Annotated in this window: 862 protein-coding genes, 10 tRNA genes and 14 pseudogenes (2 of these 886 only partly in view); 464 read left to right on the forward strand and 422 right to left on the reverse strand. The window is 63.0% G+C overall.

Features of this window, described 5'->3' with window-relative positions; translation table 11 throughout:
• The 5 genes from AC3WLM_RS11380 to AC3WLM_RS11400 form a co-directional block, all read left to right on the forward strand.
• On the forward strand, positions 1–147 hold the 3' end of the coding sequence (locus AC3WLM_RS11380) for a CmcJ/NvfI family oxidoreductase (RefSeq protein WP_492477407.1). 642 nt of this gene lie to the left of the window's left edge; 147 of the gene's 789 nt are visible here — the last part of the coding sequence; the start codon falls outside the window, past its left edge; it ends in the stop codon at positions 145–147.
• A 56-nt stretch (positions 148–203) separates the two neighbouring features.
• Entirely contained in the window at positions 204–1,685 is a 1,482-nt protein-coding gene (gene nov2, locus AC3WLM_RS11385) for a lignostilbene-alpha,beta-dioxygenase NOV2 (RefSeq protein ID WP_492477408.1), read from the forward strand.
• Positions 1,682–2,599, forward strand: coding sequence for an SDR family oxidoreductase (locus tag AC3WLM_RS11390; RefSeq protein WP_492477409.1), 918 nt, complete (start codon positions 1,682–1,684; stop codon positions 2,597–2,599). Before nov2 ends, AC3WLM_RS11390 begins: the two co-directional genes overlap by 4 nt.
• A gap of 193 nt (positions 2,600–2,792) precedes the next feature.
• Positions 2,793–3,536, forward strand: coding sequence for a hypothetical protein (locus AC3WLM_RS11395; RefSeq protein ID WP_492477410.1), 744 nt, complete (start codon positions 2,793–2,795; stop codon positions 3,534–3,536).
• Between the two features lie 82 nt (positions 3,537–3,618).
• Complete coding sequence (locus tag AC3WLM_RS11400) at positions 3,619–4,266, forward strand: Crp/Fnr family transcriptional regulator (protein ID WP_492477411.1); 648 nt, start codon at positions 3,619–3,621, stop codon at positions 4,264–4,266.
• Positions 4,267–4,288: 22 nt separating this feature from the next.
• Here the strand turns inward: AC3WLM_RS11400 and AC3WLM_RS11405 are convergent, their stop codons facing one another.
• Positions 4,289–4,906, reverse strand: coding sequence for a DUF4142 domain-containing protein (locus tag AC3WLM_RS11405; protein ID WP_492477412.1), 618 nt, complete (start codon positions 4,904–4,906; stop codon positions 4,289–4,291).
• A gap of 104 nt (positions 4,907–5,010) precedes the next feature.
• Positions 5,011–6,597, reverse strand: a complete 1,587-nt coding sequence (locus tag AC3WLM_RS11410) for a hemerythrin domain-containing protein (protein WP_492477413.1) — start codon at positions 6,595–6,597, stop codon at positions 5,011–5,013.
• A 258-nt stretch (positions 6,598–6,855) separates the two neighbouring features.
• Between AC3WLM_RS11410 and AC3WLM_RS11415 the strand changes: the two genes are divergently transcribed.
• The 3 genes and pseudogenes from AC3WLM_RS11415 to AC3WLM_RS11425 form a co-directional block, all read left to right on the forward strand.
• Complete coding sequence (locus AC3WLM_RS11415; RefSeq protein WP_082734331.1) at positions 6,856–7,485, forward strand: Crp/Fnr family transcriptional regulator; 630 nt, start codon at positions 6,856–6,858, stop codon at positions 7,483–7,485.
• The gene (locus tag AC3WLM_RS11420; RefSeq protein WP_052242721.1) at positions 7,482–8,180 is read left to right on the forward strand and encodes an SRPBCC family protein; all 699 of its coding nucleotides are present in this window, start codon (positions 7,482–7,484) and stop codon (positions 8,178–8,180) included. Before AC3WLM_RS11415 ends, AC3WLM_RS11420 begins: the two co-directional genes overlap by 4 nt.
• A pseudogene (locus AC3WLM_RS11425) lies at positions 8,180–8,878 on the forward strand (alcohol dehydrogenase catalytic domain-containing protein); the annotation flags it as partial. The gene AC3WLM_RS11420 and the pseudogene AC3WLM_RS11425, both read left to right, overlap by 1 nt.
• Positions 8,879–9,084: 206 nt before the next feature.
• Here the strand turns inward: AC3WLM_RS11425 and istB (AC3WLM_RS11430) are convergent.
• From istB (AC3WLM_RS11430) to AC3WLM_RS11440, 3 genes are all read right to left on the reverse strand, one after another.
• Complete coding sequence (gene istB, locus AC3WLM_RS11430) at positions 9,085–9,813, reverse strand: IS21-like element helper ATPase IstB (protein WP_492478075.1); 729 nt, start codon at positions 9,811–9,813, stop codon at positions 9,085–9,087.
• A complete protein-coding gene (gene istA / locus AC3WLM_RS11435) occupies positions 9,800–11,314 on the reverse strand; it encodes an IS21 family transposase (protein ID WP_492478074.1) in 1,515 nt (504 codons plus the stop codon). The genes istB (AC3WLM_RS11430) and istA (AC3WLM_RS11435) overlap by 14 nt, the downstream gene beginning before the upstream one ends.
• A gap of 1,315 nt (positions 11,315–12,629) precedes the next feature.
• A tRNA-Pro gene (locus AC3WLM_RS11440) sits at positions 12,630–12,706 on the reverse strand.
• Positions 12,707–12,815: 109 nt separating this feature from the next.
• Here AC3WLM_RS11440 and AC3WLM_RS11445 point away from each other — a divergent pair.
• On the forward strand, positions 12,816–13,094 hold the full coding sequence (locus tag AC3WLM_RS11445) for a hypothetical protein (protein ID WP_492477414.1): 279 nt from the start codon (positions 12,816–12,818) through the stop codon (positions 13,092–13,094).
• Here AC3WLM_RS11445 and AC3WLM_RS11450 read toward each other — a convergent pair.
• A complete protein-coding gene (locus AC3WLM_RS11450; protein ID WP_492477415.1) occupies positions 13,091–13,876 on the reverse strand; it encodes a sulfite exporter TauE/SafE family protein in 786 nt (261 codons plus the stop codon). The two genes, AC3WLM_RS11445 and AC3WLM_RS11450, sit on opposite strands and share 4 nt — an antisense overlap.
• A gap of 10 nt (positions 13,877–13,886) precedes the next feature.
• Positions 13,887–14,810 carry an MBL fold metallo-hydrolase gene (locus AC3WLM_RS11455; RefSeq protein WP_492477416.1) on the reverse strand — a complete coding sequence of 308 codons (924 nt, stop codon included), beginning with the start codon at positions 14,808–14,810 and terminating at the stop codon, positions 13,887–13,889.
• A 110-nt stretch (positions 14,811–14,920) separates the two neighbouring features.
• Here AC3WLM_RS11455 and AC3WLM_RS11460 point away from each other — a divergent pair, with 110 nt between their 5' ends.
• The 6 genes from AC3WLM_RS11460 (at position 14,921) to AC3WLM_RS11485 (ending at position 21,460) form a co-directional block, all read left to right on the forward strand.
• Entirely contained in the window at positions 14,921–15,226 is a 306-nt protein-coding gene (locus AC3WLM_RS11460; protein WP_062341928.1) for an ArsR/SmtB family transcription factor, read from the forward strand.
• 124 nt (positions 15,227–15,350) lie between these two features.
• Positions 15,351–15,977 carry a gluconate 2-dehydrogenase subunit 3 family protein gene (locus tag AC3WLM_RS11465; RefSeq protein WP_193827694.1) on the forward strand — a complete coding sequence of 209 codons (627 nt, stop codon included), beginning with the start codon at positions 15,351–15,353 and terminating at the stop codon, positions 15,975–15,977.
• Between the two features lie 12 nt (positions 15,978–15,989).
• Positions 15,990–17,669: a GMC oxidoreductase gene (locus AC3WLM_RS11470; RefSeq protein ID WP_062341924.1), complete on the forward strand. Its 1,680-nt coding sequence runs from the start codon at positions 15,990–15,992 to the stop codon at positions 17,667–17,669.
• A gap of 4 nt (positions 17,670–17,673) precedes the next feature.
• Complete coding sequence (locus AC3WLM_RS11475; protein ID WP_492477417.1) at positions 17,674–19,125, forward strand: MFS transporter; 1,452 nt, start codon at positions 17,674–17,676, stop codon at positions 19,123–19,125.
• 62 nt (positions 19,126–19,187) lie between these two features.
• On the forward strand, positions 19,188–19,775 hold the full coding sequence (locus AC3WLM_RS11480) for an HD domain-containing protein (RefSeq protein WP_492477418.1): 588 nt from the start codon (positions 19,188–19,190) through the stop codon (positions 19,773–19,775).
• A 101-nt stretch (positions 19,776–19,876) separates the two neighbouring features.
• Complete coding sequence (locus AC3WLM_RS11485; protein ID WP_492477419.1) at positions 19,877–21,460, forward strand: fatty acid--CoA ligase; 1,584 nt, start codon at positions 19,877–19,879, stop codon at positions 21,458–21,460.
• Between the two features lie 61 nt (positions 21,461–21,521).
• Here the strand turns inward: AC3WLM_RS11485 and AC3WLM_RS11490 are convergent, their stop codons facing one another.
• A complete protein-coding gene (locus AC3WLM_RS11490) occupies positions 21,522–22,178 on the reverse strand; it encodes an alpha/beta hydrolase (protein ID WP_039337923.1) in 657 nt (218 codons plus the stop codon).
• 126 nt (positions 22,179–22,304) lie between these two features.
• Between AC3WLM_RS11490 and AC3WLM_RS11495 the strand changes: the two genes are divergently transcribed.
• The 6 genes from AC3WLM_RS11495 (at position 22,305) to AC3WLM_RS11520 (ending at position 29,506) form a co-directional block, all read left to right on the forward strand.
• On the forward strand, positions 22,305–23,360 hold the full coding sequence (locus tag AC3WLM_RS11495) for a cysteine desulfurase family protein (RefSeq protein ID WP_492477420.1): 1,056 nt from the start codon (positions 22,305–22,307) through the stop codon (positions 23,358–23,360).
• A complete protein-coding gene (locus AC3WLM_RS11500; RefSeq protein ID WP_492477421.1) occupies positions 23,357–24,439 on the forward strand; it encodes a cysteine desulfurase family protein in 1,083 nt (360 codons plus the stop codon). The genes AC3WLM_RS11495 and AC3WLM_RS11500 overlap by 4 nt, the downstream gene beginning before the upstream one ends.
• A gap of 2 nt (positions 24,440–24,441) precedes the next feature.
• Positions 24,442–24,774: a 2Fe-2S iron-sulfur cluster-binding protein gene (locus AC3WLM_RS11505; RefSeq protein WP_193827700.1), complete on the forward strand. Its 333-nt coding sequence runs from the start codon at positions 24,442–24,444 to the stop codon at positions 24,772–24,774.
• Positions 24,775–24,827: 53 nt separating this feature from the next.
• Positions 24,828–25,994 (forward strand): mechanosensitive ion channel family protein, encoded by a 1,167-nt coding sequence (locus AC3WLM_RS11510; RefSeq protein ID WP_492477422.1) that lies wholly within the window; start codon positions 24,828–24,830, stop codon positions 25,992–25,994.
• A gap of 88 nt (positions 25,995–26,082) precedes the next feature.
• On the forward strand, positions 26,083–27,240 hold the full coding sequence (locus AC3WLM_RS11515) for an iron-containing alcohol dehydrogenase (protein ID WP_492477423.1): 1,158 nt from the start codon (positions 26,083–26,085) through the stop codon (positions 27,238–27,240).
• Between the two features lie 136 nt (positions 27,241–27,376).
• Positions 27,377–29,506: a malate synthase G gene (locus tag AC3WLM_RS11520; RefSeq protein WP_492477424.1), complete on the forward strand. Its 2,130-nt coding sequence runs from the start codon at positions 27,377–27,379 to the stop codon at positions 29,504–29,506.
• 31 nt (positions 29,507–29,537) lie between these two features.
• On the opposite strand, the gene rsmA is transcribed toward AC3WLM_RS11520, so the two are convergent.
• The 3 genes from rsmA to AC3WLM_RS11535 are packed head-to-tail and all read right to left on the reverse strand — an operon-like array spanning position 29,538 to position 32,057.
• On the reverse strand, positions 29,538–30,359 hold the full coding sequence (gene rsmA, locus AC3WLM_RS11525; RefSeq protein WP_039337953.1) for a 16S rRNA (adenine(1518)-N(6)/adenine(1519)-N(6))-dimethyltransferase RsmA: 822 nt from the start codon (positions 30,357–30,359) through the stop codon (positions 29,538–29,540).
• Positions 30,356–31,357 carry a 4-hydroxythreonine-4-phosphate dehydrogenase PdxA gene (gene pdxA, locus AC3WLM_RS11530; RefSeq protein ID WP_492477425.1) on the reverse strand — a complete coding sequence of 334 codons (1,002 nt, stop codon included), beginning with the start codon at positions 31,355–31,357 and terminating at the stop codon, positions 30,356–30,358. The genes rsmA and pdxA overlap by 4 nt, the downstream gene beginning before the upstream one ends.
• Before the next feature lie 10 nt (positions 31,358–31,367).
• Positions 31,368–32,057: an HAD-IA family hydrolase gene (locus AC3WLM_RS11535; protein WP_193827705.1), complete on the reverse strand. Its 690-nt coding sequence runs from the start codon at positions 32,055–32,057 to the stop codon at positions 31,368–31,370.
• 61 nt (positions 32,058–32,118) lie between these two features.
• On the opposite strand from AC3WLM_RS11535, the gene glmU reads away from it, so the two are divergent.
• Complete coding sequence (gene glmU / locus AC3WLM_RS11540; RefSeq protein ID WP_193827706.1) at positions 32,119–33,480, forward strand: bifunctional UDP-N-acetylglucosamine diphosphorylase/glucosamine-1-phosphate N-acetyltransferase GlmU; 1,362 nt, start codon at positions 32,119–32,121, stop codon at positions 33,478–33,480.
• A gap of 27 nt (positions 33,481–33,507) precedes the next feature.
• On the opposite strand, the gene AC3WLM_RS11545 is transcribed toward glmU, so the two are convergent.
• Positions 33,508–33,924 carry a DUF3597 domain-containing protein gene (locus AC3WLM_RS11545; RefSeq protein ID WP_039337930.1) on the reverse strand — a complete coding sequence of 139 codons (417 nt, stop codon included), beginning with the start codon at positions 33,922–33,924 and terminating at the stop codon, positions 33,508–33,510.
• A gap of 98 nt (positions 33,925–34,022) precedes the next feature.
• Between AC3WLM_RS11545 and AC3WLM_RS11550 the strand changes: the two genes are divergently transcribed.
• Genes AC3WLM_RS11550 through glmS form a run of 3 tightly spaced genes read left to right on the forward strand, consistent with a single transcriptional unit; the run spans position 34,023 to position 36,498 of the window.
• Positions 34,023–34,271 (forward strand): ribbon-helix-helix protein, CopG family, encoded by a 249-nt coding sequence (locus tag AC3WLM_RS11550; RefSeq protein WP_039337931.1) that lies wholly within the window; start codon positions 34,023–34,025, stop codon positions 34,269–34,271.
• 2 nt (positions 34,272–34,273) lie between these two features.
• A complete protein-coding gene (locus tag AC3WLM_RS11555) occupies positions 34,274–34,639 on the forward strand; it encodes a type II toxin-antitoxin system VapC family toxin (protein ID WP_039337932.1) in 366 nt (121 codons plus the stop codon).
• 35 nt (positions 34,640–34,674) lie between these two features.
• Positions 34,675–36,498 carry a glutamine--fructose-6-phosphate transaminase (isomerizing) gene (glmS, locus tag AC3WLM_RS11560; protein ID WP_492477426.1) on the forward strand — a complete coding sequence of 608 codons (1,824 nt, stop codon included), beginning with the start codon at positions 34,675–34,677 and terminating at the stop codon, positions 36,496–36,498.
• A 5-nt stretch (positions 36,499–36,503) separates the two neighbouring features.
• Here the strand turns inward: glmS and AC3WLM_RS11565 are convergent, their stop codons facing one another.
• Together AC3WLM_RS11565 and AC3WLM_RS11570 are read right to left on the reverse strand one after the other, a co-directional pair.
• On the reverse strand, positions 36,504–37,043 hold the full coding sequence (locus AC3WLM_RS11565) for a pseudouridine synthase (RefSeq protein ID WP_492477427.1): 540 nt from the start codon (positions 37,041–37,043) through the stop codon (positions 36,504–36,506).
• A gap of 9 nt (positions 37,044–37,052) precedes the next feature.
• Positions 37,053–37,727 carry a glutathione S-transferase family protein gene (locus AC3WLM_RS11570; protein WP_492477428.1) on the reverse strand — a complete coding sequence of 225 codons (675 nt, stop codon included), beginning with the start codon at positions 37,725–37,727 and terminating at the stop codon, positions 37,053–37,055.
• Positions 37,728–37,800: 73 nt separating this feature from the next.
• On the opposite strand from AC3WLM_RS11570, the gene AC3WLM_RS11575 reads away from it, so the two are divergent.
• A complete protein-coding gene (locus AC3WLM_RS11575; protein ID WP_492477429.1) occupies positions 37,801–38,673 on the forward strand; it encodes a MipA/OmpV family protein in 873 nt (290 codons plus the stop codon).
• Between the two features lie 72 nt (positions 38,674–38,745).
• Here the strand turns inward: AC3WLM_RS11575 and AC3WLM_RS11580 are convergent, their stop codons facing one another.
• On the reverse strand, positions 38,746–39,039 hold the full coding sequence (locus AC3WLM_RS11580) for an usg protein (protein WP_052242786.1): 294 nt from the start codon (positions 39,037–39,039) through the stop codon (positions 38,746–38,748).
• Between the two features lie 151 nt (positions 39,040–39,190).
• Positions 39,191–39,832: a YqaA family protein gene (locus AC3WLM_RS11585; protein ID WP_039338587.1), complete on the reverse strand. Its 642-nt coding sequence runs from the start codon at positions 39,830–39,832 to the stop codon at positions 39,191–39,193.
• Positions 39,833–40,065: 233 nt separating this feature from the next.
• Here AC3WLM_RS11585 and AC3WLM_RS11590 point away from each other — a divergent pair, with 233 nt between their 5' ends.
• The 20 genes from AC3WLM_RS11590 to AC3WLM_RS11685 all read left to right on the forward strand — a co-directional run bounded on the left by AC3WLM_RS11590 (position 40,066) and on the right by AC3WLM_RS11685 (position 56,030).
• Positions 40,066–40,593 (forward strand): hypothetical protein, encoded by a 528-nt coding sequence (locus AC3WLM_RS11590; RefSeq protein WP_492477430.1) that lies wholly within the window; start codon positions 40,066–40,068, stop codon positions 40,591–40,593.
• Positions 40,586–41,923: a DNA-packaging protein gene (locus AC3WLM_RS11595; RefSeq protein WP_492477431.1), complete on the forward strand. Its 1,338-nt coding sequence runs from the start codon at positions 40,586–40,588 to the stop codon at positions 41,921–41,923. The genes AC3WLM_RS11590 and AC3WLM_RS11595 overlap by 8 nt, the downstream gene beginning before the upstream one ends.
• A 108-nt stretch (positions 41,924–42,031) precedes the next feature.
• On the forward strand, positions 42,032–43,207 hold the full coding sequence (locus AC3WLM_RS11600) for a phage portal protein (protein ID WP_492477432.1): 1,176 nt from the start codon (positions 42,032–42,034) through the stop codon (positions 43,205–43,207).
• A complete protein-coding gene (locus AC3WLM_RS11605; protein WP_039338591.1) occupies positions 43,204–43,512 on the forward strand; it encodes a DUF6127 family protein in 309 nt (102 codons plus the stop codon). Before AC3WLM_RS11600 ends, AC3WLM_RS11605 begins: the two co-directional genes overlap by 4 nt.
• Positions 43,513–43,520: 8 nt before the next feature.
• Positions 43,521–43,931: an HK97 family phage prohead protease gene (locus AC3WLM_RS11610; protein WP_427466085.1), complete on the forward strand. Its 411-nt coding sequence runs from the start codon at positions 43,521–43,523 to the stop codon at positions 43,929–43,931.
• 77 nt (positions 43,932–44,008) lie between these two features.
• Positions 44,009–45,154 carry a phage major capsid protein gene (locus AC3WLM_RS11615; RefSeq protein WP_492477433.1) on the forward strand — a complete coding sequence of 382 codons (1,146 nt, stop codon included), beginning with the start codon at positions 44,009–44,011 and terminating at the stop codon, positions 45,152–45,154.
• 110 nt (positions 45,155–45,264) lie between these two features.
• Entirely contained in the window at positions 45,265–45,816 is a 552-nt protein-coding gene (locus tag AC3WLM_RS11620; RefSeq protein WP_193827714.1) for a head-tail connector protein, read from the forward strand.
• A complete protein-coding gene (locus AC3WLM_RS11625) occupies positions 45,813–45,971 on the forward strand; it encodes a hypothetical protein (protein ID WP_156135949.1) in 159 nt (52 codons plus the stop codon). Before AC3WLM_RS11620 ends, AC3WLM_RS11625 begins: the two co-directional genes overlap by 4 nt.
• Before the next feature lie 3 nt (positions 45,972–45,974).
• A complete protein-coding gene (locus tag AC3WLM_RS11630; protein WP_193827715.1) occupies positions 45,975–46,370 on the forward strand; it encodes a DUF3168 domain-containing protein in 396 nt (131 codons plus the stop codon).
• Between the two features lie 29 nt (positions 46,371–46,399).
• The gene (locus AC3WLM_RS11635; RefSeq protein WP_062346116.1) at positions 46,400–46,807 is read left to right on the forward strand and encodes a phage major tail protein, TP901-1 family; all 408 of its coding nucleotides are present in this window, start codon (positions 46,400–46,402) and stop codon (positions 46,805–46,807) included.
• Complete coding sequence (locus AC3WLM_RS11640; RefSeq protein WP_039338601.1) at positions 46,807–47,121, forward strand: gene transfer agent family protein; 315 nt, start codon at positions 46,807–46,809, stop codon at positions 47,119–47,121. Before AC3WLM_RS11635 ends, AC3WLM_RS11640 begins: the two co-directional genes overlap by 1 nt.
• Complete coding sequence (locus tag AC3WLM_RS11645; protein ID WP_193827716.1) at positions 47,118–47,315, forward strand: phage tail assembly chaperone; 198 nt, start codon at positions 47,118–47,120, stop codon at positions 47,313–47,315. Before AC3WLM_RS11640 ends, AC3WLM_RS11645 begins: the two co-directional genes overlap by 4 nt.
• A complete protein-coding gene (locus AC3WLM_RS11650) occupies positions 47,305–47,883 on the forward strand; it encodes a phage tail tape measure protein (protein WP_193827717.1) in 579 nt (192 codons plus the stop codon). The genes AC3WLM_RS11645 and AC3WLM_RS11650 overlap by 11 nt, the downstream gene beginning before the upstream one ends.
• Before the next feature lie 18 nt (positions 47,884–47,901).
• Complete coding sequence (locus tag AC3WLM_RS11655) at positions 47,902–50,241, forward strand: DUF2460 domain-containing protein (RefSeq protein WP_492477434.1); 2,340 nt, start codon at positions 47,902–47,904, stop codon at positions 50,239–50,241.
• Positions 50,238–51,056 (forward strand): phage/gene transfer agent baseplate hub protein, encoded by an 819-nt coding sequence (locus tag AC3WLM_RS11660; protein ID WP_492477435.1) that lies wholly within the window; start codon positions 50,238–50,240, stop codon positions 51,054–51,056. The genes AC3WLM_RS11655 and AC3WLM_RS11660 overlap by 4 nt, the downstream gene beginning before the upstream one ends.
• Positions 51,053–51,448 (forward strand): NlpC/P60 family protein, encoded by a 396-nt coding sequence (locus AC3WLM_RS11665; RefSeq protein ID WP_492477436.1) that lies wholly within the window; start codon positions 51,053–51,055, stop codon positions 51,446–51,448. Before AC3WLM_RS11660 ends, AC3WLM_RS11665 begins: the two co-directional genes overlap by 4 nt.
• Before the next feature lie 5 nt (positions 51,449–51,453).
• Positions 51,454–53,646: a phage tail protein gene (locus tag AC3WLM_RS11670; RefSeq protein WP_492477437.1), complete on the forward strand. Its 2,193-nt coding sequence runs from the start codon at positions 51,454–51,456 to the stop codon at positions 53,644–53,646.
• Positions 53,647–53,671: 25 nt separating this feature from the next.
• The gene (locus AC3WLM_RS11675) at positions 53,672–54,130 is read left to right on the forward strand and encodes a DUF2793 domain-containing protein (protein WP_492477438.1); all 459 of its coding nucleotides are present in this window, start codon (positions 53,672–53,674) and stop codon (positions 54,128–54,130) included.
• 192 nt (positions 54,131–54,322) lie between these two features.
• Positions 54,323–55,399, forward strand: coding sequence for an OmpA family protein (locus AC3WLM_RS11680; protein WP_492477439.1), 1,077 nt, complete (start codon positions 54,323–54,325; stop codon positions 55,397–55,399).
• A 94-nt stretch (positions 55,400–55,493) separates the two neighbouring features.
• Positions 55,494–56,030, forward strand: a complete 537-nt coding sequence (locus AC3WLM_RS11685) for a superoxide dismutase family protein (RefSeq protein ID WP_492477440.1) — start codon at positions 55,494–55,496, stop codon at positions 56,028–56,030.
• On the opposite strand, the gene AC3WLM_RS11690 is transcribed toward AC3WLM_RS11685, so the two are convergent.
• The 7 genes from AC3WLM_RS11690 to AC3WLM_RS11720 all read right to left on the reverse strand — a co-directional run bounded on the left by AC3WLM_RS11690 (position 56,031) and on the right by AC3WLM_RS11720 (position 62,951).
• Positions 56,031–57,623: an MFS transporter gene (locus AC3WLM_RS11690; protein WP_492477441.1), complete on the reverse strand. Its 1,593-nt coding sequence runs from the start codon at positions 57,621–57,623 to the stop codon at positions 56,031–56,033. It abuts the gene before it with no gap.
• The gene (gene queC / locus AC3WLM_RS11695) at positions 57,598–58,296 is read right to left on the reverse strand and encodes a 7-cyano-7-deazaguanine synthase QueC (RefSeq protein WP_062347250.1); all 699 of its coding nucleotides are present in this window, start codon (positions 58,294–58,296) and stop codon (positions 57,598–57,600) included. The genes AC3WLM_RS11690 and queC overlap by 26 nt, the downstream gene beginning before the upstream one ends.
• Before the next feature lie 67 nt (positions 58,297–58,363).
• Positions 58,364–58,840 carry a DUF3617 domain-containing protein gene (locus tag AC3WLM_RS11700; RefSeq protein ID WP_492477442.1) on the reverse strand — a complete coding sequence of 159 codons (477 nt, stop codon included), beginning with the start codon at positions 58,838–58,840 and terminating at the stop codon, positions 58,364–58,366.
• Between the two features lie 100 nt (positions 58,841–58,940).
• A complete protein-coding gene (gene hslO, locus AC3WLM_RS11705; RefSeq protein WP_492478119.1) occupies positions 58,941–59,801 on the reverse strand; it encodes an Hsp33 family molecular chaperone HslO in 861 nt (286 codons plus the stop codon).
• Positions 59,802–59,858: 57 nt separating this feature from the next.
• On the reverse strand, positions 59,859–60,785 hold the full coding sequence (gene argF / locus AC3WLM_RS11710; RefSeq protein ID WP_193827726.1) for an ornithine carbamoyltransferase: 927 nt from the start codon (positions 60,783–60,785) through the stop codon (positions 59,859–59,861).
• The gene (locus tag AC3WLM_RS11715; protein ID WP_039332477.1) at positions 60,782–61,975 is read right to left on the reverse strand and encodes an aspartate aminotransferase family protein; all 1,194 of its coding nucleotides are present in this window, start codon (positions 61,973–61,975) and stop codon (positions 60,782–60,784) included. The genes argF and AC3WLM_RS11715 overlap by 4 nt, the downstream gene beginning before the upstream one ends.
• 172 nt (positions 61,976–62,147) lie before the next feature.
• Positions 62,148–62,951, reverse strand: coding sequence for a cold-shock protein (locus tag AC3WLM_RS11720; RefSeq protein WP_039332478.1), 804 nt, complete (start codon positions 62,949–62,951; stop codon positions 62,148–62,150).
• 303 nt (positions 62,952–63,254) lie between these two features.
• Here AC3WLM_RS11720 and AC3WLM_RS11725 point away from each other — a divergent pair, with 303 nt between their 5' ends.
• From AC3WLM_RS11725 to AC3WLM_RS11735, 3 genes are read left to right on the forward strand one after another with little or no spacing between them, the layout of a single operon-like run.
• Positions 63,255–63,689 carry a protein tyrosine phosphatase family protein gene (locus AC3WLM_RS11725; protein ID WP_062347231.1) on the forward strand — a complete coding sequence of 145 codons (435 nt, stop codon included), beginning with the start codon at positions 63,255–63,257 and terminating at the stop codon, positions 63,687–63,689.
• Between the two features lie 18 nt (positions 63,690–63,707).
• Positions 63,708–64,151 (forward strand): hypothetical protein, encoded by a 444-nt coding sequence (locus AC3WLM_RS11730; RefSeq protein WP_231735653.1) that lies wholly within the window; start codon positions 63,708–63,710, stop codon positions 64,149–64,151.
• Complete coding sequence (locus AC3WLM_RS11735; RefSeq protein WP_492477443.1) at positions 64,148–65,035, forward strand: sterol desaturase family protein; 888 nt, start codon at positions 64,148–64,150, stop codon at positions 65,033–65,035. The genes AC3WLM_RS11730 and AC3WLM_RS11735 overlap by 4 nt, the downstream gene beginning before the upstream one ends.
• Here AC3WLM_RS11735 and AC3WLM_RS11740 read toward each other — a convergent pair.
• Genes AC3WLM_RS11740 through AC3WLM_RS11750 form a run of 3 tightly spaced genes read right to left on the reverse strand, consistent with a single transcriptional unit; the run spans position 65,032 to position 67,263 of the window.
• Positions 65,032–65,820, reverse strand: a complete 789-nt coding sequence (locus AC3WLM_RS11740) for an SGNH/GDSL hydrolase family protein (RefSeq protein ID WP_193827729.1) — start codon at positions 65,818–65,820, stop codon at positions 65,032–65,034. The two genes, AC3WLM_RS11735 and AC3WLM_RS11740, sit on opposite strands and share 4 nt — an antisense overlap.
• Entirely contained in the window at positions 65,820–67,019 is a 1,200-nt protein-coding gene (gene spt / locus AC3WLM_RS11745; RefSeq protein WP_062347092.1) for a serine palmitoyltransferase, read from the reverse strand. The genes AC3WLM_RS11740 and spt overlap by 1 nt, the downstream gene beginning before the upstream one ends.
• Before the next feature lie 4 nt (positions 67,020–67,023).
• The gene (locus AC3WLM_RS11750) at positions 67,024–67,263 is read right to left on the reverse strand and encodes an acyl carrier protein (RefSeq protein WP_039332481.1); all 240 of its coding nucleotides are present in this window, start codon (positions 67,261–67,263) and stop codon (positions 67,024–67,026) included.
• Between the two features lie 168 nt (positions 67,264–67,431).
• Here AC3WLM_RS11750 and AC3WLM_RS11755 point away from each other — a divergent pair, with 168 nt between their 5' ends.
• The gene (locus AC3WLM_RS11755) at positions 67,432–68,016 is read left to right on the forward strand and encodes a Pycsar system effector family protein (RefSeq protein WP_492477444.1); all 585 of its coding nucleotides are present in this window, start codon (positions 67,432–67,434) and stop codon (positions 68,014–68,016) included.
• A gap of 3 nt (positions 68,017–68,019) precedes the next feature.
• On the opposite strand, the gene AC3WLM_RS11760 is transcribed toward AC3WLM_RS11755, so the two are convergent.
• Complete coding sequence (locus AC3WLM_RS11760; RefSeq protein WP_039332483.1) at positions 68,020–68,382, reverse strand: response regulator; 363 nt, start codon at positions 68,380–68,382, stop codon at positions 68,020–68,022.
• A 127-nt stretch (positions 68,383–68,509) separates the two neighbouring features.
• On the opposite strand from AC3WLM_RS11760, the gene AC3WLM_RS11765 reads away from it, so the two are divergent.
• From AC3WLM_RS11765 to AC3WLM_RS11785, 5 genes are read left to right on the forward strand one after another with little or no spacing between them, the layout of a single operon-like run.
• Entirely contained in the window at positions 68,510–68,713 is a 204-nt protein-coding gene (locus AC3WLM_RS11765) for a DUF3572 family protein (RefSeq protein ID WP_322788216.1), read from the forward strand.
• On the forward strand, positions 68,710–69,342 hold the full coding sequence (locus tag AC3WLM_RS11770) for a hypothetical protein (RefSeq protein ID WP_039332486.1): 633 nt from the start codon (positions 68,710–68,712) through the stop codon (positions 69,340–69,342). The genes AC3WLM_RS11765 and AC3WLM_RS11770 overlap by 4 nt, the downstream gene beginning before the upstream one ends.
• Positions 69,339–69,806, forward strand: coding sequence for a RidA family protein (locus tag AC3WLM_RS11775; RefSeq protein WP_062347102.1), 468 nt, complete (start codon positions 69,339–69,341; stop codon positions 69,804–69,806). Before AC3WLM_RS11770 ends, AC3WLM_RS11775 begins: the two co-directional genes overlap by 4 nt.
• Complete coding sequence (locus tag AC3WLM_RS11780) at positions 69,778–70,554, forward strand: glycerophosphodiester phosphodiesterase family protein (protein ID WP_492477445.1); 777 nt, start codon at positions 69,778–69,780, stop codon at positions 70,552–70,554. Before AC3WLM_RS11775 ends, AC3WLM_RS11780 begins: the two co-directional genes overlap by 29 nt.
• A 7-nt stretch (positions 70,555–70,561) precedes the next feature.
• Positions 70,562–71,692, forward strand: a complete 1,131-nt coding sequence (locus AC3WLM_RS11785) for a GNAT family N-acetyltransferase (protein ID WP_492477446.1) — start codon at positions 70,562–70,564, stop codon at positions 71,690–71,692.
• A 9-nt stretch (positions 71,693–71,701) separates the two neighbouring features.
• Here the strand turns inward: AC3WLM_RS11785 and AC3WLM_RS11790 are convergent, their stop codons facing one another.
• Entirely contained in the window at positions 71,702–72,040 is a 339-nt protein-coding gene (locus tag AC3WLM_RS11790) for an SEL1-like repeat protein (RefSeq protein ID WP_492477447.1), read from the reverse strand.
• 294 nt (positions 72,041–72,334) lie between these two features.
• Between AC3WLM_RS11790 and dksA the strand changes: the two genes are divergently transcribed.
• From dksA to AC3WLM_RS11815, 5 genes are all read left to right on the forward strand, one after another.
• Positions 72,335–72,793, forward strand: coding sequence for an RNA polymerase-binding protein DksA (gene dksA / locus AC3WLM_RS11795; RefSeq protein ID WP_039332497.1), 459 nt, complete (start codon positions 72,335–72,337; stop codon positions 72,791–72,793).
• A 180-nt stretch (positions 72,794–72,973) separates the two neighbouring features.
• Positions 72,974–73,330 carry a PilZ domain-containing protein gene (locus tag AC3WLM_RS11800; RefSeq protein ID WP_174544592.1) on the forward strand — a complete coding sequence of 119 codons (357 nt, stop codon included), beginning with the start codon at positions 72,974–72,976 and terminating at the stop codon, positions 73,328–73,330.
• Positions 73,331–73,370: 40 nt separating this feature from the next.
• Positions 73,371–74,837, forward strand: a complete 1,467-nt coding sequence (locus tag AC3WLM_RS11805) for an ABC transporter substrate-binding protein (protein WP_492477448.1) — start codon at positions 73,371–73,373, stop codon at positions 74,835–74,837.
• 5 nt (positions 74,838–74,842) lie between these two features.
• Complete coding sequence (locus tag AC3WLM_RS11810; RefSeq protein ID WP_052242106.1) at positions 74,843–75,271, forward strand: DUF4112 domain-containing protein; 429 nt, start codon at positions 74,843–74,845, stop codon at positions 75,269–75,271.
• A gap of 97 nt (positions 75,272–75,368) precedes the next feature.
• Positions 75,369–76,163, forward strand: a complete 795-nt coding sequence (locus AC3WLM_RS11815; protein ID WP_492478120.1) for an esterase/lipase family protein — start codon at positions 75,369–75,371, stop codon at positions 76,161–76,163.
• A 297-nt stretch (positions 76,164–76,460) separates the two neighbouring features.
• Here the strand turns inward: AC3WLM_RS11815 and AC3WLM_RS11820 are convergent, their stop codons facing one another.
• Entirely contained in the window at positions 76,461–78,518 is a 2,058-nt protein-coding gene (locus AC3WLM_RS11820) for a molybdopterin oxidoreductase family protein (RefSeq protein ID WP_492477449.1), read from the reverse strand.
• A gap of 195 nt (positions 78,519–78,713) precedes the next feature.
• On the opposite strand from AC3WLM_RS11820, the gene AC3WLM_RS11825 reads away from it, so the two are divergent.
• From AC3WLM_RS11825 to AC3WLM_RS11845, 5 genes are all read left to right on the forward strand, one after another.
• Positions 78,714–80,147 carry a circularly permuted type 2 ATP-grasp protein gene (locus tag AC3WLM_RS11825; protein WP_492477450.1) on the forward strand — a complete coding sequence of 478 codons (1,434 nt, stop codon included), beginning with the start codon at positions 78,714–78,716 and terminating at the stop codon, positions 80,145–80,147.
• 16 nt (positions 80,148–80,163) lie between these two features.
• Complete coding sequence (locus AC3WLM_RS11830; protein WP_062347116.1) at positions 80,164–81,111, forward strand: alpha-E domain-containing protein; 948 nt, start codon at positions 80,164–80,166, stop codon at positions 81,109–81,111.
• Entirely contained in the window at positions 81,108–81,935 is an 828-nt protein-coding gene (locus AC3WLM_RS11835; protein WP_492477451.1) for a transglutaminase family protein, read from the forward strand. Before AC3WLM_RS11830 ends, AC3WLM_RS11835 begins: the two co-directional genes overlap by 4 nt.
• 46 nt (positions 81,936–81,981) lie before the next feature.
• Positions 81,982–82,731: a proteasome-type protease gene (locus AC3WLM_RS11840; protein ID WP_039332573.1), complete on the forward strand. Its 750-nt coding sequence runs from the start codon at positions 81,982–81,984 to the stop codon at positions 82,729–82,731.
• Between the two features lie 268 nt (positions 82,732–82,999).
• A complete protein-coding gene (locus AC3WLM_RS11845; RefSeq protein ID WP_492477452.1) occupies positions 83,000–83,629 on the forward strand; it encodes a response regulator transcription factor in 630 nt (209 codons plus the stop codon).
• A gap of 71 nt (positions 83,630–83,700) precedes the next feature.
• On the opposite strand, the gene AC3WLM_RS11850 is transcribed toward AC3WLM_RS11845, so the two are convergent.
• From AC3WLM_RS11850 to AC3WLM_RS11875, 6 genes are all read right to left on the reverse strand, one after another.
• Entirely contained in the window at positions 83,701–84,369 is a 669-nt protein-coding gene (locus tag AC3WLM_RS11850) for an extensin family protein (protein WP_492477453.1), read from the reverse strand.
• A gap of 82 nt (positions 84,370–84,451) precedes the next feature.
• Positions 84,452–84,527, reverse strand: a tRNA-Val gene (locus AC3WLM_RS11855).
• A 154-nt stretch (positions 84,528–84,681) separates the two neighbouring features.
• Entirely contained in the window at positions 84,682–86,664 is a 1,983-nt protein-coding gene (locus AC3WLM_RS11860; RefSeq protein ID WP_492477454.1) for a TonB-dependent receptor family protein, read from the reverse strand.
• A 58-nt stretch (positions 86,665–86,722) separates the two neighbouring features.
• The gene (locus tag AC3WLM_RS11865) at positions 86,723–87,133 is read right to left on the reverse strand and encodes a hypothetical protein (RefSeq protein WP_039332576.1); all 411 of its coding nucleotides are present in this window, start codon (positions 87,131–87,133) and stop codon (positions 86,723–86,725) included.
• A gap of 82 nt (positions 87,134–87,215) precedes the next feature.
• Positions 87,216–89,768: a DUF2309 domain-containing protein gene (locus AC3WLM_RS11870; RefSeq protein ID WP_492477455.1), complete on the reverse strand. Its 2,553-nt coding sequence runs from the start codon at positions 89,766–89,768 to the stop codon at positions 87,216–87,218.
• Between the two features lie 4 nt (positions 89,769–89,772).
• Positions 89,773–91,176 (reverse strand): proton-conducting transporter transmembrane domain-containing protein, encoded by a 1,404-nt coding sequence (locus AC3WLM_RS11875; RefSeq protein WP_492477456.1) that lies wholly within the window; start codon positions 91,174–91,176, stop codon positions 89,773–89,775.
• A gap of 100 nt (positions 91,177–91,276) precedes the next feature.
• Between AC3WLM_RS11875 and AC3WLM_RS11880 the strand changes: the two genes are divergently transcribed.
• Positions 91,277–92,143 carry a LysR substrate-binding domain-containing protein gene (locus AC3WLM_RS11880; RefSeq protein WP_492477457.1) on the forward strand — a complete coding sequence of 289 codons (867 nt, stop codon included), beginning with the start codon at positions 91,277–91,279 and terminating at the stop codon, positions 92,141–92,143.
• A gap of 2 nt (positions 92,144–92,145) precedes the next feature.
• On the opposite strand, the gene AC3WLM_RS11885 is transcribed toward AC3WLM_RS11880, so the two are convergent.
• The gene (locus tag AC3WLM_RS11885; protein WP_492477458.1) at positions 92,146–92,628 is read right to left on the reverse strand and encodes a hypothetical protein; all 483 of its coding nucleotides are present in this window, start codon (positions 92,626–92,628) and stop codon (positions 92,146–92,148) included.
• A 230-nt stretch (positions 92,629–92,858) separates the two neighbouring features.
• Here AC3WLM_RS11885 and AC3WLM_RS11890 point away from each other — a divergent pair, with 230 nt between their 5' ends.
• Positions 92,859–93,761, forward strand: a complete 903-nt coding sequence (locus AC3WLM_RS11890; protein WP_039332584.1) for a LysR substrate-binding domain-containing protein — start codon at positions 92,859–92,861, stop codon at positions 93,759–93,761.
• Between the two features lie 4 nt (positions 93,762–93,765).
• On the opposite strand, the gene AC3WLM_RS11895 is transcribed toward AC3WLM_RS11890, so the two are convergent.
• Positions 93,766–95,520: a cation:proton antiporter domain-containing protein gene (locus AC3WLM_RS11895; protein WP_492477459.1), complete on the reverse strand. Its 1,755-nt coding sequence runs from the start codon at positions 95,518–95,520 to the stop codon at positions 93,766–93,768.
• Between the two features lie 102 nt (positions 95,521–95,622).
• Here AC3WLM_RS11895 and AC3WLM_RS11900 point away from each other — a divergent pair, with 102 nt between their 5' ends.
• The 3 genes from AC3WLM_RS11900 to AC3WLM_RS11910 are packed head-to-tail and all read left to right on the forward strand — an operon-like array spanning position 95,623 to position 99,343.
• Entirely contained in the window at positions 95,623–97,086 is a 1,464-nt protein-coding gene (locus AC3WLM_RS11900) for a DUF4139 domain-containing protein (RefSeq protein WP_492477460.1), read from the forward strand.
• Complete coding sequence (locus tag AC3WLM_RS11905; protein WP_492477461.1) at positions 97,083–98,627, forward strand: DUF4139 domain-containing protein; 1,545 nt, start codon at positions 97,083–97,085, stop codon at positions 98,625–98,627. Before AC3WLM_RS11900 ends, AC3WLM_RS11905 begins: the two co-directional genes overlap by 4 nt.
• Positions 98,628–98,677: 50 nt before the next feature.
• Positions 98,678–99,343 carry an SCO family protein gene (locus tag AC3WLM_RS11910; protein ID WP_492477462.1) on the forward strand — a complete coding sequence of 222 codons (666 nt, stop codon included), beginning with the start codon at positions 98,678–98,680 and terminating at the stop codon, positions 99,341–99,343.
• A 75-nt stretch (positions 99,344–99,418) separates the two neighbouring features.
• Here the strand turns inward: AC3WLM_RS11910 and AC3WLM_RS11915 are convergent, their stop codons facing one another.
• Entirely contained in the window at positions 99,419–100,309 is an 891-nt protein-coding gene (locus AC3WLM_RS11915) for a MarR family transcriptional regulator (protein ID WP_492477463.1), read from the reverse strand.
• Between the two features lie 476 nt (positions 100,310–100,785).
• On the opposite strand from AC3WLM_RS11915, the gene AC3WLM_RS11920 reads away from it, so the two are divergent.
• Both AC3WLM_RS11920 and AC3WLM_RS11925 read left to right on the forward strand, forming a co-directional pair.
• On the forward strand, positions 100,786–101,997 hold the full coding sequence (locus AC3WLM_RS11920) for a surface lipoprotein assembly modifier (RefSeq protein ID WP_492477464.1): 1,212 nt from the start codon (positions 100,786–100,788) through the stop codon (positions 101,995–101,997).
• A 25-nt stretch (positions 101,998–102,022) separates the two neighbouring features.
• Positions 102,023–104,602 carry a beta strand repeat-containing protein gene (locus AC3WLM_RS11925; RefSeq protein ID WP_492477465.1) on the forward strand — a complete coding sequence of 860 codons (2,580 nt, stop codon included), beginning with the start codon at positions 102,023–102,025 and terminating at the stop codon, positions 104,600–104,602.
• Positions 104,603–104,648: 46 nt separating this feature from the next.
• Here the strand turns inward: AC3WLM_RS11925 and AC3WLM_RS11930 are convergent, their stop codons facing one another.
• From AC3WLM_RS11930 to AC3WLM_RS11940, 3 genes are all read right to left on the reverse strand, one after another.
• The gene (locus AC3WLM_RS11930) at positions 104,649–105,938 is read right to left on the reverse strand and encodes an adenylosuccinate synthase (protein WP_039332593.1); all 1,290 of its coding nucleotides are present in this window, start codon (positions 105,936–105,938) and stop codon (positions 104,649–104,651) included.
• Positions 105,939–106,194: 256 nt separating this feature from the next.
• On the reverse strand, positions 106,195–107,181 hold the full coding sequence (locus tag AC3WLM_RS11935) for an alpha/beta hydrolase (protein ID WP_492477466.1): 987 nt from the start codon (positions 107,179–107,181) through the stop codon (positions 106,195–106,197).
• Positions 107,182–107,248: 67 nt separating this feature from the next.
• On the reverse strand, positions 107,249–109,540 hold the full coding sequence (locus AC3WLM_RS11940; RefSeq protein ID WP_492477467.1) for a TonB-dependent receptor: 2,292 nt from the start codon (positions 109,538–109,540) through the stop codon (positions 107,249–107,251).
• 422 nt (positions 109,541–109,962) lie between these two features.
• Between AC3WLM_RS11940 and AC3WLM_RS11945 the strand changes: the two genes are divergently transcribed.
• Positions 109,963–111,081 carry a glycoside hydrolase family 68 protein gene (locus AC3WLM_RS11945; protein WP_492478121.1) on the forward strand — a complete coding sequence of 373 codons (1,119 nt, stop codon included), beginning with the start codon at positions 109,963–109,965 and terminating at the stop codon, positions 111,079–111,081.
• On the opposite strand, the gene AC3WLM_RS11950 is transcribed toward AC3WLM_RS11945, so the two are convergent.
• Both AC3WLM_RS11950 and AC3WLM_RS11955 read right to left on the reverse strand, forming a co-directional pair.
• Positions 111,078–112,079 carry a LacI family DNA-binding transcriptional regulator gene (locus AC3WLM_RS11950; protein ID WP_039332601.1) on the reverse strand — a complete coding sequence of 334 codons (1,002 nt, stop codon included), beginning with the start codon at positions 112,077–112,079 and terminating at the stop codon, positions 111,078–111,080. The two genes, AC3WLM_RS11945 and AC3WLM_RS11950, sit on opposite strands and share 4 nt — an antisense overlap.
• Before the next feature lie 100 nt (positions 112,080–112,179).
• Positions 112,180–112,446 carry a hypothetical protein gene (locus AC3WLM_RS11955; RefSeq protein WP_492477468.1) on the reverse strand — a complete coding sequence of 89 codons (267 nt, stop codon included), beginning with the start codon at positions 112,444–112,446 and terminating at the stop codon, positions 112,180–112,182.
• A gap of 126 nt (positions 112,447–112,572) precedes the next feature.
• Between AC3WLM_RS11955 and AC3WLM_RS11960 the strand changes: the two genes are divergently transcribed.
• On the forward strand, positions 112,573–113,769 hold the full coding sequence (locus AC3WLM_RS11960; protein ID WP_004207098.1) for an IS256 family transposase: 1,197 nt from the start codon (positions 112,573–112,575) through the stop codon (positions 113,767–113,769).
• A 33-nt stretch (positions 113,770–113,802) separates the two neighbouring features.
• On the opposite strand, the gene AC3WLM_RS11965 is transcribed toward AC3WLM_RS11960, so the two are convergent.
• The 3 genes from AC3WLM_RS11965 to AC3WLM_RS11975 all read right to left on the reverse strand — a co-directional run bounded on the left by AC3WLM_RS11965 (position 113,803) and on the right by AC3WLM_RS11975 (position 118,484).
• Positions 113,803–115,215 carry a carboxylesterase/lipase family protein gene (locus tag AC3WLM_RS11965; protein WP_492477469.1) on the reverse strand — a complete coding sequence of 471 codons (1,413 nt, stop codon included), beginning with the start codon at positions 115,213–115,215 and terminating at the stop codon, positions 113,803–113,805.
• 67 nt (positions 115,216–115,282) lie between these two features.
• Complete coding sequence (locus AC3WLM_RS11970; protein ID WP_492477470.1) at positions 115,283–117,625, reverse strand: TonB-dependent receptor; 2,343 nt, start codon at positions 117,623–117,625, stop codon at positions 115,283–115,285.
• Positions 117,513–118,484 carry an alpha/beta hydrolase gene (locus AC3WLM_RS11975; RefSeq protein WP_492478122.1) on the reverse strand — a complete coding sequence of 324 codons (972 nt, stop codon included), beginning with the start codon at positions 118,482–118,484 and terminating at the stop codon, positions 117,513–117,515. Before AC3WLM_RS11975 ends, AC3WLM_RS11970 begins: the two co-directional genes overlap by 113 nt.
• Positions 118,485–118,747: 263 nt before the next feature.
• Here AC3WLM_RS11975 and AC3WLM_RS11980 point away from each other — a divergent pair, with 263 nt between their 5' ends.
• The gene (locus AC3WLM_RS11980) at positions 118,748–119,845 is read left to right on the forward strand and encodes an alpha/beta hydrolase fold domain-containing protein (RefSeq protein ID WP_492477471.1); all 1,098 of its coding nucleotides are present in this window, start codon (positions 118,748–118,750) and stop codon (positions 119,843–119,845) included.
• 176 nt (positions 119,846–120,021) lie between these two features.
• Here the strand turns inward: AC3WLM_RS11980 and AC3WLM_RS11985 are convergent, their stop codons facing one another.
• From AC3WLM_RS11985 to AC3WLM_RS12000, 4 genes are all read right to left on the reverse strand, one after another.
• Positions 120,022–121,227, reverse strand: a complete 1,206-nt coding sequence (locus AC3WLM_RS11985; protein ID WP_492477472.1) for an aromatic ring-hydroxylating oxygenase subunit alpha — start codon at positions 121,225–121,227, stop codon at positions 120,022–120,024.
• A 127-nt stretch (positions 121,228–121,354) separates the two neighbouring features.
• Complete coding sequence (locus AC3WLM_RS11990) at positions 121,355–122,941, reverse strand: FAD-binding oxidoreductase (RefSeq protein WP_492477473.1); 1,587 nt, start codon at positions 122,939–122,941, stop codon at positions 121,355–121,357.
• Between the two features lie 17 nt (positions 122,942–122,958).
• Entirely contained in the window at positions 122,959–123,309 is a 351-nt protein-coding gene (locus tag AC3WLM_RS11995) for a c-type cytochrome (RefSeq protein WP_427464061.1), read from the reverse strand.
• Positions 123,306–123,656: a hypothetical protein gene (locus AC3WLM_RS12000; protein WP_492477474.1), complete on the reverse strand. Its 351-nt coding sequence runs from the start codon at positions 123,654–123,656 to the stop codon at positions 123,306–123,308. The genes AC3WLM_RS11995 and AC3WLM_RS12000 overlap by 4 nt, the downstream gene beginning before the upstream one ends.
• Positions 123,657–123,901: 245 nt before the next feature.
• Between AC3WLM_RS12000 and AC3WLM_RS12005 the strand changes: the two genes are divergently transcribed.
• Positions 123,902–125,539: a sigma 54-interacting transcriptional regulator gene (locus AC3WLM_RS12005; protein WP_492477475.1), complete on the forward strand. Its 1,638-nt coding sequence runs from the start codon at positions 123,902–123,904 to the stop codon at positions 125,537–125,539.
• 97 nt (positions 125,540–125,636) lie between these two features.
• On the opposite strand, the gene AC3WLM_RS12010 is transcribed toward AC3WLM_RS12005, so the two are convergent.
• Genes AC3WLM_RS12010 through AC3WLM_RS12020 form a run of 3 tightly spaced genes read right to left on the reverse strand, consistent with a single transcriptional unit; the run spans position 125,637 to position 129,511 of the window.
• Positions 125,637–126,506 (reverse strand): tyrosine-protein phosphatase, encoded by an 870-nt coding sequence (locus AC3WLM_RS12010; protein WP_492477476.1) that lies wholly within the window; start codon positions 126,504–126,506, stop codon positions 125,637–125,639.
• An 11-nt stretch (positions 126,507–126,517) separates the two neighbouring features.
• Entirely contained in the window at positions 126,518–127,297 is a 780-nt protein-coding gene (locus AC3WLM_RS12015) for an SDR family NAD(P)-dependent oxidoreductase (protein WP_370584344.1), read from the reverse strand.
• Between the two features lie 12 nt (positions 127,298–127,309).
• A complete protein-coding gene (locus tag AC3WLM_RS12020) occupies positions 127,310–129,511 on the reverse strand; it encodes a TonB-dependent receptor (protein ID WP_492477477.1) in 2,202 nt (733 codons plus the stop codon).
• Between the two features lie 165 nt (positions 129,512–129,676).
• On the opposite strand from AC3WLM_RS12020, the gene AC3WLM_RS12025 reads away from it, so the two are divergent.
• The 3 genes and pseudogenes from AC3WLM_RS12025 to AC3WLM_RS12035 all read left to right on the forward strand — a co-directional run bounded on the left by AC3WLM_RS12025 (position 129,677) and on the right by AC3WLM_RS12035 (position 132,497).
• Complete coding sequence (locus AC3WLM_RS12025) at positions 129,677–130,306, forward strand: TetR/AcrR family transcriptional regulator (protein WP_039332613.1); 630 nt, start codon at positions 129,677–129,679, stop codon at positions 130,304–130,306.
• 73 nt (positions 130,307–130,379) lie between these two features.
• Positions 130,380–130,550, forward strand: a pseudogene (locus AC3WLM_RS12030) (transposase); the annotation flags it as partial.
• Between the two features lie 309 nt (positions 130,551–130,859).
• Positions 130,860–132,497 carry a DUF6538 domain-containing protein gene (locus AC3WLM_RS12035; RefSeq protein WP_492477478.1) on the forward strand — a complete coding sequence of 546 codons (1,638 nt, stop codon included), beginning with the start codon at positions 130,860–130,862 and terminating at the stop codon, positions 132,495–132,497.
• A gap of 61 nt (positions 132,498–132,558) precedes the next feature.
• Here AC3WLM_RS12035 and AC3WLM_RS12040 read toward each other — a convergent pair whose 3' ends face one another.
• The 5 genes from AC3WLM_RS12040 to AC3WLM_RS12060 form a co-directional block, all read right to left on the reverse strand.
• Entirely contained in the window at positions 132,559–135,252 is a 2,694-nt protein-coding gene (locus AC3WLM_RS12040; protein ID WP_492477479.1) for a DEAD/DEAH box helicase family protein, read from the reverse strand.
• Positions 135,245–136,906: a site-specific DNA-methyltransferase gene (locus AC3WLM_RS12045; RefSeq protein ID WP_118074504.1), complete on the reverse strand. Its 1,662-nt coding sequence runs from the start codon at positions 136,904–136,906 to the stop codon at positions 135,245–135,247. The genes AC3WLM_RS12040 and AC3WLM_RS12045 overlap by 8 nt, the downstream gene beginning before the upstream one ends.
• Before the next feature lie 10 nt (positions 136,907–136,916).
• Positions 136,917–139,631 (reverse strand): GcrA family cell cycle regulator, encoded by a 2,715-nt coding sequence (locus tag AC3WLM_RS12050; RefSeq protein WP_492477480.1) that lies wholly within the window; start codon positions 139,629–139,631, stop codon positions 136,917–136,919.
• Between the two features lie 112 nt (positions 139,632–139,743).
• On the reverse strand, positions 139,744–142,620 hold the full coding sequence (locus AC3WLM_RS12055) for an SNF2-related protein (protein WP_492477481.1): 2,877 nt from the start codon (positions 142,618–142,620) through the stop codon (positions 139,744–139,746).
• Between the two features lie 356 nt (positions 142,621–142,976).
• Complete coding sequence (locus AC3WLM_RS12060) at positions 142,977–143,372, reverse strand: hypothetical protein (protein ID WP_162895860.1); 396 nt, start codon at positions 143,370–143,372, stop codon at positions 142,977–142,979.
• 289 nt (positions 143,373–143,661) lie between these two features.
• On the opposite strand from AC3WLM_RS12060, the gene AC3WLM_RS12065 reads away from it, so the two are divergent.
• On the forward strand, positions 143,662–144,165 hold the full coding sequence (locus tag AC3WLM_RS12065; RefSeq protein WP_492477482.1) for a transposase: 504 nt from the start codon (positions 143,662–143,664) through the stop codon (positions 144,163–144,165).
• Positions 144,166–144,240: 75 nt separating this feature from the next.
• Here AC3WLM_RS12065 and AC3WLM_RS12070 read toward each other — a convergent pair whose 3' ends face one another.
• The gene (locus tag AC3WLM_RS12070) at positions 144,241–145,884 is read right to left on the reverse strand and encodes an IS1634 family transposase (protein ID WP_492476953.1); all 1,644 of its coding nucleotides are present in this window, start codon (positions 145,882–145,884) and stop codon (positions 144,241–144,243) included.
• Between the two features lie 166 nt (positions 145,885–146,050).
• On the opposite strand from AC3WLM_RS12070, the pseudogene AC3WLM_RS12075 reads away from it, so the two are divergent.
• Positions 146,051–146,146, forward strand: a pseudogene (locus AC3WLM_RS12075) (IS5/IS1182 family transposase); the annotation flags it as partial.
• 247 nt (positions 146,147–146,393) lie between these two features.
• Here the strand turns inward: AC3WLM_RS12075 and AC3WLM_RS12080 are convergent.
• Together AC3WLM_RS12080 and AC3WLM_RS12085 are read right to left on the reverse strand one after the other, a co-directional pair.
• The gene (locus tag AC3WLM_RS12080; RefSeq protein WP_492477483.1) at positions 146,394–146,840 is read right to left on the reverse strand and encodes a hypothetical protein; all 447 of its coding nucleotides are present in this window, start codon (positions 146,838–146,840) and stop codon (positions 146,394–146,396) included.
• Between the two features lie 515 nt (positions 146,841–147,355).
• Positions 147,356–147,664, reverse strand: a complete 309-nt coding sequence (locus AC3WLM_RS12085) for a hypothetical protein (RefSeq protein ID WP_492477484.1) — start codon at positions 147,662–147,664, stop codon at positions 147,356–147,358.
• Between the two features lie 60 nt (positions 147,665–147,724).
• Between AC3WLM_RS12085 and AC3WLM_RS12090 the strand changes: the two genes are divergently transcribed.
• Positions 147,725–148,777 carry an IS110 family RNA-guided transposase gene (locus AC3WLM_RS12090; protein WP_039338337.1) on the forward strand — a complete coding sequence of 351 codons (1,053 nt, stop codon included), beginning with the start codon at positions 147,725–147,727 and terminating at the stop codon, positions 148,775–148,777.
• A 388-nt stretch (positions 148,778–149,165) separates the two neighbouring features.
• Here AC3WLM_RS12090 and AC3WLM_RS12095 read toward each other — a convergent pair.
• Positions 149,166–149,753, reverse strand: a pseudogene (locus tag AC3WLM_RS12095) (IS5 family transposase); the annotation flags it as partial.
• A 171-nt stretch (positions 149,754–149,924) separates the two neighbouring features.
• Between AC3WLM_RS12095 and AC3WLM_RS12100 the strand changes: the two are divergent.
• Entirely contained in the window at positions 149,925–150,977 is a 1,053-nt protein-coding gene (locus AC3WLM_RS12100) for an IS110 family RNA-guided transposase (protein WP_039338337.1), read from the forward strand.
• A 387-nt stretch (positions 150,978–151,364) separates the two neighbouring features.
• Here the strand turns inward: AC3WLM_RS12100 and AC3WLM_RS12105 are convergent.
• A pseudogene (locus AC3WLM_RS12105) lies at positions 151,365–151,952 on the reverse strand (IS5 family transposase); the annotation flags it as partial.
• 171 nt (positions 151,953–152,123) lie between these two features.
• Here AC3WLM_RS12105 and AC3WLM_RS12110 point away from each other — a divergent pair.
• Positions 152,124–153,176, forward strand: coding sequence for an IS110 family RNA-guided transposase (locus tag AC3WLM_RS12110; RefSeq protein ID WP_039338337.1), 1,053 nt, complete (start codon positions 152,124–152,126; stop codon positions 153,174–153,176).
• Between the two features lie 235 nt (positions 153,177–153,411).
• Here AC3WLM_RS12110 and AC3WLM_RS12115 read toward each other — a convergent pair.
• Together AC3WLM_RS12115 and AC3WLM_RS12120 are read right to left on the reverse strand one after the other, a co-directional pair.
• Positions 153,412–153,675: pseudogene (locus AC3WLM_RS12115) on the reverse strand (transposase); the annotation flags it as partial.
• A gap of 342 nt (positions 153,676–154,017) precedes the next feature.
• Positions 154,018–154,746, reverse strand: a complete 729-nt coding sequence (locus AC3WLM_RS12120) for a hypothetical protein (protein ID WP_118072281.1) — start codon at positions 154,744–154,746, stop codon at positions 154,018–154,020.
• 133 nt (positions 154,747–154,879) lie between these two features.
• On the opposite strand from AC3WLM_RS12120, the gene AC3WLM_RS12125 reads away from it, so the two are divergent.
• Complete coding sequence (locus AC3WLM_RS12125; RefSeq protein ID WP_118072280.1) at positions 154,880–155,584, forward strand: hypothetical protein; 705 nt, start codon at positions 154,880–154,882, stop codon at positions 155,582–155,584.
• Positions 155,581–156,753: a hypothetical protein gene (locus tag AC3WLM_RS12130; protein ID WP_118072279.1), complete on the forward strand. Its 1,173-nt coding sequence runs from the start codon at positions 155,581–155,583 to the stop codon at positions 156,751–156,753. Before AC3WLM_RS12125 ends, AC3WLM_RS12130 begins: the two co-directional genes overlap by 4 nt.
• 208 nt (positions 156,754–156,961) lie before the next feature.
• Here AC3WLM_RS12130 and AC3WLM_RS12135 read toward each other — a convergent pair whose 3' ends face one another.
• Together AC3WLM_RS12135 and AC3WLM_RS12140 are read right to left on the reverse strand one after the other, a co-directional pair.
• Complete coding sequence (locus tag AC3WLM_RS12135) at positions 156,962–157,366, reverse strand: hypothetical protein (protein ID WP_492477485.1); 405 nt, start codon at positions 157,364–157,366, stop codon at positions 156,962–156,964.
• On the reverse strand, positions 157,363–157,872 hold the full coding sequence (locus AC3WLM_RS12140) for a hypothetical protein (protein ID WP_492477486.1): 510 nt from the start codon (positions 157,870–157,872) through the stop codon (positions 157,363–157,365). Before AC3WLM_RS12140 ends, AC3WLM_RS12135 begins: the two co-directional genes overlap by 4 nt.
• Before the next feature lie 73 nt (positions 157,873–157,945).
• On the opposite strand from AC3WLM_RS12140, the gene AC3WLM_RS12145 reads away from it, so the two are divergent.
• The 3 genes from AC3WLM_RS12145 to AC3WLM_RS12155 all read left to right on the forward strand — a co-directional run bounded on the left by AC3WLM_RS12145 (position 157,946) and on the right by AC3WLM_RS12155 (position 161,791).
• Entirely contained in the window at positions 157,946–158,575 is a 630-nt protein-coding gene (locus AC3WLM_RS12145; RefSeq protein WP_162895855.1) for a hypothetical protein, read from the forward strand.
• A gap of 449 nt (positions 158,576–159,024) precedes the next feature.
• On the forward strand, positions 159,025–159,306 hold the full coding sequence (locus tag AC3WLM_RS12150; protein WP_118072276.1) for a hypothetical protein: 282 nt from the start codon (positions 159,025–159,027) through the stop codon (positions 159,304–159,306).
• Positions 159,299–161,791 (forward strand): AAA family ATPase, encoded by a 2,493-nt coding sequence (locus tag AC3WLM_RS12155; RefSeq protein WP_492477487.1) that lies wholly within the window; start codon positions 159,299–159,301, stop codon positions 161,789–161,791. Before AC3WLM_RS12150 ends, AC3WLM_RS12155 begins: the two co-directional genes overlap by 8 nt.
• A 356-nt stretch (positions 161,792–162,147) precedes the next feature.
• Here the strand turns inward: AC3WLM_RS12155 and AC3WLM_RS12160 are convergent, their stop codons facing one another.
• The 3 genes from AC3WLM_RS12160 to yghU form a co-directional block, all read right to left on the reverse strand.
• Complete coding sequence (locus AC3WLM_RS12160) at positions 162,148–163,065, reverse strand: hypothetical protein (protein WP_162895854.1); 918 nt, start codon at positions 163,063–163,065, stop codon at positions 162,148–162,150.
• A 268-nt stretch (positions 163,066–163,333) separates the two neighbouring features.
• Positions 163,334–163,408 (reverse strand) — tRNA-Gln (locus AC3WLM_RS12165).
• A gap of 89 nt (positions 163,409–163,497) precedes the next feature.
• Entirely contained in the window at positions 163,498–164,364 is an 867-nt protein-coding gene (yghU, locus tag AC3WLM_RS12170) for a glutathione-dependent disulfide-bond oxidoreductase (protein ID WP_492477488.1), read from the reverse strand.
• 90 nt (positions 164,365–164,454) lie between these two features.
• Between yghU and AC3WLM_RS12175 the strand changes: the two genes are divergently transcribed.
• Entirely contained in the window at positions 164,455–165,474 is a 1,020-nt protein-coding gene (locus tag AC3WLM_RS12175; protein WP_039332617.1) for a DNA topoisomerase IB, read from the forward strand.
• Between the two features lie 3 nt (positions 165,475–165,477).
• Here AC3WLM_RS12175 and AC3WLM_RS12180 read toward each other — a convergent pair whose 3' ends face one another.
• Together AC3WLM_RS12180 and AC3WLM_RS12185 are read right to left on the reverse strand one after the other, a co-directional pair.
• The gene (locus AC3WLM_RS12180) at positions 165,478–166,836 is read right to left on the reverse strand and encodes a peptidylprolyl isomerase (protein ID WP_039332619.1); all 1,359 of its coding nucleotides are present in this window, start codon (positions 166,834–166,836) and stop codon (positions 165,478–165,480) included.
• Between the two features lie 126 nt (positions 166,837–166,962).
• Positions 166,963–169,242, reverse strand: a complete 2,280-nt coding sequence (locus AC3WLM_RS12185; RefSeq protein WP_492477489.1) for an LPS-assembly protein LptD — start codon at positions 169,240–169,242, stop codon at positions 166,963–166,965.
• Positions 169,243–169,346: 104 nt separating this feature from the next.
• On the opposite strand from AC3WLM_RS12185, the gene AC3WLM_RS12190 reads away from it, so the two are divergent.
• The 7 genes and pseudogenes from AC3WLM_RS12190 (at position 169,347) to AC3WLM_RS12220 (ending at position 174,783) form a co-directional block, all read left to right on the forward strand.
• Positions 169,347–170,819 carry a leucyl aminopeptidase gene (locus tag AC3WLM_RS12190; protein ID WP_039332623.1) on the forward strand — a complete coding sequence of 491 codons (1,473 nt, stop codon included), beginning with the start codon at positions 169,347–169,349 and terminating at the stop codon, positions 170,817–170,819.
• A 9-nt stretch (positions 170,820–170,828) separates the two neighbouring features.
• On the forward strand, positions 170,829–170,984 hold the full coding sequence (locus AC3WLM_RS12195; RefSeq protein WP_193827757.1) for a DUF2256 domain-containing protein: 156 nt from the start codon (positions 170,829–170,831) through the stop codon (positions 170,982–170,984).
• On the forward strand, positions 170,984–171,415 hold the full coding sequence (locus AC3WLM_RS12200) for a DNA polymerase III subunit chi (RefSeq protein WP_492477490.1): 432 nt from the start codon (positions 170,984–170,986) through the stop codon (positions 171,413–171,415). The genes AC3WLM_RS12195 and AC3WLM_RS12200 overlap by 1 nt, the downstream gene beginning before the upstream one ends.
• A 78-nt stretch (positions 171,416–171,493) precedes the next feature.
• On the forward strand, positions 171,494–171,916 hold the full coding sequence (ndk, locus tag AC3WLM_RS12205) for a nucleoside-diphosphate kinase (protein ID WP_039332627.1): 423 nt from the start codon (positions 171,494–171,496) through the stop codon (positions 171,914–171,916).
• Between the two features lie 227 nt (positions 171,917–172,143).
• Positions 172,144–172,620: pseudogene (locus AC3WLM_RS12210) on the forward strand (TonB-dependent receptor plug domain-containing protein); the annotation flags it as partial.
• A 441-nt stretch (positions 172,621–173,061) separates the two neighbouring features.
• Positions 173,062–174,453: pseudogene (locus tag AC3WLM_RS12215) on the forward strand (TonB-dependent receptor); the annotation flags it as partial.
• A gap of 198 nt (positions 174,454–174,651) precedes the next feature.
• Positions 174,652–174,783, forward strand: coding sequence for a hypothetical protein (locus tag AC3WLM_RS12220; RefSeq protein ID WP_369821004.1), 132 nt, complete (start codon positions 174,652–174,654; stop codon positions 174,781–174,783).
• Here the strand turns inward: AC3WLM_RS12220 and AC3WLM_RS12225 are convergent.
• The 3 genes from AC3WLM_RS12225 to purM form a co-directional block, all read right to left on the reverse strand.
• Complete coding sequence (locus AC3WLM_RS12225) at positions 174,780–175,844, reverse strand: MFS transporter (protein ID WP_231735465.1); 1,065 nt, start codon at positions 175,842–175,844, stop codon at positions 174,780–174,782. The genes AC3WLM_RS12220 and AC3WLM_RS12225 overlap by 4 nt on opposite strands.
• Positions 175,845–175,930: 86 nt before the next feature.
• The gene (gene purN / locus AC3WLM_RS12230; protein ID WP_492477491.1) at positions 175,931–176,872 is read right to left on the reverse strand and encodes a phosphoribosylglycinamide formyltransferase; all 942 of its coding nucleotides are present in this window, start codon (positions 176,870–176,872) and stop codon (positions 175,931–175,933) included.
• Positions 176,865–177,971: a phosphoribosylformylglycinamidine cyclo-ligase gene (purM, locus tag AC3WLM_RS12235; protein ID WP_492477492.1), complete on the reverse strand. Its 1,107-nt coding sequence runs from the start codon at positions 177,969–177,971 to the stop codon at positions 176,865–176,867. The genes purN and purM overlap by 8 nt, the downstream gene beginning before the upstream one ends.
• Before the next feature lie 112 nt (positions 177,972–178,083).
• Here purM and AC3WLM_RS12240 point away from each other — a divergent pair, with 112 nt between their 5' ends.
• From AC3WLM_RS12240 to AC3WLM_RS12255, 4 genes are read left to right on the forward strand one after another with little or no spacing between them, the layout of a single operon-like run.
• Positions 178,084–179,373 carry a heavy-metal-associated domain-containing protein gene (locus AC3WLM_RS12240; protein ID WP_492477493.1) on the forward strand — a complete coding sequence of 430 codons (1,290 nt, stop codon included), beginning with the start codon at positions 178,084–178,086 and terminating at the stop codon, positions 179,371–179,373.
• 32 nt (positions 179,374–179,405) lie between these two features.
• Entirely contained in the window at positions 179,406–180,020 is a 615-nt protein-coding gene (locus AC3WLM_RS12245; RefSeq protein ID WP_492477494.1) for an HdaA/DnaA family protein, read from the forward strand.
• Between the two features lie 26 nt (positions 180,021–180,046).
• Complete coding sequence (gene epsC, locus AC3WLM_RS12250) at positions 180,047–180,772, forward strand: serine O-acetyltransferase EpsC (protein ID WP_492477495.1); 726 nt, start codon at positions 180,047–180,049, stop codon at positions 180,770–180,772.
• Positions 180,773–180,774: 2 nt separating this feature from the next.
• The gene (locus AC3WLM_RS12255) at positions 180,775–181,140 is read left to right on the forward strand and encodes a DUF2794 domain-containing protein (protein ID WP_230487778.1); all 366 of its coding nucleotides are present in this window, start codon (positions 180,775–180,777) and stop codon (positions 181,138–181,140) included.
• On the opposite strand, the gene AC3WLM_RS12260 is transcribed toward AC3WLM_RS12255, so the two are convergent.
• From AC3WLM_RS12260 to pyrE, 9 genes are all read right to left on the reverse strand, one after another.
• Positions 181,137–181,499, reverse strand: coding sequence for a PaaI family thioesterase (locus tag AC3WLM_RS12260; protein WP_052242158.1), 363 nt, complete (start codon positions 181,497–181,499; stop codon positions 181,137–181,139). The two genes, AC3WLM_RS12255 and AC3WLM_RS12260, sit on opposite strands and share 4 nt — an antisense overlap.
• A 50-nt stretch (positions 181,500–181,549) precedes the next feature.
• Positions 181,550–182,002 carry a PaaI family thioesterase gene (locus AC3WLM_RS12265; protein ID WP_039332642.1) on the reverse strand — a complete coding sequence of 151 codons (453 nt, stop codon included), beginning with the start codon at positions 182,000–182,002 and terminating at the stop codon, positions 181,550–181,552.
• 104 nt (positions 182,003–182,106) lie between these two features.
• Entirely contained in the window at positions 182,107–182,550 is a 444-nt protein-coding gene (gene ruvX, locus AC3WLM_RS12270; RefSeq protein WP_492477496.1) for a Holliday junction resolvase RuvX, read from the reverse strand.
• 20 nt (positions 182,551–182,570) lie between these two features.
• Positions 182,571–183,701 carry a DUF3089 domain-containing protein gene (locus AC3WLM_RS12275; protein WP_492477497.1) on the reverse strand — a complete coding sequence of 377 codons (1,131 nt, stop codon included), beginning with the start codon at positions 183,699–183,701 and terminating at the stop codon, positions 182,571–182,573.
• A 29-nt stretch (positions 183,702–183,730) separates the two neighbouring features.
• Entirely contained in the window at positions 183,731–184,687 is a 957-nt protein-coding gene (locus tag AC3WLM_RS12280) for an AI-2E family transporter (protein WP_370584347.1), read from the reverse strand.
• A gap of 110 nt (positions 184,688–184,797) precedes the next feature.
• Entirely contained in the window at positions 184,798–185,709 is a 912-nt protein-coding gene (lepB, locus tag AC3WLM_RS12285; protein ID WP_492477498.1) for a signal peptidase I, read from the reverse strand.
• Positions 185,706–186,125: a holo-ACP synthase gene (gene acpS, locus AC3WLM_RS12290; protein WP_492477499.1), complete on the reverse strand. Its 420-nt coding sequence runs from the start codon at positions 186,123–186,125 to the stop codon at positions 185,706–185,708. The genes lepB (AC3WLM_RS12285) and acpS overlap by 4 nt, the downstream gene beginning before the upstream one ends.
• A gap of 10 nt (positions 186,126–186,135) precedes the next feature.
• Positions 186,136–186,879: a pyridoxine 5'-phosphate synthase gene (locus AC3WLM_RS12295; RefSeq protein ID WP_039332650.1), complete on the reverse strand. Its 744-nt coding sequence runs from the start codon at positions 186,877–186,879 to the stop codon at positions 186,136–186,138.
• On the reverse strand, positions 186,876–187,460 hold the full coding sequence (gene pyrE / locus AC3WLM_RS12300; protein WP_193827767.1) for an orotate phosphoribosyltransferase: 585 nt from the start codon (positions 187,458–187,460) through the stop codon (positions 186,876–186,878). Before pyrE ends, AC3WLM_RS12295 begins: the two co-directional genes overlap by 4 nt.
• Before the next feature lie 269 nt (positions 187,461–187,729).
• Between pyrE and coxB the strand changes: the two genes are divergently transcribed.
• The 16 genes from coxB to AC3WLM_RS12380 all read left to right on the forward strand — a co-directional run bounded on the left by coxB (position 187,730) and on the right by AC3WLM_RS12380 (position 199,902).
• On the forward strand, positions 187,730–188,728 hold the full coding sequence (gene coxB / locus AC3WLM_RS12305) for a cytochrome c oxidase subunit II (protein ID WP_492477500.1): 999 nt from the start codon (positions 187,730–187,732) through the stop codon (positions 188,726–188,728).
• Between the two features lie 30 nt (positions 188,729–188,758).
• Complete coding sequence (gene ctaD / locus AC3WLM_RS12310; protein ID WP_039332652.1) at positions 188,759–190,450, forward strand: cytochrome c oxidase subunit I; 1,692 nt, start codon at positions 188,759–188,761, stop codon at positions 190,448–190,450.
• Positions 190,451–190,604: 154 nt separating this feature from the next.
• On the forward strand, positions 190,605–191,531 hold the full coding sequence (locus AC3WLM_RS12315; RefSeq protein WP_039332654.1) for a heme o synthase: 927 nt from the start codon (positions 190,605–190,607) through the stop codon (positions 191,529–191,531).
• Positions 191,531–191,695 (forward strand): cytochrome c oxidase system small membrane protein, encoded by a 165-nt coding sequence (locus tag AC3WLM_RS12320; protein WP_492477501.1) that lies wholly within the window; start codon positions 191,531–191,533, stop codon positions 191,693–191,695. The genes AC3WLM_RS12315 and AC3WLM_RS12320 overlap by 1 nt, the downstream gene beginning before the upstream one ends.
• 1 nt (position 191,696) lies before the next feature.
• Positions 191,697–192,338, forward strand: coding sequence for a cytochrome c oxidase assembly protein (locus AC3WLM_RS12325; RefSeq protein WP_427464113.1), 642 nt, complete (start codon positions 191,697–191,699; stop codon positions 192,336–192,338).
• 82 nt (positions 192,339–192,420) lie between these two features.
• Positions 192,421–193,242 carry a cytochrome c oxidase subunit 3 gene (locus tag AC3WLM_RS12330; RefSeq protein ID WP_427464115.1) on the forward strand — a complete coding sequence of 274 codons (822 nt, stop codon included), beginning with the start codon at positions 192,421–192,423 and terminating at the stop codon, positions 193,240–193,242.
• Positions 193,242–193,613 carry a DUF983 domain-containing protein gene (locus tag AC3WLM_RS12335; RefSeq protein ID WP_492477502.1) on the forward strand — a complete coding sequence of 124 codons (372 nt, stop codon included), beginning with the start codon at positions 193,242–193,244 and terminating at the stop codon, positions 193,611–193,613. The genes AC3WLM_RS12330 and AC3WLM_RS12335 overlap by 1 nt, the downstream gene beginning before the upstream one ends.
• Positions 193,613–194,206, forward strand: coding sequence for an SURF1 family protein (locus AC3WLM_RS12340; RefSeq protein ID WP_492477503.1), 594 nt, complete (start codon positions 193,613–193,615; stop codon positions 194,204–194,206). The genes AC3WLM_RS12335 and AC3WLM_RS12340 overlap by 1 nt, the downstream gene beginning before the upstream one ends.
• Positions 194,207–194,265: 59 nt before the next feature.
• Positions 194,266–195,672: a threonine synthase gene (gene thrC, locus AC3WLM_RS12345; RefSeq protein ID WP_492477504.1), complete on the forward strand. Its 1,407-nt coding sequence runs from the start codon at positions 194,266–194,268 to the stop codon at positions 195,670–195,672.
• Positions 195,665–196,549 carry a class I SAM-dependent methyltransferase gene (locus AC3WLM_RS12350; protein WP_039332903.1) on the forward strand — a complete coding sequence of 295 codons (885 nt, stop codon included), beginning with the start codon at positions 195,665–195,667 and terminating at the stop codon, positions 196,547–196,549. The genes thrC and AC3WLM_RS12350 overlap by 8 nt, the downstream gene beginning before the upstream one ends.
• Positions 196,550–196,603: 54 nt before the next feature.
• On the forward strand, positions 196,604–196,978 hold the full coding sequence (locus AC3WLM_RS12355; protein WP_039332665.1) for a dihydroneopterin aldolase: 375 nt from the start codon (positions 196,604–196,606) through the stop codon (positions 196,976–196,978).
• A complete protein-coding gene (locus AC3WLM_RS12360) occupies positions 196,975–197,736 on the forward strand; it encodes an SDR family oxidoreductase (RefSeq protein ID WP_039332667.1) in 762 nt (253 codons plus the stop codon). Before AC3WLM_RS12355 ends, AC3WLM_RS12360 begins: the two co-directional genes overlap by 4 nt.
• A complete protein-coding gene (gene moaA / locus AC3WLM_RS12365; protein WP_492477505.1) occupies positions 197,733–198,737 on the forward strand; it encodes a GTP 3',8-cyclase MoaA in 1,005 nt (334 codons plus the stop codon). The genes AC3WLM_RS12360 and moaA overlap by 4 nt, the downstream gene beginning before the upstream one ends.
• A 3-nt stretch (positions 198,738–198,740) precedes the next feature.
• Entirely contained in the window at positions 198,741–198,977 is a 237-nt protein-coding gene (locus AC3WLM_RS12370) for a MoaD/ThiS family protein (RefSeq protein ID WP_492477506.1), read from the forward strand.
• On the forward strand, positions 198,970–199,416 hold the full coding sequence (locus AC3WLM_RS12375) for a molybdenum cofactor biosynthesis protein MoaE (protein WP_193827778.1): 447 nt from the start codon (positions 198,970–198,972) through the stop codon (positions 199,414–199,416). Before AC3WLM_RS12370 ends, AC3WLM_RS12375 begins: the two co-directional genes overlap by 8 nt.
• A gap of 63 nt (positions 199,417–199,479) precedes the next feature.
• A complete protein-coding gene (locus AC3WLM_RS12380) occupies positions 199,480–199,902 on the forward strand; it encodes a hypothetical protein (RefSeq protein ID WP_039332672.1) in 423 nt (140 codons plus the stop codon).
• Positions 199,903–199,953: 51 nt separating this feature from the next.
• Here the strand turns inward: AC3WLM_RS12380 and AC3WLM_RS12385 are convergent, their stop codons facing one another.
• Positions 199,954–200,526, reverse strand: a complete 573-nt coding sequence (locus AC3WLM_RS12385; protein WP_492477507.1) for a hypothetical protein — start codon at positions 200,524–200,526, stop codon at positions 199,954–199,956.
• 269 nt (positions 200,527–200,795) lie between these two features.
• On the opposite strand from AC3WLM_RS12385, the gene rplU reads away from it, so the two are divergent.
• The 3 genes from rplU to AC3WLM_RS12400 all read left to right on the forward strand — a co-directional run bounded on the left by rplU (position 200,796) and on the right by AC3WLM_RS12400 (position 202,192).
• Complete coding sequence (rplU, locus tag AC3WLM_RS12390) at positions 200,796–201,092, forward strand: 50S ribosomal protein L21 (RefSeq protein WP_193827780.1); 297 nt, start codon at positions 200,796–200,798, stop codon at positions 201,090–201,092.
• Between the two features lie 28 nt (positions 201,093–201,120).
• Positions 201,121–201,390 (forward strand): 50S ribosomal protein L27, encoded by a 270-nt coding sequence (rpmA, locus tag AC3WLM_RS12395; RefSeq protein WP_039332678.1) that lies wholly within the window; start codon positions 201,121–201,123, stop codon positions 201,388–201,390.
• Between the two features lie 232 nt (positions 201,391–201,622).
• Positions 201,623–202,192, forward strand: coding sequence for a GNAT family N-acetyltransferase (locus tag AC3WLM_RS12400; RefSeq protein ID WP_492477508.1), 570 nt, complete (start codon positions 201,623–201,625; stop codon positions 202,190–202,192).
• Between the two features lie 37 nt (positions 202,193–202,229).
• Here the strand turns inward: AC3WLM_RS12400 and AC3WLM_RS12405 are convergent, their stop codons facing one another.
• Positions 202,230–203,114 (reverse strand): metal-dependent hydrolase, encoded by an 885-nt coding sequence (locus tag AC3WLM_RS12405; protein ID WP_492478123.1) that lies wholly within the window; start codon positions 203,112–203,114, stop codon positions 202,230–202,232.
• A 37-nt stretch (positions 203,115–203,151) separates the two neighbouring features.
• On the opposite strand from AC3WLM_RS12405, the gene AC3WLM_RS12410 reads away from it, so the two are divergent.
• Positions 203,152–203,739 (forward strand): TetR/AcrR family transcriptional regulator, encoded by a 588-nt coding sequence (locus AC3WLM_RS12410; protein WP_039332680.1) that lies wholly within the window; start codon positions 203,152–203,154, stop codon positions 203,737–203,739.
• On the opposite strand, the gene ygfZ is transcribed toward AC3WLM_RS12410, so the two are convergent.
• The gene (gene ygfZ / locus AC3WLM_RS12415) at positions 203,723–204,457 is read right to left on the reverse strand and encodes a CAF17-like 4Fe-4S cluster assembly/insertion protein YgfZ (RefSeq protein ID WP_492477509.1); all 735 of its coding nucleotides are present in this window, start codon (positions 204,455–204,457) and stop codon (positions 203,723–203,725) included. The two genes, AC3WLM_RS12410 and ygfZ, sit on opposite strands and share 17 nt — an antisense overlap.
• A gap of 39 nt (positions 204,458–204,496) precedes the next feature.
• Here ygfZ and pyrC point away from each other — a divergent pair, with 39 nt between their 5' ends.
• Entirely contained in the window at positions 204,497–205,537 is a 1,041-nt protein-coding gene (pyrC, locus tag AC3WLM_RS12420; protein WP_492477510.1) for a dihydroorotase, read from the forward strand.
• 4 nt (positions 205,538–205,541) lie between these two features.
• Here pyrC and rarD read toward each other — a convergent pair whose 3' ends face one another.
• A complete protein-coding gene (rarD, locus tag AC3WLM_RS12425; RefSeq protein WP_492477511.1) occupies positions 205,542–206,429 on the reverse strand; it encodes an EamA family transporter RarD in 888 nt (295 codons plus the stop codon).
• A gap of 205 nt (positions 206,430–206,634) precedes the next feature.
• On the opposite strand from rarD, the gene AC3WLM_RS12430 reads away from it, so the two are divergent.
• Positions 206,635–207,111, forward strand: coding sequence for a glycine zipper 2TM domain-containing protein (locus AC3WLM_RS12430; RefSeq protein ID WP_193827784.1), 477 nt, complete (start codon positions 206,635–206,637; stop codon positions 207,109–207,111).
• Between the two features lie 117 nt (positions 207,112–207,228).
• Entirely contained in the window at positions 207,229–207,447 is a 219-nt protein-coding gene (locus AC3WLM_RS12435) for a hypothetical protein (protein ID WP_039332688.1), read from the forward strand.
• A 4-nt stretch (positions 207,448–207,451) separates the two neighbouring features.
• Here the strand turns inward: AC3WLM_RS12435 and astD are convergent, their stop codons facing one another.
• On the reverse strand, positions 207,452–208,867 hold the full coding sequence (gene astD, locus AC3WLM_RS12440) for a succinylglutamate-semialdehyde dehydrogenase (protein WP_039332690.1): 1,416 nt from the start codon (positions 208,865–208,867) through the stop codon (positions 207,452–207,454).
• Between the two features lie 143 nt (positions 208,868–209,010).
• Positions 209,011–210,417, reverse strand: coding sequence for a protein adenylyltransferase SelO (locus tag AC3WLM_RS12445; RefSeq protein ID WP_492477512.1), 1,407 nt, complete (start codon positions 210,415–210,417; stop codon positions 209,011–209,013).
• 72 nt (positions 210,418–210,489) lie between these two features.
• Between AC3WLM_RS12445 and AC3WLM_RS12450 the strand changes: the two genes are divergently transcribed.
• From AC3WLM_RS12450 to AC3WLM_RS12470, 5 genes are all read left to right on the forward strand, one after another.
• Positions 210,490–211,344 (forward strand): alpha/beta fold hydrolase, encoded by an 855-nt coding sequence (locus tag AC3WLM_RS12450; RefSeq protein ID WP_492477513.1) that lies wholly within the window; start codon positions 210,490–210,492, stop codon positions 211,342–211,344.
• Positions 211,341–212,510 carry a glycosyltransferase family 4 protein gene (locus AC3WLM_RS12455; RefSeq protein ID WP_492477514.1) on the forward strand — a complete coding sequence of 390 codons (1,170 nt, stop codon included), beginning with the start codon at positions 211,341–211,343 and terminating at the stop codon, positions 212,508–212,510. The genes AC3WLM_RS12450 and AC3WLM_RS12455 overlap by 4 nt, the downstream gene beginning before the upstream one ends.
• 139 nt (positions 212,511–212,649) lie before the next feature.
• Positions 212,650–213,408, forward strand: coding sequence for a tetratricopeptide repeat protein (locus AC3WLM_RS12460; RefSeq protein WP_492477515.1), 759 nt, complete (start codon positions 212,650–212,652; stop codon positions 213,406–213,408).
• Positions 213,409–213,426: 18 nt separating this feature from the next.
• The gene (locus AC3WLM_RS12465; protein WP_039332699.1) at positions 213,427–214,767 is read left to right on the forward strand and encodes an outer membrane protein assembly factor BamB family protein; all 1,341 of its coding nucleotides are present in this window, start codon (positions 213,427–213,429) and stop codon (positions 214,765–214,767) included.
• Between the two features lie 151 nt (positions 214,768–214,918).
• Positions 214,919–216,253 (forward strand): methyltransferase family protein, encoded by a 1,335-nt coding sequence (locus AC3WLM_RS12470; RefSeq protein WP_492477516.1) that lies wholly within the window; start codon positions 214,919–214,921, stop codon positions 216,251–216,253.
• Positions 216,254–216,256: 3 nt separating this feature from the next.
• Here the strand turns inward: AC3WLM_RS12470 and AC3WLM_RS12475 are convergent, their stop codons facing one another.
• The 3 genes from AC3WLM_RS12475 to AC3WLM_RS12485 form a co-directional block, all read right to left on the reverse strand.
• Entirely contained in the window at positions 216,257–216,556 is a 300-nt protein-coding gene (locus AC3WLM_RS12475) for a putative quinol monooxygenase (protein ID WP_039332704.1), read from the reverse strand.
• Positions 216,556–217,929 carry a glutamate--cysteine ligase gene (locus AC3WLM_RS12480; RefSeq protein WP_492477517.1) on the reverse strand — a complete coding sequence of 458 codons (1,374 nt, stop codon included), beginning with the start codon at positions 217,927–217,929 and terminating at the stop codon, positions 216,556–216,558. Before AC3WLM_RS12480 ends, AC3WLM_RS12475 begins: the two co-directional genes overlap by 1 nt.
• 111 nt (positions 217,930–218,040) lie before the next feature.
• Positions 218,041–218,790 carry a 16S rRNA (uracil(1498)-N(3))-methyltransferase gene (locus AC3WLM_RS12485; protein WP_062343675.1) on the reverse strand — a complete coding sequence of 250 codons (750 nt, stop codon included), beginning with the start codon at positions 218,788–218,790 and terminating at the stop codon, positions 218,041–218,043.
• Between the two features lie 46 nt (positions 218,791–218,836).
• Between AC3WLM_RS12485 and ubiA the strand changes: the two genes are divergently transcribed.
• On the forward strand, positions 218,837–219,751 hold the full coding sequence (gene ubiA, locus AC3WLM_RS12490) for a 4-hydroxybenzoate octaprenyltransferase (RefSeq protein WP_492477518.1): 915 nt from the start codon (positions 218,837–218,839) through the stop codon (positions 219,749–219,751).
• On the opposite strand, the gene AC3WLM_RS12495 is transcribed toward ubiA, so the two are convergent.
• Positions 219,730–220,575, reverse strand: coding sequence for an arylamine N-acetyltransferase family protein (locus AC3WLM_RS12495; RefSeq protein ID WP_492477519.1), 846 nt, complete (start codon positions 220,573–220,575; stop codon positions 219,730–219,732). The two genes, ubiA and AC3WLM_RS12495, sit on opposite strands and share 22 nt — an antisense overlap.
• The gene (locus AC3WLM_RS12500; protein WP_492477520.1) at positions 220,565–220,942 is read right to left on the reverse strand and encodes a VOC family protein; all 378 of its coding nucleotides are present in this window, start codon (positions 220,940–220,942) and stop codon (positions 220,565–220,567) included. Before AC3WLM_RS12500 ends, AC3WLM_RS12495 begins: the two co-directional genes overlap by 11 nt.
• Positions 220,943–221,047: 105 nt before the next feature.
• Here AC3WLM_RS12500 and soxR point away from each other — a divergent pair, with 105 nt between their 5' ends.
• Positions 221,048–221,488, forward strand: coding sequence for a redox-sensitive transcriptional activator SoxR (gene soxR, locus AC3WLM_RS12505; RefSeq protein ID WP_039332918.1), 441 nt, complete (start codon positions 221,048–221,050; stop codon positions 221,486–221,488).
• Here soxR and smc read toward each other — a convergent pair.
• The 4 genes from smc to AC3WLM_RS12525 form a co-directional block, all read right to left on the reverse strand.
• Positions 221,485–224,925 carry a chromosome segregation protein SMC gene (gene smc, locus AC3WLM_RS12510; protein ID WP_492477521.1) on the reverse strand — a complete coding sequence of 1,147 codons (3,441 nt, stop codon included), beginning with the start codon at positions 224,923–224,925 and terminating at the stop codon, positions 221,485–221,487. The genes soxR and smc overlap by 4 nt on opposite strands.
• A gap of 31 nt (positions 224,926–224,956) precedes the next feature.
• On the reverse strand, positions 224,957–225,706 hold the full coding sequence (locus AC3WLM_RS12515) for a thioredoxin domain-containing protein (RefSeq protein WP_492477522.1): 750 nt from the start codon (positions 225,704–225,706) through the stop codon (positions 224,957–224,959).
• A gap of 211 nt (positions 225,707–225,917) precedes the next feature.
• On the reverse strand, positions 225,918–226,637 hold the full coding sequence (locus tag AC3WLM_RS12520) for a DsbA family protein (RefSeq protein ID WP_492477523.1): 720 nt from the start codon (positions 226,635–226,637) through the stop codon (positions 225,918–225,920).
• A complete protein-coding gene (locus tag AC3WLM_RS12525) occupies positions 226,634–227,203 on the reverse strand; it encodes a DUF721 domain-containing protein (protein WP_039332920.1) in 570 nt (189 codons plus the stop codon). Before AC3WLM_RS12525 ends, AC3WLM_RS12520 begins: the two co-directional genes overlap by 4 nt.
• 29 nt (positions 227,204–227,232) lie before the next feature.
• Here AC3WLM_RS12525 and AC3WLM_RS12530 point away from each other — a divergent pair, with 29 nt between their 5' ends.
• The 4 genes from AC3WLM_RS12530 to AC3WLM_RS12545 are packed head-to-tail and all read left to right on the forward strand — an operon-like array spanning position 227,233 to position 231,166.
• Positions 227,233–228,297: an A/G-specific adenine glycosylase gene (locus tag AC3WLM_RS12530; RefSeq protein WP_492477524.1), complete on the forward strand. Its 1,065-nt coding sequence runs from the start codon at positions 227,233–227,235 to the stop codon at positions 228,295–228,297.
• A 3-nt stretch (positions 228,298–228,300) separates the two neighbouring features.
• Complete coding sequence (locus AC3WLM_RS12535; protein WP_492477525.1) at positions 228,301–229,596, forward strand: serine hydrolase domain-containing protein; 1,296 nt, start codon at positions 228,301–228,303, stop codon at positions 229,594–229,596.
• A complete protein-coding gene (nudC, locus tag AC3WLM_RS12540) occupies positions 229,596–230,477 on the forward strand; it encodes an NAD(+) diphosphatase (protein WP_174544594.1) in 882 nt (293 codons plus the stop codon). Before AC3WLM_RS12535 ends, nudC begins: the two co-directional genes overlap by 1 nt.
• A complete protein-coding gene (locus AC3WLM_RS12545; protein WP_039332723.1) occupies positions 230,474–231,166 on the forward strand; it encodes a DsbA family oxidoreductase in 693 nt (230 codons plus the stop codon). Before nudC ends, AC3WLM_RS12545 begins: the two co-directional genes overlap by 4 nt.
• Here AC3WLM_RS12545 and AC3WLM_RS12550 read toward each other — a convergent pair.
• Both AC3WLM_RS12550 and mgtE read right to left on the reverse strand, forming a co-directional pair.
• Positions 231,163–231,570: a DUF1489 domain-containing protein gene (locus AC3WLM_RS12550; RefSeq protein WP_039332725.1), complete on the reverse strand. Its 408-nt coding sequence runs from the start codon at positions 231,568–231,570 to the stop codon at positions 231,163–231,165. The genes AC3WLM_RS12545 and AC3WLM_RS12550 overlap by 4 nt on opposite strands.
• A gap of 15 nt (positions 231,571–231,585) precedes the next feature.
• Complete coding sequence (gene mgtE, locus AC3WLM_RS12555) at positions 231,586–233,031, reverse strand: magnesium transporter (protein ID WP_039332727.1); 1,446 nt, start codon at positions 233,029–233,031, stop codon at positions 231,586–231,588.
• Positions 233,032–233,141: 110 nt separating this feature from the next.
• On the opposite strand from mgtE, the gene AC3WLM_RS12560 reads away from it, so the two are divergent.
• Positions 233,142–233,597: a peptidylprolyl isomerase gene (locus AC3WLM_RS12560; protein WP_039332729.1), complete on the forward strand. Its 456-nt coding sequence runs from the start codon at positions 233,142–233,144 to the stop codon at positions 233,595–233,597.
• A 168-nt stretch (positions 233,598–233,765) separates the two neighbouring features.
• Here AC3WLM_RS12560 and gltX read toward each other — a convergent pair whose 3' ends face one another.
• From gltX to AC3WLM_RS12580, 4 genes are all read right to left on the reverse strand, one after another.
• Positions 233,766–235,094: a glutamate--tRNA ligase gene (gltX, locus tag AC3WLM_RS12565; protein WP_492477526.1), complete on the reverse strand. Its 1,329-nt coding sequence runs from the start codon at positions 235,092–235,094 to the stop codon at positions 233,766–233,768.
• Between the two features lie 47 nt (positions 235,095–235,141).
• The gene (locus tag AC3WLM_RS12570; protein WP_492477527.1) at positions 235,142–235,570 is read right to left on the reverse strand and encodes a hypothetical protein; all 429 of its coding nucleotides are present in this window, start codon (positions 235,568–235,570) and stop codon (positions 235,142–235,144) included.
• 72 nt (positions 235,571–235,642) lie between these two features.
• Positions 235,643–235,840 (reverse strand): hypothetical protein, encoded by a 198-nt coding sequence (locus tag AC3WLM_RS12575; protein WP_039332734.1) that lies wholly within the window; start codon positions 235,838–235,840, stop codon positions 235,643–235,645.
• 53 nt (positions 235,841–235,893) lie between these two features.
• Positions 235,894–237,564: an NAD+ synthase gene (locus AC3WLM_RS12580; RefSeq protein ID WP_492477528.1), complete on the reverse strand. Its 1,671-nt coding sequence runs from the start codon at positions 237,562–237,564 to the stop codon at positions 235,894–235,896.
• 118 nt (positions 237,565–237,682) lie between these two features.
• Here AC3WLM_RS12580 and AC3WLM_RS12585 point away from each other — a divergent pair, with 118 nt between their 5' ends.
• Positions 237,683–238,618 (forward strand): ribose-phosphate pyrophosphokinase, encoded by a 936-nt coding sequence (locus tag AC3WLM_RS12585; protein ID WP_039332738.1) that lies wholly within the window; start codon positions 237,683–237,685, stop codon positions 238,616–238,618.
• A gap of 12 nt (positions 238,619–238,630) precedes the next feature.
• On the opposite strand, the gene AC3WLM_RS12590 is transcribed toward AC3WLM_RS12585, so the two are convergent.
• Both AC3WLM_RS12590 and AC3WLM_RS12595 read right to left on the reverse strand, forming a co-directional pair.
• The gene (locus tag AC3WLM_RS12590) at positions 238,631–238,969 is read right to left on the reverse strand and encodes a hypothetical protein (protein WP_427464193.1); all 339 of its coding nucleotides are present in this window, start codon (positions 238,967–238,969) and stop codon (positions 238,631–238,633) included.
• 40 nt (positions 238,970–239,009) lie between these two features.
• On the reverse strand, positions 239,010–239,951 hold the full coding sequence (locus AC3WLM_RS12595) for a helix-turn-helix transcriptional regulator (protein WP_492477529.1): 942 nt from the start codon (positions 239,949–239,951) through the stop codon (positions 239,010–239,012).
• 166 nt (positions 239,952–240,117) lie between these two features.
• Here AC3WLM_RS12595 and AC3WLM_RS12600 point away from each other — a divergent pair, with 166 nt between their 5' ends.
• Entirely contained in the window at positions 240,118–240,897 is a 780-nt protein-coding gene (locus AC3WLM_RS12600; protein ID WP_039332744.1) for an inositol monophosphatase family protein, read from the forward strand.
• A gap of 216 nt (positions 240,898–241,113) precedes the next feature.
• On the opposite strand, the gene AC3WLM_RS12605 is transcribed toward AC3WLM_RS12600, so the two are convergent.
• From AC3WLM_RS12605 to AC3WLM_RS12660, 12 genes are all read right to left on the reverse strand, one after another.
• Positions 241,114–241,515 (reverse strand): hypothetical protein, encoded by a 402-nt coding sequence (locus tag AC3WLM_RS12605; RefSeq protein WP_492477530.1) that lies wholly within the window; start codon positions 241,513–241,515, stop codon positions 241,114–241,116.
• Positions 241,512–242,393, reverse strand: a complete 882-nt coding sequence (locus AC3WLM_RS12610; RefSeq protein WP_052242137.1) for a LysR substrate-binding domain-containing protein — start codon at positions 242,391–242,393, stop codon at positions 241,512–241,514. The genes AC3WLM_RS12605 and AC3WLM_RS12610 overlap by 4 nt, the downstream gene beginning before the upstream one ends.
• A 9-nt stretch (positions 242,394–242,402) precedes the next feature.
• Positions 242,403–243,353: a CBS domain-containing protein gene (locus AC3WLM_RS12615; protein ID WP_492477531.1), complete on the reverse strand. Its 951-nt coding sequence runs from the start codon at positions 243,351–243,353 to the stop codon at positions 242,403–242,405.
• A 20-nt stretch (positions 243,354–243,373) separates the two neighbouring features.
• The gene (gene ybeY, locus AC3WLM_RS12620) at positions 243,374–243,877 is read right to left on the reverse strand and encodes an rRNA maturation RNase YbeY (RefSeq protein WP_039332751.1); all 504 of its coding nucleotides are present in this window, start codon (positions 243,875–243,877) and stop codon (positions 243,374–243,376) included.
• A complete protein-coding gene (locus AC3WLM_RS12625; RefSeq protein WP_039332754.1) occupies positions 243,874–244,896 on the reverse strand; it encodes a PhoH family protein in 1,023 nt (340 codons plus the stop codon). The genes ybeY and AC3WLM_RS12625 overlap by 4 nt, the downstream gene beginning before the upstream one ends.
• An 87-nt stretch (positions 244,897–244,983) precedes the next feature.
• Entirely contained in the window at positions 244,984–246,309 is a 1,326-nt protein-coding gene (miaB, locus tag AC3WLM_RS12630) for a tRNA (N6-isopentenyl adenosine(37)-C2)-methylthiotransferase MiaB (protein ID WP_492477532.1), read from the reverse strand.
• Positions 246,310–246,343: 34 nt separating this feature from the next.
• Positions 246,344–247,117 (reverse strand): lysophospholipid acyltransferase family protein, encoded by a 774-nt coding sequence (locus tag AC3WLM_RS12635; protein ID WP_492477533.1) that lies wholly within the window; start codon positions 247,115–247,117, stop codon positions 246,344–246,346.
• A complete protein-coding gene (locus AC3WLM_RS12640; protein ID WP_039332758.1) occupies positions 247,101–247,523 on the reverse strand; it encodes a Fur family transcriptional regulator in 423 nt (140 codons plus the stop codon). The genes AC3WLM_RS12635 and AC3WLM_RS12640 overlap by 17 nt, the downstream gene beginning before the upstream one ends.
• Positions 247,524–247,634: 111 nt before the next feature.
• Positions 247,635–248,072, reverse strand: coding sequence for a Ros/MucR family transcriptional regulator (locus tag AC3WLM_RS12645; protein WP_039332761.1), 438 nt, complete (start codon positions 248,070–248,072; stop codon positions 247,635–247,637).
• Positions 248,073–248,237: 165 nt separating this feature from the next.
• Positions 248,238–248,711: a GNAT family N-acetyltransferase gene (locus AC3WLM_RS12650; RefSeq protein WP_492477534.1), complete on the reverse strand. Its 474-nt coding sequence runs from the start codon at positions 248,709–248,711 to the stop codon at positions 248,238–248,240.
• 20 nt (positions 248,712–248,731) lie between these two features.
• Positions 248,732–249,349: a tRNA (adenosine(37)-N6)-threonylcarbamoyltransferase complex dimerization subunit type 1 TsaB gene (gene tsaB / locus AC3WLM_RS12655; protein ID WP_492477535.1), complete on the reverse strand. Its 618-nt coding sequence runs from the start codon at positions 249,347–249,349 to the stop codon at positions 248,732–248,734.
• A 10-nt stretch (positions 249,350–249,359) separates the two neighbouring features.
• The gene (locus AC3WLM_RS12660) at positions 249,360–249,938 is read right to left on the reverse strand and encodes a NifU family protein (RefSeq protein WP_039332925.1); all 579 of its coding nucleotides are present in this window, start codon (positions 249,936–249,938) and stop codon (positions 249,360–249,362) included.
• A gap of 114 nt (positions 249,939–250,052) precedes the next feature.
• Between AC3WLM_RS12660 and AC3WLM_RS12665 the strand changes: the two genes are divergently transcribed.
• Both AC3WLM_RS12665 and AC3WLM_RS12670 read left to right on the forward strand, forming a co-directional pair.
• On the forward strand, positions 250,053–250,619 hold the full coding sequence (locus tag AC3WLM_RS12665) for an FKBP-type peptidyl-prolyl cis-trans isomerase (protein WP_492477536.1): 567 nt from the start codon (positions 250,053–250,055) through the stop codon (positions 250,617–250,619).
• Between the two features lie 54 nt (positions 250,620–250,673).
• Entirely contained in the window at positions 250,674–253,565 is a 2,892-nt protein-coding gene (locus AC3WLM_RS12670) for a M16 family metallopeptidase (protein ID WP_039332765.1), read from the forward strand.
• A gap of 22 nt (positions 253,566–253,587) precedes the next feature.
• Here the strand turns inward: AC3WLM_RS12670 and AC3WLM_RS12675 are convergent, their stop codons facing one another.
• Genes AC3WLM_RS12675 through AC3WLM_RS12685 form a run of 3 tightly spaced genes read right to left on the reverse strand, consistent with a single transcriptional unit; the run spans position 253,588 to position 256,798 of the window.
• Complete coding sequence (locus tag AC3WLM_RS12675) at positions 253,588–254,226, reverse strand: TadE/TadG family type IV pilus assembly protein (RefSeq protein WP_427464217.1); 639 nt, start codon at positions 254,224–254,226, stop codon at positions 253,588–253,590.
• Complete coding sequence (locus AC3WLM_RS12680; RefSeq protein ID WP_039332766.1) at positions 254,223–254,807, reverse strand: TadE/TadG family type IV pilus assembly protein; 585 nt, start codon at positions 254,805–254,807, stop codon at positions 254,223–254,225. Before AC3WLM_RS12680 ends, AC3WLM_RS12675 begins: the two co-directional genes overlap by 4 nt.
• Complete coding sequence (locus tag AC3WLM_RS12685) at positions 254,804–256,798, reverse strand: TadE/TadG family type IV pilus assembly protein (RefSeq protein WP_492477537.1); 1,995 nt, start codon at positions 256,796–256,798, stop codon at positions 254,804–254,806. Before AC3WLM_RS12685 ends, AC3WLM_RS12680 begins: the two co-directional genes overlap by 4 nt.
• A gap of 146 nt (positions 256,799–256,944) precedes the next feature.
• Here AC3WLM_RS12685 and AC3WLM_RS12690 point away from each other — a divergent pair, with 146 nt between their 5' ends.
• Positions 256,945–258,318 carry a class II 3-deoxy-7-phosphoheptulonate synthase gene (locus AC3WLM_RS12690; RefSeq protein ID WP_492477538.1) on the forward strand — a complete coding sequence of 458 codons (1,374 nt, stop codon included), beginning with the start codon at positions 256,945–256,947 and terminating at the stop codon, positions 258,316–258,318.
• A gap of 62 nt (positions 258,319–258,380) precedes the next feature.
• Here the strand turns inward: AC3WLM_RS12690 and AC3WLM_RS12695 are convergent, their stop codons facing one another.
• The 6 genes from AC3WLM_RS12695 to AC3WLM_RS12720 all read right to left on the reverse strand — a co-directional run bounded on the left by AC3WLM_RS12695 (position 258,381) and on the right by AC3WLM_RS12720 (position 264,627).
• Positions 258,381–258,770 carry a reverse transcriptase-like protein gene (locus AC3WLM_RS12695; protein ID WP_492477539.1) on the reverse strand — a complete coding sequence of 130 codons (390 nt, stop codon included), beginning with the start codon at positions 258,768–258,770 and terminating at the stop codon, positions 258,381–258,383.
• A 13-nt stretch (positions 258,771–258,783) separates the two neighbouring features.
• Complete coding sequence (locus AC3WLM_RS12700; RefSeq protein WP_492477540.1) at positions 258,784–259,860, reverse strand: phosphotransferase family protein; 1,077 nt, start codon at positions 259,858–259,860, stop codon at positions 258,784–258,786.
• A complete protein-coding gene (locus AC3WLM_RS12705) occupies positions 259,857–260,945 on the reverse strand; it encodes a Zn-dependent alcohol dehydrogenase (protein WP_039332772.1) in 1,089 nt (362 codons plus the stop codon). Before AC3WLM_RS12705 ends, AC3WLM_RS12700 begins: the two co-directional genes overlap by 4 nt.
• Before the next feature lie 11 nt (positions 260,946–260,956).
• Positions 260,957–262,249: an acyl-CoA dehydrogenase family protein gene (locus AC3WLM_RS12710; RefSeq protein WP_039332774.1), complete on the reverse strand. Its 1,293-nt coding sequence runs from the start codon at positions 262,247–262,249 to the stop codon at positions 260,957–260,959.
• Positions 262,250–262,354: 105 nt separating this feature from the next.
• Positions 262,355–263,782: an MFS transporter gene (locus tag AC3WLM_RS12715; RefSeq protein ID WP_492477541.1), complete on the reverse strand. Its 1,428-nt coding sequence runs from the start codon at positions 263,780–263,782 to the stop codon at positions 262,355–262,357.
• The gene (locus AC3WLM_RS12720) at positions 263,779–264,627 is read right to left on the reverse strand and encodes an SDR family NAD(P)-dependent oxidoreductase (protein ID WP_039332778.1); all 849 of its coding nucleotides are present in this window, start codon (positions 264,625–264,627) and stop codon (positions 263,779–263,781) included. The genes AC3WLM_RS12715 and AC3WLM_RS12720 overlap by 4 nt, the downstream gene beginning before the upstream one ends.
• A gap of 193 nt (positions 264,628–264,820) precedes the next feature.
• Between AC3WLM_RS12720 and AC3WLM_RS12725 the strand changes: the two genes are divergently transcribed.
• The 3 genes from AC3WLM_RS12725 (at position 264,821) to AC3WLM_RS12735 (ending at position 267,998) form a co-directional block, all read left to right on the forward strand.
• Positions 264,821–265,981: an acyl-CoA dehydrogenase family protein gene (locus AC3WLM_RS12725; protein WP_039332780.1), complete on the forward strand. Its 1,161-nt coding sequence runs from the start codon at positions 264,821–264,823 to the stop codon at positions 265,979–265,981.
• Between the two features lie 3 nt (positions 265,982–265,984).
• Entirely contained in the window at positions 265,985–267,124 is a 1,140-nt protein-coding gene (locus AC3WLM_RS12730) for an acyl-CoA dehydrogenase family protein (protein WP_062342275.1), read from the forward strand.
• 70 nt (positions 267,125–267,194) lie between these two features.
• Complete coding sequence (locus tag AC3WLM_RS12735) at positions 267,195–267,998, forward strand: SDR family oxidoreductase (RefSeq protein WP_492477542.1); 804 nt, start codon at positions 267,195–267,197, stop codon at positions 267,996–267,998.
• Positions 267,999–268,114: 116 nt separating this feature from the next.
• On the opposite strand, the gene gmk is transcribed toward AC3WLM_RS12735, so the two are convergent.
• Genes gmk through AC3WLM_RS12750 form a run of 3 tightly spaced genes read right to left on the reverse strand, consistent with a single transcriptional unit; the run spans position 268,115 to position 269,741 of the window.
• Positions 268,115–268,765 (reverse strand): guanylate kinase, encoded by a 651-nt coding sequence (gene gmk, locus AC3WLM_RS12740; RefSeq protein WP_427464237.1) that lies wholly within the window; start codon positions 268,763–268,765, stop codon positions 268,115–268,117.
• A 51-nt stretch (positions 268,766–268,816) separates the two neighbouring features.
• Positions 268,817–269,209 carry a hypothetical protein gene (locus tag AC3WLM_RS12745; protein ID WP_492477543.1) on the reverse strand — a complete coding sequence of 131 codons (393 nt, stop codon included), beginning with the start codon at positions 269,207–269,209 and terminating at the stop codon, positions 268,817–268,819.
• Between the two features lie 34 nt (positions 269,210–269,243).
• Complete coding sequence (locus tag AC3WLM_RS12750) at positions 269,244–269,741, reverse strand: SspB family protein (RefSeq protein WP_062342268.1); 498 nt, start codon at positions 269,739–269,741, stop codon at positions 269,244–269,246.
• Between the two features lie 86 nt (positions 269,742–269,827).
• Here AC3WLM_RS12750 and hisB point away from each other — a divergent pair, with 86 nt between their 5' ends.
• The 16 genes from hisB (at position 269,828) to AC3WLM_RS12830 (ending at position 280,943) form a co-directional block, all read left to right on the forward strand.
• Positions 269,828–270,421, forward strand: a complete 594-nt coding sequence (hisB, locus tag AC3WLM_RS12755) for an imidazoleglycerol-phosphate dehydratase HisB (RefSeq protein ID WP_039332791.1) — start codon at positions 269,828–269,830, stop codon at positions 270,419–270,421.
• Positions 270,414–271,043: an imidazole glycerol phosphate synthase subunit HisH gene (hisH, locus tag AC3WLM_RS12760; RefSeq protein ID WP_039332793.1), complete on the forward strand. Its 630-nt coding sequence runs from the start codon at positions 270,414–270,416 to the stop codon at positions 271,041–271,043. The genes hisB and hisH overlap by 8 nt, the downstream gene beginning before the upstream one ends.
• A 67-nt stretch (positions 271,044–271,110) precedes the next feature.
• Positions 271,111–272,250 (forward strand): glycoside hydrolase family 130 protein, encoded by a 1,140-nt coding sequence (locus AC3WLM_RS12765; protein ID WP_492477544.1) that lies wholly within the window; start codon positions 271,111–271,113, stop codon positions 272,248–272,250.
• A 22-nt stretch (positions 272,251–272,272) separates the two neighbouring features.
• Complete coding sequence (hisA, locus tag AC3WLM_RS12770; RefSeq protein WP_039332797.1) at positions 272,273–272,998, forward strand: 1-(5-phosphoribosyl)-5-[(5-phosphoribosylamino)methylideneamino]imidazole-4-carboxamide isomerase; 726 nt, start codon at positions 272,273–272,275, stop codon at positions 272,996–272,998.
• A 1-nt stretch (position 272,999) separates the two neighbouring features.
• The gene (gene hisF / locus AC3WLM_RS12775; RefSeq protein WP_039332799.1) at positions 273,000–273,761 is read left to right on the forward strand and encodes an imidazole glycerol phosphate synthase subunit HisF; all 762 of its coding nucleotides are present in this window, start codon (positions 273,000–273,002) and stop codon (positions 273,759–273,761) included.
• Between the two features lie 98 nt (positions 273,762–273,859).
• Positions 273,860–274,024 carry a hypothetical protein gene (locus AC3WLM_RS12780; RefSeq protein ID WP_156135729.1) on the forward strand — a complete coding sequence of 55 codons (165 nt, stop codon included), beginning with the start codon at positions 273,860–273,862 and terminating at the stop codon, positions 274,022–274,024.
• A gap of 33 nt (positions 274,025–274,057) precedes the next feature.
• Positions 274,058–274,381: a phosphoribosyl-ATP diphosphatase gene (locus tag AC3WLM_RS12785; protein ID WP_039332801.1), complete on the forward strand. Its 324-nt coding sequence runs from the start codon at positions 274,058–274,060 to the stop codon at positions 274,379–274,381.
• 1 nt (position 274,382) lies between these two features.
• Entirely contained in the window at positions 274,383–274,760 is a 378-nt protein-coding gene (locus tag AC3WLM_RS12790; protein WP_118072178.1) for a histidine triad nucleotide-binding protein, read from the forward strand.
• A gap of 75 nt (positions 274,761–274,835) precedes the next feature.
• Positions 274,836–275,300, forward strand: a complete 465-nt coding sequence (locus AC3WLM_RS12795; RefSeq protein WP_039332805.1) for a YbgC/FadM family acyl-CoA thioesterase — start codon at positions 274,836–274,838, stop codon at positions 275,298–275,300.
• Entirely contained in the window at positions 275,297–275,998 is a 702-nt protein-coding gene (tolQ, locus tag AC3WLM_RS12800; protein ID WP_039332807.1) for a protein TolQ, read from the forward strand. The genes AC3WLM_RS12795 and tolQ overlap by 4 nt, the downstream gene beginning before the upstream one ends.
• A 3-nt stretch (positions 275,999–276,001) precedes the next feature.
• Positions 276,002–276,454: an ExbD/TolR family protein gene (locus tag AC3WLM_RS12805; RefSeq protein WP_174544596.1), complete on the forward strand. Its 453-nt coding sequence runs from the start codon at positions 276,002–276,004 to the stop codon at positions 276,452–276,454.
• Positions 276,455–276,464: 10 nt separating this feature from the next.
• Positions 276,465–277,424, forward strand: coding sequence for a hypothetical protein (locus tag AC3WLM_RS12810; protein WP_193827824.1), 960 nt, complete (start codon positions 276,465–276,467; stop codon positions 277,422–277,424).
• Positions 277,421–278,800, forward strand: coding sequence for a Tol-Pal system beta propeller repeat protein TolB (tolB, locus tag AC3WLM_RS12815; RefSeq protein ID WP_062342247.1), 1,380 nt, complete (start codon positions 277,421–277,423; stop codon positions 278,798–278,800). The genes AC3WLM_RS12810 and tolB overlap by 4 nt, the downstream gene beginning before the upstream one ends.
• A 92-nt stretch (positions 278,801–278,892) precedes the next feature.
• Complete coding sequence (pal, locus tag AC3WLM_RS12820; RefSeq protein ID WP_039332812.1) at positions 278,893–279,411, forward strand: peptidoglycan-associated lipoprotein Pal; 519 nt, start codon at positions 278,893–278,895, stop codon at positions 279,409–279,411.
• A gap of 109 nt (positions 279,412–279,520) precedes the next feature.
• Positions 279,521–280,054, forward strand: a complete 534-nt coding sequence (locus AC3WLM_RS12825) for a J domain-containing protein (protein ID WP_039332814.1) — start codon at positions 279,521–279,523, stop codon at positions 280,052–280,054.
• 1 nt (position 280,055) lies between these two features.
• Positions 280,056–280,943: a phytanoyl-CoA dioxygenase family protein gene (locus AC3WLM_RS12830; protein WP_492477545.1), complete on the forward strand. Its 888-nt coding sequence runs from the start codon at positions 280,056–280,058 to the stop codon at positions 280,941–280,943.
• On the opposite strand, the gene AC3WLM_RS12835 is transcribed toward AC3WLM_RS12830, so the two are convergent.
• The 4 genes from AC3WLM_RS12835 to AC3WLM_RS12850 are packed head-to-tail and all read right to left on the reverse strand — an operon-like array spanning position 280,861 to position 283,756.
• On the reverse strand, positions 280,861–282,063 hold the full coding sequence (locus AC3WLM_RS12835) for a CCA tRNA nucleotidyltransferase (RefSeq protein WP_492477546.1): 1,203 nt from the start codon (positions 282,061–282,063) through the stop codon (positions 280,861–280,863). The genes AC3WLM_RS12830 and AC3WLM_RS12835 overlap by 83 nt on opposite strands.
• Positions 282,056–282,658: a CoA pyrophosphatase gene (locus AC3WLM_RS12840; protein ID WP_492477547.1), complete on the reverse strand. Its 603-nt coding sequence runs from the start codon at positions 282,656–282,658 to the stop codon at positions 282,056–282,058. The genes AC3WLM_RS12835 and AC3WLM_RS12840 overlap by 8 nt, the downstream gene beginning before the upstream one ends.
• Positions 282,655–283,224, reverse strand: a complete 570-nt coding sequence (locus AC3WLM_RS12845) for a DUF1285 domain-containing protein (RefSeq protein WP_492477548.1) — start codon at positions 283,222–283,224, stop codon at positions 282,655–282,657. The genes AC3WLM_RS12840 and AC3WLM_RS12845 overlap by 4 nt, the downstream gene beginning before the upstream one ends.
• Positions 283,225–283,246: 22 nt before the next feature.
• On the reverse strand, positions 283,247–283,756 hold the full coding sequence (locus tag AC3WLM_RS12850) for a GNAT family N-acetyltransferase (RefSeq protein ID WP_062342330.1): 510 nt from the start codon (positions 283,754–283,756) through the stop codon (positions 283,247–283,249).
• A 239-nt stretch (positions 283,757–283,995) separates the two neighbouring features.
• Here AC3WLM_RS12850 and AC3WLM_RS12855 point away from each other — a divergent pair, with 239 nt between their 5' ends.
• Genes AC3WLM_RS12855 through AC3WLM_RS12865 form a run of 3 tightly spaced genes read left to right on the forward strand, consistent with a single transcriptional unit; the run spans position 283,996 to position 286,548 of the window.
• Positions 283,996–285,405 carry a cytochrome ubiquinol oxidase subunit I gene (locus AC3WLM_RS12855; protein WP_492478124.1) on the forward strand — a complete coding sequence of 470 codons (1,410 nt, stop codon included), beginning with the start codon at positions 283,996–283,998 and terminating at the stop codon, positions 285,403–285,405.
• Positions 285,402–286,400, forward strand: coding sequence for a cytochrome d ubiquinol oxidase subunit II (gene cydB / locus AC3WLM_RS12860; RefSeq protein WP_492477549.1), 999 nt, complete (start codon positions 285,402–285,404; stop codon positions 286,398–286,400). The genes AC3WLM_RS12855 and cydB overlap by 4 nt, the downstream gene beginning before the upstream one ends.
• Positions 286,387–286,548, forward strand: a complete 162-nt coding sequence (locus AC3WLM_RS12865) for a DUF2474 domain-containing protein (RefSeq protein ID WP_492477550.1) — start codon at positions 286,387–286,389, stop codon at positions 286,546–286,548. The genes cydB and AC3WLM_RS12865 overlap by 14 nt, the downstream gene beginning before the upstream one ends.
• On the opposite strand, the gene AC3WLM_RS12870 is transcribed toward AC3WLM_RS12865, so the two are convergent.
• Complete coding sequence (locus AC3WLM_RS12870; RefSeq protein WP_492477551.1) at positions 286,529–287,923, reverse strand: helix-turn-helix domain-containing protein; 1,395 nt, start codon at positions 287,921–287,923, stop codon at positions 286,529–286,531. The genes AC3WLM_RS12865 and AC3WLM_RS12870 overlap by 20 nt on opposite strands.
• 146 nt (positions 287,924–288,069) lie before the next feature.
• On the opposite strand from AC3WLM_RS12870, the gene AC3WLM_RS12875 reads away from it, so the two are divergent.
• From AC3WLM_RS12875 to AC3WLM_RS12885, 3 genes are all read left to right on the forward strand, one after another.
• Positions 288,070–289,665, forward strand: a complete 1,596-nt coding sequence (locus AC3WLM_RS12875; RefSeq protein WP_492477552.1) for an isocitrate lyase — start codon at positions 288,070–288,072, stop codon at positions 289,663–289,665.
• Between the two features lie 119 nt (positions 289,666–289,784).
• Entirely contained in the window at positions 289,785–289,943 is a 159-nt protein-coding gene (locus AC3WLM_RS12880) for a hypothetical protein (protein ID WP_011444689.1), read from the forward strand.
• Between the two features lie 172 nt (positions 289,944–290,115).
• Complete coding sequence (locus tag AC3WLM_RS12885) at positions 290,116–292,479, forward strand: putative bifunctional diguanylate cyclase/phosphodiesterase (RefSeq protein WP_492477553.1); 2,364 nt, start codon at positions 290,116–290,118, stop codon at positions 292,477–292,479.
• Here the strand turns inward: AC3WLM_RS12885 and purQ are convergent.
• Complete coding sequence (gene purQ, locus AC3WLM_RS12890; protein WP_039332831.1) at positions 292,476–293,153, reverse strand: phosphoribosylformylglycinamidine synthase subunit PurQ; 678 nt, start codon at positions 293,151–293,153, stop codon at positions 292,476–292,478. The genes AC3WLM_RS12885 and purQ overlap by 4 nt on opposite strands.
• A gap of 17 nt (positions 293,154–293,170) precedes the next feature.
• Positions 293,171–293,404 (reverse strand): phosphoribosylformylglycinamidine synthase subunit PurS, encoded by a 234-nt coding sequence (gene purS / locus AC3WLM_RS12895; protein ID WP_039332834.1) that lies wholly within the window; start codon positions 293,402–293,404, stop codon positions 293,171–293,173.
• 383 nt (positions 293,405–293,787) lie between these two features.
• Here purS and AC3WLM_RS12900 point away from each other — a divergent pair, with 383 nt between their 5' ends.
• On the forward strand, positions 293,788–294,393 hold the full coding sequence (locus tag AC3WLM_RS12900; protein WP_062342225.1) for a TetR/AcrR family transcriptional regulator: 606 nt from the start codon (positions 293,788–293,790) through the stop codon (positions 294,391–294,393).
• A gap of 110 nt (positions 294,394–294,503) precedes the next feature.
• Here AC3WLM_RS12900 and AC3WLM_RS12905 read toward each other — a convergent pair whose 3' ends face one another.
• The 4 genes from AC3WLM_RS12905 to purC all read right to left on the reverse strand — a co-directional run bounded on the left by AC3WLM_RS12905 (position 294,504) and on the right by purC (position 301,730).
• Positions 294,504–295,484 (reverse strand): MBL fold metallo-hydrolase, encoded by a 981-nt coding sequence (locus tag AC3WLM_RS12905; RefSeq protein ID WP_427464276.1) that lies wholly within the window; start codon positions 295,482–295,484, stop codon positions 294,504–294,506.
• Positions 295,484–297,793 (reverse strand): TonB-dependent receptor, encoded by a 2,310-nt coding sequence (locus tag AC3WLM_RS12910; protein ID WP_492477554.1) that lies wholly within the window; start codon positions 297,791–297,793, stop codon positions 295,484–295,486. The genes AC3WLM_RS12905 and AC3WLM_RS12910 overlap by 1 nt, the downstream gene beginning before the upstream one ends.
• Before the next feature lie 139 nt (positions 297,794–297,932).
• Positions 297,933–300,773: a M16 family metallopeptidase gene (locus tag AC3WLM_RS12915; protein WP_492477555.1), complete on the reverse strand. Its 2,841-nt coding sequence runs from the start codon at positions 300,771–300,773 to the stop codon at positions 297,933–297,935.
• A 171-nt stretch (positions 300,774–300,944) separates the two neighbouring features.
• Complete coding sequence (gene purC, locus AC3WLM_RS12920; protein ID WP_039332937.1) at positions 300,945–301,730, reverse strand: phosphoribosylaminoimidazolesuccinocarboxamide synthase; 786 nt, start codon at positions 301,728–301,730, stop codon at positions 300,945–300,947.
• A 227-nt stretch (positions 301,731–301,957) separates the two neighbouring features.
• Here purC and AC3WLM_RS12925 point away from each other — a divergent pair, with 227 nt between their 5' ends.
• From AC3WLM_RS12925 to AC3WLM_RS12950, 6 genes are read left to right on the forward strand one after another with little or no spacing between them, the layout of a single operon-like run.
• Complete coding sequence (locus tag AC3WLM_RS12925; protein WP_052242162.1) at positions 301,958–302,380, forward strand: ketosteroid isomerase-related protein; 423 nt, start codon at positions 301,958–301,960, stop codon at positions 302,378–302,380.
• Complete coding sequence (locus AC3WLM_RS12930; RefSeq protein WP_039332840.1) at positions 302,380–302,967, forward strand: GNAT family N-acetyltransferase; 588 nt, start codon at positions 302,380–302,382, stop codon at positions 302,965–302,967. The genes AC3WLM_RS12925 and AC3WLM_RS12930 overlap by 1 nt, the downstream gene beginning before the upstream one ends.
• The gene (locus tag AC3WLM_RS12935) at positions 302,961–303,857 is read left to right on the forward strand and encodes a carbon-nitrogen hydrolase family protein (protein WP_039332842.1); all 897 of its coding nucleotides are present in this window, start codon (positions 302,961–302,963) and stop codon (positions 303,855–303,857) included. The genes AC3WLM_RS12930 and AC3WLM_RS12935 overlap by 7 nt, the downstream gene beginning before the upstream one ends.
• A 45-nt stretch (positions 303,858–303,902) precedes the next feature.
• Positions 303,903–306,107 carry a dehydrogenase E1 component subunit alpha/beta gene (locus AC3WLM_RS12940; RefSeq protein ID WP_492477556.1) on the forward strand — a complete coding sequence of 735 codons (2,205 nt, stop codon included), beginning with the start codon at positions 303,903–303,905 and terminating at the stop codon, positions 306,105–306,107.
• Positions 306,100–307,113 (forward strand): ACP S-malonyltransferase, encoded by a 1,014-nt coding sequence (locus AC3WLM_RS12945; RefSeq protein WP_492477557.1) that lies wholly within the window; start codon positions 306,100–306,102, stop codon positions 307,111–307,113. Before AC3WLM_RS12940 ends, AC3WLM_RS12945 begins: the two co-directional genes overlap by 8 nt.
• Positions 307,110–307,574: a low molecular weight protein-tyrosine-phosphatase gene (locus tag AC3WLM_RS12950; RefSeq protein ID WP_492477558.1), complete on the forward strand. Its 465-nt coding sequence runs from the start codon at positions 307,110–307,112 to the stop codon at positions 307,572–307,574. The genes AC3WLM_RS12945 and AC3WLM_RS12950 overlap by 4 nt, the downstream gene beginning before the upstream one ends.
• Before the next feature lie 3 nt (positions 307,575–307,577).
• Here the strand turns inward: AC3WLM_RS12950 and AC3WLM_RS12955 are convergent, their stop codons facing one another.
• Positions 307,578–307,820 (reverse strand): helix-turn-helix domain-containing protein, encoded by a 243-nt coding sequence (locus tag AC3WLM_RS12955; RefSeq protein ID WP_492477559.1) that lies wholly within the window; start codon positions 307,818–307,820, stop codon positions 307,578–307,580.
• A gap of 60 nt (positions 307,821–307,880) precedes the next feature.
• Here AC3WLM_RS12955 and AC3WLM_RS12960 point away from each other — a divergent pair, with 60 nt between their 5' ends.
• Positions 307,881–308,141, forward strand: a complete 261-nt coding sequence (locus AC3WLM_RS12960; protein ID WP_492477560.1) for a hypothetical protein — start codon at positions 307,881–307,883, stop codon at positions 308,139–308,141.
• A 3-nt stretch (positions 308,142–308,144) separates the two neighbouring features.
• On the opposite strand, the gene AC3WLM_RS12965 is transcribed toward AC3WLM_RS12960, so the two are convergent.
• From AC3WLM_RS12965 to infA, 10 genes are all read right to left on the reverse strand, one after another.
• Complete coding sequence (locus AC3WLM_RS12965; protein WP_492477561.1) at positions 308,145–308,918, reverse strand: DeoR/GlpR family DNA-binding transcription regulator; 774 nt, start codon at positions 308,916–308,918, stop codon at positions 308,145–308,147.
• 27 nt (positions 308,919–308,945) lie between these two features.
• Positions 308,946–310,019 carry an L-rhamnose/proton symporter RhaT gene (rhaT, locus tag AC3WLM_RS12970; protein ID WP_492477562.1) on the reverse strand — a complete coding sequence of 358 codons (1,074 nt, stop codon included), beginning with the start codon at positions 310,017–310,019 and terminating at the stop codon, positions 308,946–308,948.
• 19 nt (positions 310,020–310,038) lie between these two features.
• On the reverse strand, positions 310,039–311,184 hold the full coding sequence (gene lldD, locus AC3WLM_RS12975) for an FMN-dependent L-lactate dehydrogenase LldD (RefSeq protein WP_492477563.1): 1,146 nt from the start codon (positions 311,182–311,184) through the stop codon (positions 310,039–310,041).
• Positions 311,181–312,596 (reverse strand): FGGY-family carbohydrate kinase, encoded by a 1,416-nt coding sequence (locus AC3WLM_RS12980; RefSeq protein WP_492477564.1) that lies wholly within the window; start codon positions 312,594–312,596, stop codon positions 311,181–311,183. The genes lldD and AC3WLM_RS12980 overlap by 4 nt, the downstream gene beginning before the upstream one ends.
• 68 nt (positions 312,597–312,664) lie before the next feature.
• Positions 312,665–313,612: an NAD(P)H-binding protein gene (locus tag AC3WLM_RS12985; protein ID WP_492477565.1), complete on the reverse strand. Its 948-nt coding sequence runs from the start codon at positions 313,610–313,612 to the stop codon at positions 312,665–312,667.
• A 95-nt stretch (positions 313,613–313,707) separates the two neighbouring features.
• A tRNA-Phe gene (locus AC3WLM_RS12990) sits at positions 313,708–313,783 on the reverse strand.
• 107 nt (positions 313,784–313,890) lie between these two features.
• A complete protein-coding gene (yacG, locus tag AC3WLM_RS12995; protein WP_062343545.1) occupies positions 313,891–314,067 on the reverse strand; it encodes a DNA gyrase inhibitor YacG in 177 nt (58 codons plus the stop codon).
• The gene (locus tag AC3WLM_RS13000; RefSeq protein WP_492477566.1) at positions 314,064–315,056 is read right to left on the reverse strand and encodes a ribonuclease E/G; all 993 of its coding nucleotides are present in this window, start codon (positions 315,054–315,056) and stop codon (positions 314,064–314,066) included. Before AC3WLM_RS13000 ends, yacG begins: the two co-directional genes overlap by 4 nt.
• Positions 315,046–315,651, reverse strand: a complete 606-nt coding sequence (locus tag AC3WLM_RS13005; protein ID WP_492477567.1) for a Maf family protein — start codon at positions 315,649–315,651, stop codon at positions 315,046–315,048. The genes AC3WLM_RS13000 and AC3WLM_RS13005 overlap by 11 nt, the downstream gene beginning before the upstream one ends.
• Complete coding sequence (infA, locus tag AC3WLM_RS13010) at positions 315,651–315,896, reverse strand: translation initiation factor IF-1 (protein WP_039338683.1); 246 nt, start codon at positions 315,894–315,896, stop codon at positions 315,651–315,653. The genes AC3WLM_RS13005 and infA overlap by 1 nt, the downstream gene beginning before the upstream one ends.
• A gap of 293 nt (positions 315,897–316,189) precedes the next feature.
• Between infA and AC3WLM_RS13015 the strand changes: the two genes are divergently transcribed.
• Positions 316,190–318,733 carry a TonB-dependent receptor gene (locus AC3WLM_RS13015; RefSeq protein WP_492477568.1) on the forward strand — a complete coding sequence of 848 codons (2,544 nt, stop codon included), beginning with the start codon at positions 316,190–316,192 and terminating at the stop codon, positions 318,731–318,733.
• Between the two features lie 4 nt (positions 318,734–318,737).
• Here AC3WLM_RS13015 and AC3WLM_RS13020 read toward each other — a convergent pair whose 3' ends face one another.
• A complete protein-coding gene (locus tag AC3WLM_RS13020; RefSeq protein ID WP_052242589.1) occupies positions 318,738–319,145 on the reverse strand; it encodes a PilZ domain-containing protein in 408 nt (135 codons plus the stop codon).
• Between the two features lie 130 nt (positions 319,146–319,275).
• Between AC3WLM_RS13020 and uvrC the strand changes: the two genes are divergently transcribed.
• The 4 genes from uvrC (at position 319,276) to AC3WLM_RS13040 (ending at position 323,794) form a co-directional block, all read left to right on the forward strand.
• A complete protein-coding gene (gene uvrC / locus AC3WLM_RS13025) occupies positions 319,276–321,213 on the forward strand; it encodes an excinuclease ABC subunit UvrC (RefSeq protein WP_492477569.1) in 1,938 nt (645 codons plus the stop codon).
• Positions 321,214–321,228: 15 nt separating this feature from the next.
• Positions 321,229–322,287 (forward strand): PLP-dependent cysteine synthase family protein, encoded by a 1,059-nt coding sequence (locus AC3WLM_RS13030; RefSeq protein ID WP_039336530.1) that lies wholly within the window; start codon positions 321,229–321,231, stop codon positions 322,285–322,287.
• Between the two features lie 131 nt (positions 322,288–322,418).
• Entirely contained in the window at positions 322,419–323,345 is a 927-nt protein-coding gene (locus AC3WLM_RS13035) for a hypothetical protein (RefSeq protein ID WP_492477570.1), read from the forward strand.
• Positions 323,342–323,794 carry a hypothetical protein gene (locus tag AC3WLM_RS13040; protein ID WP_492477571.1) on the forward strand — a complete coding sequence of 151 codons (453 nt, stop codon included), beginning with the start codon at positions 323,342–323,344 and terminating at the stop codon, positions 323,792–323,794. The genes AC3WLM_RS13035 and AC3WLM_RS13040 overlap by 4 nt, the downstream gene beginning before the upstream one ends.
• Here AC3WLM_RS13040 and AC3WLM_RS13045 read toward each other — a convergent pair whose 3' ends face one another.
• From AC3WLM_RS13045 to thiL, 5 genes are all read right to left on the reverse strand, one after another.
• Positions 323,795–324,697: an acyl-CoA thioesterase gene (locus AC3WLM_RS13045; RefSeq protein WP_492477572.1), complete on the reverse strand. Its 903-nt coding sequence runs from the start codon at positions 324,695–324,697 to the stop codon at positions 323,795–323,797.
• Positions 324,698–324,742: 45 nt separating this feature from the next.
• Entirely contained in the window at positions 324,743–325,624 is an 882-nt protein-coding gene (locus AC3WLM_RS13050) for a cupin domain-containing protein (RefSeq protein ID WP_039336534.1), read from the reverse strand.
• Complete coding sequence (locus AC3WLM_RS13055) at positions 325,621–326,769, reverse strand: GNAT family N-acetyltransferase (protein WP_492477573.1); 1,149 nt, start codon at positions 326,767–326,769, stop codon at positions 325,621–325,623. Before AC3WLM_RS13055 ends, AC3WLM_RS13050 begins: the two co-directional genes overlap by 4 nt.
• A gap of 148 nt (positions 326,770–326,917) precedes the next feature.
• Positions 326,918–329,041, reverse strand: a complete 2,124-nt coding sequence (locus AC3WLM_RS13060) for a sodium-translocating pyrophosphatase (protein WP_062343186.1) — start codon at positions 329,039–329,041, stop codon at positions 326,918–326,920.
• Between the two features lie 120 nt (positions 329,042–329,161).
• The gene (thiL, locus tag AC3WLM_RS13065; protein WP_492477574.1) at positions 329,162–330,037 is read right to left on the reverse strand and encodes a thiamine-phosphate kinase; all 876 of its coding nucleotides are present in this window, start codon (positions 330,035–330,037) and stop codon (positions 329,162–329,164) included.
• A 105-nt stretch (positions 330,038–330,142) separates the two neighbouring features.
• Between thiL and AC3WLM_RS13070 the strand changes: the two genes are divergently transcribed.
• From AC3WLM_RS13070 to AC3WLM_RS13095, 6 genes are all read left to right on the forward strand, one after another.
• Positions 330,143–331,315, forward strand: coding sequence for an acetyl-CoA C-acetyltransferase (locus AC3WLM_RS13070; protein WP_062343188.1), 1,173 nt, complete (start codon positions 330,143–330,145; stop codon positions 331,313–331,315).
• Positions 331,316–331,346: 31 nt separating this feature from the next.
• Entirely contained in the window at positions 331,347–332,132 is a 786-nt protein-coding gene (locus tag AC3WLM_RS13075; RefSeq protein ID WP_039336538.1) for an SDR family NAD(P)-dependent oxidoreductase, read from the forward strand.
• 119 nt (positions 332,133–332,251) lie between these two features.
• Complete coding sequence (locus AC3WLM_RS13080) at positions 332,252–333,124, forward strand: crotonase/enoyl-CoA hydratase family protein (protein ID WP_062343132.1); 873 nt, start codon at positions 332,252–332,254, stop codon at positions 333,122–333,124.
• Entirely contained in the window at positions 333,121–333,759 is a 639-nt protein-coding gene (locus AC3WLM_RS13085) for a TetR family transcriptional regulator (RefSeq protein ID WP_039336544.1), read from the forward strand. The genes AC3WLM_RS13080 and AC3WLM_RS13085 overlap by 4 nt, the downstream gene beginning before the upstream one ends.
• A gap of 203 nt (positions 333,760–333,962) precedes the next feature.
• A complete protein-coding gene (locus AC3WLM_RS13090) occupies positions 333,963–334,421 on the forward strand; it encodes a MarR family winged helix-turn-helix transcriptional regulator (protein ID WP_492477575.1) in 459 nt (152 codons plus the stop codon).
• Complete coding sequence (locus AC3WLM_RS13095) at positions 334,418–335,425, forward strand: fumarylacetoacetate hydrolase family protein (RefSeq protein ID WP_039336548.1); 1,008 nt, start codon at positions 334,418–334,420, stop codon at positions 335,423–335,425. The genes AC3WLM_RS13090 and AC3WLM_RS13095 overlap by 4 nt, the downstream gene beginning before the upstream one ends.
• Positions 335,426–335,499: 74 nt before the next feature.
• On the opposite strand, the gene AC3WLM_RS13100 is transcribed toward AC3WLM_RS13095, so the two are convergent.
• The 7 genes from AC3WLM_RS13100 to AC3WLM_RS13130 all read right to left on the reverse strand — a co-directional run bounded on the left by AC3WLM_RS13100 (position 335,500) and on the right by AC3WLM_RS13130 (position 342,756).
• Entirely contained in the window at positions 335,500–336,510 is a 1,011-nt protein-coding gene (locus AC3WLM_RS13100; RefSeq protein ID WP_039336550.1) for a type II secretion system F family protein, read from the reverse strand.
• A 16-nt stretch (positions 336,511–336,526) separates the two neighbouring features.
• Positions 336,527–337,501, reverse strand: coding sequence for a type II secretion system F family protein (locus AC3WLM_RS13105; protein WP_492477576.1), 975 nt, complete (start codon positions 337,499–337,501; stop codon positions 336,527–336,529).
• 39 nt (positions 337,502–337,540) lie between these two features.
• Positions 337,541–338,806, reverse strand: coding sequence for a P-loop NTPase family protein (locus AC3WLM_RS13110; protein WP_039336555.1), 1,266 nt, complete (start codon positions 338,804–338,806; stop codon positions 337,541–337,543).
• A 1-nt stretch (position 338,807) separates the two neighbouring features.
• Positions 338,808–339,479, reverse strand: coding sequence for a CpaD family pilus assembly protein (locus AC3WLM_RS13115; RefSeq protein WP_039336662.1), 672 nt, complete (start codon positions 339,477–339,479; stop codon positions 338,808–338,810).
• A gap of 14 nt (positions 339,480–339,493) precedes the next feature.
• Positions 339,494–341,152 carry a type II and III secretion system protein family protein gene (locus tag AC3WLM_RS13120; RefSeq protein ID WP_407668289.1) on the reverse strand — a complete coding sequence of 553 codons (1,659 nt, stop codon included), beginning with the start codon at positions 341,150–341,152 and terminating at the stop codon, positions 339,494–339,496.
• Positions 341,152–342,183, reverse strand: coding sequence for a Flp pilus assembly protein CpaB (gene cpaB, locus AC3WLM_RS13125; protein WP_492477577.1), 1,032 nt, complete (start codon positions 342,181–342,183; stop codon positions 341,152–341,154). The genes AC3WLM_RS13120 and cpaB overlap by 1 nt, the downstream gene beginning before the upstream one ends.
• A 72-nt stretch (positions 342,184–342,255) precedes the next feature.
• Positions 342,256–342,756, reverse strand: coding sequence for an A24 family peptidase (locus tag AC3WLM_RS13130; protein ID WP_193828333.1), 501 nt, complete (start codon positions 342,754–342,756; stop codon positions 342,256–342,258).
• 70 nt (positions 342,757–342,826) lie between these two features.
• On the opposite strand from AC3WLM_RS13130, the gene AC3WLM_RS13135 reads away from it, so the two are divergent.
• Positions 342,827–343,816: an alpha/beta hydrolase gene (locus AC3WLM_RS13135; RefSeq protein WP_492477578.1), complete on the forward strand. Its 990-nt coding sequence runs from the start codon at positions 342,827–342,829 to the stop codon at positions 343,814–343,816.
• 32 nt (positions 343,817–343,848) lie between these two features.
• Complete coding sequence (locus AC3WLM_RS13140) at positions 343,849–344,928, forward strand: NAD(P)/FAD-dependent oxidoreductase (protein ID WP_492478125.1); 1,080 nt, start codon at positions 343,849–343,851, stop codon at positions 344,926–344,928.
• On the opposite strand, the gene AC3WLM_RS13145 is transcribed toward AC3WLM_RS13140, so the two are convergent.
• Positions 344,919–345,842 carry a sugar phosphate isomerase/epimerase family protein gene (locus tag AC3WLM_RS13145; RefSeq protein WP_062343144.1) on the reverse strand — a complete coding sequence of 308 codons (924 nt, stop codon included), beginning with the start codon at positions 345,840–345,842 and terminating at the stop codon, positions 344,919–344,921. The two genes, AC3WLM_RS13140 and AC3WLM_RS13145, sit on opposite strands and share 10 nt — an antisense overlap.
• Positions 345,843–345,860: 18 nt before the next feature.
• Positions 345,861–346,811 carry a sugar phosphate isomerase/epimerase family protein gene (locus AC3WLM_RS13150; RefSeq protein ID WP_492477579.1) on the reverse strand — a complete coding sequence of 317 codons (951 nt, stop codon included), beginning with the start codon at positions 346,809–346,811 and terminating at the stop codon, positions 345,861–345,863.
• 349 nt (positions 346,812–347,160) lie between these two features.
• Between AC3WLM_RS13150 and AC3WLM_RS13155 the strand changes: the two genes are divergently transcribed.
• Positions 347,161–347,343: a YegP family protein gene (locus AC3WLM_RS13155; RefSeq protein WP_039336565.1), complete on the forward strand. Its 183-nt coding sequence runs from the start codon at positions 347,161–347,163 to the stop codon at positions 347,341–347,343.
• A gap of 23 nt (positions 347,344–347,366) precedes the next feature.
• On the opposite strand, the gene AC3WLM_RS13160 is transcribed toward AC3WLM_RS13155, so the two are convergent.
• Genes AC3WLM_RS13160 through AC3WLM_RS13170 form a run of 3 tightly spaced genes read right to left on the reverse strand, consistent with a single transcriptional unit; the run spans position 347,367 to position 351,028 of the window.
• On the reverse strand, positions 347,367–349,076 hold the full coding sequence (locus AC3WLM_RS13160; RefSeq protein WP_492477580.1) for a hypothetical protein: 1,710 nt from the start codon (positions 349,074–349,076) through the stop codon (positions 347,367–347,369).
• A gap of 3 nt (positions 349,077–349,079) precedes the next feature.
• Complete coding sequence (locus tag AC3WLM_RS13165; protein ID WP_062343153.1) at positions 349,080–350,165, reverse strand: protein-glutamate methylesterase/protein-glutamine glutaminase; 1,086 nt, start codon at positions 350,163–350,165, stop codon at positions 349,080–349,082.
• Complete coding sequence (locus tag AC3WLM_RS13170; RefSeq protein ID WP_156451922.1) at positions 350,162–351,028, reverse strand: CheR family methyltransferase; 867 nt, start codon at positions 351,026–351,028, stop codon at positions 350,162–350,164. The genes AC3WLM_RS13165 and AC3WLM_RS13170 overlap by 4 nt, the downstream gene beginning before the upstream one ends.
• 71 nt (positions 351,029–351,099) lie before the next feature.
• On the opposite strand from AC3WLM_RS13170, the gene AC3WLM_RS13175 reads away from it, so the two are divergent.
• Positions 351,100–352,152: an IS110 family RNA-guided transposase gene (locus AC3WLM_RS13175; protein WP_039338337.1), complete on the forward strand. Its 1,053-nt coding sequence runs from the start codon at positions 351,100–351,102 to the stop codon at positions 352,150–352,152.
• A 269-nt stretch (positions 352,153–352,421) separates the two neighbouring features.
• Here AC3WLM_RS13175 and AC3WLM_RS13180 read toward each other — a convergent pair whose 3' ends face one another.
• The 7 genes from AC3WLM_RS13180 to AC3WLM_RS13210 all read right to left on the reverse strand — a co-directional run bounded on the left by AC3WLM_RS13180 (position 352,422) and on the right by AC3WLM_RS13210 (position 360,682).
• On the reverse strand, positions 352,422–354,347 hold the full coding sequence (locus AC3WLM_RS13180) for a methyl-accepting chemotaxis protein (protein ID WP_492477581.1): 1,926 nt from the start codon (positions 354,345–354,347) through the stop codon (positions 352,422–352,424).
• 71 nt (positions 354,348–354,418) lie between these two features.
• A complete protein-coding gene (locus tag AC3WLM_RS13185; RefSeq protein ID WP_492477582.1) occupies positions 354,419–354,907 on the reverse strand; it encodes a chemotaxis protein CheW in 489 nt (162 codons plus the stop codon).
• Positions 354,904–357,216: a methyl-accepting chemotaxis protein gene (locus AC3WLM_RS13190; RefSeq protein ID WP_492477583.1), complete on the reverse strand. Its 2,313-nt coding sequence runs from the start codon at positions 357,214–357,216 to the stop codon at positions 354,904–354,906. Before AC3WLM_RS13190 ends, AC3WLM_RS13185 begins: the two co-directional genes overlap by 4 nt.
• On the reverse strand, positions 357,213–357,704 hold the full coding sequence (locus AC3WLM_RS13195) for a chemotaxis protein CheW (RefSeq protein ID WP_039336674.1): 492 nt from the start codon (positions 357,702–357,704) through the stop codon (positions 357,213–357,215). Before AC3WLM_RS13195 ends, AC3WLM_RS13190 begins: the two co-directional genes overlap by 4 nt.
• Before the next feature lie 4 nt (positions 357,705–357,708).
• Entirely contained in the window at positions 357,709–359,775 is a 2,067-nt protein-coding gene (locus tag AC3WLM_RS13200) for a chemotaxis protein CheA (RefSeq protein ID WP_492477584.1), read from the reverse strand.
• Positions 359,772–360,137: a response regulator gene (locus AC3WLM_RS13205; protein ID WP_039336573.1), complete on the reverse strand. Its 366-nt coding sequence runs from the start codon at positions 360,135–360,137 to the stop codon at positions 359,772–359,774. The genes AC3WLM_RS13200 and AC3WLM_RS13205 overlap by 4 nt, the downstream gene beginning before the upstream one ends.
• On the reverse strand, positions 360,134–360,682 hold the full coding sequence (locus AC3WLM_RS13210; RefSeq protein WP_492477585.1) for an STAS domain-containing protein: 549 nt from the start codon (positions 360,680–360,682) through the stop codon (positions 360,134–360,136). The genes AC3WLM_RS13205 and AC3WLM_RS13210 overlap by 4 nt, the downstream gene beginning before the upstream one ends.
• Before the next feature lie 165 nt (positions 360,683–360,847).
• On the opposite strand from AC3WLM_RS13210, the gene AC3WLM_RS13215 reads away from it, so the two are divergent.
• Positions 360,848–361,366, forward strand: coding sequence for a c-type cytochrome (locus AC3WLM_RS13215; RefSeq protein WP_039336577.1), 519 nt, complete (start codon positions 360,848–360,850; stop codon positions 361,364–361,366).
• Positions 361,367–361,438: 72 nt separating this feature from the next.
• Here AC3WLM_RS13215 and hemA (AC3WLM_RS13220) read toward each other — a convergent pair whose 3' ends face one another.
• From hemA (AC3WLM_RS13220) to bchF, 14 genes are read right to left on the reverse strand one after another with little or no spacing between them, the layout of a single operon-like run.
• Complete coding sequence (gene hemA, locus AC3WLM_RS13220) at positions 361,439–362,659, reverse strand: 5-aminolevulinate synthase (RefSeq protein ID WP_492477586.1); 1,221 nt, start codon at positions 362,657–362,659, stop codon at positions 361,439–361,441.
• A gap of 35 nt (positions 362,660–362,694) precedes the next feature.
• Positions 362,695–363,474 carry a putative photosynthetic complex assembly protein PuhE gene (gene puhE, locus AC3WLM_RS13225; RefSeq protein WP_492477587.1) on the reverse strand — a complete coding sequence of 260 codons (780 nt, stop codon included), beginning with the start codon at positions 363,472–363,474 and terminating at the stop codon, positions 362,695–362,697.
• Positions 363,468–364,556, reverse strand: coding sequence for a magnesium-protoporphyrin IX monomethyl ester (oxidative) cyclase (gene acsF / locus AC3WLM_RS13230; protein WP_492477588.1), 1,089 nt, complete (start codon positions 364,554–364,556; stop codon positions 363,468–363,470). The genes puhE and acsF overlap by 7 nt, the downstream gene beginning before the upstream one ends.
• Positions 364,553–364,843: a hypothetical protein gene (locus AC3WLM_RS13235; RefSeq protein ID WP_062343170.1), complete on the reverse strand. Its 291-nt coding sequence runs from the start codon at positions 364,841–364,843 to the stop codon at positions 364,553–364,555. Before AC3WLM_RS13235 ends, acsF begins: the two co-directional genes overlap by 4 nt.
• A complete protein-coding gene (puhC, locus tag AC3WLM_RS13240) occupies positions 364,840–365,352 on the reverse strand; it encodes a photosynthetic complex assembly protein PuhC (RefSeq protein ID WP_492477589.1) in 513 nt (170 codons plus the stop codon). Before puhC ends, AC3WLM_RS13235 begins: the two co-directional genes overlap by 4 nt.
• Positions 365,349–365,972, reverse strand: a complete 624-nt coding sequence (gene puhB / locus AC3WLM_RS13245) for a photosynthetic complex putative assembly protein PuhB (protein WP_062343174.1) — start codon at positions 365,970–365,972, stop codon at positions 365,349–365,351. Before puhB ends, puhC begins: the two co-directional genes overlap by 4 nt.
• Complete coding sequence (puhA, locus tag AC3WLM_RS13250; protein ID WP_492477590.1) at positions 365,969–366,733, reverse strand: photosynthetic reaction center subunit H; 765 nt, start codon at positions 366,731–366,733, stop codon at positions 365,969–365,971. The genes puhB and puhA overlap by 4 nt, the downstream gene beginning before the upstream one ends.
• 37 nt (positions 366,734–366,770) lie before the next feature.
• The gene (locus tag AC3WLM_RS13255; protein WP_492477591.1) at positions 366,771–368,195 is read right to left on the reverse strand and encodes a BCD family MFS transporter; all 1,425 of its coding nucleotides are present in this window, start codon (positions 368,193–368,195) and stop codon (positions 366,771–366,773) included.
• Positions 368,195–368,899: a magnesium protoporphyrin IX methyltransferase gene (gene bchM / locus AC3WLM_RS13260; protein WP_492477592.1), complete on the reverse strand. Its 705-nt coding sequence runs from the start codon at positions 368,897–368,899 to the stop codon at positions 368,195–368,197. The genes AC3WLM_RS13255 and bchM overlap by 1 nt, the downstream gene beginning before the upstream one ends.
• Positions 368,899–369,795 carry a ferredoxin:protochlorophyllide reductase (ATP-dependent) iron-sulfur ATP-binding protein gene (bchL, locus tag AC3WLM_RS13265; RefSeq protein ID WP_039336591.1) on the reverse strand — a complete coding sequence of 299 codons (897 nt, stop codon included), beginning with the start codon at positions 369,793–369,795 and terminating at the stop codon, positions 368,899–368,901. Before bchL ends, bchM begins: the two co-directional genes overlap by 1 nt.
• Before the next feature lie 9 nt (positions 369,796–369,804).
• Positions 369,805–373,425, reverse strand: coding sequence for a magnesium chelatase subunit H (locus AC3WLM_RS13270; RefSeq protein WP_492477593.1), 3,621 nt, complete (start codon positions 373,423–373,425; stop codon positions 369,805–369,807).
• The gene (bchB, locus tag AC3WLM_RS13275) at positions 373,415–374,983 is read right to left on the reverse strand and encodes a ferredoxin:protochlorophyllide reductase (ATP-dependent) subunit B (RefSeq protein WP_492477594.1); all 1,569 of its coding nucleotides are present in this window, start codon (positions 374,981–374,983) and stop codon (positions 373,415–373,417) included. The genes AC3WLM_RS13270 and bchB overlap by 11 nt, the downstream gene beginning before the upstream one ends.
• A 3-nt stretch (positions 374,984–374,986) precedes the next feature.
• The gene (locus tag AC3WLM_RS13280) at positions 374,987–376,267 is read right to left on the reverse strand and encodes a ferredoxin:protochlorophyllide reductase (ATP-dependent) subunit N (RefSeq protein ID WP_492477595.1); all 1,281 of its coding nucleotides are present in this window, start codon (positions 376,265–376,267) and stop codon (positions 374,987–374,989) included.
• Complete coding sequence (bchF, locus tag AC3WLM_RS13285; protein ID WP_492477596.1) at positions 376,264–376,791, reverse strand: 2-vinyl bacteriochlorophyllide hydratase; 528 nt, start codon at positions 376,789–376,791, stop codon at positions 376,264–376,266. Before bchF ends, AC3WLM_RS13280 begins: the two co-directional genes overlap by 4 nt.
• A 429-nt stretch (positions 376,792–377,220) precedes the next feature.
• On the opposite strand from bchF, the gene AC3WLM_RS13290 reads away from it, so the two are divergent.
• Genes AC3WLM_RS13290 through AC3WLM_RS13320 form a run of 7 tightly spaced genes read left to right on the forward strand, consistent with a single transcriptional unit; the run spans position 377,221 to position 383,588 of the window.
• Complete coding sequence (locus AC3WLM_RS13290; protein ID WP_169745738.1) at positions 377,221–377,928, forward strand: cobalamin B12-binding domain-containing protein; 708 nt, start codon at positions 377,221–377,223, stop codon at positions 377,926–377,928.
• A 12-nt stretch (positions 377,929–377,940) separates the two neighbouring features.
• Positions 377,941–379,362 (forward strand): transcriptional regulator PpsR, encoded by a 1,422-nt coding sequence (gene ppsR, locus AC3WLM_RS13295; protein WP_492477597.1) that lies wholly within the window; start codon positions 377,941–377,943, stop codon positions 379,360–379,362.
• Between the two features lie 49 nt (positions 379,363–379,411).
• Positions 379,412–380,314, forward strand: coding sequence for a chlorophyll synthase ChlG (gene chlG, locus AC3WLM_RS13300; RefSeq protein ID WP_492477598.1), 903 nt, complete (start codon positions 379,412–379,414; stop codon positions 380,312–380,314).
• Entirely contained in the window at positions 380,314–381,627 is a 1,314-nt protein-coding gene (locus AC3WLM_RS13305; RefSeq protein WP_492477599.1) for a BCD family MFS transporter, read from the forward strand. Before chlG ends, AC3WLM_RS13305 begins: the two co-directional genes overlap by 1 nt.
• Complete coding sequence (locus AC3WLM_RS13310) at positions 381,624–382,823, forward strand: geranylgeranyl diphosphate reductase (RefSeq protein WP_492477600.1); 1,200 nt, start codon at positions 381,624–381,626, stop codon at positions 382,821–382,823. The genes AC3WLM_RS13305 and AC3WLM_RS13310 overlap by 4 nt, the downstream gene beginning before the upstream one ends.
• Positions 382,820–383,314, forward strand: coding sequence for a TspO/MBR family protein (locus tag AC3WLM_RS13315; protein WP_082734774.1), 495 nt, complete (start codon positions 382,820–382,822; stop codon positions 383,312–383,314). The genes AC3WLM_RS13310 and AC3WLM_RS13315 overlap by 4 nt, the downstream gene beginning before the upstream one ends.
• Positions 383,315–383,324: 10 nt before the next feature.
• Entirely contained in the window at positions 383,325–383,588 is a 264-nt protein-coding gene (locus AC3WLM_RS13320; RefSeq protein ID WP_492477601.1) for a hypothetical protein, read from the forward strand.
• A gap of 137 nt (positions 383,589–383,725) precedes the next feature.
• Here AC3WLM_RS13320 and pufC read toward each other — a convergent pair whose 3' ends face one another.
• The 10 genes from pufC to AC3WLM_RS13370 all read right to left on the reverse strand — a co-directional run bounded on the left by pufC (position 383,726) and on the right by AC3WLM_RS13370 (position 393,488).
• Positions 383,726–384,811 carry a photosynthetic reaction center cytochrome PufC gene (pufC, locus tag AC3WLM_RS13325; protein WP_492477602.1) on the reverse strand — a complete coding sequence of 362 codons (1,086 nt, stop codon included), beginning with the start codon at positions 384,809–384,811 and terminating at the stop codon, positions 383,726–383,728.
• Positions 384,808–385,782: a photosynthetic reaction center subunit M gene (pufM, locus tag AC3WLM_RS13330; RefSeq protein WP_039336609.1), complete on the reverse strand. Its 975-nt coding sequence runs from the start codon at positions 385,780–385,782 to the stop codon at positions 384,808–384,810. The genes pufC and pufM overlap by 4 nt, the downstream gene beginning before the upstream one ends.
• Positions 385,783–385,796: 14 nt before the next feature.
• Positions 385,797–386,621, reverse strand: coding sequence for a photosynthetic reaction center subunit L (gene pufL / locus AC3WLM_RS13335; RefSeq protein WP_039336611.1), 825 nt, complete (start codon positions 386,619–386,621; stop codon positions 385,797–385,799).
• 102 nt (positions 386,622–386,723) lie between these two features.
• Positions 386,724–386,909, reverse strand: a complete 186-nt coding sequence (pufA, locus tag AC3WLM_RS13340) for a light-harvesting antenna LH1, alpha subunit (RefSeq protein WP_039336613.1) — start codon at positions 386,907–386,909, stop codon at positions 386,724–386,726.
• A 66-nt stretch (positions 386,910–386,975) separates the two neighbouring features.
• Positions 386,976–387,131 carry a light-harvesting antenna LH1, beta subunit gene (gene pufB, locus AC3WLM_RS13345; RefSeq protein WP_082013438.1) on the reverse strand — a complete coding sequence of 52 codons (156 nt, stop codon included), beginning with the start codon at positions 387,129–387,131 and terminating at the stop codon, positions 386,976–386,978.
• 160 nt (positions 387,132–387,291) lie between these two features.
• A complete protein-coding gene (gene bchZ, locus AC3WLM_RS13350) occupies positions 387,292–388,737 on the reverse strand; it encodes a chlorophyllide a reductase subunit Z (RefSeq protein ID WP_492477603.1) in 1,446 nt (481 codons plus the stop codon).
• The gene (gene bchY / locus AC3WLM_RS13355) at positions 388,734–390,272 is read right to left on the reverse strand and encodes a chlorophyllide a reductase subunit Y (protein WP_492477604.1); all 1,539 of its coding nucleotides are present in this window, start codon (positions 390,270–390,272) and stop codon (positions 388,734–388,736) included. Before bchY ends, bchZ begins: the two co-directional genes overlap by 4 nt.
• A 3-nt stretch (positions 390,273–390,275) precedes the next feature.
• On the reverse strand, positions 390,276–391,265 hold the full coding sequence (locus AC3WLM_RS13360; RefSeq protein WP_492477605.1) for a chlorophyllide a reductase iron protein subunit X: 990 nt from the start codon (positions 391,263–391,265) through the stop codon (positions 390,276–390,278).
• A complete protein-coding gene (gene bchC / locus AC3WLM_RS13365) occupies positions 391,262–392,227 on the reverse strand; it encodes a chlorophyll synthesis pathway protein BchC (RefSeq protein ID WP_492477606.1) in 966 nt (321 codons plus the stop codon). Before bchC ends, AC3WLM_RS13360 begins: the two co-directional genes overlap by 4 nt.
• Positions 392,228–392,348: 121 nt before the next feature.
• Positions 392,349–393,488, reverse strand: a complete 1,140-nt coding sequence (locus AC3WLM_RS13370) for a methyltransferase (protein WP_492477607.1) — start codon at positions 393,486–393,488, stop codon at positions 392,349–392,351.
• A 92-nt stretch (positions 393,489–393,580) separates the two neighbouring features.
• On the opposite strand from AC3WLM_RS13370, the gene crtD reads away from it, so the two are divergent.
• Both crtD and AC3WLM_RS13380 read left to right on the forward strand, forming a co-directional pair.
• Complete coding sequence (gene crtD, locus AC3WLM_RS13375; RefSeq protein WP_492477608.1) at positions 393,581–395,128, forward strand: 1-hydroxycarotenoid 3,4-desaturase CrtD; 1,548 nt, start codon at positions 393,581–393,583, stop codon at positions 395,126–395,128.
• A gap of 14 nt (positions 395,129–395,142) precedes the next feature.
• A complete protein-coding gene (locus AC3WLM_RS13380) occupies positions 395,143–395,964 on the forward strand; it encodes a hydroxyneurosporene dehydrogenase (protein ID WP_492478126.1) in 822 nt (273 codons plus the stop codon).
• On the opposite strand, the gene AC3WLM_RS13385 is transcribed toward AC3WLM_RS13380, so the two are convergent.
• The 5 genes from AC3WLM_RS13385 to AC3WLM_RS13405 are packed head-to-tail and all read right to left on the reverse strand — an operon-like array spanning position 395,961 to position 401,002.
• Positions 395,961–396,095 carry a hypothetical protein gene (locus AC3WLM_RS13385; protein ID WP_255355113.1) on the reverse strand — a complete coding sequence of 45 codons (135 nt, stop codon included), beginning with the start codon at positions 396,093–396,095 and terminating at the stop codon, positions 395,961–395,963. The genes AC3WLM_RS13380 and AC3WLM_RS13385 overlap by 4 nt on opposite strands.
• A gap of 5 nt (positions 396,096–396,100) precedes the next feature.
• Positions 396,101–397,000 carry an alpha/beta fold hydrolase BchO gene (bchO, locus tag AC3WLM_RS13390; RefSeq protein WP_492477609.1) on the reverse strand — a complete coding sequence of 300 codons (900 nt, stop codon included), beginning with the start codon at positions 396,998–397,000 and terminating at the stop codon, positions 396,101–396,103.
• Entirely contained in the window at positions 396,997–398,685 is a 1,689-nt protein-coding gene (locus tag AC3WLM_RS13395; protein ID WP_492477610.1) for a magnesium chelatase subunit D, read from the reverse strand. Before AC3WLM_RS13395 ends, bchO begins: the two co-directional genes overlap by 4 nt.
• Positions 398,682–399,683 (reverse strand): magnesium chelatase ATPase subunit I, encoded by a 1,002-nt coding sequence (bchI, locus tag AC3WLM_RS13400; protein ID WP_039336629.1) that lies wholly within the window; start codon positions 399,681–399,683, stop codon positions 398,682–398,684. The genes AC3WLM_RS13395 and bchI overlap by 4 nt, the downstream gene beginning before the upstream one ends.
• Positions 399,684–399,727: 44 nt before the next feature.
• Positions 399,728–401,002, reverse strand: coding sequence for a DUF3422 domain-containing protein (locus AC3WLM_RS13405; protein ID WP_492477611.1), 1,275 nt, complete (start codon positions 401,000–401,002; stop codon positions 399,728–399,730).
• 273 nt (positions 401,003–401,275) lie between these two features.
• Here AC3WLM_RS13405 and AC3WLM_RS13410 point away from each other — a divergent pair, with 273 nt between their 5' ends.
• From AC3WLM_RS13410 to AC3WLM_RS13450, 9 genes are all read left to right on the forward strand, one after another.
• A complete protein-coding gene (locus tag AC3WLM_RS13410) occupies positions 401,276–404,251 on the forward strand; it encodes a TonB-dependent receptor (RefSeq protein ID WP_492477612.1) in 2,976 nt (991 codons plus the stop codon).
• A 126-nt stretch (positions 404,252–404,377) separates the two neighbouring features.
• Complete coding sequence (locus AC3WLM_RS13415) at positions 404,378–405,925, forward strand: tryptophan halogenase family protein (protein WP_492477613.1); 1,548 nt, start codon at positions 404,378–404,380, stop codon at positions 405,923–405,925.
• Positions 405,922–406,641 carry a SapC family protein gene (locus AC3WLM_RS13420; RefSeq protein WP_492477614.1) on the forward strand — a complete coding sequence of 240 codons (720 nt, stop codon included), beginning with the start codon at positions 405,922–405,924 and terminating at the stop codon, positions 406,639–406,641. The genes AC3WLM_RS13415 and AC3WLM_RS13420 overlap by 4 nt, the downstream gene beginning before the upstream one ends.
• The gene (locus AC3WLM_RS13425) at positions 406,634–407,656 is read left to right on the forward strand and encodes a cupin-like domain-containing protein (RefSeq protein WP_492477615.1); all 1,023 of its coding nucleotides are present in this window, start codon (positions 406,634–406,636) and stop codon (positions 407,654–407,656) included. Before AC3WLM_RS13420 ends, AC3WLM_RS13425 begins: the two co-directional genes overlap by 8 nt.
• Positions 407,653–409,155: a tryptophan halogenase family protein gene (locus tag AC3WLM_RS13430; protein ID WP_492477616.1), complete on the forward strand. Its 1,503-nt coding sequence runs from the start codon at positions 407,653–407,655 to the stop codon at positions 409,153–409,155. Before AC3WLM_RS13425 ends, AC3WLM_RS13430 begins: the two co-directional genes overlap by 4 nt.
• The gene (locus AC3WLM_RS13435; protein ID WP_193827864.1) at positions 409,152–410,057 is read left to right on the forward strand and encodes a glycoside hydrolase family 16 protein; all 906 of its coding nucleotides are present in this window, start codon (positions 409,152–409,154) and stop codon (positions 410,055–410,057) included. Before AC3WLM_RS13430 ends, AC3WLM_RS13435 begins: the two co-directional genes overlap by 4 nt.
• A 6-nt stretch (positions 410,058–410,063) precedes the next feature.
• Entirely contained in the window at positions 410,064–411,134 is a 1,071-nt protein-coding gene (locus AC3WLM_RS13440) for a LacI family DNA-binding transcriptional regulator (protein ID WP_492477617.1), read from the forward strand.
• Positions 411,131–412,312 carry an MFS transporter gene (locus tag AC3WLM_RS13445; RefSeq protein WP_492477618.1) on the forward strand — a complete coding sequence of 394 codons (1,182 nt, stop codon included), beginning with the start codon at positions 411,131–411,133 and terminating at the stop codon, positions 412,310–412,312. The genes AC3WLM_RS13440 and AC3WLM_RS13445 overlap by 4 nt, the downstream gene beginning before the upstream one ends.
• An 83-nt stretch (positions 412,313–412,395) precedes the next feature.
• Positions 412,396–414,810 (forward strand): glycoside hydrolase family 3 protein, encoded by a 2,415-nt coding sequence (locus AC3WLM_RS13450; RefSeq protein ID WP_492477619.1) that lies wholly within the window; start codon positions 412,396–412,398, stop codon positions 414,808–414,810.
• Between the two features lie 161 nt (positions 414,811–414,971).
• Here AC3WLM_RS13450 and AC3WLM_RS13455 read toward each other — a convergent pair whose 3' ends face one another.
• The 3 genes from AC3WLM_RS13455 to AC3WLM_RS13465 form a co-directional block, all read right to left on the reverse strand.
• Positions 414,972–415,685 (reverse strand): SDR family NAD(P)-dependent oxidoreductase, encoded by a 714-nt coding sequence (locus AC3WLM_RS13455; RefSeq protein ID WP_039336696.1) that lies wholly within the window; start codon positions 415,683–415,685, stop codon positions 414,972–414,974.
• Complete coding sequence (locus AC3WLM_RS13460) at positions 415,685–416,878, reverse strand: MFS transporter (RefSeq protein ID WP_082013440.1); 1,194 nt, start codon at positions 416,876–416,878, stop codon at positions 415,685–415,687. Before AC3WLM_RS13460 ends, AC3WLM_RS13455 begins: the two co-directional genes overlap by 1 nt.
• Positions 416,879–417,145: 267 nt before the next feature.
• Positions 417,146–417,222 (reverse strand) — tRNA-Arg (locus AC3WLM_RS13465).
• A gap of 60 nt (positions 417,223–417,282) precedes the next feature.
• Here AC3WLM_RS13465 and AC3WLM_RS13470 point away from each other — a divergent pair.
• Positions 417,283–418,008 (forward strand): queuosine precursor transporter, encoded by a 726-nt coding sequence (locus AC3WLM_RS13470; protein ID WP_492477620.1) that lies wholly within the window; start codon positions 417,283–417,285, stop codon positions 418,006–418,008.
• Positions 418,009–418,210: 202 nt separating this feature from the next.
• On the opposite strand, the gene AC3WLM_RS13475 is transcribed toward AC3WLM_RS13470, so the two are convergent.
• Both AC3WLM_RS13475 and AC3WLM_RS13480 read right to left on the reverse strand, forming a co-directional pair.
• Positions 418,211–418,435 carry a PspC domain-containing protein gene (locus AC3WLM_RS13475; RefSeq protein ID WP_039338738.1) on the reverse strand — a complete coding sequence of 75 codons (225 nt, stop codon included), beginning with the start codon at positions 418,433–418,435 and terminating at the stop codon, positions 418,211–418,213.
• On the reverse strand, positions 418,435–418,566 hold the full coding sequence (locus tag AC3WLM_RS13480; protein WP_269078644.1) for a hypothetical protein: 132 nt from the start codon (positions 418,564–418,566) through the stop codon (positions 418,435–418,437). The genes AC3WLM_RS13475 and AC3WLM_RS13480 overlap by 1 nt, the downstream gene beginning before the upstream one ends.
• Positions 418,567–418,907: 341 nt before the next feature.
• Here AC3WLM_RS13480 and rimP point away from each other — a divergent pair, with 341 nt between their 5' ends.
• From rimP to rbfA, 6 genes are all read left to right on the forward strand, one after another.
• Complete coding sequence (gene rimP, locus AC3WLM_RS13485) at positions 418,908–419,468, forward strand: ribosome maturation protein RimP (RefSeq protein ID WP_062341715.1); 561 nt, start codon at positions 418,908–418,910, stop codon at positions 419,466–419,468.
• A 3-nt stretch (positions 419,469–419,471) separates the two neighbouring features.
• Positions 419,472–421,106 (forward strand): transcription termination factor NusA, encoded by a 1,635-nt coding sequence (gene nusA / locus AC3WLM_RS13490; RefSeq protein WP_039338736.1) that lies wholly within the window; start codon positions 419,472–419,474, stop codon positions 421,104–421,106.
• Entirely contained in the window at positions 421,087–421,821 is a 735-nt protein-coding gene (locus AC3WLM_RS13495) for a DUF448 domain-containing protein (RefSeq protein WP_492477621.1), read from the forward strand. Before nusA ends, AC3WLM_RS13495 begins: the two co-directional genes overlap by 20 nt.
• Positions 421,822–421,826: 5 nt before the next feature.
• Entirely contained in the window at positions 421,827–424,415 is a 2,589-nt protein-coding gene (infB, locus tag AC3WLM_RS13500) for a translation initiation factor IF-2 (protein ID WP_193827870.1), read from the forward strand.
• 430 nt (positions 424,416–424,845) lie between these two features.
• Positions 424,846–425,382, forward strand: coding sequence for a DUF1697 domain-containing protein (locus tag AC3WLM_RS13505; protein ID WP_039337759.1), 537 nt, complete (start codon positions 424,846–424,848; stop codon positions 425,380–425,382).
• A 2-nt stretch (positions 425,383–425,384) separates the two neighbouring features.
• Positions 425,385–425,783 carry a 30S ribosome-binding factor RbfA gene (gene rbfA / locus AC3WLM_RS13510; protein ID WP_039337760.1) on the forward strand — a complete coding sequence of 133 codons (399 nt, stop codon included), beginning with the start codon at positions 425,385–425,387 and terminating at the stop codon, positions 425,781–425,783.
• Positions 425,784–425,786: 3 nt separating this feature from the next.
• On the opposite strand, the gene AC3WLM_RS13515 is transcribed toward rbfA, so the two are convergent.
• Complete coding sequence (locus AC3WLM_RS13515) at positions 425,787–426,377, reverse strand: YceI family protein (protein ID WP_492477622.1); 591 nt, start codon at positions 426,375–426,377, stop codon at positions 425,787–425,789.
• 52 nt (positions 426,378–426,429) lie between these two features.
• Between AC3WLM_RS13515 and AC3WLM_RS13520 the strand changes: the two genes are divergently transcribed.
• The 7 genes from AC3WLM_RS13520 (at position 426,430) to AC3WLM_RS13550 (ending at position 432,526) form a co-directional block, all read left to right on the forward strand.
• Complete coding sequence (locus AC3WLM_RS13520) at positions 426,430–427,008, forward strand: thymidine kinase (protein WP_427464448.1); 579 nt, start codon at positions 426,430–426,432, stop codon at positions 427,006–427,008.
• Positions 427,005–427,556 carry a GNAT family N-acetyltransferase gene (locus tag AC3WLM_RS13525; RefSeq protein ID WP_427464450.1) on the forward strand — a complete coding sequence of 184 codons (552 nt, stop codon included), beginning with the start codon at positions 427,005–427,007 and terminating at the stop codon, positions 427,554–427,556. Before AC3WLM_RS13520 ends, AC3WLM_RS13525 begins: the two co-directional genes overlap by 4 nt.
• Positions 427,553–428,260 (forward strand): site-2 protease family protein, encoded by a 708-nt coding sequence (locus AC3WLM_RS13530; RefSeq protein ID WP_492477623.1) that lies wholly within the window; start codon positions 427,553–427,555, stop codon positions 428,258–428,260. Before AC3WLM_RS13525 ends, AC3WLM_RS13530 begins: the two co-directional genes overlap by 4 nt.
• 2 nt (positions 428,261–428,262) lie before the next feature.
• Entirely contained in the window at positions 428,263–429,174 is a 912-nt protein-coding gene (gene truB, locus AC3WLM_RS13535) for a tRNA pseudouridine(55) synthase TruB (protein WP_492477624.1), read from the forward strand.
• 5 nt (positions 429,175–429,179) lie between these two features.
• Positions 429,180–429,449 (forward strand): 30S ribosomal protein S15, encoded by a 270-nt coding sequence (rpsO, locus tag AC3WLM_RS13540; RefSeq protein ID WP_039337765.1) that lies wholly within the window; start codon positions 429,180–429,182, stop codon positions 429,447–429,449.
• A gap of 162 nt (positions 429,450–429,611) precedes the next feature.
• A complete protein-coding gene (pnp, locus tag AC3WLM_RS13545) occupies positions 429,612–431,915 on the forward strand; it encodes a polyribonucleotide nucleotidyltransferase (RefSeq protein ID WP_492477625.1) in 2,304 nt (767 codons plus the stop codon).
• A 380-nt stretch (positions 431,916–432,295) separates the two neighbouring features.
• Positions 432,296–432,526: a hypothetical protein gene (locus AC3WLM_RS13550; RefSeq protein WP_039337769.1), complete on the forward strand. Its 231-nt coding sequence runs from the start codon at positions 432,296–432,298 to the stop codon at positions 432,524–432,526.
• A 28-nt stretch (positions 432,527–432,554) separates the two neighbouring features.
• On the opposite strand, the gene AC3WLM_RS13555 is transcribed toward AC3WLM_RS13550, so the two are convergent.
• Positions 432,555–433,016 (reverse strand): GGDEF domain-containing protein, encoded by a 462-nt coding sequence (locus tag AC3WLM_RS13555; protein WP_492478127.1) that lies wholly within the window; start codon positions 433,014–433,016, stop codon positions 432,555–432,557.
• A gap of 786 nt (positions 433,017–433,802) precedes the next feature.
• Positions 433,803–434,501 (reverse strand): GcrA family cell cycle regulator, encoded by a 699-nt coding sequence (locus tag AC3WLM_RS13560; RefSeq protein ID WP_492477626.1) that lies wholly within the window; start codon positions 434,499–434,501, stop codon positions 433,803–433,805.
• A 110-nt stretch (positions 434,502–434,611) separates the two neighbouring features.
• Between AC3WLM_RS13560 and AC3WLM_RS13565 the strand changes: the two genes are divergently transcribed.
• On the forward strand, positions 434,612–435,490 hold the full coding sequence (locus AC3WLM_RS13565) for an ABC transporter permease (protein ID WP_039337772.1): 879 nt from the start codon (positions 434,612–434,614) through the stop codon (positions 435,488–435,490).
• 46 nt (positions 435,491–435,536) lie between these two features.
• Here AC3WLM_RS13565 and hspQ read toward each other — a convergent pair whose 3' ends face one another.
• Positions 435,537–435,917, reverse strand: a complete 381-nt coding sequence (gene hspQ / locus AC3WLM_RS13570) for a heat shock protein HspQ (protein ID WP_062345547.1) — start codon at positions 435,915–435,917, stop codon at positions 435,537–435,539.
• Between the two features lie 177 nt (positions 435,918–436,094).
• Between hspQ and AC3WLM_RS13575 the strand changes: the two genes are divergently transcribed.
• A tRNA-Ser gene (locus AC3WLM_RS13575) sits at positions 436,095–436,184 on the forward strand.
• 156 nt (positions 436,185–436,340) lie between these two features.
• The gene (locus AC3WLM_RS13580; protein WP_492477627.1) at positions 436,341–437,156 is read left to right on the forward strand and encodes a tyrosine-type recombinase/integrase; all 816 of its coding nucleotides are present in this window, start codon (positions 436,341–436,343) and stop codon (positions 437,154–437,156) included.
• 183 nt (positions 437,157–437,339) lie between these two features.
• Here AC3WLM_RS13580 and istB (AC3WLM_RS13585) read toward each other — a convergent pair whose 3' ends face one another.
• The 3 genes and pseudogenes from istB (AC3WLM_RS13585) to AC3WLM_RS13595 form a co-directional block, all read right to left on the reverse strand.
• Complete coding sequence (istB, locus tag AC3WLM_RS13585) at positions 437,340–438,068, reverse strand: IS21-like element helper ATPase IstB (RefSeq protein WP_492478075.1); 729 nt, start codon at positions 438,066–438,068, stop codon at positions 437,340–437,342.
• The gene (istA, locus tag AC3WLM_RS13590) at positions 438,055–439,569 is read right to left on the reverse strand and encodes an IS21 family transposase (protein ID WP_492478074.1); all 1,515 of its coding nucleotides are present in this window, start codon (positions 439,567–439,569) and stop codon (positions 438,055–438,057) included. Before istA (AC3WLM_RS13590) ends, istB (AC3WLM_RS13585) begins: the two co-directional genes overlap by 14 nt.
• 67 nt (positions 439,570–439,636) lie before the next feature.
• Positions 439,637–440,047, reverse strand: a pseudogene (locus tag AC3WLM_RS13595) (lytic transglycosylase domain-containing protein); the annotation flags it as partial.
• Between the two features lie 564 nt (positions 440,048–440,611).
• Between AC3WLM_RS13595 and AC3WLM_RS13600 the strand changes: the two are divergent.
• Together AC3WLM_RS13600 and AC3WLM_RS13605 are read left to right on the forward strand one after the other, a co-directional pair.
• A complete protein-coding gene (locus AC3WLM_RS13600) occupies positions 440,612–441,073 on the forward strand; it encodes a transcriptional regulator (RefSeq protein ID WP_492477628.1) in 462 nt (153 codons plus the stop codon).
• A gap of 46 nt (positions 441,074–441,119) precedes the next feature.
• Positions 441,120–441,350, forward strand: a complete 231-nt coding sequence (locus AC3WLM_RS13605; RefSeq protein WP_492477629.1) for an AlpA family phage regulatory protein — start codon at positions 441,120–441,122, stop codon at positions 441,348–441,350.
• Between the two features lie 192 nt (positions 441,351–441,542).
• On the opposite strand, the gene AC3WLM_RS13610 is transcribed toward AC3WLM_RS13605, so the two are convergent.
• The 5 genes from AC3WLM_RS13610 to AC3WLM_RS13630 are packed head-to-tail and all read right to left on the reverse strand — an operon-like array spanning position 441,543 to position 449,043.
• Positions 441,543–442,871, reverse strand: coding sequence for a sensor histidine kinase (locus AC3WLM_RS13610; protein WP_492477630.1), 1,329 nt, complete (start codon positions 442,869–442,871; stop codon positions 441,543–441,545).
• Positions 442,868–443,545: a response regulator transcription factor gene (locus AC3WLM_RS13615; protein ID WP_492477631.1), complete on the reverse strand. Its 678-nt coding sequence runs from the start codon at positions 443,543–443,545 to the stop codon at positions 442,868–442,870. Before AC3WLM_RS13615 ends, AC3WLM_RS13610 begins: the two co-directional genes overlap by 4 nt.
• A 4-nt stretch (positions 443,546–443,549) precedes the next feature.
• Positions 443,550–444,929, reverse strand: coding sequence for an efflux transporter outer membrane subunit (locus tag AC3WLM_RS13620; protein ID WP_492477632.1), 1,380 nt, complete (start codon positions 444,927–444,929; stop codon positions 443,550–443,552).
• Entirely contained in the window at positions 444,926–448,030 is a 3,105-nt protein-coding gene (locus AC3WLM_RS13625; RefSeq protein WP_492477633.1) for an efflux RND transporter permease subunit, read from the reverse strand. The genes AC3WLM_RS13620 and AC3WLM_RS13625 overlap by 4 nt, the downstream gene beginning before the upstream one ends.
• Positions 448,030–449,043: an efflux RND transporter periplasmic adaptor subunit gene (locus AC3WLM_RS13630; protein WP_492477634.1), complete on the reverse strand. Its 1,014-nt coding sequence runs from the start codon at positions 449,041–449,043 to the stop codon at positions 448,030–448,032. Before AC3WLM_RS13630 ends, AC3WLM_RS13625 begins: the two co-directional genes overlap by 1 nt.
• 609 nt (positions 449,044–449,652) lie before the next feature.
• Between AC3WLM_RS13630 and AC3WLM_RS13635 the strand changes: the two genes are divergently transcribed.
• From AC3WLM_RS13635 to AC3WLM_RS13645, 3 genes are read left to right on the forward strand one after another with little or no spacing between them, the layout of a single operon-like run.
• On the forward strand, positions 449,653–450,516 hold the full coding sequence (locus AC3WLM_RS13635) for an alpha/beta fold hydrolase (RefSeq protein ID WP_039337507.1): 864 nt from the start codon (positions 449,653–449,655) through the stop codon (positions 450,514–450,516).
• Between the two features lie 39 nt (positions 450,517–450,555).
• Complete coding sequence (locus AC3WLM_RS13640; protein WP_039337508.1) at positions 450,556–451,305, forward strand: phosphatidylserine decarboxylase; 750 nt, start codon at positions 450,556–450,558, stop codon at positions 451,303–451,305.
• Positions 451,302–452,144: a CDP-alcohol phosphatidyltransferase family protein gene (locus AC3WLM_RS13645; RefSeq protein WP_062343406.1), complete on the forward strand. Its 843-nt coding sequence runs from the start codon at positions 451,302–451,304 to the stop codon at positions 452,142–452,144. Before AC3WLM_RS13640 ends, AC3WLM_RS13645 begins: the two co-directional genes overlap by 4 nt.
• On the opposite strand, the gene AC3WLM_RS13650 is transcribed toward AC3WLM_RS13645, so the two are convergent.
• Positions 452,092–452,370 (reverse strand): hypothetical protein, encoded by a 279-nt coding sequence (locus AC3WLM_RS13650; RefSeq protein WP_193826923.1) that lies wholly within the window; start codon positions 452,368–452,370, stop codon positions 452,092–452,094. The two genes, AC3WLM_RS13645 and AC3WLM_RS13650, sit on opposite strands and share 53 nt — an antisense overlap.
• Before the next feature lie 467 nt (positions 452,371–452,837).
• Here AC3WLM_RS13650 and rpsB point away from each other — a divergent pair, with 467 nt between their 5' ends.
• The 13 genes from rpsB to AC3WLM_RS13715 all read left to right on the forward strand — a co-directional run bounded on the left by rpsB (position 452,838) and on the right by AC3WLM_RS13715 (position 464,705).
• Positions 452,838–453,596 carry a 30S ribosomal protein S2 gene (gene rpsB / locus AC3WLM_RS13655; protein ID WP_039337510.1) on the forward strand — a complete coding sequence of 253 codons (759 nt, stop codon included), beginning with the start codon at positions 452,838–452,840 and terminating at the stop codon, positions 453,594–453,596.
• A 124-nt stretch (positions 453,597–453,720) separates the two neighbouring features.
• Entirely contained in the window at positions 453,721–454,647 is a 927-nt protein-coding gene (gene tsf, locus AC3WLM_RS13660) for a translation elongation factor Ts (protein WP_039337443.1), read from the forward strand.
• Positions 454,648–454,789: 142 nt separating this feature from the next.
• Positions 454,790–455,512: a UMP kinase gene (pyrH, locus tag AC3WLM_RS13665; protein ID WP_039337444.1), complete on the forward strand. Its 723-nt coding sequence runs from the start codon at positions 454,790–454,792 to the stop codon at positions 455,510–455,512.
• 3 nt (positions 455,513–455,515) lie between these two features.
• Positions 455,516–456,073, forward strand: coding sequence for a ribosome recycling factor (frr, locus tag AC3WLM_RS13670; RefSeq protein WP_039337446.1), 558 nt, complete (start codon positions 455,516–455,518; stop codon positions 456,071–456,073).
• A 62-nt stretch (positions 456,074–456,135) separates the two neighbouring features.
• Positions 456,136–456,780, forward strand: a complete 645-nt coding sequence (gene uppS, locus AC3WLM_RS13675; RefSeq protein ID WP_492478128.1) for a polyprenyl diphosphate synthase — start codon at positions 456,136–456,138, stop codon at positions 456,778–456,780.
• Positions 456,770–457,516 (forward strand): phosphatidate cytidylyltransferase, encoded by a 747-nt coding sequence (locus AC3WLM_RS13680; RefSeq protein WP_492477635.1) that lies wholly within the window; start codon positions 456,770–456,772, stop codon positions 457,514–457,516. Before uppS ends, AC3WLM_RS13680 begins: the two co-directional genes overlap by 11 nt.
• A gap of 6 nt (positions 457,517–457,522) precedes the next feature.
• A complete protein-coding gene (locus AC3WLM_RS13685; protein ID WP_492477636.1) occupies positions 457,523–458,680 on the forward strand; it encodes a 1-deoxy-D-xylulose-5-phosphate reductoisomerase in 1,158 nt (385 codons plus the stop codon).
• Positions 458,680–459,801: an RIP metalloprotease RseP gene (gene rseP, locus AC3WLM_RS13690; protein WP_082013475.1), complete on the forward strand. Its 1,122-nt coding sequence runs from the start codon at positions 458,680–458,682 to the stop codon at positions 459,799–459,801. The genes AC3WLM_RS13685 and rseP overlap by 1 nt, the downstream gene beginning before the upstream one ends.
• 211 nt (positions 459,802–460,012) lie before the next feature.
• Positions 460,013–462,646 carry an outer membrane protein assembly factor BamA gene (gene bamA / locus AC3WLM_RS13695; protein ID WP_052242655.1) on the forward strand — a complete coding sequence of 878 codons (2,634 nt, stop codon included), beginning with the start codon at positions 460,013–460,015 and terminating at the stop codon, positions 462,644–462,646.
• Positions 462,646–463,329 (forward strand): OmpH family outer membrane protein, encoded by a 684-nt coding sequence (locus tag AC3WLM_RS13700; protein WP_039337455.1) that lies wholly within the window; start codon positions 462,646–462,648, stop codon positions 463,327–463,329. Before bamA ends, AC3WLM_RS13700 begins: the two co-directional genes overlap by 1 nt.
• Positions 463,330–463,353: 24 nt before the next feature.
• Positions 463,354–463,827 carry a 3-hydroxyacyl-ACP dehydratase FabZ gene (gene fabZ / locus AC3WLM_RS13705; protein ID WP_492477637.1) on the forward strand — a complete coding sequence of 158 codons (474 nt, stop codon included), beginning with the start codon at positions 463,354–463,356 and terminating at the stop codon, positions 463,825–463,827.
• A gap of 99 nt (positions 463,828–463,926) precedes the next feature.
• A complete protein-coding gene (rpmE, locus tag AC3WLM_RS13710) occupies positions 463,927–464,151 on the forward strand; it encodes a 50S ribosomal protein L31 (protein ID WP_039337458.1) in 225 nt (74 codons plus the stop codon).
• A 113-nt stretch (positions 464,152–464,264) separates the two neighbouring features.
• On the forward strand, positions 464,265–464,705 hold the full coding sequence (locus AC3WLM_RS13715) for a MarR family winged helix-turn-helix transcriptional regulator (RefSeq protein ID WP_492477638.1): 441 nt from the start codon (positions 464,265–464,267) through the stop codon (positions 464,703–464,705).
• Positions 464,706–464,708: 3 nt separating this feature from the next.
• On the opposite strand, the gene AC3WLM_RS13720 is transcribed toward AC3WLM_RS13715, so the two are convergent.
• On the reverse strand, positions 464,709–465,341 hold the full coding sequence (locus AC3WLM_RS13720) for a prolyl hydroxylase family protein (RefSeq protein ID WP_492477639.1): 633 nt from the start codon (positions 465,339–465,341) through the stop codon (positions 464,709–464,711).
• Between the two features lie 97 nt (positions 465,342–465,438).
• Here AC3WLM_RS13720 and AC3WLM_RS13725 point away from each other — a divergent pair, with 97 nt between their 5' ends.
• The 15 genes from AC3WLM_RS13725 (at position 465,439) to AC3WLM_RS13795 (ending at position 476,636) form a co-directional block, all read left to right on the forward strand.
• Positions 465,439–465,897 (forward strand): GspH/FimT family pseudopilin, encoded by a 459-nt coding sequence (locus AC3WLM_RS13725; RefSeq protein WP_492477640.1) that lies wholly within the window; start codon positions 465,439–465,441, stop codon positions 465,895–465,897.
• Positions 465,887–466,261, forward strand: a complete 375-nt coding sequence (gspI, locus tag AC3WLM_RS13730) for a type II secretion system minor pseudopilin GspI (protein WP_193826915.1) — start codon at positions 465,887–465,889, stop codon at positions 466,259–466,261. Before AC3WLM_RS13725 ends, gspI begins: the two co-directional genes overlap by 11 nt.
• Positions 466,258–466,854 (forward strand): type II secretion system minor pseudopilin GspJ, encoded by a 597-nt coding sequence (gene gspJ, locus AC3WLM_RS13735; protein ID WP_492477641.1) that lies wholly within the window; start codon positions 466,258–466,260, stop codon positions 466,852–466,854. Before gspI ends, gspJ begins: the two co-directional genes overlap by 4 nt.
• Complete coding sequence (gene gspK / locus AC3WLM_RS13740; RefSeq protein WP_492477642.1) at positions 466,851–467,834, forward strand: type II secretion system minor pseudopilin GspK; 984 nt, start codon at positions 466,851–466,853, stop codon at positions 467,832–467,834. The genes gspJ and gspK overlap by 4 nt, the downstream gene beginning before the upstream one ends.
• A gap of 90 nt (positions 467,835–467,924) precedes the next feature.
• A tRNA-His gene (locus tag AC3WLM_RS13745) sits at positions 467,925–468,001 on the forward strand.
• Between the two features lie 153 nt (positions 468,002–468,154).
• A complete protein-coding gene (gene ccmC, locus AC3WLM_RS13750; RefSeq protein WP_492478129.1) occupies positions 468,155–468,883 on the forward strand; it encodes a heme ABC transporter permease CcmC in 729 nt (242 codons plus the stop codon).
• 7 nt (positions 468,884–468,890) lie between these two features.
• The gene (locus tag AC3WLM_RS13755; RefSeq protein ID WP_169745750.1) at positions 468,891–469,031 is read left to right on the forward strand and encodes a hypothetical protein; all 141 of its coding nucleotides are present in this window, start codon (positions 468,891–468,893) and stop codon (positions 469,029–469,031) included.
• Positions 469,028–469,507, forward strand: a complete 480-nt coding sequence (gene ccmE, locus AC3WLM_RS13760; protein WP_492477643.1) for a cytochrome c maturation protein CcmE — start codon at positions 469,028–469,030, stop codon at positions 469,505–469,507. Before AC3WLM_RS13755 ends, ccmE begins: the two co-directional genes overlap by 4 nt.
• Positions 469,504–471,459 (forward strand): heme lyase CcmF/NrfE family subunit, encoded by a 1,956-nt coding sequence (locus AC3WLM_RS13765; RefSeq protein ID WP_193826913.1) that lies wholly within the window; start codon positions 469,504–469,506, stop codon positions 471,457–471,459. Before ccmE ends, AC3WLM_RS13765 begins: the two co-directional genes overlap by 4 nt.
• The gene (locus tag AC3WLM_RS13770; RefSeq protein ID WP_039337470.1) at positions 471,456–472,004 is read left to right on the forward strand and encodes a DsbE family thiol:disulfide interchange protein; all 549 of its coding nucleotides are present in this window, start codon (positions 471,456–471,458) and stop codon (positions 472,002–472,004) included. The genes AC3WLM_RS13765 and AC3WLM_RS13770 overlap by 4 nt, the downstream gene beginning before the upstream one ends.
• Positions 472,005–472,018: 14 nt before the next feature.
• Positions 472,019–472,426, forward strand: a complete 408-nt coding sequence (locus AC3WLM_RS13775) for a cytochrome c-type biogenesis protein (RefSeq protein WP_492478130.1) — start codon at positions 472,019–472,021, stop codon at positions 472,424–472,426.
• On the forward strand, positions 472,423–473,121 hold the full coding sequence (locus AC3WLM_RS13780; protein WP_193826912.1) for a tetratricopeptide repeat protein: 699 nt from the start codon (positions 472,423–472,425) through the stop codon (positions 473,119–473,121). Before AC3WLM_RS13775 ends, AC3WLM_RS13780 begins: the two co-directional genes overlap by 4 nt.
• A 166-nt stretch (positions 473,122–473,287) precedes the next feature.
• On the forward strand, positions 473,288–475,222 hold the full coding sequence (locus AC3WLM_RS13785) for a potassium transporter Kup (RefSeq protein ID WP_193826911.1): 1,935 nt from the start codon (positions 473,288–473,290) through the stop codon (positions 475,220–475,222).
• A 96-nt stretch (positions 475,223–475,318) separates the two neighbouring features.
• Positions 475,319–476,293 carry a sensor histidine kinase gene (locus AC3WLM_RS13790; RefSeq protein WP_492477644.1) on the forward strand — a complete coding sequence of 325 codons (975 nt, stop codon included), beginning with the start codon at positions 475,319–475,321 and terminating at the stop codon, positions 476,291–476,293.
• Positions 476,286–476,636 (forward strand): response regulator, encoded by a 351-nt coding sequence (locus AC3WLM_RS13795; RefSeq protein ID WP_039337474.1) that lies wholly within the window; start codon positions 476,286–476,288, stop codon positions 476,634–476,636. Before AC3WLM_RS13790 ends, AC3WLM_RS13795 begins: the two co-directional genes overlap by 8 nt.
• A 51-nt stretch (positions 476,637–476,687) precedes the next feature.
• Here AC3WLM_RS13795 and AC3WLM_RS13800 read toward each other — a convergent pair whose 3' ends face one another.
• The 7 genes from AC3WLM_RS13800 to AC3WLM_RS13830 form a co-directional block, all read right to left on the reverse strand.
• Positions 476,688–476,993 (reverse strand): hypothetical protein, encoded by a 306-nt coding sequence (locus AC3WLM_RS13800; protein ID WP_062343423.1) that lies wholly within the window; start codon positions 476,991–476,993, stop codon positions 476,688–476,690.
• A 147-nt stretch (positions 476,994–477,140) separates the two neighbouring features.
• The gene (locus AC3WLM_RS13805) at positions 477,141–477,713 is read right to left on the reverse strand and encodes a urate hydroxylase PuuD (protein ID WP_039337478.1); all 573 of its coding nucleotides are present in this window, start codon (positions 477,711–477,713) and stop codon (positions 477,141–477,143) included.
• Between the two features lie 143 nt (positions 477,714–477,856).
• Positions 477,857–478,516: an inner membrane-spanning protein YciB gene (locus AC3WLM_RS13810; protein WP_039337479.1), complete on the reverse strand. Its 660-nt coding sequence runs from the start codon at positions 478,514–478,516 to the stop codon at positions 477,857–477,859.
• Positions 478,513–479,451 (reverse strand): signal recognition particle-docking protein FtsY, encoded by a 939-nt coding sequence (gene ftsY / locus AC3WLM_RS13815; protein ID WP_039337482.1) that lies wholly within the window; start codon positions 479,449–479,451, stop codon positions 478,513–478,515. Before ftsY ends, AC3WLM_RS13810 begins: the two co-directional genes overlap by 4 nt.
• A complete protein-coding gene (locus AC3WLM_RS13820; protein WP_492477645.1) occupies positions 479,448–480,668 on the reverse strand; it encodes a MiaB/RimO family radical SAM methylthiotransferase in 1,221 nt (406 codons plus the stop codon). The genes ftsY and AC3WLM_RS13820 overlap by 4 nt, the downstream gene beginning before the upstream one ends.
• A complete protein-coding gene (gene dapF, locus AC3WLM_RS13825; protein WP_492477646.1) occupies positions 480,665–481,474 on the reverse strand; it encodes a diaminopimelate epimerase in 810 nt (269 codons plus the stop codon). Before dapF ends, AC3WLM_RS13820 begins: the two co-directional genes overlap by 4 nt.
• Positions 481,475–481,525: 51 nt before the next feature.
• Positions 481,526–483,190 (reverse strand): putative bifunctional diguanylate cyclase/phosphodiesterase, encoded by a 1,665-nt coding sequence (locus tag AC3WLM_RS13830; RefSeq protein WP_492477647.1) that lies wholly within the window; start codon positions 483,188–483,190, stop codon positions 481,526–481,528.
• A gap of 334 nt (positions 483,191–483,524) precedes the next feature.
• On the opposite strand from AC3WLM_RS13830, the gene ffh reads away from it, so the two are divergent.
• From ffh to AC3WLM_RS13890, 12 genes are all read left to right on the forward strand, one after another.
• A complete protein-coding gene (ffh, locus tag AC3WLM_RS13835) occupies positions 483,525–485,012 on the forward strand; it encodes a signal recognition particle protein (protein ID WP_062780479.1) in 1,488 nt (495 codons plus the stop codon).
• A 45-nt stretch (positions 485,013–485,057) separates the two neighbouring features.
• The gene (gene rpsP / locus AC3WLM_RS13840; RefSeq protein WP_039334735.1) at positions 485,058–485,486 is read left to right on the forward strand and encodes a 30S ribosomal protein S16; all 429 of its coding nucleotides are present in this window, start codon (positions 485,058–485,060) and stop codon (positions 485,484–485,486) included.
• A 2-nt stretch (positions 485,487–485,488) separates the two neighbouring features.
• Positions 485,489–485,986 (forward strand): ribosome maturation factor RimM, encoded by a 498-nt coding sequence (gene rimM, locus AC3WLM_RS13845; protein ID WP_039334736.1) that lies wholly within the window; start codon positions 485,489–485,491, stop codon positions 485,984–485,986.
• Between the two features lie 30 nt (positions 485,987–486,016).
• Complete coding sequence (locus AC3WLM_RS13850) at positions 486,017–486,376, forward strand: AbrB/MazE/SpoVT family DNA-binding domain-containing protein (protein ID WP_492477648.1); 360 nt, start codon at positions 486,017–486,019, stop codon at positions 486,374–486,376.
• The gene (locus AC3WLM_RS13855; protein WP_427466511.1) at positions 486,373–486,747 is read left to right on the forward strand and encodes a type II toxin-antitoxin system VapC family toxin; all 375 of its coding nucleotides are present in this window, start codon (positions 486,373–486,375) and stop codon (positions 486,745–486,747) included. Before AC3WLM_RS13850 ends, AC3WLM_RS13855 begins: the two co-directional genes overlap by 4 nt.
• On the forward strand, positions 486,747–487,097 hold the full coding sequence (locus AC3WLM_RS13860; protein WP_427466510.1) for a hypothetical protein: 351 nt from the start codon (positions 486,747–486,749) through the stop codon (positions 487,095–487,097). The genes AC3WLM_RS13855 and AC3WLM_RS13860 overlap by 1 nt, the downstream gene beginning before the upstream one ends.
• Positions 487,094–487,834, forward strand: a complete 741-nt coding sequence (trmD, locus tag AC3WLM_RS13865) for a tRNA (guanosine(37)-N1)-methyltransferase TrmD (RefSeq protein WP_492477649.1) — start codon at positions 487,094–487,096, stop codon at positions 487,832–487,834. The genes AC3WLM_RS13860 and trmD overlap by 4 nt, the downstream gene beginning before the upstream one ends.
• A gap of 2 nt (positions 487,835–487,836) precedes the next feature.
• Positions 487,837–488,205 (forward strand): 50S ribosomal protein L19, encoded by a 369-nt coding sequence (gene rplS / locus AC3WLM_RS13870; protein WP_011445066.1) that lies wholly within the window; start codon positions 487,837–487,839, stop codon positions 488,203–488,205.
• 153 nt (positions 488,206–488,358) lie between these two features.
• Entirely contained in the window at positions 488,359–490,629 is a 2,271-nt protein-coding gene (locus AC3WLM_RS13875) for a S9 family peptidase (protein ID WP_492477650.1), read from the forward strand.
• 105 nt (positions 490,630–490,734) lie between these two features.
• Positions 490,735–491,760, forward strand: coding sequence for an aspartate-semialdehyde dehydrogenase (locus AC3WLM_RS13880; protein WP_039334753.1), 1,026 nt, complete (start codon positions 490,735–490,737; stop codon positions 491,758–491,760).
• A gap of 7 nt (positions 491,761–491,767) precedes the next feature.
• The gene (locus AC3WLM_RS13885; RefSeq protein ID WP_039334756.1) at positions 491,768–492,520 is read left to right on the forward strand and encodes an alpha/beta fold hydrolase; all 753 of its coding nucleotides are present in this window, start codon (positions 491,768–491,770) and stop codon (positions 492,518–492,520) included.
• A gap of 114 nt (positions 492,521–492,634) precedes the next feature.
• Entirely contained in the window at positions 492,635–493,114 is a 480-nt protein-coding gene (locus AC3WLM_RS13890) for a YbjN domain-containing protein (protein ID WP_231735422.1), read from the forward strand.
• Positions 493,115–493,210: 96 nt separating this feature from the next.
• On the opposite strand, the gene AC3WLM_RS13895 is transcribed toward AC3WLM_RS13890, so the two are convergent.
• A complete protein-coding gene (locus AC3WLM_RS13895) occupies positions 493,211–494,653 on the reverse strand; it encodes an AMP nucleosidase (protein ID WP_492477651.1) in 1,443 nt (480 codons plus the stop codon).
• A gap of 166 nt (positions 494,654–494,819) precedes the next feature.
• Here AC3WLM_RS13895 and AC3WLM_RS13900 point away from each other — a divergent pair, with 166 nt between their 5' ends.
• Positions 494,820–495,776, forward strand: a complete 957-nt coding sequence (locus AC3WLM_RS13900) for an amidohydrolase family protein (RefSeq protein ID WP_492477652.1) — start codon at positions 494,820–494,822, stop codon at positions 495,774–495,776.
• Between the two features lie 64 nt (positions 495,777–495,840).
• Here AC3WLM_RS13900 and rplI read toward each other — a convergent pair whose 3' ends face one another.
• Genes rplI through rpsF form a run of 3 tightly spaced genes read right to left on the reverse strand, consistent with a single transcriptional unit; the run spans position 495,841 to position 497,043 of the window.
• Positions 495,841–496,440, reverse strand: a complete 600-nt coding sequence (rplI, locus tag AC3WLM_RS13905; RefSeq protein ID WP_039334765.1) for a 50S ribosomal protein L9 — start codon at positions 496,438–496,440, stop codon at positions 495,841–495,843.
• Between the two features lie 12 nt (positions 496,441–496,452).
• Positions 496,453–496,677 carry a 30S ribosomal protein S18 gene (gene rpsR / locus AC3WLM_RS13910; protein WP_011445073.1) on the reverse strand — a complete coding sequence of 75 codons (225 nt, stop codon included), beginning with the start codon at positions 496,675–496,677 and terminating at the stop codon, positions 496,453–496,455.
• A 3-nt stretch (positions 496,678–496,680) separates the two neighbouring features.
• Complete coding sequence (gene rpsF / locus AC3WLM_RS13915) at positions 496,681–497,043, reverse strand: 30S ribosomal protein S6 (RefSeq protein ID WP_039334770.1); 363 nt, start codon at positions 497,041–497,043, stop codon at positions 496,681–496,683.
• A 208-nt stretch (positions 497,044–497,251) separates the two neighbouring features.
• On the opposite strand from rpsF, the gene AC3WLM_RS13920 reads away from it, so the two are divergent.
• Positions 497,252–498,028: an enoyl-CoA hydratase gene (locus tag AC3WLM_RS13920; protein WP_492477653.1), complete on the forward strand. Its 777-nt coding sequence runs from the start codon at positions 497,252–497,254 to the stop codon at positions 498,026–498,028.
• Between the two features lie 21 nt (positions 498,029–498,049).
• On the opposite strand, the gene AC3WLM_RS13925 is transcribed toward AC3WLM_RS13920, so the two are convergent.
• Entirely contained in the window at positions 498,050–499,207 is a 1,158-nt protein-coding gene (locus AC3WLM_RS13925) for an acyltransferase family protein (RefSeq protein WP_492477654.1), read from the reverse strand.
• Between the two features lie 248 nt (positions 499,208–499,455).
• On the opposite strand from AC3WLM_RS13925, the gene AC3WLM_RS13930 reads away from it, so the two are divergent.
• Positions 499,456–501,534: an EAL domain-containing protein gene (locus tag AC3WLM_RS13930; RefSeq protein WP_492477655.1), complete on the forward strand. Its 2,079-nt coding sequence runs from the start codon at positions 499,456–499,458 to the stop codon at positions 501,532–501,534.
• Positions 501,535–501,626: 92 nt separating this feature from the next.
• Positions 501,627–502,568, forward strand: coding sequence for a DUF808 domain-containing protein (locus AC3WLM_RS13935; protein ID WP_492477656.1), 942 nt, complete (start codon positions 501,627–501,629; stop codon positions 502,566–502,568).
• A gap of 4 nt (positions 502,569–502,572) precedes the next feature.
• Here the strand turns inward: AC3WLM_RS13935 and AC3WLM_RS13940 are convergent, their stop codons facing one another.
• The gene (locus AC3WLM_RS13940) at positions 502,573–502,941 is read right to left on the reverse strand and encodes a hypothetical protein (RefSeq protein ID WP_492477657.1); all 369 of its coding nucleotides are present in this window, start codon (positions 502,939–502,941) and stop codon (positions 502,573–502,575) included.
• A 217-nt stretch (positions 502,942–503,158) separates the two neighbouring features.
• Between AC3WLM_RS13940 and AC3WLM_RS13945 the strand changes: the two genes are divergently transcribed.
• Positions 503,159–503,692, forward strand: coding sequence for a GNAT family N-acetyltransferase (locus AC3WLM_RS13945; protein ID WP_492477658.1), 534 nt, complete (start codon positions 503,159–503,161; stop codon positions 503,690–503,692).
• Positions 503,693–503,759: 67 nt separating this feature from the next.
• Here the strand turns inward: AC3WLM_RS13945 and AC3WLM_RS13950 are convergent, their stop codons facing one another.
• A complete protein-coding gene (locus tag AC3WLM_RS13950; protein WP_492477659.1) occupies positions 503,760–505,190 on the reverse strand; it encodes a glutamate ligase domain-containing protein in 1,431 nt (476 codons plus the stop codon).
• Between the two features lie 80 nt (positions 505,191–505,270).
• Between AC3WLM_RS13950 and AC3WLM_RS13955 the strand changes: the two genes are divergently transcribed.
• The 5 genes from AC3WLM_RS13955 (at position 505,271) to AC3WLM_RS13975 (ending at position 510,832) form a co-directional block, all read left to right on the forward strand.
• On the forward strand, positions 505,271–506,098 hold the full coding sequence (locus AC3WLM_RS13955; protein WP_492477660.1) for an LD-carboxypeptidase: 828 nt from the start codon (positions 505,271–505,273) through the stop codon (positions 506,096–506,098).
• A 74-nt stretch (positions 506,099–506,172) separates the two neighbouring features.
• Complete coding sequence (fabD, locus tag AC3WLM_RS13960) at positions 506,173–507,108, forward strand: ACP S-malonyltransferase (RefSeq protein WP_492477661.1); 936 nt, start codon at positions 506,173–506,175, stop codon at positions 507,106–507,108.
• Between the two features lie 4 nt (positions 507,109–507,112).
• Entirely contained in the window at positions 507,113–507,877 is a 765-nt protein-coding gene (gene fabG / locus AC3WLM_RS13965) for a 3-oxoacyl-[acyl-carrier-protein] reductase (RefSeq protein ID WP_465123237.1), read from the forward strand.
• Between the two features lie 202 nt (positions 507,878–508,079).
• Positions 508,080–509,207 (forward strand): DNA polymerase III subunit beta, encoded by a 1,128-nt coding sequence (dnaN, locus tag AC3WLM_RS13970; RefSeq protein ID WP_062343443.1) that lies wholly within the window; start codon positions 508,080–508,082, stop codon positions 509,205–509,207.
• Between the two features lie 179 nt (positions 509,208–509,386).
• Positions 509,387–510,832, forward strand: coding sequence for a methyl-accepting chemotaxis protein (locus AC3WLM_RS13975; protein ID WP_492477662.1), 1,446 nt, complete (start codon positions 509,387–509,389; stop codon positions 510,830–510,832).
• Between the two features lie 55 nt (positions 510,833–510,887).
• Here the strand turns inward: AC3WLM_RS13975 and AC3WLM_RS13980 are convergent, their stop codons facing one another.
• From AC3WLM_RS13980 to AC3WLM_RS13990, 3 genes are all read right to left on the reverse strand, one after another.
• On the reverse strand, positions 510,888–512,636 hold the full coding sequence (locus AC3WLM_RS13980; RefSeq protein ID WP_492477663.1) for an N-acyl-D-amino-acid deacylase family protein: 1,749 nt from the start codon (positions 512,634–512,636) through the stop codon (positions 510,888–510,890).
• A gap of 113 nt (positions 512,637–512,749) precedes the next feature.
• Complete coding sequence (locus AC3WLM_RS13985; protein ID WP_492477664.1) at positions 512,750–514,060, reverse strand: FAD-dependent oxidoreductase; 1,311 nt, start codon at positions 514,058–514,060, stop codon at positions 512,750–512,752.
• 81 nt (positions 514,061–514,141) lie between these two features.
• On the reverse strand, positions 514,142–514,960 hold the full coding sequence (locus tag AC3WLM_RS13990) for an alpha/beta fold hydrolase (RefSeq protein WP_039334795.1): 819 nt from the start codon (positions 514,958–514,960) through the stop codon (positions 514,142–514,144).
• A 277-nt stretch (positions 514,961–515,237) separates the two neighbouring features.
• Between AC3WLM_RS13990 and AC3WLM_RS13995 the strand changes: the two genes are divergently transcribed.
• Entirely contained in the window at positions 515,238–517,748 is a 2,511-nt protein-coding gene (locus tag AC3WLM_RS13995) for an EAL domain-containing protein (protein WP_492477665.1), read from the forward strand.
• A gap of 4 nt (positions 517,749–517,752) precedes the next feature.
• Here the strand turns inward: AC3WLM_RS13995 and rlmN are convergent, their stop codons facing one another.
• Positions 517,753–519,042 carry a dual-specificity RNA methyltransferase RlmN gene (gene rlmN / locus AC3WLM_RS14000; protein WP_427466471.1) on the reverse strand — a complete coding sequence of 430 codons (1,290 nt, stop codon included), beginning with the start codon at positions 519,040–519,042 and terminating at the stop codon, positions 517,753–517,755.
• Between the two features lie 246 nt (positions 519,043–519,288).
• Between rlmN and AC3WLM_RS14005 the strand changes: the two genes are divergently transcribed.
• Positions 519,289–519,960 (forward strand): outer membrane protein, encoded by a 672-nt coding sequence (locus AC3WLM_RS14005; RefSeq protein WP_492477666.1) that lies wholly within the window; start codon positions 519,289–519,291, stop codon positions 519,958–519,960.
• Between the two features lie 52 nt (positions 519,961–520,012).
• Here AC3WLM_RS14005 and AC3WLM_RS14010 read toward each other — a convergent pair whose 3' ends face one another.
• The 5 genes from AC3WLM_RS14010 to AC3WLM_RS14030 form a co-directional block, all read right to left on the reverse strand.
• Positions 520,013–520,495 (reverse strand): hypothetical protein, encoded by a 483-nt coding sequence (locus tag AC3WLM_RS14010; RefSeq protein ID WP_039334801.1) that lies wholly within the window; start codon positions 520,493–520,495, stop codon positions 520,013–520,015.
• Positions 520,492–520,671 (reverse strand): DUF4169 family protein, encoded by a 180-nt coding sequence (locus AC3WLM_RS14015; RefSeq protein WP_492477667.1) that lies wholly within the window; start codon positions 520,669–520,671, stop codon positions 520,492–520,494. The genes AC3WLM_RS14010 and AC3WLM_RS14015 overlap by 4 nt, the downstream gene beginning before the upstream one ends.
• The gene (locus AC3WLM_RS14020) at positions 520,671–521,300 is read right to left on the reverse strand and encodes a phosphoglycerate mutase family protein (RefSeq protein ID WP_039334971.1); all 630 of its coding nucleotides are present in this window, start codon (positions 521,298–521,300) and stop codon (positions 520,671–520,673) included. Before AC3WLM_RS14020 ends, AC3WLM_RS14015 begins: the two co-directional genes overlap by 1 nt.
• Before the next feature lie 16 nt (positions 521,301–521,316).
• The gene (gene greB / locus AC3WLM_RS14025; RefSeq protein WP_039334807.1) at positions 521,317–521,802 is read right to left on the reverse strand and encodes a transcription elongation factor GreB; all 486 of its coding nucleotides are present in this window, start codon (positions 521,800–521,802) and stop codon (positions 521,317–521,319) included.
• 640 nt (positions 521,803–522,442) lie between these two features.
• Positions 522,443–524,461 (reverse strand): lytic transglycosylase domain-containing protein, encoded by a 2,019-nt coding sequence (locus tag AC3WLM_RS14030; RefSeq protein WP_492477668.1) that lies wholly within the window; start codon positions 524,459–524,461, stop codon positions 522,443–522,445.
• Between the two features lie 100 nt (positions 524,462–524,561).
• On the opposite strand from AC3WLM_RS14030, the gene dapA reads away from it, so the two are divergent.
• The 4 genes from dapA to AC3WLM_RS14050 all read left to right on the forward strand — a co-directional run bounded on the left by dapA (position 524,562) and on the right by AC3WLM_RS14050 (position 529,119).
• On the forward strand, positions 524,562–525,443 hold the full coding sequence (gene dapA, locus AC3WLM_RS14035) for a 4-hydroxy-tetrahydrodipicolinate synthase (RefSeq protein WP_039334815.1): 882 nt from the start codon (positions 524,562–524,564) through the stop codon (positions 525,441–525,443).
• Between the two features lie 86 nt (positions 525,444–525,529).
• On the forward strand, positions 525,530–526,012 hold the full coding sequence (gene smpB, locus AC3WLM_RS14040; protein ID WP_039334817.1) for an SsrA-binding protein SmpB: 483 nt from the start codon (positions 525,530–525,532) through the stop codon (positions 526,010–526,012).
• A 105-nt stretch (positions 526,013–526,117) separates the two neighbouring features.
• The gene (locus AC3WLM_RS14045) at positions 526,118–526,678 is read left to right on the forward strand and encodes a DUF2062 domain-containing protein (protein WP_492477669.1); all 561 of its coding nucleotides are present in this window, start codon (positions 526,118–526,120) and stop codon (positions 526,676–526,678) included.
• A gap of 8 nt (positions 526,679–526,686) precedes the next feature.
• Positions 526,687–529,119: a response regulator gene (locus AC3WLM_RS14050; RefSeq protein WP_492478131.1), complete on the forward strand. Its 2,433-nt coding sequence runs from the start codon at positions 526,687–526,689 to the stop codon at positions 529,117–529,119.
• 378 nt (positions 529,120–529,497) lie between these two features.
• Here the strand turns inward: AC3WLM_RS14050 and AC3WLM_RS14055 are convergent, their stop codons facing one another.
• Complete coding sequence (locus tag AC3WLM_RS14055; RefSeq protein WP_492477670.1) at positions 529,498–530,103, reverse strand: GIY-YIG nuclease family protein; 606 nt, start codon at positions 530,101–530,103, stop codon at positions 529,498–529,500.
• A 52-nt stretch (positions 530,104–530,155) separates the two neighbouring features.
• On the opposite strand from AC3WLM_RS14055, the gene istA (AC3WLM_RS14060) reads away from it, so the two are divergent.
• The 6 genes from istA (AC3WLM_RS14060) (at position 530,156) to AC3WLM_RS14085 (ending at position 536,803) form a co-directional block, all read left to right on the forward strand.
• A complete protein-coding gene (gene istA / locus AC3WLM_RS14060) occupies positions 530,156–531,670 on the forward strand; it encodes an IS21 family transposase (protein WP_492478074.1) in 1,515 nt (504 codons plus the stop codon).
• Positions 531,657–532,385 carry an IS21-like element helper ATPase IstB gene (gene istB / locus AC3WLM_RS14065; protein ID WP_492478075.1) on the forward strand — a complete coding sequence of 243 codons (729 nt, stop codon included), beginning with the start codon at positions 531,657–531,659 and terminating at the stop codon, positions 532,383–532,385. The genes istA (AC3WLM_RS14060) and istB (AC3WLM_RS14065) overlap by 14 nt, the downstream gene beginning before the upstream one ends.
• Before the next feature lie 261 nt (positions 532,386–532,646).
• On the forward strand, positions 532,647–534,059 hold the full coding sequence (locus AC3WLM_RS14070; protein WP_492477671.1) for a flavin monoamine oxidase family protein: 1,413 nt from the start codon (positions 532,647–532,649) through the stop codon (positions 534,057–534,059).
• A gap of 26 nt (positions 534,060–534,085) precedes the next feature.
• Positions 534,086–534,496 (forward strand): RidA family protein, encoded by a 411-nt coding sequence (locus AC3WLM_RS14075; RefSeq protein ID WP_492477672.1) that lies wholly within the window; start codon positions 534,086–534,088, stop codon positions 534,494–534,496.
• A 161-nt stretch (positions 534,497–534,657) separates the two neighbouring features.
• Complete coding sequence (locus AC3WLM_RS14080; RefSeq protein ID WP_492477673.1) at positions 534,658–535,233, forward strand: Lrp/AsnC family transcriptional regulator; 576 nt, start codon at positions 534,658–534,660, stop codon at positions 535,231–535,233.
• A gap of 172 nt (positions 535,234–535,405) precedes the next feature.
• A complete protein-coding gene (locus AC3WLM_RS14085) occupies positions 535,406–536,803 on the forward strand; it encodes an APC family permease (protein ID WP_492477674.1) in 1,398 nt (465 codons plus the stop codon).
• A 107-nt stretch (positions 536,804–536,910) separates the two neighbouring features.
• Here the strand turns inward: AC3WLM_RS14085 and AC3WLM_RS14090 are convergent.
• A pseudogene (locus AC3WLM_RS14090) lies at positions 536,911–537,801 on the reverse strand (IS91-like element ISCR8/ISPps1 family transposase); the annotation flags it as partial.
• A gap of 92 nt (positions 537,802–537,893) precedes the next feature.
• Here AC3WLM_RS14090 and istA (AC3WLM_RS14095) point away from each other — a divergent pair.
• From istA (AC3WLM_RS14095) to AC3WLM_RS14105, 3 genes are all read left to right on the forward strand, one after another.
• Positions 537,894–539,408 (forward strand): IS21 family transposase, encoded by a 1,515-nt coding sequence (gene istA, locus AC3WLM_RS14095; protein ID WP_492478074.1) that lies wholly within the window; start codon positions 537,894–537,896, stop codon positions 539,406–539,408.
• A complete protein-coding gene (istB, locus tag AC3WLM_RS14100) occupies positions 539,395–540,123 on the forward strand; it encodes an IS21-like element helper ATPase IstB (RefSeq protein WP_492478075.1) in 729 nt (242 codons plus the stop codon). Before istA (AC3WLM_RS14095) ends, istB (AC3WLM_RS14100) begins: the two co-directional genes overlap by 14 nt.
• 236 nt (positions 540,124–540,359) lie before the next feature.
• A complete protein-coding gene (locus AC3WLM_RS14105) occupies positions 540,360–541,574 on the forward strand; it encodes an IS256-like element ISSpma2 family transposase (protein ID WP_126015227.1) in 1,215 nt (404 codons plus the stop codon).
• 128 nt (positions 541,575–541,702) lie between these two features.
• Here the strand turns inward: AC3WLM_RS14105 and AC3WLM_RS14110 are convergent, their stop codons facing one another.
• The 5 genes and pseudogenes from AC3WLM_RS14110 to AC3WLM_RS14130 all read right to left on the reverse strand — a co-directional run bounded on the left by AC3WLM_RS14110 (position 541,703) and on the right by AC3WLM_RS14130 (position 546,475).
• On the reverse strand, positions 541,703–541,897 hold the full coding sequence (locus tag AC3WLM_RS14110; protein ID WP_492477675.1) for a hypothetical protein: 195 nt from the start codon (positions 541,895–541,897) through the stop codon (positions 541,703–541,705).
• Positions 541,898–542,055: 158 nt separating this feature from the next.
• Positions 542,056–542,826: an IS21-like element helper ATPase IstB gene (gene istB / locus AC3WLM_RS14115; RefSeq protein ID WP_066043586.1), complete on the reverse strand. Its 771-nt coding sequence runs from the start codon at positions 542,824–542,826 to the stop codon at positions 542,056–542,058.
• Positions 542,823–544,085 (reverse strand): IS21 family transposase, encoded by a 1,263-nt coding sequence (gene istA / locus AC3WLM_RS14120; RefSeq protein ID WP_492477676.1) that lies wholly within the window; start codon positions 544,083–544,085, stop codon positions 542,823–542,825. Before istA (AC3WLM_RS14120) ends, istB (AC3WLM_RS14115) begins: the two co-directional genes overlap by 4 nt.
• An 87-nt stretch (positions 544,086–544,172) precedes the next feature.
• Positions 544,173–544,562 (reverse strand): annotated as a pseudogene (locus AC3WLM_RS14125) (helix-turn-helix domain-containing protein); the annotation flags it as partial.
• 125 nt (positions 544,563–544,687) lie between these two features.
• Entirely contained in the window at positions 544,688–546,475 is a 1,788-nt protein-coding gene (locus AC3WLM_RS14130; protein WP_492477677.1) for a class I SAM-dependent DNA methyltransferase, read from the reverse strand.
• A gap of 124 nt (positions 546,476–546,599) precedes the next feature.
• Between AC3WLM_RS14130 and AC3WLM_RS14135 the strand changes: the two genes are divergently transcribed.
• The 3 genes from AC3WLM_RS14135 (at position 546,600) to AC3WLM_RS14145 (ending at position 547,798) form a co-directional block, all read left to right on the forward strand.
• A complete protein-coding gene (locus AC3WLM_RS14135; protein ID WP_465130309.1) occupies positions 546,600–546,788 on the forward strand; it encodes a helix-turn-helix domain-containing protein in 189 nt (62 codons plus the stop codon).
• Between the two features lie 180 nt (positions 546,789–546,968).
• Complete coding sequence (locus AC3WLM_RS14140) at positions 546,969–547,538, forward strand: hypothetical protein (protein WP_492477678.1); 570 nt, start codon at positions 546,969–546,971, stop codon at positions 547,536–547,538.
• A gap of 2 nt (positions 547,539–547,540) precedes the next feature.
• A complete protein-coding gene (locus AC3WLM_RS14145) occupies positions 547,541–547,798 on the forward strand; it encodes a hypothetical protein (RefSeq protein WP_492477679.1) in 258 nt (85 codons plus the stop codon).
• 140 nt (positions 547,799–547,938) lie between these two features.
• Here the strand turns inward: AC3WLM_RS14145 and AC3WLM_RS14150 are convergent, their stop codons facing one another.
• From AC3WLM_RS14150 to AC3WLM_RS14180, 7 genes are all read right to left on the reverse strand, one after another.
• Complete coding sequence (locus AC3WLM_RS14150; RefSeq protein WP_492477680.1) at positions 547,939–548,874, reverse strand: formylglycine-generating enzyme family protein; 936 nt, start codon at positions 548,872–548,874, stop codon at positions 547,939–547,941.
• 94 nt (positions 548,875–548,968) lie between these two features.
• Entirely contained in the window at positions 548,969–550,768 is a 1,800-nt protein-coding gene (locus tag AC3WLM_RS14155) for a sulfatase family protein (RefSeq protein WP_492477681.1), read from the reverse strand.
• A complete protein-coding gene (gene maiA, locus AC3WLM_RS14160; RefSeq protein ID WP_492478132.1) occupies positions 550,768–551,400 on the reverse strand; it encodes a maleylacetoacetate isomerase in 633 nt (210 codons plus the stop codon). The genes AC3WLM_RS14155 and maiA overlap by 1 nt, the downstream gene beginning before the upstream one ends.
• A 4-nt stretch (positions 551,401–551,404) precedes the next feature.
• A complete protein-coding gene (locus AC3WLM_RS14165; RefSeq protein ID WP_492478133.1) occupies positions 551,405–552,094 on the reverse strand; it encodes a fumarylacetoacetate hydrolase family protein in 690 nt (229 codons plus the stop codon).
• Between the two features lie 5 nt (positions 552,095–552,099).
• Positions 552,100–553,149 (reverse strand): gentisate 1,2-dioxygenase, encoded by a 1,050-nt coding sequence (gtdA, locus tag AC3WLM_RS14170; protein ID WP_492477682.1) that lies wholly within the window; start codon positions 553,147–553,149, stop codon positions 552,100–552,102.
• Between the two features lie 12 nt (positions 553,150–553,161).
• On the reverse strand, positions 553,162–554,766 hold the full coding sequence (locus AC3WLM_RS14175; RefSeq protein ID WP_492477683.1) for a glycoside hydrolase family 3 protein: 1,605 nt from the start codon (positions 554,764–554,766) through the stop codon (positions 553,162–553,164).
• A gap of 253 nt (positions 554,767–555,019) precedes the next feature.
• On the reverse strand, positions 555,020–557,413 hold the full coding sequence (locus tag AC3WLM_RS14180) for a TonB-dependent receptor (RefSeq protein ID WP_492477684.1): 2,394 nt from the start codon (positions 557,411–557,413) through the stop codon (positions 555,020–555,022).
• 230 nt (positions 557,414–557,643) lie between these two features.
• Here AC3WLM_RS14180 and AC3WLM_RS14185 point away from each other — a divergent pair, with 230 nt between their 5' ends.
• From AC3WLM_RS14185 to AC3WLM_RS14210, 6 genes are read left to right on the forward strand one after another with little or no spacing between them, the layout of a single operon-like run.
• The gene (locus tag AC3WLM_RS14185; protein WP_492477685.1) at positions 557,644–558,978 is read left to right on the forward strand and encodes a spinster family MFS transporter; all 1,335 of its coding nucleotides are present in this window, start codon (positions 557,644–557,646) and stop codon (positions 558,976–558,978) included.
• Positions 558,979–558,981: 3 nt separating this feature from the next.
• Positions 558,982–560,043: a LacI family DNA-binding transcriptional regulator gene (locus AC3WLM_RS14190; protein ID WP_492477686.1), complete on the forward strand. Its 1,062-nt coding sequence runs from the start codon at positions 558,982–558,984 to the stop codon at positions 560,041–560,043.
• 22 nt (positions 560,044–560,065) lie between these two features.
• Positions 560,066–561,829 (forward strand): arylsulfatase, encoded by a 1,764-nt coding sequence (locus tag AC3WLM_RS14195; RefSeq protein ID WP_492477687.1) that lies wholly within the window; start codon positions 560,066–560,068, stop codon positions 561,827–561,829.
• Positions 561,826–563,730 carry a sulfatase-like hydrolase/transferase gene (locus AC3WLM_RS14200; RefSeq protein ID WP_492477688.1) on the forward strand — a complete coding sequence of 635 codons (1,905 nt, stop codon included), beginning with the start codon at positions 561,826–561,828 and terminating at the stop codon, positions 563,728–563,730. Before AC3WLM_RS14195 ends, AC3WLM_RS14200 begins: the two co-directional genes overlap by 4 nt.
• 11 nt (positions 563,731–563,741) lie before the next feature.
• Positions 563,742–565,172 (forward strand): sulfatase family protein, encoded by a 1,431-nt coding sequence (locus tag AC3WLM_RS14205; protein ID WP_492477689.1) that lies wholly within the window; start codon positions 563,742–563,744, stop codon positions 565,170–565,172.
• Entirely contained in the window at positions 565,169–566,641 is a 1,473-nt protein-coding gene (locus AC3WLM_RS14210) for a sulfatase family protein (protein ID WP_492477690.1), read from the forward strand. Before AC3WLM_RS14205 ends, AC3WLM_RS14210 begins: the two co-directional genes overlap by 4 nt.
• A 27-nt stretch (positions 566,642–566,668) precedes the next feature.
• Here the strand turns inward: AC3WLM_RS14210 and AC3WLM_RS14215 are convergent, their stop codons facing one another.
• On the reverse strand, positions 566,669–568,243 hold the full coding sequence (locus AC3WLM_RS14215) for a sulfatase (protein WP_492477691.1): 1,575 nt from the start codon (positions 568,241–568,243) through the stop codon (positions 566,669–566,671).
• 153 nt (positions 568,244–568,396) lie between these two features.
• On the opposite strand from AC3WLM_RS14215, the gene AC3WLM_RS14220 reads away from it, so the two are divergent.
• Entirely contained in the window at positions 568,397–569,437 is a 1,041-nt protein-coding gene (locus AC3WLM_RS14220) for a LacI family DNA-binding transcriptional regulator (protein ID WP_492477692.1), read from the forward strand.
• Between the two features lie 310 nt (positions 569,438–569,747).
• Here the strand turns inward: AC3WLM_RS14220 and AC3WLM_RS14225 are convergent, their stop codons facing one another.
• Entirely contained in the window at positions 569,748–571,016 is a 1,269-nt protein-coding gene (locus AC3WLM_RS14225; protein WP_492477693.1) for a tyrosine-type recombinase/integrase, read from the reverse strand.
• A gap of 418 nt (positions 571,017–571,434) precedes the next feature.
• Here AC3WLM_RS14225 and AC3WLM_RS14230 point away from each other — a divergent pair, with 418 nt between their 5' ends.
• The 7 genes from AC3WLM_RS14230 to AC3WLM_RS14260 are packed head-to-tail and all read left to right on the forward strand — an operon-like array spanning position 571,435 to position 586,890.
• Entirely contained in the window at positions 571,435–572,262 is an 828-nt protein-coding gene (locus AC3WLM_RS14230; protein ID WP_492477694.1) for a BrxR family helix-turn-helix transcriptional regulator, read from the forward strand.
• Positions 572,259–577,412: a DEAD/DEAH box helicase gene (locus AC3WLM_RS14235; protein ID WP_492477695.1), complete on the forward strand. Its 5,154-nt coding sequence runs from the start codon at positions 572,259–572,261 to the stop codon at positions 577,410–577,412. Before AC3WLM_RS14230 ends, AC3WLM_RS14235 begins: the two co-directional genes overlap by 4 nt.
• The gene (locus AC3WLM_RS14240; protein WP_492477696.1) at positions 577,412–580,201 is read left to right on the forward strand and encodes a DEAD/DEAH box helicase; all 2,790 of its coding nucleotides are present in this window, start codon (positions 577,412–577,414) and stop codon (positions 580,199–580,201) included. The genes AC3WLM_RS14235 and AC3WLM_RS14240 overlap by 1 nt, the downstream gene beginning before the upstream one ends.
• Entirely contained in the window at positions 580,201–584,139 is a 3,939-nt protein-coding gene (locus AC3WLM_RS14245; RefSeq protein ID WP_492477697.1) for an Eco57I restriction-modification methylase domain-containing protein, read from the forward strand. Before AC3WLM_RS14240 ends, AC3WLM_RS14245 begins: the two co-directional genes overlap by 1 nt.
• Positions 584,139–584,939: a nuclear transport factor 2 family protein gene (locus tag AC3WLM_RS14250; RefSeq protein WP_492477698.1), complete on the forward strand. Its 801-nt coding sequence runs from the start codon at positions 584,139–584,141 to the stop codon at positions 584,937–584,939. The genes AC3WLM_RS14245 and AC3WLM_RS14250 overlap by 1 nt, the downstream gene beginning before the upstream one ends.
• Entirely contained in the window at positions 584,936–585,724 is a 789-nt protein-coding gene (locus AC3WLM_RS14255; RefSeq protein WP_492477699.1) for an HNH endonuclease, read from the forward strand. Before AC3WLM_RS14250 ends, AC3WLM_RS14255 begins: the two co-directional genes overlap by 4 nt.
• Before the next feature lie 23 nt (positions 585,725–585,747).
• Positions 585,748–586,890, forward strand: coding sequence for a DUF4268 domain-containing protein (locus tag AC3WLM_RS14260; protein WP_492477700.1), 1,143 nt, complete (start codon positions 585,748–585,750; stop codon positions 586,888–586,890).
• A 90-nt stretch (positions 586,891–586,980) separates the two neighbouring features.
• Here AC3WLM_RS14260 and AC3WLM_RS14265 read toward each other — a convergent pair whose 3' ends face one another.
• From AC3WLM_RS14265 to AC3WLM_RS14375, 23 genes are all read right to left on the reverse strand, one after another.
• Positions 586,981–587,352 carry a hypothetical protein gene (locus AC3WLM_RS14265; RefSeq protein WP_492477701.1) on the reverse strand — a complete coding sequence of 124 codons (372 nt, stop codon included), beginning with the start codon at positions 587,350–587,352 and terminating at the stop codon, positions 586,981–586,983.
• A 51-nt stretch (positions 587,353–587,403) separates the two neighbouring features.
• A complete protein-coding gene (locus AC3WLM_RS14270; RefSeq protein WP_492477702.1) occupies positions 587,404–587,598 on the reverse strand; it encodes a hypothetical protein in 195 nt (64 codons plus the stop codon).
• A gap of 65 nt (positions 587,599–587,663) precedes the next feature.
• Positions 587,664–588,200, reverse strand: coding sequence for a TIGR02594 family protein (locus AC3WLM_RS14275; RefSeq protein WP_492477703.1), 537 nt, complete (start codon positions 588,198–588,200; stop codon positions 587,664–587,666).
• 17 nt (positions 588,201–588,217) lie between these two features.
• Positions 588,218–588,442: a DUF5320 domain-containing protein gene (locus AC3WLM_RS14280; protein ID WP_129926016.1), complete on the reverse strand. Its 225-nt coding sequence runs from the start codon at positions 588,440–588,442 to the stop codon at positions 588,218–588,220.
• Entirely contained in the window at positions 588,442–589,023 is a 582-nt protein-coding gene (locus AC3WLM_RS14285) for a hypothetical protein (RefSeq protein WP_492477704.1), read from the reverse strand. Before AC3WLM_RS14285 ends, AC3WLM_RS14280 begins: the two co-directional genes overlap by 1 nt.
• A gap of 13 nt (positions 589,024–589,036) precedes the next feature.
• Positions 589,037–589,945 (reverse strand): hypothetical protein, encoded by a 909-nt coding sequence (locus AC3WLM_RS14290; protein WP_492477705.1) that lies wholly within the window; start codon positions 589,943–589,945, stop codon positions 589,037–589,039.
• On the reverse strand, positions 589,945–591,045 hold the full coding sequence (locus tag AC3WLM_RS14295) for a hypothetical protein (RefSeq protein ID WP_492477706.1): 1,101 nt from the start codon (positions 591,043–591,045) through the stop codon (positions 589,945–589,947). The genes AC3WLM_RS14290 and AC3WLM_RS14295 overlap by 1 nt, the downstream gene beginning before the upstream one ends.
• Positions 591,046–591,079: 34 nt before the next feature.
• Positions 591,080–591,973, reverse strand: a complete 894-nt coding sequence (locus tag AC3WLM_RS14300; RefSeq protein WP_492477707.1) for a hypothetical protein — start codon at positions 591,971–591,973, stop codon at positions 591,080–591,082.
• The gene (locus AC3WLM_RS14305; protein ID WP_492477708.1) at positions 591,970–596,112 is read right to left on the reverse strand and encodes a phage tail length tape measure family protein; all 4,143 of its coding nucleotides are present in this window, start codon (positions 596,110–596,112) and stop codon (positions 591,970–591,972) included. Before AC3WLM_RS14305 ends, AC3WLM_RS14300 begins: the two co-directional genes overlap by 4 nt.
• Positions 596,109–596,459 carry a hypothetical protein gene (locus AC3WLM_RS14310; RefSeq protein WP_492477709.1) on the reverse strand — a complete coding sequence of 117 codons (351 nt, stop codon included), beginning with the start codon at positions 596,457–596,459 and terminating at the stop codon, positions 596,109–596,111. Before AC3WLM_RS14310 ends, AC3WLM_RS14305 begins: the two co-directional genes overlap by 4 nt.
• A gap of 104 nt (positions 596,460–596,563) precedes the next feature.
• Positions 596,564–596,980: a hypothetical protein gene (locus AC3WLM_RS14315; protein WP_492477710.1), complete on the reverse strand. Its 417-nt coding sequence runs from the start codon at positions 596,978–596,980 to the stop codon at positions 596,564–596,566.
• Positions 596,981–597,009: 29 nt separating this feature from the next.
• On the reverse strand, positions 597,010–597,471 hold the full coding sequence (locus AC3WLM_RS14320; RefSeq protein ID WP_492477711.1) for a hypothetical protein: 462 nt from the start codon (positions 597,469–597,471) through the stop codon (positions 597,010–597,012).
• Positions 597,472–597,483: 12 nt separating this feature from the next.
• On the reverse strand, positions 597,484–597,903 hold the full coding sequence (gene gp17 / locus AC3WLM_RS14325) for a tail completion protein gp17 (protein WP_492477712.1): 420 nt from the start codon (positions 597,901–597,903) through the stop codon (positions 597,484–597,486).
• Positions 597,900–598,463, reverse strand: a complete 564-nt coding sequence (locus AC3WLM_RS14330) for an HK97-gp10 family putative phage morphogenesis protein (protein WP_492477713.1) — start codon at positions 598,461–598,463, stop codon at positions 597,900–597,902. The genes gp17 and AC3WLM_RS14330 overlap by 4 nt, the downstream gene beginning before the upstream one ends.
• Positions 598,460–598,807, reverse strand: coding sequence for a phage head closure protein (locus AC3WLM_RS14335; protein ID WP_492477714.1), 348 nt, complete (start codon positions 598,805–598,807; stop codon positions 598,460–598,462). Before AC3WLM_RS14335 ends, AC3WLM_RS14330 begins: the two co-directional genes overlap by 4 nt.
• A complete protein-coding gene (locus AC3WLM_RS14340) occupies positions 598,798–599,340 on the reverse strand; it encodes a head-tail connector protein (protein WP_492478134.1) in 543 nt (180 codons plus the stop codon). The genes AC3WLM_RS14335 and AC3WLM_RS14340 overlap by 10 nt, the downstream gene beginning before the upstream one ends.
• Positions 599,340–599,540, reverse strand: coding sequence for a hypothetical protein (locus AC3WLM_RS14345; RefSeq protein WP_492477715.1), 201 nt, complete (start codon positions 599,538–599,540; stop codon positions 599,340–599,342). The genes AC3WLM_RS14340 and AC3WLM_RS14345 overlap by 1 nt, the downstream gene beginning before the upstream one ends.
• A 54-nt stretch (positions 599,541–599,594) precedes the next feature.
• Positions 599,595–600,827, reverse strand: a complete 1,233-nt coding sequence (locus tag AC3WLM_RS14350; protein WP_492477716.1) for a phage major capsid protein — start codon at positions 600,825–600,827, stop codon at positions 599,595–599,597.
• A gap of 24 nt (positions 600,828–600,851) precedes the next feature.
• Positions 600,852–601,511 carry an HK97 family phage prohead protease gene (locus AC3WLM_RS14355; protein WP_021245853.1) on the reverse strand — a complete coding sequence of 220 codons (660 nt, stop codon included), beginning with the start codon at positions 601,509–601,511 and terminating at the stop codon, positions 600,852–600,854.
• On the reverse strand, positions 601,508–602,755 hold the full coding sequence (locus tag AC3WLM_RS14360) for a phage portal protein (protein WP_492477717.1): 1,248 nt from the start codon (positions 602,753–602,755) through the stop codon (positions 601,508–601,510). Before AC3WLM_RS14360 ends, AC3WLM_RS14355 begins: the two co-directional genes overlap by 4 nt.
• Complete coding sequence (locus AC3WLM_RS14365; RefSeq protein ID WP_492477718.1) at positions 602,752–604,575, reverse strand: terminase large subunit; 1,824 nt, start codon at positions 604,573–604,575, stop codon at positions 602,752–602,754. The genes AC3WLM_RS14360 and AC3WLM_RS14365 overlap by 4 nt, the downstream gene beginning before the upstream one ends.
• A complete protein-coding gene (locus tag AC3WLM_RS14370; RefSeq protein WP_492477719.1) occupies positions 604,505–604,987 on the reverse strand; it encodes a phage terminase small subunit P27 family in 483 nt (160 codons plus the stop codon). The genes AC3WLM_RS14365 and AC3WLM_RS14370 overlap by 71 nt, the downstream gene beginning before the upstream one ends.
• Complete coding sequence (locus AC3WLM_RS14375) at positions 604,984–606,237, reverse strand: site-specific DNA-methyltransferase (protein WP_492477720.1); 1,254 nt, start codon at positions 606,235–606,237, stop codon at positions 604,984–604,986. Before AC3WLM_RS14375 ends, AC3WLM_RS14370 begins: the two co-directional genes overlap by 4 nt.
• 93 nt (positions 606,238–606,330) lie before the next feature.
• Here AC3WLM_RS14375 and AC3WLM_RS14380 point away from each other — a divergent pair.
• A tRNA-Ile gene (locus AC3WLM_RS14380) sits at positions 606,331–606,407 on the forward strand.
• Position 606,408: 1 nt separating this feature from the next.
• On the opposite strand, the gene AC3WLM_RS14385 is transcribed toward AC3WLM_RS14380, so the two are convergent.
• The 16 genes from AC3WLM_RS14385 to AC3WLM_RS14460 form a co-directional block, all read right to left on the reverse strand.
• Positions 606,409–606,633, reverse strand: a complete 225-nt coding sequence (locus AC3WLM_RS14385; protein WP_252258636.1) for a hypothetical protein — start codon at positions 606,631–606,633, stop codon at positions 606,409–606,411.
• Positions 606,630–606,992: a hypothetical protein gene (locus tag AC3WLM_RS14390; RefSeq protein WP_492477721.1), complete on the reverse strand. Its 363-nt coding sequence runs from the start codon at positions 606,990–606,992 to the stop codon at positions 606,630–606,632. The genes AC3WLM_RS14385 and AC3WLM_RS14390 overlap by 4 nt, the downstream gene beginning before the upstream one ends.
• Positions 606,993–607,179: 187 nt before the next feature.
• Positions 607,180–607,446, reverse strand: coding sequence for an HNH endonuclease (locus AC3WLM_RS14395; RefSeq protein WP_492477722.1), 267 nt, complete (start codon positions 607,444–607,446; stop codon positions 607,180–607,182).
• A gap of 155 nt (positions 607,447–607,601) precedes the next feature.
• A complete protein-coding gene (locus AC3WLM_RS14400) occupies positions 607,602–608,201 on the reverse strand; it encodes a hypothetical protein (RefSeq protein ID WP_492477723.1) in 600 nt (199 codons plus the stop codon).
• Positions 608,185–608,454 carry a DUF6378 domain-containing protein gene (locus AC3WLM_RS14405; RefSeq protein WP_492477724.1) on the reverse strand — a complete coding sequence of 90 codons (270 nt, stop codon included), beginning with the start codon at positions 608,452–608,454 and terminating at the stop codon, positions 608,185–608,187. The genes AC3WLM_RS14400 and AC3WLM_RS14405 overlap by 17 nt, the downstream gene beginning before the upstream one ends.
• On the reverse strand, positions 608,451–608,990 hold the full coding sequence (locus AC3WLM_RS14410; protein WP_492477725.1) for a crossover junction endodeoxyribonuclease RuvC: 540 nt from the start codon (positions 608,988–608,990) through the stop codon (positions 608,451–608,453). Before AC3WLM_RS14410 ends, AC3WLM_RS14405 begins: the two co-directional genes overlap by 4 nt.
• A gap of 403 nt (positions 608,991–609,393) precedes the next feature.
• Positions 609,394–611,721: a PriCT-2 domain-containing protein gene (locus AC3WLM_RS14415; RefSeq protein WP_492477726.1), complete on the reverse strand. Its 2,328-nt coding sequence runs from the start codon at positions 611,719–611,721 to the stop codon at positions 609,394–609,396.
• Entirely contained in the window at positions 611,721–611,921 is a 201-nt protein-coding gene (locus tag AC3WLM_RS14420; RefSeq protein ID WP_492477727.1) for a DUF6511 domain-containing protein, read from the reverse strand. Before AC3WLM_RS14420 ends, AC3WLM_RS14415 begins: the two co-directional genes overlap by 1 nt.
• Positions 611,918–613,663, reverse strand: a complete 1,746-nt coding sequence (locus AC3WLM_RS14425) for a DEAD/DEAH box helicase (RefSeq protein WP_492477728.1) — start codon at positions 613,661–613,663, stop codon at positions 611,918–611,920. The genes AC3WLM_RS14420 and AC3WLM_RS14425 overlap by 4 nt, the downstream gene beginning before the upstream one ends.
• Positions 613,656–614,600 (reverse strand): PDDEXK family nuclease, encoded by a 945-nt coding sequence (locus AC3WLM_RS14430; RefSeq protein WP_492477729.1) that lies wholly within the window; start codon positions 614,598–614,600, stop codon positions 613,656–613,658. The genes AC3WLM_RS14425 and AC3WLM_RS14430 overlap by 8 nt, the downstream gene beginning before the upstream one ends.
• A complete protein-coding gene (locus AC3WLM_RS14435; RefSeq protein WP_492477730.1) occupies positions 614,600–614,962 on the reverse strand; it encodes a hypothetical protein in 363 nt (120 codons plus the stop codon). Before AC3WLM_RS14435 ends, AC3WLM_RS14430 begins: the two co-directional genes overlap by 1 nt.
• A gap of 55 nt (positions 614,963–615,017) precedes the next feature.
• Entirely contained in the window at positions 615,018–615,500 is a 483-nt protein-coding gene (locus AC3WLM_RS14440; protein ID WP_492477731.1) for a DUF669 domain-containing protein, read from the reverse strand.
• 19 nt (positions 615,501–615,519) lie between these two features.
• On the reverse strand, positions 615,520–616,272 hold the full coding sequence (locus AC3WLM_RS14445) for an ATP-binding protein (protein WP_492477732.1): 753 nt from the start codon (positions 616,270–616,272) through the stop codon (positions 615,520–615,522).
• On the reverse strand, positions 616,272–616,586 hold the full coding sequence (locus tag AC3WLM_RS14450) for a hypothetical protein (RefSeq protein ID WP_492477733.1): 315 nt from the start codon (positions 616,584–616,586) through the stop codon (positions 616,272–616,274). Before AC3WLM_RS14450 ends, AC3WLM_RS14445 begins: the two co-directional genes overlap by 1 nt.
• A complete protein-coding gene (locus tag AC3WLM_RS14455) occupies positions 616,561–617,181 on the reverse strand; it encodes an RNA polymerase sigma factor (RefSeq protein WP_492477734.1) in 621 nt (206 codons plus the stop codon). Before AC3WLM_RS14455 ends, AC3WLM_RS14450 begins: the two co-directional genes overlap by 26 nt.
• Before the next feature lie 625 nt (positions 617,182–617,806).
• On the reverse strand, positions 617,807–618,760 hold the full coding sequence (locus AC3WLM_RS14460; RefSeq protein ID WP_492477735.1) for a hypothetical protein: 954 nt from the start codon (positions 618,758–618,760) through the stop codon (positions 617,807–617,809).
• 400 nt (positions 618,761–619,160) lie between these two features.
• On the opposite strand from AC3WLM_RS14460, the gene AC3WLM_RS14465 reads away from it, so the two are divergent.
• From AC3WLM_RS14465 to AC3WLM_RS14475, 3 genes are read left to right on the forward strand one after another with little or no spacing between them, the layout of a single operon-like run.
• Positions 619,161–619,610, forward strand: coding sequence for a DUF2924 domain-containing protein (locus AC3WLM_RS14465; RefSeq protein ID WP_492477736.1), 450 nt, complete (start codon positions 619,161–619,163; stop codon positions 619,608–619,610).
• Positions 619,607–620,917 (forward strand): recombinase family protein, encoded by a 1,311-nt coding sequence (locus tag AC3WLM_RS14470; RefSeq protein WP_492477737.1) that lies wholly within the window; start codon positions 619,607–619,609, stop codon positions 620,915–620,917. The genes AC3WLM_RS14465 and AC3WLM_RS14470 overlap by 4 nt, the downstream gene beginning before the upstream one ends.
• Complete coding sequence (locus AC3WLM_RS14475) at positions 620,914–621,183, forward strand: hypothetical protein (protein WP_492477738.1); 270 nt, start codon at positions 620,914–620,916, stop codon at positions 621,181–621,183. The genes AC3WLM_RS14470 and AC3WLM_RS14475 overlap by 4 nt, the downstream gene beginning before the upstream one ends.
• A gap of 13 nt (positions 621,184–621,196) precedes the next feature.
• On the opposite strand, the gene AC3WLM_RS14480 is transcribed toward AC3WLM_RS14475, so the two are convergent.
• Entirely contained in the window at positions 621,197–622,393 is a 1,197-nt protein-coding gene (locus tag AC3WLM_RS14480) for an IS256 family transposase (protein ID WP_004207098.1), read from the reverse strand.
• A gap of 91 nt (positions 622,394–622,484) precedes the next feature.
• On the opposite strand from AC3WLM_RS14480, the gene AC3WLM_RS14485 reads away from it, so the two are divergent.
• Positions 622,485–622,676: a hypothetical protein gene (locus AC3WLM_RS14485; RefSeq protein WP_492477739.1), complete on the forward strand. Its 192-nt coding sequence runs from the start codon at positions 622,485–622,487 to the stop codon at positions 622,674–622,676.
• Positions 622,677–622,899: 223 nt separating this feature from the next.
• On the opposite strand, the gene AC3WLM_RS14490 is transcribed toward AC3WLM_RS14485, so the two are convergent.
• A complete protein-coding gene (locus AC3WLM_RS14490; protein WP_492477740.1) occupies positions 622,900–623,484 on the reverse strand; it encodes a hypothetical protein in 585 nt (194 codons plus the stop codon).
• A gap of 122 nt (positions 623,485–623,606) precedes the next feature.
• Between AC3WLM_RS14490 and AC3WLM_RS14495 the strand changes: the two are divergent.
• Positions 623,607–623,798, forward strand: a pseudogene (locus tag AC3WLM_RS14495) (transposase); the annotation flags it as partial.
• 25 nt (positions 623,799–623,823) lie between these two features.
• Positions 623,824–626,469, forward strand: a complete 2,646-nt coding sequence (locus AC3WLM_RS14500) for a UvrD-helicase domain-containing protein (protein WP_492477741.1) — start codon at positions 623,824–623,826, stop codon at positions 626,467–626,469.
• A 585-nt stretch (positions 626,470–627,054) separates the two neighbouring features.
• On the opposite strand, the gene AC3WLM_RS14505 is transcribed toward AC3WLM_RS14500, so the two are convergent.
• Positions 627,055–627,145 (reverse strand) — tRNA-Ser (locus AC3WLM_RS14505).
• Positions 627,146–627,220: 75 nt separating this feature from the next.
• On the opposite strand from AC3WLM_RS14505, the gene AC3WLM_RS14510 reads away from it, so the two are divergent.
• Together AC3WLM_RS14510 and AC3WLM_RS14515 are read left to right on the forward strand one after the other, a co-directional pair.
• Positions 627,221–628,216, forward strand: a complete 996-nt coding sequence (locus AC3WLM_RS14510; protein WP_492477742.1) for a peptidylprolyl isomerase — start codon at positions 627,221–627,223, stop codon at positions 628,214–628,216.
• A complete protein-coding gene (locus AC3WLM_RS14515; protein WP_492477743.1) occupies positions 628,213–628,533 on the forward strand; it encodes a DUF1905 domain-containing protein in 321 nt (106 codons plus the stop codon). Before AC3WLM_RS14510 ends, AC3WLM_RS14515 begins: the two co-directional genes overlap by 4 nt.
• Here the strand turns inward: AC3WLM_RS14515 and AC3WLM_RS14520 are convergent.
• The gene (locus AC3WLM_RS14520) at positions 628,530–628,979 is read right to left on the reverse strand and encodes a tRNA (cytidine(34)-2'-O)-methyltransferase (protein WP_039334991.1); all 450 of its coding nucleotides are present in this window, start codon (positions 628,977–628,979) and stop codon (positions 628,530–628,532) included. The two genes, AC3WLM_RS14515 and AC3WLM_RS14520, sit on opposite strands and share 4 nt — an antisense overlap.
• 125 nt (positions 628,980–629,104) lie before the next feature.
• Here AC3WLM_RS14520 and AC3WLM_RS14525 point away from each other — a divergent pair, with 125 nt between their 5' ends.
• Positions 629,105–630,394 (forward strand): cystathionine gamma-synthase family protein, encoded by a 1,290-nt coding sequence (locus AC3WLM_RS14525; protein ID WP_492477744.1) that lies wholly within the window; start codon positions 629,105–629,107, stop codon positions 630,392–630,394.
• A 42-nt stretch (positions 630,395–630,436) separates the two neighbouring features.
• On the opposite strand, the gene AC3WLM_RS14530 is transcribed toward AC3WLM_RS14525, so the two are convergent.
• Positions 630,437–630,901: an Lrp/AsnC family transcriptional regulator gene (locus AC3WLM_RS14530; RefSeq protein ID WP_492477745.1), complete on the reverse strand. Its 465-nt coding sequence runs from the start codon at positions 630,899–630,901 to the stop codon at positions 630,437–630,439.
• Between the two features lie 90 nt (positions 630,902–630,991).
• On the opposite strand from AC3WLM_RS14530, the gene putA reads away from it, so the two are divergent.
• From putA to AC3WLM_RS14565, 7 genes are all read left to right on the forward strand, one after another.
• Positions 630,992–634,585: a trifunctional transcriptional regulator/proline dehydrogenase/L-glutamate gamma-semialdehyde dehydrogenase gene (gene putA / locus AC3WLM_RS14535; RefSeq protein WP_492477746.1), complete on the forward strand. Its 3,594-nt coding sequence runs from the start codon at positions 630,992–630,994 to the stop codon at positions 634,583–634,585.
• Positions 634,586–634,834: 249 nt separating this feature from the next.
• Positions 634,835–635,887, forward strand: coding sequence for an IS110 family RNA-guided transposase (locus AC3WLM_RS14540; RefSeq protein ID WP_039338337.1), 1,053 nt, complete (start codon positions 634,835–634,837; stop codon positions 635,885–635,887).
• Between the two features lie 280 nt (positions 635,888–636,167).
• On the forward strand, positions 636,168–636,647 hold the full coding sequence (locus AC3WLM_RS14545) for a hypothetical protein (RefSeq protein ID WP_492477747.1): 480 nt from the start codon (positions 636,168–636,170) through the stop codon (positions 636,645–636,647).
• Between the two features lie 302 nt (positions 636,648–636,949).
• On the forward strand, positions 636,950–637,996 hold the full coding sequence (locus AC3WLM_RS14550) for a nuclear transport factor 2 family protein (RefSeq protein ID WP_492478135.1): 1,047 nt from the start codon (positions 636,950–636,952) through the stop codon (positions 637,994–637,996).
• Positions 637,997–638,009: 13 nt separating this feature from the next.
• Positions 638,010–639,359: an aromatic ring-hydroxylating oxygenase subunit alpha gene (locus tag AC3WLM_RS14555; RefSeq protein WP_492477748.1), complete on the forward strand. Its 1,350-nt coding sequence runs from the start codon at positions 638,010–638,012 to the stop codon at positions 639,357–639,359.
• 39 nt (positions 639,360–639,398) lie between these two features.
• Entirely contained in the window at positions 639,399–641,054 is a 1,656-nt protein-coding gene (locus tag AC3WLM_RS14560; RefSeq protein WP_492477749.1) for an FAD-binding protein, read from the forward strand.
• A gap of 125 nt (positions 641,055–641,179) precedes the next feature.
• Positions 641,180–641,692, forward strand: coding sequence for a hypothetical protein (locus AC3WLM_RS14565; RefSeq protein WP_492477750.1), 513 nt, complete (start codon positions 641,180–641,182; stop codon positions 641,690–641,692).
• A gap of 2 nt (positions 641,693–641,694) precedes the next feature.
• Here AC3WLM_RS14565 and AC3WLM_RS14570 read toward each other — a convergent pair whose 3' ends face one another.
• From AC3WLM_RS14570 to AC3WLM_RS14615, 10 genes are all read right to left on the reverse strand, one after another.
• Entirely contained in the window at positions 641,695–643,113 is a 1,419-nt protein-coding gene (locus tag AC3WLM_RS14570) for a sensor histidine kinase (RefSeq protein WP_052242420.1), read from the reverse strand.
• 191 nt (positions 643,114–643,304) lie between these two features.
• Positions 643,305–644,231, reverse strand: a complete 927-nt coding sequence (locus AC3WLM_RS14575) for a Vgb family protein (RefSeq protein ID WP_492477751.1) — start codon at positions 644,229–644,231, stop codon at positions 643,305–643,307.
• A 145-nt stretch (positions 644,232–644,376) separates the two neighbouring features.
• Positions 644,377–646,146 carry an allophanate hydrolase gene (gene atzF, locus AC3WLM_RS14580; protein WP_492477752.1) on the reverse strand — a complete coding sequence of 590 codons (1,770 nt, stop codon included), beginning with the start codon at positions 646,144–646,146 and terminating at the stop codon, positions 644,377–644,379.
• Positions 646,143–649,751: an urea carboxylase gene (gene uca / locus AC3WLM_RS14585; protein WP_492477753.1), complete on the reverse strand. Its 3,609-nt coding sequence runs from the start codon at positions 649,749–649,751 to the stop codon at positions 646,143–646,145. The genes atzF and uca overlap by 4 nt, the downstream gene beginning before the upstream one ends.
• On the reverse strand, positions 649,748–650,380 hold the full coding sequence (locus tag AC3WLM_RS14590) for an urea amidolyase associated protein UAAP2 (RefSeq protein ID WP_492477754.1): 633 nt from the start codon (positions 650,378–650,380) through the stop codon (positions 649,748–649,750). Before AC3WLM_RS14590 ends, uca begins: the two co-directional genes overlap by 4 nt.
• Positions 650,381–650,394: 14 nt before the next feature.
• Entirely contained in the window at positions 650,395–651,231 is an 837-nt protein-coding gene (locus tag AC3WLM_RS14595) for an urea amidolyase associated protein UAAP1 (RefSeq protein WP_193826827.1), read from the reverse strand.
• Positions 651,228–651,701 (reverse strand): CopG family ribbon-helix-helix protein, encoded by a 474-nt coding sequence (locus AC3WLM_RS14600; protein ID WP_492477755.1) that lies wholly within the window; start codon positions 651,699–651,701, stop codon positions 651,228–651,230. Before AC3WLM_RS14600 ends, AC3WLM_RS14595 begins: the two co-directional genes overlap by 4 nt.
• Positions 651,701–652,459 (reverse strand): ABC transporter ATP-binding protein, encoded by a 759-nt coding sequence (locus AC3WLM_RS14605; protein ID WP_492477756.1) that lies wholly within the window; start codon positions 652,457–652,459, stop codon positions 651,701–651,703. The genes AC3WLM_RS14600 and AC3WLM_RS14605 overlap by 1 nt, the downstream gene beginning before the upstream one ends.
• Entirely contained in the window at positions 652,456–653,271 is an 816-nt protein-coding gene (locus AC3WLM_RS14610; RefSeq protein WP_492477757.1) for an ABC transporter permease, read from the reverse strand. The genes AC3WLM_RS14605 and AC3WLM_RS14610 overlap by 4 nt, the downstream gene beginning before the upstream one ends.
• Before the next feature lie 28 nt (positions 653,272–653,299).
• The gene (locus AC3WLM_RS14615) at positions 653,300–654,379 is read right to left on the reverse strand and encodes a putative urea ABC transporter substrate-binding protein (protein ID WP_492478136.1); all 1,080 of its coding nucleotides are present in this window, start codon (positions 654,377–654,379) and stop codon (positions 653,300–653,302) included.
• Between the two features lie 218 nt (positions 654,380–654,597).
• Between AC3WLM_RS14615 and AC3WLM_RS14620 the strand changes: the two genes are divergently transcribed.
• Together AC3WLM_RS14620 and AC3WLM_RS14625 are read left to right on the forward strand one after the other, a co-directional pair.
• Positions 654,598–655,494 carry a sterol desaturase family protein gene (locus AC3WLM_RS14620; protein ID WP_492477758.1) on the forward strand — a complete coding sequence of 299 codons (897 nt, stop codon included), beginning with the start codon at positions 654,598–654,600 and terminating at the stop codon, positions 655,492–655,494.
• Between the two features lie 128 nt (positions 655,495–655,622).
• Positions 655,623–655,699: transfer RNA gene (locus AC3WLM_RS14625), tRNA-Met, on the forward strand.
• Positions 655,700–655,939: 240 nt separating this feature from the next.
• Here AC3WLM_RS14625 and AC3WLM_RS14630 read toward each other — a convergent pair.
• The 18 genes from AC3WLM_RS14630 to AC3WLM_RS14715 form a co-directional block, all read right to left on the reverse strand.
• Positions 655,940–656,950 carry a tyrosine-type recombinase/integrase gene (locus AC3WLM_RS14630; protein WP_492477759.1) on the reverse strand — a complete coding sequence of 337 codons (1,011 nt, stop codon included), beginning with the start codon at positions 656,948–656,950 and terminating at the stop codon, positions 655,940–655,942.
• On the reverse strand, positions 656,916–657,125 hold the full coding sequence (locus AC3WLM_RS14635; RefSeq protein WP_492477760.1) for a hypothetical protein: 210 nt from the start codon (positions 657,123–657,125) through the stop codon (positions 656,916–656,918). The genes AC3WLM_RS14630 and AC3WLM_RS14635 overlap by 35 nt, the downstream gene beginning before the upstream one ends.
• Before the next feature lie 52 nt (positions 657,126–657,177).
• Positions 657,178–657,894 carry a DNA cytosine methyltransferase gene (locus tag AC3WLM_RS14640; protein WP_492477761.1) on the reverse strand — a complete coding sequence of 239 codons (717 nt, stop codon included), beginning with the start codon at positions 657,892–657,894 and terminating at the stop codon, positions 657,178–657,180.
• Entirely contained in the window at positions 657,891–658,106 is a 216-nt protein-coding gene (locus AC3WLM_RS14645; RefSeq protein WP_492477762.1) for a phosphopantetheine-binding protein, read from the reverse strand. Before AC3WLM_RS14645 ends, AC3WLM_RS14640 begins: the two co-directional genes overlap by 4 nt.
• Positions 658,099–658,290 (reverse strand): hypothetical protein, encoded by a 192-nt coding sequence (locus AC3WLM_RS14650; RefSeq protein ID WP_492477763.1) that lies wholly within the window; start codon positions 658,288–658,290, stop codon positions 658,099–658,101. Before AC3WLM_RS14650 ends, AC3WLM_RS14645 begins: the two co-directional genes overlap by 8 nt.
• A complete protein-coding gene (locus AC3WLM_RS14655) occupies positions 658,287–658,721 on the reverse strand; it encodes a hypothetical protein (RefSeq protein ID WP_492477764.1) in 435 nt (144 codons plus the stop codon). Before AC3WLM_RS14655 ends, AC3WLM_RS14650 begins: the two co-directional genes overlap by 4 nt.
• Entirely contained in the window at positions 658,718–659,077 is a 360-nt protein-coding gene (locus AC3WLM_RS14660) for a putative HNHc nuclease (protein ID WP_492477765.1), read from the reverse strand. Before AC3WLM_RS14660 ends, AC3WLM_RS14655 begins: the two co-directional genes overlap by 4 nt.
• Entirely contained in the window at positions 659,064–659,543 is a 480-nt protein-coding gene (locus AC3WLM_RS14665; protein ID WP_492477766.1) for an HNH endonuclease signature motif containing protein, read from the reverse strand. Before AC3WLM_RS14665 ends, AC3WLM_RS14660 begins: the two co-directional genes overlap by 14 nt.
• Positions 659,543–659,947 (reverse strand): single-stranded DNA-binding protein, encoded by a 405-nt coding sequence (locus AC3WLM_RS14670; protein WP_492477767.1) that lies wholly within the window; start codon positions 659,945–659,947, stop codon positions 659,543–659,545. Before AC3WLM_RS14670 ends, AC3WLM_RS14665 begins: the two co-directional genes overlap by 1 nt.
• Before the next feature lie 3 nt (positions 659,948–659,950).
• Positions 659,951–660,571, reverse strand: a complete 621-nt coding sequence (locus AC3WLM_RS14675) for an RAD52 family DNA repair protein (protein WP_492478137.1) — start codon at positions 660,569–660,571, stop codon at positions 659,951–659,953.
• A complete protein-coding gene (locus tag AC3WLM_RS14680) occupies positions 660,571–661,218 on the reverse strand; it encodes a hypothetical protein (protein ID WP_492477768.1) in 648 nt (215 codons plus the stop codon). The genes AC3WLM_RS14675 and AC3WLM_RS14680 overlap by 1 nt, the downstream gene beginning before the upstream one ends.
• The gene (locus tag AC3WLM_RS14685) at positions 661,215–661,415 is read right to left on the reverse strand and encodes a hypothetical protein (protein WP_492477769.1); all 201 of its coding nucleotides are present in this window, start codon (positions 661,413–661,415) and stop codon (positions 661,215–661,217) included. The genes AC3WLM_RS14680 and AC3WLM_RS14685 overlap by 4 nt, the downstream gene beginning before the upstream one ends.
• Before the next feature lie 174 nt (positions 661,416–661,589).
• Positions 661,590–661,832 (reverse strand): hypothetical protein, encoded by a 243-nt coding sequence (locus tag AC3WLM_RS14690; protein WP_492477770.1) that lies wholly within the window; start codon positions 661,830–661,832, stop codon positions 661,590–661,592.
• A complete protein-coding gene (locus AC3WLM_RS14695) occupies positions 661,825–662,118 on the reverse strand; it encodes a hypothetical protein (protein ID WP_492477771.1) in 294 nt (97 codons plus the stop codon). Before AC3WLM_RS14695 ends, AC3WLM_RS14690 begins: the two co-directional genes overlap by 8 nt.
• 93 nt (positions 662,119–662,211) lie before the next feature.
• Positions 662,212–662,514 carry a hypothetical protein gene (locus tag AC3WLM_RS14700; protein ID WP_492477772.1) on the reverse strand — a complete coding sequence of 101 codons (303 nt, stop codon included), beginning with the start codon at positions 662,512–662,514 and terminating at the stop codon, positions 662,212–662,214.
• Positions 662,514–662,780, reverse strand: coding sequence for a hypothetical protein (locus AC3WLM_RS14705; RefSeq protein ID WP_492477773.1), 267 nt, complete (start codon positions 662,778–662,780; stop codon positions 662,514–662,516). Before AC3WLM_RS14705 ends, AC3WLM_RS14700 begins: the two co-directional genes overlap by 1 nt.
• Positions 662,777–663,115: a hypothetical protein gene (locus AC3WLM_RS14710; protein WP_492477774.1), complete on the reverse strand. Its 339-nt coding sequence runs from the start codon at positions 663,113–663,115 to the stop codon at positions 662,777–662,779. The genes AC3WLM_RS14705 and AC3WLM_RS14710 overlap by 4 nt, the downstream gene beginning before the upstream one ends.
• Positions 663,115–663,843: a hypothetical protein gene (locus tag AC3WLM_RS14715; protein WP_492477775.1), complete on the reverse strand. Its 729-nt coding sequence runs from the start codon at positions 663,841–663,843 to the stop codon at positions 663,115–663,117. The genes AC3WLM_RS14710 and AC3WLM_RS14715 overlap by 1 nt, the downstream gene beginning before the upstream one ends.
• Before the next feature lie 168 nt (positions 663,844–664,011).
• Between AC3WLM_RS14715 and AC3WLM_RS14720 the strand changes: the two genes are divergently transcribed.
• A complete protein-coding gene (locus AC3WLM_RS14720) occupies positions 664,012–664,161 on the forward strand; it encodes a hypothetical protein (protein ID WP_492477776.1) in 150 nt (49 codons plus the stop codon).
• On the opposite strand, the gene AC3WLM_RS14725 is transcribed toward AC3WLM_RS14720, so the two are convergent.
• From AC3WLM_RS14725 to AC3WLM_RS14735, 3 genes are read right to left on the reverse strand one after another with little or no spacing between them, the layout of a single operon-like run.
• Positions 664,162–664,356: a KTSC domain-containing protein gene (locus AC3WLM_RS14725; protein WP_492477777.1), complete on the reverse strand. Its 195-nt coding sequence runs from the start codon at positions 664,354–664,356 to the stop codon at positions 664,162–664,164.
• Between the two features lie 27 nt (positions 664,357–664,383).
• On the reverse strand, positions 664,384–664,677 hold the full coding sequence (locus tag AC3WLM_RS14730) for a hypothetical protein (RefSeq protein WP_492477778.1): 294 nt from the start codon (positions 664,675–664,677) through the stop codon (positions 664,384–664,386).
• 41 nt (positions 664,678–664,718) lie between these two features.
• Positions 664,719–665,309: a S24 family peptidase gene (locus tag AC3WLM_RS14735; RefSeq protein WP_492477779.1), complete on the reverse strand. Its 591-nt coding sequence runs from the start codon at positions 665,307–665,309 to the stop codon at positions 664,719–664,721.
• A gap of 93 nt (positions 665,310–665,402) precedes the next feature.
• On the opposite strand from AC3WLM_RS14735, the gene AC3WLM_RS14740 reads away from it, so the two are divergent.
• The 14 genes from AC3WLM_RS14740 (at position 665,403) to AC3WLM_RS14805 (ending at position 673,939) form a co-directional block, all read left to right on the forward strand.
• Positions 665,403–665,594, forward strand: a complete 192-nt coding sequence (locus tag AC3WLM_RS14740) for a Cro/CI family transcriptional regulator (protein ID WP_492477780.1) — start codon at positions 665,403–665,405, stop codon at positions 665,592–665,594.
• A 554-nt stretch (positions 665,595–666,148) separates the two neighbouring features.
• Positions 666,149–666,343: a DNA methyltransferase gene (locus AC3WLM_RS14745; protein WP_492478138.1), complete on the forward strand. Its 195-nt coding sequence runs from the start codon at positions 666,149–666,151 to the stop codon at positions 666,341–666,343.
• A gap of 188 nt (positions 666,344–666,531) precedes the next feature.
• Positions 666,532–666,951, forward strand: coding sequence for a hypothetical protein (locus tag AC3WLM_RS14750; protein ID WP_492476296.1), 420 nt, complete (start codon positions 666,532–666,534; stop codon positions 666,949–666,951).
• A gap of 182 nt (positions 666,952–667,133) precedes the next feature.
• Complete coding sequence (locus AC3WLM_RS14755; protein WP_004207098.1) at positions 667,134–668,330, forward strand: IS256 family transposase; 1,197 nt, start codon at positions 667,134–667,136, stop codon at positions 668,328–668,330.
• Between the two features lie 148 nt (positions 668,331–668,478).
• A complete protein-coding gene (locus AC3WLM_RS14760) occupies positions 668,479–668,988 on the forward strand; it encodes a helix-turn-helix domain-containing protein (RefSeq protein ID WP_492476298.1) in 510 nt (169 codons plus the stop codon).
• Entirely contained in the window at positions 668,985–669,185 is a 201-nt protein-coding gene (locus AC3WLM_RS14765; protein WP_492477781.1) for a hypothetical protein, read from the forward strand. The genes AC3WLM_RS14760 and AC3WLM_RS14765 overlap by 4 nt, the downstream gene beginning before the upstream one ends.
• Entirely contained in the window at positions 669,182–669,532 is a 351-nt protein-coding gene (locus AC3WLM_RS14770; RefSeq protein ID WP_492476300.1) for a DUF1064 domain-containing protein, read from the forward strand. Before AC3WLM_RS14765 ends, AC3WLM_RS14770 begins: the two co-directional genes overlap by 4 nt.
• Positions 669,529–670,332, forward strand: coding sequence for a hypothetical protein (locus tag AC3WLM_RS14775; protein WP_492476301.1), 804 nt, complete (start codon positions 669,529–669,531; stop codon positions 670,330–670,332). Before AC3WLM_RS14770 ends, AC3WLM_RS14775 begins: the two co-directional genes overlap by 4 nt.
• Positions 670,333–670,381: 49 nt before the next feature.
• Positions 670,382–670,675 carry a hypothetical protein gene (locus tag AC3WLM_RS14780; RefSeq protein WP_492476302.1) on the forward strand — a complete coding sequence of 98 codons (294 nt, stop codon included), beginning with the start codon at positions 670,382–670,384 and terminating at the stop codon, positions 670,673–670,675.
• Positions 670,623–671,183 (forward strand): PDDEXK family nuclease, encoded by a 561-nt coding sequence (locus AC3WLM_RS14785; protein WP_492476303.1) that lies wholly within the window; start codon positions 670,623–670,625, stop codon positions 671,181–671,183. The genes AC3WLM_RS14780 and AC3WLM_RS14785 overlap by 53 nt, the downstream gene beginning before the upstream one ends.
• 154 nt (positions 671,184–671,337) lie before the next feature.
• Positions 671,338–671,649 (forward strand): hypothetical protein, encoded by a 312-nt coding sequence (locus tag AC3WLM_RS14790; protein WP_492477782.1) that lies wholly within the window; start codon positions 671,338–671,340, stop codon positions 671,647–671,649.
• A gap of 30 nt (positions 671,650–671,679) precedes the next feature.
• Positions 671,680–672,246: a hypothetical protein gene (locus AC3WLM_RS14795; protein WP_492477783.1), complete on the forward strand. Its 567-nt coding sequence runs from the start codon at positions 671,680–671,682 to the stop codon at positions 672,244–672,246.
• 195 nt (positions 672,247–672,441) lie between these two features.
• A complete protein-coding gene (locus AC3WLM_RS14800; protein WP_492477784.1) occupies positions 672,442–672,843 on the forward strand; it encodes a terminase small subunit in 402 nt (133 codons plus the stop codon).
• On the forward strand, positions 672,806–673,939 hold the full coding sequence (locus AC3WLM_RS14805; RefSeq protein ID WP_492477785.1) for a PBSX family phage terminase large subunit: 1,134 nt from the start codon (positions 672,806–672,808) through the stop codon (positions 673,937–673,939). The genes AC3WLM_RS14800 and AC3WLM_RS14805 overlap by 38 nt, the downstream gene beginning before the upstream one ends.
• Before the next feature lie 115 nt (positions 673,940–674,054).
• Here the strand turns inward: AC3WLM_RS14805 and istB (AC3WLM_RS14810) are convergent, their stop codons facing one another.
• From istB (AC3WLM_RS14810) to istA (AC3WLM_RS14830), 5 genes and pseudogenes are all read right to left on the reverse strand, one after another.
• Positions 674,055–674,783: an IS21-like element helper ATPase IstB gene (gene istB, locus AC3WLM_RS14810; protein ID WP_492478075.1), complete on the reverse strand. Its 729-nt coding sequence runs from the start codon at positions 674,781–674,783 to the stop codon at positions 674,055–674,057.
• Positions 674,770–675,279: pseudogene (locus tag AC3WLM_RS14815) on the reverse strand (Mu transposase domain-containing protein); the annotation flags it as partial. The gene istB (AC3WLM_RS14810) and the pseudogene AC3WLM_RS14815, both read right to left, overlap by 14 nt.
• Positions 675,280–675,410: 131 nt before the next feature.
• The gene (istB, locus tag AC3WLM_RS14820) at positions 675,411–676,181 is read right to left on the reverse strand and encodes an IS21-like element helper ATPase IstB (protein ID WP_066043586.1); all 771 of its coding nucleotides are present in this window, start codon (positions 676,179–676,181) and stop codon (positions 675,411–675,413) included.
• Positions 676,178–677,440, reverse strand: coding sequence for an IS21 family transposase (istA, locus tag AC3WLM_RS14825; RefSeq protein WP_492477676.1), 1,263 nt, complete (start codon positions 677,438–677,440; stop codon positions 676,178–676,180). Before istA (AC3WLM_RS14825) ends, istB (AC3WLM_RS14820) begins: the two co-directional genes overlap by 4 nt.
• A gap of 48 nt (positions 677,441–677,488) precedes the next feature.
• A pseudogene (gene istA, locus AC3WLM_RS14830) lies at positions 677,489–678,556 on the reverse strand (IS21 family transposase); the annotation flags it as partial.
• Positions 678,557–678,737: 181 nt separating this feature from the next.
• On the opposite strand from istA (AC3WLM_RS14830), the gene AC3WLM_RS14835 reads away from it, so the two are divergent.
• Positions 678,738–679,727 carry a lactonase family protein gene (locus AC3WLM_RS14835; protein ID WP_492477786.1) on the forward strand — a complete coding sequence of 330 codons (990 nt, stop codon included), beginning with the start codon at positions 678,738–678,740 and terminating at the stop codon, positions 679,725–679,727.
• A gap of 750 nt (positions 679,728–680,477) precedes the next feature.
• Here AC3WLM_RS14835 and AC3WLM_RS14840 read toward each other — a convergent pair.
• Positions 680,478–681,161 (reverse strand): response regulator transcription factor, encoded by a 684-nt coding sequence (locus tag AC3WLM_RS14840; RefSeq protein WP_039333793.1) that lies wholly within the window; start codon positions 681,159–681,161, stop codon positions 680,478–680,480.
• Positions 681,158–682,702, reverse strand: coding sequence for a sensor histidine kinase (locus tag AC3WLM_RS14845; RefSeq protein WP_492477787.1), 1,545 nt, complete (start codon positions 682,700–682,702; stop codon positions 681,158–681,160). The genes AC3WLM_RS14840 and AC3WLM_RS14845 overlap by 4 nt, the downstream gene beginning before the upstream one ends.
• A 285-nt stretch (positions 682,703–682,987) precedes the next feature.
• On the opposite strand from AC3WLM_RS14845, the gene AC3WLM_RS14850 reads away from it, so the two are divergent.
• Positions 682,988–683,191 (forward strand): hypothetical protein, encoded by a 204-nt coding sequence (locus AC3WLM_RS14850; protein WP_062345115.1) that lies wholly within the window; start codon positions 682,988–682,990, stop codon positions 683,189–683,191.
• Between the two features lie 10 nt (positions 683,192–683,201).
• On the opposite strand, the gene AC3WLM_RS14855 is transcribed toward AC3WLM_RS14850, so the two are convergent.
• The 5 genes from AC3WLM_RS14855 to AC3WLM_RS14875 form a co-directional block, all read right to left on the reverse strand.
• A complete protein-coding gene (locus tag AC3WLM_RS14855) occupies positions 683,202–684,380 on the reverse strand; it encodes a BaiN/RdsA family NAD(P)/FAD-dependent oxidoreductase (RefSeq protein WP_492477788.1) in 1,179 nt (392 codons plus the stop codon).
• Entirely contained in the window at positions 684,377–685,996 is a 1,620-nt protein-coding gene (locus tag AC3WLM_RS14860) for an NAD(P)/FAD-dependent oxidoreductase (protein WP_492477789.1), read from the reverse strand. Before AC3WLM_RS14860 ends, AC3WLM_RS14855 begins: the two co-directional genes overlap by 4 nt.
• Before the next feature lie 42 nt (positions 685,997–686,038).
• Entirely contained in the window at positions 686,039–686,617 is a 579-nt protein-coding gene (locus tag AC3WLM_RS14865; protein ID WP_039333798.1) for a nitroreductase family protein, read from the reverse strand.
• A gap of 83 nt (positions 686,618–686,700) precedes the next feature.
• Positions 686,701–687,117 carry a DoxX family protein gene (locus tag AC3WLM_RS14870; RefSeq protein ID WP_492477790.1) on the reverse strand — a complete coding sequence of 139 codons (417 nt, stop codon included), beginning with the start codon at positions 687,115–687,117 and terminating at the stop codon, positions 686,701–686,703.
• 59 nt (positions 687,118–687,176) lie between these two features.
• Positions 687,177–687,911, reverse strand: a complete 735-nt coding sequence (locus tag AC3WLM_RS14875) for a pirin family protein (protein ID WP_052242272.1) — start codon at positions 687,909–687,911, stop codon at positions 687,177–687,179.
• Between the two features lie 123 nt (positions 687,912–688,034).
• Between AC3WLM_RS14875 and AC3WLM_RS14880 the strand changes: the two genes are divergently transcribed.
• Positions 688,035–688,964: a LysR family transcriptional regulator gene (locus AC3WLM_RS14880; RefSeq protein ID WP_062345091.1), complete on the forward strand. Its 930-nt coding sequence runs from the start codon at positions 688,035–688,037 to the stop codon at positions 688,962–688,964.
• Positions 688,965–688,995: 31 nt separating this feature from the next.
• Here the strand turns inward: AC3WLM_RS14880 and AC3WLM_RS14885 are convergent, their stop codons facing one another.
• From AC3WLM_RS14885 to AC3WLM_RS14910, 6 genes are all read right to left on the reverse strand, one after another.
• Positions 688,996–689,184, reverse strand: coding sequence for a hypothetical protein (locus AC3WLM_RS14885; RefSeq protein ID WP_156452074.1), 189 nt, complete (start codon positions 689,182–689,184; stop codon positions 688,996–688,998).
• A gap of 218 nt (positions 689,185–689,402) precedes the next feature.
• On the reverse strand, positions 689,403–689,852 hold the full coding sequence (locus tag AC3WLM_RS14890; RefSeq protein ID WP_039333806.1) for a MaoC family dehydratase: 450 nt from the start codon (positions 689,850–689,852) through the stop codon (positions 689,403–689,405).
• On the reverse strand, positions 689,852–691,723 hold the full coding sequence (locus tag AC3WLM_RS14895; RefSeq protein ID WP_492477791.1) for an acetyl/propionyl/methylcrotonyl-CoA carboxylase subunit alpha: 1,872 nt from the start codon (positions 691,721–691,723) through the stop codon (positions 689,852–689,854). The genes AC3WLM_RS14890 and AC3WLM_RS14895 overlap by 1 nt, the downstream gene beginning before the upstream one ends.
• A 14-nt stretch (positions 691,724–691,737) precedes the next feature.
• A complete protein-coding gene (locus AC3WLM_RS14900) occupies positions 691,738–693,339 on the reverse strand; it encodes a carboxyl transferase domain-containing protein (protein WP_492477792.1) in 1,602 nt (533 codons plus the stop codon).
• Positions 693,336–694,322 carry an alpha/beta hydrolase gene (locus AC3WLM_RS14905; protein ID WP_062345087.1) on the reverse strand — a complete coding sequence of 329 codons (987 nt, stop codon included), beginning with the start codon at positions 694,320–694,322 and terminating at the stop codon, positions 693,336–693,338. The genes AC3WLM_RS14900 and AC3WLM_RS14905 overlap by 4 nt, the downstream gene beginning before the upstream one ends.
• Before the next feature lie 33 nt (positions 694,323–694,355).
• A complete protein-coding gene (locus AC3WLM_RS14910) occupies positions 694,356–695,519 on the reverse strand; it encodes an isovaleryl-CoA dehydrogenase (RefSeq protein ID WP_492477793.1) in 1,164 nt (387 codons plus the stop codon).
• A gap of 100 nt (positions 695,520–695,619) precedes the next feature.
• On the opposite strand from AC3WLM_RS14910, the gene AC3WLM_RS14915 reads away from it, so the two are divergent.
• Positions 695,620–696,477, forward strand: a complete 858-nt coding sequence (locus AC3WLM_RS14915; RefSeq protein ID WP_492477794.1) for a LysR family transcriptional regulator — start codon at positions 695,620–695,622, stop codon at positions 696,475–696,477.
• Here the strand turns inward: AC3WLM_RS14915 and AC3WLM_RS14920 are convergent.
• Together AC3WLM_RS14920 and AC3WLM_RS14925 are read right to left on the reverse strand one after the other, a co-directional pair.
• Positions 696,470–697,051 (reverse strand): murein L,D-transpeptidase catalytic domain family protein, encoded by a 582-nt coding sequence (locus tag AC3WLM_RS14920; protein ID WP_427463393.1) that lies wholly within the window; start codon positions 697,049–697,051, stop codon positions 696,470–696,472. The genes AC3WLM_RS14915 and AC3WLM_RS14920 overlap by 8 nt on opposite strands.
• A gap of 182 nt (positions 697,052–697,233) precedes the next feature.
• Positions 697,234–698,424, reverse strand: coding sequence for a cytochrome P450 (locus AC3WLM_RS14925; protein WP_492477795.1), 1,191 nt, complete (start codon positions 698,422–698,424; stop codon positions 697,234–697,236).
• Positions 698,425–698,530: 106 nt separating this feature from the next.
• Here AC3WLM_RS14925 and AC3WLM_RS14930 point away from each other — a divergent pair, with 106 nt between their 5' ends.
• Both AC3WLM_RS14930 and AC3WLM_RS14935 read left to right on the forward strand, forming a co-directional pair.
• On the forward strand, positions 698,531–699,415 hold the full coding sequence (locus AC3WLM_RS14930) for a helix-turn-helix domain-containing protein (RefSeq protein ID WP_492477796.1): 885 nt from the start codon (positions 698,531–698,533) through the stop codon (positions 699,413–699,415).
• A 125-nt stretch (positions 699,416–699,540) separates the two neighbouring features.
• Positions 699,541–700,188, forward strand: coding sequence for an RBBP9/YdeN family alpha/beta hydrolase (locus tag AC3WLM_RS14935; RefSeq protein ID WP_492477797.1), 648 nt, complete (start codon positions 699,541–699,543; stop codon positions 700,186–700,188).
• A 3-nt stretch (positions 700,189–700,191) separates the two neighbouring features.
• On the opposite strand, the gene glgX is transcribed toward AC3WLM_RS14935, so the two are convergent.
• The 7 genes from glgX to AC3WLM_RS14970 all read right to left on the reverse strand — a co-directional run bounded on the left by glgX (position 700,192) and on the right by AC3WLM_RS14970 (position 711,754).
• The gene (gene glgX / locus AC3WLM_RS14940) at positions 700,192–701,958 is read right to left on the reverse strand and encodes a glycogen debranching protein GlgX (protein WP_492477798.1); all 1,767 of its coding nucleotides are present in this window, start codon (positions 701,956–701,958) and stop codon (positions 700,192–700,194) included.
• Positions 701,955–703,583, reverse strand: coding sequence for an alpha-D-glucose phosphate-specific phosphoglucomutase (locus AC3WLM_RS14945; protein ID WP_492477799.1), 1,629 nt, complete (start codon positions 703,581–703,583; stop codon positions 701,955–701,957). Before AC3WLM_RS14945 ends, glgX begins: the two co-directional genes overlap by 4 nt.
• Positions 703,580–705,058 (reverse strand): glycogen synthase GlgA, encoded by a 1,479-nt coding sequence (gene glgA / locus AC3WLM_RS14950; protein ID WP_492477800.1) that lies wholly within the window; start codon positions 705,056–705,058, stop codon positions 703,580–703,582. The genes AC3WLM_RS14945 and glgA overlap by 4 nt, the downstream gene beginning before the upstream one ends.
• Positions 705,055–706,314 carry a glucose-1-phosphate adenylyltransferase gene (glgC, locus tag AC3WLM_RS14955; RefSeq protein ID WP_492477801.1) on the reverse strand — a complete coding sequence of 420 codons (1,260 nt, stop codon included), beginning with the start codon at positions 706,312–706,314 and terminating at the stop codon, positions 705,055–705,057. Before glgC ends, glgA begins: the two co-directional genes overlap by 4 nt.
• A 16-nt stretch (positions 706,315–706,330) precedes the next feature.
• Positions 706,331–708,496 (reverse strand): 1,4-alpha-glucan branching protein GlgB, encoded by a 2,166-nt coding sequence (gene glgB / locus AC3WLM_RS14960; RefSeq protein WP_492477802.1) that lies wholly within the window; start codon positions 708,494–708,496, stop codon positions 706,331–706,333.
• Positions 708,493–710,916 carry a glycogen/starch/alpha-glucan phosphorylase gene (locus tag AC3WLM_RS14965; RefSeq protein ID WP_492477803.1) on the reverse strand — a complete coding sequence of 808 codons (2,424 nt, stop codon included), beginning with the start codon at positions 710,914–710,916 and terminating at the stop codon, positions 708,493–708,495. Before AC3WLM_RS14965 ends, glgB begins: the two co-directional genes overlap by 4 nt.
• Before the next feature lie 298 nt (positions 710,917–711,214).
• On the reverse strand, positions 711,215–711,754 hold the full coding sequence (locus AC3WLM_RS14970) for a cytochrome b (RefSeq protein ID WP_039334047.1): 540 nt from the start codon (positions 711,752–711,754) through the stop codon (positions 711,215–711,217).
• 204 nt (positions 711,755–711,958) lie between these two features.
• Here AC3WLM_RS14970 and AC3WLM_RS14975 point away from each other — a divergent pair, with 204 nt between their 5' ends.
• The 3 genes from AC3WLM_RS14975 (at position 711,959) to AC3WLM_RS14985 (ending at position 714,672) form a co-directional block, all read left to right on the forward strand.
• Positions 711,959–712,162: a hypothetical protein gene (locus tag AC3WLM_RS14975; protein ID WP_039333830.1), complete on the forward strand. Its 204-nt coding sequence runs from the start codon at positions 711,959–711,961 to the stop codon at positions 712,160–712,162.
• A 184-nt stretch (positions 712,163–712,346) separates the two neighbouring features.
• Positions 712,347–713,768, forward strand: coding sequence for an ATP-binding response regulator (locus AC3WLM_RS14980; RefSeq protein ID WP_492477804.1), 1,422 nt, complete (start codon positions 712,347–712,349; stop codon positions 713,766–713,768).
• Positions 713,755–714,672 (forward strand): response regulator, encoded by a 918-nt coding sequence (locus tag AC3WLM_RS14985; protein WP_039333832.1) that lies wholly within the window; start codon positions 713,755–713,757, stop codon positions 714,670–714,672. Before AC3WLM_RS14980 ends, AC3WLM_RS14985 begins: the two co-directional genes overlap by 14 nt.
• Before the next feature lie 113 nt (positions 714,673–714,785).
• Here AC3WLM_RS14985 and AC3WLM_RS14990 read toward each other — a convergent pair whose 3' ends face one another.
• Positions 714,786–715,100 carry a UrcA family protein gene (locus AC3WLM_RS14990; protein WP_039333834.1) on the reverse strand — a complete coding sequence of 105 codons (315 nt, stop codon included), beginning with the start codon at positions 715,098–715,100 and terminating at the stop codon, positions 714,786–714,788.
• 455 nt (positions 715,101–715,555) lie between these two features.
• On the opposite strand from AC3WLM_RS14990, the gene AC3WLM_RS14995 reads away from it, so the two are divergent.
• The 4 genes from AC3WLM_RS14995 to AC3WLM_RS15010 all read left to right on the forward strand — a co-directional run bounded on the left by AC3WLM_RS14995 (position 715,556) and on the right by AC3WLM_RS15010 (position 720,749).
• Positions 715,556–716,641, forward strand: coding sequence for an NADPH:quinone oxidoreductase family protein (locus AC3WLM_RS14995; RefSeq protein ID WP_492477805.1), 1,086 nt, complete (start codon positions 715,556–715,558; stop codon positions 716,639–716,641).
• A gap of 296 nt (positions 716,642–716,937) precedes the next feature.
• A complete protein-coding gene (locus tag AC3WLM_RS15000; protein WP_492477806.1) occupies positions 716,938–718,338 on the forward strand; it encodes an aldehyde dehydrogenase in 1,401 nt (466 codons plus the stop codon).
• 29 nt (positions 718,339–718,367) lie between these two features.
• Positions 718,368–719,222, forward strand: a complete 855-nt coding sequence (locus tag AC3WLM_RS15005; RefSeq protein WP_492477807.1) for a p-hydroxycinnamoyl CoA hydratase/lyase — start codon at positions 718,368–718,370, stop codon at positions 719,220–719,222.
• Between the two features lie 177 nt (positions 719,223–719,399).
• Positions 719,400–720,749 (forward strand): M20/M25/M40 family metallo-hydrolase, encoded by a 1,350-nt coding sequence (locus AC3WLM_RS15010; protein ID WP_492477808.1) that lies wholly within the window; start codon positions 719,400–719,402, stop codon positions 720,747–720,749.
• On the opposite strand, the gene AC3WLM_RS15015 is transcribed toward AC3WLM_RS15010, so the two are convergent.
• On the reverse strand, positions 720,730–721,344 hold the full coding sequence (locus AC3WLM_RS15015; RefSeq protein ID WP_039333842.1) for a TetR family transcriptional regulator C-terminal domain-containing protein: 615 nt from the start codon (positions 721,342–721,344) through the stop codon (positions 720,730–720,732). The two genes, AC3WLM_RS15010 and AC3WLM_RS15015, sit on opposite strands and share 20 nt — an antisense overlap.
• 60 nt (positions 721,345–721,404) lie before the next feature.
• Here AC3WLM_RS15015 and AC3WLM_RS15020 point away from each other — a divergent pair, with 60 nt between their 5' ends.
• Positions 721,405–722,586 carry an aromatic ring-hydroxylating oxygenase subunit alpha gene (locus AC3WLM_RS15020; protein ID WP_039333844.1) on the forward strand — a complete coding sequence of 394 codons (1,182 nt, stop codon included), beginning with the start codon at positions 721,405–721,407 and terminating at the stop codon, positions 722,584–722,586.
• Positions 722,587–722,612: 26 nt separating this feature from the next.
• Entirely contained in the window at positions 722,613–724,214 is a 1,602-nt protein-coding gene (locus AC3WLM_RS15025; RefSeq protein WP_492477809.1) for a phytoene desaturase family protein, read from the forward strand.
• On the opposite strand, the gene AC3WLM_RS15030 is transcribed toward AC3WLM_RS15025, so the two are convergent.
• The gene (locus tag AC3WLM_RS15030; RefSeq protein WP_492477810.1) at positions 724,168–725,469 is read right to left on the reverse strand and encodes an amino acid permease; all 1,302 of its coding nucleotides are present in this window, start codon (positions 725,467–725,469) and stop codon (positions 724,168–724,170) included. The two genes, AC3WLM_RS15025 and AC3WLM_RS15030, sit on opposite strands and share 47 nt — an antisense overlap.
• An 80-nt stretch (positions 725,470–725,549) precedes the next feature.
• Here AC3WLM_RS15030 and AC3WLM_RS15035 point away from each other — a divergent pair, with 80 nt between their 5' ends.
• The gene (locus AC3WLM_RS15035) at positions 725,550–727,181 is read left to right on the forward strand and encodes a tetratricopeptide repeat-containing sulfotransferase family protein (RefSeq protein WP_492477811.1); all 1,632 of its coding nucleotides are present in this window, start codon (positions 725,550–725,552) and stop codon (positions 727,179–727,181) included.
• 109 nt (positions 727,182–727,290) lie between these two features.
• Positions 727,291–729,846, forward strand: a complete 2,556-nt coding sequence (locus tag AC3WLM_RS15040) for a TonB-dependent receptor (protein WP_492477812.1) — start codon at positions 727,291–727,293, stop codon at positions 729,844–729,846.
• Positions 729,847–729,867: 21 nt separating this feature from the next.
• On the opposite strand, the gene AC3WLM_RS15045 is transcribed toward AC3WLM_RS15040, so the two are convergent.
• Positions 729,868–730,782 carry a ketopantoate reductase family protein gene (locus AC3WLM_RS15045; RefSeq protein ID WP_492477813.1) on the reverse strand — a complete coding sequence of 305 codons (915 nt, stop codon included), beginning with the start codon at positions 730,780–730,782 and terminating at the stop codon, positions 729,868–729,870.
• Positions 730,783–730,916: 134 nt separating this feature from the next.
• Here AC3WLM_RS15045 and mdlC point away from each other — a divergent pair, with 134 nt between their 5' ends.
• From mdlC to AC3WLM_RS15060, 3 genes are read left to right on the forward strand one after another with little or no spacing between them, the layout of a single operon-like run.
• Positions 730,917–732,473 (forward strand): benzoylformate decarboxylase, encoded by a 1,557-nt coding sequence (mdlC, locus tag AC3WLM_RS15050; RefSeq protein ID WP_492477814.1) that lies wholly within the window; start codon positions 730,917–730,919, stop codon positions 732,471–732,473.
• Positions 732,470–733,813 carry an aromatic ring-hydroxylating oxygenase subunit alpha gene (locus AC3WLM_RS15055; RefSeq protein WP_492477815.1) on the forward strand — a complete coding sequence of 448 codons (1,344 nt, stop codon included), beginning with the start codon at positions 732,470–732,472 and terminating at the stop codon, positions 733,811–733,813. The genes mdlC and AC3WLM_RS15055 overlap by 4 nt, the downstream gene beginning before the upstream one ends.
• Positions 733,810–734,310 carry an aromatic-ring-hydroxylating dioxygenase subunit beta gene (locus AC3WLM_RS15060; protein WP_492477816.1) on the forward strand — a complete coding sequence of 167 codons (501 nt, stop codon included), beginning with the start codon at positions 733,810–733,812 and terminating at the stop codon, positions 734,308–734,310. Before AC3WLM_RS15055 ends, AC3WLM_RS15060 begins: the two co-directional genes overlap by 4 nt.
• Here the strand turns inward: AC3WLM_RS15060 and ald are convergent, their stop codons facing one another.
• A complete protein-coding gene (gene ald, locus AC3WLM_RS15065; protein WP_039333859.1) occupies positions 734,311–735,426 on the reverse strand; it encodes an alanine dehydrogenase in 1,116 nt (371 codons plus the stop codon). It lies immediately after the preceding gene.
• A gap of 141 nt (positions 735,427–735,567) precedes the next feature.
• Here ald and AC3WLM_RS15070 point away from each other — a divergent pair, with 141 nt between their 5' ends.
• Positions 735,568–736,053: an Lrp/AsnC family transcriptional regulator gene (locus tag AC3WLM_RS15070; protein WP_039333860.1), complete on the forward strand. Its 486-nt coding sequence runs from the start codon at positions 735,568–735,570 to the stop codon at positions 736,051–736,053.
• Here the strand turns inward: AC3WLM_RS15070 and AC3WLM_RS15075 are convergent.
• Positions 736,031–736,714, reverse strand: coding sequence for a TetR/AcrR family transcriptional regulator (locus AC3WLM_RS15075; protein WP_427463366.1), 684 nt, complete (start codon positions 736,712–736,714; stop codon positions 736,031–736,033). The two genes, AC3WLM_RS15070 and AC3WLM_RS15075, sit on opposite strands and share 23 nt — an antisense overlap.
• Before the next feature lie 170 nt (positions 736,715–736,884).
• Between AC3WLM_RS15075 and AC3WLM_RS15080 the strand changes: the two genes are divergently transcribed.
• The 20 genes from AC3WLM_RS15080 (at position 736,885) to AC3WLM_RS15175 (ending at position 755,028) form a co-directional block, all read left to right on the forward strand.
• Positions 736,885–738,054: an amine dehydrogenase large subunit gene (locus tag AC3WLM_RS15080; RefSeq protein WP_492477817.1), complete on the forward strand. Its 1,170-nt coding sequence runs from the start codon at positions 736,885–736,887 to the stop codon at positions 738,052–738,054.
• Between the two features lies 1 nt (position 738,055).
• Positions 738,056–738,541, forward strand: coding sequence for a MauE/DoxX family redox-associated membrane protein (locus AC3WLM_RS15085; RefSeq protein ID WP_193826774.1), 486 nt, complete (start codon positions 738,056–738,058; stop codon positions 738,539–738,541).
• Positions 738,541–739,128, forward strand: a complete 588-nt coding sequence (locus AC3WLM_RS15090) for a thioredoxin fold domain-containing protein (protein ID WP_193826773.1) — start codon at positions 738,541–738,543, stop codon at positions 739,126–739,128. Before AC3WLM_RS15085 ends, AC3WLM_RS15090 begins: the two co-directional genes overlap by 1 nt.
• Before the next feature lie 3 nt (positions 739,129–739,131).
• A complete protein-coding gene (locus tag AC3WLM_RS15095; protein ID WP_039333863.1) occupies positions 739,132–739,689 on the forward strand; it encodes a methylamine dehydrogenase light chain in 558 nt (185 codons plus the stop codon).
• Positions 739,686–740,144 carry a c-type cytochrome gene (locus AC3WLM_RS15100; protein ID WP_039333864.1) on the forward strand — a complete coding sequence of 153 codons (459 nt, stop codon included), beginning with the start codon at positions 739,686–739,688 and terminating at the stop codon, positions 740,142–740,144. The genes AC3WLM_RS15095 and AC3WLM_RS15100 overlap by 4 nt, the downstream gene beginning before the upstream one ends.
• Entirely contained in the window at positions 740,141–740,614 is a 474-nt protein-coding gene (locus AC3WLM_RS15105; protein WP_039333865.1) for a hypothetical protein, read from the forward strand. Before AC3WLM_RS15100 ends, AC3WLM_RS15105 begins: the two co-directional genes overlap by 4 nt.
• A 17-nt stretch (positions 740,615–740,631) precedes the next feature.
• On the forward strand, positions 740,632–740,943 hold the full coding sequence (locus AC3WLM_RS15110; RefSeq protein WP_492477819.1) for a hypothetical protein: 312 nt from the start codon (positions 740,632–740,634) through the stop codon (positions 740,941–740,943).
• Complete coding sequence (locus AC3WLM_RS15115) at positions 740,943–742,838, forward strand: TonB-dependent receptor (RefSeq protein WP_492477820.1); 1,896 nt, start codon at positions 740,943–740,945, stop codon at positions 742,836–742,838. The genes AC3WLM_RS15110 and AC3WLM_RS15115 overlap by 1 nt, the downstream gene beginning before the upstream one ends.
• Positions 742,839–742,880: 42 nt before the next feature.
• A complete protein-coding gene (locus AC3WLM_RS15120; RefSeq protein WP_492477822.1) occupies positions 742,881–744,284 on the forward strand; it encodes an aldehyde dehydrogenase family protein in 1,404 nt (467 codons plus the stop codon).
• Complete coding sequence (locus AC3WLM_RS15125; protein WP_492477823.1) at positions 744,281–745,915, forward strand: AMP-binding protein; 1,635 nt, start codon at positions 744,281–744,283, stop codon at positions 745,913–745,915. The genes AC3WLM_RS15120 and AC3WLM_RS15125 overlap by 4 nt, the downstream gene beginning before the upstream one ends.
• Positions 745,916–746,450: 535 nt before the next feature.
• Positions 746,451–747,065, forward strand: coding sequence for a hypothetical protein (locus tag AC3WLM_RS15130; protein WP_039333870.1), 615 nt, complete (start codon positions 746,451–746,453; stop codon positions 747,063–747,065).
• Between the two features lie 75 nt (positions 747,066–747,140).
• A complete protein-coding gene (locus AC3WLM_RS15135; protein WP_492477824.1) occupies positions 747,141–747,740 on the forward strand; it encodes a hypothetical protein in 600 nt (199 codons plus the stop codon).
• 31 nt (positions 747,741–747,771) lie between these two features.
• Positions 747,772–748,293 carry a hypothetical protein gene (locus tag AC3WLM_RS15140; RefSeq protein ID WP_492477825.1) on the forward strand — a complete coding sequence of 174 codons (522 nt, stop codon included), beginning with the start codon at positions 747,772–747,774 and terminating at the stop codon, positions 748,291–748,293.
• Positions 748,294–748,332: 39 nt separating this feature from the next.
• Positions 748,333–748,923 (forward strand): hypothetical protein, encoded by a 591-nt coding sequence (locus AC3WLM_RS15145; protein ID WP_492477826.1) that lies wholly within the window; start codon positions 748,333–748,335, stop codon positions 748,921–748,923.
• Between the two features lie 6 nt (positions 748,924–748,929).
• The gene (locus AC3WLM_RS15150) at positions 748,930–749,484 is read left to right on the forward strand and encodes a hypothetical protein (protein WP_492477827.1); all 555 of its coding nucleotides are present in this window, start codon (positions 748,930–748,932) and stop codon (positions 749,482–749,484) included.
• Positions 749,485–749,487: 3 nt separating this feature from the next.
• Entirely contained in the window at positions 749,488–750,081 is a 594-nt protein-coding gene (locus AC3WLM_RS15155; RefSeq protein ID WP_492477828.1) for a hypothetical protein, read from the forward strand.
• Positions 750,081–750,638 (forward strand): spore coat protein U domain-containing protein, encoded by a 558-nt coding sequence (locus tag AC3WLM_RS15160; RefSeq protein ID WP_492477829.1) that lies wholly within the window; start codon positions 750,081–750,083, stop codon positions 750,636–750,638. Before AC3WLM_RS15155 ends, AC3WLM_RS15160 begins: the two co-directional genes overlap by 1 nt.
• Entirely contained in the window at positions 750,586–751,419 is an 834-nt protein-coding gene (locus AC3WLM_RS15165) for a fimbria/pilus periplasmic chaperone (RefSeq protein ID WP_492477830.1), read from the forward strand. The genes AC3WLM_RS15160 and AC3WLM_RS15165 overlap by 53 nt, the downstream gene beginning before the upstream one ends.
• A 115-nt stretch (positions 751,420–751,534) precedes the next feature.
• Entirely contained in the window at positions 751,535–753,976 is a 2,442-nt protein-coding gene (locus AC3WLM_RS15170) for a fimbria/pilus outer membrane usher protein (RefSeq protein WP_492477831.1), read from the forward strand.
• 41 nt (positions 753,977–754,017) lie between these two features.
• Positions 754,018–755,028, forward strand: coding sequence for a hypothetical protein (locus AC3WLM_RS15175; RefSeq protein ID WP_062346250.1), 1,011 nt, complete (start codon positions 754,018–754,020; stop codon positions 755,026–755,028).
• 3 nt (positions 755,029–755,031) lie between these two features.
• Here the strand turns inward: AC3WLM_RS15175 and AC3WLM_RS15180 are convergent, their stop codons facing one another.
• Entirely contained in the window at positions 755,032–755,289 is a 258-nt protein-coding gene (locus AC3WLM_RS15180) for a hypothetical protein (RefSeq protein WP_492477833.1), read from the reverse strand.
• On the opposite strand from AC3WLM_RS15180, the gene AC3WLM_RS15185 reads away from it, so the two are divergent.
• Genes AC3WLM_RS15185 through ligD form a run of 3 tightly spaced genes read left to right on the forward strand, consistent with a single transcriptional unit; the run spans position 755,276 to position 759,100 of the window.
• Positions 755,276–755,659 (forward strand): hypothetical protein, encoded by a 384-nt coding sequence (locus AC3WLM_RS15185; RefSeq protein ID WP_492477834.1) that lies wholly within the window; start codon positions 755,276–755,278, stop codon positions 755,657–755,659. The genes AC3WLM_RS15180 and AC3WLM_RS15185 overlap by 14 nt on opposite strands.
• 57 nt (positions 755,660–755,716) lie before the next feature.
• The gene (ku, locus tag AC3WLM_RS15190) at positions 755,717–756,571 is read left to right on the forward strand and encodes a non-homologous end joining protein Ku (protein ID WP_492477835.1); all 855 of its coding nucleotides are present in this window, start codon (positions 755,717–755,719) and stop codon (positions 756,569–756,571) included.
• A 3-nt stretch (positions 756,572–756,574) separates the two neighbouring features.
• Positions 756,575–759,100 carry a DNA ligase D gene (ligD, locus tag AC3WLM_RS15195; protein ID WP_492477836.1) on the forward strand — a complete coding sequence of 842 codons (2,526 nt, stop codon included), beginning with the start codon at positions 756,575–756,577 and terminating at the stop codon, positions 759,098–759,100.
• A 27-nt stretch (positions 759,101–759,127) separates the two neighbouring features.
• Here the strand turns inward: ligD and fumC are convergent, their stop codons facing one another.
• From fumC to AC3WLM_RS15210, 3 genes are read right to left on the reverse strand one after another with little or no spacing between them, the layout of a single operon-like run.
• Positions 759,128–760,510 (reverse strand): class II fumarate hydratase, encoded by a 1,383-nt coding sequence (fumC, locus tag AC3WLM_RS15200; protein ID WP_492477837.1) that lies wholly within the window; start codon positions 760,508–760,510, stop codon positions 759,128–759,130.
• Positions 760,511–760,516: 6 nt separating this feature from the next.
• Positions 760,517–760,927 carry a low affinity iron permease family protein gene (locus AC3WLM_RS15205; protein ID WP_039333896.1) on the reverse strand — a complete coding sequence of 137 codons (411 nt, stop codon included), beginning with the start codon at positions 760,925–760,927 and terminating at the stop codon, positions 760,517–760,519.
• Between the two features lie 3 nt (positions 760,928–760,930).
• Positions 760,931–761,119: a DUF3008 family protein gene (locus tag AC3WLM_RS15210; RefSeq protein WP_193826764.1), complete on the reverse strand. Its 189-nt coding sequence runs from the start codon at positions 761,117–761,119 to the stop codon at positions 760,931–760,933.
• A 140-nt stretch (positions 761,120–761,259) separates the two neighbouring features.
• On the opposite strand from AC3WLM_RS15210, the gene AC3WLM_RS15215 reads away from it, so the two are divergent.
• The gene (locus AC3WLM_RS15215; RefSeq protein ID WP_492477838.1) at positions 761,260–762,804 is read left to right on the forward strand and encodes a sulfotransferase family protein; all 1,545 of its coding nucleotides are present in this window, start codon (positions 761,260–761,262) and stop codon (positions 762,802–762,804) included.
• Between the two features lie 125 nt (positions 762,805–762,929).
• On the opposite strand, the gene AC3WLM_RS15220 is transcribed toward AC3WLM_RS15215, so the two are convergent.
• Positions 762,930–765,386 carry a TonB-dependent receptor gene (locus AC3WLM_RS15220; RefSeq protein WP_492477839.1) on the reverse strand — a complete coding sequence of 819 codons (2,457 nt, stop codon included), beginning with the start codon at positions 765,384–765,386 and terminating at the stop codon, positions 762,930–762,932.
• 266 nt (positions 765,387–765,652) lie between these two features.
• Between AC3WLM_RS15220 and AC3WLM_RS15225 the strand changes: the two genes are divergently transcribed.
• The 3 genes from AC3WLM_RS15225 (at position 765,653) to AC3WLM_RS15235 (ending at position 772,190) form a co-directional block, all read left to right on the forward strand.
• Entirely contained in the window at positions 765,653–769,060 is a 3,408-nt protein-coding gene (locus AC3WLM_RS15225; RefSeq protein WP_492477840.1) for a hybrid sensor histidine kinase/response regulator, read from the forward strand.
• Positions 769,050–769,979, forward strand: coding sequence for a response regulator (locus AC3WLM_RS15230; RefSeq protein ID WP_492477841.1), 930 nt, complete (start codon positions 769,050–769,052; stop codon positions 769,977–769,979). Before AC3WLM_RS15225 ends, AC3WLM_RS15230 begins: the two co-directional genes overlap by 11 nt.
• Positions 769,980–770,060: 81 nt before the next feature.
• Positions 770,061–772,190: a penicillin acylase family protein gene (locus AC3WLM_RS15235; protein ID WP_492477842.1), complete on the forward strand. Its 2,130-nt coding sequence runs from the start codon at positions 770,061–770,063 to the stop codon at positions 772,188–772,190.
• On the opposite strand, the gene AC3WLM_RS15240 is transcribed toward AC3WLM_RS15235, so the two are convergent.
• Genes AC3WLM_RS15240 through AC3WLM_RS15255 form a run of 4 tightly spaced genes read right to left on the reverse strand, consistent with a single transcriptional unit; the run spans position 772,178 to position 776,355 of the window.
• Positions 772,178–772,738: a nucleotidyltransferase family protein gene (locus AC3WLM_RS15240; protein WP_062346229.1), complete on the reverse strand. Its 561-nt coding sequence runs from the start codon at positions 772,736–772,738 to the stop codon at positions 772,178–772,180. The two genes, AC3WLM_RS15235 and AC3WLM_RS15240, sit on opposite strands and share 13 nt — an antisense overlap.
• Positions 772,735–773,673 carry an XdhC family protein gene (locus AC3WLM_RS15245; protein ID WP_492477843.1) on the reverse strand — a complete coding sequence of 313 codons (939 nt, stop codon included), beginning with the start codon at positions 773,671–773,673 and terminating at the stop codon, positions 772,735–772,737. The genes AC3WLM_RS15240 and AC3WLM_RS15245 overlap by 4 nt, the downstream gene beginning before the upstream one ends.
• Positions 773,674–773,719: 46 nt before the next feature.
• Positions 773,720–775,882, reverse strand: coding sequence for a xanthine dehydrogenase family protein molybdopterin-binding subunit (locus AC3WLM_RS15250; protein ID WP_492477844.1), 2,163 nt, complete (start codon positions 775,880–775,882; stop codon positions 773,720–773,722).
• Positions 775,879–776,355 (reverse strand): (2Fe-2S)-binding protein, encoded by a 477-nt coding sequence (locus AC3WLM_RS15255; RefSeq protein WP_492477845.1) that lies wholly within the window; start codon positions 776,353–776,355, stop codon positions 775,879–775,881. Before AC3WLM_RS15255 ends, AC3WLM_RS15250 begins: the two co-directional genes overlap by 4 nt.
• Before the next feature lie 188 nt (positions 776,356–776,543).
• On the opposite strand from AC3WLM_RS15255, the gene AC3WLM_RS15260 reads away from it, so the two are divergent.
• From AC3WLM_RS15260 to AC3WLM_RS15285, 6 genes are all read left to right on the forward strand, one after another.
• Positions 776,544–777,224 carry a TetR/AcrR family transcriptional regulator gene (locus tag AC3WLM_RS15260; RefSeq protein WP_492477846.1) on the forward strand — a complete coding sequence of 227 codons (681 nt, stop codon included), beginning with the start codon at positions 776,544–776,546 and terminating at the stop codon, positions 777,222–777,224.
• Positions 777,225–777,312: 88 nt separating this feature from the next.
• A complete protein-coding gene (locus AC3WLM_RS15265; RefSeq protein WP_492477848.1) occupies positions 777,313–778,488 on the forward strand; it encodes an amine dehydrogenase large subunit in 1,176 nt (391 codons plus the stop codon).
• Between the two features lie 20 nt (positions 778,489–778,508).
• Positions 778,509–779,045, forward strand: a complete 537-nt coding sequence (locus AC3WLM_RS15270) for a MauE/DoxX family redox-associated membrane protein (RefSeq protein ID WP_492477849.1) — start codon at positions 778,509–778,511, stop codon at positions 779,043–779,045.
• Positions 779,045–779,647 carry a thioredoxin domain-containing protein gene (locus AC3WLM_RS15275; protein WP_492477850.1) on the forward strand — a complete coding sequence of 201 codons (603 nt, stop codon included), beginning with the start codon at positions 779,045–779,047 and terminating at the stop codon, positions 779,645–779,647. The genes AC3WLM_RS15270 and AC3WLM_RS15275 overlap by 1 nt, the downstream gene beginning before the upstream one ends.
• A gap of 38 nt (positions 779,648–779,685) precedes the next feature.
• Positions 779,686–780,228, forward strand: coding sequence for a methylamine dehydrogenase light chain (locus AC3WLM_RS15280; protein ID WP_492477851.1), 543 nt, complete (start codon positions 779,686–779,688; stop codon positions 780,226–780,228).
• Positions 780,229–780,238: 10 nt separating this feature from the next.
• On the forward strand, positions 780,239–780,757 hold the full coding sequence (locus AC3WLM_RS15285) for a cytochrome C (RefSeq protein WP_492477852.1): 519 nt from the start codon (positions 780,239–780,241) through the stop codon (positions 780,755–780,757).
• Here the strand turns inward: AC3WLM_RS15285 and AC3WLM_RS15290 are convergent, their stop codons facing one another.
• Positions 780,758–781,372, reverse strand: coding sequence for a TetR/AcrR family transcriptional regulator (locus AC3WLM_RS15290; protein WP_427463329.1), 615 nt, complete (start codon positions 781,370–781,372; stop codon positions 780,758–780,760).
• 182 nt (positions 781,373–781,554) lie between these two features.
• On the opposite strand from AC3WLM_RS15290, the gene AC3WLM_RS15295 reads away from it, so the two are divergent.
• From AC3WLM_RS15295 to AC3WLM_RS15320, 6 genes are all read left to right on the forward strand, one after another.
• Positions 781,555–782,316 (forward strand): SDR family NAD(P)-dependent oxidoreductase, encoded by a 762-nt coding sequence (locus AC3WLM_RS15295; RefSeq protein ID WP_492477854.1) that lies wholly within the window; start codon positions 781,555–781,557, stop codon positions 782,314–782,316.
• Positions 782,317–782,356: 40 nt separating this feature from the next.
• Complete coding sequence (locus tag AC3WLM_RS15300; protein ID WP_492477856.1) at positions 782,357–783,550, forward strand: acyl-CoA dehydrogenase family protein; 1,194 nt, start codon at positions 782,357–782,359, stop codon at positions 783,548–783,550.
• Positions 783,550–784,617 (forward strand): phosphotransferase, encoded by a 1,068-nt coding sequence (locus AC3WLM_RS15305; protein ID WP_492477857.1) that lies wholly within the window; start codon positions 783,550–783,552, stop codon positions 784,615–784,617. The genes AC3WLM_RS15300 and AC3WLM_RS15305 overlap by 1 nt, the downstream gene beginning before the upstream one ends.
• 430 nt (positions 784,618–785,047) lie before the next feature.
• A complete protein-coding gene (locus tag AC3WLM_RS15310) occupies positions 785,048–785,248 on the forward strand; it encodes a hypothetical protein (RefSeq protein ID WP_039333932.1) in 201 nt (66 codons plus the stop codon).
• A gap of 321 nt (positions 785,249–785,569) precedes the next feature.
• Positions 785,570–785,755 carry a YezD family protein gene (locus AC3WLM_RS15315; RefSeq protein WP_492477858.1) on the forward strand — a complete coding sequence of 62 codons (186 nt, stop codon included), beginning with the start codon at positions 785,570–785,572 and terminating at the stop codon, positions 785,753–785,755.
• Positions 785,756–785,850: 95 nt separating this feature from the next.
• Complete coding sequence (locus tag AC3WLM_RS15320) at positions 785,851–788,268, forward strand: TonB-dependent receptor (RefSeq protein WP_492477859.1); 2,418 nt, start codon at positions 785,851–785,853, stop codon at positions 788,266–788,268.
• Between the two features lie 72 nt (positions 788,269–788,340).
• On the opposite strand, the gene AC3WLM_RS15325 is transcribed toward AC3WLM_RS15320, so the two are convergent.
• Positions 788,341–789,174: a TIGR00266 family protein gene (locus AC3WLM_RS15325; protein ID WP_039334072.1), complete on the reverse strand. Its 834-nt coding sequence runs from the start codon at positions 789,172–789,174 to the stop codon at positions 788,341–788,343.
• A 120-nt stretch (positions 789,175–789,294) separates the two neighbouring features.
• Here AC3WLM_RS15325 and AC3WLM_RS15330 point away from each other — a divergent pair, with 120 nt between their 5' ends.
• The gene (locus AC3WLM_RS15330; RefSeq protein WP_492477860.1) at positions 789,295–790,563 is read left to right on the forward strand and encodes a YceI family protein; all 1,269 of its coding nucleotides are present in this window, start codon (positions 789,295–789,297) and stop codon (positions 790,561–790,563) included.
• Here AC3WLM_RS15330 and AC3WLM_RS15335 read toward each other — a convergent pair.
• The 5 genes from AC3WLM_RS15335 to AC3WLM_RS15355 all read right to left on the reverse strand — a co-directional run bounded on the left by AC3WLM_RS15335 (position 790,544) and on the right by AC3WLM_RS15355 (position 795,663).
• Positions 790,544–791,254 (reverse strand): TetR/AcrR family transcriptional regulator, encoded by a 711-nt coding sequence (locus AC3WLM_RS15335; protein WP_082013343.1) that lies wholly within the window; start codon positions 791,252–791,254, stop codon positions 790,544–790,546. The genes AC3WLM_RS15330 and AC3WLM_RS15335 overlap by 20 nt on opposite strands.
• Positions 791,202–791,393: a hypothetical protein gene (locus AC3WLM_RS15340; RefSeq protein WP_156451853.1), complete on the reverse strand. Its 192-nt coding sequence runs from the start codon at positions 791,391–791,393 to the stop codon at positions 791,202–791,204. The genes AC3WLM_RS15335 and AC3WLM_RS15340 overlap by 53 nt, the downstream gene beginning before the upstream one ends.
• Before the next feature lie 84 nt (positions 791,394–791,477).
• Positions 791,478–792,935, reverse strand: coding sequence for an efflux transporter outer membrane subunit (locus AC3WLM_RS15345; RefSeq protein WP_039333940.1), 1,458 nt, complete (start codon positions 792,933–792,935; stop codon positions 791,478–791,480).
• Positions 792,935–794,491 carry a DHA2 family efflux MFS transporter permease subunit gene (locus AC3WLM_RS15350; RefSeq protein WP_492478139.1) on the reverse strand — a complete coding sequence of 519 codons (1,557 nt, stop codon included), beginning with the start codon at positions 794,489–794,491 and terminating at the stop codon, positions 792,935–792,937. The genes AC3WLM_RS15345 and AC3WLM_RS15350 overlap by 1 nt, the downstream gene beginning before the upstream one ends.
• Before the next feature lie 29 nt (positions 794,492–794,520).
• Entirely contained in the window at positions 794,521–795,663 is a 1,143-nt protein-coding gene (locus AC3WLM_RS15355) for an HlyD family secretion protein (protein WP_492477861.1), read from the reverse strand.
• A gap of 21 nt (positions 795,664–795,684) precedes the next feature.
• Here AC3WLM_RS15355 and AC3WLM_RS15360 point away from each other — a divergent pair, with 21 nt between their 5' ends.
• The 5 genes from AC3WLM_RS15360 to AC3WLM_RS15380 all read left to right on the forward strand — a co-directional run bounded on the left by AC3WLM_RS15360 (position 795,685) and on the right by AC3WLM_RS15380 (position 801,946).
• Positions 795,685–795,891, forward strand: a complete 207-nt coding sequence (locus AC3WLM_RS15360; protein ID WP_492477862.1) for a hypothetical protein — start codon at positions 795,685–795,687, stop codon at positions 795,889–795,891.
• 114 nt (positions 795,892–796,005) lie between these two features.
• On the forward strand, positions 796,006–796,569 hold the full coding sequence (gene ahpC / locus AC3WLM_RS15365; RefSeq protein WP_039333951.1) for an alkyl hydroperoxide reductase subunit C: 564 nt from the start codon (positions 796,006–796,008) through the stop codon (positions 796,567–796,569).
• A gap of 174 nt (positions 796,570–796,743) precedes the next feature.
• Positions 796,744–798,303: an alkyl hydroperoxide reductase subunit F gene (ahpF, locus tag AC3WLM_RS15370; RefSeq protein WP_492477863.1), complete on the forward strand. Its 1,560-nt coding sequence runs from the start codon at positions 796,744–796,746 to the stop codon at positions 798,301–798,303.
• A gap of 233 nt (positions 798,304–798,536) precedes the next feature.
• A complete protein-coding gene (locus tag AC3WLM_RS15375) occupies positions 798,537–800,405 on the forward strand; it encodes a glycoside hydrolase family 3 protein (protein ID WP_492477864.1) in 1,869 nt (622 codons plus the stop codon).
• Between the two features lie 74 nt (positions 800,406–800,479).
• Positions 800,480–801,946 carry a helicase HerA domain-containing protein gene (locus AC3WLM_RS15380; RefSeq protein WP_039333955.1) on the forward strand — a complete coding sequence of 489 codons (1,467 nt, stop codon included), beginning with the start codon at positions 800,480–800,482 and terminating at the stop codon, positions 801,944–801,946.
• 17 nt (positions 801,947–801,963) lie between these two features.
• Here AC3WLM_RS15380 and AC3WLM_RS15385 read toward each other — a convergent pair whose 3' ends face one another.
• Positions 801,964–802,518, reverse strand: a complete 555-nt coding sequence (locus AC3WLM_RS15385) for a DUF3237 domain-containing protein (protein WP_492477865.1) — start codon at positions 802,516–802,518, stop codon at positions 801,964–801,966.
• Positions 802,519–802,720: 202 nt separating this feature from the next.
• On the opposite strand from AC3WLM_RS15385, the gene AC3WLM_RS15390 reads away from it, so the two are divergent.
• The 5 genes from AC3WLM_RS15390 to AC3WLM_RS15410 all read left to right on the forward strand — a co-directional run bounded on the left by AC3WLM_RS15390 (position 802,721) and on the right by AC3WLM_RS15410 (position 810,667).
• Positions 802,721–803,200, forward strand: coding sequence for a MarR family winged helix-turn-helix transcriptional regulator (locus tag AC3WLM_RS15390; protein WP_062780402.1), 480 nt, complete (start codon positions 802,721–802,723; stop codon positions 803,198–803,200).
• Positions 803,201–803,263: 63 nt separating this feature from the next.
• The gene (locus tag AC3WLM_RS15395) at positions 803,264–803,641 is read left to right on the forward strand and encodes a c-type cytochrome (protein WP_492477866.1); all 378 of its coding nucleotides are present in this window, start codon (positions 803,264–803,266) and stop codon (positions 803,639–803,641) included.
• Between the two features lie 154 nt (positions 803,642–803,795).
• Positions 803,796–805,904, forward strand: coding sequence for a bifunctional rhamnulose-1-phosphate aldolase/short-chain dehydrogenase (locus AC3WLM_RS15400; protein ID WP_492477867.1), 2,109 nt, complete (start codon positions 803,796–803,798; stop codon positions 805,902–805,904).
• A gap of 22 nt (positions 805,905–805,926) precedes the next feature.
• On the forward strand, positions 805,927–807,219 hold the full coding sequence (gene rhaI / locus AC3WLM_RS15405; RefSeq protein ID WP_492477868.1) for an L-rhamnose catabolism isomerase: 1,293 nt from the start codon (positions 805,927–805,929) through the stop codon (positions 807,217–807,219).
• 40 nt (positions 807,220–807,259) lie between these two features.
• Positions 807,260–810,667 (forward strand): glycosyl hydrolase, encoded by a 3,408-nt coding sequence (locus AC3WLM_RS15410; protein ID WP_492477869.1) that lies wholly within the window; start codon positions 807,260–807,262, stop codon positions 810,665–810,667.
• On the opposite strand, the gene AC3WLM_RS15415 is transcribed toward AC3WLM_RS15410, so the two are convergent.
• On the reverse strand, positions 810,627–811,673 hold the full coding sequence (locus tag AC3WLM_RS15415) for a LacI family DNA-binding transcriptional regulator (RefSeq protein WP_193826739.1): 1,047 nt from the start codon (positions 811,671–811,673) through the stop codon (positions 810,627–810,629). The genes AC3WLM_RS15410 and AC3WLM_RS15415 overlap by 41 nt on opposite strands.
• Positions 811,674–811,875: 202 nt before the next feature.
• On the opposite strand from AC3WLM_RS15415, the gene AC3WLM_RS15420 reads away from it, so the two are divergent.
• The 4 genes from AC3WLM_RS15420 (at position 811,876) to AC3WLM_RS15435 (ending at position 817,070) form a co-directional block, all read left to right on the forward strand.
• Positions 811,876–814,089, forward strand: coding sequence for a beta-glucosidase family protein (locus AC3WLM_RS15420; protein WP_492477870.1), 2,214 nt, complete (start codon positions 811,876–811,878; stop codon positions 814,087–814,089).
• Between the two features lie 2 nt (positions 814,090–814,091).
• The gene (locus tag AC3WLM_RS15425; RefSeq protein ID WP_492477871.1) at positions 814,092–815,630 is read left to right on the forward strand and encodes a carboxylesterase/lipase family protein; all 1,539 of its coding nucleotides are present in this window, start codon (positions 814,092–814,094) and stop codon (positions 815,628–815,630) included.
• Positions 815,631–815,777: 147 nt separating this feature from the next.
• Positions 815,778–816,212: an RrF2 family transcriptional regulator gene (locus AC3WLM_RS15430; protein WP_492477872.1), complete on the forward strand. Its 435-nt coding sequence runs from the start codon at positions 815,778–815,780 to the stop codon at positions 816,210–816,212.
• 51 nt (positions 816,213–816,263) lie between these two features.
• On the forward strand, positions 816,264–817,070 hold the full coding sequence (locus AC3WLM_RS15435) for an outer membrane protein assembly factor BamD (protein ID WP_492477873.1): 807 nt from the start codon (positions 816,264–816,266) through the stop codon (positions 817,068–817,070).
• Positions 817,071–817,077: 7 nt separating this feature from the next.
• Here AC3WLM_RS15435 and AC3WLM_RS15440 read toward each other — a convergent pair whose 3' ends face one another.
• The 3 genes from AC3WLM_RS15440 to AC3WLM_RS15450 all read right to left on the reverse strand — a co-directional run bounded on the left by AC3WLM_RS15440 (position 817,078) and on the right by AC3WLM_RS15450 (position 820,068).
• Complete coding sequence (locus AC3WLM_RS15440) at positions 817,078–818,016, reverse strand: DUF481 domain-containing protein (protein ID WP_492477874.1); 939 nt, start codon at positions 818,014–818,016, stop codon at positions 817,078–817,080.
• A 79-nt stretch (positions 818,017–818,095) separates the two neighbouring features.
• Positions 818,096–819,160 (reverse strand): glycosyltransferase family 4 protein, encoded by a 1,065-nt coding sequence (locus AC3WLM_RS15445; protein ID WP_492477875.1) that lies wholly within the window; start codon positions 819,158–819,160, stop codon positions 818,096–818,098.
• Complete coding sequence (locus tag AC3WLM_RS15450; RefSeq protein WP_492477876.1) at positions 819,157–820,068, reverse strand: UDP-2,3-diacylglucosamine diphosphatase; 912 nt, start codon at positions 820,066–820,068, stop codon at positions 819,157–819,159. Before AC3WLM_RS15450 ends, AC3WLM_RS15445 begins: the two co-directional genes overlap by 4 nt.
• 146 nt (positions 820,069–820,214) lie before the next feature.
• On the opposite strand from AC3WLM_RS15450, the gene recN reads away from it, so the two are divergent.
• The 4 genes from recN to AC3WLM_RS15470 are packed head-to-tail and all read left to right on the forward strand — an operon-like array spanning position 820,215 to position 825,137.
• Positions 820,215–821,879: a DNA repair protein RecN gene (recN, locus tag AC3WLM_RS15455; protein ID WP_193826735.1), complete on the forward strand. Its 1,665-nt coding sequence runs from the start codon at positions 820,215–820,217 to the stop codon at positions 821,877–821,879.
• Positions 821,876–822,568 (forward strand): GNAT family N-acetyltransferase, encoded by a 693-nt coding sequence (locus AC3WLM_RS15460; protein ID WP_492477877.1) that lies wholly within the window; start codon positions 821,876–821,878, stop codon positions 822,566–822,568. The genes recN and AC3WLM_RS15460 overlap by 4 nt, the downstream gene beginning before the upstream one ends.
• Positions 822,565–824,634: an NAD-dependent DNA ligase LigA gene (gene ligA / locus AC3WLM_RS15465; protein ID WP_492477878.1), complete on the forward strand. Its 2,070-nt coding sequence runs from the start codon at positions 822,565–822,567 to the stop codon at positions 824,632–824,634. Before AC3WLM_RS15460 ends, ligA begins: the two co-directional genes overlap by 4 nt.
• A complete protein-coding gene (locus AC3WLM_RS15470; RefSeq protein WP_492477879.1) occupies positions 824,634–825,137 on the forward strand; it encodes a CinA family protein in 504 nt (167 codons plus the stop codon). Before ligA ends, AC3WLM_RS15470 begins: the two co-directional genes overlap by 1 nt.
• Here the strand turns inward: AC3WLM_RS15470 and AC3WLM_RS15475 are convergent.
• The 3 genes from AC3WLM_RS15475 to bla all read right to left on the reverse strand — a co-directional run bounded on the left by AC3WLM_RS15475 (position 825,122) and on the right by bla (position 827,798).
• The gene (locus AC3WLM_RS15475) at positions 825,122–825,919 is read right to left on the reverse strand and encodes an enoyl-CoA hydratase/isomerase family protein (RefSeq protein WP_492477880.1); all 798 of its coding nucleotides are present in this window, start codon (positions 825,917–825,919) and stop codon (positions 825,122–825,124) included. The two genes, AC3WLM_RS15470 and AC3WLM_RS15475, sit on opposite strands and share 16 nt — an antisense overlap.
• Before the next feature lie 65 nt (positions 825,920–825,984).
• The gene (locus AC3WLM_RS15480; protein WP_492477881.1) at positions 825,985–826,941 is read right to left on the reverse strand and encodes a 50S ribosomal protein L11 methyltransferase; all 957 of its coding nucleotides are present in this window, start codon (positions 826,939–826,941) and stop codon (positions 825,985–825,987) included.
• Positions 826,938–827,798, reverse strand: a complete 861-nt coding sequence (gene bla / locus AC3WLM_RS15485; RefSeq protein ID WP_492477882.1) for a subclass B3 metallo-beta-lactamase — start codon at positions 827,796–827,798, stop codon at positions 826,938–826,940. The genes AC3WLM_RS15480 and bla overlap by 4 nt, the downstream gene beginning before the upstream one ends.
• A gap of 160 nt (positions 827,799–827,958) precedes the next feature.
• Here bla and sdhC point away from each other — a divergent pair, with 160 nt between their 5' ends.
• The 4 genes from sdhC (at position 827,959) to AC3WLM_RS15505 (ending at position 831,486) form a co-directional block, all read left to right on the forward strand.
• Positions 827,959–828,384, forward strand: coding sequence for a succinate dehydrogenase, cytochrome b556 subunit (gene sdhC, locus AC3WLM_RS15490; protein WP_039334091.1), 426 nt, complete (start codon positions 827,959–827,961; stop codon positions 828,382–828,384).
• 39 nt (positions 828,385–828,423) lie between these two features.
• Positions 828,424–828,807: a succinate dehydrogenase, hydrophobic membrane anchor protein gene (gene sdhD / locus AC3WLM_RS15495; protein ID WP_039333991.1), complete on the forward strand. Its 384-nt coding sequence runs from the start codon at positions 828,424–828,426 to the stop codon at positions 828,805–828,807.
• Positions 828,808–828,810: 3 nt separating this feature from the next.
• On the forward strand, positions 828,811–830,625 hold the full coding sequence (gene sdhA, locus AC3WLM_RS15500) for a succinate dehydrogenase flavoprotein subunit (protein WP_039333993.1): 1,815 nt from the start codon (positions 828,811–828,813) through the stop codon (positions 830,623–830,625).
• A gap of 138 nt (positions 830,626–830,763) precedes the next feature.
• A complete protein-coding gene (locus AC3WLM_RS15505) occupies positions 830,764–831,486 on the forward strand; it encodes a hypothetical protein (protein ID WP_492477883.1) in 723 nt (240 codons plus the stop codon).
• Between the two features lie 24 nt (positions 831,487–831,510).
• Here AC3WLM_RS15505 and AC3WLM_RS15510 read toward each other — a convergent pair whose 3' ends face one another.
• A complete protein-coding gene (locus tag AC3WLM_RS15510; protein WP_492477884.1) occupies positions 831,511–832,185 on the reverse strand; it encodes a hypothetical protein in 675 nt (224 codons plus the stop codon).
• A 74-nt stretch (positions 832,186–832,259) separates the two neighbouring features.
• Positions 832,260–833,117 (reverse strand): KPN_02809 family neutral zinc metallopeptidase, encoded by an 858-nt coding sequence (gene ypfJ, locus AC3WLM_RS15515; protein ID WP_039333996.1) that lies wholly within the window; start codon positions 833,115–833,117, stop codon positions 832,260–832,262.
• A 95-nt stretch (positions 833,118–833,212) separates the two neighbouring features.
• Here ypfJ and AC3WLM_RS15520 point away from each other — a divergent pair, with 95 nt between their 5' ends.
• From AC3WLM_RS15520 to AC3WLM_RS15540, 5 genes are all read left to right on the forward strand, one after another.
• The gene (locus tag AC3WLM_RS15520) at positions 833,213–833,998 is read left to right on the forward strand and encodes a 3-hydroxybutyrate dehydrogenase (RefSeq protein ID WP_039333997.1); all 786 of its coding nucleotides are present in this window, start codon (positions 833,213–833,215) and stop codon (positions 833,996–833,998) included.
• Positions 833,999–834,117: 119 nt separating this feature from the next.
• Complete coding sequence (locus AC3WLM_RS15525; protein WP_492477885.1) at positions 834,118–835,650, forward strand: M28 family metallopeptidase; 1,533 nt, start codon at positions 834,118–834,120, stop codon at positions 835,648–835,650.
• A 91-nt stretch (positions 835,651–835,741) separates the two neighbouring features.
• Complete coding sequence (gene guaB, locus AC3WLM_RS15530) at positions 835,742–837,199, forward strand: IMP dehydrogenase (protein ID WP_492477886.1); 1,458 nt, start codon at positions 835,742–835,744, stop codon at positions 837,197–837,199.
• Between the two features lie 10 nt (positions 837,200–837,209).
• Positions 837,210–838,397: an RsmB/NOP family class I SAM-dependent RNA methyltransferase gene (locus AC3WLM_RS15535; RefSeq protein WP_492477887.1), complete on the forward strand. Its 1,188-nt coding sequence runs from the start codon at positions 837,210–837,212 to the stop codon at positions 838,395–838,397.
• 66 nt (positions 838,398–838,463) lie between these two features.
• Positions 838,464–838,970 (forward strand): tetratricopeptide repeat protein, encoded by a 507-nt coding sequence (locus AC3WLM_RS15540; RefSeq protein WP_230487634.1) that lies wholly within the window; start codon positions 838,464–838,466, stop codon positions 838,968–838,970.
• Between the two features lie 12 nt (positions 838,971–838,982).
• Here AC3WLM_RS15540 and AC3WLM_RS15545 read toward each other — a convergent pair whose 3' ends face one another.
• Positions 838,983–839,468 carry an RNA pyrophosphohydrolase gene (locus AC3WLM_RS15545; RefSeq protein ID WP_039334001.1) on the reverse strand — a complete coding sequence of 162 codons (486 nt, stop codon included), beginning with the start codon at positions 839,466–839,468 and terminating at the stop codon, positions 838,983–838,985.
• On the reverse strand, positions 839,465–840,418 hold the full coding sequence (locus AC3WLM_RS15550) for an alpha/beta hydrolase (RefSeq protein WP_492477888.1): 954 nt from the start codon (positions 840,416–840,418) through the stop codon (positions 839,465–839,467). Before AC3WLM_RS15550 ends, AC3WLM_RS15545 begins: the two co-directional genes overlap by 4 nt.
• A 203-nt stretch (positions 840,419–840,621) precedes the next feature.
• Between AC3WLM_RS15550 and AC3WLM_RS15555 the strand changes: the two genes are divergently transcribed.
• The 3 genes from AC3WLM_RS15555 (at position 840,622) to AC3WLM_RS15565 (ending at position 844,643) form a co-directional block, all read left to right on the forward strand.
• Entirely contained in the window at positions 840,622–842,571 is a 1,950-nt protein-coding gene (locus AC3WLM_RS15555) for a 2-oxoacid:acceptor oxidoreductase subunit alpha (protein ID WP_492477889.1), read from the forward strand.
• Positions 842,568–843,620 (forward strand): 2-oxoacid:ferredoxin oxidoreductase subunit beta, encoded by a 1,053-nt coding sequence (locus tag AC3WLM_RS15560; RefSeq protein ID WP_039334018.1) that lies wholly within the window; start codon positions 842,568–842,570, stop codon positions 843,618–843,620. Before AC3WLM_RS15555 ends, AC3WLM_RS15560 begins: the two co-directional genes overlap by 4 nt.
• Positions 843,621–843,704: 84 nt before the next feature.
• The gene (locus tag AC3WLM_RS15565; protein ID WP_492477890.1) at positions 843,705–844,643 is read left to right on the forward strand and encodes a metal-dependent hydrolase; all 939 of its coding nucleotides are present in this window, start codon (positions 843,705–843,707) and stop codon (positions 844,641–844,643) included.
• Here AC3WLM_RS15565 and AC3WLM_RS15570 read toward each other — a convergent pair.
• Complete coding sequence (locus AC3WLM_RS15570) at positions 844,640–845,380, reverse strand: phosphatase PAP2 family protein (RefSeq protein WP_052242296.1); 741 nt, start codon at positions 845,378–845,380, stop codon at positions 844,640–844,642. The genes AC3WLM_RS15565 and AC3WLM_RS15570 overlap by 4 nt on opposite strands.
• A 53-nt stretch (positions 845,381–845,433) precedes the next feature.
• Between AC3WLM_RS15570 and AC3WLM_RS15575 the strand changes: the two genes are divergently transcribed.
• Together AC3WLM_RS15575 and AC3WLM_RS15580 are read left to right on the forward strand one after the other, a co-directional pair.
• Entirely contained in the window at positions 845,434–846,855 is a 1,422-nt protein-coding gene (locus AC3WLM_RS15575) for a cryptochrome/photolyase family protein (protein ID WP_492477892.1), read from the forward strand.
• A gap of 37 nt (positions 846,856–846,892) precedes the next feature.
• Entirely contained in the window at positions 846,893–848,161 is a 1,269-nt protein-coding gene (locus tag AC3WLM_RS15580; protein ID WP_492477893.1) for a class I SAM-dependent methyltransferase, read from the forward strand.
• A 3-nt stretch (positions 848,162–848,164) separates the two neighbouring features.
• Here AC3WLM_RS15580 and AC3WLM_RS15585 read toward each other — a convergent pair whose 3' ends face one another.
• The 3 genes from AC3WLM_RS15585 to purF all read right to left on the reverse strand — a co-directional run bounded on the left by AC3WLM_RS15585 (position 848,165) and on the right by purF (position 850,824).
• Positions 848,165–848,518 (reverse strand): PilZ domain-containing protein, encoded by a 354-nt coding sequence (locus tag AC3WLM_RS15585; protein ID WP_039334022.1) that lies wholly within the window; start codon positions 848,516–848,518, stop codon positions 848,165–848,167.
• 91 nt (positions 848,519–848,609) lie between these two features.
• Positions 848,610–849,317, reverse strand: a complete 708-nt coding sequence (locus AC3WLM_RS15590; RefSeq protein WP_039334023.1) for an SDR family NAD(P)-dependent oxidoreductase — start codon at positions 849,315–849,317, stop codon at positions 848,610–848,612.
• 1 nt (position 849,318) lies between these two features.
• Positions 849,319–850,824 (reverse strand): amidophosphoribosyltransferase, encoded by a 1,506-nt coding sequence (purF, locus tag AC3WLM_RS15595; protein WP_230487632.1) that lies wholly within the window; start codon positions 850,822–850,824, stop codon positions 849,319–849,321.
• A gap of 348 nt (positions 850,825–851,172) precedes the next feature.
• Between purF and AC3WLM_RS15600 the strand changes: the two genes are divergently transcribed.
• The 9 genes from AC3WLM_RS15600 to AC3WLM_RS15640 all read left to right on the forward strand — a co-directional run bounded on the left by AC3WLM_RS15600 (position 851,173) and on the right by AC3WLM_RS15640 (position 860,952).
• On the forward strand, positions 851,173–852,108 hold the full coding sequence (locus AC3WLM_RS15600) for an MASE1 domain-containing protein (protein ID WP_492477895.1): 936 nt from the start codon (positions 851,173–851,175) through the stop codon (positions 852,106–852,108).
• Positions 852,109–852,208: 100 nt separating this feature from the next.
• Positions 852,209–853,450, forward strand: coding sequence for a lipoprotein-releasing ABC transporter permease subunit (locus AC3WLM_RS15605; RefSeq protein ID WP_062341762.1), 1,242 nt, complete (start codon positions 852,209–852,211; stop codon positions 853,448–853,450).
• Complete coding sequence (locus AC3WLM_RS15610) at positions 853,443–854,132, forward strand: ABC transporter ATP-binding protein (protein WP_039334028.1); 690 nt, start codon at positions 853,443–853,445, stop codon at positions 854,130–854,132. Before AC3WLM_RS15605 ends, AC3WLM_RS15610 begins: the two co-directional genes overlap by 8 nt.
• A gap of 52 nt (positions 854,133–854,184) precedes the next feature.
• Entirely contained in the window at positions 854,185–854,448 is a 264-nt protein-coding gene (locus tag AC3WLM_RS15615; protein WP_052242298.1) for a hypothetical protein, read from the forward strand.
• A 64-nt stretch (positions 854,449–854,512) separates the two neighbouring features.
• The gene (locus AC3WLM_RS15620) at positions 854,513–854,746 is read left to right on the forward strand and encodes a hypothetical protein (RefSeq protein ID WP_039334029.1); all 234 of its coding nucleotides are present in this window, start codon (positions 854,513–854,515) and stop codon (positions 854,744–854,746) included.
• Positions 854,743–855,231, forward strand: coding sequence for a glutathione peroxidase (locus tag AC3WLM_RS15625; RefSeq protein WP_039334031.1), 489 nt, complete (start codon positions 854,743–854,745; stop codon positions 855,229–855,231). The genes AC3WLM_RS15620 and AC3WLM_RS15625 overlap by 4 nt, the downstream gene beginning before the upstream one ends.
• A 75-nt stretch (positions 855,232–855,306) precedes the next feature.
• Positions 855,307–858,897, forward strand: coding sequence for a DNA polymerase III subunit alpha (dnaE, locus tag AC3WLM_RS15630; protein WP_492477896.1), 3,591 nt, complete (start codon positions 855,307–855,309; stop codon positions 858,895–858,897).
• A gap of 19 nt (positions 858,898–858,916) precedes the next feature.
• Complete coding sequence (locus AC3WLM_RS15635; RefSeq protein WP_492477897.1) at positions 858,917–860,536, forward strand: long-chain fatty acid--CoA ligase; 1,620 nt, start codon at positions 858,917–858,919, stop codon at positions 860,534–860,536.
• On the forward strand, positions 860,533–860,952 hold the full coding sequence (locus tag AC3WLM_RS15640; RefSeq protein WP_492477898.1) for a DUF1330 domain-containing protein: 420 nt from the start codon (positions 860,533–860,535) through the stop codon (positions 860,950–860,952). Before AC3WLM_RS15635 ends, AC3WLM_RS15640 begins: the two co-directional genes overlap by 4 nt.
• 899 nt (positions 860,953–861,851) lie before the next feature.
• Here AC3WLM_RS15640 and AC3WLM_RS15645 read toward each other — a convergent pair.
• Genes AC3WLM_RS15645 through AC3WLM_RS15660 form a run of 4 tightly spaced genes read right to left on the reverse strand, consistent with a single transcriptional unit; the run spans position 861,852 to position 866,039 of the window.
• Positions 861,852–862,919 carry a PA0069 family radical SAM protein gene (locus AC3WLM_RS15645; RefSeq protein WP_492477899.1) on the reverse strand — a complete coding sequence of 356 codons (1,068 nt, stop codon included), beginning with the start codon at positions 862,917–862,919 and terminating at the stop codon, positions 861,852–861,854.
• A gap of 51 nt (positions 862,920–862,970) precedes the next feature.
• Positions 862,971–863,498 (reverse strand): molybdenum cofactor biosynthesis protein B, encoded by a 528-nt coding sequence (moaB, locus tag AC3WLM_RS15650; RefSeq protein ID WP_193826716.1) that lies wholly within the window; start codon positions 863,496–863,498, stop codon positions 862,971–862,973.
• Complete coding sequence (locus AC3WLM_RS15655) at positions 863,488–865,284, reverse strand: lytic transglycosylase domain-containing protein (RefSeq protein ID WP_039332005.1); 1,797 nt, start codon at positions 865,282–865,284, stop codon at positions 863,488–863,490. Before AC3WLM_RS15655 ends, moaB begins: the two co-directional genes overlap by 11 nt.
• Positions 865,260–866,039, reverse strand: coding sequence for a uracil-DNA glycosylase family protein (locus AC3WLM_RS15660; protein ID WP_492477900.1), 780 nt, complete (start codon positions 866,037–866,039; stop codon positions 865,260–865,262). Before AC3WLM_RS15660 ends, AC3WLM_RS15655 begins: the two co-directional genes overlap by 25 nt.
• A gap of 110 nt (positions 866,040–866,149) precedes the next feature.
• On the opposite strand from AC3WLM_RS15660, the gene AC3WLM_RS15665 reads away from it, so the two are divergent.
• From AC3WLM_RS15665 to AC3WLM_RS15700, 8 genes are all read left to right on the forward strand, one after another.
• Positions 866,150–867,799, forward strand: a complete 1,650-nt coding sequence (locus AC3WLM_RS15665) for an electron transfer flavoprotein-ubiquinone oxidoreductase (protein ID WP_039332007.1) — start codon at positions 866,150–866,152, stop codon at positions 867,797–867,799.
• A 116-nt stretch (positions 867,800–867,915) separates the two neighbouring features.
• Complete coding sequence (locus AC3WLM_RS15670; protein ID WP_156451868.1) at positions 867,916–868,260, forward strand: hypothetical protein; 345 nt, start codon at positions 867,916–867,918, stop codon at positions 868,258–868,260.
• Positions 868,257–869,054: a 4-(cytidine 5'-diphospho)-2-C-methyl-D-erythritol kinase gene (locus AC3WLM_RS15675; RefSeq protein ID WP_492477901.1), complete on the forward strand. Its 798-nt coding sequence runs from the start codon at positions 868,257–868,259 to the stop codon at positions 869,052–869,054. The genes AC3WLM_RS15670 and AC3WLM_RS15675 overlap by 4 nt, the downstream gene beginning before the upstream one ends.
• On the forward strand, positions 869,051–869,773 hold the full coding sequence (locus AC3WLM_RS15680; RefSeq protein ID WP_492477903.1) for an N-formylglutamate amidohydrolase: 723 nt from the start codon (positions 869,051–869,053) through the stop codon (positions 869,771–869,773). The genes AC3WLM_RS15675 and AC3WLM_RS15680 overlap by 4 nt, the downstream gene beginning before the upstream one ends.
• A gap of 122 nt (positions 869,774–869,895) precedes the next feature.
• Entirely contained in the window at positions 869,896–871,743 is a 1,848-nt protein-coding gene (gene ilvD / locus AC3WLM_RS15685; RefSeq protein ID WP_492477904.1) for a dihydroxy-acid dehydratase, read from the forward strand.
• The gene (locus tag AC3WLM_RS15690; RefSeq protein WP_062342047.1) at positions 871,743–872,099 is read left to right on the forward strand and encodes a hypothetical protein; all 357 of its coding nucleotides are present in this window, start codon (positions 871,743–871,745) and stop codon (positions 872,097–872,099) included. Before ilvD ends, AC3WLM_RS15690 begins: the two co-directional genes overlap by 1 nt.
• Entirely contained in the window at positions 872,083–873,525 is a 1,443-nt protein-coding gene (locus tag AC3WLM_RS15695; RefSeq protein WP_492477905.1) for an NAD(P)H-hydrate dehydratase, read from the forward strand. Before AC3WLM_RS15690 ends, AC3WLM_RS15695 begins: the two co-directional genes overlap by 17 nt.
• The gene (locus AC3WLM_RS15700) at positions 873,526–874,731 is read left to right on the forward strand and encodes a class I SAM-dependent RNA methyltransferase (protein ID WP_492477906.1); all 1,206 of its coding nucleotides are present in this window, start codon (positions 873,526–873,528) and stop codon (positions 874,729–874,731) included.
• 1 nt (position 874,732) lies between these two features.
• Here AC3WLM_RS15700 and AC3WLM_RS15705 read toward each other — a convergent pair whose 3' ends face one another.
• The 3 genes from AC3WLM_RS15705 to AC3WLM_RS15715 all read right to left on the reverse strand — a co-directional run bounded on the left by AC3WLM_RS15705 (position 874,733) and on the right by AC3WLM_RS15715 (position 876,693).
• A complete protein-coding gene (locus AC3WLM_RS15705; protein ID WP_039332019.1) occupies positions 874,733–875,167 on the reverse strand; it encodes an MAPEG family protein in 435 nt (144 codons plus the stop codon).
• 25 nt (positions 875,168–875,192) lie between these two features.
• Entirely contained in the window at positions 875,193–875,624 is a 432-nt protein-coding gene (locus AC3WLM_RS15710; protein WP_039332022.1) for an MAPEG family protein, read from the reverse strand.
• Positions 875,625–875,688: 64 nt separating this feature from the next.
• Entirely contained in the window at positions 875,689–876,693 is a 1,005-nt protein-coding gene (locus AC3WLM_RS15715; RefSeq protein ID WP_492477907.1) for a threonine ammonia-lyase, read from the reverse strand.
• Between the two features lie 91 nt (positions 876,694–876,784).
• On the opposite strand from AC3WLM_RS15715, the gene AC3WLM_RS15720 reads away from it, so the two are divergent.
• From AC3WLM_RS15720 to AC3WLM_RS15735, 4 genes are all read left to right on the forward strand, one after another.
• Entirely contained in the window at positions 876,785–877,990 is a 1,206-nt protein-coding gene (locus AC3WLM_RS15720; RefSeq protein ID WP_492477908.1) for a saccharopine dehydrogenase family protein, read from the forward strand.
• A 108-nt stretch (positions 877,991–878,098) separates the two neighbouring features.
• Positions 878,099–879,298, forward strand: a complete 1,200-nt coding sequence (locus AC3WLM_RS15725) for a carboxynorspermidine decarboxylase (protein ID WP_492477910.1) — start codon at positions 878,099–878,101, stop codon at positions 879,296–879,298.
• A gap of 41 nt (positions 879,299–879,339) precedes the next feature.
• Complete coding sequence (locus AC3WLM_RS15730; RefSeq protein ID WP_492477911.1) at positions 879,340–880,566, forward strand: serine hydrolase domain-containing protein; 1,227 nt, start codon at positions 879,340–879,342, stop codon at positions 880,564–880,566.
• A gap of 172 nt (positions 880,567–880,738) precedes the next feature.
• A complete protein-coding gene (locus tag AC3WLM_RS15735) occupies positions 880,739–881,962 on the forward strand; it encodes a type III PLP-dependent enzyme (protein WP_039332027.1) in 1,224 nt (407 codons plus the stop codon).
• Between the two features lie 57 nt (positions 881,963–882,019).
• Here AC3WLM_RS15735 and AC3WLM_RS15740 read toward each other — a convergent pair whose 3' ends face one another.
• The 5 genes from AC3WLM_RS15740 to murI all read right to left on the reverse strand — a co-directional run bounded on the left by AC3WLM_RS15740 (position 882,020) and on the right by murI (position 886,359).
• A complete protein-coding gene (locus AC3WLM_RS15740) occupies positions 882,020–882,403 on the reverse strand; it encodes a YkvA family protein (protein WP_492477913.1) in 384 nt (127 codons plus the stop codon).
• 37 nt (positions 882,404–882,440) lie between these two features.
• The gene (locus AC3WLM_RS15745; RefSeq protein WP_492477915.1) at positions 882,441–883,124 is read right to left on the reverse strand and encodes a nitroreductase; all 684 of its coding nucleotides are present in this window, start codon (positions 883,122–883,124) and stop codon (positions 882,441–882,443) included.
• Between the two features lie 117 nt (positions 883,125–883,241).
• Positions 883,242–884,462 (reverse strand): 5-aminolevulinate synthase, encoded by a 1,221-nt coding sequence (gene hemA / locus AC3WLM_RS15750; RefSeq protein ID WP_039332033.1) that lies wholly within the window; start codon positions 884,460–884,462, stop codon positions 883,242–883,244.
• A gap of 140 nt (positions 884,463–884,602) precedes the next feature.
• A complete protein-coding gene (locus AC3WLM_RS15755) occupies positions 884,603–885,520 on the reverse strand; it encodes an MBL fold metallo-hydrolase (protein ID WP_492477916.1) in 918 nt (305 codons plus the stop codon).
• A gap of 26 nt (positions 885,521–885,546) precedes the next feature.
• A complete protein-coding gene (gene murI / locus AC3WLM_RS15760; protein WP_492477917.1) occupies positions 885,547–886,359 on the reverse strand; it encodes a glutamate racemase in 813 nt (270 codons plus the stop codon).
• Between the two features lie 94 nt (positions 886,360–886,453).
• On the opposite strand from murI, the gene plsY reads away from it, so the two are divergent.
• From plsY to topA, 3 genes are all read left to right on the forward strand, one after another.
• The gene (gene plsY, locus AC3WLM_RS15765) at positions 886,454–887,023 is read left to right on the forward strand and encodes a glycerol-3-phosphate 1-O-acyltransferase PlsY (protein ID WP_193828395.1); all 570 of its coding nucleotides are present in this window, start codon (positions 886,454–886,456) and stop codon (positions 887,021–887,023) included.
• Positions 887,020–888,135 (forward strand): DNA-processing protein DprA, encoded by a 1,116-nt coding sequence (gene dprA / locus AC3WLM_RS15770; RefSeq protein WP_492477918.1) that lies wholly within the window; start codon positions 887,020–887,022, stop codon positions 888,133–888,135. Before plsY ends, dprA begins: the two co-directional genes overlap by 4 nt.
• A gap of 86 nt (positions 888,136–888,221) precedes the next feature.
• Positions 888,222–890,822 (forward strand): type I DNA topoisomerase, encoded by a 2,601-nt coding sequence (gene topA / locus AC3WLM_RS15775; RefSeq protein ID WP_492477920.1) that lies wholly within the window; start codon positions 888,222–888,224, stop codon positions 890,820–890,822.
• Positions 890,823–890,840: 18 nt separating this feature from the next.
• On the opposite strand, the gene AC3WLM_RS15780 is transcribed toward topA, so the two are convergent.
• The 5 genes from AC3WLM_RS15780 to lepB (AC3WLM_RS15800) form a co-directional block, all read right to left on the reverse strand.
• Positions 890,841–892,391: a glycosyltransferase family protein gene (locus AC3WLM_RS15780; protein ID WP_492477921.1), complete on the reverse strand. Its 1,551-nt coding sequence runs from the start codon at positions 892,389–892,391 to the stop codon at positions 890,841–890,843.
• Between the two features lie 185 nt (positions 892,392–892,576).
• Positions 892,577–893,401, reverse strand: coding sequence for an SGNH/GDSL hydrolase family protein (locus AC3WLM_RS15785; RefSeq protein ID WP_492477922.1), 825 nt, complete (start codon positions 893,399–893,401; stop codon positions 892,577–892,579).
• Positions 893,389–894,294, reverse strand: coding sequence for a GTPase Era (gene era / locus AC3WLM_RS15790; protein WP_193826698.1), 906 nt, complete (start codon positions 894,292–894,294; stop codon positions 893,389–893,391). The genes AC3WLM_RS15785 and era overlap by 13 nt, the downstream gene beginning before the upstream one ends.
• Before the next feature lie 61 nt (positions 894,295–894,355).
• A complete protein-coding gene (gene rnc, locus AC3WLM_RS15795) occupies positions 894,356–895,054 on the reverse strand; it encodes a ribonuclease III (RefSeq protein ID WP_039332361.1) in 699 nt (232 codons plus the stop codon).
• Positions 895,027–895,899, reverse strand: coding sequence for a signal peptidase I (lepB, locus tag AC3WLM_RS15800; RefSeq protein WP_492477923.1), 873 nt, complete (start codon positions 895,897–895,899; stop codon positions 895,027–895,029). The genes rnc and lepB (AC3WLM_RS15800) overlap by 28 nt, the downstream gene beginning before the upstream one ends.
• 155 nt (positions 895,900–896,054) lie before the next feature.
• Here lepB (AC3WLM_RS15800) and pgi point away from each other — a divergent pair, with 155 nt between their 5' ends.
• Positions 896,055–896,807 carry the start of a glucose-6-phosphate isomerase gene (pgi, locus tag AC3WLM_RS15805; RefSeq protein WP_492477924.1) on the forward strand. 771 nt of this gene lie beyond the right edge of the window, so the window shows 753 of its 1,524 coding nt (coding positions 1–753); it begins with the start codon at positions 896,055–896,057; its stop codon lies beyond the right edge, outside the window.

Raw genomic sequence — 896,807 nt, forward strand, 5'->3', positions numbered from 1 at the left:
GAAGCCGTCCTGTTCAAGACCAATGACAGCGATCCTGCGCTCGCACACCACGTTCCGCACGTGGCATTCGACCTGCCCGGCTGCCCTGCCGATGCGCCGCCGCGCGTGAGCATCGAAATGCGTGCGACCGCCTATTGGTGGGCTTGATTGACTTGCGCTTTGCGCTACACATACCGTAACAAATGATAGGGTGAGGTGTGGTGATGGGTGCGTATCCGCAGACGATCTACTTTACCGGCGCAAACGAGCCGGTGGGGCAGGAAGTGGACCTGCGCGGGCTGAAGGTGGAGGGCGACCTGCCAGCGGAAGTGCGTGGCAGCTTTTATCGCGCCGTGCCTGATCCCGCTTTTCCGCCCATGTTCGACAATGACCACACGCTTTCGGGCGATGGCATGGTCAGCCGCCTTTCGTTCAACGCTGATGGCACGGCGGACTTCCTGATGAAGTTCGTGGAAACCGCGCGCTACAAGGCCGAGCAGGCGGCGGGCAAGGCGCTGTTCGGCAAGTACCGCAATCCTTTTACCGATGATCCTTCGGTGCAAGGCGTCGACCGCACCGTGGCCAACACCACTCCGGTGTGGCACGCCGGACGCCTGCTGATGGCCAAGGAGGACGGGCGGCCCTATCGCGTCGATCCCAGGACGCTGGCAACGCTTGGCTCCTACGATTTCGGCGGCGCGCTCAAATCTGAAACGATGACCGCGCACGTGCGGATCGATGCCGAGACGGGCGAGCTGTTCTTCTATGGTTACGAGGCAGACGGGCAGGCCTCGACCAAGGTCGCCTATTGCATCGTTGCGCCCGATGGCACGCTGAAGTCGGAACAGTGGTTCGATGCGCCCTATTGCGCGATGATGCACGATTTCACGATCAGCAAGAACTACGCGCTCTTCCCGATCTACCCGACGACAGCGGACCTTGACCGGTTGAAGGCGGGCGGGGAGCACTGGCACCATCAGCCGGAGCTGGAATCCTGGCTGGGCGTGATGCCGCGTTATGGCGACGTGCGCGAGATCAAGTGGTTCAAGGGGCCGAAGGGTTGCCATTCGTACCACATGATGAACGCGTGGGAGGACGAGGGCGGCATGCTCCACTTCGACGCCTGCCTGAACAATACCAACGCCTTCGCCTTCATCCGTGAGCCTTCGGGTATCCAGATGGGTCCGCAGGACATGCAGGGCGCGCTGACCCGCTGGACGGTCGATCCGCGCAGCGAAGGCGGCGAGGTTACAGAGACGATCATCGGCCCTCCCGGGGATTTCCCGGTGATCCCGGCGAAGTTGCAGGGACGTCCCTACAAGACCGGCTGGATGCTCTCGATGAACCCCGAGTTGCAGGGGCCGCCGTTGTTTGCAGGGCCGGTGGGCGTGAGCTTCAACCTGCTGCTCCGTCTGGACGGGATGGACACAGGCAGCCCCCAGGTGACCAATGCACTCGCCCTGCCGCCGATGGCCGGATTCAACGAGCCGGTGCATGTGCCCGCTGCTGATCAGGCCAAGGATGGTTGGCTGGTGTTCATCATGGACCAGCAGACCGGTGACAACCAGTTCGTGCATGAAGCCTGGGTGGTCGATGCCGGGAACATCGGTGCAGGGCCGGTGGCGAAGGTCCACATCCCGACGCGGCTGCGTCCGCAAGTGCATGGCTGGTGGGTGCCGCAGGCGCAGTTGGACGCTCTGGCATGAGCCGTATCGTCATCACCGGAGCTTCGGGCAATTATGGCCGCGGCGTTACCGACCGGCTGATCGCGCTGGGGCGTGCAAGCGACCTCATCCTGATCACCCGCAAGCCTGAGAAGCTCAGCGACCGCGCCGCGCAAGGCTGCGTCGTGCGCTACGGCGATTTCGACAAGCCGGAAACGCTGGTCGAGGCGGTGCAGGGCGCTGACAGGATGCTGCTGATCTCGGGCACGCGGGTTGGGGCGCGCGTGGTGCAGCACAAGGCGGCGATCGACGCTGCCGCTGCGGCGGGCGTTGGGCATGTGGTTTACACCAGCTTCATCGGCATCGACGATCCCGCCAACCCCGCTGAAGTGCGGCACGATCATATCGAGACCGAACGCCTGATCCGCGCCTCGCGTTGCGGCTGGACGATGCTGCGCGATGCCCACTATGCCGATGCGATGATCCTGATGGCCGGCCCCGGCGTGATGCAGAGCGGCAAGTGGTTTTCCAACGCCGGAGAGGGCCGCGAGGCGATGGTCTGGCGCGACGACTGCATCGAGAGCGCGGTGGCGGTCCTGACCGGTGAAGGCCACGAGGGCCGAATCTACAACATTACCGGGCCGGAATTGCAGACCTTCGGCGAAGTTGCGGCGATCATGGCCGAAGTGACCGGGCGGCCTGTCGAATACGTCTCGCTGGATGACGAAGGCCAGTATGCGATGTTCGACGCCATGGGCATCCCGCGCCGCCCGGTCGATGATCTGGAAATTGCCGGCATCCCGTGGAACAGCGACGACATGGTGTCTTTCGGCCGCGCCATCCGCGAGGGGTTCCTTGAGCTCTGCACCGATGATGTCCAGCAATTGACCGGGCGCAAGGCGCGATCGGTCCGTCAGATGATCAAGGACAACGCGGCCACGTTGCGCGGGGCCTGAAGGGTTGCGGCCGTCCCGGCCAGTGCCAACGATCGTGTGAGGCCTTTGTCCACCCGGATCGCATGGCTTTGCGCAGCCTCCAGCTTCCGTTCGTCGTTTTTCGAAATCGTTCCAGTAACTTGACCTGCCCAAAAGGGAAACATCGCAGTCGTTGCAACGTTCACTCTGCACAACCAGCAAGGGGACGAGCAGCATGGCAAGAGATGACGGCACCTCCCTTTTGACGCCGGAATTGATCGTGGCCGAAAAGGTCATTGCGCACGATGGCGCACGATCGCTGGCCAGGGCCGAGCACGGTGGACTTCTCGGTGTCACGTGCCTGCAGGACGCGCCCTACATGGCCGCCTACGAGTGCTTCGACAGCTATTCGGCGTTCGAACGCTATCTCGATTATGGCGGGCCCGACCTGATACCGTCCGTGCGCCTGCTGCTTTCGGAATACTGCCGCCACGCGCTCGATCGGGCATGGTTCTACTACCCCGATGCATTGCCGGAAGAGGGTGTCGCCAAGGACGACATCCGCAACGGCTATATCCTGCGGCGCCTCAATTTTCCCTTGGAAGACCTTTATCCAGACAGCCAGCCTGCGGGACAGGTTGGCCAGGAGATCTATGGCAGCGGCGCGGCGCTGATCTACACCACCCGCAGCTTCAGGCGGATCGAGGGCGTTCCTTTCCTGATCTGGTGCGACGTCTTTGTCCGCGCCGTTCACAAGATCGACGCAACCACCATCAGCATGCGCATCGATGGCCCGGCCGGGACCGAAGCGCGGCTCGCGCTGGTGATGGAAGATGGCAGCACGACTGACGGCATCGAACCGCGCCTGGCCACATCCGACGGCCGAGCCCTGCCCTTCGAACTGCAAGACGGCCGCCTCGAAGCGCGCCTTCCCGCTGATGCTTCGCTCCTCTTCGCCTGGAAAGAGACCAAGAAATGATGAACGCTGCGCTCAAGACCGACGAAGGCGCTTCCCACGCCGAGCGGCCGCCGATTTCGAAGCCGTGTGGAACCTGAAAGGCATGGCACAGACAAGGCAGCCTTCCGCACCTCGCCTGTTCGACAGGGGCTCTCATCTTGCAAGAGCAGGCGATCGGCGCGCGGAGATCTATCGCATCAAGGAAGGCTGGGCCTGTCGCTATGACATTCTCGCAGATGGACGGCGGCAGATAACCGACCTCTATCTTCCCGGTGACTATTGTGAGCCACAATGGCTGATCACCAGGGATGCCACAGCGCCCATCATGGCCCTGACGCGCCTTGCGGCTGAACCGATCTCGGTCGATCTGCTTTACCGGCAGGATCAGGAAGGGATCAAACAGGTACTCGCGGGGATCGTCCGCAACCTGGAGAGGCAAACCCAATGGCTCGTCCGCCTCGGGCGGAAGAATGCGACGGAACGCATTCTTGAGCTGCTTGCCGATCTTTACGAGCGACTTGGCTCAAGCGATCAACCGACGTTGATCTCGTTAAGCCAGGTCGAAATAGCCGATGTCGTGGGTTTGACCCCGGTTCACGTCAACCGAATCCTTCATCGCCTGGCCGAGAAAGGCCTTGTCGTTCAGCAAGGGCGGAGCCTGTTCGTCACGCCACTCATTGCGACGGGCGCAGAACCGGGACCCGAAAAGTGCCCGGTCAGGAAGCCGGACGCGGTTCATACCGATAGCTGAAGCGCGCGTGCGTTGGCTGTCCTCAGGGCTGCATGTTGCGGACTTCGGCGAGGTGCTTCTGGACGACGGGCGCAGTCTTGGCGGCAAAGTCCATCAACGGCTTCGCGTCCCCGCTGCTCGCATATGTCGTCAGCATGGCATAGGCTTTCTCGTGCGCTTCCACCTGCTGCCGGATGTAAAGATCATGGGCGGATTTGCCATCGGCAGCCTGAAGCTGCTGGAGCTTGCCCTGCTGCGCATCGGTGAGGATGGGGGCTTGGCGCAACTGAACGCCCTCGACCTTGCTCGCCGCAGCCTGAAGCGCGTTCGCAGAAGCAGTGTGATCGCGGATCATCATCTGCGCAAAATCTCGCAAATCGCCTGTGACTCCCTTTGACTGGACGATCCTGGCACTTTCCAGTTCGAACTGGTCGCTGCCGGAAGCCGCATCGACAAAGGCTTGGCCGGTGAGAGGCAGGGCCTCTCCGGCAACAGCGCCGGTTCCGGGAGTTGCAGTGGCCGCAGCGCTATCGTCTGCAGCATCGGTGGCCGGGCCGGTTGCAGCGCCTTCATCGCCCCGGGGTGCGTTGCACGCTCCAAGAGCGGCGGCGAGCGCCACGACGACTGCGGTGCGGCTTGCGCCTTTCGGAAGTAGGTGCATGGAATGGTTCTCCTTTTCCTGCAGATTCCGGGGTTGTGTCTCTCATGATGCAGAGTGAAGGGGCCGGACATTCACGCCCGACCCCGACACTTTCCGCTCAGAGTTCAGTTCCGGTTGTCCCAACCCCTGCGGGCGGCTTCCGAATGCCCACGGGAATCCCCGAACCAGCCACCGTGGCCGCCGCTTCCACCGCGACCGCGACCGCGATCGTCGTCGTCATCGTCTCGCCCGCGATAGGAGCGGGAAGAACCACGGTCATCGTCGTCGCGACCGCGCGACGAGCGCGTTGATCCGCGGTCTTCCCAGCCTCGGCGCGAAGCTTCGGAGTGTCCTTCGGGATCACCGAACCAGCCGCTGCGGCCATGATCGGGGTTGTCCCAGCCGCGACGCGCCGCTTCGGAATGGCCGCGCGAGTCCCCGTACCAGCCGCTGTCGCCATGATCAGGGTTGTCCCAACCCCGGCGTGCGGCCTCGGAGTGCCCGCGGGAATCGCCATACCAGCCGCGCCCGTCGTTGCCGCCGCCATTTCCGCGGCCATTTCCACCTTGGCGGCGCCCGCCGCGATCGTCGTCGTCGTCGCGGCTGCTCCCGCGTGACGAATAGCCACGGTTGTCGTCGTCGTCGTCATCGCGCGACGGACGCGACGAGCCACGGTCCTCCCACCCGCGACGGGCTGCTTCGGAATGGCCACGCGAATCTCCGTACCAGCCGCGTCCATCATCATCACCGCGGCCGCCCCCGCTACGCCCGTTACTGCGCCCGTAGTCGCGGTCGTCGTCGTTGCGGCCCCGACTCGATCCGCCGCCATTGCGAGAGCTGGTGAAGCGCCCATCCTCATCGCGTTCGCGACCGGAGCCGCCGTCGCGGCGGGATCCGCGATCATCGTCCGAACCGTTGCGGCCTCCTGCACCGCCTCTGGCAAATCGACCCTGATCGTCGCGTTCCTGCCCGCGCTGTTGATAACTGGCCATTTCGTATTCCTCTCGTTGGTTGTTCGTGGATCGAATGTGGATCGCCACCGGCTCTCCGCCGGGGAGACGATCGCGCTGTTCAAGCTCGGCACGGCGCTGCTTCAGCCGTTGAGCCAGTTCCGGGGTGTCCACCCCATGCGCCTGGGCTTTGGCAAAGATGCCGTCCTTGCCGCTTTCTTCCTCCCCGACATGGTGCTTGACCTGTTCGGCCAGCACCTTGACCTTGGCATCCCGGAAGGGATCGTCATCGCGCAGGTTCATGAGATCGGCGATGAGCACCTTCGCGCTGTCATGTTCGACCTGCGCCTCGTTCAGCGGGTCGTCTTCCGGGATGCTGTCCCGACACGCCGGGTAGAAGATTTCCTCTTCCAGCATCGTGTGCAGGGTCAGCGCTTTGCAGACCTCCTCGATGAGCGTCTGCTTTTCCTCCTCGCCAGCCTTCTCGAAGCGGGCGAAAAGCTGTTCGGCCTTGCGATGATCGGCCTTCAGGCTCGCAATCGCGCTCCGATCCGGGTCAGTCGTTCTTGCTGCGCCCGTCTTTGCTGCACCTTGCTTGCCAGCGGTCTTGCGAGCCTGCTGCGCCTTGGCCCCGTTTGCGCCGCCGCTGCCGGATGAGCTCTGTGACTTGTTCTCGTCCCCGACAGCGGAACTGCCCGGTTTGGCGTTCGCCGTATTCTCGGCGGCCTCGTCGTTTGGCTTGGCGCCAGCCTGTGATGCCATGGGATTGCCTCCTCTCTCTGTGCCCGGCTGCAAGCGCCGGATCGCATCGGGAAAAGGCCGCACGCAGCGTGTTCGATCCTCTGCGCTAACCTGGTTGAAGCAATGTCCGCCGTGCGGGCCACACCTGCGGCGAACAGATCGGCGCGCTCTGTCCACGGCACGCCTCAAACGCGGAAAACCTTTCTACATTAATGGGTTAGTCCTGCATCAGTCGTTCATGACGCAGTGAGCGGGTGCAGCACGATCGGACGCCAGCCCATGCACAAGCGAATATCGGAAGTCCCCTGGAGACAATTCAGGCGGTACGAACATCTCGCCCGCGCAGGGGACCGCTCTGACTGCATATACTGCATCAAGGATGGCTGGGCGTGCCGCTACGAGTTGCTCCGCGACGGCCGCCGCCAGATCACGGCGCTTTATCTGCCCGGGGAGTACTGCGAACCGCACTGGCTCCTGTCCGGCCAGGCCCGTCTGCCAGTGATGGCCCTGACCCGCCTGACCGCGAGGCCGATTCCGCTTGGCCAGATCGATCACCCTGGCGAGGGCGGGGTCAGGAATGTCCTTCACGCCATGGTCCAAGCCATGGAGCGGCAGGCGCAATGGATTACCCGCCTTGGCCGCAAGAACGCGACCGAACGGATCGTGGAGCTTCTCGCCGATCTGCGCGCCAGGCTGGGCAGTGATGACGACAAGGTCGTGATCCCGCTGACCCAGCGCGAGATTGCCGACATCGTGGGGCTGACGCCTGTCCACGTGAACCGCGTGCTGCACCGGCTGGCTGAACAGAACTGCGTTCACCTGTGCGGCAGAAGCCTGCTCGCATCCACGCAGATGGATCACAGCACCGAGCAGCACCCATGCGCTGAAAAGCAAGGAGAACAAGGATGAGCAGGCACGAACCACCCTCGGGCCGACAGGCATTGGCGGCTGTGGCCATGACGACGGCGATCGCTGCAGGCATCGGGCTGGTGCTCGGAGCAAGGCGTCGGCCCCGTGACGTGAGTGGGGACTCTGCTCCGGGCTATGCCGCGCGACGCTCATTCGGGAGCTATGCGGTAAGCGGCCGCAGCGTGACCATTGCCCGTCCGCGCGAGGAGTTGTTTGCGTTCTGGCGCGACTTTGCAAATCTCGCCCGGTTCATGGAGAACGTCGAGGACGTGCGGCCGGTCGGCGGGGACGGGCACAATGTCTGGACGATCCGCGCGCCCGCGGGACGGACCGTCGCAATCGAAACGGTGATTGCGCGCGAGGAACCGGGCGAGCTGATTGCGTGGCGTTCGGTTGCCGGGTCGGACATCGATACCGAGGGGCGCGTGACGTTCGAGGATGCACCGGGCGAGCGGGGGACCCGGGTCAGCGTGCGCATCGCCTACAAGCCGCCAGCCGGTGAACTGGGGCGACTGTTTGCCAAGCTGCAGGGGCGGGAACCTGAAATCCAGGCACGCCGCGATCTGCGCCGGTTCAAGATGCTGATGGAGGCAGGGGAAATAGCGACATCGGCAAGGCGCAAGGAGCAGACCCGCGCTGCAAGACAGGCGCGCGAGGAACAGGACCAGGCTTCCACTCCAGCGGAGAACGCATGATGCGCGCATTGACCTTTCACGGCACGCAGGACGTCCGTGTCGACACCGTCGACGATCCCGAGATCATCAACCCGCGCGACGCAATCATCCGCGTCACCTCGACGGCGATTTGTGGTTCCGATCTCCATCTGTATGATGGCGTGATCCCCGGGGTGATGCCCGGAGACATTCTTGGCCACGAGTTCATGGGCGAAGTGGTTGAAACCGGGCCGCTCAGCACGCTTGTCAGAGGACAGCGCGTGGTGGTGCCCTTTACCATCAGCTGCGGCCGCTGCTTCCATTGCAATCGTGAGGAGTTTTCCGCCTGCGACAATTCCAACCCGGCCGAAAAGCAGGACCTGGCGGAAAAGGCCTATGGCCACGCGACGTCAGGGATCTTCGGCTATTCGCACATGACCGGGGGCTATTCGGGCGGCCAGGCGGAGTTTGTCCGGGTGCCATTCTCCGACGTCGGCCCCATCGTCGTGCCCGAGCATCTGGATGACGAGCAGGTCCTGTTCCTGTCGGATATCCTGCCGACGGGGTGGATGGCAGCGGAGAACGCACAGATCGAACCCGACGATACCGTAGCCATCTGGGGATGTGGTCCCGTTGGCCTGTTTGCAGTTCAGTCCGCTCTCGCCATGGGGGCGGCCAAAGTCATTGCAATAGATCATTATCCCCACCGGCTCGAGCTGGCGCGTGGTCTCGGTGCAGATTGTCAACCGGCGCGCAAATTTGACCCCCTATCGGCGTCCAAAATTGACCCCAGCTGATTGTTGTTTTGGCGGTTATCCCGGTAGTCCATAGGAGGGCCCCGCGGACGACGACGCGCGCCGTCAGGAGCGCTGGCGGCGGCGTCCGTGGGAGGTACCTGTGGACCCACCGGGTTAACCGCCGGGGATGGGGGTCCGGGGGAAGGGGTTCAGCTGCGGTGTTTGAACCGCCAGCTGTCGTTGCCCGTCTCGATAATATCGCAATGGTGGGTAATGCGATCGAGCAGCGCCGTCGTCATTTTGGCATCGTGGAACACGCTCGGCCATTCGCCGAACGCCAGGTTGGTGGTGATGATCACCGAGGTCTTTTCGTAGAGCTTGCTGATCAGGTGGAACAGCATCTGGCCGCCTGATCGGGCGAACGGCAGATATCCCAGCTCATCAAGCACGACGAGGTCGAGCCGGGCTAGTTGCGCTGCAAGGCTGCCTGCCTTGGCCTGACGGGCCTCTTCCTCGAGCCGATTGACCAGATCGACGGTGTTAAAGAACCGCCCTCGTGCCCCGGCACGGACCACGGCGGCAGCGATGGCAAGGGCCAGGTGCGTCTTGCCGGTGCCGGTGCCGCCGACCAGCACGATATTACGCTGTTCAGGCAGGAACGATCCGGCGTGTAGAGAACGAACCAGCCCTTCATTGATCGGTGTATCGTCGAACACGAAGCCATCCAGATCCTTGATCGCAGGCAGGCGGGCTGCGGTCATGCGGTAACGGATCGACGCTGCTTCGCGGTGTGCAACTTCAGCATGCAGGAGGTCGCCCAACATCTCCATCACGGAGCGGTCGCGGCGGATGCCATGGGTGACCGCATCGTCGAAGGCTGCGACCATGCCCTTCAAGCCCAGCCCCTTCAGGGCGCTGATCATCTCATGCCGCTGCATCAAGGCCTCGCACCGTGTCGTAGCGCGCGCAGTCGGCAATGGGCGGATGCTTGAGCTTGAGGTCCACCACGACGTCGATGGGCTGCGCTACCTGCGGTTCGCGTCGGCGCGACAGGATATTGAGGACCACTTCGTCGTTGACCGCGCCTGCCGCCAAGGCTTCGCGTATCGCGCCCTCAACCGCGGCAAGGCCATCGTCGATCACGGCAGCCAGTACCCGCACAAAGCGCCGGTCGGCATCGTCGCTCCTGCCTAGCTTGCGACGCAGCTGTGCCAGTGCAGGCGGCAGCTCCCAGTCATGGAACGGCGCGCCGTTGCGCCAGGCGCCGGGCTTGCGCGCGAGCACTGGCAGATAATGCCAGGGATCCAGCACGGTCTGGTTGCGTCCGAACATGCGGGCATGCTCAGCGACCACCTTGCCGGCATGGCGGATCACGATCCGGTCGGCATAGGCGCGTACCTGCACCACCTGCCGAGCGGCACTGGCCATGACCGAGTAGCGGTTGCGATCGAAGCTGACGAGGCAGGTCGCGGTGGCAACATGTTCGCTCTCGAAGAACCCGTCGAACGGCACGGGCAGTGGCTGCAACATGGCGCGCTCCCTCTCCAGGGCCGCAGCGATGGTCGTGTCTTCCAGGTCCGGGTGGGCATAGCGCTCGGCCCAGCGCCGGCACTCGGCCTCCAGCCAGGCGTTCAACTCCTCGATAGTGGCAAAGCGCAGGCGAGGCTTGAACAGTCGCTCCCTGCCAGTCTGGACCTGGTTCTCGACCTGGCCCTTCTCCCACCCCGCCGCCGGACTGCAGGCCACAGGCTCCACGCCGTAGTGGTCGGTCATGATCAGGAACCGTCGGTTGAACATGCGCTCCTTGCCGGTGAACACGGTCGTCACCGCGGTCTTCATGTTGTCGTAGATGCCCCGGGTGGGCACACCGCCGAAGAAGGCAAAGCCGCGCACATGGGCATCGAACACCATCTCCTGCGTCTCGCGCGGATAGGCCCGTACGAACGGTGCGCGCGACCAGCACAGCCGCATATGGGCCACCTTCACCCGCATCGGCTTGCCTGCAATCTCGACGTCCTCGTGGCTCCAGTCGAACTGGTAGGCCTCGCCGGGGCGGAACAGCAGCGGGATGAACACCTTACTCATGTCCCCGGCATCCACCCGGCGTTCCCGCTTCCAGCGCGCCGCATACCGCCGGACCGCATCATAGGAACCGGTGAAGCCCTCCCGCTCCAGCAGATCGTGAAGCCGGGTCAACCGTAGCCGATCACGGCGGGGCCGTTCCTCGTTCTGTTCCAGTAACTCATCCAGGCGCTCCCGGAACGGGCCGGTCTGCGGACGTGGCTGCTCTCGCCGCTCATAACTGAACTGCGCCTCGGGTGCCCGGATCGCCTTGCGCACCGTATTGCGCGACAAATGCATATCCCGCGCGATCGCCTTGATCGGTTTACCCTGCCTCGCTTCTCGTCGGATCTTCGCCGTCGTCTCCACAATCAACATCCCCATCCCCCACCGCTTGGAAATCCCAAACGGCGGTGCCTCACACCCAGGAATGAAGGGGTCAATTTTAGACGCCGATCACCCCGCTATGGGGGTCAATTTTGCACGCCGCTCCACACCCCAATCGTCGTTCAATGACCTTCTGAAGCATATCAGCAGCCTGAACCCACTACCGGTTACGCACATTAGGTTCGGCCCGAACGTGGATTGTGCGACAGTCGAGCGACTGCGCCACATGGTGTCGAACAACCTCAATTGCAGCTACGGCATGTGCGCTGAAGGCGCGGGGAAATGGTGGATGCGCGGCGACGTGCTTTTTGGCGGCCAGCCTTCTGAGCCTTACGATCCAGACCAAACTGTGGTTGCACCCAAGCGATAGTGCACGAGAGACGAACGTCGCCTTTGGCGTCGCTCTGAGAAATTCCGCTTCTGGCGAAAAATCCGTTGGAGCTGCCCGGCAGGTTTCAAGATCGCGGTGGGTGCCTGCTCATGGCCGGGAAGGGGTGGGGACCGGCCGTTAGTTCTGCGACGGATTATTGTCGCCTGACGTTCGACGTTTCCAGATCTTCCAAGCGGCTTCCGCCACGTTGATTATCAATAGGATGCCGAGAATGGGAAAAAGCCAGGTATCGGAAACACCTGCAAACAGGTCGTAATGCAATCCCGCCCAAAAAACCCCAAAGAAGGCTAGGCCTCCAATCCATAAGTATATGGAATTTCGTGCATCGTTGCTCACAGCGTATACTCCGGATTTTCACGCACGATGCGCCTTGCAAACACTGTCTGCAATGGCGTCGTGTGCTGAAAGGCAGCTCTTGGCTTGCAACATCGCATAGCCGCCGTCAGGTCGGTGTTCAGATCTTCCTGATTTGACCTCCAATCCGAGGCGCTGTGGAAATCGGTAAAAAGCGTCGGCACTGCGCGGAAGAATGTGTCGGCGCAGTGCCTCAGTTCCTTAACTATCTTCGATATCAGCCTCAATTGCCAAATATATCTCGTCGGCCAATCGATCCCAGCCAGCCCACAGCAGAAGCTCTGCGATCACCTCAAGAGCGGGACGGTTCGTTACTGGCTGCCATGAGTTTTCCATATCGATATCCTCCAGCCGGTCCCCACTCACACAGCGGCGGGTGAATCGGCTGGCGACTCATCTAAGCCAGTTCGTTTGTGTGGTTCTACGTCTCGAAACGTGTGTGGCTTCGCACGAGCGGCGCGGGAGGAATGCGGGCACTGTATATTTCAGCGTGCTTTTTGCTGTATATTTTGGGGTGCGATCTGGTCTATAAATCGTTGAAAAATAAAGATTTTCTTCAAATGGTCGGGGAGATAGGATTCGAACCTACGACCCTCTGGTCCCAAACCAGATGCGCTACCAGGCTGCGCTACTCCCCGACTGGTGACGGCCCCTAGTTTCTCCAGGCCCTGCGCGCAAGCGGAAACGTCCCGCCAGTTCGCTTTGGTGGATTGCTCCATGGACTGCAGCGCGGCACAGAGGGCGGCGATGAGCAAGCGCAAGCGCCGATACCTGACTGCGACGATGCCCGATGGATACGTGAAGACCATCGGGCCGACGACCGACAGTTTCACGCACTACTGGCGGATCGTCGCCGAACTGGAGAACGGCAAGACCGAGGTGTTCTGGGGCCACACCCGGTCGCTCGCCGAGGCCCGCAAGAAGCGGGCTCCGGCCCAGGAGGCGGCGAAGATGCGGGGCTGGAAGAGCTTTGCCTTCGAAATTGCCGAACTGGTCGAGACGGCCGCCCCCGGATCAGAGGCCTAGCCGAACAGTGCAGCGCCGCTGCGCGCAAGCATGTAGAGCGCCACGACGACGATGAGTCCGGCAAAGAGGGTGTTGAGTGTGCCCTTGCTTGCGGCAAGCCGGGTCGAAGCCCTGGTGCCGATGAGCGATCCGGCAATGCCGCCGGCAATGAACGCAATCGCCAGGGGCCAGTCGAGCATTCCCGACGCGGCGTAGTTCAGCGCGGTGGCAAGGCCGAAGGCGCTGACTGCGACAAGCGAGGTGCCGATGGCGCGGCCGATGGGCATCGAGGTGCTGGCGACAAGGGCCGGAACGATCAGGAAGCCACCGCCGATCCCGAAGAAGCCCGAGAGCAGGCCGGTGCCGGCGCCGAAGGCGAGCACGCGCGGCAGGTTGTCGCGGTTGCAGACGACGCCCTCGATCCCTTCGCTGCCGCGGCCTCGCCACATCAGGAAGGCGACGACCAGCATGAGCAAGGCAAAGAGGGCAAGCAGGCTCTGGCCGTCGAAGGCCTTGCCGATCGCCGATCCGCCGAGCGCGCCGAGCACGCCCGCTGCGGCGAACATGCCCCCGCAGCGCCAGTTGACGTTGCGCGCCCGGGCGTGGCTGGCGAGGCCCGACAGCGCGTTTGCCGCCACGGCCAGTGCGCTCGTGCCGATGGCAAGGTGCGGGCTGGCGACGCCGACGACATAGACCATGAGCGGCACGGCAAGGATCGACCCACCACCGCCGACAAGGCCGAGGACGAAACCGACGATTACCCCCGACAGGCTCGCCAGGAGATGTTGCAGATCGAAGATCACCGCCGGCCCCTTACAACAGGTCTACCGGCAGGCGCAGGTAGCGCACGCCGTTGCTGTCTGGTTCGGGCAGATGGCCTGCGCGCATGTTGACCTGGATCGAGGGCAGAATGAGCTTGGGCATGCCGAGCGTGGCATCGCGCGCTTCCCGCATCGCGACGAACTCGTCCTCGCTGACGCCTTCGTGGACGTGGACGTTGGCAATGCGTTCGGCGCCGATGGTCGTCTCCCAGACGAACTGGTCGCGGCCCGTGGCCTTGTAATCGTGGCACAGGAACACGCGCGTCTCGTCGGGCAAGGCCATGAGGCGGCGGATCGAGCGGTAGAGCGTGCGCGCGTCGCCGCCGGGGAAATCGGCGCGGGCAGTGCCGTAGTCAGGCATGAACAGCGTATCGCCGACGAACACGGCATCGCCGATGACGTAGGCGAGACACGCGGGGGTGTGGCCGGGAACGTGCAGCGCCACGGCTTCAATCTCGCCTACGCGGAAGGCGTGGCCGTCGTCCATGAGCAGGTCGAACTGGCTGCCGTCACGGGCGAAAGCCGGGCCTTCGTTGAAGACCTTGCCGAAAACGTCCTGCACGGTGCGGATCGCTGAGCCGATGACGATCTGCCCGCCGAGCCTTTGCTTGAGATAGGGGGCGGCAGACAGGTGATCGGCGTGTGCATGGGTTTCGAGCAGCCAGTCGACCGTGAGGCCGTGCGCTTCGACATGGGCAATGACGCGGTCGGAAGAAGCATGGCTGGTGCGGCCCGAGGCCTGGTCGAAATCGAGCACCGGGTCGATCACAGCCGCGCGCAAGGTGGCGGGATCGTGGACGACATGGGTCGCCGTGAAGGTTGCCTCGTCGAAGAAGGTGGTCACGACGGGCACTACGGCCGAGGCACGAGTGGCGCTGATCTGGGCGGCGGCGGTAGCAATGGCATGGTCCGACATCGGAAGACTCCTTTGCTCCTGTATATAACTTTTACCTAATATACGGCAAGTGTAATTTAACTGGCCTTGCAGTCTTGTGCGTGGCGCAATCGACGTTATCTGCTGAGCTTATGAAGCCCGCCAGCCTTGCCGACCTGAAGCAGAATGCCGCCGCGATGGCCGGGCGGATGCGCACGATGAGCCACCCCGAGCGCCTGCTCATGCTTTGCCGCATGGACGAGGGCGAGGTTTCGGTAACCGAGCTGGTCGAGCTGACCGGCCTGTCGCAGTCGGCGGTATCGCAGCACCTTGCGCGCCTGCGCGACGAAGGCGTGGTCGACAGTCGCGTGGCAGCGCAGGTGCGCTTCTACAGCCTGAAGGACGAGATCGTCCGCGCGATCATTCACGCCCTTTGCGAGATCTGCGAAAAGCGCTAGATTAATCACTGATCAATAAGCTGGATCGGATGCAGGAAGAGTCTTGCGTCATCGATCCAAATTAGAGTATTCATTCTATATTGAATGCGCGCGGTCATCCGTGCGCCGGGAGAGTCTTCGGTTGATGCAGAATGATCCGCAGCGCGGCTGGAATCGCCGCGAATTCGTCAGCGCCTCTGCGCTGATCGCCCTGGCGCTTGGCGTGCCCGCCGCCGCCGTGAGCCTGACCCGACTCGAATCGGAGGAAGCGCCGAGCGATGGGCAGCGCCTCATGATGAAGGAGGTCAGCCAGTTGGTGATCCCGCGTTCCGCAACCCCCGGTGCGGGTGACGTTGGCGCAGGCGATTTTGCGATCCTTGCGCTCGCCCACGGGCTTGATGGCTCGCGTTCGCCGCTCAAGGACCCTACCGCTTATGCCCGGTTTGCGCGCAACGACGGCTCGATACGGCACGTTGCCTGGCTCGAGAAGGAGCTCGACGGACGGACTGGCGGCAGTTTCCTGAAGGCGCCGGCAGCGCAACGCCTTGCCGCAGTGAAGGCGGTGGATGCCGAAGCCTTCGCTAGCCGCGAGAGCGAGAGCCCGTGGAAGGCCATCAAGGGCCTGATCCTGACGGGGTATTACACCAGCGAAGTCGGTGGCGCGCAGGAGCTGCGCTACGAGCCGGTCCCTGGCCGTTTCGATCCCGACCTGCCGCTGACGCCCGATTTCAGGGCGATTTCCAACGACTGGACCGCGGTCGACTTCGGATAAGGACTGACTGACATGCAATTCGACGCGATCGTGGTCGGCTCCGGTATCACCGGCGGCTGGGCGGCCAAGGAACTGACGCAGGCCGGCCTCAAGGTCCTGATGATCGAGCGTGGGCGCGAAATCGTCCACGGCGAGTACGAGACCGAGAACAAGGCCCCTTGGGAAATGCCGTTCCGTGGCCTCGGCGATGCGGCGCTCTATGCCCGCGAATACCAGGTCCAGATGAAGAACCGGCACTTCAACGAGTTCACCCAGGGGCACTTCGTCAACGACAAGGAAAACCCGTACTCGACCGGTTCGGATACCGATTTCACGTGGTTCCGCTCCTATCAGTTGGGCGGTCGCTCGCTCACCTGGGGGCGGCAGTCGTATCGCTGGTCCGATTACGATTTCGGCGCCAACAAGCGCGATGGCCACGGCACCGACTGGCCGATCCGCTATGCCGATCTGGCGCCATGGTATGACAAGGTCGAGGAATTCATCGGCGTTTCGGGCAGCCCGGAAGGCCTGCCTCAGTTGCCCGATGGCAAGTTCCAGCCGGGCATGAAGCTCAACGTGGTCGAGGAGCACGTGCGCAAGGTCGTGGCTGACAAGTTCGGCCGCTGCCTGACTATCGGTCGCACCGCGAACATGACCGTCGCCAAGCCCGAAGAGGGCCGCTCGGAATGTCAGAACCGCTCGATCTGTACGCGCGGTTGCTCGTTCGGGGCCTACTTCTCGACGCAGTCGAGCACGCTTCCGGCAGCGAAGGCCACCGGCAACCTGACCGTGGTGACCGATGCCATCGTTGAAGGCGTGGACTACGATCCGAAGACCAAGCGCGTGACTGGCGTGCGCTATGTCAACACGAAGGACGGGACGCGGGGGGCTGCCACGGCGCGACTGGTGTTCCTCAATGCAGGCGCCTTCAACTCGGTCCACCTCCTGCTCAATTCGCGCAGCGAGGCGATGCCGACTGGCCTTGGCAATTCCAGCGGCGTGCTCGGCACCCAGATCATGGATCACGCCAACACGCTTTCGACGATCGCGCTTTTCCCGCAGTTCAACGATCGCACCACGTTCGGCAACCGGCCGACCGGGGCGATCATCGCGCGCTATCGCAACATGGATGCGATGGATGGCGAGGGCCATACCCGCGGCTTCTCGTTCCAGGGCGGCGCGCTGCAGAGCAACTGGGGTGCGGGCAAGCGCGAGGCCGGAATCGGGGCGGAACTGAAGGACAAGCTGCACCAGCCCGGCATGTGGCGCATGGTGCTGGTCGCTTTTGCCGACTGCGTGCCGCGCGACAGCAACCGCCTTACCCTGGACCGGACCAGGACCGACCGCTTCGGCATTCCGCAGCTTCACGTCGATTTCGCCTTCGGCAAGGAAGAGCAGGCCGCATTGGCGCAGGCCAAGGCCGATGCCGCCGAAATGATGACCGCGGCGGGCGGCACCGTGATCATGGGCCTCGACAAGCCGGGGCCGGGCGGCACGGCGATCCACGAAATGGGCGGGGCGCGCATGGGCCTCGATCCGAAGACCTCGGTGCTCAACAAATGGAGCCAGGCGCACGACATCCCGAACCTGTTCGTGACCGACGGCGCGCAGATGGCATCTTCGGCCTGCCAGAACCCATCGCTGACCTACATGGCGCTGACAGCGCGGGCCTGCGATGCGGCGGTGAAGATGCTCCGCGAAGGCGTGATCTGAGGAGATGGCCCAGACTATCGCCGGCATGACCGAGAGGCAGAAGAGCCTCGCATTCTTCACGCTGATCACCGCGCTGGTGCTCGAGATCGTCGACGTCACGATCATCAACACCGCGCTCCCGGCCATGCAGACTGACTTCGCTGCTCGCGGGCAGGACCTTGGCGGCAGCGCGGCGCAGTGGATCGCGGCGGGCTATTCGCTGGCGTTCGGCTTGCTGCTGATCCTCGGCGGGCGGCTGGGTGACCTGTTCGGCGGGCGGGCGATGTTCCTGACCGGCGTTGCAGGCTTCACGCTGGCCTCGCTGCTGTGTGGCGCGGCGGCCGATCCGCATTTCCTGATTGCTGCGCGTGTCCTGCAGGGCGCGGCGGGCGCGATCATGGCGCCGCAGGTCATGGCGGTGATCCAGATCCTCTACGATCCGGTCGAGCGCATCGGGCGGCTGGCGTGGTTCGGCGTGATCGGCGGGCTTGCCGGGATCGCCGGGCCGATTATCGGCGGGCTGCTGATCTCGGCAGACATCGCAGGTCTCGGCTGGCGCACGGTTTTCCTGATTAACCTGCCCATCGGCATCGCAGCGTTCACGGCCGGGTGGCGCTATCTGCCCCGCGAGATCGCGCACAAGGGCGCCAAGATCGACGTTATCGGCACGCTCGCGTTCGGAGCGGCGCTGGCGGCCATGCTGTTCCCGCTGGTGCGGGGCGAGCATGCCGGGCTGGATGCGGCAAGCCTCGCGCTGCTGGCGGCATCGCCGCTGCTGATGTGGGCGGCGTGGGCCGGGCTCAACCGCCGCGCCAGGGCTGGCAGACCGGTGATCTTCGATCCGGAACTGCTGCACAACGGCCTGTTCCGGACAGGCGCGCTGATCGGCCTGATCTTCTCGGCCGCGAATACCGGCTTCCTGTTCGTGTTCGCCCATGCGTTGCAATCGCGGCTCGGCTATTCGCCCCTGCAGACGGGCCTCGTCCACATCCCGTTCAGTGCTGGCGTCATGCTCGGCATGGGTTTCCTCGGGCGGCGCTACCTCGCGAAGATGGGCAAGTGGGTGCTGGTTTCTGCGGCGCTGGCTCTGGTTGTGGCTGATACAGCCACCCTTTCCTGGATCGCGTGGGGTGGCCCCGGTCTGCCGCTGTTGCTCCCGGCGCTTCTGCTGGCGGGTGTGGGGATGGGTTGCCTTTCGGGCCCGGTCTCGCCGGTGGCGCTGGCTCGGGTCGACCGCCGCCACGCCGGTGCCGCAAGCGGCATTCTCAAGACCGTGCTGCAGATGGGCAGCGCGTTCGGCATCGCGCTGGTCGGCAGCGCCTATTTCGCGCTGGGCGGACCGGAACTGGCGATGGGCAGCAGCGGCATCTACGCAGCGCTTGCCGTCATCCTCGTGCTGTTGGTCGGTTGCCTTGTGCTGGCGCTTTCCCTGCCAGGGCAGATATTTGCGCCTGAGGCCTCTTCCCAAGCAGCATAAACGCGATAATCTCATCCGAAACGAGATGCGCCGCCAAGGCGCGCCGTGAGAGGATGATCGCCATGGACGACCTGCCTACCGCCAAGTTCCACACCATGACCGAAGGCACCCAGGAAGACTGGGACGCGATCATGACCCACATGCGGCCCTTTGCGCAGAGCGGCGGCGCGCGCGTGCTCGATCACTTGCGCCTGCTGGAGGGCGATTGCGGGGGCTTTGCGGTCGATCGGCTGACCCATTGCCTGCAGACCGCGACCCGTGCCCACCGCGACGGGCGGGACGAGGCTTATGTGGTGATGGCCGTGCTGCACGACATTGGCGACACGCTTGGTGCCTTCAACCACCCGGACGTTGCCGCTGCGATCCTCAAGCCGTTCGTTTCGGAAGAGCTGCTGTGGATCGTCCAGCACCACGGCATTTTCCAGGGCTACAACTTCTTCCACTTCATCGGCCTCGATCGCAACATGCGCGACAAGTTCGCCGATCACCCTTATGCTGCGGCGACGGCCGAGTTCATCGAGAAGTACGATTGCCCGGCGTTCGACCCGAGCTATGACACCTTGCCGCTCGAGTTCTTCGAGCCGATGGTCATGCGCCTCTTCGAACGGCCTTTGAACAGCGTGTACAAGAAAGCCATGGCGGAAGCCTGAGGCGGCCAGAAGCAAGGCGATACACTCTGTCACGATTGGTGGGCTTGCACCTTGCCTTAATTGCGTGATTAACTGCGCAAAATTGCTTGGGAGAGCAACACATGGCCGACGCCGCCGTGAAGCCGACGACAGCAGAGCGCACTGCCGACCTGTTCACCTTCGACGAATTCATTCGGTTCTGGGCAGCCGATCGACCTCAAGGCCTCGCGCTCGACGGACCCGATCGGACGCTGACCTATGGCAGCCTTGATTCCACGACGGCACAGGTGGTCGCGGGCCTTGTCGACCTTGGCATCGGCAAGGGAGACCGGATTGCCTGGTTCGGCAAGAACAGCACGCTCTATTTCACGTTGTTCTTCGCTGCTGCCCGCCTCGGCGCGGTCATGGTTCCGATCGGCTGGCGTCTTGCCCCGGCAGAGGCGACGTGGATTGCCAGCGATGCTCAGGCGAAAGCCGTGTTCCTCGGGGCCGGGTTCGAAGGACTGGCTGCGACATTTTCCGCGCTCCCTGCCGTGCGCATGGCGCTGACGCAGGACGAGGCGTGGCGCTGGATCGATGCGCAGCAGCCAATCGCCCATGAGGCCGCCGGGCCAGATGATGCGGTGCTGCAGCTCTATACCTCTGGCACGACCGGCAACCCCAAGGGGGCGGTGCTTTCCAATCGCAACCTGTTCGGCTTGCGCAAGCAATCGCTCGGGCAGGATCAGCCCTATACCCAGATGACGGACGACGAAGCGATCCTGGTTGCCATGCCGTGCGCCCATATCGGCGGCACCGGCCTTGGCGTCATGGCCATGGGGGCAGGGCTGCCGGGCATCATCCTTGCCGAGTTCGAGCCGCGTGCGGTGTTCGATGCGGTGGAGCAAAAGGGCGTGACGCGCTTCTTCATCGTGCCCGCTGCACTGCAGATGTTGCTCAATCACCCCGACTGCGCCAGCGTGGACTTTGCCCGCGTGAAGTACATCATCTATGGCGCATCACCGATCCCGCTGGTCTTGCTGCGCGAATGCATCGCCATGTTCAAGGCCGAGTTCATCCAGGCCTATGGCATGACCGAGACGACCGGCACGATCTGCATGCTCCCGCCCGAGGACCACTGCGTCGAGGGAAATCAGCGCATGCGGTCTGCCGGTAAGCCGCTGCCGGGTGTCGAAGTCCGGGTGGTCGGCGAAAACGGCGAGGCGTTGGGGCCGAACGAGATTGGCGAGATCCAGACGCGATCGTCAAACAACATGCTGGGGTACTGGAACCTGCCAGAGGCCACCGCGAAGACGATGACCCCCGACGGCTGGATTGCCACCGGCGACGCCGGCTACCTTGACGAGGACGGCTACGTCTACATGCACGACCGGATCAAGGACATGATCATTTCGGGCGGCGAGAATGTCTATCCGGCGCAGGTCGAAAGTGCGATCTATGGCCATCCCGATGTGCTGGAAGTGGCGGTGATCGGCGTGCCCGATGCGACATGGGGTGAAGCCGTGAAGGCGGTGTGCGTGCCAAAGCCTGGCCACGTGATCGATCCGCAATCGATCATCGACTGGACGCGGGAGCGCCTGGCCGGGTTCAAGGTGCCCAAGTCGGTCGATGTGATCGAGGCGCTGCCGCGCAATCCTTCAGGCAAGATCCTGTGTCGCACCTTGCGTGAGCCCTACTGGGCCGGCTTCGAACGCCAGGTGAATTGACAGGGTACTGGCCGATCAGGGGGCCGGCTGGGCGGCATTCCTACCAGCCGGCTCCAATGCATCAGCGGATCGGGCAATCCGGCGAGAGGCGCATGTCGAGGTAGTTGTCGACCGCGCGCATCATGTCATCCATCTCGTTCTCGAAGAAGTGATTGGCACGCGGGATTTCGTCGTGATGGATGGTGATGTGCTTCTGCGTGCGCAGCTTGTCGACCAGCTTCTGCACCGCGTTGGGCGTAACGACCGTATCCGCCGTGCCCTGCACGATGATGCCCGAGGCGGGGCATGGGGCAAGGAAGCTGAAATCGTACATGTTGGCGGGCGGCGCCACCGAGATGAAGCCGCGGATCTCCGGCCGGCGCATCAGCAACTGCATGCCGATCAGCGCGCCGAACGAATAGCCTGCGATCCAGGTGGTGCTGGCTTCGGGGTGGATCGACTGGACCCAATCGAGCGCGGCTGCGGCGTCGCTGAGTTCACCGATGCCGTTGTCAAAACTGCCTTGGCTGCGGCCGACGCCACGGAAGTTGAAGCGCAGCGTGGCAAAGCCGCGGGCCACGAAGGTCTTGTAGAGCGCCTGCGTGATGCGATCGTTCATCGTGCCGCCCGCCTGCGGGTGCGGGTGGAGGATCATCGCCACCGGTGCTCGGGGGCGGCTGGCGGGCTGGAAACGGCCTTCGAGGCGGCCTTCGGGGCCGGGGAAAATGACTGCGGGCATTGCCTGTCCGGTAATCCTGTGATCTGGCCCCATGAGGCACGGAATGCCGGGGCTGGGAATTAAGCTGATGGCTATATAGAAACCGAGCCTTCGAAAGCAATCTTTCCACGCATTCCGGGGCGAATCTTGCCGCTAAATCCGATCTATCTCGATCACGCCGCCACAACCCCGCTGCTGCCTGAGGCACTGGCGGCGATGGAGGAGGGCTGGCGCATCTGGGCCAACCCTTCTAGCCCCCATGCAGCGGGACGCGCGGCAAGGGCGGCGCTGGAGGATGCGCGGGCGCGGGTGAAGAAGGCGCTTGCCTGGGACGGCGAGGTGATCTTCACCAGCGGAGCAAGCGAGGCGCTGGAGATTGCCACGAAAAAAGTTTCCCTGGGGAAACATAACAGGAACATCGCGAGCGCGGTAGAGCATGAGGCGGTGTTGCGTCTGACGCCAGACGCTGTTCGCCTGGCCGTCGATGCGAATGGCCTGGTCCGCATTTCCGCCCTTGAGCAGGCGCTAAAGGAGGAAGGACCGGCGCTTCTGGCAGTCCAGCAGGTCAACAGCGAAACTGGAGTGATGCAGGATCTCGCGTCGCTGGCCGCGTTGGCAAAGTCCAGCAATGCGCTGATGCTGGTCGACGCGGCGCAGGGCGCAGGCAAGCTTCCGCTGCCCGAGGCCGACATGATCGCGGTTTCGGCGCACAAGTTTGGCGGACCGGTGGGCATCGGCGCGTTGCTGGTGCGCAGTTACGGCCTGCTGCACCCCGGCGGCGGCCAGGAGCGCGGCTATCGTGCAGGGACCGAGCCGATGCCGCTGGTGCTGGGCATGGCGGCAGCGCTGGAGGCCGGGAATCAATGGTTCAAGCGCGCTTCAGGTTTGCGGGAATCGCTTGAGAATCAACTGCTTGAAATCGGGGCGGAAATTGTCGCGAAAGATTCCCCGCGCAGCCCGACGATTGCCGCCTATCGCATGCCTGGCAAATCCAGCGCGGCGCAATTGATCCGGTTCGATGGCGCAGGGATCGCCGTTTCTGCCGGGAGCGCATGTTCGTCCGGCTCGTTGAAGGCGAGCCACGTGCTGACGGCGATGGGCTATGCCCATCCGGGCGAGGTCATCCGCGTGTCCATCGGACGCGAGACGACCGAGGCCGAGATTGCCCGGTTCGTCGAGGTGTGGAAGGAGATCCGGGGGTGATCTACCTCGATTATCAGGCGACCACGCCGCTGGCCCCCGAAGCGCGCGCGGCGATGATGCCGTGGCTGGCGGGGCCAGAAGGCATGGGATTCGCCAATCCGCATAGTCCTCACCGTGCAGGGCGTGCCGCCGCAGCCGCGGTCGAGGTTGCGCGCGAGCAGGTGGCGGCGCTGCTCCCGCCCGGCGGGCGCGTGGTCTTAACCTCGGGCGCGACCGAGGCGATCAACCTGGCTCTGGCTGGATGCGGACGCCAGCGGCTTGCGGTGAGCGCCATTGAACACGCGGCGGTGCTGGATACGGCGCGGGTTCTGGACCCCGCTGTGGCGGTGCTGCCAGTCGATGGCATGGGTCTGGTCGATCCTGAGGTGGCGATCCCCGAGGACACGGGCCTTGTTGCGGTGATGCAGGTCAACAACGAGATCGGCACGATCCAGCCGATCGAAGCGCTGGCCCGACGGGCACGCGACATGGGGGCGCTGTTCCTGTGCGATGCGGTGCAGGGGGGCGGCAAGATCGCCGCTCCGCAAGGGACTGACCTGATCGCGGTGTCCTCGCACAAGCTCTATGGCCCCAAAGGCATCGGCGCGCTGTGGGTGCGTGACGGGGTGGAGCTTGCGCCCCTGATCCATGGCGGGGGGCAGGAGGGCGGCTTGCGTTCGGGCACGCTCTCGCCAGCGCTCTGCGCGGGATTTGGCGCTGCGGCGGCCCTGTGCACAAGTCTGTCGGAAACCGACCGGCTTCATGTTGAAAAGCTGTGGGCGAAGGCTTTGTCTCTGTTCGAGGGATGGATTCTGAACGGGAGCGCCACCGAGCGCTGGCATGGCAATCTCAACCTGCGATTGCCGGGGCTGGACGTGGCGAGACTGTTGTCGGAATGCCGCACGATCGCAATTTCAGCGGGATCGGCCTGTGCCAGCGGGTCGGGCAGGCCAAGCCATGTCTTGCGCGCGCTCGGACTTTCGGACAGGGATAGCAGAACCGCGATCCGCATCGGTTTCGGACGCTATACGGGGGATGATGAACTGGAAAAGGCTGCCGAGGCGATCAACGCCGCGGCGCGCGCGCAGGGAGTCTTGTAACCATGGTCAGCGTCACCTTCGTCACCGCAAAGGGTGAAAAGATCGCCGCAGAAGGCGAAGCGGGGACGCGACTTCTGGAACTGGGGCAAGCCAAGGGCATGCCGCTTGAGGGCACCTGCGAGGGCCAGATGGCCTGCTCCACCTGCCATGTGGTCATCGATGCCGACTGGTTCGCCAAGCTACCACCCGCGGTGGATGACGAAGAGGACATGCTGGATCTGGCTGCCGGGGTAACGCGGACGAGCCGCCTGTCCTGCCAGATCGAACTTACCGAGGAACTAGATGGGCTGGTCGTGCATATACCGGCCGAAGCGCGGGACATGCAGGGGCGCTGAAAGAAAGACGGGAACGGATAGCGGGACCAGCCTTTGATTAGGGCATGATGTCCATGTCTCAGGCTTTGCCGCTTACTCTGCCCGCCAGTCCACAAGTCCTGTTTGCCGAGACTAGCGGCTGGATCACCGAAAACTGGCTGCGCATTTCCATTGCCATCGGCATTGCCGTGGTCGTGACTATCGTGCTGCTGGCGATCAGGAATCTCGGGCGTAAGTTCTGCCCCGAAGGTGAAGCACTGGTTGGCTGGCAAACCATCATCGGTCGCATGGCAGGCCGCACCCGGTTCTGGTTCATCGTGCTGGTGGCTGCCGAGGCAGTGGCGAGTTACGCGCAACCGCCGGTCTGGCTGGACAAGACGATCAGCTTTCTTTTCACCATCGGACTTACGTTCCAGGGGGCGCTTTGGGTACGCGAGCTGACCATCGGTCTGATCGAGCATCGCGCTGGAGAGGCCCAGCATGCGAACGGTGCCTTGACCTCGGCGCTCAACATCCTGCGGGCGCTGGTGACATTTCTGGTCTTCGCAATCGCCTTTGTCCTGATCCTGGGTAACCTTGGCGTGAATGTCGCAGGGCTGGTTGCGGGCCTTGGCATCGGTGGCATTGCCATCGGCCTGGCGGCCCAGGGCATCTTCTCCGACCTTTTTGCCGGCATTTCGATCCTCTTTGACCGTCCTTTCAAAGTGGGAGAAGTGATCAGCTGGGGCGGCAATATCGGCACTGTCGAGGTCATCGGCATGCGCACGACTCGTGTAAGGCTGGTGAGCGGCGAACTGTTGGTGGTGTCGAACAAGAATCTGCTCGACAAGGAGATCAACAACCTCACGATCCGGAACCACATCCGTTTGAGCTTCACCATCGGTGTCGCCTACGAGACCCCGCCCGAGGTGCTGGCGCGGCTTCCCGCGATGCTGAAGGCGCTGGGCGAGGCTGAAGGTGCGAAGGTTGCGCGGTCGGGCTTCGAGGCGTTCGGGGCCAGCTCGCTTGATTTCACCTTGATCCTCGACGTGCCGGGTGCTGACTGGAGCGTAGCGCATCCTTTGCGGGATCGCTTGCTGGTGGCCATCGTGGAGCGATTTGCCGCCGAGGGTATCAACATACCCTATCCCACGCAGACGACATACACTGCGGCGCCGGACGGGACGTTGATAATGCCCTATCCCGATGGAGCGGTCATCCCCGTAAAGGCACCGATGCCCGAAGCGGTCACTCGGAACTGAGCGTTAACTGCCTGACCGGATGCTTTTGCCAGCTTGCCGTCCGCCGCGATTTGCGGTCGGATAGGCAGGCTTTGGCAAGAGGACAGGCATGGCGGCGATCAATCTTCCACGGATCATCAGGGTAGGCGCAGGCGCACTGGCCGAATTGCCGGAAGCGCTTGCCCAGTGCGGGGTGTCGCGACCGTTCATCGTGACCGACGCATTTCTCGTGAGCAGCGGGATGGTGGCGACGTTGCTTGCCGTGCTCGAAGAAGCCGGAATCGATGCCATTGTCTTCGCCGATACGGTGCCCGATCCGACCGTGGCGGTGGTTGAAGCTGCGCTGGAGTCCCTGCGTGCTGCCGATTGCGATTGCGTTATCGGCTTCGGCGGCGGCAGCCCGATCGATACGGCAAAGGCCATTGCCGCACTGGCGGTGGAGCCGAGGCCGGTCCAGTCGATGAAGACTCCGGCAACGACGGACGTGCCCGGCCTGCCGATCATCGCCGTGCCTACCACGGCTGGGACCGGATCGGAGGCAACGAAGTTCACCATCGTCACCGATGAGGCCAGCAGCGAGAAAATGCTTTGCGCTGGCCTTGCTTTTCTGCCGACCGTGGCGATCGTCGATTTCGAACTGACCATGGGCAAGCCCGCGCGGCTGACAGCCGATACCGGCATCGATTCGCTTACCCATGCGATCGAGGCTTACGTCTCGAAAAAGGCCAATGCCTTCAGCGATGCCATGGCGCTTTCGGCGATGAAGCTGATCGCGCCCGCTATTCGCACTGCCTGTAACGAGCCGGGCAACCGGGCAGCGCGCGAGGCGATGATGGTGGGGGCGCATCATGCGGGGATCGCATTCTCCAACGCCAGCGTGGCGCTGGTTCATGGCATGAGCCGACCGGTGGGCGCGTTCTTTCATGTGCCGCACGGGCTTTCCAACGCCATGCTGCTGCCTGCGGTGACGGCCTTCTCCGCGCCAGCCGCGCTTGCGCGCTATGCCGATTGCGCGCGGGCGATGGGCGTCGCCAGTGCGGACGAGGGCGATCAGGCGGCGGTGGCGCGGCTGCTGGAGGAACTGGCAGCATTGAACGCTGACCTGTCCGTGCCATCCCCGCGTTCTCACGGTATCAGCGAGGCGCGGTGGTTCGAGGTGGTGCCGGAAATGGCGCGGCAGGCGCTGGCTTCGGGATCACCCGGCAACAACCCGCGCGTGCCCGATGCGGCGGAGATCGAGCGGCTCTATGCAGAGGCATTCGGCTGAGGCACGACTTTCGCATGATTGCAATGCAATGTCGGATCATGCATAGGCTTTAGCCGTTCCTCCCCAGGTTCATCGGATTCGGCTTTTCGCAAGATTTGCGGGGCGCCGCTTATGTGAGCGTATGGACATGGGTGAAATGAACGGACGTATCGAACGCAGCGGCCTGAAGGTCGACGCTAACCTCGCCAGCTTCATCGACAATGACGTGCTCGGGCCACTTGGGCTTGACGCGGGCGCATTCTGGCAGGGCTTTGCCGCGCTGGTCGGCCATTTCGCCCCGGTAAATCGCATGCTCCTCGACAAGCGCGATGCGCTGCAGGCGCTGATTGATTCGTGGCACCGCGAGCGCAAGGGCAAGCCGATCGATCCGGCCGAGTATCGCGCGTTCCTGACCGAGATCGGCTATCTTGTGGCAGAGCCTGAGGATTTCGTGATCGGCACGCAGAACGTCGACCGCGAGATTGCCTGCATGGCAGGGCCGCAGCTGGTCGTGCCGGTTCTGAATGACCGGTTCGTGCTCAATGCGGCGAATGCGCGCTGGGGTAGTCTCTACGATGCCTGGTACGGCACCGACGCGCTCGATGCGGCCCCGGCCCGGCCGGGCGGCTATGACAAGGAACGCGGCGCGGCGGTGGTCCGCGCAGGCCGCGCGTTCCTTGACCTGACATTCCCGCTGGACGGCATGAGCTGGACCGAATGGGACGGGGCGAGCAGCCTGCCGTTGTGCGATGAGATGCAGTTTGCCGGCACGAAACCCGGTGGCATTCTACTGTGCAACAACGGTTTGCATGTCGAAATCGTGCTGGACCGGACGCACCCGGTGGGCATGGATGACAAGGCGGGCATTGCCGATATCGTCATGGAAGCGGCGCTGACCAGCATTGTCGACCTCGAGGATTCGGTCGCTGCAGTCGACGCCGAAGACAAGCTGCTGGCCTATCGCAACTGGCTCGGCCTGATGCGCGGCGATCTCGAGGCGAGATTCAGCAAGGGCGGCAAGACCATGACCCGCGCGCTTGAGCCGGACCGCGAGTGGACTTCGGCCAAGGGAGAGGCGATCACGCTGCCGGGGCGCAGCCTGCTGTTCGTGCGCAATGTCGGCCACCTGATGACCAATCCGGCGATCCTGCTCCAGGACGGCAGCGAGATACCGGAAGGCATCATGGACGCTGTGATCACGTCGGCGATTGGCATGCACGACCTCAAGGAGCTGGGCCGCCACCGCAACAGCCGCACCGGCAGCATCTATATCGTCAAGCCCAAGATGCACGGGCCTGAAGAAGTCGCCTTCACCAATGACCTGTTCAACGCGGTCGAGGACCTGCTCGGGCTGGAACGCCACACCGTGAAGGTTGGCGTGATGGACGAGGAGCGGCGCACGTCTGCCAATCTCGCCGCCTGCATCGAGAAGGTTCGCGACCGCATCGTGTTCATCAATACCGGCTTCCTCGACCGCACCGGCGACGAGATCCACACCTCGATGCAGGCGGGGGCGATGATCCGGAAAGGGGCCATCAAGGGATCTGGCTGGATCGCGGCTTACGAAAAGCGCAACGTCTGCATCGGTCTGGCCCACAGGCTTTCGGGCAAGGCGCAGATCGGCAAGGGCATGTGGGCCGCGCCCGACATGATGCACGACATGATGCAACAGAAGATCGCGCATCCCCGCACCGGGGCGAACACAGCCTGGGTGCCTTCGCCCACGGCGGCAACGCTGCACGCGATGCACTATCATCAGGTCGATGTGTTCGGGGTTCAGCGCGACGTTGCGCAGGAAGCGACACCGGGTCTGGACGCGCTTCTCGCCATTCCGCTGGCCGATGGTGCCAACTGGTCGGAAGAGGAAGTGCGCGAGGAACTGGACAACAACGCGCAAGGCCTGCTCGGCTATGTCGTGCGCTGGATCGATCAGGGCGTCGGCTGCTCCAAGGTGCCGGACATCAATGACATCGGGCTGATGGAGGACCGCGCGACCTTGCGGATTTCCAGCCAGCACATGGCCAACTGGCTGCTGCACGGCGTGGCCACCAACGAACAGGTCATGGACAGCCTAAAGCGCATGGCAGCCAAGGTCGATGCGCAGAACGCGGGCGATCCGCTCTACGAGCCGATGGCCGGAAATTGGGAAGAAAGCTTTGCCTTCCGTGCGGCCTGCGATCTGGTGTTCAACGGGGTGGAGCAGCCCAACGGCTATACCGAGCCTTTGTTGCATGCATGGCGCCTGAAGAAGAAGGCCGCTTTGGCGAAGGTCGCCGAGCCGGCCTGAACTTGAAGGGGGCGGGCCTGCGGGTCCGCCCTTACTTCGTCAGCACGCGGGCGATGGAGACGAATTCCTCCACGCTCAACGTCTCGGCCCGGCGCTGTGCGTCGATGCCGAGCGCTTCGAGCGCGTCCAGCGCGCCGGGCAGGCCCTTCAGGGACTGGCGCAACATCTTGCGGCGCTGGCCAAAGGCGGCTTCCGTCACGCGCTCCAGCATGCGGGCGGAGACGCCTTCGGGCATCGTGCCGGGCTCGACATGGACGATCGCCGACATGACCTTGGGCGGCGGAGTGAAGGCACTGCGGTGAACCTTCATCGCTATGCGCGGGGACGCGCGCCACTGTGCCAGCACGGCAAGGCGGCCATAGGCATCCGTGCCGGGCGCGGCGACGATGCGCTCCGCCACTTCCAGCTGGAACATCAGCGTCAACGACTTCCACTGCGGCGGCCAGTCTTGCCCGGATAGCCAGCCGGTGAACAGCTGCGTGCCGACGTTGTAGGGCAGGTTCGCCGCGACGTGCCACGGACCTTCAAACAGCGTTGCCGGATCGATCCTTGTGGCATCGCCCTGAATCACGGTCAGCTGGCCGGGAAAGGCATCGGACAGTTCGGCAAGCGCAGGCATGCAGCGCTTGTCCATTTCGATCGCGGTGACGTTTGCGCCTGCCCGCAGCAGGGCGCGGGTCAGGCCGCCGGGGCCGGGACCGACTTCGAGAACATTCTCGCCCTTGAGCTTGCCCGGGACGCGCGCGATGCGATCGAGCAACTGCTCGTCGAACAGGAAGTTCTGGCCGAGCGCCTTGGTGGCGAAGAGGCCGTGGCGATTGATGACGTCGCGTAGAGGGGGGAGGTCGGTCATGCCGAAGCCCTCCGCGCGGCACATTCGCCCGCCATGCGCAGCGCTGCGATAGTGGGGCCGACGCGCGCCTTGCCCGTGCCGGCGATGGCGAAGGCGGTGCCGTGATCGGGCGAGGTGCGGATGATCGGCAGGCCGAGCGTCACGTTCACGCCAGCATCGAAATCCAGCGCCTTCATCGGGATCAGCGCCTGATCGTGGTACATGCAGATGGCCACGTCATAGCTCTCGCGCGCTTCGGCGTGGAACATGGTATCCGGCGGGAGCGGTCCGAAGGCGTTGATCCCGGCGTCACGAAGCATGGCCACGGCGGGAGCGACGACCTGCGTGTCCTCATGGCCCATGCGCCCGTCCTCGCCCGCGTGGGGGTTTAGCCCGGCGACCGCGAGGCGCGGGGCGGTGAGGCCGTAGTCGCGCGTCAGGGCCGCAGCGGTGATCGCGGCGCGGGTGCGGATCAGTTCGGCGGTGAGCATGTCCGGCACCAGCCGCAGTGCCACGTGGACGGTGATCGGCACGACCTTGAGGCTCGGCCCGGCGAGCATCATCACCGCGTTCTCGGCCGTCACGCCGCAGGCTTGCGCCACGAATTCAGTCTGCCCCGGGTGATCGAAACCGACCCTCGCCAAGCGGCTCTTGGCGATGGGGCCAGTGACCAGCGCCGATGCCGCGCCCGAGCGGACGAGGCCGGTGGCAGTGGCAAGCGCATTCAGGGCAAGGCTGGCGCCCGCGTCGTCAGGCTCGCCCGGAGTGTAGCGCAGATCGGCAAGGTCCAGCACCGGCAGCGCGCCGTCAAAGCATTCCGCCACTTCATCGGGCGCCTTGACCGTGCAGACCGGCACCAAGATGCCACGCCGTCGCGCCGCTTCCTCGATAACTCGGGCCGAGCCGACGACGAAGAACGGGGGCAAGCCTTCGCTATCGCGCAACGCCCACGCGGCGGCGGCAAGTTCCGGGCCGACGCCTGCCGGATCGCCGATGGTAAGGGCTAGGGGAGCGGTCATCCGGGAAAGCCTAGACGCTCTGCGCGACGCTGGCGAGACGCTCCAGCGTCGGCACCAGCTCATCATAATGATCGATTACGGCATCGGCGCCAAGGTCGTCAGCCGGAAGGTCGTTGAAGCCGAAGCGGACGGCGACGACCGGCATTTGCGCGGCCTTGGCGGCGCCCACGTCGAAGGTGGTATCGCCGACGAAAGCTGCAGGGCCTCCGCCACAGCGCGCGACCATTTCGTGCAGCATGTCGGGCTTGGGCTTCGACCGATGGCGACCCAGCGTATCGCCGCCGATCACGCAGGCGAAGCGGTGGAGCAGGCCCAGTTCCTCGAATAGCCTGACCGCCAGGCCTTCAGCCTTGTTGGTGGCGATGGCGATCTTCACGCCGCGCGCGTCGAGTTCGTCCATCATCGCTGCGCCACCGGGAAAAAGTTCGGTGTGATGGGCGATGTTGTGGCCGTAGAATTCAATCAGGCTCGCCTGCAGGCCGGGGAAGGCGTCCTCGTCCACTCCGCCCGATTCCGTCAGCGCCGAACGCAGCATCTGCGCCGCGCCGCCGCCGATGTGGCGCTTCGTTTCTTCCAGCGGCACAGGTGGCCTGCCTGCGAGGGCCAGCGCGTGATTGAGCGCGACGCCGAGATCGCGGCTGGTATCGAGCAGCGTGCCGTCGAGATCGAATCCGACGATTGCATAAGGAAAATCCGCCATGGTGCGCCCAAGTGGCGCGCTGTTCTGGAAAGCGCAAGATTTGTCTGGCAAGGGTGCGGCCATGACTGAACAGACCCCCCTCGCCATTATCGTCCTCGCCGCCGGAAAAGGCACCCGCATGAAGAGCGACCTGCACAAGGTGCTGCATCCGATCGCGGGCAGGCCGATGGTAGGGCACCTGATGGCGAGCGCTGCGGAGCTCTCGCCGCAGCGTCAGGTGGTGGTGGCAGGGCACGGGCGCGAGCAGCTGGAAAAGGCGCTCGGCGGATCTGCGACGATTGCCGTGCAGGACCCGCAGCTGGGCACAGCGCACGCCGTGCAGCAGGCCGAGGGCGCGCTCGCCGGATTTGAGGGCGATGTGCTGATTCTCTATGGCGACGTGCCGTTTGTGCGCGCCGAGACGATGCGGGCGATGATCGCGCGATTGCATGAAAATGATGCGCCAGCCGCGGTCGTGCTGGGCTTCGCGCCCGCCGATACCCTGCAATACGGACGCGTGATTGCTGAAGATGGGCGGATCGTGAAGATGGTCGAGCACAAGGACGCGACCGACGAGGAGCGTGCCTGCCGCGTGTGCAATTCGGGCCTCATGGCGGTGCGCAGCGCGGACCTGTTCGGCCTGCTCGCCCGCGTCGGCAACGACAATGCCCAAGGCGAATACTACCTGCCCGACGTGGTCAACATCGCGATTGCCGATGGCCGGACTTGTGCCGTGGTCGTCACCGACGATGCCGATGAAGTGGCCGGGATCAACAGCCGCGCGGAGCTTGCCGAAGCCGAAGGCCGCTGGCAGCTGCGCCGCCGGGCGCAGGCCATGGCCGATGGCGCAACGCTGATCGCGCCCGAAACCGTGTGGTTTTCGTGGGACACCGTGCTTGGCCGCGATGTGACGGTAGAGCCCAACGTGTTCTTCGGCCCCGGCGTGACCGTGGCCGATGGCGTGACGATCCACGCCTTTTGCCATCTCGAAGGCGCGACGCTCTCGCCCGGCGTCCACATCGGTCCCTATGCCCGCCTGCGGCCTGGTGCGAAGCTGGAGGAGGACGTCAAGGTCGGCAACTTCGTCGAGGTCAAGAACACGGTCATGCACCGCGGCGCCAAGGCCAGCCACCTCACCTACCTCGGCGATGCCGAAGTGGGTGCCGAGGCGAACATCGGCGCAGGCACGATCACCTGCAACTATGACGGCTACTTCAAGTACAAGACCACTATCGGCGAGCGTGCCTTCATCGGCTCGAACTCGGCGCTGATCGCCCCCGTGAAGATCGGCGCGGACGCCATCGTCGCGGCAGGCAGCGCAGTGTCACGTGACGTGGCTGACGGCGAGCTGCGGATGGTGCGGGCCGAACAGCTGGTGAAACCGGGCTGGGCCGACCGCTTCCACGATGCGATGAAGAAGAAGAAGGCCGAAAAGCGGGGGTAAGGGACGCACCCTTACCCTCACGCACATTCAATCCAGCATCGCCGCCGGCACCTTGCCGCCGTTCTGCGCCAGCTTGCGCATGGTTGCCTTGTGCAGCCAGATGTTCATTTCGGCCGAACCGTCGAGGGCGCCGGTGTAGCCCAGTTCCTGGGCGAGTTCCTTGCGGTTGGCAAGGCTGGAATCGATGCCGAGCAGCTTCATCAGGTCGACGATCGAGCTGCGCCAGTTGAGGTCCTTGCCCTGCGCCATTTCGGCAAGATTGGCTTCGACGTCAAACTGCGAAACGGGGGCTGCGGTTGCCGTTGGTGCGGGCGCCGGCGCCGGCGTCGATGGCGAAGGGGCAGCAGGGGTTGCGGTGGGCGCGGGTTTTGGCGTCTGGCCGGTCTGGGTCGGGCGCGTGCCCTTCCACGAGATGGCGTCCATGATCTTGCTGAAAATGCTCATCGGGTGCTCCTGCGATGGGTTTCCACAGGCAACCGGCGAGGGCAGGGATGCGTTCCTCAGGACTTGACGATAGCACGATATCATATCATGATATCACCATGACTCGTATCCTCGCCGATATCCCGGATGAAGACATTGCCGCGCTTGATGCGCGTGCCAGCGAACAGGGCAAGTCGCGGGCCGCGCTCGTGCGCGAGGCGGTGAAGCTTTTTCTCGTGCAGAGCGATACGAGCAACGACTGGATTGACCGCTATGCCGGGTTGTGGGCCCATCGCACCGATATCGGCGACAGCGTCGAATATCAGCGCGCCATGCGCGAGGATCGCCGACCTTACGAAGACATCTGACCGTGTCGGCACCGTTTTTCGACACCAACATCGTGATCGACTGGCTGCGGCGGATGCCCCATGCCACGCAGGAGATCGCGCGATATCGCAGCCACCGCATCAGCAGGATCGTATGGACCGAAGTGATGGCCGGTGAAGCACTGGAAAGGCGCGATCTGGTGCGTGAAGCCTTGAGCCATTTCGATTGCGTGGAAATCGATGCGCGGATCGCCACTGCAGCAGCCGATATCCGCTATCGCAGCCGGATGAAGCTGATGGATGCCTATATCCTGGCTACTGCACAGGTTAACGGGGCCATTCTGATTACACGAAATACCAAGGATTTTCCGGCAACCATGCCCGGCATCCGCGTGCCTTATACGCTCTAAGCGCCACAACACTCTAAACGAAAGCCCATCCCCAAATGTGCGGAATCATCGGAATCGTCGGCAAGGAACAGGTGGCAGACCGGCTGGTCGATGGCCTGCGGCGGATGGAATATCGCGGCTATGACTCGGCGGGCATCTGCACTGTCGAAGGCGGTCAGCTCGTGCGGCGGCGGGCCGAGGGCAAGCTCAATAATCTTGTGGCGGAACTGGCGCGCAATCCGGCCTCGGGCCTGATCGGCATCGCCCACACCCGCTGGGCAACGCATGGCGCGCCGACGACCAGCAATGCGCACCCCCATGCCACGGGTGAAGTCGCGCTGGTCCACAACGGCATCATCGAAAACTTCAAGCCGCTGCGCGAAGCGCTGATCGCGCGCGGCCGCACGTTCGAAAGCGAGACCGATACCGAAGTCGTCGCCCACCTCGTGTCCGAACAGGTCGAGGCGGGGCTTTCGCCGCAGGACGCGGTCAAGGCCGTGCTGCCGACCTTGCGCGGGGCCTTCGCCCTTGCCATCGCCTTCCGGACCCATGACGACATGCTGATCGGTGCGCGTCTCGGTTCGCCGCTGGTGGTGGGCTATGGCGAGGGAGAGACCTATCTTGGATCGGACGCGCTGGCGCTCGCCCCGCTGACGCAGCGGATCACCTATCTCGAGGAGGGCGACTGGGTGGTCATCACCCGCGATGGCGCGCAGATCTTCGATGCCGAAAACAATCCGGTCGAGCGTCCCATCGTCGCCTCGGGCGCAACCGCAGCTGCGATCGAGAAGGGCAACTACCGCCACTTCATGCAGAAGGAGATCTTCGAGCAGCCGGTGGTGGTGGCACAAACGCTGCGCTCCTACCTGCGCCGGGTGGAGCAGACCGTGGCGCTGCCGCAGATCGACTTCGATCTCGCCAGCATCAACCGCGTGACCATCGTCGCCTGCGGAACGAGTTTCTACGCCGGGATGGTCGCAAAGTACTGGTTCGAACAGTTCGCGCGGCTGCCGGTGGACATCGATGTGGCATCGGAATTCCGTTACCGCGATCCCGTGCTCGAGCCGGGCGGCCTTGCCCTGTTCATCTCGCAGAGCGGTGAGACGGCAGACACGCTGGCGGCGCTGCGGCATTGCAAGGCCGCGGGGCAGACCATCGCCGTCGTCGTCAACGTGCCGACGAGTTCGATGGCCCGCGAGGCGGACCTGCTGCTGCCGACCCATGCCGGGCCGGAAATCGGCGTAGCCTCGACCAAGGCCTTCACCTGTCAGCTCGCCGTGCTGGCGGCGCTCGCGGCGCACCTTGCGGTCAAGCGCGGGCGGCTCAGCCGTGAGGAAGAGGCCGAGATCGTCGAGCAGCTGGTCGAGACTCCGGCCTGCCTCAACGCTGCGCTTGCCCACGACGAGGAGATTGCCGGCATGGCGCACCTGATCGCGCCTGCGCGCGACGTGCTCTATCTTGGCCGTGGGCCGGATTATCCGCTGGCGCTGGAAGGAGCGCTGAAGCTCAAGGAAATCAGCTACATCCACGCAGAGGGCTATGCCAGCGGCGAGATGAAGCACGGCCCCATCGCGCTGATCGACGAGGCTGTGCCGGTGATCGTGCTGGCGCCTTCCGGACCGCTCTTCGAAAAGACCGTCAGCAACATGCAGGAAGTGCGTGCCCGCGGCGGCAAGGTCGTGCTGATCTCGGACGCCGAAGGCATTGCCGAAGCGGGCGAGGGGTGCCTGGCCACCATCGAGATGCCCAAGGTCCACCCGCTGATCGCGCCGCTGGTCTATGCGGTGCCGGTGCAGTTGCTCGCCTACCATGTCGCCGTGGCCAAGGGCACTGACGTCGATCAGCCGCGCAACTTGGCGAAGTCGGTCACCGTAGAGTAACCGCTTTAGAGCGCTCGCCATTCTCCGGGCGCAATCCCGTCGAGTGTCCAGTCGCCGATCTGCCAGCGGACGAGGCGCAGTGTCGGGTGGCCGACGGCGGCGGTCATGCGGCGGACCTGGCGGTTGCGACCTTCGCGGATCGTGAGGCGCAACCAGCTGTGGGGGATCGATTTTCTCACGCGGATCGGCGGATCGCGGGGCCAGAGCGCCGGGTCGTCGATCCGCTCCGCCCTGGCGGGTAGGGTGGGGCCGTCCTTGAGCGTGACCCCCTTGCACAGCGCCTGCAGTGCGGCCTCGTCGGGCTCGCCTTCCACCTGAACGAGATAGGTTTTTGGCAGCTTGTGGCGCGGGTCGGCGATGCGGGACTGGAGGTGGCCGTCGTCGGTCAGGAGCAGCAGGCCTTCGCTGTCATGGTCAAGCCGGCCGGCCGGGTAAACGCCCGGGAAGTCTATGAAATCCGCGAGCGTGGGCCGGGGCGGGCCAGTGCGTTCGGGAGAGAACTGGCAGAGCACGCCGAAGGGCTTGTTGAACGCAATGAGGGCCATCCGCCGCGCTTAGGCGCTTGATTCCTGGGCGGCAATCGCGCGTTTCCAACTCTCGCGGGCAGAAAGCGAACTCCAGCGGTCGCGCAGCGAACTCGGCACGAACTCTTCGAGGCCGACCGACAGCGCGAGCATGATCGCATAGCCAACCGAGATGTCGGCCATGGTGAACCGTCCGGCAGCGACGAATTCCTCACCCATCATGCCTTCCGCATTGCGCAATCGCGAGCCGAACCATTCGGCGTAGTCGCGCGCGATTTCGGGGCGGCGCTCTCCGGGCTTGGCGAAGACCTGGTAGCGCAGGTGGATGGTCTGCGGGAAGGTGAGCGTCGCCTCGCCCATGACGAGGAAGTTGAGGTAGGCGGCGTAGCCTTCCTCGTGCGGGGCGACGGCGAGGTCCGTCGGGCCGTACTTCGTGGCGAGGTAGTGCGGGATCGCGACGCTTTCGGTCATTCTCACATCGCCATCGATCAGGACCGGAATCGTGCCCAAGGGGTTGATTTCGTGCATGCCTTCATGCCGGTGGCGCGGCGGGAAGGGGAGGGTGTGGAGCCGGTAGGGCAGGCCCATTTCCTCAAGCGCCCAGAGCGCGCGGAAGGAGCGGGCGTTCTTGCAGTGGTAGAGCGTGAGCATGGCGCGAGGATTGCGGGACAGCGTGCGCAGCACAAGGGCAAGTTTTCGACACATTGCCGCAAAGTGCTGGTCGTGAAGGCAATCCATAGGACACGACGGGTCGTTACTTACACTGAGGAGAATAAGGATGCGTGTCATTCGGGCGATGGTGCCTACTGCCCTCGGGCTTTCCCTGGCGAATCTGGCCCTGCCGCATCCGGCATTGGCGCAGACAGCGCCTTCGGCCACTGCACCTGTGCGCCCGGCGGGGCCGCCGATGGCACCCCAAGGGTGGACGATGACCGTGGGCGTGGCGCCGGTGTTCGGGATGGCCTGGGCCGGATCGAAGGACACCGCACTGTCGATCTTCCCGGACCTGCGGATCAACTACAAGGACACGCTGTTCCTTTCGGTGCAGGATGGCCTCGGCTGGAACGCGGTGAACCGCGATGGCTGGAAGGCAGGGCCGATCGTGCGGACCCGCTTCGGGCGGAACGATGACGATGGCGGATCGCCGTTCCTGATTGCCGGGGGCAGCGATGCCCTGCGCGGGATGGGCGACGTGGACATTGCCGGGGAGGCCGGCGGCTTTGTCGAGAAGCGGCTGGGCGCGAAGAAGCAATGGCGCCTGCGGGCCGAGGTCCGGCAGGGCTTTGGCGGGCACGAGGGCGTGGTGGGCGACGTGCTGGCGCAGTATTCCGGGCGCTGGGGCAAGGTGATCTATGCAGTGGGGCCGCGCGCGACCTTTGCCAGCAGCGATTTCATGCAGACCTATTACGGGGTGGATGGGGCCCAGGCGGCGCGCACGGGCCTGGCGATTTCGCGGCCCGATGGCGGGCTGGTTTCCTACGGGTTGGGCGCCAGCCTGATCCGGCCGCTCAGTCCGAAGCGGGCGGTGGCGGTGTTTGCCGGCGTGGACCGGCTGGGCGGCGAGCCTGCGGCGAGTTCGCTGATCCGGGAGCGCGGGCAGCGCACGCAGTTTTCGGTCGGTCTGGGGTATTCCTACCGGTTTGGGCTTTAATATTCGGGGGTTGCGCCTTTGCCCACCCCCAACCCCTCCCGCAGGCGGGAGGGGAGAATAATGGGCTGACGATCAGTTGATGGAAATGACGCCATCGACGGCGCGCCATTCCTGCGGGCCAATCAGGTGATTGTGGGCGATGCGGACCGAGTGGAGGGCAGCCTCGATTTCGCGCCGCCAGTGATCGAGGAAGCCGTGGAGGCGCGGGAATCGGGGGGCGAGATCGTATTGCTGGAAGGCGAACATCTGCAGCAGGCTGGGGTGGTCCGGCAGGTAATAGTGGATCTGGATGGTGGTGAGGCCGTAGCCTTCCATCTGCAGCCGGATATCCTCCCCAAGGGTGTTGGCGCCTATCACACGTCCCATGCTCTTCCTTCCTTCGATTCGGAAGGAGCACCGGCCTGAAAGGAGCGCGATGCTCCGACCCATGCAAAAGTCGCAAAGACAGTTTCAGTTGTGACGAAAAATCCTGAAGATGCGGTGAACCGTCAAGAGGCGCAAAAAGCGTATTCCACAATCAGGATGCGGTAACGGGCGCGATCTGTTCGCACTTGGCCTTGGTATCCGACGTGCCGCCGCCGCCGAGCATTGTCGCGGCGATGAAGCCACCGACGACAAGCAGGACGAAGCCGACGGTGACAAGGCCGAGGTACTTGTCGATGAAGCGCTTGATCGGCGCACCGAACAGGCGGAACAGCACGCCGACGATCATGAAGCTGATCGAGCGGCTGACGATGCTGGCAAGGATGAACGGCACCAGCGGCATGGCGATGAAGCCGGCGGTGATCGTCAGCAGCTTGAACGGGATGGGCGTGGCGCCCTTGATCATGATGATCTCGACCCCGTATTCGCGCAGGTAGCACGCTGCCTTGGGGAAGCTTTCGGTCAGGTGCAGCGCGGCCAGGAGCTGGGTGCCGACAGTGTCATAGAGGCCATAGCCGATTGCGTAGCCGAGCAGACCGCCGAGAACCGAGGCGATCGTGGCAACAGCGGCGAAGCGCACGGCCTTCCTGGGTTCAGCCAGACACATCAGGCCGAGCAGCGGGTGCGGCGGGATCGGGAAGAAGCTTGCCTCCATGAACGCGAACAGCGCGAGCCACCATTCGGCATGGGGGTGCGCGGCCTTGGCCATGGTCCAATCGTAAAGGCGGCGGAGCATCGGGATCCTGTTCGTTGTTGCGGTTGTGCGGATAGGGGAGGCGGGGACGGAGTGCCAGAGCTTCTTGTGGTTTGGTTATGTCGAAGGGCGAAGATAACCTTATTGGAACTTTTTGATTGACTTTCCCGGCCAATTGAGTACATAACAAGAACATCGCGAGGCCGAATCGTTCTGACAGCGGGAACGGCGGGCGGTGGCGTCAGAAAAGCTCAATTCCGAAAGGGATGGTCCGCATGGCCAAGCCGAAAGTGCAGCCGGGTGCCGATGAGTCATGTGCGGAGACCGCATGCGCAGACGTTCCTGATACGGAACTGGCACCTGCGCAACCGGTGAAGGCGAAGAAGAGCAACAGGCCCTGGCGACCGGTGTTTCTGGCCGTGCTGGCCGAAACGTCGAACGTGACGGCGGCGGCAGCGGCGGCGGACATTCCGGCCTCGCGGGCCTACAAGGACAAGCGCGACGACAGCGAATTTGCCGCCAGATGGCGCGAGGCCCTGTGCGAGGGTTACGACCTGCTGGAGATCGAAGTGCTGCATCGCCTGCGCTTTGGCGAGCCGAAGGATGGTGCGAAGTTCGACAATGCAACTGCTCTGCGCCTGCTTTCGCAGCATCGCGAGACCGTGGCGCGCGAGCGGGCGATCCGCGACAATGCCGACGTCGAAGCCGTGCGCCAATCGCTCCATGCCAAGCTGCTGCAGATCCGCGAGGAAGTGCAGAAGCAGCGCCAGGCTGCGGCCATGGACGTGAGCGCGCATGGCTGAGCGGGCTTTGCTGGACTGGCTGTCCGATGCAAGCCCCGAGCGCATCGCCGCTTTCGTCGAAGGCCTGGACGACAAGGAGATTATCGAGTGGCCGTTCGACTGGCGGACCTGGGCGCGGGAAAACCAGCTTGCGCCGGACGACGACTGGCGGGTGTGGCTGGTCATGGCCGGGCGCGGGTTCGGCAAGACCCGGCTGGGTGCGGAATGGGTGCGCGGCGTGGCCGAGAACGATCCGGAGGCGCGGATCGCGCTGATCGGATCGTCGCTCCACGAAGCGCGCAGCGTGATGGTGGAAGGCGAGAGCGGGTTGCTTTCGATCGGGGCGCCATGGCGGCGGCCGACCTATGAAAGTTCGGTCCGGCGCCTGACCTGGCCGAACGGGGCACAGGCGTTCCTCTATTCGGCGGGCGAACCGGAAACCTTGCGCGGGCCGCAGCACAGCCATGCCTGGTGCGACGAGATTGCCAAGTGGGACAACATGTCGAACCGGGCGCTTTCGACCTGGGACAACCTGCTGATGGGGCTGCGGCTGGGGAGCGATCCCAGACTGGTGGCGACAACCACGCCGCGGCCGGTGCCGCTGGTGGCGCGGGTCATGGGTGGCCAGAACTCGGACAGGCGTGAAGACGTGGTGGTGACGCGGGGCACGACCTTCGACAACGCCGCGAACCTGCCCGAGCGCTTCCTTGAGGCGATGCGCAAGATCTTTGGCGGGACCATGCTGGGCCGGCAGGAGCTGCTGGGCGAGATGATCGAGGATCTGGTGGGCGCGCTGTGGAGCCGCCGCCTGATCGAAGAGAGCCGCGAAGACGCAGCGCCGCCGTGCACGCGGATCGTGATCGGAGTGGACCCTCCGGCGAGCGCGCATGGCGATGCCTGCGGGATCGTGGTGTGCGGCATCGGGGATGACCGGATCGCCCGGGTGCTGGCCGACTGTTCGGTGGAACAGGCCAGTCCCGAGCGCTGGGCCCGCGCCGTCGTCAATGCCGCGCAGGCCTGGTCGGCTGACCGGGTGGTGGCCGAGGCGAACCAGGGTGGCGAGATGGTGAGCGCGGTGCTGCGTGCGGCACAGGCGAGCCTGCCCCTGCGCCTTGTCCATGCAAGCCGGGGCAAGGCGGCGCGGGCCGAGCCGGTGGCGGCGCTCTATGAAGCGGGGCGGGTGCGCCATGCCGGAATGTTCGCAAGGCTGGAGGACGAGTTGTGCGGAATGATGCCGGGCGGCGAATACCAGGGGCCGGGGCGATCTCCAGACCGGGCGGATGCCTGTGTCTGGGCGCTGACCGAGCTGATGCTGGGGCAACAGGCGGAGCCGCGCATCTGGTTTGATTGAAGGTTTTGGTGGTGCTGCTTGCCCACCCCACCCCCTCGCGCTTGCGGGAGGGGAGAAGAGAAGTGCGCCTTGCTGGGCGGTCATTCAGTTCATCATGAAAGGCAGACTATGTCGTTCTTTCAATCGCTTGCTGCTGCCTTCAAGGGCGAGGCGGTGACGCCGCGCGCGCCGCTGGGGCGCAGTTTCGTCTCGCCGTGGATTGCCGCTTCGGACTGGCGCGGGGATAGCGCCCGCGGGCCGATCAACTATCCCGTGGCGATCCGCGAGGCCTACTTGCGCAACCCGGTGGCACAGCGCGCGGTGCGGCTCGTGGCCGAAGGGATCGGCGGGGCGCCGGTCAGGGCTTCGCAGCCCGAGCTGCTGGCGCTGATCAGCGAGACCAGTGCGGGCCAGCCGCTGATCGAGACGCTGGCGGCGCATCTGCTGCTGCACGGCAATGCCTATGTCCAGGTGCTGCGCGATGCCGATGGCGTGCCGGTGGAGCTGTTTGCGCTGCGGCCCGAGCGGGTGACGGTGATCCCCGATGCCGGCGGATGGCCGGCGGCCTTTGCCTACAAGGTCGGCGAGAAGGCGATGCGGATCGAGGCGACGGACGACTTCGGACGTCCGAACCTGATCCATGTGAAGCACTTCCATCCGCTTGACGATCATTATGGCGCGGGGTGCCTGGAGGCAGCCGAGGAGGCTGTGGCCATCCACAATGCAGCGGCGGGCTGGAACCGCGCGTTGCTGGAGAATGCGGCGCGGCCTTCGGGGGCGCTGGTCTATGATCCCGGCGAGCCGGGGGCGGCTCTCTCTGCCGACCAGTTCGAGCGGATCAAGGCGGAGCTGACGGCGGCCTATTCGGGCATGGGCAATGCCGGGAGGCCGATGCTGCTGGAAGGCGGCCTGAAGTGGCAGGCGCTGGCGCTGACCCCGGCGGACATGGACTTTGCCACGCTGAAGGCGGCGGCGGCGCGCGACATCGCTCTGGCCTTCGGCGTGCCGCCGATGCTGCTGGGGATTCCGGGCGATAACACTTACGCCAACTATCGCGAGGCGAACCGGGCGCTGTGGCGGCTGACGCTGCTGCCGCTGGCGGGGAAGGTGCTCTCCGCGCTGGCCGAGGGGCTGTCAGGTTCGTTTGCCGGGGCGGCGCTGAGCGTCGATCTCGATGCGGTGCCGGCGCTGGCCGAGGATCGCGAGCGGTTGTGGGCCCAGGTTTCGGGCGCGGACTTCCTCTCGGCTGAGGAGAAGCGCCAAATGCTCGGCTTTGGGCTCGGGATCGGTGAGGTGCGGGCATGACACGCGAGGACATGCTGGCGCGGCTGGTCGCGCAGGCCGAGGACGAGGGCGGCGATCTCGTCACGTTGCGGGCGATCGTGGAAGAGGCTTCGGACCTCGGCGCGGCACGGGTGCTGAGCCGGATGGGGCTGGCTGACGATCATGCGCCGACCGACATGGCAGAGCTGCGTCAGCTGCTAGGCGCCTGGCGCGATGCCAAGGCGAGCGCGTGGAAGGCCGTGGTGACCTGGGTGGTGCGGGGCCTGCTGGCGCTGCTGCTGCTGGGCATCGCGGTGCGCACGGGCCTGATGGAGCTGGTGCGTTGAGCGCCCCGGTGCGGTTCGCGGGCTACGCCGCGATCTTCCGCAAGCGCGACAGCGGCGGCGATACGATCCTGCCGGGCGCGTTCAAGGGCAGTCTCGAGCGCAGGCTGGCCGAAGGGCTGAAGCTGCCGCTGCTGTGGCAGCACCGCCCCGACCAGCGCATCGGCTGGATCGAGAGCGCAGGCGAGGACGAGCGCGGCCTGCGCGTGGTGGCGCGGATCGATGCCGCGGATTCGGCGGCGGCGCGGGCGCTCAAGAACGGCGCGGTGGACGGGCTTTCGTTCGGATACCGCGTGCTCAAGGGCCGGGCGCTGCCGGGAGGGCGCGAGCTCGAGGACCTCGACCTGTTCGAGGTGAGCCTGGTGACCCGGCCGATGCAGCCGCTGGCGCGGGTCCACTACGTTGAGCCCGAGGCGGGCTGATTTTCCCGAAACCGAAGTCCCCGATGGGCCGCGCGGTCCCGTGCGACCTGTTTCATGCAGAAAGGACGTTGAGCCACATGGATAATCTGGAGATCGAAACCAAGGCCGATGCCATCGCTGAATCGTTCGACATCGTCGAGCGCCAGGATGCGCACGATGCCGCCATCGCCGCGCTGCGCAGCGAGGTGGAGGAAGTGAAAGGCCGGATCGAGCGGGCGGGCCGCATGGCGGTTCGTCCGATGCTGGCTGGCGGTGCGGAAGGCGGTCAGGAGATCAACGGCTTCATCGACGGCTATGTCCGCCATGGCCGCGAGACCGAGTTGAAGGCGCTTTCGGGCACCGTGCCGGCCGATGGCGGCTTTGCCGTGCCGCAGAAGATCGACGAGATGATCGCGCGCCGCATGGTGGAGATCAGCCCGATCCGTTCGGTGGCCAATGTCGTGCAGACCGGCACTTCGGGCTTCCGTCGCCTGGTGTCGATCGGCGGCGCGGCTTCGGGCTGGGTCAGCGAGACCGGGGCGCGTCCCGAAACGGCAAGCCCCAAGCTGGCCGAGATCCTGCCGCCGACCGGAGAACTCTACGCCAATCCTTCGGCGACGCAGGCGATGCTCGATGACGCGGCGTTCGATGTCGAGAGCTGGCTGGCGGGCGAGATCGCGACCGAATTTGCTCGCGCCGAAGGTGCGGCGTTCATCAACGGTACCGGCACCAACCAGCCCAAGGGCTTCCTCACCGCGACGACCAGCGCTGCGGGCGACAATACCCGTGCCTTCGGTGCGCTGCAGTTCATCGGTTCGGGCAATGCATCGGGCTTTGACAGTGCACCGGAGGCCAAGCTGATCGATCTGGTGTTCCAGATGAAGGCGCCGCTGCGCCAGGGCGCAGTGTGGGTGATGAACTCGACCACGCTGGCGACGATCCGCAAGCTCAAGACTTCGGACGGCGCGTTCCTGTGGCAGCCGGGTCTGGTACAGGGCCAGCCCGATCGCCTGCTCGGCTATCCGGTGGTCGAGGCCGAGGACATGCCGGATGTGGCGGCCAACGCCTTCCCGATCGCGTTCGGCAACTTCAAGGCCGGTTACCTCATCGCGGAACGCCGCCAGACCACGATCCTGCGCGATCCCTATACCAACAAGCCCTACGTCCAGTTCTATGCCACCCGCCGCGTGGGCGGGCAGGTCATGGACAGCGATGCGATCAAGCTGCTGAGAATCACGGCCTGATTGGCGATCGGCTGACCCTTCCGGAAGCCTGACGGCCTCCGGATGCCTGCGGCGGTTCCTCCCCCTGCCGCCGCAGGCCCCCTTTCCTTCCAAGATGACCGGAGATTGCCATGATGCGGGCAATTGTCGCGCCGCCAGCCGTGGCCTCGGCGGCGCTTAGCGAACTGAAGGCCTGGCTCGGGATTTCCCGGACCGCCGACGATGGCGAGCTGGCCTCGCTGATGCGCGCCGCGTTTGACGTGTGCGAGGGCTTTACCGGCACGATGCCGCTGCAATCGGGCTGCGAGGACGTGCTGGAAGCCAGTGGCGAGTGGCAGGCGCTCTCGGCGCGACCGGTTACCGCGATCACCGCGATGGCAGGTCTGAGCACGGCGGGTCTGCGCACGGCGCTGGCTTCGACCGATTACGAGCTGGACATTCGTGCCGATGGCACCGGCCTTGTGCGGTTGCGCCGGCCGATCGAGCAGACGCGGGTGGTGGTGACCTATGTTGCCGGTCTTGCCAGCGACTGGACCACTTTGCCCGAGGCGATCCGCCATGGCGTGATCCGGCTTGCGGCGCACCAGCATCGCGCGCGTGACGACGAGAAGAAGGCGGCAACGCTGCCGCCGGCCGTGGTCGCCGCGCTGTGGCGGCCGTGGCGGCGGATGCGCCTCGCATGATCGAGGGGCGGGCCGATGGCGCCGGGCTGGTGCGGCGGCTGACCGAGAAAGCGCAGGCGCTGGCCAAGGCGCGGGCGGCAATGCTGGCGCAGGGCAAGAGCGCGCGGCGGTGGCGCCAGGCAGGTTTGCTCTGGCCCTTGTTCGGAAAGGAATAGGCAATGGAAATTCCCTTTCGCGCCGTGCTGATCGACTGGCTGGCAAATGATCCGGCGCTGGGCGCGGCGCTCAACGCGGTGGTCGAGGAAGCACCTTCGCGCGTGGCCTTGCCGTGGCTGGCGCTGACGGCAAGCGCGAGCACCAACTGGGGCACCAAGACGCTCGCCGGGCGCGAGATCCGCGTGGCGCTGGAGCTGAACTTCCGCAGCGACGATCCGCTGGGCGGCGCGGCGCTGGTCGCGGCGATCGAGGCGCGGGTCGAGAGCCTGCCCTACGACCAGGCAGCGAGTGGTTTCCGCATTGCCAGCCTGGCGATGCTGAAGGCGCGGGCCGAACAGCGTGGCGAAGCGGTGCGGGTGGTCGTGCTGGAATATCGGGCGCGCGTGATGGCGGCCTGACACCTCATTCTGTTTCAAGGAGAACCGACATGGCAGCACAGAAAGGAAGCGCCTTTCTGCTGAAGATCAGCGATGGCGCGGCAACGCCGACCTACAACACCGTGGCGGGCCTGCGGACCACGCAGATGTCCATCAACGGCGAGGCGGTGGTCATAACCTCGAAGGATTCGGGCGGGTGGCGCGAGCTGCTTTCCGGTGCGGGGACGCGCTCGGTGACGGTGAGCGCGGCGGGCATCTTCCTTGGCAGCGCGGCTGAAGGCCAGGTGCGCGGCAATGCCCTTTCCGGGACCATCGCCGACTACGAGCTGTCGTTCGAGGGTGGCGAGAAGATGCGTGGGCGTTTCCTCGTCCAGCGGCTCGACTACTCGGGCGATTTCAACGGCGAGCGCAACTATACGATGACGCTCGAAAGCTCGGGCGTGGTGGCGCAGGTCTGATGGCGGATGCAGCCAACCCGCACCGCGGTGAAGCGGTGCTATCGCTTGGCGGGCAGCCGCTGGTGCTGCGCCCGACCTTCGGCGCCCTGGTGGCAGCGGAGGAGGAACTCGGCTCGCTGTTTGCATTGGTCGAGCGGGCGAGCGCCGGGCAGCTGCGGCTGGGCGAGATGGTCGCGCTGTTCTGGCACGCCTTGCGCGATCGCAACGGGCTTGAGCGCGCCGACTTTGCCGAGGCGGTGGCGCGCGAAGGACTGGCCGCCTGTACGCCGGTGCTGCGTGCACTGATCGTGCAGGTGCTGAAGGGCGGCGGATGAGCGGCACCTTCGGCAAGGTGGCAGCGCGGCTATCGGGACAGGCCGCGCTGCTGCTGGGCTGGTCACCGAACCGGTTCTGGTCGGCGACGCCCGAGGAACTGGCCACCGTCCTTGCCGCGATGCGCACGCCCGATGGCCAGGGCGTGGATCGCGGCACAATCGACAGACTGATGGAGCAAGATCGTGACGGATGAACTCGACACGCTGATGATCGACGTACGCGCCAACACGTCTGGCTTCACCGCGGACCTGGCGCAGATGCGCGGGAGCTTCGATTCGATCCTGGTCGACGGGTTCGGCCGGGCAGGCGACACGCTGGAGCGCGGACTGCTGGGTGCGATCCGGCGCGGCTCGCTGGGGTTCGAAGACTTGCGACGCGTGGCGCTGAACGTGGTCGGCGACATTGCCGCGCAGGCGGTGCAGGCCGGGATCGGCTCGATTGGCGGGGCAACGGGCGCGCAATCGGGCGGGATCGGCGGCCTGCTGACGGGACTGGTCTCATCGATCTTCGGATTGCCGGGGCGCGCCACGGGCGGGCCGGTGGCACCGGGCAGGGGTTACCTCGTGGGCGAGCGTGGTCCGGAGCTGTTCGTGCCGACGTCAGCCGGGCGCGTGGAGCCTTCGGTCGGCGGGGGGCGAGGGCGGGACGTGAACGTTTCGATCCGGATCGTCAGCCCGCAAGGCAGCAACCAGCCCGAAAGCCTGCGCCGTTCGGGCAAGCAGGTGGCGCAGGCGGTGCGCCGTGCTCTCAACGAATTCTGATCAGGCGGGGAACCGGCGATGAGTTACTGGCTGGCCAAGCGCCGCACGGTGCAGCATACCGACACGATCCAGCGCTTCGATCCGCGCTTCTGGACGGTGAATTTCCCAAGGCCCGCAATGGCCTCGGTGGTGACGACCGCGCCCGATGCGCTGCGGGTGGACGCGGTGTTCCGCAAGGCGGACGATCTGGTCGGGCTGATCTGGGAATCCGAAGACAAGTGGGATCACCCGCTGCTGGCCTATGAAACGCGGCGCGATTATTCGCGGCTGACGCTTTCGTTCCGCTGGCGATCGGGCGGGGTCCTGCCCCTTGATGCGGTAAACGGGCCGACGCTGACCATCGAAGGACGCGATGCGGCTGGCAATGCGCGGGCCTGGTACGTGCGGCTGTGGAACTATGCCAGCGGCTCGCCAACCGATGCGCAGATCACGCTGAAGTTTTCAGAACTCGACGGCGGGTTCCTGCTGCCGGCCGAAGCTGACCCTGTGCATCCGGCGGATATCGACCGGCTGTTCATCTCGCTGGTGGCGCCGGGCTATGCGCCGGGCAGTGCGACGCCGTTTGCCACTTCGGCGGCGGGGTGGGCGGAGCTTTCCGATATTTCCTGCCAGGGGCACAAGCCGATGCTGGAACTGGGTGACGTGATGGTCCCGCCGCATGGCCTCGCCATGTGCACCGGCTATGACGACGCCTACAACCTGACGCCGGCACGACTGCTGCGGCAGATCCGGGGCCTGGGCTATCGCGGCAGCATCAACCACTACATCGGCATGAGCCACTTCTATTCGCTGGTACCGGACGGGGCAGGCGGGTTCGTGGTCGATCCCTGGCAGCCAGCGATGAACCCGGCGGCGCAAAAGTGGCATGAGGCGTTCTTCGCCGGGGCCAAGGCAATGGGGCAGACGATCATCGCCTCGCAATCCTATGAGGTGCTGGCGCAGAACTGCCCGGCGGCGTGGCAGCAGAAGGCGTGGGACGGAGCGCCGGCGCGGACGGGATGGGTGCCGCCTTCGGCACTGCTTTCGCCCGCGAACGCACAGGCGATGGCGTGGGTGCGCAAGGTTGGCGTGGCGCTGGTCGGCCTGATGCAGGGCGCCGGGCTGCCGGTGCGGCATCAGGTGGGCGAACCGTGGTGGTGGGTGACGCGGGACCGGCGCATCTGCATCTACGACGACGCGGCCAAGGCGGCGTTTGGCGGCAGTCCCGTAAACATTCCGGACATGGGCGCGAACCTTGACGCGGCGCAGAAGAGCCTGCTCGATCAGGCAGGCGCCTTGCTGGCGCAATCGACGGCGGACCTCGCCGCAGCGGTGAAAGCGGCTGCGGGCAGTGCCGGGGCGGAGACGCTGCTGCTGGCATTCCTGCCGACCGTGCTCGATCCCGTGACGCCCGAGGCTTACCGCGCGAACCTGCCCGTCGGATGGGCCTCGCCTGCTTTCGACATGCTGCAGCTGGAAGACTACGATTGGGTCACGGCGGGCAAGGATGCGCTGCGCGCCGAGGCGCGGGTGATGGCCGAGGCGCGACTGGGCTACCCGCGATCGAAGCAGCACTACCTCTCAGGCTTCGTGCTGTTTGCGGACAATGCGGAAGTGGAATGGGCCCGCATCGATGCGGCGGCGAGCGAGGCGGCTGGCCTTGGGGTGGCGGAAACCTTCATCTGGGCTCTGCCGCAGGTTTCGCGCGACGGCTTTACCCGGCTTCCCGACAAGAGCGGAGACGAGACCATGCAATCCTTTGACGATGTCCTGTTCCCGCTGGCGCTGGGACGGGACGCTTCGGTGACGCCGGAATTCTCGACCAATGTCACGATCACGGCTTCGGGCTTCGAGCGGCGTAACAGCCTGTGGTCGGATGCCAGGCTGCGCTTTGACGTGGGGCCGGGCGTGCGGTCCGAGGCGGAACTGGGCGAGTTGATCGCATTCTTCCGGGCGCGGCGCGGGCAGGCGCGCGGGTTTCGCTTGCGCGATCCTTCGGACTTCAGCTCCAACGGGATGACCGGGGTGCCGACGCCGACGGACCAGATTCTGGGGACCGGCGATGGCGCGACTGCGCGCTTTGCCCTCTTCAAGCACTATGGCGACGGGGCCGATGCGCAGAAGCGGCGGATCACCCGGCCGCGCGGCGAATCGTTGAGGGTGAGTGTCGACGGTGCCGAGACCGGCGATTTTTCACTCGATGCCAAAGGCGTGCTGGTGTTCGCGACGGCACCGGCCGCAGGCTCGGTGGTGCGGGCCGGCTTCCTCTTCGACGTGCCGGTGCGGTTTGCCGAGGGCCGTCTCGACATTTCGGGCGCGGAATTCGCGGCTGGCGAGGCGCCGAGCGTGCCGCTGGTCGAACTGCGAGAAGACGCATGAGCCGGACCTGGTTCAGCCAGCCCCTTGAGACCGTGGCGGTGTGGTGGCGGATCGAGCGGCGCGACGGTGTGGCGCTGGGCTTCACCAGCCATGACCGCGATCTGGTATTCGCCGGGCTTCGCCACCGGACGGCGCCGGGAATGGTGCCATCGGCCGTGCGTCGGACAGCGACGCTGGAGGCGGACTCGGCAGAAGTCTCCGGCGCACTGGCGCACGATGCGATAGGCGAGGCGGAGCTTGCCAGCGGACGGTTCGACGGCGCGCGCGTGGCGATGGGGCTGGTCGATTGGGAAAGCCTGGAGTTCGAGGCGCTGTTCACCGGGATGATCGGATCGGTCGGTCGTGAGGGGGAGCAGTTCTCGGCCGAACTGGAGTCGCTCAAGCAGGTGCTGGCGCGCGATCTGGTGCCGCGCACGTCGCCAACCTGCCGCGCCGAGTTCTGTGGCGAGGGTTGCACGCTTTCTTCGGCCCGCTTCACGCATGAGGCCACGTTGACCGAGGTGGGGGCAGGCCGCCAATGGGTCAGGGCCAGCGGCATTGTTGCGGCCGATTTCGCTTTCGGCTGGCTGAGGCCGGTGGATGGCGGCGATGCCGGGGCGGTGCTGCGCGTGCGCGTGGTGGATAATGGATGGCTCGTGCTCGAACGGCCCCTGGCTGAAGATGCGACGGCGGGGCAGCGGGTTGTGCTGCGTGAGGGATGCGATCACACGATTGCAACCTGTTCAACGCGGTTCGGCAATGCCGTGAATTTCCAGGGCGAGCCGTATCTTCCCGGCAACGACCTGCTCACCCGTTATCCGGCGGCGCAAGGATGAGCCGGGCGCTTGCCGAGGCGGCGCTGGGCCTGGTGGGGGTGCCGTTCCGGTTGCACGGGCGCGATCCGGCTACCGGCCTCGATTGCGTGGGACTGGTGGCCGAAGCGCTGCGCCGCGCCGGGCGGCAGCCTGATCCGCCCGAGGGCTATGCGCTGCGTTCGACCAGTGTGGCGCGGTTCCTGCGCTGCGCCGCGGCAAGCGGGCTGACGGAATGTGCGGACGGTGGCGATGTTGTGTTGTGCCGGGTCGGGTCGGTGCAATCGCATTTGGCGGTGCGCGTGCCTGGCGGCTTCGTTCATGCACACGCTTCATTGGGCCGAGTGACATTTCTGCCCGGGCCGCTTCCATGGTTGGTCAGCCTGCAATGGCGACTGGCAGACGAGAAGGATTGATTGCGATGGCAACCCTGCTTCTTACCGCCGTGGGCACCGCATTCGGCGGGCCGCTGGGCGGTGCGATCGGCGCGCTGCTCGGACAGCAGATCGACGGCGCGGTATTCGGCAAGCGCAAGGTCGAGGGGCCAAGGCTCAAGGAGCTGTCGGTCCAGACTTCCAGCTATGGGTCGGCATTGCCGATGCATTTCGGCCGAATTCGTTCGTCGGGCAGCGTGATCTGGTCGACCGAACTGGTCGAGCACAAGCAGAAGAACGGTGGCGGGAAAGGCCAGCCCTCTGTCACCAGCTATACTTACACCGCGTCGTTTGCAGTCGCCGTATCGAGCAGACCCGTTACGGGGATCGGGCGCATCTGGGCAGACGGAAACCTTCTGCGCGGGGCGGCAGGCGATCTGAAAGTGGGCGGAAGCGTCCGCGTGCATCGAGGTTATGCCGACCAGGCTCCTGATCCGCTGCTCGTGCAGGCCGAAGGCGCAGCGCTGAATCCGGCTTATCGTAGCTTGGCCTATGTCGTGTTCGAGGATCTCGAGCTGGCCGATTTCGGCAATCGTCTTCCTTCCCTGACCTTCGAAATCCTGGCCGACGAAAGCGCGGTCAGTGCGGCCGACGTCGTGCAGTTCCTGCTGCCGACCGCCGACGTCTCGGGTATCGGTTCGCTTACGCTGGCAGGATATTCCGTCGAGCAGGGCGGGGTGGCTGACGCGGTGGCTACGCTGGCCGAGCTATCGCCGATTGCCTGCACCGTGGCCGACGAGAGGTTGCGCTTCCGGCTTGGCGACGACAGCCAGGCAACTACCCTTTCCTTGCCGCAGCCGTGTGCCGGCGGCGAATCCGCCGAGGATGCGCGTGCAAGCGGCTGGTCGCGTCGGCGCGAGGCGCTTCCGGTGTCGCAGCAATGTGCGGTCCGCTACTACGATATCGGGCGGGACTATCAGCCGGGCCTGCAGCGCAGCATTGGCCGCAGTGCCCCCGGAGACGTGGCTACCATTGAACTCCCGGCGGCGATGACGGCAGCTGAAGCTAGCGTCATTGCGGATCGCGCAGCGCGCCGAAGGACGATTGCGCGCGACACCCTCCGTTACCGCATAACCGAGATCGACCAGGCCTATGCCCCCGGTGCCATTGTGACCACTCCCGTCACCGAAGGCCGGTGGCGAGTGGAGCAATGGGAATGGCAGGCGGACGGGGTAATGCTGGACCTGGTCGCAGTGCCGCCATCCGCACCTGTGGATACGACGATCAGCGATCCGGGCCGGGCGAATCAGGCTCTCGATCTGCAACCGGGACCGACGTCGCTGGCAGCGTTTGAATTGCCTTGGGACGGCGTGGGTGATCCGACTGCAGTCAAGCTTCAAGTGGCTGCTTCATCTCAAAGCGCCGGGTGGACCGGTGCCTCCTTGTTCGTCCAAGCCGGCGATGGTCAGCTTGCGGCAATCGGATCGACAGGCCGACGCCGCGCAGTCCTTGGGCGCACCCTTACGCAACTGCCCGCAGGGACGCCGCTGATGTTCGACGCACATGCCACGGTTGATGTGGCACTTGTGCCGCACGATGCAGCGTTAGCTGACGCGACCTGGGCCCAATTGATGCAAGGCAGCAATCTTTCATACCTCGGATCAGAGCTCATCCAGTTTTCGCGCGCAGAAAGGCTTGCGAACGGAACATGGCGCATCAGCGGCCTCCTTCGCGGGCGTGGGGGAACTGAGGCAGCCATCTCCAACCATGCCAGCGATGAGCCTTTCGTGTTGATCGATGATTCCCTGACAATGATCGATCCATCGGACGTGGCCGAAGGACTTCAGATCGCAGCGCTCGGGCTTGGCGACCCGGAAGTCGTCACAACCGAGGTGATCAACCGCGGCATAGGCTTGCGACCATTGGCCCCAGTCCACGGCCAGGCAAAACGCCTCGCCGATGGGGGGCTGCAATTGGACTGGATCCGGCGATCGCGCGGCGGCTGGGCTTGGCTGAACGAGCTCGATGTCCCTCTCAATGAGCCTCAGGAACTCTGGCAGATCGCTTATGGCACTGCGGACGCGGTGAACGTCACCTGGAACACGACCGAGCCACGCCTGCGGCTTACATCCGCGCAGGTTTCAGCCCTGGGCCCGGCGACCGAGGCGCACCGCTTCAGCATCCGGCAGGTGGGAAGGACCTCCCTGTCATTGCCGCTGATCGTCACGGCACCAGAATGACCCGCCAGTATGAAAAGGGAAACCAATGACTGACCCTATCAGCTATTCGACGTCGACCGCACGACTGGGTCTCCCGCTGCTCTTTGCCGGCCAGGCGCAGAAGGAGACCACGGTGAACGAGGCGCTTGCCTTGCTGGATATTTGCGTGGCCGGTTCTGTCCAAGGCGTTCTGAGTGATCCGCCGACTGCCCCTGTGATCGGACAGGCATGGATCGTGGGGGCAAGTCCGACCGGGCCATTCGCCAACCACCAAAACGCGATTGCGGGCTGGACGGAAGGGGGCTGGCGGTTTGTGCAGCCAGTCATCGGCATGCGCTGCTATGATCTCCAGAACGGCGCCAACCGTCTGTTTGACGGTGGCTGGACTCTTGCAACGGCCCCGGCCAGCCCGCGAGGTGGAGCAGTTGTCGATGCCGAGGCACGGGCCGCGATCGCAGCCTTGATCGAACTGCTTAAAGTAACCGGCACAATTTCAGCGAACTAAGTGGAACCAATTCCCTCTAGCGGCATTTCACCGGCACATGAGGGCGCAATCATCGAGAATTTGCACTGCACAATGGAGGCAATCCGTTGTTTTCATGCAACACTCGGTGTGTTTGTCCGCTTGCATGACCACTTTGGAACCGGTAGACAACCTGCACGACGTGGCATGATGTCGCTAAAAGGGGAAACGATAATGCGGAAACTGGTCCTGGGCCTTGCCCTGGCGTCGAGTGCCTTGGCATCTCCTGCGTTTGCACGAGATGATTCTTGGTACGTCGAGGCCGACGCTGGCGCGATGAAGGTTGAAGACTCGGAAGCACTTAACGGTGGGATCGTTCTGAGCAACCACGATGGGTACGACTTCGGTGGTATCGTCGGTTATGACTTCGGCGGTTTCCGCCTTGAAAGCGAAGTCAGCTACCGTCGTGCATACAATGATTCGGTCGACATCGGCGGTGTGGTGCGTGACAACCCGCAGGGGCATGCTGACGCGCTGAGCTTCATGGTCAACGGTCTGCTTGACTTCGGTCCGGACGATGGCATCCAGGGCTTCGTTGGCGGTGGTGTCGGCGTCGCCCGCTCCAAGTACTTCATCAACGCTGGTAACTCCACCGTCGGCGTCCAGGTCAATGACTCCGACACGGGTTTTGCATGGCAGGCTCTGGCCGGTATCCGTGCGCCGATCAGCGATCACGTCGATGTGGGCCTGAAGTATCGCTTCTTCAACCACAACAACGTCGATCTGGTTGCTGCTGACGGCACCGCTGCTCGTACGCGCTTCCGTTCGCACTCGATCCTCGGCACGCTGAGCTACAACTTCGGTGGCGCGGCTCCGGTGGAAGAAGCGGCTCCGCCGCCGCCTCCCCCGCCGCCTCCGCCGCCCCCGCCGCCCCCGCCGCCCCCGCCGCCGGCTCCGGTCTGCAACAAGGGTCCGTACATCGTGTTCTTCGACTGGGATAAGTCGGACATCACGCCTGAGGCGGCTACGATCCTCGACAACGCGGTTACCGCCTACGGCAACTGCGCGAGCGTTCCGATCATGCTGGCCGGTTATGCCGACCGTTCGGGTACCGTGAAGTACAACCAGGCCCTTTCGGAGCGCCGCAACGTGTCGGTCCGTTCGTACCTCACCTCGCATGGCATTCCGGATGGCTCGATCACCAGCCAGGCATTCGGCGAAAGCAACAACCGCGTTCCGACCGCCGACGGCGTTCGCGAACTTCAGAACCGTCGCGTGGAAATCACGTACGGTCCGGGTTCGGGCATGTAAGCTTCGGCTTTGCCGGAAAAAGAACGAGGGGTCGGAGAAATCCGGCCCCTTTTTCGTTATGAGCTAGGGCGCCAACTGATCGGAGACCGTTGTAATGCTATCCAAGGCCGCAATCCTGCCTCTCGCCTGCTCGCTTCTGCTGGGCGCATGTGCAACGATGGACCAGGCGGACCAGACATCGACGCTGGCACGGGCTACGCTTTCAGACCCTGCGGGCGCTTCGGTAGGCACTGTCAGGATCGAGCAGTCGGGGACTGCGCTCTCGCTCGTTGCCGATGTGCGGGGAATGTCGACCGGGCAGCATGGGATCCACATGCATACGACCGGAAAGTGCGACGCTCCGGGCTTCACATCGGCCGGTGGTCATTTGAATCCCACCGCTCACCAACATGGCACGATGAACCCCGCCGGCCCGCACCTGGGGGATCTTCCGAACATCACCGTTGCAGCTGACGGGACCGGGACGTTGAGCGCGCCCCTCAGCGGTACAGCCGCCACGGTGCTGGCCAGCCTGTTCGATACCGATGGCACCGCCATCGTCGTCCACGCCGGGCCGGACGATTACAAGACCGACCCCAGCGGCAACAGCGGGGGCCGCGTTGCCTGTGGTGTACTTACCCAGGGCGCCTGATCAGGCGAGGGTTTCCCCGGCTGCGCGTGCCCGCTGATCGAGGCTGGCCAGCGCTCCGGGGACACTGCGAATTGCCACGATGAGAAGACCGAGCCCGATCGGCGCTGCCGCAAGCGTGGACAGCACGCCGAGCGACAGATCATCGCCGTTGGTCGCCGACACGTAGCCCGCCATGAACGGCCCGAGCGCGAGACCGACCAGTGTCGTGGCGAGGAAGAACGTGGCCGTGGCAGTGCCCCGCATGCGCGGCAAGACCAGGGATTGACTGGTTGCCGCGGCACCGCCCAGCGCGCTGCTCGACATCGTCTGCGCCACAAACAGCATGGCGACGAAAGTTGCGAAGCTGTCGGTCCGGAAGGCAATGACCATTGGGACGATAGGCGCAATCAGCCCGAACAAGGTCACCATGATCCGCCCGGCAGAATGTCGTTTGTACAGATGGTCGGCAATGCGGCCACCAATGATCACGCCGAGGAACCCGGCCAAGGCACCGGGCGCGCCGATGAACCATCCAAGGTCACCTTTGGCAATGGCGAACACGCGCTCGGCGTAAGGAGCGGCCCAGTAGGAGGTGGCGTACGAAGTGAACGCCACCATGCCGTATCCAAGCGTCGTGCACAGGAATGCAGGCGTTCCCCAGATCAGGCGGAAGGTTGGCAGGTCGCGCGCCCGCAAGGCGCTTGCCCAACTGTAGACCGCGTAAAGGCCAACCCCCACGAAGATCCATTGCTGACGCGTCGGTCGTCCCAGCAGCATGGTAAGTGCGTAGACCCCGCCGGCAATGACCACGGCCACCGCGAGATTGGCGATCAGGGCCATGGCGCCGCGCCGCGCAGCGCCGATCAGCGTCAACGGCGGGATCACCGTGACGAGTTCTGCGAAAAATCCCTTGAAAGGGCGCTCCACGCTGGGCGTTGGCAGTCCGTCGATGGCGCCGCGTATGGGTTCGCGCAGGGTGGCAACGAGCAAGGCCAGAAGCACTCCGGGCAGGCCAACGGCCATGAAGGCTGCCTGCCAGCCAACAAGGCCGAAGGGGCCTCCTGCGGGGTACGCCGCGTTCCATTGCTCGACGATAAGGCCCCCCACGAGCAGGGACAGGCCGCCCCCCAGGAACAACCCGGAGGAGTAGATGGACAAGGCGGTCGCGCGCAGCCTTTGCGGGAAGTAGTCCGAAATCAGGGAATAGGCGGCTGGGCTCGCCGTCGCCTCTCCTACACCGACGCCGATGCGCGCGGCGGTGAGTTGTCCCCCGGTCCGCGACAGGCCCGAGACCGCTGTCATCAGTGACCACAACGCGAGTCCGGCACTCATCAGGCGGACTCTATGCCAGCTGTCGGCGAGACGGCCGAGGGGAATGCCGAACAGCGAGTAAAACACTGCAAAGGCGGTTCCGTAAAGGAAGCCGAGGTCCGCGTCGGTAAGCGAAAGGTCCTTCTTGATATCGTTGGCCAAGATCGAAAGGATCTGCCGGTCAACGAAATTTAGGACGTAGACTAGCACCAGAATGCTCAAGACGTACCAGCTGTACGCAGTCGCTTCCTGTTCCTGAGGGTGCGTCGGGTCCGTGCTAGTCGCTGTACCGGGTTCCGTCATTCAGGCCTGCCTCTTCAAACCCTGCGCGTCGCAGGCGACAACTGTCGCACACGCCGCAGGCTCTCCCATCGGTCAGGGGATCGTAGCAGGACCAGCTCTGGCCAGCATCGAGCCCCAGTCGCGCTGCTTCCTGCGCGATCTGTGATTTCTTGAGGTGTTGGAGCGGGGCATGGACAGTTACTGTCCCACCCTCGCTGCCGATCTTGGTGGCGATCCGCGCCAGGCCTTCGAAGCCCTGCACGAACTCCGGCCGGCAATCGGGGTAGCCTGAATAGTCCAGGGCGTTCACCCCGATGAACAGGTCCTTCGAGCCAGCAGCTTCTGCCCAAGCCAGGGCGAGCGACAGAAACACGAGGTTACGGGCCGGGACATATGTCACCGGGATGTCGTCACCCACGCCGTCCTTGGGCACGTCGATATCCGCAGTCAGCGCAGAACCGCCGAACTGGCGCAAGTCCAGCGGCAGGATGACGTGGCGTTCCACGCCGACGCGCTCTGCGATCACGCGCGCCGCGTCGAGCTCAATGCGGTGCCGCTGGTTGTAATCAATCGTCAGCGCAAGAACGCGGAATCCCTGCTCCTTGGCCAGCCCCGCGCAAACCATCGAATCGAGTCCGCCCGAAAGGAGAACGACTGCGAGAGGAGCTTGGGCGACTTCAGGGCTTTGCAACATTGCCAATGGGCTAGCCGTGCCGCCGGCCCGATGCAATGGTCTCGCGCGTAACTTTATGCTTCCTGTCTCAACGCGGGCACGGACCGAGCCGCCGTGCTTCGGCGACGAAGTTGAACGGCAGGCCGTTGTCGATCCCCTGCGTTTCCAGTTGTGCGAGGCGCGGGTTCTCGAAGCGGACCCGGGTGTGGCCATAGCCACCGGCCGGGCAGGTGTACTGCACCGTCACCATATTGGGCGCATCGTCGATGACAAACCGCCGGCAAGCCTCGCCACGGTGGCGCACCTGGATAAGCTTCCGGCCATTGTCGACGCATAGCTGTACGGTATCGGCCTCATCGCGGGCGCGCACTTCCCACAGACCCGGCTCCAACCGGTCAAGCATGGCAAGGGCAGGCCCTTGCGCGACGCCGGACGTCGCGGCGAAGGCTCCAGCCGCAATGGCAGACAGGACTGTGGCGCGACCGAGGCCGCGAAGCGGGACCAGACGTGACGACATGAAGCTCCACTCGCACCCATGAGCGCGGGCGTCTGTGCCGTTGCTCACTCAATGCTTGATCTTATCACGGTGTTTCGCGCGACGGAACGGTCACAGTGCGCGACCAAATGTGAAAAGTGCTGTCACATTTTAGGTCAAGGCCTGATTGTCAGTCCAGTTCGATCGCAAATTCCCGCGAACAGAACGCGCAATCCACCACGATGAGCCCCTCGTCATTCTCCATTTCCGCGCGCTCGGATGGGGCAAAGCGGGACAGGATGTCGCGATAATGTTCGATCGTGCAGCGGCAACCGCGGGTGAGGGCCGTACCGGTCTCGGCCCGGATTTCGGGCTCCTCGTGGAACAGGCGCCACACCACGCTTTCGAGGTCGAGCGCCGGATCGACAAGCTCTGCCTCGCTGATCGAGCCACCGAGAACGGAGACGTGCTCCCACTCGGGATGGTCCAGCTGCACATGCAGACGCTCGCGGCCTTCCTCGCCTTCCGGCAGGTGCTGTAGCAGCAGGCCCCCTGCGACGCATGCGCCGGGGGTGTTGCTGACGCCGATACGAATCAGCGTGGGTATTTGTTCGGACTGAAAGAAATAGCTCTGGCACGCTTCTGCCAGCGAATTGCCCTCAAGCGGCACGACGCCCTGATAACGCTGCCCGGTTGCGGCAAGGTCAAAGGTGATCGCCAGGTATCCTTCGCCGAACAGGGAGAACAGCGACGGCACCGGACCCAACTCGTCCAACCGTGCCCGGTCATGCCGGACGTAGCCACGCAGCTCGCCATTGCGATAGTCGCAGACCAAGAGGTCGACGATGCCGTCTTGCGTCTGCGCCTGCAGCGTCAATTGGCTGTCGTCGCCCTTCAGCAGTGATCCCAGCAGGGCGGTGATCGTCAGCGCTTCGGCCAGCAGGTGGCGGATCGGCGCAGGATAGGCATGGGCAGACAGGATCGTGTCGAGAACCGGGCCCAGCCGCACTGCCCGGCCGCGCGCATTCTTGTGCGGCAGGGTGAAGTGCATCACCGTATCGAAACCGGTGGACGGCTGGACCTGTTCACTCACTTTACGTCACATCCTTCAAATCTGGCCGAACACCCAGCGCAGCACAGACTTCTGCGCATGAATGCGGTTCTCGGCCTCATCCCACACGACCGAGCGGGGGCCGTCGATCACGGAGTCCGTGACCTCCTCGTTGCGATGCGCGGGCAGGCAATGCAGGAACAGGGCGTCGGGCTTGGCGTGGGCCATGAGCGCATCGTTGACCTGATAAGGCTCCATTGCCGCCAGCTTGGCCTCGGCATGGGCCTGGCCCATCGAAATCCATGTGTCGGTGACGACAACGTCGGCTCCGCGAACAGCCTCTACCGGATCGCGGACCACACGGATGCCGCCGCCAGCGAGCTTTGCCGCCTCGATCATCGCAGCGTCGGATTCATACCCCTCCGGCACGCCGATGCGCACATTGAACTTCATCAGTCCGGCCGCTTCGACGATCGAGTTGAGCACGTTGTTGCCATCGCCCAGCCAGGCGACCTCCAGGCCGGGCAGGGCCTTGCCATGCTCGATCACGGTCAGCAGGTCCGCCATGATCTGGCAGGGGTGGGACAGGTCGGTAAGGCCATTGATCACCGGAACGCTGGCATAGCGGGCCAGTTCCTCGACCTTGGCATGGTCGTCGGTGCGCAGCATGATGGCGTCTGCCATGCGGCTGAGCACACGCGCCGTGTCGGCGATCGTCTCGCCGCGGCCGAGCTGGGTGGTACCGGCATCGAGGATCAGCGCCGAACCGCCAAGTTGGCGCATGGCAATGTCGAACGACACGCGGGTGCGCGTGGAATTCTTTTCGAACACCATGGCCAGCACGCGACCGGCCAGTGGCGCGTCTGCGTCTGGCTGGCCCTTGGGAAGAGCGGCGCGCGCAGCCTTCCGGTCTATCGCGTCATTCAGCATGGCAGCGATGGAATCGCCGCCAGCATCGGTGAGGTTCAGGAAGTGCCTGGTCATGTAACCGGCGCCTCCGGCGCGTAGCTTGCCGCAGCGGCTGAAAGACGCTCCATGAATTCGTCGATGTGGCTGTCGTCGATCACAAGCGGCGGGATCACGCGGACGGTGTTGTCGCCCGCCGAAACGGTCAGCAGCTGGTGGTTGTCGCGCATGTGGGCGACGAACGGACGCGGTTCGACCTTCATCATGAGGCCGAGCATCAGGCCACGCCCGCGAACGCCGATGAACAGGTCGGGGTAGTTGCCGATGAACTGTTCGATACGGCCGCGCAGCCGCTCACCCTTGGCACGCACTTCGCTGAGGAATTCCTCGTTGGCGACCACATCGAGCACAGCTTCGCCGGCTGCCATGGCCAGCGGGTTGCCGCCATAGGTGCTGCCGTGCGTGCCGGCGACCATGCCGCGCGCCGCCTTTTCCGTGGCGAGGCAAGCACCCATCGGGAAGCCGCCGCCGATGCCCTTGGCAGTCGCCATCACGTCAGGCGTGATGCCATACTGTTCGTAGGCATAGAGCGTGCCGGTGCGGGCAACACCGCACTGCACTTCATCGAAGATCAGCACGAGGTCATGTTCGTCGCACAGCGTGCGCAGGCCCTTGAGGAACTCGTCCGAGGCATCGCGGATGCCGCCTTCGCCCTGGATGGGCTCGACCAGGAAGCCGGCGGTGTTCGGACCCATTGCTGCCTTGGCGCCTTCGAGGTCGTCGAAGTCGACGTACTTGAAGCCTTCGAGCAGCGGCAGGAAGCCCTTGTGCATCTTTTCCTGATTGGAGGCACTGATCGTGGCCATCGTGCGGCCATGGAAGGCGTTCTTGAAGGTGATCAGCTCGTACTTGTGGTCATTGCCCACGGCCGAGTGATAGGCGCGCGCGGTCTTGATCGCGCACTCGACCGCCTCGGCGCCCGAGTTCGTGAAGAACACGGTGTCGGCAAAGGTCAGGTCGACCAGGCGCTGGGCGAGATGTTCACCCTGCGGGCTGCCGTAGAGATTCGACACATGCATCAGCGTCGCAGCCTGTTTCTGGATCGCGCCGATCAGGTGTTCGTTCGAATGACCGAGCAGGTTCACTGCGATGCCGCTGGCGAAATCAAGGTAGCGTGTGCCATCCTCGGAAATCAGGTGGCAATGCTCGCCTCGCACCGGACGCACGCCGCACCGGGGGTACACGGGCATCAGCGGGGTGATCGACATAGAACTCTCCTGTTCAGTCACGAATGTTTCCAGATGGCGCAACAATACTGCGCGAGCCAGATAGAAAAAGGGGAATCGACAAACGACAAATGGCGGCCCTTCAGGACCGCCATCTGTGCGCGTATGTGGTTGCAGGCCGCCGGTCAGACTACCGGAAGCGATGCAATCGGGATCAACCCTGAATCGGCACCAGGTTGACCGCCGAGTGCTTGCCTCGTCGATCGACCTCGAGGTCGAATTCCAGCTTGTCGCCTTCGTTCAGCTCGCGCAGGCCCGAGCGTTCGACGGCGCTGATGTGCACGAATGCGTCGGGCTGGCCGTCATCGCGAGTGATGAAGCCGAAGCCCTTCATCGCGTTGAAGAACTTGACCGTGCCGGTGGCCTTTTCGCCAGTCAGCTCGCGCTGCGGGGCAGCGGGCTTCGAAGCCACGGGGATGACATCGCCCACGACCTGAAGGTCTGCAGCAGAAATCTTGCCACCACGGTCGACGAGGTTGAATTCCAGCGTCTGGCCTTCAGCCAGGCCTTCAAGGCCGGCACGCTCGACTGCGCTGATGTGGACGAACACGTCCTCACCACCGTCTTCGCGCGAGATGAAGCCGAAGCCCTTCTGGCCGTTGAAGAACTTGACGACACCCTTGCCGGTGCCGACAACCTGGGCAGGCATGCCGCCGCCACGACCGCCGCCGAAGCCGCCACCGCCGCCGCGCGGACCACCGCCGCCAAAGCCGCCGCGATCGCCGCCGCCGAAGCCACCACGATCACCACCGCCGAAGCCGCCGCGATCACCGCCGCCGAAGCCGCCACGTCCGCCGCCGCCGCCAAAGCGATCGCCGCCGCCAAAGCCGCCACGGTCACCATAACCGCCGCCGCCAAAGCCGCCACCGCCGCCGCCGTAGGGATCAAAACCGCCTTCGTCGCCGAATCCGTCGCGCTTGTCTCTGCCGCGACCGCGCCGCCCTCTGTCAAAACCCATAGAAATCAATAGACCTTCAATCCGCCCCAACCTTCACGGCACCGCAGGCCGGACGCGGGAACCGGCGGCGCGACGAGGGAATCAGTGCCGGACTCAAGAGGCCGGACCTTACCTTTGCGGCCAAGACTATAGAGCAAAAATGCAGGACCGCTAACGGAATCGACAAGGCGGCCACAATTCGTCCCGAAAACTGTGGCATTTGTGCCGATCTGCGCAATGCCCATGACCGGGGCAAGCGCCGTACTTGCCCCGGGCACGAGCATTGGGCAGAAGCGTGGCGAACAGATTGTCAGGACCCACCAGATGTTTCGCAAGATCGACGACAAGACTTATGCCAGTCCGCAGATCGGCCTCGCCGAAGTGGCCTATGCCAAGGCGCTGGGCATCGGCATGATCATCAACAACCGTCCTGAAGGTGAATCCGACGATCAGACGCCGGGCGCCGATATCGAGGCGGCCGCACGCGATGCCGGAATCGCCTATGTCGCGATTCCGGTCAGCCACGCCGGCTTCTCGATGCCGCAGGTCGAGGCGATGCAGGCGGCGCTGGCTCAGGCGGGCGACGCCCCCGTGCTCGCCTACTGTCGCTCCGGCACCCGTTCGACCCTGCTCTGGGCGCTCGCGCAGGCTCGCTCTGGCCTCGATCCTGACGAGATTGCAGCTAGGGCGGCCGGTGCCGGGTATGACATTTCGCCGATCCGGGCGACAGTCGACATGCTCGCCGGGCAGGCCGGATAACGCGCACCGGGGGCGGGGGTGAACACTCTGATCGAGACCGCACTGGGCAATCCGGTCGTGGCCAAGGTTCTGCAATTGCTGGGGTCGCTTCTGGCGATACTCATGCTGGCATGGCTGGCGCGCCGCATGCAACTCGGCGGCGACCCCCGCATTCACGGCGCCGACGAAGCGCGCGCTTTGGCCGAGGATGCGATCTGCGGCTTCGAGGCTCAAGACATCGTCGTCGACCGTGCCGGCATCGGTGCGCTTGCCCGCGACGGGCTCGGCCGGGTCCTGCTCATCCGCCAGCATGGCAGCCATTTCGCCACACGCCAGCTGACCAGCCACGCCGGGGTGCGGCTCGATGGGCGCTTTCTTACCATCGCCACCGATGACCGACGCTTCGGCACGGTCACACTGGACCTGGGCGATCAGGCGCAGGTCTGGGCTGCCAGCCTCCGCCGCCTCGGAGCAGCCGCATGAAGTCGATCGATGTGGTCACCTATGCGGTGCCGTTCTTCGTCATCATGGTGCTCGCCGAGATGATCTGGGCCGCCCGCAGCGCCCCCGAAAAGTACGAACCGCGCGATACCCTGACCAGCCTGGCGCTGGGCCTTGGCAGCACCGTAGCCGGGGCACTGACGGCTGGTATCGTCTTTGCGGCGGCGATGTGGCTCTATGATCACCGTGTGGCAACGGTGCCGTCCGCGTGGTGGGCATGGACCGCCTGCTTCGTGCTCGATGACTTCAATTACTACTGGGCTCACCGCACCGGACACCGCGTGCGCTGGTTCTGGGCGAGCCACGTCAATCACCATTCGAGCCAGCACTACAACCTGTCGACCGCGCTGCGGCAGACCTGGACCGGCTTCTTCGCCCTGTCCTTCATCTTCCGCATCTGGCCGGCGTTTCTCGGCTTCCATCCGGCGATGATCGTCACCGTCGGCGGTGCCAACCTGATCTACCAGTTCTGGATCCACACCGAGGCGGTCGGGCGCATGCCGCGCTGGTTCGAGGCAGTGTTCAACACGCCGTCGCACCACCGCGTTCATCACGCCACCAACCCGATTTACCTCGATCGCAACTATGCCGGGGCGTTGATCGTGTGGGATCGCCTGTTCGGAACGTTCCAGCGCGAACGCGACGATCTTGCGATCCGCTACGGCATCGTCAAGCAATTGGGCAGCTTCCACCTGCTGCATGCCGCGTTCCATGAATGGCAGGGAATGCTAGCCGATTTCTGGCACGCGCCGTTCCGGCACAAGCTCTCGTACCTGGTGCGCGAGCCGGGCTGGAGCCACGATGGCAGCCGTGAAGGCTCGGACGCAATCCGCGCACGCTGGCTTGAGCGCAACGGCGCCGATTAACGCTTCTTCGCTGCCTGCTTCTCGGCTTCGGCAATCGCCGCCTTGGCGATGGGCTCCATTACCGCATAGCCTTTGGCGTTCGGATGAATGCCATCGGGTGCCAGCTCCGGATTGATCCCGCCCTCGGCGTTGACCAGCGCTGCGTGGTAATCGGCATAAACCGCACCACGAGCCTTGGCATAGTCCTTGAGCCAGGCATTCAGCGCAACGACCTGCCTTGCGGGCGAAAGCGCCGGTTTCCACGGGAACTTGGCGGCTGGCAGAATGCTGCCGATCACCACGGCGATGCCGTTCGCCTTGGCCAGATCAACCATTGCCGCGATATGGTTGGTGTACATCTCGGGGCTGTTCGGTCCCGTGTTGCCCGCAAGGTCGTTGGTACCGATCATGATGTGCACGACCTTGGGCCGCAGCCTGACCACATCCTGATAGAACCGCACCAGTATCTGCGGGCTGGTCTGTCCGCTGATCCCCCGCCCGACAGCTCCTGCGACGAACAGCGACGGTGCGAGGCCCACCCAGTTCTCGGTGATAGAATCCCCGATGAAGACCACGCGCGGCGTCTGTGCCAACTGCTTGTCAGCCTCGGCATAGCGGCATTGCCACGCCCAGTCGTACTGGCGCACATAGGGATGGCCGAAGAACAGCCCGCGCGTGTCGGTGGGGCAGGGCTTCTCGATCATTCCGTCGCCCGGCGGGGTCACCGTGGGCGCAACGGGAGGACGGTTCTGCGCCCGTGCCGGAAGCGCTGCCAGAGCCAGAACTGCTCCCAGAACCAACCGCATCAGATGATTCCCACGGCCTTTCCGGCGCGTTCGAACATGCCGATGATCTTGCCGACCTGCTCGGCAGAATGCTCGGCGCAAAGCGAACAGCGCAGCAGTGTCATGCCTGCGGGCGTTGCCGGGGGACGGGCAAGGTTCACGTAAAGCCCTTCGTGCAGGAGCGCTTCCCACATTGCCGCGCCCCGCTCGAGATCGGGCATGATCACGGCAATGATCGCGCTCTGCGCTTCGCTGGTGCCCAGCTGGAAGCCCTTGTCGCGCAGGCCCTTGTGCAGCGTCTTCGAGTTCTCCCACAGGTGTGCCCGCTTGTTTCCGGCGTGCATAAGCTTGCGGATAGACGTTGCAGCCGTGTGCACCACGCTCGGCGGAAGTGAGGCGGTGAACACGTAGGGACGGCACACTAGCCGCATGATCTCGAACTTGGGATGGTTGGAAACGCAGAAGCCGCCGACGGTGCCGACCGACTTCGAGAACGTGCCGATCACGAAATCGACGTCCTCGAGACACCCTTGATCCTCGGCCACGCCGCGCCCGTTGGGGCCGATGAAGCCCATCGAGTGCGCCTCGTCCACCAGCACCATCGCGCCATGTTCCTTCGCAACGCGGATCATGTCCTTGAGCGGGGCGATGTCGCCCAGCATCGAGTAGACGCCTTCCAGCACCACCAGCTTGCCCGCACCTTCCGGCACGCGCTTCAGGCGCTTTTCCATGGCCTCGATGTCGTTGTGCTTGAACGGCACCACTTCGGCATCGCCCATCTTGCAGCCGTCCCAGATGGAAGCGTGGCTGTCGATGTCGAGGATGATGTAGTCACCCTTGCCGGCAATCGTGCTGATGATGCCGAGATTGGCCTGGTAGCCGGTGGAGAACACCATGGCATGATCCATGCCATAGAACTCCTTGAGCGCTTCTTCGCAGGCCTTGTGCCCGGCATAGGTTCCGTTCAGCACGCGGCTGCCCGTAGTGCCCGAACCGAAATCATCGAGGGCCTGCTTGCCCGCCGCGATCACGTCGGGGTCGAAGGTCATGCCCATGTAGTTGTAGGTGCCGAGCAGGATCGTCTCGCGCCCGTTGCACACCGCAACGGTCGGGCTGATCACCCGCTCCATCACGAGGTTGAACGGATCTTCCACCCCACCTGCCAGCAGCGCGCGGCGCTGTTCGATCAGTGGGTCGAACTTGCTGAAAAGATCGGTCATTGGCTTATCCCTGCAGCTTCGTCACTGCATCGATCAACTGGCCGTAGGTTTCGATCTCGGCCTGCTGGTTCATGCTGATGATGATGTCGAAGTCATCCTCGATGGCCGCGACGAAATCCATCACGGTCAGGCTATCCCATTCCAGATCGCCAGCAAAAGTGGTCGCTTCGGTGATTGCGATGCCCTTCTTGTTGAAGGGTTCGATCAGTTCGGCGATCTTTTCGGCGGTTGCGGCGCGATCCATCAATTCTTCTCCAAGGAGCAGGAGAGGCCCCCTGCCAGACGATTAAGGCCGAAAAGCGGCCAATGGCACTGCTTGTCAAGCACGCTGCCTCTGTGTCATCCCCGGAATTACGGATAACCGCCCAGAACGGCGGCCAGAAACGGCGCACAGAACGGCAGGGGGGGAATGATGGCACAAGTCGAGGAACAGGCCGAGCAACCGCTGGCCGCACCATCGATGGCGTCGCCCTCGGGATACTCCAATCACGCCATTCACCTGGTGCGCACATCGCAGCAGATCAACCTGACGCTAAGCCAGATGGCCGACGCCAAGGCCTCGATCCTGATGGGCGCGACGTTTCTCGTGTTCACCATCGCGGTGGGGCAGGCGAAGAGCGGCGCAATGCCGTGGTCGCTGGGCGTGCTGGCGCTGTTTGCGTTCATCTCGGCCATGTGCGCGGTGTTCGCGGTCCTGCCATCGGTCAGCAACCCCAGGTCTGCAAAGCTGAACGATGGCAAGCCCAACAAGCTGTTCTTCGGCTACTTCACCCATATGGACGAGGGCGAGTGGACCGATTCAATCCTGTCCGAATTGCGGGCCGACGAAACCGTGTTCCGCACCATGCTCCACGATATCTACCAGAACGGGCAGGTCCTGCAGCGCAAGAAGTACAAATACCTCGCCTACGCCTACAAGAGCTTCATGACCGGCCTGTGCCTGACAGTCGTCACCTTCGTGATCGAACACGCGAGCAGCGTTGCGGCGGCGATGTAACTCTCAAACCAAGGCGTTCACCGCCACCATGAACGGCCCGATCGACACCGGCTTGGCAAGATAGCCCTCGGCGCCTGCCGCGCGGATAGTCTCTTCGTCGCCCTTGCCGGCATAGGCCGTCACGGCAAGTATCGGGATCGCCTTCAGCTCCTCGTCCGCCTTGATCGCCTCGATCAGGTCAATGCCCGAGACGTTCGGCAGCTGGATGTCCATGATCACCAGATGCGGCATGAACAGGCGCGTCTTCTCGATCGCCTCGCGGCCATCGGCCACCGGTTCCACCTCGAAACCCTTGGCGCGCAGCAAGTCGCAGAACAGCTTGCGGTTGAGGTCGTTGTCCTCGACAACCAGAATTCTTTTTGCCACTGACACGCCTGTTTTCGAAAGCTGACGGCGCCACCCTTATTGCCCGCGAAAGGCCCTGACAATCATCCGCGAGCCTTCCTCCCCCATCGATGCCGCTGCCCTTGCGCTGCAGGCTCTCGGCTGGGTCCTGTCCGATGGTGACCGCGCCGAGCGGTTCCTCAGCCTCACTGGCCTGACACCCGACGAGTTGCGCGCGGGCCTTGGCGATCCCTCCATGCTCGCTGCCGTTCTCGATTTTCTTGCCAATCACGAGGCAGACCTTGTCAACGCGGCTTTCGCGCTCGACATCTCGCCCGAAACCCTGATTGCCGCCCGGAAGGAATTGTCATGAGTAGCCGCCCCCTGATCGTCAGCGATTGCGACGAGGTGCTGCTGCACATGGTCGCCCCGTTCCGTGACTGGCTGGGCGAAAGCCAAGGCGTCAGCTTCAAGATGGACAGCGCCGATTTCTCCAAGGCGATGCGTTACGCCAAGGATGGCGAGCTGGTGCCGCCACAGGAAATCTGGAACCTGCTCAACAAGTTCTTCGATACCGAGATGTATCGCCAGCAGGCCATTGCCGGTGCCGTCGCCGGGATCAACGCGGTCGGGCAGGACGCCGACGTGGTGATCCTGACCAATCTCAACGATCACCGCCGTGACATGCGCGCGCGCCAGCTGGCCGATGTCGGCATCAACGCTCGCGTCTTCACCAACCAGGGGCCGAAAGGCCCTGCGCTCAAGGCGATCCTCGACGAGTACAATCCCTCGCGCGCCCTGTTCATTGACGATCTGCCGCAGCACCACGATTCGGTTTCGCAACTGACGCCCGAGGTGATCCGCCTGCACCTGTGCGGCGAACCGCTGCTCAGCCCCCATATCGACTGCGCCCACAAGGCCGGCCACGCCCACGCCCGGATCGATGACTGGGAAGCGGCACTGCCCTGGATACTCGAACAAATACATGGAGAAGACGCGTGACCGATTCCGTTGAAGCAAAGCTGGCAGCCCTCGGGCACACGCTGCCGCAGGCCGCCGCGCCTGTTGCCGCCTATGTGCCGACGGTCGAGGCGAACGGGCTGCTCCACGTCTCGGGCCAGCTTCCCTTCATCGATGGCAAGCTGGTGACTGGCCGCCTCGGCGAGAACGTCAGCCTTGAGGATGGCACCGCCGCCGCCCAGGCTTGCGGGTTGATGATCCTCGCCCAGGTCAAGGCGGCATTGGGCTCGCTCGATCGCGTGGAGCGCGTGGTCAAGCTTGGTGCGTTCATCAGCTCGACCGCGGACTTCACCGATCAGCCGAAGGTCGCCAATGGCGCGTCCGAGCTGATGGCTGCGGCTTTCGGCGACGCTGGCAAGCACGCCCGCAGCGCGGTCGGCGTGCCTGTCCTGCCCTTGGGCGCTGCGGTGGAAGTCGATGCTGTCCTTGCTGTTCGCCCTGCTTGACCGCTTTCTGGTCCCCGCGCCGGATCAGGCGCGGGTCGGCTGGCTGCGAGGCGTGAGCTACGCCCATCGCGGCTTGCACGGGGCCGGCGTTCCCGAAAATTCGCCCGGTGCGTTCGCCCTTGCCGTCGAGCGGGGCATGGGCATCGAATGCGATGTCCAGCGCACCGCTGATGGTCAGGCAGTGGTCTTCCACGATTGGGACCTCGATCGCCTGACCGCCGAAACCGGTCCGGTGATCGAACGGCGCGCCGATGCGCTGGCCAAGATTCAGCTGACCGGCAGCAGCGACTGCATCCCCACCCTGCGCACCTTCCTCGATTCTGTCGCCGGTCGCGCGCCGCTGCTGATCGAACTAAAGTCGAAGCGCGAAATCCGGGTCGCGCCATTGTGCCTGGCTGTGCGCCGTGGGCTTGAAGGCTATCGCGGGCCCGTTGCCGTCATGAGCTTCGACCCGCGCGTCTGCCGCTGGTTCGGTCGCCATTCGCCGCACGTGGTCCACGGCCTTGTCGTGACCGAGGAGGGCAAGCGCACGCTCCTCGCCACGCTCAAACTGCACTTTGCCTTCTGGCAGGCTCGCCCCCAGTTTCTTGCATGGGACGTGCGCGATCTGCCGAGCAAGTTTGCCGCCGCCCATCGCAAGCGCGGCTTCCCGGTCCTGACATGGACCGTCCGCTCCGCCGAGCTCGCCGCACGTGCGGCAGACTGTGCCGATGGACCTATTGCCGAGGGCGCAGGCGTCGGGGCATGACCCTCGCGTGACTTACACCGCGCGCATCCACAAGTCCGTCTCGGAAATCGCCGCCGAGGACTGGGACCGGCTTGCAGGTGACGGCAACCCCTTCGTTTCCCACGCTTTCCTGAAACTGCTTGAGGATTCTGGATCGGTCGGCGGCCGCTCCGGCTGGTCACCACTGCCCATCGTGATCGAGGGCGAAGGTGGCAAGCCCGCCGCAGCACTGCCCGCCTACCTCAAGAGCCACAGCCAGGGCGAGTACGTGTTCGACCATTCGTGGGCGGACGCTTGGGCCAGGGCAGGGGGCAACTATTACCCCAAGCTGCAGATCAGCGCTCCGTTCACTCCCGCCACCGGCCCCCGCCTGCTGCTCGGAGATCGCCCGGAGCTCGCAATCCCGCTCCTGCGCGCCGCTGAACAGCTCTGTAACAGCAACGGCCTGTCCTCAGCCCACGCCACCTTCATCGAGCCGGGTCAGTTGCCGCTGTTCGAACAGGCCGGCTGGTTACCCCGCTCGGACATCCAGTTCCACTGGGAGAACCGTGGCTATGAAAGCTTTGCCGACTTCCTCGGCGCGCTGAGTTCCGAAAAGCGCAAGAACCTGCGCAAGGAGCGGGCCAAGGCGCAGGACGGCGTCGAGATCCGCCAGCTGACTGGTGATGCCATCCGCCCCCAACACTGGGACGCGTTCTGGGTGTTCTATCAGGATACGGGGATGCGCAAATGGGGCCGCCCCTATCTGACCCGTGCCGCCTTCGACCTGATCGGCGAACGCATGGCCGACAAGGTCCTCCTCGTCCTCGCCTTCGATGGCGACGAACCGGTGGCGGGCGCGCTCAACTTCATTGGCAGGGACGCGCTCTACGGCCGCTATTGGGGCGCAGTGGTGGAGAAGCCCTTCCTCCACTTCGAACTCTGCTATTATCAAGCAATCGATGCTGCCATCGCGCTCGGCCTGTCGCGGGTGGAAGCAGGCGCCCAAGGGGGCCACAAGCTTGCAAGGGGTTACGAACCCGTCCGCACCTGGTCAGCCCATTACATCGCCGATCCCAACTTCCGCAGCGCGGTCGCCGATTTTCTCGAACGCGAACGCGCAGGCATCGCGCAAGACCAGATGTATCTTGGAGAGCGGACCCCGTTCAGGAAGGGATGAATTGGCAGTTCAAGCCGCCGCGCGTCCTGCCCGCAGCCATTCACGTGCTCGGCGCTGCGCTTCGGCAATCTCGCGCGCGGTCATCTCGTCGGCCACGTCTGCCCGGCATTGGGCAGCTTCGTCATGACCGCCGACGGCTGCAAGGTTGAACCACTTGTGTGCCTCGATCAGGTCGCAGTCCACGCCGTGACTGCCGGTCGAATAGGCAACGCCCAGATCGAACAGCGCGCTCGTGTCGCCTGCAGCGGCGGCAGCAAGGCAAGTTGCCACCAGCATGTCGGCATCATAGCGCGATTCGCTGATCGGTGTCCCTTCCTTGGTAATCAGCTTTATCCAGGTCTGTCCCATAACCTCTACCCCCTGAAAGGAAGGCCGAACCCCCGGTCTTCCGACAGGACGAAGGTCAACGATCTTGGTCAACAAATGGTTAATGCTGAAACAAATCAGCTTTCGGATGAAACAGATTGGGAAAACCCTGTGCGTCTTCTCACGCTTCAGTCGTCATTAATGCATCATGGCCGCCTAAGTGCTTGTGCGCGTCACGGGCCAATCCTATAGGCGCGCGAAGACAAGAGCTTGCACGCCTGACAAGGGAATGATGCAGGCCGGGAGGGGCGGATAGCTTGTTATGCGGAGGGCCGAATGGCTGGGGTCTTGAGTGACGAGATTGACGTTCTGGCAAAAGCGCGTCGTGCGATGCCGAGCGATTATGTTCCCAATGACGACGAACCCTACATGAATGAAGCCCAGCAGGACTGGTTTCGCCGCCTGCTGATGGAATGGAAGAAGTCGATCCTCTCCGCTGCGGCTGGCACGCTGACCGCGCTGCAGGACGGACCGATCCGCGAACCCGACCTCAACGACCGCGCCTCGAGCGAGACCGACTGGGGCATTGAACTGCGCACCCGTGATCGCCAGCGCAAGCTCATCGCCAAGATTGATTCCGCCATGCGCCGGATTGATGAAGGCGAATATGGTTACTGCGAAGTGACCGGTGAGCCCATCGGCCTCGGTCGCCTCATCGCCCGCCCGATCGCGACGATGACAGTCGAGGCGCAGGAAGCGCATGAACGCAGGGAAAAAATTTCGCGGGACATGTGAGGCTGTGGTCCCGGCCATGACCTGTCCGGGACCATGACATTCAGGTTAACAAAGAGCGGCAGCAACCTCTTGTTTACCCTCGACGTTTAGGAAAGATCTACGAATTATCGGTAGTTCGGTGCGTGCGGGCCCACATGGGTTGGCATGCGTGGGTTTCCTCGAAGGAAGACAGGACCTTTGGTGACAGACATCGACCATCGGCAACTGGGGCGCGACAGCCTTTTCCTGATGGCCGAAGTGCGCCTTTCCGGGAGCGAGGCCGAGCACCGCGTAAAGGTTCGCAACCTTTCCGCAGGCGGCATGATGGCCGAAGGCGAGATGAAGGTGATGCGGGGAACTCCGGTTCAGGTAAACTTGCGAAACATCGGCTGGGTCGAAGGGGTTGTTGCCTGGATTCAGGATAACCGTTTCGGCATTGCCTTCGTCGAGGAGGTCGATCCCAAGCTCGCTCGCGCTCCTGTCGGCAACGGGCCTTCGACACCGCGTTTCGTGAAGGTCCCGATCGCCACGCAGACGGGGCCATTGCGCAAGATCTGACCTTCTGGACGCTGGCGCGCTGCTGGCTTAGGCTGGCGCCATGATCCCGCGCCATGCCGTTATGACTGCCTTGGCCCTTGCGCTCGGCGCTTGCGGCCAATCGCGTGAAGGCACCCTCGAAATTGCCGTGATGGGCAATTCCTCCGCGCTCAAGGAGTCTGGCCAGCGCCTTTCGCCTGCCGCGCAACTCCTGCGCTCCGCCACCCACGAAGGCCTTGTCAGCTTCGATGAGCAAGGCCGCGTTGTGCCCGCGCTGGCCGACCGCTGGATCGTTACCGACAACGGGCAAAGCTACATTTTCCGCCTGCGCGACGGCACCTGGCCCGATGGCAAGCGCATTACCGCCGATGCTGCCGCCGCTGCCCTGCGCAAGACGATTGCCGGGTTGAAGGGCAGGGCCCTGGGGCTCGATCTGGCCGCGATCGACGAAGTGCGCGTGATGGCCGATCGCGTGATCGAGATAGACCTTTCAGCTCCAGTTCCAGAATTGCTGATATTGCTGGCCCAGCCTGAAATGGCGCTGCTGTGGCAGGGCAAGGGCACCGGGCCCATGGCGAAGGGACAGGATGAGGAAGGTGCCAGCATCTTCACGCTCATTCCGCCCGAACAGCGCGGCTTGCCCAAGCAGCCCGATTTCGCGCGGCGCGCGCGCAAGCTTGCACTGACTTTCGCCTCGCCCGACAAGGCTGTGGCTCTTTTCAACGACGGTTACGCCGATGTCCTGCTCGGTGGGCGGATCGATACGCTGCCCCTGGCCGGCTCGATCGGGCTCACGCGGGGCAACGTCCAGCTTGATCCGGTCATCGGCCTGTTTGGCCTGATGATCGATAGCACCCAAGGTTTTCTCGGCGCGTCCGCCAACCGAGAGGCGCTGGCCATGGCGATCGACCGGGAAGCAGTGATCGGCCGCTTCAATATCGGCGGCTGGCAAGGCACCACCCGCGTCGTTTCGCCCGATGTCGAGGATGATCTCGGCACGATTGGCGAACGATGGCAGGGCATGTCGGTCGAGCAACGCCAGAATCAGGCCGCCGGCCGCGTTGCGGCCTGGAAAGGCGCGGGCAAGGCCATCCCGACGCTGAATATAGCCATGCCGGCGGGACCTGGTTCAGGACGGGTCTTCGATCAGCTGCAAAGCGATTTTGCCCGCATCGGCCTGTCGATCCGGCGCGTGGGCGAGCGTGACCGTGCAGACCTGCGCCTCGTCGACATCGCCGCGCGATATGGCCGTGCGACGTGGTTTCTCAATCAGTTGTCATGCACGGTGCAGAAGGCGGTGTGCAGTCCGGTAGGAGACGAGCGCGTGGCCGAAGCCCGCAAATCGATCGATCCGGCAGCCCGTGCCGCATTGCTGGCCGAGGCCGAGGCGGAAATCACTGCGGCCAACGGTTTCATCCCTATCGCCCGGCCCTTGCGCTGGTCGATGGTCCGCAGCGGCACATCGGGCTTCGCGGCGAACCCCTGGGGCTGGCATCCCTTGCCGCCGATGGCATGGCTTCCCAGATAAGGGGCATGGACCACTCCGCTTCCGCCAACCGTCCCCAGCGCATACGCCCGGAATTGCCGGGCATCGGCAACGATCCCGCCTCGGTTCGCCAGCGCGTCGAAATGCTGGAGCGCGTGCTGGAGCGCAGCTTCACCATCCCCGGCATCCGGCGCGAGGTTGGCCTGGACGCGATTGCCGGTCTTGTCCCCGTTCTTGGCGATGTGCTGACCGCCGCGATGGGCGCCTACATTGTGTGGGAAGCGCGCAACCTTGGCCTGCCAAAATGGAAGCTGTGGCGCATGGGCGCGAATGTTGCGTTCGACACTGCACTCGGCGCCGTGCCGCTAGTGGGCGACGCCTTCGACCTGTTCTTCCGCTCGAACTCGCGCAATCTCCGAATTCTGCGCAAGCATCTCGACAAGCACCATCCCCAGAGCCGCGTCATCGAGGGTTGATATCGCGCTCGCTTGTCGATTCTTGACGCGAATTTGAAACAATTGCCAAATGCTGGCGTTCATCGCTGGTTCGGTCGATAGCGGGCAGGCAATGGCAATGATCTTCAATCTTCAGCAAGGGGCGGCGGGACTCGGGCAGGCGACTGCCCGCCTTTCGCTGCTGCGCGAGGAGATCGCGCGGCGCGGAAGTCTTGCCTTGCAGTCGCGCCCTGTGGATGTGCGTGGACCGAAGTGGCAGGCGTTTCTGGGTGAGTTGCGCACGCCGATAGAGCATTGGCAGGCCTCGCGGCAGATGCCTGTGCAAGATGAACCTGCCGGCGAATCGCGCGCTGTGATGCTGCTGCCCGGCTTCGGCACCCATCCGGTGCGGATGAAGCCGCTGCGCCTTGCGCTTGAAGCCGCAGGGCACCGCGTCAGCGACTGGGGCCTGGGCTTCAACTTCGGCCCCACTGAGGACCGCTTCGAACGGCTGTGCGAACGTGTCGTCACCATGGCGCGCAAGGAAGGCGAGCCGCTGGTGCTGGTCGGCTGGAGCCTCGGCGGCCTGTTCGCGCGCGAGGTCGCCAAGGCCCACCCCGAAGCGGTGCGGCTGGTCGTCACCATGGGCACGCCCTTTTCCGGAGACCGCCGCGCCAACAATGCCTGGCGCGCCTACCAGTTGATTGCGGGCCATTCGGTGGACGAACCGCCCATCGGCCGCGACATGGCAACCAAGCCGCCGGTGCCGACTGTCGCCCTGTGGAGCCCCCGCGACGGCATCGTATCCCACCGCTCCGCCTGCGGGCGCAAGGGTGAGCGAGACCTGGCAATTCCAATGCGTTGCACGCACCTGGGCTTCGCCGCGCACCCCGATGTGGCCGCGATGCTGAAGCGGCTGGTGGCTGCCTGCTGACGTTGATTTGGCGGTGATGCGGGATCAACGCCAGTGAGCATTGCTGCAACCATGCGCTTAAACATTGGCCAGTATGGTCTGCGTGGTGAACTAGGCTTTCGTCCAGCCAGAGCTCGTCTGAACGCTAAAGGTTTGAACTGCAGGTAGATTTCACGCTCTTCAGCTGAGACCAGGACGCCGCCAGTCCACGCATTGGCGTACCATAGCCAACCATCTGGATGCCGTTCAAAAGCTGTCGAAAAGATCGCTCGCTGCCGAGGAGTCATTGTCTTGGTGTGAATTACGATTTCTGCGAGATCAAGCCAGTTCCACTTCCACCGCGATGCCGCTCAGTGCGGCGTTGCCGGAGAGCGGGTCGACTTCGTTGAGCGTGATGTCGTTGACGCTGACACCGGGTTTGCCGAGGGCATTGGCCATGGCGACGCCGGGGAGGGCGTGGCCCCAGCCGTGGGGGATGGAGACGGTGCCGGGCATCATGTCTTCGGTGACCTCGGCAGAAAGCCTTATTTCTCCGGCACTTGAGCGGACCTTGACGGTGGCACCATCAGCGATGCCGCGGCGTTCTGCGTCGGCCGGATTGATCATCACCGTGCAGCGATCGGGGCCCTTGATGAGGCGGCGGCTGTTGGCGAGCCAGGAGTTGTTGGTGCGCAAGTGGCGTCTTCCGATAAGTCTCAGAGAACTAACGGAATTATCATTTTCGGGGATTTCCAACTCTCCGAGGCAAACCATGAACTCTGGTATGGCACAGGCCACACTCTTCGAGGCGGAACGCAGGCGGGCGGGTAACTGACCGGTGGGCGGTGGACCCAGATCGATGCCCGAAGGCGAGGCTTCTACCTGTTGGAGAGTGAGGGCGTAGGGCCCGGTTTGGAGAAGTCCGTCAAGCGCCTCGCGCGGGGTGGGCGCTTGCACCGATTCACCGCTGATCGCGCTAGCGAGGCCCCGCAGGATTTCCCAGTCGTGCAAGCTTCCTTCGGCCTGCCGCAGGGTGGGGGGCGAATAGACCGCAATGGTGCGCGCGGCCATCGGCAGGAGGAACAGGCCGTAGTGGTCGCGCTCCAGCGGGCCAGTGGGTGGCAGGATGTAGTGGGCGTGGGCGCTGGTGGCGTTGCGGTAGATGTCGATGGACACCATCAAGTCCAGCGATTCCAGTGCTTTGGCCAGGCGCGAGCCGTTGGGCGTGGACAGGACGGGGTTGCCGGCGACGACGAACAGGGCCTTGATCTGGCCTTCGCCGGGCGTCTCGATCTCCTCGGCCATGGCGGCGGCGGGAAATTCGCCGAGGACCGAGCGGTAACCGGAAACGCGGGAGGTGTGCTTGCCGATCGAGCCGGGCGGCAGGACGCTGACGGTGTCTACCGCAGGCCGTCCGAACACCCAGCCTCCTTCGCGATCAAGTTGGCCGGACGCTATGTTTATCAGCGAGATAAGCCAGGCGTTCAGCGTGCCATGCGCCTGCGTGGCGATCCCCATGCGGCCGTAGAGCGCGGCTGGCCCAGCGGCAAAGCGGTCAGCCAGGCGCTCGATTTCGGGCAGGGCGATGCCGCAGGCCGTGGCGCAGGCCTCGCTGTCAAAACGCTGCAGCAGGGCGCCGACTTCATCGAGGCCGGTGACGAAATCCTGCACGGGGCGGTGGGGTTTGCGCGCCATGACTGCCTTGAGCAGTGCGACGAGGAACCAGACGTCGGTGGCCGGGCGAATGAACAGATGTCTGTCTGCTATCCTGGCGGTTTCGGTGCGGCGCGGGTCGATGACGACGAGTTCGCCACCCCGGTCCCGCAAGTCCTTCATGCGGTTGCGGAAATCCGGGACGGTCCACAGCGAGCCGTTCGACGCCATCGGGTTTCCGCCGAGGATGACCAAAGTCTGCGTGCGGTCCGCATCGGGAATCGGGAACATGCTGGCGTGGCCCCACAGGCGCAGATTGGCGACCTGATGGGGCATCTGGTCGACCGTGCTGGCGGAGAACTTGTTCCGGGTGCGCAGTGCCTTTTCAAGAAAGCCGATGTTGAGCGCGTTGCCATAGGAGTGCGCGTTGGGATTGCCGACGTAGACGGCCGTGCTGCCGGGATCGCGGGCAAGAATGGCGCGGGTCTTCTCGCCGATCTCGGCAAAGGCCTGTTCAAAGCTGATTTCGTGCCAGTCCGAACCGACGCGCTTCAAGGGTTTGCGCAGGCGGTCATGGTCTTCCTGCAGGTCTTGCAGGGCGGTGCCCTTTGGGCAGATATGCCCGCGAGACAACGGGTTGTCAGGATCGCCCTTGATCGAAAGTACCTTGCCTGCTTCGACCTCGATCAGCACGCCGCAGTTGGCTTCGCAGATGTGGCAGGTGCGCTTGTGGACCTGTGGCATCGCCGTTCTCCCGAAACTTTTAGTTGAGCGATTAAGTCTCATTCCAGGCAGGCCGAAGCAAGCGGAATTGCTTGCCAGATTCCATGCCCGATTGCTGCCGGCACGCCGGCTCCAACTTTATTTCGCAGTGCAGCATTGGCGCGCTTGGCAAAGCGGATTCGTTGTGCAAGCTTGGGGTTCAGACGGGATGTGCCTATGAAAACAAGCTCGCCCTCGTCCTATGACGAGATGCTCAACGCCGATGGCTCGGTGCGGCCTGCTTACGCTGGATATTGCCAGTGGTACGACGAGCAGCCACCGGATCTGCTGAGACGCAAGGGCAGCGAGGCCGAGGCCTTCTTCCGTCGCACCGGAATAACCTTCAACGTCTATGGCAACGAGGACGCGGAAGAGCGCCTCATTCCCTTCGACATGGTGCCCCGGATCATCACGGCGCAGCAATGGCGCAAGCTGTCGCGCGGGATCGAACAACGGGTGCGGGCGCTGAACGCGTTTCTGCATGATCTGTATCACCGGCAGGAGATCGTGCGGTCGGGCAGGCTTCCCGCGCGGCTGCTGAAAGGCAACGTGGCGTTCCTGCCGGAGATGGTCGGCTTCACGCCACCGGGCGGGGTCTACACCCACATCGTCGGCATCGACCTTGTCCGCACTGGCGAGGACGATTTCATGGTGCTGGAGGACAATGCCCGCACGCCAAGCGGCGTCTCCTACATGCTGGAGAACCGCGAGACGATGATGGCGATGTTCCCGGAACTGTTCACTCGTGTTCGTGTGCGCGAGGTTTCGGACTATCCACGCCGCCTTGCCCGCAGCCTCGCCGCCTGTGCGCCGCCTGCGTGCGATGGGAAGAAGCCTGTCGTCGCGGTGCTGACGCCGGGGATCTACAATTCGGCCTATTTCGAACATGCCTTTCTGGCCGATCAGATGGGTGCGGAACTTGTCGAAGGCAGCGATTTGCGAATCGAGAACGGGCGCATCGCAATGCGCACGACGCGCGGGTATGAGCCGATCGACGTGCTCTATCGGCGGGTGGACGACGAATACCTCGATCCGCTGACGTTCAATCCCAACTCGGTGCTGGGCGTATCGGGGATCATGGACGTCTATCGCGCGGGCGGGATCACGATTGCCAATGCGCCGGGAACGGGCATCTGCGACGACAAGGCAATCTATTCGTTCATGCCCGAGATCGTCGAGTTCTACACCGGCGAAAAGCCGATCCTGCAGAACGTGCCGACTTGGCGCTGTGCCGAGCCGGAATCGCTGAATTACGTGCTCGACAATCTTGCCGAACTGGTGGTCAAGGAAGTTCACGGATCGGGCGGTTATGGCATGCTGATCGGGCCGACCTCCTCGCGCAAGGAACTGGCGGCGTTCGAGGCCAAGCTGCGCGCCAAGCCCGAGAACTATATCGCGCAGCCCACGCTCTCGCTTTCCACCGTGCCGATCCTGACCAAGGCGGGGCTGGCGCCGCGCCACGTCGATCTGCGCCCGTTCGTGCTGGTCAGCCCCAACGGGATCGACATCACGCCGGGCGGCCTCACGCGCGTGGCTCTGAAGAAGGGATCGCTGGTGGTCAACTCGTCGCAGGGCGGCGGGACCAAGGACAGCTGGGTACTGGACGACTGATGCCTAAGGAAATCCAATGTTAGGCAGATCCGCAAACGGCATTTTCTGGCTGTTCCGCTACCTCGAGCGGGCCGAGAACATCTCGCGCCTGATCGAGGCGGGCTTCCGCATGGCGCTGACCCGCGATGCTTCCGATGCTTCGGACGAATGGCGGTCGCTGATCGTCACGCTGGGGCTGCGGCCGGGCTATGAGGCGCGTTACGGCAGCGAATACACGGGCGGTCACGTGTTCAACTACATTCTGCGCGACAAGGACAATCCCGGCAGCGTGCTGGCGATGACCGAGATGGCGCGCACCAACGCCCGCATGGTGCGTGGCGGCATCACCCGCGAGGTGTGGGAATCGGTCAACGACGGCTGGATGAAGCTGAAGGAAGCGCTGGCGCGGCCGGTGACCGAGACGCGGCTGGGCGACGTGCTCGACCTTGTGCGCCGCCAGTCGACGCAAGTGCGCGGGGCCATGGAAGGCACCATGCTGCGCAACGAGATCTACAACTTCGCGAGGCTGGGCAGCTTCATCGAGCGGGCGGATAACACCGCACGCATCCTCGACGTGAAGTATTACGTGCTGCTGCCGTCGATCTCCTATGTCGGATCAAGCCTCGACAACGTGCAGTGGGAAAACGTGCTGCGCTCGGTTGCGGGCGAGCGCGCCTATCGCTGGCTCAACGCCGGGCGGATGGACCCGAGGGGCATTGCCGAGTTCCTTATCCTTGATGGCCGTTTTCCGCGCAGCCTGGCGTTCTGCTATTCCAAGCTGCGTTCGAATCTTGCCAGCCTTGCGCGGGAATATGGCAGCGAGATGCATTGCCATGAAATCCTGCGCGATGCCGATTGCCAGTTCCATCAAGCGACGATCGATGCGATCTTCGAGCAGGGCCTGCACGAATTCATCGGCACGTTCATCCGCAACAACACCACGCTGGCGATGCAGATCCAGCGCGATTACCGCTTCATCGATTGAGCCACCGTCCTATGCGTCTCGCCATCGATCATACCACGCATTACGTCTTTTCCGGGCCGGTCAGCCGCGGGCTGCAGAGGCTTCGGTTGAAGCCGAAGACTTCGGCTGGCCAGCGCGTGCTGGAATGGCGGATGTCGTTCGAGGGTGCGCAGCTTCAGGTGGAGTACGACGATGCGCACTGCAATCACGTCGCCCTGATTTCGTTCGACCAGGGCGTGCAGGAAGTGACGATCCGGTGTGAGGGGCTGGTGGCCACCAACGACGAAGCCGGTATCATGGGCAAGCATTCCGGCTTTGTGCCGATGTGGCAGTTTCTCGAACCGACCGACCTGACCAAGGTTGGCCCACGCATCCGTTCGCTGGCCTCGGCCGTGCCGCAGGGGGGGAACACGCTTGCCACGCTGCATGCCCTCTCGGCGCTGATCCGTGAGCGGGTGGCATATTCGACCGGGCACACCAATGCGGAAACGACCGCCGAGGGTGCCCTCGCAGCAGGGCGGGGCGTGTGCCAGGATCATGCGCACGTGTTCATCGGCGCTGCGCGGTCCCTGGGCATCCCGGCGCGCTATGTTAGTGGCTACCTGATGATGAATGACCGGATCGAGCAGGACGCCGGCCACGCCTGGGCGGAAGCGCATGTCGAAGGGCTGGGCTGGGTCGGTTTTGACGTGTCCAACGGCATCAGCCCCGATGCCCGCTATGTCCGCGTGGCGACCGGTCGTGACTATCAGGATGCAGCCCCAATCACGGGTATCCGATACGGCGCACTTGACGAAACGATGCATGTGAAGCTTGCCGTGGAACAGCAGCGTGTGGAACAATAGGCCACACCATTTTTAGTTTGAGTCCAGGCGGGATCGGGGCAGGGCGATGACATATTGCGTGGGGATGATCCTCGACAAGGGCCTGGTGATGATGAGCGACACCCGGACCAATTCGGGCGTCGACAACATATCCGTATTCCGGAAGATGCATCATTGGTCCGTTCCCGGAGAACGGCAGATCACGATCATGACTGCCGGCAATCTGGCAACGACGCAGGCCGTCATCTCGCAGCTCGAGGAGCGCAACAAGGCGCCGAGCGACCGGCGACCATCGATCCTCGAGGCGCCGACGATGTTCCAGGTGGCGACGCTTGTCGGCAACCTCCTGCGCAACGTGATAGAAGGGCGGCAGGACAACGGAATGCGGTCGGAAGGGCCGCGCTTCACTGCTTCGATGATTGTGGCCGGGCAGATCCAGGACATGGAGCCGCGGCTGTTCATGATCTACCCGGAGGGGAACTTCATCGAGGCGAGCTTCGATACGCCGTTCTTCCAGATCGGCGAGACAAAGTACGGCCGACCGATCCTGCTTCGCGGCTACGATCGGTCCATGAGTTTCGAGGACGCAGTGAAGCTGCTGATGGTCTCGTTCGATTCAACGGTGGCGGCGAATCTTTCGGTAGGTCTGCCGTTCGATCTGCTCGTCATGGAGCGTGATCGGTTCGAGCCGCTGCACCAGCGTCGCATTCTTGCCAGCGACCCCTATTTCAAATCCATCTCTTCCAGCTGGAGCGAAGCTCTGCGGCAGGCATTCCATTCGCTACCGGATTACAAGTTCGACATCGGCGTGGGGTGATTCTGTAATCTCGATTCGAGAATGGTGATTCGAAAACGTCCAGTCTGGTTAATGATGACCTTTCAAGACGTCCTTAAGTGCTGGATCTCGCTACGAAAAACACGTGAATTTCGTGTGCTGCATCACATTTCTTGGTTAACGTCGCCCTAAATGCTCCGTTCCGGAAGCGTTCATCCTAAGGAAAAACCTTTATAGCGGGCCGATGAACGTCAGTTCTGGTTCATTACGAAGCTAACCCAAGTGGCAAAGTCAAAAAATCAGGCGCTTAATGAGCGTCATGGTTGATCGTGTCACTCTTCACATCCTCGATGGGGATTCCGCCCGCAGGGCTCAATTGGCCCGGCTTGCCTTCGCTGCCGGCCATCACGCCGAGATCTATGCCAATGCCGAGGAACTGCTGGCGCATGCACCTTCCGGCGGCCTTGTCCTGGCCCAGGACGAGCCGGTGGGAGAAGGCATCCCGCGGCTCATTTCGGTGATGATGCAGGCGGGCCACTGGCTGCCGGTCATCGCAATTGCCGAGCCACCCCAGACGGCAGCGGTGGTCCGTGCGATCAAGGCCGGTGCACTCGATTATCTCGCCATGCCGACGCAGATCGGCCCCCTGAATGAAGCCGTTGCCCTCGCCAGCCGCGAAGCCGAAGCCTACCGCGCCCAGCGCGCCCGTGCTGCCGAAGCGCGCCAGCGCATTGCCCGCCTCTCGTTGCGTGAACGTGAAGTCCTCGATCGCCTTGCCGAAGGGCAGAGCAACAAGGCAATTGCGCGTGAGCTCGACATCAGCCCGCGCACGGTGGAGATCCACCGCATGAAGATGATGGGCAAGCTTGGCGCCCGCCATGCCGCCGAAGCGGTCCGCCTGCGGATCGAGGCGACCGGACTGGACGACGTCGCGGCTTGACGCAATTTGGCACGATTGACCGGAACGCGAAGGGCGGGGGACAACCTCCGCCCTTTGCTTTTGCGCCAGCTTTAGCGACAGAACGGCTTGAGGCCGCCGGGTTCGAGATGCAGATGATCGCGGTGGGCAGCGTTGTAATCCGGGGTCAGCACGGTGCCGAAGCGCTTGCAGGCGCTGTCGCGGATCGTGCGCAGAAAGGCCCGAACCTGCGGTGAGGGGGAGTTCCAGTCGTTGATGATGCTGATCCGTCGGCCATCGGCCAGGCGGAAGGCGGCGATGTCGATGGCATTGGCCGTGGCGTGCGCGGATAAGCGGCTGGTGCCCGCAACATTGCGGCAGGAATAACTGCCCATGGTCTCGATCCGCTGGAGCGGGCTGCCAAGGATCTGGCGGGCAGCACGGTCCACCCCGAAACGCGCCCAACCTTGCAGCGCGTTTGCGGCCGGGCAGGACACCGGGCCGAGATTGGTGATGTTCAGCAGGCCATTGTCAGCACGAAGGGACTCAAGCCTGACCGTGCCGAGAGTCGAGCAGCCTGCGCCGTAGTATTGGTCGGCGAGCGGGGTGAAGCGGGCTTGCGCAGCGCCAAGATTGGCGAGACAGGCCCGAGTCTGCGGGGACTGGCTGAGCGAGGCTCCAGTGCTGGAGCGCGAAGGCTTGCGCACCGGCTGCTCGGGAGACCCTACGCACCCGGCAGTCAAGGCGGTCAGCGATAAGGCGATGAGTACGCGCCGGACCATGACCCAAGGATACCGGCAATCACACGGCTTGCACAGCACGCAGACGCACGGACTATCGCATGAGGCATGTGGCTGGGAACGGTGGTGGGCGCTGACGGGCTCGAACCGCCGACCCTCTCGGTGTAAACGAGATGCTCTACCAACTGAGCTAAGCGCCCCTCATGCGAGGTGGGGCGCTATTGCGCGGATTCGCCGACGAGGTCAATGGGGCGCGCGCATGCTCAGGTGATCCCGTTGCTGATCAATGCTGGAGTCTTGGCGCCCGTGTGGTGACGGCAGCATTGTCTGCCGCCACCACGCTTCGTCAAGATGTCAGAACCTGGCGCGCAGGCCGGCATAGACCGCGCGGCGCTCAACCGGGTAGTAGATTGCCGAAGTGCCAGATGCGGCGATGACGGCGGCGATGTCGCCTACGGCCTTCTTCCCAGTGATGTTGCGCAAGTCGGCGAAGAGATCGATATCGCTCGTCAGCGAGGCTCCCGCGCTTAATCCGACAAGCGCATAGCCGGGCGCGCGAACGGTGTTGCGATAGTCCGCAAAGGCGCCCTGCGGGACCCATTCGAGGCTGGGTGCGATGTGCAGGGTATCGCCGCCCAAGCGGACTTCGCTGCGCAGGACATGGCGCGGGACGACAGGCAGGTGGTTGTTGGCAAACTGGACATCGCCGCGGAAGCGGAAGTCCGAATACTGCCAGATCTGGCGAAGGCGGAGCCAGCCGGCCGGCTGCCACGAGAGGCCGGCCTCGACGCCCTGATGGCGCGTGCGACCTGCGTTGAACGTGGCAGCGGGGATGCCGACATTGGCATCGGGTGTGTACTGCAGCATCTCGCCGTACAGGTCGGCACGATAGAGCGATATGTCCCATTCCAGGGTGCCCAGGCGGCCGCGCGTGCCGATTTCCGCCGTCCATGCCCGTTGCGGGCGTACGGGCACGAAGGCGGCTTGCTGGGCAAGCTCGACGAAGGTCGGGAATTCGGCAGAGCGGCTGTAGTTGGCATAGACCTGAACTCCTGCTGCCGGGATCCACAGTGCACCGAAGCGGGGGGAGAAGGCACCGAAGGAGGCATTGCCGGTGACAGTCGAAGGCAGTTCGCGTTCCTGCCAACGAGCACCATTGGCATAGATGCCCCCGGCAATCAGGGTGAGACTCTCCACTGGAGAGACCCGCAGTTCCCCATACGCGGAGGACGTGCGCGCGCGCTGCTGTGCGCGGAAGGTCAGTGCGCCGCGCTTGCCGCCATTGTTGACGAATTGCCGGGCGCGGGTCGTGCCCCAGCGGGATTCGCCGCCGAGGGTGATCGAGACAATCCCCGCCTCCCATTCGGCACGGGCGAAGAGGCCGCGATCGTCTGACTTCTGGTCGATGACCATGAAGATCGGGTGATCAAGTTGCTTGATGTTGTAGAAGCCACCGACAGTGAGTTCGAGCGCGCCGAGATCGAAGGCTGTGCGGTTCTGCAAGCGCAGGGAATCGATGTTGCGAGCCTGATCGCCGGTGAAGTTGCCTTTCTGCGGCGTGGTCAGGGCATCGGCAAGGGAGAGTGCGCCGGGCAACTCCTGCCGGATATGGCTGGCGGTGACGTAGAAGCGCGTGCTGAGGTTCTCGGCCAGAGAGAGACCGACGTTGCCGTTGAAGCGTAGGGATCGGCGACTGGCGTGTTGCCGGTCGCCATCGTGGCGGTCGGCGCTGATCCCGGCCCAGGCGTTGGCTGTGCTATCGCCGAAGCCTGCGGAAACCAGACCTCGCGCGAGGCCGAACGAGCCACCATCGAAGCGGGCGTAAAGACCGCGCGCGCTGTCGCCGCATGGCGTTACGCCATTGATCGCGCCGCCCAGTGTACCTGAGCCGAAGCGAAGGGCATTGGCGCCGCGATAGACCTCGAGATGATCGAGGAAGATCGGCTCAAGCTCCTGGAAATCGCCGTTGTCGTCGGCAAGGTTGATCGGAACGCCATCCTGAAGCAGCGTCAGGCCACGCATGTGGAAGCTGCGCGAGAGGCCCGAGCCGCGGACCGAGATGCGGACCTCCTGTCCGAAGCGCGGCTGGCTGTAGACTCCGGGCGAAAAGGCCAGCGTATCGCGCAAGGAAATCACGGTGCGGTCGGCGAAGTCTTCGTAAGCAACGACATCGGTACCGCCGGGCGTTGCGGCTGCCTCTTGTTCGGCAATGGAGGCATCGCCATGACCGATGACGATGATCGCGGCGCCTTCGGCTGCGGCGTCTTCGGCGTGGGCAGGAGTGGCGAGCGAGAAGGCCATGGCCAGAGGGGCCACGGCGAGTATGCGGGTAGTCATGCGGGAATCGCTTTCGATCGCGTCTGGGTTCAGACGGCGGGCAGGATGACCGGTTCGGTCAGGCTATCGAGGTGGCGATTTCCGAGGGCGGGCCGCACGGAGGCGGCAGGATGCGGCGCGATGGAGCAAGGCGTGGGACCGCGATGGCGAGGAAGCCCAGCGCCAGCACGAAGGCCAGCGCGACGGCGAGCTGGATCGGATCGGCCCCGCCCAGGAGAGCGGCGCCGTGGCCTGCGAAAGTGCAGGGCTTGTGATCCTTGGCGGCGGTTTCCTTAGCGCCTTGCGGGATGGTGACCTGAACCGCCGAGTGTGCACCGGTACTGTCGGCGCAGACCAGAATGGTAATCGCGCGCGAAGTGCCGCCGACCATGTAGCCAGCCGGGACCAAGGCCTTCATGGCGAGCGCCAGCGCGACCAGCAGCACTGCCAGATGGCGGTTATGCAGCAGGAATGCGCGCAGGCCCCTCATGGCGCCCGCCCCTATGATGAGAGGCGGGCGGTGTCATGGGTTTTCATCAAGTTTTCAGCAGCGAGCGATCAACAGGGTCCGATCAGCAGGGCCGGGCGGCCCATTCGCCGCGGACCCAGTGGTGGGCCTTGTGCTTCCACGGATCGATGACGACAAGATTGATCCAGCCGTTTTCAACCAGTCGGCCGACCACATCATGCGCCAGGACGATGTCCTGGACTCGCTGGAGCGGTGCCTCGATGATGACCGCAAGGCGGCGTGGTGTGTGGTAGGGCGTGCCATCATCATGGAACAGCGACTGCCGGGGCAGGCCGACACAGAGATCGCCGCCGCTGCCCTGCACGACGCCAAAGCCCCCGACCACATTCTGCGTCGTCTTGTCGCCCGCGCCGAACACCTCGTTGTCGATGGTCGAGAACAGGTACTGGCAATTGATCCACTGGGCGACGATCATCGGCGCAGTCATGATGCCCGCAAGTGCGCTGCCATCCTTGTCCCTTGTCCAGTCATAGCTGTGAAGGAAGGCGCTGCCGCCAAGGTCGATTTCCGCGGTCAGCGCGCGCGGGCCGACGATGAAGGCGGCGTTGCCGGACAGGCCCCATTCCGGGCGGACTTCTCCCCAGTGCGCGGCCCCGGTCAACAGGTCTTCGGCAGAGCGGCCAAGGCGGGCGGCGCGCTCGTTGCGGCACTGCGCACCGGCCCTTTGCAGGGCATGCTCGAACTTGGCGAGATCGGCCACGTGGCTTCCCGGCAGGAGCTGGCGGTCGAAGATTTCGACCACGTCGCGGGTGGTATCGTGCTGCGCGGCGATGAACCAGCTATCATCCGGAATGGCAATGCCCTGATCGGCCAGGCCTGCGCGGACCTGACCGTCGTTGAGGATGGATGCCATGAGCCGTGCGTTCGGGCCACCCGGATGGCCACCGCAGGCGCCGCAATCGAGGCTTGCCGCGAAGGCATTGTTGGTGGTGCAGCCGCCGTGGCCGACAAGCGCGACGAGGCGCGCGGTATCCGGCGAAAGTCCGGTCAGCGAGAACATGGTGCGCGCATAGGCAATGCGTTGTTCCAGCGGGATCGCGTTGCTGCCGTGGCCATGGCCATGATCGTTGCAGGCGGCGGGCGTGAGAACGTGTCCCCGTTCGCCCACCAATCGTCTGCGGAAGGCGTCTGTCAGGCGTGGGGCAAGCGTGCGCGCGAGCAGGGCGACCGCTGCCAGCGGGCCAGCGGCCTCCGCCGTCGCAAAGCCCGTTGCACCGCCCTTGGTCGTATCGAGAATGGCGCGGGCGTCGGCGAGGGCGGCATGGCGCGCCAGCAGTGCATTGGCCTCGGCCTCCTGCCCTTGCGCGGCGCGTTCGGCCACGACGTGGGAGGGTGAAAGCAGGACCGGCAGCTGGTTGCGCTCCGGTGCATCACAGGCCGGCGAGATGGCGATGGGCAGCCCGAAGAAGCCGGCATAGCCAACCGTTTCGTAGCGGCCCTGTGCTTCCAGCGCGCGGCGCATGGGTTCGGAGCGGACATCGATGCAGAACACTGCCTGGGCTTCCGCAACCGGCACCTTGGTCTTTGCGGTCTGTCTTGCCGATGCGCCTTCGAGCTGGGGGGCGATCGTGCCGAGGAAGCTGGCCTCTGCTGCTTGCTGGAAGATCAGTCCCAGTTCGGCCAGCGACATCGCGGCGATGCGGTTCAGGCTCTCCCGTGCAGCCTGCGACCACGTGGCGGGCGTTTCCGGATCAAGACCGAAATGAGCGAGCAGCGTGCGGCAGACATGGGCGTGTTGGCGCGAAGGTTCTGCCAGTGCCCGGGGACCGCTGCGAACGCTGCCTTCGACGAGCGCGACCAGTGCCATGAGTTCGATCATCGATGCCGGGGCAGATGCACTGGCGGCAGGGCCGCCATGCTCGCTGCGCCAGCGCAGATGCGCGGCCCAACCCGGCAAGGTGGCGACGAGGCCACGCAGCCAGCCAAGGCGCCGGTCACGGGAAACGCCATCGCGGCGCGCGGCAAAGAGTAGCATCTCGAGAGGATCGGCAGGGACGTTCGCGAGCCAGTGTGCGGCGGTATCGTCACCTGCGCGGACAAGGCCCGGATCATGACGAAGCGCCGCGCTCACGCTGTTGTACAGGCCGTGCTGACGACCGGGCAGGGTGAGCGTGGCGTTGCGGTCGAAGAAGGCCGCGAGGTACCGCGCAAGTATGGCGATCGGCGTGGTGAGTTCCCGGCGGACAACCGGAGTGTCGTCCGTTGGAAGCTCGACAAGGCGCGCCACCAGAAGGTTATAGGCGTTGAGATCGGGGCCGAGCGGCGCGAATGCCGGTTCCAGACCGCCAAGCGCGGCGACCACGGCCTTGCGGAAAGCGATATCAGCAATGCGGCCTTCTGCCTTGAGCGCGCGCCACTGGACCAGCGAGAGGGAGGGGCGGGCGCCGAAGAGCTGGGCAGCCTGGGGCAGGGCGTCCTCGAACGGGAGGTCTTCGAAGCCCGACAGCGGGTTGACGGCGATGGCACTGTCCAGCGGCCAGAGCGGGGCAACAGTCTGCCCGGCAATATCGACAAGGGCTTGCAGTTCGCGCCGTTCTTCCTGGAGGCTGGCTGGAACGCCGGTATCGGGTGCGAGTGACGCAGTAGCAATGTTCATGGCTTCAGTCCTTCGCAATGACGGTGGTGGAGACGGGGGTGGAAGTGGTGAGGGCGTTGCCCGCATGAAGCAGGCGAGCGAAGAGGGAGGGAGGCAGAGCCTGTTCGCCGCTCACGATGCGTTGCTGCCAGACCCATCCGGCGAGAAACAGCGAGAGGATGCCAAGCTGCCCGTAAGGCGACAGCAATGGCTGGGCGGCATCGGGCTGGAGTGCGGTCATCAGAACGAGCACCGCAGCGTTGAGGGCAATCAGAGCGCCCGGCATCAGGGCCACGACTGCGCCCAGTGGTCCACGCGGCAGAGATCGTGACGCAACGGCCATGGCGCTGAGCAGCGCAGTGAGTGCGAGGCAGACCGGCAGGAGTGCATCAGCCCGGCGCGCCTCGATCAGGAAGATCGCACCGGCGATCGTTGCGAGCGCGATGAGCGCAGGCCACGGCTGGGCCAGACCCTTGGAACGTGTCGGCCTGGTGGAAATGGTGCCTGCCGAGCCGAGGAACAGCCAGGCCTTGAACAGGCCGTGAGCGACCATGTGCCACAGAGCCGCAGCATAGGCGCCGAGCGCAACCGTGAGCAGCATGAAGCCCATCTGCGCGATGGTCGATGCCGCGAGCGATCCCTTCACGTCGGCACGCACCAGCATGATGGCACTGCCGACCAATGCTGCGACGACGCCGGTAGCAAAGAGCGCGTAACGCGCGTGGGGCGATGCCTCGAGAACGGGGGCAAACTGGATGAGCAGAAACCCACCTGCATTGGCGAAACCGGCATGCATCAGGGCGGACACCGGGGTCGGCGCGGCCAGCGAGCGCATCAACCAGTTCGAGAACGGCGGGATCGCACAGCGGGCCAGTGCGGCGATGACCAGGAGAAAGGCGGCGGTGGTCGTCAGAAGGGAGGAGGACCCAACGACAGACCTTATGGCAACGATATCGCTCGATCCGGCGGCTATCGACAGCAAGGTCACTGCGCCGATCAGCGCCACGTCGCCAATCGTGAAGGCAATTGTGGCGCGGCGTGCGGCGTCGCGGGCTTCGCTCCATTCGCCAACATGGCCGATCAATCCAGCCATGAGGCGGCCCGAGACGATCCAGGCGACAGCGAGCAGCATGGCGTCGGCGGTCAGGCCCAGCAAGACAGTCGCTATGGCAAGGCTGGTCGCGAGGCGTGTGAAGGAATCACTGCGCCGGTCTGCACGCAGTTGTCGACGGGAGAAGGCAAGGACAACGACGGCGATCAGGATGCCAAGTCCTGACAGGGCAACGCTTGGGGTAGTGACCATGGCATGGCCGGTGGCGATAGTTGCGGCAAGCAGGGAGCCAAGGGCGAAAACGGGCCAGTCGGCCGGCTTGAGGCGAAGCGCAAAGCCCCTTTTTGTGGCAGGTGCAGTCATGGTTGTCGGGTTCATCGTGTGCCTCCTTCGTTTCGCAGGTGCAGCACGGTCGATGATTTTAGAAACGAATTTATGAAATATTGAAGATAGCAAACGTCAATGATAAAATCCCGTGATGGCCCTGCGGAACCTCGACATCGACCTTTTGCGCTGCTTCGTGACGATTGCGGATACGGGCAGCTTTACCCGCGCCGGTGAGAGGCTGGGCCGGACGCAGTCGGCGATATCCCTGCAACTGAAGCGCCTTGAAGAGCAGGTCGGGCGCTCGCTGTTCTTGCGGAGCCCGCGACACCTTTCGATCACGCCTGAAGGCGAACGGCTGATCGGCCCGGCCCGGCAAATTCTGCGGCTGAACGATGCAACCTTGGCCGAGATGTTCGAGCCGGACATTGCCGGGTCGGTCCGCGTCGGCGTGCCCGAGGATTTTGCAACGGCCCATCTGCCCTCGGTTCTTGCAGCATTCACCGAGGCGCACCCGCTGGTCGAGCTTGAGGTTACCTGCGACCTGACTCTCAATCTCCTCGAGCGCTTTCACGCAGGAAACTTCGATCTGGTCCTGGTAAAGCGCCAGCCGACACAGGACGTGCAGGACGGCGTTCGGGTGTGGCGCGAGCCACTGGTCTGGGTCGCGCGGGACCGGCAATCAGCGGCAGACTTCGAGCGGGTGCCGCTGGTGGTTTCGCCCGAGCCGTGCGTCTATCGCAAACGCGCCACGGAAGCACTGGACGCGATAGGGCGCGGCTGGCGCGTGGCCTATACATCGACCAGCCTGGCGGGGAGTCTTTCTGCGGTGCGTGCAGGACTTGGGATCACCGTACTGCCGCTGGAAATGGTGCCTGCCGGCTTGGCGACAGCTGGAGAGGAGGCTGGCCTGCCGCCGCTTTACGACACCGAGATCGCCCTGCTCGAAGCGCCCGGCCTTTCGGACACGGCACACTTGTTGGCCCAGCACATCATCGCAGCACTGGAACGCGGAGCGTGACCTCAGTCGTCGAGGTTCAAGCGGGCGAACACTTCGGGCCGGATGCAGCGCAATCCGTTCTCGACCGGGTTGGCACAGCGCGATGGTGCGATCCGCAGCTGCGCCTGGTGAAGCGGTGGCCCGGCCTCTACGCCATCCATGACCAAGCGTAGGCCATCGCCTCGCTTTGCACAGACCGTGACCTCGCGCGTGCTTGAACAGCGCCGATCATGCGTGACCGGGCGAGGAGACGAGGCTTCAGGCAAGCGGTAGGCGTGGTGGGCCTCCAGCGGTTGGGGCGTTCCGGTCGTTACGGCAATCGCGGCCAATATCTTCAGCATGGCAAGTGACCTCTCGGTCTGGGCGGGATAGCCCTGAATTGTCTGGCGGCGCCTCGTGCCAGGGTCGTCACAATGCGCCGCCAGTGCTCCGCTGCCGTCGGCTTGCCGCTTCCGGGGGCGGGCCAGATCGGCAGTGGCGCGCCTTGCGTCGGGTAGATCGCGCAAGGCCCGTTGCGAAACTCTTGGGGCGACGCGGACTGGCGGTGCGTCGCCCCGGCAAGGCATCAAGGGACAGTCGGGCAGTTCAGCGAGGGGGGACAAGCGTGAACTGTGGGGGATCGACCGTCGGCGGGGCATCCTCTTTTGCCTTGCCCCTGCACAATGCCGGGGCCAGGCCATTGCGTCCAATCGAAAGAGCGGCGACGAATTGATAGAATTCTTCTATCGGAGGTCTCATGCCTACAGTCAGACAGCTTGAGTATTTCCTGGCGGTTGCCGAACTGCGTCACTTTGGGCGCGCGGCACAGTCCTGCAACATTTCGCAACCTACCCTCAGCCATCAGTTACGTGCTCTTGAAGATCGGCTCGGCACCGCGTTGATCGATCGCGCAGCGCAAAGCGTGGAATTGACGCCGGTCGGTCGCGAGATATCCGAAAGAGCGCGCCGGGTGTTGCGGGAAATCCGCGACATCCGCGCGGTTGCGGCGCGCGCGCGCAAGCAGCCTTCCGGGATCGTCCGGCTGGGGATCACGCCCACTCTCGGGCCTTACCTCTTGCCTGCCCTGATCGGCGCGCTCAATGCCGAACAGAGCGACTTGCGCTTCTATATCCGTGAAGGGATCCCGGCCGAACAGACCCGTGATCTCGCTTCGGGTCGGATAGATCTGATGGTGGGGCCGGGGCCGGTGATTGGTGAGGACCTGGAGGTCGTCCCCCTGTTCGACGAGCCCATGAGCGTTGTGGCATCGCGCAGCCATCACCTCGCCGGGATTGCCCACATTGACCGGTCGGACCTCAAGGGTGAGCGCTTCTTGACGCTTGATCCACGCCACCACTATCACCAGCAAGTCCAGCGTGTCTGCGCCGAACTCGGTGCCGAGATGCTGCTGGATTACGAGGGGACAAGCCTGGACAGCATTCACCAGATGGTGGGCAGCGGTGTTGGTCTGGCAATTCTGCCAGAGCTTTACCTTCGGTCGGAAGTGGGGGGCGATGCTCTGGTCGTTCGCTTGCCGGTTCAGAATTGGCGCTGCGAACGTGCCATCGTTGCTGCCTGGCGTGCCAAATCGGCAAGTGCGGACGATTACCGCACCTTGGCGCAGCGCATTCGCGACGAAGCCGCCGAGTTGCTTGCCTAGCCCGTCAGGCCGGACGCCCTTGCGGCTCCGTGATGATACGGTCACGCGCGACACGGACGTCGCCCGCTTCGATCTGCAGTTTGAGCCGTTCGCGATCATTGGCGCGGAACATGTCTTCGGCGCGCGCAATATCTTCTGCCGAGAGGCCTGCGTCAGCGAGGGCGACGCGCGCCATCTTGACCGCGGACTCCATCACTTCGCGCACGACGGCGCTGACTGGCGTGCCGCGCAGCCGGATGAGCGCGCGCCGGTCGTAGGCGCGAACGTAGATTGACGCGCGCGGGAAAGCTTCGTGCACGGCTTCGACCAGATCAGTCGTGACCTGATCGCCGTCCATGCAGAAGAAGATCATCTCCGCTTCCGCTGCCCCGGCTTGACGCAGCAGATCGAGCCTTGTCCCGTCGCCGAAATAGACCTTGGCCCCGAACGTGGCTGCCACGTCGATCATCTCGATGTCGGTATCGACCATTGTTACCGGGATGTTGCTGGCCAGAAGCATCTGCGTGACACCCTGCCCGAAGCGGCCAAAACCCACGACCACGGCGTTCGAACCGTCGGGCTGGGGGCCTTCGCGCTCTCCGGGCGAAGCATTCTCCGCTTCGCGTCGGATCCCTGCTGTCGCCATCATCAAAAACGGCGTCGTGGCCATCGACAGGGTGACAACAGCTCCGAAGAGGCTGGCGGCTTCGGGAGCGATGAGCAGTGCTCTTTGCGCCTGCGTGAACATCACGAAGCCGAATTCGCCGCCTTGGCTGAGCAGCAGGCCGAGGGCGAGTGCGCCGCGCCAGGGCATGCCGAAGAGGCGGCCGATGCCGAAGATGATCGCCGCCTTCACCGCGATCAGGCCGAGGGCCATTCCCGCGACGAACAGGGGGCGCTCGGCGATGGCGGCAAGGTTGAGCATCATGCCCACGGCGAGGAAGAAGAGCCCGAGCAGAATCGAGCGGAACGGCTCGACATCGGCTTCGAGTTCGTGACGATAGGGGCTGTCTGCCAGCATGACGCCTGCGACAAATGCGCCCAAAGCTGTCGACAGACCTAGGAGTTCCATGACGGCTGCCGACGCCATGACGGTAAACAAGGCAGCGACCACGAACATCTCGCGCTCGCCCAGATTGCCGATCAGGCGGAAGAGCGGCCGGATCAGATAGCGGCCAGCGGCGATCAGTCCCCCGATGGCGCCGAGAGTGTAGAGCACCATCAGCCACCCGGGAGGGCCCCCGGCATCGGCGGGGTTGCGGCTCATTGCCGTGATGATCGTGATCATCGGGATGATCGAAAGATCCTGGAAGAGCAGGATCGCAAAGGCGCGTTCGCCGAACGGCGTGCGCAATCGGCCCGAGGATTGCAGCATAGGCAGCACCTGCGCCGTGGACGAGAGCGCCAGCGGCAGGCCCAGGGCCAGCGCTGCTTCCCAGCTGAAATCCGTCGTCAACAGGATCATGCCTGCGACGGCGAGCCCACAAGCGGTTACCTGAAGCAGGCCAAGGCCGAGGATGTCGCGCTTCATCTTCCACAGCCGGGATGGGTTCAATTCCAGCCCGACCAGGAACAACAGCAAGGTTATGCCCAGTTCGGCGATGCCGAGCTTCTCTTCCGCATCGCCAACCAGACCCAGCAATTGCGGGCCGACAACAGCTCCGGCCACGAGATAGCCCAAGGTCGCCCCCAGCCCCAAGCGTCGGAAGATCAACACGAAGGCCAGGGCGAAGCCGAGCAGGAGGAATCCATCGCGGAGCATTGATGTGTGTTCGGCCATCTTTCCTCTTTAGGCCGCTCATGTTTCATCGCAACCGTCGTTCAGCCTGCGTTGATCTGGCACCGGAGAGAGGTTAGCCTTGCGAGAACGGTGGAGGGGCAGATGCGCAAGGTTCTTGGTCTTCTGGGATCGGCTGTTCCCATAGTGGCTCTGGCTCAGACCATTCCGACAAGCGCGCAAGGCGACGTCTCGCTCACCATCTACAACAACGATCTCGCGCTGGTGCAGGACGTGCGGCAGATGTCTTTGCCGACGGGGCGGCATCGTCAGGAGTTTCCTGATGTTTCAGCAGCCATCCGACCAGAGACAGTGACGCTGAATGCCGGGGGCACGAGCATTGTCGAACAGAACTTCGACTACGACCTGCTGACGCCCGAAAAGCTGATGGACAAAGCGGTTGGACAGACCGTGACACTCGTGCGCGGGGCAGACGACAAGCGCGAGACGGCGACAATCCTCGCCAATAACGGCGGAACGATCGTCCGCGTGGGAAACCACATCGAAGTCTTGCAGAATTACAGTGCGCGAGTGCTGTTTTCCAGCTTGCCGCCGGGCTTGCGGGCGCGCCCGACGTTGTCGGTAACCCTGGACACGACCGCGCCGGGCGCGCGCCCGGTTTCGCTGAGCTATCTTTCGCGCGGATTCGGCTGGAAGGCCGATTACGTGGCATTGTTCGATGAGGCAGCCGGCAAGATTGATGTGCAGGGCTGGATCACGCTCACCAACAATAGCGGCACGACGTTTGACAAGGCCAAGGTGCTGTTGGTGGCGGGCGCAGTCGGCGATGGCAGCGGCGGCTATAATGGCGGATTTCGGCCCCAGCGTCCGATGATGCCGGGGAACCGACCCGGAACGCAAAGTGCAAATCGCGAGAGCCTGGGCGACTTCTACGTCTATCCGATTGCCGGGCGAACCACGGTCGCCAACGCCCAGCAGAAGCAAGTCAGCTTCCTCGACGTCGGCGGCGCGCCCGCGACCAAGGCTTATCACTTCCGCAACGGCTGGCTTTCCAGCCAGACCGAGCCGCAGAGCGCCGATACGGTGCTGCGCTTTTCGACATCAAGGGAAGCCGGACTGGGCGATGCCCTGCCTGCAGGCACTGTGCGGGTCTACATGCGCGATGCGCGCGGGCAGCCGCAGTTCATCGGCGAGAATGCAATCGGCCACACCCCGATGGGATCCAGCCTTGCCCTCAAGACTGGCGAGGCGTTCGACGTGAAGGTCCAGCCGGTGCTTGAAAAGCGCGATCGGATCGACAGCGGGGAATGGGAGAAGACTGCGCGCTATCGCATCACCACGCCGGGCAAGGCCCCCAGCGAAGTGACGGTGGAGAGCGAGAAGGTGTTCTGGCGCACGACAATGACCTACAAGGTGACCAACGCCCGGGCCACGCCGGTGACGGTTGAAGTGGTACAGGGCGGGCTCGACAATTGGTGGCATGATGCGCGCGTGCCGAGCGAGAGCATCAAGGGCGAGCAGCGCTCGGCCGACGAGCGGGTGTGGCAGGTCCCGGTCTCTGCCAATGGCGAGGCCACGCTGACCGTGCAGTTCGACACGCGATATTGAGCGCGCCGGTGCGCCGCCTTGCCATCGTGGCCCTGATGCTGAGCGCGGCACCAGCGCTGGGACAGGGCCTTGTCACATCGCTCGGGTCCGACAGCGTCTCGGTCAGCATCTATCGCGCGCCCGACCGGGACAGCGACGAGGCGATGGATCTCGATTGGCTCGAAGGCTATGCACTCGTTACCGAGAAGCGCACCGTGGATATACCTGCGGGCAAGGCCACCGTGCGCTTCGAAGGCGTGGCGGCGGGGTTGTTCCCGGAAAGCGCGATCGTCACCGGACTGCCTTCGGGCGTGCGGGAGAAGAACCTTGATGCAGACCTGCTTTCGCCACGCAGCCTCTACGCGCGCATGTTTGGCCGGCCGGTGATCTTGCGGCGAACCGACCTTGCGACCGACACGGTCCGCGAAGAGCGCGCGGTGATCCGCTCTGGCCCTGATGGGGCTGCCATCGTGCAGACGGCAGCGGGCTTCGAGGTTGCCAACTGCGGCGGCCTCGAGGACGAAATACTCTATCCCGAAGCACCAAGGGACCTGTCTGCGAAGCCGACGCTTTCAATCGAAACGGATAGCCAGGTGGCGCACAAGGCAACGCTGTCCTTGTCCTACCTCGCTTGGGGTTTCGATTGGCAATCCAACTACGTCGTGCGAATGAACGCGGATGGCCAGACTGCCGATGTCTCGGCGTGGGTAACCCTGGCCAGCAGCGATTCCATGAGTTTTGCCGATGCGGAGACTGCGGTGATCGCGGGCAAGGTCAACCGCGAGGACAGCTCCCAAGGGGAAAAGCCCTCGGGCGGGGAACTGGAACTGACCTGTTCGCTGTCGCAGCTGGCACCACCGCCCCCGCCTGCACCGCCGCCTCCGCCTATGGTCATGCCCGCGCCGGCGATGGAAATGGCCGACATCGTGGTCACGGCTCAGCGTGTGGGTCCGTTCAATGCGCCCGTCACCGTGCAGCAGGAGGGCCTTGGCGATCTCAAGCTGTACCGGGTGCCAGTGCCGGTTACCGTGGCGGCCAATGCGCAGAAGCAGGTGGAGTTGGCGCAGAAGCATGACGTGAAGATGGAGGCACTCTATCGTGCGGATGTCTCCGAAGACAGGGTCGGAGAGGTGCGCCAGATGTTGCGCACGCGCAACCGCAAGGAAGACGGGTTGGGCCTGCCGTTGCCGGGTGGGCCGGTAACGGTGTTCGAACCGGTTCGCTCTGGCCCGGATCAAGGGGCAATGCTTTTGGCCGGGGAGGGTGAGCTTCCGGACCGCGCGGTGGGGGAGGACGTCGAGATCGTGCTTGGAGAGGCGACGCAGATCGCGGCCAGCGTCCGGCAGATCGCTTCTGACGACGTATCGCGTACGGTAGCATTGGACGTGAGCAATGCTCGGCCGGTTCCTGTGCGCTTCGAGGCCCGGATTTTCTCAGGTGGGACAATGGAGGGTATCTCTCAGCGACGTCTTGTGCGCAGGGACGGACGGACGATCTGGTCGGTCGTGATACCTGCGCGAGGCAAGGCCAGTCTGACGTACAGGATTGTTAATTCTGACTAAAAACCGACACTTATCCTTCCGAAGAGATTTTCACCTGCTATCTCGGCGGCATGACCATGCAGAGCGACTTCCGGCGATCGTTCATGGAGCGTAAGCTGCGGCTGATTGTCGTGCTTCTGCTATTGCTTGGCGCGGCGGGGTATCTGTGGTGGGCTGCGCGGCCGGAGAGGCGATACGAACAGTCAGGTGTTGCTGAAGACGGCAACTATCGGCTCGTCGCGCAGGACGGATCACTATTTCAGCGGTCCAGCCTAAAGGGGCATCCGTACATTACATACTTCGGCTATGCATCCTGTCCGGACAGATGCCCGGCGATGCTTGCTTGGCTTTCGCGCATCCGAGCCCGGATGGGGTGGACGCATGAAGACCTGCCGATCGTGTTCATCACCGTAGATCCCGCGCGGGACACTCCGGAACGCCTTGATGCTTTTGTCAAAAGCCTTGGGGAGAATATCATCGCGCTGACAGGCGAACCGCAAGTCATAAACCGCATTACGGACAATGCTGGTGTCTTCGTGAAGATCATTCCGCAGTCCGGCGACAACTACCGCATCGAACATACGACGAAGGCGTTCCTCTACAACGTGGACGGCGATTTTTGGGATACGGTCAGTCCGCAGGAAGCCGACGCCCGGATCGAAGCCAAATTGCGTGACGCCGCAGTAAGCCCACCGCCGAAAACCGAAATGTCTCACGCCACCTTGGACAGGCGTTGATAACTCCATCTCGTTGTCGGGCGGCGGAGCGACTGGCTTTGTCTCTCGCGGTTGCCGAACTTGAGTTGCTGGTTGTCAGACCGGTGGCACGGCCGCCTCGATTTCCGCAAAGTAGTGCGCCATTGCGTCAGCCGCTTTGTCCGAAAGGGCGATGAACGCGCGGCGGCGATCCGTAGCATCCTCCGCCCGGCAAAGAAGCTCGGCCTCGGTCAACTGGCCGATCCACCGCAGCGCAGTTGTCGGCGGAACGCCCGATGCAATGCACAGAGATGTGACGGAAACCCTTTTGTGTTCGGCCCGCGCCGCCGTGAGATCGAGCAGCATGTCCCATGCAGGGTCAGCGAACAGATCGCCTTCGAAGAAGCGGGCGCGCAACTGGCGCTGGCGTATGATCTTGCGGACAAGGCGAGGGTCGGGCAGCGAGGGGCGAGTACCTCGCGCGATACGCACGCCGGCACAGTCACGCTCTCCGGTCGCATCAAAAGCGAAGGCGGAGGCCTGGACGTGATCAGTCGCCGCCGATGAGCCGGACAGCGTTTCCAGGCGATTGGCGATTTCGCTTACCTGCTGGGTCAAGCGAAGCAAGGACATGCGATCGGTGTCCGACAGCTCACGAACTCGGCCGCCCTTGGCCGAGAGCGTAGGAGAGGCGAGGATGTGGCCGAGCGCGATGACCCGGTCCGACCGAGATGGATTGACGAGGATCTGCGCACCGGACTGATCGAGGCAACCGAATACATCATCCAGTGCCCCCACGCTCGTCGAAACGATCAACTGGCTACCTGTGCGGGCAGCACGTTCATCCAGCGAGACAAGTGCTGCAATGTCGGCACCTTCGAGGAGCGGGCAATCGACCAGTACCAGATCGCCCAAGGTCTGCTCTGCACGCGCATTGAGCAATTGCGCCAGCTCGCCCGTGCCGCAGACGCGCAACCCTGCAGCCGATGCATCTTCGGCCATCTCCATGCGCAGATAACTACGATCGGCGAAGATTGACACGGCAAGAGGCGCGGAAGGGCTGAGCCACGCTGCCTGCTCGTCGGCGAAAGGAGGGACGTCAAAATCTGTTGCAGCAAAGTTTGGTGCGAAGGCTTGGACCAGCGTCATTGCAATGTTCCCTCAGTACTTGCCCTAAGTGCGAACATGAGTGGAACATATGTGGATCAGGTCAAGATCGTTTATCTCGATTCTGGATATAGTTTCGCGGTGACCCGGAGGCAGGTGAATATGGCCTCGGTTGAAACGACGTCTTTTCCGCGCTTGATAACTGCTGATTTGTTCGCAATATCGGGTCGGTGTTCTTACTGCAAACTGCCTCCATTTCGGATGTTCCAGCGCAACTAGTGCAGTCTCAGCGATTTCTCATTGAAACAGCACATGAAAATGCCAAGCAGGACGAATCGGCGCCCAGCTTGCAGCTGACAGCGGCGCAACTTTTCCAATTGGCCGATTCTGCTCGCGATGCTGGCGATTACGTCACGGCAGAGACGGCCTATCGCGCCTTGGCGGGCAACCCAGATATCGAGTTGCGGAGCGAAGCAAGGTTTCGCCTGGCGATGATGCTTGCCGACCAGATGAAGCGAACGCGCGATGCTGCGGTCGAACTGCGTCGCATCCTTGACGAAAAGCCGGATGCCGCGCGGGTGCGACTTGAGCTGGCCCGGATGGACGCGATGATGGGGCGACTTGGCGCCGCCGAGCGTGAAATGCGTGCCGCCCAAGCCAGTGGCCAACTTCCGGCAGACGTCGAGCGTGCCGTGCGTTTCTACGCTGCGGCGCTTGCTGCGGCAAAACCCCTTGGCGGCAGCCTGGAGCTTGCGCTTGCGCCAGACAGCAACATCAATCGCGCAACAAGGGCAGACACGCTAGGCACTGTCATAGGCGACTTTACCCTAAGCGACGACGCCAAAGCCAAGTCCGGCCTGGGGCTTGCGGCGCGCGCGCAGGGGTATCTCCGCGTGCCGCTTAGCGCCGGAGCCCGTCTGCTCGCGCGGGTATCAGGCAGCGCTGACTTCTATCGCTCCGGACAGTTCGACGATTATGCGCTGGCCGTGCAATTCGGACCAGAGTTCCAGTCCGGTGCAGACCGGATCACTTTCTCAGGAGGCCCGTCCTGGCGCTGGTACGGCCAAGCGGCGTTCAGCCAAGGATGGGGGGGCACTGCGGTTTTCCAGCACCCCTTGGGCAAGCGATCGCAGGTGCGTGCCGAAGCGGCTGTCTCGCGCCTCGACAATCGCCGCAACGACTTGCAGGATTCAACCATTTATGCGGGCACGCTCGGGATCGATCATGCCTTCAGCGCGCGCTTTGGCGGCGGGATGCAATTGCGGATGAGCCGCACCTCAGCGCGCGATCCGGGTTGGTCGGATTGGACCGGCGGGACATCGGCGTATGTGTTCAGGGAACTGGGCAGGACGACGGTCGTGATGGACGGAAGCTACTCGCGCCTGGAGGCCGATGAGCGCCTGTTCCTCTATCCGAGAAAGCGTGTGGATGACCGGTTCAGCCTCGGGCTTTCGGCAACGTTCCGCGCCATCCAGTGGAAGGGCATCGCACCTTTCCTGCGCCTCAGGATAGAGCGGAACCGTTCGACGGTGGGCATTTTCGATTTTGATCGGCGCGCGGCGGAATTTGGCCTGACGTCGGCATTCTAGCGTAAGGAAAAAGGGGAGAGGGGCAATGACCAGACATGACCGCAGGGCGGCGACAGCGTCTGCCTTGACCATTGCATTGATGCTGGCAGCGTGCGGCGGTGGCGGCAATGGCGTCAGCAGCACTCCGGTGCCTACGCCTACGCCTACGCCTACGCCTACGCCTACGCCGACACCCACGCCCACGCCCACACCGACAGCAAACACGAGCCTGGTCGCGCCGCTTGTCAGCGAAAGTTTCAAGAACGTGGCATCTGTCGGAACTGTAAGTGTTCCGACCAATGGCGCCGCCGTCAGCACCTCGGCTTCAGCCTTGGCGCTCACGGTCTCCTACAATGCCACTAACCGCTCCTGGACTGTCTCGGACGGCACGCGCAGCCGCACTTTCGGTCCAGGCGACATCGACGCGACGCAATCGAACAGCGCAATCACGACCTACAAGTTCGTTTCGGGCAATACGACCGAGTTCCTCTCGTTGACCACGACAGGCACAGCCGCAGGTCAGACCCGTTTCGTGGGGGCAGGGATCTGGCAGCGCCAGGTCAATGGAAGCACCACGATCGATGGGCGCATTTCCTCCTTCGCCTATGGGGTACAGACGCCGAACGGAACGCTGCCGAGGACGGGCGCGGCCAGCTTCGATGTAAAGCTGCTGGGCGCGCGGACGTTCAGCACGAACATTTATGCGCTGGGAGGGACAGGCAAGCTTTCGGTCGATTTCCTGTCCGGCGGCATTGCCGGAAGCGGCTTCTACGACGAGACCGATGTTCAGACCAATGTCACCGCGCGGGGCTATAACTGGAACGCCTTTGCGCTGCTGTCCAAGAGCGCGAACAGTTTTCTTGGCCAGTTGACCTTGGGCAGCGCCGGAACGGGTGAGTTGCACGGGGCTTTCTTCGGCCCCAACGCCGAGGAAGTTGGGGCGGCCTTCTCGCAAAACCCCAACTCGGACGTCGCCGCAACCGGTGTGATCTACGGCGCTCGCGGCACGACACCGGTCAATACCTCGACCAGCCTTGCCAGCCCTTCCACCGACCAGTTCTATCAACCGTTGAGCGCCTCCGTGAAGGGCACCCTTGATGGAGCAGGCAATCTTTCAGCAGTGGGCGCCGGCAGCGGGCTTGCGTCTGTGCATCAGGGTGAGAATGGATCGCCACTGGTGTTTTACGGTTCTGATGGCCGGATCATGTGGCAGCCGACAAAGGCGGGACAGGTCGGGCTGACGTATGACTTCTACACAAGCAGCGACTACCTGCGCGCAGGCATTCTGACCGACCGGCGATCGAGCATCGGCCAGATAGATGCGTTCGTTTATGGTTTCGCGACGGCCAATTCCTCAACCCCGCGAACCGGGACGGCTGCCTTCAACGTTTCCCTCAATGGCGGGATACTGGCCAGCGGGTCGAAGATCAGTGGCGTGAACGGCAATGGCAGTTTCAACGTCAACTTCCAGACTGGCGCCGTTTCGACGCTTGGAGCCTATACTGTTGGCAATGCCATTCCGGGCACCTCGGCGGGCCTGCCGGGCACCCAATCGGATGCAGGCAACTGGAGCGGAAACGCGACGCTTTCATCAAGCACCAATGCGTTCAATGGTAACATCACCTTCGATGGTACGACCGATTACAACGGCACGCTGACCGGCAAGTTCTTCGGTCCGGCTGCGGAGCAGATCGGGGCGGTGGTTCAGGCCAGCAGTTCCGGCGGTGCCGTCATGGCAGCTACGCTTGCAGGCGGCCGCGGTTCGGACAGCACCGCTTCCCAGAGCGGACTTGCCGGCCTCACGACGACTACTGTGCTGAATGGCAACGATTCCCAGTACTATGTCGTCAACGGTCTCAGCCCGGCGGAGCAGGCGCTTCTCGATACCAATGTCGAGGTTACCTACAACCCGACGAACAAGTCCTATGTTCTCACGTCGAAGACGACTGGCACGAACTTCGGCAACGCCGTGCAGCTGTCGCAGACGCTGGCGGCGGCGGACTATAAGGCGGCGGAAAGCACCAGCACCTTCGATGTGTATCGCGGTGCCGATTACACGGCGCGGGTGTTCAAGTTCGGTAGCGGCAACCCCTCGATTGCCCTGACTTACACCAGTTTTGCCGAAGTGGTGCGAACCGACACGGTAGACGGACGCCAGGTGGCGACACACTACTATGTGCCGTTCGGCGGCCTGACGCCAAGCTTCCAGATCCCGCGAACGGGCTCGGCAAGCTATTCCGGGGTAGTCTACGGTTATGGCCGGAACGGTGCGACGCAGCGCGAGGCTTCGCTTTCGGGGACCAGCACCTTCACGGCAGACTTCGCCGCAGGCACTGGCAGCGCCGTCCTCGCGTTGACGGCGACAGATGTCGGCAATAACGCGACGTCGAGCCTCGGCAACTTTACTTACAGTGGATCGCTTGCGGGCAATTGCCCAGGTTGCGGCGTTGGCAACACGTTCTCCCTCAGGGGAACCGGCACCGACGTGCTCAGCACCAGCTTCCTCAACGGCATGTTCTTTGGAGCCAACGCTGCCGAATGGGGCGGCTCGTTTCTCCTGCAGCTGAATCCGCCGGGCGGACAGCAATCGATCTATTCAGGTGTGACCGTCGGCAAGAAGAACTAAAGCTTTGCAGCCTCACCATCCGCCCGGACGGTGAGGCTGCAGGTGTTCAATCGACGAAGGGATCGCGCACAAGGATCGTGTCCTCGCGCTCCGGGCTGGTGCTGACAAGGGCAACCGGCGTTTCGATCAATTCCTGCACGCGCTGGATGTACTTGATCGCCTGGGCGGGCAAGTCAGCCCACGAACGCGCGCCAGCAGTGGTGCCATCCCAGCCGTCCATCTCTTCGTAGATGGGCTCAACCTCAGCCTGGTCGGCGGCGTGGGCCGGGAAGTAGTCCAGCACCTTTCCGCGCAGGCGGTAGCCGGTGCAGATCTTCACCTTCTCGAAACCGTCCAGCACGTCAAGCTTGGTGAGAGCAATCCCAGTCACGCCAGAGATGGCGCAGGACTGACGCACCAGCACCGCGTCAAACCAGCCGCAGCGGCGCTTGCGCCCCGTAACCGTGCCGAATTCGTGGCCACGCTCGCCAAGGCGCTGGCCGACTTCGTCCTCAAGCTCGGTAGGGAACGGCCCGGAGCCGACTCGGGTGGTGTAGGCCTTGACGATGCCAAGCACGAAACCGGTCTGCGATGGGCCAAGACCCGAACCGGATGCTGCGGTGCCGGAAACCGTGTTGGACGAGGTGACGAACGGATAAGTGCCGTGGTCAACGTCGAGCAGGACGCCCTGCGCGCCCTCGAACAGGATGCGCGCGCCGGCCTTGCGGACGGTGTTGAGGCGCTTCCAGACCGGCTGGGCGAACTGCAGGACGTACGGCGCTATCTCGCGCAGTTCGGCGATCAGTGCGGCGCGATCGACCGGCGGCTGTCCGAAGCCTGCACGCAGCGCATCATGATGCGCGCAGAGGCGATCGAGTTGGACATCGAGCGCATCGAGATGGGCAAGGTCGCACACGCGGATCGCGCGGCGGCCGACTTTGTCTTCATAGGCAGGGCCGATGCCGCGGCCCGTGGTGCCGATCTTGCCTGAGCCGGCTGCCTGTTCGCGCAGACCGTCAAGGTCGCGGTGCAGGGGCAGAATTAGGGGGCAATTGTCGGCAATGGCGAAGTTTTCGGCATTGATCTCGACGCCCTGCGCGGTCAGCTTTTCGATCTCGGCCTTCAGCGCCCACGGATCGAGGACCACACCGTTGCCGATGATCGAGAGCGTGCCAGTGACAATGCCCGAGGGTAGCAGAGAAAGCTTGTAGACCTGTTCGCCGACAACGAGGGTGTGGCCGGCGTTATGCCCCCCCTGGAAGCGGACAACGGCATCGGCACGGCTGGCCAGCCAGTCAACGATCTTGCCTTTGCCTTCGTCGCCCCACTGGGCGCCGATAACGGTTACATTGGCCATGAATACACTCCTCCACCCTGCCCGGGTGGATCCTCAAGACGCCCTTCGACAGGACTCGGCGAAACGGGATGGATGAGCGGGGCAAGACCCCGGTTTTCGGTGCGCGCCCTAGTGGCATAGGCAACCCAAAGTCAAGGGCGCCGCGAACTGGGCTGGTGAGATGGAAGGTCTCCTCGGCTTGCCGACAGCAGCTCTGACCTATCGCGGGGAGACCGGGTTGCCTTGCTGCAACTGTCGGCCAAGCCAAGGCCTGTTGTCAGGACGGTGCCATGTGGCGGGCAATGAAGGCACTCAAAAGTTGGGGCCACTGTCCCGCCGGCGCATTGGATGGGCCGATGCCGAAACCATGCCCCCCTTCTTCGAACAGATGAATTTCAACCGGACGCCTGGCGCGCTGCATCGCATCGAGGAACAGCAGGGAATTCTGGGATGGCACTGGCACGTCATCAAGAGCGTGCACGAGGAAGGTTGGGGGCGTGTTTGCACCGATACGGCGTGCAGGAGAGCGGCGCTCAATTGCCTCAGCAGTCGGATTTGGGCCGAGCAACATTTCAACCGACTGCTGATGCGTGTAGGGCGGTTCGGTGCTTATAACCGGGTAGATCAGAGCGGCGAGGCTGGGCAGCGGATCCAACTGGTCCGCCGCATCGCGCCCATCATAGCAGCCGTCCCTGCCGGCGGTGATCAACGATGCAGCAAGATGACCACCTGCAGAAAATCCGATCACGGAAATCCTGTCGGGATCGATGGAGAATTGTCCTGCCCGACTCTTGATCAAGCGCATCGCCCGCTGTGCGTCCTGCAATGGCACATCGGCGCGATTCGCCCAGCCTTCGCCAGGAAGGCGGTAAACTAGCACGAATACGGTGTAGCCCAGTTCAGTGAAGGTACGCGCAACGTCCGTGCCTTCATTGCGGATCGAGACGAACGTGTAGGCTCCGCCCGGGATCGTCAGTATAGCCTGCCCGTTGCTCCTTTTTGGACGGAACACGCGCATCTCCGGTCGGGCGACCCCTGTAATGAAAGTGGGGTCGAGTGTGATTGATGGCTTGGGCGCTGTACGCGGGCTTCCGGGCGGCAGGCCGTCCCACAAGGTGATCGACGGCGCTCCGATCCATTCGGCCGGAAGCGGTCCGGCTCCTTGCGGAATCTTCAGCGCTTCCCTTGCGGCGCTGACAGGTAAAGTCATCAGAAAAAGCCCACTTCCCAGCAGCATTTGCCTGCGATCGACCGGCATACGCATGACCTTCTCCGGCATGCGTGGCCGGAGATCATCGCTCCGGCCACGGCGCTTCCTGTTGTCAATGCGATCAATACTTGAAGCCGACGCGCAAGCCATAGGTTTGCGGCATGGCATAGCTGGCCGTCGTCGAACTCCAAACGGGAACGACGGTTGTGGGGATGCGACGGTCCTCGACGTTGTTCATGAACACGTTGAGGTAGGCATGCCCCGAAGGTTCGTCGAACTGCAGGTTGAGATCGGTCTTCGTGTAACCTGCAATCCGGCCCTGGATGGCGTTGTCCACGCTGGCGAATGTTGCCGTCTGCGCGAAGAAGTCGACTGCCGGAGTGATCTTCCAGCCAGAAGCGGTTTCGAACTCGTGAGCATAGCTGAAGCGCCCGCTGAAGCGTGGTGCAAAAGGCAGCCGATTGCCCGAGTAATCGGCAACTGCCGGCGCAATCGGCGCAAAGCCCAGGATCGGCGCGAAGATGTTGTAGATCGTATCGGCTGAGCGCAGATTGTCAGGTGCGTTGGCAAATCGCAGGAACTTGGTATCCAGCCAAGAGAAGTAGGCCGTGAACCGATCTGCCGGGGTGGGGCGGAAGCTTGTTTCCAGCTCGATGCCACGAATGCGCGCTCGGGCCGCATTGGTCGTAACCGGTATCGGGCCTTGCACCGGATCGACGATAATCGACGACACCTGCAGGTCCTTGTAGTTCATCTGATAGGCCGTGGCGCCAAGGAACAGGCGGCCACCCATCAGGTTGGCGCGCAGACCCAGCTCGAAATTGTCGACGGTTTCAGGCGCATAGCTTCGGAAGTTCGCCGGATTGGAACTCGGCTGCAGGCCACCCCCGCGATAGCCGGTCGAGACCGTAGCATATGCGAGCAGGTTCTCAGTCACGTCGGCGTCGATGCCGAGCTTCCAACTGACCTTGCTGTATTTCGCGCTCGGACGGTTGCGATCATCGGTATAGGCGATCATGAAGGTCGGGCAGACATCGGGGGCGATTGTATCGCGGTCAAACGACTGGCCCGGGCAGACCAGTTGTTGCTCATGGCTGGTAACCGTATCCCAGGTTGAGCGGATACCCGCGACAAGGCGAAGCGATGGTGCAATCGCGAAGGTTGCCTGTCCGAACAGGGCGCGAGACTTGCTGCCCACACCGGCATAAGTGTTGACCACATCGACGGCGTCAATCGTGGAGATCTGATCGCCTGTCCCGACGACCTTCGCGCCGAAGAGGTTGAAAACCAGATTGAAAGGAGCGGGCGCCGTATTGCCGGCGTGCAGCAGTCGGGTGCCCGAGGGCTGGCGATCCTCATACAGGAATGCGCCGCCAACGAGCTTGAGCGGGCCATTCTCGTAATTCACGTCAACTTCGTGGGACCAGGTGCGGGTGCGATGATCGATGTATTCCTGCGAGAACACGCCGGTCGAGGCCGTGACGCCGTCGTTCTTGAGGAGTGAATAGCCGGCAAGGTATGTGAAGCTGAGGCTATCGGTGGCATCCCACACCAGCTTCGAACGTACGTCATAGCTGGTGATGTTCTGCCGGTTGCTGGTTACGGTATCCAAGCCGGGATTGATCGCATCCGAGGGGACGATCGTGACCGGGCCGAACGTGCCCGCCACCAGATCTGCCTGCGGATAGACGTTGTAGTTGCGCAGGAACACTGATGCGACTGTGCCGGTGTTCCGGGCATAGGAGCCCGACAGGCGCCAACTGAGGTTCGGCGCCGGATCGAATACCGTGGTAACGCGCACCGCCGAAAGGTCAGTCTTGTCAAAGCGGCGCGCCGCAAACTTGGGGCCGTACCCGTCGTTGACCTGATGGAACGCCGCTACGCGGACGCGCAGCATGTCGTTCACTGGCAGATCTACGGCAGCTTGCGCACGGATATCGTTGAAGCGGCCATACTGCAGGCTGGCGCTGCCACCGAAATTACGTCCCGGGTCGGCTGTGTTGATGTTCACGACACCGGCAGTGGCATTGCGCCCATACACTGTGCCTTGCGGGCCGCGCAGCACTTCGATGGCTCCAAGATCGAACAAGGCCAGCGAGAGTGCGACGGGGGACGGATTGTAGATACCGTCGAACTGGGTTGCGACTGTGGAATAGCCGCTAAAGCCGTTGTTCGAGCCAATTCCGCGAATGGCAAATCCGTTCTGCGAAAGCTTGAGCGTTGGCACCGTGGTCGCGATCTGTTCGCTGGTGGTCAGGCCCTGTCGATCAAGCAGTGATTGCGAAACAACGCTGACGGCAACGGGAGCCTTCGAGAGCCGTTCGCTGCTCTTCTGAGCTGTGACGACGATCTCGGTCGGTACGGATGATCCGTCATCCTGAGGTGTTGCCACATCCTGTGCATTGGCAGTCATAGATGACGCTGCAATTGCTACTGAGGCCAGCAGAACGGAACGTGTGTGCATGGGTATTCCCTCCCTTGATCGGCGCAGTTCTGGCCGGTGTGGACGCGACTTTTCCTGTCTTCGTCCGATTCGGGCTCCTTTCATCACAAAAGATGAGATTGCGCAATCGATTGCTCTAACCTAAACAGGGTGGAGCATTCAGGTGCGGTGAGCCAAAAAGTACTGAGAAACTTTGGGCTCTGCCGGAATTTTGCTGGAGTCGTTGAGCCGTGGATATTCCCGCGCACTCTCGCTCCGCCATCTGATTGAGCAAGAAGAGTCAACGATTGCGCAATCTTCGCGCAATCCTCCCGGAGGAAGATCTCACTATGGCAACTACCGTTTCCGAGACTGGCAAACGCGTTGCCTCCGGGGCTTGTGCGAGCCCGACCATGTGGAGTGCTGCAGACCTGGGTGGGTTGGCCCTCTCCGAAACCAACTCCATTCCCACTCTCTCGCCAGCACCCGCTGCCCGCGTGGATGGCTTCGACCTTTGGGACATGTGGCCTATCGAACGGGCCGACGGCACGCTCCCTCGCTTCAATGGTGCGGCGTTCTGGATGATTCTTACTGCGCCTGCGGCCGCCGACCCCGATTCCCGCCACGCAATTGCCCGTATCCGTCTGGCAAGCGAGCACGATGGCCGCTGGACGCTTCACCAACCGGTTTTTCCCGATGGCTTCACCCCCGGAGATCGCGAATGGTCCGGCTCTGCAGTCCTGGATGAGGCAAAAGGCGAGCTTACGGTATACTTTACCGCTGCCGGGCGGCGTGGATCCTCTATGGCAACCCTTGAGCAGCGCCTGTTCGAGGCTCGTTGCCGGTTTTCCGAAGCGGACGGGGCCGTAATCCTGTCTGACTGGTCAAGGCCCGTTGAATCCGTCGAGGCCGACGGAAAAGATTACATGATTGCCAACCAGATCACCGGTGTTGGAGGGGAAATACTTGGTTTCCGCGATCCGGGCTTTTTCCGTGATCCCGCCAGTGGCCGTTCCTTCCTGTTCCTCACAGGATCATGTGCCAAGTCGCCATCGCGATGGACCGGTGTGATAGGAGTAGCTGAAGCCATCGGCGCAGAAGGTTCCGGCTGGCGCCTTCTGCCGCCTGTGCTTAGCGCGGCGGGCTTCAACAACGAACTCGAGCGCCCGCACATGAGGGTCGTTGATGGTCGCTACTATTTGTTCTGGTCAACTCAGCGGAAGGTGTTTGCAGCTAGCGGTTCCTCGGGGCCGACAGGGCTTTACGGTGCCGTATCGGATGGGCCGCTGGGGCCATTCATGTTCCTGAACGGCCACGGACTTATTGCCGCAAACCCCGTTGACGCGCCAGCACAGGAATACAGCTGGTGGGTGATGGATGATCTCCGGGTCATCGGGTTCGCAGATTTTCCAGGGGTCGCCGACCCTGCTACCCTTACCACTGCCCAGCTGCGGCGTGAACGGTTTGCGGGGTACCCGGCGCCGTTCTTCCGCATCGCGCTGGACGGAGAGACATCGCGGGTGGTTGTCTAGGTCGATCCGCGCACGATGACGTGCGGCTCGATCTGGCTGGATCGCGTCGCCTCTCCGGCGATCCTACGAAGGAGCGTCTGTGTGAGCAGTTGCGCTCCGTGCCGCAATTGCTGGTCGATTGTGCTGAGCGGCGGGCTCATGTGCTCGCCGATCGGCAGGCCGTCGTAGCCAATCACGCGGACGTCATCCGGTACGCGCTGACCAAGGTCGCGTAGCGCCCTGATCACGCTGATCGCGGTCACGTCGGATCCGGCGACGATACCGTCGGGGATTTGCGCCATGTTGCCCAGTTGCTCACGCACGTCGGCATAGGCGGCATCCGGTTCGAAATGCGTGCGCAGTTCCACAAGCGGAGTTGCCCCCGCCTCAAGCAGCGCCCGCCGGGCGCCATCAAGACGCTCGCCGAACTCCGAACCTTCCAACGGCCCGGCATAGGCTATGCGTCTGCAGCCTCGGTCAATCAGGTGCATTGCCGCGAGCCTGCCGCCGAGTCGGTTGTCCGATCCGATCGAACAGTGGTGCTGACCGGGCGAGTAGCCGCCCCAAACCACCATTGGCTCGTAACGCCGCGATATGGTTTCGATGACGTGGAACTGGTCCGATTGGCCGACGACCACGATACCGTCGACTCGCCCACTTCCGATGAAGCGGTCCATCCAGCGGTCGTTGCGGGGAAGCACGCGTGACAACAGCATGTCGTAACCGTTTTCGGCAAAAGCATCGGCCAGAAAGCCTGTCATCGTGTTGAAGAATGGGTCTGACAGGTGCTGCAGGGCTTCGTGCCCCAAGGGTACAAGCACGCCGATGGTCATCGTACGCTGCGTGCGCAGGTTACGAGCCGCAATGTTGGGCTGATAGCCGAGTTTTTCTGCCAGAACGGCTATGCGTTTGCGCGTCTCGTCACTTACTCGCCCCGATCCGGTCAATGCGCGAGAAGCGGTGGCGGTCGAAACTCCCGCCAGTTCGGCAAATTCCTTGAGATTCTTGACGCTGACCATGCCTGTTCGACTACCGTTGCCCGCCTTCAAGGATAATAGCTCTCCGCGCTGATGTGACACCTACACGCGGTGTCGCCAGTGGCAAACTGCAAGCGCACATTCATGTGAGAGTGGCGCGTTCTGCTGCGTCGTCTTCTCCGATCATGGTCGGTGAAGACTCCAACTGCAGCGATGCCATATCGTCTGGCGATGCGGCGCGCCACGGCGGAATGCCGCGGGCCGCCGGCGCGCCTTGGGCGGCAAACGCCGACAGAGCCTGAACCATGCTATTGGACAGGGCCACCGCGTCCATTCCACCGCCGGTCATCGATGCACAGGTCTGAGTGTTTCCGAACCAGAACGGAATGTCGAGGCAATGGAAAGCCATCGGTCGACCCTCAAGCACTGGAGGTCGTGTCCCACGGGGTGGTGTAGGAAGGTTTCTCTGAGAGGGTGGCCACCGTCGATCTTCTGGTAGGGTTCGGATGCGAACTCGAACCTGGAGAAGAAGACGATGACCGACGACAGAATGGCCCTTGTTGAGCTGATTGAGCAAGGGGCAGACAGCGATTTGGTGCGCGATATGCTGGCATTTGCCGCCGAGCGCATGATGGATCTGGAGATTGAGGCCAGAACGGGTGCGGCTGCGGGCAGTCGCAGCCCGGCGCGGCTCAACCACCGCAACGGCTATCGCGAACGGGGCTGGGACACTCGGGCCGGCCGGATCGAGCTGGCGATCCCCAAGCTCAGGAAGGGCAGTTACTTCCCGAGCTTCCTTGAGCCACGCCGCACGGCTGAGAAGGCGTTGGCGGCGGTGATCCAGGAAGCCTACGTCCACGGTGTCTCGACTCGCTCGGTCGACGATCTGGTCAAGGCGATGGGCGCCAGCGGCGTCTCGAAGAGCCAGGTGAGCCGTCTGGTGGCCGAGATCGACGAACGGGTGAACGCCTTCCTGCAGCGGCCGATCGAGGGCGAGTGGCCCTACCTGTGGATCGACGCCACCTACCTCAAGGTCCGCGAGGGCGGGCGGATCGTCTCGACGGCGGCGATAATCGCCGTCGGCGTCAACACCGATGGTCGGCGCGAGGTTCTGGGCGTTGCCACCGGCCCTTCAGAAGCGGAACCCTTCTGGAAAGCCTTCCTGCGCTCGCTCGCCGACCGGGGACTTCGCGGGGTAAAGCTGGTCATCGCGGACGACCACAAGGGGTTGCGCGCCGCCGCCAGCAAGGTGTTCGCCGCGAGCCAGCAACGCTGCCGGGTCCACTGGATGCGCAATGCGCTGGCACATGCCGCGCCTAAGCAGCGACCGGCAGTCATCGCCATGATCAAGACGATCTTTGCGCAGGAAACGGCTGAAGCGGCTCACCAGCAATGGGAACAGGTCGCCGATGCCCTGCGCGAGAAGTTCCCGAAGCTGGCCGACATGATGGCCGGATCGCGCGAGGACGTGCTTGCCTACATGACCTTCCCGAAGGAGCACTGGGCGCAGATCGCGTCGACCAACCCGCTGGAAAGGGTGAACAAGGAGATCAAGCGAAGGGCCGATGTCATCGGCATCTTTCCGAATGACGCCGCCGTCGTCCGCCTCGTCGGAGCACTCATGCTGGAACAGAATGATGAGTGGGCGGTGTCACGCCGTTACATGACGCTGGAAACCCTCGGCTCGGTGAGCCATAACCCCATTGTCAGCCTGCCAGCTCTGGCTGCCTGACCCGAACCTGATCCTACTGCGGATCGACGGTTCCTACACCACCCCGTGGGACACGACCAGCACTGGAGTCTGCCAAGTGAACCAGAACAGCCACGTCGGGGAGCATTTGCTTTCGAACCGCCTTCTCGCCTGATTGATCACGGCCTCGCGGATTGGTGCAGTCGCGATGCGAGACCACAATGCGAAGGGCTTTTCGTTCTGCGCATTCGCCCGAAATCCGGCGATAACTGCTTCTGCCCTGCCGGGAGCGAATCGTTCGACCCTGCGCTGAAGTGCTGCTTCGTCCATCTCGAACGCTGCGGGATCGTTGATGCCGGTAACAAATTCGTTGAGCGTGGAGCCGATGATCAGTGGGACTTGCGGATCGTTCGCCGCAAATTCTGGATGCATGGGGTCTGCCAGCAGCGTTTGCCCGTCCAGCGTCGGGGCGAAGTTCAGCATATCCGGAATCCGGCGCACGTCTACAAAGCTGTCGAAAGGCGGATTGACCCGGGCAAGGACCCGCTGGGCTGCCGCCTGCATTTCTGAATAAGGCCGCGTTTGCAGAGAGGCCAGATCGCCCTTGGCAATGTCGAGCTCGTCAAGAATTAGGCGGGAAAGCCGGCGGGTCTTGGTCGGCGTGTTGAACATCGCGAAGGACCCGCTAAGCACCATCGCTCGGTGATACAGCCCCTTGGCCGTGGGCATCGCCATCAGCGCAGTGACCTTGGCCCCTCCGCCCGACTGGCCGAAGATCGTCACGCGCGAGGGATCCCCTCCAAATCGGGCAATATTGTCGCGCACCCAGCGCAGTGCAGCTACGATATCAAGCATGCCGAGATTGGCCGAGGTAACATGCTCCTCGCCCCAGTCGGACAGATCGAAAAACCCCAGCAGGTTCAGTCGGTGATTGAGCGTAACCACCACCGCGTTGCCACTGGTAGCCAGATTCGTGCCATCGAATGCCGGAATGTCATGCCCGGATCCGGCAGCAAAGCCGCCCCCATGCAACCAGACGAGCACTGGATGGCGCGCGGCATCAATAGCTGGAGTCCATATGTTCAGTCGCAGGCAATCTTCATCCTCGACGGCGTCGTTCCAGCGGAAGATGAAGGCTTCCTCATCACGGAAGCGTCCCATGCCCTTGTCCTGCGGTGCAATCGGGCCGTAGTGAAGGCATGAGCGAACACCGTTCCAGGGCTCGGGTGGGCGCGGTTCACGAAAGCGATTGGCACCACCGGTGGGCGCTCCATAGGGCACGCCCTTGAACACGGTAACTGCGCCCTGCCGGTAGCCCCTAATGGGTCCGGCAGTGGTCCTGACCGTAAGTCGTGCTGCATCGGTATAGATTGGCGCCCTCTTGTCAAAGAACGGCATCGCCTGGTCCTGCGCAGACGTTGCTGCAGTTGGTGCCAAGGCAATTGCTCCAACACCGGTCGCAGCAGTGATGATATCGCGCCTCTGCATACCCTCGCATCCTTATGCGACCTCGGCGATACCTTTGGGGGAAGGAGTGGTATCGCCGAGAATTGCATCAGTTGGTGTTGACGCGGAATGTCACCCCGATCGTGCGCGGGCGTGGCCCTGCCAGAAGCGTAGGACCGTTGGCGGAGGTGGGGCCGCGTAAATCGGACAGGTTGTCCCCGAACAGGCGCACTTCGTATCGATCAAACCGCACGCCGATGCTCGCCTGGTAGAGTTCGTAGGGATTGATCTCGTTGACCGTGGCATCTCCAAGACGCGAACGGCCGATAAAGGTCGCTGAACTGGTAGCGAAAAGCGTGGCATTGCCGATCGGCCGTTCGTAGCTCGCATCCAAACGGAAATTGTGTGTTGGCGTGTTGAGCAGGCGCAAGCCGTTGGAAATGCGAGGATCGGCTCCGGCGAACGCTGGGCGGACGCGTGTGAACTTGGAGTCGTTGACGTTACCGATGGCATTGAGCGTCAAGCCCTGAAGCGGCGTCCGCCATGTCATTTCCATGTCGATCCCCTGCGCTTTGCCATCGCCGAGGTTGGCAAAAGCCGCCAGCCCGATCGACGTGTTGAAGGCGCTCTGGATGTTCGTGTATTTTATGTCGTAAAGGCTGACGGCCACCCGCAGCGCCCCGTCCAGCAGTGCCCCCTTCATGCCCACTTCAAGGTTGCGCAGCTTGTCCGGCGTCAGCGAGATGCCGCTCGGCACGCCATCCGCGATCACCGCGTCGGCCTGTGCTTGTGACTGAAGAATTCCACTGCGGAAACCGGTGCCAGCGTTGAAAAACAGCATCCAGTCGGAACTGGGGTTGAACGCGAGGTTGGCCCGCCAGGTCAATGCGTCGGGCCGCGCCTGGCTCTGAACTCGCACTTCGTTCGAGATGGAGTCCGCTTCGCGTCGGTCTTTGAAATAGCGCAAGCCGACCAGCGGTACGAGCTTGCCGCCGAACAGTTCATAGCTCACCTCGGAGAACACTGCTGCATTCTCGGTCTTGGTGATGGTTTGCCCGTTCAGGCCTAAGGCCGGGAACGTCAGGCTGAACGTGTAGAGACTGCGCGCGTTCTGGTAAAAAACGCCGGCCACGCCCTTGAGCGGCCCGGCATCGTTTGTAGCAACCCGCAACTCGTTTACGAAGTTGCGCGCGTCGCCGCCGTTGATCAGCACGCCGGTGCCAAGCGGCGCGCCAAGGTTGAGGCCGACCTGGAAGCCGCCGGGCAAGGACTTCTGGTAGGATGTCGCGTTAGTCAACGTGACGGCGCCGAATTCGCGCTCGAGGGTGTTTGATGCATACCAGGCACGGCGCTTGTCAAAGCCGACAACGTCGCCTTGAAAGGCCGCGAACGGCGGGTCGAGCGAGTTGATCACGTTGAGGTATTTCTGATCCGTGGCGAAGTACCAAAAGCGCGTCCGAACCGAAGTAAGCTCGTCCGGCTTCCAAAGCAGCACGGCCTGCACGTCCTTGGAGGTGACATGGTTTGCGTCCCGCTCGCGCGGGGTACCAGTCGGCGCTCCGGAATAGATGTCGGCCACGCCGGCGCGACGATCGTATCCGCCGCTCACACGCAGGCCTAGCCTGCCGGGGATCAGGGGCAAGGAGATCGCGGCTGCCCCTCGATAGTTCGGATCGCTCGCCTCGGCCGATTTGGACAGTTCAAGTTCTCCGGCGGAGGTCACCTGATCGAGGTCGGGGTTCTTGGTGTGATAGATGATGGTCCCAGCCGAAGAGCCAAGGCCATAGAGGGTCCCCTGCGGACCGCGCAGAACTTCAACGCGGTCGATATCGAAATACTGCACCGGCGGCGCGGCCTGATTGTTGGGCACGCCGAAGGGCGTGTCGTCGAGGTAGTAGCCGATCAGGCCATCGCCAATGGGACCGCCGGCGCCCGAACCACGAAACGAGAAAATGCGATAACCCGCCCCGATTTCCTGTGCCTGTGAGGCGCCAGGGATCAGTTGGATGAGGTCCGCGCCATCGCGCACGTTGCGTTGTTTCAGCACATCGCCGTTGAACGCCTGAATTGCCAGCGGCACCTTGTCGAGTCGAACCGAACCGGACTTGAGCGCTGTCACGACGATCTCGCCCGCATCCGCTGGGTCATTCGCGCTGTCGGCAGAAGCATCCTGCGCTAAGGTCGGTGCAGAAACGACTAGACCACAGGCTGCCGAGGCGATCAGGGGAAGGCGCAGCTTGGCTACATGCTGAGAAACTTTCATCCTAGTCCTCCCATTGTTTGAATAGTTGAGTAATCGATTGCGCACGTGTTGGTGATTGAGGCCTTCAGCGGCGGCATTAAAGACTATGGTTGGCCGCAGGTCTGGCGAACGCCGTGCGCAACGTGCGCTTCCACGCAGCGGTAAAGGCTCGCGATACGTTGGCATCAGGCACCACGAAGTCGAACCCATGAAACGCGCCAGGCGTGACGAGCAGTTCGGTAGGGACGCCCGCCTGCACGAGCCGTTGAGCGTAGATCATGTCCTCTTCGACGAAGAGATCCAGCGATCCCACGCCAATGAACGTACGGGGCAGGCCCTCTAGGTTGGGCATCCTCGCCGGAACTGCGCCAGTCGGGACCTTGATTTGGCCTGCAGGCTGGCCGAGCAAGCTGCTCCAGCCCACGACATTACCTGTTTCATTCCAACCAATCGTGCCGATGAAATTCGGCACGCGTCGGGTTGATCCGGTCCGGTCATCAAGCATGGGATAGATCAGGATTTGGCAGCACAACGGGACGCTTCGTCGGTCGCGGGCAGCCAAGGCAACCATGGCGGCAAGTCCGCCCCCGGCGCTTTCGCCCTTCACGGCGATCTTCGCACGGTCCACGCCCAGATCATCTGCGTTCTCATGGAGCCATGCGAGCGCCGCATGGCAGTCCTCTAGCGGCCCCGGGAAGCGCGTTTCAGGGGAAAGGCGGTAGTCCACTTCGACCACGACGCAATCGAACTCCTGCGCCAGTTGCTGTGATGCGGGTATGGTGTCGGCCATGCGTCCGACGATGAAGCCGCCGCCATGAACGTGCAGGACCGCAGGTCGCAACTCCTTCTTTCGGTCTGCACCAATTACTGCGACCTTGACAGGTGGGTGGCCGTGAGAGCCCGGAATCATGCGGAAGTCGACCGCAGGGGCGGGCGCAGATAAAATTTCCGGTGGTGGTGGCGCGGCTTTGCGCATGGCCACAATCGCAGCATGATCGAGAGGATCGGGCAGGGGCTGGGCGAGGATCAACTTTGCCCCGTCGCGCAGTTCAGGATCGAGCAGTGCCATCGGAGTCACAGCGGCCTTTCCTAGAACCGCCGCACCGCCCCTTTCGCGCGCGCTTAGCAAGGAAGGCATGAATGCCGTTGCCAGGGCTGCTGCGCCAGCCGTCCTTCGGGTGAAGTTCACGTTTGGTCTCTCCAGGCCATGCTCTCTTGCGGAGTCTTGGTGAATGCGTAATCGATTTCTTACGCCTTGCGGAGAATAATGCAATCGATTACGCACATTCGTAGCAAGCGATCGGACCGCTCCAGCTAAGAGAGGGTAAAGCGATGTCGGTGTTGAAGCGAATTGTGGCGTCATTGGTCGCACTTGCACTGCTGCTCGGCCCCGTCGCCAAAGCCTTTGCGCAGGCCAGCATGCCCTCCGGAATCCAAGTGGATGACGATGGTACGGTCCATGCGCCCGCCATGGCGGTGCCGGTCTCTTCGATGCTGAGCGCTGAGGCCAAGGCCTATCTGACCGACCACCTCAAGGCCATGCAGGATCCGGAGCAGCTAAAGCAGGTGGCTGGCGTGCCCGTGTTCATGCAGGGATACTTGGCGAAGGCGAAGGCAACTTTCGCTCCGACCATGGTCGAGCGCCAGATCGGCGGCGTGCACGTTCTGGATTACAGCCCTCGAGAGGGCGTTTTACGCAAAAATCGCAAGCGCGTGTTGATCAATCTTCACGGTGGCGGCTTCATGGGTTGTTTCCCGGGGTGCGCAGAGCTGGAATCCATCCCTGTCACCGCAATCGGCAAAGTCCGTGTCGTATCGGTCGACTACCGCCAAGGACCTGCTCATGTCTTTCCCGCTGCCAGTGAGGACGTGGCTGCCGTATATCGCGAACTGCTCAAAACCTATCCGGCGCGCAATATCGGCATTTATGGGTGCTCTGCGGGCGGAATGCTAACCGGTATGGCTACGGCATGGTTTCAGAAGCACGGCCTGCCACGTCCGGGTGCGATCGGAGTATTCTGTGCTGGGCTAACCACTTCCGCCTTCGGCTTCGGTGGGGATGCGGACTATATGACCGCTGCCATCGGCGACGCGCGTGCTGCCCCGGACTGGCCGGCCGACGCGCAATTGCCTTGGACCGCGCTGCCTTATTTCAAGGGGGCAGATCCGAAAGATCCCACCGTTTCGCCAGGGTCCTCAGATGAAACGCTGCGTCAGTTTCCACCAACGCTGATCATTTCCGGAACAAGGGGCTTTGAGCTAAGCTCTGCCGTGAAGACACATTCTCGCCTGGTTGCGCTTGGCGTCAAAGCCGATCTCCACGTTTGGGAGGGGCTTTTTCACGGGTTCTTCTACAATTCCGATATTCCCGAATCGCTTGAAGCGTACGACGTGATGCTCCGTTTTTTTGATGGCCACCTCGGTCGCTGATCTGCGCACCTGAAGGAGTCATCTTTGGCTGGGAGATCCTGCGATTTGGGCCTCCAAACAGCGTTCACCTGGTGGCTTGATAACCTGGGTGGCTGCCACCGATGGTCGGAGCGGGCGCCAGTTGTTGATGACAGATTTCCGGGAAAGTGAGAGACGTACCGGTGAAACCGGCACCATCACGGACGCTGCATCACTTGTGCCATTGGCAGGTCCTTTGGCGAACCCGCAAATCGATCCACCCATTCATGGAAATGCTCGACACCGCCCTCATTCCGGCCAAAGCGAACCTCGCGGAGCAGGCCCGATGAGAGTACTGACTGCTGCTCGCGTGACATTGGCAGGTCCTCGGTTCCGACGACCTTACCGAGGAAGTCCGACATCGCCGTTGCATCTGCAAAGTGTTCTTCATCCGGCGGGTTCTCGTGCAAGAATATCTGCACGGTTACGGATTCTCCTACCGTCTGGCCAGGCCAGACCTGGGACAGGATCACGCCGCGTCCGCCCTTGTAAAAGCAGTTGATCGAGACGTTCGGGAAGACGATCCATTCGCCGAACAGAAGGGAGGCGAGCGGCCATTCGCTCTCTGGCATGTCGGCGAGGCCGGCGATGTCATCCTGTTCGAGTACATGGTCCGCTTTGGTCAGCAAACCGAGGCGCTGATGCGGGCCATGGTAAAAGTATTCGGCGAGATTGCTCATGCCAGAACCAAAGGTCTCGCGGTGCAATACGGGCAGATGGTAGAACTCGAGGTGGGCATCGAACGCGAGCTTCCAGTTCGCGCCGGGTAGGCTGCGGCTCTTGAAATGATGCCACGTGTCGAACCCGAACTGTGCAAGCAACTGGTCGAACCCGTTGAGGAAGGCGTCAAAATCGGGTTCGGCGGCGGGGTCGATGATGGCCCAGACAAGTCCCGCCCGCTCGGTAGTGGGGAAGGAAACGAGACGGGCGGCATCGCTGTCGATCTCGCCGAAAGACTCCCGCGCCGCAATGCCCAGCAGCGATCCATCGAGCCGGAAGCTCCATGCATGGTAGGGACAGGTCAGCCGAGCTGCGTTCCCGCATTCGCGCATAAGGCGCGCCCCACGGTGGGTACAGGCATTAAGGAACGTGCGCACCACGCCGTCCTTCCCGCGCACGATCAGCAACGGCACGCCAACCACGTCCATCACCTTGCAATCGCCCGGATTGCGCAGCTCACACGACGCTGCCAGCAGCAATGGTACGCGTCGGAACAGGTGCTCCTTCTCACGCTTGAACCGATCCGCATCGGTGTAGATCGACGATGGCCTGCTGGTCACCTTGGGGGCACGAGTGATGCTGCCGCTGGCAAGGCGTTCGAGCATGCGCCGGGCATCTGCGACCAGGACCGATCTGACGTCCATTCCAGTTCCTCTGCGTCTTACTTTGCCGGCGCCATTGCGCTCGGGCGAGCCACGTCCAACCACGTCCCGACGAAGGACGCAGCTGGACTTTCAGTGAGTTCACGCTCTGCAAGCGGCTCGGATCTGCTCAAATCCTGATGCCGGATTTGCCAGGCGCAAGGATTCCGTTAGGATCGAGCGCCCTCTTCAACGTCTGGTCGACCTTGCGCTTGACCGGGCCGAACAGGTCGGCCGCCTGGTCCATGAAGGCTGTGTTGACGCGATAGACCGCATAGCCGCGCTTGCCGAATTCGCTGAGCAGTTTGGCGAAGCATTCATGCGCTCGGGCCATCTCGTCCGGATCCGAGCGGTTGTAGAGGACGTCGATCACATGGTGCATGTCCCGCATCCCGACGATATATTCGGCCACGTAATCAAGCCCGTATTCGCCAAGGATCTGCTTGGCGAGGCGGGTCTGTTCAACAGTTTCACTACCTTTCGCTGCAGTTACGGGGGCAAACCACATCGAGCCGCCGCCGCCGCGCCAACGATACAGGCCGAACTCCTGCAAGGTCATGTCGCCGCGCATCAACTTTGCGCGATAATCGAAGGGCTGGGTGCCGGCGGCCTGCTCTTCCGTGATGATCGTGCCCTTGCCGCTAGCTTTGATTGCGCCAGTGATGATCTGCCAGTTGACCTCGACCTGTTCCTTGGTGCCGTAAAGCGCCGCATAGACGTTCCACGCGCCGAGGCCCTCCTTTGCCTTGATCTCCTCGAGCACGCTGTCGGGCGTCACACCGTCGCCGTCGTAATACTTGCTGCGCGGCATGATCGCGGCGGCTTCCCACATGACATTTGCAAAAACCATCGCATTGGGAATGACGTTGGCGATGCGCAGGGGCCGCAGCGTCTCCACGATATCGTGGATATCCTCGTCCTTGTCGTAGCGGATGCAGAACAGTTTGTAGACCGGAGGCTTTGGCATCAGCCACATGCCCATCTTGGTGACGATACCGTAGTTGGACTGCGTGAAGATGCCGTCGAGGTAGGGGCCGTAACCCCACTTGAAGACCTGCCAGGCGCTTGTGCCCTCGACCCCGCCCATGCCGGTGCGCAGGACGTCGCCGTTGGCCAGAACAACCTCCATTCCGCACTGCATCATGAAGTGTTCGCCATAGGGCGTGTAGCCGACACCGCGGTCAACCGTATTGCCGAGAGGTCCGGCGATCGCGGAGGGAGCCGGGCAAGACAGCCACAAAGGTATGTCGTTTTCCTCGAGGTAATCCTTGAGTTGCTGGTAGGTCACCCCGGGTTCGACCAGCGCAGTGCACAGCACGGGATCCACATCGAGAATGCGGTTCATGTGCTTGAGGTCGAGCACAACCTGGCCGGCGCTTTGGGGCGCGGCCGAACCGTAGCCGAAGTTGCGCCCGGTCGAGATCGTCCAGATCGGCACCTTGAATTCGTTGCAGACCTTAAGGATCTGCTGGATCTCCGAAACTTCGCGGGCATAGAGCACTGCGGACGGACGATGCAGGTCCTCGCTCTCGGCAATCATGACCTTGGTGTAGGGCGCGATGTGGTCGGCATCGGTGATGACATTCTGTGGGCCGAGAATCGCAACGAACTTCGTTATGGCGGCGTGCATGTCGGCGGCACTGACGCCAGCGGGCAGCACGGCGGGATCTGCGGGTGCCGCTGGTTGCGCGACAGGAGCAGGCTTCTTGCTTGGCATCTATCTCTCCTTTGCTCTCAGTGCTTTGCCGCAGGCTTTGGCAGCCTCGAGGTGGAGACAAAGCGCGCGATGTCGCTGAGTGAGGCATCATCTATTGCCGAATGCGGGAATGCCGGCATCGCCAGCATGCCATTGCGCACTACGCTGACGACGTATTCCTGGGGTAGCGCGCGGCCGCGCAGTTCGGGGCCAACCCCCGTTGTGTGGCAGCGGGCGCAGGTTTGCTCCCACAGGACCTGTGGCGATGCCCATTGACCAGACTGTCCGTTGCGGGCGGGCGCTGGAGGAGCGGCATCTGCCGGAAGGGCAAGGGCGACCACGAGTGCCGCGCCGAACGTGGCACATTTGGACAGGATGCTCAGGTTCATGCGACTCCTCCTGCGGGAAGGACGACCGGACGCAGCGTTGCGCGGCGGTCAATTAAGGCGATGTCGAACAGAGCTTCATCCGCACCATCCAGGAAGAGAGCCAACTTGCGCCCTACGCTGGTGGCTAACGCGATGCGGATCTGGCCAAGACGTTGAAAGTAGTCACCAGCTAGTACCGTCGCACTCCCCTGCCTGCCGGCGGGTATGGCAGAACGCTGGGACGCGATAGCTAGGGGGCCGGACCAAGCTATGGTGGAGGCCGCTAACAGTGCTGCTGTTGCGACCCCTGCCAGTGTGCTGACGGAAATAAAGGTTCTGCGGCTTATCGCAGGCAAGGCATCGGACATGCAGTTCTCCTCTCTGTTGCCACGGGGCTGGCATCGCCGTTGAGCGCTTCTATTGCCTATCCATCGCAATGGCCGTGCCAAGTCTGCGCTCGTCATTTCGACGCGGGCGCATCATGCTGAATTCACGAGTATATCGGTTCTTCGGGACGGCTACTGTCGCCGAGACTGGGCGAAAACTTGATGGGCAAAATGTCTGATTTCGAACAGCGCTTGTGAATCATTGTTTGAAATAATACGGTTGCTGCATGTCCGACGACCTCTTCAACCAGCTACACTTCGATCATGCGCAAGGTCATATCTGGCTCGCCGGGCGGCGAATGATGATGATCCATAACCGCGCGTTCGGTCTCCTGCGGCACGAAGTCATCGAGGCTGTAGGTCTCGACAAGGCGCGCGGTGTGTTCACGCGGCAGGGGTACAACAGCGGCGCAATGGATGCCGAGATCGCAGCCAAGGTGAGGCCTGATGCCACGATTGAGCAGATGTTCGCCGTCGGGCCGGAACTGCACATGCTTGAAGGCATGGTCCGCACCGATCCGGTCAGCGTGAAGGTGGACACGGCGACGGGCACTTTCGCAGCGGAATACATCTGGCGCGGCTCGACCGAGTGTGAGGCGCACCTCGAAATGTTCGGGCGCGGAGCCTATCCCGCTGGATGGTCTCAGATCGGCTATGCCAGCGGATATGCCAGCGTTTTTCTCGGTCGCCCCATCCTGTTCCGCGAGGTTGAATGCGTAGCCATGGGGCACGGGTGCTGCCGCATTGTCGGCCGTCCTGCTGATGAGTGGCAGGACGGGGACGACGATGTGCGCTACATGCGGGGGGCGCAATTGGGCGAGGTCTCGCCAGCACACTTGCCGCGCGGCAAACCGATCCTCGGGAGGCAGATCGTTGGCGCCTCCGCGGGATTCAACGTTGCCTTCGACCTGCTGGGCCATGTGGCCGATACCGATGCCGTCGTGCTGTTCTCTGGCGAAAGCGGGGTGGGCAAGGAAATCTTTGCACGTAATCTTCACGCGATGGGACGGCGTGCGGCAGGCCCGTTCATTGCCGTAAACTGCGCAGCTATTCCCGAAAATCTTCTCGAGGCCGAACTGTTCGGGGTTGAGAGGGGTGCATTTACAGGTGCAAACGTATCTAGGCCGGGACGCTTCGAACGGGCTAGTGGCGGCACACTCTTTCTCGACGAGATCGGGACTCTATCGCTCGCAGCCCAAGGCAAGCTGTTGCGAGCCATTCAAGAAGGCGAATTCGAACGCGTTGGGGGCACGAAGCTGCAAGAGTCCGACGTGCGTCTGGTCGCCGCGACCAACTCTGATCTGAGAGCCGCGGTGGAGGCAGGGACCTTTCGCGCGGATCTGTTCTATCGCCTTAACGTGTTTCCGATTAGGATTCCGCCACTGCGGGAGCGGCGCGCGGACCTGCCCCTGCTGATGGAACACTTCCTCGCGCTCTATGCTGAGCGGCATGGACGACGGGTAACTGGCTTCGAGGAGTCGGCGATTGCAGCCATGCTCGGCTATGATTGGCCCGGCAACATTCGCGAGTTGGAGAACGTGATCGAGCGAGGGGTGATCATGGCACGCGACGGCGAGCCCCTGCGCCAGCATCATCTGTTCAGCGGCGGAGAAATCCTTGGTCCACCTGTGTGGAGGCCTCAGGGCGGAAGTTCGCAGGCCCCTGGCTCTGACCCAGGAGCGGCTGCTGCGCTCGTCGATGCCGGGCTTGATCTTGCGACTGTCGAAAAGCAGATGATCGAAAGGGCCTTGGCCAACGCTTCAGGCAACAGGACGCGCGCGGCAAGGCAACTAGGCATTACAAGGTCGCAACTCATATACAGGCTATCTGCGGGTCGTGCGCAGGATGAAAAGAATTCGAACTGAGCGAATGTTGACTACGACATTTCTTCCAATATTGCGCCAGTGGTTTACGGACGGACCGAACAGGCTTTCACTGGGCCGATTGAGCTCCATTTTGTGTTCAGGACAAAAGAAATTTCTCTCTTAGTCCTTGGATTTCTTCTTCCGATAATCCAAGGCCATCACGCGCATATTTGTCAAATGATCCATAGGTTCTGTCGACTTCGAAGAATGCTGCCTCGATGTATTTGGCTTTCACTGTCAGTACAGGCTCGAGGTATGCGGGCGGTATATTGCTTTGTGAAGCTGCGACGGTTGACAGGGTTGATGCATTCTTCGCTGCAAGCCGTTCGTTGCTGAGAAGGTAATCCTGCAAAACAGTTTCGCGTGTTGCGCCTAGCAATGTCAGGATGATGGCAGTCGCCCACCCTGTGCGGTCCTTCCCGGCGGTGCAGTGAAAGATCACAGGCCTTTTCGATGATAGGATGAGCCGTATCAGGCCGGCGTAGGACTGCCGCGCGCTGGGGAGGGTAACGAACTCACGGTTTGCTGCCACAAGGAGCGCCTCTCCTTGTCCTTGCGCGATTTGCGTCATGGCAAGGCGCATGTCTCCGCCCAGTGATTCCGTGCTGTCGGCCGCGACGTCGAGGACAACGTAGTCGACGCCCGGCGGCACTCGATCCGGTTCCCTTTGCCTCTCGGTCGCAGTCCTGAGGTCAACCACCGCAGCGGGATGCAAGGCGTCAAGTGCTGCAAGATCGGCATCACCAAGGAGATTGATCTGATCCGAACGATAGGCAATGCCTGTCCTGACTTTACCGCCGTTCTCCGTTTCGTAGCCTCCTATGTCGCGAAAGTTGGGCGCGCCGGCCAGTCGCAGCGAGGGGGCCGCCTGCTTGGCATGGGCCTGCAATGCCGGCGGCATTGGCGCGGGCGAACAACCAGTAATCAAGAGCCCGAGGGCGAATGCATTTGCCAGTCGCATTGTCATCTCCCTCTCCCTCATCCGCGTTGGGACGAGATATTGCCACCATCCACGACGAGTTCTGTCGCCGTGATGTAACTAGCCTCGGACGAAAGCAGAAAGCGTATGGCTCTTGCAACCTCTTCGGGCTGGCCAAGCCTCTCAAGCAGGACGCGCTTTTCGAAAAACCCTTGAGGCAGCGCGTCGATGACCGGCTTCGTCATTGGTGTCACGATCTGGCCCGGCGAAACCGCGTTGATGCGGATACCGTCGCGCGCGAGACGATCAGCCAGCGACCGTACCAGCGAAAGCATTCCTCCCTTTGCGGCTGTGTAGACCGGGTTGACCGCGTTTCCCAAGGTTGCATTGATCGAGCTGACGGCGACCACTGCCGAACCGGCCTGTCCAGCCATGTCCTCGCGCAGCTCCTTCACCAGAAACGCTAGGGCTCGAAGGTGAATCGCGATACCGCTATCCCAGCTTTGCGGGGTAAGTCCATCGATCGAATCCGTGTCGACGGTTCCTGCGGAATGGACCAGAGCTCCGATTGGTCCGAGTGCCTCGCGTGTGGCCGTGAGAGCAGGACCGAACGCTGCGAGCTCACGCAGGTCGACGGCAAAACCCAGAGTCCTCACTCCGAATACCAAAGCAATTCGTTCGGCTGCGCGGATTGCGGCGTCGCCATTGATGTCCCACAGCGCCACGGGCCGTCCGACAGCAGCCAGCGCCTCGGCAGTCGCAAGACCGATCCCAGATGCGCCGCCGGTAACGATCACCGGTGTGGAAAGGTAAGCGACAGCTGGCTCAAGGTTCTTCATCAGGGTCATCCGTCAGTACTCAAAGCGAAGTTCGAGGCCGTAGCTGCGTGGATCGCCAAAGAAGGCTGCGGGAAGTCCAGCGGAAAAATGGGCGACATAGTACTTGGTGTCAGTGAGATTGCGCCCGAAGGCAGCCAGCTGCCACTTGCCCACCCCGATCGGAATGTCACTGAGGGCAACCCTCGCGCTAAGCAGGCCGTAATCCCCGATGATGTAGCGAGAGTCGGTGGTCGAGGAAAACTTGTCGCTCTGCATGTAGTAGTCGACGCTGGCGCTTGGTACGCCAAGGGGTGTTGATGAAAGCACCCACTCCGCGCCCACTGTGAGGGTGTGGCGCGGGGCCTCCACGAAATTGAAGCGGCCTGCGATATTGGCGCCGGTGATCTGATCCCTGACCTCGCGATAACCTGCATCGAGATATGCATAGTTGGCACTTAAGGTGAATGCGCTCGCGGGTTTCGCCGTAAGGTCCAGCTCCAATCCCTGGATGCGCGCCCGCCCGGCATTGAAGATGTCGGTCACAGCCGGATTGGCCGGGTCCGATTGGATGTTGACCTGGATATCGCGGTAGTTTGCACGGAACAGCGCGATGTTGGCGCGCAGGCGATTGTCGAGCCAGCTCGACTTCACGCCGAACTCGAAGCTGTCCAACCTTTCCGGTCCATATCCCACCGCAAAACGGCTGATCGTGCTCGCGCGCAAGTTGTACCCGCCGGATTTGTATCCGCGAGACCACTTGGCATAAAGATTGAGATCCGTGTTGGCCTGGTAGCCGAGGATGACGCTTGGACTGTAGTCGCTGAAAGTGTTGCTACCCCGGCCTTGAGGACGAGTAACGATAGTGCCGTTCAGTGCTACGCTGCGCTGGTCCAAGGTTGCTTCGCGTTCGTCCTGCGACCAACGCAGCCCTCCCGTAAGATAGAGCCCCTCGATAGCGGCTGGACGCCAGGTCGCCTGGCCGTAGAGCGCCCAGGCGCGGTTGTGAACTGTCGCGGTGCGCAGGGAAGTCGGACGACCGGTCGGCACAGTGCTGTCAAAGCTAAATGCCTTCTCGTCGAAGAAGTATGCGCCAAGCGTGTATTCGAGCTGGCTGTCTAGCGCTGATCCCACCGCCTGCAGTTCCTCGCTCCACTGCCGCTGTTTTTGGTCGAATGCGGTGACGAAGACCGGGAAAGGGCCCAGTGCTCCGGTCAGGTAATTCTGGTTGGTGGAGTTGGCGAGCTTGCGATAACCAGTGATGGACTTCAACGTCAGCGCTTCCGACACCGCCCAGCTTGCCGTGAGGCCATGGCCCTGTGCGGACACGTCGTTTGCCAGCAATCCCCGGACTGCGGATGACCCATAGGTTGGTCTGGTCGCAAGCGCGGGATGAAAGGGTGCCAGGACCATGTAGGCCGGCGTATCGGCGATGTCCGACCGGTCGTAGGCATAGCGCAGCTCGATGTCTGGGCTCGGTTGCCACAGCGCCGTTGCGCGATAGGCCTGGCGCATCTGATCGCCGAAGCGGGAGACTCCCGTGCCGAGGTTCCGCACGAACCCGTCCTTCTCGCTGTACAGGTAGGCAAGCTCAACTGCGATGCTGTCGCCCAGTGGCACATTAACACTCGTGCGCGAACGGAACTGGTCATAGTTCCCGAGCGCAAGCGTCTGGCGCGCATGGAACTCGCCGAGTGCCGGCTTGCGGGTGATGTAGTTGATTGCCCCACCTGTAGCATTGCGCCCGTAAAGTGAGCCCTGCGGCCCGCGCAGCACTTCTATACGCTCGACCTCGGCGATTTCCGCCGCGAGCCCCTGTCCGCGCGCAACATAGATTCCGTCGAGATAAACCGCGACGCTGGGGTCAACCGTGATCTGGTCATCGTTGTTACCCACACCTCTCACGAACACGCGGGCCGTCGTGGCGCTGTTGGGATGGGGCGTGACTTGAAGCGCTGGCACCTGCGAACGTAGATCGGTCAGATCCAGGATACCCTTTCGCTCAAGATCGGCCGACGTGAGCGCAACGATCGACAAAGGCGTCTTTTGCAAGGACTCGGCGCGCTTCTGCGCAGTCACCACTATTTCGGCGATGCCGCCATCTGTGGCGGATCCACTCGCTTGTCCGGCCGCGTCTTGCGCGAGTGACGGCGACGACCCGAGCGTCATCGACAATGCGACGGCACTCGCCAAGTTTTCCAATCCCTTCATGATTCTCTCCCGCACTTCCACGGCCATGCCCGCGGTTATCTACATCACGGTAGATTTTCTACCTACCCGACGGTAGAATAGCAAGGTGCTTTATGCGATGGAGCACTGCGTGGCTTGGGCTTGGCTATGAGAGCGACTATGACAGCTCTCAGGTCGGGCGGTTTGGCCGGCCATTCAATTGAGGGGATACGATTGTCCAACGCCTCCAGACCCGTTGCCCGGCAGGCACGCGGAGACGCAACGCGCAGTGCGATACTGAGCGCTGCCGAGCAGGTGTTTGCGGAGGTTGGATATGCGGCCGCCCGCCTAGAAGATGTCGCGCAAGTCGTCGGCATTCGTCGGCCATCAATCGTCTACTACTTCCCTGGCAAGCAGCAGCTCTATGATGAGGTCGAGGCGGACATCTTCACTGCCATGCACCAATTCGTGACCGAGCGGATGCAGGGTGCGAACACGCCGCTGGATCGCTTGCTTGGGCTGTTCGACGCCTGGCTCGACTTCCTTGTCCACCGCCCGACGGCAGCGCGTATCATCCAACGCGTGGTGGCCGATCCAACGCCACGAGGCGAGGATCCGGTGCAGTTCTCCGACACCGCCCTGCGAGACTTGGAAGGGATCCTCGCATCAGGCGTGGCGGAAGGCAGTTTTCGTGAAGTCCCGGCGGTGCACATCCTAAACAGCGTTGCGGCTGGGGCGCTGTTCTATGTTTGCAATGCCAATCAGTTGGGCACCGGGAGACGCTACGACCCAGCGGACCCTGCAACTCTGGCTTCATTCCGCGCGGTTGTTCACCAGCAAGCCGTTGCGGTCGTCCTCAAGTAGCGGTCGAAACGGACTTGGGATTTCATTGAGCAAGAGATTGTTGCGCAAATCCATGTAATGGAAGCCTTTGGCTGCCCACGAGGGGCGCAAGGCCTCGATCGCCCGCGTGCACGGCACAACCTGACAGCGGTGCCGCACCCACATCACGAAGAACGCGTTGGCTTACGTGCCCAAGGGCCAAAATACTGTCGTTGCTGCCATACCTCAGGTCTTCCTCCAGCCCCATCAAAGCTGCGCTGCAGAAAGAATGCAGCGCTTCCGAAGTGGATCGCTATCGGCAATGCGGATCTGCCGTCAAAAAAGTGGACGGCGCAGCGCGGGGAAAGAGCTGGGACGAGGGTGCACGGGAAAGTTCTCCCCTGAATGGCAACACTTCATGGAAACCCCATGTTTCCAGCGCTTGCCGCACACCAATTTCAAATATTTAGGCACTGCTGGCTGGGGCGGCAGGATTCGAAGCTAGATGTCTCCGAGAGTCCAGAAACACTGTCGATCTAGATAAAATGGGGATGTTGCTACTACAAAGTGCTACAGGAAGTGCTACAGGAACAGCATGATTGACCGCTACATCACTCGCCGATCTCGTTCACGCTTCTGGCAGCTTCGTGTTCCGCTGCCGATTGACATTCAGATTGCGACTCACCGCAAAGAGTTCACCAGATCCCTTGGCACCGAGGATCGAAAGGATGCGAATGAACGGGCGATAGCAATCCTTGCAGAACTTCATGAGGAATGGCGGCGATTGCGAGACACACCTGCGACGAGCAATTCTTGCCGTGTGCCAACTGATTTCGAGCTAAAGAAGATCCTCTCTAGCGTTTACCACGAGGCATATAGCAGTCTCAAACAAACGCGCAGTCAGCATTATCTCAATGACCCTGCGGGCTTCCGCGATTATCTGGAGAAACGTGAAGCCTCGCTTGTCTCAATGGCGATGGCCGTGTCTTCCGGGGAAATTGGCAAGTGGGAGGGGCCGGCCGAGAAGGCGCTGGTGAATGCCGGCTACCAAGTGGATCGATCAAGCTCTTGGTTCAAAGGGTTTGTGAGCGACTTTGCTCAAGTTACCATTGACGTGGTGCACACCTGCACGCGCCGAAATCGAGGTGATCTTGGTGCTGAACCGACCAGTCCGGTCGTGAAGGATGCTCTCGCAGTGTCGCTTAACCCGATCGATAACACCGCCGAACTCTCGTTTCTCGATCTTTCCAAGCTGTATTTGGTCCATTGGAAAACTGACCAAGCGGCAGGCAGGGTGACCAATACCGAGCAGCAAAAGCAGGCAACATTCGGTTTGTTCGCCGGCTTTTGGGGCAACAAGCCGATACGTCTCGTGAAAAAATCTGACGCGGCAGCCTTTCATGATGCGATCAAGCGCATGGATCCGAACTGGGCTCGCAACTCAAAGGCTCGGTCGTTGGATTGGGCCGCTCTGCAAAAGCAATTCGGAAATCGCGATGTTGGTTTAGCCGCGCAAACCATGAACAGGCATATGCGATCCCTCCAAAGTCTTTGGAGTTGGGCAAAGGATCGAGCGCATTGCTCTGGTGATAACCCTTTTGTTGGATTTTCGAAAAAGCTGAGGAAGGGAGTTGTGGCGTCCTATTTGCCTTGGGAATCAAGCGAGCTTAAGACCCTATTCCAACAACCTCCGAAGCGGCAAGATCTGCTGGAGGTAATGGTCGTCGCGCTTTACACTGGCATGCGTCTAGACGAAATTTGTTCCCTAACTTGGGGAGACATCCGCACCGATCCCGATCATAAGGGTCTGCACTACTTCAATGTTGGCAAGGCTAAAACGCCAGCAGGGGTTCGCCAGGTGCCGATTCATACTGCTCTGTCTTGGATAACCGTGCGCGCTCAAACAGCATCGCATGAGCGGATCTGGCCCAATTTCAATGATGAAGGCCCGGGTAAAAAGCCTGGAGCTGATGCTGGAAGAGCCTTCTCAGATTACAAGCTCAAGCTTGGCTTCTCCAGCAGGCGGAAGGTATTCCACTCTTTTCGAAAGAACGTCACGCAGATCATGGAACGCGCTGGCGTTCGCGAGAGCGATTGGGCGCAAGTGATTGGGCATGAGAAAGGGTTCACTTATGGAACCTATAGTCCGCATGGAATTACGATGCGGCAGAAGGCGGACATCATCGCGAAGATCAACTATGGAGATCTCTGCATCCCGGTTATCCGGCCGTAGGTGATGTTCGCTTCCGAATGCCGACCTTAACGCAATCCTGAAACAAAGTGAGGTCATCTCCTCAGAGGCTTGCTAGAGCCTGTAGCGTCAGGCTCTCGGAGATTCGGCTTTCCCCCACGAGGACGTAGTGCCAGGGCTTGCCATCGCCCTCGTTGGCGAAGGTGTTGGCATGCTCCACCCAAGTGTGCGCAGCTCGCGCCTTCTCCTTCACCGCGGCATCGTCCAGCATGTTCTCTGCCTTGATCTCGACGATGAGCTTCATGGTGTCGCACTCCACCACGAAGTCCGGTTCGTAACGGCGGCCCCCTTGGTATTCGATGTCGAACTGGCCGGGAGCGGGCCTGAGCCAGCGCACAACTGCGGGGAAGCGGTCGCTATCGATCATGGACGCGAAGCGGCGTTCGGGATCGCTGTCGAACTTGTGGATGCGATAGGGTGACTTGCGCGAGCCAGTGAAGACGAAGCTGGGGGTGGCGGACAGGGGCACGGCCTGCTCGCCAAGCGGTAGCACGCGCGCCGGGTCGTAGCCGACCTGCTGGGGCTTGAGCACCTTGAACGAACGAACACGGCGTGCGCGGTAATCCACCGGGGTTTCGCGATAGTGCGCCTTCATCTGTTCGCGGATGAACTCCGCCAGCTTGCGGCCATGTTCGAGCGCCACGGCTTCGACGTCATCCTCCTTTTCGAGGTAGGAGCGCAAGTGCGTGATGATCTGGCCCGAGAGCTTGTAGAGCTCGTCTGCCTGGCTGTCGTAGTCGACTTCCGGGAAGACGATGAGGTGGCGGACGATATAGTCCTCCAGACGGTCCTCCGAGGGTCCCTGAGCGCTTCGGGCGAGCTCACGCTGGGTATCCGTGCGCAGGTTACGGATGAGGATCGTATCGCCGCTTGGGCGGAAGCGGATGCTGTCGAGGCCGGTGAGATTGAACGGCTCGAACCAGAAGTTCACCTCGCGACTGGGCAGCACCACGATCTCGGGGATTTCGATCGAATGTTCCGCCACGGAGACGGCGATCTCGGCAACCAGCTTTTCGACATCGGGTTGCGGCAGGATGCCGTCGAGCGTGCCCTGGGGCGCAGCGGCTGCGGTTGCTTTGCGGACGTCCTCTGCGATTGCAGCCTGAACCTCGGGTTTGCGCAAGTCACCGAGGCCGCCGGGCAGGGTGCGCTCATACTTTTCGCGGATGAGTTCGAGCGCGGTTGAGGCAACTGCGGCCTGTTCTGCTGTCGGGGGAGTCCAGCTTGGTGCGTGGCTATCCTTGAACAGGTCTGCACCCACCGGCTCAGGCATCGTGAAACGGCGTTCGAAGTCGCTGGGGACGCGAAGCACTTCGCGGGCTCCGCCGACCTCGCCATTCTCGCCGAGCTGCACCTGCTTGATCGCGACGATCGAGCCGGGCTTCCTTGCTTCTGCAATCACATCATCGAAGCGGTCATGTGCGATGACGGTTAGGGTGTCGACGATCTCGTTGCCGGTGCGCTTGCCATAGGGGAGGCGTAAGCCGCGGCCGAGGGTCTGTTCGGTCAGAATGTCTGAAGCAGAGGCACGCAGGGGCACGATCGTGTAGAGGTTGGTGACGTCCCAGCCTTCTTTCAGCTTATTGACGTGGATTACGATGTCGGTCTGTGCATCATGTTCAAGCCCGACGAGGCGGGCCATGGCCTCGTTGGATTCTTCGGCCGACTGGTTCGAGTGCACTTCCGCCACCTTGCCGCGATAGGCGCCGGAGAAGAACTCGTCGCTTTCGATGCGGGCGCGCAGCTTGGCGGCGTGGGTGGTGTCCTGCGCCACGACGAGCATGAAGGGATGGACGAGCGGAGCGCCGGTCTGGCGGGAATAGAGCTCCAGCTCCACGCGAACGGCTTCGTGGTAGGCCACGCCGTCCTTGAGCATGATGTCTTCAAGCTGGTCGGCGTCGTATGCCTTGCGGTTGAAGTTCGCGCGGGTGGCGACGGCCGGTTCTTTGACGAAGCCATCGGCCATGGCCTGCCCCAGGCCATAGCGGTAGATCACGTTCCTGAACTCGCGGGATGCTGAGCCGACGGTCTTGGGCGTGGCGGTGAGCTCGATGCCGAGGCGAGGCTTGAGTTCGTAGACCGCGTTTGCTGCCGCCTTGGCACGATAACGGTGGGCTTCGTCCATCAGCATGACGAGATCGGGCAGGCTGGCGAGGTGGTCGAAGTAGCTTTCGCCCAAGGTTTCCCGGAAGGAGCGGATGCGGCCCTTCTCCTTGTTGATCTTGTCGACGTTGAAGATGTTGATCACCGCATCGGCAAAGCCGAGGCCGCTGCGGGCGTTTTCCCAGTTCTCGCCGGTCACGATGGTCGGCGGGTTCTGGGCGAATTCGCCGATGCCCTTGAACACATACTTGGCGGACGAGGGCCGCGAGAAGTCTGCGATCAGCTTTTCGTAGATCGTGGTGTTCGGGGCGAGAACGAAGAAGTTGCGGCTGCGGCCGGTGAGGAAGAGGTAGGAGATGAACGCGCCCATCAGCCGGGTCTTGCCGACGCCGGTGGCTAGGGCGAAGCAGAGCGAGGGGAATTCGCGCTCGAAGCTTTCGACCGAGGGATAGCTGGCGCGGATATCCGCCAGCAGGGCCTGAAGATCTGCCTCGTTCTTCCAGTCGATGCGGTCGGCCACGTCGGCGAGGATGGCCAGTGCCTCTTCCTGCGGGCGGCGGAGCGAGAGACGCTGGGTGACCTGGCGGCGGGTGCGCTGGTGCGGGGTGAGGGTGCCGGGGGCAAACTCAGTCATCGGCAGCCTCCTTGGCGGCGAAGAGCGGGCCGAGATCGGGTTCCTCTGGCAAGGCATCCTGCGTCGCAGGAAGGTTGGCGACGTTCAGCGAATAGTCGTCGCGTCCCCATTCGCAGCGGGTGAGTATGGCCGAGGGGATCTTCACCGCCGTAAGGTTGGGGAAGGCATCGGTGCTGCCGGCAAAGGCGCGTGCGCAGACGACAAGGGTGCGTTCCGGCCCCACCGCGTCAGACAGGCGCTTGAGTGCTTCGTGGGTCAGGCTCTGGGTAGTGACATAGAGGAAGTCGGTCTCGCTCGATTGGCCATGCCGCCACCACTCGCCTTCTTCCTGCGAAGGCGCGTAGGCAAAGCCCAGGTGCTTGCACAGGGCTTCTGCCAGCATTTCCGGGTTGTATTGCCGGTCGACCACCCAGTTGCCCCAAGCGTCCTTGGCGAGCAGCGACGGCGCCAGCGTGAAGTAGCGGAAGCCACCGCCGCCCTGCCAGTTCACTGCCTTTGAGATGCCGCCCTGATCGCTCCCGTCGATCACCTTCTTCAGGCGCGGGATGATATGCGTGTCAGCATGATCGCCAATCTCGACCATGATCCAGCGACGGCCCATCTTGTGGGCCACGGCGCCTGTTGTGCCGGAACCAGCGAAGGAGTCGAGGACGAGGTCCCCATCTTCTGTGCTGATTTGCAAAATGCGCTCGATCAGTTTCTCCGGTTTTGGGGTAGGAAATGGATCGTCAGGCAATAGCGCGATCTGCTCACGTCGGCCGTCTTGGGTGTGTCCAACCTCTTCCCAAGTCCAAACAGTTTGAGCCTTGATACCTGAGTTTTTCAGGGAAGAAATGAATCTTTTCAAAGATGGAACGCTATTCTTACCATCTTTACCCCACCATATCAAATTGTCCAATTTATGCTGTTCGTGGGTCTCAGGGCCATAACCCCAAACTCGAGATTTTTTTGGCCAAATCTTTTCTCCTGTATTTGGATTTTCTATCATATAATAAAGATTTGGGCGCTCTTCCGAACTTTTTGCGCAGGTATAGTTATCAGCTCTCCAAGGTCCTCGAGGATCATTGTCCGGATTTTTGTAGACAGAAAGCGATTTTTCATCCCTTGCTAAGTTCCGTGCGCGCCATTTCGATTTATCCTTGGCATATACCAAAAGGTGATCGTGCGAGGCGCTAAGCCATAGAGTATCATTTGCCGGTGCATACTTCTTTTGCCAAACAGCGTTTGAAACGAAGTTCGACCGCCCAAAGACTTCGTCGCACATCACTTTGAAGTAATGCGCTTCATTGTCATCAAGTGTTATCCAAAGTGAACCATTGTCTGCCAACAGCCGGTGAATGCACTCCAGCCGATCGCGCATCAGGGAAAGCCATAATGAGTGCTCTAGTCCGTCATCGTAGTGCGTGAAAGCTGAGCCAGTGTTGTAAGGTGGATCGATGAAAACGCACTTCACCTCGCCAGCGTAGTCCGCCTCCAGCGCCTTGAGCGCGAGAAGGTTGTCACCTTTGATCAGCATGTTGTCGAAGAGGTCGCCCTCAGCCCTGCTGGCCGCGTGATACGACTTGCCCGCATCCTCGATCAGGATGCGCGGTTCGAGGCGCGGACGGTTTTCCTTGCCGGGCCAGGTGAGTTCGAGCTTGGTCTTCTTGGTCATGCTGCTTTCGTTACTGTGCTTGCGGGGCGCTGTCTTGCCCGGCTGAATCTTGTCCACGACGGGGAAGCCCCAGCCGCCACACACGCGCCATAACGACGTTGCGCGTGGTTCCCAATTCCTCTGCGATCCGGTCCGCCGCAAAGCCTGCCTTCCAGTGCCGCTTGAGATAATCCTGCCTCTCGCTGGTCCAATCGAAGGGCGCGGGAGCCGCGGATGGCCTTTGCACGGAGGGGGCACCGTCCACCGCCGCTTTGCGTTCGATCGCAGCGATCTTCATGTTCGCCCGACTGATCTGCTCCATCAGCTTGTCACGCTTGGAACGATAGACATTGAGGCGGTTAGGCCCATCCTCCACGCTCGTCCCGCCGCGCTCATGATCCCGCAACTCCTGTTTCAGCGCATCGCGGCGGGTGATGAGCTGTGCGAGGTCTTCAGGGATTGGCGGTGTGGGGCGCGGTGCCTGAGCTTCTCGGGCGGGCGAAAGGCCGAATTTAGGTGTTGGGAGTTCGCGGACTCTGGCTGGCTCCACTGGCTTCGCCTCAGCGACAGCAGGGAGCTTCGCCAGTTGCTCGTTGGCGACTTCCAGCTCCGTCTCGAGGGGGGCAAGCCGGTCACGCACCGCGTGCCAAGCTTTGCTCCAGGCAGGCAGCTTCGCCTCCTGTTCCTGCAAATCGGCGATCTGCGCCTCGATACTGGCCTTGCGGCGCAGGAGCTTGGCGCGGGGATCGGTCGGCAGGGGCGGCAGCACCACGATTGGTGTAGGCTCTGGTGAAGGGATGACTTGGGGCTCTTGCGCCTCGGGCCTTGCTGCAGGCTTTGCCACCGGAGTGGGAATCGAGGAAACGCCAAGCCGCTGGTTGATCAGGTGCAGCTCGTCCTGCGCCTTCTTCAGCAGGTCCTGCACTTCGAACCATGGCTGTGTCCACGGCGAGTGGCTGGCCTTGAGCGCCTCGAGATCGAGCACCCGCGCATCGAGGTTGGCCTTCTTGCGAAGCCAGATCTTGCGGAGGCTGGGCAGCGCTGTTTGCTGTTTCGGTGACGGTGACGGTGACGGTGACGGTGACGGTGACGGTGACGGTGCCAGTGCCGGTGCCGGTTCAGGTGTTGGCGCTTGGGAAGGCGCAGGCGAAAGGGTTGGTCCCGATGGTGGGCATGCAAGGGGGGCGGCGGCGATCGACGGAGCTGGCACAGTCTGTGGTTGGGCGCGTGGCTCCGGTAGAGCGGGTGTGGGAGTCTGTTGATCTTTATTGTTCGTGGGATCCGCAGTCGGTCGGGCCAACGCCGCTATGCGATGCTCCAAGTCTCTCCGCTCTGCGAGATTCGTGGCAAATTTCGGCGAGCCCGGCCGGAGTTTTTCGCCCTCCTTGACGACGAGGGCCAGTTGCTGGACGAGGTGATCCCGCTCGGAACTTTGGCCCGAAGCAGGGCGCTTTGGCATCGGAACAATCTTGCGAAGGGAAGGCCGTGGCCCCCCAGTGCGAATTGAGTCCATCTCGGCGTCTAACTCGGCAAGCGACGCGTTGTAGTGACTACGCCGCTCTTCTAACGGGCCACGGATTGCCTCGGTCATTTCGCGGGATGCAAGTCGGGCAACGAGGCGGTCTAGACGCCGCTGGACCTTGTCACGTAGCGCTTGCAGGCGAGCAAGCTCATCGAGCGCAGCCGGTGTGAGCTTGGGGAAGGGCGGTTTGGTTGGGGAAGTCGGAGGAATCTCCGGCGCGGTCTTTTCTGGCTGTAGCTCGTTGACAACCGTCACATTGTCCGAGGTCGGCTTGCGCTCCTTCAGCTTGGTCAGGAAATCCTGACCGAATACTGGCGCCGTTGATTTTGGCAGTTGCTTAAGAGCGTCTTGCTCAGCGGCAGCCTTACGTGCGCTTTTCGAAGGCGTCTGAGCCAATCCCGTCATGATCGCTTGGACCTTCACCGGGTCCGCGCGCGCCGGAAGTTTGTCAGCATTGATCGATCTGTCTTTGCCCGCAGCTCGTGCCTTCTTGGGGAGATCGCGGGCTTTTGCTACCACTGGTTCCGCTGGCTTTTCCTCACGGGCACGTTGCGCTTCATGTTCACGCTTGACGCGCTGCTCCGCAAGCTTGCGGATATCGCCTGCGTGCTTTTGTTTGAGACTGATGCCCCCACCATGGATCCACAGATTTTGGATCTGGCTGCTAGCATGGCGCGCGCGCCAATTGATGGTAAACAACGGCTCGACTTCGATCAGGGCGTCAGTGTCCTCCCACAACATTTCCTCGGCAGCATCAGCTCTGCGACGTTGAAGTGCGCGCTCGGCCAGCAAGTTTGCTGTCGCCAACTCATGATCAGTCTCAATGTCGGTCATGAGATTTGAAAGGGCCAGCCGCTCCTCAGGAGATTCACACATCAGACGGCGGCGGCGAAGTTCCGACAATTCGCGATCAAGCCGACGATCCGAGGCTCTCAATCGCGCGTCGATGGCTTCGATCTGCCGCTGCGCCTGCTCCTCCATACCAGCGAGATCACGGTTCATCATGCGCTGAAATCGGGCATAGAGATCGCCTTCCCGCTCGCACATAAGGTCATCGAGAAGTTCGGGTGGCTCGATTGCGCTTTCGGTCAGGTTCTTCCACCCACAACGTGCGAGCGTTTCCGCTTTGAAGGGCAGGATTATGTTCTCGTTCTCGTCACACGCCACGATGAGCTTCGCCGAGAGTAGGTGATGCTCGTTCTGAATGGTGCCGCGCGCTGCCATGAGCCAACCCTCACGGCCGCGGAAACTGGCGACGTGGTAATAGGGACCTTCGTAGGTCCTTAGATCGAATTCGAGGCAGAGAGGGGCCTGTCCGAACTCGGGGAACATAGTGTCAGGCAGCCTCCGCCATGTCGCTTGTGGTTGCGCCGTTGCGCACGGTCCAGCGGACGGTGAAGAGGACATCCATCTCGGGCTCGCAATTCAGCAGCGCGGCCATCTCGTCGAGCCGCTCGTTCACGTCCTTGCGAGCGGCTTTCATGATTTCATGCTGACGCATGAAGAGATCGTCGCGCTCTTCCTGTTTGGCCGATGTTTCGCGCAGGACCTTCATGCGATCCTGCATCGACAGCAGAGGGGAGAGCTTTGCCTTGTTCAGATCGCGTATCTCTTCGTCGAGATCGGCAAGCTTGGCCTGGATCTCGATTTGCTGGTCCTTGGCATAGCGATTGAGGCGATCCTCTTCGGCCAGCAGCCAATTGAAGTTCTCGGTCTTCTGGCGATGCGAGAATTGTCCGAATGCCTCGGCTACTTCTTGGCCAAGCCGTTCCTCGGGAGCCGCATTGGTCGCTTCGCCCTCCTCGACGGCGGGAGCGAAGAAGAGTCCATCTGCGACCCCCGATGGGATGACTGTGCCGTCGTCGGCAATTGCGACGACGATGATCTCTTCCTTCGGTGCCCCCTTAACCGGCATTCGCGCCCGAATGACCCGTAGCCATCCACTCTGCCCGTCAAGATTGAAGACACCGCCCAGACGGCCTGTGTAGGGATAGGCTGCAGGATCGAAGGTCATCGCGATAGGGGTGCCAGCAAATGACTTCGTCCTGGCCTGTTCGATCAGCTCGGCCCCAAGCCCGTCACTGATGCGGAAGAATTGCCAGTCATGTTCGTCGGCCTCCTTCCACTGGGTCGACCAGCGCTTGCCGGCATGCTCGAACACAGTTGCGTCCTCGGTGGCAAAACGTGCGTCAGAAAGCGTCCCTTTGGCGACTATGAGCAGGCGCCGTTCAAGCTCGGGTATGATGTTCGCAATCGCTTCGCCGCGCCGCTGAAGCTTCTGCACGACGACAGCGTCCATGTTCTCGAGCACCTTGGCTCGTGCATCCTGGATTGCCTCGTCGATGCTTCCTTGGATCTTCGCGGTGAGTTCGTCGAACTCCCGGTCCGCTTCTTCCGCGCTGCGACAGCGCTGCACGATGTCGAGAACCTCGCGCTCGAAGTCGATGCCATCGGCGAGAATGCCAAGCACATCGTCAGACGCACCGAAAACCCCCTCGAACAGGTGCAGCTTGTTCTGGAGCAGCTCGAGAATGCGCTCTTCGGTGCGGTTCTTGAGGTTCAGCATGTTGACTACTGTGACGTCGACAAGCTGACCGTAACGGTGACAGCGACCAATGCGCTGTTCAACGCGCTGGGGGTTCCAAGGCAGGTCGAAATTGACCAGCAGGGAGCAGAATTGCAGGTTTATGCCCTCAGCGCCGCTTTCGGTGGCGATGAGGATCGTCTTGTCATCACTGCGGAAGGCATCGACCAAGGCAGCCTTCATATCGGCCGTTCTGGAACCGGATACCCGGTCGGTGCCGGCATGCTCGTCCCGCCATGCCTGGTAGATCGCGCGGCTTTCGGGATCCGCATTGCTTCCGTTCAGGAGCACTATCTGACCATCGTAACCGTTGTCGGACAGGAGCCCATGGAGATACCGTTGCGTGCGAACGCTCTCGGTGAAGATCACTGCTTTCCGCTTGCCGCCTTTGGCTTGGATCTCGTCAAGCACCAGCGGCAGGTTCTGAACGAGTTTCTCCCCCTTGGCATTTGCGCCGATCGACAACGCGAGATCTCGCATCTGTTCGACATATTCGATCTCGTTAGCGAGCTGGACAGGGTCGATCCGTTCCTCATCGTCACCGTCGTCAGGCTCGACGTTTTCGAATTCCTCGGAGAAGGTGTCTTCGAAGTCGTCGGTCATGTCCGCCGAGGCCCGCTCCTTGGCCCGGAGGCGGTCGAGCAATGTCGTCAGATATTGCGCTACTGCGAACGTCGATGAACCAAGCTGTTTACGAGCTTGGAGAACGACCAGATGATTGATGCGTCCACCGTAGGCTATTGTTGTGGCATCCTGCAGATACTCGGACAGCATCTCGTAAAGTTCGGCCTCGGTGTCGAACGGCTCAAATGTGAACGTCGTGGCATGACGCTGCCGGAAATTGATGTGCCCGGCCTCTTGCACCTGTCGGCGCAGCGTTCGGTGACAGATAGACTGCAGGCGCTCACGCAGGATCTGCTGTGCGGCAGGTGTAGCATTGGCTCCCGTGAATTGCGCCTTGAAGGCATTTGTGCCGCCAAAGTGTGTTTCATCAATGATGGAAACCAAACCATAAAGCTCCATCAGGGAGTTCTGCAGGGGTGTGGCCGTCAGTAGAATTTTGAAGCTGTCGGATAGAGCTTCCTTGATTGCTTTTGCGCCTTTGGCCCCCGCCTTGCTCCAGACGTTCCGCATCCGATGGGCCTCGTCACAGATGACGAGGTCCCATCTTGCTCTCCGAAGATCGTCGGCCTTTCGGGCAGCAAATTCGTAAGATACGATCTTCACAAGGCCGTCATCTTCGAACGGTCTTCTGCGACCGCCCTTGACGAGATCGTTGTAGGTTTTGCTTTCGAGAATTTCACTGCGAATGCCGAACTTTTCATAGAGCTCAAGGCTCCACTGTTTGCGCAGTGAAGCTGGCACAATCAAAAGTATCCTGCGCCGATGCTCAGCCCAGCGCTGTGAGATCACCAAGCCAGCTTCAATGGTCTTGCCCAAGCCCACCTCATCGGCAAGCAGAACACCTTTCGAAAATGGTGACTGCAAAGCAAAGAGCGCAGCATCAACTTGGTGTGGGTTCATCTCGACCCGGGCCGAGGACAGCGACCTGGAAAACGCATCTTCGTCGGCTCCCGCAGTAGTCAGCCGGTGAGCCTGATAATGAGCATGTAACGAACTATACGTCATGTGAAGCCATGGTTCTTTTTCGTGAGCTTGCGCATCAAAGATTACCTTCTACCCGCTTAAGACGTGATCGTAATGAGTCGACAACGCGTTGCCTCCCCTGTCGGTGACTTGCCGCACATCTTGCAAGTTTTCTCCGAAAATGGTTTCAACTCTGCAGTCCAGCTTAGCCTAAAATCTGATGCCCATGACTGACTCGTCCACCGCTTGAACTGGCCGTAATGGTGGCAAGGACATTGCATTGGTGGTCTCAATCCTCGGTATACCTCAGAAATTTTGCCCCGGCGTATAGGCAGCACCCGGATGCTAAGCTGAGCGGCCGGCTAGGACTTGTCGGTCCACACCAGCCGAGCTTTGACTCATCTGATGATTTTGCGGACGTCGATACCAAAGGGGTCGTTGAACTCCCATCGACCTTGTCCCTCCCAAGCCCAGCCTTTCTGCTGGTTGTCTAGGATTTCGCACAACCCCTTGTGCTGATCAAAATCCTTCGGGTTCCATCTCGTAACGGCATACTCAATGACTGGCACATGCCCGAAGCCGCGATTGAGGCATGCGATGAAGTAGTCCGCGGCACGGTCTCGCGACTCTGCAACCGCGGTAAATGGCTCGACGAGATTGATGTCGGAAATCGTGAAGAGTTTCATGCTATTACTCGCTTCGTTGTTGATGCGATTGTTATAAAATGAATGATCAATGGAAGCGGGTGGGAAATCGATATTGGCTGATTTCCCAAACGCATGGATTGTAGCCACGGTGGTGTCGGTCTTGTTAAATTCGAGCCCAAGTCGTCATTGCTACAATGGAATGGTAACCAGAACTCTGCATTCGGGTCATTACGAGCTGCTTGCTCCAGGGCTATGATGGTGGCTCGTGCACAATTAACACGGATACGAGCGGTCGTTTCCGTATATCCCGCCAACCAACCTTTCAGAGCCAAATGCCGAGAAATCTGCGTAGGTGTAGCTTTTACAGGAATGACCTGTGCCTTGTGCTCGACTATTACGGCCCTTCGACGACGGTCTACAATCGCTGGAGCCGGTGGTGCCGCCCAAGCATCTGGCTCCGTATCCTGGCGGCGCTGACCGAGGAAGGCTGGATCGCGGAGACCGGCCAGAGCGACAGCAGCTACATCAAAGTCCACCGCAGCGCCGGTGGTGCAAAAAGGGGGGGCGGGCCAATGCCATTGGCATTTCGTGTGGCGGCAGGACAACGAAGATCAACGCGCTCGTCGATGTCCTCGGGCGACCACTCCGCTTCGTCCTGACGCCTGGCAACACGTCGGATGTGAAAGGGGCTGACCTACTGATCGGCAAAACCGTCGGAATGGAACGGGTGATTGCCGACCGGGGCTACGACGCCAACCGCAACTGGGCTGCCTTGCGCGAGCAGGGCACAATCCCCGTGATCCCCGGTCGACGCAACCGTAAGTGCCCGATCCAGTATGACGCACGTCGATCCAAAAACCGTTGGCGGGGCGAGGCCATGTTCTGCCGCCTCAAGCCCAAGTTGAACAGTGCCTTCATAGAACGGATTTTATATCAATAGGATACGCGAGTGTGCGCGGGTGTTACCACTACATTTTGCGGCTGATGTGTGGGACGCGCGAACGCGCGGCGGAGCTTACGTTGCGGTCTGCTCAGCAATGTTGGCTGGGAGTGCGATGCCGACAGCCTTGAAGACGTTGCCCACGTCACCTGTGACGTGCGTGCGTGTGGTAATGGCCTTGCCATCCTTTTCGATGGTGGCCTGCTGGAGACGATCGAGATCGTTGAGAAGCGGCTGCCATTCGGGCTGGAAGCCCTTGTCCTGGCATAGCCGGGTCAGTTCCTTGGCGAGCGTCAGGGCAAGGAACGAGACGAAGACATGGCCGCGGATCGCGGCATCGGACTGATGGAAGATCGGCCGGGTATCGAAGCTGGCCTTGGCCACGCGGAACAGGGCTTCGACCTGTAGCAAGTCTCGATAGCGGATGACGGCCTGAAGCGGGGTGATCCGGGCATTGGTGCGCAGGACACTGATGCCGTCGAAGCGGGCCTCGTCGGCGAGTTTGCCCAGATCGATTTCGAAGCTCTTGCCGCTGGCTTTGAGATAACGCCGATAGGCCGAGTTACCGACCAGCGCCTTGTCGCCCTTCTTGAGCTGGGCCTGGAGCCCGTCGATGATGGCCTGACGGTCCGCCTTGTCCTTCTTGGCTTCGGCCTCGTTCAGCGTGACGATGTAACGCTGGGTGTCCTTGCCGCTGCCGACACGGACCTCCTTGACCCACAGCTGGGTCTCGCCTGCCTGCCGCTCGAGCACGAGCGGAACCATCGGAGCAGTGTCGTTCAACACGACATCGCGGATGACGCTGCTTGATCGCTCGCGGGCGCCGAGGATGTATTCCATGCCCAGCTCTTCGAGTGCGGCAATAGTGTCGGCGCTGATCATGCCGCGATCGGCCACGACGCAGGACCGGGTAATCCCGAAGCGCGTACGCAGGCGCGTGACGATGGGCAGGAGGACTTTCACATCGGCCGTATTGCCCGGCACCATCTCGGTGCAGATCGGCCGCCCCTGGGCATCGATCACCACGGCCAGGATCATCTGCGCAAGCTCGGGCCGGTGATCCTTGGAATGACCACGCCGCCCCAGCGTGTCACCGCCTGCGCCGTAGAACGATAGTGAGGTGGTATCCATGAACACGAGGCTCAGATCCGTGAACAGGTCCCGGCGCCTGTCGAACAGCTTCTCCTCGATCACGTCCTTCACGCATCGGGGTGCCAACGCGCCTTCAGCCTTCTCCTCGATCTCCTCGCCCAGCCAGGCCATGGCACGGTAGAAGTGATGGAGCGCCAGATCCTCAACTCCGTCGATGGCATAGCTCTTCATCCAGTCGGTGCACGCCCGGTCCGAGCCTGACACGAACAGCCGGTGCAACATGGCAACGAAAACCGCGCGTTCGACATCAAAGCCAAATCCACGCCCTGCCGCCACCTCGGCCAGCACGGCATCGACACCAAGCCGCTGCCACAACCGGCCAAACAGCAAGGGGCCGCCGATGCGGTGGGCGGTTATCTTGCCATCATCGATGTCGGAAAGGATGATGCTGCGTTCGGCGTGCCGGGCAATCGAAGCTGCCAGCCTGTCCAGTTCGCCACTGGCGGCAAGAGCATCCTTGCGGCCCAGCGCCTTGATGGTGCGCTGACGAACGACCTTACCCTCGCGCACGCTTTCGACGAGATAGAGGTAGCGGTGGCCCCGGGCGACTCGTTCGACAACAAACATGCATGTGTTGTTATCGCCGACCTGCACAATACTCCACAGAAACACCACGTTCAGCGCAAATGTTGTTACTACACCCAATCTCCGCGCCAAATCCACATCACGCAAATTCAATCACTTACGAAGCAATGTTCGACACCTGTTCCAACGTCACTGTCCAACTTGGGTCAAGGATTCCCGCCGTATCGCAACCCGCTACGACAAGCTCGCCAGAAACTTCCTGTCAGCCGTAAGCCTCGCTGCCGCCGTGGCCTTCTGGGCGTGATTGGGTCTCAACGCTAACCCGGCGTCAGGCAGAGATCTCCATCTTCCAGTCTATTAACAGACTATAAAATACCCGGAGCCGGCACTCAAATCTGGGCAGCATCAGTCCGCTCGCATTCGAAGTCAAGGTGACTTATTGAGATGGGTAACCGGCAAAAAACCTTTAAAAGTCCACTGGATTGGCTTCATCCACATAGTCTCAATCCGACTATCGCCTTGCCCTTTTTTGACGACTTCTAGAGATTTACTTAAAATATCCATTCAGATCGACAATGACCGCAAAGAGCCTTTGTCTTTTTTTCTTTGGCGGAAAGGCCCGTAGCGAGCAAAGAAACACCTCCGGTCAGCAATGCACCTGTGGCTTTTGCCCCGCTGATTCCCTGCTTCTTAGACACAGATTGCGTGTGAACTTTGCCCTTAGTTGCGCAGTGAGGACAGATCAAAGCAGGGTTGATCGGTCCGTGGAAAATTTCGTCTGAGGCGAGCTGACGAGCCGCCTTTCTTGCAGGGGCATTTCTTCTCCGCCTTCTCCTTTCCGATCTCTCCGACGCAATTTGCTTTTGTGCCTGTTTCAATACCTTCAGTCGCTCTTGCTCCGCCAACTGCTCTGGTGTTGGTGGAAAGAAATGACCATAAATGAGCAATAATACAAAAGTGGACAGTATCACGCCCAAAATCCATAAAACGGTGTGCACTCTTTTCTCCTTGTTTTGGATATGAGCTTAGAGCTAGCAAAAATCCCATTTATTGAACAAATCAATGCCATTGATTGGACGAAACATGAATTGGAGGGATAGTTAGACCGCAAAATCAGCAAAGCATATGACTCTGCAGTGACTTATAGCGCCATGATCCGAACTGCCAGTCCGAAGAACTCTATCTGATGCTACCCCCGCATCGTTCGGTCTGAGGTTTTCCCAGAAAACTCACATCTAACTTTCTTGGGCAATCGAAATATCGCCGTCGGAAAATCCTGAACCAAGATAAACTCTAGCGCTGCCCAAGGCTAGTGACGTTGATCGCTATCCTGCATTTTGATCACAATGTTGCAGTGGCAGCGCCGCTCGTTCCGACCATCGTCGCCTCCTGTCATCAAGATTAGGATTGAAGGTGTCCAGAAATCTAGGGGCTACTCAAACAGCCCGCTATCTGAATCGCGTCCGCGTCAAACTGGAAGGGGCCGGCTCACAGCGGCGAGCCGGCCCCTTCATCAATGCTGATCTTGGTTTTGGCGCAATCCCAAGTTGGCGGCGGCAAGCTCGGCGAGCTGCTCGTCGCGATCGATCAGTTGCTCGTGCGCATCGTTCAGAGCGCAAACGAGGTCGCGCTTGGTGTGCCGTAACATCCTGACCAAAGCCCGATCCGCTATGACGATCCTGCTTCTGGGCCTTTCCGTGGCATGAGCATGATAGAGCACTATGGTTTCCGGGTTGCGCAAGATCGTGGACGTTGCAACAGGCTTGGCCGCAGGATCGAGGAGTTGCGTCTCCCGATGGATCGTTGCAAGCGTAACGGGCATTAATGGGATGACCCGCCCTGTCCTTCCATCCACAGTCGAGCGATCAAGAAGGAGGATGCAATGAGCATACGGAACAAGCCAAGAGATGCAGCCGTGTTCGGCATCGACATCGGCAAGACGGTCTTTCACGTCGTCGGCCTCGATGCTTCTCACGCACCGATCCAGAAAGCCACCTTCAGACGGGAGACGTTGCTGCAGTTCTTTGAGCGTGCGTCGCCGGTGTTGGTGGGGATGGAAGCGTGTCCCGGTTCGCAGTGGCTTGCGCGCAAACTTCAAGCGATGGGTCACATTGTGCGGATCGTGCCGGCACAGTTCGTGAAGCCGTTCGTGAAGTCGAACAAGAACGATATCATCGACGCCGAAGCCATCGCAGAAGCGGTAACCAGGCCGACGATGCGCTTCGTGGAGATCCGGTCGCCGGAACAGATTGACCTGCAGGCTCTGCACCGCGTCCGGGACAGGATGATCGCTCATCGCACGCGACTGATCAGTCAGATGCGCGCCTTTTGCCTGGAATACGGCATCGCAATCCACCAAGGTGCCGGCAAGTTCAAAGCCGACATGCCACGGGTGCTCGGGGATATGGACAATGAGCTCACGCCCGCCATGCGCCGAATGCTGACTGAGGTATTCGGGGAACTCGGCGATCTCGAACAGCGCATCGCCGCCATGAACCGCGAGATCGAAGCTATCGCAGCGCGCAGCGATACGGCCCGTCGCTTAATGACTGTACCCGGTGTCGGCCCACTGGGGGCCACCGCCTTGCTTGCATCGGCCGGCACGGGGCGTCAGTTCCGCAAAGCTCGCGATCTGGCGGCATGGCTTGGGCTCGTGCCACGGGAGTACTCTACTGGGGGCAAAACGAGGCTGCTCGGCATCAGCAAACGTGGCAACAAGTACCTCCGGCGCATGATCATCCACGGAGCTAGATCCTGCGTGACGCATCTCGACCGAAGCCGGGACCGCCTGGGGCCATGGCTTGATGGGCTGGAACGCCGAATGCATAAGAACAAGGTCACCGTCGCCTTGGCAGCCAAGATCGCCCGCATCTTGTGGGTCGTGCTGACGAAGCCCGGTGCCAGTTACGAGCGGAGGGATCCAGCCTTCGGCTGATCTGGACCGCTACAGACTGCGAGGTTCGTGAGCGTGATGACGAAACAGTTGACCTGCGTATCGTAAGCTCCGTCAAAAAAACGGGCTACCAGCCCGAAGCATTTATCCGAGAACGATACGCGCGGATCTCATCAAGGCCTGGCCGCAACAGCGGTCCACTCGCGAGAGGCCGGATACATTTGTGCAGACTGGCACCGTCACCACCGATCGACCCTTGCATGGACAGGGCGGGTCATACATTTTTTGTCAAGAAGACTGAAAATGGCACCTCGGACGCGAGCAACGGTCGACGCACTGCGAGTTTCTGCCGAGCGGTCCAATGCGTCCACCGAACGTCGCGACACTTTGACCGTGCGCTTCACCCCTTAGTGCCTGATTCAGAAGTTTCTCAATTCCAGCAATATCTTGCGGTTCGGCGCGTGAGCATTCGGATTGAAGCTATGAGTGCCCATGCGGTTGAAGACGCGATGGACTTTTCCCAGTCCTTGGCAAGGCGTCGGCAGCGGCCAAGCCATGCGAAGGTTCGCTCTACAACCCATCGGCGTGGTAGCACCTCGAAGCCCTTGGCTTTGTCGGAACGCTTGATGATCTGGATTGTCCACCTGCCCATGCCGACGAGAGCGGATCGTAGTTTGTCGCCGGCATAGCCGCCATCAGCGAACACATGGCGCAGCCAGGGGAACCGCGTGCGAACAGCGGCCAGCACATCGACAGCACCGTCGCGATCCTGAATGTCGGCGGTGTGGACGAGAATCAAGATCAGGAAGCCGCAGGTGTCTGTCAGGATGTGCCGCTTGCGGCCTTTGACCTTCTTGCCAGCGTCAAAGCCCGTAATTCCGCCACTTTCAGTGGTCTTCACCGACTGGCTATCGATCACTCCAGCACTCGGCGAGGCTTCGCGTCCTTCGATTCCCCGCAAGTTCATAACCAGCACGGTGTTGATGGCTTCAAACAGACCGGCATCGCGCCAGGCGTAGCGCATGCTCTTCCGGTCAGCGCCTATCACACGACACGCCCGCCGCTCACTCATCCCCAGGAATGCCTGGAGACGTGCGACCGCCTCTCGCTTGGCAGCGGGCGTCACCAATAATGGGATGACCCGCCCTGTCCTTCCATCCACAGTCGAGCGATCAAGAAGGAGGATGCAATGAGCATACGGAACAAGCCAAGAGATGCAGCCGTGTTCGGCATCGACATCGGCAAGACGGTCTTTCACGTCGTCGGCCTCGATGCTTCTCACGCACCGATCCAGAAAGCCACCTTCAGACGGGAGACGTTGCTGCAGTTCTTTGAGCGTGCGTCGCCGGTGTTGGTGGGGATGGAAGCGTGTCCCGGTTCGCAGTGGCTTGCGCGCAAACTTCAAGCGATGGGTCACATTGTGCGGATCGTGCCGGCACAGTTCGTGAAGCCGTTCGTGAAGTCGAACAAGAACGATATCATCGACGCCGAAGCCATCGCAGAAGCGGTAACCAGGCCGACGATGCGCTTCGTGGAGATCCGGTCGCCGGAACAGATTGACCTGCAGGCTCTGCACCGCGTCCGGGACAGGATGATCGCTCATCGCACGCGACTGATCAGTCAGATGCGCGCCTTTTGCCTGGAATACGGCATCGCAATCCACCAAGGTGCCGGCAAGTTCAAAGCCGACATGCCACGGGTGCTCGGGGATATGGACAATGAGCTCACGCCCGCCATGCGCCGAATGCTGACTGAGGTATTCGGGGAACTCGGCGATCTCGAACAGCGCATCGCCGCCATGAACCGCGAGATCGAAGCTATCGCAGCGCGCAGCGATACGGCCCGTCGCTTAATGACTGTACCCGGTGTCGGCCCACTGGGGGCCACCGCCTTGCTTGCATCGGCCGGCACGGGGCGTCAGTTCCGCAAAGCTCGCGATCTGGCGGCATGGCTTGGGCTCGTGCCACGGGAGTACTCTACTGGGGGCAAAACGAGGCTGCTCGGCATCAGCAAACGTGGCAACAAGTACCTCCGGCGCATGATCATCCACGGAGCTAGATCCTGCGTGACGCATCTCGACCGAAGCCGGGACCGCCTGGGGCCATGGCTTGATGGGCTGGAACGCCGAATGCATAAGAACAAGGTCACCGTCGCCTTGGCAGCCAAGATCGCCCGCATCTTGTGGGTCGTGCTGACGAAGCCCGGTGCCAGTTACGAGCGGAGGGATCCAGCCTTCGGCTGATCTGGACCGCTACAGACTGCGAGGTTCGTGAGCGTGATGACGAAACAGTTGACCTGCGTATCGTAAGCTCCGTCAAAAAAACGGGCTACCAGCCCGAAGCATTTATCCGAGAACGATACGCGCGGATCTCATCAAGGCCTGGCCGCAACAGCGGTCCACTCGCGAGAGGCCGGATACATTTGTGCAGACTGGCACCGTCACCACCGATCGACCCTTGCATGGACAGGGCGGGTCATACATTTTTGTCAAGAAGACTGAAAATGGCACCTCGGACGCGAGCAACGGTCGACGCACTGCGAGTTTCTGCCGAGCGGTCCAATGCGTCCACCGAACGTCGCGACACTTTGACCGTGCGCTTCACCCCTTAGTGCCTGATTCAGAAGTTTCTCAATTCCAGCAATATCTTGCGGTTCGGCGCGTGAGCATTCGGATTGAAGCTATGAGTGCCCATGCGGTTGAAGACGCGATGGACTTTTCCCAGTCCTTGGCAAGGCGTCGGCAGCGGCCAAGCCATGCGAAGGTTCGCTCTACAACCCATCGGCGTGGTAGCACCTCGAAGCCCTTGGCTTTGTCGGAACGCTTGATGATCTGGATTGTCCACCTGCCCATGCCGACGAGAGCGGATCGTAGTTTGTCGCCGGCATAGCCGCCATCAGCGAACACATGGCGCAGCCAGGGGAACCGCGTGCGAACAGCGGCCAGCACATCGACAGCACCGTCGCGATCCTGAATGTCGGCGGTGTGGACGAGAATCAAGATCAGGAAGCCGCAGGTGTCTGTCAGGATGTGCCGCTTGCGGCCTTTGACCTTCTTGCCAGCGTCAAAGCCCGTAATTCCGCCACTTTCAGTGGTCTTCACCGACTGGCTATCGATCACTCCAGCACTCGGCGAGGCTTCGCGTCCTTCGATTCCCCGCAAGTTCATAACCAGCACGGTGTTGATGGCTTCAAACAGACCGGCATCGCGCCAGGCGTAGCGCATGCTCTTCCGGTCAGCGCCTATCACACGACACGCCCGCCGCTCACTCATCCCCAGGAATGCCTGGAGACGTGCGACCGCCTCTCGCTTGGCAGCGGGCGTCACCAATAATGGGATGACCCGCCCTGTCCTTCCATCCACAGTCGAGCGATCAAGAAGGAGGATGCAATGAGCATACGGAACAAGCCAAGAGATGCAGCCGTGTTCGGCATCGACATCGGCAAGACGGTCTTTCACGTCGTCGGCCTCGATGCTTCTCACGCACCGATCCAGAAAGCCACCTTCAGACGGGAGACGTTGCTGCAGTTCTTTGAGCGTGCGTCGCCGGTGTTGGTGGGGATGGAAGCGTGTCCCGGTTCGCAGTGGCTTGCGCGCAAACTTCAAGCGATGGGTCACATTGTGCGGATCGTGCCGGCACAGTTCGTGAAGCCGTTCGTGAAGTCGAACAAGAACGATATCATCGACGCCGAAGCCATCGCAGAAGCGGTAACCAGGCCGACGATGCGCTTCGTGGAGATCCGGTCGCCGGAACAGATTGACCTGCAGGCTCTGCACCGCGTCCGGGACAGGATGATCGCTCATCGCACGCGACTGATCAGTCAGATGCGCGCCTTTTGCCTGGAATACGGCATCGCAATCCACCAAGGTGCCGGCAAGTTCAAAGCCGACATGCCACGGGTGCTCGGGGATATGGACAATGAGCTCACGCCCGCCATGCGCCGAATGCTGACTGAGGTATTCGGGGAACTCGGCGATCTCGAACAGCGCATCGCCGCCATGAACCGCGAGATCGAAGCTATCGCAGCGCGCAGCGATACGGCCCGTCGCTTAATGACTGTACCCGGTGTCGGCCCACTGGGGGCCACCGCCTTGCTTGCATCGGCCGGCACGGGGCGTCAGTTCCGCAAAGCTCGCGATCTGGCGGCATGGCTTGGGCTCGTGCCACGGGAGTACTCTACTGGGGGCAAAACGAGGCTGCTCGGCATCAGCAAACGTGGCAACAAGTACCTCCGGCGCATGATCATCCACGGAGCTAGATCCTGCGTGACGCATCTCGACCGAAGCCGGGACCGCCTGGGGCCATGGCTTGATGGGCTGGAACGCCGAATGCATAAGAACAAGGTCACCGTCGCCTTGGCAGCCAAGATCGCCCGCATCTTGTGGGTCGTGCTGACGAAGCCCGGTGCCAGTTACGAGCGGAGGGATCCAGCCTTCGGCTGATCTGGACCGCTACAGACTGCGAGGTTCGTGAGCGTGATGACGAAACAGTTGACCTGCGTATCGTAAGCTCCGTCAAAAAAACGGGCTACCAGCCCGAAGCATTTATCCGAGAACGATACGCGCGGATCTCATCAAGGCCTGGCCGCAACAGCGGTCCACTCGCGAGAGGCCGGATACATTTGTGCAGACTGGCACCGTCACCACCGATCGACCCTTGCATGGACAGGGCGGGTCATACATTTTTTGCGAGAAGATCCTTCAGGCCAGCGTTGTCCAGCATGGCCTCGGCCAGCAGCCGCTTCAGCTTGGCGTTCTCGTCCTCGAGCGCCCTCAGCCGCTTCGCGTCCGACACCTCCAGGCCGCCATACTTGGCCTTCCAGTTGTAGATCGTCGCTTCCGACACACCGTGCCGCCGGGCCAGGTCAGCGGTCTTCGCACCCGCCTCCGCTTCCTTCAGCACGCCAATGATCTGCTCTTCCGTGAACCTCGTTCGCTTCATCTGTCCGTCCTTCCAATGGCCGGACTCTAATCAAGCTTGGAGGAAAATCAGGGGGTCACGTCACAGGCGACGAAACTGCTCCACGCCTACAGTCGCCACCTCAACGGGTGGGACGCCCAGTTTGGGGCAGCCGTCGAAATCTCAGCGTGGCTTTTGCACGGAAATAAGATCACGCTCCGAGATGAAATGTTTGCAGGCAAGTCCGGCATTGCCCACTGTTGCGAAGATGGCATCTGGCGCGTTTTCCCGCCTAGCTTGGTCCCGCGTTCTGAATCTGGCAACACAGCAGGCCGAGGATTTTTGCCGAAGCCGGACTGATGAGACCCAAGGCGGGTCCAGAGCCTAACCACCTTCATTCTCGTCCCCGATCCGAGCTGCGACGTGTGCCCGCAATGCAGTAAGCCTCGATTTTCTTTCAGATCGACGTCGTTCGACCTCTTTTGCCGATGCCTCGCCCAAACTTACCAGATCGTTGGACAATCCTTCGGCAAGGTTTCGCCGCTCCTGCGGAGTTCCATCGATCCAGAGCGCACTGACTTCGGCCACCAAAGCTGGAACATTGCGGGTAACCATTGCGGCCAGATCTATCAGCCGGACGTCGAGTTCATCTTCGTTTGCGAGCCGGAGCAACGCTGCACAGCTTCTGCGGGCCGAGTTAAGCTCTCTGTTTGCGCCGACCAGCTGTTCCGCTTTTGCCCATGCCGCTTGGACGACAGGATCGGATTCCAATGGCCGATCGCCTTCGTCAGCGAGTTCTGGCTGTCGCGGGTCATTAGCGGCGCAACTTGATGTCGTCGGGGAGGGGTGGTCCTTTACCGCACCAGTTTGGTGCAAGAGTGCGTTCGCCACCGTCAGAAACAGCAGCAACCCCGCCGCTGCACCGGCAATCTCCGGCGCTGGATACCCCGCTTGGTTTGCGGCGTAACTCACGGCAAGGGCCGTCCCGACTCCTAATGCGGCGGCGCAGGTCACTTTGATGGCTATAAGCACAAGGGCAGCGATCAACGGAGCCAGAGCTCGGCCCAGAATGATCATCAGAAGTCCGGCAATGATCCAGGCAATGACGGTCATTCGATGCACCTCAGGACTGAACGCTCGCACCAGCTCTACATCGTTTTCGGTCCGTTGGCTTCTTCGTGGTGGACAGCACCCGTTTCTCCGTCCATTCCCCGAGCACGGAAGATTAGTGGGGGATTCCAGCGCGATGCTTGACTGGCAAGCTGCACTAGAGCGGCAAGCACTTGCTGAGTGGCGTGACCGCCAAGTTCTGGCTGCCTACCACCTGCTTAACAACCTTGCCGACGAAGCGCGCAGCAGGTTCGAGTCCAGCCTTGATCAGGCAAGCCTCAAGGACAGCGTATGGGACCCGGCAAATTTTGCGGATCACCGCATCGATGCTTTGATGTGTGAGGCTGTGCCGAGCGCACTGGAGCGCCTGTTGCAATCCGCTGGCCGCGAGCTCGCGGCCATTTCGCCGACCTTCGAGCCCTATGGCAACGCGCTCTCAGCAAGCACGGGATTTGATTTTCCAATTGCTGCCGTAAGCGAGGATCAGGCGCACGTGAACCGCGATCTTGTCGGCGGTTCGGGTTCGTCGGATGGTTCGACGGCCGAAGTCTCCCAATCCGAAGCCTCTACCTCGAGCAGTTGGTCACTAGGGAATCTCACGCTTGTCCGGAAGGTCAGCGAGCTCGGGGAAATGGCGGCAAATGCTGTTTGGGAAGCAGGGGTCGCCGCTGAGCGAACTTTGCAGACGCGTGCCGGCCTGTATGAGCGCCTGCGTTCTGCGGCTGCTGTTCGGATCGGCACGAGATGGATGGGCAGCGCTGGAGACCCTCGACCGGTTCTCGCGCAAGTGACCGATCTGATCGATAGCGTCTGCGGTGAAGCAAGGGCAAGTATTCAATGAGCATTATACAGACGGCCGGGCGATACGCGCTTAAGCACGCGTCCAAGGAAGTGATCACGTTCATTCAGACCGGGAAGGTCGGGCCGTTCGGATCAATGCTCCGAGACATGTCCACGGGGAAGGTTGTCGGCTACATGCAGGAGACGCGCGCCATGGCGGCGCTCGTCGCCTTGGCAAATCCTGCAACGGCGCCCGTCGCCGCCGCCTATCTCGGCGTAACCGCGGTGCAAAAAACATTCGACACCAGCCGGACCGCACACCGGATCGAAGATGCCGTAGCGGCGCTAGGACAGAGCTCCAATCGAGTAGAGGCAAGCTTAGGGCGAGTGGAAGGCGGCATCGCCCGCATTGAAGACAAGCTCGAGCCCATGTCGGGCGGCATTGATCATCTCCGCAGCGGCGTGGACGTGCTGAATGACATGGGTATTGCCAATTTGGCCCTCGGAGCAGCTGGTATCGGTGTGTCGATGGCCGGCTTCGCCATGGTATCAGCCAAGATCGATGGGGTTAGGCGTGCCGTCGATGACGTGGCCAATTTGATTCACGCAGTGAGTGCGCAGATCGAGGAGGTCCGCCGTGACATCATCGAGACTGATTTCTCCGCTCTAAAAACGATCGCCGAGCAGATGGACGAGGCTTGGTTGTTGACCGATGCGGGTCGCGCCGAGCGTCAGTGGCACGACGTGGCTCGCGAGGCGCACCGGCTTCAAAACAGGTTTGCTGGACGCGCCGAATATCTGCTTGCGGGCCCGGATGGATACGCGCCGGCGGATCCGATGCTGGACGCTTTCGCGCTTGCGTCGGGTCTGCGCTTCTCTGCTCTCGCGGCCTGCAATGAAACTGCGGCGAGCAGCGAAGCAGCTCGCGATGCATCGCGCACGCTACAGAATCTTACAGGACGACTCGGCCTCGCCGATCTCGCCCGACAAGAGGTTGAGGCCAAAGCGGTCGAGCCGGGCAGTCAGGCTTGGTCGCTCGAGCTTACCAGTGCCAGCGAAAGAGCCCGACCCGTTGCGCGCAAATTGCGCGACCGAGAAGCGGCACTCGCAACCCGGCCGGCACCGCTTCTCGCGATCGAAGCACAGGGCATCTCGCCCCGTGACTGGTTGCGCAGTGCGCAGGAGGAAACCGAGGCGCCGGTTCTATTCATGCCGGCGTCGGAGGGCTGAGGCTTAGGCGTTTCGGCGTTCTCGCGGAGAAGACTTCCCGGCGCTGATATGTCGTCCGAATGCCTCGCTTCGGCAGCGGCACCTCCTAACGCCTCGGTATAACCGACGGAATCCAGCACCGGCGGATCGGCGGCACCCCGTTCAATGAAAGCTCGGCGCTCTAGGACTTCTCGATCCTGGGGCACCGAGCGTGATATCACCCCACGATTTAGCGGACGTCGATGTCAAAGGGGTTGGCGAACTCCCACCGCTCACGTCCCTCCCAAGTCCACACTGTTCCTGGCTGCCCGAGAACTTCCCGCAACCCTTTATGGTCGTCGATGTTTTTGGGGTTCCACAGGGTCACGGCATATTCGATCACCGGCACGTGCCCGAAGCCGCGATTGAGGCATGCGATGAAGTAGTCCGCGGCGCGGTCTCGTGACTCTGCAACCACGGTAAATGGCTCGACGAGATTGATGTCGGAAATCTTGAAAAGTTTCATGCTGTTACTCGCTTCGTTGTTGATGCGAGTGTTATAAATTGAATGATCAATGGAAACGGGTGGGAAATCGAGGTGGGCTGTCTTGCCAAGCGCATGGGTCATAGCCAAGGTGGTGTTGGTCTCGTTCAACTCGAGCCGGCATCGTCATTGCTAAAATGGAATGGCAGCCAGAACTCTGCATTCGGGTCATTACGAGCTGCTTGCTCCAGAGCTATGATGGTGGCTCGTGCGCGATTGACACGTATCCGAGCGGTGTTTTCCGTATACCCCGCCAACCAACCTTTCATAGCCAAATGCCGAGAAATCCGCGTCGGAGTAGCTTTGCCAGGACCGAGCTGCGCCTCAAGCTCGACTATTGCTGTCCAAATATTGGCCGCGAAAGCATGCCAATGCCCCCCATATTTTCGCAGCCAATGTGGTCCGCCGTTCGAAGTCCAATAATTCAGCTCCGGTCTGTTCCATGCCCAACGGATTGCATCCCAGCTGCCGCGTTTCATACGTTCGACATCTAAAGCATGAAGAAAGTCGGGCGCCAGCTCTGCTGGCTGTCTTTGAGCACGCTGGCGTGCGCGTTGCGCCGCTTTGTTTCGTTGCCACCGGATCTGCTTTTTTGTTCTCTCAGCTGGTTGGCTCAAGATGATGCCTCAAGGAAAACGCGGACGCGATTCTGTAACGAAAGCCAAAGTGTTTTAGAGGAAAACGTGGTTATTGGGTTCGGCTCCTCGCATCATCTTAAAGGAGCCTATTGGAAGGCTAAATGCCAAGACCATCCATTCTACATCTTTTCCGGCTGCACGTGCCGCAGCCAATGCCGTCGCAACACTGCATTTCGGCGTTGTTGTTCAGCAAGTTAGTATTGAAGACGTCCCCGATGACTCCGATGTCTGGCTTCCGTGGGCTGCTATTTGCGCCTGCTCCTCGTGCATGAGAAATCTGTCCGAGGAGGATGTGGACGACTGGTATACCGTCTGCGTCCTTGCTTCTGAGATTGCCGCTCTTCGTGCATCTGGACGGACACGGATGAAGATGTGGCCAGGAATTGCTGCTGAGGGTGAGAAACTGGCGTCCCTGCTGATAACGGAAGTTTTTGACCCTCGCGAACCACTGGCAGAGCTTTCGAGATGGTTGAAGGAGCAACTGTCCAACCCGCCGCAGAGCTCGGAAATCTTCGGTGCGACTGCTGAAGTCAAGAGGCTGTGGAGGGTGGCGTGGGACATCGTATGCACATACGCCAAGGAAATCGAGGAACTGACCAACATATTGGCCACCGAAGGGTTTCTGGATTTTGGTGAACTGCGGCTTTGGTGGAACGGGGTCAATGCTCTCGAGGACGCTTAGATCGCGTCCAGTGTTTGGAAGCCATGAGCAGATTTGTCTATCTGGTCTCCACAGTCTGTCTTCTTATCTGGTCGGTGCGGTAGATTGGATGCCGCACCGATCGGTGCTAGACTTTGTGCCGGTTCGTTGAACCAGCAAAGCAGGGTGCTCTCGTCGAACAGCTTGTAGATGGGTTACGATGAGAGGCGCGATCCGAAGAGGCAGTCGATCACATGATGCGGCGTTCCGCTTCCGGCAGCTACCGACCAGCAGGTATGCGCTTCATCTCGACCATTCAGTATCAAATAGCCGATGCCCAGAAGCTGCCATCCTTTCATGCGCGTTGCCAACAACATTATAGCTGCCGCCCACCGCAGTTACTTAGATACCCTGGCCCCGTCGCATGTTATGCCGGTCCTTGGCTTACAGCGCGGTCCTAAGAAAACTAGCTGATCAATGAAGGGGGGAAGATGCCGGAGGATGACCAACAAGTTGCACTGGCAGAGGCAATCGCCGATGGTGTGGAGCAGGTTACGACGCCAGAGGTTGAGACCCCGGAAACCTTCCTCACCAAGCTCGCGGAAACGCTGAAAGGGTCCCAGGGTGTTGACGCGGATCTCGCCAGCATTCTCACCGATAATCTCCTGACCGTGGGGCTGCACGCCAATGCGGTGGCCAACGCCAAGGCTGCCATCGTCGAGCTTGCCGCCAAACGCGCTGCACTAGAGGAAGAGGCGGTCGCCAATGGCTGATCCCACCCGATTTCATTCGCTGACCCTTGAAGGTTTCCGGGCCTATCTCCAGCCCAAGACGTTCGATTTCAGCAAGAAGCCGTCCCTTGCGATTTTTGCGCCGAACGGAAGTGGCAAATCGAGCGTGATCGATGCGCTTGAATTTCTGTTCTCCGAGCACGGCACGCTAGAGCGTCTCGGCCAGCGCTCGCTTAACAATCAGGCGGGACCAGTTGCCCTCGGACATACCGGTGCGCAGGCGGCAGGCATCGCGCCCACCGTGAAGTTCGCCACCGTCACCAAAAAAGTGGTCGCAGAGGGCCATCGTGCCGCAGCCGGCAATGACCGGCCTATTCATGCGACAGCCGTCGCCATGCAAAGGGCGTTCGTCGTCTCTCCGATTGTGCGCGGCTACACCCTGCGAACATTCGTCGAGACCCATAAACCCGAGACCCGCTACGCCGACATCGCCGGATGGCTGCAACTGACGCCGCTCGTCGAAGTGCAGAAAAATCTGCGCGCGCTCCGCAAGGACGTGAAGGCAGCTTCCGAGAGTCAGGTCGAGCTGACGCGGTTGGATGGCGAAGTCTGTAAACAGACCGCCCAAGCCCTTCAGAAATGGGACGACGCGGCAGTGCTGGAGCATATCAACGCAGCGGTGGTCGCACCGCTTGATGACACGCTGACATTCGCGGTCCTAGCTACATCGGATAACGCCTACGCCGAAGTTGAGAAGCGGGTCGAGGCCGAGGAAAACAGGATCGGGCTTGCTGGCTTGAAACAGGTGCGAGCGACCGCCGCTGCCCTTTGGCTGGAGACGAAGCCCGAAAATGACGGCGATCCGGTTGTATCCGGTGCGATCCCGTCATTCGGCGTGGCGTTGGCGGAACTGGTCGATGCGAAGGCCTTGGAAGTAGATGAGCGGGACAAGGCATCCGGCACGGTGTTCAGGGCAGTTTGGAAGGAAGCTGAAGCGCTATTTGCGGATGATGGCACCGCACTCGAAGCTTGCCCGGTATGTGAGACGCCGATCGATCAAACGCAGGCCGGCAGTGTTACCGGCATTCGGGATCTCCTCGTCGAGCATCTCGACGATTTGAAGACCTACGGTGATGCGAAGACTGCGCTTGATGACGCCACCAAGGCTGCGACGACTGCCCACAACCGATTGCTGGTCCGACTGCCCGCCCTTATTGAGCACCTGGCTGACGATGATGGAACCGGGATCAAGTCCCAGCTGATCGCCTATCAGGCTGGCATAGCCGGATGGCCGGCAGCCGAAGCTCCCGACGCGGCTGAAGTTATCCCAAAGATTGCCGCGCTGATCGCGGACCTGGATCAGCAGATTTTGGATATCGAGGCCAAGCAGGGCGACCACACTTGGGTGAAGGCGAAAGCCAAGATCGACTCCTTGCTCGAGCTACAGGAGGAAATCGGCTTGGCGGTGAGAACCTCCCAAGAGCTTGGGAAGCTCCATGAAGCGTTGACTGCCCAGGCGAAACAAATCTCGGATGCTATTCGCGCAAAGGTGCAGTCGCTGCTCGACCTGCTCCAGGTGCCGATGAACGAGATCTATCAGGAAATTCAAGGCGCAGGAGCGAAACCGATAAGGCTCGAATTGCCGGGCGAAGAGGACACGACCCAGCACAAGATGCAGCTGGTCATCGACTTTTCTGAGAATCGGAACGGCGTCCCACCCGGTGGATATCTTAGTGACTCACAGATTCATTCGGTTGCGCTGGCATTGCGGCTCGCGGCAATCAAGCGCTTCAACATCGGCGCGCCGGTGATTGCGCTCGATGATATCGTCACGTCCTACGATGCAGACCACCGCCGCGCGATCGGTGCGCTGATCGCGAAGATGTTCGCTGACTTCCAGATCATTTTGGTCACCCACGACGAGCGCTTCTTCAACTATCTTAAAGACCAGCTCGCTGCAAAGAATTGGAGCTTCACGCGGATCATCGGTCTCGACCCGGCCTATGGTCCGCGGTTTGCCGACCACCGTGTGACGGACGAAATGATCGAGGCGCGCTGGGACGCAGGCGAGTCTGCAGCAAACGAGATGAGGCAGGCCGAGGAGGAATGGCTTCTCGGTCTTGCGCGCGGCTTTGGTGTGGATGTGCGCATCCGGGCGCTCGAGCGCGCTTTTTCCTACGAGCGGTCGGAATTGGCACTTGCGATCGGTGCATTTCTTAAGAGGATCGGCCTCGCGCCGGCGGACGTGCCCGGCGTCAACAACCGCTTTATTAACAGCCTCGTTAATGGCACGGTCGAGAACTTCGGGAGCCATTTTCAGGAAGGCCCCTATGGTGACGGGTCGATCGGCGACGAGAAGACGCGCTGGGCCGAATTCATGGCGTTCCGTAGCCAATTTGCTTGTAGCGGCTGCGGACGGACAAAATATCAGCGGCCTTTTCCACTAAACAAGCCGGTGTGCGCCCATGGTGGGTGTGAAACGCAATTTGCGTTCTCCGCTGCCGCAACTGCTTCCGAGACTGCGTGATTTTCCTGACCGCCCCTCCCCCGGGGGGGCGATTTGAAAAGACAGCCATTCGATTAAAGGTTGAGAGCTGGACCGATCGGTGGCAGCGTTCGACCGGTCCGCGCCACGAGCCGCCAGTCCGCGACAAGCCAACTATGCTCATCCATGGACTACTCCATTGCAACCGCGAACGTTCGCTTCAACCGAAACCTGCCGCTCCGGCGTGCGATTGCGACTGGCGGGTTTGTCCCAGACCAATTCTTTCCGCCATTTCCAATAGAGTGATGAAGGAACGGTGGGAAGGGGCATGCAAACCCAACGCTGGCATGTCTGGATTCAGATTGTGATCCCTGCCAGCTTCTCGACCACCACGTTCGTCAACTCTCATCACGCATGAACGACCAAAGCTCACGTGCCAATGCCGTCCCTTCTTTCGTGACGAAGATTCGCTTGTCCCGAAGACGCTGATCCAGCCTGAGCACGTTCTTCGTGATGTAAGAGGCCCACCGACCAGCCGTATTATTGGCGGGATCACCTGCGTCGTAGATCGGTTTGAACTGCACAGGGTCACCTGCCTTTGCTGCATATCCTGCAGCGGCACGGCCTTTCGGATGATCAGCGAACTTCCGTGAGAACATGACCTTGAGTCTCGTTGCCACATGTGGATCCTCGGTTTGGACGAAGCCATGGATGTGTAAGCCGACCGAGCCGTATCCGCGTCGCCCTTTTCCTTCGATGACGTATGTCAGTGGAAGCTTGCTCAGCCCTTCTTCTGCCAAACCGTTCGAGATGAGTTTAAAAATTCGTTCGGATGGGTTGCAGCCATTAGCGCTCCATTTGCTTTCAAGGTCTGGCCGGATTTTCGCGGTGAAGGAGTAGCCACCGAAAATGAGAGTCGCGCGAAGTAGGAGATGAAGCTTGAGATACTGACCAACGTTTCTCCAAGGATTGAGATGTTCCTCACCCAGGTTGGTATAATCCCTGTATTGTTCAAAATCAGCCCATACTGACAAAGGGTCAGGAGGGTATCTCCCTGAGCCCATGAGACTCGCGCGAATCTGAGCATCTCTCGCAGTGAGTTGAACAACTTCATGCTCTCGTTCTGCTTGCTCTCTAATTGCCTGATTCAGCTTTCTCACGCCCAATTTTGCTGGATTTTTGGACGATAGGTTTGAGCGCCGATAAGTCTTGAGCTTGTTAGTTGAAGGCATCGAAATGGCGGCCTGACCTGCGGCTGATTTTAGTGCAGAGCAGCTAACGCAGGACGGCACAAAAGGGAAGTTTTTGTCGGCCACAGCCTACGTGAATGACGCTTCGGCAAAACGCATACCCATCTTAAATCTGATCAAGCCACGCGCGCCTGAAGCAATTTTGGACTGGAGCCGTGCATGAGCGATTCGGACGAATGCAGCAAGCTGGTGAGTCGCAGATGGGATATGGTCTTACTGTCTTCAACACCCTATCGCTCACTCACCGGGAGATGCATGAGTGCTACAGAAGGTGCTACAGCGAGGTGCTACAACTCTTGGCTCAAAACCCCTATTTTTCGGGGTTTTTGAACTCTGGCTGGGGCGGCAGGATTCGAACCTGCGAATGCCGGTACCAAAAACCGGTGCCTTACCACTTGGCGACGCCCCATCAGGAGGCGCGCTTATAGCGTGGTGAGGCCATATGCCAAGAGGGCTTGAAAGGGGTGAGCGGGAGGTCGGCTCACCCCTTCTGTTTCGTCAGAAGCCCTTGACGATGCTCTGCAGCTTTTCAGGGGGGAGGGCGTCAAAGTCGCTTGCGTCGTGGCGTTCCGCAAGGCCCTTTTGCGAATTGACCAACCGGCCACGCAGAACGCCAGGGCGCGCGTCGATTTCCGCGACCCAGCGTCCGACGTGCTCATATTCGTGCATCGAAAGGAAAGTTGCAGCTTCGCCATAGGCCTCGCCCCGGTAGATGTTGCCAAACCAGGTGTAAGTCGCAAGGTCGGCGATGGTGTAATCGTCACCTGCGAGATAGCGGGTTTTGGCAAGCTGGCGATTGGCGACGTCGAACAGGCGTTTGGTTTCCATCGCATAGCGGTCGATGGCGTATTCTATCTTGATCGGCGCGTAGTTGTAGAAATGGCCGAAGCCTCCCCCGATGAAGGGTGCCGAACCGACCTGCCAGAACAGCCAGGACAAGCATTCGGCACGCGCCTGACCCGATGTCGGCAAGAGGACGCCAAATTTCTCCGCCAGATGCATGAGGATTGCGCCTGATTCGAAAACCCGAAACGGATCTGGTCCGGACCTGTCGACCATCGCAGGGATCTTGGAGTTCGGGTTGATGTCGACGAAGCCCGTCGTAAACTGATCACCATCGAAGATCTTGATCAGCCAAGCGTCGTATTCCGCTTCGGAGAAGCCCATCTGGAGCAGTTCTTCCAGCATGATCGTCGCCTTCTGACCGTTAGGCGTGCCGAGCGAATAGACCTGGAACGGATGCTTGCCGACGGGCAGCTCGCGCTCGCTTGTGGGGCCGGCGATGGGGCGGTTGACGCTGGCGAAGGCGCCGCCATTGGCCTTGTCCCAAGTCCAGACCTTGGGTGGAACGTACTCTTCTGACATCAAGGGGCTCCTTCTAAATTTGTTAGTGTTACATACTATATCGCGGCTGGTCACGGGAACTGCAAGTGCTCTGCAGCCGTTCGCCAACTCATGGAGAGCAAAGCCGCAAAACTCGTGCATGTCGATGACAACCTTCCCGGCGTGACACGCAGGCGATGCGGCAGAGGCTGGGCCTATTTCGATGCAAAAGGCCGACGCATCGCCGACCGTGCCGAGATTGCCCGTCTGAATGCGATTGCCTTGCCTCCGGCTTATGTGGACACTTGGTACTGTCCCGCTCCTAACGGTCATATTCTGGCGACGGGGACCGATGCGAAGGGACGCAAGCAATATCGTTATCATCCCGACTTCCGAGCCGAACGGGAAAGCGAGAAGTTCGATCGCTGTGCCGCATTCGGGCATCTCCTACCACTGGTCAGAGCGCGCGTGTCGGATGAACTGGAGCGTAGCAAGCTCTCGCGCGACCGCTGCATTGCCAGCGTCGTGCGGTTACTGGACACCGGCGGGATACGCATCGGCAACGAAGCCTATGTGCGAGCCAACAGCAGTTTCGGCGCGACGACGCTGAGAATGCGGCACGCCGAAGTGAAGGGACAGGTGCTCCGTCTGCGCTTCCGGGCCAAATCGGGCAAGGATCGGGAAATGCAGGTAACTGATCGGGGACTCGTCCGCTTCGTGAAAAAGATGCAGGATCTGCCGGGGCAGCACCTCTTTCAGTACCTAGACGAAGATGGCTGCCCCTGCCCGGTGGGCTCGGCGGACGTCAACGACTGGCTGCGCGAGGTGATGGGCGAAGACTTCACTGCCAAGCACTTCAGAACCTGGCGAGCAAGCGTGCTTGGTTTTGCAACATTGGCGCAAGCCCCTGATCAGGTTTCGCTCAAGACGCTGTTGGCGGAAGTCTCGGACCACCTCGGCAACACGCCAGCAATCGCCCGGAAGAGTTATATCCATCCTGCGGTGCTTGGCTTGCTCGATGAGCAAGATCACTGGCGGCAGCAGCTCCGGCTACCTCGCGCGACGCGATGGTTGTCGCGGCACGAGCGAGGGCTGTTGGAGCTGCTAGAAAGTGGCCCGACAGCTGCCGAACTGATCAGAGCCGCCGGTTGATGATCAATTGTATTCGATGACAGCGTCGCGTCGCAAGTCGCGAAGGTAGGTCTGGGCGCGTTTGTTCACGCGATCGTCCTCCATCTGCGCCATCATCTCGTCAAAGTTGGGGCCGCTGGCGACCTGCGGATCATCGCGACCGCAGAGCATCAGTACGCGAACACCCTCGTCGATCGAGCCGAATGGAGGGGTTGTTTGCCCGACCTGAAGGTTCAGCAACGTGTCCTGTAGCTGGGCCGGCAGATCACGGGCCTTGATCTGATCGTTGGCGACAACAGTGGCGCCGATCTTCGTGGCTTGCGCTTCGGCATCGCCACAGCCCTTGATCGCTTTCACGGTCGCAGCAAACTCGGCTGCGCGCTTGGTCGCCTGCTCATTGGTGGTGCCTTTGGCAAACTCGATGGAGATCTGCTTGAGGCTGAGCAAGGCATCACGCGGATCGGCGGTAAGTACCTGGCGCTTGTCGATGAGGTACAGGATGGAGAATCCACCACGGATTTCTACCGGGCCTGCAAGCTGCCCGGGAGCCATCGATCCCGCAGCTGACGCCAGCTCGGTCGGTAGCTGCCCAAGACGGATCCAGCCCAGATCACCGCCTACTGAAGCCGTCGACGCTTCCGAGTACTGCCGGGCATAGGCGACGAAACTTCCTCCCTGCTTCAGCTGCTCGACGATTTTCTCTGCGTTCGCAAAGACCTGAGCCTTGTTCTCATCGGTTGCGGCGAGGAAGATTTCGCCGATGCGGTATTCATCGGTGCCCTTCGAGGCCTGCAGGCGCTGGATGGCTTCCTGCACTTCGCCTTCCGAGATGTTGACGAAGGGCTGTACGTTGCGTCGCAGCAAGTTCTGCCACGCAATTTCACCGCGGATCTGGCGCTTGAGCGAAGCTGCCGAAGAGCCGATGCGTGCGAGATACTTTTCCATCGCCTCGGGCGACTGGCCGAAGTTCTGCGTGGCCACGCGCTCATAGGTCGATTCCACCTGAGCGTCGTCGGCCGGTACGTCAGCTGCCTTGGCTTCCTGGATCTGTAGCGTCTCGTCGATCAGATTGCGCAACACCTGCATGCGCAGGCGTTCGGTTTCTTCTGCGCTGATCTTTCCACCGTTGGCCGACACGATCAGGGCTAGACGCTGTTCCACGTCGGTGCCCGTCACGATCTCGCCATTGATGATGGCGGTCGCGCGACGGACGTTCGGATCGTTCGTCCCGAACATGGTTGGATTGGCTGGAATGTTGAGAGGCGCGTTTGCTCCCTGCGCCAGAACCGGCGAGGCGGCGATCGAAAGCGCGCCGAGCGCCATGGCGGTGGAACCCAGCGTGCGCGAAACCGCCTTGCGGGTGATCTTCAGCTTGGACGTCATGGTCTTGGAATTTGTCCTGTCGAACTGGCGCTCGTAAGGCGGCCTTCTGCTATGATCTCTCTCTGGCCGCGTACGGCTTAACCCAAGCTGAGTGGCGCATCAGACGCAAAAGGGCAATAGAAGAGGCTATTTCACCCCGAGGTTCTTGAGCGAGAGGGATATCTGGAACGAGTTGCCGCGCACCGCGTCACCGATGTTCACATAGTCACGCCGCCAAGTGAACGACAGGTCGAGGCAATCGTCGGTGTAAGCCACGCCGAGGCGGTGCCGCAACATCTGGAACCCATCTGACGTGCGCGTCGGGTCTTCATTCCGGTCCGTCAGGTTTACGATTGCCGAACCAAACACTGAAAACGCACTGGTAATTGGCGTGCGCGCGGCAATGCGCAGCTCTTCACGGTCCTGAAGATCCTCGAACGCGGTCGCAATATTGCGGTTGAGCTTGAGGTAGCCTGCTTCGATGTAGCGCCGATGGTTGCCAATCGTCGCGTCGAACTCGTTGCGGCGCAGCGCAAAGCTGTCCTTGTCGAGCCGGAAGCGATGCGTGAACTTGATGACGTCGCCGAAACGGACGGTCGTGCGACCGACGTAGTCCGAGGCGCGATTGGTCAACCCGGTGCCGTCAGGCAGGATCGTCGCCTGGCTTGATAGACGATAGCTCTGCCCGATGGTTGTCATGACCCGGAGGCCCGGACGCTGGAACGTCCAGTCAAAGCCATATGTGAAACGTACCCCATCTTCGATACGGTCGTGACCCGGAAAGCGGTTCAGCGCGAAGAGGTTGGTGTCCTCCAGATCGACCGAGCGCGAATCCTCGTTCGGGATTTCGAAATTGCGAACGCCCGGAGTCGCGACGACTTGCAGGCGAGGCGTCAGCACTTGCGTGCCGCCGAACGCATCGCCCACAAAAGGCCACTTCACATCGATGGCTGCGGTGGCAATTCCACGAGTCTGCCAACCGGGCAGGCCCCGATAGATGGCCGTTGTAGTAAGGTCGTTGTCCGAACTGTGATAGGCATCGCCGCGCAAAAGGCCGGTCAGGGTTACTTCCTGACCCATCCCAGTTATCGTGCGCAGATCCCATTGCGCCCGCGCGAAGGCGCGCTGGCTGTCCTGCCCCGCAGTGCGGACGATGGCCAGGCTGTTGGCCTCCAGTTCGAACCGTCCTGGAACACCGTCGAACGCCATCCTCTTGCGATAATCGATCGCTGGCAGGGCGAGCGGCACCATGCCCTGTGGATCGTTGACGCGGACCGTCTGCGTGACCCAGCCGGCAATCGAGAGATAGCTGTCGTCGTCGATGCGCTCGAGGTTCAGCGAAGACCGCAGGCGGTCGTCACGGCTGATGTCGTAGCGGCGCAGGAAGGTGCGGTCGGAGGCAAAACGTGCGTTGCCGGTCAGGCTCCAGTGCGGCGAGAACTGGAGCTTCCCGTTGGCGTCGAGATACCCGCGCCATGATTGCTGGCTGGCGTTGGCTGCGCCCGTCGAGGTACTGCCAAGCGGAATGCGCGCGCTTCGCGTCGCATAGCCGGTAACCTGGAACGCACCGAGGTTGGTGAGATGCCGGTACTTGGCCGTCAGCATCGGTAGCGAGCCGGTATAGAACGTGCCGGTCAGCGCAAGGTCGCGGTTGTCGGCGATGCGCCAGTACCAGGTCTCGCTGATTTCTGCGCCGTTGGCTGCACCAAGGCGGAAGTCGGGAATCAGCAGGCCTGTTTCGGCACGGAAGTCCGAGGTGTGTCCCAGGCCGGGCAATGGCAGGATCGGCACGCCGAACATGTGGAGCGTGGCGCCCTTGTACTTCACGCGCTTCTGCTTGGCGTCGAAATAGACGCGGGCTGCCGTCACTTCCCAACTCGGCCTTTTAGGACAGCCCTTGTCATCTTCGACTGCACAGCCCGAATAGGCCGCGTTCTCGAGCGTCATGTTGCCGGATTCGTCGCGCGTGCCGCGTTCGGCGGCAAGGCGGCCCCCGGTACGCAACACCACCAGCAGGTCCTCGATAGCGCCAGCCTTGAATTCGTCCGTCAGCTCGACCTGATCGGTGTAGACGATGTTGCCGTCTTCATCCACGAATCGGATGTTGCCTGTCGCGAGGATCTGCCCTGTGTTGCGGTCCCAGGTGACATTGTCTGCACGCACTGTCTGAACATCGTGGCGCAGCACGACATTGCCCTCGGCAAAAACCTTTTCGGCGTTGCTGTCGTAGCGGACCTTGTCGGCTTCAAAGCGGACCTGATCGTCTACGCTCGATTCGTCGCCGGCGGGCGAGGCCATCGGCGCTTCCTGCGCAAGGGTCTGCGATGCGGCGAGCGGGAACAATGCCGCGGCAGAGGCAGCGGCAATACGCGCAAGGCGCAAGCGACGATCAAGGGCTTGCGGCTGCGGCCGCCGGGCGGGTTGCATGCGCTTGCCTATCGCACCAGTGCACCCTAACTGCAATTCCACAATTTCCGCTTCCCGCCCAGCTTGCGTCGAAGTGTGACGTCCATTCCGTTCAGGAGTTCCCCATGAAGGTCGTTTTCCGCACCAGCGATGCCCCGCTTCCCCGTCTGGTCGCCCGTCTCGTGGCGCAGGATGCGCTGCCGTCCGATCTTGACGCAGTGGTGCGCGAAGGTGCTGCGGCCGCCCGGTTTGCCGGAAAGGTGGGCCAGGTATTCGAAGCTTTCGTTGCGCACGATGCAGGCGTGAAGCGGCTCGCGTTGGCCGGTTTGGGCAAGGCAGACGCCACCGAGCGCAGCGCCAGTCTTGAGAAGGCCGGCGCGGCGCTGACCGCAAAGTACCTGACATCGGGCGAGACTTCTTTGGCGATCGACTTCAGCGGCTCGGGCCTGTCCGGTGCCGAGGCAGCGTCCGTTCTCTTCGGTGCACGGCTGCGCGGCTGGCGCCATGATGTCTATCGCACCAAGCTGAGCGATGAGCAGAAGCCGTCGCTGACTGAAATCGTGGCGGTCAATGCCCCGGAAGGCGCTGCGGCAGCTTGGGAAATAGAATCGGCGCTTGCCGAAGGCATCGAGTTTACCCGTGAACTCGTCGCTGAACCCGCCAACATCATTTACCCCGAAAGCTTCGTCGAGCGCGCCAAGGCGCGGCTCGAGGGCACCGGCGTCGAGATCCTCGTGCTGGGCCTCAAGGAGATGACCGAGCTGGGCATGGGCGCACTGCTTGGCGTGGCCCAAGGTTCGGTTCGTGAGCCGAAGCTGCTCGCCATGCGCTGGAAGGGGGCAGAGGCCGGAGCCTCAAGTTCTTCTGGCCCGACCGCCTTTGTCGGCAAGGGTGTCACCTTCGATACCGGCGGCATCTCGATCAAGCCTGCCGCCGGCATGGAAGACATGAAGTGGGACATGGGCGGCGCTGGCGCTGTTGCCGGGACAATGCTCGCGCTGGCCAAGCGCAAGGCCAAGGCAGACGTCATCGGCGTGTGCGGCCTTGTCGAAAACATGCCCGACGGTAACGCTCAGCGCCCTGGTGACGTGGTGACCTCGATGTCCGGCCAGACGGTCGAGGTGATCAACACCGATGCCGAGGGCCGCCTCGTGCTTTGTGATGCGCTGACCTGGGTGCAGAAGGAGTATTCCCCCAAGACGATCGTCGATCTCGCTACCCTGACAGGCGCCATGATCATTTCGCTCGGCCATGAATACGGCGGCATGTTTGCCAATGACGATGACCTTGCCGCCAAGCTCGATGCAGCCGGCAAGGCTTCGGGCGACAAGCTGTGGCGCTTCCCGCTCGGCCCTTCATACGACAAGCTGATCGACAGTCCGATCGCCGACATGAAGAATGTTGGCCCGCGTTACGGCGGATCGATCACCGCAGCGCAATTCCTCCAACGCTACATCGACAAGGGCGTGGCTTGGGCGCACCTCGACATTGCCGGCATGGTCTGGGCTGACAAGCCCGGCCAGACCTGGGACAAGGGCGCCACCGGCTTCGGTGTGCGCGTGCTCGACCGCTACGTCCGCGACGTGCTGGAGGCTTGAGGCTTTCCCATGCCCAGGATGCGGCGCAAATCTGACCTTCCTACCAAGATTTGCGCCGCTTGCGGGCTGCCGTTCACTTGGCGCAAGAAGTGGGAGCGGGATTGGGATAACGTGAAGTTCTGTTCCGACCGCTGCCGTAGCGGCAAGGGCAAGGTTGCAGGCTGATGCGCGTCGATTTCTACCAGCTTACCAGTGATCCGGCCGAACAGGTCCTGCCGCTGATTGCGCGCAATACGCTTGGCGCAGCAGAACGGCTGTTGGTCGTGTCGGAGGACGAGGCGCAGCTTCGCAGTGTCAGTGAGGCACTTTGGACACGCTTGCCCGAGACATTTCTCGCCAACGGCCGTGCCGGGACCGATCAGGACGAGCGCCAGCCGGTCCTGCTGTCCGATGCGCCAGAGCCCGCCAATGGCGCAAGGTACATGGCGCTCGCCGACGGTATCTGGCGCGAGGGTGAGTTTGAACGGGTGTTCCTGCTGTTCCCGCCCGCGCGGATTGACGATGCACGGGGATGCTGGCGCATGCTCGGCAGCCGCGAAGGCGTCGAGCGCCGCTATTGGCGGCAAGAGGGCGGCAAGTGGAAGGAAGGGCCCTGAGCACCATCCTTGCACCGCAGCACAAACATCGCTAGGGGCGCGCGCAATCAGATTCCCCCTATCGCAAGGAACGCTCCCATGGCGGTTACCCGCACTTTCTCGATCATCAAGCCCGACGCCACGCGTCGCAACCTGACCGGCGCGGTCACCAAGATGCTGGAAGAAGCAGGCCTTCGCGTCGTCGCTTCGAAGCGTATCCACATGACGCGCGAGCAGGCAGAAGGCTTCTACGCCGTTCACAAGGAACGCCCCTTCTTCAACGACCTCGTCGAGTTCATGATCTCGGGTCCGGTCGTCGTGCAGGTTCTCGAAGGCGAGAACGCCATGCAGCGCAACCGCGACATCATGGGTGCAACCAACCCTGCCAACGCCGAGCCCGGCACGATCCGCAAGGAATTGGCTGAATCGATCGAAGCCAACACGGTCCACGGCTCGGACTCGGACGAGAACGCGGCGATCGAAATCGCCTACTTCTTCAAGCCCGAAGAAATCGTCGGCTGATCGGCGAAAGCCGCCGCTGATTGAAGGGCCGGGGCAGAGATGCTCCGGCCTTTTTCGTGGGCGCGAGACGGACCTTCGGTCAATGTTGCGCAGATGCAACGCTTCGTTGCAAATCACATGTTATCCCACATAACCATAATTGTAAGCGGAGCATACAAGGCGTAGGTAGCCTGTTGTTCCAACACGAGAACGCTGAGGCCTTCCAGCCTCTTCAGGGAGGATACCTGATGTTCACAACCCGCGCTTCCGCGCGCCTGCTGGCGCGCACCAGTCTGTTTGCCGCTGCAGCTTTCGCTCTTTCGCAGCCTGTTCTGGCGCAGGACGCCGCTCAGGACGCAGCGTCCTCAGAGGACGGCGGCGAAATCATCGTGACCGCGCAGAAGCGTGCGCAGTCGCTGTCCGACGTCTCGCTTTCGGTTGCTGCTGTCGGCACCGAGCAGCTTGCCGCCAACAACACTGTCAATCTTGAAGGCCTGCAGGCGCTGGTTCCATCGATCAGCTTCGGAAACGACTTCAACTTCGCAAAGCTGTTCATCCGCGGCATCGGCTTGTCGAGCTCGCTCCCGGGCGTTGACCCGTCAGTTGCGCTCCATGTCGATGGCGTCGTCGTCAGCCTCGCGCAGGCCCAGCTTGGCTCGATGTTCGATCTCGAGCGCGTCGAAGTGCTGCGTGGACCACAGGGCACGCTCTACGGCCGCAACGCCACCGGCGGCGCGGTCAACCTGATCACCGCCAAGCCGACCGACAAGCTCGATGGCTACGTCCGCCAGACCCTCGGTGGCGATGCGTTCCTGGTGCAGACCGATGCCGCGATCGGCGGTCCGATCACCGAAGGCGTACGCGCTCGCCTCGCGGTCCAGCGCATCAAGCGCGATGGCTTTGGCATCAACGAATTCACGGGAAACGAGATCGACAACGCCAACCAGTGGTCGGTGCGCGGTCATCTGCAGTTCCTGCCGACCGACAAGCTGTCCATCCTGCTGACGGGTGAACTTCACACCGAGAACGATCGTTCGCTCGCTGTGAAGTTCCGCGAAGTTTCGTTCCCCGGCACGACGGTTCCGAGCCTGACTGCCTTGGGCCAGCGCACCAACGCCGACGGCAGCGCAGCATCGTTCGCCAAGAACGTGCGCAATCTCAACACCAACTATGACCCGATCAACGATCGCAAGCAGTATGCCTTCACCGGCATCATGGACTATGCGGCCTCCGATACGGTCGCGCTCAAGTCTCTGACAAGCTACCGCAACTTCCGCGCGATCTTCTTCCATGACTTCGACATGTCGTCCTACGCCGGTTATCCGCTGGCGCAGACCAACGCCGTGCGTACCAGCGCCAACCACTGGCAGCCGGTATTCGAGAACCAGTTCAGCCAGGAACTGCAGCTCAACGTCGATACAGACAAACTGCATGCCGTTTTCGCCGGCTTCTACCTGAAGGACCACATCCGCGTCGAAAACCACATCGGCTTTGACGTGCTGACCAACACCGACCCCTATCGCGTCCAGTTCGACGGCAAGCTTGATGTCGAGACCTGGGCCGTGTTCGGCAACGTGACCTACGACCTGACCGAGCAGTTCTCGATCAAGGCCGGTGGGCGCTATTCGTGGGAAAAGCGCAAGATCAAGAACAACAGCGGCATCGGCACCGCCGCGACCGGCTTCGTGCTTGATCCCTTGCAGTGGGACACATCGAAGACCTGGGACGACTTCTCGCCCTCGCTCGGCGTCGAGTTCCGTCCGAATGACGATGTGATGGCGTATTTCAACTGGTCGCGCGGGTTCAAGTCCGGCACCGCCGAAATCGGTTCGCGCCGTTCGGCCACTGCGGTCACGCCGTTCGTGAACCCCGAGAAGGTCGAGGCCTTCGAAGGCGGCATCAAGTACAGCGCCGGCTCGCTGCAGACGAACCTTGCCGTGTTCTACCAGAAGCTCAAGAACGGCCAGTTCCAGCGGACCTTCCCGATCCCCAACCCGCCGTTCTTTGCCAGCGCTCTGGAAAACGCAGCGGAGTCGCGGGCCTATGGTGCGGAGTTCGAGCTGCGCTGGCGCCCGATCGATGGTCTCGCCATTGACGCTTCGGCAGCCTACCTGAACTCCAAGTTCACCAAGTTCTTCTCGAAGAACCCGCTGAACGCGGCGCTGTTCGGCCCTGGCGGCGCTTCGCTGCCTGACGAAGACCTGTCCGGGAACGCTACCCGCATGAGCCCGAAGTGGACGCTGAACTTCAACCCGACCTACACGGCTGACCTTTCGAGCGGGGCCAGCGTGTTGTTCGGCACGAACGTGTCCTACCGTTCAAAGCAGTACCACACCGAGTTCAACGACGATCGCATGGCCGCTGACGGCTATGTGATGGTTGATGCGAACGTGAAGTACCGCCATTCGGACGACCGGACTTCGGTAAATCTCTGGGTGCGCAACCTGACCAACGAACTGGTCTGGGCGGGCAGCTACGCGGTTGCCACCAGCCGCACCATCGGTGGCACGCTGATGCCGCCGCGGACCTACGGCGTGACGCTTGGCTACGAATTCTGAGCCATCGCCCAGATCAAATGACAAGAGGCCGCCGGTTCACCCCGGCGGCCTTTCTGTTTAGGTCATTCACAAGAGGAGACCTGAAATGCAGGGCATGGGTGCTGGCGACTGTCCGTTCGAGTTCAACTTCGATGCTTCGACGTTCAAGGTCGGTGACACTGTAGCTATCGTATCGTCGGCAGTCCGATGTTCGAGGACATGCCTTTCGCCGGCGAACTGCTGGAAGTGCACGAAGATCATGTGGTGATTGCAGGCGATCCCAGCGACAGGTCCGTTCGCTATCGTGGGACGCGCGAGAACCGTCCCAATGTGCAGGCCAGCGAGATCTAGGCAGTGAGGGCGCGTTCGCCGCGATACCATTGCGTGAGGCCCCACCCGATCCCGGCTATGGCGAGCAGGCCAAGCAGGATCGGCATAGTGTAGCCGAAATCCGTGGCAAGCAGTGCTGCGGCAACCAGTGCGGCAGAAGAGCAACCGAGGTCCCACCCGCCCTCGGTGGCCATGTTGAAGCGCAGCGTGCATTGCGAGCGCTGGGCCATGGCATAAAGCGGCGAAAGCATGGCAGTTGCAAGCATGGGCGCGGCCAGCGCACCGAGCGCAGTTGCGATCAGCGCGGGCAGGGGTGAGGCCCACGCAAGGGCCTTGAGCACCAGAACCGCAGCGCCAAGACCATAAGCCAGCGCTAGAGAATACGTCCCGCGCCCGCCGTCGATCAGCCGGCCGATGATCAGGCTGCCTGCCGCTGCGCCCAACCCGGCAAGCGCAAGCGCGCCGCCAAAGCTCTCGAAGCTCTGCCCCAGGGTGACGAACAGCGCGAGGTTCCAGACCACGACCGAGCAGCCCGACTGGAGCCCTTCGGCAAAATAGATTCTACGCCCCGCGCTGACGATCGCAGGGTCTGCACGGCTTTCGCGCGGGACCGCCGGATTGGGCGCGCCCGTCAACGGCAGGCCCGCGAGCAGCTGCATCGCCGCAATCACGGCAAAGCCGATGACTGGCCCGGCGCCCGAAAGCAGAAAGCCCCCCGCAACTGGGGCAACGATTCCCACTGCGGCGGTGGTCGCCTGCTGGATCGACACCTGTCGCCCCAACGCAGCGTTATCGCCTGCAGCGGAGACGTAGGCGTGATAGCCGGTCCAATAGAGCACGCTGCCAAGCCCGGAGACCAGGATATACGCCACCAGCAGCAGTCCCATGCCCTCGACGAACGGCAGCATAAGGAACGAAGCTGCGCGCACTCCGCAGCCCAGCAACAGCACGGTGCGCAGTCCGTGCGCATGGGCAATGGGCAGTACCGCCGCTCGCAGGGCGAAGCGCGAAAGCAGCACTAGAGCGAAACTGGCCAGTGCAAGTGCCGGGCTCAGCCCCTGCTTGACCAGAAAACCGACCACGAAAAGCCCGCCGCTTGCCTCAACAAACGATTGCAGACCTGTGTGTGCGTAAATGCGGCGGATGGCCGTGAGCTGCATGGCGTTCTTTAGAACTCCACCATTGCGGCGAGCCGCTTGGGCGCCACGGCGGCCCAGCTGCGGCGAAGCCAGTCGGCTGCGTGCTCCCAGTCGACATCGGGACGGTTGAGAATCAGCCCTGCCCAGCCGCTTGCGCCATAGTAGGCTGGCCGGAACCAGGTGTCCTCGTCCTGCTCGATCAGGGCGGCCAGTTCGTCCTGACCGCTCGTCTTCACCAGCAGTGCTATGTGCGGGGCGCCATGGTGCTGATCGTTGAAATAGGCGAAGTACTTGCCGCCCACGCGCCAGCCGGGGGCACCGTGGCTTTCACGCTCTTCGACATCAGGAAGGGCAGCAGCGAGGCCGCGCACCTTCTCGAGCAACCATCCAGCGCTGTACTCGCGAGCAACATAGCTGGCGAGGGTTCGCGAATAGAGCTGGTGCTCGGCGAACAGGACACGAGCGGCAAGACTGTCGCCGGTATCGCCCGGAATGATTGCTACCGGCGTCTGGCCGAGGATCGGGCCATCGTCGAGTTCTGCGGTCACGAGATGCACTGTGCACCCACCGTGGCTGTCCCCAGCCTCGATCGCGCGATCGTGGGTGTGCAGGCCCTTGTACTTGGGCAGCAGCGAAGGGTGGATGTTGAGCATCCGACCTTCCCAGCGTCCGACAAATTCGGGGCTCAGAATGCGCATGTAGCCGGCAAGGGCGATATAGCGCGCCCCGGCCCGGACCACCTCGGCCTCCATCATCGCGTCGTGCTCTGGCCGGGGAATGCCCTTGTGCGGTAGGCAGAACGTCGCCACCCCCTCAGCCTCGGCGAGTTTCAGACCCGAAGCATCCGGGTTGTTCGAGAGAACGAGTACGATCTCATAAGGACAGTCCGCCGCACGGCTTGCATAGAGCAGCGCGGCCATGTTGGTGCCGCTGCCCGAAATGAAGACGGCGACGGGGACGCGGTCAGCCAATGTGGGTGGCTTCCCATGCCTCGCGGGCGGACCAAGTCTCGGCGCTGCCGGTGACGGTGCAGCCCTTTTCGCCCGCGACGATCGTCCCGACGCGATAGACCGTTTCACCAGCCGCGGCGAGGTCGGCGGCAAGCGATTCGGCCTCGGCCGCTTCCACCGCCAGGATCATGCCGATGCCGCAGTTGAAGGTGCGGGCCATTTCCTCGGGTTCGATATTTCCCTGCGCCTGCAGGAACGCCATCAAGCGGCTCTGCTCCCAGCTGTCGGCATCGATGCGCGCATGAAGGCCTTGCGGCAAGACGCGGGGCACGTTCTCGAGCAGGCCACCGCCGGTGATGTGGGCCAGCGCATTGATCCGGCCCGAGCGGATGAAGGGCAGCAGGCTCTTCACGTAGATGCGGGTCGGTTCGATGAGGTAATCGATCAGCAGGCGTTCGTTGTCGAACAGGGCAGGGCGGTCAAGCTTCCAGCCCTTGTCTGCAGCGAGACGACGCACCAGCGAGTAACCGTTCGAGTGAACGCCAGACGAGGCGAGGCCGAGCAGCACGTTGCCTTCCGCCACGCGGCCGCCGGTCAGTTGCTCACCGCGCTCAACGGCACCAACGCAGAAGCCAGCGAGATCGTAGTCTCCGTCGGCATACATGCCGGGCATTTCCGCGGTTTCGCCACCGATCAGGGCGCATCCGGCCTGCTTGCAGCCCTCCGCAATTCCGGCGACCACGCGCTCGGCTACGCCATTGTCCAGACGGCCAGTGGCGAAATAATCGAGGAAGAAGAGCGGTTCGGCCCCCTGCACAATCAGGTCGTTCACACACATCGCGACAAGATCGATGCCGATCGTGTCATGCCGGTCGTGATCGATCGCCAGCTTGACCTTGGTGCCAACGCCATCGTTGCCAGCGACAAGAAGCGGGTCCTTGTAGCCCGCCGCCTTGAGGTCAAAGAAGCCGCCGAAGCCGCCGAGCTCCGCATCCGCGCCGGGCCGGGCGGTTGACTTCGCCAACGGGCCAATGGCCTTCACCAGCGCATTGCCAGCGGCGATGTTCACGCCAGCCTTGGCGTAGCTATAGCTCTCGGGCTTTTCCTGCTTGTCGCTCATGGTGCGCGCGCCTAGCGCTTTCCTGCTTGGATTTCCACTTTCGTTTCGGCAAAAGCGGGCATCCAGTTGCGGAATTCGAATTCCGTGTGCTTTACCGGCCGGACCTTCGGCCATGACTGGTTTCGGAGTTCCCTTGGTCGCCCTGCATCTGCCAATCGAAAAAGCGAAGAACCGCAAGGCGCTGATGCTGGGCATTGCCCTCGTCGCGGGACTGGGCGGGGCTGCTCTTGTCGCGCAGATCGAGGGTGATCGCGGCATCCCGCCGATCGCCAGCAATGGCGACTACGAAGTGCGTGGGATCGAGGTGAACGTCGGCGGCGACAATGCCGAGGACGCACGCAACAAGGGCTGGCGCGAAGCGCAGCGCAAGGCGTGGACCAAGCTCTGGGAAAGCAACGGTAGTGGCGGGGCCGCTCCAGGGCTCGATGATTCGACGATCGAATCGATGGTTTCGGCTGTGGTTGTCGAGCACGAACAGATCGGTCCGCGCCGTTACATCGCGCGTCTCGGCGTGATCTTCGACCGCGCCCGCACCGGTGAACGACTCGGCATGACCGGCGCGAAGGCCCGCTCGGCGCCGCTGCTGGTCGTGCCGGTCCTCTACCAGGGCGGCGTGGCGACGGTTTACGAAACCCGCACTCCATGGCAAAAGGCGTGGGCGGAGTATCGCACAGGCAGCAGCGCGATCGACTACGTGCGACCAGCTGGCGCAGGCTCCGATTCGCTCCTGTTGACGGCGGGGCAGCTTGATAGGCGCAGTCGCAACTGGTGGCGGCTGATCCTGGACGAATTCGGAGCGTCCGACGTGATCATGCCAATCGCGCGCCTGGACCGGCAATTCCCCGGGGGCCCTGTGAGCGGCACGTTCACCGCGCGCTACGGTCCGGACAATCGCTTCCTCGGCAGCTTCACCCTGACCGCCAAGAGCGAAGCTGATCTGCCCAGGATGCTGGAAGATGCGATCGGCCGGCTGGACGGCATCTACACCCAGGCTCTCGTTGCAGGGGTCCTGAAGCCCGATCCGACGCTCAACATGGTGGCCGAAATCGATCCGAAGCTGATCGAGCAGACGCTGGCAAGCGCAGGGCCGGTCGCCACGCCTGCCTCGGCGACCGCTCCCGAAGCCACGCCAAGCGCCGCTGCCACGCCGACGGCGGCTGCGGCCGGAGCAACCATAACCATCCAGTTCGCCACTGCGGACGGCCCGGCGGTCGACGCCGGCATCGCCGCAGTGCGTGGCATCCCCGGGGTGAAGAGCGCGGTCTCGAGTTCGATCGCGATTGGCGGCACGTCGGTCATGCGCGTCACCTACGCGGGCGAAATAGATACGTTGGCCGCAGCATTGCGGGCGCAGGGCTGGCGGGTGACGGTCGGCGCGGGCGCGCTTTCGATTCGCAAGTAACCCGAACCGCGATTCGAGCGTATATTCGGCAGATGTCTTCGCAGATCGCCCTTCCGCTCGTGACAGCGCGCGGTGCCGAAACCGTGGTCATGGGGCCCTGCCTGGTGCCTGTGATCGAAGCGCTGCAGTCGGCTGCCACCTGGCCCTTCCGCACCGCAATTCTCGTCGGCCCACCACGCTCGGGCAAAAGCCTGCTGGCCCGCTGGTTTGCGGAGAGTGGGGCAGGGGAGGTGTTGGACAGCGCCGATTCGCTGCCTGAGGACGAGATCTTCCATAAATGGAACCGCGCACAAGCTTCGGGACGTCCCCTTTTGCTGGTCAGCGATCGCGCTCCGGGTGACTGGACGATCACTCTGCCCGATCTCGCCTCGCGCCTGGGTTCGGCCTTGCTGATAGAGCTTGGCGCACCAGACGATGAGCTCGTAGCTGGGTTGATCGTGGAACATTCCGCGCGGCGGGGGCTTGTTCTGGGCGAACAGGCAATCGCCTACCTCCTGCCCAGAGTGGAACGCACGCACGCAGAAATCGAGTTGCTGATTGAAACTCTTGACCGTCTGTCTCTTGAGCGTAAATCACCCGTCACCATATCACTGGTCCGCGACGCGCTTGCCGAGCGGACAGGGGAATTCCAGCCGCGCTTGCTTTAAGCGCCTGAAAGAGAGAGAATCAGGGCATGTTCAACGGCCTGATCGCCTATCTGGACTCGATCCGCTCGCGCGATCCCGCGCCCCGCTCTCGTTGGGAGATCCTGCTCTACCCGGGCCTTTGGGCCGTCGGCTTCCACCGAGTCGCGCATTGGCTGTTCGAGGCCAAGCTGTTCTTCCTGGCTCGTCTGGTGAACCATTTTTCCCGTTTTTTGACTGCGATCGACATCCATCCGGGCGCCAGGATCGGCAAGCACCTGTTTATCGACCACGGTTTCACCGTCATTGGCGAGACGGCCGAGATTGGCGACAATGTCACCATCTACCAGTGCGTCACGCTAGGCGGGACGAACCCTGCAAATGGTATCCCCGGAAAGCGTCACCCGACGTTGAACGACAACGCGATCATCGGCTCGGGTGCCCAGATCCTGGGGCCGATCACTGTTGGTCCTCGCGCTCGAGTAGGGGCAAACGCCGTTGTGACCGACGATGTGCCTGAAGGCGCTACGATGGTCGGGCTGAAAGCTCGCTCCACGCTGGTGCCTGCAGAAACGTGGCTCAAGGAATTCATTCCCTACGGCACTCCGTGCAAGGAGCCGTGCGAGCCGAACGGCGGCTCGCGGGTTGATGAGCTTGAGGCCGAAGTCGCAGCGCTGAAGGCACAGGTTGCGGCACTCGTCGCTGCTCAGACGGGTGGCGACGATACCTCGCCTGCGCCAACTCCGACCACGGTCGGCAGAAGGAACCGCAGCTGAGCGTGACCGGCCCTGATGCCGGGACGTCCGGCACCGTCGTCCCATTCCCGAACGCGCGTGCGATCCAGCAGGTCGGCTTCGAACGGCCAGAGCTGCTGAAGATCCTCGATCTCTACGGTCGCATGGTCGCAGCCGGCCTGTGGCGCGATTATGCAATGGACTTTGGCAAGGATGCTGCTGTCTTCGCAGCGTTCAAGCGAACCGCGGAACGCCCCACGGCAAGGATTGAAAAACGGCCCTCGCTGCGCAGCAAGCAGGGCATGTGGGCACTGTTCGGAGAAGCCGGGCAAGTCCTGAAGCGCGGCCATGACTTGGCGGGTGTTCTGTCGCCGCTCGAGCGCCGTTTGATGAAGGTCGTGGAGGATTAGCTCTTCGGCTTGATCAGGAAATTCATCCAGCAGCTTGCCAGCGGTTTGTCGCGATCAGACTGCCAAGCTTCTGCGCGCACGTTGGCAATGCGCCTTCCTGCGCGGATAACCTCGCCGCGCGCGAAGGTTTCCACCGTCACGCCGCCTCGCAGGTACTCGACGGAGATGTTCACTGGCTTGATTCGCATCCTCGCGTCCTCCTCGCCGAGATGGGCGTGAAGGGCCATGATCGCGGCGATTTCCATCATGCCTGCGATAGCGCCGCCGTGAAGGAATCCAGGCCGACCCATGGCTCGATCGGAAAAATCCATTGCCAGAAGCGGGGCGTCGTCCAGCATGCCAGCGATTCGCATGCCCATTGATCGCGCATAGGGCGGCAACTTTTCCGACAAGAGAACGCCAGCTTCGCTCACTTCGCTTCTCCTGGTGAACGCGCCCAACCGTCTGCTTGGACCTGGATGAAGATGCCGGCGGCGTGCGCTACGGGATCAGTGATGTCGCCGTCGTGGGCAATGCCCCGGACGAACGCCATCGACTTCTTCAACTGGTAGCACTCTGCCCAGGCAATAATCGTTTTGCCTGGCGTTGCGGCGCGAACATAGTCGACACGCAGGTCCAACGTCACTTGCGGGCGAAAGCCGCCGCGCAGTGCCCAGACGGACATCGACGTGGCATTGTCCAGCAAACTGATTATCGGGCCGGAAGCGAGTACGCCCGTCTCGCGATCGCCGACCAAGTCCTCGCGCCAAGGCAGGCCAAGCTCGACCCAGTTATCGCCATGAGTGCGATACTGCATGCCTATGAAGCCGGTGTGCCCGTGGCGCATCATGAATTTGCCGAACTGCTTCGGGTTGAAATCCATGCCCGGCGGGATCGCGGGCCTTCCTCCGGCGGGTTCGGGCGTTGTATCCATGACTGTTTCCCTGCCGCAGCTATGGTGCGATTACAAGCGTATTAAGCGGGCGATTAAAATGCGCTTCCGGCCAGTGCGTCGATGGCGCCTTGCAGGATCAGGGCAGCGGCGTGTGAATCGATGCGTTCTGCCCGCTTGGCCCGGCTGAAGTCCTGCTCGATCATCGCCCGTTCGGCGGCCTGCGTAGTCCACCGCTCGTCCCAAAGGAGGATCGGCAGCCCAAGATCCTCGAGGTTGCGAGCGATAGCCCTGGCGCCCTGCGACCTCGGGCTTTCCGATCCGTCCATATTGAGCGGCAGACCAATCACGAGCCCTATGACACCGCGTTCCTCGATCAGCGCCTGCAGCTTTGCCTTGTCAGCGGTGAATTTGCCGCGCTGAAGTGTCTTGCCTGCCGTGGCGAAGCGCCAGTCTCGGTCGCACAGGGCAATGCCGATGGTCTTGGTGCCAGTATCCAGCCCCATCAGCACCCCGCCTTCGGGCAACTCGTCGCGCATGCAAAGGGCCGACTGGGTGATCACTTGGCCGCACGCCCGTGCAGCTTTTCCCATGCCGCCGCCCGCCGAGCTACATCGGCGCGCAGGTTCGCCCAGAACAACGGTATGTCGTAAACGTGATAGTTGTTTCCCGGAAGAACGAAGGGCCCGAGATCGGGCGCATCCCCGATCATCAACAAGCCGGTCTTGGCATCGCAACGCGCAGGCACGGCCTTCGGGATCAGTTCTCCGGAATCGAGATGCTCACTCGGCTTCAACGTGCCCAGATTGGCGGCAGCCGGGGCGGAGCCGCCCACGCTACCGGTCAGCGGGTTCGTGCATAGTACGGGGCGCGCGTCCTTCTGCTTGCCATCCAGGGCAGGCCGCGTGCGGTAGGCTTCCAGTACTAGCTCGGGATCGGCAGGCTCGGCAAAACTGGCCCAGGTCATCACGCATCCTGCCGCCTCGGCCGAAGCGCAGGCCGGAAGTTCCATCTGTGGCAGATCATGCTCAACCGATATCGGCCAGCCGATCGGATAGGCCGCGACTATCCGCGACGCGAGCGTTGTGTCCGCAACCCGATCCTTGAGCAGGTGCAAGAGGTGAAGGGCGCCCTGGCTGTGACCCGCCAGCACGATCGGCTTGTCGGCGGGCACGTTCGCCAGGAACGCATCGAAAGCCTGGCGCACATCGGCGTACGCAGATTCAAGCGCCATCTCCCCTTCGGCCTTGTCGGTGAGAAAAGCGCCGAAAGCGGCCTGACGGTAGCGTGGAACCCAGACTTGTGACTGCTGGTTGAAGGCCGATGCCATGCCTTGCACGAAAAAGGTTGCGCGCCGATTGCTGTCAGCGTCGTCCAGGGGTCCATTCCAGTTCTCGCGAGCAAGATAGCTCGTAGGGTGAATGAAGAAAACCGCAGCAGGCCCCTTTGCTCCGCTATTGTCCACGCCTGTCGGGACCCACTGCGCCGGGTCGTTCTGCATCCCCGGCCGCGCGAACCACATCTTGTTTCCGGAATAGGCATCGGCCGGAAGAGGCTCGAGCCTGCCGTACGATACGCGCGGAACAAATGCGAAGCGGGTCAGCTCGTTCTGCCAGATGCTCAGCGCGAAGACCGCAGCAATCACCATCACGATGAGGAGAGCCATGAGATACAGGAACTTGCGGACCATTCTTCGTCTCAAATCTCGAGGGGCCAGATTCAGCTATCGACCCGGTTTGCAGAGTTGCGTTCAGCCTGGCGTTCGAGCATGATCTTCATCATGGCGACGATTGGATCCGCCAGCATAAGGCCGAGAATTCCGAACAGCAGCCCGAACATCAACTGTGCGCCGAGCACGAGCGCGGGTGCAAGATCGACTGTCCTCCTGGCAACCATTGGCACGATCACATTCCCGTCCACCGTCTGCACCACGATGTAGACCGCGATGCAGAATAGTCCCATTTCGGTGCCGCCGGAAAAGCCGACCATGATCATCAGGGCTCCGGAAATTGGCGCGCCGATGTTGGGCAGAAATGCTAACAGCCCGGTCAGCAGACCAAGCAATGCAGCCATCGGCACACCCCACCACGCGAGCAGGGCCCAGGTGGCCACGCCTTCCACTGTCATTCCGAGGAGGCGGCCGAACAGCAGCATGCGCAGCGATTTGCCCATGCGCAGAGCGGTCGTTTCCCAATGCTCGCGGCTGTCTTCCGGCAGCATCCAAGCAACGCCCCGGCGGTAGAGGTCCGGCTCGAGAACGAAGTAGATCGAAAGAATGAGGATCAGAAAGGCGGTGGTGAATCCGTTCAGTACGCCTCCAAGCGCCCGCGTGACCTGTCCGACGCTGCCTAGAACCTGACCCGCGATGTTCTGGAGATCCAGATTCTGCACGTTCACGCCGTGCCCTTCCGCCCAGGCGCTCAACCTGGTGAGCTGCGTCTGGATGACCTGGGGCAGTTCGGCTGCCTGCGCTGCGATCTGCCCGCCAGCAAAGATCACCACCCACACCAGGAATGCCAGCGTGCCAACCAGGACGATGACGATCCTCAAGCTGCGGGGAATCTGCGGCAGGACCCTCGCGATGAGCCGCTGGCCGCCATCGATCATGGCCGCAAAGACAATGCCGCCGATGATGACCATGATTGGCTGCGCCAGCAGCACCGCCAGCGCGAACAACCCGGCGATTCCCAACCAGACTGCGGCCTTCTTTGCCTCTCTGCGCACCAGATTGTCGGTTATATCGGTCGGACCGGCCGTTGCGGTGGGTTCGCATTCATCCATTTGCTTCACCGCTTGTCTGGACCGTCCGTCACCAAGGATTGCTGGCGGATTTCCGGGCGCAGTCTGGTCCAGGCGCGATCTTTGCGCAAGGCGGTCCACCAGGTCCACGGGTTCCAGCTTTCGCTGCCATCGAGCGAAAAAGTGACGAACTCGGCCCGGCCGCCAACGTTGGCCAGTGGCACCGGTCCACCAAGGCCACGTTCCTCGATCAAAGCCCGACTATCGGCCGAATGGTCGCGGTTGTCCCCCATCAGGAAGACATGTCCCGGCGGAACCAGCGTTTCCTGGTAGTTATCCAGCACCTGGTCCATGTGGTCGATGATCACATAGCTGGCCCCGTTGGGGAGTGTCTCCCTGAAGGCCGGCAGCTCGAAGACTTCTCGGCCATCATCCAGACGCGTCCGGTATCGCTCGAACATGTCGTAACAGGGGGCACCGTCGCACGAAAGCTGGGGGTCGGCAGGGATCTGCACTGGCGGCTCGGCTTGTTGCGGGACGAGTTTTCCGTTCAGGATGATCTGTCCGTGGATGACCGCGATCCGGTCCCCGGGAAGAGCGACGACCCGCTTGATGTAGTCCTCATCCCTGTCCGGCGGCACGGCAATCACGATGTCGCCATATTCCGGGGTCTTGGGCAGCAAGCGCTCCGACCCGCGAGGCAGGATGTGGAAGGATGCCGAAACCCAGGACCAGCCGTAGGGGTATTTGGCAACGATCAACCGGTCGCCCACCAAGAGGTTCGGCATCATCGAGATCGAGGGAATGTAGAAGGGTTTGGCAATCAGGCTGTGAAACGTCACGACCGCCAGCAGCATCAGGAAAAGACCGCGGATCTCTGCCCACCAATCCACGCCACCGGGCGGTGGCGGGGGAGGTGAAAGCTCTTGCTGCGGCTGGGCTGGGGTTTCGGCGGTCAAAGTGCGGACTTTTCTGCCAGGGGGCGGGCCTCGATGACAACGAAGGCCTGAGCCCACGGGTGGTCGTCGGTCAAGGTCAGGTGAACAATCGCCTCGTAACCATCGGGGGTTATCGCGGCAAGGCGAGCTGCAGCCCCCCCTGTCAAGGCAAGCGTCGGCGCTCCCGACTTCGCGTTGACGACTCCGATGTCCTTCATGAACACACCGGCCTTGAATCCGGTCCCGACGGCCTTGGAAAACGCCTCCTTGGCGGCAAAGCGCTTGGCCAGCGTGCCAGCTATGGTGAGGGGGCGGCGTGCGGCCTTGGCCTTCTCGACTTCGGTGAACACGCGATCAATGAAGCGGTCGCCGAAACGATCGATCGAGTTCCGGATCCGCTCGATGTTACAGAGGTCCGAGCCCATGCCGATGATCATGCTTCGGCCGTTACCGTGCTTCGTCCATCAGGTCGCGCATGCGGCGCACCGCTGCCTCGAGCCCGACAAAGATAGCTTCCCCTATGAGGTAGTGGCCGATGTTCAGTTCGGCCAGCTGCGGAATCGCTGCGATCGGCTGGACGTTCTCGTAAGTCAGGCCATGTCCCGCATGCGGCTCGATCCCGTTCCGTGCTGCGAGCGCAGCCATATCGGCAATACGCTTCAATTCGATTGCGCGCGCGTCGCCTTCAGCATGCGCGTATTCACCGGTATGCAGTTCAACCACCGGTGCGCCGAGCTTCATTGCCGCCTCGATCTGGCGGGCCTCGGGTGCGATGAACAGGCTTACCCTGATTCCGGCATCCGAAAGGCGTGCCACGATCGGGGCAAGCCGGTTGTGCTGGCCGGCGGCATCAAGCCCGCCCTCGGTCGTCCGCTCCTCGCGCCGCTCCGGGACGATGCAGGCAGCGTGCGGCTTATGGCGCAGAGCGATCTCGAGCATCTCGTCGGTCGCGGCCATCTCGAGGTTGAGCGGCAGGTTGGTGGCTGCCTGAATGCGGGCGAGGTCCTCGTCGCGGATGTGCCGGCGATCTTCGCGCAAGTGTGCAGTGATCCCATCGCCGCCCACGCTGGCAACGATCTCGGCTGCGCGAACCGGATCCGGATGGTCTCCGCCTCGAGCATTGCGGATCGTTGCGACGTGATCGATGTTCACGCCCAGGCGGAGGCGGCCCGGTGTCAGAACGCTGCTCACGGCTTGGCCCGGCTGCCCGGCTTGACCGCTTCGGTCGCGGCCAGTTCGGGCGGCAGTTCATCGGGCGCATAAGTCGGAAAGTTCAGCGCGACGAGCGGGAAGAACGGAACGCCGAGGTCGACGCTACCGGCCGATCGGTCGACGAGCGCCGCCGCCGCGATGACCTGGCCGCCGGCTTCCTCGATGGCCTTGATGGCCTCGCGGCTGGAAAGGCCGGTCGTCACCACGTCCTCGACCATCAGCACCTTCTCACCCTGATTGAGCGAGAAGCCACGGCGCAACTCGAACGTCCCGGTCGGACGCTCGACGAACATAGCCTCGACACCCAGTGCGCGTCCCATTTCATGCCCGATGATTACGCCGCCCATGGCTGGCGAAACCACCTTCTGGATCTGCTGGCGCAATTCGCGCGGAATCTTCTGAGCGGTTGCTGCAGCTAGACGCGAGGCGCGCATCGGGTCCATCAGGACTCGGGCGCATTGCAGGTAGTGCGCGCTGTGACGCCCTGAGGAGAGCAGGAAGTGCCCCTCGAGCAACGCCTGGCTGGCACGGAATTCGGAAAGGATGTCGTCTTCGAGCATCGGTCTGCCTGGAATATTGCCGCAACGCCCCGCAAATGGCCCCTGCCTGCGCCGGGAGCAACCCTTTTCGAACAGCGTTATGACGCACTGTTTCGGCATTGCCCGAATGGCCATGAGAGCCCCATGAAAAATATGCGTTCTGCCGCTTGAGGCTTGGGACAGCTACGCGTATAGGCCGCTCCAATCGAGGGACTTAGAGGAGGTGCGCAAGTGCCTCCTTGATGCAGCGCAACAAGCGCGCAAACAGGGAAAAAGCGGAAACTTTGACGATGAGTCTTGCCGATACCGCCCGTTCCATGGGCAAAGCTTTCCGGACCTTTGGCGTCGCTGCCGCGCTGACTTTCGGGACCCAGGTCATGGCTGCAGCACCTGCTGCGCCGGTTGCAGCCGAAGCTGCAGCTCCGGTTGCCGCTGCGCCGGCTGCGGCCGCCAGCGACTCGGCTGCACCTGCAGTTGCCGCCGAAGCCGCACCGGTTGACAAGGGCTACTACACTCCCATGAAGCCGACTGCCGGCAAGGGCCAGCCGGTCGACAAGGGATGGACCTTCCAGGACCAGTATTCGCCGATCGGCGAGGAAGGCCTCTGGATGCACGACGTGATCCTCATGCCGATCATCGTTGCTATCTCTATCCTCGTGCTGGTGCTGTTGCTGGTCGTCATGGCCAAGTTCAACAAGCGCGCCAACCCGGTCGCTTCGAAGACCAGCCACAACACGCTGATCGAAGTGATCTGGACGCTGGTTCCGGTTCTCATCCTGGTCGTGATCGCGGTTCCGTCGATCCGCCTTCTTGCTCACCAGTACGATCCCGCCCCTAAGGGCGCGCTGACCGTCAAGGTCACCGGCTATCAGTGGTACTGGGGCTACACTTATCCTGACAACGGAGGTTTCGAAGTCATTTCGAACATGCTGTCGGAAGAAGATGCTCTCAAGGCGGGCGAGCCTGCGCACCTGGCGGTGGATAACCGCATGGTCGTTCCGGCGGGTGAGCCGATCCGCATCCAGACCATCGGTTCGGACGTGATCCACGCCTTTGCCGTACCGTCGCTGTGGTTCAAGCTCGACGCCGTGCCGGGCCGCATCAACGAGAAGGTACTCTTCATCAAGGAGCCGGGCGTTTATTACGGCCAGTGCTCCGAGCTGTGCGGCGCCCGCCACGGCTATATGCCGATCGCGGTGGAAGCCCTGCCGCGCGACAAGTTCGAGGCTTGGGTGAAGACCCAGCCTGGCGGCACCGTTGGTGCGGCTCCAGCCGCTCCTGCCGCCTGACGCGATGTTCATGCACAAGGTTTGACCGAGATGGCCACCATTCCAGCAAACGAAGGTTTCGATGCGCATCACGATGCGCACGACCACGATCATGACCACAAGCCAGGGTTTTTCGCCCGCTGGTTCATGTCTACCAATCACAAGGACATCGGCACGCTCTACCTGATCTTCGCAATCTTCGCGGGGGTTATCGGTGGTGCCGTATCCGGCATCATGCGTGCCGAACTCGCTGCGCCTGGTATTCAGTACCTTGGGTGGTGGACCGAGTTCCTTGGAGGCAACGCGGCTGATTTCAACGCCACGCTCCACATGTGGAACGTGCTGATCACCGCCCACGGTCTGATCATGGTGTTCTTCATGGTCATGCCGGCAATCATCGGCGGCTTTGGCAACTGGTTCGTTCCGATCATGATCGGTGCGCCGGACATGGCCTTCCCGCGCATGAACAACGTGTCGTTCTGGCTGACTTTCGTCGGTTTCTGCTCGCTCATGTTCTCGGCATTCATGCCGGGCGGCACGGGCATCGGTGCCGGCACGGGCTGGACGGTCTATGCACCGCTGTCCACCTCAGGTTCGGTCGGACCGGCCGTCGATTTCGCGATCTTCTCGCTGCACCTTTCAGGCGCGGGTTCGATCCTCGGCGCGATCAACTTCATCACCACGATCTTCAACATGCGTGCGCCGGGCATGACCCTGCACAAGATGCCGCTGTTCGTGTGGTCCGTGCTGGTCACCGCGTTCCTGCTGCTGCTGGCGCTGCCGGTTCTGGCCGCCGCCATCACCATGCTGCTGACCGATCGCAACTTCGGCACGACCTTCTTCGATCCTGCCGGCGGTGGTGATCCGGTTCTCTACCAGCACCTGTTCTGGTTCTTCGGCCACCCCGAAGTGTACATCATGATTCTGCCAGGCTTCGGCATCATCAGCCAGATCATCTCGACCTTCTCGAAGAAGCCGGTGTTCGGCTACCTGGGCATGGCCTACGCCATGGTTGCGATCGGCGTCGTCGGCTTCATCGTGTGGGCGCACCACATGTACACCACCGGCCTCGACGTGAACACGAAGATGTACTTCACCGCCGCGACCATGGTCATTGCAGTGCCGACCGGCATCAAGATCTTCTCGTGGATCGCGACGATGTGGGGCGGCAGCCTCGAGTTCAAGTCCCCGATGGTCTGGGCGCTGGGCTTCATCTTCCTGTTCACCGTGGGTGGTGTCACCGGCGTCGTGCTGGCCAACGGCGGCGTGGACGACAATCTGCACGACACTTACTACGTGGTCGCACACTTCCACTACGTGCTGTCGCTGGGTGCCGTGACCTCGCTCTTCGCCGGGTTCTACTACTGGTTCCCGAAGATGAGCGGCCGCATGCACTCCGAGTTCCTGAGCCACCTTCAGTTCTGGGTGTTCTTCGTCGGCGTGAACCTGATCTTCTTCCCGATGCACTTCCTCGGGGTTCAGGGCATGCCGCGTCGTTATCCGGACTACGCTCTGGCCTACTCATACTGGAACAAGATCGCTTCGATCGGGTACGTCATCATGGCCGTCTCCATCGTGATCTTCTTCATCAACATCCTCTACGCATTCCTTGCCGGCAAGAAGGCTGAAGCCAACTACTGGGGTGAAGGTGCGACGACGCTGGAGTGGACTCTGTCCTCGCCCCCGCCGTTCCACCAGTTCGAAACCCTGCCGGTGATCGACGACGCCGCTCACGCACACTGAGCTTATCGTCGGCCCAAGGGCTGAAACAGAAAGGGCCTCCGGAGCGATCCGGGGGCCCTTTTCCTGTCCGGACCAAGCACAACAAACCTGCCCGAACGCCTCGTCCCGTTTCGCTTTCCATGAACGTCAGGTGCGCGTATAGGCGCGGCCAATCATGGATTCTGCAACACCCCTCGGCTCGACCGTAGCCCTGCCCGCGGAGTGGCGCGATTTCTTCGCGCTGACCAAGCCGCGCGTGATGACGCTGGTCATCTTCAGCGGCCTGTGCGGCCTTCTAGCCGCGCCCGGCCAGATTCACCCGATCCTCGCCTTCACTGCCATCCTGTGCATCGCCGTCGGTGCTGGCGGCGCTGCGGCGCTCAACATGTGGTGGGAAGCCGATATCGACGCAGGCATGAAGCGCACGTCAAAGCGGCCGCTGCCGTCAGGCCGCATGGACCCGACCTCGGCGCGTGACTTCGGTTTTGCGCTGTCGGGAGCGTCCGTGGTGATCATGGGGCTGGGCGTGAACTGGCTTGCGGCAGCCATCCTCGCCTTCTCGATCTTCTACTACGCCTGGATCTACACCGTCTGGCTCAAGCCTCGGACGCCGCAGAACATCGTGATCGGTGGCGGGGCAGGGGCGTTCCCGCCGTTGATCGGCTGGGTAGCGGTGACGGGCAACATCACGCTGATGCCTGTTCTGCTGTTCCTGATCATCTTCATGTGGACGCCGCCTCACTTCTGGGCACTCGCCCTGTTCGTGCAGATCGATTACGCCAAGGTCGGTATTCCGATGATGCCGGTCGTTGCAGGCGAGAAGTCCACGCGCCGTCAGATTCTGATCTACGCATTGCTGCTTCTGCCCGTCACGCTCGCGCCGTGGTGGATCGGCGGAACCGGCTGGGTCTACGGTGTTTCCGCGCTGGTGCTGGGGGTGATCTTCGTGGCGCTCTCGATTCAAGTGGGACTGCGCAGTTCGGAGCCCGATGACAAGATGAAGCCTGAAAAGCGCCTCTTCGCCTATTCGGTACTCTATCTCTTCGTCCTTTTCGGCATGCTGGCGGGGGACCGGCTTGCCACAGTGCAAGGCTGGCAATGATGAACGACCCCAAGCAGAATACGCACCTCGGCAAGGAAGAGACCACGCTCTATCGCGCGCGTCAGCGCAGCCGCAACAACGTCCTCGGCATCGTGCTCGGTTCGCTTGCCGTGCTGTTCTTCGCGATCTCGATCGTGAAGATCGCTGCACAAGTGAACCACTGACATGGCCGGCGCAGTCCTGCCCGACCCGCGCAAGAACCGCAACGTGGGCCTGATGGCTGCGGGTGCAGCCCTTGCCATGCTTGGATTGGGGTATGCTTCGGTTCCGCTTTACCGCTTGTTCTGTCAGGTGACCGGTTACGGTGGCACCACGCAGCGCGCGGATTCGGAGAAACTGGCCGGCGTAAAGGTCGCCGCCAGGATGATCCGCGTCCGCTTCGATGCCAACACCGCGCCGGGCATGCCGTGGATGTTCAAGCCGCAGCAGGTGACGCAAGATCTCCGCATCGGCGAACGCAAGATTGCAACGTTCGAGGCCAAGAACCTCTCGGACCGCCCGATCACCGGGACCGCGATCTTCAACGTCTCACCCGAGCAGGCTGGCAAGTACTTCAACAAGATCCAGTGCTTCTGCTTCACCGAACAGAAGCTGATGCCCGGCCAGGATGTGCGCATGCCGGTGATCTACTATGTCGATCCCGCGATTCTCGACGATCCCGGCGCCAGCAACATCGAGGAGATCACGTTGAGCTACACGTTCAACGAGACTCCCGAAAGTGCGGCGCAGGCGGGCAATTCCGCTGCGAACAAGCCACTTGCCTCATTGACAGAAAAGCCTCTGGACCGCGCGCAAGCACGGCGATAAAGGCCCAGATGAACTGCTCCTGTAGCGTCCTGCTGCGGGCAAGCCATTACGACCAGATTTGACTGGGGGAATTGAGGCGATCATGGCCGGCGCAAAGAACCACGATTATCATATCCTTCCGCCCGACGTGTGGCCCTTCGTCGGTGCCATCTCGGCCCTGACCATGACCAGCGGTGGCGTGCTCTATATGCACAAGATGGCTGGCGGCACTGCCGTCATGCTGCTTGGCCTGCTCGGCGTCATCATCACGTTCTTCTCGTGGTTCGGCAAGATCATCAAGGAAGCGCATGCGGGCGACCATACTCCGGTCGTTCAGCTCCATCAGCGCTACGGCATGATTCTTTTCATCGCTTCCGAAGTGATGTTCTTCGTCGGCTGGTTCTGGGCGTTCTTCGACTTTTCGCTTTTCCCCTCGGAATTGGCCGAAGTGGTTGGTGGCCAGTGGCCACCCAAGGCGATCGAAGCGGTGATGGATCCCTTTGACCTGCCGTTGCTCAACACCCTGATTCTGCTCTGCTCGGGCACCACGCTTACCTGGGCGCACCACGCTCTGATCCATGGTGATCGCGAAGGTCTCAAGAAGGGCCTTTGGGCGACGATCCTGCTCGGTCTGCTTTTCTCGGGCATCCAGGCTTATGAATACGCTGGTGCACCGTTCGCCTTCGGCACCAACACTTTCGGTTCGTCGTTCTACATGGCGACCGGGTTCCACGGCTTCCACGTGATCGTTGGCACGATCTTCCTGATCGTGTGCCTCATTCGTGCGTACAAGGGCCATTTCACCCCGCGCCAGCACTTCGGCTTCGAAGCGGCTGCGTGGTATTGGCACTTCGTTGACGTGGTTTGGCTGTTCTTGTTCGTGGCGATCTACGTCTGGGGCAGCTGGGGTTATCCCACCCACTGATGCCCGAAGGCAAAAGCCAGAACTCGAAGGGGCAGCCGGGGATCACCCAGGCTGCCCTTTTCGGTTTATGCCCACGCTGTGGCGCGAAAGGGCTGTGGGCTGGGCTCGGGGCTCTGGCGGAACGGTGCGCTTCATGCGGGCTGGAATTCGAACGCCATGAGCCGCGAGGGCGGGGAATGTATCTCGTGGTCCTCCCCATCACGATCCTGCTGGTCCTTGCTGCGCTCAAGCTGGACGATATTGTCCAGTTGCCGATCTGGGCGCTGATTGGCCTGTGGGGAACGCTCGTCCCGGCCGTCGTGACCGTCGCCCTGCGCTACGCCAAGGCAACCGTGCTGATGGCGCGACTCGAAAAGGAAGGTCTTCTTTGATGCGGCGCGTGCCGATCGTCTCTACCGTGATCGTGATTGCTGCTATCCTGACCATGATCGGGCTAGGGGTCTGGCAGCTTGAACGGCTGCAGTGGAAGCAGAACCTCATGGCGCATTACGTGGCGGCCATGGCAAATGCGGCGGCAGTGCCGTTCCCTTCGGCCGATCCGCAGCAGACTGAAGCCGTTCTGTTCCGCCGGTCGAGCGTGAATTGCCGCTTCACCTCGGCTTGGAATTCCATCTCCGGCCGCAACGGCAACGGTCAGGCAGGTTACGTCCATGTCGTGCTCTGCGGGATTGATGGGAACAAGACAGCGTATGTCCAGGCGGGCTGGACCCAAGGCCCCCAGCATCCCGAGTGGGAAGGCGGAGAGGTCAGTGGTTTGATTGCGCCCTACATGGATGGAAACGCCCGCCTGATAGCCGACCCCGCGGTTTCCGGCTTCGAGGCCAGTGCGAAGCCCAACCCCAGCGACATTCCCAACAACCACCTTGCCTATGCGGTGCAATGGTTCTTCTTCGCCGGTGTTGCACTGGTCATTTATGCCCTCGCCCTGCGCAAGCGTTGGCGGGAGCGGGGCTCACCGTCTTGAAAGCACGGGGCGCCAGAATCCTTGCCCTTTGCGGCCATGGTCGCTAACCGCGCAAACCCATGAAGTACGTCAGCACCCGGGGGCAGGCACCCTCGCTCGATTTCCAGGGCGTCACGCTCGCAGGCCTCGCCTCGGATGGCGGCCTCTACGTGCCCGAGGCATGGCCGCAGTTCAGCGCGGACGAGATCGCCGCCATGGCCGGTTTGCCCTACGCGAAGCTGGCGCAGACGATCATGCAGCCCTTTGTCGGCGATTGCCTGACGCCTGAGCGCCTGCTCGAACTGTGCGAGCAGGCCTATGGCCGCTTTGCTCACGCTTCCGTCGTGCCGCTCAAGCAACTAGACGAGACGCAGTGGGTGCTCGAACTGTTCCACGGGCCTACGCTGGCGTTCAAGGACGTCGCGCTGCAGCTGCTCGGCCTGCTGTTCGAGGAGTTCCTTGCGCGCGGCGATGATCACATAACCATCGTCGGCGCGACTTCGGGCGATACCGGCTCGGCCGCGATCGACGCTGTTGCCGGCCGTGCCAAGGTGGACATTTTCATGCTCCATCCACATGGCCGCGTGTCCGACGTGCAGCGTCGCCAGATGACCACGGTCATCGCGCCCAACGTCCACAACATCGCCATCGACGGCAGCTTCGACGACGCTCAGGCGATGGTGAAGCGCATGTTCAACGATGCCGCAATGACCAGCCGCTTCGGCATCGCAGCGGTGAACTCGATCAACTGGGCACGGTTGATGGCGCAGGTAGTCTACTACTTCTACGCCGCGCTCCAGCTTGGCGCACCACAGCGCAAGGTTGCGTTCTCGGTTCCGACGGGCAACTTCGGCGATGTCTTTGCAGGATACGTCGCGGCCAAGATGGGCCTGCCGATCGAGCGCCTCATCGTTGCAACCAACGTCAACGACATCCTCCACCGCGCGCTGTCCAGCGGCGACTATTCCGCCAGCACCGTCACGCCAACGGCTGCGCCATCGATGGACATCCAGGTGTCCTCGAACTTCGAACGCCTGCTGTTCGACGGCTGCGGCCGAGACGGCTCTGCGCTTGCCGCGCAGATGAAGCACTTCGAGGCGACCAGGGCGATGCAGCTGACCAACGCGCAGCGCGAATCGGCAGCTGAATTGTTCACCTCCGAGCGCGCCGATGCCGGGCAGATGGCCAATGCCATGCGCTGGGCCTATGAGGCTTGCGGCGAAGTGCTCGATCCCCACACGGCAATCGGCCTCCACGCCGCTCGCGTTGCAGAAGGTATCCCCGCGGGCGTGCCGATCGTCACGCTCGCCACTGCCCATCCCGCCAAGTTCGTCGACGCGGTAGAGCGCGCCACCGGCGTCCGCCCGGGCCTGCCTTCGCGCGTAGGTGACCTGTTCGAGCGCGAGGAGCGCTATGATCGCCTTCCCGGCGAGTATGATGCTGTCGCCGCCTACGTCGCCGAGCGCGCCACGCTCAAGCATGGCTGATCTCGATCTCCAGCCGAAGTTGATGGTCGGCGAGGGCTGGGCGGACTTCGCCCTGCTCGATTCCGGCCACGGTCGGAAGCTGGAGCAATACGGCCCGCACCGGTTCATCCGCCCTGAACCGCAGGCGATGTGGACACCGCGCACTTCGGACTGGAGCGCCGACGCCGAGTTCGTCCCAGGTTCCGACGAGGACGGTGGCGGTCGCTGGCAGTTCGATCGCCCGGTCCCGCGCGAGGGCTGGGAGCTTGGCTGGAACGACGTCCGCTTCACCGCCTCCTGCACCCCGTTCCGGCACCTCGGCTTCTTCCCGGACATGGCTCCGGTGTGGGACTGGATGGGCGAGCGTCTTGCCGGCAAGCCTGACGCGCAGACTTTGAACCTGTTCGGCTACACCGGCGTCGGCACGCTGGCGCTGTCCGATTACGGTCCGGTCACCCACGTCGACGCCTCGAAGAAGTCTGTCGCCCAGGCCCGCGCCAATGCACAATTGTCAGGCATGGCCGAACGCCCGGTCCGCTGGATCATTGATGACGCTGCCAAGTTCACCGCCCGCGAAGTCCGCCGCGGTCGCCGCTACGATGGCATCATCCTCGATCCACCGAAGTTCGGCCGTGGCCCTGATGGCGAAGTCTGGCGTCTTGAGGAGAGCCTTCCCGGCCTGATTGCCGATTGCGCGCAACTGCTTGACGCCGACAGCCGCTTCCTGTTCCTCACCGTCTATGCTGTCCGTATGTCCTCCCTCGCCATTGCCGGGCTTCTGGCAGAGGCCCTGAAGGACCTGCCCGGCACGATCGAGCACGGCGACCTCTGCATCCGCGAACAGGGTGGGGGCGGACGTCACTTGCCCACGGCCATCTTCGCCCGCTGGAAAAGCTGAATCCCACCCGGTGCGATGGACTTGACGTCGCGCCGGTGCCAAAGAGCTCATCCCATGTCAGACAGCCTGATCCTCGAAGTCGCCAATCTCGAAACCGATGTCCTGACCGGGATCTATTCGGAAGAGACCGGCCGTCCGCAGCCCCTGCGCATCACGATGCGAGTCGGGCTCAGGCATCAGGATCGCTACACCGCCGATTGCCCGCTTGCCGCCAGCAAGAACTACATGGACCTCAAGTTTGCGGCCACCGACGGCTTGCCCAAGGGGGTGCATTTCAAGCTGATCGAGGCCGTGGCAGACCACATCATCGAAACGCTGATGTTGCAGGATGATCGGGTCCAGTGGGTGGAAGTGAAGATCGTGAAGCTGGCGATCAGCGAGAACGGCGAGGAAATCGGGATCACCCTAAAGCGCGAGCGCAAGGCTTGAGCCAGCGCCCACTCGCGCTGGTCACCGGCGGTTGGCGCCGGATCGGCGGCGCGATTGCCCGCAAGCTTGCGGGTGAGGGCTGGGACCTGGCCCTCCACGCCCACCGCGCCTCGACATTCGACAATGAATTTAAGGCCCAGCTCGAATGGCTCGGTGCAGCGGTCCATCCCGTATCGGGCGACCTCGAAGATCCCGCCTATCCACCCAACCTGCTCTGCGAAGTGACCGCGCTTGCCGGTCGCTCGCCCGACCTGCTGGTGAACTGCGCCTCGCTGTTCCATGATGATCGCGCCGAGACGATCACCTCCGAAGCGCTCGAACAGCACTTCCGTGTGAACCTGTTCGCCCCGCTGCTGCTGACCCGCGCCTTCGCCGAGGCCTTGGGCGAGCGGGGCGGTTCCGTGGTCAACATCCTCGACCAGCGCGTGCTCAATCCCGTGCCGGACCAGATCAGCTACACGCTTTCGAAGCAGGCGCTTCATGCCTCGGTGCGAACGATGGCCCGCGCCATGGCGCCCAAGGTGCGCGTCAACGGGGTCGCGCCGGGCCTGATCCTGCCGACTGCTGATTACGACGCCGAACAATGGCGGCGGCTCGAGGACATCATGCCGCTCAAGCGCCTCCCTGGCGCCGACGAAATCGCCGACGCCGTGCACTACCTTGCGAGCGCCAAATCGGTCACCGGGCAGACTTTGTTCGTCGATGCCGGCGCGGCTCTTGAATCTTACGCGCGCGACTTCGTATATCTCGAGAAGTGAGCAGCCAAGCGCCTCTGATTGATCGGTTCGCCCGCCGGATCACCTACCTCCGCCTTTCGGTGACCGACCGCTGCGACTTGCGCTGCGCCTACTGCATGCCCGAGCGCATGGAGTTCCTGCCCAAGGCTGAAGTCCTTACTCTCGAAGAGCTGCACCGCCTCTCGCTCCACTTCATTGCCCGCGGCGTTCGCAAGATTCGTCTGACCGGGGGCGAGCCGCTGGTCCGCCGCGACATGATGGATCTGGTCCGCGCGCTGGGCCGCAAACTGGGCGATGGGCTAGACGAACTGACGCTGACGACCAACGGTACGCGGCTGACCGAATTCGCCGATGACCTCGCGGCCGCGGGCGTCAAGCGGATCAACGTCTCGCTCGACACGCTGGACCGTGGGGCATTTGCCAAGCTCTCCCGGCGCGACATGCTGCCGCAGGTGCTTGAAGGCATCGCCGCTGCCAAAGCCGCGGGCCTCAGGGTCAAGATCAACGCCGTCGCGCTCAAGGACATCAATGAGGCCGAAATTCCGGGGCTGATCGAATGGGCGCATGGTGCAGGGCACGACATGACTCTTATCGAGGTCATGCCGCTCGGCGAGATCGAAGGCGACCGCTTCGATCACTACCTCCCGCTCGATGCCGTCCGCCGCGATCTCGAGACGCGCTGGACCCTGACCGACAGCGATGCACGCTCCGGCGGCCCGGCGCGCTACGTCGACATTGCCGAAACCGGCGGTCGCCTCGGCTTCATAACTCCGCTTACCGGCAATTTCTGCGCCGGTTGCAACCGCGTGCGCGTCACGGCCACCGGCCAACTCTACATGTGCCTCGGTGGCGAAGGGCGCGTCGACCTGCGTGCCGCGCTGCGCTCCGATAATCCGGACAGTGCCCTGTCCGAATGTTTCGCCCGCGCCATGGGCGAAAAGCAGGAACGTCACGCCTTCGTGATCGATAGGCCCGGCAGCGCGCCCGCCGTGTCGCGCCATATGTCCACGACGGGCGGCTGAACCATGGCAAAGCTGGTGTTCATGGGGCGGCTGGAAGACGCAGCCGGCCTGTCCGAAATGGCAGTCCAGCCCGGACCGGTCGAACAGGTCCTTGCGACGCTCGATCCTGGACTCGCCGTCCAGTTGCTGGGCGAGAAGGTCCGTATGGCGCTCAATGGCCGCCTCCTCACTGACGTCGGCGGCATTGTCCTTGGCCAAGGTGACGAACTCGCCTTCCTTCCCCCGGTGAGCGGTGGCTGACGTCCGTCTCTCGCTCGAGGCGTTCGATCCTGCCGCCGAGATCGCGTCGTTCAATGCGCGTCACCCCAACGCGGGCGGCATCGTCACCTTTCTCGGCCAGGTTCGCGATTCGGGCGGCGTCGAAGCGCTCGAACTGCAGCACTATGAACCGATGACCCTCCCCGGAATGCAAGAGCTGGCCCGGGTCACCGAGAAGCGGTGGCCCGTCGAAGGCCTGCTCATCCTCCATCGCAGCGGCGTGATGCATCCCGGTGACGCGATCGTCCTCGTCTGTGCCGCCGCCCGCCATCGTCGTGACGCTTTCGCCGCCGCCGATTTCGCCATGGACCACCTCAAGAGCGAATCGTGGTTCTGGAAGCGTGAGAAGACCGCAGCGGGTTGGCGCTGGATCGAACCCAGGCCCGAGGATCACGAAGACATTTCCCGCTGGCGCATTTGATTCGCGTCAAGGAATAGCCTCCGCGACAGGCGCATGAAGGCTCCAGCAAAAGGAGCCCAGTCCATGAGCATGCACATCGCCGCCGACCGGATCGAGCATGTCGCCGAAATCGTCGAGCAGCCGCACCACACCACTGTCGATCGCAACTTTGGCCTGCCCGGCGGGCTCTATGCCGTGTCGGCTGGCGGCTATCTCGCCTTCATTGCCATGATGGCCTCGATCTTCGGCAATGGCGAACTTGCCATCCCGATGACGATATTCGTGCTCTTCGTCGCCTGCGCTTTCGGTATCCCGGCGGTCTGGACCAAGCTCGGCGCGGACCGGCACCCCGATGCGCTCGGCTGGTACGATTTCCGCCGCAAGGGCATCCAGACCCTTTCGGGCAAGCTTGATGCCGGCTCGGCCATGGCGCAGGTGCTGATCCTGCCAGTGCTGATCGCGGTGTGGGGCCTTGCCATCGCCGTGATTGTCGCGACGGTCCGCTGAACTATCGATTACCCCCCGAAGGGCGCTGCGCTTGGGCGCGGCGCCCTTTTCCTATCCGGCAAGTTGCGAAAGCAGCGCATCGATTACCGAAGTCTCACTTGCGACCAGCGCCTCGACCTGCCCGCGCGCCTCGCGCACGGCCTTGAGATCTGCATCGGACCCGTCGACCGCACGATTGCTTGCCTCTGCCTCCAGCCGGTCAAGATCGGCAAGCGGCAGTCCGGCCCGCGCCCGCGCCGCTTCCAGTTGCGCCACCGCCAGCGATGCCACTGACCAGTTCTCCGTGCCCTTCGCTGCGCCGCGTGCGGCGCTGACGGCGCGGGTGGCCGAGGCTCGAGCGCCCTCGAATGCAGAATGTGCGTCGCGCGCTCGCTCGGTCAGGTCAGCCAACCGCTTGGCCATGCCTTCGGACATGACGGCTGGAGCGGGCGGAGCAGGAGGCGCCGCCTGCCCTGTGCGATAGGCGTCTTCTGCGGGCCTCCGGGCGAGGGAGGGGAACCTGTCGCGGTCGGCGCAGCCGCCCAGCAGGGTAGCAGCGGCGAGAGCGGCCACGATGGCAGCACGATGGGCGGCAACACGCGGCACGGCTGTGCGCAGGGCGATCAAAGTCTTGTGGCGAGCCATGAACGTCGCCATAGCATGCGCACGCGCGCTCGCCAGCCTTGCTTGGTGGCCGGGCGTCACGAAGCCGGATTTCGGGCGCGAAGCTGCCAAGTTCCCTTGATTGCGGGCATTGACAGCGGGGCCGTGTTTGACTATCCGCGCCACTCTTTCCGGGACCCTGCAGCAGCGGGGTATCGGTATGTTGCCCTCAGTCAGCGATTCGCAGGCGTTGGGCGCCTCATTTGGAATCGCCCAGGGCAACCGGGCTTTTGGAACGGATACACAGAACGATGTTCGCAATCGTGCGCACGGGCGGCAAGCAGTATCGGGTCGCCGCCGGAGACAAGATCGCGGTCGAGAAGCTGGCAGGCGAAGCCGGCGACAAGATCACGCTGAGTGAAGTCCTCCTCGCCGGTGAAGGCGATTCGCTGGCTGACGCCGCGAAAGTCACTGTTTCGGCAGAGATCATCGCCCAGGCGAAGTCGGAGAAGGTGATCGTGTTCAAGAAGCGCCGTCGCCACAACTATCGTCGCCGCAACGGTCACCGCCAGCAGATGACCCTGCTGCGCATCGTCTCGGTCGCCTGAGCGCAAACGGAATTCGGAGTAATCTGAGATGGCACACAAGAAAGCAGGCGGCTCTTCGCGCAACGGTCGCGACTCAGCCGGTCGTCGCCTCGGCGTGAAGAAGTTCGGCGGCCAGGAAGTGGTCGGCGGCAACATCATCATCCGCCAGCGCGGTACCAAGGTGTACCCGGGCGCCAACGTCGGCATGGGCAAGGATCACACCCTGTTCGCGCTTGGCGAAGGCCGCGTACGCTTCCACGCTGGCAAGCTTGGCCGCAAGTACGTGTCGGTCGACATGATGGCCGAAGCGGCTGAATAACCGGATGGTCATTCAAAGGGCCATCCCGATGGGGTGGCCCCGCCAGCACTTCGTAGCTGGCCGATAGAGGGAGAGGGCCCCGCCCATCTCCCTCTTTTCATGTCTCCCTCGGACGCAAACCGCTCCCCTCGCAATCGGATGCAAAGACTGTCCGATCCGGCGAGGGGCGCAATACCTCTGTCACGTCAGCGTTTTAGGCGCGCTTGCAGAGGGGCCGATGAAGGAGAATCTGATGTTCATTCGCAGCGAACGGCTGTTCCTGCGGCCTGCCTGGCCGGAGGACTGGGCCGAACTCCATGCCCTGATCGACGATGAGGCCGTCGTGCGCAATCTCTCGCGCGCGCCATGGCCCTATGGCCCCGACGACGCCAAGCGTTTCGTCGCGGCTCCCCAGGGTGACAATCACCCGCACTTCCTTGCAACGCTTCCAGGCGCCCATGGATCGCGGCTGATCGGCTGCGTCGGCCTCATCGAGGATGCGGGCGAGACCGAACTTGGCTACTGGGTCGCACAGGCGCACTGGGGCCGCGGCTTTGCTACCGAAGCCGTGCGCAGCCTCCTCTCGTTGGCGCGCACGCTCGGCCATCGCCGCGTCAATGCGCGCCATTTCGCCGACAATCCGGCGTCGGCAAGGGTGCTGGAGAAGGCAGGCTTCCGGCCGACCGGCGAAATCCGCCTCGGCCATAGTCCGGCGCGGACCAGGCCTGCGCCCACTATCCACCACGTCATTGACCTGGTCGCCCCGGTCGATTGCGACGGCCCGGAAGATGGCGGCTTCGAGCCGATGCGACGCGCCGCCTGATGTAAAAAAGGGCTCCCAACCGGGAGCCCTTCGATCTTCAGCGCGGCATCACCGCATCGGGAAACTCGCTGTCCGCCTTGCCGATCAGCGCGCGGTCGTCGTGCTGCCACGGGTGGAACCCCGGCAGGAAGTAGCTGAGCCAGGCCGGGAAGATGCGGCGGATCACGCCGGGCTTCCAGAGCAGATAGGCGGCCAGCTTCCACTTCCACTTCGTGCCCGTCAGCCCGTCCTGCGCCAGCAGGTCCATCGTGTCCTCGACGCGGTGGGTGATGAAGTTCTTCGTCACCACCACCATCATCAGGCTCTTGACCTTCCAGCGTTTCCACCGGCTCCAGTTGCGCGTGGCATGGAGCCAGGTGTCATAGGCAACGCCCTTGTGCTCGATTTCCTCGATCGCGTGCCAGCGCCACATGTCGGCGGCTTCCTGCTCTGCCCCGGCAAAGTGTGCAGGGTTGGCAAGGAATTCGTGCGCCATCATCGCGGTGTAGTGCTCCAGCGCCATGGTGGCCGCCAGGTTGAGAATGACCGGGCGGTCCTTGGTCAGCGCCAGCAGTTCCTCGACGCGCTTGTCGATCCGCGCCATGTCGTAACCGGCGTTTTCGGCCTGACGGTTGAACGCGATGTGCTCGCGCGTGTGGTTGATCTCCTGCTTCACGAAAGCCCGGATCTCGGCCTCGAGCTTTGGCGGCACGCCATCGCGGTGCGCCTTGACCGCTTCGATGAAGAACGCCTCGCCGCGAGGAAACGTGCCCGACAGTGCATTGTGCCACGCTGTTGCCACCGGATCGCCAGCCAGCCACCAGCGGCCCGCAGGCTCATTGCGGCCAAAGCGACGGTCGCGTATCGTGATCGTCAGGTCCGATGGGGTGGGCACGGCCTTGCCGGAGGCGGCGGTGCGCTCTAGGGCGATCGTGGGGGTCATGGCAGTCATGAGCCGTAATCTAGGCGTGCTTACACCAATGTCAATAAGGAAGCGTCTTCCGCCTGAAGAAAGCCGCATGGCTGCGCTCGAAGCCGCGCGCGCGCTGCTGGTGGAAGCGGGCCCTCAAGCTGTCACGCTCAAGGCTGTTGCCGGGCGAATCGGTCGTACGCACGCCAACCTGCTGCATCACTTCGGCTCCGCGTCCGGTCTCCAGAAGGCACTGGCCAAGCATCTTGCCGAGACGATCTGCGCCACTATCCGCGATGCGGTGATAGCCAGCCGCTCGGGCATCGGCAAACCCCGCGATGTCGTGGACCTGACATTTGATGCCTTCGACCGTGAAGGCGCGGGCGCGCTCGCCTCGTGGATGTTGCTTTCCGGCAACGAGGATGCGCTCGACCCCATCGTCGACACCATTCACGATCTCGTCGTCGATCTTGAGGAATACAGCTCCGACGCGCAGCGCAGCACCACCCTTGCGCTCACGCTCATGGCCTTGGGCGATGCGCTGATGGGAGGCCCGCTTGCCAAGGGTCTGGAACTGCCACGCACCGCCGCGCGCGACCGCGCCGAACAGATGCTGATCGAAGGAATCGCCGCCGGGCAGGTTACTCAGGCGGATTGAGGTCCATCCAGTCCGGGGCAAGGTCGGCTGGAATGTCATCCACCCGGCGATGGTCAACCGCAAGGCCAAGGTCCGCATAGGCCACGCGCTGCCGCGCCGGGTCTGACTTGTCCAGCGGCACCACCACCAGCCGACGATTGACCTTCTGTCGCCAGTTCATCCGCGCCGTATTCTCCTGACCCACATAGCAGCCCTTGGTGAAGCTCACGCCATTGAGGTCCACGGCGTTGCACTCAAGCCAGAGCACTTCGCCGTTGCCCAATTCAGCCTGGCCTTCGGCCACGCCCAACTTGAGTCGATGCGCGCGCCATGCATCGTCTCCCGCTTCGTCAGCATCGGACACCGGCGCAATCCACCGCTGCCCCAGCGCGCGCAGACGGGGATCGTCCGCGCCTCCATCGCCGGGGTGATCCTCCCAGAACACGCCGAGCGAATCGGCCCGTTCAATCCCGATCTTGCGCCGCAGCCGGTAGAGCATGAGGCGCTTGGCCAGGGCATCGGCACTGGCCGCCTCGCAATCGATCAGCAGGCCATCCACGCCATCGGGCCAGACGAGGAAGTCAAACAGCACCTTGCCCTGCGGGCTCAGCAGCGCCGTCCACACCGGCAGCACACCTTTGACGTCGTTGGTCACAAGCCCCTGCAGGAAACCGGCAACATCCTCGCCGGGCTCAAGCGGAGAAAGGCGGATCAGGGCGCGTTGGAAGAGGCGGGTCATGACTGGTAGATAGGAAGCGTCGCCGCTAAGGGGAACCCCATGACGACAACGACGACTCTGACGATCCGCCGCCCCGATGACTGGCACACCCACTTGCGCGACAAGGACGTGCTCGTTGGCGTCGCACCTTATACCGCGCGCCAGTTTGCCAGGGCGATCGTCATGCCCAACCTTTCGCCGCCGATGACCGATGTTGCGGGCGTTGCCGCCTATCGCGACCGCATCCTTGCCGCGCTCCCGGCGGGCAGCGATTTCAACCCGCTGATGACGCTTTACCTGACCGATTCGACCGACACTGCCGAAGTCGAGCGCGGTTTTGCCGAAGGTGTGTTCGTCGCGGCCAAGCTTTACCCTGCCCATGCCACCACCGGATCTGCCCACGGTGTCACCGACATCCGCAATATCTATCCGGTGCTGGAGGTCATGCAGCGCATCGGCATGCCGCTGCTGATCCATGGCGAAGTCACCGACAGCCACGTCGACATCTTCGATCGCGAAGCCGTTTTCATCGACCGCACACTGACGCGCCTTGTTGCCGACATGCCCGAGCTCAGGATTGTTTTCGAACATATCACCACCGAGGAAGCCGCGCAGTTCGTGCAAGGGGCGGGGCCGAACGTCGCGGCCACGATCACGCCGCAGCACCTCCACATCAACCGCAACGCCATGCTGGTCGGCGGCATCCGGCCACATGCCTTTTGCCTGCCGGTGGCCAAGCGCGAGAAGCACCGCCTTGCCCTGCGCAAGCTTGCCACCTCCAGCTGCGAGCGCGTGTTCCTCGGCACTGACACCGCGCCGCACGCCAAGCACCTCAAGGAAACTGCCTGCGGCTGCGCCGGCATCTTCAACGCGCCCTTCGCGCTCGAAAGCTACGTCACCGTGTTCGACGAGGAAGGCGCGCTGGACCGCTTCGAGGCGTTCGCCTCGCTCAACGGCCCGGCGTTCTATCGCATGCCGGTGAACGAAAGCACGATCACGCTCGAGAAGGCTCCGGTGGAAGTCCCTGAAGTGCTCGATTGCAACGGCACGCTGATCGTGCCGTTCCATGCGGGCGAAACTCTCGCATGGCGGCTGGCTTGAACCTTCAGGCCTGGCGGGCCCGCTTCACCATGTCCCAACTGTAGAGCGCGATTGCCGCCCAGATCAACGCGAAGCACGCGAGCCTCGTAGTGTCGAGCGCTTCGCCGAACACCGTCAGCCCGAGAATGAAGCTGAGCGTGGGTGACAGGAACTGGACGAAGCCCAGGGTCGAGAGCGGTAGGCTCCGCGCTGCCACGGCGAACAGCAGCAGCGGTATCGCCGTCGCCACGCCCGAAGCGATCAGCAGCGGGGTCTCATGCCCGCCCATCGCGAGGGCCGACCCCGCGGGTGAAACCGCGCCAAGCCAGACGATGACCAGCGCTGGCGCCACCAGCAGCACGGTCTCGATCGTCAGGCCAGGAACCGCACCGACCGGCGCCTTCTTCCGCACGAAGCCATAGAACGCGAACGTGAACGCCAACGATAGCGCGACCGCCAGCGTATCCAGCGCGCCCCCGAGCAGCAGGGCTATTCCCGCACCAGCCAGCGCCACCGCCATCCATTGTACCCGGGTCAGCCGCTCGCCGAGGAAGACCGTGCCGAGAACGACGTTGATCAGCGGGTTGATATAGTAGCCAAGGCTTGTCGCCAGAACGTGCCCGCTGTTGATGGCGATCACGAAGATCAGCCAGTTCGATCCGATCAGCAGCGCGCTCAGCACAAGCAGGCCGAGCACATGGCCGCTGGTCAGCGCCGCCCTGACATCCGGCCATTGCTTGCGGAAGCTGATGATCACGAAGCAGACCGGCACAGTGAACAGAACCCGCCAGCCCACCAGTTCGAGCGGGGGCACCGCGTGAAGCGCGCGGAAATAGAGCGGGAGCAGGCCCCACATCACATAAGCCGCCAGTGCTGATGCGAGTCCCCGGCGTAAGGTGCTGGATTCGTTCATGCGGCGTCCCTGCCAGCAATGTCGGACGGGGCCAACCCCGCTCTGGCCCTCGTTTCATCGGCAACGGCAATCGCTTCGCCGCAAAGTTCAAATCTGACGCCCCGGTTGCGATCTGTTCAGGTTGGCGGGCGTAAATCTTAACCAACGAAGCAACAGGACCAGACTCCGAACGGTGCGGGTCCTCGATCAAATGAGGAGAACGTCAATGTTCAACCTGAAGAATACCGCCCTGGCCCTGGTTGCCGCATCAACCGTCGCTGCTGCCGTTCCGGCAAGCGCTGCAGTCTTTCCGCAGGCTCAGGCGAGCACCGCCGTTGCCGCCCAGTGGAATGAAGGCTGGAATGGCGAGAGCTGGGAACATGGTCGTCGCGACCGCGACTGGCGCGGTGACCGCTATTACGGCCGTGGCTACGACCGCAACTATTACCGCGGAAATGACCGTCGCTATTATGGCGACCCCGTCTATCGCAACACCCGCGTCTGGCGCGGCAATGATGGCCGCTACTACTGCCGCCGCTCGAACGGCACGACCGGTCTCCTGATCGGTGGTGCAGCCGGCGCCCTGCTCGGCCGTGAAGTCGCCGGTGATTATGGCGACCGCACTCTCGGTGCGATCCTCGGCGCCGCCGGTGGCGCCCTGCTCGGCCGCGAGGTTGACCGTGGGGGCTCGCGCTGCCGCTAAGTCAGGCCTCCTGAGTTATTGACCGTCCTTCGGGTCGCACTGAAAGGTCGGCGAGGGAGCGCTCCGCCGATGCGGGACGCTCCCTTTTTCTTAACCATGCCGCGCTAGTCCACCATCATGCGCAGCCTTGGCCTCGTTCTCACACTGACTCTCGCTGCCTGCGGTTCTGCGCCTGTCGAGCAGGACAAGACCCCGCTGGACCCGGTAATGACCGAGGCCCTCGAAGGACAGCTCATGGTCGATCCCGACCTCAGCCAGCAGAACATGCGCAATCTCGCGATCGTTCCCGGCGGTCCGATCGACCCGGCGCTCCCGCTTCCCGATCCGAAAAGCTGAATGCCTATTCGCTGCGCAGGCCCACGCCGATGCTTGCGCGCGGCTGATCCATCTCGCTCGAGGCGACCGGGTAGGCGCAATAGTCCGCCGCGTAATAGGCGCTCGGCCGGTGGTTGCCTGAAAGCCCGACACCGCCAAACGGCGCGGCAGACGACGCACCATTGGTCGGCCGGTTCCAGTTGACCACGCCCGCTCGGATATTGGCCCAGAAGCGGTTGTAGTCCTGCGGGGTGCCGCCGATCAGCGAGGCAGAAAGACCGAACCGTGTGTTGTTCGCCTCGGCAATCGCCTCGTCGAAATCATCGACCTTCACCACCTGCAGGAGCGGGCCGAACAGTTCCACATCAGGCCGCTCGGCAATGCCGGTAACGTCGATGATCGCCGGGCTCAGGAACGGCAGTCCGTCCTGAAGCCGCACCATGTGCTTGATCGGCCGTCCGCCCGACGACAGCAGGTAGACGAAACTTTCGGTCAGCCCGTCAGCCGTGCGGTTGTCGATCACCGGGCCCATGAAGGGCGCCGGCTCGTCGAACGGAGCGCCGACGATGATCCGGTCGGCCAGATGCTTCACCTGGCTCACCACCTCGTCGTACATCGAAGATTTGACGATCAGGCGCCGCCCGGCCGTGCAACGCTGCCCGGCGCTGGTGAACGCCGATTGCACGATCAGCGTGGCGGTATCCTCGATCTTGGGTGTATCCCACACCACGATCGGGTTGTTGCCGCCCATCTCCAGCGCCACGATCTTGCCGGGATTCGAGGCCAGCTTGCGGTTGATCGCGATGCCGGCGTGGGCAGAGCCGGTGAACAGCACGCCGTCGATCCCGTCATGGGCGACCAGCGCCTGACCCTCGGCGGGGCCACCGATCAGCACCTGGACCACGGCCGCCGAGATGCCCGCCCGGTGGAAGCACTGCGCCAGCAGTTCACCTGTCGCCGGGGTCTTTTCCGAAGGCTTGAACACCACGGCATTGCCGGCAATCAGAGCCGGCACGATATGGCCGTTGGGCAGGTGGGCCGGGAAGTTGTATGGCCCGAGCACTGCCAGCACGCCATGCGGCTTGTGGCGCAGCGCCGCCGTGCCTTGCAGCGCGCTGTCCAGCTTGCGCTGCGACGTGCGGTCGGCATAGGCGCGGATCGAGATCTCGACCTTGTTGACGACGCTTTCGACTTCAGTGCGCGCTTCCCACAGCGGCTTGCCTGTCTCGCGCGAGATCATTGTCGCCAGCTTGTCGGCATCCTTGCGCACTTCGTTGGCGAAGCGGCGCACCAGCTCGATGCGCGTGGCAAGGGGCTGCGCTGCCCATGCCGGCCAGGCCCTGCGCGCACGCGCGACGACTTCTTCGACATCGCCGATCTTGCCGCGCCACACTTCGGCGCCGGTTGCGGGTTCAAACGATACGATTTCGGCAGCTGCCACGGATTTGCCTGCTCTTCTTTTCAATTCTTGCGCGAACGATGGGTCCCGATCCCGGACGTACCGTAACGCAGCGTTGGTTACCGATTAAACAAAATTCATGGGCGGGACCACCCCTGCCTTTCGGATTTCAAACGGGGCGGAATTCACGCGGCCGAATGACCCACCGGTTCGGGCCTTGCGCCCATTGCCTCGCCCATGCGCCGCACTGCATCGACTTTGGCGAACAGACCGCTCCAGTCGTCCTGTCCGGCAATCGGAGCCCAGATCGCCTCCACTTCATCGATCAGCATGGACTGCGGTGCTGCATCGGACCAGTACGGATGGCTACTGTCGGTCGCAACGTAAGGCGCCAACGATGCCTTCAGCGCCTGCTCCTCCTCGCTTGCCCCGAACGGTCCGCGCCCGCAGCGATGGGTGAAGAAGAACGCATCCGGTCCCAGTCCCCGGGTTGCCATCACCTTTTCGCAAGCCCCGATCAGCGCCGTATCCTCTTCCAGCCCGCGTTGTTCCACACCCAGCCGCCACAGCCATCGCTTCGTCATGGCCTGCTGGTACAGCTCGGGATAGCGGTTGAGCACCTCGATCAGCGGCGGCGCCTCTACCAGCGTGCGCAAGGCCACGGCCAATTGCCCGCAATTCCAGTGAATTGCCTCGGGCTGGCGGCCATAGGCATAAAGCCCCTGGTGATCGAAGTAGGCCGCGGTGAAGCCAGGTTCCCACTTCGGCAGCCACCGCCACGGCCCATAGTCGAAGCTTTCGCCCGTCACGTTCATGTTGTCGGAATTGAGCACGCCATGGACGAAGCCTGCCACCATGTAGCTCGCCGCCATGTCGGCCATGCGCTCGACAACCTGATTGAAGAACCGCACCGCCGGATGGGGCGCATCTGCGTGGCCCCCCGGAAAGTTCTCGAGGCAGTAGGTCCCCAGTTGCGCCATCTCGTCTTCGAGCTCCAGCGCCGCCAGCCGCTGGAACGTGCCGATGCGGATGTGCCCATGGCTCAAGCGTACCAGCACTGCCGATCGCGTCGGCGAGGGTTCGTCCCCGCGATACAGCGATTCGCCGGTCTCGATCACCGAAAGCGTGCGGCTGGTATTCACCCCCAGCGCCTCGAGCATCTCGGTCGCCAGAATTTCGCGCACTGCGCCTTTCAGCGTCAGCCGCCCATCGCCTGCGCGGCTCCACGGCGTCTGGCCGGAACCCTTAGTGCCCAGATCCATCTGCCGCCCGCCTGCGTCGAGCATCTGTGCAAAGGTAAACCCGCGCCCGTCGCCCAGGTCAGGGTTGTAAACCCGGAACTGATGCCCGTGATACCGTAGCGCCAGCGGTCCAGGCATGTTGTCGGCCAAAGGCTCGAAACGCCCGAAATGTCGCACCCATTCCTGATCGGTCAGACGCGCCAAGCCGATCTCGGCTGCCGCCCGGTCATTGCGCCAGCGCAGTATGGTTTTGGGAAAGTCCGCCGCCTTCACCGGATCGCCGATCCAGTCGGCCAGAGCCATGATACGGGGTGAGGGGCGATAGATCGCGTCTTGCGGGAGCGCCTGCATCCGGCAATAGTGGGCATGACCAGGCCTGCCCGCAAGCAGGCACCCCCGATTTCACGCGGAATACCAGACGAAATGGCCGAATACGAAGATCGCTACTGGACCAGCAGCGACGGATTGCGCCTGCATTTTCGCTACTTCGACGGCGATTCCAGCAAACCCCCGGTAATCTGCCTGCCGGGATTGACCCGTAACGCCCGCGATTTCGAAGATCTTGCTGCCCGCCTTGCCGGCACATGGCGGGTCCTCTGCCCGGAAATGCGCGGCCGCGGTGACAGTGATTACGCCAAGGACCCGATGACCTACACGCCCATGCACTATCTGCAGGACGTCGAGGCGCTGCTGGCGCAGGAAGGGATCGAGCGTTTCGTTTCCATCGGCACCTCGCTCGGTGGCTTGCTCACCATGCTGCTCGCGGCCGCCAACCCGCAGCGCATCGCCGCCGCCGTGCTCAACGACGTCGGCCCCGAGGTCTCAGAGAAAGGCCTCGAACGCATCCGCGGCTATGTCGGTCAGGGGCGAAACTTCGAAACCTGGATGCACGCCGCCCGCGCGCTTCAGGAAAGCAGCGGCGATGTCTACCCCGATTGGGACATCACCCAATGGCTCCGCTATGCCAAGCGCATCATGGTCCTGGGTACCGGCGGACGCATCGCCTTCGACTACGACATGAAGATTGCCGAGCCGTTCGAGGCTCCCGCCGGCGCGACCCCGCAAGTCGACATGTGGCCGCTGTTCGATGCGCTCGCCACTCGCCCGCTTCTGATCCTGCGCGGCGAAACGTCCGACATTCTGGAAGCTGCGACCGCGCAGGAAATGGCCTCACGGCCCGGCGTCGAACTCGTTACTCTCCCGCGCACCGGCCACGCTCCAACACTCGATGAGCCGGAAAGCATCGCCGCGATCGGACGGCTGCTGGCCCGGGCATGAGCCGCCCACCGGTCAAGGGACCCCTGAAGCTGCTCCACCTGCATTCGACGTTCGATGCAGGCGGCAAGGAACGGCGCGCCGTCGCGCTGATGAACCGCTGGGGGAAGGGGCGGAAAGATCAGCCGATCGAGCATCACATCGTCTCGGCTCAACCTGGCGCGATGGGCGCCAAGGCCCTGATCGACAAGAAGGTGTCCGCGTTTTTCCCGTTCGGCTTTCCGCCGCTTGCGGGAAAGCTTGGCGTTGGCCGCCTGCGCCAGCTCGCCCGCGCGATGCGGGGATTCGACCTCGTCCTCACCTACAACTGGGGCGCGATGGACGCGTGCATGGCCCATGCGGTCTTCGCGCCGACCATGGGCCTTCCTCCCCTGATCCACCATGAAGACGGCTTCAATGCCGACGAGGCCGATGGCCTCAAGACCAGCCGCAACTGGTACCGTCGCGTTGCGCTTGCCCGCGCCAGTGCGCTGATGGTCCCCTCGCGTCAGCTTGAGCACATTGCACTCACCGTCTGGCACCAGCCGCGCAGCCGGGTTCAGCGCATCGCCAACGGCATCGACACTGGTCTCTATGCCCGCAAGCCCAAGCCCGACCTGCTGCCTCGCGTGGTCAAGCGCCCCGGCGAGAAGTGGCTCGGCACGCTCGCCGGCCTGCGCGCGGTGAAGAACCTGCCGCGCATGGTCCGCGCGATGAAGGATCTGCCGCCCGAATGGCACCTTGTCATCCTCGGCGAAGGCCCGGAACGCGAGGCGATCACAGCCGAGGCCATCCGCCTGGAGCTCGGCCACCGCGTTCACCTGCCCGGTCACGTCGCCGATCCGTCGCTCGCCGTCGGCCTGTTCGATCTCTTCGCGCTCTCGTCCGACAGCGAACAGGCACCGCTTTCGGTGATCGAGGCCATGGCCGCCGGGCTCGCCGTTGCCAGCCCGGCCGTGGGTGACGTCGCGGAAATGGTGGCGGAGCCAAACCGGCGCTTCATCGTGCCCGCCAACGATGAGGCTGCCTTCGCCGGCGCAATCGCCGCGCTCGCTGGTGATGAACCGCTGCGCCGCGCGATCGGCAAGGCCAACCGTGATCGCGCCCGCGTCGAATTCGATGAGTCCGTGATGGCGAACCTCTACGCGCAAGTCTACGCGCAGGCGCTGGGGACCAACCCGTTCCGCTGAACAGCCTTCAGCAAGCGTTCACGCTCGTCGCGGCAGGTGGGGCACGAGCAATCAATTCCGTTGAAAAGGCGGGCCCATCCGCTAAACACCGCGCCAGACACACGCTAGCAAACGTCAACCAATTCCCGAAAGCGCTGCCTTGGCTCTCCGTCCTGATAGTCCGCAATCCCGTTCCAACCAGCTCGCCGAGCGTTCGGCCGGGCAGGGCGATGCCTTCCTGCGTGAAGTGGACGATGCCCTGCGCGAAGATCAGGTCTACACCGCGATCCAGAAGTACGGTAAGCCCGTCGGTGCGCTGATCGTGGCGGGCCTGCTCGGTCTGGGCGGCTATCTCTGGTATGAAAACCACAGCAACGCCAAGGCTGCCGAACAAGGCGAAGTGCTGACGAAGGCACTCGACAACCTCGAAGTGCGCAATCTCAAGGCTGCCACCGATGCGGTTGCCCCCCTCGCTGCCGAAGGGACTGACGGTTACCGCGCTACTGCGAAGATGCTGGCGGCGGGTGTCCTGTCCGAACAGGGCAAGAACGCCGAAGCGGCCAGGGCTTTTGCCGCGATTGCCGCCGATGCCGACATTCCGCAGGCCTACCGTGATCTCGCCACGATCCGCGAAGTCTCGCTGACTTTCGACCAGCTCGGCCCTGACAAGGTGGTTGAGCGTCTTAAGCCGCTGGCCGTACCCGGCAATGCCTGGTTCGGCAGCGCGGCTGAACTCGTCGGCATGGCCTATGTCAAGCAGGGCAAGAACGACCTTGCCGGGGCGATGTTCGCGCAGATCGCCAAGGACAAGACCGTGCCTGATACCCTGCGCCGCCGCACGCGCCAGATGGCCGGGTTGCTCGGAGTGGATGCCATGGAGGATCCCGGCACCGCCACGATAGTGCAGAGCGCGCAATAAGTTTTGAGGATGCATTCGATGACGCCGAAACCCAATTTCCGCCGCGCTTCGCTGACCAGCGTGGTGGTTCTCGCGCTCGCTCTTGGCGGTTGCGGCGTCTTCAAGAAGGGCGTGAAGACCACGCCGACGGTCGGTTCGCGCCAGCCGATCCTCTCCAAGATCGATGCCGGCACCAAGGTCGATGATTCGATCTCGCTGATGACGGTCGTGCTTCCCGCTGCGGAAGTGAACACCGAGTTTGCGCAAGGCGGCGGCAACGCCTCGAAATCCTACGGCCACGCCGCCCTTGCGGAATCGCCCTCGCGCGCCTTCAGCGTCTCGATCAAGGGCTCGAATGCCCGCCAGCGCCTCGCCGCATCGCCGGTCGTTGGCGGCGGCAAGCTCTTCGCGATGGATACGGACGGCACCGTCCATGCCTTTGACGCAAGCACCGGCGCCCGCGTGTGGGACACCTCGGTCCGCGCTGAAAAGCAGAACGCCGGCTCCACCTTCGGCGGTGGCGCATCCTATGATGACGGCAAGGTCTACGTCACCAACGGCGTCGGGGAAGTCGCCTCGCTTGATGCCAGTTCGGGCGAAATCAAGTGGCGTGTGAAGCCCGCTGGCCCGTTGCGCGGCTCGCCCACGGTCGCTTTCGGGCAGGTCATGGTGATGAGCCAGGATAACCAGCTCTTTGCCCTCAACGAAGCCGATGGCGCCGTGCTGTGGAATGAAAGCGCTTCGGTAGGCCAGACCAACGTGTTCGGCGTTGCCTCGCCAGCAGCAGGGCAGGGCACCATTGTCGCCGGTTTCTCCTCGGGCGAGCTCGTCGCCTATCGCTATGAGAACGGTCGCCAGCTTTGGGCTGACGCTCTGGCTCGCACCTCGATCGCCACCTCGGTTTCGACCCTGACCGACATCGACGCCGATCCGATCATCGAACGCGGCCGCGTCTATGCGCTGGGGCAGGGCGGACGCATGGCCGCCTATGAACTGGTCACCGGCCAGCGCATCTGGGAATTGAACCTCGCAGGCATCTCCACCCCCGCCATCGCCGGAGACTGGATCTTCGCGCTGACCGACGAAGCCAAGCTGCTGTGCATCGCCAAGTCGAGCGGCAAGGTCCGCTGGATGACGCAGCTCCAGCGCTACCGGAACGAAAAGAAGAAGAAGAACCAGATTCTCTGGACCGGCCCCGTTCTTGCCGGCAACCAGCTGTGGATCGCCAACTCGCGCGGTGAAGTCATGCGCGCCTCGGTAAATGACGGCACGGTAAGCGAATTCACCAAGGTCGGCTCCAGCGTCACCCTTGCGCCCATCGTCGCCAACCAGACGCTCTATATCCTCGATGATGGCGGCAAGATCACCGCGTTCCGCTGAGCGCGACCTTGGGTCTGATGCTTCGACAAGCTCAGCATGAGCGGATTTGGTAGCGGCTCATCAAAGGGCCGCTCACCCTGAGCCTGTCGAAGGATGCCCGCGCTTGGTCATCACAACCATATCCTAACCCTTTGATGCGATGGACAGGTGCATGAGCGCCCGTCCGGCCCCGCCTCCGTCAGACGTCTCCGCAGGCACCGGCCTTGCCGGGGTCATCGGCCTTGTGCTGTGGGTCCTCACCTGCCGCTTCTGGCCTCAGATCGTCACCACGCTGGGCCTCTCTGCCCCCGCTGAAGTGATGGACGGCCCCTCCGCTGCGCTCGCCGCCCTGCTGTTCTCGGGTAGCGCGATGATCGGTTACGCGCTGCTGGTGGAGAAGGTCCACCTGCGCCCGTCGACCGGCATAGACTGGTCTCGCCCACGCCCCTTGCGCGAGGTCCTCGACATCTCGATCACCAAGATCGCCGGGCTCTGGACCACGTGGGCCCTCATCGGCTTTGCCTACTGCATCGCCCGCTGGTACTGGCGCGGACAATACGTCTTCGCGATGGAAGTGCTGGAAACGGCCGCGCCATTCCTGTTCCTTGGCGCCATCCCTTATGTCCTCTGGCTGGACCGCGTCCTCGTCAACCCGCGCGATGCATCGTGGCACTTCGGCGCCATGCTCATCGGGCGCGAACCCTGGGACCCGGCGGAAGTGAAGCGCCACGCCCTGGCCTGGCTGGTCAAGGGCTTCTTCTGCGCCTTCATGATCTCGATCGTGCCCGGTGGCTTCGCTGCAGTCATCCACTTCGACTGGGCTTCCGTTCTCGACGACCCCGTCGCGCTCGGCACCCTGTTGATCGAGACGATGTTCATGATCGACGTGCAGATCGCCATGGTCGGCTACCTCGTCACCATGAAGCCCCTGGACGCGCAGATCCGCACCGCCAACCCGCACCTGTCGGCATGGGTGGCAGCGCTGATCTGCTACCCGCCGTTCATCCTCATGGGCGATGGCGACGTGCTGGATTATCGCCACAATGGCGCGGAATGGGCCTACTGGCTCCAGGGTCACACCGGCCTGCTCTGGCTCTGGGCAGGAGCGCTGGTGTTCCTCACCGCCGTGTACGCCTGGGCCACCGTCGCCTTCGGCCTGCGCTTTTCGAACCTCACCTATCGCGGCGTCCTGACCAACGGCCCCTACCGCTACACCCGCCACCCCGCCTACCTGTCCAAGAACGCCTACTGGTGGCTCGCCTCGCTGCCGTTCCTCACCACCAGCGGCTCGATGGTCGATGCGATCCGCAACACCGTGATCCTCGGCCTCGTCAGCGCGGTCTACTACTGGCGCGCCCGCACCGAGGAGCAGCACCTTCTTGCCGAAGACGCCAAGTATCGCGAATACCACGCGTGGATGGCCGAACACGGCCTTATCACGTCGATCCTGCGCAAGCTCGCCCGCGCTGTCACGCCGCGCCGGCCAGTTGTCCAGCCCGCCGAATAGGCGTCAGACCTCCGCGCCCTCGTCGCTCTCGAACACGCGAATCTTGCGCTCGAACAGCCCCAGCGTCGCACGCTCCTGCGCCCACGCCTTCATGTGCTCGGTCTGGAAATGCGCCTTGAGCGCGCCCATGTCGCGCCACTTCTCGGCGATATGGATCAGCTCGGGATCGAGCACGTCCTGCGCATAGGCATACTGGATGCAGCCATCCTCGGCCAAGGTCGCAGCGATGACCTTGGCCATCATCGGGCGGATCGCCTCGATGTTCTCGACCGGAACGCGAACAGTGCCCATCACGATGATCATCAGAAGCTCTTCTCGCCATAGATGCGCGAAAGGTCGCCGCCCCATTCGCCGTGGTAGAGGTCAAGCAGGCGTTCGGCGGGGGTCTTGCCCGAAGAGACAATCTCGTCGAGCGGCTGGAGATAGCCCGTCTCGTTGTCACCCGCCTCGTTCAACTGCGCGCGTGCAGCCAGGCCAGAGCGCGAGATCGCCAGAACTTCGGCAGCAGCATCGCGCAACTTGCCCCCACCCGGCAGCGACGCATCAAGCCCCAGCTTGGGCACTTCGGCGCGCAGGCGTTCGCGCCCTTCCATGTCCCAGCCCTTGACCAGGTCCCACGCCGCATCGAGCGCGCCCTGATCGTAGAGCAAGCCCACCCACAGCGCCGGCAGCGCGCAGATACGGCTCCATGGACCACCATCGGCCCCGCGCATTTCCAGGAACGACTTGAGCCGCACTTCGGGGAAGGCGGTCGAAAGATGGTCGTTCCAGTCCGAAAGCGTCGGCTTCTCGCCGGGCAGCACCGATAGCTTGCCGTCGAGGAAATCGCGGAACGAAAGCCCTGCCGCATCGATGTACTTGCCGTCGCGGAACACGAAATACATCGGCACGTCGAGCATGTACTCGACATAGCGCTCGTACCCGAAGCCTTCGTCGAACACGAACGAGAGCATCCCCGTGCGCGCCGGATCGGTGTCGGTCCAGATATGGCTGCGGTACGACAGGAACCCGTTGGGCTTGCCTTCGAGGAACGGCGAATTGGCGAACAGCGCCGTCGCCAGCGGCTGCAGCGCAAGGCTGACGCGGAACTTCTGCACCATGTCCGCCTCGGATCGATAATCGAGGTTGGTCTGGATCGTGCAGGTCCGCAGCATCATGTCGAGGCCCATCGAGCCCACGCGCGGCATGTGCCGCAGCATGATGTCATAGCGGCCCTTGGGCATGATCGGCAGCTCTTCGCGGGTCTTGTCCGGCCACAACCCCATGCCAAGATAGGCAAGGCCCAGCTTGTCGCCGATCGTCTTGACCTGCGCCAGGTGACGCCCGGTCTCGGCACAGGTCTGGTGCAGGTTCACCAGCGGCGCGCCCGAAAGCTCCAGCTGTCCGGCCGGCTCCAGGCTCACCGCACCATCGGGGCCAGACATCGCGATGACGTTCCCGCCCTCGATGATCGGCTCCCAACCATACTCTGTCAGCGCGTGCAGCAGGTCGCGAATGCCGCCTTGCTCGCCATATGAAGGCGCCGCACGGTCAGCCGTGCGGTAGACGAACTTTTCGTGCTCGGTGCCGATCCGCCAGTTTTCCTTGGGCTTTTCGCCCTTCTGCATCGGCACCACGAGCATGTCGCGGCTCTCGATGACGGGATCGTTGCTATTTGAAACTTGCCGCGTGCTCATGCCCGCTTCCGTTAATGGGCGGGACAGCTTTTAGCCAGCCTAATTGTAGCACGTCACCTGCAAGGCAATGTTGCCAAGAGCGCGCCAATCGCCTGTAACTTCAGGTTGCTCTCATCCGAACCAGTCGCCCTGCATGCCCATCCACAAGGCCGTCCCGGCGATCGCCGCCGTCTCGCCGCGAAGGATGCGCGGTCCCAGCGAAAGCGCCGCTGCCGCCGGATGCGCCCTCACCAAGGCCCGCTCCGCCTCGTCAAACCCGCCCTCCGGCCCGATCAGCAAGGCGGCCGGCCCGTTATGGATCGAAAACGCCACTGCCGCCGGCATCCCGCCGTTCTCGTCGGCAAAGAACAGCGTTCGCCCTTCCGGCCAGTCGCGCAGCAGATGCTCCAGCTTCACCGTCTCGCCAAGGTCCGGCAACGCCGTGCGGGCGCACTGCTCGGCCGCCTCGGTCATGATCGTCAGCGCGCGTTCCGGGTTCAGCTTGTCCGCGACACAGCGCCGCGTCACTACCGGCACGATCTTTGCCGCGCCCAGTTCTGTCGCCTTTTCCAGCACCAGATCGAAGTTCGGCTTCTTCAGCAGTGCCGCGCAGAGCCAGAAATCAGGAACGTCCTCGCGTTCACGCAGACGCCGCTCGACCTCGACGACCACCTCGCGCTTGCCGGCCTCGGTCACGCGCGCCAGCCACTCACCGGTGCGGTTATCGCAGACGATCACCGCATCGCCTGCTCCCACGCGCATGACCTTGCCCAGATAATGCGCCTGCTGCCCCTCGATCGGCAGTCGCATTCCCTCGCTCAACGTCGTATCGACGAACAGCCGCGGCGCGGATTTCGGTGGCCAGGCAGGAGTCGCGGTCATCCCCACCGCCTAGCGCGGATATTGCCTTTCGTTAAGAGTCTGTAATGTGACTTCGACCACTTCCGAAACGATCGTCCCCGACAGCGAACATAAGGGTCTGGTCGCCAGCCTGCCGCAACCTTGGCGCAACCTTGCCTTGCTGGCGCGGTTCGACCGGCCGATCGGCTGGTGGCTGCTGTTCTGGCCCTGCGCCTGGGGCCTGTTCCTGGGCGGCGGATCGGCGCGCTGGGGCATCCTCGCGTGGATGCTTTTGGGAGCCATCGTCATGCGCGGGGCAGGGTGCGTCTACAACGATATTGTCGATGCCGATCTCGACGCCCGCGTCGCCCGCACCGCGGCTCGCCCGATTGCCAGCGGCGCAACCACCAAGCGTACCGCGTGGATCTGGCTGCTCACGCTCTGCGCCGTAGGTCTTGTGGTCCTGCTCCAACTGCGCTGGGAAGCGCAGGTCGTGGCGCTTGGCAGTCTCGCACTCGTGGCCGCCTATCCCTTCATGAAGCGCATTACCGGCTGGCCGCAGGCGTGGCTTGGTCTTGTCTTTACATGGGGCGCGCCGGTCGGCTGGGTCGAGGCGACGGGCTTTGAACGCCTCGCCCCGCTGGCCGCGCTCTACGCCGGGTGCTGGGCCTGGTGCATGGCCTATGACACCATCTACGCACTGCAGGATCGCGAAGACGATGCCATGGTCGGCATCGGGTCCTCCGCGCTTTCGTTCGGGAGCCACGTTCGTGCAGGCGTCGGCGGGCTCTACACGATGGCCTTGCTGTGCTGGGCAGGGGCGATCTGGCTCACGCGCGCCGATCCGCTCGCATTGCTGGCGCTGGCACCGGTCTCGCTCCACCTCTCGTGGCAGGTCGCCACGCTCAAGGAAGATGGTGCCGATCCGCTGGCCAAGTTTCGCTCGAACCGCTTTGCCGGCTTGCTGATGGCCGCGGCCTGCTACGTCGTCGGCGGGGCCTGAGCGCCGAACAGCGCCTCGTGGCGGGCCTCGATCGCGGGCCACAGGTCAGCCGCTTCGGGCACGTCGATCAGGAACAGGTCGTGCAGGATGCTGACCAGCTCCCGAGCGGAGCCCAGTTCGCGCCGCTCTTCGCCATGCGCTCCCACAACCGTGAGCACCTTGCCCCTGAGCATCAGGTAGCTGCCCGAAAGCCGCCTCTGCACGGTCAGGTTCTGTACGAAGACCGAGGCAGGATCACTGGCCTGCCAATGGCATAGCGCCGAAAGCTGATCCTCGTCGGCAGGTTGGTCCACGAAATCGTACGACATCGCTATGGGGCCAAGGCTGACGGAAACCCGCCACATCGCGTCGTCTGTCCGGCCGAGCGACACCGGCAGCGGATCATGCATCCACTGCCCCGGTTCGAGCGGCACCGGCGCGCCGAGCCAGCTTCCGAACCCCGCATCGACCAGCTTCGGCCCATCGCACTGCACCAGCAGGCACAAGTGCGACCCCATGCACTCATCGCCGCGCGCTTGTCGCATGACCCCGGCGCTCATCCGCACGACATCGAACCCGATTGCCGACAATGCCGCGCCCAGTACGCCATTGTGCTCATAGCACCAGCCTCCGCGCCGCGCTTCCACCAGCTTGGCGAAGGCCGCGGCAGGATCGATCGTCAGGCTGCGACCAAGCTGTACATCGATGTTTTCGAACGGGATTGCCTGAACATGCGCCCTCACGATGGCATCCAGCGTCGGCAGGTCGGCGGCCACAGGCGCGGACACGCCGATCCGCGCCAGATAGGCGGCCAGTTGCGCAGGGGAGAGCGGTTCAATCGCCATAGCTGACCACTTCGAATTCGATCCCGTCCCAGTCATAGAAATAGAACCGCCGGCCCGGCTCATAGTCCGCATGATTGAACGGCTCGAGCCCCGCTGCAATCACGATCTGCTCGGCAGCGGCGAGGTCATCCACTTCGATGCCCACGTGCTGCAGCGGCATGCCTTTGGCAAAGCGCGTCGAGACACCACCCGGCGGGGTATAGAACACGATGTAATGGTTCTCGGTGCCGAGATGGATCGAAAATCCATCGTCGATTGCCAGGCCACGCCAGCGTTCGTGCCACCCGCAAAGCTCAGTGAAGAACGCCGCAGAGCGTTCGGCATCGCTGACCGAGATGTTGACGTGTTCAAGGCGGGCAGACGGCATCGTCGGGGTCCTTTCGGGATACGGTGTCGAATCGATGCTTGCGAATCTGCAACCTCAAGTTAACTTGAGGTCAAGCGGAAAGCGTGGAGTCGCAGAACCTTGGCCATTACCCGCAACGATCTCATCCCGATCGGCACGCTCGCGCGCCGCACCGGCCTCGCGGTCAGCGCCATCCGTTATTACGAGGATCGCGGGCTCGTCACCTCGATCCGCACGGGCGGGAATCAGCGCCGCTTCCTTCGCTCCGACATCCGCCGGTTGAGCTTTGTGCAGATCGCGCAGAAGCTCGGGCTTGGGCTGGCAGAGATCGAACGCGAACTCGCCGCCCTGCCGCAGGGCCGCACCCCGAACGTGCTTGATTGGCAGCGCATAAGTCGCTCATTGCGCAAGGAAATCGACAGCCGCATCCAGCTCCTTACCCGCACCCGCAACAAGCTTGACGAATGCATAGGCTGCGGCTGCCTCAGCCTCGAACGCTGCCAGCTCTACAACAAGGATGACCGCGCCGCCGCAGCTGGGCCGGGGCCAAGGTATGTGCTGGATTAGCCCGCGTTCTCAAGCAGTTCCACTGCACCGCCCAAGTCCACGCTGACAAGGCGCGATACGCCGCGCTCCACCATCGTCACACCGAACAGGCGGTGCATGCGGCTCATCGTCACGGCGTTGTGCGTGACGATCAGGTAGCGGGTGCGGGTTTCGGCGACCATCGCATCGAGCAGGTCGCAGAACCGCTCGATGTTGGCATCGTCAAGCGGCGCGTCGACTTCGTCGAGCACACAGATCGGTGCTGGGTTGGTCAGGAATAGCGCGAAGATCAGCGCGACCGCCGTCAGCGCCTGCTCGCCGCCCGAAAGAAGAGTCAACGATTGCAGGCGCTTGCCGGGTGGCTGCGCGAAGATTTCGAGGCCTGCTTCCAGCGGATCGTCGGAATCGACCAGCGCCAGATGCGCCTCGCCACCGCCGAACAGGCGGCTGAAAAGGCGGCGGAAGTGGCCATCGACAGCCTCGAATGCCGCCCGCAGGCGCTCGCGCCCTTCGCGGTTGAGGCTGCCGATGGAGCCTCTAAGTCTATGAACTGCCTCGGTTAGCTCCGCCTGCTCGGCCACCGAGGTACCATGCTTTTCCTCGGCATCCTTCAGCTCGTCAGCCGCCACGAGGTTCACCGGCCCAATGCGCTCCCGCTCCGCCGAGAGACGGTCCATCGTCGCCGACTCCTCAGTCGCGGCGGCAACGTCGGCTGAGGAAAATTCGAACCGCTCGGGCAGGAGGGGGGGAGGGCATTGAAAGCGCTCGCCTGAAATGGCCGCCATCTCCTGTCGGCGGGCGTCTTCGTTCTCGGCACGGGCAGACGCTCCGGCGCGGCCTTCGCGGGCCGTGGCGAGCGCCTCGTTTGCGGCCGAGAGTGTGGCCTCTGCCTGCGAGAGTTGGCCTTCCGCCTCGGAGAGTTGCCGCTCTGCCTCGGAGAGTTGGAGAGTGAGCCTCGCGCGGATTCCCTCGCCCTGTTCTATCTCGGAAATCAGCCCCGCAGGTTTGGCGGCAGAGATCGCGCGCTCGGTTTCCAGCTCCTCGCGCCGCCCGGTCATCTCGGCAAGGCGCTTGGCGGCATCGCCAGAACGGGCCTGCCACGCACGGATATCGCCCTTGAGGCCCGCCAGCCGCTCCTTGCCCGCGGCGATCTGCTGTTCGAGCGCAGCCGACGCGGCGGTGGCGGATTGCAGGGTGACGCGGGCTGCGTCGTTGCGCGCGCGCGCCGCTTCCAGCGCCGCCCGGCCCGCAGCCGGATCGGGCAGGGTGCTGCGCTTGTCCTCAGCCGCCGTCACTTCCGCCTGAGCCGCAAGGCGTTGATCCGAAAGCTCTTCCTGCGCCCGCGTCAGTTCCGCCTTGCGCTGTTCGAGCCGCGCCCGCGCTGCCTCTGCGGCATCCAATGCCCGCAGTGCCATACGCTCGGCATCCGCAGCGGCAGAGAGCGCGCGCTCTACTTGCTTGAGTTCGCCCTGCACCTCGGAGAGCCTGGCGCGAACCTCTTCCTGCGCGGTCTCGGCAGACAAGACCGCTGCGCGCCGCTCGGGCAGGAGCGCCTGCAACTCCGCCAGCCGGTTCTCGGCCTCAAGCGCAGCGGCTTCTGCGGCCCCTTCGCCCCGCGCGATGAATCCGTCCCAGCGGCGCAAGTGCCCGGCCTTTGTGACCAGCCATTCGCCGGGGACGAGCGCCTGACCTTCGTCGGCATCGACGACGCGAACCAGGGCGAGGCGCGCTGACAGTTCGGGCGGGCACTGGGGGACGTGATGGGCCAGCGAATCCGCAAGTGGCTCAGGCACTTGCGCACCTGTCCAGAAGCGCCCCTCCGCAGTGGCCGGGGCCGCGCCCACCGGAGCGGAGGCGTCACGCCCGAGCACGGCGGCCAAGGCGCGCTCGTAGCCTGGAGCAGCGCGGGTTCCGGCAATGGCAGACTGGCCCAAGCCCTTGGCGGAGCGCGCTTTCTCCCGCGCCGCCTTGTCGCGGGCGAGCGCGTCGGCTTCACGCTCGATCCCGGCAAGATCGGCGCGGGCTTGGGCCAACGCATTGCTGGTAGCGTCACGGCGGGCAGACAGGTCTTCGCGCTGGCCGGTGAGGTCCGCGCGGCGTCCCTCGGCAGACGCGATGGCCTCCGCGGCGGCCGCGCGCTTTGCTTCCGCCTCGGCAATCTGCGCAGCCGGATCGGCTTCGCGGGCAAGCGCTTCGGCCTGCTGGGTCAAGCGCGCGGCATCGCCATCGAGCCGGGTCAGCCTTTGGCGCGCAGCGGCGACGGCTGCTTCGGCCACGCGCCATTCGGCATCGATCCCGGCCTGCTCCGCCACACGTTGAGCGAGGGCGACTTCGGCTGCACGGGCGGCACGATCGGCGTCGTCCACGGCTGCGGCCAGCGTGGGGCGACGTTCGCTATCGGCGGCAAGCGAGTCCTCGGCTGCGGTGAGGTCCTGCTCCAGTTTCGCCATTGCGGCGGCGGCATCTTCGGTCAGCCGATCCGCGCTGGCGCGGTCTTCCTCGATCCGAGTCAGCTGGCGATCGATGTCCTTGACCCGCTGCTCAGCCGCTTCGAGCTGCGCCGTGAGCGAGGCCATGCGCTGGCCGTGGGCTGCGGCGTCCTGGCGCCGGTCGAACAGTTCGTCCCGCGCCTCGGCCAAGGCTGCAGCAGCCTTGTGCTGGGCTTTCTGGGCCGCTTGCGCGAGGTCGGTAGCCCGCTTCACTGCTTCCTCGGCCGCGACGGCCTGCTTGCGTGCAGCATCGGCGGCGGCTGCTGCATCGCGCCAGCGGGCGAAGACGAGGCGGGCTTCGGCGAGGCGGATCTTCTCGCTGACGGCGCGATAACGCTCGGCAGCACGGGCCTGCCGCCTGAGCGTGCCGATCTGGCTTTCGAGGCCTGCCAGCATGTCTTCAAGCCGCGCCAGGTTTGCCTCGGTTGCGCGCAACTTCTGTTCGGCATCGCGGCGCCGCACGTGGAGGCCCGCAATCCCGGCCGCTTCTTCGAGCATCATGCGACGTTCGGCAGGCTTGGCGGCGATTACTGCGGCGATCCGGCCCTGGCTGACCAGGGCTGGGCTGTGCGCGCCAGTTGCCGCGTCAGCAAAGACCAGCGCCACGTCCTTGGCGCGAACGTCCTTTCCGTTGACGCGATAGGCGCTGCCTGCGCCGCGCTCGATGCGGCGGATGACTTCAAGCTCTGCCCCGAATGGCCCGTCAGGATCGGTTTCGGCGGTGAGCAGGACTTCGGCAAAGGACCGGGCCGGGCGGGTTGCGGTCCCGGCAAAGATCACGTCTTCCATGCCGCCGCCGCGCATGGATTTGGGCGAGCTTTCGCCCATGACCCAGCGGATGGCTTCGAGAAGGTTCGACTTGCCGCAGCCGTTGGGGCCAACGACGCCGGTGAGGCCAGGTTCGATGCGCAGTTCGGCAGGTTCGACGAAGCTCTTGAAACCGGAGAGTTTCAAGCGCTTGAATTGCACCGATCAGGCCCCCCGACCCGTCTCGGCCTCCTTAGCGGGCGCCAGCCTTCTGCAGCAGCGGTTCGAGTTCCTGCCAACTGGCAACGCCGGTCTTGCTGCCGTTGAGGAAGAAGGTCGGCGTGCCGGTGATGTCGAACTCCTTGCTCCACTGTTCGTTGGTGGTGGCAAGCTTTGTCGCCTTGGCGCTGTCAGCCAGGCATGACGAGCCCTGAGCGGCCGCAATGCCGCGCGAGGCGAAGAATTCGCTCATGCCGCCGAGCTGGGCAATGCCGGCAAAGCGCTTGTCAGCGGGAAGGTTCTGGATCTGCTGGAAGGCGGCTTCGTCCTTCTGCAGGTTGGTGAACATGTTGGGTTGCCATGCCCAGAACTGCTCCGACAGCGGAATCACAGCTCCGGGGGCGCCGCACGTGGCCAGCAGCACCGCCGGCATGTCGAGCGCGTTCAGCAGGAACAGGCGCAGTTCATAGGAAACGCGGCCCGATGCGATGTATTCATCGCGCAGCTTGGGGAAGCCCTTTTCCGAAAATTCCGCGCAGTGCGAGCACGACAGCGCGCCGAATTCGATCAGCTTGATCGGGGCGTTGGGATTGCCCATCAGGTAACCGCCTTCGGGCGTGACCGAGAAAGTTTCGGTCCACGACTGGCCGGCGGGCGCAGGAACCTTGGCAATCGGCTCTGCGCTGGCAATCTCGCCTCCGGCAGCGGCGTCCTTCTTGTCACAGGCGGCAAGGCCAAGCGTCAGCGGAAGGGTGGCAAGCAGGAGCGCGCGGGCGAGTTTCATCGTCTGGATATTCCCGTTTTCTGGCGGTTTGGAAGGACGCTAGCGGATTGTTGCCGGGGTTTGAAGGGGGTGTGCGGTGGGGTTGTGGATGGCGGTTGATCGAGGGGTCATGGGCCCCGGCCTGCGCCGGGGCAACGGAGAAATGAATGGCCTTCTTGCTTGTCGCCCCGGCGCAGGCCGGGGCCCATGAGGCCCGAAATATGAAACTTCCTCAATCCATCCGCGCGAGGATTTGCGGGCGCAGCGAATCCCAGTCATGGGTGCCTGCGAGCAGGATGCCATCGATCATGAAGCTGGGGGTGCCGGTGACGCCGAGCTTCTCGGCAGCGTCATTGGTCCGCTGGGCAAGCTTGTTGGCCAGCGCCTCGTTCGACAGGCAACGGTCCATGGCCTGGCGGTCCATCCCTCGGGCTGCCATGAATTCGTAGAACTTGAAGTCGCTGGCGATGGCGCGGGTGCGGGTGGCGAAGGGGCCGGTTGTCCACCGCTGGCGCTGTGCTGCGGTAGCGTTCGAAAGCGGGCCGATCCACTGCGGCTGCAGGCGCATGAAGGCAGTGTGCAACTGGAAGAAGCGGTTGGCAGGCGCGCAATTGGTGATGAGCGCCACGGTCATGTCCACCGGATCGCGCACGAAATTGCGCACTTCAACCGCGCCCTTGCCGGGGGCGATCATGCCGATCTTGAGCTGGCCTTCGGACTCGGTCTCGAAATGCGAGCAGTGCGGGCAGGTGTAGCTGACGAATTCGATCAGGCGCAACTTGGCAGCGGGGTTGCCGAGCACGTGATGGCCTTCAGCCGTGATGGAGCCGGTGACGGCCCAGTTGAGGCCGCCTGCCGGGCGCGGTGCAGGCTTTTTCGTGGCCTGCCCCGAAGCTCCCGTTGCGACGAGCGCTGCGGCGGCGATTGCTGCTGCTGCAAACTTGCGGATCATCCGATCTTCTTCCCACCGGTTGCACTATCGAGACTGCGCGCCAGCGATTCCAGCACCGTGCGCAGTTCAGGATCGCCGATATCGCGCAGCGAATCCCCCAGTTCCATCGGTATCGGCTTCAGCGAGGGAGGCGCCGCACGCGGAGCTTCCTTGGGCTTTGGTGCCTGAACGGCGCCTTGCCGTATCTTTACCTTGGCCACGGCATTGTAGCCGAAAAAGCGGTTCACCCGATCAATGATCTCGGGCGTGACATGCTGGATCAGCGGCGCATGCGCCGGGCTGACGACCAGTTGCAGGATGCCTTCGGATTTCTCGCCCGGGGGAAAGCGGATCGATTCGGGCATGCAGTGGCGCGCATGCCGCTCGCCCACGATCTCGGGCCAGCGGGTGACCACGCTGGATTGCACGAAGCCGAAGCGGCGGAAGGCGGTGCGGCCGATGGCGGGCATGAGATCGGCGATCTGGCGCGCTTCACCGCCCCTGGGGCGCTCGTAGAGCTTGCCCGCCTCGGTCTTGGTGGACCGGGCGCTCTTGCGTTTCGGCGCGTCCGAAGGGGTGCTTTCCATATCGCTTCGCGCCATGCCATAGGTGCGCGATGCAAGCCAGAGAGGAAGCCGCAAAGTCATTCGATCCGGAGGCAATCGCCCCGCTTCTGCTGGCGTGGTACGATGCCAACGCCCGTCGCCTGCCATGGCGACGGTTGCCGGGCGAGGAGCGGCAGGACCCCTACAGGGTCTGGCTGTCCGAAGTGATGTTGCAGCAGACGACCGTGGCTGCGGTGGGACCATACTATTCCAGATTCACCGAGGTCTGGCCGACGGTGGCGGATCTCGCGGCAGCCGACGACGGCGACGTGATGGCCGCTTGGGCGGGGCTCGGTTATTATGCCCGCGCCCGCAATCTGCTGGCCTGCGCACGGGCCGTGGCGGCGCGCGGCGGGAACTTTCCCGATACCGAGGCGGGCTTGCGCGAATTGCCGGGACTGGGGGAATACACTGCTGCTGCCGTTGCCGCGATCGCGTTCGGGCGCCGCGCAGTGGTGGTCGATGCCAACGTCGAGCGGGTGGTGGCGCGGCTGTTCGCGATCGACGAACCCCTCCCTGCGGGTAAGGCGGCAATCCGTTTTGCGGCGGGGCAGGTGACACCGGAGGAGCGCGCCGGGGACTTTGCGCAAGGGATGATGGATCTGGGCGCGACGATCTGCACGGCAAGGTCTCCGCGCTGCATGCTGTGTCCATTGCGCGAGGGATGCCGTGGTTACGCGCAAGGTTCGCCCGAGCGGCTGCCGGTGAAGGCGGCGAAGAAGGCCAAGCCGGTTCGGACCGGCCGGGTCTATTGGGTGGAGCGCGATGGCAAGGTCCTGCTGGTGCGCCGGCCCGGGCGCGGAATGCTGGGCGGGATGCGCGCTTTGCCCGACGATGGGTGGTCGGCCAAGGGTGATGGCGCAGATGCGCTGGCGGGAGATTGGCGCGCTGGCGGAATGGTGCGCCACGGCTTCACGCATTTCGATCTCGAATTGCAATTGATGCTTTCGGTTCAGCCACAAGCGGTTAGTCTTCCGCAAGGAGAATGGTGGCCGGTCGAGACAATCGAGGCTGCCGGATTGCCGACCGTGTTCGCCAAGGCGGCGCGGCTGGTGGTCGCTGGAAGGACAGACTGAGCAATGCAGCAGATTTCGGTTTCGCGGCGCGGGTTCATCGGGTCGCTCGGGTTGGTCGCCGGAAGCATGGCCTTGCCGCGCATGGCGTGGGCAAGCGCTGCGGCGGAAGCGCGCTTTCCGACGGTTGCGGGAATGCTCGATGGCTATGTCTCGTCGGGCAAGCTGCCCGGCATGATCGCGGCGCTGGGCTGGGGGGCAAGCGAGGCGCCGATGGACATCGCCCGCGGCACTTTGGCCAAGGGGATGGCGCCAGCTATCGAGATGGACAGCCTGTTCCGCATCTATTCGATGACCAAGCCGATTACCGGAATGGCGGCGATGATGCTGGTGGATGAAGGCAAGCTCCGGCTCGACCAACCGATTGCCGATCTGCTGCCTGCCTTCGGCAAGATGCAGGTTCAGGTCACGCCTGACGGTTCGATGACCGATCTGCGCCCGGCAAGGTCACAGATCACGGTTCGGCACCTGCTGACGCACACCGCGGGGCTTGGCTATTCGATCATCCAGAAGGGCCCGATCAAGGACGCATACATCAACGCGGGGCTTGTGCCGGGGCAGGCCAGCCGCATGCGGCTTCCGGGCATGGATGCGCCCAAGCCACTGGGCAGCCTTGCCGAGTTCGCCGATGTCCTGGCAACGATGCCGCTGGTCTACGAGCCGGGTACGGTGTGGAGCTATTCGGTTGCGCTCGACCTGATGGGGCGGGTGATCGAAGTGGCATCGGGCAAGCCGTTCGACGTGTTTCTGGCCGAGCGGCTGTTCGCCCCTTGTGGCATGACCTCGACCTGGTTCCGTGTGCCCGAGAGCGAAGTGGGGCGGCTGACCACGAACTACGCTGCGGTTGGGGGTGCCTTGCTGCCGATCGATCCGGCCAAGGCTTCGATCTATCTCGATCAGCCGCCCTATCCGTTCGGCGGGGCAGGGCTGGTTTCAAGCCCTCGCGACTATGACCGGTTCCTGCGGATGCTGCTGGGCTTCGGGCGGATCGATGGCAGGCAGGTGATGAGCGAGGCTGCCGTGCGCCTCGGCACCAGCAATCTCCTGCCGGCAGGCACAGACCTGTCGCAGGCCTTTATCAAGGGCAACGGCTTTGGCGCCGGCGGTTCGGTGGGGCTGGGCGAGGATGCCGGGACCTATGGCTGGGCCGGGGCGGCAGGCACTGTGGGCTTCGTCAATTACCGGGTCGGGCTGCGGGCGGGAGTCTATACTCAATACATGCCGTCAGATGCCTATCCGGTGCACAGGGAATTCGCGAAGGCCGTGCTGGCCGACGTAACGGGGAAGAAGGCCGCAGCCTGATGGACACGACGATTGCATTTGCTGGCGGCGGACTCGACCGCGCCGATCACATTCGTGGCGATGCGGACAAGCTGGGCAGCCTGATGAACTGGCGCGCGCGGCTGCTGCGGCTGGAAGGGATCGATCCGGTGATCGCGCCCGACGGCGGGCTGGATTGGGGCACGCTGGCCGATGCCGATCCAGAGGCGGAACTGGTGTTCCTTGGTCTGAGCGAAGATGGACGCGGCTGTTTTGCACAGGTGACGCCGGCGATCGTCGGAAGCGTTGCGCCGCCCAATCCACGGTTGTGGGCGGCGATGGGATCACTCTCCACGGGCGACCTTTCGATCTATGGCGGAGCGCGCAGCCTGGTCGACTGGCATGCGCGGCACCGCTTCTGCGCTCGCTGCGGATCGGCGACGAGGCTGGCCAAGGGCGGCTGGCAACGTACCTGCAGCAACGAGGCATGCAAGAGCGAACACTTTCCGCGTGTCGATCCGGTGACAATCATGACGGTCGAGTGCGAGGGCGAACTGCTGCTCGGCCGTCAGCCACGCTTTCCGCCCCGGCGCTATTCGGCGCTGGCGGGTTTCGTCGAGCCGGGGGAGGGCCTTGAGGACGCGGTTCGCCGCGAGGTGCAGGAAGAGGCAGGGGTGAAGGTAGATGAGGTGCGCTATGTGGCGAGCCAGCCCTGGCCATTCCCTTCGTCGTTGATGATTGCTTGCCACGCCTTCACCACGCAGCGGGAAATCACCATCGACGCGACCGAACTCGATGACGCGCGGTGGTTCACCCGCGAGGAAGTCCGTTATGCGATGAGTGGTGCCGAGGACGGCGCTTTCATTGCGCCGCCGCCGTTCGCCGTGGCGCATCACCTGCTAAAGTGGTGGTTGTCGCAATGAGCGCGCCTGCAAATGTCACGCTCGACATCTGGTCGGACGTGATGTGCCCGTGGTGCGTGATCGGGCTGAAGCAGCTCGACAAGGCGCTGGCCAGCATGGACGGCGAAGTGGATGCGACCGTGCGCTTCCATCCGTTCGAGCTCAACCCCGACATGCCCGAGGAAGGCGAGGAGCAAGCCGCGCATATCCAGCGCAAGTATGGCCGCACGGCAGAGCAGTCGGCAGGCGTGCGCGAAACCTTGCGGCAGGCCGCCGAGCGCGCAGGCTATTCGTTCGATTACACCGGCGAAGGTGATGCTCCACCCGCGATGATGTGGAACACGCGGATGGCGCACCGGCTACTGACTTGGGCCCTGCGTGCTTTCGGGCCGGAGCGTCAGCAGGCGCTCAAACGCGCGCTGTTCGACGCGCACTTTCAGGCGCGGCGCAACGTGTCTGACCCGGAAGTGCTGGCCGAGGTTGCAGAGAGCGTCGGCCTGCCACGGCTTAACGCGCTGCAGGCGATGATCGACCCGCAGATCGATGCGATCGTCACCGCCGAGGAGCGGCAGGCTTGGGACTGGAACGTCACAGGCGTGCCGGCGGTGGTAATCAACGGCAAGTTGATTGTGCCCGGCGCGCAGGAGCCTGAAGTCTACAGCGACCTGATCCGCAAGGTCCTGGCTCGCGAAGCGGCCGGGAAAGCCTAGACCAATCCAAGCTTGGCGAGTTCCGAAGCAATCTGGGCGGGCAGGACTTCGCCCGCTTCTCCGTCACCCAGATCGGCCGGGGCATCTGCTTCTTCGAGATAGCGCCAGCCCTGATGCGCGCGGCGGGGCTTGGGGTGGACATCGATCAGGCGGGTGCTGACGACAATGTTGGTGCGGCCGCCTTCGGCTTCCTCGAAACCGACGATCTCCGATCGCGCGACAAGCTGATGCTTGTGGATCCAGTAAAGCGAGCCGCCGATCATTTCCTCGGCGCGCTTCGGGCGGTTGCGCGTGGTGAGATAGGCAACTTTCGCGCCACCGCGACGGCCGGTGTCCGAGAACCATTCGTGGATCTCGGCCAGTGATTGGGCGCCGTAGGCCACCTTGGTCATGTGCAGGGGCATGAAACTTCTTCCGGATCAGGCAAGGCCGCTCAGCACGGCGAGGCCGAGGAACGAGAAGAAGCCCATGACATCGGTCGCCATGGTCACGAATACGGCCGAAGAGACAGCCGGATCCACCTTGAGCCGATCAAGCGTGACCGGAACAAGAATACCGGCAAGGCCGGCCACAAGGTTGTTGATGACCATGGCCGAGCCGATGACGGCACCGAGCAGCGGGTTGGCAAACAGGAGACCCGTGCCCAGCCCGATCAGGATACCCAGCGCCGCGCCGTTGGTGGCCGCGATTCGCAACTCGCGCAGGATCATGCGGATCGTGTTCGAACTGGTCAGCTGATTGGTGGCAATTGCGCGCACGACCACGGCCAGTGTCTGCGTTCCGGCATTGCCGCCCATTCCCGACACGATCGGCATCAGCACTGCGAGCAAGGCAAAGCGGGCGATGGCGCCCTGGAACATGCCGACGACCGAGGCGGCAACCAGCGCCGTGCCAAGGTTGACCACCAGCCAGGTCAGCCGGGTGCGAACGGTGAGCAGGATCGGCTCGTTGATGTCGCCATCGCCGGCACCGGACAGGCGCAGGATGTCCTCGCTCGCCTCTTCCTGAATGATGTGGACGATATCGTCGACGGTGATCTGGCCGACGAGGCGGCCGCTTTCGTCCACCACCGCGGCTGAAATCAGCGCGTATTTCTGGAAGCGCAGCGCGACTTCTTCCTGATCCATCGAGACCGGGATCAGCGTCTGGTCGCGCTTCATCACGTCGGCCAGCGGAACGCTCCGCGGCGCGCGCAGGATCCATGAAAGGCTGCAGGTGCCGACCGGATGATGCTTGTGGTCGACGATGAACACTTCCCAGAATTCGGTGGGCAGTTCGTCGTCGCGGCGCAGGTAGTCGATCAGGTCACCGACGGTCATCGCCTCGGGCACCGCGATAAGATCGCGGCTCATCAGGCGGCCGGCGGTTTCTTCCGGATAGGACAGCGCGGATTCGATCGCGGCGCGATCTTCCGGTTCCATCTCGGCCAGGACGGCCTGCTGGTCTTCCTCGTCGAGGTCCTCGATCAGGGCGACGGCGTCGTCCGTCTCCATCTGCTCGGCTAGGTCGGCGACTTCCTCGGGCTCGAGCTCTTCGACCAGCAGTTCGCGGACGTGATCGTTGAGCTCGGCAAGAACCTCGCCGCCCATGAGGTCGTTGATCGCCCGGGCCAGCTTGACGCGGTCATCCTGGTCGATCAGCTCGAAAAGGTCGGCGATATCGGCCGGGTGGAGCGGTTCGACAAGATTGTAGACGGTCTCGTCGTCACCGGCTTCGAGTGCCTCGGCGACGCGGCGGACGAAGCTGGGACGAAGGGTATTGTCCTCCTCGTCAAGGCTTTCGGAATTGCGCGAGGGTTCGGCCGGCGCGGGCGCATCGTCCACGTCGGGGAGCAGGCTGTCGATGATGTCGTCGTCGCGCTCCATAGGGGCGGGTTACCGGCTGATGCGGCAATTGCAACCAGTCGGCAGACCTATGCGTGACTTTATTTTCGGAAGCCTTATATCGGCGCGCAAACAAGCAAGGATTGCGACTAATGGCTGACGAAAAACTGGTCCTCACGCTCGATTCCGGCGATGTCGTGATCAAGCTGCGTCCCGATCTGGCCCCCGGCCACGTCGAGCGCATCAAGGAACTGGCGAACGAGGGCTTCTACAACGGCGTGAAGTTCCACCGCGTGATTCCGGGCTTCATGGCGCAGGGCGGCTGCCCGCAGGGCACCGGCATGGGCGGTTCGAGCAAGCCAGACCTCAAGGCCGAATTCAACGATGAACCTCACGTCCGCGGCGTGTGCTCGATGGCTCGCACGAGCTATCCGCATTCGGCGAACAGCCAGTTCTTCATCTGCTTTGACGATGCACGCTTCCTCGACAAGCAGTACACCGTGTGGGGCCAGGTCGAGAGCGGCATGGACCTGATCGACGCGCTGCCCAAGGGTGAGCCGCCGGCGAACCCGGGCGTGATCAAGGAAGCGAAGGTCGTCGCTGCCTGATTGGACTGCTGGTCAAGAAAAGAGGGGCGGGGCCTGACGGCTGCCGCCCCTTTTTCATTGGCGCCGAGCTTGTCAATGATTGACTTGAGCCCGCTCATGCTGAGCTTGTCGAAGCATCCGGCGCAATGCCAGCGTCCTTCGACAGGCTCAGGACGAGCGGGTTGGAAATTAAAACTTCAGCCGCCGCACTGCCTCGTCCTGCGCGATCAGCGGCAGGAGGGCGGCCATTTCGGGTCCGTGGTCATGGCCCGTCAGCGCTTGACGCAGCGGCAGGAACAGGGACTTGCCCTTGCGGCCGGTGCTGTCCTTGAGGGCGCTGGTCAATGCGCGCCACGGCTCGGCAGACCAGTCGAGTGTGATGGCAACCTTGGCGGCTTGCGCCAAGTAGGCGCGGGTTTCCTCGTCGAACGCAGGCACGGTCACCGGTCCGGTCACGACCTGCCACCAGTCCTTCGCCTCGTCGATATGGGCGAGATTGGGGCGGATGGCATCCCAAGCAGTTTGGCCCATGCCTTCGGGCAGAAGATGGGCAACGCGGGCGTATGGCAGGCGGTGAACGATCTGGGCGTTCACGCGGTGGAGGTCGGCTTCGTCGAAGCGGGCCGGTGCGCGGCCGAAGCGGGACAGGTCGAAGTTCTCAGCCAGTGCAGCAGCATCGAGTGACGGATCGACCGGATCGGACGTGCCAAGGCGGGCGAGCAAGGCGACAATTGCCTCCGGTTCGATCCCCTGTTCGCGGAAATCGGCCATCCCCAATGCGCCGAGGCGCTTGGACAGCTTGCCCTCGCTTCCGGTCAGCAGCGCTTCATGGGCAAACCGGGGAGGCCGGGCACCAAGAGCGGTAAACATCTGAAGCTGCGTGGCGGTGTTCGAGACGTGATCTTCGCCGCGCAGCACATCGGTAATGCCCATGGCAATGTCGTCGATTGCCGAGGGGAGCATGTAGAGCCAGGAGCCGTCAGCGCGGCGGATCACTGGGTCGGACATCTGGCGCGGATCAAAGTTCTGGGGGCCGCGAATACCGTCTTCCCAGGTAATCGGCTGTTCGTGATCGAGCAGGAAGCGCCAGTGAGGGGTTTCGCCCGCAGCGGCTTTTGCGGCGTGGTCAGCCTCGGTCAGCTTGAGCGCGGCGCGATCGTAAATCGGTGGCAGGCCGCGGCCGAGCAGAATCTTGCGCTTGAGGTCCAGTTCCTGTGCAGTCTCGTAGCAACGGTAGATGCGGCCCGCGTCGACCAGACGCTGGAACTCGCGCTCGTAGAGCTCGGTGCGCAGCGACTGGCGCTCCTCGCCGTCGTAGGTCAGGCCGAGCCAGGCAAGGTCGGCACGGATGGAATCGACATGCTCCTCGCGGCTGCGCTCGGCATCGGTATCGTCGATGCGCAGCAGGAATCGGCCGCCGGTCTTCTTCGCCAGAAGCCAGTTGTGGAGCGCAGTGCGGACGTTGCCGACATGAAGCTTGCCGGTGGGCGAAGGGGCGAAGCGGGTTACCGTGGTCATGCGCGCTGCCCTAGCGCGCCGCTGCTGCAAGGGGAAGGCCGGGGACTCTAGGGTATCAGCGCCACGGCATGGATCGTCGCGTTGTAGAGCGCTTCGTGGCGGTCAGCGCGGACAAAGCCCGCGATGCTTTCCGAGAAGGCTTCGCGCTTGCCCGAGACGGCGGCGCGGGCGAGGGCTGCAAGGGTGGTCTCGTCCGGCGTCATGGCAAGACAACAGGGGCGGTTGACCAGGAACGGTTCGGGCCAGACCTGCTTGATCGTCTGCACGAGCCCGTGGACGGCGCCGGCCGCTTCGATGGAGCGGTAGCGCTGGGCAAGGTCGGGCACGGGATTGCGGCCAGAGGCTTCAAACAGTGCACACAGTCGCATCGCCATGGTCACGTGCAGGCCCTTCAGCGACAGGCCGCGCACGTCCTGTGGGCGGGCCATGCTGTCGATCAGGGCGGAGTAGCGGGTGGAGGACTGGCCTGCAGGCATTGCACATCCTTTCTTGCGAACGATTCGCAAGTTAACATGAGCTTGGCTCAGGTCAATGCGAATCGTTCGCAACTACTCCCTAGTCGCCGCTACGCGGTGGGATCGCCAGCGAAGGGCCATGCCGACGATTGACAGCAGCATGCCGGCAAGCATGAAAGCAAGCATCAGTGGCTCGTCTTGGGCGGACTTGAGCGCGGGCACGCCGAGCAGAACGACGCTGACGCTCGACACCAGATAGCCGCTTCCCTTGAGGCGGGAGCTTTTGCGCATTCGTGAATATTCCCAGATAGTTGAATGACAAAACAACTACGGGATGGAGGATGTCAGGTTCCGGTTCGGAAACCGTGGGTTATCGGATAACGCCGGTCGCGCCCATAGTTGCGCGCGCCCAGCTTCACGCCAGGAGGGGCCTGGCGGCGCTTGTATTCAGCGATGTTGAGCAGCCGTTCGATGCGGCTGACGGTCGCGCGGTCATGCCCTTCGGCCACGATCTGGTCGACGCTCTTCTCGTTCTCCACCAGCCCCTGCAGGATCGCATCGAGCACGTCGTAAGGCGGGAGTGAGTCCGAATCCTTCTGGTCGGGGCGCAACTCGGCGCTTGGCGGCTTGGTGATGATCCGCTGCGGCATGACCGGGCCATCAGGACCCAGGCCAATCTTCGGGCGATGCGCGTTTCGCCATTCGGACACGGCAAAGACCGTGGTCTTGTAGGCGTCCTTCAGCGGGTTGTAGCCGCCGTTCATGTCGCCATAGATCGTGGCGTAGCCGACGCTCATTTCGCTCTTGTTGCCGGTGGTGACCAGCATCGGGCCGAACTTGTTCGACAGTGCCATCAGGGTCACGCCACGAATGCGCGACTGGATGTTCTCTTCGGTAAGGTCGGGCTGCTTGCCGGTGAACACCGGGGCGAGCATGCCGTCAAAGGCATCGACAGCCGGAGCGATCGGCACAGTGTCGAGCCGGACGCCGAGCATTTGCGCGCAACCCGCAGCGTCGTCGAGGCTCTCCTGCGAAGTGTAGCGGCTTGGCAGCATGACGCACCACACGCGATCGGGGCCAAGAGCATCGACGGCAATGGCCGCGCAGATCGCCGAATCGATGCCGCCAGACAGCCCAAGGACAACGCCGGGGAAGCGGTTCTTGTTCACATAGTCGCGCAGGGCCATGACCATGGCGCAGTAGATGTCTTCGGGATGCTCGGCGAGTTCGTGATCGACGCCGGGTTCGCAGCGCCAGCGCGAACCGGAGCCGACAGCGGTCTGGGTCCAGACGGTGGTGACGACGGATTCTTCCCAGTCCGGCATCTGCACCCACAGCGCGCCTTCGGGGCCGACGACGAAGCTCGCCCCATCGAACACGATCTCGTCCTGCCCGCCGACGCGGTTAAGGTAGGCCAGCGGGATGCCGGTATCGATGGCGCGGCGCTTGGCCACGCCGTCGATCCGCAGCACGTCCTTGTCGATCTCGTAAGGGCTGCCGTTGATGCAGATGAACATTTCGGCGCCGAGGTCGGCGAGGTGGCGGCAGACGTCGGGGTGCCAGATATCCTCGCAGATCGGCAAGCCCAGCATCGCGCCCTTGAACAGCACGGGCTCCGGCAAGGGGCCGGGCATGAAATAGCGCTTCTCGTCAAACGTGCCGTAATTGGGCAATTCGTACTTGAAGCGGGTGGCTGCGATGCGACCGCCTTCGAGCAGGGCGACGCCATTGTGGAGGTCACCATCGCGGACGAAAACCGAGCCCACGAGCATGGCGGGGCCGCCATCTGCAGTGACCTTGGCCAGCTTTTCGAGTTCGGTGGCAGCTCGCTCGATCAGGGCCGGCTTCATGATCAGGTCTTCCGGCGGATAGCCGATCAGCATCAGTTCCGGATAGACGATCAGGTCCGAATCCGGGTTGCTCTCCCGCACGGCAAGCATGGCCGCGACATTGGCGGCAAGATCCCCAACCGACTGGTTGAGTTGGGCGAGGGTGATGCGAAGCGTATCGGCCATGGCCCAACTCCTAAGGGACTGTTCGCTGGGCGGCAACGCCCATGGCTGCCAAGAGTTGCAAAGCTGTCATCATGGGCTAAGGGCGCGTTGGGGATCGAATCCGAGGGAATCGCACGCAATGAAGATCATGGCCGGCAACTCCAACCTGCCGCTCGCCCGCGCCATTTCGGCCTATCTCGAAATGCCGCTGACCGACGCCAGCGTGCGCCGCTTCGCTGACGAGGAAGTTTTCGTGGAAATCCACGAGAACGTCCGTGGCGAGGACGTCTTCGTCGTCCAGTCCACCGCCTACCCGGCGAACGACAACCTGATGGAACTGCTGATCTGCATCGACGCGCTTCGCCGTGCTTCGGCAAAGCGCATCACGGCGGTTGTCCCCTACTTCGGCTATGCCCGCCAGGACCGCAAGCCCGGGCCGCGTACGCCGATCTCGGCCAAGCTCGTTGCGAACCTGATCACGCAGGCAGGCGCCGATCGCGTGCTGGCGGTGGACCTCCACGCCGGCCAGATCCAGGGCTTCTTCGACATTCCGACCGACAACCTGTTTGCGGCCCCGGTGATGGCGGCCGACATCCAGACCCGCTACGGTACGCAGGAACTGATGGTCGTGTCGCCCGACGTCGGTGGTGTGGTCCGTGCACGTTCGCTGGCCAAGCGCCTGAACAACGCGCCGCTCGCCATCGTCGACAAGCGCCGCGACCGCCCCGGCCAGTCCGAAGTCATGAACATCATCGGCGACGTCAAGGGCCGCATGTGCATCCTGATTGACGACATCATCGATTCGGGCGGTACGCTCTGCAACGCAGCGCAGGCACTGATGGACGAAGGCGCGGCGGGCGTCTCGGCCTACATTACCCACGGCGTGCTTTCGGGCGGCGCAGTGGCGCGCGTCAGCAATTCCGCGCTCAAGGAACTGGTGATCACCGACACGATCATGCCGACCGAAGCGACCGCCGCTTCCGACCGCATCCGCGTGCTGACGATTGCCCCGCTTATCGGCGAGGCCGTGCGCCGCATTGCCGACGAAAGCTCGGTTTCCAGCCTGTTCGACTGATCCTGCCGCAAGTCAGCCGTTTTTCAGGCGCTCCAGCCATGCGCGAGCCTGCTTCGGCTCACCCACAGCGTTGGCCGGAGGCTTGCCGCGGGAAGCCATGAACTCGTCGTGGAGGGTGAACGGCTCCATGAACAAGGCTTCGCGCGCCTCAGCGATCTCGTCGGCAATCTCGGTGAGGTTGTCGATAATCGGTGCAGTGGCGGCGCGCATTATCTTGTCCGCGTTGTGATCGAACAGGCCCCACTTGCCCGCCGCGGTCACTTCAAGCGCTTGGATCAGCGCAGCGCGATAGTCCGCTTCCATTTCGGAGCGGCGTTTGTCGAGACGTTCGAGACGGTCAGCCCTGGCCATGCCTGAGCCTAGGTGGTGAAGCGGAAGCGCGCAATGCTGGTCACTCCCAGGGCTTGACCTCGCCGGGTTCCAGCCTGCGTATTTCCTCCAACCTGCGGGCCTGCCGTGTTTCAAGGCCCAACGTCATAAGTGGCTGAGGGCGGTCGACGAACTGGCGCGGGCTCATCCCGAACAGAGCGGTGAATTCGCGTATCAGGTGGCTCTGGTCATAATAGCGCAAGGCAATTGCCTCGGCCTCTTCTTGATCTGCCACGCCGCGCAGGTGACTCGCCATGTCGAGCGCGCGGGCACGCCGCAAGACCTGCTTGGGTGGCATGCCGAAGTCGCGGTGAGCTATCCTTTCCAGCCGACGCTGCGTCACGCCCAGCTTTTCGGCAAGCCGTGCAACGCTGATCGTGGGATCGGCAAATGCGGCGGCCTCGAAGTGGGCTGAAATCGGATCCGGCTCGCGCACGGCGCGATCAGCGATCAGGCTGCGCATCTCGCATTCCATGGCCTTGACCCAGTCTTCCGGCGACGCATCGGGATAGAACAGGTCCAACCAGCGCTGTTCCGGCATCCCCAGATCGGCGAAAGTGGCCAGCCTGTCTGTCAGCGTGGCAATGTCCGGACCCCGCAGCGCATGACAGACGCCAGGTCGCAGGAAGATGCCGATGCTGATGAAGCTGCCGGTGACGCTGATCGGCATCCGACGAGAATGTGGACCGAACAGCATTGCCGCTTGCTCGGAAGTGCGCACGCCATCCGCCGTGGTGGCCTCCCACTTGCCGCGCAACTGAATTCGGATGCACGCGAAATCGCTCAACAGTCCACAGTCTAGGCGATGTTCAGGCGGGGTCCCGACGATGGTGACGTAGAGCCTTCCAATCCAGCGATCGAGGTCGGGAGCCGGGGCCCGGCTGTAGGAAATCGGCTGGCCATCGCGCGTTGCGATCGGCGAAACTATCGCGCGATCAACGCCCGGCCTGTTGCTGCGACTCATCTAGCGTGCCCCCAAGACAATCGGTGCATGAAGGTCTAGCGCCCCAAAAACCTTTCATGCGTGCGGTTTGTCACGCCTTCCTTAAAATTGCGCAGGCACATTTGTCCAATGCCGATTCTGGTCTTGCGGGTTGACCGTATTGGTTGAAAGCAGGCAGAGCCGGGGGATGAAGCTTGAAAACGACATCGCCCTTGCCATGCGTCTCGCCGACGCGGCGGCGGAGGCCATTCGCCCGCACTTCCGCACAGTAGCCGCCGAGCGGAAGGGCGACGCTACGCCGGTAACCCTGGCTGACCGTGCGGCTGAAGAGGCCATGCGGCGCATCTTGACGGCAGAGGTGCCGCGCGACACCATCATTGGCGAGGAATTCGGTTCGACCGCCGGTTCGTCGGGTCGGAGCTGGGTGCTTGATCCGATCGACGGAACAGCGGGTTTCCTGGCCGGCCGTCCGATCTTCGGCACATTGATCGCGCTGGTGGTCGAAGGGTTTCCGGTGCTCGGCGTGCTGGACCAGCCCATCACCGGGGAGCGCTGGGTCGGTGCCATGGGCAAGCGGACTACGCTTAACGGCAAACCGGTGCAGACGCGAATCTGTCGTGAACTGTCGGAAGCCACGCTGGCGACGACCGGGCCGCATTATTTCGACGACCACGATGGCGGGCACTTCATGGGCCTTGCTGCGAAAACCGATCACAAGCGCATGGTGATGGGTGGCGATTGCTACAACTACGCCATGCTCGCCACGGGGCAGCTCGACGTTGTCTGTGAGGCGAACCTCAAGCTTCACGACTGGGCCGCGTTGGTGCCAATTGTCGAAGGTGCCGGTGGCACGATGGCCGACTGGAATGGCGATCCCTTGCACGCAGGTTCCGACGGTCACGTCATCGCACTGGGAGATCCGGCACGGCTGGAGGACGTGGTGGAGGCGTTGGCTTGCGCGCACTGAGCTGGCCGATGATCCCGTCCGACCCTCAGCGCGAGTTGCCGGGCGAGCGCGAAAGTTCCATCAACTCGTAGCGCTCTCCTATTGAGGGCAGGACCGGCAGTAGCGGCAGGCAATCGGATGGTTCGATCCAATAGTCTGTCAGATGCGGCACCTGATCGGTCCAGCGGATCGTGTAGCGCAGGGCTCCAGCTATCGGACAAGAGGCAAAGCTGTTCTTCAGCGCACCAGTAGCTGTACCTCGGACAGTTCGATGACCGGTATCTCCCAAGGGTGCGCAGCCATGAGCGCATCGAGTGCGGGCGCGAGGTCTGCGTCCGCATCGGCGTAGGTCGTGATGATCGCCGTCGGCGAGAGGGCGCGCTCGCCCGCACTTCCCATCGTTGGCTTCGCGTCCGGCCCGGGCTGGAAGCTTTCCCATCCCGGCGATATCTCGCAAACGCCAGTGTAGAGCTTGAAGTCACCCAAGGGATTGTCGGCGCGGATCACGGCCAACATGGCAGCTGCGGCGGGGTCGCGTTCGATCGCGTCGCCCTCGCCATTGAGCAATGCAGTGAGTGTCAGGGCAGAAATCGGGCAGTGGATCTTCACCGCAACGGCGCGGCGGCGGCTGGCGCTCAAAGCCCTGCCTTCAGCATCCAGTCGTGGAACAGGCGCACCGGCCGCGATTGCAGCGCCCGCGGGCGGCATACGAACCAGTACGAATAGGGACTGTCGACGTCGATGTCGTAGAGCCGGGCGAGGCGGGAATCATGGCTGCGATGATAATGATCATCGTGCATGATCGCGATGCCGAGACCCTGCGCTGCTGCCTCGAGGATCAGCTGACCGGAATCGAAGTGATCGATCGCGGCCGGTTCGAGTTTTTCGAGGTGTAGCGCTTTCTTCCATGCCTCGAAGCTGGCGGGAAGGTCATTATGTACAAGGAAGGTTTGCTTGGAGAGCTTGGCTATATCGGGACGCTCGCCAAGCTCGGCGGCCAATTCGCGCGAAGTTATCGCGTGGACCCGGTTGTGATCAAGGCGCACCGAATGCAGAGAGGCGTCTGGCCCTTCCGAAAGGACGATGGCGGCATCGATGGTGTCGCCAAGCTTGGTCTCGGCGGCGTGGCCTGAATCGATATCGATGTGCAACTGCGGATGAAGCTTGCGCAGTTCGCCGAGGCGCGGAAACAGGCGCTGGCTGCCGAACAGCGGCAGGACGCCAAGCCGCAGGCGCATGACCTTGCCGGTATCGATCAGGCGATCGACGCGGTCTGCCATCTCGTCGATCAGCGGAGCAACGGCATCGTAAAGCTGCTGGCCTTCTTCAGTGAGCTTCAGCGCCTGATGCTTGCGTTCGAACAGCGGCTTGCCGATGAAATCCTCAAGCGCGCCGAGACGACGCGACAGGGCCGAAGGACTTAGCGCAAGTTCCGCGGCCGCCGTCTTGGCCGAGCCTGCGCGCACGACGCGAATGAACGCCTCGAGCGAACGCAGTGGGGGCAGGCGGCGGATCATCTCTTCGTCCTATTCTTCTTCGGCCAGCACTGCCTGTGGCGCATGCAGCCTGAGGCGGGTGAGGCGCCGTTCATCGCCTCCGGTCACTTCAAGCCGCCAACCACTGGCATGTTCAAGCACGCGACCGACAGGCGGCACTTCGCCTGCCAATACCACGGCCAGACCGCCGAGCGTATCCACGTCTTCCTCCACTTCCGCAAGCCTTGGATCGACGGTTTCCGCGACGTCATCCAGTTCTGCCCGCGCATCGGCATCCCAGGTATCAGGATCGATCCTGCGGAGCAGTTCTTCGGGCGCATCGTCGTGTTCGTCCTCGATCTCGCCGATGATTTCCTCGACCAGGTCTTCGATGGTGATGATGCCATCTGTGCCCGAATACTCGTCGATCACCACTGCAAGATGCGTACGGCGGCTGCGCATGTCGGCCAATACGTCAAGTGCGCCCCTGGCCTGCGGCACGAACAGAGGCTGTCGCATCAGGCTCGTCCAGTCCTTGGGCGGCTGCTTGTTCGACAGCATCATGCCAGCGATGATGACGAAAACGTCCTTCACGTGGATCATGCCGACGATCTCGTCGAGCGATTCGCCATAGACGGGCAGGCGGCTGTGGCCGTGCTCGGCAAAGGCCGCGACCATCTCCTCGAACGTCGCCGAGGCTGGCACGGCGATGATCTCGCCGCGCGGAATGGCTACGTCATCGGCGTCGTGTTCGCTGAAGTGAAGCAGGTTGCGCAGCATCTGGCGCTCGAGCGGAACAAGGTCGCCGTTGCCGTTGCTGCTGTTATCCTGATGGACCTCGCCCTCGTGCTCGTCGATCGCTTCCTCGATCTGTGCGCGCAGCGATTGATCGTGGTCCGGACCTCTGAAGAAGGCCCTGATCGCGCGCCACAGGGCGCGACTACTGCTACTGTCTCCGTCTCCCGACCGGCTGTCGCCGGCGGAGCCATTGCCCTCGGGCACTGTCGTATTCCCTCACTTGTTCAGTCTTCGACCGCATATGGGTCGGCAATGCCCATCAGCGCAAGCGCCTTCCGCTCCAGATTCTCCATTTCCTCGGCTTCGGCCTCACCCAGTTCGTGGTCGTAGCCGGCAAGATGGAGCAGGCCATGAACTACCAGATGGGTGGCATGGACCTCTACCGACACGCCCTTTTCCGCCGCTTCGCGCGTGCACACCCCGTGCGCAAGGATCAGGTCGCCGAGCATTCCAGGCGCGTCGGTATCCCGCGCGGCATGAAGGACTTCCTCGCGACTCAACATCGGGAAGGACAGGACATTGGTCGGCTTGTCCTTGGCGCGCCACTGCTTGTTGAGCGCGTGAACTTCCTCGTCATCGGCCATGACGAGGCTGACCAGCAGGTTCTCGTGCGCCAGTTCGCCGGCGATCTGCGCCGTGGCTTCAGCGGCGCGATTGGCGAGGTCCTCCCAATCGGTTTCCTCGCCCCAGACCGGATCGATGTCGATTTCAAGGATTGGCGCGCTCAAGCGTCCTTCCCTTCATATGCCTCGACAATGCGTCCGACGATTGGATGGCGCACCACGTCAGCGGTATTGAAGCGCACCGTTGCGATGCCTTCGACCCCTTCGAGACGCTGTACCGCGTCGTTCAGGCCGCTGGCGCCGACACCGCCGGGCAAGTCGACCTGCTTGGGGTCACCGCAGATCACCATGCGGCTGTTCTGGCCAAAGCGGGTGAGGAACATCTTCATTTGTGCAGGCGTGGTGTTCTGCGCTTCGTCGAGGATGACGAAGGCATCCGCGAGCGTGCGCCCGCGCATGAAGGCGATGGGCGCGATCTCGATTTCGCCGCTCGCAATGCGGCGCTCGACCTGTTCGGGCGGCATGCAATCGTACAGCGCGTCATAGAGCGGACGAAGGTAGGGGTCGACCTTCTCCTTCATGTCGCCGGGCAGGAAGCCGAGGCGTTCGCCGGCTTCCACAGCCGGGCGTGACAGGATCAGGCGTTGTACTGAACCGGAGATCAGTTGCGCTACGGCCTGCGCTACGGCGAGGTAGGTCTTGCCGGTACCCGCCGGACCGAGCGCGAAGATCACGTCGTGGCTGATCAACGCCTTCATGTAGTCGATCTGCGTCGGACTGCGCGGAATGATGGTTTTCTTGCGCGTGCGGATCATGATCGGCGGCGCACCACCCGGCGCCCCGGTGATGATGCCCTCAAGTGTCGGCTCGACGCTCATCGCGATCAGCGATTCGACCGCGCCGGAATCAAGTTCCTGCCCCGACAGCAGCCGCTGATGCATGCCCTTCAGCACGTCGCGCGCTCGGGCGACAGCGTCGTCGGGCCCTTCGATCAGCACGCGGTTGCCGCGCGCCGAAATGTAAACTCCCAGCCGATTCTCGATCTGCACGAGATTGGTGTCGAATTGGCCGAACAGGGCGCCAAGCACGGTCTGCTCGTCAAACTCGACCTCGACCCGGGCACGGCGATGCTGTGTTTCCGGGCGATGATGCGCCTCGTCGGCGCGATGGGGTTTACGGGCCATGAGCTCCTTTCAGGTTTGGGCCTGATTCAGAGCATAGGAACGGAAGTTGCGCGCACAAGACGCGCGCGCAGACTTTGCACAGGGCAATTAGACGAGCTGACCTGCCAGCGAGTTCGGACCGGCTTCAACAAGCTTCACCGTAACCATCTGGCCGATCTCGGCTTCGCCGACGAAGTGCACGGATTGCAGCCAGGGCGATTTGCCGAGCCACTGGCCGGGATGCTTGCCCTTGCGTTCGACGAGGACTTCGCAGGTCTTGCCGACGCTGCCCTGATTGAAAGCCAATTGATCGCGGTTGAGCGCCGCTTGCAGGCGCTGAAGGCGCTCGTCCATCACTGCTGCCGGAACATGGTCGGGCATCGTCGCAGCCGGGGTGCCGGGGCGGGCGGAATACTTGAAGCTGAACGCCTGCGCATAGCCGACGGCGTCGACGAGACGCAGTGTTTCCTCGAATTCTGCATCAGTCTCCCCCGGGAAACCGACGATGAAATCGCCCGACAGCGCGATGTCGGGCCGGGCGGCGCGGATCCGGTCGAGCACCTTGAGGTAGCTGTCTGCGGTGTGGCTGCGGTTCATCGCCTTGAGCACACGATCGCTGCCCGCCTGCACCGGCAGGTGGAGAAAAGGCATCAGCTTCTCAAGTTCGGCATGCGCGGCGATCAGGCCATCGGTCATGTCGTTGGGATGGCTGGTTGTGTAGCGGATGCGCTTCAGGTCCGGGTCAGCTGCTAGGGCGCGCGCCAGCCCGTCAAGGCCGATGCTGCGGCCATTGTCGTCCTCTCCAGTCCACGCATTCACGTTCTGCCCAAGCAGCGTGATCTCGCGCGCACCGCCGGCAACGAGCAGCTTCGCCTCTTCTATCAGATCGGCAAACGGGCGGCTGATCTCCGCACCGCGCGTATAGGGCACGACGCAGTAGGTGCAGAACTTGTCGCAGCCTTCCTGCACGGTGAGGAAGGCGGTGGGGGCTGACTTGCGGCGCTTGGGCAAGGCCGCAAACTTGGCCTCTGCCGGCATGTCGGTTTCGGTGGCGCGCTTTCCGGAAGCGGCCTCGGCAACCATTTCCGGCAAGCGGTGGTACGATTGCGGGCCGACCACCACCTTCACGCTTGGCGCGCGGGTCATGATTTCCTCGCCTTCAGCCTGGGCCACGCAACCCGCGACTGCGATCATGGGTGCCGAGCCATCTTCCCGGCGCAGCCGGCCGATATCGGAATAGACCTTTTCGGTCGCTTTCTCGCGGATGTGGCAGGTATTGAGCACGACGAGGTCGGCGTCATCCCCGTCGCCAGCGGCAGACATCCCTTCTGCTGCCAAGAGTTCGGCCATGCGCTCGCCATCATAGACGTTCATCTGGCAGCCGAAGCTCTTGACGCGGAACGTCTTGGGGGAAGAAGTTGCGGTTGAAGACATGGGCCGCGCCGATAGTGGATTTGGCAGGGTTTGTCTAACGCGCGCCGTTCATCGCTGCGAGGATGCGTTCGCGTGCCGCTGTAGCCATTACCTTGCGGTTCGCTGTCTCCTCAGGTCCGAGTGGCGCGAGGAAATGCACTGTCACCGGGATCGGCTTACTCCGGGCGAGGATCTTGAGGAAATTGTCCAGCCCATGTTCCTCCCCCACCCATGCTATCGCCGCAACGTCCGGCCCGTAGTCGAGCCACACCGGCTGTATCGCAATGCCGGGCGGGGGCGGATCCAGCGCGGACAATAGTGACGACTTGAATGGCAGCAGGCTGACGCCGTTGCTCGTGGTGCCTTCCGGAAACACGGTGAGCGCACCAGTGTCGGTGAGAGCTGCACGCACCTGTTCGACCTGGGTATGGACCGAGCGCCGGTCATGACGGGCGACGAACACCGTGTCGTTCATTTCGCACAGCCATTTGAGCAGACCGACATCGGCAAGCCCTGAGTGGGCAACGAAGGCGCTACCGCTCGCGCCTGAGATGACCGGGATGTCGAGCCAGTTGACATGATTGGAGAGGAGAAACGCGCCCTTGCGCGAAGGCTCCCCCGAGATCGCGACACGCGTGCCGGCGATGCGGGCGATGCCGCCAAGGAACACCCGTGGCCAGGGATTGTGCAGCCGCAGGATTCGCCAGACGTAATAAAGCGGTACGCATACGAGCAACAGAACCAGCATCGCTGCGAGCCGCACTGCGATGCGCAGGCGTCCGACAAGCGAAATTGCCTGACGAGGGATAGCGTCAGCCGTCGCGTTCAAGCTTCACGCCGTAAAGCTCCATGCGATGATCGACCAGGCGGTAGCCAAGTTTTTCCGCGATCTGGCGCTGGAGTTGTTCTAGTTCGGGATCGACGAATTCGATGACCTTCCCGGTCTCGACGTCGATCAGGTGATCGTGATGCGCCTCGGGCGTCGCTTCGTAACGGGCGCGGCCATCACCGAAGTCATGCCGGTCGAGAATGCCGGCTTCTTCGAACAGGCGCACGGTGCGGTAAACCGTCGCGATCGAAATGCGCGAGTCGATGGCCGAGGCGCGTTCGTGCAGCTTCTCGACGTCCGGATGGTCGTCGCTCTCCGAAAGAACGCGCGCGATTGTCCTGCGCTGGTCGGTAATGCGCAGGCCGCGTTCGGCGCAGAGAGCTTCGATGTCGATCGGCTGATGCACTGGGTACTCGTCATGAAAGGATCGGCCCGCCGATCTATAGACCGGCGGGCCAAATCTTCAACTGTACGCAATCGTATTGCGCACAGTCATTGCCACCAATCTGCCCGCGGATCAGGCAGCGGTCTTGCGGCCGCGCTTGGGCGCCGGCTTGCGGCCGAGGCCGATCTTCTTGGCAAGTTCACGGCGCTTTTCGGCGTAGGCCGGCGCGACCATCGGATAGTCGGCAGGAAGATTCCAGCGGGCGCGATACTGTTCCGGCGTCATGTTGTAGCGCGTTGCGAGGTGGCGCTTGAGCATCTTCAGCTTCTTGCCATCTTCCAGGCAGACGATGTGATCGTTCTTCACCGAAGCGCGGATCGAAACGGCAGGTTCCGGAGCGGGCTCTTCGGCAACTACCGGCTTTTCCAGCCCGGCCAGCGCAGAATACACGTTTGAAATCAATGCCGGGAGATCGTTCACCGAGACGCTGTTGTTGCTCACATGCGCGGCAACGATGTCCGAAGTGAGGGTGATCAGCGTCTCCCGCATGTCGTTCTGAATTTCACTCATGGCAAAACCGGCTTTCTATGTTTGTCCTGCGCGGAGGCATCTGGACTCGCGACTTGGTTTGGTGATCCAGATCACATTTATAGTCGCATCCCACAAGGATACAACCGGTTTCACGACAGATCGACGACGCTGTCAATGCTACTTAGGTTAATCCTAAGTATTGTTTCAATTGCCGAGTGCAAGTTCCTGGCTTATCGCATCAATTCTGGCCCCGCTGGGGGTGCGATAATAAGCCGGTCTTAATCCAATTTGGCGGAATCCGTGCGCGGCATAAAGAAAGCCAGCGGGATTGTTATCGCGCATCTCGAGGAAAACGCGGCGCATCCCGTTCTGCTTTGCGGACAGGATAAAGCGACCTAAAAGTGCGTGCCCCAATCCTTTTCGCCGGTAATTCGGAGAAATTGCGAAAAGGAGAAGTTCTTCCTCGTCGATGATCGCACGACTCAGGAAAAAACCGGCAGTTTCATCGCCGGATTCCAAGTCTTCGCTACCATCTGGTGCAATGAGGCCGTAGCGACAATTGCCGACCAGTAGCGCGTCGCTTACCTGCTTGCGGTTCCAGGCCTCACCGTACTCCGCGGCGAATGACTGGTCCATGACGGCCATGATCCGGTCGATATCATCGGGTGGCGGAGTCATCGGTCAGCCTATCCCTTCGGTCATGCTGCCGAAGGAAGGCGGGCATCGGGCGCGCGACCGTAGCTTGGCCTGGGATCTCTATGGAACGCCCGCTCGTCCAAAAGGCCAGCGCAGCGAGCATCGGGATGCAAGCTGATCGCAACCGCATGAGTGCGGTCGGCGGCGAGTGCTGCAGCCTGGTTGCCTGCCAGCAACAGAGCCGTGCTTCTCGACTTGGCCTGGGCAGGCGTGAGCGATGCAAGGGGAGCGAGCGGTGTTGCGTCAGAGTCGAAGGGTTGGAAAAACCACTCGCCGTGACCGCCAGTCATGCAGACGTCGACAGCCGAGCCTGGCCGTTCCGAAAGGGCCATCGCTGCAACCAGCGCGAGGCTTTCATACCCCTGCAATCGCGCATTCCATGCCAGTGCAAGGGCTCGTGCTGCAGCAAGGCCGACGCGAATGCCTGTGAAGCTTCCGGGGCCGATGTCTATCGCAATCACATCCGCCATGCCCTTGTCGGGAAGGGCAGCAATCATGGGGACCAGACGTTCAGCATGGCCGCGACCAAGCAGCGCGTATTCACCAGCCACAAGTACGCCATCCTCGATCAGCGCGACTGAACAAGCTTCTGTCGCGCAGTCTATCACGAGTTTGCGCATCGCCGTCGGATCAGGCTGCTCGAACTTCAGTAACTTCGGGCACGTAGTGCTTCAGCAGGCTCTCGATCCCGTTCTTCAGCGTAGCTGTCGACGACGGGCAGCCCGAGCAGGCGCCCTGCATCTGGAGGTAGACCACGCCTTCGCGGAAGCCCTTGTAGATGATATCTCCGCCGTCATTGGCCACCGCAGGCCGCACGCGCGTTTCGATCAGATCCTTGATCTGGTCGATGATGTCGGCGTCGGCCGGGTCGTCGGCGAAGCTTTCATCAGCTTCGGCAGGAACCGCGATGCCGGCGGCAGTGCCCCCCAGAAACAGCGGAGCCTGGCTGACGAAATGATCGAGCAGGATCGCCAGAACCTGCGGTTTCAGGCCGGCCCATTCCACGCCGGGTGCGGCGGTGACCGAAACGAAATCGCGCCCGAACAGCACGCCGGTCACGTCACCAAGATCGAACAGCGCCTGCGCGAGGGGCGATGCCTCAGCAGCTTCAGGCGAAGTGAACTCGCGCGTTCCGCTTGCCATGACCTGCTCGCCGGGCAGGAACTTGAGCGTGGCGGGGTTGGGCGTGGTTTCTGTCTCGATGAACATGATTCGCATGTAGGCCAGTCCTTCGCGTGGTCAAGGGCCCGACAGGCCGGGTTTTGCGCAGTTTCAGCGCAAGGTCTCATGGCGGAACCTCGCAAGGCTCGCTAATGCAGCGAGATGATCAAGCTCCCCCTTGCGCTCGTCCGCCTCGCCCCTGCCGTTCTTGCCTGCACCTTCGGTGCTTCGGCCTTGAATGCCGCCGCACCTGCGGCAAAGCCGGTCGCGCCATCGGCTGTCGCCATCCCGATGCCGCTGAATCCGGTGGTCGCGCCCGCACAGCGCCTCTGCTCTGCCAAGACTGCTAGTGGGCTCGGCACGATGCTCCTGAAGCCAGCCGAAGGCGCAAAGCCGACCAAGAGTGATTACGTGCTGGTCAATTACGTCGGCTATCTTGCCGCCAATGGGGAGGTGTTCGACCAGGGCATGCAGGCGGCATTTCCCGTGGATGGCGTCATTCCGGGCTTCTCTGAAGGCCTGCAGCTTCTATCCAAGGGCAGCCTGATGCGTCTCTGCGTGCCCTCGGCGCTTGGTTACGGCGCTGAAGGCTCAGGCCCGATCGGTGCAAATGCGGATCTCGTGTTCCAGGTCGAACTGGTCGACTTCAAGACCGTTGCAGAAGTCGAAGCCATGCGTGCTGCCCAATCTGCAACCCAACCTGCGCAGGCGGCCACGACAACGCCCTGAAAGTAACGGGTCTATTCACTGGTCCTTCATGAGAAGGCTTCCTATAGTCGGGTGATGCGATCCCGTAACACGCGCGCCCGGCGCTTCGGCCTGTTTCTTTCCCTCCTGCTGGTTTCGGCGGCTCCCGTGGTTGCCGAAGCTCCTGCCAAGGCCCCGAGCGCGGCGACGAAGTCCAACGTCCCGTGGCTCTACAAGGGCTCGGACGTTCCGCAGGACAAGGCCTGGACCTTTGGCATCCTGCCGAACGGCATTCGTTATGCGGTACGTCACAGCGGCGTTCCGCCCGAGCAGGTGTCGATCCGCGTTCTGGTGGACGCGGGTTCGATGTACGAGACCGAGCCGCAGCGGGGCTATGCGCACCTCATCGAGCACCTGACCTTCCGCGAATCGAAGTATCTCAAGGAAGGCGAGACGATCCCCACGTGGCAGCGGCTGGGTGCCACCTTTGGCAGCGATACCAACGCCGAGACCAGTCCCACGCAGACGGTTTACAAGCTCGACATTCCCAATGCGACGGCACCCAAGCTGGACGAGACGTTCAAGCTGCTGTCGGGGATGATCACTGCGCCGATCTTCACCGATCGTGGCGTCAAGACCGAGGTTCCGATCGTCCTTGCCGAAATGCGCGAACGCACCAGCGCGCAATCGCGGGTGCTGGACGCAACGCGGGGGCTGTTCTTCAAGGGGCAGCTCCTGGCATCGCGCAGCCCGATCGGCACGGTGGAAACTCTCGAAGCGGCCGACGCTGCTGCGGTAAAGGCTTTCCATGACAAGTGGTATCGCCCCGACAATACCGTGATCGTGGTGGCCGGCGATGCTGACCCGGCAGCACTGGTCGCGCGGATCGAACAATGGTTCGGTGGGTGGCAGGTGGCCGGCAAGAAGCCGTTGCAGCCTGATTTCGGCAAGCCGATTGCGCCCGCCGGCATCGATCCCAAGAACCCGGTCGGCGAAGCGAAAGTGCTGGTCGAGCCGGACCTGCCACGACTGGTAAACTGGGCGATCCTGCGTCCATGGACAAAGGTCAACGATACCATTGTCTACAACCAGGGCCTGATGATTGATCGGCTCGCGCTGGCTTTGATCAATCGCAGGCTTGAGGCCAGGGCGCGGGGCGGCGGGAGCTATCTGGTGGCGTCCGTGGACGAGATGAAGCAGGAGCTTTCGCGATCCGCAGACGCCACGATCGTGACGGTCACGCCATTGAGCGAGGACTGGAAAAGTGCGGTAACAGACGTGCGCTCGGTCATTGCCGATGCTTTGGCCACGCCGCCCTCTCAGGCAGAGATCGACCGCGAAGTTGCCGAATTTGAAGTCGCCTTCAAGGTCTCGGTCGAAACGCAGTCCACCATTGCCGGGTCCAAGGCGGCTGACGATATCGTCAACGCCGTCGATATCCGCGAGACCGTAGCCAACCCCGACACCGTCTACGACATATTCAGGCGTTCCATACCCTTGTTCAAGCCGCAAGCCGTGCTTGAACATACCCGTGCCTTGTTCAGGGGCACCGTGGTACGCCCGATGATGATCACGCCAAAGGCTGGCGAAGCTGACGAAGCCTCCCTGCGCGCGGCATTGACTGCGCCTGTCAAGGCGGCATCGGAAAGCCGCGTGGCGGCAAACGCCCTCAAGTTTTCGGACCTTCCACCCGTTGGCACACCTGGCACTGTCGCCAGCGCGCGACCGATCGGGTTGCTAGGCATCGAGCAGGTCGAACTCTCCAACGGTGTTCGCGTTCTGCTGTGGCCCAATGACGCCGAGCCAGGCCGCATCATCATCAAGGCCAGGTTTGGCGGCGGGTACTCGGCGATCCAGCCCCAAGATGCGGTTTATGGCCCGATCGGCGAGGTGGCGCTGATGGACAGCGGCATCGGCGCACTCGGGCGGGATGATCTGGACCGTCTGGCGACAGGCCGCAAGTTGAGCCTCGATTTCGACATAGACGACACGGCATTCGTGCTTTCGGCCGATACGCGCCCGGCGGACCTTGCCGACCAGCTCTATCTCATGGCTGCCAAGCTGGGCATGCCGCGTTGGGATGCCAATCCGGTGTTGCGTGCCAAGGCCGCGGCAAAGCTCCAGTACGAAAGCTACAATTCGGCTCCCAATGCGGTACTCAATCGCGATCTCAACTGGCTGTTGCGCGATGGAGACCCGCGCTATGCGACGCCAAACCCGGCCGAGCTGGAGAAGGTAACTCCGGAGGGCTTCCGCAAGACATGGGAGCCGCTGCTTTCGGAAGGACCGATCGAGATCGACATGTTTGGCGATTTCACGCGCGAACAGGCATTGGCTGCTCTGGAAAAGACTTTCGGCGCCTTGCCGGTCCGCACTCCGACAGCGGCGCCGACACTTGCCCCGAACATCCCGGCACACAACGCCGAACCGCTGGTTCTGACCCATCGCGGCGATCCCTCGCAGGCCGCAGCCGTGGTGGCATGGCCAACCGGGGGCGGCCAGGCCGGTGTGCGTGAAAGCCGCCAGCTCGAAATCCTGGCGCAGATCTTCAACAATCGCCTGTTCGATGCGATGCGCGAAAAGGTGGGAGCGAGCTACGCGCCGCAAGTCGGTTCAAGCTGGCCCCTGGATCTGCCATCGGGCGGGTACCTCTCAGCGATGGTCCAATTGCGGCCGGGAGATTTCGACACTTTCTTTGCTGCCGTTGACAAGATCGCAGCTGAACTTGCTGCTACGCCGCCTTCAGCAGACGAGATCAGCCGGGTGACTGAACCGCTCAAGCAACTGATCACGCGGGCCAGCACTGGAAATGGCTTCTACATGTACCAGCTGGAAGGAGCTGCATACGATCCGCGCAAGATTGCTGCGATCCGCACGATCCTCAACGATTACAGCCAGACAACGCCCGAGCGCATGCAGGCTCTGGCGCAGAAATACCTGCGAGCGGACAAGAGCTGGCGCCTGGAGGTTGTCCCGGAAAAACGCTGACCGAAATGTCCTCAGGCCTGTGTCAGCATTCGATCTTGTCGTTCGTACCGCTCAGGCCAGGGCCGACATTACGGTCGTCACGGACGATGATGGCTGCCTGTTCGTGTATAGTGATCGGCTTGACGAACATCGTTCCGAACAGGCCTTTGTACTCGTACCAGACTTCGGCGACCATGACCGCGCCCTTGCTGGATGACGTGATCTTTCTACCGCCGAGCGAAATGCCCGAAGCTATCGAGGACAATGCGCTGCCTGTGAGATCTGGCTTGCCATGCGCAGAGGTCTGGCGGCCCTTGCCCATGCACTTCTGCCAATGAACATACTGCTTGCCAGTCAGTGGATGGACTTCAAGGCTGGACAGGATGACCCGGCCATTCTCGGCCAGATCGATATTCGAGCCTTCCTCCAATGCGCCTGTCAGGACCGAGTGTACGTCGTTGCTGGTAATCGTGGGGGTCACGCCGCTATTGTCGGTTTGGCCAAGACGGGAAGCATTGTCAGCAAGCGCCAGAGCAACCTGGCTCGCTTCCATTGAAGCGGCGTTGAGCCATGCGATTTCGGCCCCATACATGCCCAGGATCATGAATACAGGCACAACCAGAGCAAACTCGATGGTCGATACCCCGTCCTGTCGGCTGAACAGACTTTGCAGTAGCTTCATGGGCAGCTCCCGGCCGTGGCGCCATAGCCCGTCTGGTTGCCGAACGGCTGGTTCTTGGTCACTGCGGTAGCCGTGAGCGTTCGTTCCGACCACATTTTGGGCAGGAAGGGCACCTGGAACACGGGTTTGAAGGTTGCTGTCACCTTGTAGACGACGACGTCATTGGCGGTACCGGCGCTGTCCTTTTGCCCAACGTCCTGGTCCCATTGGCCATTTCGGTTTTCGTCGGTAAAGGTCTCGCCGGCATCGCACACGGCATTGGCGTTCTTGTCGTTCCATTTCTCGGCCCTGCCGACGTCGGCAAAGTCGTAATAGCTGGTCCGGCTCGTCTTGATGGTTACGCCAGGAAGCACCGGACGGATGGCGTCGAGTACCGAGGCGTCGGCTTCGCTGGTGTTGCGCGTTTCCAATGAAGAATCGCGCGCTGCGCGGTGTACAGCGCCGGTCAGGACCGATTTGCCATAAACCATCTGCCCGATGTCCATGATGCCGATCAGCAGCAACAGGAACAGGGGCACGACAATCGCGAATTCGACGACTGTTGCACCTTCGTCATCAGTCCTGAGCCGCATTTCGGTCATTGCACCACTCGCAGTTCGCCGACCTGTTTTGCGATCGACTGGAATGCCGCATCCAACTGGTTTGCGTTGGCTGCCGTGAAGGCACTCGCGCTGGAGGCGCATGTCTGGAGTTCGGGCGTCATGGCCTGTGCAAACGCGATGACCCATATGCGGATGCCTTTGGCCTTCACGGCTTCGCACAGGGCAAGGAACCGTGAGTTATGGCGCGCAGCGTCTTCGTTTACACCATCATCGGTGACACGGCGATCATGGTACTCAATGCCCCAGGCTGATTGGATGGAGTAGCTGGGTGCCATTTCGCCATCGGTCATGAAGATCAGATGGCGCGAAACCTCGCCGCCGTTCGTGGGCGCTTGGCGAACAGTGCTCGACCATAAGCCGTCTGGCGATGCCAGCCGCGCTCCCCAGACCATCCCGATGTCATGGTAGGTCGCGCCTTCGGGAACGAGCGAATCCGCGAACGCGTCGAACGCTGTCTTGTTCATCGTGGCCAGCAAGCGCGCGCCAGTCGGGCAGAATGACGCCGCCTGCTGGCCCTCAGCCGAGGGTGTCGCGCTGTTCATGTACACAGTGCCGTTGTAGGTGACCGTCCGTATGTAGGCGACGTTTGGCCACATCGGCGCCCATTTGCTGGATGCGGAGCTGTCAGGGGCGGAATCGATTTCGAGGTCCAAGGCGCCGGCCGGGTTGAAGCCCCCCAGCGATGACCACGTGAAGCTCGGCTCGGATACGGTTGCACGCTCCTCGACGCACCCTTTCCAAGTTGACGAAACAGACGCGCCGTTTTCGCCGGTTGGTGTCGAGACCGCTTCGAAATTCTTGAACCGGCTCGTGTCATAGGTCACCGGGCGATACTCCCAACGATCGAAGACTTGCGAGCTTGTATAGATCGGATCGGCCGTCGTGGTCGTCGTTGTCACGGAGTTGCGCGAGCCGGTTCGCGACTGGATCCTGTAGTTCAGGATCAGCCAGGCGCACTGATAGAAAGTCGCCGTCTGCGGCTGGGTCACGACGGTCGTCACAACCCGTTGACCGGACGAGTTCGTTGTCGTCGTCGAGGTGGAGGTGGCACTCCCCGAATTGGCCCAGGCCGTATCGGCTGGCTTTGCGTTATTACATGATGTCGACGTCAGGTAGATGTTGGAGCCGTAGTTGGCCCAGAGGGAGTAGGTTGGCGTTGTAGTTGTGGTCGTCGGTGTCCCGCTTCTCGGCGTGCCGTAGCCACTCAAGGTCTGAACGGTTCGGTAAACCGCATGACGAGACTGGATTGTCCAACTGTCAACCAGATACGACGGATCAAGGTCGTGTAGAAGCCGGCCAACGTTGACTGACGAACTGTACGGCACGAATCCGTATCGCACACGTGCGTTTGTGCCCGACAAGGCGTTCTCGACAGTGCTGTGGAAGTTCTTCATGGCAGCGCGCAGTGCTTCGATGCGTGTCTGCGTACTTCCCGCCAGCAGTGAGGCCATGGAGCCAGTGGTATCGAGGACCATCATGATGTCGCTGTTGCCCACGCCCATCGAGGCCGTGCATCTGACGCTCAGATCAAAACCCTGGAAGCCGAAGATCTGCATCATCAGGGGCGGAAGCATGGTTGTGGCCACGGCATCGATCGTGCCGCCTTTGTCCGCCGAGGTCGGCTCGAAAGTCGTGTCTCGCGAACCTTGGTGAGTCTCGTCGAAGTTTGCGAAGAAGTAATTGTCCGCCTGCGTCTTTGCCGCGGCATCGAAGCCGTTTGTGGTTACGGCTCGACGGCCTGCCAGAACACCTGCGTCGCATGCCGCCTGCAGCCTCGTCTGGGTGCGCCAGGCGCGGCTTATGTCGATGGCGCCGCCAATCAGCGCGGCCACGGCGAAGATTGCCATGGCCGATAGAGGCAGGATGTTTCCACCGCGGCTTCGGGCCAGTAAAATCAGGAAGCGGCGAAGGGCAAGCATGGGAAAACGAACGACCTTTGGTGGGATCTGCACGGTTAACCGCTCGTCCACCAAGACATCCTGATGAGGTGACTAAGGAAAATTCCCTATCGGTGGCCTTCGGCGTGATCGCGATGATCGATTGCTGTGACAGCAAGCCTTCCTTTGCTTTTCCTGCGCAGGCGGCGTATGGGCGCGCCTCTTGAAAGGAATGGAAAGTGGCACAGAACTGGACTGCGGATTCGTGGCGCGGGTTTGAAGGGCGGCATCTGCCGGTCTATCCCGATGCCGAAAAGCTGAACGAGGTCGAGAAGACCCTGACGAGCTTTCCGCCGCTGGTCTTTGCAGGTGAGGCGCGCGCTCTGAAGGCCGACCTCGCGCAGGTGGCCGCAGGTAAGGGTTTCCTGCTGCAGGGCGGAGACTGTGCCGAGAGCTTTGCCGAATTCCATCCGAACAACATTCGCGACACGTTCCGCGTGCTGCTGCAGATGGCGGTCGTGCTGACCTTTGCCAGCAAGCAACCGGTGGTAAAGGTGGGCCGCATGGCCGGGCAATTTGCCAAGCCGCGCTCATCCCCGGTTGAGAAAATCGGTGACGTTGAACTGCCGAGCTACCTCGGTGACAATATCAATGGCATTGATTTCACTGCGGAATCGCGCATTCCGGACCCTGAGCGCATGCTGCGGGCCTACAGCCAGGCAGCGGCGACACTGAACCTGCTGCGCGCCTTCGCGGGCGGCGGCTACGCCAACTTGCGCCAGGTCCACCAGTGGACGCTGGACCACATCGGCAAGAGCCCGTGGGCCACGAAGTTCCGTGAAACCGCCGACAAGATCGGCGAAGCGCTTGACTTCATGGAAGCCTGCGGCGTCGATCCGCGTACCGTGCCGCAGCTTCAGGGCACCAGCTTCTACACCAGCCACGAAGCGCTGCTGCTGGCTTACGAAGAGGCGATGACCCGGCAGGATTCGCTGACTGGCGAATGGTATGACACCAGTGCCCACATGCTGTGGATCGGCGATCGCACGCGTTTCGAAGGTTCGGCCCACGTCGAGTACCTGCGCGGCGTCAACAATCCGATCGGCATGAAGTGCGGTCCTTCGCTCAGCGCCGATGCGCTCCTGCGCATGCTCGATACGCTCAATCCCTCGCGCGAACCTGGCCGCATGACGCTGATCAGTCGCTTCGGCCACGACAAGGTCGAGGCAGGGCTCGCTCCGCTGGTGCGCGCCGTGAAGCGCGAAGGCCATCCCGTGGTGTGGTCGTGCGATCCGATGCACGGCAATGTCATCAAGGCCGACAACGGCTACAAGACGCGGCCGTTCGACCGTATCCTGACCGAGGTGAAGGGCTTCTTCGCGGTCCACCGCGCCGAAGGCACCCACGCTGGCGGGATTCACATCGAGATGACCGGCCAGGATGTGACCGAGTGCACCGGTGGTGCCGTCGCGATCACCCAGGAAGGGCTGGCCGATCGCTATCACACCCATTGTGATCCGCGTCTCAATGCAGCGCAGTCGATCGAACTGGCATTCCTGCTGGCCGAGGCACTGAATGCCGAGCGGGAAGGGGCAAAGGCCGAAGCTGCCTGACGTCCTTCCCAGACTGCAAAATCATGGCCCCGGGGGTTCTGCCTCCGGGGCTATTTCTTTGCCTAGCGCGGGTGTCTGGCGTTCAAGAATATGCCCGCAAGGTTCTGCTCGCGCTTAACCCATCGAACACGCGTGGGCGGATTCGCTCCAGCCAGCTTCCGGAAGCGCTCCAGATGCACCCGGTCACTTGGCGAAGCCGCTTTCGCGCGGCCATTGGCCTGTGCGATCACCGAACGGCTGTCTCCCAACAGATCGAATGCGGCGGCGCCACTGGCCTGTGCCACTTCAAGCGCATGGATCAGGGCCAGCCATTCGGCATCGCCATTGGTGCCGTTGCCAAGATCGGTGCGCACTTGGGCCATCCCACGCATTACAGCCGCAACCTCGATGGGACCCGGGTTGGGCCGGCAGCCGCCGTCGAAGTAGACCTTGAGAGGCTTGTGCTCTGCCATGGGTGGGGCGGTATCAGGCCCCGGCCTTTACCGCAAAACTCAACGCCAGCTCTGCCAGCGGTCGGACTCTTTCCGACATCGCCTTGGCGTGAGCGCTTGAGGCTGTCCCGTCGATCACGCGCTTCTTGATCCCCTGGATGATGCCTGCCAGCCTGAAGAAGTTGTAGGCAATGTACCAGTCAAGCCCCGGCAATCCGTCACGTCCGGTCTTTTCGCAGTATCGTGCAACCACTTCTTCAAGTTCCGGAATGCCCAGCGCCTTGCGGTCCAGGTCCTGCACGCCCGAACGTCCGCCATTGTCCTGCACCCATGCCGTGCAGAAATAGGTGAAGTCGGCAAGCGGATCGCCCAGCGTGGACAGTTCCCAATCGAGCACCGCAACGACCTTGGCTTGCGTGGGATGGAAGATCATGTTGTCGATGCGATAATCGCCATGCACCACGCTGGTCCGCGTCTGCTCGGGGAGGGTTGCGGGCAGCCATTCGATAAGCCGCTCCATCTCGGGCATCGTCTCGGTTTCCGAAAGGCGATACTGCTTGGTCCAGCGATCGACTTGCCGGCCGAAGTAATTGCCAGGCTTGCCGAAGTCGGAAAGCCCGGCCTGCTCGATATCAACCGAATGCAATGCGGCAAGCGTATCGACCATGGCGTCGTAGGTCGCACGCCGGAATTCCGGTGTGGCGCCCGGCATTGCGCCGTCCCAGATCGTCCGCCCGTCGACACAGCCCATGACATAGAACCACGACCCGATGACGCTGTCGTCCGTGCACAGCCCATACTGGCGAGCAACCGGGAAGCCTGTTCCTGATAGCCCCGCCTGAACCTTGTATTCGCGGTCCACCGCATGGGCCGATGGCAGCAGTTTGCCGAAGGGCTTTCGCCGCAGCACGTAGGGCCCTGAAGGGCTGTCGATCTTGTAGGTCGGGTTCGATTGCCCGCCCTTGAATTTCGAGACCGTAAGCGGGCCCTGAAAGCCCACCACGTTTTCCTCGAACCAGCGGGTCAGGCTTGCCTCATCCAGCTTGTCCGCGCCTTCGGGAACGACCGTTCCCGTAAACGCTGCCTGTGCGTCCATCACCGCCTCGCTCATTGGCCGAACACGATGACCGAGCGGGCAGAATTGCCCTGCTTCATCTTCTCGAACCCTACGTTGATGCCCTCCAACGGAATTCGTTCGGCAATGATGGTGTCGAGATCGAGAAGCCCGCGCATGTAGAAGTCAACCAGACGCGGCAGATCCACGGGGAAGTGATTGCCGCCCATGATGGCGCCTTGCAGCTTCTTGTCCGACAGCAGGTCCATCGCCGACAGGCCGACCTTGTGATTAAGCGGCATCATGCCGAGGATAGTGGCCGTCCCGCCGCGCCGCAGCGAAGCAACTGCCAGGTCGCCGGAAGCCGGCCTGCCCACTGCCTCGATGGCATGGTGGACGCCGCCCTTGGTCATCTCGACGATTTCCCTGGCTGCATCCGGCCCTGCGTCGATCGCATCGGTCGCGCCGAGCTTCAGCGCCAGTTCGCGCTTCTCGGGCATGGGGTCGACAGCGATGATTCGTCCGGCCCCTGCAATCTTTGCGGCATTGACGGTGGCCAGTCCCACGCCGCCGCAGCCGACGACGCAGATCGTTTCGCCCGGCGTCAGCTTGGCGGCGTTGAACACGGCGCCGGCACCGGTCGTCACCGCACATCCGATTACGGCGGCGCGGTCGAGCGGCATGTCCGGCGTGATCGCGACGCAGGCATGTTCATGCACCAGCATCTGCTCGGCAAAGGCCGAAAGGTTCAGCATCTGGTTCACGGTGCTGCCATCGTCGGTCCGGGTGAGGCGCGGGGGCGCGCCAACCCCGCGCCGGGTGTCGGCACCGAGGCACAGCGACATGCGTCCGGTGACGCAGAACTCGCAGTGCCCGCAGAAGGCCGACAGGCAGGTGACGACCGCGTCACCCACCTTCACGGTCCGCACTTCCGAACCCACAGCCTCGACGATCCCGGCTGCTTCATGTCCTGGCACGGCCGGGAGCGGATGCGGATAGGCGCCCTCGATGAAGTGCAGGTCCGAATGACACAGCCCGCAAGCGGCCGTACGGATCAGAACTTCGTGCGGACCCGGCTTCGAAACGGTCAGGTCCTGGATTTCGAGCGGTTTGCCCGGTTCGACGAGTACGGCGGCTTTCATCTTCTCTCTCCTTACCGAGCCACGCCCAGATCGCCCGAACTGAAGCCACGGTCGCCCGAGGGCAATTCCGAATGACGGGCAAATTCGATGCGGGCGATGGCGCGGGCGTGAACTTCGTCTGGTCCATCGGCCAGTCGCAGCGTCCGCTGGTGGGCATAGGCTTCGGCAAGACCGAAGTCTTCCGAAACGCCGCCGCCGCCATGGGCCTGGATCGCATCGTCGATGATCCGCAAGGCCATGTTCGGCGCCTGGACCTTGATCATCGCAATTTCCAGCGCAGCCGACTTGTTGCCGACCTTGTCCATCATGTCCGCCGCCTTGAGACAGAGCAGGCGGGTCATTTCGATGTCGATGCGGGCCTGCGCGATGCGCCATTCCCAGATCGATTGATCAGCCACGCGCTTGCCGAAGGCCACGCGCGATTGCAGGCGCTTGGCCATCTTGGCAATCGCCTCCTCGGCCACGCCGATCGTGCGCATGCAGTGATGGATGCGGCCCGGCCCGAGGCGTCCCTGCGCAATCTCGAAGCCGCGACCTTCGCCGAGCAGGATGTTGGATGCGGGCACGCGCACGTTGTTCATCACCACTTCCATGTGGCCGTGCGGCGCGTCGTCATAGCCGAAGACGGGCAGGTGACGGACGATCTCCACGCCCGGCGCGTCGAGCGGCATCAGGATCATCGACTGCTGCTGGTGACGCTTGGCCTCGAAGTCGGTCTTTCCCATGACGATGGCGATCTTGCAACGCGGATCGCCCACGCCCGACGACCACCACTTGCGCCCGTTTATCACGTACTCGTCGCCCTCGCGGCGGATCGAGGTTTCGATGTTGGTCGCGTCCGACGAGGCGACGGCCGGTTCGGTCATCAGGAAGGCGGAGCGAATCTCGCCGTTCATCAATGGGCGCAGCCACTGCTCCTTCTGCTCGAGAGTGCCGTAGCGATGGAACACTTCCATGTTCCCGGTATCAGGTGCCGAGCAGTTGAACACCTCGCTGGCCCAGCCGATGCGGCCCATTTCCTCGGCGCAAAGTGCATATTCAAGGTTGGTCAGGCCCGGGCCTTCGAATTCGAAGCTTTCCTCGACATGATGGTGACCGCCGTTGCGTGGCGGCATGAACAGGTTCCAGATTCCGGCAGCCTTGGCCTTGGCCTTCTCCTGCTCGACCGTCTGCAAAACCTTCCACCGGTCGCCCGTCGCCTGTTCGGCCTTGTAGTCCTTGTAGCGCGGGCGGACGTTGTCCTCGATGAACTGGCGGACGCGGTCACGCCAATACTTCTGGCGGTCGGTCGGTTCGAAATCCATGAGCCTCTCCTTGGTTGTCCGGCAATGTCCATCGGGCCATGCGCGAATTCAAGCGGAAATTAAGTGACCGATTAAGTTCTGTCGTTGATTGGGATCATTGCGGCGTCAGGGATGCAATCCCGCGGCATCGGGATCGGCCCTTGCCACCTGATTGAGCCGTTCAAGTCGAGCCTGGTGCGTCGCCCGGTCAATCGGAAATCGCCGGACCACGAATGCGGTCATTCCCGCCAGCACGGCAATGCTGGCGCAATAGGCAAGACTGAGGCGATATGTCACTTCTGGCGCGACGGCATCGGGGGCGGTGTTGGGTTCCAGTCCCGCAAAGCTCAGTAGCAGCCCGGTACAGAACACGCCAAGCCCGCCTGCACACTTCGAGGCAAGGAATGCGCCTGCCGACAGTGTCCCTTCCGACCTTCGCCCGGTCTGTTCCTCGGACGCCTCCACAACATCCGCAACCATCGACCACAAGGTCATGGTGCCGGTGACAGTGAAGGTGTTCGAAAGCAGAGTGCATGCAAACATTCCCCCCAGCGACAAGGTAGAACCGTCTGCTGCCCACAGACCCAGCCAGCGCAACAGTAGCGGGCCTGCCCAGAAGACCATGCCCAGCGGCGCCATCCGCATGACTGTCCCCGCCTTGCCCCAGCGCAGTTGAGCGCGTCCGACGAGCAGCGATGCTCCCACGACGCTGGCGAAGAGCAGGAATGGGAAGGCCTGCAAGGCGGTTGGCGTGAATTTCCAGACGTAGAGGTAAAGGTAGTTGGACAAGGCAAACGTGATGCCCTGCGCGGTCAGCGCCGCTGCAATGCCTGCCATCACGATGAGGCAGGCAGGATGTGAGAAGCTCTCGCGAATTTCGCCCAGAGAGGCGAGGGCGCTCTTCCCTGTCGCCCGCCGTTCCGGTGGCCAGCCGGCAACTGCCCGATGTTGCCCGAATGCCGAAACCAGCACGCAGGTCACCATCAGCGCTGCGCCGAACAGGCCGAAGTTGCGATAACCTTCGCGTGCCAGCATCGCGTCGGGCAGGAACACGCCATAGGCGAGCAAAAGCATCAGCAGCCCGCCCCCCCATGAGAACAGGAAGCGGAAGCGTGTCAGGCGCGTCCTCTCGTCGTAGTCACGGCTGATCTCGGCAACCAAGGCTGCAGACGGAACTTCGCACATCGCCACCAATGCGCGCACGATGATGGCTGATGCCAGCAACACGGCAAAGCTCGGCTCCCCGATCGGAGACCACAGGAATATCCAGGCAAGCCCGAGAGGGATTGGCGCGACATACAGGTAGGGCAATCGCCTGCCCCAGGCGGTTCTGGTACGATCGCTGAAATGCCCTACTATCGGGTCGATCAACCCGTCGAAGACCAGCGCGATCAGGAGGGCCAGGCTGACCAGCCGCGCGTCCATGCCAAGGACCTGATTGTAGAACAGCAGCAGGAACGTGGCGAAGCCATTGTCCTTTACGCCATAGGCGACACTGCCCAACCCGTTCGCCAGAGCGAGCCGGGTCGGGACGCGGCCTTCGATCGGGATCATGCAGCCTTTCCGCTGTCGACCATCTGCTGCAGCGCGTCGAACAGACCCGGCATGTTCGGGTCCCAGCTATGACGCGGCCCGATGGTGATCCCGCCATCGACGATGAGCGATGTACCCGTGACAAAGCCCGCCGCCTCGCTGGCGAGGAACAGCACGGCTTGCGCAATGTCGTCAGGCTGTCCGCCGCGCGCCACCGGCTGCGCCTGCTGCGACATTGCGGCAATCGCGCCCTTGGCCTGCGCCTCCAGTTCGGCCGGCATATCCAGCGAAGCGGTGAAGATGTTGGTGTTGATGAAGCCCGGCTGGACCGCGTTGACCCGGATCTGGTGCTTGGCAAGGTCGGCCGCGGCGACTTTGGTCAGGTGCAGGACGCCAGCCTTGGCGACCGCATAGGCAGTGGGCGAATAGCCCGGGCCGACTGCGGCAACGCTTGAAGTATTGACGAACGATGCGCCCTTGCGCCCGATCATGTGGGGGACGGCGTAGCGGATGCCGAAAGCGACCGAACGCAGCAGCAGGTCCATAGTCCGGTCCCAGCCTTCGGGCTCGATCTCGTCGATCGGGGCTCTGTCGCCGCCAGCGCCTGCATTGTTGAAGACCGAGTCGATGCCGCCGGTCTCTGCCGCGGCGCGGTCCATCAGGGCCTTGATGTCCTCGCAACGCGTGACATCGCAGCGGGCAGTGACGACCTTGCCGTTGGATGCGCTCGCCGTCGCCAGAAGGCCGGCCTCGTCGATGTCGGCAGCGTAGACCGTTGCCCCCTCGGCCGCAAAAGCGATCGCGCTCGCCCTCCCGATTCCCGAAGCTGCGCCGGTCACGACGACCGTCTTGCCGTTGAATCGCATCCCTCTCTCCAGCGTTCTTGTATCGTTTTACGTTTACGTCAGCTTAGGCGCGAAAGACCGTCCGTCAATGGCGATGGGGTTTACGCTACGGCAAGCGGCATTTGCCCTAAAGCGCAGGAAAGGTGCCGCAAATCCGCCCTTGCCAGACCATCGCGACTCGCCTTAACCTTCCGATTAAGAGAGGAGCATAACCATGTCAGACCTTGATGCTTTCCGCGCGGAAATCCGCGCATGGCTTGAAGAGAACTGCCCTGCCGAAATGCGCGAGCCCGTCCGCGACGAGGGCGACGTCTGCTGGGGCGGACGCAACTTCAAGTTCAAGAACGAGGCGCAGAAGACCTGGATGGAGCGCTGCGCAGCCAAGGGCTACACCGTGCCCGATTGGCCCAAGCCCTATGGTGGCGCCGGCATGTCTCCGGCCGAGGCGAAGATCTGGCGCGAGGAATGCGCCCGCATCGGCGCCCGTCCGCCGCTGTCCAGCTTCGGCATCTGGATGCTCGGCCCCGCACTGCTGAAGTTCGGCACGGAGGAGCAGAAGGTTCACTACCTCAACCAGATCGCCCGCGGCGAAATCCGCTGGTGCCAGGGCTATTCGGAACCCGGCTCGGGCTCGGACCTCGTCAGCTTGCAGACTTTCGGCGAGGACAAGGGTGATCACTGGGTCGTAAACGGCCAGAAGATCTGGACCTCTTATGCTGACAAGGCTGACTGGATCTTCTGCCTTGTCCGCACCGACAAGGCCAACAAGTACCAAGGCATCAGCTTCCTGCTGTTCGACATGACCACCCCGGGCGTGACGACCAAGCCGATCAAGCTGATCAGCGGCAATTCGCCGTTTTGCGAAACCTTCTTCGACAACGTCGTGGTGCCGAAGAACCAGATCGTCGGAGAACTGAACCGCGGCTGGGACGTCGCCAAGTACTTGCTCGGGCATGAGCGCGAGATGATCTCGGGTGCGGGCGGCGGCGATCGCCTCAACGCTATCGGCGCGATCGTTGCCCGTAACGGTCTCGAAGACCCGATCCTGCGCGCCGACCTCGCCATGTTCGATGTCGATGCCTTGGCCTATGCCTGCATGGGCGAGAAGTTCCTGGATGAGGCCAAGGTCGGCCGTGCCCATCCCGCGCAGCCCAACATGATGAAGTATGCCGGCACTGAACTGAACAAGCGCCGTCACGAACTGCTGATGTCGGCAGGCGGAGCGACGGCACTCGAATGGGAGAGCGAGCGCACCAATGGCGGCTCCCCGTCGCGTTCGTGGCTGCGCACCAAGGCCAACTCGATCGAGGGCGGCACCAGCGAAGTCATGCTCAACGTCGTTGCAAAACGCATCCTCGAACTGCCGGGAGCCTGATCGATGCCCCTTTTCCACACCGAAGATCAGGCCATGCTGGCCGAAAGCGTCACCGGCTTCATGGCCGATGAAGGCGGCATCAAGAAGCAGCTGCGCCACTATCGCGACATGAACTGCCAGGATGGCTTCGGCCATGCCCTGTGGAAGCAGTTCGCCGAGATGGGCCTCACCGGCATGCTTGCTGCCGAGGCTGATGGCGGTCTGGCGATGGGCCACGTCGAGGCAGGCATCGTCCTGCGCGAAATCGGTCGCAACCTTACCCCTTCGCCATTCCTGACCACCTCGGTCATGGGCGTGACGGCGCTTGCGGGCGGATCGGACGAGCTGCGCGGCCGCTGGCTCCCAGGGGTAATCGCCGGCGACAGTGTATTGGCCGTAGCGGTCGACGAAGGTCCGAAACATCGCCCCGAACGCATCGCCTGCAAGGCCGAAAAGGCTGGTAACGGCTTCCGCCTTCAGGGCAGCAAGGCCTTCGTCGTGCATGGAGCCTCGGCTGACGCGATCATCGTCGCTGCGCGCACGTCGGGCAGCGATACCGACAACGACGGCATCACGCTGTTCGCCGTACCCAAGGACGCATCGGGCGTGTCCCACGAGAACCTGCGCCTCGTCGACAGCGCGATGGCCAGCAACGTCACCTTCGACAGTGTCGAACTCGACGGCGATTGCGTTATCGGAGAAGTCGATGGCGGTCGCGAGCTGCTGAACAAGGTTCTCCGTGCAGGCCGCATCGGCGCTGCTGCCGAACTGACCGGTGTCGGGCAGGGGGCATTCGACATCACCACCGCCTACCTCAAGACGCGCAAGCAGTTCGGCCAACTGATCGGAGAATTCCAGGCGCTTCAGCACCGCGCCGCGCACCTCTATTCCGAGCTGGAAATCGCCGAAGCCGCCGTGATCAAGGCGCAGCAACTGCTCGACGGCAATTCGGAGAAGGCCGACCTCATGGTTTCGGTTGCCAAGGCCAAGGCGGCCAAGGCCTGCAACCTCTCGGTTCGCGAAGGCGTTCAGATGCATGGCGGCGTCGGCATGACCGACGAATACGACATCGGCCTCTACATGAAGCGCGACCGTTCGCTCGCCGAGTTCATGGGCGACCAGTATTACCATGCCGAGCGCGTGGCTCAGCTTAGCGGCTATTGATGCAATCGACCCCTCCTCGGCAGGGGAGGGGGACACGACCCGGGAAACGGGCGCGCAGGGGAACGACAACATGGATTTCAGCAAGCTTTTCAGCCTTGAAGGCCGCATTGCGGTCGTGACTGGTGGTTCGCGCGGGATTGGCGAGATGATCGCCGAAGGCTTCCTCGCCGCAGGTTGCGAGCGGGTGTACATCACCGCTCGCAAGGCTGCCGTGGTCGAGGAAACCGCCGCACGCCTCGGCGAGAAGTGCATCGCACTGCCCGGTGACATTTCCAACGTCGCCGGCATTGAAAAGCTCGCCGCAGACCTTGCTGGCCGCGAAAACAAGCTCGACATTCTCGTGAACAACGCGGGCGCTGCCTGGGGCGCAGACTTCGAGGATTTTCCCGAAGTTGGCTGGGACAAGGTCATGGACCTGAACGTCAAGACGCCGTTCTTCCTCACTCAGAAGCTGCACGGACTGCTCAAGGCCGCCGCCAGCAAGGAACAGCCCGCCAAGGTGATCAATATCGCCTCGGTCGATGGCCTGCGTCTCAATGCTTGGGAGACCTACAGCTACCAGGCATCAAAGGCTGCCGTCATCCAGTTGACCAAGCGCATGGCGGCGCGGCTGATCCGGGACCAGATCGTCGCAAGCTGCATCTGTCCAGGAGCTTTCCCATCAGAGATGAACAAGGCTGCGGCGAAGAATCCCGAAGCCTCTGCCAAGGGCATCCCATCCAGGCGGATCGGCACGATTGAAGACATGGCCGGGGGCGCGATCTTCCTCGCCAGCCGCGCGGGCGACTATGTCGTCGGCACGCCGCTGCCGATCGATGGCGGTATCGTCAACGGCTGGATTCCTGAGAATGCCGTGGATCCATCGGGGCATTGATGGCGCTGACATTTGCGCCCCCGCGAAGGCGGGGACGCAAGTGTTGTTACGGAATTTTGGCGTCAAACCGCTGAGGTCCCCGCCTGCGCGGGGACGCAACACTTCCAGATGAGATACTACCCCCGCATCAACCCACGCACGAAGTCGATCAGCCCGGTCTGGCGCGTGCGCTTCATGCGCTCGGCGGCAAGGATCTCGCGCACCTTGTCGAAGCAGCCCTCAACGTCGTCGTTGATCACGACGTAATCGTAACCGTCCCAGTGGCTGATCTCGGCCTGTGCCCGGTCCATGCGCGCCGCGATAACCTCGGCGCTGTCGGTGCCGCGTCCGGTCAGGCGGCGGCGCAGTTCTTCAAGGCTCGGCGGCAGGATGAACACGCGCACCACGTCGGCCTGCGCTTTCTGGTAAAGCTGCTGCGTGCCCTGCCAGTCGATGTCGAACAGGACGTCTCCGCCCGCTTTCAGCCGGTCGCGAATGTGCGCCTTGGGTGTGCCATAGCAATTGCCGAAGACCACTGCCCATTCATAGAACTCGTTCGCCTCGACCATGCGGTCGAACTCGGCCTTGTCGACGAAGTAGTAGTCCTTGCCCTCGACTTCGCCAGGCCGCATCGGCCGCGTCGTCACGGAAACGGATGCCGCGATCTCGTCATCTTCGGCGAGAAGCTTGCGCGCGATCGTCGTCTTGCCGGCGCCGGAGGGCGAGGACAGGATGAGCATCAGGCCCCGGCGGTGCAGGGTGTCGTCGTCTTGGGACTCGTGGACCATGTGCGCTAGTGGCGCATCGGTTCCCGCCCGGTCAAGGGGGGACGGCTCCGATCAGCCCTTCTTGCCGCGCTCGGCCTGTTCCTCGATTGCCGCTTCGCCAGCTGCCTCGGCGGTTCTGCTACGGCGGCGATCGTAAAGCGTCTTGGCGAGAAGACCACCCCCGACAACGATCGCGCCGGGAACGGAGCGGGTTGCAACCCGGGCGATGGCAGTCCCGACCAGAGTCTGCATCATCGTGCGCCCCTGGATCACACGACCCGCCTTCTTTGAACCCATCTTCGTCCCGATCAGGCCTTTTTCAACGCCACGGCGAAGCAACGAGCCCCCGGCGCGGAGGGCAATATCGGCCAGGATCAGGTTGGTCATCGGGTTGGGGCTGGGGGCAGGCACCTTGTCAGCGGCATCCTTGGCCGCATTTGTCAGCTTCTTGCCCTTCTTAGCCATGCCCTTGCCTTCTGTCAGCGGGGCGTTGTGCCCCTTACTTCTTCTTGCCGAAATCGACAGTGACGACGTTCGATCCGTCCTCGGTCCGCTCAACGGCAGGCGTGTCGGCTTGTTCCGGCGAATCGTTTTCGGCAGGCTCGACAGGTTCCGCCTCGTCATCGACAACTGCCTGGAATTGCAGACCGAAATCGACTGCTGGATCGACGAAAGCCGTGATTGCCGAGAACGGAATCACCAGAGTCGAAGGGATCTGATTGAATGAAAGGCCAACGCTGAACTGATCTGCCTCGACCTTGAGGTCCCAGAACTTGTTCTGGAGCACGATCGTCATCTCGTCGGGGAAGCGTTCGCGCAGGCGCTGCGGAATGTCCACGCCCGGAGCGCCGGTCTTGAAGGTGATATAGAAGTGATGGGTGCCCGGCAGCATCCCGCCGCCGGCTGCCACTTCGCCCAGCACGCGTCCGACAACGGCGCGTAGCGCCTCCTGCACGATTTCGTCGTAGGGGATCAGGCTGTCAGGTGCATCGCTCATGCCGCCACAACTGACCGCCCCGGCCCTTCGGGTCAAGTGGGGACGGACATTGATTCTAAACCGGAGCGGCGTATAGGCGCTTTCCCATGCGCACCGGATCGATCACGCGAAAGACCGAGGAAACCGACATTGCCGTGTCGGTGAACCTCGATGGCACCGGCACCTACAAGGTGGAAACGGGCATCGGCTTCCTCGATCACATGATCGAGCAGTTCAGCCGGCACTCGCTGATCGATATCGAATGCCGGGTGAAGGGTGACCTCCATGTCGACCAGCACCACACCACCGAGGACAGCGCCATCGCGCTCGGCCAGGCCATCTCGCAGGCGCTGGGCGACAAGAAGGGCATAACCCGGTACGGCCACACCTATTCGCCGATGGACGAGGCGCTGAGCCGCGTCGCGCTCGATATTTCGGGCCGTCCGGTGCTGATCTGGAAGGCCTCGTTCACGCAGCCTCGCTTGGGCGAGATGGATACCGAGCTGTTCGAGCACTGGTTCCAGTCGATCAGCCAGGCAGCCGGCATCACGCTGCACATCGAAAGCCTCTACGGCTCGAACAACCACCACATCATCGAGGGCATCTACAAGGGCTTTGCCCGCGCGATGCGTGCAGCGATCACCATCGATCCGCGCAAGGCCGATGCAGTCCCTTCGACCAAGGGCATTCTGGGTGGCTGATACCCTCGCGCTGGTCGATTACGGCGCGGGCAATCTGCGCTCCGTCGCCAACGCCCTCAAGGCAGCCGGTGCCGAAGGCGTGGTGGTGACGGCCGATCCCAATGTCGTCCGGGCCGCGGATCGTATCGTCCTGCCCGGCGTCGGTGCCTTCCGCGCCTGCATCTCGGCGCTTTGCGCTGTGCCCGGCCTTGTCGAGGCAATGGAAGAGCGCGTCCTCGTCGGCGGTGCTCCTTTCCTCGGCATCTGCGTCGGCATGCAGCTTCTGGCGGATCGCGGCATCGAGTTCGGCACGACCGACGGGCTTGGCTGGATCGGGGGCGAAGTCCGCGTGATCGAACCCGCCGATCCGTCGATCAAGGTGCCCCACATGGGCTGGAACGATGTCGCGCCGATGCCGCACCAGGGCGGTGCCGAACTGCTCGAGCCCGGCGAAGCCTATTTCCTGCACTCCTACCACTTCGTGCCCGAAGAGGGCACGCACGTGGCGGCGATGAGCGATCACGGCGGCGGGATCGTCGCCGCCGTCGCGCGCGACAATATTCTCGGCGTGCAGTTCCACCCGGAAAAAAGCCAGTCCTACGGCCTGTCGCTGCTCAATCGCTTCCTTGAATGGAAGCCCTGACAGGTTAGCCTGAGGGAACTGTAACACGCGCCCAGACCTTTCCTTCCTTTGAAGGAGGCCCTGCCGCATGACCACGTTTCCGATCGACCGCCTGGTATTCACGCCCTTCATGGTGGACCTCGCGCAGTCCCCGTTGCGCGGCCACTTCGATGCGGAAACTTACGTTCTGGGGGCCTTCAACCCCGGCATGACGGTCCTGCCGAACGGCAACCTGCTCTTCATGGTCCGCGTGGCCGAGGCGCTGCGCCAGCCAATCCGCGAAGGCAAGGTCCATGCGATTCGCTGGCACGACGGGGGCTATGTTCTCGATGGCTGGCCGCTGGAGCTTGCCGATACTTCGGACCCTCGCAAGTTCCTTCTGCATGGTGGCGGCTGGAAGATCATGGCGCTGACCTCCCTGTCATGGCTGTTGCCGGTCGAGATGTCGGCCGACGGGCTTGATGTCATCGCAATCCACTATGACAAGGCCATCGCGCCGCAAGGTTCGTTCCAGTGCTACGGCATCGAGGATGCCCGCATCTCGCGCATGGGCGAGGGCGCCTATCTGATGACCACCTGCTCGGTCAGCCCGGAACGACACTCGACCACGCTCTATTCCTCGGAAGATGGCCTGAACTGGCATTTCGAAGGCATCGCTCTCGATCACCAGAACAAGGACATGTTGATCTTCGAGGGCCTTGTTCACGGCGAATACTGGGCACAGACCCGCCCTTTGGGCGACCTCTACTTCGCCTACCCGCCTGGCAGCGAATGGCGCTCCGGCCCCTCGATCAACCTTGCGACTTCGCCGGATGCCCTTCACTGGCGTCCTCGCCTCGAACCAGGCATTCGTCCGCATGCTGGTACCGCCGCAACGGCGCGCATGGGTGGTGGCACACCCCCGATCCTCACGGAGATTGACGGTCAGCGTGGCTGGCTTACCCTCTGGCACGGCGTCGAACCGAAGGAGATCGTGGGCATCTACCGTACCTACTGGACCCTCCTCGACCCGGAAGAGCCATGGAAGACCATCGGCGGCAGCCACACCCCGCTGCTGGAGCCCAACCCGGAACTCACCCGTCCGCTCGAGGACCTGCTCTACTTGCGCGATGTCGTGTTCACGACCGGCATCGCTGAGCTGGAGGATCGCTACATCGTCGCCTCGGGCGAGGCCGATCTTGCCTGCCGCATCACCCATGTGCCCAAGGAAGCCTTCCGTTCGGCGTAATCCGCTGCTAGGCGCGCGGTCCATGATCGTCTTTCCCGCCATTGACCTGAAAGCTGGCCAGGTCGTTCGCCTCGCCGAAGGAGACATGGACCGCGCCACGGTCTACGGCGATAACCCCGCCCATCAGGCGAGCCTCTTCGCCGAGGCCGGTTCGCAGTACCTCCACGTCGTCGATCTCGACGGTTCGTTCGCCGGTCGCGCCGAGAACCGCGAGGCGGTGGAGGGAATCCTCAAGTCGTTCCCCGGCCACGTCCAGCTTGGCGGCGGCATCCGCACGCGTGAGGCGGTCTCGGGCTGGTTCGACGTCGGTGTCAGCCGCGTCGTCATGGGCACGGCTGCGCTCAAGGACCCGCAGTTCGTCAAGGACATGGCAAAGGAGTTCCCCGGCGGCATCGTCGTCGCGGTTGACGCACGCGACGGCATGGTCGCCACCGAGGGCTGGGCCGACGTGTCCGACGTCTCGGTCGTCGATCTCGCCCGCCGGTTCGAGGATGCGGGCGTTGCCAGCCTGCTCTTCACCGACATCGGACGCGACGGCCTGCTCAAGGGCGTGAATCTTGACGCCACCGTCGAACTCGCGCGCCGCGTCGACATTCCCGTGATCGCCAGCGGCGGCGTCAAGGGCATCGACGACATCCGGATGCTCAAGATTCATGAAGCCGACGGCATCGAAGGTGTCATCACCGGCCGTGCGCTGTTCGAAGGCAAGCTCGATCTTGCGGCTGCCATTGCGATGGCCGAGGCCTGACATGACCGTCCGCGTCCGCGTCATCCCCTGTCTCGATGTCGCCAATGGCCGCGTAGTCAAGGGCGTCAACTTCGTCGACCTGCGCGATGCCGGCGATCCGGTCGAGCAGGCGCGCGCCTATGACAAGGCCGGGGCGGACGAGTTGTGCTTCCTCGACATCTCCGCCAGCCATGAAGGCCGCGGCACCCTGCTTGATGTCGTCGCCCGGACTGCGGAAGTCTGTTTCATGCCGCTGACAGTCGGCGGTGGGGTGAGGGCAGTCGAAGATGCCCGCGCCCTCCTCCTCGCTGGTGCCGACAAGGTCGCAGTCAATTCCGCCGCCGTCGCCCGTCCCGAACTGGTGCGCGACATTGCCGAGAAGTTTGGCGCGCAGTGCGTGGTTGGCTCGGTCGATGCGCGACGCACCGGGTCGGGCAAATGGGAGATATTCACCCACGGCGGGCGCAAGGCAACTGGCATCGACGCGCTGGCCCACGCCGTGAACCTTGCCACGCTGGGCGCGGGCGAACTGCTCGTCACTTCGATGGACGGTGACGGGACGCAAAAGGGCTACGACCTGGAACTGACCCGCGCCATCGCTGATGCCGTGCCGGTCCCGGTGATAGCCAGCGGTGGCGTCGGCAGTCTCGAACACCTTGTCGCAGGTGTAACCGAAGGCCATGCCAGCGCGGTGCTGGCGGCATCGATCTTCCACTTCGGAACCCACTCGATTGCAGAAGCCCACGCCGCGCTGCGGGCTGCAGGTCTGCCAGCACGCTCCTGAGTCCCAAGATGGGTCATTAACCATTTGTTATAAGGGATTTTACCGAATCACGCGGTCTGGCATTGGGTTGGGGTTAACAACTCAAGGTCGCTTGCCCTGTGCTTCGTATCGGTACCATCCTTCTTGCGGTCCTCGCGTCGGTTTCTCCGTCGCTGGCGCAGTCGGCCGGCATCTCGATTCCCGAACCGACTGACGGCGCGCTCTTCGCCTTGGGGCTCGTCGGTCTCATCGTCGGCCGCCAGATCGCCAAGCGCCGGGGTTGACCGCACCGCCCGTTCCGCGCCATTGCGCTGCCCATGGAACACGGTGAAATCCTCGCCCGGCTCGAAGCCACGATAGCCCAGCGCCGCGCGGGCGATCCTTCCGCCAGCTACGTCGCCAAGCTCAATGCCAAGGGTATCGCCAAGATAGCCCAGAAGGTTGGCGAGGAGGGCACGGAAACTGTCATCGCTGCATTGGCTGGAGACCGCAAGGAACTCGTCGGCGAAGCGGCGGACCTCATCTTCCACCTGATGGTGCTGCTCTCCGCCAAGGACGTGCCGCTCGCCGAAGTGCTTGCCGAACTCGAGCGGCGCGAAGGCACCTCGGGCATCGCTGAAAAAGCCAGCCGGAGCAACTGACATGGCCGTTGACGCAACGCTCCCCTACGACGACCAGAACATCTTCGCCAAGATCCTGCGCGGGGAGATCCCCAACCGCACGGTTTATGAAGACGATTATGCGCTGGCATTTCACGACATCAACCCGCAGGCGCCGACCCACGTCCTGGTGATCCCCAAGGGCGCCTACGTGTGCTGGGACGATTTCTCCGAGAAGGCTTCGGAGGCCGAAATCGCCGGCTTCGTCCGCGCAGTCGGCAAGGTAGCGCGTGATCTCGGTCTGGTGGCTCCGGGCTATCGCCTGCTCGCCAACACCGGCACCAACAGCCATCAGGAAGTGCCGCATCTGCACGTCCACCTCTTTGCCGGCCAGCCGCTTGGCCCGATGCTGGTGCGCTGAACGGGGGGAACACGGGGGTAAGGCGTTAACCACCCCTTGCCCTTCGACTCGTCGCAAGGGTAGGGTCACCGCCGAATGTCCGTTCCGCTTGCACCCTCCGGCCTGTTCGATGGCCCTCAGCACCTTTACCCGGTCCGCGTCTACTTCGAGGACACGGACCTTTCGGGCGTGGTCTATCACGCCAATTACCTGCGCTGGTTTGAACGTGCCCGCTCCGACATGCTGCGCCTGCTCGGCATAGACCAGCGCGCTGCGCACGAAGCCGGCGAGGGCGCCTATGCCGTCAGCGAGATGGACCTGCGTTATCTGCGCCCCGCCAAGCTTGATGATGAGGTCATGGTCCACAGCCACGTCGCCGAACTTTCCCCAGCCACCTGCCGAATCGTGCAGCGTGCGTTCAGGGACGGGACGCTTCTGTGCGAGGCGAGGGTGCGCGTCGCCTTCGTCGCGCCGAATGGTCGCCCCCGCCGCCAGCCGCGCGAATGGATGGCCGCTTTCCAGACAATCACAACTGCTCCCGAAGGACAGGATACCGCATGATTCTCCCGATGCTCGCTAATGGCGTTGCCTTCGCGCCGACTTCGCTCAACCCCGTGCAGCTGTTCCTCGATGCAGACTATGTCGTCCAGGGTGTCATGGTCGGGCTCGTGCTCGCCAGCATCTGGACGTGGACGATCATCATCGGTTTTTCGCTGAAGATGGGCAGCGTCCAGAAGGGCTGTGACAAGTACGAGCGCGAATTCTGGGAGGCACGCGACATCGACCAGTTCCAGAAGGACAACAAGGGCCGCGATCTCCCTTCCGCCCGCGTCGTCAATGCAGCGCTCGTCGAATGGCGCCGTTCCACCTCGGGCAAGGCCATCGATCGCGAAGGCACTCGCCAGCGCTTGACCACCGCGCTCGATGGCGCAGTCGTCACTGAGACAGACGCGCTGGCCAGTCGCCTCAATTTCCTCGCGACCGTCGGGTCGGTGGCCCCATTTGTTGGCCTGTTCGGTACTGTCTGGGGCATCATGGATAGCTTCTTCAACATCGGTGCGCAGCAGAACTCCTCGCTTGCCGTCGTCGCACCCGGCATCTCCGAGGCGCTGTTCGCCACGGCCATCGGTCTGTTCGCCGCCATTCCCGCAGTCATCGCCTACAACCGCTTTTCGCACCGCGTGAACCGCTTCGAGACCCGCCTCTATCGCTTCGCCGACCGCTTCCACGCCTCGCTCAGCCGCGAACTGGAGGCCTGAGTCATGGCGATGTCCATGGGTTCCGGCAGCGGAGGCGGCAGAGGTCGCAGGGGGCGTGGCGGTCGTGCCGCGATGAGCGAAATCAACGTCACCCCGCTGGTCGACGTCATGCTCGTGCTGCTGATCATCTTCATGGTCACCGCGCCGATGCTGGCCGCTGGCGTGCCGGTCGACTTGCCCGACAGCAAGGCGGACCCGCTCGACCAGCAGCAGGACCAGATCACCGTCACTATCGATGCTCAGGGCAACGTCTTCCTCGATGATCAGCAGCTCGCCCCCGGCGAGCTGACCGACCGCCTTGCCGGGCTGCAGAAGGGGCCGAAGCCCCCGCTGGTGACCTTGCGCGCAGATCGCGTGCTCGATTGGGGCCGCGTCGCTGCCGTGATGGGAGAATTGAACGCTGCGGGCTTCAAGTCGATCTCGCTGGTCACCAACAGTTCATCCGCACCGCAATAGGTCAGAAGCGATGCGCGATCCTACCGCAGGAGGACTCTCGAAGCAGGAAGGCGCAGGGCTGGCCATTGCCGCGCTGGCTCACGCGGGACTGCTCGGCTTCCTCATGCTTTCCCCACCAGGCAAGACGGTGAAGCCACCGCCGCAGCGCATGGAAGTGACGTTCTCCGAAGAGATTGCCGATCAGTCGACCTCGCCCGACCCCATGGCCGAGGCGGCGCCTGACGTTGCGCCCGAACTGGGCGAGCCCGCGCCTGAGCCGGTTGCGCAACCGCAGCCGCTGCCTGAGCCGCCCAGACCCGTTCCACCGCCGCCGCAACCGCAGCCCAAGCCGGTGCCCGCGCCGCCCAAGCCCGCGCCCAAGCCGCAGCCGCAACCAAAGCCTGCACCGCCCAAACCGGCGCCGCCAAGGCCTGCTCCTCCGAAGCCCGCTCCTGCAAAGCCGGCTCCGGCCAAGCCTGCGCCAGCGAAACCGGCGGCGAAGCCTGCACCGGCGAAGGCCACGACGCCAAAGTCCGGTTCCGGTGATACCAGCCCCCGCCGCAGGCCGGATGCTCCCACGGGCGGTTCGCGAATCGGCTCGGACTTTCTGAAAGGCATTCCCGGCTCGACCAAGCCGGGAACAGCAAAGGCGGCCCCTGCAGCAACGATAGGCCCCGAGGTCAGGTCGTCGCTGGCGGGCGCGATTTCGCGCCAGATCAAGCCGCACTGGGCGGCGCCCCAGGGCGTCGACGCCGACAAGCTGGTGACTATCCTGGCTTGGGACCTCAACCCGGATGGCAGCCTCGCCGGTCGCCCTCGCGTCGTCGATCAGCAGGGCATTACCCCCGCCAACGAGGCGCAAGCCAAACGGCATGCCGAGCAGGCGATTCGCGCTGTGCAATTGGCCGCTCCGTTCGATCTGCCAGATACCTACTATTCCGGCTGGAAGCGCGTTGCCGCCTTCCGCTTTGACAGGAAGTTGTCCCAATGAAGATGCGTTTCCTTGTTGTTGCCGCAGGGCTTGTCTCGGTGCCTGCGCTCGTCGCTGCACAGCAGACTGCGCTTCCTTCCTCCACTGCGGCGCAGGCCTCTGCCGACGAAGGGCTGACCGGCTCTGTCTCCGATGAGAACGAATGGCAGGACCTCGGCATTGCCATCCCGTCCTTTCCCACCAACGCCTCGGTCGCCACCGCAGCCGAAGGCGGCAACACCGAAGCGCTCGGCCGCAATGTCGCGCGCGTCGTCTACAACGACCTGCGCAACAACGGTCTGTTCAAGCCGGTCGGTCCCGATCAGCTTCCCGAAGTCGCCTTCCCGCAAGTCGCTGCGCCGACGTTCGACACCTGGCGCGGGCGTTCGGCTGAAATGCTGGTACAAGGCTTCGTCAAGGCGAACGAAGATGGCCGCCTCACAGTCGGCTGCTATCTCTATGACGTTGCGCTCGGGTCCGAACTCGCGCGGCAGGGCTATGTCGTCAAGCCTGAGGAATGGCGGCGCGCCGCGCACAAGTGCGCCGACATGGTCTATTCGCGCCTCTCCGGCGAAAGCCCGTTCTTCGACAGCAAGATTGCCTACATTGCCGAGACCGGCCCCAAGGACCGTCGCCGCAAGCAACTTGCGATCATGGATTCCGATGGCGCCAACCATCGCTTCATCACCAACGGGCAGGCGACGGCGCTTACCCCGCGCTATTCCCCTGACTACAGCCGGATCGTCTACTTGAGCTACCTGAACGGTGCGCCCCGCATCTACGTCTACAACGTCGGCACCGGCCAGCAGACGCTGGTAACCTCAAGCACCAATCCCACTTTCGCCCCACGCTGGTCGCCCGATGGCAAGTGGATCCTCTATTCGATGGCCATCGCCGGCAACACAGACATCTATCGCGTGCCCGCCACTGGCGGCCAGTCGACACGTCTCACCGACAGCCCCGGCATCGACGTCGGCGGCTCGTACTCGCCCGATGGCAGCAAGATCGTCTTCGAAAGCGACCGTTCGGGCAGCCAGCAGCTTTACGTGATGGACGCGGACGGCTCGAACCAGAAGCGCATCAGTTTCTTCGGAGGTCGCGCCGCCACGCCGGAATGGTCGCCACGTGGAGACCAGATCGCCTTTACCCATATCGGCGGCAACTTCCGTATCGCTGTGACCGACCCGTACGGCAAGGGCATGCGGTTCCTCACGGATTCGTGGCAGGATGAAGCCCCGACGTGGTCGCCCAACGGCCGTATCGTGCAATTCTTCCGCACCGAGCGCGGCAGCGGCAAGACCGGCATCTGGCAAGTCGACCTGACTGGTCGAAATGAACGGAAACTCAACACGCCGGTTGATGGTTCAGACCCTGCATGGGGGCCGGTTCTGCCCTGACCCTGCCTTGGCAAGGGCGATTTGCGCCCTTGTCAATTCATCGCTGAAACTGCACCTTGCGTCGCCATCTCTCCCCCTCTCTCCCAAGGAGAATGCCCATGACCCGTCCGATCCTGATTGCCGGCCTTGCTGCTCTCACGCTTGGCCTCGGTGCCTGCGCATCGAAGCCCAAGCAGCTTCCGCCTGAGCCCGGTGCCACCACGACAACGCAGACGACCCCGCAGACGACGCAGCCGACCGGCCCGGTTCCCGGCAGCCAGGCCGATTTCGTGGCGTCGGTCATCTCCGACACCGTGAACTTCGATACGGACCGCTACAACATCGACGCATCCGACCAGGGCATCCTGCAAAGCCAGGCCTCGTGGCTGGCCCGCTATCCGGCCAAGGCCATCACCATCGAAGGCCACTGCGACGAGCGCGGCACGCGCGACTACAACATTGCGCTGGGTGAACGCCGCGCCAATGCGGCCAAGAACTACCTGGTCAGCCTCGGCGTAGATCCATCGCGGATCACGGTTGTCAGCTATGGCAAGGAACGCCCGCTTGCGCTTGGTTCGGACGAGGATTCGTGGGCGCGCAACCGCCGCGCGGTCACCGTCACGGTCAACTGATCACCCGACAATGCAGGCAAGGCCCGAACCCCGCCAGGTTCGGGCCTTTCGCATTGCCGGCACCACACCCATCTTGACCTTTCCTGCGGGTTTGGCTTGGGATTGAGGCATGGCACGCAATACACGATCGTCTGACTGGGGCTTCCCGCGCTGGCGGGGCTACGGCAGCGCCTTCGAGGCTGCGCCAGTGCGGCTGTGCGACCGTGCGGGATGCGACCAGAAGGGCGATTGCCCGGCGCCCAAGTCCCCCAACAACCCCGAACGCTGGTATTTCTGTCAGCAGCACGCGGCGGAATACAATCAGGGCTGGAACTACTTCGAAGGGCTGGACAAGGAAGAGGCCGAACGTCGCGAGGCCGAAGAGCGTGGCGAAGCCTCTGGTTTTCGCCAGGCTGCATGGGCCGAATGGGGCGGTTCTGGCGATGGCACGCGCAGCCGGGACGAACTGCGCGCCCTCGAAACCCTTGGCCTCGATCCGGATGCCGATTTCGACGCGGTGAAGAAGGCCTGGCGCTCCAGGGCCAAGGAAGTCCACCCCGATGTGCGGCCCGGCGACAAGGCCGCGGCAGAGCAGTTCCAGAAGCTGCAGGTGTCCTACGAGGTGCTTCGTGCTGCCGAAGAACGTCGCGAGTGGAAGGGCTGACATGACCGCAGGCATCTCGCGTTTCGGCGGAGAGGCCGCGGATGACGCCGCCGAGGCGTTGTTAAGAGACGGGGTGGTTGCCCTCGAAGGGCTTTGGCCTGCGCAGCGGATTGACGAACTGGCCCTGGCCCTGCGCCGATCCATTCCCGGCGCGTTCGACACGCGCGCTCCGCTCCCGGAGGACATCTGGGTGGTTGGCACGAAGCGGATCAATGGCCTTGTCCCGATCGCCGGCAGGATGGCGGGCTGCATCGACCTTCTGCAAAACCCGGCGCTGCTTGCCTTGCTGGACAAAGCCCTGGGCAACAATTGGGTCTACGAATCCTTCGGCGTCATCAGCTCCTTTCCGGGTTCCACGGTGCAGAAGCTGCACTCCGACAGTCCGCATCTGTTCGAGGACAAGACGATTGCAGCGATGCTGCCGCCATTTGCGCTGACGATTTCCATCCCGCTCGTCGATGTTGACGAAGTCAACGGCTCGACCGAATTCCTGCCGGGCACGCACCGTATCTTGCAATCACCTGAGACTGCAGATGGCTCGGTGTGGAACGCCGTGCTGCGCGGCAATTGCATGATCTGGGATTTCCGGGTCCGGCATCGCGGACAGCCCAACAACAGCGCCGAGCCACGGCCCATGTTCTACGCAACCGCCTGCCGCGCCTTCTGGCAGGATTCCACCAACTTCGTGCCGGATGCGCGCAAGCTTGTCATCGGGCGGGACGCGCGGGCAAGGATCGCTGCCGATCGCCACAGGCATTTCGCGCGGGCCAGGCCGATGCCTGGCGTTGTCAGCGCGGCTCAGACCTTCAACCGCCTTGTGCGCTGGTATGCGCCACGATTTCATCGAGCATTGCGAAGACTTGCCCGGCGTCCGGAAACTGCGCTTTGATCCACCGCGCTTCCACCTGACGAAGAATGCGCGCAACCTCCGGGCCCGCCTTTATGCCGCGGGCAACAATGTCTCCGCCCTTGATCGGCAGTTGGGGCACGTTCCACCCCTCCAGCGGAGCCGTTGCCTGACTTGCCAGCAGCAGCCGGTCACGCGCTTCCTCGATACCCACGCGGTAGGCAAGGGCACGCGCATCGGTCTCTTCGCCGTCGCGGGCGGCAGCAATGGCAAGCCGCTTGCGCTGGGCAATGGAAAGGCGCAGTCGGGCGGCAACCTGTTCGGCAAGAGCCGGGTCCGCCGGCAGGAGCGCGGCAAGACGACGCAGTGCCACGGCCTGCGCTCCGGCAGCCTGCTCGTTGTCGATAAGGGTATCCAGCAATGCCAGGCCAGCCTCGGTTGCCTCTGGCAGGACATGGGCCAGAACGCCGAGTTCGGCCATGCGACGGACGGTCGGCGCGGGATCTGGCAGGCCCAGCAGGTTCATCAGCTCCCAGCCGACACGTTCGCGAGAAAGCCCTTTCAATCCCGCGGCAAGCTCGGAAACGGCTTCCTCTGAAGCCTTGTCTGCGGGAATGGAGCCAAAGCGGGCCTGAAAGCGGAAGTAACGCAGGATGCGCAGGTAATCTTCGCGGATGCGCTCGCGGGCATCGCCAATGAAACGCACCTGCCGATTGGCCAGATCCGCAAGGCCGCCGTGATAGTCGAACAGTTCCAGGCTGCGCGGATCGGCGTAAAGCGCGTTGATCGTGAAATCCCGGCGGGCTGCATCGTCGCGCCAGTCGGTGGAAAATGCCACCGTCGCATGGCGGCCATCGGTGGAAACGTCGCGACGCAGCGTGGTGATCTCCACTGTGCCACCGTCGAGAACCGCAGTGATCGTGCCATGGGCAATGCCCGTCGGCACGGCCTTGATCCCGGCCTGGCCAAGCCGGGCGGCGGTTTCCTCCGGCAGCAGCGTCGTGGCCATGTCCACGTCTTTCGGGGCATGGCCGAGAATCGTGTCGCGCACCACGCCGCCCACCCACCGGCAGTTGCCCTCGGCATGCGGATCGAGCGCGGTTACAAGGGCGGCGAGGTCCTCGCGTCTTGTCCACGCAGCGGCGGGCAGGCGCTCAGTCATGCCAGCTGATCCGCTTTGCCAGGTTGGAAATGATCGCCGCCGTCACGCCCCATATGCGATGCTCGTTCCAAAGGATCTCGATGAAGCGCCCCTTGCGCCCGTTCCATTCCGCCGATTGCCAGACATGCCGCATCGGGTCGAGAAGGAAGCCCAAAGGGGGCTCGAACCAGCTCGCCACTTCCGCCGGATTGGGTTGAAGCGGCAGATCCGGCGGCACCAGCGCCAGCACGGGCGTGATGTCATAACCCGTGCCCGTGCGGAACCGGTCGGTTTCGCCGATCACGGACACGTCTTCCGGCCGGATGCCCAATTCCTCGTTGGCTTCGCGCAGGGCTGCCTCGACCGGGGTCTCGCCGGGATCGAGCTTGCCGCCCGGAAAAGCGGCTTGTCCCGGATGCGCGCGCATGTGCGAAGGCCGGTGGATCAGGAGAACCCCGGGGCCATCCGGATGGTTCTGTCGCTCGGTCACCGCAATCAGTACAGCGGCAGGGCGCAAACCGTGCCCGGGCAGTGGGCGCCAGTCTTCGTAGAGCTCCTTGGCAGGCTCCCGGTGTCCTTCGGCATACAGGTCCGTAAGCCTTGTCAGCAAATTCATGTGCCGGGCACCAGCACGAAGCGGTGGCCAAGACTTTCCACGGCCAGGTCAGCGCTGCCCAGCGACAGGGCATGATCGATGAGCTGTCCGTAGGTGCTGCGGTTGAGCCGGGCCTCTGTTCCGTTTCGGATGGCGAGGTAAAAGGCCGGGATCTCAGCCGTGCCCGAAACCCGCAGCGGATGGTCCGGCCCGCAGACCACCAGATCGTCGCTATTGAGCCGGAAGGCCAATGCCGTGCGTCCCTCGGGGTCCAGCTTGGCCTGCATGTCAGTCGCCAGGAAGGCGGCGTCCTCCACAGCGATCGCCAGCTTTTGGAACGGCGTTACCAGCCAGTGCTGGCCCCGCTCGTCGCGCGTCAACAGCGAGGAAAACGCGCGCACCATTGCTGGACGCCGGATTTCGCCACCCTGATGGAACCAGCGGCCATCTGCGGCGATGCGCATTTCGCTGTCTCCGATCTCCTGCGGGCTCCACTGGTCGATGGGCGGCAGCTTGCGCGCAGCAACCTGCGCAGCAAGTTCGGCAAGGCTCAAGGATGCTAGTTCGGGCGGGGGAGTGTAAGGCACCGTTTGCCGATGCCAGATCGGATCAGCGCCGCCAAGGCCCCAACATGCCCTCTTGCGGCAGGACGGCAGGATTGGCGGTGCGGCACAGCAGGCGATGCTGCTCGTACGGCCCCGGCAGGCGCCATCCGCCAGTCTGGGCGTTGCTGAAGCCGAAGAAGCGCTCGTAATACTCGGGATCGCCGATCAGCACTTGCGGCAGCGGCGCGCGCGGATCGATCGCGGTAAGCGCCGCCGTCATCAGCGCCTTGCCGAAGCCTTCGCCCTGAAGATGCGGCATGACCGCCACCGGGCCGACCATGATCATCGGATGCATGCGGCCACTGTCATCGGTGAGCGCCACCGGCCAGCACTGGATCGTGCCCGCCAGCATGTCCTCGTCGTCGAGCGCGGCGAACGACAGGTTTGGCAGCCATTCCATGCCCTCGCGCACCTTGTAGGCGGTTCGCTGGTGCCGAGTCGGCTCGAACGCAGCATCGAGCAACTGCTCGACCAGCGCGGGATCGACATCGGCAAGCGGGATGATCTTGGACAACGGCGGTGCTTTCTTCGGCCCTGCGAAGGCGGGCGGGATGCGCGCCGATAGCTCCCAAGGCCACATGCTGCAAGTTTGGAGGAACGGCGCGCTTGCACAGCGGTTTTCAGGATGCAGAAACTGCAAGCGCTGCTTCGGGAATATCACTTTAGCTCATGCTCATATATGGCTAGGAAGTGATTGAGGCGCCACGAGAAGACGCCCGATCCCGTGCAGGGGAGATAAACGTGTTCGCAGGTATGGACAGCCAAACGGCCGCGCTGGTTCTGGCGCGTATGCAGTTCGCCTTCACGGTGAGCTTCCACTTCATCTTCCCGGCTTTTTCGATCGGCCTCGCCAGCTATCTCGCCGTGCTTGAGGCACTCTGGCTGAAGACCGGCAAGCAGCTTTATCTCGACCTGTTCCGCTACTGGCTGAAGATCTTCTCCGTCGCCTTCGCGATGGGCGTGGTCTCGGGTCTGGTCATGTCCTACCAGTTCGGCACCAACTGGTCGGTCTTTTCCGACAAGGTCGGCGGCGTGATCGGGCCCCTCATGGCCTACGAGGTTCTCACCGCCTTCTTCCTCGAGGCTGGCTTCCTTGGCGTGATGCTGTTCGGCATGAACCGGGTCGGCAGGGGACTGCACTTTGCCGCCACGCTGATGGTGGCTATCGGCACCTTCATTTCGGCATTCTGGATCCTCTCGGTCAATTCCTGGATGCAGACCCCCACCGGCTTCGAGATGGGGCCCAACGGCGAGTTCCTGCCCGGTCCAAGCTGGGCGGCGATCATCTTCAACCCCAGCTTCCCCTATCGCCTCGTCCACACCGTGATTGCTGCATACCTGACCACGGCCTTCGTCGTCGGCGCGGTGGGGGCATGGCACCTGCTGCGTGACCGCGCGAACCTTCACGCCCGCAAGATGTTCTCGATGGCGATGTGGATGGCCGCAATCGTCGCGCCGGTGCAGATCTTCGTCGGCGACATGCATGGCCTCAACACGCTCGAGCACCAGCCCGCCAAGGTCATGGCCATGGAAGGGCACTACCAGTCCCACCCTGAAGGCGCACCGCTCTACCTGTTCGGCATTCCAAACGACAAGGACCAGAAGCTCGATTACGCCATCGGCATCCCCAAGGCCTCGAGCCTTGTCCTGAAGCATGATCCCGACGCCCCCCTCGCGGGACTGGACACCATCGCGCCGGACAACCGGCCGCCGGTGTGGATCGTTTTCTGGTCATTCCGCATCATGGTCGGCCTCGGTTTTCTCATGCTCGGCCTCGGCCTGTGGAGCCTGCTCGCCCGCACGCGCAAGAAGTTGTACGACTGGCCGCTGCTCCACCGCCTTGCCGTGCTGATGGGGCCCTCGGGCTTCATCGCGGTGATCGCCGGTTGGGTGACGACCGAGGTCGGCCGCCAGCCCTGGACAGTCTACGGCCTGCTGCGCACCGCAGATTCGGTCAGCCCGATCGCCGCGCCTGCCGTCGCCACCTCGCTCGCCGCCTTCGTCGTCGTCTACTTCGCGGTCTTCGGCATCGGCACGTGGTACATCCTGCATCTCATGAAGGACGCGCCATATCCGCACGAGCCGGGCCCGGAACAGGAAGAGCGCGCCCCGATCCGCTCTGCCGGGATCACGCCCGCTCAGCAGCAGGAGGAAGTGCAATGATCGACCTCACTGTCATCTGGGCCCTGATCATCGCCTTCGCCGTGCTGATGTATGTCGTGATGGACGGTTTCGACCTCGGCATCGGCATCCTCTTCCCCTGGTTTGACGAAGGCGCCGAGCGCGATCAGGCGATGAATGCCATCGCCCCGGTGTGGGACGGCAACGAGACCTGGCTGGTGCTGGGCGGAGGAGGGCTGCTCGCCGCCTTCCCGCTGGCCTATGCGATCATCCTGCCGGCGACCTACCCGTTGATCATCGCCATGCTCCTCGGCCTCGTCTTCCGCGGCGTCGCTTTCGAGTTCCGCTGGCGCGATCCCCGCCACCGCGCGTTCTGGGACCGGGCCTTCTTCGCCGGCTCGCTTGTCGCGGCCCTCGCACAAGGCATCACCCTCGGCGCGCTGCTGCAGGGCATCCACGTTGAGGGGAGGGCCTATGCCGGGGGCTGGCTCGACTGGCTGTCACTCTATTCGCTCCTGACCGGTGCGGGAGTTGTCGCGGGCTATGCGCTGCTCGGCGCCTGCTGGCTGGCGATCAAGGTCGAGGGCCGCGCCGAGGACAAGGCCTTCGCCTTCGCCCGCCGCGCCGCCTGGGCCACGCTGGCGCTCATGGCTGCTGTCAGCCTCGCCACGCCGTTCCTTGCGGGACAGTACTTCCAGCGTTGGTTCACTGAACCGATGGTCTTCTGGCTGACACCGGTTCCGCTGGCGACGGCAGCACTCGCCATCTCGCTCCTGCGCTCGCTCCAACAGCGCCACGCCGTGCGTCCGTTCCTCTACGCGCTCGGCCTGTTCCTGCTCGGCATGATCGGGCTGGGCGTCTCGATGTGGCCATGGGTCGTGCCACAGAGCATTTCGATCTGGGACGCCGCCGCGCCGGAACGCTCACAGGTCTTCATGCTCATCGGCGTCGGCCTGATCATGCCGCTGATCCTCGCCTATACGGGCTGGGCCTACTGGGTCTTCCGGGGCAAGGTGGGCGAACATGGCTATCATTGACCCCCGCCTCGATGGTGCGGAGCGGGCCGAGGCAAAGCCCCTGTGGCAGCGCCTTGGCTGGATGGCGGCAATCTGGCTCGGCAGCGTGCTGACGCTTGGCGCGGTCGCCATGGTCATCCGCTACTGGCTCAACTCTCCGCAAAGCTGAAGGGCTCGGCCCCGCGCCGGTAGTCGTCGGGCAGGATCTCGCGCCCGATCGGCGGCTCGGCCCGCGCCGTGCATTGCGCGCGGTGACACAGGCGGCAGGTCACCCCGATCGGCGTCGCCTCCACCGCCTTGGGATCAGCCCCCGCCGCATAGACCAGTCGCGGCGCATGTTCCGCCGCACAGGCCAGCGCAATCGCCCGCGTCCACCGGGGCCGTCCGAACCCGCCACCGCCAGACGTCACCATCCGCGCCAGCGAGAAGAAGCGCTGTCCGTCCGGCAGTTCCACCCACTGCGTCACGATCTCGCCCGGCGTGCGGAAGCATTCGTGCACGCTCCACAGCGGACATCCGCCGCCATGCGCGGCAAAGGGAAAGCCCGCGCCGTCCAGCCGTTTCGACACATTGCCCGCCGTATCGACGCGGATGAAGAAGAACGGCACGCGCTCCTGCCCAGGCCGGTTGAGCGTGGTCAGCCGGTGCGCCACCTGCTCGAAACTCGCGCCGAACTGCCCGGACAGCGCTTCGATGTCGTACCTGCGGGCATCCACTGCCCTTGCAAACCGGTCATAGGGCATCACCAGCGCCGCCGCCGCGTAGCCCGCCAGCGCCCGCCGCACCAATTGCGCCGCCGTCTCGCTGGCAAAGCTTTCCCCCCGAATCACGCCCGCGATCTCACCCCGCAGCGCGGTGTAGGCAATGTGCTGCATCAGTTGCCAGGCACGGCCAGAAGGCGACAGCGTGTCATCAATCAGCAATTGCTCGTTGTGCCGGTCATATCTGCGCACCGCATCCATCATGACGTCTGGCGGGAGAAAGCGCACCCGCACTCCGCGCAGCCGCAGCCACTCTGCCGCGCCGCCCGCCTTCGCGATTTCGTCCGACAGTTCCTCGGCCTTCACATCGATTGCCGGGAAATAGTTGCGCCGCGCTGCCACAAAGCGGCGTGCCTCGCCCACCGGATCGCTCGCCCCGGTGCCTGGAACAGCACTACGCTGCTCGGCCAAGGCCTGCTGCTCGCGCTGCCAAGCACCGTAAAGCCGCAGCAGGGCCTCGGTCACCCCCGGAAAGCTGGCCGCCACGTCCGACACTTCCAGTGGGGGCAGGTCGATGTCGTTGAAGATCGGATCGCGAAGGGCATCGGACAGCCGCCGCGCGTAATCGTCGCGCTCGTCGCTGGCGAGGTCCGCCATGTCGAGCTTGTAGGCTCGCGCCAGCCGAAGGAGCAGGTCGGCGGTCAGAGGTCGCTGGTTACGCTCGATCAGTGCGATGTAGCTTGGTGATATGCCCAGTTCGTCGGCCATCGCCTGCTGGGTCAGTCCCAGTTCGCGGCGGATGCGCTTGAGCCGAGGCCCGAGGTACAACGGTCTTGTCGACACTTCACAATCCTCTTGTGGTGACTGCACAACTTTACAAGCATATCATGTAAAGTTTGACAACCTCACTCCGCGCAGCGTTCCGCAAAAGCGATTCGCGCGTTACCCGGATCTCACACAGACGCACACCACGTGAGGGAACACGGGAAATGACCTACCACAGCAAGATCGTCGAAGCCGGCAAGGCCATCGCGCCTTTCGCCCAGACCTGGGATGGCATCGAGCCCGAGAGCGTGGCCCGCATGCGCCTCCAGAACCGCTTCCACACCGGCCTCGACATCGCCCGCTACACCGCGAAGATCATGCGCCGCGACATGGAAGCGTATGACGCTGACCCAGCGAACTACACGCAGTCGCTCGGCTGCTGGCACGGTTTCATCGGCCAGCAGAAGATGATCTCCATCAAGAAGCACTTCGGCACCACCAAGGGCCGTTACCTCTACCTCTCGGGCTGGATGGTCGCCGCGCTGCGGAGCGAATTCGGCCCGCTGCCCGACCAGTCGATGCACGAGAAGACCAGCGTTCCGGCGCTGATCGAGGAACTCTACACCTTCCTCAAGCAGGCCGATGCCCGCGAACTCGGCATGCTGTTCCGGGATCTCGATGCGGCCAAGAAGGCGGGCGATGCGGTCAACACCCACCGCCTGCTGCACAAGATCGACGAATTCGAAACCCACGTCGTTCCGATCATCGCCGATATCGATGCCGGCTTCGGCAACGCGGAAGCGACCTACCTGCTCGCCAAGAAGTTCATCGAAGCCGGTGCCTGCTGCATCCAGATCGAGAACCAGGTCTCGGACGAAAAGCAGTGCGGCCACCAGGACGGCAAGGTCACCGTGCCGCACGAGGACTTCCTCGCGAAGATCCGCGCGGTGCGTTACGCCTTCATGGAACTCGGCGTCGATGACGGCGTGATCGTTGCCCGCACCGACTCCCTGGGCGCCGGCCTGACCAAGCAGATCGCCTACGTCAAGGAGCCGGGTGACCTCGGCGACCAGTACAACAGCTTCCTCGATTGCGAGGAAGTCGATGCCACGAACCTCGGCCACGGCGACGTGCTGATCGCCCGCGACGGCAAGCTGATGCGGCCGAAGCGCCTGCCTTCGAACCTCTATCAGTTCCGCCCCGGAACCGGCGAGGACCGCTGCGTGCTCGATTGCATCACCTCGCTCCAGAACGGTGCGGACCTGCTGTGGATCGAAACCGAAAAGCCGCACATCGGCCAGATCGGTGGCATGGTCAGCCGCATCCGCGAAGTGATCCCGAACGCCAAGCTGGTCTACAACAACAGCCCGTCGTTCAACTGGACGCTGAACTTCCGCCAGCAGGTCTATGACGCCATGGTTGAAGCGGGCAAGGATGTCTCGGCCTATGACCGCGCCAAGCTGATGAGCGTGGACTACGACGGCACCGAGCTGGGCATCGAGGCGGACGAACGCATCCGCACCTTCCAGCGCGATGCTGCGGCGCAGGCCGGCATCTTCCACCACCTGATCACGCTGCCGACCTACCACACCGCGGCGCTCAGCACCGACAACCTCGCCAAGCGCTATTTCGGCGAAGAGGGCATGCTCGGCTACGTCAAGCAGGTCCAGCGCGAGGAAATCCGCCAGGGCATCGCCTGCGTGAAGCACCAGAACATGGCCGGCTCCGACATCGGTGACGACCACAAGGAATACTTCGCCGGTGAAGCCGCCCTGAAGGCCGGCGGCGCCCACAACACGATGAACCAGTTCGCAGCGTAACCTGCGAATTGCAGAAAGCCCCTCCCCTGCAAGGGAGGGGTTGTGGAGGGGCTTCCCCCTCCCACCCAAGCAAATCCTCGCGGCAATCAAGCCTCGAAGATCCAAGAAGGAGACCCACCATGGCTGAACCTGCACGTGCCCGCGCGGTCCTCTCGACCGAGGACTTCAAGCTGATCCGCGAAGCCGTACTACACTACCTGAAGGCAATCGAGGACCAGCCCGAATCGGTCAAGTTCTCGAACCTTTATCACCGGCTTGGCAGCGCCCTCGGTCGTTAACACTTCACGGCGTTAACACTCTTCGCTGCCTGACAGGACCTTTCCTGGGGAGGAAAGTCCGGCCCGTCGCGCCTCATGCCAGGCGCGGCGGGCCTTTTTTGCGGGGTTGGTGGTACGCCAAAGTTTACCGCTGCTTACGATTGGATAATGAATTCCTTGTAATTCAACCATCGTGACGAACCCCAACGCGCCCGAACCCGATGCTTTACCGGTGAAGCTGCCGATCCTTGCCGTGATCGGATTGCGTGATCCGGTCGAAGGCGATTGGGGCAGGTTGCGCGGCTTGCAGTACTCCAGCCTCGCGAAGTTGACGTTCGCCCGGCTTGTCGCTCACGCAATGGCGGCCCTACTCGTTCTGCAGACCTATGCTGGCGAAGTCCACGTCGCGTTTCTGGTTGGTTGGATGGCGCTGCTGGTTGGCGTCCTTATCTCCGGCGCAAGGTTCGATCGCACACTTATCGATGCGGACCGGCGGCGGGTAAGCCGTCAGGAGATGCACCGGCAGACTATCAGCTCGTTGTTCGTTGCATTGATCTGGGCCATCCCCATGCTGGCCTTCTCCCCGTTCGGAGATCAGGCGCAGCGCATGACGCTGTGGACAGTCCTTGCCATGCTGATGACCGGCATGGCCGTGACATTTGCCGCCATGCCGATGGCAACAGTGATGTTCGGCGGGATTGTCGGTCTGTCGGGCATAGCTGCATTCCTGTTCTGGGGGGAATACATCGCGGCAGCGGTTGCGGTCGCTTTCGTGCTGATCGTCAGCGTCGGCGGGGTCGAGGCCGCGCGCACTTTCCTTGGCGCGCGGGTCGCCGAAGCAGGCATGGCGGAGAAGGCCGAAGTCGTGTCGCTGCTGCTGCGCGAATTCGAGGAAGGAGACGCCGACTGGCTCTGGCAGGTCGATGCCAACCGCCGGGTCCGCTCGGTCAGCCCGCGTTTTGCCTTTGCGCTGGGCGAGGACCCCGAGGATGTCGACGGCAAGCCGTTGATCCAGCTTGTCGCAGGGCCAGCCTGGGATTCCGGCCACTTCCATTCCAGCCTCCACGATCTGGCCGAGCGCCTCAAGCGCCGCGAAAGCTTCTCCAACCTGCTTGTGCGCGTGTCGCTCCATGGCGGCTATCGCTGGTGGGAGCTGTCGGCTTCGCCCAAGTTCGATGAAAACGGCACTTTCGTCGGCTTCCGCGGAGTCGGGTCGGACGTGACCGAGCAGCGCGAAAGCGCCGAAAAGATCGCCTACCTTGCGCGCTACGATACGCTGACCGGCCTGCCCAACCGCCTGATGCTGACCGAGGCCCTCGGCGAGGCGATGGGCTATGCCGAGAAGTGGCGCACGCGCTGCGCTTTCCTGATGATTGACCTAGACCGCTTCAAGGCGATCAATGATACGCTCGGCCACCTCGTCGGTGACCAGCTTCTTGCCCTCGTCTCGGATCGGCTCAAGCTCATCATGCAGGAAGGCGAGGTCTGCGGACGTCTGGGGGGCGACGAGTTCGCTGTCGTCATCCGCGATGCGGCCGACGAGGCGCGCGTCACCGATCTCAGCGTGGCAATCATCTCCACGCTCTCGCAGCCCTACGAGATCGATCACCACATGCTCTATGTCGGTGCCAGCGTCGGCTCGGCGATCGGGCCGCGTGATGGTTCGACGGTCGAGACCCTGCTGCGTAACGCCGACCTTGCGCTCTACCGCGCCAAAGATGAGGGCGGTGGGCGGCACTGTACTTACGAGCCTTCGCTGCACGCCCACGCCGAGGAACGCCGCAAGCTCGAATTCTCGCTGCGCCACGCGCTTGAGCGCAACGAGTTCTCGCTGATGTACCAGCCTGTCGTCGATGCGACGACCGAGCAGGTGCTGAGCTTCGAGGCGTTGATCCGGTGGAACAGCACCGAGCACGGCTTCGTCAGCCCGGCCAAGTTCATTCCGCTGGCCGAGGACACTCGCCTGATCGTCCCGATCGGTGATTGGGTCCTGCGTACTGCCTGCGCCGAGGCGAGGAACTGGCCCGAGCATGTCAAGATCGCGGTCAATGTGTCCGGCGAACAGTTGCTCGATCCCTATTTTGCCGAAACCGTCGTCGGCGCGCTCGCATCGACCGGCCTTTCGCCGCACCGGCTCGAGATCGAGGTGACCGAGAGCATCTTCGTGCGCGATGGTACTACGGCGCAGATGACGCTCGAGAACCTCATGGGCATCGGCTGCGGCGTCGCGCTCGACGATTTCGGCACCGGCTACTCGTCGCTGGGCTACCTCAGGAAGATGCGCTTCTCGACGATCAAGGTCGATCGCAGCTTCGTGCAGGGCGCTGCCAAGGACAATCCGGAGAGCCTTGCCATTGTCCGCGCCGTCGTGGCCATGGCCGACGCGCTGGAAATGTCGACGACGGCCGAGGGCGTCGAGACCGAGGCCGAACTCGAATGCATCCGCCGTCTCGGTGCCAAGAAGATCCAGGGCTACTACTTCGGCCGACCGATGAACCGGACCGACGCACTGGCCCTGTTTGGCCAGACCCGCTTCAAGGAGCGGGCCGCAGGTTAGGCGGCGACGAGCCCGCGCACGACACTTTCGAACAGCGCGCGGCCGTCCGAACCACCCTGCGCCGCTTCGATCATGCGCTCGGGGTGCGGCATCATGCCCAGCACGTTGCCGCGATCATTGAGGACGCCCGCGATGTTGCGCGCCGAGCCGTTGACGGCCTCTGCATAACGGAACGCGACGCGGCCTTCGCCTTCGAGCCGGTCCAGCGTCGCGTCGTCGGCGAAGAAGTTGCCGTCGTGGTGCGCGACGGGGATCGTGATCTGCTGGCCAGCGTCATAGCCCGCGGTGAACAGCGATTGGTTGTTCTCGACCGTCAGCTTCACGTCGCGGCAGACGAAGCGGATGCCGGCGTTGCGCATCAGCGCGCCGGGCAGGAGACCAGCCTCGGTCAGCACCTGGAAGCCGTTGCATACGCCGAGCACGGTCACGCCGCGCTCAGCCGCGCGCACCACCGCCTGCATCACCGGTGAGCGTGCCGCCATCGCGCCGGAGCGCAAGTAGTCGCCATAGGAGAAGCCACCGGGCAGGGCGATGAAATCGAGATTTTCAGGCAGGTCGGCATCGCCGTGCCAGACGCGATGGACTGTGCCCCCGCAGACCTGCTCGATCGCCACCGCCATGTCGCGATCGCAGTTCGAGCCGGGGAAGGTGATGACGGCGGAGGTGAAAGCCATGGCGCGGGTTCCTAAGCTCAGGCGGCCTTTTCGATGCGGTAGTTCTCGATCACCATGTTGGCGAGGAGCTTGCTGCACATCTCGTCAAGCGCTGCATCCGAAGTGGTGTCTGCCACGTCGAGTTCAATGACCCGCCCGGCGCGCACGTCGTTCACGCCTTCGAAACCAAGGCCTTCAAGCGCGTGGTGGATGGCGCGGCCTTGGGGGTCGAGGACGCCGTTCTTGAGGGTGACAATGACGCGGACCTTCATCGGCGGGGCCTTTCGGAACCTGAATGCTGGAGAATCTTGGGGGCGCCTATGCATCGGGAGAGCCGAAAGAGCAAGGCGAAGGGTTTACGGGGTTTACACTGTCCGGAGAAACTTCGGCAAAGGTACGCGGGCGCACTGAGGGATGGGCCGGGACCCCCGGTAAACCGCCAGTTTTCCGGATATAGCACAAAACGCTTACGTAGGAAAACGCTGAGACGAAGCCGCAGAAAGATGGCATCAAGGCCTTACTCCGCAAGGAGAAATCTCCTTTCGGTGGCAGGGCGGCCTGGACACCATAACTGCACCCCACGCAACGCATCCGGAAACCCTGCCACCGGACTTTTACCGCTTTACATGACTGACGTGTCAGTTATTTTGCGGCCATGCCACGAGTTACGCCAGCAGACAGACGCGAGCGCATTCTGGACGCTGCGCGCGAGGAATTTGCCGAACGGGGCTTTGCCGCCGCACGCATGGAGGACGTGGCCAGGCGCGTCGGCATCAGCCGCGCGGCGCTCTACCTCGCGTTCGACAGCAAGGACGCGCTGTTCCGTGCGCTGGTGTCGGAAGTCATCACCGAAATGATGCCGTCGCTGCTGCCGAGCGACTACGGCAGCCTGCCCGCGCCGGCATTGCTGCGCGCCTTCGTGAAGAACGCGATCAAGCGCATCGCCAGCCCGGAAATGGCCTTCCTGCCGCGCCTGATCGTGGGCGAGGGCCGCAATTTCCCCGAACTTGCCCGATTTTACCACGAAACCGCAATGATATGCATCCTTGGCGCGATCGAGCGGCTGATTGCCCATGGCATTGCCCGGGGCGAGTTTGCCTGCCCCGATCCGAAGACGGCGGCACAATGCGTGGCAGGAGGAATCATCTTTGCCGCACTGTGGCGCAACGTGTTCGAGCCGGTGGGAGCAGAGCCGCTGAACGTGGACTGGATGGCCGAGAACCAGGCGGCGTTGGTGCTTTACGGGCTGACGACCGGGTAGGGCGGGGAGCTGGGTGCTGGGGGCCTACCCCCGCCCCCTCCCGCCTGCGGGAGGGGTGGAAGAAAGGGGCGCGTTCCGCCTGCGGCGATAATGGCCCCCGGACGTGGATCCTAGAAGCTATCGAGATCGTTGGCGATCGTGACAGGGCCCGCGTATTCGGCGCGGACGCCGGCCGTGACGCCTTCGACTTGCGCGGCGCTTGTGCTGCCGCCCGCGAAATGCGTGACGACCACGGCCTTGACCCCGGCATGCCTGGCCATCTTGCCGACGTCTGGCGGGGCGAGATGGTGCGTGGTCAGGTGCCGGACCAGATCCGCCTTCGCCTTTTCCGGCATGTTCGGCGAGTTGCGGGCGACCGTTGCCATCGTCGAATCAATGTCGATCATTTCGCTCACGAGCAGGTCTGCCCCTGCCGCCAGCTTCTCGACGGCGGCGGACGGGCCGGTATCGCCGGTATAGGCAATGGATCGCCCGGGCAAATCGAACCGGAAGGAAAGCGACTTGAAGGATCTGTCTTCCTCGCTGCCGGGGGCGAAATCATAGTGGGTGTTCTGCACTGCGCGGACCACCATGTTGCCCACGCTGGCCCTGAACCCATCGCCCATTTCCACGACGGCGACTGTCCCTGCAGGATCGGGCCAGGGCTTGCCCGGTATTCCGTATCCCGCGCGAGCAGCGGGCCGCATCGAGGATATCATGCCCTCGACCATTTCGCGCGTTCCTGGCGGGCCGTAGATCGTCAGCTTCTGCGCAACCAGAGTCTGGTTGCGCAGCGCCAGAAGCGCGGAGAGGCCGCCCGTATGATCGGCGTGCAGATGGCTGAGGAACACCGCCTTGACGTTCGGCAATGCCAGGCCGGCCTTGGCCATCTGCTGCACGACGCCGTCGCCCGCATCAACGACATAGAGATCCTTCCCGTCGACGAGGGCGTTGGCCGGTTGAGAACGGCGGCCATCACCGACCGGCCCACCCATCGTGCCAAGCGTGATGAAGCGTAAGCCACTTTCAGATGACTCATGTGCTGCGAGCTGGGCGACTTCTCCGGACGTGACCAGAGCAATGGCGATGCCGGCGATGATGGCCAATCGCATCAGAAGGTGTATCCCATGCGGATGCCATAGGTTCTGGGCGGAGCAAGCGTCGCGACGGAGAAGTCGAGAATTGGCCTTGAACCGGACCGCACGATCACTTCTTCATCCTCGATGTTGTTGATGAAGCCGGTGAGCGTCCAGCGGCCACCATCGCCCTCGAGCGTGAGGTAGGCATCGGACATCATGAAGCCGCCTTGCCGTTCTTCCGGGCGATAGTTCGGATTGAGGAAGCGACCGGATTCGATCGAGGTCCGGCCACCGAGCAGCAGGCGCATGGAATTGGACAGGTCGAACCCGCGTTCGTATCCGAGGCCCAGCGACCACTTCGGCGCGTTTACGGCTGGTTTGCCCGAACAGTCGATATCATAGAAGCGCGCATTGTTGCCCGGGACGCCCGGGTTGGCGAGGCGGCTGCCCAGCGTGGTACAGCCAGTGGCCACCGGCGCACCCGTGGGCGAGAAGTTGGCCGTCCTGAGGCTGTTGTACTTGCCATTCAGGTACTGCAGATTGAGATCGAACCGGTCGTTGCGGCTGGGCTGGAAGCGCACTTCGGCTTCGAACCCGTAGATGCGGGATTTGCCCGCGTTCTCGGTGCGCGAACCCTGGGCGAAGATGTTGTTCGCCGTGCGCACACCGCCAACGAAGGTGATCTGCTGGTTGGTGTAGTCCCAGTAGAACGCCTCGACATTCACCTGCAGCTTGTTGTCGAAGAAGCGGTTCTTGCTGCCCAGCGTATAGGCCGTGAGCGTTTCGGGAGCGAAGGTGTTTTCCGGTGGCGCGGCAACGAAGAAACCGCCGGATTTGAAGCCGGTCGAAACATCGGCATAGATAAGCGATGCAGGGCCCGCATCGAACTCGATGCCTGCTTTCCACGTGAACTTCTCGAAATCCAGCGCGCCGGTGAATGGCGCTCCCAGCGGCGGATTGACCGGTCCGGGCCGTCCGCCGGACACCGTGGCGGTCAACTGATCCTTGGTTTCCTTGGTATAGCGCCCGCCGGCAACGAGCCGCAGCGCATCGGTGACCTTGTAGGTGAACTGGCCGAACGCGGCGAGGCTTTCCGTGTTGACGTTTGGCGTGAAGCGCGTGGTGGAAAGATCACCCTGGCGGAAGAAGTTCAGCGCGTTCTGGTCTTCCTTGAAATAGAAGCCACCCAGGACATAGTTGAGCGGGCCATCGTGATCCGACGCGAAGCGCGCTTCGAACGAGAACTGTTCAGCCTTTTCGGTGATTTCCCCGCGGAAGCCCGGGAGATAGGTGACGAAGTTGATGTCCGTCTTGCGCCAGGCCGGCTGGAGCGTGAGCTTGCCGAAGCCGAGGTCGCCCTCGATCGTCGCGCTCAGGCCATAGAACTTGTTGTCGAGGAAGCCGGTATCTGCCGGAAGATCGATGCAGCCGCTGGTCACGAACCCGCCGAAGCCGCCGCAGAACGGTGGTGCAAACACACCAGCGGCGAGGTTGCGGATCGCGGCCAGCGCGGCGGGGCTGGAAATGCCGAAATGATCATTCAGGTCTGGCGCATTCAGCGTAGCACTCGGGAGCAGGACGCTGCCCCAACCCTTGCCATGCTGGTTGAAATAATCGCCGACCAACAGCACCGACCAGTCCGCCGACGGTTCGATCAGGAACGAGGCGCGCACACCTTCGCCCTTCTCGTCGTTGTAGCCGTCGGTAAGGAAACCATCACGGTCCACGACCTGCCCGGCGACGCGCAGGGCCGCGGAATCACCGATCGGAAGGTTGAGCGCGGCCGATGCCTTCTTGCTGTCGTAGTTTCCGTATTCGGCGCGCACTTCCCCGCCGAACTTGCCGAGATCGGGCTTGCGCGGGATGACGTTGATCGCGCCGCCAGTTGCGTTTCGGCCGTAAAGCGTGCCCTGCGGTCCCTTGACCACCTCGACGCGGGCGAGATCGTAGAACGCACCGGCAGGAGCCGATGGGCGCGCCACGTAGACACCATTGAAGTTGAAGGCGACGGCATTTTCCGAGAACGAGTTCTGCGAATTGGTGCCAACGCCGCGCAGGAAGAAGCTGGTGGTGCCGCCGGTCGGCGAAACGGCCAGGGCGGGCACGAGCTTCTGGAGATCGACCAGTTCGGTGATGCCGGCTTCGGCAATGTCTGCCCCGGTTACGGCGGTGACCGCGACGGCAGCTCGCTGCAAGCTTTCCTCACGGCGCTGTGCAGTGACGACGATATCGGTGATGCCCTGTTCTTCGTCTGAAACCTGTGCTTCCTGGGCGAGAAGCGGGCTGGCGGCGCACAGGGCGGCCAGCGACACGGTCCAGCGAATGACTGATTTGTTGCTCATTTTTGTCTCCCGTAGATCGACGGCTTGTGATTTGCGCAAACGAATGCATGAGGAGACTGGATTTGAAAAATAGATTATATTTGCACTTGGACATGCCCAAAATTTATGAATTGAGAGGTGGGCAAACCGGCGCTCGTGCTCAAGGAACGGCTGCTCCGTCCGGCAGAACGAGCACCTGCACCGCTTTCTCCGGGGCGAGATAGCGCCGGGCGATCATTTGCAGATCTGTCGCGGTGAGCTTTTCCAGCCGGGCGCGCGCCGCCTTGGCGCGAATGAGGCGCTCGGGCTGGGACTGGGCACGTTCGGCGAGCGCACTCCAGCCGCCGTTGGTCTTCAACGAATTGTCGATGCGTTCGAGCATGGGGGCCCGGGCGCGCTGCAGCACGTCTGCGTCGACCGGTGCGGCGATGAGGGAGCGCGCCGTTTCTTCAAATGCGGCGCGGGTGGCGGCGACGTCGGCGAGGTCTACCGAAGCGTTCATCGTGAACGTGCCGTAGCCGGTCCAGACGCGGCTGAGGGCCGAGGACGCGCCGGGACTGTATGCCTTGCCGAGGTTCTCGCGCACCGTATCGAGCACTTCGATCCCGGCGACTTCGGCAAGCAGCGAGAGCGCCATCGCTTCATCCGGGTCCCGGTCGTCGCGGGTGGGCCAGGTGTAGCGGACCACGGCCTGATTGGCCTCGCCGGTGTGGCGGATGATCTGGAGACCGCGCCTGGACGTGAAACCCCGCTGGCGTTCGGCGGTGTAGGCGCGGAAATCGGGTTCCCGCTTGGGCAGGGCGCCGAAAGTGCGGGCAACGGCGTCGACCGCCGCTGCTTCGTCGATGTCGCCCACGATCGAGATCTCGATCGCACCGCGGGAGAGCCGGTCGGATATCTCTTGCCTGAGCTTGCCATAGCCGAGCGCGGCGTAGGCCGATTGCGGTTGCAGCGTGAAGCGCGGGTCGTTGTCCGAAAGGATGCCGCCGATGGAGTTGGACAGGGCCGCGCCGGGGCTTGAGCGCAGGCGGGCGAAGAAGTTGGCGATGTTCTGGCGATACAGCACTTCGCCTTCGGGGCGGTAGCCGGGGTCGGTCAGCAGCGCGGCGAAGAGCTGCAGTTGCAGCGTCAGGTCGCGCGGGGTTGTGGTCGCATCGGCCGAGAAGGTATCGCCCGATGCGCTCAGGCCGAATGCGACCGAGCGCCCGGCGAGCAGGGTCTGGAGGTCGTCCTCGCTGTGCTTGCCGAGGCCTCCGCGGGCGAGGACGCCGGTCATTTCGGTGGCGAGGGGATCTTGCGGGGTGTCGAGCATTTCGCCGCCGTCGAGATTGAGGCGGACGTCGATGCGGTCCTTGGCGAGGTCGGTGCGCTTGAGGTTGAGGCGGACGTTGTTGGCAAAGCGGATTTGGCGGATGCCGTAGAGCGGTTCGGTGGTGTCCGCCACGACGGTGCCGGCCGGGCCGAAGTCGGTGTAGGCGAAGGGGATCGGCGCGGGCACTTCGCCGGCCGGGGCCTTGGCGCGGGTGGCCTTGGCCCAGGTTTTGCGCAGTGCCTCCTCGCCACCCTTGGGCGCGGTGCGGCCCTGGAAGCGGAGCAGCGGGTCCTTGAGGGGGACAGCTTCCTCTTTCAGTGCGGCCATGACGGTCTTCGGGGTAATCGTCGGCGCGAACTGGTTGAACCGGGCGAGGCCGGATTGCGGCGTCGTCGGCACCTGTTCGTCGCGGATCAGGGCGAGCGCGGCGGCGACCAGCGTGCCGTGGGAGCGGGTGTCGGCCCCGGCGGCGGCGTTCTCGAGGCCGGTGCGGATGCTGGCCAGTTGCTCGTCGATCTCAGGCTTAGTGAAGCCGGTGGCGAGGGCGCGCGCGTAGACACCGGCTGCGGCGGCAAGGCCTCGCTGCCAGCCGCCGTCAACGGTATCGACGATGACATTGGTGGTGCGGCCAATCCTGAACACCTCGCTCGTGCCGAAGCCCGCCCCTCGGAACGGCGGGTCGATGGCGCGGCTGAGGCGGGCGAGGCGGCGGTTGACGACGCCGTAGCCGATCTGGCGCAGCAGGTTGCGGCGGCGGTTGGCGATGGTGTCGGGCTCGTCGAGCCAGGCCCCGTGCCGCGATGCGGTGACGCGTTCGGACAGTGACGGATCGAGGTGGATGTCGACCCTGGCCTTCTGCTTCGGCTCGACCTTGCCCTGATCGGGGCGCGGGGTCTGCGCCTTGGCTTGCCAGTCGGCGAAGCGGGTGCGGATGGCCTGTTCGACCGCATCGGTATCGAAATCGCCCACCACGATCAGCGTGGTCTTCGACGGGACGTATTCGCGCGCCCAGAAGGCCTTGAGCGCATCGGCGGTGGCAGCGTTCAGTGTTTCGACCGTGCCGATGGGCAGGCGCCTGGGGTAGGTCGCTGCGGGGTAGAAGAACGCGAGCTGGTCTTCGAGGTTGGTGCGGCTCCAGCCTTGCCCGTCACGCAGTTCTGACAGGACGACGCCGCGTTCGCGCACAACGGCTTGCGGATCGAAGGTCAGCTCGCTGGCGATTTCTCGCATCAGCATCAGCGCGGTGTCGAGCAGCTTCGCATCGTTGCGTGGCAGGTCGAGCATATAGAGCGTCTGTTCGAACGAGGTCTGGGCGTTGGTGTCTGCTCCGAAGGACAGGCCGTTGCGCTCGAGCAGCTTGACCATCTCGCCTTCGGGCACGCGGGTCGAGCCGTTGAACGCCATATGCTCAACGAAATGGGCAAACCCGCGCTCGGTCTCGCGCTCGTCGAGCGAGCCGGTGGCAATGTCCATGCGCACCTGCGCGGTGCCGGCGGGCGTGGCGTTGCGGCGGATGATGAAGCGCATGCCGTTGGGCAACTGGCCGTAACGGTAGGCGGGATCGGGCGGCAGGTCGCTCTGCTGGAAGGCCCAGGTCGGTTTTGGCGCGCTATCTACGCTTGCGGGTTGCGCGGCGCAGGCGGCGAGGGTGAGAGCTGCGGCGAGGGGAAGCAGGCGGTGGAGGAACATTGCCTAGCGATGTGCCCGGTTGGGCGCGGTGGCGCAATGGGCTGTTAGGGATAGGGAAGTGCCAGCATCCTTCGACGGGCTCAGGGCGAGCGGGATTGAGGTGGGACTGCACAAATAAAAACCCCCTCCGTTGCCGAAGGGGGTCTTGAATGTCAGCGCAGGGCCTGAAGTTTACTTCTTCCCGCGGAGCTTGCGGTGGGCGCCGAGGTCGAAGACTTCGCTTGGGCCGCCGTCGTTCTCGAGCAGGCCGAGGCGGCGGGCGACTTCCTGGTAGGCTTCCTCTTCGCCGCCGAGGTCGCGGCGGAAGCGGTCCTTGTCGAGCTTTTCGCCGGTGGTCATGTCCCAGAGGCGACAACCGTCGGGGCTGATTTCGTCAGCGAGGATCACGCGGCTGTAGTCGCCGTCCCAGATGCGGCCGAATTCGAGCTTGAAATCGACGAGGCTGATGTTGATCGCCGCGAACATGCCGCAGAGGAAATCGTTCACGCGGATGGCCATCGAGGAGATGTCCTGCATTTCCTCGTTCGATGCCCAGCCGAAGCAGGCGATGTGCTCTTCGGCGATCATCGGATCGCCCAGCGCATCGTCCTTGTAGTAGTATTCGATCAGGGTATGCGGCAGCGGTTCACCCTCTTCGATGCCGAGACGCTTTGAGATCGAGCCCGCGGCGATATTGCGCACGACCACTTCGATCGGGATGATCTCTGCCTGGCGCACGAGCTGTTCGCGCATGTTCAGGCGGCGGATGAAGTGGGTGGGAATGCCGATGTGGGCGAGGCGCGTGAACACGTACTCGCTGATGCGGTTGTTGATCACGCCCTTGCCGTTGATCGTGCCGCGCTTCTGCGCGTTGAAGGCGGTGGCATCATCCTTGAAGTACTGGATGATCGTGCCCGGTTCGGGGCCTTCGTAAAGGATCTTGGCCTTGCCTTCGTAGATCTGGCGGCGACGGGACATGATAACGTCTTCCTGCACGGCGCCGGGCAGCGGCCCGGCCAGAATACAAAACCCCGGCATCGCGTTGGAGGCGAATCCATCGCAAGCGCCGGGGCGTTCTTGCCGCCCATAGGCGAACACGCGCCAAAGTGCAATTCCGCGCACCCGTGCAATGGTGCCTTGCAGGGCGGAGCGCTGGAATGGTGCGACGGGGGGCGCTAGACCGGAGGGTGAAGGAGATTTTGCCGATGACAAGCCCTGCCGCCCGTACTGACGCGATTGCCCTGCTGGCCCGCTATTACGCCGCGTTCAATGCCGGCCACTGGGAGGGGATGCTCGAATGCCTGAGCGATGACGTGGCACACGATATCAACCAGGGCGAGCGAGTTGTCGGGAAAGCGGCGTTTGCCGAATTCCTGAGGCACATGGAGCGCTGCTACAAGGAGCGGCTGGAAGACATCGTGCTGATGGCCAGCGAGGACGGCACGCGGGCGGCTGCGGAGTTCGTGGTGCACGGGCAATATCTGGCGACCGACGAAGGACTGCCTGAGGCCAACGGGCAGACCTATGTGCTGCCGGCCGGGGCGTTCCTCGCGATCGAGGGCGGCAAGATCACGCGGCTGACCATGTACTACAACCTTGGCGACTGGACGAAGCAGGTCGTCGGGTAATGGGGATCGAGGTTCGGCCGCTGACCGGAAACGAGATCGCGGCGGCGCTGGATGATCTGGCCGCCTTGAGGATCACGGTCTTTGCGGCCTATCCCTATCTCTATGATGGCGATGCGGCCTATGAAGCGGACTATCTGACCGAATATGCCGCTGCGCCTGATGCGGTGCTGGTGGCAGCGTTCGATGGGGCGCGGATAGTCGGCGCGGCCACGGCGGCGCCGATGATGCACCAAAAGGCGGAGTTTCGCAGACCCTTCGAGGCACGGGGAATCGAGGTGGCGCGGCTGTTCTATTTCGGCGAAAGCGTGCTGCTGCCGGAGTATCGCGGGCACGGGATCGGGCATGCGTTCTTCGACCAGCGCGAGGCGCAGGCGGTGCGCTGTGGTGCCAATGCCGCGTGCTTTGCTGCCGTGGTGCGGGCTGACGACCATCCGGCCAAGCCGCAAGACTATTCGCCCCTCGATGCCTTCTGGGCGCGGCGCGGCTATGCCGTGGTTCCGGACCTGACCACCGAGCTTGCGTGGAAGGAGCATGGCGACGAGGCCGAGCGGGTCAACCTCATGCAATATTGGATGCGCCAATGGTAAGCTTCACCGTCGCCGCTGCGCAGTATCCGATTGACCGGTTGGACAGCTGGGAGGCGTATGAGGCCAAGCTGACGCGGTGGGTGGAACAGGCCGCAGCGCAGGGTGCCAAGCTCGCCGTGTTTCCCGAATACGGGGCGATGGAACTGGCGAGCCTTGATCCGGCGACGATGGGCGATCTGGCGGGGTCGATCGAGACGGTTTCGGCGCTGCTGCCGCGTGTCGATGCACTGCATGGCCAACTTGCGTCGCGAACCGGCCTACATATTCTGGCAGCCTCGGCACCGCGCAAGGATGCGGACGGGCGCTTTCGCAATGCCGCGCGGCTGTTTGCGCCGAATGGCAAGTCCTCGGTTCAGGACAAGCTGGTGATGACCCGGTTCGAGCGGGAGCAGTGGGACATAGCCGCCGGTGCCACGTTGCGGGTGTTCGATACGGCGCTGGGAAGGCTGGCGGTTTCGATCTGCTATGACAGCGAGTTTCCGTTGTTGGCGCGGGCCTGCGTGGAAGCAGGGGCAGAAGTGCTGCTGGTGCCTTCGTGCACGGATACGCTGCATGGCTACTGGCGCGTGCGGATCGGGGCGCAGGCGCGCGCGCTGGAGGGGCAGTGCTATGCGGTGCACTCGCCGACGGTGGGAGAGGCGGCGTGGTCTCCGGCGGTGGACGAGAACCGGGGGGCGGCGGCGGTCTATGGGCCGCCGGATCGCGGGATGCCTGAGGATGGCGTGCTGGCGGTAGGCGTCGAAGGCGCGGCGCAGTGGGTCTTTGCCGAGGTCGATACCGCGAAGGTTGCAGAGCTGCGCGCCGATGGCGGCGTGCTCAATGCGCGGCATTGGTCGGAGCAGCCGGGGGCGGTGGCCTTGCCGCCGGTGGAGGTCGTGGACTTGCGCTAGGCCTGCGGCTATCACGCGGATTCGTTACGAGGGAAACCATCCGCAATGTCGCTTGATGCCGCCGAGCAGGTCCACCGGCAGTTCCTTGATGCGCTGGAGAACGGCACGGCGCGCAGGCGCTCGAACCTCGGACTGAAGGATGTGGGGCTGGAGCCCGAGAGTGCGGCGGCGCTGTTCCGGTCGCAGGCGCTGTCGCGCCAGCTCGACAGGATGAGCCGCAAGCTGCAGGCGCGGGGCGAGGGGTTCTATACGATCGGCTCCTCGGGCCACGAGGGCAATGCGGTGCTGGCCGAAGTGCTGCGCATCGACGACATGGCGTTCCTTCATTATCGCGACGCTGCGTTCCAGATCCACCGCGCCCACCGCGTGCCGGGCGAGAACCCGGCGTGGGACATGCTGCTGAGCTTTGCCGCGAGTGCCGAGGACCCGATCTCCGGCGGGCGGCACAAGGTGCTGGGATCGAAGCGCCTGTTCATCCCGCCGCAGACTTCGACCATTGCCAGCCATTTGCCCAAGGCGGTGGGAGCCGCGTTCTCCATCGGCATCGCGCGGCGCATGGGCTGGAGCGATACGGTTCTGTCGAAGGACGGCGTGGTGTTGTGCAGCTTTGGCGATGCCAGCGCCAATCATTCGACCGCGCTGGGCGCGATCAATACCGCGTGCTGGGCGGCATTCCAGGGTACGCCCATGCCGATCATCTTCCTGTGCGAAGACAATGGCATCGGCATTTCCACGCGGACGCCGCCGGGGTGGATCGAGGCGAACTTCTCGGGGCGGGCAGGGCTGCACTACATCGGGTGTGATGGCTCGGACCTTGTCGATACGATGCGTGCGGCGCGCGAGGCCGAACAGATGGCGCGGCGGCAGAGGAAGCCGGTGTTCCTGCACATGAAGACGGTGCGGCTTTACGGCCATGCCGGGAACGACGTGCAGCTTTCCTATCGCACGAAGGAAGAAGTGCGGGCCGAGGAAGAGCGCGATCCGCTGCTGGCGAGCGCGGCGCTGCTCATCGAGGAAGGCGTGATGACCGCGCCAGAGGTCCGCGCGGTCTATGACGAGATCGAGGCGACGCTGGAGCGGCAGGTGGAGCTGGCGATCCGGCGGCCCAAGCTGCCGGATGCGGCGGCGGTGATGGCCAGCATCGTGCCGCCGAAGCGCGAAGGTGTGGAGAGGCCGCTGGCCCCGCCGCAGGACCGTGCTGCGCTTTTTGCCGACGATGCCGCCGCGATGGACAAGCCGCAGCATATGGCAAAGCTGATCAGCTGGGCGATGGCGGACCTGCTGTTGCAGTATCCCAACGCCATCGTCTGCGGAGAGGATGTGGGGCCGAAGGGCGGGGTCTATGCCGCCACGCAGAAGCTGCATGCGCGGTTCGGCTCGGCGCGGGTGATCAATACCTTGCTGGATGAGCAGGCGATCCTCGGGCTGGCGATTGGCGCGGCGCATAATGGTCTGCTGCCGATGCCGGAGATCCAGTTCCTCGCTTATGTCCACAATGCCGAGGACCAGATCCGGGGCGAGGCGGCGACGCTGTCGTTCTTCTCGAACGGGCAATACACCAACCCGATGGTCGTGCGCATCGCCGGGCTGCCATACCAGAAGGGCTTTGGCGGGCACTTCCACAACGACAATTCGCTGGCCGTCTTCCGCGACATTCCGGGGGTGGTTCTGGCGGTGCCGTCCAATGGGCGCGATGCGGTGGCAATGCTGCGTGAATGCGTGCGGCTGGCGCACGAGGAAGGTCGCGTCGTCGTCTTCGTGGAACCGATCGCGCTCTACATGACGCGGGACTTGCACGAGCCGGGGGATGGCTTGTGGGCGAGCGTCTATCAGCCGCCGGGTGAGGGCGCGATTGCCTTCGGGCAGATCGGTGTCGCGGGCGAGGGCACCGATGTCGCCATCGTGACTTACGGCAACGGATTCTATCTTTCGCTGCAGGCGCGCAAGTTGCTGGCCGAGCATGGCGTGGACGTGCGCGTGATCGACTTGCGCTGGTTGGGGCCGGTGAACGAAGATGCCGTGATCGAGGTTGTCGCGCCCTGTTCGCGCGTGCTGGTGGTGGACGAATGCCGCATCACCGGTGGGCAGAACGAGGCGCTGATAGCGCTTCTTGCCGAGCGCGCGCCGGGCAAGGCAATTGCACGCATGGCGGCGACGGACAGCTTCATCCCGCTGGCGCGCGCGGCGACGCATACCCTGCCGAGCCGGGACGGGATCGTGGCCAAGGTGCTGGAGATGGTGCGTGGCTAAGGAAACCGTCCTTGTCGTCTGCCCCGGGCGTGGCACCTACAATGCCCCGGAACTGGGCTATCTGGGGCGGCATCATGCCGGGTCGGAGTGGTTGGCGCGGTTCGATGCGATGCGGATCGAGGCGGGCAAGGAGGCCTTGTCGGCACTGGATGGGGCGGCGAAGTTCACGCCTGCGCACTTGCGGGGGGACAATGCGGCGCCGCTGATCCACGCCTGTGCCTGGCTGGATTTTCTCGAGATCGACCGCGAGCGGTTCGAGATTGTCGCGGTGACCGGCAATTCGATGGGCTGGTACACGGCGCTGGCCTGTGCCGGGGCGGTTTCGCCCGAGCATGGCTTTGCCATTGCCGATGGCATGGGGATCAATTCGCAGCGCCATGAGCCGGGTGGACAGTCGGTGCTGGTGCTGGCGGGGGAGGATTGGACGGTCGATCCTGCACTGCAGGCCGAGGTTGAAGCGGCAATGGCGCGGCACGGCGTGCTGCCCTCGATCCGGCTCGGGGGAATGCTGGTTGTCGCGGGGCCGGTTGCGGCGCTCGATGCGTTCGAGAAGGACTTGCCGCCGCTTTCGCGCCCGCCGATGCGGCTCGCTGGGCATGGGCCGTTCCACACGCCGCTAATGCAGCAGAGCAGCGATGCGGCGCGGGCGCAGTTTCCGGCGGACTGGTTCGATCAGCCGCAGGTGCCGCTGATCGACGGGCGAGGGAAGGTGTGGCGGCGGTTCGAAAGTGCCCGCGAGGCGCTGTGGGACTATACTTTCGGGCACCAGATCCTGGCCCCCTACGACTTCACCGCTGCGATGACCGTGGGCATTCGCGAATTCGCGCCCGACCGGGTCGTTCTGCTAGGACCGGGGGAGACGCTGGGCGGGGCTATCGGGCAGGTGCTGATTGCTCGAAAATGGATGGACATCGCGTCAAGAAGCATGTTCACTGCGCGGCAGGGAGAGGATCCGTTCCTGATTGGCCTGGGGAGACCCAGCCAGCGGAGTATCGTGATCCCGTGAGCCAACCGTCAATACTGTTCGTCTGCCTTGGAAACATCTGCCGCTCGCCTCTCGCCGAGGCGGCCTTGCGCGCGCAATCGGTGGCAGCGGGCGTGGCGATGACCATCGATTCCGCGGGGACCGGTGACTGGCATGTCGGCCGACCGCCCGATCCCCGGGCGCAGGAAACCGCGCGGAAGCACGGCCTCGATATCTCAAGCTACCGCGCACGGCAGGTCACGACGGAAGACTTCCACCGCTTCGGCCACATCTTCGCGCTCGACCAGCAGAACCTCAAGGACCTGCGCCGGATCCAGCCTTCGCGCCACATTGCCGAAGTCGGGCTGCTGATGGACCTGGTGCCTGGCCGCAAGGGTGCGGCGGTGATCGATCCCTACTATGGCGACGAGGACGATTTCGAGCAGGCCTGGGCCGACGTCAGCGCAGCGGCGGAGCGGCTGGTGAAGCGCTACTTGCGCTGAGAGTCAGGCGCCCAAGGCTGCCGTGATCCGCGCTTCGGCAGCGGAGGCTTCCTCGATCAGCGCCTGCAGCACGGTTGCCGTGTCCTGCAGCAGCCTTTCGGAAATGGGCTTTTCGCCGGTGACGAAGCGCCTGATCGCGCGCTCGTCGATGCCGAGGCGGCGGCTGGCAGCGGTCGTGCCGCCGAGCACCTGGATGCAGTGGGCGAAATGCTCTGACAGTTCGGTTTCGGTGAATCGGGCGCTCATTCTGTCTCCTCTGCCCGATTGAATTGGCGGGCGTTGATCCTGTGCCCTATAGGCCCTGAGATGAACATTGAAACGGGCCTTGAAACGGAACTTGAAGCCGGATCTGAAACCGATCCTGACCCCGAACCTGGTAGGGCCGACGCATCGCTCACCAGACCGCAACGCCGATTGCTGCGGCGGATCTACAACGGGCGGACCGTGCCGATCGTGGTGGATGGCAAGCCGTTCCTGACGTTCAAGGAGGCCAGCCGCTATCTTCTCACGCTTTCGCCGGAAGCGCGCGAAGCGGCCTATCTGGAAATGCGCGGGCAGGCGAAGTAGCGGTTAAACCACCACCAGTTTCACGCCGGCGTCCTGCAGGGCCTTGGCCATGTCCGGCGTTATGCCGCTGTCGGTGATCACGGTGTCGATCTCGTCCAGACCGCAGACGATGGTGCCTGACTGGCTGCGGAACTTGCTGCTGTCGACGAGGAGGATCACTTCCTCGGCACGGTCGATCAGGCGACGCTCGGCGGCGACCAGCACCGGATCGGCCTGCATCGCGCCCTGCGGGCCGATGGCGGCGGCACCCATGAACAGGCGCGGGGCGTGGAAGCGTGGCATCGATTCCTCGCCAGCAGGGGCAAGGATGATGTTCTGTTCGCGGAACACTGCGCCCGATGGCAGCAGGATGCGCGTGCCTGCCTGCGGGAGCAGTGCGTTGACGATGTGCAGCGAGTTGGTCAGCACCTGCAGTCCGAGACCGTCGAGATGGGGGCACATCTGCAGCGTGGTTGTGCCGCCATCGATCATCACGCCTTCGCTTGGGCTGCACAGCGCCGCTGCGGCCTTGCCGATTGCCTGCTTGGCCCCGAGGTTCTGGGTAATGTTCTGATCGAACGAGGTGCCGAGAAGGCGCGGCCCACCGGCATCTTCGGTTTCGGGAAGCTTGGCTCCACCGTGAACGCGGACGATCTGGCCGGACTCCTCGAGCCGTGTCAGGTCCCGCCGGATCGTCGCGGGCGAGGCATCGAGCAGGACTTCGAGATCGCGATAGCTGACAAAGCCGGTTGGCCGCAGCGCCTCGAAGATGCGTCTTTCCCGTTCTGCCGCGTGCATGGTGCCCCATCGTCCCTAACTTGGCGCTTATGCACTCGCCTGCAGCATGTTGCCAGCGCCGATCACAATGGTCGAGCCGACTAGGAGGCCGATACCGGTCCACACCAGCGCGCGGGTGCGGGGCGATGCGCCCTTCCATTCCTTGAGCGCAAAGCCCCAGAGGGTGGAGAAGAGGATGATCGAGGCCATGTGCAGCGTCCACGAGGAGAAGCCGTATTCGCCCATCTGGCTCTCGCCCATGGTGTAGAAGAAGAATTGGCCGTACCATAGCGTGCCGCCCAAGGCGGCCAGTAGCCAGTTGGCCAGCAGGTTGGGACGTTCGCCCGGCTGTGCCTCGGGCGAGGCTGCGCCGAAGAACTGGCCGAAGCTGCGGTTCTTCGCGATCAGCCAGGCGCACCACAGCGCATTGGTGGTGAGGCCACCGGCGAGGACGACGCAGAGTACCGGGAGACCCTGGGAAAGCGGATCTGTGCCTGCGGCCAGCGTCAGGTCACGGATCGGCTGGCCCGCGGCAAGGCCCCAGGCAAAACAGCCGGACATCACGCCCGAGAAGGTCGCGATAAGCAAGCCCTTGCGAAGGTTGAATTCGGCCACGCCCTCCGATGCTGCGCCACCAAGGTCGGCTTCCTTGGCATTGCCGGCGCGGGCGACCACGACGATGCCCGCCAGCGTGATCAGGATGCCAAGGAGCGTCAGCTTGCCGCTGGTCGTTGCCGCGATGGCACCCAGTGTGCCGTCAAAGATCGGCGGTCCCATCGTGCCGATCACGGTGGTCAGCCCCAAGGCCACGGCCATACCGAGCGAGAGGCCGAGATAGCGCATGGTCAGGCCGAAGGTCAGCCCGCCGAAGCCCCACATTGCCCCCCAGAACCAGCACCACATCAGAGTTTCTCGCGGCGTTGCGGAGAGGACGCCAATGAGGTCTTTCGTCTGGATCGAGGCGAACAGCCACGGCGCGATCGCCCAGGAGAACAGGCCGCCTGCCAGCCAGAACACCTCCCACGACCACAGCCTGATGCGCTTGTACGGCACATAGAAGCTGGCCGAGGAGAAGCCCCCGATCCAGTGAAAGATTACGCCCAGCAGCGGGTTCGCGCCCATCGGTTCCTGTCCCTTGTTCTTATGGCTTCACGAGGATCGAGCTGTCGATCTCGCTGATGGTTTTCACGCCAGTCAGCGTCATGGCGACGCGCATTTCGGCCTCGATCAGGCGGAGCATGTGCTCGACGCCTTGCTGTCCCTGCGCGGCAAGGGCGAAGACCCAGGCGCGGCCGAGCAGCACGCCCTTTGCGCCAAGCGCGAGCAGGCGCACCACGTCGAGCCCCGAACGCACGCCGCCATCGGCCAGCACGGTCAGCCGGTCGCCCACGGCCTCGGCAATGGCAGGCAGGGCGCGTGCTGTGGACGGCACGCCATCCAACTGGCGGCCGCCGTGGTTGGAAACGACGATGCCATCGGCGCCGAGGTTTGCCGCTTCCACCGCGTCCTCGGCATCGAGCAGGCCCTTTATGACCAGCGGCCCCTTCCATTCGGAGCGGATGAAATCGAGGTCCTTCCACGAGATCGAACTGTCGAAGTTCTCGCGCATCCACGCGAAGAAGTCCTCGATCCCGGTCTTGCCCTCAAGCTTGCGGATCACGTTGCCGAGGCCATGCGGGCGGCCCATCACGCCGACATCCCACGCCCAGGCAGGCTTCACTGCGCCCTGCAGGGTGCGGCGGATGGCGCCGGTTAGCCCGGAGGCACCGGCGAGGCCTGAGTGATAGTCGCGATAGCGGCTCCCCGGCACCGGCATGTCGACGGTGAACACCAGCGTCGAGCAATTCAGCTCCACCGCTTCCTGCAGCAATTCGCGCATGAAGCCGCGATCACGGGTCATGTAGAGCTGGAACCAGAAGGGCCTGGCTGCCGCCTTGGCCACCTCGGCGAGCGAGCAGGCCGAGACGGTGGAGAGGGTGAAAGGGATGCCAGCCGTTTCGGCTGCGCGCACTGCCTGGCATTCGCCGCGCCGCGCGTTCATCCCGGCAAGGCCGATGGGGGCGAGGGCGACAGGCAGAACAAGCTTCTGGCCGAACAGTTCGGTCGACAGGTCAAGCCCCGATACGTCGCGAAGCACGCGCTGGCGCAGGGCGATATCGCGCAGGTCCTCGACATTCCGCCTGAGCGTCGTCTCGCTGTAGGAGCCGCCGTCGATGTATTCGAACAGGAAGTGGGGCAGGCGGCGGCGGGCGAGTTCGCGGAAGTCCGATATGGAGGCGGCGATCATGCGGCGGTTCTCTCGGGCGCGGCGTCGATCTCGGCGTGCCAGCGGTTGCGGTAGGTGTCGAGGTCACCATCGAGCGGTGCGACACGCACGAGTTCTCCGCGCGGCTTGAGCGTGGGATCGATCAGGCGCAGCGCGCCGAACGACACGTCGTTGTGGGCGTTGGCGGTATAGACGGCGGTGTCGGGGCGAAGGGCGGCAAGCGCGCGCACGAAGACTTCGGCCTCGGCAAAACGGCCTTCGACCAGCAGGCGTTCTGACGAGCCGATCAGGTCCAGCGAGGTGTCTGCGACCAGCGCGGCATAGAGACAGGCGGCGGCGCGGCGCTCGTACCAGTCCTCCGGGCGGTTGACCCAGCCGAAGGTGCCCTGCGGATAGGGGCCGAAACCGCGCATCAGGGTGGGCAGGACCATGCGGGAGGCGCGCAGAACTTCCGGGACGGCGGCGAGAAGCGCGGGCTGGTCGGGCTTGATATCGACGCGGCGGGTATCGATCTCGATCAGCGTCTCGATCTCGCGACCGCCCATGAAGCGCGCCGAGGGGACGGGGCGGCCATGGACGTCTACGTTGACGAGGCAGTCGCGGGCCTCGGGCAGGCTTGCCGTATCGACCGGCGTTGCGGGCAAACGCATACCGATGAACCAGGTGCCGGTGGACAGCACGGTGGCCTCATGATCGGCCATCTCGGCAAAACCTCGGGCGGCGAGCAGGGCAGCGTTGGAATCGTGCAGGCCGGCGAGCACCCGCACGTTTGGAGAAAGACCGGTTTGCGCGGCAATCTCGGGGCGGAGCGTGCCGACGGTATCCCCGGCGCGGGCGAGCGGGGCAAAGCGCTCCGCCCAGCCGAGGCGTCTGGCCATGGGCGAGAAGTCAGCCTCCTGCGGGCACCACAAGTCTGAATGGCAGCCAAGGCTGGTTACTTCGCTCAACGCATTGCCGGTGAGGAACCACGCCCAGTATTGCGCCCAGGGCAGCAACGTGGCGCGGGCCATCGCCTCGGGCGCCAGGCGCTCCATCCACCACAGCTGGCTGCCGAAGTTCAGGCCATCGGGCAGAGCGGGGGAGCCGGTCATGCCAAAGGCATCGCGCTGGGCGCGGTATTCGGCCATGATCTCGGGCGGCAGGGCCTGCTCGTAATCGAATGGCGGGAATGCCATCGCACCATCGACCAGCGCGACCACGCCCGCGCCGTGGCCGACCGGTACGATCGTCTCCACCGGGGCATGGGCGTAGCGAGCCAGCGTCTCGATCAGCCACTTGCCGGTTGCGGGCGCATCGAGCCGACGGATCCCGCCCATTTCCAGCGGTACGTTGGGGCGCACCTGACGGTCGAGCATCGTCCCGCCCGCGTCCCACAGGCTGACCTTGCTCAGCGTCTTGCCGAGATCGATGACGATGGTTGCGCCTGATGGCACTGCGCTCTCCCGCAGACTTTTCAATAAACGATCAATAGCAATCAAATATGATCGTTTCCAGCAAAAACTCAGAAGACCGCGTGATCGCCGCGATCGACGCTGGCACGGCCATCCAGCACGGCGCGATAATGGTCGAACAGGGTGTCGCTGCCCGTCGATGGGGTGGCATCGGCATCGTAGCGGCCCGTTGCCGGATCGAGCACCAGCATCGATTCGCTGGCATAGTACCGCCCGATCCGCGCCAGTTCCGCTTTGGTCGCCAGGCTCGGAATGACCTTGCCAGCGAGGCCGAGCATCCCGGCAATCGTGTCGAGCAGCCCCAGCGGCACCGAGCGGAAGCGCGGCTCCTTTCCGAGCATCGCAAACAGCGCTTCGCCCTGCTGACGCGGAGTCAGCGCAGGGCCGGGGCCACCGATCGGCAGCACGCGGTTCCAGCGCTCCTCATGCTCGAAGCACTCGGCAATGTAGGCTGCAAGATCGCCATCGCTGATCGGCTTGCACGCGGTCAGTTCGCCATTGCCGAAGACGAGGAATGGCTTTCCGGCCTTGACCCGCTCGATCTGTCCGGAGAGCGATTTGAAGAAGGCGGTCGGGCGGACGATCGAATAGCGGATGCCGGATGCAACAAGCGCAGCCTCGAACGCCAGCTTGGCATGCTGGAACGCCAGCAGCGGCTTCTGCACGCAGATCGCGGAAAGCAGCACGAAGTGCCCAATGCCAGCTTCCTTGGCGGCATCGAGCAGGTTGAGGTTGGCCCGGTGGTCCACCGCCCAGGCATCGCCTGGCACTCCGGTGCGCGAAGCGATGCACGAGATGACCGCATCGAACCGACCTTCACCGAAGGTGCGCCCCAAGACGTTTGTGTCTGACAGGTCGGCGAGGATGACTTGCGCAATCGCTGCCAGACCGTCATCCGGCCGTCGCGAAAGGCAACTGACCACATGCCCGCGCTTCGCCAGATTGCGAACTACCGCACGCCCGATTGTCCCCGTCCCCCCAGCCACGCAGACCCGCATCGCTTCCTCCTGGCCCACCAACGAACAGGCCTCAGGCAGGAACAGTCAAGCAGATCGCAAAGGCGATCAAGCTCAGATGTGAAGATCGATGGAAATGGTGCCCGGGGACGGATTCGAACCGCCGACACGCGGATTTTCAATCCGCTGCTCTACCAACTGAGCTACCCGGGCATCGTCCTTTGCCGCGTCCTGTGAAGGACCTGCAGGCGATGGGAAGCGCGCCTATGGCGAAGCGGCGCGGGCTTGGCAAGCCCCATCGCGCGAAAATTTTGGAGAGGCTAGTCTTCGTGATCCTCGTCGGCCGGTCGTCCCGGGAGCGCGTATCCGCCTTCCAGCCACTGCACCAGATCGCGGTCCTTGCAGCGGGTCGAACAGAACGGGGTGTGGGCTTCGCTGCGGGGCTTGCCGCAGATCGGGCAGCGCTTCTGGGTGGGCCGGGCGGCAGGCGTATTCATAGCGGCACGCCTTGGGCAAATCCGCCGGAAAGGGCAAGGGCCGGGTCTTCCTTGCGGCGGATCGTGCGGCCGGTCCGACTGGCCAGTTCCGTCTCCCATGCGGGGAGAATCGCGGCAAGCACGCGCGGATGGGCGGACAGCAACAGTGCGCCGGGCTCGCTGACGCGCTCGGCGTTGCGCAGAAGTGCACGGGCAGCGGCAGCGACCGGAAAGCGCGTGTATCGCGCCACGAGCGAGGCGCGTTCAAGCCGCGACACCAGATGCACGAAACCGAAGCCGTTCATCGCGGTGCGCTCGCCCTGCCAGTCGATCAGCGCATCGCCGAGCGCCTTGTCGACGTGTTGGCGGTCCTTCTTTTGGTGCAGCGTCGGGAAATCGATGCCGACCGATCCGCCGATATCAAGCCGGTGCAGCGCATCGGCTATGACATCGACCGCGGACAGCGCGAGCTTCAGCGGCGGAAGCGTGCCATCGATATCGATAAGTGTCATTGCCGGGGTCGGGCTGACGATGATCGAGCCGCCCGCGAATGCGATCTCGCCCGTGACGGCCTGTTCAGCGAGTTCGTCCCAGCCATTCTCCGCAAAGGCACGGCCCGTGATGGCGACCGATTTGACCGAAGCGCCGGTCGCTTCGAGTTCTTCGCGCAAGCTTGGTGCTGGGCGAGGATCCTCGCCAGGGGCGGGACGGACGACAGGGAGCTTGGTGCGGCCGCGTTCGGCGATGGCGGCGCGGGTTACACGCACGGTCAGGCTTACGCCTTCGGTAGCCTCGCGCGGGAGCTGGTCGACCATTGCTTCGGCGCCGTCATCGAAGCGCACGACACCGCGCCGGCTGCCGGCGTGGCGGGTGACGAGGCGGGCCTGCGCGACCAGACCGGGACGCACCTTCTCTCCCCAGCAGACGCGGGCAGAGAGTATGCGACCGCCCGAAACCAGAATCGCGCGTTCTTCGCCGATCCCTGCTTCATGGAGCCAGTCAGCAGACATCGATGCCTGCGGCTCGCAAGAGTTTGCGTGTTTCGAACAGGGGGAGGCCAATCACGCCGGAATGGCTGCCCGAAAGCCAGTCGCAGAAGCCTTCGGCGCTGCCCTGGATGGCATAGCCGCCGGCCTTGCCGTGCCATTCTCCGCCAGCGATGTAGCTTTCCATTTCCTCGTCCGAGAGGCGCTTGAAGCGCACGATCGTCTCGGACAGGGCTTCGCGCAAGGCTCCGTCCGGGGTAATCACCGCGATGGCAGAAAATACCCGATGGCGACGGCCCGAGAGCAGGGCGAGGCACTGGCGTGCGGTTACCTCGTCTTCCGCCTTGGGCAGGATGCGCGCTCCGGCACCTACGACGGTATCGCCCGCAAGGATCACGCAATCCGGGGCAAGTGCGGCAGCGGCGCGGGCCTTTTCGGCAGCAAGCCGCGACGCATGGGCGCGGGGACGTTCGCCCCTGCGCGGTGTCTCGTCGATGTCGGTGGCCACGACGCGCGAAGGCGTCACGCCGATGCGCCGCAGCAGTTCAAGCCGGCGCGGGCTGGCCGATGCCAGAACCAGTTGGTGGGGTGATGACGCGGGCGAAAGCTCGCCCGTCATCAAAAGCCGCCGGGACCGCCGCGACCGGGCATGAAGCGGTAGGTGATGCGACCTTTGGTCAGATCATAGGGGGTGAGTTCGACCAGCACTTCATCGCCCACCAGCACGCGGATGCGGTTCTTGCGCATCTTGCCGGCGGTGTGGCCTAGGATTTCGTGGTCGTTTTCGAGGCGGACGCGGAACATCGCGTTGGGCAGGAGTTCCACCACCTGTCCGCGCATTTCGAGGAGTTCTTCTTTCGCCATCGGCGGGCTCGGATGCCTTTGTATAGAGGTATGCAAAAAGGAACGCGCAGGTCATCGGAAATGATCCGCGCGCAGAGGAATTGCGCGGCCCATAGCCTTGCCGGGCGAAAAAGGGAAGAGGCGCGCTGGAAGTGACCAGCTTTGGTTCAGGTTCCGCTGCCGATGTAACCATGCATGCTGCAGTGCGACAAACTGATACGAAATGCGCATAGCCACTTCGGGACCGTCTCGGCAGGTGTGACGTTGAAGAGCCGACGCTTGCCCGGCACCCCCGAGTTCAAGGATTTCCAGACGTGAGATTTTCCGCCGCGCCCTCGCTGGCTGCCATTGCCCTTTGCCTCTTGGCGGCCAATCCGGCCGTGGCGCAAGACGTGATCGCGGGAACCGACGATACGCCGCCGGATGCGCTGCAGGATCTTGAAGGCAACCCGATTACAGCCGAGGACGACGAGATTCTGGTCGTTGCCACCCGCATCAAGGGCCAGGTCGATACGGCTCAGCCGCCGATTGCGGTGCTGGATGAGAACGCGATCGCCTCCTATGGGGCCGGTTCGCTGCAGGAACTCCTTGCCGCGCTTTCGCCGCAGACGTCGTCAGGGCGTGGCCGTGGCGGCGGGATGCCGGTGGTCCTGCTGAATGGCATGCGCATTTCGGGCTTTCGCGAGATGCGCGGACTTCCGCCCGAAGCCATCCGCCGGGTCGAGGTCCTGCCCGAGGAAGTTGCGCTCAAGTATGGCTACCGGCCCGATCAGCGCGTGGTGAACTTCATTCTGAAAGACAACTTCAGCAGCTTCGGCAGCGATAGCGAGCTGCGCCTGCCCAGCGGCGGAGGCTTCACCGAGTGGGAGCAGGAATTCACCCTGACCAAGATTGCCGGCGGCAACCGCATCAACGTTACAGGCAAGCTTGAGGATGCCAGCCCGCTGACCGAGGCGGAGCGCGGGATCATCCAGCCCGGCACTTCGGCGACGCGCGTTGCGGGCGATCCGAATCCTGCCGCTTACCGGACGCTGATTTCGGACTCCAGGTCGGCGCAATTGAACGCCACGCTGGCCCGTGCGCTTGGCAGCGGGGCGGGCCTCAGCGTCAACCTGCTCGCCCAGCGTGATGACCAGCGCTCGCTCAACGGGCTCAATGGGGTGACGTTGACGGATGCCACCGGCAGCTTCTCGCGCTTCACACTTGATCCGCAGCCGCTGACCACGCGCCGCCGCACAACGACCCTGCAGGCGAGCGCGGCGCTGAACAAGCCGCTCGGCGATTGGAACCTGGCGGTTACCGCAGATGGCGGGCACGTCGAGACGAAGAGCACGATCGATCGCCGCGCCGATCTTTCCGGAGTGCAGGCGCTGGTGACTTCAGGTGCGCTTGCCGCTTCGGGCGCTCTGCCGACGACAGCGATTCTCCCCGGCGCGGCTGACCGGGCGCTGTCAAAGACGGATTCGCTCTCAAGCCTGGCTACGCTGTCAGGCCGTCCGCTGCGCCTGCCGGGCGGTGAAGTGGCGCTGACTGTCAAGGCCGGGTTCGACTATTCAGGCATCGAAAGCAGCGACACCCGCACCAATACCGGACAGATCAATCTCAAGCGCGGGGATGCGCAAGCGGGGTTCAGCGTCGATCTGCCGATTACCAGCCGGAGGGAAGGCTTCGGTGCAGGCATTGGCGACATTTCGCTTAACGCCAATGCCGAAGTGCACCGGCTTTCGGACTTCGGCACGCTTTATAACTGGGGCGGCGGGCTGACCTACAGCCTCACCGAAAAGCTGACCCTGCAGGCAAGCTATGTGGCCGCCGACAAGGCGCCGAGCCTGACGGAGCTGGGCGGCCCATCGATCCTGACCGAGAACGTCTCGATCTACGACTTTTCGCGCGGGGAGACGGTCCTGGCGCGGGTGATTTCCGGCGGCAATCCGAACCTTGTGAAGGAACGTCAGCGCGACTGGAAGTTCGGCCTCAACTGGTCGCTGCCGTTTTTGAAGGATTCGACCTTCGTCGCCGAATACTTCCGCAATCGGTCGACCAATACCACCAACAGTTTCCCCCTGCTCACGTCCGAAGTCGAAGCTGCGTTTCCGGGGCGCGTCATTCGCGATGCCTCGGGGCGGATCGTGTCAGTGGACCAGAGCCCGGTCACTTTTGCCGAAGAGAAAGGTTCGCGCCTGCGCTATGGCATCAACCTTTCAGGCAATTTCGGCAAACCTGACCCTAACATGCAGCGTGGCGCATTCGGCGCCGCGAGCGGTGGTGGCGGAGGTGGGGGCGGTCCTCGCGCCGGGGCCGGCGGTCCTCCTCCGGGCGCGGGGCCGCGCATGGGCGGCGGGGGGCGCGGTGGGCCGGGCGGGTTCAACTCCGACGGTCGGGGGCGCTGGAACCTCTCGGTGTTCCACACCGTGCGCTTCCAGCAATCCGTGCAGATCGCGTCCGGTGGCACCGTGCTCAACCTGCTGGATGGCGATGCCATCAGCGGGAGCGTGGCGCGCCATTCGCTCGAGATGGAGGGCGGCGGATTCTATCGCGGGTTCGGCCTGCGGCTCAGTGGCAATTACACTGGCGGTTCCCGCATCGATGCCAGCGGCCTGCCGGGTTCCACAACTCTCAGGTTCGCGCCGATCGCGACATTCAACCTGCGCCTTTTCGCTGATTTGGGCAGAAAGGCGAAACTGGTGGAGCAGGTGCCGTTCCTGAAAGGCTCGCGCGTGTCCCTGTCTGTCGACAACGTGTTCAACGCTCAGCAGCGGGTCACTGACGATAGCGGGGCGGTGCCACTGCGCTATCAGCCGGGGTATCAGGATCCGCGCGGCCGGGTGTTCGAGATCGAGTTCCGCAAGCAGTTCTGACGGTTCAGACGATCCGGCTCTTGCCTTGAACCCAGGCCCGGGCGCGTTCCTTGTGGCGTTCGCGCTCGGTCTGCTCGAAGTTGTCGGAAAAGTGCCTGAGGGCGATGACTTGCGACAGGGGCAGTTTCTCCTCGAACATCACGCCGCAACGGCCATAACGGGCCCAGCGAATCTGGCCGAAGGCTTCAATATGTTCACATTGCAGGATCGCTGAAGCGCCGACCGGGGGCAGGCCTTCCTCAGGGATAAGGGCGGCTCCGGTAGCCGAGAGATCTTCGAGTATGCAGGACTGCACGCTTGTCAGGAGGATCAGGCGTGCGGGCAGATGCAGGCGAACGCGAGCGTCGCTACGCCGCCCCTGAGGAATGGCGCTTGCGCTCGTTCCAGCCCTGCCAAATGGTTGACCGATCATGTGAGGCTTGTCGCGCAACGGCGCTAATACTGCCAAAACGGACCATGCGGGAAAACCCTGATGACTTTGGGGAAACCGGCCACCTTGCCATTGCGCCGCGCGCTTCAGCGACTATTTGCAGGGGGACGCCATGGCCCGCACGCCCGCCCCTCCACCCGACCGCGATACCGAGCGCTTCCACGAAGATCGCGCGTCCACCACCGTGCGCGGAGCGGACAAGCCGGACATTGAGCTGGGCGTGTCGGTCATCCGCGATACGGTGAACACGCTGCGGCCCAAGCCCGGCGTCTACCGCATGCTCGATGCGCGCGGGGACGTGCTCTACGTGGGCAAGGCACGGGCGCTGAAGAACCGCGTTGCGAATTACACACAGGTGGATCGCCTGCCCAACCGCCTGCGCCGCATGGTCAGCCAGACGCGCAGCATGACGATTGTCACAACCAATTCCGAAGCCGAGGCGCTGCTGCTTGAAGCACAGCTGATCAAGCGCTTCCGCCCGCCCTACAACGTGCTGCTGCGCGATGACAAATCGTTCCCGTTCATCCTTTTGCGCGGCGATCACGCGTTCCCGCGCATCCAGAAGCACCGGGGAGCGCGCAAGGCCAAGGGCAATTATTATGGCCCCTTTGCCAGCGCTGGCAGCGTCAACACCACGATCAACGCGTTGCAGAAGCTGTTTCTTCTTCGAAGCTGCAACGACGGCTTCATGGCGCGGCGTGACCGGCCTTGCCTGCTCTACCAGATCCGCCGTTGTTCGGCCCCTTGCGTCGACCGGATCAGCTCGGAGGACTACGGCGAACTGGTCCGGCAGGCGAAGGATTTCCTCGGCGGCAAATCAAGCGCCGTCCAACGCGAGATCGAGGCGCAGATGCAGGAGGCGGCAGAGAACCTTGACTTCGAGCGCGCCGCGATGCTGCGCGATCGCCTGCGCGCCGCCACCTTCATCCAGGGCAGCCAGGCGATCAATGCCGAAGGGGTCGGCAATGCCGATGTCTTCGCCATGGCGGTCAAGAGCGGGCAGGTTGCGGTGCAGGCCTTCTTCATCCGCGGCGGGCAGAATTGGGGGCACCGCGCCTTCTTCCCCAGCCACACCGAGGGCCTGTCGGAGGAAGAGGTAATGACCAGCTTCCTCGCGCAGTTCTACGAGGAAGTGCCACCTGCACGCCTGATCCTGGTGGACCGCGAACTGCCCGAGGCTGCGCTGCTGGCCGAAGCCCTGTGCGAGGGCGCGGGCGGCAAGGTCGAGATCTCGGTTCCGCAGCGCGGCGACCGGCGCCGGTTGATGGAGCAGGCACAGCGCAACGCGGTGGAATCGCTCGACCGCCGCATGGCCGAAAGCGGCACCAAGGCCAAAGTCATGCGCGAGCTGGCCGAGTTCCTCGAGCTGCCGGAAGTGCCGCAGCGCATCGAGGTCTACGACAACAGCCACATTCAGGGCACCAATGCCCTGGGTGCGATGATCGTCGCGGGGCCGGAAGGCTTCGTGAAGGGCCAGTACCGCAAGTGGAACATCAAGACCGCGCAGACCAACGACGACTTCGGCATGATGCGCGAAGTGATGACCCGCCGCTTCGGCAAGGTGCAGGAGGAAGATCCTGATCGCGAAAGCGGCATGTGGCCCGACCTCGTTCTGATCGACGGCGGCAAGGGGCAGATGTCGGCGGTGAAGGAAGCACTGGGCGAGCTTGGTATCGAGGACGTGCCGCTGATCGCGATTGCCAAGGGCCCCCACCACGGGCGCGAAGGGCGCGAGGTGTTCCACTTCCCCGACGGGCGCGAGAAGATGCTTCCCGTGAACTCTCCGGTGCTGTTCCACCTCCAGAACATGCGCGACGAGGTCCACCGCTTCGCCATTGGCGCACACCGCGCCAAGCGGAGCCGGGCGATTACTGCAAGTCCGCTGGACGAAATCCCCGGCATCGGCCCGGCGCGCAAGCGCGCGCTGCTGCTGCACTTCGGCACGGCGAGCAAGGTGCGCGCCGCCAGCCTTGATGATCTGCAGCGGGCACCGGGCGTCAGCGCGGCAGTGGCGCAAACCGTCTATGACTTCTATCATCCCAATGGGTAGAGGATGGAGGCAAGGATGGCAGACCAGCGCAGGGCATGGAGCGACGAGGCCGTGCGCCGGATCGAGGCGGACTTCAACCGCTCTGCCGACACCCACCTGATCCGCGTCGAACTGCCCAAGTTTCCGGGGATCACGCTTTATCTCAAGGACGAGAGCGTCCACCCGACCGGCAGCCTCAAGCACCGCCTGGCGCGCTCGCTGATCCTCTATGGCCTGTGCAACAACCGCATCGGGCCCGGCACGTTGCTGGTCGATGCCACCAGCGGTTCGACCGCCGTTTCCGAGGCTTATTTCGCCAAGCTGATCGGCCTGAAATTCGTGGCTGTCATCCCGCGCAGCACCTCACCTGCGAAGATCGAGGCCATCCGCTTCCATGGCGGCGATGTTCACATGGTTGACAGCGCGAGCGAGATGTACCCTGCGGCAGAGCGACTTGCCGCCGAAGCGGGCGGACTGTTCCTTGATCAGTTCACTTACGCTGAACGGGCAACGGACTGGCGCGGCAACAACAACATCGCGCAGTCGATCTTCCAGCAGATGGCGCGCGAGGACCATCCGGTGCCGGCCTGGATCGTCTGCGGGGCAGGGACGGGCGGCACTTCGGCCACGCTTGGCCGCTTCATCCGCTATGGCCGATATCCGACGCGGCTCTGCGTGGCCGATCCCGAAGGCTCCGTCTTCCATCGTCACCATGCCGATCGTAGCGTGACAGCACCGCCGCAGGGTGCGTGCTGCCTGATCGAAGGCATCGGCCGCCCACGCGTCGAACCTTCCTTCGTGCCGGAGGTGATCGATCGCATGATCGCCGTGCCGGATGCTGCTTCGATCGGTGCAATGCGTGCCATCGCCACGCGGATCGGCAGGCCAGTGGGCGGCTCGACCGGAACGAATATCCACGCCTGCCTGCAGCTGGTCGAAGAGATGGCGGCTGCGGGTGAGGTGGGATCGATCGTAACGATTCTGTGTGATTCGGGCTTGCGCTATGCCCAGACCTATTACGACGATCAGTGGCTGGAAGCGCAGGGCTTACATTGGCGCGAATTTGGCCAAAAGGCGACACACTTGCTTAATTAAAGCAGGATATACGCAAAAACACTATTGACGCATCGGTAACCTATTCTGTTTGGAGCGGTTTCAGGCTGCTGCTGTCTGTTGTCTACAGAAGTTGCATCGAATATGGATGAAGCCGGGGGGCTAGTGGCATGGTGGGGCTGAATTTGCGCAAGGCAGCGCTTCCGCTGGCAGCGGGTCTGCTGCTGAGCGTTTCTGCTCCTGCGCATGCGCAATCCGCCAATGGAGTCGGGTCGCCCTTTGAACTGGCTTTCTGGCAGTCGGTGGCAGGAAGCGATGATCCGGCGGTCTATGATGCCTATCTGCAGCAGTACCCTGCCGGTACCTTTGCCGGATTGGCGAGAGCGAAACTTGCCACCTTGCGTAAGGCTCCGATTTCGCCTGCTGCAGTCGCGCCGGTGGCCGCTCCAGCCGTTGCGCCGGTTGCGGCGCCTGCGGCTCAACTGACGCCGGCCGTGGCGACCGTGGTGTCGCAGCCGGCTCCGCCGTCCGCGCCGCCAACGCCTGTCGCTGCAACTGCGCCAGCGGCCGCGCCTGTGCCGATGCAGAGCCCCGCGGAACCAAAGCCAGCAGTGGTTGCAGCGCCCAAGGCTGCCACTGCCGAAGCCTCGGACGTGACCAGTGATGCGAACCTGCTGCTCGAACTGGCCAGGTCGCAGGAAGTTGGCGGCGGCACGGACCGGGTCGCTGCAGCAAATGGCTTTGCCTTGCCCCCGCGGCCAGTCCTGACCGAAATTGCCGACCTGTCCTTGCCAACCTCGTTCTGCTCGGCCGAACAGCGCAATGCGTTCTACGAGACCCGCTACAAGCCGCACCTCGATCTTGCCCGCGCCAACAATGATGCGGCCATTGCCCATATGCAGAAGCTGCAGCAGGCCTATGACAGTTTTCAGCTGTCCCGCGATCCTTCGCCGATGAATGCCCTGGCGGCGGAAGCCAGCTCCTACCAGCAGCAGGTCGCCGCTGCCGCCTATGCGCGTCAGGCTGCGGTGGTTCGCCAGTTCGACCAGCTCATGGCCTTGCCGATAACGGCCTGCCAGATCGCGACGGCGACGAAGTGAGGCGCGCGGTGGAACTGGGAATGGCTGGCGTGCTGCTTGCAGCAACCCCGGCCCAGGCCGAAGCGTGCCTTGACCGTGAAACCATCACTGCGGCGCGCGTTCACGAATTCGAGACGATGATGATGGCGGTAACCCTGCGCTGCAAGGCGATCGGCACCGATATCGGGCCGGTCATCGAAGCCATGATGGGCACGCACCGCCCGATCTTTGCGGCGGCGGACCGGCGCATGCGCGCGTTCTTCGCGCCGCAGAAGCGGGCGTACGAAAGCTATTCCACGCAACTTGGCAACCGCTATGGCGGGGGCGCGACTGACACTGCCAACTGTCACCGTTTCGAGAAAGTCGCCCGGGAACTTGCCGGCAAACCCGGTGTGACGTCGCTCGGACGGGTGGTCTTCGCAATGATCGACAAGCCCCGCATCGTCGGCGCCGTCTGTGCCAAGCTCTGATCAGTCGGCAGACGTCTTCCGCTCGATCGGTCGAATCAGGCCTTCCTGCGCCACGCTGGCGACAAGACGGCCATCACGCGTGTAGATCCGTCCGCGATTGAAACCGCGCGCGCGCCCTGCCCAGGGACTGTCGCACGCATAGAGCATCCATTCGTCCGCGCGGAACTCGTCGTGGAACCAGATCGCATGATCGAGGCTCGCCCCCATCAGGTAGCCTTTCGACCAGCTGATGTCGTGCGGGAGGGTGGACGTGCCAAGCAAGGTCATGTCGCTGGCATAGGCCAGGACCGCACGGTGGATGCGGGGATCATCGGGCAGGGCGCCAACCGAGCGGAACCAGGTGTGCGCACGCGGTTCTTGCGGTCCATTGTTCATCCAGTGCCGGGCCTCGATGGGGCGCAGCTCTATCGGCCGCGGCTGCAGCATTTGCTGGCGCTGCTTCTCGGGCATCTTTGCGGCATAACGCAGGCGCAACTCGCTCTCGCTGGCAAGGTCGTCCGGCCCCACGACCTGGGGCATCGGCTCTGCATGGTGTCGCCCGTCCTCGCGCCGGTGGAACGAAGCGACCATGTTGAGAATTGGCTTGCCCAGCTGGCTGGCGACCACCCTGCGGTTCGAAAAGCTGCCGCCATCGAGGTCACGCTCGACCTTGAAGTCGATCTCGTGATCCTCGTTTCCGCCGCGCAGAAAATAGGCATGGAGCGAATGGACGGGGCGGTCGGCGGGTACAGTGCGTTCTGCACTTGCCAAGGCCTGCCCGATCACCTGGCCGCCGAACACGCGGCCGACGCCGCCGATCTTGCGACGACCCTCGAAGCGGTCGCCGCCGTGGTCCTTCACGTCGAGAAGGTCGAGCAGTCTTTCGACGAGTTCCTGCGGTGTCGGATTTTCAGAGTCGGTCATGCAAACGCGATGGACGTGGCTGCCGTTTACGTCAACGGGATCAATTCAGCGCAACCCACGCGCCTTGGCATAGACCCGCCAGCACAGCGCCTTGGCGCGATTGCCATTCGGCCAGCGGCCGGGCGGGCGTGGCTTCATGCCAAACTTGCGCAGCAACCCGTTGAAGGCGCGCGCGTCTGCTTCGGCAAAACTCCATTCTGATCGCCAGGTGATCGAGAGGGAAACCGAGGGCTGCGGGCCGTTGCGTACAAAATGGGGCGACATCACCGGCACGTAGAGCGCCTCGCCCGGGGACAGCGACCAGTCCTTGCCGCCGCCGAGCAATTCATCGCGCCAGAACAGGTCTCGCCCGCCGCCGGTGTGATAGGTCTCGTGCGTTTCGTCCGGGGCAAAGCGGGCATCGCCTGCCGGAAACATTGTCATGACCTTCGACCCCATCACCTGAAGGAGGATGTTGTGTTCGGGGTCGAAGTGATAGGGTGTCACGCCGCCCGGGCTGGTCACGAAGATGAAGCCCTGCGGTTTCAGCATTGCGCCCGTGCGCTGTTCGATGACCGGGCGCAATTCGTCGAGCAGGCTGTCGAGAAGCTCCGCATAGGCGGGGATCTGCTCGATATTCTTGAGAGCCGCCCAGCTTCCGGTGGATGCGATGTTGCGGATCGTCTCGCCGATACCAATGCCGTTGGCGGGAGCTTTTTCCCCGTTGAGCCCTAATGGCAAGGCCGCACGATTGTATTCGACCGAGCGGTCCGGCAGCGCCTCGCCAAGGATAGCGAGGGCATCGGGATGCATCAGCGGGTGCATGCCCAGCCGGTGGACCAGCTTGTGCGGCACTTCCGGATAGGAGGCGGCGAAAGCGGCGCGCGAGGTCTCGTCGAAAGCGTCGAGGGGCGCGGCTCCGCCAGCGAAGGCAATCGGTTTGTTCATCGGCTCAGTCCGACAGGGTTGCGCCCCAATTCGAGCGACAGGAGAGTTTCGAAGAACCTGCGCCGGATACTGCCGCCGATGGCAACCGAAATGCGTCCGATCGGCCGGCGTTCGGTCCAGAGGCTGTCGATCATCGGATGATCGGGTGCGGCGCAGCTGTCGCACCAGCTGATGTCCGGTCGCGACAGGAGTGCGAGGTTCTCGCGCTGCAACAGGACGCCGGGAGAAAAGCGCGCGAAATCCTCGTCGAAGGCGGTCTTGTAGGAGAAGCTGCCGGGCGGCGTCAGGAAATTGGCCAGCATTGCGATGTGGCGCCCGTCCAGCGTCAGCGCCAGGCGCTCCAGCCTGCCAATCCCCGCAGCTTCGACAAGCGCCTTGCGAAACAGCGATTCCGTCGTGGACGCACAGGCCATTGCGCTGCCACTGGTGCCTTTCCAGCCGCGCCTTTCAAGCAGGAGAAACTGCTCGATCCAGCTTTCGAGATCCGTGGCATCCAGCTGTCGTTCGAAGGCCAGCGTGCCCTGTTCGGCCAGGCGCGCGTGCTGGCGACGCAACTCCTTGCGTTTCTTGCCGGTCAGCGCGCGCTCGAGGTAAAGATCCGGCGAAAGCGGCGAATGCAGCATGGCCCGTCGTTCGCGCATGACGAGCGCAGACTTGCGGCCCTGCAGTTCGGACAGTTCGAACAACGCCGCGGTCAATGGCTGTTCCAGAGGCATTGCGGGCAGGTGCAGGAACAGAGCCTGTTCGCGTGTCGCCGCTTCGTCGGCCCAATGCAACAGCGCTTGCCAGAACACTCTCTCGCAGCCGGCCCGAACCAAGGGCACGCCCAGAAAGGCGTTGGGATGCAGCCAGCTCGCCAAGTGCGGCAGCGGCCAACGCCCATAGCGGCGCGGCCTGGTCAGCGGCATCAGCGCGGCCAGTTCGCCACCAATCTCGACGGTCAGCAAGCGCTTGGTCCCCTGGGGATCGAAGGCTTCGAGCGAGGGTATGAGATACCAGGGTTCAAAGAAGGGATTGGGGGTCGAGGCACTCTCGGCCAGCGCCTGCCACTGCGCCGGTCGTCCGTCGACCGTCCACTCGCGCCAAGGCCGCACCGTTGCCACCGCCGCGCTCGGCGGACAGAAGGAACTGGGCGTGCTTGCCATGGTGAATGTCGCGACGTTCAAGTTCTCGGGTCTCCGCCACCGGCCTTAGGTGGAATGCCCGAAAACTCGGTTAACAAGCCAGCAAAGAAATACCCCGCCCGGATTGCTCCGGACGGGGCATCCTCTCCCCAACTTGGGCGTTGGCTCCTTAACCCACGGCGTTGCTTGCAAGAGCGGCGAGCAGCAGCAGAGCTACGATGTTGGTTATCTTGATCATCGGGTTCACGGCAGGGCCAGCGGTGTCCTTGTAGGGATCGCCCACGGTATCACCCGTGACAGCGGCCTTGTGGGCGTCCGAGCCCTTGCCGCCGTGGTTGCCGTCCTCGATGTACTTCTTGGCGTTGTCCCATGCGCCGCCGCCCGAGGTCATCGAGATGGCGACGAACAGACCGCCGACGATCACGCCCAGCAGCAGGGCGCCAAGGGCGGCAAAGCCGTTGGCCTGACCGGCCACCGCTGCGATCACGAAGTAGACCGCGATCGGGGCCAGCACCGGCAGCAGCGAAGGCACGATCATTTCCTTGATCGCGGCCTTGGTGACGAGGTCCACCGTGCGGGCATAGTCAGGCTTCGAGGTGCCCGCCATGATCCCCGGATTGTCGCGGAACTGGTCACGCACGTCGATCACCACGTCGCCCGCCGCGCGGCCCACAGCGGTCATGCCCATCGCGCCGAACAGGTACGGCAGGAGCGCGCCGAGCAGCAGCCCGACGATGACATAGGGGTTTTCGAGGCTGAAGCTGACCGCGAGGTTCGGGAAGAACTCCCTGAGGTCGGTGGTGTAGGCCGCGAAAAGGACAAGCGCGGCAAGGCCGGCCGATCCGATTGCATAGCCCTTGGTTACGGCCTTGGTGGTGTTGCCCACCGCGTCCAGTGCGTCGGTCTTGTCACGGACCGAATCGTCGAGGCCCGCCATCTCGGCGATGCCACCGGCGTTGTCAGTCACTGGACCATAGGCGTCCAATGCCACGACCATGCCGGCCAGCGCCAGCATCGCGGTTGCCGCATAGGCAATGCCGATCAGCCCGGCGAGCTGGTAGGCAATGATGATGCCGGCGCAGATCACGATCGTCGGCATTGCGGTCGATTCAAGGCTGATGGCCAGACCCTGGATGACGTTGGTGCCGTGGCCGGTTTCCGACGACTTGGCGATCGAGCGCACCGGGCGATAGTTGGTGCCGGTGTAATACTCGGTGATCCAGATGATCAGGCCGGTGATGACGAGGCCGAGCAGCGAGCAGTAGAACAGCACGCGGCCGGTGAAGGTCACCGTGTTGTCGAGGATGGTGTAGCTCATAGCGGTTTCCATGTCGCCCAGCGCATAGGAAATCGCCCACCAGATCGCACCGATGGAGAGGACGGCGGTGACAAGGAAGCCCTTGTACATCGCGCCCATGATGTTGTTGGAGGAGCCGAGCTTGACGAAGTAGGTGCCGATGATCGAGGTGACGATGCAGACGCCGCCGATCAGCAGCGGCAGGGCCATCATCGCGCCGAGCGCATCGCCCAGGCCCTTGAGCAGCAGTGCGGTCAGCACCATGGTTGCGCCAACGGTCACGACATAGGTTTCGAACAGGTCGGCGGCCATGCCGGCGCAGTCGCCCACATTGTCGCCCACGTTGTCGGCGATCACGGCCGGGTTGCGCGGATCGTCTTCGGGGATGCCTGCTTCGACCTTGCCGACGAGGTCGGCGCCGACGTCGGCCGCCTTGGTGAAGATACCACCGCCAAGACGCGCGAAGATCGAGATCAGCGAAGCACCGAACGCGAGCGCGACGAGGCCGTCGACCACGGTGCGATCATCGCCGCCCACGGTGTAACCGGCGATGTCGGTCAGGTAGTGGTAAAAAACCGCGATGGCGAGCAGGGCGAGGCCTGCCACCAGCATGCCAGTGATTGCGCCCGCACGGAAAGCGAGGGTCAGGCCGGCCTGCAGGCCGTTCTGTGCCGCCGCAGCCGTGCGCACGTTGGAGCGGACCGAGATGTTCATCCCGATGAAGCCCGCAACGCCCGAAAGCACGGCGCCGATCACGAAGCCGGTGGCTGAGATTGCGCCCAGCGTTGCGGCAATGATCACGGCGACGACCACGCCGACGATCGCGATGGTGGTGTACTGGCGCTTGAGGTAGGCCTGCGCGCCTTCCTGAATGGCGGCGGCAATTTCCTGCATCTTGGCGTTGCCCGCCGGTGCGCCGAGCACCTGACGGCTGGTCACGAAGCCATAAACGACGGCAAGCAACCCGAGTATTATCGATAATACGACTAGGTTCACGTTGGCATCCCCCTTTATGTCCGGTGCCACGAGTGGCCCGTCCCCGTCGTTGCGGGTGGGGGGAAGCTATCGTTTTATTTCTGCCCCGCAAGCCCTTCCATGACCTTGGCCAAGGGCTTTTTAATCGTGCATATAACCCAGATTGCCATGCGGCACTGCACCATCGATGATTACAGGTGATAATGTCGCCGCCTGCGCCACCCCGATGCGAAGGGCGGCGACTGGTGCAGGTAACCCCGGGGGGAGCGTGAACAGCAGTTCGTAATCGTCGCCCCAGCGCATTGCATCGTCGCGACGGCTGTCGGGCAGGGCGGCAGGGAAGGGCACACTCTCGCTGGCAATGGCGAAGGTCACGCCGCTGGCCTGTGCCATGCGCGCCGCATCGATCAGCAGGCCGTCGGAAACGTCCATCATCGCGGTTGCCAGTGGGGCAAGTGTCCGGCCTTCGGCAAGGCGAGGCAAGGGCCGCCGGAAAGTGGTGCTATCGCGGCCGGTTCCGTCGCGCAGTGCTTCGAACCCCAGCATCGCCGCACCAACCAGCCCGGTAAGCCAGAGGGTGTCGCCCACCTTTGCCCCGCTGCGCGAAGGTACGGGTGAACAGGTCGCTCGTCCCAGCGCGGTCAGTCCAAGGCTGCGGGGCCCGTTGCCGCTGACAGTATCGCCTCCCAGCAAGGGCACGCCAAACGCCTGCAATGCCTCGCCAAGTCCGGCAACAAAGCGCGTGTCCTCCTCGCCGAGCGTGAAGCCCAGCAGCACACCCACCGGTTCGGCCCCCTTGGCTGCCAGGTCGGACAAGTTGGTTGCGACGAGTTTCCAGGCCACGTCCGCCATGTCCTGTCCCGGCAGCCAGTGTACGCCTTCGACCATCATGTCATGGGTCAGCACCAGCGTCTCGCCGCCGAACGGCAATACCGCGCAGTCATCAGCCAACCCGCGGGCGGCGGGGTGCAGGGCCAGCTTGCGCATGGCCGCAATCAGGTCGGATTCCTTGCTCACGCCCGGTCTATGGGGCGCGCTGGCGAACCGCACAAGTCCGCTTGACCAGCACCATTTCGCCCCTTAATCGTTCGATTAAAGATGTATCGAGAGGAGTCGGAACATATGGCAACAGCCTATATCGTCGATGCAGTACGCACGGCTGGAGGACGTCGCGGCGGACGGCTTGCAGGCGTTCACCCCGTCGATCTCGCCGCGCGCAGTCTGGATGCCATCATCGCTCGGACCGGCATTGACCCGACTGCCGTCGATGATGTGATCATGGGCTGCGTCACCCAGGCCGGACAGCAGGCGATGCAGGTCGGCCGAAATGCCGTGCTCGCCTCGAAGCTGCTGCCGCAATCGACGCCGGCCGTTACCATCGATCGCCAGTGCGGTTCTTCGCAGCAGGCGATCCAGTTCGCCGCGCAGGCGGTGATGTCGGGCGTGCAGGACGTGGTGATCGCTTCGGGCGTGGAAAGCATGAGCCGGGTGCCGATGGGCTCGAACGCCACGTTCCACATGAAGGAGGGCCTTGGCCACTACAAGTCGCCGGGTCTGGACGAGAAGTATCCGGGGATCATGTTCTCGCAGTTCATGGGCGCGGAAATGATCGTCAAGAAGCACGGGTTCTCCAAGGATGACCTCGACCGGTTCTCGCTGAACAGTCACCAGAAGGCCATCGCCGCGACGAACGCGCAGGCTTTCGCTAATGAGATCGTGCCGGTCGAAATCGAGACTCCTGAAGGCCCCGCCATGCACACCGTGGACGAAGGGATCCGCTTCGATGCCACGCTCGAAGGCATTGCCGGAGTCAAGCTGCTCAGCCCGGAAGGTTCGCTGACCGCCGCCAGCTCCAGCCAGATCTGCGACGGATCGAGCGCGGTGCTGGTCGTCTCGGAAGCCGCACTGAAGGCGCACGGGCTCACCCCGTTGGCGCGCATCCACAACCTTACCGTGACTGCGGGCGATCCGGTGATCATGCTCGAAGAGCCGCTCTTCGCGACCGACCGTGCGCTGCAGCGGGCCGGGATGAAGATCTCGGACATCGACCTTTATGAAGTGAACGAAGCCTTCGCGTCGGTGCCGATGGCCTGGCTCAAGCACACCGGGGCAGACCCCGAGAAGCTCAACGTCAATGGCGGCGCCATTGCGCTCGGTCACCCGCTGGGCGCTTCGGGTACGAAGCTCATGGCCACGCTCGTCCACGCGCTGCGCGCCCGCGGCGGCAAGTACGGTCTGCAGACGATGTGCGAAGGTGGCGGCGTTGCCAACGTCACCATTATCGAAGCTCTTTGATTTTTCAGCCCTTTAGAGAGGATAACTCGCAATGAAGCTCGACAATACCGTTGCCGCCGTGGTCACCGGCGGCGCTTCCGGCCTCGGCGCAGCCACCGCCCGGGCGCTTGCCGCCAAGGGCGTGAAGGTCGCCATCTTCGATCTGCAGAAGGAAAAGGGCGAGGCCGTGGCTGCCGAGATCGGCGGCGTGTTCTGCGAAGTGAACGTGACCAGCGACGAGAGTGTCGACGCCGGCTTTGCCAAGGCGCGCGCGGCGCATGGCCAGGAGCGCATCCTCGTCAACTGCGCCGGCACCGGCAATGCCATCAAGACGGCAAGCCGTTCGAAGGAAACAGGCGAGATCAAGCACTTCCCGATGGATGCGTTCAACTGGATCATCCAGATCAACCTCGTCGGCACGTTCCGCTGCATTGCCAAGTCGGCCGCCGGCATGATGACTCTCGATCCCTGCGACGAGTTCGGTGAGCGCGGCGCCATCGTGAATACCGCTTCGGTTGCTGCTGAAGATGGCCAGATGGGCCAGGCCGCCTATTCGGCCTCGAAGGGCGGGGTTGTCGGCATGACCCTGCCGATCGCGCGTGACCTGATGAGCGAGGGCATTCGCGTCAACACCATCCTGCCCGGCATCTTCAACACCCCGCTGCTGCAGGGCGCGCCGCAGAACGTGAAGGACGCGCTCGCGGCGTCAGTCCCGTTCCCCAAGCGCCTCGGCATGCCCGAGGAGTACGCCAACCTTGCCATGTGCATGATCGAGACCGGCTACTTCAACGGCGAGGACGTCCGCCTCGATGGCGCCATCCGCATGGCGCCGCGCTGATCGCCTTAAGGTTGTGTCCCCGCGCAGGCGGGGACCTCGGTGGTCTTGCGGGGCGCTTCCGCTAACCGACTGAGGCTCCCGCCTGCGCGTGAGCGCAACGGCATTCAAGGGAGACTTTCGTGGCCGACTATACGCAGATCAAGCTCGACATCGCCGATGGCATCGCGACGATCACGTTGCACCGCCCCGAAAAGATGAACGCCTATACCGGCACGATGATGAACGAGATGATCGATGCGTTCGATCGCACCGATGCGGATGACAGCGTGCGCGCGGTGATCGTTACCGGGGCGGGAGACCGCGCATTCTGTGCCGGCGCAGACCTCACGCCCAGTGACGGCAAGCACGTCTTCTCCAGCGGCGATGCGGTGGAAGACCTGTCCGATCCTCGCGTGCGCGATGGCGGCGGCATGATCACCTTGCGCATCTATCAGTCCAAGAAGCCGGTGATCGGCGCTATCAACGGTGCGGCGGTCGGTGTCGGCGTCACCATGCAGTTGCCGATGGACATCCGCCTGGCCTCGACCAAGGCGCGCTTCGGCCTTGTCTTTGCGCGCCGGGGGATCGTGCCCGAAGCCGCGTCGAGCTGGTTTCTGCCGCGTATCGTGGGGCTGCCCCAAGCGCTCGAATGGTGCATGACCGGCCGTGTTTTCGATGCCGAGGAAGCCCTGCGCGGCGGCCTTGTTCGCTCGCTGCACGAACCTGAGGACCTCATGCCCGCGGCAATCGCGCTCGCACGCGAAATTGCCGACAACACCAGTGCGGTCTCGGTCGCGATGACCCGCGCCATGCTGTGGCATAACCCGTCGTTTTCGCATCCGATGGAGGCGCACCGCGTCGACAGCCGTGCGATCTACACCCTCTCGCGCGGCGGCGATGCGGCCGAAGGCATCGCGAGTTTTCTGGAAAAACGCGCTCCCCGCTACCCCGGACGCGTTTCTTCGGATATGCCGTCGTTTTATCCGTGGTGGAACGAGCCGGGTTGGGAATGAGTACGGAAGTGTCAAAGGGGGAAAGCCTGGAAACGCCGGGCGCACGCGAGCAGCTTCTGCAGACCGCGTCGAGCATCATGCGCGAGGGAGATGTCGTCGACATCTCCCTATCGGAATTGAGCCTGCGGTCCGGCCTGAACTCCGCGTTGGTGAAGTACTACTTCGGCAACAAGGCGGGCATGCTCAAGGCCTTGCTCGACCGAGACATGGAGAACATCGTCAAGTCGGTCGACGCCCTGCTCGCCAAGGACGACATGAGCCCCGAGGCCAAGCTGCGGCTGCACATTTCGAAGTGCATCGATACCTATTTCGAATATCCCTATCTCAACCGCCTGCTGATGCGTCTTGTTCGTGACAGTGACGAGGCTGAAGCGAAGCGAATCGCCGACCAGTATCTGCTGCCGCTGCATCGCGCCTACAACCGGTTCATCGGCGATGGTGTGAAGGCAGGCGTCTTCCGGCCGATCAACCCGCAGCTGTTCTACTTCACGGTTACCGGCGCGGCCGATCGCTTCTTTTCGGCGCGTCTGGTGCTCAAGCACTGCTTCGATCAAGACACCCTCACCGAGGAACTGCGCGACAGCTACCGCGAGCACACCGTCGATTTCATCATGGCCGGCATCCTCGCACACTGAGCGGGATCGCAGACTCGAGCAGGTGCAGCAAGAAACAATGCTGCGCCCCTTGCGCTGCAATGCGCGCTAAAGCTGGAGGCATGGCGGCATAAAGAAAATGTCGTCTAGCGCCTACGTGCGCATTGATCTATCGCGCATGCCACCGCTTGGTGGCATAATATTTCGCTCTTGCGCATCAGGCTGGTTTCATGTGATACGAAATCATGCCCGGAACACAAACGCGCCTCACCGACTTCATGCCCTACCGGATGGCCATCACCTCGAATGCGGTGAGCGGCCTCATAGCGGGCGAGTATCGCAGCGAATTCGGCCTGAAGATTCCCGAATGGCGGATCATGGCCGTGCTGGGTGACGCTGGGCCTTTGACCCAACGCGATCTTGTTCGAGCCACATTGATGGACAAGGTGGCTGTCAATCGTGCTTGCAAGGTGCTTGAGGAGCGTGGCCTGGTCCAGCGCAGCCCGAACGAGCAGGACGGTCGCTCTCATCATCTGGAACTGACGACATCGGGATGCGAACTGCACGGCAGGATCTGGCCGCAGGCGTTCGAGATGTACCAGAAGATATTCTCGGCAATAACCCCGCGTGAACAGGAAAAGCTGCGCGCCATTCTTGAGAAACTGCTCAAGGCTGCCCGGACGCTCGAAGGCGAAGAGAAGTGAAGCTCGCATCATTACCGCAGGGACGCGACGGTCGGCTGATCGTCGTGTCGAACGACCTTGCCTGGTATGCCGACGCCGATCACATCGTGCCGACCATGCAGGCCTTGCTGGATGACTGGGACCGCTACTTCCCCTTGGTCGAGGCGCTTTCGATCGAGCTTGCCCATGAAGCAATTCCGCGCAAGCGGTTCCACGAACGTGAAGCCTGCGCCCCGCTCCCACGTGCCTACCAGTGGGCCGATGGCAGCGCCTACGTCAATCACGTTGAACTCGTCCGCAAGGCTCGCGGGGCGGAACTGCCGGAAAGCTTCTGGACCGATCCTCTGATGTACCAAGGGGGTAGCGACGATTTGCGCGGAGGGCGCGAACCGCTTGCCCTGAGGGACGAGGCATGGGGTTGCGACTTTGAGGCCGAGATCGTCGTCGTGACCGGTGACGTTCCCCAAGGCGTTGCGCCTGACGAAGCACTCAAGCACATTCGTCTCGTCGGCCTGGTGAACGACGTTTCGCTGCGCAATCTCATTCCGGGCGAACTTGCCAAAGGGTTCGGCTTTGTCCAGTCGAAGCCTGCCAGCCACTTTTCACCGGTGTTCGTGACGCCGGCCAGCCTTGGCGAGGCATGGAGCGGTGGCAAGCTGATGCGGACGCTCTCGGTCGACGTCAACGGCCAGCCTTTCGGTCGGGTCGAGGCGGGCGAGGAATGCACCTTCGATTTTGGAGTGTTGATCGCGCATCTTGCCAGGACCCGCGGTCTGGGGGCGGGGACTATCATCGGCTCCGGTACGGTGTCCAATCGCGATCCTGATGGTTCGCCCGGGCGTCCGGTGTCGCAAGGCGGCAAGGGGTACGCCTGCATTGCCGAACAGCGCATGGTTGAAACGATTACCTCGGGCCAGCCTTCGACTCCGTTCCTGAAGTGGGGCGATACGGTGCGCATCGAAGTGCGCGATGCTAAGGGCAAGAGCATCTTCGGGGCAATCGATCAGACTGTTACCCGCGCCTGATCGCGTTCTGCCGCAAAATGAAAAGCCCCGCCGGCAGGTCCGGCGGGGCTTTTTTCATGCCTTGGCTGGTCCGATCAGCTACCGGGCTTCTTGTTGATCAGCGTGTCGCTGATCGAGCAGGCAGCAGGGCCGAGGATCACGACGAACAGCACCGGCAGGATGAACAGGATCAGCGGGATGGTCATGATCGCGGGCAGGCGTGCAGCCTTTTCCTCGGCACGCATCATGCGCTCGTTGCGGAATTCGGCAGAGAGGACACGCAGCGCCGAGGCGAGGGGCGTACCATAGCGCTCGGTCTGGATCATCGTGGTCACCACGCCTTTGACGGATTCCAGATCGACACGATAGGCGAGGTTTTCGAACGCCTGACGACGATCGGTCAGGAACGACAGCTCGATGGCGGTCAGCGAGAATTCGTCCCCGAGTTCCGGGTAGGCGCGGCCCAGTTCGCGTGCGACGCGGCTGAAGGCCGCATCGACCGTGAGGCCGGCTTCGGCGCAGATGACCAGCAGGTCGAGCGCATCGGGCAGGCCCTTGCGGATCGCGTGGGTCCGCTTGGAAACCATGTTCTGGATGAAGACGTCGGGCCCCTTGTACCCTGCGATGAGCATGAACATGAAGGCGCCCATCCGCTTCATGGGACCCCAATCCCCAAACGTGTTGGTCCAGTAGAAGAGCACCGCGCCCAGAAGCCCCAGAGTGATCGGGCCGACCAGGCGTCCGAGGATGACCGCGACGGCCCATTCCTTCTTGCGGATGCCGGCCTGCGCCAGCTTCTGCTGGATCACCGCCAGCTGGCTGTCCTGCAGGACCTTGAGCGATTCGAGGAAGCCGCGGATCTGGTCGGTGGTCTGGTTGCGGCGGACGATGCTTTGGCGCTTGCGGGCATTCGCCGTGACGATGCCGGCCTTGAGCTGTTCGCGCCGTTCGTTCAGGACCTTCACGCGCTTGGCCATGGGGTCGCGCACGGTGACGGCGGCGTAGACTGCAAGCATCACGGCCGCTGCGGCAATCCCGATCAGGATTGAACCGACAAGGTAAACGTCGAAGCCGAGCAGCGTTGGTCCTGCGGGGTTGTTGATCATGGCCGGTCCCTCCCGCTCAGATTTCGAAGTTGACCATCTTGGCCATGATGAACGAACCGATGCCGAGCCATGTGAGCCCGCCCAGGCCGGCGATGATCAGACGTTCGTCCACGAAGAACTTGCTGAGATAGGCCGGGTTGATCGTATAGATCAGCGCAAACACGATGAAGGGCAGCGAGCCGACGATATAGGCTGATGCTTTCGATTCCGAACTCATCGCCTTGACCTTGAGCTTCATCTGCGCGCGTTTGCGCAGCACGTTCGAAAGGTTCGAAAGCGTCTCGGCCAGGTTGCCGCCGGTCTCGCGCTGGATGGCAAGCGTGATGCAGAAGAAGTTGAACTCGGGCATGTTGAGGCGATCGGCGGTATCCTGCAGTGCCTCTTCCATGGTGCGGCCGACCTTGATGCGATCGGTCACCAGCTTGAACTCTTCACCCACAGGGCCGGGGAGTTCGCTCGCGACCACGCCCAGGGTCTCCGTCACCGGAAGACCGGATCGAAGCCCGCGTACCAGCAGATCGAGAGCATCGGGCAGGCGCGTGGTGAAGTTTTCGACGCGCTTGCCGATGGCCCGGCCGACGATGAAGTGCGGCAAGCCGATGCCGACAAACAGGCCAGCGACCAGCGACAGCAAGGGCGCTCCGGTCTTGAGGAACACCAGAAGCAAGACCGCCAGGGCAAGACCGCCGCTGACATAGAGGTACTGGGACAGCGTCCAGCCCTTGCCGGTGCGGTGGAGGCGCAGTTCGAGCGCTTCCATCCGCGATCCCGAGCCGGCGATCTTTCCTGCACGCGGTTTGCGGGCTGCCACGGTCTTGCGGTATTGCGCTTCGACCTTGTCAACCGCGCTGTCCGAGTGCCGAAAGCGTACCGACTGGAGACGGCGGCCGCTCTCCTTGGACGCGGACGGGCCGGACAGCGCGGCATAGCCAAGCACCATCGCCGCCATCATGCCGCCGGCCATCAGGATCAGCTGGATCGTATTCCCCATTGCAGGTCTCTTCCCGTCACCTCAAGCGAATGCAGGCCGTCAGGCGGGCACACCGGCCTTGGGCTTGTTTAGCATCTTCTTGAGATCGAACTTGCCGAGCAGCGAGGGCTTGCGCGCACTGGCTGTGGTGTCCGCCGCTGCATCTTCCTCACCGGTTCCGATGATCGCGAAGGCGATGTCCCGGATCGTGGCTCCGACCTTCGAGGAGCGATTGGCTGCAACGAACGACTGTCCGAGCTTGGCCGCGTTGGATGCCCCCTTGATGTCGTAGGGCAACATGAAGTTGATCTTGCGCTCGATCGAGGCTTCGAAATCAGCCTTGCTGATCTCGTTGGCGCCGGCTTGCACCTTGTTGGCAACCACGATCGGACGGGCGTGGGCAGCATTGGTCTTGAGCCACGAAAGCAGGCGAATGGCATCGCGCGCGCCGGCCAGCGTCAGTTCGGTCGCAACGATCACCACGTTCACGTCACCCAGCAGGTGCGGGAAGTTGATCAGCATGTTGCGCGGCATGTCGATCACAGTCATCTCGAACGCCTGGCGGAATTCCTCCTCCAGTTGCACGAATGCGCTGCCATCGGTCATGAGCGGCGAACTGATCGGCGCTTCGGCCGACAGAATGGCCAGATTGTCGTTTGCCCGGATCATTGCGCGTTCGATGAACAAGCCGTCGATGCGGCTTGGATTGTCGATCGCGTCGGTCAGGCCGCGACCGGGCTCCAGATCGAGTGTCAGTGCGCCGGTGCCGAAATGGACGTCGAGATCCAGCAATGCAGTGGGCAGCTTGTGATCGGTGCTAAACAGCCAGGCGAGCGATGTCGCCAGCGTCGACGCCCCGACGCCGCCACGCGTGCCGACGATGGCGGTCGAGATGTGGCGCTTCGCCGCACTCGGATCATGGCTCTTGGGCGCGGTAAAGATGGTCTGCGCCTGGACGAGTGCATCGCGGATCTGCCCCGCATTGAGCGGCTTGAGCAGGTAATCCTGAATGCCCGAGGCAATCAGGTCGCGATACAGGCGTACGTCGTTGACCTGCCCCACGGCGATGACCACGGTGCCGGGCTCGCAAACTTCGGCAAGAGCGTTGATGTCGTTCAGCGGGTCGCCGCTTTCCGACAGGTCGACCATGAGGATGTTCGGGCTGGCCGTGATCGAAAGCGACTGGATCGCGTTGCGCAGGCCACCACGGTGGCACTTCTCCGGCGCCCAGCCCATGTCGACGACGACCGGGCGAAGGACGTCGAGCGCGGTCTCGTCGCACATGAAGGCGGCGAAGGCGTCGCGATTGGCATTCTTCCAGCTCATGTCAGTTTCCTCCACTGCCGCCAGAGGCATTGGACGTCGAATTGTTCTTCAGGCCATCTTCGCCGGTTGGCTTGGCGGCGCGGAAGCTGTCGATGGCCTTGGTTCCGCTCATCACCACCGTTTCCCCGGTGCTGTTGGCGCCCTTCACGAGGTGTTCCTTGTCGGCGACCATCGCGGCGAGATTGCTGTTGATGGCGCAGCCGAAGTTCGACGTCGTCCGGTTGCTCATCGAGAAGTCGGACTTGGCCGTCCAGTCGGGGCAGCCAGGTACCGAGGCAGTGGCGCGGGTCACGACGATGCGCGCACCGCCAGCCGGAACATAACCGGGGGTAACCGGGGCGGGGCCTTCGACGAACATGCCCCAGCGACCGGCGACCGTATCGACCGACGCGATCGTGGCCTTCGACTGCAAGGGATCGTCTATCGCGATCTTGTCACCATACTTGAGGCCAAGGCTTTCGAACCACCCGGCGAGCCGCCGCTGTTCCGGGATCGAAATGCCACCGCCCGGCAGGGTCTCGACATCGAAGACGTAACGGTCGCGCTCGACAATCGGCTGATGCACCGAGTTGAGCATGCGGTTCTCGGGGGCGTTGACCGAACAGGCCGAGAGGGCCGTTGCCAGTGAAAGCAGCAGCGCTGCGGAAGCGCGGCGGGTATGATTGGTGCGCATGAGCTGTCCCTCGTTCACTGGATGCTGAAGCCGGGTTCGGCGCTGGCGACCTTCTTGTCGCTGCGGCGGTCGGCTGGCTGCGGTGCCTTCGCGGGCTTGTCGAGAGCGCCGACCTTGGGACCGGTCTGAACCGTGCCTTCCTTTTCGGTCGGCTTTGGCCGGTCGCCACCGGTGACCCCGTCGTTCTCCATGTTGCCAAGCAGGCGCTGGATGTCGTTCGGGCTCTGGAAGCCGTCGGTCGGCAGCTTGATGTCGTTGGCGTTTACCGGGTTCACCAGATACGGCGTGACCACGATGACCAGTTCCGTCTCGCCCTTGCGATAGCGGGTCGAGCGGAACAGCGAGCCAAGGATCGGCACGTCACCCACGCCAGGCATCTTGGTCAGCGCGTTCTGCGCGCCATTCTGCAGCAGGCCTGCGATCATGAAGGACTGACCCGAACCGAGTTCGATCGTCGTCTCGGCCCGGCGCACGGTCAGGGCCGGGATTTCGACGCTGTCGAGCTTCAGTGCGCCCGTGCTCGAAAGCTCGGAGACTTCAGGACGAACGCGGATCGAGATGCGGCCGTTGGCCAGGACCGTTGGCGTATAGGCGAGGCTGACGCCGTAGCGCTTGTACTCGATCGAGGTGGTGCCAAGGCCCTGCGAAACAGGGATCGGGTATTCGCCACCCGCCAGGAAGTCGGCAGTCTCGCCGGAAAGCGCGGTCAGGTTTGGCTCGGACAGGGTAGTGACAAGGCCCAGCGTCTCGCCGGCATCGAGCGCCCCGAGCAGATCGAGGCCGAGAAGCTTGCCCATGCCGGCAATGGTGGTGCCGGTAGTGGTGGCCGTGACCGAACTGCCGGCCTTTTCCACCAGGCCAAGCGGATTGGACTCAGTTACCTTGGTCGGATCGAAGGTAAATCCAGTGGTCGACGAAGTTCCGACACCAAACGGCAGGTTACGGTCGGTGGTGTAGGTCGATGCTGCGGAACGACCCTGTCCGATGCCGAACTTGAAGCCGCCCGTGCCATCGATGCTGGTCAGGTTCACGCCCAGGTCGCGCACCAGCGTGCGGCTGACTTCGGCGAATTTCACGTGGAGGCTGACCTGCAATGGCGTTGCCATCTTCAGGCGGCTGATCACGTTGGTCTTGTCGCCGACAAAAGCGCGCACGAGGCGCTCTGCCTCGGCCGCGTCCTCGGGCGCGCCGACCGTGCCGGTCAGCAGGACCGTGTTGTTCATCGTTGCGACGTTGACGCGAGCCTCGGGCATGGCGAGGTGCAGCATCTGATCGATCGAGTCGATGTTGTTGCCGACGCGAATGTTGGCCGACCAGACGACGTCACCCTTGGCGTTGCTGGCGTATACGGTTGTCTCGCCGCCCGACTTGCCGAACACGTAGAACTGGTTGGTCGACTTGACCTGGACGTCTGCCACCTTGTCGTCGGCGACGAACACGTCGGCCATGCGACCGGGGACGGTGACCAGCTCTCCGCGACCGATCGAAATCGTGACGGTGCGGGCGGGGCTCGTCAGGCTTTGTGCGTGGAGCATGCCGGATGCGGGCATCATCGCCAGCGGGGCAGCGATCAGCGCGGCCGTGAGGAGCTTGGAGGAAAAACGGCGGTTCATGGTGCTGCCCTTCGAGGTCGGGATCTGTCGCATGATCTTGGTGTGGAGAGCGCAGCTCATCACTTCGCTCCTATCGAGACATCTTCGGTGTCCTTGCCGCGGGTCACGCGGACCACGGGGCCGGTAGGCACCGGTCGGCCGTTTGCTGCCATCTGCGGGGCCGGGCTCGCGGCGGGAGCGGAATATCCGCCGCCTGCCGGAGCAGTTGCCACTGGCACGGTCGTGCGCTGGAAGCGCGATACATCGCCGCCGGTCACGAAGCTGGCCTTGCTGTTTTCGATAGGGCGAGCCATGGCCTGCTTGATCAGCGCCTCTTCCTGCTGCTTGGTAGCGCCGGCCGGGATCTTGACGTCGCCCGACGCAATCGCCTGCTCAAGCTCGGCCGAGTTGTCCGCCAGAGAGCGCAGCGAGAGGCTGATCGTGCCGATCGTCTGGGCCACGGCAATCTTCTCCGCGATCTTGGGCGTGACTTCGAGCGTGACGGTGCTGAAGGTGCGCACGCGGGTCTTGCCCTCGACCATTTCCTGCTCGGTTGACTGGTCCGTTGCGAGCACGCGCAGGTTCTTGAGGATCGTTTCCGATGCCTTCAGTGCCATGCCGCTGTCGCCGCTGCCCTTGACGGTCTGGGTCAGCACCAGGTCGATATGGTCGCCCGGGAAGACGAAGCCGGCTACGCCGGTGCGGGCCGAGACAGGGATGGTGACGGCGCGCATGCCTGGCCCGAGAGCAGCTGCGAGGAAGCCACGGTCGCCGGGCGCAACGAGGTTGCCCTTGGTGACCGGCTCGCCTGCAGTCATCGGGTTGCGCACCACGGTGCCCAGCAGCTTCTGCATGTCAGCTTCGCCCTCGACGAAGTAGGCGTCCTGGACCATGTCCTTGGGCCATGCCTGGAAGTTGAGGGCGTCGGCGGTAATGATGGTGCCGACGGGCAGGGCGCGCTGGGCTACCAGCACCTTCGGGCCCATCGGCATCTTTGCCGCAGCTTCTGCCTGAGGCGTGGACGCGCCAGCGAAAAGGCTCCTTGCTGCGAAGGCCGTGCCGATCGCAACGATCAGCGCCCCCACCAGCAACATCAGCTTCCTCTTGTCCATGCTACTTGTCCCGCCCTCTTAACTCAGGCCCGCATGTCTCGGGCAAAATGGTTAAAAATTGTGATATGATGTTCATGCACCTGTAACGGAGCGCCAACCGGCCTCGAGCATCGGGGCCAGGACGATCAGTCCGGCGCTTGCGATTGCTACGCCGTAAGGAATCTTTGCATCGCGCCGGCGCGTCACGGTATAGTGCCACGCGGCGACCACGATGGTCAGCGCGCCGCCCAGCAGCGACATGATCACTAGCAGCTTGACGAAGCTCAACGGCGGCAACCAAAGTGCCAGTGCCGCCAGCAGCTTTACATCTCCGCCGCCCATCAGCTTGAGGGCAAAAAGTCCCGCCAGGACGACAAAGGCGACGAACGCCACGCCCACCTGCATCGCCACGCCCGGCCACAGTGACAGCCCTGACGCCCACCAGTAGGCCGGAGCGGCCAGTGCGATGGCAGCGTTCAGCCAGTTGTCGATCTGGCGGCGGCGGATATCGGTGAAGGCGGCAACCAGCAGCGCGATTGCCAATGCCCCGACCAGTCCGTAAACGAAGATGTTCCCCTGCATGTCCTGGGGCATACGGGACAATCACTTACCAAACGGTAACCAAACCTTGGCGCGCAACTGCGCCATTGGAGGCGTTTCAGGCATGGAGTTCGGTACCAGCAGTCGGATCGATCGCAGGGCGATTCCGGCGGATGCGAACGAAGGGTTCTGGACCGCATCAGACGGCCATGTCATCCGCCGGATCGACTGGCCCGGTCATGGCGCTCCTCAGGCCCAGTACGGTCCGCGCGGTTCGATCCTGTTCTTGCCGGGGCGTGGAGATTTCTACGAGAAGTATCTGGAATCTCTCGATTACTGGCATGAGGAAGGGTGGCAGGTAACCGCGCTCGACTGGCGCGGGCAGGCAGGTTCAGGACGGCTCTCTGCCCATCCTGCAATCGGGCACGTCGAAGATTTCTCGATCTGGATCGAGGACCTCTCCGCATTCTGGTCGCAATGGGTCGTCCAGACGCCTGGCCCCCATGTCGTGATCGGCCATTCGATGGGTGGTCACCTCGTGCTACGTGCTCTTGCGGAAGGGCACATTAACCCTGTTGCCGTGGTTCTGAGTGCTCCGATGCTGGGCTTTCTGACGCCGGGACCGAATCGGGCGTTGCACAAGGTGGCCGAGGCGATGTGCCGATTCGGCGATCCTGCCCGCCCCGCCTGGAAGATCAGCGAGAAGCCCGGGACAACCGCCGCAGCCCGGAACACACTGCTGACGCATGATGCCGAACGGTACGAGGACGAGGCGCAATGGAAGCTGCAGCGCTCCTTTCTCGGAATGGGCCCCGGCTCCTGGCGGTGGGTCGAGCGTGCCTATGCCTCGATGCTGGTGCTGGATGCTCCCGGGATTCTGGAAGCGGTCGACGTGCCGGTGCTTCTGCTTGCCGCGCGTCACGATGGTCTGGTCAGCTGGAAGGCGATCGAGCGTGCCGCCCGCCGCCTGCCACGTGCGCAACTGATGACCTGGGGACGGGAAGCCCGTCACGAATTGCTGCGAGAGGCTGACCCGGTGAGAGACAAGGTCATGGCTGCGATTGACGATTTCCTAGACCGCATGGCGCCCGTCGCGGAGGCCCCCATCGCGTGACCAGCTTTGCCGGAGACTTTGATGTCGCCATCATGGGCGCGGGCATGGCAGGTGCCAGTCTCGCCGCCGAATGCGCGCCCCACGCCCGCGTGCTGCTGGTCGAGGCCGAGGACACCCCCGGCTACCACACCACCGGACGCTCTGCCGCGTTCTGGGAAGAAACCTATGGCGGACCCGGTGTCTTCCCGCTGACGATGGCTTCGGGCCGTTACTTGCGGGAAGGCGGGTTCCTGTCCCGGCGTGGCGCGCTGAACATCGGGCAGGCGTCGGACCGCGACAAGGTTGAGGCCTTCATCGAGAAGTTCGCTGCCCTGGGTGCCACCCTGCATCTGCAGGACCGGTCGGCGCTCGAATCCCGCGTGCCCGGCCTGAAGCCCGAATGGGTTGTCGGCGCGTGGGAGCCCGGCTGCGCTGACATCGACGTTGCCGGCTTGCACCAGCACTACCTTGCAACGTCGAAGCGGACCGGCACAGTCATGCGCGTGCGGGCCCGCGTCGAGTGGCTGGAGCGGGAAGGCGGACAGTGGCGGCTGGCCTGGGCCGGGGGCGAGGCACGCGCTCCTATCATCGCCAATGCTGCCGGGGCATGGGCGGACTCGCTTGCCAGCCTTGCCGGTGCCTGCCCGCTTGGCATCCAGCCGTTGCGCCGCACGATTGTCCAGTTGCGCACCGATCCTGCCCCGGCAGATTCCCTGCCGCTGACGCTGGGCATCAACGAGGACTTCTATTTCAAGCCTCAGGCCGGGCGTCTGTGGCTTTCACCGCACGATGAGATCCCCGATGTCGCTGGCGATGCCGCGCCCGAGGAACTGGACGTTGCCATTGCCATCGACCGCTTTCAGCACGTGGTGGACTGGAACATTGCCGCCCTCGAGCGCCGCTGGGCAGGCCTTCGATCCTTCTCGCCGGATCGCCTGCCGGTCTACGGCTTCGATCCGGTTGTGGAGGGCTTGTTCTGGTTCGCCGGGCAAGGCGGCTTCGGCATACAGACGGCACCTGCCGCGGCGCGGCTGGGCGCTCAGCTACTGCTCGGCTTGCCCCGCGACGAGCTGACCGTGGAAATCGGCGCCGACGCATATGCGCCGGCGCGATTCCTGCCTGATCAATCGTAGATCGGGCGCAGTTCGTTATCGAGGTAGTAGCGGGTCATCGCCATCGAGGCGAGGAGGTCGGGCGAGCCGTCGTACTCGATCGACATCCAGCCCTTGAACCCGTGTTGCTTGAGCGCGTGGTAAAGTCCCTTGAGATCGAGCGTGCCCATCCCCGGTTCCCAGAACCAGCGCGTGCCGTCGTCTGTGATTTCCGGGTCCTGTGAATAGCGCAGGCTGTCGGGCTGGTTGGACGAGGCGGTGTCCTTGAGGTGGAACGTGCTGATGCGGTCGTGATAGTCGTTGTAGAAGGTCACCAGATCCTCGCCCATGATCGAGATCTGGGCGGTGTCGATGCAGTAGTGGACCAGCGCGGGATCGGTGGATTCGATCAGTTCGCGATGGTTTGGCAGGTTGATCGCGCAGAAGAACTCGTTGTGCAGGCCGATCTTGACGCCCTTGTCGGTGGCATAGCGGCCGATCTCGTTCATCACCTTGGCACACTGCTGCACTTCCTCGCGGGTGAGGGGGCCGCAGCCGAAGTAGTTCTGGGTCGGGCAGGTGTTCATGTAGGTGCCGCCGAAGCGCACGATGGTGTCCACCGCTTCGCGGCCTGACTGCACGGCTTCATCAAAGTGGCCGACATCGTGCGAGGCGTGGGCACCATGGAACATGCCGATAACCTCGACGCCGCGCTCCTTGGCAAATGCGGTGAAGTTTTCGGGCGAGCCGAACAGCGGCAGGATGTCTGCCATGTCCCACGGCGCGATCTCGATGCCGTTGAAGCCCAGCGCCGACTGATATTTCAGGATGTTGTCCCAGTCGGAATAGTAGGCGCTGTTGGTCTTGTCCTCGTAGTAGAAGTCGCGGAAGTTATCGATCTGCTTGAAAGGGATCGACTTCCAGTGGCTCATGTTGGCGTATTGGATATTGGGCATTTCGGATAACTCCGGAAATCAAAGCTGGTTGAGCATGGCGCGCGTGCGCAGCAGGGCGCGGAACGGATCACGCGTCTGGCGGGCGCTGCAGGTCACGGGGCCTGAATAGCCCAGCTTGTCGAGCGTGCTGGCAATCGCGGCGAAATCGACCGAGCCGGTGCCGGGATCGCGGAAGACCTGCGTGGCCTGGGGCTGCGGGTGTTCGGGGTTCGGCGTCTTCCAGGTGTCGTTGCTGTCAACGAAGCTGGTGTCGGTCAGGTGGACACAGCCGATGCGGGCGATGTTGGTGGTGATGAACTGCACCGGGTCGATCCCGCCGACGGTGAGGCTGGCGGTGTCAGCGTCAAGGCCGACGCTTTCGGGCAAGCGCGCAAGCAGCGCGAGCACCCGTTCACCGCCGAACAGGCTCCAATATTCATTGCGCAGCACCAGCTTTACGCCCAGTTCCTCGGCCTTGGTGGCAAGGCCGGTCAGCAGTTCGACCGTGCGATCGGTGAACATGGCGATCTGGGCGTCGATATCGGGGTGATACTGCCTGATGCGCCCGTAATAGGGCGAGGGGCTTATGGCGAAATAGTCCGCGCCAAGATCGGCCGCATGGGCGAGGGCCTCGCCGGCGAAATGGCCGGATGCGCCGAAGTAGAAGTGGATGTTGTCGTTGCGCATGAACAGGTTGGGATCGAAGGTCACGCCTGTGACGCGCGTGATTCCGCTTGCGGCCAGCACTTCGCGGTACTGCGCCGCGCTGCTGTACTTGGTGTTGATGCAATAGCGGTTCATCGGCACGCCGCTGCGCCCGCCGAACTGCCAAACCGGCTCATAGGGAATTTCGATGGCAGAAAACCCTGCCGTGGCGATCAGGGGGTAAAGCTCCTCCCAGAAATACTTGCTTTCGAACCGGTTGCGGTTCGGCTCCTGGTAGTGGCGATTGATAAGGTCGAGGCTTATCGCGGTATCTTTGGGGTTCATGGTCAACCTTCTGGCGTTCCTGCCCCGGCAAAGGGGCAATTGCGTTCGTGCATGTTGGGGGCATGGTCGCGTGCCGCGCAGGCGCAGTGAACCACGCCTGCAGATGCGCTGGCGGCATGGCTATTGGCAGGTGATGAGTTTACCGCCGCAGACACAGGATCCATTCCCATTCCACGGCCCCGACGCGCACTGGCGCTCGTTTGCCTGGCGGGTCAGACGCCCGCTACTTTGTGCTGGCGGACATCCGCCATTTGCAGGCAAAAATCAACCCCGCGTGCGTATTTTGCCTGCTGTGCTGCGCCTTTTCCGTGATATCTGCGGACCTGGGCTAACGACAGGGAGAGTCATTATGGCGCACCGTTTCGAGATCCGCAGAAACAAGGCAGGCGAGTTTGTCGCCTACTTCTGCCACAACAGCGAAACCATCTTCTGGACCGAAGGCTACGCTAGCAAGGCCGGCGCCCGGAATGCCATTGAATCGATCCTCAAGAACGGTCCCGAGGCGGCAGTGGTGGATACGACCACCGATTGAGAGCTGGGGATGATTGGCCGGTTTCAGAACAGGCCATCGTCCTCGTCGTCATCAGGGGCCAACGTCACATCCGGCGCGATGGCGATCCCATTCAGGCCAGGGACAAGCGCCTGGTTGTGGATGAGGCGCTCGTCTGCCATCGTGTAGCTTCGCGCCAGATCGTCGAGCATAGTCTGCAATAGAACCGCCTTGTCACCGTCGACCGGCTGGCAATCCGAACCGGCGCCTTGCAGGACGGACGACAGGTTTCGCATGGGCGCTTCCAGCATCCCTGCTTCCTCCAGTGCATCGATTGCCAGTGCCAGGCTTGATCCCAACTGGTCTGACTCGGCTTCAACCACGGCCATCGCCTGTCGGCCTCTTTCGTTGCAATCGCCAATCGTGGTGAGGAAGCGGGCGAGGAGTTCCCCCGATGCACCACCGTTCTCGTGCGACTGGCTCTGCAGGCGGTGGCAGGGCGCCGACAGGTTCGTTTGCGTTCGCTGGATGGCATCGGCGATTGCATCAAGGCGCTCGGAGTATGTCCTGATCTCGTTGGCGATGACCATCACCGGTCGTCCGATGGATTGCGCAGTGCGGCAGCTCAGACCGATATTGATCGCCATGTGCTGCACATCCAGCCGGAGCCGGGTGATGGCTTCTGCCCGTTCCGTAACTTCATCGACCGTCTGCAGGATCAGGTCGAGTGTCGCCATGCCCTCGCTGTTCGCGCGGTCCAGCTGGCGCAGCATCAGGTGCGCCTCGGCAACACTTGCCTCGATGCGCTCCAGCATGTCACTGTCGCCCTCGCTGGCCTGATCGTCGTCAAGACCCTGGAGATTTCTGCACTGGCTTTGCAGTCGCGAAAGAGAAGCCGCGAGTTCGGCCCTGTCGCGCGCATAGTCGGAGACTGCCGCTTCGAACAATGCAGCGAGAACGCGAAGCAACGGTGCGCCAGCAGACCCGGCCATGCTGCCGTCCTGGCGTCGCGTTTCAAGCATGCGCAGGCTCGCCAGCACGTGTTCCAGCCGCTGGCGCACGCTGTCGCCGATCTGCATTGCCTGGATGGCGGCGTGGAGCTCGGTCTGAATCGCCAGAGCCAGGCCGGCAATGGTCTTGGCCAGGTTGCCAAGACGCATTTGGTGCTGCTGCAGGTTGCCCGCTTCGCGCATCAGCGCATTGGGTACCTGCGGGAAGACCTTCGCACATTCGCGATCGAGCAGCCTGTCGTTCTCGCCCATCTCGCGAAGACTTTCGAGAAGCCCTTCGAGCATATGGTCGAGGCCGCGCAGTTCCCGGTCACCCTGATCAAGCTTGCCCCGCATGGCATCTGCAAATTCCATGAACTGCGGATGGCCCGATGCGGTGATCTTCACGTTCATGCCGTAAATGTCGAGGACCTGCAGGCAACGCATGACCTCGCCAGCGCTGGTCCGCAAAGACCGGGCGGCCTCGTGCATGGTCGCGATCTCGTGAGACCTGCCCTGAACCAGACTGCGCACGTTGCGCAGGGATTCGGCGGCCATCCGCAATCCATTGACCGCTTCGACGCCGACGCCGCCATCGAACATGCCGGTCACTTCGGTCAGGGCCGAGGTAATCGTCTGGATGCGCGTAACCGACTGGCACAGGTGCGTGCTGGCCATGTCGAAGCTTTCGTCCAGACGCTTGAGCAGCGAGACCAGATCCTCGATCAGCGCTGCGTGACCGATGTCCTTGGCGGGAGTGGGGACGACAAGTTTGAGAGCCGCCATCGCTCAGCGCGCCGTGGCCCGGAGGATTTCCCCGGCAATGCTATCGAGTCCCAGCACCCGGTCAGCCGCACCGCGCGCGATTGCTTCCTTCGGCATTCCGAACACGACCGAGCTTGCCTCGTCCTGTGCGAAAGTGCGTGCACCCGCCTCCTTCATCTCGAGCAGTCCGCGCGCTCCGTCATCGCCCATGCCGGTCATGATCACGCCCACCGCATTCGAACCGGCGCACCGCGCGGCTGATCGGAACAGCACGTCGACGGACGGCTTGTGCCGGGAAACGAGCGGTCCATCGCGGACCGAGACGAGATAGCGCGCGCCCTGTCGCTCCAGCAGGGTATGCTTGCCACCGGGCGCGATGAGCACATGCCCGCGCATGACAGTGTCGCCCTGCTCGGCCTCTTTCACTGAAACTTCGCACAGGGAGTCGAGACGGCTGGCGAACGCGCGCGTAAAGCGCTCAGGCATGTGCTGGACCACGACGATGCCCGGTGAGTTCGCGGGCAGAGCTTCGAGGACCTCGCGCAGGGCTTCGGTCCCGCCTGTCGACGCGCCGATGCAGACCACCATTTCGGTGGTGCGGCTCATCGCGCGGCCGCTGGGCGGTGGCAGCACGGCATCTGCTGTCAGCTTCTGCTCCGGCCTCATGCGCGGCGGCACGGGCTTGCGCGCCGTAACGCGGGCCCGGGCAGCGCCCTTCACGACCTCGCAAATGGTTGCGCGGGCTTCACTGAGGTGGTCGGCCACGCCAAGCCGCGGTTTCAGGATCACATCGACGGCCCCGGCCTCGAGAGCCTGGAGCAGCGTTTCCGAACCCTGCTCTGTCAAGGACGAGCACATGACCACGGGCACCGGGCACTGGCTCATCAGCTTGCGCAGGAAAGTGATGCCGTCCATCCTTGGCATTTCGACATCCAGGGTTATCACGTCCGGCACTTCGGTCTGGATGATGCGGGCTGCCGCAAATGGATCGGCGGCAGTGCCGATGACTTCCAGTTCGGGGTCTTCCTCGAGGATCGCCTTCATGGTCTGGCGCACGCTTGCACTGTCGTCGACCACCAGAACGCGGGTACGTGCGGGGCGCTTGTTCATGATGACCTCCGAAATACCGTGCCGGCAACCTGAGTGAGGTCATGCTTGAAGCCGGTGATCGACTCCGAGTGGCCGAGGAAAAGATAGCCCCCGGGCAAAAGCTGCTCGCACAGACGTTGCACGACCTGCTCCTGCGTTTGCTTGTCGAAATAGATGAGGACGTTGCGGCAGAAGATGAGATGTACCGGCTGATCGAGTGCATAGGAGTCATCGATCAGGTTGAGCCTGCCGAACGCCACGCGACGCCGAATTTCGGGAGCAATGCGGATCTCTTGCCGTTGCGGGTCCTTGGATTCGAGAATGTAGCGTCGACGCAGTGGAGCGGGGACGGGCTCAACCTGTTCGCGAGGGTAGATCCCCTTCATCGCCGTTGCCAGAACCTCGGTATCGATGTCTGTGGCGATCAGCCGATAGTCGATGCCGCGGTTCTTCGATGTGAAGTCGTCCAGCAGCATGGCGATCGTATACGGTTCGGCGCCCGTCGAACATGCCGCGCTCCAGCAGCGGATCTGGCGACAGCCTTCTTCCGCATATAGCGGCAGGACCGTGCCCGTGAGGTAATCAAAGTGCCCGGGCTCGCGAAAGAAATCGGTCTTGTTGGTGGTGACCGCGTTGATCAGGTGCTCGAGTTCGTCAGGATCGACTTGCCCGCCGATCACCATGTCGCAATACCCGCCCAGCGTATCGATACCGAGCGCCTTGGCGCGTCGCCGCAGGCGGCCCTCCAGCATGGTCTGCTTGCTGGACTTGATGTTGATGCCGGTTTCAAGCTGGATCAGTTCGGCAAGCGCCTTGAACTGCCTTGCGGAAATGCGATCGCTATCGGCTGCCAGACCAAAGGAGAGGGGGCTGAGATCGTTCAAGTGCGCACCATTAATGGGATGACCCGCCCTGTCCTTCCATCCACAGTCGAGCGATCAAGAAGGAGGATGCAATGAGCATACGGAACAAGCCAAGAGATGCAGCCGTGTTCGGCATCGACATCGGCAAGACGGTCTTTCACGTCGTCGGCCTCGATGCTTCTCACGCACCGATCCAGAAAGCCACCTTCAGACGGGAGACGTTGCTGCAGTTCTTTGAGCGTGCGTCGCCGGTGTTGGTGGGGATGGAAGCGTGTCCCGGTTCGCAGTGGCTTGCGCGCAAACTTCAAGCGATGGGTCACATTGTGCGGATCGTGCCGGCACAGTTCGTGAAGCCGTTCGTGAAGTCGAACAAGAACGATATCATCGACGCCGAAGCCATCGCAGAAGCGGTAACCAGGCCGACGATGCGCTTCGTGGAGATCCGGTCGCCGGAACAGATTGACCTGCAGGCTCTGCACCGCGTCCGGGACAGGATGATCGCTCATCGCACGCGACTGATCAGTCAGATGCGCGCCTTTTGCCTGGAATACGGCATCGCAATCCACCAAGGTGCCGGCAAGTTCAAAGCCGACATGCCACGGGTGCTCGGGGATATGGACAATGAGCTCACGCCCGCCATGCGCCGAATGCTGACTGAGGTATTCGGGGAACTCGGCGATCTCGAACAGCGCATCGCCGCCATGAACCGCGAGATCGAAGCTATCGCAGCGCGCAGCGATACGGCCCGTCGCTTAATGACTGTACCCGGTGTCGGCCCACTGGGGGCCACCGCCTTGCTTGCATCGGCCGGCACGGGGCGTCAGTTCCGCAAAGCTCGCGATCTGGCGGCATGGCTTGGGCTCGTGCCACGGGAGTACTCTACTGGGGGCAAAACGAGGCTGCTCGGCATCAGCAAACGTGGCAACAAGTACCTCCGGCGCATGATCATCCACGGAGCTAGATCCTGCGTGACGCATCTCGACCGAAGCCGGGACCGCCTGGGGCCATGGCTTGATGGGCTGGAACGCCGAATGCATAAGAACAAGGTCACCGTCGCCTTGGCAGCCAAGATCGCCCGCATCTTGTGGGTCGTGCTGACGAAGCCCGGTGCCAGTTACGAGCGGAGGGATCCAGCCTTCGGCTGATCTGGACCGCTACAGACTGCGAGGTTCGTGAGCGTGATGACGAAACAGTTGACCTGCGTATCGTAAGCTCCGTCAAAAAAACGGGCTACCAGCCCGAAGCATTTATCCGAGAACGATACGCGCGGATCTCATCAAGGCCTGGCCGCAACAGCGGTCCACTCGCGAGAGGCCGGATACATTTGTGCAGACTGGCACCGTCACCACCGATCGACCCTTGCATGGACAGGGCGGGTCATACATTTCTTGAGGATTCTACGGGCGGTCTTCAATCAGGCCGCCCGGCCGAAGTCGCTGTCCTCATGGTCTGCCCCACCACTGGTCAGGTCGAGTGCGAAGCCGTTGAGCCGCTCCTTCTGATGGGCGACCGAGTTCGGCTTGGCGGGCCGAGCCTTGGTGGGAACCTGAGGCGCCGACTTCGGCTTCGGCTTGGCGTTGCGCTGTGTGCGCGGAGCCGCTTGTGCAAACGTGCGCTGCTCTTCCAGCTGGAAGAACGCGGTTGTCTGCTGCAGTTCCTCGGCCCGCGCCGCAAGAGAGTCCGACGTCGAGGAGATCTGTTCCGAAGCGCTGGCGTTCTGCTGGGTCACCTTGTCGAGCTGCTGGATCGCCTCGTTGATCTGCGAAGCTCCGATGTCCTGTTCGCGGCATGCGGCGCTGATTTCCGACACGAGTTCTGCCGTGCGGCGGATGTCCGGCACCAGCTTGCTGAGCATTTCGCCGGCTTCGCTCGCCGCCTTCACCGTCTCGGCCGACACCGAAACGATTTCGGCGGCAGCACTTTGGCTGCGCTCGGCCAGCTTGCGCACTTCCGACGCAACAACGGCAAAGCCCTTGCCATGCTCTCCTGCGCGCGCGGCTTCGACCGCGGCATTCAGGGCCAGGAGGTCGGTCTGGCGCGCGATCTCCTGAACAATGCCGATCTTGTCCGCGATCGTGCGCATGGCGATGACGGCCTTGTCGACTGCCGTTCCCGAAAGCTCTGCATCCTTTGAGGACTGGCGGGCAATCTTCTCGGTTTGCGCCGCATTGTCGGCGTTCTGTTTGATGTTCGCGGCCATCTGCTCCATCGAGGCCGAAGCCTCTTCTGCCGACGCGGCCTGTTCGGTCGCCCCTTGCGACAGCTGCTGCGAACTGGTTGCCATCTGTGAACTGCCTTCGGCCACCTCGTTGGCGGCAAGGCTCACGTTGCTGGCAAACGCACGCAGGTTGTCGACCAGCACATTGATCGAATCCCGCATCTTCTGGTGATCGCCCTGGCAATCGATCTCGACCCGCTCACCAAGATCGCCGGCGCTGAGCTTGCTCAGCACGCGATTGCCTTCTTCGATCGGCAGGATCGTCGCATCGAGCATACCGTTGATGCCACTGATCAGGCTGGCAAAATCCCCCACGAAGCGACGATCGTCGCCACGCTCGCCGAGGCGACCGGCCGTGGCAGCGCCGATCAGCATCTGGATCTCCGAGGTTATCGCGCGCAGGTTCTGGCGCAGGTTCTCGATGGTGTCGTTGATGAAGGCCTTCTTGCCCGGCAACTGTTCCATCGGGGCGTTGAAATCACCTTCGCCGAAGGCCTTGATGCATGCCATGGCCTTCTTTTTCACGGCAATGTGGCTGGCGACCATGTCGTTGATGCCGCGTGCCACGACACCGAAATCCCCGGGAAACCTGGCATGGTCGATGACAACGTCGATATCGCCGCGCTCATGCTCGCTCGCCATGTGGTTCATCTCGGCAATCAATCCGGTCAGACTGCGACGCAACGTCTCGATGGTGTCGTTGATGAAGGCATTCTTGCCCGGTAGCGGATCCAGCCTGGCATCGAAATTGCCGAGGCTGAACTCGTGGATGACCCCCATCGCCAGCTTCTTCACCGCAATGTGCGCGTTGACGAGATGGTTGATGTCAGCGGCCATCTCCGCGATTTCCAGTGGAAGATTGTCCGAGACGATGACCACGTCGATATCGCCCCGTTCATGCTCGGCAGTCATGTGCTTTATCGCGCTGCCAAGCTCGCGGACCGGAGCTTGCGACTGGTCGAGAAGGCCATTGATCGCGTCGATCAAAGCGCTGGTGCGGGCATTGCAGCCTGAAGCGTGTAGGCGAGCGCCCAGATCGCCGTTCGATATGGCATCCTGAACGCGGGCAATCTCCTGATGAACCTGGGCAGAAGAAGCTGCCGTGAATGGATTGATGGCCATGGTTGTTCCCGTCCTTCTTGTTCTGATCACCTCTGTGGCGGCAGCACGTTCCGTTCGCTGTCGCGGGTGTTTCAGGCGTTGACCAATTGACCTTCGCTGCCGATCCCGATGGCATCTTCGGTCGTGAAAATCCGGGCCGCGTCGACGATGACCACGAAGCCCGTGTCCCGGCGCACCACGCCGGTTATGTATTCGGAGTTCCAGCTGATCCCGATATCCGGGGCAGGTTCTATGTCTGCCTTCTCGAAACTGGTGACGCTCAACACCCGGTCGATGACGACGCCCAGCGTCAGCAGGCGGTCGGGCAAGCGCACATCGAGGATCAGGATGCGCGTGGCCAGTGTGGGGTCGACAGACGGCAGGCCGAGACGCCGGCGGAAGTCGACCGTGGGCACGCCCTGGCCGCGAAGATCCGTCAGGCCGATGAAATGCGCCGGGCCGTTCGGCAGGTATGAAGGTGGCGCATAATCGAGGATTTCGCGCACCAGAGCGACAGGTATGGCAAAAACCTCGTTGCCCAGGCCGAATTCCACGACCTGAAGTTCGCCCGCGCTGCTCATGCTGCGCGTCCGAAGTCTGCATCGTCGGCGTCTACGCCACCGTCAGTCAGATTGAGGGCAAAGCCGGCCAGTCGCTCCTTCTGTTCGGCGACGCTGTTGCGCTTTGCCGGCTTGGTGGCCACGCGCGGCGTCAGACCGGCCTTGCGCGGTGGGCTTGCCTGGCGGCGGCTTTGCGTACTTTGACGCGGCTCGGCATAGCTATTGCCGGTCCGGAAGAAGGAAATGGCGCTCTGCAATTCCTCGGCCTGCGATGCCAGTTCCTCGGACGTCGACGAAATCTGGTCCGACGCGCTGGCATTGATCTGCGTGACCTTGTCGAGCTGCTGGATGGCTTCGTTGATCTGCGACGCGCCGATGTCCTGCTCGCGGCAGGCTGCGCTGATCTCCGTCACGAGTTCGGCTGTGCGGCGAATGTCCGGAACCAGTCGCGCCAGCATTTCGCCCGCGTCGGTCGCCACCTTGACCGTCTCTGACGAAACCGAGACGATTTCGGCTGCCGCGCTCTGGCTGCGCTCGGCCAGCTTGCGCACTTCCGAGGCGACAACTGCAAAGCCCTTGCCGTGTTCGCCGGCGCGCGCGGCCTCGACCGCGGCGTTCAGGGCAAGCAGGTCGGTCTGCCGCGCGATTTCCTGGACGATGCTGATCTTCTCGGCGATCGTGCGCATGGCGTTGACCGCCTTCTCGACTGCCTGGCCCGAAACTTCCGCGTCCTTGGAAGACTGGCGGGCGATCTTCTCTGTCTGCGCCGCGTTGTCGGCGTTCTGTTTGATGTTCGCCGCCATCTGCTCCATCGACGCAGACGCTTCCTCGGCCGAGGCGGCCTGCTCCGTCGCGCCCTGGGAGACCTGCTCGGAGCTTGCTGCCAGCTGGCGGCTGCCAGCCGAGACATTGTCGACCGCAGCCGAGGTCGTGCCGACGACTGTCCGAAGCTTTTCGATCATCGTGATCAGCGCGTTGCCGAATTGGTCATCGTCCGAAAGCGCCCGGTATTCGACAGTGAGATCGCCATCGGCGATGCGGTCGGCCACGTTGGCGGTTTTTTTCAGGTTTGATACCAGGGAATTGATGGCGTCACGCATCCGCTGATGATCGCCGTGGCATTCGATATCGACGGTTTCCTGCAGGTTGCCGACGCTGATCAGCCGCAGAACGCGGTTGCCTTCCTCGATGGGCAGGATAATGGCATCAAGCATACCATTGATGCCGCTGATGAGGCGGGCGAAGTCTCCGACAAAGCGCGAGGCAATGCCACGCTCCGACAGGCGCCCTTCGGTCGCTGCCACGATCAGCCGCTGGATCTCTGCGGTGATCTCGCGCAGGTTCGTGCGCAAGGTTTCGATCGTGTCGTTGATGAAGGCTTTCTTGCCCGGGAACTGCTCGAGCGGGGCGTCGAAATTGCCCTCGCCGAACGCCTTCACGCAGGCCATGGCCTTCTTCTTCACCGCGATGTGGCCGGCGACCATTTCGTTGATGCCGCGCGCAACCAGTCCGAAATCGCCCTCGAACCTGGCATCGTCGATGGTCACGTCGATATCGCCGCGGTCGTGTTCGGCGGCCATGTGCTTCATCTCGGCGATCAGGCCCATCAGGTTGCCGCGCAGGGTTTCGATCGTGTCGTTGATGAAGGCCTTCTTGCCCGGGAACTGTTCGAGCGGTGCCTTGAAGTTGCCTTCGCCAAATTCCTTGACGCAGGCCATGGCCTTTTTCTTCACCGCGATGTGCCCGGCAACCATGTCATTGATGCCGCGCGCCACGATGCCGAAATCGCCCGGGAACTTCGCATGGTCGATGACCACGTCGATATCGCCGCGATCATGCTCGCTCGACATGTGGTTCATTTCCGAGATCAGCCCGACGAGATTGCCGCGCAGGGTCTCGATCGTATCGTTGATGAAGGCCTTCTTGCCGGGCAGCTGTTCCATCGGAGCCTCGAAATTGCCGAGGCTGAACTCGCGCACGCAGGCCATCGCCTGTTTCTTGACGTTGATGTGTGCTGCAACGAGCTCGTTGATTTGTGTCGCCATGATGCCAAGCTTGTCGGGCAGGGCGTTTGCGTCGATCACGACATCGATATCGCCGGCTGCATGTTCGTCGGTCATCCGGGCGATCTGCGTGGACAGGTCCTGAACCGGATTGGTCACGGCATCCAGCAGCCGATTGAACGCCGCCATGACGGCGCGCGTCGGGGCATTTCCGGTGGTTTCATCAAGCCGAAGCAGAAGATTACCCGTAGCAAGCGCCTGCTCGACCCGGCTTACCTCATCGAGAACCTGCTGTTCGGAAACTCTCGAAAAAACATTGCGCATCATGCGGCCTCCGCGAGGGACGTGAAGATTGTGGGCAAATCGGGAATGACGATGACCGACCCCGGCTGGCGCACCAGTTCGCGCGCGAATTCGCGCTTCCAGCGCATGCCCAGCACGGGCGGCTCGCTGCTGTGCGCCTTGTCGAGGATCGTCACTTCGTGGACCTTGTCCGAGCGCAGCCCGATCTGGAGCGGCTCTCCGTCGATCTCGGTCTCGATCACGACGATGCGGTGATCGGCACTGGCCTCCTCGCCGGGATTGCGCGGCATGCCGAAGGCCACGCGCAGATCGGCGATCGGGATGATCTTGCCGCGAAAGTTGACGACACTGGCCACCAGATCCGGTGCGCCCGGAACGGGCGTTTCGGGCAGCAGGTCGAGTATCTCGCGGATGCTGACGGCCTCGATCGCCAGGCATTCATCGCCTACGTCGAATGTCAGCACTTCCAGTTGGCCGTTGTCATCCCATGGCGTTGTGCTGGTCGTGGTCATGGCGTCACCCTGCGGCACGGAGCCGCTCCTCATGGCTCTGGCCCAGCGCAACGAGCTGGACGACATCGAGAATGAGCGCGACCCCACCATCACCGAGGATGGTCGCGCCAGAGAAACTGGGGATCGAACGGTGCAGGCTCGACATGGATTTGATCACGGTCTGGTGGCTGCCGATGATCTGATCGACGACAAGTCCGACCCGCTCGCCTCCGGTTGCGATCACCACGATCTTCTGGAAGGGGTCGGGCCGGGTGCCCGTCGCGAAAAGCTCGCGCAGGCGCAGGAAGGGCACCAGGCGTTCGCGCAACTGGATCATGCTCCTCCCGCGCGAACGGATGTCCTCCTCCAGGCTCAGCTCCAGGCACTCTTCGACCGCCGCCAGCGGGATTACGTAGTTGTTATCCCCGCCCCTCACGAGCAGCCCGTCGATGATCGCCAAAGTCAGCGGAATGCGCAGGGTTATGACCGAGCCCTTGCCGGGTTCGCTGGTCATGTCGATGTGTCCCCGCAGGCCTTCGATCGTGCGCTTGACCACGTCCATGCCGACGCCACGGCCTGACAGATTGGTGATCTGGGCGGCGGTGGAAAAGCCGGGCTGGAAGATCAGCTGCAGCAGCTCGCTGTCGCTCAGCACTTGGCCTGGCTGGACCAGGCCATTGGCCTCGGCCTTGGCGCGGACCCGCTCGCGGCTGATGCCGCGGCCATCGTCCTCGATGGTGATGAGCACTTCGCCACCGGCCTGCTGGGCCGAAAGCCGGATGCGACCGGTCGCGGCCTTGCCCGCGGCAAGCCGCTCTTCCTCGGTCTCAAGTCCATGATCGCAAGCGTTACGGATCAGGTGGACAATCGGATCGGCGAGCCTTTCGGAGACGGTCTTATCGATCTCGGTGCTTTCGCCATCGGTCACAAGCTCGATCGACTTGCCGGTCTCACGGGCCAGGTCGTGGACCAGGCGGCGGAACCGTCCGAACAACGCGGCAATCGGCACCATGCGCAAGACCATCATCGTGTCGCGCAGTTCGTTGGCAAGTCGTTCGACCTCCTCCGAGATCGAGCGCAGCGCGAGTTCGCCCGCAGGGCCGGAAATGCCATTGCCCGCAAGCTGGGCGAGGCGGCTCTGCACGATCACGAGTTCGCCCACCCGGTCCATCAAGAGATCGAGGCGTTCAGCCGGGACGCGCACACTTTCGCTGGGGCCGCGCGCGGCTTTCGCGCTGGCAGGTTCGGCGCTGGCGACTTCCGCGATGGCCAGCGCCGCATGCTCCGACGGCGCGGGCGAGACTGCCACAGCAGCAGTGTCTGGCGGACCGTCTTCAGCCAAGGCATAGGCTTCGTCGTTCGCGTCCGCGATCGGCGTGATGGACAGTTCCATGTCGTCGAGCACGAACAGGAAGACATCTTCGATGACATCGCGCGTCGCGCTGGCGTGCAGGTTCATCGACCAGCCCATCAGGCACTGCGTGGGATCAAGCTCATCAAGCGGGGGAACCGCGTCAAAGTCCGCGACCACATCGGTGGCACCCAGTTCCCGCAACTCGTCGAGCAGAAGGAGCGGGTTTGTTCCGGTGGCAAGTGCATTGGCGGGCAGGCGGAAGTTCAGGTGCCATCCCTGACCTGGCCCAGCGGTGATGGTGGTGGCCGTTGTCGTACCGTGACCGGCATCTTCGCTGCAGTCCACGGCTGCAGGGGCGCCTGCTCCGTCCAGCAGGGCCTGGAGCCTCGCAAGCAGATCGGCGCTTTCACTGTCCACGCCATCGCCGTTCGGCTGGTCGATTAGGGTGCGCATGTGGTCCTTGGCAGAAAGCGTCAGGGCTACCAACTCTGCCGAAGCGCGGGCCTGCCCCTTGCGGACCTTGTCGAAGGCTGTTTCGCAGTGATGGGTAAATGCGGCCAGAGCATCGAAGCCGAACATCGCGCCCGAGCCCTTGAGCGTGTGCATCCCGCGAAAGACGGTGTCGATGAGCTCCCGACTGGTCAGGTCGTGGCTGAGATCGAGCAAGGCCTGCTCGGTCGCTTCGAGTAGCTCGCCGGCTTCGATCCGGAAGGCTTCGATCGGGTCCTGCCCGGTCATTGCCCCAGCACCTTGCGGGTTACCTTCAGCAGATTTTCGGCAACGAACGGCTTGACCAGCCAGCCGGTCGCGCCTGCGGCCTTGGCTTGCTGCTTCATGCCCTCATCAGATTCCGTCGTGAGGAATATGATCGGCGTACCGGCCTGAAGCGGCAGCTTGCGGATTTCCCGGATCATCTCCAGACCATTCATGTTCGGCATGTTGAGATCGGTGATGATCATGTCGAACTTCGATGACCTGGCCTGTTCGAGCCCTTCCTTGCCATCGGCTGCCTCCGCGACCTGATGTCCGGCTCCCGACAGCGCAATCCGGATTGCCATCCGGACGCTCATGGAATCATCGACGGTGAGTATGGTGGTCATTGCTCGGTGGCTCCGGTCGCACAGAGATTTTCACAGATCGCAGAGATCGGCCCGGCAAGGCCCGCGCGCTCGATCAGGCCGGCAACGGCAGGATCGGCAGCGGGCACGATCGAGATGCTCTTGCTTTCCCGCTGGGCAAACTTGCGCGCCGCCGCGAGGATCTGAAGGAAGGTGAGGTCGGCTTCGACCACGCTCGAGCAATCGATCTCGATCGAGGAATGGATCTTCAGCTCGTCGAGGATCGCCTCGCGGATGTCCGGGGCGGTGTTCAGGTTTGCAATAGTGCCAATCGGGATAGTCATGTTCCCTCCGCCCGTTCCGGCCGACGACATGACTGATGGCTTGCGATCTGCTCTTTTTACGTTTTCCGCGATATAGTTGTTGTTACTAGGCAGAAGCTTCCGTTCAGGTAGCCATTGCCGCAGAAACTTCGTTAACCACGTGTGGTCATGATCGGTTCGCGACGGCACTTCTAAAATGCGGTTCAGTCGCTTGTCGGCCCCCGCCATGACATGGCTGCCGTCGCGTTCCAAAGCCTGCAGCACAGCTGGTTGTGAGCGTTCGGACGGGCAAAAAAGTTTTCACGACAACACTTGAGAACAGACTTTGATCCGGCCCGAAATACCGTGTTGCGGAGCGCTGCGATGAGTGTTTTACTTTGCCGCCGTGTGGTCCAATCATGCTGCTACACGGAATAAGGGTGGATGCATATGAGGCAAGTTTTTCAATACCTTGCGCTGTCAACTGCGACCCTGCTCCTCGCATCTTGCGGCGGTGGCGGCAGCTCTGACAAGACCGCAGCCGACTCAGCGGCAAAGCCTGCTGAAACAACCACTGCTGCGGCCCCTGCAGCAGCAACCAGCGCCGCTGCGCCGACAGCAGATTCGACAGACACGCTCGATGGCGCGACGCTCGCTTCGCTGACCGGCGATGCCGCGCATGGCAAGACCGTTTTTGCCCAGTGCCAGGCCTGTCACTCGCTCGAAGCGGGCAAGAACATGATCGGTCCGTCGCTCGCCGGTGTCGTAGGGCGCAAGGCGGGTTCAGAGGCGGGCTACAGCTATTCGGCCGCCAACAAGAACAGCGGCATCACCTGGTCTGCGGAAAAGCTGTTCCAGTATCTGGAAAAGCCCGCGCGCGTCGTGCCGGGTACCAAGATGTCATTTGCCGGCCTACCCAAGGCGCAGGACCGTGCCGACGTCATTGCCTATCTCAAGGCTCCGAACTGACCTCGGTCCCTTCGGGTCGCAAGAAGGGGTGCGGACCATCATGGTCCGCACCCCTTTAACGTAGCAGCAGTATCAGGCGGCAGCCGAACGCCGCGCCAATTCGCACTGCGACCAGATGTCGCTCAGCGCATGGATCAGCTTGTCCACGTCACCGTCGCTGTGCACCGGCGAGGGTGTGATGCGAAGGCGCTCGGTCCCGCGCGGCACGGTCGGGTAGTTGATCGGCTGGACGTAGATGCCGTGGTTGTCCATCAGCCAGTCGCTGATGCGCTTGCACTTGTGCGGGTCGTCCACCATCACCGGAATGATGTGGCTGGGGTTGGGCAGGTGCGGAATCCCGATCGCGTCGAGGCGGCGGCGGACGGTCGCCACACGCTCCTTGTGCCGGGCCCGCTCCATCTCGCTCGTCTTGAGATGACGGATGCTGGCAGCGGCACCGGCAGCAAGGGCAGGGGGCAGCGCAGTCGTGAAGATGAACCCGCTGGCGAAAGTGCGGATGAAGTCGCACAGCGCTTCTGACGCCGCGATATATCCGCCCATCACGCCGAACGCCTTGCCCAGCGTCCCCTCGATCACGGTGATCCGGTCCATCAGGCCTTCGCGCTCTGCGACACCACCGCCGCGCGGGCCATAGAGCCCCACCGCGTGAACTTCGTCGATGTAACTCATCGCGCCGTGCTTCTCGCAGACGTCGAGGATCTCGGCGATCGGACCGATGTCGCCGTCCATCGAATAGACGCTTTCGAACGCGACCAGCTTGGGCACATCCGGCCCGTATTCCGAAAGCAGCTCATCGAGATGCGCCACATCGTTATGGCGCCACACCCGGCAGATCGCGCGCGAATGGCGGATGCCTTCGATCATCGAGGCATGGTTGAGCGCGTCCGAGAACACCACGCAGCCGGGGATCTTCGCCGCCAGCGTGCCAAGACCCGCCCAGTTCGAGACATAGCCCGAGGTGAAGAGCAGCGCCGCTTCCTTCCCGTGGAGATCGGCCAGTTCCTGTTCCAGCAGCACGTGATGGTGGTTCGTGCCCGAGATGTTCCGCGTACCGCCAGCGCCCGCGCCGCATTCGTCGAGCGTGTTGTGCATGGCTTCAAGAACTGCGGGGTGCTGCCCCATGCCAAGGTAGTCGTTCGAGCACCACACCGTGACCTGCTCGGTCCGGTCATCGACATAGCGCGTGGCGTGCGGGAAATTGCCGCACTTGCGCTCGATCTCCGTAAAGATCCGATAGCGCCCTTCACCCCGGACCGCGTCCAGTTCCCCCTTGAAGTAGCCCTCGTAGTCCATGGTCGTCGGTCCTCTTCGTGAATTCTTCTTTGCGGTCAGTTGGCAGGGCGGCGGCTGGGCAAGGCCCAACCCCACAGCGCCCCGTCGCGGATCGGCAGGGCCAGAAACAGGTGTTCGAGTGCGCCAAGGGCGGCCAGCGCGAAGAGCAGGCTCGCGCCCGATGCACTGGCGCTGCCCTCCGGCGCATTGATCGCGATCAAACCGAGCCACACCGCAAGAGCGGAAGTCCCTGCAATCGCGACAAAAAGTTCCGCTCCCAAGCGCCGCGGCCCGAAATAGGTCTTGAGGTAGGCGAGGTGCGGCGGAAAGATCTCGGTGCTCATGTTCGGCACGCCGAAGAAGATCACCAGCTTGGTCGAAAGCCGCATCGCCAGCAGCAGCGTGAACGTCATCGCGCCGATCTGGTTTGCCGCGTTCCAGCTCAATGAGATCAACCCGATGGCGCTCAGCGCCAGCGCGATCTCGTGCCAGGCCACCGCACTCACGGCGTGGAAGAACCGCTCCAGCCCGCGCGCTTCGGCGGGGCAAGCCTCGCGCCTCGGACCGGTCACCGCTCCCGTCAGGAAGCTGATCTCGTGCCACGACCAGAGCAGGATCGCTCCGGCAAACGCGGCATAGACCCCGATCAGCGTCGGCTTGTTCATCGACCAGGCCACCACTGCCAGCCCGCCGACGCCCGCGATTCCCGCCAGCTTCAGGCTGCGCGGGAAAGTGCGGCGCTCGCGGTTGTCCGCCCAAGCGATCAGGCCGGTCGCAAGGAACCAGACCACGATCGTGGCGATCACCGGCAGGACGTGGCCGGTCCAGCTTACCACGCGGGCTGCATCCGCACCGTGGCAGGCAGTTCGTTGCGGCGAGGGCGCAACAGGTACATCCGCGCGAAGTTCGTGCCGGCCCCCAAAGCACCCGAAGCCCGCATCAGCACGCCCGAAAGCCCGCCGCGCTTCTTGCCCTCTTCGATCTTCCGGCTCGCCACCAGCAGCCGCTTCATCGCCCGGCGGAAGCGAGGATCATCTGTGTCGAGTTCGACCGGGAACACCTGACGGCTGATTGCGGTGCAGATCTCGAACACGTGGTAGTCATAGGTCTCGGGATCGAGGCCCAGCGCCTTGTGGAACACCGGCCGCGCATGATCACGCACGTACATCGTCGAATAGACCGCGAGCAGGAAGAACCGCACCCACAGCTTGTTCATGCCCGTCAGCAGCTTCGGGTCGGCGCGCAGCAGCAGGGCAAAGGCCTCGCCATGACGGAACTCGTCGTTGCACCAGCTCTCGAACCAGTTGAAGATCGGATGGAAGCGCAGTTCGGGGTGCGCGGCCAGCTGGCGATAGATTGCGATGTAGCGCGCATAGCCGATCTTCTCGGACAGGTAGACCGAATAGAAGATAAACTTTGGCTTGAAATAATGGTATTTCTTGGCCTTCGTCAGGAAGCCGAGGTCAATGCCGATCCCGGCATCCTTCAGCGATTCATTGATGAACCCGGCATGGCGGCTTTCATCGCGTGCCAGCAGCTTGAACAGCAGCTTCATGTCGGGGTTCTTCGTCCGCCGCGCCATTTCGGCATAGAGGATGCAGCCCGAAAACTCCGAGGTCAGCGAGCTTACCAGGAAGTCGATGAACTCGGCCCGCAGCTCCGGTTCCAGCCCCTCGATCACCCCGGCAAAGCTTTCCTGGCGCTTGAAGTGCTTCTTGTTGGGATCGCTGACCATCTCGGCCATCAGCTCGTCCCATTCCTGGCGCACCAGCGAGACGTCGATGGAATCGAGCGCGGCAAAGTCGGTGGTGTAGAAGCGCGGGCTCAGCACTGTTTCATGCTGCACCATCTTGTGCACGTCGGGCTTGGGCGCACGTTCGGGCGCTGCCACAGGACGTTCGAGTGTGATCGCGTTCATCTCAGGCTCCCAGGATTGAAGCTGACCTCGTAAAGCTCGGTCAGGCCAAGGTAGGCGATAAGCCGCATCCACCCCCGCAGCAGGGGGCCTGCGCGGACGACGGTTGCCGTCCGCTCGAAAACGGCACTTTCGCCGAAGGCCACGCGGATCGGTTCGCCATGAACGCGAACCTTGTCGCCGGGCTCGACAGACAGATTGCCCGCCAGCTCGACATGCGCGTGGAAATGCGCCTCGCTTTGCTCCACCGCTATGCGACAGGGCACTTCGAAGGCGCGGGCGCGGATCATGCCTGATTGCCCTTTGCTTTGGCTCCACTGAGGAACTTGGCAAAGGCGGCCCGGTTGGTCGCGCCGAACGAGCCAAGCTCGATCGAACGCCCCGTCGCCGGGTCGCGCAGCGAGAGCGATCCGTTCTCCCACTGCGTCAGTTCGAAGGGTGCCGCTGGGCCGATCCCCTTCATCTTCCTTTCGCGAGCCATGCCGCGCATCACGCCGCGCACGAACCCGCCGCCATCGTTCTCGCCGATCATCGCGGCGAGTGTCGACCCTGTATCGGCATCCTTGACCACGACGGCTCCATCCGCCCGGTCCTCGAATGCCAGATGCCGCACCTCCAGCGCCGCCACGTTATCCCGCGCGCGTGCCACGGCCGGCACGGCCTCCCGCTCGAGCACGCCGACGCGCACCAGCGCGGTCAGCGCCAGCGTCGTCGCCACCAGCGCCCCTGCCAGGATCAGCGCCGGGCGGGGGACGGTGTTCTCGTGGTCATGGACTAAGCTGCCATGGTGGGGGCTCATGCCGCCGCTCCCTGCAGGCCGTGGTCACGCACCGGCACAGCTTTGGACCGCACCGCTGCTGCTTCGTTCGGCACTACTGCCGAGCAGGCCTTGGCGAGAACCTTGGCGACAGCTTCCGCGTCGGGGAGGGCGCGCAACATCGGGCTGGGCTGGCCAAGCCGCCACGGCCGCGCGTGCGGCCACAGCATGGCGAAGCCAAGCCGGTGCCGTCCGGTCAGTGTCAGCGCAATGTCACCATGCCCGCTGCCCTGCGGCCGCAGATCCGCCGAGCCGATCATCGCCAGCGGCAGGTTCACGCACTTGTTCAGCGCCACGCCGATGCGCAGAACGACGCGCCGGTTGGTGATCGTGTAGACCGTCGTCTTCGCCACGGCGATCGCGAACACTGCCAGTAAGCCTTGCGTGATTGCCCCGCCGACCACAGCCGCGCCCGCGCCAAACAGCTTGCCGCTGGCGAGGCCGAAAAGGGCCAGCACTGCGAAATAGCCGCTGACCCAGCGGGTGTGCAGAGCGCTGCGGGCAAAGGTTCGCCAATCGGGCGAGCCCTGCCACAGGATACTCTCGCCGGCGGGCAGATCGCCCGGCAGCCCGCGGATCGGCTCGTGGTCGTACTCGCTCATATCAGCGGTTCCAGCCGGTTTTCGTTGGCATAGAGGTAGCCGGTGCCGAAGTAGGCCACGGTGCGCTCTTCCTCATAGCGGGTGATCTCGCCCGGATTGGCGGGGAAGGGGGCGCCGGCAAAGTCGGCCGCGTTGATCGCGTCGATGATCACCGCGTTCTTCTTCACAACTGCCATCGGCATCGGAGCGAGGACCGTCTTGCCGCCCGTATCCACCGCCAGATAGCGCACCATGTGCTCGGCCCGGTCGACCCACATGTCGGTGACGACGCCAGCCTTGAGGCCATCTGCGCCATAGACGGGAAGCCCACGCGGATCGGTGCTGGCCGTGGCAACGCTGATTTCCGGCACAAGGCCCATCGGCACAATGCGCGGATTGCCGTGGGCATCGATATCGGGCCACTTGGCACGGTCGGCATAGGAGCCGGGGCCGACGCCCGCGGCAAACACGTCACCCACCGGGCTCAGCGGTGCGCCACCGAAGTTCTCGCGACGCTTGGCGTTCACTTCGAACGGATCGCGCTCGCCGGTGGGCACGGATTTCGTGCCCTTGCCGAATGGCAGGATGAAGGTCTTGGGCGCGGCGGCCGAAAACGGCCCGCCTTCGCTGAGCAGGCGCCCGGTCAGCGCATCCTCCAGCGGATAGCCTTCGCGCCGGTCTTCGCGCCGGAGCCAGAAGACAAGAGCGATGAAGAACCCGATGAAGGTTATCATCGCGATCTGAGCGGCATCGATCGTGCCGACGATATTGCCGTAGTTCATGTGCGTGTCCTCTTCGCGTTCCCTGTGCCCCTGCTGCTCATGTGGGGAATTCCGTCAGTCCAAAGCTTCGTCCCTCCCGCCGGATAGCCGCCGGGGTCTGGCCCACGAGCGGGCCCAGCACGACGAGCGTGGCCAGCAGCAGGCAGATCTCGATGATGTAGATCGTGGCATATCCCGTGGCGCGATTGGCCAGCGTCAGGCCCAGCTCGTCCGAGACGGCAAGGCTTGAGACCATATCGCGCAGCACCCCGCCCATGGCGATGGCAAGCCCGGCAAACGTCGTCTGCACCGCGCCCCAGGCACCCAGGGCAAGGCCCGATGTCTTGTCGGTTGCCAGCGTCATCGCCGTGGTCAGCGTGCCGACAAGGAACAGGCCGGCACCCGTACCGATCGCTGTCGCACCGGCCAGCAGGGCGACGGGGCTGGCGAGCGGCGCGGCAAAGATCACCAGCATGAACGCGGCAACCCCGATCACCGCGCCGAATCCGGAAATCCGCAGCGCATCCATCCCGCGCGAGAGCCACCGGGCCGAAAGCGTGAATCCGGCCAGCGCGCCCAAGGCCCAGCCACCGGTCAGGAACGTGGTCGCGCCCACCGACAGCCCAAGGATTTCTCCGCCATAAGGCTCGAGCAGCGCATCCTGCATCGAGAACGCCGTGGCCCCAAGCCCGACCGCGACCAGCAGCCGCATCGTGATCGGCTCGGCCACGAAGCTCTGCCAAACGTCTGTAAAGGCGGGGCGCGGCGTCTGAGCCGAAGCGATTGTCGCACTGCGTGCCTCCTGCTTCCACAGCGCAATGACGTTGAGGAAGAAGGTCAGGATCGCCGAACCCTGGATCACCTGCACCAGACGGGTCGGCGTGAAGTGCGCCAGCAGTCCGCCGATAACCAGCGCTGCGATCATCATGCCCGCCAGCAGCGCCAGATAGAGCAGGGCGACCGCACGCGGGCGGCGCTCGTCATCGACAAGGTCGCCGGTCAGGGCAAGGCCAGCCGTCTGCGTCGTGTGCATGCCGAAGCCTGCCAGAAGGAACGCCAACGCGCTCGCCGCAGTGCCAATTGCGAAAAGCTCGGGCCGCGCCATCAGCAGCAGCGCGAACGGCATGATCGCAAGACCGCCGAACTGCATCAGTGTGCCGAACCAGATGAATGGCACCCGTCGCCAGCCCAGAACCGAACGATGCACGTCCGATTTGTGCCCGATCAGCGCGCGGAATGGCGCGGCGAGCAGCGGAATGGCGATCATCAGCGAGACCAGCCATGCCGGAATGCCCAGTTCCACGATCATTACGCGGTTGAGCGTACCGTTGAGCAGCACGGTCATCATGCCCACGCTCACCTGGAACAGTGAAAGACGCAGCAGGCGTGACAGCGGGATCTCGGCGCTGGCCGCATCGGCGAAGGGCAGCCAGGTGAGCGCCACCTTGCTCCATTTCGCAGAAAGGGCCTGCCGCTGCGCCATCAGATCTTCACCAGCTCCATCGCATGGCTCTTGTAGAACCCGCTCGAAATCCGGCCGGAGCGGCGGACCTCCCACCCTTCGAACTGGCTGAGCGCTGCACGCAGCTGGCTTTCGGCAATAGGCACGATTGCGGGCGAACGATCAGAGCGCGGGAAGACCTTGCCCACGGTATGCATCGCGCCGAGCAGCGGGGTGTAGGGCGCGAAAGTGAACAGGATCGAGCCTGTGCAACGGCTGGTCAGCGCCGACAGCGCCCAGACCATGTCCGGCAACGTGTAGTGGATCAGCGAGTCCATCGCCACGACATGATCAAAGCTGCCCAAGGCCGGATCGAGCATGTCGCCCACGCGCCACTGGATGCGCCCATGGCCAAGATAGGAAGGCGCGCGCTCGGCCGCGATGTCGACCAGCCCCTGCGCCACGTCTATCGCCGTCACCACGGCACCGCGACAGGCCGCTTCCACGCTGAGGCTGCCAGTTCCGCAACCTGCATCCAGCACGTCGCGCCGCCGCAGATCCTCGGGTAGCCAGCCGAGCAGTTGCGCCCGCATCGCATCGCGCCCCGCCCGCACGGTTGCGCGAATGCCGCTGACCTTCGCGGTCGAGGTCAGGTCGATCCACGCCTTCTGCGCCGTGCCGTCGAAGTATGCGGCCAGCTTTTCGCGCTGGCTGTCATAGCGGTTGGGAGCAAATTGCGTGGCCATCATTCGAACCCCAGGAAGTCGAAGATATCGCGGTCCTTCATCGGGTTGGCTACAACCGGGTCGACGCCATCCCACAGCATTTGTGCAAGCCGCAGGTATTCCTGCTGCGCAGCAATCACTTCCGGCGAAGGCTCCATCTCGAACAGCGTGCACTTCTTCAGGCGGCTGCGGCGGATAGCGTCGACGTCGCGGAAGTGCGCCAGGCGCTTCATCCCGATCGCTTCGCTGAAGCGGTCGATCTCGTCGGTCGCGGCAGAACGGTTGGCGATCACGCCGGCAAGCCGCACGTTGTAGTTCTTCGCCTTCGCGCCGATTGCTGCAACGATCCGGTTCATCGCGAAGATTGAATCAAAGTCGTTCGCGGCCACCACCAGAGCGCGTTCGGCATGCTGCAGCGGTGCAGCAAAACCGCCGCACACCACATCACCCAGCACGTCGAAGATCACCACGTCGGTATCTTCCAGCAGGTGGTGCTGCTTGAGCAGCTTCACCGTCTGCCCCACGACATAGCCGCCGCAACCGGTGCCTGCCGGCGGTCCTCCGGCCTCCACGCACATCACCCCGTTGTAACCTTCGAACATGTAGTCCTCGGGCCGCAGCTCCTCCGCATGGAACTCGACGCTTTCGAGCACGTCGATCACCGTCGGCATCAGCTTCTTGGTCAGCGTGAAGGTGGAATCGTGCTTGGGGTCGCAACCGATCTGCAGCACGCGATGGCCAAGCTTCGAGAACGCCGCCGAGAGGTTCGACGAAGTCGTCGATTTGCCGATCCCGCCCTTGCCATAGACGGCAAAGACCTTCGCGCCCTTGATCTCGTCGCGCGGGTCCAATGAGACCTGCATCGATCCTTCGCCGTCCGGCTGGCTGAAGCGCGCCCTTGGGTCGAGCAGGTTCATCGCAAACTCCTATTCCGCCGCAATTGCGGAAGTGATGGTGGAAGGGGCATGCCCCGTGAACACGCCTTCCAGCCTGTCCTCGAGCTCGTCGCTGGCCATGCGCAGCGCTTCGAGCGTATCGTCGTCGGGTTCCCACAGGCGCCGTTCGCAGGCTTCGAGCAGGCGGTTTGCCACCCGCGCTGAACTGGTCGGGTTAAGCTGCGAAAGCCGCTCGCGCATCGCCGGGTCGAGCACGAAAGTCTCGCTGATCTGCTGGTACACCCACGGCGCCACCTGGCCCGTCGTGGCCGACCAGCCCACGGTGTTGGTCACGTGCTGCTCGATGTTGCGCACCCCTTCGAAGCCATGCTTGAGCATCCCTTCGAACCACTTTGGATTCAGTGTGCGCGTGCGTGTTTCCAGATCGATCTGTTCGGCCAGCGTGCGCACCTTGGCTTCGCCCACCGTGGCGTCGAGGATATAGACGGGCGCTTCTGCCCCCTTGGCCCGCGCGATCGACCGGCTCACCCCACCTAGGCTGTCGACGTACTGGTCAAGATCGGTAATCCCGACTTCGACGCTCTCAAGGTTCTGGTAGACGAAATCCACGTCCTTCAGCGCGCTGCGCAGAAGGTCGCGCTGCGCCACCGGCGTGCCCTTGACGCCATAGGCATAGCCCTTGCGCGTCTCGAAGGCGTTGGCCAGCTCGTCGGGATCGGCCCATACGCCCCCTTCGATCAGCTGGTTGACGTTCGCGCCATAGGCACCCTCGGCATTGGAGAACACGCGCAGTGCGGCGGTTTCCATGTCGCATTGATGTTCGGCCTGATGGGCAAGGCTGTGCTTGCGCACGTAATTCATCTCGAGCGGCTCGTCTGCATTCGCAGCAAGCAGTGCGGCTTCGGCCAGCATCCGCGTCTGCAGCGGCAGCAGGTCGCGGAAGATGCCCGAAAGCGTCACCACCACGTCGATGCGCGGGCGGCCCAGTTCCTCCAGCGGGATCAGTTCGGCCCCGGCAAGGCGGCCATAGCTGTCCATCCGCGGCCGCGCGCCCATCAGCGAGAGTACCTGCGCGATCTGCGCGCCTTCGCTCTTCATGTTGTCCGTGCCCCACAGCACCATGGCAAGGCTTTCCGGAGCGGCCTCTCCGTTCGCGGCGTGGCGCGCCAGCAACCGGTTCGCCTGCAGCTTGCCCTGTTCGCAGGCAAAGCGCGTGGGCAGGCGGAACGGGTCGAAGCCGTGGAGATTGCGCCCAGTCGGCAGCACTTCGGGATTGGCCAGCAGATCGCCGCCGGGGGCAGGGCGGACGTATCCGCCATCCAGCGCGTGCATCAGCGCGCCAAGTTCGTCGCAGGAATCCAGCGCCGCCTCGATCGCTTCGGCCGAACTCTCGCCCCCTTCCATCAGTGCTTCAACAAGTTCCGCGCGCTCCGCACCGGCAGGGGCCTCGCCCAGAATATGCAGCCCATGCGGGATCAGCGTGCACTCCAGTTCATAGAGATTGGCGCTCAGTTCCGGCACGCTCTCAGCCGTCACGTCGAGCGCGGCGCACTCGTCCCAGATCAGCTCTTCCAGCGCCCGGCGCTCCGCCTCGTCCGTTGTCATGCGCCAGCGCTCGATGCTCGCCTTGAGATCGGCAAAGCCGCGATAGAGCCCGGCCCGCGCCAGCGGCGGTGTCAGGTAGCTCAGCATGGTCGCGCCCGAACGCCGCTTGGCCAGCACGCCTTCGGAAGGGTTGTTGGCGGCAAAGAGGTAGAAGTTGGGCAGATCGCCCAAGAGACGCTCCGGCCAGCACTTGCCGGTCAGGCCCACCTGCTTGCCCGGCATGTATTCCAGCGCGCCATGCGTGCCGAAATGCAGCACGGCATCGGCGCCGAAGTCCTCCCGGATCCAGCGGTAATAGGCCGAAAACGCGTGCGTCGGGGCAAAGTCGCCGTCGAACAGCAGGCGCATCGGATCGCCCTCGTAGCCGAACCCCGGCTGTACGCCCACGAACACGTTGCCGAACCGCGCGCCGAGGACGTGGACGTGCGAGCCATCGCTCTGGATCTTGCCCGGTGCCGGGCCCCACTGCGCCTCGATCTCGGCGAGGTAGGGCTCTCGCCGCACGTGCTCGTCGGCATCGATGCGGGTGTAAACGTTGGCGTCGGCGCCGAACCGCTCGGCATTGCCCTTCAGGATTGCATCGCGCAGCGCGTCGACGCTTTCGGGCACTTCGACCTGATAGCCCTCGCGCGCCATCCGCTTCAGCGTCTCATGCAGCGATTCAAACACCGCAAGGAATGCTGCAGACCCGGTCGCCCCAGAATTGGGGGGGAAGTTGAAGATGGTGATCGCCACCTTGCGCCTTGCTCGCTCAGCCTTGCGCAGTGCCACGATCTTCACGACCTTCGCCGCCAGCGCTTCGACCCGTTCAGGGCAGGCACGCATAGCGTTGACCGGCCCGGTGCTCTCGAAAACGCACGCCTTGGCGCATCCTGCGCAAGCCTTGCCCGCACCGTCCGAACGCCCGCCGAACACCGTCGGCATCGTTGCGCCGTCGAGTTCCGGGATCGCCACCATGATGGTCGATTCCAGCGCCAGCAGCCCCTGCCGCGATGCGCCCCACTGCTCCAGCGTCTGGAACTCCAGCGGATGCGCCGCGATGTAGGGCACGTTCAGGCGGCCGAGGATCTCTTCCGCCGCCTTTGCGTCGTTGTAGGCGGGCCCGCCGACCAGCGAGAATCCGGTCAGCGAGATCACCGCATCGACCACCGGCTCGCCGTCCTTCAGGAAGAACTTCTCGATGACGGGGCGCGAATCCAGCCCGTTGGCAAAGCCAGGGATCACGCGAAGACCTGCCGCTTCCAGTGCAACGATCATGCCGTCGTAATGCCCGGCGTCCTTCGAGATCAGGTAGGAGCGCAGCAGCAGCAGGCCGACCGTGCCATTCGCGCCCTGCCGGGTTGGCAACAAGCGCAGGCTGTCCGAAAACTTCTGCTCGGTGCGCGGGTGATAGACGCCCACTTCGGGATAGTCGCGCGGCGCTTCGGCCCTGGTCATGCCCCGCCGGGTCAGACGCTCGCCCGCGGCATAACGGTCGATCAGCGCACGGACCATCGACACCACGTTGTCGTCCGATCCGGCCAGCCAGTATTGCAACGTCAGGAAATATGCGCGCACGTCCTGCGCGGTGCCGGGAATGAAGCGCAGTATCTTCGGCAGGCGGCGCAGCATCCGCATCTGGCCCGCGCCGGAATTCGCGCCCGGTTTGCCCGATCCACGCAGCTTCTTCAGCATGGCGAGCGGCCCCTTGGCAGGTGCGTCCATACGGTAAGCGCCCATCCGCGTCAGCCGCACCACGTCGCCCGAAGACATCAGGCAGACCATCGCGTCGCAATCTTCACGCCGCGCTTCCAGCGTCGGCAGAATCGCGCGGATGTGATCGTCAAGGAACAGCATCGTCACGATCACGATGTCGGCCAGTGCAATTGCTGATTTGGTCGCCTCCAGCGCCTTGCTGCCGGGCCGGTCCCAATCGGTCGCCGCATGCAGCGTAACGCTGACATTGTCCTGCCGCAGTCGCGCATCGGCGCGTTCGACGCCAGCCTTGAGGTGGTTGTCCAGCGTGACGATCGCGACACGGACCTGAGGGGCGCGGCTACCGGGCATAGTGGGCCTTCGCATCATAGAGCGTGGCCAGATCGACCGCGCCGCGCCCTTGCGAAAGCGCAAAGGCCTCGGTGTTGCGGCGAACCTTTCCGCGCACGAAGAACGGGACTTTCTTGAGTTCCTGCTCGGCCTCGGCGGTCCACGCGATGGTGGTCGCGGCCGGCAATTCGGCAACTTCGCCCCGGGTTGAGGGCATCGCTGGTTCCGCCTGTGGCCGTGCCGCCGGAGCCGCGCCATTCAAGTGCGACGGCCCTGCCTCGTCCGAGAACTCGAAGTCGTCGCGGAACATCGTCAGCAGGTGTTCCTCCAGCCCCATAACCAGCGGATGGACCCAGGTATCGAAGATCACGTTGGCGCCTTCGAAGCCCATCTGCGGGCTGTGCCGCGCAGGGAAGTCCTGCACATGCACCGGCGAGGAGATTACCGCACACGGGATGCCGAAGCGCTTGGCGATATGACGCTCCATCTGCGTGCCCAAGACCAGTTCGGGCGAGGCATTGAGGATCGCGTCCTCCACTTCGAGATGGTCGTCGGTGATCAGCGGTTCGATGCCATAATGCGCTGCCGCAGCGCGCATTTCGCGCGCAAACTCGCGGTTGTAGCAGCCCAGGCCGCAGATCTCGAAGCCCAGTTCCTCATGCGCGATCCGCGCCGCGGCAATCGCGTGCGTGGCATCGCCGAAGATGAAGACGCGCTTGCCGGTCAGGTACGTCGAGTCGACCGAACGGCTCCACCACGGCATGCGCGATTGCGGGTCGGCCAAGGCCTCCGTTGCGTCGACGCCGGCCAGCGCAGCGACTTCCGCAATGAAATCCCGGGTCGCGCCCACCCCGATCGGCACGGTGCGGATCGCCGGCTGGTGCAGCGCCTGATCCAGCCAACGCGCCGCTTCCCCGCCAACTTCGGGATACATCACGATGTTGAAATCGGCCCGGCCCAGCGTGCGGATGTCGTCAGGCGCAGCATCCAGCGGGGCGACGCAGTTCACGTCGATACCGAGGTTCCACAGCAACTTGCGCACTTCGAGCACATCATCACGATGGCGGAAGCCCAGTGCGCAAGGGCCGAGCAGGTTGACCAGCGGACGCCGACCTTCGCGCGGGGAGGGACGCACGTCCCGATCCACTAGCTGCCGTACGACGCGGTAGAACGTCTCGGCCGCGCCCCAGTTCTCCTTGCGCTGAAAGCTCGGCAGCTCCAGCGGGATCACCGGGCAGGGCAGCTCCAGCGCCTCGGCAAGGCCCGCCGGATCGTCCTGGATCAGTTCGGCGGTGCACGATGCGCCGACCAGCAGCGCCTTGGGTGCAAACCGTTCATAGGCATCGCGCGCGGCATTCTGGAAGATGCTCGCGGTGTCCTTGCCCAGGTCTCGCGCCTGGAAGGTGGTGTAGGTCACCGGCGGGCGCTTGCCGCGCCGTTCGATCATCGTGAACAGCAGGTCGGCGTAAGTGTCGCCCTGCGGGGCATGCAGCACGTAATGCAGATCCTGCATCGCTGTTGCGACACGCATCGCCCCCACGTGTGGCGGACCCTCGTATGTCCAGACCGCCAGCTGCATCGTCTATACCCTCAGGATGTCGCGACGGCGCAGAGGCCGCGCGAAGAGCTCGGCGAGGTCACCCGCCTGCTCGAAGCCGTGGATGGGCGAGAACACCAGTTCGATCGCCCACTTGGTCGAAAGCCCTTCGGCCTCCAGCGGATTGGCAAGGCCCAGGCCGCAGACAGTAAGGTCCGGGCGGTCGAGCCGCACGCGGTCAAGCTGCAGGTCGACATCCTGCCCTTCGCTCAGCCGGGTCGAGGCAGGCAGCAGTGCCAGTTCGCGCGCATTCAGCTCGCGGTTGAGGTAGGGCGTGCCCACTTCCACCGGCATCATGCCAAGCTCTGTGTGAAGGAAGCGCGCCAGCGGCAGCTCCAGCTGCGAATCCGGCAGGAACGTGATGCGCTTTCCCTCAAGCTGCTCGCGCCGATGGGCGATTGCGCGCTTGGCCCGTTCGCGGCCCGGAGCCACAACGCGGTTGAAGTGCATCCGGTCGATCCCGAACGCTTCTGCCGCCGCACGCAGCCAGTCGGTCGTGCCTTCGGCGCCGAACGGAAACAGCGCGTCGAGCCGCTTTGCTCCGCGACGCTGCAGCGCGCCGGTCGTCTCGGTCAGGAACGGCTGTGCCAGCAGGAACACCGTGTTCGGCCCCACCTTCGGCAGTTCGGCCATGCGCTTGGCGGGCAGGAAGTGCACTGGCCCGATGCCGAGTTCGTCGAACAGCCGCTTGAACTGGTCCTCGACGATGTCGGGAAGGGCGCCAACGACGAGCAGGTTGGCCGCCTCGTCTGCGTCGGCTGAGGGCATTTCAGGCACCAGCGCCGTCAGGCAGGCGTCCTCGCCTTCGGTAAAGGTCGTCTCGATCCCGCTGCCCGAATAGTTGAGGATGCGGGTGGAGCCGGCAAACTTCGCATCAAGCCGCTGCGCTGCCTTGCCCAGGTCCAGCTTGATCACTTCCGATGGGCACGATCCCACCAGGAACAGCGTGCGGATTTCAGGCCGCCGGGTCAGCAGCTTGTCGACGATGCGGTCAAGCTCGTCCTGGCAATCGGCCATCCCGGCCAGATCGCGCTCCTCGATGATCGCGGTGGCAAAGCGCGGCTCGGCAAAGATCATCACCCCTGCCGCGCTCTGCAGCAGGTGCGCGCAGGTCCGTGATCCGACCACGAGGAAGAACGCATCCTGCATCTTGCGATGCATCCAGATGATACCTGTCAGCCCGCAGAACACCTCGCGCTGCCCGCGTTCGCGCAGGACTTGCGGCTGTGCTGCCGGAGCGCATCCCAGAACGCTTTCGCCGCTCATGCTGCAGCCTCCGCTTGGCCGGTTTCAAGCCGCGCCGCGCGCAGCTTCAGCAGGAACTGTCCAGCGTTGATGACATAGGCGGCATAGCCCGCCAGCGCGATCTGCATGCGCTGCTCGAAGCTGCCGTAATGGCCCAGCAGCATCACCAGGTACGCGGTGTGCAGCGCGATCACAAGCATCGAGAACACGTCTTCCCAGAAGAACGCGCGGGCGAACAGCCACTTGCCGAAGACGACCTTTTCCCAGATCGATCCGGTCACCATGATCGCATAGAGCGTAAACGTCTTGACCACGACCGAGACGTCGGCAGCCATGGCCCCTTCGCCCCACGCAAGACTACGTAGAACTAGTGCCAAACTGACCAGAAACACCAGGAACTGGAAGGGGGCGAGAAGGCCCTGCACCAGCGTCCACCGCGTGGAGTCGCGCTTCTTGCGTTCCTCCGCAGTGTAAAGCGTCGGGCGCGCAGCCTGCGGGCCAAGTCCTTGGCCTGCGGCTCTAAATCTGATCGTGTCCCCTCTCATCCGGCCCCTTTCGCGGGCTGAGGCACAAGGCCTTCGAGAACCGGAGACTACGCCTCGCCTTGTCCAAGTGTCAATCTGTCTTGACGACAAATAAAAATGACATATCCGGGTTTGTCAGCAACACTTTACAGGCGTAGAGTGTTGGCTCCGGTCAGAGTCGAACTATCGATCCGACAGTCCGGCGGGCGTATCATCGCCCACAGGCCGGAGGGGTCTGCCATGGCGACTGTTTACGGGACTGAGGCCAACGCCAATGCAGCAAGGCGGGCACGTCGCAGGCGTGCTCCGGGCCTGCGACCAGGTTCGACCCACACGGATGGGCACAGTTCCTCGCCGGCCAGAGGCCCGGCGTCGGTCAACAGCCTGATCGAGGAGCAGATCATTCCCCGTCTCCTGCTTGCTCATTCTTCCGGCGTGCAACGTGGGCGCGTGACCGGCACGCTTTCGGTCGATCCGGCCGACGCCGCCAGCTTCGCCTCGCTGCCGCTTGATCTTGATGCCGAGGAGTTGCTCGAGGTCGTCGAAGGCTTCATCGCGCGGGGCATCGCGATTGAATCGATCTTCGTCGATCTGCTCGCCCCTTCCGCGCGTCGGCTTGGCCAGCATTGGGAAGAGGACGAGTGCGATTTTCTCGATGTGACGATGGGCTTGTGGCGGCTGCAGGAAGTCATGCGACAGGTCGCCTTGCGTTTTCCGGCCGACGACTCCGATGGGGATCGCGCCCGCAGCGCATTATTTTCCCCGATGCCCGGTGACAGGCATGCACTCGGGACATTGATGATCGAGGAAGTCTTCGCCCGGGCCGGCTGGCAAACCGAGGCGCTGATCGAACCCAAGCGTAAGGAATTGCTGCAGATTATCGCCGAAAGACACTTTGATGTCATAGGGTTGACCGTCAGTTGCGATTGCACTAACGCGAATCTCAGTGACCTAATTTGTTCCATTCGCAGCGTCTCGCGGACGCCCGGGGTTCAGGTCTTTATTGGTGGACGAATGGTCAATGCCAATCCGGGTATCGTCGATGAAGTGGGCGCCGATGGCACCGCTCCCGATGCACGATCGGCTCTTGTCCTCGCCGAAAAGCTGGTTGCCAGGAAACGCGCCGGATCAGTCCGCACCGAATTTCCCCTCGGATAGCCGGCTCGACTGATGCCTTCCCGCAATAACTCCATCGAAGGGAAGCTGCCCTTCGCCAGTGCCCGCACCCATTTCGAGGTGCTCGGGCCGGACGCTGCAGCTACCCTGGCGATGGTCGCGGGCGATCTTGCATTGGTCCTCGATGAAGCTGGGCGGATCGTCGACGTGACGGCAAACCCGCGCGAATTTCCGGATGCGCAGCAGTGGATCGGCCGCGAATGGCTCGATACGGTGTCGGTGGAAAGCCGTGCCAAGGTCATGGAAATGCTGGCCAATGCGCGCAAGGGCGTGACCCAGCACTGGCGCCAGGTCAACCATATCACGACTGAAGGCGAAGTGCCGCTGCGTTTCGTGGTGGTTCGCCTCGGTGAAAGCACGAACGCCATCGCCATCGGTCGGGACATGCGCGATGCCGCGGCCTTGCAGCAGCGTGTCCTCCAGGCGCAGCAATCGCTTGAGCGCGATTATCTGCGCCTGCGCCAGCTCGAAGCGCGCTACCGCATGTTGTTCGACCAGTCGGCCGACCCGGTGCTGATCGTCGATGCCGAAGCCTTCCGCATTCGCGAGGCCAACCGCGCCGCGCACCAGCTGTTCCAGGCCCGCAACGGCACGCTGCAGGGAGCCAAGCTTACCGCGCTGTTCTCCCGCCCCGCGCGCGAGCATCTGATCGCTTTTCTGGGTTCGACTCTCGTTTCCCCGGGCGTCCTCCCGATCGAGGTGCAGCCCAATAACAGCGCCGATGCCGTGATGCTTTCGGCCAGCGGCTTTCGCGAACGCGGCGGGCAGTTCCTGCTCATCCGCCTGTCGGGCGCTGCCAGCGCCGCCGAACCCGCGTCGGGCGAGGTGATGCGCGTGATCGAGGCCATGCCGGATGCCTTCGTGCTGACAGACGCCCGCATGCTCATCCAGGCCGCCAATCCGGCCTTTGTCGAACTTGTCTCTGCCGCCACCGTCGATCAGCTGCGCGGGCGACCGCTGGCGGATTTCGTCGGGCGCCCAGGCATCGATCTCGATCTGATCGACGGCCAGCTTGCCAAGCACGACATTGCCCGCAATGTCAGCACGGTGGTCGGTGCACGCGATGGCTTCGATGGCGAGCCGGTCGAACTCTCCGCCGTCAAGACCGGCGACGACCAGACTCACTACGGTTTCGTGATTCGCCCGATCGGGCGGCGCCTGCGCGATCTTCCCGTTACCGCAGACGCCCCGCGTTCGGTCGAACAACTTACCGATCTCGTCGGGCGCATGTCGCTGCGCGATATCGTGCGCGAATCCACCGACCTGATCGAGCGTCTCTGCATAGAGGCAGCGCTCGAATACACGTCGAACAACCGCGCATCGGCCGCGGAAATCCTCGGCCTCAGCCGGCAGAGCCTCTATTCGAAGCTCCACCGCTATGGCCTTGGCAATCTGGTAGATTCACTTGACGAATAGAGTGTCAATTTGATTTGACGCTTGGGGTGCATGGGCATAGTCTTTGCCCATGGCGCAATCTGCAGTCTCTACTGGATTGACGCCGCCTCCGGCGGCTCGTGACGTCTTGGAACTCCTCAAGCCGATCACCTGGTTCCCGCCGATGTGGGCCCTGATGTGCGGCGTGGTTTCTTCGGGCGTCTCCCCCCTCAGCCGCTGGACCTTCCTCATCGCCGGCATCCTTCTGGCCGGCCCACTGGTCTGCGGCACCAGCCAAGCCGTGAACGACTGGTTCGATCGCCACGTTGACGCGATCAACGAGCCTGATCGGCCAATCCCCTCGGGCCGCATCGGCGGGCGCTGGGGCCTTTATATCGCCATCGGCTGGACGGTCCTGTCGCTGGCGGTCGCTGCCTTCTCCGGCCACTGGGTGCTGATCGCCACCGTGTTCGGCCTCGTCTGCGCCTGGGCCTACAGCGCGCCGCCCTTCCGCTTGAAGGCCAGCGGCTGGATCGGCCCGGCCGTCGTCGGCCTCACGTACGAAGGCTTGAGCTGGTTTACCGGCGCCGCCGTGATGGCTGGATCCTTGCCACCGGTTCACGTTCTCGTGATCCTTGTGCTTTACAGCATCGGTGCCCACGGCATCATGACACTCAACGATTTCAAGGCCGTGGAGGGTGACCGGGCGACCGGCCTGCGCTCGCTTCCGGTGGTGCTCGGCGAAAGGCCAGCCGCCTTGCTGGCCAGTGCCGTCATGGCCATCCCGCAAGCGATCGTCGTTGCGCTGATGGTCATGTGGGGACACCACATCTCCGCAGGGGTGGTCGCAGTCCTGCTCGCCGCGCAGCTCGCGCTCATGCCAAGGCTGGTGTCGGCGCCTGCGCGCCATGCCCCCTGGTACAATGCCACCGGCGTTTCACTCTACGTGCTTGGCATGCTCGCCTCGGCACTCGGCCTTGGAGGGTATGTCTGATGAACCGCAGTTTCGGCTGGTTTTCGATTGTCCGGCTGGGGGCCGTGCAGGCCTCGATCGGGGCGATGGTGATGATCGCCACTTCCCTGCTCAATCGCCTGATGGTGCTGGAATACGGCCTAGCGGCAGGCGTGCCTGCAGGTCTCGTGGCATGGCATTACATGGTGCAGCTATCGCGCCCGCTATGGGGCCACGGCTCCGATCTCGGCCGCCGGCGCACGCCTTGGGTCATCGGCGGCATGGCAATTCTCGGAACTGGTGCGCTGCTCGCGGTGCAGGCAACCACGATGCTTGATGATGCGCGGATGCTTGGGATTGGCCTCGCCACGGTCGCCTTCACCTTGATCGGTGCCGGTGTTGGTGCGGCGGGAACCTCGATGCTTGCCATTCTCGCCAGCGGTGTCGCTCCCGAACGCCGTGCCGCCGCCGCTGCCACGACCTGGATCATGATGGTCTTCGGCATCGTCATTTCCGCCGGCACTGCCGGAGCCTTGCTTGATCCGTTCACCGAACAGCGCCTGTTCATGGTCGCAGGGTGCGTCGTAGCTGCGGCGATCACGCTCACCTGCATCGCCATGATCGGGCTGGAGGCCAAGGCCACCGGCGCCCTTTCAGCGGAAAGCCGTCAGCCCCCTGCGTCCTTGCGTGAAGCCTTTGCCGAAATCCTCGGCGATCCGCAGTCGCGTCGCTTCACCATGTTCATCTTCGTCTCGATGCTCGCCTATTCGATGCAGGACCTGATCCTCGAACCCTTTGCCGGGCTCGTGTTCCAGATGTCGCCCGGCCAGTCGACCAGCCTTTCCGGCGTCCAGCACGGCGGGGTTCTCGTCGGCATGATCGTGACGGGCCTTGGCGGCAGTGCCTTCGTCGGGCGCATGCCCATCGAACTGCGCATCTGGACCATGCTTGGCTGTATCGGCTCGGCTGTTGCGCTGGCAGGGCTTGCCATGGCGGCCCAGGCGGGGCCGAGCTGGCCACTGGCGGCGAACACTGCCGCGCTTGGCTTCTTCAACGGTGCCTTCGCCGTCTCTGCCATCGGCTCGATGATGGGGCTGGCCGGGGCGGGCAAGCGCACCCGCGAAGGCGTGCGCATGGGCGTTTGGGGCACGGCGCAGGCCATCGCATTCGGCCTCGGCGGATTGACCGGGGCTTTGGGCGTCGATTTCGTGCGCGGCGCGACGGGGCAGGTGGCCGAGTCTTTCCAGCTCATCTTCGCATTCGAGGCGAGCCTGTTCCTCGTCTCGGCAATCCTCGCGATGCGGGTAACTCACCGGCGGGACATCCCCGCCCAACTCGGGGCGGCAGGGGCATGACCGATAGTCTTGAATACGATGTCGTCGTCATTGGCGGTGGACCGTCGGGCGCCACGGCCGCCTGGGATCTGGCACGCATGGGCCGGAAGGTCCTGCTTCTTGACCGGGCAGGGCGGATCAAGCCCTGCGGCGGCGCAGTGCCGCCGCGTCTGCTCGAGGAATTCGAAGTGCCGCAATCGCTGCTCGTGGCGCGCGCCCGATCGGCGCGGATGGTCGCGCCATCGAACCGGGCAGTGGACATGCCGGTGGGCGAGATCGGCTATGTCGGCATGGTCGATCGCGATCACTTTGACGAATGGCTGCGGGCCCGTGCCGCCAAGGCCGGGGCCGACCGCCGCGTCGGCACGTACGATCGGATCGAGCGTGACGGCAAGCCCGGCGCGATCGTCTGCTATCACGAAGCGCGCGGCGGCGAAGTCCGGAAAGTCCGCACCCGCCTTGTCATCGGTGCTGACGGCGCGCGCTCGGGCGTAGCGCGCGAAAACATTCCTGGTGCGACACGTAACCCGTGCGTCTTCGCGTATCACGAAGTCGTGCGCTCGCCTGAAAGTACCGAACAAGGGTTCGATGCCTCGCGTTGCGACGTGCTCTATCAGGGCAAGCTCTCGCCCGATTTCTACGCGTGGGTTTTCCCCCATGGCGAAACGTCGAGCATCGGCGTCGGCAGCGCTAACAAGGGCTTTTCGCTGCGCGGTTCGGTCAAGCAGATGCGCGATGAACTCGGCCTTGAAGGTTGCGAGACGATCCGCTGCGAAGGCGCCCCGATCCCGCTCAAGCCGTTGAAGCGCTGGGACAATGGCCGCGATGTGCTGGTCGCAGGGGACGCTGCCGGCGTCGTTGCCCCTGCCTCGGGCGAGGGCATCTACTATGCCATGGTCTGCGGCCGGATCGCCGCGCAAACCGGCGACGCTTTCCTTGCCAGCGGCAATCCTGCGCTGCTGAAGCGGGCGCGCAAGGCGTTCCTGCGCGAACATGGCCGCGTGTTCTGGATTCTCGGGATCATGCAGTACTTCTGGTACTCCAGCGACAAGCGGCGCGAACGCTTCGTCGAGATGTGTGCGGACAAGGACGTGCAGCAACTGACCTGGCAGGCCTACATGAACAAGAAGCTCGTGCGCGCCAAACCGATGGCGCACGTGCGGATATTCCTCAAGGATTGCGCGCACTTGCTCGGGTTGAGGCCTGCAGTCGGATGAAGCCCGCCTCGCTCATGCCTGCCGGCATTCCCATCGGCATCGCCTCGCTGGCCGCCTTCGCCACGGCAATGGTCGGCGGGACGATCACCGATCTCGGGCCCTGGTATGACTCGCTGATCAAACCCGGATTCACCCCGCCGCGCCCGGTCTTCCCGATCGCATGGACCACGATCTTCGCCCTGTGCGCCATCGCCGGAGTCGCAGCATGGCGCGCGGCACGCAGCTCCCGCACGTCGGACACGGTGATCGGCCTGTTCGCGCTGAACGGCTTCCTCAATATCTTGTGGAGCCTGCTCTTCTTCCGGATGCAGCGCCCTGACTGGGCGTTCTGGGAGCTCTGCCTGCTGTGGCTCTCGATCGCCACGCTGATCGTGTATTGCGGCCGCATCTCGCGCCTATCGGCGGTGCTGCTGTTACCCTACATCGCCTGGGTCACTGTTGCCGGCGCGCTCAACTGGGAAATCGTCCGCCTCAACGCACCGTTCGGTTAAGGGAAGGTCATTGCCCGGCACCATGGAAGCGCTCTTCGCCTCGGGCCACGCCGCCGACATTGTCCTCGCCGCACTCCTGCTCGAAGCGCTCTGGCTGCGTTGGCGCGGTTGGAGCGTTGGGGATCTCCTCACCATGCTGCTTCCCGCAGCGCTGATCGTTGTTGGACTTCGCGCCGCATTGGTCGGAGCGGACTGGCCGTGGATTTCGGCCCCGATCGCGCTGTCCTTCCCGGTGCACATCGCCGACGTCATGCGCCGTCGCCGCAGCCTCTGACAGTCGCACGTCCGTCTGCAAGAGTTGGGGGTGAGTTAGGGGGGAGTTGCCCCTCTGCCCCCGAGAGTTGGAAACCCAAAAAAAGGTCCGCCGGAGTGCTCCAGCGGACCCTTCAGGTCCCACATTCCTGCGGGGGATCAGTGTGTTGCGGTTGATACCGCAGCGGCAATCGGAGCCGCCGGTGCCGCAGGCGCTGCCGGAGCTGCCGCCGGCATCGCCATCGGTGGGCCCCACAGTGCCGGGTAGTCCTTGGCCATCTTGTACCCACCCATCGGCTTGTTCTTGCCCTGGTGGCAGGTGGCGCAGCTCACCTTGAACGGATCACCCATCGGCCCCTTGCGGTGCGCCGGGAAGACGTCCTTCAAGGTGCTGATATACTGGCCATTTATATCGCGGACCATGCGCAGGCCGTACCACGCCGTGGCGCGCTTGGGCGTGCTGATGTTCCACGGCTTGAACGCCTGCGCGTTGTGGCAGAACGTGCAATTCACGCCCAGCGACTGCGACAGATGGTTCATAAGTGCATACTGCGGCTCGGTTTCCTTGATGGATAGCCCGTTGGCCTTGGTCGGATGCAGGGTGTCGGAAACGACCCGGATTGACCTGTCCGTCTTCGGATCACCGGTCAGGTAAAGCGCCAGCGACGCTTCCGGCAGCGACGAGTAAGCTGATGCCGCAACGGGATTATTCTGCCCATGACGGTTGCCGATGATCCCGTTCTTGCCAGCTTCGGGCAGCGCCCAGTAGTTGGCCGGGATCGCATTTCCGCGGTGGCAGGTCCAGCAGGTCACGCCCGTGCTCGCCACGTGCTTGTTCCAATTGGAGTTTATGTTGCGCGTCATCTGCAACATCTTGCGCGCGGCGACCTTGGTGTACTTTTCGTCCGAGGCCATGTTCTCGGGGTTGTGGCAGTAATTGCACCCCTGTTCCGGGGAAACCCACGCGGTGATTGCGGCCATCGTGTAGGTGAACTGCTCTTCCGAGACGTCGCCCAGGACCTGGACGTTCTGGTAGGCGGCGCCAGCCCGAGGTCCATCGTTCGAGGGCGGATCGTAGGGCGGGGCGGGCACGTCGTCCTTGGCCATGGCCACCTTCTTCAAGGTGACCTGGTCCATCCCGGTGCCGCGATGGCCGTTCTGGACCGACTGCTTCGGCCCCAGCTCGCAACCCGAAAGGGTCAGAGCAGCGCTCGCCAATGCGGCGATTGCGATTGTCCTTTTCATTGGCCCGCACTCCCCAGCGTGGCGGGATCAATGACCCCGGTATCGGGATACATCGGAGCATAGCCATGCTGCTGCGCCCAGAGGTACCAGTTGTCGACCACGGTGCCGGTCAGCAGGATGCCGATGCCGCCGGTCAGCGTCGTCAGCACTGCGAACCACCAGGCCCAGCGGTGGATCGATTCCATCGTGGCGTTGAAGCCCATGGTCCAGCGCCAGAACAGCGCCGCGCGTTCCGATGCCGTGCCGCGATCGGTGATCTGCTCGATCTCGCGCTCACCGCCGTAGCGACCGACCGCCAGGATGGTCGCACCGTGCATCGCGAAGAGCAGGGTCGATCCATAGAGGAAGGCGATCGAGAAGGCGTGGAACGGGTTGTAGAACAGGTTGCCGTAGCGGATCGAGAAGGCGGCGGTCCAATCGAGGTGCGGGAAGATGCCGAACGGCACGCTTTCCGCCCACGAGCCCATGAAGAACGGGCGGATGAAGCCGAGCACGAGGTAGAGCCAGATCGCCGAGGCAAAGGCCCAGGCCACGTGCGTTCCCATGCCGAGCGCCCGGGCGCGGGTATACGTGCGGATCCACCAGAGGATGATCGAGGTGGTCAGGAAAAACCCGGCCATGATCCACCAGCCGCCCTTGGCCAGCGGGACGAAGGGCGTGAAGCCATATTCCGGCCCCGGAGGTTCAAGGCTGAGCCAGGGCAGCATGCGCACGAACTGGATCGGGTTCCAGCCCACCGAGGCGAGCATGTTGAGCCCGATGATCTCGATCGCGAAGAAGCCGAAGATCAGGGCGAACACGCCGGTCCAGCCAAGATATACCGGGCCGATCTGCGCATGGCCGATCAGGCCCATGAGGTGGTTGAACGATCCCTTGCCTATCCGCGGCTCGCTGCCGGGGGGAAGGGCGATCCCGGCTTCGGGTTCGCCCCGCAGCTGGACCTGGGTGAAAATGTTCTGATAGGTCGCCATCGCTCAGTGCTCCTTCACGACCAGATCGGCAGGTTGAGCCACCAGGTCCACCATTCGGGCCAGCCCTTGGTCCACAGCGGCCCGCTGATCACGATGCAGACGGCGCTCCAGAAGCCCGCGTTGAGGGCAAGGAGAAGGCCGACGCGGTGAATGCCCAGCGTGCCGACCGAATAGCCGATGAGATCGCGGAAGAAGGTGTCTTCATACTCGGGCGACTTCACTTCGGCACCTTCTGGCGGGTTTACCGCAGAGAGCACCAGCGCACCGTGAAGGGCGAGCGCGAGCGTCGTCGTGAAGAAGAACGAGACTGCCAGCATGTGGGCCGGATTGTAATGGAAATGCAGGTATTGGTACCCGGTGTTGGAAACCCAATCGAGGTGGCTGAAAATGCCGTAGGGGAAGCCGAAGTGCCATCCGCCCAGAAGGACGGGGCGGATCACCACCAGCGTGAAGTAGGCGAAGATCGCCATGCTGAAGGCGACCGGCACATGATAGCCCATGCCCAGTTTGCGGCAAATCTCGACTTCGCGCAGCGCCCAGCTGCTGAAGGATATCAGCGCGCAGACGGTGATGACCTGCCAGAACCCGCCCTGCGCCAGCGGCGCGAGGCCAAGGCCATACTTGAGGTCTGGCGGTTCGATCGAGATGAGCCAGGGATTCCACGTCGGCCCCTGCGAGGCCGCGTAGAAGATGAGGGCGGTGCCCAGCGATGCGAAGATCGCGGTCACCACACCGAAGAAGCCGACGTAGAACGGACCCACCCAGAAATCGAACAGGTCGCCGCCGATCAACGTGCCACCGCGAACGCGGTATTTTCGTTCGAAACTAAGGAGTGCCATGGTTCTACCCCTCCCCGCCGCGGCGCGACGGGCTTAGCTGTGTTCTGATTGGCTGCCACAGGAGGCGGCGACGGGAGTGCCGCCGCCTCTCGCACAGTTGCGTCAGGGCGCTGCGGGCGCCGCTGCTGCTGCGTTCGCCATGCCCTGGGCCGAATTCGGGCCATCGAGCCAGTTGAACGTATCGGTGCTGAGCAGGATGAAGTGAATCACCAGTGCGAGCACGAACAGGAACGCGAACAGGGCAACCAGAGCCCTGCGCGGATCGAAAATAAGCCAAATCCTCCACATGGTCTTAGTCCTTGTGCAAGTGTTGAAGGTCCTGCCTCAGGCTGTCGCCGCGGGCAGGCGGATGCGTCAGAGCCAGGGCTTCCACATCCAGACGAGGACGTGTGCGACCACCGCGACGGCGGTGAAGCCGACGAAGCTGCTCATGAAGAGTTTGTGGAATTCCTTTGCTTCCTCTGGGGTGAGGTAGGTCCTCAGCCCGAAGCGATCGTCATGATCACTCATTGCCCAATCTCCAGTCGTTGTTGATGTGCGAGAGGCGGAAGACCTCTTTCGGTATCCGCGCGGAACTGACCCGCGTGGATGGGGGAACACGGGCGACCGGAGATGGGCGACCGTGCAAGCTGATGCGCCTGGGATGAGCGCGGAAGGATCGATGCGCGGATCATGTGACCTGCGCCTCGAGCATGGCATCGGCGAGCCTGTCGGCGCTGACGCGGGTTTCGTTATTGCGGCGAGTGATACGTTCGGCGGCATCGCGCAGGCGCTTGGCGGCGGAAATGCGCACCAGCACGGGCTGTGCCTCGACGATCTGGTCGAGCCGGGCCTTGGCGTCTTCATCCCAAGCCAGTTCGCGGGTGGCGCGCGCGGGCGTTGCTTCCACTGCGTCGAGTTGCGTGGCCAGCGGGATGATGTTGAACAGCGCATCGAACAGTGCGTTGCAGACTTCCTGCACGAGGTAGGTCGCGCCCGAATAGCCCATGAACGGCGTGCCGATGTGGCGGCGGATGGCGGCGCCGGGGAAGCTGGCCGGAATGTAGATCGACCGGCCGCCCTTCTCGGCGCTGTACATGCGTTCGTTGTAGCTTCCGAACAGCACCAGCGGCGGGTTCGCGTGAATCGCGGCGCGCACGTCCTCGTTCTTCGGCTTCACGCCAGCACTGCGCGAGAAGGCGAAAGTGCAGGGCAGGCCCATGTCATCTTCGAGGAAGTGGCGGATGCCGCGCGCATAAGTCTCGTTGGCGACGATGCCGAAGCTGGCCGTGGCGAAGAAATCCTGCGTGACCGAGCGCCACAGGTCCCACAGCGGCTTGATCGTGGTGTGCTTCTCGCGTTCGATGAACGGTTCTGGATCAAGGCCGAGTTCGGCGGCCAGCGCGCGGAGGAAGCGGGTTGTGCTGTCGAGCCCGATCGGCGCCTGGAAGTAGGGCCGCTCCATCAGTTCGCACAAATTGCGTCCGAATTCGCGATACATGCAGACGTTCGCCTGGGCATCTGCCAGCCTGCGGACATCGGCCAGATGGCTGCCCAGCGGGAAGACCATGTTGACCTCCGCACCGATGCCTTCGATCAGGCGGCGGATTTCGTGAACATCGCTCGCCATGTTGAACATGCCGTAGCTGGGGCCGAGGATGTTGACCCTGGGCTTCACGCCGTCCTTGACCGGCTTGACCGCAGGGACGGTTTTCGGGCCGAATTCCGACCAGAGCCAGCTGAGCGCGCGGTCGGCACACTGCCACTGGTCTTCGTCAATCGTGCGCGGCAGGAAGCGTTTGATGTTGGTGCCTTGCGGCGTCACGCCACCGCCGATCATCTCGGCGATGGAGCCTGTCACGACCACGGCGGGCAGTTCCGGATCGAGCACTTTCCATGCCCGCTTCATCGCGCCTTCGGCGCCGGTCTTGCCCAGCTCTTCCTCACCAAGACCGGTGACCACAATCGGCAATTCGTGCGGAGGCAGGCCATCGGTGTAGTGCAGGACCGAGGTAACCGGAAGGTTCTCGCAACCCACCGGCCCGTCGATGATCACTTGCAGGCCTTTTACCGCAGTGAAGACATAGACGGCGCCCCAGTAGCCGCCGGCCCGATCATGGTCGAGGACGAGGGTCATGTGCCCACCGCCTCTGCCGCCTTGCGCGCGGCTTCGTTCAGGGCGGCGTACTTCTTCTTGAAGGCCGGGCGGTCCTGCGGCGTCTCTTCCCAGATCCCGGCGGCCGGGCCAGTGCCGACGCCTTCGAAGAACGCGGTCATCCTGTCGAAGCGCGCCTTGTTGGCCATCGCCGCATTGATCACTTGCGCCAGGCTGCCGGCGCCGGCCACGCCCATCAGCGGGCGGGCCGAGATCAGGTTGGTGAAGTAGAGCGCCGGAATCGCCTGGGCCTTGGCGTGCTGGACCACCGGGGTCGTGCCGATGGCAAGGTCGGGTCGGAATTCCTTCACCGCGGCTATGTCCTGTTCGAGGCTGGCGCGGAACTGGACACGCACCCCGCGCGCCTCGAGCCATTCGCGGTCCGGATCGGACCAGCGCGTGCGCGGGCAGGCGCTGCCCACATAGGGTACGTCAGCGCCGCTTTCGATCAGCAGGCGGGCGACGAGCAGTTCGGAGCCTTCGTAGCCGGAGACGGTGATCCGGCCCTTGATCGGGTTGGCGGCAAGCGCGGCACGGATCATCGGCACGAAGCGCGCCTTGGCGGCTTCGACCTTTTCGGCTGGCACGTTGCAGGCAGTACCGATGGCATCGAGCCAGGCCGCCGTGCCTTCCGCGCCGACCGGGGCCGAGCCGACCACGGTGCGCCCGGCATGTTCGAATTCACGGACGCTGGCAGTGTAGAACGGATGGATTGCAGCCACTACGGCGCAATCGAGCGCAGCGTAAAGCTCGCGCCATTCGCGGGTGGGGACGACCGGCCCGGCGGCAAGGCCCAATGGTTCGAGCATCATGCCGATGCCCACCGGATCAGCCGGGAACATTTCGCCAAGGAGGGTTACGGTCGGCTTGTCGGCACGGGTGGTTGGGGCCGCGACCGGGCCTTGCGCCACTTCCTCGCGGGCATATGCCAGCATCGCCCCGGCGAGCACGTCCTTGGCCTCGGCGTGCGTGGGTATGCCGAAGCCCGGCACGTCAATGCCGATGATGCGCACGCCGTTGATCTGCTTCTTGAGCAACCGCAGCGGTACGCCGCTGGCGGTCGGGACGCACAGGTTGGTTACGACGATTGCATCGTAATCGACTGGATCGGCAAGGCCTTCGACGGCTTCCTTGATGTCCTCGAACAGCTTGCCGGTTACCAGCGTCTCTGAACTGAACGGCACGTAACCGACGGTGCGCCGTGCGCCATAAAAGTGCGAGGTGAAGGTCAGGCCATAGACGCAGCAGGCCGAGCCCGAGAGCACGGTGGCAGTGCGCCGCATCCTGAGGCCAACGCGGAGTGAACCGAATGCCGGGCACATCGATTGCGGCTGATCGTGCGGGCCAACCGGATAGTCGGCGGCGTAGCGATCCAGCAGTTCCGAGCCTTGCGCCTTGTTGGTCGCATCGCGCAGCACATCGGCGCCGGCATGGCAGCCGCCACCTTCGACCGGCGGGTCGAGAGCGATCCGGTCCGGCTCGCGGGCATGAAGCGCCCTGTCCGCAAGGTCAGTCATGGCCTAGACCTCGTCATAGACCACCTCGAGAGAGGGGCGCTGTTCGAAAGATCCGCCGCGCATGTCAGCCTGTGTCGCCGGGACCAACTCGACGTTGCCTCCGGTGTCTTCGGGGGAGAAGAGGCCGAGCAGTCCATCCTGGTCGAGGGGCGTGGGCTGCCGCGGCGGCGCCGACGCGACATTGGATGCAAGCTCTGCGAAGAGACTGCCCCATTGCCCGCCGGGCTTGCCGATAATCTGGTAATTGGCCGACTTGCGCCGGATGTCCTCGTCCGCCGGAATGGCGCAGAGCACGGGGATGTCGACCGCGTTGGCAAAGGCCTGCGCCTCGCCGGTGCCGTCGTCCTTGTTGATGATCATGCCGGCGACGCCGACATTGCCGCCCATCTTGCGGAAGTATTCCACCGCCTTGCAGACGTTGTTGGCAACGTAGAGCGACTGCAGGTCGTTCGAGCCGACGACGATGACCTTCTGGCACATGTCGCGCGCAATCGGCAGGCCGAAGCCGCCGCAGACCACGTCACCCAGGAAATCGAGCAGGACGTAGTCAAAGCCCCAGTCATGGAAGCCGAGCTTTTCGAGCAGTTCGAAGCCGTGGATGATGCCGCGACCGCCGCAGCCACGGCCGACTTCGGGGCCGCCCAGTTCCATGGCGAAGACGCCGTCGCGCTGGAAGCAGACGTCCTCGATGCGGACTTCCTCACCGGCCAGCTTCTTGGCGGACGACGTCTCGATGATCGTCGGGCAGGCCTTGCCGGCAAAGAGCAGGCTGGTGGTATCGGACTTGGGATCGCAGCCGATCAGCAGCACGCGCTTGCCCTGCTGGGCGAGCATGTAGCTGAGGTTGGACAGGGCAAAGCTCTTGCCCGAGCCGCCCTTGCCGTAGATCGCGATGATCTGCGTTTCCTTCTGTACCTCGCCGGTGTGCGGCGCGTCAGGCTCGATCGCGGCTTCATCGCGCAGGGCAGCGGCATGTGTATCCAGCATCGTCATGCGCAGTTGCTCCAGTCGAGGACCATCTTGAGGCAGTCGGCATCGAGGAAGGCTTCGGGATAGGCATCCTGGGCTTCTTCGGCCGGGCGTTGGTGCGAGACCAGGCCCGAAAGATCGAGCGCGCCGCAGTCGATCAGGGCGCGGGTCGAGGCGAGATCATCCGGCCCCCATTCGGCGGCAACGCGAAAGCGTGCCTCGGCCCGGAAGGCTGGCGCGAAGGCAAAGCTCGGGCGGTTGGCGTAGAAACCTGCCAGCACGATCTCGCCCTTCTTGCGCAGGCGCGGGACGAGCAGGTCGAGGCAATCGGCATCGCCGCTGGCGTCATAGATGTTCGCGTAATCGTGGCGATCGTCGTCCTTCGGAGCGATGACGTTGTACCCTTGGGCGCCGGTCCGGCGGGCGGGCTTGTGCTCCCAGACCGTGGGGGCGGGGGCACCTGCAGCGATGGTCATGCGCGCGAGCAGGCGGCCCAGCGTGCCGTGGCCAATGATCAGATCGGGCGGATCGCCACCGTTCATCGCGTGAAGCGCAGTCGCGGCGAGCGCGAACAGAACCCCGTCACGGCCCAGCGACTCGGAGACGGGAAGGGCGCGTGCGGACGGGACGATGACCTGCCGCGCGGTGCCCCCGAACAGGCCGCGCGCATCGCGATAGCAGGTTGCGCCGGGGACAAAGACCCAGTCGCCGATGCGCGTCTGGACTTCGCTTCCGGCATCGACGATGCGGCCCAAGCTCTCGTATCCGGGCACCAGCGGGTAGCCCATTCCGGGGAAGTTCGGCATCTCGCCCGACCAGAGAAGCTTTTCGGTTCCGGCACTTACGCCGCTCCACTGGACTTCGATAAGGACGTCTGAAGGAGCGAGTGCGGAGAAGCCTGCTTCGGAGCCTTGTCCTGAGGTCAAGGCAAGCCTGCGAAGCGCGATGCGCCTCGGTGCCTCCAGTATGACCGCCAGCGACTCCATGCCGGTCTTCCCCTCTCCCGGTGATCCGGGCCTTGCCGCAGTATCCGGATGGGTACTGTCAGGCAGTGTTCACCATACGCTAACGCCAAAGAGTGTCAAACAGATTGGACGGTCATAGCTGTCAATATGAACTAACAATGACGCTGGCGATGACCGGCATTGCCGTTCGCTTCTGTTGCCAGTGCCGGAAGCCCGCTTTGCGAAGCATCTCGCCGTATTCAGCGGGCGCGCGGGGACGACCAGAGTTCATCGCCCAGAGATAAAGGCCGAAATAGGCATCTCCCATGGCCTTTGCCCCGCGTGCCCCGGCCATCGGTTCGGCAATGACTAGGCGGCCGTTTTCGGGAAGAGCTGCGCGAATTCCGCGCAGGATCTGCAGGCAGCGATCATCGTCATGATCGTGGAGAATCCGCGAAAGAGTTATGCAATCGTAGCCTGTGGGCAGGGCATCGGCAAAGAAGTCGCCAGGATGTCGGGAGACCCGTGGCGGCAGATTCGTTGCACCGGAAAGGACAGGAGGCAGGTCGAATATGCCCAGCTCCAGAGATGGACATGCCGGGGCCAGCGCGTTGACGAAAGCGCCATGGCCACCCCCTATGTCAAGCAGGCGGCAGTGGCGATCGAAAGCATAGGCACCCATCGCCTGTTGCGCCACCATCTGCTGCGACGCGGCCATAAGTGAAGAGTAGCGACCGGCAATTTCGCCATCGGTTTCAGAGTGATAGTGCCAGAAGCGCGACAGGGCCGTCGGCTCCTGTCGGTCCTGCCGCAGCAGGGCAAGCGGGTCGGAGAGATCCGCGTAAAGCAGCGGGTGATGCGCGACCATGGCGAGCGCCCCGGGGTTTGATCGCAGAGCCGCCCCTTGCTGGCCGAGCATCCAGCATCCCGGGGCAACTTCTTCGGCAAGATCCAGCGCGGCGGCGGCGCGGAGCAGCCGAGTCGCGGCGGCATGACTCAGCGCGGTCGACCGGGCGATATCATCGGCGTTGCAAGGCCCTGCGTCGAGCAGGTCGAGCAGGCCGGTCTGGACCGCGGCAAGCAGTATCTGCGAATAGGTGAAGCCTGCCACCAGATCGAACGCGCTGGCGGCGCGGCGCCTTGATACGCTTGCGAAAATCGGAAGGCGCGACGCCCAGTCCTGGAAGACCGGGCTGCCCAGAACCCGGTTGCGCCAATGGGTCCAGCGGCGTCGCCATTCGGGAGGCCGTTCAGGAGGGTGGGGCACCGGCGGCGCATCCGTCAAAGGGGCAACGTCCAGCATATGTCCAAAAGATTGGACATTTGTGGTGTAAAGGTCAATTGTATTCGGTGGAGGGTTTCCCTTCAGGAGAGGAGCTTGCCTTGGCATCGCGGGTGGCTATCATCGGCGCGGGCATCGGCGGCCTGACGGCAGCCGCGCTGCTGGCTGCGCGCGGGGCAGATGTCACCGTCGTAGAAAAGGCAGCGCACCCCGGTGGCAAGGCGCGTCAGCTGATCGTCGATGGTGCCTCCATCGATGCCGGTCCCACGGTGTTCACCCTGCGCGACGTATTCGAGGGCATCTTTGCGGCTTGCGGCGCCGATCTCGCCGACTTTGTCGACATTCGCCGTGCAGACGTGATTGCCCGTCACGCCTGGGGTCCGGGGCGCCATCTCGATCTCCATGCCGATCCGGAGCTGAGCGAGCAGGCCATTGGTGACTTTGCCGGCGCTTCGGCCGCAGCGGGCTTTCGTGCCTTCCACAGGGAGGCCGCGCGCATTCACGGCATCATCGATCGTCCGATGATGCGCGGGAGCAAGGTCAGTTGGCCGCTCCCCCTGATGTGGCGCATCGGCTTGTGGCGCATGGGCGACCTTCTGGCGATCCGGCCCTACGAATCGATGTGGAAGGTGTTGGGCCAGCATTTTGCCGACCAGCGCCTGCGCCAGCTTTTCGCGCGCTATTCGACCTACTGTGGGTCCTCGCCGTTCGAGACACCGGCAACCTTGATGCTGATCGCCCACGTGGAAGCGCAAGGTGTCTGGCTGATCGAAGGTGGCATGAGCGCGCTTGCGGGTGCGTTGATGCGCTTGGGCCAGATGCATGGCGCGAAGTTCCGCTTCAGCACGGGCGCAGCCCTGATCGAGACCGCGCAAGGACGCACATCGGGCCTGATCCTCTGCAATGGCGAGCGCATTGCCGCCGACGCGGTTATCGCCAATGCCGATCCCGAGGCCTTGGCGGCAGGGCGCTTCGGCCCCTTGGGCGCCATGGCGGTGCCATCGCATGGCGTGCGCAAGCGTTCGCTCTCGGCGATGGTCTGGCTGGCTAATGCACGGACATCGGGCTTTCCGTTGCAGCGTCATAACGTGTTCTTCTCGCCCGACTATGCCCGCGAATTCAGCGACATTCGTGGCGGCGCTCCGCCATGTGATCCCAGCGTCTATGTCTGCGCGCTCGATCGCGAGGGCGGGGCCGATGTGCCGCCGGGCCAGCGTGAACGTCTGCAGATCATCGTCAACGCGCCTGCCAATGGCGACAGCCACACTTATACCGAAGAGGAGAAGGCCCGGTGCACACAGGCCATGCTGCGCAGCCTTCAGCGTTGCGGACTGGAGCTGGAGGAAGACTTTCCCCACACGCTGCTGACGCCGAACGCCTTCGAGAACTTTTTGCCCTCGACCGGGGGGGCGATCTATGGTCGGGCCTCGCACGGCTGGGCGGCGTCCTTCCTCCGGCAGGGCACGCGGACCCGGATCCCTGGGCTTTACTGCGCGGGTGGAAGCACCCATCCGGGGGCCGGGGTGCCGATGGCCGCCTTGTCCGGGCAACTGGCGATGCAGGCTGTGGTGCAAGACCTCGCTTCGATGCGGAAGTTCCGCCCGGTGGCTATGGCTGGTGGTATGTCGATGCGATCAGCGAATGCGGACGCCATGGGCTGACGATCATCGCATTCATCGGCAGTGTTTTCTCGCCCTACTACAAGAAGAGCGGCCGCACCGATCCGTTGCAGCACTGCGCCCTGAACGTGGCGCTCTATGGCCCCGGCGCACGCTGGACCATGACCGAGCGCGAGCGTGGCAGTGTTGCGCGCGATGCCGACAATCTGCAGATCGGGCCTAGTTCGGTTCGCTGGACCGGTGAGGCGCTCGAAATCGACATCGAGGAGATGGACAAGCGGGTTGGTGTGCCGTGGCAGCGGCGTGTCGCCGGCAAGGTCCGCGTCTACCCGGAAGCGACCAACGACCGCGCCTTCTCGCTGGACCCGGCGGGGCGCCACCGCTGGCACTGCATTGCCCCGCGCGCGCGGATCGAGGTCCGGATGGAAAAGCCTGGGCTCAAGTGGAAGGGCAGCGCCTATCTCGATTCGAACTTCGGCGCGGAATCGCTGGAGGAAGGCTTCCGCGTCTGGCACTGGTCCCGCGCCCATGGGCGCAGCGGATCGGTGGTCTGCTACGAGGGTATCCGTCGCAATGGCCAGGGCTTTGCCAGCGCGTTGCGCTTTGGCGCGGACGGCGTGCCGCACGAGGAGGAGGCGCTGCCGCCGGTTGCGCCCTTGCCGAACACGCTCTGGCAGATGGAGCGCAAGACGCGGGCGGACAGGGGCCATGCCAGCGTCATCCGCACGTGGGAGGACGCACCGTTCTATGCGCGCTCCGCCCTGTCATCGCGCCTGTTTGGAGAGCCCGTCGTGGCCGTGCAGGAAAGCCTTGATCTCGATCGCTTTTCTTCGCCGATCGTGCAGTTCATGCTGCCCTATCGGATACCGCGCGGCTAGTCGTCCGGGTTCTGCTTCTTCGCCTTGTCCTTCGCGATCTCGCGGTTGACCGACCATAGCTGGTAAATGCCGAAGCCCAGCGCGATGACGGCGGTGAAGACGATTTCCACCCAGCCAAAGTGTTCGCTCATCGAATTCATCCTGGCTCTCCCTTGCTTTCGTCACTCGCGCTTGCGGCGGCGAACGTGCGGATCAGTTCAGCGGCCTTCCCGGGGCGCTCTTCATGCGCAAGATGCCCAAGCCCCGGCAGCACTTCCAGACGGCAATCGGGTATCAACCTCGCGGCTTGTTCGACCGACGACAGCGGCACGGCTGTGTCGCCGCTGGAATGTACGAGCAGCACGCGGCTTCTCAACTGCGGTAGCAGGCGGCTGAGCGCGTCGAGGTCCCAACTGGCCATCATTTCCATTGCCCCGCCACAGTGGTGATGGTTGCCCATCAATGCCTCGTAGGCAGCGATCCCCCGCACATCGATGGCAGAGCCGGTGGCGCGGCGCAGAAAGCGCCCGGTCTCGCCCGGAATGCGGGCAATGCCGGCCAGCATCCGCGGGACGAAGGGGTTCACGAACAGCATCCTGGCCAGCGACGGGAACAGCTTGGCGGCAAGGCCGGGGAAGGGCATCAGGGCGGGATTGAAGCCGATCAGGGGCATGGCCGCGCCCTGCAGATGGACGGTCTGGATCGCAATGGCCGCGCCGGCCGAGTGGCCGACGATCAGCGACGGCCTCTGGCCAAGGGTATCGAGCAGGGCGATCACGGCACTCGCCATGCCAAGCAACGTCAGGCCCTGTCGCGGGCGGCCCTTGGTATAGCCGTGGCCGGGCAGGTCAGGGGCAATCACGGTGAAGTCCTGCGCCAGCAGTGGCAGCACGTCACGCCAGCTATGCGTTGCCGCGCCGGTGCCGTGGAGCAGCAGGATCGCCGGCCCATCGCCCGCCACCTGAACGTGCCACTTGAGTCCAGGCGTCTCCACGAAGCGGCTTGCCTCGCGGTTCGGCCAGTTGCGCCCTTCGACCTCCCAGCGCGGCCCGCTCATGCGCGTTTCTTCTGCGGCTCGGCAGCAAGCGTCACCGCCGCCTTGAGCGCCTTGGCATCGGCGAAGGGCAGCGGCAGGTAACGCGCCCGCATCGCTTCTGCGATGCTCGCAGCTTCGGGCCGAGGGCGGGGGGAGATGTCGATTACCACGGCATCAAGGCCGGCGCCGGCAATTCCCCTCGCGGCCGTCAGCGCGTCGGCATTGGCTTGGGCGCGGCCGGATGTACCGTCTGCGGCCACGTTCGCGCTGCCGTCGGTGAGGAACACGAGGAACGGTGTGCGGCCCCGGCTCATCACGGCATCGGCAAGCTGCCGGGCAAGGGCAATGCCTCGGGCAAGCGGGGTGCCGCCGCCACCGGGCAGTTCGGCAAGGGCGCGCTTGGCGCGGGTGAGCGAGCGGGTGGGGGGCAGCAGCAGGTCGGCATCGGTCCTGCGGAAGGCGACCAGCGCAACTTCGGCTCGCTTCACATAAGCCTGGGCGAGGATCAACTCGACCGCGCCCTTGGCTTCCGACAGGCGGGCGAGTGCCGCCGAGCCCGATGCGTCCACCGCGAAGATCGTGACCGTGGTGGCGCGCTCTTCGAAGCGGCGGACCCGCAGGTCGTCCCGGCGGAAGCGGATCGGACCTGCGCCTTCGGGAGTCGGATCACGCCTGCGCAGGGGCTGCCACGGTATGGCGGCGCGCAGCGTATCGACCAGCGCCATGCGCACACCGCCGCCGGGCATGCCGGGCCTCGCACCCAGGGGCTTGCCGCGCAGTGCTGAACCGGTGCGGCGTCCGGTGCCTCCGCCACGCGCATCCCGCTGGGCGCGGCCCGAGGCGATCAGTTCCAGCACATCAGGCGGGATCATGGCGCGGGCCGCTTCGATCAGCAGGTCTTCGGGAATGTCGGGCGCGCTGTCGTCATCTTCGTCATTGTCCGGGCGCTCTGCCTCTTCGGGCTCATGCTCGGGTTCTGGAGGAGCGGGCGCTTCAGGCTCCGGCGGCAGCTGTGTCGCGCGCGGGGCAAGGACGAGGCGCGTCGCGGCTTCAAGGTCGGCGCGGTGAACCGTGTCCCGGCCGCCAAGCACTGCGTGCGCCCGGGCAACGGCGGCGGCCTGCAGGAGCGGCCTGATCGAGGCGATACCCAGCGCCGTTGCGGTGGCGGCAAGGGCCGAGAGTGCTTCGCTATCAAGTGATGGTGCGGCCCCGGCAGCGCCCGGCTCGGGCAGTTCGCGGTGGAGGTCCGCCGCGCGCACGTCTCGCAGACTGAGGTCGAAAGCGACCCGTTCCATCAGGGCGAGCGGTGGCCGCTCGTCCGGGCCTTCGCCGTCGTCGAGCAGGATGAGCAGGAAGGCGCCTTCGTTGTCGAGCGCCTGCGCGATCCTGCCCGCAGTGTCCGAGCGCAGACGCTCGGCCATGGGAACGACCAGCACGCCGCCTGCCACCTCTGCCAGAAGGCCCCGTTGCATTACGAGTGTGCCCCTGGCGAGGCTTGCAGCAATGTCGGTGCCACCGGTCAGCCGGTCCTCGTCGATATGACCGGGCAGGCGGCGGAAGGGCGTGTCCGCCGGAAGCAATCCTCGCAGCGCTTGCAAGACGAGATCGCGCGCCGGTCCGCCGCCGCGCAGGACCAGGCCGCCAAGCTTGCGGTCTGCGGCCAGCAGGCGCGCTGCCAGGAGCGCATCTGACAGTGCCTCGGTCATCTGAAGTGTTCGGCGATCGCGCGATCAATCCGTGCGGTCGATCCGCTTTCGTCGAGTACGTCGCGGCGCAGGCGGTGGCGCAAGGCCATCGGCGCAACGTGCAGCAGGTGATCGCGCTTGACCACCTTTGCCCCCTTCAGCGCGGCAAAGGCGCGCGCGGCGCGCATCAGGGTCAGTTCGCCGCGCAAGCCGTCAACGCCCACGGCGCTGCAGATACCGGCGGCGTCCACGAGCACACCGTCCGGCACCTCGATCTTCGCCAGCTTTTTCTGTCCGCGCGCGATCTGCTGCAGGACTTTCTCGTCCTCCTCGGCCCACTGTGCGGCAAAAGCCTCGCTGTCGGCATCGTGCGAGGCGCAGCGGCGCATGATCTCGACGCGGTTTTCGATCTCGCGCGGGGTGCGTACTTCGACCGAAAGACCGAATCTGTCGAGCAGTTGCGGACGCAGTTCGCCTTCTTCCGGGTTGCCGCTGCCGATCAGCACGAACTTGGCCTTGTGGCGCACCGACAGACCCTCGCGCTCGACCACGTTCTCGCCCGAGGCGGACACGTCGAGCAGCAGGTCGACCAGGTGGTCTTCGAGCAGGTTGATCTCGTCGATGTAGAGGAACCCGCGATGCGCACGCGCCAGCAAGCCGGGTTCGAACGTCTTTTCCCCGGTGCGCAGTGCCCTTTCCAGATCGAGCGAGCCCAGCACGCGGTCTTCCGTGGCGCCCAGTGGCAGATCGACGAACGGCACCGGCCGCTTGCTGGCCTTGTTGGATTCGCACGGGCCGGGGCAGCTATGCGGCGCTTCGGGCGAGCAGCCATAGCGGCAGCCGTCCATGACCATGATCGGCGGCAACAGACTGGCCAGTGCGCGGGCGGCGGTGGACTTGCCTGTTCCACGGTCGCCGAACACCATCACTCCGCCGATGGAGGGATCGACCGCTGCGATCAGGAGCGCGAGCTTCATTTCGTCCTGACCGACGATCGCAGAGAAGGGGAAGCGCGCCATCTGTCCAGAAGTGTGGACACATATGGCCGTCAGGACAAGCGGAATTATTGCTGATCTGAAGTCTTGATCAGTCGGTCCTTGAGGGTGTGCATCGTCCACCACACGCCCAGCACCATCGGCAGGACAAGAAGACCGATCACGAACTCGTCCGAAACGCCCAAGGCGCTGTCCGGAACAGCGTAGAGCGCGTACTTGATAAGGCCCAGGACGTAATAGCTTAGCGCGACCGCCGAGAGGCCTTCGACCAGCTGCTGCAAACGTGCCTGCATCGAGATCGACTGCTCCATCGATCGCAGAAGCTCTGCATTCTGGTTCTCGATCCGCGTATCGATCCGCGCACGCAGCAGCGAAGTCAGTTGCTCGGTACGCTCACCGATGCGTTCGATCCTCTCGCTGGTGGCGATGCAGGTATTCATGGCCGGGCGGAAACGGCGCTGGGTGAAATCAACCAGCGAGGCGTACCCTCCGACCGGCCGCACATCGAGTTGTTCCAGACGTTCCTCGACGATCTGACCGTAGGCGCGGGTGGCGTCCATGCGGAACGAAATTGCAGTCGCGACAGAGGCAAGATCGAGCGCAAGGCGCGACAGTTCCTCCAGCAGGCTGTCGTCACGTGCGTCGCTATCTGCGATACGGTTGGCAAGATCGCTCAGGCGTTCTTCGGCAGCATCAAGCTTGGGCCAGCATTCGCGGGCGACCGGCAGGCCAAGCAGCGCCTTGTTGCGATAGTTGCCCAGTTCCTGAAGACGCTGGATCTGTCGGGTGAGATCGCGCCGGTCAATGCCGTTGGCCGCTGCAAGCAACCGTCCGAAGCCATCATCCTTCAGCCTGAAGTCCGACCATATGCGGATGCCGCCGCCCAGTGTGCTGGAAACAAGTTCATCGCGATTGATCGGATGGCGATCGAGAACCCGCTCGACGTCGGCATCGCTCTGCGCCAGCCACACGCGCGTGCTGCGCACGATCTGGCCGGGAAGAGTGCGTGCCCAGGCGATTGCGGCCGATAGCTCAACGTCCGTCGCCGGTTCGAGAAAGCCTTCATCATCGCAAGGCGCGCAAAACAGCGTCAGGCTGCTGCCTTCGCTCTGGCGTTCCCAGGTGAAAGTGACCCTTTCGTTGATCCGGCCTTCGCGGTGCGTCGGGTTGCCGACGCTGTCGTTGCTCGCCGTCAATGCCTCGATCGCGGACAGTTCATCGGCACGCTCGCTGTCGTCGATCGCAAGGACCCACTGCACGATATGGCAAGGGACCGGCAGGGGCGGCCAGCGCCGCAAGTGCATCTCGCCAACGGCCCTGCTTCGAAGGTCATGGTCGCGCATGGGTGAAAATCCCTGACGCGGCTGGCAGGAGAGAAAGCACCATTGACGCCGCCGCTTGGGCAAAACGCTATGCCAAGAGCAGCGCACCACCAAACGGATTTGCGCAGGTTTCGCGCAAGTGCCTGCCTGGATTGCCCAAAAGAACTAGGTTTTCCGGCTATTGTCGGCGAAGGCCCTTGACCGCGTGAACGTTCTCATTTAGGTGAACGTTCACAAGAGCGCTGATGGCGAGCATTTCGCGTGGCAGTGCCGAGGTTGTAAAAGGGGAGGATCATGAAGGTTTCCATGACACGTTCCGCTGCCGTTCGTGCAGCCAGCATGGGTGCCCTTGCACTCGCACTTGCAGGACAAGCCGTCCACGCGCAGGAAGCGCCGCAGGATGCAGCTGCTCCCGCTGAAGAAGGCGAAGCCATCGTCGTCACCGGCATCCGCGCCTCGCTGTCGAAGGCACTCGACATCAAGCGCAGCGCGCAGGGCGTGGTCGACGCGATCTCGGCCGAAGACATCGGCAAGTTCCCCGATACCAACCTTGCCGAGTCGCTGCAGCGCATCACCGGCGTTTCGATCGACCGCAACAGCGGTGAAGGTTCGACCGTGACCGTTCGCGGCTTCGGTCCGGACTTCAACCTCGTCCTGCTCAACGGCCGCCAGATGCCCGCTTCCAGCCTCGGCGGCAGCAGCGGCGCCCCTGCCTCGCGCTCGTTCGATTTCGCCAACCTCGCCTCCGAAGGCATTGCCGGCGTCGAAGTCTACAAGTCGGGCCGCGCTTCGCTCGCCACTGGCGGTATCGGTTCGGTCATCAACATCAAGACCGCCAAGCCGCTCGAACGTCCCGGCTTCCACGGCAGCATCGGCGCCAAGGCGGTCTATGACACCTCGCTGTTCGATGGCACCAGCATCACGCCTGAAGTCTCGGGCATCATCAGCGATACCTTTGCTGATGGCCGCATCGGCGTTCTGCTGACCGGTTCCTACCAGGATCGCAAGGCCAGCCAGGCGCAGTTCAACGCGGGCTGGCGCGAAGGCTATCTCGGCTCGGAAAACAACTGGGGTTCGCTGGCACAGCCGGGCACGCCGGGCGCTGCCAACATCCAGAACCGCCCCGGCCCGAACGACATCTATCAGGTCACGCAGAACGCGGGCTACGATTTTACCACGTTCCGCCGCAAGCGCATCAACGGTCAGGCCGTGGTGCAGGTCAAGCCGACCGATACGCTGACTGCGACCGTCGACTACACCTTCTCGCAGAACACCATCGACGCCCGCACCAACTCGATCGGCGTCTGGTTCAACCACGGCGACACCTCGAGCAGCTGGACCGATGGCCCGGCAGCTGGCCCGAACTTCTATGCCGAGAACTTCGGCGGCACCGACAAGGACCTCGCCATCACCGGCGCAGTCGCGGCCAACCGCTCGCGCAACCAGTCGATCGGCGGCAACCTCAAGTGGGATGGCCCCGGCGGCCTGCGCCTCGAACTCGATGGTCACCACTCGACCGCCGAAAGCAAGCCGACCAAGCCTTATGGTTCGGGCATTGCCGTTGGCAGCGCGATCTTCGGCGTGAAGTCGCAGAAGGTCGATTACACCTCCGACATGCCCGTCATCAGCGTGCAGATGTATCCGGGCGCCGAGATCAAGGCTTCGAACATCCGCCCTGCCGGTAACGCCTTCCGCACCGCCTACATGCGTGACGAGATCAACGAAGTCACTTTCCGCGGCGGCTGGGATTTCGACGCATCGTTCATCGACAGCCTCGACTTCGGCGTCACCTACACCGAGAACAAGGTGCGCTCTGCATTCGGCGTTATCCAGAACGATACCTGGGGCGGCACGCTTTCCGCAGCCGAAACCGCGGATGACCTCTACCAGATCCGTGACCTGCCGAAGGACTTGGCGGGCATGTCGGGCTCAAACGATGGCTCGATCATCCCGAACTACTTCAACATCGACACGGACGGCCTGATCCGTCTGCTCGACAGCAAGATCGGGATCTGCAGCACCGCCGTCACTGCCGGCACCTGCATTGCCAAGTACACGACCGACCGCACCGTCCGCGAACGGACCTGGGCGCCGTACCTGCAGACCAAGCACTCGTTCGATCTGGGCGCGGGCACGGCTAACCTGCGCTTCGGCCTGCGCTACGAGAAGACCAAGGTCGACTCCACTGCGCAGGTTCCGATCCCGGTCCGCACGATCTGGACCGGCGGCAACGAAACCGCGATCGATTATGGCAATCCGCAGCAGGTCGCTGCCGCCTCGCTCAAGGGCGAGTACGAGAACTGGCTGCCGGCCATCGACTTCGACATGGAGCCGATCGACAACGTCCGCCTGCGCGCATCGTATAGCCAGACGATCACCCGTCCTGACTATGCCTCGCTGCAGGGTGGCACCACGCTGGCTTCGCCGATCCGCATCGGAGGCAGCACGGCCTCGAGCGGCAACCCCGGCCTGCTGCCCTACAAGTCCAACAACGTCGATCTCTCGGCCGAATGGTACTATGCGCCGGCCAGCTACGTTTCGGTGGGCTTCTTCCACAAGGTCGTGAAGAACTTCATCAGCCAGACGCAGGTCAACCAGCCCGCGTTCGGCCTGACCAACGCTGCTGCCGGTGCCAATGCCGCAGCAGCGCGGGCAGCGCTGGGTCCCAATGCTACGGCGCAGCAACTGCTCGATTACATCGGCGCCAACTTCCCCTCGACGGTCATTCGTGACAACAACGGGGTCGTCACCGGCGTCATCGGCCAGGCCTCCGATCCGCTGGTGAACTTCATTACCACGCAGCCGACCAACAGCGATCAGAAGGCAAAGCTGTGGGGCTGGGAATTCGCGGTCCAGCACAGCTTCTGGGATACCGGCTTCGGTGCGATCCTGAACTACACCGTGGTGAAGAGCGACACGAAGTTCGACAACACCCTGCGCTACACCATCCCGCAGTTCGCGGTGAACGGGGTCAGCGACAGTGCCAACGCCGTGTTGTTCTACGACAAGAACGGCCTGCAGGCGCGCGTTGCCTATAACTGGCGCGATGGGTTCCTCTCGGGCTACGGCTTCGATCCGTACTACGTGAAGGCCTATGGCCAGTTCGACGCCAGCGCATCTTACGAAATCCGCAAGGGCGTGACGGTGTTCGTCGAAGGCATCAACATCACCAACGCCGACCGCAAGGGCTACCAGCGCAACACCCAGACCGTGTTCTTTGCGGCACCGGGATATGCGCGCTATGCTGCCGGTGCGCGGTTTACCTTCTGAGCCTGAGGAGATGACCTTCGGGTAACGAGGAACCGGCGGCCCGTATTGCTTCGGCAGTGCGGGCCGCAGGGGTTTTCAAGGACTGACAGGTTGGCCGGATCAACCGGCGGCTGAAACGGGTGAGAGATGATCGGGTCGGTGAAGCAGGTTGTCATCGTCGGAGGCGGCACCGCAGGGTGGCTCTCCGCGTGCCTGATGGCCGCGCGACGGCCCGAGCTGGCAATCACGCTGGTCGAGGCGCCCGACATCCCGACAATCGGCGTCGGCGAGGGCACCTGGCCGACGATGCGCGAAACGCTCTCGACCATCGGCATTTCCGAGGCCGAGTTCCTTGCCGAGTGCGACGCTTCGTTCAAGCAGGGTTCGCGCTTCGATGGCTGGGTCGATGGTTCTGCGCAGGACAGCTACCTTCATCCGTTCACGCCGCCCCCGCCGGGCGACATGGTTGCCATGCTGCAGGCGTGGCGCGCACAGGCACCGGAATTGTCCTTCGCAGCGCTGGTGACGCCACAAGCTGCGGCCTGCGAGGACAACCTTGCACCACGGCAAAGGGCCATGCCCGATTATGCCGGGGCGCTGAACTACGGCTATCATCTCGATGCCGGCAAGTTCGCCGCACTGCTCAAGCGCCACGCGACGACGCGGCTCGGCGTGACGCATGTTTCGGCGCAAGTCATTGCAATTGCCGATGACGAGGCCGGCAATATCGCCAGTCTGCGCCTGCTCGACGGGCGCGAAATAGCCGGCGACTTCTTCATCGATTGCTCAGGGCTTGCCGCGATCCTGATCGGTGACCACTGCGGCGTGCCGTGGGTGGACCGGTCCGACGTGTCCTTCAACGACAGCGCGCTTGCCGTGCAGGTCCCGGTCGAACCCGGCAGCCCGATTGCGTCGCAGACCATCGGCACCGCGCATGAAGCGGGCTGGATCTGGGACATTGCCCTGCCGACGCGGCGCGGCATCGGTTGCGTCTTCTCCTCGCGCTTCATGGATGATGCGCGGGCGGAGGATGTGCTGCGGAACTACATTGCCGCGCGGCTACCGTCCGCTGACCTGCAGACCCTGCGCCCGCGCAAGCTCACGTTCTCCACGGGCCACCGTGAACGCTTCTGGCAGGGCAACTGCCTTGCCGTGGGCCTCTCCGCTGGTTTCATCGAGCCGCTCGAGGCCTCGGCCATCGTCACCATCGAACTGTCGATCAAGGCATTGGCCGAAAACTTTCCGCGCCGCTCGGATACGTTGGGCCTGCTCGCCGGGCGGTTCAACGAGCTGTTCCGCTACCGCTGGGACCGCATCGTCGAATTTCTCAAGCTGCACTACGTCCTCAGCCGCCGGCCCGAGCCTTACTGGCTGGCGCAGCGCGATCCGGCGACAGTCCCGGCGCGCCTTGCCGAGTGTCTGGAGCTTTGGCGCGATCAGCCGCCGTCGGCGTGGGACTTCCCTCGCATGGACGAACTGTTCTGCGCCGCCAGCCAGCAATACGTGCTCTATGGCATGGGCTTCCCTGTGCCGGGCGGAGCAGCCGACGCTACAGCCACGCAAGCGCTTGCCGAAGTGCGCCAGCGTTCGCGCGCCTTGGCCGCGGCATTGCCGTCCAATCGGACCTATCTCGATGCCCTGCGCCCCGTTGCGGCCGCAGCCCCAATCGCCATGCACGGAGCGGCAGTGAAATGAGCAACCACGCAGTCCTCAATCCCGCCGACCACGGCGAGTTGCGCATCGACACTTCCGCCAGCGCCGAACTTGGCGACAACGTCATGGCCTGTGCCACTGTCCCGGCCGAGTTCCGCTCGGTTCAGGCGCATTACCCCATAGTCCTGCGCCGCGACATTGCCACCGGCAAGCTTGAAGCGCTGGCGCTGCTGGGATTCGAGACGGGCGAGAACCTGTTCCTGCGCGATGGCAGGTGGGATGCGCCCTATCGCCCGCTGTCGATGGCGATCCGCCCGTTCCTGATCGGTCGCGCGCCAACGCCCGACGGCGTGGGCCAGGTCCATGTCGACCTCGACCACCCCCGCATCAGCAGGACGGGCGAGGGCATGCGGGTGTTCGATGCCAGCGGCCAGCCCACGCCTTACCTGGAGGACATCGCCGCCAAGCTGGGCGACCTCGATCACGCCCACCGCGAATCCGCCGATTTCTTCGCCGCGCTCGATCGCTATGAACTGGCGGAATCCTTCACGCTGGAAGTCACGCTCGACGATGGCGCGAAGAACTCGCTCGTCGGCTATCATACCATGAACGAGGAAAAGCTCTCGACCCTGGACGGCGCTGCGCTGCAGGACCTCATGGCCAGCGGCCACCTCGCGCGGATATACATGATCATCGCCTCGCTCTCGCACTTCGGCGATCTGGTCGCGCGCAAGAACGCCAAGGTCGCCGGTGGCTGAAGCGACCGCCCCGAAGCTTCCTGCCGTTGCCGAAAGGACGTTTGACGATCCGGGCGGCCTCGACGCCCTGCTGCAGAGCACGCGCGAACCGTTCGTGCTGCGCGGACTGGTGCGGGAGTGGCCGCTGGTTCAGGCGGGCCTCAAGTCAGCCCGCGCCGCTCGCGCCTATCTGGTCGAACGGGCGCGACCCGTGCCGTTCACCGTCTCGCTGGCCGACCCCGGCTGCGGTGGTCGGCTGTTCTATGACGCTGTCATGCAGATGAATTTCAGGACGGCGCGCGGCAAGCTGGCGGATATCTTTTCAGGTTTCGATGCCAACGAAGGCAGCGCCGATCACCCCGTGATCTACCTCGGCTCGATCGACGTGCCGACGCACTTCCACGGCGTCGATACCGAAAACCGGGTGGATCTCGGCTCGCGCGATCCCATCACCAGCCTGTGGATCGGATCGCCAACGCGCATCGCCGCGCACAACGATTTCCCCGACAACCTCGCCTGCTGCGTCGCCGGTCGTCGCCGCTTCACGCTGTTCCCGCCCGATCAGTTCCGCAATCTCTACCTCGGCCCGATCGACAACACGCCAGCGGGCCGCGCGGTGAGCATGGTCGATTTCGCGGCGCCCGATTTCGAGGCGCACCCGCGCTTTGCCGAAGCTCTGGAGCACGGGCAGGTGGCCGACCTCGAACCGGGCGACGCGCTGTTCGTGCCTTCGATGTGGTGGCACCATGTCGAGGCCACAGAGCCGTTCAACATGCTGCTCAATTACTGGTGGCGCGATACCCCGCGCTACATGGGACAGCCGCAGACGGCGTTGACCCACGCCCTGCTCGCCATCCGAGACCTGCCCGAGGCGGACCGCGCGGTGTGGCGCGACCTGTTCGAATACTACGTGTTCTCGGGCGGCGACGAGGCCCGCGCGCATATTCCCGAAGAGGGGCAGGGCGCATTGGGCCCCATCGACGCGCAGGGCGCTGCCCGCATCCACCAGTTCATCCTGAGGAGCCTCAGCCAATGACCGCTTCGCATCTGCCCCGCCGCATCGTCATCGCCGGAGGCGGCACCGCTGGGTGGATGACCGCCGCCGCGCTTGCCCGCACGCTGGGCCCGGTGGCCGAGGTCACGCTGGTCGAGAGCGAGCAAATCGGCACGATCGGCGTCGGTGAAAGCACGATCCCGCCGCTGGTCACCTACAACCGCCTGCTCGGCATAAACGAGGCCGAGTTCATGCGTGCCACGCAGGCGACGTTCAAGCTCGGCATCAATTTCGAGAATTGGCGGGTGCCGGGCGAGAACTACTTCCACTCGTTCGGCGGTACCGGCAAGGACCACTGGTCGGCGGGCTTCCAGCACTTCTGGCTCAACGGGCGAGAGCGCGGTCACACCGCCCCTTATGGCGAATACTGCCTTGAGCTGAAGGCCGCCGAGGCGGGCAAGTTCGCGCATCTTCCCGATGACCGGATGAACTACGCCTACCAGCTCGATTCCGGCCTCTACGCCAAGTTCCTGCGCGCCATGGCCGAAGCCGACGGCACCATCCGGATCGAAGGCAAGATCGCCCGCGTGGAACTTGACGGTGAAACCGGTGACATCGCCGCGCTGGTACTCGAAGGGGATCGGCGCATCGAGGGCGACCTGTTCATCGACTGCACCGGCTTTCGCGCGCTCCTGATCGAAGGTGCACTGCGGGCGGGCTATGATGACTGGACCCACTGGCTGCCTTGCGACAGCGCCATCGCCATCCAGACCTCGAGCGTGCGCCCGCCCGTGCCTTACACCCGCGCCATCGCGCACGAGTCTGGCTGGCAGTGGCGCATTCCGCTGCAGCATCGGCAGGGCAATGGCGTGGTCTATTGCAGCGACTACCTTGCCCACGAGGCTGCGCTCGAAAAGCTGCTCTCGACGGTCGAGGGCGAGAAGCTGGTCAAGCCCAACCATATCCGCTTCCGCACGGGGGCGCGGCGCAAGCAGTGGCACCGCAATTGCGTGGCCGTGGGGCTTTCCGGCGGGTTCATGGAGCCGCTGGAGTCCACCTCTATCCACCTGATCCAGCGCGCCATCCTGCGCATTGTGCGGATGTTGCCTGCGGGCGCCATCAGCCAGCGCGATATCGACGAATTCAACGACCAGCAGTTCACCGACATGGAGCAGATCCGCGATTTCCTCGTCCTGCACTACAAGGCGACTGACAGACGAGACACGCCGTTCTGGCGGCACTGCGCCAGCATGGAGATTCCTGCCAGCCTCGAACACAAGATCGAGCTGTTCCGCGAAACCGGCCGCGTGTTCCGCAGACACGAAGAACTGTTTGCCGAGAACTCGTGGGTGCAGGTGATGATGGGGCAGGGGATCAATCCGCAAAGCCACCACCCGGTTGCCGCCAAGCTGCGTGACGAGGAACTGAAACATCTGCTCGGGAGCTTGCGCGAACAGGTCAGCCGCACCGTCGCCGCGCTGCCCTCGCACGGCGATTACGTTGCGCGCTATTGCGGCGCCGAGGTTCCGGCAGCGGCATGAGCTTTCTGCTTCTGGCCGCAGCGGCGGTCCAACCCGATTGGCAACTCGTCTGGGCCGACGAGTTCGACGGTACCACGCTTGACCGCAATCGCTGGGTCCTTGCCGAGGACTGCTGGGGCGGCGGCAACGAGGAGCGCCAGTGCTATACTGCGCGCAAGGCCAACCATCGGCTAAGCGACGGGGTGCTGGAGATCATCGCCCAGCGCGAGGACTTCACCGGCCCTGCCTTCCCGCGCGATCAGCGCGACAGCATGGAAAAGGCCGAGGCCAAGCGGTACAAGCCGTTCACTTCCGCCCGGCTGTCGACGGCAGGCAAAGCTGCCTGGCTCTACGGCAAGATCCAAGTCCGCGCCCGCCTGCCGCAGGGGCAGGGCACCTGGCCAGCGATCTGGATGCTGCCCGAAGACTGGGCCTATGGCGGCTGGGCGCGCTCCGGCGAAATCGATATCATGGAGGCGGTCAACCTTGGCGAGCCTTGCGAGACCTGTGAAGGTGGCCGTGAGAACCACGTGCTCGGCACGATCCACTTCGGCGGCGAACCACCGCGCAACCGCTATATCTCGGAAGAAACCCCGCTGCCCGATCCGACCGCCTTCCACACTTACGAGGTCGAGTGGGACAAGGATGGCATGGTCTGGCGCATTGACGGCAAGGACTACGCGCGACGCATGCCTCATGAATGGCACACGCTGGGCTCTGACAAGCCCGGTGCGCCCTTCGACAAGCCTTTCCACCTCATCCTCAACCTCGCCATCGGCGGTCACTTGCCAGAGGGGCGCAACACCACGGGCGTCAACGCTTCAGGCTTTCCCAAGGCAATGGCGGTTGACTGGGTCCGTGTATGGCAAAAGCCCAGCGAAACCGCTAACGCGGGCGCCGGAACGAAGAGCGGGGGTAACTGAGCTACCATGGCGCGAAGGCGGCAGGCGGTAACCATCAAGCACGTGGCGGCTGATGCAGGTGTTTCGCTGCAGACGGTAAGCCGCGTCATCAACAACGAAGCCAATGTCCGGCCGGAAATGCGCGAAAAGGTCCAGGCCTCGATCGACAAGCTCGGCTATGTGCCCTCGATCGCGGCACAGCGGATGAGCGGATCGCGTTCCTATCTTATCCTGGCCCTCAACGACCGCGAACGCACCATTGCCGACTGGCGGGCGCGCCAGGGCACCGACTGGGTCGACCAGATGCTGCTGGGCGGCATGCTCGAATGCGCCGAACATGGCTATCGCCTGATCTTCGAACTGGTCGACACCCACAACGACCATGTCGAGCGCGAACTGGGCGCGGCGATTGCGGCACTACAGCCCGATGGCGCGATCCTCACGCCGCCGCACTCTGACAATCCCCAGATTCTCGAGACACTGACCCGCCACAACGTGCCGTTCGCCCGCATCGGCGCACAAGTGCACGAGGAAGGGTTGCCCGATGGCATCATGGTCTCGATGGATGACGAAGGCGGCGCACGCACGGCGACCCGGCATCTGATCGGCCTTGGCCACAAGCGCATCGGCTTCATCTCGGGGCCTTCCGAGTATCGGCTTTCGGCCAAGCGCGTGGACGGATGGCAAGCCGAGATGGACGCGGCGGGTCTTCCCACTGAGGGCCTGCTCGAGGCAGGGGACTTCACCTATGCCTCTGGCGTGCGGGCCGCTCGCGCCTTGCTGGCCAGCCTTGATCGCCCGAGCGCGATCATTGCCAGCAATGACCAGATGGCGCTGGCCACAGTCGAAATCGCCGACGAACTGGGCCTCGCCATCCCGGCGGATCTCTCGCTGGTCAGCTTCGACAACACTCCGCTGGTGCGCTTTACCCGGCCCGCGCTGACAGCCGTGGATCAGCCGATTGCCGAGACGACGGCCACCGCGGTGCGCAGCCTGATCGCCGCGCAGAAGGGCGAAGAGGTTGCTGGCGCGGTGATCCTGCCGATGGGCTTCGAGGTCCGCGGCTCTACCGGCCCGGCGGCGGCCCACGAGGCGTGATCGGCGGACAAAGCCGCGAACACCGCTTTCTGGCGCTCTATGCGTTGGCGTGGGCTGGATCGACGATTGCCTATGTCCCGTTCCTGACGCTGCTGTTGCCGATGCACGTGCGCGAACTGGCGGGAAGCGAGGCCGTGCGCTGGCTTGCTGCAACGACATTTTTGGGCGCGATTGCTGCCAGCTTGTGCAACATCGCGTTTGGCTGGGCGAGCGACCTCGTGGGCAGGCGCCGCCCCTTCGTGCTGGCGGGGCTCCTGCTCTCCAGCGTCATGCTCCAGATTGCGCCGCGCACCGGGACCTTGCTTTCGCTGACCGCCGTGATCGCGCTGTGGCAGGTCGGGCTCAACATGATGCTGGGGCCGCTGTCTGCCTGGGCCGGGGATCAGGTGCCCGATGGGCGCAAGGGGCTGCTCGGCGGCCTGCTGGCTTTCGCCCCGGCCTCGGGCGCCCTTGCCGGAGCACTGGCGACTCTGGGCGATGCCTTCTCGCTGGAGACGCGCTTTGCCGTCGTGGGCGTGATCGTGGCGCTGTGCGTCCTCCCGCTCGTGCTTCTGGGTGACGACGGCTTCGCGCAAACCCGGGCAAGGCCGGCCGAGGGAAGCGACGTTGCACGCAAAGTTCTCAAGGGCATGGCAACGCGCATGTGGCTTGCCCGCCTGCTGGTGCAGATTTCCGAAGCCTCGCTGTTCGCGTTCTTCTACCTGTGGTTGCGCTCGGTCGATCCGGGCCTTGCCGATGGCGCCATTGCCCGCGTGCTGCTGACGGCGATGGTGATCGGTGCGCTGGTCGCGCTGGTGGCGGGCGACAGGGCGGATCGCACCGGGCAGCCTGTTTCACCGCTGGTGATCTCGTCGATCGGGGCCGCGCTGGGGCTGATCATCATGGCGCTTGCCGAAGGACGCGACGGAGCGATTGCCGGGTACATTCTGTTCGGCCTTTCGACCTCGGCGTTCCTGGCCTTGCACAGCGCCCACACCCTGAGGGTCTTGCCTGACAGTGCACGGCGCGGGCGCGATCTGGGCCTGTTCAACCTGACAAACACGATCCCGTCGCTGGCGATGCCAGCGCTGACGCTGGCTCTTGTACCAAGCCTCGGCTTCAGCGCGCTTTTCGTGGTTCTGGCGTTGCTCGCCCTTTGCGCAACCTTGCTTCTCTTCGGATTGCGACGGACTGCCTGACACCAGTTTCGTCAAGGGTTGATTTCCACTCGCAAACGTGTGAGACGTCTGATTGAGAACGTTCACAGAATCTGGGGAAGTCGATGTCGAAGGGAAGCCTGCGTCCTGCCATGGCAAGTGTGGTGGCGCTATCATTCCTGCTTGCCGCTGCGCCGGTAGCAGCGCACGAAAGCCCGGTGGCCAATCCCGCGAACTGGCCGACTGCTCACAGCCCGTCGACCATCACCGATGCCCGGACCGAGCAGGAGATCACCCGGCTGCTCCGCCAGCTGACGGTCGAACAGAAGGTCGGCCAGGTGATCCAGGGCGATATCAGTTCGATCAAGCCCGAGGACCTCGCCCGCTATCCGCTCGGGTCGATCCTCGCTGGGGGCAACAGCGGGCCTTATGGCGACGAGCGTGCCGATGCGGCCAAGTGGCTCAAGCTGGTGAACGAATTCCGCGCAGCCTCGCGCAAGGCGGGGGCGGGGGTGCCGATCCTGTTTGGTGTCGATGCTGTCCACGGGCATTCGAACCTGCCGGGCGCAACGATCTTTCCGCACAACGTCGGACTTGGGGCGGCGCATGACGCCGAACTGATCAAGCGGATCGGTGCAGCGACTGCAGCCGAGGTTGCCGGCTCGGGCATCGAATGGACCTTCGCCCCGACACTTGCCGCCCCGCAGGACCTGCGCTGGGGGCGCGCCTATGAAGGCTATTCGAGCGACCCGGCGGTGATCGCCAGCTATTCGAAGGCGATGGTCGAGGGGCTGCAGGGGCCGCTCCTCGCCGGAAAGCCGCTGACGGCCGAGAAGGTGGCCGCCAGCGCCAAGCACTTCCTTGCCGATGGCGGGACCGAACAGGGCAAGGATCAGGGCGATGCCAAGTTGGCCGAGCCCGAACTCGTCCGTCTGCATGCGCAGGGCTATCCGCCCGCCATCGATGCGGGCGCGCTGACAGTCATGGCGAGTTTCTCGAGCTGGAACGGGGTCAAGAACCACGGCAACCGGTCGCTGCTCACCGACGTGCTCAAGAACCGAATGGGCTTCGAGGGCCTGGTGGTTGGCGACTGGAACGGGCACGGGCAGGTCGAGGGCTGCACGCCGACCGACTGCGCCGCCTCGATCAACGCCGGCCTCGATCTCTACATGGCGCCCGACAGCTGGAAGGGCCTGTTCGATAACACCCTGCGCCAGGTGCGCGAGGGCAAGATTCCCATGGCGCGGCTTGACGATGCCGTGCGGCGGATCCTGCGGGTGAAGTACAAGCTCGGCCTGATGGGGCCGAAGCTGGTCGAGCGCGGTGATCCGGCGGCGGTGGGGGCGCAGGCGCATCTTGATGTGGCGCGCGAAGCGGTCGCCAAGTCGCTCGTCCTGCTCAAGAACGAAGGTTCGGTGCTGCCGATCAAGCCGGGCGCCAAGGTGCTCGTGACCGGCCCGGGGGCCGACAGCATGGCGATGCAGGCCGGCGGCTGGACCATCACCTGGCAGGGCACCGACACGACAGGCGCCGACTTCCCCAAGGGCCGCACCATCGGTCGCGCGATCGTCGAGGCTGTGGCCGAAGCGGGCGGTACCGCCGAGATTGCCAAGGCTCAGGGCAGCGTCAGGCCCGATGTCGCCATCGTGGTGTTTGGCGAACAGCCCTATGCCGAGTTTCAGGGTGATGTGCCGAACCTTCTGTTCCAGTCGCGCGAGGGCGAACTGGAACTCATGAAGCAGTTAAAGGCCCAAGGCGTGCCGGTGGTTGCGGTGTTCCTTTCGGGCCGTCCGATGTTCGTTGGACCCGAGATGAACGTGGCCGATGCCTTCGTCGCCGCGTGGCAGCCGGGCTCCCAGGGGCAGGGCGTGGCTGATGTGCTGGTCGCGCGCAAGGACGGCAAGCCACCGCGCGATTTCACCGGCACGCTGCCGTTCGATTGGCCGCGCGATGCGCGCTCGCCGATGGTGGAGCCGCTGTGGCGGGTGGGCCATGGCCTCAGTTACGCAAAGCCCGCGAGCGTCGGAAGGGTCAACGAGGACCCTCGCGTCGAGGTGGGCAGCCTGCTGAGTGAAACCACGTTCATCCGCGCTGGGAAAGTGATCGAGCCGTGGCGGCTCGGCCTGGACAGCGTAGTCACCATGCGCGCGGTCGATGTGGCAGCGCAGGAGGACGCACGGCAGTTCACCTGGAGCGGCAAGGGCGACATCGCGCTCGACGGGCCGGTGGTCGATATGCAACGGCACCTCAACGGCGGCTTCGCGCTGCGGCTAGACTGGCGGCTGGATGCGCGCGGGTCGGGGCCGGTGACGGTTGCCTTTGCGGGCGTGAAGCTGGACGTCGGCAAGAGCCTTGGGGCTCTTGGCAAGGCTGCCACCCTGCGTATCCCACTGACATGCTTTGCGGAGCATGGTGCGAAGTTGGGCGCGGTGGGCTCCCCCCTTCGACTGAGCGCAGATAAGGGATTCACGGTCAGCGTCCGTAGCGCACTTATCGAGGGGGTGGGCGAGGCCATCCCCTGTCCGCCGGCCGCGAACTGACGGTTCCCCCGCGATGACGCTCGTGGTGAGCGACACCCCTTGGTTGACAACAGGGGTTTCGTAGGCGGCGTTTGGGCCTGGTTGATAGCAATCTGTTTGTGTCCCCGGATTTTGGCCCTGTGCGGATCCTGTCCGGGGACACAGGTTTCGTGCAAGAATGATTACCAGGCAGTCGCTCCCGCATCGATGGCAAAGTCGGCGCCGGTCACGTAGCGTGCCTCATCACTGGCCAACCATGTGGCGCACCAGGCGATGTCCTCCGGGTCACCAAGACGCTTGAGCATGTTCTTCTTGAGGACCGCCCCTTCAAGACCTGGGTCCATCTCCATATGACGGCGCGTGGCTTCGGTCTGGATGAAGCCAGGTGCGATCGTGTTGGCGCGGATGTTGTGCGGCGCGCCTTCCATGGCCAGTTGCCTGGTCATGGCAAGAACGCCTCCCTTGCCTGCGCAATGCGCGATGGCCGGAGAACCATCGAGAGCATGGCGCGCATTGGCGCTTGCGAAGTTGATCACGCTCGCCTTGCCGCTGGACTTCAGAAACGGCCATGCGGCCCGCGTCGCGAGAAAGACGATGTCCAGTTCCCCTGAAAGCGTCCGCTTCCATTCGTGATAGGACATGGTTTCGATCCAATTGAAGACTGCGAAGGCGGCTGCATTGACAAGAATGTCGATGCGGCCATGCTTCTGGCCGATGTGCTGAAAGGTCGCCCGTGTCGCGTCCTCGTCGAGCAGGTCGCACGTCGTGTCCGCGCCGCCGAGGTCGAGACCGATCACGTTGGCACCCTCGGCAGCGAACATCTTGGCGCAGCCCTTGCCGATGCCGTTGCCGGCACCGGTAACGACGGCGATCTTGTTGGCTAAACGACCAGGCATCATTGCGCCTTCCGGCTGATTTGCAGCGACGCAAGAGCAATTGCTGCACCGGCACCGGCAAACAGAGCCAGGACCTGGAAGCTACCCATAAGTCCGCCGGCACGAAGGGCAACGAACGTCACCACGAGCGGGCTCAGCCATTGCCCCAGCGAGAAGGCTGACTGCCAGAAGCCGGTCCCGCGGCCCCGGAATTCAAAGGGCAGGATGCTCATTGCCCATACGAGAAGGGTTGGCAGGAGCATGCCGGCACCGAGTTGGTTGATGAAACATCCGGCAAGGAATCCCGTCACGTTTCCACCCTTGCCCATCAGCATGAATCCGATAGCCAGCAGCGTGAGTTCGATGAGAAGAAGCTTGCCCACACCGATGCGAGCGATCCGGGAGTACAGGAAGGTGCCGAGGGGAACACCGACGCTGGCAACAGACGTCAGGAAGCCGATTCGGGCGGCGCTGGTCAATCCGAGTTCGGTGAGACCGCTCGCGGCCTGAATTTGCACGGTATAGAAGAATACCGAGCCATAGATCGTCACGGCGACAATCGTTGCCATCCGGGCCCACGGAAAACCTGCCCAGCTGAGCTTGTGAGGAGCGGCATCAGCTTCCTCATCCGCATCGTCGTCTCCTGCGGGCTCCCATGTGAAGATCCAGACAAGTGCGAACATCACTAAAGCTGACGAATAGACCCAGAACGGCGTGCGCCAGCCGAAATCTCCGAGAATGCCACCGACATTGAAAAACAGAAGTGCGGACATCGAGGCAAACGCCGTCTGGCCTGCAAGCCATTTGTCGCGCTCGGCACCCTTGAAATAGTCGCCGATCATGGTTGTGGAGAGAACGTAGATCAGCGCCTCGGCAATTCCCACGCCAACGCGAGACACCAGAATGGTAGTCAGGTCCTTCAGAAAGATTGGAGCCAGACCGACCAGCGCGTAAATCACGAAGGAGGCCAGCAAGAGCTTACGGCGGCCGAAATAATCCCCGAGAATGCCAGCGAACGGGCATAGCAGCGCCACGCACAGCGCCGGAAGGGTCAACACCATTGGGACAAGGTATTCATGTCCCGGGGTTGTACCGAATTCTGCCATGATCTGGGGTACGACAGGCGCAAGAAGTACGACGGCCATCGTGGTGAGCGTGATCGGCAGCAGCAGCGCGATCCCTGTCATGAAACTCGGTATGTGATGCTTTGTCATGGCGGCATCCGTCTCCTCGCAAGTATTTTCTCACGCTGCAATCGACCGGCGCGCCTGTTCGCAGCGGCGATCATGCAATGTGAAACCGGTCTCATACCTCTGCCGGGACCGACTCCTTCTGTCCAATCGATAGGAGGGAAGACTTGTTATTGATTTTGCCGAATTGAGATTTTGTGCGGTAGTGACTTCGTAGTGGACCAGAAGTCCCAACTGTCAACGCAGACAGCGCGCCTATGGTAGGTGGGGAAACACACCTGATCGTGTTGATGGCGCGCCCGGCAGGACTCGAACCTGCTGCCTCAAGATTAGAAGTCTCGCGCTCTATCCAGATGAGCTACGGGCGCGCGCCGGCTTCCCATAAGCACGCTTTGCGGATCGTGCAAACCGGGTTAGCACCACACTCCATGAGCGATCCCCAGATTTCGAGAATCGACGGCTCCACCAGCGCGCGTCGGCATTTCCGCTATTTCGACTATGTGATGGCCTCGTTCGTGGCGATACTGCTGCTGTCGAACCTGATCGGGGCGGCGAAGCTGGCGCAAGTCGGCGGGTTCACCTTTGGCGCAGGCATCCTGTTCTTCCCGGTGTCCTATGTGATCGGCGACGTGCTGACCGAGGTCTACGGCTATGCCAATGCGCGGCGCTGCGTGTGGATGGGATTCTTTGCGCTGGTGTTCATGGCGTTCATGAGCTTCGTGGTCGTGAAAATGCCACCCGCGCCGGGCTGGGATGGGCAGGCGGCTTACGAAAGCGTGTTCGGATCGACCTGGCGGATCGTGCTGGCCTCGGTGACGGCCTTCTGGGCGGGCGAGTTCGTCAATTCCTTCGTGCTGGCCAAGATGAAGTTGCTGACCGGGGGCAAGATGCTGTGGACGCGCACGATCGGCTCGACCGTGTTCGGGCAGGCGGTGGACAGCCTGCTGTTTTACCCCGTCGCGTTCCTCGGCATCTGGACGACGAGCCAGGTGCTGACCGTGATGGTGACCAACTGGCTGATGAAGGTGGTGTGGGAGGCGGTGCTGACGCCGGTGACATATGCCGTGGTCGGCTGGCTGAAGGCGCGCGAAGGCGCGGACGTCTATGATACGGACACCGACTTTTCGCCGTTTGCCAAGGCGCCGCAGGTTTAGGCCGCACGCCGAGGCCAATTTGCGCTGTTGCATTCGCCAACTTTTGTCATGGATCCCGGCCTTCGCCGGGATGACGACACAAGAACGGGGTCGTTAAGGGACTCCAGCTTTGCTCATGCAAAGGCCCCGCCTCTCCGGGGGGCGGGAGAGGCGGGGCGGCTTGCGGGGGGCTGGACGGCCCGCAAGGTCTGACTGTTGCGGCTCAGTCGGCGATGAGGCCGATCAGCAGGTAGACGAGCACGGCCGAGCCGAAGCCCAGCAGGGTGCCGAGAGCGAAAGCGACGCGGACCAGGGTTACGTCGATGTTGAAGTAGTTGGCGATGCCTGAGCAGACGCCCATTACCTTGCCGTTGACCTTGTCGAGGCGGAAACCGCGAGTGGTCTCGATCGGGCGCGGGGCCGAGTCGTCGAAGCGAAGCTGGCTCATCAGATCATCTCCTGCATGGCGGCGGGGGCCGCGCTGTTGTAAACTGGCGTGTGGACAGTGCCGGCGATCAGCGCGAGGCTGAGGGCGAAAGCGGTTGCTGCGGCGGCGATGCGGTTGGTGATGGCGGTCATGATCTTGTCCTCATGGTAACTGTTTGAGCCGTTATGGCTTATGCGACCAGCGTTGCATGGGCCGTGCCAAACTGCCGAAATGGCGGATTTCTGCGGATCACGGCGGTCGGGCGGAACCTCGGCATCTTTCCCGCTGCTGAACAGTGGTGAAATTCCCCATTAATTGGCGAGCGTGTGCATGGCGTTGTCTTCACCGCTGCTGCTGACGCGCTTTGCAGCTTGCTTTTTTACGCGACCGGGCCTATTTGCGCCTCATCCCGACATTGTGAAAGCAAGGTCAGGCTGGTGCCACCGGGCGCCGGCAGTGACCCGCTTTTGCCATTCGGCTTATTGGAGATTGCATGGCGGATATCGCGCGGATCGCGGAAGTTATCGAACCGGAGGCCAAGGCCTTGGGCTTCGATCTCGTGCGCGTGCGCTATTTCAAGGGCGGCGAGATCGGTGACGAGGAGCATACGCTTCAGGTCATGGCGGAGCGGCCAGAGACCGGCCAGCTGGTGATCGAGGACTGCGCCGCGCTGTCGAATCGCATTTCCGACCGCTTCGACGAACTGGAAGAGGCGGGCGAAGTGCTGCTCGAAGACGCCTATCGCCTTGAAGTGTCATCGCCCGGCATCGACCGTCCGCTGACGCGACCCAAGGACTTTGCCGCCTGGGTCGGGCAGGAGGCTCGCATCGAGCTTTCCGAGCTGCTGGGCGAGCGCAAGCGTTTCCGTGGCGATCTTGCCGGCTTCGATGCCGAAACCCAGACCATTTCGATCGAGGACGATGGTATCGTGTTCGAGGTGCCGTTCGCCCTCGTTGCCAATGCCAAGCTGATCCTGACGGACAAGCTTATTGCCGCTTCCCGGCCGCTGGATACCAGCGGTGCGGACGAAATTCTCGAAGAACAGGAAGACTGACCCATGGCCAGTGCGATTTCCGCCAACCGCGCCGAACTGCTTGCAATCGCCAACGCGGTTGCCACCGAGAAGATGATCGACAAGTCGGTGGTCATCGAGGCGATGGAAGAGGCAATACAGAAGTCGGCGCGCAACCGTTATGGCGCCGAGAACGACATTCGCGCCAAGCTCGATCCGCGCACCGGCGACCTGCGCCTGTGGCGCGTCGTGGAAGTGGTCGAAGTAGTCGAGGACTACTTCAAGCAGGTTGACCTCAAGGCTGCCGAAAAGCTGCAGCCGGGCGCCAAGGTTGGCGACTTCATCGTCGATCCGCTGCCGCCGGTGGACCTGGGCCGCATCGACGCGCAGTCGGCCAAGCAGGTGATCTTCCAGAAGGTCCGCGATGCGGAGCGGGATCGCCAGTACGACGAGTTCAAGGACCGTGCGGGCGAAGTCATCACCGGCGTGATCAAGTCGGTCGAATTCGGCCACGTGATTGTCAACCTCGGCCGCGCCGAGGGCGTGATCCGCCGCGACCAGCAGATCCCGCGCGAAGTGCCGCGCGTGGGCGAGCGCGTCCGTGCGCTGATCATGAAGGTCGAGCGCCAGAACCGTGGGCCGCAGATCTTCCTCAGCCGCGCGCACCCCGAGTTCATGAAGAAGCTCTTCGCGCAGGAAGTGCCCGAGATCTACGACGGCATCATCGAGATCAAGGCCGCTGCCCGCGATCCGGGCTCGCGCGCCAAGATCGGCGTGATCAGCCGCGATTCGAGCATTGACCCGGTCGGCGCCTGCGTCGGCATGAAGGGCAGTCGCGTGCAGGCCGTCGTGCAGGAACTGCAGGGCGAGAAGATCGACATCATCCCCTGGAGCGAGGACACCGCGACCTTCGTGGTCAATGCACTGCAGCCCGCCACCGTCAGCCGCGTGGTGATCGACGAGGAAGAGAGCCGCATCGAAGTCGTCGTGCCCGATGACCAGCTATCGCTCGCCATCGGTCGTCGCGGCCAGAACGTGCGTCTGGCCTCGTCGCTGACGGGTTCGGCCATCGACATCATGACCGAGGCGGAAGCTTCGGAGAAGCGCCAGAAGGAATTCGCCGAGCGTTCGAAGATGTTCGAGGAAGAACTCGACGTCGACGAGACGCTGTCGCAGCTGCTGGTGGCCGAAGGCTTCACCGAGCTGGAAGAAGTCGCCTACATCGAGACCAGCGAACTGGCGACGATCGAGGGCTTCGACGAAGAGCTGGCGGAAGAACTCCAGAGCCGCGCTGCCGAGGCGATCGAGCGCCGCGAGGAAGCCCTGCGCGAACAGCGCCGTGGCCTTGGCGTCGAAGATGCGCTGGCCGAGCTGCCGCACCTGACCGAAGCGATGCTCGTCACGCTGGGCAAGGCCGGTATCAAGACGCTTGACGACCTGGCGGACCTTGCCACCGACGAGCTGATCGCCAAGAAGCGCGCCGAACAGCGCCGCCGCAACGACAAGGGCCCGCGCGAAAAGAGCGATCGCCCCGAGCGCGTCGAGGACAAGGGTGGCGTGCTGGGCGAGTATGGCCTGAGCGAAGAACAGGGCAACGAGATCATCATGGCCGCGCGTGCCCACTGGTTCGATGACGAGCCAGTAGCTGAGGAGGCCGCCGATGCGGATTCCTCACAATGAGCCGCTAAGCTCCGACATCTCCGGCACTGCACCGGCGGGGAAGGCCTCGCCGGAGCGCAAGTGCGTGCTGACCGGGCGCCATGATGCGCGGGACGAACTGACGCGTCTTGCCATCTCGCCCGATGGCGGCGTGCTGCCTGACGTGATGGCGCGTGCCCCCGGGCGCGGGGCCTGGATCGGCGTGGACCGGCAAGCCCTTGAAAAAGCGATTGCCAATGGCAAACTTAAGGGAGCGCTGGCGCGTGCCTTCAAGGGTGCTGCGCTGTCCATTCCGGCCGATCTTCCCGAACGCATCGAACAGGCGCTGCGTCGCCTGGTGGCCGACCGGCTCGGCATCGAGCTGCGGGCGGGCAATGTGCTGCTGGGCACAGAGAAGATTGCGCAAGGCTGCCGGGCGGGGGCTGTGACGTTCCTCGGCCATGCCTCCGACGCCGGCACCGATGGACCCAACAAGCTGGCGCAAGCCTGGCGCGTGGGCGAAGGCGCCGAGGGTTCGGGGATGAAAGGTGTCATCTTGCCGCTGGACCGAGCGGCGCTGTCTGTGGCATTGGGCCGCGACAACGTCGTTCACGTCGCGCTGACCGACCCCGCTGCCGCCGCAAGGCTGCAAGCGCCGCTGCAGCGCCTGATACATTTTCTCGGAAACGAGACTGAAGCCGCCGGATCCGAGACGGGTGCAGTGGCGAACGACGATATTGATACGAAGGGCGAATGAGTTCGATGAGCGATAGCGACAAGAAGCCGACACTGGGCCGTAGGCCGCTGGGTCTGAAGACCTCGGTGGAGGCGGGAGAGGTCAAGCAGACCTTCAGCCATGGTCGCACCAACAAGGTGGTGGTCGAAGTGAAGCGGCGCAAGCTGATGGGCCGGCCCGGCGAGGCCGCTCCTGTTGCTGCGCCTGCCGCACCGGCACCTGCTGCCGCGCCGGTAGCTCCGCCGCCTCCGCCGCCCCCGCCGCCTCCGCCGCCATCGGCCAGCCGCGAAACCCGCCAGGAAATGCAGGCTCGCCTGCTGCGCGAAGCCGAGGAAGCCCGCCTCGCTGCGCTGGAAGCGGCGAACCGTCGCGAGCAGGAAGAAAAGCTCAAGGCGATCGAGGAAGAGCGTCGCCGCGCCGAGGAAAAGGCCAAGGCTGAAGCGGCACCCGCACCTGCGCCAGAGCCGACCCCGGAACCGGAAGCTGCGCCTGCTCCTGCGCCCACGCCAGTGGCGACGCCTGAAGTGGCCAAGCAGCCGGAAGCCGCGCCTGCTCCGGTCGAAGCCAAGGCTGCCGAGCCGAAGGCAGAGGAAGCCGCGCCGGTAATCCCGGCACCGCGCCGCTTTACCCCGGTTGCCTCGCCCGCGCCGATCAAGCGTCCCGAGCCTGCTGCGAAGAAGCCCGCCGCCAATCCGCGCGATCGCAAGACCGAGGACCGTCGTGGCGGCAAGCTGACCGTTACGCGCGCGCTCAACGAGGACGAAGGCGCGCGCGCCCGTTCGCTCGCTGCGCTGAAGCGTGCCCGAGAAAAGGAACGCCGTGCGCACTTCGCCGGCCAGTCGCAGCCGCGTGAAAAGCAGGTTCGCGACGTGGTCGTGCCTGATGCGATCACCGTGCAGGAGCTGGCGAACCGCATGGCCGAAAAGGCTGCGGACCTCGTCAAGGCGCTGTTCAAGATGGGCATGATGGTCACCATCAACCAGACCATCGACCAGGACACCGCCGAACTGCTCGTCACCGAATTCGGCCACAACATCCAGCGCGTGAGCGACAGCGATGCTGATATCGATACGTCCTCGGACGTTGACGCCGAGGACACGCTGCAGGCGCGTCCGCCGGTGGTGACGATCATGGGTCACGTCGACCACGGCAAGACCTCGCTGCTCGACGCCTTGCGCGGCACCGACGTGGTGCGCGGCGAAGCCGGCGGCATCACGCAGCACATCGGTGCATACCAGATCAAGACCAAGGGCGGTGAGTTCATCACCTTCCTCGACACCCCGGGCCACGAGGCCTTCACTGAAATGCGCATGCGCGGCGCCAATGTCACCGACATCGTCATTCTGGTGGTTGCTGGTGACGATGGGCTCATGCCGCAGACGATCGAGGCGATCAACCACACCAAGGCGGCCGGCGTGCCGATGATTGTGGCGATCACCAAGTCGGACAAGCCCGAATTCAATCCGCAGAAGATCCGCGAGCGCCTGCTCGAGCACGAGATCATCGTCGAGGCGATGTCGGGCGACGTGCAGGACGTGGAAGTGTCGGCGAAGTCTGGCGCGGGCCTTGACGAGCTGATCGAGAAGATCCTGCTGCAGGCAGAACTGCTCGAACTTAAGGCGAACCCGGATCGCGCAGCGGAAGCCACCGTGATCGAGGCCAAGCTTGACAAGGGCAAGGGCCCGCTGGCGACCGTGCTGGTCAATCGCGGTACGCTAAAGGTCGGGGACATCCTCGTGGTCGGCACCCAGTCGGGCCGCGTCCGCGCCATGCTCGACGACAAGGGCCGTCAGGTGAAGGCGGCGGGTCCGTCGCTGCCGGTCGAAGTGCTCGGCATCGGCGGCGTGCCGATGGCCGGTGACACGCTGACCGTGGTCGAAAGCGAAGCCCGTGCCCGCGAAGTGGCCGCGTACCGTCAGGAACGCGCTACCGCCAAGCGCACCGTGCAGGCGCCTGCCAGCCTCGAAAACATGTTCTCTGCGCTGGCTGCGAAGAACACGGTCATCGAGTATCCGCTGGTTGTCCGTGCCGACGTGCAGGGTTCGGTCGAAGCGATCGTCAACGCGCTCAACAAGATCTCGACCGACGAGATCAAGGTGCGCATCCTGCAGTCTGGCGTGGGCGCCATCACCGAAGGCGACGTCAACCTGGCGCAGGCCAGCGGCGCGCCCATCGTGGGCTTCAACGTCCGTCCGAACGCCAAGGCGCGCGAGCTGATCGAGCGCAACAAGGTGCGGATGAAGTACTTCGACGTGATCTATCAGCTCACCGACGACATTCGTTCGGAAATGGCGGGCGAGTTGGGTCCGGAGGCGATCGAAACGGTCGTCGGCCGTGCCGAGGTCAAGGAAGTCTTCCCGGCGGGCAAGAAGGACAAGGCAGCCGGTCTGCTCGTGGTCGAAGGCGTCATCCGCAAGGGTCTGCATGCACGCCTTACGCGCAGCGACGTCATTGTCAGCCGCACGACCATCGCCTCGCTGCGCCGCTTCAAGGACGACGTGCCGGAAGTCCGCGCAGGCCTGGAATGCGGCGTGCTGCTGCAGGACACGAACGACATCAAGGCTGGCGACCAGCTGGAAGTCTTCGAAGTCGAGATGCGCGATCGTACGCTCTGATGATGTAAGGGGATGCTTCGTCCGCCTTCAGGGGCGGCGGGGCATCCTGCCATTCTGGCGGCAGTCTGACTGGTCAATAGCTTCAAAGCACAAGACTAGGGTCACACAGGTCTTGTTCCAAAAACGCCTTTCCGAGGTCGCTACCGGCGACAGAACGGGAGGTGATGTTTTTGAAATTGGATACCGTAGTGATTCTGGTTCTCGGCGTGGCCACGTTGATCGTGGGGCTCGTCGGACTGGTGATCAAGCTCATCGAGCTTGGCCGCAAGTAAAACCAGTGCGGGGGTGCTGTAGCAGCGGCACCCCCAATACAGAAAGAACCCGGACGTAGCAGCGTCCGGGTTCCGGGATGGTGATTGTGAAATCAGCAACCGTAGTGATCCGCTGCTGATAGCACATTTGCTCTAAATTGCAAGAACGGCCCCCTGCCATGACCCGCTATGTCGCCCTGTTCGGATCCATCAACGTCGGCGGTAATCGCGTGACGATGGCGGATCTGCGCTGGGCGTTCGAGCGGGAAGGGCTGACCGGGTTGGAGACCGTGGTCGCCAGCGGCAACCTGCTGTTCGACTATGACGATCGTCCGCTGGATGGCCTTGAAGACCTGTTCGCGCACGTCATGCTGGAGCGGTTCGACATCAAGAGCTTTGTCGCGGTGCGCGATCGGGCAGCAATCGCACAAGCGGTGGAGGGCAATCCCTTTACCGGCATCGGCAAGGACAATCTGGTCCACACGCTGTTCCTCGAACGTCAGCCCGACCAGGCAGCTTTCGACAAGCTGGCAGCCGACCAGGCGATGCGCGGTCTCGAGAAACTGGCAATCGGCGAGCGCAGCATCTATATCGATTTCGTAAGCAGCGTGGCCGAAAGCAAGCTGACGAGCGCCTTCATCGAGCGCCGTCTTGGTTGCCGGGGCACCGCGCGCAACGTGCGATCGATTGCACGCATCCTTTCGAAGATGAGTTAGAATTGGCCAAGTTTCAAACCTCCCCAGAAACCCGTTCCGTCCGCCTGCTGAAGGTGGGTGAGCAGGTGCGCCATATCCTGTCGGAGCTGTTGACGCGGCAGGAAGTGCATGACGACGTTCTTTCGGCGCATACCGTTTCGGTCACCGAAGTGCGCATGTCGCCTGACTTGCGCCATGCCACGGTGTTCATCAAGGCGCTGCTGGGTGAGGACGAGGAGATCGTCCTCAAGGCACTGCGCACCAATACCGCGTTCTTCCAGCGCGAAGTGGCGCAGCGGCTGCGGCTAAAGTACGCGGCGCGACTGAAGTTCCTGCCAGACGAGAGTTTTGACGAGGCAAGCCGGATCGAGCAGCTGCTGAGCGACCCGAAGGTGCGGCGCGATCTCGACGCCGAGGATTGAGCTTCAGGCCGGGACCATCTGCGCATTGATGGTGATCGTGACGGACTTCGACACGATCAGGCGATAGGCATTCATTCCGAAATCCGTGCGGTCGATCCTGGTCCGCCCCGAAAGGCGGATCGCCTCGCGCCCTGTGGCCTTGGCCGGTGGTGCGGCAAAGCTCACGTTTAGCGTGGTTTGGCGTGTGACGCCCTTTGCGGTAAGCTCGCCACTGACGACCGCCGTGACCGGCCCGGTCATCGCCATCGAACGGCCGATGAAACGGACCTGCGGGTGTTGTTCGACATCGAAGAAGTCCGGCCCTTTCAGACGTTTGAGCGTGACGGAATCTCCGGCCTGTAGCGCCGTCGCATCGAGCGTCACATCGAGCTTCACGTTATCGAGATGCGCTGGGTCCAGTTCGATCCCGCCGGTGATGGCGGGAAAGCGCGCGGTCTTGCTGGCGATGCCGAAGAAGCCGACGCGGGCGTGGACTTCGCTGTGTGGGGCGTCGATGCGGTAGCGCAGCTTCTGCGGCGGGGCGTTGCCGGTCAGGACCAATGTCGCGGCGGCGCTGGCCAGTGCGCTGATGATCCGTCGAGTTTTCCTGCGCATTGGTCGGCGATCCCTCTGGCAATCCAGCACGTGGTGCTTATGGCTGTGCGCGATGGCCAAGCTCTACTTCTACTACGCCAGCATGAACGCCGGCAAATCGACCAATCTTCTGCAGGCGGACTTCAACTACCGCGAGCGAGGGATGGCCACGATGCTGTGGACTGCGGCATTGGATGACCGGGGCGGCGACCGTGCCATCGAAAGCCGCATCGGCCTTCACGCCGAGGCCCATCGTTTCGATCATGCTACCGACCTGTGGGGAGCGGTGAAAGCTGCCCATGTGGTACAGCCGCTGTCTTGCGTGCTGGTGGACGAGGCGCAGTTCCTGTCCAAGGCACAGGTCTGGCAACTGGCGCGGATTGCCGACGAGGCAGGGGTGCCGGTGCTGTGCTATGGCCTGCGCACCGATTTTCAGGGGGAGTTGTTCGAAGGGGCGGCAGCTCTGCTCGGCATTGCGGACTCGCTGGTGGAATTGAAAGCCGTCTGCCACTGCGGGCGCAAGGCGACCATGAACCTGCGCGTGGATGAAAGCGGTGCAGCGGTGCGGGCAGGCGCGCAGACCGAGATCGGCGGGAACGACCGCTATGTTGCGCTGTGTCGCAGGCACTTTTCGGAGGCGATGGGGGCATGAGCGGAGATGGACTGTACGTGCCGCTCGCCGATGGCGACTTGCGGCTCGAGCTGCTGCGCGAGGATCATCGCGAGGGCCTGCGGCGGGCTTGTGCTCAGGATGACGAGATCTGGGACGTCTATCCTTTCAGCTACCGGGGCGAGGCTTTCGATCCGCAATTCGACAGCCTGATGAACTCTGCGCCGCAGCGGCGGCCCTATGCTGTCTTTTCGGGCGAGGTGCTGGTCGGCATGACGGCGTGGATCGAACATGGCGCGGCAGGTTGGTCGATTGAGATCGGCAACAGCTACATCGTGCCATCGGTTCGCGGCACCGGCCTCAACGGGCGGCTCAAGCGGCTGATGATCGACCACGCCTTTGCTTGTGGGCTGGAGCGCGTGGCGTTCAAGGTGGATACGATGAACCTGCGCAGTCAGGCTGCGGTCAGGAAGGTTGGCGGAGTGCAGGAAGGCGTGATGCGCCACGAGCGTCGGACGTGGACGGGGCGTGTGCGCGATACCGTGCTGTTTTCGATCCTGCGTGACGACTGGATGAGCAACAAGAAATGAACCCCGAAGGTCTGGTCTGGCAGATTGCCACGATCGCAATTCCCATGATCCTGGCGATCGTGTTCCACGAGGTGGCCCATGGCTGGGTGGCGCGGGCGTTGGGCGATCCGACGGCGGCGGAGCAGAAGCGGCTGAGCCTCAATCCGCTGCGCCATGTCGATCCATTCGGGACGATCATCCTGCCCGGGCTCCTGAAGCTGAGCGGCGCGCCGGTATTCGGGTGGGCCAAGCCGGTGCCTGTGGACTTTCGCCGCTTGCGCAATCCGCGCTGGGGCATGGTGCTGGTGGCGGCTGCGGGGCCGCTCACCAATTTCGTGCTTGCCTTGATTGCCGCCATCGGGCTCGGCCTGCTGGTGCGAGCAACGGACGGCATGGCCGAGCCGGGGCTGGAGGCGCTGTTCCTTTCGGACAACCTGCGCAACTTCCTGATCGTCAATCTTTTCCTCGGCGCGTTCAACCTGCTGCCGATTCCGCCGTTCGACGGGTCGCGCATCGTGATGGGCGTGCTGCCTGCGCCACTGGCACGCGTCTATGGCAAGATTGAACCTTACGGCCTGCTGGTGGTGTTCGCGTTCCTCGTGATCCTGCCGTACTTCTGGCCGGAGCTGCATCTGGTGCAGCGGCTGATCGGGCCGCCGGTGGAATGGTTCGGACAGCACCTTGCCAGACTGGCGACGCTGGTTGCCGGGCCAGAGCCACTCTGACCATGGTTGATGGCTGGATCATTCTCGACAAGCCGCTCGAGTTCGGCTCGACGCAGGGCGTCGCGGGGGTGAAGCGCAACCTGCGGGCGGCGGGCTTCGGCAAGTGCAAGGTGGGCCATGGCGGCACGCTTGACCCGCTGGCAACAGGTGTGTTGCCGATCGCCATTGGCGAGGCGACCAAGCTGTGCGGCCGGATGCTCGACGCGAGCAAGGTCTATACCTTCACGGTGGGTTTCGGTGAGGAATCGGACACGCTCGACCTTGAGGGCAAGGTCGTGGCGACAAGCGACGTCCGGCCTTCCTGGCAAGAGATCAAGGCAGTGCTGCCGCGCTTTACCGGCCCGATTTCGCAGGTTCCGCCCGCCTATTCAGCGCTGATGGTCGATGGTGAACGTGCCTATGACCTTGCGCGCAAGGGCGAGACGTTCGAGCTGAAATCGCGTGATGTGGTGATCCGCTCGCTGGTTGCCGAACCTGTTGCAGATCCGGCGCGGGTTGAAGAACTGACCCTGACTGCCCATGTATCGAAAGGAACGTATATCCGCAGCCTTGCGCGCGACATTGCCCGCGCGCTCGGCACCGTGGGGCATGTTACCATGCTGCGCCGCCTGAAGGCCGGGCCGTTCGACATTGCCCAGGCGATTTCGCTGGACAAATTGAACGATGTGGGTAAAGGCGCGCCCCTTGAACACATACTCTTGCCGCTGGAGGCAGGGCTGGTCGACATCCCGGCTCTCTCCTTCGATCCCGAGCAGGCAAGGGCGGTCCGTCAGGGCCGCGTTCTGGCGGGATTGCCCTTCGAGGACGGGCTTTACTGGGCGAGGGCCGGATCTGTTCCGGTCGCGCTGGTGGAGCTTTCGGGCGGAAGCCTGAAGGTCCAGAGGGGCTTTAATCTGAAGGATGTCGCGGAGTAGAATACATGTCGATTACCGCAGAAAAGAAGCAGGAAGTCATTGCCGCTCACGCTCGCGCCGAAGGCGACACCGGTTCGCCGGAAGTTCAGGTCGCGATCCTGACCAGCCGCATCCAGACGCTGACCGAGCACTTCAAGTCCAACCACAAGGACAACCACTCGCGTCGCGGCTTGCTGATGATGGTCAACAAGCGTCGTTCGCTGCTCGACTACCTGAAGAAGAAGGACGTGGGTCGTTACAACGACCTGATCCAGAAGCTCGGTCTTCGCAAGTAACCAAGCGGAGCGGCCCCAAGCGGGCCGCTTTTGCTTTCTGGCGTCCTCGCAATTCGGCGAGGTGCCTCCGGGGCAAGACAAACGGCCCCACACCGGACCGGGACGGCATTCCCCGGCAGCAAACCCCGTTCGCAATAGGGCGCGCGGGCTGAAGGATGTAAAATGTTCGACGTCAAAACCGTATCGCTGGAGTGGGGCGGAAAGACCCTCACCCTCGAAACCGGCCGCATTGCCCGTCAGGCTGACGGCGCGGTCCTCGCCACTTACGGCGAAACTGTAGTCCTTTGCGCGGTCACCGCGGCAAAGTCGGTCAAGGAAGGCCAGGACTTCTTCCCGCTGACCGTCCACTACCAGGAAAAGTATTCGGCAGCTGGCCGCATTCCGGGCGGTTTCTTCAAGCGCGAGCGCGGCGCGACGGAAAAGGAAACGCTGGTTTCCCGCCTGATCGACCGTCCGGTTCGCCCGCTGTTCCCCGAAGGTTTCTACAACGAAATCAACGTCATCGCCCAGGTTCTGAGCTATGACGGCGAGACCGAACCCGATATCGTCGCGATGATTGCGGCCTCGGCTGCGCTGACCATCTCGGGCGTTCCGTTCATGGGCCCGATCGGCGCTGCGCGCGTCGGCTTCGTCGATGGCGAATACGTGCTGAACCCGAAGCAGGACGCCGCGCTGACCGATGGCCGCCTCGACCTCGTGGTCGCCGCGACCGACTCTGCCGTGATGATGGTGGAATCGGAAGCCAAGGAACTGAGCGAAGACGAAATGCTCGGTGCCGTGCTGTTCGCGCATGACGAGTGCCGCAAGGTCATCGGTGCGATCATCGAACTGGCCGAGAAGGCTGCGAAGGATCCCTGGGAAATCGACCTGTCGGACAACACCGCCGACATCAAGAAGAAGCTCAAGGACCTCGTCGGCGCGGACATCGCCGCTGCCTACAAGCTGACCAACAAGTCGGCCCGTTCCGACGCGCTGAACGCCGCCCGCGCCAAGGCCAAGGAAGCGTTCGCCGGTGAAACGCCGCAGACCCAGATGGTCGCCATCAAGACCATGAAGAAGGTCGAGGCCGACATCGTGCGCGGCGCCATCCTCAAGGACGGCACCCGCATCGACGGTCGTTCGGTCACGCAGGTCCGCCCGATCGAATCGATGGTCGGCTTCCTGCCGCGCACCCACGGTTCGGCGCTGTTCACGCGCGGTGAAACGCAGACCATCTGCACCACCACGCTGGGCACCAAGGACGCCGAGCAGATGATCGATGGCCTTGAAGGCCTGCGCTACGAAAACTTCATGCTCCACTACAATTTCCCGCCGTACTCGGTTGGCGAAGTTGGCCGTTTCGGCGCTCCGGGCCGTCGTGAAGTGGGCCATGGCAAGCTGGCATGGCGCGCACTGCACCCGGTGCTGCCGACCAAGGACGAGTTCCCCTACACCATCCGCGTCCTTTCGGACGTGACCGAGTCGAACGGCTCGTCGTCGATGGCCACCGTCTGCGGCGGCTGCCTTTCGATGATGGACGCGGGCGTGCCGATCAAGCGCCCGGTTTCGGGCATCGCCATGGGCCTCATCCTTGAAGGCAGCGAGTTCGCCGTCCTCTCGGACATCCTGGGCGACGAGGACCACCTCGGCGACATGGACTTCAAGGTGGCAGGCACGTCCGAAGGCATCACCACGATGCAGATGGACATCAAGGTCGCCGGCATCACGCGCGAAATCTTTGAGGTTGCCCTCAAGCAGGCTTCGGAAGGCCGCGCGCACATCCTGAACGAGATGACCAAGGCGCTGGGCGAAGCACGCACCGAGCTTTCGGCGCACGCGCCGCGCATCGAGACGCTGCAGATCGACAAGTCGAAGATCCGCGACGTCATCGGCACCGGCGGCAAGGTGATCCGCGAGATCGTGGCCACCACCGGTGCAAAGGTCGACATCGACGACGAAGGCCTGATCAAGATCTCGTCTTCGGACCTGACCCAGATCGAAGCCGCCAAGAACTGGATCCTCGGCATCGTCGAGGAAGCCGAGGTCGGCAAGATCTACAAGGGCAAGGTCGTCAACATCGTCGACTTCGGCGCTTTCGTGAACTTCATGGGCGGCAAGGACGGCCTCGTCCACGTCTCCGAAATGAAGAACGAGCGCGTGGAAAAGCCGACCGACGTGGTGAAGGAAGGCCAGGACGTTTACGTCAAGGTCCTCGAGATCGACCAGCGCGGCAAGGTTCGCCTGTCGATGCGCGTCGTCGATCAGGAAACTGGCGCGGAGTTGGAGGACACCCGCCCCGCCCGTGAACCGCGTGAACCGCGCGGCGATCGTGGTGATCGCGGCGACCGTCGTGGCCCGCGCGGCAATGATCGTGGTGGCCGTGGTGACCGTGGGCCCCGTCGTGAAGCCGGTGATCGTCCTCGCCGTGACCGTGAAGACGGTCCGGCTCCGGATCACATGCCGGCGTTCCTCAAGTCCGACGACTGAGGAACGGCCAGCAGGCCAGACAGAAAGGGGCTCCACCGCAAGGTGGGGCCTTTTTCCGTTTGCCGGATTGTGCTTGATCGCATGCAGGGCCGCCCGGCCCCGACGCCGGACAGTTTGCGTTTGCTATTGTCCCGGTATGGGTCCACTGCAAGGCATCGGTGAGAGGACCAATGTAGGCATCACCGGCTGAGAGACCTGTGCGCTCCCGCTTACGCAGTGGGGCCAGGCCGTGGAAATCACGCGAAAATACCGCAAGCACCGGGGCCAGTCAGATCAGCTGCTGCGGGTAGTTGCATGAAGAACCGGGCAGCGGCTGCCGCCTGGATGCCATCAAGCACACACGACGCGCCATTCAGCGCGTTCGCAACGGAGTACTCCGCATGAGCCGAGCCATGAATACCACACTGAACGAAGCCCGCGTCCGAGCACTTTGCGAGAAATCCGGCGTCGCTATCAGCGCGCTCGAAGTCCTGCCTTCGGGTGGAACGCGGCTTGTCTGCACGCGCGAGGAGGGCGCTGACGAAATGCGGATCGTGCTGAAGACGACCATGATCGAAGGACGCGTCCCGAGATTTGCCTTCCAACGCAGCCAGAACTCGCAGTACGGCTGATCGCGAACAGGGTCAGGCCTCGAGGCGGCTAGGCCGCGTCGCGCAAGGGTGGCGGTTCCTGTCCGGCCACCAGGATACAGTTCCGACCCGACTGCTTTGCCGCATAGAGGGCTTCGTCAGCCGCCCGCAGTGCATCGCTGCGGGTCTTGTAGGCGAAGACGTCGGCGATCCCGCCGGAGAACGTGACACGGCCGAACGGCATGTCGGTGGCGCGATTGACGAGGCGTCGTTCCGCTATGCTTTCGCGCGCCTGATCTAGACGGTCCCACGCCTTCTCGGGCGGGAGGGCGCGGAACAGCACGGCGAACTCTTCGCCCCCGTGCCGCGCCACATGGCAGCGGGCGTCTGAAATCTGGCTGAGGGTCTCGGCAACCACTTTGAGTACCCGGTCGCCTGCGGCGTGGCCATGGCAGTCATTGATGCGCTTGAAGTGATCGATGTCGCAAACGCCACGCAGAGCGGTTCGCCGGAAGCCTTTGCTGCGGCATATTCCTTTTCGAACAGGGTTTCGAACGCGCGGCGGTTGGGAAGTCCCGTGAGGTGATCCTCATCGGCTACCCGACGCGCTTCGTCGAGACTTTTCTGGAGTTCCATTGCGCGCCGCTCGGACTCGCAGAGGTTGTGTTCGATCTCGCGCGTGCGATGCATCATTGCCTTGGCGAGCGCGGCAAGCTCTGTGATCACCGCCCCGGCACGACCGACTTGTTCGAGATCATCGACGTGTTGCTGCAACGCGGCGCCATATTCGGTCGTCGCCGACCTCGCGTGGGTCGTGGCGCTTGCGAACTCCTCGAGCGTGTCTTCCAACCGTGACATGAGGGCGGCGAGGAGTTCGGATGAGGTTTCACCTTCCTCCTCGCGAACGACTTGTTCGAGCCAGACAATCGTGATCGGCTGCCCCGCTTCAGTACGTTCGAGAATCAATTGGGCTAGCTTCGGCTTGGCACCGGTGACACAGTCGTAAGCGATCTCGAGCGTCCACGGCATCACCTCGAGATCATGATCGATCAGGAAGTCCGCCACTTTCGCGAGAAGCCGGCGCTTGGCCGGTAGCCAGATTTCGCGCGCAGTCACGTCACGGATGAGGCCGATGCTGTCGAGTGTTTCCTCCCCGGACTCCGCTTCTCGGGCAAGGCCGAGCCATCTGAGCAGGCGCGACCGGGACCCGCGCGAGGAAGGATCATTTGTCATGTCTGCCAGAACGGCCAACGCCGCGTGAGATTAACCACGCGGCGCCGCAGTATTCCGGGAATACGTGTTCGTCCTGAGGTGGATCTCAGCGAACGCGAGGTCCGCCAAAAGGCATCGGCGGGGGAGGCCGACGATGGCCGCGTGGGAGCTGCGCTTGATATGCGCGGCCGCAATGCTCCACACAGTAGGGGAAGCCGGGATTCACCTTCTCGCCGCAGAAATGGAAGTCCGGCTCGCCGGGGTGGCCCATCGGCCAGCGGCAGATGCGATCGTTGAGATCGAGCAGGCTGGTCTTGTCGGCGATTTCCGGGCTTGGGCGTGCGGGCACGAGGCGGCGCGGCGGGGCGGGCGGGATAGGCGCCTGCTGATCGCCGGGACCCTGACGCAAAAAGCCGCCGGGCCCAACCGAGACGATTCGCGGTTGGGGTGCAGCGGGTGCAGCATCGCTGGCAGGCTTTGCTTCGGGGGCTGGTGAGGGAGCAACGCGAGGTGCCGGCGCCGGAGCTGGCGGTGCCGCCGCCACGACCGGGCGCGGCGCGGCGACCTTGGGTTCTGGAGCCGGGGTGGCCGGCTTGGCAACCTTGGGCGCTGCCGGAGAAGCCGACGCATCCGTCTTGTCGTTGGCCTTTACCGGGGAAGGGCGCGCCTTGAGTCCAAGGCGGTGTGCCTTGCCGATCACCGCATTGCGGCTGACGCCACCGAGTTCATCGGCGATCTGGCTGGCGGTTGACCCGCCCTCCCACATCTTGGTCAGCTTTTCGATCCGCTCTTCGGTCCAGCTCATGCCTTCACGTTTCCTTCCGTGCCGGAATGGTCCGGCCGTTAAAATCTGCCCGGTCGGCAAGTTCCGACACGTGCTTGCCATCGGCGTGCCAGCGCGATACCGCGATGGCCATGGCCAATCAACCGCTACCCCGTGAAGGGGCGACAACCCGCAACGCCGGAACCTTTGCCCCGCCCGGACAACCGGTCTTCCGCGGCTTCAACAGGCTGGGGCTGTGGACTCTCTATATGAAGGAGGTCCGCCGTTTCTTCAAGGTCCAGACCCAGACGATCTGGGCTCCAGCGGTCACCACGCTGCTTTATCTGATGATATTCACGCTCGCGCTTGGCGGCGGTGCCAATGGTGGGCGCATGGTTCTTGGCGTGAACTTTGCCAGCTTCGTCGCGCCGGGCCTGATCGCGATGGGCATGATCAACAATGCCTTTGCCAATTCCAGTTTCAGTCTTCTTGGCGGAAAGATCCAGGGGACCATTGTTGATTACCTGATGCCGCCAATCTCCACCGGCGAACTGATGACGGCATTGGTGGGCGCGGCAGTCACGCGCGCGGTTCTTGTCGGTCTTGCCGTGGCAGGGGCAATGCTGCTTTGGCCGGGAGTGTCGCTGAAGATCGCCCATCCCTGGGCAGTCGTCTGGTTTGGCCTGATGGGTTCGATCCTGCTTGCCATCGTCGGTGTGCTGACGTCGATCTGGGCCGAGAAGTTCGATCACAACGCAGCCGTCACCAACTTCGTCATCACGCCCCTCTCGATGCTGTCGGGCACGTTCTACGTGATCGACAATCTTGCTCCGGCGTTTCAGGCAGTGAGTCGACTGAACCCGATCTTCTACGTGATCTCGGGCTTCCGCTTCGGCTTTCTCGGGCAAAGCGACATCGGCGACACGAACATGGCCGTGCTGCACGGCGCAATCGGCCTTGGTGTCGTGAATGTCGCTCTGGGTGCGTTGCTGTATTGGCTGCTCAAGTCCGGCTGGAAGCTCAAGAACTGACGAGCACAATTCGGGCCACAAGGGAGAGCCGGGTCTCCCTTGGGCGTCAGTGCGACAGGCTGCGCCTCAGCCGATAGCGGCCATTGCGGAAACCCTCGAACATCTCGTCCAGCGAAGGGTGGTCAACCGGCCCGGCCTCTGCATCAGACTGGAGGTTTTGCTGGCTGACATAGGCGACATAGCTGTTCTCGTCGTTCTCGGCGAGAAGGTGATAGAACGGCTGGTCACGCGGGGGACGGATGTCCTCGGGGATAGATTGGTACCATTCCTCGCTGTTGGCGAAGACCGGGTCGATATCGAACACGACGCCGCGGAAGCCGAACATGCGATGGCGAACAACGTCGCCAATCGAGAAGCGCGCCGATGAGACGGGGGGGGCCGAAATATCGCGTCCAGCTTGTGGCGAAAAGAAACTCGCACGATCCATGCACAAGGATATAGGGTTTCGCCGCGGTGCAAACAAGCCGTTTGCCAACAAAGGTTCATCCCAAAGGCCGCCTGTGGAAAAAGCTTTCCGCTTTCTACTTGGCAAGCCGGTTTGCATGCGCTAACGGCGCGCTTCCTCGACCGGGAACGCCCCTTGCGGCACCCTGATTGGCACCATGGAGAGGTGGCAGAGTGGTCGAATGCGCCGCACTCGAAATGCGGTGTACGGGCAACCGTACCGTGGGTTCGAATCCCACCCTCTCCGCCAGCCACCTGTCTACAGGCTTCCGTAAATGCTCAGAAAACGTTGATTTTCTGCGCTTTTTAAGCTATGAAGTTCCCTGTTTGTTCTCATGCTTCCGTATGCCTCCAAAGAAAAGTGGGGGCATTTTGGGGGCAGCGAAAATCAGAATTGGGGGCATCCATGCTCAACGATATGGCAGTTCGCAACGCGAAGCCCAAAGACCGTGATTACAAGCTTGCGGATTCGGAAGGGCTCTACCTTTTCGTATCGAAATCTGGCCACAAAAGTTGGCGTTTGAAATATCGTTTTGCAGGCAAAGAGCGGCGATTGGTCTTTGGCCCTTATCCGGAGGTCACTTTAGCCCAAGCGCGAGATCGCAAAGCTGACGCTAGAAAGCTTCTGAGAGAAGGGAGAGACCCTGGTCTGGAAGCGAAGAAGGAAATTCTTCGAAATGCAGCAGCAGCGGCGAACACTTTTGAGGCGATGGCGCGAACGTGGTTTGGGTTGCAGGAGAAGCGCTGGACAGCAGTACATGCCAAGGATGTCATCACCAGCCTTGAAAAGGAGGTGTTCCCGTGGCTCGGCAATGTCCCCGTCACGCAGATCGACGAACCGCTTGTACTCGCAGTACTCCGAAAAATTGAGAAGCGTGGCGCAATCGAGACTGCACATCGTGTAAGGCAGCGCATGTCCGCTGTTTTCGTTCACTCGATTGCGGAGGGAGCCTCCAATCGCGACCCGGCCGCGATTGTTGCCAAAGCGTTGAAACCAGTGCCACGATCGCGGAAGCGGCCGGCCTTTTTAACTCTCGCCGAGCTTCATGATATGATCCGGAAGACGGAAGTGGAGCCTGCCTCGCCACTCACGAAGCTAGCATCGCGCTTTCTTGCCCTCACAGCGCAAAGACCTGGCATGATCCGCAGCATGCCTTGGTCCGAACTAGAAGGCATTGACTGGTCCGATGCAGAGACAATGTCAACCGGCGCGCAAATTTGACCCCCTATCGGCGTCCAAAATTGACCCCAGCTGATTGTTGTTTTGGCGGTTATCCCGGTAGTCCATAGGAGGGCCCCGCGGACGACGACGCGCGCCGTCAGGAGCGCTGGCGGCGGCGTCCGTGGGAGGTACCTGTGGACCCACCGGGTTAACCGCCGGGGATGGGGGTCCGGGGGAAGGGGTTCAGCTGCGGTGTTTGAACCGCCAGCTGTCGTTGCCCGTCTCGATAATATCGCAATGGTGGGTAATGCGATCGAGCAGCGCCGTCGTCATTTTGGCATCGTGGAACACGCTCGGCCATTCGCCGAACGCCAGGTTGGTGGTGATGATCACCGAGGTCTTTTCGTAGAGCTTGCTGATCAGGTGGAACAGCATCTGGCCGCCTGATCGGGCGAACGGCAGATATCCCAGCTCATCAAGCACGACGAGGTCGAGCCGGGCTAGTTGCGCTGCAAGGCTGCCTGCCTTGGCCTGACGGGCCTCTTCCTCGAGCCGATTGACCAGATCGACGGTGTTAAAGAACCGCCCTCGTGCCCCGGCACGGACCACGGCGGCAGCGATGGCAAGGGCCAGGTGCGTCTTGCCGGTGCCGGTGCCGCCGACCAGCACGATATTACGCTGTTCAGGCAGGAACGATCCGGCGTGTAGAGAACGAACCAGCCCTTCATTGATCGGTGTATCGTCGAACACGAAGCCATCCAGATCCTTGATCGCAGGCAGGCGGGCTGCGGTCATGCGGTAACGGATCGACGCTGCTTCGCGGTGTGCAACTTCAGCATGCAGGAGGTCGCCCAACATCTCCATCACGGAGCGGTCGCGGCGGATGCCATGGGTGACCGCATCGTCGAAGGCTGCGACCATGCCCTTCAAGCCCAGCCCCTTCAGGGCGCTGATCATCTCATGCCGCTGCATCAAGGCCTCGCACCGTGTCGTAGCGCGCGCAGTCGGCAATGGGCGGATGCTTGAGCTTGAGGTCCACCACGACGTCGATGGGCTGCGCTACCTGCGGTTCGCGTCGGCGCGACAGGATATTGAGGACCACTTCGTCGTTGACCGCGCCTGCCGCCAAGGCTTCGCGTATCGCGCCCTCAACCGCGGCAAGGCCATCGTCGATCACGGCAGCCAGTACCCGCACAAAGCGCCGGTCGGCATCGTCGCTCCTGCCTAGCTTGCGACGCAGCTGTGCCAGTGCAGGCGGCAGCTCCCAGTCATGGAACGGCGCGCCGTTGCGCCAGGCGCCGGGCTTGCGCGCGAGCACTGGCAGATAATGCCAGGGATCCAGCACGGTCTGGTTGCGTCCGAACATGCGGGCATGCTCAGCGACCACCTTGCCGGCATGGCGGATCACGATCCGGTCGGCATAGGCGCGTACCTGCACCACCTGCCGAGCGGCACTGGCCATGACCGAGTAGCGGTTGCGATCGAAGCTGACGAGGCAGGTCGCGGTGGCAACATGTTCGCTCTCGAAGAACCCGTCGAACGGCACGGGCAGTGGCTGCAACATGGCGCGCTCCCTCTCCAGGGCCGCAGCGATGGTCGTGTCTTCCAGGTCCGGGTGGGCATAGCGCTCGGCCCAGCGCCGGCACTCGGCCTCCAGCCAGGCGTTCAACTCCTCGATAGTGGCAAAGCGCAGGCGAGGCTTGAACAGTCGCTCCCTGCCAGTCTGGACCTGGTTCTCGACCTGGCCCTTCTCCCACCCCGCCGCCGGACTGCAGGCCACAGGCTCCACGCCGTAGTGGTCGGTCATGATCAGGAACCGTCGGTTGAACATGCGCTCCTTGCCGGTGAACACGGTCGTCACCGCGGTCTTCATGTTGTCGTAGATGCCCCGGGTGGGCACACCGCCGAAGAAGGCAAAGCCGCGCACATGGGCATCGAACACCATCTCCTGCGTCTCGCGCGGATAGGCCCGTACGAACGGTGCGCGCGACCAGCACAGCCGCATATGGGCCACCTTCACCCGCATCGGCTTGCCTGCAATCTCGACGTCCTCGTGGCTCCAGTCGAACTGGTAGGCCTCGCCGGGGCGGAACAGCAGCGGGATGAACACCTTACTCATGTCCCCGGCATCCACCCGGCGTTCCCGCTTCCAGCGCGCCGCATACCGCCGGACCGCATCATAGGAACCGGTGAAGCCCTCCCGCTCCAGCAGATCGTGAAGCCGGGTCAACCGTAGCCGATCACGGCGGGGCCGTTCCTCGTTCTGTTCCAGTAACTCATCCAGGCGCTCCCGGAACGGGCCGGTCTGCGGACGTGGCTGCTCTCGCCGCTCATAACTGAACTGCGCCTCGGGTGCCCGGATCGCCTTGCGCACCGTATTGCGCGACAAATGCATATCCCGCGCGATCGCCTTGATCGGTTTACCCTGCCTCGCTTCTCGTCGGATCTTCGCCGTCGTCTCCACAATCAACATCCCCATCCCCCACCGCTTGGAAATCCCAAACGGCGGTGCCTCACACCCAGGAATGAAGGGGTCAATTTTAGACGCCGATCACCCCGCTATGGGGGTCAATTTTGCACGCCGCTCCACAGCCGGGACCTGCATTGTAGGCAGCTACCGCGAGGTGGACCAAGCCAAACCTGTCGAGCATCTGCCGCAGGTATCGCGCTGCGCCGAAGATGTTGGCCATTGGATCGAAGCGATTGGAGACCCCAAGCTCTTTTGCCGTAGCGGGCATCAGCTGCCCAAGGCCCACGGCACCGGCAGGACTGACAGCCAAAGGGTTGTAACGAGATTCTGTCCATACGAGCGCATCAAGCAGGCCCGCGGGCAATGAGTACTTCGCCTCCGCGGCATAGATGTGAGGCAAGTAGGTTGCTCGCCGAAACCCGGATGGGGCCGGCTTGGCATTGGGTTCGTATCTGTATGGCAGGTTGACCCGGCCATCGTCTGCCACTGACAGGCGCGGTGCTGGGGCGGTCTGCGAGGAACGCCAGAGTGAACTTCGTGAGGGCAGGGGTGAAGGTCGTGTCAGCGCCGGCATAGGCGGCGCTCGCCGCAAGCGCCGCGACTGCGACCGGGATGGCAATGTTGAGGGCACTGCCAAGGTTCTTTGGGCCGAGACCCGTGACGCCGACGCGCCGGGGGAGGGTGAGAGACTGCATGTGAAGCTCCGGTTGGAGGGGTGGTCACAGCGTTCTTGCGTTCGCTGTGTGTTCCACATGCATCTAGGAAACGGTCGTAGGAAAGTGTGCAGCATCAATCTCTAATGGAGGCGGACAGATGCGGACACATCTTTTGCTGCCCGACGTTCCAGGCCGTCGATAATGGCGCTAAATCAGTATTTCTATGTCGGTGAATACCGTCACGTCCGCCGTGATTCGGCGACGAATCGGATAGAGGAACTGTTTCGCCTTAAAACGAGATGTTCCGTCTCTGTTCTTTTTATTTTCCTACATGGGATGCTTCGCGTTATGCCTGCGAGTCGCACCAGTGCAGAAGCTAGGAGACAACCATGTACCATCCAACCGCCGCCGCCAGACCGGCCAATGAAAGCCTGGCACGCGTGCTTGCCCATGCGATCGAAGCCGCTGGCAAGCCCCGCCACAGGATTGCCAATGAAAGCGGGATGCATCGCGAGACCTTGCTTCGCGTTGCGCGTGGTGAGCGGCCCATCGGGCTCGACGAGGCAGCTCGTGTTCTTGCCGCCTGTGGAGCTCAACCGCGAGCCAGCATGATCCTCGCGCTTGCCGGGCAGGAAGATCTCGCGTGCGAGTGGATGCATGGCGAGATGGGCGAATTTCTCGAAGAGTTCTTCACGAGCCTGCCCGTCCATCTGCAGCGGACCCTGGGGCGCAGGATTGAGGATCTGCGGCCTCGGTGGGCAGGCGGCACGGCGCAGCTCGTGGCGCGAATGCTTGCCAAGCACATCGATGATTTTGTGGGCCGAGACATCGCGATGTCGCTGCCCCGGTAAATTCCAGAGTTCGGAGGGGACCGAACCCAAGCGAATGAGATTAGAAATGCAACATTCACCTCAAGATGGCACGCAACCCTCGCGTCTGGCCGCCACTGCACCTGCTCGCTTTCTTCGCCTCCCGGAAGTCATCGCGCGTGTCGGACTGCGCCGCTCCGCTATCTATCAACGGATGAGCGAGGGGCGGTTCCCACGGTCGCGGTCGCTGGGGCCCAAATGTGTTGTGTGGGTCGAAGCAGAAATCAACGATTGGATGCGCGAGATCGTATCAAGCTGACTTTGAATTCAGCCCTATCGCTTCCGGAAAGGGCGGCTTCCGACCCAGACCCCGTCGTTCAAGATCGCCGGATTGAGCGCCTGCTTCCGCCAATTGCAGCCACGCTGCATTAGATATTACTCATCACGCCCCCCATGACTGGTGAGTGCTCGAGGAGCGAATGCCAGCATCTGGCCAGCCTGTTGGGTAAGATCAAAGCTCGATGTGCACACCAAAGCCCGGGCGCGGGGCAATCGTTGCCTTGCCAGAATGCGCCGCAACGATTGCCGCAACCATGGCCAGCCCCAGACCATGACCGGGCGTTGAACGGCTGCGGTCGACCCGCGCGAAGCGGTTGAAGAGTTCGGGAGCCTCATTCTCGCTTACGCCCGGACCATTATCAGTGACGGCGAGGCTGATGCCGTGATGAGCGTTTGCCAGGACGATGTGAACGGTCGTTCCCTGCGGCGTGTGCTGCGCGGCGTTGTCGAGCAGGTTCGTGAGCATCTGTTGCAGCAGTCTGCGATCGCCGTGCATGGTGAGGCCGGGCGCAATGCTAGTGAGAAGCTGGTGGCCGCTGCTCTCCATTGAGGGTCGGAAAGCATCCGCCACATCGGCCACCACCGCGCTGAGGTCGATGGTCTGGAAGTGTGCGCGGGCGGCCATGCCTTCGACCTCGGCAATCCGTAGCAGGGCGGAAAAGACTTCGAGCAGCTCACCTGCTTCCCTGGCGGCAGCCTCGATCGCCTCGCGTTGCAGCTCGGGGTTGCGTTCGCGCAGGGCCTCGTCGAGCCGATTTTGGAGCCGCGTGAGCGGCGTGCGCAGATCGTGGGCGACATCGCTTGAGACCTGGCGCAGGTTCTCCATCAGCCCGGCGATGCGGTCGAGCATCCGGTTGAGCGTTGTGGCCACGCCGTCGAACTCGTCGCCGCTTCCGGTCAGGGGCACGCGCCGCGACAGATCGCCGGCAATGATCGCAGCCGCTGTGTGATCGATGCGGGCGAGCCGCCGCCGGGTTACGATGCCCACCAGCCAGGCCGCACCGATGCCGAGCAGCAGCATCGCGCCGAATGCGCCGAGGAACAAGAGTATGAGGCGGTTGTCCATTTCGTCGATGGCGGCGCGATCGGCTCCGACAAGCAGCCGGTAGCCACCCGGCAGGATAGTCGTCAGCGACTGCGCGATCCGTTCCTCGCCGTTCGCTTTGTAAGGCAGCAGTTCGACATAACCGGGCTTGGGCGGGACGATCGTATCGAGCGATCCCGCCACGGGCCTGTTTTGGGCATCAACGAGCCGATAGCCGAGGCTTGCCGTGCTGCTTGCCGCCTCGCGCCGACGGATGGCGGCAGCCACACCCTCATGCCCGTCCTGCCCTTCGTCGATCAGTGCCTGCGTTTCGATGGCGATGCGGTGATCGAGTTGCAGTTCGAGCGCCTCATGCGTGGTTTCGAACGCCACAGCGCCGATCACCAGTGTCGCGAGCGCAAAGCCGAGAGCGACAGCAGCGACCAGACCGAACGTGCCGCGCCACCAGCGCTTCATGCGCCGTCCCTGATGAGATAGCCAGCGCCGCGCACGGTCTCGATCGGGTCGCTGTCGAAGCCCGCGTTGAGTTTGGAGCGCAACCGGCTGAGATGGGTCTCGACGATATTGGTCTTGGGGTCGAAGTCGAAGTCCCACACCCTTTCTAGCAGCATGGTGCGGGTCATGATGCGGCCCGGGTTGCGCATCAGTTCGGCCAGAAGCGTGAACTCGCGGGGCTGGAGCGCAATCTTGCGGTCTGCGCGCGTGACAGTGCGGCGATGCAGATCGAGCACGATGTCACCTGCCGTCAACCGCGCAGGCTCCGCTGCCGCTGATGGCCGACGCCCCAGGGCATGGAGGCGGGCCGCCAGTTCAGTAAAGGCAAAAGGCTTCACCAGATAATCATCCGCGCCGCCTTCGAGCCCTTCGACCCGGTCGGCAATCCCGCTGACGGCGGTGAGCATCAGCACGGGTGTCATGTTTCCAGCAGCGCGCAGGGCCTTGACCAAAGCGAGGCCATCCAGTCCAGGCAGCATCCGGTCGACCACCATGGCATCGAAGCCGCCATCGGTCGCATGGAACAGCCCGTCACGCCCGTCGCCGCTGGTCACAACCTGATGGCCCAGTTCGGCAAGGCCGCGGGCGATGAACTGGTTGGTATCGGTATCGTCCTCGACGATCAGGATTCTCATGCGATCATTCTAGCGGCTCACCGCCGCTGCGCCAGCCACCGCCAAGCGCACGGAACAGCGCCACCTGCGCCTGTGCGACGGCGAGTTCGGATTGCGCCAGCGAAAGCTCGGCCTGCGCCAGTGTGCGGTCGGCATCGATCCGCAGCAGCGGTGCCGCATCGCCAAGCCGGACGCGAGCCTCGGCGCGTCGCGCATAGAGGCGTCCCTCATCTCGGGCCTCGGTCAGCGCCCGATTGCGGCGCACTTCGCCGTCATAGGCTGCAAGCGCCGTTTCGACCTCGCGCAGCGCGCGGAGGACCGCGACATCCCATCCGGCCAGCGCGACCCGCTCGGTCGCCTCGGCCTGTTCGATGCGCGCGCGGGCGGGAGCCTGATTGGGAAACGCCCAGCTCACCAGCGGCGAGCCAGTGGCAACGAGGCCGCCGCTCAACAGGCCGAGCGCGCCGCCAAGGTTGATGCGGGGGTAGAGATCGGCACGCGCCACCCCGATACGCGCGGTAGCGGCCGCAAGGCGACGTTCGGCCTCGCGGATGTCAGGGCGGCGCAGTAGCAAAGACGTGCCATCGCTGACGGGAGCCGCAGTGCGCAGTTTCGGCGGCGCTGCGCAAACGACGGGATTGGTGCGGGCTTCGCTTGCCGGGCGTCCTGCGAGCGTGGCGAGGCGATAGCGCGCATTGGCCTGCGCTGCTTCCAGCGGTGCGATGGTCGCCTTGGTCGCGGCGACAAGGTTGGCGGCCTGCGACACTTCCAGCGGGGAGACCTCGCCTGCTGCCAGCTGGCTTCGGGTGATGGTCAGCGCGCGGTCCTGAAGCACGACCTGTTCTTGCACGACGGCAAGGCTGCGGGTTGCGCCGCACAGATCGACATAGGCCAGAACCGTATCGGCGACGACCGCGACCTTTACCCCATCGAGCGCAGCGGCCTGTGCTTCCGCATCGGCACGTGCGGCCAGAGCACCCGAACGGAGACGTCCGAACAGGTCCGCATCCCAGCTTGCGGTCACCGCCAGATCATAGTCGGTGGTCGGCACATTGCCCGATGCGCTTGGCTGATTGGCGGGATTGTCGATGCCGAGACTGCTCTCGATGGTGGTCTGGGGCAGCCGTGCCGCTTGCGCCTGACGCAGCGCCGCGCGCGCGCCATCGAGATTGGCATAGGCCACCCTGAGGTCGGCATTGGCTGCGAGGCTGGCCTCCACGAGGCGATCAAGCACAGGATCATCATAGAGCCGCCACCAATCATCGGGCACCGGCTCGATCGAAGCGACCGGGAGGCTCGCGAACGGCCCGGCAGCCATCGCGGGATCGATCTTGGTTGCCGCAGGTGGGGGCGTGGTTGCGCAGGCGGTCACCATCAGCGCCGCGAGGGGGGCAAAGCGCTTCATGCCACCGCCTCCGCCAGTTCGGGCTCGGGTGTCGGGCGTTCCTTGCCGAAGCGGGCGTAGAGCGCGGGCATCAGGAACAGGTTGAGCGCGGTAGACGAGATCAGGCCGCCGAGGATGACGATCGCCATCGGATGCTCGATCTCGTGACCCGGCTTGTCGCCCGCGATCACCAGCGGCACCAGCGCAAGCCCTGCGCACAGCGCAGTCATCAGGATCGGCACAAGACGCTCCTGCGCACCGCGAAGGATCAGGGCCGGGCCGAACGCCTCGCCCTCGAACCGCCGCAGATGATCGTAATGCGAGAGCAGCATGATCCCGTTGCGCGCCGAGATCCCGATCACGGTGACGAAGCCGACCAGCGATCCCAGCGACAGAACACCGCCAGTGAGCGCGACCCCGATGACCCCGCCGACCAGCGCAAAGGGCAGGCTAAGGCCCACCAGCGCCGTGATCCGGGCGGAGCGGAACTCCAGCCAGACGAGCAGCAGGATGCCGATTAGGCAGGCAAGACCCACCGTCCACAGCCGTTCGCGCGATTCCTTGAGAGCGGCATATTCGCCGAGGATCTCGGGGTGGTAGCCGGTCGCAAAGGGCACCTCGCTCACCGCCGCCTCGACCCCGCGCGCAACGGCTCCGAGATCGGCATCGCTGGCGATGTTGAGCGTGACATCGAGACGGCGCTGGCCGTCCTCGCGCTTGATCTCGTTGGGCGCGGGCACGATCACGACATCAGCGACGTCGCGCAGGCGGACGGGCGCGCCGACCGGAGTCTGGATCATCAGATCGGCAAGCGCGTGCTGGTCGCCGCGGATTTCAGGTTCGCCCCACAAGGCAACATCGAAAGCCTTTTGGTCGCGGTAGATTTCGCCCAGCTTCTCGCCCGCCACGAGAGTCTGCGCTTGCCGCCGCACCTCGCCCGGCGTGAGGCCAAGCGTGACCAGATCGGCGGCACGCGGGCGAATCTGGATCTGCGGCACGAGCACCTGCTGTTCGACCTTGAGATCGGTGACGCCGGGGATGCTGGCGACCTTGCCGCGCACCCGCTCGGCTGCGGCGCGCAGCTCGTCCTGGTCAGGGCCGTAGATCCGCACCACCACGGTCGCGCCCGCGCCCGAGAGCACCTCCTTGATGCGTTCGCGCAGATAGGTGAGCACGTCGCGGTAAAGGCCGGGGTAGCCTTCGACCACTTCCTTGATGCGCGCAACGCTGGCGTCGTAGTCAGCCTCGTCATCGAGGCTGATCCACAGCTCGGTGAAGTTCGGACCCACCACCTCGTCGGCAGCCTCGGCACGCCCGATATGCGCCCCGAAGTTGCGCACGCCGGGGATCGCGCGCAGCTCCTTCGAGGCGCGGATGGTGATGCGGTCCATCGCATCGATGCCGACGCCCGGCTTCTCGACGAAATGCATCAGGAAGTCGGTCTCGCGGAAGTCGGGCAGGAACTGGTCCTTGAATCCCAGGTAGCCCACGCCGGAAAGCAGCAGGCCGCCCGCGACGATGCCCATGGAAAGGCGAGGCCGGTCGATCAGCCGGGGTAGAACGCCGAGATAGCGCTGCTTGAGCGAGGCGACAAAGCGCGTGTCGCGATGCTCCTTCATGGGTGCATTCGGCAGCAGCATCAGACACATCGCAGGCGTCACCACCAACGCGACCAGCAGCGAGGCGGCAATCGCCAGCACATAGGCAATGGCGAGTGGCCGGAAGAACGTCCCCGCCACCCCGCCGAGGAAGAAGATCGGCAGGAACACCAGCATCACGATTAGCGAGGCGAAGACCACCGCCGTGCGCACTTCGAGCGAGGCCGAGAGCACCACGGCAAAAGCCGAGCGCGGATTGCCCGCCTCACGGTTCAGGCGGAGACGGCGGGCGATGTTCTCGACATCGATGATCGCATCATCGACCACCTCGCCAAGGGCAATCACCAGACCGGCGATCACCATCGTGTTGATCGTCGCCCCGCTCCACAGCAGCATGAGACCTGCCGCCAGCAGTGACAGCGGGATCGCTACAAGGCTGATCGTGGCCTGCCGCCAGTCGCGTGTGAAAGCGAACAGCACGATCGCCACCAGCAGGCAGCCGATCATCAGCGCGCGGGTCAGGTTGTCGATCGACTTCTCGATGAAGGTTGCCGGACGGAAGATCGTGGTGTCGATCTTGACGTCCTTGAGGCCGGGCCGCAGCTCTTCGACCGCCGCCTCGACATCGCGGGTCAGCTGGAGCGTATTGCCGGTCGGCTGCTTCTCGACGATCAGCATGATGCCCGGACCATCGTCGATGATCGCATTGCCGATGGGGGCGGCAAAGCCATCGGTCACCCGCGCGACATCCCCCACCCGCACCGGCGCATCGCCTGCGATCTTGATGACAGTGCGGGATAGGTCCTCGGCGGTCTGGATCGCACCTGCCTGCTGAACGGGTAGCCGCTGGTTGGGCGTATCGACAAAGCCGCCGCCGCCGACCAGCACCGCATCGCCTGTCGCTGCGCGCAGTTCGGCCAGCGTGACGCCCGAGGCTTGCAGCCGGTCGGGATCGGCCAGAACCTGCAACTGCCGGTCGCGGTAGCCCCACACGGCGACATTGGCGACGCCCGGCACCGACATCAGCTTGGGCCGGATCGTCCAGCGCACCAGCTCGGACAGCTGCATCTGATCAAGCTTCTTGGAGGATATGCCGATCTTCATCGCCCGGCTCGTGGACGACAGCGGCGGCAGCATCACCGGCGGGCGGGCAGCGGCGGGCAGTCGTGCCTGCACCTGCGCCACGCGCTCCTGCACCAGCTGGCGGGCGCGGATCACATCGGTGCCGCGCTCGAACAGGATCGTCACCGAGGAGAGGCCCAGCACCGACTTCGAACGCAAGGTTGCCAGATCGGGCACGCCGTTGACCGCGGTTTCGATCGGCACCGTGATCAGGCTTTCAACCTCCTCGGTCGACAGGCCCGGCGCTTCGGTCTGGATCTCGACGATAGGCGGAGCGAACTCGGGGAAGACATCCAGCGGCACATCGGCAGACGCTCGCAGGCCAAGCACCACCAAGAGCGCCGCCATCGCAAGCACCAGCACGCGCTGCTTGAGCGCGGAGCGAACCAGCCAGGCGAGCATCAGTGCGCGACCCCAAACTCGGTGCCGAACAGCTCAGCCGCACCTGCCGTGACCACCAGCGTGCCGGGACGCAAACCCCGCGAGAGGATCGCACGACCATCTTCGGTTGCGGCAACCTCGACCCGCTGGCGCACGTAGGTGTCGGCCTCGGTCTTGGCATAGACCCATTCGCCGCCATAGATGTCGCGCAGGATTGCGGAGGTCGGCACGGACAGCCCTTCGCTTCGCCCACCAGCGAGCGGGAGCGCGACGCTGACCCGCTGGCCGACACGATAGGCCCGATCACGATTGTCGAGCGCGAAATAGAGATCGACGGTGCCAGCGACTGCGTTCGCCGATGGCGGCGCATCGACGGGCCGCGCCGATCGTTTCGCGCCGTCCTGTCCAAGCGGCGAGATCAGCGCCGACTGGCCTTGTTGCAGCCCGGCAAGATCGCTCCCGAACACCGGCACCCGAACCCAGACGTAGCGCTGGTTGCCAAGGCTCGCCACCGCTGGCCCGAGCAGGCGGCGCTGGGCCGCAGCCGCGTCCGCAGCAGCCTTTGCCGCACCGAGCGCCGCCGTCGCTTCATCACGCGCGCGAATGCTGCCCGCTTCCTCATCGACCAGAGCCGAGGCACGATCATAGGCGACGCGCGCCAAGGCCAGCTGCGCCCGTGCCCGCGCAAGTTCGCCATCGGCAGCGACCTGCTGAGCCGAGAGCTGTTGCAGATTGCTGGCAGAATTGATGGGCGCGCCGCCGACACCCGCTGAGATGACGATCTCGCCGCTCGTCATTCGCATCACGGAAGCGGTGCCCGTCCCGATCCGCTCGGTCACAATCCCAAGCCGCTTCTGCGCTTCCGGTGTGAGCTTCAGGCGGACAAGCTCGGTTTCGTGGGCGACCGCCTCGCTGTGAACTGGCGGCTTGGGCGGCGAGGCAGGCTCGCTTCCGCAGGCGGTCAGCAGGACGGCAGGGACGATAGGAACAAAAATCAGACGAATATGCATCCCCTTCGCATAAAGCGTCAGCATTGGGGCAACGTTGGCGCTGCTATACGATTTCCCAATGTGCAGCTGCGCGGCAGGTGTGACCCGATGCAAAAGTGAAATCGAGGCTGTTGGTAGCAGGCAGCTGACATCGGTTGGCGCTCCACACGCTCCCAGGCACGGTCGCGTCCGCCCCTGACCAATGCGGTCAATCGGTATCCCATTCAGGAATGAGTGTTATGTCCCACTTCGCCCGCTTCATGGAAACTGGCTGTGGTCGACCAACTTAAGTCCCACATAGCCTTCGGTCATGTCCCCCGGTGTGGTATTTGCGCATCCCACTTGTCAGGGCTTGAACCAGCGGCTGTCGCTTCGGTTATGCATAGGTTTGGATGTGGATTCTGTACCTGTTCAGGTCGGATAAAACGCCCAAAGCGAACAACTGTACGTCGCAGCGAGTCCATTATGTGGGAGGAAATGTGGGAGAATTTAGCTGGTAATCCATTATTTATCCATAAATTTCAGTACTTAAGTGGATAGTTCGGTACAAGCCCTGCCACCACCGCTGCTTCTCGATTACGAGAGAATTCCCGGCTTTAATCGGCCAATTAATTCCTGTTGCATGGCGCGGGATGTTGCGCAACGCTGCGCAGCATGACGACGATCCGCATTCCCGCAGCTGGCGGTTTGGCCATCGTGGCCGACGAACTGGGCAACCCGGATGCGCCTACCGTGATCCTCGGGCACGGCGGTGGGCAGACGCGGCACAGCTGGGACCGCGCCGGGCATGAACTGGCCGAGGCCGGCTATCATGTCATCAACTACGATCTGCTGGGCCACGGTGAGAGCGACTGGGAGCCTGATGGCGATTATTCCTATGCCCGCCGTGCTGCTGACCTCACGGCCATCGCAGCGCGGGCGCGGGGACCATTCGCGTTCGTCGGTGCTTCCTTGGGGGGACTTTCGTCGATGGCGGCGGCAAGCCTTGGGACGATGCCGGCAGCGATGGTGCTGGTGGACGTGGTGGTGCGTCTGTCCGAATCCGGGGTGGACCGCATCGTCGAGTTCATGTCGGCCAATCCGCGTGGTTTCGGTTCGCTTGAGGAAGCTGCAGATGCGATCTCGGCCTATTATCCGGACAGGAAACGCCCGGCGCGGCTCGATGGCTTGCGCAAGAACCTGCGCGAGGGTTCCGATGGGCGGTTCTACTGGCACTGGGACCCGAAGTTCCTGATCGGAGGGCGGCCTCACGGCGCACTCGAAGACCTGATCGAGAACGCGGGTTGGACCGCGACTGTGCCGACATTGCTGGTCCGCGGCATGAAGTCGGACATCGTTACCGACGAAGGCGTGGCGCATCTCGCAGAACGGATTGCGCGGCTCGAGGTCGTCGACATTGGCGGCGCGGGACACATGGTGGCCGGCGATCGCAACGACCTTTTCAACGAGGCGGTCATCGGCTTTCTGGCGCGTGTGATGCCGCCTGTGACGGGCGAAGCGCTGCGCGAGCCGGGATGATTGCTTGTCCCGGCGCGAGGCAGCGCCTAGATGGGAAGCATGTCCGGAGAAATTCTCGATAACCGTGGTCGCGGTTCCGCCGGTTGGTCATGGCCATCCATCCATCCCGAAGGGCGCAAGTTTGGCCTGATCGCTGCTGCGTTGAGCGCGGGCGCCGCCTTCATGGCGTGGGAGACCATCGCCTGGCCGCTCGCCTTTCTGACGCTGGGCGTGCTGGCCTTCTTCCGCGATCCCGTGCGCGTTACGCCGCGGGACGACAGGTTCGTCGTATCGCCCGCCGACGGTCTGATCACGCTGATCCAGAAGGTGCCGCCGCCGCGCGAACTGTGCGCCGACGATGGTTCTGGCGTCCGCGGCATGAACCCCGAGCCGGTCACCCGCGTGTCGATCTTCATGTCGGTATTCGACGTGCACATCAACCGCACCCCGATCGCCGGGACGATTCGCCGTGTCGTCTATATTCCCGGCAAGTTCGTGAACGCCGACCTCGACAAGGCGAGCGACGAGAACGAACGCCAGCACTTCCTCGTCGAACGTGGTGATGGCGTACAGATCGGCTTTACGCAGATCGCAGGGCTTGTAGCGCGCCGCATCGTGCCGTTCGTCAAGGGTGGAGACATCGTGGCGGTGGGGCAGCGCGTGGGACTTATCCGTTTCGGCAGCCGTGTTGACGTCTATCTGCCTGCCGGGACCGAGCCGAAGGTGCTCATGGGCCAGAAGTGCGTCGCCGGGGAGACGATCCTTGCCGAGATCGGTGAAGCTCCGATGATCGAAGGCATCGGCCAATGATCGACGAGGGCAGGGCGGCTCGCCTCCGTCGCGGGCGCCTGCCCGGGGGGCTGACGTTGCGGGCGATGGCCCCGAATGCGATTACCACTGCCGCGCTTTGCTCGGGCCTGACCGGGATACGGTTCGCGGTTACTGCAGCGTCCGGCACCGATCCGGTGCAGGTGGCCGAGGATTGGCGCAAGGCAGTTGCTGCCGTCATCATCGCAGGCCTGCTCGACGGCATCGATGGCCGCATCGCCCGCCTGCTGAAGGCGCAGTCGCGCTTTGGCGCGGAGCTCGACAGTCTGGCGGACAACGTCTCGTTCGGCGTAGCGCCCGCTCTCATCCTGTTCCTATGGTCTCTGCAGGAGGCGCCCCGCGTCGGCTGGTTTGCCGCACTTGCGGTAGCGATCGCTTGCGCGCTTCGGCTTGCCCGATTCAACGCTCGCATCGACATGGAGGAACAACCCCACAAGTCGGCAGGTTTCCTGACAGGTGTACCTGCGCCGGTTGGGGCGGGGCTGGCGTTTCTGCCGCTCTACCTCTGGATCGCAACGGACAACCCGATGTTCCGCGAACCCTTGCTGGTCGGGCCGTGGCTCGTTCTGGTGGCGTTCCTGATGATTTCCAACATCGCTACGCTGAGCTGGTCGTCACTCCGACCCCGTCGCAGCGTACGGCTGGAACTGATTGCACTGTTTGGTCTGGTGATTGCGGCGCTGCTGAGCGAGCCTTGGCTGACCCTGTCGGGGATCTGCATCGTCTACCTGCTGCTGATCCCCGTAGGCGTGGTGCGCTACGCCAGAGTCAGGCGGCAGCGCGCCGCGAGCGTGCGGAGCGAACCGCATCCGCCTGCTTGAACGCGCGGCGCGGCGTGCGACGGAGCTGAGGCGCGGCGAAAGCCCGGGGCGCCTCGGCTTCGTGGCTGGTGACATGGACAAGAAATTCGCGGTCACGCTCAAGCGAGCGGTATTCTGCCAGGAGAGCAGTGATCTGCCCTTTTCGCCCCTGCATCGTCACGAAGACCGCGCCCACGGCGAAGGTGGCTGCAGCTGCAAAGACGAGTGTGCAAACAAGAGCGAGCATTGGACCATTCCCTGCGTTCTGCCAGATCCACCTGGTTAAGAATCCATTTACGATTCACCTGTGGATAACCTGTGGATTGAGCTATCGTTCCTGACTGTCCGATGACTGATTCGGATATGGAGCTAATGTTCCCGTTTTGTTCCGATCCGTCAAGCTGGAACAGGCGTGCCAATAGCCAAATTGCTGCCAAACGACCCATATCCTTGATTTGAAGCGGATATTTATTGCAGCGTGATCGGATTAATCTCGATCAAGCACGGCGTTCGCCTAGGGACCAGCGGCGCGATTCAATGCTGGATTTTCCCGCATTCCTCATCTATCGGCGGCGCGTTCGCATGAGTCCGTTCGGCATGATGCTGACGGAATAGGGCGGACAATCCACACGGGATGCACTTTCACCGGTGCCGCCAGCGGGAGCTCCGCAGCGGTTCCAGCGTCCCGGAGGCACAACCGGAAAGGAATTACCCATGGCGGCACCAGTCGTCACGATGCATCAGCTTATCGAAGCCGGGGCCCACTTCGGCCACCAGACCCACCGCTGGAACCCGCGGATGAAGCCGTACATCTTCGGCGCCCGCAACGGCATCCACATCCTTGACCTGTCGCAGACCGTTCCCCTGTTTGCCCGTGCGCTCGAGTTCATCTCGGCGACGGTCCAGGCTGGCGGAAAGGTCCTGTTCGTTGGCACCAAGCGCCAGGCGCAGGAGCCGATCGCTCAGGCTGCGCGCGCTGCCGGTCAGCACTACGTCAACCACCGCTGGCTGGGCGGCATGCTCACCAACTGGAAGACCATCTCGGGCTCGATCAAGCGCTTCAAGGCTCTTGAAGAGCAGCTCGCTGGCGATACTGCCGGTCTGACCAAGAAGGAAGTCCTTCAGCTGACCCGCGAGCGTGACAAGCTCGAGCTGTCCCTGGGCGGCATCCGCGACATGGGCGGCATTCCGGACGTGATGTTCGTGATCGACGCCAACAAGGAAGAGCTGGCGATCAAGGAAGCGAACGTCCTCGGTATCCCGGTCGTCGCGATTCTCGATTCGAACGTCTCGCCCGATGGCATCGCATTCCCGGTTCCGGCAAACGACGACGCAAGCCGCGCCATCCGCCTTTACTGCGAAGCCGTTGCTGCTGCTGCCACCAAGGGTGGCCGTGACGCGGCGATCGCTTCGGGTGCCGACCTTGGCGCCATGGCCGAGCCGCTGGCAGAAGAAGCCACGGCTGAAGCCTGATCCGGATTTTCGTGTGGCGGCCTTGCCTTGCAATGGCGGGCCGTCACCGAACTGACCCGGGTACGATTTACGAGCCGCGGCAGTGCTGCGGCTTCCTGTGTTTTCAAGATAAAGGATCAACGCAATGGCTTACACCGCCGCTGACGTGAAGAACCTGCGCGAGCGCACCGGCGCCGGCATGATGGACTGCAAGAAGGCTCTCGACGAGGCCGGCGGCGATTTTGAAGCCGCCGTTGACGCACTGCGCGCCAAGGGTCTGGCCGCTGCTGCCAAGAAGTCGAGCCGCACCGCCGCCGAAGGGCTTGTCGGCGTTGCCGTTTCGGGCACGAAGGGCGTTGCCGTCGAAGTGAACTCGGAAACCGACTTCGTCGCCAAGAACGACCAGTTCCAGGACTTTGTCCGCAAGGCCACCGAAGTTGCGCTGAACACCGGCGCTTCGGACGTCGAGACGCTGAAGGCCGCAGCCTATCCGGACGGCGGTTCGGTTGCTGACAAGCTGACCAACAACGTCGCCACCATCGGCGAAAACCAGCAGCTGCGTCGCATCAAGCATGTCGAAGTCTCGAACGGCGTCGTCGTGCCCTACATGCACAATGCGGCCGCCACCAACCTTGGCAAGATCGGCGTGCTCGTCGCGCTCGAATCGGATGCTGCTGCCGACAAGCTCGAGGCGCTCGGCAAGCAGATCGCGATGCACATCGCCGCTGCCTTCCCGCAGGCTCTCACTGCCGACCAGCTCGACGCCGAACTGATCGCTCGCGAGCGCAAGATCGCCGCCGAGAAGGCTGCGGAGAGCGGCAAGCCCGCCGAAGTCCAGGCCAAGATGGTGGACGGTGCCGTCGCCAAGTACGCCAAGGAAAACGCACTGCTGTCGCAGATCTTCGTGATGGACAACAAGTCGACCATCCAGCAGGTCGTCGACGCCGCTGGCAAGGAAGCTGGCACGAAGATCGTGCTGAAGGACTATGTCCGCTTCCAGCTCGGCGAAGGCATCGAGAAGGAAGAGACCGACTTCGCTGCCGAAGTGGCTGCTGCCGCCGGCATCAAGTAAGTCTGCGTTGAACGATCCCCGCATGGACGGGCCGGATATCTGGCCCGTCGGTGCGGGGATTGTTATGCCTGCGCCCTTGGCAGGCCCCTTCACAGGGCTATAAGGGCGGCCACTTCCCTTTGGTTACGAGTGCATCCGATCCATGAGTGTCCCCAGCTACAAGCGCATTCTTCTGAAGCTCTCGGGCGAAGTGCTGATGGGGGAACAGCAGTTCGGGATCGACACGGACTACGTCGCCCGCGTGGCGCAGGAAGTGAAGGACGCGCGCGACAGCGGCCTCGAGATATGCCTGGTCATCGGTGGCGGCAACATCTTCCGCGGCATGGCCGGAGCTGCCAAGGGCATGGATCGGGCGCAGGCCGACTACATGGGCATGCTGGCTACGGTGATGAACGCGCTGGCGATGCAGTCGGCGCTGGAACAGCTTGGCGTCCCGACCCGCGTGCAATCAGCGATCGAGATGGACAAGGTGTGCGAGCCGGTGATCCGTCGTCGTGCCGAGCGTCACCTGGAAAAGGGCCGCATCGTGATTTTCGCAGCCGGCGTAGGCGCACCCTATTTCACCACTGACTCCGGCGCTGCGCTGCGCGCTGCCGAAATGAAGTGCGACGCCTTGCTCAAGGGGACCAGCGTGGACGGCGTCTATGATGCTGACCCGAAGAAGGATGCCACGGCAAAGCGTTATGAAACCGTGGATTATGACACGGTGCTGGCAGACAACCTGAAGGTCATGGACGCAAGCGCAGTGGCGCTGTGCCGTGACAACAACATTCCGATCGTCGTCTTTTCGATCCGCGAGCGCGGCAATCTTGCCCGCGTGCTTGCGGGCGAGGGGACGCAGACGATCGTCAAGCAAGGAGCCTGAGCCATGGCAAAGTACGACAAGGCCGATCTCGAACGCCGCATGAAGGGCGCTGTTGAATCGCTCAAGGGCGATCTTTCCGGCCTGCGCACCGGTCGCGCCAATACCGCGCTGCTCGATCCGATCATGGTCGAGGTTTACGGCAGCCACATGCCGCTCAGCCAGGTGGCCAGCGTCTCCGCGCCGGAACCGCGCATGCTTTCGGTACAGGTGTGGGACAAGTCGAACGTGACTCCGGTCGAGAAGGCAATCCGCTCGGCAGGCCTGGGCCTTAATCCGATCAGTGATGGACAGACCCTGCGCCTCCCGATCCCGGACCTCACCGAGGAGCGCCGCAAGGAACTGGCCAAGCTTGCGAGCAAGTATGCCGAGAACGCCCGCATCGCGATCCGCAATGTGCGCCGCGATGGCATGGATGCTCTCAAGGCCGACGAGAACAAGAAGGAAATCTCGGAAGATGAGCGCAAGCGCGCCGAGACCGACCTGCAGAAGCTGACCGACGATATCATCAAGCAGGCCGATGAAGCGGCTGTGGCCAAGGAAAAGGAAATCCTCGGCAAGTGACGGCGGTCCCCGCCTCGACGGGCGGCAGCGCGTCCCATGGCGCGCGGCACGTCGCGATCATCATGGACGGCAATGGCCGGTGGGCGAAGAAGCGGATGATGCCGCGCGCCTTCGGCCACAAGCGCGGTGTAGACACGGTGCGGGACATTGCCCGCGCCGCGCGCGACATGGGGCTTGAGGCGCTGACGCTCTATGCTTTCTCGTCGGAGAACTGGAAGCGTCCGGCGGACGAGATTGCCGACCTGATGGGGCTGTTGCGGACATTCATCCGCAATGACTTGGCGGAACTCGTTGGCAACAACACGCGACTGAACATCATCGGCGATTATCAGGCGCTTGCGCCCGATATCGTGGAATTGATCGAAGATGCGATGGCGCGGACAGCGGGCAATACCGGCACGATACTGGCAATCGCGCTGAATTACGGCTCGCAACAGGAAATCGCCCGGGCGGCCGCCAAGGCCGCAGCCAAGGGGCCGGTCACGCCCGAAGCTATCGAGGCGGAACTGGACACCGCGTGCCTGCCACCCCTTGACCTGCTGATCCGGACTTCGGGCGAGGTTCGCCTTTCGAACTTCCTGCTGTGGCAGGCGGCATATGCCGAGATGTGGTTCACGGACGTGCTCTGGCCGGACTTTACCGCGGCGCACCTGCGGGAGGCACTTGAGCAGTTCGGATCGCGCGAGAGGCGCTTCGGTGGACGCTGAACCCCAAGTCGCACCGAGCGCGGCAGAAGCTCCCAGAAAATCCGATCTCGGCGTGCGTGTTGCTTCCGCCGTCGTGATGCTCGCGATCGCCGGCGCCGCCTTCTGGGCGGGCGGCCTGTGGCTGGACCTGTTCGTGGCCGTCGTGGCTCTCGGCGTGTTCGTCGAGTACGTGCGTTTGGTAGGCAAGATCGCTGACGATGCAGCGCGCCTCTCTTCAATGGTGATCTTCGGTGCGGTCTATGTCGGCTGGGGCGGGCTTGCTCTTGCCGTCATGCCCGAGCCGTTGATGCTGGCGGTACTGGGCCTGGTGATCTGCACTGATACGGGCGCCTACTTTACCGGCCGTACGCTCGGCGGGCCGAAGATCGCTCCCAGGATCAGCCCGTCCAAGACATGGTCCGGGCTGCTCGGCGGCATGGCGGCGGCAGGCATCTGGGCGTCGTTGGTGGTGCTTTCCGCAAGCTATCTCGTCTCTGCTATCGGGCCCACGGGGCCAAGCGTGGCGGCGGCGCTGGAAGTCGCCAACCTTGGCATGGCTGCCATCGCGGGCGCGGTGCTGGCCGTTTTTGCCCAAGTCGGAGACTTTTACGAATCGTGGTTGAAGCGCCGGGCAGGGGTGAAGGATTCATCGCGACTGATTCCAGGACACGGTGGTCTGTTCGACAGGGTTGACGGACTGCTCCCGGTTGCCATCATCGTCGGCACGGCTTGGGCCGCAACGAAGGCAGGACTTTAGAGGCAGATGGCGCGCTCCATTTCCGTTCTGGGCGCAACCGGCTCGATCGGTGCCTCCACGCTCGACCTGATCAGACGCAATCGCAATGACTGGCGTGTCGTTGCCTTGACCGCCAATGGTGACGCCGAAGGTCTGGCCAGGCTGGCCCGCGAGTTCGGCGCTGAAGTTGCGGTGGTGGCCGATGAGGGCGCGCTGCCCGCCCTCCGCGAAGCTCTTGACGGGACCAGCATTCACGCAGCAGCGGGACCGGCAGCGCTGATCGAGGCGGCCTCGCGTGGGGCCGACATTACCGTGGCAGCGATTGTGGGATGTGCCGGGCTTGCCCCGACGATGGCGGCCATCGAGCGCGGCGGTGTGATCGCCTTGGCCAACAAGGAAGCGCTGGTTTCCGCAGGAGACGTGATGACTGCGGCCGTCGCGCGGCACGGCGCAACGCTGCTTCCGGTCGATTCCGAGCACAATGCCATCTTTCAGTGCCTGGCTGGCAATAGCCTTGAGCACGTCCACGCGATCACGCTGACGGCGAGTGGCGGGCCTTTCCGCGATTGGACGCTCGAACAGTTGCAGCGCGCAACCCCGGCCGAAGCGGTCAAGCATCCCAACTGGTCCATGGGCGCCAAGATCAGCGTGGATTCCGCCACGATGATGAACAAGGGCCTTGAGTTCATCGAGGCGTTCCATCTGTTCCCCGTCGGGGTGGAGCGCCTGCGCATCATCGTCCACCCGCAATCGATCGTGCATTCGATGGTCGAGTATCGCGACGGATCGACTCTCGCCCAGCTTGGCCCCTCGGACATGCGGGTGCCGATTGCCTCAGCGCTCGCCTGGCCCGAGCGGATGGACACACCCTGTGCTCCGCTCGATCTCGCCGCCATTGGACAACTGACCTTCCGCACGCCGGATGAGATCCGCTTTCCGGCTACGCGCCTTGCTCGTAATGCTGTGATCGAGGGCGGGGCGGCCCCTGCCACTATGAACGCGGCCAACGAGATCGCCGTGGCAGCGTTTCTGGATGGTCAGATTGCATTCACCCGGATCGTGCAATCGGTTGAGGATGTGCTTTCGCGCAGCGCCATGCCGGCGCCCACCTGCCTTGACGATGTCATCGCGATCGATGCCGAGGCGCGGGCAAGGGCGCGCGAACTGATGGAACCCGTACGCTGATGTCGCCGATGGAAAGCCCCGGAATTCTCGTCACTTTGCTCGGTTTCGTGCTGGTGCTGGGGCCTTTGGTGTTCATCCACGAACTGGGCCATTACCTTGTTGGCCGCTGGTTCGGGGTAAAGGCCGACGTCTTCTCCATAGGATTCGGCAAGGAAATTGCGGGCTGGACCGACAAGCGCGGCACGCGATGGAAGCTCTCTGCCCTGCCGCTGGGCGGCTATGTCCAGTTCGCCGGGGACATGAATGCGGCGAGCCAGCCCAGCCCCGAATGGCTTGCTCTCCCGGCCGAGGAACGCAATCGCACCTTCCAGGCGAAGCCGCTGTGGCAACGGGCGCTGATCGTGCTGGCGGGGCCGGTTACAAACCTTCTGTTCGCGGTGCTGATCCTGGCCGGGTTTACCCTCGCCTACGGCAAATCGGTCGTTCCTCCTGTGGTGGGCGAAGTTCAGGCGGGTTCCGTTGCTGAGCGTGCAGGGGTGAAGGTAGGCGACCGCGTGGTTTCCATCCGAGGTCGTGCGATCGAGTCTTTCCTCGATATCCGTCTCGAGGTTGGCCAGAATCCGGGGGAACCACTCGATCTGGTCGTGTTGCGGGAAGGTCGCCAGATTGACGTGCCAGTCAGCGCCGCTGTGAAGGTCGAAAGCGACCGGTTCGGCAATACGCAGAAGATCGGCTTTCTTGGCATCGGTCCCAAAAGTTACGAGATCGTCAGGGTCGGGCCAGTTGAGGCGGTAGTGGACGGCGTCAGGCAAACCGGCAACATCATCGCGATGATGGTCAACGGCATTGGCCAGATTGTCATGGGCAAACGCGAGGTCAAGGAACTCGGCGGACCGATCAAGATTGCAAAATATTCGGGTGAGCAGCTGGTTTCCGGTTGGCAATCGTTCGTCGGCTTCGTGGCACTTATCTCGATTAACTTGGGGTTCATTAACCTCCTGCCAATTCCGGTTCTCGACGGGGGCCACCTCGCTTTCTACGCGGCCGAGGCAATCCGCCGGAAGCCGGTTGGCCAGCGCGGGCAGGAGTGGGCATTCCGCACCGGCCTGGCGTTCGTCATGGCATTGATGCTGTTCGTCACGATCAACGACGTGGCGTCGCTCAAGCTGTTTGGAGGGTGAGGCGAGTTTGACTGCGTCCGGTGCGGGGACGCGTGGTATTCGGCGGTCAGGGGTGGCAGGCGGATTTCCACATAATGTCTTTCCACAGAAATGCGGGGCAATGTTTGCTTGATTGGCCTTGTGGCATCGGGCAGAGGGCTACATTGCTTGCCGTGGCCGGACTTCCTCGGGGGCGTCCTGCTGCCACTTTATTACGGGATGGCGCTTGGTGATGATTGGACGTAACGCGGGCCGGGCAGAGAATCGGAACGCCAGGACTTCCCCGCTGTGCGCAGGCCTTCTGGCCACCAGCGCCTTGGTGGCTGTTCCAGGAATTGCCTCGGCGCAGGCCGTGGCTCCTGTTTCGCAACCTGCAGCCCCGGCTCCGGTGGTGCAGGCGCCGGTACCTGCCGGAGACGTCATTCGCACTGTGACTGTGCAGGGCTCGCAGCGCCTTGAGCCGGACACGATCCTTTCGTACATCCGCCTGCGTCCGGGCCAGACATATACGCAGGCGCTGGGTGACCAGGCGCTGAAGGACCTTTACGCGACTGAACTCTTCGCCGACGTCTCGATCCGCAACAACGGCGGTGACGTTGTGGTTCAGGTCAAGGAAAACCCGGTCATCAACCGCATCATCCTTGAAGGCAACAAGCGCCTCAAGGAAGACAAGATCCTCCCCGAGATCAAGTTGGCGGCTCGCCAGATCTTCACGCGATCAAAGGTCCGGGCCGACGTTGCGCGCATCATCGAACTCTACAAGCGGCAGGGCCGCTTTGCCGCGACGGTCGAGCCGAAGATGGTCATGCTTGACCAGAACCGCGTCGACATCGTGTTCGAGATCAGCGAGGGGCCGAAGTCCAAGGTTCGTCAGATCAACATTATCGGCAACGAGAAGTTTTCGGACGGGAAGCTTCGCGGCGAGATGGTGACCAAGCAGGCGCGTTTCTTCCGCCTGTTCTCCTCGGGCACCAGCTACGACCCCGACCGTCTGGCCTTCGATCAGCAGAAGCTGCGCCAGTTCTATCTGACCGAAGGCTATGCCGACTTCCGCGTGGTTTCGGCCGTGGCCGAACTGACTCCGGACAAGCGTGACTTCATCATCACCTACGTGGTGGAGGAAGGCGATCGCTATAAGTTCGGCGACGTGAAGGTTGACAGCCAGCTGCGCGATTTCGACAGCGATGCGATGTCCAAGCGCCTGCCGATCAAGGCGGGTGACTGGTACAACGCCAAGATGGTCGAGGACCAGGTCGACGCGTTGACCGAAACCGCAGGCGCGTTCGGCTATGCCTTTGCCGACGTCCGCCCGGACTTTTCGCGCAACAAGGATGACCTGACGATGTCGGTCACCTTCCGCATTGCCGAAGCGCCTCGCGTCTATGTCGAAAGGGTCGACGTCAACGGCAATACGCTGACGCAGGACAAGGTCGTGCGCCGCGAGTTCCGTCTAGCCGAGGGCGATGCGTTCAACACGTTCCAGGTCAAGCGTTCGACCAACCGCATCAAGTCGCTGGGCTACTTCCAGGAAAAGTTCGAGATCGAGCAGAAGCCGGGCAGCGCGCCCGACCGCATCGTGCTTGAAGCTAACGTGGAAGAGCGGCCCACCGGCGAACTTCAGCTCTCTGCCGGTTTCTCAAGCCTCGAGAGCTTCATTTTCCAAGGGTCGATCCGCCAGAACAACTTCCGCGGTCGTGGCCAGACGATTGGCCTCTCGGTCGACTACTCGCGCTTTACCCGTTCGGTCCAGGTGAGCTTCACGGAACCGTACCTCTTCGACAAGAACATCTCGCTGGGCGTTGATGTCTATCGGCGCGACCTCAACAGCTTCAACCAGTTCAACTCCAACCGCAACACGACCTACAAGCAGGCAACCACGGGCTTTTCGGCGCGTATCGGCGTGCCGCTGTCGGAGTACATGTCGCTGATAGGGCGCTACACGTTCAATCTCGATGACGTCACTCTGGACCAGAGCACGTTCTATGTGAACGGCCAGTGCAGCATTCTGCTGGCAGGGCGTTACCTGTGCGATGCCATCGGCAAGCGGACAAGCTCCATTCTTGGCGCTTCGCTGGTCTACGACACGCTGGATAACCGCCTGCGTCCGAGCCGGGGCACGCAGTTCGTCGTCGGCGCCGACGTTGCCGGGCTGGGCGGTTCGGTCCGCTACGCACGCATTACTGCCAACGCAGCCAAGTTTTGGCCCGTGGGTGGGGGATTCATCTTCTCCGTCCGCGCCGAAGGTGGCGCGATCAAGGCGCTTTCGAGCCGTTCCAGCGATCCCACCATCGACGACGTGCGCCTGACGGACCGCTTCTTCCTGGGCGAACCCCAGATCCGCGGCTTCGACATTCGCGGTGTCGGACCCCGCGTCCTGCGCAAGTTCCTGACGATCGATACTAACAACGACAACATTCCCGACACGGCATCGACTGACCGCAACCAGTGGGTCGATGACGCTCTGGGCGGCAAGTATTATTACCTGACCCGCGCCGAGCTTGAGATTCCGCTGGGATCGGGCGCACGCGAACTCGGTCTGCGTCCGTCGATCTATGTCGACGCCGGCGCCGTCTGGGGCATTGCCAACCCGCTCACACAGAACCCGAACAACGTCGTCTATTACACTGACGCGCTGACCGGGAAGATCACGAACAGCCCGACCGCATCGGATGGTACGGCAAACACTGCCACGCGCTATATCGAAGAGTACGTTGGCGATACGCTGTCGCCGCGCGTCTCCGTCGGCATCGGCGTGAACTGGAATTCGCCGTTCGGCCCGTTCCGCCTCGATTTCGCCAAGGTTCTCAAGAAGGCCAATGGCGACGACCCCAAGACTTTCACTTTCAACGTGGGAACCCAGTTCTGATGAAAATCCGTTACGCTTCCGCGCTTCTCGCGGGCCTCGCTGTTCTTTCCGTTTCGCCGACCGCTGCCGTGGCACAGGCCACCTCGGGCACGGTCACGCCCGGTATCGCCATCGCCAATCCGTCGGCGGTTGTCGCCGCTTCTGCTGCCTATCAGACCGCCCAGCAGCAGCGTCCGACGACCTACAAGCCGCAGATCGACCAGGCCAATGCACGCAAGGGCCAGATCGAAGCGCAGCTCAAGCCTCTGATCGACAAGCTTCAGGCGGATTCGAAGGCGGCCAACCCCAACCGTGCGGCGCTTCAGGCCCAGTACGAGCAGATCCAGCAGATCGAACAGGCCGGCCAGGCAGAGATCCAGAAGATTCTCGAGCCGCTGAACCTTTCGCAGCAGTACGTGCTCGAGCAGATCGGCGACAAGCTTGACGCTGCCACCCAGGCCGCGATGGACAAGAAGAAGATCACGCTGGTGATCGATTCGCAGTCGGTCATCAAGGCTGGCCAGGTCTACAATCTCAACCAGGACATCCTGACCGAGCTCAACAAGGCCATTCCTTCGGCACAGCTGGTGCCGCCGGCTGGCTGGATGCCGCGCGCGCAGCGTGAGCAGCAGGCTCAGGCTCAGGCCGCACAGCAGCCGGCAACCGCCGCGCAGCCTGCGAAGAAGGCACCCGAAGGCCGCTGAGGTCTTCGGTTTGGGGGCCGGGTAATGTCCGAGGATCAGAACGCGCCGCAGAGCGTGATCACCGACTATGACGTGCGCAAGGTTATGGCGGCGCTTCCGCACCGCTATCCGCTCTTGCTGGTCGATCGTGTCGCTTCGCTCACCCTGAACGAGCGTATCCACGCGGTTAAGGCCGTGTCGATGAACGAGCAGTTCTTCCAGGGGCATTTCCCTGGCCGCCCGATCATGCCCGGCGTCCTCCAGATCGAGGCGCTGGCCCAGGCGGCTGGCGTGCTCGCGGTGGAATCGCTTGGCCTCGCAGGTTCCGGCAAGCTGGTCTACTTCATGGCGATCGAGGAGGCCAAGTTCCGCAATCCCGTGGAGCCCGGCGTCCTGCTCGACCTGCATGTCGAGTTCACCCAGAAGCGTTCGCGCGTGTGCAAGTTCGCTGGCAAGGCGATGGTCGGCGACAAGGTGACCTGCGAGGTCGGCTTTACCGCGATGATCGCAGACAGCTGAGGCTGCAGCCGCTGGACAACCTTGCGGCTTTCCGCTAGGCGCGCGCCCTTACAGATTCTAGCGGCCGGTCGGAACCGGCTGCGCACCGGAGCAAGACCCATGAAGACTGGCATTCACCCCGACTACCACATGATCAAGGTGCAGATGACCGACGGCACCGTTTTCGAGACTCGCTCCACCTGGGGCAAGGAAGGCGACACGCTCGCTCTCGAAATCGACCCGACCTCGCACCCGGCATGGACTGGTGGTACGCGCCAGCTGGACCAGGGTGGCCGCGTTGCCCAGTTCAACAAGCGCTTTGGTGGTCTTTCGCTCAAGCGCTGAGCGCTGGCGACAGGACATTGACGGGAAGGGCGGCTTCGGTCGCCCTTTTCTTTTGCGTGAACGGTTTGCCATGGCATATTGCTATCACCGATAGCCGTCCTAAAGATCAGGCCATGACGCTGACCAATTCCCTCGAGAGCCGCCTCGGCTATCAGCTCCGCCGCGCATCCGCCGTGATGATGGCAGACCTGGGGCGCGAGCTTTCCGATCTTGACCTGCGTCCGGCCGAAGTGACGACGCTGTTGGTCATCGCCGAAAATCCCGACTGTTCGCAGACCGAGGTCGGGCAAGTGCTGGCGATCAAGCGGGCCAACATGGTTCCGATCATATCCCGGCTGATGGAACGAGGCCTGGTCGAACGTCGGCGTCTGGATGGGCGCAGTCACGCACTGACGTTGACGGACGCTGGCCGCAGGATGGCAGACGATGCCGTGGCGCGGATCGACAAGCATGAAACCCGATTTACCACCTTGCTTGGGGATGCGGACACGGGCGTTCTGTTTCGGTGCCTTCCGACCATCCGAAGCGCGCGGAGTGGTGAAGAGGAAAGCTGACCGTCAGACCCAGGGTCTTTCACGATACCATTTGGTTATCACGTGCTTGAGGCCCTTGCGCACCTTCATGGCATGGTGAAGCGTGGCCGGGTTCACCGAACCATCGGGACGACGATTGTTCCAGCACACCAGCTTGCCTTTTTCGGGCTGGATGATCTTGTCGATCACCTTGAACCGCGTTGCACCGCCCGCCTCGACATCGTTGAGATAGACCATGAAGGTCCACGTGCGCTGACCTGCTACGTGGCAATATCGCTGGAAGTCTGCGCCATGAGGATCGAAGTAATCCGTGTGCGATTTGAATTCCTGCCCCGGTTCGTACCGCTGACCCTGAATGGGTTCGCCGAACTGTCGATCAATTCCCGAGATTGCCGAGATCTTTTCGTCCAGCGCAACGATCTCCGGCTCCTGCATCGGCAGATCGCAGGTTTCGCTCGTCCGGAAATAGTGGTCACCGTTGGCATCTGCGATTGTGGAAGGCCGGCGGTCACGATCGATCCTAGCGATGAGCGAAGCGCATTCCCGATCGCTCAGAAATCCGCGCAGCATGAACATTTCGAGTCTGGGCGTTGGCACGCGCATCATTCCCGGCAAGGTCAGCAAGCGGTCGGCAGAAGCTTCATTGGCGGGCGTCATCGCCGGTTCTCTACTCCAGCGACATGCCAGACTGCAACTTGAAGCCTCTGGTGTCTTGGTCGTAAAACCGTCACGTTCCTGCCGCATGCGAGCTACCGTGCCCTGTCAGAGTCCATCCTGCGCTGTCCGCAACGGCTTCTCGCTGGTCGAGATGATGGTGGTCCTGCTCGTGATGGGGCTGCTGGCGACCGCTGCAGTGCTGACGATCCCCGGCGATGGGCGCAAACTTCGCGACGAGGCCGAGCGCTTTGCAGCGCGAACGCTCGCGGCGCGGGACGAGGCCATTATCGGCGCGCGACCTGTATCGCTGGTAGTGAGCGAGAGGGGATACTACTTCGAAGGGCGCCGCGAAGGTCGTTGGCAGCCCTTGCCGGGCCGGGGCTTTGAACTTACGGGGTGGAATGCCGAGACCATTGTCGACGGCCAGCGGCAACGCATCGTTTTCGATTCGCTGGGGCTTGCCAGCAGCGAAGCCCTTATCCGCTTGCGGCATGCTGAAGCGGCGCTTTCAATCCACCTGCGCCGCGACGGGAGCGTGATCGTCGATGGCGGCTGAGCGCAATGGCTTCACCTTGCTCGAACTGCTCGTTGCACTTGCCGTGTTTGCGATCGCGGCGCTTGCCCTGCTGCAGATGGAAGGCGCGAGTATCTCCCGCACCGCAGATCTGGACCAGCGCCTGCTCCGGGAAATCGTGGCGCAGAACATGGCGGCCGAGATACTGACCGATCCAGCGCCGCCGCCGGTCGGATCGGCTTCGGGCACCATAGAGAATGCGGGACGCCGCTTCCAGTGGACCCGCACCGTCGAGATGCAGCAAGATTACGGCGTGTTGCGCATTGCTCTGTCGGTCCGCGAGACGACTCCGGGCGCGCAGAGCCAGGCTTTCACTCTCGATTTCACCAGGCTGCCGGGAGCATGAGGCAGGAACCCTCGCCCAACGGCTTCACCTTGGTGGAGATGCTGGTGGCGCTTGCCCTGTTCGCGGTAATCGCGGTCGGCGCACTGGGACTGCTGCGGTTCTCGGTGGACGCGGAGCTTGCGAGCCGGGCCAAGACGGAAAGCATCGCCAGCCAGCGACGGTTCCTGTCAGTTTGGACAGCGGATCTGGCTCAGGCGGTGCCGCGCCCTTCGCGTGACGCATCTGGCACGAGCCACCCGGCCTTCGAAGCCAATACCGATGGCGTGATGATCCGTTTTACCCGGAGCGGCTGGGACAATGTCGATGGCGCGCCGCGTCCGGACTTGCAGAAGGTCGAGTACCGAATCACCGCAGGAGCACTGGTTCGCGCAGGCTATCCCTTTCCCGATGGCTCTGTTGCAGAAGCCGGAGCGGATGTTCTCTCCCTCAGCGCGCCGGCCACGGTGCGTTTCCGGGCGAAAGACGGCAATTGGCGCGATCGCTGGGACCCGCAACTGTCGACTGAACTGCCCGTGGCGATCGAGCTGCTGATCCCGCAAAAGGGCGTGCCGCCGTTGCGGGTGGTCTCCCTTGTCGGGGTGAACTATCAGTGAGGCCGCATGACCCTCGCGAGCGTGGCGCAGCTTTGCTCTCCGTCCTGCTGCTGGTCGCCGTGATGGCAGTCATTGCGGCGTTGATGCTCGACCGTCTCAATCTGGCCACGCGCCTTGCCGCCAATGGCCAGGCCATGACGCAAGCGAGGCTCTATGCGACAAGCGCCGAGACGCTGGCGATGGCGCGGATCAAGGCGCTCGTCGAAACCTCCCAGGAAAGGACGGTAGATCCCAGCGGTCTGCTCGGTCGAGACTTTCCGCTGCCCTTGCCGCGCGGCACCGTGATGGCGCGCGTTGATGATGCGGGGAACTGCTTCAATCTCAATTCGCTCGTCGAAGCCGATGTGCAAGGCGCCTTGCGCCTCAGGCTGGTCGGGCTGGGCCAGATGCGGGCATTGATGAAGGGTCTGGCCATTCCCGAAGCGGAAGCGGCCATCATAAGCGATTCGATTGCCGATTGGATCGACAGTGACAATGCGCCGGCTCCAAATGGTGCCGAGGACGACAGCTATCAGGGCCGTGCCGTCCCCTACCGCACGGCCGGCCGGTTGATCAGCGACGTCAGCGAGATTCGCGCGGTGCGGGGGATGACGCCGCAATTCTATGAGCGTTTGCGCCCATGGCTCTGTGCCTTGCCCGGGGCGGACCTGTCGCCGATCAACGTCAACACGCTGCGCCCGGATCAGGCCCTCCTGCTGACGATGATTGCACCCCAGGCGATTCCCGCGCAGCGCGCCCGCGCCATGTTGGCGGCACGACCTGCGCTTGGCTGGAAAAGTCCCGATGAGGCCTTGCGTGGCGTGGGAGGGGAGGGCGCTGCCGTTCCTCTCAACCAGTTGCAGGTGCGCAGCCGCTGGTTCCTGCTTACGCAGACAGTGACGGTCGATTCGGTCAGCGTGGAGGAGCAGGCATTGATCGATGTCGGCGTGAACCCGCCGCGCGTCGCTTTCCGCAGCTGGGGGGACAGGTTCAGCCGCTGAATCGTCGCCACCCGCAAATTTCCGCTTCCCTTTGTCGCGCCTTTCTGCAAAGGGGCCACCCCGCGCAGAGCAAACCTGCGCAGCAATGTGGCGACCGTAGCTCAGTTGGTTAGAGCGCCGGTTTGTGGTACCGGAGGTCGTGGGTTCGAACCCCATCGGTCGCCCCATTCTCTCCTGACATCAAAGGCATTTTCGCCATGTCGTATCGCCTTTTGGTACGGCTCGGCGCCATTGCGCTTGCCCCGTGGCGCGGCAAGTGGCAGAGCGATCATGGACCGGCGGCGGGGGTCGCCGGGAGAAGGATCAGATTCCCCGCGCCCATGCACGGATTTGCCAATCCCGCCCGTTTCCTGCGCCTTGCCCGCTGGATGATGCCGTTGCTTCTGGTGTCCGGCCTGCTCCTGTCGATGGGGGCGGTACTCTATGGCGCAATCGTTGTGCCGCCCGATCGGCTCATGGGCGATACGGTCCGCATCCTGTTCATTCATGTTCCGGCAGCCTGGCTCGGCATGGCTGGCTGGTCCACCATTGCCATCGCCAGTCTCGTCGAGCTCGTCTGGCGGCACCCGTTGGCAGCCATTGCAGGGCGGGCAGCTGCAGTTCCCGGCGCGACCTTTACCGCGATCTGTCTTGTCACCGGCTCGATCTGGGCGCGGCCCACTTGGGGCACGTGGTGGGTCTGGGATGGGCGCCTTACCAGTTTCCTCGTCCTGCTGTTCCTTTACTTCGGCTATATCGCACTGTCCGGCGCGGCGCAGCGCGACATGGCAGGCGGAGGTGGCGGCAGTCGCATCACGGCTATCTTCGGGCTGGTCGGTGCTATCAACATCCCGATCATCAATCGTTCAGTGGTGTGGTGGAACAGTCTGCATCAACCTCCATCGATCACGGCCGGCAAGTCTGCAATTGATGGAACCTTTCTGTGGCCCCTGCTGATTGCCGCGCTGGGCTTCAGCCTCGTGTTCGGCGGCGTGGTCCTTGCGCGGATGCGCACTCTTCTGGCCGATATCCAGGCCGAGGCGCGGCTGCGCCGGAAAGCGATGGCGTGAACGTACGATGCGCGAAGGTCTTCAGCAGTGGGATTATGTGGCAGCAGCCCTGGCAATCGGCGTGATCGGCACGCTGGTGCTGGTAGGCTGGACGCTGGTGGCGATGATCCGGGCGGAACGCCGTCGTGACAAGGTGAGAGGCAAGTGAGCAGCATTTCCAGCGGCAGGCCAACCGGCGGCATCAAGCCGAAGCATCAGCGGCTCGTCCTGCTGGTGATCGCACTTGTTGCGCTGATCGGGGCAGGGCTGCTTGCGGCCTATGCCTTGTCAAACCAGGCCAGCTACTTCTACGTGCCGAGCGACCTGGTGAGAGACAAGCCGGAGCAGGGGCGCGCCATCCGCCTCGGCGGCATGGTCGAGCAGGGCTCGCTCAAGACGCAGGCCGATGGCGTGACGATCGATTTCATTGTCGGCGACGGCAAGGCCCGCGTGCCGGTCCGCTATACCGGCATTACCCCGGATCTCTTCGTCGAGGGATCGGGCGTCGTCGCCGAGGGCCGGATGGAGGGCGACACCTTCGTCGCCGACAATCTTCTCGCCAAGCATGACGAGAAGTACGTTCCCCGCCAGATGGGCGACATGACCGCCGCACAGGCCAAGCAAGTGGTGGCCGAAACCAAATGATCGCAGAACTCGGTCTTGCCGTATTGTGGATGGCGGCCGCGCTTGCCGTGTTGCAGCTGTTCGCCGGTTTCTCGGCGCTTCGGCCGGGCGGGAAGGTGCTGGCCGGCGTGGTTCGGCCGCTCGCGGTGATGCAGGGGGCACTGGTTGCGGTGTCCTTCCTCTGCCTGATCGACCTTTTTCTCGAGACCGATCTTTCGGTGAAGCTCGTCGCCGAGAACAGCCATTCGATGAAGCCATTCATCTTCAAGCTGGCTGGAACCTGGGGCAACCACGAAGGCTCGATGCTGCTGTGGGTGACGATCATGGCGGTTTCGGGCGGCATCGTTGCCCTGGTCGAGAAGCGCCTGCGCGAGGAAACGCTGCTGGCCACGCTTGCTGGGCAAGCCTTCGTCAGCCTTGGCTTCTATGCCTTCCTGCTCCTGTCGTCGAACCCGTTCGAACGACTGCCGGAACCGGCACCGGAAGGGGCAGGGCTCAACCCGCTTCTCCAGGATATCGGCCTCGCGTTCCACCCGCCGACGCTGTACGTCGGCTATGTCGGTCTTTCGGTCGCCTTCAGCTTCGCCATTGGCGCGCTGATCACGCGCGACGTCGGTCCCGCGTTTGCCCGGGCGATGCGTCCCTGGGTACTTGGTGCGTGGATTTTCCTGACCATCGGCATCACTGCCGGTTCCTACTGGGCATATTACACGCTCGGCTGGGGCGGCTGGTGGTTTTGGGACCCGGTCGAGAACGCTTCGCTGATGCCCTGGTTGGCGGCGACGGCGCTGCTGCATTCGGCTTCGGTGCTGGCGAGCCGCAATGCCTTGCGGGCCTGGACCGTTATGCTCGGCGTGATTGCTTTCTCGATGTCGATGGTGGGCACGTTCCTTGTCCGCTCTGGCATTCTGACCTCGGTTCACGCCTTCGCGGTCGATCCTGAGCGCGGCTCGTTCATCCTTGCGCTGCTGGCGATTTACATCGGCGGTGCATTGGCTCTGTTCGGCGTACGCGCCTCGACCGTCACCGAAGGTGAGCGGTTCAGCGTGTTCAGCCGCGAATCCAGCCTGGTGTTCAACAACGTGATGCTATGCGGCATTCTCGGCATCGTGCTTCTGGGCACGCTTTACCCCCTGCTAACCGAGGCGTTCGGAGCCAAGGTCTCGGTCGGTCCGCCGTATTTCAATCCGGTCTCAGCCATTTTCGCGATCCCGATGATGATGGTCATGGCGGTCGGACCATTGCTGCGCTGGCGCAAGGACAAGCCGGGGCGGATAACCGCCACCGTCGCGGTGCCCGCATTGCTGGCGGCATTGGTGCTGCTGGCCGTCGCGGTCATGGCGCCGGGCATTCGTGTGCTGCCGATGCTGGGCATCGCCGTGGGCGCAGGGCTCGCAGTGGCGAGCTGGTTCCCGCTACGTGGCCGCAATCTGCGCCGCACGCCGCTGGCGGTCTATGGCATGGTCTTCGGGCACTTCGGCATTGCCGTGGCGCTGCTTGGCGCGGCTGCGGAAAGTGCATTCTCGACCGAGCGCCTCGCCGCCATGAACGTGGGCGATACGCAGACCGTTGGGCCGATCTCGCTCAAGCTGCAAAGCGTCGAGCCGGTGGCGGGTCCGAACTGGACCGCGCTGGAGGCCACCGTCAGCGCATCGTACAATGGCGGTACGCCGGTAACGCTGCACCCGCAGGCGCGCACTTTCACCTCGCCGCCGGGCGAGCGCACCGAATCCGCGCTGCACACGCGGTGGAACGGCCAGCTCTACGCAGTCTTGGGCAACGAGGGTGAGGACGGCCGCTGGCAGATGCGCTTCTGGTGGAAGCCCTTCGTGCCACTGCTATGGCTGGGTGGCCTGCTCGTGGCCTTTGGTGGCCTGCTCGCCTTGATTGGTCGCGTGGCGCACGACGTCCGTCGCCTGCGCGCTGAAGGGAAGATTGCCTGGCGCAAGTCGCAGCAGGAGCAGCTCAAGTGACCGAGCCCGCGCCAAAGCGCTCCAGACTCGCCATCTGGCTGCCACTGATCCTGTTCGGCGCGTTCTTCGCCCTCGTGATCTGGGGCCTTGTTCGCCCGGCTGACCGTGAAGTCGCAAGCACCTTCATCGGCAAGCCTCTGCCGAGTTTCGATCTCCCGGCAGCAACCGATGACAGGCCTGGGCTGAACACTGCAGAGATGAAGGGCAAGCCAAGGCTGCTCAACGTCTTTGCGAGCTGGTGCATTCCTTGCGCCGTGGAAGCCCCACAGTTGGAAGCGCTGCGCCAGCAGGGCATCGAAATTGACGGTGTTGCCTTGCGTGATCGCAAGCAGGACCTTGAGGATTTTCTTGCCAGAAACGGCAATCCCTTTGCCCGCATCGGCAAGGACGACCTCTCCGAAGTGCAGCTCGCCATTGGCTCATCCGGCGTGCCGGAGACGTTCGTCATCGATGCCAAAGGGGTGATCCGGTACCAGCACATTGGCGAGATTCGCCCCGAGGATGTGCCGCTGATCCTTGAAAAGCTGAAGGAGGCGCAATCGTGAAGCGCCTGTTCCTCATGATCGTGGCGTTGCTGGCGTTTCAGCCCCTGTTCGCTCAGGATCAGCTGCCACCTGCGCCTTATGCCTACAAGCAGCTTGAAGACCCGACGCTGGAGGCCAAAGCACAACGGCTGATGGAAACGCTGCGCTGCCTCAAGTGCCAGAGCCAGGCCATTTCGGATTCCGATGCGCCGATGGCCGGTGACATGCGGCATCAGGTCCGCACCCGCATCAAGGCGGGCGAGGATCCCGAGGCCATTCGCGCCTGGCTGGTTGAACGCTATGGCGATTACGTCAGCTACGCGCCGCAGAACAAACCGATCATGTGGCCGCTGTTTGCGGCACCGCTCGTCATTCTGCTCCTCGCTGCCGTTCTGCTGCGGGGGCGCTTCCGCAGGAGCATCAAGCCGGAGGACGGCCAATGACCTGGGTCCTGATCCTGCTGATTGCCGCGATCGTCTTCGTGCTGTTGGCTTTCGTGTTGAAGATGCCGCGTGCCGGCTGGGAACTGTCAGGCGCGGCGTTGCTCGTGGGGATCGCAGGCTATGCGCTGCAAGGCCACCCGGGCGCGCCCGGCGCGCCCAAGGCGCCGATCGAGAACAAGCGCGCCGCAGACGAGGCTCTGGTCAAGCAGCGCCAGCAGATGGGTGACCAGTTTGCCCAGGGGCAGAGCTGGATGATCCTGGCAGACGGACTTGCCCGGCAGGGGCAATACGGCGCGGCCGCGGAGGTTTTGCGCAAGGGGACGCAACAGTTCCCCCAGGACGCCGACTTGTGGGTATCGCTCGGCAATGCGCTGGTCGGTCACAGCGATGGCATAATCACTCCCGCAGCGCAGTTCGCGTTCCAGAAGGCCGCGGCGATTGCGCCGGATCATCCCGGCCCACCGTTCTTCATGGGGCTGGCACTTGCCCAGTCCGGCAGGCTTGCCGATGCTCGCGCGATGTGGGCCGAACTGCTCCGGCGCTCTCCTGCAGACGCTCCCTATCGCGCCGATCTCTCGGAGCGAATCCAGCGCATCGACTCGATGCTTGGCGCAACCTCGGGCGCGTCGACTGCCGGAGCGCCGGTTGCGGTGCCCTCGGGAGAGGCTGGCGAATCTGATCAAGCTGCTGAATAAAAATCAGAATTTTCTGATGAGGAACGGCCCCGTATGCCGTTCGTTAGGCTCCCGCGCGCCCGTGTTCCAGCCCATTGCGGGGGCATTGGGGCAGTGCTAAAGCGCCGCGCCGCGCCGCCCTTTCGGCGGTCGCGATCAAGGCTATGAGGCCGGGGGCACTGTTGCCATGAGTAATGCTGTCAGCAATGCCGAACCAGCCCGTGGAAGCGCACCTGCGCATTCCGCAGGGCACGGTCATCCCGGCCATTCGCACGGCCCCCTGCTGAAGCTTGCCGTCGGCGCCATCGGGGTCGTGTTCGGCGATATCGGTACCAGCCCGCTTTACGCGCTGCGCGATACGTTTGCCGGCCATCACAAGCTCCCGCTGGATCTACTGCACATCTACGGCATCATCAGCCTGATGTTCTGGTCGATGATGATCATCGTGACGTTCAAGTACGTCTCGATCATCATGCGCGCCGACAACAAGGGCGAAGGCGGCAGCCTTGCACTGCTTGCGCTGATCAACCAGCACACGGATGGAAAGCGCTGGGGCAAGGGGATCATCCTTCTGGGGGTGTTCGCCACCGCGCTGTTCTATGGTGACTCCATGATCACCCCGGCGGTTTCGGTAATGGGCGCGATCGAAGGCGTCGCGGTTTACCGACCTGACATGCATCCGCTGATCGTGCCGCTGGTCGTCGGTATCCTGATTGGCCTGTTCTTTATCCAGAGCCGCGGGACCGAGAAGGTTGCCGCGTTCTTCGGGCCGATCATGCTGGTCTATTTCGGCACGATTGCGGTGCTCGGGAGCTTCAGCATCGCTGAATACCCTCAGGTCATCACCGCGCTCAGCCCCCACCACGCGGTCACCATGTTCATCTCCGACCCATGGCGAGGCTTCCTGGCCATGGGCGCCGCCGTGCTTGCAGTGACCGGTGCCGAGGCGCTTTACGCAGACATGGGCCACTTTGGCCGCAGCCCGATCCGGATGTCGTGGCTGGTCTTCGTCCTTCCGGCGCTGGTGCTCAACTATCTCGGCCAGGCATCGCTGCTGATCCGCAATCCCGCGGCGCTCGAAAGCCCGTTCTATTATCTTGCGCCAGAGTGGTTCCAGTGGCCGCTGCTGTTCATTGCCTCCTGCGCTGCCGTGATCGCCTCGCAAGCAGTGATCTCCGGCGCATTTTCGGTGACCCAGCAGGCGATCCAGCTTGGTTTCATCCCGCGCATGACGATCAAGCACACCTCCACTGCGGCCGGCCAGATCTACATCCCCGTGATCAACTGGGCGCTGATGATTGCGGTGATCCTGCTGGTGCTGGTGTTCCAGCGCTCGTCGAACCTCACGGCCGCCTATGGCATCGCGGTCACCGGTGCGATGCTGATCGACAACTTCCTTCTTGCCGTTGTGCTATTCAAGCTGTGGCATTGGAAGGCTCCTGCGGCCGTCGTCATGCTGGCCTTGTTCTTCGCGATCGACGGGGCATACCTTGGCGCGAACATGACCAAGATCCCCGACGGTGGCTGGGTTCCGCTGGTGATGGGCATTGCCATCTTCACCCTGTTGACGACATGGTCGCGTGGCCGTGCCCTGATGCGGGAGAACATGGCCGAAGGCACGATCCCGCTTGAGGTGTTCACAAAGTCTGCCCATTCGAGCGCGGCGCGCGTGTCCGGAACGGCGATCTTCATGGCGTCGACTGCCGCTGGCGTCCCTTCGGCCCTGCTGCACAACATCAAGCACAACAAGGTCCTGCACGAGCGCGTCGTGATCCTCACGGTATCGATCGAGGATGTGCCCTACGTTGACGAGGGCGATCGCTATTCGGTCAAGGACTTCGGCAACGGCTTTTACCGGCTGAACCTTCGATTTGGCTTCCTCGAAGAGACGGACGTGCCCGGCGCATTGAAGGGCGTGAGCATGTGTGGCGAGCCGTTCAACATGATGAAGACCAGCTTCTTCCTCTCGCGCCAGACGCTCATCCCCTCGGAAAAGCCCGGCATGGCTTTGTGGCGCGAGAAGTTGTTTGCCTGGATGTTGCGTAATGCGGCAAGCGCCATGGAGTTCTTCCGGCTTCCCACCAACCGCGTTGTCGAACTGGGCAGTCAGTTGAAAATTTGAACGGTCCGCTTCGGTTCGTCCGGTTTTCAGTAGCGGATATTGGAATTCGGGAGAATTCCGTTACTTCTTGCCCAACGTGGCAACAGGGACGCCCACATGGCCGATAGCGCGCTTCTGCGCGAGATTCTCGATGCTCAGCTTGAAACCGTCTGCCGTTTTCGGGCGGACGGCACGATCCTGTTCGTCAATCGCGCCTACGCAGCAACCTTGGGGCGCGAACCGCACGAACTGACGGGGCGCAACCTGTGGGATTTCGTCACGGGTGAAGATCAGGCGCATGTCCGCGCCATGTTGCTCAACCTGACCCCTGCGCAGCCTGAACTGACCATAGAGAACCGTTTCGAAGCTGCGGGCGGGACCCGGTGGATGCTGTGGCGCAATCACGCCCTCGAATTCGATGATGCGGGCGCATGGTCGGTTGCCCAATCGACCGGCATCGACATTACCGAGCGCAAGCAACTGGAAGAGCAACTCAAGCTGCTCGTCGACGAGCTGAACCATCGCGTGAAGAACACGCTCATGGTGGTTCAGGCGATGGCTCATCAGACGTTTCGTGGCGGAGGCGCAGCCGATGGTCGCATCAGCACATTCAGTGACAGGCTTGCCGCGCTATCCGGTGCCCACGACGCCCTGAGCCGGACAAACTGGGCCGGAGCGCGGCTGGCCGATATCGTGAACCATGGGCTGTTGATCTGCAGAGCCGATGACATGCGGATCGATGTGTCGGGGCCGGAAGTGATCATGCCTGCGAATGCCACTGTTTCGCTGGTCATGGTCCTGCATGAACTGGCTACCAACGCCATGAAATACGGCGCGCTGTCAGGCCTTACCGGCCGAGTGACGGTGCGTTGGGCGCTCGATGACTCCGAAATGGTTGTAATAGATTGGGTCGAAAGCGGTGGCCCTGAGGTGAATATGCCGGAACGCAAGGGTTTCGGCTCGCGCCTGTTGGCCGAAGCGATACCTCGCCAGCTTGGTGGTCGCGTCGATCTGGACTATGACAGGGCCGGGTTACGATGCCGTATCGCAGTGCCGCATTTCCGGCCATTTCCTGGGACGCAAGATGATTGACGGGAAACGCATACTGGTCGTTGAAGACGAGTTCATTGTCGCGGCAATGCTTTGCGATACCCTGGAGGATCACGGCGCCATGCCTGTGGGTCCGGTCGGCAGGGTGAGCGAGGGGCTAGATGTGATCGCCGCAGGCGGAATAGACGCTGCGGTACTTGATTGGAACCTTGCCGGGGAATCCGGTTCGTCACTGGCAGAAGCGCTTGCCGCGCGAGACGTTCCGTTCATCATCGCCACGGGTTATGGTTCGGTCGATGCGCCGTTCAACGATCGGCCAATTCTGAGCAAGCCGTACGTGTCGGCCCATCTCATTGAAAAGCTTTCCGGTCTTTTCACCGGCTGACTTGCAATACCGTTGAACCCCGGAGCGGCATTGCCGCCCCGGGAATTCAGATCAGTCCTTCTTGGCTTCCGCCACGGATTCGTTGTGAAGGCTGGCTTCGGCTTCGGCGGCTTCCTGCTTGGTAGCCGCAGCTGCCTTGTCGGCCATTTCGTCGGTCTTTGCGGCCGCGTTGTCGACGGCAGCAGCGGCCTTGTCACCCAGCTCGTCAGTAGCGGCCGCTGCGTTGTCGGCAGCGTTGGCAACGTCATTACCGGCCGATTCCGCCGTCGTCTCGGCAGCTTCCTGCGTCTTTTCCGAGCAAGCGGAAAGCGTCAGGGCGGTCGCCGCGGCGGCAGCGAGGATCGTGAACTTGCGCATGTGGTGAATTACTCCCCTTGGTGTCGTACCCGCAGCGCGGGTTGAGGAGGCAACGCATGAACACGCATTAGTATCCCGTCGCAGAAAAAGGGCGCAGCATCCGAGAATGCCGCGCCCCCAGTTCCAGCGCATCAAAGGCTAGAGCCATCAGCCAAGGTTTGCGCTCACCATGCAGTACAGCATCGGCAGCGACAGCAGCAGATTGGTGCGGCTTGCGGCCAGCGCGCGCGGTGCGGCGGCAGCCTTTTCCTCAGCCGATGCCTCGACGATGCCGAGAATCTTCTTCTGGGCGGGCCAGATGATGAACCATACGTTGAACGCCATGATCAGCGCCAGCCACATGCCAAGGCCGATCATGTTGACGTTGCCTTCGCCCGAGAAGGTCATCGCCTGGTGGCCGTATCCGTTCACGAACGCGATGACGAGGCCGGTGATGACCGTAAGCAGCGCGGCATAGCGGAAGAAGAAGAACACCTTGGGTGCGATGTGACCCGTGATCGCGCCCTTCTGTTCGGCCGGGATCTTCGGCATGGTCGGCACCTGCACGAAGTTCAGGTAGTAGAGCAGGCCGATCCACAGGATGCCGAAGAAGGCGTGGAGCCAGCGGAACACCGAGTTGGCGTCGACCGGAGCGGATGCGCCGTAGCCCACCATCACCGCAATGGCAGCGACGAGACCGACTACGAGTACGAGATGAAGATTGCCAAAGAATTTGGCCATGTGATTTCCCCCTATGTGCAACCGTCATATGGCAGGAGCACGACCATGCCCCCACGGTTGCCGCGCATATTAGGCAGCGTGCCGCAAATGTCACACAAAATTAGGGTTGGGCTGCCAGCCTCTTCGGGAAGGACAGGCGCGCCTCAGTCGTGCGGAGGGTTCTGTTCTACCTCGGTCTGTTCGTCCATTGCCAACCCGTGCTTCATCAGCATGGGTATCTGGGCGAACGTGAACAGGAACGACAGTGAGGTCACACCCCAGAGCTTTGCCTGCAGCCAGATTTCGAAGTTGCCGTTGGCCGTATTGAAGAAGTACCGCAGGACTTCATTCAGCCCGGCCAGGAACAGGAAAAAGAACGCCCAGTTCCGCGACAGCTTCAGCCAGCCTTCCTCGTTCAGACCATCGAATGCGGCTTCGAGCAGGTAGCGCAGCATGGCCTTGCCCTTGGCAAGGCCAGCGAACAGCACGCCAGCAAAGAGCAGATATATCGCCGTTGGCTTGACCTGGATCCAGAAGGGATCGCCCAGCAGGACAGTCAGCGTCCCGAACCCGAGGATCAGCACGGTCGACAGCCACAGCATCGGCGAAATCTTGCCGAGCCGCAGCTTCGAGACGATCAAAGCCACGACGGTTGCGACCATGAAGGCTGCAGTGCCTTTGGTAACGGCCACCACCTCGGCCAGCCCGGCATCACCACTGTCGCGCTTGAAGTAGCGATAGGCGAGGAAGAACACGAGCAGCGGACCGTAATCGACCAGCAGGTTCAGCCAGGACGATTTGGGCTTCTTTCGGGCCTCGCTCACCGGAACACTCCTGCGATGACCTTGGCGACAAGGTCGGGATCGAACGGGCGCAGATCGTCGATCTTTTCGCCCACGCCGATCGCGTGGATCGGCAAGCCGTACTGCTCCGCCGCCGCCACCAGCACGCCGCCACGCGCGGTGCCGTCAAGCTTGGTCATGATCAGGCCGGTCACCCCTGCCACTTCCTTGAAGATCTCGATCTGCTGCAGCGCATTCTGTCCGTTGGTGGCATCCAGCACCAGCACCACGTCATGCGGGGCTTCCGGATTGAGGCGGCCGAGCACGCGGCGCACCTTTGCCAGTTCGTCCATCAGCTCGCGCTTGTTCTGGAGGCGGCCGGCGGTATCGACGATCAGGGTGTCGATGCCGGTGTCGGTGGCGGTCTTTACCGCATCGAACACGATGGCAGCCGGGTCGCCGCCCTCGGGGCCGGTGACGATGGGCACGCCGAGGCGATCGGCCCATACCTTGAGCTGGCCGATCGCCGCCGCACGGAAGGTGTCGCCCGCTGCCAGCATCACGCCGTAGTCCTGCTCCTGGAACAGGTGGGCAAGCTTGGCGATGGTGGTTGTCTTGCCCGATCCGTTGACGCCGATCACCAGGATCACCTGCGGACGAGGAAACGCCACGATTTCCAGCGGCTTGGCAACCGGGCGGAGGATCGCGGCGATCTCTTCGGCCACTGCTTCCTTCAGTCCCCGTTCGTCCACGCCGTTCTCGAACCGGGCGCTTTTCAGGCGTTCGCGGATGCGGGCGGCGGCACGGGGGCCGAGGTCGGACAGGATCAGCGCGTCCTCGATATCATCGAGTTGCTCGTCGCTCAGGCGGCTGCTTCCGACGATGCCGCCGAGATTTTCGGCAAGCCGCTCGGACGTCTTGCGGAATCCGCCGAGGATGCGGTCGGACCAGCTGGGGCTGGCGGTTTCGGCACTCATTCGAGTATTCCTTCAAAAATCCTGGTCGGCGTTACCGTGACGAGGCTCCCGACGGGAGTGCCTTCCGGAACGCGGTAGGTCGCAAAGTGTCCCGCATGGCCGGTTCCGTCGCGCTCGGCAAGGACTTGCGCAGGCGTGCCGAGGAGCGACTGCAGCCAATCCCGGCGTTGCCTGGCCACTTCGGCCCGGACTTCGGCCGCGCGTTCCCTGACGAGCACGGGATCGACTTGCGGCATGCGCGCTGCCGGCGTGCCGGGACGAGGGGAGTAGGGGAAGACGTGGCCGTGAACGACCGAGCAGTCGCGCACGATCGAGACATTGTCGGCGTGCATTTCGGGCGTCTCGGTCGGAAAACCTGCGATCAGGTCGGCGCCGATTGCTATGCCTGGGCGTCGCGCCTTCAAGCGCTGCACCAGATCGATCGCGTCATGGCGCGAGTGCCGCCGCTTCATCCGCTTGAGCACCATGTCGTTGCCGGACTGCAAGGACAGGTGGACGTGCGGCATAACGCGCGCCTCCTGCGTGATCAGTTCGAACAATAGCGGATCGATCTCCACGCCGTCGAGAGAGGACAGCCGCAAACGGGGCAGGGCGGGAAAAGCGTCCAGGATCGCCGCGACAAGATCACCAAGCCGCGGGCTACCGGGCAGGTCCGCGCCCCATGAAGTGACATCGACACCCGTCAGAACCACCTCGTTGACGCCCTCGAGCCGCGCGATCGCTTCGATGACTGCTGCTGTCGCGAGCGAAACGCTGGTCCCCCGGCCTTGCGGGATGATGCAGAAGGTGCAGGCGTGATCGCATCCGTTCTGCACCGGCACAAAGGCGCGTGTGTGAGACGTGCCGCTTCCCCGCGAAGGCAGGGGCCGCAGCCGGTTTACGGAAGGTTCCGTCGCAACACCGAGGTCCCCGCCTTCGCGGGGACGCCATGTGGCGGGCTTCAGCTTGTCGGCATTCGGCACCACCGCATCGACCTCGGCCATTCCGGCGAAGGCGTCCTGCTCGATCGTGGCGGCGCAGCCGGTCACCACGAGCCGGGCATCGGGATTTTCCCGCCGCAGCCTGCGCACTGCGCGGCGTGACTGGCGCACGGCTTCGGCGGTCACGGCGCAGGAGTTGACGACCACGGTCGGCGGTCCATCAGCGAGAAACCCGCTGATCGCCTCGCTTTCGGCAATGTTGAGGCGGCAGCCGAGAGAGACGACCTGTCCGCTCATGCGGGGAAATCAGCGTCCTCGAAGGAGCCTTCGAAGCTCAGCGCGGCAGGACCGGTCATTTCGATCGAGCCGCCTTCCGGCCAGGCGATGGTGAGGGGGCCGCCGGGCAGGTCGACGCGGACCTTGCGGCCGGTCAGCTTGCGACGCATGGCTGCCACGGCGGTCGCGCAGGCGCCGGTGCCGCAGGCGCGGGTCACGCCTGCACCGCGCTCCCACACGCGCAGTCTGAGGTGATCGGAGCCGACCACGCTGGCAACATTGACGTTTACGCGCTCGGGAAAAACCGCATCGTTTTCAATGATGGGGCCCAGTCTTTCAAGCTCTACCGCATCGGCATCGGGCACGAAGAATACCGCATGGGGGTTGCCGACATTGACGCCGACGGGATTTTCCAACTCTTCCCAGCCAAGCGGCAACTCCAGGGTATCCATGGCATAACTCAGGGGTATCTCCTGCCAGCCAAAGCGGGGCAGGCCCATGTCCACGGTCACGCCATCCTCGCCCGCCTCGGAGCGGATCAGGCCACCTAGGGTCTCGATCGAGTTCGTTCCCCCGAGCAGAAGTCCAACAGCCCGGCTGGCATTGCCGCAAGCCTCGACCTCGCCGCCGTCGTTGTTGAAGATGCGCATGCGCACGTCGGCGACCTGCGATGGTTCGAGCACGATGAGCTGGTCGCAGCCAACGCCGGTGCGGCGGTCGGCCAGCGCGGCGGCGCGGCGCGTGGTCATCGCCACCGGCGTCTCTCGTGCGTCGATCACCACGAAATCGTTGCCGAGGCCATGCATCTTGCGGAAGGGAATGCGCATGGCGCGCGACTTAGGGATTGCCGCGCCTCGTGGCAATCATTTCGCCGAAAATCACGCCGTGGCCGCTCGCGGCATTTCGGGCAGTTCGTTGACCGAGATCGCGGGGGCGCTGGGCAACAGGTTGTAGCTGGCCAGCAGGGCCCGTACGGCGTCTGCGTCTTCAGGCTGACCGTAGAGATAGCCCTGGCCCTTGAAGGAGCCGTATTTGCGCAGTTCGTCGAGCACTTCCGGGCTTTCGATGCCTTCGGCAGTGATCGGCAGGTCCATGCCCTTCCCGAGCGACGAGATCGCTTCGATGATGGTACCGCTGTCCTTGCTCTTGCCGAGCGTCGAGACGAAGAAGCGGTCGATCTTGATCCGGTCGAAGGGCAGGGTGCGCAGCTGCGCCAATGACGAATAACCGGTGCCGAAATCGTCGAGGCTGATGCGGATGCCTTGATTCTTCAGGCTGGTGATCAGGGTGCGCACGACGCCGACGTTTTCATGCAGGCATGTTTCGGTAATCTCGATGTCGAGCCGGTGCGGCGGGAAGTTGGCTTCGACCAGCAGTTTGAGCAGCTTCTGGGCAAACCACGGATCGCGCAGCTGCAGCGGCGAGATGTTGACCGAGAGAGTGAGGCGAGGGTCCCATTCGCGCGCATCGCGCAGCGCCTGACGGATAAGGCTTTCCGACAGCTCCGAGATCAGGCCGATTTCTTCTGCGATCGGAATGAAAAGTTCGGGCGAGAGCAGGCCATGCCTGGGGCTCTTCCAGCGGGCAAGCATTTCGAAGCCGGTCAGCTCGCCGGTGTCGAGATCGACCTGCTTTTCATAATAGGGCACGAATTCGCCGCGAGGAATACCTTCGCGGATGCCGCGTTCGAGTTCGCTGCGGAAGCGCAGTTCGCTCTCCATGTTCTGTTCGAACCAGTAGTAGCGGTTCCGTCCGCCCTTCTTTGCCTGGTACATGGCCAGGTCGGCGCGGTGGATCAGCAGTTCCGCCAGGGTGCCGGCGTCGTTCGGGTCGGCCGGTCCCGTGTTGGCAAGGCCAATGGAGGCTGTCACTTCAAGTGCGAGTCCGTCGATTTCCACCGGGCGCGCGATCGAAGAGTTCAGGCGGATCATCAGGCGGTCGATGGCTTCGACATGATCCGGATCGTAAATGGTGGCAAAGGCGAATTCGTCGCCGCCAAGGCGCGCCATGATCGATTTCTCGGGCAACAGCGCGCGAATCCGTTCGGCGGTCTGCAGCAGCACGGCATCGCCAGCCTGGTGGCCGTGCGCATCGTTCGACTTCTTGAAGTTGTCGAGATCCATCATCATCGCCACCACCTCATGACCGGTGGCCCGGGCGGTGTGGATCATGTCCTGCAGGGCAGGGCCGATACTCCGGCGGTTGAGGCAGCCGGTGAGGGGGTCGGTATGGGCCAGTCTGTGGGCCACTTCCTCGGCAACACGGCGCTGGCCGACTTCGCGGGTGAGATCGACATAGCGCCGCCAACCGAACAGGAGGAGGGCGATATTGAGCACAAGCGCGGTGCCGAGCATCGGTTCTTGCGGCCTTGCGCCCGTCGCGAGTGAATGCAGGAAATCGCGCAGCACGGATGAGCCGTTCGCCACGAAGAGCAGCACGGCTGCAATGATGACGCCGGGACCCACGATGTCGTGATCCCGCCGGTCCTTGAGCGCGATGCTTGTGGCATCCGGCTCGTTGAACTTGATAGGCGCTGTCGCCATGCCCCCGCTTTCATCTCTGCCGCATGTCCTGCGGCCCGATTCCGTCAGGGCCATGGCTAAGGGAACGTCCTGAAATTTTGGTTAAGGACTGTTTCTGACGCAGGGCAGGCGTTGCGGGCGGACAGCAGGCCGGGTGGCCAATCGGCCCAAGCTGCTTGCCTTGCGGGCAAAGCGAGGCTAAGGGGCAGGCCTGCGAGCGCCATTGCGTCTTGCGGATTCGACAACGGCCCCTGTTCAGGATGCCACACGCTGGTCGGCGAGGTTTCGCCCACCGGCGTTTTTCGCGTTACGCGAGAGTGGTTCCCGATCAAGGGCATGATGATGGGAATTGCGCGTGTTCGACAGTCTTTCAGACCGGCTTGGAGGCGTATTCGATCGCCTGCGTGGCCGCGGCGCGCTGCGTGAGGAAGATGTCCTTGCGGCGATGCGCGAAGTGCGGATCGCGTTGCTTGAGGCCGACGTTGCCCTTCCCGTCGTTCGCCGATTTATTGACTCCGTTTCGGAGCAAGCCGTTGGCCAGTCGGTCCTGAAGTCGGTCACGCCCGGCCAGCAGGTCGTCAAGATCGTCAACGATGCGCTGGTCGAGATGCTTGGCGGCGGCACGGCCGAGCTTGACCTGAACGCCGCGCCGCCCGTTGTGATCATGATGGTCGGCCTGCAGGGGTCGGGCAAGACCACCAGCACGGCCAAGATCGGCAAGTTGCTGAAGGAAAAGCAGGGCAAGAAGGTCCTGATGGCCTCGCTGGACGTCAATCGTCCGGCGGCGCAGGAACAGCTTCGCGTTCTGGGCGAACAGGCGGGCGTTGCCACGCTGCCGATCATCACCGGGCAGCAGCCGGTCGACATCGCCACCCGCGCCGTGAACGCGGCCAAGCTGCAGGCGGTCGACGTCCTTCTGCTCGACACCGCAGGCCGACTCCACGTCGATCAGGCGCTGATGGACGAGATGAAGGCGGTTGCCGCTGTCTCGGCCCCGAAGGAAACGCTGCTCGTCGTCGACTCGCTGACGGGCCAGGATGCGGTCAACGTTGCACAGTCGTTCTCGGGCGAAGTCGATCTTACCGGCGTGATCCTCACCCGCATGGACGGTGATGCGCGTGGCGGTGCGGCGCTGTCGATGCGGGCCGTCACCGGCAAGCCGATCAAGTTTGCCGCAACCGGCGAAAAGCTCGACGCGATCGAGCCGTTCCATCCGGAGCGCGTCGCTGGCCGTATCCTTGGCATGGGCGACATCGTGTCCATCGTCGAGAAGGCGGCGGCGACGATCCAGGCGGAAGACGCCGAGAAGCTCGCCCAGCGCATGGCCAAGGGTCAGTTCGACATGAACGACCTGCGCACCCAGTTGCGCCAGATGCAGAACATGGGCGGTCTTGGTGTGCTGGCGGGCATGATGCCGGGCATGAAGAAGGCCAAGGCGGCGATGGCGCAGTCCGGCATGGACGACAAGGTGCTGCTGCGCATGGACGCGATCATCGGTTCGATGACGCCCAAGGAACGCGAGAAGCCCGAACTGCTCAACGCCAAGCGCAAGATCCGCGTCGCCAAGGGTTCCGGCACACAGGTGCAGGACGTCAACAAGCTTCTGAAGATGCACCAGGAAATGGCCAAGGCCATGAAGCAGATCAAGAAGATGGGCGGCCTCAAGGGGCTGGGCGCGCTTTTCGGCAAGGGTGGCCTTGGCGCCGCGATGCCGGGGCTGGACCAGCAGATGGGGCCCGGGGGCTTGGGCGGAGGTCTCGGCGGTCTGGGTGGGGGCGGCCTGCCCGGTCTGGGTTCGGGCGGCTTGCCGGGCAATCTCGGCGACCTGCTCAAGAAGAAGTGATTTCGAGTTTCGCAGTTCACACAGTTTGATTGAAAGGTAGTTCAAATGTCCGTTTCTATGCGTCTTTCGCGCGGTGGTTCGAAGAAGCGCCCGTACTACAAGATCGTCGTTTCCAACAGCCGCGCCCCGCGTGACGGCAAGTACCTCGAGCAGGTCGGCACCTACAACCCGCTGCTCGCCAAGGACGACGAGAACCGCGTGCGCCTGGTCGAAGACCGCGTGCGTTACTGGATCGGCGTTGGCGCGCAGCCGACCGATCGCGTTGCCCGCATGCTCGACAAGGCTGGCATCAAGGAGCGCAAGCCCACCAACAACCCGCAGGCTGGCGAACCCGGCAAGAAGGCCAAGGAGCGCGCCGAGGAAAAGGCCGAGAAGGCTCGTGAAGCTGCTGAAGCCGCTGCTGCCGCATCGGCTGCTCCGGCCGAGGAAGCTCCGGCTGCCGAAGCTGCTGCTGAAGAACAGACGGAAGCCTGATCTTGCGCGACCGGCCCGTCACGCTCGCCGCCATCACTGGCGCACATGGGGTGACGGGCGAGGTCCGCTTGAAGCTGTTCGGTGAAGGCGTGGCGGCGCTCAAGCGCTACCGCGCCTTCAACGATTCTGGCGATGGTTCTGGGCTGACCGTCGTAAAGCTGAAGGACGACGGCAAGGGCGGCGCGATCGCCCGCTTTGCCGAAGTGCCCGATCGCACAGCGGCGGAGAAGCTGCGCGGCACGGCGCTGACCGTGCGCCGCTCGGAAATGCCGCCCCTGCCCGAGGGCGAGTACTATCACGCCGACCTGATCGGCCTGCCGGCGGTCTCGACCGATGGCGAGGCGCTTGGCGAATGCATCGCGGTCGAGAACTTCGGCGCGGGCGACGTGATCGAGATTCGCAAGGCCGATGGCAAGAAGTTCATGGTGCCGATGAAACCGCAAGCGGTTCCGGAATGGACCGACGAGCGGATTGTGATTGAGGCGGGCTGGGTCGAGTAGTATATACGTCGCGTATATACGGAGGCCGTGATGGCAGACGACGACAAGGTCCGCGAAGAACGCAAGAAATTCAACATGCGGGCGTTCGGTTCTGCCCCTTGGCTGAAAGCCATCGAGAAGCAGCGTCACCGCACCAAGGTGTTCAGGTCGGGTAACTCTCTTGCCGTCCGCATCCCGGCTGGCACCAAGCTTTCCGCCGGAATGGAGATGGACCTTTTGGTCGAGGATGGGCAGTTCCTGTCCTACGAGCCTGTCGAGCAGCCCAAGCGGATGTTCAATATCGACAAGGTGGCGGGGTCGGCTACGAGCCTAAAGCCGATCCGGCGCGAGGATCGTATTTTCGAAGACCGCCCGCTGCGCAGTCGTGACTCTTCAAAGGACGAGCAGTGAAGTACCTGCTCGACAGCAACATCATCATCGCGCTGGTCATGAACCAGGATTCGGGCGTCTATGCACGTGCATCGCAATGCGAGGCGGGTGAGATGGTGACGTCCGCCGTTTGCTATGCCGAAGTCGCCTACGGTTCTGCAAACGAGAAGCCGCCTGCGACTGAACAGCTTCGCGCGTTTGTCGAGGAAGTGCCCATACTGGACTTCGATTTCAAGGCGGCGCAGGCTTATGCCACACTCCCGTTCAAGCGCGCGAGCTATGACCGGCTGATCGCGGCGCATGCACTGTCACACGGGTTGATCGTGGTGACGGACAACGAGGCGGACTTCCGGGATGTGCCGGGGTTGGTGGTTGAGAACTGGACGGTTTGATGTTCGATCTCAGCTCCCTCTGTGATGTATCTGGAGCCGACGAGTTACTCGTTGCCGCATGTACGGCGTTCATTGGCGCTGTTTTAGGGGCGGGAGCGAAGGTCTTGCCGTCCCTCGTTTGGCTCGGTCCACCGATTGAGCCGATGTCCTTATCCGGCTTCGGGCTGGGCTGTCTTACTCCCATTGGATTGACCATCGCGCTAGCTGTCGTAGTCTCCATGATCGTGCCCGGCGTAGAAGAGTGCGCATCTACCGATGTCATTGGCTATCCGCTGTTGGCGCTTCTGTTGGGCCCAGTCTCGATCTACGGGGCATTCTTCCTGACCTCCAAATTCAGTAGATTCAAATGACCTTCGCCGCCACCGTCCTGACTCTCTACCCCGAGATGTTCCCCGGTCCGCTCGGCGTCAGCCTTGCCGGACGCGCGTTGCGTGAGGGGACGTGGGCGATGGATGCGGTGCAGATCCGGGACTTTGCCATCGACAGGCACAAGACCGTTGACGACACGCCGGCAGGCGGCGGGGCGGGGATGGTGTTGCGGGTGGATGTGCTCGCCAAGGCGATCGAGCATGCGCGGGAAGAGCATCCCGGCTGCCCGGTGATCGCCATGACGCCGCGCGGCAAGCCGCTGACGCAGGAGCGGGTGCGGGAGCTTGCCGAGGGGCCGGGCGTGATCGTCCTGTGTGGCCGTTTCGAGGGCTTCGACGAGCGCATTTTCGAAGGCCGCGACGTCGAGGAAGTCTCGGTCGGCGATATTGTTTTGTCCGGCGGCGAATGTGCCGCGCTGATGCTGCTGGACGCTTGCATTCGGCTGCTTCCCGGCGTAATGGGCGCGGCTTCTAGCGGGCATGAAGAGTCGTTCGAGAACGGCCTCCTCGAATACCCGCACTATACCCGACCCCAGGAATGGGAAGGGCGCACGATCCCTGAAGTGCTGCGATCGGGGGATCATGCGAAGATCGCGGCTTGGCGCAAGTCACAGTCCGAGATCGATACACGGTTACGCAGGCCGGACCTTTGGGAGCGCCACATCGGCGTTCGGGTCCAGTCTGCCTCTGGCGCGCAGCATGAAGTGCAGGATGATTGAAAATGAACCTGATTCAGCAGCTTGAAGCTGAAGCCATCGCCGAATTCAAGGCGAAGAAGGAAATTCCGGACTTCCGCGCTGGCGATACTGTCCGCGTTGGCGTGCGCGTCGTCGAAGGCGAGCGTACCCGCGTCCAGGCCTACGAAGGCGTGTGCATCGCGCGTTCGAACCGTGGCCTCGGCTCGAACTTCACCGTTCGCAAGATTTCGTTCGGCGAAGGCGTGGAGCGCGTGTTCCCGCTCTACTCGCCCAACATCGATTCGATTACCGTGGTGCGTCGTGGTGTCGTGCGTCGTGCGAAGCTTTACTATCTTCGTGGCCGCACGGGTAAATCGGCGCGTATTGCTGAGCGTAAGGTCACCAAGGCCTGAGCAACGCCCCGACGCGGATAACGTGTTCAGAAAGGCGTCCTGGCTCAGAGCCAGGGCGCCTTTTCTGCTTTCATACGCAACCATTTCGGGCCACCTAGGCGCATCGCAAACACGCCCCGGACGTGGAGCCGGGCCAGAGGATACCGAAAACCCATGCGTCACTTCCGCCTGCTCGCCGCCTGCGCGCTTGTCTCTTTCGTCGCTGCGCCTGCGCTTGCCCAACAGGGAACCCCGATGACCACTGCCGAGTCCGCTCCAGCCCCGGCCGAAGCGAAAGACCTGACGTTCGAGCGCGTGTTCGCCAGTCCGAGCCTCAATGGCCCGGCGCCGCGGGCGGTGAAGCTATCGCCCGATGGTCGCTACCTGACGCTGCTGCGCAACCGCGCCGACGACCGCGAGCGCTATGACCTGTGGGGCTTCGACCGCCAGACGGCTGAGTGGAAGATGCTGGTGGATTCGCTCAAGCTCTCGTCCGGCCGCCAGTTGACCGAGGCCGAGAAGATGCAGCGCGAACGCCAGCGCATCGGCGATCTCAAGGGCATCGTGTCGTACGAGTGGAGCGCGGACGGCAAGTCTGTGCTGGTGCCGGTGGACGGCGACCTGCTGCTGGCCGGGCTCGACGGCTCGGTGCGCAAGGTTGAAGGAACCAAGGGGGGTGAGCTGACGCCGAAGCTGGGGCCGAAGGGCGAGCACATCGCCTTTGTGCGCGACCGCCGTCTGTGGGCAGGGCCGGTGACCGGTGGGGCAGCGCAGGCGATCACGCCGGAAGAGGCGAATGCCGACGTCCATTGGGGCGAGGCCGAGTTTGTCGCACAGGAGGAAATGAACCGCTTCAACGGCTTCTGGTGGTCTCCCGATGAAAGCCGCATCGCGGTAGAGCGCTTTGACGAAAGCATGGTCGGCGTGGTCACGCGCGCCGCTATCGGTGCGGAAGGCACCAAGACTTTCGATCAGCGCTATCCGGCTGCGGGCACGCCCAACGCCGAAGTCTCGCTCTACGTGATGGGGCCGGATGGCTCGAACCGCGTGCAGGTCGATCTGGGCAAGGACAAGGACATCTACCTCGCCCGCGTCGACTGGGCGCCCGATGGCAAGACGCTCTACGTCCAGCGCATGAACCGTGAGCAGACCGTGCTCGACATGCTCAAGGTCGATCCTGCGACCGGTAAGTCGAGCGTGCTGTTCAGCGAGAAGGCGGCGGACAGGCACTGGATCGATCTTTCGGACAGCTATCGCTTTCTTTCGGACGGCAGCCTTGTCTGGTGGTCGCAGCGCGATGGCTTCGGGCATCTGTACCGCTTCAACAAGGGCAAGTGGAGCCAGCTGACCAAGGGTGAGTGGGTCGTCACCGGCCTGGTCGGCGTCGACGAGAAGGGCGGCAAGCTTTACCTGACGGGCACCAAGGACGACGTTCTGGCGCAACAGGTCTATGCGATGGACCTCAAGGCGCCGGGCAAGCTGACCCGTCTTACCGAACTCGGCTGGGTCAACAGCGCGGGCATGGACAAGAGCGGCCAGACGCTGATGATCACGCGATCGTCGGACGCACAGCCGGCGCAGTCCTATATTGCGGACACCACGGGCAAGCGCCTGGCGTGGATCGAGGAGAACAAGGTCACTGGCTCGCACCCCTATGCGCCCTACCTTGCCAGCCATCGTCCCGCGCAATTCGGCACCATCCCAGCGGCTGATGGCACGCCGCTGCACTACATGATGATCACGCCACCGCTGGAGCCCGGCAAGAAGTACCCGGTGTTCACCTACCACTACGGCGGGCCGACCGCGCAAGTGGTAGCCAAGGGCTTCCAGGGCGCGCTGGCGCAGGCGATTGTCGACAAGGGCTACATCTACTTCGCGATCGACAATCGCGGGTCGGAGAACCGCGGCGTGAAGTTCGCCTCGGCGCTGCACCACGCGATGGGCACGGTCGAGGTCGAGGACCAGCTGGCAGGCGCCAACTGGCTGAAGAAGCAGAACTTCGTCGATGCCGACAAGATCAGCACCTTCGGCTGGTCTTATGGCGGCTACATGTCGATCAAGATGCTCGAGGCCAATCCAGGCGCCTATGCGGCGGGCATTGCCGTGGCGCCGGTGACCAAGTGGCAGATGTACGACACGACCTATACCGAGCGTTACCTGGGCGATCCGAACAAGCTGCCGCAAGTCTACGAGAAGTCGAACGCGCTGGCCGACACCGGCAAGATAAGCGATCCGCTGCTCGTCATCCACGGCATGGCCGACGACAACGTGGTGTTCGAGAATGCGTCGGCGATCATCGCCAAGATGCAGGCCGAGGCGGTGCCGTTCGAGATGATGCTCTATCCCGGCTACACGCACCGCATCAGCGGGCCGAAGGTGAGCCAGCACTTGTACGAGACGATTTTCCGCTTCCTTGACCGTAATGGCGCAGGGAGTGGCAAGTAGCCTCACTTCATGGGCCTAAAGCCCAAAACACTTGGCTGGTCGGAACCAGCCGCTAGGGAACGGCCCGTCCGCTGTTGAAGGGCGGGCCGCAGGAAGGGAATGGAAATGGGTTACCGGGTTGTAGTGGTCGGTGCGACGGGGAATGTGGGCCGCGAGATGCTCAACATTCTGGCCGAGCGCGAGTTTCCCTGCGACGAGATCGCGGCGGTTGCTTCGTCGCGTTCGCAGGGCACCGAGATCGAGTTCGGCGAAACGGGCAGGATGCTGAAAGTCCAGAACGTCGACAATTTCGATTTCACCGGCTGGGACATTGCCCTGTTCGCAGCGGGTTCGGGCCCGACGCAGGTTCATGCCCCCCGCGCTGCCGCCGCAGGCTGCGTAGTGATCGACAACTCGTCGCTCTACCGCATGGACCCGGACGTGCCGCTGATCGTGCCCGAGGTTAACCCGGATGCAATCGACGGCTATACCGCGAAGAACATCATCGCCAATCCGAACTGCTCGACCGCGCAGATGGTCGTTGCATTGAAGCCGCTGCACGATGCTGCGAAGATCAAGCGCGTCGTCGTCTCGACCTATCAGTCGGTTTCCGGCGCGGGCAAGGAAGGCATGGACGAGCTGTTCGAACAGAGCCGTGCGATCTTCGTCGGCGACCCGGTCGAGCCCAGGAAGTTCACCAAGCAGATCGCCTTCAACGTGATCCCGCACATCGACGTCTTCCTTGACGATGGTTCGACCAAGGAAGAGTGGAAGATGGTCGCCGAAACCAAGAAGATCCTCGATCCCAAGGTCAAGGTCACGGCCACCTGCGTGCGCGTGCCGGTGTTCATCGGTCACTCGGAATCGCTGAATATCGAGTTCGAGAACGAGATTTCGGCCGAGGAAGCGCAGAACATCCTGCGCGAAGCGCCGGGCGTGATGCTGATCGACAAGCGCGAGAACGGCGGATACGTGACGCCGGTCGAATGCGTGGGCGATTTCGCCACTTTCGTTTCGCGCGTGCGCGAGGATTCGACCATCGACAATGGCCTGAACATCTGGTGCGTTTCGGACAACCTGCGCAAGGGTGCGGCACTGAACGCGGTGCAGATCGCCGAGCTGCTCGGCCGTCGCCACCTCAAGAAGGGCTGATCATCGCATGACGGAAGCAACCACCGAGTTCTTCCCAGGCTTTGGCGGAGCGCAATTGGCGCTGCATCGCTTAGGCGCGGGAAGACCGGTGGTGCTTCTGCATGGCCTGTTTTCCTCCGCCGAGGTCAACTGGATCAAGTTCGGAACGGCGGCGAAGCTGGTCGAGGCGGGCTTCGAATGCCTGATGCCCGATCTGCGCGTGCATGGGCACAGCGCTGCACCGCATGACCCGGCCGCCTATCCCCAGGACGTGCTGGTGCGCGATCTTGAGGCTTTGGTGGCGCATCTTGGCCTGACAGACTTCGATCTTGTCGGTTTTTCGCTGGGCTCGCGAACCGCAGCGCGCGCAGTGATTGGTGGCATGAGACCGCGCAAGCTGGTGCTTTCGGGCATGGGACTCGAAGGGCTTGCCGGCTGGGCGCGGCGGCAGGACTTCTTCCTCGACGTCATCAATCGGTTCGGCACCATCAAGCGCGACGATCCGGCATACTTCTCGCAGCAGTTCCTAAAGACCATGGGCGTTGACCGGCTGGCGGCGCGGATGCTGCTCGGCACCATGGCGGACACCGATCCGGCAGAGCTTTCCGCGATTACCATGCCGACACAGGTGCTGTGCGGCGATCAGGACAATGACAACGGATCGGCCGAACGGTTGGCCGAAGCCCTGCCCGATGCGACGCTGACGTTCATCCCCGGCACGCATATGAGTTGCGTGACACGTCCGGAAATGGGGGAGCGTCTGGCCGAATTCCTCGCCTGAGGGGGACGCAAAAAAGGTTGTCAGAGCCCTCTTGCCGACAGCGTGCAATGATGGCAGCTTCGATCCCACAAACGAACGGGCCGGCAAGAGCCCTTTTCGGGATTGAGAATGCGAATGATCTGGAAGAGCCTGCTGGCGGCGGCTGCCGTCAGCGTTCTTGCCCCTTCGGCAGCTCAGGCGGCAACTGCCACCGTCAGCGCGGTAAAGCCGGAAGGTGTGGCTGAAGCGTTGAAGAACCTGGGGTATACTGCCGAACTCGCCAAAGACGCCAACGGCGATCCACTGATCAACACAGAGATCGGGGGCTGGCAGGCAGCGCTGCTGTTTTACGAATGCAACGAAAAGACCCATGACGGGTGCCAGTCGCTGCAATTCGTGGCGAATTTCACGCCCGAGAAGAAGTTCACTGCCGAAGACGCCGTGCGCTTCAACCGCAATACCCGTTTTGCCTCGGTCTCACTGGGCAAGGACGATGCCGTGATGATGACATGGGACATGGTCACCGGGAAGGGCATAGACTTCGAGGTTTTCTCCAACTCGGTCGATATGTTCCGCAGCGCCATGGATACGCTGGGCGCGGAAGTCTTCAAGTAATCAGGACCCCGCTTCGGCCACCCCGAAGCGAAGGGACGCAACCTCGGCAATCCGCAAGCAGGGCTAGCTGCTTCGGATTGCCTTTTCTTTTGTGACTTAACGAAACGGCGGTTCGTTAAAGGCGCGCAGCTTGCGGCTGTGGAGGCGGGGGCCTTCCTGTCGTAGCAGGTCACAAGCGGTCGTGCCGATGGCGAGATGGGCGGCGATGGCTTCCTCGTAGAAGCGGTTCGCATGGCCCGGCAGTTTGATCTCCCCGTGCAGAGGCTTGTCCGAGACGCACAGCAGGGTGCCGTAGGGCACGCGGAAGCGGTATCCCTGAGCAGCGATGGTCGCGCTTTCCATATCGATGCCTACAGCCCGCGATAGCGACAGGCGGCGGGCGGAATGGGTGTAGCGGAGTTCCCAATTGCGATCGTCGGTGGTGACGATCGTGCCGGTGCGCATGCGCTTCTTGAGATCGGTGCCGCCTTCGCCTGACACGAGCTCCGCCGCCTTCTGCAGTGCCACCTGCACTTCGGCAATTGCGGGAATAGGGATTTCGGGCGGCAGGACGGGATCAAGGACGTGGTCATCGCGCAGATAGGCGTGGGCGAGGACGTAGTCGCCGATCTTCTGGGTCGGCCGCAAGCCGCCGCAATGACCGATCATCAGCCAGGCCTCGGGGCGCAGCACCGCGAGATGGTCGCAAATCGTCTTGGCGTTGGAGGGGCCGACGCCGATGTTCACCAGCGTGATGCCCGACTTGTCCGGCGCCACGAGGTGGTAGGCCGGCATCTGGTGACGCCGCCAGGCGGTGTCGGACAGGCGGGCGCGGGCGTTCTCGGTTCGTGCATCCAGGGAAAGGCCGCCCGCGCCGGTGAGGGCGATGAAATTCTCGCCATCGATCTTCTGCGCGGCCCAATCGACGAACTCGTCGACATAGCGGTGATAGTTGGTGAACAGGATGTAGCGCTGGAAATCGTCGATCTGCGTCCCGGTATAATGCGCCAGGCGGGCGAGACTGAAATCGGTGCGCAAGCCGTCAAACAGTGACAGCGGCAGCGGGCCATCGCCCACATCATAATCGGCATCCGCGATTTCGTCGCCGATGTGGGCGAGGTCCGTGGCGGGGAAGTGCTGCGCCAGTTCCTGCGGGTTTATACGGCCGATCTGGGCGCCATAGGCACCGTCGAGCACATAGGGGAAGGGTATTTCCTGCCGCGAGGGGCGGACCGCGATCTCGACCTCGAAGCCTTCGCGGATCAGGTCGATCTGCTCCTTCAGGTAATCGTCGAACAGCGCGGGCCGCGTGACCGTGCACGAATAGTCACCACGCTGGGTGAGACGTCCGAACGCCCTCCCTGTCGATTCATGGCTTGGCTCCGCATTGAGGCGGACGTGCAGTTCGGGGTAGCAGTAGCTGCCGTCGGTCCGCCTCGCGGGCGGGGGCAGAGTGCCGTGGTTGGCGTAGTCCGCTATGTCGGCCCTGAGCGTGGCGACGGCGTTGTCGTAGATGCGGGAAAGTTCGGCGACGATCGTTTCAGTTGTTTCCATCCCCACTTGTCTAGCGCGGCTGCGTGTCCCTGCAAAGACACAGCCATGCGCACGAAGTCAGCAATCCAAACAGGTCTTGCGCCTTGCAGGCGTTCGAATGATAACGCTGTCAAATATTGGGAGAACCACGAAGATGCGCCTTGGATTGAGTTCGCTTGCGATAATCGCGCTGATGGGAGCCGGCTCGGCCTCGGCCCAGAACACCACTGCCGCCGTGGCACCCATAATTGATGTTCACATGCACGCCATGGCCGACGCGCCCTGGGCCACGCCCGTTTGCCCGAATCAGGCCCGCTTCGAAGCTTCGGATCCGAAGAATGGACCCGAAGCACCGTTCGGCTGGTCCAGCGAGGAGTGTTCGCCCAAGCTCTATCCGGCACACAAGGGCGAGTACATGAAGGCAGTCCTGGCCGAGATGGAGCGCCTCAATGTGCGCGGCGTCGTCTTCGGCGATGTCGAGGCGGTGAAGACGTGGCAGGCGGCGGCGCCGGCGCGCGTCATTCCAGGAACTGCGTTCGGCCGGGTTGAAGGCGGGGATCCAGCCAAGCAGCTCAAGATGCTGGAGGTTGCCTTCACCAAGGAGGGCTTCAAGGTCATGGGCGAGATCGGCTTGCAGTACGAAGGCATCTCGCCATCGGACATGCGCGTCGATCAGTACTTCGCGCTGGCAGAGAAGCTGGACATTCCGGTGGCGATACACATGGGCACGGGCGGTTCTGGCCGCGCCAACATTGCGATGCCGACGTATCGCGGCTCGATGGGCAACCCGCTGTTGCTGGAGGAATTGCTAGCGCGACACCCGAAGCTGCGGGTGCAGGTGATGCATGCCGGGTATCCGATGATCGACAACATGCTGACGCTGCTGCAGGCCAACAGCCACGTCTATGTCGATATTGCCGGACTGATCTGGAGCTACCCGCGCAAGGACGTGAACCGCTACATCGAGCGGCTTGTCGATGCCGGCTTTGGCGACCGCGTGATGTACGGGACGGACCAGCTCGCATGGCCTGGGCTGATGGCTTACTCGATCGGGCTGATCCAGAACGCGGACTATCTGAGCCCAGAGCAGAAGCGCGACATTCTCTACAACAATGCCGCGCGCTTCCTGCGGCTGGAACCCGCGAAGTAAGGCCAAGGAAAAAGGGGCGCCCCGAAGGACGCCCCCAATTCTATTGCTAAAAAGCGATGAAGCCTCACGCTTCGGTCGCTTCCTCGCCGCCTTCCAGCAGCTCAGCCGGGATTTCGCCCGGTTCTGCGTTCGGATCGTAGGCTTCGGTGAAGCCGCCGGTCTCGTTGTCGAACATCGCGTCGATGACGTTGACGCCCTTCGACTGCAGTTCGGCTTCGTCGGGCGAACGCGCGACGTTGACCTTGACGTTCACCGAGACTTCCGGGTGCAGCGAGACCTTGACGTCGTAGACGCCGAGGGTCTTGATCGGGCGCTCGAGCACGATCATGGCCTTGCTGACCTTGGCGCCCTGTTCGACCAGAGCGTCGGCGATGTCGCGAACCGAGACCGAGCCGTAAAGCTGGCCAGCGTTCGAAGCGGCGCGGATGAGCACGACTTCCTTGCCTTCGACGTTGCCCGATTCATTCTGGGCGTCTTCGCGGCGGGCGGCGTTTTCGGCTTCGATGCGGGCGCGGTTGGCTTCGAAGACCTTGCGGTTGGCTTCGTTGGCGCGCAGGGCCTTCTTGTTGGGAAGAAGGAAGTTGCGGGCGTAGCCGTCCTTCACGGTGACTTCGTCACCGATCGAACCCAGCTTCTCGATGCGCTCGAGCAGGATGATCTGCATGGGTAGCGCTCCTTACTTCACGATGTAGGGCAGGAGGCCGATGTGCCGGGCGCGCTTGATCGCCTGGCTCAGCTCACGCTGCTTCTTCGCCGAAACGGCGGTGATGCGCGACGGAACGATCTTGCCACGCTCGGACATGAAGCCCTGCAGCAGGCGCACGTCCTTGTAGTCGATCTTCGGCGCGTTCTTGCCCGAGAACGGGCAGCTCTTGCGGCGACGGAAAAACGGACGAGCCATGTCTTATTCCCCTTCGCGTTCGCGGCGACGGCTGCGCTCGCGATCGTTCTTGCGCATCATCACGGACGGGCCGGCTTCATGCTCGTCAACGCGGACGGTCATGTAGCGGATCACGTCTTCGTTGATCTGCGTCTGACGCTCGAGCTCGGCGATCACGTCGCCCGAAGCTTCGATGTTCAGCAGCACGAAGTGCGCCTTGCGGTTCTTCTGGATCTTGTATGCCAGCGAACGGAGGCCCCAGGTCTCGGTCTTGGTGACCTTGCCGTTGTTGCTCTCGACGATTTCGGTGGCGGCGGCCGCGAGCGTATCAACCTGAGCCTGGCTCAGATCCTGGCGCGCGAGAAAGACATGCTCGTAAAGCGGCATGCTTCGTGCTTCCTTATCTAACTAACCGATCGCTGGCTTGTCCGCGGGATTGCGGGGCCCCTCCGGCTTTCTTCGGTTTTCACGGGACATCCCGCGAAGGGGCGGCGCATAGCGATTCTGGCGTGGAAAGCAAGCCTGAACTTGGCCGGGGTTGGCTTGCCAAGGGCTGATGACTTGCCTTTAATCGCTCCATTAAGGGAGATGCAGGATGCTGGTCAAAGTCGAACGCCACGATGCCGTGGCCGTGGTTACGCTCAACCGCCCGGAAGCGATGAACGCCTTGTCTTCGGCTATGCGCGCCGAACTGGCGCAGGTGATGCGCGATGTCGATGCGGACGAAAGCATCCGCGCGGTCGTGCTGACGGGAGCAGGGGGGCGTGCGTTCACGGCTGGGCTCGATCTCAAGGAGCTTGGGTCCGATACCTCGAAGCTGGGCGATGCCAACGCCGGTGAGGCCGAACGCAATCCGGTCAAGGCGGTGGAGCAGTGCCGCAAACCGGTGATCGGTGCGATCAATGGGGTGGCCATCACCGGTGGCTTCGAACTGGCGCTGGCATGTGATGTGCTGATCGCCAGCGAGAACGCGCGCTTTGCCGATACCCATGCGCGCGTCGGAATCATGCCCGGCTGGGGGCTCTCGCAGAAGCTCTCGCGGATGATTGGCATTTCGCGAGCCAAAGAGCTGTCGCTGACGGGCAACTTCATCGGTGCGGATCAGGCCTGCGCCTGGGGGCTGGTGAACCGCGTGGTTCCGACAGCAGACCTCCTGTCCACATGCATTGCGCTGGCGCAGGACATGGCAAGCATCGAGCCGCGTATGACAACGGCTTACAATGCCTTGATCGACGACGGCTACGCCTTGGCCTTCGCTGAGGCACTGGCGCTTGAAGGCCAGGTCTCCCGTGCAATGAACGGGAAGGTCGATGCGAGGCAAGTCGAAGCGCGCCGCCGCGAGGTAATGGAGCGGGGCCGCGCGCAGGGGTAAGGGGGCCGCCGCCCATGCTCGTCAGAAGCGCGCAGGCGAAACCGGCGGGGCAGCAGAGGCGGTCTGCTTCAATGGGGCGCCACAGAACAGGATCGAGGTCAGGTTTGTGGTGCGGACGGCGAGGTAGCTCAAGACCGCCAGCAGCAGGACAGCGCCGGCGCTGACCAGCCATTGGGCCTCGGCCGGCAGGGGTAGTGACCGTGCCTGCGGCAGGACGATCATCGCCCAGACCAGGTGGAAGAGATAGATCGCCAGTGCGCCGTCGACGAAGAAGGTCACGACCTTGCTCGGTCCTCTCACTGCCCAGGCCAGCAGGCGAAACAGCGCAAGCGACATGAGATAGGCCAGCGGCAGTTCGAGCGCGCGCAGCGTCAGCGTCCCGGCGAGGTCAGGATAGATTTCCTTGCCCAGCGCAGGTCGGATAAGCGGATCGAGCGGGACGTAGGGTACCAGCAGCACTGCGATGCCGGGAATGATCCAGCGGCTGCGCAGCGCGAAGATATGCTCGCCAAGCTGGCCGTGCCAGGCCACCACACCAAGCGCGAACCCCGCGGCGTGGAACACGTATTGCTGCCACAGCAGGGTCTCGCTCGGCGCGTTCGGGATCGGCGGGACCTGTTCGATTGCGTAACGCAACAGGCCCCACAGCGCGAGCGAGGCCAGCAAGACCAGCCCTCCGGGGCCTTCGAGCAGCATGGCGCGCCGGACACCGGAGCCGGGCTTCAAGCGCTGCATCGGCATGGCGGCATAGGTGACGCAGAAGCCCAGCAGCACGACCAGAAACCAAAGGTGATCGAGCGCCAGGGGCAGTCCGAGAAAGGTCGGCGATGCCTTGTGCAGTAGCAGGTCCTGCAAGCGGAACTGCACCGCGCCGAGTGTGATAAGGCTCGCCGCGAATGGCAGGCCAAGCCGCCGGGCCCGCTCCGCCAGCCACGCTTTCGTGCCTTTCCGTTCGCGGATCATGCCTGCAAAATACCCGGCCAGCATGAAGAAGGCGAACATGCGGAACACGTGTGTCAGCGAGGCCCAGCCACCGATCACCAGCGATTGCTGGAAGTCTGTTGCGGGCGGTGCGCTCTCGAAGATCGCCTTGGTCGCGACGTGAAAAGGCAGGCCCAGCAGCAGCAGCAAGGCACGGGCGGCATCGAGATGGTGCAGGCGTTTCGCGGGCGAGGACATCGTCGCGCTCTAGCGGTTCCCGCCCGTCTAAGCGAGATAGGCATTCCTATCGGTGGCATCGTCGACGGGCGGACGGCGTTAGGGTGAAAGTAACCACCGCCGTTTAGCCTGAGACGCTGAAAATCCTGCAACTTTTGCTTGAACGAAACTGTCTGATGGTCAGAGGCATATTCAGGGGCCTGGTAAAGCCGGGGGCAGTAGCAAGCGCTGACTGCCCTTCCGCGAAGCCCCCTGCCGGCTCTCCGGCCATGGATCATGTCGATTCAGCGGTCCGGCTTGCGGTTCTGGACGGGTTCGAAGAGGGCGGTCTGGGCTGGCTTTGGGCCACGGACGGCGAAGGCCGGTTGAGCTATATCACGCAGACGATTCTCGACCATGCACAGTCGTATATCGGGCGCCCTTTTCCGAGCGTGGTCGAAACCGACAACAGCGCCGCCGCAGGCCAGCCATCGCGTTCCCTGGCTTTCCAGTTCTCTGCCCACAGCCGGATATCGGATGTCATCGTGCGCTTTGCCGTCCGCCGTGATGACCAGCGTTGGTGGTCCTTGTCCGGACAGCCAAGGTACACGCCGGAAGGCACATTCACCGGTTACGTGGGCTTTGCCCGTGACGTGACGCAGGAATATGCGCGGCAACGCGAGGATGAACGCGCCGCCGAATTCGATTCACTGACCGGTCTTTTCAACCGGCATCGCATGACGCGCAGGTTGGATGCCATACTGGCGGCCTATCGCGCTTCCGGCCGCTGCTGCAGCTTGCTGATGCTCGATCTCGACAAGTTCAAGCACGTCAACGATACGATGGGCCATCCCGCCGGGGACGAACTGCTGCGCCAGGTGGCCGAACGCCTGCGCAAGGTAGTCGGGGATCGTGGCGATATCGGCCGCCTCGGCGGTGACGAGTTCCAGGTCATCCTGCCCGACATCGAAGATCGTGGCCGTTTGGGCGAGCTGGCCTCCAAGCTGATCCAGATGATCTCGCAGCCATATGCCATCGAAGGCAAGCGTGCAGTCATCGGCACTTCGGTTGGTGTTGCCGTGGCGCCGCACGATGGCGAGGACCGCGAAGCGCTGGTGGCATCGGCCGACCTTGCGCTCTATGCCGCCAAGAACGGCGGTCGGGGGCAATTCCGCTTCTTTTCGGCCGAGCTCAAGGACGAGGCGCAGGAGCGCACGGTCCTCACCGAAGATCTGCGGGAAGCACTGGGGCGCGGTGAACTGGAACTGCATTACCAGCCTGTCGTCCGGATTGCCGACAACTACGTGGTGGGATTCGAGGCGCTGATGCGCTGGAATCATCCCGAACGGGGACCCATCGCGCCTTCGGTGTTCATTCCGATCGCCGAAGAGAGCAACCTCATCGTTCCCTTGGGGGAATGGGCCTTGCGGCAGGCTTGCGCCGATGCAGCCCAGTGGCCGGACAATGTGCGCTTGTCGGTCAACGTCTCGGCCGTGCAGTTTGCCGTGTCCGGTTTCGTCAATGCAGTGGCGTCTGCAGTGGCGACGAGCGGGATCGATCCGGAGCGTCTGGAGCTCGAACTGACCGAAACCGTGTTCATGCGGGACAGCGAAGCGGTTGACGAGGTGTTTGCGTCGCTGAAAGGGCTGGGTGTGCGCCTTGCCCTCGATGACTTCGGAACGGGCTACTCCTCGCTCAGCTATCTGCGTTCGGCTCCGTTCGACAAGCTCAAGATCGACCGCAGCTTTGTCGAGACTTGTGCGGCTAAGGACAACAACAGCGCCAAGATCATCTCCGCGATCATCGGTCTGGCCGAGGCGCTCGGCATGGAGACGACGGTTGAAGGCGTCGAGGCGTTCGACCAGCTCGACGTGGTGAAGAAGCGGGGGGCCAAGCTCGTGCAGGGACACCTCTTTGCCCGCGCCATGCCTCTGGCCGAGGTGGAGGCCAAGCTTGAGAGCGGTGATCTGAAGCTTGAGCCCAACGGCCCGAAGCGGCATCGCCCGGAAAGAAGGTCGGTATTCCGCCGCGTGACAGTGATCCATGAGGACCACCGCTACGAAGCCGTCATGCGCGACCTTTCTCGTACCGGTGCGCGGATCGACGGCTTGCTCGGCGTGCCGGTGGGGACTAGTCTTGTCGTAGACTTGGGCGGGGGGCAGCTGGTCGTCTCTATGGTGGTGCGTTCGGAGGAGGCGGTAATAGGCGTCGAATTCGAACAGCCCCTGACCAGCGATGGTGCTGGTGGCCTGTGCACACGTCACCGGGTGCCGCCATCGACGTTACAAGCTGCGGGCGCTGCTGCGGAACCGAAGGGCAAACCGCGCTTCATCCAGGTTGCCGTGCCGGGCTCGCGCGAGAGAACCTGACAAAATTGCGCTGAACGGGACCCTTGCACTCGTCTCATCGTTCCCGCACATCGCACTTTCGATTTTCCGCCTCTGCAAGGATCCCAACCAGAATGCCTACCGGCCTTGTCGCCCTGCTTGACGACGTGTCCGTCATCGCCCGTGCCGCTGCTGCCTCGCTTGACGATGTGAGTGCCGCCGCAGCTAAGGCCGGGACCAAGGCCGCGGGCGTAGTGATCGACGACGCGGCGGTGACCCCCTCATACGTGACCGAATTCACCCCGGATCGCGAACTGCCGGTCATCGCGCGCATCGCCAAGGGCAGCCTGTTCAACAAGCTGGTGATCCTGCTGCCTGCGGCACTGCTGCTAAGCGCGTTCCTGCCATGGGCGATCACGCCCCTGCTGATGGCCGGGGGGCTGTTCCTCTGCTTCGAGGGGGCGGAGAAGCTTCTGGAAAAGCTGGGGGCTGAGAAACATGGCCAGACCCTGGAAGACCAACCGGCTGACGCAGCGTCATTCGAGAATGAACGGGTTTCCGGTGCAGTGCGGACCGACCTGATCCTGTCGGCCGAGATCATGGCGATCGCCCTGGCCGAAGTGGCTGATCAGGGCATCGTCCAGCAGGCGCTGATTCTGGCGCTCGTCGGTGTGGTCATCACCATCGCGGTTTATGGCACCGTCGGCTTCATCGTGAAGATGGACGATATCGGACTGCATCTTGTGAAGCGGACCTCGGCCACGGCCAAGGCCATCGGCGGGTTTCTTCTGCGAGCGATGCCAGTGTTGCTGGCAGTGCTGGCCACGGTCGGCACGGCGGCGATGCTTTGGGTCGGCGGCGGCATCATCCTCCATGGGCTGGAGGTTCTGGGCATCTCGGGGCCGGCACACCTTGCACACGAGGCGCAGCATTGGGTGGAGCATGCAACGGGCGCACTTGGTGGAGTGCTGGGCTGGTTCACCTACGCGGTGCTTTCTGCCTTGGTCGGCGTGGTGCTTGGTACGATCGTCGCCTTTGTCGTGCATGCCATAGGCAAGGCGCGCGGCAAGCACTGACGCTTCAGGCTGCGCGGCGGACGGGCGCCTGCTTCGGCGAATGACCCTCGCGATAGTGGCGGATGGCAAACTCGCTCACCAGGCGTTCGAACACAGCGTCGTGCAGGCGATGTTCGAACTCCAGCCCCGAGACCCGATCCCGGCTCCACACCACGAACGCCAGCTTGGGCTGGAGGCCTGGCAGCATCAGGTAGAGCGGTTCGTCGATCCGCAGCTTCTCGAGTCCCTCGATCCTCGCGCCGTAAGGATTGAGATCCTTAAGCATAACCGTTGACCGTATTGCGCCGTGCTTGCAGCGAACCGGAAGCTCGATTCCCACGCGTGAGGCGCGGCGCTTTACATCGAGTTCTTCGGAACTGGTATCCAGCCACATGACAGGTCCTCCTCTGGTATTAACCACATGGATAAGGACGGAGCGTCGGGACAGGATTTCAGGGCGGTACGTGTTTGCCACAAGACCCGTGCGTCAGTTGCAAGCGGCACAGCTTGATTTGCAAGTGTAACGCGAGGCCAGCTTGCGCTGGATCAAGGCTCCGACTGTTGAGGGCATTAATCACGCATCAGCTTCACAGGATGCCAAGGAGATCCTCATGACCGCCGCAAGCCTTGCCGAACTCGCCCCGCTTCGTCCCTTTGCAACGCGCGACGGCACGCGCCTGGATGTGCGTGCGGCCTTTCCCGAAGACGAGGCGGTGCTGGAAAGCTTCTTCGAAAACGTCAGCGCTGAGGACCGCCGCTTCCGTTTTCTCGCAGCAAGCCGCCATGTCGGACACGACCAGCTCTATCCACTGACCCATTGCGATCACTGGCGCACTGAAAGCTTCCTGGCATTTGATCATGAGAGCGGGGTGCTCGTAGCCTCGGCGGTACTCGCCTGCGACGCCAAGATGGAGACCGGGGAAATCGCCGTCTCGATCCGCAACGACTGGCGCGGTCGCGGCATCGGCTGGGCGATGCTCGACCTGCTTGGTGAAGAAGCGCGCAAGCGCGGGCTGCGGCGCGTGATCTCGATCGAGGATCGTGACAACCATGCCGCCATCGAACTTGAGCGCGAACGCGGCTTCGTGCCCCGTGCCATCGATGGTGACCCGCGCCTCGTGCTGCTGGAAAAGCGCTTCGACTGACGCAGGTCCTCGGGTCGCATCGAGGCTGCAGCCGGGGCAGGGGAAGGCCTGCTCCGGCTTTTGTTACTCAGGGTAATCGGGCGAGCATATCCCGCGCAAACAGCGAAAGCGTGTCGTCGCGCGCGCCCATGATTACGATCCGGTCGCCCGGGCGGGCAAGGACAACGATCCGGTCGGCGCAATCATCGCGCGAGGGGAGGTATTCGGCCTGCCCGCCGTGCTCGCGGATCATGCCGACGATGCGCTCTGACCCGACCGAGCGATCCACCGTTCCACCGAAGTACACAGGATCGCACAGGATCGTGACGTCTTCCGGAGACAGTCGGGTCGCCAGGACTTCTGCGAGTTCGTGGCCCATCTGTCGCAGCGGACCATAGCCGTGCGGCTGGAAGAACGCGATCACCCGGCCCGGGTGGGCCTTGAGGGTGGCGAGAGTGGCCGCGACCTTTTCAGGGTTATGACCGAAATCGTCGATGACCGTGATCCCGCCGGCGCTGGTGCCGACGATGTCGAAGCGGCGGGCCAAGCCGGAAAAGCCTGCAAGGTGCCGAACACCGTCGTTCAGCGGTACTCCGGCGGCCTGCGCTGCAGCAAGGGCCGCCAGCGCATTGGCAAGGTTGTGGCGGCCCGGCACCTTGAGCGTGAGCGGATAGGCGGCGCCGTCGTTGCGGTCGATGACCGTCGCGGAGATTGAAGTGGGCCCTTCCGCAATCGTGCCTGGTTCTACGAAGATGCGCGCATTGCCTGCAAACCCGAACGTCACTGCCTTGTTTGCGCGATGTACCAGTGCAAGGCTTTCCGGGTCATCGGCGTTAATTACTGCAATCGCCGCCCGGCCGAGGAAATCGCCAAACAACTCGTGCAGTTCCTCAAGGCTCTTGTGATCGAGACTGACGTTGTTCAGCACTGCAATCGAAGGATCGTAGAGCGCGATGGAGCCATCGCTCTCGTCAACCTCCGAAACAAAAATGCCGCCAGTGCCGACTCTTGCGGAGGCGAACGGTGCATCCGCCGCAACAAAGTTCTTCATCACCGCGCCGTTCATGATCGTGGGATCCCGCCCTGCGGCGGTGAGGATCCATCCGATCATCCCCGTCACGGTGGATTTGCCGCTGGTGCCGCCCACCGCAATGCTATGCGCACTCGCGTTGAACAGTCTCGACAGCAACTCTGCGCGGCTCATACGCTCACAGCCGAGCGCCTTGGCTTGGACGACTTCGGGGACAGTATCCTCGACAGCCGCCGAGGCTACGAGCACTTGGCCTGCCGAGGTCAGGCCTGAACCATCCTGCGCAAACAGCTTAAAGCCGAGCGTTTCCAGCCATGCGAACTTCTCCGGCGTCCTGCCCTGATCGCGGCTGCGGTCAGACCCTGCAACCTGGGCCCCCATTCCCCGCAGGATCAGCGCAAGCGGCAACATCCCCGAGCCGCCGATCCCGCAAAAGAACCAGTTGCGCGTGGTGAGATCGGAAGGGGCTGCAGGATCGGTCGTGGTCATGCCCTTGCGGTATGCGCCCGCGCGGCTGGTGACAACCATCCGATTGCCGCTTTTACCGCAGCGGAGAAACCGGCTAGGGAATGCGGGTGACCAGACGCATCGCCATCTGCGCGCCTTCGACGCCGTTCACACGGGAAGACGCCGCGCGCGTGACTGCCTTGGCCGAGGCGGAATCCCCCGAACTCGAACTTGTTTTCCACGAACAGTGCTTTGTCAGCGATGGGCACTTCGCCGGATCGGACGCACTGCGGCGCGCAGCATTCGTCGAATGCGCCAATGATCCCGCGTTCGAGGCGGTTTGGTTCGTGCGCGGTGGTTACGGCGCCAATCGCATCGCCATGGATGCGTTGCCCGAGCTCAGCGCGTCGGCCTATGACAAGCAGTATCTGGGCTACTCGGACGGCGGGACTTTGCTCGGACTGCTGTACCGCGCCGGCATTGGCCGGCAGGTCCATGCACCTATGCCGGTCGATCTGCGCCGGCCGGGCGGCGAGGCTGCTGTCCTGCGCACGCTGGATTGGCTAAACGGAGGTCGTGCCGGCCTTGAACCTTCGCTTGCCGGCGGGAAGCCCGCCGTCGCATTCAACCTGATGACGCTCGCAATGCTGTGCGGAACGCCGCTGATGCCGAACCTTTCCGGGCACGTCGTGATGGTCGAGGAAGTTGCCGAGTACCTCTATGCGGTGGACCGGCTGCTGTTCCATGTCACCGGCAGCCTTTCCCTGGTCGGCGTGGCAGGGCTTCGCCTTGGCCGCGTCAGCGACGTGCCTGAAAACGACCGCCCCTTCGGTTGCGAGGTCGAGGACATGGCGCGACACTGGTGCTCGCGCACCGGGATCGCCTATCTCGGGCAGGCCGACATCGGCCACGATATCGACAACAAGATCGTCCCGTTCGGGCTTGCCTGAAGAGAACGGCGGCAATAGGGCGCGCGCCACAGTAGTGACGGCAACCAATTCGGGCGCGATTGAGGAGAGTTGCAATGCGAGCTTTCGTTTTTCCGGGGCAGGGCAGCCAGAAGGTCGGCATGGGCCTCGAACTCGCCGAAGCCAGCGCCGTGGCGCGCGAAGTGTTCGAGGAAGTTGACGACGCGCTTGGCCAGAAGCTTTTCCAGATCATGAAGGAAGGCCCGGAAGACGCTCTGACCCTTACCGAAAACGCCCAGCCCGCGATCATGGCCAACGCCATCGCCGTGCTGCGCGTACTCGAGAAGGAAGGGGGCATCACGCTAGCAGAGAAGGCCGATTTCGTGGCCGGGCACAGCCTTGGCGAATATACTGCGCTTTGCGCTGCGAGCGCGTTCAGCCTTGCCGATACCGCACGCTTGCTGAAGCTGCGCGGCCAGTCGATGCAGGCTGCGGTGCCTGTCGGACAGGGCGCGATGTGCGCGCTGCTGGGGGCCGACATCGAGAAGGCGACTGCCCTGGCCGAAGCTGCGGCCGAAGGAGAAGTCTGCACTGTCGCCAACGACAATGATCCGACGCAGGTCGTGCTTTCCGGCCACAAGGCGGCGATTGAGCGCGCGGTGGCGATGGTCAAGGATCATGGCATCAAGCGCGGCGTGCTGCTGCCGGTGTCCGCGCCGTTCCACTGCCCGCTGATGCAGCCTGCGGCCGATGCCATGGCCGAGGCGTTCGAGAAGACTCCGCCGGCTGCGCTGCGCGTCGCGCTTTTCGCCAATGTCACCGCCGCAGTGGTGACCGATCCTGCGGAAGTGAAGCGCCTGCTGGTCGAACAGGTCACCGGCCGCGTCCGCTGGCGCGAAAGCGCGATGGCGATGAAGGATGCGGGTGTGGAGCAGTTCGTCGAACTCGGCGGCAAGGTCCTCGGCCCCATGATCAACCGCTCGGTTGCCGACGTGTCCGTCACTAGCGTCATTGGCATGGCCGACATCGAAGCCATCCTCAAGGAGCTCTGAGCCCATGGAAAATCGTCTTTTCGACCTCACTGGCATGACCGCCCTCGTCACCGGCGCTGCCGGGGGCATCGGCTCCTCGATCTGCCATGCACTGGCAAAGCAGGGTGCCCGCATCGCCCTGTCGGGCACCAATCCCGCCAAGCTGCGCGCCTTCCGCGAGGAACTGAACGACACATACGGTCATGACCACGTCGAGATCACCTGCGATCTTTCGAACACCGAGCAGGTCGAGCATCTCGTCCCGGCGGCGATGGACACGCTGGGCAAGCTCGACATTCTGGTGAACAACGCCGGCATCACCCGTGACAACCTGGCCATGCGGATGAAGGACGAGGAATGGGACGCGGTCATCCGCGTCAACCTCGAAGCCGCGTTCCGCCTGATGCGCGCCGCGACCAAGCCGATGATGAAGGCCCGCTTCGGCCGCATCGTCACCATCACCAGCGTTGTCGGTGCGACCGGCAATCCCGGCCAGGTCAACTATGCAGCGGCCAAGGCCGGACTGGTCGGCATGTCCAAGTCGCTGGGTCAGGAACTCGCCAGCCGTGGGGTGACTGTGAACTGCGTCGCGCCCGGTTTCATCCGCACGGCGATGACCGATGTGCTGCCCGATGGCCAGAAGGACGCGCTCAACGCCCGCATCCCGATGGGGCGCATGGGCGAGGGTTCGGACATCGGCGCTGCCGTCGCCTATCTCGCCTCGAAGGAGGCGGGCTACGTCACCGGCCAGACGCTGCACGTCAATGGCGGCATGGCGATGATGTCGTAATGCTCTCCTGAGCCCCGCCACAGGCTGATTCTGGCGGTTTTATCCCCAACTTAGGGGACAAGGGCGGGGCCGGTGCTTGCCGAGTCCCGCCTCTGCGTTAAGACAGGTAGTCCGAACCAAACGCCGGGGAGCGTGATTCCCCGGTTCAGCCATATTCACGGGGCAGGGCCGTCCGGCCGCTCCCGGGGGGATCGAGACGAGAATGAAGGCGACGATCGAACGCGCGACGCTCCTGCGCTGCCTGTCCCACGTCCAGTCGGTGGTCGAGCGCCGGAACACGATTCCGATCCTGTCCAACGTGCTGATCGAGGCCGCGCCCGACAACACGGTCCGTCTGATGGCGACCGACCTCGATCTCCAGATCGTCGAGACCATGGCTGCCGTCTCGGTCGAAAGCCCGGGGGCCATTACCGTTTCGGCGCACCTGCTGTTCGATATCGCGCGCAAGTTGCCGGATGGCTCGCAGGTCAGCCTTGAGACGTCGGACAATCGCATGATCGTGAAGGCTGGCCGCAGCCGCTTCCAACTGCCGACGCTGCCGCGCGATGATTTCCCGGTGATCGTCGAGGGTGACTTGCCCACCAGCTTCGAAGTTCCCGCGCGCACGCTGGCCGAACTGATCGACCGCACCCGCTTTGCGATCTCGACCGAAGAGACGCGCTATTACCTCAACGGTATCTTCCTCCACGTTTCGGACGATGCGCAGCCCGTGCTCAAGGCCGCCGCCACCGATGGCCACCGCCTTGCCCGCTTCACCATCGCTCGCCCCGAAGGCGCAGAGGGCATGCCCGACGTGATCGTGCCGCGCAAATGCGTGGGCGAGCTGCGCAAGCTGCTGGAAGAAGTGCTCGATTCGGCCGTGCTGATCGACCTTTCCGCCAGCAAGGTCCGCTTCACCCTTGGCGGTGAAAACGGCGTAGTGCTCACCAGCAAGCTGATCGACGGCACCTTCCCGGATTATAGCCGAGTCATCCCGACCGGCAACGACAAGCTGCTCAAGCTTGATCCGCGCTCGTTCTTCGAAGGCGTCGATCGCGTGGCGACGATCGCCACCGAGAAGACCCGCGCCGTGAAGATGGCCTTGGAGAATGACCGCGTGACGCTTTCGGTCACCAGTCCGGACAACGGCACTGCTGCCGAAGAACTCCCGGCAAGCTATGCTGCCTCCGGCTTCGAGATCGGCTTCAACGCCAATTATCTGAAGGACATCCTCAGCCAGATCGACGGCGACACGGTCGAACTGCACCTTGCCGATGCCGGAGCGCCGACGCTCATCCGCCGCGATGATAAGTCACCTGCGCTTTATGTGCTGATGCCGATGCGCGTCTAATGCTACTACGGTCCGTGCGATGCACGGACCGGCGGCCGGCACCGGTCTGATCACCATCGTTACAAGACACGATGTTGGGTTAACGAAAGTAAGTTTTGCCTCTCGTAGTGCCACTGTAGTGCCAATTACCGTATTTGAAGCGCAAGGTAGAATAGCGTGCTCGAACAGGAGTATCGAGCATGCAGAGTTCCCACGATCCCCAGGCGGTGGCCAAGAAGCTGGCTTTCTTTAACATCGGCAGCGAGGATCTGGCCCGCTTCCCTGAGATCGCATCGGCGTTGCGCAAGCACGCACCGCCTGCACTGGACAATCTTTACGACCAGATTTCCGCAACCCCGGAGACATCCCGCTTCTTCGGTTCGCGCGCTGCGATGAACCATGCTCGCGACAAGCAGATCGAGCATTGGGCCGGGATGTTTGGCGGCTCTGTCGACAAAGCCTATTTCGACAGCGCCGAGCGGATTGGCAACGTGCATGCCCGGATCGGACTTGAGCCGGGCTGGTATATTGGCGCCTATGCCTCCGTGCTCGAGACCATCGTAAACAAGATGTTCACAGGCTTCACGGCAATCTTCCGTCGGCGGCAGGTGGCCAAGTCTGTCGGTTCCATGATCAAGATGGCGCTGCTGGACATGGAGGTGGCGCTTTCGACGTACTTCAAGGCCGAGGAAGCTGCGCGAGTTGCGGTCATCGACGAAGTGAGCGCAACCTTGCGCGCGATGGCGGAAGGTGATTTCGCCACTCCGGTGCCGGATTTGCCGACAGCGTTTGCGGAACTGCAGAAGCATCTCGACGGCATGCGGGTCCAGGTTTCAGGCGTGTTGCGCAACGTGGCCGACACATCCGGCTCGGTTGACGTCGGGGCCAAGCAGATCCGCCAGGCTTCCGACGATCTGGCGCGCCGTACCGAACAGCAGGCGGCGAGCCTGGAAGAAGCATCGGCGGCGGTCACTGCGCTGGCCTCAACCGTCAATACGACGGCCGGCGATGCGGCGCACATGCACGATTCGGTTCAGCAGGCGCATGGCGAGGCGATGCGGGGCGGCGAAGTCGTCAGCGAAGCGGTCCAGGCCATGAACGATATACACAATTCGGCGCAGGAGATCGGCAAGATCATTTCTGTCATCGATGGCATCGCGTTCCAGACCAATCTGCTTGCGTTGAACGCGGGCGTAGAGGCGGCCCGTGCCGGAGATGCCGGCCGCGGGTTCGCGGTGGTGGCCACCGAGGTTCGCGCGCTGGCGCAGCGCACTGCGGACGCCGCCCGCGATATCAAGCACCTGATCACGGCCAGTTCGACACAGGTAGAGCGCGGGGTGAGCCTTGTAGGGCAGACCGGGGATACCTTTGCCCTGATCGTGGAGCAGGTCGGCCATGTCGCCCAGCTTGCCAGCAGCATCGCCGCGATGGCGCAGGATCAGGCTGGCAGCATTGGCCAGGTTCGCGAGACCGTGCGTGAGATGGACACCATGACCCAGCAAAACGCTGCGATGGTCGAGGAAGCCACGGCAGCGGCACGAAGCCTTGCGGGCGAGGCCAACCGCCTGTCTTCGCTGGTTTCGCAATTCAGGCTTGAGGGCAACTTCGGCCATTCTGCGAATGCAACGTTCCGCAACGCTGCCTGAATTAGCGTGAAAGCTGGCAGGCCCGCCCCCGAACGAAGGGGCGGGCCTGCCTGCGTCATTCTGCTGCTTCGAGGAGCTCCGCCCGCTGCGGGCCGCGGATCAGCACGCCCGGCGTCGCCCCGGTCCATTCTCCCTTGCGGAACGTCACCTTGCCGCCCTTGATGGTGTAGTCATACCCCTCGGCTTTCTGAAGCAGGCGCTTGCCGCCCGCAGGCAGGTCAAACGCCAACCAAGGCTTGAGCAACTTGATGTTGTCGAAGTCGATGATGTTGATATCGGCCAGGTATCCCGGTGCCAATATGCCGCGATCGTCCAGCCCGTAGAGCCTCGCCGTATCGTGGCACTGGCGCTTCACGGCATGTTCCAGGCTGATCCTGCCGCCACGCTGGCGATCCCGGACCCAATGCTGTAGCATGAACGTCGGACTGGCCGCGTCGCAGATCGTTCCGCAATGCGCTCCGCCATCGGAGAGCGAGTTCACGGTATCTTCGGATGCTTGCAATGCCTCCAGGAAATCGAGGTTGCCATCGGCGTAATTCAGGATCGGCAGGTAGATGAAGCCGGTTCCGTCATTCTCCATCAGCTTGTCGTAAGCATAGGCGTCCGGCGCAACGCCTGCCGACTTTGCACGGGCGAGCACGCTGGCTTCGGCCTGCGGCTCGTAATCGAAGCCGTCGTCCATGATGAATTGGTTGTGCCAGCCTTGCGAGATCATCATCAGCAGGCCGATGATGTCGCTTTCCGGGTACTCGTTTGCTTCGGACAGGACTTTCTCGCGGAAGGCCGGGTCCTTGAGGTGGGCGAGTTGCTCTTTCCATGGTAGGTCGGCAATCGCCACATAGCTTGGCCGGAAGCGGAAGGGGTGGATCGTGCCCTGCCAGGCCATGATCACGCCGTTTCCGCGCAGAGCGATCTGGGCGACGATGTTTGCCCCTTGCGCGTTCTGGCGGCGCATTTCCGCAATCTGTTCCTCGAGCGGCATTTCCTTGGCGATGGACTGCAGCGCCGCATAGGTGACGGGCAGCCCGGTCTCACGGCTGAGCGCCCCCATCCAGCCGAATTCATCCCATTCGCGGCGCATGTCGGAAGCCATTTCGAACACGCCATGGCCAACACGGCCCATCGCGCGCCCGATCTCGATCAGCTCTTCCGCCGTGGCCGTGGTGCCGGGGACCACTTCACCGTCGACCGACTTGTGGATCACCGTGCGGCTGGTCGAAAACCCGAGCGCGCCGGCACGGACACCTTCCTCGACGATCTCTGCCATCTTGCGGATGTCGTCCTCGGTCGGGATTGCACCCGGTTTCTCGCGATCACCCAGCACATATGCGCGTACCGCCCCATGCGGCACGTGCGTGCCGATATCGACCGCGCGCGGCATCTTCTCCAGCGCATCGAGGTACTCGGGGAAAGTCTCCCAGTCCCAGGTCATGCCCTCGGCCAGCGCAGTGCCCGGAATGTCTTCCACGCCTTCCATCAGGCCGATCAGCCAATCGTGGCGATCAGGCGCGGCGGGGGCGAAGCCGACGCCGCAGTTGCCCATGACCACGGTGGTCACACCATGCCAGGAAGAAGGCGCCATTTCGGCGTCCCAAGTCGCCTGACCATCGTAGTGCGTGTGTACGTCCACCCACCCCGGCGCAACGACACGGCCGGTGGCATCGATCTCCTCGGCAGCATCGCCGCGCACAGTGCCGACGGCGGCAATTAGGCCATTTTTTACGGCAACGTCACCGGTAAAGCGCGGCGCGCCGGTTCCGTCGACGATCGTCCCATTGCGGATGATCATGTCATAGGCTGGCATAAGCTGGCTCCTTCTCCCCGCGCAGGCCGACTCAAGCTGGTCGCCTGTCGCGTTAACCGGGCGATTAAGTCAGAGGTTTGCCCGACGGTCAACTGTGCGGGCGGAGCGTTGCATCAATCATGGCCGCTGGCCCTAATCATCTCTTCGACGTCCACGAATTTCTCGCGCGGAGCATCGTCCCGTGCGCGCAACGTTTCGGCTTCCTCAATCTTCTTCCAGTCGTCGAAGCTGACCACGTCCAGCTTGCGGGCCGCTGCGAGGGCATCGAAGCCAACGCGCCCGGTCTTGCGTTGGCTCTGGGGAAAGTCCTCGGCGATCATTTCGACGATGCCGAAGCCATCCGGACGGTTGGTGCCGATCGTGCCCGAAGGCCCCCGCCGCGCCCAGCCCACGCAATAAAGGCCGGGGAGGATGCGCCCTTCGTCATTGGCAAAGCGGCCGGCGCGATCATCGAAGGGCACGCCTTCGATCGGCGAAGTCTGGTATCCGATGCACGAGATCACCAGGTTCGCCGGAATTTCGTAGAACTCGCCTGTGCCGACCGCGCGGCCCGCCTCGATACGCGTGCGCTCAACGGAAATCGCCTGCACCTGGCCTTCGCCCATCAGCCCCTGGGGCGAGGCGAAGAAATCGAATTCCACCTCCAGCGGCAGGTCGGCGCGATGGCTTTCCGGGATGGCCGCGAAAGAGCGCAAATGTGTCACGGACTTGCGGATGCCCGGTTCAAGCAGCGCGTCTTCCACTTCTTCGGGCAAGTCGCGCGGATCCACCCACGGGGCGGTGCGGGAAAGGTGGCCAAGCTCACCCAGTTCCTTGGGCGTCATCATGATCTGGTGAGGTCCGCGCCGCCCGAGAATGACAATTCGCTTGATCTTCGAGGCCATCAGCCGTTCAAGCGCGTGCGCCACGATGTCGCTTCCGGCAAACTCCTCGCGCGTCTTGGAAAGGATGCGCGTCACGTCGAGTGCGACGTTGCCCATGCCGATGACTACGGCGGTGTGGCCGGACAAATCAGGATCGAGCGCGGCGAATTCCGGGTGGCCATTGTACCATCCGACAAAGGCCGCGCTGCCGAAGACGTTTTTCAGATGGTCGCCCGGAACGCCGATGTCCTTGTCACGTGGCGCGCCAGTGGCAAGCACGACCGCGTCGTACAGGCCCTGCAGTTCGGCAATCGAGACGTCCTGGCCAACCTTGACGTTACCGACGAAGCGCACGTTGTCGGCAAGCGCGGTCTGTTCATAGCGCCGGGTTACGCCCTTGATCGACTGGTGATCCGGCGCGACCCCGAAGCGAATGAGGCCGTAGGGCACCGGCAGCATGTCGAAGATGTCGATGCGGACGTCATCGCCCCACTGCTTTTGCGCGGCTTCCGCGGTGTAGTACCCGGCCGGTCCCGAACCGACGATCGCGATATGCCGCATGGCCTCTCCTCAGCCTTTCGAGTCTTTCTTCGATGCTATCGTCAAGACAGCAAAAGGAAAGCGGGCCAGCGAGGTTCACGATCAGCCGCGGTGGATATCCTCGTCCAGGAAGGCGCGCAGCTTTTCGATGAAGCGGTCACGCTGGGACAGCATGAACAGGTGACCACCGCCGTGGAACATCTCGATCCGGCTGTGGGGAATGGCATTGTGAAGGAAATGGGCATTAGAGGCCGGAACCAGCTGGTCCTCCTCGTCGGCCATGATCATCACCGGCATGGACAGAAGCGGCAGGAACGGCACGCTGCTCCATGTCGCAAACGCCATCATCTGATATGAGAAGCCAAGCGGCGAGGGCGCCTTGGCCGCATTGAGCGAGACCTTTCCGCTGCCCCCACCATTATAGATCGAGGCGAGGTTTCGGCGCAGTGTCCGCTCTACCGTGTACTCACGTGGATCGGACAGGTGGGCGAGCATGGAGCTATTGCCGGGCACCATGGTCGCGCCGCCGGATGCCGTGGCCGCAAGAACGATCCGCCCAGTCCGTGCGCGGTGCTGGAAGGCGAATTGCTGGGTCAGCGCGCCGCCCCAACTGATCCCGAGGATATCGACCTGTTCGATGCCCAGAAGATCGAGCAGCGACGCCGTGGTCAGCGCCATGCTCGGAATCGTATAGGGCAGTACTGGATCGGGCGAGCCACCGATGCCCGGCATGTCGAAGCAGATCACCTCGCGCTCTGGCAGCGCCCGGGCGACGGGGGCAAGCAGTTCGAGGTTCATGCCGATACCGTTGAGCATGAGCAGAGGGCGATATTGGCCTCTTCCGGCCCCTTCGTGCCAGCGCGCAATGTTGAGACGACGTCCGGCAACGCCGATCTTTGATTGTTTCGGTGTACTGTTCACTATGACCCCACGCTACAGCCGCTGACTAGCACCTTCGCACTCGCAGCAAAAGTACACGAATGCGGATCGCTTAACGCTTTCTCAAAGCACCGTCGTGCAAACACGCGCCATGCCGGGAGACGCTGAAACTCAACCAAACAGGCAAACTGCCACGCGCGACTTCGCGCGTACGCGCCGGCGGGAACGTCCTGTCGTCCCGGCAGCGCCCGAAGCAGGGGCCAGTTTTCTGTTTGGCAGCGATTCGGCGAACCGCCTGATAGCACCGGAATGGCCGCAAATGGCCTATGTCATGCTGGTGCTTCCGCTGCTGGTTGCCGGTTTCAACCTGGTGATCCCGAACCCGCTTGCAGCACTCTTGGCGGTTGTCGCCGCTATTGCGGCGCACCTTTCGAAGCTCGCGGTGCGCCGTGAAGCGCAAAGCGAGATGGAGACCGGGCAGCGGATGGCACTGATGGGTGTGGCAGTTGCCTTACCCATGTTTCTGTTTGGCTCTGCCATGGGCGTCTGGGGCACTTCGGGTCAGATCGATTGGTTCTACTGCCTCGTCGCAGTGGCAACTGTTTCGTTGCTGGCGACAGTGGTGCTCTCGGGCCGCTTGGTGGGCGTGCTTGCCGCTCAGATCTCAGTGTGGTCGGGCGTAACCTGTGTCGCCAGCACGTTCGGTGGCTACTTCTCTTTGCTGGTAGGTGTTGCGATTGCCGTCGCAGCCTACCTGCGCCAGCGCAAGATCGACCTGCTGCTTCGCGAGAAGCTGGAGAACGACCAGCGCGCATCCACCCGCGCACAGGAAATTCTTTCCGATTATGAAGAGACGGGGCAGGGCTGGTTCTGGGAAACTGATCGTCGTGGTCAGCTGACATATCTTTCCACACCCGTTGCCGAGATTCTCGGTCGCAAGGTCGACGATCTGATCGGCCGTCCCTTTGCCGAGCTGTTCAACCTGTCCGAGCAATCGGGCGAAGGCGAACGTACGCTGGCCTTTCACCTCTCCGCGCGATCCAGCTTCGGCGAACTTGCGGTGCGGGCAGCGACAGCGGAAGAGGAACGCTGGTGGTCGATCACCGGCCGGCCGACCTACGACACGTTCAACAACTTCACCGGTTTCCGCGGCTCGGGCACGGACCTTACCGAAAAGCGTCGTTCGCAGGAGCATGCTTCGCGGTTGGCGCACTTTGATTCGCTGACAGGCCTGTCCAACCGCTTCCGCATGTCGCAGACGCTGGAGAAGATCCTTCTCGCTCCGCAACTGCATCAGCGCGCCTGCACGGTCTTCCTGCTCGACCTTGATCGCTTCAAGCAGGTGAACGATACGCTAGGCCATCCCGCCGGCGATGCGCTACTCAAGCAGGTCGCGCAGCGTCTGGAGCGGGTCGTGGGCAAGATGGGCCGTGTCGGCCGCCTCGGTGGCGATGAATTCCAGGTGATTTTGCCTGGCAAGATCGAGCGCGAGCAACTTGGCCATCTGGCCCAGCGCATCATCGAGAGCCTGTCGCAACCCTACTCAATCGAGGGCAGCCGCGTGATGATCGGCGCTTCGGTCGGCATCGCGCTGGCGCCGGACGATGGCGTGACCAGCGAGGCGCTGATCCGCAATGCCGACCTGGCGCTCTATGCCGCCAAGGATGGCGGACGCGGACGCTTCCACTTCTATGCGCCGGACCTGCACAGCGATGCCGAAGAGCGCCGCCAGATGGAAGAAGACCTGCGCGATGCGGTCTCGAATGGTGGTCTTGAGCTTTACTATCAGCCAGTCGTGCAGACAGCGACCGAGAAGATTACCGGATTCGAGGCGCTGCTGCGCTGGAACCATCCCGAGCACGGCTGGATCAGCCCGAGCCGGTTCATACCCATCGCAGAAGATACCGGTCTGATTGCGCCGATTGGCGAGTGGGCGCTGCGCACCGCTTGTCAGGACTTGGCGCGCTGGCCCGATAACGTGCGCGTAGCCGTAAACGTGTCACCGCTACAGTTCGCCAATCCGTCGCTTCCAGTGATCGTCACCAACGCGCTGGCAAGTTCGCAGGTGGCAGCAGAACGCCTCGAACTGGAGATCACCGAAAGCGTGTTCCTCAATGACGACGAGGGCACCGACCAGATGTTCAAGTCGTTGAAAGCCATCGGCGTGCGCCTGGCGCTTGACGATTTCGGCACAGGCTATTCCTCGCTCGGCTACTTGCGGTCTGCGCCGTTCGACAAGATCAAGATCGACCAGAGCTTCGTGCGCGGCGCGACGCAACCCGGCAGCCGCAACGGCGCGATCATCGCCTCGATCGTCAGCCTTGCCGAGGCACTGGGCATGGAAACGACGGCCGAAGGTGTCGAGACGCTGGACGAACTTGACCTCGTCCGCATGCTCGGCTGCAGCCACGTGCAGGGCTATATCTACGAGCGTCCGCTGTCGGCGATGAACGCCGCTGCCCGTCTTTCGACCGGCCTCATGGCTATCGCTCAAGGGCCACGTTCCGCACGCGCCGCGCGCCAGTCCATGCTGCGCAAGGTCGTGCTCGATCACGGCGGCCATCGCTACAACGCGATGGTCCGCAATATCAGCCAGACCGGGGCGCTGATCGAAGGCTTGTGGAACGTGCCTCCGGGAACGATCTTCCGGGTACTGTTGGCAGAGAACCACGTGGTTACGGCAACTTGCCGCTGGTCAAGCGATGACCGCATGGGCGTGGAATTCTCCATGCCGCTGCGGCTCGACGAGGGCGGGCGCATTGCTGCCGTATCGGGCATTCCACCGGTCAAGAACGAACCCGAGCCGGTGGTTCAGCGCAAAGTGGGATGACTTCTCAGCCGAGCGCGGCCATCTTCTCTTCAGCAAGACGGTCGAGTTCGGCGCGGCTCTTCTTCTCAGCTGCCGTCTTCAACTGCCCGCAGGCTGCGTCGATGTCGCGCCCGCGTGGCGTGCGTACCGGTGCGCTGATCCCGGCTTCGAACACGATATTCGCGAAGCTCTTGATCCGCTCCGGGCTGGAGCACTCGTAGGGTGCGCCGGGCCAGGGGTTGAACGGGATCAGGTTGACCTTGGCTGGCAGCTTGTACTGACGGATCAGGCGCACCAGCTCGCGCGCGTCGTCGTCGCTGTCGTTCTTGTCCTTCAGCATCACGTACTCGAACGTGATGCGGCGGGCGTTCGAAGCGCCGGGATAGTCAGAGCAGGCCTGCAGCAGTTCGTCGATGCCGTACTTGCGGTTGATCGGCACGATCTCGTCGCGCACGTCCTTGGTCACCGCGTGGAGAGAGACCGCGAGGTTCACCCCGATCTCCTCGCCGCAGCGCTCCATCATCGGCACGACGCCGCTGGTCGAGAGCGTGATGCGACGCTTCGACAGGGCGAGCCCGTCGCCGTCCATGACCAGCTTGAGCGCATCGCGCACATTGTCGAAATTGTAGAGCGGCTCCCCCATGCCCATCATCACGATGTTCGTCAGCAGGCGACCATCGGGGGTGTAGGCGCTGGCAGCTTCCTCGTCTTCATCGTCGAAGTCGAGCCCGGCCATCGTACCTCCAGCCTTGGGCCATTCGCCCAGCGCATCGCGCGCGAGCATGACCTGGCCGACGATCTCCCCCGGTGTCAGGTTGCGCACCAGGCGCATCGTGCCAGTGTGGCAGAAGCGGCAATTGAGCGTGCAGCCGACCTGGCTCGAAACGCAAAGCGTGCCGCGATCCGCATCGGGGATGAACACCATCTCGAAATCGTGCTTGTCTGCCGTGCGCAGCAGCCACTTGCGCGTGCCATCGGTCGAAACCTGCGCCTCGACAATGTCCGGGCGACCGATCACGAAGCGCTCCGCCAGCCATGGGCGCATCGTCTTGGCGATGTCGGTCATCGCTTCGAAGTCGGTCACGCCGCGATGATAAAGCCAGTGAAACACCTGCTTCGCGCGCAGCTTGGCCGCCTTGGCATCAAGACCCGCGGCTTCGAATAGCGAGGCGATCTGCTTCTTCGGCAGGCCGATGAGGTCCACCCGTCCATCCTCGCGCGGCGTCACCTCGCGCGGCACCGGAACGGGATCAACGTGCCCAGCAATGGGCATGTTGGCGGGAAGCGAGGGGCTGGGATCGATCTGGCTCTGCATCGCGCGCATATAGTGATTCGAGGCCCCGGGCGCAAACCGAGGCTCGCGCGAACGCCTTGGGGACGTTGGTGTTCCAGTATTTCATCGCCCGTGTGCTGCACTTCATCGCTTTTTATGTGGCTGAAATGTCACGGTTTCCTGTTGTGTGAGGTTCAGGAAACCGGATGCAGTTCCGCTCATTCCACCGGTCACTGTCGGGTCGCAACGACAACAGGACCGGCAGGAAGTTTTCGAATGGAGTGAGACATGAAGAAGATCTGCGCAATTCTCGCCGCCGGCACCGCCATCGCCGCCGCCCCTGCGTACGCGCAGGACGCTACCCCTGCCGAGAGCTTCAGCGGCTTTCGCGCTGAAGCTCTCGTCGGCTACGACCACAACCGCTCGGGCAGCAGCGAAGACGTCGACGGCGACCGTGATCTGAAGCAGTCGATCGACGGCGTCGAATACGGTGCTGCCATCGGTTACGATATCCCGCTTGGCACCAACCTGGTTGCCGGCGCCGAAGCCGAAATCACCGACAGCAGCGCCAGCTGGGACAACAACAACGACCAGCCGAACGTGTTCAATCTTGGCCGCGTAGAAGCCGGTCGCCAGTACTATGTCGGTGCCCGTCTTGGTTACGCGATGAGCCCGAGCACCATGGTCTACGTCAAGGGTGGTTACAGCAACGCCCGTTACAACCTGCAGGGCACGAACGGCACGACCAATCTGCGCCAGCGCCTTGACACCGACGGCTATCGCGTCGGCGCGGGCGTCGAGCAGAACATCGGCACCAACGCCTTCGTGAAGCTCGAATACAAGTACGCCAACTACAGCGAAGGCGAATTCGACTTCAACGGCGACACGCCGGACTCGAGCCGCTTCAACATCGACACCGACCGTCACTCGGTGACTGCTGGCGTCGGCATCCGCTTCTAAGCTTCAAGCTTGAAGACAAGGGAAGGGCGGGCCGCCAGGGCTCGCCCTTTTCCTATCCGGCGCACCCCAGCGCCGCTGCATCCATGGCAGAGGCTGCACCGCCAAGCGTGTATACATCGCGGAACCTCCGTCCGTCCGCCCCTTGCGCTGTCACCACCACGCGCGGCGCGCTGCGCAAGGCGGCTACGATCCCGGCGTTGGCGCGCTGGTCCATCGGCCAGGCATCGGCCTGTCCCGCCTGCAGCGTGAAGTTGGCTTCGGGAAACGAGACGTTGACCGACGACCCCGGCGCCAGGCGCCTTGCAAGGCGCAAATGCACTGCACCGCGAATGCCGCGCTTGGGCCAGTAGCCCACGGTGAAGTAGGGCTGGAAAGTCTGCTCCCGCCCGTTGACCTTCTCCGCCATGGCAATCGCATAACAGCGCGGCACACCCGGATCGCGAAACGCGCCCCAAGTGCCGAACACGCCCAAGCTGTCGCGCGCGACGGCGGTCCCGCCAAGCACCAGTGCTGCCAGAACCAGCAGCCGCCTCACGGCTCCTCCCGTTTCGCGCCATCGAGCTGTCTTGCTGCTCGTTCCGCTTCTTGCGCCTCGCGCAGCTTTTCGCCCTTGGTCCGCCCGAACTTGGCCCGGTTGGCCTGCGCCTCAACCTCGCGCGAAACCCGCGCCTTGGCCTTGCGCCCTGCTCGGAGATTGACGACATCGCCCATCAGGCGTGCTCGATCCCGCGTTCCGAGCCGAACAGGACCGATTCTTCGCCGTCCTGGATCAGCGCAATTGAACCTTGCACGAGCGACGGCGCAATTGGTGCGCCGTGAAGGGGATGCACCGGATAGCCCGCCATGATCCCGCGCAACACGCGGCTTGAGATGCCGTGCATCACGACGATGTGATCGCCGCTCTCGTCGGTCAACCCCTCGAGCCAGCGGTTCAGCCGCGCCGCAATCATCGGGTAGTCCTCGCCATCGGGCGCCGGACGCAGCAGGTGGTCTTCGATCACGATCGGGCCGACCTCGTCCTCGACATCACTGTAGGATCGGCCGCACCACGATCCCATGTCGATCTCCTTGAGATCCATCGTCCGCTGCCCGGCGAACCAGTCTAGCCCCAGTTCCTCGGCAATCAGCGCCGCCGTCTGCAAGGCGCGCCCGGTGTCGGAGATATGCAGCGTCACTTGTGGTCGCTCGCCCAGTTCGGCCCGCAGCGCACAGCCCATCGCCACCGCCTGCTCGAAGCCCTGCCGCGTAAGCGGCGTGTGGATGTGGTTCGCCTGCAGCCGACGCGTCGCATTATAGACCGTCTCGCCGTGGCGCATGATGTAGAAGCGACCCCGTTTCATGGGAACGCTCATAGCGCTAGGCTTCGGGATAGGAAACGCTCATGATTTCCCACTCCTTCTCGCCCGAAGGCAACCGCACCACACGCAAATCGCCAACCCGCGCCCCGCGCAAGGCCTTGGCAATCGGCGCGCTCCATCCGATCAGCCCCTTCGAGGCATCCTGCTCGTCATCGCCGACCAAGGTCAGAACCTTGCGGTTGTCGTCCTCGTCGGCAATCTCGACACAGGCTCCGAACAGCACGCGCGACCGATCCTCCTGCCGCGCGGGATCGACCACCCGCGCCGCCTTCATCCGCCGCGCAAGGAACGCCAGTTCCCGATCAATCTCCCGCATCCGCTTGCGGCCATAGAGATAATCGCCGTTCTCCGACCGGTCGCCGTTGCCGGCAGCCCAGCTAACGATTTCGACGATGGCCGGGCGCTCAGTGCCGAGAAGGTGGTCATAGCGCGCGCGTAGTGCCGCAAATCCGGCGGGAGTGATGGGGTGACCGTCAGGTTTCATGCCCCGTTTGTGGGCGAGGACGAGAATCTAAACAACAAATCCGCCCCATTTTTCCGCAGGACAAATGGGGAGGGGGACCGCCCGCGAAGCGGTTGGTGGAGGGGCAAGAGAAAGAATCCCTCCGTCACCGGCTGCACCGCTGACACCTCCCCGTTTGTGCTCCGCAAAAACAGGTAGGATAGAGAACTGCGGCCTCAACACTAACCCATCCCGGGCTTGACCCGGGATCCCGCTTCTCAAGCGCCAGACCGAGGGATTGTATACCTTCGGCCGCCGAAAAACTCTCCGAACAGCGTTCTCACCTGCTCGGTCGAAAGGCTTTGCTCCGGCACCCTCTTAAAGGCGGCCCGTATCCGATCCCGTAGTGAAGGCATGGCCTGTGCCTCTTGCACAACACGCGCCGAATACTCGGTGGTCGAATCTGCCCTGAATGAGGCAAGCGTTAATAAGCTGCCACTGCGTGCCGTGACTGACCAATACAACCCGCAACGCTTGGCGCGAATGTACCTCTTCGGTTCAATCGTCAGAGACGCGATCTCGCCATTGTCGAACTGGTCCAGTCCGACCATTGCAGCATGAAGCTCTTCTTCCGACCGTATACCATGCTCAAAATACCTGCCCAAGATCAGCGTAGCCTCGCTCACCCCGGTTCCCGCTTCCCGATAAAGTAGCTCATCGGATTGCTCCCGCGATAGCTTGCATACTGCGGGTTCATCGCCTCATAGACCACCGCATTTTCCAGCACGCGCTGGACGTAGTTGCGTGTCTCGGAAAGCGGGATCTTCTCGATCCATTCCACCCAGTCGATACCGCCATTGCGCGGATCGCCATTGGCGCGCAGGAACTTGTTCACGTTGCCGGGGCCAGCGTTGTAGGCCGCCACGGCCAGTGGCCAAGAGCCGCGATAATAGTCGAGCATGCGCGCGAAATAGCCCGAGCCGAGCTGGATGTTGTATCCTGCATCCTGCGTCAGCGCCGAAGCGTTGTACGACAGCCCCAGCTTGCCCGCCTGCTCATTGGCCGTGCCCGGCATCAGCTGCATCAGCCCGCGCGCGCCGGCATGGCTGACCGCGTTCTGCGCGAACTGGCTTTCCTGCCGGCTGATGGCGTGAATGCCGGTCCACTTCGCCTCATAGCCCGGCGGCACGGGGATCAGCGGGAAGGCGATGTGCTGGAAATCGAGGTAGCCGCGCGCCGCCGCTGCCTGCCCGACGATCACGCCGAGGTCGCGCCGCCCCAACTCACGCGCCAGGTTCGCCACCATCATGTGCTGCGCTTCGGTCTGCTGCTGCTCGGCCACTTCCTTGAAGAAGCGCACGGTCGTCTTCCAGTCGCCATTGCGGGCGACCTCGCGCACGGCCAGTGTCAGTGGCTGGCTGTAGAAGCGGCTACGTTCATCGGGTGAGGGTTGGACGTTCGAGTCCCTGGCAAATTGCGGCACCGGACGGCCCAGCCTCTCCAGCGCCAGCAAGCCATAGAACTGGTCGCCATACTGCGCCGCCATCTCGAAGTACCGCCGGGCCTCGGCCTGTTGCCCGGCCCGCGCTGCGGCCTTTCCGGCCCAGTAGAAGCCCTTCGAGCGCGTCCCCGGCGTGCGCGCCGCGGCGCCATAGCGCCAGAACAATGGCGCCGCCCCGGCAAAGTCGCCGGCGTTGAAATACCCTTGCGTTCCGCCCAGCCACATCAGCGAGGTATAGTCGTCGCGCAGCCCGTAATTCAGCTGGCTGACGTCCTCACCGGGCGCAAAGGCATCGTCGATCCCCGCTGCGATGCGCATGGCCGCGCGGGCATCGCCCGACGTCGCCGCGCCACGCGCGTTGACCAGAAGTTCCTCGACCCACTTGTCGCGATCAAGCGGCTTGCGAGAGAGCAATGGACGGTTGGACAGCAGATCGCGCGCTGCTGCGCCCTGGCCAGACTTGCGCAACTGGCGCACGCGCTGAAAAATGAAACCGGGATCGGCATTGAACTGCTGCGCAGGAACCCCTGCCAACAGGCCATAGGGATCGCCCCCCTGCATCGCCGCCAGCCGCGCGCTGTCGATGCCCTTGCGCGCCGGGCTGACCCAGACGATCTGCCGTGCCGCCTGATCAGTCGATCCAGACCACAGCAACGCATCCATCCGCGCATCGTGATCGTCGGGCGTGAAGCTGGTGCCCCATGCGGCGAGCAGAGCGGCCTCGGCCGCATCGGTCATCGCCCCACCGCGCCAAGCCGCCCGCGCGGCTTCCCGCGCTTCGGGCCGACCGAGCTGCGTTAACGCCAGCGCATATTGGGCGCGGCCAAGGTTGGTCAGCGGCGGCTTCTGGCTGAAATAGGCAACCAGCCGCGAAGGCTCGGCAAAATCGCGTTCCAGCGAAAGCTCGGCATAGCGCCGCAGCTTCTCCTCGTCGGGAAAGCCGGGATACGACAGCACGAAATTCGAGTAATCGGAAAAGCTGAAGCGGTTGGAACTGGACAGCAGCTTCCATCGTTCCACAGCAGCCATCATCGGCCCACCCTGACTGGCGGTGAGATTGGCGCGGGCGCGGTCCCAGTCGGATCCATCGGCACCGTCGGCGCCGCTCGCGTGCACTGCGCTCGAGGCGACCACCGTCTGGAGCAGAACCCCGGCAAATCCCCAGCGCAACATCAAGGCTTTCACGTCCATGCCGGACATACTATGGAGCGGCTCCTTATCACGCGCTGAACAGGCCCCCAGCGGGTTCGGATCACGATGAACCGAAACGCATCATGGGGTAAATTGAGGGGTATTGTCCATGTTTTCCGGCTCGATTCCGGCCCTAGTGACTCCATTTCGCGATGGAGCGTTTGACGAGAAAGCGTTTCGCCGCCTCGTCGACTGGCAGATCGAGAACGGATCGTCGGCGCTGGTCCCCTGCGGCACCACCGGCGAGGCATCGACCCTGTCCAATGCCGAACACCACCGCGTCATCGAAGTCTGCGTCGAACAGGCCGCGGGCCGCGTTCCGGTAATTGCCGGCTGCGGCAGCAACGATACGATGAACGCGCTGCTGCACATGAACTTCTCGAAGAAGTGTGGTGCCCAGGCGGCGCTCTGCGTCGCGCCATATTACAATCGGCCAAGCCAGGCGGGCATCATTGCTCACTTCAGCTACCTTGCCGAGCACAACGACCTGCCGATCGTGCTCTACAACGTGCCCGGCCGTACGGTGACCGACATCCTGCCGGAAACCGTGTGCGAGCTGGCCAAGCGCTATCCCGAGAAGATCATCGGCATCAAGGACGCCAGCGGCGACCTGTCGCGCGTGACCGATCATCGCATGGGCATCGGCAAGCACTTCTGCCAGCTTTCGGGCGACGATGAATTGGCGCTCCCGGCCAACGCTGCCGGTGCCGTGGGCTGCATCTCGGTCACCGCCAACGTCGCGCCGAAGCTCTGCGCCGAGTTCCAGGCCGCTTGTGCCGCCAACGATCTCGAAAAGGCGCGCGAGCTTAACGACAAGCTCTATCCGCTCCACTACGCGATGTTTGAGGATGCCTCGCCCGGCCCGGTCAAGTACGCGCTGAGCCGCGTCTTCCCGGATATCTCGGACGAACTGCGCCTGCCCATGGTTCCCTGCAACGACGCGGCCCGCAAGGCGGTCGACGCGGCGCTGCAGCATGCCGGCCTGATCTGACGCGTCGCGTCCGGAAAACTGCTGCCCGACAAAGTGCGAAGTTCCCCTTCCGCTTTGTCGGGCCAGCGCCTACATGCAGCCACATCATGGCACGTCCCGTACATCCCGAATTCGACAAGAAGAAGATCGTCGCCGAAAACCGGCGCGCCCGCTTCGAATACTTCATCGAGGAGAAGTACGAGGCCGGCATCGTGCTGACCGGGACCGAGGTCAAATCCCTCCGTTTCGGTGAAGGATCGATTGCCGAAAGCTATGCCGAGGTGAAGGGCGGCGAAGTCTGGCTGGTCAACTCCAACGTGCCCGAATTCAGCCACGGCAACCGCTTCAACCACGTGCCCAAGCGCCCGCGCAAGTTGCTGCTGAAGGAACGGCAGATTGCCAAATTTACCGGCGCGGTCGAGCGCAAAGGCATGACGCTGGTTCCGCTTTCGATCTACTTCAACAGCCGTGGTCGCGCGAAAGTCGAGCTCGCGCTGTGCAAGGGCAAGAACGTCGCCGACAAGCGCGCGACGATGAAGGACCGTGATTGGAAGCGCGACAAGGCGCGGATCATGAAGGACCACGGCTAGGTCGATCCGGGGTGAGGCACTTCACCGACCGGCAAGGAAATCCGGTCTAAGCGAACAAACGGGCCCGTGGCGGGGCGGACGGGAAACGGATACAACAGACGCGCAATGTTCGAGCGGATCGTCAACTGGGCGCGGGCCAACATGCCAACGCGCGAGCAGATGGAGCAGAACCGCTTCGCGCGCCCGCTTGCCGCCCGGCATGAACTGTGGCGCTTCACGCGCCGTTCGGTGCCACGCGGAGTCGCCGCCGGACTTTTCATAGGCATCTTCGCGCTGATTCCCGGCATCCAGATCATCGGTGCGGCCTTGATGTGCGTGCCGTGCCGGGGCAACATCCCGCTTGCCGTGCTGATGACCTTCATCTCGATCCCGCCGACAACGCTGTTCGTGTTCCTTCCAGGCGCCATTGCCGTGGGCAACAGCTTCGGTTTCCACGCGGACTTCTCCACCGTGCAGGCCATGGTTACCAAAGGCGCGGGCATCGGCGAATGGCTCGTCTGGCTTGGATCGGATGCGGCGCCGTCCCTTGTCATCGGGCTTTTCCTGATTTCGGTCGTTTCGGCCGCAATCGGCTATGTCCTTGCAGCGTTCGGTTGGCGCTGGTGGACCGCGCACAAGCGCAAGGTGCGCAACATGCGGGCCGCCGCCCGGGACTTTCCCGACTGATGGCGAGCATGGTCAGCGGAGGGGGGGCAGTGGTCACGGCCACCGTGCCCTTGCGCGATTGGCTCATGTTTTCAGGCGCGGTTGCGGTAAGCGCTGCAGCGCTTTGGGGGATCTCCGGCCAACCGCTGCTCGCCGCCGGGTTTGCAGGAGGGGGCACTGTCATCGGCGCAGCCTTGCGCGTTTTGCTTCGCCCCCGCCAGGATGCAGTTACCGAGGATTTCGCCGCTCCGGATTGGACGGTCACCAATGCCGCGATCGCGCGCGACGATGTGGGCATCGCCATCACCGACAGGGCAGGGCGGCTGGTCTGCGCCAATGGCCTGATGGGGGCCTGGTTCGGTATCACCGCCGCACCGCCACGTCTTCCGGTCGAGCGCGGCTCGGTCGAGTTGCTCGAAGCTGCAACGCGAGCCGCGTGGCGAGATGGCTCTGCAAAGGCCGACGGCGTTGCGTCCAGCCAAGGCACGTGGACGGCAGAGATTCAGCGCGTCGGCCGGGGCGAGGACTACCTCGTCTGGCGCTTCGTGCCGGTCGTCACGCAGGATCTTGTGGCAGACATGGCGGGGCACATCGCCGGCAAGGTCGGCCGCGCTCTCGCCCGCGAGGGGCTGCAGGCGGCCGTGGTCTCGCCCGAAGGCGTGATCCTCGCGGCCAACGCAGCCTTCGCCCAGCGCGCGACCGGTTCGGTCAGTGCCCAGATGGCAGGCGCCGATTTCGTCTCGTTCCTCGCCAGCGACGAAAGCGACCGCATCTACTACGCCCGCGAGGGCGGCAAGGGCACGCCGGTCAAGCTCGTCCACGTGCCGGTGGCCGACCCCGATGGCGTCGCCAACACCGATCCATCACGCACAACCTCGTTGTTCCTGCTGATCGATAACGGCGGCTTCGGGCAGGGCATCGGCGATGTCACGGCGGGCCTTCCGCAGATCGAGGCGCTGCTTGCCCGCCTGCCGCTGGGTCTGGCGATGACCGACCGTGACGGGCGCTTCCTTTTCGCCAACGCCGCATTCCTGCGCGCTGCCGGGCATGACGATACGATCCCGCCGCCATATCCGTCGGACCTTGTCATCCGGGAAGACAAGGGCGCGCTGGTCGATGCCGTGCGCCGCTATGCGCAAGGGCAGGCAACCGCAGGCGACGTGGCCGTGCGCTTGCGTGCCGCACCGGACGAGCCGGTCTCGCTCAGCCTTGCGGGTGTGCGCGGGCTTGGGGAAGGGGCCGTCCTTCTCAGCCTCAAGGATTCCTCGGAAGAAACCCGGCTCAAGCGTGAGATCGCGCAGGCGACGAAGATGCAGGCCGTTGGCCAGCTTGCCGGTGGCGTTGCGCACGATTTCAACAACGTGCTTACCGCGATCATCGGCTACTGCGATCTGATGCTGATGCGCCACACGCCTGGCGACAGCGATTACGACGATATCCAGCAGATCAAGGCCAACTCGAACCGCGCAGCATCGCTCACGCGGCAGCTTCTTGCGTTCTCACGTCAGCAGACATTGCGGCCGCAGGTGCTGCAGTTGCCCGACGTGGTCGCCGAAGTCTCCGCACTGCTGAAGCGTCTGATCGGCGAGAAGATCACGCTCGAGGTCGTGCACGATCGCGACCTCGGCTTTGTTCGTGCAGACCCCACACAGCTTGAACAGGTGCTGCTGAACCTGGCCGTCAACGCGCGTGATGCCATCAATGACAAACTAGCCGCTACGGGGGCCAAGGGCGGTGGCGTGGTCAAGTTGATGACCCGGCGGGTGACGGCGGCTGACGTGCGCGCTATGAAAAGCGAGATCCTGCCGCTCGGGGATTACACTGCGCTTGTCGTCGAAGATAATGGTCACGGCATAAAGCCGTCGCAGATCGGCAAGGTCTTCGAGCCGTTCTTCACCACCAAGGAGAAAGGCAAGGGCACCGGCCTTGGTCTTTCCACCGTGTACGGCATCGTGAAGCAGTCCGGCGGTTTCATCTTTGCCGAAAGCGAGGTGGGCAAGTTTACCCGCTTCAGCATCTATCTCCCGGTCCATGTACCCGATGCCAGCGAAGCGCCCGCGCGCCAGTTAGCAAGCCCCGAACCGAAGCGGGAATGGTCAGGCGGCGGCCGGATCCTGCTGGTTGAGGACGAGGACACCGTTCGTGCCGTTGCCGAGCGTGCGCTCGTGCGCCAGGGCTATGAGGTGACCACGGCGGCGGACGGCGAGGAAGGGCTCGAGGCGATCGGCCGGGGGCAGTTCGATCTGGTCGTGTCCGACGTGGTCATGCCGACGATGGATGGCCCGGCCATGGCCCGTGAGATTCGGGCACTCCGCCCGGACATGCCGTTCCTCTTCATGTCGGGCTATGCCGAGGAGCAGCTACGCCGCGAGATCGATATCCCGAACATGCATTTTCTCGCCAAGCCTTTCTCCGTCCAGCAGATCTGCGACGAGGTGGAGAAGGTCCTCAGGGTACGCTGAAGACTCCGGGGATTCCGAACATCGTCATCATCAAGGTCACAGCGTTTCTGCGCGCCTCCGTCCCCGACCCGACCATCCATCGAGTTGTCTCGACGAGACCATCGAGGAGCGGGCAACACAATCGCGCTAGTGCCTTACGGCTAACCTGTCACGCCTCGCCGCGCTACGTCGGGTCAGGTAAACGACGCCACGAGGTCATTGGAGGGCCGGCATCCCATCGTATGAAGTGGTGGAGCGGAAGGGATTCGAACAATGCCGTAAAAATGGCGGAATAACGACGATTATTCGGGTGGCGTCTGAGGCGATACCCCCAATGTTACCCCCACGCGCCCACAATTTTCTTGAACCGAGACTTCTTTGCCCTGCGCTGTCCTCGCATTAGGTTCGGATCAGACGGCCTTCGGCAGCCTGATAGCGGAACTCGGTTATGGTTCTGTCTCTGATTCGTTCGACCGCTTCGTCAATCACCTGCAGCGGCACGACAAACCACTCCCGAGGTTTGACCAAGTGACCGAAGCGATCAGGTATGGTCAGATCGAGCTGCGCAGCCGCGAAAACCTTGTGTATCAAGCTTTCGAGCTTCTGGCAGTTCACGCCGTAAATCTTGTAGGTCGCCACTATGTCCACGCCGGCAAGCAGATAAGTCGAGTTCTTGTCCGCTCCGGAGATGCGTGTTTCGACCGAGCCGCTGGTCACGCCGATCTTATGGATTACGTCCCGGTGCTCCGTGACGAATGGATGATCCGACTTGCTCCGTAGCACATAGATGGTGCCCGTTTCGGCTTCGCCGTCCTCCGCCTTGTCGGCGAACAGGGGGCCAGGCGCGGGGTCGGTAATACGCCGCCCGGCATCATCTTCATTGAGCTGGCGCTGTAGCGATCGCATCAGCATCCCGCTTTGCGTGCCGTTGTCGAAGATTGTGGAGCGGCGTGCAAAATTGACCCCCATAGCGGGGTGATCGGCGTCTAAAATTGACCCCTTCATTCCTGGGTGTGAGGCACCGCCGTTTGGGATTTCCAAGCGGTGGGGGATGGGGATGTTGATTGTGGAGACGACGGCGAAGATCCGACGAGAAGCGAGGCAGGGTAAACCGATCAAGGCGATCGCGCGGGATATGCATTTGTCGCGCAATACGGTGCGCAAGGCGATCCGGGCACCCGAGGCGCAGTTCAGTTATGAGCGGCGAGAGCAGCCACGTCCGCAGACCGGCCCGTTCCGGGAGCGCCTGGATGAGTTACTGGAACAGAACGAGGAACGGCCCCGCCGTGATCGGCTACGGTTGACCCGGCTTCACGATCTGCTGGAGCGGGAGGGCTTCACCGGTTCCTATGATGCGGTCCGGCGGTATGCGGCGCGCTGGAAGCGGGAACGCCGGGTGGATGCCGGGGACATGAGTAAGGTGTTCATCCCGCTGCTGTTCCGCCCCGGCGAGGCCTACCAGTTCGACTGGAGCCACGAGGACGTCGAGATTGCAGGCAAGCCGATGCGGGTGAAGGTGGCCCATATGCGGCTGTGCTGGTCGCGCGCACCGTTCGTACGGGCCTATCCGCGCGAGACGCAGGAGATGGTGTTCGATGCCCATGTGCGCGGCTTTGCCTTCTTCGGCGGTGTGCCCACCCGGGGCATCTACGACAACATGAAGACCGCGGTGACGACCGTGTTCACCGGCAAGGAGCGCATGTTCAACCGACGGTTCCTGATCATGACCGACCACTACGGCGTGGAGCCTGTGGCCTGCAGTCCGGCGGCGGGGTGGGAGAAGGGCCAGGTCGAGAACCAGGTCCAGACTGGCAGGGAGCGACTGTTCAAGCCTCGCCTGCGCTTTGCCACTATCGAGGAGTTGAACGCCTGGCTGGAGGCCGAGTGCCGGCGCTGGGCCGAGCGCTATGCCCACCCGGACCTGGAAGACACGACCATCGCTGCGGCCCTGGAGAGGGAGCGCGCCATGTTGCAGCCACTGCCCGTGCCGTTCGACGGGTTCTTCGAGAGCGAACATGTTGCCACCGCGACCTGCCTCGTCAGCTTCGATCGCAACCGCTACTCGGTCATGGCCAGTGCCGCTCGGCAGGTGGTGCAGGTACGCGCCTATGCCGACCGGATCGTGATCCGCCATGCCGGCAAGGTGGTCGCTGAGCATGCCCGCATGTTCGGACGCAACCAGACCGTGCTGGATCCCTGGCATTATCTGCCAGTGCTCGCGCGCAAGCCCGGCGCCTGGCGCAACGGCGCGCCGTTCCATGACTGGGAGCTGCCGCCTGCACTGGCACAGCTGCGTCGCAAGCTAGGCAGGAGCGACGATGCCGACCGGCGCTTTGTGCGGGTACTGGCTGCCGTGATCGACGATGGCCTTGCCGCGGTTGAGGGCGCGATACGCGAAGCCTTGGCGGCAGGCGCGGTCAACGACGAAGTGGTCCTCAATATCCTGTCGCGCCGACGCGAACCGCAGGTAGCGCAGCCCATCGACGTCGTGGTGGACCTCAAGCTCAAGCATCCGCCCATTGCCGACTGCGCGCGCTACGACACGGTGCGAGGCCTTGATGCAGCGGCATGAGATGATCAGCGCCCTGAAGGGGCTGGGCTTGAAGGGCATGGTCGCAGCCTTCGACGATGCGGTCACCCATGGCATCCGCCGCGACCGCTCCGTGATGGAGATGTTGGGCGACCTCCTGCATGCTGAAGTTGCACACCGCGAAGCAGCGTCGATCCGTTACCGCATGACCGCAGCCCGCCTGCCTGCGATCAAGGATCTGGATGGCTTCGTGTTCGACGATACACCGATCAATGAAGGGCTGGTTCGTTCTCTACACGCCGGATCGTTCCTGCCTGAACAGCGTAATATCGTGCTGGTCGGCGGCACCGGCACCGGCAAGACGCACCTGGCCCTTGCCATCGCTGCCGCCGTGGTCCGTGCCGGGGCACGAGGGCGGTTCTTTAACACCGTCGATCTGGTCAATCGGCTCGAGGAAGAGGCCCGTCAGGCCAAGGCAGGCAGCCTTGCAGCGCAACTAGCCCGGCTCGACCTCGTCGTGCTTGATGAGCTGGGATATCTGCCGTTCGCCCGATCAGGCGGCCAGATGCTGTTCCACCTGATCAGCAAGCTCTACGAAAAGACCTCGGTGATCATCACCACCAACCTGGCGTTCGGCGAATGGCCGAGCGTGTTCCACGATGCCAAAATGACGACGGCGCTGCTCGATCGCATTACCCACCATTGCGATATTATCGAGACGGGCAACGACAGCTGGCGGTTCAAACACCGCAGCTGAACCCCTTCCCCCGGACCCCCATCCCCGGCGGTTAACCCGGTGGGTCCACAGGTACCTCCCACGGACGCCGCCGCCAGCGCTCCTGACGGCGCGCGTCGTCGTCCGCGGGGCCCTCCTATGGACTACCGGGATAACCGCCAAAACAACAATCAGCTGGGGTCAATTTTGGACGCCGATAGGGGGTCAAATTTGCGCGCCGGTTGACACACGAGCACACAGCAGTGCAGTGAGCCGCAGGAGAACGACAAGCAGGAGAGAGCAATGGTCAACACCAACGGCTTTGCGCCAACCACTTACGACGCGGATGTCATCGTCATCGGCGCGGGCATTTCCGGCAGCGCTGCCGCGAAGTCGCTGCACGACCAGGGCGTCGAGGTCCTCATCGTCGAGGCCAACGACCGCATCGGCGGACGCACCTGGACGGAGCCGGAAGGTATGCCGGGCGGTGCCCTCGACAAGGGCGGCATGTTCATCGGCGAGACGCACAAGCACCTCATCGAACTCGGCACGAGCCTGGGTCTCGAGATGACGCCGTCCGGCAAGCCCGGCGACGACACCTACATGATGCTCGGGAACGTGCACCGGGCACCCGACGAGAAGCTCGACCCCAGCCTGTTGTTCACCGCCGAGTACGAGGCATCGCTCGAGGCGCTCGACGCCCTCGCGGACCGAGTCGGCTATGAGGAGCCCTGGGCCTCGCCCGACGCCGCGGAGCTCGACAGCAAGACCGTCGCCACGTGGATCGAGGAGTCCTTCGAGCACCCCGAGGTCAAGCGCCTCCACACGCTCTTCGTGAACGTGTTCCTCGGCGCCGACGCCTCCGAGGTCTCGCTCCTCTACTGGGCCTACTACGTCAGCGAGTGCGAAGGCGTCGCCCAGCTCATGGGCACGCGCGACGGCGCGCAGTGGGCCTGGTGGGTCGGGGGCGCCGCTCAGGTGAGCTGGCGCATCGCCGACGCCATCGGGCGCGAGAAGGTGCTCCTCAACTGGCCGGTGACCCGTATCGCGCAGGACGATGACGGCATCACGGTCTTCTCGGGGGAGCGCAGCCTCCGGGCCCGCAACGTCATCATCGCCATGGCGCCCATCGCCGCGAACCAGATCCGCTTCGAGCCGGCCCTGCCGACCTCGCGGGCGCAGCTCCAGGCGCGCGCGCCCATGGGCCGCTACTTCAAGATCCAGGCGCGCTACCCCAGCACGTTCTGGGTCGAGCAGGGCAACTCGGGGGCGCTCGTCGACACCGACGACATGGGCGTCTTCGTGCTCGACGGCACCAAGCCGATGGACTCGCTCTCGGCGCTCATCGGCTTCGTCGGCGGCACGCACTACGACCGCTGGTCGGCGAAGTCGCCCGAGGAGCGGAAGCAGGGCTTCATCGACGTGCTCGTCAAGGCGTTCGGCCCGCAAGCGGCCGAGCCCAGCTACTACCACGAGACCAACTGGACCGAGCAGGAATGGGCCAGGGGCGGCCCCGTCACCTACATGCCCACGGGCGTGATGTCGAACTTCGGTGCCGCGCTGCGCGACCCGATCGGCCGCATCCACTTCGCCGGTACCGAGGCTTCGTACCAGTGGTCGGGCTACATGGAGGGTGGCGTGCGGGCTGGCCAGAAGGCGGCCGCCGCGATCGCCCAGGAGATCCTCGCCGGTTCGGCGCGAGAGGGCGAACGATGAGCCGGGCCGCTGGAGGGGCTGGCGCTGTGACCGGCCAGCGCGCCGGGGGCCGGCCGATCATCCCCCCGTCGATGGCCGAGTTCGCCGAAGAGTACGGCTTCGCACCCGGATTCGAGGCCGGCGGCCTCCTCTTCATCTCGGGTCAGATCGGTGCGGATGCTTCTGGCGAGGCTCCCGAGGTCCCGGCCGAGCAGGCTCGCCTGGCGTTCGAGGGCATCGGCGCCGTCCTCGCCGAGGCAGGGCTGGGATTCGACGACATCGTGAGCATCACGAGCCACCACGTGGGCGATGTCGCGGGCATCTTCGACTGGTTCCCGGAGGTCAAGGACTCGTTCGTGAAACCGCCGTATCCGGCGTGGACCGCGCTCGGGGTCAGCGGCCTGGCGATTCCGGGCGTCGTCGTCGAGATCAGTGCGATCGCGAGGGCCTCGCGCTAGCGTTTCTTCCCACGATTGCCTGCGGCGGCATCCGCTTCTCGCAGCCGCAGGCGAGCGGGCATGATCAGTGCACGACGACGACGCAGCTGTCTTCGCAGGGGCTCTGCCGGCAACGCCGCCGGCGGTGCGGCAGGGCCCCCAGGGCACTGAAAGTGAACGAGATGGACGACAAGCAGTTGAGCAATCTGAGTCAGGGCACGAGTCCCGAGCCCGAGCAGGTCGGTGAACTGGACGAACACATCCTGTGGGAGTTGATCCGGGACGGCCGGATCACGATCACCGCGCTTGCGACACTCCTGGGGGTATCGCCGTCGACGGTGTCGGCTCGGGTCTCGGCCCTGAAGCGGACGGGCGTCCTCAAGTCTGTGCACGCTGAAGTCGACTTGCGGAGAGTCGGTCTGCCGGTGCAGGCGATGGTCTTCGTCAGGCTCCGGGCCCAGGCACGTCCGCACGTGAAGGAGTACGCGCAGTTGATCGCCCAGCTCCCGAGCGTCCTGAGCATCTACTACATGGGTGGAAACGAGGACTTCCTCATCCACCTGGTCTGCACCTCGACCGATCAACTCAGAGACATCGTGGCCACTGAGGTGAGCATGCATCCGATCGTGGCTTCCACCCGCACGAGCATCGTCTTCGAACACGCGCTCGGGGCGGATTACATGCACAACCTCAAGGGATTCGACGAAGTGCGGCGCCCGATCGACACCTCGAGCGACTCGCCCGGCGTCTTCGACTGACCTCCGCTCTGTCCACGGCGACAACTGGCCCAATCGACTCGCGATCATTATTCGCGCAGTCGGAACAATCAGCACCGAGTTCGGTATTCGACGCGATTCTTCGGCGTCCCTACTCTGCTCGGATCAAGAACAACCAATGTAAAAGGAGAGACTCGTGAATGAGCCTGAAGCAATGAAGCTGCGCGCCAACGAGCCACTGCAGTCGGGAAACACCAGCGAACCGGGCGCACCAGCCCTGCGTCAGACGCTGGGTTCGCCGTCGATCGTCTTTATGGTCTTGGCAGCGGCCGCGCCACTCACCGCTGCGGCGGGCGTGCTGCCCCTGTCCTTCCTGTTCTCGGATAACTTCGCGGCCCCCGTCTACTTCGTCGTGGCCACGGTGCTGATGCTGCTGTTCGCCGTCGGCTACACCGCGCTGAGCAAGTACGTCCCCAACGCTGGAGCTTTCTACGCGTACATCGCCGCGGGGCTCGGCCGAATTCCCGGAAATGCGGCGGCCATGCTCGCCCTCGGGGCGTACTCGTTGACGGTCATCGCGCTCGCGGTCTACGCCGGTCCGTTCGCGAGCGACCTGGTCGCCACGTTCACGCCGTGGGCAGACTCGCCCTGGTGGCTGTGGTCCATTGTCGCCGCCGCACTTCTGGCCCTGCTCGGGTACCGGAACATCGACCTGAGCTCGCGAGTGCTCGCCGTGCTGCTGATCCTGGAGGGGGCCGTCATGGTCATCCTGGCCACGGTCATCTTCATCAGCGGCGGCAAGGAAGGATTCGCAGCCGCGGCGCTCAACCCCGTCCAGTCGTTCGCGCACGGGTCGCCCGCGAGCGGGATCATGTGGGCCGTGCTGTGCTTCGTGGGCTTCGAAGCCACCGCGGTGTTCCGGGGCGAAGCGCGCAATCCGGGCCGCACGATTCCTCGGGCGACGTACGGAGCCGCCTTGGCGATCGGCCTGCTGTACACGTTCGTCGCGACTGCCATCGTGACCGGTGCCGGCACCGCCGACGTCCTGGCCCTCGTTGCGGCCGACCCCGCGGGTGTGCTCTTCGCCCTCGCGGATGAGTACATCGGACCGTGGTTCTCAGCGGTGATCAACGCCTTGCTGCTGGGAAGCATCTTCGCCGGCGCGCTCTCCTTCCACAACGTGGTGACCCGCTACCAGCTCAGCATGGGGTCCTCGGGTCTGCTCCCTGCGTTCGTGGGACGCGTGCACGGCACGCACCGGGTGCCCTCGAATGCCTCGCTCGTGCTCTCGATCGTCACGCTCGTGGCGATCGTCGCTGCGGCCGTCCTCAATCTCGACCCCGTCCTCCAGGTGTTCGGCCCGCTCATCGGCATCCTCGGGTTCGCCGTGCTCGCGATGATGGCGTTCGCCTCGATCTCCGCGATCGTGTACTTCGGTCGTTCGCGGCAGCCCCGGCCGGGCATCCTCGTCCGGCTGATCGCCCCGGTCCTCGCGTCGCTCGGCCTGCTCTGGGTGCTCGTGATGTCGCTCACGGATAGGAAATTCAACCGCATGAGGCCAAGTATGGCACGAGTTTTGGGCCTCGAAACACGTTCGGCCAAGGAAGGTTGAGCGCTCGCTTGCCGCTCAATGGCAAGAGCTTGGGAGGCAGTATGCATTTGGGCCTGGCGCGCGCGCAGCTGCTTCCCCGCAGCGATGGATACCGCCGCTTCACTGGGTCACCAATTGACGCGCTGGTCTACCTCGTCGGGTTGAGCTGCCAGATCCCAATCCGGCTCGCCTTGCGCACCATCATCCACCGGCGCGTCGCAGCCCTCCCACAGCGGTGGCCCGCGTGCCGGGGTGATGTGCGGGGGGGCAGACTCCACCCCGATGTGGTTCAGGATGTGGCGGATTTCGGCGCTGTGGGTGATGAAGGCAATGATGCGCATCTGCCCACCGCACATGGGGCACAGCAGCGGAAATGCCTCGTAGATGCGGGTAATCAGCACCGCCCACAAGTAATGCGCCGCTCGCTTCGGGCGTGCTTCAGGTTCGGGTGTGGGTGTGGCCGCGTTGCCCGGCGCCGCCACCCCAGGTACGCCCGCGCCAGGTTGTGCAGTCTCCACCGTGGCTGGTTGCGACGCAGCAGGCTGAGCCAGCGCCGTTACCGCCGCTCTCAGCGGCGAGTTTGGTGCCAGCACACCAAAGTAGCGGTGCCGGTGGGTGCGTGGCGGTGGCACCAGCGCGGCGATGCGGTCGATCAGTTCCAGCGGTGTGAGGTGCAGCTCATCTGCCTTGGCACCACGCTTGTCACTGGTGGGCTCGCTGCGCTGTTTGGCACAGCGGTACACCAGTTTGCTTCCCTCTTTGCGTAGGCGCTCCATGGAAAACGGTGGACGCGCGCAATAGCGCAGCAGCCGCTCCAGCGCAGCGCGGTCGTGGGCTTCGATGCACACCCCCGCATCCACCGAGAAGCCGCTGTGTTTGTAGCCCAGCATGTCTTTGGCGTCACAGTTCTCCAGCAGGCCCCGAGCAACGAAGGCGCGCAGGATGCGTTTTTGCAGTGTGGTCTGCACTGGGGCCACGGTAGCCGCATCGATGTGTGGAGCGGCGTGCAAAATTGACCCCCATAGCGGGGTGATCGGCGTCTAAAATTGACCCCTTCATTCCTGGGTGTGAGGCACCGCCGTTTGGGATTTCCAAGCGGTGGGGGATGGGGATGTTGATTGTGGAGACGACGGCGAAGATCCGACGAGAAGCGAGGCAGGGTAAACCGATCAAGGCGATCGCGCGGGATATGCATTTGTCGCGCAATACGGTGCGCAAGGCGATCCGGGCACCCGAGGCGCAGTTCAGTTATGAGCGGCGAGAGCAGCCACGTCCGCAGACCGGCCCGTTCCGGGAGCGCCTGGATGAGTTACTGGAACAGAACGAGGAACGGCCCCGCCGTGATCGGCTACGGTTGACCCGGCTTCACGATCTGCTGGAGCGGGAGGGCTTCACCGGTTCCTATGATGCGGTCCGGCGGTATGCGGCGCGCTGGAAGCGGGAACGCCGGGTGGATGCCGGGGACATGAGTAAGGTGTTCATCCCGCTGCTGTTCCGCCCCGGCGAGGCCTACCAGTTCGACTGGAGCCACGAGGACGTCGAGATTGCAGGCAAGCCGATGCGGGTGAAGGTGGCCCATATGCGGCTGTGCTGGTCGCGCGCACCGTTCGTACGGGCCTATCCGCGCGAGACGCAGGAGATGGTGTTCGATGCCCATGTGCGCGGCTTTGCCTTCTTCGGCGGTGTGCCCACCCGGGGCATCTACGACAACATGAAGACCGCGGTGACGACCGTGTTCACCGGCAAGGAGCGCATGTTCAACCGACGGTTCCTGATCATGACCGACCACTACGGCGTGGAGCCTGTGGCCTGCAGTCCGGCGGCGGGGTGGGAGAAGGGCCAGGTCGAGAACCAGGTCCAGACTGGCAGGGAGCGACTGTTCAAGCCTCGCCTGCGCTTTGCCACTATCGAGGAGTTGAACGCCTGGCTGGAGGCCGAGTGCCGGCGCTGGGCCGAGCGCTATGCCCACCCGGACCTGGAAGACACGACCATCGCTGCGGCCCTGGAGAGGGAGCGCGCCATGTTGCAGCCACTGCCCGTGCCGTTCGACGGGTTCTTCGAGAGCGAACATGTTGCCACCGCGACCTGCCTCGTCAGCTTCGATCGCAACCGCTACTCGGTCATGGCCAGTGCCGCTCGGCAGGTGGTGCAGGTACGCGCCTATGCCGACCGGATCGTGATCCGCCATGCCGGCAAGGTGGTCGCTGAGCATGCCCGCATGTTCGGACGCAACCAGACCGTGCTGGATCCCTGGCATTATCTGCCAGTGCTCGCGCGCAAGCCCGGCGCCTGGCGCAACGGCGCGCCGTTCCATGACTGGGAGCTGCCGCCTGCACTGGCACAGCTGCGTCGCAAGCTAGGCAGGAGCGACGATGCCGACCGGCGCTTTGTGCGGGTACTGGCTGCCGTGATCGACGATGGCCTTGCCGCGGTTGAGGGCGCGATACGCGAAGCCTTGGCGGCAGGCGCGGTCAACGACGAAGTGGTCCTCAATATCCTGTCGCGCCGACGCGAACCGCAGGTAGCGCAGCCCATCGACGTCGTGGTGGACCTCAAGCTCAAGCATCCGCCCATTGCCGACTGCGCGCGCTACGACACGGTGCGAGGCCTTGATGCAGCGGCATGAGATGATCAGCGCCCTGAAGGGGCTGGGCTTGAAGGGCATGGTCGCAGCCTTCGACGATGCGGTCACCCATGGCATCCGCCGCGACCGCTCCGTGATGGAGATGTTGGGCGACCTCCTGCATGCTGAAGTTGCACACCGCGAAGCAGCGTCGATCCGTTACCGCATGACCGCAGCCCGCCTGCCTGCGATCAAGGATCTGGATGGCTTCGTGTTCGACGATACACCGATCAATGAAGGGCTGGTTCGTTCTCTACACGCCGGATCGTTCCTGCCTGAACAGCGTAATATCGTGCTGGTCGGCGGCACCGGCACCGGCAAGACGCACCTGGCCCTTGCCATCGCTGCCGCCGTGGTCCGTGCCGGGGCACGAGGGCGGTTCTTTAACACCGTCGATCTGGTCAATCGGCTCGAGGAAGAGGCCCGTCAGGCCAAGGCAGGCAGCCTTGCAGCGCAACTAGCCCGGCTCGACCTCGTCGTGCTTGATGAGCTGGGATATCTGCCGTTCGCCCGATCAGGCGGCCAGATGCTGTTCCACCTGATCAGCAAGCTCTACGAAAAGACCTCGGTGATCATCACCACCAACCTGGCGTTCGGCGAATGGCCGAGCGTGTTCCACGATGCCAAAATGACGACGGCGCTGCTCGATCGCATTACCCACCATTGCGATATTATCGAGACGGGCAACGACAGCTGGCGGTTCAAACACCGCAGCTGAACCCCTTCCCCCGGACCCCCATCCCCGGCGGTTAACCCGGTGGGTCCACAGGTACCTCCCACGGACGCCGCCGCCAGCGGCTAGCGTCCGCGCTCGTGGTGTAATTTCCGGTGTATGTGACGGTGTATTCCGGGGTGGGGCATGCCCCACCCCGGAATGCGGCGTCGCTGGTGGCCACCGGGCTCATCGTTATGGTGGAGTTTGCACACTTCAACCGTGACGAAGAGGAGTTCCCGATGACCGAGGACAGATTACTGATCGAAGAGCTGGCTGCGAAGGGCGGCCAACCGGATTTTTTGCGCACCATTGCCGAGAACGTCCTGCAGCTGATCATGGAGGCCGATGTCGACGGCCTGATCGGTGCCGGACGGCATGAACGATCCGGTGAGCGCGCCACCTGGCGCAACGGATATCGTGATCGCTCGCTCGATACCCGGGTCGGCACGCTGAACCTCAAGATCCCCAAGCTGCGCGCGGGCTCCTACTTCCCCGGCTTCCTCGAGCCCAGGAAGATGGTCGAGAAGGCGCTGGTGGCGGTAATCCAGGAGGCGTGGATCGGCGGCGTCAGCACCCGGCGGGTCGACGAACTGGTCCAGGCCATGGGCATGACCGGCATCTCCAAGTCCACGGTCTCCAAGCTGTGCAAGGACATCGACGAGCGCGTTCTGGCCTTCCTGAAGCGCCCGCTGACCGGCGAGTGGCCCTACCTCTGGCTCGACGCGACCTACCTCAAGGTGCGCGAAGGCGGCAGGATCATCAGTGTCGCCGCGATAATCGCCATGGCTGTCAACACCGAGGGCCGGCGCGAGATCGTCGGCCTACATATCGGCCCTTCCGAAGCCGAGGTCTTCTGGTCCGACTTCCTGAAGGACCTTGTCCGGCGCGGCCTGACAGGGGTGAAACTAGTCATCTCCGACGCCCACGAGGGCCTCAAGGGCGCGATCACCCGCGTCATGGGCGCCACCTGGCAGCGCTGCCGCGTCCACTTCATGAGGAACGCGCTGTCCTACGTGCCCAAGGGCCAGAACACCGTGGTCGCCGCCGCCATCCGCCAGGTCTTCCTCCAGCCCGATCAGAAAAGCGCAACGCAGGTGTGGCGGCAGGTCGCCGACCAATTGCGTACCCGCTGGCCGAAGCTCGGCGCCTGCATGGACGAGGCGGAAACCGACGTGCTCGCCTACACCGGCTTCCCCACCCAGCACCGCACGAAGTTACACTCGACCAATCCCCTCGAGCGGCTGAACAAGGAGGTCAAGCGCCGCGCCGATGTCGTCGGCATCTTCCCCAACGAAGACAGCATCGTCCGCCTCGTTGGCGCCGTCCTGCTCGAGCAGAACGACGAATGGCAACTCCAGCACCGCTACATGCAGATCGAGGGTATGGCCGAACTCAACCAATCCATGATCGAGGAGGAAAATCAGCCACTACACATCACCGCAAAGGCCGCCTGACGATGACCCAGGGCCACCGCCGAAATTACACCACGTTGACGGACGTGACCCGCCAGCGCTCCTGACGGCGCGCGTCGTCGTCCGCGGGGCCCTCCTATGGACTACCGGGATAACCGCCAAAACAACAATCAGCTGGGGTCAATTTTGGACGCCGATAGGGGGTCAAATTTGCGCGCCGGTTGACATGCCGCACGATGGCATGCCAGCACGCTCGGCATAGTCTGGCGCATGACGAACCGGCCCCAGATCAGCCTGGAGAAGCCCAGAACCATGGAGAACAGCCAGACGATTTGCACGCGATCGGGCGCGTCGGCAAAACGCACGCGGAATTGTGCAAAGTCGACTTGTGTCAATGGACACCCAGTTTTACGAGCTAAGGCGACACCCAGTGTTACGAGGTGTCGCGCTGCATGATAGGTATGATTTCAGGGGTGGGGAGCATGCTCCCCACCCCTGAAATTTCTTCGACGAGGATTGGCGGTCAGGCCTTGAAGGCGTCCTCGAGGTCGCGCAGGCGGTAACTGCGGCCTTTGATGTTGAGGACATGGGCGCGGTGGAGAAGCCGGTCGAGGATGGCGGTGGCGAGGACTTCGTCTCCAGCAAGCAGTTCGGTCCAGTCGCGGATACTTTTGTTGGTGGTGATCATCATGGCGCCCCGGCCATAGCGATAGCTGACGAGACGGAAGAATAGGCTGGCTTCCTCGCGGTTTAGCGGATCGTAGCCCATCTCGTCGATCAACAGCAGCGCGCTCGACATGTATTTACGCATCTTGATGCGCGGCGGTGGCAATTGGGCGTCGTGGCGCAGCGCGGCCATGAGCTCGTCGAAGCGGTAGTATTGGACCGAGAAGCCGAGTTGGACCGCACGGATGCCCAGCGCGGCGAGCAAGTGCGACTTGCCCACGCCAGGCGGCCCCTGCAGCAGGACCACCTCGGCGTTGCGTATCCAGGTGCCAGTGGCGAGTGTGTCGATGCGTGAGCGCTCGATTGCGGGCTGGAAGGCAAAATCGAAGTTCTCCAGCGTCTGCCCCGACGGCAGCTTCGAGTTCTTGAGCATGACCCGCACACGCCGCTCCTCGCGGCCAGCAAGTTCGGTCGTGAGGAGCCGGTCGAGGAAGACGTGCGCACTGATCTCGTCACGCACCGCCTCGCCAATCATGTCATCGAGAGCATCTGCGGCATGGCCACAAGCAAGCTGACACAGCTTCTCGCGGGTGGCATCGATATCGAGCCTGATCCGGGGCGTGTTCATCGAGCCACCTCCGCGAGGCGCGCATAGAGGTCGAGAGAGCGGTGCTGGACACCAGCGCTTGCAATCTCCTGCAGTTTGCGGCCCATCCGGCCCAGCGGCAGCGGCGCAATTACCCGGGGCGTGCTCGGACCCTCGAAATGGGCGGGGTCAATGACGACCAGCGCCTCGGTTCCGCGCGGATGGTCGGCGACAACTTCGCAGTTCTTCAGGAACAGTACCCTGCCAGAGACTCCACGTACCTCGACGTCCTGTCGGATGAAGCGGAAGGGCACACTGTATTGGCGGCCTTCAAAACTCGCCATGCAGTCATCGCCAACCTGGCGACGCACAGCAACGTCGAACGGCTCGGGCAGCGTCTCGGGGAGCCGGGTCAGCAGGAAACGTTCCTGCTCCCAGGCCTGCATGACCTTTGTGCCGGTCGCCGGGCAGCGCAATTGGCCTGAGCGTTCGGTCATTCGCTCATCCGTCCAGGCCTGTAGATCGGCAAGGTTGCCGAAGACACCGCTGTAAGGATCGAGGTACTCGCGGCAATCACGGACCGAACGTTCGACCTTGCCCTTCGCGCGGGGCTGACGGACCTGGCACGCATCGACATGAAAATGCATCTGGCTGGCGAAACGGCGGTAGGTCGGGTTGATCTCTCCCCAAGCGCCCGCGCCCTTCGACAGAGCCGTCTTGACGTTGTCGATGCGCATCACCGCCGCGACCCCACCAAGGCGCTGAAAGCAGGCCAGATGGCATGACTGCCACGCCAACGCATCCTTCGAGCGGGACCACACGATCGCTCGCTTGCGGCTCCACGATAACGTCATCACCAGCGCCGAAAGGTCGACCACTTCCTCGCCCAGCACCATGCCCGGGAACTCGGCCCAGTCGACCTGCGCCTGCGCTCCCGGCGGCGTCTCCACCCGGCGACGCGCGCGGATCACAGGGGCTGGAAATGTCCGCGACCAATAACGCTGCACCGACTTCAGACTCCCGGCATAGCCATGTTCGCGCGTCAGCCACTCATGCAGCGCCGCGATGTTGATCGCACCATCCCCACGGCCGCTGCGCCAGTGCGCGATCGCTTCAGCATATTCGGCCGCCTTGCCGATCTGCCGGCTCCGCCCATCCACCGCACCCTCAGCGCGCCGGCGGCGGTGATAACGGACCGCGCCCTCTGTAATCCCAAGCAGTCGCGCAACCGCACTCTGCGTATGCCCTTGCTTCAACAGCACACTCATCGCCGTCAATGCCTCGCCATCGAGACAACCCATCGTCCTCTCCCGGAAGACTACCCGCCGGGAAATCGATCAGGCCAAGGCGACAAATCGTAAAGGTAGATGTCGCCTTACGGCTCCTGTGAACTGTCCTTCAACAACTTGAGCCTGCTCGCCCGCAGGCGTCTCGAAGCGCACGGCATATGGCTTGCCTCCACCTGCCGGTCGTAGCGTGCGCACCACGTCGCGCACCGTGCTGTAGCCACCGGTGTAGCCGCGTTCGCCAAGCTCACGCGCGAGCCGCTGCGCGCTCAATCCTGGATAGGCTTCCAGACGCGCTCGCAAGTAACCCATGTGAGGATCAAGCAGGCGTTCGCGCGGTTGGCGAGGACCGTAGGTCGGCACCTCAATGCCACGGCCAATGTATTTGCGGACTGTCTTGCGGTCGATGCCGACTTGCCGGGCTATGGCGGCAATCTTCACGCCTTGGCGGTGCAAATCCAGGATCATCATCAGATCTCCAAGCTTCTTCATCGCAGCACCGCCTCCCACCGGGGAAGCTATGCCGGATTTTTGGAATTTGACCCTGTCCGGGGCGCGCCCCGGACAGGGTCAACGAGAAGAAGTGGGGAATTTTCAAATGTCACTTCTGGGGCATTTTACTCCGCCATCAACAAGATGCGTTCGAGCACTTCGTCGTTGCGATCGTGCGCGGCGCGCAGGTTTTCGGGCATGGTCTCGGGATCATAGAGGTCGGCAATCGTCGCCGGAAAATGCGCCTCGCGGGCGAGGAGAATGTCTTCGGCGCAGCGGGTGAGGTCGGCCTTGTTCTGGTCGGTCAGCGTGGGGATGGGGAAGGTGTTCCAGCCGAGGGTGTTTGAGTAGCGGTAGCGCGTCTCTAACTTACCGCAAACAGTGGCGATCCAGATGGCGTGAAGTCGGGATGCCACCAACGAAAGGCTCCAGAGAGTTACGCCATAAATCGCCAATGACGGCGCCATAGGCACCGCTGCGTCATCAAGCAGGTCGCATGGGTAGTATTCTCGATTTTCGGATGAAAGCTGCGCTACGGCGATTTTTTGGGTTCGTTGGAAGCGGCTTTCGTCAAAACGGTGAGACGTGTCAGCCAACTTCTGTGTGGCGACCTTCGAGCTGTTGCTCCGCATCGCAGCGACGCGCTCGAGCCTTTCTGCCACCTCTGGAATGGCCATTGCTGCAGGCAGGTCCTCATCACCAATGACAAGCGCATACCGCTGAATGCCTTTGATGAGTTCTTGGGCTCCCACGAGCCTCCCTGTGAAAGCACGAAGAGTAGGATACTTTTCCGCTAGTTCATCCCGTTGCCTAACCGAAAGGACGAGGTTCCCCCCGTCAGTGAGCTTTTCTCCGGAAACCATCTCAGGCAAGCCTGATATGCTATTGTTGGCACGCGAGATGACCACGTTCTGCGCGGCAATTAGGTAGGCGTTGACGTTCGGTACAGATCGGGAAACGGTGCCACCTGCCTCTTCCCAAAAAAGCTTAACCTCTGCGGTTGGGCCGCTGCTCAACCCGACAATCACAACACTGACTGCCGCATTATGGCTCGCGAGATTCCGCCAGCGAAAGGGGCGGTGGGCAAAAGAGATATAGTTGCCCGATGTAAGCACTTGAGACCACAGGATGGCGGCTTGCTGCCCTTCGCAAACTGAACTCGTGCTAACGAGAGCGCAGCGAAATCCCTCCTTGGCGACGAGTCTGCCCGCTTTGACAATCCAGCCAGCGATATAATCCAAACTTGCCGCGTTTTCGAAATGGGGACCAAGAGCTGACAGGAGTTCCGCCTTCTGGTCAGGCGTTTGATACCTTGTCCCCTTATAGGGCGGATTCCCGCAGATATACGTCTCCCCGCCCTCATTCTCAAAATCAATCTCCGCTTGATCAAGAGGTGTGCCGAAAAGATCGTCCGCCTGAACCCGCACGCCCGTCCCTGTCGGCGGGCAGATGCTCAGCCAGTCCAGCCGCAGGGCATTGCCGCAGGTAATCCAGTTCTGGCTATCCAGCGGCAGGAACTCGGCCAGCGCCTCCTTCTGACCGCGATAGAGCACGTCGCACTGGTACTCGGCGATGATCAGCGCCAGCCGCGCGATCTCGGCGGGGAAGGTACGCAGTTCGATGCCGCGGAAGTTGGTCAGGGGAATATCGCTGCGGCGGTCGGGCTCGCCGCGCCGCCGGTTGATCTCGGCCTCAAGCTCGCGCATCTGCTTGTAGGCGATGACGAGGAAGTTGCCCGATCCGCAGGCGGGATCGAACACACGGATCCTGGCCATCCGATTGCGCAGGTTCAGCAGCTTGCGACTGTTGTCGCCCGCTTCCTCCAGTTTCGCCCGCAGGTCATCCAGAAACAGCGGGTTCAGCACCTTCAGGATGTTCGGCACGCTGGTGTAGCCGTTAACGTGTTTGCCCATTGGGATGCTCAACCGGCAACGTCCCGCTAACGCTGCAACCTAATTCAGCCCGCTCAATTAGGTAACCTGATCGGCACTACCTCGATACCTGAATGCCCGTTCCAGCCAAGAACGGAGGCATCCAATGTCAACCAAGCCCGACGTCACCACCAAACTTGCCTACAGCGTGAGGGAGGCCGTCCGTGCGACAAGCCTCGCTCGGTCCACCATCTACAACCACATTGCCAGCGGACGTCTGAAGGCAGTTCGCATCGGCGGCCGGACAGTGATCCCGGCTGAAAGTCTCCACGCGTTGATCCGGGGAGACGCCTGACGATGGACGAGAAAGGCAAGGCCCGCGTCGCAGCGCGGGCCCCACGCAAAAGCCTCATCAGCCTTCCTCAGCAAGTTATCTCCCAAGCACTGCAACTGCAACTTCTGATCATCGCGCACCAAGTGAGACCGGAAATGGCAGCAATGTTGGCAGCTTTGGCGTTTGGCCAAGGAGGTGGGGATGCCTGCTAGGAAATCACGCGCACGGAAGCCCAATGTCACGGGGCGCAGTAACACCGATCGCTTTGTCCGGCTCCCGCATCTAATTCTGAACAGCTGCGCCTACCGCAGCCTTTCCCTGAAGGCGCGTTGCCTGCTCGTAGAACTCGGCATGCTCTACAACGGCTCGAACAACGGGGGAATTTTCCTCAGTGTCGAAGATGCGAAATGCCGGCTGGGACTGGGTGATCATCACACCGTGACAGCCGCTTTCAATGAACTGCAGGAGTTGGGCTTCATCACCAAGACTGCAGAGGCGCATTTCCACGTAAAGACATCCGAGACCTCTCGTGCTCGTACGTGGCGGCTAAACTGGGAGGCAGGTCCGGGGCGGAAAGGGCCAAGCATGGACTTTCTGGCACATGAGGCCGAGCCGAAAACGACTGCCCGAGCGAGAATGGAAAGGGGCATGCGAGCACTCAAAAAATTCAGGAAGGCGAAGTCGGAAGGGAAAATGCCGATGGTGGATTCCACCATGTTGTCACCTGACACCCACGTTAACGATGGTGGAATCCACCATGTCCAATTCTGAAAATGGCTGAAATCCGCGAAAAAGCATCATGGGGGAATTTCACCACCATACAGCTGCACCATGGGTGCACGAGCGCCGTCGCGGAATTAGACAGCAAATTGCAGCTTTCCGGTGGAAATCCCTTCCAGTCCGGCAGATGGAAGGACGCGAACAAAATCTACAACGAGATTGAAACGCGCCCGATTGGGCGCGCTTCCTCACACGGACTTCTGTTCCAACCATTCTTGGGACTAACCCGCCGTGCGGCGTGGCAACCATGAACGTCCGGCTACGCCGAAACTTGCCGTTCCCCGGGATTCGAAGGCCCTCTCTCTCTCTCACGTGAACGGCGGGGACTGGCCGGAAAAGGCAACTTATAGAATTTTTTTCGCCCTTGCGAACGTAGTCTGCAAAGACCTGATCATGCGCGAACCACGCATCTGAAGCCGATGTGCGTTGTCGCGGTATCGATCATCTCCGGGTGGCGTGCAGCCGGGCGATAGCGCTGGCAGTAGTTGGCGGCGCAGAGGTGCGAGCCACCCTTGATGACCTTGCGGCCGATGCGCACGCCGGGCTGGCCGGGGTCGAAGCTGTCCTTGAGCTTGCCGCCGCGCGGATTGCTGATGGCGCAGCAGGCGGACTTCTTGCCAGCCTTCTGGGGCTTGTCGATCCACCAGTCGCTCGTCCACTCCCAAGTGTTGCCGATCATGTCGTAAAGGCCGTAGCCGTTGGGTGGGAAGCTGCGCACGGGCGACGTTCGCTCCCAGCCGTCGAGCATCTGATTGGCAAAGGGAAACAGGCCCTGCCAGTAGTTTGCCATCATTCGGCCATCGGGAGCAAGTTCATTGCCCCAGGCGTAGTCCGCGCCTTCAAGCCCGCCACGTGCGGCAAACTCGAACTCGGCTTCCGTGGGAAGTTCCTTGCCCGCCCAATCGGCATAGGCCTGTGCATCGGCATAGGCGACGTGGACGACGGGATGATGCTCGATGCCGTCGATGGAGCTTTCCGGTCCCAGCGGGTGCTTCCAGCAAGCACCGAAGGTGAAGCGCCACCAGTTGGAAGCATCGGCCATGTCGACTGGGCCTGAAGTCTTGTTGAACACAAGCGAACCGGCCCGGGCCATATCCGGCAGCATGCCCGGGTAGTCGTTCGGATCAGGGGCGATCTCGGCGACAGTAACGTAGCCGGTGGCGGCGACGAACGCGGCGAACTGCGCGTTGGTGACCGGGGCCTCATCTATCCAGAAGGCGTCAACCTTGACCCGCCGCAAGGGTGCCTCTTCGGGGTAGAAGGTTTCCGAGCCCATCGTGAAGGTTCCACCCTCGATCAGGCGCATTCCGGGAAGTTGCTGATTCATGGTCAAATGCTAACCGAAAAAAGGGGGAGACGGACAGGCCATCTCCCCACGAAAGTTGCCTGATTGCCCTTTGCAGGACAACGAGGGAGGATCTTCATTTCCGGCGCTTGGCCGCCTTGGGCAGGCTCTTTTCACCGTATTCGACGCTATTCGTTCCCTGGCCCACGATCGGCGAGGGTGAGAGATTTGCGCCCCGTTCGTGTGCGGCCTGCTTGGCCTTGCTGTCGGGCAGGATCTGATCGATGCGGTCCTGGCGGTTAGGTTCGACCAGCCACTGATCGGGGAACGGGGCAGCACCCGTGCCGCTGCGATCGCGGCGCACCGCACCGGTCGACAGACGCTGCGTGTAGGGGATCAAGTGCTTGCCGTCGCGATTGGCAAGCTGATCGTACAGGGCCTGACGCATCTCGATCTTGGTCTGGAGGTACTGCGGGTCCTCGGCCAGATTATGCATTTCGTCGGGGTCTGCAGCGACGTCGTAAAGCTCGTCGATGTCGTAGACCCCGTAATACTGGATATACTTCAGGTTGCCGCGCTGGATCGCGAAAGTGCCGGGGGTCTGGGGGAAGGTCCACTCCCAGTAGTATTCGTAGGTGAAGTCTGGCGCCTTCCAGTCCTTTGCCGCGACCTTGCCCGTGATCAGCGGCCAGGCGCTCTTGCCTTCGAACTGCGCAGGCTTCTGGGCGCCGGCGAGATCGAGGAAAGTCGGCGCGAAATCGAGATTGCGGATGGCGCCGGTGTTGACCACGCCTGCAGGCACGGTGCCCGGCTCGTACATCACCAGCGGGACCTTGACCGACGATTCATAGGCGTTGCGCTTGTCAATCAGCCCGTGTTCGCCAACCTGGAAGCCGTTGTCGGAGGTGAACACGACGAGCGTATCCTTTTCCAGCCCCGCCTTCTTCAGGTACTGCATGATGCGCCCGACGCTGTCGTCCACCGCCGAAAGCGTGGCATAGTAGTACTTGAGGTACTCGGTCATCGGCATGTTCGAATTGTAGAAGAAGTCGATGCCATGCCAGGTGTTGCGCTGCTCATAGACCCAACGCGGCTTGCCTTCGTAGTTTTCGGGCGTGTTGGCGGCGCTGGCGGGCAGCTTGAACTGGAAATTGTCGTACTGGTGCGCGTAGCGGGGCGGCGGCAGCGGGTCGGAATGCACCGCCTTGTGGCTGAGGTAGAGGAAGAAAGGCTTCTTGGGGTCGCGCTCCTTGGACAGCCAGTCCACCGCATAGTCGGTCAGCTCGTCGGTGATGTAGCCCTTTTGCGGCACTTCCTTGCCATCGACATTGAGCGTGTGGACTACGCCCTTGGCAAACTGCGCTTCGGGAATGCCGGTGTTGGGATAGTAGCTGCCCTGTCCCTTGAAGCTCAGCCACTTGTCAAAGCCGGGACGCGGATCGGCAGTGTCGCTGCCCATGTGCCACTTGCCGAAGAACGCAGTCTGGTAGCCCTGCCCTTGCAGATACTTGGGGAAGAAGGTGAGGCCTTCCTCTGACGAGTTGTTGTTGTCGACCACGCCGTGATTGCGCGCCGTCATGCCGGTCAGGATCGTGGCGCGGCTCGGGCTGCACAACGACGAGGTGACGCGGGTGTTTGGGAAATAGCTGCCGCCTGCGGCGAGGCGGTCGATGTTGGGCGTCTTGATGCCCGGCTGCAGGAAGCCGAGGCCATCGAAGCGCAAGTCATCCACAATGATGAAGATGACATTGCGCGGACGCTCGGATGCGGGGGCTGCAGGTGCGGTGGTCGCGGCTGCTGGCGAAGCGTCCTGTGCGATCGCGGCAGAGGGGAGGGCTACCGTAGCAAAAGTCGCTGCCGTGCCCAGCAAGAGCTTTCCGAATGCTCCGAGCGTCATCTTCACCTCTCCAGTCTTGATGGTATTGATCTGTGGCATCATGCAAGTACCGCGTCGGGCTGCATTTCCGGTACCGCCGCAGCAAAGGCGGGCAGCTTCAGGCATTCGTGCTCGATGGCAGGGATGCGTCCAAACGCGAACCGGGCTCCGAAGCGCCGGGCATTTCCAAGCTGGGGGACCAGCGCAACGTCGGCAAGCGTCGGCGCATCGCCGAAGCAAAAGGGGCCATCGTGACGAGCGATCAGCGTCGCAAAGGCTGCAAGGCCAGTTTCGATGATCTCGGCTGCCCACGCCGAAGCTTCGGCCTCGTCAAGGCCGCGCTGGCGCAACATCTTCAGGACCTTGAGGTTCTGGATCGGGTGAATATCGCAGGCAATCACCTGCGCTGCGGCACGAACCCGCGCGCGCTCCAGCGGCGTTCCCGGCAACAGTGGCGGCTCGGGGTGCAACTCGTCCATGTATTCACAGATGGCGAGGCTCTGGGTCAGCACCTCGCCGTTGGTGACGAGCGCCGGAACGAAGCCTTGCGGGTTCAGCGCAAGATAATCGGGAGCGTTCTGATCGCCATTGCGCAGGTTGTGTGCATCGTCCTGCCATTCAAGCCCCTTGAGGCCCAGCGCGATCCGCACTCGCCATGATGCAGTGGACCGCCAGAAGCCGTGGAGAATCATATCTTCACGCACTGGCGGGCTCGCCGATGGTGACAGTGGTATCGGCAAGTCCCGCGATTGAAACGACAAGGACATCGCCCGGCTTCACTGCACCCACGCCAGCCGGCGTACCTGTATAGATGAGGTCGCCCGGCTCAAGCCTGTAGCCTTTCGACAGGTACGCGATCACTTCCGGTATCGAATGGATCAGGTCTGAAAGATCGGCTTCCTGCCTGGTCTCACCATTGACGGTGAGCCGGATCGATCCGGCGGCCATGGCACCCGTTTCGGCAATGGGGTGGACCAGCCCGAGCGGCGAGGACTCCTCGAAGTTCTTGCCGCTGTCCCAGGGGCGGCCCTTGGCGCGAGCTTCAAGCTGGAGATCGCGGCGGGTCATGTCGAGGCCGGTGGCAAAGCCCAGGACGTGATCGAGCGCGTCAGCGACAGCGATGTTGCGTCCGCCCTTTCCGATCACGACGACCAGTTCGGCTTCGTAGTGATAGTTGGCAGTCTGGGGCGGATAGGCGATGGTCGAACCCGACGGCACGACGGTCTCGGCCCACTTGGTGAAATAGAAGGGTGCCTCGCGATCAACCTCGACACCCATCTCCTTGGCGTGATCGGCATAGTTGCGACCGATGCAGAACAGGCGACGGACAGGAAATTCGCGCCCGTCGCTGAGCCTGGCGATCGTGGCGGGCTGAGGATCGAACATAAGAGTCACAGCAATTGCTCCCGGTAGAGGTCGAGCTTCTCTTGCGAAGCCTTGTCGGAATAAGCGAACATCACGAGCGTGCTGCGTGCCTGGAACTGGTGTCTGGTCCATGATGGCACGACAACGATGTCGCGAGGAGCGAGCGTGATCTCGCGGCCATCGAGGAGCAAAATGCCTTCGCCCTCGACGACGACAAACACTGTTCCGTCAGTAGAGCGTCTAGGGCGCGTTTCGAACCCGGCCGGAATATTGCGCACATGCGCCGAAATGGTCGAGAGAACTGCACCGCCATCGGCGGGATTGAGAAACTCCAGTGCGTGGCCCAGATGAGGATCGACAGGTGCGCTGCTTGAAAGGCTATCAAGCACCGGGCGCCATTCGGCATATCGGTAGTGGAACAGCGGGCGGTTTGCAGGCCGCCGATCGGCCGCGCTGCCGCGCAGGGGACGCATGTTGCGGCCATAACGGTTCAGGGTATCACCAGCCAGCGCGGATTCCGGGTGAGCAGCAACGTCAAGCCGCTCTGCGAAGCTCGCATCGAACAGGCGGACGGTTGGGATATCGAGCCCATCAAGCCAGATCATCGGTTGATCTGTCTGGTTTCCATGATCGTGCCATTGACCCGCCGGGGTCAAAACCAGATCGAACGGTTCCATGACGGCCTTTTCGCCATCCAGCGCCGTGAATGCTCCGCTGCCTTCCATCACGAAGCGAAGAGCGTTCTGCGCATGGCGATGGCATGGAGCGACTTCGCCCGGCAGGATAAGCTGAAGGCCGGCATAAAGGCTGGGCGTGATCGCCGATTGCCCCGGGATGCCGGGATTCTCCATGATGAGCACGCGCCGCTCGGCCTGCTCGGCACTGATGATGTCGCCCGCGCGCATCAGGAAATCGCGCACCTCGCCGAACGACCAGCGCCACGGGAGGGCGGGGGATACAGGTTCGGGCGTGACCAGCGCGTGCAGGCTTTCCCAAAGCGGCGTCAGGCCGCTCGGGCCCAACTCGGCGTAAAGTGCTTCGAGCTGGTCACGCTGATTGTTGGGTCGCACAGTCATGGGACCGCTCTCTCAGTAACGAAGCTGATCCTGGCCGCAGAACGGGTCGACCGGACTGCTGCCAGTAAACGGAATATTGCCGGCCAGGCGGCGGACCACTTCCTGCTGCACGGGAGCGATCGCGCTATAGGCGTTGATGCAGGTCGCCACGTGGGGGGCATCATAGAGATAGTAGGGCTGCCCGAAGGAAATCAGCGCGGTCGGGATCTCGCGCGGGAACTGCGTCATGGCCTTGCGCATGCCGCCGTGCAGCTTCACGAAGTCGAGATAGATCCGCGAGGCGCTGGGCGTGGCTTCCTGTCCGACGAGGTAGAGCACCAGATCGGTATCTTCACGCGTGGGCATTGCGTCGGGATCGTAGGGGCGCAATTCAAAGCCCCGCTCGCGCATTGCGGAAAGGAACGGTTCATAACTGCGCGGAAGCGCGCCGTCCCAAAAGCTGTAGCCCGCTTCGGCAATATAGACGATGCGACGGTGGCTGGCGGGCTGCAGCGGCAAAAGCGACTGCGTGTCCTTCACCAGCGTGATCGACTGTCCGCAGGCGGACTGTGCAGTCTCGAGATGCTCTGGCGTGCGAAGCTGTTCCTGCAAGTCTTCCAATGGCAGAATGCGCGATTGCGGATCGCGTTCATGAAGGCCGAGCCTTGCCTTCAATGAGAGGATACGGGTCACCGCTTCGTAAAGGCGGGCCTCCGAAAGCCGGCCGCTGCGCAGGCCATCCAGCATGAAGCGATAGTCCCGATCCGGGGCACGGCTGAACAGGAACATGTCACATCCGTTCTCTACCACTGCTGGCACAGCGTCGGATCGCTCCATCCAACTTGTCAGGCCCCCCATCCCGGTAGCATCGGAAATGACCAGTCCTTCAAACCCGAGTTCGCCACGTAGAAGGTCCTGGTTGAGCAGGCGCGAGACGGTGGCCGGCTGGAAGGCATCACGGCCGGCATTCGGCATGCGGGCGCGGATGTAGGCAGGCAAGGCAATGTGGGCAGACATCACGGTCATGACGCCGGAGGCGATCACCGCGCCGTAGATACGGCCGAAGAGCGCGTGCCATTCATCGACCGACAGAGGGTTGACGGTGGTAAGCAGATGCTGGTCGCGATCGTCGAGGCCATCACCGGGCCAATGCTTTACGCATGCCGCGATGCCCTCATCCTGCAGCGCGTTGATGTATGTGACGGCTTGTGCAGTGACCTTCTCAGGATCGGAGCCAAACGAACGCGTGCCGACGATCGCGCTGCGGAAGGCCACGTTGAGATCGACGACGGGGCCGAACGACCAGTCATAGCCGAGACTGCGACTCTCGCGGGCGACCAAGCGCGCGATCGCATCGGTGGTGGCGAGGTCATTGCTTGCAGCAAGGCCCATGAGGTTGGGCACGGCAGTGGCGAAGGGGTGACTGATGGTGCCGCCTTCGATGTCGCCGGTGAAGATCGGTGGGACGCCTGCGCTTTCCAGCGCGATCATCGTCGCTGCGCGGAAGGCTGCAAGGTCGGAAGTTGGAAAGCGGTTTATACCGCCGGGCTTGAGAGCAAGCAGCGGCGTGATTTCTTCGACGCTGTCCTGCGATGTGGAAAAGACGAAAAGCTGACCGACCAGTTCTTCGACAGACATGGCATCCCGTGTCCGTTCGACCCATTCCTCCTGGCTTTTGGTCAGTGCGAGAGGAGATGGTGTTTTCAGGCCGGAAACAGTCAACTTGGGGCTCCGGGAGTAACAGGTTGATGCGCCGCCATGCCGCTTTCGTCTAGGACTGACGACATGGGAGAGGATGCAGCGGACATGGCGGCGGCAACGCCATCGCCGTAGCGGGCGATGGATGGCGGAACCCCACGAAGGAGGTTCCGCCGGAGGGAAGCGTCAAGGATCAGAAGCGCACCGCGACGGTGGCGCCGAAGAAGCGATCTGCATCCTTGTTGTAGGTGCCGACCAGATCGAACGGGTTGGCGGTGGTAGACATCAGCGAATTGTGACCGATGGAGGTCAGGTAGTTGGTGTCGAACAGGTTCTTCACGAACAGTGTCAGGCTGTACTTGTCGTCTGGCGTAGAGAAGCCAACCGTGGCGTCAACCAGCGTATAGGCCGGTTGCACCGCCAGCGGATCCTGTTCCGACGTGAAGTTCTGGGCGCTGGTGAAGTTGACCACGAACTGGGCGAAGGCATTGAAGCTGTCGCCCTCGTACTCATAACGCGGCGCGACATTGATGCGCCAGTCCGGGCTGGCCTGAAGCGGACGGTTGCGCAGGTTCTGCTGCGGCGTGGCGCCGGCGGCCGGACGATAGCATACGTTGACCGGCATCCCAGTCATCACAGGAGCACCTGCCTGCAATTGCAGTGGGCAGTTCAGGCCATCGATGTTGATGCGCGACTGGGCATAGGTGACCGCGGCGTTGACCGAGAAGGCGTCCGACGGGCGCATCGTTGCCTCGATTTCGAAACCGCGCGTGCGCGAGGTGCCGGCGTTCGTGGTCTGGAAGCGGATTTCGCCGGTTGCCGGGTTCGATCGGTTGGCCTGGACCTGAAGGTTCGAATAATCCGACTGGAACAGCGCCGCCGCGAAGGAGAGCGAGCGATCTGCAGTGCTGCCCTTGAAGCCGATTTCATAGGCGTTCACCCATTCCGGCTGGACTGCGCTCTGGTTGGCCAGATCGGCGGCGATTTCCATTTCATACCCGAGACCCTTGTAGCCACGGGTATAGGTTGCATAGGCCTGAGCGTTGCGGCTGAACTCATATTGCAGACCAGCCTTGCCGGTCACTGCAGTGTCGCTTGCCGAGAAGGTGCCGCTGACCGATGGGTTGCCCGGGAAGACGTTGTCGCCCGCAACGATTGGAGCGGTGCGAACGCCGGTGTTGGTGCCCTTCTCGTACTGGACGCGCAGACCGCCGATGGCGCGCAGCCCCGGAACGAGTTCGTAGTCTACCTGGCCGAACGCCGCGACACTGTCCTGCTCGAGTTCGATGCGGCTCTGTGCCGACTGCCAGACCACACGTGCTGGATCGCAAGGCTGACCGACGACACCGGCGGTGCAGCGGGCGCGACGACGATCGAATGGGCGCACGATGTTGCTGTGCATGTAGAACACGCCGAACACGTAGTTCAGGTCGTTCTTGCCGTTGCTGGCAAGGCGCACTTCCTGGCTGTAGGCGTCGAGATCGACCTTGCCGTGGTTCTGGTTCCAGAACGTGTACGGTGCGAAGGCGGCTGTACCGAGGAAGATCGGCTGTGGGGAATTGATGCGGTCGATCGGCTGGTTAACCTCGAGGTTATACCCCTGATAGGCGCTGATCGAGGTGATCGTCGCCGGGCCGATGTCCCAGTCGGCTTGCAGCGAGTAGGTCTGTGCGCGGCTGTTGGCGAAGGTGTTCGAATCTTCGTTGATCGTGCGGTTTTCGCGGGTCGCGTTGATCGGACCGACGACCTGCTGAAGCACCGGATTGACGATCGAGATCAGGGTCGATGCGCAGCAGTCCGAGTTCATCTTGCGGTATTCGCCGGTCAGCAACAGCGTCAGGTTGCTGGTTGCGTCCCATTCTACCTTGCCGCGAACGCCCCAGCTCTCCGAGCCGTTGACCCACTCGTTTGTGCCGATGTTGCGGGTGATACCGCGAACATTGTTGTAAAAGCCCGAGACGCGGGTGCGCAGCGTGTCGCTGATTGGCGTGGAAATGGTCGCGCGGGCGCGATATTCGTCGTGCTCGGCTACGGTGAAGTCAGCCTTGGCCTGAAAGTCCTTGGTGGGCCGTGCGGTGGTAACGCTGATCACGCCTGCCGAAGCGTTCTTGCCGAACAACGTGCCCTGAGGTCCGCGCAGAACCTCGACGCGTTCGATATCGGCGAGATCGGAGAAGCCCTGCGCCGAGCGGACGGCAACCACGCCATCGACGACAACCGAAACCGAAGGCTCAACGCCCTGGCCGAACAGCGCGCTGCCGACGCCGCGGATACGGAAGCTGGTGTTGGTGGGGTTGGCACCCTGCTGGAACGACAGCGACGGAATGGCCTGGACCAGCGTGTTGGTGTCGTTGATCTGGCGCTTGGCAAGAGCGTCGGCGGTCACTGCGGTGACGGCCAGCGGCACGTCCTGCAGGCGCTCGGCACGCTTTTGCGCGGTCACCACGATTTCGCCGGGCGCTGTGTCGGCAACCGCCTCATCCTGGGGTGGCGTCGCGGCCGTCTCCTGAGCAAAGGCAGCGACGGGCGCGAGAGCAAAAGTCAGCGCCAATACTGACGCGACAGAACGGTCTTGGAAGGTCTTCACAGGTTCTACTCCCCCATGGGCACGGCGGAGCTTTGCTCCATCATGTGCCATGCGCCGCCACTATGGCAGCACTTGCGAATCGAATTGCATTTACCGCTAAACCATACCTGGCCAAGCTTCGTCAATAAAAAGGTTTAGCGCTATTCCACCGCGACGGTTCGCTGCGTTTTAACTTGACAGCACGCGAAATCCTCGAAACTTTTAGCGCTAAATTGATGGGGTTGAGGAACATGTCGGACAAGCACGATGCCGGGGGCGGGCCCACTGTCTGGCCCGAACCGCGGATGGCCTGGTTTGCTGCAGGAATGCTTGCACTTGCCAATACGCTGGCCTTTATCGACCGGCAGGCGCTGGCTCTTCTGGTGCAGCCCATGAAGGAAGACCTCCAGGTCAGCGACACCGCCATGAGCTTGCTCTATGGCCTCAGCTTCACAATGTTCTACGTGCTGGTCGGAATCCCGGTTGCCCGGCTGGCCGACCGGACGAATCGGCGCAACATCATTGCCGGCGCAATTTTTGTCTGGAGCTTGGCGACCGCGCTGTGCGGCGTTGCCCGCAGTTTTGCTTCGTTGTTCGCCGCCCGCGTTGCGGTGGGGGCGGGCGAAGGCGGATTGGGACCGGCAGCCTATTCTATCCTCGCGGACTATTTCCCAAAGGAGAAATTGCCCGCAGCCATGGGCGTCTACCAGATGGGCATCTATGCCGGTGGGGCATCCGCACTGCTGCTCGGTGGGCTGCTTTCCACCGTGATTCCGCCATCGAGCGACGTTCTGCTCCCGCTGATCGGCACCGTGAGAGGCTGGCAGGTGGTCTTCCTGATGCTGGGTCTGCCAGGGCTCCTGCTTTCAGGTGCCATGTTGCTGGTGCGTGAACCGGTCCGCATCGGTCAGCAAGGCGGGCAGGTCTCCGTGCCCTTGCGCGATCTCTTCGCGCATATGCGGCAGTACTGGCAGGCCTATTTCGGCATAGGCTTCGGCTTTGCCCTGATGATCCTTGTCGGAAACGCGACAGGTGCGTGGATCCCCGCCTTCCTGCAGCGGAAGTTCGATCTTACGACCGCGCAAGTCGGCGGCCTTTATGGCACGATCACTGCGGTTTGCGGTGTAAGCGGCACGCTTGCGGGCGGCATCATCGCGTCCAAGTTGCGTCAGAGAGGTTACGACAAGGCCAACCTCTATGTCGCAATGGCCGGGTTCGTGGCCCTTGTGCCGGTGACGACCGCGTTTCCCCAGATGTCCGACTATCGCCTTTCGCTGGCGCTGATCGGACTCATGAACTTTCTGGCCGGCTTCAACTTCGGTGGCGGTCTGGCGGCCTTGCAGGAGATCACACCGAACCGGATGCGCGCTTCGGTCTCGGCAGGCTACATGCTTCTGGTAAACCTCATCGGCGCGGCCGGAGGGCCGCTGGCCATCGCGATCGTGACTGATTACTGGTTCATGGATCCGAGCGCGCTGCCCGACGCGATCACCCTGGTCTGCGCGGTGGCCTCCCCCCTTTCGGTCGTGGCGTTGTTTGTCGGGCTCAAGGGCTACGCCCGCGCATTGCGAACCGCCGGAATCTAGACCGTGGCCCGCGCTAGCCGAAAGAAAAGCCAGGCCGTCACGATCGATGCAGTTGCCCGGCATGCCGGAGTCTCGGCTATGACCGTTTCCAACGTGCTCAACAATGTGAAGCCGGTGCGCGAGGCAACCCGCCAGGCGGTGCTGGAGGCCGTGCGAGAGCTGAACTACACGCCCAACCTTGCGGCAAAATCGCTGGCAAGCGCGGAAATGACGCGGGTGGGGCTGCTTCTTGGCAGGGATGAATTCTCCTTTGTGAGTTCTGTGCTGGGCGGTGCGGTTGAGGCGACCACGGACCTCGGTGCGCAACTCCTGATCCGCAGGGTAGGCATTGCAGACCGGGCAGCCGTCGCCGAAGCCGTCGAGAGTCTCGTCAAGTCGGGGGTGCACGCGCTTGTGCTGCCTGGCCTGTTCGCTGGCTTCCTGCACGAGGAACTGAAAGGTGAAGGACTGGGCGTGCCGGTCGTCTCGCCTTCGCCCGGCCTTTCGATCGAGGGTGTGCATTGCGTGCGCATCTGCGATGAGACAGCTGCACGGGAAATGACTGAGCACCTGATCGCGTTGGGCCACCGGCGCATCGGCTTTATCCGAGCGGAGAAGCTTCACCTCGTCCACTGGTCCCGCTTTTCCGGATTCGCGGCCGCGCATGAGCGGGCCGGTCTGAAAGTCGATGCGAGTCTGGTGGCGACAAGCGCGCTGTCCTTCAGCCATGGACTTGAAGCCGCACGGAAACTGCTCGATCGGCCCGACCGCCCGACTGCCATATTTGCCAGCAACGACGACACTGCAGGTGCCGTCGTTGCCATGGCGCACAAGCTTGGCCTGCGTGTGCCGGAGAATGTCTCCGTAGCCGGTTTCGACGACAGCCCCCTCGCGGTGCGAATGTTGCCGCTGTTGACGACCGTTCGCCAGCCGGTCGCCGATATCGCACGCCGAGCGACGGAATTGGCGATCCAGCTTGCCCGAACGCCCGGTGAACGGCCCCCGGCAACCATAGAGATCGTGCCGCACAAGATCATCGAACGGGAAACGTCTGCACCGCCCTCCTCATTTGCCAGGAGCAATTGAATTGACGCATTCAACGAAAATCGTGCGAAAGCTGGCAACCAGTGGCTTGCTCGCGCTGGCGACGGCGACGTCTGCCACCGCCAAGCCCGCACCGCGCCCGAACATTGTGGTCATCGTGCTCGACGATGTGGGCTTTTCCGACCTCGGATCGTTCGGTTCCGAGATCCGCACGCCGGCCATGGATGCGCTGGCGCAAGGGGGCCTGCGGTTCAACCGGTTCGATACCAAGGCAGTTTGCAGTCCGACGCGCGCCGCACTGTTGACTGGACGCAACCCGCAGACTGTGCGAATGCCGGACCTGCCCGCTGCAAAACTAAACCCGGCCGACATGACCCGAGACCGCGGCGAACTGGCTTCGAATGCGCAGACGATTGCCCAAGTCCTGCGCGGGTCCGGCTATGAAACCGTGGGGCTGGGCAAGTGGCATCTCGCGCCCGAGCAGGAGGACGGCTCGCCCGGTCATAATGGGTCCTGGCCATTGCAGCGCGGTTTTGACAGCTTCTACGGCTTCTTCCTTGGCTGGACCGACCAGTATCACCCCAAGCTGATCGAGGGCAATCGCCGCATTCCTGCACCGGAAACACCCGGGTATCATTTCTCGGTCGACATCACCGACCGCGCCATCGCAGCGCTTCCCGCGCCGGGGAATGCCGGGTCGACCAAACCCAAGTTCGTCTATCTGGCTTACGGCGCGGGCCATTCGCCCATTCAGGTCCCGCGCGAATGGATCGACAGCTACGCCGGGGTCTATGAAAAGGGCTGGGACGCGATGCGCGAGGACCGGCTGGCACGGCAGAAGGCACTTGGCATCGTGCCCAAAAACACTGTGCTGCCGCCGCGCAATCCCGGCGACCGGGCCTGGGCCGACCTGACGCCGACCGAAAAGACCGTATTTGCCCGCTTCATGGCGACTTATGCGGGGTTCATCACCCATACGGATGCTCAGATCGCGCGACTGGTCACGCATATCAAGCAGACCGGCCAGTTCGATAACACCTTGATCGTCTTGATGAGCGACAATGGCGCAGCGTCCGAAGCTGGGCAGAAGGGCAATTTCGAGCGCCTCTATGCCCCGAACAAGCTGACGCCCGAACAGATGCTGGCACGGCTAGACGAGTTGGGAACCGACAAGACCCAGGCCGAATATCAAAGGCCTTGGGCAATGTTGGGATCAACACCTTTCCGCCGCTACAAAGTCTGGCCTCAGTTGGGCGGTGTGCGCACGCCGTTGATTGTGTCCTGGCCCAGGGTGATCAAGGACAAAGGCGCCATCCGCAAGGGTTATGTCGACGTGATCGATCTTGCGCCGACCTTGGCCGACGTTGCGGGCACACGGTTCCCGCGCAGTGTTGGCGGGGTTGCCGAGCTGCCGGTGGCAGGCATGTCGATCAAGGGAATGCTGGGCAAGGCAACGTTGCCGGGCCGTGCTGTCCAGTACTTCGAGCTGCGTGGCAACCGGGCCATCACCAGCGGCAAATGGCGGGCTGTGGCGGTACACAAGCAGATGACCGACTTTGCCACCGACACATGGCAACTGTTCGACACCGAGGCCGACTTTTCGGAGAGCAAAGATCTCGCAGCCAGGTATCCGGCCAAGGTCGAGGAACTCAAGCGCCTGTGGTGGCGCGAGGCCCGCAAATATTCCAATCCACCGCTGGCCGAAGCACCCGAAGCGTTCCGCCTGCGCGAGCGGTTCGACGACAGCCCGGAGCGACAGCCTTTGCCTGACCGCCTGAAGCCCGCCGACCCAAATGAAGACACGATCAAAAGGGTAGCGGGGCAATGACCGGTAATTCGCGACGCCAATTTCTCAAGGCCGGCGCCACAGGCGCGCTGGCAGCGGTTTCGGCGAGTGCGCTGCGCGCCCAGACTGGCAAGCGGCCCAACATCATCTGGATCGTCAGCGAGGACAACAACCCGTTCATTGGCGCCTATGGCGACAAGCTGGCGCACACACCCAACATCGATGCGCTGGCACGTGAAGGCGTGCTATATCGCAATGCCTTTTCGAATGCGCCAGTCTGTGCGCCCTCGCGCTTCGGTATCCTCACCGGCGTTCTGCCGGAAGCCTGTGCTCCCGCCCATCACATGAGGTCGGATGCAAAGGCGGCTGGGATCTTGCCGACGTATCCCGACCTGCTGCGCAAGGCAGGGTATTTTGTGACCAACAACGTCAAGACGGATTACAACTGCGACATCGACCCCAAGGCGATCTGGGACGACAGCAGCACCAAGGCGCACTGGAAGAATCGTCCTGCTGGCAAGCCGTTCATGGCCGTCTTCAACCTGATGACCACGCACGAATCGCAGAACTTCAAGAAGGTTCCTGGCAAGGTGACGCCGGAAGCCGTGCGGGTCCCGGCATACTTGCCTGACACACCTGCCATTCGTCAGGATATTGCCAGCTACTACAACCTGATGGAGGTCATGGACGGTCAGGTTGGCAAGTTTCTGGCCGAACTGGACGAGGCGGGGCTGAGCGAGGACACCATTGTCTTCTACTATTCCGACAACGGCGGGGTTCTGCCGCGCTCCAAGCGGTATTGCTATGATAGCGGGCTGCGGTGCGCGCTGGTTGTGCGCCTTCCGAAGAAATGGGCGCATCTTTCCCCGGTCGCTGCGGGTGGGGAAGTGAAGGCACCGGTCAGTTTCATCGATCTCGCGCCCACGGTTCTGTCCCTTGCCGGCGCGCCAATCCCGGCGGTGATGCAGGGGAAGGCTTTCATGGGGTCAGCTGCAGCGGCGCCGGGGAAGTGGGCGTTCGGAATGCGCAACCGCATGGACGAGCGCTATGATTTCGTGCGCACCGTCAGCGATGGACGTTGGCGCTATGTCCGCAACTACATGCCGCACTTGCCCCTGATGCAGAACCAGGCATTCGCGTGGCTGGCCAAGGGCTATCAGGACATCGACAGGCTGCGCAGGGAAGGGCAATTGACGCCCCTGCAGCGCAGTCTGTTCGAGGAACGGCCTCATGAGGAACTGTACGACACACAGGAAGATCCAGACGAAACGGTGAACCTGGCCAAGAGGCCCGAGCAGGCGGCGCGCATGGCGGAAATGCGTCGGGCGCTCGATCGGCACATGTTGGCAATCAACGACAACGGCTTCATCCCCGAAGATTCGCGGCTGGAGGGCTATGTGCCTAGCCGCGTTGCCGGAGCCTACCCGCTGCGTCGCCTGATGGCGCTTGGACAGGTGGCCGCGCAAGGTGACCGGCGCAAGGCTCCGATCTTGCGCGCCGCCTTGGCGGACAGCAACGAGGTCGTTCGCTTCTGGGGTGCGACAGGGTTTGCGGTCCAGGGAGCGTGGGGGGAGGATCTGCAGCGTCTGCGCCGCCTTGCTACGTCTGACCCGGTGCCGCAGGTCCGTGTTGCCGCGTGTGACGCTCTTGCTCGCAGCGGCGCCAGTGCCGAGGCGTGTTTGCAGCTGGCCGCCCTCCTCGAGCCGGGAACACCTGACAGGGTCCGGCTGCAGGCACTCAATGTTTTGACCCGCATGGGTCCGGCAGCGCTTCCGGCCCTGCCGCAAATTGCGGCGCTGACAACGGTGGATGATGAATATCTGCCAAATGCAGCCCGCTATCTGAAGCTGGTTCTTGAGGGGCAATATGATCCCTCGGTGCCGATTTTCGATCTCGACGCGCTCCGCCGGAAGAACCCGACGAGCGGTCCATCTGCAGCATGAGGCACCCGCAAATGTTCACGTCACGCCTGCGCCGCCGAGCCATTCTTCCCTTGCTGGCCACGACCCTGATGGCGCCGCTCTCGGCGGTTCTGCCGCAGGCTGCAGTCGCGCAGACGACGGCCGCCCCGTCGCAGCGGGCTGCGGACGCCAGACCGAACGTCATCCTGATCCTCGCCGATGACTTCGGGGTCGAGGGCGTGAACGTCTACGGTGGCGAGTACCACACGCCCAATATCGACCGGCTTGCCGCCGAAGGCATCCGCTTTCAGAATGCGCACGCCACACCGCTCTGCTCACCCTCGCGGGTTCGGCTGATGACGGGGCAGGAGAATGCCCGAAACTACGAGGCTTTCGGCTACCTCGCGCCGGGTCAGCGCACGTTCGGCAACCTGATGCAGGAGGCAGGCTATGCCACCGCCATGGTGGGCAAGTGGCAGCTCATGGGCAACGGGTTCGACGGCCGCGTCGGCATCACGCCCGAGGCAGCGGGTTTTGACGAGAGCTATCTCTGGCAGCTTCAGGCGCTCGCCGCCAAGGGGTCGCGCTATTGGGGGCCCACCCGCGCCACGTCGGGCAAGAGCAAGATCAACGAGGAGGGCTTCGGTCCCGACTTCGACAGCAAGTACGCGCTCGATTTCATCGACCGGCACAAGGACAAGCCGTTCTTCCTCTACTATTCGATGGTGCTCACCCACGATCCCTATGTGCCGACGCCGGCATCGATGACGGCGGAGGGTTCGAAGGCGCGCTTTGCCGGGATGGTCTCGTACATGGACCAATTGATCGGCGATCTCATGGCAAAGCTGAAAGCCGATGGTCTTGACCGCAACACCATCGTGATCTTCACCGGCGACAACGGGACCGGGCGCAAGATCACGAGCATGCGCAACGGACATGCGATTCCGGGGGGCAAGGGCTCGCCCACGGTCAACGGCACGCACGTTCCGATGATCGTGTGGGGTCCTGGCCTTGTTCCCGAGGGCAAGACCAGCGAGGCCCTGTTCGATTTCACCGATGTCCTGCCGACGCTTGCGGAAGTGGCGAAAGTCCCGGACAAGACTGGCAAGGTGGACGGCATGAGCCAGTGGCCGGTCATCACCGGCAAGGCGGCTTCCGTGCGCGATTCCATTTTCATGCACTATGCTCCGGCCTGGCAGTTCGAGCCGACGCGGTTTGTCTTCGATGCGCGATGGAAGCTCTATGGCGATGGAAAGTTCGTCTCGATCGATCCTGATGCCGGCATTGAGAGCGAGATAGACCCGAAGGCCGCGAAGGGAGAGGCGGCCAAGCGCCTCGCGACGTTCAGGCGGGTCCTGGCCCAGGCCGGCGACGGGCCGCTCGATCCCACGCGCTACCCGTGGTGTGCAAAGTTCCCCTCTGTGACACCCGGAGTGCCGGCAACCATAGCGGGCTGTGGCCGCACGCCTGCAGGTGATGAATGAGCGGGCCGGTCCGCAAGGCGTTGTCCGCATTGTTGGCAGCAAGTGCGATCGTTGGCATGTCCGGCTGCGTCGGCAAGCCTCGGCTGTCCGAGACAAGCGCGGACATGCCGGCAGCGCGCAGGCCGAACGTGCTCGTCATCCTTGTCGACGATCTGGGCTGGAACGACGTCTCGATCTACGGACGGAACGATGTGCCGACCCCCAATATCGAGCGCATCGCTCAGAATGGCGTTGCATTTTCAAGCGGCTACGTTGCGGCGTCAGTCTGCGCAGTCTCGCGCGCGGGCCTGCTTACGGGGCGCATGCCGCAGACCTTCGGCTTCACCTACAATATCAATGATCAGGGCGATCCGGGTGCTGGCCTGCCTGCCGACCAGCTGACCCTTGCCGAAAGGCTCAAGCCGCTGGGCTATCGCACGGCGGCCTTCGGCAAGTGGCATCTCGGCGCGGAACGGCAGTTCTATCCGACCAACCGTGGGTTCGACGAATTCTACGGCTTTCTCGCGGGCGAAACCGTCTACGTCGATCCGAAGACGCCTGGCATCGTGACCACCCCGACAAAGGCGGACAAGTATGCGCTGGACGAGCGCAAGGGCAACGGCGTGACTGTCGAAGGTCCTGACGCGCGCCCGGTCAATGACTTTGACCGCTACATGACGGACGAGATCACCCGACGGGCGGTGGACTTCATCGACCGTTCTGCGGCGGACCGCTCCCATCCGTTCTTCGGTTACGTCGCCTATAATGCACCGCACTGGCCGCTTCAGGTTCCGCGCAAGTGGTACGATCGCTTCGCGCACATCAAGGATCCGGTGCGCCGTACCTATGTCGCCATGATTGCGGCAATGGATGACGGCGTCGGCCAGATACTCGATGCGCTGGAGGCAAGGGGGCTTCGCGACGATACGATGGTCGTGTTCCTGTCCGACAATGGTTGCCCCGAGCAGTTCGGCTTCTGCAACTCAGCCCATCCTTGGGGGGCCGGAAAGTTCACCTACATCGAAGGCGGCATGCGCGTGCCTTTTGCGATGTCGTGGCCGCGAGGCCTGAAACCGGCCGGGGTCAACGACACGCCGGTCAGTGCGATCGATATCGTGCCCACTGTGCTCAAGGCCATCGATCCGAAGGCTGTCATGCCCTCGGCTCTGGGAGGCGTCAGTCTGGTCGACAGCGCATCAGGCAAAGCGCAGACAGAGCGCACCCTGGTGTTCGGCCAGGAGCCGGTCTACGCCGCGCGGAAGGGCGATCTGAAGCTGTGGCGGTCGCAGGACTGGAACGCCACCATGCTTTACGACGTGGCCCGCGATCCTGCGGAAAGCGCGGACCTTTCTGTCCAGAACAGCAAGGCTACGACCGAGCTTTCGGCCGCGATCGAAGCATGGCGGGCGGAGCTGCCCCAGCCCTTGTGGAAGCGTCACGGCGTGCGCAAGGTCGTGATCAACGGCCGCGAGACCGAGTGGGTTTACTGATCCAGACGAGGGCGAGGGGCTGGACCTTCAGGGGTCCAGCTCTTCGCAGCGCTTCAGTCCGGCAGCACCGTCGCCAGCGCCACTCTTCTGGTCAGGATTTGCCTTGGCGACAGGGAAATAGGTGCAATCGCGGATAGCGTCGTATCGCACCGGGTTCGGGCGTGGCTCGACCGGCCCTCGTGGCAGCAAGGCCCGCAGCGAGGTGACCGTTCCGGCAAAGCGCGGGCTGTCGGCCAGATTGTGCTCTTCGGCCGGGTCCGAACGGTGATCGTAAAGTTCGCGGCCTTTCTTGCCTTCTTCCCATTCGGTGTAGCGCCACCGTTCGGTTCGAATGCTGCGGCCGCCGCGCACCTGTGAAAGTGCGGGCTTCGTCCACTTCCTGTCTGTGGGCTTGGCAAGCAGCGAGGTCAGGCTCTTGCCCTCGTTGCGCGAGTACTCGGGCAATCCGGCAAGTTCGACCAGCGTCGGATAGATATCGAGCAGTTCCACTGTGCGCGGCGAACGCTTGCCGGCCGAAGCGCCTCTGCCCGGCACCCGCAGGATCAGGGGTACTCGCGCGGCAGGCTCCCACAGGATGTTCTTCATCCACTGGCCATGTTCGCCCAACATGAACCCGTGATCGCTGGCAAATACCACGATGGTATCGTCCTCGAGCCCGAGTTCCTGCAGGGCATCGAGCACACGACCCACCTGGGCATCCATATAACTGGTGGCGGCGTAGTAGGCGCGGATCATCTGACGCTGCTGGTCTTCGCTCATGGCAAAGTTGTCCGGCGTCCATGCCTTGCTGGCGGGAAGGACCGCCGCAAGTTTGTTGGGATCCTGATTGGCCACCTGGATCGACTGGATCGGATAGAGGTCGAAGTACTTTTTCGGGGCTACTTCGGGCACATGTGGTCGGTAGAAACCGACACCGATGAAGAACGGTTTGTCCTTGTGCGCTTTCATCATTTCGATCGCGGCGGTGGCGACCTTGCCATCGGTCTGATCTTCGTCCGCGCCCTCGTCAGCGAGGTAGGCCATTGATGATCCGTATGGGATCCCGGGCGTCAGCTCGACCAGTCGACCGGCTTCCGCATCGCGATCGCGGCCACGCGGATCGACGGTTGCATCCCACGATTGCGGGTCGTCAGGTCCCGGCTGGCCGATCCCGCCGGGCACACCCTGGTGGAATATCTTTCCGACCCGGCCGGCGAAGTAGCCGTGCCCGCGGAAGTACTGCGGTAGCGTCTGGATATCCGGTAATGCCGCCCGAAACGGCGTCGTCAGATCCGCAACGCGGGTCGTATCCGGGCGCGTGCCCGTCAACATGGAAGCGCGGCTGGGAGCGCACCATGGAAACTGCGCGTAGGCGCGGTCAAAACTGATGCCCTGCTTGGCGAGCCTGTCGATGTTGGGTGTACGAACAGGGGCGCCATAGTTGCCGAGCTGGGGTGCGAGGTCGTCGGCCATTATGAGTAGGACGTTGGGCCTTCGCGCTTCCTTCACTTGCGCCGATGATGGGGGTGCCGTTTGTGCAAGCACCGGAGCAGGCAGTGTCGCCGCCATGCCGCAGGCAAGAGCCATTGCGGCAACCTGCAATCCATTCCTTATCCGCCGCATCTCACTCTCCGCGCGCCAGCTTGTTTAGCGCTATACCTTGCATGAATTGCTCATCTGTGGAATTCAAGAGCTTGTCAATGAGGGCGGGCCGGTGAACTTCAATACAACCGATTGCTGTCAAATAGTTGTGGTTGTTAGGAAATGAGCAGCCGCATGCCGCGCCGATCCAGTTCGGCAGTGACGATCAGCGATGTCGCCGCCCGGGCCGGCGTCTCGGCCATGACCGTTTCGAACGTGCTGTCCGGCCGAAAGAAAGTACAGGACAAGACGCGCGAGGCGGTTGAGGCTGCGATCAGGGATCTGGGCTATACGCCCAATGCGGCCGCACAGGCTTTGGCCAGCGCTGCGCAGATGCGCGTTGGGCTCGTCTACAACAACCCGCAAAGCGCATTCCTCAGCGCAGTTCTGGTCGGCGCACTGAACGCGGCAAGCCAGCTTGGCGCGCAACTGTTGATACGTCCATGCAAGGGTGAGGATGTCGGCAACACGGGGGAGACCATGGCCGAACTGGTCCGGGCAGGGGCAGGTGCCCTTCTGCTTCCGCCGCCCTACTGCGAGATTGTCGAACAGACCGAAGCCCTGCGCGCCCATGGCCTGCCCATCGTCGCCATTTCGCCGGGGCGGGAGTTGAAGAACCTGAGCGGCGTCCGGATCGACGATTTCAACGCTGCGCGCGCAATGACCAGCTGGCTCATCGAGCGCGGGCATCGGCGCATTGGTTTTGTCGGGGGACCCGAAAATCATTTCGCGAGCCAGTCACGCCTGGAAGGTTATCGTGCAGCGCTGGCCGAGGCAAATCTCGCCAATAACCCCGAACTCGAGGTCACGGGCGATTTCAGCTACGATTCGGGATTGATCGCTGCGCGCAGACTGTTCGCGCTGCAACAGCGACCTACCGCAATCTTTGCAACAACCGATGACATGGCTGCAGCAGCGGTGTCCGAAGCTCACCGCCTTGGCCTCGACATACCTGGTGACGTGTCGATCGCAGGCTTTGACGATACGCCGATAGCGGTCAAGATATGGCCAAGACTGACGACTGTACGTCAACCCATCGCCGCAATTTCCGAGCAGGCTACGCGCAGCGCGATTGAGCTTCTGCGCGCAAGGAATTTTTCCCCGGATAAGGTAGTCTCAAAGCATTTGCCTTTCGAGATTGTGGAAAGGGATTCCACGAGCAATTGCCCTTCATAGTTCGATGAAGGTGTCCTTCGGTGCTCGAAGGTTGAATCCCAGAGCCTGAATGGACGGCGGTATCTGATAACTTCACAGAGAAGAGTGAACGTCTGGTCTTTAGGGCAACCTCGACCGAAGGTCTTAATGCTCCCGGTACGACCGGTGTTGGAGTAAGTTGACGCTCTCAGAACCACGCCGGAACGACCGGATCTGGTCGATTCCTGCCAACATAGTTGTGCTTAGTTCTCGCAAGGGCTTTTAGAGTTTGCGGAACCAACAGTTTCGCTACGTTCGGGGCTCCTTCGCCTCCTGCCTGAGAAGTGAAACGCTAGGTGCTGCGCCTTGCAACCGTCAGCAGATCCTTGGCCGGCCGCATGTCTTCAAGCAGCAGGTCCGCCCACTCGCACGCGATCTCCCGCCTGCGCGGCATAAACTCGGCGCGGTTGTAGGCGCGCTCCACCTTGTTCTCGGGGACGTGCGCTAGCATGAGGTCGATCACGGCGCGGTCGTCGGCAATCCCGGCGAGCTTCGCCCGCTCGTTCATGATCGTCGAGAAGGCCGCGCGCCAGCCATGCGGGACGTGCCTGCGGTGCCAACCTGCCCGGTTGTAGAGATAGCCGATCGCGTTCTCGGACAGGGGTATATGGGCGTGGCGCTGGCCGGGAAACACGAGCTCGCTACGCCCGGTCAGGCGGCGGACGGCATGGAGGACGTCGACGGCTTGCGGCGCCAGGGGGACGACGTGGTCAAACGCCTGCTCATCCTTGCGATCGAGAGTGAGCTTCATGCGCTCGGCTGGAACGTGCCAGTACGGCTCCTCACCTTCGAGATCCCTGAACTCATCCCATCGCGCGCCGCGGACAACGCCCGGGCGAACGGCGGTGAGGGCGAGGAGGCGCGACGCCAGCAGCGTGACGGGCGACGCGCCCGATTGCTCGGTCTTGGTCAGCAGGTCGCGCAACTCGTCTATGGCGAGGATCGCAGGCTGCTTCTTGGCCTTCGGCTTCGGCAGCAGGGCGGCATTCAGATCCTTGGCGGGATTGTCGCGCGCGATGCGCTTGGACACCGCCAGCAGGAACACGCCGCTGATGCGCTGCCGGATGCGCTTGGCCGTCTCGATCGAACCGCGCTTCTCGATCTTGCGGAGCATGTCGAGGACGTCATGGGCCTCGATGTCGTTGATCTGCCGCTTGCCCAGGGTAGGGAACACGTCGCGCTCGAGCGATCGGATCACGTCGGCCTGATGCACGTCGGTCCAACGGCCCTTGTTGAGCTCGTGCCATTCGCGCGCGACCGATTCGAACGAATGCGCCTCCTCCAATCTGGCGGCCTTGGCTTCACGCTTCTTCTCTGCGCTCGGGTCGACACCTTGGCGCAGCAGGCGGCGGGCTTCGTCGCGTCTCTCGCGTGCGTCGATCAGGGTGACGTCGGGATAGGGGCCGAACGAGAGGAGCTTCTCCTTCCCCTCGACGCGATACTTCATGCGCCAGAGCTTGCCGCCGTTCTTGCGCACAAGGAGAAACAGACCCTTCTCGTCGGCGAGCTTGTAATCTCGCTCGGCTGGTGCGGCTTTGCGGATCTTCGTGTCGGAGAGCATGCCGATACCCCTACTTGGGGGTATCGTTTAGAGCGTTACCCCCTGAATTACCCCCTCGGGCCCGGTCCATTGATGGCACGCGATGGCACACCGCGCACGTCCCAATGAGACAGAACCCCAGCAATTTCTAGGGTTTTTGGCATGGGATGGCATGTCTTGGCAAGGTCAAGTGGCGGTGGGAACGGAGCCGGATTCCGACCTTCTCTGGGGTGTAACCTACTGATTATTATATTACGACTGTGAGTTCGATTCCCATTTGAGACCGGTTAAACATCGTTCGCAGGCACGACCGGCGACTCTTTTCCTTGCCCGAACGACACATGCTCGCTTACACCTCAATAGGCCCACTAACTGGATGGGTTTGGAATCTGATTCGAGGGCGGCCATGGGGGAAGGCAAACCAAGTTTACGATGGAGCGTGGAGCAAAAGCTCCAGTTCATCGAGTTCCGCCTCTTCTGGGAAGGTCACGTCAATAGAGGCGATCTAATGGACACGTTCGGTGTCTCGCTGAACCAGGCATCGGGCGACCTCAACCGCTACATCGCGCTCGCGCCTGACAACATGGTCTACGACAAGAGCGGGAAGACTTATGTCCGTTCCCCAGCTTTCAGCCCCCACTTCCTGAAACCTGACGCCATCCAATATCTCGCTCAGGTACGTTCTGTTGCTGAAGGGATTGTCGCTCCTGAAGATGCATGGATCGGGAACCTTCCTACTTTCGACGCAACCCCGGCGCCTGCACGCGGCATCGATCCCACCGTGCTGCGATCGATAGTGATTGCAATCCGGCGACGTGAAGCAGTTGAGGTTCGTTACCAATCAATGTCTTCACCAGACCCCGAGTGGCGCTGGATAGCTCCGCACGCCTTGGCGTTCGATGGTTTCAGGTGGCACGCTCGCTCGTTTTGCGAGAAGAGCGGGGAATACCGTGACTTCGTCATTTCGCGGATTATCGAGACCCGTCAGTCACGGTCCACTCAAATGCAAACGGCGGCTGATGCTGATTGGGACGAAATCGTTCAGCTTGAGATCGGCCCGCATCCAGCTCTCAGCCAAAATCAGAAGCGAGTGATTGAACTCGACTACGGGATGCAAAATGGTCGGGTTGTTATCCCTGTCCGCCGAGCCTTGCTTTACTACGCATTAAAGAGGCTCGGGCTTGATACGGATCCTGCTGCGCGTAAGCCGCAAGATCAACAGATCATTCTACTCAATACCAATGACGTTCCGGGGGCATCGGCATGAACATTTTCGACCTCGATAAGGCCCTTGTTGACCGTTACGCCTCTTTTGCCCGCTCATTCTCTTCGATCCGTGCTCCGGAGATCGATCACCAGATTCGCGACATTTACGAGCAGGGCAAATTCTGGCCGCCCCCCCTCATAACCATCAACCCGCGCTTCCTGCCTGGGCAATCGATCGATGAGCTTGTCGCATCAGGCGATGTCGCGCCGGAAATTGCATCCGTCTTTGCCGTCGGCCCTGAGCGAAATCCGATCCGCCTTCACCGACACCAAGAACGCGCCGTAGCCAAAGCGAGAAATCGCGAGAGTTTCGTGGTTACGACAGGCACCGGTTCGGGCAAGTCACTCTGCTTCTTTGTGCCGATTGTGGACGCCATCATCAGGGCCAAGAAGGCGGGTGAAGCGCCTCGCACCAGGGCGATCATCATTTATCCGATGAACGCGCTGGCGAACTCGCAGCTGGGGGAAATCAAGAAGTTCGTCGACGATGCGGGGCTGCCCCCGCATCTGCGCCCGACCGTAGCCCGCTACACAGGGCAAGAGTCCGAAATTGAGCGTCAGCAGATCTCCCGGGACAAGCCGGATATCTTGCTGACGAACTTCATGATGCTCGAACTCCTGATGACCCGGCAGGAGAAACTCGATCGTGCCGTGATCGAGAACGCTCAGGGCTTGGACTTTCTGGTCCTCGACGAATTGCACACCTACCGAGGGCGACAAGGTGCGGATGTCGCCATGCTAGTGCGGCGGGTCAAGCAGCGCTTAACGCCGTCCAAGGACCTGATCTGCATCGGCACGTCGGCAACCATGTCCAGCTCGCCAGATGAGCAGGAACGCGCCGCAGCGGTGGCAGAGGTCGCGACTAAGCTGTTTGGGCAGCCAATTTCGTCTGGCAGCATCATAGATGAGGCGCTCGACCGGGCGACCTCTCATGCGATCAAGGCAGAAACACTTGGTGAGCCGTTGCGCCAAGCGGTCTTGCAACCGCTGGCTCCAGCTTTGTCAGATGAGGAGTTACACGTTCATCCGCTTGCCTGCTGGATTGAGACGCAGATCGGCCTTGAGGACGGCGAGAAGCTCCGTCGACGCAAGCCGATGACGCTTCCTGATGCAGCGGCGAAACTGGCAGAGCAGACAGGGCTGCCCCAGACCGATTGCGCGCGGGCCATCGCCGATATGTTGGCGATGATGGGCAAGAGGGAAGATCAGCGCGGTGGCACCTCATCGCGGGCGTTTCTTGCCTTCAAGCTGCACCGCTTCATTTCAGGTGCTGGCCAAGCCTATTCGACGCTGGAGCCCGCAGGCAAACGCAGGGTCAGCCTGGAAGGGCAGAAGTATCATCCCGAGGATGAGAGCGCCCGCCTATACCCACTTTTCTTCTGCCGCGAGTGCGGGCAAGAACATCACAGCGTCTCGGTCACCTTCGCTGATGGAGCGCATCGGGTTATCGCCCGGCCAATCGATGAACCAGCCCGCGATGAAGCAGAACCCGACGGCACCGAGACCGGCTACCTGGTGCCTGCAGTCAATCAGGCCTTCCGGTTCTCAGGGGACGTCAATGACTATCCGGATGAATGGCTTGAAGTCGCAGCGAACGGCCAAGAGCGCCTAAAGGCGTCACATCGAGGCAAGCATGAAGGGCGCCTGGTGATGGTGCGCCCTGATGGCAGTTTCGGAGACGACGGGGTTGCGGCGTGGTTTTTTGCGGGCAAGTATCGCTTCTGCCCTGAATGCGGTCATCAACCTGCTTCCGGGGCTCGCGAGATCAACAAACTGGCCGGCCTGTCGGCTGAAGGTCGCAGTTCAGCGACCACACTAATTGTTTCGACGATCCTTGCCTGGATGGAAAAGGATGGTTCCCTCGATCCACATACCCGAAAGCTGCTGGGATTCACGGACAACCGTCAGGACGCGGCTTTGCAGGCCGGTCACTTCAACGACTTCATTTTCGTCACGCTTCTGCGTGGCGCGATCCTGCGTGCCGTCAGAGCTGCAGGTCCTCAGGGACTGAAGCCGGACAAGTTTGGTGAGGCAGTGCGGCAGGCGCTGGGCTTCGACCTCGATGAGAAGGGACGGCTGGGCGAATGGATGCTCGATCCCAATGCCAAAGGTTACCAGAATAGGCAGGAAGCCCAGGAAACCCTCTCAGACATTCTGGCTCACCGCCTGTGGGCAGACCTGCGGCGTGGGTGGCGTTATACGAACCCGAACCTTGAAGAGGTGGGCCTCATAGCAGCCCAGTTCCCGGGGCTGGATGACCTCGTGCAGGATGACGAGGAGTTCGTGGGCAACGAGAGGCTTGCCCAGGCCTCTCCTGATCAGCGACGCAAGCTTTACGAGATTCTATTCGATCACATGCGCCAAGGGCTGGCAGTCGCCACTGACGCGCTAGACCGCGGCAAAGTTCGTCAGGCTGCCGAAGTGTCGCGCAATCGGCTCCGGCTGCCTTGGGCGATCGATCGTGAGGAAGAAAACACGCTGCGCGAGTGCGGCTTCCTGATGATCAACCCGCCTCGGAACAATACGATCCGGGCGTCGGAAGCGGTACTGATCCTGAGGGCAGGCCGACAGAGCAAGCTCGGGAAAGCCCTGCGACAAGCCTCGCTCTGGGACAACCAGCAAGTTCCGGCCAAGGAATATGATGAGCTGATCGAAACCCTGCTCAAGGCAGCAGAAGCGCATCAGTTCGTCCGCAGGGTCAACGTCGGGTACGAAGCCCCGGCATGGCGCATGGCGCCGACGGCAATTCGCTTGCTACCTGCCGAAGAACGGCGCGACAAGAAACGCCAGAACCTGTTTTTCCGAGAGCTGTACGAGCAGGTCGCCGACATGCTCGGCCACGAGGGCGATCTTCCCTACAGCTTCGAGGCCCGCGAACACACCGCACAGGTCGATCAGGACGTTCGCGCCTGGCGCGAGGACCGTTTCCGCTTTGAGCAGGCAGACCAGGAACGTATCAAGGCTAACCTTGATCAGATGCGCGAGCAGAACGAACCGGATGGCTTTCTTCCCGCACTTTTCTGCTCTCCGACCATGGAATTGGGCGTGGACATCAGCGCCCTCAATGCAGTCTATCTTCGCAACGTCCCGCCAACTCCGGCCAACTATGCACAGCGTTCAGGTCGCGCAGGCCGAAGCGGTCAGGCCGCTCTGGTGGTTATCTACTGTGCGGCGCAATCCCCGCACGATCAGTACTACTTTGCCGACCAGCCCGCACTGGTTGCTGGTGCGGTTCGTCCACCGGCTTTGGACTTGGCCAACCAGGACCTTTTGAAGAGCCATTTGCACGCTGAGTGGCTTGCGGCTGCATCAGTACCGCTCAATTCTTCCATCCCTGAAAATCTCGACATGGGCGGCGATAACATGCCGATTGCAGCCGAGATTGCAGAGGGATTGAAGCAATTGGCAGCGTCTGGTGCGGCGAAGCCCATCATGCGTCAGTTGATCAACGCCATGCTGCCCGCCGTGGAATTGCGCGATGCCCCTTGGCTTGAGGACGTGGAAGCCTTTGTTGAACAGACTGACAGGGATGCATTCTCAGCATTCAGCCAGGCATTCGATCGCTGGCGGAATCTGCACAACAGCGCTCGGCACGAACAGGAACAGGCGCATTCGATTCAGAACAAGATAGGCCTCAAAGCCGGCGAGCGAACAGCGGCAGCTTCTCGGTACCGCAATGCATCCCGCGAGCTCGAGATTCTCGAATGTGGCAAAGCCTCGAACAGCTCAGATTTTTACACCTATCGCTATCTCGCCACAGAGGGCTTCCTTCCGGGATACAACTTCCCGCGCTTGCCGCTCTACGCCTTTATCCCGGCGTCAAAGAGCGCTGTCCTGCAGCGCCCGCGCTTCCTTGCGATCGCTGAATTCGGCCCCAACAGCATGATCTATCATGAGGGCCGCGCTTTCCGGGTGACCAAGGCCAAGCTACCCGCGGAAGGTCGGTTGGATAATGGCCAGCTATCCACCACGACCCTGATTCTTTGCCCTGAATGTGGGGCTGCTCACACCGATGAACTCCAAGAACGTTGCCACGCCTGTGCCGCGCCTTTGGGCGGTGCCGAGCGCCTCGACACAGTTTTCCGTATCGACAATGTCGAAACTGCGCCCTCAGAGCGGATCACTGCGAATGACGAGGATCGTCAGCGGCGCGGGTTTGAGATCCAGACCGTGTTCCAGTGGCCCGTCCACAACGGCTCGCCCGACATTCGATCAACGACCCTATGCGCCGACGACACGGAGCTGCTCAGGCTCGACTATGGTGCAGCCACCAAGCTCTCCCGGATCAACAAGGGGCTCAGGCGGCGAAAGTCGAAATCCATCTGCGGCTTCTTCATAGACCCTAACTCAGGGAGATGGCTCAAAGATCCAGAAAACGGCGATGATGACGATGGCATGGGTGATCCTACCCAGGCCAAGCCGCAGCGCATCGTGCCGATGGTCGAAGACCATAAAAATGCCCTCCTGCTGCAGCCCAAGGTCTCATTGAGCACCGAGGAGATGGCGACCTTCCAGCATGCGTTTATCCGCGGCATCCAGCTAGTCTTCGAACTGGAAGAGGGAGAAATCCTTGGCGAGCCTCTGCCGACCCGGGACATTCGACACACCATCCTGCTTTATGAAGCAACTGAAGGTGGCGCGGGCGTTCTCAACCGACTGGTTGCCGATCCCGCCAAGGTTGCCGAAGTAGCGCGCGAGAGCCTCAAGCTCATGCACTACAAGGAGCCATTCGAGCCGGGTGACATGGTTGAGACTGAAGATGCCTGCGTCGCGGGCTGCTATCGCTGCATCTTGTCCTATTTCAATCAGCCTGACCATGAATTGATCGACCGCCGAAACGACAACGTGATCAGTCTACTCTGCGAGCTGACGTCCGCGCACGAAAGCAAGGCCGAAACCGCCAGTGCAGGCGACCCTTGGTGTGAAGCCGTTCGGCAGTGGGGGCTTCCTACCCCGTCAGGACTCAGCATAGCTGGAAAGCAACTGCCCTTGTTCTGGCCAGCCAAGGGGGTGCTCGCTGTACCCGGCGGGGCCTCACCTGAACTCGTCAACGATGCCGCCGCTCTCGGGATCCTCGACGTGATCAGTCTTCCCAGCAATCCCGGCGATCAAGCGCCGGTCGAACTGCTTTCAGCGCTCGGAGTATCATGATGAACGCCATTGTATTTTCTCCTGGCGACATGGTCCGCGCCCGTGGGCGTGAATGGATTGTTCTGCCATCGCCCTCCGAAGAACTCCTGAATATTCGGCCACTGTCGGGAACCGACGATGACGCGCAGCTGATTGCGCCCGCCCTTGAGTCGACACCTGTCAGCGCTGCCAGCTTCGCGGCCCCCACGGCCGACCGTCTCGACACGCAAGACGGGGGCCGTTTGTTGGCCGATGCCCTTCGCCTCTCGCTTCGTCGCGGCGCTGGACCATTCCGAAGCGCTGCGCACTTGGGCGTCGAACCCCGTGCCTATCAGCTTGTCCCACTGATGATGGCGCTTAAGCAATCCGTTGCACGGCTGTTGATTGCTGACGATGTTGGTATCGGCAAAACCATCGAAGCAGGCATGATCCTTCGCGAGTGGCTGGATCGCGGCCTTACAGACAGGTTCACCGTCCTGTGCCCGCCGCATCTCGTTGATCAGTGGGTCAGCGAACTTGCCGAGAAGTTTGATATTGATGCTGTGGCCGTCACGGCGGCACGGGCTCGCGGACTCGAGCGGGGCTTGCCTACCTCGCAAAGTCTGTTTGAGGCTTACCCGTACACCGTCGTCAGCCTCGACTATATCAAGGCGGACAGCAGGCGTGATGAGTTTGCCCGGGCGTGCCCGCACTTCGTCATCGTTGATGAAGCGCATGCCTGCGTTGGCAATGAGCGCGGAAAACATCAGCGCTTCGATCTTCTGCAAACACTGTCTGCGGACGCTGACCGTCACCTGCTCCTTTTGACTGCGACCCCGCACAGCGGCGACGTTGTGGCTTATGATCGCCTGCTGGGTCTGGTCCATGCAGATCTGGCTGGAGGTCCGGAATCAGGGGATGCCAATGCCCGTGAGCGCTATGCCCGCCGGTTGGCTCAGCACTTCATCCAGCGCCGTCGCCCAGACATCCAGGATAGCTGGGACGAGAAACGTGCCTTTGCCCGGCATGAGACCAAGGAATCGCCATTCACGCTCGCAGGTGATTTTGCCACCTTCCAGGAGGCAGTCCTCGATTACTGCCTGAACGTTACTGAGCGTGCAGGATCAGATCAGAGGCATCGCCGTCTCGCCTTCTGGGGGACGCTTGCACTCATGCGCTGTGTGGGGTCGTCCCCTGCCGCAGCGGTCAGTGCTCTTCGAAATCGCCTTGGTGGCATGGCTGAGGAAGAAGCAATCGAACCGGTCGTGTTCGATGCCGAAGATGGCGTTCTCAACGAGAGCGATGTGGAGCCGGCCACTGCCATTGAAGACCGTGAGGAGGCAGCAGCACTTAACAGCCTCATCGAACTGGCCCAATCCCTCGACTCCCGGCGGGATGAGGACCCCAAAGTCAAGAAACTCCTGGTGGAGCTGCGCCCCATTCTCAAGGAAGGCGCCAAGCCAGTCATCTTCTGCCGCTTCATCGCCACTGCTGAGGCGCTGGGAGAAACCCTGCGAGCCATCTTCCCCAAGGCGGCTATTGCCGTTGTCACGGGCACTCTACCGCCTGATGAACGGCGCAGCCGGGTCGATGCGCTTGAGCCCTTCGAAAACCGGATCCTCGTTGCGACTGACTGCTTGTCGGAAGGTATCAACCTTCAGAGCCTATTCGACACGGTCGTCCACTATGACCTGAGCTGGAACCCGACCCGGCATCAACAGCGCGAGGGCCGCGTCGACCGTTTCGGACAACAGGCGCCCGTTGTCCGCTCGCTCATGATGTATGGCGAAAACAGCCCAATCGACGGAGCTGTGCTCAACGTCATCCTGCGAAAGGCCGAAGAAATCCAGAAGGCAACGGGCGTCAGCGTTCCGATGCCGGAAGATCAGGAAAGCGTGACCTCAGCTCTGATGCAGGCGGTCTTGCTGCACCGTGGCGGCAGCGCAAAAAGCCAGATGACATTTGACTTCGGCCCTGGTGCCGACCTGTTCGAGCGGCAATGGCGCGATACGGCTGAGGGGGCAAAGGCAAGCCGCGCTCGCTATGCCCAGGGATCATTGAAGCCTGACGAAGTTCTCCCCGAGTGGCGCAAGATGCGGGCGCTCAATGGTGGCCCCAAGGAAGTGGCCCGCTTCACGGAGCGGGCGCTAAAGCGCCTCCAAGCCCCATTAGAACCTCTGCTCGGCCATTCGCTGCTTCACCTCGACTTCCTGCCCGAGATGATGCGTGAGCGGTTGGGGCAGCGAGGTTTGCATGGCACGAAGCGGGTCAGCTTTGAAGACGACCCGTCTCCCGGTGTAACCCATGTTGGCCGCGTCCACCCGGTAGTAGCCGTCTTGGCCGAGACTTTGGCTGAGGGCGCACTGGACCCAGAAGCTGCAGAAGGGCGCGCCCTCGGTCGCGCTGGTGTCTGGCGGACCCGTGCGGTTAGTCAGATGACCACGCTTCTCTTGCTGCGCCTGCGCTACAAGCTGGTTACCAGCGGCCGTATGAACCGTCTCCTGCTAGCGGAAGAAGCCACCGGGCTGGCCTTCTCAGGGCTTGGCCAGGACGTCTCGCTGAGCGCTGAAGACGCGCTGGCCCTGCTTGAAGCCGAAGCTTCGAGCAATATCGATGAAAGTGCACGCATCCGGCAGATCGACGCTGCCCGCGACCGCTTGGCTTCCTACACGCCCGCTCTTGAGGCGTTCGCTCATCAGCGCGGTGAAGCACTTTCGTTCGATCACCTCCGCCTGACCGAGGCCGCTGGCGGCGGTGCCACCGTCAAGGTCAGTCCCGTCCTGCCGGCCGATATCATCGGCCTTTATGTCCTGCTGCCGGAGGTGAACTGATGTCCCGTGCCATAAAGCGCGCTGCCGACATCGGCTTTGCGGCGATCACAATTGAAGGTGGGCTGATCGCCCCCGCCCAAGTGCAGGCGATTGCCTCTGCTGCGCCCGATCAGAAGATGGCGGCCGACTATGGTTGTCCCAAGGGCACCGGCCTGCGTGATGAAATTACGCGCTATTTCCGTATCGGCCAGGCCCATTGGCAGGCCTATACCCGGCTTGATCAGCCCACCATGCAGCAGACCGCTGATTTTGCGCGGAGCCTGCTGGAACAAGCATTCGGTTTCGAGCTCACCGGACCGCACCATCATACCCGCGAAGATCGGCGCTACACCATCGCATGGGAAGCTAAGGGCGGGCGCGTGCCGGTAGTCGTCGCGCCGCCAGCACCCGCAGAAAAGGGCAAGGCTGGCGATGGATTCGCCCGGGCATTGCCGGAGTTCGGCGATGGCTCAAGCGGCCGCATTGCTCGCCGATCGCCTACCGTGCTGTTGCAGGACTGGTTGAACGCCAACCCGGACTTCTATTGGGGCCTCGTCTTTGCGGGCGACCGGGTGCGGCTGATGCGTGACAATGCCAGCCTGACCCGACCTGCATGGATCGAGGCAGACCTCGGTGCGATCTTCCGCGATGAGATGTTCGCTGATTTTGCGGCCCTGTGGCTGCTGATCCACGCCAGCCGCTTCGGTGCAGAAGGCGCGGGCGCCAGCGACTGCGCGCTGGAACGTTGGCGCGAGGCTGGGATGCGGGCTGGCACCTCTGCGCGCGAGCGGATGCGGGTCAACGTCGAAGATGCTCTGATGGCACTTGGCCAGGGCATCCTCGATGCCAACCCCACTATCCGGGAACGGCTTGATACCAATGAGCTGACAATGCCGCATCTGTTCGAGCAGATGCTGCGCGTGGTTTACCGGCTGATCTTCCTGGGCGTGGCCGAGGATCGTGATCTGCTACACCCGCCCGCAACCCCAAAAGCTGTGCGCGATCTTTACAGCAACAACTATGGCTTCGCCTGGCTGCGAGATCGGTCGACGCGCCGCAATGCGCACGATCATCACCATGATGCCTGGGAAGGCGTGAAGGTGGTGTTCCGCGCGCTGGAGCGTGGGGAAAAGCTGCTGGGCTTGCCCGCGCTTGGCGGCCTGTTCGACCGGGCGCTCACGCCTGATCTAGATGCCGCGCAAATCCCCAATCGGGCAATGCTTGCAGCCGCGTTCAAGCTCGGTTGGCTCATCGAAGATGGCCGCCGGGTTCGGATCAACTGGCGCGATATGGCGACCGAGGAACTGGGCAGCGTTTATGAAGGGCTGCTGGAACTCGTGCCGGTGCGTGAGGATGGCGGGCGCACCTTCGGCTTTGCGGGCGGCGCGGAAGCGCGCGGCAATGCCCGCAAGGTATCAGGCAGCTATTACACGCCGGACAGTCTGGTGCAGTGCCTGCTCGACAGCGCTCTCGATCCGGTACTGGACCGGGCCGAAGCAGAGGGCGGCGCTGATGCCATTCTTGAGCTGAACGTAATCGATCCGGCCTGCGGATCGGGCCACTTCCTGCTGGGCGCGGCGCGGCGCATGGCGACGCGGGTAGCGCAGCTGCGCAACCCCGATGCGCCGGACTACAACGCGGCGATGCGCGATGTGGTGCGTGGCTGCATCCATGGCGTGGACCGCAACCCGATGGCGATCGAACTGGCCAAGGTGGCGCTGTGGATTGAATCGGTGGAGCCGGGCAAGCCGCTGGGCTTCCTTGATGCCAACATCCAGTGCGGGGATAGCCTGCTGGGCGTGTTCGATCTGCAGGCGCTGGAAGAGGGTATTCCCGACGATGCCTACAAGCCGCTGACCGGGGACGACAAGGCCACGGCGAAATACTTCGCCAAGCGCAACAAGGATGAAAAGAAGGGCCAGGCCGCGTTTGATTTCACGGCGGGTGGCGGCACCGGGCTGCCCCCGGCCAAGCTGGCTGCGACGATGGACGATCTGCGTCATCTGCCGGAAGATACCGTGGCGCAGGTTGCGGAAAAGCGCCGCCGCTTCGCCGCGTGGGAGGCAGACCCGAAGCGCTATGCTACCAAGGTTGCCTGCGATCTCTATATCGCCGCCTTCCTGCTGCCCAAAAAGGGCGGCGCACCGGCCAATGCGAACAGCGTGACCGTGCCGACCACATCGCACTTGCGGCAGAGGCTGGGCGGCGGGCAGATTTTCGGCCCGCTGGAAGCCGCGTCAGTTGATGCGGCGGGGAATGCCCGTGCATTCCACTGGCCGCTCGCCTTCCCGGAAGTGATGATCGGCAAAGGCGGGTTTGATGTCGTGCTGGGCAATCCGCCGTGGGAAGTCGTGCAACTGAGCGAGGAGGAGTATTTTGCTTCCCGCGTTCCGGAAATCGCCACACTGAAGGGCGCAACGCGGAAGCGCGCGATCGCGGCCTTGGAAACCGAGTATCCGCAGATTTTTGCTCAGTATCAGACGGACAAGCGCACCTTCGATGCGATGAACGAATTCGCTCGTTCAGGTGGTCGGTTTGATCTGACGGCGCGCGGCAAGGTCAACACCTATGGCCTTTTTGCGGAGCACTTCCTCAACCTTGCCAATATAAAGGGCGGCGCGGGCGTGATCGTGCCGACCGGCATTGCGACCGACGCTAACACCGCGCCCTTCTTTGGCCATCTGGTGTCGAGCCAGCGGCTGGCCGGGCTGGTCGATTTCGAGAACCGTGAAAAGTTGTTCCCGGCAGTCGATAGCCGCATGAAATTTGCCCTGCTTACCTTGGGCAGCGGCGTGGCCGAGGCGGAGTTTGCCTTTTTCCTGACCGATCCGACCCAGCTGGAAGATACGCGGCGGCGCTTCACTCTGTCGCCCGAACAGATCGCTGCAATCAACCCCAATACCAAAACTACTCCTGTGTTCCGCTCCCGCAATGATTCTGAGCTCACCGCTTCGATCTACAGTCGCGTGCCGGTTCTATTCGACGACGAGAGGGGCAAGGCTGGCAATCCGTGGGGTGTGGAGTTCCGCCAAGGCCTGTTCAATAAAACTGCCGATGGAGCGCTATTCGAGAAGCGGAGTGACATTGTCGCGAAAACCGATGTCGATAGTGGTGCAATGCTTATCACGGAGAGTGGCGAAACCTATATTCAGGTTCTGGAGGGCAGCCACGGATTTTCGTACGATCACCGTTATAGTTCATTCACATCCGGTGCCTTAACTCCTCTGAATGATGCTCAGAAGCGCAATGCAGATGAAGAAATTAGTACCGAACTTGTTATGCGGATCACGGATTATACCGACCGCGTCAGTCGCAAGGGGTTTGAACGTCTTGGTTATTGGGTAGGTATACGGCGAGTAGCACGAAGCACGGATGAGCGCACCGTTGTCGCTACAGCACTTCCTGAATGGTCTGCGACATACGGCTGGCTCATTGCAAAGCAACCGCGAGGCGCAGGAAGCGCCTATATGCTGGCGAATCTTAACTCGCTTATTTTCGACTGGCTAATGAGGATCGAATTGAGTCAGCCGAGCATTCCTCTCGAGACACTTTATCAACTCCCCATCCTCCCACCCACCGCCTACACCGAAGCGGACCATGGTTTCATCGTCCCGCGCGTATTGGAGCTGAGCTACACCAGCCACTCCATGGCTCACTTCGCCCGCGATCTGGGCTATGACGGCCCACCCTTCGCGTGGGACGAAGACCGCCGCGCGCAACTGCGCGCCGAGCTCGATGCCTGGTATGCGCTCGCCTACGGCCTGACCCGTGATGAGCTGCGCTATGTGCTCGACCCCAAGGACGTGATGGGCGAAGACTATCCGTCCGAAACCTTCCGCGTCCTCCAGAAGAACGAAATCGCCAAATACGGCGAATACCGCACCCAACGCCTCGTCCTCGCCGCCTATGACGCGCTGGTCGCCGGCGGCATGCGGCCGCGGACCGAGGGCTACAAGTAATGGGGGATGAGGAGGATATCCCGGGCGAAGAGCTGGCCTCCGTCATCCGGGGGACAAATGGTGCGCCTGTTGCCGAGGCCCTCATCGGTTGCAGCTATTACCGCGATGATCCTGATGACCTTGCGACGATTACCCAATGCGATCGCGGCTCCGGCCGTCTGTCCTTGCAGTCTCCCGCGGGCACAACACGCGTTGCCGGCCTTGCCTCTGGCTACGTGCTTCTCACCCCTACCTTGCGCTCCGCACTGGAAGCCGCGATCACGCCCGCCCAACGAGCGGAAAAGAAAGTGCGCGCGTCTATTGCCGCATATGGATTTACAGGCGCAATCGAACAGCAGGACATTGCCCCACTCCTCAGTGCAATCCGCAGCGCCCAGGAAGGCGTGGTTCCTCCGATCGACGAGCGAAGGCACGCGCTTCGTCTGGCCGAAAAGTATGGCGCTGAACGCGTGGTTGCGAAACTGGCCGCAGCCTGGGTTGATGCTGATCCTGCCACGGTGCTGCCCGACGTTCTGATCACCCTCTTGCCGGCACTTCGGCACTCTGGCCGCAGTGCAGAAGCCCTGGCACGCAGCGAGATCCTGCGATCACCGGGATTGGGCCTCTCCCCCAGTGAAGAGCGCGTGCTTTTCACCGAACGAGCGGCCCTGCTGGCTGACCGGTACGAGCAAACGCGAACACCGGAATTCCTGGCAGAAGCCCGAAAGGCCGCAAGCCGCAGTTGGGCCAACGGGCCATCCGAACATTGCAGCCACGTATTTGAGAGGCTGAAAAAGCTGGAACGGGAAGCTCAGGCATGATCAGCACCCAGTCAAGGCGATCCGATTACCCGTTCGCGCTCGAGTCTGAGTTGCGCGATGCTGCCAACGAGCACGGCTATCGCATCCCTCAGGGGCAAGCTGCTGGATGGCTTTTTTTCTCGTCGGCGTCTGCGCCTGGAGAAATCGCAGTGGCGGCCACTGACGCGGGCATGGCTGGCCCGTTCTTCCTGTCCGTCGCTCACCCCGGAGCTGCACGGGAACTAAATGCTGAGCCTGCACAACCGTGTGCAAAGGGCCATTCAGGAGCCTTTGTATTCGCGGATAGGGCTAGCCTCTACGAGGCAGTTAGGTCGGTGTACCGACTGTCGATGAGCCTTCCGACGTTACCGTTCGAGGATTTCGTCAAGGAAACAGCGCATCTTGGCGATACCGAAGCCGAACGAGCACAGAAGGTGCGGATCGGCCAGAACCGCTTTCGGTCAGCGTTGATGGATTATTGGAATGCGACCTGTCCGTTGACTGGCGTGCGAGAACCAGAACTACTACGTGCCTCCCACATTATTCCGTGGGCAGCTTGCGAGAGCGATGAGGAACGACTGAACGTTCACAACGGCCTGCTTCTTTCAGCACTGTGGGACGCAGCTTTCGACGCCGGGCTAGTGAGCTTTGACGATCTCGGGCGGCCAGTTCCATCACCAAGATTGGGCGATGATGCTCGTACCGCCATGGACTTGGATGCTGTGGCGCAGCTACCTCTTTCAGATCAGCACCGTGAACGGTTGAAGTGGCACCGCGAAAACATCTGGATCGCGGCCGACGCGTAATTTTTTAACTATCGAGGTTCCGAATGTTCCGCATCGATCTAAGCCAAAATCGCCTCGCGCGCCTCGTCCAGAAGCGGTTTGCTGACCTGCAGCTGCGTGAACGAGACCATTTGCAGGAGTGGCTGGCAAACCAGCCTGACGCCCTTGGCGAAGAGTTGCTGATCATTCAGAAAGAATTCGATGGGTTCGATGAAACCCGCGAACGGCTGGACCTTCTTGCTCTCGACAAGGATGGCAATCTGGTCGTGATAGAGAACAAGCTGGATGACAGCGGCCGGGACGTAACCTGGCAGGCGCTGAAATACACCGCCTATGTTTCCGGGCTCAACAAAACTCAGATTGTCGATATTTATCAGCAATACCTCGACCGCTACTGCGGGGGTGGTCACGCGGTGAACAGACTTTGCGAATTCCTGGAAGTGGAGGACCTCAGCGAGATTGTGCTGAACCCCGGCAATGACCAGCGGATGATCTTCATCGCTGCGAATTTCCGCAGAGAAGTGACAAGCACCGTCCTCTGGCTGCTCAGCCGCGGCATCCGCGCCCAGTGCTTCAAGGTCACCCCTTATGCCTTTGGTGACGAGCTAATCCTTGATGTGCAGCAGATCATTCCGACTCCGGAGGCTGCAGATTTCATGATCGGCATGTCGTCCAAGGATAACGATGAAAAGGTGGCCCAAGACACCCAAAAGAAGCGCCATCAGTTGCGCCTATCCTTCTGGGAAGCCGCCTTGGAGCAGTTGAGAGCTGATGGAGTGGATATTTTTCGTAATATCAGCCCGTCACGCGACCACTGGCTGAACGCAGGATCGGGCCTCTCAAGCTGCCCATACACGATGATTTTCTCCAAGGATGAAGCACGCGTCGAACTTAATCTGAGCCGTTCGGAAGCCGATGAAAACAAGTGGCTCTTTGACAAGCTGTTCGCGCAAAAGGACAAGATTGAAGCCGAGTTCGGAGCTCAGTTCGATTGGCGAAGGATGGACGCCAAAAAAGCCTGCCGGATTGTGTTTGCAAAAGCCTTTGATGGGTATAGCGAGGAAAGCTGGCCAGAGATGATCTCTTGGCTCTCCGAGCACGTTCGCAAACTTGAAACGGCGTTCCGAGCCCCACTTGCGTCCTTAAACCAGCAGCTGCGTAAGCGGGTGGGTGAAACAACCCCCTAATAAACAGACCCTGGGCCAATGCCCGAGCAAATGGCGCGGGCCGATGCGGCAACCGCGAGGCCAACACCGCGATCAGGACGTCAGCGGAAGTCAATCTTCCTCCGCCAAACGCCGAAAGAACTCGATGTCCTCGTCCGGCTCGTCCCATCGGTCTGAAACCTTTGCCCAGCGATCGACGCTGTTCCTGAAATCTGGATCGTCGATCAAGATGTGGAACGTGTAGAGCCGGTTCACGATCTCGCGCATCAAGTCGCGCATCTGATCATCGTCGAGATGGGAAACGTCGTTCCAGTTGATCTCACGGCCGTCGGCATCGATGACGCGGACGTCGGAATAGTCACCGGCATGGGTGACAGGAACGATGCCCGCATGAAGGGTTTCAAGGCCGGTGTTGCGGACACACATCATCGCCAGAGTCTTCGCCATCATGGCGGCAATGCGCTTTTCATCCTCGCGATCCATAAGAACAGGGTGCCATAATGGCCAGCCATTGTCTGCCACCCTGTGCTTTCATCAGCCGATCCGCGCCTTCGCCGTCTTCCGAAACACTACGCTGCCGATACCGGTCAGCGCCAGCATCACGGTCAGGACGTCCGCCTGCGTCAGCCCCTCGGGCAAGATGCCGAGTGCCGCAGCGACGCCCCACAGGCTGCCGATGATGCCGGTCCAGATGGCCTTGGACGCCCACCAGGGTTTCATTTCTTCCATGTCGTTTCTCCATAAAAAAGCCCGCGGGAATCGCGGGCGGACGGGTTGGTGATGGTGGTGGCCGGTCAGGCCTCGTTGGCGGACAGGACGCCGTTGGCCGCCAGTTGGACCGGCTTCGCGGTAGCGGGCGCCCTGCGGTAGGCTGGCCGGCGAATGGCAATGCAGCGGTCCCGTGCGATCCGGGTGATGGTCACGCCGTCGGACTGGTTGCCGCCCAGCACGTGAAAGGCACCGTAGTCCTCGCCAACATAGAGCCCGACATGGCCGGATCCCTGCGCGCGGCGGAACACCAGGATGTCGCCCAGCTGGGCCCGGTCGGCGGCCTTCCCGAACTTCGCCCAGTTGCGCGCCCAGAGGGGCCCCTCGACGACCGGCTTGCCGGCGCGCTTGGCAACCACGGCCATGAACAGCCCGCACCATGGAATGGCGTCGTCATTGTAAACCGTCGCGAGGCCCGTTTCCTTCGCCCAGCCGAGGATCACGGGATTGTCGGCAGGCCCCGCCACCTCGAAGGTGCCGTAGAGCTTGCGAGCCTCTTCCAGCATCCGGGGCAGCGGACGCAGGTCATCGATCCAGCCATAGGCCGGTGGCAGCGGTTTCATGGATGTCTCCCGGGAAGTTAGCGGCCGGACAGGCCCTTGACGGTGGCGTAGAGGACGGCGAGCGCGGTCGCGAAGGTCGACAGCCACTTCACGAACCGGACCATGCCGGTTGCGGTATTCCAGGCCTCAAGCAGGTCCTTCAGTTCCTTGCGGACGGCCTTCAGGTCTTCCTGCATGGCCTCGAGATCAGCCCGGATCAGGGCAATTTCCACAGCCGGATCGCGATCAGGATTGGGGGCCATCAGCGCAGCCTCCCGATGATGGCGAATTCGCCGGCAGCCACATCGAGGGCTTGCCCGGCCGGCAGATCGAAGTCCGTCTGCTTCTGCCGCACACCGGTGGCGTAATGGGCGAACAGGGCCTCGCGATCGAGCTCGGCCGGTCCGGTCACCACCTCGAAGTGGTACTGCACACCGGGCGTCCGACGGAACTTCTGCACCACGCAGCACAGCGTGAAATCGTCATGGAAGCGCCGGGTGAACTCGCCGGCCGGCAGATAGCCTCCGCCATTCTCGACATTGTGGCAGCCAGGTGTCCAGCGCTGGGTAATCGGCCCCTTGGGCCCCTCGAACACGTAATCTGCCCATCCGTTGATTGCGACCGACACATGCTCGCACAGCGTCCAGGAGACGCCGGCATCGACCATTTCGGCGATGGTAGTGTTGAGCCTCGGCGGCACGAACTCGAGCATCGGCCAGAGCCGCCAGGAATTGGCTGCCCGGCGAAAGGTGAACCCGTTTTTGAACACCCCGTAGTTGATGTCGAGGTCGTCGTTGATGGCGATCACCTCGTCGGTGACCGTCGGCCGGCGATCTGCCTGCATCTCAGTTTTCCTCCTAGCTGACCGTGACCGGCACGACTTCTCGCATCGTATGCGTGCCTGACTGGCCGCCCGAGGTGCCGATCGCGGCGCCGCCCTGCGTGGCAGAGAGGTTGAAGGTGTCGGTCGCGGCGTTGATGACGAAGTAGGTCGTGTTGGCGAGGATCCCGGTCGGCAGAGCCCCGCTGGTCGTGAACTGAACCCGCTTGCCGTTGGTGAGCCCGTGCCCGGCAGCGGTGACCGTTGCCGGACTGGCAATGGTGATGGTCGCCGTGCGAGGAAGCACGCTGGCGAACGGGTTGCCGCTCAGCGCACCGAAAGCCTGGTAGGACGTGATAGGGTTCTTGTAGCCGTAGCGGGTGCCGGATCCGGAACCGGTGAAGCTGATCGCCGCGCCGCCCGGGGTGGCCGCGATCTTGAAAGCGCTGGCGCTCACCACCGACTGGACGAAGTATATCGTGAACGCCGTGATCCCGCTGGGCATGCCGCCGGTGCAATAGAACTGGACCGGGTCACCCACCGCGAGGCCATGTGAGGTCCAGTTGATGTTGTTGGTCGGCGATGGGCTGAAAGTGATCCCGGTCACGTTGGTGAGCCAGGCGACCGAGCCGGCACCCAGGGTGAAGTTCGTGCCGTTGATGCGCAGGCGCTGCGGGATCGGCGTGGCATTGTAGCCGTCGATGCCGATCAGCGTGGTCGAAGTGCTGGCGTAGAAGTCGTAGCTGTGAACCAGCGCGCGGATGGTGCGCCCCTGCCAGGTGGCTGGCGTGAAGTTGCCGCCGGAAAGGTAGCTGAAGTAGCCGCCGTCGGCACCGTACTGCTCGCCCGCGCTGTACTTGTCGCCCCACGCATAATAGCTGACCGGCAGCGCGACCTGCAGGCCGCCGCTGCCGGTACCCAGCAGGGTCATGAGTACCCCGGCCATCAGTTGAGGCCCGCCCCGGTGATCACCCAGGTCGTGGCGGCGACCTTGACCAGGGTCGCCAGCCCGTAGCCGTCGAGCGTCCGGCTGCCGGTATTGGCGGTGCCAGCCTGGCGCAGCGTGTCGGTGGTAATCGAAATGGTCTGGGCGGTGGCGCTGTCGTTGTAGATGGCGATCGTCGCGCCGATCGGGAACGCGACCGAGCCATTGGCCGGGATGACGACCCCGCCGGTGGTGATGCTGATGTGCTTGCCATTGTCGGTCAGCGCCAGGGTATAGGCAGCGGTCCTGCTGTTCTGGGGAACGCCCCGGAAACCGACGCTCCCGGTCGCAATCGTGCCGCTGTCGCTGACGGTCGAGGCGGCATTGAAGGTGCCGCCATTGATCGTCGGGCTGGTCAGCGTCTTGTTGGTAAGCGTCTGCGCATCGGTGGTGCCGACCACCACGCCCGAAGGCACAGCTTTCCCGGCCCAGGAGGTGAGCGTCACGTTGTAGGCCTGCACGTCCGTGCCGATAACGAGACCAAGGTTCGTCCGCGCCGTGGCTGCATCCGATGCGCCGGTCCCGCCGTTGACCACTGCGACAATGCCGGTGATCTTCGAGCCCGCCAATGAAGTCAGCCAACTGGGATCCGCATAGCTGCCGGTGGCCAAGAGCGCATTGGTGCCCTGCGATGGCGCGGCCAGCGCCACGGTCCAGGCGGCGATCGTGCCGCTACCGCCGGTCATGCCGACATTGACAACCAGCGCGCCGGTCCCGCTGGTGTAGGCCGTGATCTGCCCGTGCATCCAGTTGGCTGGCGACGCCGTGCTGGTGATCGTCACCCATTGGCCGATAACGAAGGCCTTGCCGGTCTGGACCGTCAGAGACTTCGAGCCGGTGCCAATGGCAAGGCTGGTCGTGCTGGTCGCGCTGGTGCCGGGCGCGTTGATGGCGGTGGCAGCGCTGGCCGCTGCATCGGCGGCGTAGCCGTTGGTCTCGGTGGCGAGCGCATTGGCCTGCGTGACAAAGGTCGGCAGTGCGCCGAGGAAGGCTTCGGCGCGCACGTTGAAGTTCGCCGCATCCGTCCGGGACGGCGGCGTTGGGAGGGCAGTAATGGGCATGGGAGGTCCCTCGGGAGGTTTTAGGCCAGGACGGTCAGGTCAGACCCTCGATGGTGAGGCTGCAATAGCTGACGGTCGGGTAGGCAAGGTCGATCGAGAACTCCTTGTAGAAGCCGTAGACGGTCAGGCTCTCGAAGTTCTCGGACCCGATCCACAGAACCGGGGTGGCGCGCAGGCTCGCAAGGTTGCGGTGGACATCATCGACCGCATCGGTCTGCATGACGACCCGGGCGGTCATGCGCTTGGCAAAGGCGCGCTCTACCACCGAGATGACGCCGAACTGGTCGGCCTCCTTCCGGCTGTAATCGATGATGCCGATGTCGGCCCCGTGCTCGGTCTCGCCGATCGAGAACTGGCGGCCGACCAGCAGCGTGCCGCAGGAGACGGTGTCGGCGGGATTGTCCCGGGTGATGGTCACCGACACCACGCCATTGGCGTAGACCGGCACATCGAGGAACAGCAGGCTCGACTTGCGGCCGATCGGCTCGAAGAACCACGAGAACCAGTTGTCGATGGCATTGCCGCCGAGGTTGAAGCTCTGCGTGCTGGTGTAATTGGTCACCCCATCGACGGTCAGCGTAACAGTGGCACTTTCCGCATCGGTGTCGATCAGCGCCACGGCATCAATGGCACCCGGCGCCAGCACGGTCTGGAGCGTGCTGGCACGCGTCGTTGCCGTGCCGACCCGCGCATCGAACATGGCCCAGCGGTTGGTCGGGCCGAGGTCGAGCCACTTGGTCGGATCGCTCGCCGGGTTGACCCCGGTCGACGCCGCCAACGCCTCGTAGCGCCGATGGGTCGAGGCGAGGATCACCCGGTTGCCGGTCACATAGGCGGTGCCAGCATTCCATGCCGGATGATCGTTCTCGGCCACGGTGCTGCTGGTCAGCATGGCATCGGTGATCGTGACGGGCCGCAGCAGTTTCATGCCGCAGTCCTCGTAGACAGGGCGTCGCCATCCGGAGTCACCCGCTCGAGGATCCGCGCCGTCTTGGTGGTGCCCGAGGCGATCGTGGCCGAGGCAATGCGCTGTTCTCCGCGCAGGTCCGCCACTTCCTGCCGCAGTGCCCGCACTTCATCTAGCAGCGCCGTCTGGCCGTCGTTGGCCGGAATGGTCGCCGTGCCCATCTGGTTGGCGGCGAACTGCTCCCACCAGCCGGGCGCGCTGGATGCGGCCGCGCCTGCATCGGGGGCCGTGCCGCTACTGGCGGCCTGGGTGATGATCGCCAGCGTCTGTTCCAGACTGGCGGCCGTCAGGCCCTGCAGGCGCGCAAGATCCTCGGACGAGCGGGCGGTTTCGGCAGCCTGCGACAGCAGCGCCTGGCTGAGACCCGGCAGTGCCTTGGCGGCTTCCTGGTCACCGCCGCGGGCCAGCATCGAGGCATTGTTGAACTTCGCCAGCGCCTCGGCATAGCTGCCGGCCTTCGTACCCATGACGCCGCGGATCCGCTCGATCTCGGCAATCAGCGCGTCGGTGATCGCCGCCCAGGCCGAGCGCAGCTTCTCGGCGGCACTGGCTGCCGCGTCGGCCGCCTGCCGCTGGTCTTCGAGCGCCCAGATCTGCTGCTGCAGCGCCCGGTTGGAGGCGTCGAGCTGGGCAAGGTCGAGCGCCCGCAACGCCGCGGTATCGCCCTGAAGTTCCAGCAGGCGGCGCTCGAGCGACGCGCGTTCGTCGGCAATGGCGGCCGCGCTGGCCGCATCCTGGGCTGCGCCCACCAGGTCCGCGAACGCCGGGGCCAGCTGGATCAGGGCGACATAGGCCGCCCGCCCAGCCTCGGTGGAGAGGTCCTGCGCTTCGACCAGCGCCCGGAAGCCCGCAATGCTGTCGGGCATGGCGAGACCCATGCTGGCCAGCGCCCTGGTCATCTGCGCCGTGCGCGCGGCAGCCTGTTCGGTGCCGGTGTAATAGAGCGAGAAATATTCGCCGGTTGCCGCGGTCATGTCGCTGACCGTGCCGAACAGCTCGACCAGATCCATCGAGGCCGCGATCGTCAGGTTGGTAGACCGGCCCAGCATGGTCATGGCGCTGGTGACCGCCTCAACGCTCGAGGCGACCCGGATCAGCGTCTCGAAGTAGCCTTCGCCGACCTTCTGGAACTGGTCGAGACCGGCAATGGCATAGCGGGCGAGATTATCCGCCGCTGCGCCGAACACCGCAGCCAGCTTCTCCTGGATCTGCGCGCCGGTCAGACCCTTGAGGTCGATCTTGCCGATGTTGATGACGAAGCTGTCGAGCCGGGCCTGGACCTCGTCGAGCGACAAGCCGAGCGGGCCGGCAGCGGCCGAGATGGCGTCGTAGAAGCCGGTGAAGATCAGCGAGAACTGTCGCTCGAGCTCTGCGCTCGCCTCGGAATATTGCGTGCTGTAGCGGGTGCTGGTCGTGATCCCGAGGAACTTCTTCTTTTTCTGGATGTCGGTGTAATACTGCCCCTGGAACCCGCCGGACATGATGCCGCCGAGCGACTGGGCGCCGCCATAAATGCCCTGGCCGACAACGCTGGTCTTGGTGCCGAACAGTGAACCGATCAGCTTGCCGATCGCGCCCACGACACCGCCCAAGATGCCACCGATCACCGGGATCTTGTCGAGGACCGAGCCAACCTTCTGCATGGCCCCGCCCAGGATGGCGGTGACGCCGGTGGGCTTGAACCCGGTCTGCACGCCGGCAGCGAGATCCTCGGCGCCATTGGTGCGGATGATGAGATTGGTGAGCCCGCCGATATTGGCCTCGATGCTGCGCAGCGAAGCCAGCATGGCGGCTGAATAGCGCATGGTCAGCGTGTCGATCTCGCGCAGGTGGTCGATGGCCCTGGCGATGCTCTCGGACTTCGCTTCCGCATCGCCGAACACTGTGCCGGCGCCCTCATTGGCGGCTTCAGGTTTGGGTCCACCGCCGCCAAAGGCTCCGCCGATCGCGACACCAAGCGAGGCAATGACCCCGGCCGTGACCGCACCGGCCGCAATGTTGAGCGGGAAAGGCAGCGAACGGATGGCGTTCACCACCGCCTCGACCGCCTTGATGCCGGTGGTGATGATCGAGTTGCCCTGTTCGACACCCGCGCGCGCCGTATCGGACGCGGCCATGGCGGTGTCGGAGGCGACCTTGGCAGTCGTCTGCGCGCCGATCAGCCCGATCTTCACCGCGGCGTTCTTGATGGCGACGGCCAGTTCATAGGCGCGGAAGGCCTTCTCGGCCGCTTCCAGCGCCTGGAATCCCTTCGAGCCCGCCTTGAAGAAGCCCTTCGCGGCGCCGGCGAGATTGCCATAATGATTGATCTCGGCGGATGCCTGGGCCGTCCGGGCTGCGGCATACTGGAACGAGGCACGGCCGTATTCGCGCTCGGCCTCGGCCATGCGCCGGGTGGCGGCTTCCTGGTCGGCAGCATAGCGGGCAAACTCGGCCGCAACCGCCCCGATCGCGCCACCGACACTGCCGAAGGCTTCGGCCATGCCCTGCGCAGCGGTCTGGGTCTGGCCCGCCATTTCCTGGAGCGTATCGAGATACTGCTCCTGTTCCTTCAGGCCGAAATCATGCTCGATCAGCTGGGTGCGCGCGGCGCGATAGCGTTCCCAGGCCTCAACGCCGCGTTCCAGGATGATCTGCTCGCGCTCGGCCTCGAGGTTGGCCAGGGCCTGCGCGCGGGCCGATTGGCCGAGCAGCGAGACCTGCAGTTCGAGCGGAGCAACCGTCTGGCGCAGGAACTCCGAGGTCGCGAAGGCGCGGGTGGCCTGTTCCCAGGCTTCGCCGGCTTCGAGAATGGCGACGCGCGCTGCGTCGGTCGGGGCTTTCAGCGCCGCCATGGCGACTTCCATCCGCTTGATCTCGATCGGGGTCTTGCCGATCTTGGCGGTTTCCAGCGCGAGGTTGGCGGCGAACTCCTGCGCTGCCTGCAGCGCGCGTTCGGCTTCGCTTTCCTCGCGGCTGTTGCGGCCGGCCCCAGTGCGGCCCGCCCGGTCCGAACGATCAGCGCGGATCCCGGCAGCGTCGGCGGCGAGCCGATCGCGCGCGGCCTGGAGGGTGTTTTCGCGCCACTGGGCTGAGAACGCATCCATCATGGTCATGGCGTCGCCAAAGGCCGAGGTGAACTCGTCGCGCACCGTGGCCGCCATGCGGGCGGTTGAGCCGGCAAAGCTGTTTTCCATGCGCGGCAGGGCAACCGTCTCGAGTCTGTTGATGGTCGCAAGACCTACCCGATCGAGCACCGGGTTGACCCAGCTTGCCAGCCAGTTGAGCGCGGCGATGGCCTTGTTGGCGAGATACTCGATCCCGCTGATGGCCAGGTTTGCAGCCCCAACGGTGGCCTCGCCGATCACGCCGGGGAGCGCCTGCCAGACGGTGCGGATCGCGCCGAACCCGCCGACCCAACCGGCATAGATCACCGCGATGCTGATCTTGCCGACCTCGAGCACCTTCTGGAAAGCCCAGACGGCCCAGTCCTTGAGGCTGGAAAAGACGGGGCCGAGATTCAGGCCATCACTGATCGTGCGCCACAGCCCGCGCATGACGTCGCCGGCCGTGATCCCGACCGGTCCCAGCTTCTCCATCTCCTTGGCAGTGAGGCCAAGGCTCTGGGCATAGCGGTCGAGTTCGCCCGACTGCTTCACGCTCGACTGGAACAGATTGAATGCCCCGAAGGCGATCCCGGCCGCCGCTGCTGCGGCCAGCAGATAGGGATTGGTGAGCGCCGCGGCTGCCGCACTGGCAGCGAGCCCCAGCAACGCCCGGGCCATGCCGCCGATGCCGACACCGGCCTGCATCGCGATCTGCCCGATCTGCGAGCCCTGCTGCATGAACACGGTCATTGGCTTCTGGCCCGAGGCGAGGCTCACGACCATGTCGTTGACCTGGTAGATCAGGTTCTGGACATGGTGGCCGGCAAGCTTTGCAGAACCGCCCATGCGGGTCATGCCGCCTGTGCCGACCCGCTCCATCGCCCGGTCTGCCCGGCCGGCGGTCGCCACGATGTCGTTCATCGTGCCGCCAACGGCCCGCTTCATGTCCGCCATCTCCTTCTGGAGGCGCGCGATGTTGGTGATCATCTCGATCTCGAGGGTGCCGGCTTTCATGGGGCATCCTCCTTCGGCATGATCAGCGCCCGGAAGGCCTGGGAGACTTTCCGGGAAATGGTGGTGCGGTTGTGACCTTCGGCAATGTCGGTCCAGGGCGCTGGGCAATCGGGTTCCCTGGCATTCTGGCTTTCGGTGACGAACTCGATGGACAGCCGGCGGAGCAGCCGGCAGAGCCAGGGTGCAAGGTCAACGCCCATGCACGACTGCCAATGGACGATGGTCGCCCACGACAGCGGCACCGGCCCCATGGCCCCCGGCTCGCTGGGACCAATGTCCATCAGGGTGTCGATGATCCATGGGGCCCGGACCGGCGGCATGTCAGGGGCGATGCCGTCCGCCGTCATGCGCTGGAGCCGGGTCTGCGGGTCGGGATCGTCAGCAGTCTTGCCGCCGGACTGGCGCGGCTTCGGCGCGGTGCCGAGCCAGGCCAGCTGCCGGACGTAGAGGCTCAGCTCGCGGCCGAGCTGGTCGTAAAATTTGCCCAGTCATTGATGTGGGCCGCGACCTGCGCGGCGATGAAGCCGATCGAGGGGTCCTCGTAGGCCTTGCGGAACAGGGCTGCGCCTTCCAGCCCTTCGGCCGGCGGATAGGTGAAATGGTTGAAGCTGACGGTGCAGGCAGCGAGAAACTCGGCCTGTTCGGCGAGCTTTTCCTCGGCCGTCTGGTCCATTTTCCCGCGCTTCTTGATCTTGTCGACCAGCAGGTTCTGCTGGCGGGCCTGGGCGCGCTGGTAGATCCGCGTGCCCGGGCCATACACCGTGATCGAGAGGCGGTTGCCGTCTGCGTCATGCAGCGGCGCGTCATCCCCGCCGACAAGTTCCACGGTCGAGGTTTCGGTGGCGGCGAGCTTGGTAATGTCGAACATGAATGGTCTCCGTCAGAAAATGTCAGGGATCAAGGCGCGAGAACTTCAACCACGCCGACACCTGCGGAGTTCGTGGTGAGTTCGAGGGTGACGCTGGCCGTGGTGATCTGGTCAACCGAGCCGACATTGACCTTGAAGCTCATGACCTGGGCCTGGAAATAGTACTTGTCGCCGTTCTGGGTGGTCACGAGGAAGCTGTGGTCGCTGTCCGAGGTCGATGCGGATTTCAGCAGGATCTGACCGGCATCGTCGGTATCGAGGCCCATCTGGATGGTCATCGTGCCCTGGTTGAAGCTGCCCTTCTTCTTGACGACACCGCGGCTGCCGACAGGGTTGAAGGTGACGAGATTGTACTCCCGGCCGAACTCGCCGAGGTCCGACACCTCGCCGACCAGCGTCATGGTCAGCGCATTGTAGCCGGTGGGATCGAAGGTCGCGGGGGTAGAGGCCGACACCTTCAACGTGGTGCCGGCGGAAGTCCGAACGGTCATATTAGCTTGTCCTTATGAAGGTGAGGCTAGCCGCGCCTCGTTGAATGAGACGCGAAAATCCTGCGTCTGCATGTGGATGCCGGTCTCCTCGTCGAGGAAATCAGGCCCGGTGGAGTCAGTGTGGACGGTCACGTCGGTGAGCCCGTCGATTGCGGGCATACGATCGGCGGCGGCCGCCCGGACCGCGCGGATAATGGCCTTGGCGGCCGGATAGCTGGCAGCCAGCACCGTCACCTGCACCCGCTCGGTCACCCTGCGTTTCGGGCCGGGCGCGGCGATATTGCGGTCGGTGCTGCTGACCGACATGAGCGAGATCGCCGGGAGCGAGGTACCCTGCGGCAGCATTCCAGCGACAATCCGCACCGCAGGGACTAGTGCGGTCACTCCGGTGTCAGCCAACAGGAGACCGCGGACCGCAATCACCCCGTTCATTCGTCATCGACCTCAAGCGCAGGTGCCTTCAGGTTCCCGATCTGGACGCGGTTGGCGATGTAGGCCCCCATGGCGTTGACGGCTTCTTCCGCTTTCTGGTCGAGCGCGGGGCGCAGGAAAGGTTTGGGAGCGTGCCCCGGGTGCATGACCATCGGGCCGACAAAATGTTCGCCGATCTTCAGGCTGCCGCGTTTCACCATCTTGTTGATCGTGCCGATGCTGATCTTGCGGGAGCCACGACGGGTATTGCGCACCGGCCGATCCGCATCGGCGACCGAGATCAGGTGCGGCGCGACGCCGTATTCGATGAACAGGCCAAGATAGGAGCCGGACCCGCGCAGCTTGACGTACGAACTGAGCCGACTGCCATTGGTGCGGGTACCGATGCCGATCGCCCGTTTGAGTTGGCCGGTTTTCACCGGGACATTGGCCTTGGCCTGCTGCTGGATAACCTTGGCCCCGGCGCGCAGCCCGCCGCGGATGACGTTGCGCTCGAGGTTCTTGGGCAGTTCGTCGAGCAGGCGCAGCAGTTCAGGGCCGCCCTTGAGCCGGATCGTCATGGCGCGGCTCCTTCGCTGCTATGTTGTTCGACAATGAGCTCGATACCTTCGCGGCGGCCGATTTCCGCCGGTCCCGACACGATCTGGAGGGTCCGATTGCCGATGATCATGCGCATGTCCGGGGTGATCCCGGCGAGATGGCGCATGCGGATCCGCGCGGGGCGGTTGGCGATGACAATGCTGTTGGCCAGGCGTTCGGCCCGGCTGGGCAACACGTCCTGGACCTCGGCCCAGACAGTGGCGAACTCGGTCCAGGTGACGGTTTCGGTGCCATACAAAGGGTCAGAGGTGACGGATTTGCGCTCGATCCGGATCCGGGTGTCGAGCCGGGAAGCTAGACCCATCGCGCGGCCAGCTGATTGACGAGGGTGTCGAAGGCGAGACAGGTCGCCCCCTCGCGGTTTTCGAACAGAGAGGCGGTCTTCACGAGGATCGCGGCCCGGGCGATCGCCAGATCCGGGTGGCCGTCGGCAAAACCGGCGGACAGGGTAATGGTGATCTGCCCATCGGGCGCAAGCGGGGGCCATGATGCGCCGACAGCGGGGCGGATACGCATGAACCCGTGACGTGTGCGGGCAACGTAGTCGGCCTCGGGCAAGGTGATCGTGGTGCCGGCGTTGTCGGTGTAGGTAATGGCCGCGATGGTCACTGGACGGACGGGTACGGTGATTTCATCGGGCCAGGCCTCCAGCCCCATGGCGAGCGTCTGCGGGCATAGCCGTAGATCCGTGAGCCGCTCGAGCTCAGCTTGGGCTGCATCGAGGTGGACGGCCAGCAGCATGTCCTCGTCATGGGCGTCGAGACGCAGCTGCTGGCGTGCTTCCTCGACCGTCACGGCCCGGTCCTGTGGGGGCACCAGCGTGACGATCCCGGTCATCACGCGACCTTGGTGCGAGGGGTTGAGCTCGCCTTGCGCGTAACAGCAGGCGCTGGTTCGTCGGATATAACTTCAACTGCCAGCCCCTGCTCGATCAGCTGGCGGCCAAAGTGGTCATCCAGCTCGAAGGTCTGGCCGGCCAGCAGGTTGCTGGAACTGACTGAGCTGATGTGCAGGGTATCAAGGGCTTTGAGGATCATGGATCATCCCTTTCGGTGGATGACAGGGGCCGGAACGAGCCGACCCCTGCATCATCACGCAGCCGTTGCCGCGGTGGCAGCAGCCGCGAAGTCGCCCTTCACGAAAGCCTCCGGGCGGTAGACCGCGAGCGCGAGGCGCTCTTCGGCCAGGACCGTCACCAGGTTCTTGCGGAAGTTCTGGTCGTCCTCGGTCGAGATCTCGACCATGGCGTCCATGCGGTCGAAGATCTGCGCGCCGAGCTGGAAGGCGCCGGTCAGGAACTTGCCCGTCGCCATCGACTGCGTTGCCACCACTGGCTGCCCCCACAGCGTCGGCGACAGGTTGCCTTGCGGATTACCGATGATGAACTGGCCGGTGGTGTCCTTGAGCAGTTCGATCGCAGCCCAGTCCGACGGATGCAGCACGACGCCCGTCGACATCAGCTCGGAAAGAGCCGTCTGCAGCATGGCGATGCGCAGGACATCGATGCGGGTGACAGGTGCCGGGATCGTGATCGGCGGCGCAAAGGCGGTCGCCTGGGTGTAGACGCCATGCAGGTCGGTGCCGGTGCCGCCGCCGTTCAACAGCTGGTTCTCTTCAACGAGCGCCAGGCCATAGGTCAGGCGGCCGTCGATGTAGGATTGCAACATCGGCACGTCGTCGAGGATCTGGCGGGTGGCCAGGACCCAGTGGGCGATCGTGGTAACGCTGCTGGTCACGACATCGAACTTGATGTCGGTCTGCGGCTTGGTGGCGCCGGCCGTTTCCGAAACGGTGGCCGCTGCATTCGTGAAGCCGGTTTCCTTCACATACTGGACGGCATTGCTGTTGGTGCGGCCTGGGGTCAGCAGGTCGCGGACCGTCAGGCGGCGCTGGCCAGGGGTGATAATCCCCGGCTGACGATCGGGTACGATGAGGTCGCCGGCCGAGCCATTGGCATCGGTCGTAAGGGCAGAGACGATCGCCTTGACCTCGACACTGGCGCGGCCGCGGGCGGTCTTGCTGTTCAGGAACGGCTTGATGGTGTCGGACGAAACGACGCGTTCACCGATGGTGCGATAGTCGGAGCGTTCGTCATCCTGCTTCTTGCGGGCGAGCTTCTGCTCGACCTCGTCGAGGCGGGCCTTGGCTTCATTCAGCGCGGTCAGCGCCTCGTCGGCCAGTTGCTTGGTCGCGGCCGAGAGCTCTTCACCCTTGGCAGCCTTGCCCAGCGCCTCTTCAGCGATGGCTTTTACTTGGTCATGGCGCGTATCGAACGCAGCCTTCACTTCTTGCGCCAACTGATCGGCGCTCTTGGTCTCGGTCATGGGATTGCTCCGTAGGAGGTGGGTTCAGCCGCGGATTTGCGCGGCAAGAGCCGACAGAAAGTCGGTGTTGGACTCACTGCCGGACTCACTCCGGAGCAGCGATTTGAGGCCTTTGCCCGCGATTGCGGTGGCCTGGCTTTTCGAGAACCCTGCCTCGCGCAGGAAATTCTCAAAATCGGAGAGCGACGGCATCGTCTGCCCGTCGGTGACTGTCTTGACCGCCGTCACCTTGGCCTCGGTATTCATGGGCATGGTGACGAGGCTGATCTCGCGAAGATCGATCTTCTTGAGGCGCAGGACGCCGGCCTTGTAGGGATCGGGTGCGGCACCGCCCTTGGGGATTGTGTAGCCGATTGAGAGGCCGCCGAGCGCGCCGTGCTTCAGCTTGCCATAGGCACGCTGGGCAACCGGATCGCCGTCGAGGATCAGCTGCCCGCGCACGAACAGGCCGCGGTCATCTTCGAAGATGTCGCGCCATACGCCGATCGGTTCGCGCTGGTCGTGCTGCCAGAGCATTGGGATGCCCCAGCCTTCAGCGCGGGCCTTGGCGACGCTCTCCCGGAAAGCGCCCGGTTCGATGAGATCGCCGCCCTGGTCGACATTGCCAAAGGTCGAGGCGTAGCCCTCGAACTGCCCGGTATCCTGAAGGTCACTGGATTTGAGGGTCAGGGTGAGATGTTTCATTTAGAGGGCTCCGATGGGGCATTCGCTTGGGCAAGCGGCAGCAATCCTGCCTGGCTGATGGGCACGTTCTGCATCTGCATGCGGGGGACATCGCCGCCTTCGACCGGCGGAAGGTTTTCAAGCGCGCGGACCTCGTTGATGGTCATCACGCCGTTGGTCAGCATCTGCTGGTAGAACGACGCGCGCGCCGCACTGTCGCCGCGCAGCAGGCCTTCCAGGTTGAATTCGATCACGAGCCCAGCTTGCCGGTCAGTTGGCGAGAGCAACTGCTTGGCCAGCGCCTGTTCGATGCGCTTCAAACGCCTGCGCAACGTGAACTTCTGGAAACCGAGGGTCTGCTGTTCGAGGCCCGTGCCCCAGCTGGTGGTCTTTTCGGTATGTCCGACCATGAACGGCGGCACGCCAAAGAACCGGCAGACCTCCTCGACCGAGAAGGCCCGACTCTGGAGCATCTGCGCATCTTCCGGGCTGATCGAGAGCTGGACCCAGTCCATGCCTCGATCGAGCAGCATCGGCCGTCCGGCGTTGATCGCGCCGGCAAATTTCTCCTGCAGCAGCTCCTCGGCCTGTTTGCGCTGGTCGAGGGTCAGGGTGTCGGCAGTCTTCAGAAGTCCTGATGGCCGGACCCCATTGCGGAAGGTGTCGCCCGAGGCTCGCTCGATCGCCTGCGCCAATCCGAAAGTCTGGCGTCCGAAGCTGAGGGTCGAAAGACCGCCCAGCGGGTTGCCGCCGAAGCCCCGAATATGCAGCATATTGTCCTGGCCGACGATGGACCGGACCCCATTGTCGGACCACTCATATTCGAGGCTGCCGTCGCGCAGGCGGCGAACCGTCATGAGCTCCGGGGCGATGGGAACACTGAGAGCGACCACCCGGCCATTGCTGCCACGGATGATCTCGGCATAGGCATTGCCGCTGAGTTCAATCGATGCGCAGATGAATTCCCAGAAGTCGACCGCGGTCTGGTCGGCATTCGGGCTATCGTGCAGGATCCGGTAGAGCGGATGGTCGGTTGCGACCGTCCTGGCTCCGCCTTTGGTCCGGTAGACCATCAGCGGAAGCGAGGCGATCGTGCCGGCCAGCAGATTGACGCAAGCCCATGCCGAGGCGAGCCCCAGCACCGAGCTGGTTGAAACCAGTTCACCAGTCGTGGTGGTGCGGCCACCTGCTGCCTGTACCAGCCGTGGGTCAGTAAGGCCGATAGAGCGCGCGATGTAGCCCAGCGCCTTTTGCAGCAGGTTCATGTCGCAAGGCTCTTCAGCCAGTCATCGATGGTGCCAGAGGTATCGCCTGCCATTGCTGCCCCCACTGCCATGCACAGCGCGACCGCTGCGTCGATCTTGTTGATGGCCCGCTGCTTGGAGAGCCACTTGTTGTCCCAGCGGTCGGTCTCTGTGACCGCCGACATCATTGCCGAGATGAGAACCGGATTGCGTTTGAGCCGGATGCGGCCCTCGAGGATCAGTTCTTCCAGGTGCCGAAGCGAGCCCGGCATCCACAGACCTTCCACAGATCCATCCACAGGCCGCGCCCGCTTGGTGCCGCCCTGCGGATGTTCGACAAAGGTAAGGTCGAGCCCGAGTTCGGCGACCTCCTCCTCGAAGCGCCGGAAGGCGTAACGGTCATAGGCGACCGCCTCGACCCGGTAGTCCGAGGCCATCTCAGCCAGTGCCTGCGCCACATGGCGAAAGCTGATGTTCTCGCCGGCCGGCGCATTCAGAAATCCGTCTGCAACCCAGAGGTCGTAGGGCTGCTTGTCGCGCAGCACCCGCGCGGCAAGCGTATCGCCGGGAGTCCAGACTTCGACCCAGGCATCAAAGCAGGGTTTACCGTCCTTCTCTCCATTGCGCTGGACAGCGGCGAGTGCGGTCAAATCGCGGTTCTGGCTGAGGTCGAGGCCGAGCCAGACGGATTGTCCGGCCTTAGGGTTGAACTCTGCAAGCAGCGGTTCCAGCGTGGCTCGGGCCATCCAGGCGGTCTCGGCATCCGTCCAAACGCAGAAGTGCAGCCGCAGTATGCCGTTCAATTGCCCCGGGATGGCTTTGGCCTGCGCCACAACCTCCGAGAGGTATTGCTCGGAGATCGTGATGCCCAGCAGCGGATTGGCCTTGATCCAGCAACTGGGATCGGTCAGCGGATCGTCGCCTTCGTCGAGTGCGCAGACGTAGCTGAACGTCGTGTCATCGATGACCTGTCCCAAAAAGGTCGGGTCAGTCACCGCATCGGGATTACCGGCCGCGACGCGGATCGCGTGTTCGTGTTCCTCCCATGCGACCGAATTGCGGTCAGAGCCGGAGTTCGTGATCATGAACAGCAGCGGGTCGCGGCGGAACTTGAAGCCGCGCTCCAGCATCTCGATGATCGAGCGATCGGGAAGCTCGTGGACCTCATCCGCCAGCACAAAGTATGGCCGCGGGCCAGAGCCGGTCTTGCCGGTATCGCGCGACACCGGGCGAAAGAAACTGCCCGATGCCAAATGCGCGATGTTGAACTCGCGTCCCGGTCCACCCGAGAACTCCAACCGCCGTGCCAGCGCGGGTGATTGCCGCACCATCCGCACCGCATCTCGGAACAGGATGTTGGCCTGCTCCTTCTTGGCCGCCGCCGCATAGATCTGGGCGCCAGCTTCCTGGCAGGCGGTCATCCCATAAATACCAATACCGCCCGCGACCGGTGACTTCCCGTTGCCCTTGCCTTGTTCGATATAGGCCCGGCGGAACCGGCGGCGGCCGTCCTTGCGCTTCCAGCCGAACAACGAGCCGACGATGAACGCCTGGCTGGGCTGGAGCTCGAAGGGCTCGCCCTCGAACTGGCCTTCGGAAAGCTTCAGTACCTCCTCGAAAAAGGCAAAGGCATGATTGGCAGCATCCTGGTCGAACCAGATGCCGTCCTTGCGCTTCAGATCCGCAATGTGCCGTTTGCAGGCATTGCGGACATGCGGTCCGGCCACGATCTCGCCCGCGACCACCGCCTTGGCATAGGCCAGCGTCCGGTCAGGCGAAGAAGCGGTCGGCGGGGTCCGCGCCTTCTTCTGGCGGCTGGGCCGCGATCCTGCTCCTGGCACTCGGCGTCATCCCGAATTCTGCGGCGTAACGCATCATGTCCGCCGCCGCCTTGTTGGCGGTGCCCACCAGCGGGTTCTGGATCGCGTTGCCGTTCGATGTCTTGATCATGAGGCCGCCAGTCAGCTGGTCCTTCTCGGCCATCTTCGCGATCGCGCGTTCGGCCTGGACCCAGCGGCCATAGGCCATGGCGTAAGCGGCGAGCGCTGCCCGATCGATCTCGGAGAGGATCCCGAGGTTGTAGAGCTCGGTCGCCACCCGGTTCCATTCCTCAACCGCGTCTGTATTGAGATGGGCTGGCGGTGCCGGGATGGCTGCTTTGGCCTTTGCCTCCTTGCGGTTGACCTGCCGTTTGCCGGGGTTGGAGGTCACAAGCTTCAACTGCGTGGGCTTCGGCTTCCTGCCGGTAATCATGCAGCCTCAGCTATTCTCCCGCCTGCAATCTCGTCAAAGGTCCGGCCGTCACCCTCGAGGGTCGCAGCTTTGCCCGTAAAATCCTGCCAGCGCTTCACGGCAACATCGATGTAAGCGGGATTCAGCTCGATGGCGTGGACAACGCGGCCGGTCATTTCGCCGGCGATGATCGTGGTGCCCGAACCGGAAAACGGCTCGTAGACCGCCTGGCCCGGGCTGGAATTGTTCTCAATCGGGCGCTTCATGCACTCGACCGGCTTCTGGGTCCCATGACCCGTCTCGTTCTTCTTGGGCTTGGCGATATGCCAGACGGTGGTCTGCTTGCGGTCACCGGCCCAGTGACCCTTCGCGCCCTTCTTCACGGCATACCAGCAGGGCTCATGCTCCCAATGGTAGTCGCCGCGCGAGAGCACGAGCTGACCCTTGTCCCAGATGATCTGGGAGCGAAGCATCAGATCGCAGGCAGCCAGGCTGTCGCCCACTACACCGGCATAGAGTCCAGCATGCCAGACATAGGCGACGTCTCCCGGAAACAGCGCCCAGGCTTCTCGCCAGTCGGCCTTGTCGTCGTTCAGCACCTTGCCCTTGGCAGTGCCTGAAGCGGCAACGCCGGCCTTTTCGCGCCAGGCCGGATCATATTCCACGCCGTAGGGTGGATCGGTGACCATCAGGTGGGGTGAGACCCCGTTCAGCGCCTTGGCGACGGTGTCGGCGTCGGTGCTGTCGCCGCAGACCAGCCGGTGCTTCCCCAGCAGCCAAACGTCGCCGGGCTTGGCGACCGGATCAATCGGCGCTTCCGGGATTTCGTTCGGGTCGGTGTTACCTTCGGTCTTTTCGGCCAGCAGCTTCGAGAGCTCGTCGTCCGAGAAGCCGGTCAGCATCAGGTCGAAGTCAAACCCCTGCAGATCGCCAAGTTCGACGGCCAAGAGCTCAAGGTCCCAGCCGGCATTTAACGCCAGCTTGTTGTCGGCGATGACATAGGCCTTCTTCTGGGCTTCGCTCCAGCCCTTGGCGACCATGGTCGGGATCTGGGTCAGGCCCAGCTTGCGGGCAGCCGCCAAACGTCCGTGCCCCGCGAGAAGTCCACCGTCCTCATCAACGAGGATCGGGTTGGTCCAGCCCCACTCGCGGATCGAGGCGGCAATCTGTGCGACCTGTTCGTCCGAGTGCGTGCGGGAGTTGCGCGCATAGGGCGTGATCTTCTCTATCGGCCAGAGCTCGCTGCTCTGGGCCGGCCAGTTCTGATCCATAGATGTCCTTGAAACGGGTTCGGCCGCAGGAGCCCGGAAGGGCTTGCGGCACTTGTTTGCGATGTTGGAAAGCCGCTATGGGCGTTGGAGGTGGGGCCTGTAGCTCAGTTGGTTAGAGCTGGCCGCTCATAACGGCTAGGTCGCGGGTTCAAGTCCTGCCGGGCCCACCAATCAAATAAGTTCGAGCTCGCTCAGCACCTTCGCTGCGTCGAGCAACTGGTCGGTCTGGACCGTGATCTCGATCGTCATGCTGTCTGCGGTCGCGCTGGCGTAAACGCCGCCCTCGTAGAGTTCCTGTTCGATCGTCTCGATCACCGCGATGATCCGGCTGCGGTCGAAGTTCTCGGGCAGCGTGCGGATCGCAAGGCGGATGGTGCTGGTGATGCCCGCGCTCATTCTGCGTCTGCCATGATCTCGTAAAGGCCGACAAAGCCGGTCAGGTAAGGCAGGCCCTTTGGAATGCCATGTTCCCGCGCAGTGTTGCGGTCGATCTTCCAGCCCATCCAGCGGGTGATGGCGGCGTCGATGGCCCTTTCAAGGCCAAGCCCGGTGTGAATGCCGTTGTGCACATCGTCGGCGAAGTGTCGGCCGTGGCGGCTGTCGAGGAAATCCCGCACCCCTTCCGCGCTGCCCACCGTGACCTTGGTAATCGCCGGGAAGGCAATGGCCCAGGCTGCATCGGCATCGGCGAATGCGCTGCTGGTGCCGTAGAAGCCCCAGGCTTGGTTGGCAGTTGGCAGGGTCGAGTTGGTCATCTGCATCGCTCCGTGTTCGTGAAGCGACTACCGCTCTTATCGCGGCGACTATCCAGTCAATTCGATGGAAAACATCGACTTTCTGGTTTCTGACCCCCGGTTCGAGTTTCGCGGTTGCGTGAAGTTTGGGCCAAGCGCGGTTTCCCCCGCCAGAGCCCCAGACTTTCGAACCGCCCCCCCGGCCTGGTCACCCGATCGGCCACCCGTCAGGCCCCACGGCGACCGTCCTGCGCTGGCCGAATTGTTCGGCAGTCCGCTTGGCGTGGCACTCGGCGCAGAGGCAGCGGATATTGCTGTCCTCGTCCGATCCGCCACGGGCTAGCGGCACGATATGATCAGGTACGGTCGCCTCGCGGACAATCCCGGCGGAGGCGCAATCGCGGCAGAGGGGTTCAGCCTTTAATCGACGCAGGCGCTGCGCAACTGCTTGGCGTCCCCGAAGTCGTTCAGCCATCGCACAACGCCTGCAACGAGAAACGCCCGGAAAGTCTTTCGACCCCCGGGCGCAACTCGCATCTCTATATTTCGGAAACATCTACATGAGAGCAATGCTCCCGTCAATGATGAATTGTATTTTTATCGTTGAATCACAGTTTGTTAAGTCAACAGCTAGGCGGACAATACTGGCAGCGAACTGTCGCTCTTGATACCGAAAAGGATGACCAGTGCTTCGAGCCCGTGCGCCAGATTACGCAAGTCCGCATCTCCCCAGCCTGCGGCATCCACCTCGTAGCAGACCACCGCATGGACAAGCATGCTCGGTCGCCGACCGGTCGCGGCGATGCCATCGTGGTCAGCAGTCCGCAGCATCAGGATTGCCGCCGCTGCCCGCTTGCGGATCTTCTCGACGTAGTCCGGATCGTACTCCGTGAGACTGCGACCGAAAATCCCTTCGTCGAGAAGCAGACCGCTGGCCGAATGCGGGTGGATGGGCGGCAGCCCCATGACCGCCCGGTTGCGGGCCATCAGGTCACCATAGAGCTCGGCCGCTGCCAATTGCTCTGCCGTAATCTTGCCGGCGAATGCCAGCCGCCCGATCGCCGAACCCAGACGCTCGTCCTTGGCCTGCCGAGCGGTGACGCCGTACTGACGCTGGCGGGCGTCCAGCACTGTCGCCGTCACTTCGCGCAGGGTCTCGGCTTTGCCCGGCTGCACCAGCTTGCCGCAGGGATGGCGGCGGCCCGCCTTGCGCTTACGACCGCGAGCCACGGATGATCTCCGGAATGAGCGCCGCATAGCCGATCACATCGATCGGACCGTCGGCATAGTTTGGATCGTGGGCGAGCCGCGCCAGTTTCAGGTCGATCATGCACAGCGCCACCTGCTGGGCGGTGACAGGCGTGCCGAGGGTGATCGACCAGCGCCGGGCGATCGCCTCCATCTGGGTCTTGGGATCGCCGTAGGAAGCACCGCGATCTTCCAGCACCTGCGCCACGCGCTTCAGGAATCCAGCCGCGCTCACCGGACACCTCCACGGGTCTCAATGGCCCAGAGCAGGATCGCGATGGCGTCAGCTTCGTTGTCGTCGGCCGGGGCAAAGCCCTTTGCCTGGACCGCCGCGATCACGGCCGCCTTGCCTGCATTGCCCTTGCCGGTGATGAACCGCTTGATCGTGCCGACGGGCACGCCATGGTAGGCGACCAGGTGTTCCTCGCACCAGGCGGTCAGCACGCCCAGCAGGCCGCCATAGACATGGGCCGCGTCGGTCCCTGCGTGGCGGCGGACTTCTTCGAAGTAGATCGCCTCAATCGGACCAGCATCGAGATCAAGCTGCTCGAGCCAGCGGCGGAAGCGCAGGAACCGCATCCCACCGCCATCGAAGCGGGTGTGCTTGAACGACGCGGTGCCGCTGGTGATGAAGTCGTCGCCGGTCGTCAGCGCCCAGCCGGTGCTGGTGCCGAGATCGAGGGCAAGGATGGCTCCGCGACGGATCGTTCCGCCGACGTTGGCTTGAGCCGGATTGGGGCAGGCAACGGCCTGCATTTCAGGCAGGGTCATGACGACCTCCTCTTCGTGTGGGGCGGTCGGGGCGAAGCATGAGGCCCGTGAAGGCTGGCAGCTCGCCCGAACCCGAAGCGGGTCTGGTCAGGTCGTCATTGGGGCGGACTTCTCCACCCGGAATATTTATGAGGTTTCATGCGGGCCGATTGAAACATCGGAGCGCCCAACCCCTTGAGTAGACTAGGGAATATATAATATTTCAATTATTATTATTTTTATAGGGGTACACCTCTCTATCTCTAAAACGCGCGCGTACGCGAGGGGATATATAAGGCACCCCTTGAAAGATTGAACATTCCAGGTAGCCCGGATTTATCGTTTATATCCATCGCGTTATACCTCGAAATACTGCTTGTGACGAATTGCACCCCCTTGAAGGACCTCCCTTCGCTGGCATGGGTCATCCCGGTCCAGCATGTTGGGGCTCGATCGTCCTGCCACTCGCGTCACGCCAATTACCCGACCAGCGCGCCAGTCGGTAGACCATGGCTTGCCTGGTGGCCGAACTGCGCATGCCCGTCGTCACGTCACCGCTCTCGATCAGGGTCTGAATGATATCGTCGCGGTCCCGGGATTTGAGCCATTGGGAGCCGCGGGTCAGTTCAGACTTGGTGATGCCCTTGGCGCCGGCTGCCCGGATCAGTTCACGCAGCCGTTTCAGGTGAGCCTCAGTCTCGGTATCTGCGACATGGCGGTCCACCGCCTCCATTGCCCGCTGAGCGTAATGACGCACGAAAGCGATGGCCCAATCTGCGTCATCAATCGCGATGACGGGAGCCACCGGATCTTTGCCCACCGCCACGATCAGTGCCAGTTTCAGCGCGATTTCGCCAATGCGCGCAAGAATAGCCGTAAACGACGTGCCCGCCGCCGCCCGCAATTCGTCGGTCAGCTCCCCGCTCAGCGACTTGAAACGGGCACGGGCCTCATCAGTCATCGGTACGGTCGTCAGCACCACAGCGGTCTGCGGGCCCGAGGTGGTGCCTGCCAGATTGCCGCGCTGTTGCCCGGGACCCGACGCCAGCAGCTGGAGCCCTGCGATCAGGTCCGCAGGCGGGGTGCGAAGCCCGACGGAGACATTTTCGTCCGGGTAGTCCTCGTCACTGGGCAGGATCAGGAAGCGGGCGAGCGAGCCATCCACCACATTGGCTCCTTGCAGCGCGCCCCAGAAGTGCAGCGGGGTCGTGGTGCCATAGACGCACAGGCATGGCTGGACGATGTCCCGCCGCTCGTTCGTGCCGTCACGGTTGGCATATTCCGCCCCGAGAAAGATCCCGCCGGCCGAGGTGTAGAGCTCGGTCATGTTGTCGAGGATTTCGGTGATGTGGCGCGGGCTGCGTTTGCGGTCTGCCGCGGCCGACAGGAACATGCCGAATTCGTCGATCTGGAACAGGATTGCAGGCTGGCGATGCAGGGCCGTCAGCAGCCCGGCACCCGACGCGATCTTGTTGCCGCCCAGATGATTGGCGAGCCCGGCCTCGAACAGCACTTCGTTGATGATCTCGCGTGAATGGTTCTTGCCCGAACCGCTGTCCGCGATGCCCACCACATAGAGGTTCGAGCGCAGGTTGCTTTCGGTGCGGTAGAGGCGCCCCATCAGCGCACCGATCGCGCAAAGGCTGGCGCCAAGCGATAACAGTGGCTGAGGCCGGCGAGCGGTCGACAGCATGTAATCGGTCAGCTTGCCCACCAGTCCACCAGGGATGGTCAATGCAAACTTGGGCGGCGGCGCATCCTCAGTAGCCGGGGCCGTAGTATCGAGCTGGGCCAGCAGGCCAGATGCCGGGTGATTTTCATCCAGAGGCTGGCTGCCGTCGAGGACCAGGCCTGGATCCGGCTTCCAGCCCCGTTCCATGGCAAGGTGGTAGATCGAGCCCGCGCCAATCCGGTCCGGGCGGAAACTGCCCCATGCCTTTTCGGTCGTCGCGGCGACGTTCTTCGCAGCCTGATCAGACCAGGCCGTGAACAGGTCCTTTCCGTCCTCGCCGAGCGCGCCCTTGATCGCCATGCCAATCCGCACCCAGCTGTCGTAGTCGAGATCGCTGTTGGGCAGATACTGCAGCGCGGCGCGAATAGCGTCATGCGTCCCGGCTTGGGCATGCGCCGGGACCGCCGGTGCGCTGGCAAAGACCGAGGTCAGACTGGATGGCCGTAGTTCGGGCGGGACGAGCGCGAGCGCTTCTTCCATGAATGCGGCCGCCATGTCCGCGTCGATGACCGGCAGGCTTTCGAGATCGAGTTCTGACAGGCCCTCCTCGGGCCAGGCGTAGGGTTGGCCGGTATCGGGATGATCCGCGTAAGCCACGAACTGCTGGCCCAGACACAGAATCTCCAGCGGGGCCCGACGGATACCGCGGAACGGGGCGCTGGTTCGGTAGACCAGCAGGCGTTTCGGGGCCCGGCCAATGCGCAGCGCTGGGGTATCGCCGAGCCGGGCGCGCGCCAGTTGCTCGATCTGCAGCGCAAGGTCCGGGGCCGACAGGATGTCGATATCGATGGCGGCAACGCTGCCGCCTACAATACCGATGCCGCAGTCCGGCCAGCTGGACCATGTCGCCACCTCGACCTCAGTGGTCGGCCGCTCCGCATGACGGTTCCATTCAGGGTAATCGACCCACACACCGCGCTGGTATCGGCCCGGCTTTTTACCGCCGGGCGCGATGGGCAGGATGGTATAGCCGTTGGCCAGGAGGCGCGAACCATGGCGTGCCATGAAAGACGTACTCATCAGAAGGGGCACTCCGACAGGTCGGCGGTAAGCTCGCGAAGGTGGTCACAGTACCCGGTGATGAGATGCTCGACGAAAGCGGACCACTCGGCGTCAGTCAGTGCCACCAGGTCGGTCTTGCCGATCTGTTCGAGATAGCGGCCACCGGCCTGTCCGCCTTTGACCATGGCGGCCTGTTCATTGCGGCTGATGTTGATCATGCCCTGCCTCCGGTGACAGAGTTCCTGGCAGACACGGCTGCAAAGATATTTGCGGCTTTCGTCCCGGCGGGGATCGGAAACCCGGTAGTGCGGGACGAACCAGCCGAAGCCGCGGGGTTCGCGATGGCAGACCGAGCAGAGCCCGGGGTTGGCGTATGGCATGTATCGAACCTTGCCTTGGTGATTTCGGTGTAATTGCCCGACGGGCGCACAGCGATGTGGCTGGGGCGGCGCAGGCGGTGGACCAGCTGCAGAGCCGCATAGACCGAGCGCGGCACAGGAATGCCCGGCGCCCGTTCACGCCACCATGCCTCGGCCTTGGTGCGGGGATAGCCAGTGTGCTCGAGACAGATCCACTCGTGGTGCCAGCCAAGGCCGCACTGATAGGTGACCTTAAGCGAAGGGCGGCCACCCGGCTTTTCATGACGCTGGTAGGAGATGTTGGAGACCTGGAGCCATTGCGGCCCCTTGGGCTTGCCTGACGACAGCACGGCAAGTGTCGACGCGGTGGGCGCCAGCTTCACCTGGCGGGCCGGAAAGAGATACCCGCAATCGGGGCATTCCAGCGCCGCAGCGGCGACGATGCTCTCGCACTCGGGGCAGAGCTTGACCGGCGCATCACCATCGCCCGAACCCGGCCGCTTCGGCTTGACGAGATCGATCGGACCGTGACGTTTCACGTTTCCGGCGAAGTCCAGGACGAGGCAGTTGTCTTTGCCTTGCGCAAGCCGGGTGCCGCGCCCAGCCATCTGAACGTAAAGCCCGGCCGACTTGGTCGGGCGCAGCATGGCGATCAGGTCCACGGCCGGGGCGTTGAAGCCGGTGGTCAGCACCCCCATCGATGCCAGCGCACGGATCTTGCCGGCCTTGAACTCCGCAATGATGCGGTCGCGCTCGTCCTTGGGGGTGTCGCCGAAGATCGTGGCGCAACTGATCCCGCGCCGGCGGAACTCCTCGGCAACGTGGGAGGCGTGGCTGACACCGGAGCAGAAGGCCAGCCACGACTTCCGGTCCTTGCCATAGGCAATAATCTCACTCACGGCGGCCTTGGTGATGGCGTCCTGGTCAACCGCCTTTTCGAGATCGCGGGCGATGAACTCGCCGCCGCGCGTACCGACGCCAGTCACATCGAGCTTGGTCTTCGGCTGCTTGGACATCAGAGGACTGAGGTAGCCAGCCGTAATCAGGTCGCGGACCGAAACCTCGTAGGCAATATCGGTGAACAGGGCGTTTTCGCCTTCATGGAGCATGCCGGAGTCGAGGCGATAAGGCGTGGCAGTCAGCCCGATCACCTTGAGCTTCGGGTTGATCGCTTTCATGGCGTCCAGGAAGCGGCGGTACATTGTGCTCGCCTTGCCCGGGATCAGGTGGGCTTCGTCGATCAGGATCAGATCACAGTGGCCGATTTCGGCCGCGCGGCGGTGGATCGACTGGATCCCGGCGAACAGGATGCGCGCTCCAGCATCACGGCGACCGAGGCCGGCGGAGTAGATACCGGCAGGTGCTTCCGGCCACAGGCCCAGCATCTCGGCATGGTTCTGAGCGATTAGTTCACGCACATGGGTCACGACCAGAATGCGCTGATCGGGCCAGGCCTTGAGGACCCCGTCGATGAACGAGGCCATGACCAGACTTTTGCCGCCAGCGGTCGGGATGACGACCAAGGGATTGCCGTTCTTGTCTTCGAAGTAGCTGTAGATCGCGGCGATTGCCGACTGCTGATAGGGGCGGAGCTTAAGCATTTGCGGCCTCCTTCTGGCGCGCGTCGTTCAGCCAGTCGGAGCCGTCGGCCATGCGGTAGGCGACGAAATCCTCGCCGGCGTCGGTGACGGTTCCGGGGACGAGATCAGGGATGAAAAGATGACGGGCGCAGGCGCGCCGCTGGTCCTGGGCATCAAGCTTGCGGTCATGACGGGCGCAGTGCCAACCGCCCTCGACGGGCGTGGAATGCAGACAGGTCCGGCAGTTCACCGCAGCCGCTTCGCCGGTGTGGCAGGCAGCATGGTGCGAACACATGCGGCACTCGAACCAGGTCGGATCTTCGCTGATCCGAGCCGGCGGATGCTGGGCATCAATGGTGCGTTTGGCCTTGTCGAGCAGCCGGGCAGCAGCCTCAGGATCGGCTTCGATCCGCTCGATGTGCAAAGCGTCCGTGTCCTTGCAGACCGCGACGTACATGGCCCGGGTCAGCCCGGTGAGGTGCATGTAGATCTGCATCTGGGCCGCGTGCTGGGGCTTCGATTTCACGACGCCCTTGGCAACGAGATCCGCGAAGCTCTTGATCGAATGGGTCTTGAACTCGACGACGTGCCAGGTCTTCGGTGCCTCCAGCAGGCCAAGGGCGACGCCATCAAGCGAGCCGCCAAAATGACCGCCATGGGCTTCGACGCGGAACTGGCGGCCAGTCTCGGGATCGACCTCCAGTACGGTGGCGCCGGTCGAGCGCAGGTTGGCGACGATCCGGTCTTCCTCGCGCTGCCCGGTCTCGAACAGGCGAAGCATGCGGCCAGAAAAGCGCGAGGGTGTGACCCACCGGAAATCGAACCACAGCGCACGGCCGCAGGACTTGCCGATCAACGATGCACCGAGGTGATCGCGGAAGCCGTCACCCTGGCGTGCCTCGTATGCGTTGTAGATCGCCGTCAGGGTCGGTGTCGGCGGGGCGGGAAGCTCTGCCATCACAGATCCTCCGCTTCGCTGCGGGCACGTGCTTCGGCGAGAAGCTCGGCCCAGACCTCGGGATCATGGCGGGCGCGCAGGATGTCGATCAGCGCGTCCTTGACCTTGCTGCGGCGGTGCCAGCCGCTGCCGTCAGCGAGCAGTTCAGCCCGTTCCCGGTAGAGGTGGCGCTGCGCGGTGCGGGCGCGATTGAACCAGACGGGGTCGATGGGTTTCCCATGCGTCTGGCGGGTCAGATCGGCGGTCGCGATCTGGGTGCGGATCTTGGCGATCGCGTCGTCGAGTTCGATCAGGCGGCGCTGTTTTTCAGGCAAGCCGGGGGCGTTCGCGGCCACAGGGGCCGCGTTGAGCGGTTCAGTCATGGTCAGTCTCTTGTCTGGCGGAGGCTGCCGCGACTTCCCGCGGCAGCCCGCAGGATCAGGTGTTACGGTTCCACGGAGCAGCGGCCGGGGCGGCCGACTGCGACGGCGCAGGTGCAGGCTGCTGGACAGCCGGCGCGGTCTTGTCCGGAACAAGGTAACGGATGGTGTTCTTCTCCGAGTAACCGTCCTTGGGCGGCTTCACCCCGACCTGGATCGTCATCGGCACCAGGTGCAGATCGACGCTGTCGTTGACCTGCAGCTTGCCGGTCGCGTGGCAGATGGCCGACAGCGTGCGCTGCGCAATCTCGACCGTCTGCGGGTTCGAGTTCACGAGGTTGAGCTGGTCGAACAACTTGCGTCCCTGGTACTGGCCCTCGATGATGTCGAGCATCAGCCAGAGGAACTGGCCCATGCCGTTGCGCGTGACGCGCATCTCGCTTTCGACAATCTGGGCGCGGTATTTGCCGGCGGGAAGAACATCGTAGCCGGTGGTGGGTTCGATGCCGGTCGCATCGAAGGCGGTGTCAAAACGTGCCATGGTGGAAATCTCCGTCGGATCAGGACTGTGCGGGCTGAGGCATGGCCGCGACGAAGGCCTTCCAGTCGAGCGGAAGCGTGTCGGGCAGGCCGTAGCGGTTCTTGGCGAGGAAGGCCGGACGCTCGGCGGTGTGCAGGACGCGCTCACCGGAGCCGAGTGCTCGGGCAACCTTCTTGTTAAAGCCCACGTCCGCCTTCGTGATGGACATGCGGTAGTTGGCAAAAAGCACGACATCGCAGTGCTCCTGCAGCAGGGCCGCAGCGCGGGCCTGGAGCTTGATGACATAGCGGTCGTAGGGCTCGTGCTCCGGGCTATCGAAGCGCTTGATGTCGGTATGGGCGATCTGGACGATGGCCATGCCGCGGCGGTCACGCAGGGCATTCAGCCGGTCGAGATATTCGCGCCAGACAGTCAGCGCCTCGGCATAGCCCTTGCCGAATCCGGGCGCTTCGATCGAAGCCCAGCCGTTGCGGCGGCAGGTCTCTGCCCAGACCAGCGGTTCCAGCCAGTCCACGCTGTCGATGACCACCGTGTGATAGGGGTGATCTTCGCTCAGCAGGGCGTCGAGCGCCTCAACGACATCCGCATAGCTCGTCGCCAGCGGAAAGTGCGGCACCTTGAGCATGCCAAGGCCGTCTTCCGTCATGATGACGACCGGGGCATCAGCGCCCGCAGCGAAGGTGGTCTTCCCGACGCCGTGCACGCCGTGCATCAGGATACGGGGCGGGCGCAGCGTGCTCGACGTCTGCAGGGAGGCAAGCGAGATAGCCATCAGTTCGCCCCCTCTTGAGCCATGGCATCAGCCTCGGGCTCGCTGGAGTAAACGGCCAACAGCGGGGTGCCGTCGGCGTGGGTGCCGGCTTCTTCAATGTGATACCGGCGCTGAACCTCGAAGATTTCCGGCAACTCCCAGCGACGGTAGAGGCCGGGGATCCGCTTCAAAGGCTCAGTCGGGATGGCAGTGGTATGGCTCATCAACTGGGACTTTCTGTTTGGGCAAAGACGCTCGGTGCGTCCGAAGTTGAAAAGCCAACGGCGCGCACCGAACGGGACAACGAGGTCAGGATTTTTGTTCTGCATGGTCACGCAGGCGCTTGAGGGCGCGCTGGAACCGCTTGCGTGCCGCCGGTTCTGACAGACCCAGCTGCTGACCGGCCTCGGCCTGGGTGTACCCGTCGATGACCACGCGAAGGACAAGGTCTGCGTCCACGCCGATCAGACGGGTCAGTTCGGCAAGCAGCTTTCCGGGTTCCAGCTCCGGGTCCGCTACCTCGAAAACGCCCCCGTGTAGATCGGTGTCGAACTCGTCCTGGACGGCTTGGCGGCCAGTTTCGCGTTTGTGCACTCGCAGCACGTCGCGTTCGACGTTCTGGAGGATTGTGGCCGCGATCCAGTTAACGCAATCGAGATCAAGTTCGCGGATCGCGGCCGTCGCGCGAGCCAGGATTTCAGACGCGATTTCGTCGGTCTGTCCGAGGCGGCGAGCCCGTGACCGACGAAAAACGCCGTCAAGTCCGGGCCACAGCGCAAGCAGCATCAGCGTGAGAGCACAGTCCCCGGCGCGGTCATTGGCCTTGGCGCCCTGGATCAGATCGCCGAGGAGCAGGTTCTTCTGATCGGGCGAGCTATCGCCACGATGCAGGTGGTCCAGCAATGCCGCCGGGTCCGCAAAACGGGTCAATCCGCGGTGGCGGTTGCACACCGTGGCGAAGCCGCGCTGGAAGTTGAGGGTGGAAGACGATTGAACGAGGTGTTGGTGAAATTCGTGCCACGACGAGGGCATTTGACGCCAGCCTGACGGCCGGGCGTCGAGCGCCTCCTACTGGCCAGATCAGGGCGTCAAGCGCCTCTCGTTTCGGGGATGTTCGGGTAAGTCTGTCGCTAAGCTAGCAAGCGGACTTCTTGTTCAGGGTGCCGCAGCCGTGGCAATTCGCGGTAACCGGGAACCCAACCAGATACTCGCGGTGCTTCTGGACCCGGATGTGCAGTTGGCTGCCTTTGGCAACGCCAAGCAGCTTTCCGCACTGGGTGCAGCGCCATTCCGGGAGAGAAGCACCCGACGTAGTGCGGGGCATACCATTATCGTTCACGCCATTCAGCTGAGGGGCGGAAATACTCGTGTGCGTCATTGTTCGGGGGTCCACTGTTTGTTGAAGCGGGCCCATCATCAATTTTGCGGTGCGAGTAGGAAAGCAGTGTGCGCGGAACACCGCGCAGCGTCTGTGGGATCGCGCACAACCTCGGATGGAGCATGAACAGTCTAGCGAGCAGCTCGGAAACTGTACGGTCTCCGCCGGAGACCGTAATCAAGGCCTAAAGCGGATGCCAAGCTCTTTTGCCTTCGCTCGAATCCAGTCCGCTACGGTTCGGTGTCCCCGTTCGATATTTTGACTTTCCAGCCAATCCACGTAATAATCTGCGGCCTTTTCGGCGCTTAGAAAACGCGTCTTATCCGCTGCCATTTCACGCTCAAAATCGTTCAGAACAGAATTTTTAACCTGCCGATTTTCACCATGGCGTAGGTCGTTTTTCGCCGAAAGTTCATCTCTGCGCTGTTGCTTCTGCTCATTTAAGATCTCAGCGCGAATTTTGTCGATTTCCTCCTGCGGGATTTTTGCGGTCTCCTGCCTCGCCTTTTCGATACGCTTCTCGTAGCGCTCTTCCACCCTTGAGATTTCCCGCAGTCGCTCAGCGTAACAAACTGAATCCAGGGCATCCATGATGGTTGAAGCCATCGATTTTATATCACTCGTGCTGAGTTCAGATTTATCGCGCTGGACAGACTTCATTGTCTTTATGTCGAAGGTAAACTTCATCTTGCGAACGTATTCATCAAGGCGCTCCAGCGCACGCGCCGCAAATAGCTCGTACTCCTTGGGGTCGGTAGCATCGATATTTGTAGGGTCGAAAAAACTCTCAACACCCTCTTGGAGTGCTTCCAGCTCACTCACGCTATCACGATCGCGAATGTCGTAGTGCTCGCTGGCCTCATCTCTAAGTGACTCGACTTGCCCATCGCAGTCAAAGACAAGAAGGCTGACACGACCGTCGGCAATTATTTGATCCTTCAACGCTTCTTTTTCGGAATCATAATACCACTCGACAATTTGATCTGCATAGCTGGATAGCTCAGATATATCTTCTTTATTTCTACCTCGAAGGATATTTCGCGCACGCCAAGCAATATCATTGGCTTCGCTAAACGGATGATAAGGAAAACGCTCCCCTAGAGGATCCGTGTACTTGAAGTTGTTTGCCATAGCTCCCCCTGGAATGATTCGTCTCGTCAACGTTCTAGCGCCCTCGGAACAACGTCAACCAGGCTCAAGATTTCGGTCTACTCAAGCGGCATTCTCTGAGGCGCCTCAGCGACCCTGTCCCGTTCCGCAGTGCCAACTGGCTTTTCCGTCTCAGCACCATCGTTCGGCTCAGCCGGGCGAGAGACGGAGACCTACAAGTGAAACGCCCCAATCCGCTGCCCCCCTGCGAAATGACGCCCGCTCAGCGTCGGACCGAGCTGTGCGCTATCCTCGGGCTTGGCCTCGCCCGCCTGCACCTTCAGGATGGCACCCAACTATCTGACAAAAAGGGAGACTTTCCGCTACACTTCGCGCCGGAACAGAGCGGTAGTGCACCTCCAACTCAGTGGAGCAACGCACAATGAAACCCGATCCCGTACTTGCCCGCCTGGCTGCCATGAAGGCGGCTCCGGTCGCCGAGCTGAAGAAGCAGTGGCGCGAGCTGTTCGGCGAGGAACCGCCGGCCTTTAACCGGCGCTACCTCGAAAGCCGACTGGCCTACCGCATCCAGGAACTCGCCTACGGCGGCCTGAAGGTTGAAACGGTCAGGCGCCTGCAACAGATGGGGGAACAGCTCGACGGCGGCAACATAACCACCCGCCGCGTGCGGGCTGACCTGAAGCCGATCGTCGGGACCCGCCTGATCCGGGAGTGGCAGGGTGTCGAGCACACCGTGACCGTCACCCAGGACGGTTTCGAATGGCAGGGACGCCCCTACCAGTCACTGTCAGCAATCGCCCGCGCCATCACCGGCTCGCGCTGGAACGGCTGGATATTCTTCGGCCTCAAGGACCATCGGAGGGCCGCATGAACACGCCTATTACGCGCAAGCTGCGCTGCGCGGTCTACACGCGCAAATCATCGGAAGAAGGGCTGGAGCAGGAGTTCAACTCGCTGCATGCCCAGCGCGAGGCCTGTGAGGCCTACATCACCAGCCAGCGCGCCGAAGGGTGGGTGCTGGTCCGCGACCAGTATGACGACGGCGGGATTTCCGGCGGCACCCTTGATCGTCCGGGACTGAAGCGCCTGCTTTCGGACATCGAGGACGGGCTAGTCGACGTGGTGGTGGTCTACAAGATCGACCGCCTTTCGCGATCCCTGATGGACTTTGCCAAGCTGGTCGAGGTGTTCGACCGAAACGATGTGACGTTCGTGTCGGTGACGCAGGCGTTCAATACGACGACCAGCATGGGCCGGCTGACCCTCAATGTCCTTCTGTCCTTCGCCCAGTTCGAGCGCGAGGTGACCGCTGAACGCATCCGTGACAAGTTCGCAGCTTCCCGGGCCAAAGGGATCTGGATGGGCGGCGTCCCCCCGCTGGGTTATGATGTTCAGGCGCGAAAGCTGGTGGTGAATGAAACGGCCGCTGCCAATGTCCGCTACATTTTCCAGCGGTTCCGCGATGTCGGCTCGGCCACACTTCTGCTGCGGGAATTGCGGGAGCAAGGTATCACGACCCGGCAAGGCAAGACGATTACCAAGGGCTACTTGTATCGCCTGCTCGCCAACAAGGCCTACATCGGCGAGGCCGTTCACAAGGGTAACAGTTATCCCGGCGAACATGACGCGATCATTGATCAGGAGCTCTGGGATGCTGTGCGCGCCATCACGAAGGAAAGCCCTCGGACCCGGGCAAACCGTTCGCGCGCCAATACGCCTGCGCTGCTGAAGGGGCTGCTCTGGGGTTCGGACGGCGGGGCGTTTTCACCGACCCACTCCTGCAAGAACGGCAAGCTCTACCGCTACTACGTCAGCCAGACGCTGCTCCGCCACGGAGCAGGCTCCACCACGGTCGGACGCGTGCCTGCCGCCGAAATCGAAGGCGCGGTCGTCAACCAGCTGCGGGCCGTGTTCCGGCAGCCGGAAATCATCATCGGCGCATGGAAGGAGGCCGTCAAACACGCCCCCGCAATGACCCAAGATCAAGCGCGGGATGCACTGATCAATCTGGACCCCATGTGGGATGAACTGTTCCCGGCCGAGCAGGCCCGGATCGTGCAGCTCTTGGTCGACCGGGTCATTGTTGGCAGCGCCGGACTGGAACTGAAGCTGAGGGTTGACGGGCTCGATGCGCTGGCCCGCGAACTGCAGGTGCTTGAACTGGAGGAGGCAGCGTGAGCAAGGTCGTGACGATTCCCCAGACAGTGTCGATCCACATTCCGTTCCAGATCACCAAACGCGGCGGCCGCAAGGAGATGGTTCTGCCAGCGGGTGCCCAGCTTCAGCCCCCCCGCACAGACAACACCGTGGTCAAGGCGCTGGCACGAGCTTTTCGCTGGAAGCGCTTGCTGGAAACCGGGGCCTACACATCGGTGTCCGACCTCGCCGAGAAGGAAAAGGGTCGTGTCCCACGGGGTGGTGTAGGAACCGTCGATCCGCAGTAGGATCAGGTTCGGGTCAGGCAGCCAGAGCTGGCAGGCTGACAATGGGGTTATGGCTCACCGAGCCGAGGGTTTCCAGCGTCATGTAACGGCGTGACACCGCCCACTCATCATTCTGTTCCAGCATGAGTGCTCCGACGAGGCGGACGACGGCGGCGTCATTCGGAAAGATGCCGATGACATCGGCCCTTCGCTTGATCTCCTTGTTCACCCTTTCCAGCGGGTTGGTCGACGCGATCTGCGCCCAGTGCTCCTTCGGGAAGGTCATGTAGGCAAGCACGTCCTCGCGCGATCCGGCCATCATGTCGGCCAGCTTCGGGAACTTCTCGCGCAGGGCATCGGCGACCTGTTCCCATTGCTGGTGAGCCGCTTCAGCCGTTTCCTGCGCAAAGATCGTCTTGATCATGGCGATGACTGCCGGTCGCTGCTTAGGCGCGGCATGTGCCAGCGCATTGCGCATCCAGTGGACCCGGCAGCGTTGCTGGCTCGCGGCGAACACCTTGCTGGCGGCGGCGCGCAACCCCTTGTGGTCGTCCGCGATGACCAGCTTTACCCCGCGAAGTCCCCGGTCGGCGAGCGAGCGCAGGAAGGCTTTCCAGAAGGGTTCCGCTTCTGAAGGGCCGGTGGCAACGCCCAGAACCTCGCGCCGACCATCGGTGTTGACGCCGACGGCGATTATCGCCGCCGTCGAGACGATCCGCCCGCCCTCGCGGACCTTGAGGTAGGTGGCGTCGATCCACAGGTAGGGCCACTCGCCCTCGATCGGCCGCTGCAGGAAGGCGTTCACCCGTTCGTCGATCTCGGCCACCAGACGGCTCACCTGGCTCTTCGAGACGCCGCTGGCGCCCATCGCCTTGACCAGATCGTCGACCGAGCGAGTCGAGACACCGTGGACGTAGGCTTCCTGGATCACCGCCGCCAACGCCTTCTCAGCCGTGCGGCGTGGCTCAAGGAAGCTCGGGAAGTAACTGCCCTTCCTGAGCTTGGGGATCGCCAGCTCGATCCGGCCGGCCCGAGTGTCCCAGCCCCGTTCGCGATAGCCGTTGCGGTGGTTGAGCCGCGCCGGGCTGCGACTGCCCGCAGCCGCACCCGTTCTGGCCTCAATCTCCAGATCCATCATGCGCTCGGCGGCAAATGCCAGCATATCGCGCACCAAATCGCTGTCTGCCCCTTGCTCAATCAGCTCAACAAGGGCCATTCTGTCGTCGGTCATCGTCTTCTTCTCCAGGTTCGAGTTCGCATCCGAACCCTACCAGAAGATCGACGGTGGCCACCCTCTCAGAGAAACCTTCCTACACCACCCCGTGGGACACGACCAGGAAAAGATCGGCCTGAGCTATCTGACCCGGGTCCTGCGCATGACGCTGCTGGCCCCTGACATCGTCGATGCCATTCTCGACGGCCGGCAGGGGGACGGGATCGATCTTGCCACGCTGGCCGCGCCTTTCCCCAACGAATGGGCGGCGCAGCGGCGACATTTTGGCCTCGACGCCTGATGGGGCGGTGGCGGCTCGACGGAGCCGTCGTTGCTGAGCGGTGAGGTATACAACTGCTACCGGCAAAAGCAGACGCTCCGAACCAGCCCGACAACCGCGCTGCTGGACTATGCGACGCTGGCGCTGATATCTGGCGCATGGCGGCCGGACACCCTCCCTTCGGGAACACCACGATTGTCTCGGACCATTCACAGTTGCGGCGGCGCCGGAAAATCGCGAAATCTCAATACGGGTCGCGCGCAATCGCTTCCTCGATCATTTGATCCATTTCGGACTCGGCCTCTTCGAGCTTGTCGAGCACGCCCTCGAAGAACATCGATAGATCGTCGATCGCCGTGAGCAGTGCGTCGAGATCGACGCTGCCGATCCGCTCAAACTGCTGTTGCTCCGCCCTGTCGAGCGCGTAGCGGAACGCATCCGCACGGGCATCGAGTTCGACCAGCTCATTGATCGCCGAGTGCTGGTCTGCCGTCGCCTCAAACCTGAAATTATCAAGCACCTTACCGACTTCATTCCAAAGCGCCGCGAGATCGTGACCGAATTTCTTGTCAGCGAAGTCGATCGCGAACGCGCCGCCGGCTGCAAGGATATCCTTGAGTGCCAGCTCGACATAATGGCGGAAGAGATACAGTACCGGCATCGCCGACGCGTTGGCGCCATCACGTTTGCGCAGAGCCGATGCTGTATCGCGTGCCGTATCGAGATAGCCGACACGATAGTAGGATCGCGCGCCTCGACCCGAGATCAACGGTGCGACGCGAGGGTCGCGTCCGAACGGCGATCTTTCGAAATCAACGATCTTCGGCATGGCAAATGTTCCTTGTTCTTGCATGTGGTAGGAGGACAACAATTCGAGCGCCAGCGGATCATCCCCGGCAACGCCGAGTGAGACGATAACAGGAAAGGACTTCGGGGCCGGAGCGGCGCCGGCGGTGGAGCGATGAGGAGCAGCTGCGGATACTGACCGAGGCGTTTTCGCCCGGCGCCTGCTTTGTCGAGGTTTGCCGGCGGCTCGATATCTCCTCGGGATTGATCTACACTTGGCGGCGCAAGCTCGCCGTCAAAACGGAGTTCAAAGATTCTGGAAGAGGTAAGTTTTTGGGCTTACCGCATGCTACTTAAATTCAGGTTGATCTGCAGGTAACACGTGATTGAATGGCTGGTCGTTGCTGGAATTGCGGCTCTCTTTGGCAACAGGAAGGAAGAACCTCGATACACCAGCAGCACTCCCAGCCGGAGCCCCACGACGCTCAGCCGTAAGGGCGTCGACGAAGAACTCATCGATTGGCGCGCCCTCTGGGAGAACCAGATCGACAACACCCGCTGGATCCCGGAAAGCACCGCGCTCCGTATCGTCGAGCAGTTCCCGCTACCGGATCGCTTCGGGGAATCTCCGCGTGGCTACTGGAGAAACAAGCGCCTGACAGACTTGAAGAAGGAGTTCGCCGCTCACAACGTCGCCTTCCTCGCCCAGCAGAAGGAAAGGCAGCGGGACTTCTTCGCTACCGTTGAGAAAAACCCGCTTACCGAAGAGCAGATGGAAGGCTGCATCTGCATGGATGATGCCCTCTTGATCGTGGCAGCGGCCGGATCGGGCAAGACCTCGACCATGGTGGCCAAGGCCGGTTACGTCCTGAAGGAGGAACTGGCCAAGCCCGATCAGATCCTGATGCTGGCCTTCAACCGGGATGCGGCAAACGAGTTGGACGCACGCGTCAAAGACCGCCTCCACGACCTGCCCGGCCACGAGCAGATCACGGCCCGAACCTTCAGCGCGTTCGGCCTTTCGGTCATCGGACAAGCAACCGGCATCAAACCGTCCCTCGCACCCTGGGTCGAAGATGGACGCGCAGCCGCCAAAGTCCGCGAGATCATCGACACCTTGCGCGATCGGGAACCCAAGTTCCGTTCAGACTGGGACTTCTTCCGCGCCATTTACGGACGCACCTTTTCGTCCGGCAGCCAAGGCGAGGCCGCCCTTGCTCAACCCCGCTTTCCCACAGCCGACGGGAAGCTTGTGAAAAGCGAGCAGGAATGCTGCATCTGCAACTACCTCTTCCATCACGGCGTGAACTACCTCTACGAGCCACGCTACGAGCACAGGACGGCCACCGCCCAGCATCGCCAATATAAGCCCGATTTCTACTACCCCGAGGCAGGGCTCTATCACGAGCACTTCGCCCTGGATGACGATGATGAGGCCCCTGAAGCGTTCGAGGGTTACAAGGATGGAGTGGAGTGGAAAAGAAACCTCCATGCGGAAAAACGCACGCCGTTCTTCGAAACGACCTCCGGCGAATTCCAGAACGGTCGGCTTTTCGACAAGCTGAAGGCAGAGCTCGAACGCCGTGGCCTCACCCTCGAGTTCAACATGAACCGCGAGGTCAAAGGTCCGCCTCCGGTCAGTATGGAGCAGCTTGCCTCGACCTTCCGGACCTTCCAGCAGCATGTGAAGGCGAACGGCCTGACCATGGCTCAGCTACGCTCGATCGGTGAAACCAGCGCGTGGAAATCGGACCGCACCAATCGGTTCCTCGATCTATACGAACGTATCTCGAACGAATGGGAGCGCGAACTCCGGGAAGCAGAATGCATCGATTTCGACGACATGCTCCTCGAAGCCATAAATCATATCGAAAGCGGTCGATATGAAAGTCCGTTCACCGTTATCCTTGCGGACGAGTTCCAAGACAGCTCCCGTGCCCGCGTCCGGCTGCTGAAAGCCCTCCACGCCAAAGCACCGGGACAGGCACATGTCTGCGTGGTCGGTGACGATTGGCAGGGGATCAACCGATTTGCGGGTGCCGACATCTCGGCCATGACCAATTTCGAACAGACCTTCGATCATTCGACCCGGCTCATGCTCGCCACGACTTTCCGGTGCCCGGAATCCATTTGTGTGGCATCGAGCGCCTTCGTCCAGGCCAACCCGCGCCAGATCGCAAAGACCGTCCAGACGACGAACGATTACGCCAAGAAGGCCTTGTTCGCCTTTGCGGAAGACAGCCAGGATGCTGCTACGGACAAGCTGGAGCAACAGCTGCAGCTCATGTTCGAATATGCCGAAAGCGGATCCCTCGCGCCCGACACCGTTGGCAGGACCATGAGCGTCATGCTGCTCGGCCGATACCATCGGGATAAGCCGTCACGGCTCAAGCAGTGGCAGAACCGCTTCGGCCGGCACCTCGACATTACGTTCAGGACGATCCACGGCTCGAAAGGACTCGAGGCTGACTACGTAATGATCCTCAACGCCGCGGAAGACTTCCTCGGATTCCCGAGCCAGGTTGAGGACGAACCCATTCTCCAGCTTGCCATGCCTGAGCCCGATCCTTTCCCGCACGCTGAAGAAAGGCGTCTTTTCTACGTCGCGTTAACTCGGGCCAAGCGCCAGGTCCGCATCTTCACGACAATCACGGCACCGTCCCGCTTCATCGTCGAACTGGTCAAGGCTGGCCATGTCGAACTCGAGTATAACGGCGCCCGCCTTACCCCCTGCCCCAAGTGCTCCAACGGCCTGCTAAGGGTGCACAACGGGCGTAACGGTGCCTTCGAAGTCTGTAGCGGCGCACCGTACTGCACCTACAAACGCAACCTCAGCGACGAGGAAGCCAGTTCCATCAAGCCTTCCCGGAGCAAGGCCGGATCAACCAAACTTACCCAGCCGATGGCAGCAGGAGACACTTGCCCCAAGTGCGTGACAGGCAAGATGGCCGTCCGGAAGGGCAGCTACGGCTCATTCCTTGGCTGCTCCAATTATCCAAAATGCAAAACCATCGCGGATATCGGGTGATCCGGCTCTGATAAACGCCGATGGAATTTAATGTGATAGAGTGAAGCCAGCGAGATTGTGCCTCGAGGCTTCACCTCTTCCTACGTCGATCAGGGTTTTTCCGCGTTGTCGACCCAAACATTCCAGGGGCTGGAATTCCAGCTCGTCCAGATTGTTGTTTCGCTCAAAGGCCCTCAAGGATCTGCACTTTCAGCAGGCAACCGTTCAGATGGCGATTGCCCAGCTTGAACGGCTGAGGACGCGGTCACCCTGGGTAACGCCGTGGCCGTGGATCACGATCATGGCCCTGGCGCTGATCGTTGCCCAAGCTTTCGGTGATGCGGCAGTTGGAGCCGGGACGGATTTTGAGGTAAATCTCGGTTCTGACCCCAAAAGGGATCGCCAAAATATCTGCATAGTTTCAATGCGATGAAGCTCTACACTGAAACCGGTGTAGTCGAGAGCTTTGGAGAATATCGGCCGAGAGAGAGCATGCCAGGGGCATATCAGGCCTAGCCCGGTGGAGAGCCCTTGGTCTATAACCATTGAAACACACGGGATTTTTCGCGCTCAACCTAAGGAATAGAACGATTCCAATAGGTTAAATGGCGGAGCGGGAGGGATTCGAACCCTCGATACGCTTTTGACGTATACTCACTTTCCAGGCGAGCGCCTTCGACCACTCGGCCACCGCTCCGCATTGCTCTGGAAGGCGCCCACTAGCCGCACAAGATCGCTTTCGCAAGGCGTGGCTTCCTGCAATGATGAAGTTATGTCGCTTCTTCTTGCATTGGCCGCCGTTGCGGCTTCGCCTGTGTCTGCCAAGCCTGCCGCCGCGCTGTCGCCGGGGGAGGTTGTGGCTGCTTCACCAGCCGCTGACTGGCAGGCGATTCCGGCGGACAACCTGCTGGTCATGGACCTCGCACCCGATTCCATCGGTAGACCCCGTCGCGTGGTGATCCAGCTGATGCCCGAGCCCTTCTCGCAAGGCTGGGTGGGCAACGTGCGCAAGCTGGCGGCGGCGCATTGGTGGGACGGTCTCACCGTCTACCGCGTGCAGGACAACTGGGTGTCGCAATGGGGCGATGCCGAGGGCGAGGACAAGACCAAGGCCAAGCCTCTGCCCGCAGGTATCGAGCAGGTGCCGCAGGCGCGCTATGTCGTGCGGCCTGAAGGGCCTGAGCGCAGCGCCACCCACGAAGAACTGGATACGTGGCTGGCGACGATCGAGGGCACGCATGCGGCGTGGCATGTGCTGGCGCGGAAGGGGTCGAAGGTCAAGGATTCCGATCCTTACGCCGACGAGACCTTCTTCTATCGCGGCTGGCCGGTGGCGGCATCGCAAGCGGGACCGAGCGCGTGGCCGGTGCACTGCTATGGCAGCATTGGCGTTGCGCGCGACATGCCGCCCGATACCGGGACCGGGGCCGAGCTATATGTCGCCATCGGGCATGCGCCGCGCCAGCTGGATCGCAACCTGGCGGTGGTCGGGCGGGTGATCGAGGGAATGCAGTTCTTGTCCTCGCTGCCGCGCGGGCCTGCGCCGATGGGCGTCTATGCCGATCCGGCAGAGCGCACCCCGATTGTCTCGGTCCGTCCGGCGAGCGAGGTGGCGGACCTGCCGGTTTACGAGTTCCTGTCAACCGAAAGCGCATCGTTCCGCAGCTATGCCGAGGCGAGCGCCAACCATCGCGAGCCGTTCTACGTGCAGCCAGCCGGCGGGGTGGACATCTGCAATCTCAAGGTGCCGGTGCGTCGCCGCAAATGAACGACGAAGTCTACAGCCTGGCTACGACGTTGTGGCGCTGGGCGGGCGGCGCAAATGGCGGCGACTGGTTCTTTGCCACCATCGACGGCCCGGTGGGTGAGGCGCTTTCGGGGACCGCAGTGATGCACAGGCTGGAAAGCGGGCGGCGTTCGGGGTGGGGGTCGGTCAAGGTCGTGGCAAAGGTTGGCCAGACCGAGTGGCGAACCTCGGCATTTCCCTCGAAGGCGCTAGGATGGATGGTGCCGATCAAGTCAGCGGTGCGCAAGGCTGAGGGATTGGTCGAGGGCGAGCCCTTTACCCTTTGGCTCATCTTCTAGGGAAGGCCGCCTGTCTGTCGCAGGGCCTCCGCCACGGCGATCGAGGCGGAGGTCGCGAGGTTCATCGAGCGGACCTCTGGCCGCATCGGGATGCGCACCCGGGCGTCGGCGATGTCCGAAATCTCTGCAGGGACGCCAGCGCTTTCCTTGCCGAACAGCAGGATATCGCTGGGCGCGAAGGTGAAGTCGTAGATCGAGGCGCTGCTCTTGGTTGTGAAGAGTACTAGACGGCCGGGTCCAGCCGCCTCGCGGAAGAACGCGAAGCTGGGGTGCCGGATCACGCGCACGTGGTCGATATAGTCCATTGCGGCGCGGCGTACACGCTTGTCCTCCCACTGAAAGCCCAGCGGCTCGATCAGGTGGATCTCCACGCCGAGGCAGGCGCCGGTCCGCATGACGGCGCCGACGTTTCCAGCGATTTCGGGTTCGAACAGGGCAATGCGCATGGCGGCTGATTGGCGGTGGTGCGGGGCAAAGGCAAGACCCATGCGAAGGCCTTGTCGCGAGGATGCAACCGGGCGTTGCCTCAGGCGTTGTACGCACAAGATCGACAAGGCAGGAGGAGGACGCCATGAACGCACCGCGTGAGAGCAAGACCGCTATCGGCAATCACGAACTGCATCCCGAAACGCTGATGCTGAACTACGGATACGACCCGTTTCTGTCCGAAGGCGCGGTCAAGCCGCCGGTGTTCCTGACTTCCACCTTCGTGTTCCCCACGGCCGAGGAAGGACGCGACTTCTTCGACTACGTTGCGGGGCGCAAGGAGCCGCCGCCGGGGCAGGGCCGCGGCCTTGTCTATTCGCGCTTCAACCATCCCAACAGTGAGATCGTGGAGGACCGGCTGGCGGTCTACGAAGGGGCCGATGCCGGGGTGGTTTTCTCATCCGGCATGGCTGCGATCACCACGACGTTGCTTGCCTTTGTACGGCCATGCGAAGTGATCCTGCATTCCCAGCCGCTCTATGGCGGGACCGAGACCCTGCTGGCGAAGACGTTTGCCAACCTCGGCATCGGGGCCGAAGGCTTTTCTGATGGTCTCAGCGAGAGCGCGGTCTGGGCAGCAGCGGAGCGCGCCTTGGCGCGCGGCCCAGTTCCGCTGGTGATGATCGAGAGCCCGGCCAATCCGACCAATGCGCTAGTCGATATCGCGATGGTGGCGCGGGTCTGCGAAGCGATCGGGCAGCGTCAGGAGAAGCGGCCGCTGCTGGTTTGCGACAACACGTTGCTTGGCCCAGTCTACCAGCAGCCGCTGCAGCATGGTGCGGACATTTCGGTCTATTCGCTGACCAAGTACGTCGGTGGGCATTCGGACCTTGTCGCGGGTGCGGCCCTGGGCTCCGCCAAGCTGATGCGCGACGTCCGATTGCTGCGCAGCGCAATCGGAACGCAGCTCGACGCTCACAGTTGCTGGATGCTCGGGCGCTCGCTCGAGACGCTAGGGCTTCGGATGGAGCGGGCCAATGCCAATGCCGTCGCGGCAGCAGAATTCCTAAAGGATCATCCGGCGGTGGAAAGCGTGGCCACACCCATGTTCGCCGACGCAGGTTCGATGGAGGCGGAGGTGTTCGCGCGGCAATGCGGCGGGGCGGGATCGACCTTCTCCTTCGACATTCGTGGCGGGCAGCCGGCGGCGTTCCGCTTCCTCAACGCACTGCAGATCTTCAAGCTGGCGGTCAGCCTCGGCGGTACAGAATCGCTGGCAAGCCACCCAGCGACGACAACCCATTCCGGCGTGCCGGTGGAGTTGCGCGACAAGTTCGGCGTGCGCGATGCAACGGTCCGGTTGTCGATCGGGATCGAGAACCGCGACGATATCGTTGCCGACTTGTCGCAGGCCTTGGCCGCTGCGGAACAATGAGTGATAAAGCGCGCCGTCCTTATTGATCCGCCTTGCGCCGGGCTACTCCTTCACCGTCTCCATCGCCACGAAGGTCGAGGTGCTTGCCACGTGCGGCAGGCTCGAGATCTTTTCGCCCAGAACGGTCCGATAACGGCGGATGTCGGGGGTGCGGACTTTCAGGAGGTAGTCGAAGCTGCTGGCGATCATGTGGCATTCCTCGATCTCGGGGATGCGCAGGACGCCGGCGTTGAATTCCGCGAGCGCCTTGTCGCGCGTGTCGGACAGCTTCACTTCGGCAAAGGCGACGTGGTCCATGCCGAGGCGCGCGTAATCGATCAGGGCGGCGAAGCCGCGGATCACGCCGCCTTCGACGAGGCGTTTGAGGCGGACTTGGCAGGGAGTCTTGGACAGGCCGACCTTTTCGGCAAGCGCGGTGACGGGAATGCGGCCGTCAGCCTGCAGGACCTTCAGGATCTTGCGGTCGTGATCGTCCAGATCGACCGATAATAGGCCGGATTTGTGCATTATCGTCCTTCATATGCCGCATCAAAAGGCAATATAGCTTGCTTATGGAGCCAGTTCGGTGAGATTGCCGTCTGGTCTCGTGGTATGTCAATGGCCATGATCACGCCCTTCGCCTCGTTCGCCCCGCCTGCCCGCCCTGCCACGCCGCTGCGCCGTGAGATTACGTCTGCGGCGCGGATCGATGAGGCCGAGGCTCTCGCGCCGCTGTTGCGCGCGGCGACGTTGCCCGAGGACATGCGCGCGGCCATTCGTGCGACGGCAGGCGATCTCGTAACGGCGCTGCGCAGCGAGCATCGCGGCACGGGCGTTGAAGGGCTGGTGCAGGAATACTCGCTGTCGAGCGAAGAGGGCGTGGCGCTGATGTGCCTGGCCGAGGCGCTGCTGCGCATTCCGGATACGGCGACGCGCGATGCGCTGATCCGTGACAAGATCGCCGATGGCGACTGGAGCGCGCATCTTGGCGGCGGGCGCTCGCTCTTCGTCAATGCGGCATCTTGGGGCCTGGCAGTGACGGGCAAGCTGGTGAGCAGCGTCGATGATCGGGGCCTTGGCGCGGCGCTGACGCGGCTGGTGGCGCGGGCCGGTGAGCCGGTGATCCGGCGCGGCGTGGACCTCGCCATGCGCATGATGGGTGAGCAGTTCGTGACCGGCGAGACCATCGAGCAGGCGGTGGGCCGCGCGCGTGAACTGGAAGCGAAGGGCTTCCGCTACAGCTATGACATGCTGGGCGAGGCGGCGACGACGGCGGCGGATGCGGCACGCTATTATGCCGATTACGAGAAGGCGATCCACGTGATAGGCGCGGCTTCGTCCGGGCGCGGCATTATCGAGGGGCCGGGGATCTCGATCAAGCTTTCGGCGCTGCATCCGCGCTATTCGCGGGCGCAGGCAGGAAGGGTGATGGACGAGCTGCTGCCGCGGGTGAAAACGCTGGCGAAGCTGTGCATGGGCTATGACATCGGGCTGAACATCGATGCCGAGGAAGCCGACCGGCTGGAGCTGTCGCTTGACTTGCTGGAAAGCCTGGCGACCGATCCGGAGCTGGCGGGCTGGAATGGCCTGGGCTTCGTGATCCAGGCTTATGGCAAGCGCTGCCCGGCGGTGATCGACTGGATCATCGATCTGGCGCGGCGGTCGGCACGCCGGATGATGGTGCGGCTGGTCAAGGGCGCCTACTGGGACGCCGAGATCAAGCGCGCGCAGGTGGAAGGACTGGAGGACTTCCCGGTCTATACCCGCAAGGTCCACACCGATGTTGCCTATGTGGCATGCGCGCGCAAATTGCTGGCCGCGCCCGATGCGGTGTTCCCGCAGTTCGCGACGCACAACGCGCAGACGCTGGCGACGATCTATCATTTGGCTGGGCCGGACTATCGACCGGAAGACTATGAATTCCAGTGCCTGCACGGCATGGGCGAGCCGCTGTACGCCCAAGTCGTCGGCACCGACAAGCTCGACCGGCCATGCCGCATCTATGCACCCGTGGGCACGCACGAGACGCTGCTGGCGTACCTGGTGCGGCGCCTGCTGGAGAACGGGGCAAACAGCAGCTTCGTCAACCGCATCGGCGACCCGTCAGTGCCTGTGGCCGAGCTTGTCGCCGACCCGGTTGAGGTGGTGCAGGTGATGCCGCGGCCCGGAGCGAGGCATGACGGGATTGCACTGCCGACGGACATCTATCCCGACCGGCGCAATTCGACAGGGTTGGATCTGGCCTCCGAAGCAGTGCTGGAAAAGTTGACGCGGGATCTTCAAGCGAGCGCGGCGGTGGACTGGCGCGCGGGTGAGGGAGAAGGGCGGGCAGTGCTCAACCCTGCGGATCACGGCGACGTTGTGGGGCATGTAGCCGAAGTCTCGCCCGAGCAGGCGGTCGCCGCCTTGGCGCGGGCGGCGGCTTCGCGCTGGTGGCAGGAACCGGTGGCAAGCCGGGCGGCCAAGCTGGAGCGGGCGGCAAGCGTGATGCAGGCGCGGATGCCGGTGCTGCTGGGGCTGATCATGCGCGAGGCGGGCAAGTCCTTGCCCAACGCGATTGCCGAAGTGCGCGAGGCGATTGATTTCCTGCGCTATTATGCCGCGCAGGCGCGGGCCACATTCGGCGCGGCGCAAGTGCCGCTGGGGCCGGTGGTGTGCATCAGCCCGTGGAACTTCCCGCTGGCGATCTTCACCGGCCAAGTCGCGGCGGCACTAGTGGCGGGAAATGCGGTGCTGGCCAAGCCCGCCGAGGAGACGCCGCTGATCGCTGCCGAAGCAGTGCGCCTGCTGCACGAGGCCGGGGTGCCAGAGGACGCATTGCAACTGGTCTGCGGAGATGGTGCGATCGGGGCGGCGCTGGTGGGCGCAGAGCAGACGGCTGGGGTGATGTTTACCGGATCGACCGAAGTGGCGCGGCTGATCCAGCGGCAACTGGCGGGCAGGCTCTCGGCGGATGGCAGGCCGATCCCGCTGATCGCCGAGACGGGCGGGCAGAATGCGATGGTGGTCGACAGTTCGGCGCTCGCCGAACAGGTTGTGGCCGATGTCATCGCTTCGGCCTTCGACAGCGCCGGCCAGCGCTGCTCGGCGCTGCGGGTGCTCTGTCTTCAGGAAGAGGTGGCCGACCGGACGCTCGCCATGCTGAAGGGGGCGTTGCAGGAATTGCGGATCGGGCGGACCGATGCGCTCGATGTCGATATCGGGCCGGTCATCACCGCCGAGGCGAAGGGCAATATCGAGCGACACATTGAGATGATGCGGGCAAAGGGACTTGCGGTGAGCCAGCTGGCGCTGCCGGACGAGTGCGCGCAAGGGACGTTCGTAGCGCCGACGATCATCGAGATCGGCTCCATGGCAGACCTTGGCCGCGAGGTGTTCGGGCCGGTGCTGCACGTATTGCGCTTCCGGCGCGAAGGGCTGAACCGGCTGATCGACGAGATCAACGCCACCGGCTATGGCCTGACCTTCGGCCTGCACACGCGGCTGGACGAGACGGTCGCGAACGTCACCGCGCGCATTCGCGTCGGCAATATCTACATCAACCGCAACGTGATCGGCGCGATTGTCGGCGTGCAGCCGTTCGGCGGGCGCGGGCTTTCGGGAACCGGGCCGAAGGCGGGCGGGCCGCTCTATCTCGGGCGGTTGGTCAGCCGCGCGCCAGTGTTTGCCGAGCGCGGGGGGCGCGTGCCGGGCGCAGCGCAGGACCTTGCCGACTGGCTCGACGCGCAGGGCGAGGCCGAGCTTGCGCGCAAGGCGCGGCGCTATGCCGATGCCTCGGCGCTGGGGGCGGAGCTGGAGCTGGCGGGGCCGGTGGGTGAGCGCAATCTCTATGCGCTGCATCCGCGCGGATCCGTGCTGCTTGTCCCTGAGACACGCGAGGGCCTCCTCGAGCAGATGGCGGCGGTGCTCGCCACCGGCAATCGCGGCGTGGTGCAGGGGATGGCCCTGCCGGACGGGCTGCCGGAAAGCGTGGCGCGGCGGTTTGCTGCCGGGGGCGAGGGTTATTCGGTCGCGCTGGTCGAAGGCGGGACGGAGCGGGTGCGAGCGGTGCTGGCGCAGGTTGCCGGGATGGAAGGGCCGATCGTGACCGTCCATGCGGCCGATCCGGGAGCGCCGCTGGCGTGGAACTGCGACTGGCTGCTGGAGGAAGTCTCGACCTCGATCAACACGACAGCGGCGGGGGGGAATGCGAGTCTGATGATGATCGGGTGAGGGTGGCCTTTGGTAACGCGGGAGGCGCGCTTGCGATTTGAGCGGGCGTGCGAAGCAAGAAAAGCCAAGTCCCGGATCAGGTCCGGGACGACGGGTTTTGGGTACTCACCGTTGCGGGCTGAATGGCTGGTTTGGGGTGGTTAGCTGCCAGTATACGCTCCAATCTCCTTGTGCGCCGACAATAAGCATTAATGGGATGACCCGCCCTGTCCTTCCATCCACAGTCGAGCGATCAAGAAGGAGGATGCAATGAGCATACGGAACAAGCCAAGAGATGCAGCCGTGTTCGGCATCGACATCGGCAAGACGGTCTTTCACGTCGTCGGCCTCGATGCTTCTCACGCACCGATCCAGAAAGCCACCTTCAGACGGGAGACGTTGCTGCAGTTCTTTGAGCGTGCGTCGCCGGTGTTGGTGGGGATGGAAGCGTGTCCCGGTTCGCAGTGGCTTGCGCGCAAACTTCAAGCGATGGGTCACATTGTGCGGATCGTGCCGGCACAGTTCGTGAAGCCGTTCGTGAAGTCGAACAAGAACGATATCATCGACGCCGAAGCCATCGCAGAAGCGGTAACCAGGCCGACGATGCGCTTCGTGGAGATCCGGTCGCCGGAACAGATTGACCTGCAGGCTCTGCACCGCGTCCGGGACAGGATGATCGCTCATCGCACGCGACTGATCAGTCAGATGCGCGCCTTTTGCCTGGAATACGGCATCGCAATCCACCAAGGTGCCGGCAAGTTCAAAGCCGACATGCCACGGGTGCTCGGGGATATGGACAATGAGCTCACGCCCGCCATGCGCCGAATGCTGACTGAGGTATTCGGGGAACTCGGCGATCTCGAACAGCGCATCGCCGCCATGAACCGCGAGATCGAAGCTATCGCAGCGCGCAGCGATACGGCCCGTCGCTTAATGACTGTACCCGGTGTCGGCCCACTGGGGGCCACCGCCTTGCTTGCATCGGCCGGCACGGGGCGTCAGTTCCGCAAAGCTCGCGATCTGGCGGCATGGCTTGGGCTCGTGCCACGGGAGTACTCTACTGGGGGCAAAACGAGGCTGCTCGGCATCAGCAAACGTGGCAACAAGTACCTCCGGCGCATGATCATCCACGGAGCTAGATCCTGCGTGACGCATCTCGACCGAAGCCGGGACCGCCTGGGGCCATGGCTTGATGGGCTGGAACGCCGAATGCATAAGAACAAGGTCACCGTCGCCTTGGCAGCCAAGATCGCCCGCATCTTGTGGGTCGTGCTGACGAAGCCCGGTGCCAGTTACGAGCGGAGGGATCCAGCCTTCGGCTGATCTGGACCGCTACAGACTGCGAGGTTCGTGAGCGTGATGACGAAACAGTTGACCTGCGTATCGTAAGCTCCGTCAAAAAAACGGGCTACCAGCCCGAAGCATTTATCCGAGAACGATACGCGCGGATCTCATCAAGGCCTGGCCGCAACAGCGGTCCACTCGCGAGAGGCCGGATACATTTGTGCAGACTGGCACCGTCACCACCGATCGACCCTTGCATGGACAGGGCGGGTCATACATTTTTGAGAATATGCGCTTCAACGTCACGCAACACGGATGCATGCTGGCTCTTGCCCTTCCATTTGCGATTTTGCTGTTAATAGCTGGACCAGTTAATTGCGGGCTGCGCTACCAAAGCTGGTCTCAGCTTTCCAAAGATAAACTCATCCAATCCGCGAACTCGTATATCGCGAACCGCGCACCGGGCAACGGTGCCTGCCTTTTCGCAGTTGAATGTAAAAGTGGCCGAGCCCGCCTAAAATTAATCAAGTCAATGAAAGATTGGGACTTCGAGGCGTCCAAGCAGATCGCTTGGGATCGTAAGTTTGACGGTATCTGCCAAGGTCTTACTGCAAACTTCGCATTAGAGTTGGCAAACGACAATCCGCAAAGTCACAATACCTACGAGGGCAGCAGACGCGCTGTTTGGTCTTTTTACAATGATAAGTTCGTTCCCACCAGAACTCGCTTAGGATTTGAAGCATTTAGCGAGGCTGAGACTGAGACTTGCGTAAACTCATATTCGGTCACAACGCCATAAAAATCAAAACCTAATCACCAATTTCGTGGGTTGAACAATGTCCGCAATGGCGTCGTGTCCTGACTGACTGCTTTATGGATCAGATTGCCCGGAAGCCGCCGCTGATCCTCCCTGTTTTTGCGGAGCACAAATGGGGAGGATTTAGCGGAGGATCCGAGCTCGCTTCATCCCATCCTGCCAAAAGGGCCAGTAGGCATCGCGCGCGCCTGTCTGCGATGAAACCGGCAAGGTTGCCGGATTTACAGGTGGCCGCAATGCAAGGTCTTGTTTTTCAGGGCCGGGAGAGCGGGGAATTGCGCCGGGTGTTGACTGCCGACGATCTGATCGCGCGCCATGGCATTCTCAATGCGCTGGCCAATCATAGCCGGGGCGTCGACCGGGCGGATGCGAACCTGCTGGGTTCGGCCTATCATGCCGATGCGACGGTAGATTACGGGTTCTATGCCGGGCCTGCGGCGACGCTGGTGGAGATTCTGGCGGGCGCGCAGAAGGGGGTGCTGCCGACGCTGCATCGCACGTCCAACTGCTGGACCAGGGTCCGGGGTGAGCGGGCCACAGCGGAGTCCTATGTTATTGCCTATGTCGAGGAAGCGGAACTGCAGCGCTTCGTGCTGGGGCGTTATCTTGACCGGCTGGAGTGCCGCGACGGGGAATGGCGGCTGAGCCATCGGACCTATGTCCTCGACGGCAACGTCAACCGCCCGAACAGCGCCGTGCGCTCCGACCCGCCTACAGGCTTTGAACATTTCGTCCCCGCTGGCGGCAAGGGTGCCGCCGATCCGGGCCGGGCGCTGCTCGCCTTCCACGCCGCAAGTGCAAGGAATACTACGATGTCCACGTCACCGAACAAGGAAGCCGCGCTGGAGGCAGCGCTCGCCCGCGCCGAGATCCACGATCTGTGCATGGCCTATGCGCGGGGGGTGGACCGGGCCGATGCCGAACTGCTCGCCTCAATCTTCACCGAGGATTCGACGGTGATTTCAGGCGTGGTCAACGGTTCGGGTAAGGACTTTGCCCGCGAGATCACCGCGTTCGTCTCTGCCAATCTCGAGATGTGCTTCCATTCGGTGGCGAACGAATGGGTCGAGGTGCGCGGCGACGAGGCGGTGGGCGAGCACTACGTCATCGCGCAAATGGTCCAGGCCGGGACCGAGGTGCTGACCGGCGGGCGCTACATCGACCGCTATGTCCGCCGCGACGGGCGCTGGCTGATCCAGAGCCGGACTTTCGTGGCCGACTGGAGCCATTCGCACGAATCCACGATGCAGCGCGACGGCTTCTACGAGGCGCTGACCAACCGGGGCTGCTTCGGTCGGCAGGACCCTGTCTATGCCCACTGGGCGGCTTGAGGAAGGACGCATGATGAGCATTCGCGGACACGTTCCCCTGCCGATGGACGGGCGCGATCCTTCGCACCTGCGCGGCGATCCGATCACCGGTGAGCGCTACTTCTCCGCCGAGTTTGCGAAGAAGGAATGGGACCACATGTGGACGCGCATCTGGCATATTGCCGGGCGCACCGCTGACATTCCCGAAGCCGGGGATTTCCTCGTGCACAACTTCATGAAGGAATCGGTGATCGCGGTTCGCCAGGAAGATGGCACGGTCCGGGCCTTCTACAATTCCTGCGGCCATCGCGGGATGCGGATGGTCCATGATTCAAGCTCGGTCGAGGCGTTCCACTGCCCCTACCACGGCTGGAAGTGGGGCATCGACGGCGTGCTCAGGCACGCGCAGGACGCCGACGTCGATTTCAAGGCGGGCAACCCCTGCGGAAAGCTGAAGCTGAAGGAACTGCGCTGCGACATCTGGGGCGGGTTCGTGTGGTATTCGATGGCGGACGACAGCCCGTCGCTGATGGACTTCCTCGAGCCGATGCCGGAGCTTTATCGCAACTACCCGATGGACAAGGCCGTGCGGGTGGCGTGGTACCGGATCGAGATCAACGCCAACTGGAAGTTCGTTACCGACAACTTCTCGGAAAGCTATCACACCCGCACCGCGCACCCGCAGGTGCCGCCGTGGATCGACCAGGACGTGGATTCCGCGCGGCACGAGATGTGGCCCAGGGGCCATGGCCGCACGGTGCAGCCGATGCGCCCGTCGCTGACTGACCGGCCTGAGGGCGGCGGCAATGCCATGTTCGAGGCGGAGCTGGCCAAGTGGGACATCGATCCTGCGTCCTACGCAAGTTACGAGGACTTCGCGCTGCAGGGCTGGCTCGACCTCAAGGCGGCCAAGCAGAAGCTGTGGCGCGAGAAGGGCTATCTCCACTACGAGCACATGGACGACGAGGAGATCACCGACAGCCCGCATACGGTGATGTTCCCCAACGTGACGATCAGCTTCCTGCCCGACAACCTGATCCTGTTCCGCAGCGAACCCCACGCGACCGATCCGGAGAAATGCTATTTCGACCTGTGGTGCATGGCCTTTCCGGTCGAGGGGCAGAGCGAGGTCCAGTCGATCATGGCGGGGATGAAACCCTTGCGCGAAGTGGCCGAGTGCGAGCACCGCGTGTTCGATGGCGGGCGCGGGGTTCCGGAACTTGCCGGGCAGATCGTCTATCAGGATATGGAACTGGCCGAGGCAATGCAGGCGGGGATGCACTCGCGTGGGTACACCGACGCCTATCTCTCCGATCAGGAGACGCGCATCCGGTTCTTCCACGAAGTGCTGAACGACTGGATCGAAGGGCGGCAAGGTCGCTGACACCATCAAGCCAAGAAGAATTTCCCGGAGAGAGACCCGATGAGTGGTGATGAGATGACGTGGGATCGCGAGGCGGATGTTGTCGTGCTCGGTTCGGGCGGTGCAGCACTGACGGCGGCGATTGCGGCGCATGACCACGGCGCGAAGGAGGTGGTGATCCTCGAGCGCTCCGGAATGGTCGGTGGCACCACTGCGATGTCCGGTGGTATGCTGTGGATTCCGGGCAATCATCACCAGCTCGCCGCAGGGATCGAAGATTCGGACGAGGACGTCGTTGCCTACCTTGACGGTCTTGCGCCGGGGGCGCTTGACCCCGAAACCCTATGGGCATTCATGCAGGGCGGGCCTGAGATGTTGCGCTATCTGGAAGAGAATACGCCAGTGCGGATGTGTTCCTTTTCAGACTTCCCGGACTATCAGCCCTATTCCCCGGGCGCGAAGCCCGACGGCGGGCGCTCGCTCGACAACGAGGCATTCTGCTTTGCCCGGCTGGGCAAGTGGGCAGCACGGGTGAACCCCAGCAAGATGGCCTACCCGTTGCGCGGCAGCCTGATCGAGGCGACGCGCGGCACGCTCGACGAGGCGACGCTGGCCGAGCGCGAGGCAGGCGACTATCGCGGGCTGGGACAGGCGCTGGTCGGTTCGCTGTTCCTTGGCGTGATCGAACGGGGCATTCCGGTGGAATTCGAGAAGCGCGCGCGCAAGCTGGTCAAGGATGGTGAGCGGGTAATCGGCGTCGTGGCCGAGGACGCGAACGGCAAGGACTTTCGCGTGCGGGCGCGGCGCGGCGTGGTCATCGCCACTGGCGGGTTCGAATGGAACGAGACGCTGGTCAAGGCCTTCATCCGCGGACCACTCACCGGCCCGGTGAGCGTGCCCGAGAACGAAGGCGACGGCCTGCTCATGGCGATCGAGGCTGGCGCGCAGCTTGGCAACATGCAGAACGCGTTCTGGATGCAGAGCGTACTGGAGTTCAAGCCGCAGCACCGCAACGCCAAGCCAAACTACATGCTTGGCTCGGACGAGCGCGCCCGTCCCGGCGCGATCCTCGTCAACCGCAAGGGAAAGCGCTTCGTCAACGAGGCGGCGAACTACAACGCGCTGGGCAAGTCGCTCCATGCCTTCGAGGGCGGCACGCATGAGTATGCCAACCTGCCTTACTGGCTGATCATCGACCAGCGTTACCGCGACAAGTACCCGCTGTTCAATTCGCAGCCGGGAAGCCCGACACCGAGCTACGCCATCGAGGCGGCAACGCTGGCCGAACTGGCGGAGAAGGCCGGCATCGATCCGGCAGGGCTGGAGGCCGAAGTTGCGCGCTTCAATCAGATGGTTCGCAACGGTCATGACGACGATTTCAACCGCGGCGATACCACCTATGACAACTTCTACATGTGGGGCGACATGGCGTTCGACCCTCCCTACCGCACGCTTGGGGTGATCGATCAGGGACCGTTCTATGCGGTGAAGATGGAGGCGGGAGCTTTGGGTACGGCAGGCGGCCCGAAGACCAACGCCGATGCGCAAGTGTTGGACTGGAGCGGCAATCCCATTCCCGGACTATACGCGGCGGGCAATGCCATGGCGGCCGTGCTGGGCGAGGTCTACGGCGGTGCCGGCGGTACGCTGGGGCCGGGGCTGACCTTCGGCTATCTAGCGGGCAAGCATCTCGGTTCGCACATCTCCAACCATTGATCCATGTTGGCTTGCGGCGTGCTTGCCAGCATGGCCATCGCACAAGGTGACCGCTTGGTCCTTCGGGGCGGAACTGGTGGATGAACAGAAGCTTCTCTCGGCTCAAACCCAGAGGAGAGACAGCAATGCCCGCATCCGCCATTTTCGACAACCACGCACAAGCGGAACGCGCCGTCGGAGATCTCCGCGGCCTTGGCGTGCGCGACAGCCAGATGTCAGTCATCGCGCACCACAGAGGCACGACCACGACACGCTCTGGCGATGGCGAGGTGACGGACGAACATCACCGCAATGTGTTGCGCGGCATAATCGGCGGCGGCGCATTGGGCGCAGGGTTAGGCGTTGCAGCCTTGGCGATACCCGGCGTCGGACCCTTGGCTGCGGCTGGCGCGATCGCGGCTTCGGCGGTACCCGAGGCTATCGGCATCGGCGCGGCGCTTGGCGCGATTGGCGGTTCGTTGAACGAGGTGCTGACCAAGCACGGCATCGATGAGGCCGACGCGACCTACTACAACGACCGGATGAAGGATGGAGCCGTTCTTGTGACGGTCGAGGACGACTTCGCCGACAGTAATCAAGTAACGGAAATCCTGCACCGCAATGGCGGCCACAACGCGACCACGCCACGGATGATCTGACCTTAACGCAGCGCCGTACGCGGAATGCTGATGGCGCAGAATACACCTTCGGGGCGGAACTGGTAATCCAGTTTCCCCCCGATGCCGTGGGTGACCGACCGTTCTATCAGCCTTGTACCAAAGCCTTTTGCGGAAGGCTCTGCAACGGCTGGGCCGCCCGCTTCTGCCCATCTCAGCACCAGCGCCGCGTCGTCCTCGGACGAACTGCTGCAGGTAACCTCGACGCTGCCCTCGGTCGAGAGCGCGCCATACTTCGCCGAGTTCGTCGCCAATTCGTGCAGAACCATGCCCAGCGCCTGGGCCGTGGCAGACGTCAGAATGAGGTTGGAGGTTTCGTCCCCAAGTGCAAACTCGATTCCGTAAGGCGTCAGTTCGTCTGAGATGAGCGCCTGCAATGGCACGCCGTTCCAGCGGTTTTCCGACAGGTGACTGTGAGCGCGGCTGATGGCGGAAATGCGACCGATCAGGGCATCCTTGAATTCGCTGACTGTGCCCTGCGCTTTCATCATCTGGACGATCGACTGGACCACGGCGAGCAGGTTCTTGGCGCGGTGATCGACTTCACGCGTGAGCAGATCCTCACGTTCGCGCGCTTGCTTGAGGTCGGTGATCTCGACACAGAAAATACCTACGCCCCGCCGAAATCCGTCTGGGCCGTGAACGGGGTAGAACACTTCCGACCAAGTGCGCTTCACGCCTGGCTTTGCCGGTGTCTCGCCGGTGATCTCCACCCCGCGCAGCACTTCGCCGCTTTCCAGGACCTTGCGCAAGAGCGGTTCCGCCGAGGAGCGCAAGTCGGGGAGAAGATCCCACACGCTTTGCCCTAGATGATCCTCGGCTGAAAACCCGTTCATATCCGCAAGAGCCGCGTTGATGCGGGCGAATTTGAGATCGCCATCGAGCAGGCCAAGGCCGACAGGAGCCTCGTCATAGATTGCCTGCAACTCGTCGATCACGCCAAGGAGGTGCGCCTTCTGTTCGGCCTGATCGCGGCCTTCGCGTTCAAGCGCCTCTTTTGCGGCGATGAGGTTCATCGCGCTGGTGCAGAGCGAGTGGACGACTTCGAGCACGATTATGGTGCTGGGAATATAGACCAGCATGGCCACCGGCGCGCCCGGCTGCATGCCAAGGCCCGTCCCGGAATTCAGGAACAGATAGCCAGCGCATATCCATGCCAGAGTCGCCGCGATATAGCCTGGTAAGCGGCCTCCGAGAAAAGTCGCGATGACAATTGACGGATAGAAGGGCAGAAGCGGCGCAGGTGGCGGCGTGCCCATGGCGAGCCGAACCACGAGAGCGAATGCGATCAGGCCGATGGCGGACAGTACGCCAGGAACGGGGCGGCCGAGAAAAACATGGCACAGTGAGAACGGCCATCGACCAAACAGGTGCGCTTCGCCTTGCTGGCGACCCGATTGCATCCCCCATCACCCTTTCGGCAGGTGCACGCGCAGCCGGATGACTGCGTATGCTCATCTTGCCCGAGTTTGCCTGCGTGGCAATCCCTGCGCGATGCTGAACCCTTGAAAAAGCGTCAATTATGGCAAAGTGAAACGCGGCTGGCGCGCATGTCACAACATAGGTTAGCGAACCTGCGATGAGCTGCGACAGGTCATGGCTTGGCCGCGGTCGCCAATCCGTTTGCAGGCCACCAAGACAGCGTGTGCACATCGTGCGCCGAGGTCCAGATGCCCTTGGGCGTATAACGCAGTGCGCCGCTGCCCGCTGGCTTTCCACCACGCTGGGCGACGGTCATGGTCACCGGATCGATTGCCGCCCAGACCTGATCGTCGGTGGTGCGCAGCCAGACCTTGCCGCCGCCGGTGTCGATATCACCCCATTTGAGGTTGGCCCCGACCTTGACCCGTCCGACGACCTGGCCCGTGGCCGGATCGGCGCGAACGAGTGTGCCATCGCCCTGTTCCTGCACCCAAATGCCACCTTCGCCCGCAGCGAGGAAGCCCGGCATCGTGCCGAGCGCAGCGCGGGCGACGACGGTGTTGGTGGCGGGATCGATCTTCTGCAGCGTCTGCTTCGTGGCGCTGACCGCCCAGACGGCATCATAACCGAAGGTCACGTACCAGGTATCAGGATCGACCGGGATGGAGGCGACGACCGTGTTGGTCTCGGGATCGACGCGAGCGACCGCGCCTTCGGGCTTGCTCGCCAGCCAGATCGAGCCGGCACCATTGGCGACGATCAGCTCGCCCTGCTTCTGGTTGGCAATTCCGGTGGGGATCGTGGCGGTGATCTTCGCGGTTTCGAGATCGATCCGCACCAGCGAGCCATCGCCGCAGTTGGCGACCCACAGTGAACCGAACGCCACGGTCAGCGCACCGCAGGGGCGGGCGACGGCAACTTCCGCAAGCTTGCCGGTGCGTGACCACTTTTCGACCTTGCCGCGATTGGTCGCCCACACAGCGTCGCCATCGACGGCGAGGAAATCGGCGAAACCGGGAACGGTCTGCGCCTGTTCGACCTGCGCGTGGGCGAGGGTGGGGACGAGGGCGGCGGCGGCGAGAAGCAGTTTGCGAAGCATCTGTTTTCTTCCTGACAGCTCCGGAAACCCTCCCCGCTGCGACTAATTTCGCCTTTGGCTCAATAAGTCTCGCTCCCCTCCCTCAAGGGAGGGGTGGGGGTGGGTTTACGACGCCTGTTTTGGCAAACGACGTGGACTTTGGGGCTTAGCTACGCGAGGCGATATAGGCGCGCCATCCGCCAAGGTGCGTAATGTCTTCGGCTCCGGTAAGGGCGCGCGGTTCGGCGACGAAGCCCTTTACGCTGCTGCCGTCCGCCAGCGTGACGGTGCCGATGGCGAGCGGCGGCGGAACCTCGACGGTGAAGCTGCCGAACTCGGCGACGCCCAACTCGTAGACCTCCAACTTGATTGCCGCCCCACCTTCATCGAATACTAGCGCGGGCTTCGGCGGCACGCTGTTGGCGATCGCGTAGAGCCTGTACGTCGGTGCGGTTTCAAAGGCGCCGACGAACTTCGCATTTCGGGAGGTCAACTGCCAGTGCAGCGGCATGCCTTCGAGGTGTGCGCCAACAACGGCCAGTTTCACGGTCTGCATCTTGCCCTCCAGATCGAGCGGGGGTGGGGGAGAAAGGTTGGCGGCAGCGAGCCACGCATCGGCGGCATCGAGCAGGGCGCGATCTGTGGCGGCCGGGCCGATCAGGGTGATGCCAAAGCCGGTGCCGTTGTGGCGGGTGCCGGCCGGCACGGCGACGGCGGCCATGTCGAGCAGGTTCACGAAGTTGGTGTAGAACCCGAGGTTGCTGTTCAAGGCGACAGGGGCGACCGCCAGTTCGGCCACGCGATAGGTCGTGCCGGTCGTGGGGAAGGCCAACATATCGACGCTTTGCCACAACTGATCCGCATGGCGTTTCAGCTCGGCCATGCGGTACAAGCCGTTCCACAGTTCGACGGCGGTCTTGTCCCACCCTGCCTCGACCACGGTGCGCACGGTGGGGTCGACAGCTTCGGGGTTGTCCTTGAGAAGTGCGGCGATGGCAGCGGTGCGTTCGGCCACCCACGGTCCGCCATAGAGCAGTTGCGCGGCTTCGAGCAGCGGGGCGATATCGATTTCGACCACTTCTGCACCTTGCGCCAGCGTGGCGAGGGCATGATCATAGAAGAACTCGGACTCGCCATCGCCAAAGAATGCCCGCTGATCGCGGCGAGGCACGCCGATGCGCCTGGGGTTGAGCGGGGCTTCGGTGAGTTGGCGCGACCATGGATCGCCAACGTCAAATCCGGCCAGCGCATGGTCGACGAGACGCGCGTCGATGGTGTCGCAGGCGAACACGGTGATGCAGTCGATCGAGCGGCAGGCCGGAACAAGGCCCCTGGTGCTCCAGCGGCCCTTGGTCGGCTTGAAGCCGATCAAGTGGTTGAACGCGGCGGGCACGCGGCCCGAACCTGCGGTATCGGTGCCAAGCGCGATGGGCACCAGGCCAGCGGCAACCGCGATGGCTGAGCCGGAGCTGGACCCACCGCTGACGTAGTCCCGGTTATAGGCATTGCGCGGAATGCCATAGGGGCTGCGCGTACCGACAAGGCCGGTAGCGAACTGATCGAGGTTGGTCTTGCCCACGCAGATCGCGCCTGCGGCCTTGAGCCTGGCAATGACCGTGGCGTTTTCCGCGGGCGCATAGGCGAAAGCCGGGCAGGCCGCGGTGGTCTGGAGCCCCGCCACGTCGATGTTGTCCTTTGCGGCATAGGGCACACCGGCGAGGGGGAGGACTTCGCCGGCTGCAATCCGGGCGTCGACTGCTCGGGCCTGCGCAAGCAAGTCCTCCGCCGTGTCGCGGCTGATCCACACTTGCGGCTGGACCGCATCGTAGGTGGCAATGCGGGCGAGCGTTTCCTCCATGACGGAGACGGCGGGCGTCGTGCCGGCATTGACGCCGGCAGCGATGGCTGCGGCGCTGCGGCGGTCGAGCACGGTCATGCGCTCCTCCGCAGGGCCAGCATCGGCGTGCCGGGCTGTAGCGGCTGTCGTTCCTTGATGTAGAGCGCAGCCACCGTGCCGGCGCCGGGGCTTTCGACCGGGCATTCCATCTTCATTGCCTCGATCACCGCGATGGTCTCGCCTGCCTGAACCGTGTCGCCGGGCTGAACGAGCAGCTTCCACACGCTGCCGCCGAAGGGTGCTTCGATCAGGTCCGCGCCCTCGGGCACGTCCACCGCGTTTTCTGCCGGAGCCTCGCTCTCGGCAAGCGCACTGACCCGGTCGAACTCGCCCCGGCGCTCCCACTCGGCGCGCTCGGCATCGAAGGCGGCCGTGCGGCGCGCTTCGAACGCGGCGATGTCATCGGCGTTGTCGGACAGGAACTTGCGGTAGTCTGACAGGCGAAATTCCGACGGTTCGATCTTCAGGGAGCGCTTGCCGCTGGGGAAATCGCGGCGCCACTCGGCCAGTTCCTCGGCGCTGACCGGATAGAAGCGGATCTGGTCGAAGAAGCGCAGGAGCCAGGGCTTGCCCTCGATGAAGTCTGCCGTCTGCCGGTGCGTGTTCCATACCTGCACGGTGCGGCCGAACAACTGGTAGCCGCCGGGTCCCTCCATGCCATAGATGCACATGTAGGCGCCGCCGATGCCGACGACATTGGGCGGCGTCCAGGTGCGCGCGGGGTTGTACTTGGTGGTGACGAGGCGGTGGCGCGGATCGACCGGCGTGGCAACCGGCGCGCCGAGGTAGACATCGCCCAGCCCCATGACGAGATAGCTCGCCTCGAAGATCAGGTTCTCCACCGCCGCCACGTCGGGCAAGCCGTTGATGCGGCGGATGAACTCGATATTGTCCGGGCACCACGGCGCATCGTCGCGGACCGCGCTCATGTACTTCTCGATGGTCTCGATCGTGGCCGGATCGCGCCAGCTGAGCGGCAGGTGGACAATGCGCGAGGGGATGGCGAAGTCCTCGAGATCGCCGAGGCGCTCCTCTGCCGCCATGAGCGCGGAAAGGGCAGCGGCTTGCGTGAGACTGCGTCCATCGAAATGCAGCTGGAGCGAGCGGATGCCGGGCACGACGTCGATCACGCCGGGCAGGGCCATGCGCTCCAACTCCGTCATCAGCGCGTGGACGCGGATGCGCAGTTCCAGATCGAGGACGAGCGGCCCGTATTCGACGAGGATGTTGCGATCGCCCTGCTGGCGATAGACGACGCCGGGGCGTCCGGGCGCGGCCTCGATTGCCCCGAGGATCGGCGTCTGGGTGGCGGCATCGCAGGGGCGGCTGGAGGCGGGCTTGGCGCCAGTTGCGAGGTATTCCTGCTGGGCACGGTCGGCGGCAGTCGCCTCCTCCATTGTTACGGGCACGAAGCGCACCCGGTCACCTGGAACGAGCTGGCCGATCTTCCACCGATCAGCCGCGATCACCACGAAGGGGCAGACGAAGCCGCCAAGCGAGGGACCATCGGGGCCGAGGATGATCGGCATGTCGCCGGTAAAGTCCACCGCACCAATGGCATAGGCGTTGTCGTGGATATTGGACGGGTGCAGGCCCGCTTCCCCCCCATCACGCCGCGCCCATTCGGGCTTGGGGCCGACAAGGCGCACGCCAGTGCGATTGGAATTGTAGTGCACCTGCCACTCGGCGGTGACCACCATGTCGATGTCGGCTTCGGTAAAGAAGTCCGGCGCGCCATGGGGACCGTAAAGCACGCGAACGCACCATTCATTGGGGAGAGCGGGGAGCGCGGCAGGAGCGAGTGGTTTGCCAGTCGGTTCATGGGCGAGGTGAAGGACATCCCCGGCGACGAGGCGGCGCGCCGCGTGGCCGCCGAACTGGCCGAGTTCGAAGGTGCTGCGGCTGCCGAGGTAGGGGGCGATGTCGAGCCCTCCGGCAACGAGCAGGTAGCCGCGCATGCCGCCGCCCTTGGCCCTGCCGACGACCAGCGTTTGCCCTGCCTTTGCCTCGAAGAGTTGCCCTGGAGTTACCGGTTTGCCCTCGAGAGTTGCGCCGAAGTCCGCACCGGTGAGGCACAGGGTTGCATCGGCGCCGAACTGGAGCGTGGGGCCGGTGACGGTCATCTCCAGCCCGGCGGTACCTTCAGGATTGCCGAGCAGGCGGTTGCCGAGGCGGAAGGACTGGTCGTCCATCGGGCCAGAGGGCGGCACGCCCACGGCCCAGAGATGCTGGCGGCCGGGCCAGTCCTGCACGGTGGTGGCCGTTCCGCCACTCAGCACGCGGATTGATTGGGTTCTGAAAACAACGTCTTCGAGTGCGCGTGTTGAGACTTCACCTGAAGTGAAGGCAGGCGCGGCGACGACGCTGCGCAGCCAGCGCAGGTTGGTTTCGATGCCATCGACGCGGGACTTGACCAGCGCTTCCTGCATGGCAGAGACGGCCTCGGCGCGGGTGGGCGCGTGGACGATCAGCTTGGCAAGCATCGGATCGTACCAGGCGCTGACCTCGGTGCCCGCCATGACCCAGGTTTCGGCGCGGATGTCGGCCGGAAACTCGACACAGGTCAGGGTGCCCGAGGTGGGGCGGTAATCGAGCGCGGGGTCTTCGGCGTAGAGGCGGATCTGAACCGAATGGCCGCTGGGGGTGATGGGGGCGCTATCGAGGAAGCTGTAGTCCCCGGCAGCGCCGCGGATCATCCATTCCACCAGATCGACGCCCATGACCATTTCGGTCACGCCGTGTTCGACCTGTAGCCGGGTGTTCATTTCGAGGAAAAAGAATTCCTTGCGCTCGGAATCGTAGAGGAATTCTACGGTGCCCGCCGAACGATAGCGGGCTGCTTCGCCGAGGCGGATGGCGGCTGCGTAAAGCGCCTGACGGACCTCTTCGGGCAGGAGCGGGGCGGGGGCTTCCTCGACGACTTTCTGGTTGCGGCGCTGGAGCGAGCAGTCGCGCTCGCCCAAGGCGACAACGCGGCCCTCGCCATCGCCGAAGATCTGAACTTCGACATGGCGGGCGCGGCGGACGAAGCGTTCGAGGAAGACACCGGCGTCGCCAAAATTGCTTTGGCCGAGGCGGGCAACGGCGGCAAAGCCTTCGCGGATGTCGTTAGCGGTTTCGCACACGCGCATGCCGATGCCGCCACCGCCTGCCGTGGCCTTGAGCATGATCGGGAAACCGATGGCGTCTGCTGCGGCGAGCGCTTCGTCCTCGCTGGTCAGCAGGTTGCTGCCCGGCGCAAGGGGGACGCCATGGGCAGCGGCAAGCTCGCGAGCGCTGTGCTTTAGGCCGAAAGTGCGGATGTTGTCGGGCGTGGGGCCGATGAAGACGATGCCGGCTTCGGCACAGGCGGCGGCAAACTCGGTGTTTTCGGAGAGGAAGCCGTAGCCCGGATGGATTGCACCGGCGCCGGTGCGCTTGGCCGCTTCGATGATCGCGGCGATGTTGAGGTAGCTTTCCGAAGGTCTCGCGCCGCCAATGCACACGGCCTCGTCAGCATGCGCAACATGGAGCGAGGCTTCGTCGGCCTCGGAATAGACCGCGATCGAGCGCAGGCCCATCTTTCGCAAGGTGCGGATGATGCGTGTGGCGATGGCGCCGCGATTGGCGATCAGTACCGTGTCGAATGCGGGGGCCATGCTCATGCCGCGACGATCATGCGGACGGGGGTGGGGTTGAAGGCGTTGCAGGGGTTGTTGATCTGCGGGCAGTTGGAAACGACGACGATCACGTCCATCTCTGCGCGCAGGTCCACTGTGAGGCCAGGGGCGGAAATGCCGTCAACGATGCCAAGCGCCCCGTCAGCCTCGACCGGCACGTTCATGAAGAAGTTGATGTTGGAGACGATGTCGCGCTTGCCGCGGCCTTCCCAGAGGTTGGCCTCCAGAAAGTTCTCGACGCAGGCATGTTGCGACTTGGTGTGATGTCCATAACGCAAGGTATTGGATTCGCACGAACACGCGCCGCCGATGGTGTCGTGATACTCGACCGCGCTGCCGGTGATGGTCATCAGCGGGCGGCCTTCGTTGGAAAGCAGCACGGTGCCTTCGCGCAGGAACAGGTTCCCCTGTGCGGCGACAGTATCCTGCGCGCTGTAGCGTTCGGAATCATCGGCGGCGCTGTAGATCAGGAAGTCGACCGCCTGGTTGCCTTCGAGATCGACGATGCGCAGCGTCTCGCCCTGCTTCACGTGGTGCGCCCAGGGCGCGCGGGCGGGGACGATCTCGTCGTGGACGATGCTGCCGGAAAGGCCGGAGATGTGGGGGTCGGTCATCGGTCCTGTCCTTTTCAGCGGCGGTAGTAGTCTTCGACATTGAGGAAGGCCCGCTGGCCCTCCGGCGTCGCGTTGCGGATGGGGTCGCTTTGGGTTGTCACAGGTCCGCGCCATGCGGTGAGGCGCAGCGGAGTGACACTGTATTCCGGCCTTGGATCAAGGACATGCGGGCAGTTCGTGACAACAACGATGATGTCCATCTCTGCGCGTAAAACCACGCTGCGTCCGGGCGCATAGGGGCCAACCTGCGGCGTGATCGTGCCGTCATCCTCAATGCGGGTGCCCTTGAACAGGGTGACGCAGGGGTGAACATCACGGCGACCGAGGCCGTGCTTGGCAGCGCCCAGCAGGAAACGGTCGCGCCCGTTGGGATAGCTGCCGCTATTGCAGCCTTCGCCGTATTTGGCGGCATTGGTGGCGGCATTCGAGGTGCCGCAGAAGCAATCGTGCGTGCCGGCATCATCCGCCTCGATGCTCATCAGCACGCGGCCCATATCCGACAGGAGAAGCTTGCCGGTGCCAAGGTAGGCATTCCATTGGACCTTGACCGTATCGGCGAAGTTCAGCCGCTCCGTCGGCATTTCGGCGTTGAAGATGTTGAGCGAGGCGCAGGCATCACCCTTTACGTCGATCAGCCGCAGACGGGTGCCGCGAGCGATGCGGCGCGTGGCGTACCCGCCGGGGGCAACGGTTTCTTCCCAGAGCAGGTCGTCAGCGCTGACGCCATCGGGAAGGTCTGCCGCGATTGGGGGAAGGATCGGCATGGCTTCCACGACCGTTCCCGCCATCGAGCGGGCGTGATCGCGGGCGGCGTTGGGGTTTGCCAGTGTGCTGGTTGGGGCGTCGGTCATGCGGCCGCTCCTTTCTTCGATCCGGGGCCAGCCTCGGACAGAGGCGGCAACAAGGCGGTGGTGGTGACAAGCTGGAGTTGCTGGACTCCGCGCACACGGCGCAGAGCGTCGGCAAGACCCTTGAGCCGGGCGGCGGGGCCTTGCACCAGCAGGACTTCCAGCGACTGGTCGTCCTTCAGAAAGACGTGCTGGGTGGAGATCACTTCGGTCTGAAAATCGGCCTGCGTGCTTGCGAGTTGATGGCGCACGCGGCCGCGGTCTCCACGGTAGACGAGGGTGATGGTGCCGGCGAGGATCTCGTCCGGGCGAGTCAGTGCCTCGTGCGCTGCAAGGGCGTGGCGGATCAGCTCCGCAATCAGCTGCGAGCGCGAGGGGAGCTGGCGTTCCTCGACCATCATGTCGAGCTTGCGGAACAGGTCTGCCGGCAGGCTCATGCTTAGGCGGGCGAGGCTGGCGGGTTCGTTGGACATCACGCCGCTTCCGGTTCTGGTTCAGGCGCAGGCTCGTCCTTGCGCAGTTCCAGATCGTAGACTGCCGTTGCGCCAAAGCGGTGCGGGGCGTGGGGATCGTGGCGGCGCTTGTCGAGCGCGAGAACGCGGGTGCCGAGCGAGAAGGCTTCCTTGATGTCGTGCGTGACCATGATGATGGTCAAGCCGAAGTCCTTCCAGAGCTGGCGGATCAGCACGTGCATGTCGGCACGGATGCCGGGATCGAGCGCGCCGAAGGGTTCATCGAGCAGGAGGATGCGCGGGCGCATGATCAGGGCCTGCGCGATGGCCAGGCGCTGCTGCATGCCGCCCGACATCTGGCTGGGGTAAAGGTTCAGGCTGTCGCCGAGGCCGACCGCCTGCAGCATCGCCGCGGCTTCCTCGGCGGCACGCTTCTTTGCATCGCCGAAGAGACGCGCGAGCAGCGGGGCCTTGGTGCATTCGAGGCCGAACATCACGTTCTGAAGGACGGTGAGGTGCGGGAAGACCGAGTAGCGCTGGAACACCACGCCGCGATCGGGGCCGCATTCGCGGGCGAGGGGCTGTCCATCTAGGGTGATCGTGCCGGAAGTGGGCACTTCCTGGCCGAGAACGACGCGCAGGAACGTGCTCTTGCCCGCGCCGGACGGACCGACGACCGAGACGAACGAGCCTTCTGCGACGTCGAGATCGACCTTTTCGAGGACGACCCGGTCGCCGTATTCGACCCAGACGTTGCGGAGAGAAAGGAGCGCGCTCAATGGCTTGCTCCGTGTGCCCAGGGGAACGCCCTCTGGCTCAGGGTCTTGAGGCCCCAGTCCATGGCGATGGCGAGCAGGGCAATCCACGCGACGTAGGGGATGATCACGTCCATCGCGAGGTAGCGGCGGACGAGGAAGATGCGGTAGCCAAGGCCGACATCGGACGCGATGGCCTCGGCCGAGATCAGGAATACCCAAGCCGGGCCGAGCGCAAGGCGCAGCGCAAGGATTAGGCGCGGCATCGCCTGAGGCAGAGCGACGCGGATGAGGATTTGCCATGAGCCTGCGCCCAACGTCTGTGCCTTGGCCAGCATTTCGCGCGGGAGGGTGCCGACATGGCCGGCGACGTCGCGGATCATCACCGGCGCAATGCCGATGACGATCAGGGCGACCTTGGCTGTTTCACCGAGGCCAAGCGCGACGAACAGGATGGGCAGGAGCGCGATCGGCGGGATCACCGCAATACCTGTTACGAGTGGTCCGAAGGTGGCGCGCACCGGGGGCAGCCCGCCCAGCACAAGGCCGACCAGCAGGGCCATGAGCGTGGCGATGGCAAGGCCAAGGCCAAGACGCTGGAGGCTGGCGAGGGTATCGGCCCAGAACACCACGCTGCCCGTTAGCACGTCGACCTTGGTCATCTGCGCCCAGAGCGCCGTCGCCATACCCGAAGGCAGCGGCAGGATCTTGTCTGCCGGGTTCCCCGCATGCCGGCTATAGGCAGCGAAGAGGTAGACGATGACCAGCAGCAGGATCGGCACGGCGCCGAGCGCGAGGCGCTGTCTGCGGTCCGGTTCGCGGTTTACCCAGCGCATGAGGAGTTTTCCCGAAGTATCTAGGAGATCAGAGCTTTCCGTCGGCGGCAAGCTTCATGAAGCTGTCGTCGAAGCGCAGGGCGACGCGAGCCGGATCGCCCAGTGTCTTGCCGCCGGGGAAGGCCATGCCCACTGCATCGGCGGAGGATGCGCCGGGGAACAGGCCCTTGGAGAAGCTGAAGTCGCGCACGCGGGTCATGGTCTCGATGAGCTTTGCGTCCTGCGTGGCGGCTACCGCGTCCTTGGGCTGGGCGTAGAGGTAGGTGGTCTTGAGCTGGGCTTCGAAGACGTCCGGTGTCGTCCCGGCGAGCTTTGCCATCGCGGCGCGGGCCTGCCTGCCCTGCTCGTCCTGCGCAGTCATCACCTTCATCGTATCGTACCAGATGCCGGCGAGGGCCTTGCCGAGATCGGGGTTGGCCTTGAGCGTTGCGGTATCCACGACGAGGAGGTCGAGGATCTCACCCGGGATGTCCGCCGAGGTGAAGACCTTCGACACGCCGGGCTGCGCGGTCATGACCGAGAGCTGCGGGTTCCAGGCGACAGCGGCCGTTGCATCGGGCGAAGCGAAGGCGGCAACGATGTCCGCATCGGACGTGTTGATTGTCTTGACGTCGGTCAGCGCCATGCCGTTTTTGCCGAGCGCGCGGGCGAGCAGGTAATGCGAGACCGAGAGTTCGGCGAGGTAGACCTGGCGGCCCTTGATCGCGGCCAGAGCGTTTGCGCCCTTGAGCAGAATGCCGTCATTGCCGTTGGAGTAATCGCCGACGATGATCGCGCTGGTGTCCTTGCCGCCGGCGGCGGGGATGGTGAGCGCATCCATGTTGGCAACCGTCACGCCGTCGAACTTGCCGGCCGTGTACTGGTTCACAGACTCGACGTAGTCGTTCACCTGCACCACGTTGATCTTGATGTGGTACTTGTCGGCCCACTTCTTCACGATGCCGGCCTGCTGGGCATAGGGCCATGGCATCCAGCCCGCATAGATCGACCAACCGATGCTGAATTCGGTACGCTTTTCGGCGGCCTTCTCACCGCCCGAGCACGAGGCGAGGGCGAGTGCCGCACCGATCAGCGCGGTCTTGCCGACTTTTCCGATATGAGTCCGCAAGCGCGTCGCGAAGGCATGTAGCACCAGCCATTCCCCTTGATGGAGTGAAGCATTGTCGCAGCCCCGGACCGGCTGGTCCCTGGTATTACGATCAGCTGCTTTGGTAATACCCGCCCGGCCGAAAGTGCGGATACGTCGATTGACGTAGCGTCCGGTTTGGCGGGTTGGGCCTAAGTGCGTTATATCTGCTTCGTTCAGGGGTTTTCCGGGCAAGCGACATGAACATAAGGAAATTTGCAGTCGATATGCTGCCGCCGGTGACGCTGGCGATTGTCGTTTCCTTCTGGGGACTTGCTCCGAAAGCCTGGGTGGAAAACACCTGGACCGCAATCATCATGACCGCGCTTGTGACGACATGGGTGCTGGGACTCGAGATGGTGTTCGAGCGTCATGCCGGGTGGCGGATGAATCGCCAGGAGTTCTTCACCGACCTGTTCTACATGGTGTTGAACGCGACGCTGATCTCGAACGTTTCGCAGCTTGTTGGGGAAGCCCCGCTGATGACTTTTAAGAAGGCAGCGGGCATCGAGACGCCTTGGGCGGCAGAGATGCCGTTTCTGGCGCAAGTGGCGCTGATCTTGTTCGTCTATGAGTTTGGCCAGTACTGGATGCATCGCCTAATGCACAATTCGACGCCGTTCTGGCTGACCCATGCGCCGCATCACCACATCACGCAACTCAACGCGATGAAAGGCGCGGTGGGCAACCCGATCGAACTGGTGCTGATCAGCCTGAGCATCGTTGTGCTGTTTGACGTATCGCAGGCAGCAGTGCTGGGCGCATTCGGCGCAACCAACGTGATCTCGACCTTTGCGCACGCCAATGTCCGGTCGGACCCGCCGAAGTTCTATTCTTTCTTCTTCACCACGATCCGCCACCACAGCTTGCACCACTCGGTGCCCTACGAGGATACGCGCTGCAACTATGGCAATTCGCTGATCCTGTGCGACCGGATCTTCGGCACCTACAAGGAGGGCGAGGCCAGTGTGGTCGGGCAGGACGATCGCAGGCGGCTGTCTATCCGCGAGCAGTGGGTCTTCCCCTTCGTGCCGCTGTTCAAGGCGTGGCAGTCACGGCGCGCCAATGCGCAAACGGGCAGCAATGGAGTGGTTTAGCGACGTCGGCGCCGGTCGGAGGAGCGCAGCCACAAGGGCCGTAAAAAATCCTGCTTACCCGGTTGACCGGACAGGCAGCCACAGCTAGAGGCCCGACCTGCCCAGCGGACTTCAGTTTCGCGCACCGGGGCGGAGTAGCTCAGCAGGTTAGAGCAGCGGAATCATAATCCGCGTGTCGGGGGTTCGAGTCCCTCCTCCGCTACCAGTTTTCAATGACTTACGGGTCATTCTGGTTTCTCCTGAAACATCTTTTACACAGGCCTGTTAAATATCAGGCTGTCTTGCGGCGAAATGCTCTGGCGCGGAGTCGTGAAAACACCCGCTTCCGAAGCGCCCTGCCTTCCTCGACCAGTTCGGCGGCTTTCTGAAGGTCCGCGCGATCCTGATCGGTCAAATGCTCAATGTGCTTCATAACGCTTACCATAGGCCGCGTTACGTCGCGCTGTCAAGATGCGTTACGCGTCAACCGTTCCGCAAGGTCGATAACGACTCTTTCGGCGCTCACATACCTGGCGCGGATCGCGGCGATGCGCTTGGCGGTCCAGCCCATGACCATCGCCGCTTGTTCATCGGTCAGCCCTGCCATGATAAGGCGGGTGGCAAACGTGCCGCGCAAATCGTGGATTGTCCGCTCAAAGTCTTTCGGCTTGGCTTTCTGAAATACGCTGCCAAGGCCGCTTTCCGTCCAAGGTTGGCCGCGACTGTTGCGCAGGACAGTGCCCGTATTGCCGTCGATGCGTTCAAGAACCTTGCGCGTCTCAGGCAGGAGTGGAATGACAGCTCGACCGCCGCGCTTGCGGGTCTTTTCGATGATGATGGCATTGGGGCCAATGTTCGCCCAATCCAGCCTTACCAGATCGCCCAAACGCAGGCCGGTCAAGCCAGCGAGGATCAAGGCGTTGCGCAGGTGCTTTGGCGCTCTGGCGAACGCGCGCATGTGACGGCGCTCCCAAATCTCGTCTGACTTGTCCACGCTGTGTAGATGCTTGATGCCTGCTGCGATGTTTACCGATAGCAGACCGTTCTCGATGCCATGGTTCAAGAGCGTGCCAAGCATAACGACCGCCTTGTCAGCGGTTCGGGGTTTAGCTGCCCATTGGTTGCGCCAATCGATCACGTCCTTGCGCATCCGGCGATCCTCGAACACGTCAAGCGGTGCCTGCCCGAACTTTTCGCTTATCCGGTCCAGCCATAGGCGATAGTCGCGCTTGGTGCTGTCGCGCAGCTTGGTGAACTCTGGTGCGGCACGGTAACTGGTGATAATCTCTTCCAGCGTGTCGAAGTGCTTGACGGTCGTGGCTTCCATGCGGGCTGCATTGGCTTTCGCAATGAGCGCTATATCGATCACAGGGCGTTCGTGCATGGCCTTGCCGATCAGTGGGCCACCGCGCCAAGCGTAGATGTAGAAGGTCTTTCCCGCCTTAGTTTTGGAGGGAACAACGTGGATGCCTGTCACGACCCGGTTCCTTCTTCCACGCGTCATAAGCATTCCCCGGCGCTGCATTGGCGGGGAAGAACGTCACCCCATCAGCGCGAATGTCAACGCCAGCGAAGTCGATCTGTTCTTTTCGCAGGAAGTCGAGCATTTCCTTGACCTCGGATACCGGGACAAGGCGACGTTTGGCAGTCATACCACCTCCAGGTATTCAGCAACGGTCTTGTGTAGGAGTAGGGCGGGCCATCTCATGCGGCTTGCCTCCGTTCCTCGAAGCCAGCCATGATCGCATGGCCGACTTGCTCAAACAGCGGGACGACTACGGCGTTTCGGATGGTGTCAACGCGGTCCACCCTATAGGCAGTCCCATCATCCATTCCTCGAAGCTCGCGCAGCGCACTTTGCCAATCTCGGTCCCACGGAACGGATTGCTGCTTCCGCCCCATTCGTCCAAGCGCCCTACGGTATGGTTCTTGCCGCCATTCACTCCCGATGGGGTAGGCAACAATGACTGTCCGGTCCCGGTCATGGGGCGCGCCAACGTAGGAAGCCGGTATGCAATCCGCGATTGCATCATAACTGACCTCGGCCAAGGCTCCGAATACAGTGCCCAGCCCTCGATTATGCAGCGCTGCCACGTTCTCCAAGATGACGATACGGGGTCGAACCACGCGAACGGCTCGTATGACCTGCCAGAACAGTCCTGAACGTTCCCCGGCCAATCCGGCGCGCTTACCTGCATTGCTCAAGTCCTGACACGGAAAACCGGCTACAATCGCGTCGGCTTGCACGGCGGCAAAATCAGCCTGCGTTACATCACCAAGGTTAGGCACGTTCGGCCAATGCTTGGCGAGTAGCTTGCAAGCGTAGGGGTTTACCTCGCAGAACGCTGCCGATGTAAAGCCAGCGCGTTCAAGGGCCAGGTCCAAAGCGCCACAGCCTGAAAACATGGATAGCAGCCTCATACCGTCACCATCTTCACGGCAGTCTCAAGAACATCTGCCAGTGTGTCCCATGCTTCGTAGGTTTCGTCTGGAACCTCGATGCCTGCTTCGTCTCCGATGATCAGGGCAAGCTCTATCCTGTCCAGTGGATCTAGCTGTAGATCGTGGAAGGTGGCGTAGAGGTCGTCGATGGGGATGCCTTGGTCTTTGAGGTAGGTGAGGATGTCAGGCATGGCGAAGGTAATCCAACTTGCCTTCGAGTTCGAAGGCATCATCAACGGCATCCCAGTCGCCAGCCTCGATTGCGACTTGTGCATGTGCTTGCCGGTTACGGAATGACGTTACTGCGAGCCACTCTTTAAACCGCTCGTCCTCTCCGTGGTTACGGATGGTGGTGTGCCATTGGTCGTAGGTCATGCTGCCAGCCTTTCAGCTTCAGTGCGCAGGGCAGTGACATCAACGCCGGTCCAAGTGGACCAAAGCCCTAGCGCGCGGGTGGTGAAGTCTGCCCGTTCGGCCTCGTTCATCGCGCGGTTCGATGTCGAACGCAGCTTGCGGAACGTGTCACCGCTGGGCAGTCCAATCTCGTCATACATCCGCAGTTTCGTGCGGGTCAGGTCGTGCAAGTCCTGCTCATCCAAGGTCATGCCGTGTGCCTGGTTCAAAAGTTCAACGACAATGCCAGCGCAGACCCAATACAGACCGCGACGGCGCTGGTTCGCTACACCGCCCTTGATCTCGACGCGAACCCGGCCCTTGATGTCGCGCAACGCTTCCTCGGCTGCACGATTGGCGGGCTTGAGCATCCCAAGGCGGGCTTCAAAGTAGAGGGGGGCTTTGTCGCTCATGCTGCCCTGCGCTCCTGCCTGACGCGCCTGATCTCCGCAGCCTTCGGGCTTGCCTCGGCAAACTCCGCTGCCAGCGCGTGAAGGTTGATCTTGTGCTTCTTGGCAAAGCTGTCCTCGCCAATGCGGTGTTGTTCGGCATGGTGTCCGTCCAAGCCACCGCAAAGGCTGATGGTGTAGAAGTCGCTTGGCTTGCGGCCCATCCCGGCGTCAGACCCGTTGCGAACGTGAGCAACCTCAATCGGGCGGTTGGTGCATCCCGGCACGCAGCATTCGTGCTGACGCACAAAGTTGCAGTGCGCAGGCGAGCGCCACCGTTCCGAACGGTTCTTCTCTTTGGAAATCCTACGCGGCAACATGCTTCCACCTTTGCCCTGTCTGAATTCTAGAGACCTGCGCCCCACCGATATTGAACATGGCTGCGACTTTGCTCTGTGGGATTTTCCCAGCCATCGATCGTATCGTTCTCACGTCATCTTCGGAGAGTTTGGCTTGGCCATTGCTGGCACCTTTTGGCGCTGGTCCAGTCGGCATTTTCCCGCGGTTCTTCGCGCGCATATCCCGCAGATTATCTTGCTGGGTGCCGCCAGTTAAATGGCTGGGATTTACACAGCCCGGGTTGTCGCACTTATGCATGATGCATTGCCCGGCTTGGGCAGGACCATTTTCCGCTTCATAAGCAAAGCGGTGAGCAAAGATTACCTTCCCGCCAAGCCCGAACTTGCCGTAGCCATTCCTGTCTTTTGCTGCGGTCCATACCCAGCACTGTTCTTGGTTAAGCCTCTGGACCTTACTCCAAAAGCGTTGTTCTGGCGTTTTTGCCATCACCACACCGTATCGTTGCGTGCGAAGGGGATTTCATCTGAGAAGTCGTCGCCCCCACCGAACCCGCCTGCGTGGCCCTGCGAACCGTCTGGCTCCCGGCGTTCGCCACCCTGCGGCGTTCCCTGCACGGTCACATGATCGGCGCGGCACTGGATATAGGTCTTGCCGTTGTGCTCGCGCGTGGACATTTCGCCCGACACGGCGACCTTGCTGCCCTTGCGGAGAATGCGGGCCAGCCCTTCCGAACCCTTGCCCCACTTGGTCACGTCAACCCATGTGGTGGCCTTGTTTTCGCCGTAGCCAGTGCTGACACCGACGCTGAAGGTGCAAAGCTCGGTCCCGTTCTGCGTGGTCTTGTGTTCGGCATCGCGGCCAAGGTTCCCGGCCAGTGTGAGAATGAGCATGTCTTAAGCTGCCTTCTTTTCGGCATTGGCCTGCATGGTGGCCTTCAGCCGGTTGATGATCTTGGGGAACGCCTCGGCAGGAATAGCTTTGAGATTATCCACGCCTGCCGCAGCGCAAATCTTATCGAGGCCGACGCCTGCGCCCTGCGCCATGACTGCAATCTCATCGCGCTGTTCATCGGTGATCGTCGGAACGGGCGCGGCCTGCACATTGGCCTGCGTCTTGTCGTAAAGTGCCAGGCCAAACGGATTGCCGAACGTCATAAGGGCGCGCTTCATCGCGTCCGTCTCGGCTTCTTTCAGGGCGCTTTCGTGAGCCTGCCCAACGTCCTTGTCGATGCCCTGCCCAAAGCCGCAACCTTCGCGGACAATGTCGCCCACGGTGATGCGGACGCGGGCCATGTATTCGACGCGGGCCTTGCCATCGACCGAGCGCGGTTCGCCAAGCAGTCGCAGGTCAACCGTCTCGCGGTTCCATGCGTCAAATCCGAAGATCCGATTGGCCTCGGCAATGGCGTGCCAGCCTTCGATATAGGACAGGGACCGGCCTGCCTGCGAACGGGATGCAACGTGCTTGGGGTCAAGCGGTGCGGAGAGGGCGGCTTTCTGCTCTGCGGAAAACATCACGCGGCCTTTCGTTCAATGCGGATGGTGACGCCGGGAAGCTGTGCGGGCAGTGCCTTGCGGGCGTAGTCTGCCAGCCAGTTTGCCAGCGCCTCGGGATCGGTGCGCATCACATGCTCAAGCAAGGCGCGGCGGTCGGTTACGTCTGCCACCTGATAACTGCGCAGGCCGGTTGCCTGACGCTCGATCTTGTTGGCCGTGGTCGCCAGTTTGGACGCTGCCTTAATCTCTATCTCGCCCTGATAGCGGGCTTCCAGATCGTCGCTCTTGATGGCTTCCTGCGCTGCCTTCAGTTTGGCTTCCGCTTCCTCGCGGGCCTTCTGTGCGGCTGCGTTCTTGGCTTCCAGCTTGGCCGTGCGGTAGGGCGTCAGGCGGGCCTTGATTTCCGCCGTGGCAAGGTCGCAGCGGTCGAGCAAAGGCTTCCACTTGGTCTGCACTGCCTTAGCGGCATCATCGTGCGGCTTCTTCTCAGCGGCGCGTTCCCCATCGGCTTCCTTGCGGGCCTTGCGGAACTCGTCCAGCAGCTCGTCAAGCGCGGCTTCCTGTTCGTCGTTCGTTACATCGGTAATTCCGTTCGCAACTTCGAACAGGCTTTCGATGTGCATTGACCATACCTCGAACGGCGGAGGGTTGTTGTGGCCCTTCATGCCGCCAGCCTCGGAGTGTTGCGGGCCTTCGCGTCAGCCAGTGCCGCGCCAACGGTATCGCCGTATCCGGGGAATACCTGGCTGCACAGATTGACCTCGAAGAACCAGCCATCGGCGGGCAAGGCGCGCTTGCGATGAATGCTCGCAATGCCTTCGCGCTCCATGATGGCGGTCAGGTTGATGCCGGTGTCAGACATCGCTGTATCCTTTCCCCCGGCCAGCCTCTGCCGGGGTTGATTGCGCGTTAGGTGAGGCTGCGCGGTGGTTCCGTTCCTTGCGAAGCTGCCAGAAAAGGGCGTCGTCCTTGGTCATGGGGAGCAAGGGCATTGTGCTGCGCATAGGGTGCGGGTTGCGGTGGATTGCGTGGGCGGTCACTTGGAGCGCTCCGCAAGCATGGCGTCGGCGATCTGCCCGCAAATGCTGGCAATGGTCGCAGCGTCTAGGGATTGTTCCCCGTATCCGTTTCCAGAGTAGGCCATGACGCCCGCCAAAGCCTGACCAGCGAACCAGTCACGAAGGGTCATGCCGGGATAAGTCCAAAGCGCCGCCCCGGACTGAAAGCCGTTGGCATTGCCATTGGTTTCGCAAGGAAATGCTGGCGGGTTCTCAACCATTCCCCTTCTCCTGCTTGTATTGAGAGACGGCGCGGGCGAGCATTTCCGGGGGGAGATATGTGCCATGATTTGGACCGTCGCCGTAATACGCCGCGAATATCCGCTTCACCGCTTCCTCGTCAGGATCGACGGGCTTGGTTTCGTGCTTGGCGATGATGGAGGCACCATGCCGAACGGTCACACGAAGCGTGACAGCATGTTCACCGCCTGCGCTCATTACTTGGTTGTAGTTTAGGCCCGCGCCTTCGCAGAAGCGTCGGATTGCCCAATCGGGTATGTCGTTCATGGCGTCTCAATCCATATTCCGGTGAAAACGAGGGCTAGGCCAACCAGAGCCGCAACAAGGCGAGGCTCGTGGGCAAAGGCGAGGGCGATCAGCTTAGGCATCGCCAACGACCTTGATGTCGACATCATCAACCTCAAAGTCTTCAGGACAAGACTGCTCTAAAAGTTCTGTTGCCAGATCTTCGGCTTCGTCTTCGGAGAACGCTTCAACCTCGAAGACTTCAGTTTCGTTGACGTGGTAACTGTAATGCAGTTTCACCTTGTAGGTGCGCTTCTCGGCGTCATCTTCGATTGCCTTGCCCCAATGCGGGTTGTAGTGCTTGCGCATCTCATACATTGAGCGTGGGAACGGCATTGCTGCGATTTCGTGCAGCGTGGGCTTTTGTGGATCAGCCATCACAGCCACTCCGCATTCAAAGCGGCCCACCGCGCTTCACCCATTTCAGCACGAGCCTGCGCAATGTGGCGCTCAAGCGTAAATGCGGGGACTTGCTCCGAAAGCTCGTCCAGATCGCGCCCGAACACCGTCTCGCCATTGTCCAGATTGCTTGCCACCCATGGGTCAGACACGGCTGCGGGATCGTAATGAACCTGCCAGCCTGTTGCGCGGTGGAACGTCTCGACAGGACGGATGCTGCGGACGTTGGAGATGGGGGCGCTCATGCCGCCCTCCGATCCGAAAGGCTCAGGAGGCGCGCCCCCATGGCCGACTTGATAGCCGTGGCCAGCGCTTCACCATCGGCAAGCGCGTGGCGGGGCAGTTCGTCAACCATCTGGCAGACGATGCAGTCGTAACCCGGCACATGAAGTTCAGACCCGCAGACCTCGCAAGGCTCTACGCCTTCACGACCGCCGCAATCGTCGCAGGTGGTTTCGGGATACGGGTTCCACGTCGAAGGACGGGCCTGCGATGCCACGCGACCAAGGCCGTCGCAGGTGGTGCAGTGGTGGACGCCGGAATGGAAGTTCCATGGGCGGGGGATGGGCTGGTGGCGCATTATGCCGCCCCCACTTCCGGCTTTTCAGCCTTGGCAAAGGGCCTGCCAGTCGCGGCGCAAAGAGCCTGCAACGTCGCCTTGTGTTCCTTCCAGAACTCAAGCGCTCCGCTGTCCATGCGATCAATCAGGCGGTCGTCGAAACCCCACCAGCGTTCGATTGCGTGTTCCTGACAGCCAATCTGCATGTCCTGATCGGCAATGGTGATGGACCAACGTAGCCCGATGATGTGAATGGGAGTTTTCGACGCATTGCCGGAGACCCGCGCATTGCCGTAGACCCACGCATCGTCGAATACCCGCGCATTGCCGTAGACCCACGCATTGCCGGAGACCCGCGCATTGCCGGAGACCCGCGCATTGCCGTAGACCCACGCATCGTCGAATACCCACGCATTGCCGGAGACCCGCGCATTGCCGGAGACCCGCGCATTGCCGTAGACCCACGCATCGTCGAATACCCGCGCATTGCCGTAGACCCGCGCATTGCCGTAGACCCGCGCATTGCCGGAGACCCGCGCATTGCCGTAGACCCGCGCATTGCCGTAGACCCACGCATTGCCGTAGACCGACAGGCACTTCTCGCTTTCGACCCAACCGCCGAGCGTCCCGGCAGTGATGCCGAGCGCGGCAATGTCAGCCACGGCGCGGATGCGGTGGAGCGTTACGCCGAGCCAATCCTTGGTCTCGCCGGTTGCTTCATACTTTGCGTTGCGGAATGCGGGTTGCATCGTTCGGTCTCCAGTGCAGCGCTCTTGCTGCGTCTGGAGACTTGTTACGATAACCGTAACATCACGTCAATACGAAAATCGTAATTATTTTGATGCGGACTGGTTTGCCTTCCGCTATACTGCCCTCACGGGGCACGAAAAAGGCCCCGCCAAACGACGGAGCCTCATATGGATGCGAGTAAGTTGGATGCGCTGGTTAGGCAGTGTCAGGCGGTGATGGTGGAATACCTGGTGCCGGGTGGGATCGATGCGGAACAGGCGATGGCGCGCATGATCGAGCTACTGGACGGGCCGGAGCAGAGGGATGCGCAGGGTTAGTCAGCAGTCATACTTATCGCGGATGAACGCGTGGTAATATCGCCCCTTGGACGATGCGTGGCAAAGCCCATCAAAGATGCTTTGAGGGACGCGACAAAAGTCATACTCCCCACCATCCGCGAACCATAGCTTCATGCGTCTGGTCTCGGGATTGTATTCAGCCCTGCGGATGGCGGTAGAGTTGAATATCGGCATAGCTTCCTCACATCACAGATAGGGCGGTCAACCGGGAGCGCGTCCTCGCCAAACCCATTTCACAGTTTGCACAATGGCCGCGAGCATCGCGTAAATTACAGCGAAGGATAAAGCTGCGGCGGGGATCGCCTCAAACCACTCCCGCCACCCTATAAATCTTGACGAACCGGCGGTAAATTCATCCCAACACTTCTCGTTGGCCTTGTTGTCCAGTTTGCTGGCGGCAACCGCCGTGCAGGTATCAAGCCTAGCTTGCTGCAAATCTGCCAGTTCGGAGTTTACAGAAAACACATACCATGTTGGACCAGCAATGACGGTCAAGGTAAAAGCGACAATCGCCAGCCTATTCCAGAAGCCAAGCCTCACAGACCAGCGTCACTCGTGAAAGACACCACGCGCCCAATAACGATGATGTCCTGATCACCGATCTGAATGACGTTGTGGGCCGGATTGTCTGACACAGGCTCGAAGCGTGCAGGCTCATTGCAGAAACGCTTGATTGTGGTTTCCCCACTGCCATTCTGGATCAAATAGACACGGTTGTGTCGCAAGTCGCGTTGGTCAGGATCGATCACCGCATAAGATCGCTCGGGCAGGATCTGGTTCATGCTGTCGCCATCCACCTGGACGGCAAAAGCCTTGTTGCAGTTCGGGGTTCTGATTTGAGGGACGAGGAACGCTGGCACCTCTATAGCTTCGCGCCAACTGCCCGCCGCTGCAATACCTATTACGGGCACCCAAACCAGATTGGATGTATCTGACGGTTCGACACTGCCCATCCCGAAGAACTCGGCAAGAATGGGCATCTCATGCTGCTGAATGCGCCGCTTGCCATTCTTTATCTCGGCAATGCGTGGCGGGGTGGTGTTGAGCAGGCGCGCAAGGGCCGCAGCGGCACCACGCTTTTCCAAGCGCTTCCGCAGTTCTGCCAGAATTTCGTCATGCGTGACCATGGGCACACCATGCGAAAATCGTAACGCTCCGTATATAACGGACATCGTAATTATCCGCTTGCAACCAAGTTACGATTATCGTAACAATAGGCCATGCAGAACGCAGCCGACATCATCAAAGCGCTTGGCGGCACGGTTGCTGTCGCCCGCGCACTAAAGCTCACCCCATCAACGGTGTCCAGTTGGAAGGGATCAAAAATCCCGAATTGGCGCGTCGATGCGATCACGAAGCTGGCGAAGAAGCAGGGCGTCGATCTGTCGACCATACCATCGAAAGCCGCCTGACCCATGGAAGCCACAACCATAATCCTGATCTGGACCGTAACGGCGCTGGCTCTTGGCTCCTGCATCGGTCGCTGGATGCGCCACTGTGCGGAGACGAGGCGGTGATGCGCGTCGAAACCATAGGACGCGCCACGCTGTATCTCGGCGATTGCCGGGATGTGCTTGAAGGCGTTGAGTTCGACTCCGTTGTCAGCGACCCGCCATACGGGATGTCCTTCCAGTCGAACCATCGGATTGAACAGCACGAACGCATTGCCAACGACGACAATGAAGATTTGCTGTTTTGGGCTTGCGGATTGAAGCCGAGCCACAGCTCCTACCTCTTTTGCCGGTGGGATAATCTTTTCTCGGTCCCGAAGCCGAAAAGCCTCATCACTTGGGTCAAGAACAATCACTCCATGGGCGACCTTGAGCATGAACATGCTCGGCAGACGGAAGTGGCATTGTTCTATCCCGGCCCTTTGCATGACTTCCCTGGTTCGCGTCCAACCGATGTGATCCGCTGTCCGCGAACTGGCAACGAGCATCATCCGACCGAAAAGCCGGTGCAGCTTATGCGCGCATTCATTGAATGGACGCGAGGGACTGTTGTCGACCCCTTCATGGGGTCTGGAACGACTGGCTGCGCCGCTGTCCAAATGGATCGCCCGTTCATCGGCGTCGAACTTCACGAGCCGTATTTTGACATTGCATGTCGTCGCATTGAGGCCGCCCATCGGCAGTCCGATCTGTTCGCGGGTGCCGCCTAAATGCGCCTCAATCCTTTCAAGCACGCTTTTGACCGCTTCCCCCACGGGAACGGCATCGCGCGCAACTGCCGGGTCTCCGGCAAACTCCGGGCGGCTGCGGGGTCTCCCCTCCCATCCATGTCCGCAGCCGCCTGTTTCTTCAATGCTTTCCATGACTTCGGAAATACATCGGAAGTGGAACTATAATCATGCCGCCCGAAACCATGATCGTTGATCGTGTCCGCGAAGAGCAAAAGCGCATGTTTCGCATTGCTCTGGACCCGATGCGCTACGGCCTCACGCTGAAGGCCATCCATCTCGACACCGGCATCTGCTACCAGAGCCTGCGCAACTATGCCGCTGGCGTCACCACGATGCCCATCACGGCGATCCATGCGCTCTGTGGCGTCATTCCGAACGAGTTGCTGTCTCTCCTGCTGCCTGCCGGTTTTGGCGTTGTGGCGCAGTCTGACGAGATCAACTTCACCGACATGGCGGCAAAGTGCGTTGACCTGCTGACTACCTACACCGCTGCTCGCTCCGAAAACAGCGAGTGCGGCACTGACCTTGGGCCGAACGAGCGCGAAACGCTTGGGGGCAAGGTCGCTGGTATCCGGGGGGTGGCATGATGCGCCTTCTCGACTTCTTCCGCCGCCGTCCTGATGGCCGCTGCGAGCCTGACACATACGACCTTGATGCTCGCCTGGGGTCGTGTCCCACGGGGTGGTGTAGGAAGGTTTCTCTGAGAGGGTGGCCACCGTCGATCTTCTGGTAGGGTTCGGATGCGAACTCGAACCTGGAGAAGAAGACGATGACCGACGACAGAATGGCCCTTGTTGAGCTGATTGAGCAAGGGGCAGACAGCGATTTGGTGCGCGATATGCTGGCATTTGCCGCCGAGCGCATGATGGATCTGGAGATTGAGGCCAGAACGGGTGCGGCTGCGGGCAGTCGCAGCCCGGCGCGGCTCAACCACCGCAACGGCTATCGCGAACGGGGCTGGGACACTCGGGCCGGCCGGATCGAGCTGGCGATCCCCAAGCTCAGGAAGGGCAGTTACTTCCCGAGCTTCCTTGAGCCACGCCGCACGGCTGAGAAGGCGTTGGCGGCGGTGATCCAGGAAGCCTACGTCCACGGTGTCTCGACTCGCTCGGTCGACGATCTGGTCAAGGCGATGGGCGCCAGCGGCGTCTCGAAGAGCCAGGTGAGCCGTCTGGTGGCCGAGATCGACGAACGGGTGAACGCCTTCCTGCAGCGGCCGATCGAGGGCGAGTGGCCCTACCTGTGGATCGACGCCACCTACCTCAAGGTCCGCGAGGGCGGGCGGATCGTCTCGACGGCGGCGATAATCGCCGTCGGCGTCAACACCGATGGTCGGCGCGAGGTTCTGGGCGTTGCCACCGGCCCTTCAGAAGCGGAACCCTTCTGGAAAGCCTTCCTGCGCTCGCTCGCCGACCGGGGACTTCGCGGGGTAAAGCTGGTCATCGCGGACGACCACAAGGGGTTGCGCGCCGCCGCCAGCAAGGTGTTCGCCGCGAGCCAGCAACGCTGCCGGGTCCACTGGATGCGCAATGCGCTGGCACATGCCGCGCCTAAGCAGCGACCGGCAGTCATCGCCATGATCAAGACGATCTTTGCGCAGGAAACGGCTGAAGCGGCTCACCAGCAATGGGAACAGGTCGCCGATGCCCTGCGCGAGAAGTTCCCGAAGCTGGCCGACATGATGGCCGGATCGCGCGAGGACGTGCTTGCCTACATGACCTTCCCGAAGGAGCACTGGGCGCAGATCGCGTCGACCAACCCGCTGGAAAGGGTGAACAAGGAGATCAAGCGAAGGGCCGATGTCATCGGCATCTTTCCGAATGACGCCGCCGTCGTCCGCCTCGTCGGAGCACTCATGCTGGAACAGAATGATGAGTGGGCGGTGTCACGCCGTTACATGACGCTGGAAACCCTCGGCTCGGTGAGCCATAACCCCATTGTCAGCCTGCCAGCTCTGGCTGCCTGACCCGAACCTGATCCTACTGCGGATCGACGGTTCCTACACCACCCCGTGGGACACGACCTCGCCTGGCAGCACGTAAGGCAATCCGCAGCGAACCCAATCCCCACAAGCGCGGACACATGACCCGCGCCCTTGATGCACAGGTGCGGGGATGAGCGTGGCAGTAGCAAACGGCATCGCCCGTCGCATGTATGAACTGACCGGGTTCACCATGGCTATGGTTCGTGTCCCCGGCAGGCGCAGGGAGCAAGCTCGCGCAAGGCAGGCTGTGGCCTGTATCCTTCGTGAGCGCACCGAATGGTCGTTCCCGCAGATCGCGCGCTATGTCGGTCGCAACGATCACTCAACGGTCATTCATGCCTACCACAAGGCGCTGAGCGTCGCGGCGCAGGAACCGGACTTTGCCTGGTTTCTTGATGAACTGCGCGCCTCCGAACCATGCACGTCCGTCGAGCTGGAAAAGGCTTATGGCATCGACTTTGACAAGCTGGAAAACATCTTCAGCTTGGAGGCGAAGCGCAAGCCCCAGACAGGCCCCAAGTTCGATCAGGACGGCATGAACGACGATGGGGAAACCATCGACATGCACCGGGCCAAACTGGCGCAGCTTGCTGGTAACGACGCCTTCCTCGCCGCTCTTAACGCAGCGAGGGCGGCATGACCGTAGCTATTGACGATACGCCCGGCGAAGGCTGGTTGTTTCCTTCAGAGCGTGCCCGCTATGCTCTCAATCCGCATTCGCACACCGTCGAACGCTATCGCGCCAAGCACGATACGCTGACCATCGTTCACCGCGATCCATGCCCCAAGTGCGGCGTTCGTGGTGACATTGGCTGCAAGCATCGGAGGGCCGCGTGAAGCGCAACTTCCATGTAGCCCGCAAGACGTGCTGCAACGCCGGTCACGTGCATGACAGCAAGGCGGAGGCGAAGCGCTGCGACGACCTGTGCATCCTTGAGCGCGCTGGCCAGATCCTCGCCCTGAAGATTGCCCCACGCTTCTATTTCAGCGTCAACGGCATCGACGTGAAAATGCGTAACGGACAGGTTGCCCGCTACACCGCAGACTTCACCTACATCGAAGGCAATCGCCAGGTTGTCGAGGACGTGAAGCCCAAGGGCGGGCTTGTCGAGCGTGACTTTCCGCTGCGCTTCGCACTGGCGAAGGCGTCGTTCCCAGACATCGAATTTCGGGTAGTCAAATGACCCGTTGGTATCGTGCCTATGAGGGGACTGTAACCGACCCCAAGCTCGCAGAAGCCGCAATGGTCGCTGACACCTCGCGCTCGGTTTCCGTCGCCTCTTGGCACCTCATACTGGAAAATGCCGCTGCCGTTAATGACGGTGGCCGCATTGACATTCCGACCCGCCGCATCGCAGCCGCTCTATGCGAACCCCTCTCCGTTGTTGAAGCGCTCGTTGAAGCCTTCCGGACTATCGGGTTGCTGACCGGTTCCCATGTGGCCGCTTGGAAGCGCCGCCAGTATGAAAGCGACAGCAGCGCCGAGCGGGTGCGCCGCCATCGCCAGAAAAACAAGCAACCTGCGCAATGTAACGGCGATGAAACGTTACAAGCCGTTACCGTAACGCCCCCAAAGACAGAGACAGAGACAGAGACAGAGACAGAAGGTTCAGAAGCTAAAGCTTCTGGCACTGTCGCGCCGTTACCTTTGTCTGCTGCTGACGTTCAACGGGCCATTTTTGGCACTGGCGTGAACGTCCTGACAGCCAATGGCATTCCTGATCGCCAAGCCCGGTCACTCATCGGACGGTGGCGCAAGGAATACAGCGACAGCGCCGTGCTTACGGTCCTTTCCCGCTGCCAAGCCGAACAGCCTTCCGCCCCAATCGAATGGATCACCAAGACCCTGCAAGCCGAACAGCGCAGGGCAAGTGGAGTCGCACATGACCAACGTCCACAACCTGCCAAGCCATCGCTCATCGACACAGCCCGCAGCGTCGCGGAACGCCTCGAAGCCGAACATCGAGCCTACGCGGGCCACTGACGCAGTTGCCCTGCTGTCCACCTGCCTTGCCTTGGTCAAGCCGGTCGGAATGAGCGCCGAGGACGCCGACGCATGGCTGATCACCGCCGCCCGAGAAGTGTCCTATCTGCCGAACGACATCCTTGCCGACGCCTGTCGGGAGGTTCGCCGGACCGCCACGCATCACGGCCATATTGTTCCTGGCATCATCAAGGAAGGCGAGGAGCGCTATCAGAACCGGCGCAAGATTATTGGCCCCGCGCCACTGCCGCCTGAACGCCAGATCGAACATCACCGCTGGGCACCGACGCGTGACGAATTGGAAGCGCTTAAAGCTGAAGCTGCAAGCAACCTCAAAGCATAACGGAGACCAGACCATGAAGGCCCTGCAAACCGAATATCGCGGCATCAAGTATCGCTCACGGACTGAAGCGCGCTGGGCTGTCTTTCTGGACGAGCTTCGTGTGCCGTATAGCTATGAACCGGAAGGCTTTGACCTTGGCGGAGACTGGTATCTGCCTGACTTCTGGTTGCCAACGCCGGGAGTGTGGCTTGAGGTCAAGGGGGGTGAACCGACCGACCGGGAGCGCCGAGTTGCAGTCATGCTGGCTAAGGCGAGCCGCTGCCCTGTCCTGATTGCGGTTGGTGCGCCGCCTGTAACAGAGGACTTCACCATTCGAGCCGTCGATAGTTCGGGCAGTTGGATCGACGCCGCTTTCACTGGCGATATGTCCGACCTGTTTATTTCCAGCGAATGCCAGAACCTGATGCTGACCGTGCGCGGAAGTGTCGGCAATCTTCCAGGCATTCCTTTCCCGATTACAGGCCCTGCGCGCGTCGCCATGTCCTGCCGGTTCGGGGTGCATGAATGATCCACGACGTTCCCATTCACCACGCCAAGACGCTTGCGGAGTTCTGGCGGGAAGCAATTGACCACGGACGCCAGCACATGCGCACCCGTTGGCCAGCCTACAAAGGCAAGGTTCCTGACGCTCTGGCTCGGGACATTGTGGAGGGAGCGGGGAAGTGAGCGCAGACATTGTTCCATTCGCAAAGCCGAAGAAGGAAGAACCGCACCTCGCTGGGGAAGCGCTCTGCATTGGATGCCGCCACGAGTGGACCGCTGTTGCTCCTGTCGGCGTCTGGCAACTCGAATGCCCGTCCTGCACATCCATGAAGGGCATCTGGCGTTATCCGGTCGGCGGGCAGGAAGGTGACGCAGTATTCCAGTGCGCGTGCGGCTGCGAGGCTCTGACGGCCTACTACAGCCATGGCCTGTTTCGCCTCAAGTGCATGTCCTGCGGAAAGGAGCAGACCAATGCAATCTTCGGGGAATGAGGGCCGCGCAATCAACAAGGGGGATAGGTGATGGCAAGAAAAGGACGCCCGAGCAAATCCGGCAAGCGCTACAAGTCCGGCAAGCTCAAGACGCCAGTTGACCCGCAAGTGACCCGTCCCTCCGAATGGGTGTCTCAGCGCTTCCACCGCTACGGGCAAGACTACAACAGTCCATTGGGCCGCGCTTTCGCCGCAGGGCTTCTTGGAGAGGGAACGCAGGCAAAGGACCGCTATGACACTGCCCGCAAGTTCGTCGCGCTCTACGGGCGTATAATCGGGCGTGACCGCTATCGGTGCGGCTTGGATCAATCGCCGCGTGGAATGGACCATGACGCACCACCAAGCCAGCGTGACATTGACGATCAGGAATGGCTCCTGGTCAACATGACGCGTCTGGACAACAGCGGGTGCCGTCCGTTCTTCGATCAGCTTACAGCGTCTGGCTTCACTGACTACGGCCCGCCATGGCTGGACCGCCTGCTGAACACACAGCACAAGGACCGGCGCGATACGATAATCCTAGACGCTGCGATCAAGGCAATCGACGCGATAGGCCCAGTGAACGGTGCGCGGGTGGTGATGAAACAGGTGGCTTGACAAGCAAACGCTAATATGCCACCGTTCCGTAAATGATGATTGGAATTGCGCCTAGAGGAAACTCCGGGCGCATTTTTCGTTTTGGCCCTTCGGAAGTCAGGGCCGACCCGCTCCACCACCTTCGCAATGATCAGCCCGCAATCGAGGGGCATCTGGTGCGCTGCGATGCGGGGTTACTGAAAGGACGTAGGCAAAATGACGGCAGGCCGTCCGAGCAGCTACGATCCTGCCTACTGCGACCGCGTAGTTGAGCATTGCAGCGATGGCTCAAGCCTGACTAGCTTCGCCGCTGAAATCGACGTGGCGCGCTCCACGATCAACGAATGGATGGATAAGCATCCTGAATTTTCGGAAGCCGTAAAAAGGGCGAAAGCCAAATGCGCGGCTTGGTGGGAAAAGCAGGCTCGCATGGGCGCTGCTGGCACACAGAAAGACATCAACCCGACGCTCTGCATCTTCGGTCTGAAGAACATGGCTGCGGATGATTGGCGGGACGTGAAGACAACCGAACTGACCGGCAAGGACGGCGCACCTGTCGAAACAGTCCAGAGGATCGAACGTGTCATCATCGATCCTGCAAATCCAGACGCCGCGTAAGTTCGCGCCGTTACTCAAGGTCAGTCGCTACAAAGGGGCGCATGGCGGACGCGGTTCGGGCAAATCGCATTTCTTTGCGGAGATGCTGGTAGAGCGTGCGCTGATGCAACCCGGCCTTCGCGCTGCCTGTGTTCGTGAAGTCCAGAAGTCGCTGAAGAACTCGGTCAAACTGCTGGTTGAGGACAAGATCAGGCGGCTTGGTGTCGTTTCATCGTTTGAGATACTGGAAGCGGAGATCAGGACGCCGGGGGGTGGCGTCATCATCTTTCAGGGAATGCAGAACCATACGGCAGACTCGATCAAGTCGCTCGAAGGTTTTGACATTGCTTGGGTTGAGGAAGCGCAGAGCCTAAGCCAGCGCAGCCTTGACCTGTTGCGCCCGACGATCCGCAAGCCCGGTTCGGAATTATGGTTTAGCTGGAACCCGAACAAGCCGACTGACCCGGTTGACGTTCTGTTGCGTGGCGAGAACCCGCCTAGCGATAGTGTGGTCATAGAGGTTAACTGGCACGACAACCCATTCCTTCCTGCCGAGCTTCTGGCAGACCTTGAAGACGACCGCCGGCGCGATCCAGACAAGTTCCTGCATGTGTGGCAGGGGCATTACGCACTGAACAGCGAGGCTCGCGTTTTCCGTAACTGGACAGTGCAGGAGTTTGATACACCGGCTGATGCGGTCCACAGGTTCGGTGCTGACTGGGGCTTTGCGGTTGATCCGACTGTTCTGGTTCGCTGTCACATCGAGGGGCGCAAGCTCTATGTGGACCAAGAGGTTTCAGAAGTAGGATGCGAGATAGATCGCACTCCGGCCCTGTTCGACCGCATCCCTGGATCAAGGAAGTTTCTAATTCGCGCCGACAGCAGCAGGCCGGAAACGGTCAGCTACATGAAGCGGCAGGGTTTCCGCATTGTCCCGGCAATCAAGGGGCAAGGTAGCGTCGAGGATGGCGTCGAGTTTCTGCGCAGCTTCGACATCATCGTGCATCCGCGCTGCAAGACTGTGGCTGTCAACCGGCGCGCAAATTTGACCCCCTATCGGCGTCCAAAATTGACCCCAGCTGATTGTTGTTTTGGCGGTTATCCCGGTAGTCCATAGGAGGGCCCCGCGGACGACGACGCGCGCCGTCAGGAGCGCTGGCGGCGGCGTCCGTGGGAGGTACCTGTGGACCCACCGGGTTAACCGCCGGGGATGGGGGTCCGGGGGAAGGGGTTCAGCTGCGGTGTTTGAACCGCCAGCTGTCGTTGCCCGTCTCGATAATATCGCAATGGTGGGTAATGCGATCGAGCAGCGCCGTCGTCATTTTGGCATCGTGGAACACGCTCGGCCATTCGCCGAACGCCAGGTTGGTGGTGATGATCACCGAGGTCTTTTCGTAGAGCTTGCTGATCAGGTGGAACAGCATCTGGCCGCCTGATCGGGCGAACGGCAGATATCCCAGCTCATCAAGCACGACGAGGTCGAGCCGGGCTAGTTGCGCTGCAAGGCTGCCTGCCTTGGCCTGACGGGCCTCTTCCTCGAGCCGATTGACCAGATCGACGGTGTTAAAGAACCGCCCTCGTGCCCCGGCACGGACCACGGCGGCAGCGATGGCAAGGGCCAGGTGCGTCTTGCCGGTGCCGGTGCCGCCGACCAGCACGATATTACGCTGTTCAGGCAGGAACGATCCGGCGTGTAGAGAACGAACCAGCCCTTCATTGATCGGTGTATCGTCGAACACGAAGCCATCCAGATCCTTGATCGCAGGCAGGCGGGCTGCGGTCATGCGGTAACGGATCGACGCTGCTTCGCGGTGTGCAACTTCAGCATGCAGGAGGTCGCCCAACATCTCCATCACGGAGCGGTCGCGGCGGATGCCATGGGTGACCGCATCGTCGAAGGCTGCGACCATGCCCTTCAAGCCCAGCCCCTTCAGGGCGCTGATCATCTCATGCCGCTGCATCAAGGCCTCGCACCGTGTCGTAGCGCGCGCAGTCGGCAATGGGCGGATGCTTGAGCTTGAGGTCCACCACGACGTCGATGGGCTGCGCTACCTGCGGTTCGCGTCGGCGCGACAGGATATTGAGGACCACTTCGTCGTTGACCGCGCCTGCCGCCAAGGCTTCGCGTATCGCGCCCTCAACCGCGGCAAGGCCATCGTCGATCACGGCAGCCAGTACCCGCACAAAGCGCCGGTCGGCATCGTCGCTCCTGCCTAGCTTGCGACGCAGCTGTGCCAGTGCAGGCGGCAGCTCCCAGTCATGGAACGGCGCGCCGTTGCGCCAGGCGCCGGGCTTGCGCGCGAGCACTGGCAGATAATGCCAGGGATCCAGCACGGTCTGGTTGCGTCCGAACATGCGGGCATGCTCAGCGACCACCTTGCCGGCATGGCGGATCACGATCCGGTCGGCATAGGCGCGTACCTGCACCACCTGCCGAGCGGCACTGGCCATGACTGTCAATGGACACCCAGTTTTACGAGCTAAGGCGACACCCAGTGTTACGAGGTGTCGCGCTGCATGATAGGTATGATTTCAGGGGTGGGGAGCATGCTCCCCACCCCTGAAATTTCTTCGACGAGGATTGGCGGTCAGGCCTTGAAGGCGTCCTCGAGGTCGCGCAGGCGGTAACTGCGGCCTTTGATGTTGAGGACATGGGCGCGGTGGAGAAGCCGGTCGAGGATGGCGGTGGCGAGGACTTCGTCTCCAGCAAGCAGTTCGGTCCAGTCGCGGATACTTTTGTTGGTGGTGATCATCATGGCGCCCCGGCCATAGCGATAGCTGACGAGACGGAAGAATAGGCTGGCTTCCTCGCGGTTTAGCGGATCGTAGCCCATCTCGTCGATCAACAGCAGCGCGCTCGACATGTATTTACGCATCTTGATGCGCGGCGGTGGCAATTGGGCGTCGTGGCGCAGCGCGGCCATGAGCTCGTCGAAGCGGTAGTATTGGACCGAGAAGCCGAGTTGGACCGCACGGATGCCCAGCGCGGCGAGCAAGTGCGACTTGCCCACGCCAGGCGGCCCCTGCAGCAGGACCACCTCGGCGTTGCGTATCCAGGTGCCAGTGGCGAGTGTGTCGATGCGTGAGCGCTCGATTGCGGGCTGGAAGGCAAAATCGAAGTTCTCCAGCGTCTGCCCCGACGGCAGCTTCGAGTTCTTGAGCATGACCCGCACACGCCGCTCCTCGCGGCCAGCAAGTTCGGTCGTGAGGAGCCGGTCGAGGAAGACGTGCGCACTGATCTCGTCACGCACCGCCTCGCCAATCATGTCATCGAGAGCATCTGCGGCATGGCCACAAGCAAGCTGACACAGCTTCTCGCGGGTGGCATCGATATCGAGCCTGATCCGGGGCGTGTTCATCGAGCCACCTCCGCGAGGCGCGCATAGAGGTCGAGAGAGCGGTGCTGGACACCAGCGCTTGCAATCTCCTGCAGTTTGCGGCCCATCCGGCCCAGCGGCAGCGGCGCAATTACCCGGGGCGTGCTCGGACCCTCGAAATGGGCGGGGTCAATGACGACCAGCGCCTCGGTTCCGCGCGGATGGTCGGCGACAACTTCGCAGTTCTTCAGGAACAGTACCCTGCCAGAGACTCCACGTACCTCGACGTCCTGTCGGATGAAGCGGAAGGGCACACTGTATTGGCGGCCTTCAAAACTCGCCATGCAGTCATCGCCAACCTGGCGACGCACAGCAACGTCGAACGGCTCGGGCAGCGTCTCGGGGAGCCGGGTCAGCAGGAAACGTTCCTGCTCCCAGGCCTGCATGACCTTTGTGCCGGTCGCCGGGCAGCGCAATTGGCCTGAGCGTTCGGTCATTCGCTCATCCGTCCAGGCCTGTAGATCGGCAAGGTTGCCGAAGACACCGCTGTAAGGATCGAGGTACTCGCGGCAATCACGGACCGAACGTTCGACCTTGCCCTTCGCGCGGGGCTGACGGACCTGGCACGCATCGACATGAAAATGCATCTGGCTGGCGAAACGGCGGTAGGTCGGGTTGATCTCTCCCCAAGCGCCCGCGCCCTTCGACAGAGCCGTCTTGACGTTGTCGATGCGCATCACCGCCGCGACCCCACCAAGGCGCTGAAAGCAGGCCAGATGGCATGACTGCCACGCCAACGCATCCTTCGAGCGGGACCACACGATCGCTCGCTTGCGGCTCCACGATAACGTCATCACCAGCGCCGAAAGGTCGACCACTTCCTCGCCCAGCACCATGCCCGGGAACTCGGCCCAGTCGACCTGCGCCTGCGCTCCCGGCGGCGTCTCCACCCGGCGACGCGCGCGGATCACAGGGGCTGGAAATGTCCGCGACCAATAACGCTGCACCGACTTCAGACTCCCGGCATAGCCATGTTCGCGCGTCAGCCACTCATGCAGCGCCGCGATGTTGATCGCACCATCCCCACGGCCGCTGCGCCAGTGCGCGATCGCTTCAGCATATTCGGCCGCCTTGCCGATCTGCCGGCTCCGCCCATCCACCGCACCCTCAGCGCGCCGGCGGCGGTGATAACGGACCGCGCCCTCTGTAATCCCAAGCAGTCGCGCAACCGCACTCTGCGTATGCCCTTGCTTCAACAGCACACTCATCGCCGTCAATGCCTCGCCATCGAGACAACCCATCGTCCTCTCCCGGAAGACTACCCGCCGGGAAATCGATCAGGCCAAGGCGACAAATCGTAAAGGTAGATGTCGCCTTACGGCTCCTGTGAACTGTCCTTCAACAATGACCGAGTAGCGGTTGCGATCGAAGCTGACGAGGCAGGTCGCGGTGGCAACATGTTCGCTCTCGAAGAACCCGTCGAACGGCACGGGCAGTGGCTGCAACATGGCGCGCTCCCTCTCCAGGGCCGCAGCGATGGTCGTGTCTTCCAGGTCCGGGTGGGCATAGCGCTCGGCCCAGCGCCGGCACTCGGCCTCCAGCCAGGCGTTCAACTCCTCGATAGTGGCAAAGCGCAGGCGAGGCTTGAACAGTCGCTCCCTGCCAGTCTGGACCTGGTTCTCGACCTGGCCCTTCTCCCACCCCGCCGCCGGACTGCAGGCCACAGGCTCCACGCCGTAGTGGTCGGTCATGATCAGGAACCGTCGGTTGAACATGCGCTCCTTGCCGGTGAACACGGTCGTCACCGCGGTCTTCATGTTGTCGTAGATGCCCCGGGTGGGCACACCGCCGAAGAAGGCAAAGCCGCGCACATGGGCATCGAACACCATCTCCTGCGTCTCGCGCGGATAGGCCCGTACGAACGGTGCGCGCGACCAGCACAGCCGCATATGGGCCACCTTCACCCGCATCGGCTTGCCTGCAATCTCGACGTCCTCGTGGCTCCAGTCGAACTGGTAGGCCTCGCCGGGGCGGAACAGCAGCGGGATGAACACCTTACTCATGTCCCCGGCATCCACCCGGCGTTCCCGCTTCCAGCGCGCCGCATACCGCCGGACCGCATCATAGGAACCGGTGAAGCCCTCCCGCTCCAGCAGATCGTGAAGCCGGGTCAACCGTAGCCGATCACGGCGGGGCCGTTCCTCGTTCTGTTCCAGTAACTCATCCAGGCGCTCCCGGAACGGGCCGGTCTGCGGACGTGGCTGCTCTCGCCGCTCATAACTGAACTGCGCCTCGGGTGCCCGGATCGCCTTGCGCACCGTATTGCGCGACAAATGCATATCCCGCGCGATCGCCTTGATCGGTTTACCCTGCCTCGCTTCTCGTCGGATCTTCGCCGTCGTCTCCACAATCAACATCCCCATCCCCCACCGCTTGGAAATCCCAAACGGCGGTGCCTCACACCCAGGAATGAAGGGGTCAATTTTAGACGCCGATCACCCCGCTATGGGGGTCAATTTTGCACGCCGCTCCACAGCTTGTTCAGGAAACGCATGTAGGTCCAGATGTTTAAGTCATAAGGCTGCCGGGGGTATTTTGATGAAGCACCGGTTCTGGATCGGCACCTACAGTGCCAACGGTGGAGAAGGTCTGATCTCGGCGACGATCGACGAAGCCGGAAGGATCGAAATCGAAGGGGCGGAGTCGCGCATCGTCGATGCAAGTTACGGCTTATGGTGTGCTGACCTGCAGACTGCTTGGTTCGTCTGCGAACAAGAGGCCGGGCAAGTCTCCGGTTGGCGTCTGGAAAACGATCGGTGGGTGCCCTTGGGGAGCGTCTCGACGGGCGGTGCCGCGCCGTGCTTTCTCGATATCTCTCCGGACCACTCACTTCTTGCCGTGGCAAACTACGAAAGCGGTTCCGTGGCCACCATCGTGCTCGATGCTGCGACGGGAGCGCCGTTGCACCGTAGCGGGTTCCTGCAAAACAGCGGCAAAGGACCTGATCCCGATCGGCAAGCTGGTCCGCATGTACATTGCGCACGCTTTGCCGATAAAGGAGGTACGCTATATTTCACTGATCTCGGCCTCGACCGGGTATTTGCAGCCTCGGTGGATAGTGGAGGCGAACTGCAAGACAAGCGCGTGATGTTTTGCGCACCGCCAGGATTCGGGCCCCGACACCTTGTGGCATTGGCAGACGAGGTCATGGTCAACGGCGAATTGTCAAGCGGTCTGGTGGCACTCGCAAAGACGGACGGCACTTTCATACCAATGGACTCCCTGCGAACTGACCCGTCGAACAAGCCTGGCAATCTCGGTGGGCATCTGTTGGTTGAGGACGAGCTGATTTGGACAAGCAACCGCGGAGCCGACACGTTGGTGGCTTTCCGAGTGATGCAAGGCGTGCTGCACCAAGTTGCTTGCTTTCCCAGTGGTGGCCAATCGCCACGCCATCTCGCGAGAGTGAACAAGCACCTTGTGGCAGCTCACGAAAAAGATGGCACAGTTTCCTCGATCGACGCATCTGTAGGCAATGTCCTCTGCGATGTCATTGTGCCGGGGGCCGCATTCCTGATGAGCGCATGAAAATCGGTCGCAGCTGCGGCTTGGCCAGATCTCCGCGAGGGCCTGAATTTGTCGAATGGGATCTCGCAGTCTTCCTGTGCCCGTTTTTACCGAAGGAGAATCGTGGTGGGACATTCAGATCTTGATGCTGCCATGCACGATCGGCTGCCATCGAATGCAGGGCAGAATGTTGGCCCGAAATGCACTTCGCGCAGGCGAGACATCAGGGCAATTCGCTTTATCACGGCGCACGCATACGCAGTCGTGAGCGCGCGTTGTACGACCTCGCCATCGATAGCCAGCTGAGAGGCTGCGATTTGATGAGATTCCGCATTAGAGGACCTTGTGAGCGGCAGACACATCAGAGATCGCACAACCGTGATCCAGCAAAAGAGGGACCGACCTGTCCAGTTTTAAGTCAGGACTGAAACGCGACTGACGCTAGAACGCTGGCTTGAATAAGAGGTGGGAGAATCAACGATTTCGTGTTCATACTGCGGGCCGACGCGCGGATGTGGATTTTCTCACAGATAAGCCAGTTCAAAGTGTAGAAAGTCGACCGAGGTGGACAACCAGCACACGCTCTGCTGGTGCCTTGCAGGACGTGAACCTGAAAAACGGGGTAAAAAAATGGGGGTAAGAGCGGGGGTATGGCTTTGGGGGTATCCAATTTTCGTTGGGTGACGGCGGCCTGCAGTCTACGGTGACGCGGGAGAGCGCGCCTCGCTGTGACGCGCTCGTGTAGCAATCGTCACTTCAGACAGTGCGCCTTCAGGCCGTCAGTCGGTAGCCGAATCCGCGGACGTTTTCGACGATGGGCGGGCCCAGCGCGTGAAGCTTGCGGCGCAGGCGGCTGAGGTAGACTTCGACGATATTGGTCAGCGGATCGTCCTCGATTCCCCACACCGCACGCAGGATTTCGGTTCGTGAAATCACCGTGCCGGGGGATTCCATCAGCAGCCGCAGCACGCCCATTTCCTTGACGGTCAACTGGACCGGCGAACCGGCGCGCGTGAGGGTCATGGTCCGGGGATCAAAGTGCAGATCGCCCACGGTAAGGCTTCCATCGGGCTGGATCGGGCTGAATTGCGGCCGCTCCATCCGGCGCTTGACCGCATCCATCCGGGCCAGCAATTCCTCGAATGCGAAGGGCTTTGGCAAGTAGTCATCCGCACCCCCCTTGAGACCGCGAATGCGGTCGGCCACATCGTCGCGAGCGGTGACCATGATGATCGGTGTCGTCACGGCAGCTTCGCGGAGGGCCGAGCAGATATCAAATCCGCTCATGTCCGGCAGATTTACGTCGAGAAGAATGAAGTCAAACGCAAGGTTTGTCGCCAACTCAAGACCAGTTGCACCGTCGGTTGCCAGCGTGACCTTGTGGCCCTCCTGCGCGAGGCCGCGATGCAGGGTTGCGGCGAGTTCGACTTCGTCTTCAATGAGAAGCAGTTTCATGTGCTTGCACCATCTATCGCCGATGCGGGCGACATTAGAGGGAGGCGTATGGTGACGACCGTGCCGACATTGACCCGGCTGGTCAGGCTGATTGTTCCGCCCATGGCTTCGGTGATCGAACGGGCAATCGACAGTCCTAGACCTTGCCCGCTGCCGCTGCGCTTGCTGCCCCTGCGGAACCGCTGGAAAAGATAGGGCAGGTCTTCGGCCGGTATGCCATCGCCGTGGTCGGTGATGGTTATGACGGCATGATCCTCTTCCACGCTGACCGATGCTTCGACATTGGGAGCGTGCGTGGAATAGCACACGGCGTTGTCAACGACGATGCGGATGACCTGCTTGAGGCGGGCTTCGTCGCCTTCAACGATGATGCTGGAGGGTCCATCGTGAAGCACGATCTTCCCGCCGTCGGCTTCAATGACGCGGTGGAAGTCGGCGATGCTGTCGGTCACTGCCGCCACCGCGTCGACCGGTTCGATGGTTGTATGCAGCATCGGCTCTTCTGCACGCGCCAGGTTCAACATGTCTTCGATCATTTCGGCCATGAGCTCTGACAGGCGGACCACCCGATCCAGCGCGCCTCGCAGGTCAACCGATTGCGCAGAGGCATCGCGTAGCGTGATCTCCGCCTCGCTGCGCATGATGGAAAGCGGCGTACGCAGTTCATGGCTGGCATCGGCCAAAAACTGCTGACGCAGGCGGTTCGATCGCTCCAGCGAACGGTTGGTTGCGGCAAGTTCACTGGTGCGCCGGGCAACGGCCCGCTCGAGCTCTTCGTTGGACCTGCGCAGCGTATCGGCACTTTCGCCCACGCGAGAGGCCATGATGTTGAAGCTTTCGGCGATCGCACGGAATTCCGTCGTGCCGACAATCGGCACGCGCTGTGTGTAATCGCCTTCGGCCATGGCGCGCGTGCCTTGCAGCAGGTTTCCGAGCGGGCGGATCAGCTGGCGCTGTCCCCAGAAGACGGCGAGCAGACCGCAAATGGTCACGACCGTCACCGTCAGCGTCATCGTGTCGATGACGCCCTGGAACGTCTCGATCGAGCTGCGGTGGTACTCCTTCGCCTCGCGCTCCTCGATCTTGATCGCTTCGAACACGAGGTCTTCCCAGACCGTGTCCGGCTTATCGCCCTTCAACGAGCGCTCGAGGCTGGCACCGATCTTCTTCAGGGTTTCCCGTTGCTTGACTTCCTCTTCTATCTCCGAGGCGCGCTGCTTGCGCTTGAGCGGCGTCTCGCTGATCATCTTGATTTCGGCGTTGATGTAACGCTCCGCATTGGTGACGTGGGAGCGGACGCCATCGATGTAGAGTTCGCGATCCTGGACGAACGCGCTTGGATCGGTGTAGCGCTCCTGCTGCAGGGTGTATCCTAGAACCGCGAGCCTCTGGAACGCGCTGAGTGATTGCGACGAGGCTTCGGACCTTGCCTGCTGCGCACGGATGACTTTCACTGCATGGTTGGCAATCACGCCCGGCACTGCCACGATGAACAGCATGAACACCAATGAGACCCACAGCTTCAGGCGCAGCGCGTTCATGCGCACATCGCCCGCAGCATGGCGAAGCGATTGCGGGCACTATGCCTGGCGTCGGGCGATGACACGCCTCGCTTCAATCGTAACATAGAAATGGCGTTCCCCTGCCTGTGCCGCTGCTTCGAGCTCAAGTAACGGCACACGCCCTGACCTCACACTCACATTGTCCTGACAACGCTTTCCGATCAACGAATTGGCCGATTAAATTTCCATGAATGCGGCAGGCGCCAGATCTGGTTCGGCATGCTGATGGATGACAATGTGCTGCGTCCATGGCATCGCAGTCGGATGCGCACCACTCACGATCACGCAAGCGTTCGCCTTTACCATCTGGGAGACGGGCCGGAGGGCGGTTCGGCCGACACGCTGTTCTATGGGCCGCTGAGCGAAGCCCTGCGGATCGCGGCGGAGCAGCCACTTGAACTTCAGGAAGGACTGTTCATCGCGACCGACAATGATGTCGTGGCTTATCTCGACCTGATCGAGGGCTGAAGCCTGGTGTTCACACAGCTTCGCCTGCAGCGCGGCCGCTGGCCCATGCCCATTGGAAATTGTATCCTCCCAGCCACCCGGTTACATCTACGGCCTCGCCAATGGCATAAAGGCCGGGCACTTTCGCTGCAGCCATGGTTTTCTGATTCAGCGCGCGGGTTGAAACGCCGCCGGCGGTGACTTCCGCCTTGGCATAGCCTTCGGTGCCGTTCGGATTGAACGGCCAGCGCGCGAGTTGCTGCTGGGCCTTGCGCAAGTCAGCGTCTTTCATGCCAGAAAGCTCGCCCTCCAGGCCAAGCCGGCTGCCAAGCGCTTCTGCAAGCCGTTCCGGCAGTCGGCGGGCAAGAGCCGAGCGGAAAGCCGCGCGGGGGCGATTGCGCTTTTCCTCGATCAGCCAGTCGGCGCCCTCTTCAGGCAGGAAGTTGACGGCGATTGGCGTGCGGTGCTGCCAGTATGAGGAAATCTGCAGCATGGCAGGGCCAGACAGGCCCTTGTGCGTGAACAACGCCGCTTCGCGAAACGCTGTCTTGCCCCAGTGCGTGACGACATCGGTCGAAACGCCCGAGAGCGAACGGAACAGCGCCTCGTCCTCACCCAGGGTGAAGGGCACGAGGGCGGGGCGGGTCTGCACCACCTGCAAGCCGAACTTGCGCGCGATCTCGAAAGCGAAACCCGTCGCCCCCATCTTCGGGATGGACAGGCCCCCTGTTGCCAGGATCAGGGCAGGGGCGTGATGATCACGGCCATCGATGGTCACGCGGTACAGGCCGTCGGCATGATCGACCGTGCTCACGCTCTGGCCAAAGGCGAACGTCACCCCGCCATCGCGGCACTCTGCCATCAGCATGTCCACGATCTGCCGCGCTGAGCCGTCGCAGAACAATTGGCCCAGCGTCTTCTCATGCCATGCGATGCCGTGGCGATTGACCATCCCGATGAAGCCTGCAGGCGTGTAGCGAGCCAAGGCCGATCGCGCGAAGTGCGGGTTTTCGGAAATGTAGCGGTCGGCGGCAGTGTGGATGTTGGTGAAGTTGCACCGCCCGCCGCCCGAGATCAGGATCTTCTTGCCCGGCTCGTCGGCATGATCGACGAGCAGGACGCGCCGCCCGCGTTGGCCTGCGGTCAGCGCAGCCATCAGCCCCGCCGCGCCCGCGCCGAGGATGATCGCGTCGTAGTTGGCGGCGTTCACGCGAGGAGTTCGGTGGCGAGGGCCTCGGCGACCTTGATCCCGTCGACCGCGGCCGAAAGGATGCCGCCGGCATAGCCTGCGCCTTCGCCGGCAGGGTAGAGGCCGCGTGTGTTGAGGCTCTGGCAATCCTTGCCGCGCGTTATGCGCACCGGGGAAGACGTGCGCGTTTCCACACCGGTCATCACCACGTCAGGGTGGTCATAGCCCGGGACCATGCGACCGAACGCGGGCAGGGCCTCACGAATGGATTCGATCACGTAGTCGGGCAGGCACTTTTTGAGTTCGGTCAGGTGCACGCCGGGCTTGTAGCTCGGGATAACGCTGCCGAACTCCGTGGAAGGACGGTCGGCAAGGAAGTCGCCCAGCTTCTGGCCCGGCGCCATGTAGTTGCGCCCACCCGCTTCGAAGGCGAGGCTTTCCCAGTGACGCTGGAAAGCCATGCCCGCCATCGGTCCGCCGGGGTAATCCTTGCTCGGATCGATATCGACGACAATGCCCGAGTTCGCATTGAACTCGGCGCGCGAATACTGGCTCATGCCGTTGGTGACGACGCGGCCCTCTTCGCTGGTCGCGGCAACGACGCGCCCGCCCGGGCACATGCAGAAGGAGTAGACCGTGCGCCCGTTCGTGCACTTGTGCGAGATCGAATAGGCGGCAGGGCCGAGGATCTTGTTGCCCGCACTCGGTCCATAGCGCGCAGTGTCGATCCAGCTTTGCGGGTGCTCGATACGCACGCCGATGGCGAACGGCTTGGCTTCGATGTGGACGCCACGATCGAATAGCACCTGGAAGGTGTCGCGCGCGGAATGGCCGACTGCCATGATGACGTGGCGCGCGGGCAGGAACGAGCCGTCCGACAGGTGCAGGCCCGCAATCCGGCGTGTGCCATCGGTGGCAGTCTCGATCTCGAAGTCTTCCACGCGGGTCTGGAAGCGGTACTCGCCGCCAAGGCTTTCGATCGTCTCGCGCATCGACATGACCATGGTGACGAGGCGGAAGGTGCCGATGTGCGGGTGGGCTTCGGTAAGGATATCGTCAGGCGCGCCGGCCTTTACGAACTCCACCAGCACCTTGCGCCCGAGATGGCGCGGGTCCTTGATGCGGCTGTAGAGTTTGCCGTCGGAAAACGTACCAGCGCCACCTTCGCCGAACTGCACGTTCGATTCCGGCTCCAGCACCGAGCGCCGCCACAAGCCCCAAGTGTCCTTCGTGCGTTCGCGCACCGCCTTGCCGCGCTCGATGATGATCGGCTTCAGGCCCATCTGCGCGAGGATCAGCGCAGCCAGCAATCCGCACGGGCCCGCCCCGATGACAACCGGGCGCTCACCATCCCAGCCTTCGGGGGCCATGACCGGGAGCTTGTAGGAGGTGTCAGGCGTGGGCTTCACGTTCTGGTCGTCCGCAAAGCGGGCCAGCACTTCGGCCTCGTTCGCCACGACGCAATCGACCACGTAAGTCAGCAGGATCGCGTGCTTCTTGCGGGCATCGTTGCCACGACGGAAGATCTGGTATCGCGTGAGGTCTGCTGGCGCGATGTCCAGACGTGCGCAGATCGCCGCCGGAAGATCTTCGGCAGCGTGATCGAGGGGCAGTTTCAGTTCATTGATACGAAGCATGGCGCCGCCCTAGCGAAATCGCGCGGGCGGCGCCACTTGTGCTTATGCCGTGAACGGCCCGGCGAAAGCGATTTCGCTCACCGGCTTGCGGTCGCTCACCACTTCGCGCTCTTGGAGCATTTCGGGCAACTGCGACTTGTCGCCCTGCTTGCCGATCACGAAAGCCATTTCCACGCGATAGCCTTCCGGCAGGTTGAGCACTTCGGCAGCCTTGGCAAAGTCGACGCCGGTCATGCCGTGGGTGTGATAACCAAGGTGCAGGGCCTGCAGTGCCGCATTGGCCCATGCCGCACCGGTATCGAAGCTGTGGCTGTGGTTGGGGTTGTTGCCCTTGTCGCTGCGCATGAATTCGTCGGACACGGCGAAAACGAGCACGCCCGCATCCTTGGCCCAGCTCTGGTTGAAGGGCACCAGTGCCGAGAGGAACGCGTCGAAGTTTGCATCGCCCTTGTGGGCATAGGCAAAGCGCCAGGGCTGGTAATTGTAGGCGCTGGCGGCAAGACCTGCGGCTTCGAAGATCACGTCAAGGTCAGACTGCGGCACGGCCGAGCCGTCGAATGCGCGGGGGCTCCAACGATCGACGATGATCGGCAGGACGCTGGGGGAAGCGGTACGGGTCATTGAATGCTCCTTGGGAGAGGTTGGAGAGAGATAAGGGGGTAGGGCCGGAGCGCAACTGCACTCCGGCCCGCGGGGGGTAGGTTTCAGCGGCGGTCGAAGCCGAAGCGGCCCGAGCCGAAAGCGGTCACCTGCAAAAGGCCACCGGCCAGCGCCACGTTCTTGAAAAAGTGGATGAACTGGTTCTGGTCAGCCAGGTTGGCGTGGAAGCCGAAGGCGGCGGCAAGGCTGAATGCAGCTATGGCCGAAGCAACGATGCGGGTGCGGATGCCGGCGATCAACAGCAGGCCGCCGACAAGTTCCACCGCCACGGCAGCGCCATAGGCAAGGCTGGGGGCAGGCAGGCCCGCGCTGGTGATGTAGGCGATCGTGCCAGTCGGATCGGCAAGCTTGGAAACACCGCTCAGCACGAAGATCGCCGCGAGAAAGACGCGGCCGGCTGACGCCAGCAGGTCAGAAGTGGTGGATGAGCCGCCGCGCGTCTCGAGAGCGAGGGAAGTCATGGGATCGGTCCTTTGCAACAGTCGTAATTGGGGAATGTGAGAAAACAGTTCGGTCACGGTCAGGCCGCGTCGACGAGCACCAGTTCGGCTTCCTCGAGAGCGGTAATGACGATCTCGGTCACCCCGGTAATGGCAACGCCATCACGGGCATTGGCTTCGATTTCGCCGATGCGAATCTTGCCCTTGGCAGGAACAAGATAGGCGTGGCGGTCTTCGGTCAGTTCGTAGCGGACCGTTTCGCCGGCCTTCACCGTCGCGCCCAGAACGCGGGCGTTCGCATTGATCGTCAGCACATCGGTGTCACCAGCGATGCCCGAGGCGAGGGGAACGAACTTGCCTTCCCGGCTATCCTTGGGGAACGGCCGGGCACCCCAGCTTGGCGCGTGGCCCCGGCGATCGGGGATGATCCAGATCTGGAACAGGCGGGTTTCCTCGTCTTCCAGATTGAATTCCGAGTGGGCGATGCCCGTGCCTGCCGACATGACCTGCACGTCGCCCGCTTCGGTGCGGCCTTCGTTGCCCAGGCTGTCGCGATGGGTGATCGCGCCCCTGGTCACGTAGGTGATGATTTCCATGTCGCTGTGCGGATGGGTGGGGAAGCCGCTCTTCGGCGCGATGCGGTCGTCGTTCCATACGCGCAACGCACCCCAGTGGACGCGTGCCGGATCGTGGTATCCGCCGAACGAGAAGTGGTGGTGGGCATCGAGCCAGCCGTGGTTCGCCGCGCCGATCGAGGCGAAGGGGCGCAGTTCGATGTGAGCCTTTGTAGCGGTCGTGTTGGCAGTCTGGGTCATGGCGATTTCTCCAAACGGGCGGCTTGGGGTCCGTCCTGTTGGGGTGTAGATAGGCCTTGCAGGTCATTCGGAATATCCCGATAAGATAAATCAGAATGTTCGAATTTCTTGAAAGGGTTTCTCTTGGACGTCGGCCAGCCAACCCTTGACCAGCTGCGCCTGTTCCTCGCCGTGGTCGATGAGGGCAGCTTCAATGGCGCCGCGCGCAAGCTTGGGCGGGCGATCTCCGTGGTGAGCTACGGCATCGTCACGCTGGAGTCGCAGCTCGGCGTGACGCTGTTCGATCGCGAAGGATCGAAGAAGCCGGTGCTGACGCCCGCGGGGAAAGCGATGCTGGCCCACGCGCGTGCCGTAACCGACGATGTCGATGCGTTGATCGCGGGGGTTCGCAACTTCAACCAGGGCCTCGAAGCCGAACTCGGCTTGGCCATCGACGTGATGTTCCCGACGCATCTCATTGCGGAAGTGCTTCGCGAGTTTCAGGCGCTTTTTCCTACGGTGCAAATGCGGCTTTTTGTGGAGACATTGGGTGCGATTGCAGCGCTGGTGGTGGATGGGCGCGCGGAGCTAGGCATCTCGGGGCCGGATCTTGTGGCCTTGCCTGACCTTGAGCGCGAAGCGATCGGAGAGGTTGAACTGCTTCCCGTCGCAGCGCCCGATCACCCCTTGGCCCGCATGGCCAAAATCCCGCCAGGCGAAGTGCGCAAGCATCGCCAGCTGGTACTGACCGATCGGTCGAACCTGACGCAGGGGAGGGACTTCTCGGTTTTCGCGGCGAGCACATGGCGGTTGGGAGACCTTGGTGCGCGCCATGCCTTGCTCCGTGAAGGAATTGGCTGGGGCAACATGCCTCGCCACTTGATCAATGCTGATCTCGCCAGTGGAAAGCTCAAGCGACTGGCCCTGCCGGAAGCACCAGGCATGGCCTATCGCTTTCACGCCTTGTGGCGGCGAGATTGTCCAATCGGCCCAGCGCGCGCCTGGGTGCTGGACGCCCTGCGTGAGCGGCTTTCACGTTGCCCCGATGCAAAAGCGCCCCGCCAGACTGACTGACGGGGCGCCGAAAGTTACTTTTCGATTTGATTCAGGTGCCCGCGCTCTTGCGCTTGAAGGCCGCGTTCTCGTTGGCCTTGATCTTGGCAATCTCGAGGCCAGGGCTGGGCGGGAAGCCGTTCTTCGGTCCCGGCGCCGGATTTCCGTTGCTGGGTGAGGCCGCCACCACAATCGGCGGGCTCGCACGTGTTCCTGCGCTGGCTGCAGTCGGCAGAATCAAGCCCGCAGCAATTCCTGTGGCAAGAAGCCACTTCTTTCCGTCCATCATTTGTGAATGCCCCCGAAGTTTGTCCCTGGACAGGCAGTTTTCATCGGTCCCGAAAACCGCTGCCCTTGTTCATGATTTGGGGGCAGCCGGTTTACTGAAATGAAATATTCTTAATTAAATTGATATTTACCACGATTATTGGCTCCAAAATGACCAAATGGGTCTGCAGATTACGGCCGTTTCTTGAGCAGCGCAGAGCGCAGGCAGCGGCAGACGACCTCGCCGCGCTGGTTCAAGAGTTCATGCCTGAACGTGGTGATGCCGGCCTCCGGTCGCGATTTACTTTCCCGCAAATCAACAACTTCACTGGTTGCGCGCATCGTGTCGCCGATGAACACCGGCGCCGGCATCACCAGTTTGTCGTATCCCAGATTGGCCACCAGCGTTCCGAGCGTGGTGTCACCGACCGACAGGCCAACCATTAGGGCGAAAGTGAAAGTACCGTTCACGAGAATCTGCCCGAACTCGCTTTCCTTGGCCGCTTCCACATCGATGTGGAGAGGCTGCGGGTTGTGGGTCATGGTCGAAAACAGCAGGTTATCCGTCTCGGTCACGGTCCTGCGAATCTCGTGCTCGATTCGGTCGCCGATTCGCCACTCGTCGAAGTACTTGCCCGCCATCAGCCTTCCGCCTTCTTGATCTGCGCCAGCGGCGCCTCGACCTGAACCTGCGCCCCGGCCACGGCGTTCAGCTCCTCCACCACGCCATCGAACGGCGCGGTCAGGGCATGCTCCATCTTCATCGCTTCGAGTACCATGAGCTTCTGGCCCTTGGTGACGGACTCACCGGGCGCGACGTCCACCGAAATGACCTTGCCGGGCATGGGGGCGATAATCGCGCCATCCGATGCGGCGCCCCCAGCGCCGCCTTCAGTTCTGGCAAGTTGCACAAGGAAGCGCTCGCCACCTTCGTCGATGCTTGTGACGGGTTCCCCCGGCCAGTAGTCGACCGCCGGCTCCTCAGGCATTTCGACAATGAAGGCCCGTCCGAACTGGTCTGCCAGATGCACTTCGCGCCGTGCGGCGGCATTCATGCGGAAGCCTGATTGGCTGGTCCACGGACTGTCGCCCGGCGTGCCGACCAGCCGCATCGCCGCAAGCCCAAGCGCTTCGGACGTCGGTTCCGGACGGGTGGTGAGGCTTTCGAGGTTGCGTTCGATCAGCCCGGTATCGACCACCCCGGCCTGGAACGCGGCGTGCCCCAGCAAGCGCCACAGGAACCCGCTATTGGTGATCAGCGGGCCGACCACGCCCTCGTCCAGCGTCTCGCGCAGGCCCGCTATGGCCTCGGCGCGCGTCTCGCGGTGCACGATCACCTTGGCGATCATGGGGTCGTAGAACGGCGAAATCTCCGCCCCGGCTTCAACACCGGTGTCAATGCGCGCCTGATACTGATTGAAGTGGAAGTCCTCCACGCGGCCGATACTGGGCAGAAAGCCCTTGGTGGCATCTTCGGCATAGAGCCGCGCTTCCATGGCCCAACCGTTTATCGAGAGTTCGTCCTGTCGCTTGGGCAGCGGCTCGCCGCTGGCAACACGCAGTTGCCATTCGACCAGATCGACGCCGGTGATTTCTTCGGTCACCGGATGCTCGACCTGCAGGCGCGTGTTCATTTCCATGAACCAGATGCGGTCGGCGCGCAGGCCTTCACTGCCATCGGCGATAAACTCGATGGTGCCCGCGCCCTCGTAGTCCACGGCCTTGGCCGCGCGGACGGCGGCAGCGCAGACCGCTTCGCGCGTGGTCTCGTCCATGCCGGGGGCAGGTGCTTCCTCGATCACCTTCTGGTGCCGCCGCTGCAGTGAACAATCGCGCTCGAACAGGTGGACGACATTGCCATGGGCATCGCCGAAGACCTGCACTTCGATGTGCCGGGGCGAGAGGATGTACTTCTCGATCAGCACGCGATCATCGCCGAACGAGGACGCCGCCTCACGCCGACACGAGGCCAGCGCCTCGGCAAAGTCGGCAGAGCTTTCCACCCGCCGCATGCCCTTGCCGCCGCCACCGGCGACGGCCTTGATCAGCACCGGATAGCCGATGGCATCAGCCTCGGCCTGCAGGCGCTCAGGCGTCTGGTCCTCGCCGAGATACCCGGGCGTCACCGGCACGCCCGCCGCGATCATGCGCGCCTTGGCCGCATCCTTGAGGCCCATCGCCGTAATCGAGGCGGGCTTCGGCCCGACCCAGACCAGCCCCGCATCCAGCACCGCCTGCGCGAACTCGGCATTCTCCGAAAGGAAGCCATAGCCGGGATGGATCGCCTCCGCTCCGGTCGCCTTGGCCGCCGCGATGATCTTCTCAGCCAGAAGGTAGCTCTCGCGCGCAGGCGACGGGCCGATGTGCACGGCTTCGTCTGCCGAGCGAACATGCAGCGCCTTGGCATCCGCATCGGAATAGACCGCTACCGTGCGAATGCCCAAGCGGCGTGCAGTCCGGATAACCCGACAGGCGATTTCGCCGCGATTGGCGATGAGGAGGGATTTGATCATTGCATTCGCCTCCATCACATCCTGAACACGCCAAAGCGCGGAGCCTCCGCAATCGGCGCTTCCAGACAAGCCTCCAGTGCCAAGCCCAGCACGTCGCGCGTCTGCACCGGGTCGATCACGCCATCGTCCCACAGCCGTGCCGTGGCGTAGTAGGGATTGCCCTCGTCCTCGTACTTCTGGCGGATCGGCGCCTTGAAGGCTTCGGCTTCCTCAGGCGTCCACTTGTCCGCATCGCGGTGCACCGTCGCCAGAACGCTTGCCGCCTGCTCGCCACCCATCACGCTGATGCGCGCATTGGGCCAGGTGAACAGGAAGCGCGGCTGATAGGCTCGGCCACACATGCCGTAGTTGCCTGCGCCGAAGCTGCCGCCGATCAGCACGGTGATCTTGGGCACCTGCGCTGTCGCCACCGCTGTTACCAGCTTGGCGCCATGCTTGGCGATGCCCTCGGCCTCGTACTTGCCGCCGACCATGAAGCCAGAGATATTCTGCAGGAACAGCAGCGGGATCCGGCGTTGGCAGGCGAGTTCGATGAAGTGCGCCCCCTTCTGCGCGCTTTCCGAAAACAGCACGCCGTTGTTGGCAAGGATCGCCACCGGTGCCCCGTGGATATGGGCAAAGCCGCAGACCAACGTGGTGCCATAGAGCGCCTTGAACTCGTGAAACTCGCTACCGTCGACGACCCGCGCGATCACCTCATGCACGTCGTAAGGCGCGCGCACGTCCTCGGGGATGATCGAGTACAGCTCTTCCGGATCGTACTTCGGCGGCACCGGATCACGCCGCGCAACGCCCGCATCTCTTGCGGGGCCAATGTGCGATACGATGTCGCGCACGATTGTCAGCGCATGCTCGTCATTGTCGGCAAGATGATCGACCACACCAGACTTGCGTGCGTGGAGGTCTCCGCCACCCAGCGCTTCGGCGGTGATCTCCTCGCCTGTCGCAGCCTTTACCAGCGGAGGCCCGGCAAGAAAGATCGTCCCCTGTTCGCGCACGATCACCGTTTCGTCGGACATGGCCGGCACATAGGCGCCGCCGGCGGTGCAGGACCCCATCACGCTGGCAATCTGCGGGATGCCCCGCGCGCTCATGTTCGCCTGATTGTAGAAGAACCGGCCAAAGTGGTCGCGGTCAGGGAAGACCTCGGCCTGGTTGGGCAGGTTGGCGCCGCCACTGTCGACCAGATAGATGCAGGGCAGGTGGTTCTCCTGCGCAATCTCTTGCGCGCGCAGGTGCTTCTTTACCGTCATCGGGAAGTAGGTACCACCTTTTACCGTCGCGTCATTCGCAAAGACCATGCAATTGCGGCCCGATACACGGCCAATGCCCGCGATGATGCCTGCGCCGGGCACCTCGTCTCCGTACATCCCGTTGGCGGCAAGCTGGCCGATTTCGAGGAACGGCGAGCCCGGATCGAGCAGGCGCTCAACGCGGTCGCGCGGGAGCAGTTTCCCGCGCGATACGTGGCGTTCTCGGCTGCGCTCGTCACCACCCAGCGCGGCCTTTGCCACCCGCTCACGCAGCTCCCGAGCCAAGGCCCGGTTGTGCGACGCGCGGGCTCTGGCTTGGTCAGAGTTCAGATCGACGTTGCTGGAGAGGACCGGTGCGCTCAACGCGTGCTGCCTTTCAGGTGCTTGGAGAAGAAGGGCAGCACATGCGTGCGGAAACGCTCCTTCACCCGGTTGCCGTGGTCGCCCACATAGATTTCCCAGTCGTGCGCTATGCCGAACCGGGTCAGGGTTTCGTGGATCAGTTCATCGTCAGCGCGCACGAAGTCGGTATCGCCGGTATCGATGGCGATGCCGCTCATGCGGCGCAGCGAGGGGAGGTACTGTGAAGCCATCGCTACGGGCGAATTTGCGGCCCATTTGGCGATGACCAGATCGTTCACCTTGCCATCGCTGGTGCCCAAATCGGCATAGAACGGAGGCTTGGTGGGATTGGGTGACCAGGCCGTGGCCACCGCGAAGTTGCCCCGGCTCATCCAGTCCGCCGTCAGTGCCTGATCGACCGACCAGCCTTCGTACTTCGGATCGGCTGAAGATGCCGGGCGCGGAATCTGGCAGCACGGGTTCATCGCGTAAAGCGCGCCGAACACGTCTGCGCGCTTCATGCCGAGCTTCAGCGTGCCGTAGCCGCCCATGGAATGCCCGGAAAGGCCGCGCGCCTCGCGCGAAGGGATCGTGCGAAAGTGCTTGTCGGTCCACGCCACCAGGTCTTCGGCGATGAAGTCCTCGAAGTTTCCGACCGTGGGAGAGTTCGAATACATCGAACCGCCCCACTTGGTCATGCTGTCGGGCACGACAATGATTGCTTCCGTGCCAGAGGCCTTCAGCGCGGCATCGAAGTCATTGCGCTCGACGTACTGGTCTGCGGTCGAATTATACCCATGCAGGAAATAGACGACCGGATAGCGCCGGCCCTTGGACTTGTCATAGCTGTCCGGCAGGAACACGTAGACCGTGCGATCGGCCGAATTGCCCTCTAGATTGCCTTCGACTGCGGCGCTGTGAACGGTCGCCTTCTCCATCCGGGCCATCGCCGGGTTGGCGATCCCGAGCAGGGCAGCACAGGCGAGGAAAGCTTTCAGGCGCATGGTTCTCTCCGCAAGATTGTTATCGTCTGCAGATCAGCGCGCTCCAATAAGCTCACGACCGATCAGCATCCTGCGGATTTCATTGGTTCCGGCACCAATGTCCAGCAACTTGGCGTCGCGCAGGTAACGTTCCACCGGCCAGTCCTTGGTATAGCCCGCGCCGCCCAGCGCCTGTACCGCTTCGCCCGAAACGCGGAAGGCATTCTCGCTGGCGAGCAGGATCGCGCCCGCAGCGTCAAAGCGCGTGGTCTGCCCGGCGTCGCAAGCCTTGGCCACGGCATAGACATAAGCGCGAGCCGACTGGATGGCGACGTACATGTCGGCGACCTTCGCCTGCATCAGCTGGAAGGTGCCGATCGGTTGGCCGAACTGCTTGCGCTCGCGCACATAGGGGATGACCGTGTCGAGACAGGCCTGCATGATGCCGATCTGCATTCCGGCCAGCACCACGCGCTCGTAATCGAGCCCGCTCATGAGCACGCCGACACCACCGTGGAGCGGACCCATCACGTTCTCTTCCGGCACAAAGCAGTCGTCGAACACCAGCTCGCAGGTGGGCGAGCCGCGCAGGCCCATCTTGTCGATCTTCTGCCCGATCGAGAATCCGGCCATGTCCTTCTCGATAAGGAATGCGGTTATGCCGCGACTGCCAGCTTCGGGCGAGGTCTTGGCATAGACCACCAGCGTATCGGCATAAGTGCCGTTGGTGATCCAGAACTTGGTGCCGTTGAGGCGGAAGCCGCCTGCAACCGGTTCGGCACGCAGCTTCATCGAAACGACGTCCGACCCGGCGCCCGCTTCCGACATCGCGAGGCTGCCGACATGTTCACCGGAGATCAGCTTGGGCAGGTACTTCGCCTTCTGCTCGTCATTGCCCCAGCGGCGGATCTGGTTGACGCACAGGTTCGAGTGCGCGCCATAGGACAGGCCGACCGAGCCCGATGCCCGGCTGACTTCCTCGACCGCGATGACGTGATCCAGATAGCCGAGGCCCAGTCCGCCGAACTCTTCCTCGACCGTGATGCCGTGCAGGCCCAGCGCACCCATCGGCTCCCACAGCTCGCGCGGGAAGCGGTCGTTGCGGTCGATCTCGGCGGCGAGAGGCGCAATCTGCTCGTCGGCAAAGCGACCCGCAGCCTCGCGGATCATCAGGGCGCTTTCGGTCAGGCCGAAGTCGAAATCGGGCGTGGCGCGCATCTTGGGCATCCTCTGCAAACTTGTCGGGGCGAAGGATACCATCGTAGAACCATCGCTCAAAATTGATTTACATCGGGGTTTGCGATAGGTTTTTCCTATGATGAAGCGCACCCATCTCCGGCAGTTCCTGGCCGTGGTCGAGACCGGGCATTTTACCCGTGCGGCCGAGCGGCTGGCAATCTCGCAGCCGACATTGTCCGCCGCCATTGCCGAGCTTGAGCGCCTTGCCGGAACGCGGCTGTTCCTGCGCGAGCGGCGGCAGGTCCGCCTGACCGAAGCAGGCGCGCGGCTGGTCAATCACGCGCGTGCCATCGAGCGGGAATTTCGCGCAGCCGAAGCCGCCTTTGCCGAGGCGCCCGTGCCGCTCAGCCCCTTGCGGCTCGGCGTCCTCCCCTCGATCGCCACGCTTGCGCTTTCCAGTCTTGCCCGCCGCCATGCCGGACCGCAGCCGCTGACCATGGCCGAAGGCACTGATGCGGAACTGCGCCGCAAGCTGGGCGAGGGACAGGTCGACGCCATTCTGACGCTGATGCGGCCGGAAGACGCGGACAGGCCTTCGCTGCCGCTGCTGGAGGAAGGCTATCGCCTGCTCCTGCCCGAAGGACATGCCCTTGCCGGCGCGAGTTTGCTCGACGCCAGCGACGTTGCCGCGGAAACCATGATCGCCCGCCGCTCCTGCGAAATCCTCGGCGAGACCAGCCGCTGGTTCACCCAGCGCGGCGTGCGCCCGCCCTTCTTCCTGCGCTCGTCCAACGACGATCGCTGCATCGAGATGGTGAGGGTCGGAATGGGCGTGACGACCGCGCCGCAGTCACTCGCGCGCGACGGCGTCGTCGCGGTGCCGCTGGCCGATTACGATTTCCGGCGCACCATCGTGCTGATCGCTGCGCGCGAGCGTCCGGACCTGGTCGAAGAAGGCAGTGCGCTGGCCGAAGCCGCGCGCGCCGCGTTTACTTGACGGCGTAGAGCAGGCGGCCTTCGCCCAGCCGCTCGAGCACGCCGTTGATGTCGCTGTTCGAAAACGCGAAGCAGCCCTGGCTCCGTCCGATGCGGCCTTGCGTTGCGGCCATGTCCTCGCTGACATAGCTCGCCGCGTGGATCACGATACCGCGCTCGAGCGCGGCGCTGTTGGCGTCCTCAAGCCCGATCAGGCGGCGCGAACGGCCATGCTTGCCGTAATAGGTCACGCCGGTGAGGAAAGCGCCGGGGCTCGAGGCGTTGGAGCCATAGGCGTTCGAAAACCGCTGTACCCAGCCGCTGTTCGCCGGATCCGATCCGCTGCCGTGCGAGACGAGGTGCGAGGAGACGAGCTTGCCGCCTGCGACATCGACCAGATGGAAGCGAGCCTCGCGCGAGGCCTTGCCGAAATCGACCAGACCGACGAGATCACGATGGCGGATATGCGCGCCATGCGCATCGAGCGCGGCAATCGCGCGTTGCACCAGCAACGGCGGCGTCGGCCGGGCGAACGGCGAGACTTCCGGCTCTTTCACAGGTGTTACTGCCATCGCCGGCTGGCCCGAAACCGCCATGCTACCCAGCGTTGCAACCATGGCGCCCAAAAATTGGCGCCGATCAGGAACCATTATGCGAGACCCCGGTTATCGTCCATTGGGCCTCAAAATGTATGCGGTACATCACATCTGCAAGAGGGGCGGCCCGGCCTTGCGACGAGTCGTGCATGACCCGCCACCTGCCGAGCCGCCGGGTTAGCTTAGCCCGCCTTCTTCAGCCGCAGCGCTTTCGGACTGCGGAAGTTCGAGGATGAAACCCAGTCGAGCTTCTCATCCACCCGGGTGAAGTCCGGCACGACCTTGAGCAGTTCCTCGTAGGCAATCTGCGTCGCCAGCCGCCCGATCATCGAACCTAGGCAGGCATGGACGCCGCCGCCGAACCCGAGGTGCCGCTTCGCCTTGCGGGTAATGTCGTAGACGTCCGGATTGTCGAACATCCGCTCGTCGCGATTGGCCGAGCCATAGGCGAGGATCACCGCATCGCCCGCCTTCATGACCTGCCCGTGCAATTCCACGTCCCGTGTCAGCGTCCGCTTGAAGCGCTGCGCCGATGTGTTGAACCGCAGCGATTCCTCGATCGCGTCCGGGATCAGCGAAGGGTCGGCGACCAGCGCGCGCCGCGCCTCCGGGTAATCGGCGAGGTTCAACCCGAACATCGCCATGAAGCCCGAAAGGCTCTCGATCCCGGCCATGATCAGCGTGGTGACCGTCAGCTGCACTTCCTTGTCGAGCAGCTTCTCGCCGTCGATCTCGGCGGTGATGAAGTTCGAAAGCAAGTCATCGCCCGGGTTGGCCTTGCGCGCCGCCACCAGCTTTTCCGCATAATCCGCCATCCAGTGGAACGCGGCGAGGTGTTCCGGTCCCTTCTTGCGCGTCACTGGATCGGTCTGCACCATCAGCACGGCGTTGTGCCGCACGAGGTCCGCGTTCTCCTCGGGCAGTGCGAACAGGTAGAACAGCAGGTCCACCGTCAGCTTCGAGGTATAGTCTCCGACAAGGTCGAACACCGGCTTGTCGGCAATCGCGGCCAGATGCGCGCGGGCCGCTGCCCTCGCAGGCTCGACGATGTGCTCCAGCGCGCGCTTGGTCACTGCCGACTGGATCAGCGCCCGCAGGCGGTCGTGGCGCGGCGGATCGCTGGAGCCCAGCGTCGATCCGGCGCGGCCCGGAAACTCGTCCACCAGGTTGCCCTGCGCCGAGGAATAGGTCCGCCAGTCCTGCAGCGCATTGAGCACGTCGGAATAGCGCGAAAGCACCCACTTCCCGGCCTCTTCGGACCAGAAGCAAGGGTGTTCATCGCGCAACGTCTTGTAGGCCGGGAACGGATCGGCATCGGTTGCCGGGGAATATGGGTCAAAGCGAAACGCGGGCCGCTCGATGACGGTAGCCATGACAGGTCTCCTCTCTCGATTGATGCTGCACGCGAAGCGCAAATGGCGCGACGCACCGCGCGCGCAAAAACTTGCACTTTTCGCGCAGCCTGCGAGATTGCGGCAGATGCGGAAGGAAGGCTTCAGTCGCTACACGCTCTACGGTGAGGAGGGGATTTCCCTGCCGCCGGAGTTCGTCCATCTCGAACGCATCCGCGATCGTGCCACCTTGCACGATTGGACAATCGATCCCCACGCGCATCCCCACATGCTGCAATTGCTGGTGGTGGAGAACGGCGGCAGCGAATTGCATGGGGAGCGTTCTGTCCAGAGCTTCGCAGCTCCGGTTCTGGTGATCGTCCCGCCCGCCTGCGTGCACGCCTTCCGCTTTGATGCAGGTGCCGAAGGCTGGGTGTTGTCCGTCGCTGCCGACCTCGCCAACGATCCGCGTCTCAGGGGCTTGCTCGGCAGCATGGAAGCGCTTGGCGGCAGTGCCTTGGCTATATCACTCGCCGCCCACCCGCTGATACTCCAGCGCCTTGCATGGTTGCTGGGGGATCTTGGCCAGCGCCTGGGGCAGGAGGATCAGGTCGGCCCGACACTGCTGGCCCAGGTCGCGCTTATCCTTGCCACGGCCATCGAAGCGGGCACAGGCAACCTCGATGCGCCGGCCGATGGGCGCGAACCCCTTGTCGCCCGCTTCAGGGCACTGGTCGAGCGGCACTATCGCGAGCATCTGCCTGTTGCCGACTACGCCGCCCGATTGGGCACGACCACGTCAACCTTGACCCGCGCCACGCGAGCGCTGGTCGGAAAGCCGCCTGCCGAGATCGTGCATGATCGCCAGGTCCTCGAAGCTCGCCGCAATCTTGCCTTCTCGGGGGCCAGTGCGGCGCAGATCGCCTATGCCTTGGGCTTTGCCGACCCGGCCTATTTCGCCCGCTTCTTCAAGGCGCGGACCGGGCAGACCACCACAGCCTTCCGCCGCGCACGAAGCTCCAAAGGAGCGTAATCAGTCTGACGCAAACGGCCTGCAATCCGGCGCACACCCCTTGTCTATCAAATTAGTTGAGTTATCTCTGCTGAATGTCGGGACGTAATCCGAGTCGACCGGCCTTCCTTTTCTGGAGACAGCACATGACTCACCAACGCTCGTTCGCGGGGCAGGACCCGCTTGTCCTTACCGTTCCCGGCCTCGGCAACAGCGGCCCCGGCCACTGGCAATCGCAGTGGGAGCAGGACCTGCCCGATTGCGAGCGCATTGATCTCGGCCTGTGGGACGACCCGCATCGCAATACCTGGGTCAACAAGATCAACCTCGCCGTGCACAAGGCCGATCGTCCGGTCGTGCTAGTCGCTCACAGCCTGGGCTGCCTGGCGGTCGCCTGGTGGGCCGAGTTCGAAAAACCTGCAGACGGAAGGGTTCTGGGCGCATTGCTCGTTGCCCCGCCCGATGTCGAAGTGCGCCCGATCGACCGTCGGCTTACCCGTTTTGCGCCGTTCCCGCAGGGAGAGCTGCCGTTCCCGTCGATCCTCGTCGCCAGCAGGAACGATCCTTACATGGGCATCGGGCAGGCCCGCCAGCTCGCCCAGGCGTGGGGCAGCCGCTTCGCCGACGCGGGTGAGGTCGGGCACATCAATGCTGAATCCCGCCTCGGTGAATGGACGTTTGGTCGGCTGCTGCTGAACCAGCTCCTGCCCAGGCCGGTCACGCTGGAAAGCGGTGAGCGCGTGCCGCTCGGCTCCTTTCACCCCGACCGCGCATTGCGCCGTCTGGGGGCATGATGATCAGGCCGGACCGGCGTTCGGTCCGGTCCGGTCTATAAGAAGGCAATAGTCCGGGCCTTCCCACGAGAATCCGCGGGTCTGCGGCCATTCCCAGTCTCCCGGATGCATCGGCGCCCCATCCAGCCGACGCCATTGGCCGTTTTCTGAGAAGCGCACAAATGCGCTCGATCGTTCGTTGCGCCACGCGGCCAATCCGAAGACAAAGCTCTCAAGGTCGCGGTCACGGCCTTCCCAGTCGATCCAGGTGATCGCATTGTCCTGCGCATAGGCGTTGTTGTTGCCGAGCTGGCTGCGGCCGAACTCGTCCCCGGCGGTCAGCATGATCGTTCCGGTCGAAACGAACAGCGTGCCGAGCATGGCGCGGGCAAAGGCAGAGCGCCGGGCGAGGACTTCCGGATCTTCGGTCACGCCCTCGGCGCCGTTGTTCCAGCTGAAGTTCTCGCCGTGTCCGTCGCGATTGTCCTCGCCGTTGGCGTCGTTGTGGCGGTGCTCGTAGGCCAAGGTGTCGGCCAGCGTGAAGCCGTCGTGCGCGGCCAGTAAGTTGACCGAGCGGCAGTCCTTCCCGAACAGATCGGCTGAACCGGCAATGCGCGTGGCCAGCACGTCAACGCCAGCCTCGCCTTTCCAGAACCGGCGCACGTCATCGCGATACCTGTCGTTCCATTCGAGCCAGCCCGGCGGGAAACTCCCCAGTTGGTATCCGCCGGGGCCAACGTCCCAAGGCTCGGCGATCATGACGCGGTCGGCCAGGAGTGGATCGGCGGCAATCTCGGCAAAGATCGGAGCATCGGCGGCAAAGCCCGGGCTTCTTGCGAGGATCGGGGCGAGATCGAAGCGGAAGCCGTCAACGCCGCAGTGGCGGACGAAGTGCCGCAGGCTATCGAGCGCCACTTGGCGCACCGCGGGATTGCCGAAGTCAAGGGTGTTGCCGCATCCAGTGTCGTTGATCAGTCTGCCGTCAGACGCTTTGGCATAGGCTCCGTCGTCCAGCCCGCGCAGCGACAGGACCGGCCCGAGCACGTCGGACTCGCCGCTGTGATTGAGTACGATGTCGAGGATCACGCCGATCCCTTCGGCGCGCAGTGCGGCAACGGTTTTGCGCAGTTCGGCAACGCCGCCGGGGCACAGCCGCGGGTCCAGCGCCATCATCGCCACCGGGTTATAGCCCCATGCATTGCTGAGGCCGAGCGGCGGGAGATGCCGCTCATCGATCCAGGCGACCACCGGCATGAGTTCCACGGCGGAAATGTGCAGGCGCTTGAGGTGCGCGATCACCGCCGGATGCGCGAGCGCGGCGACAGTGCCGCGCAATGCCTCGGGCACATCTGGGTGCAGCTTGGTAAAGCCGCGCACGTTGAGCTCGTAAATCAGGCCTCCGTGCCGGAATAGCGGCGGTGCAGGGGTAGCCGGTTCGTAGAGGCCAATCACCGCCTTCGGCACAATCGCCGCCGTATCCACGCCATAGACTGATAAGCTGGCGTCGTAGGTGAAGGGGCGGTCGAGTTCGATGGCGTAAGGATCGACCAGGAGCTTGGCGGGATCGAACCACTGGCCGGCCGCCGGATTCCACGCTCCCGAAGCGCGGTAGCCATAACCCATGCCGCACAACGCGCCGGGCAGTTCGGCCGTCCAGTTCTCGCCCACGCGCGTCATGGCCACGCGCTGTTCAGGCTCGCCGTCAAACAGGCAGAGCGTCAGGGCTTCGGCATGCGGCGAGCGGACGGTGAAGCGGGTCTTGCCGTCCGTGATCTCGACGCCGGGCGTCACGTCACCACGTCGGGCGCAGTCCGTCCGGTGTGCCGCGCAATCCCGGCGATGGCATCGGCTGCCGCGATCAGGTCGGCCAGCATGTCGGGCGTTTCGCGATCGAGGTCGCCGCCAACCGGTTCATAGCGTTCGAGGTAGACGCGCAAGGTCGCCCCTTCGGTACCGGTGCCGGAGAGGCGGAAGACCACGCGCGAGCCGCCCGCGAACATCACGCGCACGCCCTGGTTGCTGCTGGTAGAGCCGTCGACCGGATCGAGGTAGGAGAAGTTGTCGGCCTGGGCGACTGCGAGCGATCCGAAAGTCTGGCCCGGAAGGCTTTCGAGTGCAGCTTTCAGTTCCGCCATCAGCGCGTCGGCCTTGTCGGTTGGCAGCGCTTCGTAATCGTGGCGGGCGTAATAGTTGCGGCCGAACTTCGCCCAGTGCTCGCGCGCAAGCTGGTCGACGCTGATCTTGCGGACGGCGAGGATGTTGAGCCAGAGCAGCACGGCCCACAGGCCATCCTTCTCGCGCACGTGATCGCTGCCGGTCCCGGCGCTTTCTTCGCCGCAGATCGTGGCCATGCCGGCATCCAGCAGGTTGCCGAAAAACTTCCAGCCGGTCGGCGTCTCGAAACAAGGCAGACCAAGCGCTTCGGCAACGCGATCAGCCGCGGCGCTGGTGGGCATCGACCGGGCAATCCCCTTGAGGCCGCTCGCATAGCCCGGTGCGAGATGTGCGTTCGCCGCAAGCATGGCGAGGCTGTCCGAAGGCGTGACGAAGCGGTGACGCCCGACGATCAGGTTGCGGTCGCCATCACCGTCCGATGCTGCGCCGAAATCGGGCGCTTCAGCACCGAACATCGTCTTGAACAGCTCTTGTGCGTGGACCATGTTCGGGTCGGGGTGATGCCCGCCAAAGTCCTCCAGCGGAACGCCATTGCGCACCGTGCCCTTGGGAAAGCCCAGACGGCTCTCAAGAATCTCAGTAGCATAGGGGCCGGTTACGGCGCTCATCGCATCGAACGCCATGGTGAAACCGGCGCTGACATTGGCGCGGATGGCGGCGAAGTCGAACAGCTCTTCCATCAGCTCGGCATAGTCGGCCACGGAATCGATCACTTCGACGGTCAGGTCGCCAACCTGCGTCGTGCCCAGCGTGTCGAGATCGACATCGGGGGCATCGACGGTCAACCAGCGGTCGATGGTCCGGGTGCGGGCATAGATCGCCTCGGTCACGCCTTCCGGCGCGGGGCCGCCGTTGGCGATGTTGTACTTGATGCCGAAGTCTTCCTCCGGCCCGCCGGGATTGTGGCTGGCCGAAAGGATCAGGCCACCGCTTGCGCGGTACTTGCGGATCACGTTCGATGCGGCGGGGGTGGAGAGGATGCCGCCCTGGCCGACCAGCACCTTGCCATAGCCATTGGCGGCGGCGATGCGGATCGCCTGCTGGATCACCGTGCGATTGTGGAAGCGACCGTCACCGCCGAGGACCAATGTGCTGCCCGGCTCCCGCTCGACCACATCGAACACTGCCTGGATGAAGTTTTCAGCGTAGCCCGGCTGCTGAAAAACCTTCACCTTCTTGCGCAGGCCGGAAGTGCCGGGCTTCTGGTCGGAGTAGGGCGTCGACGGTACGGTACGGGTCATTGGTCCTCCGCGATGAGGGCGGCATAGAGGTCCGCATAGGCCTTGCCGGAGCGGTTCCAGGAGAAGTCGGTCTTCATTCCGGCGCGCTGCATGGCACGCCAGGTATCGCGTTGCCAGTAGAGTGTGACAGTGCGGCTGATGGCATCGGCAAGGCTCGCATAATTCACGCCATCGAACTGCACACCCGTCGCCACGCCGCCCATCACGGCCGCCAGATTGGCGTCGATCACGGTGTCCGCAAGCCCCCCAGTCCGCGCCACCACCGGCACGCACCCATAGGCAAGGCCATAAAGCTGCGTCAGGCCGCAGGGCTCGAAGCGCGAAGGCACGAGGATCGCATCGCCACCACCCTGCATGCGGTGCGAAAGGCCCTCGTCATAGCCGATCCGCACACCGACCTTGCCGGGGTGGCGCATGGCCGCGGCGTGGAAGGCGTTCTCCATCGCCTTGTCGCCGGAGCCGAGGAGGGCGAGGCGCCCGCCGATGCCGACGAGGTGGTCGATGCACTCGAGAAGGACGTCGATGCCCTTCTGCCAGGTGAGGCGGGTGACGGCGATGAAGAGAGGGCCGTCGCTCGCTTCAAGTCCGAATTCTGCCTCAAGTGCGCGCTTGTTGGCTACCCGTTTGCCCAGGGAGAGTTGCCCGTTTGCCTTCGAGAGTTGCCCGTATGCCTGCGGGAGTTGGATATCGGTTGCCGGATTCCATTGCACGGTGTCGATGCCGTTGACGATGCCTATCACCCGATCGGCTCGACTGACGATAAGTCCTTCCAATCCCATGCCAAATTGGGCGGTGCGGATCTCGCGCGCATAAGTCGGGCTGACCGTGGTGATCATGCTCGCCGCTTCGAGTCCTGCCTTCAGGAAGCCGACGCCGCCGTGATATTCAACCCCGTCCATTGCCCAGGCATGGGGCGGCAAACCGAGCGCCGGGAAAACGTCCGCGCCGTAGTGCCCCTGGAACGCCATGTTGTGAATGGTCATTACCGAGGGCACGCGCTTGCCACCGTCAGGCGGCGAAAAACGCAGGTATGCCAATGCCATGGCCGCCTGCCAGTCATGCGCGTGGACTAGGTCAAACGCGCGTCCCTTGACCATGCCCCCACCAACATCCGCCGCCGCCCGACCGAATGCGGCAAAGCGACGCCAGTTGTCGGCCCAGTCGCGGCCCGAAGAGTCGACGTACGGGTTGCCATCGCGCTGAAAAAAGGCTGGTGCATCAAGGACTAACAACGGGTGGCCGTCGATCTTGCCGCCGACCAGCCGCGCCTTTTCGCCCAGCAGGTTGTCCCAGGTATGCAGCGCTCGAGGGCGGGAAAGCGCGTTCATCACTGCCGGATAGCCCGGAAGAAACGTCGTCATTTCAACGCCATGCGGCGCAACCGCAGCAGGCAGCGCTCCTGCCACGTCGGCAAGGCCGCCGGTCTTGACCAGCGGCACCGCCTCGGAGGCAACGGACAGGACCCTGATCGTCATGCCAGCCGGTCGATCATCCGCTTGGTGATGAGGCAAACCCCGCTTTCGGAGCGGCGGAAGCGGCGGGCATCGAGTTCCGGATCCTCACCCACGACGAGGCCTTCGGGAATGCGCACGCCGGAATCGAGGATCACGCGGCTGAGCCTGGCGCCACGACCGATGTTGCAATAGGGCAGGATCACCGCTTCCTCGCAGGAAGAGAACGAGCCCATTTTTACCCCTGTAAACAACAGGCTGCGTCGGGCGATGGCGCCGGAAACGATACAATCCTGTGAGATCAGCGAGGAGATCGCCATGCCGCGACGGCCATCTTCGTCGTGCACGAACTTGGCCGGCGCGGCGATGATCTGGTCGGTCCAGATCGGCCAGTCGCGGTCGTACATGTTGAGCTTGGGCACCGTGTCGGTAAGATCGAGATTGGCCTCGAAATAGGCGTCGATCGTGCCGACATCGCGCCAGTATTCCTCGATTTCCTCGGCCGCACGGATGCAGGAATTGGTGAAGCGATGTGCCACCGCCTTGCCGTTCTTCACGATCTTGGGGATGATGTCATTGCCGAAATCGCGGCTTGAGTTCGGGTCGTCAGCGTCTTCCTGCAGCATCTGGAACAAGAACTTCGTCTCGAAGACATAAATGCCCATCGAAGCCAGCGCCATTTCCTCGTTGCCGGGAATGCCGGGAGGATCGGCAGGTTTTTCGACGAAGGCAGTGATCGTGTCGTGCTTGTCCACGGCCATCACGCCGAAGCCGGTGGCTTCCATGCGCGGCACGACGAGGCAGCCGATGGTGACGTCCGCGCCGCTGTCGACGTGCTGGCGGAGCATCAGCTCGTAGTCCATCTTGTAGATGTGGTCGCCAGCGAGGATGACCATGTACTTGGGCGCATAGGAGGCGATGATGTCGATGTTCTGGAACACGGCATCGGCAGTGCCTTCGTACCAGTGATCTTCCGAGACGCGCTGCGAGGCGGGCAGGATGTCGAAGCTCTCGTTGCGTTCGGGACGCATGAAGTTCCACGCGCGCTGCATGTGGCGGATCAGCGAGTGCGCCTTGTACTGCGTGGCGACGCCGATGCGGCGGATGCCCGAGTTGATCGCGTTGGAGAGGGCAAAGTCGATGATGCGTGATTTGCCGCCGAAGTAGACCGCAGGCTTGGCGCGGTTGTCGGTCAGTTCCTTCAATCGGCTGCCCCTGCCGCCAGCCAGGACATAGGCCATCGCATCGCGGGCCAGTGGCTGAGAGTAAGTTTCGCGCATCCCCTGTTCTCCGTTCTTATCCCTGGAATTCGAGTATCAGCGTGGCCAGTGGTGGCAGCACCACGAAGGCGGCACCGCCTTCGGCCGTGACCTGCCCGAGATTGCCGATCCCGCTGCCGCCGTAGTCCTGCGCATCGCTGTTGAGCACTTCACGCCATTCGCCGTCGTGCGGCAGCGGCAGGCGGTAGTGGTCGTGCACCTGCGGCGTCATGTTGCAGATCACCGCGATGGGCCTGGCATCGGGAGCCTTGCGCAGCCAGGCGAAAACCGAGGCCTGTGCATCGTCGACGACCAGCCATTCGAAGCCATCCGGCTCGCAATCGCGGGCATGGAGGGCGGGGCGGGTTGTATAGACGCGATTGAGATCGCGGACCCAGCGGCGGACGCCTTCGTGGGCCGGGGCATTCAGCAGGTCCCAGTCGAGCGAGCGGGCCTCGCTCCATTCCCTTCGCTGCGCGAATTCCTGCCCCATGAACAGCAGCTTCTTGCCGGGATAGCCCCACATCAAGCCGTAATAGGCGCGAAGGTTGGCGAATTTCTGCCAGTCATCGCCGCTCATCTTGTTCAGGAGCGAACCCTTGCCGTGGACGACTTCGTCATGGCTGAGCGGGAGGACGAAGTTCTCGCTGAAGGCGTAGGTCAGCCCGAAGGTGATCTCGTTGTGGTGGTACTGCCGGTGGATCGGGTCACGCGCCATGTACTGCAGCGTGTCGTGCATGAAGCCCATGTTCCACTTGAAGCCGAAGCCAAGGTGCTCACGCGGGGCCTCGTCGAACGCTGGTTTGCTGACGCCGGGCCAGGAGGTGGATTCCTCGGCGATCGTCAGGAAGCCGGCGTGGCTGGCATAGACCGCGCGATTCATCGCCTTTAGGAATTCGACCGCTTCCCAGTTCTCACGCCCGCCTTCGGCATTGGGGATCCATTCGCCCGCCTTGCGCGAGTAATCGCGGTAGAGCATCGAGGCGACGGCATCCACGCGCAAGCCGTCGACGTGGTAACGCTCGGCCCAGAAGAGCGCATTGTTGACGAGGAAGCTGACGACTTCGCGGCGGCCGAAGTTGTAGATCAGCGTGTTCCAGTCAGGATGAAAACCGAGGCGAGGGTCTTCATGTTCGTAGAGTGCGGTGCCATCGAAGCGGACGAGGCCGTGTTCATCGGTGGGGAAGTGGGCGGGTACCCAGTCAATCAGCACCGAAACGCCGGCGCGGTGCGCACCGTCCACGAAGCGAGCGAAGCCCTCTGGTGGGCCGAAGCGGGCAGAAGGGGCATACAGGCCGGTGGTCTGGTAACCCCATGACGGATCGTAGGGGTGTTCCGAGACGGGAAGGAATTCGATGTGGGTGAAACCCATCTCCGCGACGTAGGGGATCAGTCGGTCGGCCAGTTCGTCCCAGGTGTAGAAGCCCTCGTCATGCGGCTTCTGCCAGGAACCCGGATGGACCTCGTAGATGGACATCGGCTGGCGACGAGCATCGACGCTGGCCCAGTGGGCGCGGTGATCGGCGTCGCCCCAATCCATCTTGACCGGGTGCGCTGTGATCGAGGCCGTGCTGGGGCGGAATTCTGCGGCCTGGGCGAAGGGGTCGGCTTTCAGGGGCAGCACTGTGCCGTCGGCGCCGATCACGTGGTATTTGTAGACGCGGTGTTCGCCGATGTCGGGGATGAAGATTTCCCACACGCCGATGTCGGCACGACGCCGCATCGGGTGGCGACGCGAGTCCCAATCATTGAAGTCACCGACAACGCTGACGACCTGCGCATTCGGCGCCCAGACGGCGAAGTGGACACCGCTGGCGCCCTCATGGTCGATCAGGTGTGCACCCAATTTGTCGAACAGGCGGTGATGGGTGCCCTCGGCAATCAGGAAATCGTCGAGCGGGCCGAGAACCGGCCCGAAGGAGTAAGGATCGGTTACCAGCCATTCGTGCGTGCCTGCCGTGCAGGCGTACCGAACCGGCTGCCGCGGGCCCTTGACCTTCCCTTCGAACAGGCCGCGCCCGTCGACCCGCGTCAGTTTGCCGAGCCTCTTGCCGGAGAGTGACCATGCCACCGCATCTTCGGCACCGGGCAGGACCGCGCGGGCGAATGCGCCCTCTGGTCCTTCGTGGATGCCGAGAAGCGAGAAAGGATCGGCGTGCGTCCCGTCAAGCAGGGCATCGATGGCGCTCGCCGGTGGCTTCATGCTGGCTCTCGGACCCCCCAGATATCGCGGGCGTATTCGCCGATCGTGCGATCGGACGAGAACCAGCCTACGTTGGCAATGTTGCGGATTGCCGAAGCGCGCCACGATGCCTGCTGTTCCCAGCGGCGGTCGATGTTGCGTTGGGCGGAATGGTAGGCGTCGAAGTCGGCCGCGACCATGAACCAATCGTGGTCATAGATCCCGCCCATGAGTCCGGCGTAGCGCTGCGGATCGTCAGGCGAGAATACCCCGGTGGCGATGGCGGCGATGGCCTGCTGCAACTCGCGCGAGGCTTCGATGACTTCACGCGGGTTGTAGCCGTTGGCGCGCTTGTCCTCGACCTCTTGCGCGGTCAGGCCGAAAATCTCGATGTTGGGATCGCCGACGCGATCCTTGATCTCGATGTTCGCTCCATCGAGCGTGCCGATGGTCAGAGCGCCGTTCAGTGCAAACTTCATGTTGCCGGTGCCCGAGGCCTCCATGCCGGCGGTGGAGATCTGCTCGGACAGATCGGCCGCCGGAATGATCCTCTCGGCGAGGCTGACATTGTAGTTCGGGACGAACACCACCTTGAGCAATCCGCCGACGGAAGGATCGGAATTGACGCGGCGGGCGATGTCGTTCGCCAGTTTGATTATCAGCTTGGCATTGTGGTAACTTGAAGCTGCCTTGCCGCCGAAGATCTTCACGCGCGGCACCCAGTCGCGTTCCGGGTGGCTGCGGATCTGGTCGTAGAGAGCAACCGTCTCGATCAGGTTGAGCAGCTGGCGCTTGTACTCATGGATGCGCTTGATCTGGACGTCGAACAGGGCATCAGGATCGAGGCGGACGCCCATCAGGTCCTTGATGTGCTTGGCCAGCGCGATCTTGTTGGTGCGCTTGACCTCGGCAATGCGTTCGCCGAGCGCGGCATCGTCAGCCAGGGCGTTGAGGTCGGCAAGCTTTTCGGCATCGTCGAGGAAGGCCGGCCCGATCGCGTCCTTGAGCACTGACGTCAGGCCCGGGTTGCACTGCTGCAACCAGCGGCGCGGGGTGACGCCGTTGGTCTTGTTGTTGATGCGGGTGGGGTAGAGTTTGTGCAGATCGGAGAAGACGGTGGTCTTCATCAGATCGGTGTGCAGCGCCGCCACCCCGTTGACGCTGTGCGCGCCGGTGAAGGCGAGGTTGGCCATGCGCACCCGCCTTTCGCCGCCCTCGTCGATCAGGCTGATCGCGGCGATTGCGGCATCGTCCATCCCGGCCTTGCGAGCTTCACGCAGGACGCGGCTGTTGATGGCGTAGACGATCTGCATGTGACGCGGCAGCAGGCGCTCAAACAGCGGCAGCGGCCAGGATTCCAATGCTTCGGGAAGGAGCGTGTGGTTGGTGTAGGCGACGGTCGCCTTGGTGACTTCCCACGCCTCGCTGAACTCAAGCCCGTGCACGTCGACCATCAGGCGCATGAGTTCGGCGACGGCAACCGCAGGGTGCGTGTCGTTGAGCTGGATCGCGGCCTTCTCGGGCAGGCTGCGGATGTCGCCATGATATTGGACATGGCGGCGGACGATGTCCTGGATCGAGGCGGAGGTGAAGAAGTACTCCTGCCGCAGACGCAGTTCCTGGCCGGCGGGCGTGGAGTCAGCGGGGTAGAGCACGCGCACGAGGCTGTCGGCACGGACCTGTTCGGCAAGCGCACCGAAATGGTCGCCGGCGTTGAAGGCATCGAGCCGCAGGGGATCGAAGGCGTGGGCGGTCCACAGGCGCAGGGTATTCACGCGCTTGCCGCGCCAGCCGACGACCGGGGTGTCGACCGCGCTGGCTTCGACCTTCTCAGCCGGGCGCCATTCGACCGCATCGCCATTGGCAACGACTTCGCCGCCGAAGCCGATGATGTAGGCGCTTTCGCGGCGATCGAATTCCCAAGGGTTGCCGTGGCTGAGCCAGGTTTCGGGCAGTTCGACCTGCCAGCCATCGTCGATCCGCTGGCGGAACATGCCGTTCACGTAGCGGATGCCGTAGCCATAGGCGGGAATGTCGAGGCTGGCGAGGCTCTCCATGAAGCAGGCGGCAAGACGGCCTAGACCGCCATTGCCCAGCGCTGCGTCGGGCTCCAGGTTCTCCAGCGCAGAGAGGTCGAATCCGTGGTCGCGCAGGGCCTTTTCCATTTCGCGCGTGAGGCCCATGTTGGAAAGGGCATCGCGCAGCAGGCGGCCGATCAGGAATTCCAGGCTCAGGTAGTAAACCCGCTTTCCGCCCTGCTCATAGGTCTTGCGGGTGGAATCCATCCACTGGTCGATGATGGCATCGCGAAGGGTCAGGACAGTCGCGGTGTACCAGTCATGCGGCTTGGCGGCGCGTTCATCCTTGCCGACGCGGTGGCGCAGCACGTCGATGATCTTTGCGTCGATCTCGCTTGCGCCTGATTGTTTCATGATGCTCATCGCACAAGTCCCACCCTGCTTGACGCCAGATGCGCGCTGCTGAGGACAGCGAGCGGCAAGCGTCTGTTGTACCGACCTGTCAGGACAGCGTGCCGCGCTCCACCTTGCCGCGGAGGATGACTGTCGCAGCGCCTTGCATCACACTCTCGAGCAGGACGGTAGGCGAGGCTTGGGCGCAAGGGCAAGCGTGGAGTGCGAGCCAAGTCAGTCATGGCAGAAATCCGTCGCCCCCCATGCACGTTTCGATGGGGCTAGTACGTGTTCTGCCTCGCTTTGTCGGTCAGAATACGTCTGCGCTTCAGAGCATGCGGCGCAAGACATTGTCCTTGATGACAAAATGATGATGAAGCGCCGCCGCAATATGCAGAATCACAAGGCCTGCCATCAGGAAGCCGAGAACTTCGTGCCCTTCATGCGCGGCTTCGGCGAGGGCAGAACCCTTGGCGACCGGAAGCTTCGGCCAGTCAAACAGGCCGTAGATCGAAAGGGGATATTTGCCGGCCGAGGAAAAGATCCAGCCCGTAAACGGCACGACGATCATCAGGACGTAAAGCGCACCATGCGTCAGGCGCGCCACGCTTTGCTGGAGCTTCCCCATGGTTGCCGGCCAAGCCGGCATGGTCCAGGTGAAGCGCCAGGCAAGCCGGGCGAGCGAGAGAAACAGGATCAGGATGCCGGTGGCCTTGTGTGCGGGGAAGGGCTGCCAGATATCTTCGATGGCCTCGCCGAAGATACCGGTCAGGATATTGAACAGAACCAATGCCGCAATGACGGCGTGAAACAGGCGCGCAACTGCATTGTACCGGACGAAATCGTGCGTGCCAGATAACGTGGCCATGACCATTCCCCTCGACTTGATCTGGAGCCACGATAGTGCGCAGTCTTTCGCTCGTCACGTATCCGATTGTCGCAGGGTACCTTCGGTGGCCGGCTCGCCAAAATATGACAGATGTCAAGTAATGGGATGCGGCAAATGACGTATGCCTGTTCGCCCCTGCAAAAAATATATGGTGTCGGCAGAAACCATAGTCCGTGAGGGAACATGTCAACGCCGCGTCTCACCCAAGTCGAGCCCGCTGTCGTCCACAAGATGGCGTCCGTCCTCAAGAGCCAGAAGCCAGAGGTTATCCAGAACCATTTCGGTATCGGGCTCAACACATGGGTAAAGCTGCGCGAGGGGAAGGCAATCCGCCACTCCGTCGCGGTGCGCCTGCTGCAACGGTTGCAGCGAGACCAACTGATCTGAAGGGACAATCTGCCCTGCCGGGCACAGCTTGACAGGGCTTGAGTTCAAGCTGGTTGCAGTGCACAATCGCCGCGTGCCTCATACAACGACACAGGCACGCGGGGTCATTGAAATGCAGACTTCCCGGCGCGGCCGGAGCAGACAAGGGGCACAGGCAGGTCGACGGCTGCCCCGGCAGTCGCGAGTGGAAACGCAGGATCAGGTGGCAGAGCTTCGCGCACGCTTGGCTGCGGCCGAAGCGGCCAACGAGGCGAAAAGCCGGTTTCTTGCCAATGTCAGCCACGAAATACGATCGCCGCTCAATGCAATCTATGGCTATGCCCAGCTTGTCGAGCGGGGCGCACAGGTCGATCCGTTGGCGGCCGCGCGTGTCATTCGCCGCAGCGCCGAACATTTGACCAACCTCGTCGAGGGCCTGCTGGATATCGCCTCGGTTGAACAGGGCGTGGTCCGGGTCGATAACGGAGTGATCCGGCTGGGGGCGCTGGTCGAACAGGTAGCCGAGATGTTTTCGCCACTGGCGGCGCATAAGGGCCTGTCGTTCGTCTGCAGCATACAGGGCCGGCTGCCCGAGTTCGTGCGGCTTGATGAACGGCGCGTACGACAGGCATTGATCAATCTGGTGTCGAACGCGGTAAAGTTCACGCAGCGTGGGGAAATCCGGCTTGTGCTGCGGTGGTCGGGCCAGATCGCCACGATCGAAGTTCATGACACCGGTCCCGGCATTGCGCTTGATCGGCAGGAGCAGATCTTTGCGCCCTACGAACGTGCCGATGCTGCATCCGAGGCCGAGAAGACAGGGGCGGGCCTTGGTCTCGCCATCACGCGCGCTGTCGTGAACATGCTGGGTGGCGACCTCAAGCTGGACAGTGCGGTTGGCCGTGGGAGCTGCTTCACGGTCAAGCTCATGGCGCCGCAGGTTGCGGGAATGGTCGATCATGCGGCCGACAAGGTCCGCCCTGCCGGATACAAGGGGGACAGGCGCGCGATCCTGCTGGTCGACGACGACGCTGATCACCTGTGTGTCTTGCGCACCGTTCTTACCGAGGTCGGCTTCGACGTCGCAGAGGCGGGTGATGGAGCCACGGCGCTGGCACTGGCCGATGCGCAGCCTTTCGACGCCATAATCTGCGATGTCAGCATGCCCGGCATGTCGGGTTGGGATGTCGCGGAACGTCTGCGCGCCATGTGCGGACGCGATCTCAAGATCCTGATGTTGTCCGCCAACGCGTTCGAGCGCCACGGTCTGTCCGGTCAACAAGCCAGCCACGATGCATTTCTGCTCAAGCCAGTGGATCTGGGGTCGCTGCTCGACGCATTGGGGCGCCATCTTCAGCTGGAATGGATCATGCCTGAAGTGCGGGAAACTGGCACTGGCGCGCGTGACAGCGTTCAGGTTTCGGCCGCAACGCGCGAACACGTCGACAGGTTGAAGGCGCTGGTCCAGATCGGTCACGTCAGGGCTCTTGAAGGAGAGATCAAGTCGCTGGCGGCCGCTGATCCTGCTGCAGAAGCGCTAGCCACGCGGCTGTTCGATCATCTCGACCGCTTTGATCTCGCCGGGATCGGAAGGATACTGGAGGACCTGCCCGATGAGTGGCGATAACTTGCGTCGTGATACGGTTCTGGTCGTCGACGACGAGCCGGATTCGCTCCGTTTCCTGACCGATGCACTTGAAGGGGCGGGAATCACGGTGCTGGTTGCCATATCGGGGGGCGCCGCGCTGGACCTGCTTGAGCATGTCGTGCCCGACCTGATCCTGATGGATGCCGTGATGCCGGGAATCGATGGGTTCGCCGCAACCAGGCAGATCAAGGCACGCTCGCAGCTTTCGCACGTGCCGGTGATGTTCATGACCGGGCTTACCGAGAGCGAGCATGTGATCGAAGGCTTCGAAGCTGGTGGCGTCGATTATCTGCGCAAGCCGGTCAACGTGCACGAACTGCTGGCGCGGGTTCGAGTGCATCTGGGCAATGCGCGTGCGATGCAGGCGAGCGCTACCGGCCTCGATGCAACCGGACGGCTGATGATGTCCGTTGATCCCCAGGGCGGTTGCCTCTGGTGCACGCCACTCGCCGAACGCGCCATCCTTCGGGTAAGCCCGGAATGGAGCCGGGAGGAGCGGCAGTTGCCCGATGCGATCCGCCTGCCTTTGCTTCGCGTGCTGGCGCGAAATGCCACGGGGGCATCGGTCCGGATCGAGCAAGGGGAAAGCGCGCTCGAACTGGTTGTGATTGCACAGTACCGCGACAGTGAAGTGCTGATCCGGCTTAACGAACTCAATCCCAAGGCGGACGTGTCCCAATTGCAGCTCAAGCTGGGGTTGACCGACCGCGAGGCCGAAGTGCTGCTCTGGATAAGCTACGGCAAGTCCAACGGGATGATTTCGGAGGTGCTGGCGATCAGCCCGCGTACCGTGCAGAAACACCTCGAACGCATCTACGAGAAGCTGGGCGTAGAGACACGGGCTGCCGCGGCAGCGGTCGCGATCAAGGTGCTCGGCACCTGAAGGCGATGACGCCGCCGGAAGGGGATGACGCCGCCGGAAGGGGAAACGATCCTTCAGGCGGCGTTGCGCCTCTAGCCAAGCTTCACGCCAGCGTGGGGCTGGTCCAAGGTCGATCAGCGGCGAGCCATCTTCCCGCTGCGGGCGGCGAGCGCAAGCTCCTGAACCATCGGTTCGACACTCGCAATCGCGGCACGGCGGCACTGATAATCAGGCATCGGTGTGACGATCATGCGGTCAGCCGGATCACAGGCTTCTGCAGCGGCGTCGGCAATGCGGTTCCGAAGACGGCGCATGTCCGAGGCGCGCGACAGGTCGAGGCCGTCGGCCGAGATGGCAATGTTGACGGTCTGTGGGGCAGGTGCGGCAAGAGCGATCTGCGGCGCAGACAGCAAGCCGACCGCCAAAGTGGCGGCGATAAGGGTCTTCATGAGCATTCTCCTGCGTACTGTCTTTATGTGCGGGTACCGTTTTTCGGCCTCGCTTATTTTGGTGGACCGTGCGGTTTTGCCCGGCTTGTTGATCCGTGCATAAAATAGGCTGAGGGCACACGTCGGACAAGCCATTTTTATTGCAAAACCCTTGGATTTACGGGGTTTTCGCTGTTGCCACGCAGCATCTAGGCGGCGGCTGCAACGGAGATTTCATGCACGATTCCTCCACCTGAGAAGGCCGAGTTAGGACGCTTGTTCAAAATTCTTGGCAGAAGTCAGCCATTTGGCGGATGGGCTTCATCAAGATTGCAGAAAGGCGCTGGACCCATGCGCATTAGGCCATTTGCTTTGTGCGCTGCAGCAATGGCGCAGGAAATTTTATTGGTGATCGGTCAAGAAGTGGCAGTTGGAGAGCCCATCGGAATGCGTCACGCTCTGCGGGGGAGATGGAGATGACCAGAATGATGCGAGCGCTGCAGGTCCAGAATCTGAGCGCCGACCTGTCCGGTGTTAGCATTGTGGATACCGCGATTCCGGAGCCGCAGTCGGACGAGGTCCTGGTACGGATCGAAGCCGCAGCGCTTGGATTTCCCGATCTTCTGATGACCCGCGGGGAGTATCAGGCAAAACCGGCCTTGCCATTCATTCCGGGCATGGAAGCTGCGGGCGTAGTGGTTCGGGCGAAAAGCGATGGGCCTTGGCGCGAAGGCGACCGTGTGATTGCAGGGATGCTCACCGGTGGGGTCGCCCAATTCGGGTGTTTTCCCGAAGGAGCCCTCATCAGATTGCCAGACCGGCTGTCGATGGCCCAGGGCGCGGCCTTGCGGGCTGCCTACCTGACTGCCTGGGTGGCACTAGTATGTCGTGGAGTGGCGCAGGCAGGCGAATGGTTGTTGGTGCACGGGGCGGCTGGCGGCGTGGGACTGGCTGCCGTCGATCTTGGGGTGGCTCTTGGCCTGAAGGTCATTGCCGTGGCCTCCACGCAGGAAAAACGGAAGACCATCAGCGACTTCTACAAGCCCGCCCACGTTATCGACGGCAGCGCGGGCTTCCGTGAGCAGGTGCTGACCATTACAGGGGGCAGAGGCGTGGACCTCGTCTACGATCCCGTCGGTGGAGACGTGTTCGATGAATCGACGCGCTGCATCGCGTTCGACGGTCGGTTGCTGGTTGTCGGCTTTGCGGCCGGCCAGATTCCGCAGATCGGTGCGAACATTCCTCTCATCAAGGGGTTCTCGGTGGTCGGCGTAAGGGCAGGGGAATATGGGCGCCGCTTCCCCGATCGAGGCAGGGAGAACATCGCGCATATCCTGGAATTTGCGGATCAAGGCAGGATCAAACCCCACGTCCACGCCGCCTTCCCCTTGGATGACTGGAAGCTCGCGTTCCAGGGCATGGAGCAACGCAGTGTCATCGGGCGGAGTGTCGTCCTGCCACACGGGCGACGTGGGACACGTAGCGCGAGGGCTGCACAAAGACAAAAAATGGGCCGCACCGTTGCCGGCGCGGCCCTGAAAAGTTTGGGAGAGGATGCCTGAAAGGCCTTTCCGAAATGGGGAAACTGCGCTCTGTGTGCAAGTGCGAAAGCCACATATCTAGTTGCGTTTATTGCAATTTAGTGTGTGAGTGCGCGCATTTGTGTGGGGGATTGCCCGGCGTCAAAAGCCCGGATTTCCTGGGGATTTCGCTGCGTCGTCTCCAAGCTGTTCATCCTTCCCCCGACCGCTGACGATGCATTCCCTGCACAAAAGATCAGGTGCGGGGTTTTGCAAATGACCTGTTGCGACCACAGACATTGATTGCTATAACCCATAACAGAAATGGGAGAGAGCACATGCTGTTTGAGCGCATCAATCCAATGACTGGCGCGGTAGCTTCGACGGCCGAAGCCATGCAGGCGTCGGATATTCCTGCAATCACCGCGCGTGCAGCTTCAGCATTTCCAGCTTGGGCGGCCATGGGACCCAATGCCCGGCGCGCTGTATTGATGAAGGCGGCTGCTGCGCTCGAGAGCCGCGCCGATGCCTTCGTCGAGGCGATGATGGGCGAGATCGGGGCGACCAAGGGCTGGGCGCTCTTCAACCTCGGGCTGGCCGCAAGCATGGTGCGTGAAGCCGCCGCCCTGACGACGCAGATTTCGGGTGAGGTCATCCCTTCGGACAAACCTGGCTGCGTGGCCATGGCCTTGCGCGAACCGGTCGGGGTGATCCTCGGCATCGCACCGTGGAATGCGCCGATCATTCTGGGCGTTCGCGCCATCGCCGTGCCCCTCGCCTGCGGCAACGCTGTGATCCTCAAAGCCTCGGAGCAGTGCCCGCGGACGCACGCCCTGATCATCGAAGCCTTTGCCGAGGCTGGCTTCCCTGAAGGTGTGGTCAATGTCGTCACCAATGCCCCGAAGGATGCGGCCGACGTCGTCGGGGCACTGATCGACGCGCCGCAGGTGAAGCGCATCAACTTTACCGGGTCTACGGCTGTGGGCAGGATCATCGCGGTTCGCGCGGCGCAGCATCTCAAGCCCTGCCTGCTGGAATTGGGCGGGAAGGCCCCGTTGATCGTTCTGGACGATGCCGACCTTGATGAAGCCGTAAAGGCAGCTGCGTTCGGCGCGTTTATGAACCAGGGTCAGATCTGCATGTCGACCGAACGCATCATCGTGGTTGATTCTGTTGCGGACGCCTTCGCCGAGAAGTTCAAGGCAAAGGTAGCCGCCATGCCGGTAGGTGATCCGCGCGAGGGGACGACGCCGCTGGGTGCGGTGGTGGACGCAAAGACAGTCGCACACTGCAAGAGCCTGATCGACGATGCGCTTGCCAAGGGAGCGCAACTGCTGACCGGGGGCGAGACCACGCACAATGTCTTGATGCCGGCGCATGTCGTCGCGGGCGTCACCCAGGACATGAAGCTGTTCCGCGACGAAAGCTTTGGTCCGGTCGTTGGCGTTATCCGTGCGCGCGATGAAGCCCATGCCATCGAACTGGCAAACGACACCGAGTATGGGTTGTCGGCCGCAGTCTTCACCCGCGACACGGCACGCGGCCTGCGCGTGGCGCGGCAGATCAAGTCTGGCATCTGCCATGTGAACGGCCCCACCGTGCATGACGAGGCGCAAATGCCTTTCGGCGGCGTCGGGGCGTCTGGATACGGGCGCTTCGGTGGCAAAGCAGGCATCGACAGTTTCACCGAGCTGCGCTGGATCACGATGGAGACGCAGCCCGGCCATTATCCCATCTGAATTTGCACGATTGCCCTAGAGGAAAGACCATGACCGAACAGCAGAAGATCGAGCGTGCGGAAGAAGATACCGTCGCTTTCACCGTGGAAGACGGCATTGCCTGGGTGAAATTCAACCGCCCGGAAAAGCGCAACTGCATGAGCCCGAAGCTTAACCGCCGGATGAAGGCGGTGCTTGAGGAACTCGAGTTCCGCGAGGATGTGAAGGTTCTGGTGCTGACCGGCGAGGGTGATGCCTGGACCGCAGGAATGGATCTCAAGGAGTACTTCCGCGAGACCGAGGCTCAGGGGCTTGGAGCGGTGCGCAAGTCACAGCGCGAGAGCTATGGCTGGTTCGAGCGTCTTCGCTGGTACGAGAAGCCGACCATCGCGATGATCAACGGCTGGTGCTTTGGTGGAGGTTACGGCCCTCTGTTTGGCTGCGACATCGCGATCGCATCTGAAGATGCCCAGTTCGGTCTTTCCGAGATCAACTGGGGTATTCTGCCCGGTGGCGGAGCATCGAAGGTCGCCCAGGAACTGATGCCGTTCCGCAAGGCCATGTACCACGCCATGATGGGCGAGAATCTTACCGGCAAGCAGGCCGAAGAACAGGGTCTCGTCACCGAAGCCGTCCCTGCTGACAGGCTGAAGGCGCGCGTTCTGGAGATTTGCGAAGCGCTCAAGAAGAAGGACACGCATGCTCTGCGTGCAACCAAGTGGACGATGCGCCGCATGGTCGACATGACCTACGACAACGGTCTGGAGTACCAGATCCGTGCGCAGGAAGCGCTGCACAGCTTTGGCGGCGCCGCTGCTCGCAAGGAAGCCACGCGCCAGTTCCTGGATGAAAAGAGCTTCAAGCCCGGCCTCGGCACGTTCGACACGAGCAAGGTCAAGGCCTGATCATCTAGACGGGTTTCGGAAGGCCCCGGACGCAATCGCGTCCGGGGCGTTTCTGATTTGATATGCCCGGTAAAAGCGGTTGCCTGTAGTCTCGCAAGAGGTCAGCTTGGCGGAAGAGGAGTCTTGTACATGCCGCCCAAGTTCCGAATTGTCCTTGCCGCTTCAATTGCGTGCTCCATGCCTGCCGTCGCGAAGGAGCCCACTTATCCAAAGGCCGAGGCTCAGGTACTCGACCTGTCGCAGAAGGCCATTGCCATTCGCTCGGTGCGGGGGGACGGCAACAAGACCATCGATGTCGCCAGGCTTTTCGGTGACGCGCTGGTGGCGGGCGGCTGGAGCACCTCGGATATCGAGATCACGCCGGTGGACGATACCGCCTATATCATCGCGACGTGGAAGGGCAGCAATCCGGCGCTCAAACCTCTGGTGATCTCGGGTCACATGGACGTGGTCGAGGCCAGGCGCGAGGATTGGGAGCGCGATCCTTTCGTGCCAGTGGTTGAGGACGGCATCCTCTATGGCCGTGGCGCGAGCGATATGAAGTTCGACGGGGCGCTGGCCCTTTCGACGCTCATCGAACTGCGCCGACAGGGTTTCAAGCCCAGGCGCACCATCGTCATCGAGTTTTCCGGAGACGAGGAAACGACGATGAAGACCAGCGCGATCATAGCCGAGAAGCTGAAGAACGCGGAATTGGTCATCAATGTTGATGGCGGTGGCGGACTCCTCGACGAGGCGACTGCCAAGCCTCTGTTCTGGACCTGGCAGGGCGCGGAGAAGACCTATGCCGACTATCGGCTGGAGGTGACCAATCCAGGCGGGCACAGTTCCGCGCCCCGGCCGGACAATGCGATCGTGCAACTCTCGCAAGCATTGGTGAAAGTTGGTGCCTACAAGTTCAAGGCCGAGCAGAACGAAATCACCAAGGCCGCGTTCGAGAAGGCAGCGCCGTTTACCGAAAAGCCCGAGGTAGCTGCTGCGATGCGCGCCTTTGCGGCCAATCCTGCCGACGAGACGGCCTTGGCTACTCTGCGGGCCGATCCGGCCATGGTCGGACTGGTTGGCACTACATGTGTGCCGACGATGCTGGGCGGTGGGCACGCGGAAAATGCCCTGCCGCAGCGGGCCTTCGCCAACATCAACTGCCGCATCTTCCCGGGCCATTCCAAGGAAGAGATCATGGCGGAACTGGTCAAGGTCATTGGTGATCCGGTGGTAAAGGTCACCGATGTCACGGTCGGGTCGGTGGCTTCGCCGGCATCGCCGCTACGGCCTGATCTTATGGCCGCAGTGGCGAAGGCGATGGCCAAGGCCTATCCCGGTGTGCCGTTGATCCCCTCGCAATCATCGGGGGCATCTGATTCAATGTGGTTCCGCGCTGTCGGCGTACCGAGCTACGGCCTGAGTCCGACGTTTGCGAAGGACTTGGAGTCGTTCGCCCATGGCCTCAATGAGCGGACCCGCCTCTCCAACATTCGTCCGGGGATCACCTATTACTTGAGCCTGATCACCGACCTGACGAAGTGATCGAAGCGAGGAAGCCGCGGGCGATGTCCCGCGCTTCTCCGGCTGTGAAACACCCGGGCGACAGGCACAGCTCGAGCCAGAGCCCGTCCACCAGCGCCGTGACCGCTATGGCGTGTCGACGGCGTGCCGAGACCGGCACGCCGCAATCTCCTAACAGGGCTTCGAGCCGGGCGCGGTAAAGGGCGTATTGCTCGTCATGCTGACGAGCAATGTCCTTGCGTGCCGTGACAAGGCTCCAGAACGCGATCCACGTGGCCAGCAGAGCCGTATCTGCAATCGGCGGCGCAAAGGAGGCCATGACGAAAGCTTCCAACCTGTCCTGAGGCGCGGGACCGGCCTCGGCGACTGCAAGGTCGAGCGCTTCGGCAACACGGCGATCGACATGTTCGTACGTTGCGGCAACAAGCGCATCAACGCCACCGAAGTAGTGACCCACGAGGCCGACCGAGGCACCTGCTTCCTGCGCAATGGCACGGACGCTCGCCCCGGCTGCCCCGTTGCGGGCAAGCACGCGGGCACAAGCTTCGATAAGGCTCAAGCGCCGGACGTCGGGTTCTGTGCGACGGAACGCGGGGGATGCTGCTGCTTCGCTCATCTCTTGAACAATCTGCCCGTTGTTGTACGATTGTTCAACAGACAATCTGGATTCGGGTTCATGGGCGATCTATCCGGCGCATTCCGCCATATCTCATCGGACGAAGTCGATCCTGACGCGGACTGGAGCCTGCCGGGCTGGCTCTATACCGATCCGGAGTACTTTGCCGTCGAGATGGAGCGGGTGATCCGGCCGTCGTGGCAGATCGTCTGCCATGAAGGCGACATTGCCGCTGCCGGAGAATACCGGACGCTGGATTACCTGAACGAAAGCGTAATCGCGATCCGAGGAGACGATGGCGTCATCCGCGCCTTCACCAACGTCTGCCGCCACCGCGCCATGCGTCTTGTCGAGGGCCCTGCAGGTTGTGCCAGAAAGCTGGTCTGCCCCTATCACGCCTGGACATTCGAGCCTGACGGACGGCTTTCGGGCGTGCCCATGAAGTCGGATTACCCGGCGCTGAAACTCGAAGATAATGGCCTAGTGCCGGTTGCGGTCGAGATCTGGCGTGGTTTTGTGTTCGTGCGTCTGGTTGATGCAGGCTTCCCGAGCGTCGCTGAAATGATGGCGCCGTTCGAGGAAGAGGTTGAGCCTTATCGGTTTGAGGATATGCGCCGCATCGGCGACGTGCGCCTGCGCGAGAGGCAGGTGAACTGGAAGAACGTTGGCGATAATTATTCCGACAACTTGCACATCCCGGTTGCGCACGATGGCCTGACGCGCATTTTCGGGAAATCGTACGAGATCTCCGACCACGGCTGGGTTGACCGGATGAAGGGCGATCTTGTCGACAAGCCTTCGGCGAATTTCTGGGAACGGTTCTATCAGACGCACCTGCCAGAAGTGCCGCATCTTCCGCAGCAATCGCAGCGCCGGTGGCTGTATTACAAGCTCTGGCCGAACATGGCGTTCGATATCTATGCCGACCAGATTGATTTCATGCAGTGGTTGCCGTTGACGCCCACGACTTCGGTGCTGCGCGAGATGTGTTTTGCGCTACCGGACGAACGCCGAGAGATGAAGCTGGTGCGCTATGCAAATTGGCGGATCAACCGGGTGGTCAATGCAGAAGATACCTGGCTGATCGAACGGATTCAGCAGGGCATGGCGTCGAACTCCTACGGGGCAGGGCCGATTGGCAAGAGCGAAGTGTGCCTGCGCAGCTTCGCCCGCAAAATCCGCGCGATCACGCCCGAGGCGCGACTGCACAGGGCTCCGTCGGCTGGCTGGTCGAAGAAGTAATCACGAGGGTTTCGGGGAATTATCGCATGTCCAACCGTTACGACGCACTGATCATCGGCGGCGGCCATAATGGCCTGGTCTGCGCATTCTATCTCGCCAGGGCGGGAATGAAGGTGCGCGTGCTGGAACGTCGCGACATTGTCGGTGGCGCAGCAGTCACCGAGGAATTCCACCCCGGCTTCCGCAACTCGACCGCGAGCTACACTGTCAGCCTGCTGCGGCCCAAGGTGATCGCAGACATGAAGCTCCACGATCATGGCTATCGCGTGATCGAGCGGACAATCAGCAACTTCTTTCCGTTTCCCGATACGTACCTCAAGCTGGGTGGCGGGCCGGGGCGCACGGAGGCGGAGTTCGCGCGCTTTTCCAAGAAGGATGCCGAGGCCTATCCCAGATACGACGCCGCGCTGGAAAAGGTCGCCAACGTGCTGCGCGACATTTCGCTGCAGACGCCGCCGAATGTTGGTGGCGGCATTGCTGCGCTGAAGTCTGCTGCAATGCAGGGGTGGCCGATCGCCAAGCTCGACATGGCAACGCAGCGTGACCTGCTGGATATCTTCACCAAGTCGGCGCGCGATTTCCTTGATGGCTGGTTCGAGGACGATCACGTCAAGTCGGCATTCGCGTTTGACGCGGTGGTGGGCAACTATGCTGGCGTTTCGACGCCCGGCTCTGCCTATGTGCTGCTCCACCATGTCTTTGGCGAGGTAAACGGCAAGCTGGGCGCCTGGGGCCATTCTGTCGGCGGCATGGGCGCGATCACGCAGGCGATGGCCAAGGCCTGTGCCGAGGTCGGCGTCGAGATCAGCCTTGAAGCACCGGTTTCCAAGGTGCTGGTCAGCAACGGCAAGGCTGCGGGCGTGAAGCTGGAAGGTGGCGAAGAGCTTTACGCGCCGATCGTCGCTGCCAATGTCGGCCCCGCGCTGCTCTACCGGCAACTGGTCGACTCCTCGGATCTCGATGAGGACTTCAACCGCCGGATAAAGGGCTACAAGACCGGTTCCGGCACCTTCCGCATGAATGTCGCGTTATCCGAACTGCCGGATTTCACTGTGCTGCCCGGCAAGGAACAGGCCGAACATCACACGGCCGGAATCATCATCGCGCCAGGCATGGATTACATGGATCAGGCCTTCATCGATGCCCAGCAGCACGGCTGGTCGAAGAAGCCGATCGTGGAGATCAAGATCCCGAGCACCGTCGACGACAGTCTGGCGCCTCCGGGGCAGCACGTAGCGAGCCTGTTCTGCCAGCAGTTCGATCCGAACATTGATTGGGATGCGCATCGCGAAGAAGTGGCGGACCTGATCATCGATACGGTCACCGAGCATGCGCCGAACTTCAAGGGTGCAGTCATCGCACGGCAGATACATTCGCCTTTGGACCTGGAGCGCAAGTTCGGGCTTATCGGGGGCGACATCTTCCACGGCACCATGGGCCTCGATCAGCTTTGGGCTGCGCGCCCGGTGCTTGGTCATGGTGACTATCGTTCGCCGCTCAAGGGCCTCTACATGTGCGGATCGGGAACCCATCCTGGGGGCGGCGTGACCGGAGCGCCCGGCCACAACGCGGCGCACGAGATCATCCGTGACCGTTCAGTGCTGTGGAAGCTGCTGCATCGCTCCTGACCCAGAGATAGACCGGCAAGCCGAGCGCAATGAAGCCCGCGCCATAAGAGAGGGCTTCGCCGCCGAGGCCCCATGCCGCCCAGGCAATGAAGCCTGCTCCGATGAGAGCTGCGACGGCCAGAATGCGCTCGCCCGGTAGCAGGCGCACGGCCGAGAGCATGGCGAGGAAATAGGACAGCATGCCGGCGGCGAGGCTTACGGAGGCGATGAATGCGAAGAGGTCTCCCATCCCGCGACCGAAGTTCAGCAAGGTCACGATGCTCAGCAAGACACTTGAAACCAGGTGCGAGCGTGCCGGTGTGCCGCGGGACCCTTCTGTTGCGAACCAGCGCGGGAAGACGCCGCCCTTCGCCATAGCCCAAGGCACTTCGCCTTGAAGAAGGATGAAACCATTGAGCGTGCCGAACGCGCTGATCGCGGCGAAGACTGCGACGATCTGACCCACACCGGACCCGAAGAACCGCGCGAGAAAATCGGCCACTGGCGCAGGAGATGCGGCGGCAGCTTGCATGGGCATGTAAAGTGCGAAGGCGGTGGAAATGCCGATGTAGACGAACCCGGTCAGTGCGACGCCGATTAGTGTGGCGCGCGGGACGACCGAGGCGGCGTTCTCCACCTTGTCAGCAGGGACGGTTGCTGACTCAAGGCCGAGGAAGCCCCAGAAGGTGAGGCCAGCTGCCGCTGCAACCACCGTGCCTGACAGCGGCACCGCAGGCTGCACTGCACGGGGGGCGCCAGTAAGCAGCAACCACAGAGTCAGGCCAATAAGGCCGACCAGCGGCACCAGTTTGAGTACCGTGGTGACAACCGATACATCGCCAGCGGCGCGGACACCTCGGATGTTGACTGCAGTGAGCAACCACACGCAGCCGACCGAGATGATGGCAGGAAGCCCGGGAACGCGGCCCATGACGGGAAAGATCAGGCTCAGGTTGGATACGACCGCGACTGCTACGGCGCCGTTGCCCGCCCAGATCATCGTCCAATACGACCAGGCAGTTACAAAGCCTCCAACCGGTCCGAATGCGGCCTGCGCATACGCATAGGGTCCTCCCGCCAACGGCAGGCGTGCGCCAAGGCGGGCAAAGGTGAAAGCAAGGCACAGCGCACCGGCGATCGTCACCGCCCAGCCAATCAACTGGTTTTGACCCAGGGGTGCAAGCGTTGCGGGCAGGATGTAGATTCCCGAACCGATCATGTTGCCAACGACCAGCGCCAGCGTCATCCAGAAGCCCAGCTTGCGCATCGCGATCATTGGCAACTGGTTCCCTTCATTGTGCTTGGGTGAAGACTAGCGCTTGATCGCGAGGCGTCACCATGTTTGTGATGCAGTTGATGACCAATGTGACCACGTCTTCGCCCCCCCTTGCTGCACCGGTCTACGATCCGCGGCTTGTTCGTGCGGCAGTCGCCATGAACGAGAACGACTTGCCAACGGCCGAGCCGTTATTGCGGTCGCTGCTGAAGGACGATCCGTTCGATGTCCGCGCCATCCGACTGTTTGCCGAGCTGGCGGGGCGTATCGGGCGCTATAATGACGCAGAGAACCTGTTGCGCAGGGCAATCGAGCTTGCCCCGCAGTTCACGGCAGCAAGGGCGAATCTCGCGCTGGTCCTCTACCGCACAAACCGGGCACCGGAGGCGCTGGAAGAGCTGGCAAAAGTCACGGCTGACGATCCGGACAACGCCGGGCACGCCAACTTGCAGGCAGCTGCCTATGGCCGCATAGGCGAGTTCGACGAGGCTCTTGCGCTCTACCAACAAGTGCTGCGGCAAGCGCCCAACCAGCCCCGCGTCTGGATGAGCTATGGCCATATGCTCAAGACCGTTGGGCGGCAGGCGGAGGGTATCGCCGCCTACCGCAAGGCCATCGAACTTCTGCCAGTGCTTGGAGAGGCCTGGTGGAGCCTTGCAAATTTGAAGACGGTGAAGTTTAGCAATGACGACATAGCGGCCATGCAGCAGGCACTGGCGCGGACGGACCTCACTGCGGAAGATCGCTGGCATCTCGATTTCGCGCTGGGCAAGGCTTTCGAGGATCGAGGAGAGGCAGAGGCGTCGTTTGCGCACTACGCGGCAGGCAACGAGTTGCGTCGTCGTCGGATACCATATCGAGCGGAAGATACGACCCAGAACGTGAATGCTGCGATCGCAGCTTTTACGCCGGCTGTCGTCGCTGGATTGCAGGGGAAGGGGTGCACGGCGCCTGATCCAATCTTCGTTCTTGGCATGCCCCGCGCGGGCTCGACGCTGATCGAACAGATTCTGTCCAGTCACTCGCAGGTGGAAGGTACGAGTGAACTCTCCGACATCGGCTTCCTTGCACGTAGTGTCGAAGGCTATCCCGAAACGCTGTCAGCTCTCGATGGTGACGAACTGCGCAAGCTTGGGGAAGCCTATCTTTCGCGGACCCGGGTGCAACGGCATACGGCACGGCCATTGTTCATCGACAAGATGCCGAACAACTGGCTGCATGTGCCCTTTATCCATGCGATCCTGCCGAACGCCAGGATTATCGATGCCCGTCGTCATCCGCTCGCCTGCTGCTTCTCGAACTTCAAGCAGCATTTCGCGCGGGGGCAGGGCTTCAGTTATTCGCTGGATGACATGGGCCGCTATTACCGCGACTATGTGCGGGCGATGGCGCACTTTGATCAGGTGCTCCCCGGCGTCGTGCACAGAGTGATATACGAGCGGATGGTAGAGCAGACGGAAGCCGAAGTTAGGGCTCTGCTGGCCCATTGCGGCTTGCCATTCGAGGAGTCTTGCCTGACGTTCCATGAGACCGAACGCGCAGTGAGGACTGCAAGTTCGGAACAGGTGCGTCGCCCGATTTTTCGCGATGGAACAGAGGCATGGAAGCCTTTCGAGCAATGGTTGGAGCCTCTCAGATCGGTGTTGGGTGACGTTCTCGAGGCCTATCCGGATGCGCCGGCAGACTTCGGAACCGACATCGTTGTAAATTAGCCACGCTTGCAGGGTTAACGCTCGCTTCGTGCAGTATCCTGCTTGACGATAAGGATCGCACAAGAGCAGCATCGTCGCGCAAAACAGAAACATGAGGGTAAATTCTGCTATGCGCGGGCACACCAAGATCAATCGTCGTACGCAGTTGGCCAAGGTTCTCATGTTGGCGGGGGCGGCAGTTAGTTTCCCGGCGATGTCGCAAGAAGCGCAGCCGGATGCTGCGGAATCCGACCCCAACGTCATCATCGTTACCGCGCAAAAGCGCAGCGAGAACCTGCAAAACGTGCCCATTTCGATCCAGGCGCTTGGCACGCAGAAGCTGGAACAGCTCGGGGTCGCCAGCTTTACCGATTATGCGCAGCAGCTGCCCTCTGTCACGTTCCAGGCACTTGGCGGAACGCCGGGCACGAACGTTGTCTACATGCGCGGTGTGGCCTCGGGCGGCGATGGCAATCACTCTGGCTCACTGCCATCGGTCGGCGTCTATCTCGACGAGCAACCGGTTACCACCATCGGCGGCAACCTTGACGTGCATGTCTATGACATCGCCCGCATCGAAAGCCTCTCGGGTCCGCAGGGCACGCTCTACGGGGCATCGTCCGAGGCGGGGACGATTCGCATCATCACCAACAAGCCCGATACGTCCGGCTTCTACGGCAGCATCGACGGCGAGGTGAACACGGTCCACAAGGGCGGACAGGGCTACAAGCTCGAAGGCATGATCAACGCGCCGCTGTCCTCCAACGCGGCTTTGCGTGTGGTGGGCTGGTATCAGCGCGATGCCGGCTTCATCGATAATGTGCCAGGCACGCGCACGTTCTGCGGCACGCCGACATTCGACGACGAAGATAACATCAACGGCTGCATCAAGGATGGCGTCAGCGTCAACAACGCGGCCTTCGTCAAGAAGGACTACAATTACACCGACATCTACGGTGGCCGCGCTGCGCTCAAGGTCGATCTGGACGAAAACTGGACCGTCACGCCGCAGTTCATGTACCAGGAAACCAAGAGCCGCGGGTCTTATGGATATGATCCGTCGGTCGGTGATCTTCAGGTGCAGCACTTCTTCCCGGAGTTCCGCAACGACAAGTTCTGGCAGGCTGCGCTGACGATCGAGGGCAAGTTTGGCAACTGGGACGTGACTTACGCAGGCGCGTATCTTGATCGCAAGACCTTCCAGTCAAGCGATTATACCGACTATTCGGAAGCTTACGATTCGCTGTATGAATCCGTTGGCGGCTTGGCCAACTACTTCTATTATCAGGACTCTCTCGGAAACACGATTGATCCTCGGCAGAAGGTTATCGGGAGTGACCACTTCAAGAAGTTGAGCCAGGAGTTCCGCGTAGCCTCGCCCTCGTCGGACCCGTTCCGCTTTGTTGGCGGCCTTTTCTACCAATATCAGTCGAACCTGATTCATCAGGACTACCAGATTGCCAATCTGGGGCCGCTGGTTTCGGTCAACGGCCTTCCGGGCACGCTCTGGCTGACACAGCAGAAGCGCGTCGATCAGGACTACGCGGCGTTTGGTGAATTCAGCCTCGACGTTTCGCCGACGGTGACGCTGACTGCGGGCGGGCGCGCATTCATCTATGATAACACGCTGGTCGGCTTCTTCGGCTTCGGGCGCAATCCGGCCTTCATCCAGGGCGCTGACGACAATCCTCCGCCGAATGCTGCGGGCTCATCGCGGACTGGCGTTGCTGCGTGCTTTACGCAATCAGGGCTGCGACTGCGGGATGCGCAATTGGCCGGCCAATCCAACACCACCTTGCTGCCGCCTGAAGTTGCTGGCAGTCCATGCACCAACCTTGGCGTCTACACCACCGATGGTGTCAAACCAGTCAAGGCTTCCGGGACGGGCGGAACCTACCGCTTCAACGCAACGTGGAAGCCCAATAGCGACGTTCTCGCTTATGCGACTGTCTCGCGAGGCTTCCGCCCGGGTGGCATCAACCGTCGCGGTGATTTCGGGGCCTATCAGCCCGATTACCTGACCAACTACGAGCTTGGCTTCAAGACGACGCTGGCCAACGGACTGCTGCGCTTGAATGGCGCGGTATATCAGCAGGATTGGAAGAACTTCCAGTTTGCCTACCTCGGGCCAAACAGCTTCACGATCATCACCAACGGTCCGAATGCTCGCATTCGCGGCTTTGATCTTGACGCTTCGATCTCCCTCGATCGCCTAAGCATCAATCTTTCAGGCGCTTACACTGACGCGAAGATCAGGAACAACCTTTGCGCTGCAGTCGATCCTACCTTTACCTGCTCTGACCCGGACAACAGCATAAGCGCGCCGGCAGGAACCCGCCTTCCGATTACTCCGCAGTGGAAGATGAGCGGAACCGCACGCTACACGGTGCCGATGGGCGAGGGCAAGGTCTACGGACAAGTCAACGCGACGTACCAAAGTTCCGCAAGCTCGGACCTTCGCGTTGATTTTGCAGCGGCGCAGGGGCGGCTAGAGGGCTTTGGCCAAGTCAATCTTGCGATCGGGGGTGAGTGGTCGAGTTATTCGATCGAAGCCTTTGTACGCAATTTGACCGACGAACGTGGCCAATTGTCGCGCTTCGTTCAGTGCGGCGCCTGCACGCAGCGTCCCTACATCGTGCCTACAACGCCGCGCATATTCGGGCTGCGGGCCGGCGCAAAGTTCTGACAATGCGCCGCCCGGTCGGGATCAAATCCGGCCGGGCTCGCCCATCCTGACAAGTTCGGCGAGTGCCTCGGTAACCGGGGCGGCAAGTCCTGCTCGTTTTGCTGCTGCAATGATCTGACAGTTGATCGCCTCTATCTCCGTTGTGCGACCTGCCTGTCTGTCTTGTAGCATGGACGGCTTGTGCGCCCGGTGGTTGGTAAGCGCGAAATCGGTCTTGGCCAGGAGGCGGTCCCTATCCATCCGGATGCCCTGCGCGTTCGCCACTGCGATCGTCTCGTCGATTACTGCTGTGGCAACTCTTCGGCCTTCCGGGGAATCGAGGCCACCAACAGGACGTTCGAGGATGGTCGCAAGCGCGTTCAGTGCGGCATTGAAGGCTGCCTTCTCCCAGATTGCTGCAAGCACGAGGGGATCATGCTGCGCCTGCATTGCTGCAGCATTGAGACATTTGACAGCTTCGACTGCCGAGCTTTGTCCACCTGCCGTGAACGATCCAAGCCAGACGTGGCCCGTCCCGTGCGCCGCCACGGCGTTGGGAGGGGACAGGTCCGCTGGCCAGTCTGTCACACCGACAAGCGTACGGTCTGGCGTGAACACCTCCGAAATGGCCTCGGCATTTCCCAAGCCATTTTGAAGGGTCAATGCACAGCAATGCCCGTCTGCAAGGTGGGCAACGGATTGAATCGCAGCACGACTGTGCATGGCCTTTGTGAAAAGCAGCAACAGATCTGCGTTGGGTGCATCGATTGCCAAGGCAGTGCCTACGTCCACCACGCCGTTGCCGCATTCGTCGTGGAGTTCGACGCCCCTTTTTGCAATCTGCTCGAGGCGGTCCGCATCGATGTCCACCAAGGTGACCATTTTTCCTGCACGGGCCAGACGTCCGGCGAAAAGACATCCCATGGCTCCCGCACCTACCACCACCACTCGTTCCATGTTCCCTCCCAGGCGGGGTGGGCTTACAAAGTGTGCCCAACTCTGTTTCACTTACGGGGGGCAGCAAGATATAACAATTGTGCGCATGCCAATGACGCACCATGCTTTGCACCGGGTGAACCTAGAGGAGCGAGATGCCGACAGTTCGAGAAATTTCGCTAGAGGTGATGCGCGAAGTTGGGATGACGACGGTTTTCGGAAATCCGGGCTCTACCGAATTGCCGATGTTCCGGGATTTTCCGGCGGACTTTCGCTATGTGATGGGGCTGCAGGAAAGCATCGTTCTCGGCATGGCCGATGGATATGCACAAGGAACGGGCCGTGCGGCGCTCGTCAATCTCCATAGCTCAGCCGGGGTCGGGCATGCTTTGGGAAACCTGTTTACCGCGTACAAGAACCAGACGCCGCTGGTGGTGACGGCGGGGCAGCAGGCTCGGTCCATACTGCCATATGAGCCATTCCTGTTCGCAGAGCGCGCCAGCGAGTTTCCTCGGCCATTCGTGAAATGGTCGTGCGAGCCGGCGCGCGCGGAAGATGTTCCTGCAGCCCTTCACCGCGCTTGGCTGGTGGCGATGGAGCCACCCCGAGGCCCCACGTTCGTTTCGATCCCGATCGACGACTGGGATCGCGAGTGCGAGCCATTTGTATTACGCAAAGTCCATCCCGCCCGCGCTCCGGACAGCATTGCACTGGCCGAATGCGCCAATGCCCTAGCACGTTCCGATCGCCCTGCGTTCGTTGTCGGAGCAGGTGTTGCGCGCGATGGGGTGTGGGATGAGGTCGTCGCGTTGGCCGAAAGGCACAATGCCGCGGTCTGGGTTGCGCCGATGTCCGCACGGTGCAGCTTTCCCGAAAATCATCCGCTCTTCGCCGGCTTTCTCACGGCGGCCCGCGAAGCCATCGTTTCTGCACTTGCTCCATATGACTTCGTTCTGGCCCTCGGCGGACCCATGAATCTGTATCATGTCGAGGGAGGCGGGCTCCATGTTCCCGAAAGCTGTGAAGTCTGGCTGATCGGCGACAATCATGTGCACGCAGCATGGGCGCCAGCGGGAACGGCAATAGTTGGCAATTGCAGAGATGCGATTGTCTCGCTGCTTGCCAAAGGCGGCCTCGCGCAGCGAACGGCACCCATGTCGCGACTGCACCCTGAACCGCTCGATGGTGCGGTCATGTCGGACGCGTTCGTCCTGCAACGACTTGCGGCCTTGCGTGATCCGCACAGCATTATCGTTGAGGAGGCTCCGTCAAGTCGTGGCGCAATGCATGACCGCTTGCCGATCGTGCACAAGGATACCTTCTACACCACGGCCAGCGGCGGTTTGGGGCATGGCCTGCCGGCCGCAGTGGGAATGGCGATGGCGCGTCCTGAGGAGAAGGTGGTTGCCGTACTTGGGGATGGCTCTGCCATGTATGCAATCCAGGGCTTGCACGCAGCGGTGCAGCATGGGCTTCCAGTCAGCTTCATCATAATCAAGAACAACCGCTACGAAGCGTTACACCATTTCGGGCATCACTTCGGAATCCAGGAGCTCGTCGGGACCAAGTTTCCGGAACTCGATTTCTGCAAGATCGCCGAAGGCCATGGCTTGACGGCGCGGAGGGCTGTTGACGCAGCCTCGCTCGATGCGGCGCTTTCATGGTCGCTGGCTTCGAAGGAGCCCACGCTTGTCGAAGCAATTGTGGCATGACGCTGCGTCTTACAGACCTCATTGACGACAGACCTGATGAAGGCGTGTTCCGCGTGAGCCGTGCGATCTTCGCCGATCAACGCGTTTTCGACGCCGAGATCCGGCGATTGTTCGAGGGCGGCTGGATATTCCTCGGACTGGAAAGCCAGGCGAGCGGGGCACACGACTTTTTCACGACTTTCGCCGGGCGAGTGCCGGTCCTCGTCCAGCGAGATGGTGAGGGCATCCTGCGAGGCTTCATAAACTCCTGTCCTCACAAGGGAGCGCGCCTGGCGCAGGTGCGACAGGGACACGCGCGCCTGCACGTCTGTCCTTACCACAGCTGGTCGTTCGACAGCGCGGGCAGGAACAAGGCGGTGAAATGGAAGGCGGCCGGGTGCTATTCGGAGGCCTTCGATCAGGACAATCACGGGCTCGTGCCTTTGGCGCAGTTTTCCAACTATCGTGGTTTCCTGTTTGGTAGTCTGGCGGCAGACGTCCCGCCTCTGGTGGAATACCTTGGCGAGGCCGCCAAGTTGCTCGATCTCGTTGCCGACCAGAGCGCCGATGGCTTGGAGCTTGTACCCGGTCAGGTCACCTTTACCTTCGAGGCCAACTGGAAATTGCAATTGGAGAACTGTTCGGACGCTTATCACTTCACCTCTGCTCACCCGTCCTACATCCGGGTTTTGGAGCGGCGGCAGAAGGAATTGAGCGCGGACGTCGTCGCTTCGGTCTGGGAAAACAGCGATTACTGGAAGGAGGATACGAAGGGTATCGGCGGTGGCAGTTTCAGCTTCGCCAACGGGCACGTGCTGAACTGGGGCGTGTTTGGCGTGACGCCGGCCATACCCCTGTATGAACGGGCGGAAGCGCTTGCTGCGCAACATGGCGAGACTAGGCGTGACTGGATGTTCAACATGCGCAACCTCACCATCTTTCCGAACCTACAGATTGCGGAGAATGCTTCAAGCCAGCTGCGCGTGATACGTCCGCTCGGGCCGGGCTTAACGGAAATGCGAACGTGGTGCATCGCGCCGAAAGGGGAGAGCGATGCCGCCAGGCGTCAACGCATTCGCCAGTACGAGGATTTCTTCAATCCCACCGGCATGGCCACGCCCGACGACACGGTATCGTACGAGAACTGCCAGATCGGCTTTGCTGCAGAAATCGAACCTTGGCTACAGGGTTACGCACGAGGGATGACGGCGTCCGCCATAGGGGGAAATCGCTTCTCGGACAGAATTGATCTCTACCCGGAACGCAGTGTTCTGGCTGATTCCCAGCTTTGCGACGAGACGCTGTATCACAGCTACTACCGTGCGTGGGCAAAGCGCATGAGCGCGGAGTTTGCGGAATGACGCCAGCGATGACGCGAGAGCAAGCCGAAGAACTCCTTTATCTGGAGGCCCTGCTGATCGATACTAGTCGCTTCGACGAGTGGCTCGACCTGTTTACTGGAGACGTGGAATTCTGGATGCCGGCGTGGCGTGATGAAGTGACGCTTACCGATGACTCGGATCGAGAATTGTCGCTGATCTACTACAGGGGGCGCCGCAACCTTGAGGATCGGGTCATGCGGCTTACGTCCGGTTTGTCTACCGCTTCTTCGCCTTTGCCCCGCGTGGTTCACCAGGTAACGAACGTTCTGTTGACTGACGCAGGGGACGGATATGCCGAAGTGTGCGCAGCATTTAACTGCCACCGCCATGACGTGCGCATGAACCGGTCGGACTGCTTTTTTGGCCGATACGAGTACCGTCTGGTCATCTCCGACGGGCGGTGGCGGATCGCACGCAAGAAGATCACTCTTCTCAACGACACGATCCCTACCGTGGTTGATATCAACGCCGTCTGATCAGGCGAGGACCTCTCCAACCGGAACGAAGTCGTACCCGAGTTCACGGGCAACGGCTTGATATGTAACCTTGCCTTCGTGAACGTTGAGACCCTCGGCGAGATTGGGGTCGGCCTTCAACGCTGCCATCCAGCCCATGTTCGCAATGCGCAGCGCGTGGGGCAGGGTGACGTTGTTCAGGGCATAAGTGCTGGTGCGTGCCACAGCGCCAGGCATGTTCGCCACGCAATAGTGAACGACGCCATCGACGATGTATGTCGGCTCGGCATGAGTTGTCGCCTTCGAGGTCTCGAAGCACCCGCCTTGATCGATGGCAACGTCCACCAGAACGGCGCCTGGCTTCATGGTCGACAGCATGTCGCGCGTAACGAGCTTCGGCGCGGCGGCCCCCGGGATGAGCACTGCCCCGATGACCAGATCGGCGTCGGCAATGAGAGAGGCAAGCGCAGCCTTGCCTGAATAAAGCGTGCGGGCGCGGCCTTCGAAGTGGTTGTCGAGGCGCTCGAGCACGTCCGGGTCACGATCGAGGATCGTTACGTCAGCGCCAAGCCCAACGGCCATTTGTGCCGCGTTGAAGCCGACGACGCCACCGCCGATCACGACGACCTTTCCGGGCAATACGCCGGGTACGCCACCGAGGAGCACGCCGCGTCCGCCATGTGCCTTTTCAAGAGCCGTCGCGCCCGCCTGAATTGCCATGCGGCCTGCAACCTGGCTCATCGGCTTGAGAAGAGGCAGGGTGTTGCCCGTGCCCGTAACCGTCTCGTAGGCGATGGCCGTGACGCCGGACTTTACCAGATCGGCAGTTTGCTCGGGATCCGGAGCGAGGTGGAGATAGGTGTAGAGGATCTGGCCCTTGCGGAGCATTGCCCGCTCGACCGCCTGCGGTTCCTTGACCTTCACGATCATCTCGCAGCCGTCGAAGACGATCTTGGCGTCAGCTTTGATCATAGCGCCGGCGGCTTCGTAGTCCGCATCACTGGCCCCAATGCCGTTCCCAGCGCCGGTCTCCACCCACACCTCGTGTCCGTGTGCGGCCAATTCCCGAACGCTTTCCGGCGTCAGGCCGACGCGATATTCGTGATTCTTGATTTCCTTGACGGTGCCGACGCGCATTGAATCGCTCCCAGAAGCAGGTCTATTCAGTGCGGGCAGAGTATCGCGGTATGGCCGGCAGTTTTTGCCTAATTTTCGCGTTGAACAGCTTCGTGGTGGTGATATTCTTCGCATAATCGGAGATCAATGGGATATTGTCCTTTGGACCGTGCAGACCTCGCCCTGCTTGAAGCCTTGCAAAACGACTCGTCCTTGTCCGTGTCCGACCTTGCGGAGAAGGTCGCTCTGTCCTCTTCCGCCTGCCATCGTCGCATCAAGGCGCTGGAGCAGAGCGGCGTCATTGCGCGGTATGGCGCAGTATTGGATCCACGTGCACTTGGCCTGTCGGTCGAGGTTTTCGTGGAGATCACGCTGACTAGCCAGAGCCGCGAGGCGATGGACCGCTTCGAAAGGTCGGTTTGCGATTTCGACGAAATTCTCGAATGTCATTTGATGTCCGGTGCAGCGGACTACATTCTGCGCGTAGCGGCAAAGGATCTGGAGCAATACGATTGGGTGCACCGCGAGTGCCTTGCTCGCCTGCCCGGTGTTTCTGCGATGAGATCCAGCTTTTCCTTGCGCCGGATAAAGCAGATGCGGGGCTATCCCGTCAGGATTGGCGCAATCAGGAGTGGCCAAGCCCCTTGATTTCGCTTTCGCTTATCGTCTTGACCAGCAGTACAAACGAACGCGCTGCAATACGTTCGATCTGCGGCATCCGGCGTTCGAATGGCTTGCCGTGCCCAGCGAAGATGGTCATTCCCTCCATCGATCCCGAAATGAAGAGAGCCACCGTTTCCCGGCTCGCCTCATCCAGATCGGGACGCATTTCGGCGATGATCTCGAGAAGGGGGGCGCGAGCCCGGACGTAGAGTTCCTGAACGCGTTCCAGAACGAACGTGTCGTGGTTCGACAGCGCCCAGAGTTCTGGAAAGAAATTGGTTGTCTTCTTCGATCGGATGTCGTCCAGGATGAGATTGCAAATCCGGCATAGCCGCTCCTCTGCCGGTACTCCCGGCATGTGCACGATCTCGACAAACTCGAGTTCGTAACTGCGGATCACGGCTTCGAGCAGCTCCCGAACCAGGTCTTCCCGGCTTCTATAATGGTACGTCAGGTTGCCGAACTTCATACCGCTGGCAGCTGCGACTCGGCGCATCGACATAGCCCGATATCCCTCTTCAATCAGGATGGATAGCGCCGTGCGGAGAATGTGTTCGCGAGTTTCATTACCTTTGACATAGCCGCCTTCTCGCTCCGGCATGACCATGTCCGTCACGTACTTCGGCGCATCATCAGCCTGATTCATCACAATAACCCTTCAACTCAATTCTAACATATCGCCACTTCGGAACCCTGTCACAAAGGAAATTTAGGTCACTTGACAGATTTGTTGCTCCTCTGAGACTATGGTTTCCAGCCGACGAGCGGGCTTTGGCAGGCAAGGGGAGTGCCGACATGAGAACTGTTGGGTTGACCATGGCTTTCACACTGGCGGTCAGTGTGGTTGCCGGGGTTGCTGCTGCTAACCCCGGAATTGACACTTCCCGGTTTCCCAAGGCGCTGCCGGAAGAGCCCATTCCTTCGATCCGGAGTTTGCCAGCAGCTTGGCCGGCAGCATGGGTTCTGATCCACGATTTCCATTTCAGCTCGATCGTCGATGGTCGGGTCATGCTCGTGGACACCTCGTCCGAAGAGCAGCCCCTGAAGGGCATCGTGCGCGCTGCGCAGTTCGCGAACATGCTCGTCTCCCCTCGGCGCGGAGAGGTCTTGACTGCAGAGACCTTTTACTCGCGCTTGACGCGTGGCGATCGGACAGATGCGATTACCATCTGGGACATGGCCACGCTTCAGCCGAAAGGTGAAATTGTATTGCCGGGCGGCAAGCGCCAGCAGTCGGTCACCTATCCGCAGCTGTTCCAGTTCACCAATGCGGACAAGTGGGCACTTGTCGCAAATTTCACACCTGCTCAGTCAGTTAGCGTTGTCGATCTCGACTCGCGTAAAGTCCTGGCGGAAGTCGATCTCCCTGGCTGCGCACAGGTTTATCCCACTGGTGAGCGCGGGTTCTCAAGCTTCTGTGCGGATGGTTCAATCTTGAGCGTGACGCTTGGCGCTGACGGACAGGCCGTGTCGTCGAAGACGCTCGAGAAGGTTCAGGATATCGACAATCAGCCGCTGTTCAGCACCCCGGCATGGGTCGGGCGCACAGCATGGTTTGTCAGCTACCGTGGACAGATCAAGGCTTTCGATTTTTCGGGGGATGTTGCGCGCGCGCTCGGCGGATCCTTCAACGTCGGGACCGCAGACGGTGGCGCGCCGGAATGGCGGCCGGGCGGCTGGCAAGTGATCGCAGCCGATGGCGCAGGCAAGCTGTTTGTCCTGATGAGTCCCAATGGCCGCGAGGGAAGCCATAAGGATGGCGGGACGGAAGTCTGGGTTGTCGATACGGCGTCCAAGGCACGCGTGGCTCGCATTCCCCTGCGCGCAGTGGCATCGGCAATTGCGCTGACAAGGGAAAGCAAGCCACAACTTGTTGTCGCTCGCGGTGACGGGGTCATCGATATTCACGATGCCGCCACCGGCTCGTTCGTGCGCTCCCTCGGCACTGCAGGTGGCGCAAATCCCATCTTGATCACGGCGCCCTGATATGGCCCCGGTCATTATCTTTCTCGCCATGCTGCTTGCCGGATCAGCCGTGCACAAGGCAGTTTCTCATCGGCGTCTGGCCATTGCCGCAGCACGATTGGTGGGCATGCCGTCGCAGGGTCAGCTGTTTCTCATCATCGCCGGCACGCTGGAAGTAGCCGCTGCTGTTTGCCTGCTGGTTGCGCCGCTTCAGAAGACCGGTGCGATGCTGGGTATGGTCGTGTGGCTGGCTTATGCTGCAGCCCTGCTGGCGCATCGCGGACAGAGTCTCGACTGCGGTTGCGATCTTGTCGGTCGCGAGAGGCCAGTTGGCTGGCTGACTATCGCTCGTCCCACAGCGCTCGCCATGCTTGTCGCTATCGCTTCCACCCTGCCGGCGGCATCGATCGGAGTTGACGCTCCATTTGCTGCCGCCGGCCTTTTGGCGCTCTATCTCGCTGCTTCGGAACTGCTGGCCATTCCCCTTCCACGCTGGAGGAAATCGTGATGTTGACGTCCCAGATTCTCTTGTGGACCGCTGTGGTCGTGCAGGCTTTGTTGATCGCGGCCCTCGCTCGCCAGGTTGGCATCCTTCACGAACGCATTGCCCCTGCTGGCGCGTTGACGCTGCACCAGAAGGTAGAGGTCGGAGAAGTCGCCAGTCCGATGACCGTCACCACGATCGAGGACGCGCCCATCGAGATTGGTGGCAAGCGGGAAGGGCGCAGCCAATTGCTGTTCTTCGCCTCGCCTGACTGCCCAGTTTGCAAGACCTTGCTACCAGTTGTGCGATCGGCGGCGAGCGCCGAAGCCGATTGGCTTGATGTCGTAATCGCTGGAGATGGAACCAAGGCTGAATACCTGCGGCTCCGCGGCACGCATGGTCTCGAGCGTGTTCCCATTGTCCTTTCCGAAGCGGTCGGCAGGGCATTCGGTGTCTCCAAACTGCCTTATGCGGTCCTGCTGGACGAAAATGGCCGCGTTGCCTCGCTCGGTCTCGTCAACAGCCGCGAGCATCTGGAAAGCCTGTTCGAGGCGAAGGAGCGCGGTGTTGCCTCGATCCAGGAATTTCTCGCACGCCGAAAGGAGGCCTGATCAATGGCTGGCTTCGACAAGTGGACTGAGCGCCTGACCCGCAGCATTGCACGGGGAACATCGCGGCGCAGCACTCTCGCCTGGCTGGGAGCGACGATTACCGGTGCGGCAGTGTTTCCGGTCCTGCCCGTTGCCCGGGCGGCAAGCGGATCATCGCATGCCGATGGCGGCAAGCACGCTCCCATCTCATCCGGCAATCCGCAGGATCCGGGCGATCAGTCTTCGTGCGATTACTGGCGCTACTGCGCGATCGACGGGTTCTTGTGCTCGTGCTGCGGCGGGACTGTCAGCTCCTGCCCTCCCGGCACCGAAATGTCGCCGATTACGTGGATCGGCACGTGCACCAACCCGGCCGACAACCGCGCCTACGTGATCAGCTACAACGATTGCTGCGGCATTTCCTCGTGCGGACAGTGCCTGTGCAACCGTAACGAAGGGGACCGTCCACAAGTCCGCCCGCAATCGAACAACGACTACAATTGGTGCTTGGGCACGGAAAGCAGCATCTACAACTGCTCGACCGCAGTGATCGTCGGCGTAGCGTTGGACGCACCGAAATGAGAGCGCTTGTCGGTCTGATCCCGGTCATGGTGATGGCGGCAGTGGCGCTGCCTGCCACTGCCGCCCCCGATGGCGCGGCAGTGTTCCAGCGCTGCGCTGCGTGCCACACCAAGACTGGTGCGGGCGTGCCGGGTGCCTACCCTCCGCTCGGGGCGGATTTTCGGGCCTTGGCAACCAAGCCGGCAGGGCGCCGCTATCTTGCGCTTGCAGTGCTGCGCGGTCTGTCAGGCCCGATCACGGTCGAGGGAAAACCCTATCGCGGTGTCATGCCCGCTCAAGTGCTGGACGATGCTGCGGTGGCCGCGGTGTTAAACCATATTGGTACGCAGGTCGCAAAGACCGGGCCGAAATTCACGCCGTACAGCGATAGGGAGGTTGCTGCCCATCGCGATTCCGGCGCTTCGCTCTCTGCAGCGGATGTCGCAAGGCTTCATTCGGGAGCCGGCGGGAAATGAAGCGCCTGGCGCTCGCTCTGGTTGCCGTCCTCGCTGCGCTGGCAGCGGGGGCCGGCGTCGAGGCGGGCGAGCCGGTAATGCGTGGCGTCAGCAATCCACAGCAGGCTCGGATCGATTACATACTGAAGTGCCAGGGGTGCCATCGCCCCGATGGCGGCGGCGATGATCGCTCCAATCCGCCGATGAAGAATGTTGTCGCCCGATTTCTACAGGTCCCCGGCGGGCGAGAATTTCTCGGTAGGGTGCCGGGTGTCTCGACCGTCGATCTCGATGACGTGCGTCTGGCAAACCTCCTGAACTGGACACTCTACACTTACGACCCGGCGCACATGCCGGCCGATTTCAGACCATACACGGCTCAGGAAATCGGCAGCCTGCGGCGCCACCCCCTGAGACTGGAAAGAGCGCCGATGAGGGCGCGGCTTGTCGCAGGGTTCGAGCAGGAAAGAACACAAACGCAGTCACCCTGAACTTGGGAGCAAAGACAATGAGGGAACGTCTTTTCCGTGGGATCGCGCTGGCTGGGGTAGCCGCAACATGCGTTCTCGTCGCGACACCGGCTCTTGCCCAGGATGCCAAGACCGAAGAAGCAGCACCAGCGGGGGAGATCGTCGTCACGGCGACAAAGCGGGCCGAAAGCCTGCAGTCCGTTCCGATCTCCGTTTCAGCGATCGGCGGCGACACGCTCTCCAAATCACGGGTTGTAAATGTTGACAGCCTCGTCACCAAGGTTGCCAATCTGCAGCTGACATCGATCGTGGGCGACAATACGCCAATCTTCTCGCTGCGTGGCGTTTGATGTCGGACTACAGCCTCAATCAGGCAAGCCCCGTCGCGACCTATTATGACGAAGTCTACAAGGGGAACTTCGCCTTTCTAGGCGTGGCCATGTATGATCTCGAACGGGTCGAAGTCCTGCGTGGCCCCCAGGGCACGCTTTATGGCAAGAACACCACGGGCGGCGCGGTCAATATCATTGCCAATAACGCCAAGCTTGGCGAAACCAGCGGTTACTTCAATGCAGGCTATGGGAATTACAACCGCGTCGACCTGAACGGCGCAGTCAACGTGCCGCTGGGGGAAAAGGCGGCGCTGCGCGTTGCCGGGACCTATGCCAAGGCCGATGGCTGGTTCAAGAACGTGGTGCCGGGAAAGCCGGACCTTGCCTCGACTGACGAGTACGCGATCAGGGCCACCTTGAATGTCGAGGCGAGCGAGACGGTCCGGTTTGTCCTGCGCGCATCGACCAGTTTCCAGAACCCTTACAATTACGGAATCTATGCGCAGCCCGAAGCAGCGAACCGTCCTGGCCTTGGCAGGCGGGAGATCGCTTCGAACATCGATGCCAAGCGCCGGGCGCGCACCTATTCGGTGGCACTGACCGGCACGTTCGACATATCCGATACGCTGACCGTCACGAGCATCACCGCCTGGGACAAGGGTAGCCTGTTCTTCTACGAAGATACCGATGGCACGGCCAGTGAATTGCTGGAGATTCCCTACAACGACCGTGCGACCCAGTTCGCCCAGGATCTGCGCCTGACCAGCGACTTCGGCGGCCCATTCGAATTCATCCTTGGCGGCTATTTCCACCGCGAGAAGGTGTTCAACGAAACGACCTTCGAGATCGGCAAGGATATAGACTCTGACGGCGTCCCGGGAATCACCGCAGATGACTGTGCGGTGGGCCTTCCGCTCGCGTGCCTCTTCCGCAATCGCTTCGATCAGTTGAAGAAGAGCTATGCGATCTATTCCGATGTCAAATACGAGCTGACAGAATCCGTCACGATGCGGGGTGGCCTGCGCTACACCCACGATACCGGCGTCCAGAGCGGTTTCCGGTCAGATGCACTTGGCGTTGATGGCACATTGATCGCCAATCTGATCCCGCTGTCCTCGCTGCGCTATTCGCAGGACAACCTCTCGGGCAAGATTGGCCTCGATTACAAGCTGGCCGACGGCAACCTTGTCTATGCAAGCATCAGCCGGGGCTATCGTGCGCCGAGTTTCAACGCTCAGGCCTTCTTTGATCCGTCCGAGTTGTCGATCGCCAAGCCGGAGCAGGTCACGTCCTACGAGGTGGGAGCCAAGACACAATTCGCTGACCGCAAGGTCACGCTCAATGTCGCTGGCTTCTATTACGACTATCGCAACCAGCAGTTCATCAATGTCGATCCGGCGTCGGCTGCACAGACACTGCTCAACATTCCCAAATCCCGTATCTATGGCGGTGAGGCCGAGCTGACCATCCGTGCGAGCGACCGGCTGACTTTCCATGGCGGCATGGGCCTGCTGGCGACCAAGATTCAGCGTGGCAGCGTGAGCGGCGTGAACGTGGCAGGCAACCGCCTTTCAAATGCGCCGACGCTGACCTTCAACGCGACCATCGACCTGACGGTTTTCGACGGCGGAATGGGCAAGCTCTCGCTGCATCCTGACGTCGCATACCAATCGAGCCAGTTCTTCGAAGTCCTCAATGTTCCCCGCTTGCGCCAGTCCTCCTACGCTCTGGTCGGCGGGCACATCGACTGGGAAAGCGCAGACGGGCGGTTCAATGCCTCGATCTGGGGTAAGAACTTGACCGACAAGTTCTACTTCACCTCTCGGGTTGATCTGCTGGCAGGCTTCGGGTTCGACTACAACCACATCGGCAACCCTCGCATGTACGGGGTCACGCTGGGCGCAAAATTCTGACGTTCTGACATTGCAAGGCGGCAAAGCCGCCAGGAGAGGACCATGGCTGACTACAAGCTGCTGATCGGCGGCAACCTCGTCGATGGCGATATGACGATGGATGTGATCAATCCCGCAACAGGGGAGCCGTTCTGTACGGTTCCCCGAGCCTCCGTCGCTCAGGCAGATGCGGCTATCGCAGCAGCCAAGATGGCCGTCCCCTCTTGGTCAGCCGTGCCTTGGGCCGACCGGCAGGCAAAGCTCCTTGAGCTCGCGGACGCAATTGCTGCTCGCAAGGACGAACTGGCTCGGACCTTGACCATGGAACAAGGCAAGCCGCTTGCCGAGGCCATGGGCGAACTGGCCATGACCGATAGCTATCTGCGCCATTATGCCACGCTGGAGCTGCCCGATCGTGTCATTCAAGACGATGAAGCGGGTTACATCGCGGTCAAGCACCGTCCGTTGGGCGTGGTGGTCGGAATTATCGCCTGGAATTTTCCGCTGCTCGTCGCCTGCTGGAAGATTGGTCCTGCGGTTCTGGCGGGCAATGCCATTGTGCTCAAGCCCGCGCCGACAACGCCGGTCTGTGCGCTGATCCTTGGCGAGATCTGCCGGGACGTATTCCCCGCTGGCGTGGTCAATATCATTACAGATGCCAATGACCTCGGACCGCACCTGACAGCTCATCCGGACGTCGCCAAGGTCGGCTTCACCGGTTCTACGGCCACTGGCAAGCGCATCGCTGCAAGCGGTGCCGACACGTTGAAGCGCGTTACTCTGGAGCTGGGCGGTAACGACCCTGCTATTGTACTGGAAGATGTGGATGTTCGCGAGACGGCGCAGGCGATCTTCGGCAACGCCTTCTTCAACAACGGGCAGGTCTGCCTTGCCGTGAAGCGCGCCTACGTCCACGCTGACATATATGACGCCATGTGCGAGGAGCTCGCCCGCCTTGCCGAAGCTGCCGTCGTGGACGACGGGCTGCAGCAAGGCACCCAGATCGGGCCGATCCAGAACGCGATGCAGTTCGAGAAGGTCAAGGATTTCATCGCGGCGGCACGAGCCGATGGCACGATCGTTGCGGGCGGCGAAGTGATGGAGCGTGCGGGGTACTTTATCCGCCCTACCATCGTCCGTGACGTGACCGACGGTGACAGGATTGTCCATGAAGAGCAGTTTGGCCCCATTCTTCCAGTAATCGAATTCAATGATGTCGAAGATGTGATCGCACGCGCCAACGCATCGGACTACGGTCTTGGCGGTTCGGTATGGTCAAAGGATGTAGCGCGTGCGGCGGACATTGCTTCGCGGATCGAAAGCGGGCAGGTGTGGGTCAATCAGCACATCGCGATTGGCCCCCACATTCCGATGGCCGGTTTCAAGTCCAGTGGCCTTGGCGTGGAACAATCGGTCGAGGGCCTTGCCGAATACACACAGACCCAAGTGGTGAATATCAAACGATGACGCATTTTTCCTACACCAAGGGCGCCACGGAAGAGCCGCTCCTGGAAAAGACGATCGGACAGGCTTTGCGCGACGCGGCGCAATCATGGGGAGTGGAACTGGCTCTCGTCTCTCGCCATCAACGCATTCGCTGGACGTGGGCGGAATTGGACATCGAGGTCGATCGGATTGCCACCGGCCTGCTTGATCGTGGGGTGGCAAAGGGCGATCGCGTCGGCATCTGGGCACCCAATTGCGCTGAATGGACCGTGCTGCAGTTTGCCACGGCCCGGATTGGCGCGATTCTGGTCACTATCAATCCTGCCTACCGCACCAGCGAGGTGGAATATGCGCTGAACAAGGTCGGCTGTACCTTTCTCGTCACCGCAGCCAGCTTCAAGACCAGCGACTACATTGCGATGCTGCGCGAACTGGGACACGCCAAGTTGCCGATGCTGCGCGGCATGGTTGCTCTTGGTGATGCGGTACATGACGGCTTCGAACCGTGGGACGCCTTGCGCGCCGAACCTGATCATGGTCGGCTAACGGCCGTAGACGCCACGCTTAGTCAGAACGATCCGATCAATATCCAGTTCACCAGCGGCACGACCGGCTTCCCCAAGGGCGCAACGCTCACCCATCGCAACATCCTCAACAATGGCTACTTTACGGCGCGGACAATCAAGCTCGGGGTGAGCGACCGCATCTGCATTCCGGTCCCGCTGTATCACTGCTTTGGTATGGTCTTGGGCAACCTCGCCGCCTTGGCGAGTGGCGCGGCCTTGGTCTATCCCGGTGAGGCATACGATCCCAAGACGGCGCTTGAGGCGGTGCAGGCTGAAGGTTGCACTGCGCTGTACGGCGTCCCCACGATGTTTATCACCATCCTCGCACAGCCCGACCTCGATGATTACGACGTCAGCACATTGCGTACCGGAATCATGGCGGGTTCGCCTTGTCCGGTTACCACGATGCGCCAGGTCATGGATCGCCTCAACATGACGGAGGTCACGATTGGTTATGGCATGACCGAGACCAGTCCGCTGACCACGCAGACGGCTACCGACGATCCAATTGAGGAGCGCGTTGGCACCGTCGGCCGCGTCCATCCCCATGCCGAGGCCAAGATCGTGGGGCTCGATGGCGAGGTCCTTCCGATTGGCGAACAGGGCGAGTATTGTTCGCGCGGTTATGCCGTCATGCTTGGTTACTGGGATGATCCTGCCAAGACTGCCGAAGCCATCGATGCTGACGGCTGGATGCATTCCGGCGATCTGGCTACCATGGACGAGAATGGATACATCCGGATTACCGGCCGTATAAAGGACATGATCATCCGCGGTGGTGAAAACATCTACCCGCGCGAGATCGAGGAGTTCCTGCTCACCCACCCGGCCATTCAAGACGCGCAAGTGTTTGGTGTTGCGGACGAGAAGTTTGGCGAGGAAGTCTGCGCGTGGGTCATTGCCCGGGCAGGGGAAGACCTCGGCCCGGATGATGTGCTGGCGCACTGCAAGGGGCGCATCGCGCACTACAAGGTCCCCAGTCACATCCGCATAGTCGAGGCTTTCGCCATGACCGTAACTGGCAAGGCCCAGAAATTCGAGATGCGGAAGATGATGGAGGCAGAGCTTCAGTCATCTCGCCGGTAGACGCTGCGAATCGGAAGCGAACAGGTGCAAATTCTCTGAGATTCTTGATTGATTCTTGTCATTCCTAACGGATCGGCGTCTGTCGGTAATTAACTATATTCTTTAATATTATCAGTTTCTTCGCTGTTCTGAGTGTAGATAAGCTCTCGGCGAGTGGCGGTAAAAAACCACCAAGATACGAAAACAAAAGGAATTTTCAGTTTTACCAGCTGTTCCCTGTTTCAAGCGATGGGGCCAGGTGAAGCCTGTTTACTCTATTTTTTAATTCTCCAGATGCGACGCATCTGGGGCAAATTCTGTCGGATTTGGATGCATCGTGAGTCACGGCAGGCGTTCTGTCGAGCGTAAAAGGTTACCTGCAAGTTAACCAATTCAGGCGCATTGCCACCGAAGACGAACACTGAAGCCAATTTCATCCGCTTGGAGATGTCGACCTACATTTCCAAGGTTGAAGAATTGCGCCCGTAAAAGGGCAAGTGTTTCCATCGCAAGGCAAGCGCGCCGAGTTGCCGTAAGGCAGCAGGGAGCAGTGCGCATGTTGATGCACAAGATCAGGATCGGCTTGACGGCGATTGCGGCCACGTGCCCGTCTGCCGTTCTGGCACAGTCAACCATTGCGGGGCCGACGGCATACGCCGGTGGTACTCCCGTGTCGCTGACCCTACCTGTCACCGCATCTGTTGGTGGCCGGTGCGGCTTCGCTATTGGCGGTGCACCATCCGGCAGCTTCGATGCCGGGCAAATTGACCAGTCAGGTTGGTCCAATCAGTTTCCCTTTACATTGAATTGCAACGGCGCCGCGCGCGTTGCTGTCACGTCCGCAAACGGTGGATTGCGCAGCGGTACTCAACCCTCGGAGCCAGGATATACGGGGATCGCCCCCTATCTGGTGACACTCAACCTGGTTGGCACCGGAGGTGGCAGCGTGACCGATCAGTGCGAGGCAGCCACCCTTTCCATCACGGCGGGCACGCCTTGCTCGTTCATAGGACCTGCCACGCAAAGCCAAGGGCTTCGTGTCGCTCCCAGTTCCCAGAACCTTGCTGGTGCCTACCTCCAGATAAGCGCCCCGGCATACGCGGGCCCGTCCGTTCTGGTTCAGGGGACCTACTCTGACACCCTGACCGTGACGGTTTCCGCCGCTTTGTAACCTGACGATTCCAGCCGGGCTTGTCCCGGCACCAATTCACGCCGCCTTTGGCGGCAGACTGAAAGGCCGATTGCCATGAAGACCGTGCTGTCCTTGCTCGCCGCAACTACCGCAATTGCAATCACAACCGCTTCCGCACAGGCGCAGACGGTGACGACTGGCACGGTCAATGTCACTGGCAGCGTCCTTGGAAGGTGCTCCGTTGTTGCACCGGGCGGCTCGGCGACCCAGGCCTTCACCGGCACGATCGCGCTAGGCGCGCTGGACGCCTCGGACGGCACCTTGGCGACCGGCTTCACCACCACCACCAGTGCAGCCCCGGGCGGAACCCCGGTCGCCACGCGCGTGGTCTGCACTTCGGCCAGCGTCTCCATCGCGATCGCGGCTGACCGTCTCGCCACCGCCGCCGCCGCCGTTTCAGGCTACTCGAACGAGATAGACTATACCGCCGAAATGCAAGTCGCGCTCGCGGCCGGCGGAAATGGCACCGTGACATACAGCACCGCCACCGGCGCCACCGCAGCCAATTCAGCGACTGTCGGTCGTCTCGCAGCTTCGGGCAACAACATTGCCGTCAAGGCCTATGGCTTCTCGACCAGAGGTGGCGCGTCGAACCTGCTCGTCGCCGGCAATTACACCTCCACCATCACCGTAAACATCCAACCCGTGGCCTGAATTGATCGAGCCTTTCTCCAGGAGAAATGAAATGCGTAAGATCCTTCTCGCGGCGACCGCCGCAGCAACCCTCTCGGCAATGCCTGCTTCTGGTCAAAGCGTTACCGGCACTGTCAATATCACCGGTTCCGTAGCCGCCAAGTGCAAGTTCGTGACGTCCTCGCAGGACCTGCCGCTGGGCGAACTGGCTGACGCAGACGGCGGCCTCGACACCAGCAAGGTTGATGGTCAGACCCGCACGCTCACCGGTTGGTGCAACAATTCTGCAGCCACCCTCTCTGTCAAGGCGACCGCGTTGACCGGAGACCAGCCGGTCACGTCCGGTGCCGAGGCTGCATTCACCGACACTGTCAATTACACTGCTTCGGTCTCGGCAAACGGCAAGAGCTTCTCTGACATCAGCACCGATGCGGTCGCCAGCACTGCCGCCAACGTCGACATGTTCTCCGGCAACATCGCCGTCACTTTGGGCTCGTCCACGGCCGCAAGCAAGAAGCTCGTCGCTGGTGCCTACACGGGCAAGGTCGAGGTCTTCCTGTCACCCACCGTCTGATCTGCATTGCGCGTGAAAAGTTCATCCAGGAGCACGACGATGAAATCCGCACTGTTCAAGTCCATCCTGCTTTTGCTGCCTCTATATGGGATGGCTGCGCCTGCGTCTGCGCAGGAAACGGCTTCCGACACAGCGTCGGGTCAGGTCGCTGTGACGGGCTCCGTCGCACGGTTGTGCATCCTGGGTGAACCTTCGCGCGCGGTAGTCGATCTCGGCCAGATGGTGCAGACTTCTGGTACATCCGTCGGACGGATTGCCGCGCTCGCCACGCAATCGGTCTCGCTACCCGGAAGCTTCTGCAACTTTGCCGGCTCGGTGCTCGGTGTAAGCGCGACCGCATTGCTTGGCGATTCAACAATTGCGCCGCCGGCCGGATTTTCCCGTGCCGTGAACTACACGGCCACCGCAACCGGATGGGGCAATAGCGGTACTGCTGCGACAACCAATGCTGCGGCCGACGGGGCCTCTCCCGATTCTGCCGCGACGGGAAGCACGCAGCCCAGCCCGAAACTTGGTGACATCGAAGTCGCGCTGTCTTCGTTCTCGGCGCCTCAGAACGCGCTGCTCGTTGCGGGAAACTACAGCGGCCTGGTCACTGTAACCCTCGGTCCCGTACCGGTAACGGAGTAAGCGGCCATGAACAGGCTTAAGCTTTTCACAGCTATCTCTTCCGTTGTCGTTTCGGCTCCGGTCCAAGCCCAGAGTACCAGTGACTCGGCAGACTTCGCGGTCGTCGGGACTGTTCCGGCAATCTGTGTCGGTGGCTCGGTGACGGAAGCCGGTGGCATTTTCGACCTGGGCATTCTCGTCGATACGACCACAGGTCTCCTCCGCTCCGATCTCAGTGCACCTTCCCAGGTGCTGGCGGGGAGCTTCTGTTCGTCACGCAGTTCGATCGCGGTTACTGCCACGCCCGTAGTTGCGCAGACATTCACGGCCAATGCGCCGACGGGATTCTCACGCAGCGTTGATTTTACAGCGACGGCGGCAGGCTGGACGACAGTTCCAGCCAGCTTCAGCACCGCTTCGGCAAGCAACCCTGCAGCGATCCAGCAACGGACGACGGCCTTCAGCGGACCGATCACCGTGGGAATAGCTGACTTCGCGACCACCGGTGGAAGCGGCCTGCGCCTCGTCGCCGACACCTCCTATCGCGGCACGGTTACCGTGGCGCTGACGCCGGAAAGCTGAAGCATGGCGCGCTGTTCCATCATGTTCGCCATCGCGGTCTTGCCGCTGGGCACGATTCCGGCCGCCGCGCAGGAGACGGCGAGCGCTCGGGGGCTCCCGGTCACCGGTTCTGCGCCGCAGATTTGCACGCTTGCTGGCGGCGAACTGCAGGCAGGTCAGCTCGTCAACTTCAATGGCATTTCGGGTGACACTCTGCAGGTAACACAACTGCTGGATCAGCAGACGCTCGCTGCCCGCCCGGCGAGCGCCACCGTGTCATTCTCGGCCGTCTGCAACTATCCGCATCAGATCCGCATCCAGTCCGAAAATAATGGTTTGTGGCCCACCGATGGACGGCAAGCCACCGATGCACCGGGATTTGCGACGGCCTTGCCTTATGATGCCAACCTCACCTGGGGCAATTCTTCCGGTCAAATCCAGATGGATGCCCGCATTCGCAGCAATCGCGAGGAGCGTATCGACGTTGACCAGGCGACAGCGGGAATTGTCACCTTGCGCCTTGCCATTCTCGCCGGAGCATCCAATGGCGGCGTGAATGCGCCCGTACTTGCCGGAGTTTATGGCGATACGCTGCGCATTACGCTGGAGCCGAAATAATGCGCTTCATGCTCATAACCGCGGCCCTCGCGCTTGGCGTCTCAGCCAATGCCCAAGAGGCGGATCGCGCAGCTCGAGTGCTGGAACTCAGTGCGACTGCAGGTTCGGCCTGTGTAATCAGCACCCCCAGAGCAAAAGCCGTAACTAACGCCAACTTCCAGGCGACGGGTGACGGCAATGCCACGGTTGGGTTGACGCGCCTGGTTGATCCCAACACCGCTCTGCCGAGGGGGGCCAGTTTCGAGCTCGAAATTTCAGCCACCTGCAATGCCTCGCACCGGGTAACCGCAGCGTCGGGCAAGGGCGGGTTGGGCAGGATCGGAGCCGCCGGCACGCAGGCGCAGGGCTTCGCGGATCTGTTGCCCTACACGCTGCGCCTCGACTGGGCCGGGGCCAGTCAGGAGCGAAGCAGCAACGCAGGCATGCTGACCTTGGCGGTGGCGAATGGCGCGACGGGCAATCTCGCTCTTCTGGTCAACACGCCCGATGGCGGCACGCCGCTGATTGCCGGCGACTACGACGACACGATCGTCATTCAGCTGCAGCCAACTGATTGAATCTATTGCCTGCGGGCTGGGGGAACTTCACGTGAAATCGAATGTCTCGTTTATGTCTGCTGCTGCCGTTTCGCTGCTGCTGCCGGCTGCCTCGACCATGGCGATGACGGTGCAGCCAGTCGTGATCGATCTCAAGACATCGGGACGTGACATGTCGCAGGTCATCACGGTCGAGAACACGTTCGCCAGCCCGCTGCCGGTCGAGCTGACTGTTCAGGAACTCCGCCTGACCGAGACGGGCGTTTCGCCGACCGGCAAGGACCCCGGAGACCTTCTCGTATTCCCCCCGCAAGCTCTTATTGAGCCGGGCCAGACGCAAACCTTCCGCGTCCAATACGTTGGCGACCCTGCTCTGGCTGGCAGCAGGCACTACTACGTCACGGTCGCACAGCTGCCGGTAAAGTTGCCTGAAGGCCAATCTGCAATTCAGATACTCTACAATTTCCAGGTCCTCGCCAGCGTTTCGCCTGCCGGTGTTAAGCCGAAGCTGGAAGTCACAAGCGCCGAAGTTGGCAAGGATGGCGCTGGCAAGCCGGTTGCGGTCGTGACCGTTGGAAATGCTTCAGCCGTCCACGGTTACTTGAGCGGTAGCAAATTGCGCATTGTTGAAAAGGATGCCGCAGGAAAAGAGCAATTCAGGCGCACGCTTTCCGGTCCTGAAATCCAGCAGACAATCGGCTTCGGCCTCGTGGGCGGCAACCAGACCCGCAAGGTGACCATTCCTGTCGAATTGCCGCTCGCCGTTGGCACGGTTGAAGCGACGATCACACCGGAGGGCTAAGCTCATGCAGGGGCGGTCGCGGCAGATCTTCGCAATAGGAGCCAGCTTGCTTTTTGCGGGCAGGGCTCCTGCCGTCTGGGCGGACACGCTCGAACCAGGTCACGACGGCGCCGGGATGCGCGTTCCTCTGGCTCCAGCGACAAAGCTGGCGGCGGCCAATCTGGCAGATCAACTGCCCGCTCCGGCATTTCGCTCGCAGAAACTCAATCCGACGGGACGCGCTGTGGTTCTGACGGTCCCTGCAAAGGACGGTGGGAGCTATCTCGGCGACGTTCCGGTGCAGATCGATGTCGACGACCGCCTGACATTTCCGGCCGCTCGCGTCGTACAGCTTCTTTCCGAGTTGCTCGCGCCAGACGTGCTGGAAAGTCTGCGGACGAGCTTTGGTGGCAAGACGCAAGTCAGTGCAGAAGATCTGGCGCCTGTTGGCATTGGCGTGGATTACGATCCACGCACGCTCGAACTGCGATTCAGCATTCCCACTGAGAGGCGCGCGTCGCGGGCCGTTTCGGTCTCGGCGCTTGATCGATCGCGTGTTGGCGAACTTCTGAAGCCGGCAAACTTCAGTGCCTATGTCAATCTCCGGAGTTCGCTGGACCTGGTGGAGGATGGGTTTGGCCAGGGACTGCGCCAACCGGTCATGCTTGTCGATGGCGCGCTACGCCTCGGCCCGATTGTGGCGGAAAGCGATGCGATCTGGCAGCCGGGAGCGTTGGGTGGCGATTTCCAGAGGCTTGGCAGTCGTTTCGTGTTTGATGACACCCGGCACCTGGTGCGCATTTCTGCGGGCGACCTTGAAGCGCAGGCACGTGGCTTCCAGTCTGCACCGGACATCGCCGGGATCTCGTTCTTTCGGTCCTACAGCGTCCTCAATCCTCAACAAGTCGTGCGTCCGCGTGGTGACCGTGCTTTTCGCCTCGACCGCGCGTCTACGGTTGAGGTTATCGTCAATGGCCAGCAGGTCCGCCGGCTGCAACTCGCGCCAGGCAACTACAACCTGCGAGACTTCCCATTCACGCAGGGCGGCAATGATATTCGGCTGAACATTCTTGACGACACGGGGCGTACGGAAGTCGTCCAGTTCAACCTTTTTGTCGATCAGACCCAGCTGGCCAAGGGCCTGAGCGAGTTTGGCCTCTACGCTGGCGTGAAGGCTCCATTCGGATCGCGCGGGCCCAGATACAGCGATGACTGGATCGTCTCGGGCTACTATCGCCGAGGGCTGACCGATGCATTGACTGTTGGTGTCAATTTTCAGGCTGACGCTGATAGCCGAATGGGCGGGGTCGAAGCCGTGGTCGGCACGCCGTTCGGCACGCTTGGCACAAATGTATCCTTCAGCAAGGTTGACGGCGTCGGGTCGGGACATGCCTTCAACGCCACGTTCCAGCGTCTTATCCAGCGACCGAGCGGCCTTGGCGATACCTTTAACCTTTTTGTCGAACGGCGGAGCCGCCGCTTCGCTCCGGTCTCGTTCTTCCTCCCTGACAATCCCTACAAGTACGAGCTGGGTGGCGGTTACACCCATGCCTTCACCACAAGCTTCTTCGGAGGCGCCGATGTTCGCTTCTCCAAAGGCCGCACTGGCAGGCCCAACGTTCAGAACTACCGTCTGAGTGCGGGTTGGCGGTTTTCAGACCGCGCAACGCTGAACGCAGAGGCGCGCTACCAGGAAGACACGCTCGGTCGGGAGTTCAGCGGATTTGTCTCGCTCATTGTCCGTCTGGGACGCTATTCCACTGTCCGCTCCGACTTTGACACCCGCGACAACCGCTTCCGCGCATCTTATCAGACTCTAAGCGGTAGCGGCGTTGGCAGCTACAACGTGACAGCCGATGTCGAACGCTCGGACAACGGGGCAGGCGTCTCGGTGAACGCCAATTATTTCGCCAATCGCGCGGAGCTTGGCTTTAGCCACTTCGGAACATACACGCGCGGTTTCGGCGACAGTCAGAACCAGCGCAGCACTTTCCGCTTGGGCACCTCGCTGGCCCTTGCCGATGGTGCAGTTTCGCTTGGCCGCCCCATCTTTGACAGCTTTGCGATCGTGCGGCCGCACCGAAGCCTTGGCAAGGCTGACATCGTGGTAGACGCGTCAACCTTCGGCAACGCTGCAAATAGCGGTAGCTTGCGCTCGGCCACGATGCCAAGCCTGCCTTCCTATTCCGAGCGCACGGTGCCGCTTGATGTACGGAATGCGCCTCCTGGCACAGACATTGGCCAAGGTTCCTTCCGCGTATTCCCATCCTACCGCAGCGGATACGTCGTCACCGTCGGCTCTGACTATAATGTCACAGCCCTCGGCATCATGCTCGATCTTGATGGCCAGCCGGTCTCGTTGGTCAGCGGAACGGCCACGGAAGTGGCACACCCGGAGCGTCCCGCGCAGACCGTGTTCACCAACCGCCAGGGCCGCTTCGGCGCGACCGGACTGGCGCCCGGAAAATGGCGCGTCGAAATGCTCGATGCTGCGCGCTCCACATTCGAAATCGAAATCCCCCAGAAGGCTACGGGAGTTGTCCAGCTTGGGGAGATAAAGGCGGTAGAGAAGAAATGAAAAGTTGGACCGGGATGTCACGCCTACGCACTTTTCTGGCGATGGCTGCAGTTGTCTTGATGGTCACTGCTGCCCAGAGTGCCCAGGCTCAGTCCAACTGCGGTGTTACCGGCAGCGGCGGAAGCACGTCCATCCAGTACGATCCGTTTGCGTCGTCCGGCCTGCAGTCGGTCGATATTCCGCTAACGCTTACGCGCGTTACGGCAGGCGGCGGGAAGAAGACGCAGGAAGCCTATTTCGTGTTGACGAAGCCGGCGGGAAGCCCTGCCTATCAGGTGCAGGCGACCGTGCCGGGTGGCGGTACCTACTTTGACGTGCTGTACGATTCCAACGCGGTGCCAAGCAATCTCCCGACCATTTCCAATATTCAGACCGGCCAGATTGCCGTGCAGTTCGGTGGGGCTGCGCAGCCGGATACGCTACAGATCAACCTGCGGGTAACCGTACCTGCCAACGTCGATCTGACGGCTGGCGGCCTCATCCAGTTCGGAATTCGCTACGTCTGCAAGGGCACGGGCGGTTTGAACGATGTCCTGACGCCGATCGACAGTGCGGCCGCCATCTCGATCAACGTGAATGTGTTGAGCGCACTTCGCGCTAGCTTCGTTGGCACCGCTCTCGATTTCGGCGAGCTTGCCCAAGTTTCGAATGTTCAGGCGCCCACTGTAAAGACTTCTGCGTCAAACCACGTTCGCGTGCAAAGCTCGGGGCCCTACACCGTCACGCTCGGCGTCATGCCGGGCGATGCCCAGCCGTTTGTCCTGACCCCAAGTGGCGCCTCGACGACGGACAGCAGCCAGCAGATCCGCTATTCCGTCCGCTTCCTCGGGCAAAGCCGTTCTCCCACGAGTACGTCGCCCATCAGCCAGACATGCGCACGCGCCGGGATTGGCGATGCGGTCGAAGACCGTCTGCCAGTGCAAGGAACCCTGATCGATGGCGGAGCGACCAAGGCGATCTCCCCGAACTATTCGGAGAACCTGGTCGTCACGATCACTCCGCTCGTTGCTGGATCAGTTGCACCAACGGACTGCGGCAGCATCCCGCTATGAAAGTCAGCGTGGCTCGATGCGGAAGCGGATCGAGCCAGCAGCCTTGCCGTCAGCTTCAATCGCTATCGAGCGCGTTGTTGCAGCGGCGTGGCTCACGTCACTGATAACGACTTCGCCTGAACCATCGAGGGCAATTGTGCGGCCATCAACGATCAGTCGGCCCGCAGCAAGCTGCTTGGAATAGGTCGCTATCACCCGGTAACCTGCACCGTTGTTGCAGAACTCGCGCAGTTCGCTCTTGTTGCCATTGGCGCTGAGCATTGCGCTGGCGCTGTTGTCCACCGCAACGCGGCAAACCAACGGCACTTGTCCAGTGATAGTGATCGATGCGGACCCTTGCGATGCATGCACCGCACTGCCTGCGGCCATTGTACCCAACGAGGCAAGCGCCAAGGCCGCCATCCTGCCAGAAATCATGATGCAATCTCCATTAACACTCAGGCATCATGCATCGGTGCCCGCCAACGTCGGGTTCCGGTTTCTGGTTAACAATTTCCGGAAAAGCTTTAGGAATGGCGGGATTCCGACGTTTTTTCTCCGCAACCTGCCTAAGTCTGATTACCTAAGCCGCTCGAAAAGTCTGAACGCGCCTTTCATCCCTGCGGGAACCGCATCCGCCATTCGCGCATAGAGCCAGCGAAGCTGTCGCATCATCGCGCGTCAGTCAGGATCCGGAAGGAAGCCCGCCATGGCCGCTCGCGCATACTGGCAAGGGCAATTGCGCCTTGCCCTGGTTTCGATCCCGGTCGAAATCTATCCGGCCACGCGAAGCGGTGCGGCCATTTCTTTTCACCAGATCCACGAACCCAGCGGCAAGCGCATCCGCTACGAGAAAGTGGCGCCCGGCGTCGGTCCAGTCGATCGCGAGGAGATCGTGAAGGGCTACGAGGTATCACGCGGCAATTACGTTCTACTCGATGACGAGGAGATCGAATCCGTGCGCATCGAAAGCCGCAAGACGCTCGAACTCGTCCAGTTTGTCGGTTCGGACGAAATCGATGTGCTCTATTATGAAAAGCCCTATTTTGTCGTGCCGGCCGATGACCTTGCAGAGGATGCCTACATTGTCCTTCGTGAGGCGCTCAGAAAGACGAGAACTGTCGGGCTGGGACAACTCTCGGCCCGTGGGCGCGAGCAGTTCGTTTCGCTCAAACCGTGCGGGCGCGGACTTATCCTCGAGGTTCTGCGCTATGCTGACGAGGTACAGCGCGCGCACAACTGGTTCCGCGATATTCCCGCACGTGACGCCGACCCCGAGCTTCTCGATCTGGCAGCCAGCCTGATCGAGAAGAAGACGGCGAAGTTTGCGCCCGACAAGTTCCATGACCGCTATGTCGATGCACTCCACGCGCTGATCGAAAAAAAGATCAAGGCGAAGGGGGAGCGCATTATCGAGGATCCCGATGCTGACGAGGCTCCGCGTGGTGGCAACGTTATCGACCTGATGGCAGCGCTCAAGCAATCGCTGGGACACGACGACGAAGACGCCGACGAGGGCAGACCCCGCAAACGCGCATCTCCAACGCGCCGCAAGCGGGCCTGAGCGATGGCCGCCCGCGATCCCCTCGCAGCCTACAACGCCAAGCGCGATTTTACCCGCACGGGAGAACCTTCGGGCAAAAAGGCATCAAGCAAGACTGGCAACCTCTTCATCGTTCAGAAGCACGACGCCACGCGGCTTCACTGGGACTTCCGCATCGAAGTTGACGGGGTACTGAAGAGCTGGGCGGTAACGCGCGGCCCCAGTCCAGATCCGGAGGACAAGCGCCTTGCCGTGCAGACCGAGGATCACCCGCTGAGCTACGCCGAGTTCGAAGGCACCATACCCGAAGGCGAGTATGGCGGCGGAACCGTGATGTTGTGGGATCGCGGGACCTGGGCACCGATCGAGGGCAAAAGCGCGAAGGACCTTGAAGACGGACATCTGCATTTCCGTCTTGATGGCGAGCGGATGAAAGGCGAATGGCTTCTCATCCGCCTGAAGAAGCGGGGCAACGAGAAGCGCGAAAACTGGCTGCTGCGCAAGATCGATGACGCGTTTGCTGCAGAGGGAGATATTCTCGTGGAACGCGCGCTCACCAGCGTGCTTACCGGGCGGACCATGGCCGAAATCGCCGCCGACAAACGTTCGAGTCATTCGCTGAAGGGGAAGCGGGGAGCGGACTTCGCGGCCGAGATGCAAGCAGCAAGCAAGCACAATGCGCGGATGTCCAAGGCCAAGTCACCGCGCAAGAAGCGCAGCAACGCACCACTGTCAGCGTTTCAACCAGTCCAGCTTGCAACATTGGTCGACAGTGTGCCTGAAGGACGCCAGTGGCTCCATGAAATCAAGTTCGACGGCTATCGGGCCCTCATCGCTGCAAAAGGCAAGAATGTAAGGGTGTTCACCCGCAGTGGCCTCGATTGGTCCGAGAAGTTCTCCCCACTGATCTGCCACTTCGCAAGCCTCGATCTGCCTTCATGCCTGATCGATGGCGAGATCACGGCCTCGGACGCCGAAGGCAACCCGGATTTCTCGCGCCTGCAAGCCGTGCTGAAGCGTGGCCATGGCGAACAGGGCGAAGAAGATGCTCTTTCCTTCCATGCATTCGATCTCCTTGAACTTGACGGCGAGGACCTGAAACCGCTGTCCAATGTGGAGCGCAAGCAACGGCTTGCCGGCCTCTTGGCCGACGCTCCTCCGCCAATTCACATCGCCGATCACATCATTGGCGGGGGCGAGAAGCTGCTGGAGGCAATGTGCCGCGCCGGGCAAGAGGGCATCATCGCCAAGCGGGCTGACGCACCCTATCTGCCAAAGCGGACGCAAAACTGGCTGAAGGTCAAGTGCATCCTCCGCCAGGAATTCATCATCGTCGGCATGACGAAATCGAATGCCCGCCGTCGGCCCTTCGCGTCGCTCCTGCTGGCGCAGCGAGAAGCTGACGTATTGGTCTACAAGGGAAAGGTCGGCACGGGGTTCAATGAAGATCTGCTTGATGAATTGGCCGCCCGTTTTGAATCGCTGAGGCGAGAAGACCGCGCGCTCGAAGTGCCCAAGGCCGAAGCTCGCGGGGCGTCGTGGCTCGAACCGGTGCTCGTTGCCGAAATTGCCTTTGCCGAGTTCACCGGCGAAGGCAGGGTCCGCCATGCCAGCTTCGTCGGCTTGCGCGAAGACAAGGAGGCCGAGGACGTGATGCCAGAGAAACCTGTCCGGATCGAGAGCCCGACGGAGATCATCGCGATAAGCAACCGCTCGCGGGTGATCTTTCCCGAGAGCGGGCAGACCAAGGGCAATCTTGCAGACTACTACGCTCAGCTTGCTCCAGCGATGCTCCCGTTTCTCGCCAATCGTCCGGTCAGCCTCGTGCGTTGTCCGCAGGGGAGGGCAAAGCAGTGCTTCTTCCAGAAGCATGATAGCGGCTCGTTCGGCGAACATGTCCATCATGTCCCGATCCGCGAGAAGGATGGCGATAGCGAAGACTATCTTTATGTCGACGATGCTGCGGGCATTCTCACCTGCGTCCAGATGGGCACCATTGAATTCCACGGGTGGTGCGCACGAACCGATGATGTCGAAGCGCCGGACCGCATGGTCATCGATCTGGACCCTGACGAGGGACTTGATTTTGCGGACGTCAAACGTGCGGCGAATGATATCCGGTCACGCCTGTCTGATCTCGGTCTGGTAAGCTTTGCGATGCTTTCGGGCGGGAAGGGCGTTCACGTCGTCGTTCCCCTGCGTCGCGATCATTCCTGGGAGGCACACGCCAGCTTTGCCGAGCGTTTTGCCAAGGCGCTCGGTATGGCCGACCCTGAGCACTACGTTGCCAACATGAGCAAGGCCAAGCGCAAGGGCCGAATTTTTGTCGACTGGTTGCGCAACCAGCGCGGCAGCACGGCAGTGATGCCCTATTCCGCCCGGGCACGCGCCAATGCTCCGGTTGCAGCGCCGATCGATTGGAACGAACTCGACGATTTCGACAAGGCCAGCACTTTCACTATTTCGGACGCAGCCGCCCTGCTGAAGCGAAGCGAGGGCAAGCTGCTGCGAGGATGGGGAGTCGCAGAGCAATCACTTCCTGACGTGTGAGGCTTTCCCGCGCGCGGTAATAATCCGTTACACCATGTTCTCTGGACGTATCAGGCGATCGAACGTCGGTTCGTCGATCAGGTTTAGGGCCAGCGCAGCTTCTCTCAGGCTCAGATTCTCCTGGTGCGCGTGCTTGGCGATCTTCGCGGCATTGTCGTAGCCGATTTCGGGGGCAAGCGCGGTCACCAGCATGAGCGAGCGTTCGACCAGTTCCGCAATGCGCTGTCGGTTCGGTTCGATCCCTTCGACACAGCGTTTGGCAAAGCTTTCCATTCCGACCGCCAGAAGGTGCATCGAGCGCAGCACCGCAGCCCCGATCATGGGCTTGAAGACGTTGAGCTCCAGGTGCCCCTGCATTCCCCCAACGGTCACGGCTTGATGGTTCCCGATCACTTGCGCGCAAACCATTGTCAGCATCTCTGCCTGTGTCGGATTGACCTTGCCGGGCATGATGGAACTGCCCGGCTCGTTGGCCGGAAGCTCCAGTTCACCGAGGCCCGAGCGTGGACCGGAGGCAAGCAGAAGGATGTCATTGGCAATCTTGGTCAGCGCCACCGCCAGCGTCGACAGGGTTCCTGAAAGCTGGACCAGCGCATCGTTCGAAGCCAGCGCCTCGAACTTGTTGGGCGCCGTGCTGAAGGGTTTTCCCGTAAGGTCGGCTACTTCCGCAGCGATCTCTTCGGCAAAGCCAGCAGGTGCGTTCAGCCCGGTGCCAACCGCCGTTCCGCCTTGTGCCAGTCGAAGCAGGTGCAGCTCGATGTGTCGCAGATGATCGTGCGCATTGCGGAGCTGCTGTGCGTAGCCCGAAAACTCCTGTCCGAGAGTCAGTGGCGTGGCATCCTGCAGGTGGGTGCGTCCGATCTTGACCAGACCCTTCCACGCTATCGCACATCCAGCGAGCGCACCGGAAAGCTTGTTCAGGGCGGGGACCAATTCGGCGTTCAGCGCTTGCACCGCCGCCACATGCAGCGCGGTGGGAAAGGTATCGTTCGAGGATTGCCCCATGTTCACGTGATCGTTGGGGTGCACCGGACTCTTGCCGCCGCGTTCACCGCAAAGCATCTCGTTGGCACGACCCGCGATGACCTCGTTCGCATTCATGTTGGTCTGCGTTCCGCTGCCGGTTTGCCAGATCACCAGGGGGAAATGGTCATCAAGTTTTCCGGATGCGACTTCGGCCGCAGCCTGCTCGATGGCGCTGGCAAGATTGCTGGCAAGCCCATGCCGACGGTTCACCCGGGCGGCGGCTTGCTTGATGAGACCCAGCGCATGCACCACCCCCAAGGGCATCCGCTCCATTGAACCGAACGGGAAATTGTCGATGCTGCGTTGCGTTTGTGCGCCCCAGTAGGTCTCGGCCGGCACGCGCACTTCGCCCAGGCTGTCGCTCTCGATACGCTGCATTCGCATCTCCGGTCAGGTTCGGTCGAGCAGTCGCTCCACTGTCTCGTCTGCTGTACCCTGCTTGTCGGTCGATGCACCAACTTCGCGTTCAAGCGCAGATCGCAGTCGGCAGATCTCGTCATCGGTGAGATGTTCGATGCCGACAAAGCCTTCGCGGGCCTTGTCTACCGCACGGATCAGCTCGTCCAGCTTCGCCTGCATGGCGGCAGCATCGCGGTTCTGGCTGTTCTGGATCAGAAAAACCATGAGGAAGGTGATGATCGTAGTGCCGGTGTTGACCACGAGCTGCCACGTATCACTCCACTGGAACAATGGGCCGCTCAAGCCCCAGCCGATGATGATGGCGAGCGCGATGACGAAGGTTGCGGGGCGTCCGGCCCATCCGGAAACCCGGTTGGCAACGGCGGTGAAAGCCTGATCCACCGATCAATCCTTGCGCACGTGCTCTGGCTTGCCTTTGCGACTTGTCGCGGCCAGCTCCTCCAACTCCTTCTCGGTCATCGATTTTTCCATCGATCGAGATGCACCTTTGAGGTCGTCCTTGTCGGTCTCGCCACGTTTGGCCGACAGTGCAGCGCCGGCGGCTTTCTGTTGGGCAGCTGATTTGGCTGGCATCGTCGTTCTCCGAATTGTTCCCGACGTGAACGTTCGGGCAGGTTTGCCGTTCCGAAATCCCGGCCCGCAACTGCGCCGATTTGCGTAGCGCCTGCCGTCGTGCGTGGAGCTAGGCTTCAACTATGGCGGCGGGTTCATCATTGCGACAACTGCTTGGCTCGGGGCGAATTTCCGAGGCTCTGGTCAAGGCGGGAGAGGCGCTTGCGGCCAATCCGCACGACGTCGAGGCCGGGTTCGTTGCCGCAGTTGCTCTGGCGGAGAGCGGGCGCGTTGCCGATGCGCTGAAGGCGATTGGGGCAGTGCTCAGAGCCGAACCCAGCAACGCCGAGTATCTTGCTCAACAGGCGAGATTTTTTCTTCTGGCCCGGCGGGAGGCCGATGCACTTGCCGCGGCGCGGCGGGCAGTAGATGCAGGGAGTTCGGAGCCGCTGGTGCTGGACACGATCGGCTGCGTGTTTGCCCGCCTTGGCGCGCATGACGAGGCGCTGCCCTTGTTCGAAAAGGCCGTGGCGTCTGCCCCGGAAGTGATTGAATTCCAGTTCAATCTTGGCAGCACACTGGGGTTCTTCGGCCGAGTTGACGAAGCTGCCCGCGCCTATGAGGCCATACTTGCGCGCGAGCCCGGTCATGGCCGGGCGCATCTTGCCCTTGCAGGACTGCGCCGAGCCTCCGCCGGGGCTGGAATCGCCCGGATTGCGGCTGCCTTGTCGCAAAATCCCGATCCCGAAGAGGAAGTCAGGCTGCGCTATGCCGCTTTCCAACTCTACGAGGCAGAAGGGCAACTCGACGAGGCAAACGCACAACTCTCCCTGGCCAACGCGAGGCACAGGGCCAACCTCGGCTACCAGTTCGAGACCGATCAGGCGCTGTTCGAGATCATCCGCCGCACCTTCGTCCGCGACCTGCCACTGGCCAACGAAAGCCGCCTCGGCGACGCACCGATCTTTGTCGTCGGACTGCCTCGCACCGGCACGACCCTGGTCGACAGGATCCTGTCCTCGCATGCCGACGTGACTTCTGCCGGGGAGCTTCAGGCCATGCCGCTGGCGGTGAAGCAATTGTCCGGGACATCATCGCGGCTGGTCCTCGACCCGGCGACAGTGGAGGCGAGCCGGGGCGTTTCGGCGCAGAAGATGGGGGAGCTCTATCTCGCTCGTGCGCGTCAGAATGCCGGGGCCTCCGTGCCCCGGTTTACCGACAAGTTTCCTCTGAATTTCCTGTACATAGGATACATCCTCCAGGCGCTGCCGCATGCGAGCATCGTCTGTCTGCGGCGCGGGGCGATGGACAGTGTGTGGAGCAACTACAAGCACCTGTTCGCCTTGGGTTCGCCCTACTATCGCTGGTCCTACGATCTGATGGACACGGCGCGCTATGTGCTTCTGTTCCAGCGCTTGATGGCGTTCTGGCGCCAGCGCTTTCCGGGCCGAATTCATGAGGTTACCTATGAATGGCTGGTTGCGGATCAGGAGACTGAGACCCGCAAGCTGCTGACTCACTGCGGGCTTGAATGGGATCCGGCCTGCCTCGACTTCCACCGGAACGAAGCAGCCGTGTCCACGCCAAGCGCGCAACAGGTGCGCCAGCCGATCAATACGGGATCGGTTGGCCGGTGGCGGGACCATGAAAGGCACCTTGGCGAGGTCATGGAATTCTTCGCCGCGAATGGCATACCGCTCGATTGACCAGACAGGGTTGATGACGAAAAAAGGGCCGCCTGTCTTGCGACGGGCGGCCCAGTCTTCGCAGGAACTCTTGGCGTCCATGGCAGGACAAGCGGCCGGTCTGCTGAAACAGACCGGCCCGATATTCAGAACCTCAGGAAGTACTCGATGCCGACCTTGCGGGGGGCGATGACCGAGTTGCTGTAATAGCGCGAGACGATGCCATCGTTGATGATGCGGCGCGAACGGTCTTCGCCGACCGACGATATTGCGTAAGTGTTGAACAGATTGTCTGCGTAGATGCGGACCTCGTACTTGTCGCGGCGGTAGCCGATCGACGCTCGGGCCAGGAGGTAATCGGGAATGGTTTCGCCCCCGGCGCGGCCACCGATGCGCGAAAGGACTTCGCCCTGGTAGGTGGCGGTAAAGTTGGTCGAAAGAACCGCGTCAGGACCGAGGTTCATGTCGTAAGTCATGCCGAGGCTTGCGGTATGCCGTGCCGTGCCCGGCAGGCGATCGCCATCGAAGACGGTGACGCGAATGTTCTTGGGCCGCCGATTGAGGTTCTGGTTGCGGATTGTCAGCAGGCCGACCACGTCCTCGGTCAACCGTGAGTCATTGTAGGAGTAGCTGCCGGTGATGGTCACCCCGTCGTCCGGCTTGGCATTGAAGGTGGCTTCGATGCCCTTCGATACCGCAGAGCCCCCGTTGGCAGTGATTCCGGCGATGCCGTATTGCGTTTGCGAGGCGAGCTGGATGCCTTCCCACTTGATGTGGTAGCCGGAAATCGTGGTCTGAAGCTTGCCGCCAAACAGCGTGGCGCGGATGCCGATTTCCTTGTTCTGGGTCTTGTCCGGACCGTAGAACTGTTCGTTCGGCAAAGCGCAGGCGTTCTGGACGTCTTCAAGGTCTTCAGGGCAAGGCGGGACGCTGTTTGGACCTCCGATGCGATACCCTTCGCTGTAGGTCCCGTAGACCATCAGGTCTGGCGTGATCTTGAATGACGTGTTGAACTTCCACACCACGCCGTCCTGGCCGGAGTCACCGCCGCCCGTATCAAAGCGCAGCACCGGTACCGGTTCGAGCAGAGGCAGTGAAATGCCACCGTCCGTCTTTGCATCATAATCAAAATAGCGGCCACCGGCGGTAACCTGCCACTGCGGCGTGATCTCGAAGGTACCTTCGCCGAATATGGCCTTTTCGATGATCTTGCTGTTGTTGAAGCTCGCGTACTCGATCGGCTCGGGATAGGCGGGCGAATAGGTTACCGGGCCGAAGTAGAATTCGGGCAGGCCGGGGGTCACTTCTCGGTATGTGCCCTTGGTCTTGCGCTCGTTGTAGAACCCGCCGACCACCCAGCTGAACGGTCCGCCGTGCGTGGAGACGAAGCGCACTTCCTGGTTGAACTGCTTGATGTCGGTTGCCGAGCGGGTGAAGCCCGAGAACTGCGGAAACAGTTCATAGCCATAATCGAGGTCGAGCAGAAGGTCGGTAACGTCTGCTGAACTGCGGATTTTCTGATGCGAATAGGCGGTTGCCGAGACCATCTGGGCAATGTCGCCCAACTCGATCTGGACTTCGCCGCTGACCAGGTGGACCTTGCGCCTTGACGGTTCCAGATAGCGCGAAACCGCTTCGTATCGACCGGTCCCGAAGACGCCGGCGCCATTGACCTGACGACCGTTGGTCGACGTGTCCTGGAAAGCATAGTTGATGTAGATGCCAATGGTTTCCGAGGGAAACAGCGCGAGCGTGTTGCGGGTGGTGAAGGTATGCTCGAAGTTGGCATCCTTGTAGGTATAGAGGTTGGCTGCAATCTGCTCCGGGGTTCCGAGCGGATCGGTGCGCGACGTGGTCGGGCCGCCAGGCTGGGGTAGTGAGACGCCCGGTTCGCGCAACAGCGCGACATAATCGATGAAGCCCGGATCGTTGTAGTACCCGACCGTCGAGCGCAATGCGACCTTGTCGGTAATGATCGGAATGTTGATCGTGGCGTCGGCCTGGAAGCCAGGATCGTCTGCCTGCGCCACGTCATAGACACGGCCGTGGAAGCTGGCCGACCAGCGTGTCGGGTCCGGTCGGTTGGGGATGTAGCGGATAGCACCGGCAAGGGTTCCGACGCCGTACAGGGTGCCTTGCGGGCCAAGCAGCGTTTCAACGCGCGCAATGTCGAGGAGCTTGAAATCCTGGTAGAGCGGCACCTCGCCAAGATAGATGGCGACGGCGTTGTCGGAGTTGTTCCCGGTCACACCGACGTCCGCGGCAGAAAGGCCGCGCATCACGATCGAGCCGGTAGAACGCGGACCGGTGTCGAGGATCGTGAGGCCGGGAGTGAAGGCTGCGAGGCCACGGACATCGTCGATGCGCTTTTCCGTCAGTTCGGCACCACCGACTGCAGTGATGTTGATCGGAACATCCTGGAGAGAAACGGCCCGGCGCGTGGCAGTGACGACGATGGTGCCGCCCTCGCTTGCAGCGTCAGCTTCGGCTGAAACTTCGGCGCCGTCGGCGGCCGGGGCTTCCTGTGCGACAGCAGGAAGAGCCGCGATGCTGGCCAGCGCGCTGGCTGAAAGGAGCGCTGCGCGCTTCAGGGAAAACGTCATGAAACCCTCACTTTGTTGTTTTGTCTCTTGTGGCTTCAGTCACCCTCGCCTTCGGTGCAGCGCTGGCTCTGGCTTGAGCTCTGTTCGCGACGCCGATGCATTTCTCCCCGGTATTCGATCCGGAATGGGGCGAAGCTAACCGCTGCATGCCGCGCGACTATGGGTCATTTGACGTACTGCAGCGGCCTTCGGGGCGGGTTCGCACCTTTGGGTGTACGTAGATCGGCCCATCCTCTGACGGCGCGGTCTTGGCCACTATCACCTGCATGGAACGAGCCAGGCTGGATTCTGCGGGACGGGCGGCTGCATCGGGCATGTCGCGCTCCACGACGATCGTTCCCGAGCGTCGCTCCTACAATCAGTGGGCGGCGGTCCAGACGCTCGATGACTTCGCACATCGCCATACCGGTGAGGAAGCGCGACAAGGCCCGGCTTCGCGCGTGGTGGCAGCAGCGCTGGGGACGAGTTCCTCGCTGGTCTACGAGGCAATCGGAGCGGCCATCACCGTGCTGTACGGCCTCAAGGTCGGCATTGCGGCGATTGTTACGGGTTGCCTGATCCTGCTCCTGATCGGTCTTCCGATAACCCTGAATGCTGCGCGGCGAGGGATCGATGTCGATCTGATCTCGCGCGGGAATGGCTTTGGCTACCTCGGTTCGACCATCAGCACGCTCATCTACGCCACCTTCACCTTCCTGTTGCTCGCGCTCGAAGCGAGTATCCTTGCTGACGCGCTGCGGCAGGCGACGGGCTTGCCGCTCGAGTTCGGTTACTTTGTCGCGACTTTCGTCGTGGTGCCGCTGGCGCTCCAGGGCATGCGTTTCATCGCACGTTTTCAGGCGTGGACGCAGCCCATGTGGCTTGCGCTGCAACTGGTGCCGGTTGCCTACATTGCCTGGAAAATTGGCGACGTCGGAGACGTGTGGAGCGGGTTCAACGGGGTATACGCGCCACGCTCTGCCCTCGTTTCGTTCGGTTTTGCGCTTTCGGTCATGCTCTCGCTGCTGCCGCGGATCGGTGAACAGGCCGGGCACCTGCGCTTCCTGCCTCCGCCGGAGCAGATCGGGGTGCAGCGATGGTGGAGCGCGGTGCTGCTCGGCGGTTCGGGCTGGGTCGTGATTGGCGGCCTGAAAATGGCCATCGGCGGGGTGCTGGCAGCCTGGACGATTGGCCGGGGAATTGCGCCCGATGCCGCGGCATCAGTCAGTCGCATCCACGTGCAGGCTTTCGCCGCCATCGGAGGTGGCCGCGAGGCGGGGGTGCTGCTGGTGCTGCTGTTCGCGGTGGTCTGTCAGACGCGTGCGAACCTGACCAACGCCTTTGCCGGGTCGGTTGCGTGGTCGAACCTGTTTGCGCGGCTGACGCAGGGGTACTCTTCCCGCCATGTCTGGCTGCTGTTCAATGTCGGGCTGGCAGCCATGCTGCTGTTCTTTGGCATCACCCGTTCGTTCGACGTGGTGATGATCCTCTATGCAAGCCTTGCAGCAAGCTGGATCGGACCACTCGCGGCGGACCTTGTGGTGTCACGGGCCTTGCGGCTCAACCCGGCCGACCCCGAGTTTCAGCGGGCTTACCTCTATGATGTGAACCCTGTCGGCATCGGGGCGATGCTGTTGTCGCTGATCGCTTCGGCGGTATGCCAGCTCGGATTTGCGGGGGAAGTGGCGCAGGCCTTTTCGCCGGTCATCGGGCTGGTCGTGGCATGCCTTGCCGCGCCGCTGCTCGCCGGGCTTACGCACGGGCGCTATTATCTTGCCCGCAGGAGAGAGGACGGGGCTCCGGCGCGGGTCGCCTGCGTGATCTGCGAGAATAGGTTCGAGCGAGCCGATACTGCACATTGTCCGTTCTATTCCGGCGCGATCTGTTCGCTGTGCTGCACGCTGGAGACGCGGTGCCACGATGCCTGCAAGCAGGGTGCCCGCGCCACCGAGCAGTTCACCAACATCGCCGAGCGCCTGCTGCCGCGCGTCCTGGCGCGCCATGTCCACACCACCACCGGGCATTTCGTTGGCGTGGCCGGAGCGTTCACGCTGGCCAACATGCTGGTGCTGGGCCTGATCGGACGCGAGTATGCGCGCTACTATCCGGCACTTTCGACCCACGTCTGGTCGATCCTGTTTGCGGTGTTCCTGGTGTTCTTCTTCATGTCGGGCGTGGGCTCCTGGTTCATCGTGCTGGCGCATGAAAGCCGGCGGGCCGCGCTGGACGAGACGCGGCGGCATCTGGGGGAACTGGAGCAGGAGATCGTCGCGCATGAAGCGACCGACGCTGCGCTGCAGAAGGCTCGCGAGGTGGCTGAGAACGCCAACGCCGCCAAGAGCCGCTACCTCGTTTCGGTGAGCCATGAGATACGCTCGCCGCTCAATTCGATCTACGGCTACGCGCAATTGCTGGAGCGCGGGAGCGACCTGAATCCGGGCGAGGTGGGCAAGGTCATCTGCCGGTCGAGCGAGCACCTTTCCAATCTGGTCGACGGGCTGCTGGATATTGCACAGGTCGAGGCTGGCGTGCTGCGCTTGTCGCGCGATACCATCCGGTTGCCGGCGTTTGTCGAGCAGATCGCCAACATGTTCCGGCCGCAGGCGCAGGCCAAGGGGCTGATGTTCCGCCTGGAGACGCCCAGGCAACTGCCCGAGTTCGTGCGGGGCGACCAGAAGCGGTTGCGGCAGGTGCTGATCAACCTGATCTCGAACGCGATCAAGTTCACGCCGGCCGGCTCGGTGACCTTCCGCATCGGCTGGCGCGGCGAGATCGCGACGTTCGAGGTGATCGACACCGGCATCGGCATCGCGCCCGAGGACATGGACCGTATCTTCGGCGCGTTCGAGCGGGGGAACAGCAATTCCGTGGCGGGGCAGCCGGGGATAGGTCTTGGCCTCGCGATCACCTCGACGCTGGTGCACGTGATGGGCGGAGACCTGACCGTCGACAGCACGCTGGGGGAGGGCACACGGTTTGCCCTGCGGCTGATGCTTTCCCGGCCGGTTACGCAACCGGTGCAGAGCCATCGCGCGGATGTCATTACCGGGTATGAAGGCGAGCGGCGCCGGGTGCTGGTGGTTGACGACGATGCAGCGCAGGCTTCGGTCATCGAGAACCTGCTGCGGCCACTGGGCTTTGTTGTTACCGGTGCGCGCGACGGGGACACCGCGATCGCGCTGGCTGCTGCGACGCGGCCCGACATCGTGTTCCTGGACATCTCGATGCCCGGCAAGACCGGGTGGGAGACGGCCGGTCTGCTGCGAGCGGCGCACGGCGGTTCCTTGCGGATAGTCATGGTTTCGGCCGACGCGCACCAGTTCAGGCGGGGCGGAGACGGGCACGATCCGCACGACATGTTCCTGACCAAGCCGATTGAACTCGACAGCCTGCTCGATGCGCTTTCCTGGCAGTTGGACCTGACCTGGACCGTGCAGGATGGCAGTCCGCGAAAATCGCCCGCGGCCGCGACGGTGGAACTGCACTTGCCGGCTGCAGCACTGCCTTTTGTACCCGAGATCGAAAGCCTCGCGCGGATCGGCAATGTCCGCGCGATCCAGACCCGCCTCTCAGAGCTTGAGGATGCCGTCCCCGATGCAGCCCGCTTCGTCGCACACCTTCGTTCCAGTCTCGAATGCTTCGATTTCAAGGGCCTGCGCGAAGCCCTCCGACGAGGCGTCGTCAATGTTCAGTGATACCTTCGCCGGGCAGGCCGGGCGCGACACCGTGCTTGTCGTCGACGACAATCCCGAATCCCTGCACTTCCTGATCGACACGATTGAGCGGGCCGGGATGACCGTGCTGATCGCCACGAATGGTGAGAATGCCCTCGAGCTGCTGGAGCACGTTGCTCCGGATCTGATCCTGATCGATGCGATCATGCCGGGACTGGACGGGTTCGACACGACGCGAGCGATCAAGAAGCAGCCGCGGCTGGCGGACATCCCTGTGATCTTCATGACCGGTCTTACCGAGACCGAACATGCAGTCCGGGCGCTGGACGCGGGCGGAGTGGACTATGTCCGCAAACCCATTGCGATCGAGGAACTGCTGGCGCGGATGCGGGTGCATCTTGCGGGCGCGCGGGTCTCGCAGGCGGGAAGGTCCGCTCTCGACGCAACCGGCAGGCATCTTTTCGCGGTGGACCGTGCGGGGCAGCTGCTTTGGGCAACGCCGCAAGTGGAGCACCTGATGGCGTCGATGGGCGGCGGGGATCGGTTGCCACCGGACTTTGCCGGGCCGGTTGCCCGCTTGATGGCCCTGCGTGACAATCCGGACGCGACCTTGCGTTTCGAGGCCGGGGCGCAGGTCGTCGAGCTGGTCCTCGTCGGACCCGTACGTCGCGACGAGGGCGAGGGGCGGGAGGTGCTGGTGCGGTTGAATCTCATCCGCGAAGGCGCCGACCTGGAGCGCCTGCGAGACCGTTATGGGCTGACCCAGCGGGAGGCCGAGGTTCTGCTGTGGATCAGCTATGGCAAGCCCAACCGGGTGATCAGCGAGATCCTGGGGATCAGCCCGCGCACGGTGAACAAGCATCTGGAGCAGGTTTTCGAGAAGCTGGGCGTCGAGACACGAGCGGCGGCGGCGGCTTTCGCGGTGCGGACAATTGCCTGAGGCCGTGCCCGGTTACCGAATTGGCGAAGGGTCCCGCTCTCTTCCTTCGCCATGCTGCGGGAAAGGCGCTAGGACAGGTCGATGACCTTCGGAGCCCTTTCCCGCAGCGCGTTGCTGGCCCTTCTTATGGCTGCCCGACCTGCGCACGCAAGCAGCCATGACGTCAAGATAACCCGCGATGACTGGGGCATTGCCCATGTCGATGGCAGTACCGATGCCGATGCCGTATTCGGCGCAATCTATGCGCAGGCGGAGGATGATTTCCCGCGCATCGAGGCGAACCTGCTGACTGCGCTGGGGCGACGGGCGGAGACCGAGGGCGAGGACTTTCTGTGGCAGGACCTGCGACAGCGGTTGTGGATCGATCCGGACGCTCTCAAGCGCGACTATGCGGCTTCGCCGGCTTGGCTGCGCAAGCTCATGGATGCCTGGGCGGCCGGCCTGAACCATTACATCGCGACCCACCCGCAAGACACGCCGAAAGTCCTGACCCGCTTCGAGCCATGGATGGCGCTCTCATTTACCGAAGGATCGATCGGTGGGGACATCGAGAAGGCAGCGCTCAAGCCTCTCGCCGCGTTCTACGGTGGCGAAGCAAGCCCCCTGGCGCTGGCAAGGGAAATGCTGCGGGACGACGAGCCGCGCGGTTCGAATGGGATCGCGATAGCGCCCAAGCGCACGGCGAATGGCAATGCTTTGCTGCTTATAAACCCGCATACCTCGCTGTTCTTCCGATCCGAGCTGGAGATGAAGAGCCGGGAAGGGCTGCATGCCTATGGCGCCTCAACCTGGGGGCAGTTCTTCATCTATCAGGGCTTCAACGAGAAGCTTGGCTGGATGCACACCACCAGCGGTGCCGACAACGTCGACGAATTCGTCGAGACAGTCGCGCGAAGGCGGGGCAAGTGGCTTTACAAGCGCGGATCTGCATTCAAGCCGTTCGCGGTGAAGCCGATCGTTCTGCGCTTCCGCAAACCGGATGGAAGCCTGGCCGAGCGAACCTTCCGGACTTACGCCAGCGACCATGGACCAATAGTGCGGCAGAGCGGTGAGGGAAAGAGCCGCAAGTGGATTGCCCTTTCCTTGATGCACCGGCCAATAGCTGCGCTCAGCCAGTCATGGTTGCGCACAAAGGCCCGCGATAAGGCGGAATTTCTCAGGATCGCCGAGTATCGCGCCAATTCGTCGAACAACACCCTGTACGCCGATCGTGCCGGCAATATCGCGCTGCTCATGCCGCAATTCGCGCCCCGTCGGGATGCGAGGTTCGACTATCGCGAACCGGTGGATGGGAGCGATCCTGGAGCCGATTGGAAGGGGCTATATGGGCCGGCAGAGCGGCCTGACGTGGTCAATCCGCAGTCAGGCTGGGTCTACAATTCCAACGATGCGCCGTGGCGCGCGGCAGGGGAAGGCACGCTGAATGCGGCGCGCTGGCCAGCGACGTTCGACCAGGTCGGGGCCAATCCACGCGGCGACCATGCGCTTGAGCTGCTGGGCAAGGCGCAGGGGCTCGATCTGGAAAGCCTGCGGGCGCTCGCCTACGATCCGCACATGCCGCTGTTCGAAGACCTGATTACGGGGCTGGCGCAGGTGGCTGCAACAGATCCGCTGAGCGGGCCGGTTGCGCTACTCAAGGGCTGGGACCGGCGATGGTCGGCAGGTTCACAGGCCATGAGCCTTGCACACTATTGGGGCGACGAACTGGAGGCTGACGTGCGCAAGTCGCTGCCGCGCACCGGCAACGTCTTCGCCGCGATGCGGGCGACGACGGAGCAGCAGCGCAGGGCGGCGCTTGCACGCGCGGTTGCGCGCTTGCAGGCCGACTTTGGCGGGTGGCAAGTGCCTTGGAGCGAGGTCAACCGCTATCAGCGCACCACTTCGGACATCATCCAGCCGTTCGCTGACGACAAGCCCAGTTTGCCCGTGGCATTCTCTTCAGCCCGCTGGGGTTCGTTGGCATCGTTTGGGACGAAGCAATATCCGGGAACCAGGCGGTGGTACGGCACGAGCGGGAACAGCTTTGTGGCCGTGGTCGAGTTCGGCCCGAAAGTGAAAGCCATGGCGGTATCGTCGGGCGGGGCCAGTGGCCGCGAAGGGTCACTCCATTTCAACGATCAGGCCGAGCTATATGCGGCAGGAAAGATGAGGGCGGTCTACTTCTACCCCGAAGACATCAAGGGGCATGTCGAGAAGACCTATCGCCCCTGAATGATCGCTTCAGCGCGCGCCAGGTCTTCGGGCGTGTCGATATCAAGGGCAAGATGCTGATCCAGCGGGATTGCTGGTGCATTGCGCAGCAGGGCAGCGGCTCCGCGATCACCTTGGAGCGAGCGCAGAGCCGGAAAATGCCGCGCGCCGAAGATGGCAGGAACCATCGTGCGATCGGCCACGCTGGTGCCAATGTGATCGCCATCGAACGCCTGAATGAGATTCTCAAAATGGCTGGTCGGCACGAGCGGCATGTCTGCGAGGGCAATCAAGGCAGCGCAGGCATCGGGAATTTCGCCAATGCCAGTGGCAATCGAGCGGGACAGTGGAGCGCCGATTGGTTCGAGCGCGATCCTCTCGAAGCCTTCGACCTCGGGCGTAGCTTCGGAGCAGATGATCAGCTTTCGCTTGAACGGCAAGGCTGCCAGACGGTCACCGAGGTGCCGGGCCAGTGGCCGGCCTGCAAGCGTCGCGGCAAGCTTGCTGCCGCCGAAGCGACTTCCGCGCCCGGCAGCGAGGAGAACGACGACGATGTCGGCAACTGTCATTGCTCTGCGTCGGCCAGGGATTCGCCTGTCCAGTAGGTCCAATGCGCGAGAGTGTTGTATTCGGCAACGAGTTCGGCGAGCAGGGAAACGGCAAGCGTTGCCGGATCGCGGGTGGAAGGAATAAGCCCGATATGGCCGCGCAGACGCGCGATCTGTTCCAAGGGGACGCCGCTTGCCTGCAAGGCATCAAGCCTTGCGCGATGTGTGCGCCGACTGCCGATGGCGCCGTGGTAGAATGCCGGGAGCGCAAGCGCCTGTGGCAGCAGATACTCTTCCCAATCACGCCCGTGAAACAGGAACACGATAGCGGACCAGTGATCGGACGCGGTCAATGGTAAGGTTGAGCGCACCTGGATGCGGGTGGTTGCGATCTCGAGAGCGGCAAGGTCCATGCAAGTGCCGACGTCAGGGGATAGTGCATGAACTTGTGCGCCGAAGGCTTTGGCCAATCTGGCAAAAGCCGTAAGATCTTCGCCTTGGCCCAATGCATGAATGCGCAATGCCGGCTGGTAGCAGTGGGTCAGACATTCGCCATTCCATGGCGCTTCCTGCGCGTCTGCCACCACTGTGACCCGATCGCATTCCAACCGAAGTGCGGCTGGCTGGCGTTCTCCCAGCAAATCGAGAGCCTTGCGGATCGACGCAGTATCCGGGCGAGGCGTGAACAGGAGATCTATTCCCCCACCGCACGGCAGGCGAATGTCGATATAGGGGGAACCGATACCGTAACGGACCACATGCCCCCAGCCGTCGGCCAGCGTTTCCAGTGCCTCCGCCGCCACGGCGTCTTCAATGCAACCGCCTGAGAACGAACCAACCCGTCGACCGTCTGCCGCGACGGCCATTTGCGTGCCAATGCCGCGCGAGGATCCGCCGATCACCGCAACCAGAGTGACGAGCACGGTCTCCACGCCTTCATCCGCACGAGCGGACAAGAAGCGAAGAATGTCTAAGGGAGTCGTCGCGACCATGCGCCGCGGGCTATATCATCTCCAACGGAAGGCGGCGATGCCGTTTTCCTGTGAGCGAGTAGATTGCGTTTGCCAGAGCAGGAATGACCGGAGGAAGAGCCGGTTCGCCAAGACCGGTCGGCGGGAAGTCTGTCTTAACGAATTCGACCACGATTTCTCGAGGCGCCGCATCAATCCGCATGAGGGCGAAGTCCCCGAAATTCTCGGCGGTGATTGCGCCGTTCTCTTGCACGATCTTCTGTCCAACGAGCGCCTGGCCAATTCCATCGATCACGCAGCCTTGCGCCTGGTTCAGCGCGTTGATCGGATTGATGACGTGCGCGCCGATGTCGCCTGCCACCCAGACCTTATCGATCTGGATGTTGCCGTCCTTCATCGAAAGATCAACAATTTCAGCGAAATAGCCAAGGTGGCTGAAGTAGAAGCCGAAGCCGCGGCCCTTTTTGCGGCCTTGCAATCCAGCGGACTTGCACACCGCGTCGATCACGCCGCGCGCCCGGCCGGTGTGGAACTTCACGCGCTCGCCCGGGATCTCGCGCGGTGCCCCGAGGGTGCGGCGCATGAACTCGGGGAGATCGAGCCCTGCGACTTCGGCAACCTCGTCCATGAACGACTGCCACACGAACGACATGGCGTTCGAGGTCGGCGCGCGCAGCCAGCCGGTGGCGAGGTTGGTCGCCATGTAGCTGGCGCCGAGGTCGACGTTGGGCACGACCGGCGCGGGGAACTCGCTCGGCGCCATCTGCGCGGCGCGGATCGGTTTGCCATCAGCGCCGAACGTCACGAAGTGGTCCTTGAGGGCAATGAGCGCCCCGTTGGCATCGAGACCGGCGGTGAAGCGGTGCCAGCCGGCGGGGCGGTAGAAATCGTGGCGGAAATCGTCCGTGCGGTCGTAGAGGACCTTGACCGGCTTTCCGGGCATGGCCTTCGCGACCTGGCCGGCGATCACCATGTAGTCATTCATCAGGCGACGTCCGAAGCCGCCACCGATCCGTGTCAGGTGGATGGTAAGGTCATCGGCGTTCAGGCCGCATAGCTTGGCGGTTTCCTCGCGCCCGCCCGCGGGCGCCTGGCTGGGCGCCCAGATCTCGAGCTTGCCGTTCTGGAACATCGCCGTGCAGTTTTGTGGTTCGAGCGATGCGTGGGCGAGGAAGGGGTATTCGTAGTCCGCCTTGACCACCTTTGCCGCCTTGGCGAGCGTGGCGTCCGGATCGCCGACCTTGAACAGGCTGGCTTGCGGGGCGTTGCCGACGATCTTCGCGGCGTCGGCTTCGTATTTGGCGGTTGAAAAGCCTGTGACGGCAGCGTCGTCCCATTTCACGGCGAGCTTTTCGCGTGCCTTGCTGGCTTTCCACCAGCTGTCGGCGATGACGACCACCGTGTCGGACTTGCCCTGTGGAACGAAGCCGCTGTTGACGGCGACGACGCCGAGCACGCCGGGGATGGCTTTTGCCGCCGCGTCATCGAACGAGGCGACCGTGCCGCCGTGGGACGGGCACTTGACGATGGCGGCGTGAACCATGCCCGGGAGGCTGGTGTCGATGCCGTAAAGGGGCTCGCCCTTGACGATCTTCGGCACGTCGACACCGGGCTTGGATTTGCCGATGATCGTGAAGGTTTTCTCGTCCTTCAACTGGACCTTGGCGAGATCGGGCGGGGTTTCGGCAGCGGCGGCCCTGGCCAGAGAGGCGTAGGTCAGGCTCTTGCCGGAGGACGGCTGGATCACGGCACCCCTGGCCGTGGTGAGGCTGGCGGGATCGACACCCCACCTCTTTGCTGCAGCGGAAACAAGCATGGCGCGGGCTGCGGCGCCGACCTGGCGCATGGGTAGCCAATTGCGCGGTGTTGCCGTGCTGCCTCCTGCGGTCTGTACGCCATAGATCTTTTCGTTTGCATCGGTCTGCTCGATGCGAACCTGCTCCCAGGCGATGTCCATTTCCTCGGCGATCAGCATGGGCAGCATGACCTTTACGCCCTGTCCGATCTCCGGGTTCTTGGCACCGATGGTCACGGTGTTGTCGGCATTGATGCGGACGAAGGCGTTGAGGACGTCGGCGGGTGCAGTGGCCGTTGCAGCGGCGAGGACGACCGATGCGTCGAGAGTGAGTGCCGTGCCGCCAGCCAGCGAGGCGGCGATGAACGAGCGGCGGGAGAGGGTCAACTGGTCGCTCATGCTGCGGTCTCCTCAGACGGAAGGCCTGCGGCGGTGCGGATGGCGGCGCGAATGCGCATATAGGTTGCGCAGCGGCAGATGTTGCCGCTCATCCAGCCGTCGATATCGGCCGGTGTAGGTTTCGGGTTCTGCTTGAGCAGTGCGGTGGCGGACATGATCTGCCCGGCCTGGCAATAGCCGCACTGCGGCACGTCGAGCGCGACCCATGCGTCCTGCACGCGCTTGCCGAGCGCATTGAGGCCGATGCCCTCGATCGTGGTGATCGACTTGCCGGCGGCATCGGCAATCGGCGTCTGGCACGAGCGAACGGCATCGCCATCGAGGTGAACGGTGCAGGCACCACACAGGCCAGCGCCGCAGCCGAACTTGGTCCCCGGCATGTCGAGATCTTCGCGTATTACCCAGAGCAAGGGCTTGTCTGCTTCGGCTTCGACAACGCGTTTGCGGCCGTTTACGGTGAGGGTAATGCTCATCGCCTGAAATCCCTGGATAATCCGGAAGGGCAAAGCGGGACGCCTGATGGCACCGGCTTGTGACTTCCGGAATCTGGACAGGCATCCGGTATGGGTCAAGCGCCTTGTTGGGCAAGTAACCGTTGAGCGGCAATCGGTGCAAGCGCGACCTTGGTCTCTGGGCGGCGCGGTGTTATGCGCGGTGCGTAATGGCTGCGCTTCCCGAGACCTTAGACACCGACTTGCCATCCGCCCGGCGGCCGGGCACCTACGCTCGTGGGACGGAGACGGTCGACGCGATCATCAAGGCGGCGCTGCGCGTCCTGATCGATGAGGGGGCAGGGGCCTTTACCATTCGGCGGATCGCTGCGGAATGCGGGATGAAAGTGGGGAATGTCAGCTACCACTTTCCCAAGAAGGAACTGCTGATCCAGACGCTGCTCGATGACATCATCGGGAACTATGACAAGCTTCTCGAGCGCACCGTCCGTCAGCCTGGTCTCGACGCCGAGGAGCGGCTGCGACTGATCGTCGTCATGTGCCTCGACGACATCGCGGGCAAGCGAACCACCAGGCTGTTCACGGAGCTGTGGGCTCTGGCCAACCACAACGAATTCGTGGCCGACCGTGTACGCCTGTTCTATCAGCGCGTGCACGAATTCATCGCGGAGTATATCGCTGAACTGAACCCGTCACTGAGCGCGCAGGAGATCCGCGATGTCGCGCTTTACATCAGCGCGTCTATGGAGGGGGCGACGCCTTTCCTCGGATACCAGAAGCCTTGGGCCTCGCGGATGAGCGCCTATACCGCAATTGCGACACATGCGCTGGTATCGCTTGCCAAGTCGATAACTTCGGCAGAAATTGCGGGCCTGGCCGACCGCAGGTAGCGCATCGTTTCGCACACGCAAAAAAGGCGTTGACCGAATCTGGACATGCGTCAAGTCTCTGCCCTGCGGACTGGCAAAGGGGGCCGAGATGACGCTTCAACGCAAGGTGGCGCGAGTTGTTCTGGGTTCGATGCTGACCGGAGCGCTGGCAGGTCTTCATGCCATGCCGGCATTCGCCGAAACCGTGGTGCCGGAGGCCGAAGAGCCAGGCGTGATGACCTTGGAGCCGCCCAAGGCAAGCTGGTTCTACGTCCGTGGCGGCTGGGGATCGGCAGGTTCGAGCATCTTCGACGCTGGCACGGGCAAGATGGTCGGCATGGTCAACACCAGCCGCGATTCCGATATGGCGATCGACCCATCGGGCAAGTTCTACTACGTTGCCGAAACAATCTGGTCCAAGGTCAACCGTGGCACGCGCCAGGATCTGGTTTCGATCTACGACAGCAAGACTCTGAAGCTGGTAAGCGAAATCCCCACGCCGGGGCGCCTGATCGTCGGCGGGTTTACGACCAACTTCGTGCTGACCGACGATGGCAAGACCGCCTACGACTACAACTTCGATCCGGCCTCGTCGGTGAACATCATCGACATGGTGAAGCGCAAGTTCGTGCGTGCGGTGGAACTGCCGGGGTGCGCGGGGATGATTCCCAATCCGGGCGTGGGGTTCTCCTCGCTCTGCGCAGACGGCACGATCGCGACCGTGGCCATCAAGGGCACAACGCAGGACATCACGCGGACCGAGCCGTTCTTCGACGCTGCGGCAGACCCGATCTTTTCGAACACCGTCTATGATCGCAAGAAGAAGCAGGCGGTGATGGTCAGCTATACCGGCCTGATCCGCACGGCTTCGATCGGTGCCAAGGTCGAGGTCAGCACGCCGTTTTCGATCCAGGAAGCGGGCGGGATGAAGTCCGCCGATGTCAAGCCGCTCGATATTGCCTGGTATCCCGGCGGGATGCAGCCGGTTGCGCTGCACAGGCCCAGCGGCACGCTGTGGGTACTGATGCACAAAGGCGAATACTGGAGCCACAAGGAAGGCGCCGAGGAAATCTGGGGCGTGGACCTGGCGGCCAGGAAGCTGGTCAAGCGCATTCCCGTGGAAGGCAAGCCGGGCAACATCCAGATCACGCAGGACGATGCGGCCATGATCATGGTCAACGGCTACAAGGGCGATGCGCAGGTTATTGATTCCAAGACAGGCGAGGTGAAGCACGAGATCGAAAACGCCGGTGGCGGCTTGATCACCGTCGTGGAGCCGATGTGATCACCGGCGACGCCTTGAGCATGCAGACAGCAATGGGGATCGCCGGCACGGCAGGGGCGATCGGTGTTGGCGCGGTGTTCGTTGGCGCTGGCATTGCAAAGTTGCGCAGCCGGCGGATATTTTCCGGCGTCGTCGCCAACTATCGCTTGCTGCCGGAGGCATTGGTTCCGGTGGTCGCGGCGACGCTGCCTTTTGCCGAAGTGGCGGTTGGCATTGCGCTGATCTGCGGCGTTCGCCTTGCAGCAGTGCCGGCCGGTCTGTTGCTGCTGGTCTTTGCGGCGGCCATGGCGATCAACATCGGCCGGGGCCGTTCGCACATCGATTGCGGGTGCGGCCGGTCAGAACTTCGCCAGCCCCTCAGTCGCGCGCTCGTGACACGCAACCTCGTGCTGGCTCTGCTGCTGGTTCCCGCGCTGCTGCCACAGCCGCAGTTCGCTTCGGCACAATGGCTGATCGGTCTAGCCGCTGGCACGGCACTTTATCTTATAACCCTTCTGGCCAACACATTGGCGGCGCTGGCCCAAGGGCCTCTCGCCATGGAAAGGAATTCGCGATGATGACGGCACTGATCGTTGGGCAGGTCCTGTCATGGCTGGTGATCATAGCCCTGGTGGTGGCGCTGCTGGCGCTGGCGCGGCAAGTGGGCGTGCTGCACATGCGGGTGGCTCCGGCGGGCGCCTTGCAGACCAGCGGCGGGCCTGCGGTCGGGGGCACGGCTCCTGCGGTTCCGGCGCGCACACTGGATGGCAAGGACGTGATCGTTGGTGGACCTGCTAAAAACGTGCCGCTTCGGCTGTTGATGTTCGTCTCGGCAACGTGCCCGCTGTGCAAGGGCCTGATCCCGGCGGCGCGCTCCTTTGCCAAGGACGAGCGGGTCGAATTGACCTTCGTCGGCGACGACGACGCGCAGGTGCAGCGCGGGCTGATTGCGGCGCAGGGGCTGGAAAGCTACCGCTTCATCAACGGACCGGAGGTGGGGCAGGCGTTTGAGGTGGGCAAGCTGCCTTACGCGGTGCTGCTCGATGCGGACGGCACGATCCTGTCAAAGGGCCTGGTAAACAGCCGCGAGCATCTCGAGAGCCTGGTGGTGGCGCATGAAATGGGGATCGCCACGGTGCAGGATTACATCGGCAAGCTGAAGACCGTCGCTGCGGCCTGATCGGTCACGCGCATCCAAAGGATCATAGGGGGCATTCGATGAAGCGTTTCAATCCCGATGCGATGGGCGAGAAGCTTTTGCGGCGCTTTGCTGGCGGAACATCGCGTCGTGGCATCCTTGCGCGGATGGGGGCGGCGCTGGTGGCTGCACCGGTCTTCCCGTTGCTGCCGGTGAGCCGCGCCGAAGCGGCCAAGCCTGATCGTTCGCCCGAAGCCAAGACCGCGTTTGCGCGCAGCGCGCAGACGAGCGACCAGACCAAGTGCAACTACTGGCGTTATTGCGCCATCGATGGCGCGCTGTGCACCTGCTGTGGCGGGGGCATCCATACTTGCCCGGCAGGCGCCGAACCATCGCCGGTTTCGTGGGTGGGTTCGTGCATCAATCCGGATGACGGCAAGGCCTACATGATCGCCTATCGCGATTGTTGCGGAAAGCCCGCCTGCGGCCAGTGCAATTGTGACAATATCGATCGCGAGACGCAGCTCTATCTGCCGCAGCTCAACAACAATATCATCTGGTGCTTCGGTACGAGCAGCATGGAGTATCACTGCTCCACCGCGATGATGATCGGCGCGGCCTGAGGATCGGGCGATGCGCGTGTTGGCCTTGGCCGGAGTTATCGCGGCGCTGGCAATTGCGATGCCTGCGGTATCTGCGGGCGATCCGCGCGCCGAGACGGTTGCGAATGGACTGGCGGCGATCGGCGATCCTGAGCTGGCCAAGGCCGATTATGTCGAACATTGCGCCGGGTGCCACGGGGTGCAGGGCCTTTCTGCGCCAGCCAGGCTGCCGGAATTGCGCGGGCGCGTAGGCTACATGATGTGCACGGCTGATACCCGCGCCTATCTGCTGCGGCTGCCAAACATCGCCAAGAGCCGGATCAGCGACAACCAGCAACTGGCTGACATGCTAAACTTCATGGTCTTCGGCCTTGGCGGCACGAGCGTCTTGCCCGGCACGAAGCCTTTCACGGCGGCGGAGGTCGGCTATGAGCGTCAGTTCGCGCTGACCTCGGCCTCGCTGGTGCGTGAGCGCATGCGGCATGTGGAAACGGCGATCGGCAAGTGCGGCGCACCTGCCTCGTTCCGCAACTTCTACAACGGCAATTGATCAGCGCGGAGCAAGGCCCGCTGTGAGGAAGTCGACCAGCTTTACGGCAATCTCGCGCTCGGGCAGTTCGCCTTCGGGGCGATGCCAGCGGGAGGGGCCATTAAGTGCGCTCGCCAAGGTGAGCGCCGCGAGCTTGGGGTCGCACGGGGCGGCGGATCCATCGGCTATCGCCTCGGCGACAAGCTCGCGCAGTGTTGCGTCGATGCGGCGCTTGCGAAGGCGTATCGTCTCACGGGCGTCTGGCGACAGGGCTTCGTTGGCCGTCAGGATGTTGCAGCGGCCAAAGTCGTTCATGTTGATCTCGGCATAGTCGATCAGGAACGCGCGCAGACGCTCCAGGCCGAGGCCATGGATCAATCGCGCCTGTTCGGCTGCGGCGAGCAACTGGTTCATGCCAATGGTGAGGCATTCGATCAGCACCTGCTCCTTGTTGCCGAGGTAGTGGTAGATCGTCGGCTTCGAGATGCCGAGGCTGGCGGCCACGTCGTCCAGCGAAGTCTGGTGATAGCCGCGCGCGTTGAACATGCGCACTGCAGCGGTCAGCACGGCCATGCGCTTGGCTTCACGTTCTTCGCTGCGTTCTGCGGCGGTCTTGAAGGGCGATCGTGGGGCCAAGGACGGTACCTGCGTGTTCTGCCAGTTGGAAACTCGACGCGAGCGGCGCTTTTGTCGCGCGCAGGGTAGGGCAGTCTTGCGATTGACACCATACCCAAAAGAACAATACCTACTCGTGAGTATATATTGTTCCAGTAGGTCGGGAAAGCTTCTGGCTTGCTGCTGATAGGATTGGATTGGCTATGGAAATCAATGATCTGGCTGCGATCGTAACCGGTGGTGCTTCCGGTCTCGGCGGAGGGACTGCGGCGCGACTCGCTGAACTTGGCGCGAAAGTTTCGATCTTTGATTTGAACGAAGACCTGGGGCGGGCGCACGCGGCAACCATCGGAGGCAGCTTCTTCAAGGTTGACGTGACCGACGAAGACGCGGTCGACAACGCCATCCTTGAAGCTGAGGCGATGAACGGCAAGGCACGCATTCTGGTGAATTGCGCCGGGATCGGCCCACCCGCCAAGGTCATCGGCCGCGATGGCAAGGCCATACCGCTCAAGGATTTCAGCAAGATCATCCAGATCAATCTGATCGGCACGTTCAACGTGCTTTCGAAGTTCGCGGCCCGCATCTTCGATGCCGAGCAGGTTGGCGAGGAGCGCGGCGTCATCATCAACACCGCCAGCGTCGCAGCGTTCGAAGGGCAGATCGGGCAAGCCGCCTATTCTGCGTCAAAGGGCGGCGTTGTCGGCATGGCGCTGCCGATTGCGCGGGAATTTGCGCGCTACGGCATCCGCGTGAACACGATCGCGCCGGGTCTGTTCCTGACGCCCCTGCTGCAGTCCCTGCCGCAGGAAGCGCAGGATTCGCTGGGGAGCCAGGTCCCGTTCCCGAGCCGTCTGGGCAAGCCCGAAGAATACGCGCGCATGGTCGAAAGCATCGTGACCAATCCGATGCTCAACGCCGAAGTCATCCGCCTTGACGGCGCAATCCGCATGGCGCCGCGCTGATACGATCATCAAACGATCCCGCGATTGAGGAGTGAAGCAAATGGCAACTGGCATCGGCATGGACGCCGCATTGGAAATCGCGGATCGGGTAGAGCGGTTCGTTCGCGAGGAAGTGATCCCGTACGAGAGCGATCCACGTCGTGACGATCACGGCGCGCCGCTTGACGAGATGGTCATGGAAATGCGCGAGAAGGCCCGCGCGGCGGGCGTGCTTACGCCCCACATCCTGGCCGATGGTCGCCACCTCAGCCAGCGCGAGACGGCGGTCGTGCTGATCCGTTCGGGCCTCTCGCCGCTCGGCATGCTGGCAGTGAACACGCAGGCGCCGGACGAGGGCAACATGTACCTGCTCGGCAAGGTTGGCAGCCCCGAACTGAAGGAACGGTTCCTCAAGCCGCTGGTGTCGGGCAAGGCGCGGTCGGCGTTCTTCATGACAGAGCCTGCGGAGACCGGCGGAGCGGGTTCCGACCCTTCGATGATGCAGACAACCTGCCGCCGCGACGGCAACCACTGGGTGATCAACGGGCGCAAGGCGTTCATTACCGGTGCCAAGGGTGCCAAGGTCGGCATCGTCATGGCGAAGGACGAGGAGGGCGGGGCGTGCATGTTCCTTGTCGACCTGCCCGATCCGGCGATCGAGATCGTGCGCGTGCCGAACACCATCGACAGCAACATGCCCGGCGGCCATGCGGTGATCGACATCAAGGACCTTCGCGTTTCGGCAGACCAGATGCTGGGCGAGCCGGGCGAGGGCTTCAAGTATGCCCAGGTTCGCCTGAGCCCGGCGCGCCTATCGCACTGCATGCGTTGGCTCGGCGGCTGCATCCGCGCGCAGGAGATCGCTTCCGATTATGCCAACAAGCGCATGGCGTTCGGCAAGCAGTTGATCGATCACGAAGGCGTGGGCTTCATGCTGGCCGAGAACATGATCGACCTGAAGCAGGCCGAACTGATGATCGACTGGTGCGCAGGCGTCCTTGATACCGGCTCGCTCGGCACGGTCGAAAGCTCGATGGCCAAGGTTGCTGTGTCCGAGGCGCTGATGCGCGTGGCCGACAAGTGCGTGCAGGTGATGGGCGGAACGGGCGTCACCTCCGACACGATCGTCGAGCAGATGTTCCGCGAAGTGCGCGCGTTCCGCATCTATGATGGCCCGACCGAGGTCCACAAGTGGAGCCTTGCCAAGAAGATCCGCCGCGACTGGCGCCACGCACAGGCGGGGACGGCACACTGATGGGCGGCACGGCGCAGGAGGCAAATGCCGGCACCACGCCGGTTCGCGAGGGCTACCGCTTCGATGAGGCCGCGCTTGCGAAGTGGATGGAGGCCAATGTCGAGGGCTTTTCGGGGCCGCTTGAGGTGGAGCAGTTCAAGGGCGGGCAATCGAACCCGACCTACAAGCTGATCACGCCAGGCCGCGCCTATGTCCTGCGCCGCAAGCCACCAGGGCCAGTGCTGAAGGGGGCACACGCGGTCGAGCGGGAGGCCAAGGTACTCTTGGCTCTCGGGTCCGTTGGCTTTCCGGTGGCGCATGTCCACGGATTGTGCACCGATGAAAGTGTCATTGGCAGCTGGTTCTATGTGATGGAGATGGTCGAGGGCCGCATATTTTGGGATGCGACCTTTCCTGACGTTTCCCGCGAAGAGCGGCCGGCCTATTTCGACGCGATGAACGCAACGATCGCGCAATTGCACTCGATCGACCATGAAGCTGTGGGGTTGGGCGACTACGGCAAGCCTGGCAACTACTTCGTGCGCCAGGTCGGCCGCTGGTCGAAGCAGTACCTCGAGGACGAACTTGCCGGGCGGGATCCGAACATGGATGCCCTGGTCGATTGGCTGCCGACAGCCATTCCCGAAGGGGACGAGACCAGCATCGTTCACGGGGACTTCCGCTGTGACAACATGATCTTTCACCCCACCGAACCGCGTGTGATTGCCGTGCTCGACTGGGAGCTGTCGACGCTGGGGCATCCACTGGCCGATTTCGCTTATCACGCGATGATGTACCGCATGCCGCCCAATATCGTGGCCGGGCTGGAAGGGGCGGACCTGGCAGAACTGAACATTCCCGGCGAGGCCGAGTACGTCGCTGCCTATTGCCGCCGGACAGGGCGAGACTCGATTGCGTCGTGGGATTTCTATGTCGCCTTCAACTATTTCCGGCTCGCCGCGATTTTCCACGGCATCAAGGGGCGCTACCTTCGGGGTACTGCCGCATCAGCGCATGCCAAGGACCGTGCGGAGGCATTTCCGGTACTCGCGCGGCTGGCGAGAGAAGCCATGGAGCGCTGCCGGTAGGTGATTGGTTCGAATCCGAACCTTAACAGTTCTTGGTGATTTGCGGTCTGCGCCGATCCTTTCGTCCGTCGAGCGCATGTTTGCTTTGTCGCTCTTGTGGGGAAAACCCGCTGCTGATTCGGCGGCCGAAGCATACTGGAAAGCAGGTGCAAAAGCGCGGAGGCGCCGGGCCTGTCGATACTGCCAAAGCGGAGGCGATTGATTCTGGCGGCGGCAGGTCGCCGGCATGCTGCAGCGCAAAGGAGGGGGCTGACTAACTGTCAGAGAGGTAAGTAAATCTCCGTGGCAACGTCCTCCATCTGTTTCCACCTCGGTTTCCGGTTGTTCATTTCCGGTGCAATCTTCCCTTTCTGCCTGCAAATTCGCGGTTAGGAGTTGGCATGCAACAGGGTCCGTCCGGTTGTGCGGGGCAACAGGAACAGTCTACGCCATGCAGGTAGCAGCCAAGCCACTAGTCGAAGTTTTCGAAGCCCTGTCGACTGCGCTCGACGAACTCGACACGCACGGTGAGGCTATGGCCGCCCTCCATCTTGCCATGGCAGTGGAATGCCTCGCTCACAGGCTAGAGGACGACGAACCGCACGCTCCGCGGAGGGCGCCGCCGATACTGCGTCTGATCAAGAACGACTGAGCCGCCGGGACGGGGTGTCGAAAACTCCAGCAGGGCTGCCGCGCGAACTGTCGCGCGCTGACGCCCATTCGTCGCATGAGCATTGTCTATCTCTTCGATAGAGTTAAACGAACTGGACGGCGCCAAGTGCGCGACAGCCTATCGCATCGGCAAAAGGAAAGCTTTGAGCCGTAACAGACGAAGTTTAATGTCTACTAAAAAACTTGAGTATAGAAGCTGAGCAACGGCGACGATTCGCCGGAAACCGCGCAGGAAAGGGGCAAGGCAATCATGCGAACACAATCGACGGGCACCCTTCGCGCCAACAGGATCGAACGGGAGATGACCGAACCCACCAAACCAGGAGCTGGCAACCAGGGTGTGTCCGAACGCCATCTCGAAGAAAGCATTGCAAGCGTGCGCGAAGCCCTGACCGGGCTGCGCTACGGGGCCGTGCAACTGACCGTCCATGAAGGGCGTGTCGTCCAGATTGACGTGACCGAGAAGCGACGGCTCAAGCCGAACTGATCGTTCCACGCAGCCAATACCAATAAACAAGCAGAACTACCGCACCGCTGACCGGACCACCGGAAGCATCGTTCGGGAACACATGAGGTCCTACGATGAATTTCCGCGTCCTTCTTGCGGGTGGCGTTGCGCCGCTCGCCCTGGCTTCGCATGGCGTCTACGCTGCCGAAGCGCCTGCCACCACCACCAACGCCGCAGTGCCCGCACCCGAGGACGCCCAGACGACTTCCGTCGGAACGGGGGCCAGTGACAGCGGCGAGATTGTCGTTACCGCGCGTCGGCGCCAGGAAACAGCGCAGGATGTGCCGCTGGCAATTTCTGTCATCGGGGGCGAGCATATCGACAATACCGGCGCCTTCAACGTCGGCCGTTTGCAGCAGTTGACGCCAACACTGCAGTTCTACTCATCGAACCCGCGCAACACAGCGGTGAACATCCGTGGCCTTGGCGCGCCGTTCGGCTTGACCAACGACGGCATCGAGCAAGGCGTCGGCATCTATATCGACGACGTCTACAACGCGCGCGTCGCCTCGGCGACGTTCGACTTCCTGGACGTGAAGCAGATTGAGGTCCTGCGCGGGCCACAGGGCACGCTCTACGGCAAGAACACTACAGCCGGCGCGATCAACATCACCACCAACCAGCCGACCTTCGACTTTGAAGGCAAGGCGGAAGTAAGTTTCGGCAACCTGAATTTCGTGCAGGCGAAGGCTGCGGTGTCTGGGCCGATCACGGATACTCTGGCAGCGCGCTTGGCGGTGTCCTCAACCAACCGCAGAGGTACGATCTACAATGTGACGTCGAAGCAGTGGGTTCAGGGGCAGGACAACCTCGGCCTGCGGGGCCAGCTGCTGTTCAAGCCGAGCGACGCGCTGAGCATCACGCTCGCCGGTGACTATAGCGAACAGGACGCCGCATGCTGCGGTTCGGTCTATGTCCGGACCGGAACCACGCAGCGCGCTGCCGATCGTCAGTTTGCAGCGCTTGCCGCGGCACAAGGCTATACCGTGCCGAGCACCAATCCGTATGACCGGCTGACCGACCTCGACGCCACCCTTCAGGCGGGCAACAAGATCGGTGGCGTCTCGCTCAAGGCCAAGTGGGACATCGGGCCGGGTACGCTGACCTCGGTCACTGCCTGGCGCTTCTGGGACTGGCAGCCTCAGAACGACCGTGACTTTACCGGTCTGCCGATCGTCACAAAGTCGCAGAACCCGTCGCAACAGGATCAATACACGCAGGAGCTGCGCTACAACTACAGCGGCGATCGCCTTGATTTTGTGCTGGGAGCCTTCGGGTTCTACCAGCGTATCGACACGCAGGGCACCGAGCAGCATGGCAGCGCGTCGACCAAATGGAACCTTGCGCCAAGCAATGCCCTCTATAACTCCAACGTGCTGAACGGGCTGACGGCGCTCAACACGCAGTATCTCAAGAATACCAGCGTGGCGGTTTACGGGCAGGCGAGCTGGAAAGTGACGCCGGAACTGACCCTGCAGCCGGGCGTGCGCGTGAACTATGACAAGAAGGACGGCTTCTACCAGCGGCGCGTCTTCACGGCCTCGGGCAGCGAAATCCTGATCGACGGAACGACCAGCCCGGTGAAGACGGCGCAACTCGGCATCTTCACGCCGCAGACCATCTCCCCCAAGTTCAGCGACTGGAACTTCAGCTACGATTTTACCGCCAGCTACAAGGTCGCACCCGGCATCCTGTTCTATGCTACGTACGCCAAGACCTTCAAGTCAGGCGGCATCAACCAGAACGGGGTGCCCACGGATGCCGCGAACAACCCGATCCTCGGGGCGGCTACTGTCAAGCCGGAATCGGTGCAGCACTACGAAGCAGGCCTCAAGACCGAGTTCTGGGACCGGCGGGCCATCCTCAATCTGTCGGCCTACCGCACGGACATCAAGGACTATCAGGCCAACGTGAACAACGGCCAGTTCGGCGTTCTGCGCGGCTATCTCGCCAACGCCGGAGCGGTTCGCTCACAGGGAGTCGAGGCCGATTTCTCGGTCCGGCCGAGCGAGCGCTTCAATGTCTATGTGAACGGAGCCTACACCGACGCCACTTACCGCAAGTTCGTCGACGCTCCGTGCCCGCCGGAGCTTTCGGGCGGAGCCAGTAGCCCCGCCAACTGCGACATTTCGGGCCAGCGCCTGCCTGGTGTATCGAAGTGGTCACTGTCCTTCGGGCTTGAAGCCAATGCTCCAGTCACGTTTCTCGAGCAGGAGGGGCAGGTCTACTTCGGCTATGACGGCAGCTATCGCTCGAACTTCTCGTCGAACCCGACGCCCTCGATCTACACTTGGGTTGATGGTTATTCGCTCTCGAACTTCCGCGTTGGCTTCCGCACTGACGACGGGTTCGACATTTATGGCTGGGTGCGCAATGCATTCGACCAGAATTACATCGACCAGCTCTTCGTCGGCCCAGGCAATACCGGCCTGATCGCGGGACTCCCGGGCGATCCGCGCACTTGGGGCGTAACTTTGCGCAAGAGCTTCTGAGGCCGAACCACCCCGCAGCGCATGCGGTACTCAAGGGCCGGTGGAGCATTCCACCGGCCTCTTTTCGGATCGTCAGTTGTTGCCGCCGATGAAATCGCCCAGTTCGCCCAGAATCGAACCTTCGCCCCGGTTCTGTCCACCACGCGAACCGGCTGCGGCGAGCATCCGGCCGGCCAGGCGGGAGAAGGGCAGGGACTGGATCCAGACCTTGCCGGGACCGCGAAGGCGGGCGAAGAACAGGCCTTCTCCGCCGAACAGGACAGATTTCACGCCGCCTGCGGTAACGAGGTCGAAATCGATGCCAGGCGTGTAGGCGGCAAGGCAGCCGGTATCGACGTGGAGTTCCTCGCCGGGGCGCAGTTCCTTCTCCACCAGCGTGCCGCCCATCTGCACGAAGACCCAGCCATCCCCGTCGAGCTTCTGCATGATGAAGCCCTCGCCCCCGAACAGGCCGGTCATCACGCGGCGCTGGAAGGCAACGCCGATGGAGACGCCGCGCGCGGCGGCGAGGAAGCTGTCCTTCTGACAGATCAGCGTGCCGCCCACTTCCGACAGCTTGATCGGAAGGATCGCGCCAGGAGTGGGCGAGGCGAAGGCCACGCGCGCCTTGCCCGAACCATTGTGCGTAAAAACGGTGGTGAACAGGCTTTCGCCGGTCACGAGCCTCTTGCCCGCACCGAGCAGCTTGCCCATGAAGCCGCCCTGCTGATCGGCACTGCCATCGCCGAATACGGTGGTCATCCCGACTGAGCCGTCCTTCCAGACGAGGGCACCAGCTTCGGCGACCGCGCTTTCGCCGGGATCGAGCTCGATCTCGAGAAACTGGAGTTCCTGCCCCTTGATCTCGAAATCGATGTCGTCAGCAATGCTTGCGCTACGGTGATGGGCCCACGGACTGTTGGACATTGAGGTCTCCCAAGGATTGATGTGCGTAGATGTAGCAATCCACTACGCCGATACGAGAGGGCATATCATGTCTTCGTCGGCGCTGTTATGACGCTTGTCGGATCGAGGGGTATATTGACAATGACGACGCTGCGGCCCGAACGGTATTCTGCGCTTGCCATCATCTTGCACTGGGCGATCGCCTTGTTGCTGCTGTTCCAGATCGGGCTGGGCTGGGCGCTGGAAGACCTTCCCAAGGGCGCGGTGCAGTTTTCGGGCTACCAGTTCCACAAGTCGGAGGGCATCGCGATCCTGCTGCTGAGCCTTGCGCGGCTGGTGGTGCGACTGTTCAAGGCGCGTCCAGCACCCGTGCAGGATGGCAAGGCGCAGATGTTGCTCGCTTCTGCTGTGCACGTCCTGCTGTATGCGGTGATGATCCTCGGGCCACTGACCGGGTGGATCATTGTTTCGACGGCCAAGGTGCGGTTGCAGACGATGTTGTTCGGCAAGGTGCCATGGCCTGACCTGCCGGTTGGCCAGGCCTTCCATGAGCCTGCCGAAGTTCTGCACGGAGCCTTGGGAACCGTCGGCATGGCACTGATCGTGCTGCACGTCGCTGGCGCCTTGTATCACCACTTCAGGCGCGAGGACGTGATTGGCCGGATGCTGCCTGCGGCGATCCGCTCGCACGGCGCGATAGGTATTGCCGGATTTGCAGCAATTGCTCTTGGGGCCGGGGCGCTGATCTGCGGCCTGTTCCTTTCGTTTTCCGGGAACAAGAGTCCGGCTGCTAAGCCGCCAGGCGAAGTGGCTTCTGGAAGTGCTGCCGATGTGCCGATCGAAGAGCCCTCAGCACCCGCGAGTTCCGAACCCGCCGTTGCCGAGAGCGCGGCAGCGACAGCGGCCAAGGCGAGCCCGTGGAAACTGGAGAAGGGCGGACGCTTGGGCTTTGCGGCAGAATACAGCGGAGAGGCCATCAACGGATCGTTCTCGCGCTGGGATGCGACGATCGTCTTCGATCCCGAAGACCTGCCGGGCTCATCCATCCGTGCGACAATCGATCTCGCCTCGGTCGACAGCGGCGACAGCCAGCGCGATGATATGCTGCGCAGTGACAGCTTCTTCGCTGTCGGCGCACATCCCAAGGCGCAGTTCGTCTCGACCAGCATTAAGGAGGCGGGCCAAGGCCGCTACGTCGCCAATGGAACGCTTTCGCTGCATGGACAGCGCAAGCCGATGGCGTTGCGGTTTGCCCTCAAGATCAGCGGCGACAAGGCAACCGCCACCGGCAATGCAACCCTGCAGCGGCTATCCTTCGGAGTCGGTGAAGCAGAATGGTCCGCGACCGATCAACTGAAGGATGCAGTCGGCGTCAACTTCAATATCAAGGCTACGCGGCAGGCCCCTTGATCGCGCCAGTGTGGCGCAGGCCGCCAAAGAAAAATTCGGAATAGGCTCGAGCCCACTTCTCGTTGGCACTGTCGTCGATTTCCTTGATCGAGCCTGTGAAGCGCGCGTGGCCTAGCAGGCCTTCCAACCAGAAACCCGCAGCCAGTGCAGGATCGACCAGTTCGAGGTTCTGCACTCGTGCGGCTTCGCGGATTTCCTCCGAGATACTGACAAGGGCATCGGCGTACATCGCCTGGCGGTAGTTCACTTCGTCAGTCCCGAATTCCTGGTCGCACCAGTCGACCAGCCGCTCCATCATCCGGCCTTCGGCCGAATGAAGCACCCGTATCACGGCGGCGGCGCGGATGCAGAACGCTTCGACGATGGGCAGGCCGACGCCGAGCTTCATGATCTCGAGCCGACGCTCGATAGTCTTGTGAGCCAGGAGCGCTTCGAGAAATTCGCGTTTGCCGGCAAAGCGCGTGTAGATCGTTGCCTTGCCAATGTGCGCATGGCGCGCGACGCGATCAAAGGTGAAGGCTTCGAAGCCGTGGTCCCGCAGGACTTCCCAACCGGCTTCAAGGATTCGCGCAGGGAGACGTTGCGCTTCCTCCAGCGAAGGACGGCCGCGCTTGGTGGCCGTCTTACTGCCTGAAAGATCAGTGGACGGTGATTTGCTGCTCGGCGATTGCGGCGAGGGCGGCAGTGTCATGCGGCTGATCCCGGTCGCACAGCCGGTCGGCCAGAGCTTCGGCGATCCGGTTGTGAACCGGGCAGGACATTTCGAGTCCTTCGCGATAGGCCTGCCAGAAGCGGAGGCCCGCATCGGTAATCCAGCGCATCTTTCCCACTTTCTCGCCTTTGCGGCGTTTCTGGTGGATAGAGTGCCTCAGGCATGGCTGGAGTCAATATACTATAAAATAGGCGAATTCGTTTCATTTATTGGCCCCTGACGCCGCTGCATCGGCGGTCCAGCCAAGGCCAAGTGCCTTTTCTACCGCAATAAACCCTGTCGTAAGCTCTGCTCGAGCGGCCGCGGTTGCCATCGCCAACTGCAGCGCTTGCCGCTCTGCATCAAGACGGTCGGGCTTGCCGATGGTCCCTGCCTGCACGCGTTGCTGCTGCAGATCGACGTTCTTGCGAGCCCGCCCTTCCGCATCAAGCGCCTTGCCGAAAGCGACGCGCTGCGCGCCAAAGCGCGCGAGCGAGCCTTCGGCATCCTGTAGCGCGGTCAGCACTGTCCTACGGTAATTCGCTTCGGCTTCGGCATAGGCGCCCTTGGCGGCTTCGACCTGGCGGTCAGCGCGCCCGCCATCGAAAAGGTTCCACTTGATCTGCGGCAGGGCAATGCCGACGATGTTCGCAGGGTCGAAGATGTCGCCGATGTTTTGGCCGCCAAGACCCAGCAGCCCGAGGAATGATATTTTGGGGAACTTGTCGGCAATCTTCACACCGACATCGGCATTGGCCGCAGCGAGTTGGCGCTCTGCCATGCGAATGTCGGGGCGGCTGCGCAACAGGCTGGCCGGGTCGCCGATGGATACTTCGGCAGGCGGCAGGGGCACCGGTGCCGGAGTTTGCAGAAGAGCGTCGAGTGCTCCAGGCTCCTTGCCTGTCAGCACTGCAATCTGGTCCATCAGCACGGCGATTTCGGCGCGAGACTTGGCAACGTCCGCCTCGCTGGCGAACGCCTGAGCCTCGGCTGCGTTGACGGGTTGTTGCGGGATCGTCCCGGCGGCGTAGCGCTGTTGCGCCAGCGCGACCAGTTCCCGATCGATGCCCACCTGCCGATCTTGGAGCGCCAACATCGCCTGCCGCGCGCGCAGGCCGACATAGGCACGGGCGATTTCGGCGGATAGTGTCACCCGCGCGTCTGCCGAGGCTGCCTCTGCGGCCTCTGCGCGCGCCAGCGCGGCTTCCACCTTTCGGCGCGTGCCGCCGAAGAGATCAATTTCCCATGAGGCATCGAAGCCGAGGTTGTAGGCGTTGATCTCGTCCCTCCCGCCACCGTTTCCGGCAATGTTGCCCGGAACGTTGAGGTACGGGGCGGCAAACGATGTGTTCACCGTCGGCAGTGCGGCAGTTCGGTTGGCAGCAAGAGCCGCGCGTGATTGGGCGATGCGGGCATTGGCCACGGCGATTCCCGGACTGTCTTCAAGAGCGGAGACGACCAGCTGGTTCAGGACCGGATCGCCCAGGCTCTCCCACCACCTTGATGAAGGCGTTGTCTGTTGCATGGCCTCTCCGGCGCGGACGAACTTGCCGCGCGAAGCGGCGACGGGGGCGGCTTCGGGAGCGCCATTGTAGTTCGGGCCGACAGTCGTGCAGCCTGCCAGTAACGCGGCGAGGATCGTGGCGCTGCCGATGCGGCGAAGGGATAGCGAGGCAGTCATCAGTGCGCAGCCTTTGCGTGATAGCCCTTGGGAAGCGGGCGCAGAAGAAGAACGAGCGGGGACACGAGCAGAATACCCAGCGTCAGCGCCATGAAATCATCGTTGAAGGCCATGACGAGTGCATCGCGCAGGATCATCCCGTCGAGCGAACGGAGTGCGGCCGCCATTCCATCGGGGCCGCCGCCGTAGGTCATCGCCTGCTGGCCGACCCAGTCCTGAACGTTGAGGTCGTTCGCGCCGAGCGCACTGTGCAGGGTCCAGCGATGGAACTCCCAGCGCTGATCCTGCAGCGTGGCGAGAAGGGCAAGGCCGACCGAACCACCGAGGTTGCGCGCTGCATTGAACAGGCCCGCTGCGTCACCGGCGTCCTCGCGGGAAACGGAACTGATTGCCGCCTGGTTCAAAAACATCATGCAGAACACGGTGCCAAGGCCACGCATCAATTGCGTCTCGACGAAATCGCCGCCGCGCGATTGCGCAGTGAGCGTGACGTCGAGGTAGCAGGACATCGCCAGCAGAGCGATCCCGGTGCCGACGATCACGCGCAGATCGACGCGCGAAATCAGGATCGGAAACAGCGGCATCATCATCATTGCGGGAATGCCGGATATGAAAACGATGCGCCCTGCCTGCATGGCGTTGTAGTCGGCAATCGCCGCCAGGAACTGCGGGATGACATAAGCAGTGCCAAACATCACGGCGCCGAGCACGAAAGCCAGCACGAACACCGCCGCGAAGGATCTGTTGCGAAGCAGGGACAGCTTGATTACCGGGCGCGTTGCCTTGAACTGGCCAATGGCGATGAAGATGAAGCCCAGCAGCGTGACTGCGCTGAGTTTCCAGATCAGGGCGGATTCGAACCACTGCTCGCGATGGCCTTCCTCGAGCACTACGGTGATGCCGCCCAGGCCAAGGATCAAGCCGATCACGCCGAACCAGTCAGCGTTCACCAGCTCGCCCAACTGCATCTTCCCCTTGGGCAGACCAACCAGCAACAGCGTGATCAGGATCAGGCTGATCGGCACGTTGACGAAGAAGGCATAGTGCCAGCTGAACGTCTCGGTCAGCCAGCCGCCTACCAAGGGGCCCAGGACCGGGCCCATGATAACGGTCAGGCCGAACAGGGCCGTTCCCACCGGCTGCTGGTTGGGCGGCAGGCGGGTGGCAATGATGGTCAAGGCGGTCGGGATCATCGCACCGGCGGTGAAGCCCTGGCCGACACGACCGAGGATCATCATTGTCAGCGAAGAGGACAGCCCGCACATCACCGAAAAGCCGGTGAACAGGATCGCCGCGATCAGCAGGAAGCGGCGCAGGCCGAACACACGTTCGAGCCAGCCCGTAAGCGGAATGATGATGATTTCGGCCACGAGATAGGCGGTGGCGATCCAGGTGCCTTCGCTCGACGAAGCACCGATCTCACCCTGGATCGTGGGCAACGATGCGTTGACGATGGAAATGTCGAGCGTCGCCATCAGCGAGCCGATGGCGCCTGCAGCCACCGCCAGCCAGGCGGTGATGTCGGCCTTTTCGCCGCTTGCGGCGGCCGGCGGCATCGCCGCCTCATCAATGGCTGCCGACTGGCTCACTTCGACGCAACCCGATCCTGCTCGTTACGGATCGTCTCGATTGCCGACTTTGCCGAACGCGTGTCGACTTCGACCGAGAGTGAAAGGCCGGGAACCAGCACCTTGCGTGATTCCGGCCCGGCATTAATGCGGATGCGGACTGGGACTCGCTGGACGATCTTGGTGAAGTTGCCGGTCGCATTCTGTGGCGGGATCAGCGAGAAATTGGCGCCGGTGCCCGGCGTGATGCTTTCCACCGTGCCGTGGAAGTCGACGTCGGGCAGCGCGTCGACGTGGACAGTTACCGGCTGCCCCGGACGCATGAGGCCAATCTGCGTTTCCTTGAAATTGGCTTCGACGTAGATCGCTTCGGTCGGCACGATCGTCATCAGTCGCTGGCCGGGCTGCACGAACTGGCCGACGCGCACGGTGGAGTTGCCGATCTTGCCCCCGATCGGGGCCGCAATGCGGGTCGTCTCCAGATCCGTGCTGGCAGCCTCGCGCTGGGCTTGTGCTGCCTTGATTTGCGCCGCGCTCTGGCCGGCCTGGGCACGCGCGCTTGTCACGCGATCGCTTGCGGCCGAAAGCCCGGCCTGTTTCGCAGCAACGTCTGCCGCAGCCTTGTCGCGGTTGGCGACGAGCTGGTCGAACGCCTGCTTCGGTTCGGCACCGCTAGCCACCAGGGGCCGCATCCGGGCAACTTCGCCGTTCAGGTAAGCGAGTTCGCGCTGGGACGCCTGCAGCGCTGCGCGGGCCTGACCCACTGCGGACTGTGCTTCCTGAATGGCTGCAACGGCGGTGGCCTCCGTGGCGCGGGCGACGTCGACCTGTGCGCTGCTCTGCGCGAGGCGGGTGTTGTAATCGGTCGGATCGATCTGGACCAGCAGAGTACCCTGATCGACCGCCTGATTGTCGCTCACTGCAACACGGCGCACGTAACCGCCAAGCTTGGAACTGATGGTGACGCCGTCTGCTTTCACATAGGCGTCTTCCGTATCCTGCATGAACTTGCCGACAGTCTCGTATTCATACAGCGCATAGGCACCGTATAAGGCACCGGCTGCCAGAGCGCCGAGCGCGATACGACCGATCAGCTTCTTGCGGCCCTCGCCGGTATGATGGGAATCAGCTGCAGGTGTCGTGTCGGTCGAGGCGGCCATTTTTGATCCATTCGGCAGTAATTGAACGAAATCGTTCCGTTGCGAAATGCCACTTGGTTCAGGCGCGAAAGGATTTCAAGTGCTGAAATTGCGGCAAGCAGTGCAAAAAGTGCACGCGCACGGCGCAACGCTCTCGCCATTGCGGCGTTCCTGGGATTCATCAGGACCTGCACTTTAGGTCACGGCTTCATAGACATCCGGAAAGTGCAATATAATTTCCGCTATTGATCGATCCAATCAATCAAACAAGGCGAATTTGCTCATTGGAAATTCGACTGCTCATGCCCTACCTCACCATTCGTATCCCGGTTCACCAATCCACAACGAGAAGGATTTGAGTCTATGTCGATCGTCGGAAGCAAGCTGAAGCCATTCCAGGCAACCGCTTTCCACCAGGGCAAGTTCGTCGACGTCAGCGATGCGGACGTACTCGGCAAGTGGGGCGTGTTCTTCTTCTACCCGGCCGACTTCACTTTCGTCTGCCCAACCGAACTGGAAGACCTTGCCGACATCTATGGCGAACTCCAGGGCCTCGGCGTCGAAGTCTACTCGGTTTCGACCGATACGCACTTCAGCCACAAGGCATGGCATGAAACCTCGCCGGCTGTCGGCAAGATCAACTACTACATGCTCGGCGACCAGAACCACACGATCTCGAACAACTTCGGCATCTTGCGCGAAGGCGTCGGCCTTGCTGACCGTGGCACTTTCGTGACCGATCCGGACGGCACCATCCAGCTGGTCGAGATCACCCCCGAGGGCGTGGGCCGCAACGCTGCGGAACTGCTGCGCAAGATCAAGGCTGCCAAGTACTGGCGCGAAAATCCCGGCCAGGTCTGCCCGGCCAAGTGGGAAGAAGGCGCCGAAACGCTGGCTCCGTCGATCGACCTCGTCGGCAAGATCTGATTGTTCTGGCAGGGCGCTCACCGCGTGGGGTTGAACGTCCTGCCATAGCCACCGGACGGGCCGTGCCGCTTGTGGGCGGCCCGCCGGCTCCACGATCCCGATCAAATTCGAACTGATCCCCCGTGCGCCGACCATTCGGTGACGCGCGGTCTGTAATGTCCAAAGGAAATGACCATGCCCGTTCTTGACGCCGCCACCACTGCCCAGCTCAAGTCCTATCTCGGCAACCTGCGCCGTCCGATCGAGCTGGTTGCAACTCTGGACGATAGCGCCAAGTCCGCCGAGATGCGGTCGCTTGTCGAGGAAATTGCTGCGCAGTCGGACAAGGTCAGCGCCCGCTTCGACGGAACGGACGAGCGGGCGCCCAGCTTCGCCATCCGGTCAGACGAGGGCAGGGCGGAAGCCGTGTTTGCCGGTCTGCCGATGGGGCATGAGTTCACCTCTCTGATCCTAGCGCTGCTCCACGTTGGCGGGCACCCGCCGAAGGAAGACGCCGAGCTTCTCGACCAGGTGCGCGACCTTGACGGTCCGCTACACTTCGAGACGTTCTTCTCGCTGACCTGCCAGAACTGCCCCGACGTGGTGCAGGCGCTCAACATCATGGCAGCGCTCAACCCCAACGTAACTCACGTCGCCATTGACGGCGCGCTGTTCAAGGAAGAGGTCGAGCGGCGCCAGATCATGGCCGTGCCGACCGTGTTCCTAAACGGCCAGCCCTTCGGCTCGGGCCGCATGGACCTGGCGCAGATCGTCGCCAAGCTGGATACCAATGCTTCTGCCCGCGCCGCCGAAAAGATTGCCGCCAAGGAGCCGTTCGACGTGCTCGTCGTCGGTGGTGGTCCGGCCGGTGCCGCTGCTGCGATCTATGCCGCAAGAAAGGGCATCCGGACCGGCGTGGTGGCAGAGCGCTTCGGCGGGCAGGTGCTCGACACCATGGGGATCGAGAACTTCATCTCGGTCCAGCACACCGAAGGGCCGAAGCTTGCCGCCCAGCTGGAAAGCCACGTCAAGGAGTACGACGTCGACGTGATGAGCCTGCAGAAGGCGACGGCGCTGTTGCCAGGCAGCGAAGGTGCACTGCATGAGGTACAGCTCGAGAATGGCGCAAGCCTCAAGGCGAAGACGCTGATCCTCTCGACCGGCGCGCGTTGGCGGCAGATGGGTGTTCCCGGCGAGGACGAGTACCGCAACAAGGGTGTGGCCTATTGCCCGCACTGCGATGGTCCGCTGTTCAAGGGCAAGCGCACGGCAGTGATCGGCGGCGGCAATTCGGGCGTCGAAGCGGCGATCGACCTTGCCGGCATCGTTGCGCATGTGACGCTTATCGAGTTCGACAGCCAGCTTCGAGCTGACGCGGTGCTGCAGGCCAAGCTGCGTTCGCTGCCCAACGTCACGATTGTGACCTCGGCTCTGACCACCGAGGTACTGGGCGACGGTGCAAAGGTAACCGGACTGGTCTACCAGGACCGTACGAGCGAGGAACTGCATACGGTCGAGCTTGAAGGCATCTTCGTGCAGATCGGTCTTGTGCCCAATACGGAATGGATCAAGGGCGCGATCGATCTTTCGGCGCGAGGCGAAATCGAGGTCGATGCCCGTGGTGCGACCAGCGTTCCGGGCATCTTTGCGGCGGGTGACGCCACCACCGTGCCCTACAAGCAGATCATCATCGCCATGGGCGAAGGTTCCAAAGCTGCGCTTTCTGCCTTCGACTACCTGATCCGACAGAGCTAAGCATAACATTCGGTTTCCGAAGGGCTTTCCCCTTTTAGCCCGACGGGTCGCAGAGGCGGCGGCGCGAGCATTGCGTCGCCGCTTTTTCTGTCTTGAGGCGTTGCCCGATCCGCATCCTTTGACTAACGTCCCCATGTCCTGCGCTGTCAATCCGCAGGCGGGAGAGATTCATGTCGCGTTCGTTGACGTCGCTTCTTGCGGGTCCCGTAATCTTGCCGGCCCTCGGGGCGGCCATGCTTGTCCACCAGCCAGCCAGCGCAGGCGGAACTTATCGCGATCTCAATCACAACGGTCGACAGGACGTCTACGAGAACCCGGCAGCCCCGACATCTCGTCGCGTAGAGGATCTGCTGCGGCAGATGACGCTTGAGGAGAAGGTCGCGCTCATGCTCCATGGCACGCTGGCGGCTGAGAAAGGGTCGGCCATCGGGGTTGGAGCGGCTTACGACAAATCGGCAGCGCAGGCGCAACTCACTCGGGGCGTGAACAGTGCGATCACCCGCCTCTCGCCCGATGCCAGGACTTTTGCGGAAGAGAACAATGCCATCCAGCGGTTGGCAGAAGCCACGCGCCTCGGCATCCCTGTCACGATCAGCACGGATCCGCGCAACCACTTCCAGGTGACAGTAGGCGTCAGTTCGGCATCCGGTGGCTTCTCGCAATGGCCCGAGACGCTGGGAATGGCGGCAATCGGGGACGAGAAGCTGATCGAGCGATTTGGCCGGCTCGTCGCCGCCGAATACCGGGCAGTCGGCATCCATATGGCTCTGAGCCCGCAGGCCGATCTTTACACCGAGCCACGCTGGCCTCGCGGCGTGGCGACCTTTGGTTCGGACGCTGCGACGGTGTCCCGGCTTGCAGGGGCTTATGTGCGCGGTTTTCAGGGCAGCCCTACGGGTCTCGTCCGTTCTGGCGTCGCCACCGTGGTCAAGCACTGGGTCGGTTATGGCGCCGAGCCGGAAGGCTTCGACGGGCACAACTACTACGGCCGCATCGCCCGCCTAGATAACGAGAGCTTTGCCCAGCACGTGGCAGCATTTGAAGGCGCGCTTTCCGCGAACTCCGCAGGCGTGATGCCGACCTACGTTGTCGCCAATGGCGTCAGTATAGAAGGCAAGCCCCTGCCACAGGTCGGCGCGGGTTTCAGCAAGCCGCTGATCGACGGCCTGCTGCGCAAGACCAAGAAGTTCGGTGGCATCGTGATTTCCGACTGGGCGATCACCAACACCTGCCTCGAACCGTGCAAGGCGCCCACGGAGGAAAAGCCGCAGGGCTATAACATCGCGATGCCTTGGGGCGTTGAGGATCTTTCCGAGGAAGACCGCTATGCGATGGGCGCCAATGCCGGGATCGACCAGTTCGGCGGCGTCGATGATCCAGCGCCGCTGCTTGCTGCAGTGAAGCACGGCAAGGTCAGCCTCGCCCGGGTCGACGAAGCGGCGCGGCGCGTGCTCAAGCTCAAGTTCGACCTCGGCCTGTTTGACAATCCCTATGTAGATGTGGCCCAAGCCGGGAAGGTGATTGGCGATCCGGCAACCCAGGCCGAAGCCGACAAGGCGCAGCGCGCCGCGCAGGTCCTGCTTGAGAACAGGAATGCACTGCTCCCCTTGGCGCCGGGCCGCAAGGTTTGGCTGTCAGGCGTGGGTGCTGAAGCGGCGCGCGCCGGAGGGCTGACGGTTGTGGATACGCTGGATCAGGCCGATGTCGCTCTGGTGCGTGTCGCCACGCCGTTCGAGGTGCTTCACCCCCACCACTTCTTCGGCTCGCGTCAGCACGAGGGCAGGCTCGATTTCCGTGCTGACGACGAAGCAACGAAGGTGGTTGCGATGGCGTCTGCCAAAGTGCCCACGATCGTTGCGGTGGACCTCGATCGTCCTGCCGTTCTGACCGCATTCCAGGCCAAGGCCGCAGCACTCTACGGTCTGTTCGGAGCCAGCGATGCTGTGCTCGTCGATCTCGTGACCGGCAAGGCAAAGTCGCAGGGGCGTCTGCCGTTCGAACTGCCCTCATCGGCAAAGGCGGTCGAAGAGCAGCATCCCGGGCGGCCCGATGATAGTACCGCGCCGCTGTACAAGCGCGGTGATGGCATCATCCTGCCGTAAAAGGCGTTGAAGGCGGGGGAAATCACAAGGCCACGGCCTTGCCGACTCTCCCCGCCTTCGCCAGAGCGACAGGCGTGAGCGCATCAATCGTCATCGGCGCCGACCGGTCCGGCGCGTCTGTCAGGATCGACGTCGAGGAACTTCTTGCAACCCGCCTGCTCGTGCAGGGCAACAGCGGGTCGGGCAAGTCGCATCTGCTGCGCCGCTTGCTGGAAGAGAGCGCGAGCATCGTGCAGCAGGTGGTAATCGACCCGGAGGGTGATTTCGTCACGCTGGCCGAACCGTTCGGCCACGTCGTCGTTGATGGTGCGGCCTACGATGGCCCGGAAATTGCCAAGCTTGCAGCGCGCATTCGCAAGCACCGGGCTTCAGTGATCCTCGCCCTCGATGGACTCGAGCTCGAAGCGCAGATGCGGTGCGCGGCGGTTTTCCTGAACACTCTGTTCGATGCCCCGCGCGACGAGTGGTACCCGGCACTGGTGGTGGTCGACGAGGCGCAGATGTTTGCACCGGCCGCTGCCGGGGATGTGACCGACGAAGTGCGCCGCCTCAGCCTTTCGGCAATGACCAACCTGATGTGTCGCGGGCGCAAGCGCGGACTCGCGGGGGTTATCGCCACCCAGCGCCTCGCTAAACTGGCCAAAAATGTCGCGGCCGAAGCATCGAACTTCCTGATGGGCCGCACTTTCCTGGATATCGACATGGCGCGTGCGGCCGACCTGCTCGGCATGGAGCGGCGCGAGGCCGAGAAGATCCGCGATCTGGAACGGGGACATTTCCTTGGTCTTGGGCCAGCCATTGCCCGCCGTCCGGTCAGCGTCCGCATTGCCGATGTTCAGACTCGCGCGCGCAACGTGGTGCAGGGCCTGATGCCGCTGCCCAATGCGGCCGGTGCTGAGATGGAATCGATCTTGCTGTCCGAACCTCTGGCGATGGAAGCGCCGCCCCGTACGCCCGAACCGGAAGCGCCAGCGCCTGAGAGCGGCGAACTGCTCGAGCAGATCGCAGGCTTTGTGCCCGCTTCAGAGCAAGTTGAGCCGCCCGCGGCGCCAAGCCTGTTCGAGGCGGAGGAAACTGCCGCGAGTATCGCCTCGATCCTTGCCGAGATGGCGGCCGAACCAGATTGCACGTTCCAGCCGGCGTCGCAGCTCTATCAGGACTTCACCGTCCGCTGCCGCATGTTGCGGATATTGCCAGGCATGGACCTCGGCGTGTTCCGGCGCCGGTTCGCGATGGCGGTTGCAGGGATCCATGACGACAAGGCGGCGCAGTGGCAGGATCTGCTCCGGATAGGCAAGGATGTGCCCGATGACTTGCTGGCCCCCTTCCTGACATTGGCCCGTGCAGCGATGGAGGGGGCGCCTTGCCCCGATGATGAAAGACTCGCTGAAATCTACGGAACACGCTCTTCCGGGCGCATACGGCGCCTGTTGGAGCATCTTGAAAAGGGCAATCTGATCGTCGTCCGGACCGATTACGGGGGCAGGCGCTCGGTCGGCATCCCCGCATTGGGAATGACCACGGCGCCGGTCGAAGCCTGAGGCGCTGCCGTCTTTCGCTATTCCACCGTGTAAAAGTCGATCACAACGCCATCAGGCTTGCGAATGCCGCGAGCGACGAACACCTTGCGTCGCATCCATTCGTGCGGACCTGAGCGCACGGAGAAGCGCGGCGTTGTGCGGAAATAGTAGGCGGAAGGATCGACCTTTTCTCCGTTGGCGAGCTTACCGATAATCTCCGGCGCTGCCGTACGGACTCCCGGATTGGTCACTTCGATTACCGTTCCGTCCGTAGCCTTCAGCAAATAGCGCGCCTCTATCGAAGTGAGACCGCCAGGGAGGATTTCCTGCCAATCTCCACCGCCAGGCAGTACCTGCCCGGCAAGCGCCGGCCCACTCACCGTGCCGCCGGTTATCGGGATGAAGCGCTTGCGCCCGGTATCGATTTCACCTTGCTCAACCGGAGGAGCGAGGGAGGCCTGAACAGTGAATGCGTACGCGAGAGTCGGGGCAGGGGCGCTGGGCCCCGCATCGGCGTAAGCGGCCGGATTCGCAAAGAGTGCAGCCATGCTTGCGAGAAACGTTTTTCGGGACACCACCATCGCTCCAGTCATGTGCAATCGCCGTAATTGTTGTTGGTCGCATTTTATGCGATTGTCATCCTCCAATCGGGCGCCGTGCCGCAATGTGCGTTGCACAAAAGGCATTGCAGAATTTGTTTGTGTTACTAATGGAAGGAGCCGGACGCAGCGCGATCTCTGCCTGCAATTCGGCCCTTTACAGGGGCTTTGTGCGCCAGCGTTGGAAGGAATATCCGTGGCTACGGCAGTGATCAACCGACAATCCGTCGTACCTGAACTGGATCTCGACGATCTCGACTCCGTTCTTGGCCTGCACATCGGCACCGTCAACACGCTATTCGTCACGCGGCTGGAAAAGCGGCTGGACACGATGAGCGTCACGCCGAAGCAGGTGGCCATCCTTTGGCTGGTCAATGCCAATCCCGGTTTGAAGCAGACCGATCTTTCAAAGTTCTTCCAGATCGAACGCCCCACCGTGCATCAGTTCGTGCGCCAGTTGATCAAGAACGGCTTTGTGGTGAACGAGCCTTCGAAGCTGGACAGAAGAGCCGGAGGCCTGTGGTTGACCGATGAAGGCCGCGAGGTGCTTGCCCGTTCGCGTCTGGCCATTGCCGAGCACGAGATGGAACTGACCTCGAAGCTGACAGCGCGTGAAAAGTCCGAGCTTTTCCGGATATTGATGAAGCTGTATCTGACGGCGCCGGCCAAGGATTGATCGTTCAGCAGCGGGACATGCCTTGGCAGGCATAATGCCATGATGACCAAAGGATTCCGCTTCATGAAGCCAATCGCACTAATCGCCGCCGCTTCGTTCGCCATTGCCGGCAGCGCGATGGCACAGCAGGCATCTGGGGATCCGGTCAGGGGTAAGACCGTGTACGCCCGTTGCGCCGCATGTCATGACCTGAACACCGGTGCGACGCGTCTTGGCCCGTCGCTCAAGGGCGTGGTGGGTCGCACGTCTGGCACCATGCCGAACTTCAATTATTCGCAGGCCCTCAAGGACAAGGCCGTCGTCTGGAATGCGCAGTCGCTGGACGCGTTTCTGGCTGGTCCGGCGAAGTTCGCACCGGGCAACCGAATGGCCTTTCCTCCGCTGGCAAATGCGCAGGACCGCGCCGATCTCATCGCATTCCTGGAGCAGTCAGCGCGCTGATTGCAACTTAACCGCAAAGAGCCTCGCACTCATCGGTGCGGGGCTTTTTTGCGTCCAGCATTAAAGCAATCATAAACGATCATTCTTGATCGTTTCTGCGCAAGGTGTTACTGAGTCGGCGACCGCGAAATCGCGCAACAGTCTGCAGGATGCCATGAACGCCCACACCCAGATTACCGCCGCCCTTCCATTCGCCGTGCCTGCCAGCCGTTGGGACGATGCGGTCGCTTCGAAGCTCAGCCCGGCTGAACTGCTGCTCTATCGCTCGAATCTGCTCGGCAGCGACCTGACGGTGACGAACTTCGGCGGCGGCAATACCTCAGCCAAGCTCGAGGAGGTCGATCCGCTTGCGGGCGAGAAGGTTGAAGTTTTGTGGGTCAAGGGTTCCGGCGGCGACATCGGGTCGATGAAGCTCGATGGCTTTGCCACGCTCTATCAGGCCAAGCTGCTGGGCCTCGAGGCTCACTATTCAGGCCCCGACGATGACGACAAGATGGTCGGCTTCCTGCCGCACTGCACATTCAATCTGAATGGCCGCGCGGCTTCGATCGACACGCCGCTGCATTCGCTGCTGCCTTTTGCCCATGTCGATCATGTGCACCCCGATGCGATCATCGCCCTGGCAGCGTCCTCCAGCGGCGAAGCGGCTACACAGGAAATCTGGGGCGGCAAGATCGGCTGGCTGCCGTGGAAGCGCCCAGGATACACGCTGGGCGTGATGCTGCGCGATTACGTGAAGGCCAATCCGCAAGTCGAAGGCGTGATGCTGGCAGGTCACGGCATCATCTGCTGGGCCGATAGCGCGAAGGCCTGCTACGAGCACACCGTGCAACTGATCGCGGATGCTGCGACTTATTTGAACGGCAAGCTGTCCGGCACGCCGGCGTTCGGTGGGCAGGCAGTTCCGCCCAATCCGGATCGTGCCGCTATTGCCGCTGACCTCATGCCCCGCCTGCGCGGCTTCATGACCGGTGCGCGCCAGAAGCTCGGCCACTTTTCGGACGACGCCGAGGCGCTGGAGTTCACAGGCTCGGTCGACTTCGAGCGCCTCGCCGCGCTTGGCACGTCGTGCCCCGACCACTTCCTGCGCACCAAGATCGCACCGCTCACGCTCGATCCGGCGCGCCTGCAGGACGATGCCTATCTGGCGCAGAAGATCACCGACTATCGCGAGATGTATGCGGCGTATTATGAGCGCTGCAAGCGGTCCAACTCGCCTGCGATGCGTGATTCCAACCCGGTTGTCGTGCTCGTGCCCGGCGTCGGCCGCATCACCTTTGCCACCGACAAGAAGACTGCCCGCCTCGCGGGTGAATTCTATGGCAATGCCATCAACGTGATGCGCGGCGCCGAGGCGATCGGCGACTACATCGCGCTCGATGAGCAGGAAGCCTTCGATATCGAGTACTGGCTTCTCGAGGAAGCCAAGCTGCAGCGCATGCCGGCGCCCAAGCCTCTGGTCGGCAAGATCGCGCTGGTCACCGGCGGGGCAGGGGGCATCGGCGCCGCCTCTGCCGCTCGCCTGCTGCGCGAAGGTGCCTGCGTGGTGCTGGCGGATCGCGCGGCCGATGCGGTGGAGGAAGTGCGCGCCGGTTTTGCCAGGCAGTTCGGCAAGGACGTCGTACGAGCGGCGGTATGTGACGTGACCGATGAAGCGCAGGTGCAGGCTGCAATCGATGTGGCGGCGCGCGAGTTCGGTGGTCTCGACATTCTCGTCGCCAACGCCGGCATCGCCTCGTCCGCACCGATCGAGGAAACCACTATCGAGTTGTGGAACCGCAACTACGATGTGCTGGCGCAGGGCTACTTCCTTACCGCCAAGGCGGCTTGGCCGCTGATGAAGCGGATGAAGGAGCAGGGCGGTGCGTCGGTCGTCTTCATCGGTTCGAAGAACGGCGTTGCTGCGGCGACAAATGCCAGCGCCTATGCCTCGGCCAAGGCCGCCGCGAACCACCTCGCGCGCTGCCTTGCGCTGGAAGGTGCGCCCCACGGCATTCGCGTCAACACCGTCAACCCGGACGCTGTGATCAAGGGCAGCAAGATCTGGGACGGCGACTGGCGCAAGGAGCGCGCCGGAGCTCACGGCATCGACAGTGGCAAGGAACTGGAAGAACACTACCGCCAGCGCTCGATGCTAAAGCGCGACGTGCTGCCTGAAGACATTGCCGAAGCGGTCTATTTCCTCGGTTCGGACATGAGCGCAAAGTCCACCGGCAACATGATCAATGTCGACGCGGGCAACGCGCAGGCCTTCACGCGCTAAGTCTCCGGGAGAGGATGAAGAGATGACCGAACTGCCCATCTCGGCGGACCTGATCGCCGAACGCAATGCCCTTCACGCCGAGGCGCTGGAGGAGGATTACGCAGCACTTGGCCGGAAGCTTTCCCGTACCGGGATCGACATCGATGCAATCAAGGACCGCGTGGCGGACTTCTCGGTCGCCGTGCCGTCATGGGGTGCTGGCCGAGGCGGCACGCGCTTTGCCAAGTTCCCGATCGCCGGTGAACCGACCAACATTCACGAAAAGCTGGAAGACTGCGCGGTCATCCAGCAGCTCAGCCGCGTCACCCCTCGCGTGTCCCCGCACTTTCCATGGGACAAGGTCAGCGATTACAAGGCGCTGCGAGAAGAGGCTGCCAGTCTCGGCCTTGGCTGGGATGCGGTCAACTCGAATACGTTTCAGGATCAGGTCGGGCAGGCCCACACTTACGCCAATGGCTCGCTTGCCGCGCAGGACGCCGCCACGCGCCAGCAGGCAGTCGATCACAACATCGAGTGCATCGAGATCGGCCAGCAGCTCGGCTCGACTGACCTCACCGTGTGGGTCGGCGATGGCACCAACTTCCCCGGCCAGCAGGATCTTGGCCGCAGCCTCGACCGCTATCTAGAAGCCGCCTCGAAGATCTATGCGGCGCTTCCCGATGACTGGCGGATGCTGCTCGAGCACAAGATGTTCGAGCCGGCATTCTATTCGACCGTGATCAGCGACTGGGGTTCCTCGATCCTTGCCGCGCAGGAACTGGGCCCGAAGGCAAAGTGCCTTGTCGACCTCGGCCATCATGCGCCGAACGTGAACATCGAACAGATCGTTGCCCGTCTGCACCGCTTCGGCAAACTCGGCGGATTTCACTTCAATGACAGCAAGTATGGCGACGACGACCTCGACAGCGGCTCGATCAACCCGCACCAGCTGTTCCTGGTGTTCAACGAACTGGTCGAGGCTGAGCTGAATCCGCGTGATGGCTTTAACCCCAGCTATATGATCGACCAGTCGCACAATGTGACTGACCCGATCGAGTCCATGCTTTCGAGCGCCGAGACGATCACCCAGTGCTTCGCCAAGGCGCAACTGGTGGACCGCGAGGCGCTCCATGCGGCGCAGGAAGCCAACGACACGATGATGGCCTTCCAGGCCCTTCGCCGCGCCTACAATGTCGACGTTGCGCCGATCCTGGCAAAGGCGCGGATGGAAGCCGGTGGCGCCATCGATGTGCTCGAAGCCTATCGCCTCAGCCAGTACCGGGGCCGCAAGGCGCAGGAGCGCAAGGCCGTGGGGCTGGGCGCCGGCATCGTCTGATTTGCTATTCCATAAAAAGAACAGGTCTGGAGAGAAGATGATGAACATTCGCCGGCGCATTTCAGTCGCAGCGATCCTTGCCTGCAGCACGCTGCTCTCTCCGGTTGCCTTTGCCGAGGCGCCTACGGCCGAGCAGGGGGCAACGAATCCTGATCCGCTTGCCCAGCAATTCCAGGATCCGCCAATGGAAGCGCGCCCGCGCGTATGGTGGCACTGGATGAACGGCAATGTCACCAAGGACGGGATCGCCAAGGATCTCGATTGGATGAAGCGCGTCGGCATTGGCGGCCTGCAGAACTTCGATGCAGGACTCCAGACCCCACAGGTCGTGGGCAAGCGTCTCGTATACATGACGCCGGAATGGAAGGACGCCTTCCGCTTCGCCGCCAGCGAGGCCGACCGATTGGGCCTTGAACTTGCTATCGCAGCCTCGCCGGGCTGGTCGGAAACGGGTGGTCCTTGGGTAAAGCCGGAAGACGGTCTGAAAAAGGTCGTTTGGGCTGAAACGCGGCTCAAGGGTGGAAAGCGTTTCACGGGCAAGTTGCCTATGCCCCCGGTCACGACCGGCCCTTTCCTCGACATGCCCGATTCAGACCCGCTGGCTTCGATCACCGGCGAACATGGCTTCGAGGCCCCCGAGCTATATAGCGATATTGCAGTGCTCGCGCTGCCGGATACGGCAGCGGAAGATGTGCTTCCTTCCTTCAGTTCGGATGGCAAGCCGATTTCCGCCGCGGCACTGGCAGATGCCAGCCTGCAGACTGGCGTGACCTTGCCGCGCGGTCCGGCGGAGGCGCCAACCACTCTGGTGGCGAGCTACGCCAAGCCACAGGCGATACGCTCTGCGACGATCGCCATTCCCGGTGCGAAAAGCATGTTTGCCGGGCCGACTCTCGACATTCGCCTCGAGGCCAGCAACGACGGCACCACATGGCAGCCTGTTGCAAGCATGCCGGTCACCGGCGCCCCGTCCACAGTCAGTTTCGAGCCGGTAACCGCGCGGCATTTCCGTCTGGTTTTCGTACCCCTGCCATTCAATGGCTCCAATTTGGGCGATCCCACACCCGGTGTCGTCGTTGGCGGTTTTGTCGACATGATCGCGGCTAGCGCGAAGGCGCCGCTCGAGATCAAGCAATTCCGCCTGACCTCCGAAACCATAATCGATCAGTTTGAAGCCAAGGCAGGCTATGCGATCGCACGGGATTACGACGCGCTCGGCGAACCAGATAGGGCGGCCGTTGGCGTTGACCCTTCGAGGATCGTCGACCTGACAGGCAAGATGCGTCCTGACGGCTCACTCGATTGGACCCCGCCCAAGGGGAAATGGCGCGTGATCCGTCTTGGATCTAGCCTGCTTGGCACAACCAATCATCCCGCGCCGCCCGAGGCGACGGGCCTCGAAGTCGACAAGTTCGACGGTGCTGCCGTTCGTCGCTATCTCGAGCACTACATCGGCACGTATAAGGATGCGGCGGGCGAGGATCTCGTCGGCAAGCGCGGTGTTCGCGCTCTGCTGACGGATTCCATCGAAGTGGGGGCGGCCAATTGGACGCCGCGCATGATCGAGCAGTTCAAGCGCCTGCGCGGCTATGACCCGATGCCTTACCTGCCGACGCTTGCCGGCGTATTGGTCGGCACGCGCGAGCAGTCGGACAAGTTCCTGCGCGATTACCGCCAGACTCTCGCCGATCTCATGGCATCGGAACACTACGGAACAGTTGCGCAAGTGGCGCACGAGAATGGCCTGAAGGTCTATGGGGAGGCTCTCGAGGACAACCGTCCTTCGCTTGGCGACGACATGGCAATGCGCAGTCATGCAGATGTGCCGATGTCCGCCTTGTGGACCTTCGGCCGCAAGGCCGGGCCCAACCCCAGCTACCTTGCCGACATGAAAGGCGCTGCCTCGGTGGCGCATGTCTATGGCCAGAACATCGTCGCGGCAGAATCGATGACGTCAGCCTTGGCGCCTTGGGCCTACGCTCCCAACGAATTGCGCCGCATCATCGATCTGGAATTCGCCAGCGGCGTCAACCGCCCGGTCGTGCACACCTCGGTGCATCAACCGGTTGACGACAAGGTGCCGGGCCTTTCGTTGGCCTTCTTCGGCCAGTTCTTCAACCGCCATGAGGCGTGGGCTGAACTTGCCCGGCCTTGGGTTGATTACATGGCGCGGTCCTCTCTGCTGTTGCAGGCAGGCCGCAACGTTGCAGACGTCGCCTATTTCTACGGCGAGGAAGGACCGCTCACTGCGCTTTATGGGCGCAAGCCGATCGGTGACGCACCATTGGCACATGCCTATGATTTCATCAACCGCGATGCGCTTTTCGATGCGATCGAAGTGCAGGATGGAGAAATCGTCGCCAAGGGCGGGGCGCGTTACAAGGCGATCCAGCTTGGCGGATCGACCCGGCGCATGACCGTCGCAACCTTGCGGCGCCTCGCCACGCTTGTCGAAGCGGGCGCAACCGTCGTCGGCCACGCACCCGAAAGCTCGCCTGCACTGGCTGACGGCAAGGCGGACTTCGCCGCGCTGGTCGCGAAACTGTGGTCCGGGGCGCCTGTGACGAGGCTTGGGGCAGGGCAGGTCATCGCCTCTGCCGATATCGACGCTGCGCTGGCGAAGGCAGGTGTGTCGCCCGATTTCAGAATGTCCGGAGCAAGTGCGGATGCCGAGGTACTGTTCGTTCACCGCAATCTGGGCGACGGGGATCTGTGGTTCCTGAACAACCGCAAGACGGTGGATGAGCGCGTAGAGGCGCGTTTCCGCGTCACTGGAAAGCAGCCAGAGTTGTGGTACGCCGATAGCGGGCGTTCCGAGCCTGTATCCTACCGCATCGAGAACGGTGAGACGATCGTCCCGCTGACGCTCGGCGCAGAGAGTTCCGTCTTTGTCGTGTTCCGTAAGCCCGCCAAGGCCAACTCGCTGATGATCAAGAAGGTGGTGCCCGCGGCTGTGGCGACGCTGGACAGCCCGTGGCAGATCGCTTTCCAGGCAGGCCGTGGCGCACCGGCAGGCATCACCTTGCCGAGACTGGCATCGCTGAGCGATCAGGCTGAACCGGGTGTCAGGTACTTCTCGGGCATGGCGACCTACACCAGCAGCTTCACCTTGCCCAAGAGCGTGAACGCTGGCGCGCCACTTTGGCTTAATCTCGGCGAAGTGGGCGAGATCGCTGAGGTGTCAGTCAATGGCAAGCACGTTGGCTATGCCTGGCACAAGCCCTATCGCGTCGACCTGTCAGGTGTGGTGAGGAAGGGCGTGAATTCGGTGGAGGTGAAGGTCGCAAACCTCTGGGTCAATCGCCTGATCGGCGATGCGCAACCCGGTGCGGAAAAGGTGACGTGGACGTCGTTCCCAACCTATCGTGCCGACACCGCGCTCCGCCCTTCGGGCCTGATCGGCCCGGTTACCCTTGAGTCTGCCGGGGAGGCGCAGTCGAATCCCTGATCACCAGCTGGAACCCAAGCTGGGAAATCTTGCCTTCCTGCTCATCTCTCCTGAGCAGGAGGGCTGCGGCAGCCTGGCCCATTTCCTCGATCGGCTGATATACGGTCGTCAGATAGGGCCAGACTGACCGCGCAATCCAGCTGTCGTCGAAGCCGCAGACAGAGATGTCGTCCGGCACCTTCAATCCTGCCTTCGAACATGCGGCCATCACGCCAGCAGCGCTGTCGTCATTGCAGGCGAAGACGGCGGTTGGCCTGGGGCTCTGAGCGATCAAGGTTTCGCCTGCAGCAATACCGCCTTCAAAAGAAAACCCGCCATCGGCGTCGATGATCGGGGTGGCGCTGCCCAGCCGTTCCAGTTCCGCGATGAAACCGTCGCGTCTCCGGGCAGCGGCCATGTGCGATGCGGGGCCCCGCATGACTGCGAAGCGGCGGTGGCCAAGATCCCACAGATGCTGGGCCATTGCCGCCGCCGCAGCAGCGTCGTCGATGGCAATTCCAGGGCCACGAGCATTGTCGAGCGCGGGGGCGATCCGGACATAGCGGATCTTGCGCGCCTCAAGAAAGTCCAGGAGAAGCAGATTGTCCGACAGCGGGGGCGTCAATACGAACCCATCGCAGCGATTGTTACGAATAAGGGCTTCCAACTGCGCGGAAAATTGTTCGTCCGGTACGGTGGAATCGACATTGTCGATGCGCAGGTGATACTGGTGGGACCGTACGACGTCGTAGACGCCCTTCTGGATTTTCATGGTGTAGTGCGGGCTCGGATTGTCCAGCAGCAGGCCAATGATGAAGGTGCGTGATCCGGCCAGCGAACGAGCAGCGGCATCAGGGACATAGTTCAGTTCTGCAATTGCAGCCTCGACCTTGGCGCGCAGGTTTGCCGACACGTGAGGCTCGCCATTGATGACGCGAGACACGCTTTTCAACGACACGCCTGAAAGACGTGCCACATCGTCCATGGTGGCCCGCGCGGAATTCGCCGGAAAGGTCAGGGGGGTCATGCTTCTCTTTGTGACAATAGAGGGATGGAAACCGCTCTGCGAACATTCTCAATTTGAAACCTAGTCTGTGCGTGTGCGCATCACAAGGACCCTATTTTACGCATCGAGGTTTCTACGTGAGCCGCTTGACAGCGCTGCCAATACTCTGGCACGTCCACGGCTATCGAGTGGTCAATCCGCTGTGAAATTCAGGAGACAATGGATGTCGAAGGTGTGGCGCCTCTTGGTGGCGGCGAGCACGATGGTGGTTGCTGGCACGACGGACACCCGGGCCCAGCAGGCGCCAGCCGTGGACATGAAGGCGGCCGACGCGCGCGCTGCGGCGACGGTGAAGCAGATGACGGCGGACGAGAAGGTGGTGCTGACGCATGGCATCATGCCGCTGCCCTTGGGTGGGCCGACCCCTCCGATCCCTTCCGATGCGATTGCCGGTGCCGGCTATATTCCGGGGATCGAACGCCTTGGCGTGCCGGCGCTGAAGGAAACTGATGCCAGCCTTGGCGTGTCCTACGTCATGGGCATCCGCAAGGACGGGGCGACGGCGCTGCCGTCTGGCGTCGCGCAGGCGGCTTCGTGGAACCCGGACCTGATGTATCGCGGCGGCGCGATGATTGGATCGGAGGCGCGGGCCAAGGGCTTCAACGTGCTGCTGGCCGGCGGTGTCAACCTGATGCGCGATCCGCGTAATGGCCGGACTTTCGAATATCTTGCCGAAGATCCGCTGCTTTCGGGCATTCTGGTAGGCGCAGCGATCCGCGGCATCCAGTCGAACAACATCATCTCGACGATCAAGCACTTCGCGCTGAACGGGCAGGAGACCGGGCGCAAGTATGTTGACGTCAAGATCAGCGAAGGCGCCGCGCGCGAGAGCGACTTGCTCGCCTTCCAGATCGGTATCGAACAGGGCCAGCCCGGCTCGGTGATGTGCGCCTACAACCGCGTGTGGGGCGAACAGGCTTGCGCCAACGACTGGCTGCTCAACAAGGTGCTGAAAGGGTCGTGGGGCTACAAGGGCTTCGTGATGTCCGACTGGGGCGCGGTGCCGAATATCGACGCGGCGCTGAAGGGACTTGACCAGCAGTCGGGCGAGCAGCTCGATCCGGCCGTGTTCTTCGGTGACAAGCTCAAGGACAAGGCGGCGGCAGACCCCGCGTGGAAAGCGCGGCTCGATGACATGAACCGCCGCGTGCTTACCGCGATTTATGCCTCGGGCCTCGACAGGAGCCCGGTCAAGGCCGGCGGCAAGATCGATTTCGCAGCCAATGGCGCGGTGGCGGAGGAAGTTGCCAAACAGGGTATCGTGCTGCTCAAGAACAACGGCGCACTCCCGCTGGCCAAGTCGGCAAAGTCGATCGCGATCATCGGTGGCTATGCCGATGGCGGCGTGCTTTCGGGTGCAGGTTCGAGCCAGGTGCATGGCGAAGGCGGCCCTGCCGTGACCCGTCCCATTGGCGGCAAGGGTGTGTGGGCCGGCTTCATTGCCCAGCAGTACCACCGCTCCAGCCCGATGGACGCGATCCAGGCCCTGGCCAAGGACGCCAAGGTGACCTTCCGTGACGGGCGCTACATTGCCGATGCAGTGGAGAAGGCCAAGCAGTCGGAAGTCGCCATCGTCTTTGCGACGCAGTGGACCACGGAAGGCCTCGACGTGCCCGACCTGTCTTTGCCCGATGGACAGGACGAATTGATCGCAGCGGTCGCCGCCGCCAATCCCAACACCATCGTTGTCCTGGAAACAGGCGGCCCTGTGAAGATGCCTTGGCTGGACAAGGTCGCGGGCGTCATCGAGGCCTGGTATCCCGGCGCACGCGGCGGGCCGGCGATCGCATCGGTGCTGTTCGGTGACACCAATCCTTCGGGCCGCCTGCCTCTGACCTTCCCGGCCAGCGAAGCGCAATTGCCACGGCCCAAGCTAGATGGCAGCGATTGGGTCGAGCCCGACTTTTCCGGCGGGCCATCTTCGGGCAGCGACAAGCTGACTGCCGACTATGACATCGAGGGTTCGGACGTCGGCTACCGCTGGTTCGCGAGGCAAGGGGCGAAGCCGCTGTTCCCGTTTGGCCACGGCCTTTCGTACACGACCTTCGAGAGCACCGGTCTGAAGGTGACGGGCCTGACCGCAAGCTTCGCGGTGAAGAACACCGGCAAGCGCGAGGGCGCCGACGTGGCGCAGCTCTACCTTGTCGACCGTGCAGGACAGGCCAAGCGCCGCCTTGCCGGGTTCCAGCGGGTGAATCTCGCTGCAGGCGCATCGCAAAACGTCAGCCTGACCATCGATCCGCGCATCCTCGCTGACTGGAAGAACGGCGGCTGGACAATGCCGGCTGGCGAATACACCTTCGCCCTAGGCAAGGACGCCGAAACGCTGGGAACGCCGGTGAAGGTCAGAATGCCGGCCAAGACGTGGAAGGATTGAGGATGCGTGTCATTGCAACGCTCGCATTGGGTGCCGGAATTTTCGCCCTGTCATCAGGTGTCGGCCATGCTGCCAAGCCGCGAGCCGGGTCTTCAGACATGACGACTGAAGTGGTCGTTGAAACCGCTTTGGGCCCAGTTCGCGGCGTTCAGGCGGCAAACGGCGTCTCGGCCTTTCTTGGCATTCCCTATGCCGCACCTCCGGTAGGAGAAAACCGCTGGCGCGAGCCACAGCCGGTGGCGACATGGAGCTCGGTGCGCGATGCCACCAAGTATGGGGCGGATTGCCTTCAGGCACCATTCCCGCCCGATGCAGCGCCGATCCGCACCACGCCATCGGAAGACTGCCTCTTCGTCAACGTCTGGAAACCCTCATCGGCCAAGCCGGGGGCCAAATTGCCAGTGATGGTGTGGGTCCACGGTGGAGGGTTCGTCAACGGTGGCTCGTCCCCTGCGGTCTATTCGGGCGAAAACTTTGCGCGCGATGGCGTCGTGCTGATCAGCCTGAACTATCGCCTGGGTCGCTTTGGCTTCTTTGCCCATCCGGCCTTGGCGGCAGAGGGGTACGGCGGCAACTTCGGCTATCTCGACCAGATCGCGGCGCTCCGCTGGGTAAAGGCCAATGCCGAGAGATTTGGCGGTGATCCGGCGAACGTCACTGTCTTCGGGGAAAGCGCAGGCGGCATGTCGATGCACATGCTGTTGCAGGCTCCAGAGGCGCGTGGGCTGTTCCAGAAGGTGATCATCGAAAGTGGTGCCGGGCGCGAACGCTCCTTGCCGACGCCAACCATAGCCGGTGCAGCAAAGGCCGGGGAAACTTTCGCAGCCGGTCTCGACGCAGCAGGGCTGCGCGCCTTGCCGGCGGAGAAGGTGACCGGCGATCTTTCCATGATGACGATGGCGCAGCCGTCCTATTCCGGACCGATGGTCGATGCCCGTACGATTTTCGGCAGCCCGGTCGAGGCAATCGCCGCCGGACTTTATGCCAAGGTTCCGATCATGGTCGGCGCAAACTCTGCCGACGGACTTCCGTTTGGGACCGACAAGGCCAAGATCTTTGCCAGCTATGGTGAACGGGAAGCAGAAGCGCGAAAGCTATATGATCCGACTGGCGATGGTGCACCTTTGCAGGTTGCGGTCATGACCAGCGCCGATCGCACGTTCATCGAACCGGCACGTGCCGTGGCAAGGGCCCTGGCAAAGCGGGGACAGGCGGCTTTTCTCTATCGCTTCGACTATGCCCATCCGGATTTCCGCAAGGCAATGGGGGGCGCGCCGCACGCCAGCGAACTGCCCTATGTCTTCGACACCGTTGCAGCCCGCACGCAGTGGAAGATGGTCCCTGGGGAGCAAGCGGTCGCAACCACCACGCACAAGCTGTGGATCGATTTCGCAACGCACGGAACGCCGGGGCCGGCGTGGCCGGTCGCCACCTCTGACGACACCCGGGTCATGCTTATTGCTGAAGGGGGCGCGAAGCATGTCGAGGACCCCTACCGCGCCCGGCTCGATTTCGTGGAAAGCACTGCCGAAGCAAAGTGAACTTCGCGCTGACGTATTGGCGGGCTTGAGTCAGGCGGCCCGGTTCCCGCGGGGAACCGGGCCGGACTATCGGCAAAGTGCAAGAGACCCCACCAGTAATTCTACCAAGCGCGTTGACATTCGCGTTCGAGTGTTCATGTCTTTCTCATGCTCTCGCAAAAGACGCGATATACAATCCGGGCGCTTCAGCATCTCTCCGACCTGTTCGGACAAGGCCCCGTGCGCCTGGATGCGATTGCCGAGGCGCAGAACATCCCGCGCAAGTTTCTCACCGTCATCCTTTCTGAAATGGCGAGGGAAGGGATTGTCATCTCGCACCGGGGGCGGGACGGCGGATACGAACTGGCGCTTCCGCCTGTCGATATTCGCTATGGTGACATCATCCGGTTGACACGCGGAAGCCTTGCGCTGGTGCCTTGCGCAGCGCGCAATGCTCATGAAACCTGCAACAACTGCCTGCCCGAGGCGGAGTGCCGCTTGCGCGGATTGATGCTGCAATTGCGTGACGAAACGGCCGCCATTCTCGATCGCATGACCCTGGCCGATCCGATTGCGCTCGAACCGCCCTTCGCCGAAGGGTAAAAGACCGCAACTTCACTTGGCGTTCAGGAACCGGCTGGCTATAGGGTCGGCATGACCGTCCTCGATATGCGCCGCCCGCTGCGCTTCGCCGTCCTCGCCGCCGCTACCGTCGCCATGGGCGTGACTGCCGGTTGTGCGGGCGGAGGAAACAAGAAGAAGGACGTGGCCTACGTCGCGCGCGACGTCGATACGCTCTACACGGCGGCCAAGGACCGGCTCGATCGCGGCGATTCGAAGCAGGCCGCTGCGCTGTTCGACGAGGTTGAACGTCAGCATCCCTATTCGCCCTGGGCACGCCGCGCCCAGTTGATGAGCGCATTCAGCTATTATGTCGCCCGCGACTATTCGAAGTCGGTCCAGTCGGCCCAGCGCTTCCTGTCGATCCACCCCGGCAACAAGGATGCGCCATACGCCTATTACCTCGTCGCGCTCTGCTATTACGAGCAGATCTCCGACGTCACGCGCGACCAGAAGATCACCCAGCAGGCGCTGACCGCGATGAACGAACTGGTTCGCCGCTATCCCAACACCGATTATGCCGCCGATGCCCGCCTCAAGATCGACCTGATCAACGATCACCTTGCCGGCAAGGAAATGGAGATCGGCCGCATGTATCAGCGCAGTGGCAAGTGGCTGGCCGGCACGCTGCGGTTCCGCACCGTAGTCGAAAAGTATCAGAGCACCAGCCACACGCCCGAAGCGCTATACCGCCTGGTCGAGAGCTATCTCTCGCTTGGCTTGCCGCAGGAGGCTCAGAAGGCTGCGGCGGTGCTCGGAAGCAATTATCCGGGCAGCAAGTGGTACGAGCGGTCGTACGATCTGATGAACAAGTACGCGCCGGGCACAACCGCCGCCTGAAGGTACTTCAGAACCCGTAGACCAGCGTCAGCCGACTCGTCGTATCCGTGCCGAGCCGGCCGAGTTCAGGTGCAGTTTCGTGCTGCACCATGTACGAAAGCCGGGCCTTCAGCTTGCCGATCAGCCGCGAGTCCAGAGCCGCAAGGGTATAGAACGTGCTGCCCTGCGCATCGAAATAGGCGCTGGCATCCTGACTGTATTCCAGGCTCGGCGTCAGCTTGATCTTGGCTTCCAGCGATGCCAGCCCTGCCACGACGGATTCGCGATCGCCATCCACCGGGTTCGTCACGCGCCATGCTGGTCCCGCCTTGACGCTCAGCTTGGCATCATCGGCTTTCAGCAGACTGTAGCCCAACCCGCCCGAGATGCTGTAGCGCGAGGCAAAGCCCTGAAAGCGGTCTTGCTCGAACTGCCCGAGGCCATAGAGATAGCCTCGGCTGTCGAACTTGTAGTTCGGCTCTGCAGAAAAGCGATATTGTTCGCGGGTGACCACGTCTGCCGTTTCCTGGTAGTCTGCACGGGCAGTCGTGGCGATGCGCCAGTTTGCGCCTTCCGCCAGCAGCTTGAAGCCGCCCACCAGGCCAATGCCCGGGGCATTGCCGGAGTTGGCAAATGCTCCTGCTTCCCCTTCGCCTTTAACTTTCGGTTCTTTCGTCAGTGCTTCAGCGGCTTCCGGCTTTTTAAGTTCGCTTGGCTTCGGGACCTGTGCCGGAGCCAAGGCGAATCCGGATGATTTGCGTGTCTCAACCCTCTTGTCGATCGCTTCTGCGGCATTTGGGAACGCAAGCTTGGCAGAACGGATAACGGCTTCAGCATCGGCGCGATTGCCTGACGCCAGCGTTGCGTCGATCAGATCTGCCACACCGGCCGGCAACTCCCGCGAGGCTGCGGCTTCGTTCGTTTCCGATGCGATTACAACAGGTTGGGGCGGGGCATCTGCAAGCATTGGGGCGGGGTCTCCGTGGCCGCGCCCATAGCATGGCAATCCGGATAGATGCCACCGCCTTTTGTCTGATTACATGACTTCAGGCGAACTCGCGTGCAGTGGGCTCGCGTATGGCGTCGCCCACGGCCTCGAGGAACTGATCGGTCGCTCGATCCCAGTTGTATCGCGCGCCTTGGACGGCCGCGCCGATCCGGTCGCAGCGCAAGGCCTTCTGGATCGCCAGGCCAAGGTCTTCGTCCAGAGCGCCGATTTGCATGGGCAGGTCACCGGACGGGCCGCGCCCCTCACGCCCGATGATGTCGAGTGGACCCGGCACGGGATAGGCTGCAACCGGAACTCCGCAGGCAAGAGCTTCGATCATGACAAGACCGAATGTGTCGGTCCTGCTCGGAAAGACGAAGACATCGGCCGAAACATAGGCTCGCGCCAATTGCTCGCCATGGCACGCGCCCAGGAAGATCGCTGCGGGATACTGGGTCTGCAGTCTTGCCAGAGCGGGGCCGTCTCCCACGACCACTTTCGTGCCGGGCACATTTGCATCGAGGAAGGCAATCAGGTTCTTCTCGATCGCCACGCGACCGACATTGAGCATGATCGGGCGTGGCAGATCTGCCAGTTCAGGCAACGGATCATGATCAGGATGGAACAGGTCCCGGTCGATGCCGCGCGTCCAGAGCCGCGTCTGCGTCACGCCGTGGCTCGCCAGTTCACCCGCCAGCGTTGGCGTCGACACCAATACCGCTCGGCTCGCACCATGAAAGCGGCGCATGACTGGCCAGAAGCGCTCGGGTTTCAAGCCGGTACGGACAGCCGCATACTCGGGGAAACGGGTATGAAAAGCGCTGGTGAACGGCACGTTATTGGCTTTGCACCAGCTCCTTGCGCTCCATCCGATCGGGCCTTCCGTGGCAATGTGCACAACGTCGGGAGCGAAGTCTGCCAGGGTGCGCCGCGTGCCGAACCGGGGCAGCATGGCGAGGCGTATCTCGCTGTAGCCAGGCAGCGGCATCGTCAGGAACTGGCTCGGCGTGACCAGTTCGATTTCGTGACCTCGCCTGATCAGGCGGTCGACAGTTGCAGCAAGGGTCCGGACGACACCGTTCACCTGCGGATGCCAGGCGTCCGTGCAGATCGCAATCCTCATGCCGCTTCCTCCTCCAGCTGCGGAATGGGCTTGAGCGCTGCCTTGACTGCAGCCGCGCGCCGCGTGTCCTCGGCCCAGTCGATGATCGACATGCTGCCGTCGAACTCTTCGGCAAGCGCCGTGCAACTCTCCACCCAGTCACCATCGTTGTAATAGGTCACGTCGCCGATCTGGCGGATCTCGGCGCAGTGGATATGGCCGCAAACCACACCATCCACGCCTATGTCGCGCGCGGCATGGGCAACCGCCTCCTCGAAGTCGCAGACGAACTGGACTGCGTTCTTGACCTTCTTCTTCAGGTAGGCCGACAGGGACCAGTAAGGCATCTTGAGGTGCCGACGCGCGATGTTGAACAGCACGTTGGCGCGCAGCAGCAGCGAATAGGCCTTGTCGCCCAGAAACGCCAGCCAGCGCGCATAGAGCACCACGCCATCGAACCCGTCACCATGGGTCACCAGCAGGCGGCGTCCGTCAGCGGTTTCATGAATGGTCTCGAGCGCCAGTTCCACCCCGCCAAAGCTCATGCCGGCATAGGGGCGCAGCATCTCGTCGTGATTGCCGGCTATCAGGATCACGCGCGTGCCCCGGTGCGCCATCTTGAGGATGCGCCGGATCACTTCGTTGTGCGCATCGGGCCAGTACCAGCCCTTGCTCAACCGCCAGCCGTCGACAATGTCACCGACAAGGTACAGCGTTTCGCATTCGATGGCTGTGAGGAAATCGAGGAGCATTGGTGCGTTGCAGCCGCGCGTGCCGAGGTGGACATCGGAAATCCACACGGTGCGCAGGCGGCGCTTGGGTCGAAAGCCGCGCGGTTCGGGCAGGTCGAGCCACGCTGGAGCAGACGAAATCAGATCTGCGGCGGATTTGAACGGCCTCGAGCCCTCGAGTTTCGCATGCGATGCCATGAGCGAACCTTTCTCCATCTGGAGCTGCCAATGGCGGATTCGCATTGCGGGCGTGTGGCATGCTGTCACTCGAATGAAACAAGTGGAGAACGAAAGGCTTCTCCGTGCGTGGACGAGCGCGCCACAACCGGCTAGAGAATCGCGCGATGCTCACCAGCCTGTCGATCCGCAATGTCGTGCTCATCGAGGCGCTCGATCTCAGCTTTGCCAGCGGGCTTGGCGTGCTGACGGGCGAAACCGGCGCCGGCAAGTCGATCCTGCTCGATGCGCTGGGTCTAGTTCTGGGCGATCGGGCGGACAGCGGGCTCGTCCGGGCCGGCGAAGATCAGGCCAGCGTCACCGCCACGTTCGAGTTTGACCGGATGCCCGTAGCCATTCGCTCGGCTCTGAATGACGCAGAAGTCGACATTGAACCGGGTGAGCCTTTGATCATCAAGCGCCGCGTCCGTGCCGATGGTGGGTCGAAGGCGTTCGTCAACGATCAGCCCGTCGGCGTTGCTCTGCTTCGCGAACTGGCCCGCAGCCTTGTAGAACTTCACGGCCAACACGATGATCGCGGCCTCGTAAACGCGCGCGGCCATCGTGCCCTGCTTGACCGTTATGCCGGGGCCGATGTCGCAGGCGTGGACAGCGCATGGATCAAGTGGCGCAAGGCAGAGGATGCGCTTCAGTCGGCCCGTGCCGCAGTCTCGCGCGCTGCCGAAGAACAGGACCTTCTGCTCGCCCACTTGGCCGAACTCAATGCCCTCGCTCCGATCATCGGCGAGGAGGACGAACTCGCCGGTCAGCGCGCCGATATGCAGAAGGGTGAGCGGCTTTCTGGCGACCTCGTCGAACTGCAGCGCCTGTGGGAGGGCTCCGACTCCGCCCTTGCCACGCTGCGCAGCGCCGCCCGCCGGCTTGACCGCATCGCCACCGAGCACCCCCTGCTGGCCGAAGCGCTCGAAGCGCTTGACCGGGCGGTCATCGAGGCGAGCGAGGCCGAGGACAAGCTGGCACGCGCCGCCGAGGTCCTGGCCCACGATCCCGCTCTGCTCGACCGCATCGAGACGCGGCTGTTCGACCTGCGCGCGGCTGCCCGCAAGCACGGCTGCACCGTCGATGAACTCCCCCACAAGATGACCGAGATGCGCGCTGCGCTTGACGCCATCGAAGGGGGAGAGGCCCAGATCGCAGGTCTCGAACGGACCGCGCGCGATGCGGCGCTGGACTATCAGGCGAAGGCCGAGACGCTCTCGGTCCAGCGCGCCGAAGCTGCCCGCAGGCTCGACAAGGCAGTGGCGGCTGAACTGGCCCCGCTTAAGCTTGATGCTGCCAAGTTCCACACAGCGGTCCTACGACTGCCCGATGATCGCTGGGGCGCTGGCGGAATCGATGCTGTCGAGTTCCTGATCTCGACCAACCCCGGCGCGGATTTCGCCCCACTCGGCAAGATCGCCTCGGGCGGCGAACTTTCGCGTTTCATCCTCGCGCTTAAGGTCGCGCTTGCTGAAGAGGGCGGCGCGGCAACGATCATCTTCGACGAGATTGATCGTGGCGTCGGCGGTGCGGTGGCGAGCGCGATCGGCGACCGGCTGGCGCGTCTCGCCAGTGGCGGGCAGTTACTTGCCGTCACGCACAGCCCGCAGGTCGCCGCGCGCGGCGACCGCCACTACATGATCGCCAAAAGCTCGGATGGCACCGTCACCCGCACGTCGGTCGCGTTGCTCGATGCAGCGGCGCGCAAGGAGGAAATCGCGCGCATGCTTTCGGGCGCTGAGGTTACTGCCGAAGCTCGGGCGCAAGCCGACCGTCTGCTGGAGCGGGCGTGATCGAAATTTCGCAAATGGTGCAACTCAATTTGCTCGACCGCCCAGTCTGGCACTCGCTTGGCGGGCCACAGAACGCACTCGACGTGGGGACGGGCTCGGTGCGTCGTCTTGATCCTGCTTATGGACCGTTTGCCGCGGCAAATCCCGGCAATGAGGGAGACCTGGCGCAGCATCTGCACGGGGGTGAGATCTGGCTTGTCGAGCCCGAAGCCTTGCCTGCGCCCGTGGGCCTGCAGGTCTTGCGCGAGGCACCGCTTTTGCAGATGATCGCAGATCGCCCAATCGTTCCGATCGAGGATACCGAAATTGTGGCACTGGGCAAAGCCGATGCGGCCGAAATGGCAGACCTGGCTCGCGCCACCGAGCCCGGACCTTGGGCGCCGCAGACTTGGCGCTATGGGCAGTTCCACGGCATCCGCATCGATGGCCGCCTAGCCGCGATGGCAGGCGAACGCATGCGCCCCGCAGCTCACCTTGCCGAACTCAGCGGTGTCTGTACCTGGCCGGAATTCCGGGGCAGGGGCCTTGCCGCGCGTCTGATCCGCAAGGTCATGGCCGGCATGGCAGCGCGGGGCGAAGTGCCGTATCTGCACAGCTACGCCAGCAACGTCTCGGCGATCCGCCTTTATGAAAGCCTGGGCTTCCGCGCCCGTCGCCCGATGGTTGCCACGCTCCTTGGACCAGCATGATGATCGAGATAACCGAAGCCGAAGCCGCCAACGAACTCATGCGGCTGGCGCGGCAGATTGCAAAGCATAACCGCCTTTACCATGCGGAGGATTCGCCCGAGATTTCCGACGCCGAGTACGACGCGCTGGTGCGCCGCAATGCCGAGCTTGAAGCCGCATTCCCGCATCTGATCCGGCCCGATAGTCCCAGCGCGCAAGTCGGGCACGAAGTTGCAGCCTCGCCGCTGGGCAAGGTCACCCACGAGGTTCGCATGATGAGCCTCGACAACGCCTTCACCGATGAGGAAGTCGAGGAATTCGTCGCCCGCGTCCGCCGCTTCCTCGCGCTGCCGGAAAGCGCCGAAGTGGTTATGACCGCCGAGGACAAGATCGACGGCCTGTCCTGCTCGCTGCGCTACGAGAACGGCAGGCTGGTCCGAGCAGCGACGCGCGGTGACGGGCAGGTCGGCGAGGACGTGACCGCGAACGTGGCGCATATCACCGATATTCCGCAGGAGCTGAAAGGCGCAGGTCTGTTCGACGTGCCCGCAGTCTTCGAGATTCGCGGCGAGGTCTACATGGCCAAGGCCGACTTCTTCGCGCTCAATGCCCGGCAGGCCGAAGCAGGCGACAAGGTCTTCGCCAACCCGCGCAATGCCGCTGCGGGTTCGCTGCGCCAGAAGGACGCCAGTGTCACCGCCGCCAGACCATTGCGCTTTCTCGCCCACGGTTGGGGCGCGGCAAGCGAGGTGCCGGCGCCCACGCAATTCGAGATGATGCGCAAGATTGCGGAGTGGGGTGTGCCGGTTTCGCCACTGCTGGTGCGCTGCTCGTCCGCTGCCGAGATGGTCGCGCATTACCGCACGATCGGCCAACAGCGCGCCGATCTGCCCTATGACATCGACGGCGTCGTCTACAAGGTTGACCGGCTCGACTGGCAGGAGCGTCTCGGCTTCGTCGCCAAGGCCCCGCGCTGGGGCATCGCCCACAAGTTCCCCGCCGAAAAGGCCGAGACGACTCTCGAGGCTATCGACATCCAGGTCGGCCGCACGGGCAAGCTGACGCCGGTGGGCCGTCTCAAGCCGGTACTTGTCGGCGGCGTCACCGTTACCAACGTCACCCTGCACAACCGCGACGAGATCGGGAGGTTGGGGCTTCGCGTCGGCGATCGCATCGTGCTCCAGCGCGCGGGCGACGTGATTCCGCAGGTGGTCGAGAACCTCACGCGCGACGAGCCGCGCGAATCATACCACTTCCCGGACCATTGCCCCGAGTGCCAGTCCGAAGCGGTGGCGGAGGAGGGGGAGGTCGACGTTCGCTGCACCGGTGGCCTCATCTGCCCCGCCCAGCGAGTCGAACGCCTCAAGCACTTCGTCAGCCGCGCCGCGCTCGACATCGAAGGGTTGGGGGAAAAGACGATCATCGAGTTCTTTCAGCTCGGCTGGCTTGAAAGCCCGGCCGACATTTTCCGCCTGAGAAAGCGCCGCAGCGACATCGTCGGGCGCGAAGGCTGGAAGGACAAGTCTGTGGACAACCTGTTGGCAGCCATCGAGGCCAAGCGCGAGCCCGACGCTGCGCGCCTGCTCTTCGGCTTGGGGATTCGCCACGTCGGTGCTGTCACGGCACGCGATCTGATGAAGCGCTTCGTTACGCTTCCCAACTTGCGCGACGCCGCCATTGCTGCGCGGGAAGGCGGCGATGCGACTGCAGACCTCCTCTCCATCGAGGGCGTCGGCCCAGTGGTAGTCGAAGCGTTGGGCGACTTCTTCCACGAACCGCATAACATCGCGGTGTGGGAGGACCTGCTCTCGGAAGTCACCCCGCCACCCTACGTGGTCGAGACAAAGGACAGCGCGGTGGCCGGCAAGACCATCGTCTTTACCGGCAAGCTCGAAACGATGAGCCGTGACGAGGCCAAGGCCCAGGCTGAAGCCCTGGGCGCGCGCGCGGCCGGTTCCGTCTCTGCCAAGACTGATCTCGTAGTGGCGGGACCCGGCGCAGGTTCCAAACTGAAGCAAGCAGCCGCGCTTGGCATCGACGTGATAGATGAAGCGGCTTGGGCCGAGATCGTCCGAAGCGCTGGTTGATGCTCCAGGACTTGGCCGCCATCGCCGCTGAGGCAGGAACCCTGCTCAAGGCGCACAACCAGACCATTGCCGTCGTCGATGGCTCGACCGGAGGCCTCATCTCTGCGAGCTTGCTCGCCATGCCCGGCGCATCCGCGTTTTACCTTGGCGGCGGGGTGATCTACACGCTCAAGGGGCGGCGCATGGTGCTCGGCCACCCGCCAGGCTCGCTACGCGGTTACACTTCGGCGCAGGAGGACTATGCTCTGGCGCAAGCGCGGCTGATGCGCGAACGCTACAGTTCCGATTGGGCCATCGCCGAAACCGGCGCTTCCGGCGGTAGCTCACATCCCTTGGGCGTCGCTTCCGGCACCAGCGCGATTGGCGTCGTCGGGCCGGACGGGATCGAGGCGTCGGTGCGGGTTATGACCAACAGTGACGACCGTCTTGCCAACATGCAGGCTTTCACCCGCGCCGCGCTGATCCTGTTGCGTGATACCTTGGCCGCTCACTCCGGCACGTAGTTCGGCTTTCGCTTCTCCAGAAACGCCTGCATTCCCTCGCGGAAATTGGGGCTGGCCGCCGTCATCAACTGATTGCGGTTCTCGATCGCCATTGCCGCCTCCAGGCTCGGCGCGTCGATAGAAAGGTTGAGGCCCTCCTTGGTCATCCGCAGACCCATAGGCGAGGCGGCAAGCAGGTCATCGACATACCTCTGGCCGACCGCTTCAAGTTGCTCGTCGGGTACGACTTCCGAAACGAGCCCGGTCGCCAGGGCGCGATGGGCGTGGATGAAACGCCCCGTCAGCATCAGTTCGCTCGCTACCGAAGTGCCGACCAGACGTGGCAGGAAATAGCTGCAGCCCATGTCGCAGGCCGAGAGTCCGAGCTTGATGTAGGCGGCGTTCATCCTCGCGCTTGTCCCCGCAATGCGAATGTCCGAGGCCAGCACGAACGAGAAGCCACCGCCACAGGCCGCACCTTGGACTAGGCTGACAATCGGCTGGGGGCAGCGCCGCATCTTTATATAGACGTCGGCCAGATAGCCCTGAAAGCTGAACCCGCCCGCAAACGGGATTTCCTCGCGGTTCTCGGCGCGTTCCTTGATATCCAGCCCAGCGCAGAAGGCCTTGCCCGCGCCGCGCATCACAACGACGCGGGTATCACGATCGTGGAACAGCCTGCCGAAATAGTCGGATAGCTCGCGCACCATCTGCAGCGAGATCGCGTTGAGCATCTCCGGCCGGTTCAGCGTTACCCAGTCCGCTGCGTCCCGCTTTTCGATGGTGAAGGTCTCGTAGGTCATCGCGCATCTCCCGCCTTAACCGAATGATTAATCGAGTGCGGGCGATGCACAAGCCCCCTACCGCGCTACCAGCGCTTCGACCACTCCGGCAGAGCGCCAACCCGGCTGGCGCGCACACCGCCTGCCGCGCGCCGTCGCAACCACAGGATCGACCAGTCGCCGCGCACCATCCGCGCTGCCAGCCTCAGGCCCGCCTTGCGATAGGCTGCCCGGACAGTGGCTTCCTGCGTTTCAAGCAGTCCGGCCAGCAGCACGCTGCCACCCGGCACAACGGCGCGGGCGAATTCCGGTGCCAGTTCGACCAGCGGCCCGGCAAGGATGTTGGCGATCAGCAGGTCATAGGGCCCGGCCGCCTGGAGCAGGGGATGGTCCACTCCGGCGGCGATGACCATGGCCATGCGCCCAACGCCATCGCCCAGCGGAATGCCGTTGTTGGCCGCGTTCTCTGTCACGACCGGGCCGCAAACAGCATCGATGTCACTGGCGATGGCCCGGGCGGTCGGCCACAGATGCAGCCCGGCGAAGCCGAGCAGACCGGTGCCGGTGCCGATGTCAGCCAGGTTGCGCACGGTCACGCCTTGCCGCTTCATGTGGCTCAGCATGGCGAGGCAGCCTGCGGTCGTTGCGTGCTGGCCGGTGCCGAACGCCTGGCTTGCCGGGATCACGAAGTCCCGAACACCACGCTGGAGGAGCGGCGGGTATTCGGGCGTATGTACGTGGAACACGCCCTCGCGGATCGGCTCGACGCCTTGCTGGCTGAGCGTCACCCAGTCGGTATCGGGCAGCTTCTCGATCTGCAGCGTGGGCGGTGCCCCTTCGAACAGATCGGCGATGGCGTTCTGGTCGGCCTTGGTCGGCTTGCGGTCAAGCCAGGCTTCGAGTTGCCAGTCCTCGGGCTTGTCCTCGGCGATCTCGCTGCCGGCAATGACGATGTCGTGGTCCCAGTCCCAGGCATCCTCGTGCGCGATCAGCGCGGCCTGAATCACATCGCGCGGGGCAAAGACGGTGACTTTCCAGCTCATTTACGCAGTGCCTTTTCCAGACGATCCCGTGCCCCCGCTGCCAGCGCCTTGCAGGCATCGCGATTGGCAAGCGGTTCGGATCCACTCATCCGCTCAAACATGGCGCTGGCCGAAGGATGCGGCGTCAGCAGGACGCCGCATTCCAGCGCCTCCACTTGCGCGAAGGTCTTGCGGAACATCTCCACGCGCTCGGGATGATCGGCAAAACGATAGGTGCCGAGCGGGAGAGCGGTCAGGCTGTCGACGTATGTGATCGTGCGGCAGTCAGTCCCCTCGCACGATTTCCAATGCCAGCTGGTCGAACCCTCGGTGTGGCCGGGAGTCTGGAAAGCCGTGATCTTGAGCGGCCCGACGCTGAATACGTCCCCGGTCTTCAAAGCGAAGTCTACTCTTGCAGGGCGACTGCCGTGAATTTCCTGCACTTGCGGGTCAGCGGGGCTGACTTTGCCGCTGCGTATTACCTTGGCCGCTTCTGCCGTGGCGACGAAGCGCGCACCGGTTGCCTTCTCCAACGCTGCGAGACCGCCAACGTGGTCGAAATGCTCATGGCTTGAGACGATCAGGTCGATGTCCTTCGGGTTGAATCCCAGCTTGCGGATATTGGCAAGGATTTGCGGCACTGCCTCTTCCACCGCTGCATCGACCAGGATGTGCCCCTGCGGGCCGGTGATCAGCAGGACCGAGACGTTGCAGGTGCCGACGTACCAGACATTGCCGAAGATCCGGGCAGGCGGGGCGGGATCGGAGAAGTTCTCCTTGCCCTCGCACTGGCGAATGATTGCACGGGCTGCGGCAGTATCGGCCGGGGCGGGCGTCACCGCAGTCTCTGCGGCCAGGACGGCGAGTGTCATGCTCATGAGGGTCGTCTAGGGACCGCGCTGGACAAGCGCAACCGGCTGTCCTTTTTTACATCCTGCATACGCTTGCGCAGGCGGTCTTTTCGACTAATAGGACTCGCAATCCGTCGCGGGGGCTGTCCTTTCCGCGATCCTTGTACCTAGTCGAGGGGGTATGTTCATGGCGCAGGCGCGCAAGGCACGGCCGATTTCTCCGCATCTCCAGATCTGGCGCTGGGGCCCGGCCATGCTGGTTTCGATCCTGCACCGCATCACCGGCAACGGCCTTGCGTTTGCAGGTCTGGGGCTTCTGCTGTGGTGGATCGGTGCGCTGGCAAGCGGGGCAGGGGCCTATCAGACGTTCCTGGACTACGTGTGGCTCGGCACTGGCGGTGGCCTGCAGACGGTTACCGCGATCCTTGGCAAGATCGTGCTTGTCGGCCTGACCTGGGCCTTCTTCCAGCACGCCGCTTCGGGCATCCGCCACCTGATCCTCGATATCGGCGCGGGATACGAACTGGAAACCAATGCCCGCTGGTCGAGCCTGACAATCGTCATCTCGGTCCTCCTCACCATCGCATTCTGGGCTTTCGTGCTGCTGCGCTGAGCGCCGGCACGAACCGTCAAGCAAGGAAGGCTTACTCCCATGGGTAACGGCACCTCCATCGGTCGCGTGCGCGGGCTGGGCTCCAGCCACGAAGGCACCCATCACTGGCTCACGCAGCGCCTCACGGCGGTGGGCAACCTCGTCCTGATCACGTTCCTGATCGTCAGTCTCGCGCTGCTGCCGGACTACAGCTATGCCACTGTGCGCGGCTGGGTCGCGCGGCCGCTGCCGTCGATCGCGCTCATCCTGATCATGATCAACACCTTCACCCATGCCCGTATGGGCGTGCAGGTCATGCTCGAAGATTATGTCCATGAAGAAGGCGGCAAGGTTGTCGCCTGGCTTCTGGTCAATGCAGTGCCCTTCGCGGCCGCTGCCTTCGGCATCCTTTCGGTTCTGCGCATTGCGCTCGGGGGCGCATAAGACATGACTTCGACTCAGCCTGCCTACAAGATCATCGACCACACCTACGACACCGTCGTCGTCGGTGCCGGCGGTTCCGGCCTGCGCGCCACCATGGGTTCTGCCCAGGCCGGCCTGCGCACCGCCTGCATCACCAAGGTCTTCCCGACGCGCTCGCACACCGTGGCAGCGCAGGGCGGTATCGCCGCCTCGCTCGGCAACAATTCGCCCGATCACTGGACCTGGCACATGTACGACACCGTCAAGGGGTCGGACTGGCTGGGTGACCAGGACGCCATCGAATACATGGTGCGCGAAGCTCCGGCTGCGGTCTATGAACTCGAGCACGCCGGCGTGCCGTTCAGCCGCAATCCCGAAGGCACGATCTACCAGCGTCCGTTCGGCGGCCACATGCAGAACATGGGCGAAGGCCCGCCGGTGCAGCGCACTTGCGCCGCGGCTGACCGTACCGGCCACGCCATGCTTCACGCGCTGTACCAGCAGTCGCTGAAGTACGACGCGGACTTCTTCATCGAATACTTCGCGATCGACCTGATCATGGAAAACGGCGAATGCCGTGGCGTGATTGCGCTGTGCATGGACGACGGTTCGATCCACCGCTTCCGCAGCCACGCCGTCGTGCTGGCCACCGGCGGCTATGGCCGCTCGTACTTCACCGCCACGTCCGCCCACACCTGCACCGGTGACGGCGGCGGCATGGTCCTGCGTGCGGGCCTTCCTCTGCAGGACATGGAATTCGTCCAGTTCCACCCGACCGGCATCTACGGCGCCGGCGTGCTCATCACCGAAGGTGCACGTGGTGAGGGCGGCTACCTCACCAACTCCGAGGGCGAGCGCTTCATGGAGCGCTATGCCCCGTCGGCCAAGGACCTCGCCTCGCGTGACGTCGTCTCGCGTTCGATGGCAATGGAAATCCGCGAAGGGCGCGGCGTCGGCCCGCACAAGGACCACATCTACCTGCACCTCGATCACATCGATGCAGGCGTCCTGGCTGAACGTCTGCCGGGCATCACCGAAAGCGGCAAGATCTTCGCAGGCGTCGACCTTACGCGCCAGCCGCTGCCGGTCGTGCCGACCGTCCACTACAACATGGGCGGCATCCCCTGTAACTACCACGGCGAAGTCGTCACCATCGGTGCCGACGGCAACCCCGAAACGGTCGTCCCTGGCCTGTTCGCAGTGGGTGAAGCGGCGTGCGTTTCGGTCCACGGCGCCAACCGCCTCGGCTCGAACTCGCTGATCGACCTTGTCGTGTTCGGTCGTGCCACTGGCCTGCGCCTCAAGGAACTGATCAAGCCGGGCACCTCGCACAACTCGCTGCCCAAGGACAGCGCCGACCTTGCGCTGACCCGCCTCGATCACTTCCGCCACGCCAAGGGCGGCTCGCCCACGGCCGAGGTTCGCGTCGAGATGCAGCGGACGATGTCGGCCCACGCCGCAGTGTTCCGCACCGACGAACTGATGGCCGAAGGCAAGGTGAAGCTCGCCAACACCTATAAGCGCATGGAGGACATCCATGTGTCCGACCGTTCGCTGATCTGGAACTCGGATCTCGTCGAGACGCTCGAACTCGACAACCTGATCAGCCAGGCCTCGGTCACCATGCATTCGGCCTACAACCGCAAGGAAAGCCGCGGCGCCCACGCGCACGAGGATTTCCCCGAGCGCAACGATGCCGAATGGATGAAGCACACCGCAGCCTGGTTCAACGGCTGGGGCGGCAAGGGCGGCGAAGTCCGTCTCGACTATCGCCCGGTCCACGAATACACGCTGACCGACGACGTCGAGTACATCAAGCCGAAGAAGCGCGTGTACTGATCCGATGCCAATTCCTCGACACTGGTCCATGCGGACCGGCGGTTCGTCGAACCTGAGATGATCTGGTGCCAGGGTAGGAATACTCCGGCATCAGTCATTTTCGGCCCGGTGATACGGGCAGCCCCGGGAGGCAGTTCGATGAAGAGCGGTTGGAAGCATTCGAAGCTGACGCTGGTGGCAGGCGCTGCATTGGTCATGGGCGCAGCGGGGGCCATGGCACAAGGCATTACGGACATGCCGCGGCCACCTGCTCCGCCCGCGCCGCCCGCACCTCCGGCTCCCCCGTCACCTCCCGCACCGCCAGCGCCGCCTGCGCCAGGCATGGGGCAGCAAACCGTCATCATCGAAAAGCATGGCGGCGCGGATGGGCAAGAGCACGTCCGCACCGTCACCCGCGATGGCAAGACCTTCGTGTTCAAGAGCGACAAGCCATTGTCTGACGCGGACGTCGAGGCGAAGATCGCCCGTGCCGAGGCTGGCATTCCGCCCGTCCCGCCCATGCCTCCGGCTCCCCCGCTGCCTGGCAAGGGCGAGCGCCGCATGCAGCGCGTGATCGTGATCAACGGCGAGAACGAAGGCGTGACCGACATCGTTTCCGAGGACGGTCCGCATTGCCGGGGCAAGAATGCCTACGCCAACGTCGATGCCTCCGAGGAGAACGACGGCAAGGTCACTCGCGTGCGAATCCGCACATGCGGCAGCGAGGCAGACATCGAGAAGCATGCCATGGCCGAAGCGCTCGCCGGCATTCGTCAGGCGCGCGAGGAAATCGCCCGCGACAAATCGTTGTCAGACAGCATCCGCAAGCAGGTCCTCAAGGAACTCGACGCTGAAATGGCCAAGCTCAAGGCGAAGGGATAAGCGGTATCTGGCCGAGAAGGTCTTTCAGTCAGCCTTCTGGACGACCGGTTTGCTTTCGAAGCGGATCGGATCGGCGTTGCCCGGCTTCGATTTTGCGGACTTCTTGTCGTCGTCCTTCTTGCTGTCGTCCTTCTTGTCGCGTTCCGCCTTGGCCTCTGCTGCTTCGCGTGCGGACCACAGGGCTGAAACATCCTTTGGCGTTGCCGCGCTCGCCGGGTATTTGCAGCCGCGCTGTTCGCCCACGCCCTTGAGATAGGCGCGGCGCACCGACCCTGCGTAGATCGCCTCGTTCCACTTGCGCTGCTGGGCATTTGCGCCACTGATTTCGCGGATTACGCCGCCGAACGGAATCAGTGAGCCAACGAGTGACTTGGCAATATTGCCCATCTTCAGCGTCGAATTGCCATCGTCCCGTGCCACGTCGATGTCGTCACCAAGAACAGCGTCAAGCTTGGTGATCTCTGCGGCGATGGCAGGACACTTGCGCATGCCGGCAAGATCATAAGGCTTCTGCCGCGCAGCGACGAGAATTTCCGGCACTTCGTCCTTCTTGATGTTCAAGTCGGACAAAGGCTTCGTAACCACATCACTCGCCGTCACCTTTTCCTCCGAAACCGCAGTCTGTGCGGCGAGAGGGAAGGCAACGGCAAGCGTGCAAGGCAGTATCGTTGCGAACCGAAGGGCCTTGGTAAACTTCATTGTCTGCTCCCCGTTTAACGGATGAAGTCTTCAGGCCCTTCGCGGTTCCGTGAATTAATGTTAACAAACACTCATCACAGCGCGGCGAACGTGTCGCACTGGTCCTCGTCCGCTGTCTCGATTCCCTTGCGCAGCCACTGCATCCGCTGCGCGGCGCTGCCGTGTGTGAACGCATCCTCCACCGGACGGCGGCCTGCCGCCTTCATCAAAGTATCGTCGCCGATCTGGTGTGCTGCACGCATGCCTTCCTCGATGTCGCCCGCTTCGATGCGATCCCGATTGCGGCCTGCCCAGACGCCGGCATAACAGTCGGCCTGAAGTTCGAGAGCGACCGAGTAGCGGTTGGCCTGGCTCGGACTGCTCTGCTGCAACTGCCGCACCTTGGCTGACGTGCCGAGCAGGCTCTGGATATGGTGGCCGTATTCGTGCGCCATCACATAGACACGGGCAAAGTCGCCGCCGGCACCCATCTGACGGTCCATTTCCGTGTAGAAATCGGTGTCGATATAGATGCCGCTGTCGCTCGGGCAGTAGAACGGCCCCATCGCGCTCTGTGCCGCGCCGCAGCCCGACCGGCCATTCTGCGAGTAAAACACGAGAGTCGGGGCTTCGAACGGGATATTGGCCTGCTGGAACAGTGGGCCCCACGTCTTGTTGAGCGAGGACAGCGCGTTGCAGCTTTCCTTGCTGAATTCGTTGACGGAGCAGCTTTCTGCCAAGGAGGCGCCACCCTGCTGTTCAACTGGTGCCGAAACCTGGCCCTGCTGCATCGAACCCAGCATCTGCATCGGGTCGACGCCGAACACCACTGCGGCAATCAACGCGATCACGATCGAGCCGCAACCCACCTTGCCGCCGCCGCCGAACGGGAAGCCGCCGCCGCCGCGTTGATCCTGGACATTGATGGAACTGTCGAAATCGTCGAGCCGCATGGGCAATCCCCTTTTTTGCGTTTGCGACTGGACAAGCGGCGAGCCGCCCGCGATGCCAGCGCGATCAATCCATCCAGAAACCCCGGAGTAATCGAATGTTCCTGAAGGGCAAGTGCGCGCTCATCACCGGCTCCACCTCGGGCATCGGCCTCGCCTATGCGCGGGCGCTGGCCGCAGAAGGAGCGGACATTGTTCTCAATGGCTTCGGTGATGCCGAACAGATCAAGGCGCTGTGCGAAGAACTTGCCTCTGTCAGCGGCGGCCGGGCGATCTTTGCCGCAGGGGACCTGACGAAGCGCGAAGGCACCGAAGCGATGGTGGCGACGGCGTTGGCGGAGTTTGGCGCGGTCGACATCCTGATCAACAACGCCGGAATGCAGCACGTCGCCCCGGTCGAGGAATTCCCGGTCGACAAGTGGGACACGATCATCGCGCTCAACCTCACGGCCGCATTCGACGCCTGCCGCCTGTGCATTCCGGGCATGAAGGCCAAGGGATGGGGTCGCATCCTGTTCACGGCCTCGGCCCATTCGCTCACGGCTTCGCCTTACAAGGCCGCCTATGTGGCGGCCAAGCATGGCATTGCCGGGCTGACCAAGACGCTTGCCCTGGAGCTGGCAACCGACGGCGTGACCGCGAACTGCATCAGCCCCGGCTACGTCTGGACGCCGCTGGTCGAGAACCAGATTCCCGATACGATGAAGGCAAGGGGCCTGACGCGCGATCAGGTCATCAACGATGTCCTGCTGGAGCGGCAACCCACCAAGCAATTCGTCCAGCCGGAAGATTGCGCGGCGCTCGCGTTGTTCCTGTGCCGTCATGAAGCGCGCAACATTACCGGGGCGAATTACAACGTCGACGGTGGCTGGGTGGCGCAATAAAGGGCAACCACCAACCTCCTATGTAAAGTTCTGTTCATCATCCACGCCCCAATTGGGAACTTGCGCCTCGCTCCCGCTTTTGAGAGCAAGGGTCTGCGACGAGGCGTTTGGGGTCGGCGATGAAGCGTTACGGGGGCTGGACAGTAGCGATAAGGGGGAGCTTGGTCCTCGGCGCGCTGCTCCTCGTCTCCGCGAGGCCGGCGCCGAAGAAGCCCGGCCCGGTGGAGATCGCGCTCAAGGCCCACGTCGAAACCCTGGCGAGCGACGCCTTCGATGGACGCGAACCGGGCACCGAGGGTGAAACCAAGACGCTGCGCTATCTCGCGCGTCAGTGGTTCGACATCGGGCTGTCTGCCGGGACCAACATGCCTGGCAACGGCTGGTTCGCCCCAGTGGAACTTGTCGAGCGTGAACCGGTGCTGTCACGTGCCAGCTTCATGCGCGGTCGCAAGCGGGTGAACTTGCCGATCGACAGCGTGTTCGTGGTAACGTCTGGCCTGCGCAGCCTTGTGCAGGATGCGCCACTGGTGTTCGTCGGGCAGGCCACGTCACCCGTCACGTCGCGCGCGGAACTTGCCGGCCGGGTTGCCGTGATGCTCGACAGCCTGCCCGAGGGCCTTGCGCGAGATCGGGCAGGTGATCGCGCGGGGCGGTTGCTGGATGCCGGCGCGCTGGCGGTTGTCACCGTACTTGATGATGAGCGGGGCCTGGAAGATGTGATCGCCCGCCGGCGTCGCGCCGGCTATGCGGTCGCAGGCGAAAGAATCGGAAATGAGATCGAGGCATTCCTGTCGCCGGCAACGGCCGAGACGCTGCTCGCCGGAACGGCACGGCCGACCGTGGCCCGGCTTCAGGCAGATGCCCGGGCAGCAGACTTTTCGCCTTATCTTCTCGGGATTTCCGGCACTTTCGAGGCAACTAGCCGCGAAACGCGGATCAAGACCCACAACCTGATCGGCAAGCTGGAAGGCCGCAATCCTTCGGCGGGGGCCGTCCTGATGATGGCGCACTGGGACCATTTCGGCGAGTGCGGCAGCGCGCCGGCCGAGGACCTGATCTGCAACGGCGCGATCGATAATGCATCGGGCCTTGCGGTCATGACCGAAACCGCGCGCATTCTCTCGCGCGGCAAGCCTCTGGAGCGCGACGTTTATTTTCTCGCGACTACGGGGGAGGAACTCGGCCTGCTCGGCGCGATGGCCTTTGCCGAAAACCCGCCGATCCCGCTCGATCGGTTCGTCGCCGCGTTCAATGTCGACAGTACCGGGCTGGTCCCGCCAGGCGGGCCGATCGGCGTGGTCGGCAAGGGGCTGACGCCGCTCGATCCGCTGATTGCCGATGTCGTCAAGCGCATGAAGCGCAAGCTCGCGCCGGGTGATGCGCCCAACGCCTATATCCGGCGGCAGGACAGCTTCATCCTGATGCAGCACGATGTCCCGGCGGTGATGGTCAGCAACTCCTACGGCGACATGGAGCGGACCGAGCGGTTCATGGAGGATACCTATCATCGTCCCAGCGACCAGCCAGGGCCGTGGATCGACTACGCCGGGATGGCCGACGACGTGAACCTGCAGGTCGAACTGATCCGCGCCTTTGCCGATCCGAAACGCTACCCGGCGCGCGCTTCGGCCCCGTCTGCAAAGCGCCCCTGATTTCGGGAACCAAACCCTCTAGCGGAACTGCCCCTTCCTGTTTACATGGGCCGCCACGAATCTCCCCGGACCTTTAGAAGTGGCGCGCATCATGGACATCCCTCTCGGCCTTACCTTCGACGACGTGCTGTTGCGTCCTGCCGAGTCGGATATCGTGCCTTCAATGGCCGACACGCGCACGCGGCTGACCCGGGGTATCAATCTCAACATTCCGGTCCTGTCGTCGGCGATGGACACAGTGACCGAGGCCGACATGGCAATCGTCATGGCGCAGTTGGGCGGGATCGGCGTGCTCCACCGCAACCTTTCGATCGAAGAGCAGTGCGCCGCGGTGCGGGCCGTCAAGCGCTTTGAAAGTGGTATGGTCGTCAATCCGATTACCATTTCGCCCGATGCGCCGCTGGGCGAGGCACAGGCCCTGATGCGCCAGCACAAGATCAGCGGCATCCCGGTGGTCGAGGCTTCGGGCAAGCTTGTCGGTATCCTCACCAACCGCGACGTCCGCTTTGCCGACAACCCGCAGCAGCCCGTGCGCGAACTGATGACGCACGAAAATCTCGCCACGGTAAAGCTCGGCGCCAGCGGCGATGATGCGCGCCGCCTGCTGCACCAGCGCCGGATCGAGAAGCTGCTGGTGGTTGATGATGCATTCCACTGCATCGGCCTGATCACGGTCAAGGACATCGAGAAGGCCGTGACCTTCCCGGACGCCACCAAGGATGCTGCCGGTCGCCTGCGCGTTGCCGCCGCCACCACCGTGGGCGAGAAAGGCCTGCTGCGCACGCAGGCGCTGGTCGAGGCCGAATGCGACGTCGTCATCATCGACACCGCTCACGGCCACAACCGTGACGTCGCCCGCGCTGTCGAAGCGGCGAAGAAGCTGTCGAATTCGGTCCAGGTGATCGCCGGCAACGTCGCCACGGCCGAAGCCACCCGCTCGCTGATCGATGCCGGCGCCGATGGCGTGAAGGTCGGCATCGGTCCCGGCTCGATCTGCACCACGCGCATCGTCGCGGGTGTTGGCGTGCCGCAGCTGACGGCCGTTATGTTGTGTGCCGAGGAAGCCGAGAAGTCGGGCGTTCCGGTGATTGCCGACGGCGGCCTGCGCACCTCGGGCGACGCTGCCAAGGCGCTTGCCGCCGGTGCCAGCTCGGTGATGATCGGCTCGATGCTGGCCGGCACCGAGGAAGCGCCGGGCGAGACGTTCCTGTACCAAGGCCGCGCCTACAAGTCGTATCGCGGCATGGGTTCGGTCGGCGCAATGGCGCGCGGCTCGGCCGACCGCTACTTCCAGCAGGACATCAAGGACCAGATGAAGCTGGTGCCTGAAGGCATCGAAGGCCAGGTGCCCTACAAGGGACCGGCCAAGGACGTGGTCCACCAGCTCGTCGGCGGCGTGAAGGCCGCGATGGGCTACACTGGCAGCCGCACGATCGAAGACCTGCGCAAGCGAGCGCAGTTCGTGCGCATTACCAATGCGGGCCTTCGCGAGAGCCACGTCCACGACGTGACGATCACGCGCGAGGCGCCGAACTACAAGGTCGGCTGAGGGCGGCTGAATGACGCCTCCGGCGCGGGTTCAGGCCGCGATCGATCTGCTTGATGCAGTGATTGCGGCAGCCAGGGCGCAAGGGGCTTCGGCAGACCGGATTGCGGCGGACTGGTTCCGGGCGCGGCGCTATGTCGGCTCGAAGGACCGACGCGCCATTCGCGAACTGGTATGGAATGCGATCCGGGCATGCGGCGAGGTGCCGGTGTCCGGGCGCGCCGCGATGCTTCGTCTGGCGCAAGCGGACGCGGCTCTGGCCGGGTTGTTCGATGGATCGAACTATGGGCCAGCGCCGATTGAGGCAGGTGAGCCGGTGGCGTCCGGTGGCGTTGCGCCTATGTGGCTGGCAGAACGACTTGCGGCTTCGGGTCTCGATGATCAGGAACAGGCCGCGCTGCTGGGAAGGGCGCCGCTCGATATCCGGGCCAATACGCTCAAGACCACGCGAGACGAATTGCGTTCGCGCCTGCCTGTCGAGGCCGACCTAGCTATCGCCCCACAGGGCTTGCGGCTGCCATCGGGTACGGCAGTCGAATCGTGGCCGGAATTCGCCGAGGGGCTGTTCGAAGTGCAGGACGCCGGCAGCCAGATCGCCTGCATGGCGCTTGGCGTGCAGCCCGGCGAAGTGGTGGTCGATCTGTGCGCGGGGGCGGGCGGCAAGACGCTTTCGCTGGGGGCAGCAATGGGCAATCGCGGCAAGCTCCTCGCCTGCGACATTGACCGGCCCCGCCTGTCCCGCCTTCCGGAGCGCGCCAGCAGGGCAGGGGTCCTGGTTGAAGCGCGCCTGCTCAACCCCGGACGTGAGGCTGAGATGCTGGCCGACTGGCAGGGCAAGGCCGACGCGGTGATGATCGATGCGCCGTGTTCGGGCACAGGCACCTGGCGCCGCAATCCCGAGGCGCGCTGGCGGCTCGATGCCAAGGCGATCGAGCGCTACTGCGCGATGCAGGCCAATGTGCTCGATATCGGGGCTTCGCTGGTAAGGCCGGGCGGTCGGCTGACTTATGTGGTCTGCTCCCTGCTCGATGCTGAAGGTGCAGACCGGATAGAGGCATTCCTTTCGGCCAATCCCGGCTGGGATGTCGCGCTGCCCCCGCTGCCTGCGGGCCAAGCGCGGGGCAGCGGCTGGCGGCTTACACCCTTTAGGGATGGCACCGACGGGTTTTTCTTCGCAACGCTCGTACGCCGTGTTAACTGAAGCGTCATGGACGCGGGTTCATTCAATGATGGTCCTTCAAAAGGTAATCGGACCAAGGAGCTGTTGATGCGTTACGCCCCCATTGCCCTCGCTCTGTCACTTGTCGTTGGCGTGACCGGCAGCATGGGCGTGGCGAAGAACACGGCGGCGTCCGACCCGCGCGTCGAAGCCTTGCTCAAGGACGGTCGTGCATCACTCGCCAAGGGCGACGTTTCGGCGGCGACTGACAGTTTCGAAGCGGCGCTCGCCCTTGATCCGGCCAGCAATCCTGCGCTGCTGGCGCTGGCTGATGCCGCCCGGCGCGATGGGCTGCAGGGCAAGGCGATCCACTATTACCGCCAGGTGCTCGAACGCGATCCCAATAATGTCGTCGCCATTTCCGGCGAAGGCGGCGCGATGGTCGAGAAGGGCGCTCTTGAGAAGGCCCGCCGGAACCTGACACGGCTCGAAGGCCTGTGTGGCAAAGCTTGCGCGGAAACCGCCGAACTCTCGGCGGCCATCGCGCGCGGACCTGCCAAGAAGGTCGTGTCGGCCGAAGCTGTCATCCCAGCCGAGAAGGTGGAGACGAACTGACGCCAGCGGACGTCAGATCAGTTCGCGGAATTCCTCGACCACCTGCCGGTAGACGCGCTTCTTGAACGGCACGATCAGTTCCGGAACCTGTTCCGGTTCAACCCAGCGCCATGCCTCGAACTCGGCATGTTCATGGGCGTTGAGGTCGATGTCGGTATCCTCGCCTGAAAAGCGCATCAGCAGCCACTTCTGGCGCTGGCCGCGAAACTTGCCGCCCCACATCTTGCCCATCAGGAAATCGGGCAGGTCATAAAGCAGTTCGTCGCGCGTTTCCGCGATGATCTGCACGAGGTGGGAGGAGACGCCGGTCTCCTCCTGCAGCTCGCGCAGGGCGGCGGCGTGGAGATCCTCGCCGTCGTCGATCCCGCCCTGCGGCATCTGCCAGGCGTCCATCTCCTTGTTGTCGATCCGCTTGCCCACGAACACGCGCCCGGCGCTGTTCACGAGCATGACCCCGACACAGGGACGGTACGGAAGCCCGGCAAATTCGTCTGTCATTTCAACCTTTCCAGTAGCAGCCGGACCGCCTTGAAGATCGACTGCATGTCGGCCTGCGCGCTCGGGATTGCCTTGCGCACCTGCGTAAACCCGTGGATCGTCCCTTTCATTTCAAGAAAGACGACTTCTGCTCCAGACCGGATGAGTTCCGCCCCATAGACCCGCCCGCTGTCGCGAATCGGATCGAGCCCCGCCGTCACTAGCACCGTCGGCGGCGTGGTCGAGTGGTCGCCATAGATCGGATAGGCGCGCTTGTGGCCGGTGACCGCCTGATAGGCATTGGCGAACCAGTTCATCGAATCCGAGGTGAGGAGGAAACCCTCGGCGAAATCGAGGAAAGACTGGTGATCGGGCTTGTCGTCGGAAAGCGGGTAGATCGGCACCTGCATGACCACCGGCACCGCCGCGGGGCTTTCGACCAGCGCCTGGGTCACGACGATCGTCAGGTTGCCGCCGGCGCTGTCGCCCATGGGGATCAGGCCGGTGATTTCGCGCCCCAGCGTGGCCGAGTTCGCAGCGATCCAGCGTGCCGCGGCCTCGCAGTCGTCCGGCGCGGCGGGGAAGGGGTGTTCGGGCGCCAAGCGATAGTCCACCGCGATGACCGGCAGATCGAGTTCCGCGGCGATTTCGGTGCACAGGCTGTGATGGCTTTCGAGATCGCCGATCACGAAGCCGCCGCCGTGGAAGAACACCACCGCCGGACCTGCCTCGCGCGTTTCGCGCAGGTCATAGAGACGAAGCGGGATGTCGCCGGCGGGGCCGGGGCAGGTCAGGTCTCGGACCACCGTCAGTTCGCGCGGGTCTGCTTCGGCAAGTTGACCCATCGCAATGTAACTGGCGCGTGCTGCCTCCAGGCCCATCTGGCTCATCGGCGGGGCATCGGTGCTGTTGAGGAAAGCCAGGAAGGCTTGAACGTCGGGGCGTACGTAGTGGGTCTTCTGATCGGTCATGACAGTTCCTCGTCCCGCAAACAGGATTCGTTATAAACACCGTGGTAAGTTGGCTTTTGCAACTTGACTGGCAAGCGCGATGGGAATCAAGAGCGCAGGAGGATTTTTCGCCCTGCGCAGATTTTCTTCTTTGCGAACGGAACACGAGGGGCATAGGCGCGTGTCAGCACTGGGTGAAACTCCCGGGCGCAGCAGAGGACGATATGGCTACACTAGTTGAAGGACCGGACGCGCTGACGGGCGGCAAGGAATCACCGACCCCCGAGGCGGTGGTTGTGCGCTTTGCTGGTGACTCGGGCGACGGCATGCAGCTGACCGGCGGTCAGTTCACCCTTTCCACGGCGCTGGCGGGCAACGACCTTGCCACTTTCCCGGACTTCCCGGCGGAAATCCGCGCGCCGCAAGGCACGCTGTTCGGCGTCTCTGCCTTCCAGATCAACTTCGGCTCGACCGAGATCGACACCGCGGGCGACCAGCCCGACGTGCTCGTGGCAATGAACCCGGCAGCGCTCAAGACTAACGTCGGCGCGCTCAAGGCCGGGGGCCTGATCATTGCCGACACCGGCGAGTTCAACAAGCGCAACCTCGAGAAGGCCAAGTACGAGGTCAACCCGCTTGAGGACGGCAGCCTCGAGAAGTGGCAGCTGCTCGCGTTCGACATCTCGGCGCTGACGCTCGAAGCGGTAAAGCCCTTCGGCCTTGGCAACAAGGAAGCGCTGCGCTGCAAGAACATGTGGACGCTGGGCCTTGCCCTGTGGATGTTCGATCGTGACCGCCAACCGCTGGTCGACTGGTTGAACGCCAAGTTCGCCAAGAACCCGGTTCTGGCCCAGGCCAATATCGCTGCGCTGAACGCTGGCCATGCCTATGGCGAAACCGCCGAACTGGCAGGGCCGCTCAAGCAGTACCACATCGCTCCGGTCGAGAGCGAGCCGGGCCTCTACCGCACGGTCACCGGCGCCGAAGCGATCAGCCTCGGCCTCGTAGCGGGCGCGCAGCTGGCCGATCTGCACATGTTCTTCGGCGGCTATCCGATCACGCCTGCCTCGGCGATCCTGCACAACCTTGCCCGGCTCAAGGAATACGGCGTTACCACCTTCCAGGCGGAAGACGAGATTGCCGCAATCGCCTCGGCCATCGGCGCGAGCTATGCGGGCCAGCTGGGCGTGACCTCGTCGTCTGGCCCCGGCATTGCGCTCAAGGGCGAGGCGATGGGCCTTGCCATCATGACCGAGCTGCCGCTGGTCATCGTCAACTCGCAGCGTGGCGGCCCGTCGACGGGTCTGCCGACCAAGACCGAACAGTCGGACCTCTACCAGGCGGTCTATGGCCGAAACGGTGATGCGCCGATGCCGGTGATCGCGGCACGCAGCGCTTCGGACTGCTTTGAAGTCGCCATCGAGGCCTGCCGCATCGCGGTGGAATACATGACCCCGGTCATGCTCCTGACCGACGGCTACATCGCCAACGCGGCGGAGCCGTGGAAGGTGCCCGATCCCGAAAGCTTCAAGCCGTTCCCGGTGACGTTCCTCGAAGAGAAGAACGGCCCCAACGGCGAACTGTTGCCCTTCGCGCGCGACGAAAAGGGCGCGCGTCCGTGGATCAAGCCCGGCACTCCGGGCCTGATGCACCGCATCGGCGGCATCGAGAAGAACCCCGGCACCGGCAACATCGACTACAGCCCGGCGAGCCACCAGATCATGACCGACGCACGCAAGGCCAAGGTCGAAGGCGTGGCGAACTCGATCCCCTTGCAGGAAGTCAGCCATGGCGAGGCTTCGGGCAAGCTCGTGGTCGTCGGCTGGGGCAGCACTTATGGCCCGATCTATCAGGCCGTGCGCCGCGCCCGTCGCAAGGGCCTCGACGTCAGCCACGTCCACGTCCGCCACATCTGGCCGATGCCGTCGAACTTGGGCGACCTGCTCAAGTCCTACGACAAGGTGCTGGTGCCCGAGATGAACACCGGCCAGTTCAAGACCGTGCTGCGCGACCAGTTCCTGATCGACGCCCAGCCGCTCAACAAGACCAGCGGCCAGCCCTTCACCATCGCGGAAATCGAAGCCGCGATCGTGGATGCGCTTGGCGGCCACGCCGGAGGCGAGGTCGATGCCGACAAGACGCAGCTGCCCAGCATCAAGAGTGACAATCCATGAACGAGATGACCAAGATCGCGGTCCAGACCACGCTCAAGGACTGGGAAACCGACCAGGAAGTGCGCTGGTGCCCAGGTTGCGGCGACTACGCGATCCTCAAGGCGGTGCAGCGCACCCTGCCGGAGATCGGCGCCGATCCTTCGAACACCGTGTTCGTTTCGGGCATCGGCTGCTCCAGCCGCTTCCCGTACTATGTGGAAAGCTATGGCTTCCACACGATCCACGGCCGTGCGCCCGCCTTTGCCACCGGCATCAAGCTCGCCAATCCGGAACTCGACGTCTGGCTGGTGACGGGCGATGGCGATGGCATGTCGATCGGCGGCAATCACACGATGCACATCCTGCGTCGTAACGTGAACGTGCAGATCCTGCTGTTCAACAACGAGATCTACGGCCTGACCAAGGGCCAGTTCTCGCCGACGAGCCGCGAAGGCACCAATTCGCCGACGTCGCCGCTCGGCTCGGTTGACCGTCCTGCGCTCCCCTGCGCCTTCGCGCTGGGTTCGGGCGCGCGCTTCATCGCGCGGGCCTATGACGTCTCGAAGAACCTGCCCGGCGTGCTCAAGGCGGCTCATGCCCACAAGGGCGCGGCCTTCGTGGAAATCTTCCAGAACTGCATCGTCTACAACAAGGACCGCTTCGACGACTTCGTCGCCAAGGGCGTGGCCGACCAGAACCAGCTGTGGCTGACCGATGGCGAGCCGATGCTGTTCGGTTCGGAGAAGTCGGGCGGCGTGAAGGGCATTGCGCTCGACATGGACACGCTGACGCTCAAGGTCGTCGACGTGACCGATGGCGACTGGCAGGCGGCGGGAGTGCTCGTCCACAACGTCAAGAACCGCGCGCTCGCCCATATGCTCGTGGAGATGCCGTTCGGCCCGTTCCCGATGGCGCTGGGCGTGATCTACGACGATCCGCGGCCTTCCTATGAGGACGTGCTGCTCGGCCAGGACGAACAGGCCCGCAAGGGCAAGGACGCCAACCTCGCCAAGCTGCTTGGCAAGGGCCAGACCTGGACCGTCAGCGGAACAGCTGCCGATCCGGTCTGATTTCCGGGTTTCCCAAAGGCTTCCAAGGCCGCAAGGATGCGACGCGGGTCGTGCCCTTGCGGCCTTTCTGTTTGAGGTCACCGATTGGACAACCTGACGCACAGCCTTGTCGGTTGGGCACTCGCGGAAACGGGTCTGAAGCACCGGTCGCGCAAGGGCCTTGCCGCGCTGGTGCTGGCGGCGAACATGCCGGATATCGACGTGTTCTTCGGCTGGGCGCCGTGGGCGCCGCTCGCCATGCATCGCGGGTTCACGCATGGGCTGGTGGGTGGCGTGGTGTTGATGCCGCCGTTGCTGGTAAGCCTTCTGTGGCTGTTCGATAGCTGGCAGGCTTCGCGCGGGAAGATCGCGCGGGAGGCGCCGCCGCTGCGCCTGGGCTGGCTGGTGTTGCTTAGCTACCTCGGTGCGATCACGCATCCACTGCTCGATCTGCAGACTGTCTATGCCGTCCAGCTGCTGTCGCCGTGGAGCGAACGGTGGTTCCACTCTGATGGCCTGTTTATCGTCTCGCCCTGGGTTCTCGCGATGTTGGGTGGTGGCATATGGGCAACGCGGCGTTTTGCCTCCGGCGCGATCGCGGTGGCTTGCCTGGGACTGGTGGCAGCGTTCATCCTGCTCAATGTCGGCATATCCGCGCTGGCCTGGCAGGCACCGCGCAGCGACGCCCCTTATGCCATTCCCGACCGCGTGTTTGCCGCGCCCGAGGCGATGATGTTCTGGCGGCGCGATGTGGTCTGGCGTGAGCGCGGCAGAATCACTTTCGGCCAATACGATCCACTCCAGCGGCTTGGCGGTCTTTTTAGCTTCGGCGCTCCGATCGCTGACAACATGAGCGATCCGCTCGTCCGCAAGGCAGCGAACGCAACGCCCGAGGCGGTCAAGTTCCTCGCTTGGTCGCAGATGCCGGTTGCGAAAGTGGAGCGCTCCGGCTGCATGGCGAGGGTGACTTTCGCGGATGCGCGGTTCACTGGCCCGACGATGGCGCGAAACTTCCACACGGTGGTTGAACTTCCGACCTGCTAGGCGCCGGGCGTCAGTGTCTCGAGCATGTCGTCGGCCTGCTCGGCGACGGCTTTCGCTGGCTTGTGCAGCAGCGCCGAGGCGAGGAACGCCCAGCCTGCGCCGCCAAGCCATCCCGCCGCAACGTCAGTCGGAAAATGGACGCCGAGCCAGACCCGGCTGATCGCAATGGCAATGCTCAGGGCGATGGCGCTGATGATCAGGGTCCAGCGAATCGAGCGGCGCGGGCTCATGGCCGCGAAGGCCAGCGCGATGGCGATGTAGATCACCGCGGAATTGAAACTGTGCCCACTGGGAAAGCTCTGCCCGCCCGCCTCGGTCAGGTGCGGCACGATCATCGGGCGGGGGCGGCCGACAGCAATCTTGACCAGCGAGTTGACCAGCCATCCGCCCATGACTGTCGCAGTCAGCAGCACTGCCTCGCGCTTCAGACGCAGGAACAGCAGGGCGGCGAGCACGCCGATCAGGATGAGGTTGCGCAGCAGGACCCCGCCAAGCGCCGTCAGATCCCGCACCGCCTCGAGCAGCCATTGCGGACCGGCGGGAACAAGGTCTGCCCCGCGTCGCCAGAACAGCAGGCCGGAACTGTCGATCTCGCTGCCGTGCCCTGACAGCACGAGCGAGGCGACCAGGACAAAGCCGATCCAGCACAGCGCCGACGCGATCAGGGCATGGCGCGGAGATATTCTCCAGCTGCGCGCCCTTTGGGGCAGGTGGCGTTCGGGGGCGGCTTGGACCATCGGTTGCTTGGAACGAGATTGCCGCAAACCTTGTTCCCGAACAACGGTTTGTGATGCCGGCTTGCAAGGGCCGCATAACAGGAGAAAGGGAACTGGTGTCTGCATCGACGCAGGCCGAACCGACGATTGTCTGGTTCCGCCGCGATCTTCGACTGGCCGATCAGGCGGCGCTTCTGGCAGCCGCCGAGGCCGGGCCCGTTATCCCGGTCTACGTGCTTGATGACGAGACGCCCAGGCACTGCCGCATGGGCGGTGCCTCGCGCTGGTGGCTGCATTACAGCCTGGCCAGCCTGGATGCCGCGCTTCGCAAGCTGGGATCGCGACTGATCCTGCGCCGGGGCAAGGTGCACGAGGAACTGGCGGCTGTGCGCCGCGAAACCGGGGCGCGGGTCGTCCATGCGTTGCACCATTACGAGCCGTGGTGGCGCAACGCGGAGAAGGCCGTCGCCAAGGGTATGCAGCTTGTCCTTCACGACGGCAACTACCTGGCGCCGGCTGGTGCGGTGAAGACCGGAAGCGGCGCGCCCTACAAGATCTTCACGCCATTCTGGCAGGCCCTTAAAGAGCGGATGCCGCCCGCGCACCCAGCGCAAGCACTAGAGCAGCTGGTCGCGCCGGAGCACTGGCCGACGAGCGACACGCTCGACGACTGGAAACTGCTGCCCACTGCGCCCGACTGGGCGGGCGGGTTCCGCAAAGAATGGATCCCCGGCGAAGCGGGTGCGCACAAGCGGCTGGAAGCCTTTGCGGCGCGGGCGGCGCGGTACGAGCAATGCCGCAATCTGCCGTCGATTGAAGGAACTTCGCGCCTGTCGCCGCATCTCCACTTCGGCGAGATTTCGCCGGCGACGGTGTGGCAGAAGGTGGCCGATGCCGGCGGATCGGTGGACGTATTCCTCAGCGAGCTGGGCTGGCGCGACTATGCCCAGAACGTGATCGTGCAATTCCCAGACTATGGCTCGAAGAATGCGCGGGAGGCCTACGACCGGCTGCAATGGCGTGACGATCCCGAGGGGCTGCGGGCATGGCAGCAGGGGCGCACTGGCTACCCGATCGTCGATGCCGGGATGCGCGAGCTTTGGCACACAGGGTGGATGCACAACCGCGTGAGGATGATTGCGGCAAGCTTCCTGGTGAAGCATCTCCTGATCGACTGGCGTGAAGGCGAGCGTTGGTTCTGGGACACTCTGGTTGATGCGGATTACGGTTCCAACGCGGTCAACTGGCAGTGGACGGCAGGGACGGGCATAGATTCCAACATGTTCGTGCGAATCATGGCACCACTCACCCAGTCGGCGAAGTTTGACGCAGCAGGCTATATCCGCAAATGGGTGCCGGAACTGCGCCATCTGTCCGACGCCGAGGTCCACGATCCCACGTTCCCGCCACCGGGCTATGTCCGCAAGATCGTGCCCCATGCGCAAGGCCGGGCGCGGGCTTTGGCGGCGCATGAAGCAATGAAGGCGCATGGCTGACCTTGCGCGTTACGCTGCGGAGCCGCATATCCCGCCCATGACTGCACAGACGCCATCGAGGGGACGGCATCTGGTGGCCGGTGGCTGGAACATGTCTGCCGTCGGCCGCTGGGTCGCACACCTGTTTGCCGGACCGTTCGAGCGCGTTGTCGAAAGGATCGACCGCGGCCTAGTTCTTGGCACGATCCACGCTATCTTGCCGGACGGCAGCCAGCGCACTGTCGGCGGGCGGGGCGAGGGGCCTGTCGCGCGAATTCACCTGCATAACTGGAATGCGCTTGTGCGGCTGGCTACGGCTGGCTCGATCGGCTGGTATGAGGCCTGGGTCGAAGGCGAATGGGATAGCCCAGATCCCGTGCCGATCTTCGATCTGTTCATGCGCAACGCCACCACCTTGGGCGACGTCGGCCGGGCTAAAGGTCCGTGGCGTCTGGCTGGCCGGGCGCTCAACTTCCTGCGCAAGAATTCGCGAGCGCAGGCGCGGCGCAACATCGCGGCGCACTATGACCTTGGCAATGACTTCTACCGCCAGTGGCTGGACTCGACCATGAGTTACTCGAGCGCGTTGTGGGACGGCATTTCAGCAGATGCACCCTTGGCCGAGGCTCAGGCCAACAAGGTTGACCGGTTGGGGGCGCGTCTGGCGCTCACACCTCGCAGCGAAGTGCTCGAGATCGGTTGCGGCTGGGGCTTTCTGGCGCGGCGCCTCGCCGAGACGACCGGGGCGCGGGTGACCGGCATCAGCCTATCGGACGAGCAGCTGGAGTGGGCGCGCGAAGCCCTCGCTTCATCAGGGCTGGGCGGGATCGAGTACCGTCATCAGGATTACCGCGATGTCGAAGGAACATTCGACGCTATCGCCAGCGTCGAGATGGTCGAGGCCGTGGGTCGCGAATATTGGCCGTCCTACTTCGACTGCCTTGCCCGCTGTCTGAAGCCCGGAGGGCGTGCGGCGCTGCAATACATCACCATCCGCGATGACCTGTTCGATGCCTATGCCGCCAGCGCCGACTTCATCCAGGCCTATGTCTTCCCCGGCGGCCTGCTGATCAGCGAGCGGGAGTTTGCACGACTGGCGCACGAGCGCGGGCTCACATGGCAGGATCGCCAGGACTTCGGCCTCGACTATGCCCGCACGCTCAAGCTGTGGCGCGAGGCGCTTGATCTTGCCGTAGTCGAAGGGAGGCTGCCTGCCGGGTTTGACGAGCGGTTCGTCAACTTGTGGCGCTATTACCTGATGTATTGCGAAGGCGGGTTCCGCGGTGGCGGCATCAACGTCAGCCAGGTGACGCTGGTAAAGCAGTAAGCTTCAGGGACGCCTGAAAACTCCGTCCCCGCGATATCGCGCGAGGATGTTGTCGTGGACGATCGGGCTGAGCAGGTTGGCGAAGGCGCAGCCGACGCGGCCGGAATCCCACCACACCACCTCGGCCTGAAGGGATTCCATGCCGGGCAGGGTCAGCCAGCAGCGGTTGCCGGCGTGCATGCGTTGCAGCGCATTTGCGCAGAAGCCGCCTAGCGAAAGGTCAAGCACGACGGTCTGAAAGCCCTTGCCGCCGGATGGCCTGAGCGTTGCCGGAATGTTGACACGTTGGCGTGGCGCACTGCGGTCCTCGAGCGCGGCCTGCCCATAGATGTTGGTATTCCAATCCGTCGTCGTCATGCCGGGCGACCTCGACCCATTGCGTTTCCGGTCTGCCGACGGATCGGCAAACCTTTGCAAAGAATCGCGCGGCTACGTTAATTAGGCGCTATCAGTCCTGGTTAACGCGAATGCGGTGCGGACTGGCAAACTGTTCACCAAGAAGCGTAACGATCCGGTCAGCAACGACTTCCGGAGCCTTGACCGTCTGCGGGTCTTCTCCGGGGTAGGCGCGGGCGCGCATCTTGGTGCGGGTTGCGCCCGGATCGACCACGGCAACTCGGATGGCCGCGGTGTTGCGCACTTCCTGCCCATAGCTGCCCAGCAGGTTGTCAAACGCCGCCTTCGAAGCGCCGTAGGCACCCCAGTAGGCGCGGGGGGTGGCGCCGACGCTGCTCGTCACGCCGATGACGCGGGCGTCCTGGCTCTTGCGCAGCATGCCGTCGAAGCCGGCAAGAAGTGCCTGCGTTGCCAGCACGTTGAGAGTCAGCGCCTGGTTGAACTCGCGCGCGTCGATCTGCCAGACCGGGGTGAGGGTGGGCAGGACGGCGGCGTTGATCACCAGAATGTCGAGTGCCTTCCAGCGGCCCGAGATGGCGGTGGCGAGACGGGCGATGCTGTCAGCCTCGGAGAGATCGACCGGCGCAATCGTGGCGCTGCCACCGGCCTCGAAGATCTCTTCCTCGATCTTCTCGAGGTCCTTGGCGTTGCGCGCCACAAGAACGACGTGCGCTCCGGCAGCGGCCAGTGCCTTGGCCGTGGCCGCGCCAATGCCGCGGCTTGCGCCGGTAACCAGCGCGACTTGACCCGCAAGGCTCATCTTACGCGACCTTTCCGACCGGCAGCGAAAGCTGATCGGGGCTCTCGCGATCGGCAAGATCGGTCAGGCGCGTGGGGTATTCGCCGGTGAAGCAGGCGTCGCAATACTGCGGGCAAGACTTCTTGCGTTCGGCCTCGCCCACGGCGCGGTAGAGGCCGTCGATCGAGACGAAAGCAAGGCTGTCGGCGTGGATGAACTCCGCCATCGCGGCGACATCCATGCGTGCAGCGAGCAGCTTCGAGCGTTCGGGCGTGTCGACGCCGTAGAAACACGAATGCTCGGTCGGCGGGCTGGCGATTCGCATGTGCACTTCGGCGGCGCCTGCATCGCGCATCATCTGCACGATCTTGAGGCTGGTAGTGCCGCGCACGATCGAATCGTCGATCAGGACAATGCGCTTGCCGGCGACCAGCGCACGGTTGGCATTGTGCTTGCGCTTCACGTCGGCGTTGCGGGCACCGTCCGAGGGCTGGATGAAGGTGCGGCCGACATAGTGCGAGCGGATGATGCCGAGTTCGAACGGGATGCCTGACTGCTGGGCGTAGCCGAGCGCAGCAGGCACGCCGCTGTCAGGCACGGGGATGACGAGATCGGCGTCTGCCGGGCTTTCCATCGCCAGTTGCGCGCCGATGGCCTTGCGTACCTGGTAGACCGAGCTGCCACCCATGACCGAGTCCGGGCGGCTGAAATAGACGTGTTCGAAGATGCAGGGGCGCGCGTTGGGCTTGCCGAACGGCCGGTGCGTGCTGAGGTTGCCGTCGAGATCGACCTGGATCAGCTCGCCGGGCTCCACTTCGCGCACGAAGTCTGCGCCGACGACGTCAAGCGCAACGGTTTCGCTGGCGAAGACCACCGCGTCACCGAGCTTGCCCATGACGAGCGGGCGGATACCGAGCGGATCGCGGCAGGCGATCATGCCCTCGGGCGTCATGCAGATCAGCGAATAGGCGCCCTCGATCAGGCGCAGGGCATCGACGAAGCGGTCGAGCAGGGTGGGGTAACGGCTCGTCGCAACGAGGTGAATGATCACCTCGGTGTCCGACGTCGACTGGAAGATCGCGCCCTTGCGGACGAGATCGCGCTTGAGGAACATCGCGTTGGAGATGTTGCCGTTGTGGGCGATCGAGAAACCGCCCGAGGCGAGGTCTGCGAAGAGCGGCTGGACGTTGCGCAGGCCTGCACCGCCCGTCGTCGAATAGCGGACGTGGCCAGAGGCCATCATGCCCGGCAGTTCGGCAATGGCCGATCCGGTCGAGAAATTCGCCGCCACATGGCCAATGCCCTTGCGCGAGTAGAATTCCTGCCCGTCGAAGCTGGTGATGCCCACGGCTTCCTGCCCGCGGTGCTGCAGGGCATGGAGACCTAGCGCCACTGTCGCCGCAGCGTCACGTACGCCGAGTACGCCGAAGATGCCGCACTCCTCGCGCAGCTTGTCGTCATCGGCGCCGATATCGCCCCGCCCGATATCCCAGGGCGTTGCATCGAGAAGTTCGTGATCTGTGGTCATGGGTCCCGTGGACTCGCGTGGGCGCGTGCGCGCCGGCCGGTTTCTGGCGCCCAAATGGCGACGTTTGCGCACAATGGCAAGGGCAAGGTTCGCAATGCATCGCTTGAGGCCGTTCCCGGCCCGGGGAACCGCGAGTCTTCTGGGGCGTAGTTGGGGCCACGGACAGGCGGAGCATGGAGTGGCTGGTGAGGATAATCGGTATCGGGCTGTTGGCTCTTGGGGCGCTTTTCGTGATTGGGGGGACGATTTCCTACCTGCTCAACGTGGTTTTTCACTGATCTGCGCAGTCGATGATTGTGCGTGATTTGCGCTGGGAAAAATTAACCAGGGCAGTGTTAGGGCAGGGCAATGCGCGTTGCCCGTACTCTTGCCGATCCGGTCTGTACCGCCGTCGCATACTTTGCGTTGGCCTATGGCGCAGTGGCGTTCGGTCGGTTCACCGGCGGCGTTGCCATGGTCTGGATCGCCACAGCGCTCCTGGCGGGGCGGCTGGTGCATCTTCCGTTCCGCCTCTGGTTGAAGTGGGTGGTCCCGTGCTGGTTCGCGAGTACCATCGCAACCGGGTACTTCGGGTTTGGCTGGGTCCTGGCGGTGCCACTGGCTTTCATAAATATGGCCGAAGCTATCGCCGTCGCGTTCGTCTGGCGGCGGATCACCGATGCGTTCTGGCCGCACGACATCCTCGAATGGGTGACGTCCTTCTACCTCGGCATCGGTCTGACCATCCCATTGGTGACCGGTTGCATCGCATCGTTCCTGGCCTGGTTCTCCTTTGGTCAGCCGCTGGTCGAGAATTTTACCCGATGGATCATCGGCCACGCTCTCGGGCTGGTCGCGTGCCTGCCCGTGTTCCACTATGTCTACCATCGCCTGGCACGCGGACGAAGCTTCCTGCCGCCAGCGCGCCAACTGCCCTTGGCAACGCTCGTGTTCGGGTCGTTCACGGGCCTGACCGCGCTGGTATTCCTGCTCGACATGCGCGCGCTGCTGGTGTTCCCGCTGGTATTCCTGATGGTTTCCTCGGCCCTGGTGCCAGCTGCGATCACCACCTTGATGCCTCTGCTGCTGATCGCCATCGGCGGCACGATGACTATCCTGGGGTTCGGGCCGATTGCCGGCATGGACATCGAGTTCGGCGACCGCATCCAGTTCTTCCAGCTCTATGTCGGCGTGACGGTGCTGGCAGCCCTGCCGCTTTCGTGCGAGCGTCATCGGCGCATCATAGAGATGCAGCAGATGCAGCACCGAATTGCGGAACTCGAACGGACAAGCGCGGCACTCTGAACGTCCGGTTCTTGCAGCCATTGCCGTTTGCTGCGCTCCAGCCTACATCCGCAGCCGTCTCCGGGAACCCGGAGGCGCATTCCTGCCAGGGGACTTCTGCTTGATCCTGTCGCCATTCGAATGGACCATCGCCAAGCGCTACATGCTGCCCGGGCGAGGCGAGGCATTCATTGCGCTCGTCGCGGGCATCAGCCTTGTCGCGGTAATGCTCGGCGTGGCCGCGCTGGTCATCGTGATGAGCGTGATGAACGGTTTCCGCGCCGAACTGCTCGACAAGATCGTGGGCCTGAACGGCCATGCGATCATCCAGGCCTACGGCGGGCGGCTGGACAACTGGCAGGACATCCTCAAGAAGGTCGAGGCGACGCCCGGCGTTACCCATGCCTCGCCGCTGATAGAGCAGCCGCTGCTCGCCAGCTTCAATGGCAGGGTCGAGGCGATTCTCGTGCGCGGCAATACTGCGGGCGATATCAAGCGGCTGGAGGACAAGCGCGTCGATGGCGTGATCGCCTCGCTGCGGCCAGAGTCAGGCAATGTTGCCATCGGTTCGCGCCTTGCCCAGAACCTTGGTGCGCGGGTGGGCGACAGCATCACGATCATCAACCCGCAAGGTCGAGCTACGCCGTTCGGCACTGTCCCGCGCGAGATTGCCTATACCGTATCGGCAATCTTCGAAGTCGGCATCTACGATTATGACAACGCGTATGTGGTCATGCCCATCGCGGATGCGCAGACATTGCTGCTGACCGGTGACTCAATCGGCATGATCGAGGTCACTACGACCAATGCCGATACCGTGTCCGAGACCCTTGCTCCTATTGCCAAGCAACTAGAAGGCACGGCGGTCGTCACCGACTGGAAGACCATCAACGCCAGCCTGTTCGAGGCACTGGCGGTGGAGCGCGTGGCGATGTTCATCGTGCTTTCCATCATCGTGCTGGTCGCGGTGTTCAACATCCTTTCGTCGCTGATCATGCTCGTGCGCGCCAAGACGCGGGACATCGCGATCCTGCGCACGATGGGGGCAACGCGGAAAAGCCTGCTCAAGATCTTCGTCACGATCGGCTTCGTGATCGGTGCTCTTGGCACCGTTTCCGGACTTCTGCTGGGCTTCGTCTTCCTGTTCTTCCGCCAACCTATCGTGAATGCGATCCAGTGGGTGACGGGGCAGAACCTGTGGGACCCGTCGATCCGCTTCCTTACCGAGCTGCCGAGCCGTTCGGACCCGGTCGAGATCACGACCATCTGCATGATGGCCTTGCTGTTCTCGTTCCTTGCCACGCTTTATCCGGCGCTGAAGGCTGCCAGCACGGACCCGGTTCAGGTGCTGCGTTATGAGTGATCCCGTCGCCAAAAATCCTGTGGTTCGATTGCGCGACCTGCGCCGCTCATTCAGCCAGGGCGGGGTGACCATCGACGTGCTGCGCGGCGTGAACCTCGAGATCCGCCCCGGCGAGATCGTTGCGCTGCTGGGGCCTTCGGGTTCGGGCAAGTCGACCATGCTGCAGGCGATCGGACTGCTGGAAGGCGGTTTTTCGGGGCTGATCGAGATCGCCGGGACGAATGCCTCGCAGCTTTCGGGCGATGACCGGACGGCGCTGCGCCGCGATCACCTGGGCTTCGTCTACCAGTTCCATCATCTTTTGCCCGATTTCAACGCGATCGAGAACGTGGTGCTGCCGCAGATGGTGGCAGGCAAGACGCGGGGCGAGGCAGAAACCCGGGCGGCCGAGTTGCTGACTGCGCTGGGGCTTGCCAAGCGTCTCGATCACCGGCCCAGCCAGCTTTCGGGCGGCGAGCAACAGCGTGTCGCCGTGGCGCGTGCGCTGGCCAACCGGCCGGAAATGGTGCTGGCCGACGAGCCGACCGGCAACCTTGATGAGGCCACTGCCGACCGCGTGCTCGAGGAGTTTCTCAAGCTGGTGCGTGGCGAGGGCAGCGCGGCGCTGATCGCCACGCACAACGAACGCCTCGCCCTGCGCATGGACCGCGTTGTGCGGCTGCATGAGGGTGTGCTCGAATAGGGATACATCGTTCTCCTGAAGCGTTTTCGTGTGCAAAAGGAGATCGTACCTCATGAACACCACGATCCGCGCCGAAGCTGCCGATGCGGCTGCATTCTGGAACGACCACGCCGTTGTCCTGCGCCGTGAGGCTGCAGACGGCGTGTTCCACGGCTTTGCCTCGCTGCATTCCGGAACCTTCGCCGACATGGTGCGAATGGTTGCGCGCATGTCGGAAAGCGAGCGGGCGAACCTGGTCATCGAGAAGTCGGGCGACCGGCAGTATTCCCCGGCCGAAATCGCGGCACTGGCCCACCGCATCGATTTTCCCGCCTAAGCCCATTTGCCGTTGATCAGCTTCCCTTGTCGTGCGAACCATTTGCATGACAAGGGGAGAAGTCATGTCCGGTCTTGATTGGAATGCCGAAGCCACGTTGCATGAGCGCGACGATGCCGGCTCTGAGATGCAGTACAATTTCAGCGTCCTCAAGAAAGCTCCCTTGCGGGACCTGGTGGCGGAAGTGGCTGGCATGGATGCCGCCCAGCGTGCCCGCCTGGTGATCGACGTGGCGGGAGGCAAGTCGCTCAACGTCGGCGAAATCCTCGAACTTGCGGATCGGGAGGGCCTGACATGAGCGAACCGACCACGATAGCCGATTTCAAGGCGAAGAAGCCAAATGGCGAAGTGATCGATCTGGCCGAGAAGAAGGGCAAGGTCTTGCTGGTGGTCAACACCGCGTCGAAGTGCGGCTTCACCCCGCAGTACGACGGGCTCGAGAAGCTGTGGAAGGACTATGGCGACCGGGGCTTCGAGGTGCTGGCCTTCCCCTGCAACCAGTTCGGCGGGCAGGAGCCGGGATCGGCCGACGAGATCGAGAGCTTCTGCAAGGTCAACTTCGGCCTGAGCTTCCCGCTCATGGCCAAGATCGAGGTCAATGGCGACAATGCCGACCCGCTCTACGACTGGCTCAAGAAGGAAGCGCCGGGTGTGCTGGGCACGAAGGCGATCAAGTGGAACTTCACCAAGTTCCTGATCGGCCGCGACGGCAAGGTCGTCCGCCGCTATGCGCCGACCGACAAGCCGGAAAGCATCGCGAAGGATATCGAAAAGCTGCTCTGACAGCAGCATTCGGTTCGGGGGAAAAACAGGCCGCGCCTCTCGCAAGAAGGCGGCCTTTTTCCTACCTTGGCCGACATGCCCCACGCCCCCTTCGTTCCCTTGCGCATCTTCTCGTCCTACACGATGCTCGACGGAGCGATCGATCCCAAGGCGATTGCCAAGACGGCGGCGGAGCGGGGTTTTCCGGCGGCGGCGATTACCGATCGCAACGGGCTCTATGGCAGCGTCGCCTATGCCAAGGCATGCAAGGACATGGGCGTGCAGCCCGTCATCGGCACGATGCTGGCGGTGGCGCGGCCCGAGCGTGATGGCGCGGCGACGGGGTTCGGGCCTGCTGCACCGACCGTCGACTGGCTGGCGCTCTATGCGCAGGATGCACGCGGCTATGACAACTTGTGCCACCTCGTCAGCCGCGCGCATCTTGAGCGGCCTCTGGAGTTCGAGGCGCATGTCGTGCTGGCGGACCTCGTTGGCCGCACCGATGGGCTGATCTGCCTGACCGCGGCGGGCGAGGGCGCGCTGGCGCGGCTGCTTGCGGGGCAGCAGCAGTCTGCGGCCGAAGCTTACCTCGATCGCTTGCAGGAACTGTTCCCCGAGCGGCTCTACATCGAGATCGCGCGGCGCAACGAGCCGGTGGAAGAGGCGTCTGAAGAGGCGCTGATCGATCTGGCCTATGCTCGAAACCTGCCGCTGGTGGCGACCAATCCCGCCTGTTTTGCCGAGCGCGGGTTCTACGACGCGCACGATGCCATGCTGTGCATCGCCAGTTCCACCCACGTTGACAGCACCGACCGTCCGCGTTCCAGCAAGGAGTGGTGGATCAAGCCTGCGCCGGTAATGGAGGAAATCTTCAAGGACCTCCCCGAAGCGCTCGCCAACACGCTGGTCGTAGCACAGCGCTGCGCGGTGATGCCGCCCAAGCGCAAGCCGATCCTGCCGAGCCTTGCCGGTGACCAGGAAGGCGAGGCGCGGATGTGTGCCGAGGACAGCCGCAAGGGCCTCGTCCTGCGGTTGAAGCCCTATTACCCGGAAGCCGCCCACGCCGAGCTGGAGCGCGTGCTGTGCCTTGGCCCGGATGCCGAGCCGGACGCTGCCGATTATCCGCAGCTCAATGTCGCGGGCGTGTGGGAGGAAGTGCTCGACTACCGCAAGCGGCTCGAGTTCGAGATCGCGATCATCAACCGCATGGGTTTTGGCGGCTACTTCCTGATCGTCGCTGACTTCATCAAATGGGCCAAGGAGAACGACATTCCGGTGGGGCCGGGGCGCGGTTCGGGCGCGGGCAGCCTTGTGGCATGGGCGCTGACCATCACCGACCTTGATCCGATCAAGCTGGGCCTGCTGTTCGAGCGCTTCCTCAACCCGGAACGCGTCTCGATGCCGGACTTCGATATCGATTTCTGCGAAACCCGGCGCGGCGAGGTGATCCGCTATGTCCAGCGCAAGTACGGGCTGGATCACGTGGCGCAGATCATCACCTTCGGCAAGCTGAAGGCCCGCGCCGTGCTGCGCGATACCGGGCGCATCCTGCAGATGAGCTATGGGCAGACCGACCGCCTGTGCAAGATGGTGCCCAACCATCCGACCGACCCGTGGCCGCTGCCGCGCGCGCTGAACGGGGTGGTGGAACTCAAGCGCGAGTATGACCGCGATCCCGAGGTCAAGCGCCTGATCGACCTTGCGATGCAGCTGGAAGGCCTGCCGCGCAACAGCTCGACCCATGCGGCCGGCGTGGTCATCGGCGACCGCCCGCTGGCGCAGCTGGTGCCGCTCTACCGCGATCCGCGCTCGGACATGCCGGTGACGCAGTTCGACATGAAGCATGTCGAGGATGCGGGCCTCGTGAAGTTCGACTTCCTCGGCCTCAAGACGCTGTCGGTGCTGCGCAAGGCGGTGGACCTGATGGCCAAGCGCGGCATCAGCATCGACCTTTCGGCGCTCGCCTGGGATGACGAGCAGACCTACAAGCTGCTGCAGTCGGGCGATACGGTGGGCGTGTTCCAGCTGGAATCCGAAGGCATGCGGCGCACGCTGGCGGCAGTGAAGCCGACCAACTTCGGCGACATCATCGCGCTCGTCTCGCTTTACCGTCCGGGCCCGATGGACAACATCCCGCTGTTCGGGCGGCGCAAGAACGGCCTCGAAAGCATCGAGTATCCGCACGAGAAGCTGGCGGGAATTCTCGCCGAGACCTACGGGATCTTCGTCTACCAGGAACAGGTCATGCAGGCCGCGCAGATCCTGGCGGGCTATTCGCTCGGCGATGCAGACCTTCTGCGCCGCGCGATGGGCAAGAAGGTGCAGGCCGAGATGGACGCGCAGCGCCAGCGCTTCGTCGATGGCTGCAAGACGGTGTCCGACATTCCGGCGGCCAAGGCCAACGAACTGTTCGACTTGATCGACAAGTTTGCAGGCTATGGCTTTAACAAGTCGCACGCTGCCGCTTACGCGCTGCTTGCCTACCAGACGGCGTGGCTGAAGACGCACTATCCGCACGAGTTCTATGCGGCATCGATGTGCTTCGACATGCATCAGTCGGAAAAGCTCTCGGTCTTCGTCGACGACATGCGGCGCAATGGCGTGGCGCTGGCCGGGCCGGACATCAACCATTCCGAGGCCGAGTTCACCGTCGAGCGGACGCAGGACGGCTTTGCCGTGCGCTATGCACTGGCGGGCCTGCGCAATGTGGGCGAGAAGGCGATGGAGCAGATCGTCGAGGAGCGCGAAGCGAACGGGCCCTTTGCTTCGCTCGACGACCTGTTCAAGCGCATTCCGGCAGGATCGATGAACCGGCGGCAGCTGGAAGCGCTGGCTGCGGGCGGTGCGCTCGATTGCCTTGAACCCAACCGCGCGCAGGTGATTGCCAATGCCGAACTGCTGATGGCGGTGGCGGACGAAGCGGCGCGCTCTCGCACGTCGGGGCAGGGTGGCCTGTTCGGCGGGGACGATCATGCCACGCCCGCCACGCGCCTTGCCGAGACGAAGCCGTGGAGCCGGGCCGACCAGATGGCGGCGGAGCGCGAGAACTTCGGGTTCTATTTCGCGGCGCATCCGGTGGAAGAATATCGCGCCGTGGCTTCGGCCAATGGGGCGAGATCGTATGGCAGCCTGATGACCAGCAGTGGCGAGCCGGGCGGGCGTTCCGGCGCGGTCATGGCCGCGCTGGTGGAGAACGTGCAGAAGCGCAAGACGAAGAAGGGCAAGGACTTCGTCATGGCCGACTTCTCCGACAGTTCGGGGCTGTTCTCGGCCTCGTGCTTCGAGGAATCGCTGGTCGAGCCGTTCCAGCAATGGGCGAAGGACGGGACCTGCGTGCTTCTCAATGTCGAACTTGACCGGCCCAATCCCGACGAGCCGCCGCGCGTGACGGTGCGGGGGGCAAGGCCGCTGGCTTCGGTGACAAGCTCGTCGCGGATGATGCTCAAGCTCGAGGTGAGCAAGCCCGAGGCGATCTCGGAGCTGGCGATGCTCCTGCCGCGTGGGTCTGGCGGGACGGGCGAAGTGCTGGCGCGCCTTCGGACTGGCGGACCCAAGGAGCCGCTCGTGCGGCTCGGCAATGATTTTAAACTGGACAGCGACTTAATCGAGCGATTGATTCCGATAGAAGGACTCGCCAATGTCGCCCTGACCGCAAGACCGGAAAGGCATCTGCGGCTGGTCGAATAAGAACCGGATGGAGAGAGAGATGACTCAGCAGCTTGGCGCAATGCAGGACTGGAAGCTGCGGGTCACACATCTGATAGACCACGCCGCGCGCGAACACGGTGCGCGCGAGATCGTCAGCCGCTGGGCCGATGGCAGCGAGACGCGGACCAACTGGGCCGGCATACGCCACGATGCGCTGCGCATGACGCAGGCCTTGCGCAAGCTTGGCGTGCAGCCCGGGGACCGGATCGCGACGCTGGCGATGAACCATCATCGGCATCTGGTTTCGTGGTATGGCGCGGTGGGCGTTGGCGGCATCCTCCACACGCTCAACCCCCGGCTGTTCGACGATCAGCTCGAATACATCGTCAATCATGCCGAAGACCGGGTGATGCTGTTCGACAAGGTCTGGGCGCCGATCATAGAGCGGATGAAGCCGCGCTGGCCGACGGTCGAACACTACATCTGCTTTGACAGCAGCGAACCGGCGCTTCACTTCGAGGAATGGATTTCGGGCGAGGACGGCGTGGCCGAGTGGCACGACGGTGACGAGCGCGATCCCTGCATGCTGTGCTATACCAGCGGCACCACCGGTAATCCCAAGGGCGTGCTCTATGAGCATCGCTCTACCATGCTCCATGCGCTGAGCGCGATCAGCCCACCCGTGTTCGGGATGGACTGTCGCTCGGTCATGCTGCCGATCGTGCCGATGTTCCATGCCGCCAGCTGGGGCCTGCCCTGGGCCGGCGCCGCGGCAGGGGCCAAGTTCGTCTATTCAGCGGTGAACGATGGCGCAGTGCTGTGCGACCTGATGAACCGCGAAAAGGTGACCTGTTCGGCCGGGGTGCCCACCGTGTGGCTGGCCCTGCTGCAGCATGTCGACACCCACAACGGTGGCGAAATCCCGCCGAGCTTGCAGACCATCGTCTGCGGCGGTTCGGCGATGCCGCGCGCGATGATCGAGCGCTTCATGCGCGCCGGGCGCCGGGTGGCCCATGCCTGGGGCATGACCGAGACATCACCGATCGGCACGACGGGGGCCGAAACCTGGAACTGGGACGAGCTTTCGTTCGACGAGCAGGTGACGGTCAAGGCGATGCAGGGGCGGCCGCCGTTCGGCGTGGAAATTCGCTGTGTCGATCTGGGCGATCCGGAGAAGGTCCTGCCGCGCGATGGCGTGACGGCGGGAGCCTTGCAGGTGCGCGGGCCGTGGATCGTCAAGCGCTACTTCAAGGCCGAGGCCGATGCGGTGGTGGCAGGGCAATGGTTCGATACCGGAGACGTGGGCCTGATCCATCCGGACGGAACCCTGCAACTGACCGACCGCACCAAGGACGTGATCAAGTCCGGCGGCGAATGGATCAGTTCGGTCGAACTGGAGAATGCTGCGATCGGTCATCCCGCTGTGGCGGAGGCGGCAGCGATCGGCGTGTATCACCCTAAGTGGGATGAGCGGCCGTTGCTGGTGGTGGTGAAAAAGCCGGGCGCCGAGTGCAATGAGGAAGAAATCCGCAGCTTCCTTGCGCAACATGTCGCCAAGTGGTGGGTGCCCGATGCGGTAGCCTTCGTGGAACAAATCCCGCACACGGGCACCGGCAAGATCAGCAAGAAGGACCTGCGCGAACAGTTCCGCGACTTCGTGTGGGACAAGGTGGCGTGAGCGAGCGCCCGGTCTACATCGATCCGAGCCGCGAGAACTTCGAGGTCTTCAAGTCGCTGCCGCGGGACCGGCCGATCCACATGCTCAACCTGATCAAGTTCCGCGATCTTGCCAAATACCCGGAAGGGCACTCCAACCATGGCAAGGGCCTGACCGGGCGCGAGGCCTATGCGATCTACAAGGACGCGTTTCAGGCGCTGGTAAGGGATTCCGGTGCGGCGATGGTGTGGCACGCGCCGATGGAATGCGTTGTCACCGGGCCGCAGGGCGAGTGGGACGAGGCTTTCGTGATGGGCTACCCCGACGCCGGGGCATTCTTTGCGATGGTGAAGGACGAGGCTTATGTACGCGATGCGCTTCCGCATCGCACAGCGGCGGTGGCGGACAGCCGGTTGATCCGGTTCAACGGGGCTTAGCGTTTCCTTGGCGTGGAGCCGGGTGCCCACCCCGCTGCGACTAGCTTCACTACGTTCAGCAAGTCTCACGGCCCTCCCGCCTGGGGGAGGGCATCGCATCGCGGAACCCCGGTGCGCCCCCGCAAAGGCGGGGCCTCATTGGTTTACTGTGAGGTTCCGTAAGAACAACGAGGTCCCGCCTTCGCGGGGACGCCGCGAGGTGGCGCGAGGGAGCATCCGCTGGCGAATGCGGACGGTAACGCCTGTGGGAGTTCACAGATCGCGCGACCGGTGCGGTGCCGTTGTGGCACGCAAGGGATGGGGCGCGGGACCGGTTGCGAGTGGCCGGGGGCGGTTCCGGGCCCCTTGTCGGCTCAGCCTGATGGTCGGACACATGCGAAAGGACGAAGCTTTGGCAGCGGCTCGCGTACTGCCTTGGCTTCTGGCAAGCGGCTGCGTGAAAAGAACCTGTCGTTTGTGCTGACACAGTCGCACAATCATGGCGGGTTCCGCATCCGCAGCGTCGCTCAGGGTTCGGCGCCGTGCTATCAGCCCTGGGTTGTCCTGTCTGTCCTTGGGTAACGGCAGGGATTGCCCGGTGGGTCTTGGGCTTTACGCCCCTCGTTGAACCCGCTGCGCACCTGCCGCACCGATCGCGCCGGAGCCGTCCGCCCAAGTATAATTCTGGGCGTAAGCTCCGAAGGGAGAGGAGCGGGTTGGCCTTGTGCCCTCTCCTGACCTGTGGGCGGAGTGTATAACCTATATGGTTCTTTTTGTCAAGCTTGTCCGTACTGACCCAAACCGTCATCCCGGGCTTGACCCGGGATCCCGCTTCCTTGGTTCACAGGAAGCGCAGAAGAAAAGCGGGGCCCGGGTCAAGCCCGGGGCGACGGTAGGTTTGGAGAATGTCTGGTGTGTGCTCAGAACAGGTCCAGCTGGCCGTTGGGGCTGGGCTTCCTGAATTGCGCGCAGTCCAGATCGATGCGGGCCTTGCCGATGCCGTGCTTGCGACAGGCGACGCGGAAGCGGGTGCGGATGAGGTCGGCCCAGACGCCATTCGGCTTCATGCGGGTGAAGAACTGCGCGTCGTTGTCCTTGCCGCCGCGAACCGACTGGACGATCCCCATGACTTTCGATGCGCGATCCGGGAAGTGCGTGTCGAGCCATTCGCGGAACAGCGGGGCGACTTCGTGTGGAAGGCGCAGCATGATCCAACTGGCCGACCGCACGCCACGGTCTGCGGAGGCCTCAAGGATGCCTTCCATGAACTGGTCGGTGATCGACGGAATGACCGGGGCGACCGAAACATGGGTGGGGATGCCGGCGGCAACAAGCTTTCCAAGGGCTTCCAATCGCTTGGCAGGACTGCTTGCACGCGGTTCGAGAAGGCCGGACAGGCGCGGGTCGAGGCTGGTGACCGAGATGCCGACCGCGGTCAGATTGCTGCGGGCGAGTTCGGCCAGCAGGTCCAGATCATCCAGTACGCGCGCGGACTTTGTGGTGATGGTGACCGGGTGGCGCAATTCGAGGCAGAGTTCGAGAACCTGGCGGGTGATGCGGTAACGGCTTTCGATCGGCTGGTAGGGATCGGTATTTGTGCCCATGGCAATGGGAGCGGGCATGTAGCCGGGCTTGGCCAGGGTTTCACGCAGCAGCTTTGCCGCATCGGGTTTGGCAAAGAGCTTCGTTTCGAAATCGAGGCCGGGCGAGAGATCGTGCCAGGCGTGGGTGGGCCGAGCGTAGCAGTACACGCAGCCATGCTCGCACCCCCTGTAGGCGTTTACCGAACGATCAAAGGGGATGTCGGGCGAGCGGTTGAAGGTGAGGATCGAGCGGGAATGTTCTTCGGTGACCGTCTTGCGCAGCTTGGGACCGGGACCGTCGATATCCTCGCGCGCGTCGAGCCAGTCGCCGTCAACCTCGCGCGTGGCGAGGCCGAAGCGGGTGGGGACCCTTGCCGATTGCGCTCCTCTGCCATGGATTGCCATGGCTGGATTGGAACATAAGTGGAACGAAAATGCAATAGCGATTGGAAAGACTTACTTTTCCAGCAGCCTCGGCATCAGTTCGACAAAGTTGCAGGGCCGGTTGCGGCTGTCGAGCTGTTCGTCGAGGATGCCGTCCCAGCCGTCCTTCACCGCGCCATTCGAGCCGGGCAGGGCGAAGATATAGGTGCCGCGCGCGACGACGGCGCAGGCGCGTGACTGAATCGTGCTGGTGCCGATGGTCTTGTAGGACAGCCAGCGGAACAGTTCGCCAAAGCCCGGGATGTCGCGCGTCTTGACGCGTTCGAGCGCTTCGGGAGTCACGTCGCGGCCGGTGAGACCGGTGCCGCCGGTGATGACGACAGCATCGACGGTGCGATCGTCGATCCAGTTGTTGAGGCGGCTGGCGATGCGGTCGGCATCGTCCTTTTCCATGGCGCGGGCAGCGAGCTTGTGGCCCTTGGCCTTGATGCGTTCGGCGAGGATATCGCCCGATGTATCCTCGGCCGGGCCGCGGGTGTCGGAAACGGTCAGCAAAGCAATGTTGATCGGCTTGAATTCGCGCGAAGTATCAATTGCCACGCGATGCGATCCTCACATTATCTGCGCCTGAAAGGCCGGGGAACTTGGGCCACATGCCCTGGACAAGGCCCATGCGGCTTTCCGACGGGCCGCCGGCCTGCTTTTCGTACATCCAGTAATTGCGCATGACGATGGAAACGTAGCCGCGCGTTTCCCAGTAGGGGATCGATTCCATCCACAGCAGCGGATCGCTGCCGCCGCGGATTTCCGTGTTCCAGCGGCTGATCGGCAGGGGGCCGGCATTGTAGGCGGCCATGACCTTGGGCAGGAGGCCCTGCGTCGCATCGGAATCGCGCAACTGCTGGAGGTACTGCTGGCCGAAGGCAAGGTTGACGTCAGGCAGGTCGAGCTGGCGATCGCGCCCGGCCATTGCCGGCTCTACGCGGGCCATGTCCTTGGCCGTGCCGGGGCGGACCTGCATCAGACCCTTGGCCCCGGCCGGGCTGGTGACGGCCGTGCGGAAGTTCGATTCCTGCAGCGAATGGGCAAAGAGCAGCGCGGGATCGACCTTCCAGCCCGTGGCCGGCGTCCACTTCGGCGCAGGGAAGCGCGCGGATTCATCGGGACGGGCCCCTGCCGGGGCATTGTAGGCCATCCACAGCTGGGTGGAGGGGAGGCCCAGATCGCGGGCAAGGCGCGAGAGCGGGGCATATTGCCCGGGCGCGCCGATGCGGGCCTGATGGCGCAGGACTTCGTCGGCAAGGCCGTCTTCGCCGATTTCGGCAAGCTGCACGGCGGTGCGGATGTTCGGAACGTCGCGAAGCTGCTGCCAGTCATTCTGCGAGAAGTCCGGCGCGACCGGCGGCGTGCTTTCGCGCATGCCCAGCGCTTCGGACGCCATCATGCCGTAGAGCGTTTCGCGGAAGCGGGCGGCGTTGCGCAGCGAGGCCGAGACCTTTTCCGGCTTGCGGCAGCGCAGCCAGGCGCGGCTGGCCCAGTAGTGTGCGGCGGACGCCAGTTCGTCGTTCTGGGCTGATCCTGCGGTCTTTTCAAAGGCGTCGGCGGCGGCGAGGCAGTCGCTCAGGCGCCAGCTGGCAAGGCCTGCGGTCCAGTAGGCTTCCGCGACCCACGGGCCGGTGCCTTCGGCGGCGGTGAGCGAAAGAGCGCGGGCGGTGGCGTCGTCGTTCTCGATATAGAAGGCCCAGCCGACCTTCTGCCGCCATTCGGCGCGAGCAGCGGGCGAGAGCGTGGCATCGACCCCATCGAGCAGGACGCGGGCACCGACGGGATCGTCAAACTTGATGCGGTCCTGAATCGCGGCGGCGACGCCGGCCGGCATCGTACCGTCATCGATCGGGCGCGGCTTGATGCGCTTGGAGACGGTGGGAAGGCTGACAAGACGCTGTGCCTGCGGCAGGGCGGGCATGTCGGTGGCGCCGCGCTTCAGGGCGAGGCGACCGAGCTGCTCCGCCCACGGCAAGTCCGGAGCCTTGGCCAGCACTTCAGTGATCGGGGCGAGCTCTGCCTTGGGCGAGGTTGCGGCCAGCATGTACTGGGCGCGGGCTACCGTATGGAGAGGCCCATCGGTCCGCTGGGCGAACAGCGTCTGCACCTGCGTCCAATCCTCGCGCTCGATCGCGGAGAACAGGCTCTTGTAATAGGAGCGATCGTCGGCGCTCAGCAGCGAGGGGACGGCGGTGCGATCGGCGCGGCCACGGAAATAGTCGACCGCGGCGCTGTTGGCGTGAGCCGGGACAGCCGAAAGCCCAAGCGACGAGGCCGCGAGCGCGAGCAGCGTGAACGTCTTGGCGCGAGCCAGCTTCAAATCGTTTCGGTCCCCGTCCATTCGAGCCAGCGGCTCCACAGACCTGCCTTGAGGGCAGGGCGCTGCAGCATGGCTTCGAGATCCCACGCCGGCAGCGCGGGAAGTGGTGGCCCTTCTTGATTAATTGCCCGTAAACTTTGAGCCAAATTCGGCGGGTCGTTGCCGAGAAGCGCCGAAATGCCTGATGCGCCTAGGATCAGCAGTCGTTTCGGAGCGGCAAGAGTGATGTGGTGGAGGAGAACTTCGCCGAGGCCCGACTCCTTGTGGAGGTGCCAATCGGGCATCGGCACGTGGGCTGGAAGGGCAGAGGCGATGTAGGTTCGGGACCGGTCAAGGCCAAACGCGGCCAGCATGGCATCGAGCAATCGGCCTGCACGCCCGGAGAGAAGGGTATCGCCATCGTCTGCCGAGGGCATCGGCACCAGGATCATCAGGTCCGCACCTTGCGCGCCGACCGGAGGCAGGCGATGCAACCCGGCGGGCGCGAGGGCGGGTTCGGCCAACCACCAAGGGGCGAAGGCTTCAAAGGTCTGCGGCCAATCAGCCTTGGCGCTAACCTTGGCCACCTTGGGCGAATCATCGCGCTCTGCCGTGAGTTCGCGCAGCGGCTTCATCGGGGCCGGTGGTGCAGCTTCCCTTGGCTTGCGCGCTTCGGACAGCCAGTCTTGAGGATCGTCAACGAAGGCATGGTCTACGCCCGCATCGCGCCACCAATCGAGCGCGGCCGTAACGGCATCGCGCCACTGATGATTTTCTGCGTTAGCGATATCGGGCAACCTGTCTTTCCTTCCAGTCCAATTTGCGGTCTTGACCTTGCCTGTGCCCTCTTTCAAGGCACATTCGAAATTCAATCGTGCGTTTAGCAGCAGTCGGGAGATATCGGGGCATGAGCGAACGGGAATCGATGCCGTATGACGTCGTCATCGTTGGCGGAGGGCCTGCGGGCCTGGCTGCTTCGATCCGGCTTAAGCAGGTGAACCCGGAAATTTCGGTCTGCATCCTGGAAAAGGGTTCGGAAATCGGCGCGCACATCCTTTCGGGCGCGGTGGTAGACCCGAAAGCGCTCGACGAACTGCTTCCGCAATGGCGCGAACAGGGCTGCCCGATGGCCGAAGTGCCGGTGACCGACAATTGGCACTGGGTGCTGTCGAAGAAGGGCAAGGTCTCGATCCCGCACTGGCCGATGCCGCCGTTCATGTCGAACGATGGCAATTATACCGGCAGCCTTGGCAACCTGTGCCGCTGGCTTTCGGAACAGGCGATGGAACTGGGCGTCGAGATCTTCCCCGGCTTCCCCGCGGCGGAGATCCTGTTCGACGAGAATGGCGCGGTCATGGGCGTCGCGACCGGCGACATGGGCATTGCCAAGGACGGTTCGAAGAAGCCCGATTATCAGCCGGGCATGGAACTGCACGCCAAGTACACGCTGTTTGCCGAAGGCGCGCGCGGGCACCTGACCAAGCGGCTCAAGGCGCATTTCGACCTCGAGCGCGATTGCGAGCCGCAGGTCTATGGCATCGGCATCAAGGAGCTCTGGGACATCGATCCCGAGAAGCACGTTCCGGGCCGGGTGATCCACACGCAGGGCTGGCCGCTTTCGGAATCGAATTCGTGGGGCGGCGGGTTCCTCTACCATCAGGCCAACAACCAGGTGGCATTGGGCTTCGTTACCGCGCTCGATTACGCCAACCCCTATGTCTATCCGTTCGAGGAATTCCAGCGCTGGAAGCAGCATCCGGAAATCCGCGCGATCCTGGAAGGCGGACGCCGCGTTTCGTACGGCGCGCGTGCGATCAATGAAGGCGGCTGGCAATCGGTGCCGCGCCTGTCGTTCCCGGGTGGCGCGCTGATCGGCTGCTCGGCCGGCTTCGTCAACGTGCCGCGCATCAAGGGCAGCCACACCGCGATGAAGAGCGGGATGCTGGCCGCGGAGTCCATCGCGGCGGCGATGGCAGCTGGCCGCGAAAAGGACGACATGGTCGAGTACGATGCGGCCGTGCGCGAAAGCTGGATCGCCAAGGAGTTGAAGAAGGTCCAGAACGCGCAGCCGCTGGTGGCCAAGTTCGGCGGTGAGCTGGGCACGGTGCTGGCTGGCGCGGACATGTGGCTGCGCACGATCGGCGGCTTTGGCATCTGGAAGCCGATGAAGCACCACCGCGACAGCGAGGCGACGCAGCGCGCCGACCTGTACAAGCCGATCGCGTACCCCAAGCCTGATGGCGTCATCACCTTCGACCGCCTGACCAGCGTCTCGTTCTCGTACACCAATCACGAGGAAGACCAGCCGAGCCACCTCGTGCTGAAAGACCCGACGGTGCCGACGCGGATCAACCTGCCGCTCTATGCGGGCCCCGAGCAGCGCTACTGCCCGGCGGGCGTCTATGAGTACGTCGGCGTGGAGGAAGGCAACCCGCGCCTGCAGATCAACGCCCAGAACTGCGTCCACTGCAAGACTTGCGACATCAAGGACATGACCCAGAACATCGAATGGGTCACGCCTGAGGGCGGCGGCGGGCCGAACTATCCGAATATGTGAGGTTGAGTTCCTCCCCGGCACGGGGAGGGCACACTGACTCTGGTCAGCATACATGAAGTCATGAGCTTGCGAACATCGCATTAGCATTGGTAAACCGAGGCTGGAGGCGCCTGTTTATGGCCTACTCGCTGTTGGTGATGCTGTTTTCAGCTGCGCTTGCTTGGATGCTTGATTTGTATGGCAGGATGCCTTGGGGAAATGTCCGCCCTTCGAAGACTGACTTGAAGCATGTCTCGACGGCAAGCCCGGTGACCAAGCTTTCATTGAAATATCGAACCGCCTCGAGATGGGGAGGTATCGTTGGTTTCTGGTCAATTTTTATTTCAGTTTGGCTTTTTGGATCCACAATGAACGTCTGGGGGTGGTTGAGCTTGGGACTCCTCGGGGCGGTTTCCGTTGCAGCGGCGGTTTTTTCGCATTGGTGGCTTATCTCTTGCCGCACCCTTAGGCCAAAGAGATGAAAGAAACCGCTTACGCCAAGATCAACCTTGCGCTGCATGTGCGGCGGCGCAGGGAGGATGGGTATCATGAGCTTGAGACGCTGTTTGCCTTCGTGGATGCGGGGGATGTGCTGAGCGCTTCGTCTGCGCAGGCGGATTCGCTGCGCGTTGTCGGCGAGTTTGGCGGCGCTTTGGACGATCCGTTTGGCAATATCGTGGCCAAAGCCTTGCAATCCCTGCCGCATGGGCCGGGCTGGGCGGTGACGCTGGAGAAGAATCTGCCGGTGGCGGCCGGGCTGGGTGGCGGATCAGCCGATGCCGGGGCGATATTCCGGATGGTTCGGGACAGCCATGGTTTGCCGGAGGACTGGCATGCGCGGGCGGCGAAGCTGGGGGCGGATGTTCCGGCTTGCGTCGAGAGCGTGGCGTGCATCGGACGCGGAACCGGAACCGAGCTGGAGCCGATTGCCAACGATCTGGCGGGGACGCCTGTGCTGCTGGTCAACCCTCGCATTCCGCTGGCGACCGGGCCGGTGTTCAAGGCTTGGGATGGCGTTGATCGCGGGCCGATGGAAGGTGACAACCTCAGGGAAATGGCGCTTGCGGGCCGCAATGATCTGGAAGCTCCGGCACTGACGCTCGTGTCAGAAATTGGCGATGTGCTGAGAGCCCTGGAGCAGACGGGCGCGTGGTTGACGCGTATGTCAGGATCAGGCGCGACGTGCTTCGCGCTCTATGATAGACCTGAGCTGCGCGATGCCGCCAAGGCGGCGATGACGGCGGGGTGGTGGACCTTGGCGGGGGCCTTGCGATGAGTGAGGCCTTTGCCATCCTTGGTCAGCCGCGCTTCGGGGGCATTCTGGTGGTGTCGGACCATGCTTCAAACCGCGTGCCCGATGACATCGACCTTGGCATCGCTCCCGAACTGCTGGACCAGCATATCGCGGTTGACATCGGCGTAGCCGAAGTCGGCTCGTTGATGGCTCAGCGGCCCGGCATTGCGGCGCTTCAGGGCGGGGTGAGCCGTCTGGTCTGCGATTTCAACCGTGACGAGCATCTGCCGACCGTGGTGCCGATTGCCAGCGATGGCCATGCGATCCCCGGCAACGCGCTCGATCATGCAGGCCATGAAGCGCGGCTGGCGCGGTTCTTCCGGCCCTATCACGATGCGCTGGCCGACCTTCTGGCCGATGTGCCGCAAGCGCTGATCCTGTCCTTGCACAGCTTCACGCCGCAACTCGCCTCGAGCGATGAGCCTCGGCCCTGGCACGTGGGCGTGCTCTACAACGAGGATGATCGCGCAGCGCGGATCGCCATTCCAATGCTTGAGGCCGAAGGGCTCTGCGTCGGGGATCAGCTGCCCTATTCGGGCAGGCTGCTTAATGCGACAATGAACCGCCATGCCGAGGCGGATGGAAGGCCCTACCTGGGCATAGAGGTGCGGCAAGACCTGATCAGCGATGCTAAGGGCCAAGCTGAATGGGCCGAGCGGCTGGCGCGGATTGCCAATCAGGTTGCGGTCGCAATCAGTTAGGTTTTCTGCCACTTTTGGCTGACATAGTTGTAATTAATACTTTCGACAGCGGCTGATTCCGTCGGCTAGGGAACGATCCCAAGTCGCTCGTAAAAACTGATTCCCTGTCCGGAGTTCGCACAATGCCCCCCTATCGTTCACGCACCACCACCCATGGCCGCAACATGGCGGGCGCGCGCGGACTTTGGCGCGCAACGGGCATGAAGGACGAGGACTTCGGCAAACCGATCATCGCGGTGGTCAATTCGTTCACGCAGTTCGTGCCGGGCCATGTCCACCTCAAGGACCTCGGCCAGATGGTGGCGCGCGAGATCGAGGCGGCTGGCGGCGTTGCCAAGGAATTCAATACCATCGCGGTCGATGACGGGATCGCCATGGGCCACGACGGCATGCTCTATTCATTGCCGAGCCGTGACCTGATCGCCGACAGCGTGGAATACATGGTCAACGCCCATTGCGCCGACGCGATGGTCTGCATTTCCAACTGCGACAAGATCACCCCGGGCATGCTGATGGCGGCAATGCGGATCAACATTCCGGTCGTGTTCGTCTCGGGCGGGCCGATGGAAGCGGGCAAGGTAATCCTCAAGGGGAAGGAGCACGCGCTCGACCTCGTCGACGCGATGGTTGCGGCAGCCGACGACACGATGACCGACGAGGAAGTGACTGCGATCGAGCGGTCGGCCTGCCCGACCTGCGGTTCGTGCTCGGGCATGTTCACGGCCAATTCGATGAACTGCCTGACCGAGGCGCTGGGTCTTTCGCTGCCGGGCAATGGCTCGACGCTGGCTACCCACGCTGATCGCAAGCGCCTGTTCCTCGAAGCGGGGCGCCTCGCCGTGGACCTGTGCAAGCGCTACTACGAGGAGGACGATGCCAGCGTCCTGCCGCGCTCGATTGCCAGTTTCGATGCGTTCGAGAATGCGGTTTGCCTCGATATCGCGATGGGCGGTTCGACCAACACGGTGCTGCACCTGCTGGCGGCGGCGCACGAAGCGGGCGTGAACTTCACCATGTCGGACATCGATCGGCTGAGCCGCCGGGTGCCGTGCCTGTCGAAGGTCGCGCCGGCCAAGAACGACGTGCATATGGAGGACGTCCACCGTGCGGGTGGCATCTACGCCATTCTTGGAGAGCTGGATCGTGCGGGCCTGATCCACACGCACCTGCCGACCGTGCACAGCCGCACGCTGGCCGAAGCGCTGGAGCGCTGGGACATCAAGCGCACCAATTCGCCAAGCGTGCAGGAATTCTTCAAGGCAGCGCCGGGCGGCGTGCCGACGCAGGTGGCGTTCTCGCAGGACCGTCGCTGGAAGGAACTGGACCTTGACCGCGAGACCGGCGTGATCCGTTCGGCCGAACACGCCTTCAGCAAGGACGGCGGGCTTGCCGTGCTCTATGGCAACATCGCGCGCGACGGCTGCATCGTGAAGACGGCAGGCGTTGACGAGAAGATCCACAAGTTCTCGGGGCCGGCCAAGGTCTATGAAAGCCAGGACGCGGCGGTGACGGCGATCCTGACCGGGCAGGTCGTGGCAGGGGACGTGGTGGTGATCCGCTATGAAGGGCCGAAGGGCGGCCCGGGCATGCAGGAAATGCTCTATCCCACCAGCTACCTCAAGTCGAAGGGGCTGGGCGCGGCGTGCGCACTGCTGACCGACGGGCGCTTTTCGGGCGGGACTTCGGGCCTTTCCATCGGCCATGCCTCGCCGGAAGCGGCCGAGGGTGGCGAGATCGGGCTGGTCCAGAACGGCGACATGATCGAGATCGACATCCCAAACCGCACCATCCATCTGGCGGTGAGCGACGAGGAATTGTCGCACCGTCGTGCGGCCCAGGACGCCAAGGGCTGGAAGCCGGCGCAGGAGCGGCCGCGCCAGATCTCGACGGCGCTCAAGGCCTATGCCGCGATGACCACCAGCGCGGCGCGCGGTGCGGTGCGCGACCTCAAGCAGCTGGGCATCGACTGATGCGCAAGGGGCTGCCAGCGCTGCTGATCTGCGGGGTGCTGGCTGCCTGCTCAAAGGCCGAGGACGCGCCGAAGGGGCGGGTGATCGATTGCGCAGTGGGCGGATCGGCGAAGTTCCTGCCGGAATGCTTTGTCGAGGACTCGCGCGTGGGTGACAAGCGCTTCCTGACCGTGCGGCACAAGGCCGGGGGTTTTCGCCGGTTTGAGATGGTGAACGACGGGCGCGGCGTGGTATCGGCTGACGGGGCCGACGAGGCGACGGCGCAGTGGTCGTCGCAAGGCGTGCTCGAAGTTTCGGTCGCGGGAGACCGCTATCGCTTTCCGGCAAGGATGAAGGACGATGCCCCGCAGCCGTGAGCCTGTGCTTTCGCAAGTACTCACAGTGGCGCAGATGCGCGCCGCAGAGGAGGACCTGATTGCGGCGGGCTCGACTGTCGATGCGCTGATGCAACTGGCCGGGCGCGGCGCGGGCGAGTGGGTACGCCGGATCGCGGGCGGCGGTTCGGTTACCGTGCTTTGCGGGCCGGGCAACAACGGCGGCGATGGCTGGGTCATCGCCGAATACCTTCGCGAACATGGCAATGCCGTGCAGGTCGTGCAGGCGCGCGAGCCGGTGACGGATGCGGCGCGCAATGCCAAGGCCCTGTATCGCGGGGCGGTCGTTTCGGCGGGAAGTGTGACGGCGGGGGACGTGTTCGTCGACTGCCTGTTCGGAAGCGGGCTGACGCGCGCCTTGCCGGATGATCTTCTTGCCCTGCTGTGCGATTTGGCGGCGCTGCATCGCCATCGCATTGCGATTGATCTGCCGAGCGGAATCGAAAGTGACAGCGGCGCCGCGCTGAATGAGGGCTTGCCGGAGTGGTCGTTGACAGTGGCGCTGGGGGCGTGGAAGCATGCCCACTTTGCCATGCCTGCCTGTTCGAAGATGGGCGCGGTCAGGCTGGTTGATATCGGCGTGGCGGCACTGCCGGGCGCGGCGCGGGTCCTGGCGAAACCGAAGCTGGAGGCACCTGCAGCCGATGCGCACAAGTACCGGCGCGGGATGCTCGGGATCGTCGCCGGAGAGATGCCAGGCGCAGCCTTGCTGGCGGCGACGGCCGCGCTGCGGGCAGGGGCGGGATACGTGAAGCTTGCAGCGCAGGCAGCGCCCTTGGTGGTCCCGCCGGAGTTGGTGGTGACCGGCGACGCTGCGGGAATGCTGGCCGACGCGCGGACCTCGGCGCTACTGGTAGGGCCGGGTCTGGGCCGGTCTGATGAAGCGTCGCGCCTGCTCGCTGCTGCGCTCCATGCTGGCCGACCGACAGTGGTGGATGCCGATGCGCTGGTCTTGTTGCGACCGGCGATGTTGTCTGGTGCACAATGCATTCTGACCCCGCACGAGGGCGAGATGACCGCGCTGGAGCGGGCTTTCGGGCTGTCGGGGGCGGGCTTGCGGCGGGATCGCGCGCTTGCTCTGGCTGAGGTTTCAGGCGCGGTCGTGGTGCTGAAAGGGCCGGACACGCTGATTGCCGCGCCCGGTGGCGAGACTGTTCTGGCACCGCGAGCTTCATCGTGGCTTTCGGTGGCAGGGACGGGCGACGTTCTGGCGGGAGCCATCGCCAGCCGCCTTGCCACGCATTGTCAGGACTTGGGGCAAGCCTTGCGCGCCGCCGAAGAAGGCCTATGGCTCCACGGCGAAGCGGCGCGGCTGTGCGGGCCTGCGTTCACGGCCGGAGAACTGGCCCATGGCGTGCAGGCAGCGCTGAAGGCCTGCCACGGAGGTGGCTACGAAGGAACTTCTTGAATGAGCGAGTCAGATCTGATCGTGCGTGTTGCCGCCAAGGGGGAAGGCGCAACGGCAGACGGCAGATACGCGGCGCTGGCGGCTCCCGGCGATGTGCTGCAGGCTGATGGTTCGCTGGTGCACGGTCCCAACCACGTCGATCCGCCGTGTCGGCACTTTCCCGCCTGCGGCGGTTGCCAGTTGCAGCACCTGTCCGAGAATGCGCTGGCCGAATACGTGCACGATCGCGTCGTAGGTGCGGCAAAGGGACAGGGGATCGCGGACGTGGTAGCCACGGCGGCGCACATCTCCCCGCCACGTTCGCGCAGAAGGGCGACCTTGCATGCGCAGGCGATCGGCAAGCGCGTGGTCATCGGGTTTCGCGAGCAGGGTTCGCACAAGATCGTCGACATGCGCGAGTGCCATGTTCTGGCGGCTGAACTGTTTGCACTGGTAGCCCCCTTGCGCGCCCTGCTCGAGCAATGGGGCGACCGCAAGCTGGCGGTCGATGTCGAGCTGGCGCTGGCCGATCAGGGTGTGTCCGTCGGCTTGAAGGGGCTGACTGCCGAAGGTCTGGCGAAGACCGAAGCCTTGCTCGACTTTGCGCGGGCCAACAGCCTGGCGCGGCTGACGATGGATTCTGGCTATGGCGCCGAGGGCGTGTGGGAGCCGGAGCCGGTAACGGTCACCCTTGGCGGGACGCCGGTTTCGTTGCCGCCCGGAGCTTTCCTGCAGGCGACTGCCGATGGCGAGGCAGCGCTTGTGGGTGCGGCGCGCGAATGGCTGGCCGGGGCACCCACGGTGGCGGATCTGTTTTCAGGGCTTGGCACCTTCGCCTTTGCCCTTGCGGGTCCGAAGACAAAGGTGCTGGCAGCCGAAGCGGCGCGCGATGCGCATCTTGCCTGCCAGACGGCGGCGCGAATGAACGGTCGGCCGGTCCACCCGCTGCACCGGGACCTGTTTCGCAATCCGCTGCGGGTGGAAGAACTGGATCGCTTTGCTTCCGTCGTGCTCGATCCACCACGGGCGGGCGCGCAGGAGCAGGTGGAGCAGATCGCCCTGAGCAAGGTTGCGCGCGTGGTCTATATCAGCTGCAACCCCGCGAGCTGGGCGCGGGATGCGATCAAGCTGATCGCGGGCGGTTACAGGCTGGCGGAGCTGCGGCCGATCGGCCAGTTCCGCTGGTCGACGCACGTGGAGCTCGCCAGCCTGTTCGTCCGCGATTGAATCAGGCGGCGAAGACGATCTTCGCGGCGTGGTAGATCAGCGCCATGAGCGCGACGCTCGACAGCGAGAACAGGATGAAGCGGACCATGACCTTGTTCACGGTCGCCTGCACCAGTGAGTGGACAACGCGCAAGGCTACATAGGCCCATGCCACAGTCGCGCTGGTGCCGTTGCCGGCCCCTGCGACAGCGATGACGAGGCAGACCGCGTAGAACAGCGTCGGCGCTTCGTGCAGGTGGTTGTAGTTGTGGGCCTTCCATTGGACGCTGGCGGGAAGCAGATCGTCGAGCGTCCTGGTGGGGTCCTTGGCGAGACTGTCTGGATCGAGCTTTGCCGCATTCATGGCCGGAATGCGGGTGACGTACATCCACAGCCACATGACCATGGTCCACGCCATCAGTGCAACGGCAGGTTGCAGGATATGGGCAATCTTCATTGGCATTCTCCCCCTTTTTTATGGCTTATCCGTGGCCCATGGTCGCTCCCAGCGCGCGCAGGGCCAGCCCGATCAGGCACAGCGTTGACAAAAGGAACAGGCTGAAGCGCACAGGCACGCGGTTGACGGTTGCCTGCCAGATCGAGTGGACGATGCGCAGGACAACGTAGCCCCATGCCAGCATGACATCGAGCGAGGCCGACCCCATGATCGCAAGGATCATCACGGTGGCGTAGAACAGCGTCGGCTGTTCCATGAGGTGGCTGTAGTTGTGCGCCTTCCAGTTGATCTCGTCGGGCAGCACGCCTTCGAGGTCCTGTCCGCGCCCGCCGGGCTTGGCTTTGCCGAGGCCACCCTTTTGCTTGAGGGCTGGCAGCCGCGTTCCGGCCATCCAGAACAGCATCACAATCGACCACAGCACAAGCACCGCGGCGGGCGTGAGGATTTGCGCCTGCATCTTCAGATCTCCCCCGAGAATTGCCGGGAGAGTGCGAGGTGTGAGTTAGATTGTCAAATGCAACTTATCCGTGGTGCGCAATCACTTGGGCAAAGGCGGACGGGTCGACGTTGCCGCCCGAGAGCAGAACGGCGGTACGGCCATCTGCGGCCACCTTGCCGGCGAGCAAGGCGGCGAGGCCTGCTGCTCCGCCCGGCTCGACGACCAGCCTCAGCTTGCTGAAGGCATAGCGCTGGGCGGCGCGCACTTCCGCTTCGGTTACGCTCAAGCCCCTGAGGCCCCGCGCGGAGAGGACGGCGAAGTTGATGGGGAAGGTGGCGGGCGTCTGCAGCGCGTCGCACGCTGTGGGAGGGGCGTCGCGAGGGACGCGCTGGATCGCGCCACTGACGAGGCTCCGGGCGACATCGTCCCAGCCTTCGGGTTCGACGGGCACGATCTCGGCGTCGGGCAGGGCAAGGGCGAGACCGGCAGCAAGGCCGCCGCCGCCGCAGGGTGTGACGACGCGGGTCGGCCCGCCATCGGCGAAACATTCCATCTGCGCGGCCAGTTCGATTCCGGCGCTGCCCTGACCTTCGATCACCCATGGATCGCCAAAGGCATGGACAAGCGTTGCCCCGCTTTGCGCAACAAGTGTAGCGGCCACGGCATCGCGATCCTCGCCGCCGGGCCGATCATAGAGCACGACGTCTGCGCCAAGCTCGCGCGTGGCGGCGAGTTTCACTTGCGGCGCGTCATTGGGCATCACGATCCGGGCCGCAATGCCGAGCCGGCGGGCGGCCCAGGCCACGCCTTGCGCGTGGTTGCCGCTCGATACGGCGATGACGCCGCGGCTGCGCTCGTCATCGGTCAGGTCAGACAGCCGGTGCCACGCGCCGCGAATCTTGAAGGCGCCGACGGGCTGGAGGCATTCGGCCTTGCACCACACGGTTCCGCCATTCGGCAGTTCAAGCGGAAGCAGCGGCGTTTGCGGCAGAAGCTGCGCCATCTTTTCCGCGGCGCGGAGGACCCCTGCGCGGGTGGGAGCGCGCTGATCTGACGAAGCATTCGGGTTAGGACTTGGGTTTGTCATGGCTCTACTCTAAAGGGCCTGCCCATGAATGTCCTGCGCGTTCGATCGAGAGGTCCGGAACGCGACGGGACAAATGGCATTTGGAGCAATCATGGCAAAAGTTCTCGTCATCGGCGCAGGCGGCGTCGGCTCGGTCGCGGTCCACAAGATGGCGATGAATTCCGATATCTTCACCGGCATTGCGCTGGCGAGCCGCACCAAGTCCAAGTGCGACGCCATTGCCGCTTCGGTGAAGGAGCGCACGGGCGTTACGGTCGACACCTACCAGATCGACGCGGATGACGTTGCCGCAACCACGGCGCTGATCAACGAGGTCAAGCCCGTCCTCGTCGTCAACCTGGCTCTGCCATACCAGGACCTCAACATCATGGACGCCTGCCTTGCTGCTGGCGTCAACTACATGGATACCGCGAACTACGAACCGATCGACGAGGCCAAGTTCGAATATTCGTGGCAGTGGGCCTATCAGGACAAGTTCAAGGAGGCGGGCTTGATGGCGCTGCTGGGATCGGGCTTCGATCCGGGCGTGACCAGCGTTTTCGCCACCTGGTTGAAGAAGCACAAGCTCGACACGATCCGCACGCTCGACATCCTCGATTGCAACGGCGGCGATCATGGCCAGCACTTTGCCACCAACTTCAATCCGGAAATCAACATCCGCGAAGTGACCGCGCCTGCGCGGCACTACCTCAACGGTGAGTGGGTGGAAACGCCGGCGCTGACCATCCGCCAGCAGTTCGACTTCGAGGAAGTCGGCCCGAAGAACATGTACCTGATGTACCACGAGGAACTCGAAAGTCTCGCGCATCACCTGCCCGAGATCGAGCGCATCCGCTTCTGGATGACCTTCGGCGATGCCTATATCACGCACCTCACAGTGCTGCAGAACGTGGGCATGACCCGGATCGATCCGGTGATCTACGAGGGCAAGGAAATCATCCCGCTGCAGTTCCTCAAGGCGGTGCTGCCCGAACCGGCTTCGCTCGGCCCCACGAGCAAGGGCAAGACCAACATCGGCGATATCGCCACGGGCCTGAAGGATGGAGAAGAGAAGACCTTCTACATCTACAACATCTGCGACCACGAGGACGCCTATCGCGAGACCGGCAACCAGGCGGTGAGCTACACCACCGGCGTGCCCGCGATGATCGGCGCGGCGATGATGGTGCAGGGCATCTGGTCGGGCGCCGGCGTGTTCAACATGGAACAGTTCGACCCTGATCCCTACATGGACATGCTCAACAAGCACGGGCTACCGTGGCAGGTGAAGGAACTGGCGGGTCCGCTGGCGTTCTGATCTTTCTGCGTCCCCGCGAAGGTGGGGGCGTTCCACGTCTGATGTCGTGTTGGACGGAATGGGGCCCCCGCCTGCGCGGGGGTCCATTGTTTTGAAGTGAGGCTTAGCATGGAAACCAGAGCGGGCGATCCGGGGGCTTTTGCGCAGTTTGACCTGAACCGGGTGGATAGCCCGGCATTCGTGGTCGATGCAGCGAAGTTGCGGGCCAATCTGGCGGTGCTGGCCGACGTGCGGGACCGCGCCGGGATCAAGGTGCTGGCGGCGCTCAAGGCGTTTTCGATGTGGAAGGTGGCGCCGATCGTCGGGGAGTATCTCGACGGCGTGTGCACGTCCGGCCTGTGGGAAGCCAAGCTGGCGGCCGAGCACTATTCGGGCGAGATCGCGACGTACTGCGCGGCCTACAAAGCTGAGGATCTGCCCGAGATCCTGCGGCTATCGGATCATGTGATCTTCAATTCGCCCGGCCAGCATGCGCGGTTTGCGGGCGAGATCGCGGCAGCGCAGGCTGTCGGAGACAAGTTCGACATCGGCCTGAGGATCAATCCACTGCACGCCGAGGGCGAGGTGCCGCGTTATGACCCTTGCGCGCCGCATTCGCGTCTGGGCTTCCCGGTGGATCAGTTGTTGCCAGAACACCTGGAAGGCGTATCGGGCCTGCATTTCCACACGCTGTGCGAGCAGGATTTCGAGCCATTGAAGCGCACGTGGGATGCGCTGGGGGCACGGATTGCGCCTTGCTTCGGGCAGCTCAAGTGGCTGAACTTCGGTGGCGGCCACCACATCACCCGCGCCGATTACCAGCGTGAGGACCTGATCGCATTCCTGCGTGAGGTGAAGGCGCGCACGGGTTGCGAGATCTATCTGGAGCCGGGCGAGGCCGTGGCGCTGGATGCGGGAATTCTGGTCGGCACCGTACTCGACACGCACTGGAACGGGATGCAGCTTGGGATTACCGACATTTCGGCGACCTGCCACATGCCCGACGTGATCGAGGCACCTTATCGTCCGGCAATGCTGGGCGAACTGCCCATCGACGAGTACGAGGATGGCGGGGAGGGAGGCGCTCCGGTGCGTCTTGGCGGGCCTTCGTGCCTCGCGGGTGATGTGATCGGCGATTACCGCAAGCCCGGGTTGGCGCAGCCGGGCACGCGCTTTGCGTTTCTCGATCAGGCGCATTACTCGATGGTCAAGACCACGACTTTCAACGGCGTGCCACTACCGTCGATCTGGCTGTGGGACAGCAAGAGCGATGCGCTCGAGAAGGTGCGCGGCTTCACTTACGAGGACTTCCGCGACCGTCTTTCCTGAGGCATGCTGCCTGCTGACAACAATGTTGGCGGGAGAAGGCAATGGCGGGCGATTTGCTCGATGGTGTGACGAGCGATCCGGTGCGCATGGGCTGGATGCAAGGTTCGCCGCCGCCTGCCGACAAGATCCTGCTCGCCTCGCGCGCGGACCACATGCGGTTTCCGATGATCCGCTGGTCCTATTCCAACATGCGCCAGTTCGTGCCCTCGCGACGTGTGGCCGCGGGGGACGAGAGCAAGGCGCTTGAACGGGCAATTGACGAGGGGCTGGGGCAGATCCGTTTCGTACCGCTGAATGCGGATGAGCCGATGTCGCTGGAACAGTCGCTGACGCAGGCCTTCACCGATGGCATTCTGGTCCTGCACCGCGGCAAGGTGGTGTTCGAGCGCTGGTTCGGCGTGACCGGGCCGGAGACGAGGCATATCGCCTTTTCGGTAACCAAGAGCTTCGTCGGAACGCTTGCCGAGATGCTGGTCGAGGAGGGCAGGCTTGATCCTGCGGCGCTGGCGTCGGATTACTTGCCGGAACTGACCGGGAGCGGGTTTGGCGATGCGACGGTGCGCCAGGTGCTGGACATGACCACCGCGCTCGATTTCTCCGAGGATTATGCCGATCCCAACTCTGGCATCGGGGCCTACAGTGCGGCTCTTGGGCTGACGCCGAGGCCGGTGGACTATGCCGGGCCGATTGATCTTGCGTCGTACCTGCCCCGCATCGGCAAGGCGGGGCAGCACGGGACAGGCTTCACCTATCGCACGCCCAATACCGAAGTGCTGGCGTGGATGATTGCGCGGATCGAGCGGAAGCACTTTGCCGAGGTGCTGTCGGAGCGGATCTGGCGGCCGCTGGGCATGCGGGGCGATGCCGACCTCATCGTGGATCAGGCGGGAACGGCCTTTGCCGGTGGCGGGCTGAACCTGAGGCTGGAGGACCTGGCGCGGTTTGGTGAGGCGATGCGCCTTGGCGGGCTGGGGGTCATTCCCGAAGCCGTGGTGCAGCGGGCGACGCATGGCGGAGAGCCGGCGCATTTCGACCGCAACCGCTATCCGCAACTGCCGGGTTGGAGCTATGGCAGCCAGTGGTGGATCAGCAACAACAACCGCGGCTGCTTCTCCGCGCGGGGCATCCACGGGCAGACTCTGTGGGTCGATCCTGCAGCGGAATTGACGGTGGCACGATTCGCATCGCACCCCACAGCTGCCAATGGCGCCAACGATCCGCTGTCACTCCCGGCATGGGCTGCACTGGCCGAAGCATTAAGTTCCTGATTTTTCGCGATCTGTCTGGATTTGTTTCATTTTCCTGACAGGACTTTTGGGCAGCGTTATTTTCACTTGAGATTCATGCGCAGGGCCTTATTTACCCCCCTCTCGCTGCCCCATGGGGACTTCCAAACCGCAAGGCAGCTTCGTTCAACGTTCCGTTTGGGGGTCCCTTGAGTTGCACATCCATCCTGACGCACTGGCTGTAGTTCGCGCCTCCGCGCCTGAACAACCCGCCATTTTGAACCGTCCGCACGCCGCCGCGCGCGCTGCCCGCTTCTTCGTCGAGAAGTTTCCGGGCAAGTCGCTGTATGCGGTGAAGGCGAATCCGTCGGCCGATCTGATCCGCATCCTGTGGGATTCGGGCGTAACGCACTATGACGTCGCCTCGATCGCGGAAGTGCGCCTGGTGCGCGAGACGCTGCCCGAGGCAGTGCTGTGCTTCATGCATCCGGTGAAGGCTCCGGCTGCGATCCGCGAAGCCTATCACACCTATGGCGTGCGAGTGTTCAGCCTCGATTCGATCGAGGAGCTGGAGAAGATCAAGGCTGCGACGGCAGACTCGGAGGGCAACGTGCCCGAAGACCTGACGCTGTGCGTGCGCCTGCGCGTTTCGTCGGAATACTCGGAGCTGAGCCTCGCCTCGAAGTTCGGCTGCGATCTGGCCAATGCGGCAGAACTGCTCCAGGCGACCCGCCAGGTGGCGGACTCGCTGGGCGTGTGCTTCCATGTCGGCAGCCAGTCGATGAGCCCGCATGCCTATGTGCAGGCGTTGGAACGCGTGCGTGCCGCGATCGTCGATGCTTCGGTCCTTGTCGACATCATCGACGTGGGCGGTGGCTTCCCCTCGATCTACCCGGGCATGGAACCGCCGCCGCTCGAAGACTACTTCGGCGTGATCGACCGTACCTATGAATCGCTGCCGGTTTCCTACTCGGCCGAACTGTGGTGCGAGCCGGGCCGTGCGCTGTGCGCGGAATACAACTCGATGATCGTGCGCGTCGAACGTCGCCGCGGCGCCGAGCTGTACATCAACGATGGCGCTTATGGCGCGCTGTTCGACGCGGCCCATGTCGGCTGGCGCTTCCCCGTCCGCGTGCTGCGCGACGAGGTGGCGAACGATATCGACACCGAGATCGAGCTGGAGCCGTTCAGCTTCTATGGCCCGACCTGCGACGACATGGACCACATGGAAGGTCCGTTCGAACTGCCGGTGGACATGAAGGTTGGCGATTACATCGAGATCGGCATGCTCGGCGCCTATGGCGCGGCAATGAAGACCGCGTTCAACGGCTTCGGCGCCACGGAAGTGTTCGAAGTGACTGACGAGCCGATGTCGAGCCAGTATCGGGGCGATCGCCGCGATCCGCGCGTTTCGGACAACGTGGTCTCGCTGCGCTGATTGCTGGCGCGATTGAGGATACAAGGAAGGCCCTGCCGCGAGGTGGGGCCTTTCTCGTTATTGCTGTGCGAAGACGGCGTGATAGATGACTGCCGCGGCAACCAGCCACAGTACCACGACAGCGACGAGCCCGCCGGTTGAGCGTGGCTTGCCGACTGCGCTGGCACGTTCGCGCAGGTCCTGCATGAGCGGTGCGGGGATCATCCTGACGGCGAGCGCGATGCCAAGCGGCACGAGGATCACGTCGTCAAGATAGCCGAGGATCGGGATGAAATCGGGGATGAGGTCAATAGGGGACAGGGCATAGGCCGCGATGATGGCGGCGGCGACTTTAGCTGCAACCGGCACGCGCGGATCGCGCGCGGCAAGCCACAGGGCCACCACATCACGCTTGATGCGCCGGGCCCATGCCTTGAGATCCTGGAGTGCCTTTACTGCCACCAGCTCGAAGTAGGAGCGCGGGCCGCTGTTACAAGCTTCAGTCGAAGCCGACGAACCGGGCGGCTTCCTCCACGCTCTTGCGTTTGCTGACGACTGCATTGGCGGGGAAGTCAGGATCGGGCCAGCCCAGCGCGACCGCTTTCATGATGACCTGATCGTCAGGGATGCCGGCATGTTCGCGCACGACCGGGGATTGCATGATGCCTTGCGAGTTGATCACGCAGCCAAGCCCCCGCGACCAAGCGGCGTTGACGAGCGCGTTGGTTACGGCGCCGCAGTCAAAGGCGGTATCGTCGCTGCCGGATAGCTCACGGTCATACGTGACGATAACGCAGACCGGTGCGTCGAACTGGCGGAAGCCGCGCAGCACCCAGTCCTGGCGGGCGGGCGCATCGTCGCGGGCAATGCCCATGGCGCCAAACAGCTGCTTGGCAACTTCGACCTGCCGGTCACGATGAACGCCGGCGAAGGGGTTGCCCTTGCGGAACTCGCGGCTGTCAGGCTCGCCTGCGAGGATGCGCTCGGTATTGCCTTGGCGAATTTGGTTGAGCGATTCGCCAGTGACGACATGGAAGTGCCAGGGCTGGGTGTTCATCGAACTGGGAGCGCGCATCGCCAGCGTGAGGATTTCCTCGATCAACACGCGCGGCACCGGCTTGTCGAGATAGCCGCGGATCGACCGGCGACCAAGGACCACTTCGTCGTAGGACAGAACCGACATGCACTCTCCCGGTCTTTAATTGATCGGTTAAGGTTAGCGCCGGGGGCAGGAAAGGCAAGCCCAACGAAAAAGCCCTCCCGGTTGGGGAGGGCTTTTTGACTTGCAGAAGCGCAAAGATCAGGCCGCCTTCTGGATTTCCATTTCCATGCGCTGCCAGATCTCCACCAGCGCCTCGGTCAGCTCGTCCATCATCGCCTCGGTGTGCGAAGGGCCGGGGGTGAAGCGCAGGCGCTCCGTGCCGCGGGGGACGGTGGGGAAGTTGATCGGTTGGACGTAGACGCCGTATTCGGCGAGCAGGATGTCGCTGATCTTCTTGGCACGGACCGGATCGCCGACCATCAGCGGCACGATATGCGTGGTCGATGGCATGACCGGAAGGCCCGCGTCGGCAAAAGCCTTCTTCAGATAAGCTGCAGCGGCCTGCTGGCCTTCGCGTTCCTCGCTCGACGCCTTGAGGTGGCGGACCGAGGCGAGGACGCCTGCGACCAGCACCGGGGAAAGCGAGGTGGTGAAGATGAAGCCGGGGGCATAGGAGCGGATCACATCGATGATCTTGCGATCAGCCGCAATGTAGCCGCCCATGACGCCGAAGGCCTTGCCCAGCGTACCCTCGATGATGTCGATGCGGTGGGCAGCTTCGTCACGATCGGTGATGCCGCCGCCGCGCGGACCGTACATGCCGACAGCGTGGACCTCATCGATGTAGGTCAGTGCGTTGTACTTCTCGGCAAGGTCGCAGATCGCGTGGATCGGGGCGACGTCACCGTCCATCGAATAGACCGATTCGAAAGCGATCAGCTTGGGCAGGGCGGGGTCCGTCTCTGCCAGAAGCTGTTCGAGATGCTCGACGTCGTTGTGACGGAACACCTTCTTTTCCGCGCCCGAATTGCGGATGCCCGCGATCATCGAAGCGTGGTTCAGCTCGTCCGAGAAGATCACGCAGCCGGGCAGGATCTTGGCCAACGTGGATAGCGTAGCGTCGTTCGAGACATAGCCCGAGGTGAACAGCAGCGCGCCTTCCTTGCCGTGCAGGTCGGCCAGCTCTTCCTCAAGCTGGATGTGGTAGTGCGTGTTGCCACCGATGTTGCGCGTGCCGCCCGAGCCGGCGCCGACATTGTGCAGCGCCTCTTCCATCGCCTCGATCACCTTGGGGTGCTGGCCCATGGCGAGGTAATCGTTCGAGCACCACACGGTGATCGGCTTCGGGCCATTGTGTCCGGCAAAGCAGCGCGCATTGGGATAGGCGCCCTTGTTGCGCAGGATGTCGATGAAGACGCGGTAGCGACCTTCGGAGTGCAGACGCTCGATCGCAGAATCAAAAACCTGATCGTAATTCACCCCGCCGCTCCTTCCTGCAACGAAAGCGCATCCGCGCTCCCGAGGCCCGATCCCGTTGGGCCACCGGCGAATGGGCGGCTTCTACGCCTGTTCAAAACGCATTGCCAGCCTCATTTGGCATAACTGCCCGAAAGTCGGAGCTATTTGGTTGTCCTGGCCTTACGTAGTTCCGGCGCAAGCGTGATCCCATACCCCGGCCCCTTGGCCATCACCCATTCGGCGTCGTGGGAAGGGACGATCACGAGGCCTTCATGTTCTTTCTTCAGAGCCTTCAGCCCCTTCAGCCAGCCCATGACGGAGGAGCGGTCCTCAGGCACCAGCCAGTCCGCCAGGAGGCGCGAACGCGGCGTTGGCATCTCGACATTGGCGGCGAGCGACGCGGTGTCTCCGGCGAAAATGTATTCCCGGCCCGAGGCGAGACGCACGTAGATCATTTCCGAGGCAGGAGTGTGCCCCGGCGTCTGGATCAGCACCACGCCCGGGGCAACTGCCTCGATCGCGGCGAACTTGCGCGGGGCGTGGAGCAGCCGGGCATTCTCGCGCCATAGTGCGTTGATATTGCCCATCATGCCTTCGGAAACGACGGCTTTTCCTTCGATGCTCTTGAAGCGGGGGTGATCGAGAAATCCACCCACATGATCGATGTGCGCATGCGTGAACAGGATCATCGCAGCACGATCCATCCACCCGTTCACCAACTGCTGTGCCCGGGGCCTGTATACCTCGAAGCCCATGCTGCGGGCGTCGTCTCCCGAGATGCCCGGATCGATCACGATGCTGCCCTCGGGAGTCTCTATCCGCCATGCCGTGATGGCGCTGGTGATCTGTCGCAGGCCCGTGCCGGCAGCCAGCGCGGCACCGGGAACATCGCGCATTGCCACTGTGGCAAAGGTGATGGCCGTGGGCTTGTCGCCCTTCATGGCATCGGCCGCCTTGCGCAGTGCACCAAGGTCAATCCTGCGTGCCGGCACTTGCGGTCCGGCGTTCACCAGAAGCCAGTAATAGGCAAAGCCCAGAACTGCCAGCAGCACGATCATGAACTTGGAAATCTTGCCCAAGGCCTGTCCTCCCGGTCGTGCCTGCGTCAAAACGTCTCTATCCGATCAAGCCCGTGCCGCGCCAGAGCCCGACGCAGGGCCGCCACGTCTTCGCCATCGCGGGTGAACAGGGCAAGATCCGGCCCGGCGCGATGCCATGACTGGCCCTGCGTCAGGTAGGCAATGCGGCGGGCGATGCCATCCGAACCGTCCACGAATTGAACGCCAGGCCCGAAGGCCTCGGCAAGTTCATCCTGCACCAGTGGAAAATGCGTGCAGGCAAGGACGACGGTATCGATCCGGTCGCCGCCGGGCATCTCTTTCAGCGCTTGTGCGGCGCGGCGGTAGATGGCCGGATCGACCGTCTCGCCGCGCAGCTTGGCCTCCGCTGCAGCGACCAGTTCGGGCGCGCCATGGCGCAGGAGCAGCTTGTCGCTGGCGAACTCTGCCTCCAGTCGATCGACATAGGCCTGCCGGATCGTGGCAGCCGTGCCGAGCAGGCCGATGACCCCGGTTTTGGTCATGGCCGCAGCGGGCTTGATCGCCGGCACGGTGCCGACGATGGGCACTTCCAGCACCTCGCGCACGGCGGCCAGCGCAATGGTCGAAGCGGTGTTGCAAGCGATGCACACCAGCCTCGGGCGGAGGCGCTCGGTCAGCCTGCCGAGCAGCCCGGAGACCCGCGCCGCGATCTGGGCCTCGGTCTTGTCGCCATAGGGCAGACCGGCATTGTCTGCGACGTAGATCACCGGCGCAGCGGGCAGGACGTTCCGCACCTTCTTCAGCACGGAAAGCCCGCCCACGCCCGAATCGAACAGGAGCAGCGGCGCGGCGGCATCGGGTTGGGGAGAAGCGGTCATCTGGCGGGCTTGTATCGGGAATGGCGATAAAATGGAAAGTGGCCTCTTTCGCTTTTGTGGAGGGACAGGATATGAGCGGGGCGTGGAAACGCTCATGCCCCTGCTCGTCGGCTATCTGCTTGGCTCCGTGCCTTTCGGCCTCGTCCTTACGCGATTGACCGGGGGTGGCGATCTGCGCGCCATCGGATCAGGGAACATCGGGGCGACGAACGTGCTGCGCACCGGCAAGAAAGGCGTCGCCGCAGCAACGCTCCTGCTCGACATGGGCAAGGGGCTGGCGGCGGTGCTGCTGGCTCGCCATCTCTGGCCGGGAAGCGAGCCGCTGGCAGCGCTTGCCGCCGTGCTCGGCCATTGCTTCCCGGTCTGGTTGAAGTTCAAGGGCGGCAAGGGCGTGGCGACGATGATGGGCGTGTCGCTGGGGCTCGCCTGGCCTATCGGCCTTGCTTATGCAGTGGTCTGGCTCGGCGTGCTCTTCGCCAGCCGCATCTCGTCGCTGGGCGGGATGAGCGCCGCTTTGGCTGCTCCGGCTGCAGCGCTGCTTCTGGGCTACACCGCGTACGCTCCCGTCCTGGCGCTGCTGGCGCTGCTTGTCCTGTTTTTGCACCGCGAGAACATTGCCCGCCTCCGCGCCGGGACCGAGCCCAGGGTCGGCAGCAAGAAGTGAGCGCGGCGGCTGAAGCCACCCTCTCTCGCGACGAGGCCTTCGCCCGCATCCGCCTGCTGCGTTCGCCCAATATCGGACCGGTCAGCTACACCCAGTTGCTGCGCCGCTTCGGCACGGCCAGCGCCGCACTAGAGGCTTTGCCTGATCTGGCAGCGCGGGGCGGGGCGCCCTACCGTCCGGCTGCCATCGACCGTGTTGAGCGCGAGATCGCTTCGGTGCGCAAGGCCGGAGCCCGCTACCTGTTCCATGACGGGCCGGATTATCCCGTTCTGTTGGCCGAGCTCGAAAGCCCCCCGCCGATCCTGACGGTCCGGGGAGACGTGGCGCTGCTGCAGCGGCCTTCGGTTGCCGTGGTCGGGGCGCGCAATGCCTCGGCCGCCGCGGTGAAGCTATCGCGCGACTTTGCCACTGCTCTGGCCGGGCAAGGGTACGCCGTGATCTCCGGGCTGGCGCGCGGGATCGATGCGGCAGCCCATCGCGGCGCGCTGGCAGGCATGGAGGATGGCGGCGGTACGGTCGGCGTGATCGCCAGCGGGATCGACATCAGCTATCCGCCCGAGAATGCCGAGCTGCAGGAACAGGTGGCCTGTGAGGGGCTGCTCATCGCGGAAATGCCGCCGGGCACCGAACCGCTCGCCCGCCACTTTCCGCATCGCAATCGCATCATCGCCGGGCTGGCCACCGGGACACTGGTGGTGGAAGCCGCGCCGAAATCCGGATCGTTGATCACGGCGCGACTGGCCGCAGAGGCGGGACGCGAGGTCATGGCCATTCCCGGATCACCGCTGGACAGCCGTTCGCACGGCTGCAACCAGCTGATCCGGGAAGGGGCAATTCTGGTGCAAAGGCCTGAAGATGTGGTGGAACTGCTGGTCGGCTTTACCGGACAGCCGCGTTCGAGCTTCCGCGAACACGCGCCCGATTACGACAACCCCCTGGACGATGACAGGGCCGACATTGCAGCGATGCTGACACTTGCCCCGGTGGCGGTTGATGAACTCATCCGCCAGAGCGGTGCCAGCGCCGGGGCCGTCCAAATGGCATTGCTCGAACTGGAACTGGCGGGCAGGCTGGTCCGTCACGCAGCAGGGCGGGTAAGCCTAATGTCCTGAGCCTTACCCAACCATCCGCTTGACGAACCGCGAAGCCAATCCCCACCCTCGCGCGTACGTACACGTAAGGACTGCTTTTCATCGCCATGCAGCTTGTCATTGTTGAATCCCCGGCCAAGGCCAAGACCATCGAGAAGTACCTCGGCCCCGGCTTCAAGGTTCTCGCCTCCTACGGTCATATCCGCGATCTTCCGGTAAAGGATGGCTCTGTCCGTCCCGACGAGGACTTCGCGATGGATTGGGAACTCTATGGGGACAAGCAGTCCCGTGTGAAAGCCATCACCGATGCGGCCAAGGATGCCGATCGCCTTATCCTGGCGACCGACCCTGATCGTGAAGGCGAAGCAATTTCATGGCATGTCAGGGAGTTGCTGAAGAAACGTAAGGCACTTCCGAAGGAAGTGGAGCGAGTCACCTTCAACGCGATCACCAAGCAGACGGTGACCGATGCGATGAAGCGTCCGCGCGAGCTCGACCAGGACCTGATCGATGCCTACCTCGCCCGCCGTGCGCTCGATTACCTGTTCGGCTTCACGCTTTCGCCGGTGCTGTGGCGCAAGCTGCCCGGCGCGAAGTCGGCCGGGCGCGTGCAGTCGGTGGCCCTGCGCCTCATCGTCGAGCGCGAGCGCGAGATCGAGGTTTTCAAGGCGCAGGAATACTGGTCGGTCATTGCCCGGCTCGAGCAGGGCGGGACGGAATTTGCCGCACGGCTCGTCAAGTTCGATGGCCAGAAGCTCGACAAGCTGACGTTGGGTGACGAAGGGGCCGCGATGAAGGCCAAGGCCGTGGTCGAGGCTGGCACGTTCCGCGTCGAGGACGTCGAGACAAAGCCCACGCGCCGCAACCCCTATCCGCCGTTCACCACTTCGACGTTGCAGCAGGAAGCCGCGCGCAAGCTTGGCTTCTCGGCCAGCCACACCATGCGTGTGGCGCAGACGCTGTATGAAGCGGGCGCGATCACCTACATGCGTACCGATGGCGTGCAGATGGACCCGAGCGCCATTTCGGCGGCGCGCAAGGCGATCTCGGACCGGTATGACGGGCATTACCTTCCCGAAAAACCCCGTCATTACGAGACGAAGGCGAAGAATGCTCAGGAAGCACATGAAGCCATCCGGCCAACCGACTTTTCGAAGGATCGCTATGCTTCGGGCGACGAGGCGCGCCTTTACGACCTGATCTACAAGCGGGCGATGGCGAGCCAGATGGCCTCTGCCAATATCGAACGAACCAGCGTGACGCTGCGCGACGGGACCGGCAAGCACGAGCTGCGCGCGACGGGGCAGGTGGTGAAGTTCCCCGGCTTCCTTGCCGTCTACGAAGAAGGCCGCGACCAGAAGGCCGATGGCGATGACGAGGATGGGAGCCTGCTGCCTTCGCTCAACAAGGGCGACACGCCGGCCAAGCGCGGTGTCGATGCAACGCAGCACTTTACCCAGCCGCCGCCGCGCTATTCGGAAGCAAGCCTGGTGAAGCGTCTGGAGGAATTGGGCATTGGCCGGCCCTCGACGTATGCCGCGACGCTGCAGGTGCTGAAGGACCGGAACTACGTTCGGACGGAGAAAAACCGTTTCTTCGCAGAGGAATCGGGCCGACTTTTGACATCGTTTCTTGAGCGCTTCTTCACCCGCTACGTGGCGTACGAGTTCACTGCGGGCATGGAAGAGGAGCTTGACGATGTGTCGGGCGGGCGTGCCGAGTGGAAGAAGGTGCTTGCCGAGTTCTGGCGCGACTTCAAGCCCAAGTCCGACGAGGTGATGGAGAAGAAGCCGAGCGAGGTGACGGCCGAACTGGATGAATTCCTGTCCGACTACCTCTTCCCGCCGCGCGAGGACGGCAGCGATCCGCGGCTTTGTCCCAAGTGCGAGGCGGGACGCCTTTCGCTGCGCGGTGGACGTTACGGGGCGTTCGTCGCCTGCTCGAACTATCCGGAGTGCAAGTACACCCGCAAGTTTGCGCAGCCCGGCGGATCAGACGGTGACGGTGGCGAGGACGGAGTTCTGGGCAAGGATCCGGAGACAGGACTTGAAGTCGTGCGCAAGGCTGGCCGCTTCGGACCGTATATCCAGTTGGGTGAGGGCAAGGAGGCCAAGCGTGCATCGATCCCCAAGGACATTGGCGAACTCGATCTGGAGTGGGCGCTGAAGCTGCTGTCGCTGCCGCGCGAGGTCGGGACGCATCCGGAATCCGGCAAACCGATCACGGCCAGCATCGGTCGGTACGGTCCTTATCTTGCCCATGACGGAAAGTACGCGCGCCTTAAATCGACCAGCGAGGTGTTCGAGACCGGAATGAATGCTGCCGTCATGCATCTCGCTGCGGCAGCAGCGGGCGCGGGTGCGCGTGGGGGCCGGACGGCAGCCGAACCGCTCAAGGTTTTTGGTGCACACCCGACGTCTGGCGGTGAGATCAAGCTGATGGCGGGGCGCTATGGTCCCTATGTCACCGATGGCACCACCAATGCGACTTTGCCGAAGGACAAGCAGCCCGAAGCCCTGACGCTGGAAGAGGCGATCACCCTGATCGACGAGCGGGCTGCCAAGGGCCCGGCCAAGGGCAAGAAGGGCGCGAAGAAGGCCCCGGCCAAGAAGGCGGCCCCAAAGAAGGACGCGCCGAAAAAGGAAGCGGCCAAGAAGCCAGCGGCAAAGAAAGCGCCGGCGAAGAAGGTTGCGAAAAGCGCCGAGTAAGCTTTCTACCGGTCGCGCTTAACGGCGCGGCCGGTAGAGCCAGTATTCCTTGTTGCCCAGAGGTACACGGGCATAGCGTTCATACTTGCGGGCGAGTTCCGTCTGTATCATGCGCCGCGTGTCCATGTTTGGCAGGTAAAGCTTCTTGTTCAGGCCGCGCATCACGATCACGCCGGGCTTGCTGGCCAGGATTTGCGCGAGTTCGGCGGAAGGATCGACCCCGATTGCGGGGGCTTCGACATAAGTATTGAGGTGGTTGGGGAAGATCCACCGTGTCGGCAGGCAGGTGTTGGTCGTCCGATAGAACGCCATCTCGCCTTCGTAGATATATAGGCAGCCCGCGTGCAGTTCCTGGGCGATTGCCGCGTTCATCGCTTGGTACTGCCTGGAAGTTCCGTGCTGATTAAGCTGATAGAGCATCACCACCACGCCAGCGATTGCGCCAAATCCGAGCAGCAGGCGGCCATACCACCGCTCACCTGGCGTCGCACGCGCCAAGGCCGGAGCGGCCAGGACCGCAAGCGGCATGAGCACGGGCGATACGTAATGGTCGTACCACGTGCCGAAAGCGAGAAACCCGGTGCAGGCTGCCATACCCCAGAGAGCGAGCACGCGGTGGCTGACCAGGTTGGCCCCGGCCAACGTATCGAACATCCTGGGTGCTCTGAAGATCGCCAGCCAGAACGGCGTCAGGACCACGACTTCCTTGAGCAGGCGCCAGTACGAGACCCAGCCATCCGAGCCGCGATCGAAGATCGAGACGAAATTTGCATAGATGAAGGCATCGAGCTGTCCGATTCCGGCATACCAGGCCATCGCGGCAAGCGTCGGCAAGAGTGCGACGCCAATCCAGAGCAGGCCGGTTGCAGCCAGGCGCTTGAACGACCAGACATCGGCAAAGCCGCGCGCCAGCAGGATCAGGCCGAACGCGGCACCTTCGAATATCACCGTGTACTTGATCTGGATGGCAAGCCCCAGCAGCAGCATGACGAGGCAGCCCCGCCAGATCAGCGGGGGGTGCTCAGGGCGCTTGACGCTGTCGACCACACCCCATGCCGCCATGGCGACGAGCAGGTTGTAGAAGACCGGCGCCTGTCCCATGCCGGCATTGAAGATCGGCATGAACAGGACGTAGGCGGCACCAGCCTGCCACGCGGCCCTTGGAGAGGCAATTTCGCGCGCCAACCGGGTCAGGACCATGGCCGTCAGCGTGAAGCTGATGCCTGCGCCGACCTGATAGGCAATCACAGGATCGAACGGTAGCGAAGCCAGCGCTTCGTAAAGCAGGAAGAGGCCGATCGGCTTGCGGTCCCAGATGTCGACATAGGGCACCGCCCCATCGCGCATGCGTTCCGCGACGAACAGGTAGAACTGCTCGTCGATATGGACCACCGGATTGCCGAAGAGAAAACTGCGCGTGACCATGAAGATCAGGGCGAACCCGGCGGCCTCTAGCAGCCAGGCGGGCAATACCTTGGGCCTGCGCAAGTTCCTGATGGCGGATGGGAAAGACCGGCCGGGCAGCGCGCCTACTGTGGCCGCTGCCAAAACGCCGCCAGTTTCGTTCATGCTCGCACTCCGTCCACCATTGCACCCGGGACGTTAACGGGCGAGCTGCCCGTTCCCTTCGCGCGGGCGACGCTAGGGGGCAAACGTCAATTGTCGATGTCAATTCCGTGCTGCAGTGCAACAAAGCCAGAGAACGGCGACAAACTGCCCTGTGCGGCCGACGAACCGTTAGTAACGATCGCCGGTCAGCGCAGAAACCGGGCCAGACCCTCAGCTGCGGCCTCATGACCGGCGCGGTTGGGATGGATCGGGATGCCGTCCCCCGACGGCGCATTGAGGCCGTTGCTCCAGGGATTGGCCGAGCAGGGTGCGTGATCTTTCGACATCGCAGAGAAACGGAAGAGTTCGGCGCCTTCCTCACGCGCGACCTTGGCAGTCAGCTTGGCGAGACGCTTCGCCGCGTGGCGACTCTGGTTCATCCGCTCGACACTGATCGGAAGGGAGGCGCATGTACCCCTGGGAGGCAGGACAGTGATGTAGTCGACGAAGACAACGCGTGCTTCCGGAGCCCGCTGGCGCACTTCGCGGACGATGCGGCGCATGCGCTCCTCGTCGGCCTTCCACACGTCCTCGCCGATGTCGCGCCACTTCTGGCAGCGCGCATCCGGTGTCGGCATCTGCTCGCACGCTGCGGCAAAGATGTTGCCGACGAAGTTCACGTCGTTGCCGCCGATGGTTACAGTGACAAGCCGGACATCGGCGGTAACGCTCTCGATCTGCGCCGGTATTTCCTTCCACGGGCCGAGGACGTGTTCGGTTGTTGCGCCGCTGCAAGTGGCGTCAACCAGCGAAAGCTTCAGCCTTGTCGCCAGCAGGTTAGGATAGTTCAGGGTTCCCCGGCCACAGCGATCCGGTGTGCCGGGCGTGTTGGGGCCAACGCCCGGGCCGGCCGCGAAAGAACTGCCCAGCGCCACATACCGCGCGCCTTCCGGAAGCGAGGCCGGTCCGGCAAGGGCTGGGGTGGCAACAAGCGCAAGCGCTGCAAGAGCAAGCCGCATCACTTTACCCATTCGAGACCGATTTCCTCGTAGATTTCCTTGGCGTCGGCCCAACGCTCGTCGACCTTCACATGAAGGAAGAGATGCACCTTGGTGTCCAGCAGTTGCGCCAGTTCCTTGCGCGCCGCTTCACCGATTGCCTTGATCTTCGCTCCGCCCTTGCCCAGCACGATCGCGCGCTGGGTTTCGCGGGCGATCACGATCTGCTGGTGGATCTCTACCGAGCCATCCTTTCGCTGGATATACTTCTCCGGCCGCACGGTGCTGTCATAGGGCAGCTCGTCGTGAAGCTGGCGATAGAGCTGCTCGCGGGTAATCTCTGCAGCCATCAGGCGTTCGCTGGCATCCGACACCTGGTCTTCGGGATAATGCCACGCGCCTTCGGGCATGAGTGCGGCAAGGCGCTGCTTGAGTTCGGGCACGCCATCGCCGGTGAGCGCGGAGACGAAGAACACCTCATCGAACTCGGCTTCCTGGGTCAGCGCCTCGGCCATGACCAGCAGCGGTTCCTTTGGCGTGGAGTCCACCTTGTTCAGCACCAGGAGCTTGCGTTCCGGTCGCCCTTTGAGTGTTTCGAGAATGGGTTCGAGATAGTCGCGCTTCTTCTTGCGGGCGTCGACCACCAGCAGGATCGCGTCGGCTTCCTGCGCGCCGTCCCATGCCGCGCTGACCATTGCGCGGTCGAGGCGGCGACGTGGTTCGAACAGGCCGGGCGTATCGGCCAGGATGATCTGCGCCTTGTCCTCGCCGATGTCCGCAAGGGCAATGCCCATGAGGCGCGCGCGCGTGGTCTGCGCCTTGGGTGATACGATCGCAACTTTCTGGCCGACGAGGGCATTGACGAGGGTCGACTTGCCGGCGTTAGGTGCGCCGAGGACGGCCACGAGGCCACATTTTTCGGTCATTATTCCAGTTCTTCAGAAGAGTTGCGGCCATCTTAGGCCAAATGGGCGCGCGCCGCTAGATTTAGCCGAAATCCTGCATGAAGGCGCGGGCGGCGGAGGTTTCGGCCTCCTGCTTGCTGCTGCCGGTGGCGCTGGCCGTGCCGACGCCCTTCACTTCGACCGAGACCGTGAACCGGGCCGCATGATCGGGTCCTTCGCGCGCGACCAGAGTGTAGACCGGGGGCTTGCGGCGGTTGCCTGCTGCCCATTCCTGCAGAGCAGCCTTGGGATGCTTGCGCTGGCCGGTCCCTGTGGCCATCGGCTTGTCCCACACCCTGCGCACGAAAGCGCGTGCGGCATCGAACCCGCGTTCGACGAAGAGAGCGCCGATCAGCGCTTCCATCACGTCGCCCAGGATGTTGTCGCTCTGCGTCCCGCCATCATCGCGCGCCTGCTTGCCGAGCCGGATGTGGCTGGGGAGGGCAATATGGCGTGCAACATCGGCGCAGGTTTCGCGGCTGACCAGGGCGTTGAGCCGCTGCGAGAGCTTGCCTTCGGCGGCATCGCTCTTTTCATGCAGCCACTCGGCAATGGCAAGGCCCAGCACCCTGTCGCCAAGAAACTCCAGGCGCTGGTAATCGCGTGCCTCGCCCATCGAGCCATGGGTGAGGGCTTCGGTCCACAGATCGACGCGTGTCGGTGCCCCCCCGGTAAGGTCCGTAAGGTAGCCCAGCGTTTCAGGCGGCAGCGCGCTCAGAACGTGCCCCCGATGCGGTTCCAGCGCGCCGCGGTGAACCAGGTCCAGGGCAGGAACCAGTTGGCGCTGCCATCGGTGGACCACATCATCACCGTCGCGCGGCCAACGAGGTTCTCCTGAGGGACAAGGCCGATGCCGCCGCCTTCCATTGCCGGGAAGCGGCTGTCCATCGAGTTGTCGCGGTTGTCGCCCATCATGAACAACTGGCCCTCTGGCACCACGACCGGCACGGTGTTATCGGCATCACGCTGGCCAAGGTCGAGCACGTTGTAGCTCTTGCCGTTCGGCAGCGTCTCGCGGAATTGCGGGTAATGGCAGGTCTGGCTGCCATCAGCTTCGGTCACGACAAATTCGGCCGAGAGGCAATCGGTGTTGGGGCTGACGGGGATGACGAAATCCTCGACCTTCACCTTGGGCACGGCCTGTCCGTTCAGGTGCAGCACGCCGTCGATCATCTGTACGGTATCGCCGGGCAGGCCGATCACGCGCTTGATGTAGTCGACATCATTGCCGGGAGGCGCCTTGAAGATGGCAACATCGCCACGTTCTGGCTGGCTGGCGAAAATGCGCTTGGGCAGCAGGGGCGCGCTGAACGGCAGCGAGTAGCTGCTGTAGCCGTAGGGCCATTTGGCGGCGAGGAGATAGTCACCATTCTCGAGCCGCGGCAACATCGATTCCGACGGGATGTTGAACGGCGAGAAGATAAAGCTGCGGAAGATCGCGACGACGATCACCAGCTTGATCAGGAAGACGGGGAAGCTGTCCTCCTTCTTTTCCTTCTTCGGTTTGGCCGGTGCAGGTGCGGGCGCGGCCGGCTCTACCGGAGTGGGGCTGCTGGCTTCGGGCGTGTCGTTCATCGTCGCGGTCATGTTGCCAGCAAGGCCCTTCGTCAAGTGTGTTGTTTGTATAATACAGCGGCGAAATACGTCTGCGCAGCTTGCGCGGCGATGAACAGCGCGCTTGGCGCGGCGTCCCCGAGAGGGCATTAGGGCCATTACGCAGTTGCGAAAGGATGAGGTTGGACATGTCGGCAGGCGAGGCACAGCAATTTTGGACGGCACTGGAGAAGTTGCCGCGGCCAACCCTGAAGACTCTGTTTTCCGACGCCGCGCGGCTAACACGCTATTCGACCACGCTGGATCTGCCCGGCGGCCCGGTGATCTTCGACTGGTCCAAGACGCACCTCTCGCCGGAAGTCGAAGCCTTGTTCGGCTCGGTTGCAGCCGCGATGGACCTTGAGGGGCAGCGCGATGCTCTGATTGCGGGCGAAAAGATCAACAACACCGAAGGCCGCGCTGCCGAGCACACCGCGCAACGCGGGGTCGGCAAGGACACCAGTGTCGAGGAGGCCGAGGCGTTGCATGCCCGGATGCGGATGCTCGTCGAAGCCATCCACGAAGGCGCGCTGAGCGAAGTGAAGAGCCTGATCCACATCGGCATCGGGGGATCGGCGCTTGGGCCGGCGCTGGCAATCGATGCTCTGACCCGCGAAGGGGCGAAGGTTGCCGTTCATGTCGTTTCCAACATCGACGGCTGTGCGCTTGAGGCTGCGATCAAGGCCTGCGATCCCGAGACGACGCTGATTGCCGTGGCCTCCAAGACTTTCACGACGACCGAGACCATGACCAATGCGCATTCGGCCCTGGAGTGGTTGCGTGAGGGCGGTGTCGCCGATCCCTACGGACGCGTGATTGCGCTCACTGCATCTCCCGAAAAGGCAGTCGAATGGGGCGTGGATGAAACCCGCGTACTGCCGTTTTCGGAAACGGTGGGCGGA

The organism is Novosphingobium sp. FW305-C-30-35 (assembly GCF_058783135.1).

What these genes read in the sequence shown, in the direction of transcription:
- nov2 (WP_492477408.1), top strand. Translation starts at nt 204, where the DNA reads ATGGGTGCGTATCCGCAGACGATCTACTTTACCGGCGCAAACGAGCCG.
- AC3WLM_RS11390 (WP_492477409.1), top strand. Translation starts at nt 1,682, where the DNA reads ATGAGCCGTATCGTCATCACCGGAGCTTCGGGCAATTATGGCCGCGGC.
- AC3WLM_RS11395 (WP_492477410.1), top strand. Translation starts at nt 2,793, where the DNA reads ATGGCAAGAGATGACGGCACCTCCCTTTTGACGCCGGAATTGATCGTG.
- AC3WLM_RS11400 (WP_492477411.1), top strand. Translation starts at nt 3,619, where the DNA reads ATGGCACAGACAAGGCAGCCTTCCGCACCTCGCCTGTTCGACAGGGGC.
- AC3WLM_RS11405 (WP_492477412.1), bottom strand. Translation starts at nt 4,906, where the DNA reads ATGCACCTACTTCCGAAAGGCGCAAGCCGCACCGCAGTCGTCGTGGCG.
- AC3WLM_RS11410 (WP_492477413.1), bottom strand. Translation starts at nt 6,597, where the DNA reads ATGGCATCACAGGCTGGCGCCAAGCCAAACGACGAGGCCGCCGAGAAT.
- AC3WLM_RS11415 (WP_082734331.1), top strand. Translation starts at nt 6,856, where the DNA reads ATGCACAAGCGAATATCGGAAGTCCCCTGGAGACAATTCAGGCGGTAC.
- AC3WLM_RS11420 (WP_052242721.1), top strand. Translation starts at nt 7,482, where the DNA reads ATGAGCAGGCACGAACCACCCTCGGGCCGACAGGCATTGGCGGCTGTG.
- istB (WP_492478075.1), bottom strand. Translation starts at nt 9,813, where the DNA reads ATGCAGCGGCATGAGATGATCAGCGCCCTGAAGGGGCTGGGCTTGAAG.
- istA (WP_492478074.1), bottom strand. Translation starts at nt 11,314, where the DNA reads ATGTTGATTGTGGAGACGACGGCGAAGATCCGACGAGAAGCGAGGCAG.
- AC3WLM_RS11445 (WP_492477414.1), top strand. Translation starts at nt 12,816, where the DNA reads ATGAGCAAGCGCAAGCGCCGATACCTGACTGCGACGATGCCCGATGGA.
- AC3WLM_RS11455 (WP_492477416.1), bottom strand. Translation starts at nt 14,810, where the DNA reads ATGTCGGACCATGCCATTGCTACCGCCGCCGCCCAGATCAGCGCCACT.
- AC3WLM_RS11460 (WP_062341928.1), top strand. Translation starts at nt 14,921, where the DNA reads ATGAAGCCCGCCAGCCTTGCCGACCTGAAGCAGAATGCCGCCGCGATG.
- AC3WLM_RS11465 (WP_193827694.1), top strand. Translation starts at nt 15,351, where the DNA reads ATGCAGAATGATCCGCAGCGCGGCTGGAATCGCCGCGAATTCGTCAGC.
- AC3WLM_RS11470 (WP_062341924.1), top strand. Translation starts at nt 15,990, where the DNA reads ATGCAATTCGACGCGATCGTGGTCGGCTCCGGTATCACCGGCGGCTGG.
- AC3WLM_RS11475 (WP_492477417.1), top strand. Translation starts at nt 17,674, where the DNA reads ATGGCCCAGACTATCGCCGGCATGACCGAGAGGCAGAAGAGCCTCGCA.
- AC3WLM_RS11480 (WP_492477418.1), top strand. Translation starts at nt 19,188, where the DNA reads ATGGACGACCTGCCTACCGCCAAGTTCCACACCATGACCGAAGGCACC.
- AC3WLM_RS11485 (WP_492477419.1), top strand. Translation starts at nt 19,877, where the DNA reads ATGGCCGACGCCGCCGTGAAGCCGACGACAGCAGAGCGCACTGCCGAC.
- AC3WLM_RS11490 (WP_039337923.1), bottom strand. Translation starts at nt 22,178, where the DNA reads ATGCCCGCAGTCATTTTCCCCGGCCCCGAAGGCCGCCTCGAAGGCCGT.
- AC3WLM_RS11505 (WP_193827700.1), top strand. Translation starts at nt 24,442, where the DNA reads ATGGTCAGCGTCACCTTCGTCACCGCAAAGGGTGAAAAGATCGCCGCA.
- AC3WLM_RS11510 (WP_492477422.1), top strand. Translation starts at nt 24,828, where the DNA reads ATGTCTCAGGCTTTGCCGCTTACTCTGCCCGCCAGTCCACAAGTCCTG.
- AC3WLM_RS11515 (WP_492477423.1), top strand. Translation starts at nt 26,083, where the DNA reads ATGGCGGCGATCAATCTTCCACGGATCATCAGGGTAGGCGCAGGCGCA.
- AC3WLM_RS11520 (WP_492477424.1), top strand. Translation starts at nt 27,377, where the DNA reads ATGAACGGACGTATCGAACGCAGCGGCCTGAAGGTCGACGCTAACCTC.
- rsmA (WP_039337953.1), bottom strand. Translation starts at nt 30,359, where the DNA reads ATGACCGACCTCCCCCCTCTACGCGACGTCATCAATCGCCACGGCCTC.
- pdxA (WP_492477425.1), bottom strand. Translation starts at nt 31,357, where the DNA reads ATGACCGCTCCCCTAGCCCTTACCATCGGCGATCCGGCAGGCGTCGGC.
- AC3WLM_RS11535 (WP_193827705.1), bottom strand. Translation starts at nt 32,057, where the DNA reads ATGGCGGATTTTCCTTATGCAATCGTCGGATTCGATCTCGACGGCACG.
- glmU (WP_193827706.1), top strand. Translation starts at nt 32,119, where the DNA reads ATGACTGAACAGACCCCCCTCGCCATTATCGTCCTCGCCGCCGGAAAA.
- AC3WLM_RS11545 (WP_039337930.1), bottom strand. Translation starts at nt 33,924, where the DNA reads ATGAGCATTTTCAGCAAGATCATGGACGCCATCTCGTGGAAGGGCACG.
- AC3WLM_RS11550 (WP_039337931.1), top strand. Translation starts at nt 34,023, where the DNA reads ATGACTCGTATCCTCGCCGATATCCCGGATGAAGACATTGCCGCGCTT.
- glmS (WP_492477426.1), top strand. Translation starts at nt 34,675, where the DNA reads ATGTGCGGAATCATCGGAATCGTCGGCAAGGAACAGGTGGCAGACCGG.
- AC3WLM_RS11565 (WP_492477427.1), bottom strand. Translation starts at nt 37,043, where the DNA reads ATGGCCCTCATTGCGTTCAACAAGCCCTTCGGCGTGCTCTGCCAGTTC.
- AC3WLM_RS11570 (WP_492477428.1), bottom strand. Translation starts at nt 37,727, where the DNA reads ATGTGTCGAAAACTTGCCCTTGTGCTGCGCACGCTGTCCCGCAATCCT.
- AC3WLM_RS11575 (WP_492477429.1), top strand. Translation starts at nt 37,801, where the DNA reads ATGCGTGTCATTCGGGCGATGGTGCCTACTGCCCTCGGGCTTTCCCTG.
- AC3WLM_RS11580 (WP_052242786.1), bottom strand. Translation starts at nt 39,039, where the DNA reads ATGGGACGTGTGATAGGCGCCAACACCCTTGGGGAGGATATCCGGCTG.
- AC3WLM_RS11585 (WP_039338587.1), bottom strand. Translation starts at nt 39,832, where the DNA reads ATGCTCCGCCGCCTTTACGATTGGACCATGGCCAAGGCCGCGCACCCC.
- AC3WLM_RS11590 (WP_492477430.1), top strand. Translation starts at nt 40,066, where the DNA reads ATGGCCAAGCCGAAAGTGCAGCCGGGTGCCGATGAGTCATGTGCGGAG.
- AC3WLM_RS11595 (WP_492477431.1), top strand. Translation starts at nt 40,586, where the DNA reads ATGGCTGAGCGGGCTTTGCTGGACTGGCTGTCCGATGCAAGCCCCGAG.
- AC3WLM_RS11600 (WP_492477432.1), top strand. Translation starts at nt 42,032, where the DNA reads ATGTCGTTCTTTCAATCGCTTGCTGCTGCCTTCAAGGGCGAGGCGGTG.
- AC3WLM_RS11605 (WP_039338591.1), top strand. Translation starts at nt 43,204, where the DNA reads ATGACACGCGAGGACATGCTGGCGCGGCTGGTCGCGCAGGCCGAGGAC.
- AC3WLM_RS11615 (WP_492477433.1), top strand. Translation starts at nt 44,009, where the DNA reads ATGGATAATCTGGAGATCGAAACCAAGGCCGATGCCATCGCTGAATCG.
- AC3WLM_RS11620 (WP_193827714.1), top strand. Translation starts at nt 45,265, where the DNA reads ATGATGCGGGCAATTGTCGCGCCGCCAGCCGTGGCCTCGGCGGCGCTT.
- AC3WLM_RS11625 (WP_156135949.1), top strand. Translation starts at nt 45,813, where the DNA reads ATGATCGAGGGGCGGGCCGATGGCGCCGGGCTGGTGCGGCGGCTGACC.
- AC3WLM_RS11630 (WP_193827715.1), top strand. Translation starts at nt 45,975, where the DNA reads ATGGAAATTCCCTTTCGCGCCGTGCTGATCGACTGGCTGGCAAATGAT.
- AC3WLM_RS11635 (WP_062346116.1), top strand. Translation starts at nt 46,400, where the DNA reads ATGGCAGCACAGAAAGGAAGCGCCTTTCTGCTGAAGATCAGCGATGGC.
- AC3WLM_RS11640 (WP_039338601.1), top strand. Translation starts at nt 46,807, where the DNA reads ATGGCGGATGCAGCCAACCCGCACCGCGGTGAAGCGGTGCTATCGCTT.
- AC3WLM_RS11645 (WP_193827716.1), top strand. Translation starts at nt 47,118, where the DNA reads ATGAGCGGCACCTTCGGCAAGGTGGCAGCGCGGCTATCGGGACAGGCC.
- AC3WLM_RS11655 (WP_492477434.1), top strand. Translation starts at nt 47,902, where the DNA reads ATGAGTTACTGGCTGGCCAAGCGCCGCACGGTGCAGCATACCGACACG.
- AC3WLM_RS11660 (WP_492477435.1), top strand. Translation starts at nt 50,238, where the DNA reads ATGAGCCGGACCTGGTTCAGCCAGCCCCTTGAGACCGTGGCGGTGTGG.
- AC3WLM_RS11665 (WP_492477436.1), top strand. Translation starts at nt 51,053, where the DNA reads ATGAGCCGGGCGCTTGCCGAGGCGGCGCTGGGCCTGGTGGGGGTGCCG.
- AC3WLM_RS11670 (WP_492477437.1), top strand. Translation starts at nt 51,454, where the DNA reads ATGGCAACCCTGCTTCTTACCGCCGTGGGCACCGCATTCGGCGGGCCG.
- AC3WLM_RS11675 (WP_492477438.1), top strand. Translation starts at nt 53,672, where the DNA reads ATGACTGACCCTATCAGCTATTCGACGTCGACCGCACGACTGGGTCTC.
- AC3WLM_RS11680 (WP_492477439.1), top strand. Translation starts at nt 54,323, where the DNA reads ATGCGGAAACTGGTCCTGGGCCTTGCCCTGGCGTCGAGTGCCTTGGCA.
- AC3WLM_RS11685 (WP_492477440.1), top strand. Translation starts at nt 55,494, where the DNA reads ATGCTATCCAAGGCCGCAATCCTGCCTCTCGCCTGCTCGCTTCTGCTG.
- AC3WLM_RS11690 (WP_492477441.1), bottom strand. Translation starts at nt 57,623, where the DNA reads ATGACGGAACCCGGTACAGCGACTAGCACGGACCCGACGCACCCTCAG.
- queC (WP_062347250.1), bottom strand. Translation starts at nt 58,296, where the DNA reads ATGTTGCAAAGCCCTGAAGTCGCCCAAGCTCCTCTCGCAGTCGTTCTC.
- hslO (WP_492478119.1), bottom strand. Translation starts at nt 59,801, where the DNA reads ATGCACTTCACCCTGCCGCACAAGAATGCGCGCGGCCGGGCAGTGCGG.
- argF (WP_193827726.1), bottom strand. Translation starts at nt 60,785, where the DNA reads ATGACCAGGCACTTCCTGAACCTCACCGATGCTGGCGGCGATTCCATC.
- AC3WLM_RS11715 (WP_039332477.1), bottom strand. Translation starts at nt 61,975, where the DNA reads ATGTCGATCACCCCGCTGATGCCCGTGTACCCCCGGTGCGGCGTGCGT.
- AC3WLM_RS11720 (WP_039332478.1), bottom strand. Translation starts at nt 62,951, where the DNA reads ATGGGTTTTGACAGAGGGCGGCGCGGTCGCGGCAGAGACAAGCGCGAC.
- AC3WLM_RS11725 (WP_062347231.1), top strand. Translation starts at nt 63,255, where the DNA reads ATGTTTCGCAAGATCGACGACAAGACTTATGCCAGTCCGCAGATCGGC.
- AC3WLM_RS11735 (WP_492477443.1), top strand. Translation starts at nt 64,148, where the DNA reads ATGAAGTCGATCGATGTGGTCACCTATGCGGTGCCGTTCTTCGTCATC.
- AC3WLM_RS11740 (WP_193827729.1), bottom strand. Translation starts at nt 65,820, where the DNA reads ATGCGGTTGGTTCTGGGAGCAGTTCTGGCTCTGGCAGCGCTTCCGGCA.
- spt (WP_062347092.1), bottom strand. Translation starts at nt 67,019, where the DNA reads ATGACCGATCTTTTCAGCAAGTTCGACCCACTGATCGAACAGCGCCGC.
- AC3WLM_RS11750 (WP_039332481.1), bottom strand. Translation starts at nt 67,263, where the DNA reads ATGGATCGCGCCGCAACCGCCGAAAAGATCGCCGAACTGATCGAACCC.
- AC3WLM_RS11755 (WP_492477444.1), top strand. Translation starts at nt 67,432, where the DNA reads ATGGCACAAGTCGAGGAACAGGCCGAGCAACCGCTGGCCGCACCATCG.
- AC3WLM_RS11770 (WP_039332486.1), top strand. Translation starts at nt 68,710, where the DNA reads ATGAGTAGCCGCCCCCTGATCGTCAGCGATTGCGACGAGGTGCTGCTG.
- AC3WLM_RS11780 (WP_492477445.1), top strand. Translation starts at nt 69,778, where the DNA reads ATGCTGTCCTTGCTGTTCGCCCTGCTTGACCGCTTTCTGGTCCCCGCG.
- AC3WLM_RS11790 (WP_492477447.1), bottom strand. Translation starts at nt 72,040, where the DNA reads ATGGGACAGACCTGGATAAAGCTGATTACCAAGGAAGGGACACCGATC.
- dksA (WP_039332497.1), top strand. Translation starts at nt 72,335, where the DNA reads ATGGCTGGGGTCTTGAGTGACGAGATTGACGTTCTGGCAAAAGCGCGT.
- AC3WLM_RS11805 (WP_492477448.1), top strand. Translation starts at nt 73,371, where the DNA reads ATGATCCCGCGCCATGCCGTTATGACTGCCTTGGCCCTTGCGCTCGGC.
- AC3WLM_RS11810 (WP_052242106.1), top strand. Translation starts at nt 74,843, where the DNA reads ATGGACCACTCCGCTTCCGCCAACCGTCCCCAGCGCATACGCCCGGAA.
- AC3WLM_RS11815 (WP_492478120.1), top strand. Translation starts at nt 75,369, where the DNA reads ATGATCTTCAATCTTCAGCAAGGGGCGGCGGGACTCGGGCAGGCGACT.
- AC3WLM_RS11820 (WP_492477449.1), bottom strand. Translation starts at nt 78,518, where the DNA reads ATGCCACAGGTCCACAAGCGCACCTGCCACATCTGCGAAGCCAACTGC.
- AC3WLM_RS11825 (WP_492477450.1), top strand. Translation starts at nt 78,714, where the DNA reads ATGAAAACAAGCTCGCCCTCGTCCTATGACGAGATGCTCAACGCCGAT.
- AC3WLM_RS11830 (WP_062347116.1), top strand. Translation starts at nt 80,164, where the DNA reads ATGTTAGGCAGATCCGCAAACGGCATTTTCTGGCTGTTCCGCTACCTC.
- AC3WLM_RS11840 (WP_039332573.1), top strand. Translation starts at nt 81,982, where the DNA reads ATGACATATTGCGTGGGGATGATCCTCGACAAGGGCCTGGTGATGATG.
- AC3WLM_RS11845 (WP_492477452.1), top strand. Translation starts at nt 83,000, where the DNA reads ATGAGCGTCATGGTTGATCGTGTCACTCTTCACATCCTCGATGGGGAT.
- AC3WLM_RS11850 (WP_492477453.1), bottom strand. Translation starts at nt 84,369, where the DNA reads ATGGTCCGGCGCGTACTCATCGCCTTATCGCTGACCGCCTTGACTGCC.
- AC3WLM_RS11860 (WP_492477454.1), bottom strand. Translation starts at nt 86,664, where the DNA reads ATGACTACCCGCATACTCGCCGTGGCCCCTCTGGCCATGGCCTTCTCG.
- AC3WLM_RS11865 (WP_039332576.1), bottom strand. Translation starts at nt 87,133, where the DNA reads ATGAGGGGCCTGCGCGCATTCCTGCTGCATAACCGCCATCTGGCAGTG.
- AC3WLM_RS11870 (WP_492477455.1), bottom strand. Translation starts at nt 89,768, where the DNA reads ATGAACATTGCTACTGCGTCACTCGCACCCGATACCGGCGTTCCAGCC.
- AC3WLM_RS11875 (WP_492477456.1), bottom strand. Translation starts at nt 91,176, where the DNA reads ATGAACCCGACAACCATGACTGCACCTGCCACAAAAAGGGGCTTTGCG.
- AC3WLM_RS11880 (WP_492477457.1), top strand. Translation starts at nt 91,277, where the DNA reads ATGGCCCTGCGGAACCTCGACATCGACCTTTTGCGCTGCTTCGTGACG.
- AC3WLM_RS11890 (WP_039332584.1), top strand. Translation starts at nt 92,859, where the DNA reads ATGCCTACAGTCAGACAGCTTGAGTATTTCCTGGCGGTTGCCGAACTG.
- AC3WLM_RS11895 (WP_492477459.1), bottom strand. Translation starts at nt 95,520, where the DNA reads ATGGCCGAACACACATCAATGCTCCGCGATGGATTCCTCCTGCTCGGC.
- AC3WLM_RS11900 (WP_492477460.1), top strand. Translation starts at nt 95,623, where the DNA reads ATGCGCAAGGTTCTTGGTCTTCTGGGATCGGCTGTTCCCATAGTGGCT.
- AC3WLM_RS11910 (WP_492477462.1), top strand. Translation starts at nt 98,678, where the DNA reads ATGACCATGCAGAGCGACTTCCGGCGATCGTTCATGGAGCGTAAGCTG.
- AC3WLM_RS11915 (WP_492477463.1), bottom strand. Translation starts at nt 100,309, where the DNA reads ATGGAGATGGCCGAAGATGCATCGGCTGCAGGGTTGCGCGTCTGCGGC.
- AC3WLM_RS11925 (WP_492477465.1), top strand. Translation starts at nt 102,023, where the DNA reads ATGACCAGACATGACCGCAGGGCGGCGACAGCGTCTGCCTTGACCATT.
- AC3WLM_RS11930 (WP_039332593.1), bottom strand. Translation starts at nt 105,938, where the DNA reads ATGGCCAATGTAACCGTTATCGGCGCCCAGTGGGGCGACGAAGGCAAA.
- AC3WLM_RS11935 (WP_492477466.1), bottom strand. Translation starts at nt 107,181, where the DNA reads ATGCGTATGCCGGTCGATCGCAGGCAAATGCTGCTGGGAAGTGGGCTT.
- AC3WLM_RS11940 (WP_492477467.1), bottom strand. Translation starts at nt 109,540, where the DNA reads ATGACTGCCAATGCACAGGATGTGGCAACACCTCAGGATGACGGATCA.
- AC3WLM_RS11945 (WP_492478121.1), top strand. Translation starts at nt 109,963, where the DNA reads ATGTGGAGTGCTGCAGACCTGGGTGGGTTGGCCCTCTCCGAAACCAAC.
- AC3WLM_RS11950 (WP_039332601.1), bottom strand. Translation starts at nt 112,079, where the DNA reads ATGGTCAGCGTCAAGAATCTCAAGGAATTTGCCGAACTGGCGGGAGTT.
- AC3WLM_RS11955 (WP_492477468.1), bottom strand. Translation starts at nt 112,446, where the DNA reads ATGGCTTTCCATTGCCTCGACATTCCGTTCTGGTTCGGAAACACTCAG.
- AC3WLM_RS11960 (WP_004207098.1), top strand. Translation starts at nt 112,573, where the DNA reads ATGACCGACGACAGAATGGCCCTTGTTGAGCTGATTGAGCAAGGGGCA.
- AC3WLM_RS11965 (WP_492477469.1), bottom strand. Translation starts at nt 115,215, where the DNA reads ATGCAGAGGCGCGATATCATCACTGCTGCGACCGGTGTTGGAGCAATT.
- AC3WLM_RS11970 (WP_492477470.1), bottom strand. Translation starts at nt 117,625, where the DNA reads ATGGGTTCGACTTCGTGGTGCCTGATGCCAACGTATCGCGAGCCTTTA.
- AC3WLM_RS11975 (WP_492478122.1), bottom strand. Translation starts at nt 118,484, where the DNA reads ATGGCACTGCTCGATCCTGAACTGCGCGACGGGGCAAAGTTGATCCTC.
- AC3WLM_RS11980 (WP_492477471.1), top strand. Translation starts at nt 118,748, where the DNA reads ATGTCGGTGTTGAAGCGAATTGTGGCGTCATTGGTCGCACTTGCACTG.
- AC3WLM_RS11985 (WP_492477472.1), bottom strand. Translation starts at nt 121,227, where the DNA reads ATGGACGTCAGATCGGTCCTGGTCGCAGATGCCCGGCGCATGCTCGAA.
- AC3WLM_RS11990 (WP_492477473.1), bottom strand. Translation starts at nt 122,941, where the DNA reads ATGCCAAGCAAGAAGCCTGCTCCTGTCGCGCAACCAGCGGCACCCGCA.
- AC3WLM_RS11995 (WP_427464061.1), bottom strand. Translation starts at nt 123,309, where the DNA reads ATGAACCTGAGCATCCTGTCCAAATGTGCCACGTTCGGCGCGGCACTC.
- AC3WLM_RS12000 (WP_492477474.1), bottom strand. Translation starts at nt 123,656, where the DNA reads ATGTCCGATGCCTTGCCTGCGATAAGCCGCAGAACCTTTATTTCCGTC.
- AC3WLM_RS12005 (WP_492477475.1), top strand. Translation starts at nt 123,902, where the DNA reads ATGTCCGACGACCTCTTCAACCAGCTACACTTCGATCATGCGCAAGGT.
- AC3WLM_RS12010 (WP_492477476.1), bottom strand. Translation starts at nt 126,506, where the DNA reads ATGACAATGCGACTGGCAAATGCATTCGCCCTCGGGCTCTTGATTACT.
- AC3WLM_RS12015 (WP_370584344.1), bottom strand. Translation starts at nt 127,297, where the DNA reads ATGAAGAACCTTGAGCCAGCTGTCGCTTACCTTTCCACACCGGTGATC.
- AC3WLM_RS12020 (WP_492477477.1), bottom strand. Translation starts at nt 129,511, where the DNA reads ATGGCCGTGGAAGTGCGGGAGAGAATCATGAAGGGATTGGAAAACTTG.
- AC3WLM_RS12035 (WP_492477478.1), top strand. Translation starts at nt 130,860, where the DNA reads ATGATTGACCGCTACATCACTCGCCGATCTCGTTCACGCTTCTGGCAG.
- AC3WLM_RS12040 (WP_492477479.1), bottom strand. Translation starts at nt 135,252, where the DNA reads ATGACTGAGTTTGCCCCCGGCACCCTCACCCCGCACCAGCGCACCCGC.
- AC3WLM_RS12045 (WP_118074504.1), bottom strand. Translation starts at nt 136,906, where the DNA reads ATGACCAAGAAGACCAAGCTCGAACTCACCTGGCCCGGCAAGGAAAAC.
- AC3WLM_RS12050 (WP_492477480.1), bottom strand. Translation starts at nt 139,631, where the DNA reads ATGGCAGCGCGCGGCACCATTCAGAACGAGCATCACCTACTCTCGGCG.
- AC3WLM_RS12055 (WP_492477481.1), bottom strand. Translation starts at nt 142,620, where the DNA reads ATGACGTATAGTTCGTTACATGCTCATTATCAGGCTCACCGGCTGACT.
- AC3WLM_RS12070 (WP_492476953.1), bottom strand. Translation starts at nt 145,884, where the DNA reads ATGTTTGTTGTCGAACGAGTCGCCCGGGGCCACCGCTACCTCTATCTC.
- AC3WLM_RS12085 (WP_492477484.1), bottom strand. Translation starts at nt 147,664, where the DNA reads ATGCCCGTTACGCTTGCAACGATCCATCGGGAGACGCAACTCCTCGAT.
- AC3WLM_RS12090 (WP_039338337.1), top strand. Translation starts at nt 147,725, where the DNA reads ATGAGCATACGGAACAAGCCAAGAGATGCAGCCGTGTTCGGCATCGAC.
- AC3WLM_RS12100 (WP_039338337.1), top strand. Translation starts at nt 149,925, where the DNA reads ATGAGCATACGGAACAAGCCAAGAGATGCAGCCGTGTTCGGCATCGAC.
- AC3WLM_RS12110 (WP_039338337.1), top strand. Translation starts at nt 152,124, where the DNA reads ATGAGCATACGGAACAAGCCAAGAGATGCAGCCGTGTTCGGCATCGAC.
- AC3WLM_RS12120 (WP_118072281.1), bottom strand. Translation starts at nt 154,746, where the DNA reads ATGACCGTCATTGCCTGGATCATTGCCGGACTTCTGATGATCATTCTG.
- AC3WLM_RS12125 (WP_118072280.1), top strand. Translation starts at nt 154,880, where the DNA reads ATGCTTGACTGGCAAGCTGCACTAGAGCGGCAAGCACTTGCTGAGTGG.
- AC3WLM_RS12130 (WP_118072279.1), top strand. Translation starts at nt 155,581, where the DNA reads ATGAGCATTATACAGACGGCCGGGCGATACGCGCTTAAGCACGCGTCC.
- AC3WLM_RS12150 (WP_118072276.1), top strand. Translation starts at nt 159,025, where the DNA reads ATGCCGGAGGATGACCAACAAGTTGCACTGGCAGAGGCAATCGCCGAT.
- AC3WLM_RS12155 (WP_492477487.1), top strand. Translation starts at nt 159,299, where the DNA reads ATGGCTGATCCCACCCGATTTCATTCGCTGACCCTTGAAGGTTTCCGG.
- yghU (WP_492477488.1), bottom strand. Translation starts at nt 164,364, where the DNA reads ATGTCAGAAGAGTACGTTCCACCCAAGGTCTGGACTTGGGACAAGGCC.
- AC3WLM_RS12175 (WP_039332617.1), top strand. Translation starts at nt 164,455, where the DNA reads ATGGAGAGCAAAGCCGCAAAACTCGTGCATGTCGATGACAACCTTCCC.
- AC3WLM_RS12180 (WP_039332619.1), bottom strand. Translation starts at nt 166,836, where the DNA reads ATGACGTCCAAGCTGAAGATCACCCGCAAGGCGGTTTCGCGCACGCTG.
- AC3WLM_RS12185 (WP_492477489.1), bottom strand. Translation starts at nt 169,242, where the DNA reads ATGCAACCCGCCCGGCGGCCGCAGCCGCAAGCCCTTGATCGTCGCTTG.
- AC3WLM_RS12190 (WP_039332623.1), top strand. Translation starts at nt 169,347, where the DNA reads ATGAAGGTCGTTTTCCGCACCAGCGATGCCCCGCTTCCCCGTCTGGTC.
- AC3WLM_RS12195 (WP_193827757.1), top strand. Translation starts at nt 170,829, where the DNA reads ATGCCCAGGATGCGGCGCAAATCTGACCTTCCTACCAAGATTTGCGCC.
- AC3WLM_RS12200 (WP_492477490.1), top strand. Translation starts at nt 170,984, where the DNA reads ATGCGCGTCGATTTCTACCAGCTTACCAGTGATCCGGCCGAACAGGTC.
- ndk (WP_039332627.1), top strand. Translation starts at nt 171,494, where the DNA reads ATGGCGGTTACCCGCACTTTCTCGATCATCAAGCCCGACGCCACGCGT.
- AC3WLM_RS12220 (WP_369821004.1), top strand. Translation starts at nt 174,652, where the DNA reads ATGCCTTTCGCCGGCGAACTGCTGGAAGTGCACGAAGATCATGTGGTG.
- purM (WP_492477492.1), bottom strand. Translation starts at nt 177,971, where the DNA reads ATGAGCGACAAGCAGGAAAAGCCCGAGAGCTATAGCTACGCCAAGGCT.
- AC3WLM_RS12240 (WP_492477493.1), top strand. Translation starts at nt 178,084, where the DNA reads ATGACTGGTTTCGGAGTTCCCTTGGTCGCCCTGCATCTGCCAATCGAA.
- AC3WLM_RS12245 (WP_492477494.1), top strand. Translation starts at nt 179,406, where the DNA reads ATGTCTTCGCAGATCGCCCTTCCGCTCGTGACAGCGCGCGGTGCCGAA.
- epsC (WP_492477495.1), top strand. Translation starts at nt 180,047, where the DNA reads ATGTTCAACGGCCTGATCGCCTATCTGGACTCGATCCGCTCGCGCGAT.
- AC3WLM_RS12260 (WP_052242158.1), bottom strand. Translation starts at nt 181,499, where the DNA reads ATGGGCATGCGAATCGCTGGCATGCTGGACGACGCCCCGCTTCTGGCA.
- AC3WLM_RS12265 (WP_039332642.1), bottom strand. Translation starts at nt 182,002, where the DNA reads ATGGATTTCAACCCGAAGCAGTTCGGCAAATTCATGATGCGCCACGGG.
- ruvX (WP_492477496.1), bottom strand. Translation starts at nt 182,550, where the DNA reads ATGCGCGACGAGTTGCCCGAAGGCGGGGTGCTGATGGGGCTGGATACT.
- AC3WLM_RS12275 (WP_492477497.1), bottom strand. Translation starts at nt 183,701, where the DNA reads ATGGTCCGCAAGTTCCTGTATCTCATGGCTCTCCTCATCGTGATGGTG.
- acpS (WP_492477499.1), bottom strand. Translation starts at nt 186,125, where the DNA reads ATGATCATCGGCATGGGCTCGGACCTCTGTAACATCGAGCGGATCCGG.
- pyrE (WP_193827767.1), bottom strand. Translation starts at nt 187,460, where the DNA reads ATGCTCGAAGACGACATCCTTTCCGAATTCCGTGCCAGCCAGGCGTTG.
- coxB (WP_492477500.1), top strand. Translation starts at nt 187,730, where the DNA reads ATGAGTCTTGCCGATACCGCCCGTTCCATGGGCAAAGCTTTCCGGACC.
- ctaD (WP_039332652.1), top strand. Translation starts at nt 188,759, where the DNA reads ATGGCCACCATTCCAGCAAACGAAGGTTTCGATGCGCATCACGATGCG.
- AC3WLM_RS12315 (WP_039332654.1), top strand. Translation starts at nt 190,605, where the DNA reads ATGGATTCTGCAACACCCCTCGGCTCGACCGTAGCCCTGCCCGCGGAG.
- AC3WLM_RS12320 (WP_492477501.1), top strand. Translation starts at nt 191,531, where the DNA reads ATGAACGACCCCAAGCAGAATACGCACCTCGGCAAGGAAGAGACCACG.
- AC3WLM_RS12325 (WP_427464113.1), top strand. Translation starts at nt 191,697, where the DNA reads ATGGCCGGCGCAGTCCTGCCCGACCCGCGCAAGAACCGCAACGTGGGC.
- AC3WLM_RS12330 (WP_427464115.1), top strand. Translation starts at nt 192,421, where the DNA reads ATGGCCGGCGCAAAGAACCACGATTATCATATCCTTCCGCCCGACGTG.
- AC3WLM_RS12335 (WP_492477502.1), top strand. Translation starts at nt 193,242, where the DNA reads ATGCCCGAAGGCAAAAGCCAGAACTCGAAGGGGCAGCCGGGGATCACC.
- AC3WLM_RS12340 (WP_492477503.1), top strand. Translation starts at nt 193,613, where the DNA reads ATGCGGCGCGTGCCGATCGTCTCTACCGTGATCGTGATTGCTGCTATC.
- thrC (WP_492477504.1), top strand. Translation starts at nt 194,266, where the DNA reads ATGAAGTACGTCAGCACCCGGGGGCAGGCACCCTCGCTCGATTTCCAG.
- AC3WLM_RS12350 (WP_039332903.1), top strand. Translation starts at nt 195,665, where the DNA reads ATGGCTGATCTCGATCTCCAGCCGAAGTTGATGGTCGGCGAGGGCTGG.
- AC3WLM_RS12355 (WP_039332665.1), top strand. Translation starts at nt 196,604, where the DNA reads ATGTCAGACAGCCTGATCCTCGAAGTCGCCAATCTCGAAACCGATGTC.
- AC3WLM_RS12370 (WP_492477506.1), top strand. Translation starts at nt 198,741, where the DNA reads ATGGCAAAGCTGGTGTTCATGGGGCGGCTGGAAGACGCAGCCGGCCTG.
- AC3WLM_RS12380 (WP_039332672.1), top strand. Translation starts at nt 199,480, where the DNA reads ATGAGCATGCACATCGCCGCCGACCGGATCGAGCATGTCGCCGAAATC.
- AC3WLM_RS12385 (WP_492477507.1), bottom strand. Translation starts at nt 200,526, where the DNA reads ATGGCTCGCCACAAGACTTTGATCGCCCTGCGCACAGCCGTGCCGCGT.
- rplU (WP_193827780.1), top strand. Translation starts at nt 200,796, where the DNA reads ATGTTCGCAATCGTGCGCACGGGCGGCAAGCAGTATCGGGTCGCCGCC.
- rpmA (WP_039332678.1), top strand. Translation starts at nt 201,121, where the DNA reads ATGGCACACAAGAAAGCAGGCGGCTCTTCGCGCAACGGTCGCGACTCA.
- AC3WLM_RS12400 (WP_492477508.1), top strand. Translation starts at nt 201,623, where the DNA reads ATGTTCATTCGCAGCGAACGGCTGTTCCTGCGGCCTGCCTGGCCGGAG.
- AC3WLM_RS12405 (WP_492478123.1), bottom strand. Translation starts at nt 203,114, where the DNA reads ATGACCCCCACGATCGCCCTAGAGCGCACCGCCGCCTCCGGCAAGGCC.
- AC3WLM_RS12410 (WP_039332680.1), top strand. Translation starts at nt 203,152, where the DNA reads ATGTCAATAAGGAAGCGTCTTCCGCCTGAAGAAAGCCGCATGGCTGCG.
- ygfZ (WP_492477509.1), bottom strand. Translation starts at nt 204,457, where the DNA reads ATGACCCGCCTCTTCCAACGCGCCCTGATCCGCCTTTCTCCGCTTGAG.
- pyrC (WP_492477510.1), top strand. Translation starts at nt 204,497, where the DNA reads ATGACGACAACGACGACTCTGACGATCCGCCGCCCCGATGACTGGCAC.
- rarD (WP_492477511.1), bottom strand. Translation starts at nt 206,429, where the DNA reads ATGAACGAATCCAGCACCTTACGCCGGGGACTCGCATCAGCACTGGCG.
- AC3WLM_RS12430 (WP_193827784.1), top strand. Translation starts at nt 206,635, where the DNA reads ATGTTCAACCTGAAGAATACCGCCCTGGCCCTGGTTGCCGCATCAACC.
- AC3WLM_RS12435 (WP_039332688.1), top strand. Translation starts at nt 207,229, where the DNA reads ATGCGCAGCCTTGGCCTCGTTCTCACACTGACTCTCGCTGCCTGCGGT.
- AC3WLM_RS12445 (WP_492477512.1), bottom strand. Translation starts at nt 210,417, where the DNA reads ATGCAGGCGCTCCCGCAAGACGCGATCTATCGCCCCTCACCCCGTATC.
- AC3WLM_RS12450 (WP_492477513.1), top strand. Translation starts at nt 210,490, where the DNA reads ATGGCCGAATACGAAGATCGCTACTGGACCAGCAGCGACGGATTGCGC.
- AC3WLM_RS12455 (WP_492477514.1), top strand. Translation starts at nt 211,341, where the DNA reads ATGAGCCGCCCACCGGTCAAGGGACCCCTGAAGCTGCTCCACCTGCAT.
- AC3WLM_RS12465 (WP_039332699.1), top strand. Translation starts at nt 213,427, where the DNA reads ATGACGCCGAAACCCAATTTCCGCCGCGCTTCGCTGACCAGCGTGGTG.
- AC3WLM_RS12470 (WP_492477516.1), top strand. Translation starts at nt 214,919, where the DNA reads ATGAGCGCCCGTCCGGCCCCGCCTCCGTCAGACGTCTCCGCAGGCACC.
- AC3WLM_RS12475 (WP_039332704.1), bottom strand. Translation starts at nt 216,556, where the DNA reads ATGATCATCGTGATGGGCACTGTTCGCGTTCCGGTCGAGAACATCGAG.
- AC3WLM_RS12480 (WP_492477517.1), bottom strand. Translation starts at nt 217,929, where the DNA reads ATGAGCACGCGGCAAGTTTCAAATAGCAACGATCCCGTCATCGAGAGC.
- AC3WLM_RS12485 (WP_062343675.1), bottom strand. Translation starts at nt 218,790, where the DNA reads ATGACCGCGACTCCTGCCTGGCCACCGAAATCCGCGCCGCGGCTGTTC.
- AC3WLM_RS12495 (WP_492477519.1), bottom strand. Translation starts at nt 220,575, where the DNA reads ATGGCGATTGAACCGCTCTCCCCTGCGCAACTGGCCGCCTATCTGGCG.
- AC3WLM_RS12500 (WP_492477520.1), bottom strand. Translation starts at nt 220,942, where the DNA reads ATGCCGTCTGCCCGCCTTGAACACGTCAACATCTCGGTCAGCGATGCC.
- AC3WLM_RS12515 (WP_492477522.1), bottom strand. Translation starts at nt 225,706, where the DNA reads ATGAAACTCGCCCGCGCGCTCCTGCTTGCCACCCTTCCGCTGACGCTT.
- AC3WLM_RS12520 (WP_492477523.1), bottom strand. Translation starts at nt 226,637, where the DNA reads ATGATCCGCAAGTTTGCAGCAGCAGCAATCGCCGCCGCAGCGCTCGTC.
- AC3WLM_RS12525 (WP_039332920.1), bottom strand. Translation starts at nt 227,203, where the DNA reads ATGGAAAGCACCCCTTCGGACGCGCCGAAACGCAAGAGCGCCCGGTCC.
- AC3WLM_RS12530 (WP_492477524.1), top strand. Translation starts at nt 227,233, where the DNA reads ATGCAAGCCAGAGAGGAAGCCGCAAAGTCATTCGATCCGGAGGCAATC.
- AC3WLM_RS12535 (WP_492477525.1), top strand. Translation starts at nt 228,301, where the DNA reads ATGCAGCAGATTTCGGTTTCGCGGCGCGGGTTCATCGGGTCGCTCGGG.
- nudC (WP_174544594.1), top strand. Translation starts at nt 229,596, where the DNA reads ATGGACACGACGATTGCATTTGCTGGCGGCGGACTCGACCGCGCCGAT.
- AC3WLM_RS12545 (WP_039332723.1), top strand. Translation starts at nt 230,474, where the DNA reads ATGAGCGCGCCTGCAAATGTCACGCTCGACATCTGGTCGGACGTGATG.
- AC3WLM_RS12550 (WP_039332725.1), bottom strand. Translation starts at nt 231,570, where the DNA reads ATGCCCCTGCACATGACCAAGGTGGCCTACGGCGCCCAATCACTGGCC.
- mgtE (WP_039332727.1), bottom strand. Translation starts at nt 233,031, where the DNA reads ATGGAGCGCGACGACGACATCATCGACAGCCTGCTCCCCGACGTGGAC.
- AC3WLM_RS12560 (WP_039332729.1), top strand. Translation starts at nt 233,142, where the DNA reads ATGGCTGACGAAAAACTGGTCCTCACGCTCGATTCCGGCGATGTCGTG.
- gltX (WP_492477526.1), bottom strand. Translation starts at nt 235,094, where the DNA reads ATGACCACGGTAACCCGCTTCGCCCCTTCGCCCACCGGCAAGCTTCAT.
- AC3WLM_RS12570 (WP_492477527.1), bottom strand. Translation starts at nt 235,570, where the DNA reads ATGCCTGCAGGCCAGTCCTCCACCCGCTACTCCGCCCTGATCGACAGC.
- AC3WLM_RS12575 (WP_039332734.1), bottom strand. Translation starts at nt 235,840, where the DNA reads ATGCGCAAAAGCTCCCGCCTCAAGGGAAGCGGCTATCTGGTGTCGAGC.
- AC3WLM_RS12580 (WP_492477528.1), bottom strand. Translation starts at nt 237,564, where the DNA reads ATGGCCGATACGCTTCGCATCACCCTCGCCCAACTCAACCAGTCGGTT.
- AC3WLM_RS12585 (WP_039332738.1), top strand. Translation starts at nt 237,683, where the DNA reads ATGAAGATCATGGCCGGCAACTCCAACCTGCCGCTCGCCCGCGCCATT.
- AC3WLM_RS12590 (WP_427464193.1), bottom strand. Translation starts at nt 238,969, where the DNA reads ATGGCCAGGGCTGACCGTCTCGAACGTCTCGACAAACGCCGCTCCGAA.
- AC3WLM_RS12595 (WP_492477529.1), bottom strand. Translation starts at nt 239,951, where the DNA reads ATGAGTCGCAGCAACAGGCCGGGCGTTGATCGCGCGATAGTTTCGCCG.
- AC3WLM_RS12600 (WP_039332744.1), top strand. Translation starts at nt 240,118, where the DNA reads ATGAAGCTTGAAAACGACATCGCCCTTGCCATGCGTCTCGCCGACGCG.
- AC3WLM_RS12610 (WP_052242137.1), bottom strand. Translation starts at nt 242,393, where the DNA reads ATGATCCGCCGCCTGCCCCCACTGCGTTCGCTCGAGGCGTTCATTCGC.
- AC3WLM_RS12625 (WP_039332754.1), bottom strand. Translation starts at nt 244,896, where the DNA reads ATGGCCCGTAAACCCCATCGCGCCGACGAGGCGCATCATCGCCCGGAA.
- miaB (WP_492477532.1), bottom strand. Translation starts at nt 246,309, where the DNA reads ATGTCTTCAACCGCAACTTCTTCCCCCAAGACGTTCCGCGTCAAGAGC.
- AC3WLM_RS12645 (WP_039332761.1), bottom strand. Translation starts at nt 248,072, where the DNA reads ATGAGTGAAATTCAGAACGACATGCGGGAGACGCTGATCACCCTCACT.
- AC3WLM_RS12650 (WP_492477534.1), bottom strand. Translation starts at nt 248,711, where the DNA reads ATGACTCCGCCACCCGATGATATCGACCGGATCATGGCCGTCATGGAC.
- tsaB (WP_492477535.1), bottom strand. Translation starts at nt 249,349, where the DNA reads ATGCGCAAACTCGTGATAGACTGCGCGACAGAAGCTTGTTCAGTCGCG.
- AC3WLM_RS12660 (WP_039332925.1), bottom strand. Translation starts at nt 249,938, where the DNA reads ATGTTCATCGAGACAGAAACCACGCCCAACCCCGCCACGCTCAAGTTC.
- AC3WLM_RS12665 (WP_492477536.1), top strand. Translation starts at nt 250,053, where the DNA reads ATGATCAAGCTCCCCCTTGCGCTCGTCCGCCTCGCCCCTGCCGTTCTT.
- AC3WLM_RS12670 (WP_039332765.1), top strand. Translation starts at nt 250,674, where the DNA reads ATGCGATCCCGTAACACGCGCGCCCGGCGCTTCGGCCTGTTTCTTTCC.
- AC3WLM_RS12675 (WP_427464217.1), bottom strand. Translation starts at nt 254,226, where the DNA reads ATGAAGCTACTGCAAAGTCTGTTCAGCCGACAGGACGGGGTATCGACC.
- AC3WLM_RS12680 (WP_039332766.1), bottom strand. Translation starts at nt 254,807, where the DNA reads ATGACCGAAATGCGGCTCAGGACTGATGACGAAGGTGCAACAGTCGTC.
- AC3WLM_RS12695 (WP_492477539.1), bottom strand. Translation starts at nt 258,770, where the DNA reads ATGGCAGAGCACAAGCCTCTCAAGGTCTACTTCGACGGCGGCTGCCGG.
- AC3WLM_RS12700 (WP_492477540.1), bottom strand. Translation starts at nt 259,860, where the DNA reads ATGAGCGAGGCGGTGATGGACGCACAGGCAGCGTTTACGGGAACGGTC.
- AC3WLM_RS12705 (WP_039332772.1), bottom strand. Translation starts at nt 260,945, where the DNA reads ATGAAAGCCGCCGTACTCGTCGAACCGGGCAAACCGCTCGAAATCCAG.
- AC3WLM_RS12710 (WP_039332774.1), bottom strand. Translation starts at nt 262,249, where the DNA reads ATGGATTTCGAACCGACCGACCGCCAGAAGTATTGGCGTGACCGCGTC.
- AC3WLM_RS12715 (WP_492477541.1), bottom strand. Translation starts at nt 263,782, where the DNA reads ATGATCCCGATCGAAGGCCGCGTCCCGACCCGGCTCGCTCTGGCGAAC.
- AC3WLM_RS12720 (WP_039332778.1), bottom strand. Translation starts at nt 264,627, where the DNA reads ATGCGATTCAACGGCAAGACGGTCGTCGTGACCGGCGCAGCTTCGGGA.
- AC3WLM_RS12725 (WP_039332780.1), top strand. Translation starts at nt 264,821, where the DNA reads ATGTCAGACCTTGATGCTTTCCGCGCGGAAATCCGCGCATGGCTTGAA.
- AC3WLM_RS12730 (WP_062342275.1), top strand. Translation starts at nt 265,985, where the DNA reads ATGCCCCTTTTCCACACCGAAGATCAGGCCATGCTGGCCGAAAGCGTC.
- AC3WLM_RS12735 (WP_492477542.1), top strand. Translation starts at nt 267,195, where the DNA reads ATGGATTTCAGCAAGCTTTTCAGCCTTGAAGGCCGCATTGCGGTCGTG.
- gmk (WP_427464237.1), bottom strand. Translation starts at nt 268,765, where the DNA reads ATGGTCCACGAGTCCCAAGACGACGACACCCTGCACCGCCGGGGCCTG.
- AC3WLM_RS12745 (WP_492477543.1), bottom strand. Translation starts at nt 269,209, where the DNA reads ATGGCTAAGAAGGGCAAGAAGCTGACAAATGCGGCCAAGGATGCCGCT.
- AC3WLM_RS12750 (WP_062342268.1), bottom strand. Translation starts at nt 269,741, where the DNA reads ATGAGCGATGCACCTGACAGCCTGATCCCCTACGACGAAATCGTGCAG.
- hisB (WP_039332791.1), top strand. Translation starts at nt 269,828, where the DNA reads ATGCGCACCGGATCGATCACGCGAAAGACCGAGGAAACCGACATTGCC.
- AC3WLM_RS12765 (WP_492477544.1), top strand. Translation starts at nt 271,111, where the DNA reads ATGACCACGTTTCCGATCGACCGCCTGGTATTCACGCCCTTCATGGTG.
- hisA (WP_039332797.1), top strand. Translation starts at nt 272,273, where the DNA reads ATGATCGTCTTTCCCGCCATTGACCTGAAAGCTGGCCAGGTCGTTCGC.
- hisF (WP_039332799.1), top strand. Translation starts at nt 273,000, where the DNA reads ATGACCGTCCGCGTCCGCGTCATCCCCTGTCTCGATGTCGCCAATGGC.
- AC3WLM_RS12785 (WP_039332801.1), top strand. Translation starts at nt 274,058, where the DNA reads ATGGAACACGGTGAAATCCTCGCCCGGCTCGAAGCCACGATAGCCCAG.
- AC3WLM_RS12790 (WP_118072178.1), top strand. Translation starts at nt 274,383, where the DNA reads ATGGCCGTTGACGCAACGCTCCCCTACGACGACCAGAACATCTTCGCC.
- AC3WLM_RS12795 (WP_039332805.1), top strand. Translation starts at nt 274,836, where the DNA reads ATGTCCGTTCCGCTTGCACCCTCCGGCCTGTTCGATGGCCCTCAGCAC.
- tolQ (WP_039332807.1), top strand. Translation starts at nt 275,297, where the DNA reads ATGATTCTCCCGATGCTCGCTAATGGCGTTGCCTTCGCGCCGACTTCG.
- AC3WLM_RS12805 (WP_174544596.1), top strand. Translation starts at nt 276,002, where the DNA reads ATGGCGATGTCCATGGGTTCCGGCAGCGGAGGCGGCAGAGGTCGCAGG.
- AC3WLM_RS12810 (WP_193827824.1), top strand. Translation starts at nt 276,465, where the DNA reads ATGCGCGATCCTACCGCAGGAGGACTCTCGAAGCAGGAAGGCGCAGGG.
- tolB (WP_062342247.1), top strand. Translation starts at nt 277,421, where the DNA reads ATGAAGATGCGTTTCCTTGTTGTTGCCGCAGGGCTTGTCTCGGTGCCT.
- pal (WP_039332812.1), top strand. Translation starts at nt 278,893, where the DNA reads ATGCCCATGACCCGTCCGATCCTGATTGCCGGCCTTGCTGCTCTCACG.
- AC3WLM_RS12825 (WP_039332814.1), top strand. Translation starts at nt 279,521, where the DNA reads ATGGCACGCAATACACGATCGTCTGACTGGGGCTTCCCGCGCTGGCGG.
- AC3WLM_RS12830 (WP_492477545.1), top strand. Translation starts at nt 280,056, where the DNA reads ATGACCGCAGGCATCTCGCGTTTCGGCGGAGAGGCCGCGGATGACGCC.
- AC3WLM_RS12835 (WP_492477546.1), bottom strand. Translation starts at nt 282,063, where the DNA reads ATGACTGAGCGCCTGCCCGCCGCTGCGTGGACAAGACGCGAGGACCTC.
- AC3WLM_RS12840 (WP_492477547.1), bottom strand. Translation starts at nt 282,658, where the DNA reads ATGAATTTGCTGACAAGGCTTACGGACCTGTATGCCGAAGGACACCGG.
- AC3WLM_RS12855 (WP_492478124.1), top strand. Translation starts at nt 283,996, where the DNA reads ATGGACAGCCAAACGGCCGCGCTGGTTCTGGCGCGTATGCAGTTCGCC.
- cydB (WP_492477549.1), top strand. Translation starts at nt 285,402, where the DNA reads ATGATCGACCTCACTGTCATCTGGGCCCTGATCATCGCCTTCGCCGTG.
- AC3WLM_RS12865 (WP_492477550.1), top strand. Translation starts at nt 286,387, where the DNA reads ATGGCTATCATTGACCCCCGCCTCGATGGTGCGGAGCGGGCCGAGGCA.
- AC3WLM_RS12875 (WP_492477552.1), top strand. Translation starts at nt 288,070, where the DNA reads ATGACCTACCACAGCAAGATCGTCGAAGCCGGCAAGGCCATCGCGCCT.
- AC3WLM_RS12880 (WP_011444689.1), top strand. Translation starts at nt 289,785, where the DNA reads ATGGCTGAACCTGCACGTGCCCGCGCGGTCCTCTCGACCGAGGACTTC.
- purQ (WP_039332831.1), bottom strand. Translation starts at nt 293,153, where the DNA reads ATGGCTTTCACCTCCGCCGTCATCACCTTCCCCGGCTCGAACTGCGAT.
- purS (WP_039332834.1), bottom strand. Translation starts at nt 293,404, where the DNA reads ATGAAGGTCCGCGTCATTGTCACCCTCAAGAACGGCGTCCTCGACCCC.
- AC3WLM_RS12900 (WP_062342225.1), top strand. Translation starts at nt 293,788, where the DNA reads ATGCCACGAGTTACGCCAGCAGACAGACGCGAGCGCATTCTGGACGCT.
- AC3WLM_RS12905 (WP_427464276.1), bottom strand. Translation starts at nt 295,484, where the DNA reads ATGCGATTGGCCATCATCGCCGGCATCGCCATTGCTCTGGTCACGTCC.
- AC3WLM_RS12910 (WP_492477554.1), bottom strand. Translation starts at nt 297,793, where the DNA reads ATGAGCAACAAATCAGTCATTCGCTGGACCGTGTCGCTGGCCGCCCTG.
- AC3WLM_RS12915 (WP_492477555.1), bottom strand. Translation starts at nt 300,773, where the DNA reads ATGTTCCTCCACCGCCTGCTTCCCCTCGCCGCAGCTCTCACCCTCGCC.
- purC (WP_039332937.1), bottom strand. Translation starts at nt 301,730, where the DNA reads ATGTCCCGTCGCCGCCAGATCTACGAAGGCAAGGCCAAGATCCTTTAC.
- AC3WLM_RS12925 (WP_052242162.1), top strand. Translation starts at nt 301,958, where the DNA reads ATGACAAGCCCTGCCGCCCGTACTGACGCGATTGCCCTGCTGGCCCGC.
- AC3WLM_RS12930 (WP_039332840.1), top strand. Translation starts at nt 302,380, where the DNA reads ATGGGGATCGAGGTTCGGCCGCTGACCGGAAACGAGATCGCGGCGGCG.
- AC3WLM_RS12935 (WP_039332842.1), top strand. Translation starts at nt 302,961, where the DNA reads ATGGTAAGCTTCACCGTCGCCGCTGCGCAGTATCCGATTGACCGGTTG.
- AC3WLM_RS12940 (WP_492477556.1), top strand. Translation starts at nt 303,903, where the DNA reads ATGTCGCTTGATGCCGCCGAGCAGGTCCACCGGCAGTTCCTTGATGCG.
- AC3WLM_RS12955 (WP_492477559.1), bottom strand. Translation starts at nt 307,820, where the DNA reads ATGAGCGCCCGATTCACCGAAACCGAACTGTCAGAGCATTTCGCCCAC.
- AC3WLM_RS12960 (WP_492477560.1), top strand. Translation starts at nt 307,881, where the DNA reads ATGAACATTGAAACGGGCCTTGAAACGGAACTTGAAGCCGGATCTGAA.
- AC3WLM_RS12965 (WP_492477561.1), bottom strand. Translation starts at nt 308,918, where the DNA reads ATGCACGCGGCAGAACGGGAAAGACGCATCTTCGAGGCGCTGCGGCCA.
- rhaT (WP_492477562.1), bottom strand. Translation starts at nt 310,019, where the DNA reads ATGGGCGCGAACCCGCTGCTGGGCGTAATCTTTCACTGGATCGGGGGC.
- lldD (WP_492477563.1), bottom strand. Translation starts at nt 311,184, where the DNA reads ATGATCGCCGCCTCCATATCGGACTTCCGCGAACTCGCCCGCCGCCGC.
- AC3WLM_RS12985 (WP_492477565.1), bottom strand. Translation starts at nt 313,612, where the DNA reads ATGCGGGTCTGCGTGGCTGGGGGGACGGGGACAATCGGGCGTGCGGTA.
- yacG (WP_062343545.1), bottom strand. Translation starts at nt 314,067, where the DNA reads ATGAATACGCCTGCCGCCCGGCCCACCCAGAAGCGCTGCCCGATCTGC.
- AC3WLM_RS13000 (WP_492477566.1), bottom strand. Translation starts at nt 315,056, where the DNA reads ATGTCTGCTGACTGGCTCCATGAAGCAGGGATCGGCGAAGAACGCGCG.
- AC3WLM_RS13005 (WP_492477567.1), bottom strand. Translation starts at nt 315,651, where the DNA reads ATGACGGGCGAGCTTTCGCCCGCGTCATCACCCCACCAACTGGTTCTG.
- infA (WP_039338683.1), bottom strand. Translation starts at nt 315,896, where the DNA reads ATGGCGAAAGAAGAACTCCTCGAAATGCGCGGACAGGTGGTGGAACTC.
- AC3WLM_RS13020 (WP_052242589.1), bottom strand. Translation starts at nt 319,145, where the DNA reads ATGATCGGTCAACCATTTGGCAGGGCTGGAACGAGCGCAAGCGCCATT.
- uvrC (WP_492477569.1), top strand. Translation starts at nt 319,276, where the DNA reads ATGGCCCGCACGCCCGCCCCTCCACCCGACCGCGATACCGAGCGCTTC.
- AC3WLM_RS13030 (WP_039336530.1), top strand. Translation starts at nt 321,229, where the DNA reads ATGGCAGACCAGCGCAGGGCATGGAGCGACGAGGCCGTGCGCCGGATC.
- AC3WLM_RS13045 (WP_492477572.1), bottom strand. Translation starts at nt 324,697, where the DNA reads ATGACCGACTCTGAAAATCCGACACCGCAGGAACTCGTCGAAAGACTG.
- AC3WLM_RS13050 (WP_039336534.1), bottom strand. Translation starts at nt 325,624, where the DNA reads ATGAACAAACCGATTGCCTTCGCTGGCGGAGCCGCGCCCCTCGACGCT.
- AC3WLM_RS13055 (WP_492477573.1), bottom strand. Translation starts at nt 326,769, where the DNA reads ATGGCAAGCACGCCCAGTTCCTTCTGTCCGCCGAGCGCGGCGGTGGCA.
- AC3WLM_RS13070 (WP_062343188.1), top strand. Translation starts at nt 330,143, where the DNA reads ATGGCAACAGCCTATATCGTCGATGCAGTACGCACGGCTGGAGGACGT.
- AC3WLM_RS13075 (WP_039336538.1), top strand. Translation starts at nt 331,347, where the DNA reads ATGAAGCTCGACAATACCGTTGCCGCCGTGGTCACCGGCGGCGCTTCC.
- AC3WLM_RS13085 (WP_039336544.1), top strand. Translation starts at nt 333,121, where the DNA reads ATGAGTACGGAAGTGTCAAAGGGGGAAAGCCTGGAAACGCCGGGCGCA.
- AC3WLM_RS13090 (WP_492477575.1), top strand. Translation starts at nt 333,963, where the DNA reads ATGCCCGGAACACAAACGCGCCTCACCGACTTCATGCCCTACCGGATG.
- AC3WLM_RS13100 (WP_039336550.1), bottom strand. Translation starts at nt 336,510, where the DNA reads ATGATCAACAACCCCGCAGGACCAACGCTGCTCGGCTTCGACGTTTAC.
- AC3WLM_RS13105 (WP_492477576.1), bottom strand. Translation starts at nt 337,501, where the DNA reads ATGGGGAATACGATCCAGCTGATCCTGATGGCCGGCGGCATGATGGCG.
- AC3WLM_RS13110 (WP_039336555.1), bottom strand. Translation starts at nt 338,806, where the DNA reads ATGAGCTGGAAGAATGCCAATCGCGACGCCTTCGCCGCCTTCATGTGC.
- AC3WLM_RS13115 (WP_039336662.1), bottom strand. Translation starts at nt 339,479, where the DNA reads ATGCGCACCAATCATACCCGCCGCGCTTCCGCAGCGCTGCTGCTTTCA.
- AC3WLM_RS13120 (WP_407668289.1), bottom strand. Translation starts at nt 341,152, where the DNA reads ATGAGCTGCGCTCTCCACACCAAGATCATGCGACAGATCCCGACCTCG.
- cpaB (WP_492477577.1), bottom strand. Translation starts at nt 342,183, where the DNA reads ATGGACAAGAGGAAGCTGATGTTGCTGGTGGGGGCGCTGATCGTTGCG.
- AC3WLM_RS13130 (WP_193828333.1), bottom strand. Translation starts at nt 342,756, where the DNA reads ATGCCCCAGGACATGCAGGGGAACATCTTCGTTTACGGACTGGTCGGG.
- AC3WLM_RS13135 (WP_492477578.1), top strand. Translation starts at nt 342,827, where the DNA reads ATGGAGTTCGGTACCAGCAGTCGGATCGATCGCAGGGCGATTCCGGCG.
- AC3WLM_RS13140 (WP_492478125.1), top strand. Translation starts at nt 343,849, where the DNA reads ATGGGCGCGGGCATGGCAGGTGCCAGTCTCGCCGCCGAATGCGCGCCC.
- AC3WLM_RS13145 (WP_062343144.1), bottom strand. Translation starts at nt 345,842, where the DNA reads ATGCCCAATATCCAATACGCCAACATGAGCCACTGGAAGTCGATCCCT.
- AC3WLM_RS13150 (WP_492477579.1), bottom strand. Translation starts at nt 346,811, where the DNA reads ATGAACCCCAAAGATACCGCGATAAGCCTCGACCTTATCAATCGCCAC.
- AC3WLM_RS13155 (WP_039336565.1), top strand. Translation starts at nt 347,161, where the DNA reads ATGGCGCACCGTTTCGAGATCCGCAGAAACAAGGCAGGCGAGTTTGTC.
- AC3WLM_RS13160 (WP_492477580.1), bottom strand. Translation starts at nt 349,076, where the DNA reads ATGGCGGCTCTCAAACTTGTCGTCCCCACTCCCGCCAAGGACATCGGT.
- AC3WLM_RS13165 (WP_062343153.1), bottom strand. Translation starts at nt 350,165, where the DNA reads ATGAACAAGCGCCCCGCACGTACCCGCGTTCTGGTGGTCGACGACAGT.
- AC3WLM_RS13175 (WP_039338337.1), top strand. Translation starts at nt 351,100, where the DNA reads ATGAGCATACGGAACAAGCCAAGAGATGCAGCCGTGTTCGGCATCGAC.
- AC3WLM_RS13180 (WP_492477581.1), bottom strand. Translation starts at nt 354,347, where the DNA reads ATGGCCATCAATCCATTCACGGCAGCTTCTTCTGCCCAGGTTCATCAG.
- AC3WLM_RS13185 (WP_492477582.1), bottom strand. Translation starts at nt 354,907, where the DNA reads ATGAGCAGCGCGGGCGAACTTCAGGTCGTGGAATTCGGCCTGGGCAAC.
- AC3WLM_RS13190 (WP_492477583.1), bottom strand. Translation starts at nt 357,216, where the DNA reads ATGATGCGCAATGTTTTTTCGAGAGTTTCCGAACAGCAGGTTCTCGAT.
- AC3WLM_RS13195 (WP_039336674.1), bottom strand. Translation starts at nt 357,704, where the DNA reads ATGACCACGACCAGCACAACGCCATGGGATGACAACGGCCAACTGGAA.
- AC3WLM_RS13200 (WP_492477584.1), bottom strand. Translation starts at nt 359,775, where the DNA reads ATGACCGGGCAGGACCCGATCGAAGCCTTCCGGATCGAAGCCGGCGAG.
- AC3WLM_RS13205 (WP_039336573.1), bottom strand. Translation starts at nt 360,137, where the DNA reads ATGACCACCATACTCACCGTCGATGATTCCATGAGCGTCCGGATGGCA.
- AC3WLM_RS13215 (WP_039336577.1), top strand. Translation starts at nt 360,848, where the DNA reads ATGAGGCAAGTTTTTCAATACCTTGCGCTGTCAACTGCGACCCTGCTC.
- hemA (WP_492477586.1), bottom strand. Translation starts at nt 362,659, where the DNA reads ATGGACTACGAGGGCTACTTCAAGGGGGAACTGGACGCGGTCCGGGGT.
- acsF (WP_492477588.1), bottom strand. Translation starts at nt 364,556, where the DNA reads ATGAACGCGATCACACTCGAACGTCCTGTGGCAGCGCCCGAACGTGCG.
- AC3WLM_RS13235 (WP_062343170.1), bottom strand. Translation starts at nt 364,843, where the DNA reads ATGATCCGCGCCCGCGCCTTCGAAGTGCCCTGTCGCATAGCGGTGGAG.
- puhC (WP_492477589.1), bottom strand. Translation starts at nt 365,352, where the DNA reads ATGAGCCCCCACCATGGCAGCTTAGTCCATGACCACGAGAACACCGTC.
- puhB (WP_062343174.1), bottom strand. Translation starts at nt 365,972, where the DNA reads ATGAGCGAGTACGACCACGAGCCGATCCGCGGGCTGCCGGGCGATCTG.
- puhA (WP_492477590.1), bottom strand. Translation starts at nt 366,733, where the DNA reads ATGAACTACGGCAATATCGTCGGCACGATCGATGCCGCTCAGATCGCG.
- AC3WLM_RS13255 (WP_492477591.1), bottom strand. Translation starts at nt 368,195, where the DNA reads ATGGCGCAGCGGCAGGCCCTTTCTGCGAAATGGAGCAAGGTGGCGCTC.
- bchM (WP_492477592.1), bottom strand. Translation starts at nt 368,899, where the DNA reads ATGGCCACGCAATTTGCTCCCAACCGCTATGACAGCCAGCGCGAAAAG.
- bchL (WP_039336591.1), bottom strand. Translation starts at nt 369,795, where the DNA reads ATGAACCTGCTCGACCCAAGGGCGCGCTTCAGCCAGCCGGACGGCGAA.
- AC3WLM_RS13270 (WP_492477593.1), bottom strand. Translation starts at nt 373,425, where the DNA reads ATGCCCGGTAGCCGCGCCCCTCAGGTCCGTGTCGCGATCGTCACGCTG.
- bchB (WP_492477594.1), bottom strand. Translation starts at nt 374,983, where the DNA reads ATGCAGCTGGCGGTCTGGACATACGAGGGTCCGCCACACGTGGGGGCG.
- AC3WLM_RS13280 (WP_492477595.1), bottom strand. Translation starts at nt 376,267, where the DNA reads ATGAGCGGCGAAAGCGTTCTGGGATGCGCTCCGGCAGCACAGCCGCAA.
- bchF (WP_492477596.1), bottom strand. Translation starts at nt 376,791, where the DNA reads ATGAGAGGGGACACGATCAGATTTAGAGCCGCAGGCCAAGGACTTGGC.
- ppsR (WP_492477597.1), top strand. Translation starts at nt 377,941, where the DNA reads ATGCCTTCCCGCAATAACTCCATCGAAGGGAAGCTGCCCTTCGCCAGT.
- chlG (WP_492477598.1), top strand. Translation starts at nt 379,412, where the DNA reads ATGGCGCAATCTGCAGTCTCTACTGGATTGACGCCGCCTCCGGCGGCT.
- AC3WLM_RS13305 (WP_492477599.1), top strand. Translation starts at nt 380,314, where the DNA reads ATGAACCGCAGTTTCGGCTGGTTTTCGATTGTCCGGCTGGGGGCCGTG.
- AC3WLM_RS13310 (WP_492477600.1), top strand. Translation starts at nt 381,624, where the DNA reads ATGACCGATAGTCTTGAATACGATGTCGTCGTCATTGGCGGTGGACCG.
- AC3WLM_RS13315 (WP_082734774.1), top strand. Translation starts at nt 382,820, where the DNA reads ATGAAGCCCGCCTCGCTCATGCCTGCCGGCATTCCCATCGGCATCGCC.
- pufC (WP_492477602.1), bottom strand. Translation starts at nt 384,811, where the DNA reads ATGAAAAGGACAATCGCAATCGCCGCATTGGCGAGCGCTGCTCTGACC.
- pufM (WP_039336609.1), bottom strand. Translation starts at nt 385,782, where the DNA reads ATGGCGACCTATCAGAACATTTTCACCCAGGTCCAGCTGCGGGGCGAA.
- pufL (WP_039336611.1), bottom strand. Translation starts at nt 386,621, where the DNA reads ATGGCACTCCTTAGTTTCGAACGAAAATACCGCGTTCGCGGTGGCACG.
- pufA (WP_039336613.1), bottom strand. Translation starts at nt 386,909, where the DNA reads ATGTGGAGGATTTGGCTTATTTTCGATCCGCGCAGGGCTCTGGTTGCC.
- pufB (WP_082013438.1), bottom strand. Translation starts at nt 387,131, where the DNA reads ATGAGTGATCATGACGATCGCTTCGGGCTGAGGACCTACCTCACCCCA.
- bchZ (WP_492477603.1), bottom strand. Translation starts at nt 388,737, where the DNA reads ATGACCCTCGTCCTCGACCATGATCGGGCCGGCGGCTACTGGGGCGCC.
- bchY (WP_492477604.1), bottom strand. Translation starts at nt 390,272, where the DNA reads ATGACTGACCTTGCGGACAGGGCGCTTCATGCCCGCGAGCCGGACCGG.
- AC3WLM_RS13360 (WP_492477605.1), bottom strand. Translation starts at nt 391,265, where the DNA reads ATGACGATGCTGGATACACATGCCGCTGCCCTGCGCGATGAAGCCGCG.
- bchC (WP_492477606.1), bottom strand. Translation starts at nt 392,227, where the DNA reads ATGGAGTCGCTGGCGGTCATACTGGAGGCACCGAGGCGCATCGCGCTT.
- AC3WLM_RS13370 (WP_492477607.1), bottom strand. Translation starts at nt 393,488, where the DNA reads ATGCTGGACGTTGCCCCTTTGACGGATGCGCCGCCGGTGCCCCACCCT.
- AC3WLM_RS13385 (WP_255355113.1), bottom strand. Translation starts at nt 396,095, where the DNA reads ATGAGCGAACACTTTGGCTGGGTGGAAATCGTCTTCACCGCCGTCATC.
- bchO (WP_492477609.1), bottom strand. Translation starts at nt 397,000, where the DNA reads ATGAGCGGGCCGCGCTGGGAGGTCGAAGGGCGCAACTGGCCGAACCGC.
- AC3WLM_RS13395 (WP_492477610.1), bottom strand. Translation starts at nt 398,685, where the DNA reads ATGACCGAGGCACTGTCAGATGCGCTCCTGGCAGCGCGCCTGCTGGCC.
- bchI (WP_039336629.1), bottom strand. Translation starts at nt 399,683, where the DNA reads ATGGCGCGCTTCCCCTTCTCTGCGATCGTCGGTCAGGACGAAATGAAG.
- AC3WLM_RS13405 (WP_492477611.1), bottom strand. Translation starts at nt 401,002, where the DNA reads ATGCGCGACCATGACCTTCGAAGCAGGGCCGTTGGCGAGATGCACTTG.
- AC3WLM_RS13410 (WP_492477612.1), top strand. Translation starts at nt 401,276, where the DNA reads ATGAAGGTTTCCATGACACGTTCCGCTGCCGTTCGTGCAGCCAGCATG.
- AC3WLM_RS13415 (WP_492477613.1), top strand. Translation starts at nt 404,378, where the DNA reads ATGATCGGGTCGGTGAAGCAGGTTGTCATCGTCGGAGGCGGCACCGCA.
- AC3WLM_RS13420 (WP_492477614.1), top strand. Translation starts at nt 405,922, where the DNA reads ATGAGCAACCACGCAGTCCTCAATCCCGCCGACCACGGCGAGTTGCGC.
- AC3WLM_RS13430 (WP_492477616.1), top strand. Translation starts at nt 407,653, where the DNA reads ATGACCGCTTCGCATCTGCCCCGCCGCATCGTCATCGCCGGAGGCGGC.
- AC3WLM_RS13435 (WP_193827864.1), top strand. Translation starts at nt 409,152, where the DNA reads ATGAGCTTTCTGCTTCTGGCCGCAGCGGCGGTCCAACCCGATTGGCAA.
- AC3WLM_RS13440 (WP_492477617.1), top strand. Translation starts at nt 410,064, where the DNA reads ATGGCGCGAAGGCGGCAGGCGGTAACCATCAAGCACGTGGCGGCTGAT.
- AC3WLM_RS13450 (WP_492477619.1), top strand. Translation starts at nt 412,396, where the DNA reads ATGTCGAAGGGAAGCCTGCGTCCTGCCATGGCAAGTGTGGTGGCGCTA.
- AC3WLM_RS13455 (WP_039336696.1), bottom strand. Translation starts at nt 415,685, where the DNA reads ATGCCTGGTCGTTTAGCCAACAAGATCGCCGTCGTTACCGGTGCCGGC.
- AC3WLM_RS13460 (WP_082013440.1), bottom strand. Translation starts at nt 416,878, where the DNA reads ATGACAAAGCATCACATACCGAGTTTCATGACAGGGATCGCGCTGCTG.
- AC3WLM_RS13470 (WP_492477620.1), top strand. Translation starts at nt 417,283, where the DNA reads ATGAGCGATCCCCAGATTTCGAGAATCGACGGCTCCACCAGCGCGCGT.
- AC3WLM_RS13475 (WP_039338738.1), bottom strand. Translation starts at nt 418,435, where the DNA reads ATGAGCCAGCTTCGCTTCGACGACTCGGCCCCGCGCCCGATCGAGACC.
- AC3WLM_RS13480 (WP_269078644.1), bottom strand. Translation starts at nt 418,566, where the DNA reads ATGACCGCCATCACCAACCGCATCGCCGCCGCAGCAACCGCTTTCGCC.
- rimP (WP_062341715.1), top strand. Translation starts at nt 418,908, where the DNA reads ATGGCGGATATCGCGCGGATCGCGGAAGTTATCGAACCGGAGGCCAAG.
- nusA (WP_039338736.1), top strand. Translation starts at nt 419,472, where the DNA reads ATGGCCAGTGCGATTTCCGCCAACCGCGCCGAACTGCTTGCAATCGCC.
- AC3WLM_RS13495 (WP_492477621.1), top strand. Translation starts at nt 421,087, where the DNA reads ATGCGGATTCCTCACAATGAGCCGCTAAGCTCCGACATCTCCGGCACT.
- infB (WP_193827870.1), top strand. Translation starts at nt 421,827, where the DNA reads ATGAGCGATAGCGACAAGAAGCCGACACTGGGCCGTAGGCCGCTGGGT.
- AC3WLM_RS13505 (WP_039337759.1), top strand. Translation starts at nt 424,846, where the DNA reads ATGACCCGCTATGTCGCCCTGTTCGGATCCATCAACGTCGGCGGTAAT.
- AC3WLM_RS13515 (WP_492477622.1), bottom strand. Translation starts at nt 426,377, where the DNA reads ATGCGCAGGAAAACTCGACGGATCATCAGCGCACTGGCCAGCGCCGCC.
- AC3WLM_RS13520 (WP_427464448.1), top strand. Translation starts at nt 426,430, where the DNA reads ATGGCCAAGCTCTACTTCTACTACGCCAGCATGAACGCCGGCAAATCG.
- AC3WLM_RS13525 (WP_427464450.1), top strand. Translation starts at nt 427,005, where the DNA reads ATGAGCGGAGATGGACTGTACGTGCCGCTCGCCGATGGCGACTTGCGG.
- AC3WLM_RS13530 (WP_492477623.1), top strand. Translation starts at nt 427,553, where the DNA reads ATGAACCCCGAAGGTCTGGTCTGGCAGATTGCCACGATCGCAATTCCC.
- truB (WP_492477624.1), top strand. Translation starts at nt 428,263, where the DNA reads ATGGTTGATGGCTGGATCATTCTCGACAAGCCGCTCGAGTTCGGCTCG.
- rpsO (WP_039337765.1), top strand. Translation starts at nt 429,180, where the DNA reads ATGTCGATTACCGCAGAAAAGAAGCAGGAAGTCATTGCCGCTCACGCT.
- pnp (WP_492477625.1), top strand. Translation starts at nt 429,612, where the DNA reads ATGTTCGACGTCAAAACCGTATCGCTGGAGTGGGGCGGAAAGACCCTC.
- AC3WLM_RS13550 (WP_039337769.1), top strand. Translation starts at nt 432,296, where the DNA reads ATGAGCCGAGCCATGAATACCACACTGAACGAAGCCCGCGTCCGAGCA.
- AC3WLM_RS13560 (WP_492477626.1), bottom strand. Translation starts at nt 434,501, where the DNA reads ATGAGCTGGACCGAAGAGCGGATCGAAAAGCTGACCAAGATGTGGGAG.
- AC3WLM_RS13565 (WP_039337772.1), top strand. Translation starts at nt 434,612, where the DNA reads ATGGCCAATCAACCGCTACCCCGTGAAGGGGCGACAACCCGCAACGCC.
- hspQ (WP_062345547.1), bottom strand. Translation starts at nt 435,917, where the DNA reads ATGGATCGTGCGAGTTTCTTTTCGCCACAAGCTGGACGCGATATTTCG.
- AC3WLM_RS13580 (WP_492477627.1), top strand. Translation starts at nt 436,341, where the DNA reads ATGCTCAACGATATGGCAGTTCGCAACGCGAAGCCCAAAGACCGTGAT.
- istB (WP_492478075.1), bottom strand. Translation starts at nt 438,068, where the DNA reads ATGCAGCGGCATGAGATGATCAGCGCCCTGAAGGGGCTGGGCTTGAAG.
- istA (WP_492478074.1), bottom strand. Translation starts at nt 439,569, where the DNA reads ATGTTGATTGTGGAGACGACGGCGAAGATCCGACGAGAAGCGAGGCAG.
- AC3WLM_RS13600 (WP_492477628.1), top strand. Translation starts at nt 440,612, where the DNA reads ATGTACCATCCAACCGCCGCCGCCAGACCGGCCAATGAAAGCCTGGCA.
- AC3WLM_RS13605 (WP_492477629.1), top strand. Translation starts at nt 441,120, where the DNA reads ATGCAACATTCACCTCAAGATGGCACGCAACCCTCGCGTCTGGCCGCC.
- AC3WLM_RS13610 (WP_492477630.1), bottom strand. Translation starts at nt 442,871, where the DNA reads ATGAAGCGCTGGTGGCGCGGCACGTTCGGTCTGGTCGCTGCTGTCGCT.
- AC3WLM_RS13615 (WP_492477631.1), bottom strand. Translation starts at nt 443,545, where the DNA reads ATGAGAATCCTGATCGTCGAGGACGATACCGATACCAACCAGTTCATC.
- AC3WLM_RS13620 (WP_492477632.1), bottom strand. Translation starts at nt 444,929, where the DNA reads ATGAAGCGCTTTGCCCCCCTCGCGGCGCTGATGGTGACCGCCTGCGCA.
- AC3WLM_RS13625 (WP_492477633.1), bottom strand. Translation starts at nt 448,030, where the DNA reads ATGCTCGCCTGGCTGGTTCGCTCCGCGCTCAAGCAGCGCGTGCTGGTG.
- AC3WLM_RS13630 (WP_492477634.1), bottom strand. Translation starts at nt 449,043, where the DNA reads ATGCTGACGCTTTATGCGAAGGGGATGCATATTCGTCTGATTTTTGTT.
- AC3WLM_RS13635 (WP_039337507.1), top strand. Translation starts at nt 449,653, where the DNA reads ATGACGACGATCCGCATTCCCGCAGCTGGCGGTTTGGCCATCGTGGCC.
- AC3WLM_RS13640 (WP_039337508.1), top strand. Translation starts at nt 450,556, where the DNA reads ATGTCCGGAGAAATTCTCGATAACCGTGGTCGCGGTTCCGCCGGTTGG.
- AC3WLM_RS13645 (WP_062343406.1), top strand. Translation starts at nt 451,302, where the DNA reads ATGATCGACGAGGGCAGGGCGGCTCGCCTCCGTCGCGGGCGCCTGCCC.
- AC3WLM_RS13650 (WP_193826923.1), bottom strand. Translation starts at nt 452,370, where the DNA reads ATGCTCGCTCTTGTTTGCACACTCGTCTTTGCAGCTGCAGCCACCTTC.
- rpsB (WP_039337510.1), top strand. Translation starts at nt 452,838, where the DNA reads ATGGCGGCACCAGTCGTCACGATGCATCAGCTTATCGAAGCCGGGGCC.
- tsf (WP_039337443.1), top strand. Translation starts at nt 453,721, where the DNA reads ATGGCTTACACCGCCGCTGACGTGAAGAACCTGCGCGAGCGCACCGGC.
- pyrH (WP_039337444.1), top strand. Translation starts at nt 454,790, where the DNA reads ATGAGTGTCCCCAGCTACAAGCGCATTCTTCTGAAGCTCTCGGGCGAA.
- frr (WP_039337446.1), top strand. Translation starts at nt 455,516, where the DNA reads ATGGCAAAGTACGACAAGGCCGATCTCGAACGCCGCATGAAGGGCGCT.
- uppS (WP_492478128.1), top strand. Translation starts at nt 456,136, where the DNA reads ATGGACGGCAATGGCCGGTGGGCGAAGAAGCGGATGATGCCGCGCGCC.
- AC3WLM_RS13685 (WP_492477636.1), top strand. Translation starts at nt 457,523, where the DNA reads ATGGCGCGCTCCATTTCCGTTCTGGGCGCAACCGGCTCGATCGGTGCC.
- rseP (WP_082013475.1), top strand. Translation starts at nt 458,680, where the DNA reads ATGTCGCCGATGGAAAGCCCCGGAATTCTCGTCACTTTGCTCGGTTTC.
- bamA (WP_052242655.1), top strand. Translation starts at nt 460,013, where the DNA reads ATGATTGGACGTAACGCGGGCCGGGCAGAGAATCGGAACGCCAGGACT.
- AC3WLM_RS13700 (WP_039337455.1), top strand. Translation starts at nt 462,646, where the DNA reads ATGAAAATCCGTTACGCTTCCGCGCTTCTCGCGGGCCTCGCTGTTCTT.
- fabZ (WP_492477637.1), top strand. Translation starts at nt 463,354, where the DNA reads ATGTCCGAGGATCAGAACGCGCCGCAGAGCGTGATCACCGACTATGAC.
- rpmE (WP_039337458.1), top strand. Translation starts at nt 463,927, where the DNA reads ATGAAGACTGGCATTCACCCCGACTACCACATGATCAAGGTGCAGATG.
- AC3WLM_RS13715 (WP_492477638.1), top strand. Translation starts at nt 464,265, where the DNA reads ATGACGCTGACCAATTCCCTCGAGAGCCGCCTCGGCTATCAGCTCCGC.
- AC3WLM_RS13720 (WP_492477639.1), bottom strand. Translation starts at nt 465,341, where the DNA reads ATGACGCCCGCCAATGAAGCTTCTGCCGACCGCTTGCTGACCTTGCCG.
- gspI (WP_193826915.1), top strand. Translation starts at nt 465,887, where the DNA reads ATGGCGGCTGAGCGCAATGGCTTCACCTTGCTCGAACTGCTCGTTGCA.
- gspJ (WP_492477641.1), top strand. Translation starts at nt 466,258, where the DNA reads ATGAGGCAGGAACCCTCGCCCAACGGCTTCACCTTGGTGGAGATGCTG.
- ccmC (WP_492478129.1), top strand. Translation starts at nt 468,155, where the DNA reads ATGCACGGATTTGCCAATCCCGCCCGTTTCCTGCGCCTTGCCCGCTGG.
- AC3WLM_RS13755 (WP_169745750.1), top strand. Translation starts at nt 468,891, where the DNA reads ATGCGCGAAGGTCTTCAGCAGTGGGATTATGTGGCAGCAGCCCTGGCA.
- AC3WLM_RS13765 (WP_193826913.1), top strand. Translation starts at nt 469,504, where the DNA reads ATGATCGCAGAACTCGGTCTTGCCGTATTGTGGATGGCGGCCGCGCTT.
- AC3WLM_RS13775 (WP_492478130.1), top strand. Translation starts at nt 472,019, where the DNA reads ATGATCGTGGCGTTGCTGGCGTTTCAGCCCCTGTTCGCTCAGGATCAG.
- AC3WLM_RS13780 (WP_193826912.1), top strand. Translation starts at nt 472,423, where the DNA reads ATGACCTGGGTCCTGATCCTGCTGATTGCCGCGATCGTCTTCGTGCTG.
- AC3WLM_RS13785 (WP_193826911.1), top strand. Translation starts at nt 473,288, where the DNA reads ATGAGTAATGCTGTCAGCAATGCCGAACCAGCCCGTGGAAGCGCACCT.
- AC3WLM_RS13790 (WP_492477644.1), top strand. Translation starts at nt 475,319, where the DNA reads ATGGCCGATAGCGCGCTTCTGCGCGAGATTCTCGATGCTCAGCTTGAA.
- AC3WLM_RS13795 (WP_039337474.1), top strand. Translation starts at nt 476,286, where the DNA reads ATGATTGACGGGAAACGCATACTGGTCGTTGAAGACGAGTTCATTGTC.
- AC3WLM_RS13800 (WP_062343423.1), bottom strand. Translation starts at nt 476,993, where the DNA reads ATGCGCAAGTTCACGATCCTCGCTGCCGCCGCGGCGACCGCCCTGACG.
- AC3WLM_RS13805 (WP_039337478.1), bottom strand. Translation starts at nt 477,713, where the DNA reads ATGGCCAAATTCTTTGGCAATCTTCATCTCGTACTCGTAGTCGGTCTC.
- ftsY (WP_039337482.1), bottom strand. Translation starts at nt 479,451, where the DNA reads ATGAGTGCCGAAACCGCCAGCCCCAGCTGGTCCGACCGCATCCTCGGC.
- AC3WLM_RS13820 (WP_492477645.1), bottom strand. Translation starts at nt 480,668, where the DNA reads ATGAGCGGACAGGTCGTCTCTCTCGGCTGCCGCCTCAACATTGCCGAA.
- dapF (WP_492477646.1), bottom strand. Translation starts at nt 481,474, where the DNA reads ATGCGCATTCCCTTCCGCAAGATGCATGGCCTCGGCAACGATTTCGTG.
- AC3WLM_RS13830 (WP_492477647.1), bottom strand. Translation starts at nt 483,190, where the DNA reads ATGGCGACAGCGCCTATCAAGTTCAACGAGCCGGATGCCACAAGCATC.
- rpsP (WP_039334735.1), top strand. Translation starts at nt 485,058, where the DNA reads ATGTCCGTTTCTATGCGTCTTTCGCGCGGTGGTTCGAAGAAGCGCCCG.
- AC3WLM_RS13850 (WP_492477648.1), top strand. Translation starts at nt 486,017, where the DNA reads ATGGCAGACGACGACAAGGTCCGCGAAGAACGCAAGAAATTCAACATG.
- AC3WLM_RS13860 (WP_427466510.1), top strand. Translation starts at nt 486,747, where the DNA reads ATGTTCGATCTCAGCTCCCTCTGTGATGTATCTGGAGCCGACGAGTTA.
- trmD (WP_492477649.1), top strand. Translation starts at nt 487,094, where the DNA reads ATGACCTTCGCCGCCACCGTCCTGACTCTCTACCCCGAGATGTTCCCC.
- rplS (WP_011445066.1), top strand. Translation starts at nt 487,837, where the DNA reads ATGAACCTGATTCAGCAGCTTGAAGCTGAAGCCATCGCCGAATTCAAG.
- AC3WLM_RS13875 (WP_492477650.1), top strand. Translation starts at nt 488,359, where the DNA reads ATGCGTCACTTCCGCCTGCTCGCCGCCTGCGCGCTTGTCTCTTTCGTC.
- AC3WLM_RS13880 (WP_039334753.1), top strand. Translation starts at nt 490,735, where the DNA reads ATGGGTTACCGGGTTGTAGTGGTCGGTGCGACGGGGAATGTGGGCCGC.
- AC3WLM_RS13885 (WP_039334756.1), top strand. Translation starts at nt 491,768, where the DNA reads ATGACGGAAGCAACCACCGAGTTCTTCCCAGGCTTTGGCGGAGCGCAA.
- AC3WLM_RS13890 (WP_231735422.1), top strand. Translation starts at nt 492,635, where the DNA reads ATGATCTGGAAGAGCCTGCTGGCGGCGGCTGCCGTCAGCGTTCTTGCC.
- AC3WLM_RS13900 (WP_492477652.1), top strand. Translation starts at nt 494,820, where the DNA reads ATGGGAGCCGGCTCGGCCTCGGCCCAGAACACCACTGCCGCCGTGGCA.
- rplI (WP_039334765.1), bottom strand. Translation starts at nt 496,440, where the DNA reads ATGCAGATCATCCTGCTCGAGCGCATCGAGAAGCTGGGTTCGATCGGT.
- rpsR (WP_011445073.1), bottom strand. Translation starts at nt 496,677, where the DNA reads ATGGCTCGTCCGTTTTTCCGTCGCCGCAAGAGCTGCCCGTTCTCGGGC.
- rpsF (WP_039334770.1), bottom strand. Translation starts at nt 497,043, where the DNA reads ATGCCGCTTTACGAGCATGTCTTTCTCGCGCGCCAGGATCTGAGCCAG.
- AC3WLM_RS13920 (WP_492477653.1), top strand. Translation starts at nt 497,252, where the DNA reads ATGCTGGTCAAAGTCGAACGCCACGATGCCGTGGCCGTGGTTACGCTC.
- AC3WLM_RS13925 (WP_492477654.1), bottom strand. Translation starts at nt 499,207, where the DNA reads ATGTCCTCGCCCGCGAAACGCCTGCACCATCTCGATGCCGCCCGTGCC.
- AC3WLM_RS13930 (WP_492477655.1), top strand. Translation starts at nt 499,456, where the DNA reads ATGGATCATGTCGATTCAGCGGTCCGGCTTGCGGTTCTGGACGGGTTC.
- AC3WLM_RS13935 (WP_492477656.1), top strand. Translation starts at nt 501,627, where the DNA reads ATGCCTACCGGCCTTGTCGCCCTGCTTGACGACGTGTCCGTCATCGCC.
- AC3WLM_RS13940 (WP_492477657.1), bottom strand. Translation starts at nt 502,941, where the DNA reads ATGTGGCTGGATACCAGTTCCGAAGAACTCGATGTAAAGCGCCGCGCC.
- AC3WLM_RS13945 (WP_492477658.1), top strand. Translation starts at nt 503,159, where the DNA reads ATGACCGCCGCAAGCCTTGCCGAACTCGCCCCGCTTCGTCCCTTTGCA.
- AC3WLM_RS13950 (WP_492477659.1), bottom strand. Translation starts at nt 505,190, where the DNA reads ATGACCACGACCGATCCTGCAGCCCCTTCCGATCTCACCACGCGCAAC.
- AC3WLM_RS13955 (WP_492477660.1), top strand. Translation starts at nt 505,271, where the DNA reads ATGCGGGTGACCAGACGCATCGCCATCTGCGCGCCTTCGACGCCGTTC.
- fabD (WP_492477661.1), top strand. Translation starts at nt 506,173, where the DNA reads ATGCGAGCTTTCGTTTTTCCGGGGCAGGGCAGCCAGAAGGTCGGCATG.
- fabG (WP_465123237.1), top strand. Translation starts at nt 507,113, where the DNA reads ATGGAAAATCGTCTTTTCGACCTCACTGGCATGACCGCCCTCGTCACC.
- dnaN (WP_062343443.1), top strand. Translation starts at nt 508,080, where the DNA reads ATGAAGGCGACGATCGAACGCGCGACGCTCCTGCGCTGCCTGTCCCAC.
- AC3WLM_RS13975 (WP_492477662.1), top strand. Translation starts at nt 509,387, where the DNA reads ATGCAGAGTTCCCACGATCCCCAGGCGGTGGCCAAGAAGCTGGCTTTC.
- AC3WLM_RS13980 (WP_492477663.1), bottom strand. Translation starts at nt 512,636, where the DNA reads ATGCCAGCCTATGACATGATCATCCGCAATGGGACGATCGTCGACGGA.
- AC3WLM_RS13985 (WP_492477664.1), bottom strand. Translation starts at nt 514,060, where the DNA reads ATGCGGCATATCGCGATCGTCGGTTCGGGACCGGCCGGGTACTACACC.
- AC3WLM_RS13995 (WP_492477665.1), top strand. Translation starts at nt 515,238, where the DNA reads ATGGCCTATGTCATGCTGGTGCTTCCGCTGCTGGTTGCCGGTTTCAAC.
- rlmN (WP_427466471.1), bottom strand. Translation starts at nt 519,042, where the DNA reads ATGCAGAGCCAGATCGATCCCAGCCCCTCGCTTCCCGCCAACATGCCC.
- AC3WLM_RS14005 (WP_492477666.1), top strand. Translation starts at nt 519,289, where the DNA reads ATGAAGAAGATCTGCGCAATTCTCGCCGCCGGCACCGCCATCGCCGCC.
- AC3WLM_RS14015 (WP_492477667.1), bottom strand. Translation starts at nt 520,671, where the DNA reads ATGGGCGATGTCGTCAATCTCCGAGCAGGGCGCAAGGCCAAGGCGCGG.
- AC3WLM_RS14020 (WP_039334971.1), bottom strand. Translation starts at nt 521,300, where the DNA reads ATGAAACGGGGTCGCTTCTACATCATGCGCCACGGCGAGACGGTCTAT.
- greB (WP_039334807.1), bottom strand. Translation starts at nt 521,802, where the DNA reads ATGAAACCTGACGGTCACCCCATCACTCCCGCCGGATTTGCGGCACTA.
- AC3WLM_RS14030 (WP_492477668.1), bottom strand. Translation starts at nt 524,461, where the DNA reads ATGTCCGGCATGGACGTGAAAGCCTTGATGTTGCGCTGGGGATTTGCC.
- dapA (WP_039334815.1), top strand. Translation starts at nt 524,562, where the DNA reads ATGTTTTCCGGCTCGATTCCGGCCCTAGTGACTCCATTTCGCGATGGA.
- smpB (WP_039334817.1), top strand. Translation starts at nt 525,530, where the DNA reads ATGGCACGTCCCGTACATCCCGAATTCGACAAGAAGAAGATCGTCGCC.
- AC3WLM_RS14045 (WP_492477669.1), top strand. Translation starts at nt 526,118, where the DNA reads ATGTTCGAGCGGATCGTCAACTGGGCGCGGGCCAACATGCCAACGCGC.
- AC3WLM_RS14050 (WP_492478131.1), top strand. Translation starts at nt 526,687, where the DNA reads ATGGTCAGCGGAGGGGGGGCAGTGGTCACGGCCACCGTGCCCTTGCGC.
- AC3WLM_RS14055 (WP_492477670.1), bottom strand. Translation starts at nt 530,103, where the DNA reads ATGAAGGGGTCAATTTTAGACGCCGATCACCCCGCTATGGGGGTCAAT.
- istA (WP_492478074.1), top strand. Translation starts at nt 530,156, where the DNA reads ATGTTGATTGTGGAGACGACGGCGAAGATCCGACGAGAAGCGAGGCAG.
- istB (WP_492478075.1), top strand. Translation starts at nt 531,657, where the DNA reads ATGCAGCGGCATGAGATGATCAGCGCCCTGAAGGGGCTGGGCTTGAAG.
- AC3WLM_RS14070 (WP_492477671.1), top strand. Translation starts at nt 532,647, where the DNA reads ATGGTCAACACCAACGGCTTTGCGCCAACCACTTACGACGCGGATGTC.
- AC3WLM_RS14080 (WP_492477673.1), top strand. Translation starts at nt 534,658, where the DNA reads ATGGACGACAAGCAGTTGAGCAATCTGAGTCAGGGCACGAGTCCCGAG.
- AC3WLM_RS14085 (WP_492477674.1), top strand. Translation starts at nt 535,406, where the DNA reads ATGAAGCTGCGCGCCAACGAGCCACTGCAGTCGGGAAACACCAGCGAA.
- istA (WP_492478074.1), top strand. Translation starts at nt 537,894, where the DNA reads ATGTTGATTGTGGAGACGACGGCGAAGATCCGACGAGAAGCGAGGCAG.
- istB (WP_492478075.1), top strand. Translation starts at nt 539,395, where the DNA reads ATGCAGCGGCATGAGATGATCAGCGCCCTGAAGGGGCTGGGCTTGAAG.
- AC3WLM_RS14105 (WP_126015227.1), top strand. Translation starts at nt 540,360, where the DNA reads ATGACCGAGGACAGATTACTGATCGAAGAGCTGGCTGCGAAGGGCGGC.
- istB (WP_066043586.1), bottom strand. Translation starts at nt 542,826, where the DNA reads ATGAACACGCCCCGGATCAGGCTCGATATCGATGCCACCCGCGAGAAG.
- istA (WP_492477676.1), bottom strand. Translation starts at nt 544,085, where the DNA reads ATGGGTTGTCTCGATGGCGAGGCATTGACGGCGATGAGTGTGCTGTTG.
- AC3WLM_RS14130 (WP_492477677.1), bottom strand. Translation starts at nt 546,475, where the DNA reads ATGGGCAAACACGTTAACGGCTACACCAGCGTGCCGAACATCCTGAAG.
- AC3WLM_RS14135 (WP_465130309.1), top strand. Translation starts at nt 546,600, where the DNA reads ATGTCAACCAAGCCCGACGTCACCACCAAACTTGCCTACAGCGTGAGG.
- AC3WLM_RS14140 (WP_492477678.1), top strand. Translation starts at nt 546,969, where the DNA reads ATGCCTGCTAGGAAATCACGCGCACGGAAGCCCAATGTCACGGGGCGC.
- AC3WLM_RS14145 (WP_492477679.1), top strand. Translation starts at nt 547,541, where the DNA reads ATGGCTGAAATCCGCGAAAAAGCATCATGGGGGAATTTCACCACCATA.
- AC3WLM_RS14150 (WP_492477680.1), bottom strand. Translation starts at nt 548,874, where the DNA reads ATGAATCAGCAACTTCCCGGAATGCGCCTGATCGAGGGTGGAACCTTC.
- AC3WLM_RS14155 (WP_492477681.1), bottom strand. Translation starts at nt 550,768, where the DNA reads ATGCCACAGATCAATACCATCAAGACTGGAGAGGTGAAGATGACGCTC.
- maiA (WP_492478132.1), bottom strand. Translation starts at nt 551,400, where the DNA reads ATGATTCTCCACGGCTTCTGGCGGTCCACTGCATCATGGCGAGTGCGG.
- AC3WLM_RS14165 (WP_492478133.1), bottom strand. Translation starts at nt 552,094, where the DNA reads ATGTTCGATCCTCAGCCCGCCACGATCGCCAGGCTCAGCGACGGGCGC.
- gtdA (WP_492477682.1), bottom strand. Translation starts at nt 553,149, where the DNA reads ATGACTGTGCGACCCAACAATCAGCGTGACCAGCTCGAAGCACTTTAC.
- AC3WLM_RS14175 (WP_492477683.1), bottom strand. Translation starts at nt 554,766, where the DNA reads ATGTCTGTCGAAGAACTGGTCGGTCAGCTTTTCGTCTTTTCCACATCG.
- AC3WLM_RS14185 (WP_492477685.1), top strand. Translation starts at nt 557,644, where the DNA reads ATGTCGGACAAGCACGATGCCGGGGGCGGGCCCACTGTCTGGCCCGAA.
- AC3WLM_RS14200 (WP_492477688.1), top strand. Translation starts at nt 561,826, where the DNA reads ATGACCGGTAATTCGCGACGCCAATTTCTCAAGGCCGGCGCCACAGGC.
- AC3WLM_RS14205 (WP_492477689.1), top strand. Translation starts at nt 563,742, where the DNA reads ATGTTCACGTCACGCCTGCGCCGCCGAGCCATTCTTCCCTTGCTGGCC.
- AC3WLM_RS14210 (WP_492477690.1), top strand. Translation starts at nt 565,169, where the DNA reads ATGAGCGGGCCGGTCCGCAAGGCGTTGTCCGCATTGTTGGCAGCAAGT.
- AC3WLM_RS14215 (WP_492477691.1), bottom strand. Translation starts at nt 568,243, where the DNA reads ATGCGGCGGATAAGGAATGGATTGCAGGTTGCCGCAATGGCTCTTGCC.
- AC3WLM_RS14220 (WP_492477692.1), top strand. Translation starts at nt 568,397, where the DNA reads ATGCCGCGCCGATCCAGTTCGGCAGTGACGATCAGCGATGTCGCCGCC.
- AC3WLM_RS14225 (WP_492477693.1), bottom strand. Translation starts at nt 571,016, where the DNA reads ATGCTCTCCGACACGAAGATCCGCAAAGCCGCACCAGCCGAGCGAGAT.
- AC3WLM_RS14235 (WP_492477695.1), top strand. Translation starts at nt 572,259, where the DNA reads ATGAACATTTTCGACCTCGATAAGGCCCTTGTTGACCGTTACGCCTCT.
- AC3WLM_RS14240 (WP_492477696.1), top strand. Translation starts at nt 577,412, where the DNA reads ATGAACGCCATTGTATTTTCTCCTGGCGACATGGTCCGCGCCCGTGGG.
- AC3WLM_RS14245 (WP_492477697.1), top strand. Translation starts at nt 580,201, where the DNA reads ATGTCCCGTGCCATAAAGCGCGCTGCCGACATCGGCTTTGCGGCGATC.
- AC3WLM_RS14250 (WP_492477698.1), top strand. Translation starts at nt 584,139, where the DNA reads ATGGGGGATGAGGAGGATATCCCGGGCGAAGAGCTGGCCTCCGTCATC.
- AC3WLM_RS14255 (WP_492477699.1), top strand. Translation starts at nt 584,936, where the DNA reads ATGATCAGCACCCAGTCAAGGCGATCCGATTACCCGTTCGCGCTCGAG.
- AC3WLM_RS14260 (WP_492477700.1), top strand. Translation starts at nt 585,748, where the DNA reads ATGTTCCGCATCGATCTAAGCCAAAATCGCCTCGCGCGCCTCGTCCAG.
- AC3WLM_RS14265 (WP_492477701.1), bottom strand. Translation starts at nt 587,352, where the DNA reads ATGGATCGCGAGGATGAAAAGCGCATTGCCGCCATGATGGCGAAGACT.
- AC3WLM_RS14270 (WP_492477702.1), bottom strand. Translation starts at nt 587,598, where the DNA reads ATGGAAGAAATGAAACCCTGGTGGGCGTCCAAGGCCATCTGGACCGGC.
- AC3WLM_RS14275 (WP_492477703.1), bottom strand. Translation starts at nt 588,200, where the DNA reads ATGAAACCGCTGCCACCGGCCTATGGCTGGATCGATGACCTGCGTCCG.
- AC3WLM_RS14280 (WP_129926016.1), bottom strand. Translation starts at nt 588,442, where the DNA reads ATGGCCCCCAATCCTGATCGCGATCCGGCTGTGGAAATTGCCCTGATC.
- AC3WLM_RS14285 (WP_492477704.1), bottom strand. Translation starts at nt 589,023, where the DNA reads ATGCAGGCAGATCGCCGGCCGACGGTCACCGACGAGGTGATCGCCATC.
- AC3WLM_RS14290 (WP_492477705.1), bottom strand. Translation starts at nt 589,945, where the DNA reads ATGGCCGGGGTACTCATGACCCTGCTGGGTACCGGCAGCGGCGGCCTG.
- AC3WLM_RS14295 (WP_492477706.1), bottom strand. Translation starts at nt 591,045, where the DNA reads ATGCCCATTACTGCCCTCCCAACGCCGCCGTCCCGGACGGATGCGGCG.
- AC3WLM_RS14300 (WP_492477707.1), bottom strand. Translation starts at nt 591,973, where the DNA reads ATGAAACTGCTGCGGCCCGTCACGATCACCGATGCCATGCTGACCAGC.
- AC3WLM_RS14305 (WP_492477708.1), bottom strand. Translation starts at nt 596,112, where the DNA reads ATGAAAGCCGGCACCCTCGAGATCGAGATGATCACCAACATCGCGCGC.
- AC3WLM_RS14310 (WP_492477709.1), bottom strand. Translation starts at nt 596,459, where the DNA reads ATGACGGCGGACGGCATCGCCCCTGACATGCCGCCGGTCCGGGCCCCA.
- AC3WLM_RS14315 (WP_492477710.1), bottom strand. Translation starts at nt 596,980, where the DNA reads ATGTTCGACATTACCAAGCTCGCCGCCACCGAAACCTCGACCGTGGAA.
- AC3WLM_RS14320 (WP_492477711.1), bottom strand. Translation starts at nt 597,471, where the DNA reads ATGACCGTTCGGACTTCCGCCGGCACCACGTTGAAGGTGTCGGCCTCT.
- gp17 (WP_492477712.1), bottom strand. Translation starts at nt 597,903, where the DNA reads ATGAACGGGGTGATTGCGGTCCGCGGTCTCCTGTTGGCTGACACCGGA.
- AC3WLM_RS14330 (WP_492477713.1), bottom strand. Translation starts at nt 598,463, where the DNA reads ATGACGATCCGGCTCAAGGGCGGCCCTGAACTGCTGCGCCTGCTCGAC.
- AC3WLM_RS14335 (WP_492477714.1), bottom strand. Translation starts at nt 598,807, where the DNA reads ATGGGTCTAGCTTCCCGGCTCGACACCCGGATCCGGATCGAGCGCAAA.
- AC3WLM_RS14340 (WP_492478134.1), bottom strand. Translation starts at nt 599,340, where the DNA reads ATGACCGGGATCGTCACGCTGGTGCCCCCACAGGACCGGGCCGTGACG.
- AC3WLM_RS14345 (WP_492477715.1), bottom strand. Translation starts at nt 599,540, where the DNA reads ATGATCCTCAAAGCCCTTGATACCCTGCACATCAGCTCAGTCAGTTCC.
- AC3WLM_RS14350 (WP_492477716.1), bottom strand. Translation starts at nt 600,827, where the DNA reads ATGACCGAGACCAAGAGCGCCGATCAGTTGGCGCAAGAAGTGAAGGCT.
- AC3WLM_RS14355 (WP_021245853.1), bottom strand. Translation starts at nt 601,511, where the DNA reads ATGAAACATCTCACCCTGACCCTCAAATCCAGTGACCTTCAGGATACC.
- AC3WLM_RS14360 (WP_492477717.1), bottom strand. Translation starts at nt 602,755, where the DNA reads ATGAACCTGCTGCAAAAGGCGCTGGGCTACATCGCGCGCTCTATCGGC.
- AC3WLM_RS14370 (WP_492477719.1), bottom strand. Translation starts at nt 604,987, where the DNA reads ATGATTACCGGCAGGAAGCCGAAGCCCACGCAGTTGAAGCTTGTGACC.
- AC3WLM_RS14375 (WP_492477720.1), bottom strand. Translation starts at nt 606,237, where the DNA reads ATGGATCAGAACTGGCCGGCCCAGAGCAGCGAGCTCTGGCCGATAGAG.
- AC3WLM_RS14385 (WP_252258636.1), bottom strand. Translation starts at nt 606,633, where the DNA reads ATGAGCGCGGGCATCACCAGCACCATCCGCCTTGCGATCCGCACGCTG.
- AC3WLM_RS14390 (WP_492477721.1), bottom strand. Translation starts at nt 606,992, where the DNA reads ATGACCAACTCGACCCTGCCAACTGCCAACCAAGCCTGGGGCTTCTAC.
- AC3WLM_RS14395 (WP_492477722.1), bottom strand. Translation starts at nt 607,446, where the DNA reads ATGGCTGAACGACTTCGGGGACGCCAAGCAGTTGCGCAGCGCCTGCGT.
- AC3WLM_RS14410 (WP_492477725.1), bottom strand. Translation starts at nt 608,990, where the DNA reads ATGACCCTGCCTGAAATGCAGGCCGTTGCCTGCCCCAATCCGGCTCAA.
- AC3WLM_RS14415 (WP_492477726.1), bottom strand. Translation starts at nt 611,721, where the DNA reads ATGAGTACGTCTTTCATGGCACGCCATGGTTCGCGCCTCCTGGCCAAC.
- AC3WLM_RS14420 (WP_492477727.1), bottom strand. Translation starts at nt 611,921, where the DNA reads ATGATCAACATCAGCCGCAATGAACAGGCCGCCATGGTCAAAGGCGGA.
- AC3WLM_RS14425 (WP_492477728.1), bottom strand. Translation starts at nt 613,663, where the DNA reads ATGCTTAAGCTCCGCCCCTATCAGCAGTCGGCAATCGCCGCGATCTAC.
- AC3WLM_RS14430 (WP_492477729.1), bottom strand. Translation starts at nt 614,600, where the DNA reads ATGGCAGAGCTTCCCGCCCCGCCGACACCGACCCTGACGGCGATCTAC.
- AC3WLM_RS14435 (WP_492477730.1), bottom strand. Translation starts at nt 614,962, where the DNA reads ATGACTGAACCGCTCAACGCGGCCCCTGTGGCCGCGAACGCCCCCGGC.
- AC3WLM_RS14440 (WP_492477731.1), bottom strand. Translation starts at nt 615,500, where the DNA reads ATGGCACGTTTTGACACCGCCTTCGATGCGACCGGCATCGAACCCACC.
- AC3WLM_RS14445 (WP_492477732.1), bottom strand. Translation starts at nt 616,272, where the DNA reads ATGGCTATCTCGCTTGCCTCCCTGCAGACGTCGAGCACGCTGCGCCCG.
- AC3WLM_RS14460 (WP_492477735.1), bottom strand. Translation starts at nt 618,760, where the DNA reads ATGGCAAACAACTTCAAGTACACGGATCCTCTAGGGGAGCGTTTTCCT.
- AC3WLM_RS14465 (WP_492477736.1), top strand. Translation starts at nt 619,161, where the DNA reads ATGAAACCCGATCCCGTACTTGCCCGCCTGGCTGCCATGAAGGCGGCT.
- AC3WLM_RS14470 (WP_492477737.1), top strand. Translation starts at nt 619,607, where the DNA reads ATGAACACGCCTATTACGCGCAAGCTGCGCTGCGCGGTCTACACGCGC.
- AC3WLM_RS14480 (WP_004207098.1), bottom strand. Translation starts at nt 622,393, where the DNA reads ATGACCGACGACAGAATGGCCCTTGTTGAGCTGATTGAGCAAGGGGCA.
- AC3WLM_RS14490 (WP_492477740.1), bottom strand. Translation starts at nt 623,484, where the DNA reads ATGCCGAAGATCGTTGATTTCGAAAGATCGCCGTTCGGACGCGACCCT.
- AC3WLM_RS14510 (WP_492477742.1), top strand. Translation starts at nt 627,221, where the DNA reads ATGTCGCTTCTTCTTGCATTGGCCGCCGTTGCGGCTTCGCCTGTGTCT.
- AC3WLM_RS14515 (WP_492477743.1), top strand. Translation starts at nt 628,213, where the DNA reads ATGAACGACGAAGTCTACAGCCTGGCTACGACGTTGTGGCGCTGGGCG.
- AC3WLM_RS14520 (WP_039334991.1), bottom strand. Translation starts at nt 628,979, where the DNA reads ATGCGCATTGCCCTGTTCGAACCCGAAATCGCTGGAAACGTCGGCGCC.
- AC3WLM_RS14525 (WP_492477744.1), top strand. Translation starts at nt 629,105, where the DNA reads ATGAACGCACCGCGTGAGAGCAAGACCGCTATCGGCAATCACGAACTG.
- AC3WLM_RS14530 (WP_492477745.1), bottom strand. Translation starts at nt 630,901, where the DNA reads ATGCACAAATCCGGCCTATTATCGGTCGATCTGGACGATCACGACCGC.
- putA (WP_492477746.1), top strand. Translation starts at nt 630,992, where the DNA reads ATGGCCATGATCACGCCCTTCGCCTCGTTCGCCCCGCCTGCCCGCCCT.
- AC3WLM_RS14540 (WP_039338337.1), top strand. Translation starts at nt 634,835, where the DNA reads ATGAGCATACGGAACAAGCCAAGAGATGCAGCCGTGTTCGGCATCGAC.
- AC3WLM_RS14545 (WP_492477747.1), top strand. Translation starts at nt 636,168, where the DNA reads ATGCTGGCTCTTGCCCTTCCATTTGCGATTTTGCTGTTAATAGCTGGA.
- AC3WLM_RS14555 (WP_492477748.1), top strand. Translation starts at nt 638,010, where the DNA reads ATGAGCATTCGCGGACACGTTCCCCTGCCGATGGACGGGCGCGATCCT.
- AC3WLM_RS14560 (WP_492477749.1), top strand. Translation starts at nt 639,399, where the DNA reads ATGAGTGGTGATGAGATGACGTGGGATCGCGAGGCGGATGTTGTCGTG.
- AC3WLM_RS14565 (WP_492477750.1), top strand. Translation starts at nt 641,180, where the DNA reads ATGCCCGCATCCGCCATTTTCGACAACCACGCACAAGCGGAACGCGCC.
- AC3WLM_RS14570 (WP_052242420.1), bottom strand. Translation starts at nt 643,113, where the DNA reads ATGCAATCGGGTCGCCAGCAAGGCGAAGCGCACCTGTTTGGTCGATGG.
- AC3WLM_RS14575 (WP_492477751.1), bottom strand. Translation starts at nt 644,231, where the DNA reads ATGCTTCGCAAACTGCTTCTCGCCGCCGCCGCCCTCGTCCCCACCCTC.
- atzF (WP_492477752.1), bottom strand. Translation starts at nt 646,146, where the DNA reads ATGACCGTGCTCGACCGCCGCAGCGCCGCAGCCATCGCTGCCGGCGTC.
- uca (WP_492477753.1), bottom strand. Translation starts at nt 649,751, where the DNA reads ATGAGCATGGCCCCCGCATTCGACACGGTACTGATCGCCAATCGCGGC.
- AC3WLM_RS14590 (WP_492477754.1), bottom strand. Translation starts at nt 650,380, where the DNA reads ATGACCGACCCCCACATCTCCGGCCTTTCCGGCAGCATCGTCCACGAC.
- AC3WLM_RS14595 (WP_193826827.1), bottom strand. Translation starts at nt 651,231, where the DNA reads ATGACCGACGCCCCAACCAGCACACTGGCAAACCCCAACGCCGCCCGC.
- AC3WLM_RS14600 (WP_492477755.1), bottom strand. Translation starts at nt 651,701, where the DNA reads ATGTCCAACGAACCCGCCAGCCTCGCCCGCCTAAGCATGAGCCTGCCG.
- AC3WLM_RS14610 (WP_492477757.1), bottom strand. Translation starts at nt 653,271, where the DNA reads ATGCGCTGGGTAAACCGCGAACCGGACCGCAGACAGCGCCTCGCGCTC.
- AC3WLM_RS14620 (WP_492477758.1), top strand. Translation starts at nt 654,598, where the DNA reads ATGAACATAAGGAAATTTGCAGTCGATATGCTGCCGCCGGTGACGCTG.
- AC3WLM_RS14635 (WP_492477760.1), bottom strand. Translation starts at nt 657,125, where the DNA reads ATGACTGCCAAACGTCGCCTTGTCCCGGTATCCGAGGTCAAGGAAATG.
- AC3WLM_RS14640 (WP_492477761.1), bottom strand. Translation starts at nt 657,894, where the DNA reads ATGAGGCTGCTATCCATGTTTTCAGGCTGTGGCGCTTTGGACCTGGCC.
- AC3WLM_RS14645 (WP_492477762.1), bottom strand. Translation starts at nt 658,106, where the DNA reads ATGCCTGACATCCTCACCTACCTCAAAGACCAAGGCATCCCCATCGAC.
- AC3WLM_RS14650 (WP_492477763.1), bottom strand. Translation starts at nt 658,290, where the DNA reads ATGACCTACGACCAATGGCACACCACCATCCGTAACCACGGAGAGGAC.
- AC3WLM_RS14655 (WP_492477764.1), bottom strand. Translation starts at nt 658,721, where the DNA reads ATGAGCGACAAAGCCCCCCTCTACTTTGAAGCCCGCCTTGGGATGCTC.
- AC3WLM_RS14660 (WP_492477765.1), bottom strand. Translation starts at nt 659,077, where the DNA reads ATGTTGCCGCGTAGGATTTCCAAAGAGAAGAACCGTTCGGAACGGTGG.
- AC3WLM_RS14665 (WP_492477766.1), bottom strand. Translation starts at nt 659,543, where the DNA reads ATGGCAAAAACGCCAGAACAACGCTTTTGGAGTAAGGTCCAGAGGCTT.
- AC3WLM_RS14670 (WP_492477767.1), bottom strand. Translation starts at nt 659,947, where the DNA reads ATGCTCATTCTCACACTGGCCGGGAACCTTGGCCGCGATGCCGAACAC.
- AC3WLM_RS14675 (WP_492478137.1), bottom strand. Translation starts at nt 660,571, where the DNA reads ATGTTTTCCGCAGAGCAGAAAGCCGCCCTCTCCGCACCGCTTGACCCC.
- AC3WLM_RS14680 (WP_492477768.1), bottom strand. Translation starts at nt 661,218, where the DNA reads ATGAAGGGCCACAACAACCCTCCGCCGTTCGAGGTATGGTCAATGCAC.
- AC3WLM_RS14685 (WP_492477769.1), bottom strand. Translation starts at nt 661,415, where the DNA reads ATGTCTGACACCGGCATCAACCTGACCGCCATCATGGAGCGCGAAGGC.
- AC3WLM_RS14690 (WP_492477770.1), bottom strand. Translation starts at nt 661,832, where the DNA reads ATGGTTGAGAACCCGCCAGCATTTCCTTGCGAAACCAATGGCAATGCC.
- AC3WLM_RS14695 (WP_492477771.1), bottom strand. Translation starts at nt 662,118, where the DNA reads ATGAACGACATACCCGATTGGGCAATCCGACGCTTCTGCGAAGGCGCG.
- AC3WLM_RS14700 (WP_492477772.1), bottom strand. Translation starts at nt 662,514, where the DNA reads ATGGCTGATCCACAAAAGCCCACGCTGCACGAAATCGCAGCAATGCCG.
- AC3WLM_RS14705 (WP_492477773.1), bottom strand. Translation starts at nt 662,780, where the DNA reads ATGAGCGCCCCCATCTCCAACGTCCGCAGCATCCGTCCTGTCGAGACG.
- AC3WLM_RS14710 (WP_492477774.1), bottom strand. Translation starts at nt 663,115, where the DNA reads ATGCGCCACCAGCCCATCCCCCGCCCATGGAACTTCCATTCCGGCGTC.
- AC3WLM_RS14715 (WP_492477775.1), bottom strand. Translation starts at nt 663,843, where the DNA reads ATGCAACCCGCATTCCGCAACGCAAAGTATGAAGCAACCGGCGAGACC.
- AC3WLM_RS14720 (WP_492477776.1), top strand. Translation starts at nt 664,012, where the DNA reads ATGGATGCGAGTAAGTTGGATGCGCTGGTTAGGCAGTGTCAGGCGGTG.
- AC3WLM_RS14725 (WP_492477777.1), bottom strand. Translation starts at nt 664,356, where the DNA reads ATGCCGATATTCAACTCTACCGCCATCCGCAGGGCTGAATACAATCCC.
- AC3WLM_RS14735 (WP_492477779.1), bottom strand. Translation starts at nt 665,309, where the DNA reads ATGGTCACGCATGACGAAATTCTGGCAGAACTGCGGAAGCGCTTGGAA.
- AC3WLM_RS14740 (WP_492477780.1), top strand. Translation starts at nt 665,403, where the DNA reads ATGCAGAACGCAGCCGACATCATCAAAGCGCTTGGCGGCACGGTTGCT.
- AC3WLM_RS14745 (WP_492478138.1), top strand. Translation starts at nt 666,149, where the DNA reads ATGCGCGCATTCATTGAATGGACGCGAGGGACTGTTGTCGACCCCTTC.
- AC3WLM_RS14750 (WP_492476296.1), top strand. Translation starts at nt 666,532, where the DNA reads ATGCCGCCCGAAACCATGATCGTTGATCGTGTCCGCGAAGAGCAAAAG.
- AC3WLM_RS14755 (WP_004207098.1), top strand. Translation starts at nt 667,134, where the DNA reads ATGACCGACGACAGAATGGCCCTTGTTGAGCTGATTGAGCAAGGGGCA.
- AC3WLM_RS14760 (WP_492476298.1), top strand. Translation starts at nt 668,479, where the DNA reads ATGAGCGTGGCAGTAGCAAACGGCATCGCCCGTCGCATGTATGAACTG.
- AC3WLM_RS14765 (WP_492477781.1), top strand. Translation starts at nt 668,985, where the DNA reads ATGACCGTAGCTATTGACGATACGCCCGGCGAAGGCTGGTTGTTTCCT.
- AC3WLM_RS14775 (WP_492476301.1), top strand. Translation starts at nt 669,529, where the DNA reads ATGACCCGTTGGTATCGTGCCTATGAGGGGACTGTAACCGACCCCAAG.
- AC3WLM_RS14780 (WP_492476302.1), top strand. Translation starts at nt 670,382, where the DNA reads ATGAGCGCCGAGGACGCCGACGCATGGCTGATCACCGCCGCCCGAGAA.
- AC3WLM_RS14795 (WP_492477783.1), top strand. Translation starts at nt 671,680, where the DNA reads ATGGCAAGAAAAGGACGCCCGAGCAAATCCGGCAAGCGCTACAAGTCC.
- AC3WLM_RS14800 (WP_492477784.1), top strand. Translation starts at nt 672,442, where the DNA reads ATGACGGCAGGCCGTCCGAGCAGCTACGATCCTGCCTACTGCGACCGC.
- istB (WP_492478075.1), bottom strand. Translation starts at nt 674,783, where the DNA reads ATGCAGCGGCATGAGATGATCAGCGCCCTGAAGGGGCTGGGCTTGAAG.
- istB (WP_066043586.1), bottom strand. Translation starts at nt 676,181, where the DNA reads ATGAACACGCCCCGGATCAGGCTCGATATCGATGCCACCCGCGAGAAG.
- istA (WP_492477676.1), bottom strand. Translation starts at nt 677,440, where the DNA reads ATGGGTTGTCTCGATGGCGAGGCATTGACGGCGATGAGTGTGCTGTTG.
- AC3WLM_RS14835 (WP_492477786.1), top strand. Translation starts at nt 678,738, where the DNA reads ATGAAGCACCGGTTCTGGATCGGCACCTACAGTGCCAACGGTGGAGAA.
- AC3WLM_RS14840 (WP_039333793.1), bottom strand. Translation starts at nt 681,161, where the DNA reads ATGAAACTGCTTCTCATTGAAGACGAAGTCGAACTCGCCGCAACCCTG.
- AC3WLM_RS14845 (WP_492477787.1), bottom strand. Translation starts at nt 682,702, where the DNA reads ATGAACGCGCTGCGCCTGAAGCTGTGGGTCTCATTGGTGTTCATGCTG.
- AC3WLM_RS14850 (WP_062345115.1), top strand. Translation starts at nt 682,988, where the DNA reads ATGCGCACCACTCACGATCACGCAAGCGTTCGCCTTTACCATCTGGGA.
- AC3WLM_RS14860 (WP_492477789.1), bottom strand. Translation starts at nt 685,996, where the DNA reads ATGCTTCGTATCAATGAACTGAAACTGCCCCTCGATCACGCTGCCGAA.
- AC3WLM_RS14865 (WP_039333798.1), bottom strand. Translation starts at nt 686,617, where the DNA reads ATGACCCGTACCGCTTCCCCCAGCGTCCTGCCGATCATCGTCGATCGT.
- AC3WLM_RS14870 (WP_492477790.1), bottom strand. Translation starts at nt 687,117, where the DNA reads ATGACTTCCCTCGCTCTCGAGACGCGCGGCGGCTCATCCACCACTTCT.
- AC3WLM_RS14875 (WP_052242272.1), bottom strand. Translation starts at nt 687,911, where the DNA reads ATGACCCAGACTGCCAACACGACCGCTACAAAGGCTCACATCGAACTG.
- AC3WLM_RS14890 (WP_039333806.1), bottom strand. Translation starts at nt 689,852, where the DNA reads ATGGCGGGCAAGTACTTCGACGAGTGGCGAATCGGCGACCGAATCGAG.
- AC3WLM_RS14895 (WP_492477791.1), bottom strand. Translation starts at nt 691,723, where the DNA reads ATGATCAAATCCCTCCTCATCGCCAATCGCGGCGAAATCGCCTGTCGG.
- AC3WLM_RS14905 (WP_062345087.1), bottom strand. Translation starts at nt 694,322, where the DNA reads ATGCGCCTGAAAGCTTTCCTCGCCTGTGCTGCCCTGCTCGGGATCGCC.
- AC3WLM_RS14910 (WP_492477793.1), bottom strand. Translation starts at nt 695,519, where the DNA reads ATGCGCGCCACGCCCGATTTCGACTTCGGCCTGACCGAAAGCGCCCTG.
- AC3WLM_RS14915 (WP_492477794.1), top strand. Translation starts at nt 695,620, where the DNA reads ATGAAGCGCACCCATCTCCGGCAGTTCCTGGCCGTGGTCGAGACCGGG.
- AC3WLM_RS14920 (WP_427463393.1), bottom strand. Translation starts at nt 697,051, where the DNA reads ATGGCGGTTTCGGGCCAGCCGGCGATGGCAGTAACACCTGTGAAAGAG.
- AC3WLM_RS14925 (WP_492477795.1), bottom strand. Translation starts at nt 698,424, where the DNA reads ATGGCTACCGTCATCGAGCGGCCCGCGTTTCGCTTTGACCCATATTCC.
- AC3WLM_RS14930 (WP_492477796.1), top strand. Translation starts at nt 698,531, where the DNA reads ATGCGGAAGGAAGGCTTCAGTCGCTACACGCTCTACGGTGAGGAGGGG.
- AC3WLM_RS14935 (WP_492477797.1), top strand. Translation starts at nt 699,541, where the DNA reads ATGACTCACCAACGCTCGTTCGCGGGGCAGGACCCGCTTGTCCTTACC.
- AC3WLM_RS14945 (WP_492477799.1), bottom strand. Translation starts at nt 703,583, where the DNA reads ATGACCCGTACCGTACCGTCGACGCCCTACTCCGACCAGAAGCCCGGC.
- glgA (WP_492477800.1), bottom strand. Translation starts at nt 705,058, where the DNA reads ATGACGATCAGGGTCCTGTCCGTTGCCTCCGAGGCGGTGCCGCTGGTC.
- glgC (WP_492477801.1), bottom strand. Translation starts at nt 706,314, where the DNA reads ATGCGCGAAACTTACTCTCAGCCACTGGCCCGCGATGCGATGGCCTAT.
- glgB (WP_492477802.1), bottom strand. Translation starts at nt 708,496, where the DNA reads ATGAAGCCACCGGCGAGCGCCATCGATGCCCTGCTTGACGGGACGCAC.
- AC3WLM_RS14965 (WP_492477803.1), bottom strand. Translation starts at nt 710,916, where the DNA reads ATGAGCATCATGAAACAATCAGGCGCAAGCGAGATCGACGCAAAGATC.
- AC3WLM_RS14970 (WP_039334047.1), bottom strand. Translation starts at nt 711,754, where the DNA reads ATGGCCACGTTATCTGGCACGCACGATTTCGTCCGGTACAATGCAGTT.
- AC3WLM_RS14975 (WP_039333830.1), top strand. Translation starts at nt 711,959, where the DNA reads ATGTCAACGCCGCGTCTCACCCAAGTCGAGCCCGCTGTCGTCCACAAG.
- AC3WLM_RS14985 (WP_039333832.1), top strand. Translation starts at nt 713,755, where the DNA reads ATGAGTGGCGATAACTTGCGTCGTGATACGGTTCTGGTCGTCGACGAC.
- AC3WLM_RS14990 (WP_039333834.1), bottom strand. Translation starts at nt 715,100, where the DNA reads ATGAAGACCCTTATCGCCGCCACTTTGGCGGTCGGCTTGCTGTCTGCG.
- AC3WLM_RS14995 (WP_492477805.1), top strand. Translation starts at nt 715,556, where the DNA reads ATGACCAGAATGATGCGAGCGCTGCAGGTCCAGAATCTGAGCGCCGAC.
- AC3WLM_RS15000 (WP_492477806.1), top strand. Translation starts at nt 716,938, where the DNA reads ATGCTGTTTGAGCGCATCAATCCAATGACTGGCGCGGTAGCTTCGACG.
- AC3WLM_RS15005 (WP_492477807.1), top strand. Translation starts at nt 718,368, where the DNA reads ATGACCGAACAGCAGAAGATCGAGCGTGCGGAAGAAGATACCGTCGCT.
- AC3WLM_RS15010 (WP_492477808.1), top strand. Translation starts at nt 719,400, where the DNA reads ATGCCTGCCGTCGCGAAGGAGCCCACTTATCCAAAGGCCGAGGCTCAG.
- AC3WLM_RS15015 (WP_039333842.1), bottom strand. Translation starts at nt 721,344, where the DNA reads ATGAGCGAAGCAGCAGCATCCCCCGCGTTCCGTCGCACAGAACCCGAC.
- AC3WLM_RS15020 (WP_039333844.1), top strand. Translation starts at nt 721,405, where the DNA reads ATGGGCGATCTATCCGGCGCATTCCGCCATATCTCATCGGACGAAGTC.
- AC3WLM_RS15025 (WP_492477809.1), top strand. Translation starts at nt 722,613, where the DNA reads ATGTCCAACCGTTACGACGCACTGATCATCGGCGGCGGCCATAATGGC.
- AC3WLM_RS15030 (WP_492477810.1), bottom strand. Translation starts at nt 725,469, where the DNA reads ATGATCGCGATGCGCAAGCTGGGCTTCTGGATGACGCTGGCGCTGGTC.
- AC3WLM_RS15035 (WP_492477811.1), top strand. Translation starts at nt 725,550, where the DNA reads ATGACCAATGTGACCACGTCTTCGCCCCCCCTTGCTGCACCGGTCTAC.
- AC3WLM_RS15040 (WP_492477812.1), top strand. Translation starts at nt 727,291, where the DNA reads ATGCGCGGGCACACCAAGATCAATCGTCGTACGCAGTTGGCCAAGGTT.
- AC3WLM_RS15045 (WP_492477813.1), bottom strand. Translation starts at nt 730,782, where the DNA reads ATGGAACGAGTGGTGGTGGTAGGTGCGGGAGCCATGGGATGTCTTTTC.
- mdlC (WP_492477814.1), top strand. Translation starts at nt 730,917, where the DNA reads ATGCCGACAGTTCGAGAAATTTCGCTAGAGGTGATGCGCGAAGTTGGG.
- AC3WLM_RS15055 (WP_492477815.1), top strand. Translation starts at nt 732,470, where the DNA reads ATGACGCTGCGTCTTACAGACCTCATTGACGACAGACCTGATGAAGGC.
- AC3WLM_RS15060 (WP_492477816.1), top strand. Translation starts at nt 733,810, where the DNA reads ATGACGCCAGCGATGACGCGAGAGCAAGCCGAAGAACTCCTTTATCTG.
- ald (WP_039333859.1), bottom strand. Translation starts at nt 735,426, where the DNA reads ATGCGCGTCGGCACCGTCAAGGAAATCAAGAATCACGAATATCGCGTC.
- AC3WLM_RS15075 (WP_427463366.1), bottom strand. Translation starts at nt 736,714, where the DNA reads ATGAATCAGGCTGATGATGCGCCGAAGTACGTGACGGACATGGTCATG.
- AC3WLM_RS15080 (WP_492477817.1), top strand. Translation starts at nt 736,885, where the DNA reads ATGGCTTTCACACTGGCGGTCAGTGTGGTTGCCGGGGTTGCTGCTGCT.
- AC3WLM_RS15085 (WP_193826774.1), top strand. Translation starts at nt 738,056, where the DNA reads ATGGCCCCGGTCATTATCTTTCTCGCCATGCTGCTTGCCGGATCAGCC.
- AC3WLM_RS15090 (WP_193826773.1), top strand. Translation starts at nt 738,541, where the DNA reads ATGTTGACGTCCCAGATTCTCTTGTGGACCGCTGTGGTCGTGCAGGCT.
- AC3WLM_RS15095 (WP_039333863.1), top strand. Translation starts at nt 739,132, where the DNA reads ATGGCTGGCTTCGACAAGTGGACTGAGCGCCTGACCCGCAGCATTGCA.
- AC3WLM_RS15100 (WP_039333864.1), top strand. Translation starts at nt 739,686, where the DNA reads ATGAGAGCGCTTGTCGGTCTGATCCCGGTCATGGTGATGGCGGCAGTG.
- AC3WLM_RS15105 (WP_039333865.1), top strand. Translation starts at nt 740,141, where the DNA reads ATGAAGCGCCTGGCGCTCGCTCTGGTTGCCGTCCTCGCTGCGCTGGCA.
- AC3WLM_RS15110 (WP_492477819.1), top strand. Translation starts at nt 740,632, where the DNA reads ATGAGGGAACGTCTTTTCCGTGGGATCGCGCTGGCTGGGGTAGCCGCA.
- AC3WLM_RS15115 (WP_492477820.1), top strand. Translation starts at nt 740,943, where the DNA reads ATGTCGGACTACAGCCTCAATCAGGCAAGCCCCGTCGCGACCTATTAT.
- AC3WLM_RS15120 (WP_492477822.1), top strand. Translation starts at nt 742,881, where the DNA reads ATGGCTGACTACAAGCTGCTGATCGGCGGCAACCTCGTCGATGGCGAT.
- AC3WLM_RS15125 (WP_492477823.1), top strand. Translation starts at nt 744,281, where the DNA reads ATGACGCATTTTTCCTACACCAAGGGCGCCACGGAAGAGCCGCTCCTG.
- AC3WLM_RS15130 (WP_039333870.1), top strand. Translation starts at nt 746,451, where the DNA reads ATGTTGATGCACAAGATCAGGATCGGCTTGACGGCGATTGCGGCCACG.
- AC3WLM_RS15135 (WP_492477824.1), top strand. Translation starts at nt 747,141, where the DNA reads ATGAAGACCGTGCTGTCCTTGCTCGCCGCAACTACCGCAATTGCAATC.
- AC3WLM_RS15140 (WP_492477825.1), top strand. Translation starts at nt 747,772, where the DNA reads ATGCGTAAGATCCTTCTCGCGGCGACCGCCGCAGCAACCCTCTCGGCA.
- AC3WLM_RS15145 (WP_492477826.1), top strand. Translation starts at nt 748,333, where the DNA reads ATGAAATCCGCACTGTTCAAGTCCATCCTGCTTTTGCTGCCTCTATAT.
- AC3WLM_RS15150 (WP_492477827.1), top strand. Translation starts at nt 748,930, where the DNA reads ATGAACAGGCTTAAGCTTTTCACAGCTATCTCTTCCGTTGTCGTTTCG.
- AC3WLM_RS15155 (WP_492477828.1), top strand. Translation starts at nt 749,488, where the DNA reads ATGGCGCGCTGTTCCATCATGTTCGCCATCGCGGTCTTGCCGCTGGGC.
- AC3WLM_RS15160 (WP_492477829.1), top strand. Translation starts at nt 750,081, where the DNA reads ATGCGCTTCATGCTCATAACCGCGGCCCTCGCGCTTGGCGTCTCAGCC.
- AC3WLM_RS15170 (WP_492477831.1), top strand. Translation starts at nt 751,535, where the DNA reads ATGCGCGTTCCTCTGGCTCCAGCGACAAAGCTGGCGGCGGCCAATCTG.
- AC3WLM_RS15175 (WP_062346250.1), top strand. Translation starts at nt 754,018, where the DNA reads ATGGCTGCAGTTGTCTTGATGGTCACTGCTGCCCAGAGTGCCCAGGCT.
- AC3WLM_RS15180 (WP_492477833.1), bottom strand. Translation starts at nt 755,289, where the DNA reads ATGCTCAGCGCCAATGGCAACAAGAGCGAACTGCGCGAGTTCTGCAAC.
- ku (WP_492477835.1), top strand. Translation starts at nt 755,717, where the DNA reads ATGGCCGCTCGCGCATACTGGCAAGGGCAATTGCGCCTTGCCCTGGTT.
- ligD (WP_492477836.1), top strand. Translation starts at nt 756,575, where the DNA reads ATGGCCGCCCGCGATCCCCTCGCAGCCTACAACGCCAAGCGCGATTTT.
- fumC (WP_492477837.1), bottom strand. Translation starts at nt 760,510, where the DNA reads ATGCGAATGCAGCGTATCGAGAGCGACAGCCTGGGCGAAGTGCGCGTG.
- AC3WLM_RS15210 (WP_193826764.1), bottom strand. Translation starts at nt 761,119, where the DNA reads ATGCCAGCCAAATCAGCTGCCCAACAGAAAGCCGCCGGCGCTGCACTG.
- AC3WLM_RS15220 (WP_492477839.1), bottom strand. Translation starts at nt 765,386, where the DNA reads ATGACGTTTTCCCTGAAGCGCGCAGCGCTCCTTTCAGCCAGCGCGCTG.
- AC3WLM_RS15225 (WP_492477840.1), top strand. Translation starts at nt 765,653, where the DNA reads ATGGAACGAGCCAGGCTGGATTCTGCGGGACGGGCGGCTGCATCGGGC.
- AC3WLM_RS15230 (WP_492477841.1), top strand. Translation starts at nt 769,050, where the DNA reads ATGTTCAGTGATACCTTCGCCGGGCAGGCCGGGCGCGACACCGTGCTT.
- AC3WLM_RS15235 (WP_492477842.1), top strand. Translation starts at nt 770,061, where the DNA reads ATGACCTTCGGAGCCCTTTCCCGCAGCGCGTTGCTGGCCCTTCTTATG.
- AC3WLM_RS15240 (WP_062346229.1), bottom strand. Translation starts at nt 772,738, where the DNA reads ATGACAGTTGCCGACATCGTCGTCGTTCTCCTCGCTGCCGGGCGCGGA.
- AC3WLM_RS15250 (WP_492477844.1), bottom strand. Translation starts at nt 775,882, where the DNA reads ATGAGCGACCAGTTGACCCTCTCCCGCCGCTCGTTCATCGCCGCCTCG.
- AC3WLM_RS15255 (WP_492477845.1), bottom strand. Translation starts at nt 776,355, where the DNA reads ATGAGCATTACCCTCACCGTAAACGGCCGCAAACGCGTTGTCGAAGCC.
- AC3WLM_RS15260 (WP_492477846.1), top strand. Translation starts at nt 776,544, where the DNA reads ATGGCTGCGCTTCCCGAGACCTTAGACACCGACTTGCCATCCGCCCGG.
- AC3WLM_RS15265 (WP_492477848.1), top strand. Translation starts at nt 777,313, where the DNA reads ATGACGCTTCAACGCAAGGTGGCGCGAGTTGTTCTGGGTTCGATGCTG.
- AC3WLM_RS15270 (WP_492477849.1), top strand. Translation starts at nt 778,509, where the DNA reads ATGCAGACAGCAATGGGGATCGCCGGCACGGCAGGGGCGATCGGTGTT.
- AC3WLM_RS15275 (WP_492477850.1), top strand. Translation starts at nt 779,045, where the DNA reads ATGACGGCACTGATCGTTGGGCAGGTCCTGTCATGGCTGGTGATCATA.
- AC3WLM_RS15280 (WP_492477851.1), top strand. Translation starts at nt 779,686, where the DNA reads ATGAAGCGTTTCAATCCCGATGCGATGGGCGAGAAGCTTTTGCGGCGC.
- AC3WLM_RS15285 (WP_492477852.1), top strand. Translation starts at nt 780,239, where the DNA reads ATGCGCGTGTTGGCCTTGGCCGGAGTTATCGCGGCGCTGGCAATTGCG.
- AC3WLM_RS15295 (WP_492477854.1), top strand. Translation starts at nt 781,555, where the DNA reads ATGGAAATCAATGATCTGGCTGCGATCGTAACCGGTGGTGCTTCCGGT.
- AC3WLM_RS15300 (WP_492477856.1), top strand. Translation starts at nt 782,357, where the DNA reads ATGGCAACTGGCATCGGCATGGACGCCGCATTGGAAATCGCGGATCGG.
- AC3WLM_RS15305 (WP_492477857.1), top strand. Translation starts at nt 783,550, where the DNA reads ATGGGCGGCACGGCGCAGGAGGCAAATGCCGGCACCACGCCGGTTCGC.
- AC3WLM_RS15310 (WP_039333932.1), top strand. Translation starts at nt 785,048, where the DNA reads ATGCAGGTAGCAGCCAAGCCACTAGTCGAAGTTTTCGAAGCCCTGTCG.
- AC3WLM_RS15315 (WP_492477858.1), top strand. Translation starts at nt 785,570, where the DNA reads ATGACCGAACCCACCAAACCAGGAGCTGGCAACCAGGGTGTGTCCGAA.
- AC3WLM_RS15320 (WP_492477859.1), top strand. Translation starts at nt 785,851, where the DNA reads ATGAATTTCCGCGTCCTTCTTGCGGGTGGCGTTGCGCCGCTCGCCCTG.
- AC3WLM_RS15325 (WP_039334072.1), bottom strand. Translation starts at nt 789,174, where the DNA reads ATGTCCAACAGTCCGTGGGCCCATCACCGTAGCGCAAGCATTGCTGAC.
- AC3WLM_RS15330 (WP_492477860.1), top strand. Translation starts at nt 789,295, where the DNA reads ATGACGACGCTGCGGCCCGAACGGTATTCTGCGCTTGCCATCATCTTG.
- AC3WLM_RS15335 (WP_082013343.1), bottom strand. Translation starts at nt 791,254, where the DNA reads ATGACACTGCCGCCCTCGCCGCAATCGCCGAGCAGCAAATCACCGTCC.
- AC3WLM_RS15345 (WP_039333940.1), bottom strand. Translation starts at nt 792,935, where the DNA reads ATGACTGCCTCGCTATCCCTTCGCCGCATCGGCAGCGCCACGATCCTC.
- AC3WLM_RS15350 (WP_492478139.1), bottom strand. Translation starts at nt 794,491, where the DNA reads ATGCCGCCGGCCGCCGCAAGCGGCGAAAAGGCCGACATCACCGCCTGG.
- AC3WLM_RS15355 (WP_492477861.1), bottom strand. Translation starts at nt 795,663, where the DNA reads ATGGCCGCCTCGACCGACACGACACCTGCAGCTGATTCCCATCATACC.
- ahpC (WP_039333951.1), top strand. Translation starts at nt 796,006, where the DNA reads ATGTCGATCGTCGGAAGCAAGCTGAAGCCATTCCAGGCAACCGCTTTC.
- ahpF (WP_492477863.1), top strand. Translation starts at nt 796,744, where the DNA reads ATGCCCGTTCTTGACGCCGCCACCACTGCCCAGCTCAAGTCCTATCTC.
- AC3WLM_RS15375 (WP_492477864.1), top strand. Translation starts at nt 798,537, where the DNA reads ATGCTTGTCCACCAGCCAGCCAGCGCAGGCGGAACTTATCGCGATCTC.
- AC3WLM_RS15385 (WP_492477865.1), bottom strand. Translation starts at nt 802,518, where the DNA reads ATGACTGGAGCGATGGTGGTGTCCCGAAAAACGTTTCTCGCAAGCATG.
- AC3WLM_RS15395 (WP_492477866.1), top strand. Translation starts at nt 803,264, where the DNA reads ATGAAGCCAATCGCACTAATCGCCGCCGCTTCGTTCGCCATTGCCGGC.
- AC3WLM_RS15400 (WP_492477867.1), top strand. Translation starts at nt 803,796, where the DNA reads ATGAACGCCCACACCCAGATTACCGCCGCCCTTCCATTCGCCGTGCCT.
- rhaI (WP_492477868.1), top strand. Translation starts at nt 805,927, where the DNA reads ATGACCGAACTGCCCATCTCGGCGGACCTGATCGCCGAACGCAATGCC.
- AC3WLM_RS15410 (WP_492477869.1), top strand. Translation starts at nt 807,260, where the DNA reads ATGAACATTCGCCGGCGCATTTCAGTCGCAGCGATCCTTGCCTGCAGC.
- AC3WLM_RS15415 (WP_193826739.1), bottom strand. Translation starts at nt 811,673, where the DNA reads ATGACCCCCCTGACCTTTCCGGCGAATTCCGCGCGGGCCACCATGGAC.
- AC3WLM_RS15420 (WP_492477870.1), top strand. Translation starts at nt 811,876, where the DNA reads ATGTCGAAGGTGTGGCGCCTCTTGGTGGCGGCGAGCACGATGGTGGTT.
- AC3WLM_RS15425 (WP_492477871.1), top strand. Translation starts at nt 814,092, where the DNA reads ATGCGTGTCATTGCAACGCTCGCATTGGGTGCCGGAATTTTCGCCCTG.
- AC3WLM_RS15430 (WP_492477872.1), top strand. Translation starts at nt 815,778, where the DNA reads ATGCTCTCGCAAAAGACGCGATATACAATCCGGGCGCTTCAGCATCTC.
- AC3WLM_RS15435 (WP_492477873.1), top strand. Translation starts at nt 816,264, where the DNA reads ATGACCGTCCTCGATATGCGCCGCCCGCTGCGCTTCGCCGTCCTCGCC.
- AC3WLM_RS15440 (WP_492477874.1), bottom strand. Translation starts at nt 818,016, where the DNA reads ATGCTTGCAGATGCCCCGCCCCAACCTGTTGTAATCGCATCGGAAACG.
- AC3WLM_RS15445 (WP_492477875.1), bottom strand. Translation starts at nt 819,160, where the DNA reads ATGAGGATTGCGATCTGCACGGACGCCTGGCATCCGCAGGTGAACGGT.
- AC3WLM_RS15450 (WP_492477876.1), bottom strand. Translation starts at nt 820,068, where the DNA reads ATGGCATCGCATGCGAAACTCGAGGGCTCGAGGCCGTTCAAATCCGCC.
- recN (WP_193826735.1), top strand. Translation starts at nt 820,215, where the DNA reads ATGCTCACCAGCCTGTCGATCCGCAATGTCGTGCTCATCGAGGCGCTC.
- ligA (WP_492477878.1), top strand. Translation starts at nt 822,565, where the DNA reads ATGATGATCGAGATAACCGAAGCCGAAGCCGCCAACGAACTCATGCGG.
- AC3WLM_RS15470 (WP_492477879.1), top strand. Translation starts at nt 824,634, where the DNA reads ATGCTCCAGGACTTGGCCGCCATCGCCGCTGAGGCAGGAACCCTGCTC.
- AC3WLM_RS15475 (WP_492477880.1), bottom strand. Translation starts at nt 825,919, where the DNA reads ATGACCTACGAGACCTTCACCATCGAAAAGCGGGACGCAGCGGACTGG.
- AC3WLM_RS15480 (WP_492477881.1), bottom strand. Translation starts at nt 826,941, where the DNA reads ATGAGCTGGAAAGTCACCGTCTTTGCCCCGCGCGATGTGATTCAGGCC.
- bla (WP_492477882.1), bottom strand. Translation starts at nt 827,798, where the DNA reads ATGAGCATGACACTCGCCGTCCTGGCCGCAGAGACTGCGGTGACGCCC.
- sdhC (WP_039334091.1), top strand. Translation starts at nt 827,959, where the DNA reads ATGGCGCAGGCGCGCAAGGCACGGCCGATTTCTCCGCATCTCCAGATC.
- sdhD (WP_039333991.1), top strand. Translation starts at nt 828,424, where the DNA reads ATGGGTAACGGCACCTCCATCGGTCGCGTGCGCGGGCTGGGCTCCAGC.
- sdhA (WP_039333993.1), top strand. Translation starts at nt 828,811, where the DNA reads ATGACTTCGACTCAGCCTGCCTACAAGATCATCGACCACACCTACGAC.
- AC3WLM_RS15505 (WP_492477883.1), top strand. Translation starts at nt 830,764, where the DNA reads ATGAAGAGCGGTTGGAAGCATTCGAAGCTGACGCTGGTGGCAGGCGCT.
- AC3WLM_RS15510 (WP_492477884.1), bottom strand. Translation starts at nt 832,185, where the DNA reads ATGAAGTTTACCAAGGCCCTTCGGTTCGCAACGATACTGCCTTGCACG.
- ypfJ (WP_039333996.1), bottom strand. Translation starts at nt 833,117, where the DNA reads ATGCGGCTCGACGATTTCGACAGTTCCATCAATGTCCAGGATCAACGC.
- AC3WLM_RS15520 (WP_039333997.1), top strand. Translation starts at nt 833,213, where the DNA reads ATGTTCCTGAAGGGCAAGTGCGCGCTCATCACCGGCTCCACCTCGGGC.
- AC3WLM_RS15525 (WP_492477885.1), top strand. Translation starts at nt 834,118, where the DNA reads ATGAAGCGTTACGGGGGCTGGACAGTAGCGATAAGGGGGAGCTTGGTC.
- guaB (WP_492477886.1), top strand. Translation starts at nt 835,742, where the DNA reads ATGGACATCCCTCTCGGCCTTACCTTCGACGACGTGCTGTTGCGTCCT.
- AC3WLM_RS15535 (WP_492477887.1), top strand. Translation starts at nt 837,210, where the DNA reads ATGACGCCTCCGGCGCGGGTTCAGGCCGCGATCGATCTGCTTGATGCA.
- AC3WLM_RS15540 (WP_230487634.1), top strand. Translation starts at nt 838,464, where the DNA reads ATGCGTTACGCCCCCATTGCCCTCGCTCTGTCACTTGTCGTTGGCGTG.
- AC3WLM_RS15545 (WP_039334001.1), bottom strand. Translation starts at nt 839,468, where the DNA reads ATGACAGACGAATTTGCCGGGCTTCCGTACCGTCCCTGTGTCGGGGTC.
- AC3WLM_RS15550 (WP_492477888.1), bottom strand. Translation starts at nt 840,418, where the DNA reads ATGACCGATCAGAAGACCCACTACGTACGCCCCGACGTTCAAGCCTTC.
- AC3WLM_RS15555 (WP_492477889.1), top strand. Translation starts at nt 840,622, where the DNA reads ATGGCTACACTAGTTGAAGGACCGGACGCGCTGACGGGCGGCAAGGAA.
- AC3WLM_RS15560 (WP_039334018.1), top strand. Translation starts at nt 842,568, where the DNA reads ATGAACGAGATGACCAAGATCGCGGTCCAGACCACGCTCAAGGACTGG.
- AC3WLM_RS15570 (WP_052242296.1), bottom strand. Translation starts at nt 845,380, where the DNA reads ATGGTCCAAGCCGCCCCCGAACGCCACCTGCCCCAAAGGGCGCGCAGC.
- AC3WLM_RS15575 (WP_492477892.1), top strand. Translation starts at nt 845,434, where the DNA reads ATGCCGGCTTGCAAGGGCCGCATAACAGGAGAAAGGGAACTGGTGTCT.
- AC3WLM_RS15580 (WP_492477893.1), top strand. Translation starts at nt 846,893, where the DNA reads ATGACTGCACAGACGCCATCGAGGGGACGGCATCTGGTGGCCGGTGGC.
- AC3WLM_RS15585 (WP_039334022.1), bottom strand. Translation starts at nt 848,518, where the DNA reads ATGACGACGACGGATTGGAATACCAACATCTATGGGCAGGCCGCGCTC.
- AC3WLM_RS15590 (WP_039334023.1), bottom strand. Translation starts at nt 849,317, where the DNA reads ATGAGCCTTGCGGGTCAAGTCGCGCTGGTTACCGGCGCAAGCCGCGGC.
- purF (WP_230487632.1), bottom strand. Translation starts at nt 850,824, where the DNA reads ATGACCACAGATCACGAACTTCTCGATGCAACGCCCTGGGATATCGGG.
- AC3WLM_RS15600 (WP_492477895.1), top strand. Translation starts at nt 851,173, where the DNA reads ATGCGCGTTGCCCGTACTCTTGCCGATCCGGTCTGTACCGCCGTCGCA.
- AC3WLM_RS15610 (WP_039334028.1), top strand. Translation starts at nt 853,443, where the DNA reads ATGAGTGATCCCGTCGCCAAAAATCCTGTGGTTCGATTGCGCGACCTG.
- AC3WLM_RS15615 (WP_052242298.1), top strand. Translation starts at nt 854,185, where the DNA reads ATGAACACCACGATCCGCGCCGAAGCTGCCGATGCGGCTGCATTCTGG.
- AC3WLM_RS15620 (WP_039334029.1), top strand. Translation starts at nt 854,513, where the DNA reads ATGTCCGGTCTTGATTGGAATGCCGAAGCCACGTTGCATGAGCGCGAC.
- AC3WLM_RS15625 (WP_039334031.1), top strand. Translation starts at nt 854,743, where the DNA reads ATGAGCGAACCGACCACGATAGCCGATTTCAAGGCGAAGAAGCCAAAT.
- dnaE (WP_492477896.1), top strand. Translation starts at nt 855,307, where the DNA reads ATGCCCCACGCCCCCTTCGTTCCCTTGCGCATCTTCTCGTCCTACACG.
- AC3WLM_RS15635 (WP_492477897.1), top strand. Translation starts at nt 858,917, where the DNA reads ATGACTCAGCAGCTTGGCGCAATGCAGGACTGGAAGCTGCGGGTCACA.
- AC3WLM_RS15645 (WP_492477899.1), bottom strand. Translation starts at nt 862,919, where the DNA reads ATGGCAATCCATGGCAGAGGAGCGCAATCGGCAAGGGTCCCCACCCGC.
- AC3WLM_RS15655 (WP_039332005.1), bottom strand. Translation starts at nt 865,284, where the DNA reads ATGGACGGGGACCGAAACGATTTGAAGCTGGCTCGCGCCAAGACGTTC.
- AC3WLM_RS15665 (WP_039332007.1), top strand. Translation starts at nt 866,150, where the DNA reads ATGAGCGAACGGGAATCGATGCCGTATGACGTCGTCATCGTTGGCGGA.
- AC3WLM_RS15670 (WP_156451868.1), top strand. Translation starts at nt 867,916, where the DNA reads ATGGCCTACTCGCTGTTGGTGATGCTGTTTTCAGCTGCGCTTGCTTGG.
- AC3WLM_RS15675 (WP_492477901.1), top strand. Translation starts at nt 868,257, where the DNA reads ATGAAAGAAACCGCTTACGCCAAGATCAACCTTGCGCTGCATGTGCGG.
- AC3WLM_RS15680 (WP_492477903.1), top strand. Translation starts at nt 869,051, where the DNA reads ATGAGTGAGGCCTTTGCCATCCTTGGTCAGCCGCGCTTCGGGGGCATT.
- ilvD (WP_492477904.1), top strand. Translation starts at nt 869,896, where the DNA reads ATGCCCCCCTATCGTTCACGCACCACCACCCATGGCCGCAACATGGCG.
- AC3WLM_RS15690 (WP_062342047.1), top strand. Translation starts at nt 871,743, where the DNA reads ATGCGCAAGGGGCTGCCAGCGCTGCTGATCTGCGGGGTGCTGGCTGCC.
- AC3WLM_RS15695 (WP_492477905.1), top strand. Translation starts at nt 872,083, where the DNA reads ATGCCCCGCAGCCGTGAGCCTGTGCTTTCGCAAGTACTCACAGTGGCG.
- AC3WLM_RS15700 (WP_492477906.1), top strand. Translation starts at nt 873,526, where the DNA reads ATGAGCGAGTCAGATCTGATCGTGCGTGTTGCCGCCAAGGGGGAAGGC.
- AC3WLM_RS15705 (WP_039332019.1), bottom strand. Translation starts at nt 875,167, where the DNA reads ATGAAGATTGCCCATATCCTGCAACCTGCCGTTGCACTGATGGCGTGG.
- AC3WLM_RS15710 (WP_039332022.1), bottom strand. Translation starts at nt 875,624, where the DNA reads ATGCAGGCGCAAATCCTCACGCCCGCCGCGGTGCTTGTGCTGTGGTCG.
- AC3WLM_RS15715 (WP_492477907.1), bottom strand. Translation starts at nt 876,693, where the DNA reads ATGACAAACCCAAGTCCTAACCCGAATGCTTCGTCAGATCAGCGCGCT.
- AC3WLM_RS15720 (WP_492477908.1), top strand. Translation starts at nt 876,785, where the DNA reads ATGGCAAAAGTTCTCGTCATCGGCGCAGGCGGCGTCGGCTCGGTCGCG.
- AC3WLM_RS15725 (WP_492477910.1), top strand. Translation starts at nt 878,099, where the DNA reads ATGGAAACCAGAGCGGGCGATCCGGGGGCTTTTGCGCAGTTTGACCTG.
- AC3WLM_RS15730 (WP_492477911.1), top strand. Translation starts at nt 879,340, where the DNA reads ATGGCGGGCGATTTGCTCGATGGTGTGACGAGCGATCCGGTGCGCATG.
- AC3WLM_RS15745 (WP_492477915.1), bottom strand. Translation starts at nt 883,124, where the DNA reads ATGTCGGTTCTGTCCTACGACGAAGTGGTCCTTGGTCGCCGGTCGATC.
- murI (WP_492477917.1), bottom strand. Translation starts at nt 886,359, where the DNA reads ATGACCGCTTCTCCCCAACCCGATGCCGCCGCGCCGCTGCTCCTGTTC.
- plsY (WP_193828395.1), top strand. Translation starts at nt 886,454, where the DNA reads ATGCCCCTGCTCGTCGGCTATCTGCTTGGCTCCGTGCCTTTCGGCCTC.
- topA (WP_492477920.1), top strand. Translation starts at nt 888,222, where the DNA reads ATGCAGCTTGTCATTGTTGAATCCCCGGCCAAGGCCAAGACCATCGAG.
- AC3WLM_RS15780 (WP_492477921.1), bottom strand. Translation starts at nt 892,391, where the DNA reads ATGAACGAAACTGGCGGCGTTTTGGCAGCGGCCACAGTAGGCGCGCTG.
- AC3WLM_RS15785 (WP_492477922.1), bottom strand. Translation starts at nt 893,401, where the DNA reads ATGGGTAAAGTGATGCGGCTTGCTCTTGCAGCGCTTGCGCTTGTTGCC.
- era (WP_193826698.1), bottom strand. Translation starts at nt 894,294, where the DNA reads ATGACCGAAAAATGTGGCCTCGTGGCCGTCCTCGGCGCACCTAACGCC.
- lepB (WP_492477923.1), bottom strand. Translation starts at nt 895,899, where the DNA reads ATGACCGCGACGATGAACGACACGCCCGAAGCCAGCAGCCCCACTCCG.